This is a genomic window from Alcaligenes ammonioxydans, assembly GCF_019343455.1.
Classification (GTDB): Bacteria; Pseudomonadota; Gammaproteobacteria; order Burkholderiales; family Burkholderiaceae_B; genus Alcaligenes; species Alcaligenes ammonioxydans.
Genome location: NZ_CP049362.1, coordinates 1,607,476 through 2,530,221 on the forward strand (window position 1 = coordinate 1,607,476; position 922,746 = coordinate 2,530,221).

Consider the following 922,746-nt stretch of genomic DNA (forward strand, 5'->3'; position numbering starts at 1 on the left):
GTATGGATCAGGATGGGAACGTGGCGGGCGAGGTTTTTCGCTGCATGGAGGCCTTCCTCTGCGGATGGCACGGGCAAATGCGTCTTTGCGAACTTTATCGACCTGATGTCCCGGCGTTCCCGCAGGCTGACTAGTCGGCGATTTCCACGAGCAAGCGACTTAGCAAATCGGGATGGGTGATAGCCGCACTATGCCCGGTTTCCAACTCCCTAAATTCCCAGTCCTTTTGCTGGCGGGCCCACTCGCGCGAGGTGTCTACTGCTCGAAACACCGGCTGCGTGCAGGAAATATAAGTGCAGGGGCGGGAGTTACCGATGACCGGGTTTTGCAATACTAAAGCTGATCTGTAAACGCTCAGGGGTTGTGGAGTCAGGCGATTGCCGACAAAGCGCAGATCCTCTGTGGCATGCAGTCCCAATGCATGCAGGGGAGGAGGGGGGACAGCGGGAATCGTGCTTTGGCCGGCCGAGGCGATCATGCTCTCCACCATTTTTTCAGGCAGGGTATCAAACGTGCTGGTGCCGCTAGGCAGAATAAAGGCATCCAGATAAATCAGATGACGTATGCAACGTGGCATGACGTCGGCCACGCCGCTGATCACCAGGCCTGCAAAGCTGTGGCCAACCAGCACGACATTGGACAGATCTTCCCAGCGTATCAAATTGGCGACATCATCCACAAAGGTATTCAGGGTGATGTCCGGACCCAGTAAATGACTGCGCTCGCCCAGGCCCGTCAAGGTGGGGGTGTAGACTTTGTGTCCTTTGGCCTGGAGCCGCTCAGCCAGCCGGGACCAGCACCAGCCACCGTGCCAGGCGCCGTGAACCAGTACAAATGTCAGGCTGCCCGATACCTCGTCGGTATCTTGCTGGCATTCGTAGGCAAAGCCACGCGAACGTTCGTCAGCAGCACCAGAGGCGGGAATATAGCTGCCCCCGCTTTGCTGTGGACCGGCCTGTGCAGGTCGGGATTCATGGTGTTCATTGAGCTCGTTTGAATGAGGGGTACGACTCGAAGACATGCTGAAACTCCCAAAATGGCTGCATGTACTGTAGCTGCCTTGCCGCATGAATGCCAGTGATGCAGGACAATTTCGGCCTGGAGTATTTCTACGGCTCCCTAAGCGGCGCTACACAGCGTAAAATAGACCCTTTACCGCTTTATTATTGGCTCGATACTTTCATGCACCAGCGAATTCTGATTCTTGATTACGGCTCCCAGGTCACCCAACTTATTGCGCGCCGCGTGCGCGAAGCTGGTGCTTACTGTGAAATTCATCCCGGTGATGTCAGCGATGAATTTATCCGCTCCCAAGAAGGCCTGAAAGGGATTATTTTGTCGGGCAGCCATGCGTCAGTCTACGCCGACGACGCTTTACAAGTTCCCGCTGCGGTTTTTGAAGCAGGCGTTCCCGTTCTGGGCATTTGCTACGGCATGCAAGCCATGGCCCGCCAATTGGGCGGCGTTACCGAAGGCTCCGACAAGCGCGAATTTGGCTATGCTGAAGTGCGCGCCCACGGCCACACCAAGTTGCTCGATGGTATCCAGGACTTCGCTACGGCAGAAGGCCACGGCATGCTCAAAGTCTGGATGAGCCACGGCGATAAAGTCACCGCCTTGCCTCCCGGCTTCAAGCTGATGGCTTCCACGCCTACCTGCCCCATCGCCGGTATGGCTGATGAAGATCGTGGCTTCTATGCGGTTCAGTTCCACCCTGAGGTTACCCATACTGTGCAAGGCGCTGCCTTGTTCCAACGTTTTGTGCGCGATATCTGTGGCTGCGTGGGCGACTGGAACATGCCGGACTACGTGGAAGAGGCCATTGCCAATATTCGCGAACAAGTCGGCGACGAGGAAGTGATTCTGGCCCTGTCCGGCGGGGTGGACTCCTCGGTTGCTGCCGCTTTGATCCACCAGGCGATTGGCGACAAGCTGACCTGCGTATTCGTGGACCACGGCCTGCTGCGTCTGAACGAAGCCGAGCAAGTCATGCGCACCTTCGCCGACAATATGGGTTTGAAAATCATCCATATCGACGCGTCCGATCGCTTCCTGGGCAAACTGGCCGGTGTTACTGATCCAGAAGCCAAGCGCAAGATCATTGGCCGCGAATTCGTAGAGATCTTCCAGGAAGAAGCTGCCAAGCTCAGCAATGCTCGCTGGCTGGCACAGGGTACGATTTACCCAGACGTTATCGAATCGGCTGCGGCCAAGTCGGGCAAGGCTACGGGCATCAAGTCTCACCATAACGTAGGTGGCCTGCCAGAAACGCTGAACCTGAAGCTGCTGGAGCCTTTGCGCGAACTGTTCAAAGACGAAGTGCGCAAACTGGGCGTGGCCTTGGGCCTGCCACCTGCCATGGTCTATCGTCACCCCTTCCCAGGCCCAGGCTTGGGTGTGCGCATCCTGGGTGAAATCAAGCGTGAATACGCAGACCTGCTGCGCCAAGCTGATGCAATCTTCATCGAAGAACTGCGTAATACGGTTGACGAAGAAACTGGCAAAAATTGGTATGACCTGACTTCTCAGGCATTTACCGTCTTTCTGCCCGTAAAGAGCGTCGGCGTGATGGGCGATGCACGCACTTACGAGTACGTGGTTGCCATGCGCGCTGTACAGACGACCGACTTCATGACGGCGGACTGGGCTGAACTGCCTTACTCGCTGCTCAAGCGTACTTCGGGTCGCATCATCAACGAAGTGCGCGGCATTAACCGTGTGACGTATGACGTCAGCAGCAAGCCGCCAGCGACGATTGAGTGGGAATGATCCCGCGTCTGGCAGTACCGTGCTCCTGATGGCATAAAACCTGATAAGCCCGCATTACTGCGGGCTTATTTACATTCATCCGCTTTTGCAAATGGAACCCGACTCTTTCCGTTGCATATTAAGCCTATGTACGTTGATGGCTCTCGCCGACGAGTTCAGGCTTGCCACCACGTCCTTGTTAGTGATGTAGTTGTTTTCCGGCCTTGCTTGGGCCAATCCCGGCGCGCATCGTCGGTGTCCCACGGTGGGGCAGCCTCAGTAGGCATGGCCTGTGGATTGGGCGCAAAGGGTGCAGAGAAACGCGCTTGATGGCATTTTCAGTCTATGGGGCGCGATGGTATACGCGTATCTTCCTTACTTCGTCAGCATCATGGCTTCATGATTCAGACAAGGGGATATTAAAGCGTCTGTAAGTGGCGCTTTACTTCTTGTTCTGCTCTTGTCCTCCGGGCCCAAACCCCCGCGCCAGCTCCATAAAGGCCTGCAGGTAGTCAATTACGGCCTCCGTCTCCCGCATCCCCAGGTAAATTTGTTTGGCGATGCCTTGTTTGCCCAACCTGACCGGTACCACGTCCAGCTTTTCGGCATACTCCTCCACCAGCCATCGCGGTAGCGCCGCCACTCCACGGCCGCTGGCTACCATCTGCATCATGATGTCGGTTGTTTCAATCGTTTTGTGCCGTCTGGGGGCGATGCCGGCGGGCAGCAGAAACTGGTTGTAGATGTCCAGCCGGTCTATGTCCACCGGGTAGGAAATCAGCACTTCCCGGTCTATGTCCTGAGGTTTGGCATAGTCTGCGGTAGCCAGGCGATGTTCGGTATTAACCACCAGCACCTGCTCGTAATCGAACACGGGCTCGAACTTCAAACCTGGCTTGTAGAGCGGGTCCGGTGTGACCAACAGATCAATCTCATAGCCAAACAAGGCACCGATTCCGCCGAACTGGAATTTCTGCTTCACATCGACGTCCACGTCTGGCCAGGCGTTCAGATAGGGGGAGACGATCTTCAGCAGCCACTGATAGCAGGGGTGGCATTCCATACCGATACGTAGCGATCCGCGCTCTCCCTGAGCAAACTGACCCAGGCGTTCTTCGGCCAGGTCCAACTGAGGCAGCACGCGATTGGCAACCGCCAGCAGGTACTGGCCTGCCTGCGTCAACTGCAGGCTGCGGCCCTCGCGGCGCCAGATTTCAGTGCCTAATTGTTGTTCCAGTTTTCTCATGGTGTGGCTGAGGGCCGACTGGGTGACGTGCAGCACATTGGCAGCGGCGGTCAGGGAGCCTTGCTTGTCGACTTGCTGTACGACGGACAGGTGGATGCGCTCTAACATGTTACGTGAAGGATTTTCATGGATTGGTGAGATAAGACCATTTTACTTCATTGAACCGGCTTCCTACAATGCAAGTCATTCTTTGTTCCATCCGTCCTTTGAGAGCAGCACATGACGACGATTCATAATCTTGGCTTTCCGCGCATTGGCGCCAAACGTGAACTGAAGTTCGCTTTGGAATCCTATTGGAAGGGTGAGTCTTCGCGTGAGGATCTTCAGGCCCTGGGCGCGCAGTTGCGTCAGCGTCACTGGGAGAATCAGGCGGGGCTGGATCTGGTGCCTGTAGGGGATTTTTCTTTTTACGATCAGGTGCTCGATACCAGCTTTCTGCTGGGCAATCTGCCCGAACGTGTGCAAGGTTTTCAGGGTGATGAGCTGGATAATTATTTTCGTGTCGCGCGAGGCCGGTCCGCTCAAGGGGCGGAGGAGCATAGCGCCTGCTGCGGCGGAGTGGCAGCTGGTGAGATGACCAAGTGGTTTGATACGAACTACCACTACATCGTTCCCGAATTCAAGGCCGACACCCAATTTACGCTGCACGCTTCGCGTTTACTGGAGCAGTTGGCACAAGCCCAGGAGCAGGGCGTTCACGCCAAGCCGGTGATTATTGGGCCCCTTACTTATTTAGCATTGGGTAAAGCCAAGGATGAGTCCAACAAGCTGGCATTACTGGATCGGCTCTTGCCGGTGTATGTGCAGTTGTTGGAAGCCCTGGCTGAGGCGGGTGCGGACTGGGTTCAGATTGACGAGCCTATTCTGGTCACCGAGCTGGATGACGAGTGGCAGCAAGCCTTCAAAAAGGCGTATGAGCAATTCAAACCTGTTGGCGTCAAGCTGCTGGTCGCAACGTATTTTGGACAACTGCTGGAAAACACTGCCTTGGCAGCCGGTCTGCCGGTGGCGGGTTTGCATGTGGATGCGATCAACGATCGGGATGGTGTGGATGCGTTGCTCACACTCCTTGCTAAGGACAAGGTACTGTCTTTGGGCGTGATCAATGGCCGCAATATCTGGAAAACGGATTTGACGGCCACGCTGGACTGGGTGGAGCCTATCGCACGCCAACGAGGAGATCGTGTGTGGTTGGCCCCTTCCTGCTCATTGCTGCATGTGCCAGTGGATCTGGAAAGCGAGCAGAACCTGGATGCGGATGTGAAATCCTGGTTGGCCTTCGCTCTGCAAAAGTTGGACGAGTTGCGCATTCTGGGCCAAGCCCTGGCTCATGGGCGTGAGGCTGTCAAGGCAGAGTTGGCCGAGAATCTGGCGGCTCTGACAGCGCGTCGTCAGTCTCCCCGTGTCCATAATCCAGCGGTGAAGGCGGCTGTTGCTGGGCTTAGCGCCGAGCAGGGCAAGCGCAAGAGCGAGTATGCGCAACGGGCCGTCAAACAGGCGCAGTTTCTGAATCTGCCGGCGTTTCCCACGACGACGATCGGCTCCTTCCCCCAAACGACAGACATTCGCCGTGCCCGTAGTGAGTTCAAAACCGGCCGTCTGGATGAAAACAGCTATCAGGCCGCCATGCGTGCCGAGATTGAGCGCAGCGTGCGTGAGCAGGAGAAGCTGGGTCTGGACGTTTTGGTGCATGGCGAGGCCGAGCGCAACGACATGGTTGAGTATTTTGGGGAACAGTTGGAGGGCTACGCATTCAGCCAGTTCGGCTGGGTGCAGTCCTACGGGTCGCGCTGCGTGAAGCCTCCCATCTTGTTTGGGGATATCAGCCGTCCCCATGCCATGACGGTGGAGTGGATTACGTACGCTCAGTCGCTCACTCAAAAGCCGATGAAGGGCATGTTGACAGGGCCGGTGACGATTTTGAACTGGTCTTTTGTGCGGGACGATCAGCCCCGTGCGGAGTCTTGCCGGCAGTTGGCGTTGGCCATACGCGAAGAAGTGCTGGACCTGGAGAAGGCCGGCGTGCGTGTAATCCAGATTGATGAGGCTGCCTTGCGTGAGGGTTTGCCCTTGCGTCAATCGCAATGGCAGCGCTATCTGGACTGGGCCGTCGAGTGCTTCCGTATCGCTGCCAATGGGGTGAGTGATGCGACGCAGATCCACACTCACATGTGTTATTCCGAGTTCAACGACATTATTTCCTCGATCGCGCACATGGATGCCGACGTAATCACGATTGAAACCAGCCGCTCGGACATGGAATTGCTCGATGCCTTTGAGCACTTCCAGTACCCCAATCAGATCGGACCCGGTGTGTACGACATTCATTCGCCCAACATCCCCAGCGAGCAGCACATCGTGAATTTGATGAAGAAAGCCGCTGAGCGTGTGCCCGCAGACCGTCTGTGGGTGAACCCGGATTGTGGGCTTAAAACCCGTCAGTGGGCAGAGGTGATTCCGGCCTTGAGCAATATGGTGGCCGCCGCGAAAACCTTGCGGGCAAGTGTCTGATCGGTTCAAGGATCGAGTTTGGCAAACAGTCCCGGCCAGATGCTGGGACTTTCTATATAAGCCAGAGCGCAGACTACTTGCCTGGCAGCGACGCCAGGCAGAGAACTTCTCCCGGTTTGGCGCGCCAGGGCTTTGCGTTGAGCCTTTGCCTGTCAATCCGTGCAGCAACAAAATAAAAAGCCTGCTCTGCTCAATTCCATTTTGTTGGCAAGCAGATCAGCTTCCATATCAGAAATTAGGGTCCAAAAGAAAATGAACCAAGAATTTGCGTTTAGCATCCGTAGTATTCGTTTCGATGAAAACTATCGTCCGGCAGACAGCACACGTCTGACGACTAACTTTGCCAATTTGGCGCGAGGTGAGAGTCGCCAGCAGAATCTGCGCAATACGCTGGCCATGATTAACAATCGCTTCAATAATTTGGCTCATTGGGATAATCCGGCGGGCGATCGTTATGCTCTTGAGTTGGATATTGTCTCTGTAGATATTGATATTGAGGGAAATGGTTCCACCTTCCCAACAATTGAAATTCTGAAAACGACCATCGTTGACCATAAAGAGAACAAACGTATTGATGGTATCGTTGGCAATAATTTTTCCTCTTATGTGCGCGATTATGATTTCAGCGTGGTTCTGATGGAGCACAACAAGAACAAAAATGGCTTTAGTGCCCCGGAGGGGTTTGGGGATCTGCATGGCAAGTTGTTCCAGTCTTTTGTCAATTCAAGGCTGTACCAGGAAAACTTCAACAAATCGCCCGTGATTTGTTTGAGCGTGTCCAGCAGCAAGGTGTACCACCGCACCGGCAATCAGCATCCTGTATTGGGATTTGAGTATCAACAAAACGAGTTTTCGCCTACGGATGCGTATTTTGCAAAAATGGGTTTGAAGGTTCGTTACTTTATGCCTCCCAATAGCCTTGCTCCGTTTGCTTTTTATTTTCGGGGCGATTTGCTGAATGATTATACGAGTCTGGAATTGATCAGTACGATCAGCACGATGGAAACATTCCAGAAAATCTATCGCCCCGAGATTTATAATGCCAACTCGGCGGCGGGAATGCGTTACCAACCTAGTTTGAAAAATCCCGATCACTCGGTAACGCAAATTGTGTACGACCGCGAGGAGCGCAGCCGATTGGCGGTTGAGCAAGGCCGGTTTACAGAAGAGAGCTTTATCAAGCCCTATAAAGCCATTCTTGATCAATGGGCGGCGAATTACGCGCGTTGATTCATCAAAAACAACAAGGTTATTTATTTATGAAAAAGTTGCTACCCACCTCCACCGCAGGCAGTCTGCCTAAACCTTCCTGGCTGGCCGAGCCTGAAAAGCTGTGGTCGCCTTGGCGACTGGAGGGCGAGGATTTGATCGAAGGCAAGAAAGACGCCCTGCGATTGTCTTTGCAAGAGCAGTTGCACGCTGGCATTGATTTGATTAGCGATGGCGAGCAGACGCGACAGCATTTTGTGACCACGTTCATTGAGCACCTGGACGGGGTCGATTTTGAGAAACGCGAGACCGTGCGTATTCGCGACCGGTACGATGCCAGCGTTCCTACGGTGGTGGGGGCAGTGACCCGTCCCAAGTCCGTGTTTGTGGAGGATGCGAAATTCTTGCGTCAGCAAACCTCGCAGCCGATCAAATGGGCCCTGCCAGGTCCTATGACCATGATCGATACGTTATACGACAACCATTACAAAAGCCGTGAAAAGCTGGCCTGGGAATTTGCCAAAATCCTGAACCAGGAAGCCAAAGAGCTGGAAGCCGCAGGCGTGGATATCATCCAGTTTGACGAGCCCGCTTTCAACGTGTTCTTTGACGAAGTCAACGATTGGGGTATTGCTACTCTGGAACGTGCCATCGAAGGTCTGAAATGCGAAACCGCCGTGCATATTTGCTATGGCTATGGCATCAAGGCCAACACGGACTGGAAGAAAACCCTGGGCTCGGAATGGCGTCAGTACGAAGAGTCATTCCCAAAGCTGCAGCAATCCAAGATCGATATCATTTCCCTGGAATGCCAGAACTCCCGTGTGCCTATGGATTTGATTGAACTGATCCGTGGCAAGAAAGTGATGGTTGGCGCCATTGACGTGGCCACCAACGTGATTGAAACCGCTGACGAAGTGGCCAACACGCTGCGCAAAGCACTGAAGTTTGTGGACGCTGACAAGCTGTATCCCTCCACCAACTGCGGTATGGCACCTTTGCCACGCGCAGTGGCACGCGGCAAGCTGCACGCCCTGAGCGCCGGCGCTGAGATCGTTCGTAAGGAACTGTCGGCCTGATGGCTTTGATGCCTGAACGCTAGCCTGTTCAGGCTGCCCTCAGCAAACGATCAAGATGGTGTTGCCATCGCTGTTGCTGGGGGCATTTTTTTGTTTGGGTGTGCAGGAGTGCTGCAGATCTTTGCCGGGCGGAGCCTGGGCCTTGTTTCGTAAAAGCCCCAGGTTTTAAAGCCTGGGGGCATGAAAAAGGAGAGGTGTGGAAATGGGCTGAACCCTGAATAAGCTCAATCCCCAAACACCAAACACCAAACACCAAACACCAAACACCAAACACCAAACACCAAACACCAAACACCAAACACCAAACACCACGAGCCAAACGGCCCACCTGCGTCCACACTCATCCTCGAACTTCCATAGCGCAAGCCCCAAGAGTCAACTTCAAGACTTCGCTCTTGGGTCCCAGCTCCCCGATCTCAGGTTCCCCATCCCAGACCTCAAGTCATCAATGCGCCTACCTAGCCTATCATGCTTGTAGGCGAGTTTTTTGCGACCACTGGATAAAGAAATTCTTGTTCACCACAAAGAAATGAATTAGGATTCACTCATATTATGAATCAGGATTCACTTCTTTATGGCGTACCGACAAACTCCCGCTGTTCAAGCCCGCTTGCATGACAATCGGAGCCGTATCCTGGAAGCGGCCCGCAGTCTGGTCAGTGAGGGTGGCTGGCAGGAAGCCCAGGTGGCCAGTGTGGCGGCCGCGGCGGGCATGGCGACCGGGACGGTCTACCGTTACTTCCCCTCCAAGGCAGAGCTGTTTGCAGAGGTCCTGTCGCAGGTGTCCCAGCGTGAGGTGGACGTACTCACGGATATCGCCCAGGCGGACGGCTCTTGCATGCTGCGCCTGCAAGCCGCAGTCGCCACGTTTGTGAAACGTGCCATGCGCAATCCTCGCCTGGCCTATGCCTTGATTGCCGAGCCTTGCGACAAGGAAATTGACGCGGCTCGTCTGGTGTATCGCGCCGCAATCAGTCAGGTTGTTCACGCCCTGGTCTCCCAAGGTCAGGACGCGGGGGAAATGCGTCAGGATGTGCAGCCCGATATTGCGGCGACCGTCATTGTGGGCGGTTTCATGGAAGGTCTGATTGGCCCGCTTTCTCCCTTAAGCCGTCAACAGCACGATGGCACGGACAGTTACCAGCGCCAAGTGGCCGCGCTGGCTGACCAGATTGCCCAGATGGCGTGTGCCAGCGTGGCAGTCCTTTCTGCCACACCCTAGAAAAAACTCGGAGACAAACATGAATCAGCCGCTTTCCCCCAGTGTTTTGACTGCGTCCGAGGATCGTTACAGCACGCATCAGGTTTTGAATCAGGCTTTGCCTGCCAGCGGGTTCAATGCTTTTACGGGTGATCGGGTGCTGGTTGACGCCATCAGTCGTGAAGCTCCCTGGGCCGCGTCGCGTTGTCAGGCGTTGGGGGCGGTAGCTGGGGATGAAAATGTGCAGGAACTGGCTCACTTGGCGAACCGCCATATCCCCGAGCTTAAAACGCATGATCGATTTGGCAACCGGATTGATTGGCTGGAATTTCACCCCAGCTGGCATGAGTTGATGGGCCTGGCCTGGCAGCACGAGGTGCCCAATTTAAGCTGGCGTACCCAAGAGAAAAACGGCCATTTCGCCCGCGCTGTCTTGTCTTATTTGTGGAATCAGGTGGAGCACGGTACGGGCTGCCCGACCGGCATGGCTTATGCGGCTTATGCTGGTTTCGAGGCCGAGCCTGCCTTGGCGATCTGGGCGGATAAGCTCAAAGGGACGCGCTATGAATATAGTCGTCGCGAAGTGGGGGACAAGCCCTCGGTGGTGATTGGTTATGCGATGACGGAAAAGCAGGGCGGCTCGGACCTGCGTGAGACACAGACGACCGCGCGCTTTTCCCACAGTGCGGATTATCACGGTGCTACGGCGCAGTGGTATGAGCTGACAGGGCATAAATGGTTTTGTTCGGTGCCGCAGTCCGATGGCTTTTTTACGCTGGCTAAAGTCAATGGCGCTGTTACGTGCTTCTTCTTGCCCCGTACCTTGCCGGACGGCAGCTACAACCGCTTTTTTGTGCAGCGCTTGAAGGACAAGGCGGGGAATCGATCCAACGCGTCCAGTGAAGTGGAATACGCCGGCACGCTGGCGATTCGGGTGGGGGAGGAAGGGCGTGGTATTCGGGAAATCCTGTCGCACTCGCATCTGACGCGTCTGGACTTTGCGATTGGCTCGGCGGGTTTGATGCGGCAGGCGCTGACCTTGGCTCTGCGTCACACGACATCACGCAAGGCTTTTGGAACCTCTATTGCCGACCGCCCCATGATGCGCAATGTGCTGGCGGATATGGCGGTCGAGGTGGAAGCGGCAACTTTGATGGCTTTGCGAGTGGCCAAGGCGACGGATCTGATGCAAAGCAGCGAACATGAACGACTGCTGGCTCGGGTAGCGACTCCTGCGGCCAAATACTTTAATTGCTCACGCGCGCCCTCCATCGCGAATGAAGCCTTGCAGTGTCATGGTGGGAACGGGTTTATCGAAGAGAACCCCATGGCCCGCGTGTATCGAGAGGCACCCTTGAACAGCGTGTGGGAAGGCACGGCCAATATGATGTGTATGGATGTGCGGCGCGCCATGATCAGGGATCCGCGCACGGTGGAGGCGGTTTTTGATGAACTCAAACCCTTGGCCGGGCAAGACAAGCGCTTCGATGCGTTGGTGCAGCACACTGAGCGTCTGGTGAGAGCGGCGATCGAGGACGAGTTTCTGGCCCGCCCCATGACTGAAGCCGTCGCCCGCGTCTCGCAGGCAGCCGAGCTGCTGCGCTATAGCTCTCAAGAGGTGGCGGATGTGTTTTTAAGTACGCGCAGCGGCGGGGATGTGGGGTCTTGGGGAGCGCATTACGGCACCTTGGAAATGGCAACGTCCTCCTCAATCGCGCAGAAAATTGTGCGCAGGGCGATGGTCACAGATTGATCTTTGCTGTTTGCAAAGTCTGGAGTGAGCGGGGGCTATCTGGATCAAGTCTTGGATAGCCCTTGTTGCTTGAACCGGGTGGCTTTGCAGGCGAGGCGGCCACCTGACACCTGATTCCCGCTTCCCGTGACGTGGGGCTGGGAGAATCAGGTTGTCCGTTCTAGTCTTCCAGCCCTCCTTGCAAGAGGGTTTTTTCTTGGCTAAATATTGTTATGTTATAACATATCAAAATTTGCAAAATCCTGTGCAAGGAACCGCCCATTGATGCTCAAGGATGAAGAGAAATGACGATGAACCCCGATAACACGCCGGTCGATCCCGCGGCCCGCATTCCCGTAACGGTTTTGTCCGGCTTTCTGGGTGCGGGCAAGACGACTTTGCTGAACCACATCCTGAACAATCGTGAAGGCCGCCGCGTGGCCGTCATCGTGAACGATATGAGCGAGGTCAATATAGATGCGGCTCTGGTTCGTGACGGTGGTGCCGAGCTATCGCGCACGGATGAAAAGCTGGTGGAAATGAGCAATGGCTGTATTTGCTGCACCTTGCGCGAGGACTTGTTGCTGGAGGTTGATCGTTTGGCCAAGGAGGGGCGTTTTGATCAGTTGCTCATTGAATCCACTGGCATTTCAGAGCCGCTGCCCGTGGCTGAGACCTTCACCTTTGAAGGCGAGGATGGCCGTTGCCTGGGCGAAGTCGCTCGCCTCGATACCATGGTCACGGTGGTGGACGCCTTTAATTTCCTGCGCGATTACAGCTCGCAAGACAGCATTCAGTCCCGGGGTGAATCCCTGGGTGAAGAAGACGCGCGTACCGTTGTGGACCTGTTGATTGAGCAGATCGAATTCTGTGACGTGTTGGTTCTGAACAAGATTGACTTGATCAGCGAGCCAGAACGCGAGCGCCTGATGGCCATTCTGAGCAGCCTGAATCCTCGCGCACGTATTGAAATGGCCGAGTTCGGCAAGGTGCCCCTGGACCGCGTGCTCAACACCGGTCTGTTTGACTTTGAAGAAGCCTCCAGAGCCCCAGGCTGGCTGCAGGAATTGCGTGGCACTCACACTCCGGAGACACAGGAATACGGCATAGGCAGCTTTGTTTATCGCGCACGCCGTCCGTTCCATCCGCAGCGTTTTCTGGATCTGGTCGAAAGCGAATGGCCCGGCGTGGTGCGTTCCAAAGGCTTTTTCTGGTTGGCAAACTTCCCGACTTTGGCGGGTTCCTGGTCACAGGCGGGCGCGGTGGCTCGCTATCACGTGGCGGGTTACTGGTGGGCTGCCATGCCGCCCGAACGCTGGCCGCAAGACCCCGAAGCGGTAGCCCTGATCAAGGAAAAATGGGATGAGCGAGTCGGGGACGCGCGGCAGGAGCTGGTGCTGATTGGCATGGAGATGGACGAGGCTGCATTGCGCGCTCGTTTCGATGCCTGCCTGTTAAGCGATGAAGAAATGGCCAGCGGTCCCAGCACCTGGACAACATGGACAAATCCGTTTTCAGACTGGCCTTGATGGAATTGAGGTCTTGCCAAGTCTCTGTCGGCTTGGACAAGGCCTTTTGATTGGATGTTGAGTATGACTGTTGTACTTCCCGACCCGGCTCTGAACGATTCCAGCTATGGCCTGACTCCGCTGTCTTGGGTAGGTATGGAGGGAATCGATTTACCCATTACCGTGGTTGAACCGGGCTATGCGCGCCAACTTCATGCGCGTGTGGATGCCCAGGTTGATTTGCCGCTGACGCATGTGAAAGGGATACACATGTCCAGGCTGTATCGCTTGCTGAATGACCTGCCGCCCGAACAGGCCTTGTCGCCGTTGGAGCTGCGACGTCTTTTGCAAAGCATGGTGGATAGTCAGGAGGACTGCGGCACGCGCAGTGCGCGCTTGGGTTTCAGATTTGATTTGTTGGTTCGACGGCCTGCCTTGGTGACGCAGGATCTGGCAGGTTGGAAGTCCTATCCCGTCGTGCTGGAAGCCAGACTTTTGGACGGTATCTTTGTGTGCAAGGTGCAGGTTCAGATTGACTATTCGTCGACCTGTCCGTGTTCGGCGGCGCTGGCTCGGCAATTGATTGAACAGGGTTTTATGCAGGCCTTTGGAAAACAGCCTGTGCTAGGTGCGGTGGAGGTTGCTGCCTGGTTGCATGAGCACGCCAGTCTGGCCACTCCGCATAGCCAGCGCAGTCAGGCTCTGGTTCAGGTCCACGTATTGGAAAATAGGGAAGACTGCGGGTTTTTAGCGCTGATTGATCGTGTCGAAGAGGCGCTGGCAACACCCTTGCAAACCGCCGTCAAGCGGGCTGACGAGCAAGCTTTTACGGCCTTGAATGGCCAGAACCTGATGTTTGTGGAGGACGCAGCGCGTCGTATAGAAGCGGCCTTGGCGGGCTATCAGAACCCCGGTATTCGGGTCCGTCATTTAGAGAGTTTGCATCCCCATGATGCGGTGGCGTTCAAAGTTCCATTGTCGGAAGCAACGCCTTTTTCAGGACTGAACGGGGGCGTGGAGCCATGAGTGTTTTAGCCCTTGCTAATCCTTGTCAGACACTGCTGCAAGGTCAAATTTGCTTGCTGCTGGAGCAGGTCAGCAAGATCACGTTCAGTCTGACTGACCTGATGCTCCATTCCCGTCTTTCGGAGCGGCGATGAAAGCCTTTCTTGTCTCTGTCCTGGTCCTGCTGGTTCGGGGCTACCAACTTTTAATCAGCCCATTATTGGGGCCGCGCTGCCGTTTTTATCCGACTTGTTCGCAGTATGCGATTCAGGCTTTGCGCACGCATGGCCCCTTCAAAGGAACGTGGCTGGCCGCACAACGCCTTGTCCGTTGTCATCCCTGGCATCCGGGCGGGCACGACCCGGTTCCTGCTCGTGGCGATCAGGGCAGGCAAGCGTCCAGGCAGTCAGGAGAAGGCCGTGGATAAGGGGGGCGTACCTAAAGAGTCCATCGCTCAGACTCAGCAAGCCATTGTGGACAGTTTCCAGTGCCTGGGTAACTGGATGGCGCGCTACGAATATCTGATTGATCTGGGGCGCTCCTTGCCCGACTTCCCGGACAAATGGCGTACAGAAGCGAATCGTTTGCACGGCTGTCAGGCACAGGTCTGGATGGTCTCTGAATTGCATGATCACAGGTTGTTTTTTCAGGCTCGTAGTGATTCTGCCATCGTCACCGGCTTGTTGGCTTTATTGATGAAGGTGTATTCGGGGCGTCTGCCTGAAGAAATTCTGTCCCATCCCCCCGACTTTTTACGGGCAATTGAACTGGAGCAGCACTTGTCACCGAATCGCGCCAATGGCCTGTTTCACATGATGGAGCGGATTCGTTTGATGGCACAAGATGCTCTGGGTGCAGAAGCCGCAAAGGCAAAACCATGACGCCAGCAATCCTGAAGGCCCCTCTATCCCGGTCCACAGAAACGACCAAACAGCATGATCTGCGCCATGCCGATCTGCTGCTCTGTGGCGGTACGGTAATGACCCCTAACGGTGCCGAGCACATTGACATCGCCTGTGTGCAAGGCCGGATTATGGCTCTTGGCGATTTGCAGCCCAGCTGGAGCGCAGAGTGCCTGCTGGACTTGAGCGGCCTGCATGTATTGCCAGGGGTCATCGACAGCCAGGTGCATTTTCGAGAGCCGGGGCTGGAGCACAAGGAGAATCTGGAAGCGGGGACACGGGGTGCGGTCCTGGGCGGGGTGACTGCAATTTTCGAGATGCCCAACACCCACCCCTTGACGCTGGGAGCAGCCGATCTGCACGCCAAGCTAAATGCCGCTCAAGGTCGTAGCTGGTGCGATCACGCCTTTTACATCGGTGGCTCATCCTTGAATGCCGAATCTTTGCAGGAACTGGAGCAGCTTCCAGGCTGCGCGGGCATCAAGGTCTTTATGGGTAGCTCTTTTGGCGATCTCCTGGCGGATCAGGATGAAGTCCTGATCCGCATCTTGCGTCATGGCCGCAGACGGCTGGCGGTGCATGCGGAGGATGAGGCCAGACTGTGTGAACGTAAGCATATTGTGCTGGATAGTGGGGACGTGCGGCAACACCCGGTCTGGCGTGATGTCCCAAGTGCGTTGATGGCGACTCAACGCATCGTTCGCCTGGCGGCACAGGTGAATCGCCGCCTGCATGTGCTGCACGTGTCCAGCGCAGAGGAAATGCAGTTTCTGGCCGCCCACAAAGCTCGCGTGACGGTGGAAGTCACTCCTCATCACCTGAGTCTGCAGGCTCCCGACTGTTATGAGCGCTTGGGCACGTTGGCCCAAATGAATCCACCGGTGCGGGAGCAGCGTCATCAGGACGCGCTGTGGCAGGCGGTCCGAGCGGGTGTGGTAGATGTGATCGGCAGCGATCATGCGCCGCATACCTTGTCGGAGAAGTCTCAGGGCTACCCGGCCTCGCCCAGTGGCATGACAGGCGTGCAAACTCTCCTTCCCCTGATGTTGAACCATGTGCATGCGGGTCGTCTGAGCCTGCAGCGACTGGTGGATTTGACCAGTACCGGTCCTGCCCGGATTTTTGGTCTGGAAGGCAAAGGACGTATTGCCGTGGGCTTTGATGCTGACTTCAGCATTGTGGATCTGAAGGCGCGGCGTCGTATTCGCAACGACTGGATGGCCAGCGTCAGCGGCTGGTCTCCCTACGACGGCCTGCCGGTTGTGGGCTGGCCGATTCACACCATTGTGCGCGGCCATTGTGTGGTTCGTGATGAAGCCTTGGAAGGGCAAGCGCAAGGCAGGCCACTGCGTTTTCTGGATGTCCCCTAGCCGCCCATTCAGCAAGGAGTACGCCATGACGGATTCAAAAGAGCTTAAAGAGCGTGGCCTGAAGGTGACCGCAGCCCGTATCCAAATTCTTGAGATTTTCCAGACCCCCGGCATGGGTCATTTGACGGCGGACGATGTGTATCGTCAGTTGATCCGGCAAGGCAGTGAAATTGGCTTGGCCACTGTGTATCGCGTGCTGACGCAATTGCAGCAGGCAGGCCTGTTAAAGCAGGTTTATTTTGAGCCCGGCCGGGCTCTGTATGAGCGGGATGATGGCGAACACCATGATCACCTTATTTGCACGGACTGCGGTCGCGTGCAGGAGTTCCATGACGAGGTGATCGAACAGCGCCAACAAGCGATTGCTCAAGAGCGGGGCTTTCAAGTTCTGGCTCATAGCCACGTCTTGTATGGGCCTTGCCTGAATCCCGATTGCACGTATCGCCCCGGCTCCCCCGATGACAAGGAGAAAACGTGAAAACAGCAGGAAAAGAATGCGGACTGGACGACACCCCCATGGTGCAGATGCGCCCTCGAGTGTCAGTGGAACAGGTGGAAGAGGGCGAGGAGCTGGCGCCCAAATTTGACGAACAGGGCCTGATTGCCTGCATCACTACAGATGCGAAGAACGGGGAGGTCCTGATGTTGGGGTACATGAATCGGGAAGCCTTGGAAAAAACCATACAGACGGGCGAGGCCCATTACTGGAGCCGGTCGCGCCAGACGCTCTGGCATAAAGGGGCGAGTAGTGGTCTGGTGCAAACAGTAGAGGAGATGCGCATCGATGACGACCAGGACGCCGTACTGCTGCGCGTGCGGGTAGCCGGTTCAGGAGCCAGTTGCCACGTAGGCTACTACTCCTGTTTTTATCGGCAGGTACCGGTAGGAGCGGCGCACCGCAAGGGCCAGAAACTGGTGTTTATTGAGTCGACCAAGACCTTTGATCCGCAGGACGTGTATGGCGATGCGCCCAATCCTACCGTGCTTTAGCCTGCCGTTTGGGTGGACGGGGCCAGACAAGAGGCTGTCCGGTTTTCCTTGGGGAGCAGGCTAACAAAGCCGGGCGTGGTCGCCCCGCTTTGTGTTTGTCGCAGTTGCCTTGTGAACGGGCTTGGCTCCACTAGGATGCTTTGGCCAGACCCCCCCATTTTTTCTGACGGTTCGCGCGCCAGAACGAGTAACTCAGTCCCAGTATCAGCAAGATGCAGGCAATGATAAAGACCATGCTGATCGGGCGCTCCAGAAAGATCATGGGGTCGCCGCGGGACAGCAGCAGGGCCCGGCGGAAGTTCTCTTCTACCATCGGCCCCAAGACAAAGCCCAGCAGCAAGGGGGCAGCTTCAAAGCGCAGGCGCATGAAGCCGTACCCCAGAATGCCAAACAGCAGCACGATGTTGACATCGAACAGGTTGTTGTTGGTGCTATAGACGCCCACGCACACAAAGAACAGGGCAGCGGGGTACAGGTACTTGAAAGGTACAGACAGCAGACGCACCCACATCCCGATCAGGGGCAGGTTCAGGATCAGCAGCAGGATGTTGCCCACCCAGAAGCTGGCAATCAGGCCCCAGAACATATCGGCGTGTTCGACCACCATTTGTGGGCCGGGCTGGATGCCATGAATGATCAGTGCCCCCAGCATCAAGGCCATGACCGGATCGCCAGGAATGCCCAGGCTCAGGGTAGGAATGAAGCTGGTTTGGGTCGAGGCACTGGTGGCGGCTTCGGGCGACGCAATGCCTTCAATCGCACCCCGTCCAAAACGCTCAGGTTTCTTGGCGATTTTCTTTTCCGTGGCATAGGCAATAAAGGAGGCAATGGTCGGGCCTGTGCCGGGCAGGATTCCGAAGGCAGCGCCAATGGCCGTGCCGCGAACCAAAGCGCCCTTGGACTGCTTGATGTCGCCTTTTTCCGGGCGCAGGGAGCGGGTGGAGACTTTACCAATAGCCTTGGTATGGCCGCTATGGATCCGGTTGATGTTCTTGAGGAAGTCCGCAATACCGAACAGACCCATCGCCAGTGCGACAATCTGCAAGCCGTCCTGCAGCTCCGGAATATTGAGGTCAAAGCGCGACACACCGCTGTTTACGTCCGTCCCTACCACGCCAAAGATCAGCCCCATGACCACCATGGCCACGCCTTTGATGGCCGAGCCTTTCGCCAAGGTGGCCCCGGCCAGCAGTCCCAGCATCATCATGGAAAAATATTCGGCAGGGCCGAACTTGAAGGCCACATTGACCAGGGCTGGCGAGAACAGGATCATGGCCAAAATGCCGATCGTGGCTCCAAAAAAGGAGGACAACATCAACATGAACAGGGCTGAGCCGGCCTTGCCGTTGCGGGCCATGGGATTGCCATCCAAACAGGCCACCGCGTGTGAGGCGGTTCCGGGCAGGTTGAGCATGATGGAGGTGATGCCGCCGCCGTATTGGGAACCGTAGTAAATTCCGGCCAGCATAATCAGGGCAGCCGTGGGCGTCATGGCGTAGGTCAGGGGCAGCAGGATGGAGATGGCGGCCAGTACGCCCATGCCGGGCAAAACACCGATCAGGTTCCCCATGAACACGCCAAAGACGGCCCACATCAGGTTGTCCAGTTGAAAGGCAACGCCAAAGCCGTGCATCAGGTTAGAGAGAATGTCCATGCCTAGCCCCACGTGAACAGGGGAAATTGCAGCTCCAGCCCCCAGGAGAAAATAAGCACACCCAGCAGCGTTACAAACACGGACAGCAGCAAAGCGGTGAGCCAGGAGTGCTCTTTGTCGCCCATGGCCGAGATGAACACCAGGGCGAAGGTGGCGGGAACCAGTCCGCCGTAGCGGCCCAGGATAATGAAGGCGATGATGCCACCCACAATGGCCAGCCAGCCTCGCCATTGCGGTGGGCCGTAATCTTCTTCCTGCTCCTCGTCGTGCGAGGCGGTCTCGACAAACAGGTACAGCGCGCCCAGCGCGATCATCACGATACCCAGCAGAAACGGGAAGTATCCCGGCCCCATGCGGGCCAGGCTGCCCAGGGAGTATTTCTGTCCCATCAGAACCGTCAAGACGCCCACCCCCACCATCAGCCCGACTGAGTAATATTTTTGTCTGCTCATGACCCTCCCCATTTCCGTAAAGCACGCATGATTTTTATAACTCCTGAAAAAGAGCGTTTAAAAATGAGGCTAGCTTAGCGGAGCAGAAGTTTGCTTAGGGTGACAGTTTCATTACCTTTTGGTCATGTTGGCGGTTGTGCAAAAGAGGGGGCGGGAAGCGCAATGGTAACTTTCAGGCCGGATTCTCCTTTTGAGAAAATCAGTTCGCCGCGATGTAATTCAACGATGGCCGAAACACTGCTTAATCCCAATCCAAATCCTTCGCTGTCATGATGGTAGCGGTAGAAATATTTGCCCACGTTCTCGTATTCACTTTCGGGTAAACCGGGGCCATCATCTTCAACACTAATCACAACAAGATGGCCGATTTTTCTTTCGATGCCGACGTTAACGTTTTTTCTGGCATATTTAATTGCGTTGTCCACGAGATTGGCCAAGGCACTGGCTAAAAGATTGCTATCACCATTCAGGGTGACGGCATCGATTCTCTTTTGGTGCAGTCTGACCCCTTTTTCTTCCGCAATAAACTGGTACAGATCCAGAACGTCCTCCGCAATCTGCTCCAGGTTGCAGGCTTTAAAGCTTTGTCGGTGGACTCCGGCATTCAGTTCTGCAATCTGCAGCAGCTTGCCCAGCAGTACGCTCAGCTTCTCCACTTCTTCAATGGCTTCCTGTTGGGCCTGCTGGACGGGTGCCGGGACGCCGGGCAGGTTACGGGTCTCGCGCAGCTTGCCAACGATTCGGGTCAGTGGCGTGCGAATATTGTGGGCTACGGTATCGGAGATATGGCGGGCGCTTTGCATCAGGCTTTCAATCTTGTCCAGCATGCGGTTGATGTCGTGGTGGATCAGGCCAAAGATATCCTCGCTTTCGGAACTGATACGCTTGGAGATGTCGCCCGCACCTACTTGCTCCGTCAGCACACGGATGCGGCCGATGCGGTATTTCAGTTCGCTGCTAAAGACGTAGGCGCCCAGAATCACCAGCATCAAGGCGAGCATCATGGAGGTGAGGATGATGCGGCTCAGCATGGCACGCAGCTCGTTCAAGGTGCCCAGTTCGTGCCCAACTACCAGGGTTTCTCCGCCAGCCAATTTGGTGACGCGAACATTGCCTTCAGACAGGGCATCGATATGCTTGATCTGAACTTCCACCACCTGTTGCTCGGGCAGTTCGTTCAGGCCTGGAATCGCGTGGATATTGCCCACCAGTGTGTGCTTGTTCTCATCGAGCAGCAGGTAGATTTCCTGCCCCGAATCAATCCGGTCCGACAAGGTCAGTTCGATCATGCGCAAGACCTCTTCGCGTCCACCTACCTCATAGGCAATGCTCAGCCGCTGCACTGCAACGCTGATCTGGCGCAAGTGCTCGTCGCGCAAGGCACCAAAGACCTGAACGTAGAAAAAACCGATCAGAAACAAGGTGGTGAAGATGGCCAGTATGCTGTAGTTGAGCGTCAGCCGAAACGAGGTGGACTCCCAGAGCCGTTTCAGGAGCTCAATCATCGCTGCGTTTCAGCCTGATCCCGTCAACGCTAGCCTTGTCGCTGAGTACATAGCCGCGACCGCGTATCGTATGAATCAGAGGTGGAATGCCTTCCCTGTCCACTTTGCGCCGCAGGCGGCTGACCAGCACATCCACCACATTCGATTGCGGGTCGAAGTTGTAACCCCAGACCACTTCCAGCAGCATGGTGCGGGTCAGGATTTTGTGACTGTTCATCATCAGGTAGGACAGGAGTTTGATTTCGCGCGGTTGCAGCTCCAGCACGACCCCTGCGCGGGTGATTGTCTGTGTACGAATGTTCATCACCAGATCATCAATCTGCACACTTCTGATTTCTGCATTATCTGTGCTGCGGCGGATCAAGGCATGCAAGCGGGCAGCCAGCTCCTGAAAGGAAAAAGGCTTGATTAAATAATCATCCCCGCCCGCTTTTAAACCATCCACTTTGTCGTCCACTCCTGATAAAGCACTCAATACCAGAACGGGGACTTTTTTTCCTAATGATCGCAAGGTGAAAAGAATGGAAAGGCCATCTACATGATTGGGAAGCATGCGATCCAGAATAATGACGTCCCATATCTCTTTCATGGCATTTTCCAAACCGGATACGCCGTCGTGACTAGCGACAACCGAGTAGCCCAGTTCGGACAAACCATTTACCAAATAGCGGGCGTTGTCGCGGTCATCTTCGATCAATAAGCAATTCCACATATGACTTTCCATTTTTTAGAAACAGGCAATGACATCCATTTAAAAAAACGGATTGTTCGCAAGGCTTAAGGCGGATCATGAGTCAAACATGACAAAACGCTCATGTTTGGCGTCGGCGATGAAAAGAAAAAGGGATGGGCACCCGATCGCAAGCCATTCCGGATTATAGGAATAATTAGCCTGCGTATTAGAAGCGGGTAGACCGGTGCTGCAGAGGCTCAGTGTCGGTCAGGCAGTGCGGCAGGAGGCAGCCAGTGCCAATGCGCGGCGCGCGAGGCCACGTACATCAAGGCTGTGTGCCACCTCCAGCGCGTCCAGCTCGGCCTCGGTGAACCAGCGCGCGTCCAGTGCGTCATCGGCGGCTTGAGCGCTACCCGACTGCCACTGAAAGAGAACAGCGATAAGAATGAAATGTGGATAGCTTGGCGGGGTGGGGCTGGGTTCGCGGTCAAACACATCCAGGGCATCAAAGATGTGCAGGGCCTGACCCTGTACCCCAGTTTCTTCGCGCAGTTCGCGATGCGCGGCGGCATGGATGGTTTCACCGGGACGGATTTTGCCGCCCGGGAATGCCCAGCGTCCAGCATCGGGCCGGTTGGCGCGGCGTATCAGTAAAATTCGGTCTTGATGAACGACGGCGGCCAGGGTGGCGGGAACCGGTCCCGTGGCAGGGGAAGCGGGATCAGCGGACAAGATAGCAACTCCAGGTCAAGGATGGCCTTCCTTGATCAAGCGGCGAGCAGATAGCGATCCGTTCCTTTGCTGGCATGACCCGGATCAAGCTCAGCCGGTCACTCTGCTTAGCAAGAGGGACAGGCAGTTTTTCAGCCCGCTTCCCAGGGCCCCTCGATCATAAAGACGGTTTTTGACAATATGACCTGGGCGAGTATACCTGCCTTTGCGTGACCCTTGCCCCCTGTGCCCTGGCCCTGACCCGCATGCCCACGGCGGACTACGCATCGCTGGCAAGCTGGGCTTGAATGAGTAGATCAGCCAGTTGTTGGCGGGCGGACGTCCACCGTCCAAGCACGGTGTCCTCGCCCACGCTAGGATTCAGTACGTCCTGTATGGCCTGTAGCAGACAGGTGCTCGCCATGGGATCGAGCTCAGGCAGGACGGGTAGGGCCTTATGCAGCTTGCTGGTCCAGGGGGCCTGGGATTCTGCAAGGGGGCAGGTACGCAGCAACAAGGCATACAGATGGATGGCCAGGGCGTCACCACCTGTTTCCAACAGGCAAGCGGTGGTCTTGATGAGGTCGCGTTGATCGTCAGTCAGCATATGCAGGGGCAGGGGAGAGGGACGGGAAAGTCGGTGGTAGCCACGGAACGCATGGGGCGTTCGCTTGTTGAACCCTAAAAGGTGGCTGTGGTGCTCATTGCGTAGTGGGCATGACAAATTGCGCGCCTTTGGCGATGCGTTCCGGCCAGCGCTGCATGATGGATTTTTGCCGGGTGTAAAAGCGCACCCCTTCTTCTCCATACGCATGCATATCGCCATACAGGCTCTTTTTCCAGCCGCCAAAGCCGTGCCAGGCCATTGGCACAGGCAAAGGCACATTAATTCCCACCATGCCGACTTGAATGCGGCGCGCGAACTCGCGGGCTACATGACCGTCGCGCGTAAAGCAGGCTACGCCATTGCCGAACGCGTGGGCATTGACCCGTTCTATGGCTTGCTCAAGGTTCGCCACCCGCATGCAGCCCAGTACCGGCCCGAAGATTTCCTCTTGGTAAATACGCATCTGAGGAGTCAGACCGTCGAATAAGGTGCCGCCCATCCAGAAGCCGTCCTCGCAGCCTGGTCCCGCTTCACTGCCTTGAAAGTGGCGGCCGTCGACCAGCAGTCGGGCACCTTCCTGTACGCCCAGTGCGATGTAGTGGGCAATGCGTTCGTAAGCGGCACGGCTTATGAGGGGGCCCATTTCGGCGGCCGGGTTTTCGCCATTTAGCACCTTCAAGGCTTGCGTGCGCTCGACGAGTTTGGGGATGAGCCGGTCGGCCACATCCCCCACCAATATGGCTACGCTGATGGCCATGCAGCGCTCGCCCGCCGAACCGAAGCCGGCACCGATCAGTGCGTCCACCGCCTGATCGATATCGGCATCGGGCATCACCACCATATGGTTTTTGGCACCACCCAGCGCCTGCACTCGTTTGCCATGACGAGCGCCCGCTTCGTAAATGGCGTGGGCGATCGGCGTCGAGCCTACAAAGCTGATGGCCTGCACCAGCGGGAGTTCCAGCAGCGCGTCAACCGCTTCCTTGTCGCCTTGCACCACATTGAATACCCCATCGGGCAGACCCGCCTGTTTGAACAACTGGGCGATCAAGAGCGAGGGACTGGGGTCGATCGGACTGGGTTTGAGAACAAAGGTGTTTCCGGCGGCAATGGCCAGCGGAAACATCCACATGGGCACCATGACGGGAAAGTTGAACGGGGTCACACCCGCCACGACGCCCAGAGCTTGGCGTACCGTCCAGTTATCGATATGGCTTGATACCTGTTCGGTGTAATCGCCTTTCAGCAGTTGCGGGATGCCGCAGGCGAACTCCACGATTTCAATGCCGCGAGCCACTTTACCTTGGGCATCGCTGAAGACCTTGCCATGCTCGGCGGTAATCAGGTGGGCCAACTTGTCCTTATGCTCGTTCAGCAGTTGCAAAAACTTAAACAGGATTCGGGCGCGGCGGATAGGTGGGGTGTCCGCCCAGCCGGGGAAGGCGCTTGCAGCGGCCTGAACTGCCTTATCCACCTCGGCAGCGGTGGCCAAGACGACCTGAGCGCTAACGGCGCCGGTGGCGGGATTGCAGACGTCCAGATGACGGCCGGAGGTGCCCGGCACGCGCTGGCCGTTGATGTAGTGGTCAATAAGGGCGACAGGATGAGTCATGCAGTCAGTCTCTTGGAGGGGGCGTTGTAAAGCAGCATTAGCAACTCCTAAGATAGATGACTATAAGAATCATGTAAAATGATGAATAATGAATTTATAAATCATTAATAGTGAATAAAAAGCGCTACGTTCAACGCAGGCTTGCGATGAGCCGAGGCGTTACTCGTCAGGACCGTGGCTTATGCCAGTTAAACCTGGGCGATAGATGCGGTGACGCCTGACCCGTTGGCCGTCGCCTCATGACAGGGTATAAAGATTAAATAAATCATAAATAAAGATTGGTTCTATCAGGTTTTATCATTTTACTTGATGGTTGGTCGTGTCTATCTTAGCGGCGTGCGGACGGTGACCCGTTCCAGAGCAAGGGCCTTGGCGGGCCCGTCGCTCACTTCTTTGCAAGCCGCGCGGCATTGGCCAGCACTCACGCGTATCGCCCGGCTTACGGTGTGTGTGCTAGGACAGGAGAGGGTCTTCAGTGCTTTTTCAAGGAGGTCGTCATGCAGTTGCGCGACAACGGACTCAGGTTCTCGCCCATTACGATTGTGCTGCACTGGCTGGTCGCAGCCTTACTGCTGTCTATCCTGGGGTTGGAGGTGGCAATGGCCCGAACCGCGGCCCAGGCCTCGTCTGCCCGACTGGAGCCGATACAGAATCTGTTGGGGCTGATGCTCTTTCTGATCTCGGCTTATCGATTCTGGGCCAGGGTGAGCTCGCCTCATCCTTTACCCTTGGGCTCGCCCACGCCGGTACAAGTGATTGTGTCCCGCTCGGTGGCCACCGCCCTGGCATTGGCGATGGTGTTGCTGCCGCTAGCCGTCTGGCTATCCCGCGCAGCGGCCGGCGTGGGAATTGAGCTGCCCGGTGGCTTGATGCTCCCGGCTCCGATCGGCCCGAGCAAGCCGCTCAAGGCGGTGCTGGACGCTTTGTTCAACATTGGGGCGACGGCTTTTGTGGCCGGGCTTGCTCTACATCTGTTTGGCGCGTTCAGAAACCACCTTGTGCTGAAGAATCAGACCTTGCGCCGCATGTTGGGCAAACAGGTGGAGTTGTGAATCATGGGTGATACAAAACAGACTTTTGCAGGCAATGTCATCACAGACATGTGCGGGGTAGCGTATCCGATTGTTCTGGCGGGCATGGCCGCGATTTCGGGGCCTAAACTGGTGGCCGCGGTAGCAAATGCGGGCGGGGTGGGAGTGTTGGGAGGCTTGCGTCTGGCTCCCAAGGTGCTGCGCGAGTGGCTGCGGGAAACCAGAGGTCTGACCGACAGACCGTTTGGTGTCAATATCGTGCCCCAGTTTGGTGGACCGGCTGTGTTTGAGGCCCAGTTTCAGGTGATTCTTCAGGAGCGGCCCCGACTATTGTCCTTGTTTTATGCCGAGGATGCTGGTGCCGACCTGATTGCCCGCGCCAAAGATGCGGGCATGATCGTCATGGTGCAAACCGGCACGGTGGCTCTAGCCCGTCAAGCGATTGCACAGGGAGCCGATATTGTGGTTGCCCAGGGCAGTGAGAGTGGAGGGCATTTGAATCGTGGCACGGTGGGCTTGATGTCCTTGCTGCCTGCGATTATCGACGTTGCACACGGTTGTCCCGTTCTGGCGGCGGGCGGCATCACGACAAGTCAGGATGTGCGGGCTGCCATGAGCCTGGGCGCGTCGGGGGTGCTGGCAGGTACTGCTTTTTTGGCCAGCGAGGAATCCAATGCGCACCCACTCTACAAACACAGAATTCTGGAGGCAGGTACGGACGATACGGAGTATCGCACTGGTTACTCCTTTGGCTGGCCCTATGGGACGCCGCATCGGGTGATACCCAACCGGGACAGGTGGAATCTGTTGCGTCTGATCGGGGGCGGTGCCAGGGCGATTGATCAGGACAGCGTGGCCAGGAAACTGTCTTTGTATGCCGGTCAGGGGGTGGGCAAAATCCATCGTATTATGCCGGCTGCAGAGCGCGTGGCGGAACTGGCACGGGGCCTGTCCTGAGGCTTTACGGGCAGATGGTTGTGGGAAGGCTGCGCAAGCTCAGCCTTGGGACTGGTGGGGCTAATCGAGGCGTTCGGCCTGGTTTTGCATTGATTTGGGTAATTGGGCGAACTGTGTGTGCGCCAGGGCGAGAAAACTGCGTAGAGCCGAGCTGGGTAGGGTATCCGAACGACGGATGAACACGGTTTTCACCCGGGCTACCTGCGGCGGCAGCTCATGACATTGGATAGGCAGGTGCATGCTGCGGGTTTGGGCAATCGCCTTCGGTAGTAAGCTGATGCCCATGCCCGAGGCCACGCAGGACAGAATGCCGTCCAGGGTGCCCATTTCCATGATCTGATCGGGGACCAGGCCCGCTTGATGGAGCCAGTGTTCCAGCGTAGAGCGGTAAAAGCACCCGGTCCTAAAGACCAGCACGGTTTGCTGGGTGATCTGTTCGATGAGCTCAGAGAGGGAGGGGATGGCCTTGCTGCTGAGCAGAACCAGTTCCTCTTCAAAGACTTCTTCTTGTGACAAGGCAGGATTGTGATGGAGTCCGCCTACAAAGGCGCCGTCCAATTGGTGACTTTCAATCGCTTTGATGAGTTCGGCCGTGGTGCCGGTTTGCAAGGACAGTTGAACCTGGGGATAGTGTTCGCGGTACTGAATCAGTAATGGCGGCAAGCGTATGGCAGCTGTAGTTTCCATGGAGCCCAGGCGTAGCAGGCCGCGTGGCGTGCCCGTGTCCTGCAAGGCGGCGCGGCTTTCATTGGTCAGTTGCAAGATCCGCTGGGCGTACGTTAGAAAAGTACGCCCCGCCGCTGTCAGTACCACCCCGCTTTTCTGGCGTATGAACAGTTGCTGCCCCAGCTCGGCCTCCAGCTCCTTGACCCGCATGGTGACATTGGACTGCACAGTATGTACTTTCTGGGCGGCAGCGGTAAAGCTGCCCTGTTCGGCCACAGCACAAAAAATCTGTAACTGGCGCATTTCCATACCGACTTCTCCATCGTTAAAAATGATGCCTGGTTTTTTGTTTCATCACTTTATGGTATCCATGCGCGACCGTAAAGAGGTCCTTCAACGCGGATTGCGGTCAGGGAGAGACTTGATGGTACCAAGTACACAGCAATCAGGTACGCGATATTCTGCCCGATCATCCCAATAAGATACAGGTTGTGAGCCCCGCGAGCGTATGGCTGGCCAGACGGGGTCATACTGGGTCAGTTCCCTAGCTGTGATGAACAAGCTCAGTCTGCCCTAAGCGCTAGGGTGGCGGCCTTGGCCGCCCTCAAGATACTGGATTTGCTGGCGCGAAGGGCAGTGCGAGATTCTTGGCTATGTGCGTTTGTGCAGTCCCGCTGGAAATGGCACATGGGCGGAGCGCGGTTCAGTGCGTCTGCAGATTCAACGTGCCGTCCAGATTGATGCGTTCAAAGTCAGAGACCAATACCTGAATGCGAATATTCCAACTGGCCAGATGAGGCAGTTCAATCGGGTTGACCAGCCACTGGCCCTGCAAGGTAGGGGCAGCCGGAAAAGTAATGGAGGCGATACCGGCCTGCGGGTTGCTGAACGTCACCTCGACCTCTTGGGCTTGAAGGGGGATGAAACCGGGCTGGTGCAAGGTGATGGTCAGGGTGGGTCGGGAGGTAGCCGTGGCTGGGAGATACACCAGATCCGCCATGCCTGTTTCGGTTCGGATATGACTGGCAATGCCGGGCGCGACCCACTGTGCCAGGGACCGGGGAGGTGGGGTAAAACGCCACAAGGCGACGACGGCCAGGATCAGCACGGCCAGCGCGTATTCTAGACGGATCACTCTTTGCAGGGCGTAGCGCGCTCCTTCGCGCTTTTGCATCACGGCCGGGCTCAAGCGATAGCGGTTGTATGCACCCAGGGCCAGCAAAAACGCGACCAGAACCAGCTTGGCGATCAGGACCTGACCATATCGGCTTTCCCAGAGCGAGGCGAGCTGATCGAATTGCACGTAGATCAAGGCCACGCCGCTTAGGGTCAGCACCAGCAAGATGCGGGGAATCCAGTGCGAGAACCACCTTAACAGGTGGGGCGGCTTGTCGTGCCTGAGCGCACAGACCAGCGGCAGGAAGGAGCCCACCCACAGTGTCAGTGCCACTCCATGGAGCCAGACGCTGGGCCGCGAGAGCCAAGTGGGACTGGCTGTACTGGCATGGCCGCTGGAAGCCAGCGAGGCTCCCAATAGAACGAGGGCCGCGACGGCCAGCCATGGCTGGGCAGTGGTCCAGACTGCTTTCCAGGAAAGGGCCGCACCAATCAGAGCCATCCAGCCCAGCAGCACTGCCAGGCCCATGGAGCTGGATACACCGGCTGTCCAGGGCTGGGGCTGTAACAGTGCAGAGAGCGGCAAATCCAGGGCATCGATACCCACCAGGCCCAGAGTCAGCAACAAGGCAGTGGCGCCCACGGCGAACAGAACGGGAAGCCAGTGTCGATGACGGGCAAATGCCCCCTGGGGCGTCGGGCTCAGCGTTTGGTAGACCAGCCCTCCTATCCCTGTGAACAGACTCACATAAGCCACGAATCGGGCCAGCCAGATCAGACCATTTCGCAGGGGATGGCTGTGGGGTGTGGACGTCAGATTGGTGCCTGGTGTGCCAATGGAAAACGTCAGGATTCCGCCAACGGGGTGGCCGTCGGCGGAAATCACCCGCCAGCTCAGGCCGTAGTTGCCTTTGGCCGACAAGGTTGGCAAGGCCAGCTCCAGTCTCTGTTCGTGTGTGACGACGTTCGTGAGCGTCTCGACGGTGCCGTCAGGGCGAATTAATTTGAGCAGCAAGGGTGCCACGGGCTCATTGAAGCGCAAACTGGCGGTTTGCGGGGCCTGCATCAGAATCGTGCCGCTGGCGGGTTTGCTATCCACCAGGGCTGCATGAGCATGCAGTACGGGCGACCAGACCAACAGCAAGAGCAGCACCATCAGCCCTGAGACCAAGGCAAGCCCGCCTGCACGCCCTTGCTGAGTTTGCGTTTGCATAAAATTCTCCTTCAGGCGGATGCGCCCGATCCGTTCGCATCCGCTACCTGGGCTTACGGTTTGGGCAATAGCTGCAATGCCGGCGCGGGGGCGTCCGAATGATCTTTTGTCGGTCGTGAACCGGACTCAGTCTGATCGATCCAGCGCTCCAGTCCTTGCTCACATTCCTGAACGACCGGGAAATGGAGCGTGCTGTTGGGTTGGAGTTCGTCGCTCAAATAGCTGATGAAGACAAATTCGTCGTAATGATCGTCTGGCAATGGGCCACCAGCCCAAATCACTTCCTGGACCCCCGAGCTGACTTTGGCGCCCCAACGGGTGTAGCTTTGCGTGTAATCACCCTTCACGGTTTCCAGTGTCCAACCGGCCTTGGGCTGGGGTTTGACGCCCACTACACCGTCGGGAACACGGACACGGATTTTGGTGGTGGCAGAGCCTTTGCAGCCATGCGGAACCGTCAGAATGGCCTTATAGCTGCTGCCCACGGGGGCTTGCTCGGTGAGCAGTGAAATGTGGGCAACAGCGCCCGAAGCGAACAGCATCGCTGCCATGCCCGCAATGGCACGGGAAGACGTGGAAAAAATCGACATTAAAAACCTCGGCTGGATAGAAAAGTGCAAACCGTCACGGAACGGGGAAACCATCGGCGAGGCTAAAAGGGTGGGGCGCGTGAGCCTAACGGCGGGCCTTGTGCCAGTAACGGCGACCAGGCCCGATGCGTATCGTCCAGCAACACGACCCGATACCGCATCAGATTGTGTAGGGCCGGTGCATCCAGGGCAGGCAGTAAAGCGGCAGAAACCGCCATGCCAAAGGGGCAGTCCTGCTCAGGGTGAGGCGTGTCGGGGTCTGCCTGGCCCTCTTGGTCGGGCAGATCAATCCAGAGCGTAGGGGGGGAATGGCTTGCCGTACAAAAGGTAATGGCAAAGCCCTTGCTGTGGGACGGACTGGCAGGCATATAGCCGGCCGGGATAAAGGCGCGACCCACGCAAGCCAGCACAGCCAGGCAAAACAGAATTTGCCAGACTCCGAGCTTGCGACAAACGAGACGAGGACCCAGGGCGCGCATGGACAAAAGTATATTATAAAATGCGCAGCGGCCTGATGAGGCCTGTGTCAGCTATAAGGCACCAAATTTCAACGTGTCATCACGGGGCTGCTTGATGAGGGGCAGGGTTCGCTGCCAGGATGCCTGAGTCTGTAGAGCATCCTGGTGTGTGGACGAGGGGCCTGATACGGCATCGCGGTAGGAAATGTCCGCAACACGCACTCCCCGTCCCGCAGGGCGGGGAGGGGTTTACGCTTGAGAGGGCAGCAGCTCGTTACGGCGTTCGATAATGCGCGAGATCAGGCCATATTCAATGGCTTCCTCGGCACTCATCCATTTGTCGCGTTCGATATCGTCACGTACACGCTCGATAGGCTGGCCGGTTTCACGGGCAATCACTTGAGCGATACGTTCGCGCGCTTTCATGATTTCTTGCGCTTGAATGGCCATATCGCTGGCCTGACCGCCGGCGCCACCACTGGGCTGGTGAATCAGAAAACGGGTTTGGGGCAGGCAAACACGACGCTCGCGAGCCGCACCGAGGAACAGGTGGGTAGCGGCACTGCCGACCCAACCCGTCCCGACCATGGTGACAGGCGAGGAAATAAAACGCACTACATCATGGATGGCATCGCCCGATTCCAGATGGCCGCCGGGCGAGGACACGATCATGGTGATGGGGGCGGTGGACTCCGCATCCAGAGCCAGCAGCTTGCGCACGGTTTCCGAGGCGAGTTTGTCCGTGATGGTGCCAAAGACCAGCACTGTGCGGGCGCGGAAGGCTTTTTCTTCCAGGAAAGCGCTGTGTTGAGAGTTGCTGTCAGAGCTGGTTTCTTTTTCTTGGCCAAACATGGGAAAGACTCCAAGGGGTAAGTGGTCTGTCTGCTAAGGAAAATCGATTGCTCGACTATATCCCGGCTGATGGTCTGTGGGTTTTTTGCGCGGCGCTTTGTGTGGTTTTTGGTATCGGGCCACAGGGGACACCATTGCGCTTGGCATAAGCGCCCCGCAAGCAGCGCGGTGTGCCTTGCAAAGCAGTTCATGGTCGCATGCTTGTGGGCGTCTTGATCGCAAGAACAAGACCTGATTATTCTTCCTTTCCGATTCGCTTGACGGCTAAGACCGCTGGGCACGCCATGGCTTGGCGATGAGCCCTTGCATCAAATTGTGGAGGGGTGATGGCAAAGCCTTTCTGTTGCACGTGGGGCGAGGCTTGCCGTTCAAAAACGATATCGTTCCGCTCACTTCTCAGTGCTCACCGATATTGCTGTTGTTGAAGCTGTGCTTCACATACAGATTGGGCGTAATGCCTTGAAACGCAAAGCGTGGCATGCCCACATTTTGGCCATGGTCGAGCTGTGGCAGATTCTGCCGGAACAACAATGGCTGCACGAGCAATCGCGCTTGTATCTGGATGCCTTGCTGACCCCTGAGTTAAGTGAAACAGGGCGTTTTGTGGGGCATCGTTATAAAGTTGCGCCGGGGCAGTCGGAGTTAGTGGAGTCGGCTTGCGCCAGCTTCTTTTTACTGGAGGCTTTGCTGGCGCATTTGGCTTGATAGACGGATAGGTCGCTTGCTTGCCCCTTGCGTGATTGCGGGGGGCCGCGATATCGATGGTGTACGTTTCTTTGTGTAAGGCCGGTCCAGAAAACGAGGGTGCCACGTACGATTGCCCTACGTGATACCGATATCCTGTCTTCAAGAAAGAACAGGCCAAAACACAGAATGGGTTTTGGCCTGCGTTGCATTGGACGATGCGGTGGGTCAGGAAATCTGTAAAGACCCGGTCGCACCCATCAGCAGGTCGATCACATCCGGTGCGGTAATGATCTCAAAACGCGGGTCCATCTGCTCGGCGCTCAGGCCGTTATGCAGCATGCAGGACTTGCACACGGCCACGCGCCCACCTTGCTCCAGATACTTCTTTAATAGATCTGCGGCTGGTTCAAAGGGCGCGCCAATATGGATAGGTTCGGCGGCACCGGGTACTCCCAGGGCGACCCCTTCAGCCATCAGAATCAGGCAGGCGCTATATCCTTTCTGAACGGCATTGAGCGCCATGGTCAGAGCCACGGTCACTTTGTCGGGATTGCCCTGTGCATGAAATAGCGTCGATACGAAAGCAGCGGGTTTAGGCATTACCGTTCTCCTGGTTTATGGTTCAAGACTTGAATTCATTGAAAGCCGCCACCGCATTGGCGGCATACATGACAGAGGGGCCACCGCCCATGTAAATCGCTACCCCCAGTGCTTCATGGACTTCTTCCAGACTGGCATTCATCTGCGCCAGTGCCTTGCTATGAAAGCCTATGCATCCTTCGCAGCGGGTGGCCACACCAATAGCCAAGGCGATCAGTTCTTTGGTTTTGGCATCAACAACCCCGCCTGCCATGGCCGCCTTGCCCAGGTCTCCAAAGCCTTTCATGACCTCGGGCTGTGTCTGACGCAACTGGGCCAGATTGCCGGAAATGGTGTGGGTCAACTGCTTGTAGCTGGTTTCACTCATGGGTCACTCCTTTGGGATGGAAGAAAAGAAAAATGCCGTCCTTAATGACTTCTTTAATTGAGTATATGCTAAATTAAGTATTAACTAAATTAACAAGTCTGAAACCTTCGCAAAACCATGATCCAACGCAAATCCGACATTGAGCTTTTGCAAGAGAGCGCGCAACAAGCTGCTGCCTTGTTGCAGGCTGTTGGCAACCCTAAGCGCTTGGTCATCTTGTGTTTGTTAATTCAGCAAGGCGAGATGAGTGTGGGCGCCTTGAACGAGATGGTGGCACTTAGCCCATCGGCTTTGTCACAGCATCTTGCTCGGATGCGGCAGGAGGGCTTGGTCAGCTATAGACGACAGGCCCAGACGCTGTACTACCGAATTGAAGACCCGAATGTCGCCAGACTGATTGGCACCCTGAAAGATATTTTCTGTCCCTGAGCCTGTAGGCGGCAGAAAACAGGGCGGGTGACAATGCCCGTTACGCAGGTCATTGCCCGCCGCGTTTTTTCTTGTTTCTTGTGTTGAAAGGATGAGCCATGAAAAGCAATGTAGGTGGTTTGGATCGTATCGCTCGTATCGTTGTCGGGCTGGTGTTGATCGTCCTGGCGGTGACCAACGTGATTGGTTGGTGGGGCTGGCTGGGTCTGATTCCGCTCATTACGGGTCTGGTGGGGGTTTGCCCGCTGTACACCATGCTTGGCCTAAAGAGCTGCCCCTTGAAAAAACGCCTCTAAATCAAGTGCGGCGTGCGCTGAACGAAAGGTCGCTTCGCCGGCTTTTCTGAAGAGGGGCTGCTGCCTTCGGAAAGCCGGCCCGCCGCACTGAAACCGGGTTTATTGCTGCCGGGCAGGCTGCGCCGGGGGCGTCCGGCTGGCCTTTTCGCCAATCTATGATACAAATCTAATCAATGAGGACATTGTTTAGGTGTATTTATGTCTGGCAACATCGCTGAGACGGGCAAGAGCAAAAAGATTTTGATCATTGCTGGCCCGAACGGGGCAGGCAAGACGACGTTTGCGCGCTCTTTCCTTCCAGTTGAGGCGGAGGTGCCACGTTTTATCAATGCCGACCTGATCGCGGCCGGCTTATCGCCGTTTGCGCCAGAGAGTGCTGCCATCAAAGCTGGACGCCTGATGCTCGACGAGCTCAAAGAAGCGGTTCGTCTGGGCGAGAGTTTTGCGCTGGAGACAACCTTGTCCGGCCAGGCGTATGTCCGCCATATTCAACAGTGGCAGGCACTCGGTTATAGAGTCAGTCTGTATTTTTTAAGTCTGCCCGATGCGGAGATGGCGATCGCACGGGTGGCAGAACGGGTTCGGCAAGGTGGACATAATATTCCCGAAGCCGTCATTCGTCGCCGCTTTGCGGCTGGCATGAAGAACTTCCTGCATCATTATCGGGACACCGTGGATGACTGGGTTTTATACGATAACGCGGGCAGTGTGCCAGTCTTGCTGGAGTGGGGAGAGAAAGATGAATAAAGAAGATATTTCCAAAGCAAAAAATCCGGACTTGCGGGCTTCCTTGGCCGCCTTGGAACGCGCTGCACAGTCGGCCCGTTTTGTGGCCATACAAACCAATACCTCGGTGGTGCTGGTGGAGAACGGCAAAATGATCAAGCTGTCGGCAGAGCAACTGCGGCAGGAAGTCTGCAAGCGCTAAGGGGGCTAGCGCTTATCGCCGTTCTAGTGAGCTTGAGTCCGATTGTTTGACCCAGCGTGACCATCTTTTACATGTCGGCAACCAGGCTTTTGATCGCCTCGATATACCAGGCCTGATCATTTATCCTGTGCGTCAGAATAATCGGTGAGGTCGCCTGCGCTTCTTCGATCAAGCGATAGTGCAGATCGTTGCGCAGGCGTGCCGAAGTAGGAATCAGGCACAGTCCCGAATCGGCAGCCACCAGCCCCAAGGCGGCTTGAATTTCCCCCGCTTCATAGACTTCAGCCGGACGCACGCTGTGGTCGTGCAGCAGGTGCAGCACGTGATCGGCAAAGCTGGGCCTGGGCTCTTTGGGATAGACAATCAACTTTTGCCCTTGCACTTTTTTCAAGCTCACAGCCTTGTCCGAACTGGCCAGATCCGAGCTGGGGGAATGGCCAGGGCCAGTTGCTCTTCCCGCAACACCGTTCTTTGCACGGACGCATCATTGAGCCGTATTCGACCGAACCCCACATCAATCCGTCCTGACTTCAAGGCCTCCAGTTGCTGCATGGATGTCAGCTCCACGGTTTGCAAGTCGACTTCCGGGTACTGATGGCGCAGTTTGCGCATTAGCGCGGGCAGGCCGCCATACAGGGTGGAGGCGACAAAGCCAATCGACAGGGTTTGGCGCTGATTCAGCCCGATCTGCCGAGTGGTGTGTACGAGTTGGTCCACTCGGCTCAGAATCTGCAAGGACTGTTCATAAAACACCCGCCCCGCCTCCGTCAGCCGCAGAGGTCGGGAATTGCGCAGCAGCAAGGTCACACCCAGCTCTTCTTCCAACAGTTGGATCTGTCGGCTCAGCGGTGGCTGGGCCATGTGCAGGCGTTCGGACGCCCGGGTGAAGTTGCGGGTTTCGGCTACAGCGACAAAGTACTTGAGTTGGCGTAGATCCATAAGGGAAAACCATACCTGGGCTGGATTGATGAAGTTTAGATTCTTGATTTTTAATATTTATATCAGAAACTATACCTGTAAGGTATGGAACTAGACCTATTTAGTCTTGGAAAGAGCAGGGCTGATTCGTGTTCAATCAAGGCATGGAACACACGCAATCTTCTCAACTATTAGCAGCGCCGGCCCTGATCGAGCGGGTGGAGACTTTGCTGCTGGATCTGCCCACGATCCGACCTCATCAATTGGCGATGACGACCATGCAAGGCCAGACCTTGATGCTGGTGCGTTTGTATTGCTCGGACGGTTCGGTGGGGGTGGGCGAGGGTACGACCATCGGTGGTCTGGCCTATGGCGCGGAATCGCCCGAGGGTATGAAGCTGGCCATCGACACCTATTTCACCCCTTTGCTGCTGGGAGCCAATGCCAATGCGGTGCCGGCCATCATGGCTCGTCTGAACACGGCGATTCAGGACAACCGTTTTGCCAAGAGTGCGGTGGAAACGGCGCTGTTTGATGCCCTGGGCAAGCGTGCCGGTCTGCCGGTTTCGCACCTGCTGGGCGGCCGCATGCGCGACAGCCTGCCTGTTGCCTGGACACTGGCGTCGGGTGACACCGCCAAGGACATTGATGAGGCCGAGCGCATGTTGGCCCAGGCACGTCACCGTATTTTCAAACTCAAAATTGGTCGTCGTCCCGTCAAGGATGATGTGGCGCACGTGGCTGCCATCAAGAAGGCGTTGGGCGATCGCGCCGAAGTGCGTGTGGACGTGAACATGGCCTGGAGCCCCTTGCAGGCTCAGCATGGTTTGGCTGGTCTGGTGGATGCAGCTTGCTCCTTGGTGGAGCAGCCGGTACGACGCGCCGAGGCGATGGCTGAGCTGAAAGGCCGCTTTCCGATTGCTTTGATGGCCGATGAGTCCCTGACTGGCCCGGCCTCCGCCTTTGCGCTGGCACGCGACGGTGCAGCGGATGTGTTTGCAATCAAGATTGAACAGTCTGGCGGTTTGCGGGCTGCCCTGCAGGTTGCGGCCATTGCTGAAGCAGCGGGGATTGAGCTGTATGGCGGCACGATGCTGGAAGGGGCGATCGGCACGATTGCGGCGGCTCATGTGTTTGCCACCGTCAACCAGTTGCAGTGGGGCACGGAGTTGTTCGGGCCTTTGCTCTTGACCGAGGAAATTCTGGCAGAGCCACTCAAATACAGCAATTTTGAATTACAGATACCTCAAGGGCCGGGTTTGGGTATCGTACTGGACGAGGATCGTGTCCAGTATTTCCGTCGCGACAGGACACACGTCAGTGTTGGCTCGGCTGCCTAGGCGCATCGGCAAGCCAGTCGTAGCGGCGTTGCTGGGAACACTTTTTTCAGGATATTAGGAGACACAGAATGAGCGTTAAGATTTTCGATACCCCGATGTACAGGACTTCCTGCGTTTGGCCTCGGGCCTGGATCAGCCCGGTGGCAATCCACGCGTCAAGCAGATCATGCACCGCATCATCAGCGATCTGTTCAAGACCATTGAAGATCTGGAAATCACCAACGACGAATACTGGGCGGCGATCGCCTATCTAAACCGTCTGGGCACCGCCAGCGAAGCGGGCCTGTTGTCCCCCGGTCTGGGCTTTGACCGTTTCCTGGACATGCGCATGGACGCGCTGGACAAGGAGCTGGGTCTGGACAACGGGACCCCCCGTACCATTGAAGGCCCCTTGTACGTATCGGGCGCTCCGGTGGAGCACGGTTTTGCCCGTCTGGACGACGGTTCCGATACCGCGGGTGAAACCCTGATCATGCATGGTGTGGTCGCGGGTGCGGATGGCAAGCCAATTGCGGGTGCCCAGGTTGAAGTCTGGCACGCCAACACGAAGGGCTTTTACTCCCACTTTGACCCCACTGGCGAGCAACAAGCTTTTAATATGCGTCGCACCATCATTACCGATGAGAATGGTCGCTACAAATTCCAGAGCATTGTGCCCAAGGGTTACGGCTGTCCTCCCGATGGCCCAACCCAAGGCTTGCTCAACGAGCTGGGCCGTCACGGCAACCGTCCTGCGCATATTCACTTCTTTGTGACGGCTCCCGGCCACCGTAAACTGACCACGCAGATCAATATTGATGGCGATCCGCTGGTGTACGACGACTTTGCCTATGCCACCCGTGAAGGTCTGGTTCCGCCCCTGACCGAGCAGACGGACCCCGCCCGCATCGCGGCTGAAAACCTGGATGGTCCTTTTGCAGAGATCGTGTTTGATATTGCCTTGACCCCGCTGGTCGACGGCAAGGACAACCAGATTGTGAATCGCCCGCGTCTGGCCGCCTAAGTTCTGCATCAGTCCAGCGCCCGCGTTTACTTGTTAAACGGGGCGTTGGGCTGATTTGTTTTTGCTGTGCCTGACGTCAGGGCTGAGCCCATCCGTAGCGTCAGCGCTTTATACGGAGAACGGAGTGATCGATAAACAGGTAAGCAGTGTTGCACAGGCTTTGCATGATGTGCAGGACGGCGCCACGATTCTGGTCGGTGGTTTTGGAACGGCTGGCATACCCACGGAGCTGATCGACGGTTTGATCGAGCAAGGCGCTCGCGACCTGACCATCGTCAACAATAATGCAGGTAACGGCGATGTGGGGCTGGCGGCCTTACTCAAGACTGGCCGGGTCCGCAAGATTATCTGCAGCTTTCCCCGTCAGGCAGACTCCTGGGTATTTGATGATCTGTATCGCAGTGGCAAGATCGAGCTGGAGCTGGTGCCGCAGGGCAATCTGGCCGAACGGTTGCGCGCTGCTGGTGCAGGCATCGGCGGCTTTTTTTGCCCTACAGGCTATGGTACGGAATTGGCCAAGGACAAGGAAACACGTTTGATCAACGGACGCTGGCATGTCTATGAAGAGCCCATTCACGGCGATGTCGCCCTGATCAAGGCCGAACGGGGAGACCGTTGGGGGAATTTGACTTACCGCATGGCGGCGCGCAACTTCGGTCCGGTCATGGCGACGGCGGCGCGCACCACGATTGCCAGTGTGTTCGAGCTGGTTGAGCTGGGTCAGCTGGACCCTGAAACCATCGTGACGCCGGGCATTCATGTGCGTCGCGTCGTGGTGGTGCCACGCAGTCGCACAGAAGCAGGCGGGTTCAAGGCATGAATGGACAGAGCATGAAAGAGGACAGCATGACACTCAGTTATCAACGTCGCAGCAAAGACGAATTGGCGCAGCGCGTCGCCCGGGACATTCATGACGGTGCCTATGTGAATCTGGGTATTGGCATGCCGACGTTGGTCGCCAATCATTTGCCCGCAGGCGTGGAAGTCGTTTTGCACAGTGAGAACGGTATTTTGGGCATGGGCCCGGCACCGGCTGCCGGTCAGGAGGATTACGACCTGATCAATGCGGGCAAGCAGGCGGTGACTCTCCTGCCCGGGGGCGCATTTTTCCATCATGCCGACAGTTTCGGCATGATGCGGGGCGGTCACCTGGATATTTGTGTGCTGGGTGCTTTCCAGGTGTCGGCCACGGGTGATCTGGCCAATTGGAGTACCGGCGAACCGGGCGCGATCCCAGCGGTCGGCGGTGCCATGGACCTGGCGATTGGCGCCAAACAGACTTGGGTCATGATGGATGTGTTGACCAAGCAAGGTGCGAGCAAGCTGGTGGAGCATTGCACCTATCCCCTGACGGGGCTTGCCTGCGTCAAACGCGTTTACACCGATCTGGCTACCTTGGCCTGCACGCCGGACGGTTTGCAGTTGATCGATCTGGTGCCCGGTTTGACCCATGAAGCTCTGGAGGAAATGATTGGTTTGCCCGTCGCCCCAGCTGCGCGGGAAGAAGAGCAATGACAGGCAGCACTGGCATCTTGAATACCGCCCAGGGCAGGTTCCGCGTCAGCGTGCAGGGCGATCCGCTGGCTCCGGCCCTGATTCTGAGCAACTCCCTGGGTACCACACACGAGATGTGGGACCCACAGGTGGCAGGTTTCGCCCAGTCTTATCGCCTGATTCGTTATGACACTCGTGGTCATGGCGGCAGCCCGGTGACTCCTGGCCCATACCGTTTCAAGGATTTGGGGCGTGATGTGCTGGCGATTCTGGATGCGCTGGATATTGAACGCGCTGCGTTTTGCGGCCTGTCCATGGGGGGGCACACCGGTTTATGGATGGGGGTGAATGCGCCGGAGCGCTTGAATGCGTTGATCGTGTGCAACAGTGCGGCCAAGATTGGTACCGCCCAAGCCTGGCAGGAACGCGCCGAGGCGTTGCGTCAAGGCGGTGCCGCTCAGATGCGTACCTTGGCCGATTCGGCGCCGTCGCGCTGGTTCGGTGAGGCCTTCATCCAGCAATCGCCGCAGTTGGTCAAAGCCATGCAGGACGCACTGGCCAAGCTGGACCCCCTGGGTTATGCCGCTTGCTGTGATGCCTTGGCCGAGTCGGATCTGCGTGATCAGATCAGCCGTATTGCGGCACCGACGTTACTGGTCGCGGGCCAGTGGGACCCGGTTACAACGGTTGCCGATGCCCAGGCCATGCAAGCCCGTATTCCTGGTTCCACCGTGGCGGTCGTACCGGCCTCGCATCTGTCCAACCTGGAAGCGCCCGAAGCCTTCGAGCGTGCCGTACTGAATTTTTTAGCCCAGGCCTAAGTGCCCGAGCGCTTGTTTTTAGAAAGGAACACCATGCTTTATCTGGTACACATGATTGTTGATATCCCTGACTCCCTGCCGGCCGAAGAGGCTGCTCGCATCAAGGCCGAAGAAAAAGCCTACTCGCAGGATCTGCAACGTTCTGGCAAGTGGCCGCATATCTGGCGTGTGGTGGGTCAGTACGCCAACTACAGCGTGTTCGATGTAGAGAGCAATGAAGAGCTGCACAATCTGCTCAGTGCCTTGCCCTTGTTCCCCTATATGCAGATCAACGTGACACCCTTGGCCACCCACCCGTCGGCCATTTAAAACCTGACTGTCCTATACGGCTCAGAATATGGCTGCCTTGCGGACACCTTGCTGGTCCGGAGGCGGCCAGCGATAAGAAGCATGCCCGTGCCATACTTTTGCCCTGTGCCCTGCTGTGGGGGGTGACCACAAGAAGATCTTCCGCGTGGTGCTTTGGGCTTGCGGTCGCTTGGCAGGGCGTGTGTTCCTGGGGACGGGCCAATAATAAAAAAACCAGGCTGCGATCCCAGCACGGCCTAGGGCCGTGTCCGTTGACTATGCTGATAACCCGTCTGGGGAGACAAAACGATGGGATTGAAAACTGGTTCGGCATCCGTTTGGGTGGCGGGGTTTTTGTCGGTCTTGATTGCCTATGCCGGACCCTTGCTGATCTTTATCCAGGCCGCACAGGTCGGACGAATTGCCCAGGCAGAGCTGATTTCCTGGATTTGGGCCATTTCCATAGGTGCCGGCCTGAGCGGCTTGGTCCTGAGTGCGTGGTTAAAGCTGCCCATTATTACCGCCTGGTCTGCACCGGGCACGGCCTTGCTGTTGACCCTGTTTCCCGGCATCACCATGCCCGAAGTGGTGGGCGCGTATCTCAGCGCCGCCCTGATTATCGTCCTGATTGGTTTAAGCGGTGGCTTTGAGAAGATTCTCTCTTTTATTCCTAAAGGAATCGCCGCCGGCATGATGGCCGGTATTTTGTTGCAGTTCGGGCTGGCGACGTTCCAGGCCAGTGGCGAAATGCCCGCTATCGTGCTGGTGATGGTGGCGGTGTATGTGCTGGGCAAACGCCTCTTGCCGCGTTATGCGATTGTCCTGGTGGCCTTGTCGGGATTCGGGATGGCAATGCTCAGCGGGCAGGTGCAACTGGACGCTTTTGAGTTGGCGCTGGCCAGCCCGGTCTGGATCAGTCCCGCATTCAATATCGCGACCCTGCTCAGTCTGACCTTGCCCCTGGTGCTGGTCAGTTTGACAGGCCAGTACCTGCCTGGCATGGCGGTACTGCAATTGGCCGGCTATCCCACACCGTCACGCCCCATTCTTGTCGGCACGGGTTTGGCCTCGATAGGGATGGCCTGCTTTGGCGGCATCACCACCGTGTTGTCCTCGATTACTGCGGCCTTGTGTACTGGCAAGGACGCCCATCCCGATCCAGGCAGGCGTTATATGGCCGGTGTCGCCAATGGCGTGTTTTATCTTTTGGGCGGCACCTTTGCCGGCTCAATTGTGTATTTGTTTACTGCCTTACCCGCCTCGCTGATCGCGGCGCTGGCCGGTCTGGCACTGATTGGAGCCATTGTGGCCAATATGCGGGTAATGACCAGTGAGGATGCTTATATCGAGCCGTCTGTCATTACGTTTTTGACAAGCGCTTCGGGCATGAGTCTGTTTGGGCTGGGTGCCGCCTTTTGGGGCGTGGTCTTTGGCCTGCTGGCCTATTGGGTGCTGGGCTCTGGCAAAAATGAGAAAAGGAAGAGACTATGAATCAGTTGGCAGTATCCCTCGATCATGTCTGGGACGCCGTGTTGGCCGTGCTGCCGCAGCGCCGCTGGGACCTGGACCGTCTGCGCGTCCTCCTCCAAAAAGAGGTGCCGCCCACCGTGACCGTGGTCGGCAAATACAATCACGGCAAAAGCCGTTTGCTCAATGAGTTGATGGGCAGCGATATTTTCAATGTGGCCGACCGTCGCGAAACGATTGCGCTGGCCGAGCATGTGCATGAAGGTGTGCGCTGGTTGGACGCACCGGGTCTGTACGCAGACGTGGCCTTGCAAGATGATGCGCTGGCTCGCGAGGCGCTGGGTTTGCAGGCTGATATCCGCCTCTTTGTCCACGCAGCCAAAGAAGGTGAGCTGGACGCGTTGGAAAGCAGCTTGTTGCAGGAGCTGGCCGCAGATCACCAGCGTTCGCGGCGTCAGACTCTGTTGGTGATCAGCCAGATCGACCAATTGGCCGATGAGCAGCAGCAAGAGAAAGTGCTTGATTCGATTGCACAGCAATGCCCAGGCTGCTTGCTGCATCCCGTCTCCAGCACCCGTTATCGTCAGGGCCGCGACGGTGGCAAGCCGCGCATGCTGGAGAAAAGTGGCATTGCGGCTTTGCAGGCTTCTTTGGAAGCCGCCTTGAAGCGTGTGCCGCAAGCCCGCGAGTTCGAGCGTGACGCCTTGCTGACCGAGCTGACACAAGAATTGAGCGCCTTGCAGCAGATGCAAGAGCAAAGTCTGCACAGCCTGCAGCAGACGCAAAAGCAGCAGCATATTGATTTTGTTGAGGGTTTGCGCAAGGTTCTGGAAGGCATCGAGAAGGATCTGGAACCGCTGGTCAATGCCGCGGGGGTGGACCATTCGCTGGTGCCGGATACGGCCGAATTCGGCTTCAAGATGACAGCGGGCAAGCAAGAGCGTGCCCGGTTGCAGATCGCCTATTCGCGTGCGTGTATTGCGATCAATGGTCATCTGGTGGAATACGGTGCCGTGGGTTTACCTGCAGCGCAACAGACCTCGGTGCGCAGTATGGACACCGTCATGATTGCGGTGATGGGTGTGTCGGTGAAGTACCGTGCCGATCTGCGCCGCATCTTCTGCGAGCAGGCCGGGCGCGACAAACTGGTCCAGGATTTCACGCATTATTTTGAGATTTCGGAGGGCCGCAGGGCGTTGGAAGCACAGATCGAGACAAGCCAGAAACAGCTTCAGCAGACCCGCCAGGCTCTGGAGGAATTGGCGCTCTTGGAGGGTGTCTGATGTCAGCGGAAAGCATCCTTATCCGGGCAATCGCCGATCTGCAGCCTGCCTGCCAGGAAAGTCAGCCCGCTATTACCAGAATGGAACAGTGGTTGACGGAATTGGAGCAAGCCACCTTGACCCAGGTCTTGTCCGACACTGGATTGCATGAGCAGGGAACTTTGGCGCGCGCGGTCGGGCATTTGAACCAGCAGCTACAGGAACACCGGGCAGGCTGGGCGACCTCGTGGACTACGTTGATACCAGCGCAAGAGCTGGCTGAGCGTTTCCGCGACCGTATCATGCTGCTGGTATTCGGCTCCTTTAATGCCGGGAAGAGTTCCTTGTGCAACTTCCTTGCCGAGCGGTTTCGCCGTCATGGACAGCGTGTGGATTTTTTTCGTTTGGAAAAGGGGCAGTTGCAGACCATGTCCGAGGGTTTTCAGGAAGGCGCTACAGAAACCACCGTGGCCTTGCAAGGCGTTTGTCTAGGCGACAAGCTGGTCTTGCTCGATACCCCCGGCCTGCATTCGGTCAATGCCCATAACGCGGCGTTGACACAGCAGTTTCTGGAAAGCACGGATGCGCTTTTGTGGCTGAGCAGTTCCAGTGCGCCGGGGCAAGTTCATGAGCTGGAGGATCTGCGGGTGGAATTGCGCCGCAACAAGCCTTTGCTGCCTGTAATTACCCGCAGTGATCGCATTGAGGAAGATGAGATCGACGACGAGATCGTCAAAGTGCTTTGCAACAAGACAGCTGATAATCGTCAACTGCAAGAAGAGGACGTCATGACGCGGGCAGCGCAGGCCCTGAGCCATTGGGGGCTGGACAGGGATGTGCTCAAACCGGCTGTGTCCCTGTCTGTTCACATGGCGCGCAGCCAACAGGATGAAGAGCAGGGGTTGGAGCAGGCGGGGTTTACACGTTTATACGTGGCACTGCAAAACATGCTGGAGCCCGCTTTGGCCTACAAGCGACGCAAACCTGCTGAACTGCAATTACATCATCTAGAAGAGGCTATTCTGGAGCCCTTGACGGTGGGGATGGAACAGGCCGCTGCCCGACTGCATCAACGTATCCAAGAGCAAAGGCTTGTTTTGCAGGATGCCGTACACCTATTGGCCGAAGGTAGCTGGCGGCGGGTGGTGCCCCAATTGCCTGCAGTGCTTGAACAACATGCGGCCCAGCAAGATGTGGCCGCCGTGCGTAACGATCTCGCCCAGAATCTGGGCAAGGAATTTGCCGAGTTAAGCCGGACTGCCCTGGCGAACTTTCAGCTGTCGCAGCCAGACTTGCCGACGCTGAATCTGCCTGCTCATATAGGCTATGACGTTTTCCAGGAGCCGGGGGAGGGCAGGCGCCACTGATCGACTACAACCGCCTGTACATCAGCTTGAGTGAGGCGGTGATGAATAGCGCCCAAGAGAGGGCGGTACAGGTGGTGGAGCAGGCTGAACAACGCCTGGAGCAGCTCACGCAGGAGCTGATTCAATTGGAAAACGCCGTGGCTGAGCGGGTCCAGGCCTTGGAGGCGATCAAACAGGATGTGCAAACTGCGTGAGGCAGCATTAATTCGGTTTAGCATCGCACTGTAAAGTACAAAAAGCAGGCTGGATTGCCATCCAGCCCCACGCTGATCGCATAGATTGTGGTTTATTTGTTGAAATGCTAATGAGAATTGTTATCGTTTCTATTTTTGTGTTTTAAATCGCAGATGAAGTCGCTATGATGGTTGATACGGCATCCATGCCTTTGCAGGAGCGGTTTTGCAGCTCTTTGCGTCTGTCATAGGCATACCTGGATGGCGTCATTTTCTGGGGGTGCATGGCGATGAAACTGAAATCAAGTCTCTATTTTTCGCCCAATAAGGGAATATCGCCGAACTGGCGCCAACACTTGCGCCTGTGGGTTGGACTCATCATTTCCATGGGGGGCGTCTGGGCGATCTGTCATCAGTTCTGGTTGTACGCGCAAGATCACCCGGTGGTTTTACAGGCCCTGGTAGGAGGCTCCATCGCGGCACTGGCTACGGCGCTAGGCACCATACCCGTCATGTTTTCTCAAACCATGTCGCAGCGCACGCAAGATACGCTGTATGGTTTTGGGGCGGGGGTGATGTTGGCTGCCTGTGCCTTTTCGCTGGTTTTGCCGGGGCTGGAAGCGGCAAAGCAACAGCAGGTGTTTGGCCCTGGCGCCTGGGGGGCGGGTTTGGCTGTCGGCTTGTCAATCCTGCTGGGCGCTGCTGCTTTAATGCTGCTGGATCGTATCCTGCCTCATGAGCATTTCATCAAGGGGCGTGAAGGTTCGAGCCGCTCCTCCTCGGCTACCATGCGTCGAGCTTGGCTGTTTGTCATCGCCATTACCTTGCACAACTTCCCGGAAGGCTTGGCGATTGGGGTGGGATATGTAGGTAATGAAGGCGTACGTGCCAATGCCTTGGCCACAGGGATTGCCATTCAGGACGTGCCTGAAGGGCTGGTGGTAGCGCTGGCTTTGCTGGCGGCGGGATACAGCCGTACGTTTGCGGTGGTTCTAGGCATGGCCAGCGGTCTGGTTGAGCCCTTAGGGGCGGTGCTCGGTGCCGTTGCTGTCAGCAGTTCGCTGATGCTGCTGCCTTTTGGTTTAGGCTTTGCCGCTGGTGCCATGCTGTTTGTCATCAGTCATGAAATTATTCCGGAATCACACCGACAAGGGCATGAAAGCTTTGCAACCGGCGGTCTGATGATAGGTTTTGTCTTGATGATGTTGCTGGATACTGCATTGGCTTAGGTGTGGCCATGCGGGAAAAAATAGCCTGAACAAGCCGGCCTTGATTCAGGCTATTTTCTGGCTTTGGCTACAGAGCTGAGCATGGCGGTCCGCCCCGCTTTTGTTCGACACGGCCCTTGCCCCATAGCCGGTGACTCCCGCATGACCAAGGCACGGCAGGCAGTCCAAACAGCCGCCCATAAAGCCCTATACTAAAGCCCCTGTTCGGGGTAGTGCCCGACTTGTTTTTCATCCCGCCCCGTCAGCGCATCTTGTAACTGTCCGGGCGCTTCTTTGGCAGTGATTTCCAGCATGCTACGCATAGACAATCTCAGTAAAAACTATGGTGACTATCCCGTTTTCAAGGGACTGACTCATACATTTCAGCCAGGCTGCGTGGCGCTCTGTGAAGAAGACAGTACCGGCAAGTCCACCTTGCTGAACATCATCGCTGGCTTGCTCGAACCAGATACGGGGGAAGTGTGGGTAGATGGGCATTCGCTAATGAAAGCCCCCCGACGAGCACGCGCCCGCATGGCGTATGTGCCCGACAACTGCATGTTGTTTCCGTCTCACACTGGCCGAGCGCTGCTGGAGCAAATCGCCACAGAAAAGCAGACCCACGTGGATGACACTGTACTGGATCTGGCCTGTCGCTTGGGCTTGGAACCGCACCTGGACAAGCGCTTTGAGCAGATGTCGACCGGAACGCGGCGCAAGGTGTTTCTGACGGCGGCCGCCTTAGGTGACCCGGCTGTAATCATTGCTGATGGCCCGAGCAATGGCCTGGATATGCAGGCTCGTGCTGCCTTGGCTGAACAGTTTCAGATCTGGTCACACGATCGTGTTGTGCTGTTCGCCAGCTACGATGCCGAGTTGGTTGAGGCATGCAGCGCAAGAATAATCAATGTTGCAGAGCTGGTTTAAGCCTTGGCCATTGCGCGTCGTCTATACATACATCAGCTCAACGAGAGAGGCAGAAATCACCCACGGCAAACGAGTGTCCTCTGCCTTTTTTGCCGTGAGGGCTGTCTGATCAGTTTATAAATTCGGCAATCCTACGGATTCGTTCTGTTGTCTAAATCCCTACTATGGTTGTGCCACACAAACCAAAATAAAGGAGACGACATGGCAACAGGATACATCTGGAATACGCTTTACGGCTGGGTGGATACTGGTACGGGCAGTCTTGCATCGGCCAATCTGGGAGCTCGTTTACAGCCGATCAGCCACCACCTGGCTCATCCTGATACGAAGCGCCGCTTTCACGAACTGGTTTGCGCCTCCGGTCAAATTGATCATCTGACCAGCATCCAGGCCAAGCCGGCACGCGACAAGGATATTTTGCGTGTTCATACGGCCGAGCATCTGGAAAACATGAAACGCGTCAGCGCCTTGCCCACCGGGGGCGACACGGGGGACGGTATTACCACCATGGGCAATGGCGGGCTGGAAATTGCCATGCTGTCTGCGGGTGGCGCCATTGAGCTGGTCAAGAAAGTGGTCAGCCGTGAAGTCAGCAACGGCTATGCGCTGGTCAATCCTCCCGGCCACCATGCACCCCGTGCCGGGGCAATGGGTTTTTGCATTTTCAATAATACCTCGGTAGCGGCGGCCTATGCCCGCGAGGAGCTGGGTCTGGATCGTGTCGCGATTCTGGATTGGGACGTGCACCACGGGAATGGTACGCAGGATATCTGGTGGAATGATCCTTCTGTTCTGACCATTTCCCTGCACCAGCATCTGTGCTTCCCGGCCAATAGCGGCTTCACGACTGAGCGCGGTGAGGGTGAAGGCCTGGGCTACAACTTGAACATCCCCCTGCCTCCTGGCGGCGGGAATGCCGCTTACCTTTATGCTATGGAGAAAGTGGTGCTGCCTGCGCTGCGGAGCTACAAGCCGCAGCTGATTATCGTGGGCTCGGGTTTTGATGCCAGCATGATGGACCCCTTGGCGCGCATGATGGTGACAGCGTCCGGTTTCCGCCAGATGGCGCGTCAAATCATTGACTGTGCCGAAGAGGTTTGTGAAGGCCGTATCGCTTTTGTGCAGGAAGGGGGTTACAGCCCACATTACTTGCCATTTTGCGGCCAGGCCGTGATTGAAGAACTGACCGGGGTACGCACGCTGGCTGATCCTTACGCGGAGTTCCTGGGAGGGATGGGCGGCGACACGCTCTTGGATGCGGAGCGCGCTAGCGTGGATGAAGCCGCAACCTTGTTGAGTGGACTGCGTTAATTCCTGAAGTGCCTGGCTGGACCGGCATCCCGGACTGCTTCTTTAGTGGCACAGTCCGGGCACCGCCGCCAGGATCGCACCCTGTGCATCCGGCACATACCAGTGATTCAGAGCCGCTTTAACAGCGGCTTCGGTGCGTCTGGTAATGCCCAGCTTGCGCAGCAAGGACGTAACATGCGAATGGACGGTGCGCTCACTCAGAAACAGCTTGGCGGCGATTTCCCGATCGGTGTGGCCCGTAAGCAGCCAGCTCAGTACCTGCATTTCCTTTGCGCTCAGACCACCAGGCAAATCAGCGGGCACCAGTCGCAGCAGCACATCTCCTTTCGGAAAGCGCTGTGCCTGTAAACGGTAGCTTTGTCTGCCTTCCAGCCAGAAAGCCTGCAGCGTGGAGGTTTGCCGATCCATGAATGACAGGGCTTTGAACAGCGTACCGCTGATTGCGTTCGCCTGTGCTTGCATATCCTCGCGCACGACCAGCCCGCCGGCCTGGGGTACCAGATGCAAAATGGTGCCTTGGTGCCAGGCCATATTCTGCATGGCCTCCTCCAGCAAGACCTTGGCGCCCAGGGCCAGTGTGCGAACGTGGCGATTGAAGCTTCCTGCTTGTTGAGAGGAGAAGTGAATCATCCCCAAATAGGAATCTCCACGCTGCAACTCGACCGTCATCCCATCCTGAAACCCGCCACGCAGCAAGGCATCGGTATAGATGGCGGTGCTGCGAAAAGGAGGATTCATGGCGTCCGAGCATTCTGAAATGGAGGGTGGTAGCAAATCGTGGGGAGAGGCTTGGGCTGTGAAGCCTGGTGCATAGATCTGCGGAAAACCCGTCCCCAAGGCAGAGGCACAGTTCAGGTTATAGCCTTCGCAATGCAATTCCAGATGCGTACGGCTTTGCGGCGCGCACCCCAGAAGTTGCACCGCATCGAAGTGAAACAGAGAACGCAGGGATTGAATACGATCGCAGAGACTCAACATGTGGGGGCCTGAGGACGGGTGTGATAAGGGTGCTGATAATTAACATAGCGTTTGATGATGGTGAGCGCAATCGGGCCAAACCCAGACTCGACGTCAGCCTTGTGTAGGGCTGGGTTCACAACGCAAAAACCCTCCAAAGGCGGAGGGTTGCGTGCAACAGGAGACACGCCAAAGCGCTTGGTGCCAGCTATCGTTGAATAGGAAGATAGGGGGATGAGGGGCTGGAAAATGACAAACAGTAAACCCGTTTTATGTAAGGGCTTCCAAATATCTTCTTAGCACTTCGGGCCAATTGATCACTTGAAAGAAAGCCGCAATGTATTCGGGCCGTCGATTTTGATACTTCAGATAGTAGGCGTGTTCCCACACGTCCAGACCCAGAATGGGCGTGTTGCCGTGCATCAGCGGGCTGTCCTGATTGCCGGTGCTCTCCACCACCAGTTTCTTTTCGGGTGTCACACTCAGCCAGGCCCAGCCACTGCCAAAACGTGAAATCGCCGCTTTGGTAAAGGCATCCTTGAAGTGCGCGAAGCTACCCAGATCCCGGTCTATCGCATGCGCCAGAACCTTGGGAAGGGTGGTGTCGGCATCGGGTGTCATGACGGTCCAGAACAGGCTGTGATTGGCGTGACCGCCTCCATTGTTGCGCACGATATTGCGCAGGGGTTCAGGCACGGTATCCAGGCCGGCTATCAGTTGATCAACAGGCGGGTAGGGCAGCTTGGCCGCCTCCAGTGCCGCATTCAGATTATTGATATAGGTCTGATGATGTTTGCTGTAGTGAATCTCCATGGTCCGGGTGTCGATATGCGGCTCCAAAGCATGGTAGGGATAAGGCAGGGCAGGTAAGGTGTAAGGCAAAACGCACTCCTCGATAAACCCCAGGTCGGTCGCATGTGGGGGACACCATGAAACTTAATGAGAAAAAGAGCGCTCCTGCGGGCTGACCGCCCCCAAGAACAGGGCAGAGCAGGTCGCGACATGGTGAGGATAGCGACGTGCATAGCGCGCCAGCTCGGCATACGTGCGTCGGCTATGTTGCCAGGCAGCCATGCGCCAGTCATCAGCCAGGTGGGTGTTGGCTGCGGCGCAGCACAAGGTTTCATGCGCGGTGCACAGGTGCAGACCCTGCTCGTCGCTTTGACCCAGCTGTTCGCAGGCATCGGCCAGATTCAAATGGGCAATGACCCAGGCGGCAATGGTGGCGTCAGCTCCATCCGAAGCATTAAACAGCAGGGGCCGGACAGACGCGCGAGCTTGTTGATAGTGCGCCAGGGCGTTGGTGTAATTTCGAGACTGGAAGGCCAGGTTTCCCTGTGCAATCCAATGGCGCCAGCAGGCCAGTTCGTCGCGCTGGCTCAGGGCGTGGTGGGGCGGTTGAACGGGTGTCTGCATGCGGGGCTCCTGCTAAAAGGGCGGTGCATCAATAATGAAATTAATGATAATGATTTGCATTTATAATTACAAGAAAAACAGTGAGCAAATCGTAAGCAGACTAAACGGGAAAAACCGGTACGCGAGAGGAGGAAAGCGCGGGTTGAGAGGATAACGGTAAATAGCAGGCCCTGTAGCGATGGGGCAAGTTCGGGGCATTTCAGGTAGGCGCTCCTGAGCAGGCCCAGGCCGTTATCCATATAAAAAAGGCTGAAAGTCCGGAAACTTTCAGCCTTGATGCTAGCGTGTCAGTCCGCTCTTAAAGACGTTGCACTGACAGCTCATACTCCATGTCTTGCTCATAGCTGCCCAAGGACATGGCTTTCACTTCGTATTCGCCCACTTCCAGTTGTACCTCCAGACGAGCGTTCATATCGCCACCGCTATCGTCATCTTCGGCTACGGTTTGGCCGTCTTTGCGCAGCACCAGGTAGGTATCAAAGATTGGTGAGGTCATGTCGATTACGTAGCGGCCAGCCTGACGCACATTCAACTGGTAGCTGTCGCTGGTAATGCCCTGCAGCATGAGGGCCTGACGAGGCTCACCCACGAGCAAAACGCCACCACCCGCATTGGCAGGAACCTCATCGGCCGTGGCCGACAAGGTAAACAGCCCAGCCTGGGAGGAGCCCGAAATCTTGACCTGATGCTCGCCTGCGGCCAGTACCCCACGCACCCGTTGCTGACCGGCTTCATCGCCGTACTGGCTGGCGGTGCTGGAGTCTACTTCTAACGAAGCCTGGAAGCCTTGGGCATCCATTTGCACTGTAACCAGCTTGGGTTCGGACAGGGTGAAGCTGTAGGTCTGAGTCTCACCGGTAAACAGACCCGTTTTGCCTTCACCGTCCAGGCTCAGGCTATCGCCGTTTTTCAGCTCAATCTCGCCCGTCATCTCTTCTGGTTTGATTTCCAGCGAGAAGCCGCCCTGGAAGTTCTGCGAGCCCATGGCCGAGCTGGCCTGAACAATGTAGTCGCCCGCTTTCAGGTACATCTGCAAACGTGCATCGGTACCACCAGCGCTGTCATCGTCCGACGCCAGCTCCATGCCGCGGCGATCCATCAGCTTCAGATAGGCATCCAGGCTGCTTTGCTCGGCTTTCATGGCCAGGCTGTACAAACCATCCTTGTCGATAGTCAAACGGTAACGCTTCTGACCGCCCAGAGCCCAATCGTGAATGGTCTGGTCGGCGCTCAGTGGCTCGCCGGTATAGGCTTTCAAGGTGTTTACCGTAACCTGGAAGGGACCATACGAGCTGGTATTGAAACCGCTCACAACGACTTGGTAGGTGTCGTTGAAGTCTGCCTTGAAGCCCAGCGTGGTGGTTTGGCCCTTGGTTTCGCTGTCGGGGCAGTCTTCACAACGCTGGCTGCGAGTCACCAGCTCGCCATTGCGCAGGACGCTGATCTGTGGACGCAGAGGGCCGCTGACGCTGATCTTGATAATCTGGCCGGCTTCGGCCTTTACATCAAACAGGCTGCTCCGTACGCCATCGCTCAGATTCAAGAAGCTCTTGCTGGTCAGTTCGCCTGAGACGGATTGGCCCAGGGTCAAGGCTTGGGCAGCTAGCGTCGTGCTGGCAGAGCTGACTGGTTTGTCGGTGGCGGGGGACGATACGTTTTTGGCGTAATAAATGGCGCCACCTGCGCCCACGAGTACACCCAGCAGGGCAGCAAATAAGGTAGTTGGCTTCATGATCTCTGAAGAGTAGCTAAAGAAAGGGGCGCCGGTACGCCGGCACGCGTTAGCGGGCGATTGTACTGGAGCTGAACGAGCAGGCGCATGCCATTGCAACAAAGTGCTACTGCAACGCGTAAAAGTTCGCCTGCCTGCTCGAGCTGCGGATCAGTCACGGGGTTCGCTCGCTGGTTCAGCGGCTTGCCCAAGCTTGCCATAGCATATCCGTATTTTGTTACGTTTTAAGGGCGCTACGGGCACTTACGGTTGCACGTAGGCTTGGGTAATGAAGGCCGGGGCCTCGCTAAAGGATTGTCCACCCGCGGGAGGAGGCGCTTGAGTCAAGGCCACCTGCACCCATTTGCCCGCACGTCGTTCCAGCAGACGGTAGCGTTGTTGGGGGCCAGGGGGGCGGTCGGCCAGATAAAGCGTACGCCCCAGTCGGTAAAGCACCGGCTGGGAGGCCGAGTGTTTGTCTACTTCCACCACCTGTCCTTCATCGAGCAAGACAATTGCGCCACCGGGCTGTTGCTGGAGGGCGACCACGACCTGTTCTTGCTCGCCCAGACTCAGCGCGGGACGACCCACATAGGTCAAACCCAGATTTTCAGGCTTGCCCCAGTTGTGCTCGCCCGCCGACTGGACCAGGCGCTGCAAACGCTGGCTTTGCCGATCGCGCAGGTACAGCTCAATTTTGCCTTGCGCATTCACAATCGTTGCCAGGCCTCCGCTGACCGGCGCCACTGGAATGGCCTGCCAGGCGTGCCATTGGGTGTCGTTGCGCTGAACGATCTGAAAAAGTTGGCCCTGCTGGTTGCTGGCAAATACATGTGCCCGTCCCTGAGAGTCCACGCTCAGGGCGGCAGGATAGGTGGCCTGGTCCAGAGGTGGAAGCGCTTTCCAACTGCCCCAGGCATGATCGGTTGGACGAACCGTGCTCCAGTAAAAGCGTCCGTCGGTAGCCATGGCCAAGGCCTGGCCTCCTTGTGGACTGACGATAGGGGTGTGCAAGACCCGAGGGCCAGGGAGTTTTTGCCAGGCCAGCCAATCATCGTCATCTTCAGATCGGCTCACCCATACCTGGCCTGTTGCGTCACGGGCTAACAGCCCGGCGCTGCCGTCTGCATAATGAAAGACACTCAAGGCGTCGGCGGTGCGCCCACCCAAGGTGAACCAGCGCTGTTGCTGGACATCCCACTGGTTGATGGCGTCGTTTTGTTCACCGGAGACGAAAAAATGCAGGCCTCCGGAGCGGTCAGCCAGGAGACTGGCAGGGTAGTCCGCCCGGCTGGTGTAGTAACTGCGTTGCACCCAGGCAGCCGCCGGCCCAGCCGGTTCCTGACATACGGCCGGGCCTTTGCAGGCATGTCGGTCATGCCAGGCATAGCGCCTGAAAATCTCGGTTTTGCTACGGATTTCGTTCAAGGTCAGGTTGGCGGCCTGCTCCTGAATGGGGTAATCCACATAACCAATTTGCGCGTAATTACCCGGCGCCGCCAGCATGGCTTCGCGAACCAGACGGGCGCTGGCAATATGGTCTGGGTGGCCATGGCCGGTACAACGCCAGCAAAGTTGGGTGTAAGGAACCGGATTGGTGTCATCCAGATAGCGGATGCTGGTGGGTTGATAAAGTCGTATCAGGGCAGCCAGCGTTTGAACCAATTGTTCGCGATTGAACGTTTGTTGGGGGCTGTCCAAGGTCTGGACGGTTTGTCCGGGTTCGGATTCTGCCCGGCTCAAGGGGGTCAGGCTTCCCCATCCCGGTCCTAACCAGGGGTCTTGCAGTCGTAAATGACTGAGCTGAATGCCGGGGCGGGACCGCAAAGTAAATTGCGCAATCGAGGCACTGCCGACCATCAGGCGGGTTTGCTGCCACTCATTGACTGCACCAGCCATATAGGCATAGGCCGCGCGTACCCCCTGTTCGCGGCTGTACATGTATTCCAGCCCGCCTTTGCGTTCGCTGGCGGTCAGGTATAGAACCTGCATACAGGCACCGGCCTGGATATTGCTGGACAGGTCCGGATTCATGAATAGCAGATCGTCGTCCATATGGCCGACCACCACCAGATCCCGGCTGCCGTGACAGGCATCGGCGGCCAGGACGGAAAGCGGCAGAACGAAGGCACACAGCCCGGCAAACAGGGAGCGTATCAATACAGAGCAGGCCAGACTGGCAAGAGACATAGGTGGTGGGAGCGCGGAGTAAACAAGGATCAGCATGATCCGTCCCGCGTTGTTGGCAGAGTGCGCGAACAACGTGCCTGCTTAGTATAAGCAGGCACGGTCAGACAGAAAATAAAGATACATAGCCCCAGGAGCTTGGGGCGGTAAAGTGTGGCGCTGGCGCTGCGATCAGTTCAGTCTGGGGCGAATCAGCATTGGGGCAAATTGATGCAGGTAGTTCAACATGGCCAGAATCCAGCACAGGCCGGCAAGGTGCAGCAAGGGCAGGCTCCAGCTACTGGGAATCAAGGCCAGCAGGCGCAACACGCAGGCGGCGATCAGGAAAGCATAGCTCAGTACAACTTTGGGCGTGGCGCGCAGGGGGCGGCCCAGATGGCCTAGGGCGGTGCGGGTCAGCATGCCGATGATCATGACGCTAAACCCTGCCAGGCCCACAATATGCACAGGCCAGGCGGCGCGTGCAATCCAGCCTGCCTCATAGGCGGCAGCACTGAGCAGGCCGAGCGCCAAGCCTGCATAGCCCAGATACAGAATCCAAAGCAGGGGGGTATGACGGCTGGCCCAAGGCTGCCAACGTATCCACTGGTAGCAGGCGATCAGCCCCAAGGCCGCCAGTGTCAGGGCCAGCGGCAGGCGCCATGGGGTCAGCGACAGGCCGATGGCAAGGGCGCTCAGCCCCATTTGCCAGTGTCCGCTGCGAGTTTGAGCCGGCAGGCTCAGACCCGGTAAAGCGCGCATGGCAAAAAAGGGAATGATGCGGCGGGCGATCAGCAGGGTAATCAGCCCCATGGTCCAGAATCCACTGTAGAAGTAGGGCATGGGGTCATGCCCTTGCATCAGGCTGTACATGAACAGGCTATGGCTCAGGCCCAAAGCCAGCATGGCCACGGGAATACCGTAATTACGCTTGTTGCGCGCGATCAGGATCACACGGGCCAGCTCGGCAGCGGCAATGGCGAAAAATAGGGCGTCGAGTAGCAGGGCTGCCAGCAGGCCATTGGGAAGCAACAGGCTGAAGCGGGCCAGAATCCAGATCAAACACAAGGCGCCCAGGGAGGGGCCCCGCAGGGTAGCCTGTCCTGTCCAGGTGGCACTGGCCGTTAGCAGAAAGCCGACGGCGATGGTGCCGATAAAGGCCCAGAGCATTTCGTGGGCATGCCAGTACAAGGAAGGAATGGCGGTGTTGGATAGCCAGGCGGGTGTGTAGAGCCAGAGCGCAATGCTGGCAGCACCCCATAAGGTGGCTAAAAGGTAAAGGGGGCGAAATCCCAATTCCAGAAAAGCGCGCCATTGCGGACGGGTAGAGGCGGGGGAGGCAGTCAGAGGTATCATGGCAGATCAGTTGAAAGATGTATTTTAAATATATCTTAAAGGCCGAATAAAACCTAGTCTCTTGACGATAGGCGGCCTTATTCTTTGTCGCTCATATCAAGCGTGCTGTCTATCATTTTTCGCAGCAAATAGACGATCGCCACGCGTTCGGCGGGGTTCAGATTGCCCATGGTCAGTTCGCTAATCGTGTGGGCTCGTGGAATAACGCGATCGAGCAGTGCCAGGCCATCCTGGGTCAGTTCCACAATCACTTTGCGTCGATCATCTTTATCGGGTGCCAGTTCAATCAGGCCCCGCGATTTCAATCGCTGAATAATGCCTCGTATGGTCGCCTGGTCTACCGCAGTGGCCTCGACCAGTTCGGTTTGCGAGCTCGGCCCGTGGTCGCGCAGGGCGCACAAGGTCACGAACTGAATGGCCGTCAACTGACTGTCACCGACGTAATGTTGAAAGATGGCCGTGTGCCGTTGACCTGCCTTGCGCAGCAGGTGGCCGATCTGTTCAGTGACATCGTAGGACAAGGTTTGGGGCTCGGAGGCCGGGGAGCTAGGCTGCATAGTCTTTCTGTCTTTTTGTGGAGTGGGCAGGCCGGGGTATGACAACGGGGCCAGTATACCTGTCCCGAGATGGAGCAAGGCCTGATCCAGATCAGTTCTTTTGAGCTTGAAGCATACGTCTTTCTAGGGTGTGCATGGCAATAAATAAGTCTACACACTGTTAAATTCAAAAATTTCATAAACTGTAGACTTAAGTTTTTGAGACGGTGCTTGTGGTTAATTTTTATTTATAAGTTCTTGATTTTTTATTGTTAAATGGTTTTTTTCTCCCATATTTCGCGCGGCTGTTTTTGCATGAAAGTAGGTATAAACCCTAGCAGCTTCCTATGTTTTCATGCTTAAACTTAGTGTGTACACTACGAAAAACATGTAGTGAGCACTTTTTGTGAGTGCCGTGATTTGGAGCTAACGATGGAAAAGACAGTCAAGATTGCGATTGTAGGGGCCGGTCTTGGCGGAGCCGCTGCGGCGACTCTGTTGCAGCAGGCCGGCTTTGAGGTGGAAGTATTTGAACAGGCGCCGGAATTCTCGCGTTTGGGTGCCGGTATTCACGTGGGTCCCAACGTGATGAAGATTTTCCGTCGCATGGGTCTGGAAAAGGCGCTCGATGAGATGGGCTCGCACCCTGATTTCTGGTTCAGCCGAGATGGTGAGACAGGCGATTATCTGTCGCGTATCCCTTTGGGCGACTTTGCGCGGAAAGAATACGGGGCTTCCTACATCACCGTGCACCGCGGCGATATGCACGCCTTGCAGATCGACAGCATCAAACCGGGCACCGTTCATTTTGGCAAGCGCTTGCAAAATCTGGTGGACCGCGGCGATGACGTGTTGCTGGAGTTTGCCGATGGCACCAGCGTGACGGCCGACATTGTGATTGGTGCCGATGGCATTCACTCCAAGATTCGCGAAACCTTGCTGGGGGTGGAAGATCCGATTTACAGCGGCTGGGTGGCACACCGTGCCCTGATCCGTGGCGAGAATCTGGCCCGCTTTGCCGATGAGTTCGAGGACTGTGTGAAGTGGTGGACAGAGGATCGTCACATGATGGTGTACTACACCACCGGCAAGCGTGATGAATACTATTTTGTGACGGGCGTGCCACATCCTGCCTGGGATTTTCAGGGCGCGTACGTAGACAGCTCGCAAGAAGAGATGCTGGCCGCATTTGAGGGCTATCATTCCACGGTTCAGAATTTGATCAAATCAACCGAGAGCATTACCAAGTGGCCCTTGCGCAACCGCAATCCCTTGCCGTTGTGGAGCCGTGGCCGTCTGGTAATGCTGGGCGATGCCTGCCACCCCATGAAGCCGCATATGGCGCAAGGCGCGTGCATGGCGATTGAAGATGCCGCCATGTTGACCCGCTGCCTGCAAGAGACCGGTTTGTCGGACTTTCGTACGGCCTTCGAGTTGTATGAGCTCAACCGCAAAGAGCGTGCCACTCGCGTTCAGTCGGTCTCCAATGCCAATACGTTCCTGCGTACCCAGGAAGACCCGGCCTGGGTGTATGGCTACGACTTGTACGGTCAGGACCTCAAATCCAGCTAAACGGCATGCTGCGCCAAATACGGGAGCGATCCGGATTTGGCGCAGCCTGATCGGATCGGGTCCCGCTGTTGTAAACCCGCTGCTCTCGCCCAAGCGAGTCAGAGGCCATGACAAGCGGGAATCACGGTTGATCCTTCATTCTTTATCTGTAAACAGTCTGCAGCCCAATGGGGGGAATGCGGACGTGTTCAGGGCCCTGCTGTGTTCTGTCAGGCGCTGTTCTTAGGCAGTTTTCTGGTTCACCAGGCATACCAATAATTATCTGGAGATATACAAGGTGCATTCATCCATCCCAAGTCCTACGGCGGTGCCTGCCGGCCGGGACGGTAACGAAGATCTCTACAAGAAGATCGTCTGGCGTCTGATCCCCTTTCTGTGTTTTTGTTATTTGGCGGCGTATCTGGACCGGATCAACGTCGGTTTTGCCAAGCTGCAGATGCTCGATCATCTGCAGTGGAGTGAAACTGCGTACGGCCTGGGAGCGGGCCTGTTTTTCCTGGGCTACATTCTGTTTGAGGTGCCCAGCAACCTCATTCTGGAGCGGGTGGGTGCCAAGTTGTGGATTGCCCGCATCATGATCACCTGGGGCATCTTGTCGGGCCTGACCATGTTTGTCACCACGCCTACGCAGTTCTATATTCTGCGCTTTGTGCTGGGGGCGGCGGAGGCCGGTTTCCTGCCAGGTGTACTGTACTACCTGACCTTGTGGTTTCCCACCTATCGGCGGGGCAAGATCATTGCCTTGTTCATGATCGGTTTGCCCTTGTCCAGTGTGATTGGCGGTCCTTTGTCCGGTTGGATCATTGGTCATTTTGATCACATGAACGGCTGGCGCGGCTGGCAGTGGCTGTTTTTGCTGGAAGCCATTCCCAGTGTGCTGCTTGGCATTCTGACGTTCTGGGCCTTGCCTAACAATTATCAGTCCGCCCAGTGGCTCAATAACGAAGAGAAATCCCGCCTCGCTGCGGACCTGGCGGCCGATGACGCAGAGGGCAAAGGCGTCAAGCACAGCTTCAAGGACGGCTTTTTCAACCTGAAAGTGTGGATGCTGGGTGGAATCGATTTTTCCATTTTGTTGGGGACGTACTCCATCAGTTTCTGGATGCCGTCTTTTATTCGTGCTGCCGGTGTGCAGGACCCCTTCCAGATTGGCCTGATGACTGCGATTCCGTCTTTGGCCGGCGTGGTCGGCATGCTGATGATCGGTGCCAGCTCAGACCGTCGCCGTGAACGTCGTTGGCACTTGATTGTGCCGCTGACCATTGGCGCGATAGCGCTGGTTGTCAGTACCTTTGTTGCGCATCACGCCTGGTTGACCGTATTGGCCTTTACGGTTGCTTCGGCGGTGATTATGGGTGCGGTCCCTGTGTTCTTCAGCCTGCCGGCTACCTTTCTGAAAGGCACGGCCGCTGCAACGGGTTTTGCCTTGGCCTGTTCTCTGGCCAATATTGCGGGTCTGGTCAGTAATTCCCTGATTGGCTGGGTGACGGATCTGACCGGTTCCGGTAGCGCCGCCTTGTGGCTGTTTGCCGGCAGCTTGATGGTAAGTTGTTTGCTGGCCTTTGCCTTGCCGGCCAAACAGGTGAATCGTTAAGTCTTAGTTGGGACTGATAGTCTGAAACACAAGAAACATACCCGGCTGCTGGCCGGGTATGTTTTTTTTTGAGGCAGCGGGTAAGCGCCACAGGGTTGCACACGTGTGATGGGCTTGTGGCCCGGCCACGGGCTGGGTTCAGGCGGTCACCTTGCTGCCTTGTTGCAGCCAGGCCTGCAGATCGACCGTTTCGTACAGTACCTGCGCGCTCAGGACACGCAGACCGTGCGGGCCGCTATCGAGGATGCGATGTTCGCCTTTGGCTTGTTGCAACTCCAGCTCGGTGTCTGGCAGCGTCATCAAGTGTCGGGCTACGGCCAACAGTTGTTCGGGAGGGCAGCAGGGGCTGGATTCAAAGTGACCGATTTCCCTGCCGTTTTGACGAATGATCAGGCGTAGTGGGTTCATGATGTTGTTGCCGTATCAGAGACGGGCCAGTAAAAGTTATTGGGCGTGGCGCGTGCGCCAAAAATAGCTTGTCCGACGCGCACAATGGTTGAGCCTTCGGAGATGGCAACTTCGTAGTCGCCTGACATGCCCATGGAGAGCTCGTGCATGTTTTCGGCATGCGGGATGTCGTTGCGTAACTGATCGCGCAAGTTGCGCAGCAGCGCAAAGCAGGGGCGCACCCGTTCAGGATCGGCGTCCATCAGGGCCAGGGTCATCAGACCTTTGACCTTTAGGGCAGAAAACTGTGGTAATTCGCGCACAAATGCGTGAACGTCTTGCGGCGGCAAACCGAATTTGCTGTCCTCGTTGGAGGTGTTCACCTGTACAAAGACATCCAGACTGCGGCCTTCGATTTGCAGGCGACGATCCAGCGCCTCGGCGGTCTTGAGCTTGTCCAGTGCGTGAAATTCGCGCGCAAAGCGTGCAACCGACTTGGCTTTATTGCTTTGCAGGTGTCCAATAACAGCCCATTCCAGATCCGGCAGTTCCTCGCGCAGGGCCTCGTACTTGCCTTCGGCCTCTTGCACCTTGTTCTCGCCCAGCAGGCGGCAGCCGGCTTGATACGCCAGACGAATGCGGTCAATCCCGAAGGTTTTGCTGACAGTGAGCAAGCGGACATCGCCGGGAGCACGTCCGTACCGCACGCAGGCGGCATCAATTCGTTGTTGTACCAGGGCAATGCGTTCCCGAAATGCCTCTACACTGGTGGAGGTGGGATAATGCTCGGTGTGAAGTAGATCAGGGGCGGATTCGGACATGGCGCACCAGTAAGGAAGAAAAAAAAGATAAACTCGACCCTGCGGGTCGCGCATAAACTATTATGTCATAGGTCAAAATGAATATCCAGGGAAGCAATGCGAAGGAACTTTTCGATGATATCCGTCAGCAGGTGGCGCTGGGGCGGATAGCGCCGGGTCAGATCCTGCCGCCGGTGCGCGAGTTGGCTCAGACACTGGGACTGAACCGGAACACGGTTGCCCTGGCCTACAAGCGCCTGGTGTCTGCGGGCGTGGCCGATGCGCAAGGTCGTCGTGGTACGCGCATTCGCGAGGCGATCCGGGAGCTGGCGCGGGAAGGGCACGGAGCCAGTTCTGCCTTGCAGGATCTGGCCAGCGGAAACCCGGCGCTGGAATACCTACCGGCTCCGACTCAGTTGGTGGCCGGGGTGCGAGGTCAGACTCAGGCCCTGTATGGCGCCGATCCCCTGGTGCCGGAGCTGCGCGCAGTGTGTCAGCAGGTATTTCATAAAGATACGCCCCCGGAAACCGACTACCACGTCAGCTACGGCGCGGTGGATGCCATAGAGCGTTTGCTACAGGCTTTCCTGCTGGCGGGCGACAAGGTTGGCATTGAGGACCCAGGCTATTTGAACAGCATCAATTCCGTTCATACGCTCGGCTACAAACCAGTCGGTATTGAGGTCGACAGTGAGGGCATGGTGCCAGCCTCACTGGAGGCAGCATTGGCCGACGGCCTGCGTGCCTTGATCTTGACGCCGCGGGCTCACAATCCCACTGGGTGTTCGCTTAGTCGTACCCGGGCCAAGCAGATTGAGCAGATCCTGAAGCAGTATCCTGAGCTGTTGCTGATGATTGATGACCATTTCTGGATGCTGGCCAGCAGTCCTTACCGGAATGTGATTCCCGCCGAGCACTTGCGTTGGGCCTTGATCCGTTCTGTCTCCAAGGGACTGGGGCCTGATTTGCGGGTGGCCCTGGTGGCGTCTGACCTGCAAACCAGCGAACGCTTGTCACAACGCCTGGCGTCGGGGGCGCAATGGGTGAGTCACCTCTTGCAGCAAATGGTGGTACACGGCTTGACGGACGCCCAGATCAAGGCTCAGACCCGCGCCGCCCAGGCTGCCTACGTACAGGCCCGGGCCGACCTGATGCAGGCCTTGAAAAAGCAGGGCATTCCGTTCTGGGATAGCGAAGAAGGGTTCAACCTATGGATACCCCTGGACCGGGAAGCCGAGCCTGTGCTGGCCGGGCTGGCCGCGCGTGGCTGGTTGGTTCGCTCGGGCCAGGTTTTCGGGGTGAGCCATCCAGCCCAAGGCTTGCGCGTCAGCTTTGCGAGTTTGAATGCGAAAGATGCGCAACGTTTTGCCGCTGATCTGGCACAGGTTCTGAAAGAGCGGTACTAGTCACTATCTTGCCGCTTCCGGCGAAGTGGCAAGATGGTGAACTCGTTGCAGTGCGCCCATGGCTGGTTTTACTAAGGGGCGCTTTTTTTACGTCCCTCAGAGCGTGGGGCAGGCGGACGATTGCTGATCCATTGGACCGCCAGCACGCTGCCCATCACCAACACCATGCCCAGCAGGCTGGTGCCAGTCATGGCCTGACCCAGAATCAGCCACCCCAGTATCACGGCGGTCAAGGGGCTGAGCAGCCCCAGGGACGACACCGCCACCGATGGCAGGACTGCAATCCCTCGGAACCACAAGGTGTAGGCCAGTAGCGCGCCGACCAGACACAGGTAGAGATAGCCGCTGATCTGCATCATGCTCAGGGAACCATCCAAAGGTGGGTCCAGCCATAAGGCCAGGGGAGCGAGCATCAATCCGCCCAACATCAGTTGCCAGGCCGTGAACGCCAATATTGGCATGCTGCTTCGCCAGCGATGCGACAGATAGGTGCCCAGTGCCATACACAAAGCCCCGACAATCGCCGCAAGCATGCCCCACGCGTCCCACTGACTGTGCGGCGAGAGCAGCAAAATACCCATGCCCACGATGCCAAGCACACAAGCGACTAAAGCCAGGCTGATCGGACGCTTGCCTTCCAGCGCCCAGGCTAGCGCAATGACCACCAAGGGTTGAGCGGCGCCCACAACGGCAGCCAGCCCGCCCGGCAGGCGATAGGCAGCCACAAACAAAAGCGCCTGAAAAGCGCCGATATTCAAGGCGGCCAAAATCAGGGTCCGCCCCCATTCCCCTTGGGCGGGCATGCGCCGACTCCATAACAGCAGGATCACACCGGCTGGAAAACAGCGTAGGAATGCGGCGATAAAAGGGCGATCCGCCGGCAGGATTTCGGTAGTCACAATATAGGTGGAGCCCCAAATGGCCGGGCCCAGTGCGGTCAGTGCCGTCACCAGCCAGAGAGAAAGTCGGGTCATGGTTAATTGTCTTGATGTCGAGATAAATGCCAGTGTAGGGACGTTTTATCTTAATATCAAGATAAATGTTTTTACCGAGAAATCATGAGCACTAGCGAAGAACAGGATGCCGTCGACCTGATTGTCAAGCAATGGCGTGAGCAACGGCCCGACCTGCAGAATCTGGATGCAATGGCTCTGCTTGGACGCATGACCCGCTGCTTTCAACTGGTTCAAAAGCAAATGGGCGAAAACTTTCGTCGTCATGGTTTGCAACTGGGTGAGTTTGACGTGCTGGCCAGTTTGCGCCGTTCCGGCCCGCCCTACACCTTGGCGCCCACGGCTTTGTTTTCCTCACTGATGGTCAGCTCGGGCACGATGACACACCGTTTGCACGGTCTGGAAAAGCAGGGCCTGATCGAGCGTATCGCCGACCCTGAGGATGCCCGTCGCAGCCTGGTACGGTTGAGTCCGGCTGGGCTGGCCTGTGTGGACGCGGTGGTAGTGGACCATCTGGCCAACGAGGAAAATCTGCTGCAAGGTCTGGATGCGACGCAGCGACAACGCCTGGACGGTTTGCTGCGTGACTGGATGCGTTTGTTGGAGTCGCGCCCGGTGTAAAGGAATGCTAAAGTAGCTGGATATATACACAGCCTGCTTATGATTTCGCCCGAGCTTCCTCCGTTTTATTACCTGCATAATTTCCACCAGGTATTGCAGTGGGTCCAGCAGGTCAGTGCCGACTTGCTGGAGCCCGAACATGTCCAGTGCGACCATGCTTTTGCGCAGGCGTCTCAGTCTGCGCAAGCACTGTTGGTGCGATTGTTGATGCGCAAAGGCCCGGTGTTTCGTATCGACAAGCTTCGTTATGCCGAAATCGAAGATCTGGAGGCCGCTGTGCAGGAACTGGCCGCCTGCAAACTCATAGAAATCGATCCTGCGCTGGATCTGGATACCCTGTTTGCCGTGCATACCATGCCTGAATTGCGTCGTATGTTTCATGATCTGCCCGCCGCCGGCCGCAAGTCGGATTATCAGCAATGGATAGCTCGGGCCCAGGGTGAGCAGGAGCGGCCTTTTTTGCAGTGGTGCGCGCGGCCAGAACTGCAGGCTCCCTTGCTGCGTTTGTCAGCGGCCGTGGTGCATTGGGCGCAGCGGCTGCAGCTGTTGTTCTTTGGCAATCATTACCAGGATTGGTCCGAGTTCGTATTAAGTGATCTGGGCCTGTATCGTTACGAGGCTGTGGCGCTGGATCAAGGCAGTCGAGCGTTCCGGCACCAGGAGGACGTGCGTTTGTATGAAACCCTGTCTGAACTGCGTGACGCACCGGACGAGGCCGATCTTGAGCACTGGACAGAGCGCTTTGCCGCGGTGCAAAGGATTCAGACGGACAGTGACTGGTTGCGGCGACGCAAGGCGAAAACCGTGTTTCAGCTGGGCCAGCAAGCCGAGCGACAACACTGGTGGTCACTGGCCGAGCAGGCCTACGCGCAGACCCGCTGGCCGGGCGCGCGTTATCGTCAATTACGGGTGTTGGAGCGGCAGGAAAAGCAAGAGGATGCCTGGCCCTTGTTTTGCCAGGCCTGGGAGCAACCCGAAAGTGAGGGCGAGGCACAGAAATTACGACGTATGCTGCCGCGCCTGCGTCGTAAGCTGGCGCTAGAGGCACCTCCCACTGCCCCATCCGGCAAACCGGCGAGCCGTACACAACGCAGCGACCTGGTGCTGCCTGATGATGGCAGTCGGGTCGAAGTGCAGGTTCTGTCCCATTGGAACAGCCCTCTGGCACCGGTCTTTTATGTAGAAAACACTTTGTTTCCCGCCTTACTGGGTTTGCTCGGCTGGGATGCCATTTACGCCCCTTTGCCTGGGGCTTTCTTTCATCCCTATCAGGCCTGTCCGGCCGACTGGGGGAGCCCGGATTTCGTGTCCCGCAGGCAGAACTTGTTTGATCAGTCTTTAAGCGTGCTGAACGGTACAGACTATAAAACCGTGATCTGGCAACGCTGGCAGGAAAAGCGCGGCATACAGTGTCCCTTGCTGATTTGGCCCGCCTTGGATGAATCCTTGATCGAGCAGGCTTTGCACTGCATTCCCGCCCAGCATTTGCAGCTCGTGTTCACGCGTATCTTGCAGGATTGGCGGGATAACCGTGCCGGCCTGCCGGATTTGGTGCGTTTCATGCCCGCCCAGCAAAGCTACGAGCTGATAGAAGTAAAAGGGCCCGGAGATCGTTTGCAAGATAACCAACGGCGCTGGTTAAGCTATTTCGAGCAGCACGCCATCCCCGCGCGTGTCTGCTATGTGACCCGGCCTGAGGCGTCATGAAAGCCTGGACGGTAGGCGTGCGAGCCTTATGCGAATTTACCGCCCGCAGCGGGGATCTGGACTTGCGCTTTACGCCTGCGGCGACGGCACAGGAAGGCATTCTAGGCCATCAGCAGTTAACGCTGCGTCGCCCCGAGCACTATGAAGCCGAAGTACCGCTGTCATATGAGATGGAAGGGCTCTTGGTGCGTGGCCGAGCCGATGGATTTGATCCCGTCAGCAATTGCCTGGAAGAGCTGAAAACCTATCGTGGTGCTTTTGATGCCATCCCCGGGCACCATAGACGCCTGCATCAGGCGCAAGCCAAGGTCTATGCTGCCATGTTGTGCCAGGAACGCGATTTGCCGGGGATGACAGTCAGCGTGGTGTATTACCACGTAGACAAGCACAAAGAGACCAGCATTTCCGAGTATCTGGAGCGCGCGGACCTGTGGGCCTTTTTTGAGCAGCAATGTCACGCATATGTAGCGTGGGGGCAGCAGGAGCAAAAACACAGGCTGGCGCGCGATCAAGCTTGTACTGCTCTGCAATTTCCCTTTGAACAGTTTCGTGCGGGTCAGCGGCAACTGGCTGTAGCTGCGTTCCGGGCGCAGCGCGATGCACAGTGCCTGTTAGCGCAAGCCCCCACGGGTATTGGCAAAACCTTGGCAGTCCTATTCCCGGGCCTGAAAGCCATGCCCGAGGCTGGTCTGGACAAGCTGTTTTATCTGACGGCTAAAAACTCGGGCCGGCAAATGGCGCTGGACGCCTTGCAGCGCTTAAGCCCGGATGGTGGGGGCGCGTGGCGGGTGCTGGAAATGGTGGCCCGCGACAAGCAGTGTCCCCATCCGGATAAAGCCTGCCATGGCCAATCCTGTCCCTTGGCCGAAGGCTTTTACGACCGGCTTCCCGCGGCCCGTCAGCAAGCTCTGGAGCAGCCCATGCTAACTAGCCAGCGCCTGCAGCAAGTGGCTAGCGAACACCAGGTCTGCCCCTATTACTTGAGCCAGGAAATGCTGCGTTGGGCGGACGCCATTGTGGGCGACTACAACTATTTTTTCGACTCACATGCGGTGCTCTATAGCCAGACCCTGGCCCAGCAATGGCGCAGCGCGATCTTGGTGGACGAGGCGCACAATCTGGTAGAACGTGCTCGTTCCATGTATTCCGCGTCCTTCTCGCAAGTGCAGTTGCGCATGGCACGTAAAGCCGCGCCTTCGGCCTTGAAGCGTCATTTCGCTCCATTGACTCGCTTGATGGAGGACCTGATACCCGAGGAAGGCGGTGACCAATGGGGGCTGGAAAAAATCCCGGAGGACTTGCTGGAGCAGTGCGAGTATCTGGCTGCCCGTTTAGGGGCCTATGTAGCGGAGAATCCCCTGCCGCAAGACAGCCCCTTGCTGCTGTTTTATTTCGAGCTACTGTATTTTGTGGACCTGGCCGGGCAGTTCGGCTCGCATTCCTTGTTTGATATTTTGGCGCAGCGCGATGGTGTACTTCTGAACCTGCGCAATATCGTGCCTGCTCCCTTTCTGGCCGAACGCTACGGCGATGCGCACGGCGTGGTGCTGTTCTCCGGCACGTTGAATCCTTCGCAGTTTTATCGTGATGTCTTGGGGCTGCCGCCCAGTACGGCAGAGTTGAACGTAGCATCTCCTTATCGAGCCGAGCAGTTGCGGGTACGTCAATATGCCGGTTTGTCCACGCGTTATGCCGACCGGGCGCAAAGCCTGAGCGGGGTGTGCGATATTGTCGGGCAGGCCTATCAGGAGCAGCCGGGCAACTATCTCTTGTTTTTGAGCAGCTTTGATTATCTGGAGCAGGTCAGCCAGGCCTTGCAGGAGCGCTGGCCGGATATGCCGCTTTGGCATCAGCAACCGGGTATGAGCGATCAGCAAAGAACGCAGTTTCTGGACCGCTTTACGCTGGACGGCAAGGGAGTGGGTTTGGCAGTGCTGGGGGGGGCGTTTTCAGAAGGGGTAGATTTACCCGGTAAACGCTTGATCGGTGCTTTTATTGCCACTTTGGGTTTGCCGCAATTCAACCCGGCCAATGAGTCGGTGCGGCAAGTCATGGCCCGGCTCTTTGGGGAGCGGCGGGCCTATGACTATACCTATCTGTATCCGGGACTACGCAAGATTACACAGGCCGCGGGTCGTGTGATTCGCGATGAACAGGATCAAGGCTTTGTGTATCTGCTGGACGAACGTTATGGGCAGCGGCGGGTGCAGCAGTTGTTGCCGGACTGGTGGCAAATTGAGCAGGTGCGGACTGACGCTCGTTCTGGGCAATCACCTCGGTGATGATCTGCGCAGTGGCGGCGGACAGGGTCCAGCCCAGGTGACCGTGGCCGGTGTTGTAGTACACGCCAGGACGGCTGCCCGCTTTTACGCGCGGCATCATGTCCGGCATCATGGGGCGCAAACCTGCCCACGGTACGACACGGTCGGTAGCCGCGTCGTGGAAGTTGCGACGTGTCCAGTTGGTCAGCGGGGCGATGCGATCGGCGCGTATGTCTTTGTTGGACCCGTTGTATTCCGCGGTGCCGGCCACACGCAGGCGGTCTTTGCCCAGGCGGCTGGTCACAATCTTGGCCTCTTCGTCCAGCAAACTGACCCAGGGGGCTGCATGTTGGGCTTCGGGCGTATCCAGGTACACCGAGATGGAGTAGCCCTTGACGGGATAAATATTGATGTAGTCGCCCAGCATACGGGCCAGGTGGCGGCTGCCTACGCCAGCGCACACGACCAGGGAGTCCACGGACAGCGTATGGGTGTGGGCATCTGCACCTTCGCCGGTACGGAGCTGGATACGGTGCGGTGGGCCGCAATCAATACCCAGGACTTCGGTATCCTGCAGAAACTTCACGCCGCGCTTGGCGCACGCATCGGCCAAGCCGCGGGTGTATTTGTGAATATCGCCGGTGGCGTCCGAGGGCGTGAAGAAACCGCCGTAATAGGTGCCTTGCAGAGCAGGTTCGATCTGATGGATTTCTTCGTTGGTAACGGTACGGCGTTCCAGACCGCCTTTTTGCAGTAGCTGGCTGACTTTTTTGCCAGACTCAAAGCCGCCGGGCGTGTGGTAAATATGCAAAATGCCGCGCTGCTCCAGGTCGAAATCAATATTTTCGTCCTTGGCCCACTGATACAAGTTTTCGCGAGCGGCAATGGCCAGCTTGACGGTCTCGATCGTGTTGCGCTCGTAACCGGAAATTGCCCCCACAAATTGGCCCATCCAGCTGTATTTGTGCCAGCTTGGCTTGGGGTTGAAGAGCAGTGGAGCGTCCTTGCGCATCATCCATTTCAAGCCTTTGAAAATGGTGCTGCGGCTGTTCCAGACCTCGGCATTGCAGGCGGAAAGCTGCCCGCCATTGGCAAAAGAAGTTTCCATCGCGGGGTAGCGAAGGCGGTCAATAACGGTGACTTGATAGCCCTTCAGACTAAGGGCGTAGGCGGTGGTGATTCCGGAAATACCGGCACCAATGACGGCAATATGCGACATAACAGGCTCCTGACAGGTGAATTACCACCGAGTAGTGGCAATACCCCATCTGTCCTGTGACCTGAGAGTTTATCCAACCTGTGCATCTGGCTGGGCTCCTTCGGTGGGCGTCAAACGCCGCTCTCCAGAGTGTCGGGCTGGTACGATCCTTTTGCCTGAGAGATTCCGGGGTGGTTGCTCCGTCGGCGCCTGACTGAACAGGTCTCTTTCATACCGCCTGTAGTGACGCGACTACATTAGCCGCGCTTACAAAAGTTTGCAATCAGGGTAAACCGGGAGCTGTGGGGGGCGGCTCCCGGTTTGGAGCGATGGATCAGGAGGGGTAAATCCACAGTTTGGAGGGCGGCAATTGCAGATGATGCACGCCACTGGGCAGTGGTTCAGGTCCGAAAGCTCGCAGTGTGCCGGCAGTCGGGTCGGCCATGCGGAAAACGTGCTCCCACTTGTCGCCCAGATACATGCTGGTGGATAGCTGCAGTGGCAGCGTATCGGGGCCGGGCTGCGCATTCAGTTGCACTTGTTCGACGCGAATCACGGCGGTGGCGTGCTGGCCGGCGCTCAGAGGAGCGGCGGCATGGCCCCATAACTCCCAACCAGGGCCGCTAAGCCGAGTTTGTTGATCGCGTTGCTCGGTAACCTTGCCTTGCAGATGATTGTTCGAGCCCATGAACTCGGCGGTGTACAGGGTCTTGGGATTGCTGTAGACCTCTTGCGGGGTACCTTGTTGCTCGATTTCGCCACCATTCAGCAACAGGATCCGGTCCGAAATCGCCATGGCCTCCGCCTGGTCATGGGTTACCATCAAAGCGGACAGGCCCATTTTCACAATCAGTTCGCGCAGGAACACGCGGGCCTCTTCACGCAGCTTGGCATCCAGGTTGGACAGTGGCTCATCCAGCAAGATGACCGGGGGGTTGTAAATCAGCGCACGGGCAATGGCCACACGCTGCTGTTGCCCTCCAGACAGTTGGCTGGGGTAGCGCTCGCCCAGGCCTTTCAACCCCAATTGATCCAAAATGGCGTCCACCCTTTGGCGGCTTTGCGCCTTGGAGGTTTTGCGCAGCGTGAGCGGATAAGCCACATTGTCCTGCACGGTCATGTGTGGCCACAAGGCATAGGACTGGAAAACCAGGCCCAGATTGCGCGCCTCGGCGGGCAGGTCGATACGGTTTTGCGAGTCGTACAGCACGTTCTCATTGATGGCGATACGCCCTTGGGAGGGCTGTTCGAGCCCGGCAACCGCACGCAGCAAGGTGGTTTTGCCACTACCCGAGGCCCCCAGCAGGGAAACCACCTCACCTTTGTTCAGGCTCATGGACACGCCTTTCAGGACCGGGTTGCGGTCGTAGGCCAGATGAATGTTGTCTACAGTCAGCTCGGTCATCGTAGTTTTACTCCGAAGCGCAATGCGATGGTCAGGCCAATGACCACCAGAACGATATTGATAAAAGACAGGGCAGCTACAATGTCGATGGCGCCGGTCGCCCATAGTGAAACCAGCATGGAGCCAATGGTTTCCGTGCCCGGTGTGAGCAGGTACACGCCGGTAGAGTATTCCCGCTCAAAAATCAGGAACATCAATAACCAGGACCCGATCAGGCCGAACTTTGCCAGTGGTAAGGTGATTTGACGTGTTACCTGACCGGGACGCGCTCCCGTGCTGCGGGCGGCTTCTTCCAGCTCCGGACCCACTTGTAAAAGGGTGGAGGAGATCAGACGCAAGCCGTAAGCCATCCAGACCACGCTGTAGGCCAGCCAGACGCTGAAGATGGTGCTGCGCAGGGCGCGCAGCGGACTGACGAGCGTGCCTTGCAACCATTCCGCCATGGGCAGGACCGACAAGTAGCCGTTTTCCAGGGACTGATCCAGCCACATGGGCACGAACAGGAACATCCACAAAAAGGCCAGACCCGCCAGTAGACCGGGGACGGCACGGGGTACCAGAACGCTGTAGTCCAGAAAGCGGGTGATGCCGTCTGGCTTGCGGTGCATGGCCAGGCCAATGAAGGTGTAGCAGATGACGGCCAAGGCGCCGCCAAATACACCAATCGCCACTGAGTTCAGAATGGCGCGCAGCAGATTGGCTTGCCCAAACACTTGCCGGAAGGCATCCAGGGAGAGCACGTCCATCAGCGAGACGCCAATCCCCCAGTTGGACACAAAGGCGCGTAAGACTACGCCCACCACCGGGGCAATGACGGTGAAGAACAACCACAGACCGACCAGTGTTGCAGCTGCCCAGCGCCAGCGGCCCAGCGGCAAGGCACGTGCCTGGGAGGCTTTGCCCTTGACGGTTACGAAGCGGTTGGCGGTGCGCATCAGACGGCGTTGCAGCATCACGAGCGGGATAGTCATGGCAATCAGGACGACTGCCACAGCCGCCATCAGGTGGTAGGACGGAATGCCGAGCTTGTTGGTGAGCTTGTATAGATAGGTGGCCAGTACCAGGTGGCCTTCAGGGTCGCCGAGCACCAGCACCAGACCAAATACTTCCAGCCCCAGAAAAAAGAGCAGAACGCAGGCGTACAGGATGGCGGGACGCACCATGGGCAGGCTGACCGAGCGCATGACCTGCCAGGGGCTGGCACCGGCGCTGCGGGCGGCTTCTTCCACATCCGAGCCCATGCTGCGCAAGGCCGAGGAAATGTACAGATAGGCGTGGGGAACGTGCGTCAGACCGGCAATGATGACAATGCTGGTGAAGGAGTAAATGCTCCAGGGGACAAAGCCGATCAGCTCCAGCGTCCAGGTGGAGAAGAAACCGACGGGTCCGGCGGCAACAATATAGCCAAAGCCCAGCACCATGGGCGAGACGAAAATCGGGACCAGAATGAGCGGTTCAATCCAGGTACGGCCGGGTAAATCGGTACGTACCATCAGGAAGGCCAGGATGCCGCCCAAAGGAATCGAAATACCGGCCAGGCCAAAGGCCATGATGAAACCGCTCCCCAGTGCTTTGTAAAAGTCCGGGTCGTCGAAGATGAAACGGAAAGCATCCAGCCCCAGAGACTTGTCAGTCGCAAAAAAGGGGGCCGATAGCAGGCTTTGGATGATGATCAGGCTAAGCGGCACATAAATGGCCAATGCCGTGATCAGAACAACGACATGGCGTGGCCAGGCCTGCCACCGAAGGCGTAAGGCTTGCATGATAAGGATTCCAGGCGGTAAAAGGCCGGGTGACGGCCGAGGCCGTCACCCGGTTCACAGACGAGGTGTCTTATTTATTGGCCGCAGCGCGCCATTGCTTGATGAAGTCCAGGCGTTCCTTTTGCTTCAGGAAGTCCAGCAGCGACGAATCCACCGGGATGGGGGTCAGTTCTACCCCTGCCAATTTCTTGGTCAGGCCATCCACATCGTTGTCGCCTTCCACGTCAGAGCGGATCGAGGCCAGCTCGGATTGGTTCGCCAGAACATCCTGTCCGTCCTTGGATAACATGTAGTCCAGAAAGACACGGGCGGCATGGGGGTGCTGGGCCTTGTTGCTGATGAACGCCACGCGTGACAGGACCAGGGTGTAGTCCGAGGGGTACACAATCCCGATGGCTTTATCCTTGGCGGCGCGGGTCTCCGCATATGAACCCAGCAGGTTGTAGCCAATCAGGTTTTCACCCGAGCTGACGCGCTCCATCATGGTGCCCGTCGAGGACTGCAGTACCAGATTGGCTGAACCTACGCCTTTGATGAAATCCCAGTAGCTCTGGCCTTTCTTGCTGTCTTGAGCGGCCAGCATATAGCCTACTGCAGATTTTTCAATGTCGTAGGTAGTGACCTTGTTGCGAAAGCGGTCCTTGTCGCTTTCCACCAGCCTGGCCAGTTCTGCATGCGTCTTGGGTGCTTCTTCAGGCTTGATAAGACGGTTGTTGTAGATGAATACCGTCGGCTCGTAAGTGGTGCCAAACGCCTTGTTTTCCCATACGGCCCAACTGGGCAGGGCAGGGATTTCAGGGGAGTCGTAGCGGGCTGCGTAGTCGGTGGCCAGGCGCATAGCCGAGTCCATGGAGGAGCTCCACACAAGGTCGCCACTGTGGCTGCCCGAAGCCTGTTCGCTGATGTAGCGGTTGTACAGCTCGGTGCTGTTCATGTCGTGGTATTCGACTTTGATCTTGGGGTGGGCGGCCTCAAACGCGGCAATGAGCGGTGCGGCGGCTTTGGTGTCCGTGGTCGAGTAGACAATAACCTTGCCTTCTTTGTCCGCTGCTTGAGTCTGGTCGTCCTGAGCCCAGGCCGCTTGTCCGGCCAGCAGGCTGGCACTGAGTGACAGGGCGAGCAGGCTCAGGCGCTTAGGGGGGGTAAATGCTGACATTCGGGTCTCCTTGTTGTCAGAGTCCCGTCCTGTTGCGGGACTTCTTGGGTGATCGGTGTCATTGCATTGTCTGGACTCTAGCTGTCAGCATCCTGTCATTGGGGATGGGAAGGGGCTAGGGTCTTGCCGGCGTGTCGGTGACCAGACGTCGCCAGTTCTGCAGAAAACGGTGGCGGCGGGTGGGGTCCAGGCCCACTAACAAAGAGGGATTGAGAATAAGCGGTTGAATAATTCCAATTGATTGATTTTCAATGGTTTTTGTGAACCAGCTGCCCGTTTCCACGGCGTTGAGCGAGCCTAATCCGGCTGGGCCGGCGAGGGTTTGTTGGCCTTGGGGAGAGAGCAGGTAATCAATGAAAGCAGCGGCTAGATCGGGGCGGCGAGCTTGTTTATGAATCAGGGCGCTGCGGGTAAACACTGACACATAATCGCTGGGTACGATGATGGCAATGTCCGAGCCTGCTTTTTGCCGAGCCAGGGCATACGAGCCTAGTACGTTGTAGGCGACATCCAGGGTGCCATTGTCCAGATCATCCAAAATGGCACCGGTATTGGCATACAGACGGGTGCCGACACGGCCCAGGGCATTGGCCAAGCCCCAGAACGTGGAAGAGGTGCGTTCGTCGTACAGTGCAAACAGGTAGCCCACGCCACTGATCTGAATGTCATAGGTGCCCACCCGGCCCCTCAGACTGCCCTGGTTACGCTCCAGCAGCTTAAGCAGCGCTTCGCGAGAGGCCGGCAGCTCGTACGGTAAACGAGCCGGTGCGTAGGCGATGACGGCCGGCTCCAGCGTGAAGCCAAACACCTCATTGCGCCAACGTGCCCAGCCGGGCATGGTCTGGGTCAGACTGGATGTGTGCGCACGAGCATAGCCGTCGTTCGCCAGTTTGACCTGCATGTCCGCGGCCGAGCTGATCAGCAGATCCGTTTCAGGCAGGCTGCCTTGAGTGGTGTGCCGATACAGCGCGGTGGAATCCATCTCGTGATAAAGAATGCGTACGTGAGGCTGGATACGCTGAAAGTCCTGTACGAGCACTTCAAACAGTTCGGTGTCGGTAGGGCCAGCAATCACCAGCAAGGCCTGATCTTCCGGTCCAGGTGGACGGGGGGAGCGAGCCGGGTAGTCGTGACTGCGAATGCCCATATCGGGTTCCGCGGCGCTGGCGAGGGCGAAGGCTGGCTGGGGCTGGGCCAACATGCCCGTCATGATCAACGCTGCGATGAGCAGGGTCAGGGGGGGCGAGGGTCGGGGACTCTGGTAAAGGGTGGGGATTTCGATGCGGACTGTCAGACCCTGCGGGGTATGGTCACGCAAGAGCAACGTGCCTTGATGCGCTTGTACCACGGTGCGCACGATAGACAGCCCCAGGCCCGAACCGGGCCGCCCCTGGCTGCTGGGACCACGCTGAAAACGCTCCAGCAAACGGGTTTTGTCATCGTCACTGATGCCTGGGCCCAGGTCGGACACATCAAACACCACCCAACCGTTCGGGCGGGTGTAGATTCGCACGGAAACAGGCTCGTCGCTGTAGAGCATGGCGTTGTCGATCACATTGCGCAGCATCTCCCGCAAGGACACATGGTCGCCCAGGATTTGTGCTCGTCGAGCCGAGGGCGTGAGGTGAATGTACAGCCGGTGGGCCCGGTCGGGATCGACCCGGCCCTGGATTTCCTGAATCAACGGGGCCACATCTAAAGGCCGCATGGTGCTGCGGTCCAGGCGGTGGCTGACGGTGGCGTCCATCAGTAACTGGTTCAACAGATGGGTGGCATGCGTAGTGTTGTTCAGAATCCGTCGCAGGCGTGGCCTTAGGGTGTCAGAGCCGGGCTCATCCATCGCGAGCTGGGTTTGCAGATGGACTGCCGCCAAGGGAGTGCGAATCTGATGGGCCGCATCGGCCACCAGATTGTTCAGAGTACCAACCGCTGTTTGCAGGCGCTGCATGAAGGCATTGAGGGTATCGACCAGACGGCGAATCTCTTTGGGTACCGGCGTGTCGATGGGCTGCAAATTGTCGTGGGAGCGTTCTCGCAGTGCTGTTTCCAATTCGGCCAAGGGGGCGAACGCACGCCGAATCCCCAGGCTGGTAATCATCAGGGCCAGCAACATCAGACCGGTCAGGGACAGGGTGCTGCGACCCAGCAACTCATCGGCCAGCGCTTGTCGGGTGCCCAGGGTTTCAGCAACGCGGATGGTGATCCAGCCACGGCCCAGTGAATGCTGGCCTGTCAGCAAGCGTCCGATCGTGGCGACACGCACGGCAGTGCCGTGATAGGAAATGGTGTCGTAGCGCGGTTCGGAACTGGTGGCCGGCGGCAGGGTGTCTCCCAAGTCTGGATAGCCGGAAATCAGGCTATTGGCCGAGCGTACGCTGTAAAAAATATGTTCCTGTTCGGACAGCATGGCCATCGCCGAATAGGGCAGCTCCAGGGAAAGTTCACCCTCGTCAATTTGAATGGCATTGGCAATAGTCAGGGCGGCGGCGTTCAGGAGCCTGTCATAGGCGGAGTCGGCGGCACGCTGGGCATATTGTCGCGATGCCAGACCCAATGCCAGTAAGGCAGCGGCCAGCAAGCATACGGCCAGCGCCAGTACACGCTGCTGGATAGACAGGGTGCGGCGCATCAGCGGGCATCACCCAAGCTTGCCATATAACCGGTGCCCCGCACCGTGTCGATGCGAATGGCACTATCGCTAAGCTTGCGCCGCAGACGAGAGACATGCAGCTCCACGGCATTGGGGCTGGAGTCTTCATCGAAGTTGAACAGCTGCATCATCAACCGTTCCTTGGTGACCACTTGTCCGGCACGACTCAGGAGCAACTCCAGCAAGCAGAATTCGCGCTGGCCAAATTCCACGGTCTGATCCCGGCTATTGATGCGTCGGGCGGCGATGTCAATGCTGACGTGTCCCAACTGCCAGATTTCCGCTTGGGTGGTGGCGGGCCGCCGCATCAGGGCACGCAGCCGTGCTTCCAGCTCGCGCAGATCGAAAGGTTTGACCAGATAATCGTCTGCTCCCAGGTCCAGCATGGACACACGATCTTCGATTTCTGAACGAGCCGTCATGACCAGCACGGGCAGGCTGGGTGTTTGCTGGCGCAGATGCCGCAAAATGCTGAAACCGTCCTGATCGGGCAGCATGATGTCCAAAAGCAGGACGTCCCAGTTATCCATTTCCAGATAGCGTAGGGCCAGCTCGCCAGTGTTGACCCACTCCACGCTATGACCGCCCGCGCTGAGCCGGCTGGCGATGGCTTCTCCCAAATCCTCATTGTCTTCGACCATGAGTAATCGCATATTGCCTCCATCCAATGGGCTCCTGTTCGTCGAGAAGCCTCTTTATTTATTTTTTTATTCTATCTCATGGAACTAAGGCTTCTAGTCCAGCCGAAAATGCGCGCCCAGACTGTGAGGGCGGGCCAGAGCCGCGTGGGCCAGCAACCAGGCGGTGTCCAGGTGCAGACTGCCAATGCGATGATCGACCGTGTCGGGCAGGCGGCGACTTTGCTCTCGCCAGTCGCTCAGGGTGTGGATGGCGTGCGCCAGACCAGCTCTATTGCGAAGCAGACCGACATGCTCTTGCATCAGGTTTTGCAAGGCAGGCAGGGTGGGGAACGGGGGTGTGGGTGGGCGATGCAGTGTTCCCTTGTCTTTGCAGGTAATGTTGTTGTTGTTGTTGTTGTTGTTGTCGCGTGCGGGCGCAGGGGTGTGCGGTGATCCTGCGAAGGTCGGTGCCGTTTTTGATCTTTCGTCCTCGGGAGTCAGGGCGGAACAATGAGCGGCCCGGCTCCCTTCGATGGCCTGCGCTGCTGCCCGCCCCATGACCACGCACTCCAGCAGCGAGTTGCTGGCCAAGCGGTTCGCCCCGTGCAAACCGGTGCAGGCCACTTCCCCTATCGCATACAGACCCGGAACGCTCGTGCGACCGAACAGGTCGGTTTGAATCCCTCCACAGCTGTAATGCGCTGCCGGCGCGACAGGTATCCAGTCCTGGCGTAAATCCAGGCCGCGGCGTAAACCTTCTTCCAAGGCCCGTGGGAAATGCCGCTGCAACGTATCGGCACCCAGATGGCGCACATCCAGCCAGACGTGTGCACGGTCCTCTTGTTTCATTTGTGCTGCAATGGCTCGCGACACAATATCGCGGGGGGCCAGTTCGGCGCGGGAATCATAGTCCGGCATGAAGCGACGACCATGTGCATCCAGTAAATGGCCACCTTCACCCCGCAAGGCTTCGGTAAGCAGAAACGTCGGCCCTTGTGTGTACAGGCAGGTGGGATGGAACTGCACGAACTCCAGATCGCGGATTGCTGCGCCTATGCGCCAGGCCAAAGCCACGCCTTCACCTTTGGCGGTGTCGGGATTGGTGCTGTGGGCATACAGACTGCCGAGCCCGCCCGTGGCCAGCACCACATGGTCCGCTAGAATCGTTTCATGACGATGGGTTTGTTTGTCGTAAATATCAACCCCCGCTACACGACCGTGTTCATTCCGGCGCAAGGCCAATGCCAGGCAGTTTGTGCGTTGGAGCAGTTGTGTGGCTTGTTGTAGCTGGGGGTACAAGGCCTGCATGATGGCGTACCCACTGGCATCCGCCGCGTGCACGATACGTCGCTGGCTGTGCCCCCCTTCGCGGGTCAGGTGCAGTTGCCCGTCTGGTGTTCTGTCCAAAGGCACCTGGCGCTCCAGCAGCCACTGCACCGCTTGTGGCGCGGCTTGTAAGATGTTGCGCACAGCATCCGCATCGGAATGGTGGGCACCTGCCTGCAGGGTGTCCTCGATATGCAGCTCCACACTGTCCTGGGCGCTGAGTACGGCAGCCAGCCCCCCCAGCGCCATCGTGCTTGCGCTACACGGAGCCGCGCCACTGCTCAGCAACGTTGCCTTCATGGAGGCAGGCAGAGACAGAGCCAGACTGGCGCCAGCCAGGCCCGCCCCAATAATCAATACATCCGTCTTTGTGCTAAGGCGCGGCATCAGGCGGCCCCTACGTGCAGAAACTGCTGGCTGTGTTGGGCGAGATCAGCTCCTACACGCAGTGTTCTCTGATGAGCAGCTGCAAAGTCCATCATCCTTTGCAGGGAGCGTCGTGCGCCTTGCTGTAATGCGGGCTCGATTTGTATACCCGGGCCCGGCTCGCTCAAGCGTTGTTGCAGCGCTTGCAAACTGTTCAGCGCCATCCAGGGGCAATAGGCGCAGCTTTTGCAGGTGGCGCTTTCGCCTGCTGTAGGGGCGGCCAAAAAGGTTTTGCCTGGGGCCTGTTGACGCATGGCATGCAAAATGCCCTGATCGGTCGCCACGATAAAGGTGTCGGCAGGGTGGTTGACAGCGGCGCGCAGCAGTTGTGTGGTGGAACCAACCACATCGGCCAAGGCCACCACCGCAGCTGGCGATTCTGGATGGACCAGTACCTGAGCATGCGGATGCTCATTCATCAACGCTTTTAAGCCGTCGGCCTTGAACTCGTCGTGAACCAGACAGGAGCCTTGCCAGAGCAGCATGTCCGCTCCGGTCTGCTTCTGGATGTACGCACCTAAATGACGATCGGGCGCCCACACTATTTTTTTCCCTTGCGCATGCAGATGGCGCACGATGTCCAGTGCGATCGAGGACGTGACCACCCAGTCTGCCTGAGCTTTCACCGCCGCGCTGGTATTGGCATAGACAACCACCTCCCGGTCCGGGTGAGCGGCGCAAAACTGTTTGAAGTCTTGCGGGGCGCAGCCCAGATCCAGTGAGCAGGTGGCTTGATCGTGGACGGCCAGGACCCGTTTTTCCGGACTCAGGATTTTGGCGGACTCTGCCATGAAACCCACACCGGCTACCAGGACCGTGCTGGCTTTGTGCTCTTGTCCAAAGCGAGCCATTTCCAAGGAGTCGCCCACGCAGCCCCCGGTCTCCAGCGCCAGATCCTGAATATCGGGATCGGTGTAGTAATGGGCCACCAGCACCGCATCCTGGGCCTTCAGCTCCGTGGCCAAGACTTGTTTCAAAGCCGCTTTATCGTTTTGTGACTTGATCGGGGATGGGACTTCATGCCAGCCAATCTGACGGTTTAAGGCATCCTGTGAATCGGGCTGACAGACATCAATAGGGAAACGCTGAGTCATGAGTGTCCTTGATGCTCAAATTGAGCATAAATGATTTAAAAAAATGGCCGCGGTGAAACATCGAGCGAAAAGGAAAATTGTTTTTTTTGTTATGCTTTTTTTGAGCATAATTAAAAAATCAATGCTTCGCAAGCACAAGGACAGATTCAGTCAGAAAAAGGAGACCCCGCGTCATGACATTGAAGCGGGGCCAAGTCCCTTACGGCGCCGGATTGGGCGTGTGGTGATGAATGGCGTTGATTTTGCTGATCAGTTCATCATTGAGCTGAACATCCACGCTGGCAATGTTTTCGCGCAATTGCTCCAGGGTGGTTGCACCAATCAAGTTGCTACTGGTAAAGGCTTGCTGGTTTACCCATGCCAAAGCCAGCTGAGTCGGTGTCAGACCATATTCACGGGCTAGTTCGTTGTAGGCCAACGCGGCCTCACGAGCCCGCGGCGCGTCATAACGCGTGAATCGGTTGTACCGTGTCAAGCGACCCTTCTCGGGGCGTGCGCCGTGATCATATTTGCCGGTTAGCACACCCATCGCCAAAGGCGAATAGGCCAGAAGCCCAAGTCCTTCATAGCGACAAAATTCGGACAGGCCCTCTTCAAACACCCGGTTCAGCAGGTTGTAGGGATTCTGGATGGTGGCAATCAGAGGCAGGGACTGGGTGCGCGCCAATTCCAGAAAGCGGGAAACCCCCCAGGGCGTTTCATTGGAAACACCGATATGCCGCACCTTGCCTTGACGTACAAAGTCGTCCAGTACCGCCAGAGTTTCTTCAATAGGGACGGTGTCTTCCTCTTTCCAGGGGTAACTGCGCTGCCCAAACGTAACCGTGCTACGGTCTGGCCAGTGCAACTGGTACAGATCCAGGTAGTCGGTTTGCAGTCTGCGCAGACTGTCATGCAGGGCTTGTTCCAGATTTTTGCGATCCAGGCTTGTGCTGCCATTACGGATGTGTCCGGGACGCTTGGGGTCGCGCTGCGGACCGGCAATTTTGCTGGCCAACACAATATCCTTGCGACGGCCCGTTTTCGCCAGCCAGGTACCAATATATTGCTCGGTCAAACCCTGTGTGGCTGCCATAGGAGGGACAGGGTACATTTCGGCGGTATCCACCAGATTTACCCCCAGCTCCAAGGCAAGGTCCAGTTGAGCGTGCGCCTCGGCCTCGCTGTTTTGTTCCCCGTACGTCATGGTGCCCAAACCAATCAGGCTGACGTCCAGATCTGTATTGCCCAGCTTGCGGTATTCCATCTACTTCGACTCCCGAAAACGCAGGGCCGGGCGGCCCTACAAATCGTGCATGGTAGCGTATTTACCAGACGCTATGCGGCTTCATCATGCTCGGGCAAGGCGGGCGGAGCGGGTAAGGGACGTTTGGGCAGCAGGGGCAAACCGTGCTTGGCCCGCAGACGTTGGCAGTCGACGTTGGGGCTGCCATCCAGTTCCCAGATCTGATAGTCGCGACAGGGGGTAGGGCGATCCGGGTAAATGGCGCAATGAATGCCTGGCTGACCCAAGGTGCCCCGCAAGGCAATGCAACGACCCTCACCTTGTTCTGTGCCTTTCATGCACGCGCGCAGCGGCCCGACCTGGGTGGTCAACTCGACCGGAACGGTCCCGCCCGTCTCGCCACTTAACTCGCCACTATAGAAGGAAACCCGAAAGTGTGAGCAGCACACCCCACAGCTCAAACAGGGGTTTTCGTCGAAAATCTCATCATTGGGGGGCGTATAAAGCACCGTTTCCAGCGTTGTTTCTTGAACGCCAGGCAAGTCAAGCAAAGTAGTGGGGGTAGGCGGGAGAGAAGAGCAAGTCATGTGCGTGGATGTCCCGTAGTAGCCGCAAATTCGGTTCAGATCAGATCGCGTATCTGCAGGCGTAAAGCATTTATTTTATTTTTGCGCGAAGAACTTGAATAGAAAAATCGTGTATGCCCCCAGGGGCGTGATGCTGAGGCGAGACAGAATTGATGTATCCATATGTATCTTGTGATGAGTTGAGCAGAAAACACCCAAAATTTTTTGGAACGATAGGTTTTCGTTTTATTCTAAGTAAAACAATGGCTTGGAGCTTATTCTGGGGATTTTGATGCGTTCGAGCGGATAGGTGGAGAAAAAAATAAGGGATTTTTTATGGAAAAACGCAAAATAGTGTTGACAGCCTCATAGGGAAGATCTATTATTTCATTTCTTCACCGCAGGCGGTTAGCTCAGTTGGTTAGAGCGCTACGTTGACATCGTAGAGGTCGCTGGTTCGAATCCAGTACTGCCTACCAGAATATATGCACACAGCTCCAAGCTGTGCCAAGAAAAGCCCCAAAGATCAATACTTTGGGGCTTTTTTGTTGCCCAGCGTTCCAAGCTGCGCCAAGCCCCGCCAAGGTATTTTGGTGGCATGAATGGGGGCACGGACGGAACGAATGGGGGCATGGCTATTTTGGCGCTTTCTCCAACTGCGCGTCCAGGTAATCCGACCACCATTGCATCAGGTCATGGCGCTCGGCCATGTACTGAGCATGGTTGTAGGCACGGCGCACCTTGTTGCGATCACGGTGTGCCAGCTGACGCTCAATCACCTCTGAGCGAAAACCGCTTTGCTCGTTCATGATGGTGGAAGCCAAGCCACGAAAGCCATGGCCCGTCTGCAGGCCGCCAAATCCCATAATCTTTAAAGCCCGGTTCATCGTCTCGCTGCTGATAGGCGTAGAGCGAGGATTGTGCACACCCGGAAAGAGAAACGCATGCCGGCCGGATAGGCTGTACAGCGAATCAAGAATTTGTAGGCTTTGGCGGGACAGGGGCACCAGGTGATCCGCGGCGCTTTGTTTTTGAATCAGCCGGCCTTTCATGCGCTCGGCGGGGATGGTCCATAAGGCGTTGGCCATATCGAATTCTTCCCAGCGCGCCCATTGCCGCTCGCTCGTGGGTGGGGTGGGGCTGTAATTAAATGAGGGAGCAGCGGGTGGGCTTCGCAATATAGGCGCTGTTACGCTCAGCCACAGCCCGTGTGCGCATGGACTGTGCACTGCAAGCGCTGTCATGCATAACCCCGTGAGGTTTGCGCCGCGTCAGGCTCCATTGAAAGGCAAGAGGCTTAGCCTGTGCCTGTCGCTGCATCTACGCGTAGGCCGTGACCGCCATGTCCGGGGATCTAATCCTATCGTTCGCGGTACTCTCGTTGCTCATGACAAGGCAGTTTTGATATTGAAATGCTTGAGGGAGTGGGAAGGCGGTGGCTGCAGAGCCAAGATTGAACGCGGTTTGGCTATTTAGTTTGTAACAGCGCTATCTATATCTCTGAATAAGGTCCATAGTGTGTTCAGGGAGATTTTTCCCTTGAACAATTAGGACATACATTGAAAACAGAAATTGGTATCGTGAAGTGGTTCAACAACGAAAAAGGCTTCGGCTTCATCGCACCGGAAAGTGGCGGTAAAGACCTCTTCGCACACCACAGTGAAATTCAGGGTACTGGGTTTAAATCTCTCGAAGAGAATCAGCGAGTTTCTTTCGTTGCAGGCGCTGGCCAAAAAGGCCCTTGCGCTACCCAGATCCAAATCGTTTGATCCCCTGCTTGCCTTCTTAGGCAAGTGTTGAGTTGATCGGTTAAGGCCGGACCCTTTGAAACATTGGGTTCGGCCTTTTCGTATGCAAGTGCCCCTTGCCCTCATCCAGGCATGGTCCGCGACGATGCATCGGCGTCCCTGACCCTCTGTCAATGAGGGTGTTTCTGGCAGAGACGACGCTGTGAGCATGATAGGGAAGGGCATGACAAGCTGGTTCTCAACCTCCATCCATACACGCCTCTTGTTGAAATAGACGCGCTGTTGGTAGCTTCAACGCCTAGCGTTGAGAATAAGGTAACGGCGCAGTGGTTGGTGATAGAATCGCGCATTTAATAATGTCAAATAGTCAAATAATGAGAAAATAAATGCACTAACACTAGGTGCCATCGCTTGTAGCATGTTGATCGGTAGCGCCCACGCTCAGACGAGGGTGTCCTGTGAGCAGGAAGTGAGAGAGGTCAACCAGTTTCTCTCAGAGCAAGGGATGCCGGTCATCAATGACGTGAAGGCGCTTGTCCATGTGCTTCGCCAAATAAAGCAGTACGAAAGGCTTCCTCCTCAGTACCTGACAAGTAACGAAGCAAGGAGACTGGGGTGGTCTGGGAAGGCTTCAGACAGTCTGTGGGGGCTTAGGGCAACCAATCAGAAATTGATAGGAGGGGACGCTTTCAGAGGCCCAGGCTTGCCCGCTAATGTGCAGTGGCTCAGTGCTGACCTGGATGTGTCGCGAGGCTATCGCGGTAATAAGCGCTTGATTTACAGTCCCGAAAGCCCGATAAGCTTTATCAGCGTTGATAACTATCGGAATTTTGTTGAGTTATCTCCCTGTCATTAAAGCGATTGTGTTTGTCAGGTTGCTATGAGGGGCCTTGTAGGACAAGCGTGGCGCTGATCATTATCAGCGTCGAAGCAGAGCTACCCATGGGGAGCCGCTTGGGTAGGCCAGCGCTTCGTACAAGCGCCTGATCATCAGGGAGTGGTTGGCTGGAGTTGGCTTTACATCACCACGTATTGGGATATGGCCAGGAAATGTGCTGCACTGCCCGCCAGTACAAATAAATGCCAAATGCCGTGCCAATGTCGGAAGCGCTCGTCAAACACGAAAAAAACAATGCCGGCAGTATAAATTGCCCCTCCTGCCGCCAACCAGGAAAAGCCCTGTGAGCCCAGACTGGATGCCAGGGGCTCCAGCGCCAGCAAGACAATCCAGCCCATAAGAGCATAAATGACCAGCGACAAGACGCGTGCTGGCGAACGTGGACGGATATCCTGAAGGATACCGATGAGAGCCAGACCCCAGACCACGCCGAACAGACTCCATCCCCAAGGTCCTCGCAGCGTTACCAGGCAAAAGGGGGTATAACTTCCCGCAATCAGCAAATAGATGGAAAAGTGGTCCATCTTGCGAAATACGCGTTTGGCTCGTCCCTGGAAGCAGTGGTACAGCGTGGAGATCAGGTAAAGCAGGACAAGCGTAGTGCCATAGATGGCTGTGCTGGTAATGCGCCAAGGGTCGCCCGTAAAGCTTGCCATGACCAGCAGCCAGGAGACACCGCCGATGGCCAGAACCGCGCCGATCAAATGTGACCAGGCATTGAATCGTTCACCGTAATACATGATTCCCTCTTCTCTCCGAACACAGGGCAGGCACAATGGAAGACTGTTGCCGAAAGGGAAAAGCTTAGTGCATCGCTTCGAAGCCCGTATTGGTGTTGATCAAGTCCGCGCAATACCTGGGGCATGAACCGCCGTGTTTTTTAATTTCTTGCCGTACGGCGCCGTTTTTGGCGATCGTGCTGTTTTTGTGTTGGCTCCAAGCTTATTCCCTTACGGAAATGGGGCTCGTGCGGTGTCCGCATACTCCGTCAGGTTCAAAGTGGACGCCGTGTCTCCTAGCCTAGCGCTGTGGCCTGTTTGGCTAACCCGACAAGGCGATGCTGTCAGGTAAACCCCAATGTCTGCTGAACCTGTCTGGCCCTAGGATAGCAGCAGCGCAATGTGCGTTTTTACTCTGGGAGGGTCATCATGAAATTTGTGCTTTACAAGGACAAAGGGGGTGAATGGCGCTGGCGGTTCAAGGCGGCAAACGGCAATATTATTTGCGTCAGCTCGGAAGGCTATACCAGTAAGCAGAGTGCTCAAAACAGTATTGAGTCGGTCAAGAAAGGAATACCGGATGCGCCAGTTGTGGAGGAATAGATAGGGGCCCTTGTTGCCCCTTCTTCGTTCAGTCGGGAACGTGGACGAGAGCTCAGCCCGCCTGTCCGTGTGTCTTTTTATCTTGGGCCTTGCCATTACGCCGTCGCCTGGCGGAGGCTTCCTGCAACGGCGGTGCAGACAGGTACGGTGTGTGAACAGAGTCGTCGCCGCCTGCCATTGGGCAGGCTCAGGGCTTGGACGAGAGAAACAGGACGGCGCGGTCAACACGCCGTTCTGTCATTCGTGCTCCATTTTTTGTTCTTGGGCGTTATCTTGGCTGCGTACGATGCCGCAGCGCTTGTGGGCCTGCATGACCACAGCCACGTTGCTGTTGAGCACGCCTTCTATTTCCCCCAGCCGACGCGTCACTACATCCCAAAGCTGGAGGCTGTCGCGGCACAGCACGTGCCAGAAAAGTTGGGAAGGGCCACTGGTGCCAAAGAGACAACGGGTATTGGGGTCCTGGGCCAGGTGTGCTGCCAGCGTATTGACCGCCTGAGGGCGCACTTGTATCGAAACCACAGCTTCAACCGGAAAGCCTACCAAAGCGGGCTCCACTTCGACCCGGAAAGATAGCGCTTTACGCTCTACCAGATGCTGTAAAAGCCGTTGCGCGGTCGGTTCGCTTACGCCAGCCTGCTCGGCCAAATCGGCCAGGCTGGCCCGACCATCCCTTTTTAACCCATTCGCGATTCGGTGTTCGGCTTCGGTCAGTGCCAGGGGAGCGTGCGTGGAGTGGCTGTCGGTCGTGTCCGCTGGCTTGGCCTGTATGCGCCACTGACCTGCCCGTCGAAACGAGCGTAGTACCAGGCGTGCATCGACATGCTCGACGCCGGGCATGCAGGGAAGGCTGCGGGTCACCAGTTCGGGCATGTCTGCCTCATCGGCAAGTGTCAGTTCGGCCATCAAGTCTGCGGAGCCTGCCAAGGTGACCACCAATTGGCAGTTTTCCATTTGGGCCAGTTTTTCGGCCACGAAAGGAACTTGTCCGGCATGACAGCGCATCCAGGCATGCAAGACCACCCCCTTGCCAGTGGTCAACGGGTCGGTTTCGGCAATGACGCGCAGGGCGCCTGTTTCCAAAAGGCGCTTGATCCGTCTTCCCACTGTACGTTCGGCGATGCCGGCGGCCGCGCCGAGCTCTCGCCAGGAGGCGCGTGGCTCTGCCTGCAAGGCAATCAGGCAGGCCAGATCGGTGTCATCGAGAGTGGGTAGCAAGGGTTTACCCTTGCTTGACGTGACCATATTCATCTAATTAACCTTCTTAAATTGCTAAAAAATAAACTTTTTAAACCTGTTTTGACCAAAAATAAACAAATTGAGGAATTCATGAGCACTCCCTCTCTACGTCCGAGCGCCCCGACAGGAGTGGACCCCGTTCCGGTTTCGCGCGTTCGCACCATTGTGGCAGGTAGTGTAGGCAACGCGGTTGAATGGTTCGATTGGACCATTTACGCCTCCTTCGCTATCTTTTTTTCCAGTCAGTTCTTTCCTGAAGGAAATGAAACCACGGCACTGCTGGCCAGCTTTGGTATTTTTGCAGTGGGTTTTTTCATGCGTCCCATCGGCGGCTGGCTGCTTGGTATCTTCTCCGACCGTTACGGACGCAAAGCCGCTTTAGGACTGACTATCCTGATGATGGCCGGAGGGTCGCTTATTATCGCAGTAACCCCGACCTATGCGGCAATCGGTTTGGCGGCTCCTCTTTTATTGACCCTTGCCCGTCTGTTGCAAGGTCTGTCTTTGGGAGGAGAGTATGCCTCGGCAACAACTTTTCTGACCGAGATGGCGCCGCCCCATCGCCGCGGTTTTTACTCCAGCTTTGTTTTCTTCAGTGCGGCGGTCGGTATCCTGGCGGCTTCGGCCGTAGGGTGGGTGCTGACGACCTGGTTGACGCGTGCGGAAATGGCCGCCTGGGGTTGGCGTATTCCGTTTCTGCTGGGGGCATTGGGCGGGGTAGTGGGTCTGTGGATTCGACGCTCGATTCCCGAGACCGAGGCTTTTTCCGAAAGCAAGAAAGCAGGGGTTGAAAAGCAGCCTTTGCGCACGTTGCTGCGTGATTACCCCAGAGAAGTGCTGCGCATTATCGGTTTTTCCGTGCTGACAACCTTTGCGTTCTATATTTTTGTCGCCTATGTGCCGACCTATGCCATCCGCCATGTGCAGGCCGATCCCAAGGTTGCATTTGCCGCCAATACTGTGGCCTTGATTGTGTTCATGATGGTCCAGCCCTTGTTCGGTGCCTTGTCCGATCGGATCGGACGCAAACCACAATTGATCGTTTTTGCGGCCGGGTACCTGTTCTTCTTTTATCCGCTGATGAGCACGTTGGGCCCGTCTTTCGGTTCTATTTTGTTGGTGGAGCTGTTTGGTCTGGTCCTGTACGCCATGTATACCTCGATCGGCCCAGCGATTATGTCTGAGCAGTTCCCGACCAGCGTCCGGGCGGTTGGCATCGGTGCCCCCTATAACCTGATGGTGGCTTTGTTGGGAGGCACGACGCCTTATCTGTTGACCTGGTTGCAAAGCAATGGCCTGGAACGATGGTTCTTTTACTATGTGTTGGCTGGCGCGGTAATTACCTTGGTCACCTTTATACGTATGCCCGAGACAGTCGGACAAAAATTGCGCTGATCGCGCCTGTTTAGCCCGGTGTCTGGCCGGGTAGTAGACACAGCCCGCGATGCGGGCTGTGTGATTTTCAGGAAACCCCATGTTGAAACAAGATGTCGCCCTTCATTTTCGAGATGCTCTGGAGATTGGGCAGGAGATTCGGCAGGGCCGCTTAAGCGCCCGCCAGGTTGCCACGTATTTTCTGGATCGTATCGAGCGTGCAGCCGAGCTCAATGCCTTTAGTGTCATCACGGCCGAACGCGCCCTGGCCCAGGCGGACGCGGCCGATCGTTTGCTGGCGGCGGGCATTGTGCTGGGACCCTTCCATGGTGTGCCCGTGGCCGTCAAGGACAGTGTGCAATGGGAGGGTACCGAGGCGACTCTCGGTTCGCAAAGCCGGGGCGGCAAGCTTAGTACCGAGACGGCAGCTGTCCTGCGCTCCTTGATGGCGCACGGTTTGGTGGTGCTGGGCAAAACCCGGATGACCGAGTTCGCCTTTGGCTTATCCGGGCAGAATCCTAGCCAGGGCACGGCGCGCAATCCCTGGGATGCGGTCGTCGCGCGTGCTCCGGGGGGCTCCTCCAGTGGCAGTGGGGTGGCGGTAGCGGCTGGTCTGGTGCCGATGGCCATGGGAGGCGATACGGGCGGCTCAGTACGTGCTCCTGCCACACTTAATGGCCTTGTCGGTTACAAGCCTTCGACCGGCGTGATCAGTTGTGCAGGCAGCTTGCCTTTGTCTGCGACCCTGGATGTTCTGGGACCCATCGCGCGCAGCGTGGCCGATGCCCGTCAAGTGACGGCGCTGTTGGCAGGCCCGGACATTGCCGATCCTTCGACGCTGGCGTTGCCTGCCGGGTGTGTGGCGGCCTTGCGCGCACCTGTTGCACCGATACAGGGTTCGATTGCCGTGCTGGACGAGACGGACTGGCCCACTATGTTGGACCATGACACACAAACGAGCTGGCATTCCACGCTGGAGCGCTTGCAGGAGGCAGGCGTATCACTGCAGACCTGGGCACCGCCGCCGGATTGTTCTTTTGCCCGACTGGCTGAAGATAATTCGATTGTGCTCGCTTACGAGGCCTATCAATATTACGGTGAGCTCGCTGCCGATCCTCGACACGACCTGTGGTCAGTGGTGCGGGAACGCATCCTGGCGGGGGGGCGGATTGATAGAGCGGCTTATGAAGCGGCTTTGCAACGACGCACAGCCGATATGCAGGCGTTTGCGCAGGCGATGCATGGCTTTGCAGCGTTACTGATGCCCGCCTGCGATCAGGTGGCTCAGCCGCTCGATCCTGAAGATGTACGGCATGCTGGTTTGGGCCGCTTGCTGCGCCCCGGCAATTTTTTGGGAGCAGCCGCTATTTCTCTGCCCACCGGGCTGGATGGGCACGGTTTACCTACGGGCATTCAATTAATGACTCCGCGGGGAGGTGATGCGGGTTTGCTCGATTGTGCGCACGGGGTTGAACACGCGCTTGGCCGACTTTCCCGCCATCCGGATTTGACGGCGTGGGGGCTGTAAAAAAACTGCTTGAGCCCGCCTGCAGCTCTTTGGGTGCTCCCCGTTCCCCACTCAGGGCGCAGGCTCTGTTTTCAGTAGTGCCCTTAGCAAGGTGAGCCCACACACAGGCTCTGGAGACAGAGAGCAAAAAAAAGACCTCGGTTCGATACCAGGTCTTTTTTTGCGCTCAGCATTTAAAAATGCATAGTGCGCGCGATCAGTCCAGCATGGCCTCTGCTTCAATCTCAATCAGCCATTCGCGTCGGGCCAGGCCGTTGATCAGAATCCAGGAGGAAGGGGGGGGATTGACCGGAAAGCGTTTCAATAATGCGGCGGCAATCTCATCCTGCTCTTGGGGTGAACTGGCATCTTCCCGAATAAAAATTCGCAGCATGATTACCTGATCGATCCGGCCGCCCGCTTCGGCCAGAACCAGTTCTATATTGTCCAGAGCGGCTTCTGTCTGTTCACGCATACCACCGCTGACGGTTTGTTCCTGGGCGTTGACGCCCACTTGCCCGGACAACATGACACGGCGTTGGCCGGTGACAACCAAGCCTTGGCTGAAACCGTATTGCAGAGAATTGAATACGGTGGAGGGGTTAATAGCGCTTTTAGTCATCTTCATCAATACATAAAAGGTCAGTTGAGGCGGTGTGTTCACACGCCATCCTCCTACCTTGGGGCTGTCTGGTAGAAGACAAGGGCTGTGTGGAAAATAGATACCGGCCCGGGCAGGGATTCACCAAGAGGGCTCACAAGACTGGAGGCGTAGTGCGGAGACACCTTACATCGAGTTTCCCTTGTTCGACCGCGCAGCCGCTAGAATGAGTTCACGTCCTAGCCACGGAGGCGTTTATGACGAGTGATCAAACCCGGATTCAGGGCACGTGTTTGTGTGCTGCGGTGTCAATCAGTATTGCGCAGCCCAGCCCGACAATCAGTGCTTGCCATTGCAGTATCTGTCGAAACTGGACGGGAGGCCCGTTCTTTTCATTGGAGACGCATGAGAGCCCTGTCATTGAGGGCAAAGAGCATGTCAGGTCTTATGCTTCCTCGGAATGGGCGCGGCGTAGTTTTTGCGCTGTCTGCGGCACGCATTTATTCTATGAGCTCAAGGCAGGTGGCTTTCATGCTATTTCGGCCGGCCTGTTCAAAGAGAGCGGGCAATGGCCGTTTGAACTGCAGGTTTTTATCGATGAGAAACCAGATAATTATCAGTTTGCCAATTCAACACGGCAGATGACCGGCGAGGAGGTGGTGAAGCTGTTTTCCTGATTGTTTGCGCTGTCCTGGCAGTCGGGTCTGGAAGCCGGCTGCTCGCCCTGCCCGGGCAGCGCTGTGAAAATCGTAAGAGAAGGTCGGCGGAAATAGTCTTTGATTCGTGTTCAAGGGGAGTTCTGATGAAAAAAATTATGGTGCTATCACTATCTGTCACCTTAGCGGCCTGCGCCACCTCGCAGGCGGACCTGGCGACACAAAAAGACGTGGACTTGAACCAGTACATGGGTACCTGGTATGAGCAGGCACGGTTGCCCAACAGTTTTCAGCGTGAGTGTGTCGGGGACGTGCAGGCCAATTATGTGATGGCGGCAGACAAAACCATCACGGTCACCAATCGCTGTCAGGGTAGCGATGGTCAGGTCAAAGAAGCGGTGGGGCAGGGCAGGCTGGCCAGTAGCGTTAATCCAGCTGATCCGGCGGTGCTGGAGGTGCGCTTTGCTCCGAAATGGTTGTCCTGGCTCCCGATGGTCTGGGGAGATTATTGGATCATGAAGCTGGAAGGAGACTATCAGTATTCTCTGGTTGGAACTCCAGACCGGAAATATCTGTGGGTCTTGTCCCGAGACAAGCAGGCTGATCCCAAGACGGTGAGCCAGTTGCTGGACTATGCGGCATCACAGGGTTTTGCCGTGCAAAAGGTGATTCCGACGAATCAATAGTCGCCTTTTAAGGGGCGGGGTCGCCGCAGCAGCACAGTTTTGCCTCTCTCCTTACATGTTTTGGTTATAAGCATGGGGAGATTTGATCGTTTTGAAAGGCTGACGGCTGTGGTCGAATGGCACGACGGTATGTATCGGACGTGCCATTTTTTTTACGGAATGTTTTTATTATGAAGTCGTTTTTAAGCATTGCCGCAACCCTTACCCTGGCGTTGGTGGCTGGAGTGGCCCAGGCTGACCGTCTGGATGACATCAAGAAAACGGGTGTCTTGAAAGTCGCGTCTTTCGACAGCAATCCACCGTTTGGTTTTGTGGATCAGAAGTCCCGTCAGATCACGGGTCTGGATGTGGATTTTGCTCAGGCTCTGGCGGACAAGCTGGGCGTGAAGCTGGAAGTTTTGCCGACCAACCCAGCCAATCGTGTGCCGCTGCTGACGTCCAATAAAGTGGATCTGGTTCTGGCCAACTTTACGATTACCGAAGAGCGCGCCAAACAGGTTGATTTCAGCATTCCGTACTTTGCATCGGGTCAGCAGTTCTTGGCCAAGAAAGGCGTCTTGTCCTCGCCCGAGCAATTGAACTCGCTGCGTATTGGTGTCGACAAAGGCACAGTCAATGAGATCGTCCTGCGTGAAAAATACCCCCAGGCCAAGCTGGTTGCCTATGACGATACGCCTTTCGCCTTTACCGCCTTGCGTAACGGCAATGTGCAGGCTATCACACAGGATGGCCCCAAGCTGATCGGCCTGTTGGCCAATGTGCCGGACAAGGAAAACTATGAAATCCCGGCCTTTAGCATTTCCGAGGACTTGATCGGTATTGGTATCCCCAAAGGCGAGACAGCACTGAAGTCCTTTGTGGATGAAACCTTGCTGGAGCTGGAAGCCCAGGGCAAGGCACAAGCCATTTATGACGTTTGGTTTGGTCCTCAATCCAAAACACCGCTGGAGCGTTTGTACCGCATCGGTCAGCAACAGTAAGTCGCCACGTGCTTGCAGGCCAGCCTTGCATGTTCAGGCTGGCCTTTTCCTGTTTGTGTTTTTAACAGCGGGATCGGTTGATCCTGCTTTTTGGTGTTTGCTATGCCGTCTTCTGATTTCTGGCTGGCACCCCACTATGTGGGCTGGTTGCTGCAAGGGTTCTGGGTCACGATTCAGCTCTCTTTAATCGTTTCCTTCGCTGCAACTGTTTTGGGTTTTTTGGTGTGTATTGCCAGGCTCTCGTCATTTGCCTGGCTGGCCTGGCCGGTGCGTGCCTACCTTAGCTTGTTCCGTAATACGCCCTTGTTGGTGCAACTGTTCTTCTGGTATTTCGGTGCCTCCGCGCTGATGCCCCCGGAGCTGGTTCAATGGCTGAACACCCAGCATGTCTTGCAACTGGTTTTGTTCGATGTGCAGTGGCCCAGTTTTGAGATGTTGGCCGCCTTTGTGGGGCTGACGCTCTACACCACATCGTTTGTTGCGGAAGAGTTTCGCTCCGGCGTGCGCGCGGTGCGCAAGGGGCAATGGGCCGCTGCGGCCTCCCTGGGCATGTCATCCATGCAGGTCTGGCGCTATGTGGTGATGCCGCAAGCCTTGCGCAATACCTTTCCTTCGCTGATCGGGCAGTACATGAATGTCATCAAGAACACCTCGCTGACCATGGCCATTGGTTTGGCAGAGCTGTCTTATGCCTCCCGTCAGGTGGAAACCGAAACCTTCAAGACCTTCCAGTCCTTTGGGATTGCCACGCTGTTGTATGTCTTGCTGGTCATGCTGGTTGAGGTGGGTGGGCAATGGTTGCAACGCCATCGTCTGCAAGTGCGAGGTGGGCTGTAATGAACTTCGATGTAATCCATGAGAACCTCCTGTACTTCCTGGTGGGGGCGTATCCGCACGGCCCTTTAGGAGGGGCAGCCCTGACGCTCTTGTTAAGCGTGCTCTCGGCAAGCCTGTCTGCCATTTTGGGTTTGGTGTTCGGAGTGGCGTTGGTGTTGACGCGTGGTGTGGCGCATACCGCTTTGCTGCTGTTTCTGGGCTTTTTTCGCGCCGTGCCCGTGATCATGCTGATTTTCTGGGTGTATTTTTTGCTGCCCATTCTGTTCAAGGTGGATGTGCCGGGTTTGTTTACCGTGGTCTGCGCCTTGTCCTTGATTGGCGGTGCGTATCTGGCGCACTCGGTGTATGCGGGCATCAGCAGCTTGCCGGCGGGGCAATGGCAAGCGGGCAAGGCCCTGGGGCTGAAAACTGCCCAAATCATGACGTCCATCATCCTGCCGCAAGCTTTGCCGGTAATGCTGCCTTCTTTTATTAATCAGTGGGTTGCCTTGATCAAGGACACGTCGCTGGCCTATGTCATTGGCGTAGCGGAATTGTCTTTCGTGGCCACTCAGGTCAGTAACCGGGTCATGGTGCACCCCACTGAAATCTTCTTGTTTGTCGGGTTGATGTACTACGTGATTTGCGCAACGCTGGAGTTGATCGCGAACCGGGTGGCCCGACGTTATGACAAACATCTGCGACTGGATGGCAAATGATCCGTATCGATAGTGTTTCCAAGTGGTATGGCACATTTCAGGTGCTCAAGGACTGTACGGCCAAGGTGGACCGGCAGGAAGTCGTGGTGGTGTGCGGGCCTTCGGGCTCTGGCAAGTCCACCTTGTTGAAAACCGTCAATGGTCTGGAACCGTTTCAGCAGGGCGCGATTGTTGTGGATGGGATTTCCGTCGGTGACCCGGCAACGAATCTGCCAGACTTGCGCAGCCGGGTCGGGATGGTGTTTCAGAACTTTGAGCTTTTTCCGCATTTGAGTGTCATGGCCAATCTGACCTTGGCGCAGCGTAAAGTGCTGGGCAGGGATCGTGATGAAGCGAACGAGCGGGCCTTGCTGTATCTGGATCGGGTGGGCCTGAAAGCGCTGGCCGATCGTTATCCGGCCAGTTTGTCGGGCGGGCAGCAACAGCGTGTCGCGATTGCGCGGGCGCTGTGCATGGACCCGGTCTGCATGCTTTTTGACGAGCCCACCTCCGCATTGGACCCGGAGATGGTCAATGAGGTGCTGGACGTGATGGTCAGCTTGGCGCAGGAGGGCATGACCATGATGTGCGTCACCCATGAGATGGGCTTTGCCCGCAAGGTAGCCGATCGGATGGTTTTCATGGATCAGGGCCAGATTCTGGAGGACGTGCCCACGGATGTGTTCTTTGGTGATTTGGCAGGTCGGCCACAGCGAGTGCAAACCTTTTTGTCCAAGGAACTGCGCTTGTAGCTGGTTGTGGTGCACGGCAGCCAGTTGCTTGATTGCCGAGCCGTGCCGAGCCCAGAGTCCGTCACCAAAAAAAGCCCGCCTGTGGAAAAATGGGCGGGCTTTTTTACGGGCGAACAAACCAGGCTTGGTGAAACAGGGCGAATGACATGCGTGCCCGGCCTAGAGTGGATCGCGATGTACTCAGAACTACTGAGCGGCGGTGTCAAACGATTGCAGTAGGGATTCTGAGGCCAGTACGGCGCGGCGTGCCTGTTCATGCTGATCATGCAGGGCCAGATAACGTGCTTCGGCTTCGTCGCCTCGCGCTACATCCCCTTTGTAGGAATGCTCTACGTAGTTTGCGTACCAGATGGACTCGGCTACGGTCATACCGACAAACACTTCATTGTTGTCCTGATCGTTCGTCAGGGCTCGGATACCCGATAAATACGCCCGTTCACGGGGCTGAAATTCCAACATAAGACTCCTTAGATAAGCCTCCATTGTAGTAGGTAGAGGAAATCAGGCTAGATCTCGTGCAATCCGCTCGACCAAAGCAAGGAATGAGGCCCTTTGTTGAGGAAACGAGCATTGGCGATTTGTTATGACGGAGCAACGATAGACTCTTTGTTTTGTTGCCCCGCAGCCTGCCTTATAGTGACCGCTTCCTGGCCACGAACTCAGCGTTAACTTATATGGATAGACAGAAACTCGAATCACGCTTGGCTTTTCTCGAAGAGGCGGAACGGCTCAAGAGTGTATTGCGTAGTGGACATACGTCGACCGGGCGCCCTGAGAGCACGGCGGAGCACTCCTGGCGCTTGTGCTTGATGGCCATGCTGTTTCAGGATGAGCTCGGTGATCTGGATATGCTTAAAGTCTTGAAAATCTGTCTGGTCCACGATTTGGGCGAGGCCTTGCACGGCGATATTTCCGCCATTGAAAAAGATCAGCATCCTGATAAGAGCGAGCAGGAGCGTGCGGATATGGCTTATCTGACCTGCCACCTGGATGCGACGGCCCAGGCCGGCATTCTGGGCTTGTGGGAAGAGTACGAAAATGCCAGTTCAGCCGAAGCACGTATGGTGAAGGCACTGGACAAGCTGGAAACGATTTTGCAACACACACAGGGGCGCAATCCGCAGGACTTTGATTACGGCTTCAACCTGACTTACGGTGAGAAATACACGGCTATAAGGCCGTTTCTGGCCCGCTTACGCCAGATTCTTGACGAGAAAACCCGTGCTCGCATGGATGAGCGGGCAGGGGATGCGGACAAGGCTGGTGCATAAACGTCAATGAGCGCTCACACAGGGCCCGAGTCTTGTAAAAAGGCACTGGACTCGTCAAGCGGGCATCGTCACTTTTTTCAAGCGATAGGCCAATGCAGGCCGGGTCAATCCCAGTCTGCGGGCAGCTTCCGATATATTTCCGTTTGTCCTTTTCAGGGTCAGTTGAATGATCTGTTCCTCCAGCTCGTCCAGATTGAAGGGCGTTTCCAGCAAACTCTCCAGATACTGCGTCTGATTCGCGCTCAGACAGGATTCCTTGGCCATAAAGCCTTGCGTATTCAAACTGCTCAGATACTGCAAGGCACTTTTTTGCTGGGGGAACAGGTGGTGGGTTTCGATTTCGTGGTTGTGCTCGGTCAGGATGACACCACGCTCGATCATGTTTTCGAATTCGCGGATATTGCCCGGCCAGTCGTACTGCATCAGCAGTTCCCGGCTGCGGTCGCTCACTCCCAGCACGTGCTTTTTGTACATGCTGGAGTATTTGTTCAGGAAATATTCGGTCAGCAGCGGGATGTCTTCTTTGCGCTCACGCAGCGGCGGAATGTGGATGGGAAAGACATTCAGGCGGTAGTACAAGTCGGCGCGAAAACTGCCTTTTTGAACCGCCTCGGCCAAATCCTCGTTGGTTGCTGCCACTACACGCACGTCGATGTGACGGGTATTTTCATCCCCGACGCGCTCTAGCTCCTGTTCCTGCAGGACCCGGAGCAGGGCAGCTTGAGACCTTGGTGACAGTTCCACAATCTCGTCCAGAAACAGGGTGCCGCCTTGAGCGCGTTCGAAGCGGCCTGGGCGGGACTTGTGGGCGCCCGTGTAGGCCCCTTTTTCCACACCAAACAGCTCTGACTCAATCAGTTCTGGCGGGATGGAGGCACAGTTCACGGCGATGAAGGGCTGATCAGCCCGGTCGCTGGCCGCGTGTAGGCCGCGTGCGAAGGCTTCTTTCCCCACGCCGGTTTCTCCCAGCAGCAGCACGGAGACTTTGCTTTGCGCCGCTTTCTCCAGCAAATGGCAGGCGGCCTGGTAAGCCGCCGACTGGCCGATGGAGTTGGGCAAGGTGAAGTGGGCACTGGAGCGTTTGAACTCCTGCTCACGTAACTTCACCAGCTCGCATCGCAAGGCAAACAATTCGTCCTGAACCGGGTCGGGCAGCATGAAGCGGTCAATTTCGGGGTCGTCATGCTCCCATTCTTCGGCGGGTTTGCCTACGATTTTGCAGTGACTGTGGCCCATGGCCGCGCATTGGGTTTCTTTGTAGATGATGCTCTTGCCCATATAAAAGCTGGTGTAGCCGCTCGCATAGCCGAGCAGGCTCCAACAGACGGGCTCGCTGGACTGGCCGTGCTCTTTCTGGTGATTGCTGACTTCATAGGAGTCAAACCAGTCAAATTCGCCGTAATACTGGCCAGCATCGCGGTCAAAGGTCAGGGCGGTAGGTACCACTTTGACCATGCCGCGAATGGTGTGCATTTGCGGCCCCGCCAGAAAGGTCTCTTTCAGCGACAGGTCCGGGCGCACTTTCTGGGACACCTCAGCATCTTTCATGCCCGCGTGGTAGCCAAAGCGCATCAGAAAGTATTTGGCGCGCTCGCTGCCTAAAGAGGCAATCAGCTCTTTGCGCAACTGACCAAAACCGCTGGCGTGCAGCAAGAGCATGCGTTGCTCGCTAAACCAGATTTTTCCCTCACGAGCGTCAAAGCGAATGGCGTCGATCAGGTCCTGACTTAATGGCAGGGTGAGTTCAGTAGCCCCCATGGCAGTCTCCATCTTGTGTTTTTTTATTGTGTTTTTGGGTTTTCTAAAACCAGTATGCCGCCTGTCTTTCTAGTGACTCAAGGAAAACCGAATAGTGTCCAGAGTACGGATAAAACCGTTTTTTCTAAGGTTTTACCCTAACTCAGCATTTGGTGAAAACGGCGCTAAGCACTTGATCAAATGATCAATTTTCCTGCTGCGGACCCGTCTCAGGCCGCATTCCTTCTCGGCTGGTTTTCCTCTATCTCTTTAATCCTAAAGGGTTAAATCCTTCAAATTTGAAGTTGGCACGGCGTTTGCTATGAACAGGCTGTGGACACTCATGCAACCGTTTGATCAGGAGGAGAACCGATGGCAGACACGAGCTTGCCCACCTTGACGAAGTATGTACGCGTACGCAGTCCCGCCAATGCCCGTTTTGTGGAGTTTGATTTTGCGATTGGCCAGCCGGACCTGTTTGTGGAGCTGGTCATGCCCCCGGCGGCATTTGAGCAGTTTTGCCTGCAAAACAATGTCCAGCCCATGAGCGATGAGCAAATGCGGGTCAATGACGAGAACGAGGAAAAATGGCGTTTTGGTTATGACACTTTGGTCGGTAACAGTCGTCAGGCTGAAGCCCAGTAGGTTTTATTCAGGAGAACAAGAGGATGACATTAGAAATTAAAACGGCCAGTTTGCAGCCGGTGCGGCAAACCTTCGCCAACGTGGCCCGCCGCTTTGGCGAAAAACCGGCCACGCGCTACCAGGAAGCCACCTACGACGCCCAGGCGACGGCCAACTTCCATTACCGGCCTCTGTGGATGCCGGACAAGACCCTGAACGACCCTACACACACCGCCATTCAAATGAAAGACTGGTATGTGTTCCGTGACCCGCGTCAGTTCTATTACGGGGCGTATGTTCAGAACCGTGCCCGCATGCAGGAGTCGGCGGAAACCAATTACGGTTTTTTTGAAAAGCGCGAGCTGGCTCAGTATCTGAGCGAGGACGTCAAAGCCAAGGTCACCCGCTTGCTGCTGCCTGTGCGTCACATTGAGCAAACTGCCAACCTGAACTTCATGTCGGGCTCGGCCTACGGGTATGGCACCACCATTACCCAAGCCTGTCTCTATGCCGGGATGGATTCGCTGGGTATGGCGCAATACGTCTCCCGTATGGGGCTGCTGATCGATGGCAATAGTGCCGATTCCCTGAGCCAAGCCAAAGAGGCCTGGATGCAGGATGCGGCCTGGCAAGGTCTGCGCGCCTTATGCGAGAAAACGTTGGTCCAGAAAGACTGGTTTGAACTGCTGCTGGTGCAGTCCCTGCTGGTCAATAGCGTGGTGCATCAGGGGGTGTATCAAGCTCTGGTGGCGGATCTGGCCAAGGAAGGCGGCCGCGATCTGGATATGCTGCTGGAGTTCATGTTGGAGTGCCATAAAGACCTGTCCAATTGGAGCGATAGCGTCTTCAAGATTGCCGTTGCCGAAGGCGAGGAAAACAAGCAGCAACTGCAAACCTGGCTCAATCAGTGGCTGCCTCAAGTACACGCCGCCTTCATGCCATACCTTAAGGCGGCCTTTGCCGAGCAGGCTGATCAGGTCTGGGAACAGGCGCAGGAAACCATTGCCAAACGCGTCACGAAAGCAGGCCTGAGCCTGGGTGGAGAAGCCTGATGACATCCAAGGTTTATATCGGCCTGCAAGACAACGACATGTCGCGCTACATCGTCGAGGCCATCGAGGAAGACAACCCGGACGCGACGGTGATTTATCAGCCAGCCATGATCCGTATTGAGTGTGTGGGTCAGTTGACCGTCAAGCGCGAGACCGTGGAAGAAAAGTATGGGCAGCAATGGGACATGCAGGAGCTGCATCTGAATCTGATCACCTTGGGTGGCAACGTGGATGAAGATGAAGACCGCTTGTTTTTGCACTGGAACAGCTAAATCGGAAAAGGGGGCAATATGGCCACGAAAAAACTAAATATCAAAGACAAATATCGCTATTTGACTCGTGATCTGGACTGGGAATTCAGCTACCAGGATCGCAAGGACGCCTTCCCCTATGAGGAGTTCGAAGGTATCAAGATTACGGATTGGTCCAAATGGGAAGATCCGTTCCGTCTGACCATGGACGCGTATTGGAAGTACCAGGCCGAAAAAGAAAAGAAGCTGTATGCCATTTTTGATGCTTTTGCGCAGAACAATGGCCAGATGAATATTTCCGATCCGCGTTACCTGAACGCGATCAAGGTGTTTCTGACGGCAGTGACCCCGCTGGAATACCAGGCTTACCAGGGCTATTCCCATGTGGGCCGTCAGTTCAGCGGCATCGGCGCCCGTATTGCGTGCCAGATGCAGTCGATTGATGAACTGCGTCACGTCCAGACGCAGGTCCACGCCATGAGCCATTACAACAAGTTTTTCAATGGCTTTCAGGACTGGAGCCATATGCATGACCGGGTCTGGTACCTGTCCGTGCCCAAGTCCTTTTTTGAAGATGCCCGCTCGGCCGGACCCTTTGAGTTTCTGCTGGCGATCAGCTTCTCCTTTGAGTACGTGCTGACCAACCTGCTGTTTGTGCCTTTTATGTCGGGCGCAGCCTATAACGGCGATATGGCGACGGTGACCTTCGGTTTCAGCTCGCAGTCTGACGAAGCTCGACACATGACGCTGGGGCTGGAAGTGATCAAGTTCTTGCTGGAACAGCACGAGGACAACGTGCCTATCGTTCAGCAGTGGATTGATAAATGGTTCTGGCGTGGCACCCGCCTGCTCTCCGTGGTGGCCATGATGATGGACTACATGTTGCCCAACAAGGTCATGTCCTGGAAAGAAGCGTGGGAAGTGTATTTTGAACAGGCCGGCGGTGCTCTGTTCAAGGACCTGGCCCGTTACGGCATTCGCATGCCCAAGTACAGCGACGTGATCGAGAAAGAAAAAGAGCACATCTCGCATCAGGCCTGGTGGATTTTTTACAACTTCGGTCACGCGGCCGGTTTTCACACCTGGATTCCCAGCGACGAGGAGCTGGATTGGTTAAGTGCCAAGTATCCCGACACCTTCGACAAGTATTACCGCCCGCGTTGGGAGATGGCCAAGAAGATGGAAGCGGAAGGCAAGCGTTTTTACTCCAGCGGTCTGCCACAGCTGTGCCAGGTGTGTCAGGTGCCCATGACCTTTACCGACATGGAAAAACCGGACGAGATTACCTATCGACAAAGCCTTTATCAGGGTGAGCGTTACCACACCTGCTCGGACGGTTGCCGCGATATTTTCGAGCACGAGCCTGAAAAGTACATCCAGGCCTGGCTGCCGGTGAACCAGATCCTGCAAGGCGGCTGCGGTGGCCCCGAGCTCGAGAAGATCCTGAGCGATTACTACCGGCTGAACGTGGGTGTCGACAATATGGACTTCAAGGGCTCGGTGGATGAAACGCGCTGGAATGAATGGAAAGGAGTGACGGCCTAGTCACGCGAGAAAAAAGGCAGCGCTCCCGGTGGGTGCTGCCACTACCTATAAAAATTGGAGATCAATATGGCAGTTACTGCGATTACCCCGGATTATCAAGGCTACGCGCGCGACCAGCGCTCCCACTATGGCGACAGCATGTTGCTGTACATCGGCTGGGATGAGCATCTGTTGTTCTGCTCGGCCAAGGCCTTTCTGGTTCAAGCTGACATGACCGTGTCGCAACTGATCCAGCAACTGATGCCCGCTGGCTTTGCCCAGCACCCTGACTTCGAGCAGATCGAATGGAGCAAGGTGCAATGGAATCTGAATGGTCAGGCGGTGGACCTCAAGCCTGATGGCACTCTGGGTGAACAAGGCTTCGATCACAAATCCTTGTTGCGTTTCAAAACCCCGGGCCTGAATGGCTACAAGGGCACGGGCGTATAAGAGGCGGAGGCAGCAATGACGTATCAGGTAACCGTAGAACCCACAGGTGATGTGGTCGAGGTGGAAGACGGACAAACCTTGTTGGACGCTGCGTTGCGACAAGGGGTTTGGTTGCCTTTTGCCTGTGGACATGGCACATGTGGCACCTGCAAGGTGCAGGTTCTGGAAGGCTATGCGGACGCAGGGGATGCGTCCAGTTTTGCCCTGATGGATTCGGAGCGCGATGAAGGCAAGTTGCTGGCCTGTTGCTGTCTGCCCGAATCCGATATGGTCATCGAGGCCGATATTGATGTAGACCCGGATTTTCAGGGGCTGCCCGTGGAGGACTATCAGGGCAAGGTCGTCCTGATTGAAGACTTGTCGCCCACCATCAAGCATATCCGTCTGGAATTGGATCGCCCGATGGCGTTCCAGGCCGGGCAGTACATCAACCTGCATGTGCCGTCCATCGACAGCACCCGTGCTTTCTCGATTGCGAATCCGCCGTCCATGAGCGGCATCGTTGATTTGCATGTGCGCAAGGTGGAAGGGGGAGCCGGCACCACCTGGCTGCACGAGGAGCTGCAAGTGGGACAGAGCCTGGATGTGTCTGGCCCCTACGGGCAGTTCTTTGTGCGCAAGTCCGATCCGCAAGGCGCGATCTTCATTGCCGGAGGCTCGGGGCTGTCCAGTCCCGAGTCCATGATTATGGACTTGCTGGAGCAGGGCGATACCCGCCCGATTTACCTGTTCCAGGGAGCGCGCAATAAAGCCGAGCTGTATCACGCCGATTACTTCTATCAGCTAGCTGAAAAGCATGACAATTTTCACTACATTCCGGCCTTGAATGCCCCCTTGCCGGAAGATGCCTGGGAAGGGTTTGTAGGCTTTGTACACGAGGCAGTGGGGCAGTTCTTTGAGCAACGCTGTTCAGGCAACAAAGCCTATTTGTGTGGCCCGCCACCCATGATCGAAGCGGCGATCTCCACCTTGATGCAAAGCCGCCTTTTTGAGCGTGACATTCACATGGAGCAGTTTCTGACAGCGGCAGATGGGGCGAGCGGCAAGGTGCGCTCGGCCTTGTTCAAGCGTATTTAAGGGCGGGGGATTTCCATCAGTCGGGCCCTTTGGCAATGAAAGGACCCGACTGGTGCGCCATGATCGCATTTTCAATAGTTTGTTGAAATATGGCGAGCAGCCCCTCTTCGAGCTCTAGTGTGTGCATGGGATTGCCTCCCTGTACCCAACCCCGCTGCAGGCCTTCCACGCCTTCGGCTCTGGCGAAATCCTCGCCATCGAATACGACATCACTCGTATAACTGAAGCGTTTTTCCAATGCCTTGATACCTGCTTCTCCATGAAATTGGGTTGGTCGATACAGCATTTCATGTGTCCAGATTGTTCGATTCGGTGCCTCAGGACAGAACAGATTAATGGCCACGTAATCTGGGCGCATAATAAAAAAGCGTGCGAGAAAAGAGAGTAGTAAAGCGATGCAAAATCCAGAATACGTCGCTGGTCCGCCTGCACAGGCACTGTTTTCTGAAAGTTGCTTCGCGCCGTATTATCTGTCCCTTTATACCGGGCTATCGCTGTTCGCCGAGTCCTAGTATGAAGCCAAGCTTTTTGGGGGAGTCAGTTCAAGGGGTTTAAGTGGCCGGAACCACGGTTCCCTGTGCCAGCGCGCATAGTTTTTGGGACTCGCCATCAATGGCGTAAACCTCGCATTGGCAAACGGCCAAGCGCTTTCCTGTGCTACGTGCTTGCGCCTGGGCGACCAAACGAGTGCCAATCGCTGGCCGGATGTAATTGATTTTAAATTCTACGGTTAACGCGTTTCCGCCCAGTGCAAGCCCCCCAGCAAAAGTGATGGCATTGTCCGCCAGGTAACTGATCGCGCCACCATGAACAAATCCATGTTGCTGTTTGTGATGATCCTGAACAGCGAGTGCCAGTTCGGCGCTGTCGTGAGAGCATGTCACCAGCTCCGCGCCGATGAATTGGCTAAAGGGTTGTGATTGAAATATTTTTAACGCAAATGCTTTTATATCGTCCATTGATAAGCACCTTTGCCGAAAACACGGCGTTAGGTTTTTCGCAGTTTTTTTGAGAGAAGTTTTTATTTATTATGTTAGCAAGATGATAAACCGGGATATTCAGTCGAAAACCGTAATTTTTTTTCTTGAAACTGTATTACGGTTTTATGCCAATTTTTCAAAATTCATTTATCTTTCATTTTGAACGACGCCCTATATTATTTAAACTAAATAATATAGGGCGATAATATGGCATCTATTGGAAATCGTCGCGCTATTCAGGCAGGACCGTTGCTTAAAGCACTGTGCCCTGGAATGAGCCAGGGCGGTTTTTCTGCATACATCTCTTCGATAAACGCATGCATCTGGGCTATATACCAGGAGTTGTCGTTTTTTCTGTGGCTGAAAATAATGGGCGAGGTCACTTTCTCGTCGTCAATCAGCCGGTAAACCAGATCGCTGCGTATCTGAGCGGCCGAGGGAATCAGACACAAACCCACGCCCCCGGCAACCAGTCCCATTGCGGTTTGCAGCTCCTTCACCTCATGTACTTCAGTGGGGAAAATAGCATTGTCATGCAGGATATTGAGCACATGATCGGCAAAGCTGGGGCGCGGAGATTTGGGATAAACGATGAAGGCGTGATCGGCAATGACCTGTAAAGACACGGGGCCCCGATCCCTGGCCAGTTCAATGGTGGGCGGGATGGCCAGAACCAGACGTTCTTCACGCAAAACGGTACGACATACGGCGCTGTCGTGAATGCGCACGCGGCCAAAAGCCACATCAATGCGCCCGGCACGCAAGGCGGCTATCTGCTGGCTGGAGGTGAGCTCCAGAAAGTGAAAACGAATGTCGGGGTAGGCGTGACGGAACTTCTGGATCAGGATAGGCAAGCCGCCGTACAAGGTGGAGGCCACAAAGCCAATCGACAGTTGCGGGCGTTGGTTCAGCCCGACTTCGGTGGTTGCGGTCTTCATGGCTTCCACCCGATTGAGCAGTTGGAGCGACTGCTCGTAGAAGATTCGGCCGGCCTCGGTCAGTTGTAAGGGTCGGCTTTCTCGTGAGAGCAGCAGGACATTAAGCTCCTGTTCCAGTAACTGGATCTGCCGGCTCAGTGCGGGCTGAGCGATGTGCAGTTGTTCGGCAGCGCGTGTGAAATTGCGTGCTTTGGCGACCGCAACAAAGTAGCGGATTTGTTTCAAGTCCATATGCTTTGCCTGTGGCCCAGATCCAAAAAACCCGATTCAATATATCACCTATCTCGACCATCCAAGCTTCAAGCTTATGCTCCTATACGTCTAGGGTTAACGATAGGTTTTGGTGTTGGTGATATATAGGCTATTGATTTTAATAATAAAAAACAAACTATCGAATTTTGATATAGAGCGGAAACGATATGGTATTGGAAGCCTGAGTCCACCCGGACTGTAATGAAAGTCATGCAGAACAGCCCTTGGTGTCAATTTAGCGGGCTGAGCGTCAGCCGCCCGACAGCGTTCCAGTCGGGTGTGAAACAGGCTCGGTGCAGACTCACTTGCACGCTGTCATGAGCCTGCCGGATTTCGATCCGGCGCGATTTCTCTTTTTATCACGCGTGCTTGCTATGTCTCTCGGGGCATGGGCAGGGACGGCTGCAACTCTCATAAAGGCCACATCATGTCAGTCCTTATGGATAAAACCAAAGATATCAGACACTTGCTGGATACTGCCCTGGAAGAAAACAAAGAATCCGGCGTGTACCGCTGTCGTCGTGACATCTTCACGAACCCTGATTTGTTCGAGCTGGAGATGAAACATATTTTTGAAGGTAATTGGGTCTATCTGGCCCATGAAAGTCAGCTGCCCGAGGTCAATGACTACTTCACGACTTATATCGGACGCCAACCTGTGTTTCTGACACGCGGCAAAGATGGCGGACTGAATGCGTTCATCAATGCCTGCGCGCATCGTGGGGCCATGCTGTGCCGTCGCAAGCACGGCAACAAGGGCAGTTTTACCTGTCCTTTTCATGGCTGGACTTTCAATAACAGCGGCAAGCTGCTCAAGGTGAAAGATGAGAAAAGCACCCAGTATCCCGAGCAGTTCAATAGCAATGGCTCCCATGACCTGACGCGGGTGGCGCGTTTTGAGAACTATCGCGGTTTTCTGTTCGGCAGCCTGAATCCGGATGTGGTGTCCCTGGATGACTATCTGGGTGAAACCAAAGTCATTATTGACCAGATCGTGGACCAAGCCCCGGAGGGGCTGGAAGTGCTGCGCGGCAACTCTTCCTACATGTACGACGGCAACTGGAAGCTGCAGATGGAAAACGGCGCTGACGGCTATCACGTGAGCAGCGTGCACTGGAACTACGCAGCCACGATGGGTCGTCGCAAAGAGGGTGGGACGCAAGCGGTGGATGCGAATGGCTGGAGCAAAAGCCTGGGCGGTGTGTATGGCTTTGATTACGGCCATATTCTGCTGTGGACCAAGACCATGAATCCAACCGTGCGTCCGGTCTATGAGCATCGCGAGGAACTGAAACAGCGTTTGGGCGAGAAACGAGCCGAACTCATCGTCAACCAGACACGTAATCTGTGTTTATACCCGAACGTATACCTGATGGACCAGTTCTCCACTCAGATTCGGGTAACGCGCCCGATCAGCGTGGACAAGACAGAGGTCACGATCTATTGCTTTGCTCCCAAAGGCGAGAGTGCCGAGCAGCGTGCGATCCGTATCCGTCAATACGAGGACTTTTTTAACGTGTCGGGCATGGGAACGGCGGACGATCTGGAAGAGTTCCGCGCCTGTCAGGAGGGCTATGCCGGTTTGGCAGCCCCCTGGAATGATTTGAGCCGAGGCGCTCCCTTGTGGGTGGAAGGGCCGGATGATAATGCCACCGCCATGGGCATGAAGCCCTTGATCAGCGGCGGGCGTAGTGAGGATGAAGGCTTATTTGTCTGCCAGCACGAGTACTGGGCCAAGACCATGAGCCAGGCGTTGCAAGCAGAAAACGGGGAGGTCTAAGCCATGAACGCAAGCTATCACTCTATTTGCACTTTCCTGTATCGCGAAGCCCGCTTGCTGGATGATCGCCAGTGGGATGAATGGCTGGAATGCTATAGCCCCAACGCCCAGTACTGGATGCCTTGCTGGGATGATGATGATCAATTGACCGAAGACCCGCATAGCGAGATTTCCTTGATCTTTTATCCCAACCGCAACGGTCTGGAAGATCGGGTGTTCCGCATCAAGACCGAGCGTTCTGGCGCCTCCACGCCCGAGCCACGTACTGCTCACATGCTGAGCAATATTGAGATTCTGGCCGAGCGCGACGGGCAGGTGGACGTTCGCTATAACTTTTTAACGCTGAACCATCGCTATCGCGTGACAGATCAGTTCTTTGGCACGATTTACCTGACCTTGTCGCCTCAGGAGCAGGGCTGGGTGATCGAGCAAAAGAAGGTAGTGCTCAAGAATGACTACATCCGTCAAGTGATTGATGTGTATCACATTTAAAGCGGGGAACGTCGTGAATAGCTATCGTATTGCGCTGAATTTTGAGGACGGCGTCACCCGTTTTGTGGACTGTGGTGAACACGAAAAAGTACTGGATGCCGCGTATCGCCATCAGATCAATCTGCCTATGGATTGTTCGGACGGAGTATGTGGCACTTGTAAATGTCAGGCCGAAAGTGGTCAGTATGATCAGGGCGACGACTATATCGAAGATGCCCTGACGCAGGAAGAAGCGGACAAAGGTTTGGTGCTGACTTGCCAGATGATTCCCAAATCAGACTGCGTGATTACCGTGCCGATTTCATCGGGTGTGTGCAAGACCGCCGTGGCCAAGTGGCAGGGGCAGGTATCGGAATGCCGTCAGTATGAGGACGCGGCTTACGAGCTGAAGATTGATGCGGCCGACAAAGCCTTGCCGTTTCTGCCGGGGCAGTACGTGAATATCACGGTGCCCGGCGGGCAGGCGCATCGCTCCTATTCCTTCAGCTCTGCGCCGGGCGAGTCGCGTTTGAGCTTCTTGATCAAGCAGGTTCCGGGTGGCCTGATGAGTTCCTGGCTGGCTGCACAGCCGCTAGGACAGCAGGTAGAAATGACTGGTCCTTTAGGCAGTTTTTATCTGCGGCAGGTAACTCGTCCCTTGCTGTTTCTGGCCGGCGGAACGGGCCTGGCGCCGTTTTTATCCATGCTTGAAGCATTGGTCCGGCAAGGCTGTACGCAGCCTGTGCATCTGGTCTATGGCGTCACCCGTGATCAGGATCTGGTGATGCTGGCAGAGCTGGAGTCCTATACCCAGCGATTGCCGGGATTCAGTTACACCACCTGCGTGGTGGACCCGAAATCCCGCCACGAGCGCAAAGGCTACGTTACCCAGCATTTGGATTTGGCGCATTGGCATGAGGGGCAGGTGGATGTTTACCTGTGCGGGCCGCCGCCCATGGTGGACGCAGTCAGCCAGTTCATTGATGCGCAAGCCCATGCTCCCGCGAATTTTTACTACGAAAAATTCATTACCAGCCAAGCAATGTAGGCAGGCAGCGCCTCCTTTGCGGGGCGTCCTGTGCTGCTTGACCCTTACAAGGAAAAATCATGACTGCGCCTGCGCGTTTTTATCAAAAAGTGGCCATTGTGACGGGTGCGGCCCAAGGTATTGGCCGTCGCGTTGCCGAGCGCCTGCAGGCCGAAGGGGCCTGGGTGCTGGCAGTCGATCGTTCGGAGCTGGTGCGGGAACTGGCCTGCGAGTCGGTCTTGACGCTGGAAGCGGATCTGGAAAGCGTTGAAGGTGCTCAGGCCGCGGCCCGGGCGGCGCTGGATAAGTGGGGGCGTATTGATATTTTGATCAATAACGTCGGAGGAACGATCTGGACGCGTCCTTATGAGTATTACACACCCGGGCAGATTGAAGCCGAGATCCGTCGCTCCCTGTTTCCAACGCTGTGGTCCTGTCATGCCGTTTTACCCAGCATGCAAGCGCAGGGTAGCGGGGCCATTGTGAATGTGTCCTCGATTGCCACCCGCAGCATCAACCGCGTGCCTTATGCCGCAGCCAAAGGCGGGGTCAATGCCTTGACCGCCTCATTGGCTTTTGAGAATGCCCAGCGCGGCATTCGGGTCAATGCCGTCTCGCCCGGTGGGACCGAGGCACCGCCACGGCGCATTCCCCGCAATACCCAGAATCACGAAGATCCTCAAGAAGCGATCTGGTATCAGCAGATTGTGGATCAGACCGTAGCGAGCAGTTTGATGAAGCGTTACGGCAGCCTGGATGAGCAGGCTGCCAGCATTTTGTTTTTGGCCTCGGACGAGGCTTCGTACATTACCGGCACTGTCTTGCCAGTAGGAGGTGGCGACCAGGGCTGATCAAGCGATGCGTGCGGCTTGTAGAGCGAATGGCATCAAGACAGAAACTCCATATTGGGGGAGACAAATCATGAAAATAATAGAAGTGAATGAAGTCATTGAGCAGGCTCGTTTTGGATCTTATCACTGGCTGGTGATGAGCCTGTGTGCGTTGCTGCTGGTGTTTGATGGCTATGACCTGTTCATTTATGGCGTGGTCTTGCCGGTGCTGATGGACGAGTGGAATCTGACTCCGGTACAGGCTGGTGCCTTGGGCAGCTACGCCTTGTTTGGCATGATGTTCGGCGCGTTTGTGTTCGGGCCCCTGGCTGATCGGATTGGCCGCAAAAAGGGGGTCACCCTTTGCTTTACCTTGTTCAGTCTGGCCACATTTTTCAATGGTTTTGCATCCTCACCGACCGAGTTTGGTGTGTATCGCTTTCTGGCTGGCTTGGGCTGCGGGGGCTTGATGCCCAATGCCGTGGCCTTGATGAATGAGTATTCGCCCAAGCGGTCGCGCAGCACCTTGGTGGCGATCATGTTCAGTGGCTATTCATTGGGTGGCCTTTTGTCGGCGGCGATCGGCATCTATATGCTGCCGCGCTTTGGCTGGCAGTCCATGTTTTTCTGTGCGGCCATACCGTTGTTGCTGCTGCCTTTGATTGTCTGGAAACTGCCCGAGTCGCTGGCGTTTCTGATGCGCCAGGGGCAAGAAGACAAGGCACGGGCGATTGTGCAGAAACTGGCGCCGGAAATGGAGGTGTCAAAGCAGACAGTGTTGACCTTGAATGAGCCGAAAAAAGCGGGCGTGCCCATGCTGGATCTGCTCAAAGATGGGCGTTTGCTGGGCACCTTGATGATCTGGCTAGCGTTTTTCTGCTGTTTGCTGATGGTTTATGCACTGGGTTCCTGGTTGCCTAAACTGATGGCCAATGCCGGTTACAGCCTGGGCTCCAGCCTGTCTTTCTTGGTGGCGCTGAATCTGGGGGGGATGTTCGGTGCCATTTTGGGTGGCTGGCTGGGAGATCGGTTCAGCTTGCCCAAGGTGGTGGCATGGTTCTTTCTGGTGTCAGCGGTCTCTATTACGCTGCTGGGTTTCAAAAGCCCGACTTTGCTCCTGTATTTGCTGATCGTGATCGCCGGGGCGACGACGATAGGCACGCAAATTCTGCTGTATGCGAATGCGGCGCAATTCTACCCGCTGTCCATGCGTTCCACGGGTCTGGGCTGGGCGTCGGGAGTGGGGCGTCTGGGTGCGATTGCAGGACCTTTTCTGGGGGGGACTCTGATGGCAGCCAACTTGCCCTTGCAAATGAATTTTATGGCTTTTGCGGTACCGGGCGTTCTTGCCATGCTGGCCTTTCTCGTGTTTTTGGCCTCGTTGCGCAGTAGTTCGCGGCTAGCCATGAATGCCGTAGCAGGTTAGTTCTGAGGGTTTGCCAGGCCGTTCCTAAAACGGCCTTCCTGGTCGCTATCGGCTGGCAGCCTGTTGGATTGGGGGAGCTTCGTTATACTTACTTGTGCTAACAGGTCCTCTTTCAAGGGGGCGCCGGTATCAGGTTTGAACCCGTCTTTGTCAGTCCACCAATGCCAGCACTTCCGAATGAAGTGCTGGCATTGTCTATGGAGTCCGTACCATCATGAATGCCAGTAGTGTCTTGCTGTTTCTGCCCGCCTGCTTTGCCTTGAACATGGCTTTTGGGCCCAATAATCTCTTGTCCATGACCGTGGGCGCCAAGCAGGGGGTGTCTACGGCCTTGGTCGCGGCTATGGGACGCCTGCTTGCTTTCGCGATCATGATTGTGGTGGCAGCGCTGGGGATGGGAAGCTTGCTGATGGTCTCTGAAACGGCGTTTACCGTCGTCAAGTTTGCCGGCGCGGCCTACCTCATCTGGCTGGGCATCAAGATTTTGCGTGCCAATGGCAGGGCATCCACAGAGCAGCTAGAGCTGGGCAAAACGGATATCCGGGGGCTGGCACGTCAGGAGTTTTTGGTGGCGATTGGCAACCCTAAGGCAATCCTGATCTTTACGGCCTTTTTTCCACAGTTTGTGGACATGAATAATTACTGGACCAGTTTTATGATTCAGGGCGTGATTTTCTTGTTGCTGGAGGTGATTGCGATCGCCGCCTACGCGTATGTGGGTACGCGGCTGTCCGGGGTGCTGCAGCATGCGCAGGGGCTGCGTTGGGTGAATCGTATCAGTGGCAGCATGATGATTGGCTTTGGTTTGATCCTTGCCATGGCCAGACGTTCATAACATCTGCATTGAGCTTGGCCAAGAAAGCGCTCGCACGAGCGCTTTTTTTTCCTTTTTACATCCTTATCCCTACGCTCCTGTTTTTTTGACTGTTTTTGGTTTGCAGAGAAAATATGCAAACAAACAAACAGACTGACAGGGCAACGCGCGGCCCCTGTTTTTTCCTGGATGTGCATTGATGCAGGGAAAACACTAGGTAGTATGAAAGACGCTTGCGATTTGGTTTCTTTTTGATAGGATGAAAACTCGTTCTACGCTTTCACTATTAACCAAGCAGCAGGAGGTGACGATGAACGATATACCGATGAACTGGCCCGGTGATTTTCCAAATAAACACGATTCACTATAAACACTCATTAAAAACGGAGTCTTTTGCCCGCCAGGCCGCCTTTGGGCGGCTTTTTTTATGCATGCTGTTATTTTGCATAAAAATCACTTTATCTGCTGTGGCTATTTTCGAGTTGCTTTCTGGGCTTCTATGGATCGCGCTTTAATGCGTTTTATTTCAAGCAATGGTTGGGTCTCTGTATTTATCAGTAATCACCGTTGCAGTGTCTGAGTGGAAACAGCGGCCTCAGCTCATCCCCTCGGTCATCGACGAACCGGTGCCTGTCACCTTGGCCCGTAGCAAAGGGATTAAACAGCTCAGGCATCTCTGTGCGGCCATTAACTTGTAAGATAGCGCCTGAGGGAATGGACCAAGGCGTTTGGCCCTGGTTTGTTAAGCGTGGATGTGGGCAAAGGGTGTAATGAATAATTCAAATCGGGCCTATATGAGCGATCTGCTTAGTGTCGCTTCCTGGATGACCGGCCTGGGAGCGGCTTTTGTGGGGTTTGTTTACTTGCTGTCCTTTCCCTGGGATTGGGTCGTACCGGCCGCGATTGGTCTGGAAGTGGTCTTGTTGGTCATCGCCATAAGAATGGAGTTTTCAGCCAGACAAGTGAGTGGAGCCGCGGGCTGGGCAACGTTTGGATTCGTGTTCGGACACATCTGGATATTTGCGGCGGCACTGGTTCTGCGAGGCATCGTGTTGCTGGGGCAATGGGCGTTGGCTTAAGTCAGGCCGTCCCAGCCTTGGGTTGCTCGCCCGCATGTTCCCACAAGGCAGTCATCAATTCAGCCTGGCGGTCAGGTCGGCGAGGAAGGCAAACATCGGCCCCGGTCTAGCCTACGTTCGCGATGGGCGCGTTGGTAAACCAGCGCCCAAGGCAGGCTGCCAATACCCGTTGCGGTTTCCCTGATATCTGTCATCAGACTCGTGGTGACAAAAACTTTTTTACCGGGATTGAAGTGGGGCTAGAACGGGCCTACGATCAGCGTACCCCCATGTCGCTGATGCCCTGCATCAAGATGTCCGGCAGAACAGCGGCCAATACGATCGGCACACTGGCGGTCATCTCGCAGTCCTCCACCGTCGCGAGTAACAGGCCTTAATCCACAATGTAGAGTTTGGCGCCTGTCTGGGTGGAGGAACGATGTGGCTCGGCATTATCAGCCACATGGTAGGACTGCCCCGCCCTTAACGTGAAGCGGCGCCCGTCTTGCAGCTCGGTGTCCAATTCGCCCTCCAGACACAGCAGCATATGGCCTTTGACACACCAGTGATCGGCCAGGTAACCGGGGCTGTATTCCACCATGCGTACACGAATGGGGCCAAACTGCTGGGTACGCCACAGGGCCATGCCGGTTTCGCCTTTGTGCTCTGTAGGGTTAATGTCGGACCAGTTGACGGTGCAAAAAGGTAAGTTCTGAATATCCATGTGTGGCTCCTTAAAGAGGAATGAGGTTCATGCTAGGCCTGTTCGAAAGATTTGATTTGCTGCCTTACGAATTTTGCCTGATACGGACGATTTCAATTTAGAAATTTGCTGATGTCACAAGTGCAGGGAGGCGAGGAATACTCGCGCTTAACAAGGGCACGACACGCTTTTGACGATTTTCAGCAGCCTGGGGCAGAAAAACTATCAGCTGGCGGGTAAAGCAGGCGAGCGTTGCGTCTTGGTTTATACCAATCGCAGCGCCACGCCTTATGAAATCATCACCAGGGTAGATGGTCTGGATGTTTTGTCGGGCAAGCCGGGCAGCCGCAGCTCTAAGGCTGATCTCTAGCAGGCTGGGACTGTCTTGCGGATCGAGCGCCTTCCGTCCCTTCGTCAACAGAGCCGTCAGTGTTCGATGAGGGGACGCAGGACAATCGCGTAAATGTCAGAGCTCATAGCGGGAAAGTACGCGCTTGGAGCCCCGAAACGACTCTGTTAATGTGGGCCAGGATTTGTCACTTTGCAAGGACAAGCCATGCCGCCAGAGTTGATCCACCCCGAGCATTTTGTTCACGTTCGCATCATTATCGGTATGGTGCTGGGGATCAGCATTTCCCGTCTGATTGTGGGCGTCTCCGAGTTCATTCAGCATCCCAAAGCCAAACGCATCTACCCCATTCATATGGGGTGGGTGCTGTACCTGTTTCTGACGATTATCCATTTTTGGTGGTATGAGTTCAGCCTGGTCAAAGTGCAAGTCTGGTCCTTTCCGCTGTATTTTTTCCTGATTCTGTATACCTGCGTGTTTGCCATCATGGCCTCCTTGCTCTTTCCTTCCAGCCTGCAGGAGTATCGGGGCTTTGAGGATTACTTCCAGACTCGGCGGCGTTCGTTCTACGGTATTTTTGTACTCATCCAGATCATGGATTTGATCGACACCGCCATCAAGGGAGAAGCCTATTTTCTCAGTCTGGGACTGGAGTATCCCTTGCAGCAAACGGTATTTATTGTCATGGGGTTGATCGCGATGGTCGTGCCCAGCCAACGTTACCAGGCCGCTTTAGTTGTGTGGACGCTGCTTTATAAAGGGCTGTGGATTTTCCGCTTGTACGACATTTTGAATTAATGCCGCTCAGTGGCGTCCACCTGTTTTACGCGTGCTGGCCTGTTTGTCGGGTTTGATAACGTGGCTGGATGCTGTCAACGGAAAGGGCCGCGCAATGACGTTCTTTCGCTGAGCTGTCATTGAGGCTGGGCTAGAATTGCTTTTTCAGCTTTGTTCTTGGAGAGGGTGACGACATGAGTGGCTCCTTTACCTTTGTAGTGATGTTGGCGTTTTTGGCGGTGGTCGTGGTGATGGCCGGAGTCAAAGTAGTGCCTCAGGGGCAGCAATGGACGGTGGAACGCTTTGGTCGCTATACCCGTACGCTGACGCCGGGCCTGTCTTTATTGGTTCCGTTTATGGACCGTGTCGGCAGAAAACTCAAAATGATGGAATCCGTGCTGGATGTGCCGTCGCAAAACGTGATTTCTCGCGATAACGTGGCCGTTACCGCCGATGGTGTGGTGTTTTATCGCATCGACAATGCGGCTCAGGCAGCCTATGAAATTGATCACCTGGAAATGGCGATTGTGAATCTGACCACCACCAACCTGCGTTCGGTTCTGGGTTCGATGGAACTGGATCACATGCTGTCCAATCGCGAAGTGATCAACGATCGCCTGCTGGCAGCGGTGGATGCAGCGACGACACCTTGGGGCGTGAAAGTGACGCGTGTTGAGATCCGTGACTTGAACATGGCGCCGGAATTGCAGGAAGCCATGAATTTGCAAATGACGGCGGAACGTCATCGCCGCGCGGTAGTGACCAAGGCCAGCGGGCAGAAAGAAGCCGAGGTCCTGCAGGCTGAAGGGGAAAAGCAGGCTGCTGTGCTGCGTGCCGAGGGTGAAAAGCAGTCGGCAATTCTACGGGCCGAGGCGCGTGAGCGTGAGGCCGAGGCGGAAGCGCGTGCCACCCGCGAGGTATCGGAGGCAATCAAAAGTGGGGACGTACAGGCTTTGCAGTACTTTGTGGGCCTGAAGTATGTGGAAGCGTTGCGGGACGTAGGCAATGGCCCCAATAGCAAGCTGGTATTGATGCCGTTGGAGGCCAGCGGCATCACCGGTGCCGTCGCCGGCGTCGCAGAGCTGTTAAAGTCCACCGCTGGTCACTCGGGCCAGGGTTAAGCGCAGGGCGGAAGGAGGTGATCGTGGCGTTTATTTTCGATTCCTTTTGGATATGGTTGTTATCAGGCCTTGTCCTGATTGCCGCCGAGGTTGTCATCTCCGGCGTCTATCTGCTTTGGCTGGGGTTGGGGGCTCTGACCGTGGGCTTGTTTTCAGCCGCCTGGCCCCATGCTCCCGTGTGGTTGCAATGGGTGATTTTGGCGCTTGCGATGATTGGCTGGGTGGTCGTGGGCGTACGGTGGCAACGGCGCAGCCGGGCGAATCAACCCGACATGCTCAACACTGGCTTGAGTGCCTATGTCGGGGCGCGTGCGCAGGTGAGCGAAGGTTTTGTGAATGGCCGAGGTCGTATTCGGCTTAACGATAGTTATTACAGTGCTACCGCGAGCCAGAGTCTGGAGCAGGGCGCTGTCGTAGTGGTCTTGGCGGTGGAAGGCGCTGAAATGCGTGTTCAGGCTGTTGAGCAGCATAAATAGGTACATGTAGAACCATGATGAATAATCGCTATGGAAAGTTGGCTTCCTTGGTGTATCACCTGGACAAGCCGGTAGGACGTTCTTTTGGAGATGTTGAGTATTATCTGGAGCGCTTGCGCGGTGTAAGCGGACCTGTTCTGGAGCCGGCAGTCGGTACGGGGCGCATGCTCATCCCCTTGTTACAGGCCGGGCTCGATGTCAGTGGCTTTGATATCTCTCAGGAAATGCTGGATTACTGCCAGCGAGAGCTGGAGCTTCGCTCCTTGACGGCGCGACTGGAGTTGGCGGGGTTTACGGATTACCGCGTCGATCGTCCTGTGGAGGCGATTGTGGTGCCGGCCGGCTCTTTTCAACTGCTGGACTCCTTTGAGCAGGGTTTGCTGGCCTTGCGCCGTTTTCATGCCAGTTTGAAGGTGGGTGGACGTTTATTGCTGGATCTGGACCCGGTGGCTGCTATTGTCAATGTGCAGCCCGGTTTGCGGACTTGGTCGGCCCCGCCACACGGCTTGATTACCCTCAATGCGACCCCCTTGGAAAAAGATTATTGCGCGCAGCTTACGCGGGAAATGCATCGCTATGAGCTCTGGGAACATGGTGTTTTGCTGGAAACCCAGCTGGAGCAGTTTTCGCTGCGCTGGTGGGGGGTACAGGAGATGCGGATGGCGCTGGAGCAGGTCGGCTTTACCGAGATAAGCGTATCAGGTGGCTACCAGTATGGAAAAACGCCGCAGGACACCGACGGAATCATCTCGTTTGAAGCATACAAGCGCCAGGACTGAAATGCCGCTGTGCATGGCGGGGGCGATTTGTACTATCGTCCGTCGCGTGCAGGCAGGCCTGCGGGCAGAAGGGCTATTCTGGATTCAAGCCTTGTTTCTGCTTTTGATCTTCACGTTTGGTACGTCTGCATACAGTCAGCGCCTGATTCAAGATGAGCACGGCTGGGTTTATGTGAATCATCGCGGTGAAGCGCTGTTGCGACCCTTTATTTACGATAATGGCCCGGATTATTTTGAAGAAAGTTTGGCGCGTTTTGTGCATGACGGGAAGATGGGCTTTCACGACGAGGCCCTAAGGATCTGGGTCCCCGCCCGCTATGATTTTGCCTTTCCTTTTGTGAATGGCAAGGCTCAGGTTGGTATGGATTGTCACCGGGTGTCTGACGGAGAGCATCGTTCGGTGTACTGCCAGCATTGGGACAGCATTGTCCACCCCGTGTCAGGTTCAACCTTTGCGCCCGACCATTAGACGTTGCGCAGTACACTGCACGGCAGAACTTATCCGGAGAACATGATGAAAAAATGGGGAATCCTGGGACTTGTCAGCGTCTTGTCCGCCTGTGCAAATCAGCCAGCCAACCCGCCTGCCCTCAGTATGGCCAATCCCGCTTCGGCCTATTGTGTGGAAAAAGGAGGGCGCCTCGATATAGTGCAGACGGCGGCAGGGCAAGTGGGTATGTGTACCTTGCCAGATGGCAGCGTGATTGAAGAATGGGAATTGATGCGCCGTGACCATCCATCGCCGCAATCGTAATGTTTGACATTAAAAAGCCAGCAAATTGCTGGCTTTTATGTTTTTGATATCAAATGTGTGGCCTGACTTGGGGGCAAGCCTGTTTGTAGTGATGCGCCGCGTTCCAGCGGTGCTTTATCGCTTGAATTGCCCGGGTGTCGTAAATGGACGTGGATCAGCGCTCAATACGAACTTCAAAATACGCTTCTGATTCACCCAAATCACGAAAACCATCGCTCATGGCGCGCGTGGCGGCAGCGATCCATTTCTTGGCCAAGGCAATATCTTCTCCAGACAATTCGGTCTCTGCGGTTTCTTCCGCCAGTTGCCAGGCACGGTAGGCCTGGACCACGGCCTCTGGGCCTTGCATGACTTTTTCTAAGCTGCGGCGAAATCGCTCCTCAGCCTCGCGGCGGCCGCGTTCAGTGATATCGGAAGGAGCGTCGTGCAAAGTGATGGTATAGGACATGATGCTTCTTTTTTGCTGTATGGATGAACAGTAATTTAGCACGACTTTTTATCTTGGGCTAGATTTTTATGCGTCAGTCTACGCCATGAAAGCAAGCTGGTTTTATGGCTCTGGGCATGGCCGGTTGGGGTGGCGCCAGCAGCGGACTGAAAGCGCAGATCTGATTTTCTATCCTGGACCAAGAGAGGCCGCGGCTGGGTATACTGCTCCAGGCAGATTGGCGCTTTCTTATTCATGGCCGAGGTATACGGTGCAGCTTGTAGCAATTGGCAGTATTACCCTTGATATTGTGGTTTCAGGTATGCCGGCCGAGCTGGCGCGTGGTGACAAGCAGGAGGTGGGATCAATTGATCTGTATCCTGGCGGAGGCGCACTCAATGCGACAGCGAGTTTTATGGGCCAAGGCGAGACGGTCAGACTCGTGGGAGCGTTGGGCCGGGACGGCCTGGGTGCTCGTTTGCATGAGCATCTTGAACAATTAGGGGTGGCAGTCGGCAGTATCCAGTTCTGTCCCGATCAGCCAACCGGTAAAGCGATCGTTCTGGTCGAGCCGTCTGGTAGTGCGTCAGTATTGGCCCGTCGTGGGGCGAATGCCTGTTTGCGTGTGCAGGCGCAAGATCTGCTGGCCGATCTGGTTTATGTAGCCCCCTTGGCGCTGCAACCGATGGAAAGCCTGGCACAGGCTTTGTCTGGAAAAAGTGCCAATTCAAGTTGTTTGGTAGTCAACCCCAGTGTGGCCTGCTTACAGCATCAGGGTCAGGGGTTCAGGCAGGTTTATGCGCAGGCCGATGTGTTGGGCCTGAATGCCGTGGAGGCTCAAATGCTGGCCGGTGTTCAAGGCGCCGATATTCAACTGGACCTGTCGGTTCAGCACGCCTGTGCGCTGGCCAGCCGCCTGCAACATCATGCGCAACAAGCCTTGTTGATTACCTTGGGGGCACAGGGAGCTGTCTTGCTGTTCCAGGGGCAGCATTACGTACAGCCTGCTTGCAAGGTGACAGTGTGTTCTACCGTCGGAGCGGGCGATGCGTTTCTGTCCAGCTTTGCCTTGGCATGGAAACGTGGCGTAGGGCCGACTCGCGCCCTGACAGTGGCCAGTCAGGCCGCGGCAATGCGCTTGGAACAATGGGCCGCCAATGCGTTTCCTCCTCTGCTGGGAGAGGATGACAATGAAAGTCCTGTGCCCTAAATGGGATAACAGTTCATTTGATCGCGGGGAGGGGATATGGCAGCCATCGTCATTATTGTTAGCCTGTATCTGCTGGTAACGCTATTGTTGGGTGTGACACTGCGTTATACCCGCCCGAACAGCTGGAAGCGGGATACGGGTTTGTTGATGGTCACGCCTTTGGCGGTGCCGCTAGCCTATGCTGTCTACTCTCTGCTGACTGGATGGGGGCCCTGATATCCCTCTGGTTTGAAAGCCTGTTGGCGTCCTTTAAGCAGGTATACGCCGTTTATGCCGCAGAAGTAAATTGATGTTGCTTAATACAAGTCGTTGTGTCGTTCCTGTGCTGGAACTTGACAATCGTTGACTTCATGTTCGGAGCCTGGCCCGCTACCATAGTCCTAAGCTTGTTGTAAGTTGGACTTTGGGATGTACGCCATGATTAATGCCTCGAATCTGATCGATTATGTACCTATGGTATTAATGCTGGCCGGCTGCGGTATTTTAGGTTTCATTCTCCTGTCTTTCTGGCTGCATCGTTCGTAAGCCAGGCCTGACGCTGTTGCGTCTTGTCATAACCTGTCTCTTTTCAGGCATGATTTCAGCGCCTTTTTTGACTGAAGGTGTTGCTTTTGCTGCACGCTTGGCTGTGCCCGCTTTTCGTGCTGGACAAGTGTAGTAAGCTATTTCCACGATCTGTTTCGCGACTGGCGCACTCCGATTTTCGATCCTGCGCGTCGTAGCGATTGCCTGGACAGTCCCCATCTCGGAGGACATCTCAGACATCGGCAACCTTCAGATCAAGGAGAAGGAAATCATGTTTTTCCGCTTAGTTTCTGCCTGTGCAGGGTCTTTGATGCTGTCGGCATGTGCCAACTCTCCCCAAACCGTGGCCAAGCCTGTTGCCCAGACGAATCTGGCATCCTCTTTTTGTCAGCGCATGGGTGGGCAAACCATTGTTCATGAAAGCGAGAGTGGCGCTTATGGAACCTGTTTGATGAAAGATGGGTCGGAGTCGGAGGAGTGGGCGTTTTACCGTAGCTGGTATCCCCGTATGGATTGAATTCTTTTTCGAATGTGGTTTTTGTAGCGATACCGCATCGCGACGGCGGGGAAGGTGATAAACTTATCCAATCAAATGTGTTATTTGGGAAGCAGAATCTTATGAACTCAACGCGAACTACCCGTCGGCAAGTCTAGCCGTGGCCGCGTAGCGTTTCGTTTGCTTTTCAAGAACGTTCAATTCAAAAGCGCGGCTTTTTCAAGGCCGCGTTTTTTATTTCAGGAAGTGTTATGGTCCGAATCACACTGCCCGATGGCTCCCAGCGAGAGTTTGAGGGCCCGGTTTCCGTCAGCGAAGTGGCGAACTCGATTGGTACTGGCCTGGGCCGCGCGGCCCTGGCGGGTCGTGTCAGCACGCCAGGCACCGAGTCGCGGCTGGTGGATACCTCGTATGTGATTGACCAGGACAGCAATCTGGCCATCATTACCGCCAAGGACGCAGACGGCCTGGAGGTGATTCGTCACTCCACCGCTCACTTGTTGGCTTACGCGGTCAAGAGCTTGTTTCCAGACGCGCAGGTCACCATTGGCCCGGTGATCGACAATGGCTTTTACTACGACTTTTCCTACAAGCGTGCTTTCACGCCCGAGGACCTGGAAGCCATTGAAAAGAAAATGGCTGAACTGGCCAAGAAGGACGAAGTGGTCACCCGTGAGGAGTGGCTGCGTGACGATGCGGTCGAGTTCTTCAAAAGCATTGGTGAGGACTACAAGGCAGAAATCATTGCCTCCATCCCGTCCAACGAGCCCATCAGTCTGTATCGCGAGGGCGAGTTCATCGACTTGTGCCGTGGGCCGCACGTCCCATCGACGGGCAAGCTGAAAGTCTTCAAGCTGATGAAAGTCGCAGGGGCTTACTGGCGCGGTGACAGCAACAATGAAATGCTGCAGCGCATTTACGGTACGGCCTGGGCGAGCAAGGAAGACCAGCAAGCCTATCTGACCATGCTGGAGGAGGCCGAGCGCCGCGACCACCGCAAACTGGGGCGCGAACTGGACCTGTTCCACTTCCAGGAAGAAGCCCCCGGTCTGATTTTCTGGCACCCCAAAGGCTGGGTCATCTGGCAACAGGTCGAGCAATACATTCGTCGCGTGTATCAGGACAATGGTTATCAGGAAGTGAAAGCGCCGCAGATTCTGGATCTGTCGCTGTGGAAGAAAACAGGTCACTGGGATAACTATGCTGAAAATATGTTCACGACCGAGTCGGAGAATCGCGTTTATGGCCTAAAGCCCATGAACTGCCCCGGCCACGTGCAGATTTTCAATTCAGGTCTGCATTCCTACCGTGAGCTGCCTATTCGTTATGGCGAGTTCGGTCAGTGCCACCGTAATGAACCGTCGGGCGCCTTGCACGGCATGATGCGGGTGCGCGGATTTACACAAGACGACGGCCACATTTTCTGTACGGAAGACCAGTTGCAGGACGAATGCGCGGCGTTTACAGCCCAGTTGCAAGCGGTGTATGCGGACTTTGGCTTTACCGAGATTTTGTACAAGGTCGCTACTCGCCCTGAAAAGCGCATTGGTGATGATGCCGTCTGGGACAAGGCTGAGCAAGCCCTGATCGAGAGCTTGCGTCGTACCGGTTGCGAGTTCGAGATTTCGGAAGGCGAGGGGGCGTTTTACGGTCCGAAGATCGAGTACACCCTGAAAGACGCGATTGGCCGTCACTGGCAGTGCGGTACCATTCAGGTGGACTTCTCCATGCCGGCCCGTCTCGGGGCCGAGTATGTGGATGCTCAGGACCAGCGACGCGTGCCTGTTATGTTGCACCGTGCTATTTTGGGGTCGTTTGAGCGCTTTATTGGCATGTTGATTGAAAACCATGCCGGCGCCTTGCCTGCCTGGCTGGCGCCAGAGCACGTGGTGGTATGCTGCATTTCAGAAAGCTCGGCTGATTATGCCCAGTCCGTCGCCCAAAATCTGAAGAAAATGGGATTTCGTGCCTCCTCTGATTTGCGCGGTGAAAAAATCACTCGTAAAATCCGTGAGCACAGTATGCAAAAAGTGCCCTATATTCTGGTCGTGGGTGAAAAAGAGCGTGAGAACGGTGCCGTTGCCGTACGTGCACGCGGTGGCGTGGACTTGGGCGTCATGCCGGTAGCCGATTTTTCAGCACGATTGAAACAAGAGATCGATAGCCGTCAATAAAACAGGAACGCTATCGTTTTTATCGACATTTTTAGGAGTTTTCGACATCGCAACCGAGAAAAAACATCGCATCAATGGTGAAATTCGTATTCCAGAGGTGCGACTCATTGGAGTCGAGGGTGAGCAGCTAGGTATCGTCAAGGTACCTGACGCCTTGGCTATGGCAGAACAGCACGATGTGGATCTGGTGGAAATCGCCCCTGCGGCTGTGCCACCGGTGTGCCGCTTGATGGATTACGGCAAGTTCCGCTATCAGGAGCAAAAACGCCAACAGGAAGCCAAGGCCAAGCAAAAAATCATTCAGATCAAGGAAGTCAAATTCCGTCCCGGAACGGATGAAGGCGACTACCAGGTCAAGCTGCGCAACGTGAAACGTTTTATTGACGATGGCGACAAGGTTAAGGTGACTTTGCGTTTCCGTGGTCGTGAGATGGCTCACCAGGAATTGGGGATGCGCGTGCTGGAGCGGATTCGCGACGAAGTTAGCGAAATCTGTCAGGTTGAAGCGATGCCCAAGCTGGAAGGCCGTCAAATGGTCATGGTTCTCGCGCCTCGCAAGAAAGCGTCCTGATCGTTTTGCGCGATACTGCCTGGGCCTGCCCAGGAGCATTATGCGTTGCCCGATTCGCTCCCAAGTAGCGAGTCGGGCACAATCGCCTTTGCAGCTGGTTTGCAAAGGCGTTTTTCTCTAGGTGTGACATGCACGTTCTATTCATCATTGATCCCTTGCCCAGCCTGTCGGCTTACAAGGATTCCTCCGTTGCCATGATGCGTGCATTCCTGGCGCGTGGTCATCGCGTCAGCGTGACCTTGCAGTCTGATCTGTATATCGCCCAAAGCCGGGTTCGTACGCGCAGCCAGGCTGTCAGCATTGCTGCGGATGCCGATTTGCGTGCACCTGCGTGGTGGAGTCATCCCGAACAGGCCATCGAGCAGGAGCTCAATGCCTTTGACGCAGTGATCATGCGCAAGGACCCGCCTTTCGATATGGAGTACGCCTATTCCACGCACCTGCTCAGTTTTGCGCAGGAGCAAGGGGCCAAGGTCTTCAATTCAGGGGCAGCCATTCGCAATCACCCTGAAAAACTCGCCATTACCGAATTTCCACAGTTCACACCGCCTACCCTGGTCACCCGTGATATGGGTCGCTTGCGCGCCTTTCACCAAGAGCATCAAGATGTGATCGTCAAACCGCTGGACGGTATGGGCGGCATGGGTATTTTCCGTTTGCAGGATCCCGAACCCAATCTGGGTGCCATCCTGGAGACGCTGACTGCCAATGGTACGCAAACCATTATGGCGCAGCGCTACATTCCGGAGATCGTCAAGGGGGATAAGCGCATCCTCATTATTGACGGCGAGCCTGTGCCTTACGCCCTGGCCCGTATCCCTCTGGCTGGCGAAACGCGTGGCAATCTGGCGGCCGGTGGTCGCGGGGTTGCTCAGCCCTTGTCCGAGCATGACTGGCATATTGCCCGCACCTTGGGACCGGTGCTGGCGGCCCGTGGTTTGCTGCTGATCGGCCTGGATGTGATTGGTGACTACGTCACGGAAATCAATGTGACCAGCCCAACCTGTTTTGTCGAAATTACCGAGCAGACAGGCTTTGATGTGGCACAGCGCTTTGTCCAGGCTGTCGAGAAAGCGACGGGACGCGCGTGATCCGCCTAGCCTTGATTATGCATGAGCCCCTGGCCAGTGCGTTTGCCAGTTGCGCCGAGCACGTTCTGGGCGAGAAGCCCGATCTGTTTGTCTTTGATATTCAGGCGGACGAATGCACGGACACGGCGGTAGAGCGCTTGCTGGGGCAATTACACACGCAGGCGCCAGATGCCGTGGCGACCTTGATTCTGTGTGATCTGTATGGCGCCACTCCGTTTAATGTGGCGCGCCGGGTCCAGCAGGCTTTACAGGATCAGGGACAGGGCGCCTATTTATTGACCGGCACCAATATGTGCATGGTATTGAAAGCTTTGACCGAGCGACGCGACAATCCGGAGCAATTCGCTCAGGATGTCATGGCAGGCGCATTGCGTGGCATTGTTCACGCCGACTGCCATTGCTGATTTTGAATTTTCACTTTCATTTTTCCAGTTGCCTCTATGCCCAGCGTATCCATCACGATCAGTAATAAATTAGGTCTTCATGCACGGGCAGCGGCCAAGCTTACGCAATTGGCCGGCCGTTACAGCAGTGAGATTTTTATCGCACGTGGCTCTCAGCGTGTGAATGCAAAAAGTATTATGGGTGTCATGATGCTGGCCGCCGGAATGGGCGTCACGGTGGTGGTTGATGCCCAGGGCGATGACGCCGATCAGGCCCTGAATGATATCCAGGCGTTGTTTGACGCCAAGTTTGGTGAAAACGAATAAGGAACCACACCGGTCATGAATAGTGCTGCTGCTCGAACCCCCGCGTCTGATTTGTCCGCGATGTTTACCGCTCAAGGTCAAGCAGTCGGCAAGGGGTACGCCATTGCCAAGGCGGTGGTGATGAGCGCAGCTGCCTTGGAAGTTCCTCATTACCGGATTGCCGCCGAGGACGTGGATTCCGAATGTCAGCGTTTGCTGAGCGCCATGGCCGGTACGCGTGATGAACTGCGCACCATGGTGGACCAGTTGCCGGTGGATGCGCCGCGTGAGCTGGCGCCTATTTTGACGGTGCACAGCCTCTTGCTGGACGACCCCATGTTGACGCAGCAAACCTGTGCCATCATTGCCGAGCGTCACTACAACGCCGAATGGGCCTTGACCTCGCAGGGCCAGATGCTGGTCGAACAGTTTTCGCAGATGGAAGATGAATATCTGCGTGAGCGTGGTGCCGATGTGCGTCAGGTGATTGAACGGGTGCTGCGTGTCCTGGCTGGCAAACCCGCCATGCTGCCCGGCTTTGCCGCCGCTCACGAAGAGCCGCTGATTGTCGTGGCGCGTGATATTTCGCCTGCGGATATGTTGCGTTTGCGGGGAGGCCATTTTGCCGCCTTCCTGACTGATCTTGGCGGGCCGACCTCTCACACAGCCATTGTGGCTCGTAGTCTGGGCGTTCCGGCCGTTGTGGGTCTGGGCAGTTTTCGTAGTTTGATCCGCGATGGGGACTATCTGATTGTGGACGGCTTTTCAGGCGCCGTCATAGTGAATCCCTCCGAGCAGGTTCTGAGCGAATACCGGGAGCGGCAGGAAGCCTATCTCCGTGAACGTGCCGAGCTCCAGGCGCTGCTAGACGCCCCTGCGATGACTCTGGATGGTATTAATGTACGGCTCGAAGCCAATATCGAACTTCCCGAGGAGGCCGAGCTTGCCTTGAAAGCGGGCGCCGATGGCATTGGTTTGTTCCGTAGTGAGTTTTTGTTCATGGGGCGCACGGATTTGCCTTCTGAGCAGGAGCAGTATGAGGCGTATTCCCGCGTGGTCAACGCCATGCAGGGCAAAGTTGTCACGATCCGCACACTGGATATTGGTGCCGACAAGACCTTGGATGGGGACGCGACGGTGGCGACCAATCCTGCCTTGGGCTTGCGCGCCATTCGCTACTGCCTGGATCGACCAGAAATGTTTGCCACGCAGTTGCGGGCCTTGTTACGTGCCAGCCAGCATGGGCAGATTCGTATCCTGATTCCCATGATCTCGTCCATGAACGAGGTGTACGCCAGCCGGCAGGCCATTGAAGCGGCTGCCCGCGAACTGGAGAAATCCGGCACGCCGTTTGCACGTAATTATTTGCTGGGGGCCATGGTCGAAGTGCCCGCCATTGCCATTGCCATCGAACCTTTCGTGCAGGAGCTCGATTTCCTGTCGATCGGTACCAACGACCTGATTCAGTATGTGTTGGCCGTCGATCGGGGCGATGCTGAAGTGGCCAATTTGTACGACCCCATGCACCCCGCTGTTTTGCGTTTGATTGCGCATACGATCAACGCCGCTGACCGCGCCGGCAAGCCAGTGGCTATCTGCGGCGAGATGGCCGGCGATGCTTCCGTGACCCGGATGCTGCTCGGGCTGGGTCTGAAAGAATTCTCCATGCATCCGCAGCAATTGCTGGATGTCAAAAAGGAAGTGCGTCTATCGCATTCCAACGCATTGCGTGTGAAAGTTGCCAGTGCCTTGAACCGCGCCGAGCGCATCGATTTGGCCACCTTAGCTGCCTAAGTAGTTGAAAATAGGTCTATTTAATTTGGTAAATATGTAACAAACCCCGGCTGTGATCCTATGAGGGATTCTATTTGTAACAGCGCATCAAAACCGAGCTAGTCGCTAGGTGCTTGTTGTTAAAGGGTTTGTCATCCCGCTTGCGCGATATCGTCAGATTCATTGAAATCAGGATTTACACTAATGGATTGGTCTGTGTGCCCAGCACCGATAGAATGGCTCTTAGGGGAGTTGTAACAGACCCAAGGCCGAGCTGGCAGTCGCAACAGATCTCGGCCCATTCTATCTAGCGACCTTGGAATAGTAGGAAGGAAATCTTATGAAACTGACTCGTGCTCATTTTGCTGTCATGGCCGCTGCTGCTTCGATGACTCTGCTGGCTGCGTGTTCCAAAGAGGACGATAAAGCCGCTACGAGTGCACCACCTGCTCCTGTTGCTGCTCCACAATCGACAGCGCCTGCCACCACTCCACCTGCACCAGAGGCTGACAAGACCTTGGAGCAGAGAACGGAAGAGCTGAAGAAGGATGCGGATAAAGTTGCTGAAGACGTCAAAAAAGACGCAGAGAAGCAGGAAGAAAACGCCAAGGAAAATCTCCATAACCTGAAGGAAGACGCCAAGGCAGCGGGTGATGCAGTTGCTGAGAAAGCCGTTGAGGCTAAAGATGCCATGGCCGACGCTGCCAGCCGTACAGGCGATGCCATTAAAGAAGGTGCTGCCAAAGCGGACAGCGCTATTCAGAGCAAGCTGGGCAATGGCGTAGATTCCTCGCCTTCTACTGTGCCTTCTGAACAGTCCAAGCCTTAAGGTTTGAATTAATCGGTCGCTTTTGCGGCCAGATGCAAAAAGCGGGTGCCTTCGGTACCCGCTTTTTCTATACTGCTGTTAGTGTCACTAATTTCAGGAGAGGACCATGATTAATCGTAGCGAGTGGCTGGAAGATCTGCAAAAAAATGTCTCGGAGCTGATCGCCAAAAGCCCGGCTGCCGATATTGAGCGCAATGTTAAAGCCTTTATGGGACAGGCTTTCAATCGCATGGACCTGGTGACTCGTGAAGAGTTCGATACCTACAAGTTGATGCTCGAACGCGCTCTGGCTCGTGTGGCCGCTTTGGAAACCCGCTTGCAAGCCCTTGAAGGACGTCAGGCACCGGTAGTTCAGGACAAGGGCGAGGTCCCTGAGCAAGCGGACAGCCAAGGCTGATTACGGCATTTGAATCCTACCGTCAGGCCTGGGGGCACACCATTGGCCAGCCCCTTTTTTACTGCTGTTTTTCTGGTCGTGACCGGGGTGTGCGCCGCATTGCATGTGTGGAAGGTACCCCCGGCTTTGCCTTTTATGCAGCGGGAATTGGGGATGGACTTGGTGCAGTCCGGCTTCTTGCTGGCCAGTGTGCAAATGGCCGGCATGTTGCTCGGGCTGTGCATTGGTCTGATTTCCGAGAAGATTGGTCTGCGCCGCTGCATTGTGACGGGGCTGGGTATTTTGTCTCTGGCTTCGCTGCTGGGCTCTCTGTCCGACCATAGCACGCCGGTATTGCTCGGTCGCATGATCGAAGGCTGTGGCTTTCTGATGGTGGTGTTGCCCATCCCGGCCCTGATTAAACGTATTACGGTTGCGGCACGCTTGAGCCGAGTCATGGGTTGGTGGGGGTGTTATATGCCTGCCGGCGCGGTCTTGATGCTGTGGGCGGGCGCTGCCTGGCTGGCAGTGGGCTCCTGGCGCACCTTGTGGGTGGTTCTAGGCATACTGACAGCCATCTTTATGGTTTTGACCTTTCTTCTTGTGCCCCCCGATTCTCAGACTCAAGCCAAGCGTGCAGTGCAGCACACCGTGGCGCTTCGCTGGTCCAGTCTGTTGCGCACGACCTTAAGCTCGGGCCAGGTTTGGTTGCTGGCTTTGGCCTTTGGGGTGTACGCGGCGCAATGGGCGGCAGTCGTGGGTTTTATGCCCACTATTTATAACCAGGCAGAGATAGCAGTCGGTACCGCCGGTTTGCTGACGGCCTCGATTGCTGCGGGGAATGTTATCGGCAATCTGGGGGCAGGGCGCTGTTTGCATGCGGGTATCCCGCCTCATAGATTGCTGCAAGCAGGCTACCTGGGCATGATTGCGTGTGCGGTCCTTGCGTTTGGACTGACACAAAATTTGGTGGTTCAGTTTGTCGCCATCCTGGTGTTCTCGATTGTGGGCGGCTTGATTCCCGCGACTTTGTTTTTTCTGGCCGTCACGGCCGCGCCTTCCCCGGAGACGACGTCCACGTCGGTGGGCTGGGTGCAGCAATGCTCTTCACTGGGTCAATTTGTAGGGCCGCCTGTCGTGGCTTCAGTCGTGCATATGTTGGGCGGGTGGCAGTGGGCGTGGGTCGCGACAGTCAGCTTTGCAATTTTGGGTTTGATCATTGCCTGGCGTCTGTCCCGATTGGGTTTGCCTGGCAGCCGTTAAGTTTTGCTCTGATCAAGGTCAGATTGCATGATGCAGATAGTCAAGGGGCCCGTGCCGTCAGGCGGGCTCTGTTTTTTTTTGAGGGGAAGGCAGCATGCTCGTCAGTAACGTCCAGATCACAAGAGATGAGTTGGCCGATCTGGTGGCCGGCGCCCATGCGTCTTTGAGTTTTGAGAACTGTATTTTTGATGATGAGGACCTGTCGGGGCTGGAGCTGGAAGGTTTGCTGTTTTCGGGTTGCAGTTTTTTGAGAACCTGCTTTACACGAGCCCATTTGCAAGACACGGTCTGGCAGCGTTGCAAGCTGAGTCAGTCAGATTTCAGCTTGGCGGACCTTAGTTCGGCCCGTTTTAGGGCTTGTGATCTGCACGTGAGCAAGTGGCTAGGCACTCGGATTGCCTCCTTGCAAATCGAGGACTCCAAGTTGAGCGCTGCGGTTTTCAACGAAACCCGTGGTTTGGACCTGAGGCTGCGTGAGTGCAAGCTAGTGGGTGCTACGTTGCGCGCGATTAGTTTCCGCAAGCAAAATCTGGTGCAACTGGATTTCTCCGATGCGGACCTCGGTGGCTGCGATTTCCAGGATGCCGTCTTTGAGGGCGGCAGTTTGCGCGGGGCCAGCCTGCGTGGGACCTGCTTTAAGGGGGCAGATTTGCGCAGTGTGGAGTTGGGCAGTATTAGCTTTTATGACTTGAACCACTCTTTTCAAGGTGCGTGTCTGTCGGTGGAACAGGCGGTCGGGCTAGTCAGTTCCATGGGGGTGCGGGTGCAGTAGGGGCAGCGTTGCGTACAAGTACGCAGTGATCAAGTCAGAGCCGCCATCTGGCACTTTCTTCCTTGGCTGGGCAAGCTATCTGTTTGCCTCAGGATAGGGGAAAGGTCTATGTCCTTGGCCGTGTTGAACAGTTGTGCCTTGTCGGGCCTGGATGTAATCGATGTGCGGGTTGAGGCGCATGTCGCTCCGGGCTTGCCCGCTTTTCATATTGTTGGTTTGCCGGATGCTGGTATCCGGGAAAGTCGGGAGCGAATACGTGCCGCTTTGCAAGCCAGCGGTTTTGATTTTCCCGCTGCCCGACTGACAATCAATCTGGCTCCGGCCGATCTGCCCAAAGATTCGGGGCGCTTTGATCTACCGGTGGCGTTGGCAATTTTGCTGGCCAGCGGCCAGCTTAGCCGCTGTGATGATGGGCAGCGTGAGCAGGCGATTACGGGTTTGGAGCGCTATGTCATGGCCGGTGAGCTGTCCTTGACGGGCGCAGTGGTTCCCGTTCAAGGCGCGCTGACGATTGCGTTGGGAATGGCGCGGCGGCATCCAGCGCCTTGTTTGCTTTTGCCAAGACACAGCGCGGAGGTGGCGGCCCATGTGCCGGAACTGCAGGTTCGAGGTGTGGCGAGCCTGGCCGAGGCAGCCGCTTATCTGCGGGGTGATAAAGAGCTTGAGCCAGCTTTGGCTCAGCCCTGGCCAGAGGAGCACACTTACGATCCGTCGCTTTGCCTGTCTGATGTACGTGGACAGCCTTTGGCCTGTCGTGCTTTGGAAGTAGCAGCGGCGGGTGGTCACAGCCTTTTGTTGAACGGCTCGCCGGGTGTAGGAAAAACCATGTTGGCTCAACGTCTGCCCGGCCTGTTGCCCGATCTGGATCGCTATGCCCAACTCGAAGTGGCGGCCTTGTACTCTTTTGTTCAGGAGCGGGATTTTTACAGCCTACGCCCTCCGTTTCGTGCCCCGCATCACAGTGTGTCTACGCCAGCTCTGATTGGCGGGGGCAGCCGCCCCCGGCCGGGGGAGGTTTCTCTGGCGCACCAGGGCGTGCTGTTTCTAGATGAGCTGCCCGAGTTCAGCCGACGTTCACTGGAGGCGCTGCGCGAGCCCCTGGAACAAGGCTGCGTACATATTTCCCGTGCACAGAAGCAGGCGGTCTTTCCGGCCCAATTTCAATTAGTGGCCGCGATGAACCCTTGTCCATGTGGCTGGGCGGCCAGTCGGCATCGGGCATGCCGTTGCTCGCCCGCTCAACGAGAACAATATCGGCAACGTTTGTCCGGCCCCATGTTGGACAGGATTGATCTCTTGGTCACCTTGAGCGAGTCCGGGGCGCAGAGCGATCATGAAGCGACGCCATCCGCTCAGGTCAGGTTACGCGTGCAGGAGGCGATCGAAAGGCAAGTGAGGCGTCAGGCGGTGCGCAATGCCCGCTTGCCGGTGTCGGGCTTGAAAGCGCATGTCGGCCTGTCTGCAGATGCCATGGCTTTGCTGAGCAGCGCGCGCAAGCGCTGGCATTGGTCGGAAAGAGTGCAGGGCAGGGTGCTGCGAGTGGCGCGTACGATTGCGGATCTGGCGGGCGTGGACCAGCTGACCCGCTCTCATATTGCGGAGGCGCTACAGTTCCGCCCGGATTTACCTTAAGCCTGCTGGGCTACAAGAAGACCGTGATGGCGGTTGAACATGGACGGGTGCCGCCCGCTTCAAGGACGATGTGGAAAATTCCCGAAGGGGGCGGTTCGCTGACGTTCGCACTGGGCGGATAGGGGGAGAACGAATAACCCTGTTTGTTTACAGGCCAGCTCTACAGACACATGAGCACCGTGTCGGGCCGTGATACGGTGTTGCTGGGTAGACAGTGGGTGTGGCAGGGACTGGTTTTATTGAGGGCCTGTCAGCAACGACCTGGCTATAAAAAACCGGGGTCTGTCTGGACAATTTTCCAGGAATCATCCTATAATCAAGAGCTTTTCCCCTGTTTGGATTTGTTCTTGCAGCGGGCAAAGAAAAAAATAAGTGCCTGTTTTGGGTCATACAAGTGCGTGCCAGTTTCTTTGGCGGCCACCCGCAGACACAAATTAGTCGAGTAATTTCATGCCTAAAATGAAAACCAAAAAAAGCGCTTCCAAGCGCTTTGTGGTTCGTGGTAGCGGTTCCATCAAGCGGGGCCAAGCGTTCAAGCGTCACATTCTGACCAAGAAGACGACCAAGAACAAACGTCAGTTGCGCGGTGCCGTCGAGGTTCATAAAGCCGACGTCGCTTCCGTAAAAGCAATGATGCCTTTCGCTTGATTAGGGAGAATCGAACATGTCACGAGTAAAACGCGGTGTTAACGCACGCGCACGCCACAAGAAAGTCATTGCCCAGGCCAAAGGTTTTCGCGGTCGTCGCGGTAATGTATTCCGTATAGCCAAACAGGCTGTCATGAAGGCAGGTCAGTATGCCTACCGTGACCGCCGTAACAAGAAACGTGTATTCCGCTCGCTGTGGATTACCCGTATCAACGCAGCTTGCCGCGAACTGGACATGAGCTACAGCCAGTTTATCGCCGGCCTGAACAAAGCCTCCATCGCTTTGGACCGTAAGGTTCTGGCTGACTTGGCTGTTAAAGACAAGGCAGGTTTTGCTGCTATTGTTGCACAGGCTAAGAACGCTCTGGCTGCTTAAGCGGTATCTGACTGTATAGTTCACAAACGGGGCCTTTGGGGCTCCGTTTGTTTTTGGAAAGTAACACGCCATGACTTCCTCCCACGACGATCTGATCGCCCAGGCTCGGGCCTTGTTTGAGCAGTCTCAGGACGCCGCCTCGCTGGAAAACGCCAAAGCCCGCTTTTTGGGCAAACAAGGTGCCATCACCGCCTTGATGAAAGGCCTTGCCCAGATGGAGCCGGAGCAGAAAAAAGCAGCAGGCGCCAGCATTAATGTGCTCAAGCGCGAAATTGAGGATTTGCTCAATGATCGTCGTGCTGCCTTGGCGGCAGAACAATTGAACCAACGTCTGGCTCAAGAACAGATTGATGTGACTCTGCCTGGCCGTGGACGGGGCACCGGCGGCATTCATCCGGTCATCCAGACCTGGCAGCGAGTCGAGGCCATTTTCCGCTCTATCGGTTTTGATGTGGCGGACGGCCCTGAAATCGAAAATGACTGGACCAATTTTACCGCTCTGAACAATCCAGAGAATCACCCGGCCCGCTCAATGCAGGATACGTTCTATATCGATATGAACGACGAGCAGGGTCTGCCTTATTTGCTGCGCACACACACCAGCCCCATGCAGGTGCGATACGCGCGCATGAACCAGGCCCCGATCAAGGTTATTGCCCCTGGGCGCACTTATCGCGTTGACAGTGATGCCACTCACTCGCCCATGTTCCATCAGGTCGAAGGCTTGTGGATTGCCGAGGATATTTCCTTTGCGGATCTGAAAGGCGTCTACACGAATTTTCTGCGCGCTTTTTTTGAAAGCGACGATCTGGTCGTGCGTTTTCGACCTTCTTTTTTCCCCTTTACCGAGCCATCCGCCGAGATTGACATGATGTTCTCCTCCGGTCCCAATAAGGGCCGTTGGCTGGAAATCTCGGGCTCCGGGCAGGTTCACCCGCAAGTGGTGCGCAATTTCGGTTTGGACCCCGAGCGTTACATTGGTTTCGCTTTTGGTTCCGGGCTGGAGCGCCTGACTATGTTGCGCTATGGTGTTAACGATTTACGCCAGTTCTTTGAAGGCGATCTGCGCTTTCTGAAGCAATTCAATCGTTGATTCCTGTTTCGCGCCGCTGGGCCTGACAGGCCCGGTCGGTTCCGGTATACACCGTTTTACGTCTCCATCTTTGCATCATGTTATTTTCCGAATCGTGGCTGCGCCGCTTTGTGAATCCCAAACTGGGAACTGAAGAACTGGGTCATCAACTGACGATGGCTGGCCTGGAGGTTGAAGAAATTCAAGCCGCCGCGCCAGCGTTCGAGAATGTTGTCGTTGGCTTTATTGCCGAGATTGCCCCTCATCCCGACGCTGACCGCCTGCGCGTGTGCCAGGTCGATGACGGCTCGGGCAAGCTGCTGCAGATTGTGTGCGGTGCCCCCAATGCGGCTCAAGGCATCAAGATCCCGGTCGCTCGTGTTGGCGCAACGCTGCCTGGTGGCATGAAAATTGGCCCGGTCAAAATGCGTGGTGTGGAATCCGCCGGCATGTTGTGCTCGGGTCGCGAGCTGGGTCTGTCGCAAGATCACGATGGTTTGCTGGTACTGGATACGGACGCACCCGTGGGGCAAAGCCTGCGTGAGCTGCTGGATCTGGACGACCAGATTATCGAATTGAAATTGACGCCTAACCGTGCGGACTGCCTGTCCGTGCTGGGCGTGGCGCGTGAAGTGGCCGCTCTGACGGGCGAACCATTGACACTGCCCGACTTCACTCCTGTTCCTGTCACGATTGAAGATCGCGTTTCCGTTACCGTGAAAGACGCTGATCTGTGTGGCCGTTTTGCCGGTCGTGTGATTCGTGGCGTCAATGCGCGTGCGAAAACCCCGGACTGGATGAAAACCCGTCTGGAGCGTAGTGGCCAGCGTTCGATCTCTGCTTTGGTGGACATCTCCAATTACGTCATGCTGGAGCTGGGCCGTCCTACGCACGTGTTCGATTTGCAGCACGTACAGTCTGGCCTGGAAGTGCGTTGGGCACGTAAAGGCGAACAACTGGAGCTGCTGAGCGGTTTGAACGTCGAGCTGGATACCGATGTTGGCGTGATCGCGGTTAACGATGTAGTGCAAAGCATGGCCGGTATCATGGGCGGCGAACAAAGTGCCGTCACGCTGGACACGACAGATGTGTATCTGGAAGGGGCTTTCTGGTGGCCGGAAGCCATCATGGGCCGTGCCCGTCGCTATAAATTTTCATCGGACGCCAGCCATCGTTTTGAGCGGGGCGTGGACTTTGATTCCATTACCCAGCATCTGGAGCGCACCACCGCCTTGATACTGGAAATTTGTGGTGGTCAGGCTGGCCCCCTGGATGACCAGATTGTGGCCCTGCCGGAGCGCAAGCCTGTCGCCATGCGTCTGGAGCGCTGTCGTCGTGTGCTGGGCATCGCTTTGGAGCAGGATCAGGTCGAGAGCATCTTTACCCGCCTGGGCCTGAGCTTTTCGGTCGCCGACGGTGTGTTTACCGTCACGCCGCCCAGCTACCGTTTTGACTTGACGATCGAAGAGGATCTGATCGAGGAAGTCGCTCGTATTTATGGCTTTGAAAATATCCCTGATCTTCCTCCAGTCGCCGCAGCCCACATGCGCGTTCCTGAGGAAGCCCTGCGCGGTCCGCATGCCTTGCGTGCTGTCATGGCGGGGCAGGACTACCAGGAAGTCATCAATTTTTCCTTTGTGCAAGAGTCCTGGGAAAAAGGGATCAACGGGCAGGCTGACCCGATTCGCTTGCTCAATCCGATTGCCAGTCAGTTGGCTGTCATGCGCACCAGTTTGATCCCTGGTTTGTTGGCCAATATCGAACACAATGCCAACCGCCGGCAGTCTCGTGTGCGGGTTTTTGAATTTGGCCGTGTTTTCCTGCGGGATGCTTCGCAAGAAAATGGCGCATTGACAGTGGCCGGCATCCATCAGCCGAATCGCATTGCGGCGGCGGCCTGGGGTTCTGTCGTGAGTGAGCAATGGGGCCAAGCCGACCGCCCTGTGGATTTCTTTGATGTCAAACGGGACCTGGAGACCTTGCTGGGTCAACGGGCTGCTCACGTACGGTTTGAACCTGAAGTTCATCCGGCCTTGCATCCTGGTCGTAGCGCCAGTGTGAAGCTGGAGGGTAAAACCATAGGCTGGATTGGTGAAGTCCATCCCCAGTGGTTGGGTGAGTTTGGTCTGAACCAGGCCCCGGTGGTTTTTGAGGTGGATGTCGAGGCGATTTCGCGTGACGACGTGGTGCATGCCCAGGAGATCTCCAAGCAGCCCGTGGTGCAGCGTGATCTGGCAGTTTGGGTCAATAAAGACGTATCCTATCAAGCGGTGCTGGATACGCTCAATCAAGTGCGCCGCAGCGTAGCATCCGCGGCAATTGTCAAAGACATTCAGTTGTTTGACGTCTGGCGTGACAAGAACGATGCGTCGGAAAAGAGTCTGGCCATTCGTTTCTGGCTGCAGGACAGCGCAAGCACGCTGGATGATGAGCGTGTCGAGCAATGCCTGGAAGCATTGCTGGCGGCACTGGTATCCGCGCATGGTGCACGGGCACGGGCATAAGGAGACACAATGAACGTAGAGCGTACTTTGACCAAAGCGGACCTGGCAGAACTCTTGTTTGAACGTGTTGGTTTGAATAAGCGGGAAGCCAAAGATATCGTGGATACCTTCTTTGCTGAGATCCGCGATTCCCTGGCCGACGGTGTAGAGGTCAAGTTGTCCGGTTTCGGTAATTTTCAGGTGCGGGATAAACCCCCGCGTCCTGGTCGCAACCCCAAGACGGGTGAGGTCATTCCTATTTCGGCGCGCCGGGTGGTGACTTTTCATGCCAGTCAAAAGCTCAAGAGTGTCGTTGAAGGCGCACCGGTGGCGCCCGAGGATGACCGGGACTAAATCCTGGTACGTTTGCGTACAGTTTTGCCTGACTGAACGTGTAAAATCATTCCTATTGTCGATGAGCATCAGTGGCCATGAGCACAAACGAAAAAACGGCGACCTTGCCTCCTATCCCTGCCAAGCGTTATTTCACCATCGGTGAAGTCAGCGAGCTTTGTCTGGTCAAGCCCCATGTCTTGCGTTACTGGGAGCAGGAATTTACACAGCTAAAGCCTGTCAAGCGACGTGGTAACCGACGTTATTACCAGCACCATGAAGTGCTGTTGATTCGCCGGATTCGCGGCTTGCTGTACGACGAGGGCTTTACCATCAGCGGCGCACGCAATCGTCTGGGCGATGGTCCGGATATGCCGTTTGACCAGGAAGCGGCGGTACGTCTGACCGGTCAGGAGATGCAAGCCCTGCGCACCAATCTGGGACAGATCCAGGCGATGCTGGATCAGGCCCTGGCCATGACAGACCCGGGCTCTGCCCAGTAATTCCGGATTGTCGGTGGGAAGGAAGGTCGGCCTGGGTGCCGGCCTTTTTTCATGGAAGGATGAACAGTGAATCTACGTCGTCGAGCTCTACAAGCCCTGGTGGTGCAAGAACCGGCTGCCAAGCTGGCTGCCGTTCGAGCCATTCCCCCTGGTTTGCCTGTTGGGGCGCATGAGCATCTGGATGAGCCACCTGGTGTGCCCGGAAGGCCGCCCGGCTTACGTTTTGTCAGTCCTCAACAGGTGCCCAGGCGCTCAGTACACACCCTTCAGGGGCGTGCGGCCTTATTGCACTCCCTGGCGCATATTGAATTCAATGCCATTAACCTGGCTTTGGACGTGTTATGGCGTTACCCGGGCTTGCCAGATTCGTTTTACGCGGGCTGGTTGCAAGTTGCGGTGGAAGAGGCTTTGCACTTTGAGTTGTTAAACGATCATTTGCAAACCTTGGGGGTCCGCTACGGCGATTTGCCTGTCCATGATGGCCTGTGGGAGATGGCAGAGCGAACCCGCTTCGATTTGCTGGCACGGCTGGCCTTGGTGCCTCGAACTCTGGAGGCGCGCGGTCTGGACGCGTGTCCGGTGGTCCACAGCAAGCTGCTGGAGGCCGGCGACCAGAAGGCCGCGTCCATTATTGCCATCATCTTGCGTGATGAGGTGGGGCATGTGGCCTTGGGGAACTACTGGTATCGCAAAGTCTGCCAGGAGCAGGGTTTATCCGATTTCGATACCTATGGTGAACTGGCGCAGCATTACCGCGCCCCTCGCCTGCGGGGGCCGTTCAATCGTAAAGCCCGCCTGGAGGCAGGCTTTACGGCAGCGGAGATTGATGAGCTGGAACGTCTGGATACGGCGTTCAGGAGCGCGTTGCCGACGAGCTAGCCTCCTTGTTGCTGATAGGCAGATTGTCCAATTGTCCAAAACTGACAATGCGGCCTATATAAAGGACGGGGCCTTCCGGTGCGCCACTATTGGAGCCTCCCTCGGCTTCCAGCGTCATTTCAAAAATCTGTTCGTCTTCGACCGTGCCGATCAAGGCAGCGGGGACGGTGATGGGACGATTGGGGTCGATCAAACCCAGGGAGCGGATTTGTGTCCCACGGGGCGTGTGAGTCCATAACTGCACGGATTGGGTGGCTTTAACTTCGGTATTGACCTTGGGCACCAGCAGGACATTTCCTTGCGGGTCCACCGTCGCAATCCAGGCAGGCGTCGAGGATTGGCCGGGAGCTTGCAGGATCGCTGCCTGACGTGGCTTCATTTCAATGACATTGACCGGTGGTTCCGAATTCATGTTCATGAACAGGGCAATGGCCAAACCTAGTATTACGACAACGGCCAAACCACCGAGCAGCAGGGGCAAGGGCATTGCAAAGCCACGCGCTTTTTTTCCTTCCTCTGCGGCCTCGGGTGCCGGTTTTTTCTCGCTGGTCAGGCTGGGGGGCACTTCGCTGTTGGCAGGTTTTTTCTTGTTCCCTTTTCTGGGCGGCGCGACAGGGGGCAAGTCGGGCGTGGGAATCATCGATTTGGCTGCAGGGTCAGCGTCGGCGCGCAACAAAGTGGGAAAGGGCGGAGCATGCTCCTCGGCCTTGTCAGTGGCGCTTGTGCTGTCTGCGGACCAGCGTGGTTCATTACGAATGGCTGGCTTGGCTGTGCCGTCAATCGCATTGCTGGTCTTGATGCTGGGTTCCTGACGTTCTGTTTTAGCTGCTGTGCTGTTCGCTGCCGCGATCGCCCCTGCGCCGCCACCTGGCGACGCAGGAACTTCCTTCTCGGGGCTAATCGGGCTGCCTGCCTGACGGCGTGCGGCAGGCGGCGGCAACCCTAAGGTATGGTGGATGTGCGCCAGACTGGTGGGGGCTGGGACGGTAGGGGTCAGACAATCCACCAGCTCCAGCCAGGCCTGCTCCCAGGCCAATGCCAGACGAGCGGCCTGATCATTTTGCTGCATCAGCGTGTGCGCCTGCGCCAATTCATGCTGACTAAGCAAGCCCAATGTGTATTCGCCAATCATGACGGCATGGCGCGGGTCGTTGGCATTGCCTTCATTGATTAAAGGGGTGAGCTGTTGCAGACCATGCTGAACCACGGCGCGCAACTGAGCGGGGGATCGATTCAGTTGAGGGCCTAATTGCTCATAGCTGTTGCCATGCAAATAGGCATGAATCATGGCGCGTTGACTGGTACCGTCCAGTTTCCCCAGGGCGGGAATGAATCGTTGTCCTGACTGAGGCTTAATGGCGGGCAAAGCGTAACTGCTATCCCCACTTTGCGTACGCTGGCGTAAACGGGCCAGCAATCTGAAACGCAGAATGCTATAAATCCAGGCACGGCCCTCACCCAGATCGGGGTCGTAGCCTGCGGCATTTTTCCACAACAGGACAAAGCTGTCGCGCAGAACCTCTTCAGCATCAATGCGGCGACCCAAAACGGCCTGGCCCAAAGCCAGCATCAAGGGTGCTTCCCGGTCGTACAGCACATCCAGCGCCTGGCTGTCCTGTGCGGCTAACTGATCCAGGGAAGAAGAATACGAGAAAGAAGAAGACGGCATGGATGACTTTTGCACGGTAAAGGAATTTATAAGCCAGTTGCCCGTGTCTCAGGCGCCATTCTGATCGGATGGGTACCCGTTTCGGACAAGCAGGTATTGTATGCCTTTCGCAGAAGGCCGGAAGGTAACAAAGTGCTGGATTGCCAGCATTTTCATTGCAATGGCAGAGATGTCGGGAATGGGGAGCCAATCCTGTGCATTCGTTCCACCGGGCTGCTGGATGCACAGCACTTTTTGGAGCAATGTGGCTTGAAACAAGCACGCCGGCGTTAGGGTCTTGGTGTAGGAGTCAGGTGCCCGGAGCTATACTTGATGATTGCCTGACGCCTGCTCATCTGGCAGGAAAAGTAGGCGGCTAATCGTTTTGTTGTATTCGTATCAAGGACAGCTCAGGAGTCTGGCTGTGTGTGGACTGGGCATGCTGCCAGTTTGACCTTGATTTCAGCTTTGTGCTGCAACCTCTTTTGAACCTGTCCGCTGTTCTTTGGCCTTTTGCTATTGAACGCGACTCTATTGCGTGTGCCTCCTCGTCCTGAAGTGCTTGATGGTGTCTCCGGTGGTTTGAGCACCCTGAAATCTCTATTTCCTTACGTTTGGCGTTTCAAAACCCGCGTGGTTGTGGCCTTGGCCTGCCTGATTCTGGCGAAAGTGGCCACCGTCCTGATGCCCATCTACTTAAAGCAGGTCATCGATGCTTTGAGTCTGCCGGCTACGGCGCTGATGCTGCCTGTGGCGGCGCTGCTCGGATATGGGGCGGTGCGGCTGGCCTCCAGTGCCTTGGGGGAAATCCGCGATGCCCTGTTTGCACGGGTAACGCAAGGCGCAGTTCGCCTGATTGCCAATAATGTCTTTCGGCATCTGCTGGATCTGTCACTGCGTTTTCATACCGAGCGCCAGACGGGTGGGTTAAGCCGGGATATTGAGCGGGGCACCAAGGGCGTCAGCTTTTTGCTCAATTTTCTGGTTTTCAATATTTTGCCCACCCTGCTGGAAATCGCCCTGGTGTGCGGCATTTTGCTCTGGCGCTATGACTGGACCTTTGCGGCCGTCACCTTGGGAACCATTGCGACTTATATTGTCTTTACCCTGCTGGTCACGGAGCGGCGCATGCGTTATCGGCGCACCATGAATGATCTGGACAGCCGTGCCAACTCCCGTGCCATTGATGCTTTGCTCAACTATGAAACCGTGAAGTATTTTGGCAACGAGGAGTATGAAATCAATCGTTATGACCAGAATATGGGTCAGTGGGTGCAGGCTGCCGTCCGTAATCAGGTATCGCTGAACCTGCTCAATATCGGGCAAGCCTCTATCATCAGTATTGGCGTTACCGCTTTGTTGTTCATGTCTGCGCAAGGGGTGTTGGCCGGATCCATGACGGTAGGGGATGTGGTGTTGGTCTCGGCCTTTCTGACTCAGCTGTACGCACCGCTGAATTTTCTGGGATTTGTATATCGCGAGATCAAGAACTCCCTGGCGGACATGGAGCGTTTGTTCTCCCTGCTGCGCCGCAAGCAGGAGGTGACGGACGCACCCAATGCCCAAGAGTTGTCCTGTACACAGGCCAGTGTGCGTTTTGAGAACGTCAGTTTTGCCTACGATAAGCGTCGCACGGTTATCCAGAACCTGAGTTTCGAGATTCCGGCAGGCAAGACGGTGGCCGTGGTGGGGGCTTCAGGGGCGGGCAAGTCCACCTTGTCGCGTCTGTTGTTTCGTTTTTACGATGTGACCGCCGGGCGGATTCTGTTTAATGACCGTGCGCTAAACGAGTGGACACAAGAGAGTCTGCGTCGCCATATTGGTATCGTTCCGCAAGACACGGTGCTGTTTAACGATACGATTTTGCACAATATTGCGTATGGTCGTCCCGATGCCAGCAAGGAGCAGATTGTTGCCGCTGCCCGTGCTGCCAGTATTCATGACTTTATTCAAAGCCTGCCGGATGGCTACGAGACCGTGGTGGGCGAGCGTGGACTGAAGTTGTCCGGGGGTGAGAAACAGCGCGTGGCGATTGCTCGTACCTTGCTGAAAAACCCGCCGGTGCTGATCCTGGATGAAGCGACCAGTGCGCTGGATACGCGTACGGAGCGGGCCATTCAGGCCGAACTCAATGAGATCGCCCGTGACCGTACCACCTTGATCATTGCCCACCGCCTGTCCACGATTACGGACGCAGATCTGATCCTGGTTCTGGAGCGTGGCCAGATAGTGGAGCAGGGCACGCACAACGAACTTTTAGCCCTGGATGGCGCCTATGCCCGTATGTGGAATATCCAGCAAAGTCTGCAGGGATAATTTGACCATATAGTACCAAAGCAGTACTATATAGTTCTACGACCTGTTCAGAGAGAAGGAATGCTGCGAATCAGTAAAATCATTGATTACGGCACTTTGGTGCTGACACACATGGCTGGCGATCCAGACCGTGTGTTCAGTGCGTCTGACTTGGCCGCCATCCTGGGTTTGGGCCAACCAACTGTCAGCAAGGTGCTTAAACTGCTGGGCCAGCATGAACTGGTAATCAGTAGTCGAGGCGCACGCGGAGGGTATGTGTTGGGCCGCCCCGCCAAACAGATAAGTGTAGCGCAGATTATTGATGCACTGGAAGATCAGCCCTTTGGCTTGACCGAATGTGTTGCCACTCCTGGAGCCTGTTCCGTGGAGTCAGACTGCCACATACGCAGTAACTGGCAGCGTATCAACGATATTGTCCGGCGTACCTTGGAAGAGGTCAGTGTTGCAGACATGATACGCGTGCCCGTTAACGAGTTTCCCCTGACACACAAGCCGGGTCCCGAATTGAAAAACAGAAACAAGGCGAACACCTCCAACGTGGAGTTAACCGAATGAGTACCGTCAACGAACATCTGGACACCTTCCTCGATCGTGATTACGAGGCAGGCTTTGTCACCGACATCGAGTCTGAAACCATACCGAAAGGTTTGAACGAAGACGTCATCCGTTTCCTGTCCGCGAAAAAACGCGAACCGGAGTTCATGCTGGAATGGCGCCTGGCTGCTTACCGCCAGTGGCTGACCATGAAGTACCCCAAGTGGTCGATTGTGGAGTACCCGCCAATCGACTTTCAGGACATCAGTTACTACTCCGCGCCCAAAAGTAAGGCCGATGGTCCCAAGAGCCTGGATGAGGTCGATCCTGAACTGTTGCGCACCTATGAAAAACTGGGTGTGCCCCTGCACGAACGCGCACGTCTGGCCGGTGTGGCCGTTGACGCCGTGTTTGACTCGGTCTCGGTGGCCACCACCTTCCGCAAAGAACTGGAAGAAGTGGGCGTGATCTTCTGTTCCTTTTCCGAAGCGGTACGTGAATATCCGGAACTGGTCAAAAAGTACCTGGGCACGGTGGTCCCTCCCAGCGACAACTTCTATGCCGCACTGAACTCGGCTGTGTTCTCTGATGGTTCCTTTGTGTACATCCCCAAAGGGGTGCGCTGCCCCATGGAGCTGTCCACTTATTTCCGTATCAATGCCCGCGACACCGGCCAGTTCGAGCGCACCTTGATCATTGCGGAAGAGGGCGCGTCGGTCAGTTACCTGGAAGGCTGTACGGCGCCGATGCGCGATGAAAACCAATTGCACGCTGCGGTCGTGGAGCTGGTCGCGTTGGACGACGCCAAGATCAAGTACTCGACCGTGCAAAACTGGTACCCCGGTGACAAGGACGGCGTAGGCGGTATTTACAACTTCGTCACCAAGCGTGGCGAATGCCGTGGCGCACGTTCGCACATCTCCTGGACGCAGGTTGAAACCGGCTCGGCCATTACCTGGAAATACCCCAGCGTGGTGCTGCGTGGCGATGACTCCCAAGGGGAGTTCTACTCGGTCGCCCTGAGCAATCACCGTCAGCAAGCGGACACCGGCACCAAGATGATCCATATGGGGCGCAATACCCGCAGCACGATTATCTCCAAGGGGATTTCGGCCGGCCAGGGCATCAATACCTATCGTGGTTTGGTGCGGATTACTCCCAAGGCAGAGAACGCCCGCAATTACACTCAGTGTGATTCGCTGCTGATTGGCAAGCGCTGCGCTGCGCATACCTTCCCGACAATGGAAGTGCAGAATCCCAGTGCCAGTGTGGAACACGAGGCGACGGCTTCGCGTATTGGAGAGGATCAGCTCTTTTATGCCATGCAGCGCGGCCTGACAGCCGAAGACGCCGTCTCCATGATCGTGAACGGCTTTTGTAAAGAAGTGATTAAAGAATTGCCCATGGAGTTTGCGGTCGAAGCACAGAATTTGCTCGGCGTCAGCTTGGAAGGCAGTGTAGGTTAAGGAGAATAATGAAATGCTGACGATTAAAGATTTGCGCGCTTCGGTTGAAGATAAACCTATCCTTAAAGGCCTGAACCTGGAAATCAAACCCGGTGAAGTTCACGCCATCATGGGTCCGAACGGCTCGGGCAAGAGCACCTTGTCCCAGGTTCTGGCGGGTCGTGAAGACTACACCGTGGAAGGTGGTTCGGTTGATTGGCTGGGTCAAGACCTGCTGGAAATGAAGATTGAAGACCGCGCCCGTTCCGGTCTGTTCCTGGCATTCCAGTACCCCATCGAAATTCCCGGTGTGTCCAACGCCTATTTCCTGCGTGCTTCGGTGAACGCCGTGCGTCGTCATCAGGGTCTGCCTGAGCTGGACGCCATGGACTTCCTCAAGCGCGTGAAAGAGGAAATGAAGATTGTAGGTATGCGTGAAGAGTTTCTGTACCGCTCGGTGAACGAAGGCTTTTCCGGCGGCGAAAAGAAACGCAATGAAGTTCTGCAAATGAGTCTGCTGGAGCCCAAGCTGGCCATTCTGGACGAAACCGACTCCGGTCTGGATATTGACGCTTTGCGCGTGGTGGCTGACGGCGTGAACCGTCTGCGTTCCCCCGAGCGTTCCTTGCTGGTGATCACTCACTACCAACGTCTGCTGGATTACATCGTGCCTGACTTTGTGCACGTTTTGGCCGGTGGCAAGATCATTCGTTCCGGTGGCCGTGAGTTGGCCCTGGAACTGGAAGAGCGTGGCTACGGCTGGGTGCTGGAACAAGCAGAGGCCGAACAGAAAGCCAAGGGAGCTGCGGTATGAGTCTGCCGGATTGGGTCAACAGCTTTGCCGCTCAGGCTGCACAAGCATCTGGAGCCGGTCTGCCATGGCTAAGCGCTGTGCGTCAGCGTGCGCTGGAGCGTTTCGAACAAGAAGGCTGGCCAACCACACGCATTGAAGCCTGGCATCACACCTCCTTGGCTTTGCTGGAACAACAAAGCTTCGCGCCACGCAAATCAGCATCGGCAGCGGAGCTGGTGGCGTCGGTGCGCCAACAAGAGGACGGGTACTTCCTGGTCTTTGTGGATGGTCACTACGATGCGGCGCTGTCGCACCTGGACGAATTGCCCGCTGGTGTGCGTTTGGCTTCGCTCAGCGCCTGTCTGGAGCGCGATGCAGATTGGTTGCAGCAGGCTTACGGTGATGAGTCCCAGGGCGCTTCGACCGCAGCCTTGAACCTGGCCTTGGCTCAGGATGGTGCCGCCTTGCATATCGCCGCTGGCAAGCACCTGGAGCAACCGGTCCATTTGGTTTTTGTTCGCACCCAAGGGGGCAGCGCCAGCTTCACGCGTAACCTGATTTCTCTGGAGTCGGGTGCCAGTGCAACGGTGGTTGAGCACTATGTAGGTCAGGACGGCATGGATGCGTCCTTGAGCAGCGTCGTGACTCGTCTGAACGTGGCCCCAGATGCCAATCTGACGCACATGAAGTTGCAGCAGGAAGCGCTGCAAGACTTTCACCTGGCGGCCATCGATGTGCAGCAAGGTCGCGGCTCGGTATTCAATTCGCACTCGCTGTCCTTCGGTGCCCGTATTGCCCGTAACGATATTGCTACCGTTTTCAACGGCGAGCGTTGCGAAACCTTGTTTAACGGCTTGTACTTTGTGGATGGTCGTCGTCATGTCGACCACAACACACTGATTGACCATGCCCAGCCCAACTGCCAAAGTCGTGAGTTCTACCGCGGTATTCTGGCAGACACCGCCCGCGGTGTGTTCAGTGGTCGTGTGCTGGTGGGCAAGGGTGCCGATGGTACGGATTCGGTACAGCGTTCGGACAGCTTGCTCTTGTCCAAGATGGCGCGGGCAGATTCCCGCCCCGAGCTGGAAATCTACGCTGACGACGTCAAGTGTGCTCACGGGGCCACGGTGGGCCAACTGGATGCCGATAGCCTGTTCTATCTGCGCTCGCGAGGCATGAGCATGGAAGATGCCCGCAATATGCTGATTTATGCATTTGCCGCCCAGTCCTTGGAGCGCATTGCGTCTGAAAGCCTGCGTAGCCGTGCCACTGTCGGTATTAATGCGTTGTTGCCGGGCGGGCTCGCCCTTGGAGATCTTGCATGAATGCGCCCATGCCCGTAACTGCTGCTGGTTTGCTGAATCACCGCGAGGATTTTCCCATCCTAGCCCGCCCGATCCGGGGGCAACGCTTGTCCTATCTGGATAACGGTGCGACGACGCAAAAGCCGCGTTCGGTCATTGAGGCCGAGGCGCGATTCTATGAGCAGTCCAATGCGAATATCCATCGGGGTGTGCATTGGCTGTCTCAACATGCTACTGAGCTGTACGATCAGGCCAGAAGTACAGTGCGGGCATTTCTGAATGCCGCCCGTGATGAAGAGATTGTATTTACGCGTGGCACCACGGAATCCATTAATCTGGTCGCCTACAGCTGGGGCATGGATAACTTGAAGGCAGGCGACGAGATCTTGCTGACAGGTCTGGAGCATCACTCCAACATCGTGCCCTGGCAGCTGGTTGCCCAGCGTACCGGCGCCATCATCCGCGTGGTGCCCGTGCTGGACAACGGTGAATTGGATCAGGAAGCATTCCAGCAACTGCTCAATGAGAAAACCCGCCTGCTGGCCGTGGTCCATGTCTCCAATGCGCTGGGGACGATTAACCCCATTGCTGAAATGACGCGTCAGGCCCATGCGGTCGGCGCCAAGGTGCTGGTGGATGGTGCCCAGTCCGTCCCCCACGGTGTGGTGGACGTGCAAGCCCTGGATGCCGATTTTTATACATTTTCGGCTCACAAGCTTTACGGGCCAACCGGCATGGGCGCCTTGTATGTGCGCTACGACATTTTGGACAGCATGTCACCCTGGATGGGTGGCGGTGACATGATCACCACTGTCAGCTTTGAAAAAAGCAATTACGCGCCCGTGCCGCAGCGTTTTGAAGCGGGGACGCCCAATATCGCTGGTGCCATTACCATGGCTGCCGCCATCGATTATTTGATGCGTATTGGCATGCAGCGTATTGCCGACCACGAAGCACTGCTGCTGGATTACGCCACCGAAGCCTTGCTGGCCATGCCTGGCATTCGCATTATCGGGACGGCGGAACACAAGGCTGGGATTGTGTCTTTCCTGGTTGACGGTATTCATCCGCACGACCTGGGTACTATCCTGGATATGGATGGGGTAGCAGTGCGTGCCGGTCACCACTGTGCCATGCCTTTGATGACGCGGTTTGGCATCCCGGGTACGGCGCGTGCTTCTTTTGCCCTGTACAACGATTACGCTGATATTGATGCTTTGCTGGGCAGCCTGCGCAAAGCGCAAAAACTATTTGGAGTTGGCTAAATGAGCCAGGATTTCAACGGGCTGCGCGAGCTTTACCAAGAGGTCATTTTCGACCACAACCGTAGCCCGCGTAACTTTGAAGTAATAGAAAATGCCAGCCATTTCGCCAATGGCCACAACCCTTTGTGTGGGGATCAGCTGGCGGTGTATGCCGTTGTCGAAGACGGCATTGTGCAGAAAGTCAGCTTTGTGGGTCATGGCTGTGCCATTTCCAAGGCGTCGGCGTCCTTGATGACCGAAGCTGTTAAAGGTCTGACTCTGGCTGAGTTTGAGTCGCTCTTTCAAGATATGCATGCCATGCTGACAGAGGCTCATCCAGATCGGGACCTGGGCAAGCTGGAAGTGTTATCGGGTGTGCGTGAATTTCCTGCACGGGTTAAATGTGCCACGTTGGCCTGGCATACCCTGCACAACGCCATCAATCAGGCCAAAGAAACCGCGCAAACGGAATAAAGGCGCAAGCAAGCCATGAGTTACTTTGAACGACATGATGTGCTGGTCAGTCGGGACTGCCCGGCAGTGAGCATTCCTTACGGCGCTCCCGTCACCATCGAGGCGGGGTGTACGGCGACGATTACCCAGAAGCTGGGTGGTAGTTATACCGTCATGGTGGAAGGCAATCTTTACCGGATTGAGGGCGTCGATGCCGATGCCTTGGGTTTTGAGTCTCAGGACAAGCCTGAGGTCTTTGTCCCTGAACTGCCGCTGAGTGAAAAAACCATTGAAGATGCCGCCTGGATTGTACTGTCCAGTGTGTACGATCCCGAGATTCCGGTTGATATCGTCAATCTGGGACTGGTGTATGCCTGTCACGTGACTAAGACGGGGCCCGAAACCTTTTCCATTACGATGGAAATGACGTTGACAGCCCCCGGCTGCGGAATGGGGACCATGATTGCGGACGAGGCTCGCTACAAGCTGGAAACGATTCAGGGTGTCGAGAAAGCCGTGGTTGATCTTGTCTGGGACCCGCCGTGGAGTCGTGAGCGAATGAGCGAATCCGCCCGTTTGCAACTGGGTATGTTGTAATTTTGAAAAGCCTGCGATCAGCAGGCTTTTTCCATGTGGGAGCTGGGCATCCCGAGCCTGGCCCCTTTGGAAACCGCGCGATAGACAGCCTCGTTGCGATTATGTACGTTCATTCGTATATAAAGGGTTTCGGCATGCGCCTTGGCCGTGGCCGACGAAATATTCAACTGCCGGGCCACGCCCTTGATGGTCATGCCACGAGCCAATAGCACAAGCACCTCGTACTGGCGAGGCGTCAGACCCAGTAGCCGTGCTTCGTCAAGAGGGTCGATTTCTCGATTGACGGGTGGCCAGCGTTCAGGTTCGTAGGACGTAATCAGCCTGTCGGGCTCCGCTTTAGAAGGCAATGGGCTCGAAGGCTGGTTTGTAGGCGTGGCCATTGAGGTCGGTTGACGCTGGGGCGCAGGCGATGGAAAACAGGAACCGCCTGCCAATACCAGATTGATGGTAGCCGCCATCAATTCCGGCGTGGCGGTCTTGAGTAAATGCCCCATGACGCCGGCAGGCATGTCCTGAATTGCCGGTAAGGCGTAGTGGGATTCGGCCATCAAGAGTACGGCGCTAGGCTGCAGACTGCGGCGTACATCAGCTAGCAGCTTCATACAGGCCTCGGCGGAAGGTACCGACAATAGCAGCAACTCACAACGTCGTGTTTGCAGACCTGTCTCCATTGACTCGTAGTCCATGCTGAGCAGTTCCGCGCTGGGCAGAGTGTCTGCCAGCAGTCGTATGATACCTAACCTGAATAAGGTGTGTGGTTCCACGACGATAATTGTTGTCATTTTGTATCTCCCTCACTGCGTATATAGGCTCTATGTCATTGTGTTGAATAAGCCTTTTGTTGGGTTGCGTGTGTCATTTTCTTTGGTAGTTATGTGTGTTTTCGTTTCTCTATACCCGTTGTGCGGCCTAATTATCCGGCGGCGAGTCGCACTCAGGGCTGACGAATTATTTGAAATTGTTAAAAATGTTTTGTATTTGTCAAAATTTGATGTTTTAAATGTCAGTTTGTGCCGAAAAGCGCGGATTGGCTATTTGAATAGCCTTATAAATTCGGGTTACTCCTACGCTCCATAACCCTTAAATCCCTTACGTATCAATGATTTGAGGGTTGTCAGCGGCGCCTACTATATAACATATTGCCGCTGACAGGTGGCTTACATTAGCCGGTTAATGCTGGTTGACATACGCATTGTTGAAATTACCCGTCTGGGTGACGGTGCTGTTATGGTTTAGGCCGCTTTGCACCACTTGGGCGCGGTTGGCCCAACCGTTCTGCGTTACCGACGAATCCAGGTTGAAACCGACCTGGGTAACCACGGCCGTGTTGTAGCCGCCGCCCTGACTGATGTAGGAGTCGTTGCCGATACCCGCTTGGGAGTTGTAGGCGTCATTGCCCAGGCCACTTTGGATGATGTTGCTGTCGTTGCTGTAGCCGGTCTGTTCAGTAACAGCTTTGTTATGCGAGCCGCTCTGGATAATACTGGCATGCAGGCGATCCGAATTGCCCCTCCACGTCCCGGTTTGGCTGATGGTGGCATCATTCTTGTGGCCGCCACCCTGGACGATAGAGGCGTTCGAGTTGGAGACATTCCATTGATCGATCACGCCGTTGTCGTACTTGCCGCTATCGGTGATGCTGGCCGTCGAGCCCGTGCTTTTATATTGATTGATGTATGCATCCCCTTTGTATCCCGACTGGGTAATGAAGGCGTTGACATTGCTGCTGTTGTTTTGCTCGATGACCGAGTCGTTGCGCTCGCCGCTGTCGTTGATGACAGCCAGTGCGTCACGGGTTCGGTATTGATTGACATAGGCATCGCCCATTTGTCCCGTTTGGTTTACCCAGGCTTGGTCACCGGCGCTGCGGACTTGTTCCACAACCGCCTTATTGTCCGAGCGCAATTGCTTGATGCCGATTTGCGACCCATTGGCCTCCCATTGGCTGGCGAAAGCGTCGTTGCGATTGCGCGATTGAGTGATGGTGATCGTGGAGTTGCCGCCGCTGCGGCTTTGTTCCACCACGGCCTTGTTGTCGTTGCCGTTGATGACCTTCACGGTAGTGCGAACCGTACCGTTGTCCCACTGATTGATGTAGTCGTCGTTGCGGTCTCCCTTCACGTCGATGCTCGCGTTGGCGTTGGTGTTGTGGTTTTGAAGAACTACACCTTTATTAAAGCTGCCGGTCTGCGTCACGGTGGCGTTGTCAGCCAGCGCCAGTGTGGGCAGGGCCAGCGCGGTGCCCAGGGCAATAGCCAATGTGGACAGTTTGCCGTTCATATACTTCTCCTCAGTGCATGTCGAAGACCGTTGTCAGGAAAGAGAGCGGTGGCCGGTCTTCTCGGAACCACCGCGCTGTCTGCTCGTGTTCAACTGCCGGAGACGGGGGCGGTCTGCACCTCATCACTTGTGGCAGCATTGGCTTGCGCGGCTTGAGGATCGACCACAGCGGCCTGGGTGCGCAGGTTGCGGTAAGTTTCGTTTTGCTTCATGTAGTTCTGCACGATGGGGTTGTTACGGTCAGCCTCGTTTTGCAGGCGCCATTGACCTTCCCTCATGCCTTGCACGATCAGATGCACAACCGCCGATTCAATTGCCTCTTTGACCGATAGCTGGGCCGGTTCGTTGTTGGTCACCCCGGCCTCGATTTCCAGCAGGTCTTTGAAGTTCACGAACTTGTAGACGCTAGGGCGGATTTCGTAGGAAAAGATGGTCTTGGTGGTGGACACGCTTTGCAAAATGTTGCCGGTGCGTACATCAATGGCGCGTAGGTTGACTGTGACTTGGTCGACCCGATACTGGGTAGACAGGCCTACGCCTAGAAAGCGTGCGCCCGCGCCGCCGGTGCGCACATTGCTTTCATAGGAGATGATGCCTCCGTCCATCATGATTTCGGCCGGGGCCAGCGGGGGGATATTAATGGCGGTGCGTTGGCCGTTTTCTTGCGATCCGTCCAGGGCGCGCACGATGCGCCGCTCGGTCAGCAGTTCCTGTAAGCTTTCGCGCTCGACCGGAGTGAACCAACGCGAATCACGCAAGGCTTTGACCAGTAGGGCGGCGGCTCCCTGGGTGACTGAGGTGGAAAAGGAGCTGTCCGGATTGGGCTTGTATTGGCCAGTCTGGTCACGAAACCCATAGACGGCCACGGTCAGGCGCTGCGCGGGCGCTGGCAGCTCCAGCAGATCGTGCGTGGCTGGCGAGGCGGGCGTCAGGTAGGCGGAACTTTTGACGTCGGCGGGGGTGGAGGGCAGGGCACAGGCCGCCAGGGCCGAGGCCATGGCCAGCACGCCGAGCAGGCGCGCTGGGCGGGCGTTCAGGATGGTCAACGGGCTCATCATGGCTGCATCACCCGGAAAGTAGTGGAAGCGCCGGTGATCCGGTCCGTGGTGGTGATCGTCAGTGCTCCGCCGCCGACATCAACGACGCTGACCGTAAAGCTGCCGGTCTCGAAGGTGCCCGGTACAAATTTTCCATTGCTGTCCACAAACTGTGAGGATGCGGCCGAGGCCAGACGGCTGAGTACCGAGCGCTCCAACTGATCGTTGAAGTCCTGGAAGGGGGTGCGCTGCTCAAAGGTCGAACTCAGGTCTTCGGCTGCTGGGTCCGTGTGCTTGTTGGTGACCTGGGCCGAGTTCAGTAGCCACTGCCCATTGAGCGGGCTGCCGCCGAAATTCGGATTGACAGGGGTATAGATCAGTTCGGTCGCATGGACGGGGGCAAATAGCGAACCGGCCAGCAGAGCGGAGGCAAGGGGCAGGAAAGTCTTCACGTTATGTCTCTCTTATTAAAGTTCGTCCGGTGCAAGGTCCGGGTTGTTGGTCAGTACGCGTTCGATTTCGCTTTTATTGACGTTTTCCAGAACCAGATCTACGGCTCGCTCACTGGTCTTTTTTGTGCCGGAGCGCGCGGGTGCGAGAAAAGCGTGATACATGCGCTGGCGGCGGTATTCGACCCAGATTTCGCTACCCCAGCGGGCCGACGGTCGTTCCACCACCGTCAAGGTGAAAGGACTGGCACCGCTGAGCTCGCGCCAGCGATTGCTGAAGTAGCGGTAAAAGTCGTGCCCCTGCACCGTTACGGTGCGGTTGATGACGATGCCCGAGAGCGGATCGTCAAACAGGTTCTTGCGTACCACTTCAGCCTGCTGGATGGCTTCCATGAAGTTGGCCGGTTTGGGCTTGCCGGTGCCTTTGCCGGGTTGTGCTTCGCTGCTGCCCATAACACACAGCATTGCCAGCAGCACGGCCCCTTGTTGGTATGGTTTTGTCATTGCAGCACCTCTTGTTCCCTCGCCTTACGGCTTGATACATCGGCGTTACTGACTATGGTAGAGATGGTTACCTGCATTTACATGAGCCGCATTCCCTAGGCTGTTTACCCTTGCGCAGGGCTGTCTGGCATCGGTACTACTGATTCGGCGTAGGCTGTTTGGAGTAAGCGCGAGGATGAAAGATCAGCGGTGCCAGCGGTTTTTCGTCGCGGGTGCCGGTGGCCTGCTGCAGGGGCAGCGGATGGGCTGCCTCCACATGCTGTACCGCGCCGTCCTGGGCGTTGTAGAGGACGACGATGCGGCTGTGGCGCACGGTATCGATCTGCTCGGGGTCAAAGTGCGGCAAGGGAGGCTGCTTGGCGCGATGCGAGCGGCTGCGGTGACGGTACAGGGCCTGACGAAGGCGGCGCTGCTGGCGCTGATGCCGCCGCCAGCGTGACCAGGCCAGCAGCAGCAAACCGTTGGTCAGTAAAACCGCCCCGTAGAATAGAAAGGTGGCCAGGGTCGGGAAGATCGGGTCCAGCTGTTTGTAGCCGGTTTTGTCCATGGAGTGATTGATCAATAGGAGCAAGCCTTTGGCGATCAGGTAACTGAAGGCGAACCAGCCGGCGATGGTCAGCAGGCGGTCTATCCAGCGAGTGATGGGATGGCGTTGGGTCGTAATGATCATGACAGCTCCTTGATGCCCCGGTCAGGACTGCTCCAGCGGGCGCGTTTGCGACGCAGGCGTAGCATGACCATGGGAAAACTCCACAGTGTGGTTAAGAAATTGATCAGCCAGTACACAAATGGGTACCAGATGATCCAGAACATGGTCAGGGGCAGATCGGGCTCGTAACGGCGGTCGATCCAGATGCTGATGGCAAATTGCAGCAGGCACATGCCTGCCAGTACCATACCGGTGAACGAGGGCGGGAACAGACCGTCGATCTGGGTTGCAGCGGGCAAGGGGAGCATGAGTCCAAGCAACCAGACCAGCATCGCCACGCCCAGGGCGAAACTCCATAAAGTCGAGCACAGGTATTCCAGACTGAGCGGCCACATGCCGCGATTTTCCCAGCGCAGCACCTGCGGGGTGTATTTCAGGAAAGTTTCCGCACCGCCCTGAGCCCAGCGCAAACGTTGCTTGAACAGGCCCTTCAGTGTTTCGGGCATCAGTACCCAGCACAGTGCGCGTGGCTCATAGAACACCTGCCAGCCGGCCAACTGCAACTTCCAGGTCACATCGATGTCTTCGGTGATCATGTCCAGACTCCAGTAGTCCACTTCCTCCAGGGCCTGGCGACGAAAGCCTGCGATCACCCCAGAAATCGTGAAGATCTTTCCGTAGACGCGCTGCGTGCGTTTGATCAGCCCGATGATCGAGGAGAATTCGCCTACCTGGATGCGGCCAATCAGGGTAGAGCGCGTGCGGATGCGCGGATTGCCGGTAGTGGCACCGACCTGCGGGTGGCGCAGCATGGGGGCGACCAGGTAATTGACGCCTTCCGGGTCCAGGTAAGCATCCCCATCTATACATACGAAGTAATCGCCGCTGGCGCTCATGGCGCCCATGCGCAGGGCCAGGGCCTTGCCTTGGTTCTGGGCCAGGTGAACAACGCGTAGCTTGTCGTGCTCCTCGCTCAGTGCGTTGAGCACTTGGGCGGTCTGGTCGCTAGAGCCGTCGTTGATGGCGATGACTTCGATGTTGGGATAGACCTGGTTCAGCGCGGACAGAATGGTATGGCGGGCGTTGGCCTGTTCGTTAAAGCAGGGGATCAGGATGCTAACCAGCGGCATACCTTCCAGTGCGGGTGGGGCGTGTGGTTTATAGGTCCAGCGGCGTTCGTGCTGGAACCAGAAGATCAAGCCACCGCCTATCCATATGCCCGACATGAACAGCGGGTACATGAAGATGAAGTAGAGCAGCAGGTGGCTCGTCAGGGCGACGGTGATTCCCAGAGGGATACCGACGATCAGGCACAGGGCCAATAGGGCGATCAGTCGTTCAATCATTTTTTGTTGGATACCAGTCAATCGTGATTTCCGGACGAATCACGTTCATCTTGGGCTGATTGTTGACAAAGTCGTCTGGGTAATAGCCGACATGTCGCGCCCCTCTTGCTGTCAGTGCATTGAGCCAGCCGGCCACCAGGCGGGAGTCCAGAGGACGGGGTGGCTGATCTTGGCCGGGCCAATCTACGGATTGCACTTCAAACACGGTGCGGCGCAAGCCCTCTGGGTGGCTGGCTACCTGATCGACCAGCTCGTTTAGCCAGGACACGGCATGCTGATCGTGGATGCCTTCCATGCGGGGCATGGCCATCACGGCAGTCCAGTCGTAGGCTTGCAGAAAATCGTTCAGGTTCTGTGCGAACCACTCTTCGCTGTGAGGTTGCAGAACCGGCAGGGCGTACATATTGCGGGCCGTACTGATCTGTGGGCCGCGCTGTTTGCGCACCCGATCAGCCAGTTCCTGGGTCAGGTCGATCAGGGTTTGGGATTTAAAGCGCGTCCAGCGCTCAAACTGCTCGGGATTGGCGCGTATCACTCCTATGTCCCTGCCAAAACCAGCTTTTTCGTAGGCGTCCAGGGCGACGGGTGAGGCATCTTCAAAGTCGGTCAGTGTGGCATCGTCATGGAATACGACGCCAAAGAAGATAGCGCTGCGTCCCAGGTCTTCATACAGATCGCCCATGATCTGGTGAGTGCGCGGGTCAAAGGGGGACAGGCGGCGGTAGCCTTGTGCGGGCAGGGAAGGCGGGCTGCCGTCGGCACGCCATTGCAGTACGTGTTGCGCCGGCTCGGCCGTCTCGATGGCCAGCACGGGCATCCATGCAAAGACATTGACATGGGCGCGCGAACTTAATTGCCAGGCCGCACGGTTGAACAGGTCGGCGCGCATGGGCAGGTGGCGGTTGGGGAAGTAAACCGCGCGCACCAGGCCATCGCCTGTGGGGTCGGCGAAGGCTTGCAGATAGACACTGCGTGGTTTCAAGTCTGCTATACGTTGCACCAGGGCGCTCAAGTTGCGTTCCATCTGCGCCGGATCGGGGTCATACACATAATCCAGATCCACATGGACGACGCGTTCGGCCTGACGGTCTTCACGGGCAGTGATAGAGCCTGCAAAGGTGCTGATGTCCGGGTCGTTATCCACTAGATAGCGCGGCATATTCATCAGGTCGTGGACGTTGGCCACGCCGTCGGTCAGCGTCAGGGCCATCTGATAGCCTTCTTGCTCCAGAATTTGCAGGCCCAGACCACTAATCCGGCCGTAGGGCCAGACCCAGACGCGCGGCGTCTTGCCAGCGTGCTGTTTGACCCGGGCGTTGATAGCCCGCACGTCCTCGCGAAAGCGGGCGGTGTACTCGGCATCGGTCTCGTAGCGTTTCTGATCGGTCAGATAGCGATGCGCGGCAGCCACCGGCTGAACATTGCCTTGTGGGTTGGCGATGGCACCGTAATGCATGTTTTGGGTGTGCGCGCCGATTTCCACTAAACCGGAGTTGGCCATTTCGTTGACCTGCGCCCAGTGCAAAAAGCGCGAGCGTTCGGTGGAAAGTCCGCCGAAGTCCACTTTTTCGTTGTCGGGGGTGTCCAGCCATTTGCCGACCGGGGCCAGCAGCGCAGGCCAGTGATAGGCTTTGAGCAGCGGGAACACGCGGGTATAGAAGCTTTGGTAACCGTCGTCAAACGACAGCAGCACCGCCTTTTCAGGAAGAGGCTCCACACCGAGGCGAGCGCGCATAATTTGCTCCACGCTGACCGGCACATAGTCGTTCTCCTGTAACCAGGAGAACTGCTGTCGAAGGTGCTCGGTGCTCACGCTTAGATAAGCCTGATTGGGGTCGCGGTCTTCGACATCGTGATAAGCGATGATGAGCAGTTCATCGTTGCGCCAGGGCTGTTCCTGTTGTTCAAGGCGACGCTGCTCGGGCGGCACATACAGGGCAGGCGGGCTAGTGCTGCAGGCGGATAAAAGGGCGCTGAAGGCTACTATCAGAAGGGGCAGGATTCGTGTGCTCATTGTCGTGGCCGCTTAGAATTTGATCTTGAGTTCAACCATGCCGCTGTACTGCTGTTCCCGCTGGCCGTCATAGGGGCGGGACAGGGCCTGCAGGCGCAGGCCGACTTCCAGATCGCGGTCGTGCTGGTAGTTCAGTTCGTAGGCGACGGAACCTACGGCGCCACTGCCATAGCCGCTTTGGTGATGTAGGCCCACACCCAGTGTCAGGGCTTGGGTCAGGCGCTCGTCGTAGTGTTGGTAAATCAGGTGCTCCAGACGTAGGGCAGGCACAGCCATATATTCGCGCCGTGGGCTGTAGTAGGGTCTGTCTTCGTCTTTGTTGGCGGAAGCCCATAGTTCCAGCTGGGCGTCGGCCTTGAGGCGCGGGCGGGTGTAGATGCGTTGGTTACCGGTGATCTGCAGGCTCTGACGTACGTTGTCGTCAGAGAATTTAGTCCCGGTGTAGGCGGCTTGCACCCACTGTTCGGGGCCGTTTTGCCAGCGCAGCCGCACTTGTCCCTGGTTGGCCGTGATGCCTGCGTCCAGAGCGCGATTCGGAATATCCAGGGTACGGTAATCCAGGGTGCCGCCGATGCTCCAGTGATCATTCAGCTCGTGATCGACCTGCAGGCTGGCCCCCATTTTGTTGCCCTGGCCCGCGTTCTGGTTGTTGATCATTAACTGCGACTGCCAGTCGCGGCCGCGGTACTCCAGACCGGCTCCCTGCCAGAACACGTTGTGGCCAAGCTCGTCGTTGGTATCCAGATGCCCGGCCAGGGCGGTGACGCGCCAGTTGTAGTCGATGGGGGCGCTGTACCATTGCGCCTCAGTGCGTATGCCGTCATTGCCCGAGACATCGCCCCCGTTGCTCTTTTCAAAACCGCTGCGCAAAATCAGTTCGTTCTTGCGGTAGGTTTGCCAGTCTTTGTCCAGTTCGGTGACCCGCATATTGGTGGGGTAGTGCGCTTTTGCATACGCTAATAGTTCTTCGGCCTGGCGGTATTCGTGCAGGTCCATGGCGGTCTGGGCCTGGCTGATGATGACGTCTTCTTGACGCGGAGCGTAGGTTTCGGCGATCTTCAGATTGCGTTCCGCCGCCCTTGGCATGCTCGATATGCGCTGAACGTCGGCTAGCGGCACGCGCAGGTTGACGTTACTCGGTGCCTTCGCACTGGCCTGGGCCAGATTTTCGCGTGCGTCCTTGAGCAAACCCGTATAGGTATAGAGCGAGTTTTTTAAAATCAAGGTGTCGGTATAGCCCGGATTGGGCTGGGCGATGGGATTGCCGCGTAACCAGCGAGTGGCGGGCATGTCTTTCTCCATGCGCTCGGCCAGTGCCAGTGCCTGGTCTTCGCGGCCAGATTCCAGCAAGGAAAAGGCTAATCCGGTTTGATAGCGTGTGCGTGTTTTTTCGTCCAGCGAGGGTTCGGCCAACGCCCGCTCGTAGCTGGACACAGCTTGTTCGGGGTGGCGGGCGCGCAGTTGCAGTGCTCCTAGCGAGGCGTAAGCATAGCTCGGATATTGGGCCGCCCGTTCGGGGGCAATGTCCACTGTCGAGGGGGCGTCTTCGCGTGCGTCCACAGCAATCAGGCGGTCGCCACGAATGCGGCGTGCGAAAGCGGGATTGCCCAGAAAGCTGCCGCTGTCAGCCAGCCTGTCTTGCAACGCGATGGCTCGGTTGGCAATCACAAAGCGTTCGGTCAGTGTGCGTGTGGGCTGGGGCGATAGCCGGGTCAATTCAGCAGCATAGTCGGCCTGACGGTCAGCCATGTCTGCGTTCGAGAAGATGCCGGGATGCTGTGTTTGCCATTCCATCGCCTGACGATGCAGGCCGGCGGCATGCAGGGACTGGTCATAATCCCGGATGACATCGATTTTGTCGGGCTGGACAGCCAGGGCATCCTGGCTGACGCGCAGGGCGTCGTAGTTCTGGCCGGCAGCGCGGTAGATGTAGCTGCGGGTCAGCAGGTAATTGGTATTTTCACGTGTGGCCGGCCTCAGTTGCTGGGTGCAGCTCAAGGCCTGGGCAGTCAGGCCGGCATCGGCCAGGCTCATACACAGGCCCATGGTGAAGGCCGTTTGCTGTGGAAAGCGCCGCACTCCTTCCCGATACAGGGTTTGGGCGGGAGCCCATTGGCGCGTATCTTTGTGGGCGCGCGCGACCAACAGCAGGACATCGGCCGGCAAAAGCTGCTTGGTCGGCCAGTTTTCGTACAGACGGATGACCTCTTGCGGCTGACCTGCCCAGGCATGAATGCGCATCAGATCAAGCTGGGCACGCATCTCTTGCGGATGTTGTTGCTGGTACTGCTGCAAGCCGACGATGGCAGATTGATATTGGCCTTGGCGTGCCTGTTTGATCCAGTCCTCATAGGAGGCGGCATGCAGGCTATTGTTACACGCGGTCAGGACGAGCAGGGTTAAGGAATCCAGCCCACACCGGCGCAAAAACGAAGTTTTGGCTGGAAAGAGGCCGACGTTTTGCAGAGCACGTCTTTTTAGTGAACGCCTGGACACTTCTCTTCCCCTTGTTATTTGTATATACTTCGGCCCACTGTTCGTTATTGAGCGGTCAGAAGGGTCTTGAGGGGTATCCTAGGAGTCTGGGTCTCTGGCAGTAATTGGCCTTTTGATGTAAACCATCTGGTTTTTTGTAGTAAGCCACTCGGCCTAAGCAAAACCTTTTTCAAAAAAAGCTTGCACAACAGAAAAAACAGGGTTATAGTTTAATTCTTTCGGGGCGTAGCGCAGCCTGGTAGCGCACTTGCATGGGGTGCAAGGGGTCGAAGGTTCAAATCCTTCCGTTCCGACCATATTTATCAAGGGCTTACAGCATTATTGTTGTAAGCCCTTGTTCGTTATTGTGGGGATTTTGTGGGGATTCGTTTTTCACCCATTCCCCCGTCTGCGCAGTAGCGTGATTACCGGTGCTTCTTCGGCACTGTGGGCAAGTTTCTCAACTTCGGTCAGTAGCTTGGACAAATCAGCGGCTGAATAATGGGTGGTGATTGAACCATTCGTATGACCCAGCAGAACCTGCCTGTCTTCCAAATGTGTTCCCGCAGCACGCAACCGTCTGCCGAATGTGTGCTTCAGATCATGCACTCGTACAGTGCTGAAACCGACATTCGCAGGGCGTTTATATAAATCCTCCCATTTTTGAGCTGCACGCCGCCTGGCTGCGCGCCATCCCGAGGCGTTCATGCGAGCCATAGGACCTCCCTTGTACGGAAAAACCCATACGGGGTCTTGTCCACGCTGGCTCGAAATAATGGAACGGGCGACGCTATTCAAAACAACCAGCCTGTCCTCGCCGTTCTTGACGCCCGATGTTTCAAATCGACCACCAAAATCAGCCGGTATAAGGAATACGCTTATGCCAAGCTCCGGTACAGGTATTTCCCAGTCCCACTGCAGCTTGCAGACCTCTTGCTCCCGGCATCCGGTATTAACTTTGAAGAGCGCCATCGCTTTAAGATGTGGCGCCAGCTCCGAGAACAGCAGATCCTGCTCTTTCCAGTCGAGTGGGTAGGGCGTGCGCGCTGTTTTCTTCTCGTCCAGCATTTCAATTAGCGGTACGCTGTCCAGCCAAGGGCGGTTTTGTTCGTCTCGCCATTTTCTAGCGCATAGATTCAAGACACGGACAGCGCGCTGGAGAGCGATGTTGATCGTCCGGTTGCTGGCGGTTTCACGGCGGTCCTTAATGTATGCCTCAAAGCTTGAGTGCTTAATCTCATTGACGGGAATGTCACCAATGTACTTGTCGAGCTGCCCAAGGTAGGTGGCTGTGTGCCAGGCAGACGGCTGATCAGCGTACTCATTCAAGTATCGTGTGGCAGCCTGCCTAAAGGTGGGATAGCTCCGGGCCCCGTACACCACCTGCTTGCGAATTTCCTCAAGTTTATAGATTAGGAACGTCTGCGCTTCTGCGTGGTCGCCCGTGCCCGTGCTGCAGCGAAGGCGTCCAAATCCCGCGATCTGCTTGTCAACGTGCCATACGCCACCACGCTTGAAGAGCCCTGGGATACTTTTCTTTGCCATGTCTTTTGCGTTTCTTCCATTGGTTTTGTGCTGTTTTTGCCTTTGGATTGCTTGTATTGGTCTGCCCAACGATCAAGCTCAAGGCGGTCGAATGCTATACCACGAGCGCCGATAGGTATTTCAGTGATGAAAGGGCGCACGTCGCGGTCGAATACGGCCCGACACATGCCAAGATATGAGTGTGCCTTGCCAGCGCGCAGAAAACGGGCTGTCTGCATCTTTTAGCCTCCTTCGGATTGGGTGTTAAAAACCCGGCGCAAGGCCGGGTGGGTTCCATTCTTTAGCGGTCACGGCGATCATGGCCGTGATTGATTCAGCCACTGGTCTGGCTCCTTACGGGCTGCGTCGATGGCGGCTTCGTACTGTTTCCGGTCAATCGTGATGCGAGTGACAGGGATGCTGTTGGCGCTGCGGAACATGGCGTGAACCATTTCGGCCAGGGCTGCATCCACCTTGCTGGCGTCCTGCTTGGCCTGCTGCCAGACCAACCGCCCATAATCAATGACTGCGCGCAGTTCCTGTCCTCGGCACAGATTCAGGTGAAACGGTGCCATGCACTGATACAGCACCATATTCGGTGGGTTTTCGCCGCCATCCCAGCCGTATCCGTCCTGTTCGATTGCTGGCTCAATAAGCTCTTGATTTTTAACCAATACCGTTTCCCCGGTTTCGGCGTCCTGCTGGGCAGACTCAGGAATAATTTCTGGAATATTTTGTGGCCGGTTTTGTAGTGCGGTGATTGCCCATTCCAGGCGTTGGCCAAGCTCAGACTTGCCGCAATGATCGGCCCATTCGTTGGCCTCCAGCATCCGCACCATGTCCAGCACTTCGGCGTGCAAGGTGGCGTCCTGCTGTGTGAGGTCAGGCTGGGCGGCAACGGGGGCGGCGAGCACCGGCTTGGCGGCTATCTGTAGCAGGAATGCGCGTAGAGCCTTCCATTCGTGATTACGACATCCGCTATCAACGTAAACCCGGTACTGGTCACCTTTCTTGCTCACGAACTCCCGCGCTGCTTCCAGCGTCACATAAGTGGCGAAATGCTCCCATGTCTCTTCTATACCGGTGCGGGTGTAATTGTCCGGCACGTTTCCAGATTCTTGATATGCGGCTTCGAGCACCGCTGCATCCTCGTCATCAATCTGCTCGCCTTCGCAGAACCAGCCAATGTTGTCGGTGTAATCCAAGTCCAGGCCGGTAATCAGATTGCGTTTCTCAACGGTGAATATCGGATCTGATGTGCAGTGCTCGAAATCATCGGCGGCGATGCGCTGGGCCATGAGAAGAATTGCATCTGGCACGGCCACTGGCTCCGCGCTCACAGGTGCGTTGTTTTGTGTATCTGTGCTCATCGACGTTTCTCCATCAATTGCGGGTAATTAGGATTGGGGGCGGCTTTGGACGTAACAGGGATGAATGCGCGTGTTCCGTATACCTGTGCTGGTCGTTGCAGGTTGAACGCTTCTTGCGGGGTAGACCGCGCCTGGTTGTGTGGGTGGGCGTTCATTGGGTGGTGCTCCATTCTTTCAATCGGATGGCTGTTAGCTCTGCCTGCAGCTCTCGGAGCTGGCGGGCACGGTCGTCTGCGATACGTGCAATCCGCTGTCGCTCTGTATTGGCTTCGCGTATCCAGCGGTTCATTTGATCGGCATCGCCTACTCGGGATAGCAGCTTGATCAGCAGAAAGCGTTCGCGCTCCTCGTTGGCGTTTTGTCGCCAAGCGCTGAAGACCTCTTTCATGGCGTCATATCCCAGGGTTACGCCAGTTGCAGCGCCGCACCTGATCTTGATATGGCTGCGTTGGTTGACCCACAGCAAGCCCCAGCCTTCCGGTAAATCCTCAATATCGATTAGCCCCTCGGGGCACATGAAGTAGCGCCAGTGGCCCATTCCTCTTTCTTTCCGGTGGGGCTTTGCTTTGTCAGCAAGGAAGTCGGAGCGGCTTACTTTGCACTCGACCACCACGCTGCCAACGTTCGGGGTAGCAATGCGAAATCCGATGGCGTCTGGTATTTCTCCGCCCCAGCCACTGCGGGCCTCGCTTACGGCCACATTGCAGCCATGGCCATTTTGGGAGTGAGGGCGCTTGAGCCACTTCACGGCTAGGTCGCAGAGAGCATCATGTGTGAGTGTCAACTTTGGCCTCCCATCCGTTCTCACCCCAGACCACACAGCTGTAATCGAGCTCATGGCACAGGGATGCATATCCGTTATTGAAATGACCGTGATGCTTGGATTTGTGCAGCAGAATCCGAGGCGTGGGGTCATGGCGAAGGGTAAAAAACTGCCCCGGTTCGATGTGTCGAAGGCGGGGCAGGGGTTTGTTGCTGTAGGCGTTTTGTGTCATGCGACTTTCTCCCGAGGGGAGATCTGCTGATCGGAGTAGTTGGCCAGTACCAGCGCGTGGGCCAGCGGTAGGTAGTGCCATGACTTAGGCATGGCTGACTCCTATCTGCCCACTCTTGTGCTGTCCGACACCGATGTGGATGTTTTGTGACTGGCCTGCTCGATAGCCCGCAAAAGAGGCTGCTGCGTCACGCCTGGTCCCGCGCACTGCTCTTGATCGAGCTTCTGGAATATGGTCTGTCTGCTTGGCGGATTCAGTGAGCTCTTCATCAAGGCTTGCCTGTTCTTGTGCGGTCATGCTCTGAAATACTTCGGAGACTTTGCGACTGACGCCGATGGCGAAGTGATAGTAAAAATCTGCCTTTGCTTTGGCGGTTGGCCTTACGCCTTGGCGTCGCAAATCATTTAGGTGCCTCTTCCAACTGTTCTTTAAGGACCGGTGGACGATTTCGCAGATGTATAGGGCAATCTCGACGTTCGTTTTTTTCCCATAGAAGGTATATGTGAGTTTCTGATTGCGGTTGGTGTAGAACGCAGTTGCGCAACCAAATATGAAGCCCAGCACCCCAAAGAGCTTGTGTTTCCAAGCGGCGCGATCCTTGGTGTCCGTTTCAAAGTCTCCAGACCCATACTCGGCCTGGCCGAGCATGGCCTGAGAAACGGCGTATTTCTCCATCAGTACTTCGGCGCGATGTCTTGCGATTGCCGCTTCATGCTCGTTGGAGGAGCCAGAGAGCGCGAGTAGTTTTCTGATTCGTGCGATATGACGCTCTTTGTCTGCGTCGGATGGGTGCGGGTTCTCGGTCATGGGTTGATCCTAGAAAAGAAAAACCCCGGTTGAGTAAATCAAGCGGGGTTATGGGGTGTTGCTGTAGTCGAGATGCGTCATAGGGGCGGCATCCTATGCGTTAGCCGCGCTGGTTCGGCTATGCTTAGTGGCTTGAGTGGTGACGATGATTTCTTGGAGATGATCATGGGCGTAGAGAATCCGACTTTTATGAACGAGTATCGCGACTTTGAATTTGATGTGCACTGCTACCGCTTGAATGACAGAAACACTGCATGGGAAGTGGGGGTAGTTGTTCGTAAGGTAGGAGGGGATATTCTGCTACCCGAGAAGCGAGAGCATGATCGGTTTTACTCGTCTTACGAAGAGGCCAGAGAGGGCGGGATAAGCATCGCACATCAGCTGATAGATCAATTAGTCGCAAGCGGAGCGGGCTAGGATCGTTCGCCGCCCAGCACGCCGACCACATCGGCGATCAGGTTAGCGAGCTCGGCGGTCATCAGTGTCATGTCGGCGTCGAAGATCTCATCGTCATTGACGGCCATGACATCCTGCTTTTCGGTCAGGATGTCCAGGGGGCTGATGCGCTTGATGTCCAGGGCGTCGGTCAGCACAAAGCTGATGCGATCCGCCTAGATCTTGGCTGGTACCGGGCTGAAACTGGTGCTGTTAAGCAATTGGGAAAGCTGGGCAGCATCAAGCGCCTACACGGGATCTAAACGGTGGATCCGTGGGTTCTTAATTTGCATATTCAGGGGGAGAGTGTTGGTTAAGAAAAAGAAAGGATCAAAAGCACGAAGTTTGGACAAGGATAGTGCCTTGTACTTCAGAGATAAGCTTCGTGAAGCAAGGTATCTCGCATTAGCAGATTCAGAGGGTTTTCCCCAGATTTGCTATGCCATCGAGAGCCTGGGGAGGTATTTGACTGGTAAGGGGCATGGGCTAGGCGATTATTATTTAGCGCTGGAGACCATAGTTCATAACTCAGGCTATTCATCGGAAATAGTTAGCAAAAAAATTGGACTTTTCGCTGAATTTGGCGCTCTCTATGCCACATTAAAAGCTGCTCGGAATGACGTGATGCACTCCGGGGTTTATGCGAGGCATGCAACGGAAGCCGGTATTAACTTATGTTTGATGCTTGAGGAGGCGCTGTTTGTGAATATTAAGCGAAAGAACGTGAGCGATTTCATGATTAGAAATCCAGTGTTTGTTGAAAGTTGGCACCCTGTTGCTTTTGCTAGGCAACTAATGCTCACGCACTCCTTTAGCTTTTTACCTGTACAGATCGGCACGGAGTGGAAACTATTGTCTGAGCTTGAAATGGCGACTTACCTTTTTCCCCATGACGGCGCTACTAGGCTTGAGTATCTAAACAAAAGCATTGCTGATGCAATAAAAGATGATGAGGGAGAGTTTCGTTTAAAGCTAGAGAAGGCTGTTTCTTTCAGTTTAGATTGCGAGGTCTCTTCAGTTCTAGAAAATAGGAAGAGTTCGCACTCTTTGTGGCTAGTGCTTGACGGGGAGCGGTTGCTAGGGGTGCTTTCTCCCTTCGAGTTGATGTAGATTTCATGTCATTCTTAACGGAATTTCGTCATCCATATCAGCAGAATTATCGACAGGGGTTTGGTATGGGTTGGCGGCTGGTTGTTGTAGTTGCTGCTGTTGCGGTGCCCGTGGTGCGCTGTAGTCATTGCCGCCAAAGTCACCATCACCACCGTCACGACCAACCAGCATCTGCATTTGCTCGGCAATGATGTCAGTCGCGAAGCGCTCCTGACCATCCTGGCCTGTCCATTTACGGGTGCGCAGACGACCTTCTACGTAAACGGGGCGGCCTTTGCGGAGGTACTCACCGGCAATTTCAGCCAAACGGTTGTAGAACACCACACGGTGCCATTCCGTTTCCTCGCGCTTTTCGCCGGAGGTACGGTCTTTCCACTGCGAAGTCGTGGCAATGGAAATATTGCAGATGGCCGAGCCTTCTGCGCTGTAGCGTACTTCTGGGTCCCGGCCAAGATTGCCCACCAGAATGACTTTGTTGACTGAGGCCATTTACGCAGCCTCCAGCAGGGCGTCCCGCAGTTCATGCTGATACTTGGTGACAGTTCGCTCGAACTCCATCAGATCGGACTCAAGCGATTCAATCTGGTTGTCGTCTCGGTCGATGCGGATGATCTTCATGCGGCCCAGGTCGTGAACCCACAGCACCAGATCCACCCATTTACGTCCGAGCAACCACATTGCGCCATTGCACTGGTCTACATAGGCGGCAATATCGCCGTTCACAAAGGCGGTGAACAGCGTGTCGCTGCTGACCATCGTCTTGATTTCAATGATCCCGTCATCGCCCACCAGACCGTCCACGCTAACCCCAAACAGGCGGTCTGAGGTCGTGATGAAACCGGCCTCGTCAACGATGTGCCCCGTTTTGCGCTCATAAACGGCGCGGGCGTAGGGCTCTTGTTCGGTTCCCAGGCGCATGGCGCCGTTTACAAAGACCTGCATGGGTTCACCGCCTTCGCGCTCTCGGGCTACGTCCATAGCGTAGTCCAGACACTTCTTAGAAGGGGCTCCGCTTTTCAGACGGTCGCGGCAGTCTTTGAAACGGCTCCCGGTGATGACGCCTTTGCGGGCCTGGAGCCATTCCGGTGTACCTTGTTCTGCGGTGTGAATGATTAAGCCTTCCATTATTGAGCCTCCGTGAGCATCTTCTTCTTGTCCGATACAGCCTTTTTGAAGGCGTTGTAATCGGCAAGGTTGTTGGTTGCGTAAATGACGTTGCCGCCTTCCTGCCAGATGGTTTCCAACCGCTCCAGCGTTTCGGCTTTGGCCACTTCGCTGATCCACTCGTCGCGCAGGTCTGCGCTGATCTTCGAGTTCGCACTGCCTAGCCCGTCATCGTCGTCACCTTTTTCAGAAACGCCAGTAATGGCCTTGAGGGTGTGGCGCTGAAGGTAAGTGACGGTGGATGCGATGGCCTGAATGTTGTTCTTGCTCCCGCTTTGGTCCGCATTGGCCTCAAGGGACACAGAATCGGTATGACCCTGGCGGTGTTTGAGAATGCAGGTTACGCGGATCAGGTCTTTTTCCTGATGGGTTTTCCAGCTCCAGGCAAAGCCATGTTTTGAAAGGGCAGGGCCGACCGCTTCGACCACATCGGAGAGTTCTGCGTGCTTGTAGTGAGTGCGCCCGTTCTTCCCGGTGAAGTCGACAGTTTTGCGCTTGATGATTTCGACAGCCTCGGACTTGAAGGCGGCCAAGGCATCGTTGAACGCTTTCTCTGCCTCGCGTTCTTCCCAGCGTTGCTGCAGGTTCATCATCTGCTCCACTTGGTCGAGTGTGGCGCCTTGTTTCATGGCGGCCATCATCATTCCCATGGGGGAATTGGCAGGTACCTGGTCTGCCGGCGCGGCCAGTTCGCGCTGCGGCGCCTCAATGATTTCTGTGCTCATGGTGTCCTCAATCAATATTGGATTCGGATAGCCGGGATCAGCCCCTTGGCAATCAGAATGACGGCTTGCTTGGCGCACTCGTCGGGTAAACCGTTTTCGATGAATGCAGCCAGGGCGGCGTTGTTGATGCTGGCCTTGTGAGCGATATCGGCCTCGCGCCGGCGCTGGGCGGCTTCTTCTGCTGCCTTGGCGTCGGCCTGGCGCTTGATTTCTGCCTGGCGGGCTAATTCGGCGGCATCCTTGGCGCGTTGCTCGGCGGCTAGCTTCTCCGCTTCGGCACGGGCCTCGGCTTGTTTCTGACGCTCAATGGCTTGCTGACGATCCTGTTCTGCGCGTTCGGCTGCGGCTCTTGCATCCGCTTCACGCTTGGCGGCAGCATCGCGCTCGGCCTGGGCCTTGGTTTCCGCGTCGGCTCGGGCCTTTTCAGCGGCTTGGCGGGCAATCTCGGCCTCGCGGTCTTTCTGATCCTGTTCGGCCTGTTTGCGTCGTAGCTCGGCCAGTTCTGCCTGCTCGGCTTCGTACTTCTGGCGTTCAGCCAGGGCTGAGTTCAGAATTTCCAGCGCTTTGGCTTTGACCCGGTGAGCTTCTGCTTCAAACTCTTCCCAGGACTCGCCCATCACCGCAGATTCAACTATTGTGATGCGCTGGCGGAGGGTTTCAACATCAAGCCCACCCACTTCCCGAGCTTGCTCTGCCATGCCGTCCAGTGCGGCACGGTGGAGTGCTACGCGGCTGGCCTCTGCTTCTTCCCAGTCCGTGAGCGGCTTGCGGACTTCATCAGCCAGTGCGTCCAGTTCGTCACGCATGCGCTTGCGTTCAGCGTCGATCAGCTTGGGGATTTCCTTGAGCCTGTCCACCTGCTCTTTGCCTAAGCCATCCAGAGCGGCTTTGATCTTGCGCACCTTGAATGCGCGGCTGGCGATTTCCTTTCGGCCCTTGTCGGTCTTCAGGTTCGGCGCATGCCCGGTGACTTCTTGTCGGATGCGCTCGATATACGGGTCCAGACCGTTTGGTGTTTGGTAAATTTGCAGCGCCGTTTCTGCCGGCGGCAGTTCCGTCAGCTCTAAGACTTCGGTCATGTCATGCTCCAACTAAGTAAGTCAGCAGGGCAGGGCCGAATGCAAACAGGCCGCCTGCCGCGATGACTGCAGGAATTGCGATTGCGAAGGTAGGGAGCCAGCCCCAGGGCGGGGTGCTGCTATTTGGTGCGTAGCATCCCTGTCCATCGAAAGGGTTACGGCGGCGAGTGCGGGGAAAGCCGGGGTTTTGGTCTGTCACGGCTGCCCCCAGATGCTAAGAACGCCCTCAATCCCGAGTGCGATAAAGAAAGCGGCGCAGCAAAAGAACACCGCAAAGATGAAAAACTCGATCAGCACGGCAGTGCCTCCAGTTCTTGCTGGGTCATGCAGTTATGCGTGGTGTCTGCCCAGTCGCCGATGATTCGTTCGCGTTCGGTGCGCAGAGCAGGGCGCAGGCTTTCATCATCCAGCGCAGCAAGCAGTTTTGCGGAATAGTCGAAACCCGCCGAACTGGACGCCAGAAGCGCATTCTCCATTTCTTCAATCAGCCCTATGCGGCTTACCTTTTGAGGAATCGATTGCAGGGTCCAGGCGATGTTTACGTACAGTGTTTTGCCGTACAGGCAGTTGCGGATCTGCTCCGCGATATAGGCGCGGCGGCGCTCCGCCAGCTCGTAAGCGCGTACCTCGCGCTCTGCGATAGCGTTCATGTTTAGCTCCGGGGATTGCGCCGAGACTGGCGCCATTGAAAGGGGAGAGGGTTAGCCTGCGTCTGCCGCCGTCACTGCATCTGCGCAAATGCAGGTGTTGGCGGGTTTCGGGGTTCTATGCCCTCTAGTCGCAGCACTCCCGCCGCCCATGGCGTGGGCGGGTTTGATATCGAATTGGTTAAGGGAGTGGGAATGCTGCGGCTGGAGGGTGCCCGCTTTGGGGCTTGTGTTCTATTCGCTGGGCTTGGGAGCCTTAATAATCAAGTGCTGTTATGATCGCCTCGCTCGAATTGTTTTTTTATCAGGGTGCTGTTGAATGTTTACTAGAATCTTTGGATCAGTACGACGTGAGTATTTGCTTAGGGCTTACGTCATAGGCTTAGCTTTTTTTGCCCTTTTCGTCTTCATGGATTACCAGGCAGGCTGGCCTGATGGTTTTTTTTGGAAACGAACATTCCCAGGCTTAATTTGCTTGGCACTGTTCCCATTCTCGAAGCTTGTTTATGACGAGTTAAAGCGTTTTGTGCTCGGCGACAACGTTTTTATTCTGAACGCCATAGTGATGCTCATAGCTAAGTTAATCATTAATTTCGCCTTGTTTCTGTGTGCTTGGTTTGTTGCACCTCTGGGCATTGCTTACTTGTGGTACGTGTCTAGATCGCGTGCATAGTTTCCTGATCATCAAGGCGGGCAGGGCGCTACTCCTGCTGTGTCGGCTTCGGAGACTCTTAGCTATGCCACCCGGGAATGGTCGCAATCTTCCGTCCGACTTCATATGCGACAGTTTTGCGTGTCTGCTTTCCACGCCGCCGCCATGATGATGCCCCTGTCCTGGCGCAGGGGAGGCAGATCACTATCTGCTGCCAGTACGGCTACCCAGGTCGGCCCGCCGCGAGCCCGAGGAGATCCGGCTATGCCGGCCCGCCTGGGCGGGTGATGATTCAGTAGGGCAGCCATGCCATGAGCGGCTTGCCTGTACGCTTATTGATGGAGCCGTCGGGTTTCGGTCCGCGAAACATCACGCGCAGACCGTTGGCTTTGACTGTCTTGTGCGCCAAGTCGATCCAGTCCTGGCAGAACTGCGGTGCGTCAAACTCAGGCGACACTTGTCGGGGCTTGCTCGATTTGAGAATTGTTGCCGCCCGCTCCGCGTACCACTCGTTCAGCTCTTGGGCAGTCATCTTCTCCCGCACCTTCTTGGGGGGGGCTTTACGCGCTGCCAGCGTCTTGGCCAGCGGCTCGGTCATACCAAATACACAAAATGCTGACATCGCTTTCTCCCTTGGTTGCCATCCGGCGCGACTCTCAATGAAGCCCGCCTCGGATAATGCCGGTCTATTCCCGGCTGTCACCTTCCGTGCTAAGTTGGAAATTCCGATTACAACTAGACATGGAGGGAGAGCGTGATTCCTGTTCTATCCAGTGCTATTGCTGCGGTTGGGTACGACCCCAACACTAAAAGAATGCAGATACGGTTTACTAGCGGTGGCATTACATATACATACTGCGGAGTTCCGCAATCTGTATACGACGGCCTTATGTCTGCGCCATCCAAGGGCACTTACTTCGACAGGGTTATTCGTGATCGCTATCAGTGCTAGATAGCGCTTGAATAGCCTGGTCGATAAGGCCTATTTCTTTATTGAAGTCGATCGTCCAGGAGGTTCCTTCTGATCGCGGAAGATCTGGACGATCGGTTGTAAGCGTGTTGTTGGTCGCGCACATCGCTAGTCTTGCAGCCTTTAGGGCCTGATTGGCCCTATCAATAGCCCTTCGGCGGGCATCTTTTCTCTCAGTCATTAATCTTCTCGCTTCAGTAAGCACCACCATTGATGCTTACCAAAGCGGCCTGTTTCCAGGCCGTTGCCGGGATTCCAACCAGCGTGACCGTTTCCGTTTTTGGCCGTCTACGCCTCACCCTCTTTTTCCGTGAACCGCGCTTGGCGGACTGGAAACGGCAGGGATACCGCGCAGAGCCACAACCATGCTTGTGGGTGCTATTGAGCCGGACGAACACCCCGCATAGGTGAGGTGAGCAACATCGGCAGGTGTGTTTTTAAAGAGCCTCCGCCTTGGCGGGCGCAGCCTTTGCTGCTGGCGCTCTCTGTACCGTTACTTACCGTGGCTTTGCCTAAAGGTGTTCTGCGGTTTTGGTGAAGCGTTAGATAAAGTATAGATTTCTCTAAACATATAAGTCAAGAAAAATCTAAACACAACGGCTGTGCCGTGCGGAGGCGTTGCGTAATTGGGAAGTTAATCGCGAGCCGAGCTATCTGATGGGATCTGTAAGCGTCCTGGTTATGCGACGAACGAAAGATGTCATGAGGTGCGCTTCAGGCAGTGCGTCTGGTGTGACGTCAACCACACCTGGACGCAATGGAAGAGGGCGCTACCCGGCAAGCAGGCAAAGAAAAAGCCCCTCATGAACTGCACCCCAAAGGTCGGATTAATGTCCAACTTTTGGGGTGCAGTTCATGAGGGGCTTTGTCGTATGGGCTCGTTACGTGAGCTGACGTATCAGAACGGAAGGCCGGGGAACCGGTCTTTTAGCTGTCGGATAAGTTTTTGCCGGGTCGACACCACTTGCTTAGTATAGGTTTGATGGCTTTCGACTGTTCGGCGAGCGGGCTCGCGCAACGGAGAAGTGTGGAGTGGGCTGCGACTAGCCTGGTTAAGTTTTTCGTAGATAGTAATACCTTCTGTATGACTTCAAATTACCGCTGCAGCCTGGAAATGGAGGTGATCCAAGGCAATGGTTCAGCAGAGAACTTGAAGGATAGTGAGGTAGCGAGATTGCCACCTTTGAATGAGATCAGTCTCATTGTACCAGTATGGGCTTTTCGCCCCTTTAGGCATAGAAGTGCTTTGTAACGCTTCCTGGGGCATAGGGGCGTCAGGGCCTGTTCTGTATGCCCAACAAGAAAGCCCCGGGAGGGGCTTTCAATATTAGGTAGTCGCTAGATATTATGCGGCTTTACTAACTAGTACTGAGTTAGTGTCTTCTTTACCGCAAAATGCATATGCGATTTCTGTCGAAGTCATGCGACACAATGCCATTTCTGCTCCTTCTCGAATTGCTTGCGCGAATTCATTTCGGCAGCTTGAAAGGGCTGCAGCGAGAGAAACATACTTTACGTTTGACATGATAACTTCCTAAAGATAAAAAGCGTTAACTAATGCTGAGCTCTAGCCACCTATCCACCATCTTGGAATTTAACTTCCCATGTAGCGGATTATTAGGTTGCTTAATTGCATCGTTAAGGCTTCTATTAATGCTAATTAAAATATTTAGCAGATGGGCATTTCTACCATAGAACTTAAGCACACGAGAGGAGTTGTGACTGCTAAGTTCAATTGTGCCCGTAATTGCAGTGTGTAGTACGTCATGCAGGTCTCCAATAGTCGAGGAGTCACTTACATCCCAATATTTAGCGGACGTTACAAGCTTCAAAAGCTTAGTGACACGTCGTCCAGTAGGACTTTGAATGATCTCGATAAGGGCCTCAGCGCCTCGCGTCTGCTCACCCTCATCAACCTTAAAGATACCATAAGCAAACGACGATTTGCTACTGTTTGTGTAGTCAATGTGTTGCTTTGCCCACTCAAAATGGCTCTTTAACTCCAGAGCAAAGACATCTGGCTCTGTCAGTTTGGACCATGCTTCTTCAGTAAGGTTCAATGTTTCTTCAGAAAGCTCTTTCAGTTCGTATGACAACTGTTCCTCCTAAGGGTTGGGATATGCATATAGCAGGTGCGTAGGGGGCTCCTAGCGCACTAGCGGTGGTGTAGAGGTAGATTGTTCATTGTTTCCCTTTGTTGTTTTATGGATGAAAAATAAGGAGCCAAATGGCTCCTTGTCTCTTCCTGCTCAGTCCTTCTTACGTACAGCCTCCCTGGGCTGGGTCACGTTTCCAGTCATTCACTTGCTCCCATCTTTCTTCACGTCTAGGGCTTGCTCTGCTTTGGGTTGGTACGGTGGCAGGTCAGGCGCCCGGGTAGCGCACCCAGTCAGCATTACCAAAAAGAAGCTACTCAATAAAGCGAATCGCACGGCCTTTCCCCTCTAAGCTGCCCCAGCTAAAAAAACTAACACCAGTGTTCCCGTAAGTGACATGGATTACAGCATTGGCACCAAGTTTAGCGGCCTCTGCCTTTAGCTTGTCATTGACCATTTCTTTGGTGGGGTCTGCATGAAAAACGGTTGTCTTGTTAACTGTCACCGTTAAGTCGCCCAGCCGTTCATATTTTCGATTTTCGATATCAGACTCTGTGATTAAGATTTCGCTAGCATTTGTTTGAGGGACAACAGCCTGGTGGGGGTGTGTAGTTGCTCCGTCCACTGTGCTTGTGGACCATGTGGCGCATCCAGTCAAACTGATTAGCAAAGCAACAACCAGTGTCTTTTTCATCCTCTTGCCTCTTATATTTTCATGCATAACTAAACTCTAGTTACTTGATTGTTAAAAAATAAGGAGCCAAACGGCTCCTTTTCTCACGATCTTCTGTAGTACTTCCTATGCTCTACCATCGTTCCGATGATCTGGACGTGATGCTGATCGCTTCGCATTGATGGGTAGTCTTGGTTGAGCGGCACCAGTTCGAAAACCTCCTGGCCGTCCTCGCCAATGCGCAGTAGGCGATACTTTTTGAACGTGGCCTCCTCGTCGCTGTTCTTGGCTACCACAAAATCACCAGGCCGGGGGCTGACCTCACAATCAACAATGATACGGTCACCCTCCCTGAAGTCGGGCTGCATGGAGTCGCCTTTGATCTGGAGCGCAAAGGCGCGCTCAGACAGATCCAAGTCGGTCAGCAGGTACTCCATTCCCTCGAACGTGAAGTTCTGGCCTGGGTCGCAGAACACGCCGGCCTGGACGTAGTTCAGCAGAGGGATGCGGCGCTCGCCTACTGCGGCGGGGATGACGTTGGCGTCAAACCCCTCAGATTTTGGCCGCCCAAGCCCTTCAGGGCGGTCTAGACTTCCTGCCTCAAGCTCTGCTTCTTTCTCTATTGCTCTAGCCACGCGTTCGCCGATGCTTCGACCACTGTTGTAGGTCGGCGAAAGGTACTGAGCGATTTGCGCGCGTTCGCGCCCGACTGACCGTGCGAAATCGGCAGCATTGCCTTGCGCACGGTCGTCAATCAGCTGTTGCAGGTTCCTGCGGCGGGTGGCGTAGATGTCCATCACGTGATTAAAGCAAGAAAAAACTAAACATTGGTTTAGATGTTTCTTCTCTTTTTGTTTAGAATTATCTATACTTGATGCATGGACGCAAAAAACATCATCCAAGAAATGGGCGGTCGCCAAGCCGTTCTCCAGATTACGGGGTTAACCAAAGGTCGGATCTCTCAGTGGGAGAAGGCCGGCGAAATTCCAAGGGCTTGGCAACTGGTTTTCCACCACATGAATCCGGTGGTGCCTGCACCGGCGCCGAAGGAAAGGAACAGCCATGCCTGATCCCAAAGACCGCGAGCCCATCCCGATTGGGCCGACAGACGTCTAGTGCAGCGTCGCGGCCCCGGCCTCGCCCAAGCCGTGAAATTCATTCCATAGCAGTCGATCCAGCACGCCCTCTACATGGGCCTCTGTTGGGTATTCAAACATTTGCCTGGCCAGCTCTTCGGCACGGTCCAGCAGCTCCAGGCGCTCTAAGTCGATTTCTTCTTCCATGCCGGTAGTGTCCGGCCCATTCAGATTCTTATCCATACGTAGTTCCCGAGGATTGCAAAGGTCTCAGGGCTACTTTACGAAAGCAGGACGGATCAATCATGCGAAACGAGTCGCACAAATCCAAGCTGAAGGCCTTGCTGCACTACGTCGATCAATGGCGCGCACGCGTGGGGAGCCGGGAGGCGGTGGCCCTGGCCATTGTGGAAACCCATCAACGCCACGGACTGGAGTCCAGCAGCAAAATCCGTTTCGAGACAGCCGGTGACACATTCACGTTGGCCAAGAATGCAGCTGATCGGATCTTCCGCTGGCTCGACGATCAGACGAAAGACAACAACTACATGCCAGCCAACTTTGAGCAGTCCATTCTCCTGGCCATGCCAGAAGACCTGCGCTACGCCTATGTAAACGAAATGCTGCGTCCGCTGGGCTTCTCCGCGCGCAAGTTCATTTTCTGCTTCGGGCAAGAGTTCGATGTGGTGGACCGCGTGAAGGCGATCAACAAGGAAGGCTCGGAAGCCATGGCGGCGGTGCTGAATCTTTCCCAAGACAGCAGCCTGGATGCGATGGAAGCCGCGCACAAGGAGCTGTCAGAATCCATCGGTACCCAACGCGCAGCGCGCTCAGCACTGGAAGAACAGATCGCCCAGCGTAAGCATGTGGGGGCCTGATATGCGTTTGATTTATCGGGAGTTCACGCTTCGGGATGGATTGAGTTGGAACAATCTTGTGGCATTGGTGCGGGCGAATGCGCGTGCCGCGATCGACAACGATAAGCCGCTCAAGGTCATCGTGACTCAAGCAGAGGCAAAGCGTCGCAGCGTCCAGAATCGCTACTACTGGGTCGCGGTGATTACTCCGATCGCTGAGCAGGCCTGGGTAGGCGGGCACCAGTTCAGCAAAGAGTCCTGGCACGAACTGTATGGCAGGATGTTCGGAGTCTGCGAGGACATCACGTTGCCTGATGGCGAGGTAGTTACCCGCCGACTCTCCACTACCGATATGACAGTCTCGCAGTTTTCGGAGTATTGCGAGCGTGTTCAGGCTCATGCCGCCCAAGAGTATGGAGTGGAGTTCTCATGAGAGCCTGGAACAGTACCCTGCGTGCCAGCGGACCGCTGCGCACTTATAAGCCGATGAAAGCTACGGCCTGGAAGAAGCGGGCGCCTAAGACACGAGTCGGGCGGCACGACGCCAAGCTGCGTAATGCCGTGCGTGGTCACCCCTGTTATTTGCAGATTCCCGGACTGTGTCGCAGCTATCCCGATGACCCGACTGTGGTCCCGTGCCATCCCAACTGGCTGGAGTACGACAAGGCAGGCGGACTGAAAGCCCCTGATTTTTACACCGTCCCAGGCTGTTATGCCTGCCACGCAGAGCTGGACCAAGGACGACGGTTTACTCGCGATGAGAAGAAAGCGATCTGGGAGCGTGCATTCACTGCTTGGCGCCCAGTGCGGGATAAGGAGTTTGTATGAGCGTCAAGGTAATGACGGCCGTATTTGAACGGTACCCGGTCGGTGGCGGTGAGATGATTCTCGCCCTGGCGCTGGCCGATCACGCTGATGACGATGGGGCCAAGGTTTTCCCGTCCATTGAGCATCTGATGATAAAGACGCGGCAATCGCGCCGCACGGTCCAGTATCAACTGCGCAGGATGGAGGAGTCTGGCTGGCTGATTCTGGTCAATAGCGGTCATGGTGGACGTGGCCAGTCCCGCGAGTATCGAATCAACCTCGATTGGATTAAAGGTGGCGAAGTGCCGGGCCAAGAAAACGGTGCAGAAATTGCACCCATTTCTGATGGAAAAAACGGCGCAGATTTTGCGCCCATTAATTCACCTGAAAAGGGCGCAATTCACGACATAAAGGGCGCATCTGACGACACAAAGGGTGCAAACGACGACATGAAAGGGTGCAACGGGTTGCACCCGCATATAACCACCATAGAACCATCAAGTAACCGTCATAAACCATCAAAGGCTGACGCCTTGGTTTTGCCCGATTGGCTGGATTCTGATGCGTGGTCGATGTGGGATGAATTCCGAAAAGAAAAATCCGGTAAGGCTTGGACGGAGGCAGCCAAGCGGCTTTCCCTGCGAACACTTGGCAAGCTACATGCCGCTGGGCAGGACCCCATAGCCGCCATCGAGCAGAGCATTGAGCGTGGTTGGACTGGGCTTTTTGGCATCAAGGAAAGCAACGCCGGACAAGGGCTCTCAGCGCAGTCCGGAGCCTTGAATCGCCAGGAGGCCTTAGAAGCCCGAAACCGAGAAATTGCCCGTCTAGCCGCTTTGGAGTCCTGAGATGCACGACACTGAAAAACAGCAGTTCTTTGGCCTTATGGCCGACGTCTATGCCTTCTACCACAGGGACACATCGCGCTTTGCGTTGAACGTCTGGTGGGAGGCCATGAAACCCTTTGATTACCCAGCCGTGAACGAAGCCATAAACCGGCATTGCGTGAACCCGGACAACGGCCAGTATGTGCCGAAGCCTTCGGACATTGTGAAGCTGTTGCGTGGCTCGACTCAGGATAGCGCCTTGGTGGCCTGGGCAAAAGTGGATAAAGCCGTGCGTACCGTCGGCACATACCGCAGCGTGACATTTGACGACCCGATCATTCTGCTGGTTCTGCAGGATATGGGCGGCTGGATCGCCCTGGGGACGAAAAAAGAAGACGAGTGGCCGTTCGTGGCGCGTGAGTTCGAGAACCGCTACCGAGGCTATGCCACGCGCCCCAGCCTGGAATACCCCCGTTGGCTACCGGGTATTTCTGAAGCGCAGAACAGCCAGGCCGGCCAGCCGGTAGAGCCGCCGGTGCTGATCGGTGATGCTGTGCGCGCCAAGCTGGTGCTGCAGAACGGCTCCGAAACGCAACGCATCGGGTTCCAGCAGCTCAGCGACAGAGAAATGCAGGAGGCATTGGCTCCCAGCTCACCGCGGAGGCTGCAGGCATGAAGCGCAAGTACGGAAACCGCAAGGTCACGCTGGACGGCCACACCTTTGACTCGAAACGGGAGGCCTGCCGATATGGCGAGCTCAAATTTCTGGAGCGGGCAGGGCAGATAACCGACCTGGAGCTGCAGCCCCGTTTCGAGCTGATCCCCAAGCAGCGCCGCGACGACGGTAAGCCGGAGCGGGCCTGTGAATATGTGGCTGACTTCCGGTATACGGACGTCCGCACCGGTCAGCAGGTAATCGAGGACACCAAGGGCATGCGCACGCGGGACTACATCGTAAAGCGCAAGCTCATGCTCCAGGTCCACGGCATTTCGGTGCGGGAGGTCTGATATGTCATACCCAAGCTGGATGTACCAAGACCCATCGAAGCATGTTGATTTCGTGCGCCGGAAGCGGAAAGAGCACCAGGAGCGGCAGCCCGAGGCGAAAAGGGAGCGGGCGCGGGAAGGACTTAAAGCGTTATTCGGGGAGGGCAACCATGCAAAAACTGAGCGGCGATGATTTGCTTTGGAACTGGGCCCGCTGGTGCTGGTCCGGGGAAACGGTCGGGAACATGGAGCGGTATGTGCCCTGGGAGGACGATTACCGCCCGATCAACCAAGACCACGCCCAGGCTGTGGACGCTCTGTACCAGCGCCTGCCGCTTTATCAGGCCATGGTGGTGCAGGCTGAGTACACCCGCAAGAACTCGCACTTTGGCAATCTATCGGCATCTGAGCGCCTGGTGGTAGCTCGTCGGTGGATTCGCCAGATTACGGGAGCCATTTTGCGGGACGAGGATTACAAACGGCACCTGGAAGGATTCAGGGCTAAGGTAGAAAAGGAGATATTGCTTTGAAGTATGCGTCGGAGGTGATTGATCTGCTGGCGGCGTATCCGGGGCTAGGATTTAGGATGGCGCAAATCGTTCGACACGTCACTCAAGCGAAGAGCATCAGTGATTCACGCCGTGGAGCGGTTAGGGAAGGGGTACGACAAGTGTTGGTTGAGTTGAGCAAGTCAGGGCAGATCCGGGTTGAAAAATCAGGCGCAACTTCAGCCACTTATACTTGGCTGCCAAAACTGCAAGATTACCGGCTGGAAAACTGCAAGGGAAACTGCAAGAATACCAGTGAGCACAACTGTGCCTGTAGGTTTTGAATCAAGCCCGCCCATCGAAAGATCGGCGGGTTTTTCTAACAGCCTAAGAGATTATCGGTTCAATGGTCGTTTGAAATGAGCTGGGCTTTCATGATAGTTAGCTTCCTGCCAAGCTGCTCTTGTAGTAGTTCTGTATATAAAGGAGCGGGCCGACCCTCGGCCTGATCAGGAATTATTGGCGTGAACTTAATATGCTCCGCAATGATTTCTAGAATTGCTGGCTCGAATGCGTCTTCCGGCCTGCTGACATCCACATGCCGTTCCTGCCCCTCGTACACAAATGGAACTCTGTATTTCATACTTAATCCTTTTCGTCTGTTATTAGCCTTTCCCGCTCTTGTTCTTGGTGGGGTCTGCAAGGACGTACTTTTGCCCTGATTTTGGGGTGGGCGGTAATGGCTCCCCCTTGACGACAGTTCTTTCTTCTCCTGTCTTCCCGCCTCTTGGTCCGCGAATCTCGTATTGCCCAGACTTAGTGGCTATTTCTCCCGGCTTCTTCATGGAAGGATCTCCTTTGGTAATGGAAAGCCCAACTTATCACTACATTTTGTTTCTATCTAATTTGGTCGAATATATATGCCGCCTAACAAGATCTCTCTTTGATTTAATTGTGGGCTCAGTAGATAATTCTAATTTACAAGTTATACCGACAGAGGCCATTTATGAAGCAACGAAAGGCAGTTCAAATTTGCCCACACTCTGATGGGATTGCTGCATTGGCGGATGATGGGACCATATGGTGGTTAAACGGGAGTCAGGGTTGGGTTCAAATGCCAGCCTTGCCTGATATTGAGATTCCAGAAACCAATAGATTTAAACCAAGCCGTCCTCCTGGGATGGCAGTAACAGATTGACATTGACCGCCTCCGGGCGGTTTTTATATGGATGAAAGAAATGCCCCTGCCAGCGAGACCATGCCCGCCTGCTGAGTTGGTTGGTGAGGACGCACAGCTATTTCTTACGCTTCGTCCCGCGCCAGAGATCGGCGAATGGGTGCAGCGAAACATTCTGGCAGACGATGGCCCCATCCATAATCCCGACCACTTCCACCTAATTGACGCTGATCTGTGCTTTCTGTGGGCATCAACAGCTTTCACAAAGCAAGGCCGCTCGGTTCTGGGGCAGTGTGAGCAAGTGATGTTCCGCACAGGCGGGTGGCAGAAAGCCCGCCAAGAGCAACAGATGCGCGAATGGTTCGGCTACGTCCCGCAGTTCATCATCACCCTGGCAGCCGATTACTGCTCTCAGTGCAGCGACGTCGAGTTCTGCGCCCTGGTCGAGCATGAGTTGATGCACATTGGCCAGCAGATGGATGAGTTCGGCTCACCCAAGTTTGATAAAGAAGGATTCCCCAAGCTCCGCATGGTCGGTCACGACGTGGAAGAGTTCATTGGGGTCGTCCAGCGCTACGGCGCATCTCAAGATGTGCAGCGGCTGATTGATGTAGCCAAGGCAGGCCCATCGGTGGCAAGAGCCAATATCGCACACGCATGCGGTGCCTGTTTGAGGGTGGCTTGAATTTTCTCACTTTGGATAGAGAAGTTTGCTGACATCAAACACATAGGAGGCAAAAAAAGCGGAAAGGTAAATCGCACTCTCAGTTACGTCGTTCTGTTTTAACACGGTAGCGACAGCTACCGCGAGAGCCATTCCGGTGATTATTCTGTAACCCAAGTACAGGATCGACTGTAGAGTCAGTGGGGCAAGCGAGAGGCCTTTGATTTCGAGTTTTTGATGATCAAGAAGCAAGTTGATCATCCCCATCACGGTGCCTAATAGGGAGGCACAAATTACAAGAAGAAGGCTTATCCCAGTTGCATGCTCGCAAAAAATATAAATTGCACCCAAAAGTATAAGCGCTGCAAAAACGATGAAGAGAAATACAGATGGCCATATCTTCGGCTGGTTTTTAGGTTCATTGCACATGGTTTGGTTACCTTGAGTTTAACTGTCTGATTTTACTAAACAACCCTACTTGCACCATACGGATTCCACATTATGGCAAAGCTTAATGAGGCGGTGCAGCGCTTCATTGTGCAAGCGCTTGCTTGCTACGACACGCCCTCACAGGTGGCGGAAGCTGTCAAAGAAGAGTTTGGTATCGAAATAACGCGCCAACAGGCGGCCAGCTACGACCCGACGAAAACTATGGGAAAGACGCTGGCAAAGAAATGGCGGGACCTTTTCGATGAGACCCGCACTCGATTCCGACGGGAAGTGGCAGAGATCCCAATTGCTGACCAGGCCTTCCGCCTACGTCAGCTTCACCGTATGGCGAACGAGGCGATGCGCCGTAAGAATATTGTCCTGGCTGCTTCCTTGATGGAGCAGGCTGCCAAGGAGATGGGCGGCATGTTCACCAACAAGCGGGAGCTGAGCGGGCCAGGCGGAAAGCCCATGGAACATAGAACGGTGGTGGTCGATGAAAAATCAGTCGCTGCCGCCGTCTCAGCACTTGAAGATGAGTACTGATGTTGAGCCTGATGTTCTGCGCCAAGTAGCAAAGGTCCGTTGTCAGGACGAGGGACTTTTCTTTGCCCGGTACTTCTTCAAGCAGCGCACCGGTGGAAAGATGATCGTGGCCCCGCACCACAAGGTGATCCAGCAAACGCTAGATCGTGTGGTGTCTGGTGAGATTACCCGCTTGATCATTAATGTCCCACCTGGATATACAAAGACCGAGCTGGCGACGATTAACATGATCGGGCGCGGCCTGGCGCTGAATAATCGCGCCCGTTTCATGCACCTGTCTTACTCGCACAATCTGGCGCTACTGAACTCAAGTACAGCGCGGGGCATTGTTAAGTCGCAGGCTTATCAAGGCATGTGGCCCATGGTGCTGCGCGACGATGCCGACAGTAAGGCCATGTGGTGGACTGAGCATGGCGGTGGCGTATATGCGTCGTCTGCTGCCGGTCAGGTCACTGGCTTTCGGGCCGGGCATATGGAGCCAGGCTGGCAGGGAGCGTTGATCATTGACGATCCGGTCAAGCCTGATGATGCATACAGCGATACCGTGCGCGGCGGCATTAACGACCGATTCAACGAAACGATCAAATCCCGGCTGGCGATTGAAACCACGCCGATGATCGTGATCATGCAGCGGATTCACTACCAGGACCTGAGCGGCTATTTGCTGCGTGGCGGGTCTGGGGAGAAATGGCATCACCTGAATCTACCGGTGATCATTGACAACAGCCTACCGTACCCGGAAGAGAATACACACGGCATCCCGATTGACCACGGCCTGCCTGATGGCTGGCTCTGGCCTTTCAAGCACAACGAATCGCACCGGACCGCGCTGTTTTCTCACCGGCGAACCGCAGAGGCGCAGTACATGCAGCGTCCGCGCCGGTTTAACGCCGAGGGGGCGCTGTGGACTGAGGCCCTGATTGCAGCGGCCCACGCGCTACAGATTCGACATGAGCTGATACGCACCGTGGTGGCTGTTGACCCGGCCACGACTGCGAGCGACGAAAGCGACGAGACCGGCATTGTGGCGGCCAGCTCTTACGGATCGGGCGACAACCGCCAGTACTCGGTAGATGGCGACTACAGCGGCAAGTACAGCCCGAACGGCTGGGCGCAGAAGGCCATCGGTGCATACGAGCAGCACAATGCTGACGCCATTGTTATCGAGACAAACCAGGGCGGCGACATGGCAGAGTCCACGCTGAGGAATGCTGGGTTCAAGGGCCGCATCGTGCGAGTCCATGCCAGTAAAGGCAAGTTCGCCCGAGCTGAGCCTATCTCTGCACTCTACGAGCAGGGCCGGGTCGCACACAAAGGCGCTCTGTACCTGCTTGAAAACCAACTTATGGAATATGTGCCAGCAACGGCCAAGAAATCGCCCGACCGGCTTGACGCCATGGTCTGGGCGCTGACTGAGCTGGGCGGCACGCAGGCCATGGGTTTGATGATTCCAAAGCGCCTACTTCAAGGCAGATAAATGGCAATTTTCAATGTTTCAGCGCGAGACGGCAGCGTTTCGCTGGTTATCCGTGCGCGCTGCATGTCCTGTGCGCGGCAATTGGCGGCTGATCGGTCGCCTGTGCATGAAAAGAGGTTGTGGCGTGATCCTGATCTGTCCAGTGTTGATCTGGTCAGCCATCCGGAGCGCCTGGGCTATTTCAGCGAAGGCATGAACGGGATACTTAAGCGGATTACGACATGACGGCAAGCAATCTACAACTGGCGGTGAACCATGCCATGCATGTTGCCGCGTTGGCGCGTGCCCGCATGAATCTGCTCAATCCCTTGGATATGGGGCTGGATGATAAGCGGGCTGCAGCCTGGTGTGAGTACGGCTTTAAGCAAAACCTGGACTTTCACGACTTTTATAAGCTGTATCGCCGCAACGGGCTGGCCAGTGGTGCAGTAGAGAAGCTGTCCGGGACTTGTTGGAAAACGAACCCTTGGGTAATTGAGGGTGACGAAGAGGATGAGTCGCGCAAAGAGACGGACTGGGAAAAGAAAACAAAGCGAGTTCTGACGGCCCGGTTGTGGCGTCGGTTTCGTGAGGCTGATGCCCGGCGCTTGGTGGGCCGGTACTCGGGTCTTGTTTTGCGAGTCAAGGACAGCGGCAAATGGCATGAACCAGTCAAGGGCGGCTCCAAGGCCCTTGTCGATGTGGTGCCGGTGTGGGCCGCAACGCTACGAGTATCAGAGTGGGATACCGATCTGTCGTCAGAGGATTACGGCAAGCCCAAATTCTGGAGCTATGTAGAACAGAGCACAAACGGACAGCCTGGGCGGAACATCAAGATTCACCCTGACCGCGTGTTCATCTTGGGCGATTACGCAGGTGACGCCATCGGTTTTCTTGAGCCTGTCTATAACAACTTCGTTTCACTGGAAAAGGTGGAGGGCGGTTCGGGTGAGTCGTTCTTAAAGAATGCAGCCCGCCAGCTCAACGTCAATTTCGACAAAGAGATCGACTTTAATAATCTCGCCTCAATGTACGGCGTTTCGGTTAATGAGCTGCAGGAGCGATTCAATGAGGTCGCAAAAGAGGTGAACCGGGGCAACGATGTGCTGCTGCCGACGCAGGGAGCGACGGTAACCCCGTTGGTCTCAGCGGTCCCAGACCCAGGGCCAACCTACAACATCAACCTGCAGACCATTTCAGCCGGCCTGGATATTCCAAGCCGCGTACTGGTCGGCAATCAACAGGGCGAACGCGCCAGCACCGAAGACCTGAAGTTTTTCTATGCGCGCTGCCAGTCACGCCGCATGGATCTGTCTTTTGAGATCGAGGATCTGGTTGACCACTTGGTGCGCATTGGCGTGCTTGATGCCACGGGCGAAAAGACAGTGATGTGGGATGACCTCACAGAGCAGACCTTTGCCGAGCGGCTGGATAACGCCGCCAAAATGAGCACGATCAACCAGACCGCTTTGGCGACGGGCGAGGAAGTGTTCAGCAACGACGAGATACGGGTTGCTGGTGGCTTTGACCCTAAAGACAGCGAGCCGTTAGAGGAAGGCGACGATAAGGACGAGGATGGCGACGAAACCAAAACCCCCGATCCTACCCCGTGACCTGCGTGACCCTGCTGGCGTAGATGCGCTGGAGCGGCGTGCAATGCGCGACTTGAATGTGCGCATCAAGAAGGTAGCGAAGGCTTACTGTGCTGCGCTAGACGAGATACCAGTAGAGCCAGTGGTTAACCGGCGCTACCAGTTCCGACTCGACACGTATTTGCTGCGCACCTTGCTGGCCAGGCTGGATGCCATCGTTGCTGAGATCCTACTGGAAGGGGGCGATGAGAATATCTGGCTCTTTGACCGGTACGTGGAAGTAGCCGCTACACGTGGCACGGCCCAGGTGTTCGCCAACCTGTCTCAGCAGTCCGCAGCGTACAGGGGCGGGCGCATCTCATTGCAAGAGATTCTACGCAGTGAGCCGCATCGCCGCCGTATGGCATTGCTTAGTGCTCGGGTAGCCGAAGAAATGAAGGGCGTTGTCGGCGACGTGAAGTCAAACATGACTCGGGTGCTGACTGAGGGGATAGGGCGCGGCCTGAATCCCCGAGAGGTAGCGAAGAACCTGACCGCCCAGGCCGGTATCGAGACACGGCGGGCGCATCGGGTTGCACGCACTGAAATCACCACAGCGCTCAGGCGTGCCAAGTGGGACGAGGCCAGCGATGCCGAGCAGGACTACGGCCTGCAAACCAAAGAGCTCCACTTGTCAGCACTGAGCCCCACAACGCGGGCCACCCATGCGGCCCGGCACGGAAAGCTATTCACGCGGGACCAGGTGCAGGACTGGTGGAGTCAAGACGGAAACTCAGTCAACTGCAAGTGCACGACAGTGAGCGTGATGGTCGATGACGATGGGAAACCTGTTGTGCCTTCGATCATTCAACGTGCGCAACAAGCAAAAACCAATATGGAGAAACGAGGCTATGCCTGGTCAGACACAGAATAGCGGGCCGATGCAGGTCAATGTGACCACGCAGGTCAACAGCCGGCAGATTCGTAAGATCACTCACAACGGACGAGAGCATTGGGTTCTGCCCAGCTACACGCTGCCTGCCAACGTGGTCATGAACGGCGGCTTGTACCCGGCCAGCGAGATCGATGCCCACTATCAGGGGCTGGAAGGAACGCTAGCACCGCTGGGCCATCCGCAAGTGGATGGTCAGTTCGTGTCGGCATTCAGTCCCGAGGGCATCAATGTCGGCCATGTGGGCGCGTTCAACCGCAACGTAAAGAAATCCGGCAACCGCGTCTACCTTGAAAAGTGGGTGGATGTAGAGGTTGCACAGCGCACCGAGGAAGGCCGAGCCTTGCTTGAGCGCGTGGAAGCCCTTGAGCGTGGCGATGATGTGCCGCCGATCCACACCAGCGTGGCAGTGTTTCTGGATCGCCTGGAGGCGAACGAAGAACAGAAAGCGGCCGGCGCGGAGTGGGTTGCCAAGATCAAGAGCATGGACCATGACGCCATCTTGATGGATGAGGTGGGGGCGGCCACGCCGGAGCAGGGCGTTGGTCTCATGGTCAATGCGGATCAAGCCAAGCCCTTGCAGGCCAATTCTGGCGCGTTGGTGGGCGAATCCTTCCGGGAGCGCGAGCAACGCCTGGACCGAGCTGCCAAAGAGCGATTTGCTCAAGGCACTGACGAATATGCCTGGGTTGCCGACTTCACGGACAGCCAAGCCATCATCGTTCGCAATGGCGGCGCCGCTGAGGTTTACGGATACAAGACCGAGGCCGGGAAGATCGTCTTTGACGACACCGGCGCGGCTGTCGTGCGCCAAGAGTCTTGGGTGGCAGTAGTCGCCAATAGCATCAAGAAAGGCGCGCAGAAGATTTTTACCCCGCAGGCCCGGCCTGCAGTCAACAACAAGGAGGGCGAAATGCCTCTGACTCCCGAAGAAAAGGCCGAGCTGACCAGCGATATCAGTAAAGCCGTAACTGCCAATATTGGCCAAGCCGTGGCCGACGCCATCAAGCCGGTTTCCGATGCCGTGACGGCACTGCAGGCCAACCACAAGGAACTGGCCGATCAGCTGACCGCCAATGCCAAGGCCGAAGAAGCCGAGAAGCGCAAAGCCGTGGCGGCCGCGCATGGCGATATTGTCGCCAACGCCTTGTCGGGCGAAGCCCTGGACGCCATGCACAAGTCCCTGGGCACTGCTGCGCCGCTGGGCGCCGGCCACATCCAGGCCAATAGCAACGCGCTGACTGCTGATGTCACCGCACTGCCGCAGGAGTAAGCCATGAGCCGCTATCGCCGCATCAATATCGACGGCAAGTCCGTCACCGAAACCCGTGTGGCTGCCGCTGCGCTGCTGCCTGGCACGTTCGCTGTGATCGATGCCAATGACAAGTTTGCCCAGGCTGTCGCAGCCGTGGGTCGGGTCTACGTCATCAACAGCGCCTATCACCAAGGTCTGGGCATTCGTGACGTTGTGCCTGCAGGCGATTCTGCCGTGGGTGACTACGTTGAAGAAGGCCGCGAGCTGGCCGTGCTGTGTCCGGCTGGTACCTACAAGAAGGACTCGCCCATCAAGGTCGGCGCCAATGGTCAGGGTGCCATCGCCACCAGCGACACCGACACCGTGATCGGCTACAGCCAGGATGAAGCGGTGATCACCTCCGGCCAGACCGACTTTATCCGCGTACGCATGCGTGTGGGCACTGTGGCTGCGCCAGCACCCTAAACAGGAGAACAAGACATGTTTCTGACTCAAGCCGCGATTGCGGCCAATCCCCGGCTGCTGGGCCATTTCCAGGCACTGCAGGCCAACCGCAATATCTGGAACAACCAAGACGCTGCGCTGATCCAGGCCAACCGCGCCGTCATGACGCCTGAAATGCTGCAGGCCAACGCGCTGGCGGGCCTGGGCCGCGAATTTTGGCAGGAGGTGGACCGCCAGATCGTCACCTTCCGTGACCAAGAAACCGGCATGGAAATCGTCAATGACCTGCTGGCCGTGCAAACGGTGCTGGACATTGGCAAGACCGTGAAGTCGTACAACATCGCTGGCGATATCGCTGATGATGTGTCGATCAGCATCGACGGCCAGGCTCCGTACTCGTTTGATCACACCGAATACGATAACGACGGCGACCCGGTGCCAATCTTCACTGCGGGTTACGGGGTGAACTGGCGCCATGATGCTGGCCTGCGTACCGCTGGGATTGACCTGGTGCTGGACTCCCAGGCCGCTAAGTTACGCAAGTTCTATAAGAGTATCGTCAGCTATGTGCTGAGCGGCTCCGAGCGAATCCGCGTGGATGGCAAGCCCGGTCAGGGCCTGAAGAACCACCGCAACACGGTGAAGCTGAATCTGGGCAGCGGGGCGGGCGGCGCGAGCATTGATCTGAGCACAGCCACTCAGCAGCAGATCATAGACTTTTTCACCAAGGGGGCTTTTGGTCAGGCGGCCCGTGCCAACAAGGTTGATGTTTATGACGTGCTGTGGGTGTCGCCCGAGATTTGGGCGAATCTGTCGCAGCCGTACCTGATTCAACTTGGTACTGGTGGCGGCACCGTTGCTGGCTCCGTTCTGGATGCGGTCAAGAGCTTCATTCCTGCCCGCTCGATTCGCCAGACGTTTGCATTGTCCGGCAACGAGTTCATCGCCTACCAGCGCCGCCAAGACGTTGTTTCCCCTCTGGTCGGCATGGCCGTCGGCACCGTGCCGCTGTTGCGCCTGCGCCCGCAGGACAACCACAACTTCCAGATCATGTCGGCCATGGGCTTGCAGATCAAGCGCGACGGCGACGGTAAGTCCGGCGTGCTGTACGGCGCTGACCTGGACTAAGGAGATGGGGATGGCTAAATATCAAGTCGTTCGTGCTTGGCACGGGGTAATCGTTGGTCAGGTAGTAGAGATGGAGAAGGTACACCCATCTCTCAAGGCCAACGTCATCCCATTGACTCAAGTTGCGCCAGCCTCCGATGAGGCCGGCGATCTACTGAAGCAAGCCCAGGCGGAAATCGATGCGATGCGCGAACAAGCCCAAGCTGAGCTCGCGCAACGTGTCGCCGAAGCTCAGCAGGAGGCTCAGGCCGAGGCTGATCGCATCATCAGTGAAGCAACCGCCGAAGCTGAGCGCATCAAGCAAGAAGCACAGCAGAAGGCCGGGGAACTGACCCCAGCAACGCCAGATGCGGGCAGTAAGCAGACGAAAGCCAAGTAACCGCCATCTAGGCGGTTATTTTATGTCCGATCATTCGGGCAGACGCTTCCAAGCAACCTTAAATCGGTAGATGCCGAGCCCGAGAGGGTGGAAGAGCTTTGAAAAGTCCGGGGCTGCCTATTGCGGGCGGCCCTTTTCTTTTCTGGGATCTAAAAAATGAATCAATTTGAACCGCTTGTTTCTGTCGTCAGTGGTGAGCCGCTGGCATCCAGTCTAGTGATTGCTCAGGGTATGCGAGCCAAACACAAGAGCGTCATTCAGCTGGTGCGCCAGCATGCTACGACTTTGCAGGAGTTCGGGCCACTGGCATTTGAAATGCGTGTGGTAAAGCGTCCCCAGGGCGGAGGCTCGCCAACTGAATACGCAATGCTCAATGAGCAGCAAGCCGCATTACTGATCTCGCTCATGCGCAACAGCGACGACGTGGTTGCCTTCAAAGTGCGGTTGATTCGAGAGTTCTATCGCATGCGTGATGCACTGAATCAGCGAACGCAGAATCTCTATCAGCAGCTTCAGGCTTTGGTAGCCGAAGAAGTGGAAACTCAGGTGAAGGCATCCTTCGGCTCCCGCTTGATGCTGGAGCGAAAACGCGCCATCCCAGAGTTGCGAAAGCGGCGCGAACGGCTGGAGCATGAAATCCAGCCGTCCCTAACACTCAACTGACCCGGCCAAGCGCCGGGTTTTCTTTTTTTGGGGGGCTACATGATCACCGCAGAGCAAGCCCAGCAATATCTGGCCAGCCAAGGGATCAGCAAAGTCCCTGATTTCATCTTGGTCGCCTGGATTGAACTGGTAAACAGCATCCAAGGATGCCTGGAGGAGCATTACACGCCAGCGGTAGCGCTGCTGATTCAGTCCTATCTGTTGGCCCTCATGGCTTACGGGCAGGGTGATAAGTACATCAGCAGCCAAACTGCACCGAGCGGCGCGTCCCGCTCCTTCCGCTATCAAGGCTTTGCCGACCGGTGGCGCGGGATGCTTGGGCTGCTGCGTGGACTGGACAAACATGGCTGCACCAACGGACTGATTCCGCCTGATCCGACTGTTCAGGCCTATGGCGGTTTGTGGATTGCCAAGGGCGGCTGTCATTCTGGGGGGCGTTGATGAGCGAAACAGCTAACTGGAGCTATACCAACACTGCCACCGTGAAGCCCTACATCGGCACGGACGAGTGGGGCGGCAGCAAATACGGTGAGCCATACGAGATCGCCTGCACCTGGGCAGCCAAGTCAGAACAGATGCGGGATTCGCTGGGGGCGGAGTTCGTGACACGGAACCAAATCTACACCGAGGACCACCGACCGCGTTACTTGGATCTGATTCTGCTCAATGGCTCTACCGACTGGCAGGAGATCCGGGCCGTGACCGGCTGGGATATGTCCTTCTTCGACGAAGAGCCTGACTTTCTACTGGTGACGTGATGGCTGTCCGGGGAATCAAGCAGGTTAAGAACAACATGCGCAAGCTCCAGGCCGAGATCCAAGGGCGCCGGACAGAGGCGGCCGTATATGCGGTCTTGTCTCAAGGCGGCGCGGCTGCCGCCACAATGACGCCGGTGGATACCAGCACCTTGATCAACAGCCATTTCGTGGACATCAAAGCCGATGGCAACAAGGTGACAGGCCGAAACGGCTATAGCGCCGAGTATGCCGCCGCTGTCCATTCAGCGCCTGGCGTGCTCAAAGGCCAAGACCGGCCCGACCGAGAAGGGAAAAGCCAGGGCCAGTACTGGGACCCGAACGGCGAACCTCACTTCTTGACGGCAGGCTTCGACCAGATCGCCGCTGACGTGCCGCGCATTTTAAGGAACGCATACCGTGCTTTTGATCGACGTTCGTAACTGGGTAGTGGCGGCTCTGCCAGCAGATTACTTGGCAATGTTCTCATGGGTCGAATCATCCAGACCCGAGGATGCCGCCAGCCGCTACTGCATCGTCCAGCAAACAGGCGGAGCTGGACCCGTTGTTGAAACCCGCTATCCACGATTTCGCGTGGTGCTGCTGGGTAAGCGCAACGACCGCAGCGACGCGCAGAAGGTCATGACAGACACCGAGGTGCTGCTACAGGCCGCAATGGGCGATGCCGTGCCATGCGGTGCCGCCAGTATCCGAGCAATTACCGAGCCAGTCGGCCCGGGGTTCACCACAGAAAACCGGGCGTGGGCTCAGGTTGATTTTGAGATCATTATTTAGGAGGGCCTGATGGCTACCTGCAAGAATCAGAAATTTGTTGGCCGTGTGGCCATTTTGGAATATGCCATTGGTTGTGGCGATGTGATGCCCGCCGCGGCAGACTGGAAACGCTTGGGCGCCATGCGCGCCAAAGAGCTAACTATCGAATGGGAAACCACCGATGCGACGGCTGATGACTCCATTGGCGCATTGCGTGAGAACCTAGCCACGTTCCAGACCCTGAGCGTATCTGGCGATGGCGTGCTGAAAGTAGCCGGTACCGGTGCTGCTGCCTTGATCGCGCTGACCAAGCACGTCATTAAGCCAGAAGCAACGGGCGGTGAGCCAGTGGCCTGGATTCGTCTGACGTTCCCAGACCTGACGTTCACCTTCTTTGCCATCGTGACGAATATGTCGCGCTCTGCGCCTTATGACGATGTGGCTACCTATTCGTTTGAGGCCAGTGCAACGGCCAGTGACTTCGGCTTGATGGTGGAAGATACGCCAGATCCTGACGCTCCAGCCGTGGATACTGTGGTGGTTACCCCAGCCACTGCCAGCATTGCCGAAGGCGCAACCCGTCAACTGGCCGCTGCGATCACGCCCACCGGTGCGGCCCAAGGTGTTATTTGGTCGTCCTCGGATACCGACACAGCAACTGTCTCCCGGACCGGGATGGTCACCGCCGTAGCCGCCGGTACCGCAACGATCACAGCAACCAGCACGGCTGACTCCGCCAAGAAGGGAGAGTGCGCCGTTACGGTGACTGCATGATGATCCTTACGGATGTCGGTGAGGTCGGCGTCCACGTAGGCGAGCGGGTGCATCTCCTGCGCCCGTCGCTCTACGCGATGTCGCAACTCGGTGAGCCACGGGAGATTGTGGAGCTGTTCGCCGCAGTGATGGGTGAGGCCCCAAGTTTGGTGGATGCGCTGGCGGTTGTTTTGGCTTGCTCAGATGAGGATTTGTCTGACCTGTTTGGCTGTGTGTCGGCCGAGGGTGAAAAGCTTACCTACGAGCCAGGGCTGGTGGGGCCGGATGCCGTTGTGGTGCTGGCGCGCTGCCTGCTCAAGCACGGCGTTACTGGTTCGTTGCCAGAACTGCCCCGGCCAGCCGAGCAAGAGCCTGAGTACGTGCAGGAGTTCGACGCCCGTGCTCACGTTTCCATGGCAATGGCACATCTTGGGGTTTCTGAACGGGATGCCTGGCAGATGACCATGACCGGGTTAGTGGGGGCGCTGCGTGCGAAGTTCCCGCCGCAGGAAAGCGATGCGCCCGGCGCGCGCGCACCGAGCAAGGCAGAAATGGAAGAGGCGCTGGATTGGCATGACCGCGTGCTGGCGGCCCGGGGATAGCGAATGTCAGGCGTGAAGGGGTTCCACCGTAAGCTTGACCCCGGCAGCACGAGCTAGTTTCAGCACCGTGTCATATCGAGGCTTTGCACCAGGGGCGAGGGCTTTGTATAGGCTCTCCCGACCAACGCCGGCGTCTTTCGCCATCTTGGTCATGCCTCTGGCTTTGACTACATCGGCAAGTGCAGATAGGAAAAGGGCGGGATCGTCTTCTTCCAAAGCAGCGGATAGGTATTCGGCGATGGCTTCTTCGCTGTCAAGGTATTCGGCAGCGTCGAAGGGGGCTGTTTTGATGGTGGTCATGACTGATCCTCCTGGATTTGTTTCCACATAGCGATGGCGGTCTTAATGTCCTGCTTTTGGGTGGACTTGTCACCGCCGCTAAGTAGGAGATACACCACACGGCCTTCACGGGCATAGTAGAGGCGGTAGCCAGGGCCGAAGTGGATGCGCATTTCCCAGACGCCATCGCTAATCGGCTTCACGTCTCCGAAATTGCCTTGACCGGCTTGTTTGATGCGAACCACGATCTTCGCCCTGGCCTTGAGGTCTTTCAACCCTGTTAGCCAAGTGCTGAATGTTTCGGTGCGGTTGATCGTGTTCATGAGATGGATTGTATCCGAATGGATACTTATAATCAAGGGGTGCGCTAACTCTGCCTGGTATGGGCTTTCGGCGTTGGGTATTATCTCCTCATGCATATAGGGAGATAGGTGATGAGTAGATTGGTTTCCAGCTTAGGGCAATTGGTAGGTGCTTTGGTCGGGCTTGCTCTGATTGTGGTCGGGCTGGCGTCTATGGCCACGAATACAGGGCCTGGGGGCTTGATTACCTTGGTTTGTGGTGTACTTTTGCTGCCACGAATATTTCCAAAGTTCGCGTCAAAGTTTAAGCCACAGCATCAATTTCTAATTGGAATTGCACTGGTTGTTTTCTCTTTAGTCGCTGGCACTATTTGGATAGGTGATCCGCGCGAGAAAGAGACGGCAGCAGACCGATATGTGGCTGCTATTGATGAAAGGCGAGATCAAGAGAGGTCTAGGTGTAGTGACACGATAATGGCCTATGTTATGTCTCAGGATTTTGTGAAGACCAAGCTGGTTGCTCCAGCTACCGCGAAATTCCCGCCGTTCTCTGATGTCAAGGTAACTAAGTTAGGCGAGTGCAAGTTTACCGTGCTTGGGTATGTGGATTCGCAGAATTCATTCGGCGCGATGTTAAGGGCGACGTATTCGGCGAATGTCCGATACGATCGTCAGTCAGGAAAATGGGCGCTTGAGAGCCTAGCCATGTAGTTGCGTCAGTTAATTGGCACTAGCCACCTTCGGGTGGCTTTTTTTATGGAAGATCGAAATGTCCGAAAATGTCGGAGCTATTTATTACACAGTTGAGGCAGAAACCGCGAAGTTAATAGGTGAGCTCGGCTCCGTATTGAAAGGCCTCGATTCCCTAGGTGTAGGATTTAATAAAACAGATAAGTCAGCTCGTCAGACTGAAATGAGGCTGACTAAAGTGGCTGGTGCCGTGCAAGGTTTGGGCCGCTCGAGTTCAGCCGCTTCCCAGGCATTGAGAGGGCTTCTGCCGGTCTTGTCTGGGGCTGCGCTGGTGAAGCTGGCACAAGATATTATCGCCACTGCCGACGCGTGGACACAGCTTCAAAACCGTCTGCGTTTGGTGACTGACGGGACAAAAGAGCTTGCGCAGGCCACAGAGGCGGTTTTCAACATATCGCAGTCAACCAGCCAAGAGATTGATACTGTCGCTCAGGTTTATCAGCGATTCGCTCAGAACGCTAGCCGTTTAGGGCTGAGCCTAAATGACGTTGCAGAAGTGACGGATGTTGTGGCAAAAGCGGTGGCAATTTCTGGTGCCTCAGCAGAGGCGGCTAGTGCTGCCCTCACGCAGTTCGGTCAGGGTTTAGCTTCCGGCACATTGCGCGGCGAAGAATTGAACTCAGTAATGGAGCAGACGCCTGCATTGGCGCAGGCAATTGCAACTGGTCTAGGCGTTAGCATCGGTCAGCTTCGCCAGTTGGGGCAAGACGGGAAGATTACGGCAGGAGAGCTTATTAAGGCCCTGAAAGCCGCAGGCGATTCGGTAAACGAACAATTTGACACTCGCGTCAAAACCGCTGCGCAGGCCTGGACAGAGCTAAGAAACTCTGTAACCCGCTTTGTTGGTGAGCTAAGCGGTGCGACAAATATGTCGAATAGCTTGGCTGATAGCATTGAGCGAGTCTCAAAAGCCATCGATGAAGCCGACTTAGATTCTCTGGCTCAGGAAATTGAGGGCATAAAAGGCACAATTAGCCTTGTCGTGGACGGCGTTGAGGAGCTTTCTGCTGTTTTCAAGAGGCACTTCCCAGATATGGCTGGGACAGCAGAAAGATCGTTCACGCAGATGGCGCTAACCACCGCCAAAGAGGTGGATAGCATGGTGGCCGCATCAAGGGGTGCGGCTGGCGCAATCGGCTCACTCTGGGATGCATTGGCCCATAACATCCCCACGCTCTTTAAAAACGCTTGGAACATCGTAAAGAGAGATACGGCTGACACGGTTAACGCCTTGGCTGACATGCTGAACAAGCCTTTACAGGCTGTTGGGTTGGAGGGGTTCTCAAAAGTCACCTTCGGGGCGCAGGAGGTGGAAAGCCTCATAGATCTTACGGATGCACTTAAATCCGGCTGGGATAATGCCGCAATCGGGGCTGGCGCATACGAACGAACTCTGAAACGAGTGACTGACAACGCCATCGATTCGAGCATAAATGACTGGATGGAACAGTACAGTGAGTCAACTGAGAAGGCGGTTACGGCGACAACCAAGCTAGATGAATCCATCAAGAAAAAGAAAAAATCACTATCCGATGCCGAGAAAGCCGCCCAACAAAATAAGAAGGTGATCGACGATTTGGCGACGTCGTTGTATCTGGCTGGCTTAAAAGGCGAGGAGCTGGCAGCAGCCAAAGCGAAAATGGCGCTTAATCCCGCCGCCACAGAAGATGAAGTGTTGGCTGCTGAGGCCCTTGCTCGCGCCCTGTGGAGTGTGGAGGAAGCTGAGCGCCAACGAGGTAAGTTCGGCGAGAAGCCTAAGGATGCAGACCAGTACATCATGGGGGACACCTCACCGCTTTCGGGAGGTGCCTTTGATGATCAATATGCCCGGTATGAGGCCGAGGCTGAAGCCGAGCAGAAGCGGTATGACGATCAGTTGGAGCGTTTACGCCAAGCTCGTGAACTGCAGATCGAGACAAAGCGATCCTATGATGAGCTGGAGCAAGAGGCGGCTAAGCAGCATGCAGACCGAATGGCTCAGATTGAGCAGGCGAAAAATCATGTGATGTTGGCTTCGGCGAGCGATGCGTTTGGCGCTTTGGCTGGCGTGATGAAGCAGTCTCAAGGTGAGCAGTCAGGGATCTATAAAGCGATGTTTGCGGCTTCCAAGGCTTTTGCTATCGCAGATGCTACGGTCAATGCTTACAGCGCAATCTCGAAGGCATGGAACTCTGCTCCGTTTCCAGCAAACCTTGGGGCAGTTGCGGCAACGACGCCTCAAGTTATGTCGGTAGTGTCGGCAATCAGTGGCGCTAGCTATAGTGGCCGCCAATACGGCGGTCCCACACAGCCAGGCAAGATGTACCGCATCAACGAAAACGGGGCTCCTGAGGTGTTCAATGCGGCGAACGGTCAGCAGTTCATGTTGCCGAATACCCGTGGCCATGTCGTGAGCAACAAGGACACCACCACAAACGAAAGCAATGGCGTTTCAGTTGTCGTGAATGTTCATAATGCTCCGCCAGGAACGCAAGTGGAACAACAGCGATCTGATAAAGAGCTGATTATTGATGTGATGATTGAGGATGTCGCCACTGGCGGAAGGTTTACTGAGGCAGGATCATCTATGTTGGGCTGGCGGAGGCAGGGAAGGTGAGCAGTTGGGGTTTGGTTATTTTTCGCCTTGGTGTTTTTTGACAGAGGATGCTGTGGCGTCAAGCAGTGCAGAGATCCTTTCAAATGGTAGCCCGGTAGCTGTTCCCCCAAATCCGTATGTATCGGACATTGCTTCAGACATTTTTTTGAATGCTGACGCCACACCTTCGATGCTAATTCTGCCTTCGTCGCAAATGGCATTTACAAGCAAGTACGTTGCCATTTCGAGACCTTTCGATTGGTCTTCTAATTCTTTAATGCGTTCTTCCAATGATTTTTCAGACATGCGTATCTCCGTAATTAGAAAAGGCTCTGTTGATGTTATAGCAAAGGAACGTTAACCGGGATGATAGAAACCAACATTGACTTCCCTGCAGGTCTCCCGAATGGACTCCGGGCAGACCACCAAGCCAACCATGTTCAGCCGTTCCAGCGTACGACCATGGCTGATGGACGGGCACGACAGCGCCGTCGTTTTAGCTCCGTGCCCAGCATGCAGACCTTTACCTGGATCTTTAAGGCCAATGAAGCCGCGCTATTTGAGGCTTGGTTTCGGGACGCCATTAAAGACGGGGCAGAGTGGTTCAACATCAAGCGATTGACGCCACTGGGCATGTCTGTGCTGGTGTGCCGCTTTTCCAGCATGTACCGGGGGCCTGTACTGCTTGGCGTGGATCGCTGGCAGTTTTCTGCGGAGCTGGAGGTATGGGAGCGTCCTCTGATGCCGGTCGGTTGGGGCGAGTTCCCCGAGTTCGTGTTGGGGGCGAGCATCATCGATGTTGCACTTAATCGGGAGTGGCCAGAAGCATGAGTATTTTAGAAATTGTGTATGCCAGCGCTCCGATGGATGCGATGCTGCTTTATACGCTGGAAGTGTCCGCGCCCGGTGTCACCCCGGTGCGGATCGTTCAGGGGTATGAGGATCGGATGCTGGGGGTTGATGGCCAACTGGTGCTGTTTGAAGCGGCGGCCGTCGAGTTGTCGCTGCCGTCGCGTAACGCCTCTGGCCAGCAGACTTTGCGGTTTGCTATTGCCGGGGCCAATGACCGCATTCGGCCTATTGTCGATGCGATGCTTGAATCCGGACAGATGGTGACGCTGACAAGCCGGACGTACTTGGCCAGCGATATTACGGCGCCGGCCGAGCGGCCGTATGTCATGACTGTGCTGAGCGGGCAGTTTGAAAACGGCGCGTTTGTTGCTGAGGCCAGTTACTACGACCTGCTCAATACTGCCTGGCCGCGAGAGCGTTATACGGCAGAGACGGCACCGGGGATTCAATGGCTATGACGATTGATGACTTTCTGCGTACACGGTACAAGCCGTTTGGCCGTACCGTTCCGGAGCTGGACTGCTGGGGGTTGGTCAGGTTGGCCAGAGCTTCGCTGTTCGGCAGGCCCATGCTGCCCAGCTATTCGGAAACAGACCCGGACGATAAAGCGGGCCTGACCATGGCGGCCAGCGAAGTGCGGGAGCAGGGTGGGTTCAAGGAAGTGCAGCCCAAGCCTGGAGCCATCGCCACCGGCTGGCGCGCACGGCTCTGTGTCCATGTTGGGCTTGTCGTAGAAGCTGACGGCAGGCTTTGGGTGTTAGAGACGGACGTCGGTACCGGCCCTGTGCTTACCAAAATCAATGCTTTTGAGGCCCGCTATACGCGGGTTGTTTTTTATGACGATCAGAGTATTTCTTAGCGGGACGTGTGAGCAGCCCTGCGAGACGCACGAATGGACCGGCACTTTAGCCGGTTTTTTTGCGTCTAAAGGCTTGACGTATACGCTGGCCGAGTTGCCCAAGTCGCACGTTACGGTCAACGGACAGCCACTGCCGATGCTGGAATGGGCGGATCGTCAGCTGGCTCCTGATGATGACGTGGAAATGCGCCTGATTCAGTATGGCGGCGTGTTCTCGGGCTTGGGCAAGTTACTGGGCAGCATCTTCAACTTTGCCTTTGGATGGCTGATGCCAAAGAGCGGGAGCCAGAATTTCGGTTCCCCGGAGCAGGGTCAGCGTCTTGAGACGACTTCAGCCAAGGCCAACCAGGCAAAGCTGGGTGATGTCGTACCCGAGCTGGCCGGCCGGTTTCGTCGGTTCCCGGACTACCTGACCCCGCCGCGCCGTCGGTTCGTGAACTGGCGCGAGCAGTGGCTGGAGTTCCACGCCTGCATCGGCCCTGGCCAGTACCAAATCAATGATGCGGACGTGAAAGTAGGGGACACGCCGTTCTCTGCTCTGGGTGCTGACGGTTCATATGCCATCTACGGTCCAGGCGCTGATCTTTCGGGAACGTCCACGCACGAGCACTGGCACACTGTGGCAGCGGTGGGCGGCACCTCGTCGGGCACGGCAGGTCTGGAAATGTCTACCGAGCTGGCAAACCGGGAGAACACGCAGCCAGCAAGTTACTCGTTTGATGGGAACTATATCTGGCGCTCTTCGGAAAGCGAGTTTCCCTCTGGATGGGGGGCGGGCACGCTGGTTAGTATTTCACTGCTGTTAACTTACTCTGTGACGCGAGAGGGGACGGTTCTGAATATACGTAATCGCTTTTACGGGCAGTTCAAGCATGTGATGCCATTGTCGGGCGCGGAGGTCACAATGCGCGTCGGCAGTGGGCCTGCTATAGCGCTTGTGGTGGTTGCCAGTGGCCTGGATGCTCACGGTACAGGCTGGATTGAGTTGCGGTTGCAGCCCTCTGATACGGAGACCCCTGGGACGCTAGGGCCATGGTACAACGCGCTCGAGCCCGGTGAGTACGTCCTCACATTCACTTTGCATCCTTCCCGCCAGTGGTACGTTGAGCAATACTCGCCGCATCAAATAGTAGTGTGGCGATTATTGCCAAATGGGTTAAATGATCCGGCTTGGCTTGGTTTCCCCTCCCTGACGAGCAGTGGCGCGGTAGTGAGTTACGAGGGAGGCACCGTCTATGGCGAGTGGAGCAGCGAGTTTGTGGCTACGCCAGCCAAAGAGACAACGACAGCTCTTGAAATCGACTTCTTTTTTCCAAACGGCTTAGGGTACGTACGCGAGAACGGTGATGTTACGGAGCAGGGGGTGGGTATTGAAATACAGTACCGCAATGCAGATGGTGGACCGCGTGCGACGATCAGCAAGTGGTACGAAAACTGGACGCTGGATCAGATCGGTGTGACTGAGCACATCAGTGTTCCCCAGATGCGGCCGGCTGTACGGGTTCGCCGTGTAGGGGCGAGCGCCACGTCAACGCAGGTCAAAGACACCATCCAGTGGTATGGCCTAAAAAGCCGTCTGCGGACGCGAACAAGTTACCCGCGTTGGACCACGATGGCGGCCAAGCTGCGAGTCGGTGGGCGCCTGGGTGCGCAGTCGGAAAACCAGATTAATGTGGTGGCTACGCGGATGCTGCCAGTTCTGCAAAGCGACGGCACCTGGTCGGCACCGCAGCCAACGCGGGACATCTCTGCATTTGCTCGCTATATCACCAGCTCGATCGGGTACTCAGACTTGAATCTGGATGCCGACGAGCTGAGGCGCTTGGATGCAATTTGGAAGACTAGGGGCGAAACGCTCGACCATGTGTATGACCTAACAACGGCTCAAGATGCCCTGAAACTTGCTTTCCGGGCCGGGTTCTCTGATCTTACGGTGTCGCATGGCCTGATTCGTCCAGTCCGCGATGATGTGCGCACGCAGTTCGAGCAAAGCTACTCAACGCTGAACATGACCAAGCCATTGCGTGAAAGCGTGAGTCCTCGTAAGCCCATGGACCCGGACGGGGTGGAGGTCGAGTACATCGACGCGGAGACCTGGACGTCAATGACGGTGAAGTGCTTATTGCCAGGGGATCAGGGGTTCAAGCTGGAGAAATTGAAACTCGACGGCGTGACAGACCGGGTCCGGGCCTGGCGAATCGGTATGCGCCGACGCCGGGAGCAGGCCTATCGAAACCGTGAGTACAGCTTTGGCACAGAGATGGACGCATTTAATAGTGAGTACCTGTCTTATGTGCCGCTGTTTGATGATGAGCCTGGTAACGCGCAGATGGGCTTGCTGATCGATATCCGGCCCACCACTGGTGGCGCGTTGTTGCGCATCAGCGAGCCTTTGCGCTGGGTTGCCGGTGCGCCGCATTCTATGGGCCACAGGACCCCAGAAGGCAAGTTCATCGGTCCGTTCGTGGCGTCTCCAGGGCCTGATAATTACTCGATCATTGCCGATATTCCGCAGCCTTGGCCAGAGGTCAGCCTGAAACAGGAGCTGCCGCACATCTACTTTGGTCTGACGGCTGACTGGATAAAGCCAGCTCTGATTACGAACATCCAGGCCCGAGGCACAGACGCTACTGATGTGACTGCAGCAAATTACGACGTGCGTGTGTACGCCGATGACAACAACAATCCGCCGGATTAACACCGGCACCAGCATCAATCAACCCGCTTCGGCGGGTTTTTTATGGGCGTTTGATATGACGACATATAAAACCGGCAACCCGCTGGGCAGCCCTGCGCCCCAGGATCTGTTCGATAACTCGCAAAACCTTGATCATCGAGAAAACGACACCGAGAAAGAAATCTGGCCGGATCGCTTTGGCAGAGATCGGCTGACCTGGTACGGCATTGAGCGTAAAGCAGAGCGTCAACGTGATGTATTCGAGAGCAGATTTGACAACTTTCTGAGAAGTTCAGGTTATCAAGACGTTGGTGTGTACCGCCAGGGGCTGGAGATCACTGAGCGAAACCAGATTTTCTGGCGTGACGGGGAGTTGTATCGTGCCGGCGCATCGTTAACTCTGCCGTACACGACAACAGGCGAATGGGCGGTGGAGGGCGGCTATTTTGTTGCGGTGGGGGATGCAGCCCTACGGCAAAGCCTTGCAGATGCGGATGGGCTTGAAAACGGTGCGCAACTGGTTGGCTTTAGTGACGAGTTCAATCAAAAGTGGAAAGTCTCTGATCTGCTGAGACAATTTGGCCCAACCTATATTCAGTTTGGGGCGATTCGTCAGGCAGTACAAGGCGGTGGATGGCGCTTTATTAGCGACACAGATCACCGGCCCCGTGGTTTCTCTGGTCAGCCAGCCGTAGATAGCAATGGCGATATTATCGTTAATTTTGATCGGGGCTTTCCGAAAGTAGGTGGGCTGCTGGTCTGTCCCGACGAGACGCTCGCACTGTTTGGAATTACCGTTGGTGCCTCTGTGGGGCTAGACTTTGCCGCGATTTCGATGAGCAAGGACATGTCTTTGATCGTCAATCTGGGCGATAAGACGATCGACGCTGAGACCTATTTCAGGCCGAGGGTTTCGATGACGGAAAATAGCGATGGAACTTTCACAGTAACCCATCCACCTGTGCCCAGCGGCTTTGAAGCGCCAGTTATGAGTCCGAGTTTTGTCGGAAATGTCGATGCGCGAATTGTTGATTTCACATCGACAACAATCACCATTGCACCCACTGTTCCTCTGAATGGGAGTGTAGTGTTTGACGGCTCGAATTGGAATGTCGTCACAGCTGCAAAAGTGAAGCCGACACTGTCATTCAATGCAGGCGTACTGACAGTCGCTCACCAGCCTATTTCGGCTGCTCAAGAGAAGTTTGCGCTTATATCCCCAAGAAGAACCAATGTGCCAATCAGTATCTCAGCAGGCACACAGCAAGGGCTGAACAGCTTTTCGGTGGAGTTCCGCAACCCGACTACGGGGCAACTGCTCTCGGTTGTGCCGCCTGGCGCAGGTTTTTTCTATCAACGGGATGTGAGTGTGATAGCGGAACAAGGAAGCGGGACATTCTCGATTAAAAGAGGGTCGGTCAAACTCAACGCTGGAGATGTCTTTCTTGAGAACGCAAATTTGTGGATTCTGGGGATGCAGATAGTCGAACCTTAGCAGTAGTTTTTGTAAGCCGCCTAAGCGGTTTTTTTACGTCTGCTGCTTTTGCAGCGCATCACGGGAGACAGCCATGCCGACCGTATTACACAAGGGGAAGGACTTGGAACCGACAAGCACGGGAACATCGGCCGCTGGCTTGGCCGTTTGGAAGGCGATGGGAGGAATAGCAGGAATGGGGGCCATCGGGGCGGGCTTGGCCACGCTGGTGGTGATGTGTATTCTGCGGCCGCGCACGCAGTCCGAATGGATTGTGGGGGTGATCAGCACGGTGGTGGCCTCGATCTCAGGCGGTGCCGCGGTGATCCAGCACTACGAGCTGCACCACTGGGCGAACAACCCGGTGGGGCTGGTGGCCATGTTGGGGTTGGCGTTCGCTTGCGGGCTGCCCGGCTGGGCGGTGGTGCGCTGGGCGTTCAACTTTTTCGACAAGCGGCGCAAGGCCGATATCGCCGAGGTAGTTGGCGAAATTCAAAACCTGGCAAGGGGGAAGTAAGTGAACAAGTTGTTCGAAGTTATCACGGGCCTTCTGGCCCTTTTTTTTCGTCCACGAAAAGTGGAGTCCGCGCCGGCACCGGTCGAGTCGAAGCCTGCCGGCATGTCTGCCGACGGCCTGGCCATCCTGCGGTATTTCGAGAGCTGTGAGCTGGAAGCCTATTGGGATGCTGACGGCAAAGTGTGGACCATCGGCTGGGGCGATACCGGCCCCGACGTAGTGAAAGGCCTGCGCATCACCCTGGCCGAAGCCGACGAGCGGTTGCGGCGTCGGCTGGCGCGTGAGTTTGTGCCTGGCGTCCTCGCCGCGCTGACTCGTCCAGCAAATCAGGCGCAGCTCGATGCCATGGTGGACCTTGCATACAACATCGGCGTGGAAGCATTTCAAGGTTCCACGCTGGTCCGCTTGTTCAATGCCGGCGACCAGGCCGGTGCTGCTGAGCAATTCCCGCGCTGGAACAAGTCAGGTGGCAAAGTCCTGTTGGGCCTGCGCCGTCGACGTGCTGCTGATCGTGCTCGTTTCTTGGGCGCATCTGGGGCGGAGGCTATCAAGATAGGAGCGGCCATTGTTTAAGGCGTTATGGAACCGAGTCGCAGGCTGGCTGGGGCTGCTGAGCGGCCTGATCATTGCCGCCCTGGCGCTGCTGCAGGTCGGGCGGCGCCAGGGCAGGGCACAGGCAGAACAGAAACAATATGAGGCGGATCTCTCCGCTGGGGAGGTGGGACGTGATGCAGCTGAAACGATTGAGCGCCTGGGCGATGATGCTGTGCGTGATCGCGCTCGTAAGCGGATGCGGGACACTCGGGGGCGGTAGCTACTGCGCTGCCGCTCAGCGCCCGTTTCAATGGCGTTCAGACGCTGAGATAGATGCGACGCCAATCAGAGTGTTGCGTTACGTGGAAACGGAGGCTGAGACCTGGGGGCGATTGTGCCAGAAGTAGAGGCGTCATCCGGTATATATGCTTGGATCGCGGTTGCGTACTCCGTCACGGCCGGCTCTCTTTTGCGCATTGGATAGAGACTTTGAGCCACTTCAGTGCAGTGGCTCATCTTCTTTGGGCCCTTTAATGATTGCACCCCACATCCTAGGAGGTAGTTGGTTGTTATCGTGGGGCCGGTCGAAAATATAATCAGCCAAACTGCCTGGCCAAAGTTTGAAGCCTAGATGTGTTTGCCACTTGTCTTCTTGGTATAGCCAGAGCGTATCACATGCCTTGCATCGAAAAAGCATTTCATAGCCATGCCTGCCCACGTCGTCGAGTTGAGTAATGGGCTGCATAAGTTTGTGTGGTGCACAAGGCTGAAGAGAAATGATTAGGGTTTGACACTGGGCACAGAGAGTATCTTTATAGGGCGCTCCCATGGCTTTCTCCAATAAATGAATTTGGAACAGCACGCATGTAATTTTTAAAATATCAATGCTCGTGTTGGGTTGCCTCGTGCCTTAAATGACACTCCAAAAACGGTCCTCCCAAGCTGGGCTGATTGACGGTTAAAAGTGATGCTCTTTACTTTTTCGTAGGCTTATCCTTGGCAGGATGAGACGGTTTCGGATGGCACTCGCCTTTGCTGGTGCCTGTCTCAGATGTATCGTTCTGCGGCGATGTAGGGGATGGGGTTTGAGAGGGCTGACTGGGCTTGTTTGTCGATTGCTTTGCAGGGGTACTTCTCGGAATTCAGGAGGATGAGTGCGTTGAAGCCTCAGGTTACTGAAAGCCAGGCTTGTTAGAGGCAAACACTGAGTAAGTAAGCCCATCTATTCAGAGTGAGGCAGGTCACTTTTTTTCAATAGCCGTGGCTTGCCTGAGGAGGATGGGCGTTTAGGGCCTTCCTGTTGTTTATTTTCAAATGCCGTTGCTTCATCCTGGGTAATATCGCGAGGTTTTATTTCTGGCGTTTCCCCTGTTTTTTTTCTGGAAGCGAGCCTGAGTTTCGAGGGAAGTCGAAACCATTCTGCGAGCATTTCTAAAGATGAGAATTTATAGGGCATACGTCATTCCTTGCTTGACCGGCAGAGACGTTGCTCAGAGGGGCCGAGGCGCAATGCCAGTAGTCACTTAGGGGCAAACCGCGAAGGACTGTATTCATCCTAGTCCCGTTCAGTGGAAGACATGTAAAATCATTTGTAATTCATTGTATTTTAAGGGTATTTTCAGCTTGCACGCTCTTGTTTATTGCAGTGTGACAAGCGTTGTTGGACTAAAATCCAGTCAGTGTTGGCTTACCTTAATAGTTAAGCAGCGATTATTTATATTTTTGAAATAAATACACAGTCTTAGAGTGGATGAGCTCTCACAAGCCCCACAGCTCTATGCAAAAAAAAGCCCGATCGAAGGCATACCTAGTATTTTTTTGGGGGAAAGGTTCGTGGCTTTTGCGTGATACTGTCACACGCCATAAGCTAACGTAGAGCAGTGGTAGCAGTTGGGTCGAAGCTGGTTTTTGATTTGCGTATGGTTGACTGTATCCGTCTTGCAGGGGGGGCGAGGGTTCAAAAGCCCCAATCCTTTCGTTTCGGCCAAGTTGTCAAAGGCTTGCAGCTTTTTTCTTTAGGCCTTTTTTCATTCTTGAAGGGCTTTATTCCGGTTTTTTGGGTTTTTTTGTGTATTGGCTACCGGATGAAGATAAGCAAGCTATTTATCGGTTTATGGCCTATCCTGTACTTATGTCCCAACATTCGTTGGGGCTGCCATTGACCAATGGAGGTCGTAATGGACAAGAGAGGCAAACCGCCCAAGAAGCCAAGTACACGCAAGTCTGAGCTCACGCCGTTGCAAGAAGCTTGGCCAGCTCAGGCTCCTAATGTGGGGATCAAGCGCGCCAGTGCTGCTCATGACCACAAACCCTCAGGAAGAGGGGCTGTACGGGGCAGATAAACCTCGAGACTTGGATTCCCATCCTATCCAGCCATAGAAAGAGCCTGCAATCACACTATTGCAGGCTTTTTTTTGCGTAAGTTATTGTGCGCAGGACTATCGTTGAAAATCGTGCGACCTACCCGGCCATAGCTTGAAGCCTAGGCAAGCGCCCCAACGGTCACGCTCATGTAACCACAATGTTTTGCAGTTGGAGCATTGGTATAAAGTTTTTTTCGCTTCACCAGGGCCTTGCAAGCAAGGGCCAGCAACAGCCATAAATTCGTGTTTGATATTGAGCGACGAGGACAAGGGTAACAGCTGGCACAGAGTGCAGAGATTGTTTGAGCTTTGATAGTGCACTGTGTTCTCCTGAAGGGGGGGCTCCAGGCGTTAGCCAGAGTAGTGAGATGTTTTATTGTTGTTGGAGTCGTCAGGGGAAGATCTGTTGAGGTAAAAGGCCGGTCGCTTGAACACCGGGGGCTGCGTTACAGACTCGTTGGGGCGAGTCTGCAAGAGCTACTTATTTGCCTTTCGGCTGGTCCTGCGGTGACTTGTCATCTTTTTTGTCATCCTTCTTGTCGTCTGGATGCATGGCTGCTTTTCGATCAGGAGAAGGTGACGGTTTTTGGGCTGGGTTTTGGGGCTTGTTAGGTGAGCTTGGTGTTTGTGTCATGAGAGACTCCAATAGGTGAATCATCGCAGCAAACCAGGCGTGTTGAGTGCACTGCTTTGCGCTGTGATACACAGATAGTTAGTTAAAAATGGATTGATCGTTTTGCGCTGGAGGAGGGTGGCGAGGCTTTTCGTCGCCGATGGGCTCATCGTTTACAGGTAGCGTCTGATCGTCTTCGTGGATCCGTTCGATTTCAACGGGGCGTTTGTCGCGGGGGTCAGGGATAGTTGGTTCGGCGGGGTCGGTGGCCGAGAGAAGGGGGAAGCGAAGTAAGTTAACTTTTCTTCCAATGGACCCGAGATAATGTGTCATAGGCACTCCTGCCATGACTGGCGGGATATTTCTCAGAGGGTCTGAGCAACAGGGCCAGTAGCGCCTTCAAGGTGTCAGCGAGAAGGTCTAAGTTCATACTAGGCCGATCCTGGAAATACCCACCATGCTAATTTGTAATTCATTGTATTTTAAGGGGAATTGAGTCTGTACGCTTTGCTTTAAATCCACTTGAAAGGCTGGGGAGGGCTATACTGAACTCTCATTTAACTGTCGGTTAGAGAGGGCGTTATGAATACAGAGGTCTCATCAGTTGGTGGGCAATGGGATGATGATGGCGGATCTCAATTGAAAGCCCTGGCAGTGTCACGAGCCGTGGATCAGCTAGATGAGGATGATCAGTTGATACTTGGTTTTTTGGGGGCGTCGTTATTGAGCTTATGGGATGATTTACCTGCCAGCGAGCAACAGAGGCTGTTGAATAGCCAGGCTATCAAAAGTGCATTTGATAAAGCAGAAATCAAAACTCGAATTCAGCGGCTGGAAGAACATTTCAAGCGGTTAAAGTAGTCGTTCGCCTGCTTAGGGTCACTGTAATCTGCCTAGCCTTGCCTACTGCCATGTGTTGTCGAAAAAAAAGCCCGCTCTATGGCGGGCCTCCTTTTAGCTGTGGGAGTTTTGTGGGAAACGAACGGTAGTTAGTAGTCGCTTATGGGCACTTAACTTCATTTTTGCGTTCTTTGATCTGTTTAAAATCAATGGCTTAGGTTTTGTCTGCTTGCATGGGGTGCAAGGGGTCGAAGGTTCAAATCCTTCCGTTCCGACCAAATTTGAAAAGGCCTACAGCATTTTTGCTGTAGGTCTTTTTCTATTGCAGTAATCAGTTATATCCAGGGGGCTGCGTTTCTACAATGTTCTTTGCGCCCATATAAATGGGTTCGTTGGGATGCTCAGTGCAGTAGTTACGCATCCGTTGTGCAATCTGCGCTGGAGTCAGGCGGATTTGTCCGTTTTGCGGTCTGTGAAGATTGGTTGCGGATATAAAGCCTTGCACCCAGGACATATAAGCCAGACTCATCGTGGCAAAAAGCTCGCCATCCGAAGGATCTTTCCACATTGCGTCGTGTGCCCGCATGTCCAGCGCCTCGGCCATGCTCTTGCATGGGTGGTGGGCCCCCAAACCGTGTCCGATTCCCTGGGCGTTTGCGGTTGTCGTGCTTACTAACAGACAAGCAGCCCATACTATTTTTCTCATTGTGTCCTCTCCCGCGCAAAGCGCACTTGTATTGAATTTGAACGTCTTGGTTTCACGCTGCTGCCTTGTGTGCGTTGACAGTCTGGATGCCGGCATGTTTTAAGTTTGGCATGCTAGGGCGTTCAAGACTCCTGGTAGTGCTACGCCAGGGGCAGCACATTTTATTTGGCTTCGCCCGGGAATTGGGGTTTATCGGGGGGCGAAATCGATCGACGCCACCCATTCTCGCGAGCAGCGTCATGGCTCATGAGCGGGATGGCGCCCTTATTAACGTAAAGGGCGCTCATGCCTCAAGACAAGAAGCGTGGGGCCAACAAAAAATCCCGAATGCAGGCTTTTTGTTGGCTTGATTCCCACGATCCCGCTTTACCAACCCCAGCAAGTCCCCGATGCTGGCTTGCCGCAATGGCGGTAGTTCACCGCAAACCAGAGTTTGCCGGCGCCACGCGGGCTGCCGTCGGATTTGACGTCGTTGCGTGGCAGCTCTTCCAAGGTATCGCGAGCGGTCTTGGTGACCGATCCACTGGCCGCATCAGCTTCCAGGGTGATACGACCCAGAGCGGCAGCGTCACGATCTTCAAAGACCAGATCCGTATCTTGCAAGGCCGACATTTTCAGAGAGGCATCGCGCACAGCTGCCGCATAGCTCGTATCTGAGCCGCCGGTTTGCAGGGCCTTGTTCAGGGTGCTGGCTGCCAGAATCTGCTCTGGTGTAGCGGGCGGGGCCATCAGGTAGGCGTCCAGTCCGGGGAGTTGGCCTGCTGCTGCCTGACGGCGCAGCCAGTCGCCCCACAGAAACTCCGCGTACTCGGGCAAATTCCCGTTTTTGTAGGCAATATCGCGCGTGAAGTACACCAGAGAACGATAGCGGTCTTCTTGCATGCCTCCTGCCTCTTGGTCGTTGGCCAAACCAAGACGCGTAGGCAGTTGTTCCACGGTGATGGGCTGATTATGGCCATCTCGCAGCCAAACTTGTTTCTCCTCGCTCATGCGATCCCAGAAAGCAGGTGCATCATGCAAATCGCTGTAGTTGGCGCTGACTTTGACCCAGACGGGCAATTTCGGACCGCCATCAGGAATCTCACGCAGAGTGGAAAATGTGTGGTGACCATCGGTCAGGTAGAGATTGCCGTCCCAGCCGACCACCACAGTTTTAAGATTTTCGGTCTGCGAGCCCAACGGGTCTTTACAGAGATATGTCGTTGGTTGATCCAGACGCGCCGCTTGTACTTCGGCCAGGGACAGGAATTTCTGGGCACGTTCCGTGCCGCCCATGTCCTCGCAGTAGTCATCAAATTTCTTGCCGATGGTGCGATTCAGATAGTCCAGCTGTTGTTGGGGATCGTGTGCCCACGTGGGGCGATCCAGGTCGCCCTGCCAGCGTCCCAGCTTGTAATAAACCTGATCGTAGCCAATGGCGGCCTGAGTGGGATGCAGTTCTTCGATACGAACTTTGATCACATCACCTGCTTTGCGGTCTAGATAGGCAGTATTACGTGGTGGCGGCGCTGGCTCTTCGCTGGCAGGGGGAGTGACGACGGGAGGATCGACGAGGGCGTTGCCGCCGGTGCTCGATCCACTGTCGCAGGCTGCCAGAGCCAGAGGCAACAGGGCAATACCCAGAGTGCGCCATAAGGGGCGCCGCACGAGTTCGAGAGGGGGCAGGAAGGCAGGATTCATAGTCCATTAAGAAATGTTGTTGGAGGACCTTTCATCATGAGGGCTGGGTATTGCCGGAAGATTGCATTCAGAAACATTAATGAGCTGTCTTTCCGGTTGTTGGACTCATGGCTATAGGGTGGGGCGTGCTGTTGAGTTTGAGCCCACTTATTTCCTGCCTGCAGGAGGAATGCGGATCGCCTAAATGGGCCTGTATATAGCCTGGCCTGGGCTGTATCGAGTGTGGCATGACCATACGCAGACTAACTCATGATCTGGCCTTCTGGGTGGCCCGTATTTTTGGGACGTAGGTAGTGTTGTCTTTAGCTCTCTGGCGGGGTTGTCAGCGTAAGGTCAGCCCTTAAAGTGTCCGCCTAGTAAAAACCCTCTTGGCCGTTTTCCCAGGAAAGGCCTACTATTAGCCCTCGATTATCGGATATGAGAATTTTATGGTGTACGACTACCTGATCGTGGGCGCCGGCATGGCTGGCGTGTCTTTGGCTTACCGTTTGCCCCGTGATGCCCAAGTCCTGATTCTGGAAAGAGAGTCTCATGCCGCCTATCACTCCACCGGGCGTTCGGCTGCCATGTTTGTGGAAACCTACGGCACCGAGACGATTCGTGCCTTGACAGTGGCTGGCAATGACTTTTTCAGTCATCCCCCTGAGGGTTTTACGGATCAGCCCATCCTGTTGCCTCGAGGCGTGCTGTACGTGGGAACGGCCGAGCAGCAGGATTTGCTGGACAGCCAATATCAGGACTGGCTGGAGCAGGGCCTGGATGTCAGCCGCCTGAGTGCTGAGCAGGCTTTGGCCTTGGTGCCCTGTCTGGACCCGGACACGCTGGCCGGCGCCTTGTATGACGGACAGGGCCAGGACATGGACGTCCATGCCTTGCATCAAGGTTTTTTGAAGGGCGCACAGGCGAAAGGAGTGAGCTTGCGTCTGGATGCCGAGGTGGTATCGGCGCAGTGGGATGGCGAATGCTGGGACGTCCAGCTCGAGGGTGAAGCGACCCGCCTGCGCACCCGTGTGCTGGTTAACGCGGCAGGTGCCTGGGCGGATACGCTGGCCCAACGCTGTGGCGTGCAGGCATTGGGCATTCAGCCCAAGCGTCGCTCGGCTTTTTTGTTCTCCCCGCCAGAGGGGGTCGATCATCGCCAATGGCCAGCCGTGATTGATATCGGCGAAGAGTTCTATTTTAAACCGGACGCAGGCATGTTGCTCGGGTCGCCCGCCAATGCGGATGATGTGCAGGCGCATGATGTGGTGGCTGAAGAACTGGATGTGGCCACCGGAATTTATCGCATTGAAGAGCGCACCCGATTGCGTATCCGTCGCCCTAGCCATACCTGGGCTGGGCTGCGCAGTTTCGCCCCAGATGGAGAGTTGGTGATTGGTCAGGATGCGCAATGTCCTGGTTTTTTCTGGCTGGCGGGGCAAGGTGGCTATGGAATTCAAACGGCGGCAGGGGCGTCCTTGCTGGCAGCCAGCCTGTTGCAACAGCAGGAACTGCCTGAATCGTTGAAAGCCTTGAACATTGATCCGGCTGTGGTGTCACCGGCTCGTTTCCGAACCTAAAAAAACAAGCAGCACTTTGATCTCCCGGAGGGGAAGGCATGTCAAATATAAAAAATATCCTGGGCATTGCGATGGCCTTTGTTGGCGTGGTGGTGGGCGCAGGCTTTGCTTCAGGACAGGAAATATTGCAGTTTTTCAGCAGCTTTGGCTACTGGGGGCTGTTGGGAGGGGTGGTCAGTGGCTTGTGTTTCACGATATTGGGCATGGCGGTGGGGGAACTGAGCCAGGTCTCCGTCTCGCATTCGTTCAAGGAAGGCTTGTATCTGATTTGCGGGCCACGACTGGGGATGGTGGTCGATGTCATGATTACCTTCTTTATGTATGCCATCGCTGTGGTGATGTTTGCCGGTGGCGGTTCGCTGATGGAGCAGCAGTGGGGGGTTCCGGCAGAGTATGGCAGCGTGGCGGTCATGCTGATTACGGTGCTGATTGTGTTTTTGCGCGTGGACCGCGTGATGGCGTTTATCGGCAGCATCACGCCCGTTCTGGTGTTGATGGTGATTTTTTTGGCGGTGTATAGCTGGAATACCCGTGACCTCCCGCTGGATGAGCTCAATGTCATCGCCCATACCAAACCCCAGGGCGCGGGGCATTGGCTGGTCGCCGCCTTGCTGTACGTGTCCTACAACATGGTGGTGGGGGCACCTTTTCTGATGATTGCAGGCTCGCAAGCCACGTCGCGCCGCAATGCGTTGCTGGGAGGGCTGCTTGGGGGGCTGTTATTGGGTGTGCTCATTGTATTGATCAGTGCCGGTGTGTTCGGTCGCATCGACTCGATTGGCTCGGCCGCCTTACCGATGCTGATGCTGGCGACCGAGCAGTCCAAGTTCTTGGGGACGGTTATGTCTGTGGTGATTTTCGCCATGATTCTGACAACCTCCGTGGGAGTGCTCTACGCTTTTTCGGCTCGCATTCTGCCTCCCAATACGCGTAGATTCAATATAGGCACCGCGATTGCCGGCGTGCTGGGATTGGTGGGCGCCAAGGTTGGTTTTATTAATCTGGTGGGCACGGTTTATCCATTTTTCGGCTATCTGGGCTTTGTTTTGATGGCCTGGATTCTGATTGCCTGGTTCCGTTTGCGCCGCTTACAATCCAGGAATGCTACGTAATGAACTGCTCAGCAAGGAACAGGTAGGAGCTCGCCTGCGCCAGGCCCGACATAATCAAAAACAGACACTCAAGCAGTTGGCTGAAAAAACCGGCTTGGCGCTTTCCACCATTTCCAAAGCGGAATTGGGGCAAGTCACCTTAAGTTATGAAAAATTCGTGGTGTTGGCCCGTGCCCTGAATATCGAAGTCGGCTCTTTGTTTGCCGTGCCCGATCAGGAAAGCGCACAGGCTTTGCCGGTGAGCGCAGTGGGTATTTCCAGCCACAAATCCACTGCGACCCCCGGTTATGCGACCCGTAATTACGAATACGGTTTGTTGTTTGGGGAACTAAGCGGCAAGCACATGAACCCCATTTTGGCCGTGATCGATTCACGCGATGCCAGTGAGTTTGACGATTATATTCGTCATGCGGGGCAGGAGTTTGTGGTCGTGTTGTCTGGCTCTATTGCCATTCAATTTGAAACCGGTGAAACCTTGTTTCTGGATAAACACGAATCTGCATATTTTGACAGCGGTATTGGGCATATTTATTTATCGACCAGTCAGGAAGATGCCAAGGTGGTGGCGGTCTGTACCAGCGGTTTTCCGCCAGGGATGGCTTGAGGTTTCTGGCCGAGGGATAAGGGATTAAAGTTTTTCCGGCCCTTTTTTTACCGCCGATTTTCTTTTCTCGTTTGCTTTTGGCTGCTATTAAGATTTCGCGCATACGTACCTGAATATGATTATTCTGCTTATTTAATAATTGTTAGTTACAATGCCGTTTCTTATAGTAAAAAAAGTAAAGGGTTAAGAATGAGGAAGACTGTCTTTCTGGCTGCGTTCATGTTGACGGGTTGCGCCTCCATTACCTCCGAGTCCAATCAGTTGGTGCGTGTGGATGCGGTGGATGAGTCAGGAGAGAAGGTAGAAGCGGCGCGCTGCACTTTAACGAATGACAAAGGTGAGTTTGTATCAGAGGCTGGCAAGCATGCGAGAGTGAGCAAATCCAGCAAGAACCTGAGTGTGAGCTGTACGGCTGCTGACAGAACAGACGAAGCCACGGGCACCTTGATCTCACGAGCAGGCGCTGGCATGTTTGGCAATATTATTTTTGGTGGCGGGATTGGCGCCATCATCGATCATAATCGCGGCACCGCCTATAACTACCCCGATTGGGTGGAGTTGGTGTTTGGCAAAGTGCTGACATTTGATCGCACAAACAACAAGGAAGGTCGGCCCATGAAGGAAGCCGACCTGCTGGTTGATCCGACTCAGCCTGCTGAGGCGGTGGTCGCCGCCAATCCTTGATCAGCCCCTACGGGCTAAGTAGCCCCCAAGATGGGCTTGGTTTCACAAGCTTGGGGGGCAGGTACATGTCAGCGGGATGTGTGCGCATGAGCGTAAGCCCCTGCTGGCCGGTCTGCTTGCCAAGGGCTGTCAGACAGGGCTAGGGCTTGTCAGTTGCCTCATCAAACACAGCGGGGGCATCGCTGCTGGGAACGCGGGTGGGAGCAGGAGCTCCGTTGCTTTTCAAGGGGGCCACACAGCGAGCCGTAGCGTGTTGGAAGTAGGCGGTGCCGGCCGGGTAATGGCGTAAACGGGCCAGTTCCGGCTTGGCTTGGATGCTGCTTTCGGATAGGGGAAAGACGATGCCGCGTGTGGGGATGGTATTGCGTGATGTGCTGGCATCGTCGCCGCCGCCCTTGACGACCCTGACATGAGGCGGGTCGCGCGTGGGGTCTGAGATGACCCATTCATGCAGACCGTTCGCCATATCCTGGATACCGAGTGGGTTAGCCGGGAAAGAGCCAATATCGTAGTGCTGTGTTCGTTGCTCCTGATCGGGCAGGTTGCGCCCTTCTTGCCATTGGCCATTGTCGGTGGCCCAGGGAAAAGCCTGACCGCGGCTGCGGGCAGCATACTCCCATTCAGCCTCGGTAGGCAGGCGCATATCCAGACCACTGTTTTGACCTAACCAGGCACAAAATGCCTCCGCTTCGTCATAAGGCATATTGGCGGCTTGTTGTTCGTCGCCTTTGACCGCTTGCCAGCGGGCAGGGCGCTGGGTCTGTTTTAGAAAGCGGTCATACAGAGCGTTGCTGGCCTCTTTCTTCATGATGGAAAATGCATTGACTTCGACGGGGTAGGGCTCCAGGGCGCCTTGGTCAGGCTGGGCTACCCATTGCACGCTTTGTGCGCCGTCAGGGGTTCGCATGGGGACCTGAAAATTGCCGGCCATGAAGGAGCCGCCTTCTACTTGTATCAGTTCGGGACCGGGTTCGGGGCTGGAGGGCAGTGATCTCAACACCAGTAAGAGCAATACGCTGGCAACGATGAGAGTTGCACTGATCCGGACGGGGGTATGACGCAATCTGGGTTCCTTGTCGCTGGCTTTGGTATAAGTCAGCGTTTCATCGATTTGTGGGTTGTGCTTTTCAGGCCCCGTATTATTTCACGCTTGCTTCCGTGATGGGTTTGCCTGTGCGCAGAGTTTACTCATTTAAGTCAGACGACGGGGTCGACCAGGCACTTATTCGGCAGGAACCGCGGTTTTTTTGGGGATGACGCTCAGAGGAATACGAATCACCTGCCCTTCTTGAACCACAATGCTCCAGCGATCAGCTTGAAACAGCGCAGGGCTGACTTCAAATACCGCCACATCGGAAACGCTGACGCCAGGATTGATCTTGTCGGGCCCCACGGTGTCCAGATCATGCGCGTAACGGTAGTCCTGGCTTGCCCGTCGGTTCGGGGCGAACTTCTGACCGGCGGCATTCGCCAGGAAGAGGCGTGGCCGGTGTACCTGCGGGTTCAGAGGACGGCCTGAGGTGTTGGTGTAGCGGTAATGCAAAATGATAAATAGATTATTCTGGCGGGCGGGTGTGCCCATCTCGCCTTCATTCGGCTCATTTTGGGTGTTCCACCCGATCAGCTCGATATGCAGGCGCACTCCCCGATACTGAGGCGAGAGCAGGGTGGCTCCGTAGTTCAGCACGGAAGCCGCAGGTGGGATGGGCGCGATGGGAGGGGGCGCAGCAGGCTGCGTACGGGTGGATAGAATCCGGTCGTTTTGACTGTAAGCGACGGCAGACCACAGGGCCAAAGTGACACACAGCCAAAAACGGGAACGGGGAGCAATCATGGGGCGAGGCGAACAAGAGGCTTCATCGGTTACAGGGCCGGTCACGGTGACCCATATGGCAGGCCGGAAAAAAATAAACGGCTCATGGGCCGTTTTTCTTCACTACTTTTTTCAGATCATCCAGCTCTTTGCGCAGAGCGACGACTTCGTCACTGAGTAAACCAATGACGGCCATTTGACTTTGGTACATCTCTACCAAGGGGTGGTAACTGATACCACGACTGGTCAGTTCCCGACAAAGCGCGCTAAGACCGGTTCCAGCGCGCTTGGTTAAGGTTGCCATCTTCCTGTGATCCATAAGCCTGCGTCCTGATCCGTAGTTGTTCGATGTTTACATCCGTTAACCATACCAAAATTCGATGACAATAGTCATTTTTCTTAAAACTTCTTGTATATCGGTGGCTTGGCAATTGCCTTAGCCCACCTGAAAGTTTCCCTCCGGATAACGAACCCGGCTGCGTTTGCGGGTGGCCAGCGTGTACACCAGGGTCAGAGGCCCGAGTCGACCCGCAAACATCAGGATCATGATCAGGATCTGGCTGGGCAGGGATAGTTTGTGGGTGATGCCGTGGCTCATGCCGGTAGTGCTGAGCGCGGAGGCCGCTTCAAAGAGCAGGCTGGTAATGGGCATGTCTTCAAACAGCGTCAGCAGCAAAACACTGATGAAATACAGGGCGCCGGTGATCAGGAACAGGGCCAGGGCTTTCTGGACGGTCTCAGGCGGTACGCTGCGTTCCATCAGAACGACTTCTTCGCGTTGACGGATATAGGAGCGCACGGCTGCCAGCAGCACAATCAAGGTGCCGATCTTGATGCCACTGGCCGTACTGAGTGAGCCGCCACCAATCAGCATTAGCACAATCAAGGTTAACTGGGTGCTGTCGCGCAGATTGGCAATATCCATGGTGGTGAAGCCGGCAGTGCGGGTCGCGGCGTTCTGCATCCAGGCGGCCAGTGCCTGGTCGCCGGTGCCCAACATGCCCAGGGTGTGCGGGTTGTTGAATTCCAGTGCCCACAGGCTTAAAAAACCGATCAGATTCAGTACCAGCGTTCCGATCAGGATGAGCTTGGTGTAGGGCAGGAGGGTTTGCCAGCGTTTTTTCTGGCCGACATCGGCAAGGACTGTAAAACCGATTCCGCCCAGAATAATCAGACCGGACAGCGTCATGACTGAAATAATATCGCCGGAGATGGGGATCAGCGAGTCATGAAACAGTGAGAAGCCGGCGTTGTTAAAAGCCGTCACCGAGTGGAACAGGGCGCGATACAGGGCCGTTGTCCAGGGAAAATCGATGGACCAGCGCAAGAACAGGATGGCGGCTGCGATCAGTTCAATCAGGGCAGCAATCTTGAAAACCTGGAAGGCCGTGCTGCGGATACGGGACACGCTGGTCTGATTAAAGGCTTCCAAAGCCAGCGCTTGTTGGCTGACACTGATGCGCTTGTGCATGGTGATCGCCGCAATCACGGCGAAGGTCACAAATCCCATGCCACCAATCTGCACCAGCAGCGCCAGGACAATTTGTCCGAAGTGGGTTAGGTCCGTGGCCGGGTCAATGACCGCCAGCCCGGTGACGGTGACCGCCGAGGTGGCCATGAACAGGGCCTGGAAAACCCCCAGACGGTGTTCAGCGGCTTGTGGCAGGCTGAGCAAAAGGGTGCCCAGGATAATCAAGGCCATAAAGCCCAAGGCCAGCACCAGCGGCGGGCTGGCGCTCAAGGTGCGAGCATGAGGATGGACCTCAAGACGGCGGGTAAAGCTATTGGGCAGCCAGTTGCGCATACATCAGACCAGTTTGGGGGCGGCAGTACGAAGTGCTTGCAATTGCCCAAACAAAATGAGCAGATCCTTGGCATGCAGGGAGAAATCAGGGCCGGGCTGAATGGTGGTCTGGCCGCGGCGCTTGACCAGCAAGACTTGGACATCGGTCAATTGCTCGCGCAGTATATCCCGTATGGTCTGGCCATTCATATTGTCGCTGGCGGTCACCTCCACAATGTAATCCCCATTTCCCAGGGTGATGTAGTCGTTGACCATGGGGTAGCTCAACATTTGGGCAACGCGTATACCCATTTCTTCTTCGGGGTGGATAATCCGGTTGACCCCAATCTTGGCCAGAATCAGATGCTGGGTATGGGAAATGGCTTTGGCCCAGATGGTGGGGACGCCAAAACTTTTCAAATGCACCACGCACACCAGGCTTGATTCAATATCCGCCCCAATGGCAACCAGAACGACGTCATAATTGTCCAGCCCCAGCTCCTCCAGAGCCTGACGGTCAGTGACATCGGCGATGACGGCACGGTTTAATTGGTCGGCGTATTTGTTGACCAGTTTCGGATTGGTGTCCACTCCCAGCACGGAGTGTCCCATTTTCATGAGTTCCAGAGCGCAGGCTGATCCAAAGCGGCCTAGCCCTATGACGGCGAACTGTGCCATAGCTTATTTGTTCCGTTTGATGCTTGAAACAATTTCAAGCCAAATTAAGCGTTGATGGTATAAAGAGATATCTGGTAAAAACCCTTATCGGGTATTCCCTTGGGCGCGTGTCGTTCAAGCCCTGGCGGAAACATCAATAGTGGACAGTGTAAAACAATGGTTAGTTTGTTTGATCCAATCAAACTGGGTGATATTGAGCTCATGAACCGCATCATCATGGCGCCCATGACACGCGCGCGCGCCTCGGAGGGCCGTATGCCCAACGATTTGATGCGTATGTACTATTGTCAGCGGGCCAGTGCGGGGCTGATTGTAGCCGAAGCGACCTCGGTATCGCCGCAAGGCGTGGGCTATGCCCACACACCGGGCATCTGGAGCAGCGCGCAGGTAGACGCCTGGCGCACGATTACCGAAGCCGTGCATGCCAAGGGGGGGCGGATCGTTCTGCAATTGTGGCATGTGGGGCGGGTGTCTGACCCGGAGTTTCTCAATGGGCAGATGCCGGTAGCGCCTAGTGCAATTGCCTGTGACGGCATGGTCAGCCATTTAAGCCCCGAGCGTCCTTTCGTGGTGCCTCGCGCCTTGCGCATAGAAGAAATTGCCGACATCGTGGACGATTTTGCTGTAGCGGCCCAAAACGCACTCAGTGCGGGCTTTGATGGGGTAGAGATACACGGTGCCAATGGTTATCTGATTGACCAGTTCTTGCACGATGGGTCCAACACGCGTACCGATGCGTACGGCGGAACGATTGAAAATCGGGCGCGTTTCCTGTTGGAAATTGTGGATGCGTGTGTGGCCATTTGGGGTGCCGGCCGGGTGGGTGTGCATTTGTCTCCACGGGGTGGTTTGCATGGCATGAAGGATTCCGATCCGGCCCGCTTGTTCTCTTACGTGGCCTGTGAGCTGGATCGCCGCGATATTGCCTTTTTGTTCTTGCGCGAAAGTCCGGCCTCGGACAGCTTGTTGCCCATGATCAAATGTCAGTTTGGTGGCGCCATTATTGCCAATGAGCATTTTGATTTGCCCACCGCACAGACCACTTTATCCAAAGGCATGGCCGATGCCGTGTCGTTCGGTAAGGCTTTTTTATCCAATCCGGATTTGCCATTGCGTTTGCAGTTACGCGCTCCCCTCAATAGCTGGGACCGGGATTCGTTTTACACCCAGGGCCCCAAAGGCTATACGGATTATCCATTTTTGAAAACCCAGGCAGACTGTGAGCAGTCGGTGGGTGAGGATTTGCAGACGCATTAATTCGGCGCTCTGGTTAAGTCGCTTGAAAATAAAAAAGCCCGTTTGATGCGGGCTTTTTTAATGGAATTTGTGGTGATTCGGTAGTGGATTGAAACAAGGTGCCGTTTTTGAATGATTGTGTGCGGATGGCTGATTTACTGGTGTCAACGCTGGTTTGACGGTGCCCGTTTAGGCAATCCCTTGGCGCGTGGCGTTCAGCTACCGCGCACAACCCGAAAAGTGGCTGCCGCTTTAACCAGCAAGCGCTCCTTCTCGTCGTATCCGCCTCCTTCGCAATAGGCGGTGTCGCCTTCCAGATAGAGACACCGGGCTTTGAACCAGACATCGCCACGGGCTGGGAGCAGGAACTGGGTGTTCATGTCGATGGTGGCCATCCCTGAACCAGGGCGCTGGGCTCGCGCGGCAGCGCTGAGCGTGAAGTCCAGAATAGCCATCAAGGTGCCTCCATGTACATCCGCACGGGAGTTGGCATTCCAGGCTTGCCAGGGCAGAAAAGTGATCACTTCCTGCTCGGTGCTGCTGACGGTTTGCAGGCCCAGGTGCTGCATCAAAGGGATATGAGTGCCGAAGAAATCCTGTTTGGGCTGCGCCAGTTCGGCCTGCAAATGCTTCATGGATTCAGCTTCTGCTTCACTTGAGCGGAAACTTGAGACATATCGGCACGACCGGCCAGTTTGGCTTTAACCAAACCCATGACCTTGCCCATCAGTGCGGGACCTTGAGCGCCTTCCGATTGGGCTTGGGTAATTGCATCGGCAATTGCAGCATCAATTTCTGCCTTATCGGCCTGTTGGGGCAGATATTCTTGCAGAATCTGCAATTCTGCTGCTTCTTTCTCGGCGCTTTCAGTGCGACCGGCCGATTCAAAAGCCTGAATGGATTCGCGGCGCTGCTTGACCTGTTTTTCAATGATGCTTGTGACTTCGGCATCGCCCAGCTCCGTACGCTCATCCACTTCACGTTGTTTGATCGCGGCTTGCAAAAAGCGCAAGGTCTCCAGGCGCGCGCTATCGCGAGCGCGCATCGCCGTTTTGATATCGTCAGCTAAACGGATTTTGAGTGTTTGACTCATGGTGGTTCCTGATTGAACGGGCAAAGCCTTAGTTTAACGCAGGGTGGGATGGGGAAAAATCCGATTATTGAAAATCCCGACTGCGCGTCACCAGATCACCGATCAGGTGATTCAGGCAAACCAGGCGTCGGGCAATCAAATGGCAGACAGCACCGTCGCGCTGCCAGATGCCATAGACGCCAAGCAGACGTGACTGGAGCAGTGCCTGGGATTGCTCCTGAGCCAGCTCCTCGCGCACGATGACATTCACACTGCCTGTTTCGTCTTCCAGCGTCACAAAGACCGTGCCCTTGGCGGTGCCGGGACGTTGGCGGGTCGTGACCAGGCCACAGGCCCGTGCCAGCCGGCGGTCCGGGTAGTTCAGACTCAGTTGCGCTGCCGTTGAGAATCGCAAAGGAATTAACTGCTGTCGCAGCAAGGACAGGGGGTGACGGTGCAAACTTAATCCGACTGCCTGATAGTCGCTCAATACCTCTATCCCTACGCTGGTACGAGGTAGCTCTGGCGTCGTGTCCGGGTTTTCTGCATGGCTGAGCAAACCGGCCTGGCTGGGACGGCGAGCATCCCATACGCCATGTCGACGCTGGCTATAAGCGCTGCGCAAGGCATGGGCTTGCGCCAGGGCTTGTTGATCATGAGCGGACAGGGCCAGCTCCTGGCGCAAGCAGGCCAGGTTCAATGTCCGTTCGGGGTGGTTTTGCCGGTAGTGAACAATAGCGTGTGCGCCTTGCTCACTTAAACCTTTAACCATGTGCAGGCCCAGACGGACCTGGCGCGGGCTGCCCGGTGCTGAACATACATGGCTGTCAAACAGGCTGTATTGCACATCAACAGGCAGCACTTGTACGCCGTGGCGGCGTGCATCCTGGACCAATTGGCTGGGGCCATAAAAGCCCATGGGCTGAGAGTTCAGCAAAGCGGCCAGAAAATGATCGGGATAACGCGCTTTCAGATAGGCACTGAACCAGGCCAGTTTGGCGAAGCTGGCCGAATGGCTTTCGGGAAAACCGTATTCCCCAAAACCGCTGATCTGATCAAACAGGCGCTTGGCGAACTCAGGGGGATACTGTTTAGCGGCCATACCATCTAGCAACTCCTGTTCAAAAGGCCCCAAACCACCACGGCGACGCCAGGCAGCCATGGCTCGTCGCAGGGCATCTGCTTTGTCGGCCGAAAAACCTGCCGCCTCCATGGCCAGTTCCATCGCCTGCTCCTGAAAAATAGGCACGCCCAAGGTGCGTTCCAGCACAGGGCGGATTTCGGGAGCGGGGTAATCGACTTTGCTGGGGTCGCGACGGCGTTCCAGATACGGGTGCACCATGCCACCTTGAATGGGGCCGGGCCTCACGATCGCCACTTGCACCACCAGGTCATAAAAGCACTTGGGACGTAGCCGCGGCAACATGCTCATCTGGGCGCGGGATTCGATCTGGAATACGCCTATGGTGTCGGCGCGCCGGATCATGCGAAAGGTTTTGGCGCTGTGCAAAGGAATGTCTTGCAAGCGGAACGGCTTGCCTGTTTGCTGACTGATGCTGTCCAGGCATCGACGCAGGGCGCTCAACATGCCCAAAGCCAGGATGTCGACTTTCAGCAGTCCCAGCACATCCAGATCATCCTTGTCCCATTGCACGACGCTGCGTCCCGGCATGGCGGCGTTTTGAATCGGCACCAGCCTGTGCAAAGGCGTTTGTGAAATCACAAAACCACCGGGATGCTGAGACAGGTGACGCGGGAAACCCATGAGCTGACGGGTCAAAGACAGCCATTGATGGGCTTGTTCAGGCGGGCATTCGGGAAAGCGTGCCAGGACCTCATCCTGAATACGGGTATCTTTGAGCCAGGCGCGGTCACATTGGATCAAGGCCTCGATCAAGGCGTGAGGAATGCTAAGTGCCTTGCCGGTATCACGCAAGGCGCTGCGACGGCGGTAGCTCGTGATTACCGCCGTTAATGCAGCCCGTTCACGACCATATTTACGATAAATGTATTGAATGACTTCTTCGCGACGCTGGTGCTCGAAGTCCACATCGATATCGGGCGGTTCGGCCCGTGCCCGACTGATAAAGCGGGCAAACAGCGTATGAGTGCTGGCGGGGTCCACTTCCGTAATACCCAGGCAATAGCATACCGCTGAATTGGCGGCCGAGCCGCGTCCCTGGCACAGAATTCCCCGGCTGCGGGCGTAGCTGACGATGTCATACAAGGTCAGAAAGTAGGACTCGTAGCCCAGGTCTTCAATCAGGCTCAGCTCTTCGTCCAGGCGCGTGCGCAAACGGTCACTGATTCCTTTCGGATAGCGCCTGTGCGCGCCACGCTCGGTTTCCTGTCGCAGATACTCACTGCCACTGAGGCCGGGCGGAACAATCTCGACCGGGTACTCGTACTTGATTTCGCTTAAACAAAACTGGCACAGCTCTTGAATGTGATCGCTGGTCTTGCGCAAGTCGGCCGGGTAGAGGTTGGCCAGTTGGAAACGACTGCGCAAGTGGTGTTCCGCATTGCTGGCCAGAGACCAGCCACATTCCTGTATGGGTGTTTTCAGGCGTATGGCGGTCAAGGTGTCGTGCAAGGGCTGGCGAGAACGCACATGCATGTGGACGCCGCCCAAGGCGGCACAAGACAGGCCACACTGTTGGGCTGCCAGCCGAACCGTGCGTAAATGCTGCTGATCCTGATCCCGCCTATGTAAGCTGAGGCCTAAAAACAAACGGTCGGCAAACAGGCTTTTCAAGTCTTGCGCTTGCTGATAGATGTGTTCGCCAGACAGGCCATAAGCCGGTTTGTAAATGACCAGACAGTCGGCTAATACCGTGTGCTGCGCACCGTAGCGGGCTTGCTGCAAAAAGGACCAGTCAATGGGCGCCTCCTGCTTCAAGTCCAAAGACTGGTGCAGCTCAGAGATGAACTGACAAAGATTGCCATAGCCTTCTTTGTTGCGGGGCAGAATCAAGAGTTCGTGGGCCTGCGTGTCGTTGGGTGAAGCGGTCTCACAATGCGTGCCAGGGCAGGAGGAAGTGTCCCATTGGCCGCTAAAGCGGAATCGGCTGCCAACCAGCAAACGGATCTGTGGATGCAGTCGGGTCTGTGCGTAGGCGCGGACTACCCCGGCCATGGAGGCGTAGTCGCATAAGGCCAGTGCCTTGTAGCCCAGCTCGGCGGCTCGACTGATCAGCTCCTCGGGATGGGAGGCACCCGTCAAAAAACTGTAGTTGGACAGGCAGTCCAGTTCGGAGTAGAGCAGTTCTGAAGGGATACTCATCCAAAGACTCCGTGTAAATACCAAGCGTGTTCCTGGCTTAAATCCCGGTAAACCCAATACAAACGCCCTTGGGGGCACAAGGCTACAAAATAGTCGCGCTGCTGGTGGCCGCCACCGTTCCACCAGCCGGTTTGTATTCGCTCTGGGCCTTGAATCAGGCGCAAACGTTGATGGTCCAGGAGCGGGGATTGTTGGTCGTGTGGCAGGGGCCGGGCCGGCTCCAGCAGCCAGCATGGACGCTGCCGTACCGGGCCTGCGGCTGGGCGGGCGGCCACCGTTGATGCGGGCTGCCATTGATTGGCTTGCTCGGGCAAATGGCTGGCCTGGGGGGCGGGGGTGAGGATCTGCCCGGTCCCGAGTCTGGCCTGCAAGCGTTCCAGAAGTTGCTGGTCTTGTTCCTGCCAATGGTGTGCATCCGGAAACAGACTGCTGGCGTGGGTTTGGCGTGGATGAAGTTGGCGGGCCCGCAGCATCAGGCTTTGGACGGCGGCAGGTAATTGCAGGGGCTGGAACTGTTCTTGCCAGACAGGCAGAAAGTCCTGGCTGCGCCAGCTAGAGCGGGCCATGTGCAGTTCCAGATGAGTGCTGCGTGGGTAATCTTTATAGCGCTCCGTATGCAGGGTCAGCTCCAGGCCCGTACAAGCGAGTTGGTGCTGGTTCAGCCCGCCTTCCAGCTGGTTTAGCAGACGGGTCAAGGCCCGTAATACCAAGGCTTTGTTATTGGAAGGGGTGTCCAGCTCCAGTCGGTATATAAATTGTGGGGCAGACTGGACCCATTCCAGGGTCCAGCTCTGCAAGCCGTAGGCCTGATCCAGTTGCAGGAGCAGGGTACGCAGCCCGCGCTGGGCCAGACCGTCGCGTGGCAATTGACGCAACTGGCCCAAGGTATGACAGCCCAGGCTGTGCAACCAGTGCAACTGATCGGCAGGTGCGCCCAGCAACTGGATGGGAAGCGGGTTCAGACAAGCGTGCAGCCGCCGGATGCAACGACGTTGCTTGCGTGTGGACAGGGCCAGCAAACAGGCCGCCCGCGCGCTGGGAGCCAGGGCCAGACAGGGATCGGGAATCAGGGCTTGCAAGTCTGCCCGAACGTGTTGGTATAGACGACGCAGGCCACCAAACAGCCGTAGGCTGGCGCTGATATTCAGTACCCATAAATTCGCCTGAATGTGAGCCAGTTGCGGGCTGTAGTGTAGCAAGACCGCCTGCAGCCTGTCTTGCTGCTCTGAACCGGCCTCAGGCGTGAGCAGGCTCTGGGGCAGTCGCAGGCACAGGTACATGGTTTGGCAGGGCCGCTGGCGGCATCCCGGTTGGGTGAAGGGCTAAGGCAATGGCTTGCGAGCAGGGCGGACCGCGGCGCTTAAGAATCTGCACATCCAGCCAGGCCTGGCCTTGTTGATCTTGTCGGGGGTAAAGCGCCAGGCGCAACAGGGCCGGGCTATTGGCTTGGCTGTGCAGGGGACGTAAGCAAAAAAACAGGCTGTCGCTATGGCTGGCCAACAGTTGCAACTGGCGTAAGGCGGCTAAAGGGACATGGGCGGGCAACCAGCTCAGTACGGCGGCACAGTGGCCGTGCCGCAGGGCTTGGGCGCTGGCCCATAAGGTGTCGTTCAGGTGCTGGCTGCGTATCCAGAGCAGGCGGGCGGGTAGCGTGCGTGGCGCAGGGTGGGTTGGCCGGGACATTGCACAGGTGCCATGCCACGATTGCTGCATGGGCTGATAGGGAGGGGCGACCAGCACACGCAAGCGTTCTGCCGGCATGGCATTTAAGGCGGGCAATAGCAAGGACATGGCACTGCTGTCCGGGTGGGCCAGCAGCTCGATCAGGTTGCCCACTGGCCAGCCGCCTCCAGGCAGTTGGGCATTCAGGCTGTCAAAGCCACTGGACAGGCACGTGCCGGCGGCATGCGCATAATGCTTGCCCGTCCACAGGGAGGGGTGAATATCTAAAAGGGAACGAAGTGCGCTTGCCATAGAATGCTCCTGAATGCTGTATAAATATACAGTAAAAATGCAACTCGGCAAACCGGCCATCGGCTTCAAAGCAGAACTTTTATATACTGTGGCCTTCTGTTGGGTCCCCTTGCATGAACGCTTCCTCTTTCTCTCGTCCAGGCCGTTGCGCACGGTGTCAGCGGCCTGTGGCCCGATGCTTGTGTTCGCTGATTCCTTCTCTGCAAGCAACGTGCCCTCTTTTGATTCTGCAGCATCATTCCGAGGCGCGGCATGCGCTCAATACCGGGCGCCTGGCGTATTTGGGTGTGCAAGGGGCGCAGCTGTGGGTGGGGGAGCAGTTTGAAGATCTGGAGGCGCGTTTAGCGCAGGCCCAGCGTCCTGTACTGCTGTTTCCGGGACCTCAGGCCCAGGTGGCCCGGGCCTTGGCGCCCCAGCAAAGGCCTGATCTGATAGTGGTGCCCGATGGCACCTGGCGCAAGGCCCGTTTGATTTTGCATCGCAATCCGATCTTGCAGCGTTTGCCGCATTGGGTGCTGCCGCAAGGGGATGTGTCGCGCTACCGGTTGCGCAAAGCGCCAGATCCTCAGGCCGTTTCCACGTTGGAGGCGATTGTACGGTTGATGCAGCTTATGGAGCCGGAGCGCGATTTCAGCGCCTTGCTACGGCCATTTGAGCATTTGATCGAGGAGCAGATCCAGGCCATGGGCCTGGATACCTATGAGCGCAACTATCCTACTTCCAGATGAAGTTCAGTTCCTGCGGCTTACCCTCGACCAGTGTGGTCTGGCGCTCCTGGGTTTGGCCTTCGTACGTGGCAAACACTTTGTAGCTGCCCGGACCGAGGCGGATCAGGCAATAAGGGCCATCAATCAGGCTGTTGAGCACGGTCTGATCGGCGCTGTTACGGATCACCAGCTGAACATCAGAGATGTAGGCGATGCGCTCGCCCTGCTGGGCTGAAAAGTTGACGGACAAGGGAAAGGTGCTGCGCACCATGCGGAAAAGCTGGGCTTCATCACTGCCTATGCCGCCGCTGACGTATTCGGTGGAGCCGTAATACTGGCTGGGGGGCAGTTCCTGAGCGTGCGCAATCGGACTGCTCAACAAGGCCAGCGACATGGCAATGCCGATCAAAGAAAGACGAGGACTCATGAGATTTCCTTGCTTGAGGTGAGGTGGCTAAGCGGGCCATGCATGGCCCTGTTGCTGTTATGAGTGGAAGGGGGCAGGCCGTGCGGATGAAAGCTGGGCCATGACAAGGGCCAGTCATGTTGCCGCTCGGGCTGGGCCGCCGGGGTGAAGCTGCGTTCACGCAGCGTACCTTGCCCATGCTGATCCAGCGTAATGACGGTGGTGCAACGCGTGCCATAGTCGGGGCTGACAATAAACGGGCTGCTTAACAGGCGTTCGCGCTCCAGGCTCAAGCCGGTCTGAGGCAAGTCTGCATCGGCGGCCAGGTCCTGATTGCGCAAACCTTGAAACAAGCTCTCTACGGCCGGGGCCGAGCCGTCAAAATGTTGCGCTTGCAGGGTTTCCTTCAAGAACAGGCTTTTGGGCCACGGGGTGTTCAGCCAGGCATTGCTCAGAATATGGACGCCCGGATCGAGTCGTTGCGGCTGGCCGCTGGGGTGACGATTACTGTAATAAGCCAGTTGCAAGGCTTGCGTGTCGGTGGGCCATTGCAGCACAAAAAGATTAAAACCGGCGTACTCGGCCCCTTGACGGGCTAACTGGGCCAGATAATCCAGAGGGCTGCGCTCATCGCGCAGGAATTGGGGGATCAGTTCTCCCCGCGAACGTTGAGCGCCGCTTTTATTGCCGGGAATTTCGCGGTAGTTGGTAAGCAGGGCCAGTCGTCCCCGGCATTGTGTCAGGCCCAGCCACGTGCCTCCGGCCTGCAGGTCACGACCGGCAAGAATGTCGGGCTCGTCTTGCCAGGGCTGTGCCGGCTGGCTGGGACGAGCATGATATTCATCGCGATTGGCGGCAATAATCAGCGGCCAATCCGCATTGACTCCGATGGCGATATAAGCGATGCACATGTGCCGATTGTAGGATGGCTATGCAGGCTTTGGTAGCCGAAGAAGTGCCAAGTTCCGTATTTTTTCCCGGCATTGGAACGCAGGTGCGGGCCGTGTATTTGCCGCCGGGCCCTTAAGGCGCCATGTAGTCCCGGGCCAGGCGTACAACCGTGACGCCGGGACGCAGCTGACGTAAAGAAGGCATGATCAAGGTGCAGTGGTCGTAAGGCGTCAGCAAGGGCTGCCCATCGGCCTGGCCGATGCATGTGCCTGCCTGGCTCAGGGTTTCCAGGCCTTGCCAGGCCTGGCTGAAACTCACTTGCCGGGAGGGCGCCACCACCGCATGGGTGACCTGCACGATTCGTTGCTGTTTGGGAGAGGCCCGACGCCAGTCTGACGGGATGTCTTGGATGTCCACAATCTCGGAGGCGATGAGAAAGCGGGCAATCAGGTCCAGCGCCACAGCCGGTGTCTGCGGGTCTCCGTGAAAGCCGCATTCCAGCAACAGGGAGCGGGTTTCTTCAGCCTCGGGCTCAGAGAATCGGCCGTAATCGCGCATGCGTACGCCGTCCTGATGGCCGGAATCCACAATGACGTGTTCGGGGGCGCCCAGTGTCTTGGCCAGCTCGATGTTGCGCTCCAAGGTTCCGGTCAATAGCAAGGGCGCACAGGGCTCGTGCATGGAGTGCAGGTCCAGCAACCAGTCGGCCTGTTCCAGCCAGGGCAAGATGGCGCGTGCGCGACGTTGTTCCTGAGTCTGTGTTTGAGACAGTTTTTGCGCACTCCAGACCCGATTCATGTCTTCATCCACATAACGGCTGGCATCGTGATGCGCCGGGTCAAAGCGATCAAAAGCGTCCAGATTGCAAAAAGCCAGGATCAGCTTGCCGCGACGGGGTTGCACACCACGAGCGAGCAAGGCTTTCAAGGCCCAGGCTCCGCAAAGCTCATTACCGTGTATTAACGCGCTGATCATCACGGTTCGGCCCGCTTTACCGGAGTCCAGGCACCACAGGCCGAGAACACCGGTATTGCCCTGGCGCTCTGTTTGAATGTCGGGGTACGAAAGAGAAAAGGACATGCTAGGGGCTCCAGCACCCCGACCTGCGGCCGGGGGCCTGTTTTTTTATTCGGCTTGCAGTTTGGCCAGCTCAACCAGGCGGGCGTATTTATCGACTTCTCTGGCCTGAAATTCTGCTGCGTTCATGCCGGGGGCGTAAAGCGTAGCGCCATTCGACCGCATTTTCTCTTGCAGGCTGGACGATTCCAGGCTGTTATCCAAAGCCTGGCGTAAGGTCTGGGTGACGGATTCAGGCAAGTCCTTGGGGCCATACAAGCCGAACCAGACATTGATGTCGACTTTTTCAAAACCGGGCGTATCGGCCAGCGGCGGAATTTCCGGTGCAGCCGCAGACGCACGGGTTTCGGTAATGCCCAAGGGGACGATGGCACCTGCCCGTGCTTGTGACAGGCCCGAGGACAGGACCAGATAAGCGGTGTCCAATTGTCCACTCATCAGGTCCGAGACCAGAGGAGGCACGCCGCGATAGGGCACATGCATGGCAGTGGTGCCGGTGGAGGCATTGACCATTTCACCGGCCAGGTGCAGGGTGGTCCCCACGCCCGAGGAGCCAAAGCTGAAGGCTTCGGGTTGGGCAGCCCGCAGTTTTTGCGCATAGTCCGCCGCCGAGCGGATGCCCGATTTTTTGGAGGCGGCCAGCAGCAGGGGCTGAGAAGCAATCATGCCAATGGGCGTAAAGTCTTTCTGTCCGTCATAGCGCACGGCCTTGTTGATCATGCCTGCGATAATCATCTCGTTGGTGGAACCCAGCAGCAGGGTATAGCCGTCAGCAGCGGCACGCTGGACACGTTGAGCTCCAATCGTCCCGCCTGCGCCGCCCGCATTTTCGACCACCACCGTTTGGCCCAGACGGTTGCTGAGCTCTTCCGCCAGCAGGCGTGCAGTCAGGTCGACGCTGCCTCCGGCCGGATAGCCTACGACCAACGTCAGGCTGCGTGAGGGATAGGTGTCGGCATGGCTGATCGAAATGGGCAAGAGGCTACAGGCGCCTGCCAGGCTCAGTACCAGACTGCGTTTGGAGAAAGAAAAAGACATGATGTGCTCCCCGTTCGATGGATAGGGCTCCGGCCCGCAGCCCGGGTGGGTGCGTCGGGCGTGTTTATCCTTAGTTATGAAGGGGTATTGTGTCCGCTGCAGCTGATGCTGATGTGCTGTTACGGCACATAGCCGTGCTTTTTCAGCCGGCAGATCTGTTAACGAGCTTGCTGGGTAAAGGCCCAGACAGATTCGGCCAGATCCGAAAGGGGGGCGCGCGAGCGATACAGACGAACCTCAAAGGCAATCTCATCGCCCTTGCCGCCTAGCTGCACCAGCGTTCCGCGACGACATTCATTGGCAATCATGGACAAGGGCAGCCAGGCCACGCCCATGCCTTTTAATACTGAGCCCATGGCCGTGTCCAGCGAATCGCACCGTACCGTACTGACCAGAGGGTAGGGAAAGTGATGCAGCTTGTCGCCCAGAATCCGGGCCATGGCCAGACCGCCCGAATATGAAATCAAGGGTATGCTGCGCCCGCTATCGGCGTTGAGCTCATACAAAGGGTGGCCATTCTTGCGCCGTTGACAGGTCGGCACCAGTTTGTCGGTAGCGATGGTCATGTAGGTGACCTGTTCGGCCAGAAGCTCAATTGACAGGGCGGGGTGCTCATAGCAGCACAGAAAGTCTGTTTTGCCTTGGGCAAGCAGCTTGGCCATATCTGCCATCATGCCGGTGCTGATATCGATCGGTATGTGGGCGGACAAGGGGGCCTGGCTGCCTTTCTGAAGGCGGCTGACCCAATCGGTGACCAAGGTGCGCGCCAGACTGCGGCCAGTGGCGATGCGCAAATGACCTTGCCCTGTCTGCTCCGAGGCCTGCAATTGCCGACGTACCCGGTTGAGTTGCTCCAGTACTTGATGGGCGGTGTTGTAGAACACCTGTCCCTGGGCCGTGAGCGTGATGGGCAGGCTACCACGTTCCACCAGAGGGGTTCCGACCCAGGCCTCCAAGGCCCGGATACGGCGTCCAAATGCGGGGTGTGTGACGTGGCGTTGTTCTGCTGCCCGGACAAAGCTGCCTTCGCGTGCCAGGGTGAGGAAATCTTCAAGCAGTTTGAGCTGAGGCACGACAAGCACGCTCCTTAAAAGAATGCAGGCCTATTGATACCGGCTGCTGACCCATCGAAAGAGGTAGCCGAGCAGCAGGTCGTAAAAATGCCCCAAAATCGGCTCAAAGGCCATGATGTTGGGGCATCGGGCAGACCGTGTGTCTGTCACGGTTCAGACACGCAGGGAGATTAGAGCATGGCCAGACCGTTGGATTTTTCGACCAGATCACGGATGCGCACGGCATCACCGATACGAGAATAACGGCCTGAGGAATTCAGCAGCACAATAGCCACCTCCCGATCCTCGATTTTGGTCAACATTACCAGACATTCACCCGCTTCGTTGATGAAGCCGGTTTTGGAGACCTGGATATCCCAGTTGGCGTTTTTGACCAGACGATTGGTGTTATTAAAGACCAGTTGGCGGCCTCGCATGGGCTGGACGGAGTACTGGTCGTTGGTCGTGTATTGCTGAATGCGGGCATGCTGGCTGGTGGCGGTCAGCAGTTTGACCAGATCGCGCGGGCTGGCCACATTGTCGCTGGACAGGCCGGTGGGTTCGACAAAGCGCGTATTGCGCATGCCCAAGGCGCGCGCCTTGTCATTCATGGCGCGCACAAAGGCGGGCAGTCCGCCGGGATAATTACGGCCCAAGGCATGGGCGGCCCGGTTTTCTGACGACATCAGGGCCAGATGCATCATGTCGGCACGGCTCAAACGCGAGCCGACGCTCAGACGTGAGCTGGAATGTTTGACGCGATCCACGTCTTCGTCGATGATCTCCAGCATTTCATCCATAGGCAAGCCCGACTCGGCAACGACCAGAGCGGTCATCAGCTTGGAGATGGATGCAATGGGACGCACGGCGTCGCTGTTTTTCTGGTACAGCACCGTTGACGACTCCAGATCCTGCACAAATGCAATTTCCGAACGCAAGGCCGCATTCTGAATCAGGGCGTCATGTTTGAGGGCATTCAGGGCACGGCGACTATCGTTTTCGTTATAGCTGATAGGCTGCAGGTTTTTTTCGAAAACCAGGTGAGGCACGTTGTAGCTGATGGCGGCGGTGGCTTCCTCCTGGACGGAGGGCTCGGCCAGCGCCAAAGTCTGGGCCAGCGACGAAAGCGAAAAAGGCGCTAGAAATAAAACACATAGCGCACGGCGTATTAATTTATTTGTTCTGGTCTGAGGCATTTTTCAGTTCCCGGAGGGCGAGAAACAGAAGGGCGGAGAGAATTTATGCGCTTATGCTACCAGAAAAAATCCTCTTTATATTAGTATCTTACGGCTCAAAGTTAAAAAAAAATTAAGATGTCTTTGCGGTATCATTAAGAAACTTATTTTTATCTGTATAAAAACACAGTCTATGTCTTTGGTGAAATTTAAAAACAATAAAAAACCTGTTTTTATAAACAGTTTTTTAAATCGTTTGTGGACATCAATATCGCTGGCTTTGGTACTGCCGCTCGCACACGCCGCCTCATTAAGTTGGGATGGCGAGCAGCTCAGCAGTGCCATCACGCCCGCTTCGCCCAGCAGCCAGCAGTTCTTCATGCCAGCGCAAGCGGTACAGGCGCAGGCCTCATCGATTGGCAAGGTGGAGGTCAGCTACCACCATAATGGGCGCGCCATTTTGAAAAGCCGTTTGTGCCTGCAAGGAGGAAAGTGCGTGGATATGAACGGGTCGGTACTCAGCACCAGAGCCTTTGCGGGCCAGGATGCGCGTCTTGGTTTTGTGTTGATGCACGAGGTGTGGAGTTGGGCGGGTAGCACCGAACCGGTGCGCGTCCAGGCTTCGATCCGAGTCAATTACCAGCCTTAGTGTGACTGGCCGCGATGTGCATAATTGTTGTCTGTCTTTGATGCAACGCAAGGTCCAGGCCTAAAGAAACTCGTTCTGCTGCCGATATGTAGTCCTGATGCCCCTCGGGCCCATAACCAGGACTTGTGCATGAACCCCTCAACTTTGATCGGCATCGTGGCCAGCGTGCTGCTGTTTGCCGTGATCTTGTTTTTTACGGCAGAAAATCCCGCCTTGTTTGTGGATTTGCCCAGTCTGGCCGTGGTGCTGGTGGGCACCTTGGCAGCGACCTTTATCAGCTACCCGTTAAGTGAAGTGGTTCGCATCTTTGGACTGATTGGGACAGTGCTGCGTAACGAGCGGCTGTACACCCAGCAGGATATGGATGAGCTGATCAATATCTCCCGCCTGTGGATGATGGGAGATATCCGGGCCGTGGAAGAAGCGCTGGAAAAAGTCGCGAACCCGTTTTTGAAAACCGGCGTTCAGTTAGTGATTGATCGTGCCCCACAAGAAGACATTGAAGATCTTTTGCAATGGCGTATCAGCCGTCTGCGCGCTCGCGAACATGCCGAAGCGCAACTGTTTCGCCTGATGGCCAGCTTCGCGCCCGCTTTTGGTATGGTCGGCACGTTGATTGGTCTGGTCAATTTGATGTTTCTGCTCGGTGATGGCGATATCACCTCGATTGGTCAACAGATGGCGCTGGCCCTGATGACCACCTTTTATGGGGTGCTGCTTTCCAATCTGGTATTTAAGCCGGTGGCCGTCAAGCTGGAGCGTCGCACGGAACAGCGGGTGGTCTTGATGAACATGATCATGCAGGGCGTGTCCATGATGAGCCAGCGCCGTGGCCCCGCGCTGATGCGTGAGACGCTGAACTCGTTCATGGCGCAGTATCAGGACGAGATCAATGACCGGGGCGGCCGCGATGACGATGCCGACCCGGCTGCGCAGCGAGGTTGATCCCATGGGAAACATGGAGCAAGACCTGACGTTAGGTGAGTTGGCGGATCGCCAGAAAGCCTTGCAAAAGGAGTTGGAGCAGGCCCGGGGAGCCAAGATTGAGCAGCAGCTGGCGAGCAATCTGGGCAGTCGGCGTCGCAGTCGCCCCTGGAACGATCCCGGCCTGGCAGTCCCCGAGGAGGAAGAGGCGTGGCTGACCACTTACCTGGATATGATGACCTTGCTGCTGGTCTTGATGATCGTGATGCTTTCTTTTGCCGGCAAGCGGGCTCAGACTGCGGCTCAGGGGCAAGGGCAGGGGGCAGCAACAGTGATGGCCCAGGCAGGTAAAGAAGGGGCGGGGCTGTTGCCGGCTTCAGCAGGGCTGTTTCCTGAATCGGCGCTCGGTGCCGGACCGGACAAAAGCAATCATGGTTTGGACCTGGATGGTCTGGGAGATAACATTGATGTGGTCATGAATGATCAGTCGGTTAGTTTCCGTATCAACAGCGAAATTCTGTTCCACTCGGGTGGCGCTGATTTGGGGCTGGAAGGGTTGACCGTCCTGCGCCAACTGGCTACCGTCCTGCAAAAATCGGCGCATCCTATTGTGATCGAAGGGCATACCGACTCGGTGCCCATTCGCAGTTACCGCTACCCGTCCAATTGGGAGCTGTCCGGTGCGCGTGCCGGCAGTGTGGTGCGCTATATGGAGGCCAATGGCATAGGCAGTCAGCGTCTGAGTGCGGTCGGCTACGCGGATACGCGTCCCTTGGGTGACAATGCCACGCAGCAAGGGCGTGCAACGAATCGAAGGGTTGAAATCATTGTGCAGATCCCTCAAACACAGACTGAAAGCCCTGCCCAATAAATCGTTAAAACAAAACCCCGGTTTGCATGTCGCAAACCGGGGTTTTTTTATCCTGAGCCTTGGTCTCAGGGCGTTCGGATTTAGTCCAGTACGCGCGTGGAGGAAGCCAGGGAGCTGAGATCGAAATTGGGCAGATGACGGCGCAAGGGCATGATCAGGACGCTGATCACCACCGGCACAATCGCAGCCAGCAAGAAGGATTCCAGCAAGTAATCCATAGGGCCATTGGGACGTGGAAACACAGCCAGGCCGGCAACTAGACCGCCCAGGGTACTGACCGTGGCGGTAAAACCATCGTAGCGGCGGCTGTACAGTCCAAAGAACACGGGAAATGCTGCCGCCGAGCACAGCAAGTCTGCCAGCAGGAACAGGTACAGCACGCTGAAACCTTGCGAGGAAGCGTACAGCACAGGGATGGAGCACACCCAGATCAGGGAACGAGCCAGACTCATCATTTGAGCGGTATTGCGGTGAGGCATGATACGGCCCAGGTCCACCGCAATCAGGCTGGACACTGCGCTGATGGCCGTATCGGCGCTGCTCATCACCAGGGACAGCCCCAGGGGAATCAGCAGCACCAGAAACCAGACAGGAACATGCGGCAAAATCACATTGAACAGTGCCACGGAGCTGTCACCGTGTGAACCCAGGCCGACAAAGGCCAAGCCAAACAGACCCATCAGGAAGATGAAGGGGGCGACAAACAAGCCGCCCAGCAAAAAGCCACGCCGCATGGATTGCGTGTCTTTGGCAGCATAAATGCGCTGCCAGTTGCCCTGGTGAAACAGGCCGGTCAGCAAAATGGCGACAAAGAAGGTCAGGCCGGCCTTCATTCCCACGGGGTCGCTCAGTTCGATCAGACGCGGGGCTTGCAGCTTGACGCTGTCAAACAAATTCACCGGTCCTCCCACGGCTTGCCAGCCGAACATCACAATCAGAAATAGCATGGGCAGGATGACCAGCATCTGTACTTTGTCGGTAAAGATGGAGGCTCGCAGCCCGCCGTAAGAGGTGTAGATCAGGGTGGCCAGCAGCACAATACTGGCGGTAACCCACAAAGGAATGGGGGCAATCAAGGTAATCATCTTGGACATGGCGGTAATTTCGGCCGTCATGGAGATGAACATGTAAAACAGCATGATCAGCAGGGTCAGGGCATACATGGGACGGCCATAGCGGGCAATCACAAACTCGCTCAGGCTGTGACCGCGTGGCAGCAGTTCGCGCATGCGTTTGCCAAGCGGAATCATGGCCAGTCGTGGCGACATGGAGCCAATGGCATACCCGATCACGGCGCTCAAGCCTCCCCAACTGGCCGCCTGCGCCGGTGAGAATAGAATCCAGGCGCCCAGCGAAGAGGCTAATAATGTCAGAATTGTGGCCAGCGAGCTTTGACTGTTGCGCGCTACCACAAAGTCTTCCAAAGAGCTGTTGTAGTGGCGGGCATACAGCACCCCGGCCAAAGCAAAGGCGGCAGAAAAAACAATCAGCCACAAAAGGGTGGCGGTTTGGTCCAGCATGAGATCTCCCCAAAAACCCGTATGAACGGGCACAAACCGGCCCAGCCGGCACGATGCCGGGGACGGGGCGCAGAAAAATGGAGGGATTGAAATGGGGCGTGTGCGCTTGCCAATGCGCCGCACAGACAAGAGCGGGCAGGCTGCCAGGCCGCGTTTCCTTTCCCTTCGCCGGCATGATCCGGATCAGGTTCTAAGGGTTACCGCTGCAATGCGGAATCTCAGCCCGTCAAGGACTCCCCCAGGAACAGGCTCAAAGAGTAGGAGAGCTTCTTTCAATTGTCAATCATACGGTTGGCGGTGTTTTGTGCTATGGTCTGCCCTGCGGCACGGGGTGTCCTTCTTGAAAAGGGCTGAGATAAAACCCGTCGAACCTGATCCAGCTCATACTGGCGAAGGGATGTCCGAAGCTCTAGCCCTGCGTCCGAACCGGGCCGACATCCTCGCCGAATTTTTGCAAGGAATGTCATGTCTGTGGAACACGTCTCGGAACTCTCCCAACAACTGGTTCTGGTCACTGGCGGCGCACGCGGCCTGGGGGCTTGTCTGGTGCGTGCGTTTGCACGTCAGGGCGCCAAAGTTGTCATCAATTACCTGAAAAGTGCAGCCGCTGCCCAGGCGCTGGCGGACGAGTTTCCGCAGCACTGTCTGGCGGTGCAAGCGGATGTGAGGGATGCGACTGCTGTACAAGCCTTGTTTGCCCAGGCGCAGGCACACTTTGGTCAGCCCATCACCACCGTCGTCAATAACGCCTTGCCCGAGTTTTCCTTCAACGGCGATGCCCGCCCTCATGCGGATACCTTGACCTGGTTGCAATTGAACCAGCAACTGGAAGGGATTGTGGGTGGGGCCCTGAACACCACGCAGGCTGCCTTGCCCGGCATGAAGCAGGCCGGTTTTGGCCGCATTATCAATATCGGGACAAACCTGTTCCAGAATCCTGTGGTGCCTTACCACGACTACACAGCGGCCAAGGCCGCCTTGTTGTCCATGACGCGCACCTTGTCGCACGATCTGGGACCGGATCAGATTACCGTGAACATGATTTCCGGCGGTTTGTTGCGCACAACGGATGCGTCCGCGGCTACCCCCGAGGCGGTGTTTGATCTGATTGCGGCCAGTACACCGCTGCGTCGCGTGACCACGCCCGAAGAATTTGCCGATGCGGCCTTGTTCTTTGCCGGTCCGTGGGCTCGTGCCGTAACAGGACAAAATTTGGTGGTTGACGGCGGATTGGTGAAAAACGGATGAGACAACTGCATTTCAATTTGTTCATTATGGGCTGCGGACATCACAAGGCCGCCTGGCGCCATCCCGAATCTCAGGTTGAGCGCTTGGGCGATATCCGCTTTTATGAAGAGCTGGCGCAGATTGCCGAGCGCGGCAAACTGGATGCGATTTTCTTTGCCGATGGTCAGTCCAGCGATAATGTGGCAGATGGACCGCGCTGGTTTCTGGAGCCCTTGACCATGATGGCCGCGCTGGCGCGAGCCACTGAGCGTATTGGTCTGATCAGCACCGTCTCGAGCACCTTTTACACCCCCTTTGTAGCGGCGCGCATGTTGTGTTCCCTGGACCATCTGTCCCAAGGGCGGATGGGCTGGAACGTGGTGACCTCGATGTTTGATGCCGAAGCACGTAACCATGGCTATGAAGCCATGCCTGACCATGCCTGGCGCTACGCCCGAGCCGAAGAATTCGTAGATACCGCACTGAAGCTGTTCGACTCCTGGAGCGACAGTGCCTTGGTGATGGACAGGCAGGGTGATTACGCCAAGGTGGATCAGGTGCGTCAGATCCTGCATAAAGGCGATCATTTCCTGGTGGATGGCCCCCTGACCTTGCCGCGCTCGCCTCAAGGACAGCCGGTGCTGTTTCAGGCCGGTGCGTCTGAACAGGGACGGGATCTGGCAGCGCGCAAGGCCGAAGCCATTTACGCCGTGGCGTATGACTTGCCCTCGGCTCAAGCCTATTACCGTGACATCAAACGACGCGTGCGTGAAGCGGGTCGTGGTGTGGATGTGCCTGTCATGCCGGGGCTGGTGACCTATGTGGGCTCCACCATGCAAGAGGCGCGCCGCAAGCAAGAGGAGCTGGATGCATTGCTGCCTACCCAGACCTCCTTGCGGCAACTGGGCATGTTTGTCGGGCAGGACTGCATGAACTGGGAGCTTGATGCACCGGTTCCGCCATTGCCTGCGCTGGAAAGTTTCAAGGGCCCCAAGGGGCGTTATGCCACCATGCTGCGCATCATTGAAACGGAAAAACCGACAGTCCGGCAATTGTTGGGGCGGATTGCTGCCGGTGGTGGTCACTGCACCATGGTCGGTACGCCCGAGTCCATTGCCGATCAGATTGAACATTGGTGGCGTAATGAGGGCGCCGACGGCTTTAACTTGATGCCTCCGTCCTTGCCCAATGGCATTGGTGACTTTGTGGAGCAGGTCATCCCCGTTTTACAAAAGCGCGGTCTGTTCCGTCAGGAATACGAGCACACCAGCTTGCGGGGGCATCTGGGGCTGGAGCGTCCAGCGGCCTGATGCCCGGAGCAGAAAAAAGCGGGCATTGCCATGGACGAATTTGTCCGCTTTTTCCCTAGGGGGAAGGGGCTACGAAGTTCCTGAAGTTTGCTATCCTTAATGCTTTAATTGTCGCCTGCTTAACGAGCAGCGAGCTGTATAGGGATCGCACTATGAAAACCGCCGTTGTCACCGGGGCCTCCTCAGGGTTTGGGGCTGCTCTGGCCCGTAAACTGGTCGCTGAAGGGCATACCGTGCTGGGCCTGGCGCGTCGTCAGGACAAGCTGGACGCCCTTGCTGCCGAGCTGGGCGAGCGTTTTTTTCCGGTCAGCGTGGATCTGACGGATCGTGCGCGTGCAGATGCGGTGCTCGGCGACCTAATGGCCCGGTTCCCCAATATCGATGTGCTGATCAATAATGCGGGTCTGGCGCTGGGCGTGGACAAGGCTCAGGATGCCAAGCTGGAGCAATGGGACACCATGGTGGCCACCAATATCAGCGCGTTGCTGCACATTACGCACGCTTTGCTGCCAGGTATGGTCAAGCAGAACAAGGGCCACATCATCAATCTGGGCTCGACGGCGGGCGAATATGCCTACGCAGGTGGCAATGTGTACGGCGCCACCAAGGCTTTTGTGCATCAACTGGGCCTGAACCTGCGTGCCGACCTGTCGGGTACGGCAGTTCGTGTGTCTACCGTGGCTCCTGGCCTCTGTTCCGGTACGGATTTCTCTACCGTTCGTCTGGGCGATAAAGATAAAGCTGCTGCGCTGTACCAGAACGTGGATGCGCTGACGCCCGAGGACATCGCCAACACCATTGCCTGGATCATGAACGCGCCTGCCCATATGAATGTCAACTACATCGAGTTGATGCCGGTGGCGCAAAGCTTTGCAGGCTTGAGCGTGCATCGCAAGGCTTAAGCTTGGCGACCGGCCCTGGTCTGGCTTGATTAGACTTGGGCTCCGGTCTTACACTGCAAACGTCTTCAGGGCGGGGTGAAATTCCCCACCGGCGGTAAGGGAGCCATTCCCCAGCCCGCGAGCGCTTTCCGCCAGAGAAAGGTCAGCAGATCAGGTGAGAAACCTGGGCCGACGGTGAGAGTCCGGATGAAAGAAGATGAAGCATCGCTGCCTTGATCACAAGGCAGCGACGTGTTTTATTGTTGCCCGGAGGACGCATTGTTTAATCAAGGATGCGTTCAAATGAAAAATCTGAAAATCTCCCCTGCATTAGCCGTTGGTCTTTTGCATGAATTTTGCGAAGGAGCGTGCTGATGTATACCGGAATTGTTAAAGCGGTTCGTCCTCTTACCGCGGTCAAGGCCGAGCTGGGCCGTACCGAGTTTGAAATTGATTTCACCGACGAATTGCTGGTGGATCTGCAACTGGGCGCCAGTGTCAGCGTGGAAGGCACATGCCTGAGCGTGACCAGTATTTCTGGCCACAAAGTTACTTTTGATGCGATTCCCGTCACGCTGGAGCGGACGAACCTGGGCACGCTCAAGACAGGTGATCTGGTCAATATCGAACGATCGGCCAAGCTGAACGAGGAAATTGGTGGTCATGTGATGGCTGGCCATATCGCAACGACTGCTGAAGTGCTGGAACTGAGCATTACCGAGGCCGGCAACCGTCTGCGTTTTCAGATGCCGGAAGATTGGGCGAAATACGTGTTCCCGCGTGGTTTTCTGGGTGTTAATGGCTGCAGCCTGACCGTGGCGGACGTGGAGGATGGCGTTGTGACCATCAATCTGATTCCCGAAACATTGCGCCAGACAACATTTTCTCGTTACAAGGCAGGCGATAGACTCAATATCGAAGTGGATCAACAGACGGTTGTTCTGGTTGACGTGCTGGAGCGTACGGTGGCAGGCACGATGGCGCGCGTGATGCCTGGTTTTAAAGACTGAGTCACGCATGAGTTAAGTGCAAAGGGCCGCTAGTTCTAAAACTGGCGGCCCTTTTTGTGTGTCTGTGCTTTTTAAGCACTCACAAAGCTCGGAATGAAATGCAGTACAGGTGCTAGAGAACATAGCCACTCTAGTGACGATCAGCCATTTTCCAATGGCCTGATGCGCTGCGCACCAAAGCTTGCTCCGCTATTGATTCAGTGTTTCCAAGACAAAATCAGCGCGGTTTTCTACGCTTGTTTTGGGCAGCAGGCGCACTTGGTATCCCAGCAGGGGATAGACACGCTCCAGACGTTCATACTCATGCAAAGCCGCGTTCATGTCGTGACGGCGCTCTGGATCAACTTCGTATATTTCAGGCCAGGGGGGCGTAAAGAACACCTGTGAATGATAAGGGTGAGTCTTGTTGAGTTCGTCCAGCAGTGGAGTACCTGTTAACTCTTCTAAAGCAGCTGCGGCGTCAATCAATCCTCGATCAAAAAATACCCAAGGGCCATCTTTGGGCGCGGTTGAGTAGTCAGTCTGCGCGACCTGTATCGCTTCTTTCAGGAAGGCCTCCATATCCTGCCAGGGGAGGGCAGAGCCACCATTGCCCCACTGCTCCTGCACGATACGCCGTCCAGGCTCCTGTATAACCGTATAGCCACGATTTTGTAGCTCGGATAACAGAGTGGATTTACCGCCGCCGGAGCAGCCGGAAATGAGGACAAATGTAGACATAAAGAAATCCAGATCAACAAAGGATAAAGGCTTGGCGACGATGCGCCGCGCCCCGAAACTAAGACCGGAGGGAAGGAGGGAAGGAGGGAAGGAGGGAAGGAGGGAAGTGGCCTTATTTTAAGGCTGGGACGGGAAATGGTGAAATGCCTGGCCTTGAGTACATAACTTCCTAAAACGCTGGTAAGTAGGCATCTTTCATAAATAATAAAATGCAATTAACGGAAAAGAAATATAAGCATTGAAAAAGAATGTCTACAGCAAAAAGAGGGCGGTTTTGGTGAAGAAGCGGCAGAGTGACACGGCTGGCTACCGATCAACGCATGGGCACACGTGTATGGTCAGATGCATTCTGTTCGGATTTCCGTCTTTTTAGAGTTTGTTCTGTTCGGAAATCCGAACGGAAAGGGGCGTATTGTTGGTGCTAATACAATCAGCACACAAAAAATGACTTGTTTTTCAATAGACTAATGTCAGCAAAGAGTCTTGGCACAGTTGTTGCTTTTAGCTCCGTACAAGAACCCCAGTATTGGGGGCCCTTAAAAAAAACGGAGAGATGACATGACTGATTGCGCCGCAACGGCTAACACTCGTCTGGAGAAAGACCTGCTGGGTACGCGCCCCGTACCTGACTTGGTGTATTTTGGCGTACACACCTTGCGAGCCGTCGAAAACTTCAGGATTACGGCGACAACTATCGCCAACTACCCCGATTTGATCCGAGCCCTGGCACAGATTAAAGCGTCCGCCGCACAGGCCAACCATGCACTGGGGGCATTGGATGCCGCCAAGAAAGAAGCGATTGTGCAGGCGTGCCGGGAAATTGAGGCTGGCCAGCATCACGACCATTTTGTGGTGGATGTGATTCAGGGGGGGGCAGGAACTTCTACCAATATGAATGCGAATGAAGTGATCGCTAACCGTGCTCTGGAAATTCTGGGTCACCAACGCGGGCAGTACGGGTTCCTTCACCCTAATGAGGATGTAAACCTGGGGCAATCTACCAATGATGTGTACCCCACCGCCTTGAAACTGGCTGCCTATCAGGGTGCGACCCGTTTACTGACTGCCTTGGAGTATTTGCAGCAAGCCTTTGATCGCAAAGCTCACGCTTTCAAAGATCTGTTGAAAATGGGGCGCACGCAGTTGCAGGAAGCAGTCCCCATGACACTCGGGCAAGAATTTGCGGTTTACGCCGGCATGATTGCCAAAGATCGCCTGTGCCTGACCGAGGCCATGCAAGAGCTGTGTGAAATCAATCTAGGCGCGACGGCGATCGGGACGGGGATCAATACGGAGCCACGCTATGCCGAACTGGTTACGCGCCTGCTGTCCTCGAACACGGGTATCAGTCTGCGTAGCGCATCGGATCTGATTCTGGCCACGCAGGACTGCAGCGCGTTCGTACAGCTGTCCGGTGCCTTAAAACGCATTGCCGTCACCTTGTCCAAGACTTGCAACGACTTGCGTTTGCTCTCAAGTGGTCCACGTGCAGGCATTGGTGAGATCAATTTGCCTCCTCGCCAGGCGGGCTCTTCCATCATGCCCGGCAAAGTCAATCCCGTTATCCCAGAAGCCGTCAGTCAGATTGCCTTTGAAGTCTTTGGTAATGATGTGACCGTCTCCTTTGCAGCCGAAGCCGGTCAGCTTCAACTTAACGCGTTTGAGCCCATTATCGCCCACAGTCTTTACAAGAGCCTGCGTCATCTGCAGCGTGGATGCATGATTTTGGCCGACTACTGCGTGGACGCGATTACCGCCAATCCCCAGCGTCTGGCAGACAGCGTCAGCAACTCCATCGGCTTGGTCACGGCGCTTAATCCGTTGATCGGCTATACCGCGGCCACCGCTATTGCCAAGCAGGCGCATGAAACCGGTAAAGGGGTGGCTGAGCTGATTCTGGAGCAAGGTTTGTTAAGCGCGGACGAACTGGCTCAGGCCTTACAGCCTGAGCAACTGATCGCGCCGCGCGCCTCCAAAACCACGGAACAAACTCTTTAATTAAAAATCGACAGGCCCGCGCACGGGCCGATACGGGAGATGAACGCATGAAGCTGAATAAGCAAACCACATGGATTCTGATTGCCATGGTACTGGGCGTGGTAGTGGGTTATATCTGCCACAAGATGGCCGACACCCCTGAACAGGCGCATGCCATTGCCAGCTACTTTGGCATGGTGACGGATATGTTCCTGCGCTTGATCAAGATGATCATTGCTCCGTTGATTTTCGCCACGCTGGTTGCCGGTATGGCCAGCATGGATGATGCGGCAACTGTTGGTCGTATCGGGGGCCGTGCTGTGGGCTGGTTTTTGCTGGCCTCGCTGGTATCGCTGACGGTAGGGTTGATTTTTGCCAATATCTTCCAGCCTGGTGCGAATGTTGGCATTCCCTTGCCGGCCGAATCGGCTCATTTGGGGGTGGATACCTCGGCGCTGAATCTGAAAACGTTTCTGACGCATGTTGTGCCACGTAACTTTTTTGAATCCATGTCCAAGAACGAGATTTTGCAGATCCTGGTGTTCTCGGTATTTTTTGGACTGGCCTTGGGCAAAGTGCGTGGTAACCCTCAGGCCAACATCCTGGCGCAAACGATTGAGGGCGCAGTGCCAGTGATGCTGACCGTCACCAACTACGTCATGTACTTTGCACCACTGGGCGTGTTTGCCGCTGTTGCCAATATCATCACGACCGAAGGGCTGGGTATTTTGGCCGTCTATGGCAAGTTTCTGGGCAGCTTTTATGCCACCTTGGTGGTGCTGTGGGCGATTTTGCTTGCCGCGGGATTTCTGGTGCTCAAGGGCCGGGTATTCACCCTGTTCAAAGAAATCCGTCAACCGATGTTACTGGGCTTTTCGACGGCCTCCAGCGAAGCCGCCTATCCTCGTTTGATGGAAAAGCTGGAAGTGTTCGGTGTACGCAAGCGTGTTATCGGTTTTGTCCTCCCGCTGGGTTATTCCTTCAACCTGGACGGCTCCATGATCTATACCGCTTTTGCGGCGCTGTTCATCTCTCAGGCATATGACGTGCCGCTCACCATGCAACAGCAAATTATCATGCTGTTGGTGTTGATGATTTCCAGTAAAGGTATTGCCGGCGTACCACGCTCTGCGCTGGTCGTCGTGGCAGCAGTTTTGCCTATGTTTGGGCTGCCTGAGGCTGGTGTATTATTGATCATGGGTATTGATCACTTTCTGGACATGGGCCGCACTGCGACAAATGTATTGGGTAACGGCATTGCCACAGCCGTTGTCGCCAAATGGGAAGGTGCCATCGATGCGCCTGACCAGGCGGACAGCAAGGCGACAGGCTCACCACAGCTCCAGCCCGGGCAGGCAGGCCCGGACTCAGCACCCGCTGTCGCCTGACATCTTCCGTGTCGATATAGCGGCTGTTTACTAAATATTCTACGTAAGTGGCCGCTACGTTTTATGCATTTGCCCCGATTTATTCGTCTTCATAAAGTCCTGTTGTTGCTGATATTGATTGCGTCACTGTCAGCCTTGGCGGGCGTGATGGCTTACCGAGCTGGTGAATCATTCGGACTGTCCAGCTTGCAGGAGTCGGGGCGGCAGCGTCTGGATTTGTATGCGCTGACACTACGCCACGAAGTCGAGAAGTATGAGTATCTGCCCAAGATGCTGGAGCTGGATCAAGAAGTGGTGGGGCTGTTGGAGCGGGGCACCCGGTCCTCGCGCGAGGTCAGCCGTCATCTGGAGCGCTTGAACGAGCGCGCCCAGACCCGCGTGATTTATATCCTCGGCCGTCAGGGTCAGGTTCTGGCGACCAGCAACTGGCAAGAGGCCGATAGTTATCTGGGGGAAGATCTTTCCTACCGCCATTATTTCACCGAAGCGCGTGAAGGACGGCCCGGATTCTTTTTTGGAGTTGGAACCACACGGGGTGAGGCCGGCTATTACATTTCCTCCCCCATCACCCAGGCAGGGCAGGTGATCGGCGTGGCCGTCATCAAGGTGGATCTGGATCGCCTGCAGGATTCCTGGACCCACGCTCAAGCGCCGGTGATAGTGTCCGATCACTATGGTGTGGCGATTCTGTCTTCGGTGCCCGCCTGGAAATTTACTGCCAGTCAGCCCCTGAGCGAAGATGTGCAGCTGCATCTGCGCCAGACCCGCCAGTACAACGGTTTGCCCATTGTTCCCCTGAATTTACTGACCCAGAGCGTGTTGAGCCAGGATGCGCAGCTGGTGTCCTTGCCTTCTGATGGCAGGGCGTCGGGAGCCGAGGATGACACCCGCGGACTCCTGCTGGCCCAGACAATTCCGTTTGGTGCGAACGGCTGGACCTTGACCCTGTTTTTACCCACCGATCTGGTCTATTCCATGGCACGTCTGTACGCCGTGTTGGCCGCTTTGGGGCTTGTATGCCTGTTTGTGATGCTGGTCAGCTGGTATTTGCGCCGGCAGCAACAGCGTGACCGTGCCTTGGCTCGCGTTCAGCTGGAGCGCGCACATGCTCAGCTTGAACGCAAAGTAGAAGAACGCACGCGTTCGCTGGAAGAAACCCAGGCGGGCCTGATTCACGCTGGCAAACTGGCGGTCATCGGGCAATTGTCTACTGGCCTGGCCCACGAACTGAACCAGCCCCTGACTGCCTTGCGTACCTTGTCAGGAAATACCATCCGCTTCATGGAGCGCGGTGATCTGGATACCGTGCGTGCCAACTTGAAGCGCATCAATGATCTGGTCGACAGCATGGGCGCGCTGACCTCTCAGCTCAAGCAATTTGCCCGCAAGTCGCCAGGCCATTCAGAACTGACAGATTTGAGCGCGATTATCGATCAGACGCTGTTGATTCTCGAACCCGCGATTCGCCAGCATCGTGCAACAATCCAGGTTCAATTGGCAGACGATGCAGGGGTAGTGCAGTGCAATCCCAACCGTCTTGAACAGGTCATCGTTAATTTACTGAGTAATGCGATTGATGCCGGCGCCTCACGAAACACGCACCCTGTTGTTCAGCTCAGCAGCCAGCGGCAAGGTCAGCAGGTGGCGATACGGATTCAGGACAATGGCCCAGGATTAAGCGAGGATGCTCGGCTGCATCTATTCGAGCCATTTTTCACCACTAAAGAAAGTGGTACAGGGCTGGGGCTGGGTTTGGCTATTTCGATGAGTATTATTCAACATTGCGACGGCAGTCTGACAGCCGATAACTTGCCAGGTGGTGGCGCCGTGTTCACCATTGTGCTTCCCTTTCCTGGAGCAGAAAAATGTACGAAGGGCTAACCGTTCTCATCGTTGAAGACGATGTCAATGTGCGTCTGGGTTGTAGCCAAACCTTGCAGCTTGAAGGCATTCGGGTGGAGGAGGCCGAGAGCGCAGAACAGGCCTTGCGCCTCCTGCACAATGGCTGGCCAGGCATTGTCGTGTCCGATGTACGTTTGCCGGGTGCCGATGGCATGAGCTTGCTGCAGCAACTGCAACAGCTGGACAGCGACTTGCCTGTGGTGCTGATTACTGGTCATGGCGATGTGTCGATGGCTGTTCAGGCGATGAAAATGGGGGCTTACGATTTCATTGAGAAGCCGTTTTCGCCCGAACATTTTGTGCAGGTGGTATCGCGCGCCTTGGACAGACGTCAAATGTGCTTTGAGATCAAAGCACTGCAGGGTCGATTACAAGACAAGCAGTCCATTGAGGCTCGCGTGTTGGGCAACTCCTGTCCCATGTCCAAGGTGCGCGAACTGATCTGCAATCTGGGCAATAGTGCCGCCGATGTACTCATTTTTGGCGAAACCGGCACCGGCAAAGAGCTGGTGGCGCGCTGCCTGCACGATCTAGGGCCCAACAGGGACGGTAATTTTGTGGCAGTCAATTGCGGCGCCCTGTCCGACAGTCTGTTCGACAGTCAGATGTTTGGTCATGAGGCAGGGGCCTTTACGGGTGCAGGCAAGCGGGTGATCGGCAAAATCGAACATGCGCACCAGGGCACCTTGTTTCTGGACGAAATAGAAAGCATGCCGATGGCCATGCAGGTCAAGCTATTGCGCGTTTTACAGGAGCGCACGCTGGAGCGTCTGGGCTCTAATCAATCCATCGCCATCAATTGCCGCGTCATTGCGGCGACGAAAGTTGATTTACTGGCCCTGGCCGATCAAGGCTTGTTTCGTCACGACTTGTATTACCGCTTGAATATGGCGACCTTGCCCTTGCCGCCCTTACGCGAACGCCGTGAGGATATTGGCCTGTTGTTTGAGCATTTTGCCTTGTTGGCGGCGGCTCGGCATGACCGTCCGGCGCTGGAGCCAAACTCCGAGCGCTTGCAGGCTATGCTGGGCTGGCATTGGCCGGGCAATGTGCGCGAGCTACGCAATTTCGCCGATCGCTGCGTGCTGGGGGTCAACAGCGCCTTGCCCGGTCAGCAAGCCGCTCCAGGAACCGTGCCGACCTCATTGGTCCACACCGTTGAAGCGGTCGAGCGCGCCTTGATCGCTGAAGCCTTGAAACGACATCACCATAACTTGACTCGCGCCGGGCAGGAATTGGGCATAGCCAAAAGTACGCTGCACGACAAGATCCGCAAGTACGGCCTGTTGGCGTCCTAGAACTGGTCTGTCTGGGCATGGGCGGCCGACCCTGTCTGTTACGTCGCCTGAACAGGCCCGCACTACGCAATCGCTACTCGCTGGGGCGGGCAAGCGCCAGATCGTGCCGGTTTGACGAGGCAAAAAAGAACGCCAGACTCTTCAACGTAGAGTCGGCGTTCTTTGTCTTTCACGGCCTTAGGAGACCCGGGTCGTCTTTTCTAAGCCGACAACTTCTCCACGCGGGCTGGCAAACCTTGACGCACGGCAGCTCCTGAAACCCAATCAATCCACACGTTGTCCTGACCGTCGCCACGGGTTGGGTCCGCAAAACCCAGCTCGTTCAGGTTCACGCCAGCCGCAAGATCCGCCAGATGGGGGGTGGCCTCACCGTCGATGTGATGAGAGCGGGCGCCCAGCTCGGTATGACCAAACCCATGTTCGATCGCGATGGCCCCGCGCATGATACCGCCGCGTACCAACGCCACGCCTTCGACGGCTCCGCCTGGCGTACTGACCCGGATACGATCTCCGTTACGGATACCCATATTCTTCGCATCCTCCAGGTTCAATGAGATCGGGTTATGCGGATGCACCTGGCGCAAACGGGACATGCCAATCGACATGGAGCTCATCAAGTTGGATTTGTAGGAGCTCATCAGCAGCGGCCACTCCTGTTCAGAGAAATGTTCGCGCATCGGGCTGCCATCGGCCAGACGGGTAGGGTACCAGGTGGGGCACCCACTGAGTCGTTCGCCCGTCATGGTGTGACGCATCTTGGCCAGATCTTCGTTCCAGATCTGTAAAGCGTTGTCGTAGCGATTTTTCAGCTGATTGCCTTTCCAGGCGTTTTCAATTCGATCGAAGCGTCCACCGCGGGTCAGCAACATGGCCACTTTACGCTGCTCTTCGGGATGCAAGCGCGATTGCAGCTCTGGAAAGAGGCGGTCGACACCCGTGATGCGCATATCGTCATCGGAGGCATCGCCCACCGGACGACCTGCACCAAACGCGATGTTGGCCATGCCCCGCAGGTAGAAATCCTCGGCGCACAACAAATCATGGGTATTGCCCGCCTTGTCTTTCAGGACACCCTTGCCAAAACCGGGCAGTTCCAGACGTAGCGCGACCGCAAACAGGAAACTTTCCAAGTTGATCGGCTGACCATCCGCCGTGCGCTCCACGCGGGGCTGAACAACCGGCCAGCGCAAGGTCGAGGACTTGGCGATTACGTCGGCCCAAGGCGCAGACACCCCCCAGCTTTCATAGGTGACCGAGTCCGGCACGATGTAGTCTGCATAAGCATTGGTCTCGTTGATGAATGGATTGACCGAAATCGACAGCGGGAGGGCGGCCGGATCTTTCAACTTGTGCAGCAGCGCATTTTTAAAGCCCGCGATCGCGTAGACCGGATTACTCATGTGATTGATCCAGACCTTGGCCGAGTAGGGATAGCCATTCAGCCCGGAGGCAATCATTTCGCTGCTCAAGGCGCCCACCGCGGGGTACCAGGGAGCAGGAGCCGGGTATAAGGCTTCACCTTTTGCCAAGCGGCGTTTGTACTCGCTGGATTTCTCATAGGCGAAACGATGGCGCGACAAGGACACGCCTTTGGCCATCACTTTTCCAGGAAACTGTGCAAAGTTGTAGCGTGGTCCCGGTCCAAAAGGCCCGAATGGGCCCGCATCCAGCACCAGGCCCCCTTTCAGGTTCAGGTTGCCCACCAGGGTATTCAACATGGCAATGGCATAAGCCGTGTAGAAACCCGACCCGTTCATGGTGCCACCATGCGCATCGGCCACTGCCTGCCGGCCATAGCTGGTGAACTCTCGCGCCAGCTCGATCAGGGCTTCTTCTTCCATGCCACAGCCTTGGGCGTACTGGGCAATGGTTTTCTCCTGACTGCGCTCGCGCAGCATATGCAAGGCGGTACAGACGCGTACATCCTTGCCGTCCAGCTCAACAAGACGGTCGACAAACAGCGTCGCGCGATCCAGATCGGTATGGGCGCGCAGCTCACCTTGTTCGTCCTGAACGATAAAGGGTGATTCCGCTCCTTCGGTCACTTCCCAACCCAGGTCGGTACCGCGCAAGTAGCGGCCAAAACCAGGGTGCTCAGGATCAGCAATCAGTAAATGGCTGGCGTTAGTCCAGGAAGCCGTGTTTTCGTCCTGTTCGGCCGGGGCGTGGGGCAGGGACAAATGCTCCACATCAAAGCGCTCTTGTTCCAGAATCCAGCGCAACATGCCCATGACCAACGACAAGTCGGTGCCGGGCAGGACAGGCTGCCAGCGGTTGCCGCTGCCCGAGGCGAGGCTGGACGAGGTTGGCAGGATCGGGGAAACAACCACGTATTTAAAGGTGTTTTCAGGGCGCGAACGGGCTTCCGCCAGCTCGCGACCTTGGCGCTGGAAGGGGTTGCCGGATTGAGCGGGTGCCGCGCCAATAAACAGTCCAAAACGGGCGTTTTTCCAATCTGGCTTGCCATGCGGCATGCCTTTGATATCGCCCATGGCAGCGCCAGTGCCTACGCGGAAGCTCTGACCGCAATAAGAGCCGTGGTTGCTGACGTTGATCGTGCCAAACGCTTGTTCGGCAAAGCGTTTGACCAGCGGCGTACGACCTTCGTTGGCCGCATCGGTGAACAACAATTGATTGGCAAGTGGGCCAAACTCGGGGTTTTGCGGATCTATCAGGGTTTCATGGTCCCAAATGGCCCGCAATCCGTCGACGTGGCCTTCGTTAAACAAGTTGCCGCCTTCGCAAACCTCTTCGATCAGTTGCTCAAAGCTGATGCGTTGCCATTGCCCTGAGCCGCGCGGGCCAACACGCTTAAGGGGGGAGAGAACACGATAAGGACTGCTGTGCTGCTCTAGCATGGATGCACCACGCGCGCAGGCGCTGGCACGGCCTTCCAGTCCATTTTCACCACCGAGCATGGCGTAAACCTCGCGTACCGGCTGCTCCATGGGGGCAGACTGGGTGGTGGCCAAGGGATGGTAGGGGTTGCCGGCAATACGCAGAATCTTATTGTTCTCCGTATCAATGCGCACACGCACCCCACATTGGGTCCAGCAGCCCAGGCAACTGGAAGGGCTAACAATCTGGCCAGGCTGCGTGTCGAGCAAGCCGGTAACCGGATCGATCCGGAATTCAGCTTGCAGAGAGTTGCCGCGGGTAGCATGGGCGGTTGGCGCTCCGGCTGTGCCTTGACCCAGACCTTGTACCGCCTTGACCACGGTGTCGCTGTAACCGGCCGCAAAAGCAGCCAGACCACCCACAGCAACGCCGCCGCGGGTCAGGACCTGTCGACGCGACAGATCGGGGGTTTCGTTTTTCTTGCTCATGACGATAAGTACCTGAAATCTAGTGGGTCTGTGCGGCCTGGGCCGTCAACGGCGCATGCCGGGCCGGGAACAGAGAGAGCAGGGTGGTGCTGGCGGCAATCAAGGCAATGCACAGGCCGAGCACACCCAGCATGCCCAGCAGTCCATCACTGCCCAAAGGCATGGTGTAGAGGTACAAACCAGCACCATATTTCGGTACACCCTGCACCGCCATGAAAATAATCCAGCGAAACACCCAGGCAGAGCCAAGCATGAAGGCGGCACACAGCAAGCTATACCACGTGCCTTGCAACGTCTCGGCCGGGCGGCTGAGCATATAAAGCAGCAGCAGACCCAAAGCGCAAGAGCCCAGAAAGCCCAAACGCCATACCGGGTAGGTCTGGAACAGCTCCTGAGCGGCAGCAAAAGAGCGACTCTCACCCATCAAACCGGAGCCAAGCCACAGCAGGGCCACCAGGATCAGGGACAGCACCACACCCAACGACCAGCGGCGTATATAGTTCATCGGCAGACCGGCCACGCCACCGGGCAGAAAGCGGGCAACCAGTAACAGTGCGCCCAAACTGGCCAGGGCTGCTGTCAACGCAAAATTTACCGGCAAAAACGCGGTGTTCCACAAAGGACGTGAACGCAGCACCATCACTTCAAAGCCGCTGTAAACCAGAATCGACACGGCCGAGACCAGCAGGGCCAGGCTCAGGCCGCGCCACAAAGCGCGTTTGTCCAGCCACCAAGCCAGTACGTTCGCCACCGACAATCCGACGAACACAGGCAACAGAATGGCGCCCAATGACATCCAGGACCAAGGTGTGAAGTGGGCATAGAAATGCCAGAAACGGCCAGGTTGGTGCAAGTCGGCCAGCAAGGACACGGGCGCGGCGATGCTGCTGCACAGCAGCACAATCATCAGCGCGGGTTCCAAACGACGCAAAGCGGGATCGCGAGACCAGGCGCAACGCCATACCCAGACCGTGCTGGTGGCGGCCATGCCTACCAGAAAAAAGTATTGGACCGCCCAAGGTAGCCAGGCGACTTCATAGGCGGGGGTCAGAATTTCAATAATAGACATATCGGCCCTTTAGAACTGATTGGTCAGACGCACGCTGGCCTGACCATCCACACCATCGACAAACTCGTCTGGCAAGCCGATGTAAAACACATGGGGGCTGGTATTCATGCCGGGTTTGAGAACGCGGATTTCCTCTTTGTGCTCGTTGAGCAGTTGGGAAATCGTGCTGTTTTCATCGTTCATGTCACCAATGACACGCGCTCCACCCACACAGCTTTCTACACAGGCCGGCAGCAACCCCACTTCCAGGCGATGTTCACAGAACGTGCATTTGTCGGCAGTTTGGGTTTCATGGTTAATGAAGCGGGCGTCGTAAGGACAGGCCTGAACACAATATGCGCAGCCGACACAGCGCTCGTTATCCACCAACACCACCCCGTCTTCACGCTGAAATGTCGCCTGTACCGGACAGACAGGTACACAGGGTGGGTTATCGCAGTGATTGCAAAGGCGCGGCAGGCTCAGCATGGCCGCCTGCTGCTGGTCGTCGAGCACCTCGTATTGCAGAACCGTGGTTCGGAACTGCCCGATAGGCGGGGCGTTTTCGATCGAGCAACTGACCGTACAGGCCTGACAACCAATACACTTTCGTAGATCCACCACCATGCCGTAGCGGGCCCCCTCTTTCCCACCGCTGCGGCGGGGAGGCTGACTGTTCATGGCCGCTTGGACAGGCTGGATAGGAATAATGGTGGCACCGGCGCTCAGGCCCAGTAATTCCTTAAGAAAACGTCGCTTGCCCGGTTTGGGCTCGGCGGTTGGAATCATGTGTTTTCCTTTTTTTGCCTGGGTTTAACCCATTTAAATTATTTACAGTTATAAGCATATTAAGAATACGAAGTTACAGTCTTGATGAAAGTCAAAAAGAACATTTAAAGGTTGAAATGTTGATATGCAGTGATAATGGGCAAAAAAAAAGCCCCTTCGTTCAGAAGGGGCTGTATAAGACTGATTTAAAAAGAAAAATACTTAAAAAGTCCCGCCCAGACTCAGGAAGAAAGTACGGCCAGGCTGGTTGAACGTATGAGCGCCAGCGCCATAGATGTAGTTGGGCGTCCCCAGGTTCACGCCGATTGCATTTCCGCGCCGGAACAGGCGTTTGTCAAACAGATTGTCGACACCCGCGGTGATATGCATCCGCTTGTTGATTTTGTACTGGGTGCTCAGACCAAATAAGGCGTACGGGGAGACCTTGTCGGTTGCAGAGCCTGTCAGAGTCTGCCCGTAGTAGTCGTATTTGGGTGGCTTTTGTTCGCCGTAGAACGTCGCTTTGGCCCGCAAGGACCAGTCGGCGTTTACCGTCCAGTCCAAGGTAGTGTTGATGGTGTATTTGGGAATCGTGGACAGCGCTTCGCCAGTGGTCTTGTTTTTGGACTCAATCATGTAGGTGAAGTTGGTTGACCATAGCCAGTTCGGGGCAACCGGCCAGGTCAGGTTGCCTTCCAGGCCTGAAACCACGGCTTTGGGAATGTTTTCCCACTGCAGAATCAATTGCTGCTTGTTCAGGGCGGTAAAGCTATCTACTGCAAAACGTCCTGCTTCCACTTTATTGCGGTAGTCGTTATGAAAGTAGGTCAGGCTTGCACCCAGGCCGCCGTCACCGACATACTCAATTCCCAGCTCCTTGTTGATGCTGGTTTCTGCCTTCAGGTCCGAGTTACCCTGCAGGAAGCAACCTGTCGTGCTCGATGACGTATTACCCCAGCAACCGTTACCGAGACTGTACAAGGTGTAGCCATCATTGCTTTGATACAGGTTGGGAGCCTTGTAGGCGCGGGCGATACCGGCTTTGAACAACCAGTTGTCAGTTACCGCATGCGTGAGATTGAGTGACGGGCTCCAGTTGCTGCCATGCTTGTCGTGGTAGTCAAAGCGCAGCCCGGGTGTAACGGTCGTCTGGTCGGTAGCGTAAATATTGTTTTCAGCAAACACCGAATAAATATTGGCTCGCGATTTGGGCTTGTAGGCCGTCGGTACGCCAGGGATGCGGGTAGGGTTGCGTTGCGCCAAGTCCGAGGACGTGTCGTTGAGTTCCTGACCAACCCATTCCATACCGACCGTTGCGTATTGCTCAATACTGCCGGCCTTGAATTGATGACTGGCCTCGGCATGGGCGGTCAGGGTGCTCAGGTCAGCCGTACCAAATCCCCCATCGTTCACACGGGACGGGTCATTAAATGCCCCCTCGGTCCCGCCCGCCAGGCCCTCCAGCAGACGGTAGTTGCGTGTTTTCTCGTACTGCACATACGCCAGCGAGTTGGTTTTGTCATTCCAATCGCCCCGATGGGTCAGAGAATAGCTTTGGCGATATATTTTGTTCGTCTCGTCGCCCAACTGGCGTTTGACCTCATCATTGGTATTGGTGTTTTGGGTATCGCCGGTGTAAATATTGCCCTGGCGGCCGTAGAAAACCTCCAGGTCCACCGTGTGGCGGCTGTCGGGACGCCAGGACAGCAGACCATTGATGTCCTTGTTGCGCACCCCCTCACGCCCGGCAGGCAGACTGTTGGCGTTGGCCCCCCGCGTTCGGTCTGGTGGCCTTTATTGATCTCCGGGTCGTCCGCATCGGTCTTGTTCAGGTTTCCGTATAGGCGAAAGGACAGGGATTCGCTGATGGGGCCGCTCAGGCCAAAATTCATGCGGCGTGTCGCCCCTTCATCGCTGTGTTCGGGCACATTCCCATAAAAAGAATAGGAGCCCTGGAACGTGTCGGTGGTGGGCTTGGTGATGATATTGACCACTCCTCCGGCTGCTCCGTTACCGTAACGAGCTGCGGCTGGGCCGCGCAGCACTTCTACTCGTTCGATCTGCTCGGCAGGAACCCAGTTGGTATCGCCGCGGGAATCGCGTTCGCCCCGCCAACCAAATCGCACGGCAGAGCGTGAACTGACCGGTTTGCCATCAATCAGAATCAGCGTGTTTTCCGGGCCCATGCCGCGGATATCAATTTGCCGATTATTGCCACGCTGCCCGCTGGCTGAATTACCCGTCAGGTTGACCCCCGGCATGGTGCGCAGCACTTCGGAGATGTCGTTGGCGGGTGGGGATTTCTGGATGTCGTCGGCGGTGATGACAGACGACCCCAAGGTTTGCTTGAGCTCTTGTTCGGCCTTGACCACGATGCGCTCCAGTTCCTCGACCTCTTGCGCTCGCGTCTGAACAGGGAAGGCCAAGCTCATCGCTACAGCCAGACTGCTTAGGGACATAAAGGGGACACCGCCAGGCCTACGGCGCGTAGCGGCGAAAGAGGAGGACACCGACATGATTAACACCTAGTAATAATGAGATTGATTCGTGATTATAAACAAGGTGAGCGGTGTTACAAAGTGATAATTTCGTATGGCCGATACAAAGGGATCGGCGCATTCAGCCCGACACCCAGCCGCTGCCGGTCAAGACAAAGCCCTTGTCAAGATGGGCAGCGTGCGTGGTAGACAGGGTGAATGCGCTCAAGCGCAGACACTGCAGCCAGGGCCCATGCAAGTATGGATAACCGAGTTGCGCGTACTGGAGCGCGTGCCGGGGCCAGTCACATTATTGCCGGCCAGGGCTTGTTGAGGGGTCAGGCCCCGCGCGGGGCTGGATTTGCTGAACAGACGCCGAGGAGCACTCAGCTGCAGCAAAAGACTGCCTTTTTCACAAGCAGGGCAAACTTGAGGGTCGTTGCGGGCAGCCATGCTGCGCAAATGGCTGCTGCGTTGCAAGCAATGATTGCAAAGATAGTCGTACAAAGGCATGGCAAATCCAAGTGAAACGGGCCCTGGTCTCAATGAAAGACCAGGGCCATAGACCGATTAGCTCAGCTTACAGCGTGTGCCTGGACGGCCAAAACGAGCGGCATCATTCAAGGCACCCTTAGGCAGAATATCGGTATCAAAAATACCGGTAGGCAAGGCCAGAGAGGCGGAGCTGTTGGGCAGGTCCACCACGCCACCGTAACGACCCTCAACGGGAGCGGCCGTCAGGAGCATGTACGCTTGCGCGCGCGACAAGTCCGTGGTGCGGCTGATGTAATCAATCGCCGCCAGGCAAGCCTGACGGTACGCGACCGTGGAGTCCAGATAGTAGTTCACGCCTTCTTCCACACTGATCCCGGTAAAGTGCATCCACTGATCGTACTTGGGATCGTGGCGGCCCGGCACGTAGATAGGCGCGGTCAGATTATATTTGGCCATGCCCCCTTTGATCAGGTCAAAGCCAAGGTGGGCAGCGCCGTCCATCTCAATGGCGCCACAAAAGGAGATTTCGCCATCGCCCTGGGAGAAGTGCAAGTCACCCATGGACAGGCCAGCCCCTTTGACGTACACGGGGAAGTAAATCCGCGAACCGATGGTCAGATTCTTGATGTCCAGGTTGCCGCCATGCTCACGCGGGGGCACGGTACGGGCGGCTTCGGCAGCCATACGGTCAAATTCCGCGCCCTTGACACCGCGCAGCACCGCTGTCTTGGAGTCGGGTGGATTGGCGTGGCCCTTGGGTACGAGCAAGGCTTCCCGACGATTCCACTCACGCAGCAACTCATGCGAGGGCAGGGTGCCGATCAGGCCGGGATGCATCATGGCGGCGATGCGTACACCAGGGATATGCCGCGAGGTGGCATACACACCATGCAGGTCCCAGATGGCCTTGTCGGCTTCGGGGAAATGCTCGGCCAAAAAACCACCGCCGTTCTCTTTGGCAAAAATGCCCGAGAAACCCACCGGGGTAATACAGCGAATATCCAGCAGGTCCACCACCAGAATGTCGCCGGGCTCGGCGCCTTCCACGTGGATCGGGCCGGTCAGGGGGTGAGCGCGGGTCAGGTCAACGTCGCGCACGTCGTTGGCGCTATCGGTATTTTTAATCTGGGCATCCAGAAAATCCAGGCATTCCAGAATCATTTCTTCACCCGGCTTGACGCTGGTCAGATCGGGAATATCAGGATGCCATCGGTTGTGCCCTATTTCAGCTTGTTCGGCCAGGGGTGCGCCGGGTTTGATTTTTATATGCTGCATGTGTTCTCCGAAGTATGTGTGCGAGGTTCGCACCAAGGCGCTTTTTCAGGCGCTTGACCACACCATTAACACGACTGGACAAGCATGGTCAAAATCAGCCAAGCAACGGTTTTATATGCATTTTTTTGCCAGTAAATAAATTCTTAAGTGAGTCAATGATTTAGACATTAAGCGATTAAAAAACAATAAACCGCGCTTTTTGTCTAGAGGATAAATCCTGATCTGGCGCAGGTTTTTTATGTCGGCGCGTACCGTTAATAAAAAGGGGTATGGACATACGCTAATTCGTATAGAAGACATACGAGTTTCTTAATGGCCCAAGCAGATTCAAGGCCAGACACGGAAAAGGGGGCTTGGTTCGTAAGGCTCCGAATAACCCTTATAACCAACGCGCAATAAGACAGCAAGTTGAACTGACAACAATAAAAGCAAATAAAACGCAGGAGACACCCTTGTGACTAGCTGTTCCCCCATCCTGTGGATTCGACATCCACTGGCTTGTTCTGACGCGGATGCCGCCGGTGGCGTGCTGATTCAAGACAGCCGCATTATCGAAAAAGTAGCGTCTGGTCAGCAACCGCGACAGGCCTATGACCAAACCTGGGACGCCTCACGTCATGTATTGCTGCCCGGTCTGGTCAATACTCATCATCATTTTTATCAGACCTTGACCCGGGCCTATACCCCCGCCTTGAACAAACCGTTGTTTCCCTGGCTGACCACCCTGTATGACGTATGGGCAGGCTTGGATGATGAGCAGATGCAGGTGGCCAGTGAGCTGGCGATGGTGGAGCTGCTGCAATCGGGCTGCACTACGGTGGCTGACCACCATTATGTGTTTTCGGGCGCCTTGCAGCATGCAATTGACTGTCAGGCTGAAACGGCCCAGCGTCTGGGCGTTCGTGCGGCATTGACGCGAGGCTCCATGAGTGTGGGCCGCGAGCAGGGCGGCTTACCGCCGCAAATCGTAGTGCAGGACGAGCAAACCATTCTGGATGACAGTCTGCGCCTGATTCGCCAGTATCACCAGCGCGAGGACGGCGCCATGATTACCCTGGCGCTGGCTCCCTGTTCGCCTTTTTCTGTCAGCCGTGAGCTCATGCGTGAAAGTGCCCAGCTGGCCGAGCGCGAAGACGTGCGTTTGCATACCCATCTGGCCGAAACCGACGATGAAACCGCCTACTGTGAACGCCTCTTTGGCATGCGTCCACTTGATTACCTGGATCAGCAGGGATGGTTGAGCAATCGTACCTGGCTGGCGCATGGCATTCATTTCAATGACGAAGAAATTCAACGCCTGGGTCGGGCAGGGACCGGCATCGCCCATTGCCCCTCCTCCAATATGGTGTTGGGAAGTGGCCTGTGCCGCACCATTGAGCTGGAAACGGCAGGCGCACCGGTTGGTCTGGCGGTTGATGGTTCGGCTTCCAACGATCACTCCAATCTGGCGCAGGAAATGCGGCAGGCCCTGTTGTTAGGCCGGCTGCGTTACCAGCCAGGGCAGGTCACCCATCAAGCCGTCATTCGTTGGGCCACCCAGGGTTCGGCCCGTTGTTTGGGCCGGGACGATATTGGCGGTCTGAACGTTGGACAGCAAGCAGATCTGGCCCTGTTCACTCTTGATGAATTGCGTTTTTCGGGTGCGGAAAACCCCCTGGCTGCCTTATTGCTGTGCGGTGCGGACTGCGCTGACCGCGTGATGGTCGCAGGTCAGTGGCGTGTCATTGACGGCCAGGTCTGCGGGATTGATCAACACGATTTGATGCAGCGTCATCAAGGCGCCGCACGTCGTTTGTGTGACAAGGCACTGTCCGGCGCAGTGACGGCTTAAGTTCAGTAGCGACAGGGCCGACAGAGCCCTGCCTCATTATTCCTCGGAGACAGTTATGACAAGACCTGCACAGGCAAGGGCTGCGGCAACGGCGCCGCGTCCTGAAGACGAGAATCTGGGCCTGGGGGCCAATCTGGCCTATGGCTTTCAGCACGTATTAACCATGTATGGCGGCATTATTGCCGTCCCGCTGATTATTGGTGAGGCTGCGGGCCTGCCTGCCAACGAAACAGGGCTGTTGATTACCGCCTGCCTGTTCATGGGCGGGCTGGCCACCTTGCTGCAGACCCTGGGCGTTCCTTTCTTCGGCTGCCGGCTGCCCCTGGTACAAGGGGTGTCCTTTTCGGGCGTTGCCACCATGATCGCCATTTTGGGCACGGGCGGCGGCTTGCCCGCGGTGTTTGGCGCAGTGATTGCGGCCTCCTTCATAGGGTTGCTGATTACCCCCATCTTTTCTCGAGTCATCCGTTTTTTTCCGCCTCTGGTCACCGGTTGTGTAATCACCACGATTGGGCTGACCCTGATGCCGGTGGCGGCCTTCTGGGCGATGGGCGGCAATCCACAGGCGCCTGACTTTGGCAGTGTCGGCAATATTTCCCTGGCTGCCCTGACCTTGCTGATCGTGCTGCTGCTCAGCAAGCTGGGAAGTGCCACTATTTCTCGCCTGTCCATCTTGCTGGCTATTATTATTGGCACTGTCATTGCTGTTGCCATGGGACATGCGGATTTCTCAGCGGTCAGCGAAGGGGAGGTATTTGCCTTGCCCAGCCTGTTCCATTTCGGCATGCCCACCTTTCAGACGGCCGCGATCATCTCCATGTTCATTGTGATCATCGTGACCTTGGTCGAGACCTCAGCGGATATTCTGGCAGTGGGCGATATCATCGAGACCAAAGTGGACGCCCGCCGTCTCGGTGATGGTTTGCGTGCCGATATGCTCTCCAGCCTGCTTGCTCCCGTTTTTGGTTCCTTCACGCAAAGCGCCTTTGCCCAGAATGTAGGCCTGGTAGCGGTAACCGGCGTGAAAAGTCGCTATGTTGTCGCCTTTGGCGGCCTGATCCTGATTGCTCTGGGCTTGTTGCCGATAATGGGACGCCTGGTCGCTGCTGTGCCGCCGGCCGTTCTGGGCGGTGCGGGCATGGTGCTGTTTGGCACGGTCGCAGCCAGCGGCATCCGTACCTTGGCCAAAGTGAACTATGACAACAATATGAACCTGATTATTGTGGCCACCTCAATTGGCGCAGGCATGATTCCCATTGTGGCACCCAAGTTCTACGAGCACTTCCCGGTCTGGTTTGCAACGATTTTCCATTCCGGCATCAGCTCGGCCGCTCTGGTCGCCATCGTACTGAATCTGCTGTTCAACCACTTCACCCTGGGCAATTCCGAGCATCCTTCCGTATTTGCAGCTGGGGGAGGCCGCTATCTGCGTGTCTCGGATCTGGCCAAATTGAATGAAGGTGATCACGTGATTAATGGCAAGGTGATGGACAAAGACGGCAAGGAGATTCCGGTCATTGATGACGATCATCCACTGGCCCATGAGCCCGTCCTGCCACACGCCAAGCCAAGCCTGAGCAGTACGTAAGGCTGGGCAGTCCCTCTTGGCAATATTTGCTCAACGTCTACACGGTCGTACCTTTGGCCGCCTTGTCTCTCTAACGAGCAGGGCGGTTTTTTTACGCAGATACTTGAAAAAGTGAACAAGCCCCCCATTTCTGTTGATGTAGGCGCCCGAGCCCACGCCTTCCCTTGCACAGGGCTCAGCAAAGGAAAAATGGAGGTCAAGCATGGCAAGCAATTTGACACGTTTTAATCCGTTTGGGGATCTGGCTGGTCTGGATTCGTGGCGGGATATCGAAGATATGTTCCGGCGCGTCCCCGTCGTTGGTTCCCTGGCCGGGAATACGCCACCCGCCATCCGTCTGGATGTCAGTGAGAACGAGGAAGCCTATCAGGTTAGCGCTGAAGTGCCTGGCATCAATAAAGAAGATGTGCATGTCAGCGTTGATGGCAATATTGTCTCTATCAAGGTAGAGAGCCGGCGCACCCATGAAGAGAAAGAGGGTGATACGGTGTTGCGCAGTGAGCGTTACTATGGGGTGCAGACCCGTCGCTTCAGTCTGGCGCAGGATATTGACGAGGCGCGAGCCAGCGCTAAATGCGAAAACGGAGTATTGGAACTGGTTCTGCCCAAGAAAAAGAGCGGGACCGGGGCCAAAAAGCTGGAAGTTCGCTAAGCCTGTGCTGTCAACAAAAAACCGCGCCGTTCTGGCGCGGTTTTTTGTTTTATGCGCGGCATGCAGGGCGACTGCAGGCGTTCGTTATCACCTGTCCACGCCCCGGCCCAGACATCCCAGTATCAAGGAGTGTGGTTGTCGAGCATATAAGTCAATGAACTGGCCAGCAAAGCACGTGTTCCGATGCGCAGGGCCTTTTCATCAATCATGAACTCCGGTGAATGATTGGGCGCACCCATTTTATCCGGATAGGGTGAGGCATTAAGCCGCCAGAAAACCACGGGTACGTTCTTGCCAAACGCGCCAAAATCCTCCGAACCCATACCTGGCGGCACCTCTTTGGCCCCGATACGGTCGCTGGCCAGTTCCAGAGCAGGGATGATGGTTTGAGTCACGTTGGGATCGCTGACCAGGACCTCATAGCCCGTGTCGATGCGAACGGTCGCTTTCACATCATGGTTGGCTGCAATATTTTGGGCGTATCGCTCAATCAACTCGTGAGCCCTTGTCTGATTTTGTTTGGACAGTGAGCGCACCGTGCCGCTGATATCCGCAGTTTCAGGCAGCACATTTGGACGGTTACCACTTTGCAACAAGCCTACCGTCACCACTGTTGTGCCATCCTGTGGGTTCGTTCGCTGGGCGATGATGCTATTTAGCGCCACCACCGTCTCGGCAGCGGCAACAAGCGGGGAGGCGGCCGTCCAGGGCGAGGAACCATGGCCGCCTTTACCCGCCAAAGAAATGGAAAACACATCACCACTGGCCATCAGGCTGCCTTTTCGGTAGCCAATGCTCCCTGCGGGGTAGGAAGGTCCGATGTGCTGGCCCATGACCACATCCACTTTAGGCTTGTCCAGTACGCCTTCGGCCATCATGGCATTGGCGCCGCTCAAGGGCTTACCAGGACCTTGCTCTTCGGCGGGCTGAAACAAGAGCACAATCGTACCCGGCAGTTCCTCACGCATGTCGGAAAAAACTTGGGCAGCACCCAACAGCATGGCAACGTGCGTATCGTGGCCGCACGCGTGCGATACCGACACTTCCTTGCCTTGCCAGGTGCCTTGGGCAACGGACTTGAAGGGCAGGTCATTGCGTTCCTGTACAGGCAGGGCGTCCATATCGGCACGCAAGGCTACGACAGGGCCAGGCTTTCCGCCTTTCAAGACGGCCTTGATCCCGGTCTGTGCAATCCCGCTTTGAATCTGATAGCCGGGCATGCTCTCCAGTGCCGCTTTAATATAAGCCGCCGTATTATGCTCTTGATAAGAAAGCTCAGGATTCTGATGCAGGTGGCGTCGCCACTCGATCACCTTTTCCTCCAGGGCATCGGCCTTGCCCATCGCGGTTTCCACCATCGGATGGCTGGTTTGTGCCAACGCCGTCCCGGCCAGCAGGCAACTCGTCACCAATAGGCTCAGGCGAAATGCGTGTCTCATACTGTCTCCTCGCTTTTTTAGTGTCATAGCGATTGATCATAGCACCGGCCCAGCCTGTCACCGGCGCAGTTAATTGACACCTATACCACTGTGAATGCCCGAATGCCCTCGGGCCAGTCCCGTGTGTTCTTTGAAGAAAGCGATAAAAGCACTGTCACTGGCAAAACCCAGGTTCGAGGCCAGCCACGTCACGCGCTGCTCGCTCGCAAGCTGTTCGATCGCCTTGAATACACGCCATTGCTGTCGCCACTGCTGATAATTCAGGCCTGTGTCCCGTTTAAACAGACGACTGATTATTTTTTCGCTAAGGCCCAGCTCCACCGACAGGTCTTTCAGGGCCGGTGGCAGCTTGGCCCCAGCCAGCGGCCGCAAACGACTATCACGAGGCAAGGGCAGAAAAAGAGCCCGCTCGTGCGCGGCTTGCAGCTCATTGAGCAACAGCAATATCAGATGCTGTCGTGGCGGCTGCTCTCAATCCGCGGCCAGATAAACCGAGCGGTACTTGACCTGTTCGCTCAGTTGTACCTGAGGGGCAAGCAGAGCCGGAATCCAGATCAAGCAGCTTGGCGGCAACAAACACAGGTGTTGATCCAGAGTCACGGTCATGCAGCCGCTGTGAGTGTACAGAATCTGCCCTCAGGGGTAGCTGATGCATACCGGAATCATGCTGCGCCAGGCGCGCCGCGATGCCCAGCACATGACGTCCTGTCAGTTCGGGGAAAGGGTCATTGGCGTCCAACTGGGGCATTGTCTTGTTGATGGCTTGCGCCCTCGTTCCTACACATGGCCGGGCTAGTATACTGACGGCTCTGCTTTCCTGAGGCGGTACCCGCAGGACAGACTTCACCAAGGCATTATGAGCAAATCCCCCGTTTCCATCCTGGACAGCAATGTAGAGACCAATATGGCTTTTCAAATGGCCACCATTATCTACAAGCTGGACCAGACCCTTAGATCCACCACCCTGCGTGAACACAATATGACCTACGTGCATTTCAGGGTGCTGCAATACCTGTGGGATAAGGATGGGTGCAGCATAGGAGAAATTGCCAAGGCTATTGTGGTCCATCAGCCAGTCCTCAGTCGGGTGCTTGACCAAATGCAGGATCGTGGGCTGGTGCAGCGTCGCACGGATGAGACGGACAGTCGCTACATGCGCGTCTTTCTGAGCGACACAGGTCGCGAGCGCTACGCGCAGGTCTGGCCGCCTGCCAAGGCAATGATTGACAACGCCCTGTCTGTTCTGACCGTGGACGAGCGCCAGGATTTGGGCCGTATGTTGCGCTCAATGGCTACGCATCTGGCAAATTGACTGGACGCCTGCAAGCAGCCTGACCCGGTAGATTGGCCCGAATCAAACGACCTGCAATGGAGTCCGTATGGGGCAGGTCGGGCAAGGCGTCCTCTGGCCCGAACCAGCGCGCATCATTGATTTCGTCTGCCTGGATACACAATTCCCCGCCCGCATACTCGGCGGTATAAGCCACCATCAACGAATGCGGGAACGGCCAGGACTGGCTGCCGAAATACTGGATATTGTCCACGCGCAGCCCCACTTCTTCCATGACCTCGCGGTGAATGGCTTCTTCCAGGTTTTCTCCCGCCTCCACAAAACCAGCCAGGGCGGTGTAGCGCGCCGTTGCATAGGTGGAGTGGCTGGCCAGCAAGATACGGTTCTTGTCGCGGATCAGCACCATCATGGCCGGGGAGATTCGGGGATAAGCCGAGAAGCCACAAGAAGTACAACGAAAGCACAATTCATGCTTTACACGCTCCATGGCCGAACCACACACACCACAGTATCGATGGCTTCGAGCCCACTCGGATACCTGGAACGCCCGGTTGGCGATGCTGGCCAGTTCGTCCAGTTGCGACAGAACGCCACGCAGGGGACGAAAGGCAAAGCCATCGGGAGCAGGAGTCTGTGCAGCTACATGGCAGGCAAAATCCTGGCAATCCTCTCCCGAAAAAAGCGCATGCCATTGTGCCGGTGGGATATCCAGCGCGGGTTTGGCGGGAATCAAGGCCTGTCCGCCTTGACTGCTGACCAATATTTCATTTCCACGAAAAATGAAATTCATGTGTTTCCTGTCCTTTAATACGCCGCCTAAGCGAAGCACCGAGCCCGCTATTGTACGGGAAGGTACGGGACGCAAAACAGCGAAGAAAATCACCGCTGAAAAAGTGGAGAGGCGGGGTAGGGCGTAGCAAAAACCTGCGGTCCTAAAACGGGCAGCAACAGGAAAAAAGCTTGCGTTGGTGTTCAAGCTCTCAAGAAAATAAGCGGGGAAAAGTTGAAAAATACTAGTTAGTGGGCATATGGTTAACTGAAAATCAATTAAAAAAAGAAAATTAATTTTCAATCCCAAATATTTTTTTATTATTGAAAAAACCATGGTCGATTTTTGTTTTAATTTTTTATTTTTAAAAATCCTATTTTATTTTTATACATTAAGGCGGCTGATAAAGTGTTTATGTTGTTTCGTCAATTTATCAGGCCACTTTAAAAAAACGAGACTATCTTATTGGGATAGGCTGCAAAAAGACTCAAAAAAAAACCGTCTGCTTTGAGCAAGACGGCTTTTTGGAGAAAAAATGGCCTACCAGGAGACGGGGCGGTGCTGCGTGGCTGAAAAAAGCAAACCCCTCAGCAGCTAAAGGCAGCAGGCCCCTTGCTACTCAATATTCTGAGTCTGCTCTCGCAACTGCTCAATGCACAGCTTCAGATCAATCGAGGCCCGTGTCATGTCCATGCTACCGGCCTTGGAGCCCAAGGTATTGGCCTCTCGGTTCATCTCCTGAAACAGAAAGTCCAAGCGTTTGCCGGTACTGCCTTGCCGGGCGCTTTTCTTGCCGGGAGCGGCAAGCACGTCTCCGTTCAGGATCAATTCCAGTTCACTCAAGTGGGAACGCAAACGAGCCAGTTCCTCCGCCACATCAATACGCAGGGAAAAAACAGCCGCCTCTTGCGCCACCCGTGCTGACAACTCTTCCCCCGATATCAGGGCAAAACCGTCGGGGCTGGCTTGCAGCAAGGCATCGTGTAAACGACTGGCGATCTTGTTCTTTTGCTCGGTCAAAATGGACGGCAAGTGCTGTTCAACTTCGTCGACAATCGCACTCATATCCTCACGGATTTCCAGCATGGCCTGAGCCAGACGTTGGCCTTCTCGCTCTCTTGTGGCCTGAAAATCCTGCAAAGCAGCCTGAAAAGCCTCACTGATCATCGGCAACCATAACTCCGGGTCCATGCCCGAATTATTACCACTCTGATTGCTCAACAAGGTTTGCAGCTCCGGTGCCGGCAGATCGGGAATGCTGACGCGGGCAATCTGCAGCATCTGTGCCGTGCGCTCGACCGCTTCCAGATCCAGGGTGCGTTGCTGATCGCTTCCGCTGCGGGCGAAGTTGACCCGAAGCTCCAGCTTGCCGCGTTGTACGCCTTGTGCGGCCAGCTCACGCAGCAGATTCTCCGCAAAACGCAGCTCCTCGGGCAAACGCAGATTCAGGTCCAGAAAGCGATTGTTGACGCTACGCATCTCGATAGTGATGGTGCCTGCTTCGGACTCGGCCTTGGCACTGCCAAACGCGGTCATGCTACGGATCATGGGGGTCACTTTAAGAATGGAATAAAGCCACCGATTGTACTCTTACGCCCCGGCTTTGGCGGCTCCCCAAGCGTCTGCAAAGCTCTATACTTTAGGCTTTTGGCCGATGGCGGCCAATTTTGTCCTTACACTCCCATCCGTACCGCAAAGGCAGGGCAGGGAAGCAGGGTGGTGACCGTTTTTTACCGCCTGTCTGCCCCACGGAGCCTTCCCTCCCTGAGGTGTGGCCGTCCCAGATAGGGGCCTGGGTTTTGGGCGTAACCGCCGAATTGCTCCTGCATGACTAGCGCTCCTACCAAGAGGGCGGCAGTTCACCGGTGCAACACGGAGGCTCTTTTTTAAGGCAAGCTGTCATGCTACGAATCTTGCATACCGCCGATTGGCAAATCGGGCGCCAATACGCGCGCTTTGAGCTGGAGGACGCGGCTGCCCTGGCTGAGGCGCGTTTCAAGGCTATCGAGAAGCTGGCCGCGCTGGCCACCGAGCATCGCGTGAACCTGCTGATGGTGGCGGGTGATGTGTTCGACTCCCAGACCTTGAGCGATCGCAATCTGCGCCGCAGCTTCAATGCCATGGCCGGATTCAAAGGGCCGTGGCTTTTGCTGCCTGGTAATCATGATGCGGCTCTGAGCGAAAGTGTCTGGACACGGGCCCGGCGCCTGAACTGCATTCCCGATCATGTGCATGTGCTCGATGCGCCCGAGCTGTTTCTGTTGGACTCCCTCAAGGTCGCCGTCCTGCCGGCCCCCCTGACTCAGCGCCAGACCTACCAGGATTTGAGCGACTGGTTCGATCAGGCGGAAAGCCCGGCCGGTTACTGGCGCCTGGGTCTGGCGCACGGCAGTGTCAGCGGCGTGTTGGAACATCTGGACAGCCATAACCTGATTGACCAAAACCGCGTGCAACGCGCCAAGCTGGATTATCTGGCACTGGGCGACTGGCACGGCACGGTCAAAGTCAACGAGCGCTGTTACTACAGCGGTACGCCCGAGCCGGATCGCTTTCGGGATAATGACTCAGGCCAGGCCTTGCTGGTGGACATCAGCGAACCGGGCGCCACGCCCGTCGTTCAAGCCTTGCCGGTTGCGCAGCACCTGTGGCGCAGCATTCAATACCATCTGAATGACGACACGGATCTGGACCTGCTGGAGCGGGAGCTCAATGCGTTGGCCGATCAAAGCGTGGTGGAGCTGGAACTATCGGGCCAGTTGAGCCTGAGTGGTTTTGAGCGGCTGGAGAGTCTTCTGGGACAGTCCCAGGCCCGGTGCCGCGCCTGGGACTGCCAGCGCGAGGCCTTGCGGCTGGCGCCTTCCGAAGAAGACCTGGATGCCTTGCAAGCGGATGGCTATCTGCAGGCCGCATTGAACCAATTGCAGGCGCTGCGTCACGGCAGCCAGCAGCAGGCTGCCGAGGATGCCTTGCTGATTCTGGCCAGTCTGCTGCGCGACAAGGAAGGTGGTCATGCACATTAAGTCTTTACGTGTTGAACAATTCAAACGTTTTCGCCAGCCTGTATCACTGGACAAGCTGGAACCGGGCCTGAATATCATCAGCGCGCCGAACGAAGCGGGTAAAAGCACCTTGGCCGAAGCCCTGCGTACGGTGTTTTTCGAGCGTTATGGCACCGGTAGCCTGACAAAAATCCTGCCCTGGGGCGATTCATCGGCCGCGCCAGAAATCGAATTGGATTTCAGTCTGAACGGCCAGGAGATGCGCCTGAGCAAGCGTTTCCTGAAGCGCAAACGCTGCGATTTATACATAGGCAATCACCATCTGGATAATGATGAGGCCGAGCAGTACTTGGCCCAGCAAATGGGGTTTGAGTATGCCGCCAAAGGCAGTAGTCAGCCCCGTAACTGGGGTGTGCCGGGCCTTTTGTGGATTGAGCAAGGGCAAGGCCAGGACCTGCGTAGCTCGGTCGAGCACGCCAGCGGCACCCTGCAGCAGGCGTTGGGTAGCGAAATTGCCGATCTGACTAGTGCAGACGGGGATTATCTGATCGAACAGGCCCAGCAACAGCTGGACCAATATGTGACCCAGGCTCAAGGACAGCCTCGTGGCGTCTGGTTGGCAGCGCAGAAGGAAGCCAAGGAGCTGGAAGACCAGTTGCAGAGCCAGCAATCCGCCTTGCAGCAATATCAGCAATGGGTGGACGAACTGGCGCAGGCCCGCAAGCACATTGCCCACGCCGAAGCGAAGCGCCCTTGGGAACAACTGCGTGAGCAGGCCAAACAGGTACAGGTTCAGTTGCTTCAAGCCCGCCAATTGCAGGAGCGAGCCAAAGAGTTGCAACAAACCCTGACCATGCTGGCGGAGCGTGAAAAGCTCTATCAACAAGCCGGGGAACGCGACCAGGAGTGGGCCAGCCAACGTAGTCAGCGTGCTGAGCAGGTGAAATCCCTGCGTGCCAAGCTGGAGCTGGAACAGAGCCTGCTCAGCAGCCTGAGCCAGCGCCTGCAGCAGGCGCGCAGCCATAAAGACGCCAGTCTGCAGGAGCAGGAACGCGCCCGTACCTGGCAACAATGGTTTCAAGATCAAGCCAGCTTTGACAGCACACAGCAGCAGCTGCAGCAGATGCAAGGGCAGCTGGAGGAACTGGGTAAGCTGGAAGCCCAACTGGCGCAATGCGGTGCCGCCTTGGTGCAGCTGAAAATCGCCGACGAGGCCCTGGAGCAATTGCGTCAGCAGCACCAGCTCATTCAACGCTTGCAACACCAGCTGGAGACGATTTCCACCGAAGTGCAGATCGAACTGCAAGACGGAGCCAGTCTGGTGCTGGATGGCGAATCCATTCAAGGCCGACACCGCGCTCACCTGAGCGTCAGCACCCTGATTGAACTGCCCGGAATGGGCCAGCTACGCATCATTCCCGGTGGTCGAGACCTGGGTAAAGTGCAACAGCAGTTGGCGAAAACTCAGCAAGAATACGCACAGGCACTTGGACAGTTGGGCGGAAGAAGCCTGGAAGAACTGGAACGCCGCCGCGAGCAATATCGGGAACAAGAACAACAGGACCGACTGTTACGCAGTTCCATGAAAGCGCTGGCTCCGCAAGGAAAAGCACATTTGCAAGGTCTGGTTCAGGCAGCCCAACAGCGCCTCGCACCGCTGCGTCCACAAGGCGAAGCGATTGAGGCGTCGGAATTGAGCCGTATCGTCCAAGCTGCCACTTTGGCTGAGCAGCAGTACCGGGCGCTCGAAAGTGAGTGGCATGATGCCCGCGAGGCCGTTGCCCGCACTCAGGCCCGTCTGGAACAGGCCCAGGCCGAAGCCAATAGTCTGGAACAGCAATGGGCGGACCCGCAACGCCAGCGGGCGCAGCAGGAGCGCGAACAGCAGTGGGGACAGTTGCGCCTGCAACGCGATCAACTGCTGGCCGATCAGAAAGCCTTGGACGCTGAACTTGCCTCCCTGCCGTTGGCCGTGTTGGAACAAGACTTGCAGCGGCTGGAGCGCAGCGCCCAGCAGCAGGAGCAGAGCTACAACGAGGCCTGCCTGGCTGCCCAGCTTGTGCAAACCAAGCTGGAAACGCACGGCGCCCAAGGTCTGGAAGAACAAATCGATCAGACCGTGCTGCGACTGAACGACTGTCGGCGCCGCTGCACAGCGTACGAACGCCGCGTGCAAGCGCTACGGCTGTTGCTATCTGTACTGCGTGAACAGCGCAGCGCCTTGACCCAGCAACTGCACGAACCCTTGCAAAAGCACATCAACCACTATCTACGCCTGCTGCTGGGCAAAGCACGCGTCGAGCTGGACGAGCACCTGGCTCCACGCTGGCTGCAGCGCGACAGTGGGCAAGGCCTGGCCGACGATATTGATGGCCTGAGCTTTGGCGCACGCGAGCAAATCGGCCTGATTGCCCGTCTGGCCTATGCGGATTTGCTGCAACAGGCAGGCCGTCCTACCTTGCTGATTCTGGATGACGTGCTGGTCCACAGTGACAACGATCGCCTGGGAGCCATGAAGCGCATTATTCACGACGCTGCCCAGCGCCATCAGATCCTGCTTTTCACCTGCCAGGCCGACAAGTGGATGGACATGGGAGTGGCGCTACGGCCCGTGCCGCAAGGCGTACAATAGATGTTTTCAATTTTGTACGGAGCCTAGCCTTGTCTGAAAACGCTACGATTGCACGCCCCTCGGGTCGATCTGCCACACAATGCCGTCCTGTCGAACTGGTGACTGGTTTCACTCGTCACGCCGAAGGTTCGGTGCTGATCCGCTTGGGCGAGACCCATGTTCTGTGCAATGCCAGCGTGCTCGACAAAGTGCCTCCCTTTCTGAAAGGCAAGGAGCAGGGCTGGGTAACCGCGGAATACGGCATGCTGCCACGCTCCACCCACACCCGTTCCGACCGGGAGGCGGCCCGTGGCAAGCAAAATGGCCGCACCCAGGAAATTCAGCGCCTGATTGGCCGCAGCCTGCGCGCCGTTTTTGATCTGAAGGCCTTGGGCGAGCGCACCATCCATATTGACTGCGACGTGCTGCAAGCCGACGGCGGAACCCGCTGCGCGAGCATCACCGGTGCCTGGGTTGCCGCCAGTCTGGCGGTACGCAACCTGCAAGAGCAGGGCAAACTGCAAGCCTCGCCCATTCTGGATCAATTGGCGGCCGTTTCGGTCGGTGTATTCGAATCCCACCCCGTGCTGGATCTGGACTATCTGGAAGACTCCGCCTGCGGCGTGGATATGAATATCGTCATGACAGGCAGCGGCAATCTGGTGGAAGTGCAGGGCACCGCTGAAGGCCAAACTTTTGCGCGCCCCACCTTGAACCGCTTGCTGGATCTGGCCGAGCAGGGCATTGCCGAGCTGATGCAAGCCCAGAAACAGGCCTTGCAGGGCTGATCACGATGAAACGGGTCTGTCCTGCTCCCTGCGCGACACCGCCAGGCAGCGGGGCAAGCTCCTATTGGAACGCCGTGCCAGGCAGTGTGTGCCGCGTGGCACGGCGCTTTGTCCTTTTTACTGAACAGGGCGCTTTGCCGCCTGTTGCCACTTATGAACACTACATCCAAGCGTGTTGTCCTGGCCTCCAACAATGCCGGCAAGCTCAAGGAGTTTTCCGCCATCCTGGCCCAGGCCGGTATCAGCATGATTCCGCAAGGCCAATTGAACATTCCCGAGGCCGAGGAGCCCTTTGCCACTTTTATCGAGAATGCGCTGGCCAAGGCCCGTCATGCCAGCCAGTTAAGCGGTTTGCCCGCCTTGGCCGACGACTCCGGCCTGTGCGTGCGCGCCTTGGACGAAGCCCCCGGCGTGTACTCCGCCCGATTTGCCGCTCGCGAGCTGGGTGGTGAGAAGTCCGACTCTGCCAATAACGCCTTGCTGGTCCAGCGTCTGCAAGGACAAAGCGACCGCCGCGCCTGTTATGTGGCCGTTCTGGTGTATGTGCGCCATGCTCAGGACCCACGGCCCATCGTGATTGAAGGGGTCTGGGAAGGAGAGATTCAGGATCAGCCCGCCGGCGAGCACGGCTTTGGCTATGACCCGCACTTTTATCTTCCCGAACTTGGGCAAACCGCTGCACAGCTCGCGCCCGAGGTGAAAAACCAATATAGCCATCGGGCGCAGGCCATGCGAGCGTTGCTGCATCGTCTGGCGGCCGAGTAAAGACATGAGCGTTTTTTCTCCCGAAGTACGAATCCGGCCCGGCTCGGGGCCGGCGACTCTCTTGCCCAGCCTGCCTCCCTTATCGGTCTATGTGCATGTGCCCTGGTGTGTCCGCAAGTGCCCGTACTGTGACTTCAACTCACACGAAGCACCGGCGCAGTTGCCCGAAAACGAGTACCTGGACGCCTTGCAAGCCGACCTGGAGCAAACCTTGCCCCTGGTCTGGGGCCGACAGGTCATTTCCGTCTTTATCGGCGGCGGCACACCCAGTCTTTTATCGGCCCAGGCGCTGGACCGCATGTTGGCCATGCTGCGCGCTCATCTGAACCTGCTGCCCGATGCTGAAATTACGCTGGAAGCCAATCCCGGCGCTTCGGAAGCCTCGCGTTTCATGGACTATGCGCACAGTGGCGTAAACCGTATCTCTCTGGGCATCCAAAGCTTTAACGATCAGGCCCTGAAAGCGCTCGGACGCATTCACGATAGTCAGCAAGCACGCCAGGCCATCGAGGCCGCCCTGAAAGCGGTAGACCGCGTGAACCTGGACGTGATGTACGCCTTGCCTGGGCAAACACCCGCCCAGTCCGAACACGACATCTTGCAAGCCATGTCTTACGAAACGGAGCATTTGTCGCTGTATCACTTGACGCTGGAACCCAATACCGTCTTTGCCAAATATCCGCCTGCCTTGCCTGATGACGATGACAGCGCGGCCATGCAGGACAGGCTGATCGAGTTGACGGCCAGTCGCGGCTGGGAGCAGTATGAAATATCCGCCTACAGCAAGCGGGGTGGTCACAGCCGCCATAATCTGAATTACTGGGAGTTTGGCGACTACATCGGTATCGGTCCCGGTGCGCATGGCAAATTGTCCTTTCACGATCGTATTATTCGTACCGCCACGACCCGCAGCCCAGCCCAGTGGATGCAGACCGCCGTCAAACGGGATGGCAGCCACTATGCGCACAATGCGCGTGTGTCCCCTCAGGACCTGCCCTTTGAGTTCATGCTGAACGCGTTGCGTCTGAAAGCCGGGGTGCCGTCCCAATACTTTCAGGAGCGCACGGGCGTGCCACTGGCACAGATCCTGCCCACCATCAGGCGCAATATTGAAAAAGGTTTGCTGGCTGCCGATCCGCTGCGTATTCGAACTACGGATTTAGGCTGGCGCTTTCTAAATGACTTACAGGAAGCATTCCTTCCTGATGCAGGTTCCTGACATTTAATTGTTTATTTAAGACATTTTTTATTGTGCATCTGCACAATTGCTCTACAATTAATTTCTGGTAAGTCCTATGCCATAACTACTTTATCGAAATCGGCCTGTTTGGATCAATTCAGATCTGATCCCGGTAAACGTAATTAAGACCTGCCGTAGTGGGTTACACAATGATCCGCGCCACTCCTCCTCACTTTTTGTTAACGTCATTGACGCTGGAGTAACCATGTCCACCCCCGAAGATGTTCTGAAGATCATCGCCGAACGCGAAATCACGTTTGTCGATTTCCGCTTTACCGATACCCTGGGCCGTGAGCACCACTTGACCACCCCCGCACACGCGGTGGACGAGGATCGCTTTGAGTCCGGCGTCGCGTTTGACGGCTCTTCCTTGCCTGGTTGGAAAGGAATTGAAGCCTCGGACATGTTGCTCATCCCGGACGCCAAAACCGCGCGTATGGACCCGTTCCGTGAAGAGCCCACCCTGATTCTGACCTGCGATGTGGTCGAACCGTCCGACCTGAAAGGGTATGACCGCGATCCCCGTTCGCTGGCCAAGCGTGCCGAAGCCTACCTGCGCTCCAGCGGCCTGGGCGATACCGCGTACTTTGGTCCCGAGCCAGAATTCTTCGTGTTCGATGGGATTACCTGGAACGACGACATGTCGGGCAGCTTCGTGAAGATTCGCTCCGAAGAAGCCCCTTGGTCGCGCGGCCTGGAACTCAATGGCAACAACCTGGGTCACCGCCCAGGGGTCAAAGGCGGTTACGTTCCTGTGTCACCCACAGACTCTTTTGCCGATCTGCGCGCAGAAATGTGTCTGTTGATGGAGCAGCAGGGCGTTCCTGTTGAAATCCATCACCACGAAGTGGCGGCTCCCGGTCAGCTGGAAATCGGCACGCGTTTCTCGACCCTGGTCGAGCGCGCAGACTGGAATCAGATCATGAAGTACACCATCCATAACGTGGCTCACGTATATGGAAAAACGGCAACCTTCATGCCCAAGCCTGTCGTGGGCGACAACGGTTCGGGCATGCACGTTCACCAGTCCATCTGGAAAGATGGCCAGAACTTGTTTGCAGGTAATGAATACGCCGGGCTGTCCGAGTTTGCCTTGTTCTACATTGGCGGCATCATCAAGCACGCTCGCGCTCTGAACGCCATCACCAACCCCACGACCAACTCCTACAAGCGTCTGGTTCCGCACTTTGAAGCACCGGTCAAACTGGCGTACTCCGCCCGTAACCGTTCGGCCTCGATCCGCATTCCTTACGTCAGCAACCCCAAGGCTCGTCGTGTGGAAGCACGTTTCCCCGACCCAATGGCCAACCCTTATCTGGCTTTCTCGGCCTTGATGATGGCCGGTCTGGACGGTGTGCAAAACAAGATCCATCCTGGCGATCCTGCCGACAAGAACTTGTACGATCTGCCTCCTGAAGAAGATGCAAAGATCCCAACCGTGTGCGCTTCTCTGGAACAGGCCATCGAGTCTCTGGACAAGGATCGCGAGTTCCTGACCCGGGGCGGTGTGTTCAGCAACGAAATGCTGGATGCCTTCATCGAGCTGAAACAAGCCGAAATCACCCGTTTGCGCATGGTGCCGCATCCGGTCGAATTCGACATGTACTACAGCCTGTAAGATCGCGGGCGCTGGCTTGTGCCAGTGCGGTCAAAAAGAGCGGCCTTCAGGCCGCTCTTTTTATGGACACGGCAAACACAGAAACGGTGACACTGAACAATCCACAGCCTCAGTAGCCGCGCTGTTCAAGCCGCCCGGAGCCTCTGGGCTCTGGCAGTTTATGCTTGCGACTCGTGCTCAGACCTTTACCCTACGCAGTCACGCAAACCCTATTGATATGGAAGTAAAGATGGCTCTGGATTTTCAATGGAAACGACTGGATGATCTCTCCTCTCGGGAGATGTACGCCCTCATCCAGGTTCGCGAAGCCGTGTTTGTGGTGGAGCAGCAGTGCGCCTATCAGGAAGCAGACGGTCTGGATCTGACTGCCTGGCACTTGTCGGTGTTCAAGGATGGAGAGCTGGCGGCCTATGCCCGCGTTGTCGAGCCGGGACTGAAGTATGCCGAACCGTCCATTGGCCGCGTCCTGACTGTGGCCAAGTTTCGCAGTTTGAAGATCGGTTATGCCCTAGTGGCTGAGGCTATACGATTTACGCATGCTCAGTATCCTGGCGAGGATATTCGCATTGGCGCACAGGCTCATTTGCAGAAGTTCTACGGGTCTTTAGGGTTTGAACCCGTCGGTGAAATCTACGACGAAGATGGCATTGCTCATATTGACATGGTCAAGCCAGCGACTCCCGCCGATGGCAGTATGGATGCTCATCAAGACCACCCGGCTAGGCGTTTAGGTTTGTAGCAATCCAGCGTGCAACGCCCACAGACAAAAAAGGGCACCCTGTGCGGTCAGGGCCGCGGCGCGGGAGAACGCGACCCCAGTCACAGCTCCACGGGCTCCCCACGTAAAAAGGCCTGGGCACGCTGCGCCATAATGGCCTCCCGCCGGATGAAGTCCGCGACAAAGTCATTCACGGGATGATGATGCAGGCTGTAGGGCGTATCCCATTGGATAATCTTGCCCGCCTGCATCACGCCGATGCGGTCAGCAATCGCGAAGGCCTCTGCCTGATTATGCGTCACCAATATTGCCGTGATGCCGGCCTTTTTTAAAATCTCGCGCACCTCAAAGGCCAGCCGCTCACGGGTATCCACATCCAGATTGGAAAACGGCTCGTCAAGCAATAATAAGGACGGCTTGGGAGCCAGCGCTCGCGCCAGAGCAACACGCTGTTGCTGACCACCGGACAATTCATGCGGATAGCGCTGTGCCAAGCGGGACAGATCCACCAACTCTAACATGTCGTGTACCCGCTCTTGTCGTTCGTTCCGGCCCCATTTGCGCAGGCCAAACGCCACATTCTTCTCTACGGTCAGATGAGGGAAAAGCGCGTAATCCTGAAACATCATGCCGACATGCCGGTCTTCCGGTGGAACCTGTTGAGAAACAGCGGATAGCACACGGCCATTGAGCAAAATATGCCCGGCGCGCAAAGGCTCAAAGCCGGCGATCGCACGCAGAACCGTGGTCTTGCCACAGCCGGACGCGCCAAGCAAACAGCCAATTTCCCCTTGTGGCAGGTGCAAACTGAGTTGGTCGACGACCGGCCGAAATCCCTCGGACGTATCGTAGGACAGGGTAATAGCCTGTAAATCCAGAAAATCATTCATGATGCGCGTGGGCCAGAGGCCATCAATTGAGTACGAGCCAATAAAATAACGGGGATCAAACCGGCCAGCACAATGGCCAGAGCCGCCACCGCGCCTTCCTCATAGGTTCCCCGCGCCGCTTCCGCATACAACCAGGTTGCCAGGGTCTCGAAATTCATCGGACGCAGCAGCAAGGTAGCCGGAAGCTCCTTCATGGCATCCACAAAAATCAGCAGGGCAGCAGCACCCATGGCCGGGCGCAGCAAAGGCAAATGCACGCGCTTGAGCGTGCCGGCCGGCGTTTCACCCAATAGGCGGGAGGCCTGCTCCAAGGAAGCGGGAATACGAGCCAGGCCAGCCTCGATGCCGCCAATCGAGATCGCCAGAAAGCGCAAGGTATACGCGAGCACCAAGGCCAGAGTAGAGCCCATCAAGAGCAGTCCGCTTGACGAAATGCCCAACCAGGACAGGAGCTGGTTGTAAAAAGAATCGAACATCACCAGGGGAGTCAACAGACCAATCGCCAACACCGTCCCGGGAATGGCGTAGCCCAGACTGCTGACACCGGCCAGAAAACGGGCTAGACGAGGCTTGCGTCCCGAACTGACGGCGCGGGCAGCCCAGGCAACCACCAGACCACAGAACAGAGTCGCAAGCGTAGCCAGGGCAGCGATATACAGGGTGTTCCAGGCACTGTTGAGCAGTTGCGCCGAGATGCCGCCGGTTTGCGTCACATGTTTGATTGTCTCGTTAAGCAGATACAGGGAAGGAGCCACAAACCCTACCAGCACGGGGGCCGCACCCAAGGCAATCGCGATGCAGGCCGCCGAGCCTTTCAACCGAGTGGGTCGGATAGGCTCGGAGCGTTGATTACTGGAATACGCCTGGCGACGACGGCCATAACGCTCAATGCTGATCAAGGCCGCCACCAGACAGAGCATGGAAACAGCGATTTGAGCGGCACCTGCCAGATCAGAACGGGTCACCCAGGTGGTGTAGATCGATACCGTCAAGGTCTGCACACCCAGAAACTCGGAAGCGCCGATATCATTCAAGGTTTCCAGCAAGGCCAGACTGACGCCCACAGCAATCGCGGGGCGGGCCATCGGCAGCACAACCCGGAAAAAGACACTGCGTCCGGACTCCCCCATAATGCGTGCCGCTTCGAGCAGACTGGCCGACTGAGTGGCAAACATGGCTCGTGTACTCAGGTAAACATAAGGATAGAGCACCGAGCCCAGCAGAAAAATAGCCCCGCCCAGGGAGCGCAGGTCCGGCAGACGAAATTCACGCGGGCTGCTGTAACCCAGCACATAGCGTATGGCTGATTGAATCGGCCCGATCGGATGCAGCAAGTCCAGATAAGCAAAGGCCACGATATAGGTCGGGACCGCCAAAGGCAGCAGCAACGCCCATTGCAGAACCCGCCTACCTGGAAACTCGTAGGCGGTAATCAGCCAGGCAGCGCCCACCCCTAAACAGCTGACCACCACTCCCACCCCCAGGAGCAGCAATAAGGTATTGCTCATGGCGTGGGGCAACACGAACTGGAACAGGTGCGACCAGTGCTCGGTCGAGCCGCCTAAGGCGTGGGTCAGCAGGGTAATCACAGGCGCAGCCACAATCAGGGCAATCACAGCAGCGGCCAGGGACCAAAGGGGCAGACGACGAAAAAAGGGCATTATGAAAGGCTAGGTGTTACAGGCGCTTCAATGCGCGACGACCGCCGCTCTGATTTCTCAAAGCTGGCGGTCGTAGAAAAAGAGTAGGGCGATTTTAGTTGTCGAAGCCAACTTTATCCACCAACTCGCTGGCTTGCTTGCGATGCTTGGCGATTTCAGTCAGCGGCAAGGGATCGACCTTCAAGGGCCCAAAGCTGGCCACGACCGGGTCCAGTTCAACACCGGCGCGCACGGGGTATTCGTAATTGGCCTTGGCATACAGGCTCTGCGCTTTCTCGGAAACCAGGTATTCCAGCAATTTGACGGCATTGTCCTTGTTGGGAGCATGCTTAGCCACCGCCGCACCGGAAATGTTCACGTGCGTGCCGCCACTTTTGGTATCCGCGAAGGTGGGACGCACCACATTAATGGCTTCCCCCCATTTGTAGGCGTCGCTACCTGGCTCGGCATTTTTCATGCGGCCCACGTAGTAGGCATTGGCGATACCGATATCACAAATCCCGCCCAGAATGTCGCGGGCAACGTCACGGTCCCCTCCGGCGGCTTTGCGACCCAGATTGTCCTTGACGCCACGCAACCATTTTTCCGTTGCTTCGGCCCCATCATGAGCAATCATGGCGGCGACCAAGGCCGTGTTGTAAGGGTGTTGGCCCGAACGGATGCACACTTTGCCTTTCCACTTGGGGTCGGCGAAATCTTCGTAGTGAATGCTTTTCACATCCACGTCCTTGGCAACATAAGCGACGCGATCACGCAAGGACAGGGAATACCATTGTTTGTCCGCGCCGCGCAGATTGGCGGGAATGGCACTGTCCAGGGCTGCGGATTCCACCGGCTGGGTAATACCCGCTTCGACCAGATCCAGCAGATTGCCAATGTCTACCGTCATCAGAATGTCGGCAGGGGATTTGTCACCTTCTGTCTTGACACGCTCGATCAGGCCATCTTTCACAAACACGGTATTGACCTTCACACCCGTGTCTTTGCTAAAGGTTTCCAACAGAGGAGTAATCAGTCCGGGTTCGCGGGTGGTGTAGAGATTGACTTCGCCAGAAGCAAAAGCCGCCATCGACACAGTACCCATCGCGGACAGAAGCAGGGCTTGGGTCAGGGCACGACTACGAAGAGTAAAGCGCATCATCAACACTCCAGAAACAGGCGCAGTTAGCTTAAAGCCGGAAAATGTGAATGATTATCAAACGTATGCAGGAAGTAGGCAAGAATTATTTGGGCAGTCAGTACGCAAAACAGTCAAATCTGCGGTTCAGCAGCCCGCCCGGAGAGCGACAATTCCTCGTCTGAAAACTTAATGGTTTGTCCTGATTGCGATCAAATCGCATTGATGTTCGAGCATGGATTTACCTGCTGAACTCGGTACAATGGGCAGATATTTGCTTACTGATCCGGGCTTTGTGGCCCCTTTACACGATAACTACCATGGCAGCTTTCAATACCGAACAAGTGCTTAGCGTCCACCACTGGAACGACACCTTGTTCTCCTTTACCACTACCCGCGACGCCGCCCTGCGATTTCATAACGGGCACTTTGTCATGATCGGTCTGGAAGTCGATGGCAAGCCGCTGATGCGTGCTTACAGTATCGCCAGCGCCAATTACGAAGAGAACCTGGAGTTTCTCAGTATCAAGGTGCCGGACGGCCCATTAACCTCGCGCCTGCAGCACCTGAAAGAAGGCGACACCATTTTGGTCAGCCGCAAGCCTGTGGGCACGCTGGTCATCGACGACCTGCGGGCCGGGCGCAATCTGTTCCTGTTTGGCACGGGCACCGGTCTGGCTCCTTTCATGAGCATCATTAAAGATCCGGACACGTATGAGCGCTTTGAGAAAGTGATCCTGGTACACGGTGTTCGCTATGTGAGCGAATTGGCCTACTCGGATTTCATCCAGCACGAGCTGCCCCAAAACGAGTACTTTGGCGAGATGGTGCGTGAAAAGCTGCTGTATTACCCCACGGTTACGCGCGAGGCGTTCCGCAATACGGGCCGCATCACGGAACTGATCGAAACCGGCAAGCTGTGCCAGGATTTGGGCATTGCCCCGTTGGACCCTGCTCAGGATCGCGCCATGCTGTGCGGCAGCCCCGCCATGTTGGCCGACATCAGCGCCATGCTCGATGAGCGCGGCTTTGAAGTATCGCCTGGTGTTGGACAGCCCGGCGACTACGTGATTGAACGCGCCTTCGTGGAAAAATAATCACGCCAAGATCTGTTAATTTTAGCTATAGGCGCTTAAACTCTGATAGTACAACACTCATCAGAGGTTTCTTATGACTAAGCAAGTTGTCTTCACCGACGCCGCTCCGGCTGCCGTAGGCCCTTATTCTCAGGCCATCATTGCATCGGGCGGCAAGACCGTGTTTCTGTCTGGCCAAATCGGTTTGGAGCCGGCCACCGGCGAACTGGTATCTGAAAATTTTGAAGGTCAGGTACGTCAGGCATTCGCCAATCTGGAAGCCGTGGTCAAAGAAGCTGGCGCCAGCCTGACCGACATCGTCAAACTGACGCTGTTTCTGACAGACCTGTCCCGCTTTGCCAGCGCCAATGCCATCATGGCCGAACTGATTCCGCAGCCTTTCCCCGCACGCTCGACCATCGGTGTGGCCAGCCTGCCCAAAGGCGCTCAGTTCGAGGTCGAGGCAATCCTCAATTTCTAAAGACGTATTGCCATGACCGCAGGTCGGCCTGCGCCTCAGGCCAAACGGACTGCGCCCCGTAAAGCGCTCAGTCTGGACCAGAAATTTGAAAAGCTCGGTCTGCGAGAGCCTGCCGACTTCGTGGTCCATCTGCCTTTGCGCTACGAGGACGAAACCCAGGTCGAGCCTATTGCCCATCTTTACCCCGGCAAGATGGCGCAGATCGAAGGACGTATTCTCAGCACAGATGTCCAGGCTCGGCCTCGGGCGCAACTGCATGCCCGTATTGCCGATGAAAGTGGCGAGCTGGCCTTGCGCTGGCTGCATTTCTATCCCAGCCAGCTCAAACAACTGCAAAGCGATTTGCCCTTGCGGGTGCGTGGCGAGGTGCGCCAGGGCTTTCATGGCCTGGAAATGGTGCATCCCAAAGTCACCAAAGCCGGCCAACCCCTGGCGCGCGCACTAACGCCTGTTTATCCCACCACGGACGGCTTGAGTCAGACCCAACTGCGCAAAGCCATTGCCGATGCGCTCAATACCGCGGACCTGCGCGACACGCTTCCCGAGCAAGTCCGTGCCGAATATGGCCTGATGCCGTTTAACGAGGCCATCCGGCTCTTGCATTACCCGCCGCCAGAGCTCAGCTACGACGAATTGTTCGAGCAGGGCCATCCCGCCTGGAGCCGCATCAAGTTTGATGAGCTGTTGGCTCAGCAGCTCTCCTTGGCGCAAGCTCGCGCGGCCCGTCAGGCTCAACGCGCCAGGCCGATGCGTGAAGCCAAGAGCGATTTGCTCCAATCCTTGCTGGCCTCCTTGCCGTTTAGCCTGACGGCAGCTCAGCAGCGCTGCGTTAAAGAGATCAGTGCGGACCTGAAGCGCTCCTATCCCATGCACCGGCTTTTGCAAGGCGACGTGGGTAGCGGAAAAACCATTGTCTCGGCTATTGCTGCGGTGCAGGCCATTGCCAGCGGTTTCCAGGTAGCCCTGATGGCACCCACAGAGATCCTGGCCGAGCAGCACTATCTGAAAATGCGTACGTGGCTGGAACCGCTGGGCGTGGAACTAGCCTGGTTAAGCGGCAGTTTGGGCGTGAAGGCCAAACGCCTTGCGTATGATGCCATTCGTTCTGGGCAAGCCCGTCTGGCGATCGGCACTCAGGCCCTGATTCAGGACAATGTTCAGTTTCATAAGCTGGGGCTGGTGATCCTGGACGAGCAGCACCGCTTTGGAGTGGGCCAGCGTCTGGAGCTGAACCGCAAGGGCGATGCACAGGACAACAAAGGCCAAGCCTATTTGCCCCACCAACTCAATATGAGTGCGACCCCTATCCCGCGCACGCTGGCCATGGCGTTTTTTGCGGATCTGGATGTGTCCGCGATTGACGAGTTGCCGCCCGGGCGCAGTCCCATCATCACAAAACTGGCGGCGGACAATCGTCGTGATGAGATCATGGCCCGCGTGCGAGCCGAAGTTGCTCAGGGACGACAAGCTTATTGGGTTTGTCCCCTGGTCGAGGAAAGCGAGGCCCTGCAGTTACAAACCGCTGTCGACACCCATGCGGCGCTGGAACAAGCACTGGCTCCTTTGCGGATCGGCCTGATTCATGGCCGTTTGTCCTCGGCAGAAAAAGCGGAGGTCATGGAAGCCTTTCGCAGCGGAAATCTGGACGTGCTGGTCGCCACGACCGTCATCGAAGTGGGGGTGGATGTCCCTAACGCTTCTTTGATGATTATTGAGCATGCCGAGCGTTTCGGTCTGGCTCAACTGCACCAGCTGCGCGGTCGGGTAGGGCGCGGGCAGATCCAGTCCGTTTGTGTGCTGCTGTACCAGGCACCGCTCTCGGCAGTGGCCCGCTTGCGCTTGCGGGCCATGTATGAAACCACGGATGGCTTTGAGATCGCCCGCCGCGACCTGGAACAACGCGGCCCTGGCGAGTTTATGGGCATGCGCCAGTCCGGACAGGCCGGCCTGCGTTTTGCCAGTTTGCAGTCTGATGAGGACCTGATCGAACAGGCCCAACACTTGGCCAGCTCCTTTCGACGTGATTATCCAGACCACGCTCACCAGCATTTGCAGCGCTGGATGAAGGGACGGGAAGAGTTACTGCGTAGTTGACCATGAGCCTGCCTACAAGCTTCACCGTTTACGGCGTGCTAAGCCAGGCAGGATGGATATGGCGCCATAGGCGCCCCTGTATTGTGGTGAAGATGCTCAGCCTGTCCGGCCAGCGCTCTTTACCCAAGGTCTTAATGCTGTTTTGCACAAGGAATTGTCATGACATTGACCGAGCTGAAGTACATCGTTGCCGTGGCACGCGAACGCCATTTTGGGCGTGCCGCCGAAGCCTGCTTTGTGAGCCAGCCCACCTTATCGGTGGCCATCAAGAAGCTGGAAGACGAATTAGGCGTGGTCATCTTCGAGCGTGGCGGGCCCGAAGTGGCGATTACCCCGATCGGGCTGCGTATTGTTACCCAGGCACAGAAGGTGCTGGAAGAGGGGGCCAATTTGCGCGAAATTGCCCGACAGGGCCATGATCCCCTGGCCGGTCCATTGCGCGTGGGCATTATCTACACCGTAGCGCCGTATCTGCTGCCAAAGCTGGTTCCCAAGCAGATCGAACTGACTCCGCAAATGCCGCTGTTATTGCAGGAAAATTTTACGGTGCGCCTGCTGGAGCTGCTGCGTCAAGGTGAGATTGATTGTGCAATTGTGGCCCTGCCTTTGCCCGAGACAGGTCTGGTCATCCGCGAGCTGTATGACGAACCCTTTGTGGTGGCTATGCCGCATGATCATGCTTGGGCCAAGCGTAAGGAAATCGACCCCGAGCAACTGAAAGACCAAACCATGTTGCTGCTGGGCGCCGGCCACTGCTTTCGCGACCAGGTGCTGGATGTCTGCCCCGAGCTATCCCGTTTTTCGGCCTCCAGTGAAGGGATACAGCGCACCTTTGAAGGATCGTCGCTGGAAACCATCCGACATATGGTCGCCACCGGGATCGGTTTGACGGTCCTGCCTGCCAGTTCACTGACGGCCCCCGGACAGGCTAACGAACTGCTGGCCTACGTTCCCTTCAAAAAACCCATTCCAGATCGGCGCATTGCCTTGGTCTGGCGCAAAAGTTTTCCACGTCTCTCGGCCATTGATGCGCTGACCCGTGGGATCATGGAAAGCGGGTTAGCTGGTGTGAACTACTTAAAAGTCGAATACAACAGCAATTTCCCGTATCCTGAACTAGCGTAAGCCGCGCAGCCACTGCGTGTTATTCTGCTTCAGTATTTATTTAGCCCTCTGTTTAACAGGAGTCCACTATGGCAAAAGCCGTGAAAGCAGTGAGTAAAACCGCCAAGGTCAACAAGGCCGAAGAAGCCCCGAACACTGATACCAAGGTCGCAGTTGCAGCCGATGCAAAGGCTGAAGCAAAACCGGCCCCCGCCAAGAAAGTGACTGCTAAAAAGGCCGTCGCCAAAAAGCCTGCTACAGCGGCGGCCAAACCCGCCGCCGCCCGTAAACCGGCGGCTGCAAAACCGGCCGCCACCAAACCTGCTGCCCCCGCGACGTCCACCAGCAGCGCGCTGAAGATTGATATCGGCATTTCCACGGCAGATCGTGCTGCGGTGGTCAATGAGCTGTCCAAGGTGCTGGCCGACTCTTATACCGTCTACCTGATGACACACAACTTCCACTGGAACGTCACTGGCCCCATGTTCAAGACTCTGCACGAGCTGTTCATGACCCAGTACACGGAACTGTGGCAGGCTCTGGACGACATCGCTGAGCGTATCCGCGCGTTGGGTCATTACGCGCCAGGCACCTACGCCGAATTCCAGAAGCTCTCCTCGATTACGCAGCCCACTTCCGTGCCGGATGCCACCACCATGATCGAATTGCTGGTCAAGGGTAACGAAGCGCTGGCTCGTACCGCCCGTACGGCTTTTGATCGCGCCGACTCTGCCGACGACCAGCCCACGGCTGATTTGTTGACCCAGCGTCTGGACGTGCACGAGAAAAACGCCTGGATGCTGCGCAGTTTGCTGCAGTAATTCGTTCGTTGTCGCTGTCCAAGCGCAAGAAAAAGGGCCGCCGCAAGGTGGCCCTTCTTTTTTCCACTATAGAAAACCCTGAATTGGGTCGCAAGGCAGGCATAAAGCCTCGTTATCGGTGTATGCTTTCCTGCATATTCACGGAGGTGTTTTCTATGAAAATTCGTTTCACTCCTGTTGCAGCGGCCATGAGCCTGGCAACGGGTCTGCTCTTGTCCGGTGCTGCTCACGCTGACAATATCCGTATCGCGCTGGCGGGCCCTTTTACAGGCTCGGTCACCCAATACGGCGATATGGTCAAACAAGGTGTCGACACAGCCATCGAACAGATCAATGCCAGCGGTGGCGTTCTGGGCAAACAGCTCGAACTGGTCACTGTTGACGACGCCTGCGAACCCAAGCAAGGGCCTGTCGCCGCTAACCGTATCGTGAATGACAAGATCCATTATGTTGTCGGCCACGTGTGTTCGGGTGCGACCATCGCGGCCACGGACATTTACAACAACGAAGGCGTATTGATGGTCACCCCATCGGCTACGGCTCCTGCGGTCACCGATGGCAAAGGCTATGAAATGATCCTGCGCACCATCGGTCGCGATGATCAGCAAGGTCCGGCTGCTGCCAAGTTCATTCTGGAACAGATCAAACCCACCAAAGTAGCGGTGCTGCACGACAAGCAGTCCTACGGTCAGGGTATTGCCGCCTCGGTCCGCTCTGAACTGCAAAAAGCCGGTACGGACGTGGTCCTGTTCGAAGGGATCAATGCGGGCGACAGTGATTACTCGGCTGTAATCACCAAACTGAAATCCACGGGTGTGGACTTCGTGTACTTTGGCGGCTATCACCCCGAAATGGGGCTGTTGCTGCGTCAGGCAGCTGAGCAAGGCGTGAAAGTTCATTTCATGGGCCCAGAAGGGGTAGGCAACCCCGATATCAACGCCATTGCCGGCAAGGCCGTGGAAGGTATGCTGCTGACCTTGCCTGCGGACTTCTCGCAAGATCCCGACAACCAGGCCATCGTACAAGCCTTCAAGGACAAGAAGCGCGATCCTAGCGGTGCGTTCCAGTTGTCCGCCTATGCTGCCACCTTGGCTATTGCCGAAGGCATCAAGGGCGCTGGCGCTGACGACCCCGTCAAGGTGGCAGAGTACCTGCATGCCAACAGTGTGAAAACACCTATCGGTCTTATCAGCTGGAACAAGCAGGGCGACCTGAACGACTTCAAATTTGATGTGTTCAGCTGGCACGCAGACGGTAGCAAATCGGTCTACGGCAAGTAATCTCTGATACTTGTGTGCAAAAAAAACCGACCTTCGGGTCGGTTTTTTTTATTAGGGTTTTGCGCTCAAGCCCATTCAGGCATCAATACGCAACCCCGTCTCGCGATCGAACCAGTGCAAAGGGTGGGGGGGCATGTGACCAATCTGGATGGCCTCCCCAATTTGAATCGGATACTCGCGCGTTTGTTCAATCGGACAGCGCACAATAATGCGGTAGTCGCCACAACCCAGATGCAAGAGCTGCTCGGAGCCCAGAACTTCGACCATTTCAACTTGCGTCGTCACACCCGGCACATGCAGCCTGATGTGTTCAGGGCGAATGCCCAAAAACACCTTGCGGCCTCGGACGGAGGCAGGCACCATCTCAGGGCCAAACTGCACAGACTGGCCATTGTCCTGCAGAATCTGACCTTGCTCGCTCACTTGCACCGGTAACAGGTTCATGGGCGGCGAGCCAATAAACGTGGCCACAAACACCGAGGCCGGTTTTTCAAACACCTCGACCGGAGTGCCGATCTGCTCGGGCATGCCCTGGTTCATCACAATCATGCGCTCAGCCAAGGTCATGGCCTCAATCTGATCGTGCGTCACATACAGACTGGTGGTTTTCAGGCGACGATGCAGTTTCTGAATTTCCAGGCGCATCTGGACTCGCAGCTTGGCATCCAGGTTTGACAACGGCTCATCAAACAGAAACACCTTGGGCTCACGCACAATCGCACGACCCATCGCCACCCGTTGGCGCTGACCACCGGATAGCTGGCCGGGACGCCGCTCAAGCAGCGCACCCAACTCCAGAATGGCCGCCGCCGCATTGACCCGTTGCTTGATCTCGTCCTTGGAGAATTTCCGGATCTTCAGACCATAGGCCATATTGTCAAAGACCGACATATGAGGGTAGAGGGCGTAGTTCTGAAACACCATGGCGATGTCGCGTTCAGCCGGTTCCAGATCATTGACTACTTTACCGTCAATCAGAACCTGGCCCGCCGTAACGGATTCCAGGCCTGCCACCATACGCATCAAGGTCGATTTCCCGCAGCCGGAAGGGCCCACAATGACCACGAACTCGCCATCGTTCACGTCCACATCAATGCCGTGAATAACGACCGTCCCGTTCGGGTAGGTTTTCTTGACGCCTTCAAATCGTAAGCTAGCCATTCAATAGAGCCTGTAGAGAATTACTTTTCAGAGTCGATAAGACCTTTGACGAACCATTTTTGCATCAGCATCACCACCAGTGCGGGCGGGATCATCGCCAAAAGGGCCGTTGCCATCACCACATTCCATTCAGTCACGCTGTCACCACCGGAAATCATGCGCCGGATACCGACCACAATCGGGTACATATCCTCTTTGGTGGTGATAATCAACGGCCACAGATACTGGTTCCAGCCGTAAATGAACTGAATCACAAACAAAGCGGCAATGCTGGTTTTGGATAGAGGCAGCAACACATCCTTGAAAAACCGCATCGGGCCAGCCCCATCAATACGCGCTGCCTCGATCAACTCATCCGGCACGGTCAGAAAGAACTGGCGAAACAGGAAGGTGGCCGTTGCCGAGGCGATCAGAGGCAAAATAAGGCCTCCGTAGCTATCGAGCAATTGCAAATCGGCCACCACCTTGTAAGTGGGCATGATTCGCACTTCCACAGGCAGCATCAGGGTGATGAAAATCATCCAGAAAAACAGCATGCGAAAGGGGAAGCGGAAGTACACCACGGCAAATGCCGAGAGCATGGAAATAATGATCTTGCCAACCGCAATGCCCAGCGCCATCACCATGCTGACCAGCAGCATGCGGCCCACGGGCGGAGAGTTGGTCGCCGTGCCTTGCAAGGCGGTCAGGTAGTTCTCCACCATGTGCGAGCCCGGCCAGAGCGACATGGGCGCACGGGCCACTTCGGCACTGGTCTGGGTCGAGGCCACAAAGGTGATGTACAGGGGCAGGGCGATCACGATCACCCCCAGGATCAGGATAAGATGCGTGAAAAAATCGAGAAGAGGGCGTCGTTCAACCATGACTATGTTCCTTGCTGCGCATTAGCTGTACGTCACTTTGCGATCGATGTAGCGGAACTGAATCACGGTCAGTGCCACCACAATCGCCATCAGCACCACGGACTGAGCCGCCGAGGAGCCAATATCCAGGCCTCGAAAGCCGGTGTTATAGACTCGGTAGACCAGGATCGACGTTGCTTCACCTGGGCCGCCTTGGCTGACGACATCAATGATGGCGAACGTATCAAAGAAGGCATAAATAATATTGACGACCAACAGGAAAAAGGTCGTGGGCGCCAGCAGGGGAAACACAATGCCCCAAAAACGGCGCATTGGCCCGGCACCGTCCATGGCGGCTGCTTCAATCAGAGAGCGAGGGATTGCTTGCAGACCCGCCAGAAAGAACAAAAAATTGTAAGAGATCTGTTTCCACACCGAGGCAATCACCACCAGCAACATGGCATCGTTACCATTCAAACGCGGGTTCCACTCAAAGCCCTGCTCCAGCAGAAAAACCGCCACAATCCCCACGGACGGCGAAAACAGAAATAGCCATAACACACCGGCCACGGCGGTTGCCACGGCATAAGGCCAGATCAGCAGGCTGCGATACAGCAGGGCGCCACGCACCACACGATTTGCCATTACCGCCAACAGCAACGCCACCACCAGGCCCAGAACGGACACGGCAAGGGAAAACACGGCGGTCGTCTTGAACGAGGCCCTGTATTCCGTACTGCTGAACAGCTCGGTAAAGTTGGCCAGGCCGACAAACTGCGAGGACAGACCAAACGGATCTTCCAAATGAAAAGCCTGCCACAGCGCTTGCCCGGCAGGCAGGAAAAAAAGATCACAGTAATGGCCAGCTGCGGAGCAAGTAGCAGGTAGGGAAGTGTCTTATGACGAAAGACGACACGTTTTTCCATAGGTTCGCGCGCAAGGGGAAAGGAGCGCCACCATCAGGGTGGACAGATTTCAGGTGAAACGAAAAGCGTATGAGCAGCCAGGACGGCCTGCTGACGGTTTAGTAGGGCCAGGGGCCGGAAGGAACGTCGTCAGGCGCTGCGCTCATACGCTCGATTGTAAACCACCCGCACAAGGCGGGCCCGGCTTACTTCACGCTCTTTTCAAAGCGCTCCAGCAGTTCATTGCCACGGTTTTGCATGGCTTTCAAACCTTCTTCAGGCGTGACTTTACCTGCAAAAATCTGTTCCATCACACCGTCCTCGATATCGCGAATCTGGGGCAAATAACCCAGTCGGATACCGCGGGAGTTATCGGTCGTGCTGGCATCGAGCTGTTTGACCGCCACATCCGCACCTACGTTTTTAGCGTAGAAATCGGACTCCTTGGTCTTTTCAAAGCCGGCCTTGGTCACAGGGACATAACCGGTGTTCTGGTGCCAGGCAGCAGCCTGCTCAGGGCTGGAGATGAACTGGAAGAATTCGGTAACGCCTTTGTAGACATCATCCGACTTTTTGGCAAATACCCAGAGGGAGGCGCCACCAATAATGGAGTTCTGAGGGGCGCCTTGCACATCGCTGTAATAGGGCAGGCTGCTGGTGCCAAACTCAAACTCGCCGGTTTTGATGATGTTGGCGCGGTTGCCGCTGGAGCCGGTAAACATGCCGCACTTGCCGCTGGTAAACAGGGCGTTGGCCGTATCACCCCGACCGCCGTACGAGAAGGAGCCGTCCTTGGACATATCCGCCAGGAAGGTCATGTGCTTGAGAAACAGCGGATTGTCCAGCTGCAGGCGGGCACCGGGGCCACCAAAGCCGTTGTTTTCACTGGCATACGGAATGTTGTGCCAGGCCGCAAAGTTTTCCAGCAAAATCCACGATGGCCAGGACGAGGTATAGCCACACTCCTGACCGGACTCACGCAGTTTTTTGGCGGTGGCATGCAGTTCCTGCCAGGTCTTGGGTGGGTTTTCGGGGTCCAGGCCAGCCTTTTTGAACGCATCCTTGTTGTAGTAGAGCACGGGAGTGGAGCTGTTGAACGGCATGGAGATCAGCTTGCCCTCGTTCGAGGAGTAGTAGCCGGCCACAGCGCCCAGAAAATCAGCGGGGTTGATCGGTTTGCCCACTTTTTCGGACATCTCCTGAACGGGCTGAATAGCGCCTTTGGCTGCCATCATGGTGGCTGTGCCCACTTCAAAGACTTGCAGGATATCGGGTGCATTTCCCGCCCGGAAAGCGGCCACGCCAGCATTCATGGACTCGCCATAATTGCCTTTATACGAAGCCTTAACCTGGTAGTCCGACTGAGATGCGTTAAAGTCTTTGACTAATGCATTAACCCGTTCGCCCAAGGCTCCTTCCATTGAGTGCCAGAACTGAATTTCCGTGGCCGCTTGCGCAGTGCCAATCGAAGCAATCAGACCGGCCAGAGACAGAGCAAATAGTTTTGTTCGCATCAGGTTTTCTCCTGTATAAAAGGTGCCGCTAAGGTGTAGCAGGTTTTAAAACTCAAGCTTATGACTTGTTTATGACGCTCTCGTGAATGTATCCATGGGTTCGTCATATAAGCAATGACTAATTACCCTCAAACGCTAAGAAAACGTGTCAGAGGACAGATTTTAAATGGGAGCGATGATGAATCCACACGATACCTCTTTTAAGCTGGCGTTTATCGGCGCAGGCAATATGGCTAGCGCGCTGGCCGCTGGTTTGATCGGGAAACGCTGCGGCGGCTCGGACGTTTTGGCAATCGATATCTACCCGCCCGCCCTGGAGTCCTGGGCCCAGCAAGGCGTACACATCGCCCATGAGCCCGGTCCGGCCCTGTCCAGGCAACGTATCTGGGTTTTCGCCGTCAAGCCCCAGGTCATGAAAGAGACCGTGCTGGCCTGCAAACCCTATCTGCAGGACGATACCTTGGTGATCAGTGTCGCTGCCGGTATCCCCGCCACCGCGCTGGCCCAGTGGCTGGGTGAGCCTGGCAAGCCGTACCAGCGTGTTATCCGCTGCATGCCCAATACGCCGGCCTTTATTGGCTGTGGCATTACCGGTCTGATGGCTCTGGAACAGGTGGATGACAGCGACAAATCCATTGCTCAGCAATTGTTGAAGTCCGTTGGCGAGGTGGTTTGGGTTGAGGACGATGCAGCCATTGATGCCGTCACCGCCGTTTCGGGCAGTGGCCCAGCTTACGTCTTTTTGTTCATCGAAGCCTTGATCAAAGCCGGAATTGAGCAGGGCTTGTCGCCCGAACAGGCCCGCCAGCTCTCACTGGCGACCTTGCATGGAGCCACCCAGCTGGCAACCCTGTCTCCCGAAGCGCCCTCCGTCTTGCGCGAGCGGGTCACCTCCAAGGGCGGTACCACGGCTGCAGCTTTGGCTGTTTTTAACGAAGGGGGTTTTACGCCACTGGTACAACAAGCAGTCAAGGCTGCCAAACTGCGGGCCGGTGAACTGGCTAAAGAGTTTTCCTGATACCTGCTTGATTTTCTTTACCCCAAGCGGAATTAATCGGGCGCCCTGAACAGGCAAAACAAAAAGCATCCTCCGGGATGCTTTTTGTCTTTTAGCCATAAGGCCTTGAACAGGCGAGGTATTTTCAGGAAACAGGTTTTTAACAAAGCAGGCTTATTCGGAAAACACCGTTGCGCGGCGCTAGGGCTTATACGAAGTGACAACGTTTAGGCGGCTACCCCAAAATGGGTTCCCTTGGTGCAGAACAACGATTATCCAGGCACCAGAAAAAGCACTTTCTAAAAAGCAATGCCGGTAGACCCCGGCCTCGGGAGACAGCTGCTATGACCTTTACTCGACGCTTTACCCCCGCTCTGACCGCCCTGGCCACGGTAATGGCCATGGGTACCGCCTACGCGGCGGACACCATCAAAATCGGTATTCCTCAACCCATGACCGGCCCATCGACTCAATACGGGGACCAGATCCAGGCCGGTGCCTTGACCGCGATTGACGCGATCAATGCAGCAGGGGGGGTCAAGGGCAAAAAGCTGGAGGCCGTTCTGATTGACGATGCCTGTGAACCCAAGCAGGCCGTACCGGCTGCCAACCGCGTGGTCAACTCCGGCGCCAAGTTCGCCGTCGCCCATGCGTGCTCGGGCACGACCGTACCAGCTGTCAACATCTACGAACAGGAAGGGATTGTGGCGATTACTCCCGGCGCCACCTCGCCGCTGGTGACCGACACCATCAAACCTCATTACTTTTTCCGCACCATCGGGCGCGATGACCAGCAAGGCCCTTTTGCGGCCGACTACATTGCTGATGTGCTCAAGCCCAAGAGCATCGCCGTGCTGCATGACAAGCAAACCTACGGCTCGGGCGTGGCCACGCAAGTGCGTGACGCACTCAAGAAAAAGAACATGAACATCGTCATGTACGAAGGCATCAACGTCGGTGACAGCGATTATTCAGCCGTGATCACCAAGCTCAAGGGCGTCAATCCAGACCTGATTTATTTTGGCGGCTATCACGCCGAACTGGGTCTGTTACTGCGTCAGGCTCGTGAGCAGGGCATGACAAACACCTTCATGGGACCGGAAGGCGTTGCCAACCGTGACCTGGTCGCCATTGCCGGCCCGGCAGTGGAAGGATTGCTGGTGACCTTGCCCACTGACTTCACCAAGATGCCGGCCAACAAAGAGGTGATGGAGAACTTCAGCAAATACAAGCGCAACCCTAACGGGGCCTTCACGTTCCCGGCCTATGCGGCCGTACAAATTATTGCCGATACGATCAACGCCGTCGGCGAGGATTCGGCCAAGGGCGCGGACTACATGCACGCAAATGCGTTCAATACCGCCATTGGCGAGGTAGAATACGACGCCAAGGGTGATTTGAAGCACTTCGAATTTGCCGTTTTCAAGTGGGATAAAGATGGCAACTTTGATCTAGTTGAGAAATAAGACTGGATGATGTGCCCCCGCTCTTTATGAAGAACGGGGGCATTGCTTTTGGATGCCCACAAAGCCTCAGAACAAAACGACGGACTCAACGGAAAAAAACAAGCATGTCTGATTTACTCCCTCAGATCGTGCAACAGCTGTTCAATGGATTATCCTTGGGCGCTATTTATGCACTGATCGCCATCGGCTACACAATGGTCTATGGCATTATCGGAATGATTAACTTTGCCCACGGCGAGATCTATATGATCGGCGCCTATGTCGGGCTGGTGACCCTGACTGCGATTGGCGTAGGCTCGGGTTTGCCCATCTGGCTGATCATTCTTATCATGTTGCTGGTTGCCATCCTGGTAACCGCCGTTTACGGCTATGCGATTGAAAAAGTCGCCTATGCGCCGTTGCGTGGCAGCCCCCGGCTGGTTCCGCTGATCTCGGCCATTGGTATGTCCATTTTTCTGCAGAACTGGGTGGCCCTGGGTCAGGGCGCGCGCGACATGGCCGTACCAACGCTGCTGTCGGGTTCCTTCCAGTTCAGCCTGGGCTCGGACGGCTTTACCGTTACAGCGCCATACTCGCGTGTCATGATTATCGTCGTGACCGTGGTGCTGATGATCATGCTCAGCCTCTACATCAAGTATTCGCGACTGGGGAGGGCTTCGCGCGCGTGTTCCCAAGACTTGCGCATGGCCAATCTGCTTGGTATTGATACCAACAAGATCATTTCCTTTACCTTCATCATCGGTGCCATGCTGGCCGCCGTGGGCGGCGTGCTGATTGCCACCGCGATTGGCAAACTGAACCCCTTTATTGGCTTTATCGCCGGCATCAAAGCCTTTACCGCCGCCGTGCTGGGCGGGATTGGCAGCATCCCTGGCGCCATGCTGGGTGGTGTCTTGCTGGGTTTGGCAGAAACCTTTGCGGCTGCCTTTATTTCGTCGCAGTACAAGGACATCGTGGCCTTTTTGCTGTTGGTCTTTATCCTGCTGTTCCGCCCCACGGGCCTGCTGGGTAAACCCGAGGTGGAGAAAGTCTGATGATGAACCGCTTTAGCAATGCATTTATCGCCGCTGTTCTGGCAGGCATCATTGTGGCTCCCGTCTTTGGGCTGCAAATTGTGCGCTCCGGAATGACTACCCATCTGGAGAGCGATTGGCAGATCGTCCTGATTGGCATGGCCCTGGTATTTGTGGTTCAGCTGATCCGGCCCAACGTCAATCGCACCAAAGTGCGAGAAAGCCGTTGGACACTGCCGACGCTAAGCATGCAGCACAAAAAGATTCTGCTGTATATCGTGATTGCCTGCGCCGTGGTCTGGCCCTTTTTTGGCGGTCGAGCCCAGGTGGACATTGCCACCCTGGTGCTGATCTACATCATGCTCGGTCTGGGCTTGAACATTGTGGTGGGCTTTGCCGGCCTGCTGGACCTGGGTTTTGTGGGTTTCTACGCGGTGGGTGCCTACACCTACGCCTTGCTCTATCACTACGCAGGCTGGGGCTTCTGGGAAGCACTGCCGCTGGCTGGTGGCATGGCGGCCCTGTTTGGCTTTCTGCTGGGTTTCCCCGTGCTGCGCTTGCGTGGCGACTATCTGGCCATCGTCACTCTGGGTTTTGGCGAAATCATCCGCCTCTTGCTCATCAATATGTATGACCTGACCGGCGGCCCTGACGGTATTTCCGGCATACCCAAGCCAACCGTATTCGGTTTCCCCATGGCGCGTCGTGCGCCAGAAGGGCAGACCACGTTCCACGACTTGATGGGCTGGACCTTCAGCAACCAGGACGTGGTGGTGTATCTGTACTTGATGGCCCTGGCTTTGGCCCTGATTACCTTGCTGGTCTCCAGCCGCGTGGTGCGTATGCCCATTGGCCGTGCCTGGGAAGCCTTGCGCGAGGACGAGATTGCCTGCCGTTCGCTGGGGCTGAACCCGACCACCATCAAGCTGTCTGCCTTTACCATGGGCGCCATGTTTGCCGGCTTTGGCGGGGCATTCTTCGCTGCCCGTCAGGGTCTGGTCAATCCAGAGTCTTTCACCTTTATTGAATCCGCCCTGATCCTGGCCATTGTGGTGCTGGGTGGCATGGGTTCACAAATCGGCGTCATCCTGGCGGCCATTGTGCTGACCGTGGTCCCTGAGCTGGCCCGAGAGTTTGCGGAGTATCGGATGTTGATTTTTGGTCTGGTCATGGTGGCCATGATGGTATGGCGTCCGCAGGGCTTGTTGCCTGTGCAGCGTCCTCATGTGGAGTTGCGCACATGAGTCCATTACTGCAAGTATCAGACCTGTCCATGCGTTTTGGCGGCTTGCTGGCGGTGGATTCCGTCAGCTTTGATGTGGCCAAAGACGAGGTATTTGCCATCATCGGGCCCAACGGGGCAGGCAAGACTACGGTGTTTAACTGCGTAGGCGGTTTTTACAATCCCACCTCCGGCTCGGTCACTCTGGAAGGTCAGCCCATTCACGGCCTGCCCAGCCACAAAGTGGCTCAGAAAGGGCTGGTGCGCACTTTCCAGAACGTGCGTCTGTTCAAGAAGCTGACCGTGCTGGAGAACCTACTCGTTGCCCAGCACAGCCAGCTCAAGGCCGGGTTCCTGTCGGGGCTGCTGAATCTGTCACGATACAAACAGTCCGAGAAGCAGGCCAAAGAACGTGCCGTGCAATGGCTGGATTTCATGGGGCTGACTGACCTGGCCAATCGCGAGGCCGGCAACCTGGCCTACGGTCACCAGCGCCGCCTGGAAATCGCGCGTTGCATGATTACCCAGCCGCGCCTGTTGATGCTGGACGAACCGGCTGCCGGCCTGAACCCCCAGGAAAAACGTGACCTGCAGGCTCTGATCGACCAATTGCGTCGCGAATTTGGCGTGGCCGTCTTGCTGATCGAGCACGATATGAGCCTGGTTATGGGCGTATCGGACCGGATTCTGGTGATGGAGTATGGCAAACCCATTGCCACCGGCCTACCTGAAGAAGTGCGCAATGATCCGCGCGTCATCAAAGCCTATCTGGGGGAAGAATAAGTGCTCAAGCTGGACTCCGTATCTACCCATTACGGCGCGATTCAGGCGCTGGACCAAGTCAGCGTGGACGTCAATCAGGGCGAGATCGTCACCCTGATTGGCGCGAACGGCGCAGGCAAAACCACCTTGCTCATGACGGTATGCGGTTCGCCCCGAGCCAGCTCGGGCAGCATCAGCTTCATGGGCGAGGACATCACGCACGCTGATACGCACCGCATCATGCGCAAAGGCATCGCCATTTCCCCGGAAGGCCGCCGCGTCTTTCCGGACCTGACCGTGTCGGAAAACCTGAAGATGGGCGGTTTCTTTCTGAACCGCAGCGAGATCGAAGAAGGGGAAGAGCATGTCTACAAACTGTTTCCCCGTCTGAAAGAGCGCGCCTCCCAGCGTGCCGGGACCATGTCCGGTGGTGAACAGCAAATGCTGGCTATTGGTCGTGCCCTGATGAGCAAACCCTCTTTGCTCTTGCTGGATGAACCGACGCTGGGGCTGGCTCCGCTGATCATCGCGCAGATCTTTGACATCATCCGCACCATTCGTGATGAAGGCGTGACGGTGTTCCTGGTCGAGCAGAACGCCAACAAGGCCCTGCAAGTCGCAGACCGTGGCTATGTGCTGGAAACCGGGAAGGTGGTGATGCAGGATACCGGGGCCAATCTGTTGGCCAATCCGGATATTCGCAAGGCGTACTTGGGCGCGTAAACAGCCAGCCCTCATAGCCTCAGCGCCGTACCGCACCGCGCATTTGAAGTATCGCTTTAATTGACGGGCTGTAAAAAAAACCTGAATCTCAGCTTGAGCTGGATTCAGGTTTTTTATTCGGAGAGTCAGCAGGGACAAGGATGGCGGCACCAACGCTAAAAGCCGTCGACATTCCTGCCCACAGTGTCAGGGGAGTAAAGCACGGCCGTATCCCCTGAACGCCTGAATCGCTAGCTGCTATACAACTTAATCCTTCAACAAGCCTTCACCACGCAGCGCCGCCTTCACACCTTCGTTCTGCTCCATGCGAGCAAAGAAAGCGTTCAGGTTCTTCATGCCTGACAGGTCCAGCTTCATCAGACCCGCCCAGCGCAGCACCACGTACAAATAAGCATCAGCCACAGACAAGGAACCCGACAGGGTTTCTTTGCCTTCCAGGTGCTTGTCGATCACACCAAGCTGCTTGGTCAGCAGGACAGCCGTCTTGGCTTTGATTTCGGCCTGTGTCGATTCCTGATCTGCATAGCGATGCGTACCAAACATGACACCTACGTTGCGGTGGATTTCGGCATTCAGGAACGCCAACCAGCGGCGGGCCTCAAAGCGTTGTTCGATGGTGTTGCCCAGCAGATTGGCCTGAGGAAATTTTTCGTTCAGGTACTCCAGAATAGCGATGCTTTGCGTCAGGACCAAATCACCATCGACCAGAACCGGCACGGCCCCGTTAGGGTTCAGCTTCAAGAATGCCTCTTGCTGCAGCTCGTCGCGGCTGACGCGCTGAGCTTCAAACGGTGTGCCGATCCACTCCAGTGCGATGCGGGTCACCAAAGGACAAGCGCCTGTCATGTAATACAGTTTCATACGTTCTCTTTCCAAAAGTGCGGTAAACAAATGGCGCGAGCTCATCGCGCCACTCCAAAACTATCGAGCTTGAAGGTGGCGGGCCAGGAAGCGCTCCATGCGTTCGTAAAACTCGAACTTGTTCTCGTCATTGTGAAAGCCGTGGCCTTCGTTGTCCTTGACCATATACTCCACGTCCACGCCGCGAGCCTTCAAGGCCTCTACCATTTGATCACTTTCTGCCTTGTTCACCCGTGGGTCGTGGGCGCCCTGGGCAATAAATAACGGGGTGCGGATCCTGTCGGCATGCAAAACAGGCGAATTGGCTTCCAGCAGCTCCTTGTCTTTGACGGGATCACCCACCATCGCATGCATCTTCACCAGCATCGGTTTCCAGTAGGGCGGAATGGTGTTCATGAAGGTCAGAAGATTGGACACGCCTACATAGTCCACTGCCGCTGCGTACAAGTCAGGGGTTTTGACAATACCGGCCAAGGTCGCGTAACCACCGTAGCTGGCACCGTAAATAGCAATGCGTTTGGGGTCAGCAATCTTTTGATCGATCAGCCACTGAACGCCATCGCTAATGTCGTCCTGCATGCTCAACCCCCATTGTTTGAAGCCCGCTTCCCAGAACTTGCGACCATAACCGGTCGAACTACGGAAGTTGATCTGCAAAACAGCGTAGCCACGGTTGGCCAGGAACTGGACTTCGGGGTTAAAGCCCCAATAGTCCCGCGTCCAAGGCCCCCCGTGCGGATTGATGACCACCGGCAGGTCGCGGCTGGGCACACCCAAAGGCAGGCTCAAGTAGCCATGAATCTTCATGCCATCGCGGGCCGTAAATTCGATGGGCCGCATCACCGCCATATCACTTTCCGGCAAAGCACTATTGATGACGGCCAGCTTGTGCAGGCTGTTGCTGTCCACATCGTACAAATAGCGCGAGCCAGGGTTGCGGTCGCTGTAGCTGGCCACAATCATTTTCTTCTCGTCGCGTGTCATGGACTGCACGCTGATTTCATAGCCCGGCAATTGACGGGCGATCGCGGCGTGAATTTTCTCGCTTTGCTCATCAAAGAAATGCTGACCGGGCTTGTCGGTATAGTAATCCACCGACGTCAGCACCTGACGCAGGCGTGAATACCCGGCCCCCATCAGGTCGTAATCGGGCAGCTCATAAACATTCTCTTCCACGTCGGGTCTGGCAGGGTCAATCAAGACCAATGCCAAGGTGTCACGCCCACGATTGCTCAGGGCATAAAAGCGCTGGTTATCGGCGTGAAAAAAGAGGGGGCTGACTTCGGTGCGGAAATCTGTTTGCAAAATGCTGCGGAAAGGCTCGGATTCGCTGTCACGATAACGCAGTTCGGAATCCACACCGGAAATGGCCATGGCCAGGCGTACGCGGCCCTGATGGTCCGTGCTCCAGCCCAGCACATCTCCCGGATTCTCGGCCGCCAGCGTGCTTTCACCGGTCAGCACGTTGACCTTGTAGACATCAAAGACTTCCGGGTTGCGACCATTGTGCGAGACCAGAATATGGTCCGGATCATCGGGCAAATCATCTTGCACGCCCGCTCGCACCCCTTTCAAAGGCGTCAAGTCCGTGATCTTGCCCGTATTCACATTGACGGCCAGAACGTGATAGTTCTCGTCGCCATTGACATCCTTGGCGTAAATTACGGTCTCGTCGCCTTTCCAGAAGTACTCGGCAATATCGCGTTGATGCTCGGCGGTCACGCGACGAGGCTCGCCGACCGGTTCACTGCCTTCCAGCTCTTGCACAAAAATATTCTGACGAGCGGGATGTCCGTCGATCTTGACCGGCTCCATAAAGCCGATCATGCGCCCTTGATCAGAAATCCGGAAACCGCTGCGTTTGGGGTTCTGAAAAAAATCCCGAATGTCGTACAGGGGAGGAGTGACGCTGGCGACGTTCTCCGGTACCAGGGCATGCGCGCCCAAAGAAAGCAAGAGGGACAAGAGCATAAGCACGAACCTATAAAACAGGGTTATGGAAGGAGACCAGGGACAAGCCTGCATCAATCCCATTACTATATCGGATGATGATCCCAAGCAAAGGCAAGAACCCGCTGATAATAGGGCCGCAACGTACCGCTACCGCTCAGGACAAGGACAGGCATGACTTCTTTGACTCGTATCGTTTTTCTGGATAGGGAAACACTGTCTGACAGCGTCAAGCTGCCGCAGGTTCCCTTTAAGCATGAACTGCAAGTGTACGGACGTACGGCTCCCGATCAAGTGGCCGAACGTATTGCTGATGCCGACATTGTCATCAGCAATAAAGTGGCGCTGCGACGCGAGCATATGCAGGCCGCGCCCCACTTGAAAATGATCGCACTGGCCGCCACGGGTAGCGACAACATTGACCTTGATGCCGCCCACGAACGTCAGATTGTGGTCAGCAATATCCGCGACTATGCCGTACGCAGTGTCCCAGAACACGTTTTTGCACTGATCTTTGCCTTGCGTCGTAATATCTGCGCCTACCGCCAGTCCGTCAAGGAAGGACGCTGGCAAGAAGCCCAGCAGTTTTGTTATTTCGACTATCCCATCCGCGATCTGGCCGGCTCCACCCTGGGTGTGATTGGCTCAGGCTCTCTGGGTCAGGCCGTCGCCACCATGGGCCGAGCATTGGGGATGAAAGTCATCTTTGCGCAGCGCCGTGGTCAGACCATCGTCAGCAATGCCGATGACCGCTTGCCCTTTGAGCAAGTGCTAGAACAAGCCGACATTCTCTCGTTGCATTGCCCCTTGACCGCTGACACGCAGAACATGCTGGGTATGGCCGAATTCGAACGCATGGCCCCCCGCCGTCCCTTACTGATCAATACTGCCCGTGGCGGGCTGATTGACAATCAGGCGCTGGAACACGCCTTGCGACAAGGCTGGCTGGGAGGCGCAGGGATTGATGTTTGCACGCCCGAGCCGCCACCCGCTGACCATACCCTGATGCGCTTGTTAGACTTACCCAATTACATTTTGACCCCGCACATAGGCTGGGCCAGTCAGGAAGCCATGCAGGCTTTGGCAAACCAGCTGATCGACAACATTGCGGCTTTCCATCGTGGCCAAGCACGCCATACGCTGTAAATAATGATTGATTTACGCTCCTATCAAGCCAATTTTTCCCTAGCCGGTCGCTGCGCTCTGGTTACCGGCTCGTCCGCCGGCCTGGGCCTGGACATCGCCCGTGCCTACGCCGCTCACGGCGCCCATGTGATTCTGCATGGCCGTCACGCCAGCAAGCTCCTGCCGATTGCCGAGGAATTGAAAACCGCCGGTGCCCAGGTCGATACCTGGGAACAGGATCTGGCCGATCTGGACGCCTTGCCTGACTCTTACCAGGCCCTATGTCAGCGCGTCGGCACGCCCGATATTCTGGTGAACAATGTCGGCGTGCGATTGCGCAGCAGCTTGCAGGAGGCGGCCTGGGACGATATTGAGCATTTGCTGCAGGTAGACCTGCTGGCGACGCTGAAACTATCAAAGTACGCCGCCCAGGCCATGCTGCAAGCCCAAGCCCGACAAGGTCGTATTGTTACCTTGACCTCCATCGCTGGCCCCCTGGCTCGACCAGGCGACGCCATTTACCCCGTTGCCAAGCAGGGACTGGCAGGGATGGTGCGAGCGCTGGCGGTAGAATTTGGCGGGCAGGGCATTACCAGCAACGGCATCGCCCCCGGCACCTTTGCCACCGAGAGCAATGCGGCTCTGGCCCAGGACCCGGTCAAAGGCCCGCTGGTAGTTGGCCGCAACCCCCTGGGGCGGTGGGCCAGGCCGGATGAAATCCGCGCTGCCGCTGTGTTTCTGGCCTCACCGGCTGCCTCCTATGTCAATGGCCATATTGTGGTTGTAGACGGCGGATTTTCCATTACTTTCTGAGTTTCTCCGATCATGCCGCTACCTCGTCCCATCCGCATCGCGATCAATGGCTATGGCCGCATCGGCCGTTGCCTGCTGCGTGCCATTTACGAATCTCCACGACGCCAGGAATTTGAAGTCGTCGTCATCAACGAGCCAGCTACGATTGCCACCATGGCCTACCTGACCCGTTTTGACTCGACCCACGGCGTCTTTCCGGCGCCGGTAGAGCACAATGAGCACGAGCTGATTGTGGCCGGCACCGCCATACGAGTGCAGCACGAAACCGACCCCAAAGCGATTGATTGGGCCGCCCTGGAGCTGGATATGCTGATCGAATGCAGTGGCGCTTTTGGCAGCCGTGCGGGGCTGCAGCAGTTTCTGGATGCTGGATGCCCGCGTGTGCTGCTCTCCAATCCGGGCAACAGCGCTCATGACGTCGATTTCACCGCTGTGCTGGGCATTAACCATGAGCAGTTGCAGGGCGATGAGCGTATTGTCTCCAACGCTTCATGCACCACCAATGCCATCATTCCGGTCTTGGCCGAGCTGGATAAAACGTTCGGCATTCGTCACGCTTTTTTAAGTACGCTGCATTCGGTGATGAACGATCAGCCCATGATTGATGGCTACCACAGCAGCGATCTGGCCCGTACCCGCTCGGCTCTGCAGTCCATGATTCCGGTCTCTACGGGCCTGGCAACTGGGGTGGAGCGTCTCTTGCCACAGCTCAAGGGCAAGGTACAGGCCAAGTCCATTCGCGTGCCAATTCTGAACGTGTCTGCGATTGATCTGATGGTCAACCTGGAGCGCGACACCAGTCGGGACGAAATCAACTGCCTGTTTCAGCAGGCGGCGCAACGCTTACCGGGTATTTTGGACTACTCCGATCAGGCCCATGCTTCGATCGACTTCAATCACAACCCGCACTCTGGTGTGGTGGACGGCTCGCAAACCCGAACCAATGGGGACGGGCTGGTCAATATGCTGGTCTGGTTTGACAACGAATGGGGATTCTCCAACCGCATGGTCGATATTGCCTGTGTGTGGGCTGCGCGCTTTTTGCGCCAGCCGTGAACACCCCTTTTTCACACTAAGCTGTCATCCTAATTTTTTCAGGAGCCATGATGAGTACGACACGTATTGAACAGGATTCCATGGGGACCATTGAGGTTCCGGCCGAACACTATTGGGGCGCGCAGACACAGCGCTCCATCCAGAACTTTCCGATTGGCCGTGACCGCTTCCAGTGGGGTCGCAGCATGATCGAGTCGCTGGGCATCCTGAAGAAATCGACAGCGCTGGCCAATCAGGAGCTGGGCGAGCTTCCCGAGGATCTGGCCCGCCTGATCGTGCAGGCGGCCGATGAAGTCATCGCAGGCAAATGGGACTCTGAGTTCCCGCTGGTGGTGTTCCAGACCGGCTCGGGCACCCAAAGCAATATGAACGTCAACGAGGTCATCTCCAACCGCGCCATTGAGCTGGCCGGTGGCCAGAAGGGCAGCAAAAAACCCGTCCACCCCAATGACCACGTGAACCGCGGCCAATCCTCCAACGATACCTTCCCCACGGCCATGTACATCGCCGTGGGTCTGGAATGTCAGCGCCGTTTGCGCAAAGACGTGGGCCAGTTGCGCGACACGCTGGCGGCCAAGGCCAGGCAGTTCAATACTATTGTAAAAACCGGTCGCACCCACTTGCAGGATGCCACACCCATTACGCTCGGCCAGGAAATTGGGGCATGGGTTGCGCAGATCGATTTTGGCCTGCAAACGGTGGATAAGGCCCTGGACGGTATTTACCAGCTGGCTATTGGTGGCACCGCCGTGGGAACTGGCCTGAACGCTCATCCTCAGTTTGGCGAACGCACCGCAGCCCATATTGCCAGAATCACCGGTCTGCCATTCCAGGCTGCCGAAAACAAGTTTTTTGCTCTGTCGGCCCACGACGCGCTGGTGAACCTGTCGGCGTCCCTGCGCACCCTGGCCGGCGCCTTGATGAAAATGGCCAATGACGTGCGCTGGCTGGCCAGTGGCCCTCGTTGCGGAATTGGCGAGCTGCAAATCCCCGAGAACGAGCCCGGCTCCTCCATCATGCCCGGCAAGGTCAACCCCACTCAGTGCGAAGCACTGACCATGGTGGCCGTTCAGGTCTACGGTAACGACGCGGCTGTGGGTTTTGCGGGCAGTCAGGGCAACTTCCAATTGAACGTCTACAAGCCGGTGATGGTTCACAATGTGCTGGAAAGCATTGCTCTGATCAGCGATGCATGCCTGGCCTTTGACGAGCATTGCGCTCAGGGTCTGGAGCCGGTCATGGAGAAAATCCAGCACAATCTGGATCAGAATCTGATGCTCGTGACGGCCTTGAACCGCCATATCGGCTACGACAAAGCCGCTGCGATTGCAAAAACGGCCCACAAAGAAGGGCTGACACTGCGCGAATCCGCCCTGAAATCGGGCTACCTGACCCAGGAGCAGTACGACCAGTGGATTGTGCCGCTGGACATGACCCACCCAGGCTAAGCACCTGCCTGGCTTGGGCTTGAGCATATTCGTCCCCGTCAGGGGACGAATATGTAACAAAGCGGTTTTTGTCCCTATGAAAGACTAGGGGAGTGTTGATCCCACCTGTCTGCCTTTCACTGCCTTATGCGTATAACGAAGAATTTCAGCTTGTCTTTGGCAATAGTCGCCACCACACTGGGACTGCTAGCAGCCCTGGCCCCCCTAGCGGGCCGCGCACAATCTGACCCCGTTCCGGCAATCGAAGGGCCAGCGGTCTCGGTAGAGACAGTGGTCAGCGGACTGGAACACCCCTGGGGCATGGCTTTTTTGCCAAATGACGCAGGCATTCTGATTACGGAGCGTCCCGGTACACTGCGCGTCTGGACCAAGGAGAACGGCCTGTCCGCCCCTATCAGCGGCGTGCCTAAAGTCCACGCCCAAGGGCAGGGGGGGCTGCTGGATGTCGCCCTGGCACCAGATTTTTTTCGTAGCCGTCGTGTTTATCTGGCGTACGCCGAGCGTCGCGACAAACAGCACTCAGCCACCACCGTGGGTTTTGGGGTCCTGTCTTCCGACCTGACACGGCTGGACGCCTTTCGTCCCATATTCCGTCAAGAGCCCGCCCTGTCGACCGGGCAACACTACGGTGTGCGCATGGCTTTCGATCCGGGTGGTCGGGACTTGTATATCGCTTTGGGTGAGAACAATCAGCCTCCCACCGCCCAGCAACTGGATCATTTGCAGGGCAAGGTTGTTCGCATCCGCCCTGATGGCATGGTGCCAAGGGACAATCCTTTTCGTAGTCAGCGCGGCGCCAGAGGGGAAATCTGGAGTTATGGACACCGCAACCCCCAAGGCCTGGCCTGGAACCCCTGGACGAATGAATTGTGGGTGGCCGAACATGGTCCGCAAGGCGGGGATGAACTAAACGTCATTCAGGCCGGGGCAAATTATGGCTGGCCCTTGCGTACCGAAGGCCTGGGCTACGACGGAAAGCCTGTTCCAGGCGCCAGCGCGACCCCACTTGAAGGCTTTACCGAACCGTTGCACTATTGGTCTGTTTCACCGGCCATCAGCGTCATTGCTTTTTATGACAGGCAAGAGGTCCCGGGCTGGCAATACAGCCTGTTTGTGGGGGCCCTGAAAGAGCAGGCGCTGATTCGCCTGCAGTTTGACGAGGAAGACGGCAACCTTGTCGGTGAAGAACGACTGCTTGAAGATCTGCAGCAGCGCATCCGGGATGTTCGGATCGGACCAGACGGTGCAGTCTACGTGCTGACCGATGACCAGAACGGCCAGCTCCTGCGGATTCAAGCCAAGCCGTGAACCAGGCACGACACGGTTCCGCTGATCCGTGCCCGGAGCTCAGTAAAGGGGCCGCCCTGTTGGCGACAGAGGCACGCCGCATATTGTCGATGGCCTACATCCGTTCAAAAAACGCCAGCCCAGGCGGCGCCCAATAGAAAGGCCGTCTCAAGGACGGCCTTCACAAAGCAAACGCTCAGTTCAACTTATTTGATCAAGGTCACCGGCACTTTCACCAGGCTCAACACCTTGGTCGTGACCGAACCCAATACCAGGCCGGGCAGGGCGCTCAAGCCACGGGTACCCATGACGATATGGTCAATATTGTTATTGTCCACATACTCTTTGATGGTCTGGGCGGCGTTGCCGGCAATAATACTTTCCTTAACATTCAAGGGCGAATTGGCGAGCACGGCACGAGCGGGCAGCAAGGCATTGCTTCCTTCATCCTGGTAGTAGGCTTGCAACACGTCTTCCGAAAAAAATCGTTTGACGTTGCCAGAAACGATAGGGGTAGGAACGGCCAGCACGTGCAAAGTGGCTTCCGGCTTGCCCGTTAGTATGTCAACCGCTGTTTTCAGAGCGCGCGTGGAAGCATCAGATCCATCGACAGGAACGAGAACATTAAGCATGAAGACCTCTTGTGGTGTGTGAACTGTTTAAATATGAAGCAATAACTTCTACTAGGACATTACAGAATAAGCGGACTGGCTCGCTTGATTCGCATCAAGCGCAACCGCTATTTGTAAAAGACGGTTCTATCATAACCGTATGATCACCCTATGAATGCCACCCTGTGCGTCTTATACACGGAAAAAAGCGTAGAGGCATCATGCCCCCTTCCTTTCCAACTTCGTTTTACTCAGGAGAACCTCTTATGTCCTTCAAGCAGTGGCTGGTCTGTACGGCTTTACTAAGTACCGCGTTCAACGCCTCGGCGGCTGATGCTGGTTTGGAGGCAGTCAAAGACATACTGACAAGAAACGCCTGTCTGTCCTGTCATACCGTCGAGCGAAAGGTGGTGGGACCGGCCTACCGGGATATTGCAGCCAAGCGTAAAGACGATCCGGCCAACGCTGAAATACTTGTCCAACATATACGGCAAGGCAGCAAAGGGGTGTACGGCCCCTTGCCCATGCCGGCCAACCCGGTCATCTCGGATAAGGACATCCAAACCGTTGTCGACTGGATCATGGCGGGTGCCCCCCAATAGCAGGAATCAAGGCCACTGCGCCCAGATACGGCCGTCTGTGAAGGGCCGTATGTTTTAGGCTGCGTGGCCCGGCTGATCGCTATGTCAGAGTCAGGACTGATGCCCCTGTTGCTTCATCTTCTCGGCATAGTGAGCCGGCTGAAAACGCCAGGCCATTACCGCCACCAACAAAGCCATGGCGGCATGCAGTATCCAACCGGTCTGAAAGCCATTGCTCAACTCGCGCAGCTGCACGCTGATCATAGGAAACAGAGCGGCGATCGGGAAACCCCCACCTTGCATTAACGCGCTTAAGGTACCGGCACGGGCAGCGTCGGGAAAATGATCCAGAGCCACCAGCAGCAGCAGGGAAAAGCAGCCCCCTAAACCAATACCGATCACAATCGCCCAGGTATACGGTGCCAGATCAGGAACAAAGGCAAAAGCCAGAAAGCCGGCCACCTGGCAAGCCAGCGCCAGCCATACCCACCGGCGCCGATCCTTGTTCCTGGCGGCCAGCGTAGGCAGGCCAAAGGCGGCAAAGGCCTGTGCAACCGAGAGCACCGCCACCAAGCTACCGCTGCTCTCTGCCGTCCAGCCCCGATCTTGATAAAAGGTGGCCAGCCAGGTCACCAAGGAGGCATAGCCGCCATTAATCAGACCAAAGCACACGATCAGCGTCCAGGTGCGGGGTCGGGCCAGCAAGGACAAGGAGGGGGGAGACAGCTGCGCGCCAGGAGCCTGCCGGGGCACGACTTTCCAGGCAATCCACAAAGCGACACTGATGGGCAGGGCCCAAAAGGCCAGGGCAATACGCCAGCTATCGGTCAGGGAACTTACCCAAGGGGTAATCTGCGCGCCCAGCGCACCGCCACCCATCAGGGTCGCTGAATACACCCCCGTTACCTGCGCAATATGACGCGGGAACTGCTCCTTGATCAGACCGGGCATCCCCGCCTGCAGCAAAGACACACCCAAACCACAAAGCAGTGCCGTTGCGATCAGGCTGGCACCATTGGGCACAAACCAGCGCAACGCGCAGCCCAGGCACAGCAACCACAAAGAGGTGATCAGGACATGGCGCAGGGCCAGAACCCGCCGCAGCGAGGGCATGCAAAACGCGCCCAGGCCCATCACCATCATAGGCAATAAGGTCAGCCATGCCAGACTGCTCAAGGGCATGTCCAATCCTTGGGCTACCTGACGGGCCAGGGTGCCACTGGAAGTAAAAAACGGGCGCAGGTTCAGGCCCACCAAAATGACGAAAGCCAGCCACAAACCGGGGCTGGCCTGTGCGCCCGTCGACGTGGCGGACGGGGCGGTCTGAAAAGAAGACATAAAATGCGTGTTGTGATTGGAAGAAAAATAAGCGGCAACTATGCCGAACTTAGGGTCTGGCGCCGGCCTGCTCCAAGATTTCGGCCATTTCGGTCTGGCTGCGCTGACGCGCCAGACTCAGGGGACGCACGCCCTGACGATCGGGCAGATTCACATCGGCCCCGGCCTGGATCAACAGTCGCAATACCTCTTGATGCGCCGGCCCTCCGTCAGAGAGCACAATGGCTTCATGCAAAGCTGTCCAGCCCAAATAATTGACATGATTCGGGTCCACACCAGCCTTGAGCAAAAGACGAACGACCTCTACATACCCATGCTCAGCCGCCGGAATCAGCGCCGTCCCCCCATAACGATTCACACTGCGCAAATCCGCCCCGTTTTCCAGGGTCATACGCAAAATCTCCAGCCGGCCTTGTGCACCAGCAAGCAGATAGGGGCTGTCATGGATAGCGTCGGCCTGATTCACATCGGCCCCCGCACGAATCAGTTGTCGGGCAATATCGATATGGTTTAACCATGTAGCGCGCAGCAAAGGGCTCTGCCCCTGATCGTCGGCAATGTTCACCGTCGTCCGCGCCCGCTTGTCCGATAGAATTTCGCGCACTTTGGCGCTGTCACCTTGCTCTACGGCTTCCAGCAAAACGGTTTGTGCCCCGACACTGCCACTGCCCAAGATCAGGCTCATCGCCAGCCCGGTCAGCAAGCTTTGCAATGTTCCTCTCATGCGTCCCCCTGTCATCACCGCAGTCCTCATGGACCAGAGGCCTATAAATAGCATAGTTAGACCATGGCCAACACCGATTCCAGGCTATAGCCCTTATTTTTTATGGATACGCCTGCCCGGCGGCCGCCACATCCAGCTCCGCGTGAGACATCAATCTGTCCAGCTCACTGCGCAAATAATTCAGAAACACCCGGGTTTTCTGAGGCATCAGACGCGACGGCAACAGGGCCAGAACAGGGAAGGGGGCAAACTCCCAATCGGGCAAGACACGCTCGAGCTGGGCACAATCGGGGTCAAGACGGCGCTCCAGCAAAGAAGAGGCGGTAATTCCCAAATCATGCACCGCCAGCTTGCGCATCATGATCGCGTTATTGACGGTAATCGAGCCGTCCACGATGGCGTCGTACCGTTCCTGATTGGGACCTCGCAAGGACCAGAGCCGATCTGGACCGGAAGGACGCGCACAGATGCAGGTGTGCCCTGTCAATTCCGAGGGATGCTTGGGGCGACCCTTGCGGTCCAGATAGTTGCGGGTGGCGTACAGACCCAGACGAATTTGCCCGAGCAATGTGGCCACGGCACTGGAGTCGGGCTGGGCACCCACCCGAATGACGCAATCGTAATTATCCGATTGCAAGTCAATGGGCCGGATGGTCAGATCAAACTCCAGTTCGATATCAGGATACTGCTGATTAAAGCCACGAATAATGGCCGGCATCAGCACAATGCTGAAACTGGCCGGCATGGAAACTCGCAAGCGTCCTTTAGGTGTTTGCGACACGTCCAGCAATTGCTCATGAGCCAGACGGGCTTGCTCGACGATCGCCAGACAACGCTCGAAATACACTTGCCCAGCCTCGGTGACATCTACATTGCGGGTGCTGCGTTTGAGCAAGGCCACACCCACTTCTTTTTCCAATTCACGAATACGACGTGACACGGTGGAGACAGGCATGCCCAGGGCCAGGGCAGCGCGGCTAAAGTGGCGGGCACGGGCCACTTCCACGAAAATCGCGATGTCGTTTAATAAGGGACCAGCGATAATGGTACTCATTTGAATTGTTCCATGAATGGAAATACGTTTGCAATATTAAGGGTTTTTACTAGGTTTAGAAAGGCTCATACTCCATCTAACGACTCGCATTGAAGACAAGGCGAACGACCGAAAAACACACCATAGACTTGGAGTAAATAATGAAAAACATCACACGTGCCACCGTTGCCAGCCTGATTCTGGGCGCCACTGCATTGAGCAGCACCGCCATGGCAGCCATCAATAACGACGCCACCGGCGAGAACCTGAATTACCCCACGATTCAGTCGAACGATGCCCCATTGAGCCGACAGCAAGTCGTGCAGGAATTGGCAGCAGCCCAGGAACAAGGCTTTATCAGCACAGGTTCCATGGTCGACTATCCCCGTATTGACACCCGCTCGCAGCTGAGCCGTGATCAGGTTAGCGCCGAAGCAAAAGACTGGAACAACAATAACGGCAGCTTCGTCGCTTATTGAGTGTGCTCAGCACTGAGCAGTCCTGACTTCCCCCTTAAAACGCCTCCACGGAGGCGTTTTTTTCGTAACGAGTTGACCTTACCATCGGGTCAAGCCCTAAAGTGACTTCATTCATGATTCATTGAAGGGTGATTTCGATGACAACAAGCGCTTCAAATAAGGACTCGCATCTGACATTGGATGTTGAAGGCATGACTTGCGCTTCCTGCGTGAGCCGAGTGGAAAAAATAATTGGCAAGGTCCCTGGCGTGCAGTCGGTTCAAGTGAACCTGGCCACCAACAAAGCCACCATCCAGTTTCAGGGCTCTGCCCCCACCGACGCTATTATGCAGGCAGTGGAAAAGGGTGGCTATCAAGTGACTCTCCAGGAGATGGTTCTGGACGTCCAGGACATGAGCTGCGCCTCCTGCGTAGGCCGGGTGGAAAAAGCTCTGTTGAAAGTGCCTGGCGTTCACAAAGCCTCGGTCAATCTGGCCACGGGCAAAGCCCATGTGCAGCTCGTCCAGGGCGTCAAGCCTGCCGAGCTGATTCAGGCGCTGGGCAAAGCCGGCTATCCCGCTCGTCTGGCTCAGGCTGCTGCCAGCAACGATCAGTTTGAGCGTGCCGAGCAAAGCTACGAGACCTTGCGCAAGCGCTTCTGGCTGGCCACGGTGCTGGCCTTGCCGGTCTTTATTTTAGAGATGGGCGGACATATGGTGCCCGCCTTTCATCATTGGGTTGCAGGCACGATCGGAACACAAAACAGCTGGCTGATCCAGTTTGTCCTCACCACGCTGGTTTTACTGTTTCCCGGTCGTGAGTTTTATACCAAAGGCATTCCTGTTTTGCTGCGAGGCAGCCCGGATATGAATTCGCTGGTGGCGGTTGGTACCTTGGCCGCGTACACATTCTCGCTGGTGGCCACCTTCGCACCACACTGGCTGCCTGCCGAATCAGTCTATGTGTACTTTGAAGCTGCCGCCGTCATTGTGGCCTTGATCCTGTTAGGCCGCATGATGGAAGCGCGCGCCAAGGGTCGCACTTCCGAAGCCATTCAACGCTTGTTAAGCCTGCAGCCGCCAACAGCCCGAGTCCGTCGCCAGGGCCAAGAACTGGAGTTGCCGCTGGCCGATCTGCTCACAGGCGATATTGTGCTGGTCAGACCCGGCGAGCGCATTCCCGTCGATGGTGACGTAGTCACTGGCCAAAGCTATGTGGATGAATCCATGGTGACAGGAGAGCCCATAGCCGTATCCAAGTCTCAAGGCGACGCGCTCATCGGGGGAACCGTCAACCAAAAGGGCTCGCTGGAATTTAAGGCGACCGCCGTAGGCCAGGACACGGTACTCGCTAATATTGTGTCCATGGTTGAACAGGCTCAAGGCGCCAAACTGCCTATTCAAGCAGTGGTCGATAAAATTACCCTGTGGTTTGTCCCTGCTGTCATGGCGCTGGCAGTCTTGACGGCGATTGTCTGGCTGATTATTGGTCCGTCGCCGGCCCTAAGCTTTGCGCTGGTCAACGCGGTTGCTGTGTTGATTATCGCGTGTCCTTGCGCGATGGGCCTGGCAACGCCCACCTCAATCATGGTGGGAACAGGACGTGCTGCGCAAGCCGGCGTGCTCTTTCGTAAAGGGGACTCGCTGCAAGCCTTGCGTGATGTGAAAGTGGTCGCCGTAGATAAAACCGGCACGCTGACCAAAGGCGCGCCTGAGCTGAGCAATTTTATTTGCGTCTCTGGAGAGGATGAGGCTCAGGCTCTGGCAGCCATTGCGGCCCTTGAGAATTACTCTGAACACCCAATTGCCCAGGCTATTGTCAGCGCCGCCCGAAGCAGACAACTGAGCCTTCCTGCAGCCGAACAATTTGAATCCCTGACCGGTCTAGGGGTGAGAGCTCAGATTGGTACTGATCAATGGCACGTCGGCGCCGACCGCTTGATGACGCAGCTGGGTGCTGACGTGTCCGACTTCAGCGAACAGGCTCAGATCCTGGCCCAAGAAGGTAAGACACCCATGTACGCGGCCCGCAACAAGCAGGTGATCGCGTTACTGGCTGTGGCAGATCCGATCAAGGAGACCACACCACGCGCGATTGAACAGTTACATGCCCGCGGCATCAAGGTGGTCATGATTACCGGCGACAACCGCCACACGGCCCATGCGATCGCCCGTCGTCTGAACATTGACGAGGTGGTCGCCGAAGTGATGCCAGACGGTAAAGTGCAGGCGGTTCAGACCTTGCGTCAAGCTCATCAGCACCTGGCCTATGTGGGCGATGGCATTAACGATGCTCCTGCCTTGGCCGCAGCCGACGTGGGAATTGCCATTGGCACCGGCACCGATATCGCCATTGAAGCGGCGGATGTGGTCTTGATGTCGGGCGATATGCAGGGCGTGGTCACCGCCATCTCCCTGTCTCACGCCACCATGCGTAATATTCGTCAGAACCTGTTCTGGGCATTTGCCTACAATGTCGCCCTGATTCCAGTCGCCGCCGGCGTTCTGTACCCCGTAAATGGCACCTTGCTCTCACCGATGTTCGCTGCGGGGGCCATGGCCCTGTCCAGTGTTTTTGTGATCAGCAATGCCCTGCGTTTACGCCGGGTGAAGCTGCAGGAATAACCGTTCAGGCCTCAGCGCCCCTGAGGCTCATGAACCCGTTGTCAGTAGAGCAGCGGGTTTTACTGCCTGCAAACCCGAAAAAATGCCGCCCGAGATGGGCGGCAGGACGATGACTCAGTGGTGCTGTCGATGACACACAATGAGCGGACCGAGCATCAGGCCTTCAGCGTGTAGCGCAAAATTTCGACCACTTGCTCAGGAGTACTTGCCCAGGCTTGTGCACTGGCATCCACCTCTTTCAAGGGGTGAATGATATCTTCGGCATGCAAGGTGACATAGGGCTTGCCCAAGGCGGCACAGAATCCAGCATCAAAAGCGGCATTCCACTGTTTGTATTTATCCCCAAAGCGCACCACCACCAAATCCGCCTGTTCAATCAAGGCTCGGGTACGGATGGCATTAATCTTGGAGGATTTGTGGTCACGCCAGAACCCTTCGCTGGCAGGGCCCAAGTGATCGCCCGCCGCATCGCTGGCATCGTGGTCCGTGACAGGGCTGGTAAAGAGGATATCCAGTCCAGCGGCGTTGGCTCCTTGAGCAATCTGCTCGCGCCAGTCGGTGTGAATTTCGCCGGACAGATACACGGTGTAAGTCATTACGCACTCCATAAAGAAAAGCCGGACGCCTTTTGTTCAGGCGCCCGGCGCATTCAAACCCGCTTAACAGTAGCACATTGAACGCCGCCCGGCAGCAGGCAAACACGATAGTGCTTATCCAGCATCGACACAGAAGCAAGCGCAAGGACCGACATAAGCGCAGCCATCGCTCCCGCTCTGGGCCAAGCCTTCAGTCCCAGCCCAGACGATGTGATTGCTCTAGCGCGCGGTGGCGTTGATCGTCATCCGCATGTAGATAGATATTGGTGGTGGCGATGGATTCGTGGCCCAGGGTGTCACGGATGATCCGTAAATCCACCCCCTGATCCGCCAAATGAGAGCCCGCCGAGTGGCGCAACCAGTGTGCCGAAGCCTGCTCAAGCACACGGGCCTGGGACTCCTGATCGGGGTACAAACTCCGTAAACGATCGGCACTGCCTTGAAAAACCTGTTTGACCAACACATGCGCCATCGCACGGCTCAAGTGTTTATCACTCGCCCCCGATGACATCAGCAAAGGATATGGCTCCAAGGCCTGGGGAGGCCCCTGCAAATCATGCGCTTGTCGATAACGCATCAACTCTTCATACAGCTCTTGCGTCAAGGGCACGCGCCGCCACTTGTCTCCCTTGCCATGAATCTGCAGCCACCACTGCGCGGATGACGGGGCATCTGGCCGCTGTTGAACATCAGCCATACGGGCCTGGATCAATTCAGAAATACGCAAGGCGCCGCCATACAAAATGGAAAAAAGCCAGCGCACGCGGGCTTTATGGCGATGTTCGCTGGGGGTGTCCTCGGGCAAGGATTGAATATAGTCCTGTACCCAACGCCACTGCTGCCGACTCAAATAGCGTTGCTGTGGCGCAGACGCTTTCTTCTGACGTCGGCCTTGATGAGACAGAGCCAGGGGATTTCCCGCCAGATAACCAGCCTGGACCAGCCAACTGAACAAGGAGTTCAGAATCAACAAAGCCTGATTGCGACTGCTTTCAGACAAGGGGCCTGCGAAGGGGCGCCAGGCTGCATGATGACGGGCAGGGCGCGCGCGACCTTGCGCCACCCAGCGATGAGCGGGCTGCGGATCTGCCAGAAACAGGCGATAGGCCAGAATGTCTTCCAGACTCAGAGAGGACAAATCCTTGCGACGCTCAAGTACCGCCCATAACAAAAGACGTTCGGCCTCTTTACGGTAGTTCGCGTAGGTGTGTGGGCTATCGATATAGCGCGCCAGCCAGGCTCGTAGCGCTTCGATATCGGTTTGAGCTTCAATCTGGGCCCGTCCACTCGTAGAGCGGTTAACACCTTGCCGCCCGTCAAACCGAGCCAGTAGTTGCGCAATATCGTCCGAACCCAATTCGGTGGACGACGAGGAGGGGATTATTTCCATGCAAACAGGGAAAGAAGGAGAAAAAAGGGAGGTGGAAACGGCCCAAGGCCGTATCGCAGCCGTCAAGGGCCTAAGACACTTAATAATTTGACATTATAGAGATAATGTCAAATTTATAAATCAATTTACTTGATAATTTTATATATTACGTTGTATTATTAACCAAATAATTGATGAGAGTATGAAAATGGAGCCTAAGCAGCCTAATGAGTCGCAAATTCTGGCTGACGTCGCTGAATTACGGGATCGCTTCAGCCATACGCAGACCTTGTACAAAGAAGTGGCGGCATTGCTTTTTTTTCGCTATGGCGTCACACCCACCGCCAACAAGCTGTATCAGCTGGTCCGCAAGGGCAGCATGAGCGCACCCGCTCAGGCGCTACAGACGTTCTGGGAGGAGTTGCGCGACAAAAGCCGGGTTCGCCTGGACGTGGCCGATATGCCGGAAGAGTTGCAAGCGCTGACGGGGGAGCTGTTGGCTCGTATCTGGCAAGAGGCCTTGAGCCACTCAAAACAGCAGATGGAGCATTATCAAATCCAGGCTGACGAGCGGGTTGCCCAGGCCCAGGCACAGACTCGGCAAGCGCAAAGCGAACTGGAGGCAGGGCAGGGCGATCTGAAACGCGCCCAGGCACAGATAGCGCAGTATCACGACAATTTGCAAAGAGCAGGGCAGGAACAGGCGGCTTTGAAACAAGACTTGCTGCATGCAAACCAGCGTCAAAATGAGCTGGAAATCGAGAAACAAGGCCTGCAGCAAGAGCTTCGTCGTCAAAGCGAACAGTTCACCCTGGACCTGGAACGACTGCAAAAAGCCATTGAATTGACCGAGGAGCGGGCCCAGGCTAACGAACGCCGAGCCTTGTTGGAGATCGACAAGGAACGCTCGATTCAGACACGATTGCGTCAGCACATCGAAGAGGCCGAGCAAACGAATAAAGCCTTGCGTCAGGCTCACGAGCAAGAACTGAACCAGCAACAAGACCTCCTGCAAAAGCTGCGTCAGGAATTGGGACAGGAGCAGGGCGAACGCCGTGCCCTGCAAGCTGCTCTGGATATCAGCCATAGTCTGGCCAAAGAAATACAAGGACAGGTGCAGATACTGCGCACTCGTACCGCCTTGCTAGAGCGCGAAAATGACGAGTTACGCAAGAAAGCCCAGTTGCTCAGCCAGGAACTGAAACAGGCACAGTCACAACCCGTCAGATCGCTGCGCTTGAAGCGGCGCCTGATCAAGAGTGATTCTGAAAAATAAATAGTCCTGGCTCCTTACGCAATGAACGCTAGAAAACAGATCGGATGGCGCTGTAACACCTGAGCAAGCCGAGGCAGGGCCTTGCCATCATGGCAGTCCCTTGAACGCTGTAGAATCTGGATCAATCCGCCGGGCGACCAGTCTTCGATCGCAGCAGCACGCGGTGTAACGGACTGTTTTAAGAGCAACGAGAGCCGCAAGGCCCATGCTAAGCTTTATCGCATGTTGCACACGCCCATTTCTCCTCGCAAAACCGTCGGCTGGCTCTTATTGACCGGCCTGCTGGTGCTGCTGTTGGGTAGGGGTTTGAGTATTGGCCGAGACGCACAGGCAGCAAGGATTCACGATGCAGGGCATCCTGTTGCTCACGCGCAATCCTCCGTTTTGGGCCAATCACCTCATCGTGCCCCCCATCATTGCAACACCCCACTCAAAATAAGCTGCTGTGCCTGTCTGGCTAGTCAGGTGAGCTTGCCGGCCGCGACTGTAGCACAGGCAGCTTTTCCGCCAGCACCTTTGCATCAACACTATCTCTCGCGGCTGTTTGGCCCCGCACAACCGCCTCCACGCGCGTCCTGATCTCCTCCATTCCATTGCCGATCCGCACCTCCATGCTCTTTGCTAGGGAAAGGCGGACGGCCCATGAACAGTGATGATCTACTGGGGCAAACCCATGAAAAGACGCGATTTTTTTAAACTGAGCGTGACCGCAAGCCTGTTGGGCAGCTTGCCGTTACGGAGCTGGGCACAAAGCAGGATGGGGCATCACAACCCCATGTCACACGGGATGGCCGAACAGGGCGTGACCACCCGTACGGGCTTGATGCCTGTAGAGAAAATGCCAGCCGGCCAGGCCCTGCAGGCCTTGCCTGTGCTTCAAAACCGCAGCGATAAACCTGGTCTGTTTCAGGCCAACATTACCGCCGCCGCTCATCGACGAGTATTGGCGGATGGCCAAAACACAGAACTTTGGCTGTATAACGGGCAAATGCCAGGGCCCTTGATTGAACTGTATGAGGGCGATCAAGTAGAAATTGAATTTGAAAACCGTTTGGATCAGGCAACCACCCTGCATTGGCATGGCTTGCCAGTTCCCTCTGATCAGGACGGCAATCCTCAAGACACCGTTTTACCCGGACAACGGCGTCACTACCGTTTTACCTTGCCAGAGGGAAGTGCCGGAACCTATTGGTACCACCCACACCCACATGGCAAAAGCGGAGAGCAGGTCGCACACGGACTGGGCGGAACCATTATCGTACGCTCACACGCTGACCCACTCAGAGATTTCGCGGAGCAACATTGGGCTATCAGCGACATACGACTGGACAACACGGGCCATATTCCGCCCAATACGGGCCTGGACTGGATGAACGGTAGGGAGGGGCAGTTTGTCTTACTGAATGGCCAGCGCCAGCCAGTGATACAAACCCGCTCCCGAGAGCGCATCCGCGTATGGAATACCTGCTCAGCCCGTTATTTGAACTTGCATATTCCCGGCGCTCGCCTGATTCAGGTGGGCACGGACGGCGGCCTGCTGGAGCAGCCCTTGGAGGCGGTCGACTCCATTCTCCTGGCACCAGCCGAACGGGTCGAGTTTTTCATTCAGACTGATCGAAATCTGGAGAGCACCCTGCAAGCCCTGTACTACGACAGACAAAAAATGATGGTCCAGGAGCAGCCCACAACATTGACCCTCGCACACCTGACAATACGCCAGGAGGAACTCGTCCTTCCACAGCAGTTACGGGCCATTCCCCTTGTGCCCGGTGCCTCCAACACCACGAAAGTGGTCTTTAGCGAATTGATGCCCATGGATCATGACATGCCCATGTCGTCAGAACACGGCTCAGGGGCGACATCGAACCAGCACCATCAGAACATGGGCGCAATGAATATCGCCAGCACCATGGACGGCAATGCCATGATGCCTGAAATGGCAGCTTTGCGTTCCATGTTCCGCATTAACGATCAGGTTTATGACATGAACCGCATAGACCTGCGCTGTCCGACCGGGCAATGGCAATACTGGGACGTGATCAACGACTCACACATGGACCATCCCTTCCATCTGCATGGGACCCAGTTTCAGGTCCTCGCCCGACAAACCGGGATGCAGTCGGTTCCAGAGGCGTTCCGCGCCTGGAAAGATACTGTCAATCTGCGTCCCAGAGAAACCGTGCGTCTGGCATTCCGACAGGAACTACCGGGCCTGCGAATGTTCCACTGCCACATCCTGGAGCATGAGGACCTGGGCATGATGGCTCAGTTAATGGTGGAATAGAGGCCGCGCATCCTGCGGTCTCGGTCAACAAAGTCCGCCTTGCCGGTGTGTGTGCCGGCAGGGCGGACAAAGCCGTCCCCCCTTTTAAAAAGCAGGCACGGCCTGCATTACAATAGCGCTTTTGACTTTCTCATTTTCTGCGGAGCATGCACCATGAGCCTGTTGGGCACCCCCTTATCGTCATCGTCGGACAAAATCATGCTCCTGGGCTCGGGAGAGCTGGGCAAAGAGGTGCTGATTGCGCTGCAACGTCTTGGGGTGGAAACCATCGCTGTCGACCGCTACGAGAATGCGCCGGGGCAACAGGTCGCCCATCACGCGCGCACGATCACCATGAGTGACCCCGACCAACTGCGCGCCCTGATCGAAAAAGAAAAGCCCACCTTAGTGGTACCGGAAATCGAGGCAATTGCCACGGGCGTGCTGGAAGAATTGGAAGCGCAAGGTCTGGTCCGTGTAATCCCTACCGCTCGTGCCGCCAGACTCACCATGGATCGCGAAGGTATTCGTCGTCTTGCCGCGGAAACTCTGGGTGTGCCCACCAGCCCCTATCAGTTCTGTGAATCACTGCAAGAACTCCAAGCGGCCATTGACAGCAAAATCGGCTACCCCTGCGTAGTCAAACCGTTGATGAGTAGTTCAGGCAAAGGCCAAAGCAAAATCAGCGGCCCGAGGACGTTGCCCAAGCCTGGGACTACGCGATGGCTGGTGGCCGCGTCAGCCAGTGCCGCGTCATCGTGGAGGGCTTCATCGATTTTGATTACGAAATTACCTTGCTGACCGTGCGCGCTGTCGGCGCCGATGGTCAGATTGAAACCCAGTTCTGCGATCCCATCGGTCACCAACAAGTGGATGGCGATTACGTGGAAAGCTGGCAGCCGCAGCCCATGAGTCCCCAAGCGTTGCAAAACGCGCGCGAGATTGCCCAGGCGGTCACTCAGAACCTGGGCGGTCAAGGTCTGTTTGGTGTCGAGCTTTTCGTCAAAGGCGATCAGGTCTGGTTCAGCGAAGTCAGCCCGCGTCCTCACGACACCGGCATGGTGACCATGGCAACTCAATGGCAGTCGGAGTTTGAGCTGCACGCACGTGCCATTCTGGGCCTGCCTGTCAACACCGCCTTGCGTATGCCCGGTGCCAGCGCAGTGATTTACGGAGGGGTAGACGCCAAAGAGGTCGATTTCCTGAACGTAGCTCAGGCGTTGCGCATTCCGCAAACCGATATCCGCTTGTTCGGCAAACCCGAAAGCTTCGAGAAACGACGCATGGGTGTCGCTCTGGCGGCACATGACGACCTGGAAACTGCTCGTGAAAATGCGCGTCAGGCGGCGGCCACGGTGACCGTTCAAGCCCGCTAAGTCCAAAGACCGGTCGTCGCCATGCCCATTATCGTCGTCCTGCTGCTAATCGGCATTCTTGCGGGGCTGATGCAGGGCGGCGTGCAGCTTTTCAATCGGGTGAACGCCAGCGCGGGTGTAATGGCCGCTATCCTCAGTCTACTGGTGGCAGTGGCCATACTGCTGACACCATTCATCCTCTGGCGTCGTCATCACCTGGCTATTCACGGAAAAAAACAGCATGGCCAACGCATTGTGGAGCTGGCATTCGCTGATGGTTCCTTACGACTGGATGCCCTGCAAAAGCGGGGCCATATTCAGACCGGGCAGGGGAGCCGCGCCTTTATTTTTGCGGATATTGACACCATTGAAGTGCAGGGCAGGGGCTTGACGCTGCTACTGCGCAACCCCGTACAGCCTTGGCATATCCGTCCCACCAATGCCGCCGATCTCCGACGTTGGCACAAAATACTTCGTCTTGCCGCCAGCCAGGATCTCTAAGCGGCGTCCGCACTGCGGGACCAGGCCAAACAGCGCTAAATGAACGCGGTGCTGACGAGCCTGTGAGCGTAGCGTCAAGACACATCATCACGATCCGGTGTGCGTGTTCCCAGGGCCGCCCACCATTCCCACACAAATCCGCCCCAAATGCAGGATGACTGCATTTGGGGCGGATCATTAGCAGCCCGCTGTTTTATACCTGCTCACTGACCTGATCGGCCAAAGCCGGCTCATTCAGGCTGATCATATGTTCGTCCAAAGATTCCAGAGTCTCGACCACGGTGCGCAATACCTGGATGCGAGCGGCTTTTTTATCTTTACTGGGCACAATATGCCAAGGCGCCATATGAGTGTCAGTCTGAGCAAACATATCTTCAGCCGCCCGTTGATAAGCCGCCCAGTTTTCCCGATTGCGCCAATCTTCTGGCGTGATCTTGTAATTCTTGAAGGGCGTTTGCTCACGGGCCTTGAAGCGCTTGAGTTGCTCATCTTTATCAATATCCAACCAAAACTTGATCACGGCCGTGCCATTGGCAAGCAATTGCGCCTCAAATTCGTTGATTTCTTCATATGAGCGTTGCCAGGCGGCCCGGGAAATCAGCTTTTCCACCCGTTCCACCAGAACTCGGCCATACCAAGAGCGATCAAAAATCGCGACCTCGCCCAGCCGCGGCAACTTACGCCAGAAGCGCCATAAATATGGCCGTGCCCGTTCCACCGCATTGGGAGCGGAAATAGGATGAATATCGTAAATGCGAACATCCAGCGCTTCGGTCAGACGACGAATCGTGCCGCCTTTGCCAGCGGCATCGCGCCCTTCAAACACCAGTACCAGAGAATGATTACGAAACGCCTTGCTGCGTACCGCGGTCGACAGACGCCCCTGCCAATGCAGGAGTTCCGTGTCGTAATCGAGCACAGGCTCTACAGGGGGAGGGGACAGCAAGGAAGCGGCCGGAACATTCAAGCGAAACGGGAAGGCATGCGGCTCTCTGACCTGACGCGGGACAATAGGCTTGTCCATCGCTTGCAATACCACTTTTGCCAAGGACACATCACGCAGATTCTTGTCCGCACTGGGGATGACCACCCAAGGCGCATAGTTACGATGAGTCAGATTGATGGTCTGCGTGGCGGCGTTACGCAAGGTCTTGAAGTGTTTGTGAACTTTCAGGTCAGCCTTGCTAACGCGCCATGCCGTATTGGGGTCAGCCATCAGCATGGCACAACGATCCAGCTGCGCCTGGGCAGACAGGTGGAACCACAACTTGAGCACCTGCACACCCTGATAGGCCAATTGCGCCTCAAACCGGTTAATCAAGTGGGTATATAACGCAATCCTGGCCGGATCGGGCGTTTTACGCGCCAGCTCTTTCATCAGGGGTGCATACCAGGAGCCAAACACCAGTCCGGTCTGACCCCGTGCCGGCAAGCGATTCCAATAACGCCACATAAGGGGACGCATGGCTTCTTCTTCACTGAGTTTGCCGAACGCCAAGGTATGCACATGACGCGGGTCCAACCAGGTGTTCAGGGTGTTGATGGCAGATCCTTTCCCCACACCGTCCATGCCGGCCACCACAATCAGCAAGGTTTGATCGGCTTTTTCCAGCCGTTCGTACTGTTTGAGCAACAAGGCTTCGCGCAGTGTTTCGATCTGCGCCTTGGCCAACTCATCACTTAAGCTGGGGTCGCGTTCAGCAAACTGTAGTACATGGCCCATCGTGTTTTTGCTCCGTTTTACTTAGCAATCCACTATAACCACGCCAGGGAAAACTTAACTACCTTGGGCGTAAAAATAATCGGCGAAAGATAAACGGAGGGGAGACCGAAACGGAACTGCGCCTCAACCAGAAACATTGATCGATTCGCGACTTTACATAATATACATTATGCGATGTTTCCCCGCCGTCCTCGAGGGAGGAAAACGAGCCTGTTCAGCAGTTTTTTGCATTATGTGAAGTTAGGCACCTCACAGTAATCTAAACCGAAACCCCGTCGAAACGTTGAATTGCACGACTGATCGGACGGTAGCACAGCACTTTATCCTGTGTCAAACATCCCCTTCATTCAACGATCCAACTTTAATACTGGATTGACGGGCGGCACGGGTAAAACAAACCGGTCCGGGTCCATCAACACCACCGCCGCCAGCGAGGCGATCGGCACATTTCCTTTGCCAATGATCTGGTAGCGCAAGATGTTGACCTTGCCACCACCTTCTACTTGCCGCATCCGATGCCACCCAGCTTTGATAACCTCTCGCTGAATCTGCATCCCCATGGCGTCGGCCTGTTCTTCAGGCCCTGTTTGAGCCGCGTAGAGCTTGAAAATCTTGGGTGAAATCAGTGCCATGCCTTCCTCTACGAAATGCACGGGTGCCCCGGATTCGTTGTACTTAATCTCACGGCTGGCCAAGCCTTGCTGCAGCCACTGTATAAACGCCGTCGCGGCTTCACTGGGTTCCTTCACAGGAGCTTCGTGCGGTAGTTCAGGCAGGCTCGGGGTCAACACGACAGGCGTGGTGTTGGCCTGGCTGAACATGCGTTGCGATTTTGCCTGTGTCTTTGGAGCAGGCTCAGGCTCAAGAACCGGCGCTTTAGGCGTCGGTAAGGCTGGTAATGCTCCAGGTGTGTGCTCAACAGAGGCTGGCTCAACACTTTTAGCCTGTGCTGCAGCTAGGGCTGTTGCTTCATGTTTATGTAATTTTTTGCCTGGCACAGGCGTGGGTTTATGCGACGCTTGCGGTGGGCTGCGATGAATAATGTTGGATGCTGTATCAGCTTCATCCAGAAAGTCATCGTCAACATCAAAGCCATCTACGGCGAGTTCGGCTGGCAAAATCACCGTCTCGTCGTCGTATGCCTGAATCGAAGCAGTTTGGTGAGTATTGCTTGAGGTTGGCACAGGTTTGGGCTGGTTGCCGCTTTGCGTTGCGCCATTTTTCGGTGTTTGACGCTTGGCTGCGCCAGTTGACGCATTTTTGGGCTTTCTAAACTCCATTGCTGGTACGAGATTACGCTTGGGTGCTGCATTTTGGGAACGAGCTGAAGCAGTTTTGGCCGTTGTGGCCACCTTTTGCGGCAATATTCCTTCATCAATGTGTTCTGGAGCAGCTTTGGCTTGAATGACTGTTGTGTCAGCGCTGTTCTCACAATCAACCGCAGCTGGATCAGCAGCTGTTTCAAACTCATCATCGCCACGCTTGGCCCGGACATGGATCTCTCCGGACATCGCCGGTGGGTATAAGTTTGGATCATCATAGAGCTTTGACAGTGGAAAGCGCAGCACACTTAGTCTGTGTCGATATTGATGGGCTTCTGCGCCCTCTTCTGTTGCCGGCGTTTGCCCGTTGATTTCAACGTGCCAAATAGCTTGGCCAGAATGAGGACTGACTTGCAAGATTCCATATTCCTGCCATGTGTCAAACAGCCTATCGTTCTTGGCCTCTCCAGGTACAGACTCGTCAGGCTCATGCTTTTTAATCCAGGCCCGCGTGGCATCGGCCAAACGCTTAGCCACAAACCACACAGAGCCGTCATACACCCATCCGGCAGCTCCAGTACGATTGAGCGGCAATTCCGTTCCAGACTGCAACATGCTTTTGAGCGCTTGCATGAGTAAATCCACCAGCGGTACTGCATTGGCTGTCGCAAAACGAGCCTTACTGCCCTTCATCAATGCGTTGCTGGTGGAGGCCTGGTCAGCGCGTTTGATAATGTCAGCCAATAATCCATCCTTGTGGCCAGACAAATAATAAGTCAGCGCATCAAAGGCGTGAGGCGTTTGGGACAAAAAAGTTAAGGCAGATTTTGGGGCAATCTGATGAAGCAAGGTCAGTGCCAGGCGATTATGGGCCTGGTAGTCCCGGCTGGCTTTTGGCTCAAACTCGACTCGATACTCCAGATCCAGACGCCCCTGCCCCACTTCGAACAAGGAGCCCGCCAGCGGTTTCCATCGCAACGGTTCATCCATCGCCCCGCCTCGCCATAAGATCCGTAGGTCCGTCATCGGTTTGGCAATGTCATGAAGCAGTGCCGCGTAGAAGACCACATAGGTCCACTGATCGCGCTCGGCGTCAATCTGCTCAACGGGAGCATTCGTCGGTAAAAAATGCGCGTTTCGCCAGGTCATGGCTGCCAATACCATCTCCAGCGTATGGGCCAACAAACCACCAGCGTGGGCGTGATGGTGTGCTTCTGAGGCAGGCATAAGCTGGACGTATTCTGCATATCGTCGGATAGCTGGGATGAAATCTCGTCGAAAAACAGGATCTGCTACGCGAGACTGCAGGAACATTTGATGAACCGCTTTTTGAGCTTTCAGCAGACGGATCAAGTCATCAGACTCAAGAACACGCAACCACCCTTCCTCCCGCCCTGCTACACGTTGGGCAACTGGAACTGGTGGGGGGCTTGGAGGTGGCGGAACCGGTGCGGGCTTAGTCGTACTGGAGGCGCGTCGCGGAATAAAAGTGGAGAACTTCGAGATCCAAGGCGGGGTTCGGCGGTGAGTCATGCTCTAACGTTCAAGCAAATGGGCTCGCAACGTCTCCAGAGTCGGACGAGGATGTCGCAATGTGAGCAAAATATGCAGTGACTCAGTGGGATGTTGCGGATCGCCCAGCTGCAGGAAATGGAACCAGCTCATCTGCAGTGGATTCCATTGAATTGAATCAGGATCAGGCAGCATATTTTTGCCCCAGTGGGCCCGATAATGGACAAATGGCTGCTGCAAAATATCTTCAACAATGCTCTCTTTGCGCCCTGCGAGATCTACGGCCTGGCTGCTTTCTTGCGCCAGGTTCTGACAATGATTCTTCAAAATCTCTCTCACACACAGATGAGGATCATCTTCATCCTCGGCATAAATTTCTAATCCGTCATAACGCGATAGCCAGGCTGAAAAATGGGGGACCCATTCAGCCAATCCGAGCTCAGTCAGGAGCTCGACAATGCGGTAAATCGCATGAGCACGGTCGTGCGCATCACGCCCAAAATGGGGGAACCCAGGATCGGGGTATGGATGCTCGTTTTCAGCGAGGTGGGCGAGGATAGTCATAGCGGCCACTCTACAAAGCGGTTTGCTATCACTCAACGCGATACCGGGTGCGACGTAACCTAGGGTTCTCGCTTGCGCGCAACGTTAAGTTCTGATAAGTCACAGCCCGCTACGCTGGCCGAGGCCATTTGCAGCGCTTCACCCAGCCCCTGGGTGAAGCGCTGCATAACCCGTAAGCCCCTTTTCCCCTACCTGTAAAGCCTTTCCCGACGGCCACCGGATTTTTAGGTGGACGGCGGCCCTTTGGATAAGGCCCTTGACCCGTAGCAACCTTTTCTCAGTAGCGGATTGACGCCCCGGCAGTCCGTCAACACATTCTTGTTCTAGTTGTATTGTGCAATGCAAAACATTTTAACTTGAATACCCTTTCTTCACTTACTCAAAAACGCATATAGCAGGCCGCGCGGATAACGCACATAACAGTTTTCGTCAAGCTGAAACCCCGTGTTACGTGACCTTGGGTTAACGAGCGACACCTTGGGGTGCCTTTGTAACACTGAACGCCATTCTCAATCGGATGGAGTACTTCATGAGCTGGACGGCTAGACTCGCTGTTGCCGCGCCACTGGCTGTTTTGGCGTTGCAGGCCCAAGCCCAGGTCGGGGATACCTACGACAACGGCACACAGGTGCGAATTGGACAATACAGCACACAAGCCAGCACACCAGGGCATAGCGTTTCTGATCCCCTGTCTGTGTTTGTGGCACTGACTTACCCACGTCAAGACGTAGCCACCATTGATGGTGCGATTGAGTACACCCTCAAACGGACTGGCTGGCAGCTTGATCGCTCCAAGCTGTCGCTAGAAGCCGCGCAGTTTCTTCGCTTACCTCTTCCAGAGTCCCAGCGGTCGCTGGGCACGTATCGTGTACGTGATGTCTTAAATGCACTCGTAGGTGAGACCTGGCGCTGGGACGAGGACCCCATCCGTCGCAGACTGTGGATCAGTCTAGCGGCACAGCCGACTTTGTCAGGCGTCGAACTGACACAGAATTGGCTCCAGGCCCAAACCTACCCCGTCACAGTTGACCCTAAAAAGCCGTGGTTGCCCTTGACCGAGCGCATCAGCGGGGTGCAACCATGAACCAACAAGATCAACAATGGCAACAACAGCAAGACGATCTTCGCCGCCGGGAACAAGCCGAGCAGCTAGAGCGTGAACGGCTAGAGCGCTTGGAACATGAACGACTGGAGCAAGACCAGCAGCTTGAGCGTGAACGCCAAGAAAAGCTGGATCAGCACGACTATGACTCCCGTCGTGAGTTGGAGGACGCTACCCCAAACAAGCCTGGTGTCTTGCGAACACTCATGCAAATTTTGTTCTCTCGCAAAGAACCAACGGCAAGCGTTGAAAAACAGAACGTGGAGCCCGTGTTTTCGTCCGTAGTGGAACCCGCCACCGAGGCGCAAAGCAATGAAGCCGTCACCGATTTCTTTCCTGAACCAGACAATCAACCGCAACCTGCCCGCGTTTCACCATCCCCATTGGCATCCGCTGCGCATGCCGATACTTCAACGTCCAAGAAAAAGACAAGCTATCCGTGGAAGCTAATCCTGGCGTTGGTGCTTTTTGCTGTCCTTTTCTTGAGCTGGAAATACCTGTTTAACCAACCTGTGGTTGAGCAAACAGCCGCCTTGTCGGCAGCCGAACCTTCACTGGCTGAAATCGAAGACCAGGTCGCCCCTGTTGAGGATGAGGAAAAGGGTTCTGAGCCCTCCCCTGCTCCCACCACCAGTGAACTAGGCAATGTAGAGAAAGCTTCTGACATGCCCATGGGAACAGATCCGATAGACACGGCAGAGTCAACGGAATTCCAAGAACTTTCCATTGATCTCGGAGAGTCGTTCCCATCGAACCTTGAAACATCGCAAGCCTCGTACGCCGTTCAAGAAACACCAACATTTGAGGTGCAAATCTCGTCCCTGCAACGTGATGTCAACGAAATCAGGCAGCTACTCAATGAGCTCTTGCATCAGAACGAGCAGTTGATAGCTCTGAACACACCTGCGCCTGAACCAGAACCAGAGGTGGTGCCAGTTGTTGAACCTGCCCCCGTTAAAAAGCCGGTCGCACGTCGTGCTAAGGCCGCTCCAAAGCCAAGCGTTCGTCTGGTCTCAGTCGATATGTGGGATGGGAAACCCTCTGTTGTCGTCGCCAGTACACACGCAGGCGACAACCAAAGCTTAGTGATGCGCCCAGGCGATACCGTCAACGGCGTCACGCTGCAAAGCGCAAGCGCATCCGAGCGCAGCGCCTCTTTTCTCGTAAACGGAAAAACCACCAAATTAACTGTGGAGGGCCAGTGATGTCGCGCCTTATGAAAATCAAAGCAGCAGCCATCAGCCTGCCCCTGTTTTTCCCTGCAATGGCGCATTCGCAAACCCAGACCACAGCTCAGCAGCGTACCGAAGAAGTCGCCAATGCTACGCAGTCACAAGGGCGTAATCCGATTGCGCTGGATGCCGTAGATCGCCTGCGCGCCAATATTTGGGGCTTAACCGACGAAGAAATGTTGCGCGCCAAAACCCTGCTGGAAGGCCCTCGCAAAGCATTCTCGGTGGAAAACCTCTCACCTATTGAAGCGCTGGGTATTCACGCGACCTCGGAAGCAGAGCGGCGTAAATATGCCGAAATGTTCGCACGCGCCTTTCATGCTGACGTGGAGCGCTCATTGGCATGGAATCGTGCTTTCACTGAAGCGATGGCACGCCTTTACCCAAATGAACCAGTTGTCAACTTCAGTCAGATCCCACCCGTTCCCGCTACGGTAGGCGCAGCTGATACTTTGAACGTGCCGCGCACGGCCATTATCGAGACCCCCGCTCCGGGCTACACACCTCTGACTCAAAGTGGGCCAGCACAGGGCTCTGCAAAGTGATGGGTACCCCCATGCAACGCCGACAGTTTCTTGGCGCCCTCACGGCACTGACGGCCAGTGGCGTCATGACGCGCTCGTGGGCACTGGCTGCGCCTGCGCAATCGGAGCTGCCGCAGCCCGAAGGCCTGGACCCGCAGTGGTGGCCATATTGGTCAGATACGGCTGTGCGCATTGAACCCAAGATCACACCCCAAGGACAGACGGCAATCCCCCACGGGTATGTTCGTCAGATGCCTCGCACGCGCACCCGTCCTGGTGCGCCGACCGTGACGGCGTCCTTGTTGCCTCCCCGCGCATATGACTGGGCGGGACAGCGCTGGAACATTGATCCGTGGCTACTTTACGGCGTGGCGCTGCAAGAGTCGCAAATGAAATTTGGCCAGCAGACACTGCCCTATCCATGGACACTTTGCGTCAGAGGTGTAGGCAAGCGATATGGATCCTATGAGGCCACCCTGCAAGCGCTACGCAAGTATGTGGATGTCAAAGGCATCCGCAATGTGGATTGTGGTGCGATGCAAGTGAACTGGGGTTACCACAATGACAAGCTCCAAAGCCTAGAGCGTGCTCTGGACCCCTATCCCAACCTTGACGTAGGCGCACAAATCTTGCGCCATCACTTCGACCGCAACGCTTCCTGGCGTCTGGCTGTGGCGCTCTACCACACGGGCTCACGAAACACTCAAGAACGGATCAGCCGCGGTAATCGCTATAGCCGTGGCGTATTCAACAAATTGGCGAACCTGGGCTTAGACGAGTCTGAGCTGGCCACATCAACAGGGTGGAGACGATATGCACCGTAATCTCACCCTCGTCTTCTTTGCAGCGACCACACTGATCTCCAGCTCGGTCAACGCTCAGACTGCACCGGTCGTCCTGGACGATTCGGTTCCGGCTGTTTCCTATTATTCGGCCTTGATTTCAGGTGCAGACCAACCTGGTGTTGGTGCCGGTATCCAGTTTCCGCTGACGTCGAACTTGCTACAACCTGGCGTGCTCAAACCATCGGCTGTTCCAGTATTCAACCCAAAATGGATGACCCAAACATTAGCCATTGTGGGTGACGACAAAGGCTCAGAAGAATGGCTCAAGCTCCATCAGGCTCGCCTGCTTTCTTTGCAGGCCACCGTCATTGTGGTATCCGCAGCCAGTGAAAAACGCTTTAAAGACATCCAGCGGCAAGCCAACGCATTACCAATCGTCCCTGATTCCGGCCACTGGTTACAGAACCGTCTTGCCGCTGCTCGAGTGACGGTCTATCCCGTGCTGATTGGCCTGGACGGTCAAGCGCGCCAAATCATCTTCTCAGAAGGTTTTGAACGAGGTGAAGCGCATGAAAAATAACGCCGTCTTGGAAGCGCTACTGCGTCCGCCTGTCGAGATCTGGAGTGCGGCAACGGCCTGGTCCGTCACGGCCACGGCTGCCCTGGCGCCTTGGGCACTGATGATGCCCCCTTCTTTGGGCTACGTTGCCGCCGCAGGGTCGGGGTACTTCGGCGGGGTCCGCTTTAAGCAAGCGATGCGGATCAAGCGTTATCACCATCACCTGAAATACTACAAAGTCACGAAAATTGCTCCCGCCAAAATTCCCGTGGCACCGGGCGAGTTTTACCTGGGCGAAGGGTTTGAGTGGTCGCAAGCGCACACACAACGTAAACGTGAAGCCTTGCAACCGCAGGCCAAGCGTTTTGTACGTCCATCGGGCAAAGAGCTGGCTCTACGCAGCCTGGGTTCAAAAGCCATCGAGCAAGCGCAAGACAAAGGCCCGGTTAAACCCATTGTGCGAGCCATTGCAGGAATTGCGGGCATTGATCATTGGCTCAACCCACTGCAACCTCACCCAGACTTAGGTGGCTCACCCATCGTGCATGGCGTGGGCAGCATGGACGAAGCCCCCGTCAAGATTCGCCAGTCCTCTCGCAATGGACACATGTTGGTCATGGGCACCACGCGCGTGGGCAAGACCAGGCTGCTGGAGTTGTTTGCTACCCAAGACATCCACGCCGGACACGTCACCATCGTGATCGATCCCAAGGGGGATGCCGATCTGATGCTGCGTATGTATGCAGAATGCGCACGCGCAGGCCGCCTGGACCAGTTCTACATGTTCCATCTTGGCTATCCCGAGATCTCGGCCAGGTACAACGGCATTGGCAACTTCTCGCGCATCACTGAGGTAGCCACCCGTGCCACCAACGCCTTGCCCAGCAGCGGAAACTCCGCCGCTTTTAAAGAGTTCTCCTGGCGTTTTACCAATATTGTGGCTCAAGCCCAGGTTGCGCTGGGTCGTGTCCCGACCTATGAAGCTTTGCTCAAAGATGTGACCGGCATTGATGGTCTGTTCATGGACTATGCCCGCATGGTGTTTGCCCAACAAGCCCGCCAAGGCCGTCTGATCGACTGGGAAGTAAGGTTGGCCAACCTTGAGCTCTCGCTGCAGGACCGCAAAACCGCCCCGCCGGTGCCAAGAGCCTTGGCCGATCGACAGCCCGAGTTTGTGGCGATGTTCTTGCTCATTAAAGAAGCCAAGATCAACGATACGGTCCTCGCAGGCCTGGCAGCCGCCTTTAGTTATGAACGCAGCTTCTACGAAAAGATCATCGCGTCCTTGGGGCCATTCCTGGAGAAGTTGACCACCGGCGCAGTAGGCAAACTGATCTCACCTGACTATTACGACCAAACCGATAAGCGTCCCATCTTCGACTGGATGAGCGTCATCCGGCAGGGAGGCGTGGTCTACGTAGGCTTAGATGCCCTCTCTGATTCCGTGGTCAGCTCTGCGGTCGGTAATTCCATGCTGGCCGACTTGGTCAGCGTGGGCGGCAAACTCTACAAGACCGGACTGGACCCTCATGCCCCAGACGGAAAAATCGTGTTGCCGACCATTTGTGCGCACTTTGACGAGGTCAATGAGATTGCAGGCCCTGAATTTGTGCCCATGGTGAACAAGCTGGGGGGCTCGGGCTTTCGGATCACCGCGTACACACAGTCAGCATTTGATATTGAGGCAAAAGTCGGAGATAAGGCCAAAGCGGGCCAGATCCTGGACAACTTTAACCACCTGGTCATGCTGCGCGTCCGTAGTGTCACTACGGCCAAGCTGCTGACGGACCAGGTTCCCGAAGTCGAGGTGGTCCATCTCACGCCAATGTCAGGCGTCACAGACACCGCCGCCCAAGGCACCGGCGTCGATTTCATCAGTCGCAACGATGATATCTGGACCAAAACCAAGGTCCCTATGATTGAACCAGCCGATGTGCTGGAACTACCGCAAGGCCAAGCCTTTGCGCTACTTGAAGGCAATCGACGCTTCAAGATCCGAATCCCGTTGGCTGATGCAAGAAACGACGAATTTGTACCGCAGTCTTTGCAAAACGTCGCCGCGCAAATGAAGGCCCGCTACCGGACTTCCGAGCAATGGGCCAGTGAAACCGACTGGTTCACTGAAAACTGGCTCAATAGCCAGCCAATCGCCGATGGCACGGGCATGATCGCCACTGATCTGGCGGTGCAGGATCCTGACCCCGATGACGACACTCAAAGCAACAGCGCGATAAACACTGACACGATGGGCCTGATCACAAGGGGGCACGGATGAGTACCAACTCGACCAGCCGCCCTGTTAAACCCACCACTCGCGGCCCCATTTTGATGACATTTGAGATGGTCATGGGTTTGCTTATGGTCTCTGTCTCAGCGTGTGTGCTGGGATTGTTCATAGAACTGGCCGGCATTCATACGATTTGGAAGGACCAAGGCACGGGCCATGCTCGCTCTATCGTGGAGCAGGACCTGAGCTATATCGAGGCTGCCCCGAAGAGCCTGATTATTCCCAATACAGTGGCCTTCTCAAACAAGATGCTCGGCTACATCTCATGGCCTTACGAGAAGTTCGGAATCTTGCAGTGGTATGCCAATAGCCATGACCCCGCCATGCAGCGTCAACAGGCCCTTCGTCGTGCACAAGAAATAAAGGCAAACGGCAACAGCCTCTCCTCCAGGCTGAAAACGATTGGCGCTGATGCCAGCCAATTTATCAGCACGGTACTCGTGCTTTCCATGTATGTCGCCATGGATGTAGCGCTTCGACTTTCGATTGCCCTTTATGCGCTGCCAGCCTTCGTTCTTGCGTGCCTAGTGGGTGCGGTCGATGGCCTGGTACGGCGTGACTTGCGCCGGTGGAGCGGCGGCCGTGAGTCCTCCTTTGTATATCACCACGCTAAGCGATACACCGCCTGGGCACTGACTGGAGGTTTCGGTCTGTATTTGACCTGGCCTTTCGGCGGCTTCAACCCCGCTTACATGGTTCTGATTTTCACCGCGTTGGTCGCTGCAACGCTCAGCACCACAGTGGCTTCCCTCAAAAAGTATATGTAGCGCCTCTCGCTCACATCACGACATTGGAGAAACGACAGAAATGAAACCACAGCAATCTGGCCCCTCAGAACGTAAGACTCATCGCGCCTGGGTAGCCGCGCTCATGCTCGTCGCGTGCGCCACCGTTCAGGCTGGGGATGCCGATAGTGAGCGCGAAAGTCTGGCACGGATTGAAAACGAGCTGGCCGTCGTGCAGCAGATGGTGGCCGCGGCCTCTCGTGATGCCCCTCCATCTCAACGGGTCAATTTTCGATATGAGTGGTTAATCAATGACCTGGACGTGATGCGTCGGGGAATTCAACAACACCTTAATGCCCCTATGCAGCCGCGTCCGGTCGAGCCACTGCGAGGCGACTACCGCCAATGACGCAGCATCAGGAGATCTCCTTATGGGCATGAACAATGCGCAGATGGGTTCGAGCATGAGAGAGGCGTTTGCAGCGGGCTCGGGTGTTGACCCAAACGCCATGAAGATCGTGCTGACGGTCATAACGGTAGCAGCTGTGGCTCTGTTCTTTGCGTGGTTGGTAATGGCCGCTCTAGAGAACTACCGGGAGAACCAACTCAAGCAAGAAGAGGTGGTCTGGGCCTGCGTCAAATTAGTTGTGCTGTTGTCCTTAATCCTGTGGGTGTTGGTTTGACGCTCACAGGACTTCTTAACACATCAAACCATACGGAGTTTAGCTATGACCACACTGAACGCTCTGTTGGCGGCACCCCGAGCGGGGTGGCAAAAAGCCAAGCGTCACTTCGCGCAAGCCGCTTTGATCCCTGCTGTAGCGTTACTTTCGTCACCTGCCAGGGCGGCTTTGCCCACAATGCCCACACCGGGTTCTGGCATTGACGGGGCTCAAGTTGCCGATGGCGATTGGCTTGGAGCGATGGGCGCTTACTGGAAACAGGGCATCACTATTCTGGCCATGATCTTTGTCGGCTACTTTTTCCTGAAAGTCGTCATGGGTGCGATCACGAAGTGGAACCAATACACCCGCGGTCAAGCTGATATCAGTGACCTGAAAGAGTACGTGATTACTGGTGGCGTGTTGGCCATTGCACTCGTTGCCATGGCAACGTATGCCATCGCCACGCTCGGGTAAAGGGGAAAAGTCGATATGGCTCGCAAGCCCTCTGCCCCACACCTTGAACAGCTAGATGAGCAAGTTACCCAGGGCATCGCTACGCCGATAACCGATCGCGTGAATGTTCAACCAGCCATTCTGAACGGTATGACGGTCGATGAAGCACAAATCATCGGTCTGATCTCCGTCGTGGTGTGTCTGCTGCTGGGCTTGGTACTGCTGGCCATAACCGGCTTCTGGCAAACACTTTTGGCCATCATGCTATTTGGACCATTAGTCATTTTGTGGTTTGCCTCTAAATACCTGGCGGGACTTAAGCGCAACCGTCCTGACGGCTATTACAACCAGGCTATGCACCACTGGATGGCCTCTCGTGGGTGGGTGAAAGCCAAATTCATCCGCCACAACGGTTATTGGAGCTTGGGCCGGACCTTGCCCTTTAGCCTGTCCACTTCATTCAACCCTAAACCGTCCCGTCAGAACGTTGTTTCTACGAGCGAAACGGCCATCCCCTCTTCTTGCGCTGCTCAAGGTGTGACACCGATAGCGGATAAAGCGAGCAACAACGTATGAGTTCAAAATATTTAAACGCCCTGGCCACTGTTCAGGCGACAAATAAAAGACTGGGCGCACTTGTTTTAGTTGTCGCCGCTCTTGGGGCTGTGGGTATGTACTTTGCTGCCCGCACACCGCATCGAATCGACGTCAATTTGCACCCCAACATTCAAGGCGGGGATGTCGTCACCGTGACCGACGGCCAGTCGCCGGTCCCTGACGTCAATGTGTATGGCTTTGCCTACTACATCTGGCAGCAGGTCAACCGCTGGCAAGCCGACGGGTACAAGGACTACGGCAAGCAAATCTACTACTACCAGGCCTACATCACCCCGTCTTGTCGCGCTCAGCTAGAGAACGACATGAACACACGGGATAGAGCCGGTGAGTTGCGCTCACGCACACGCATCATGACCGAGATTCCAGGGTTTGGGTTTTCACCCAGACGAGTCATTTCGCAAGGCACCAACACCTGGACAGTACTGCTCGACATGCAATTGCAAGAGACATTTCGTGGTCAACAAATCAAAGACATCTACATCCGGTATCCGATGCGTGTCGTGCGATATGACGTTGACCCCGAGAAAAACCCCTGGAAGCTGGCCATTGACTGCTATGGCAACAACCGCCCTGCCCGCCTGAATCCTGACGAAGTCGCCGCAGTCCAGAAGAACAACCAAAGTCCCGAGCTGCCAACTGAGTCAGAAATCGTGCCCGCCACATTGCCCGGCACGATCACCGACCCGGCAACCAACGTGACCGACCCCGCTCCGACACCTATCCAGGTGCGACCCGTCCAACCTCAAAGCGAGTGAGATTGTCATCCATGAAAGCCATTCTTAGCATTCGCAAAACAGCTCTGGCCTGCGCCCTTTTGGGGCTGGCCCAGTACGCACAGGCACAAGTGCGAGACTTGGGGCCAAACTTGGAGAGCGTACCAGCAGATCTTATTGCTCCAGCCCCTGACAGCGTCAACTCAAGTGTCAATGTGGGTTCTGCAACAAACGCAGCAGTGAATAACGCGCCCGATCTGGGAGAGATTCCCAATCTTGGCTCCTCACCCTCTAACGCTGAGTATCAAAACCCTAGCGTCAATGTAATGGGTGACCAAGCTATGGTGGTGAGCACTGTGGATGCGGCCATTCAACAGGCCAAGGATAATCAGGACGAAAGCGGCACGACCATCCGCAAACCGCCACAAAACAAACCGCATGGCGTCGAGCGAGCCGTGTTTAATCGAGCTCCAGTACGTGCGCCACTGCCTGTGGGCATCGAACGCATGATTACTTTGCCTGCGCCTGCCGCCCTGCATGTGCCATCGGATATGTCCAAGATTGCCCGAATCGAAGTCATTGATCGCACGATGTACATCACGGCCCTCCAGCAGTTCACACCCGTGCGAATCATTGCAGAGCTCATTGATTCTGGGCAGCAAATTCCCTTCGATCTGGTTGCCGACAGCACAACAGCCAGTGCCCGTAGCGAACTTCAGGTTTTTGTCGTTGCTTCATCATCGCCTGGTACAGAGGGGATCGGAGGTGATGGTCCCGCCTCCCAAGCGGCAGCGCAAGCGACCAGCATGGCCAATGCACACACATTGAGCCAGCAAATGGCGGAATCGGCACCGACAGATATGGTCCAGCTCACCCGCTACGCCGCACGCCAGCTTTATGCCCCAAAGCGGCTTGCCACGCCATTCTCTGGTGTGCAGCAGGTCGAAGTCACTGCTGAGCCAATTGCCAACCTAATACGCGGCGTCAATGTTGTATCCACCCCCGTCGGTCAATGGCGTTCTGGCCAGCTCTATGTGACAGCCGTTCTCATCAAGAACCGGTCACATAACCCCTTGGAGATTCCACTTGAGCAAGTGCGCGGCCAATGGATTGCAGCCACCGCGCAGCACGGTCGAATTGGCCCAGCCGGTTCCGAGACGGACACCACCGCCATTTATCTGGTGTGCCAGCGCCGATTTGAAGCCTGCCGGTAATAAAGGAACAACAGCATGAGCAGCACGTCCAGCAACAAACTGATCCCCATCCTCGGTGGTGTCGCCGTCTTAATAGTCAGCGTGGTGATATACAGGCAATTTACGGGTTCAGGAGAATCTACCAACTCGGTATTGACCTCCATTCCTACACCTGAAAGTGCCACACTGCCTACCGCGCAAGGAGCGGACAACGACAACGCCGCCGAAACCCTACGCACCGTCACCGCCAGCAATGAACAGTTGCGGCGTGATGTGGCACGCGTGATCGAGATGAACAATCAACTCATCGCTGAGAATAAGCGCATGGGAGGCGCTAATGCGACGGTCTCGCGTCGAATCGAACAAGAACAGCGCGACACACTCAACCTTGACGGACCTCGGACGGACTCGATCGATCCAACTGGCGATGAGACAAGCGCCAAAAGCGCTGTCAACCTAACGTTGCAGCGTGGCTCCGAAGCAGTCGATACGTTTTCACGCGCCTTTCAAATGTCACCGGCCCGCTCTGAGACCGAAGCAGCCAATCGAGCTGCTCAGGCGCGAACAACTCCCCTGCTCCCACAGCAATCATTTTCCCTAGGAACAGAATCGCCCACTCCGACTGTTACCTCATCAGGCCCATACCGTGTTTTACCTCCCATGGGGTATAGCGCGGTAACGCAGTCCGAGCAGGGCCGCAATGGCAATGATGGCCCAGCCATTACGCGCTATGTCCGCACCAGTGGTAATCAGGCATATGCCAATAGCTCCATGGGCCCTGTGTCCAGGCCCACCGCCACACAAACACGGTCAGCACCACAAGCCGCCAAGCCTGAACCGATTCCGTACTTTACTGTTCCCGAGAACTCGACACTGGTCGGCGCAGTGTCGATGACCAGTCTCATCGGACGTGTGCCCATTGATGGCCGTGTCACTGACCCGATGCAGTTTAAAGCGATTGTCGGCCGCGACAACCTGGCAGCCAATGGCTTTGAATTACCAGCAGACATTGAAGGGATGATCGTCACTGGCGTCGCGATCGGCGATATGGCGCTGTCGTGCTCAGAAGGAAAAGTGCGCTCGATCACCTTTGTCTTTAATGATGGCACAGTTCGCACCATCTCTGAGCGCTCCAAAGGCGGGGGTAATACCAACGTCAATGGTAGCGGCACTACCCAGGATCTGGGCTACATCTCAGACGTACATGGGAACCCCTGCATTCCTGGCAAATTCGTCACCAATGCACCGGCCTATCTGGCCGATCTGGCTGCGCTCAAGGGCTTGGATGTTGCTGCGCAAGCGTTCTCCGATGCCCAGCGCACCGTCTCGAACAACCTGGGAACAGGAAATACCACCTCTCAAATCACCGGCTCGCGTAGCAGCTACGCCATGGGACAAGCCGCCTCTGGCGCAACCAATGAAGTCGTCGCCTGGATGACCTCCCGCCTCAAGAATAGTTTTGACGCCGTTGTAACCCCGGCTGGCAAGCAGATGGTCATTCACCTGGATAAAGAACTGCAAATTGACAAGATGCCAAACGCCCGCAAGCTGGTCTACCGCCAGCAAGGGACGCAGCAGATTTCTCGTGGAGCACATTATGGTCTGGAATAAAACTGCCCAACGCCTGGCGCTGGTCCTGTTCACCACTTCGATGGCAAGCGGTTGTACCGTCATGATGGATCGCGAATCCCCTCTGAATGAGGTCACTAAAGACTCGCCAACCGTACTGGACGTCTACCGAGGTACTGACTATCGAAACGAAGCGACCCGTCAGTCACGCATCACCCCCCATGAACGGATGCGTGAGCGCACTCAAGCCAGACCGATTAATCCAGGTGATGAGTTAACCCAGCGATATTGGTCAGCTGTTGATTCCATGAACCAGCGATTTGCTCGGCTGCCAAATCCTGACCTGGTAATGGTGGTGTTTCCGCATCTGGCCAAGGGCCAGTATCCGGTTCCAGGCTACGTGACCGTCTTCCCGATGTACGACCAGACACAGTATGCGCTACCTGGTGAGGTCACCCAAGATTTACTGCAGTGGCGAGGTGACTACTTTGAGGCTAAATCCAGCGCCAAGAAAAAGGGAGGCGCAGATGATCGCTAATGTGGCCAGCTTGCTCGGATTCACGCGTCAACGTGCAGCGCAACCAGGCAGTAAGCGCGCTCCTCAAGTCACCGCAAAGGCATCGCCTCCTGGCCAGACCGTTGCAGATCGTCGACGCATGGCCCTGCGGCCACCGTCGTTTACCGACATGCTGCCCTATATCAGTTATGCCCCCGATGAGCGCATTTTTGTGTTGCGTGATGGCAATACCCTCGGGGCAATGTTTGAGCTCTCGCCCATTGCGACCGAGGCCATGCCTATCGAAATCCTGAATGAACACGCCCAGAAGATTCAGGAGGCCTTGCAAGCCATGCCATCGGTCAACGGCGCACCGTGGATTGCTCAGTTTTTTGTCAATGATGACCGTAACCTGGATCATCTTAATGACACTTTTACCGACTATATCCTGGAGCAACACAAGGACGATGGCCTGGGCCAGGAGATCCTTAACTCGCCTTTTACCCAGGCGGTATTGGACGAAGTGCGCTCGCACCTGTCGAATGTCTCGCAACCCAATGGCCTGTTCACCGATACGCTTGTCACCGGTCAAGTCTGGCGCGGGCAAATCCGCCGTGTTCGTTGTTGCCTGTATCGTCGATTTGGCGGTGCAGCCGATGATCCACAAACGCCGGTGCAGCAAATCGAGTCGGTGGCCAACACCATCATGGCCACGTTTTCCGAAGCCGGTGTAGCCGTTCGCCGCTGCACCGGCAAAGACCTCTATGAGTGGCTACTGCCGTTTTTTAACCGCGATCTACCCTGGGCGCCTGGCACGCAAATGATGCGTGAATTACCCTATCCCGGCGACACCCCGTTAACCGATGACGAGGACACGCCCATTTTTGGATGGGACTTGTCTGAGCTGTTGAGTATCAATGAGCCCCGTTCGGACCTGGAGCAAGGGTTATTTGAGTTTGATGGCGTACCGGTCAAAGCGCTGACTTTGCAAAATATGCGCAAGCAGCCAGAAATCGGACACTTCACGGCCGAGTTGGCCAATGGCAAGGAACGATTTGCACGTTTTGATCGGCTACCTCCCGGTTCGATGCTCTCAGTGTCCATTACCATCGCGCCGCAACACGTCGTAGAGTCACAAATTGAGCGGATCCGGGATGCCTCACGCGCTAAGACGGCGCAGGCCATCGAAACCTACCGGGAATGCACCAACGTTTTGAATGAAATAGTTCGGGGCAACCACCTGTTTCCAATGATGGTGACCCTGTACGCGACTGCCACCAGCACAGATGAACTCGATAGCAACATCAACACGATTAATGCGCTGTTGATCCCATCAGGCCTGAAGTTCATCAGCAATCAGCATGACCTGGTCCCGCTGGACACATTCATGCGTGCTCTGCCGTTTAACTATGACCCCGCCTTCGATAACCAGGTACTTCGTCGATCCCGTCTGACCTTCGCCTCCCATATTGCGCGTCTCTTACCGCTGTATGGCCGTGCCCGTGGCACACCCCACCCTGGCATGTGGTTCTGGAATCGCGGCGGGGAACCCTTGTTTGTGGATCCGCTCAACAAACGCGATCGTAAAAAGAACGCGCATATGCTGGTGCTGGGACCGACCGGAGCCGGTAAATCGGCCACCTTGAACTACATCGCCATGATGACGATGGCCATTCATCGGCCACGGCTGGTGATTGTCGATGCCGGGAACTCCTTCGGTCTTTTGGTGGATTTTTTTAAAGACCGAGGGCTATCGACCTACAAAGTTGAACTGAACAGTAGTGCAAAAGTGTCCTTGCCACCGTTCGTTCATGCGTACCAACTACTAGATGATAGTGAAGTGATGGAGAGTTTTGTGGCGGCCGAGCAGCAGGCACGAAGCAACGCAGGTCTGCCCGATGACGAACTGCTCAATGCCCTGCTTGGCCAAGATGATGAGCCGTCGACTGCCGACGTGTCTTTTCATGAAACGTTCCAGGCCAGGGAAGAGGACGAAGAGCAGGACGACGAGCTGGATAAAAGAGACTTGCTGGGCGAGATGCTGATTGCCGCGATCCTGATGATCACAGGCGGTGAAGCGGACGAAGTCGCACAGATGAGTCGAGCCGACCGGTACTTGGTATCACGTGCCATCATCATGGCCGCGATCAGTTGCAAAGAACGGGGAGCCAAGCACCCGTTGACACAAGATGTGGCCCTGCAGCTGATGCACATGAATAAGGACCAGACCATGTCACCGGCTCGGCGGGCCCGCGCCGAAGAAATGGGTCAGTCCATGATGACCTTCACCCAGGCGCTGCGAGGCAAATTATTCAATCGTGAGGGACAGGACTGGCCAGATGCAGACGTCACTCTGGTCGAGATGGGTACGCTCACTCAAGACGGCTATGAAGATGCCTTGGCAGTTGCGTACACAAGCCTCATCGACTCAGTACAGTCCCGTGCCGAGCTGAACCAACACTCTGGTCGCCCGATGGTGTTCCTTACGGACGAGGGCCACTTGATCACAACCAATGAGCTGCTTGGCCCCAAGATAGCCAAGGGCACCAAAATGTGGCGCAAATTCAATACCTGGTTCTGGCTTGCCACACAAAACCTGAAAGACTTCCCCGACTCCATGGAGCGCGTGCTCTCGATGTGTGAGTACTGGATGCTACTGACCATGGACAAAGCAGAGATTGAAGAAGTGGTGCGATTTCGGTCGCTCACCAACGAGCAGCGAGCCATGATGGAATCCTCCCAAAAAGAGCCGCCGAAATACACGGAAGGGGTTCTGATTTCCGCGACCGGCCAGATGCTCTTTCGCAACGTCCCTCCAGCTCTCCCGATTGCATTGGCCATGACTGAGGGCCATGAGAAAGCACACCGACGTCGCCTGATGGAAAAGCATGGAATCAACGAAATGGGGGCTGCTCAAATGGTGGCACAAGAGCTTGCGCGGAGTCGCGCATGATCAAGATACGCTCACTTAGCAAAGGAGTTTCTCGTCTCACGGCTTGCATCGCGGTTCCGACGGCACTGCTTGCCGTCGTCACACCAGCGACTGCGCAACAGCCTAACCAAGATCTGTACGCAGGCGTCATGACCGTAGAGGTGTTTGCCAACACTGCCATGCCGGTAACACCAAGCACTTCACCACACTATGCCTTGTCCATCTACCGCTTGGATGCAATGAATAATCTCGAAGCTCAGATGAATGAAGGTATGCCACAAGACGAAGCAGAAGCACGTCTATGGGTTGCCAACAATAAAGCCCGCTTACGACAAATGATCCAACCCATGGTCGCGAGTGCCGTTAACGGCCTGGCACGCGCGCAGCGTTATCAGATTGACCGATTACCAGCGGTGGTCATCAACCAACGCTATGTAGTCTTTGGCTATATCGACGTTGACCAGGCGCTTATGGCCTGGCGTGACAGCCAAAATTAAGGGGCACTCATGTCAATCACCACTTTGCGCTTTCGGCACATGCTTGCGATTAGTTTGCTGGTGCTGGCAACCGCGCTGCGGCCTGTTCCAGCAACAGCTGCCACAACCACGGCGGGCGTCGTCACCAATACGGTTGCAGCACTCCCCAGTTGCACGTCCTATCAGGTCAAAGGCATTTGCGTCTGGCTGGTTTGCATCCCGCTCATTGGCTGCTTCATCCGGACGTCGGTTCGGGTTGCACATTACGTGCCCGATGTCGTGATCAGCACCTACAACGATCCTCTGGCTCACCCTTGGGCTGAGGTGGGTAAGCCATTGGCGACAGCTATATCCTCAGTGGGATCAGCCGTAGTCGGCGCCCCGATCGACGCATCAGCAGGAACACAGCGCGAGGGCACAGAGGTGACTACCTATAAAAGTGCGGACGCCATTGGTAACCCCGCAGGCTTGATTGCCAGCATCGCCAGCGGCTACATCCCCAGCTTTGGCAGTTCATTCCAGTTTCCGGGCTATAGCGAATTGTTGGCTTTCACTCGCACAGAACTGCCTCGTATCGCGCAGTCTTGGCGGCAAGTCCCCCAACAGCTGGGCAACGAATTCATCGAAGCAGCCCGTGCCATGGCCAATGCACCAGCAGACATCATTTCCTCCGTCTCTGCATTTCCGGCAAAACTTGGCGAGCTGAGCTCATCAATTGGAAATTTGGGCAATGTCTTTGGTGGAAGCGTTAGCACCCAAGCCATTGGCTTGTCCGGCGTCGATATGGTGGGTGCAGATCTTGGGCCAATCAGAGACATGGTGCAGATCGCTCAGCGCCTGGGTGCCTCCGGTGGGCTATCTGAGATGTTCTGCCCCGGCTCAGCGTCGGTGTTCAATCTGCATTTTCAGTCAGACATGGACGCGATGAGCTGGCGAGGCTTTTGGCCGCTAGAGATGCTCTACCCCCAATCATGGGTGCCTGGTACAGGGGAAGTAAGCACCTCGCCCCTTTCCACTACCTGGGGGCCTATATACCCACGTAACGGCGAGCTTGTGCAGTCACACCCAGTAAAGGCCTCCGCCGTGCTGGCCACGCGTGTCGGAAGCATCATCTCGCAATCGGCACAGCCCCACATTTACAAGCGTCTGCAACCCGGTAGTGGCTACAAGTACTTCCCCACCTCCAAGCCCACTACCTGGCAGATGATCTATCCGAGCGCTCAGCGGTCCTGCATGACCTTTGGTGCAGATGACTCAATGAGCCTGGCCAGCTTTGGCGATTACAAAACCGATGGTGCCGATGGCTATATGTGGAATATGTGGAACCACTATGACTGCTGCCGCATCCGTGGTGAGTTTTTATACAGCATCCCTTAAGCGAAGGACGAGAATATCTATGCAACAACCACAACGCCCGTTCACACCGCGCTTGAAACCAGCCGCCATGATGCTGGCTCTTGCGTTGACCTCCATGTGCGTGATGCCCGACGCCTACGCGCAACCCGTACGCGGCTCTTCGCTGTATTACCGAATGGGAGGCGGCTCGCCCGGCGGCTCTGCAAATTATCGCGGCCAGGTCGCTCACAACTTAGGCTTTGGAGGAAATGCTCGACTGAACTATTCATGTGGCAAGTTTGATATAGGCCTATCTTGGGCCAACATCATGAACAACCTCAACAATCTGGGCCAGACGGTGACTGGGGCGATTCAATCTGGTATCGCTGCCCTCCCCTTGTACGTCTTGCAACGGGCACAGCCAGGCCTGTATCAGATTTTCCAAAACTATTCGCAAAAAGTGGATCTCCTGCTTGGGGCCAGCCTTAAATCCTGCGAAGAGATGGAGGCCATGGTCAAAGCGGGCCAGAACCCCTATGAAGATTGGATCAAGATGGCCAAAGGCGAAGGCTGGAAGATCAAGGCCTCTGCGCAAGGCGATATTTACCAGGCGAAAATCGACATTGAGAAAAATGAAGAGGCGAACAAAGCTGGAGTGCCATGGGTCTTTGGCCAAAATGCCGGGGGTGTAGGAGGCCGACCTATTGAGCCGGTGCGAGATCTCTCTGTGGCAGGCTATAACGCTACCCTCAACAAACCAATCACAGCATCAGAGACCACGGACTACAGTAACTCACCTGCCGAGAAAAACTCTCGCCTGGTTCGTGCGTTTAAATCACCGGCAGAACTTGCCCAATGGACTACCGAAGTCCTTGGGGATCAGAAGGTTTATACCTGCGGGCAACATCACTGCCCCGCCCCAACCACGGTCGTGACCTCCAGCGGCCTGGGGCCCAAATATGAAGCCGAAGTCGATTTCGTCCAGCCTAAGCTTGAGGCAATGGCCAACCCATCGAACTCGGCCACTTATGCCGATCTCGCAGAAATCTCAGCTCCTGGCTTTGCCGTATCTCCCCAGTTGCTTGACTCATTACGGGCGATGCCGCCTGACACCCGCAGCATCGCTGTGAACCGCATTGCTCAGGAAATGGCGATGCACCGGGTGATCAATAAAGCGTTGGTGGCGCGTAGCGTGTTGATGACAGGTCTGACCTTACCGGAGGTTACGGCCGCAGGAGATGCTATCCAAAACACCAAGGCTTCGGTCGATCGCTTAAGTGGCTACATTGACGACTTGATGTATGAGGCTCGGATCCGCAAGGATCTGACGTCCCAGACGGCATTGTCGATCATCAACACCCAGTCCGCCATTGATACACAATCACTGAACGTACCGGGTGGCAACCCTGTTGATCCTGCCCCAGCAGTGGGTGGACGGGTGCCTGGACTATGACACAAGTCTCTCTCACCAAAAAACGCAGCTGGCTGTGGCGAGCACTGATATGGCTCGCCATCGGTTTGGCCGGATTTCTCCTGCTCATTGGGCTGCTCGGCGCACTAGCGCAGTCGTTTATCGGACAGGAACATAAACTTCTGAGCCTTCTTGAGGGGACATCGTCAGTACGAGATATTGGAGCAATCGCGCAATGTCTGGCAGCACTACTCATTATTTGGCGCTGGCCAGCCGTCGTGCGCTGGCTTCAAGCCAGGCATATTGTTCAAAGATTCGAATATGAGGCCGTGCTGGCCAGCCGCCGCAAGGTGGCGGCATTTGCCACACTGTACTTAGTTTTGATTCCGATTGGCCTTGACCGCATATGGCGCTGGGTGACAGCGCTCATTGCGGCTTAGCTGGGGAATACGCCATGCAACTAGACAGTTATCTTGAGCTCTTCACCACTTTCTACGGATGGGCGTTTGCCAATATTTTTGGCGAGATCGTGACCGGCACCGGCTTGGTCGTCATCCCCTTTCTTGTGGTAATCCTCAATGCCTGGCGCGAAGCTGGCCAGCGGGGAATGCAAGACATCGGCGTTATGGGTGTCATCAAAAGCGTACAAACGCAGCTCATCGTCATGTTGTTTGTAATGTCGGTCTGCTTTTTCACATCCCCCATCACAAGCCTAACGTATGCGCGCTTGTCGTACGTGCCTCCTCCTTCGATTGATAACCCTAACCCTGTAGAGGCCACACCTGGAGCCAGCGGTAGCACCTACGACACAGCATTACGCGACGCTATTGATGGAAGTATGAGCCAGGCCAGCGGACTGAGTAACGTGCCCCTATGGTGGTATTCCATCATGTCCATCAGCTCTGGGATCAACAATGCCTTTCGCAATGGCATGAATAATTCCGGATCTGATATGCGGGTTCTGGAGGATATGGCCAAGAATGCCACAATCGAAGACCCCGCCTTGCTCGGTGATGTGCAACGCTTCTATAGCGAATGCTTTATCCCGGCACGCAGTCAGTATTTGCGCAGCGATCGCAGCAGAATCAGTGCATCAGGTGCCTCGATCTTGGCAGAATCCAATACCGACTATGGGCCTACCGATGTGGATTGGATGGGCAGCCAGTTTTTCAGAACTGAGCCTGGGTATTACGCCTCCATGCGCAGCCGTGCTCCGGTCACCGGTTTTGCGATCGATTACTCCCGCGATACTGAGTACTACGACCCATCGAGCGACGTGGACCCACAAGTTACCGGTGCCGTAAACCCAGAGTTTGGACGCCCAACCTGCAAGCAATGGTGGGAGGATCAGCTACGAGAAAAGCTGATCGATGGCAGCCCAGGTGTTCGAGCGTTCGCATCCAGAGCGGCGAACGTCCTCACATTTACGTCGTTCGATAAGCAAAAGGATGAAGTGGCTCGGCTAGCATCAACCGCAGCCAATCCCGTCTTTGTTGATTTTGACCAAATGATGGGGAACCCTTATGACGCTGCTACAGTCGCAGGTCGAACCATAACAGGCGCCGGGAGCACGCTCGGTGTAGGAGGCGCAGCTTTCATGGCCAGCATGGCATGGATGCCATTAGTGACTTCGTTACCTATGATTCAAGCATTGGTCCTCATGGGCATCTACGCTTTTCTTCCCTTGGCCACCTTGGTCAGCGGCTTCAGTCTTCGGGTGTTGTTCCTAGGAGCCATGGCCATTCTTACAATCAAAATGTGGGCATCGATGTGGTACATCGCCACCTGGATCGATGGTCATCTAATCAATGCGATGTATCCTGGCGCGCTAGGCAATATTTTTGTTCAAGAAGCCATGATGATCGGCAAAGGAGCGATTCCAGCAGGCTACAAACGAATGGTGCTGAACACGATATTATTGTCGTTGTATGTCGGGCTACCGGTTATTTGGTCTTCGATGATGGCGTGGGCTGGATTTAGAGTAGCAGGCGGTATAGACGAGCTAATGACCAGGAACGGGAACTCTGCTGCAGGGTCGGGCAAGCCCCCGTTGTTGGGTAGGTTATTTGGAGGTAAGAAATAAAGTCTTATCTGCCTAAATAAGACTTGATTCCAACGGCACTGGTAAATCAAGACTGGGTCTATGCTTGCTAAGTTCAAGCCAGCATAGATCACTTTAGGCTGTAGATGGATTGCTTCCGGTACCTATCATTAATCTAGGTCACTTTTTTGCTGATCCCAGTAATACCGCCAATTAGGATGCATCCTATCAAACGGGTCGGGGATCTCTGCCCCTGAAGTATGATCTTCCTTCCTACTACTTGCATTTATTAACATAAGAAGAAACTCAACGGCGAGCACCACCCCTATCCATGCCACTCGTGCAAGAAAAATACTTCCATGTCGTGCTAGTTTCAGGGCATATTTCATATGCTCTAATTCTCCTCACACCCAGTATTATTTAACGAGATCACGAAAACAGTTGGGGACACTTCAATTTCTATAGTGTATCAGCACCTTTTTTAAAGGTCTCACCTACCCTGTCAGTTTTAACGTACAACGCCTTACAAAAACAATTTCTGCCTATTTGCTCAAAACCCTACGGCATCCGCTGTGCTACGTGCTTCAGACGTAGAATTTCTACAGTCGCCTCCGACTCTCGCACTCGATAGAACACAATATAGTTTCGATGGATAACCAGCTCCCGCACATATGCAGGAAGGCCTGGTCGTCCTACCCTGCCCATCTCTGGATGCTTAGACAAAGGGTGGATTTTGTCTCGCAGCTCATGACCAAAGGTATCCGCACGTACTGGGCTATCCAAAGCGATGTAGTCAATGATCTTAACCAGATCTTCCTCAGCCTTTGGCCGCCAAACTATTTGGTAGAAACGCGCAGCTTGAATCATTTATTACGCACTGCTGCTGTTTTAATCTGTTGAATGCGGGATCCCATCCTGGCCATTACATCCTCATGTGGCACGCTTGGTCGCTCATCTTCCAAAGAGTCGGCAATTTCAGCAGCAAGCCAACCGTTATAAGCGGCCGCTTCGTGCGCATCACGTAAGGCCTCCGCCCGACTTTGTCGGCTACGTGTCATATCCTTTTGCGTAGGGTCCCAGTTCGTCACGTCTAGCTTTGCTATGGCGAGCCCTAAGTCACGCAACATCACCAAAGCAGATGTCGGATTGCCAAAACGGCGTGGCTCCTTACTTCTTGCCTTGGTCAAGACAGCGTCCTGGCCACTTCGAGTGGCAATCTCAACGAAGAAACCACCGCCTTGGCCTTTGAGTGTTACGCCAGTCACGCCTCCCGCATCTGCGGTGGCTCGTAGCTGTTCAAGTGTGATAAAACGCATAGTATGCCCTCCTATCAAGCAGGAACCATTTTACACTAATCCTGCGCACATTTGATAGAAATCATGCGCAACTCTCTTCACATCCACAAAGGAACTTAAGGAATCGGTGTATGAGTCGAACTTTTTCCCTGGAAGATTTCATCCCTTCGCCTCCTCCTCCCCGTCGCGAATACGAAAGCTATCATCCCATCCCGGAACATGAATCGTTCCTGGCACTCACCATCGACATGAGTCTTCTCGCTAATGCACTGACTGGAGACAGGAGCTGGTGCACAAATCGGGTAGACCGACGGCCAGGTGAATCCTATAAGCCTTTCAAGTACGAACAGGCTGTCGCCTCCATCTCAAATAAAGAAACAATCTATATGCCTTGGTTGTATTTCGATGAAGGCCGTACAAGAATCATGGATGGTCGCCATCGACTTTACGCCCTGCTAGATGCTGGCTACACCCATGTGACTGTCCAGATAAGGCCTGCGTGTGTCCCCATGGTCTCCACTCTCGTAGAGAAAAAAAGCCTTTATTCAAATTGATGAATTTATCCCAGACCTCCACAGTGCAGCTGTAGATTCAGAGTATCTAAGACTCGTTAATCACGAAATAAATGGAGTTGATCAGGTTATGCCTGCATACGTGCATATAAATCTTCGAGTGATAGACCCTTCTAAGCAGGCCGCGCTTGCGCCCCGCTTCCAGCTAGCTCTCCAAGAGGCGGGCGGGCGAATTCTGCACTTTGGACCCGTTGCGCAAGTTTTAGAAGGCGAAGCCCCCCAATACCCATTAGCAGGCGTATTTGAGTTTCCAACCTTGGCCCAGGCATTGGAGTTTTACAACTCGGATAAATATGCACCGATTAAAGCTGAACGAAGAGAGGCTCAACAAGCCCAAATGTTCATTGTGGAAACTGCATAAATCCAACTGCTTGCTCCCAACAAAATACTCCGCCTCTCACTGACTTCGTTGTGAAGCTCTAGCGACACAACGAAGTCACAGCCAAGCCAAGTAAAATTAGTGTATTGTGCAATACAAACCCTTCTTTTAAAGCTGCTATGAGCATCAGAAAAGTACCGACTCATCAAACTTATGCCGAGCTGCAACAGGCTTACGATCACTTCAATAATGCCCTGTTCGACGGAGGGTTGCCCAACTGTCTGATCACCTTACAACGCGAGAAACGCTCAATGGGCTATTTCTCAAGCCAGCGATTTGTAGATGCTCAAGGCACCTATACAGACGAAATAGCGATGAACCCGGCCTACTTTGCCGTCGTGCCCTTGATCGAAACTATGCAGACTTTGGTACATGAAATGTGCCATCTCTGGCAATTCCATTTCGGCAAGCCTGGGCGTGGCAGGTATCACAATGAAGAGTGGGCCTCGAAGATGGAAGCGATTGGACTGATGCCCTCTTCGACTGGCCAACCTGGTGGCGCTCGCACTGGCCAACTCATGGCTGATTATGCGATTGAGGATGGCAAATTTGTGAAAGCGTGCGCCGATCTGCTCACCCAGTCATTCTGTCTGACCTGGTACGATCGCTTCTCACATGCCGACGCACCTCGTAGTGCCGCTGAGCGCTTGGACATCTCAGTAGGAGGTGGAGCTCCTCCATACATCGCACTTCCAGCACTCACTCAAGCTTTGGCATCCAGTGCCACCTCCACGAGCAACGGCGCCCAGGGCGACGAGAGCCTGCCGGTAAAACCCACCGGCAATTCAAACCGATGGAAGTACGTCTGCCCATGCGGCACAAGCGTCTGGGGTAAACCAAAGTTGAAGATTATCTGCGGATCCTGTGAAAGCCCTTTCACATCGCCGGACGCAGCTCGACTAAGCACCAACAGCGAATCGGCCTAGAATTGATTTAAAGGCTTGTCAAGTCGAAACCCTTGGTTATGTGCCCAAGGGTTTGAACAGACACACACTTCATGCGGCCCTACAGTGGCCACATGGACCCATTCGACACTCCTACTCCACTATCACAGGCAGCTGCCAGCCACATTGCGCCTCCTGCATCCACGCGAGAGACAGAACTTATTTGGGTAGGCACAGAAGGCCAGCTCATCAATGCGGGCTGGTTCATTGTCGCTATCCTGTTCTGCTGGACAGTCATTCCTGTCCTTTGGGCGATCTACCGATACCTTAAGGTTGCCAATCATCGCTATGAACTGACGAACCAACGCCTACTGGAGTACAGCGGGATCCTCGTTAAACGTGTCGAAACCCTGGAGTTATACCGGGTAAAAGACATCGCCGTTTCCGGCACCCTCTTTCAAGCCCTGTTCGGCCGTGGCCGTGTCGTTTTGCAAACCACTGACGCCTCGACGCCGACCGTGCACATCAGCGCGATCGCTAGCCCTCAGCACGTCTCCCAACTTATTCGTGACGCGGTCGAACAATGCCGTGTCGCCCGAGGCGTTCGCGCCTTTGATTACTGACAACCAGGATTCTTCCGAACAATGCTTACCTCAACCTATTCCCCTTCTTCTTTGCTGATTCGCCTGGCAGCCAGTGCAAGCCTTAGCCTGGGACTGGCCACAGCGTCCTGGGCTCAAAGCGTACCGTCTGACGTGCAAGCAGCTATTGAGGAACACACTCAAGGTTCTGTCCCCATCGATAGCATCTCAACCACGCCTATTGCCGGCATCTACCAGGTCACTAGTGGCAACGAGATTTTCTACAGCGACTCGACCGGGCGGTACGCATTTGTCGGCGGCGCCCTCATGGACATGAAAGACCGCCGTGATGTGACCGCACCAGCCCTTGAGAAGCTCAACACGATCCCATGGGAATCACTACCGCTGAGTCAAGCCATTGTGCAGGTCCATGGCAACGGACAACGCAAGATGGCCGTCTTTGAGGATCCGCTCTGCCCCATCTGCCGCGTGTTCACAAAATTCGTCGATCAGCTTGAAAACGTAACGGTCTATCGATTTGTCTTTCCCGTTATTGACCCGCAATCAGCCCCCATTGCCCGTAAAGCTTGGTGTTCAACAGACCGAAACACCGCTTGGAACATGGTCATGAATGGTCGAAATATTGATGGCCGTGAGGACTGCGACATTTCTGGTTTGGTGGAGATTTTAAAGTTTGGAGAAGCAAACAATATCGCTAACACACCTACAGTTATATTGGGCAACGGAAAGCGGTTAGTTGGCGCAACACCTCCAGAGCAATTTATTGCAGAATTAGATGCTTCAGAGTTATCAAAAAACTAAGGGAAGATAAAGATGAAGTTTAATAAATTAGCCAGCATCGCATTTACGTTCTCGCTAGTAATCTCTAACCTAGCACAGGCACAAGGCACTAACAGCCAAAGCAATCTACCGCCTGGGCTTAAGTGGGAGCCGATGACGGTGGTCGGTTTTAATACAGGATCTATGGAGCTTCCTCACGCTTCTCGTGCGGAAATGAGTCTTGCTAGAAATATTTGGGAAAAGGAAATTGAATCAACTGGATCTGGCTTAACGCCCGGATCGAAAATGGCGTCTTTCATCTTAATAAAACCGTATTCAGTAAACGGCAGCCAATTCGTTTTTTCAATCTTTAGCTCCGGTTTTTCTAATGGCTGCATTCCTCCCGCCAACGGTCGTGGAATTGAAGATATGTATTCCGTCTGCCCGATGCGCGTGACTCAAATGAATAGCAGCAAGTCCGTATCGAAGGATTTTCCTGAATACTGCCATCTCTATCCTGAGCCAGCTGATAAACCGGGAGAAATCAATCAATCTCAAATTGCTTTCGACCGAAACACGATGACTGCTTATTTTCGCATTATCCAACATGGCAAGCACGTGAAATCGTGCGATAGAACCCTACGAATCCAATAAAAGGCAAAACAGTGATACGCAAGCGATCGATCTCAGGGTGGCTTTTATATACAGCCTCAGCGGTAGCATTCGCAGCAGCACTTGTTACGGCAGCACAAGTGGCGGATGCTGTCCGCAACTCACCCAACGCCAGCCCATGGCTCAAGGCAAATGCGGATGCCGTAGGCCGGTTGGCCATGTTTGAATCGAGTGGGCAGCTTGACATCTATAACGGGTCTTGTTGTACAGGCATCCTGCAGATGAACAAAACCAATATCCGTGAATATGCAAAAACAACCCCTGATGATTTTGCAACTTGGGACTTGCAACGCCAAGTCGATGCTTGGACAAAACTGACCACTGATGCCATGCAAGCACGGGCTCCCAAGACTCTTGCGGGACTGGGAACGTTCGATGGCCGAGAAGTCGATGGTGATATGGTACTGGCATGCGTCCAGCTCGGAATCGGGAATTGCCAGAAAATGATCAACTCAGGCAGTTGTAACGGCTTTGCGGATATCAATGGGACGACCATCTGCAAAATGGCTGACCGAATACGAAATGGCCCGCCTACGGGTAATAACGGCGATCCAGTAGACGACATCATTCGACCAAACCCTGATCAAGGTGGCACCTACCGACCACCCATCGATCCGTGTATCCGTGAAGGTGAAGCCTGCCTGCCTTTAACCGAAAGCCTGGAGCAAGGATTTGCATCTGGATCTGGCGTCAGCATGGGCAATTTAAGAGCGATCATTTTTGCGATATCAACTGCTTTTGTTACCCTTATCTTGATGTCGTTTATTACGGCGCTTTTTCGAAACTACTCAACTGGTTCAATCGAAAAGGTTGAGCTTGTAAGTGGCGTACAGAAAACCATCATGATCGGAATGTCATTCATTGTTGTGATGTCGTTGTTCTAACTCAAGAAAAAAAGTTAGCCAGGCCGCTGGTGCCTGGCCAACATCCACGTTAGAAAGGCCACCTCTCAGTTTCGCCGGTTGAGAGATAATAAAGAGGAACGCATGAGAAAAGAATTTAATTCCATCACCGAAATAAAAAATGAAATTGCTCGACTGCAACGTGATGCCGATAAATTGAAACAGAAAACAAGATCTAAAGTAATCAGCGATATTCTTCGCTCGATGAAGGAGCACGACCTAACACCTGAAGATATTGCCCAGGCGTTTCACAAAAACCCGTTAAAGACGAAAGCAGTATCGAAAATCAGGTATCAGCACCCAGATGGTCATACGTGGACTGGTAGAGGACGCACGCCGACATGGATCAAGCAAATTGAATCGGAAGGCCGTTCCCGTGAAGACTTTGCTGTTAGCAGTAATTGAACTCAAACTATGGAGGCTGGCAACATGCTCAACTCAAACCCACAAATAGCAGAAATCCAAGCCCTGGATGGACGCGTCGCTTCAACGCTGTCCCCTATGGAAACGGCTGTTCTGAACCTCTACCATGCCCGAGGCCGAAAGTACGGTATATCCGTGACCGTCACTAATCGAGCCGACCCAATAAAGGTGGCTAAGGATAATTTGGAAATAGGCTGACTAGAAATCCCACGGGGTCATTACTTGCTAAATACACAAACCTGCGAAGGAGCCAACTAAAATGGGTACATCCACAGTAATTCTTTTATTTCGTTTCTACGGCTTAACATTTGTGGGAGGCTTAGCCTCGTTAATTCTTGGATTAATCGCCATCTATGAGTGGAAACCAGATCCACCTGACTCAGCTTTTGTGACCATTGGAGGAGCGCTAGGCCCCTACCCATACTATATTTTTGTGTTAATCGGTGCTTTGATGACTCTCTATGCTGTGACTAGCGCGATATCAATGAAAAGGAGGCTAAGTGGATACCGTTGAGGAAATAACGCTGATACAGATTAATCATTGACCAAAAAGCGATTTCTGTTTTTCAAAATCAATGATCACTTTCATTACAGACGTCAGACCTGGTGAGACCAATATCCTGACTTCTATCCGTTATTCTCGTTTACTCGTGACTTCTCTCGAAGGCGAGGTCTTGGGCAGCCTCTCTGCTCCCCAACAAGGCTGGACTACAGAAACATTGAACGCAGAGGCAGAGCGCCTCATCCCTCTAACCAGATGGGGAGCAGATGCTTACCTCGGGCACCACTGGGTAGGAAGCACAGAAGTTTAAATTTCGGGAATATGTTCGATTATCCGTTGAGCCTCTATTGCCCCCCATTGACCACTCTTTTACTCACGGCATCAACCATGAAAAATAATGTGGCGCAGCCATTGAACTACTCTGCACACGCCATCGAAGACTTGCGTGATCTTGAATTCTCTTTGCGAAGCGCGGCCCCGCAATCAGCCAGAGTTTATCGACGCTTGATAGAGATGTTGCAACACAGCGTTAAATTTATCTTGCCGAACTGTTGTGATCTCATTGCCCCGGAAGACCTTCGACAAGCCCACCTAGACCTTACTCGCCTCCCCTTCCCATGCGTGACCTTTGAAGCGCCATGGGAGAAAGATGGGGAGGTTGAGCAATTAGGCGACTTTCAATTTTCACGATCGACTAAACGTATTGCTCTTTGTTGGGAGGCCAGTCCAGAGTATGAATTATTGCCTGGGCTAAACAATATTCTTAAAGCCTTTCCTGAAGGAGGCGTTTTCGTTCTCCCTATCTATTGGGGACCTGAGCATCGACAATGGACAGTTGCTCTCGGTGGTTCGTTCCTTCCCTACGAAAACACCCTCCAAGAGGTGGATCTAGAGCAGACCTTACCAGCAAGCCGCATCGCCCACAAAGCCACCATCGAGGCAGGTCTATCCAACTCTAAAGCCAAGCATTTCAGAGCTGAGCCTTTCTATCTGTTTCCCGAGTTTTATGAGCAAGCCTTGTCCAACTATGGTGGTGACATTGAGAAGGTATATGCACAAATCATCCTTGACTCAAGGGACGAAGTGCAGGCGGTTGTGCAGGCCTGCAGCGTCATCAACTGCTCCAATGTAACAACGGAAGAAATCAGTGCACCGGCCGCATTGAACAAGAAACGCATGAAGAAAGGCCAGCAACCGTTTTTCACTTACAAAATCTTGCAGCTAACTGATGAGCAACACGAAACTCACAAGCGTGGAGCTTGTCATTTTCAGAAGACGACTGCACCAGTTGATTGGGCGTAATGGCTGTTGTGCAGCCAGCTCCTGACAGTTCAATATCAGAAGTGATCTGCACCAATCTCGACTATGCTCAATACTCGTGTGCACCAAAGCGAGGTGAGCATGGCGACGGAGGCTCTGTTGCAAAGATTGGCGGCAGTCAGAGGTAGGCTGTCGCTCTGCGCCGATCAGGCGGCTGCTGCGAAATGGTGGTTGAGCATGCCCATGGCCTCCGTCAGCGCCGAGGGCCCAATGCCAAAAGCTCTCTCCACAAGGCGCACCTCGCCCCTGATGCCGGGCTGCAGGCACCAGGGGCGAGCCTGTCCTTTGCGCAGGGCTCGCATGACTTCGAATCCCTTGATCGTGGCATAGGCCGTGGGGATCGATTTGAAACCGCGCACCGGCTTGATCAGTATCTTGAGCTTTCCGTGATCGGCCTCGATCACGTTATTGAGATACTTCACCTGCCGGTGGGCCGTCTCCCGGTCCAGCTTTCCTTCGCGCTTCAATTCGGTGATCGCTGCACCATAGCTCGGCGCTTTGTCGGTATTGGGGGAACCGCAGAATTCGGAAAAAATCGTACGCTAAGCTAACGGTGTTCTCGTGACAGCTCTTTGACTAGGCTTTCTAAGGCCATTCTGATAGCCCTGACTTCCTGAAAAGCCATGGCTAAAATTTGTGCGGCTAAAAGGGATAACCGATGGTAAAGTAAGTTATCCCTGTCGAGATACTGAAAAGCGTTATCCTCGTTTTTCCCAAAACTGTTTTGCCAGTTCGCTCAGAGCGCTAGTTAACTGAGCGACAGATTTCGCACTTTGCAAATTATTCTGCCCGGTCTGTACATTGGTATCAGCAGCATCGCGTATATTGATAATACTGCGGTTTATGTCTTCACTTACTGCTCCCTGCTGCTCGACCGCAGTCGCTATTTGCGCGTTCATGTCGGTAATTTCGTTAACGCGTTGGCCAATTCCATCAAGAGCTGTAGCTGCTTCCTCTGCGTGAGCTACACTCGTGTGCGCTTGCCGACTACTTTGCTCCATGACTGTAACAGCGGATTGCGCTCGCTCTTGTAGAGCGCTGATCATGCTTTGAATATCCGTTGTCGATTGCTGTGTGCGAGCAGCAAGACTGCGAACCTCATCGGCGACAACAGCAAAACCACGCCCCTGCTCACCAGCACGCGCGGCCTCAATTGCTGCGTTGAGTGCCAACAAATTCGTTTGCTCGGCGATCCCTCGTATAACGTCAAGAACTTTTGATATCTCGTTACTTTGACCTTCAAGCTCATGAATAACCTGAGTGGCTTGCCTAATTTCACCTTCAAGGGCAGTGATTGACTGGCTTGTGTGGGCTACCAGACGCTGGCCAGATGCCGTCTCAGTGTCTGCTCTTCCGGCCGCATCTGCAGCATGCTGTGCATTGCTCGCAACCTCTTGAATGCTTGCCACCATTTGGTTTACTGCCGTTGCTATTTGATCTGTCTCTGCCTGCTGCTCAACTGTAAGTACATTGCTTGACTCAATATCCTTTAGTAGGCCTCGGGTGTGTTCGCTAAGCCGATTTGATGCATCACCTATGCGACCTACTATGGCGCCTGTTTCAGCTTGCATCATTCGTAAAGCAAACTCTATTTGGCCAAACTCATCGGTGCGCCCAGTGTAGAGGGATTGACTTAATGGGTTATTGGAAATATTCCTGGCTCTTTCAACCAGTCTTCCAAGAGGAGAGAGAATAGCCAAAACACTAACAGAGCTTAAGCTTCCTGACATTAAAGTGGCTAACAATAAGCTGCTTATTGATGTATCAGTAAGCATGCCGGCAGCCATTGCGCTTGATATAATACTACCCCATATGAGCAAGAGTATTTTCACGGAAAAGCTAGCAGCCAATTTCGGCCTCGCGGCCTTCCCGCTTCTCAATTGAGCATATAATTTTTCCGCAGCCAAAACCTGCTCAGGTTCAGGCTTGGTCCTTACAGACTGGTATTCAACAATCGAACCATTCTTAGCTATTGGCGTTACATAAGCACTTACCCAATAGTGGTCGCCATTTTTACAGCGATTTTTTACTAGCCCCATCCATGAGCGGCCAGATTTTAATGTACTCCACATATGCTCAAATGCAGCAGGCGGCATATCTGGGTGTCTTACGATGTTGTGAGGCTGGCCTAATAGTTCTTCCTCAGTGAAACCACTGATTTTAATGAAGTCAGGATTAACGTACGTGATATGGCTTTGAGGGGAGGTAGTCGAAAGAATATTGGCATCTTTTGGGAGTTCTAAGTTTCGACCCGTCACTGGTAAATTCTGGCGCATAAGAACCTCAAGGGTTGGCTGTTTTATTTTATTGTTTTCGGCATTAAGCCCAATTTCTTGAGCGTTACGATAAAGCTAGCATGGAAACGATAGGTGCAAGCAAGTTAAGGGTTGCATCGCGCATGTCAATCTAGGCTATACCCTAACTTGATGTCAGGCAGGGCCGCGCCGCTTCGTCAGAATAGAGTCTGCTTTCCCATTTTTTGACACATGCCCGCGAAGGTTATAGATTTCAGCCTGACAGAAATGGGCTTTGAGGCACAACGGAACAGAAAGTGCACTTAAGCCGCCTTCAACCAAGGAGACATCGTGCAGGGGCACCGCATCGGCTACGTCCGGGTCAGCAGCTTTGACCAGAACCCGGAACGCCAGCTGGAACAAACCCAGGTGAGCAAGGTGTTCACCGACAAGGCATCGGGCAAGGACACCCAGCGCCCCCAGCTCGAAGCGCTGCTGAGCTTCGTCCGCGAAGGCGATACAGTGGTGGTGCACAGCATGGATCGGCTGGCCCGCAACCTCGATGACCTGCGTCGCTTGGTACAGAAGCTGACTCAGCGCGGCGTGCGCATCGAGTTCCTGAAGGAGGGCCTGGTGTTCACTGGCGAGGACTCGCCGATGGCCAACCTGATGCTGTCGGTGATGGGGGCCTTCGCTGAGTTCGAGCGCGCCCTGATCCGCGAGCGGCAGCGTGAGGGCATCGCCTTGGCCAAGCAGCGTGGCGCGTACCGGGGCCGCAAGAAAGCCCTGTCCGATGAGCAGGCTGCTACCCTGCGGCAGCGAGCGACGGCCGGCGAGCCCAAGGCGCAGCTTGCCCGCGAGTTCAACATCAGCCGGGAAACCCTCTACCAGTACCTCCGCACGGACGACTGACACATGCCGCGTCGCTTGATCCTCTCGGCCACGGAGCGGGACACCCTGCTTGCGCTGCCGGAAAGCCAGGATGACCTGATCCGCTACTACACCTTCAACGACTCCGACCTGTCGCTGATCCGCCAGCGACGCGGCGACGCCAACCGCCTCGGCTTCGCCGTGCAGCTCTGCCTGCTGCGCTACCCCGGTTACGCGCTGGGAACCGACAGCGAGCTGCCCGAGCCGGTCATCCTGTGGGTGGCGAAGCAAGTCCAGGCCGAGCCGGCGAGCTGGGCAAAGTACGGCGAGCGCGACGTGACCCGTCGCGAGCATGCCCAGGAACTGCGCACCTACCTGCAACTGGCCCCGTTCGGCCTGTCCGACTTCCGCGCCCTGGTGCGCGAGCTAACCGAGCTGGCCCAGCAGACCGACAAAGGCTTGCTGCTGGCCGGTCAGGCCCTGGAGAGCCTACGGCAGAAACGACGCATCCTGCCGGCGCTGAGCGTGATTGACCGGGCCTGCTCGGAAGCCATTGCGCGAGCCAATCGGCGGGTCTACCGCGCCCTGGTCGAACCACTCACGGACTCGCATCGGGCCAAGCTGGACGAGCTGTTGAAGCTCAAGGCCGGCAGCAGCATCACCTGGTTGACCTGGCTGCGCCAGGCACCGCTGAAACCCAACTCTCGGCACATGCTGGAACACATCGAGCGGCTGAAGACATTTCAGTTGGTGGACTTGCCCGAAGGCCTGGGCCGGCACATCCACCAGAACCGCCTGCTCAAGCTGGCCCGCGAGGGTGGGCAGATGACGCCCAAAGACCTCGGTAAGTTCGAGCCGCAGCGCCGCTACGCGACCCTGGCCGCCGTGGTGCTGGAGAGCACCGCGACCGTGATCGATGAGCTGGTCGATCTGCATGACCGCATCCTGGTCAAGCTGTTCAGCGGCGCGAAGCACAAGCATCAGCAGCAGTTCCAGAAGCAGGGCAAGGCGATCAACGACAAGGTGCGCCTGTACTCCAGGATCGGCCAGGCGCTGCTGGAAGCGAAGGAAAGCGGCAGCGACCCCTATGCCGCCATCGAGGCGGTGATTCCCTGGGACGAGTTCACCGAGAGCGTCAGCGAGGCCGAGCTGCTGGCCCGGCCGGAAGGCTTCGACCACCTGCACCTGGTCGGCGAGAACTTCGCCACCCTGCGCCGTTACACGCCGGCCTTGCTGGAGGTGCTGGAACTGCGCGCCGCGCCGGCCGCGCAAGGCGTGCTGGCAGCCGTGCAGACCCTGCGTGAGATGAACGCCGACAACCTGCGCAAGGTGCCGGCCGATGCACCCACGGCCTTCATCAAGCCGCGCTGGAAGCCGCTGGTGATCACCCCGGAAGGCCTCGACCGGAAATTCTACGAAATCTGCGCCCTGTCCGAGCTGAAGAACGCCCTGCGCTCCGGCGACATCTGGGTCAAGGGCTCGCGGCAGTTCCGCGACTTCGACGACTACCTGCTGCCGGCCGAGAAGTTCGCCGCACTCAAGCGCGAGCAGGCCCTGCCCCTGGCGATCAACCCGAACAGCGACCAGTACCTGGAAGAGCGTTTGCAGCTGCTGGACGAGCAGTTGGCCACCGTCACCCGCCTGGCCAAGGACAACGAGCTGCCCGATGCCATCCTCACCGAGTCAGGGCTGAAAATCACCCCGCTGGATGCGGCGGTGCCGGATCGGGCGCAGGCGCTGATCGACCAAACCAGCCAGTTACTGCCGCGCATCAAGATCACCGAACTGCTGATGGACGTGGACGACTGGACGGGCTTCAGCCGCCACTTCACCCACTTGAAGGACGGGGCCGAGGCCAAAGACAGGACGTTGCTGCTGTCCGCAATCCTCGGTGATGCGATCAACCTCGGGCTGACCAAGATGGCCGAGTCGAGCCCCGGCCTGACCTACGCCAAGCTGTCCTGGCTGCAAGCCTGGCACATCCGCGACGAAACCTATTCGGCGGCCTTGGCCGAGCTGGTCAACCACCAGTATCGCCACGCCTTTGCCGCCCACTGGGGCGACGGCACGACCTCATCCTCCGATGGCCAGCGCTTCCGCGCGGGTGGCCGGGGCGAGAGCACCGGGCACGTCAACCCGAAGTACGGTAGCGAGCCGGGACGGCTGTTCTATACCCATATCTCCGACCAGTACGCGCCGTTCAGCACCCGCGTGGTGAATGTCGGCGTCCGCGATTCCACCTATGTGCTCGACGGCCTGCTGTACCACGAGTCCGACCTGCGGATCGAGGAGCACTACACCGACACGGCCGGCTTCACCGATCACGTCTTTGCCCTGATGCACCTGCTAGGCTTCCGCTTCGCGCCGCGCATCCGCGACCTCGGCGAAACCAAGCTGTACGTGCCGCAGGGCGTGCAAGCCTACCCGACGTTGCGCCCGCTGATCGGCGGCACCCTGAACATCAAGCACGTGCGTGCCCACTGGGACGACATCCTGCGCCTGGCCAGCTCGATCAAGCAGGGCACCGTCACCGCCTCGCTGATGCTGCGCAAGCTCGGCAGCTACCCGCGCCAGAACGGACTGGCCGTGGCCCTGCGCGAGCTGGGCCGGATCGAGCGCACGCTGTTCATCCTGGACTGGCTGCAAAGTGTTGAACTGCGCCGCCGCGTGCATGCCGGCCTGAACAAAGGTGAGGCGCGCAACTCGCTGGCCAGGGCGGTGTTCTTCAACCGCCTTGGGGAAATCAGGGATCGGAGCTTCGAGCAGCAGCGCTACCGGGCCAGCGGCCTCAACCTGGTGACGGCGGCTATCGTGCTGTGGAACACGGTGTACCTGGAACGCGCCACCCAGGGGTTGGTCGAGGCCGGCAAGCCGGTGGACGGCGAGCTGCTGCAATTCCTGTCGCCGCTGGGCTGGGAGCACATCAACCTAACCGGCGATTACGTCTGGCGGCAGAGCCGCAGACTGGAAGACGGGAAGTTTCGGCCCTTACGGATGCCCGGAAAACCTTAGCGTACGATTTTTTCCGAATTCTGCGGGCTCCCCTATCTCATCTGCGCAAGGCAGAACGTGAAGACGGCCGCCCTGGACCTCGCCCGCGAGCGCCAGGCGCACGAGGCCGGCGCGCGGACCCGCGCCACGGCCCACGAGCGGACGCCGCAGCAGGAGCGCCAGAAGGCCGCCAGAGAGGCCGAGCGCGGCCGTGAGGCTTGGACGCTAGGGCAGGGCATGAAAAAGCCCGTAGCGGGCTGCTACGGGCGTCTGACGCGGTGGAAAGGGGGAGGGGATGTTGTCTACATGGCTCTGCTGTAGTGAGTGGGTTGCGCTCCGGCAGCGGTCCTGATCAATCGTCACCCTTTCTCGGTCCTTCAACGTTCCTGACAACGAGCCTCCTTTTCGCCAATCCATCGACAATCACCGCGAGTCCCTGCTCGAACGCTGCGTCCGGACCGGCTTCGTCGAAGGCGTCTATCGCGGCCCGCAACAGCGGCGAGAGCGGAGCCTGTTCAACGGTGCCGCCGCGCTCGCCGGCATCGCTGTCGCCGGCCTGCTCCTCAAGCACGGCCCCAACAGTGAAGTAGCTGATTGTCATCAGCGCATTGACGGCGTCCCCGGCCGAAAAACCCGCCTCGCAGAGGAAGCGAAGCTGCGCGTCGGCCGTTTCCATCTGCGGTGCGCCCGGTCGCGTGCCGGCATGGATGCGCGCGCCATCGCGGTAGGCGAGCAGCGCCTGCCTGAAGCTGCGGGCATTCCCGATCAGAAATGAGCGCCAGTCGTCGTCGGCTCTCGGCACCGAATGCGTATGATTCTCCGCCAGCATGGCTTCGGCCAGTGCGTCGAGCAGCGCCCGCTTGTTCCTGAAGTGCCAGTAAAGCGCCGGCTGCTGAACCCCCAACCGTTCCGCCAGTTTGCGTGTCGTCAGACCGTCTACGCCGACCTCGTTCAACAGGTCCAGGGCGGCACGGATCACTGTATTCGGCTGCAACTTTGTCATGCTTGACACTTTATCACTGATAAACATAATATGTCCACCAACTTATCAGTGATAAAGAATCCGCGCGTTCAATCGGACCAGCGGAGGCTGGTCCGGAGGCCAGACGTGAAACCCAACAGACCCCTGATCGTAATTCTGAGCACTGTCGCGCTCGACGCTGTCGGCATCGGCCTGATTATGCCGGTGCTGCCGGGCCTCCTGCGCGATCTGGTTCACTCGAACGACGTCACCGCCCACTATGGCATTCTGCTGGCGCTGTATGCGTTGATGCAATTTGCCTGCGCACCTGTGCTGGGCGCGCTGTCGGATCGTTTCGGGCGGCGGCCGGTCTTGCTCGTCTCGCTGGCCGGCGCTGCTGTCGACTACGCCATCATGGCGACGGCGCCTTTCCTTTGGGTTCTCTATATCGGGCGGATCGTGGCCGGCATCACCGGGGCGACTGGGGCGGTAGCCGGCGCTTATATTGCCGATATCACTGATGGCGATGAGCGCGCGCGGCACTTCGGCTTCATGAGCGCCTGTTTCGGGTTCGGGATGGTCGCGGGACCTGTGCTCGGTGGGCTGATGGGCGGTTTCTCCCCCCACGCTCCGTTCTTCGCCGCGGCAGCCTTGAACGGCCTCAATTTCCTGACGGGCTGTTTCCTTTTGCCGGAGTCGCACAAAGGCGAACGCCGGCCGTTACGCCGGGAGGCTCTCAACCCGCTCGCTTCGTTCCGGTGGGCCCGGGGCATGACCGTCGTCGCCGCCCTGATGGCGGTCTTCTTCATCATGCAACTTGTCGGACAGGTGCCGGCCGCGCTTTGGGTCATTTTCGGCGAGGATCGCTTTCACTGGGACGCGACCACGATCGGCATTTCGCTTGCCGCATTTGGCATTCTGCATTCACTCGCCCAGGCAATGATCACCGGCCCTGTAGCCGCCCGGCTCGGCGAAAGGCGGGCACTCATGCTCGGAATGATTGCCGACGGCACAGGCTACATCCTGCTTGCCTTCGCGACACGGGGATGGATGGCGTTCCCGATCATGGTCCTGCTTGCTTCGGGTGGCATCGGAATGCCGGCGCTGCAAGCAATGTTGTCCAGGCAGGTGGATGAGGAACGTCAGGGGCAGCTGCAAGGCTCACTGGCGGCGCTCACCAGCCTGACCTCGATCGTCGGACCCCTCCTCTTCACGGCGATCTATGCGGCTTCTATAACAACGTGGAACGGGTGGGCATGGATTGCAGGCGCTGCCCTCTACTTGCTCTGCCTGCCGGCGCTGCGTCGCGGGCTTTGGAGCGGCGCAGGGCAACGAGCCGATCGCTGATCGTGGAAACGATAGGCCTATGCCATGCGGGTCAAGGCGACTTCCGGCAAGCTATACGCGCCCTAGGAGTGCGGTTGGAACGTTGGCCCAGCCAGATACTCCCGATCACGAGCAGGACGCCGATGATTTGAAGCGCACTCAGCGTCTGATCCAAGAACAACCATCCTAGCAACACGGCGGTCCCCGGGCTGAGAAAGCCCAGTAAGGAAACAACTGTAGGTTCGAGTCGCGAGATCCCCCGGAACCAAAGGAAGTAGGTTAAACCCGCTCCGATCAGGCCGAGCCACGCCAGGCCGAGAACATTGGTTCCTGTAGGCATCGGGATTGGCGGATCAAACACTAAAGCTACTGGAACGAGCAGAAGTCCTCCGGCCGCCAGTTGCCAGGCGGTAAAGGTGAGCAGAGGCACGGGAGGTTGCCACTTGCGGGTCAGCACGGTTCCGAACGCCATGGAAACCGCCCCCGCCAGGCCCGCTGCGACGCCGACAGGATCTAGCGCTGCGTTTGGTGTCAACACCAACAGCGCCACGCCCGCAGTTCCGCAAATAGCCCCCAGGACCGCCATCAATCGTATCGGGCTACCTAGCAGAGCGGCAGAGATGAACACGACCATCAGCGGCTGCACAGCGCCTACCGTCGCCGCGACCCCGCCCGGCAGGCGGTAGACCGAAATAAACAACAAGCTCCAGAATAGCGAAATATTAAGTGCGCCGAGGATGAAGATGCGCATCCACCAGATTCCCGTTGGAATCTGTCGGACGATCATCACGAGCAATAAGGGGTCGTTTGCGGGAGGGGGCGGAATCCTACGCTAAGGCTTTGGCCAGCGATATTCTCCGGTGAGATTGATGTGTTCCCATCCGAGCGGCGAAACATGGGCCAAGAGATCGGGCGATAGCAGCTTTCCATCGCGTTTCTGGTTTGCAACGACCTCGCCGAGCTTCATGGTGTTCCAGAAGATGATGATGGCGGCGAGCAGATTCATGCCGGCGATGCGGTAATGCTGGCCTTCGGCGGAACGGTCGCGGATTTCACCGCGGCGGTGGAAGCTGATTGCCCGCTTCAGCGCATGATGAGCTTCGCCTTTGTTGAGCCCGATCTGGGCACGCCGTTGGAGTTCGGCATCCAGAATCCAGTCGATCATGAACAGGGTGCGCTCGACGCGACCGACTTCCCGCAGGGCTGTCGCGAGCTCGTTCTGCCGCGGATAGGAGGCGAGTTTCCGCAGAATCTGGCTTGGCGCGACGGTCCCGGCAGCAATGGTGGCGGCGATGCGCAGGATGTCGGGCCAATTGCGCTCGATCATGGCTTGGTTGACCTTTCCGCCGATCAACGCTCGCAGGTGCGCCGGGGCGGCCGACGGATTGAACGCGTAGAGCCGTTTGGATGGCAGGTCGCGGATGCGCGGAGCGAACCGGTAGCCGAGAATGGCACATGCGGCAAAGACGTGATCGGTGAAGCCGCCCGTGTCGGTGAACTGCTCGCGGATATGGCGTCCAGCATCGTTCATCAGCAGGCCATCGAGGATGTAAGGCGCTTCGCTTGCCGTTGCAGGAATCACCTGGGTTGCGAACGGCGCATATTGGTCGGAGACGTGGCTATAGGCTTTCAGGCCCGGGGTATTGCCATATTTCGCGTTGACCAGGTTCATGGCCTCACCTTGCTCTGTAGCGACGAAGAACTGTCCGTCGCTCGAAGCCGACGTGCCCATGCCCCAGAACCGGGCCATGGGTAACGCTGCCTGTGCCTCGACCACCATGGCCAGCGCCCGGTCATAGGCTTCGCCCTCGACATGCCACCGTCCAATGCGGATCAATTCCCAGAAGGTGTGGGTGTTTGTCGCATCCGCCATTTTGCGCAAGCCGAGGTTGATCCCTTCCGCCAAGATAACGTTCATTAGCCCGATCCGGTCAGCGCAGGGTGCTCCTGTGCGCAGATGGGTGAACGCTTCGGTGAAGCCGGTCGCCGCATCCACCTCCAGCAGGAGATCGGTGATGCGCGTGGGCGGGATCTGCTTGTAGAGATCGAGCACCAGATCTTCGGCGCCTGTCGGCGCGGCGGCTTCGAGTTTCTCGATATGCAGAACGCCGTTTTCAATCGACCCGCCCGGGATCGTGCCTGCGCGAGCGGCACGGCCAAGCTCGCGCAACCGCATGTCGAGGCGAGCTTGCCGGTCTGCCAGCCATTCCTCCGGCCGCAATGGCACAGCGAGACGACCGCCTTCCGCGATGGATTGTGCCGGAACGAGTGCGTGTTTCAGATCGCCATAGCGCCGGGACCTAGTAAGCCAGACATCTCCGGAGCGGAACGCATCGCGCAGATGGAACAGCACCGCGATCTCCCATAGGCGAGCGTCGCCAGCCCTCTGGGCCCGAAGGTGGCGATGCCATTTCGAGCTGGGCCGCAAGAAGCTGGTCATCGCGGCATCGTTCAAACCGGTACGAAGGGCCGTCACCGCTTCCAGAAGCGGCAGTGCAACGGGCGCAGCTCGCAGATCGAGCAGGCGCAACATGCGTGGAGCGTATCGGCGGAAGCGGTGATAACCGTCGAGCACATGATTGAGCGGATCGTCGGCCATGGTGGCGGTCAGCCTGGTTGCCATTGCAACAAGGGTTTTTAAGCCGTCCCACCCTGACCCACTCGCGATGACATCGCCCAGCGGCTGGCCATCATCCTGTGCATCGACCAGGGCGCCCCCGATCTCGGCGAAGGATTTCAGGGTGTCACGCACCACCCCCGCTTCGTCTGCGACCTTTGCATGGCAAATACGCTCCGAAGCACGGTAGAGACGGCCGACGATCCGGTCGTGGGTTTCGACCACTGCGTCGGCCAACATCGCCTGCCATTCCGAGACGCAAACAGCCAAGATCGCAAGCCGCCTGTCCTCCGGGAGATCGCGCATGCCGTCGGCATAATACCGTTCACCCTGCCTGCGCAGACGAGTCACCCGATGGGCAGGAACGCCGGCAAGCAGATCCTCGGGGAGATCGATGCGTTGCAGATATTCGAGCCGGTCGAGCAGCCGGTTGGCCGACGAAGAGTTCGAGCCAGGCTCGAACTGGCGCAGCCACACAAAACGGGTCACCCGATCATCAGCCGTCTCCTCGAGCAATGCCAGCAACTGTTCTCGGATCGACATAGGCAGCCGACTGGCGATCCTCGTCTCGATGCGTCGCTCGGCATCGACGAGAGCCGCGGCACAAAGCCGCTCGATCGTGGATGTCGCGGGAAGGACAGTGCGGGTGCGTCGGCACTCGGCTACGAAGCGACGGGCGATATCCTCGTTCGACACCGCCATCTCGGCTTCTCGGAACAACCATTCCTTCAGCTCGCTCGCACCACGTCCGGAGAAGGTGCGGAAGCCGTAGAGCCCCCGTAACTCGGCAAGATGCTCGTGCCGTGTTTCCTCGCGGGCAGCATAGTCTACGAGATCGTCGGCACCCAGGCCAAGCTGCGCTCCGATAAATTCGATGACCTCTGCAGGGATCAGTTCGCCTGGAGCCAGCACCCGGCCGGGATAGCGCAGGACACACAATTGCAGGGCGAAGCCGAACCTGTTGTGAGCGCGCCGACGCAGCCTGATATGCCCAAGGTCTTCATCACTCAGCGTATAGTGCTTGAGCAAATCCGTCTGTGAAGTCGGCAAGCGCAACAGCGCGTCTTTCTGCCGATCGGTTAGAGTGACGCGACGCGGCATACATGTTCCTTTTTCAAAATCTGATAGCGTTCAAGACGCTTTGTTTATGAAGCTGGTTGAGATACATTTCCAGAGGTCAATGCAATCGTGGCCGAAGCGCCGCCTCAAACCAACGTTTGTGATACATGCTGATCGGATATGCCCGCGTCTCCAAAGCCGATGGCTCGCAGTCTCTCGACCTGCAGCACGACGCCTTGCGCGCCGCAGGTGTCGAACGGGACAATATCTATGATGATCTTGCTTCCGGCGGTCGTGATGATCGCCCTGGCTTGACTGCCTGCCTCAAGTCATTGCGTGACGGCGATGTGCTGGTGGTCTGGAAGCTCGATCGCCTCGGACGATCGCTTGCCCATCTGGTCAACACGGTGAAGGAGCTGTCAGACCGCAAGATCGGCCTGCGGGTTCTGACTGGAAAGGGCGCTCAGATCGACACCACGACTGCGTCCGGTCGCATGGTGTTCGGAATCTTCGCCACCTTGGCCGAGTTCGAGCGGGATCTGATCCGAGAGCGCACCATGGCGGGTCTCGCCTCCGCGAGAGCGCGCGGTCGCAAGGGCGGACGAAAATTCGCGCTCACCAAAGCTCAGGTGCGTCTCGCGCAAGCCGCCATGGCCCAGCGCGATACTTCAGTTTCCGATCTCTGCAAGGAACTCGGCATCGAGCGCGTCACTCTCTACCGATATGTCGGTCCCAAAGGCGAGCTCAGAGACCATGGAAAGCATGTTCTCGGACTTACGTAGCAACTCGTTTCTTTTCGCAGGTTGAGCCACCTCCGCGCTTCATCAGAAAACTGATGGTCTTGCCTCGGTTTCGTTCCGGTCTTTTTGAGAGCATTATTTGTTATCAAGGAGACCATATATGTCATTAAAGCATAGTGATGAATTTAAGCGTGATGCAGTTCGCATAGCACTCACTAGTGGCTTAACACGCCGTCAAGTTGCGTCAGATTTAAGTATTGGGCTTTCCACGCTTGGGAAATGGATCGCATCAATTTCCGATGAAACTAAAATTCCTACCCAAGACACTGATCTTCTGCGTGAGAATGAACGTTTACGCAAAGAGAACCGTATCCTTCGGGAGGAGAGGGAGATATTAAAAAAGGCAGCAATATTTTTCGCAGTACAAAAGCTGTGAGATTTCAGTTTATTACGGATTACCGTGGCTCTCTCTCACAATCACGCATATGTCGTTTGATGGGCGTAACAGATCGTGGTTTACGCGCATGGAAACGCCGTCCTCCATCACTGCGCCAGCGTCGTGATCTTATACTTCTAGCGCATATACGTGAGCAGCATCGGTTGTGTTTGGGGAGCTATGGTAGGCCGCGTATGACAGAAGAGTTGAAAGCGCTGGGCCTGCAGGTTGGGCAGCGTCGGGTTGGACGTTTGATGCGCCAGAATAACATTACAGTTGTTCGAACGCGTAAATTCAAACGGACAACGGATAGTCATCATACCTTCAACATTGCACCGAACCTATTAAAACAAGACTTTAGCGCAAGCGCACCCAACCAGAAATGGGCAGGCGATATCACTTATGTTTGGACCAGAGAAGGATGGGTCTATCTTGCTGTTATCCTTGACCTGTATTCCCGTCGCGTGATTGGCTGGGCAACAGGTGATCGATTAAAGCAGGATCTTGCATTAAGGGCACTGAATATGGCGTTGGCTTTACGCAAACCACCACCGGGTTGTATTCAACACACAGACCGTGGGAGCCAATATTGCGCTCATGAATATCAAAAGCTACTGCTCAAACATCAATTGCTGCCGTCCATGAGCGGGAAAGGCAATTGTTTTGATAACTCCGCAGTAGAAAGCTTCTTTAAATCATTAAAGGCTGAGTTGATTTGGCGCAGACACTGGCAAACAAGGCGAGATATTGAGATTGCAATCTTCGAATATATAAATGGCTTTTATAATCCACGCCGAAGACATTCAACACTCGGCTGGAAATCGCCGGTGGCATTTGAGAAAAAAGCCGCTTAAAATGAGAGATAGACCGGAACACAACCGGTGCAAGACCATGAAGGAACCTCCATTGAATCGAACTAATATTTTTTTTGGTGAATCGCATTCTGACTGGTTGCCTGTCAGAGGCGGAGAATCTGGTGATTTTGTTTTTCGACGTGGTGACGGGCATGCCTTCGCGAAAATCGCACCTGCTTCCCGCCGCGGTGAGCTCGCTGGAGAGCGTGACCGCCTCATTTGGCTCAAAGGTCGAGGTGTGGCTTGCCCCGAGGTGATCAACTGGCAGGAGGAACAGGAGGGTGCATGCTTGGTGATAACGGCAATTCCGGGAGTACCGGCGGCTGATCTGTCTGGAGCGGATTTGCTCAAAGCGTGGCCGTCAATGGGGCAGCAACTTGGCGCTGTTCACAGCCTATCGGTTGATCAATGTCCGTTTGAGCGCAGGCTGTCGCGAATGTTCGGACGCGCCGTTGATGTGGTGTCCCGCAATGCCGTCAATCCCGACTTCTTACCGGACGAGGACAAGAGTACGCCGCAGCTCGATCTTTTGGCTCGTGTCGAACGAGAGCTACCGGTGCGGCTCGACCAAGAGCGCACCGATATGGTTGTTTGCCATGGTGATCCCTGCATGCCGAACTTCATGGTGGACCCTAAAACTCTTCAATGCACGGGTCTGATCGACCTTGGGCGGCTCGGAACAGCAGATCGCTATGCCGATTTGGCACTCATGATTGCTAACGCCGAAGAGAACTGGGCAGCGCCAGATGAAGCAGAGCGCGCCTTCGCTGTCCTATTCAATGTATTGGGGATCGAAGCCCCCGACCGCGAACGCCTTGCCTTCTATCTGCGATTGGACCCTCTGACTTGGGGTTGATGTTCATGCCGCCTGTTTTTCCTGCTCATTGGCACGTTTCGCAACCTGTTCTCATTGCGGACACCTTTTCCAGCCTCGTTTGGAAAGTTTCATTGCCAGACGGGACTCCTGCAATCGTCAAGGGATTGAAACCTATAGAAGACATTGCTGATGAACTGCGCGGGGCCGACTATCTGGTATGGCGCAATGGGAGGGGAGCAGTCCGGTTGCTCGGTCGTGAGAACAATCTGATGTTGCTCGAATATGCCGGGGAGCGAATGCTCTCTCACATCGTTGCCGAGCACGGCGACTACCAGGCGACCGAAATTGCAGCGGAACTAATGGCGAAGCTGTATGCCGCATCTGAGGAACCCCTGCCTTCTGCCCTTCTCCCGATCCGGGATCGCTTTGCAGCTTTGTTTCAGCGGGCGCGCGATGATCAAAACGCAGGTTGTCAAACTGACTACGTCCACGCGGCGATTATAGCCGATCAAATGATGAGCAATGCCTCGGAACTGCGTGGGCTACATGGCGATCTGCATCATGAAAACATCATGTTCTCCAGTCGCGGCTGGCTGGTGATAGATCCCGTCGGTCTGGTCGGTGAAGTGGGCTTTGGCGCCGCCAATATGTTCTACGATCCGGCTGACAGAGACGACCTTTGTCTCGATCCTAGACGCATTGCGCAGATGGCGGACGCATTCTCTCGTGCGCTGGACGTCGATCCGCGTCGCCTGCTCGACCAGGCGTACGCTTATGGGTGCCTTTCCGCAGCTTGGAACGCGGATGGAGAAGAGGAGCAACGCGATCTAGCTATCGCGGCCGCGATCAAGCAGGTGCGACAGACGTCATACTAGATATCAAGCGACTTGGCTCTGTTGCAAAGATTGGCGGCAGTCAGAGGTAGGCTGTCGCTCTGCGCCGATCAGGCGGCTGCTGCGAAATGGTGGTTGAGCATGCCCATGGCCTCCGTCAGCGCCGAGGGCCCAATGCCAAAAGCTCTCTCCACAAGGCGCACCTCGCCCCTGATGCCGGGCTGCAGGCACCAGGGGCGAGCCTGTCCTTTGCGCAGGGCTCGCATGACTTCGAATCCCTTGATCGTGGCATAGGCCGTGGGGATCGATTTGAAACCGCGCACCGGCTTGATCAGTATCTTGAGCTTTCCGTGATCGGCCTCGATCACGTTATTGAGATACTTCACCTGCCGGTGGGCCGTCTCCCGGTCCAGCTTTCCTTCGCGCTTCAATTCGGTGATCGCTGCACCATAGCTCGGCGCTTTGTCGGTATTGAGCGTGGCAGGCTTTTCCCAGTGCTTCAGGCCTCGCAGGGCCTTGCCCAGGAACCGCTTCGCTGCCTTGGCGCTGCGGGTCGGCGACAGGTAGAAATCGATCGTGTCGCCCCGCTTGTCGACTGCCCGGTACAGGTAGGTCCACTTGCCCCGCACCTTGACGTAGGTTTCATCCAGGCGCCAGCTCGGATCAAAGCCACGCCGCCAGAACCAGCGCAGCCGCTTCTCCATCTCCGGGGCGTAGCACTGGACCCAGCGATAGATCGTCGTATGGTCGACCGAAATGCCGCGTTCCGCCAGCATTTCCTCAAGGTCGCGATAGCTGATCGGATAGCGACAATACCAGCGCACCGCCCACAGGATCACATCACCCTGGAAATGGCGCCACTTGAAATCCGTCATCGTTCCGTCCGTCCAATCTCCGCCAAGCATGCTCAAGCTTCACGATTTTTGCAACAGAGCCCACACGAGTATTGAGCATAGTCGAGATTGGTGCAGATCACTTCTGATATTGAACTGTCAGGAGCTGGCTGCACAACAGCCATTACGCCCAATCAACTGGTGCAGTCGTCTTCTGAAAATGACATTTGGTATCTCTCATAAACGGATGTTTTTGAGAGAACTATCTTCGGCCTTCACACGCACGAAAGGCGGCGAAGCTCCGCCGTTAATCCGTCCGCCGGAGATCTCGCCCAGGCAGGCTGAAGGCCGAGCAAGCCTGACAGGCCCGAAAAGCCCGGCACGGGCGTCGGCGGCGATGACGGCGGCGGCATTATCCAGGGTTGATGATGGAAGTGGAGGATATCGACAACCTCTCGCGCAACCAAGACATCGCGGTCGGACTGCAAGTGATCTTAAAGCCACGGGCCCGTCCCACCCCGACATGGACCTCGATGCCCGAACGGACGTTAGATTTCGAGTTCTAGGCGTTCTGCGATGAAGGTTGGATCCCAGCCGGGATTGAAAGTGTCGACGTGGGTGAATCCGAGCCGCTCGTATAGGCCACGCAGGTTCGGGTGGCAGTCGAGCCGCAGCTTGGCGCACCCCTGCGTTCGCGCGGCATGGCGGCAAGCCTCGATCAGCGCGGAGCTGACACCCCGGCCCGCATGTGTCCGTCGCACCGCGAGCTTGTGCAGATATGCGGCCTCCCCCTTGAGGGCGTCGGGCCAGAACTCGGGATCCTCGGCCGACAAGGTGCAACAGCCGACGATGCCGTCGCTGCAACTCGCGACTAGGAGCTCGGATCTCAGGACGAAGGTCTCCGCGAATGTCCGGTCGATCCGCGCGACGTCCCAGGCGGGCGTTCCCTTGGCGGACATCCACGCCGCAGCGTCGTGCATCAGCCGCACAACCTCGTCGATATCACCCGAGCAGGCGACCCGAACGTTCGGAGGCTCCTCGCTGTCCATTCGCTCCCCTGGCGCGGTATGAACCGCCGCCTCATAGTGCAGTTTGATCCTGACGAGCCCAGCATGTCTGCGCCCACCTTCGCGGAACCTGACCAGGGTCCGCTAGCGGGCGGCCGGAAGGTGAATGCTAGGCATGATCTAACCCTCGGTCTCTGGCGTCGCGACTGCGAAATTTCGCGAGGGTTTCCGAGAAGGTGATTGCGCTTCGCAGATCTCCAGGCGCGTGGGTGCGGACGTAGTCAGCGCCATTGCCGATCGCGTGAAGTTCCGCCGCAAGGCTCGCTGGACCCAGATCCTTTACAGGAAGGCCAACGGTGGCGCCCAAGAAGGATTTCCGCGACACCGAGACCAATAGCGGAAGCCCCAACGCCGACTTCAGCTTTTGAAGGTTCGACAGCACGTGCAGCGATGTTTCCGGTGCGGGGCTCAAGAAAAATCCCATCCCCGGATCGAGGATGAGCCGGTCGGCAGCGACCCCGCTCCGTCGCAAGGCGGAAACCCGCGCCTCGAAGAACCGCACAATCTCGTCGAGCGCGTCTTCGGGTCGAAGGTGACCGGTGCGGGTGGCGATGCCATCCCGCTGCGCTGAGTGCATAACCACCAGCCTGCAGTCCGCCTCAGCAATATCGGGATAGAGCGCAGGGTCAGGAAATCCTTGGATATCGTTCAGGTAGCCCACGCCGCGCTTGAGCGCATAGCGCTGGGTTTCCGGTTGGAAGCTGTCGATTGAAACACGGTGCATCTGATCGGACAGGGCGTCTAAGAGCGGCGCAATACGTCTGATCTCATCGGCCGGCGATACAGGCCTCGCGTCCGGATGGCTGGCGGCCGGTCCGACATCCACGACGTCTGATCCGACTCGCAGCATTTCGATCGCCGCGGTGACAGCGCCGGCGGGGTCTAGCCGCCGGCTCTCATCGAAGAAGGAGTCCTCGGTGAGATTCAGAATGCCGAACACCGTCACCATGGCGTCGGCCTCCGCAGCGACTTCCACGATGGGGATCGGGCGAGCAAAAAGGCAGCAATTATGAGCCCCATACCTACAAAGCCCCACGCATCAAGCTTTTGCCCATGAAGCAACCAGGCAATGGCTGTAATTATGACGACGCCGAGTCCCGACCAGACTGCATAAGCAACACCGACAGGGATGGATTTCAGAACCAGAGAAAGAAAATAAAATGCGATGCCATAACCGATTATGACAACGGCGGAAGGGGCAAGCTTAGTAAAGCCCTCGCTAGATTTTAATGCGGATGTTGCGATTACTTCGCCAACTATTGCGATAACAAGAAAAAGCCAGCCTTTCATGATATATCTCCCAATTTGTGTAGGGCTTATTATGCACGCTTAAAAATAATAAAAGCAGACTTGACCTGATAGTTTGGCTGTGAGCAATTATGTGCTTAGTGCATCTAACGCCTGGCACAGCGGATCGCAAACCTGGCGCGGCTTTTGGTACAAAAGGCGTGACAGGTTTGCGAATCCGTTGCTGCCACTTGTTAACCCTTTTGCCAGATTTGGTAACTATAATTTATGTTAGAGGCGAAGTCTTGGGTAAAAACTGGCCTAAAATTGCTGGGGATTTCAGGAAAGTAAACATCACCTTCCGGCTCGATGTCTATTGTAGATATATGTAGTGTATCTACTTGATCGATCAGGCTTTTGTATATCTCCCCACCACCTGAAACAATGACATGATCCGTTATTTTCTTTAGGTTGGTTAAAGCATCTTTAATTGATGGAAAGATCACTACGTTCTCATTGTCAGATGTAAAACTTGAACGTGTTACGACCGCATACTTTCGGTTGGGTAATGCTCCCATTGATTCAAAAGTCTTGCGTCCAACCAACAGCCATTGGTTATAGGTAATAGCTTTAAACAGGAGCTGTTCACCTTTGGCACTCCATGGAATATCAGGGCCATTCCCGATAACTCCATTCTTCGATATAGCTACCATTAGTGATAGTTTCACAATTCTTCCTCAGAGGTTAACGCCTGAAATAAGCCGTGCCGCGAAGCGGCATCGGCTTGATTGAATTGTTAGACGGCAAACTCGAGCCAATACTTGTGCAGGCCAACAATATTAGACGAGCACAGCATGGGCATTGCCGCTTTGATCTTCTCCAGTGACCAATTCCACCACTCCATCTCCAGAAGCAATGAAATTTCCTCATCGGTGAAGCGTTTCTTAATCTTCTTAGCGGGATTGCCGCCAACGATAGCGTAAGGCTCCACATCTTTTGTCACCAACGAGCGGCTGCCTATCACCGCACCGTGCCCGATCTTGATTCCGGGCATGACCATTGCCTCAGAGCCGATCCAAACGTCATTGCCAATGACAGTATTACCTGCTTTTTGGAAGGCATCGAGTGCGCTTGAGAATGCAGGTTCTTCCTGCATATAAAAGAACGGGAAAGATGATGCCCAGTCGTACCGATGCCCCTGATTGCCAGCCATGATAAAGGAAGCCCCACTCCCGATAGAGCAGAAACTACCGATGATCAACTTATCAACGTCATCACGGTCCGGAAACAGATACCGTGCGCAGTCATCGAATGAGTGCCCATGATAGTAGCCAGAGTAATAGCTGTACCGCCCAACTTTGATATTGGGGTTCTTCACTTGCTCAGAAAGCAGCTTGCCTTTGAAGGGGCTATCAAAGTAGTTGGTCATAAGAGATCCCGCGGTCTGTGACTTTGCCGTCTAACGTAGAAGTAACCGGCGCTGCGCGGCTTTATCGCGCTGCGTCCGAGTTGACTGCCGGGTTGGGCGGCAACGCTTCGATAGAGCGAAGGATTGCCCGCACTATTGCCTCCCTTTTGAAAAGGTCATCCATCCTGTTTGGCGTATCAATATTCAGTGCGAAGAATACGGGGCCAGTCGGCCACTCAACCCATCCTACCCACCAACCCATGCGGCCTTCCCAGCCCGTCTTTGCGCGCAGTATCCAGTTGCGACCGGCTTCCACAATCATGAGGTCCTTGACCAAGCGCTGATGTTCTACCCGAAAGGGCAACTCGTTATGATAGAGCTTCCTGAGAAATGCAATCTGTTCTTGTGCCGCGATAGCAAGATTGCCATCTATCCAGTAATCGCCATTACTTGTCGAAGGATCGGCGTTGCCATAGTCGATTTGCTTCAAATAGCGTCGAGCCTTGTCTTCACCGATCTCTTTTGCAAATAGCTCATAAATCCAGACAGTAGAATTCCGCATTGCTGATCGCAAGTCTTGGTCTTGGTTGTGAGCTGCAAAGCTTCTTTTGATGCCGTCCCATCGGAAAACTTGAAACTCATCACGTGCAGCGCCTGCGTCAAGTGCAAAAAGTGTATGTGGAATCTTGAATGTCGAGGCCGGCGAGTAGCGTTTCTCTGACCGCACCTGATCAAAAACCAATATGACACGATCTGTTTGGCGTTCGTCTGCCACAACTATCGTGCCTTTGGCTTGAAATTCGCTGAAAAACTTCCGCCAGTCAGAACGTTCGCGCATGCCTTCTTGTGCATGCGCGAACGTGCCAAAAACAAAAGTGGAGAAAAGTATTGCGAAGATTCGGATTGCCATTAAGTTTTCCTTGACGCCCAACACCTGAATTAAGCCGCGCCGCGAAGCGGCGTCGGCTTGAATGAGTTGTTAGGCAACACCGCGCTTTCTCTCGAAGGCTTGTCGTGTTTGAACCATGTAAACCGCCGGCCCGTCAGGCGTGGTGATGATCTTCTCCCGCACGAATCCTGCCTTCTCATAGCAGCGTATGGCTCGATGGTTGTTCGGAGTCGGGTCGGTCTGAATCTTCGTCACGGTGGGGTCCGAGAACAGTAGTTCAACGAGAGCGCGGACAAGCCTTGTTCCTAGGCCTTTGTTCAACTGTGTCGGGTCAGCCAGAGACTGGTCTATTCCTCGCACTCCTGGATCAGTTTCATCTTCCCACCAGCCATCACCGCTTCCGAGCGCGACGTACGACTGAGCATAGCCGATCGGTTCCTCGCCCAGCATTGCGATGTACGGTGTTACGGACTCTTCCGCCATCGCTCTGGGCAGGTAGTGTTCCAGCACTTCATCAAGAGTCGGTCGCTCTTCGTCACCACCCCACCACTCAACGATGTGCGGCCGGTTGAGCCAATCATGGAGCATCGGCAGGTCGCGCTCGGTCATGAGGCGAAGAGTTATGGGGGGGGTGCTCGCGGACATGAAATGGTCGCTCTGTGCTGCCTAACTTTGTTTTAGGGCGACTGCCCTGCTGCGTAACATCGTTGCTGCTCCATAACATCAAACATCGACCCACGGCGTAACGCGCTTGCTGCTTGGATGCCCGAGGCATAGACTGTACAAAAAAACAGTCATAACAAGCCATGAAAACCGCCACTGCGCCGTTACCACCGCTGCGTTCGGTCAAGGTTCTGGACCAGTTGCGTGAGCGCATACGCTACTTGCATTACAGTTTACGAACCGAACAGGCTTATGTCAACTGGGTTCGTGCCTTCATCCGTTTCCACGGTGTGCGTCACCCGGCAACCTTGGGCAGCAGCGAAGTCGAGGCATTTCTGTCCTGGCTGGCGAACGAGCGCAAGGTTTCGGTCTCCACGCATCGTCAGGCATTGGCGGCCTTGCTGTTCTTCTACGGCAAGGTGCTGTGCACGGATCTGCCCTGGCTTCAGGAGATCGGAAGACCTCGGCCGTCGCGGCGCTTGCCGGTGGTGCTGACCCCGGATGAAGTGGTTCGCATCCTCGGTTTTCTGGAAGGCGAGCATCGTTTGTTCGCCCAGCTTCTGTATGGAACGGGCATGCGGATCAGTGAGGGTTTGCAACTGCGGGTCAAGGATCTGGATTTCGATCACGGCACGATCATCGTGCGGGAGGGCAAGGGCTCCAAGGATCGGGCCTTGATGTTACCCGAGAGCTTGGCACCCAGCCTGCGCGAGCAGCTGTCGCGTGCACGGGCATGGTGGCTGAAGGACCAGGCCGAGGGCCGCAGCGGCGTTGCGCTTCCCGACGCCCTTGAGCGGAAGTATCCGCGCGCCGGGCATTCCTGGCCGTGGTTCTGGGTTTTTGCGCAGCACACGCATTCGACCGATCCACGGAGCGGTGTCGTGCGTCGCCATCACATGTATGACCAGACCTTTCAGCGCGCCTTCAAACGTGCCGTAGAACAAGCAGGCATCACGAAGCCCGCCACACCGCACACCCTCCGCCACTCGTTCGCGACGGCCTTGCTCCGCAGCGGTTACGACATTCGAACCGTGCAGGATCTGCTCGGCCATTCCGACGTCTCTACGACGATGATTTACACGCATGTGCTGAAAGTTGGCGGTGCCGGAGTGCGCTCACCGCTTGATGCGCTGCCGCCCCTCACTAGTGAGAGGTAGGGCAGCGCAAGTCAATCCTGGCGGATTCACTACCCCTGCGCGAAGGCCATCGGTGCCGCATCGAACGGCCGGTTGCGGAAAGTCCTCCCTGCGTCCGCTGATGGCCGGCAGCAGCCCGTCGTTGCCTGATGGATCCAACCCCTCCGCTGCTATAGTGCAGTCGGCTTCTGACGTTCAGTGCAGCCGTCTTCTGAAAACGACAGAGCTGGTGGAACGCATGCAAGCCCCCGCATGCATCTGCGACGCGGTCATTTACGACGCCTGAAAAGCAAAGTAGTTTGGGTACGACCTGTAATGGTCAATACAGGTTCGAACAATGGCGTAGTGCAGAAAGACTACGCGGTACAAGCGAAGGGTTGAGAAGTCAGTTTTTTGGCTCTAAAGGGAGTTAGCCATAAAAATGGTTCATTTAAGTAGCCAAGAACCGCCTGGCTCAATAGGATCGGGAAGCAGTATTTTTGGCTACCCTTCCCAAGGGTGGACAAGATGGGTATACCCAAAATGACCAGTCAAAAAGGTGACGGCGTGAATAGGCAGAGAAGTATTACGGTGTTTATGGCATTGCTCTGTTTTAGCGGTGGCGTTGCCAACGCAGTATCGGCCATCCATCTTTTTATGGCTCGCACGGACTTCCAACAATTTCTATGGCATGCAGCAACCGCAGTGCTAGCTTTTGGCTTTGCGATTGTTGCTCTGCTTACTAGGCGAAATATAAATAATGAGTCCAAGTGAACACCACCAGGCACCGGGCGCTGCCCTCAAGGTGGCACGCATCTACATGCGCGTGAGCACGGAGGACCAAGACCTAAACCGGCAGGATGCCATCGTAGAGAGCACGAAAGCAGCCGGCTTTTACATCGCCGGCATTTACCGCGAGAAAGCCAGCGGCGCACGGGCCGATCGCGCCGAGCTACTGCGCCTGATTGCCGACCTGCAACCAGGTGAAGTCGTGGTTGCGGAAAAGATCGACCGAATCAGCCGCTTGCCGCTAGTAGAGGCCGAACGCCTGGTAGCCTCGATCAGGGCCAAAGGCGCCAGGCTGGCAGTGCCTGGTGTTGTGGATTTGACGGAGCTGGCCGCCGAGGCGAAAGGCGTGGCCAAGGTTGTTTTGGAATCCGTCCAGGACATGCTTTTGAAGCTGGCGTTGCAGATTGCTCGCGACGACTATGAAGATCGGCGCGAGCGGCAGCGACAAGGCGTGGCGCTGGCCAAGGATGCTGGGCGCTATGCTGGCCGCAAAGCTGACACCCAAATGCACGATCGGATTATTGCGCTGCGGTCTGCAGGCCACAGTATTGCTGCTACGGCAAGATTGGCCGGATGCAGCGCAAGTCAGGTCAAGAGAGTTTGGGCGCTTCATCAACCATTGGCGCGGTCGGCCGGGTCGTAGTGTCCCATGCTCTAAAAACTTACTGAGATACAAGCAGAAATGACTTTTCAGTTTTATTCTGTAAAATCACTGTTTATTTATCCAGTAAGAATTATGAATACTCCACTTCCTGTGACGCAGCTTCCAGTTCAGGTCTGGGCAATTTCTGCGACTGTACAGTGTGGATTCCCAAGCCCTGCGGAAGACCATACCCAAAAACGGCTCGACCTCAATGAGTTGCTGATTCATCAGCCTGACGCGACATTTTTCATGCGCGTGCGTGGCCCATCCATGCGTGACGCCGGGATAGACGACGGGGACTACGTGGTAATCGATAGATCTCTGGAGGCAAAGCACGGCAATGTCGTCTTAGCCGTTATCGATGGTGAGTTCACGATCAAACGCTTGTTTCGTCGGGCTGGTCGGGTGAAGCTACAGGCAGCGAACCCGACATTTACCGATATCGAGTTCCGTGATGGGCAAGAGTTGATCGTTTGGGGGGTAGTGACATGGACGCTCAAAGGCCTGTTACCCGCATAGCACTCATCGATGGGAATTCGTTTTATTGCTCCTGCGAACGTGCGATGCGCCCAGCATATGAAGGGCGGCCGTTGGTTGTGCTTTCCAACAACGATGGCTGTGCTATCGCCAGGACGCAAGAGGCCAAAGACTTGGGTATCAAAATGGGTGCCCCTTGGTTCCAGATCAAGCACTTGGCCGATACTCATGGCCTGATCGCACTATCTGCGAATTTCAGCCTTTACGGCGACCTGAGTAGCAGGATGATGAATGTGATTGGCCAATTCTCACCACTCCAAGAAATTTACTCGATCGATGAGTCATTTCTTGATTTGACCGGGGTGCCCGGCACGGGGCGAGAGATTGGAAGCGAGATCCGCCAGCGCGTAAGGCAGTGGGTTGGGATTCCAACATGCGTGGGCATCGGGCCGACAAAGACGTTGGCCAAGCTGGCAAACCACTTGGCTAAAAAGATGCCGCGCTTACAGGGTGTGTGCGATTTGTCAGGGCTGGCCACGGCGGACTTGATGCGTGCAATCCGCCATGTGCCAATTGACGAGGTCTGGGGTGTGGGCAGGAAGCTGGCGCCCAAGCTGCAGGCTTTAAACATCAATACCGCTGCTGACCTGGCCCAAGCCGACTGGCGTGTAATGCGGGACCGATTCTCAATTGTTGTGGCCAAGACCGCCAGGGAGCTATTCGGAGAAAGCTGCCTCGAATGGGAAGAAGTGCCAGCAGACAAGCAGCAAATCATGTGTTCACGCTCGTTCGGCAAGCCTGTTCTTGATCTGCAGGATCTTGAACAGGCCATCAGCACGTTCACGAGTCGCGCCGCTGAGAAGCTGCGTGCCCAGGAGGGCGTGACAGCGTCAATTCTCGTGTTCATTCGCACTAGCTATTTTCGCAACGATCCCCAGTACTCCGGCGGCACAGTGGCACGCCTGTTGACGCCGACGGACAGCACGGCCAGCTTGGTACAAGCTGCGCTGCAGGGCCTGCATCAAATCTATCGTGAAGGTTTCAAATACGCAAAAGCGGGGGTTTGCCTGTTGGATCTCGCTACGCAGCAGCAAGCGGATGCGCAGCGCACCTTATTCTCTTCCGGTGCAGTGGTCGATACCTCCGACCGATCTGCGCTGATGGCTGTGCTGGATGGCATCAATCAACGGTACGGTCGCAGCACGATTTCAGCGGCTAGTTCGTTCGCACCAGTTGATGCTGTGTGGAAGATGAAGCAAGAACGCATGACACCGGCGTACACGACAGATTGGGGTCAGATAATTGACGTCTGGAAATAGCTGACAGGCTGGTGTTTGCGCTTCGATCACCACCTGCATTCTCCGGAGATTTATATCATCCGTCGCCAAAAAAAAAGCCCCTCATATTGAGGGGCAAAGTGAAAAGGAAAAGTATGCTATGCGTTGGCCAACAACTGCTTGGCCAACTGGACCTCAATGCTGTCACCGGCATCATTCAGAACATCCAAGCCACAATCAGGCATATCCCCTGACGTTGACTGCGTAACAGCGATCTTCTTGGCCATCAGCCTTAAACACTCCACCTGGCTGGAACCTGAGTAGCCCAAGAACACGACCTTGACTGGATGCTTCTGGCCAATCCGCCATGACCGTCTGGCCGCCTGCATTAACGTGTAGACGTTAAAGCCAGACTGCATGAACACAATCGTAGGAAACTCCAGCAGATCCAGGCCAGTCTTGACCAGCTCTGGATTGGTGACAAGGACGTCAATACCCCGCTCCACCTGGTCAGCAACCCAGTCTTCGCGTCGAGCTGCGTCAACAGAAGCACGCAACACAGCAACTTTGAAGCCGTTCATCTCAAGGTGGCTTTTGAGCCGAGCGGTGGTGTCACGTGTACCCGAGTAAATCGAGTACACCAGCACCTTTCTTCCTTTGGCCTTCTCCTGTTTGCACAGATCTAAGAGCTGTTGCTCTTTGGGGGTAAGCTCTGACTCCTGAAAAACAGGCCCTTGAGAAAACAAGACTGCCTTACTTCGAGGGTGCCGGACGGTTTCTGGGCGAAAGCAGCACTCTGGCCAAGCCAGTAGCGTATTCATCACAACCCCAAGCAAGCTATTGTCCTTTTGGGCCAACGCCTTCTTGAGCTCGTACACCAGGTGCTTTGCCATGCGCTGATAGGCCTCATCCTGCGCCTGGCTCATTGGTACGTTAATGAAGTGCTCGTCATAGTCAGGCAAGACGTTCTGGCCAATGTCGCGCAACTTCAGGAAAACAGTGATCGGCACTACATACCGCATAATGCCAACCGGACCAAAGCCAGGAGCTTTACTGGTCCGTACCGTCATCTGCTTACCTTTAGCGGTGCGATGCGATGGGCCAGTGCTTTCCTTGTACACGTCTTTGAGCACGCCATGCTCACGCATGAACGCCATAGCTGCGCTTCCCATTGACCCATTACGAGCAGGTTTGAAGCCATCTTGAATCATCTGTGTCGGATTTATTCTCCACAAAAGATGAAACAAGTCATCGGCATAGCCCCCCATCAGTGTCCCAGTGAGCAGCAGTGTTTTTTGGCATTGGCTGGCCAGCACGCCCATGGCCTGGCCCTGGGCTGAGCCCTCATTTTTGTATTCATGGCCTTCATCTACAACCAAAAGACCGAAATACCCACGAGGCAAGTAGCGTTTGATGAACTCAGTGGCTTGATAGCCCCCCTCCCCTATACTGAACTCAAAGGACGCGAAGGATCGCTCCATACGCATGGCCTGCCGATCGGAGAAAACAAGCTCGCCAGACTCATCCATGAGGTTGAGAAACTCATAGACGTTATCGTCGAGCATTCCCCCAAGCAGATCCTCTCCAAAAATCGAGAGCAATTTGCGAGCGGTTTTATCTCCGATCGTCGGCATTTGCTTCAAAGCACCCAACACCAGATCGTGCATGGAGTCGATACGCTTACCTGCACGAATCAACGTCCAAAGCGTGCTATCGCAGTGGCTGCATTTGCAGCGTCTATCAGCAAGCATGAGTGCGGCCGCCTCAACGGAGAGCGGCATCATTTCACCATCCGCATTCTCACGTTCGATGGGTTCCATGCAATCAGGGCAGCAAGCAAACCTAAACCGTTGACCATCTTGCAATACCTGGCGAGTCAAAAATGCCGGTTTCCAGTGAAACCCCATGCGCATACGCACACGCCCAAGCACAAAGAACTCTGGCTTACTGGTTTTCAAACCCAGGGCATTTCGTAGCGCCAACAGTTTGCGTAGCGTATCTGGCCCATTCAGAATCCAAACCTTAGCACCAGGGACGGTGGCCAGGATCTCACGTCGCCACTTATAGACCAGGTGAGGCGGCGAAACGATCAGGGTACGTGGATGCGTACTCTGCATTAAAGCCGCAACACAAATGGCCATCATGGTTTTGCCCGTGCCCATATCCGCATTGAGTACCGCTGCCGGTTCATTGTGATCCAACAACAGCTTCACAACGGCGTGTACAGCATGGGCCTGGGCCTCAAATGGCTGACGGGTCAGATTGTCCAGAACGTGTTGCCGCGCACGCCAAACGCGAGTTTGAGTGTCCAGGTCCGGATCGTAAATAGGCGGGTTCTGGCGACGGACTTGCTCCAACAAGCCCTCACCAAACTGATCAATAAAAATGGCCAGAGGCATATGCAGCTCATCGGCATTTTGCTCTGGGGTATCTAGCTGGGGATGTATAGCGCCCATATTGGCTCTCCACAAAAGGAATACGGGGAGCCAGCGGGGCTGCTCCCCGCATGGGTTAGAAAAAAATGTAGAAAAGGCTGGATCCGGAAATCAGCCAATCAGCTTAGAAAAACTACAACTGCAAACGTAGGCGCCCTACCCTGACCCCATCAGAGATGAAATCAAGAAAATGCTCACTTAGACTCACCCGAACTGCCTTGACAGGGCCAAGCGTGGGATACAGATCGCTGCCCATTATCTGCACAGCTTGCTTATCACGGCACCACGCCAAAACCTCTGCACGCCAATGGTCCAGAAGGGCCACCGGCGACAAGCTTTTAATCAGTTGCCAGGCACGATCATCGAGATCATTCTCCTGAGCCTCGTTAAGGCTGACCAAGTCGCTCACTGCTGAATAGTGAAGAACCCAACCGATTCGATTGGCACGGTCTGGCTCCTGTAGATTCTTGTCAAATACCCACAGTTGCCCCAAAGGACCAAACAGGTTTTGCTTAGGCAACCTGCCGGTGTGTTTGCCTAAGCGATCCACACCGCCAACCTCCACTAAGTGGCGTTGGCCATCATCGCCGCGCAAGTGAAAGCGTTGTATACCGCCTTCCTTATTGCCCAACTGCATCGCAGCCATGAATTGCATCAGCGATCCATCGCGTCCATACAGCGAAACGAACAAAAAGCGACCGTCCGACTCTCGGATGCAGGCATCTGCCCAGACCTCAGGAAACTCCTCTACTTGGTACATCACCGAGCTCCATAGTTATGCGACTGGCCCCTTCCTCGCACAAAGGAGGAAGGGGCCAGGCCGCGCCGTTTAGAGAGATGGTCAAGCCGAGCGCACGGCAAATGAGCCGTCAGCTTGATAGGTGATGTCTCGATTCCCCACGTTGTTCCAGGAGTCGCGTTGGACCTCAGTGAACATATTTGCTGGCACAGTGATTTTGAGCCGGTGCAACACCGCTTTAAAATGCTCCAGGCTCAAACCAAATGGGTTGGACTCATAAAGATTGCTATACAGATACTGATCATCGAACCCGGTCACATCCGGATCCACAAAATCCACCTGCTTTTCGATGACCAAAAAATAATGCCCCAAAGCCCTATCCCAACCTAACAGCACGGTAACGGGATGATCTTTATAGGTGGTTTCAAAGTAATGACGACTCATGACAAACTCCAGAAAATGAGTCGCAACGCCCCATAAGGGCCGCAGCGACCCCATGGGTACAGGTTAAAAACGCCCAAATGCGGGCTAAACAAACAAGAAATGACTCAAGTTACAGGTCGCCGTGCTCAGCGAACGAATAGCTAGTGGTATCGGCTGAAGGCCCGACGATCAAATGGTCCAGAACCCTTACATCGATCAGCTCCAATGCTTTTTTCAGCCGCTCAGTGACTTGGCGGTCTACCTGGCTAGGCTCTAACTTTCCGCTTGGATGGTTGTGAGCCAAAATGACCGCGCCAGCATTGCTCCTGAGCACCTCTTTAACGACCTCACGAGGATAGACAGCCGTTTGATTCAGGGTGCCTTGGAACAATTCCCGATACTGGATCAGGCGAAGCTGGTTGTCTAAAAAGAAGACAGCGAAAACCTCGTGTTCTAGGCCAGCCAAACGAGCAACGGCATAGCGTTCCGCAATGCTCGGCGTTGACATGGGAGTTCCCGAAGGCACTAAAGACACAATCGCCTCACGTGCGGCCTCCAATATCTGCTCTGGAGTCGCCAACACGTAGTGCCCATGCGCATCAGCAACATGCAGTTGCGCGGGTTCAGGCGCTGCCTGAGCGTATACAGGCGGCGCAATGGGTAAAATCGACGTATCAAAAGAAGACATGGGTATCTCCAAAAAGTGGAGACAGCCGGCCCCTTGAGGACGGATGTCCCCAAGGGATAAGACGGGCTGCTGACATGCCATGCATGACTGCAGCAGATAAGAAAAACTACCCAGGCAGTAAAAGACCACCTTGATGCGTTTACAGGGTTGAACGCATCTATAGAAACCCCTTTAGGTTTGATGAGAAGGTTTCCCCAAATGGTCTGGACCAGGCCCCTTGAGGAACCCTTCTAATGAAGGGTGAATAGCGCCACCTATTGGCACCGAGGGATAAAGCATCAGCTGATCTTTACTATCTGACCAAGCCGATGATCGGCAGTAAATTCAATGGCATTGATCGTAGGTACAAACTTATCCAGCATCGTGATGGTCTCTGAAACATTCCCCTTCTCATCCACCTCCAGGTTCTGGATGCGTTCTTTCTTCTTAAAGGTATCCCCCTTAATCAGAAAAACTCGCCCGTCTTTGGATTCAATGCAGCCAGTCACCTGTCCGGCTGCCAGCGCAAGCGCCAGGTGCCATTGAGTCATCGTACGAAGCGGCCTTCTGTGACTGGTCCGCACCTGAGAGAAATGAACATCAAAGCCTTGCCACAACAGACTCGCCTTCCATGTATTGAGCTCGTCTTTTAATTGAGCAGAATCGATTCGCACCGCATGAAAGTCAAGCTCCGCATCAGCTGCTGGCACCTGGTAGGGCTCATCATCCCAGACCTCTGGCAATACTTGATCTACGAACTCTCCGGCCTGAGCCTGCGCAAGCCAATCAAGAACGCTTTTACGTGGATGTGTGCTTCGGATTTTGGTCCCGAAGATCACACATTGTTTGAATTGCTGCTCGGGGGCCATAAAGAACCGTAAATTGTCGAAATTACGGGCCAAAAATGTCCGAATCTCAGCATCTAAGGCGTAATACGGAATGATGTAGATAAGCACCCCGCCCTCAACCAGGAATGATGCCGTTTTCTTTAAGAACGTGCGCTCCAGACGCTCGGCTTTGTCAGAATCAGCGTTGGCCAGGTTCGCCGCATCACTGATCCCAAACCCGTAAGGAGGATTCAGAAACAGTAGGCCAATACTGCGAGCCTTAACCACGACGTCATGAAGGTCCGCGTGAATAACCCGATCCAAGAGGGTTTTCGCGTGCCAGGCGCGTTCTTTATCAAACTCAACCCCCAGAGCTTCAATGCTTACTGAAGCGTCACCAGCGCGCTCCTGTAGGCCAAGACGGATGTCAGCCAGCGCCGCACCTTCCCCGCAACATGGATCAAGCAATCGCATGGGTCTTGATGCTGGCATGAGGAAGTGTTGAATCCGCTGCAAAGTCTCATCATCGGTCGGGTAGTATCCGGCTTTGACGAAGTTACGTGCCAAGCGAGTGAACAAAAGAGCCATGTCACGCCTCCTGAGCATCAATGAGCGAGATCTCACGGCCAAACACCAGGCCTGCTGTTTCAGGTGAAGGCTCGCCATTCTGAGAAACCCACCAACTGGGTGGTTGAAGGGGGTAAACAAGCAGCCCAAGGTACGGACCTTGTGAGGCAAAGCAAACGATTCTGCATTTACCAATATTGTTGAGCCTGACCATCACAGTTTCGCCAATGGCTGGAACAGGCTCTGGCCCGGTCCAGATCAGTCGATCATCGGTACGGTTTCTGTCAGTGGTGTAAAGCGGTAAGGTGAAATAGCGGACAACGATCATGTGGGCCTCCGAAAAATAAACGACGAGAGACCCAGACGGATCATCCCGCCGGGAAAGTGATAGAGATAATGCAAACCCATTCTGATGGGTTTGCATGGGTTAGAGGATCAGTACTCCGATGGCAATGTCAGCGTGGTGCAGGATCGATCCGATTCTGTAACGATCCAGATTTTGAGTTGGTCATTGACGCGATACGACGACATCAGTCGCCCTCCACACGCTAGGGACCGCTGGTTAAATCGCCAATCTTCGTGGCACAGATCCCCCCAATCACCAACAGCGTGACGAGCCAGGTACTCACAAGCGTTGATCGTGCCTTCTTGATCCAGCTTGGTAACACCTGGCGTAGCCACAACCACACCGAGTTCAAAGCGCGGCAGCACATTGGCAAGAGGCGAGAGATCGAAGGAATCTCTGCACACAGGTTGAGTCTGTTCAGTCATAGTCGGCCTCACTAAAAATGCGCAGGCCATACCCATGCGGGTCTGTGCCCGCAGGGGTGAAAATGGAAAGACAAAAGAAAAGCGAATGTCACCAGACCGATGAAAGACCTGGCATACATTCGCTAGTTAGGAGGAGCGCACTCCTCATCAAGGCACACCGAGGTGTGCGGAAACAATCGCGTGCTAAACGCTAGAGCATGAACATTTTCATGCCGCTTAGGATCAGACCGGCAAAACCAGCCAGCATCAAGCCAAGACGGATGGTCATATCCCGCTTGGTCACCTCAATGTCTTTTCTGGTCACTTCAATATCGTGCTTCAGTTCAGTGCGAAGCGCGGCAATGTCGTGTTCAACCTTGGCTGACCACTTCTCCAGCACTTGATCAAGTGTGAGTGCCATAGCACCCTCCATTGCGATGGCCACCTTTTCGGCAACCTCTTGCTTCATACCGGCATCGACCAGACCTTGCCGTAGCAGGAACAAGTCAGATGGACTCATTGGCATATAGTACCTCTTAAAAAATAAAGAGGGCTATTACCCTTGAGGGGCAAAGCCCTCAAGGGTGGATTAAATATTAAGCGGCTAACCGCAGTAGCACTTGCCATAGCGGCGCACCGAAATGCGCCTTTATGACGATGCCAATCAGGCTGGCACAAGCAACAAGTAGCAAGATAAAACAGACGAGGGTGATCATCTCCCGCCTTCTCACCTCAATGTCATGCGTCAACTTAATGCGAAACATAGCAATGTCGTGCTGCAGCTCAGTGCGAAGCATGGCAATGTCGTGTTTAACACTGTTTTCGGCAACCTCTTGCTTCATACCGGCATCGACCAGACCTTGCCGTAGCAGGAACAAGTCAGATGGCTGTAGTGACATACCGTACCTCTTTAAAAATAAAGAGGGCTATTACCCTTGAGGGTCAAAGCCCTCAAGGGTGGGTTAATACGTTAAGCGGCTACGACTGTAGCCCCGAATCGCAGCCAACGATGAGCTTGCAGACGTTGTTTGAGATCGCCAGGTAGACGTTGAGCCAGATCCTGCCGAACGGAGCAACCTTGAACGAGGCGTACGAAGGAGCACACCTGTGCAGGTGCAAGCTCATGTCGAACCGCCAGGAACTGTTCAAAACCTTCATCACTCGCCTGAGAGAGCCAGTCATTGAAGATCGAGTGCAGATTCTTACGCTGAGCCACGGTGATAGGAAAAAAATGCAGTTGAGCCATGATCGTCCTCTAAGAAAAGGGGACGACCAAGCCCCCAGGGACACGGTGTCCCCATGGGGTGAATAAGAAGCGCAGGAGAACCCCGCGTGCATCGGTTAAAAGCAAATACCCAGGTAGCCAAAGCCACCTTGGTGCGTTTCCAGGGTTGAACGCACCTGTTTGAAACCATCGTTGGTTTGCTTAGATGATTTCCCTTGAAGGCCGGGCATGATTAACCTGGCTCGCAAGGGAACCCATCTAGGTTCCGGGCTTAAATAACAAATTAAAATTCATACCCCCTCACTCCCCTTGGCGAATCCAAGGTGTGCGTCACCGAAATGGAGGTCCTGGTGACAAAAGAAACGGCGCGCAAGGTACGTGGCTGGTTTTGCTATCACCAGCTCCGGCTTAGCGCAAAAGCTGCGGACGCATAAGGACGCCGCCTCCCAGATTCAACGATGCACCAATGCACTGTGCGGTCTGGCTCATGGTCTCGATAGCATCAAGAACATAAGTCAAACCGCCACCTTTGGGCGGTTTAGAAATGAGGGTTTACTGGGCAAACCAGATTTGTTGTTTCGCATCGAAACGGTAGCCATGACGTTGGCCAAGTTCAGCTGCTTGCCGTCGTAGCAGCGCACGTTCTACAGTCGCATCAAGTTTGATGGGATCTCGGTTGACAATGGCTCGGAGCATCTCCGCGTCAAGCAACCCATCGTGCCCTCCCTGCGTTGACTCTTGTGGTCCAGAACCCGAAGACCCTGACTGGGGCTTCCCACCCTTGTTAAAGTGGCTAAAGTCTTTTGCGGTAGATGGAGGGGGAACTGGCTTTTTAGGTGGTGCAACCCGTACAGGTCTTTGCTCGTCAATGGGGTCAGGCTCAGCTTGCTCATGAGCAGTCGATAATTCGGCCTGGCTCTCAACTTGTAAATCGTGCAAACGAGCACGAATTTCTGTCACACCTTTGCCAAACGCGATGTATTGCGACAGATAGATTTCACTAATCCACACAGTTGCCTGGTACTCACCTTCCTCAAACTGATCCAGGAGGGGGTCTTTGACCTTGAACTCACCATAAGCAGTTGAGAGGTCTGCAACGCAGAACGCACCATTTCGACTTTGTCGAATCCGTTTTACGCGCAGCTGCGCTCCATCTATACGGATCATCGTGATCTCCTTCATAAAGACAGGGAGACCAAATCCAGCCGGAAGAGATCTCCCGGTGGGGTGTGAAATGAAAGTACCCGTGCAGCATACGCCGGACGGGTACAGGGGGGCTTAAATGGTGGCTATCCAACTTGCGATCGGATAGTAATTTAGAGCACGTGAGGTTCCTGTTTGAACGTGCAATTCAACGGACGTACTCGTGTGATATGTACCCCAACTCTATACAGAGCGTTCACGTTTCAGGGGTTGACGTGTCGTGCCCGAAGGCGACCAGGTTATTCAAGTGACACCTGAAAACACTCGCAAAACCGAAGAAGTTTAGTCGCTAATCATCACGACTTCAAGAAAAAAGCCAACTGAAATTAGTTGTCTGTTTTTACCATAGGCTCACTTAAACAATCCAGGATATGTAAACACTCAGCAACACTACATGTTTCCAGATCCAGACGGATAATCCCAGCTCGTTGCCCTGCCTTTACGATTGCTCTCATCAGGTTCTCGCGATCAAAGCAAGCAGACTGAGAGAACTGTCGATTATTTTGTGTCATAGCAGCTCCGAAGAAAAAACCCTCGCACCGTCCAAATGGGAACAGTGACGAGGGTTTTGATGAGGCGTAGGTTAAGCAACGCTCTGATAAGCATAGTTTGCAGCGTATTGAAGCGCACTACTTGCTCCATATCCTGCTTGATATGCCGCAGCGCCTTGGTTCACCGGCACCGGAGTGCTGTTGCTGTTGAACTTTGGCGTTGCTGGACCTTGAGCGTTTTCCTGTGGTGCTTTATTTTCAGACTGCACTTGCTCAGGCACATCCTGAGAAGATTCATCATCGGTCGAGGGGTTCTGCAGAGGAGCCTCCTCTTGAAAAGGAGTGTCATCCACGCTGGACTCTTCTTGCGATTCACGTCGGAAAATATTAACGCCATCAACAGTGACACTGTTGATCAACAACAGACGTCCCTTGATCAGTGCGGCAGGCTCTTGCTCGCCAGTAGTGCGCCCATTCTCATCTCGAAGGTTGCGCATGTAGGAATGGGCGTAAATATCACCCACACGGAACGAGACGAAAACCTTGCGTTTAGCCTCGACATCACCCTTGAGTTTTTCCACCATTTCGATGGCTTCACTCCCCGAGACCCGGAGGTCAAAGTAGGTGTAGTCAGGTTCGTCCGTCTTTCCACGCATGGCAGAAATCGAGCAAGAAAGAAAAGGCTTTGCTTTGCGGCCAGAACCCTTGGTTTCAACCCAGCGAATACGGTTCAGATAACCGACACCGTTAACGTGAAGATTGAAGTGGTTAGAAGTTTGAGTGGAAGCGTTAGTCATAATAGTGAACTCCAGAAAAATGGACTGGAGGAACACGCACCCACCCAAGAGCCGAATGGCCTGGACAGGGAAAGCGGGTTCCCTGTCCGGGTAGCAAAGAAGAAGATGTACTCTGGTACTGTCTTAGAGGATCAGTACGTGCGTCTTTCAAGAGTTGAGACGCCGCTGTGGGGTGCCTTATGGCGATTCACGACAGTAAATTATCAGCGATTAATGTCGAAGTCAATTCTACGTTTCAACCATTTAATGACCGGAATAATAAAAATGGCCCACCCCACGGAAAGGGTGAGCCAAAAAACAAAGGATGCCTCAGAACTGCTTAGGCAGCCCTGCCTGTTTCAGCACACCATTGGCAGTGTGTCGAGACAATATCTTAGAGTCCACTGGAAAGTGGGTTTCAGTAAGAGGCGAATACCAGATAACATGGTCGCCCTTCCCTTTGCGTACTTCGACGCAGCCTGCTTGTATGAGAATTTTTATCAGCTGCGGCGTATAGCTCGCACCCATCTCAAGCTTGGCTACGTTGGAGGGGTGCAACACGCCTAGCAATGAGTTCAAAACTCTCACCAGTGGCATCCTTATGAACACCATTGGCGTCCAAAAGCTCCGGCACCATTACGTCCAACTTTTGTGTCAGTTGTTCCATCGTAGGTGCCTCGGTGATTAAGCCAGGTACGTCCTGAGACGTTGCGACCCAAACACCAGCCTCGGCATCCCAGTCCGCATAAACCAGGTGAAGTTTGGCCATCAGAATGTCCCCTGGAGAGGATGTAATTAAAAGCATATTCGCTCCTAAAAAAAAAGGAGCAGCAGCCCTTGCGGGTTGCTGCCCGCAAGGGTGTAAAAAGCCCAGGCAATGCCTCGATGCACTTTCAGGGTTGAGCACATCTGAACCGCTTTCAATCGGTAAACGGTACAGAATCAACCTACTCGATTTAATCGCAGCAGTCAAACTGGCTTTAACCAGATTTCAAGCGTGAGCAAGCGCGGCGGACTCCCCTTGCATCCATCGTTGCAATGCTGCATTCGTGATCGCAGCGGCTTCATTTGCTTGTGTCATTGTCACAGCCTCTACGACATCAATTTCTGTCTCACGCTTGCCCTCCAGGATCTTCCACACAGCCTCATCGATCGTGTCGGGTATGAGCGGCACGATAACCATCACATCGCGCTGCTGGCCCAGCCGGTACGCCCTATCCTCGGCTTGGCGCATGAGCGCGGGGGTCCAGGGCATCGATGCAAAGGCCACGTAGTTAGCAGCGGTTAGAGTAATACCGACACCAGCTGCCATCGTAGTGCCGATAAACACCCGGACCTCGGGGTCATCCTGGAATGTGTCGATGGCCTTTTGCCGCTTGATAGCAGAGTCAGCTCCGACCAGACGCACAGCCTTAATACCAGCGGCCGTAAAGGCATCATGCATGGCATTGACCGTGCTCATGTACTCGCAAAAGATGATGATCTTGTCTTCGGCCTGTAGGCTCTCAACCGTTTCTATCAGGAACGGTGTTTTAAGCGTTTCAAGACACTGGCGCAGCTTAGTGATCTTAGGCATGGCCATAAGGCTCATGTCATCGTAAATCTCTTTGTAGGCAGCCAAGCCTTCGCTAGGTGAGATATAGCGCACCGAGTGCGTTTTGGCGCCAAGGTCGAGCACGTCCTTTCGCCTGCGCAGCATCCAACCGCCCAAGGCACGGGCTAATGCAGCTCGACGATCACGGGATCCAGTGAATTCTTTGCGGAACTCCTTCAGCTCCATATGGCCAAGTGAGTGGCCCGTCAAACGCAAAAGCGTGTGCAACTCAATTTCACGATTCAGAAGCGGTGTACCGGTCACCACATAGCGCTTCGGAATACGCGTGGCCATCACAAAGGCATTGCGTGTACGCCCAGATTTATGCTCCTTCAGGTAATGCGCTTCATCAATAGCCATGGCCCCGAACGCCAACCCGACTTCTCGTACCAGGCCACCCAATCGTTCGTAGTTCGCAATGACCCACTGACAGCCGTATAACGTCGAGATTCGATCATCCCCTGCAAAGCCGACAATAGCATCGGGGTACACGGCATGGATCTCACGCTCCCAGTTGATACGCAGAGAGGCGGGACAGACAATAAGCACTCTTCCCTGCCCTGCTGCCAGGCGAGCACCCACAACTGTCTGGCGTGTCTTGCCCAGACCCATATCGTCGCCTAAGCATGCTCCTGTCTGCCCAGCAAGGTGACGTACCCCTTCGATCTGATAGTCTCGTAAGCCCGCGCCCACAGCAGCAGCGGCCAGCACAGCCTCATCGATGTCAACTGAACTACTTTGTTCCAGGTCAGCAGACAAAAAACCCGCGCCGTCTACATCTTGACCAGGACTGCCATCTCCTCGCTCAGGTGTTGCAGCAGGAACCTGAATGGGAGATTCGTCAGCATTCGGTGATACCAGCTCTTCGAGTACGACGGGCTGCTCATGCACGAACGAAAATTCAGGGGCCACGCCTGCCAGGTCACGGAGCATCTTCTGGATGTGAGCTACGTCACCACGTACTTGCCACGCTGCAGCGGGTTTATGAAATCTCCCCTGTAGCGCACGCATGGCACGCACGCACAGCCCATCGTACGAAAAGCTGACGGCATGTTGGCCATGGTTGAGGTCGCCTCTGGCCAGCTCAAAAATTTGGACGTCGAGCAGTTGGGTAAAGTAATCAGGCTCGGGTGCCCTTATAGCTGCTTTTAATAGCGCAGCAACCCCGTCAAACTCAACATGCTCACGCAGATAGAGCGCTTCTAACCAAGCCAGGGCATGGTCCGCGTTAGCCTGCTCCAATACCCACATTCGCCGTCCTGGACACCACCATGCTCCAGCTTTGGACAACCGGGCAGCCATTCCTGAAATATTGAACAGCTGTAGCCCAAGCCTACGACCGTCAAAAACGGCTTGAATCAGTAACTCAGGGGCCTTGAGGGAGATTGGCGCAATACTCAATGGCAGCACCTAAAACGCCGAAAACGAAGCAACAGCCATAGCAATCAAACCGAGGGCTGAAGTAACACCACCAATACTGAAAGAGAAGAGCCCTAAATCACTGCCATGCATGCTTAGCCCATAGATTAGGGCAAGAGCACCTATTGAAAAAACAATCGCAGATATCCCAAAAATTAACATTTTTAAGGCTCCAGGCACCAATTAAGAAGAGACTTCGCCAACATCTTGGCGCTGTCTTTCAATATTTGTTTTTTTCCAGCAATTTAAGCTAACTTCTTCAACAATCTTGTCTAAATCAAAATTCGTCACCACCTCGCCGCTATCAAGTCTTTTCCGAACTAAGACTTCAACTTGTGGATGGATACGTATTGCTTTCCTTATCCTTCTTTTCTCTGCCGGTTGATTAGGGTCTGGAACCCAAAAAATATATACGAGACTTGCAATTAAAGCGATTACAGCTAAAAAAACAACTATCCAAAATAATGCGTCCTGCATAGCTGCATAATTCATATTGAACCCTTTAGAGCACTATCAGGTTGGAGAACGATTCTTGTGCTTGTGTTATCAAGTACGGTATCCAGCATCTCGGGTGAGATCGCTTGTGTGGCACAATTTGTTTTATGAAGCTGCTTGGCAAGCGCAATGCCTCGATGATCTCTTACAGCTCCCTCCCTTTCCCGCTCAGATTTATAGACTAAATTTAATTCGAAAACCTCTCCGTCCAATTGAATGCCACGCGTCCTCAATTCAGAAATATTCTGCTCCGCAATCCAGAGAGCAACGCCCTTCCACTTACACCAACCGATAACCTCATTCAATATTTCCTTATCGAGATGGAGGGCATGATCAATAACAATCGTTTTGGTTTTTTTTGGATCTGGCCACAGCCAGTTTTCAATGGGGTTCACCAAGGGATCGAGTAGCAAGATGCCCTCCCCGGTAAATACAGAAGCAATCAATTTAGATTTACCCACACCTGTTTTGCCCGTAATGAGAATTACGTCATATTTAGGCTTCATCACCTCTTCCTCTTTTTAGTGAATCGGGACCATTCCCGCGCAAGCACCCTGCTGGTACCAGGGCGCCTGCCTCCCACTCAAACACTCGATTCTCTTTCCCTTTCAAGCAGATACAGAAAACGCACAATCGGAACCACAACCGCTAAGATTAACGAACACAAGGCCAAGAAAAGAAAGCCGCCATTGATTTCAATCTCAAGAACACTATTGAATACGTAACAAATCACAACTACTGTCATTGTTAACACTGACACCTGCGTAACAAGCCACGCCAACTTTACTTGCATATTTCCTCCGTTTCTGTAGACCAGGCCACTGTTTTACTGATCAAGCGGGCACATCCTCATCCAACGATGCCTCCTGATCACGGGCTGACGAAGGTCGGTTTGCTTGTTTGTAGGTGATCGACTCAATACGAGTGAGCTGCAGGGCTACATCCTCAGCAACGATCTTGATGACTTGTACCTCGGCATTCGTGGTCTCATCTTTGGCAAAGAAATCCCGCTCCTCTCCAATTACCAGTACGCGAGCTCCCTTGCGCAAGAACTGTGCACACGCCTCGGCCTTGCTGCCGTAGATCTCGACCTCGCGCCAGAAGCCCCCAATCTGCCCAACTTCGCCGGTGGCCTGGTCCACCCCATAACGCCCAAAATACACACGCATACTGCACACACTAAACTCTTCCCCCGAATTGTTCTTACGAGGAATACGTTTCAAGGTGGGTGAGTCGCCCAGGTTGCCCTTACCAATAAACAAGTTCTGCATATCAACTCCTTTCGGTGAAAAACAAACGACTTGACCATATGGTCGGATTGCCCTGCGTTAACTGGATCACGCCCTACTTCGACTCGGAATTGGCCTAGCAAAAGTGGGCACTTTGCGTTGCTGGCTCAATAACTTCAGTTCACGTACGAGCCCGCGCAATTTGAGGTGTTGCGAATTGAATTCTTGTGCCTGGGCATTGGCGTGCTCGTACCACTGCCGCAGCACGGTCGGTAAGACTGAATATCTTGCATGCGCCTCTTCCCATGACAGATGCTTTCTTGTGCCAATCTCTCGCCAACGCAGAGCCATATAGCCATCCGCTTTACGACGGTGCTCGGCCAGATACATGGAATAGCCAGCCACTTTCTTTGTGGCAGCACAGAGAGCGACCATGTCTGCCTCAACCTGGTCAACTTGCGTAAGATGGTGGCGCAGCGTCTGGGCGGTGCCCCTACCCGTAAAGGGCTTTGTGTCAATCACGCTCTGACACGTTTCGTTCTCCAAGGTCCCCCTTGCCCACTCAACTACATTGACACGTTGACTTCGAGTCTGCTTTGCCATTCATTTACCCTTTCTTCACAAAACCCTTTCTTCACACCAAATCAGAATCGGCATCCTGATACTCATCGGCTGCGCGCTTTGCTTCAGCTTCAGCCAGTTGCACACCAACTGACTGCAACAGGTTCCTTTCCTTCTCAGTCAATGTGTACCGGCGTCGAGAGTGCCGTGGTTGCAGCTTGGCGGTGAACACATCGGCAGGCACCATGCCGAATACTTCGCGCACGAACTCTACCCGCTGCTTGCCTTCTTCTGAAGCATGTTCCGTAATGAAGTCCAGTCGGGACAGCGCATTAATATCTGGCTGCATGAGCCAACGTGAAAACCTGGCGACTTCATTGAATACGCGACGGATAAAGCGAGTCATTTCCGTGATTGAGCGGCGCATCTGCTGATCGCTTAAGAGCGTCTTGCGGCCCAGGGTCTTTTGCAAACGGATGAAGTAGTCGTAATCAACAATCAAGCGGCTGATGCTGTATCCGTAGGGAGATCGGAACCCCAGCTGCAAAGACTGCGGTTGTGCAGACTTCAGGACGGAATAACTCAACCCTCGTTGCTGCTGACTAGACAGCAAAGTCTCGGCAGCCTTGATCTCCTCTTGCAGCCGCTCATTCACTTCTTCCATGGATTGCTCATGACGCAGCAAAGACCAATCGGCATAGGGATTGTCATTGCCCGTTAGCAGCCATAAGCTGCGCAACGAACTGGCGACACGGCGACCACCCACAATAGGTGCCACATCCGAGCCAGGCTCACGAACTCGCCCCATAAACAACCTGAACGCTTCTTTGGTATGCAAGGTCATCAGATCGTCTTCTGAATCAACCAGTGAGCCCAGGTCATCCATAGCGAAGAACTCAGCAGGCTTAACGTCGGGATCAGACCCCTTGCGTGTGTGGAACTTGGCCTGCATACGAGCCAATTGATCTTTGCGATCTTCCAGTTCGATATACCGTTCATAAAGAGGATCATCCTCATGCATCGGACCTGCCATATACGCAGCCAGCAAAGCTTCTTCGCCGGTAATCGAATACCCATCGGTGAATGGGGAGTTCTCCTCCGTAGAGAACCCAATAAGAGACTTGGGTGCGGGAATGGCAGCGGGCTTGTCGCCGGACTTGAGTCGTGGCTGCTTATCAGTCGAAGTAGGCATAGGTAGTCACTGAGAAGAGAAAAATGAATGGGTGGTGATGGACATCATCAGATCGTCGAACCCTTGAAATCTGCCAGCGGTGTTGCGTTGACAGCATCCAGAAACGGGAACGTATTGGCACGAAATCCAGGTAACATGCCGCTCAAAGGGTCTTGATTGAGGAACTCCAACAAGGCGTCACTGTTGACTGTGACCAAGGTGCGGTAATTGGGCTGAGGCATGACATTAATAAGTCCCATCGTCTCCAATCGCTCTAAGGCGCGTTGAACTTGACGACGGTTGATTTGACCTAACAATGAGTCCAAAGCCATCTTGGTAGCGGACGTCCGAACTCGGCGCTCATCTCCGTGGTCTTGTAGCAGTACATGAAGAACCAGGGCATCGCTGTATTTCTGTAGTCTATGCAGAAGATGGATAAACAATTGTTCGTTGGTCATTAATACGATCTCCTGAATGTGTTCTGTTAAGTGGCCCAAAACGGGCCACCTCCCACACTGTGTGCGGTGGCCCAAAATGGGCTACCTCCCAACTGTTGGGGATTAGGACAAAATGTCCTACTGAATGAAGTTCTGGTCAGCCAGGTCCTCATGACTGCTTCCTCATGGCTTGCACTTGCTGGCGCAACTGGGCAAAAGCCTCCTCTTTTGTCATTGGAGGCAGAGAAGTCGTTAGGTTTGTATTGAGCGCCTTGATGTGCTCTTGGACGGCGTCCTGCGCATGTCGATTTTGTTCACGCTGGCTCGCGATGCTTTGTGCATACGCCAGATGCACACGCCCCGATTCCAAGCCAACACGCAGCGAATGCAAGTAACCAGGAGGATTTGCGATTTGCTTACCTGGATTGCGCAACTGGCCTTCCAGTTCATCCAGTAAACACTGACGATGTTCGGGTTTAGCTGTGGCCAGCACTTTCCGTACAGCCTCATGCCATTGCTTGCCAAGCACACTGGGTAGGCTGATATCAACCTCGTCGTTTTGAAAATTCAAATCATCACGACGACAACCCGCTATCTCGGCCAGTGCCTTGGACTTATCCCCTGCAGACGCCGTGGTGATGGCGGGTCTTGTAGTTGTTTGAAGAGATATTGTTGTATTGTTGTTTCGCGGTTTGGGCAGCTTAGTTTCGCGTTTTGGGCAAGTTAGTTTTGCGGTTTGGGCATCAAGTTTCGCGGTTTGGGCAACTGGGCGAGTTGTGAGGTCGCTTGCTTTTGTGAGTTGTCCACAAGCTGCACCAGGACTGACTGAGGCCTGAGCAAAGAGACGTCCAGGATTCATACTGGCAGGGTCACGCAGCGCGTGCTGGAGGGTATCGTTTGCCCGTGCTGCGCCAGCACTATCCAAATCAAACAGCGGCCTTTGTGACTGTGTGCCAGCTCCAAATAATTTGCTTGATCGTGATGGCGCAGGCTTCTGCCCATTCACAGGGTCAGGTTTGGATGCCGATGTCAGTTTCGGTGTAGCAGCAATGGGTGGCTGATCAGTAGACTCAGACTTGAGGGGGTACTGCTCCTGACCGTGCAATAAAGGGCATAAGGCCAACAAGTTAATGCGTATGCGATTACCTGCCTCCTGGAGTAAACCCATTTGTTTCAGGCGATCACGGGCATTGCGTTGTGTTTTACTGGTCAAGCATAGAGCGTTACGAATCGCCTGTTGAGACAGCGTAAATTCACCTTCGATGCTTCGGCTGTAAGTAAGAACATGCCGTTGCTGAATCAGCAGATACGATAGGTACAAGCCAGAGGCCACATTGCCCGCAATATCCGCCAATGGCCGATAGAAGCTCACGTAGCGTTTCAGCAATGGTGCGAGTTGCGCCCAGTTTGCTTTCTGATCAACAACTGAGATCCCCAGGCAAGAAGCGAGACGATCAAGGTTGATACGATAGTGGAGCTTGGCCGGTCTACCAGCCAACTTTTCCTGGATCAGCGAATGTTGAACGAGCAAGAGACGAGCGCTCTCCTGCTCTCGGGTGGTCAATCCCGTTGCTTGCGTACACTGTTTTGCCGTCAGAAAGAACCAGCCATCACGATTTTTATAGTGAACGGCAGTATGCCGAGCCCAATAGAGCGCATGCCCCAAAAACAAAGCAGCTTTGAAATTGCCCAGCGTTTCAGCCAGGTTTGGGTAGTACTGCACAAACCCTTGGCTGGTGAGCAACTGCATAGCCTCATCAATTAGAGACGCCGTTGTTGTATCGGTGTTTAATGCGGCACCCATAGCCATCTCATCCGTATCGCTTGGAAAGAACGGGTTGTGACGACGATGAGCCTTGTTGTTTATGAACCTCCTCGAGCGAGTTGGCCAAAGAAGCGGACGCTTGGAGAATGGCATCTGCGACAACATTCAGATGCAAGCGGTATTCCGGTACACGACCTGGTCCGGACTGTTCACTTAGCATGCCCAATGAGATCAAATCTCGTCGGCATGTCCGCTGCTGAGAGGCAGTAATCCCTGTGACCTGATGACACTGCGTCGCTGATAGTCGAAACACATAATCATCCTCCTGGAACTCCTCAGGCTTAGCTTGAGCAACCCGTTCCAACACAGACGAAAGCCATAAGCCCGTGATGACATTGCCCGTAATGTCGACATACAGACGATGAAAGCTGATTGGCGTTTGCCCCATCAAATTCAACAGCGCCGCCTGCGCTAGAAAGTCTTCCCTTGGCGCGTCTTTACTGTTCTGAGAGTCACCGACATGAGGAGACGGTAAGGCCCACTCGCCCTGAGCCTGACCGCAGTAATCACGCTCTGACGCAGGGACAGTCGCCGGATGTAACGCAGTTGTAGAAGTACTTGGCATAGTCATAATTTCGTCCATGTGGCTTTATCCTTGCAGCGGTGGCGTCGTCGGCTTTATTTCCAAACCAAGCTCATCATCTTCAGCAAACTCGACAATGGTTTGCTGGAGTACACTGATTCGCAGCTCAGGAAACTGTTGGTGTAAGGCGTAGATTCGGTCTCGGCAGGGTTTATCAGACATCGATTGCTGAATATCGAACCAGGCTCGATGGATGGCATCACGCACAGCGACTGGAGGTAGGGCTGTACGGCCACCGGGCTCCCCTCCCGGTCTGAGCTGTGCGCGCAAGTCCCGATACTCCTCGTGGGACAACTTGAAATACGCACACACCATCCGACGCGAAGCGCCATGAATCACGAAGTATTCGCGTAACTTGGCGTGTTCACGACGCATATCGAGCAGATGTAGCCCCTTGCTAATGACCTGCTCAGACAGTGAAAACCACATTTCCTGTGGTGAGTTGGCCAGATTCGTGATGTCCCGAGTAGTCCGGTAACGCAGATCATCAAGAAACTCGGGGGAGTAGCCTGCACGCAGCAGAGAGTCCATGTGCCCGCCATCGATTTGCTCAATAATGTGGGCTAGTAACATGCGCCGTAGAACAGGACATTGAATAGGAATCTTATTCATGAAATTTCCTCCGTCACATCCGGCATGAACAAGGGCATAAACCCGTCCAGTTGGCGCTCTGGGTAACGAGTACGAACCCGTTCCATTTCTGTGAGCAGACGAGTCACCAACGGCCCCAATTGCTCATGCCGCAATACCAGGCTCACGCTTTGGAGCGAGACATGGTCGAATGCCTCGCCCAGTAACTCCAGCGCTCCTTCCTGAAACTGCTCCTCGCCCTGCTCCCAAAGCTGTTTCCAAGCAATGGTGAAGCCATCGGCTTCGTGTGGAATGAGCTGCGTAAATCGACGATCAAGCTGACCGGTGAGACTGATCAGGATTTTCCAGAGGGCTCTGCGATAAATGACCAATTCTGGCTCCAGCTCAATCCCATCGACATATCCAATACCTTGGGCAGGGAAGTCCAGATAAAAGCCAAAGATGTGATGTGGCTGATCGCTTTTAAAAAGCACATCAGACATATCGATCAGACTTTGAAACTCTCCTAACACCGTAAATATCGGTTGTGGATCAAATCCTTCGCTCTCCCCGCTCATAATCACGCTCTGCGAAACCGATGGGGAGACTGGTAGGAAGGCACCGCCAGAACTGTCGGGCTTACTCATAGGAGCAGGCACACTGGCCAACATTCGACCTAGCGGAGGTTGCGTTGGAGTTTGCTTTATTGACGGTTCAGGAACAGCGGACGATTGGCCTACGGAGGTTGAAACTGTCGCCTCAATCAACGTAAGGGTTTCAACCGCCATACGTGGGTTAGCTTCCAAAGCCTGAGCCATGGCTAATAACTTATCGGGAATCACTTCCAAAGCCGCAGCAACCGCTATGGTGACCTCTTCGAGTAGTTGCTCCACTTGTAAAAGTGCAGGTACATCCCGATCGCTGACCTCTTCCGCACTAGTACGGTTACTCAATTGACGGGCAGCGGATTGCTGGCTAAGTAACGCGGCATACTTGTGCAGGATTGTTTGTAATGCTGTTTCAGCAATAGGCTGTTGGTTGAATTTGTCAGCTAGTTTTAAAAGCTGTGTTACACGAGGTTTAAGAACCAGATTAACGTCACTAATTTTGAGCCAAGGACCTATTGGAGCTAAATACTCCACAGCGAAAAGGAAGTTTTGCAGCATGCTCATGCCGAAATTCAGGCCACTGGCCTGGCGCAACTCTCGGTTCAATTCTGTAGTCGAAAGTGTTTTGCCCGATTCCTTCTCAAAATGCTCCTTAAACGACAGCACTCCCTGGGCTTTTTCCCAAAACGAAATGTCGCCACGCTGCTCGTTTTCAGCCAGGTGCGCCGCAATAGTCGGAGCATCCCCTTTCCAGACCTTGACGATAACCGTCAGGCGTGCGAAGCGTTGGTCACCCTCTTCGTAAAGCTCTTTCGCAATACGCAGCCGTGTATTTCCTCCACCGTAAACCATATAGCGCGGCTGACCAGGACGCCTAGTAACGCTGATATGGTTCAAGATGCCATTGGCCCGAATCGACGCCTTGATCTCGTCATAGAGTGGGTTAATTTCGGTACGCGGATCAAATTCGTACCGATCAATATCGGTAATCGCCAAATTTGAGATACTGCCATCGACCACATCCATGGGCGTCATAGCTCCCATGGCATTTAGTGGTGGAGGCGTACCCATCAGGGAGCGTTTTGCAATGTCTTGATAGTTCGATTTTTTTGAGGACACGGGACTGGTCTCTCTTGATGTTGAACCCAACTCAGCGTTCATGCGCAACTGCGCGGCACGCTGACTGGCGGTCAGCAATTCCGGAGTTTTAGACATGGCACGCTCTACGAGTTAGTCGTTAGCGGGCTGTCTGGCTCTTCAGACGTGGAGATAGGGACATGCAATGCCGCTAGCGCGGGAGCTAACTCATTGCGGTGATTGGGAGTGAATTTATTGCTCAGATTGGGGATCAATTCCCATAGCAAACTGTGCATGTGATCGCCTGCCCTGACCGGATCAATCCAGTGAGCCGGGACTTGAGCGGTAGCGGCTTTTTTGTACGCGACCGCTTGTGGAATCTGGGTGGCCAGCACGGTGACACGCCCGCTCATTTCAATGAACTGATTGCGGATTAGGCTGGACATGGTGCGGCTATCGACGGTATTTTCGGTGCGATTTATCACGCACTGAATGGCGGGCACCTTGTAGCCAAGATTGGAGGCAGATTCGTGACGAGCCACCAGTTTAATCGTGCCGTCAACAAACTCACGGGCCGACAGAACATCAGGGGCTACAGGAGCGAGAAGCACATCCGCCGCATTGACGGCGGCGTCTTGTAGGTGGCCCACTGCCCCTTGGGTATCGATGATGCAGACGTCGTACTGAGCACGAATATCCGGGTTACTTAGGGCCATCCGAATACGCACCAGGCGATCAAGCTGATTAGACAACCAGATTTGAAGGGGGCTGTCGTCACGCTGAGTGTCGGAGCACACAATATGCAAGAAACCGCCCTGCACATTCAAACTTGAACGATCACTCTCAAATTCAGCAGGTGGAAATTCGACGTGACTAATGCAGTCCGTGGTGAGTGCTCCCGACATCACCATTTGCGTTAAGCCATGAGGAGCTTGATGAGCCAGTTTGTAATAGCGTGTTAGAGATGGCTGAATATCCGCATCAATTAAAAGAACGCGATATCCGAAATCAGCAAGCAATCCGCCCAAATTGGCAGTTAATGTGGTTTTGCCAACGCCACCTTTAGTGGCAACAGTTGTGAATGTAAGCATTAAAAAACCTCGTTGAAAAACCAACGAAATCTCTGCTTAAATTACTGTATAAAAAACTCTAATTAACAGGCGACTTAACATAAAGCCACATTATGCGATAATTGCCAGCGAACTAAACAAGAGGTCTTTATTTGTCCCACACAGCAATCTCGCGGGACCTTCAAGCAACTGATTTTCAAGCAAAAAAGCATTCAATACAGTCAAAATCCGGCCGCCTGTCGTTGCTTCGGTGCACCGGCCACCTGCACCCATAAGGTCTACACCCAATCCTGGGCAATGCGCGCTTTCAGTTCCCTTATATCGGATTGATTGCCCCTAGGGCTGGGCTCGATGTGTTTTGTGGCATGAGTGTAGCCACCACAAGCACGCCAAGCACAGCCGCTCAAGATCAACCCGCCACAGATACAGAGCGGTGTAGGACGACGGAACGAACGCAAGCCCTATCCCTGATCGCCCGAGCCCGCAGCCAGCACACTGGTTCTGGTCATCTCGTTGCTTGCGCCTGAGATGGTGTTACTGCACTACCAACTCAACTCGTCTATTGCGCGCGCGCCCTTTTTCGTCTGCATTGCTTGCTACCGGAGAAAAAGATGCGACACCTTTAGCCAGCAAGTTTTCCGCCTTAACACCATATGAAGTATGTAAAGCCTGAACAACTGCCTGAGCTCTACTCTGCGACAAGGTCAGATTGGCATCAAGCGAACCTTGATTATCCGTATGGCCCACCACATATACTTTTAGGTCTTGATGGCTAGAGAGCAATTTAGCCATTTCTGATAAGGCCGTATCCGATTCTGGTTTTATCTCTGCTTTAGCGCTATCGAAGTAAATGCCTGGAACCGTGACATACCCTTGGCGTTCGAGTGATTGTTGCAACTCGTCCGCTTGTAGCACTTTAATTTGATCCAGTTCCAATTGGGCACCTTCTACGATTTCCTGATAGAGATAGGTCCTGTTATTGGACGCATCATCCACCACATGCAGAAAAACGTGGACCTCTCCTGCCTCATCACTACGACGGGTGAGCAAAACACGCTCACTTGAACTACCAAAGACCGCATCGCCAAATGCAGTAGGTCGAACGCGTCCCTCAAGGGAAATAAAGGGCATCATATCCGGACCACACGTCTCTGGGCCATGGCAGGCAAACAGCGTTTCAAACCCGCCTTGCTGCAGCGCTTTCTCGTAATTTCGCAGAACCTCCAATGCTGAATGCTCACCCGGAATCCGGTAAGCGATGCGAGTGACCTTGCCCTCCAATTCAAGCAATTGCCCCGGTGCTTTCTTGTCCTTAATGATTCCCGCAGGCAACACGGCGGCATCGTAGTTTTTTCTCAAATAGTTGCGAATCTCTGCCCCTGGGAATCGACTCAAAAGCTGATGATCGCTAGAACCTTTGACGTCAGCGGCAAAAACAGCTGGTGCATCCACTATCAGCAACACCAGAAAAACGAAAGATAAAATTGTCTTTAACATATATTTTAATTATAAAAATAAACCGCTATTTATTACTATTTACATTCTGATTTTTTGATTCTTGATTTCTATGATCATTAATATTTTTTGTTGTTATAGGTTCCGCAATGCACTACGGACTTCTCCACATTTTGCGGGATTGGTGAGTTCAAAATCCGTCACCAAACGCGTCTTTGGATCGTAGGACATCGTTAGCTGACAGGGACGGAGTATGTCTCTGTCCTCATAAATAATACCTGTCGTCATTCCTGGTCGATCCAAGTTATGGTATGCGTAAGTATCTGCCTCCACGGTGACTCGTTGGTAGTAGGAAAGATTCCACTTATAGGCAGGCTCTCCATTCAAAACGGTTTCAACTTCCCCGCTACGACCAAAAGCATCACGATATTTTTCTATGCTCTCCCCCCTTACCATCGGTTTTTCTATGAGCTGAATACCTAACGCGGAGCCTATTTCAGCAGCACAGCCACCAAGACTTATCAGGGTTAAAAACGAAATAATTAATTTTATGATGTGTGTCATTTTATATAAAAAGATACAAATTGTATTAAACGATCAGCTCGGAATAATTCCAAAAGCCACGCGTTTTTAACACACATTCTGCAAGCTCAGGCTTAAAATTTTTCTCTTTTCCAAAGCATGCTCGATAAAAACAATTCAAAGAGAATTTGCACTCTTTTTCACTCATAGCCATGTTGCAAGACTATGACGAAACGCCTGGCTAAGCACTCAACGACTCAGCCCATATCCATTAAGCCTCCACAATCGCCATAGTCGTTTTAATACGCAACTGTGTACGGCAAGCCCCTTCTTTTAAACGCAAGGTCAAAAGTATCTGGGTTGTTTGCCTTCTAGAGGGAAGCGGACACCCACTGCATACGGCGTGTAGTGATTTGCTCGTAACTAGCATTGAACAATCCCACATGGAGAGGAACGGTCTGCGCCCAGTACAGGGAGAAACAATGACTTCTGGTGCCCCAGCCGTTCTGAGTACACGTCAAATCCCGACAAGGAAAGCACCATAAGATTGGGGCGCAGACCCGAGCCGACAAGGGCAACCGCCCTGAGCCTTGCGTGCAAAGCGCAAGACCAGCCATGCGCGACATTTCTGGCGAATCTGAGCACGGCCGGAGCGACGCCATTCTATCGGGACCTGTACCCTGCTCCCGTCGATCCTGCTACGCAGACCGGCCCGCCAATAGTCGTTTTTTCAGCGCCATGTGATGTCGCGTTTGAGCCGCCGTAACCCTCACAAAGCCATTAACAGCCAATTATCGCCCCCCATGTGATCTGGGTTTTGCCACAGCCGCGTAATAAATCAGAGGCCTAATTAGTTTTGTTACAAGCCGACGCGGCCCGCTGCATGCCTTGTGTTCGCGCGGCCAAGCTTGATGGGTCCCTCATAGCGGTATTGGGGATCAGGTTTCCTTCCCGGTTAAACCAAAAATAAACGCCTGCAAACCAGAATGAAGCCTTTTGTTGCATCACTCTAACATTTACTAACGCAGGGTGCAGTCGGCAGGGATGGAAAACAAGATGGGAATGCAAACGGGGATCTCGAGACAGAGTCCCAACCGAATTGAACTCTATTGTTTGGGAACCTTTCGTTTATTGATCGACGGGCAGGACCGCAGTCACCTGCTAAGTTATGACAAGGTCAAGCTGCTGCTCGCTCTTTTGGTGCTGGCACAGGGCCAGGCAATAGCACGAGTCAAGCTGGCCGATATGCTCTGGCCCGAGAGCGACCCCGAGCAGGGGCGCGCTCGGGTGCGCCATGCCTTGTATGTGTTGCGTCAGGCATTGGCCCCCTGTCCAAGGTGCTGCTCAGCTCCACGGCAAGCCTGACACTGGAGTCCGATACCGTCTGGAGTGACGTTCTGTACATAGGCAGTTCCACGGCGACCGAGCTGGACGAAGCGCGCAACAAACTAAGCCTGTACCAAGGTCCATTTCTGGAGGGCCTTAAATTGCCCGGTAGTGACAGTTTGATGAGCTGGCACAACAACTGGAATGCACGCCTGGACATCGAGCTGGCGCAATGCCGACACCATCTGATCAAGGCATTGATGGCCAGCGAACAGCAGCAGGCAGCCCTGGCGTATGCCAAAACCTGGGTCAATCTGTGGCCTGAGGATGAATCCTGCCACCGCTTACTTATCCGACTTTTGGTGCAGGACAATGATCATGACGCGGCCATGCTGGCCTATCAGCAATGTTGCGATGTGCTCCAGCAGCGTCTGGGTGTACAACCTGACGCACAGACGCGCGCTTTGCTGGGCACCGGTGTTAACGCAGCGCCCGCCTTACATGGGCCGTCCGATCCCGAAGGCTACCACTTTCGGGCCATGGCTACGGTAGCCATTGCCATTGGCTGGCGCCCCAACCCTGACAGCGGCGACGATTCCATGGAGACGGATTACGAAACCAGAACCTTTCTCCTGCGCGAAACGCATGAGCGGGTGGTGCGCTGTGCTCGCGAACACGGGGCCTGGATAGAACAGGAACATAACGCCACCTTGCTGGCGCATTTCGGCTACCCCGCCATCAATGAGCGTCCCGTGGCCCCTGCCCTGACCCTGGCGCGCACGCTGGCCGGTCTCAGCCGGCCAGCCCAAGTCAGTCTTGGCCTGGCCGTTCATGCTGATGTACTGCCCATTGATCCGACCACGCCCATCAACGCACACCATTTGCTCTGCCAATCCGTCATTTCCCTGGCCTGGCAAGCAGACAATGGGGCGGTCTTGCTCAGCAGTCAGGCGGCTGCACGCCTGTCGTCCTGGTCTCTGGAGGCCTTGCCATCAGGCAAAGAACCATCCTCATACCAGTTACGCCTGAGCGAAACCGCCACCGATACCGGCCGCATTCACGGACGGCTGCGCGAGTTCGATATTCTGCTTCAATACTGGAGCGGTCGTCTTAGCGCGGCGCCACGCATGCTGTTGCTGCATGGTCATACCGGAATGGGCAAGACCAAGCTGCTGCGTTCGCTGCAGGACTATGTGCGCAATGTGGAAGGTGCCGTCGTGGCGCTGCAGACCCAGGAAAATGATGTACGCAGCCCTTACGCGCCGGTACTGCGCTGGCTGCAAAAAGAGCTGCGATATGTCACACCGAATACCGCCGACACCCGTAACGGCGAGCAGGACACGCAGCTACATCAACGATTGATGGCCCAGTACGACCTGAGCGTTGCGCAGGCCGATATTCTGCATCAGACCTTGATTGAACCGTCCACACTCGGCCAGAGCGTAGTGCGTGAACAAACGCAACACGTCTTGCTGGCCCTGTTGCACGCGCTTTGTCGGAACCAGACCTTGTTGCTGACCTGGGAGGACTTGCACTGGTGTGATGCCGCCAGCCTACAATTGTTGCAGCGTCTGCTGGCAGGCGAGGAGCGGCTGCGCATCGTGGCCACCTCTCGCCAGGCCTTGCCCGAGTCCTGGCCTGTCCTGCCCTTGCGGATTGGCGCACTCGCCCACCAGGACATGAATGAACTGATCAGTCAGCGCAGCCGCTCGATCAAGCTGCCTCGCGATATTCGCACGCACATCATCGAGCACAGTGAAGGCAGCCCCATGCTGGCACGCGAACTGCTGCACTTATATCAGCTCGGTCAGGACCTGACCCTGGTGCCGCGCTTGCTGGACCAGTGCGCCGCCCATTTGCGCCGCCTGACGCCGCTCCAACGCGAACTGGCCTACTTGGCAGCCCTGCTGCCCAATATTGACGAGCGCCTTGCCAGCCGTTTGCTGGAGCAACCCCAATCGACCATCCGTACCGCTTTGCAGATCCTGGAGCAGCATGAATGGTTGATGTCCACCGAGCAATCCCGCTGGCGCTGCCCCGATATACTGGGCAACTGTCTGCGCCAGCTCATTATCCGTCCCGAGCGTGAACGACTCGGACGACGGCTGGCCGAGCATATGGTCGAGCATAATCACGCGCCATCGGCTATTGCCACCCTACTGGGGCAAGTTCGCTACCAGGATACGGTCCAGTGGTGGCAACGCGCCATCGAGCACGCACTCGAACACGGCCAGTTACAGGAAGCCGAGCGCTACCTGTCACAGGCTTTACGCAGCCGGCGCTTCATCGCCGATCCCACCGTGCATTCACAAACCAGTTTTGCACTGCACCTGACTAAAGCCTCCTTAAGCACCGCGGCCACGGGCCCGGGCTCTCCCCGTTCGGTAGAAGCCTTCGAGCAGGTCAACGAGCTGAGGGACCCTGAAGAGCCCCTGACCTTGCTGGCCAGCCTGTGGGGCGAATGGTTGACCCGCCACAATCGCGGACAATTGGACGGCTCCTTGCCGATTGCCGAAAAAGTACTGCGCTTGTCTCAGGATCAACTCAACGAGGCTTGGCAAGGCTGGGCCTGGTACGCATTGGCCCAGCATCGCCTGTGGCGGGGCGATCCGGTACAGGCAGAAACGTTGCTGGTGCGGGCCCTGCCGTTGATCGGCATGTCGGCTGAACCCCAGGATGCCCAGGCCCTGCCATCCCAGAAGCCCTCGCAGGCGCTGGCCTATGCCTCGTTGGGATTGTGTCAGGCCTTACAAGGCCATTTTTCCACTGGTTTGCAAAATGCCCGCCACGCCATCACCCTGGCCAGCTACCACCATCATCCTTTGGCGGGCGCCATTGCCTCCCGGCTACATCTGATGCGTATTTACTACCTGGCCGGAAATCTGCAGGAAATGGCTCAGGAGAGTTTGACGTTGACTGGAACGCAGTCACCGGCCAAGTCCGATACGGTCTGGATTGCACTGGCGCAGATGCATCAATTACTACCCGCTGTGCTACAGACCCGCAACGCGGACCTGATTGAGCCCATGCAGGCCGCGATCGAACGTATACGCATGGATATGCCTGTTGCTGTGGAAGGACAACTGTGCATGCTGGCTCGCGCCCTGCTTAGCCTGGCGCGCGACGACGCCGCGTTTGCCGTATTGGCCGAAGCCGAACAGATCAGCGAACAACACGGTTCCGTGCTGATGATTCCAGAAATACAGTGTCTGCGCGGCGATATCTGGCTACAGCGCCAATGCCCGGACCTGGCCAGCCAACACTGGCAGCAGGCCCGGGAAAGCATGGACCAGCATGGGCTGCTGGCCTACCAGCACTGGCTTAACGATCGCCAGGCACTAATTCCGGGTTGACCCGCAAGGCCTGGGCAATCTGCCTGGCCACGATGCGGGCTTGTTCGCGGCTGTCATAAACCGGGCTTTGCACCCGGTACAGATCTTTGCGTCCCGGACGAGGCAAGGGAATCTGCACGGCGTCAATCCCCAGCGCATCCAATTGCTCAACGGCAGCGCGGGGATCGGCAAACACCCCCACCTGAACACGCCAGCCCTGCTGCGACCGCTCCTGAGCCGGCGTCGCTAATGAGGCCGCCACTTGCTCGGGCGCAGGTTTGGCGGCCCGTTTTGAAGCGGGCTGAACAGCCTGCTTTTGCGGTGCCGGTGCAGTCGGGGCCGAATCGGGCGGCAATGGTCCCTCCTCCTGAAACACCGTTACTGGCGAACGCCAGCACTGGGTCACAATGCGCTCGGGCACCAGATCCTGCGTCCAGCTCGGTTGCGCCATCGGACTGCTCACGCCGGACTGCGCCTCGCGCAGGGTCAGCAATTGCTCGTTGATCTGAGCCTGTCGGGCCTGAATGCGATGCAACTGGTTCACGTTATCCACCAGATTACGTTGCCCCTGCAAACGCCAGTTCAAGACCAGCCACTGTACGCCGGCATCGATCAGACGCTCTTCTTGCTGCGGGAAGTCGCTGGCCTGGAAACGGTGCTCACCACTGCTGAACTCGTGCAAAAAGTCGATAAAGCCTTCTGCGCCCGGATAGACCCGCTCCAGCACAAAGCCTGGAAACTGAATCTGCAGCACTGCATCACCACACTGCCCCTGTGCCCATGCAAAGGTAGCCCTGGAGGGGAAGTTGAAGTTATCCAGCCGCGTCACACCGCTGGCACATTGCAAACTCAGGCGGGTGCGTTGAGGCAATTGACGCGCCCCGGTGTTGAGCAGCGGCGGCTCGGCATCGATCACAACGGCAGCGGCCAAGGACTGAACCGCTTTGGCCTGTTTATCCAGCTCAGCCAGCTCCTGCTGCAAGGTTTCGATCTGGCTACCGCGCACACGCGCCGCCTGTTCATCGTGCAGGCGCGTTTCGGCATGCGCCACCTGCCGCGCCTGAACGGCGTTCGCGTAGGCATAGAACTGCCCACTAAGCGGCATGCTCTGCCCCAGCGCACTGCGCGGTCCGTAACTTTGCGCATCACGGCTCACAAAGTAGCGCAAATCACCCTGCAAGAACTGAGGCACGGTGCCACGATCACCGTACAACAGTTCATAGGCCAGGACGGGACTGCGCACACCCTGTACCACACTCAAGACCGAAGCGGCCCATTGATCCTGCAAACCGCAGGCGGTGCGCCGGGCGGTGTAATCCAGCACCAAGGCCAGCGGTCCACGCATCAGAGTCCACACGGCATCCTCACGGGCTGTATCGCGCTGCAACTGGGTGCGCAAGTCATCCAGACTGTGTTGGGCATCGTGCAGCAACGACTCTTGCACTTGCGGGTCCTGTCCAAACCCCCAGGTCTGGCGTGCCAGTTCCTGCGCGCTGCCCGGCCCCTGCAACAAGCGCTTGATCGCATCGGCAAGTTGAGTCTGATAGGCACGCAACGGCGCAATGCCCGCCAGACTGGCGCTGACGCCCTGCACGCTTTGTGTCAACGACTCCCCCTGCTGCACCGAGCGCAGCCCCACATGCCCCAGTGCATTGACGCGTTGAGCCTGATCCAGCCAGCCTGCCAGACCCTCCTGGGCGGGGGCCTGACGGGCGGCCAGACGCAGTTGCTGCAACGTCAGCATGCTAGCCACCCAAGCCGGGCGTTCTCCGGCAGGCACCTGCTGAAACAGCCCATCGACCGCTTCAAAAAGACGGGCATAGGGATCAGCCACTGAAAACAGACTGCTGATGGCGCCATCCCAATCCGATTCGGTCTGCAAATAAAAACGGGCATCGTTAAAGCGCACAATGAAGCGATACCAGGCGTCGTAGGACAGTTGCCGGAAACCCTGTTCCAGCACATCACTTTGCCCCATCCAGAAACTGCGCTCACCCGAGGCTTCGGCCAGCTCCTGGACAAAACCCGAGATCGCTGCCGTACCGGTCTGCGTCAAACCGGCAGCGATCACAGGCGCCCTAGCATCGGGCCGGACACTCCAGAAATCCGCCAGCGTAATCGGGCGGATGCTGTTTTGAAAATCCGCCCAGGCCAGCAACCAGGAGGGCGAGCGAGCACGCAAGCCCAACTGGCGCAGCGCAGCCTGCAACGCATCCAGCTCCCCTTGCAGTTGAACCCGCTCGGGGGACCAGCGCAGATAATCCACATATTGTTGACCAAGCAGCACACCCGTCTGCAGACCGACTTGCCGGGAGGCCGAGTCGCCATACAAGGTCGCCAGCTCCATGCCCGGCAAAGGCCGACCTTCAAGCGGGCTGCCGCGTAACTGGCCGGCCACCAGATTGATGCGACGCACCAAATACTGACTCCAGGCAGCCACTTCTGTCTCGCTGCCGCTACGACTGACGCGTGGCAGATCCTGCACAATCAATGGGTCCAGAAACGCCTGCAGGATTTCGCGCCGGAACGCATCCACAAAACGTTGCTGGTAAAACTGCTGTACCTGGCGCACATGGCCCTGAAACGGCAACCAGGCCTGGATGCCGTGATTGGCGCTGTCCAGCCTGCCAATGGCACTGCGCCAGATATTGAGCGACTGCACATCTTCGTCCAGCGCACCCTTTTGCATGCGTGTTTCGAGCTGCTGCAACGGTTGGGCCGCAAAGGCTTGCAAACTCGAGCGGGCACGTTCACTGGAGTAAAACAAGCCGCCTGCCAGCGCACCACACAAGAGCAGCCAGGCCAGAACCAGAGAATGACGCAACACACGGCGCCAGGGCGACCAGCGGTCGAAGACTTGCCAGCCATACCGGCAAGACGGCAGGATGCGATCGAGCACGTCGCGGGCAAAGGCAATGCCTTCACGAGTTTGATGCGGAGTGCGCACCTGCCAGTACAGGCCACGCAATAAAGGGGTGGCCGAATACGGCGTGGCCTCGAAAGCCGGGGCCAGCAAGTCTTGCAGGATGGCTTGTTGTGCCGCGATACGTTCGGGCAATTCAAACACCGGCGCAGGCTGCACTCCATGCTGACCGAGTACAATCCGCAATTGCGCCATTCGTCGCCCCACGGACTCGAACGCCTGCGCCAGAAACTGCAGCGAGCCCTGCTCGGCCCCTTGTCCGCCCACCATATAGCCCAGCGCCTGATCGTAGACCTCGGGCGGCAATTGCTGCAGCCAGGCAGACAGACCGGGAACCTTCTCGCCCCCTTGCAACATCAGCCAGACAGGAATGCGCGCCTGAAAAACACGCGCCAAGGCATCATGGCGAGCCCGCATCTGCTTGCCCGCCGCCTGCAACTGTTCCTGATTGGCCTGCAATAGCCAGGACAAGTCGATATTGAAAACCAAGCCGTTAAGCGGCTCGCGTCGGCGCGTGCGCATCAGTTGGTGCAACAGACGCGACCATGCCGCTTCTTGGGCCGTGTGCTCATCCGCGCCGAGCACCGGCCCAGCCCACACCATGACACTGGCTTTCATGAAAAACCAGCCCAAGCCCTGATCCAGGCCTGGCCCCGCTGCGGGCAGCGATTGCACCGCGAGCCGGGCATAATCGTCCTGAGTCTGGCAAGGTCCAACATCCAGGCTCAGCATCCAGGGCAAGGCATACAACGATGAACGCCGTCCCCCCAGTCGTGCCTGACGCAGCACCTGCAAGCCGGCTCCCCATTGGGCGTCAAACGCGGCATGCTGGCTGCCCGCCACACGCGGCATGTCCCGCGCCAGACGCCGGCGCAAACGCCACGCCAGCCAGCGCCGACGCAGCCCCGCAGCCAGCCAGATCAGCAACAGCGCGACCAGCACCAGCGTTGGCAAGGCCCACAGCGGCCAGCCCTTGTGCATCACATACAACCAGGCCAGCCCCGTCAGCACGAGCAGCAGCGCCAAGAAGCCCAGCACACGCAAACTTCGTTTCAACATATCAATGGTCCATCAACAAAGCGCTGGCCAGATTGGCCAGTGAGTGATCCAGATACAGATACAGCACCAGCACCAGCAGCAAGGGTGCCAGCAGCAGCGTCACCGTGTATCCACTGGGCCGCCCCGTCAATCGCCCGGCTGGCCGCGGGGGCGTGGCCTGTCCGGTACCCGACTGCGGAAACAGCGCCTGTCCCGCCGCAAAACCCGGCATGCCCTGCTCATGACGTATCTGCTCGAGCAACTGCACTCGCCAGGACTCAAACTCACCGGGCGCGCGCGCCGCATATTCACCCTGGAATCCGGCAACCAGCACCAGGCCGTACACCTCACGCACCTGCGTGGCATTCTCGGGCAGGGCCTGCAGCCGTTGATAAAACTCGCTGCCAGCGCGCGTGGTGGCAAAGTAATGACGCTGCAACGGCGTCAAACGCCAGTGTCCGGCTCCGGGCCAGGGACTGGTCATGGCCGCCTCGTCAATCCAGGCCACAATGGCAAACAGGGCGGCGCCGACCTCGGCCTGTTCATAGCCGCGCTCACGGGCGCGCGCGCAGGCCTGATCCAGCGCCTCGATCAACGCCGCACCGCTTTGGGCTGAATCGGCTTCCTGAGAAAAGTGAGTACGCGCCTGACGCATGACCGTCAAAAAGAAAGAAGCCAGGCTACTGTCCTGTATCACGGGCATCGCGCTCACCATTTGCTGACAATCAGTTCAATCTGCAGGTTCTCGGGCGCGCCCAGCGCAACCAAGGACACTGCGCGTGTCTGCTCCAGTGCCGCCCAGCCCGGCGACATGGGATCGATGTAGCAGTACAAGGCTCCCGGACGACGAGGAATGCCGCGTGGCGGTTCGGCCAGTTTGAGCAGCTCGACCCCTCCCAGCGAATGGGTCACCATCAATTCAACCTGATCGGGAGCACACAGCTTGAAGTCGCCCGCCAGCGATTGCAAACGCTCTTGCTGCTCGACTCCGGCATAGGCCACCAGGTGATAGCGTTGCCGAGCGGCAAAAAACGCGTCCGGCAGCTCAGCCTCGTACAAGCCTGCGCTGGCGCCAACAGGCTGCAAACGGATCAGCAATTCAGGAGCCGCAACAATTTCATTGAGCAAGGCGCTGATCAGGGTGCTCATGGCGTGAAACCCCGCTGCCAGATCTTCGTGCTGATACGGCGGGGCCAGCACCTTGCCGTCCCGGGTCTCGCCCATCATGTCGTAGCGTTCCGAGAACGTGGACAGCTCGCCGACCAACTGCCGCAACAAGCCGTAGACCTGCCAGGGATGCGTCTGCGGAGCCTCCAGCACATGATTGAGCATGGGGCCATAACGATTGAGCACCTGCAAAGCCACCAGCAAGCTCAGGTGGTTACCGTCCAGATCCTCCGTCCTGCCCAAGCCGCCAGGTTTAAAGACTTCCAGCTGCCGTGCGCGTCCGGTCAGCTCGTCGCGGATGCGTCGTATCGTCTCGATCAGCCAGGGACTGGCCGACAAATTCAGGCTGGGGGGATGTACTGGCGCTGCAAGCGCGCCTGATCCCCGTCCTGCTCCAGCCGCGCCACAGCCAGCAGTTCATAGTGACCCAGCTGAGGCAATTCCTCGTCCCAGAACACGCGCAAGACGTAATTCATCAAGTCCAGTTGCCCCTCAGGGCCCTGCGCGTAATCATCCGCCACCGTGACCGGATCGGCAGCCGCCACCATGCGCGTGCTCACCGTCTGAGCCTGGCCCGGATCGTCAACCACACTCACATTTGCCTGGCCAGGCATCATGCGCCGCAGTCCAAGGTACACCGTACGGCCAGTGGCCAGATCCGCCAGTTCAAAACCGCGCGACTCAATCACGGCATTGCCGGGATACTGAATGAAACTGCCGTCGCGCAGCCGCGCTGTTAAGGCCAGCACCCTGAAATCCAGCGTCTGCAATGCCGCCTCGTCCAACTCCAGTTGCAGCACACCCCATGGGTACGGCTGAGTCTGGGCCATGAATAAAGCCAGACGCTGGTAGAACAGATTGTCGTTATGCTGGAAATGCTGGGGCTGCAAAAACAGACCCTGGTGCCAGAAGATCGGTTGCAAAGGATGAACGCTCATGAAATCTCTATGGGTGTTGGTGACCGACGGGCCAGGGGCCCGCTGCCGGCAAGGTGGCCGGGGGCGGAATGACAGTATCAGTCTGACTCTCGATGATGGCTTGCGGGCCCAGCCGCAGACGAATGCGCAACGGCTCGGGCCGGGCCTCGTACTCACGGAACATCAGGCCATGGCTGTCAAGCTTGGCGCCAAACTGATAAAGACGGGTGCTGCGGGCGGGGTCCAGGTGCTGATAGCCCAGCGCGACGGCGACGTAACGGGCCTTGTCCATGCGTGCCAGCCGGATGCGCCGCTTGACGCCCGGCTCGATAAAAATACGATCCAGACTGAGCAAACCCGTCGGCGCGCTATCGGCCATCAACAGACTGGAGAGCTGATCGGGCCTGCTTGAATACGGCTCAAACACTGAGGGTTCGACCATCTGCGCCACCACCATCAGCACCGTATGCGCCTGCCCTCCCCAGGTGTTCAACTGTGGGTCGGCATTGACCTCCAGCACCAGCGCATCACGCTCGTACTCCCACTGCAGATCCTTCAAGGCCTCGTCCTTGGACTTGGTCTTGAACATGCCGCAGCCGGTCAACACCAGTGCGGCCAGCAAGACCAGCGCGGCGCGGCGACCCATACGAACACTATGACTGTGCCTCATCCTCAGCTCCCCACCATCACCGTACTTTGACTAGGGCTGATCACCGTCCCGACCGAATTGACCGGCATGCCGTTGTGGCCCGTCATGCAGCCCATCCGCACAGCCGGTTTGCCACCCACCATCACCGTCATGCTGCCGTTCATGAACTGCACTTCACCTTTGATTCGATTGCTGGCTACGCCGCCGACGGTGCCAACCTCATCACCGCTGCTCATCATGATTTTGCTGGCCTGATTCAAAGCCGGCATATTGACCACCAGCACATTGCGCACCAAGCCCGAGGGCTGGGCCATCTGCGTCGTCGCCAGATTGGGAAAAGGCGTAGGCACGGGACCGGCCGGAGTCGGCACCTTGCACACATCGGGAATTGCATTGGCCTGCGCCCCGCCATTGTTGAGCATGAACATAAATAAAAATCTCCTTGGCAATACCGGGCCTAGCCCAGATGCACCTGCTGGCCGTCCACGACCACACGTTGGGCGCCACGCAGCTCAGCGCTGCGGGCCCGCACACGCCAATCCCGCTCGATGACCAGCCGCTGAGAGGCAGCCGCATAGTCATCGTGTCCCGCCACACGCGTAACGCGCTGACCAGCATGTAGCTGGCTCTGGCCATCGACCTGCTGACGCTGGCCGCTATACTCCTGCCGCTGTGCAAAATAGCTGTGCAGGGACTGTCCGGCCAGATGCACGTTCCGGGCCTGTAACAGATACTGTTCCGCCTGTAGCGCCACATCCGCCCCTTGCAGCACTACGGCCTGCGCCGCTTGAAAATGCAAACCGCCGCCAGTCTGGACACGGACGCTGCCAGCACTGCGCACCACGGTATCAGCGGGCAGATGCAGCTGCGCCGTCTGACCGGTGCGCTCCAACACCGCCAGGATGTAGGCCTGCCGCCCATCGAACGTCAGCAAGACCAGATCGCCTACTTGTGGCTGCAACAGGCAGGAGGCTGCCAGCGGTGCAAAGCAACTGCCCATCGTGCCAAGCACGCCCCAGCGCTGGCCGGCCTGGACATAGACTTTGGCCGGCACGGTTTGCCACTGAGCGACCTGCGAGGGCTCCTGCGCGATGGACGGCTGCTCAGAACCTGAACTCAGACAAGACATCTGCATCTCCTTTTTATAGAGCCGACAAAGTCCAGCGCGCGTCGGCACGCCAGCGCTCGGCCTGCAGGCGTGGGATATCGTCACCCTGCAGATCTTGCTTGTCACAGCCATCCCAGCACACCTGATGCAGATCGGCTCCGTGTACGCGCATGCCTTTGGCCTGCGCGCTGCTCAGATCAGCCCCTTGCAAACGCGCATAGCTCACATCGGCATATTCCAGACAGGCGCCCGACAGGCAGAGCCCCTGCGCATGCGTATGCCCCAGTCTGGCCTGTGCCAGACGGGCTCCGCGCGCACTGGCCTGCGGCAAGCGTGCATAATTGAATATGGCCCCCTCCAGACGGGCCCCGTCCAGGCAGGCTCCATCCAGCGTGCTGTAAGCCAGCGACAGAAACGGAGCCACAATCTGCGACAGGTCGGCTCGCTCCAGATCACAATGCTCAAACGCACATTGTTCGAAACGGCCTTGTGCCAGATGCGCGTGCGCCAGACTGGTGCGACGCACCTGAACCTGAAACCACTGCGCGGCCACCGCCTGCAAGCCAGCCGCCTCACAATCCATCCATAAGGCCGGCCCGATTTGCTCGGGCAGGCGCAAGCCCCTCAGATCGCAGTGTTGCCAGGTCACGCCGTGCATGAGTGCCTGACTAGCCTGCACCTGGCTCAAATTGCACTGCAGCCACCAGCCATCGTCCAAAGAGGCCGCGCTCAAATCCGCGCCGCTGAAATCGCAGCGCTCAAAGTGCGCCCGGCTCAGTGCGGCCCCGCTCAAGCGCGCCCCCTGGAACTGGCAGTCGACCAGCACCGCATCCGATAAATCACAGGCGCTCAGATCGGCACCGCGCAGGTTCAATCCGTCCGCCCGCAAACCGTCGAATTTCAAACCACTATATTGACCGCCGGACAAATCCAGATCTCGAATTGGGCCCTGCTCGATCAGGGCCAGCAACTGCTCTGCACTCAAACTCATCGTGATTTACCTCCTTGTGTGTGTCGGGCCCAGTCAGGCAAATGGCCTAGCAGCGCCCCTTCCAAGTCCACGCTACGCACTGTGGCACTGCCCAGTTGCGCTCCATACAGATTGGCTCCACGCCAATCGGTTTGGTCAATCAAGGCGTAATCAAACGCCGCATCCAGAAAATTGGCGCCAGGCCAGCGCGCTCCTGTCCAATTCACTTCTTTGAAAATGCTTCGTGCAGCTTGCACCTGCCAGCCCGTCGCAGCGCGTAAATCGCAGATCTGTAAAAAAGCATCGCTCAGATCAGCCTGGTCGAAGCGGCTGCCGCCCAAGTCACTGTCCTGCATACTGGCCCCCCGCATATCGGCAGACCGCATATCGGCCTCACGCAAGATGCAGCCACTGTCCAAGCGCACATCGGCCATCTGCGCGCCCACCCAGTCCACAGCGTGGCCCTGCGCGCCGGAAAAAGTGGCGCCCCGTAATACCGCTTGCGAGAAACACGCCCGATCCAGCGTGCATTGCGACAGATCAGCGCCATCCAACTGTGCGGCATGCCAATTACTGCCTGCCAGACGGCAACTCGTCATTCCCAGGCGCTCGGCCTGTGCCTGGGCAAAGCCGCCACCTTCCAGCGAGCAGTTTTCCCATTGCCCAGCAGCCAGTCGGGCCGCGCTCAGAACAACGCCCTGCAAATCACAGTTCTGTAAACGAGCACCGGTCAGATTCAATGCATCGATCCTTTTGCCCGCCAGAATGCATGCTTCCAACACGGCGCCGCTCAGATCGGCCCCGTCGAGCTCCACACCCCGCAGATCCAGCCCCATCAGATGACACCCGCGCAGGCTATGGCCCGCCTGTCGGTGGGCATGAAATTGCTCCAGCGTGTCGATAAACTGCTGCGGTGCTCCTTGAGCAGCCAACCCAGCCTGCAACACGGCCAGCTCGGCAGCCAGACTGTCCAGACGCTGATCCATTTCGGCCAACTCAGCGTGCAGGCTAGTCCCTTGCTCCTCCAAGGCATCAAAGGCGGAAGGCGGCACATCGGCCCAACCGGCCTTGGCAGCCTGTATCTCGGCCAGCATGTCCACCGGTCCGGAGGTCGAGGGGGCGCGAGGTAATTGCGCCAGCGCCAGCAAGGACTTTTCATCCAGCTCCAGACGCGTGGCCACGTCCTTGACCTGCGCCAGCAACTGGTCCTGTCCCTGTTGCAAGGCATGTTCGATGCTTTGCAGCGGATCGCTATCCTCGGCCTTTTCGCTCAGAACCAGAGCGGCCAAAGGCGCAATGCGCGGCAAGGAAACCGGGCTATACGGAGCCAGACGTTCTTCCATATCCGCAATCCAGGCATTGCCCTGCGCTCGACCTTGCTCCAGGCTGTCCTGCAACTGGGCCAGGATCTGCGGGTCCGCCTGCGACGCGTCGGCCATCTGCGGCAGGTCGCTCAACGGCTCCATCTCTTTGTCCTGCGGTGTTTCGTGCGCCATACCCTGCGCACCAGCGGCTGCATGCAGCGCTGTCCAACGTGCCTGCAGATCAGGCAGGCTGCCAGCCGGCTCGTGCGCGTACTCGGTAAAGACTGCCGCAGCGGCAACATCGGCCGCATCGGCACGCTGGACCGGGATGCTGGCCCGATACAGCATCAGGACACGTTCATCTTGAGGAAACAGCCACACCGTATCCAGATCAAGGACCGCCTCCTCAATCCGTTCACTCCCTTTTCTGCGCAGCAGCAAACGGGGGCGCAGGCCTGGCAGGCGGCCCGACACTTCCGGTCGTTGCGGATGCATCCCCTGCACACGCCAGGACTCCGTGCCTTGCCAGTAACCATCCCGTACCTGATCCTGAGGAAAAGCATCGAACAATCGCGGATCAGTATCATCAGGCAGCCAGGGAAAGCGCTCTTTCTCCCAGCGTTCATCCACCGTCCCCACCCAACGCATGCGTGAGCCAGCGCCAGCGGGCAGACGCGTCAATATCGCCGGCCCCCATCGGTCAGCCGGCGAAAGCACCGGCGTATCCGGATGTTCGGTATGAGGCAGCAAGACACCCTGCGCCTGCTCCGGGTCTTTCAACCACCCGCAACCGTATGGGTTTTCGTTGTAGCCTGCGCCACCATACGCCTGGCGCAGGGTCAAGGGCAGCGACTGAAACGGCTCGGCAGCACTGGCACGCCAACCTGCCAGCGTGTGTTGCCAGCGACGCGTGCCATGCACATGGAGGGTTTTTTGCAAGTGGCCCAATTGGACCTGGACCGCCATGGCCGTCGTGTGCTGCCCAGGGGGCGCCCAGGCCTGTCCCGCTACGCCATAACTGCCCCGTGTCTTTTTCAAACCCGCATCAAAGGCCTCATCCGGAAAATGCGCCAGCAACCACGGCCAGGCCTGGGCTTCGGGCAGGCATCCGCCCGCTTGCCAGACATAGCCCAAGGTCACCACCCAGCGCGCTTGACCTGCCTGGGCATGGTAGGCCTGCATCAGCAGCACATCATCGGGTTTGTCGATATCCATAGGGGCAATGTTCCTAATTGAGCTTCACAATGCCGTTGGCCTTGATATTGACCGAGGCCGTGCCATTGATGCGTACGTTCTGGCCGGCCACATCAATCATGGGAGCCTTCATGTAAACCACCGTGTCTTTCACCTTGAGCTGCCCCGTCATGGACATGGATTCCAGAATCACACCGGCATTACCCGCTTTAATCACGACCTGAGCCTTGCTGATCTTGATCTTGGAGATCAGGACTTCCCAGGACAGCAAAGACGTGGGCGCTCCAGTTACGGTGGCATTGCCAGCGATCAGCGTATCGATTCCTCCGGTTCCCACGACATACTTGATTGTGCGGCTGGTCAGCGAGTAGGCATTGGCCACCGTAATGGACTGCTTGCCATAGGTGCCCTCCATATCCACCACCTTGGTGCTTTGACTGCGCACCACCCGTTTCTCGGCCCCAGGATGATCTTCTTCTCATCGCCTTTGGTAATACGGCTCTGATCGCTCAACTCGACTTTGGTGTAGTCGCGCAGATCCAGCTCCTTGGAGCCGCTATACTTGATCCCCACGCTATAGCCCACGGTAATGCTGCTTTTGAGCGAGGCTGAGGCACTGACTTCCGCGCCCAGCGACGTGGATATCTTGATGGGATTGACATTCAGCAGCGAAATATCCAGCACCTTTTCCGGTGCCTTGATGTAGGACACATCCACCCAGCCATCGGTCCCTTCCTTGACCTTCTTGGCCGATTGATTGATCTCATCCATCAGTTCTTTGAACTTTTCGCTGGACGTTTTTTCCTTCTTTGCCTCCGTCGTATCCTTCTTGTCTCCGGTATCCTCGCCCGCTGCCTCCCCTTCTTTTTTCGGTTCCTCAGATACGGACTTGCCTTGCTCGAGCCTGTCCAAAGCGCTATCTAGTTTGGCCAGTAGGGCTTGCAACTGCTTTAAGGCCCCATCCAGATCAGGCTGCCCGCCTGCCGTGGCCTGCGCATTCTTTTGCAGTTGGGCCAACATCTGCGCCAACAGCGCCCGTTTGGCCTCCAGGGCTTTCATCTGCACGGGCGCGGTGGCCGTCGGCAAGCTGGCCTCCTCTTCCAGAAAGTCGGCCATGGCCTGATTCTGTGCCTGCTTCAGGCGTTCGCGCGGTTCGGGATCGGTATCAACATTGCCCTTGTTGCCCACTTCCAGGTGGTAAACACCAGGCACTTGTTGAATGAACGAGCGTCCCAGCAGGCCCATATGCCCCTGTGTACTCAGACGCACGCCCGAGCGATGGGGGCTGGCCGGGTCCGCGCCCAGATGGAAAGTGCTCCCCAGCGTAGGCGAGGACAAACGCGTATGCTGGGCGCCCAGTCTGTCCTCGAACTCCAGAGCATTCTGACCGGCCGTGCGCAAGCCCGGCTGAGTCGCCGTATCCTGATTGCGAATGCTAGGATTTTCTTCGTTTGGAATGGCCGAAACAATCACCGGCCGGTCCGGGTCGCCGCCCAGAAACGACACCAGCACCTCCGTTCCCTTGAGCAAAGGAAAATTCATGCCATGCTGGCTGCCCGCATACGGCGTGGCCATGCGCACCCAGGCGGAGTTGCCACCATCGGGGCGATTCGCATCAACAGGGGCAAACAAAAAGCGTATGCGGTAACAACCGTGCTCGTTGATCTGGGCATATTCGCCCTGGCCTTCGGCCACGACGATCGCGCTCAAGAAGCCAACCACACGGGGCTTGGGAGTGACGCGCGCCGGGCGAAATTGACGCACCTCGGGCAGCACCGTCAAGGAAGCCTGATAAAAAACCTGCTCATGCCCCGCCGCACCACTTTGGCGCGGCAAGGGCTGGCGCCCCTCGTGGCGCAGCGCAATCACAAAGTAGCGCTGGTTGAAATCGTGGCGGAAATGCTCATGCAACTGCACGGGATAACCGGCCCGTACTCCCGGCGCCAAAGCCACACCCTGAAAACGACTACGCTGGCAGGCAATTTCTTCGGCACGCAAGCTCGCCATGCGCTCGCCATCGTCCTGCTTGCTGAAGTGGGCCCCATAGATCTCCACACTTCCCACGCCATCGAACCTGTCTTGTGGCGGCTGCCCCTGCGGGTCGATAGCCGCTTTCATGGTCAGATTCAATGAAGGCTGGCTAACCGAGAAATCCCGCAGCACCACCGAGCGCGGCGACACACTCAGCGCATGATCGAAACGCGAAACCCCAATCCGATTCTGTTCACCGCTCAAGGCACCGGCCGGTCGCCAATACAGGGGGACAGCCTGCCGAGGCTGGTCCGTGCGCTCATGACCAAACACCAGAATTTCATGGTCTGCGCCCTGTTCGAACCAGTAGTAGACGCCCTCGTGCTCCAGTCGCCGCGAGAGAAAGTCCAGGCTGCTCTCCTCGAACTGACAAATAAACGCAGTGCGCGTCGCCATCAACAGGTCGGAGGACAAACGCAGGCAATACTGCGCGCCGGCATCCTGGGCTGGCTCGCCTTGCCGGCTCAGGCCGCACTGCGCCAGTACCATGCGAATGATGGTGCCCAGATCAGGTTTACCGCCTGCCTGTGCATCGGCTTCCATATAGACTCGCGACAGGCGAAACATGCGCAGCAGCGCCATTTGCGGCTCAAGCACGGCTCGATAATGGGCAAAGCCATCATCACGATGCGTCTGCCGCAATTCGGTAATAATGCCGTGCCAGGGCAGCCAACGCTCCTGCGCATCAAGCACGCTCAAGGTAGCACGCGCTCCCAGCAGTTCTTCCAGATCGATATCGTCGCGTGCGGAGGCCAGCTCGATCTCGAAACGATAAGGCCGCGACACGGCCTCCTCGCCGGACCAGCGCGTCACCAGAAAAAGGTCAGGATCGGCCAGGCCACAACGGAAGCTGGCCAAGGCCTGTTCGGTATCGTAGTCATTGAGCATGCCTTAGCTCCCCATCCGTATCACCCAGGGCTGCGATGCCTGCGGGCCCACATCTACACTCAAGGCGGTCGAGCCATCACCGTCGGCCATCCAGGCCAACACCCGGTCAGACAGCGCCGGCAACAGGCTCTTGCGCAAAATAAAGTCGATATTGCGCGCGCCACTGTCTACCTCGGTACAACGCGCCGCAATGGCCTGAGCAACTGCGGGGGTAAATTCCAGACTCAACCCATTGCTAACTTGCAAGCGCTGCACGATGCGAGCCAGCTTTATCTGCACAATCTGCGCCAAAGCCTCATCCGACAGCGTGCCGTAGGGTACCACCGTCATGCGCGCCAGCAGAGCCGGCTTGAAATGCTGCGACAGTGTCGGGCGGATACGCTCGGCCAGTTCATCAGTCTGCGGCGGGGGGGACTCGGCCCGGGCGGCCGTCACGATGTCGGTGGCCAGATTGCTGGTCAGGAAAATGACCGTATTGGAAAAGTCGATCAGCCGACCTTCGCCATCGGCCAGCGAGCCTTTGTCAAACACCTGATAAAACAGATTGACCACATCCAGATGAGCCTTTTCCACCTCGTCCAGCAGCACCACACTGTAGGGCCGTTTTCTGACAGCTTCGGTCAGCACGCCGCCTTCGCCATAGCCCACGTAGCCGGGAGGTGAGCCGACCAGCCGGCTGACAGTGTGTTTTTCCTGAAATTCGCTCATATTGATGGTGGTCAGCGCCTGCTCACCGCCGAACATCTCATCGGCCACCGCCAACGCTGTTTCTGTCTTGCCCACCCCCGAAGGACCGACCAACAAAAACACGCCCAGCGGCTGGCGCGGATCGCGCAAGCCGGACTGCGCCGCCTTAAGCACCTGGGCTATCTGCGCGAGGGCCTCATCCTGACCCCGGATGCGCTGACACAACTGCCCCGCCAGTCCCAGCACGGCACTGGCCCCATCGCGCTGCATCTTGCCCAGTGGCACGCCGGTCCAGTCCGAGACCACCTGCGCGACCGTATCGGGCCCGACCTCCGTAAACAAGAGAGGGGCATCGCCCTGCAGGCGGCACAATTGCTCGCGTGCCTGGCTCAACGCCTGGGTCAAATCCTCGGGCGACAAGTCCGGCTCCACCGCCGCATCACCGTGTTCAGGTCCGGCCTTGTCGGGGTCTGCCTGCAAGCGGGCCAGACGCTGCCGCAAATCCAGGACCTGCTCGGCAGCTGCCCGTTCGGCCTGCCAGCGTTCGACCAGCGCATCCAGATCCTGTTGGTCCTGCTGCACGTGTGCATCGATCTGCTCAAGACGCGCCGCCTCGATACGATGACCGTGCGCCTGATCGCGTTCCAGGGCCTCACGCTCGCGGGCCAAACCCGCCAGACGACGTTCTATCCGCTCCACCCCGGCAGGCTTGACTCCTAGACTGATACGCACGCGGGCTGCTGCCGTATCCAATAAATCCACAGCCTTGTCCGGCAACTGTCGACCCGTGATGTAGCGCTCCGACAAGGTGGCTGCGGCCTGCAAGGCATCGTCGCGCACGCTCACACCATGCACCGCCTCGTAGCGGCTCTTGAGCCCACGCAGTATCTGCACCGCCGTGGCACTGTCAGGCTCGTCCAGTCGAATCAATTGAAACCGTCGCGTCAGGGCCGGATCGCGCTCGAAATACTTCTTGTACTCGGCCCAGGTGGTCGCGGCAATGGTGCGCAGCTCACCACGCGCCAAGGCCGGTTTGAGCAGATTGGCGGCATCGCTGCCACCGCTGGCGCCACCGGCGCCAATCAGCATATGCGCCTCGTCGACAAACAAGATAATGGGCTGCGGTGAGGCCTTGATGGCATCAATCACACCACGTAGCCGTTGCTCAAACTCCCCCTTGACGCTCGCCCCGGCCTCCAGCAGCCCCAGGTCCAGGCCCAGCAAGCGGGTACCGCGTAAAAACTCCGGCACATCGCCTTGCTCGATGCGCAAGGCCAGCCCCTCGACCACCGCTGTCTTGCCCACGCCGGGTTCACCCACGCAAATGGGGTTGTTCTTGCGACGACGCGCCAGAATGTCGATCATCTGGCGGATCTCATCGTCACGCCCGAATACCGGATCTATCTCACCGCGCGCCGCCTTGGCGGTGTAATCTTCGCAAAACCGCGCCAGTGCGCTATCAGCGGCCGAGGTCGCCGTGGGCGGTGCCCCCTTGGACGCGTCGAGCGGCTCGTAAGCCTGCTCAGCCGACGTCCCGGTCCAGGCGGCAAACTGCTTGTGCAATTGCTCACTGGAGAGGGCGCGCAAACTCTCGCCCCACGGTGTACCTGCGGCGTAATAACCCAGCCGCATCAACAAGGCCAGCAACACGGCACCACTACGCACATGGCGGGCCCCCAGATTGACCGAGGCGACCAGCCAGCTATCTTGCAAGCACTCCGTCAGCATGGGCGAGAACACCGGGCGACCCGGATTGCCGCTTTTGAAGCGTGCCAGTGCATCCTCCAATTGGGCGGCCAGTCGCAGGCTATCAATCTGGCTCTGGGCCAGAATGTGTGCCAGATCGCTGCCCGTCTCGCTCAGCAGGCGATGCAACAGGTGCTCAATGCTGATTTCATAATGCCCCCGTGCCAGGGTCAGGCCTGCGGCAGACTCCACGGCCGCTGTGCACAAGGGATTGAGCCTGGCAAACAAAGGCTTTAAGTCAACGAGCATCATGATCATCGTTCTCCGCAGTAAAAAGATTCAAGCCGAAACGCACCGGCCGCTCGGCCAGTACGCGGCTACGGCCTTGGCCCAGCCATGTATTGCATCCCAGCCGCTGCCAACCCCGGCCCAGACAGGCCCCCTGGCGCTGCTGCGGCTCCAGCCACAACTGCAGCTCACACTGCAGCGGAGCCTGTAAATACCAGGCCACGGTGCGGCTGACCCGATCAAACAAGGGCGCACCCGGCAATAAGTCGTGAAACAACTCGGCCTGCAAAGGGCCAATTTCGATATCGGCATTGCCGGCGCAATCGAGCACCTGTTCGCCCAGCACACTGTCCTCACCCAAACTACAGGCCTGTCCGCCCAAGCGGCTGCGATAGACCGGGGCAATGCGGACAAAGCGCGGTGCACAGGGGTGGACCCGCACCGGCAAGCCCCCCAACAAACCTGCCAACAGGCTTTGCAAACCCAAGGCGGAACGTGACTTCATGCCCAGATTGCCGGCAAAAGGCAGGAGCGCCTGCGCATCATCCTGGCGCTCAGGCGTCTCACGAAGCCCTACCAGGGCATATAGTTGGCGCAGGCGCTGGCCGTCACGACGCTCGTGCACAGCCAGCCAGATGCGATACTTTTCCCAAGCCTGATACAGCAGCGGATAAAGCGCCGCATGCACAATGTCGATAAAGTCGCGGCGGGCCGAATATCCCTGCATCGCCTCTTGAATCAGGTCCTCGGTATAAAACGTGGGCAGCGGCGAGGTCACCCCATACAAGCCAAAGAAATTGGCTTCAATATGAAAACGGCCATCGACACCGCGTTCGACCTTGGCCAGATCCGACTCGGGGAATGCCAATGTCAGTGCCGGCCGAATACGCACGCGCTCGCGCAAGGCCGCATCGTCGCCCAGATGCTGGCGCAGCAAACGCGCCGCCTGGAAAAAGCTGTATTGGGGGGCCTGGGTCTGCAAATCCTGCAGCAGCCCAGCCTCTACAACAGGCGTTGCTGACCGATTTGCGCTGGCCATTGCAGCGTCTCCCCATGGACCGTGTCATGCAGCGTCAAGGCGATGAAGGTATTCATCGTGGCGCAGCCGGACAAAAATTCGTTCAAGACAGAACCGAACAGATACAGGCTGCCGGGACCTGAGAAATGATCTCCTGCGCACTCGATGCGAACCGTACTGCCCTGCACAGGCATGCCGCGCACCATGCGCCGCTGGCTTTGCACCTGCACCTGCTGAATAGATTCGATCTGGCGCAATCCGGCGGCCCGCTGCCCGGACTCCCCGCGTTGCTCGGGCAGATACAGCAACAGCAATTTGCGCAGACTCTCGGCACTGGACAGCGCCATCTGATTGGCCTGCATGTGCGAGAGCACGCGCCAGAGCAAATCCTGCGCCAGATAGGGTTCGCGATAGGAGGTGACCCCGGTGATGTTGGAGAAGGTCACCCGCACCGGCGACCGGTCGGTCGCCTCGCAGATCTCGCCCAGGCGCAGATCATCCGGCCCATTGCCGTCTGTGCAGCTCAGGCGCAAGGACAGGACCTGCTCACCGTCTTGCGCCAGCCCAGCGCCTGGCAAGCTTAAATAATGCTCACAACCCGAGCCCAGTGCCGAGGCACGTACGCGAATGTGATAGGACTGGGCGCCCGGCACACAGTCGCTGGCCGGCTGATAGCCTTGTTCCAGCCCATCCGCACTGCGCAAGTCCACCCGGTCCACACTGTAAATCTGAGCACCCTGACGCCCCGTGACTGGCCGGATACGATATTCCGGCTGCCGGTGATCCACGTACAAGGGCTGGCCATCCAGGGGGTACAAGTTGACGGCCGGGCTCGCATGCAAGACAAAATTGTCCACGCTGACCTCAGGAGCCCAGTCGGGCAGACGGTCAAACTCAAAACGCAACACCAGCCGCGTCCCCTGACGGGCACGCCAGCGCTCCAGCCCCTTTAATTCCAGAAAACGCAGCTTTTCGGGCAGGGCAAAATATTCATGCAAAATGCGCCAGGCCGGATGCGCGCCTGCCGGCCAGGGTAATAAAGGATAGGCGGGGTCAAAGCCAAACGGACGCAGACACGCCGGCTCCAGCCGCACCATGCTGCCTTGGGGCGAGCCGACATAGATGGCGCGCGTGTCACGCATAAGAATTCGAAACAAGCCGCTGGCCACCGTCTCGCTGCCGCCCAGCCACAGCCGTAACGAGTCCCCTTCCCATTGAGCGGCATCCAAGCCTGTCAGAGCCAGTTCCAGCACCAGCGCCGGCACCTGACTGGCGCGCTGGCCTGCATCCCAATAGGCGTGTTCCAGACGCAAAGGCTCAACAGCGACCGGATAAATCGCATTGAATACCGCGCGTTCACCGCGCTCGCCGGAAGAGGAAAAAGTCGTACCGACCGGCACCTGCAAGGTTTCACCGGTCACGCTGCGCGGACTGTACTGCATGATGGTCATGCACGGCACCGGCCGCAGGAACTGCGGAAACATCAGTTGCGCCAGACTTTGCACAAACTCAGGAAAATCGTCGTCCAGACGCTGGCGCACAAGCCCCGTCATGAAGGCCACGCCTTCGAGCAGACGCTCTACATCCGCATCGACCGCGGCCGCACTGCCCAGCAAGGGGGCCAGAGCGGGATTGCGACGCCCAAACTCCGCGGCCAAGGAGCGCAGATTATGCAGTTCCTGTTCGTAGTATCGATTCAACATTCCCATTTCCCTGGAGCACACGCAATGGCCAACACGTTTGTCATTGCGCTTGCAACGACACCCGGCCAGACGAGGAGATTGACGTAGCCAGCCGTATTGGCAGCTCGTGGTCGTCTACCTGCACCAGACCTTCGAGCGAAAAGCTCAAGGACAGCACTTCACTGCCCTGCTCGCTGACCTGCACTTTGGGCGCTTTCAGGCGCGGCTCGTAGCGTTCGATCATGCGGGTGATACTGTCGATGATCTCGCGCGTGGACCCGCTGCTAAAGGAGCCGGCCAGATTGGTGAAATCCGGCACCCCGAACTCCGGGTCCAGTGGCACGCTGCCGCGCCGGGTATTGAGGATGCGCTGCAGATGCTCGCGTATCGAGACCACCAGCACCTGGGCACGCGTGGCCTGGGTCTGGATCTGTCCCGTCTCCAGCGCAGCAATGCGCTCCAGCAGACGCAACTCGCGCATCCCTTCTCCCTCTTACTTTGGTGTGAGCCAGGAGTCTTCGGCCTCGATGCCGTCCGGCTCCCAGGTCCAGACGATTTTTTCGTAGGTCAGGGCGATGTCTTCCATGTGGCCGAACTGGCGGTTCTCGGGAGCCAGGCAGTTAGGGACCCAGGTGCGCGAGCTGGTGACGACGGCCTTTTCCAGGCGAATCGTGTAGTACTTTTCTTCCGTGCCCTTGGGGCTAATGCGGTAAAACTCCAGCTCGACTTTGCTCAGTTGTTCGCCCGAGCACTGTGCCTGGAAGATCTTGGGCGAGGACTTGTCGATTTCCTTGGTCAAGGTAATACCCAGGTGCTGGCGCTTGCCCGAGGGCAGGCCCGTCTGGGGGCTCTTGGGCAGTTCAATACGATGATCGACGGCCTGGATCAGAATCTTGCCGCTGTGACCCTGAACTTCGCAGGACCCTTCGATCTTGCCCTGGGTTTCGCCTTCAAGCGTGAGATAGCATGGCATAGGCATGGTAAATTACTCCTGTTGTTAACTGACTGTGTGATGACTTAAGCAGTAGTTGCCAATACCGGGTACACCACGACGTCTGGCTGGCGTCGCGCCGGTGCCTCAAGGCGGCGATCCTGTGTCAGCAGGATCGCCCGCCCTCAAACTCAGTTTTTGTCCAGCTTGCCCACCAGCGACAAGGTGAACGATGCGCCCATGTACTTGAAGTGCGGACGCACTTTCAAGCCCACGCGGTACCAGCCTGGATCGCCTTCCACATCCGAAACGGTCACCTCGGCCTGTCGCAAAGGCCGACGGCTGCGTACACCCGCGCTCGGGTTATCCATATCGGCCACGTACTGACGAATCCACTCGTTCAGTTCGGCTTCCAGGTCATTGCGCTCTTTCCAGGTGCCGATGTTCTCGCGCTGGATCACCTTGATGTAGTGCGCCAGACGGCTCACCACATAGATGTAAGGCAGTTGCGTGCCCAGCTTGTAATTGGTCTCGGCCACCTTGCCTTCTTTGTTGTTGCCAAAGAACTTGGGCTTTTGCGAGGAATTGGCCGAAAAGAAGGCCGCATTGTCCGTGTTCTTGCGCATGGTCAGGGCGATAAAGCCTTGTTCGGCCAACTCGAATTCGCGTCGTTCGGAGATCAGCACTTCGGTCGGGATCTTGGTCTGGGTCTCGCCCATGGCCTCGTAGTTGTAAATAGGCAGATCCTCGACCGCCCCGCCGCCTTGCGGACCGATGATGTTGGCGCACCAGCGATAACGTGCAAAGCTGTCGGCCAGTCGGTCTGCAAACGCAAAGGCCGCATTGCCCCACAGAAAGTTCTGATTGCCGCCCGACACATCTTCGTTGTAATTGAAGGTCTTGGCCGGTACCGTGTCCTCGCCATAAGGCACGCGCAGCAGAAAATGCGGCAAGGTCAGGCCCACGAAGCGGGCGTCATCGGACTGGCGAAATGAATTCCACTTGGTAAATTGCGGGCCTTCAAAAACCGCACTCAGATCTTTCAGATTGGGCAGTGCCGAGTAATTGTCCACGCCAAAAAACTGCGGTCCGGCCGATGCAATGAAGGGCGCGTGCGCCATGGCCGACACGCTGGCCAAGGACTGCAGCAGCTTGATGTCCTGGGTGCCGGGACCAAATTCGTAATTGCCGATGATCGAACCAAACGGCTGACCACCGAACTGTCCGAATTCCGCCGTGTAGACAGCGGTATACAAACCCGAGCGGGTGATATCGGTGGCATCCTCAAAGTCTTCCAGCAGCGCCTGCTTGGACACATTCAGAATGGCCAGCTTGTTGTTCTCACGAAAATCCGTGCGATCGACCAGAAATTTCAGCCCTGTCCAGGCCGACTCCAGACGTTGGAAATCGGCATGGTGCAAAATCTGGTCCACCTGACGGCACAGTTTGCGATCCAGATTGGCGATCATTTCATCGATCAGGCCCTGGCTGATCTTCTCGCTTTGGCGACCTGGCTCAAGCAGCTCGGCCACAAAGGCTTCCAGCCCCTGGCGGGTAATGGCATAGGCCTCATCATCAGGACGCAGGCGAGTCGATTCAATCAGCTCATCGAGCAGCGAGCCGCCTTCCTGGGCGCCTTGCGCAGTCTGAGCCTGCTGTTCCGGTGTGTTTGCAGTCATCTTTATTCCCCTTGCTTGTCCTGTACGCCCAACTCAGCCAGCAGACGCTGACGCGTGCCTTCGTCCTGTACCAGTCCCTGCAGACGCTTGCGAAAATCAGGCAGATTGCCCAGTGGCCCTTTCAATGCCTTGAGTGCGTCGCGCAAGGCAATCAACTGGCGCAGTTCGGGCACCTGATCGACCAGCGCATCGGGCTGAAAGTCGCGCATGGACTCAAACCGCAGGTCCACAGTCAGTTGATCGTCCGGCCCGGCCTGCTCATTGAGCTTGTCCTGCACCAGCAAGGTCAGCGACAGATTCTGGGCCTTGAGCACGTCGTTGAACGTATCCTTGTCCACGCTGACCGGCGTACGCGCATCCAGGGGCGTACTGTCTTCGCGCAAGGTAAAGTCGCCCAGCACTAACTGGCGAAACGGCAGCTCCACCTGCTCCTGGGCATCACCCGTGGCGGGTTTGTACACAATATTGACGCGCTCTTTGGGGGCGACGGAACCATCAGCAGCCATGTCGGTTTCTCCTGTTTAGAAAATCGGGGTCTGTTCTTTCATCGGGCGCGCATCAGTTGCTCGCCACCCGTCTTTAACCGCGCCAACGCTCCATCCAGCAAGCGTCGCGCAGCTTCGGCCTCGGCTCCAGCCGCCATGACCAGAGAGGTCAGGCCAAACACATCCAATCCTTCACCGTCCCGCGCCGTCTCTGTAGGCGGTTCGGCATGGCCAGCGGCCGGTGCAGGCTCAGTCACCCGCGTCCCGGACGCGGTCAGCCACGCACGCGTCTGCTCATCGGCAAAGGGACGCCCATCGCTAAAAGCCAAGCGCTCCAGCCCCGGTAAACGCTGCAAGATCGCTTGCGTTTCGATCAGAATGGTTTGCGCACCGGGCTGTCCCTGAGGCAAAGCCTGCGCCGCCTGATAGGACAGGCGGTTCAAATCCAGCCAGAAACGCATGCGTCCCAGGCGCGACTCTGCAAAGCGCAATATCGCCGCCGGGTCCTGGGCTTCGCTCAGGCGCTCCAGCACTGCCAAGTCCGCGACAGGCGGCGGAGCAACACGCGTCACCCCTTCCTGGGCATGCGGCAAGGTATCCAGAAACAGCCAGGCGCTTTGCCGGTTCAACCGCAGCAGCCAGGCCGTAGCCAATAGTGCATCGTCCAGGGTCAGCAAAGACTCCTGGATCGTCGCGACACTTTGCTCTACATAGCGCTCGGCCGCGACCACGTCGCTTAGCGTTGCAGCAGCGATGGCAAGGGCCTTGTCGCTCACGGAATCAGGCGCCACCTCAGAGTGCACAGGCTGAGCGACTTCTTTGGCTACACGTACCGGGGCGGCCGTCTGGGTCGCTACCGCAGGCTCGTCCTGAGCCGGTTCAGAACGCGGGAAATCAGGAACAGGCGTTTCAGACGAAGTCTGTGCATCAGGGGCCTCGCTCTGGACGGTCGGCAACAACTCTCCCAGACGCTTGCCTAAACGCCACCACGCCGGCGGTTCATCGTCTTTAGCCTGCCAGAACGCATCCAGCTCATCACACAGGGCAAGAACCTCGTCGCGTTGCTGCGAATCCAATCCCTCTGTGTCCCAATCGGGCTCGGACAATACTGCGTCACATTCGTCCAGCAGCCATTGCACCTGATTGCGCCGGCCACGAATGCGTGCCGCAGGCGGACTCATGACGTCCCAGTACACCGTATGCAGATCGCGGATCACCTGCAGTCCAGCTGCCAGACCACGCGTACCGTACTCATGCAACCAGGCTGCGCACAACCACACCCCGGCACTCAAATCCTTGCCCTCTTTATCCAGTACCTGAGTTGCCAGAGAGGCGACCAGTGACCAGTCCACCGGCGTGGCGGCATGCATGTCCACACGCTTTCCGACTTCAGACTGAAGCGACGCAAATGTCTCACCGTCACGCGGCATGTGCCCATGAGTGAGTGTTTCATTGATGGCCCGTACGCCTAGCTGCTTGTCCAACATCTCTACGTGCTCCCTGAGTCGGATCACCGGAAAAACGGCGATCTGCTACTGATGAACCTAGTGTAGAAATGTCACGTTTAATGACCGTCCAAATCTTATTGTTGCTGTTTCACCGTTTGAGACGATTCAATAAACACTTGGTAAACGCTCAGCCGTTTACACCCGCAGCTTGGCTGCAGCTCCCGCAAAGCGGATGTGCTAGACAACAGTGCCACTTGACATCATCAAGGAGTCTGGGGGCGGGAAGGTTGGATAAGACGGGAACCGGTTATTTCTGGGACTGTTTTCTCAAGGCGCTAAGGGTAGAGCCGCATTGGATCGCATGGAGGCATCGGGGTTGCGAATGCCAAGTGCAGGGTTCAGTACCGGACTTCCTACCGGCATATGATCTCTGAATTTGAAAGTCTGAAAATTAGCCAATGAAATCGCCCGTATACCATTAATAAAATGGAAAGGGATGATAATTTCCTCTTCACTGGCGGTATGCGGCCCTCGATAGATGAAACCTTGCAGTCCCAGACTCTGAATCAGCGGTTTGTCATCTGGAATTTTTATACCAATTTCACTTAATGCTTCCCTGACCAATTTTGATTTTTCTGATTGCGGAATTTCAGGATCTGCGATTTCATTACCGGCAATATCAACAAAATGGGTTTTTTTCCCCTTACCTGCGAACTTGTTAACGGTTGAGGTCTCTATATAAATCAGATTGATATAGGCTTCGCCGGTACCATCCGGCGGTAAAGCGTCCGGTAAATACCCTTCTGCCGTGAGTCTATCCTCCGCCACATACAAACCCGACCAATCGTCTTTTTTGCCTTCCGGATAAGACTTGATCGTGCTGCGATAGCGCTTGTCATTGGCGCTGACACCAGCGGACTTGTAGCCCAGAAACACGCCGGTCGTGCCGGGCTCAATGGCGATCTCCCTTGTTTTCGCTTTGACACTCATCGGACTCTCTCCCTGTCTAAGACATGTACTGCAGCGTCAATCCATTCCGTCTTTGACTTTAGGGTGATTAAGAATAGAAAGCAGCAACAGGAAAGATAGATCGAGCAAGAGTCAAACGTCAATCAAACCAGAATACTCAGTTTCATTGATTCCTTATTATCAGGCCCTTTAGAAATAACGCCGGGTTCATCATCAGGCAGCGTCACGCCGGATTTTTTTGCGCACACACGAGAACATATTTTTTGAACGAAGAATAGATAAAATCCATATTCAATGAAATGGTTCAGAGTCAGAAAACCATAACACCTCGGCTGCGCCTTATTCTGCCTACAGACAGGCTCTAGCGCTTGTTCTTGAATTCGAAAAAACTCCTTGCTGTCTGAGCGGTCTTTATCGTTCTTGTTCGCACCGCGCTCCCTGGCAAACTGCCTCAACAAGACAGGTTTACAGAGTCAGCTTGAAACCCTTGTGGCTGGCCGTAAAGCCCAGCTGTTCATAAAACCGATGTGCATCCGTTCGGGCCATATCGGAAGTCAACTGCACAATACGACATTGGCGCTGACGGCACTGCTCGACGGCCCACTGGATCATCAAACGGCCCAGGCCGGAACCACGGGCCGAGCTGGCAATACGAACAGACTCGATCTCGCCCCGCCATGCGCCTTGGTGAGAGAGTCCCGGCATATAGCTGATCTGCAACGTACCCACCACACGACCATCCAGTTCCACCACGGCCAGATACTGATTGGGATCTGCCTCTATGGCGGCAAAGGCATCCAGGTAGGACCGGGCTAGGGGCAAGCGTGTATCTTCGCGTTTTTGGCCCAAAATGTCGTCGGCCAACATGGTGACGATCGCCTCAAGATCGGTTGCAAGCGCCCGACGAAAAACAGGTGTGGATGTCAATTCAAACTCCTTGGTCAAAAAACCGGCTTAATGGATTTGAAATTATGCCCCTTGGAAGCGAACAAACCATGACTAGCCCTTCAGTCTGATTGCGTACTGGGCCTCGTTAATGAGGTCGCCACCACTTTTTGCGCCTGCAACCAAGCCAGCCAGGCAGCCTGCAGACGCCAGGCGCTGGCCGCGCCCGGGGCGTAACCCATCACCTCTTCAATTTCTGGCAGAGAAAAGCCGCGTTCAATCAGGCCAGCACCAAAGGTGTTGCGCAAGCGTTGTGGCGTCATCAACAAATCCATCTGCTTGATGCCCCATTTACTGACGATACGCGCCAGGGTGGCCGGATTCATCTGCGCCTGGGGACGAGCCGCGCTGATCTGACGGCTGCCCGGAAAGACGCGACTCTCTTTCACCCAGGCTCCAGCGTCTTGAAGGCCACTGAAGATCAACCAGCTACGCAACATCTCATCACACCATACGGGCACCCTGACATCGCGCTTTGCCACGCCCGAGAGACTGATGAGCAGGGAGCCATCGCGCCAGAGGGCCATGCCCTCGTCCTCATCGGCCTGCCCGTCAGAAAGGGGTTCAACCCCCACTTGGGTGGCTCTGATGGCCGAGGGATGCAGGTGTTCCAACTCCACCGGACGCAGACCCGTCGCTAGCATCACCGCCACAATGGTCATGTCCCGATATTCGCGCCACCGGGTGGCGACCGTCATATCAGTGGCCAGCTCCAGAACGCGGCGCCGATGACACAATGACTTGATCGTCGCCCGACATTGTTCGACCGACAGAAATTGAGTGGCCTGATTGTCGGGCGCTTGCCGCCAGCTTTCCTTGAAGGGATCGTTGATGGCTGGCGCCAGAGCGGGGTTTTCGGAGCGACCATCCTGACGACACAGTTCCTCGTAGGCGCGGGCGATGACTTGTTGATAGCGTTCGCGCTGAGGTCGGCGCACATCGTCCAGATTGCTCAAAAAGTCACGAATATCCGTGGGCTGAATCTGCGTGTACTGTTTTTGATGCTCATGAAGGGCCTGCAAAAAGCGCCGCCATAAGGTTCGATACACTCGTTGCGTACTGGCTGCCATGGGGGGACGCTGATGCTGCAGCCAAGTATCAAACAAGGCTTCCGCCGAAATGTCGGCGGCTTTTACGCCCAATAGTGGCAGGTCAAACTGCCCTTCTTCGCGTGTAGACCTTTTTTTCATGGCGTGCCTGTTTTTTCCGTTAATTGCATTTTATGATAAGCCCCCAGGGAGCAGCGTGCAATATGGCCGGCTCAGGCCAGCGAATTTGCTTTCTTCCATTGGCGCAGCCGATTTCGCGCATTGGCATACGGCGAGGCCGTATTGAACTGAATCATGCGCCCCTGTGAGTAGGTCTTGTACCAAGGGGCACCGTACAAGGCCTGGTCGGTACAGTGTCCGACCAGCTCCACAATCCGGCCATAGACATCCTGGAGACGGGTAAGCAGTTCCGAATAAGAAAGATCGGCATAATCCGCGTAGAACTTCTGTGCCAAGGCCCCCAGCTCGTTCCATTTGAAACCACGTTCGGGAAAATCGACCGCTTCCCCCCGAACTTTGGCGTGACTCCACTTCAATACCAGTTCGTTCCAACCGATTAAATAAGCCACCAGATCCGACACGCTCATCTGTGTTCCTTTGACATGCCCTTGCAGGCTGCGCTCGCGGCATCGCTCCTCAGGAACCGTCAGCAACTCTGCCCTGAGTTGTTGATAGCTACTAGAGATAGCCTGCAGTAACTCCTGTTTGTTTTGCGGTACTGCCATCGGTGCCCTCCCCTGGTCTTGGTTGTTCAAGTCCGGCGCGCCGCCCCCCAAGCAAGACAGACGGCAGCCAGACCGCCTGACTTAACGAAAGAGATTTTGGTGTACCCAACCCTTATTGGTCAGAATCAACCGTGCCTGCCCTTGAACTTCTGGTGCTGTCAGTGCACGCAGGTCCTCGTAGGCATCCAGAACGGCTCCATCCGTAATCCACGGCGCGGCATCAGCCAGATGATAAACATAGTTAACTTGGCTGACGGTAAATCCGCCTGCACTGGCCGGCTCTGTGAAGTAGTTGATGCGTTTGAGAACCAGACGGCCCGTACAAAAGGCATCACGCTCGCCCTGGGACGGCTCGGAGCCTGCACGTCGCAAATAGGTATCGGCCTGAGGCGTCAATTCGTAGCGCGGTGCCTGCTCTGTCCCCACCTGACGCACGAGCCCCACCGAGGCCAAGGCCGCCAGACGAGCCCGATCCTCCACGATCAGGGGCGAGTCATGCTCAGCCTGGTAAGGATAACTTCGTCCCGGCACACCGACACATAAACCATCCCGGCTATCCAGATAAGACTGGATAGCTGTGCTGAAATTTTCCTCATTGGCCTGCCTGGAGTCCTGACACCCTGCCAACAAGGCGGCTGCCCCAACGACCAACGCTGTCTTCCACATAGATACTTCCTTGCTCGCGAGCTGAAAAATCGAGTGTATCCCGCGCTCGCACCACCCTAACAGCCTTGTCACACGCTGACAAGAAAAGACGCCGATAGCAAGGTCGCAGCGCGACTACCCTCAAATTTGCATTACTGCATTGCAAAATCTGGTCTTTTAGGAAGCTTACAAACAGGTTAAAGTTTCCAGGCTTCGTAAATGAAAGGCATTATCAATGAGCAACACTTCTGTCCCAGAGGATCAGCCCCGTTACACCCGCATCGCCCGCATCTTGCACTGGATCATGGCATTGGCGCTGACTGCCTTGGTCATCGTGGGCCACACCATGAAAACCTTGCCGCTGTCCCCCCTGAAACTGCAAGTCTATTCCTGGCACAAGTGGGCTGGCATCACCCTGCTGCTACTGCTGGTGCTGCGCCTGATCTGGCGTTTGTTGCACCGCCCCCCTGCCTTGCCCGCCAGCATGTCTTTCTGGAGCCGGGCGCTGGCGCATAGCGGCCATGCCCTCCTGTATCTGTTGATGCTGGCCATCCCTCTGACCGGCTGGCTGATGAGCTCGGCCAAAGGATTCCAGACGGTCTGGTTTGGCGTGATCCCCCTGCCCGATCTGGTCTCCAAAGACAAACCTTTGGGAGAGTTGCTGGTCCAAGTACACATCTTTTTGAATTACGCCCTGATTGCCATGGTCAGCCTGCACGTTCTGGCGGCCCTCAAGCATCAGTTCATTGACCGTGACGGCTTGCTCGGCCGCATCACCTTTACTTTAGGCAAAGCCAAATCATGAAAAAATCTGTCTTCGTGTCCCTTCTGGCCGGCTCCTTGGGTCTCAGTCTCAGTCTGGCGGCCAATGCCAAGAACTACCAGACGCTGGATGCCCAAAATAGCGAAATCGGCTTTCAGTATTCGCAAATGGGCGTGAAGCTGGATGGCCAATTTCGCAAGTTTGAAGGCGAGCTGAACTTCAACCCCGACGCCCTGGATCAGTCCAAGGTGGTGTTGAAAGTGGCACTGGATAGCGTGGATACCGGCTCGGAAGAAGCCGATGACGAATTGCAGGACGTACGCTGGTTCGACATTGACGCGCATCCCCAGGCCGTTTTCAGCTCCAAGCGTTTCCGTGCCGTCAGCGCCCAGCAATATGAAGTGCAAGGCACGCTGCAGATCAAAGGCCGTGAACAGCCCGTTACTGTCATGGCAACCATGGCACCCGAAGGCGATAAAGCTACGTTCAGCGGCGCTTTTGACATTAAGCGTGGCGACTTCTCGATCGGTGAAGGCTCCTGGTCCAGTTACGACATCGTGGCCAACGAGATCACCGTCAATTTCAAGATTGATGCCCGGTAAAACGACGCATCAGCCCTCATTCCTCTTTTCTACCCGCATCAGCAAGGATTACACCCTCATGATCAAACCAGTGATTGCTCTGTCCGCCAGCTTCCTCCTTGTCTTTGCCGCTCAAGCCGCGCCGGTGAGCTATCAGGTTGAGCCCAGCCACACCTTTGTACACTTCAGCTACAAGCACCTGGGCCTGAGCACTCAAAACCAGCGTTTCGACAAAGCACAAGGCACGGTTACCCTGGATCAGCAAGCCAAAACCGGCAGCATCGACATGAAAGTCGACACCCGTTCGGTCAGCACCGGCTTTCCCCTGTTCGATGAACACATTCAAGGCAAGGATTACTTTGATACGGCCCAGTTCCCTGAAGCCACGTTCGTATCCAAGGAAATTCAATTCGACGGCGACAAGCCTGTGTCCGCCAAAGGCGATCTGACCATCAAGGGCATTACCAAGCCCGTTACCATGAACATTGAGTCGTTCCTGACCATGTCCAAGCACCCGATGTTGAATAAACCCGCCCTGGGTGCGGATGGCAAGATCGAGATCAAGCGCAGCGACTTTGGCATGGCTGCCAATGTGCCCCATGTCGGTGATGAGGTCACCATCCGTATCGCCCTGGAGGCCATCGCGCCCTGATCCAGACCTGCCCGCCGTTGCAGGAAATCCAGTTACAGGATTTCCTGCACCACTTCCAGGGGACGCGCCAGACGCGTCCCTTTTTCCGTCACCACAATGGGACGATTCAGCAAAATGGGGTTGGCTTCCAGGGCAGCGAGCAACTCCTCGTCGCTTAAATCCGGATTGTCCAGATTCAACTCGCTGTAAATCGCTTCTTTGCTACGCATGGCCTCACGCACCGTCAGACCCGTGGCCGCAATCAGCGCTTTGAGTTCGCTGCGCGACAAGGGGGTTTTCAGGTATTCAATGATCTCGGGCTCCCGTCCTTTTTCTCGCATCAGGACCAGGGCATTGCGCGAAGTGCTGCAGCGCGGATTATGATAGATTTTGCTCATAACAGTCTTTGACTTCCTATAAACCGTATTCAGGCAAACAATAGTAGCCCAGCGCTGCCGGCCCCGTCATCCGGCCTGCTTGCGGCAAACAGGCCCGCATCTTCATTCAGCCAGGAGAACCCATGATCGACCTGTATTACTGGACCACTCCCAACGGACATAAAATCACGATGTTTCTGGAAGAGTCCGGTCTGCCTTACACCCTGTACCCCGTCAATATTGCTCAGGGCGACCAGTTCAAACCCGAGTTCCTGCGTATCGCCCCCAATAATCGCATTCCCGCCATTGTCGACCACGCTCCGCAAGACGGCGGCGCGCCCATCTCCTTGTTTGAGTCAGGCGCCATCTTGCAGTATCTGGCCGAAAAAACCGGACAATTCCTGTCCGCAGACTTGCGCATCCGCACCGAAACCTTGCAGTGGCTCTACTGGCAAATGGCAGGGCTGGGCCCCATGGCCGGTCAGAACCATCATTTCAATGTGTATGCCCCGGTAAAAATCGAGTATGCGATAGATCGTTATGTGCGTGAGACAGGTCGCCTCTATGGCGTGCTCAACAAGCATCTGGCGCAGCGCGACTTTATCGCCGGAGACTATTCCATTGCGGACATGGCCAGTTACCCCTGGATTGTCTCGCATGAGCGCCAAGGCCAGAACCTGGACGACTTTCCCCATTTGAAGCGTTGGTTCCAGCGTATTGCCGAACGACCAGCTACGGGTCGTGCCTACGCACTGGTCGAGACAATCAACCCAGGCTCTCCCGTCCATGATGAGAAAGCCCGTCAAATCCTTTTTGGCCAAGACTCCAAAACCATTCGATAGGACTACGACTCCATGACCTTACAGCGCCCTTATCAGCTGCTGCTTATTGGCCTGACAACCCTGGCTCTGTCGGCGTGCTCCAGCACGCCAAGCTCCAATATTTCCCTGATCCCCACGCAAACCCAGGATCAGACGGAAAAAGACGGTGTCTTTACCCAATCCCTGAACTACAAGCACATCAAGCCTGGCTGTACCGGCGAATGCCCGCGCCTGGAAGTCAAATCCCTGATTTTCCCCGGTAATCCTGAGCTAACCGGGCTGGTCGATGAAAGCCTGGCACACATGACCGTCATCACCGACCGCCATCCCGGTTATCGTGGTTTGAAAGAGTTCGAGAACTACTACTGGGCCACGGCCAATCATCGCGATGAAGTTCATCTGTCAGCCCGTACGCGCTACCGCAACCGCGATCTGACCGTTGTAGAGCTAAGTTCAGGCATTTACATGACCGGTGCCGCTCACGGTATTACGGCCACGCAGTTCATCAACTGGGACAATCGCCTGAAAATGGCCCTGCCCCTGGATCGTATTATCGCCCCAGGCAAGATCAAACCTTTCCAGGAACTGGTACGTCAAGCCCATCAGAACTGGCTCTCCGGCCTGAGCGAAGCGCGCGAGGATCGCGCCGGCTGGGACAGAATGTGGCCTTTCCAGCCCGCTCAGAATATTGCGCTGACGGACCAGGGGCTGTTGGTGAAGTACAACCCCTATGAGATCGCCCCCTATTCCTTCGGTCAGCCTGAGTTCTTGCTGCCTTACTCCCAATTGAAAGGCATATTGCGCCCCGACTATCTGCCCGCCAACTAGCCAAACCGCTTGACTGAGCAGACAGGCGGCCTTCCTCTGGCTGCCTGTCCTAGCCCACACGCTGTTGCACGCTACCCCAAGCCCGGCATCGCTGCCCTGCCGATCCGAAACCCAGCCTGCTGCCAGCGCCCTGTTCCCTCTTTACCTGGTCCCGCCATCATGTCTGATAATTTGTTCCGCTTTCACGACCTGTTTGCCCAATTGGGTTTGCCGAACTCACCTGAGGCGATTGCCCGCTTTCTGAACGAACACCGCCCCTTGCCCAACGACGTCCTGCTGGCGGATGCCCCTTTTTGGGATGCCTCCCAGGCGGATTTCATTCGGGAAAAACGCCTGCAGGATGCGCCCGAATGGATTCAGGTCATTGATCAACTCAGCGAAGCGCTGCGTGAGACCAGGGACGTCGTAAGTTCAGATAGGCCTTGTCGTGTGCTGGCCCTCTCTGGGAGCCTGCGCCAGGGCTCTTTCAATACCGCCTTGGCTCATGCAGCCCAAGCCCAGGCCCCTCAGGGCATGACGGTTGAAGTGGCAACCTTGCACGGCATCCCCCTGTATGACGGCGATCTCGAAAGCAGCAACGGCATTCCAGAGGCGGTACTGAGCTTGAAAGCAAAAATTCTGAATGCAGACGCGCTCCTTCTGGTCACCCCCGAATACAACAATGGCGTACCCGGCGTGTTCAAGAACGGCATTGACTGGCTATCACGCACTGATAGGAACGCCATTTTCTCAGGACGTTTAACGGGGTTGGTCGGTGCCTCCATGGGGGGATTTGGCACGATTTCATCCCAGGCGGCCTGGCTGCCCACACTGAAAATGTTGGGTGTGTCCCTCTACAGCGGGGGCTCTTTGATGGTGTCTCGCGCACAGAACTCCTTTGACGCAGCGGGCACGTTACACGATGAGCACACCCTGAACCTGCTGAGCACGTATCTGCAGGGTTTCCACCGTTTTGTCCAGGCCTCCCAGCCAAGCAGAGCACATCAAACAAGCGCGTAACCGACACGGCCAGAAGTGCCGGGTGGCCTGATCGCTTTTACAAAGCAAATCGACACGCACAGGTACAACAGAAAACGGTGGGACCAGCACCAGCAAGCCTTACAAGTTCGCCGTCTCAGCAAAAAGGAGCCTTGAAGGCTCCTTTTTTATTGCCCAAGGCTTAAGGCTGAACGGGCTTGTCGAAACGATCCAGATCAAAGTAACGACTGGTACCACTGGAAGCGGCGGGAGCAGAACTTGTACTGTCCGCCGCAGGCGAAGCGGCAGGCTCGACCGTGACAGTCTGGACCCGATTAAGATCGGGCTGCTCCACGCGTTCGGGCACACCATAGGTCTGTACACTCTCTCCCGAAGATGATCCTGCGGGAGGAGGAGTCGAGCCGGCCTTGCGGGCAAGCGTCTGTTCGAGATAGGCGGCCAATTGATCGTGGTTGGCTGAACGCGCCCAGTCTGCAGCGCTCAAACCCTGGGCATTTTGCATGCCTGGGTCTGCACCGGCCGCCAATAACAGATCCACCACCGCACGTTTGCCCGATAAGGCCGCCATCATCAAGGGACTGGTACCGTCGGGTGCGGGCGCATTCACAATCGCTTTTTGCGACAGCAGGTAGCGTACCGTGTCTTCATGACCTTTAGAGGCTGCGTAGTGCAAGGGCGACCAACCCACTCGGTTCACTTGCCCTCCTCGTGCCTGCAAATCACGTAAACGGTCGGTTTCCCCCATCAGGGCCAGATACATCATGGGGGTTTCACGGGCCTCGTTCTCGATGTTCACATTGGTTTGGCGATTGGCCAGCAAGGTATCCACCACTTTCCAGGACTTGTTGCGGATCGCCAGCATCAAAGAGGGATTGCCCTTGGAGTCCACCGCATTAGGGTTCGCCCCTTTGATGAATTCCTGCTCAATGATGTTGGGGCGATCATTTTCCAGCGCCAAATACCAGTTCCGGCTTTCCAACTCAGGCTCCTGCGCCTGCACAGAGGTGGACATCAGCAGGGCCAGAGGCAGCATCATGGAAAGAACAGGCTTTCTTATTACTTTTTTATTAAAAATCATTATCTTAAGTCCTTTTCTTAAGGTGCTTGATGAGGTATTGAAGCGGAAAAACAAGCTCTTTCGAATCTCAAGCCGTTCCCTCTTGGCAGTAGGTATTTTCTCAGAAAAAGGATCATATAAATCCGCTAAGAAATTGATAATAAACAGCAATATAGTCTTAAAAATCTGGAAATACCTCAGACACTAAGCGCCCGTCAAAGACGTGCGTGGCTAGCATGACCGCGCTGCCTTGTTTGTCAATATCGCCGCCTATGCCTCCGACCGGAGCGAGGGCTTATCCGCGTTCACCCCATCCTGAAAACACAGGCACTACTTATTTAAAATCAATCACTTAGCCTGACTATTTGACACATTACCTAAGAATCAAAAGGCATCCCACATTCTGCTAGCTATGCTCTACTCAATCCCGCAGAGTAGTAAACGAATTTCTAATTCAGATTAACTTAGAGCCGTACCTTATTGAATAATCTGAAAAAATTCTCTGTGCTGGCTTCTTCCACCTCCTTGACGGAAATACCCCGCAATTCTGCAATCTTCTCGGCCACATGAATGACCAGAGCAGGATTATTGGTTTTACCTCGATACGGAACTGGAGCCAGAAAGGGCGAATCGGTTTCAATCAGCAAGCGGTCCAGCGGCACCCGTTGCGCCACGTCTTGGAGCTGGGTGGCATTTTTGAAGGTGACGATGCCCGAGAAGGAAATGTAGAAATTCAGGTCCAGGGCCGCCTGCGCCACTTCCCAGGTTTCCGTAAAGCAATGCATGACGCCCCCCGCAAGCTGAGCCTGCTCCTGGCGCATGATCGCAATCGTGTCCTCACTGGCTGAACGCGTATGAATAATCAAGGGCAGGCCCGATTCACGGCTGGCCCGTATATGGGTACGGAAGCGCTCGCGCTGCCACTCCAACGGCTCTTGCAAACGGTAGTAATCCAGGCCCGTCTCTCCGATAGCCACGACTTTCGGGTCCTGAGCCAGCGTCACCAGCTCCTGCACGGTGGGCTCGGTCACCTTTTCGTAGTCCGGATGTACACCGACCGAGGCAAACAAATGGGTATGCGGACGGACCAACTCCATCAAACCGGGCCAGTCGTCCATATCGACGCTGACCACTAGCGCACAGCCCACCTGGTTCTGACGCATCTTATCCAGAATGGCGTCCAGATTTTCAGCAAGTTCGGGAAAGTTAAGATGGCAATGCGAATCAACAAACATGATGAGAGGTACTTTTCTTAAACACGACGACATGCCTGGTGCAAGCGGTCCAAGGCATGATGAACCAACAATTTAGCATTGAGCGGATGATTGCCCAGCGCCTTTTGCTGAGCCAGCCATTTGAGCGCTTCGGTAAGGGCCGCCGAATTGGCCTGAGCCGCCAGCGCATCAATCTGTTTTTGCAACGAGGGATAGTAACGCGCCGACTGGGCAAAACCACTTAACTGAATATCAACGAACAAACGTTGCCAATGATCGACCCATTCCTGAACCGGAAGTTTTTCCAGCGTATCGGCCAGCGACAAGTCCGCTTCACGGCCAGCTTTCAAGACACCCTCGATCCAGGCACTGAGCCAGTCCGGACACGGCGCCTGCATCGCCTCACTGGCGCTGAACGCCTTTAAAGGAGCCCCCCCCCAGGCTGCCAACCAATCAGATGCGTGCTCTAGCCCCTGCTGCTGCAGCCATTGCACCGATTGCTGAGCATCCGGTACCGGCAAAGGCAAGCGGCGACAGCGTGAGACAAGCGTTGGCAGCAGTCGATCGGGGGCATCGGCCACCAGCAAAAAAACAGTACGATCGGCCGGTTCCTCCAACACCTTCAGCAAGGCATTGGCAGACACCAGATTCAAGGCCTGAGCCGGATACACGACCGCGACGCGCCAGCCTCCCCGATGCGTGGCCGTATTGAACCAGTGCTGCAACTGTCGCAACTGCTCCACCCGGATTTCCCGAGACGGATTTTTACGGGCTGCCGCGTCCTTGGCCAGATCGCCCTCCTGCATGTCGGGTCCCTGCTCCTCCAAGGCAATCGCATCAGGACGCAACAGACGCAAATCCGGGTGATTGCCCCCACGCACCCACTGACAGGCCTGACAGTGGCCGCAAGCCAGTCCCTGAACAGGCTGCTCGCACAATAAACTGGCTCCAGCCGCCCGGGCGAACTGCGTCTTGCCGATACCGGGCAGACCATGGATCAGCCAGGCATGGGCAAAACGCTCTCGATTACCCAGCCAGGCCTGAGCCGTCTCGATTTGCCAGGGTAGAAAAGTCAAACTATCAGACACCGTATTGCCTCAAGGTTGCACATCAACAGGCCTGATTCACGCCAGAAAGACAAGATGGTCTCCCTTGCCTGAACGGCTCAGCGCACATTGTAATATGAACCGGTAAAATGCCTGCTCCACTACCAAGGATGATGAAGTGAGCTTATTGATCGGGCTGGCCGCCAAAGCGCGTTCAGGCAAAGATACCGTGGCCAATCTTTTGCTGGCCCACTCCCCTTTACTGGCTGCCTATGCCTTGGCCGACCCTGTCAAAATGGGCTGCGAGGTGCTGTTTGGCCTGAGTCCCGCCCAGGCCTGGACTGACGACAGCCTGAAAGAAGTCCCTATCGCGCTATGGCAGCGCTCCCCGCGGCAGTGCTTTCAGTTGCTGGGAACAGACTGGATGCGCGAACGCGATCCCGATCACTGGTTGCGCCGCGCCCAACATCTGCTGAAGTTCGGGCCAGGCGCCGCCCTGGTTCGCAAACCGCAGGACTATTCGGTCTGGGCCCTGGCTTTGCCCGCTCTTTACGGCTTGTCGGCCGAACAGTTGGACGGCGAGCAAGCCGACCGTGTGGACAGCTTTTGGGGACTCAGTCCACGTCAGGCCGTTGAACACCTGCGCAGCCGGGTCCTGTCGCAGTATCCCGACTTCGAGCAACGCCGTCAGGCCTTGCCCCTGCGTGCACCGAGCCACCAGCTACCGGATATGAGCCAGGCACGCTGCCTGCTGATTAAAGATATTCGCTACGAAAACGAAGCCGACTTCATCCGTCAAAATGGCGGGGAGATATGGCATATTGAACGCCCTGGCAACCCGGTCATCAGCCAGCACTCCTCGGAATGGGGGATCGCGCGTGCCCCGCAAGACTACCTGATCCGAAACGATGCCGGCTTGCCAGAGCTGGCAAACAAGGTCCATGACCTCTGGCGCGGATTTACCCAGCGCCACGGCTTGCTGGCGTAAGAGGCCGCCAGCTCGGCCCCGGTCGGACAGGATCTGCCATGGCCGGCCTTCCTTCATCGAGCGCCGGCCTGTCTTGCACTCTGGCGCTAACGCTTGAGAATGTACTTGGCCACGGCCCGGTTATGCGCCGCCAGATTGGCCGAGAACTCGCTGGTACCGTCACCCCGCGACACAAAATAGTAAAAATCGTGCTTTTCCGGATGCAAAGTCGCCAATAAGGAGGCCTTGCCCGGACTGGCGATCGGAGTGGGCGGCAGACCCGCACGAGTGTACGTGTTCCAGGGCGTATCGGTTGTCAAATCACGCTTGCGGATACGACCCTCATAGGCTGAACCCATTCCATAAATCACCGTCGGATCCGTCTGCAAAGGCATACCCACGCGCAAGCGGTTCATGAACACCCCCGCCACTCGCGCCCGATCCTGGCTGTGACCCGTCTCACGTTCCACAATGGAGGCCATGATCAGCGCCTCATAAGGCGTTTTCAACGGCAAATCAGGATCACGGTCGGCCCATAACTGCTCCAAGAGCTCCTGCTGGGCCAGAAAACCGCGTCGCAAGATATCCACGTCAGCCGTACCCGGAACAAAGACATAGGTATCGGGGTAAAACAAACCTTCGGGATGTCCGACTTCAACACCCAGGCGGCTTAACAAATCGGCATCGCTGACCTCGCCCAAGGTCTGTCGAACCTGCGGGTTGTTCGCCAGCGTGTCACGAATGCGCTGATAGGTCCACCCCTCCGGAATGGTCAGGCGGGTCTGCAGCATATTGCCGCTGGACATCCGCTCCATCACTGTCCAGGGGGTATCACCACGCACCGCCTCATAGGCGCCGGCCTGCAGCGAGGTATCCAGACCCGTCAGGCGCGCCATCCAGACGAAGGCGTCCTCCTGGATATCAATGCCAGCCTGCTGCATGCTGCGCGCAATCGCACGCGGCCCTGAACCGGCAGGGACCACATAATCAATGCGTTCAGCACTCATGTTCACGGGCAGCTTCTTGGCCCAATACCAGGCGCCACCCGCGAGAACACAGGCGGCAACCACCACAAGGCCCAACAGGGCAGAGAAGATTTTGACGTTTTTTTTCATGCGAGCGCTATTGTAAACAGAATGGGGCGGCCTGTTCTTGACGATGTGTCACAAGGCGGCATGGAAATGACGTGCGCCGATCGTCCCCTTAACACGCGAACACGCACATGCCCTGTTGTCAGCGGGGATATGAGTCTGGAACAGGCCCTACCCACGGTATGATTGATGTTTAAATTTATTCTTTCGCTCAGCCATGACCGGAATGTCTGCCCCTCTCTCGTTCACCTTGCCCGATTTGTGCGTCCTCCAGTTTCAGGGAGCGGATGCCGTCCCCTTTCTTCATGCCCAAGTCAGCAATGACCTGGAGCATCTGGCTGCCGATCGTGCCTGTCTGGCCGCCTACTGCACCGCCAAAGGGCGCAGCCTGGCGACCCTGGTGCTCTGGCGCGAAGCGACCGACACCGTATTTGCTCTGGTGCGTCGTGATCTCAGCGAAGCGCTGATCAAGCGCCTGCGCATGTTCGTGCTGCGCAGCAAGGTCACCATCAGCCTGGCCGAGTTGCAGGTTTATGGTGTGGCCGATCAATCTGCCGCCCAAGCCGTCTGGAATTTGCAGCGCGAGGGTGGCGACACCCTGATTCAAGCCCCCGGCACGCTGGAGGGCATGAATCGGCACTGGCGGATTTCTTCGCAGCAAGATGCGAACGCGCAGGCTTCTGAAGGCCTTTGGGAAACAGCAGATATTTTGGCGGGCTTGCCCTGGATCAGCGCCGCTACGCAGGACCTGTTCATTCCCCAGACCCTGAACCTGGACCTGATCGACGGGATCAACTTCAAAAAAGGCTGTTATCCCGGCCAGGAGGTCGTGGCGCGCAGCCACTATCGGGGCACCATCAAGCGTCGCATGATGGCCGCCCGCACGGACCGGCTGGATGCGCCCCCTGCGGGCCAGGAAGCAGCAGACGTATTCTTAGTCCCGTCCGAGGGAGGGGCCGAGCCGATCGTTGCCGCCCGTATCATTAATCGTGCCTGGCAGGCCCAGCAGCAGCGTCTGTACGTCTTGATGGAAGTGGTACTGGCGGACCTGGAGCAAGGCCAGTTTCAACTGGAGCAAGGACAGGCACTGGAATTGCAGCCCCTGCCCTACGCTCTCCCAGAACTTAGCGCCTCTGACGGTACAAATTAAGAATGCTGGAAAAATCCAGTCCGGCATTCTGACCCTGGGCCGCATGCAAGGCGAACAGGTTACGGGCCAGTTCGCCTAACGGCGTCGCGCTATTTTGGCTCACGGCGGCATCCGCAGCCAGACCCAGGTCCTTGAGCATCAGACCGGTGGCAAAGCCCCCCTGATAGTCACGCGAGGCCGGCACATCCGGCATGACACCGGGCCATGGGTTGTACAGTTCGGTGGCCCAGTTGCGCCCCGAGCTGCGCGCCATGATGGACGACAACACGGCAGGGTCCAGACCATGGGCAACGCCCAGCGCCAAGGCTTCAGCGGTACCCGCCATCAAAATTCCCAACAGCATATTGTTGCAAATCTTGGCAACCTGACCCGCACCGGCTTTACCGGCGTGGAAAATGTTCTTGCCCATCGCATCCAGATAAGGACGCGCCTTTTCCAGCGCCTGATCCTCACCCCCAACCATAAAGGTCAAGGTACCGGCAATTGCGCCACCCGTACCACCGGAGACAGGCGCATCCAGCATCAACAAGCCCAGCTTGGCTGCCTTGGTCGCCAGATCCTGGCTGGTTTGCGCATCAATCGTGCTGCAATCGACCAGCACCGTGCCCGGGGCCACCGCCTGCAGCAAGCCGTTCTCGCCCTCGTAAACCTGACGAACATGGCGACCAGCGGGCAGCATGGTAAAAACCATCTGTGCCTCTTTGGCGATTTGCGCGGCTGACTCGCCCACCTGCGCCCCCGCCGCCTGCAATTCCTTCATGGCTTCCGCATTCAGGTCAAAGACTTTCAAACGATGACCGGCTTTGAGCAGATTCAGCGCCATGGGTTTGCCCATATGGCCCAGCCCGATAAATGCAATCGTGTTACTCATTTTGTCTCCTCGTCATTATGAAAACGGCGCCGTCAGGCGCCGCAGCGGTCTGCCTGAATTACAGGTCAGCCAAGGGATGAGTCCTGTCTGCAGGCCACGCCGGAACAAAAAAGCGTTCCACCCAGCGGGCATCGGCCTGTTCCAGCGACGCCGGATTCCAGCGTGGCTGTTTGTCCTTGTCAATCAGCAGTGCGCGTATGCCTTCCTGGAAATCGCCTTGCACGCCACACTGGAGCGAGACGATGTATTCCAGACGGAAAACATCGGCCAAGGACAGGTGGTGCACGCGCTCCAGTAGCTCAAAGGACAAGCGAGCCGAACCAGGAGCCCCTTTGGCGAAGGTTTGTGCAGCACGCGACAGCCAGGGGTCGGCACTATCCTGCCACTGCTGCAGAGCCTGTGTCATGCGTTCAAATTCACGGCTGGCGCAGACATCACGCAGCATGGCGTAATTTTGCTCCAGTGGGCCGCTATCGGGGCGAGCGCCCTCTGCCAGAGTGCGCAGGACCTGATGCAGGCTGCTGTCACGAGCAGCGCGTTCATCAGACCAATCCGTGGCTTGCAGGGCCTTGAGCAAGGCGTCGAAATGCGCTCGTGGCAAGTACGCATCCGCCAAGCCCAGGAACAGGCAGTCCGAGGCGTTGATTTGCGCGCCGCTCAGGGCCAGGAAATGGCCGATCCCCGCAGGCAGATGCGACAGCATCCAGGTACCGCCCACATCCGGGAACAGACCAATGGAGATCTCGGGCATGGCAAAACGCGTGGTATCTGTCACCACACGATGGCTGGCGCCGTTGAACAGGCCCACGCCCCCACCCATCACGATACCGTCACCCCAGCACAAAATCGGCTTGGGGAAGGTATGGATCAGATAGTCCAGGCGGTACTCCACATCGAAAAATTCGCGGGCGTACTCATTATTCCAGGCCGAGCCCCCCTGGTTCTTTTGCATCGAGGCGTACAGCGAATGCAGATCGCCCCCTGCGCACAGCGCCTTTTCTCCGGCACCGCGCAAGACGATCATGGCAATACTGGCGTCCTGCGCCCATTCCTGAAACTGCTTGAACAGCAGCTGGCACATTTCCAGATTAAGTCCATTCAGGGCTTGCGGGCGGTTCAGCGTAGCAACACCGATCGCCTTCCCGTTCTGGCCGGGCAGCCGATCAAACAAAACAGAATCCGTCATCGAATATCAGCTCCAAGATCAATGATTTGTCGTGCAATGATGACACGCATGATCTCGTTGGTGCCTTCCAGTATCTGGTGCACCCGCGTATCGCGCACCAGACGCTCGACAGGATAATCCTTCAGGTAACCATAACCGCCAAACAGCTGTTGCGCATCCACGCAGGCCTGAAAACCCAGATCGGTGGCCATACGTTTGGCCATGGCGCAGTAGGTACTGGCCTGGCTGCTACCGGCGTCCAGATGAGAGGCCGCCAGCCGCACCATTTGGCGGGCAGCCACAACGCTGGTCAGGATATCGGACAATTTGAACTGCAGCGCCTGAAACTGATCCAGCGGCTTGCCGAACTGGCGGCGCTCCTGCATATACTGACGGGCCGCATCATAAGCGCCTTGGGCGGCGCCTACCGAGCAGCAGGCGATATTGATGCGCCCACCGTCCAGGCCCTTCATGGCCAGTTTGAAGCCCTCGCCTTCCTGGCCCAGCAGGGCCGAGGCAGGAACGCGCACGCGCTCAAAGGTAATGCCGCGCGTGGACTGACTGTTCCAGCCCATTTTCAGTTCTTTGCGACCATAGGTAATACCCGCCGCATCCGCAGGAACCACAAAAGCCGAAATGCCTTTGGGACCGTCGCCTCCGGTACGGGCCATCACCACCAGCACATCGGTATCGCCCGCTCCGGAAATAAAGGCCTTGCTGCCACTGATCAGATAGTCATTGCCGTCACGCTCGGCACGGGTACGCAGCGACGCCGCATCCGAACCCGAACCAGGCTCTGTCAAGCAATATGAGCCCAGTTTCTGTCCGCTGCTGAGCAGTTCGCCCCATTGGGACTTGACCTCATCCGTGCCCCAGGTGCCAACCATCCAGGTCACCATATTGTGGATCGTCAGAAATGCCGTGGTCGAGGGATCAACCGCCGCCATTTCCTCAAACACCAGGCTGGACTCCAGACGCCCCAGCCCCAGGCCGCCGATGGACTCCGGAGCATACAAGCCGCAAAAACCCAATTCACCCGCTTTACGGAAGGCCTCGATCGGGAAAATCTGTTCCTCGTCCCAATGCGCCGCATGGGGTGCCAGCTCACCTTGCGCAAACTCGCGAGCCGCTTGCGCAAACGCGTTCTGATCGTCTGTCAGTATCATGTCCGTCTCCTTATTTTTACCCACCATAATGCGAGCTGCCCCCTTTAGTTGTCGTGCTGATGACAATCAGCCGTTTCATAGGGGGCAGTGCAAGGCAGGAGGCGACAGTCTAGCCGAAAGTAGCGGCCTGACGCGCAGGCGCAGAAGAACTAGGCGCGGACGGGCTTGCGGCGGGGTCGGGCAGCAGCGCGAGCCGCCAGCTTGTGCGCATAGCGACGGCGGCGGGAGTCCATGGGGTCAAAGACCAGTTCACGGTAGATCTCAACGCGATCCTGATCACGCAACACCTGATCGAGCTGACAGCGCTGGCCATAGACGCCGACCTTCAAGCCCTCCAGGCCCGACGCCTCATCCAGGGGCGGCAAGCCACATTCACGCAATCCTTGCGCAATACCGGCCTGTAGCAAAGCGTCACGCACACAACTGCCAGCCGGCAGGCGCAAGGCGGCTTTCCAGACCTGGGCCTGGGTTGCCACCACAACGCTAACGGATAATTCAGTCACCGTACACCTCTTGTGCGCGACGGGTGAAGGAGTCGATGAAACTGTTGGCAACACGGTTGAAAATGGGACCGACCACCATCTCCAGGGCGCGACTTGAAAATTCGTACTCCATGGTGAACACGATCTTGCACCCGTCTTCCCCCAAGGGCGTAAACTGCCAGTCCCCCGTCAGGGCAGAAAACGGCCCTTTGACCAGGCGCAGCACAATGCGGTTAGGATAGTCGTGTTCGTTACGGGTGGTGAAGGTCTGGCGAATACCCGCGATGCTGATGGTGACTGAGGCTTCCATCCCCTTTTCGTCGCGCTGGCTGACACTGGCGCCACCACACCAAGGCATGAACTCAGGGTATTTTTCCACCTCTGCAACCAGGTCAAACATCTGTTCGCAGCTATAAGGAAGAAGGACGGAGCGTTTTACTGTATGCATCAGGTCTGGTTAATAGATAGAATGTTCTGATTTTACAATCTATGGTTGGCAATTAATTCATGAGTATTGTTGATAATCGCAAGGCTACCCACGAATACTTTATCGAAGAGCGCTTTGAGGCCGGTCTGGTCCTGGAAGGCTGGGAGGTCAAGGCGATCCGGGCTGGGCATGTCCAGCTCAAAGAAAGCTATGTCATCGTGCGCGAGGGCGAGTTGTTTATTTTGGGCATGCACGTCAGTGCCTTGCCCACCGCCTCAACCCATATCCGGCCCGACGCGACTCGTACCCGTAAACTGCTACTCAAAGCCGAGGAGATCAGTAAACTGATCGGCAAGGTTGAGCAGCGCGGTTACGCCCTGGTTCCCCTGAACCTCCACTACAAGAAAGGTCGTATCAAGCTGGACTTCGGTCTGGGGCGCGGTAAAAAACTGCACGATAAACGTGATGTCTCCCGCGACAAAGACTGGAAGCGCGAACAAGAACGCTTGATGAAACACGACACCCGCCGTAAGACAAATGAATAAAACGGGCTGAAAAGCCCGTTTTGTTCTAAATCTCAATGTAATTTAACACGAGGGGCGGCCCGTTTGCTGAGCAAGCGGCCCAAAGCCAGGGTTGCGGTACGTGCAAACCCCAAAATCGCCATGTAATGCATCAGGTGCAGGCTCATGTACATGATGCGCGCCAGCAGCCCTTCCACAAACCAGCTTTTGCCGGACAGCACCCCCATCAGGCTGCCGACACCGCGACTGTGGCCCACCGATACCAGCGAACCATAATCCTTGTAAACAAAGGGCGCTTCATCAACCGGCCTGCCCTGAATGCGTGCCGCCAGCCGTTTGCGCAAATAGCTGGCCTGCTGGTGAGCGACCTGGGCACGGGCAGGCAAAAACTGACCCTCTTTGTCCCATGGCACCTGTGCGCAGTCTCCCAAGGCCCAGATGTAAGGGTCCGGCGTGGCCAGGCAGGCATCGAGCACCAGTTGATTGATTCGGTTAACGGGCAGACCGAACTGCGCCAAAAAGGCGGGGGCTTCAATTCCAGCCGCCCAGACGCAGAGATCATTGGGATATTGCCCCCCTTGCGCGTCCTCAATGTAATCAGCGGCCACTCGGCTGACCCTGACCGAGGTACGCACGGCCACGCCACGCTGCGCCAGCAAACTTTGCGCGGTGGCAGACAGTTTGGGCGGCAAGGCTGAAAGAATACGATCGGCACCTTCCAACAGGGTAATGCACACCTCGCGGTCAGAACTGCTGCCTGGAATACTGTAAATACTCAAATCCGCACGAGCCTCGAGCAGCTCAGCGGCCAGTTCCACCCCGGTTGCCCCGCCCCCCACAATATTGATATAGAGTGGCGCCCCCGGTTCTCGCTGCGCGCGACGGGTCACACTGATCAGTTCATTGAGCAACTTCAAACGAAAACGCTCGGCCTGATGTGTCGAGTCCAGCGCCAGCGCATGCTCATGGGTGCCCGGCGTATTGAAAAAATTCGATTTGCTACCCACAGCCATCACCAAGGTGCCGTAGCTCAGCCTACGCTCGGGAAAGACCTCGTCATGATCGGGCCCCAGAACCGGGGCCAGCGTGATCGTGCGTCGGGCACGGTCTATGCCGGTCATCTCACCTTGAATAAAGGTAAAGCCACAATCGCGCGCCAGCATGAAATACGACAGGCCCTCGCGATGAATATCCAAGGTGCCCGCAGCAACCTCATGCAAGGACGGCTTCCAGATATGGTCGCTGTCTTTATCGACCAAAAAGATATGCTGGCGCCCGAACTGACGCCCCAGCTTGGCGGCCAGCTCCAGCCCACCTGCCCCACCCCCAACGATTACCACTTGATACGGCTGCGTAGTAGACATCCAAAACTCCTTGGGACTTACCTCAAGCAAAGAGAGTATCAGAACCGTCGCCTTATACTTTAAATCAAAACAGATAAGGACTATAGCGATACGCAAACACGATCTGGGTCACTCAGCCAGACGAGCTTGTGGACCGCCAAGGACCCGTGCTGTTTTTAGAGGCCTGAATGGGTAGCAGATCAAAGACTGACGCAAAGAAATACGTCTTTGCGTGGTGCATGGCGTAAAATCGGGACGTTAGTCTTGCCTTCCCTTAACGATCGAAATAGGGCAGCAGCACAACAGCCATTGATACGGTATGATGCTGACTTTGTCCTGTTCACTTCCTTTCTGCCTGCCACTATGCATGACGATGTTCCCCGAAAATCCCAACGTGCGACTCGAAAGGGGCGCGAACGCCGCGACAAAATCCTGGAAGTCGCTTCCGAGGTTTTTCGTGAGAATGGTTTTGAGGCTACGTCCATGTCCCAAATCGCCGCATTGGCAGGCGGTTCCAAGGGCACGCTCTACAATTACTTCCCCTCCAAAGAAGACCTCTTGCTGGCTGTCCTGCTGACGGGAGCCCAGAGATTTACCGAGCAGGTCCTGACCAAGCTGGACTATGAAGGTGATATTCGCGAGGAGTTGCGGCGTTTCCTGCTTCCCATGTTGAGCAACCTGTACTCGAAGCAAACGGCTCAACTGCTACGTATTGTGGTTTCGGTAGGTGGCCATAGCGATATTGGCAAGCGCTTCATGGACATGCTGGACGACCAGATCTGGGATGGTGTGAAGCGTTTTTTTGCCCGCCACATCGAGCGCGGCACCCTGCGCAAGCTGGACCCGACCTTAATGGTGGAACACTTTCGCTGCCTGAGTGAAAGCGAGATTGTGCTGCTGCTCATGGGAGCCATGGAGCCCTGGAGCGAAGAACGCATTCAAAACGAAACCGAACACATTCTGGATATGTTCCTACACGTTTATCAGCTTGACCCAGCCAGTTAAGACACTGGCTTCCTGGAAACCTACCCGACTACGCTGCGCCGCCCGCAGCGTCTTTGCGCCGCCAACCCGGCACACGCACCCCACACACCGAGCCCGCCCTCTGCGCGAAGGCAGCCTAGCAAAGGGGCTTACACCCCTCCTTCCCTCTACCCTGTCCGATCGATAAGGAACTGCCCCTCCTAGGCCTGACCGTGTCCGTGTTCGCGAACGGTGCGTTGAAAAACCGTAGCGGCCTACAGAGACGTTTCGCAATATCGAAGGAGCGGCTAAGGCAAAAGCAAAGTCACTCACAGGGATTGAACCGCCAGCAAGATAACCCTGCCCCCAGATGCAACAACACCCCGGCCTGCCTATTGCACACCGGGGTGTTGTTGTGGCGCTTAGTCACTGGCTTCCGCCAGCACCCTGCCAGGCAGACGCTGGCAGGAATCAGGACTTAAGCCTTGGCCAGACGCTGCCAGGTGTCCACAACCGTGTCAGGGTTCAGCGACAGCGAAATAATGCCCTCTTCGCTCAGCCACTTGGCCAGATCAGGATGGTCGCTGGGGCCTTGGCCGCAAATACCAACGTATTTGTTCTGGGCCAGACATGCCTTGATGGCACGGCTCAGCATGAACTTCACCGCCTCGTCGCGCTCGTCGAAGTCGGCAGCCAGCAGTTCCATACCGGAGTCGCGATCCAGACCCAAAGTCAACTGAGTCATATCGTTGGAACCGATGGAGAATCCGTCAAAGTATTGCAGGAACTTGTCGGCCAAAATGGCGTTGGAAGGTACTTCGCACATCATGATCAGGCGCAGGCCGTTTTCGCCACGAGCCAGACCGTGGGAAGCCAGCAGATCAACCACACGCTCTGCCTGACCCAGGGTACGCACAAATGGCACCATGATCTCGACGTTGGTCAGACCCATTTCGTCACGCACTTTCTTCAGGGCTTCGCATTCCATCTTGAAGCATTCTGCGAAGTCTTCGGACAGGTAGCGAGCCACACCGCGGAAGCCCAGCATGGGATTCTCTTCCTCGGGCTCGTAGCGCGAACCACCCACCAGCTTGCGGTATTCGTTGGACTTGAAGTCCGACAAACGCACAATGACGGGCTTGGGGTAGAAGGAAGCGGCCAGGGTCGCGATACCTTCAGCCAGTTTCTCCACGAAGAAAGCACGTGGGCTGGCGTAGCCACGAGCAGCCGATTCCACCGCCTTTTTCAGGTCGCTATCCACATTGGGATAGTCCAGAACCGCCTTGGGGTGAATGGCGATGTTGTTGTTGATGATGAATTCCAGACGAGCCAGACCCACACCATCGTTGGGGATTTGCGAGAAGTCGAAAGCCAGTTGTGGGTTACCCACGTTCATCATGATTTTCAGACCGATCTCGGGCATCTGGCCCCAGCTGACTTCTTCGATCTCGGTTTCCAGCAGACCGTCGTAAATACGGCCTTCGTCGCCTTCCGCACACGACACCGTCACTTCCTGACCTTCTTTCAGCACGTCGGTGGCGTTGTTGCAACCGACCACGGCGGGGATGCCCAGTTCGCGAGCAATAATCGCAGCGTGGCAGGTACGGCCGCCACGGTTGGTGACAATAGCCGACGCCAGCTTCATGATGGGTTCCCAGTTGGGGTCCGTCATGTCAGTCACCAGCACGTCGCCGGGTTTGACCAGATCCATCTCGGAGGCGTCAGCCACGATGCGGACTTTACCCGAGCCGATCTTCTGGCCAATGGCGCGGCCAGTGACCAGCACCTCGCCCGTGGCTTTCAGGCGGTAACGCTCTTGCACATCGTTGCTGCCTTGCTGGGACTTCACAGTCTCGGGACGGGCTTGCAGGATGTAGATCTTGCCATCGATGCCATCACGGCCCCACTCAATGTCCATAGGACGCTGGTAGTGTTTTTCAATGATGGTGGCGTAACGGGCCAGTTCGATCACTTCTTCGTCGCTCAGGGAGTAACGATTGCGCTCGGACACAGGTACGTCCACGGTACGCACAGCGTGATCGGTGGTACGACTTTCGTCAAATTCCATCTTGATCAGCTTGGAGCCGATACGGCGGCTGATGATGGGGTAGTGACCGGAAGCCAGGGTTGGCTTGTACACGTAGAACTCGTCCGGATTGACCGAACCTTGAACCACGGTTTCGCCCAGACCATAGGAGGAGGTCAGGAAAACGACGTCCTTGAAGCCCGATTCGGTGTCCAGGGTGAACATCACACCGGCGCTGCCCTTGTCCGAGCGCACCATACGCTGAATACCCGCGGACAGCGCTACTTCAGCGTGAGCGTAGCCCTTGTGGACACGGTAGGAAATAGCGCGGTCGTTGTACAGGGAAGCAAACACGTGATGAATCTTGCTCAACACCTCGTCGATGCCCACCACGTTCAGGTAGGTTTCCTGCTGACCGGCAAAGGAAGCATCAGGCAAGTCTTCGGCGGTGGCGGACGAACGCACGGCAAAGGAACCCTTGCCGTCAGCGTCCAGCTCGGCAAACGCCTCACGTACGGCTTTTTCAAACTCGGCCGGGAACGGCGTGTCGATGATCCACTGACGGATTTCGGCACCGGCCGCAGCCAGTTCACGAACGTCGTCGGCATCCAAAGCGTCCAGACGCTGCTGAATGCGCTTGTCCAGATCGTTGTTTTTCAGGAAAACGCGGAATGCTTCGGCTGTGGTGGCAAAACCACCTGGCACGCGCACACCGGCATCGGCCAGTTGGCTGATCATTTCACCCAGCGAGGCGTTTTTACCGCCTACTGTGTCGACGTCCGTCATGCGGAGCTTGTCGAAACCAATTACGTAAGACATAAGTCACCTTGAATAGAAAAAAAAGCGTGTTTGCTTAAGACAGGGACCGTCACAGCGGTGTCTGTGCAATCTGTCTTAAGCAAACCTGCCTTTCCATACCCCGATTCGACCGGTAAATGGTAATCTTGCAAATTGTACCGTTTCCCGAGCTTTGTGCACGACTTATTCCATGTCTTCTTCTCCTATTGAGCGTACCGTCTTTGTCGTTTCCGACAGCACGGGCATTACCGCCGAAACTTTCAGCAACTCCGTCCTGTCGCAATTCGCTCAATTCGAATTTCAGGCCGTCCGGATTCCCTTCATCGACACCATCGAGAAAGCCCAGTCTGTCGCAGACCGCATCAATCAGTGTGCCCAGGACCAGGGTCAGCAGCCCCTGGTGTTCAGCACCTTGGTCGACCCCAAGATGGCCCACATCATTGGCGCGGCCAACTGCACTTTCCTGGATTTGTTTGGTGCCTTTGTACGACACATTGAGCGTGCTCTGGGCGTGAAATCCAGCCGTTCCGTAGGCCGTTCGCACTCGGGCGGCATGTCCAAGCGCTATAACAGCCGCATTGAAGCCATCAACTTCAGCCTGGCCCACGACGATGGCCAGTATGTGAATGGCCTGGAACAAGCCGATGTGATTCTGGTGGGCGTGTCACGCTGCGGCAAAACCCCGACCAGCTTGTACTTGGCCATGCAGTACGCTGTCAAGGCCGCCAATTACCCGCTGATTCCGGAAGACTTTCAGCGCGGCACCCTGCCAGCCACCCTGGCCCCCTACCGAAAAAAGATCTTTGGTTTATCCATTCATCCGGACCGCCTGTCCGAAGTGCGCAATGAACGTCGTCCCGACAGCAAGTACGCCTCGATTGAGCAGTGCCGCATGGAAGTCGCCGAGGCAGAACGCCTGATGCGCATGGAAGGCATCCCCTGGTTGTCGACCACGACCAAATCGATTGAGGAAATCTCCACCAAGATTCTGGATGATGTCGGTTTGGACCGCCGTTCTTACTGAAGTCGACGCCAGCGTTTGCCCGCAGTGCAACAAAGCGGAGCGGCAATGAGCGTAAGGCCTGAGTCGGTGTTTCACCGAACTCGGGCTTTTTTTATTTAACCCTTCTCCGGCCCACGTATCCCGCAGCACCAGCCGTATGTACGGCAGAATGTACCTCCCTGATCTGCCTTCGCCCCGGCTCTCAGGCGCGAGCATGCCCATCACGCTGGACGGCAGAGTCATCACCGCTTGTTTAGCCCCTCAAGACACGCCGCACGCGACATCGTCAAGGTCGTGGAGAGGGGGATTGCAAGGCTGTCTGTCCGACCCGTGCCACGACAAATTCAGCCCACGTCTTGCCCAGGCCACGCAAGGAGCATGCCGCTGCCACCCACCCACAGCAGCGCTATTACTTTCTATGCTGGCGACGCTGTTCGTACAAACACAGCGCCGTGGCAATGGCCACATTCAGGGACTCCACCCCGGGCGCCTGGGGGATGAACAAACGCTGGCTGGCTTTAGCCAGCAAAGCAGGACTGACGCCCTGCCCCTCGTTGCCAAACACCCATATTGCGTGTGCAGGCAAGGCAGATTCATACAGGTCTTGAGTGTCAGGCCCCAGAGAGGTCACCAAAACCGGCAAGCCGGCTTTCTCAAGCAGTTCCAGGCCCTCGACCTGCTCATGAATCTGAATAGAAAAATGCGCGCCTTGTGCGCTACGCAGCACCTTCTGGGACCAGACACTGGCGCAGCCCGGCGTCAAGTAGACCGCCTCCATGCCCACCGCCACGGCGGTTCGCAGTACGGTGCCCACATTGCCGGGGTCCTGCACCTGATCGAGCAAGACTGCACTTCCAGCAGGCGCTGTCCACGCCTGCCCGCGCGGCACACGCACAATAAAGCCGACGCCTTGCCCCTGGCCTACCTGGGACACCGCATTCATCAGCGTGGCATTGAACGTCACACTGAGATGACCCGGTAAAAAACGAGCCAGTTCCAACAGCTCGTCCGAATGGCGATCCATTTCAAACACCGCCAGTTCCGGCAAGCCACGGCGCTCCAGCCACATCTGGCAGAGATGGATGCCTTCCAACCAAATCAGCTGATCGCCCCCATCCAGCTCGCGTTTGTCGTGAGCCAGGCGCTGCACTCGTTTGAAAAGCGCATTATCTTTGGATTCAATCAGCCTCATTTTCTTCAACTTACCTAACTAGAGATGCGCGTACCGGCGCGAAACTTCGACGATGCTCGGGACACGGCCCGTGCTGGGACAAACGTTGCAGATGAAAGGCCGTCCCATAGCCTTTGTGCTGGTCAAAACCGTATTCGGGATAGTCTCGGTGCAATTCCAGACAGACTGCATCCCGCGCTGTTTTCGCCAAAATTGATGCAGCCGCAATGGCAGCATGGCTGGCGTCACCTTTGATGATGGCTTCTGCCGGGCAACACAGGCCAGTGGGAATGCGATTGCCGTCCACCAAGGCCTGTTCGGGTTTGACACTCAGGCCATTGCAGGCTCGCTGCATCGCCAACATGGCCGCGTGCAAGATATTGATGTCGTCAATTTCCGCCACACTAGCGCTGGCAATTTCCCAGGCCAACGCCCTTTCCTTGATCAACACCGCCAAGGCTTCACGCCGTTTGGCGGTCAGCTTTTTGGAATCATTCAGGCCTTCAATGGGATTGCTCGGGTCCAGAATCACGGCAGCGGCAAAGACGGGACCTGCCAGAGGGCCACGCCCTGCCTCATCCAGCCCCGCCACCAAACCCGCCGAGGCATTACTGACTAATAAATCCAGCTGCTTCATGCACGCGCCATATTCACAATGACCTCGGCCGCCAACGCGGGCGTATCCCGACGCAAGGTCAAATGCATTTCGGTAAAGACTTGCTCGATATGTGCCACATAGCTCTGATCGCTCAAGGCTTTCCAGCACTCTTGCGCCAGCTTCCTGGGCTCGGCGTCTTCTTGCAGCAGTTCAGGTACGACAAAATCCCGAGCCAGCACATTAGGCAAACCCACCCAAGGCACATAAGGCCGGTCCTGACCAGACTTCCACCGTATGATGCGCTCCATCATGGGGCTGAGCACATATGAAATAACCATAGGCCGCTTGTACAAGGCGGTTTCCAGACTGGCAGTACCACTGGCCACCAGCACAGCGTCACTGGCTTCCATCACCGTCCAGGCGGGTGGACGAACCACGCCTTCCGAATCAGGCTGACGAATACCGGCTGTATTGGCATCAATAATGTGCAAGTTACGGACGGGGTGTTGGGCCAGTGCTTCCTCAAATTCCTGACGGCGCTTAGGATTGACCATGGGCACCAGAATCATCAAATCCGGCTCCTGGTCCTGCAAGATCTGCACCGCCTGCAAAAAACGGGGTGACAGCATCTTGACCTCGGAAGACCGGCTGCCAGGCAAGACGCCCAATATACGCCCTGTCTCGGGCAAGCCCAGCCGCCGACGCGCGTCGGCCTTGTCCGGCTGCAAGGGAATATTCGCCGCCAGGGGGTGACCCACATAGGTCACGGGAATGCCTTCCTTCTCGTAGATCTCGGTCTCGAAAGGAAACAGCACCAACATGTGAGACACGGCTTCGCGGATTTTATGGATGCGCTCATAGCGCCAGGCCCAGATGGAGGGCCCCACAAAATGCACCGTTGGAACCCCGGCCTGACGCAGACGATGTTCCAGACGCAAGTTGAAGTCGGGGGCATCGATGCCTACAAACACATCAGGGCGTTGCCGCAACCACTGATTGCGCATGCCCAGGTAGGTAGAAACCAGCCCGGGAATGCGTTTCAGCGCCTCGACATAACCGAATACCGTCAAGGCATCCATGGGATAAAACTGATGAAATTGCTGCGCCGCCATTTCGGGTCCGCCTATGCCCTCTACCCGCAAGTCGGGATGGCCTTGGCGCAAGCCTTGAATGATACGAGCCGCCAGCAAATCGCCAGAGGGCTCACCCGCCACCATCCCAATGCGCAAATCCTGCTTGACCCCTGTCTGCCCCGACCCGCCTGAACGTGCCGCTACTGGGCTGGAGGCGCTGCTCATGGTCGGCAAATACCCCGACTGGAATCGTTCAGAAAATCGATCATGACCTGAACCGCTGCCCGGCAGTCGGGCTGCGCCTGCTGCAAGGCCTGCATCTGCTCAACGGCCTGCTCGACGGTCAATTTACGACGGTACAGCAGCTTGTAGCTTTCCTTGACCGCCGAAATAGCGTCGGCAGAAAAGTGACGACGACCCAGGCCTTCGCTATTGACACCGACTGGACGGAATGGATCACCTGCACCGATCACGTAAGGAGGAATGTCCTGACGGACCGAGCTGGTGCCACCAATCATGCTGTGCGCACCGATGCGACCGAACTGATGCACGGCGGTCAAGCCGCCCAGAATGGCCCAGTCGCCAATATGCACATGGCCGCCCAACTGAACACTATTGGCAATAATCGTATGACTGCCGATCTGGCAATCGTGCGCAATATGGGTGTAGGCCATGATCCAGTTGTCGTTGCCAACACGGGTCACTCCCACATCCTGCACCGTGCCGGTGTTAATGGTGACGTATTCACGAACCATATTGCCATCGCCGATTTCCAGACGAGTGGGTTCCCCGGCGTACTTCTTGTCCTGCGGCATGCCCCCGATGGAGCAGAAACGGTAGAAATGGTTGTTGCGACCGATCGTGGTCACGCCATCTATCACGCAGTGCGGGCCTACTTTGGTGCCCGCCCCTATCGTGACATTGGGCCCAATGATGCTGTAGGGCCCGACCTCGACATCATCGGCAAGCTGAGCGCCCGCTTCGATAATGGCCGTTTCATGAATACGCATAAACTATTCTTCCAATTGTCGGATAGCACACATGATTTTGGCTTCGGCGACCACTTGGCCGTCCACCAATGCGCGACCCGTGTACTTGCACAACGCGCGGCTGATGCGGTCAGCCGTCACTTCCAGGCGCAGTTGATCGCCCGGCATCACGGGTTTGCGAAAACGCGCACCATCCACGCCGACCAGATAGTAAGCCAGCTTGTTGTCCACTTTCGCGTACGGATCTTCAGGATCAGTAAACGAGAACAAGGCGGCGGCCTGGGCCATGGCTTCAATGATCAAGACCCCAGGCATAACCGGCATGTGCGGAAAGTGGCCAGTAAAAAAGGGTTCATTCATCGACACGTTCTTGATGGCGACGATGCTCTTGCCAGGCACCAGTTCCAAAACGCGATCCACCAGCAACATCGGGTAACGATGAGGAAGGCGATCCATAATTTGTCGAATGTCGAGTTCCATGTCCTGTCCTGCTTAATTTTTATTGATATGTTCAGATGATTCATTTGCTCCATCCGCCTGCTGCCGTTCCAAGGAACGCAGGCGACGGCGCAAACCGCTCAATTGCCCCAGCACGGCAGCATTTTTCTGCCAGTCCTGATGCCCCGCAAAGGGATAAACTCCGGTGTAACGTCCGGGCTGGCTGATGCTGGAAGTAACGGCGGTACCGCCCGAGATGTGCACATCATCACCCAAGACCAGATGCCCGGACAGCATGGCCGCCCCGGCAATCGTGCACCGCGCCCCGATCCGGGTTGAGCCGGCCACCCCCACACAGGCCGCCATGGCCGTATGTTCACCGACCTGCACGTTGTGCCCGATCATGATCTGATTGTCCAGCTTGACCCCATTGGCCAGCACCGTATCGTCCAACGCTCCTCGGTCCACCGTGGTGTTGGCTCCGATTTCAACATCGTCACCAATCCGCACGTGACCGATCTGCGCAATCTTGGCCCAGGCGCCCTGACCCTTGACGGGGTCCGGAGCAAAACCAAAGCCGTCTGCACCAAGCACCACACCCGAATGCAAAATGGCGCGATCACCAATATGCACCTCGTGATACAGGGTCACGCGCGCATGCAGCAAACAGTCCTGCCCCAAGGTAGAGCCTGCGCCGATCACGCAATGCGCACCCAAGCGGGTGCCCCGTCCGATCTTGACGCCTGCCTCCACCACACAAAATGGACCGATCGACACACCATCGCCCAATGCAGCACTGGGATCAATCACAGCGCTGGGGTGAATACCCGTGGGCAACTGAGCCATCCGCACTTGATCAAAACGCTGTGCGAGCAGCGCATACATCAAATACGGCTGAGAGCACAGAACCGGGATAAAGGAGGGCTCAACGTCCAGACCTTCGTAGACTTGCGGCGTCAAAATCACCACCGCGGCGGCAGTCTGCTGCAGCAGATCCTGCATCTTGGGATTGGATAGAAAGCTGATTTCTTCCGGGCCCGCAGAAAGCAAAGAGCCTAGGCCCCGAATCCGGGGCATAGGCTCTTTCACGCCTTCTGGCAGCTTGCAATCCAGTCCGGTCTTGTTGATGGCGTCTATAAGTTCAGACAGCTGTACAGCCTGATCAACGTTCAGCAATACCGGCATAGTGCATCAACCGCCCAATGCTTTCAGAACTTCCTCGGTGATGTCCACACGTGGGCTAACCGTTACGGCGTCCTGAATGATCAGGTCGTAGCCCTGGGAGTCAGCAATACGTTTGATGGCGGCATCAGCCTGCTCAACAATGGCCGAGAATTCTTCGTTGCGGCGACGATTGAAGTCTTCCTGGAACTCGCGGCGTTTGCGCTGCAGGTCGGAATCCAGATCAGCCAGCTGGCGCTGACGCTTGACGCGATCAGACTCGGACAGCACAGGAGCGTCCTTGTCGAATTTCTGAGCTTGCGAACGCAGGTTGTTGGCCATGCGCTCCAGCTCTTCGTCACGGCGCTTGAATTCTGCCTCGATCTTGGTCTGGGCCGCTTTGGCTGGCTTGGAGTCGCGCAAAATGCGCTCTGTGCTGACAAAACCGATTTTTGTCTGTGCCTGAACAACAGGTGCAGCGGTCATGGCGCCAACACCCAGCGCGGCAGCCAGAACGAGCGCTTTATTGCCACGCGACAAGCTGCGGGCGATGTTTGTAAGTTTTAATGCGATGTTTGACTTCATGAAAAATCTACCTTGCAAATTAGGCTGCAGAATAGTGCAATTGTGCCACTAAACACGAACATCAGAAAGCGGTACCAATCTGGAACTGGAAGGCTTGTTTATCGTCGCCTTCCTTGGCGCGCAAGGCGCGACCGTAGGACAGTTGCAAAGGACCCAGCGGGGATTCCCACGACAAGCCCAGACCGGCGGCGTACTTCCAGCCGCAGGGATCTTCAGATCGACGATCAGGGCGACCCATTGCACAACCACCGCTCGTGTTGTCGACCTTGCCAGCATCGGCAAAAACGAACCAACGCAAGGTGCGGTCACGTGATGCGCCTGGGAACGGCAGGTACAGCTGGGCATTGGCCACCATACGGCGCGAACCACCCAGATAGTCACCGGTCAGGGTGTCTCGTGGGCCCAGGGAAGCACCCTCGTAACCACGTACCGAACCGATACCACCGGCGTAAACGTTCTTGATAACCGGGAAAGTCTTGCTGCCAATGCTGCGACCATAGTCAATCGCTCCATTCAAGGCCAGCGTGTATGCGCGACCCAATGGAATGTAGTGCTGATGGCTGGCGCGCAGCATGTAGTAGCGCAAATCCAGCGTACCCATATCGGCCGACAAGCTGGTCAGGCTTCCCTTCTTGGGAGCAATCGCGCTGTCACGGGTATCTTTGGACCAACCCAGATTGAAAATGAAGGTGTTGGTACGCTCACCATACTCCTGCACATAATCCTGGTAGGCAAGCGGAGTGTACTGAGGGCTCAGACGCGATAGTTTGTTCTGCTCGAAATTGACGCCCATGAAAATACGGTCGTATTCCGAGATGGGCACACCAAAGTTCAAACCGGCACCGATGGCGGTGTTCTGGTAGTCGCCCCAGCCGTCATTGGACTGGTAGGGCGTGGTACGACGATAGTAAATCGAGGTCGTTTTACTGATGCCGTCTGTTGTCCAATACGGATTGGTATGGCTGATTACCGCTGTGCGGTTCACCTTGCTGGTATTGACCTGCAAGGACAAGCTATTGCCACTACCGAAAATATTGTCCTGGCTGATCCCGGCCGAGAGCATCAGCTTATCGGTGGAGCCATACCCGACACCCAGGTTGACCAGACCCGTGGGTTTTTCCTTGACGTCCACCTGGACGTCCACCTGATCCGGCGAGCCGGGCACAGGCTTGGTATTGACATCCACTTCATTGAAGTAGCCCAGACGATCCACGCGATCACGGGAGAACTTGATGGCGTCCGAATCGTACCAGGCAGCCTCCTGCTGACGCATCTCTCGGCGCACGACCTCGTCACGCGTGCGGACGTTGCCGCCCACCTCGATACGGCGCACATACACGCGACGGCCCGGATCAACATAGAAGGTCAGGTCAGCCGTATGATTTTCGCGATCCAGGACCGGATTGGGGTTGGCGTTGGCGAACGCATAGCCCAGGCCACCCAGGTATTCGGTAATGGCTTTCACCGTACCGCTGGTTTTCTCCGAGGAGAACACCTCCCCCTCTTTTTGCTGAACCAGTGGTTGAATCTGATCATCCAGACCCAGCAAGTCACCGGCCAGCTTCACGCTGCTCAGCGTGTACGGCTTGCCTTCATGAATCGTCAGGGTGATGTAAATGTCTTTGCGATCGGGCGAAATCGACACCTGAGGCGGCTCGGCGGAATACTCCAGAAAGCCTCGATTCAGGTAGTAGGAACGGATGCGTTCCATGTCACCTTCCAGCTTCTCGCGGGAATACTTGTCGGTGCCCGTGTACCAGGTCATCATGCCCGAGGTGGTCAGCTCCATCTGGTCGAGCAAATCGCTTTGCGAGAACGCCTCGGTACCGACAATGCGAATTTCCTTGATCTTGGCCAGACCGCCTTCAAAGATGTCAAAGCTGACGCCGACACGGTTACGCGGCAACGGCGTGATGATAGGGGTAATTTCCACCCCGTACTTGCCCTTGGACAAGTACTGCTGTTTCAGCTCAAACTCGGCCCGTTCCAGCATGGAACGGTCAAAAACCCGCCCTTCTCCAAAGCCTACCTGAGCCAGGGAGTTGGTAATATTCTTGGCATCGAACTCGCGCATGCCGTTAAAAGATATGGAGGCGATGGTTGGGCGCTCTTTGACATTGACGATCAGCACATTGGTGCCCGTGTCAATTTGCACATCACTAAAAAAGCCTGTGGCGTACAGACGCTGAATGGCATCTGCGGCCTGCTCTTCCGAGAAGGACTCACCAACCTTGACAGGCAAAGACGCGAACACGGCGCCGGGATCGACCCGCTGGATACCGTTGACTTGAATATCGCGCACGACAAACGGTGCAAATGCATTCGCCAAGGCGGGAGCAAGCAAACTTGCCACCAATACGGGCAGAACACGCAACGCAAAAGTAGGTTTCCGGCTAAACGACATCCTGGACAATCCTTGGTCGGTCAAATGGTTGGAAATTGTATGCCACCCGCTCTCAACTGAAAAGGCGGGTGATGTCATTAAAAAAAGCAATACTCATCAGTACGGCCAACAAGGCCAAACCCAGGCGCTGACCCAGCAGCATCATGCGCTCCGAAGCGGGCTTGCCGCGTACGGCTTCGATGGCATAGTACAGTAGATGCCCACCATCCAGCATAGGTACGGGCAATAAATTCAGTAAACCAATGCTAATACTGATCAGCGCCAGGAAATTCAGGTAGGCGATCAAGCCTATTCTGGCGGTCTGACCCGCATAATCGGCAATAGTAACCGGCCCGCTGACATTCCGTACAGAGACTTCCCCGGTAATCATGCGCCCAATCATCTTCAAAGAGAACCAGAATGTCTGAGCCGTACGGGTAAATCCGCGCTCCACGCTCTCGATAGGGCCATAACGTACCAGTGTCATGGGCATGTCTGCCGCCACCTGCGCACCAATGCGTCCCAGCCCTTGCGAATCGCTCGCGGGCGTGACCAGCAAACGCTCAAGCTCACCCGCACGCAGTACATCCAGCTCCAGGGTCTGGCCGGCCGATTGTTGCACTTTTTGGACAAACGGGGTGATGCCGGGCTCGGCCAGATCACCCAGGCGGACGATGACATCCCCTTCTTTCAGCCCGCCCTGCTCGGCCGCACTTTCCTTGAACACTTCCTGCACAATCGAACGAGCCGGACGCAGAACCAGGCCTGCCTGGGCCATCAGGTCCTGTCCATCCGGCAAAATCTCGCCGGCCGGCAAAGTCAGGTAACGATTTTGTTCCCGCCCCAGTTGGTCTTTCACCCCCACTTCCAGCTCGCCGCCGGAAGACAAGGCATCCATGAATGCCCAACGCGCCTGCAACCAGGAATCAACAGGCTTGCCATCGACCGACACCAAACGGTCTCCCGCCTGAAAGCCGGCCTGTGCAGCAGGCGTCCCTGCAGGCACGGGGCCGATTTGCGCAATGGGCTCTTGCGTGCCCAACAAACCGACCACGGCGTAGATCACCACGGCCAGGATCAGGTTCGCCAGGGGACCGGCCAGCACAATGGCGGCCCGCTGACGCAAGGGTTTGTGATTGAAGGATTCGTTGATCTGCGCCTGCGTCGCGTGAGCAGGTGGATCGTTCTGCATGGCCACATAGCCACCTAAGGGCAGCGCCGATACGGCCCATTCAGTGCCGTTCCTGTCGAAACGACGGTACAACACCTTGCCAAAACCAATAGAAAAGCGCTCGACACGGACTCCACAACGACGAGCCACCCAGTAATGACCCAGCTCGTGAAAGGTCACCAGCACGCCCAGGGCCACCAGGAAAGCCAGAACGGTGAAGAGCATGTTAATTCCTGTTAAATACGCGCTGAAAATCGACAATAGTCCAGCGCCAGTGACCGTGTCTCGCTATCCAGTGCCAGAACCCCATCCAGGGCATCCAAAGCCTGACTGGCCCGGCCATTGAGCTTGTCCAGACAGTGCTCGATCACTGCCGGAATTTGAGTATAGCCAATCTGTCTTTCCAGGAAACGGTCCACGGCAATTTCATTGGCCGCATTCAGGGTCACACAGGCGGCTTGACTGTCGCGCAAGGCCTCATACGCCAGCTTCAAGCAGGGAAAACGTTGAAAATCGGGCTGTTCAAAGTCCAGGCGTCCCATCGTGGCCAGATCGAGCAGACCCACGCCACTGTACAAGCGCTCCGGAAAGCCCAGACCATAGGCAATCGCCGTACGCATATCAGGCTGCCCCAACTGCGCCATGACGGAACCGTCTATATACTCGACCATGGAGTGAATCACGCTTTGCGGATGCACCACCACATCAATCTGGTCAACGGGCACAGAAAACAGCCAATGCGCCTCGATGACCTCCAGACCCTTGTTGAGCATGGTGGCCGAATCCACCGAAATCTTGCGACCCATGCTCCAGTTGGGATGAGCACATGCCTGCTCCGGTGTAACCGTCTCCAGCTCAGAGAGTGCGCGCGAGCGAAAGGGCCCACCCGAAGCCGTCACCAACAAACGACGCAAGCCGGCAACCGGCTGGCCAGGCTCGGCAGGCAGTTCGCCCGCCAGACATTGGTAAATGGCACTGTGCTCGGAGTCGATGGGCATCAACTGTGCCCCGCCCTCTTGCACAGCTTGCATGAAAATACGTCCCGCGGCGACCAAGGCCTCTTTATTAGCCAGCAATACCCGCTTACCGGCACGCGCGGCGGCCAAGGCCGAAGGCAAACCAGCCGCGCCAATAATGGCCGCCATGACGGTAGTTACCTGGGGGTCGGCAGCCGTGTCGGCCAGCGCCTGTGCGCCTACCCGGATTTCCGGCAAAGCACCACCCTGCCATGCATCCAGAAAACGGCTGCGAGCCGCCTCGTCCGGCACCAGAACAACGCGAGCCGCACTGTCCTGAGCCTGTTGGGCGAGCAGCTCCATGCGACTATGGCCACTCAAGGCATATACCGCCATCCGATCAGGATGACGAGCAATCACATCAAGTGTGCTGACACCAATAGAGCCAGTGGCCCCTAACACACATACTTGCTGGAAACTCATGAGTTCTTCCTTGACGCATACTCGTCCAAGTCACACCGGACTAAAAGAGCCACGCCCCACTTAACAACAAGGCCACAGGAGCAACCGGCAACAAGGCATCGATACGATCGTATACGCCACCATGGCCAGGCAACAATTGGCTGGAATCCTTGACTGCAGCACGGCGCTTGAGCAAAGACTCGAACAAGTCACCCACGATGGAAAGGGCGGCCAGGGCAACACCCAATACCGCCGTGGCCACCCAGCCCCAGCGCTGCATCACATCAGCACCAAAACTCCCGGGCCAATTGGCGCTGATCAGCATCCAGGCGGAAGCGGCAACCATACCACCCACTGCCCCGGCCCAGGTCTTGCCGGGACTGACACGCGGAGCCAGCTTGGCTTTGCCAAAGGCACGGCCCGCAAAGTAAGCGGCGATGTCCGCCACCCAGATCAGGACCAATAGGGAGAGCACATAGACCATGCCCTGCGTATGCAGAAACAAATACAGACTGGCCCAGGCGACCAGGGGCGCCAGTACGCCCATCACACTGAGCAAAACACCTTGAGCACGTTGTGTGGCCTGACCTTGCAGCACCAGCCCAGTGGCACCCACCACCCACAAGGCCGCCATTATTGGTACAAGCCCCCGGTACACCAGGTCAGCAGCCTGCCCCTGCGGACCGGTTTCATACCAGTACACACTGAGCCACAGCATCAGGGCACCATTGAGCAAGGCCAGCGGCCAGGCCCAGCGCTGCTGCGCCTGAGACAGGCTCAAACGCTCCCACTCCCAGCAGGCCAAGGTGCTCATCAGCACAAAAATCGCCAGCAAAGGCCAGCGTAAGGGAGCGAGCATGGCCGCGCCCAGAATGACCAGCAGGGCCAGGGCGGTAATGACTCGTTGTTTCAACATAGACTAGGCTCCGTCAAGGCGCGAGGGTACCCTGCACCTGGGCACTGGTGCGCCCAAAGCGCCGCTCGCGCCCACGATACCACTCAAAGGCCTGTTCAAGCTGCGCCCGGTCAAAATCCGGCCAGTACACGTCTGTGAAATACAGCTCGGTATAGGCCATCTGCCAGATCAGAAAATTCGAAATACGGCGCTCGCCCCCCGTGCGGATAAACAGATCCGGCTCAGGAGCGTAGGACATCGCCAGGTAGGGACTGAACAGGGCCTCATCCAGTTGTTCGGGATGATCGACCAGCTGGGGATTGGCAGCCAATGCTTTTTGCGTCGCCTGCAAAATATCCCAACGACCGCCGTAGTTGGCGGCAATCGTCAAATGTAAGGTGTCGTTATCGCGAGTCTGCTCTTGAGCGTCGGCAATCAGGCCGCGCAACTCTTCACTAAACGCAGACAATTCGCCAATAACATGAAGTCGGACGCCGTTTTTTTTCAGTGTTGCCACTTCTTTTTGCAGCATCTTGACAAACAGGCCCATCAACAGGGACACCTCTTCCGCAGGGCGTCGCCAGTTTTCGGAACTGAACGCAAACAGGGTCAGATAGCGCACGCCAAGCTCGCCACAGGCTTCAACAACACGCCGGACAGTTTGCACACCCCGCAAGTGCCCTGCCGTGCGAGGCAACAGACGACGGGTCGCCCATCGTCCATTGCCGTCCATGACAATCGCCAGGTGGCCAGGAACCTGACCGTGTTCCGGAATCGTTTGGGTAGAACTGAATGAAATCACCTAGCCACCTGTGCAAAAGCCGTTAGACCGTCATGATCTCGGCTTCTTTCTGGGCGATCAACTTGTCGACCTCGGCAACATACTTGTCGGTCAGCTTCTGGACCTCGTCCTGGGCACGACGTTCCTCGTCCTCGGAGATTTCCTTGTCCTTGACTTGCTTTTTGAGCGTGTCATTGGCATCACGGCGCAGATTACGGATGGCGACCTTGGCATCTTCACCTTCGCTACGCACCACTTTGGCCAGATCGCGACGACGCTCTTCGGTCAAGGCAGGCATGGGAACACGAATGCTCTCGCCCATGGAAATCGGGTTCAATCCCAGGTCGCTGTCGCGAATGGCTTTTTCAATCGGGCCGGCCATATGCTTTTCCCACACTTGCACATTCAGCGTGCGGGCATCCACCACCGTGATATTGCCCACCTGGCTGACGGGAACCATAGAGCCGTAGTACTCCACTTGCACGTGATCCAGCAAGCCCGCAGTGGCGCGGCCTGTGCGGATCTTGGCCAGGCCCGTCTTGAGAGACTCGATGGACTTGCCCATACGATTGTCGGTCGATGCTTTGATCTCGGAAAGACTCATGGACTAAATTCCTATAACTTTAAACGTGAACCAGGGTGCCCTCGTCCTCGCCAGAGACCGCGCGAGTCAACGCACCGGGCTTGTTGATCGAAAACACTTTAATGGGCAGTTTTTGGTCGCGACACAGCGCAAAGGCCGTGGCGTCCATCACTTCCAGACGACGCACGATCGCTTCGTCAAAGCTGATACGCGAATAACGAGTCGCGCCTGGATCTTTATTGGGATCGGCACTGTAGATGCCATCGACTTTGGTGGCTTTCAGTACGATTTCCGCTCCCACTTCGGCGCCGCGCAGAGCCGCTGCCGTGTCCGTGGTGAAGAACGGGTTGCCCGTACCAGCCGCAAAAATAACAACTTTGTTTTCTTCCAGATAACGCAGCGCCTTGGGACGAATGTAAGGCTCTACGACCTGTTCAATATTCAGGGCGGATTGCACCCGGGCATCCAGGCCACGGTGCTTTAAGGCATCCTGCAAGGCCAGGGCATTCATGACGGTGGCCATCATGCCCATGTAATCGGCTGTCGCACGATCCATGCCCTGGGCACCCGGAGCGATGCCGCGAAAGATATTGCCCCCGCCAATCACGATAGCCAGTTGTACCCCCAACTGGGCAACCTGGGCGATCTCCTCCGTCATACGAATGATTGTGCTGCGATTAATACCGAACGAGTCCTCGCCCATCAGCGCTTCGCCGGAGAGCTTCAACAGAACACGTTTGTAATGAGGGGTAGTCATGGGTGGGATTCCAAGTGACGAAGACAGAAGAGAGTGTAAAGCAGCAGGGCAGGCACCGCCACTACGGTGCCTGCCCTGAAAAAACAAGCTGGATTAGGCTTGGCCGGCAGCGGCTGCTACCTCAGCGGCAAAATCCTCAACACGCTTCTCAATGCCTTCACCCACTACGTACAGGGTAAAGCCAGCGATCGATGCTTTTTTCTCGTCCAGCATTTGCTGCACGCTTTGCTTGTCGTTCTTGACGAAAGGCTGGCTCAGCAGCGTCACTTCCTTCAGGAACTTGGCTACAGCGCCATCGACCATCTTGGTAACGATATCGGCAGGCTTGCCGGATTCAGCTGCTTTCTGAGCTGCCACAGAGCGCTCAGCTTCGATTTCGGCAGCGTCAACACCCGACGCGTCCATGGCTTTGGGGCGAGTTGCCGCGATGTGCATGGCCAGATCCTTGCCCACTTCTTCGTCGCCACCGGCGAAATCCACCAGCACGCCGATCTTGCCACCGTGAACGTAGCTGGCCAGCTGACCAGCTGTTTCGTAGCGTTGGAAGCGACGGATCGAGATGTTCTCACCGATTTTGCCCACCAGAGCGGCGCGCACGGTTTCAACGTTGCTGTCAGCCAGTGGCAATTCAGCCAGAGCGGCCAGATCAGCAGGATTATTCTTGGCAACCAACTGAGCGATATCGTTGATAAAGCCGATGAAATCATCGTTCTTGGCGACAAAGTCCGTTTCGCAGTTCACTTCAACCACGGAACCGGTCTTGCCATCTTCAGCGATGTAGACCGACACCAGGCCTTCAGCGGTAACGCGGGTAGCTGCCTTGCTTGCCTTGCTGCCCAGCTTCACGCGCAGGATTTCTTCAGCACGAGCCATATCGCCGTCGGCTTCAGTCAGTGCTTTTTTGCATTCCATCATGGGCGCGTCGGTTTTCTCGCGCAATTCTTTAACCATCGATGCGGTGATTTGAGCCACGGTTTTCTCCAATTCTGTAGAACGTGCCCCGGCCAAGCCGGGGCGATACGAAAGGTCACTGTAACTGCCTGCCATGACAACTTATGGCGTCTGACAGGCAGCCGTGAGCCTGTTACTCCTGAGAGTCAGCCTGAACTTCAACGAACTCTTCGTCAGCGGCAATTTCTTCAACCAGACCGTTCAGGTTCTGCTCGCGGCCAGCCAGCACGGCGTCAGCCATGCCACGGGCGTACAGAGCGATTGCCTTGGCCGAGTCATCGTTACCAGGAATCACGTAATCCAGACCTTCTGGGGAGTGGTTGGTATCAACCACGGCCACAACGGGGATACCCAGCGTGCGGGCTTCAGCCACGGCAATCTTGTGGTAGCCGACGTCGATCACGAACAGGGCGTCAGGCAGGTTGTTCATGTCCTTGATACCGCCGATGGCCTTGTTCAGCTTTTCCAGTTCGCGTTCGAACATCAAGGCTTCTTTCTTGCTCATGGTTTCCAGACGGCCTTCAGCCATCTGACCTTCCATTTCTTTCAGACGCTTGATGGAAGTCTTGACCGTTTTGAAGTTGGTCATCATGCCACCCAACCAGCGGCTGTCAACGTAAGGCATACCGCAACGCTCGGCCTCAGCAGCCACCAGTTCGCGAGCAGCACGCTTGGTGCCTACGAACAGCACGTTGCCGCCACGAGCGGCCAGTTGACGCAAGAATTTGGTTGCTTCTTCGTACTGAACAACCGTTTTTTCCAGGTTGATGATGTGGATGTTGTTACGCTGACCGAAGATGAACGGAGCCATCTTGGGATTCCAGTAACGAGTTTGGTGGCCAAAGTGCACACCGGCTTCCAGCATTTCACGCATCAAAGACATAAAGTTCTCCAAGGGTTTGGTCTTGTAACTGCCCGGTATCCGGTAAGGGCCGCAGCCTAGGCTGCATTCCAGACACCCCGAGACGGGCAATCACGCGATTTACAACTTAAAACATAAAAACGCAGCCCAACATGGGCATACGCCTGCACTACAACGGATTTGCACCTTGTAACGGACCACACGTCCGCCACCCAGACCCAAATCTGTAACTTTTCTGGCCACCGCCTGCATACAGCACCGGGTTTGCAGGTGTATCCTAGAGGATTGCCTAGCCAGCACCGCCCGAACAAGAACCGGGCGTTGCCCAAGTTGCTCTTGCAAGGCCTGGCAACGCTGGCTGACCATATATTCGTTGTGAATCATGCCTGTGCTACACAACACGCTTCTTTTTAAAACAGCAGCACGTTTATCTCAGTTCCGGCTAGTCCGGGCAGACTGGATAAAGCCTGAGTTTGATCCAAGCACTTGTCCGGCCGTATTTTCCTGGTCCTGCCAGCGTCTACAAGCCAGCAAGCCTGAAGGATCAACCTGTGGCCCGCTTTGCCTGGCGGCTGTTGCTTGGCACCCGTTGCCGGGTAAGCTGTTGTTTGCAAGCCCTGTTGTTGCACGCCGTTGTTTGAAACCCGTTGTTCGGGCTCCCTTCCGGCTCTTCTTTAAGCCACTTATTCGGATTAACCAAACCGTCCGAATGAGCCAAAGCGGGGCTAAACCGACCCAGCGCACAACTGCAAAATTCACAAAAGCCTATAATTCTACTATTTTTCAATAGACCTGTTCAAGTTGCTATGAGTATTCTCGTCACAGACCCCACTGATCTCGAAAAAATGCGCGCCGCTTGCCAGACGGCGGCATCCATCCTTGACTACCTGACCCCCTTTGTCAAAGCAGGTGTCACCACGGGCGAACTGGACCGTCTGTGCATGGAGCGGATCAATGAGCTGGGAGTCAAATCCGCCACAGTTGGCTACGCGCCTCCCGGTTACCCGCCTTTTCCCGGTTCTATCTGCACCTCCGTCAACCACGTGATCTGCCACGGCATTCCTGGCGATAAAGTGTTGAAAAATGGCGACATTCTCAATATGGACGTCACCATCATCCAGGACGGCTGGTTTGGCGATACCAGCCGCATGTACTACGTGGGCGAACCCAGCATCCTGGCCCGCCGCCTGACCGAGACCACCTACGAATGCATGTGGCTGGGCATTGACCAGGTCAAGCCGGGCGCCACGCTGGGCGATATTGGTCACGCCATTCAACAGCACGCCGAAAAGCAGGGCTTTTCCGTCGTACGCGAATACTGCGGACACGGCGTGGGCCAGAAATTCCACCAGGACCCGCAAGTGCTGCATTACGGCAAGCCCGGCACCGGTGTAAAACTGGAACCGGGCATGATTTTCACCATTGAGCCCATGATCAACGCCGGTCGTCGTGAACTGCGCACCCTGGCCGACCAATGGACGGTGGTGACCCGCGACCACAGCCTGTCAGCCCAATGGGAGCACGCAGTCCTGGTGACCGACACCGGTTACGAAGTGCTGACAGTCTCGCCCGGCATGCCGGCCCCTCCAGCCATCATCAACAAGGCCTGAACCATGTCTTTCCTGGCCCAGCTTCGCGACAGAATTGCTGGCCGCCGGGCTCGGGCCTACGAGCGCTTCAGACAGGATCTGCATTGCGACCGCTTGCTCAAGAGCCTGTGCAGGATTTGCGATCAGGGCCTGCGTGAGTTGCTGGAGCATTATCCCCTGCCCCGCCAGGCCAGCCTCGCGGCTCTGGGCGGGTATGGGCGCGGCGAACTGTACCCGCATTCGGACGTAGACCTGCTGATCCTCCTGCAGCGCGAACCTAATGCGCAGGATATTGATCGCATTCAGGCTCTGGTTGCCGCTCTGTGGGACATCGGGCTGGCACCCAGCCACAATGTGGCCACGCCCGCCCAATGTCTGGAACAGGCCAGCCAGGACATCACAACGGAAACCGCCTTGCTGGAGAGTCGCTGGCTGGCGGGTTCATCACTCCTGCTGCGCCACGCCCAACGGCAGCTACAAAGCCAGATGGACCCGCAGGCCTTCTTCTTGGCCAAGCAGGCCGAGCAGCAGCAACGTCATGCCCATCTGCAGGACACCCCCTATTCGCTGGAGCCCAATTGCAAAGAGTCTCCAGGTGCCCTGCGCGATTTGCAGGTACTGCTGTGGATGGCCCGGGCCGCCGGCTTGGGACGCACTTGGGCGGCTGTGGCCCAGTCAGAATTACTGACCGAATCCGAACTGAACGCCCTGCAACGCGTCGAGCAAGCCTTCAAGCGCCTGCGCATTGAGCTTCATCTGTTAACGGGCCGCGCCGAAGACAGGCTGCTGTTTGATCTTCAGCCGCGTCTGGCAGAAATCTACGGTTTCCAGCCCACCGCCACCCGCCGCGCCAGTGAATTGCTGATGCAGCGCTACTACTGGGCCGCCAAAATTGTCAGCCAGCTCAATCTGATCCTGATGCGCAGCATTGAGGAACATTTATTTCCGCAAACCGATCAGGACCCGATCATTCTGGACAGCCAGTTCCAGATTCATCACGGCCAGCTTGAGCTGCGCCAGCCCGACGGCTTCGAGCAGGACCCGTCGCTGATCTTTGTGGCCATGCTGCATTTGCAGCAGCAGCCCAATCTGCGCGGCCTGAAGGCCGACACCTTGCGGGCCCTGTGGCATGCACGGCGGCTGATCGACGCCAAGTTTCGGGCCGAGCCCAAAAATCGACGCCTGTTTCTGGAGATCCTGCAACAGAACAAGGGGATTGTGCATACCCTGCGGCTGATGAATCTACTGAATCTGCTTCCCCGCTACCTGCCGGTTTTCCGGCGCGTGGTCGGACAAATGCAGCATGACCTCTTTCACGCCTACACCGTGGACGAGCACACGCTGAAGGTCATACGCAATCTGCGCCGCTTCACCATGGCCGAGCACAGCGAAGAGTTGTCCATGGCCAATCAGTTGATGAGCGGCTTTGACCGTCATTGGCTGCTCTACATTGCCGCCCTGTTCCATGACATCGCCAAAGGCCGTGGTGGCAATCACTCCGAACTGGGCGCACAGGACGCACTGGCGTTTTGCCTGGATCACAATCTGATACCCATGGACGCGGAACTGGTGGTGTTTCTGGTGCGGGAACATCTGACCATGTCTCAGGTCGCCCAGAAACGCGATCTGAGCGACCCGAATGTCATCTTCCAGTTCCTGCAGACCGTGGGAACGGAACGACGCCTGACCGCGCTGTACCTGCTGACCGTCGCCGACATCCGCGCCACCAGTCCGACCGTCTGGAACTCCTGGAAAGGCAAACTGCTGGAGGACCTGTACAACCTGACGCTGGCAGCGCTGGGGAGACAGGCTAAGGACGGGGTTTCCGTCCTGGATCAGCGCAAGCGCGATGCCGCAGGGGAAATCCGTCTGGCGGGCTTGCTGGACGAGGCTCGCGAGGAATTCTGGCAGTGGCTGGACAAACCCTATTTCCTGCGCCACGACGCCAGCGAAATCGCCTGGCATACCATTCAGCTCTACCACCAGTCGCACAGCCAGACGCCCATTGTGCGCATACGGCCGGCCGGACAAACCGACGCCCTGCAAGTGCTGGTCTATACCAAGGATGCCAGCCGCCTGTTTCTGCGCATCTGTCGCTACTTTGACAGCCAGTCCGTCAGCATCCAGGATGCCCGTATCTACACCACCCGGCATGGGTGGGCGCTGGACAGCTTTGTTGTCATGCTGCCCGCCTACGACCATGCGCTGCGACGCGACCCGTTGCTGATCGAAACCGAGCTCTGTCAGGCACTGGAGCAGGAAGTGCCGCCCTCAGAGCCAGCTCATGACCCCTACCGCGACATTCGTTCTCGCCGGGCCCGTGTGTTTCCTATCCAGCCTACCGTGGACCTGCGTCAGGACGAGCAGGGACAAGACTGGATTTTGACGCTTAGCGCCACGGACCGGCGCGGTTTGTTGTACAGTCTCGCCCAGGTATTCGAGCGCCACGACGTACGTCTGCGCTCGGCCAAGGTCATGACCTTGGGTGATCGCGTCGAAGACGTCTTTATCCTCAGTGGCGCCGCCCTCGAACACAACCGTCATCAATTGCGCCTGGAGCGCGATGTCCGTTTAGCCCTTTCTCAATAAGCCCGCCCCCTTTAATGGAACTCTCCTCCGTATTCGCCGATGTCAGCCGCAGCTTCCTGTTTGCATTGGCCACGCTCTTGCCCATGCTCAACCCGCCTGCGGCCGCTCCTATTTTTCTGACGCTGACCGAAGGCGCCAGCGTGCCCGATCGTGCCCGCCTGGCCAAAAAAGTGGCCGTCAACATCTTCATCATGCTGGCCATTGCAATGGTCGCTGGCAATATCGTGCTGAACTTTTTTGGCATTTCCCTGCCTATCATTCGCATTGGCGGGGGCCTGCTGGTGATCGGCACCGCCTGGCGCCTGATCAATGCCTCGGACTTTGACGCGGCCCATGCCCAGAACATGGCCGAGTCCTATTCCTGGGAGCAGATTCGCTCCAAAGCCTTCTATCCACTGACTTTTCCCATGCTGTGCGGCCCTGGCTCGCTATCGGCGGCGCTCACGGTCGGCGCGACCTTGCACGACAACTCGGTCACCGGCACCATGAGCAAGCTCGCGGGGGCCTTACCGGCGATTGCCGCAGCCAGCGTCATCGTGTTTCTGGCCCTGCGCTTTGCCTCCCAGTTTTTATACAAACTGGGTAAAAATGGCACGGCTGTCGTGATGCGTCTATCCGCCTTCATCCTGTTGTGCCTGGGCGTGCAGATTACCTGGGCCGGTTTCCATGAACTTTTCCTGGGTTTGCTGCACGAAGCATCTACCTTCCATTCTTTAAATGCATCTTGATACCATGGCCGCCTCTTTCCGCCAGTCCGCTGCACCCTTTTATCTGATTGCCCTGCTCGCCTTCGCAGGTGTGGGTATCGCCCTGCTATCGCAGCACGTCTTTAGCATCCCGCCTTGCGCATGGTGCGTACTGCAACGTCTGATTTTCATTGTGCTGGGTCTATGTAGCCTGGTGGCCGGCGTCCTGCGTCAGCTCGGCCATTCGGGCAGCTCCACCTTGTTCAGCCTGCTAGGGTTGGCGACGAGCGTGGGCGGTATGCTGGCGGCCTGGTATCAGGCTTCGGTCGCACAGCATTTATTCAGCTGCGACCAGACCTTTGCGGACCGCTTCATCACCCAGTCCGGCCTGGAAAGCAGCCTGCCCTGGCTGTTTGGCATTTACGCCTCCTGCATGGATGCCCGTCAAGACCTGCTGGGCATTGAATATGCCTACTGGAGCCTGGGACTGTTTGTGCTATTGGGGCTGGGCTTGCTGCTGACCCTGCTCACGCGACGCCGTGCTTGATACAGCCAGCCCTCCTGAAAAGCCCTGCAGTCTTGCAGGGCTTTTTTTCAAAGCGCATTGCCCTTGACACAAGCACAGCAAAGCACAGCCCAGTTCAGCTCTACGCACCACGGCTACGGTGTCAATCGGCACATCGGGTGGATAACCGTAGCACTCCTATGAACGCGCAAAGTGCTGCGCTCGATTCCATACCCCTGTCAGAGCCTAGCAATCCCCAAAAGCGAAAACAGGCCTATTAGGGGCCCGTGACGCCAAGCACATGACACCAAGCCAAAGAAGCAGGCGCACTACTGGCGAACAAGAAAAATTTACATCACCCTACACGCAAGGCATCCGGAACAGGGAATAGAAAAAGCCCGCTTTAGAGCGGGCTTTTCTCCAACGAGCGGGCATCCGCTTAATCGGTCACATCCGGAACATCACGGCCACTTTTACGACCTTCCGCCAACAGATTCAAATATGCCTCATCCACATCGCCAGTTACGTAGTCGCCACTAAAGCAGGAAGACTCAAATCCAGCAAAGCGGGGATTCAGATCACGCAGTGATTGCTCCAGGTCGTGCAGGTCCTGATAGACCAGTCCGTCCACCCCAATTTCCTTGGCAACCTGGTCCACATCGCGACCAGTGGCGATCAGCTCAGAAACCGTAGGCATATCAATGCCGTAAACGTTCGGGAAGCGAACCGGTGGCGCGGCCGACGCAAAAAACACCTTGTTTGCACCCGCGGCACGGGCCATATCCACGATCTGACGGCTGGTTGTGCCACGCACGATGGAGTCATCCACCAACAGCACATTCTTGCCACGGAACTCCATGGGAATGGCGCTCAGTTTCTGACGCACCGACTTCTTGCGCACTTCCTGACCGGGCATGATGAAGGTACGGCCCACGTAACGGTTTTTGATAAACCCTTCGCGGTAGTTCAGGTTCAAGTGAGCCGCCAACTGCATGGCCGATGGACGGGCCGAGTCAGGGATAGGCATGACGACATCAATATCGGCCAGACGCAGGTTCTTGGCGACATTCTCGGCCAGGTACTCACCCATTAACAAGCGGGCGTCATAAACCGATACGCCGTCGACCGTGGAGTCAGGACGAGCAAAATACACGTATTCAAAGACACAGGGATTCAGGCGTGGGTTCTCGGCGCACTGACGGCTGCTGAGATTACCGTCCAGATCCACGATGATGGCCTCGCCGGGCTCCACATCACGGACGAGCTCGAAACCGCAACCCGTCAGGGCTACGGACTCGGAGGCGATCATCCATTCTTCACCCTTCGGGGTCACGTTGCGACCCAGGCACAAGGGACGAATCCCGTTCGGGTCACGAAAGGCAACCAGACCGAAGTTCGCGATTTGCGACACCACCGCATAGGCGCCCCGGGCACGACGATGCACGGCAGCCACGGCCTCAAACACTTCGTCCTGAGAGAGTTCAGGGCCGGTAGCGGCACGCTGCAACTCGTGCGCATACACATTCAGCAGAACCTCGGAGTCCGAGTTGGTGTTGATGTGGCGACGATCAATGGTGAACAGTTCTTCACGCAGCTCACGCCAATTGGTCAGATTGCCGTTATGCACAAAGCTCAGACCAAAGGGGGCGTTCACGTAAAAAGGTTGCGCCTCCTCCACGCTCTGGCTGGAGCCGGCCGTGGGGTAGCGCACATGGCCAATACCACTATTGCCGGGCAAGGAGCGCATGTTGCGAGTACGGAATACGTCCCGCACCAGGCCAAATGCCTTGTGCATGCTGAAGAACTGGTCGTGCCAGGTCGCCAGCCCCGCGGCATCCTGCCCACGGTGCTGCAGCAAGAGCAAACTGTCATAGATCAACTGATTTACAGGGCTGCGCGCAACAACCCCTACAACTCCACACATGATTGGTTCCCGTTAGTGTGTTCTCAATAAGGTAGCCATTCTGCCAAAGACGGCGGCAGCATGGCCTTAATCGACTGCACCGCGCGGATTGCAGGTTCAGCCAGCTTGGCCTGCTCCCACCACGGCTCTTTAGGTAAATCGGTATGCCCGGCCAGGATGACCAATATCAGCACCAGCAGCACGCCACGGGCCACGCCAAACAGGCCGCCCAAACCATGGTCGGCAGGCGTCAGCCCCGTTTGCTCGATCAAGCTGGCCAGCAGCATGTTCAACAGCCCCACCAGCAGCAAGACCATAAAAAAAACGGCTCCGTAAGCCAAAGCCGTACGTAATAAGCCGTTTTCTACCCAGACTTGTATCCAGCCTGATGTGCGTGGCCCCCACCAGATTGCGGCCATGAAAGCCAGCAAATAGGCGCTGAGCGAAAGCACTTCCTTGATCAATCCGCGTATCAGGCCCAGCAGGCCTGACACACCCACAATCCCAAGGACGATATAGTCGAAGCTGCTCACTTAGCCGAGATAAAACTGTTCTCGTAACCGAGCGAACGCAAGCGCGCCTGGGCCGCCTGAGCCGCTTCGCGCGTAGGGAATGGCCCCACGCGCAAACGATAGGTTGGTTTGCCACCGCTTTGCGCTGTCTCCACATAGGCATTGGTCACACCGGCCGATACCAGTTGATCACGGCGCGACTGGGCATCGTTCTGATTGGAGTAGGCGACAATCTGCAAAATGAAGTTGCCTTGTTGCGCGGCCGGTTTAGCGGCAGGCGCAGGCTTGTTGGGTACACGCCCCTCCAGCAGAGCCAAGGCATACGAACCATCATCCGTACGACCGTTTTGAGCCGGGGCGGGAGCTGGCTTGGGTTTTTCAACAGGCTTGGGTTTTTCCACGGGCTTGACGGGCTCTGGAGGGCTAGTCTCAGGCGCTGGTACAGCAGGCGTGCCAGTCTGGGCCGGATCGGTTTGCAAGCCGGGATCGACCACGGCCAGTCCACCATCGCTACTGGTAGCAGGGTCGGCGACCAAGGGTTCGTCGGGCTGCTCAATCACCGGGGTGGGCGTGTTTTCCTGCACCACCAGCTCGCCAGGGCGAGTCTGCGTCGTACCCTGCCCTGCGGGCTGAGTAATCGGGCCCAGCGCCAGCGACTGTTCCGGCTCGGGCGGAGTTTTGTCAGCAGTCAGCATGGGCACCAGCACCACCACGGCCAGCACCAGCGCCAGCGCACCGATCAGACGGCGACGAGCCCGTCCACGCAGTTCCGATAATTGTGAATCGCTGGAAGCACTGGAGCGGCGACCCGACGATGAGGAAGTATCGTTACGTGAAAATAAACCCATGAGCCCTAGACCTATGAAATAAGCAGTCTTGCCGATAATCAGGAAGATGTGCGCTCGTTTGCGGCTTCAAGAATCGGCCCTACTGTCGCAAACGAGCCAAACACGACAATTCTATCATTGTCACCGGCCTCTTTTAATGCCGCCTCGTAAGCGAGCCGGGGACTGTTGTAACTGGATACGACCGCTGACGCTTTACTGACCGAAGCACGCGCAACAGGGCGCACACCGGGTCGATGCCCGCTGCTTTCCGCTTCAGGTGCCAACACATCAGCAGGCATCTGATCGCTGGCCAGAACGGTACGCACATGCTCCGCCAACTCGTGACCCGACAGGCTGCGCGGCCCTTCCAGGCTGGCGCACATCCAGTGGTCAATACGGCTTGCCAGACGTGCGATGACGCCATCCACATCCTTGTCCTTGTACATACCCACAACGGCAATTGTCTTGGGGTAAGGAGGCATATTGTCCAGGTTCTGCGCCAGAGCGGCAGCAGCATGCGGATTATGCGCCACATCGAAAATGACACAAGGCTGACCTGGCTGAATCTGGAAACGTCCCGGCATATGCGCACGCAGCAAGCCCGCACGCACCGCCTGGGCAGGGACGGCCAAACGAGGATGCAAGGACTCCAGCGCCGCCAGGGCGGCAGATGCATTGAGCAGCTGATTGGCGCCACGCAGGGCCGGATAGGCCAAGGCAGCCCGTCGTTGACTACGCCCGCCATACGCCCATTGCTGGCGGTCGCCGGAGTAGTTGAAATCCTTGCCAAACAACCAGAGTTCGGCGCCAATCTCCTGGGCGTAATCCAGCATGGTCTGTGGTGGCAGTGGATCGGCGCAAATGGCGGGACGACCGGGACGGAAAATATGGGCTTTTTCCCAAGCCACCTGCTCGCGGGTATTGCCCAGGTATTCTGCGTGATCAATATCAATGCTGGTAATGATCGAACAGTCGGCATCCACGATATTGACGGCGTCCAAACGCCCGCCCAGACCGACTTCCAGCACCGCCACGTCCACACGCTGCTCCTGGAACAGCATCAAGGCAGCCAGCGTGGAAAACTCAAAATAGGTGAGCGTCAGATCACCACGGGCTTCGTTGATACGAGCGAACTGCGCCGTGATCTGCGCGTCCTCCGCCATCTCGCCATTTAAGCGGATGCGCTCGTTATAACGCACCAGATGCGGGGAGGCGTACACCCCTACTTTGTAGGCCGCGGCCAGCAGAATCGCTTCCAGCATGGCACAGGTCGACCCTTTACCATTGGTACCACCCACGGTGATGACCACACCATCCAATTTGATGTTCAGACGTTGGGCAACCTCGCGAATCCGGCCCAGACCCAGGTCGATGGTCGACGGATGCAAGGTTTCCAAATAGGACAGCCAATCGCTTAGCGAAGAGTCGGCTTTCAGAACAGGATGAGTCATGGACAACACCAATTACAAAATAAAAACGGCAGGCGCTGATGATAGCACCTGCCGTGAGCCAATACGCCTTAACTATCAGGCGAATACTGGTATTACTTGCGACGTGTTGGCGGCAAGTCCGTGCACGTCCCTTCAGCGACGGCCGCAGCCTTGCTGACCGACTCGCACAAGGTGGGGTGCGGGTGAATGGATTTGGCCAGATCGACCGGGTCCACCCCCATTTCGATGGCCAGCACCAGCTCACCGATCAGCTCGCCTGCATTGGTACCGACAATGCCGCCACCCACGATACGGTGGGTTTCCGCATCGAACAGAACCTTGGTAAAGCCTTCATCGCGGTTGTTGGCAATGGCACGACCAGACGCAGCCCAGGGGAACACGCCCTTCTCGACCTTGATACCGTCTTTTTTCGCCTGATCTTCGGTCAGACCCACCCAGGCGATTTCCGGATCGGTGTAGGCCACCGAAGGAATCACACGAGCATCAAAGAAGGATTTCTCGCCGGCGATGACTTCAGCGGCCACGTGCGCTTCGTGCTCGGCCTTGTGTGCCAGCATGGGCTGCCCCACGATATCGCCAATGGCGTAGATATGTGGCACGTTGGTACGCTGTTGCTTGTCAACCGGAATGAAGCCACGGTCGGTGACGTGTACGCCCGCTTTCTCAGCACCAATTTTCTTGCCATTGGGCGAGCGGCCCACGGCTTGCAGAACCAGATCGTAACGCTGCGGCTCGGCTGGCGCATTCTTGCCTTCAAATGTCACCCAGATGCCATCATCACGAGCTTCGGCAGCCACCGTGCTGGTTTCCAGCATCATGTGGTCGAAGCGGTGCTTGTTCATCTTCTCCCACACCTTGACCACGTCGCGGTCTGCGCCCGGCATCAGGCCAGTCTGCATTTCCACCACGTCCAGGCGTGCGCCCAGCGCCGAGTACACCGTACCCATTTCCAGACCGATGATGCCACCACCCACGATCAGCATGCGCTTGGGCACAGACTTCAGTTCCAGCGCGCCGGTGGAGTCCACTACGCGTGGATCGTCGGGCAGGAACGGCAGTTTTACCGACTGGCTACCGGCCGCAATAATGGCCGAAGCGAACTTGATCACTTTCTTGGTGCCGTCGTTGGCGGTCACTTCGATGTGATTGGGGTCCAGGAACTGGCCGTTACCGACCACAACCTGCACCTTGCGGCCCTTGGCCATACCGGCCAGACCACCGGTCAGCTTGCCGATCACCTTGTTCTTGTAGTCGCGCAGCGCGTCGATGTCGATTTGCGCTTCACCGAACTTGATGCCGTGTGTTGCCAGGGACTTGGCTTCCTCGTAGACCGCTACGGTATGCAGCAAGGCCTTGGAAGGAATACAACCCACGTTCAGACACACACCACCCAGGGTGCTGTAGCGTTCGACCAGAGCCACTTTCAGGCCCAGGTCAGCGGCACGGAAAGCCGCGTTGTAACCGCCCGGGCCCGCGCCCAGAACGACCACATCCACGGAATCATCCGCAGCACCCTGATGGCTGGCAGCCTGCGGAGCAGGTGCCGCGGCCGGAGCGGCAGCGGCAGGAGCCGCTGCTTTAGGTGTTTCCTGTTTGGCGGGTGCTGCAGCGGGGGCCGCCTGGCCCTCCGCTACTTCGATCTTGGCAATGGCCGACCCCTGGGAGACCTTGTCACCCACTTTGACCAGCAATTCCTTGATCACCCCTGCCTGAGCGGCAGGAATTTCCATGGAGGCCTTGTCGGACTCCACGGTGATCAGGCTTTGCTCGACTTCGACCGTATCACCGACCTGCACCAGCACTTCGATAACATCCACCTCGCCGGAGTCACCGATATCCGGGACCGTCAGATCAATCAGACTCATGACAACTCCTTACAATGCGATGCGACGGAAGTCAGCCAGCATCGTTGCCAGGAAGGCATTGAAACGGGCGGCAGAGGCACCATCAATAACACGGTGGTCGTAGGACAGGGACAGCGGCAACATCAAGCGTGGCTCGAACTCCTTGCCATTCCAGACTGGCTGTATGGAGGAGCGCGACAGACCCAGAATGGCCACTTCTGGCGCATTGATGATGGGTGTGAAGTCCGTGCCGCCAATACCGCCCAGCGAAGAAATGGTGAAGCAACCGCCCTGCATCTGAGCTGCGCTCAACTTGCCGTCACGGGCCGCGGCGGCCAGTTCGCCTGTTTCACGCGCGATATCCAGAATGCCTTTCTTGTCGGCATCACGGATGACAGGCACAACCAGACCGTTAGGCGTATCAGCGGCAAAGCCGATGTGGTAGTACTGCTTGAGCACCAGATTGTCGCCGTCCAGCGACGCATTGAACTCGGGGAATTTCTTCAGGGCAGCCACGGCAGCCTTGATGACGAAAGCCAGCATGGTGACGCGAGCGCCGGACTTCTTGTATTCCTCGTTCAGCTCTTTGCGCAACGCTTCCAGCGACGTGATGTCAGCCAGATCGTTATTGGTGACATGCGGAATCATGACCCAGTTGCGATGCAGGTTGGCACCCGAGATTTTCTTGATGCGCGACAGGGCTTGGGTTTCGACAGGACCAAATTTGGCAAAGTCCACCTTGGGCCAGGCCAACACGTCCAGACCACCGACCTGGGCAGCAGTACCGGCAGCGGTAACCGGAGCGGCACCGCCCGCCATGACCTGCTTGACAAAGCCGCGCACGTCGTCCGCCGTAATCCGGCCTTTGTCGCCGGAGCCATGGACCTTGGCCAGATCCACGCCCAGTTCGCGAGCGAACTTGCGAACGCTGGGCGACGCATGGGGAAGATTGCGCAAGGAAACTTCGGCATCCGCAAACGCTGCAGTAGGCGAAACACGCTCTGGGGCGGGAGCACCCGCACCCACCACCACCGAAGAGCTGGCAGCAGAAGCTGCTGCAGCGGGTGCCGCTTCGGCCTTGGGAGCGGGGGCGGCCTCGGCTTTGGCTGGCGCAGGCGCTGCGGCGTTACCTTGCACCGTCAACTCCAGGATGTCGCTGCCCTGGCTGACCTTGTCACCCAGCTTGACCTTGATGGCGGTCACCACGCCAGCGTGGGAAGACGGCACTTCCATGGAGGCCTTGTCCGACTCCACGGTAATCAGGCTTTGATCCACCTCAACGGTGTCACCCACCTGCACCATGATTTCAATGACGTCCACATCGCGAGCGTCGCCGATATCAGGAACCTGCACGGTCACTTGCTGCTCGTCACCGGCGGGAGCTGCCGCGGCAGCGGCAGGCGCCGCTTCAGCTTGAGCAGCAGGAACAGCGTCGGCCTTGGCAGGCTCAGCGGCAGGCGCGGCCTGCGCGCCTTCGGCGGCTTCCAGTTCCAGAACCAGACTGCCTTCCTTAACCTTGTCGCCCAGCTTGACCTTGATCGACTTGACCACGCCCGCGTCGGACGAGGGAATCTCCATGGAAGCCTTGTCGGACTCCACGGTAATCAGGCTTTGCTCGACCTCGATGGTCTCGCCTTCCTTGACCAGGATTTCGATCACTTCGACTGCGTCGTCAGCACCGATATCCGGGATTTTGACTTGAATGATATTGCTCATGGTTCAGTCCCTTATGCGTGCTGCGGGTTGGCCTTGGAAGGATTGATGCCGTACTTGGCAATGGCCTCGGACGCTTTGCTGAACGGAACCTTGCCCTCTTCAGCCAGTGCGCGCAACGCGGCCAACACCACAAAGTGACGGTCAACCTCAAAGTGCTCACGCAGCTTGAAGCGGTAGTCGGAACGACCGAAACCATCGGTACCCAGCACCTTGAAGGTACGATCTTTGGGCACGAAAGGACGAATCTGGTCGCCAAAAGCCTTGACGTAGTCGGTCGAGACCACGATAGGGCCATCGGTTTTGGCCAGTTGGGCCGTCACGTACGGTACGGGCAGGTCCTTGCCTTCAGGGTTGAGCAAAGCTTCACGCTCGCAGTCCAGACCATTGCGGCGCAATTCGGTAAAGCTGGTCACGCTCCACACATCAGAGCCAATGCCCCAGTCTTTTTCCAGCAGCTCTTGTGCTGCAATCACTTCACGCAAAATCGTGCCCGAACCCATCAGCTGAACGCGCAGCTTGGCGTCCTCAGCGACCGATTTGAATTTGTACATGCCACGCAGGATGCCTTCTTCGTCACCCTCGACCAGACCGGGCTGGGCGTAGTTCTCGTTCATCAAGGTGACGTAGTAGTACACGTCTTCCTGATCCTGAACCATGCGCTTCAGACCGTGCTGCATGATCACCGCCACTTCGTGCGCGAAGGTCGGGTCGTAAGACACGCAGTTGGGAATCAGCGAGGACTGAATATGGCTGTGGCCATCTTCGTGCTGCAGACCTTCGCCATTCAACGTGGTGCGACCGGCGGTACCGCCCAGCACGAAACCACGGGCTTTCATATCACCCGCTGCCCAGGCCAGATCGCCAAAGCGCTGGAAGCCGAACATCGAGTAGTAGATGAAGAACGGGATCATGATGCGGTTGTTGTTGGAGTACGACGTGGCAGCCGCAATCCAGGAGCTGAATGCACCCTGCTCGTTAATCCCTTCCTGCAACAACTGACCATTGGCCGTTTCGCGGTAGTACATGACCTGATCTTTATCGACCGGGGTGTACTTCTGGCCTTCCGGCGCATAAATGCCGATTTGACGGAACAGACCTTCCATACCAAAGGTACGCGATTCGTCAGCCAGGATGGGCACCGCACGCGGACCGACCTGCTTGTCGCGCAGCAAGGTATTCAGGAAACGGACAAATGCTTGCGTCGTGGAGATCTCACGGCCTTCGGCGGTGGGCTCCAGCATAGGTTTGAACGCCTCCAGGGTCGGCACGGTCAACTGTTCATCAGCCTTGGTGCGACGCTTGGGCAGGTAGCCGCCCAATGCCTTGCGACGAGCGTGCAAATACTGCATTTCAGGCGAGTCGTCAGCAGGCTTGAAGTACGGCAGTTCTTCGAGCTTGTCATCGGGTACCGGAATATTGAAACGGTCGCGGAACTCGCGCACAGCGTCCAGATCCAGGCTCTTTTGCTGGTGCGAAGGGTTCTTGGCCTGGCCAACGTGGCCCATGCCATAGCCCTTGATCGTCTTGGCCAGAATAACGGTAGGCTGACCTTCGTGCTTGGTGGCAGCGTCAAACGCCGCATACACCTTGTGAGGATCATGACCGCCGCGGTTCAGACGCCAGATGTCCTCATCGCTCATGCGGCTGACCATCTCCAGCAGCTTAGGATGCTTGCCAAAGAAGTGCTCACGAACATAGGCACCGTCGTTGGCTTTGTACGCCTGGTACTCGCCGTCCACGGTTTCTTCCATGACCTTGCGCAAGATGCCTTCCTTGTCGCGCGCCAGCAATGGATCCCAGTAACCGCCCCAGATCAGCTTGAGCACGTTCCAGCCAGCGCCCCGGAAGGTCCCTTCCAGTTCCTGGATGATCTTGCCGTTGCCACGCACAGGGCCGTCCAGTCGCTGCAGGTTGCAGTTCACGATGAAAATCAGGTTGTCCAGCTTTTCACGGGCAGCCAGACCAATCGCACCCAGGGATTCAGGTTCGTCCATCTCGCCGTCGCCCAGGAACACCCAGACTTTACGGCCACTGGTATCGGCAATGCCGCGGGCATGCAGATACTTCAGGAAACGGGCCTGGTAAATGGCCATCAATGGGCCCAGACCCATGGATACCGTGGGGAACTGCCAGAATTCGGGCATCAACTTGGGATGCGGGTAAGACGGCAAGCCTTTGCCGTCCACTTCCTGACGGAAGTTGTTCAACTGATCTTCGCTAATCCGGCCTTCCATGAAAGCGCGGGCGTAGATACCGGGCGAGGAATGGCCCTGGAAAAACACCATGTCGCCGCCGTGATCTTCGGTCTCGGCGTGCCAGAAATGGTTCTGACCGCAACCAATCATGGTCGCCAAGGAGGCAAAGGACGCAATGTGACCGCCCAGACCACCCCCATCAGGAGGGGTTTCGCGGTTGGCACGCACCACCATGGCCATGGCGTTCCAGCGAATGTAGGAACGAATGCGCTCTTCCAGAGCGAGGTTGCCAGGGTGCGCAGGTTCCAGACCGGGAGGAATCGTGTTCACATACGCCGTGTTGGGCGAGAACGGAATATGGGCGCCAGAACGACGGGCCAGATCAATCAGCTTTTCAATAAGCTCGTGAGCGCGGGCCGGGCCTTCACGGTCCACCACCGCTTCCAGGGCGTCAAGCCACTCTTTTGTTTCTAGGGCCTGGTCTTGACTGACCTGAGCCGAACTATTGTCTTGGGTTGAGGACATATAGTGTCTCCATATATGTGGTAGTAGTCCGGTCTTGCTCGACGCTGAGCCGCCCATCTCCTGAGAAGTAAAGCGATCCTGACCGAAGCGGGTATTGCGGACTGTGAGCGTTCAAGGCGGGGTACGCCTGCACCAACCCATTCTAGGAAAGAACCTAGAAACGCTCAAGCAAAATTTCATTTTATGGTATGTGTTTTCATAATACGAAATATCACTAAAAAAAATAGCCCTACATTACAATTCAGCCATACTTCTTTTCGTGCAGTTATGGCCACTCATCCTAAAAAGTCTCTGATCCCTTCAACCTTCTACGATCAGGCCAAGCAGAACCGGCGTGGATTCTATTGGCTGACGCCGGTTGTCGTGCTGTTTCTTTACCTCTGTGTCATGGGGGTATTTCTCTGGCTGCAACGTCTGCAAAACGACAGCGTCATGTTTGTGACCATCGATCAGGAAACGCGCCAGCAGCGTTTGATGATGGTGATTCTGGCCCTGTCATTGGTCATTGTGGTCAGCCTGCTGGCCTTGTGGCGCTATACCCGCTTTCGAACCCACGCCGAGGCCGCCCAGACAGCCGAGACCGGGTTTCGACGCGCCATGGAAAATTCCATGTCCACGGGGATGCGCGTCTTTGACATGCAAGGCCGCATTGCCTATGTCAACCCTGCGTTTTGCAGAATGATTGGCTGGAACGAGGCCGATCTGGTCGGTCGCACCGCCCCTTTCCCCTACTGGTTGCCCGGTCGTCATCAGCAGCACCAGGAAACGCTGGATTTGCTCTTGTCCGGACGAACCCCCAGCAGCGGACTGGAAGTGGAAGCCCAGCGACGGGACGGATCGCGTTTTACCGCCCGCATGTACGTCTCGCCTTTGCGCGCCCCCAACGGAGAGCAGATCGGCTGGATGACTTCCATGACCGACATTACCGAACCCAAACGTATCCGTGAAGCCCTGACCGCCGCTCACGAACGCTTCATGACCGTACTGGAGGGTCTGGATGATGCCATTTCCGTGGTCGCCGATACCTCCGAGGGCCTGGAGCTGCTGTTTGCCAATCGCACTTATCGACGCTTCTTTGGCGCCCAGTCCAACGGCCATGCCGAACTGCTGGGAGGGCGTCTCGGTCGCTTCACGGACGAGACCGTGGAAATTTATTCTGAATCAGCGGCCCGCTGGTTCGAGGTCCACCATCGTATGCTGGCCTGGACCGATGGCCGCCGTGTGCGTTTGCAAGTGGCACGCGATATTACCGACCGACGCAAACACGAAGAGGCTTCGCGCATTCAACAGGAAAAAGTTCAGCTGACCAGCCGTCTGACCACGATGGGCGAGATGGCCTCCTCGCTGGCCCACGAATTGAATCAGCCGCTGACAGCCATCAACAACTACAGCATGGGCGCGGTTGCCATGCTCAAGTCAGGCCGCTACCAGCCCGAGACCTTGCTGGCTGCCTTGGAAAAAGCGGCCCAGCAGGCCGAACGGGCCGGCAAGATCATCAGCCGCATCCGCGAGTTCGTCAAACGCAGTGAGCCGCGTCGCACGCGCGTCAAAGTCATGCGCATTGTGGAAAATGCCGTGGGCTTTGCAGAAATTGACGCCCGCAAACGCCAGATCGAAATCGAACTGAGCATCCCCGATCCCGTTCCAGACGTCATTGCCGACCCCATTCTCATAGAACAGGTATTATTGAACCTGCTCAAAAATGGGATCGAAGCCATGGAACACAGCGAGCATCATGTGCTTCAATTGGTGATTACCCAACAAGAATCGCTTTTGGAGATGGCCGTCATCGACCGTGGTCATGGCCTGAAAGATCCCGAGCGCCTCTTTGAACCGTTTTACAGTACCAAGTCCGAAGGCCTTGGGATGGGCCTGAACATCTGCCGCACAATTATTGAATCGCATCACGGCCGCCTGTGGGCAGTCGGCAATCCCGAGGGTGGAACGATCTTTCGTTTCAGTCTACCTTGTGCAGCGCCCGATGTAGCGGACACCCTTGATAACAAACTGGAGATACCCGAATGACCAGCCCGCAAATGCCATGCACCATCTACGTAGTCGATGACGACGAAGCCGTACGGGACTCCTTGCGCTGGCTACTGGAAGCCAACGGCTACCGGGTCCGCTGCTTTGCATCGGGCGAAGAGTTTCTGGGTGCGTACGACCCGGCCCAGGTGGCCGTGCTGATCGTGGACGTGCGCATGCCCGGCATGAGCGGCCTGGAGCTCCAGGAAGCGCTGATTGCCCGCAAATCCACTATCCCGATCGTGTTCATTACCGGTCACGGTGATGTCCCCATGGCCGTGAGCACCATGAAGAAAGGCGCGGTCGACTTTCTGGAAAAACCCTTTAACGAAGCCGATCTGCGCACCATCGTAAGCCGCATGATTGAACAGGCTACCGCTCGCGCCTCTCAGGCGCAGGCGCAAAAAGATCAACAAGAAGTCCTGGGCCGCCTGACAGCGCGCGAGCAACAAGTGCTGGAGCGCATTGTTGCCGGTCGCCTGAACAAGCAAATTGCCGGGGACTTGAACATCAGCATTAAAACTGTCGAAGCGCATCGCGCCAATATCATGGAAAAACTGGAAGTCACTACGGTTGCCGACCTCATGAAAATCGCCCTCACCAAGTCCGAGGACGTGTAAATGAGTGCTCGTATTATTGATGGAAAAAAGCTGTCCACCGCCATCAAGGCGGACGTTGCAGAACGTGTTGCCAAACTCAAGCAGACTCACGGCATCCAGGCAGGCCTGACCGTGGTGCTGGTCGGGGAAGATCCCGCCTCGCAAGTCTATGTGCGCAACAAGGGCCTGGCATGTGAAGCCGCCGGCCTGAAGTCCGACATCATCCGCCTGCCTGCAGATACCAGCGAAACGGAACTGCTCGCACTGATTAAGCGCCTGAATCAGGACAGCTCGGTACACGGCATTTTGGTCCAGTTGCCCCTGCCCGCCCATCTGGACGAGCATAAAGTGATCGAAACCATTGCTCCCCACAAGGACGTGGACGGCTTTCACGTCAGCAACGCGGGCATGCTCATGACCGGCAAACCTCTGTTTGCTCCCTGCACGCCCTATGGCGTGATGAAAATGCTGGAGTCGGAACACGTGGCCTTGCGCGGTGCGGAAGCCGTCGTTGTTGGCGCCAGCAATATCGTGGGCAAACCCATGGCCATGCTCTTGCTGGCGGCGGGCGCTACGGTCACCCTGTGCAACTCCAAGACACGTGATCTGGCCGCTCAGACCCGCCGCGCCGATGTGCTGGTCGCGGCTGTAGGCCGCCCCGGCATCATTACCGGTGATATGGTCAAGCCCGGTGCCGTGGTGATCGACGTGGGCATCAACCGCGGTCCCGACGGCAAGCTGTGCGGTGACGTGGACTTTGCCAGTGCCAGCGAAGTGGCCTCGGCCATTACGCCCGTGCCCGGTGGCGTCGGCCCCATGACCATTGCCATGCTGCTGGTCAACACCTTGGAAGCGGCCGAACGCTCGGCCACCATCAGTCTTTAATTTATTCAACGGTTTATGACGACAAATCCCTTACTGGTTCCTATCGACAGCCTTATTGACTATCCCGCCATCCAGCCCGAACACATCGAGCAGGCGGTGGACCAACTTCTGGCCCTGGCCCGCCAAGCCGTAGAGACAGTCTCCAACGACGATAGCGAACCCAGCTGGGACAACATCGTCGAGCCCATCACGGATGCCACCGAGACCTTGTATCGCGCCTGGTCGGTAGCCGGTCACCTGAATTCGGTTATCAACACGCCTGAACTGCGGGCCGTCTACAACCAGTGCCTGCCGCGCATGAGCGAGTTCTCGACCTGGGTGGGCTTGAACCGACCTTTATTTCTACGCTATCAGGCCCTGGCAGACAGCCCGGCCTTTGCGGCCCTGACACCTCAGCGCCAACGCATCATTACCCTGGCCCTGCGCGATTTCCGCCTGAGCGGCGTACAACTGGAAGGTCAGGCTCGTGAGGACTACGCCCGCATTTCCGAGGAACTGGCGCAAACCTCGCAGCAGTTCTCCGAGCACGTACTGGATGCCATTGATCAGTGGCATTACCTGGTCACCGATCAGGCTGAGCTGGACGGCATCCCGGACGATGTGCTGGCCGCAGCCCAACGCGCCGCTCAAGAGAACGATCAGCAAGGCTGGCGTCTGACACTGAAAATGCCGTGTTACCTGCCCGTCATGCAGTACGCCCGCAATCAGGCCTTGCGCGAGCGGATGTACCGGGCCTACACCACCATTGCCTCCGATCAGGGGGATGCGCAATTCGATAACTCCCAGGCCATCGAAACCCTGCTGAGGCTGCGTGCTCAGGAAGCCAGCCTGCTCGGTTTTGCCAGCTACGCCCATATGCGTCTGGAAACCCGCATGGCCGACACTCCCGAACAGGTGATGGGCTTTTTGCGCGACCTGGCGGCCAAAGCACGCCCCTACGCGCGTCAAGATCTGGACGAGTTGCAGGCCTTTGCCCAGAAAGAGCTGGGTCTGGACAATCTGCAAGCCTGGGATGTCCCCTTTTGCTCTGAGCGCCTGCGTGAACAGCGCTACGCCTACTCGGAAGATGAGGTCAAACAGTACTTTACCGAGCCTGCTGTTCTCAACGGCCTGTTCAAGGTCATTCAGCGCCTGTTTGATGTGACCTTGCGCGCCAGCGACGTCCCCGTATGGCATCCTGCCGTGCGTCCATTTGAAGTTCTTGCCTCGGATGGCAAAACCTTGGGCTACCTGTATATGGACCTGCACGCCCGTCAAGGCAAACAAGGGGGGGCCTGGGTCGATAGCGAACGCAGTCGCCGCCGCCTGGGTGAGCAACTGTGTCTGCCGATCGCCTATCTGGTGTGCAATTTTGCCGAACCCCAGGCAGGTCGCCCGGCCCTGCTGACGCATGATGATGTAATCACCCTGTTTCACGAGTCGGGCCACGCCTTGCATGCCTTGCTCTCACGCGTGGACGATCCAGCAGCGTCGGCCTTCTCCACCGTGGAATGGGACGCCATCGAACTGCCTTCGCAGTTTATGGAAAACTTTTGTTGGGAGTGGCCTGTCGTCCAGATGCTGACCGCCCACGTGGAAACGGGCGAGCATCTGCCGCGCGCGCTCTACAACAAGCTCAATCAAGCCCGCAACTTCCAAAGCGGCATGCAAATGGTGCGTCAGCTCGAGTTTTCCCTGTTCGACATGTTGATCCATTCGCGCGACAGCGGTCTGGACATCGATGCCGTCATGGAGATTCTGGATCAGGTACGTCAGGAAGTGGCCGTGCTGTTTCCGCCAGAGTGGCACCGCTTCCCGCATCAGTTCTCGCACTTGTTTGCGGGTGGCTATGGCGCGGGTTACTACAGTTACAAATGGGCCGAAGTCCTGTCTGCCGATGCCTACTCGGCCTTTGAGGAAAAAGCCTATACCCATTCGGATGGGGCGCGTGATACCCTCGATAGCAATACCGGCCATCGCTTCTGGCGCGAGATTTTGTCCGTGGGGGGCGAGCGTCCCGCTGCCGACTCCTTCCGTGCTTTCCGAGGTCGAGACCCTTCCATCACCGCCCTGCTCCGTCACAGCGGGCTCACACCCGAGCCCGCCTAAACCCAGAGGACGCTCATGACAGCCAGCCGGATGCGGCCCAGCCCAGTAAACCCCATTCTTGTCTTGTTTAAGCAATATGGTCTGACACTAGCGCTGAGCTTGCTCCTGCTTGGCAGCGCGACTGCTGCCAATCTGCATCCCGTACGGGGCTTCCTGCCCGATCTGCGCTTTTCCCTACAAGCCGCTGGTCCCAAAACACTCACTCAGGATGACTTCAAAGATAAAGTCGTCATGATGTTTTTTGGTTATGCCAGTTGCCCCGATGTCTGTCCCACTACCCTGGCCCAGTTAGGTGCCGTCATGGACGCTCTGGGAGACAAGGCTGAGCAGGTGCGCATCCTATTTGTCAGCGTGGACCCGCACCGCGACACCCCGGATGCACTGGCCCGCTACGTGGCCGCCTTTGATGGCAAGCACACGACGGGACTGACCGGTTCAGAAAAGCAGATTGCAGACCTCGCCCGGCGTTATCGGGTGGCATACCAGATCGAAAAACCAGACCCCAAGGCGCCGGAGAACTACGAAGTCTCGCACAGCCGTGGCGTATATATCTTCGATCAGCAAGGCAGGGCGCGCTATCTGGCACCGGATACGGAGTCGGTACAGGTTCTGGCAGAGGGTGTGCGAAGTCTGCTACCTTGAAAAAGCCCCCTTCAAGAGGGGGCTTCGTCTTTCTGGCGATTCCACTACGGGCACGACCTGGTGAACAAACGCAGACATGCCCACGCTCTCTGCCTGACAGGCCGGCAAACCACTGCTGGCCGACCCGCCAACCCCTGAGTTATTGGCCTCGCAACGCAGACTGTGCCTGGCGCAAGGCTGTACGCAAGCCCTCTTCCAGTACGGGATGATAGAAAGGCATGGCCAGCATCTGGTCCAGCGTCAGCCCCATCTGCAATGACCAGGCTAATAAATGGGCAATATGCTCTGCTTGAGGCCCCACCATCTCAGCCCCAAGAAATGCCCCGTCCTGGTCTGCATACACATGCAGCAAGCCACGGTTGACCAGCATGACCCGCGCCCGTCCCTGATTACCAAAGTTCACACTACCGGTCACGGCCCCTTGCGGAAGTGATTTAAAGGGAGTCCCCACCACGGCCACCTGCGGATCGCTGAATACGACCGCCATACGGGCCCGGCGAGCCATCGGCTCGTCCTGCCCCTCGCTCAGGGCCTGCAAAGCCGCCAGGCGACCATCGTCAGCCGCTTCATGCAGGATAGGTGCACGCTGGTTGACATCACCCGCAAGGTAAATAGAGGTTCCTTTGATCTGCAGGCTGGTCATGTCATAGACCACCCGGCCTTTGTCGTCCCATTGCGCAGGCGTATTTTCCAGGCCCAGATCATCCAGTTGAGGACGGCGGCCGGCCGCTCCCAATACATAATCATAATCTTCGACACGTTCCTGACCGTCCACCTTCAGATGCACCCGTGCCTTGCCATTGACCACTTCGCTACCCAGCACGGTCACGTCCGCGCGGATATCGAGCTCCTGACTGAAAATAGCCCGCCCAGCCTCGCGCACTGTCGGATCGGACAGTCCCGCCAGACTCTGACTGCGGTTGATGATCGATACATTAACGCCCAGCCGAGCCAGAGCCTGCCCCAGCTCCAATCCGATCACGCCCGTCCCTACTACCAGCACACTGCGCGGCAAATCAGTCCAATCAAAAACGTCCTCGTTACTGATCAGCAAGGCGCCCAAAGGCTCCAGCTCTTTCGGGCGCACTGGCGTGGAACCCGTAGCGACAATCACACTCCCTGCCGTGATGCGGGTGTGCTCATCCACCTGCAGCACGTGCTCCGACAAGAAACGGGCGTGGCCGCGTATCTTGTCCTTCTCATCAAAGCCGTTCACATCCTCCACTACAAAACCCACAAAACGGTCACGCTCGCGACGCACGCGATCCATTACCTCTTTTCCATCGATACGGATTGCGCCATCCACATGAACCCCAAAAGGCGCGGTGTGACGAGCATGATGGGCGGCATCCGCAGCCGCAATCAGCAGTTTGGAGGGCATGCAGCCAACCCGGGCACACATCGTGCCATACGGGCCAGACTCGATCATCAGCACTCGTTTACCAGATCGTTTAGCCGTACGATACGCTGTCATGCCCGCTGTTCCCGCTCCGATCACGGCAACATCACACTGAATTTCCTTCATAAACCGCTCCTTGAGTGTGTAACAAGGCTATCAGGGGCCAGATGACCGGTCTGACAGCCCGTTCTACAATGTGCAGAATTGAACCGTTTAATCATAACGCAGTCCTTTTGCACTGCCAGAGGAAAGCCCATGCTGATTAGTGAAGCGGCCCGCGTCACCGGCCTGACACCCAAGATGATCCGGCACTATGAGGATCTGGGCCTGGTAAATAGTGTCCGTGCTCCGAACGGCTATCGTATCTATCAGGCTCAGGACCTGGACACCTTGCACTTTATCGTCCGCGCCAAAGAACTGGGTTTTAATCTGGCCGATATTCAACAACTGACCAGTCTATGGCGCAATCAGCAGCGCCCCAGCTCTGAGGTCAAGCAGTTGGCTCAAGCCCATATTCAGGACCTGGAAAGCCGGGCGGCCTTGCTGCTGGATATGGCTGCCAAACTGCGTGTCCTGGCCGAGCAATGTCAGGGCGACCAGCATCCCGACTGTCCGATCCTGGATGGGCTGGAGGGCGGCTGTTGTCACCCGAGTACGCCAGATAAGACTGCCGTGCCGCCCCGAAGTAATCGTGCATCCGCTGCAGGCCCGCTTTGAGACATCGGCCCCGGCGGGTGGTAAGCGGCTTCCCCCAAGCCGATCTACGCCGCTGAAAAAGCGCGGACTCTGACCGCTTGTGCCGACTTGCCACCTTCACCCGCACAAACACAAAAAAGCCTGAGCTCAAGGAGAGCTCAGGCTTTTTGCTTCTTGTGTCTTGGATGGGCTGCTCAGCCGCACCGACTTCAGGCTCAGGCCGCGCGCCACTCCGTCACAAACTGCTGCGGCTCGGGACGTTGCGCAGGACCTAGCGTGTGAATGGGCGTACCCACCGACACAAAGCCCAGGAACTGATAATCCAGGGAGTCAAAGCCCAAGGCTTCAGGAACTTCCTCACCGTAGGTCCCCAGGCCCGTGCTCCAGAACGCTCCAAAACCCAGTTGGTGAGCCGCATGCAGCATATTGCTAACCGCAGCACCCGTTGCCAGAACACGCTCCAGCTCAGGAATTTTTTCCTCGCCATGATCGATGTGGCTAGCCACGGCAATCAGCAAAGGGACTTTTGCCAACCAGGCACGTACGCTGGCCGCCTTCTGCTCGGTCAAGGGTGTGCCCGCGCGTTCGTTAGCCGCAATCGCCAACTCGCCCAAAGCCTGTACATTTTCACCACGAATCAGGCAAAAGCGCCAGGGCTGCAAACGGCCATGATCGGGAGCGCAAACGGCAGCGCGCAAAATCAGGTCTAACTCCTGTTCGCTCGGGCCGGGGCCTTGCACCAGCTTGATGGAACGTCGGGACAACAAGGAATCAATGGTACTCATAGTGCTTCCAGAATCAGTAAAGAATGCCCTGCCCGGCTGGCAGGGCTCGGTCAGGCGTGAGCAGGAGCGCCCGCTTGTACCAGCAAGGCTTTCATGTCGCGCACGGCTTTTTCCCAACCATCAAAGACAGCCTGCGCAACAATGGCGTGACCAATATTGAGCTCAGCCAGACCTGGTAACGCCGCGATGGCCTGGACATTGCCGTAATGCAGGCCATGACCCGCATTCACACGCAAACCTTGCGAGACGCCTTGCGCGATACCCGCACGAATGCGTTCCAGCTCGCTGGCAGCCTGCTCGGGCGTTTGAGCATCCGCATAGGCGCCGGTATGCAGCTCGATCACCGTGGCGCCCACTTGACTGGCAGCACGAATTTGCGCGGGATCAGCGTCAATGAAAAGCGAAACACGGATGCCCGCAGCCTGCAACTGCTCAACCGCTGCCCTGACCTGATCCAGATGCCCCAGTACATCCAGCCCCCCTTCGGTGGTCAGTTCGGCTCGGTGCTCGGGAACCAGGCAGACATCATCCGGCTTGATACGGCAAGCGATGTCCAGCATTTCGGTAGTGATGGCGCACTCCAGATTCATCCGGGTGCGCAACACAGGGCGCAGGGCCTCGACATCGGCATCCTGAATATGACGCCGATCTTCACGCAGGTGTAAGGTAATCAGGTCCGCTCCGGCTTCTTCTGCTCGCAAAGCGGCCTGAATAGGATCAGGGTAGGTGGTCAGACGCTGCTGGCGCAGCGTTGCCACATGATCGATATTGACGCCCAGTTCTAACATTCCCCAAGGACCTCCGTAGTTTCAGGGATGAATGACCAGACACATTATCGCCTGTTTACTCCGGTGCTGTCCCGGCTGCCTGGATCTTTGTGTCAGGCTGGACGGTTTCGGCAGACCATCCACCGCCCAAGGCCTTATACAACTCCACCCGGTTCATCAGCGAGGCCAGACCCGTCTGGATATAAGCCTGACGGGTTCCATACAGGCTGACTTCGGCCGTTTGCACCTGCAAAAAGCTGTCTATCCCCACCTCGTAGCGCAATTTGGCCAGACGCAAGGTCTCGCTGGCAGCCTGATCGACTTCCTGCAAGGCATCAATCTGCTGCCCATAGGTCGCCTCGCCCGCCAGTGCATCGGCCACCTCACGGAACGCATCCTGAATGGTTTTCTCGTACTGGCTGATCGCAATATCACGACGCGCCTGGGCCAGATCCAGATTGGCCCAGGTGCTGCCCGAGAGCAAGGGCATGGTAATTTGCGGCTGGAACTGCCAGTACCGGTTGTCTGAGCTGAACAAACCACCCAGCTCCGGGCTCATGAAGCCTAACAAACCGGTCAGACTCAAACGCGGGAAAAAAGCCGCGCGCGCCGCACCAATGCTGTAGTTCGAACCGCGCAGCACGTGCTCGGCGGCCAGAATGTCAGGACGACGCTCCAGCAACTGCGCCGGCAAGCCCACCGGCAAACGGGGCATCAACTGCGCACGGGTGAAGGGCAAGCCAGCGGGCAGATCATCCGGGATCTCACCACCCAGCAGGACTTGCAAGGCATTCAAAGCACGTTGACGATCGCGTTCGACCGCCTGCATATCGGACCGCACAGTGTTGTATTGCACCTTGGCCTGATTCAGGTCCAAAGCAGACACCGTGCCGGCATCGTAGGAGGACTGCACCAAACGCAAAGTCTCTTGACGACTGCGCAAGGTGTTGCTCATCAAGGCATGCAGCTCTTCAGCCGTGCGTACCTTGAAGTAGGCCTCCGCCGTTCCCGCCACCAGCGCGATATGGGCCGTGCGTTGGGCCTGCTCAGTCGCAAAATACTGTTCGCGAGCGGCACGGGCCAGATCACGCACACGACCGAAAAAGTCCAGCTCAAACGCAGTGATGCCCACTCCAGCCTGGAACGTGCGGGTCACCGGAGCCGAGGTCGGGCCAGCAGGACGCAGCTCTGCGGGCGTGTGAGTGGCCTGCTGAGCTGCCTGAACGCCAATGCTGGGCAGTTGATCGCTGCGCGCCACGCCATATTGGGCGCGCGCCTCTTCGATACGTTGAGTCGCAATGCGCAAGTCGCGGTTGTTCTCCAGAGCGCGCTCAATCAGGACATGCAAGCGTGGATCGGTGAAGAACTCACGCCAGCCCAGATCGGCGGCCTGCACCGCCTCCGTCTGGCCCTGCTGGGCCAGGGGAAACTGAGCGGGCACCGGCGCCGCCGGACGCTCATACTTTGGCGCCAAGGAGCATGCCGACAAGGCAAAGGCTACAGCCAGCACCAGGGGACTACGTAAAAACATGCTAGACATCAGTGCTGTCCTCCTTGCGAACCGGGCTGCTGCGCAGCTTGCTTGGCCAGTTCTTCCTCGTGCAGTTTGGCGGCTTCGCCAAACAAGCGAGGCTTGGTTTTAAAGAGCTTGAGGATAACGACGAAGAAGGTCGGCACCATCAAGACAGCCAAAGGCGTGGCGGCCAACATGCCACCGAGCACACCCAGACCCACGGCGTTCTGGCTAGCTGCGCCCGCACCGCTGGAAGTCGCCAGTGGCACCACCCCCAGCACAAAGGCAAAGGAGGTCATCAAAATAGGACGAAAACGCAGACGGGCTGCTTCCAGGGTGGCGTCGATCAGTGTCGCGCCCCGGGCATACGCATCCTTGGCAAACTCCACAATCAGAATCGCGTTCTTGGCTGATAGCCCGATCACCGTCACGATACCTACCTGGAAGTACACATCATTCGGCATGCCCAGACCAGAGACCAGCAACACCGACCCCAGCATGCCCAACGGCACCGCCAGCATCACCGACAGTGGAATGGCCCAGCTTTCATACAAGGCCGCCAGCAGCATGAACACCACCAACACAGCCAGCCCCATCAAAATTGTCGACTGACCCGCTGCCTGACGCTCCTGGTATGACAGACCGGTCCAGTCCACCCCAAAGCCGCTAGGCAGCTGCTTCATCAGGTTTTCCATCTCGATCATGGCTTCGCCGGAGGTGTAGCCGGGTGCAGGACCGCCACCAATACGCACCGACTCGTAACTGTTGTAGCGTACGATCTGCACAGGACCCTGCTCAGTTGTCTGGCTGACAAAAGCGGACAGCGGAACCATCTTGCCTTCGCTATTGCGCGCGTTGAGTTTGAGCACATCATCGATGGTCATGCGGTAGGGAGCATCAGCCTGCAGCCAGACGTTTTGCACCCGACCCTGGTTCGTGAATTTACCCACAAAGGACGAACCCAGCGCACCGCTGATCAGGGACGAGACTTCGCTAAAGTTCACCCCCAAGGCCGCGGCCTTGTCCCGGTCAATCTCCAGACGAATTTGCTTGCCCGGACTCAGGCCGGTGATACGCACACTTTGTGGATCAAAAACAGGGCTTTGCTTGGCCAGGCTTAACAACTGATCGGCTGCCGCCATCAGTGCGTCGTGGCCCATGCCTGCCCGATCTTCCAGCCGCATATCGATACCCGAGGAATTACCCAGGGCAGAAATGGCCGGCGGCACAATGGCGATCACCATGGAGTCAGGCAAACCGAACAGCAGTTGACCCATGGCCCGGCCGGAAATGGCCTGTGCCGAGTTTTCCTCTCCCTTGCGCTCGTTAAAGTCCTTCAAGGGCACAAAGGCAATGGCCGAGTTCAAGCCGCTACCGTTAAAACTGAAACCCTGCACGGCAATGATGTTCTCGACCTGAGGCTGCTCTTTGAAGTAGTCCTCGACCTTGGCGATGGTTTCAATGGTGCGGTTGGCGGTCGAGCCGGCGGGCAGCTCAATATTGGCAATCACGTAGCCCTGGTCTTCTTCGGGCAGGAATGCAGTGGGCATGCGCACATACAGGAAGCCGAGCACCAACACCATAAGCAGATAGATAAACATCATCCGGCCGCCACGGCGCAAGGTCTTGCCTACAAAGCTTTCATAGCCGTTGGTCGTACGCATGAAGACACGGTTGAACCAGCCAAAAAAGCCACGCTTGGTTTCGTGATGACCTTTCGGAATCGGTTTCAGCAAGGTCGCGCACAGCGCAGGCGTGAAGGTCAAGGCCAGGAAACCGGAAAACGCGATGGACACGGCCATGGCTACCGAGAACTGACGGTAAATGACGCCGACCGAACCGGCCATGAAAGCCAGGGGCAGGAACACCGCCGACAAGACCAGCGTAATACCTACAATGGCGCCACTGATTTGCGGCATGGCTTTCTTGGTCGCTTCTTTAGGCGAGAGCCCGTCCTCGACCATGATACGTTCGACGTTCTCCACCACCACGATGGCGTCGTCGACCAAAATACCAATGGCCAGCACCATCGCGAACATGGTCAGCACGTTTACCGACATGCCCAGCACCTGCATCACCGCAAAGGCACCCAGAATGGCCACGGGCACCACCAAGGCCGGGATGACGGTGTAACGTACGTTCTGCAAAAACACGTACATCACGATAAACACCAGCACCATGGCTTCCAGCAGGGTGTAGACCACTTGCGTGATGGACTTGTCCACGTAAGGCGAGGTGTCGTAAGGAATATCGTAGCGAATATTATCCGGGAAAAACTCGGAAAGCTTTTCCATCTCGGCCTTGATGGCCGCCGCGGTATCCAGGGCGTTGGCCTCGGGCAGCAGGGAAATCGCAAAGGCCGCTGTAGGTTTGCTGTTCAGGCGCGCCCCAAACTGGTAGTTGTCCGCCCCCACTTCGACCCGCGCCACATCTTTGATACGCACCGTCGAACCATCCGGCTGGGAGCGCAAGATGATGTTCTCAAACTCTTCCACGGTCTGGAGCTGGCCATTGACCGTGATGGGCGCTGCCACACGCTGACTTTCCAGATTAGGAGGCCCGCCCAAGATACCGGCAGACACCAGCATATTCTGCTGGCGGATGGCCGTGGTGACGTCCGAAGGGGTCATCTGATAGCCGACCAGCTTGGCCGGATCAAGCCAGACCCGCATGGCTCGACCAGAGGCAAACAACTGGAATCGGGCCACACCAGGCACACGGGAAATCGTGTTTTTGATGTTGCGCTCGATGTAGTCGGCCAGCGCGGTCTGATCCAGGCTGCCGTCTGTCGAGGACAAGGTGGCCACCAGCAAAAAGCCGGTACTGGACTGCTCGACGTGCAGGCCCTGCTCCATCACTGCCGTCGGCAAGGACGCGGTAATGTTGCTGACCCGGTTCTGCACGTCCACCTGCGCCAGATCAGGATTGGTGCCGGGACGGAAGGTGGCGGTAATCTCAGTGGAGCCATAGGAGTCACTGACAGACTCGTAGTACAGCAGCCCCTTGGCGCCGTTCAACTGGTCTTCAATCACACTGGCTACTGTGCTGGCCACATCCTCGGCAGTCGCCCCCGGGTAGGTCGCCCGGATCGTGACCGAAGGCGGTGCCACATCGGGATACTGCGCCACGGGCATATTGGGCAATGCCAATAAGCCAAATAGCGTGATCGCCAAGGCAACGACCCATGCAAAAATGGGCCTTTCAATAAAAAACTGAGGCATGTCGCTTACTCGCTAGACTTGGCTTCGTTTGGCTCAGCCGCTGCGGCCGGCTGCTGTGCGGGAGTCGCATCAGAGGCTGGCGCCGCGGCGGGCTTATCCCCCTTCCAGGGAATGGTCTGGACCGGGGCACCGGGGCGAATCTTCTGGAAACCCTCAACAATGATCTGGTCACCGGCCTGCAGGCCTTTGTTCACGACATACTGGCCATCGTGCTCAGGTCCGAGCACCACGGGTACGGACTGAGCTTTTCCGTCACGAACCACGTAAAGATTGGATGAGCCATCCGAGGTGTACTGCACTGCCTGGGCAGGCACCAGCAAGGCATCGGGAATAACCCCTTGCTCCAGACGCAGGCGAACATACATACCTGGCAGGAGAATTTCATCGGGGTTGGGGAACACGGCCCGCAGCGTAACCTGGGAGGTGGACGGGTCCACACTGACACCACTAAACAGCAGCACGCCGTCCTGGTCGTACAGCGAGCCATCTTCCAGCACCGCCTTGGCTTTGGCCTGGCCCTCGCCGGCCGACTTCAGGCTCCCATCGGCCATGGCACGACGCAGCTGGCTAAGTTCGGCGGTCGAACGGGTCACGTCTATATACACACGATCCAGTTGCTGTACCGTTGCCATGTGCGTGGCATTGGTCGCTGACACCAAAGCGCCTTCGGTAATCAGCGCTCTGCCAATGCGTCCGGCAACAGGAGAGACAACCTTGGTATATCCCAAATCGATAGTGGCGCTTTCCAGGGCCGCCTGGGCGGCGGCAATGGAGGCCTCAGCCTGCATGGCCCGTGCCTTGGCGTTATCGTAATCCTGACGCGAAACCGCGTTTTCCTTGATCAGGCGCTCATACCGCTGTGCCAGTTGACGGGCGCTTTGCGCATCAGCCTGAGCATTTTTCAACTGGGCCGCCGCCTGATTGCGCACCGCACGGTAAGGGGCGGGATCAATGGTAAACAAAAGCTGGTCCTGCTTGACCTCAGCGCCTTGCTCAAAGTTGATCTCTTCAACAATGCCGGACACACGGGCACGGATTTGTGCATCTTTGATCGCTTCGACTCGTCCAGGCAGCTCGGAGAACAACTCGGTAGAGGTCGGTTGGACGGTAATCACGCTGACCGGGACCTTCATCCCGCCGGCCGGAGCTTGAGGCTCTTTGTTGCCGCAGGCGGCCAGAAGAACCAGGGAAGAGAAGACAGCAATGCGAAATGGCTGTCGACCCAGCAAGCTTTTAAATGACATGAAGAACTCCTGAGCTAAGCGTTGCATGGGAGTTTAACGCTTAAACTGACTGGATTGTATGGTTTGGACAAGCAGCAAGTATATGTCGAAAAAGCCTAAATCAAACAGCAAAATTTGCGATGAGACTCATTCCGATCATGCAATCATTTGGCGCCTACGAGTAGCCCGCTCCCACCTGATCCCCGTCCCGTCGTCGGCCCACCTCAAAAGAACACGTATTATCATATACCTAGGGTTTGATGAATATAAAAAAACCGCGTTTAACCCCCTAGAGTTGACGCGGTTTTCCAGATCCGGGATAGTGCTTTCTAACCGAGCAACAAACTATCGTCGGCCAGAGTTTCACCCCGCACCTTCTCGAACATCTCCAGCAAATCACGCACATCCAGACCCTTGCGCTGTTCACCGCTGACATCCAGCACCACCTTGCCCTGATGCAGCATTACCGTCCGATCGCCGACATCCAGCGCCTGACGCATACTGTGCGTGACCATCATGGTGGTCAGCCCGCCCTCACGCACAATGCGGTTGGTCAGCTGCAAAACAAAGTCGGCTGTACGCGGGTCCAGAGCGGCGGTATGTTCATCGAGCAGCAAAATTTTGGAGGGGCGCAAGGCGGCCATCAGCAAGCTGACCGCCTGGCGCTGACCGCCCGACAACAGACCGATACGATCCGTCAGACGGTTTTCCAACCCCAGGCCCAAGGTTTCCAGACGCGCTGCAAACTCGGCGCGCATGGAGTGCCGCACTGCACGGCTTAAACCGCGACGACTGCCCCGACAGGTGGCCAGCGCCATATTCTCTTCGATCGTCAAGTCTTCACAGGTGCCCGCCATGGGGTCCTGAAACACCCGGGCCACCCAGTTGGCGCGCTCCCAGACGGGACGGCGTGTGACATCCACATTATCGATCAGGATGTGGCCTTCATCCACGGACTGATCGCCCGATATGGCATTCAAGAAGGTGGACTTGCCCGCGCCGTTGGAACCGATCACGGTTACAAACTGGCCTTCAGGAATCGTCAGAGACAGGCCGCGCAAGGCACGGGTTTCAATAGGCGTGCCTGGATTAAAGGTCAGGCACAGGTTTTTTGCTTCCAACATTACTGGGCCCCCTTCTGTTTACGAGCACGCTTTTTCTTGAGCAACGGAATCACCAGCGCCACCGTCACCAACAAGGCAGTCACCAGGTTCAGATCCTGCGCTTTCAGACCGATCACATCCGCGTTCAGCGCCAAGGCAATGAAGAAGCGGTACAGAATCGCACCGAGCACCACGGCCAGCGTCGCATAAAACAGCTTGCGGGCAGGCAGGATGCTTTCGCCCACAATCACGGCAGCCAAACCAATGACGATGGTCCCGATCCCCATGGAAATATCGGCCCCGCCCTGCGACTGAGCAAACAGGGCTCCCGCCAAGGCCACCAGAGCGTTGGAGATGGCCATGCCCAGCAAAAGCATATTGCCGGTTGCCACACCCTGCGCACGCGCCATGCGGGCGTTGGCTCCGGTAGCACGCATCGCCAGACCCGTTTGCGTACCGAAAAACCAGTCCAGTGCCAGCTTGGCCACCAGAACCAGGCCAATCAACAACAACGGACGCGCAATATAGTCGGCGATGGCGTCGGGCTGCAGGATCGTAAAGACCGTTGGCTCCATGATCAAGGGCACATTGGGGCGTCCCATGATACGCAGATTGATGGAGTACAAGGCAATCATCATCAGGATACTGGCCAGCAGATCCATGATTTTCAGACGCACGTTCAACCAGCCAGTGATGGTGCCCGCAATGGCACCGGCAAAGGTCGCGACCACGGTGGCTAGAAACGGGTCATTGCCTTGGCTGATAAGGATGGCGGCTACTGCCCCACCCAAAGGAAAACTGCCATCGACCGTCAGGTCAGGAAATCGCAGGATGCGAAAAGAGATCAGAACCCCCAGAGCAACCAGTCCGAAAATCAGACCAATCTCCAGGGCCCCCCACATTGAATAGATAGACATATTGTTGGACGTCTAGGATACAAAAGAAACAGGCGGGCAGCTTGTGGCAACCCACCTGCAAGAAGCAATCAGCTCAGGCTTATTCGACGATTTTTGTGGCGGACTTCACGAAGTCCTCGTTGAGCGAAACACCTTGACGCTTGGCCGCGCCCGGATTGACGTAGAGCTCCAGTTTGGTGCTGGTCTCGGAAGCCATGTCGCCCGGTTTTTCGCCTTTAAGAATACGAATGACCTGCTGACCGGTTTGCAGACCCAGATCGTAATAATTCACACCCAGGGCCGCAATGGCACCGCGGGCCACGCTGTCGGTGTCCGATGCAATCAGAGGCACCTTGGCATCAACGCCCACTTTGACCAAGGACTCGTAAGCCGACACGACGTTATTGTCAGTATTGGTGTAGATCACATCGACCTTGCCCACCAGACTGCGCGCCGCTGCACCCACGTCCACGGTACGAGGAGCAGTGGCTTCAACCAGCGTCATGCCGTGTTTGGGCAACAGCTCTTTCATTTCTTTAACAACCACGGCGGAGTTGGCTTCGCCAGGGTTGTAGACCATGCCCACGCGCTTGGCATCGGGCACGACTTTCTTGATCAGATCAACCTGGGCTTCCAGGGCCAGGGCATCGGACACACCTGTCACGTTGGTGCCCGAGGGCGCCATGCTGGGCACCAGATGCGCGACCACGGGATCGGTCACCGCGGAATACACCACAGGAATGGTTTTGGTTGCCGACACCACCGCCTGTGCGGACGGCGTCGAAATGGCCACGATCACGTCTGCCTTGTCGCCGACAAACTTGCGGGCGATCTGGGCGGCAATCGCAGGGTTGCCCTGCGCGGTCTGAAACTGCCATTTGAAGCCGGAGGCTTCGGTGTACCCGGCATCGGTCAGCGCTTTGTGTACCCCATCCTTAATGGCGTCCAAGGCCGGATGTTCCACAATTGACGACACCGATACAGATTGCGCTTGAACGGCAGCGCCCGACATCAATCCAACACAAGCCAAAGCGGCCGCCACCTGATGCACCGATCTGATCAGTTTCATCCAATACTCCTTAGATGCAAAAAAACGAAAATTTTAGGTTTTAAGTCTAACGCGAACAGCCGGAATTTTCCCCCTGAGGTAATCCCTGCCCCAAGGCCTTATTGGCCCTGCATCTGGCGTCGAAACGAGAGCAGCTCGCGCGCCCAGCGCGTAGCCGGCAAACCATAATCAGCCTGCACCTGCTCGGCACGACTGAGCAGTTCGCCCGCGGTCATCTCCAGGGTGCTGCCTTTAAAGGCCAGAACGACCTGATTGCCCTCATCCATTTCGGGCAAGAGCAGTACTTTGCCATTAAAAGCGGCGCGAATGTTGTCAATATTATGTTTGAAGCTGGGATGCGCGCCAAAAAGATTGACGGTCATGATGCCCTCGTCTTCCAGAACGGCACGGCAGTCCTGATAAAACTCCAGACTGTCTCGCACAGGACCTTGCGCATCGGCATCATACAAATCCACCATCAAGGCCCGATATTGACCATGTTGCCCGCTGTCTTGTACCCATACGCCGGCATCGGCCTGATCGATCAGCGAGCGCGCGCTGCGAGGCAAGCGAAAGAAAGCATGACACATGCCAATGACTGAGGGATTCCACTCGACGGTCTGAACCTGGCACGCCGTCTGCTTCAAACAGAAACGCAGCAAGGACCCGGCTCCCAGACCCAGAATGGCCAGCTTGTGCTCAGGTTTGGGGTCTTCCATGAACAGCAACCAGGCCATCATTTGCTGCGTATAAGCCAAGACCAGCTCGGCGGGCTTGCGAATGCGCATCGCGCCTTGAATCCACTCCGTGCCAAAGTGCAGATAACGAATCCCTTCGCTTTCCGACAATGTGGGGCTGTCATCCCCCTGCTCACCTGCCATGAAACTCTTCCTTGCAAATCAGTCAGGCCCGCCCGCTCAGACCGAGTGCTCAGCGCGGGGCCACGCCCTGGTCCGAACCTGCAGACACAGAAAACATCGCCGGAAGGCGGCATTGCGCCACTTCCGGCGTTTTTTAGCAAGGCGCCATCATAACAGCGATCACCGCAGAGCAAAGAGCAGATTCAGACGCGCCCCACCATGACGACCGTATCCTGACTGCCATTCCAGACCCAGGGTGGTCAAGGCGTAGCGGGCTCGACCGCCTTGAATGCGAATCTGCCATTATCCCGATCAGAAGCCGCAAAGACTCGCTGCTCGACCAGCCAGTCCTAGACGTGGTTTCAACACAATTCCGTGTTATTGACTGGATGCTTAGGGGCCCACAAGAGGGGACGTGGCTAGACCGGTTTTGTCAGGATATATACGCCTGAACCAAAAAAAAACCGGAGAGCGGTTTGATCCGCTCCCCGGGTTTTCCATCCTCTCATCAAGGCCGGGACAACCGACCTGCGCAAGCTCAGGGACGCTCAAAAATAGCGGCAATCCCCTGCCCGCCCCCAATGCACATGGTGACCAGGGCATAGCGGCCCTGCACACGCTGCAGCTCATGCAAGGCCTTGACCGTAATGGCGGCACCTGTCGCCCCAATCGGGTGACCCAGGCTGATACCACTGCCGTTGGGATTGACTCGCGCCGGGTCCAGCCCCAACTCGCGCAATACCGCGCATGCCTGGGCGGCAAAGGCTTCATTGGACTCAACCACATCCAGATCAGACACGCTCAAGCCCGCACGTTCCAGCGCCAAACGGCTGGCTGGCACAGGTCCAATGCCCATAATGCTCGGGTCCACACCGGCGTGTCCCCATGACACCAGCCGGGCCAAGGGTTTGAGGCCGCGTTGGCGAGCTTCATCGGCGCACATCAGCAAAACGGCGGCCGCTCCGTCATTCAGGCCCGAAGCGTTGCCGGTCGTCACACTGCCTCCCTCGGGCAGGAACACTGGCTTCAAACCCGTGAAATTGTCCATGGTGGCATCCAGACGCACGTGCTCATCCTGATCAAACACAATCTCGCCTTTGCGACTTTTCTGGATGATCGGCACGATCTGCTCTTTGAAGTAGCCCTGTTCAATCGCCCGCTGCGCACGCTGGTGCGACTCCAGGGCGAGCTCATCCTGCTCGGCACGGGTGACGCCATATTGACGGGCGACGTTCTCGGCCGTGATCCCCATGTGAACGCGATCAAAAGGATCGGTTAACGCCCCCGTCATCATGTCCATCATGACCGAATCACCCATGCGCGCGCCCCAGCGATGAGCGCTGGCCATGTACGGGGCTCGGCTCATACTTTCTGCTCCGCCTGCCAAAGCAACCTTGGCATCACCCACCAGAATGCCTTGTGCGGCCGAGACAATCGCCTGCAGACCGGAGCCACACAGCCGATTTACATTCATGGCCGGCGTTCCATGTCCCACGCCGGCTTGCACGGAGGCCACACGCGACAAATACATGTCACGCGGCTCGGTCTGAATGACTTGCCCCATCACCACATGCTGAACGTCTGCCGCTGATACACCGCTTCTGTCCAGCACCGCCCGCAATACGGTGGCCCCCATTTCAATGGGGGACACATTTTTCAAGCCCCCCCCAAAATCCCCAATCGCAGTACGACATGCCTGGACCACCACCACTTCTTTCATATGAATCTCCCTCCATCCCATTGGGATAAGATGACCTGCATAAAAAAAGCCAAGCTGACAAAAACGTTCACTCGAATATACACGGCTGCCATGGAAAACTATAAAGCAGACACAAAGACCTTAATTCGCAGTATGGTTTTATACCTTACCCACAAGACACGTTCTTGATAACTCTTTTTAAAGGATTGCCCCTCATGTACGAGCGTATCCTGGTCTGCACCGACGGCTCAGAACTGTCCGCCCATGCTGTCACCCATGCATTGAATCTGGCTAAAGCCACCGGCGCCAAACTGCTGGCTTTGCGCGTCATTCCCCGGTACCGCCAAAGTTACCTGGAAGGAGGCCCGATTCTGGATCAAAAACTCGATAGCCGCATCGAAGCATCCTGGGTGGAACACGCACAATCCGAACTGGCCGCAGTCAAGCAGGCCGGTAAAGATATTGGCGTGTCTGTCAAAGGCCTGGTGGTGAAATCAGAACTGGTAGCCGATGCAATCATCGCCACTGCCGAAAAACAAAAGGCCGACTTGATCGTCATGTCCTCGCACGGACGCAAAGGCTATAAACGTCTGTTGCTGGGCAGCGAAACCCAGCACGTATTGACGTATTCGGAAATTCCCGTGTTGGTCATCCGCAAAAAAGCCAAGAAAAAATAACACGCGACCAAGCATCTAAACGCAAACTCCGGTTTGCGTTTTTGATTCTCAGGAGGCTTGCATGAGCGTCAGCACACGGGAAAAACGTCGCCGTTTTCGGGCCTTGCATGAAAATGGCCTACTGATTCTGCCCAATCCCTGGGACATAGGCAGTGCCCGCCGGCTCGAGCGCATGGGCGCTCAAGCCCTTGCAAGCAGCAGCGCCGCGTTTGCCTGGTCCAGAGGATTGGAAGACTTTGAAGTGGGGCGCGACGCCCTGCTCGGCCACTTGCGCGAGCTGAGCGCCTGTACCAGCCTGCCCATCAACGCCGACTTTGAAAATGGCTTTGCCGATGAGCCCGAACACGTGGCCACTAACGTCAGTCTGGCCATTGAAACCGGCATCGCCGGTTTGTCCATTGAAGATCGGCAGACGCAGGGCCTGTATGACCTGGATCTGGCCGTTGCCCGGATGCGAGCCGCCAAACAAGCGATTCGCGAGAGTGGTGAGGATGTCATGCTGGTGGGCCGCTGTGAAGGCCTATTGATCGGTGCGCTCAGCCTGGAGGAGACCATAGCAAGACTACAGGCCTTTGCGGCGGCCGGGGCTGACGTGGTTTACGCCCCCGGTTTGCGAGTGCTGGACGACATCGCCCGTCTTGTTCGGGCACTGGCCCCTACCCCGGTCAATGTTCTGCTGATCCACCCCGGCCTGACCGTGCCCGATCTGGCCGCCATAGGTGTGCGACGAGTCAGCACCGGTTCCCAACTGGCCTTGGCAAGTTGGAATCATTTCGAACAAGTGAGCCTGCAACTGCTGGAGCAAGGCCACCTGCCCCCCACTGCAGCGCATCGCCCTTGGCCTTAGCGTGCCGTGACAGACCGGGCAGGCATAAAAAAGCGCAAGCAACCGGGCTTGCGCTTTTTAAGCTCTCAGTCAGAACTCAACTGTCCTGATTCTGCTCACTGGAAGTGTCCGCCTTGGACTTCTGATCGGCTTCCACGACAGCTTTCTTGGGAGCCACCCAATTCAAGGGCTCGACCTCAAAGGCTTGCTTACGACGTACTGGTTTCGATTTGCTCACGAATAACTCCTGCTCAATATCGACAGGGGGCGCTGCCCTTAGCACCCCGATTTCTTTATTATATCAATGATTAGACCGCAAATCAATTCCACACGCGTTATAAACGCATTATCAGATCAAATTAGACGACGTTGAGCAAAAATAAAAGAAATTAAAACCGAGCTTTTCATAGACAAAAAGGACATCGACTTCTTCGCCCTGCCTTGCTGGCAGGAACCGAACAAGGCCCGGCCCTCCCCTCTCGCTTCACAAGTTGGATTACAACAATAAAGAGACCACGACATGCGCGATTCACACCCCACCGACCACCTGGATCGATCCTTGCGCAGTTTTCTGCGTATTGCACAATTAGGCTCCGTCAGCAAAGCGGCTGAAGATTTAGGACTGAGCCAATCGAGTCTGAGCAAACAACTGAGCGCACTGGAGCAAAGCCTGGGCCAGACGCTATTTATCCGCACCGGACGCGGCGTCAGCCTGAACGATGCCGGCGAGCTACTGCGCCAGGCAATTGAACCGGCATACAGCCGCATTGACAGCGCTATCCACGCCGTGCGCCAGGAACATGGCATCCATTCGGGCACGGTACGGCTGGCGACGGTGCATACCCTAAGCTACTACTTCATGTCGGATGTTGCAGCCGCTTTCATGAGCACCCACCCTGGCGTGAACTTGTCTCTGTTGGGGCGCAGCTCACCAGAAGTGGTGGCCTTGGTCGAAAGCGGCAAAGCCGACGTAGGATTTGTCTACGATTCGGCCGTAGACTGCGGAGGGCTGATTTCCCATTCTTTGTTTGACGATCATATGTGCCGCATCTCTGCCAGACACGAGGCCGTGCCCAGCACGGACCTCCGTCATCAGGACTTGCGCCTGATTGGTTTTCCGCCCCACTATGCCCTGCGCCGCATGATTCACAGCAGCGGGCTGCATCCCGAGTTTGTGGCTGAGGTCGAGACTATAGACGCCATGTTGCGACTGGTGGCGTCCGGACTGGGCGACTGTATTTTGCCCAGCCGTATTCCCGACACCTTGCTGCACGAGCATCAACTGCATAAATACCCCATCGAGCTCCCCAGCCTACAACGTCGGGTGGTGGCGATCTTGCGGGCAGACCGTGACCCACAAGCCCTGACCTCACGGCTGCTCGAATGTGCTTTACGAATAGCTCAAAGCGTGTGACAAGACACTGCAACAAGAGCGTGTCACAAGGGCTCACAGATAGCCAAGCCGTAAAAAAACGGGCCTGACGACCGACATTTCAAGTCTGGAAATTGCCCAGAATCTTGAAGGCCCATCACCTGGCCCGCTCACTTAACGGCTCTAGCCCAAGGCCGGGTTCCCTCTGCGGCCTTGGATTGCACACTGCTTTATTTACTGTGCCACGCAGTCCACGTAGTAGCGTTTCTGACCAGTGGCATCCACCTCTTCCACGAAACCGTGAATATCAGTCCCAAAACCCGGGCACTGACGATGCAGTTCACGCGAGAACTTCAGGAAGTCCACAATCGTTTTGTTGAACGCTTCACCGGGGATCAGCAATGGAATACCCGGTGGGTACGGTGTAATCAGGTTCGTGGTGACACGACCTTCCAATTGATCGATCTCCACGCGCTCTGTGCGGCGCTGCGCAATGCAGGCAAAGGCATCCGCCGGACGCATGACCGGCACCACATCGGACAGGTACATATCGGTCATCAGGCGGGCAATGTCGTGCTTGGCGTAAAGCTGATGCACATGCTGACACAAGTCGCGCAAGCCCATTTCCTCGTAGCACGGGTACTGGCGCGCAAACTGCGGCAGGACACGCCAGACTGGCAAGTTGCGGTCATAGTCATCCTTGAATTGCTGCAGGGCAGTCACCAGGGAATTCCAGCGGCCTTTGGTAATGCCAATCGTGAACATGATGAAAAAGCTGTAGAGCCCAATCTTCTCCACGATCACGCCGCGCTGCGCCAGGAACTTGGTCACGATGGAGGCGGGAATGCCGGTTTCCCCGAATGCCCCCTTCAGATCCAGGCCGGGTGTGACAATCGTTGCCTTGATCGGGTCCAGCATATTGAAGCCGTCTGCCAGGGGACCAAAACCGTGCCATTCGCTATGCTCGGGATCGTCCGTGATGATCCAGTCCTCGGGCTGGCCCACCCCATCTTCGGCCAAAGTCGGCGGGCCCCAGACTTTGAACCACCAATCGTCCTCATCGAACTGGGATTCCACCTTGCGCATGGCGCGGCGAAAATCCAGTGCCTCGATAATGCTCTCCTCGACCAGCACGCGACCGCCGGGCGGCTCCATCATGGCGGCCGCCACATCGCAAGAGGCGATGATCGCGTACTGCGGGCTGGTGCTGGTATGCATCAGATAGGCTTCATTGAACAAGTGGCGGTCCAGGCTACGGGTAACCGAATCCTGAGCCAGCACATGGCTGGCCTGACTCAGACCAGCCAGTAATTTGTGCGTGGACTGGGTGGAGAACACCATCGTCTCTTGAGGACGCGGGCGGTTCTTGCCCATGGCATGAAACTGACCATAGAAAGGATGAAACGCCGCGTGCGGAATCCAGGCTTCGTCAAAGTGCAGCACTTCCACATAACCATCCACCGCATTTTTGATGACCTGAGTGTCATAGATGATGCCGTCGTAGGTGGACTGAGTCAGCGTCAGCACACGCGGTTTCACCGTATCGGCATCCAGATGAGACAGCAACGGATGGTTGCGGATCTTCTCGCGAATGGTTTCGATATCAAATTCGCTACGCGCAATGGGGCCGATAATCCCGAAGTGATTACGAGTCGGACGCAAAAACACCGGAATGGCACCGGTCATCACAATGCTGTGCAGGATGGACTTGTGGCAGTTGCGGTCGACGACCACCACATCACCCGGTGCCACAGCATGGTGCCAGACAATCTTGTTGCTGGTGCTCGTGCCGTTGGTCACGAAAAAGCAATGGTCAGCATTGAAGATACGCGCCGCATTGCGTTCGCTGGCACCAATGGCACCGTTGTGATCGAGCAATTGGCCCAGTTCCTCGACGGCATTGCAGACGTCGGCCCGCAGCATGTTTTCACCAAAGAACTGGTGAAAAATCTGCCCCACCGGGCTTTTCAGAAAGGCCACGCCACCGGAGTGACCGGGGCAGTGCCAGGAATAGGAGCCGTCCTCGGCGTAATCGAGCAAGGCTTTCAAAAAGGGGGGTTTGACCCCTTCCACGTAACTGCGCGCCTCCCGCACGATGTGACGCGCCACGAACTCGGGCGTGTCCTCAAACATGTGAATGACGCCTTGCAGCTCGCGCAAAATATCGTTTGGCATATGACGAGCGGTTTTGGTCTCGCCATAGACATAAATGGGCACATCGGTATTGCGTCGGCGAACAGCCCGGATAAAGGCCCGCAGATTGACCAGCGCAGGTGCACTGTCTCCATCTTGCGTGAACTCCTCATCATCGATGGACAAAATAAACGCACTGGCACGACTTTGCTGCTGGGCAAACTGACTCAGATCGCCATAACTGGTGGTTCCCAACACCTCGAAGCCCTCGGCCTCGATCGCATCTGCTAATACACGAATGCTCAGACCAGACGCATTTTCAGAACGAAAATCCTCATCGATGATCACAATGGGGAATTGATATTGCATGCCATGTCCTTAATACAAGGGAGTGCCGCAGGGGGCGGCAAAAAAAGGGAGGGACGCCAGTCGCTTTTGTGCTGCAGATCGTACCGATTTTCACGTCCCGTCATTTGACACTTGCTTTTCCCTACGTCCTTGGGCATAATTTTACATGTCCCAGGACAAAACAAAAGGCGTGGTGACAGATTGGCTATGTGACGGACTGCAAATCCGTTCAGGTTGGTTCGATTCCAGCACACGCCTCCATCTTGCTTGCATTCAAGACCGACAAAACTGGCTTAAGTTCCGGTTTGATGCACACAGAAAAAGTCGCCTTTAGGGCGATTTTTTTATTCACTTTTCCTGGGCTGCAAATCGGCACCCTCTGCGCTGCGGCCAAGCATTTTCATCCCACTTGGCCCACCAATCCAACTTGGCCTGCAATTTAACACAAGCACGCGCGTGATCTGCGCAAAAAGCCCGCTTTTTCGTGCCCTAAAAACATCACTGTGCATGCAAGACCCGCGAGGTCTTGAACCCTGTCTTTGTAGCTGTTACATGCAAATAATGAACAGTGAAACTCCTGGCCTCACGTGTCTGCTTTTTACTACGACCTAGTACAAACATCCGCCATCCGTATTTGATTCACCCCCGCAAGCCTGCTGGCTTTAAAACCAGCCTTTGGCCTGCGCTGATATGATGGCGGCATTCGCGCATGCTCCAGGTCATCGAGCGGCTTTGTCCGCCTTGCTGGCCGCCTCTGCCTCACCCATAACCATAAGACCGTCTGCAAACGGTTTTCACCGATTCAAGTCGATTGTCGAACACCATGAAATTAACCACCTGGAACGTCAATTCTCTGAACGTTCGTCTTCCCCAAGTGCTGGACTGGCTGGCAGCCAACCCCGTTGATGTACTTTGTCTTCAGGAATTGAAACTGCCGGACGAACGTTTTCCTTTGGAGGCCTTTCAGGAAATGGGCTATCACGCGCATTGGGCTGGTCAGAAGACGTATAACGGCGTGGCCTTGATTTCCCGCGAGCCAGGCACGGACGTACAACGCAATCTGCCCAATTACGAGGACCCCCAGCAACGGCTGCTGGCTGCCACCTACCCCTCGCCGGATGGCCCGGTCCGTGTCGTCAGCGCCTATTGCCCGAACGGGCAATCGCTGGACAGCGACAAATACAGCTACAAGCTGGAATGGTTCGCCGCCTTGCACGACTGGCTGGAAAAAGAATTGCAGCAGTACCCCCGACTGGCTATTTTGGGCGACTATAATATTGCCCCGGCCGACCAGGATGTCTACGATCCCGTGAAATGGGGGGTGGATGTGCTGGTCTCCCCGCCCGAGCGCGCGGCGTTCGAGCGCTTGCTGGCCCTGGGACTACATGATGCCTACCGTCTGTTTGAGCAAGAGGGTAGCCCGTTCACCTGGTGGGACTATCGCCGTTTTGCGTTTCGCCGTGATGCCGGGCTGCGTATTGACCATGCCCTGCTGTCTGATGAACTGAAGGCGCGCTGTCTGGCCTGCGAAATTGACCGTGAGCCACGCGCCAATGAGCAACCTTCGGATCACGCCCCCGTTACCGCCATCCTGTCTTTTAGCTGACACACTCACTTCATTATGCAAATTCAAAGCCAAATCATCGAGCAGACCGACTCGGCCTATGTGCTTGAGATCACCTTGGAAGAGGAACACAAGGTCTGGGCCTATCTGGCCGTCAGCGAACCTGATCTGGATGCGGTTGCCACCATTGTGCCTCCCGAACAATTCGAGGCCGGAGGCGATGTGCATGTCATGGCCATTGCTCAGGCAACGGACGCCCCGCAGGAAGTGGAAGCCGTGCTGTTTTCCATGAACCCCAACGATACGGTCGTCTTTCTGTGCGCCGACACGGCCAGTGTGCAGGCTGTCCTGAATGAGTTTGGGCAGACCGACCCAGACAGCCATTAATTTTTTTATAAAAACACCACTATTTGAGTCCGCTCTCCATGTCCACGAGCTATCCTGGCACCGTTTTTATGGTTGTCGCCCCTAGCGGGGCCGGCAAATCCAGTCTGGTCAACGCCCTATTGACCAACGATTCCAACATCATGCTGTCCATCTCGGCCACCACGCGCGCGCCGCGTCCCGGAGAGAGTCACGGCGAGCACTATTTCTTCGTGGATAAACCACGTTTTGAGCAGATGTGTGCTGACAACGCCATGCTGGAATGGGCTAAAGTCCATGACAACTACTATGGCACCCCGCGCGAACCCATTCAGAAAGCCTTGCAAGAAGGCCGTGATGTGTTGCTGGAAATCGATTGGCAAGGCGCTCGTCTGGCCCGAGCCCATTTTCCTGAGGCCGTAGGCATTTTCATCCTGCCGCCCTCCTTACCCACCTTGCAGGCGCGTTTACGCAAACGCGGCCAGGACAGCGAAGAGACGATCGCCCGTCGCCTGGAGGCGGCCGAGCACGAAATCGCCCATGTTCACGACTGTCAATATGCTATTATCAATGAGGATTTTGATACGGCATTACAGCAGCTATTGAGTATTGTGCAGGCCAGTCGTTTGCGCACTGCCACTCAGTCAGTACGGCATCGCCAACTCTTTCAACAATTAGGCGCAAATGCCCTGCTGAACCAGGGCTGATCTCCTTCTTATTTCTTTTTGATAACAGGTCTACTATGGCTCGCATCACTATCGAGGACTGCCTGGAGCAGGTCCCTAATCGTTTCAAGCTCACTTTGGCCGCAGCTTACCGTGCGCGTGAACTGGCCCAAGGCCACGAACCACGCCTGGAGAGCAAGAACAAGCCTACGGTTACCGCCTTGCGAGAAATTGCCTCGGGCGCGACCGGTCTGGAAATGCTGCGTAAAGTTCCTACCTGATCGACACGGGCGGAGCACAGTATGGCATTTTCTGGTTTACGGGGCGCATCGTCTGGGCTGTTGGCCGTCCTTAAAAAAGGTTCACGGCTAGGGCGGCGCAAGCCTAAAGAGAAGACGCCCGCGGCCCAGGCATCGGCCGTGCCAGACAGCGCCAACCCGCCGATTGCCTCGCTGGCTCCCCTTACCAAGATCATCTCGCAGTACCTGGACCCCAAAGATGTGGAACGGGTACGCGAAGCCTACCGCTTCTCCGACCAGGCGCATCTGGGGCAGTTTCGCGCCAGTGGTGAACCCTATATCTCGCACCCGATTGCGGTTACGGAAATCTGTGCCGGCTGGAAGCTGGATACCGATGCCCTGATGTCAGCCCTGCTGCACGACGTGATCGAAGATCAGGATGTCACCAAGCAGGAACTGGCCGAGAAGTTTGGTACAGATGTAGCCGAGATCGTGGATGGCCTGTCCAAACTGGAACGGCTGGAGTTTGCCACCAAAACGCAACAGCAAGCTGACAGCTTTCGCAAGATGCTGCTGGCCATGTCGCGCGATGTACGCGTCATCCTGATCAAGCTGGCTGACCGCTTGCACAATATGCGTACGCTGGACGCGGTCAAGCCCGAAAAGCGCCGCCGTGTGGCCCAGGAAACCCTGGACATTTATGCTCCGATTGCACATCGTCTGGGCTTGAATGCCCTGTTTCGCGAGCTGCAAGACCGCTGCTTCAAGGCCATCTATCCCAACCGTTATAAAGTGCTGCACAAGGCCTTGCTGGCTGCGCGTGGCAACCGCCGAGAAGTCTTGAGCAAGATCACCGAAGCCGTCAAGATTGCCTTGCCGGCTGCCGGGATTGATGCCGAAATTTCCGGCCGCGAAAAGTCGCTCTACAGCATTTTCTGCAAGATGGTCGAGCAGAAGAAATCCTTTTCGGATGTGCTGGACATTTACGGCTTTCGCGTCATTGTGCATACCTTGCCCGAGTGCTACCTGTCTTTGGGCACCCTGCACCAGCTCTATCGCCCCGTGCCAGGGAAATTCAAGGACTACATTGCCATCCCTAAAGTAAATGGCTATCAGTCCCTGCACACAACCTTGATTGGCCCCTACGGCACCCCCGTCGAGTTCCAGTTCCGCACGCGTGAAATGGACCATGTGGCCGAGGAAGGTGTCGCCTCTCACTGGCTGTACAAAGAAGATGACGTCACCCTGAACGATCTGCAAAAGCGCACACACCGCTGGCTGCAGTCCTTGCTGGATATTCAAAGCCAGACGGGTGACTCCACGGAGTTTCTGGAACACGTCAAGGTTGACCTGTTTCCCGATGCCGTTTACGTTCACACGCCTAAAGGCAAGATTATTTCTCTGCCACGCGGCGCGACGCCAGTCGACTTTGCCTACAGCATCCATACGGATATTGGCAATCACGCCGTGGCGTGCAAGATCAATGGCGAGTTCGCCCCCTTGCGCACTGAGCTGAAAAGCGGTGACTCGGTGGAGATCATTACCTCCCCGGCTGCCCGACCCAGTGCCCAATGGTTGAACTACGTCCGTTCGGGCCGCGCCCGTTCGGAGATTCGCCACTACCTGCGCACCGTCAAATACGAGGAATCCGTCGCCTTTGGCCGTCGCCTGCTCGATCAGGCCTTCGACCAGCTAGGTTTGCCTCACGCCACAGACGACGATCCCAACTGGGACAAACTGGCCAAGGGATCGGGCGCCGCATCCCGTGAAGAAATTCTGGCCGATATCGGTTTGGGCAAACGTCTGGCCGCCGTGGTAGCCCGGCGCTTTGCCCCGGAAAACCCTTTGCTGGAAACAACAGCTGCTGAATTTGACGAAATCAGCGCCAACACCTCGGCCCCTATTCTGATTCATGGCAACGAAGGTCAAGCCGTGCAACTGGCCCCCTGCTGTGGGCCTTTGCCTGGTGACGCCATTATTGGGGGGATTCGCCTGGGCCATGGCCTGGTAGTGCACATGGCGGAATGCGCGGTGGCACAGCGCGCCCAGGCCAAGGAGCCGGAGCGTTGGGTGCCGGTGATGTGGGACAGTAATACCGCCCGCCATCTGTCCACCCGACTGGATGTCACCACCATTAATGAACGGGGCGTTCTGGGGCGTCTGGCGGCTGAAATTACCGATGCCGACTCCAACATCTTGCACATCTCCATGCCCGACGAGTCGGCAGCCACTTCCGTACTGCATCTGACCGTTCAGGTGGACAGTCGTACTCATCTGGCCCGCGTTATCCGGGCGATTCGACACGTTCCTCAGGTTCAAAAGATTGTGCGTGTCAAAGGCTAAGCCCATCCGCCCAAGCAAGGTCTGCCCTTAAAACAAAAAAGCCTACTGACAACAGTAGGCTTTTTGTTGGCTTGCCGCCTCAGTCAGCGCGTAGATATCGGCCTATCGTGAAAAAGACAAGCACGGGCCACAGCATTCAGACCCCGACATAGGCCGTACACAAGCCATAGGCCACCACGCCCAGCAATGTTGATCCCGCAATCCCCCCTGGCCAGCGACGGCCCAGCAGGACGCCGGCCAGGCCGGCCAGCAAAGGCGGCAAATCCAGGGCCAACTGATCGGGACGCAGCAAGGATATCAAGGACACGACCAATAAGGACACCACGCCCGCAGGACCAATCGCACCGAACAAACGGGGCCAGATCGAAATACGACTGGGATCAGCTTTGTGCTGACGTCCTCCAAGGCGCAAAGGTAGATAGCGAATCAAAAATGTGCCCAGTCCAGCCAGCACAACCATGAGCAGGAAACTCCAGTCCATCTCCACCCCCTACGCGCGGCGCAAAGCCATCAAACCCCCGGCCAGCATGCCCACAATAATGGCCAAGTACGAGGGCAGCAAAGTCATGGCAAGCAAGGCTCCCAACGCCGCAGCCAGCAGCACGGCCATGGGTGCCGAGCGGCGGATTTCCAGCAGCAAGGCAAAAAACAGCGCTGGCAGAACAAAGCCCAAGGTTTTTTCCAAAACCGGTGACTGCCCCAACAAGTCGCTGGCAAAATACGCGCCTACCGCCGTACCCAGCACCCAGGACAGATACGATCCCAGTTGCAAACCGCAATACCAGGACTCCTGTTCCAGGGGTGGTTGACGCGCTATGCCGGCCGCAGAGGCCGCAAACACCTCATCGGTCAGGCCAGGAGCCAAAAACAGGCTGGAGACCGTCCTGGGACCGGTAAAAAAACCCATCAGGCTGGGGCCATAAAACACATGACGCAGGTTCATTACCAGCACAATCCCCAAAATACTGGGATAGGCGGCACCAGCAAGCAGCAGGCTGATCAATATAAACTGGCTGGCGCCGGCGTACACGACCAGAGACACCAACACCGCCAACCACGGCGACAGACCCGCATGCACGGCAGCCAAACCAAACGAAATGGCGACGGGCACATAGCCCAGAGCAATGGAGGCGCTGTCGCGCAAACCACGTCGATACGCCGAACCGATCATCATGAAAAACCTTGTTGCGCCTGTCTAGGCCTGAAAAGCACCAATAAAGATCGCTGGATCTACCCGAGCATTGTTCAGACTGACATTCCAGTGCAAGTGAGGGCCCGTTGCACGGCCCGTCGCACCCGAACGTGCCACCACATCACCCCTGCTGACGCGGTCGCCCACTCGTACATCAAAGGTCGACAAGTGGCAGAACATGGTGATCAGGCCCTGACCATGATCCACAAATACAGTTTTGCCGTTGAAGAAGTAATCCGCCACGATGGTCACGATTCCGTCTGCCGGCACCTTGACCGCCGTGCCGGTCGGCGCTGCGAAGTCCAGGCCGGAATGGGGGTTGCGCTCTTCACCGTTGAAGAAACGGCGTAGACCGAAAGGACTGGTCAGACGCCCCGGCACTGGTTTTTCAAAAACCACATTGCTGGGTCCCTCTTCGCGGAAACTGGCATAAGCCTGCATCTGCTCTTCGTACTCACGCTCGAAACGGGCCTGCTGTTGCGGGTCCGGATTCACATGGGACTTGTTCTTAAGGGTGATACGCTGCTCACGATACCGTTTGCTGCCCACCCGGAACCCCACCGCAGGCTGGCCTTGCACCACGAGGCTGTGTTGACCAGGCCGTGTTTTCAGGTCCAGGCCCACAATGGCTTTCCAATGCCGGTCAGCATCCTGAATCACCAGGACACGCTGGCCGTTAAAGTTCGCTACCGGCATCGTGGCGGCCGTTCCCAAGTCCAGCACGGCCACTCCGCCCGGCACTGGGTGGTGCAGCGTACGTTCGATGAATGTGCCCGCAGGCGGCGCCGCGTGGGCCCACCACGGAGCGGTCAAGCCCCAAACAGTTGCGGCGCCTATAAGGCGCCGCCGTACCATCGAAATATCCGTGTGAGTCATGCTCATACTCTTTGAAAATGCCCCTGGAGCCCACGGGCTCCAGGGTTTGTCGTGTGATGCGCGTCGCCTTATTCGTTATCGCCGCTAGCGCTCAACTCTTTTTCCGCCTCGGGCAGAAGCTGAACCTTTTCCTCAACACGCATGGCCTGCAACACAGCCTGCGTCTCGGTACGAGCCATGGCTTGTGTCAGTTGTGCAGTCAGCATGTCCAGGCCAGGATTGCCCGCCTTGCCTGGCTGATGGCTCAAAATCTGCACCACCGTGTAGCCCTGGGGCTGACGATCACCCACATAGGCGGGCAGCTTGTCCACCGGATTGGCCAGCACCTTGTTCAACAAGGCCTCATCCATCTCCGGGAACTCGGCACGGCTCACGGCAAACTGGGCCGAGAAGTTCTCAGGCTCTGCCCCCGCCTGCAGCTCTTTCAAGTAGTCCTCACCGGCCTGAACGGCCAATGCAGCAGCTTTTTCACGACGCAGGTTTTCTTCGGCAATACCGCGCACCTTATCCAGTGCCGGCACATGCGCTTGCTTCACATCCACAACGCGCAGCGCGATCAACGTGTCTGGCGAGACTTCCACGACACCCGCATTCTTGCGCGAGGCCATGGCTTCAGCGTTGAACAAGGCCTGCCGCACGCGACTGTCATCGAGCACGGCCGCATCGGGACTGTCGGCCGCAGCCAATTCACCGTCAACCTGGGAAGCCGGAATCAAACCCTGACGGCTGACGCCTTGGGCCTGTTTCAGGGTCAGCCCCAGTGCATTGGCGGCCGCTTCCAGATTGTCTTCATTTTCGTATACCAGATTGGTCAGCTTGCTGGCCATATCGGCAAAGCGCTCCGAGGCCAGCTGTTTGCGCACTTCATCCTGCACCTTGCTACGGGCTTGCTCAAAGGACTCACCTTGTTCTGGCTGAACCTCATTGCTCTTGAAGATATGAAAACCATTAGGCCCTTCGATCACGCCCGACACATCGCCTTTTTTCAAGGCGAACACGGCGTTCTCCAGCACGCTGGGCCAGGAACCTTTGCTGATCCACCCCAGTTCCCCGCCTTCACGGGCGCTACCCTCGTCCTGGGAATGGGCGCGGGCCAAATCGGCAAAACTCTCTTTATCGGCCTGTGCCTTTTCAGCCAGCTCGCGCGCCTTGGTCTGGGCCGCTTCGCGTTCGCTGTCAGAGGCGCCAGCCGGCAAGGTCACCAGAATATGACTGATATTGACCCGACCGGCCTGCACATAACGCGCCTTGTTTTGCTCGTAGTATTGCTTGAGCTGCTCATCGGTCGGGGTGGGCAAATCCTTGGAGGCCGCCGCTTCATTGAGCAGCAGATATTCCACCTTGACTTGCTCGGGCAGTTCCAACGATTGCTTGTTCGCGTCATACCAGGCTTGCAAGTCGGCATCACTGATCTGCACCTTGGATTCAAAGTCACGAGTCAGGAAGCTGCGAACACGCACGCCACGCTCTTCCGTCAGCGCGATCTCCAGCTTGTTCATCACGCTGGGCAGCATGGAGGCGCTGGCTGCCACTGGGCCGAGAACACGTTGCAGGGCCAACTGGCCACGCTGGCTTTGTTCGAAATCGCGGGTATTGATACCGGCCGAGGCCAATACCTGGCTATACAGAGCCGGCGAAAAGACGCCATTTTCCTGAAACTCCGGCATGGAGGCAATGTAATCGCGCAGCGCAATGTCAGACACGTTGAAGCGGTCAGCAGTAGCCACTTCAATTTGTACTCGCTGATCGATCAAAGACTCCAGCAAAGCACGACGGCTCTCTATGCTGTCGGCCTGGGCCAGATCAAAACCGGAAGGATTGTTGCGCTGCATATCATCGAGCTGCATGCGGCGCGCACGATCAAATTCCTGGCTGGTAATAGCGCTATCGCCAACTTTGACAATATCGCTATCGCCAGAAACATAGCTGGAGTAGCCGCTGACGCCAATCAGTACAAAAGACGGCAGAATCAGCACTAACAACACCAGCTGCATGACGCGTTGGTTCTTACGGATAATCTCGAACATTAATCATCACCTACTTTCGCTTGCAGCAAGGTGCTGCGGGCGGCGCATCAGACCGGAGAGAGAGCCCGGCTCGGCCTGAAAATATACCGTGTTTGAATCAAGTGTGTTTGGCTTAAACTGTGGCTTCACGAAGTGCCCAACAGCGCTCAAAATAGGGCGTTATGAGTACTTGATGTGGCCTAGGATCGGATTGTAAATCCAAAACCTTAACCGTACAGTGTACAGCCCCGGTTAAAATAGTACATTGGCTTTTTATCACGCCGCTTGCGAGTCCGCCATGCCTTCAATGAATCATCACTGGCCCTACCCCGCTTTGATCGCCCACCGTGGTGCAGGCAAGATTGCGCCGGAAAATACCCTGGCCGCCATTCGGGTCGGTACACAGAACGGTTTTCGCATGATGGAGTACGACGTCAAACTGAGCCGTGATGGGGTTCCCGTGCTGCTGCACGACGACACGCTGGAGCGCACGTCCAATGGACAAGGCTTGGCCTCCCGACTGACACTGGCCGAACTGTCCGCCCTGGACTTTGGCGCCTGGCATTCCTCGGCCTATGCTGGAGAGCCCATACCCACTCTAGGTTCGATTGCCGCCTTTACCCTGGCCAATCAGGTTCACAGCAATATCGAAATCAAGCCCACCACGGGACACGAGGCGGAAACCGGACGTCAGGTCGCCCTGGCTGCCCTGGCTTTATGGGCTCAGGCCAGCCTGCCTCCGCTGCTGTCCTCTTTTTCCGAAGTCGCTCTGGAGGCGGCGCAGCAAGCCGCACCTACCTTGCCCCGAGCCCTACTGATTGAAGAGGAAGCTCCTGTTGATTGGCCGGAGCGTCTGGAGCGTCTGGGCTGTATGGGGCTGAATCTGAACGACCGCTTTGTCAGCCAGGCCCTGGTGCAGGCGGTCCGTAGCAAAGGCTATACCGTCGCCGTCTGGACCGTGAACGACGCCGAGCGAGTGCGCGAACTGCTGGACTGGGGATGCAATGCCATCTTCACCGATAAGGTCACCACGATCCGCCCCGACACGCTTTAACTCAACCGCAACACCAGGATTTCTTTTGTTCAGCTATCGTCACGCTTTTCACGCCGGCAACCACGCGGATGTACTCAAACACGCCACCTTGCTGCATATTTTCAATTATTACGCTCACAAAAACAGCGCGTTCAGCATCATCGACACCCATTGCGGTGCTGGTATCTATGATCTGGAACACGACTGGGCGCAAACCAAAGGCGAGTTCTACGACGGCCTGGACCGCGTCTTGCAGCAAGATGAGTACCCGGAGCTGGTGGAGCACTATATTGACGCCATTGCCGACCTGAATCCGGACGGAACCGCCCGCTATTATCCCGGTTCTCCCTGGCTGGCCCTGATGCATCTGCGTGCGCAAGACAGCTTTCATGGCTTCGAGTTGCACCCGACTGAATTTGACGTTTTGAGCACGAACGTGGCGCGACTGTTTCCTCAAGGAAACCGCCGGGTGCGCCTCTATCAGGAAAATGGCTTTGAACAGCTGGGACGGCTACTGCCGCCGCCATCACGACGCGCCATCGTGGTAATGGACCCTTCGTACGAGGCCAAGTCCGACTATCAGCAAGTCTTGAACAGCGTCAGAAACGCCCTCAAGCGTTTTGCCCAGGCCTGCATGGTCGTGTGGTATCCGATTGTGCAACGCCCCGAAGTACAGGCCTTGCAACGCAAGCTGGAGCAACTGGAGACACCTTGGCTGCATGTGAGCCTGACGGTTCGTACTCCGGCCAAAAATGGTTTGGGTTTGCATGGCAGTGGCCTGTTCATCAGCAATCCTCCCTGGACGCTGCTCAACGCTCTGGAACAAAGCATGCCTTGGTTAATAAAAACGCTGGCCCAGGATGACAAGGCCAGCTTTCAACTTCGTCATTCGGGGCTGTAAACCGCCCCGTTTGCCTTTAGGCCAGACGCTCGGACTCTTTCATGTAGCGCCACTGGCCCATAGGCAAATCACCCAGCACCAGTTCGCCAATACGCACGCGCTTCAGGCCCACCACTTTCAGGCCAACCAGTTCACACATGCGGCGAATCTGGCGTTTCTTGCCTTCGCGCAAGATGAAACGCAGCTGATCATCGTTTTGCCAGGACACTTGGGCGGGCAGCAAAGGCTTGCCATCCAGGCTCAAACCAAAGTTCAGCAGCTCCAGCCCCCGTTCGCTGAGCTTGCCGGTCACTCGCACCAGATATTCCTTGTCGATGACCGAGTCTTCGCCAATAATCTGGCGCGCAATACGACCGTCCTGTGTCAGGATCAGCAAACCGGTGGAGTCAATGTCCAGACGGCCTGCAGGCGCCAGACCGCGCAAATGCGCCGGGTCAAAGCGTTGACTGCCACGACCGCCCTTGTATTGGTTGGCGGCACTGATCAGCGACACCGCATTGCGGTAACCGGCCTCGGCCTGTCCCGACACATAACCCACGGGCTTGTGCAGCAAGATGGTGGCACGTTGGGTCTGACGCTGACGCGCCTGCTTTTCCAGTGTGATTTTCTGATTGGGGTAGGCTTTGCTCCCCAATTCAGAGACGATTTGACCGTCCACACGGACCCAGCCGCGCTCGATAAAAGCGTCCGCCTCACGGCGTGAACACATGCCGCGCTGGGCCATCAATTTTGAGATACGTTCTTTTTCCATGAGCGCTATTTTATGGCTTTGGCGATAATACAGGACATGAAATTTCCCTCCAGCATAAAAAAACCTTGGCATGCGCAGGTCCATCCCAGCGCAAGCCCTGCTCAAAAGTACTGGCTTCATCGTCCGGGCGCCCTGACCGCGGGCCTGCGTCGGCTGGGCCTGGTCCATCTGGACGTCGTGCGCGAATACGCCTGCCGCCTGAACCCGCAAGAGGCCGCTTTGATCCGAAAGCCGCCGGGCACGCTGGCCTGGGTACGGGAAGTGTCCATGAGCGTGGACGGAATCCGCTGCGTGGTCGCCCGCAGTTTCACGCCCTTGGCTGCCTCCCACAGTGTCTGGCAAGGCATACGACGGCTGCGCAGCCGCCCGCTGGCCGACATGCTTTATAACGATGCCCAGATACAACGCTCGGCCTTTCTCAGTTGCCGTTTACATCGCGGCATGAGCTTTTTCCGCAGTGTTGAGCGTGCCTGCAAACAGGATAAGGAGCCGGTACCCCACGCGCCGCTGATTCTGTCACGCTGCTCGGTTTTCTGGCGCCACGGTCAGCCCCTTTTGGTGGCCGAGTCCTTCATGCCCGCCTTCTGGGATCACGGTGCTACACTGACTTAGTCATATTTCGACATTAGTTAATAATACTGAGTTATATAACGAGCCTAACCATGTCCACGCAAGTCGATCAAAGCCGCCGCAACGCCTTTATTCTGTCTGGAATGCAAGCGCTGGGGGGAGCAAATCCGGCATTGGTGGTGGCCTTGAGCAGTCTGGTCGGCCAGAAAATGGCCAGCAGCCCCGATCTGGCAACCTTGCCGGTGGGTATTTTCAATCTGGGCTTGGCAGTCGGTATTTTGCCGGCCGCCTATCTGATGCGCCGCCTGGGACGCCAGGGCGGCTACCTGATTGGCGCCTTGCTGGGTGTCGCAGCGGGTCTGCTGGCCGCTGCAGGAATCTATGGCCTGTCCTTTGCCATGTTCTGCATGGGCACACTGCTGGCCGGATTCTATGCCTCCTACGTGCAAAGTTATCGTTTCGCCGCCGCCGACGAGGCCAGCGAGACCTTCCGACCCAAAGCAATCTCCTGGGTGATGGCCGGTGGGCTGCTCGGCGCCATTATCGCCACCCAGACCATTATCCATACGCAAGACATCTGGCCTGACCATCCTTTTGCCGCTGCCTTCCTGGCACAAGCCGCCTTGGCAGCTCTGGTGTTGCCTTTCGCCTTCAGCTTGCGTCTGGCACCCGGTACACGCCACCAGCGGCAGAAAGTGCCCTATACCGGCCGCCCCTTGCGCGAGATTGCCTCCAATAGCTACTTCATCATTGCCCTGATCGCCGGGGTCGCCTCTTATGTGCTAATGAACTTTCTGATGACGGCCTCGCCCTTGGCTATGGTCATGCATGGCCACAGCCTTAAAGAATCCACGCTGGGCATTCAATGGCATATTCTGGCCATGTTCGGCCCCAGTTTTTTCACCGGCCATCTGATCAAGCGCTTTGGCAAGATCCCGGTCACCTTTGTGGGTGTGCTTTTGCTGGGTCTGGCCAGCATGGTGGCTTTACTGGGCATGACCGTACCGCACTTTTGGGTCAGTTTGATTTTGCTGGGGCTGGGCTGGAACTTCGGCTTTATTGGCGCTACCAATATGGTGGTGGATTGCTACCGCCCTGAAGAGCGTAGCCGGGTGCAGGCCCTGAATGATTTCATCATCTTTACCTGTGTGGCCTTGTCCTCCTTCACCTCGGGCCGTGTGCTGGCCGTGTATGGCTGGTATGGCGTCAACACCTGGACTTTACCGATTTCCGCCGTGGTGATGCTGGCTCTGGCCTGGTTGTACTTCAAGAACAAGCGTCAGCCCTACTTCGCCAGTTAAGCAAAGCGACAACCGCAAAGCGACGACTCATGGAAAACGGCCCCAAAGCACTGGATGGAACCCTGGCTTTGGGGCCGTTCTTCTTGCGTTCAAATCATCGGCAAATAAGGCGGCTTAGGCCCGCGTGGAAACTGGGCATCCAGTGCCTGAATATGCTCGGGCTGCAATATCAGATCCCCAGCAGCCGCATTTTGCTGGGCATGAGCCGCACGTGATGCCTTGGGAATCACAAACACATGGGGGTCACGCAGCGAAAAGGCCAAAGCTACTTGTCGCGCGGTGGCCTGATATTGGGTGGCAATCTCGGCCAACAAGGCCCCGCCTTCAGAATCCGGCTCCGGAAAATCATCATGACCGAAGGGACTGTACGCCACCACGCTAACTTGATGCTCCTGACACCAGGGCATGACCGCGTGTTCAATCGCACGCTCGTTCAGGTGATACAAAACCTGATTGCAGGCGATCTCGCCCGGGCCCACGATGTCGTACAGCGCTTCCAGATCCGGCACGTCAAAATTGCTGACGCCCCATTGCTTGATCTTGCCTTGCTGCACCAGCTTGTCAAAGGCTGCGCAGGTTTCTTCCAAAGGAATCTGGCCCGGCCAATGCAATAAGTACAGATCCAGATAATCGGTGCCCAGACGCTTCAGGCTGGCCTCGCAAGCGCGGATCACGCCCTGCCTACTGGCATTGAAGGGCAAGACCTTAGACACCAGAAACGCCTCATGGCGACGACCTTGCAAGGCCTGCCCGATCAGGCTTTCTGCCTGACCATCCCCATACATTTCTGCCGTGTCGATATGGTTCATTCCTGCATCCAGGCCCGCCCGAAAGGCCGCAATACTTTGCGCCCGATCCGACTGCTCGACATACCAGCTGCCTTGTCCCACGCGCGAGACGCGCGAAGCGGAACCCAAGGGTGCGTATCGCATCAGTCCGTCCTTATCGTGCTGCGCTCAGAGCCCGAGATACCGGGACACGGGTGCCTGTTAGAGCGCATCGCGGCCGCTTTCCGAGGTACGAATACGGATAGCCTGTTCGACCGGCGTCACAAAAATTTTGCCATCGCCAATCTTGCCGGTATGAGCCGCTTTGATAATGGCTTCGATGATGGCATCACAGCGATCTGCCGCCACCACAATATCCACACGAATCTTAGGCAGAAAGTCCACCACGTATTCAGCCCCGCGATACAGCTCGGTGTGGCCTTTCTGACGGCCAAAGCCCTTGACCTCGGTCACGGTCAAGCCGTTCACATCCAGCTCTGCCAGAGCCTCACGCACTTCATCCAGCTTGAAAGGTTTGATAATGGCCGTAATTTGTTTCATGGTTACTCACACGTCAAATTGAAAGAGATTCTTTGCCACTGTCCCGCAAGGAGCGGTGACTTTCTGCTGCCAGGCTCAGGCCCAGACTCAGATCCCGGCCAGTAGGCGACTGGAACAGACGCAAACCGATTTCAGGCAGCACCGCCAGAAAGTGATCAAAAATATCGCCCTGGATACGCTCATGGTCCACCCAGGCCGTTTTATTGGTAAAGCAATACACCTCGACAGGAATACCCTCGGCAGTCGGCTCCATCATGCGCACCATCTGAATCATGTCCTGATGGATTTCAGCATGGCGCTTGATATAGGCCATGCAGTAGGCGCGAAACGTACCCAGATTGGTCAAGCGGCGATAGTTGACCGCATCCATGCCCGCACGGCTGAGCTCCTGGTTGGAGCGCTCCAGATCTTCTTTTTTCTCGTTCAGATAATCGCGCAGCAAGGCAAAACGCGACAGGCTGTCCACTTCGGAAGGGGTCAAGAACCGCACGCTGGACGCATCAATACTCAAGGTGCGCTTGATCCGTCGCCCACCAGACTCGAACATCTGGCGCCAGTTGCGATAACTTTCGGAAAACAGCTTGTAGGTCGGAATGGTAGTGACCGTCTTGTCCCAGTTCTGCACCTTGACGGTATGCAAAGCGATATCAATCACAAAGCCATCCGCACCGGCCTGTTTCATCTCGATCCAGTCACCAATGCGCAGCATGTCATTGGTGCTCATTTGCGTACTGGCCACCAGCGACAGCAAAGTGTCTTTGAAAACCAGCAGCAATACCGCCGACAGCGCGCCCAGACCGGAGAGCAGCAGCACAGGGGATTGGTCCAGAATAATGGAGATCATGACGATGATGCCCACCGCCCAGACCGCGATCTTGGCAACCTCCACGTATCCCTTGATGGATTTGGTGCGCCCTTTGCTGGAGTTGGCATAGACCTCTTGCCAGGCCCCCAGCAAACTGACAATTGCCATGATGAAAAAGACCAGAAAGCCCAGCAGGGCCACGCGCTCGACCACCTCCAGCAAGGTCTTGGTCAATGGCAGCAACGTCAGGTTGGAGCTGACCACCAACAAGGGCACGGCATACCCCACATTGCGCACGAAGCGCTTTTTAACCAAAGCCCGCGCCCAATCATCCTTGCCTGCCACTTTCAACAAACGCCGTACCAGACGGGAAAGCACCGACGTGGTCAACCAGCTGACAATCCAGACCAGCACGGTCAGCATGGCCAGGCCGGCCAGGATCTGTACCCAGCGATCCTGCGGTAAATACGCCTCGATCCATTGCCAGCCCAACAAATCAGCAAAGGTGCGTTCTTGCTCCATGTCGTGTTCCTTATCCAGCCAGCCCCAAAAAGGTCTGCCTAGTTTCCTAGAGTCTGAAAACTCTCTAATATACTGCACAGCGTCTGTTTCCTGCGGGACTGGATGACCTGCGTTCGTCCGTCCGATCCACTATAATTGCCCTCTATGTCAACACACACCCCCCCCTCTTCCCAAGACCAGTTTGCCAATAAAGCCATGGCCTGGTCGGCTCGTTTTTCCGAGCCCGTCTCTGATCTTGTCAAACGCTACACAGCGTCGGTGGACTTTGACAAGCGCATGGCCCGCTTTGATATTCAGGGTTCCCTGGCCCACGCCAGCATGCTGGCTGCTGTCGGTGTGATCACCGAGCAGGACAAAGCCGACATTGAGCGCGGCATGAGCCAGATTCTGGACGAAATCGCCCAAGGCCAGTTCCAGTGGTTGCTGGATCTGGAAGACGTGCACCTGAACATTGAAAAGCGCCTGGTCGAGCTGATTGGCGATGCCGGCAAACGCCTGCACACGGGCCGTTCGCGCAATGACCAGGTGGCAACCGACATTCGCCTGTGGCTGCGCAATGAAATCGACATTGCCCTGGACCTGCTGGCCCAGATGCAGCGCAAGCTGGCCGAGCTGGCCCTGGCCCAGGCAGATACAATTTTGCCCGGCTTTACCCACCTGCAAGTGGCCCAGCCCGTCACATTTGGCCACCATTTGCTGGCTTACGCCGAAATGTTCCAGCGCGATGCCGAGCGTCTGCAAGACTGCCGCAAACGCGTGAACCGCCTGCCTTTGGGCGCTGCCGCCCTGGCCGGTACCAGCTACCCCATCGACCGCGAAATGGTTGCCAAGCTGCTGAACTTTGACGATGTGTGCCGCAACTCGCTGGATGCTGTGTCGGACCGCGACTTCGCCATCGAATTCTGCGCCGCTGCTGCCCTGATCATGACGCACATCTCCCGCTTCTCCGAGGAGCTGGTGCTGTGGATGAGCCCACGCGTGGGATTTATCGATCTGGCCGACCGCTTTTGCACCGGCAGCTCCATCATGCCGCAAAAGAAAAACCCCGACGTTCCCGAGCTGGCCCGTGGCAAGACGGGTCGCGTCAATGGTCACCTGATCGCCTTGCTGACCTTGATGAAAGGCCAACCGCTGGCCTACAACAAGGACAACCAGGAAGACAAGGAAGGTCTGTTCGATTCGGCTGATACCATTCGCGACACCCTGACCATTTTTGTCGACCTGATCTCCGGCATCAAGGTCAAGCCAGAAGCGATGCGCGCCGCCGCCCTGCAAGGCTTTGCCACCGCTACCGATCTGGCCGACTACCTGGTCAAGAAAGGCCTGCCTTTCCGTGATGCCCACGAAACCGTGGCCCTGGCCGTACGCGAGTGCGAACAACTGGGCTGCGATCTGGCTGATCTGAACCTGGAACAGCTGCAGAAATTCGACAGCCGTATCGAGTCGGACATTTTTGGCGTGCTAACACTGGAAGGCTCGGTCGCTTCGCGCAAACACATTGGCGGCACCGCCCCCGAGCGTGTTCGTATCGAAGCACAACGCATTCTGGATCGTATTCCAGGCTGATAAACGCTCCGCCTGAAAACAGAAAAAGCCGCCCCTGTTCCAGGAGCGGCTTTTTTTATACATATTGGCTCGAACTTGATCTGACGTTTACTGTCAGTTGAGTTAGGGTTGGACACGGAGCTGCTGCTCTCAGCCAAAAGCGGACACAACTCTACTGAGGTAAAACATGATGAATCAGGTCTTCCAGTCCGCTGTAGGAGTTGATCTTGGTGGGACAAAGCTACTACTGAGGTATCGGGATCACGTCCTGCGGTTCGAAACCGGACCCGATTTCGGTGCTGCTGATCTAAGGAATATCTTAAAGGATTTTATTGGGCAATACGTCGAACCAGGCGTTGTGATTTGCATCGCTGTACCTGGCGTCGTCGAAAACGATACTGTGGTTGCCTGTGATGTCTTGCCGAAACTTGCTGGGTGGAGAGCAAATACTCTGCTTTGCCAAAAAGTCGACCAGGTTTCCTTGGTAAACGATGCGAATGCAGCACTACACGCTACTGTAATTGACTTGGCTAGTGACAAGACAGCCGTCACCGTTATCGTGGGTACTGCCATTGGTTGTGGTCTTATGCTCAACGGCAAAGTATTCCGCGGTGCAAGGGGGTGGGCTGGCGAACTTGGATATTGGCCAGTGCAGGCATCTGGCTCACAGTGGGAAAGACTCGACGACATCGCTGGTGGACGCTACATGGCCAATAGACTTAACGTTGACGCAAACCAGTTAGCACTGTTAAGCCAACAAGGTCATCTGGCGGCATTAGAAGTGATTGCGGAAGGAGGACGCGCTCTTGGGCGTGCACTTGGGGGAATCATCAATCTATTGAACCCACATCGTCTTTCAGTCGGCGGGGGCACCCTCAAACTTGTTGGGTATTGGGCAGAGGCGCAAACCCAAATCGAAGCCTCGGCGATCCCAAGCATGCTAAAAAAGTGCGAGATACGGACAGTTCACGAATTGGAGGATCTTGTCGCGATGGGCGCCGCTCAAATTGCGCTGACAGCTCCTCGCTGAGTTCGGGGCTCACCACCTATTTCCGCTCCGGGTCGTTTTCTGCCCAATAGACCTGCCAGAGTCTGTCAGATCAACCTGAGTCAATACATTTATATCGCTTCAACCCACTTCCGATCCTGCCCGGATTTGCAGCTTGGACTTCATACTCAGCTTCGCTCCTGATACTGACAGGCTATTTTTACTAATTTACAACTTCGGGCTACATCTCCTGGCCAGCTAAGCCCTCCAGCAACGATCAAAAAAAGCGGCACCGCCTCAAAGCGCAGGTGCCGCACTCAACGTTAAGGCTGAGGCTGAATCAACAGCATCGTGCTGCTTTGCGCATTACGACGAATGTCCGCATGCGTCACATCCATCGTCTTGCACTCGAAGTTCTCGTACAACTTCAGCTGATCCTCATAATGCGGGCTGCGCACTCCATTGCGGTCGGTGAAACCGCTTTGGCCGGGCGGCATGGCGTCGCAGAACTCCACGCCCTTGGCATCAAACACCACGCGGTTATTTTCCGTGCCTCGATTCTGATAGCCGGTAAAGGCAAAGGTATTGCCAGGCATCGTCTGCGGGGTTCCCGTGAAGTTCTTGTCGCTGAAACGATGCACGGAGGTCGGCATGGTCCAGCGCGCCATCTGAGCGCCCTGCTCCTGGCTCAAGCGAGCCTGCGCATGTCGCAAAGCCTCCAGCATGATTTCTTCAGAAGAGCGCTCACCAAAGACATTCACACGCTTGGGATCGGGATGGGCTTCCAGCGCCAAGGCACGCAACAAGACCTTGGTGCCCATGCTCAAGTTGATGGAACCGGGGTTGGGACCTTGCTGCGTGGCAAAACCAGTCTGGCTATACATGGCGCGATGCGATTCAGGCACCACCGGCATCAAGACCTGCTTGTACATTTCTTCCAGCCAGGTCTTGAAGAGCACCCGCGCCGGTCCGGCATTTTGCCCTCCCTGATCCTGTTCCATTCCATCCCAAGCGAGCAACATCGTCAGCGCCGCCTTGCTGCTATCGTCGGCCGGCAGCTGTTGCGCCAGCTTTTCCAGATGTGGGCGGAAGTAGCGCCAGTTCACATCGCTATAGGAGGCTTTTTGATTGAACTCCCAGATCTCCTGCACACTGAAGAGGTCTTTCTGCTGGTACTGACTGACCAGTTCATTCATGCGGTCGCCATAGGTCCAATAGTAAGTATCCGTATTGGTTTTGTCCGGCGCAGGCTTGTTGTTCCAGTTGACCAGATAGCCCTGGGGTGGATTGTAGGCTTTGGGAATCGCGTCGAAACTCTTGATGCCCAGCCACTCCATGCTGCCATCCCCCTTGGCAGGGACACGGATGTCCTGATCGGCAGGACGCTGGGGCAGGAAGGCCGGCGAGACATAACCAATATTGCCGTGCTTGTCGGCGTAGTACCAGTTGATCGAAATCGCCATCTTGCTGGCTTGATCCAGAAACTCCGTCCAGTTGCGGGCCTTGGCCACGTTCAACCAGGCTAGCAAGGACTGCACCTCATAGCCATCCCAGCTGCGTTTCTTGCTGTACGCCGCGCCCTAATCGTAATCAAACTGCATCACAGGGCCGTGCACGGTGCGCCAGATCGTCATTTCCCGATCAGCCTGACCGCGTACCTGGATACGTTCCTTGCGCTGCTCCATCGTGCGCCAGGCATTGTTGAACCAGTACTGATCGGCACGCGAGGGGTTCAATTTTTCCTGATATATGTCCACCACATCTTGCGGGCCAGCAGTCGCCCCCCAGGCAATCTCGCTATTGGTGCCAAACAGTACGATCGGATAGGCAAAAGGCGTATTACCCACCACATCGAAGCCGGCGCCATGCAAGCCAATGCCATAGGTGTAGGCCGGGTTGTACCAGCCAAACTGTGGGCCGTTGATCAGTACGGTCGAGCCCTCCTGCACTCGCTCGGGGCGAGTGCTCCACAGGTTGCTAGCCTTGGGCGCGAAGTCCGGGCCACGGCCGCCCCAGTGCTTGTCCTGGCGCTCTAGCTCGGTAGCCAGTACTGGCGAGGAAACATGAGCCAGATCCTGCGTCCCTGCTTGTGCCTGCGGCTTGTGCTCGGCAGCGGGGGCCGGAACCGTAGTGGGAGCTGTTGTGTCATTGATCCACAGCAGCTCATCAAACAAGGCACGGCCTCGTTCCGGGCCATGCTGTTTCTCCAGAGACTGACGCATGGCCAGTGCCGTCACTTCCAGATTCGTGTCGGAGAAGCGATTGGCCATGGAGCCCACCCAGATCATGACCACATCAAAGTCGGTCAGCGGCTCGGGCTGGAAATCAAAATCCACATATTCTTTGGGCAGCAACTCAGGGCGACGCCGCACCTGCTCCAGATAGGCGTTATAGCCATCGGCATAGCCACGAAAAATATCGCGCTCATCCTTGGACAAGGCCGCGATCTGCCGCTGTATGGAAGCCGGGGTGAAGTTCTGCCGCACCTGCATGTCGTACTTGACGTAGGCATCTTGCTCACCAGGGCCTAAGACGGCGGCGGTTGTGCCGACAAAGGAGCGACGCGCCATGTCCATCTGGAACAGACGGTCTTGGGCGACCGCATAACCATAGCCGTAATACAAGCCATAGTGGCTGTCGGCAAAGACGTGCGGCACGCCATAACTGTCCCGCATCACCTCTACCGACTGCACTTGCGCGTGGGTCGGTGCCCCCGCCCAACCCAAGATCAAACCAGCGGCCACAAGCCCGGTACGAACAAGCCCTTTCTGCATATCTGTCCCTTGTTTTTATGATACTGAAAATTATTATGAACCTAAAATATTGAAGCCAATACAAATAGGAAATCACAATGTAAAGCAATCAGGATCGAAAACAAGTAAGGGCTTGCCCTAGTCAACGCCGCTGAGCAGGGACTTGAAAGCGTACTTAGAAAGACACCAGGCGACCGGGATTAACCGCGCTCATCATGCCTATCGCGGCCTTGACCACGGGGATGGCCAGACCCGATAAGTGATGGCCCAAAGGGATGCTGCGGTGGGTAATATCCGTCAGCATGGCAAAGTCCTCGTTGCGACCCATGACGTCGTCACTAATGGCTTTACCAATACGCACGGTTTGCGCCACGCCGTGACCACTCCAGCCATGCACCATGTACACGGGAACCGCATCCTCGGTCTTGCGCGAGTCCGTGGCACCGTTCAGAGTAAAGTCACTGATCCCGCTCCAGGAAAAGTCCAACTGCACCTGCTCCAGCTGCGGGAAAACCGTCTGGATACGATCCAGCAAGTAGTCATTGATACGGTCAGGAGACCAACTGGTACCGGTGCCCTGCCCGCCAAACAGCAAACGGTTTTGACGCACGGCTCGGTAGTAGTCGATCTGGAATTGTGTGTCATACACCGCACGGTCGGTTGGCAGCAGCTCGCTGACTGGACACTCCAGGGGTTCAGTCACACCTACATAGGTATAGAACGGAACAGTGGTATTGGACTGCGTGGGCAAGAACTGCGAAGTCGTGTCATGCACGGCCAGCACCAAGGCCTGACGCGCCAGAATCGTGCCACCGGGGGTGATGGCCAAGGCGCCCTTTTCCGTCTGCTCGATCTCCTGGACCGGGCTGCCTTCGTAAACTCGGCCGCCATGCTGAACCAGGCCATACACCAGTCCGCGCAGCAGCGCCAAGGGGTGCAGTTGACCACCCAAGGTATCCACCACGGCACCGTGATACAGCGGCGAGCGGATTTCCTGCTCCAGCTCGTAACTACCCACAATTTCCACACTGGTATCACCCAGATAGCGGCGGGCATCCGCCCCCTTTACCAGAGCACCCATATGGCCGGCATGAACGGCAGCCGTCAAATGGCCGCGGCGACGATCAAAATCCAGTTCGTAATCCTGAGCGATCTGATCCAGTAGATCCATGGCTTCGTGCGAGGCAAAGCGCCACAAGCGACGAGCTTCATCCAAGGGCAGATGCGCGATCATGTCCGCCGCTTCCCATCGAGCCAGACCCGGTGTCAGTTGCCCGCCGTTGCGGCCTGAGGCCGCCGAGCCAATACTGTCTTTTTCCACCAGCACCACATCCAGACCGGAGCGGGCCAGGTGCAAGGCGGTCGAGGCCCCCAGCAGGCCGCCACCGACCACCAGCACATCGCAGTGCGTGTCAGCTTGCAGAGGTTCAAAGCGGGTCCAGGGTGCAAGAGACGCCTCGTAGTAGGTAGCAGGCGCGACCGCGTCGTTCAGATGGCCTTGCCGCCAGTTCCACAATCGAGGATTACTGGTCAACAAGCTCTGTGCATGAGAAACATCGTTTAAAAGCGTGGGTTTGGAAATAAGCATAAATGTCCTGTGTCTGTTACGGCCCTTTGGCCGCCTGGATCACAGAGCGGAATGCTCCGGTGACGCCCCGTCAACGCGGCGTTCCGTTCTGTCTCGTTATCAACATCCCGTTGCAAAAACGGAATGGAACGATCTTCTTCTACGCTGTAGAATTGAATTTATTCTACTCTGTAGAGTTAAACTTGGCAAATTGACCCGTTACTCTTTTCTCGCACTAAAGGAACACTATTGGCGCACGCATCCCCTCTCACCGCGACCCGAACACGCAAACTCAATAAGAACGAGCTGGTGCTGGCGGCCGTCAACTTGATCGAAGAAGCTGGGGATCATGGCTTTTCACTGCGGAAATTGGGGGAACGGGTAGGCTGCGACCCCATGGCCGTGCTCTATCACTTCAAGTCCAAAGAAGGGCTGCTGCGTGCAATGGCGGATTACTTAAGTGGTCGCATTCAACCCGTAGACCGTCACCTGCCCTGGGACGAACGACTCTATGATCTGGCCCGACAATATCGGACTCTGGCGTTGAATTATCCGCAGACTTTTCAACAAATGCAGCGTTTTCTGAATACCGGCAGTGCCGACTACCTGGTCCTTGAGCAGGTGTATGGCGCTTTGCGCGATGCAGGGTTGAGTGATGCCGAGATCCCCGCCGCCTGTGTAGGCTGGTATGCCGCCCTTTACGGCTTGATTCAAGGTGAGCTAAGTGGTTTGATCCGTCCCGTGACAAGCCAAGAACTGGACGAACTTCAACAGTGGCCTGCTGAAGACATCCCCATGCTGCGCCGGGTTCTGCCGCGCTTTGTGCATTTGCACTCCGAGCAGGTATTCAAAATGATGATGGAACTGATACACGATGGCTTGGCTGCCCACGCCAGCAAAGCGGCCACGCCTTCCCCAGACCTGTAACAGCAGAAACGGGCTCACTCCGGATCACAGCACGGATCAAGCTGCGTGGCCCCTACGCGCCCGAATGCAGAACAGCGTGCTACCCGCTGGCATGGCAAAAACAGGAAGTCCACTCCGAGCGCCCGACCAAACAGTGCATACGGCCTTGAGTCAACCTTCGATCCGCCTTTAAACGCCGTTCAGCCCACGTTTTTGGGCTTGAAAGCAGCAGCGTAGGCGATTGAGTGGACAGGGCTGGCGTGAGGAAAAAAAACGCCCCGCAAACTGGAACTCTGTCCACTTTGCGAGGCGCTCTATAACAAGTCTGTCCAGGGCGTGTTAACGCGTAAAAACAGCAATCGACTCAACGTGCGCCGTATGCGGGAACATATTCACCACGCCCGCCGATTCCAATGTGTAGCCACCTTGATGAACCAGCACACCAGCGTCACGGGCCAAGGTACCAGGGCTACAGGACACATAAACCAGACGCTCGGGACGTTCGTGCTTTTCCAGTTGCGCCAAAGCGGTGGCCACCGCGAAGGCACCGTCACGCGGCGGGTCAATCAACATACGATCAAAATGGCCCAGATCACGTAGCCATTGCACATCCACTTCAAACAGGTTCAGCGTTGTGAATGTAGCCTTGTCCTGCAAGCCGTGAGCCAAGGCCGCTTCACCAGCACGTTCGGTCAAGGTGCTGCTGCCCTCAATGCCGACCACTTCGGCAGCACGACGTGCCAGGGGCAGGCTGAAGTTACCCAGACCACAGAACAAGTCGGCTACACGGTGCTCGGGCTTGACGTCCAGCAGGGTCAAGGCACGCGAGATCAGGCTACGGTTAATGTCGTGGTTCACCTGCGTAAAGTCCGTAGGACGATACGGCATGCGCAAATCAAACTCGGGTAAGGCATAGGCCAGCTTGTCCGCATCTTCGCGCAACAAGGGGTGCGCCGTTTCCGGGCCCTTGGGCTGCAACCACCAGCTAATGTCGTGCTCTTGCCCGAAATCCTGCAAACGCTGGATATCCTCGCTGGTCAGCGGCTCCATATGACGCAGGGTCAGGGTAATGACCCGGTCGCCCATGGCCAGCTCAATCTGTGGCAATCGGTCCGGGCGCGACAGGCCTGCCAGGCAAGTGCGCAAGGGCTCGAGCAGAGCCGATACCTTGGGAGGCAACACGCGGCATTCAGTCATGTCCACAACATAACGGCCATTCTTCTCACGAAAGCCTACCAGCACTCCTCCCTTTTTGGGCACATAACGCATGGAGAAGCGCGCACGGTAACGGTAGCCCCAGTAGGGGCCATGCAAGGGCGCCAGCACCCGGCCCGGCTTGACCTTGCCGATGTGCGCCAATGAATCCTCCAGCACACGTTGCTTAACCGCCACCTGGGCCGAGGGCTCCAGATGTTGCATGGCGCAACCGCCACAAACCCCGAAATTGGGACAGGGAGGCTCGGCACGCTGGGACGAAGCCTGCAGCAAAGCGGTCATGCGGGCCTTGTCATACGAGTCTTTGGAGCGCACCGTCTCGGCCAACACTTTCTCGCCTGGCAGCGCGCCTTCCACAAACACCACTTTGCCCTCTTTGTGGGCGACGCCGCGGCCTTCCAGATCCAGCGACTCAATTAACAATACGTCAGACATTCGATAAAAACCCAAATAAGCGTCCTGCCAGGCAGATAGGCGCAGTTGCACCGCCGCTAGCGATGGCGAATCGATGATTTTACAATGAGCATCCGGCTCAACGGGTAAAAACAAGCACAATCCGACCATGGCGGTTCCGCAAGGTCACTACCTATGCGGCACATAGATACCAAAGAAGGCTGTTGGCTTCCCCCTCAAGATCCGTCTTGGGATCATTCAGGCCCGGCGCTCCACTCCAAACACGTCAGACAAAAAAAAGCGGCCAGAAGCCGCTTTTTTCAGACACACTACCGAGTTTATCGCGCAGGCAGATAAGACATCGGGTTAACCGGCGTACCGGAGCGTCGAATCTCAAAGTGCAGACGAGGCGAGGTCGTGTCCGACTGGCCCAGATCGGCAATACGCTGCCCCTTCTTCACTTGCTGACCTGTTTTTACATGCAGGACGCTGTTATGCGCGTAGGCGGTAATAAAGCCATTGCTGTGGCCGACCAGGACCATGGAACCCAGGCCACGCACGCCGTTACCGGCATACATGATCTTGCCATCGGCCGCCGCTACAACCGGGTCCCCCACCTTGCCTTCAATATCAATCCCTTTGGTAGAGGCATTGAAACCCTGGATAATCTTGCCACTGGCTGGCCAGCCCCAGGCAATGAGCGCCGCATCACTGGCGCGAGGGGCCGACACCGGCGTTTCCGTCTTGACAGGGGTGGCAGGACTGACCGGCGAGGTCTGGGTGCTGCCGCTGCTGGCAGGACGTGTAGTGGTCGCCGCCATCGACGTACTTCCATCCAGACGCAGGGTTTGGCCCACACGCAGCATGGATGGATCGGTAATCTGGTTCAACTGTATCAGCGAGTTCACGTCCATGCCGTGCGCTTGTGCAATCTTGTAGAGCGTATCGCCGGGGCGTACGACGTACGTACCCGAAGCCGTGCTGACACTGCCCGCTGCTGAAGAAGAACTCAGGTCAGTGACTGGGGCGCGCTCGGTACGGCTTGCACAACCAGCCAGCAGGGTACTGGTGACCACAGCCGCCACCAGGCACTGACGGGGCGTCAAGAACCACTGTGTACCGGTGGAAGCAGCGGTTAACGGTAACCTGACTGCATGCTGCATATAAATCTCCTGAGAATATCTGACTAAATCTGGGTTCCGGCTCGCATCGGCACGAAGCGAACCGCATCAAGTTCTTCACGACGCCAAGCAGCCTGTCCGGTGCGTTCCACCAAAACCAGGCGCTGTTGTGTCGTACCTTCGGGAGCGATCAGTCGCCCCCCCACTGTTAATTGTTCCAGCAGGCTTCTCGGAATGACCGGGCCGGCTGCCGCCACAACAATAGCATCATATGGCGCCGCCGCCGGGTAACCTTGCATTCCGTCACCAAACATTATGCGTGCCCGTTGCGACAGGCCCAATTGGCGCATGTGGTCACGCGCCAGATCGCACAGGCCTTTGATGCGTTCCACGGCATACACTTCTTTTACTAATTGTGCCAAAACAGCGGCCTGATAACCACACCCGGCCCCCACTTCCAGCACTTTACTCGGTATTTTATGGTCGCATACCAGGCTGATCATATGGGCCACGACCCACGGCTGAGAGATGGTCTGCGCAAAGCCGATAGGCAGGGCGTCATCTTCGTAGGCCCGACTGGCCAGACCCTGATCGACAAACTGATGGCGCGGCACCGCCTGCATGGCGGCCAGCACCCGTTCATCAGTGATACCCTGTCGGCGCAAGCGCTCGATCATCATGCCACGCGAGCGTTCCGAGTTCAAACCCAGATTGACACTTGTTGACACTTGTGCAGACAACACCACCGTCGGTGCGGGTTGTAACTGACCGCGCTGCACAATACGGGTATTGCTGTTGGTGGCCGACAGACCACTGCCCAGGCTGGATTTTCCAAACCGGTTGCGTGTTCCGTCCGCAAAAGGATAGCGCTTGCCTGGCTTACTTGTCATTGCACCCAGTCCCGCAAACCCGCCAGCTGCTCGTGATGAGTCAAGTCGGCACGCAAGGGAGTAATAGAAACGGCCCCTTGCTCGACAGCACCAAAATCTGTTCCCTGCTCACTATCGGATACCCCGCCAACGCGACCAATCCAATAGACCGGCTCTCCATAGGGCGTCTGACTCTTGACTACCGGCTCCGAGGGATGCCGCTTGCCAAGACGGGTCACCTGCATGCCCTTGAGCGCCTCATAAGGCAGACACGGAATATTCACGTTCAGCAAGGTATTGGCCGCCAAAGGACGCTGCTGGCAGCGCTCGACCAAATCGCGCGCCACGCGGGCAGCACTGTCCAGATTCTTCCAGCCGCGCTCGATCAGGGAAAAAGCGATGGCGGGAATACCGAACAGATGGCCTTCCATCGCTGCGGCAACCGTACCCGAATACAAGGTGTCATCACCCATATTGGCGCCATTATTGATGCCGGACACAATCAGATCAGGACGAAAATCCAGCAAGCCGGTCAGGGCCACGTGGACACAATCGGACGGTGTACCATTGACAAAATAAAAACCATTGTTGGCCTGGCGCAGCGACAAGGGACGATTCAACGTCAGGGAATTGCTGGCACCGCTGCAATTGGTCTCGGGTGCAATGACAGTGAGCTCGCCCAGTCCTTGCAAAGCTTCATACAAAGCCTCGATACCGGCTGCCGTGTAGCCATCATCATTGGAGACCAGAATACGCATGCTTTACTTTTCCGTTAAAAATCTAACAGGGGCAACAAATTGTACCCGCTGCCTTTGGTATTTTGCTGCAAGGCCGGTAGAATCCGCGCAACAATAATTGTGGAGCTCGATCCTCATGAACGCCGTTTCTTTTGCCGTGGCCGCCCCGCTGGTCGCTCTCTTGTCCTATTTGCTCGGCTCCTTGCCGTTTGCCGTCATCGTGAGCAAGATCATGGGCTTGCAGGACCCGCGCACCTTTGGTTCGAAAAATCCGGGAGCCACTAATGTACTACGTAGCGGCAATAAAAAAGCAGCCATTCTGACCTTGCTGGGCGACGCGTTCAAGGGCTGGCTGGCTGTCTTTCTGACCCAACAAGCCATCAGCAATTGGGGCTGGGCGCCTGCCTTGCTGGGAATCAGTGCCTTTTGTGCCTTTCTAGGTCACCTGTACCCGGTCTTTCTGGGATTCAAAGGCGGCAAAGGTGTGGCCACCGCACTGGGGGTCATTTTAGCGCTGCTGCCCTGGCTGGCGCTGGCCACCGCCCTCACCTGGCTGATCATCGCCTATGTCAGCCGCTACTCTTCGCTGGCCGCCCTGGTCAGCGCGATCTTCGCCCCTTTGTATTACCTGCTCGGCGCCAAGGTCGTCTGGCCCATGAATACTTCCATTGCCACCGCTCTGGTCCTGATCAGTGCCTTTTTACTGTGGCGTCACCAGGAAAACATCCGTCGCCTGATGACCGGCAAAGAAAGCAAGATCGGCGCCAAAAAGAAGTAATCTTCAGGGCTTCAGCTGGGACACGGACTGATTGACGCAGGCCAGATCCCAGCGAGGTCGGATGGCAAAGCCATGCTGACTATCGTCCAGGCGGGCCAGGCCATGCTTGACCCGCATCGCCGCCGCAAAAGCAATCATGGCCCCGTTATCGGTACAAAACTCCAAGGGCGGAAAAAATACCTCGCCCTTCAGACGCGCCACGGCCTTTTGCAAATAGCCGCGCAAATGACGGTTGGCGCCCACCCCTCCGGCCACCACCAAGCGCTTCAGACCAGTTTGCTTCAAGGCCTTGATCGCCTTGGCCGCCAATACATCCACGATGGCCGCTTCGGTGCCGGCAGCCAGATCTGCACGTTGCTGTTGCGTTACCCCTCCCTCCTGCGCCTCCAGCTTGCGCAAACGAGTCAGCACGGCAGTTTTCAGGCCACTAAAGCTGAAATCCAGATCTTTGCTGTGCAACATGGGCCGCGGCAGCTCGTACACCGTGGCATCGCCTTGCTCGGCCAGGCGCGACAAGGCTGGCCCACCGGGATAGCCCAAACCCATCAGCTTGGCGCTTTTATCAAAGGCTTCACCAGCCGCGTCGTCCAGCGTTTCGCCCAGCAGCTCATACTGCCCCACCCCGTCGACGCGCATCAGTTGCGTATGCCCGCCCGACACCAGCAAGGCCACGAACGGAAATTCCGGTCGCGGTTCTGCCAGAAGCGGCGAGAGCAAATGGCCTTCCAGGTGATGGATGGCAATGGTGGGTTTTTTCAGTGACCAGGCAATCGACTGCGCCACGCTGGCCCCGACCAACAAGGCGCCCGCCAGCCCGGGACCGGCGGTGTAGGCAATGGCATCGACCTGATCGAGTTGCATCTGACAGGAGGCCAGGACCTGACGAGTCAAGGGCAGGACGCGGCGGATATGATCGCGAGAGGCCAGCTCAGGCACCACACCACCGTATTCACGATGCATGGCAATCTGGCTGTGCAAGGCATGGGCCAACAGGCCCTGTTCCGTACTGACCAGCGCCACGCCGGTTTCATCGCAGGAACTTTCAAATCCAAGAATATTCATGGCACTTATTTTAGCCTGCTGTATTGGGGAAAACAGGAATTTATCCCTTCATTGAAACCAGCCGATAGTATCGGGGTTGTGCCGATACATCGCATAAAAGGGGGGGACGCAGTGGCACACTCGTGGTTAAAATCCCGCATCGATACACTCACGCTCCGATCGCCTAATAATCACAAGGAGGCTGCCCATGTTTGAACGTCTCTTCAAACTCGCTGAGCACGGCACCAACGTTCGCACCGAGGTCCTGGCAGGTATTACTACCTTCCTGACCATGTCCTACATCATTTTTGTGAACCCAGACATCCTGTCGTCCACCGGGATGGATCGCAATGCCATCTTTGTAGCGACCTGCCTGGCCGCCGCTCTGGGCACCTTCATTATGGCCTTTGTCGCGAACTGGCCCATCGGCATGGCACCGGGCATGGGCCTGAACGCCTTTTTTGCGTTCACTGTGGTCGCAACCCTGGGCTATAGCTGGCAACAGGCACTGGGCGCCGTGTTTATCTCGGGTGTCATCTTCCTGATCCTGACGGTGACTGGCATCCGGTCATGGCTGATCCGGGGCATCCCGAAATCCCTGCAAAGCGCGATTGCCGCCGGTATCGGCATGTTCCTGGGCCTGATCGCCCTGATGAACTCGGGCATCGTCGTCGCCCACCCCGCGACCAAGATTGGTCTGGGTGATCTGACCCAGCCCGCGGCCCTGTACGCGATTCTGGGCTTCTTTATCATTGCTGCCCTGGATGCACTGAAGGTACGCGGTGCGATCCTGATCGGTATTCTAGCTGTGACCATTCTGTCCATGCTGACTGGTCATAGCGAGTTTGGCGGCGTGGTCTCCGCGCCTCCGTCGCTCATGCCCACCTTCATGCAGCTGGACATCATGGGCGCCCTGCACACGGGTTTTGTTCACGTGATTCTGGTGCTGGTTCTGGTTGAGGTATTTGACGCTACCGGCACCATGATCGGGGTTGCCAAACGTGCCCGTCTGATCGAAGAAGGCAAACCCAACCGTCTGGGCCGCGCCCTGCTCGCTGACAGTACCGCCATTGTGGCCGGCTCCATGCTCGGCACCAGCAGCACCACCGCGTATGTCGAGAGCGCCTCAGGCGTGCAGGCCGGCGGCCGCACGGGCCTGACGGCCTTGACCATTGGCGTACTGTTCCTGCTGGCGCTGTTCTTCTCGCCGCTGGCCGCGACCGTTCCCGGTTACGCCACCGCCCCCGCCTTGCTGTACGTAGCGTGCTTGATGATGCGCGAAATTACCGAAGTGAAATGGGATGACATGACCGAGGCTGTGCCTGCTGCGCTGGCCGCCTTGACCATGCCGTTCACCTACTCCATTGCCAATGGTCTGGCCTTTGGCTTTATCAGCTATGTGATCCTGAAGCTGAGCACGGGCCGGTGGCGCAGTATTCACCTGGCCACGCTGATTGTTGCCATCTTGTTTGTGATCAAGTACGCAATCGCTACGGAATGAAAAACCTTACAGCAAATTCGTCTGGCGCTTTAGGGCTGTCTGGAAAACGAGTACACTGATCGCATGTTTAACGAAGCGGCTGAACACCATCAGCCGCTTTTTTATTGCGGAGGCTCCCCCATGAGCATCGTCGAACTGAACGAAGAAACATTCCAGGCCGCCGTGGAAGACGGCAAGCCACTGATTATCGACTTCTGGGCGCCCTGGTGCGGTCCATGCCGCCAATTTGCCCCCGTCTTTGACGCGGCAGCGGCCAAGCACCCGGATGTCACGTTTGCCAAGGTCAACACCGAGGAAGAGCAGGAGCTGGCCGCGGGCCTGCGTATCCGCTCCATTCCCACCTTGATGGTGTTTCGCGAGCGCGTTCTGCTGTTCTCGCAGGCCGGCGCCCTATCGGCGGCCCAGCTGGACGACCTGGTCGAACAAGTCAAGGCGGTGGACATGGAAAAGGTCCACGCTGAAATTGCCGCCCAGCAAAACCAGGAGCCTGATCAAGCCTGATCGGCTTCCCAACAAGAAAAACGCCAGACATGCAGTCTGGCGTTTTTTTGTCTGCAGCAAGCCTACTCGCAGTTCTCCAGCTCAATGATGGCAAAGCCCCGCCGTTTGATTTCGTTCTCTACCGGCGCCGAAGCGATTTCCGTATGGCAAAAACGGCATTCACGCGAGGTGAAAGTCTCCACATTCACCCCTTTGGCCGCCAGATAACGCTGGCCATAACTTAACACCTTGTCCATATCCTTGGCGTCGTCACTGACCAAAATATCAAAGTGCATGCGACGCCCATCAGGGCGCACCACATAGGTATCAAACACCGCAATCTTCATGACAAACCCTTTTCAGCAAAAAACTCAGTAGGTACACGTCGGCCCGCAAGATGCAGAACCATTCTTGTCCGCGACCGCTTGTGCCTCCTCCCCTTTCTTATCCTGTACAGGAGTATTTCGGGCAATCAGCTGACCGACAAAGGCCCCCAGACGTAAATCATCCAGATGCCCCAGCTCTTTCAACGCCAGCTTGCCGTCTCGATCAAAGATGATCGTTGAGGGCGTCCCCCCCAAACCCCATGCCTTCATGGTACGCGGCAAGGGGCCGGTGTCTGAGGGCTGGTCAATGGCGATGGGAAAATTCAAACGGTACTCGTGAACAAAAGCCTGCAAAGCGGCAGGCCCCATCACATCGTGGTGCTCGAACACGCTATGCAAACCGATGACGCGCAGATCATCACGCGAAAACAGAGTATCGAGTTTTCTGGCTTGTGGCAGGCTGTTGATGACGCAACCAGGGCAAAGCATCTGAAAGGCGGTGACGACCACTACCCGGTCCCGCAAGGACGCCAGGCTTAAAGGTGCCGAGGTGTTAAGCCACTGGCTGGCATGGATTTCATAAGTCATGACGTACCCCAATGCAGACTGGACCCAATCGAACCCACTGGCCGGATAAGGACGTAAAAGGAATCACAGAGAGGTAGTATGGCCACAGACTGGACGGCACAGAGAGACAATCGTCTGGAAAAGATACCTTTTCGTCCAGAAAACCGCAGCAGACGCTCTAGCGACAACAGACCAGAGCCAGTCTGCCGTAAAGCGATCATTTATGCCTGTTCGACAGGCTCGCATTCACCTTGGCCGCGCGTCATATTGATAAAGGCTTGCTGAAAGTCTGCTTGATGCCCGAGCGGCAGATTCAATAGCCAGCGCACGCCTTCTGCATCGAACTGCTCGTCCTGAACCTGAACGCCAAAACTGTCGAAACGGGATTGCACCAGGGCCAGATCGGCAAATGAACAGCGGCAGCGCAAGGCGGCCATGGGAATCAGTTCCTGCTTGTCAGCAAGACGCAAACATTGAGCGGCGACGCCGCCATAGGCACGCACCAGGCCACCCGTGCCCAGCTTGACGCCCCCAAACCAGCGAATGACCAGCACCGCGACGCGGTCGCAATCCTGGCCTTCTATCGCTTGCAAAATGGGACGCCCGGCTGTGCCGCCGGGTTCGCCATCATCGTTAAAGCGGTATTCAGACCCGATCTTGTAGGCCCAGCAATTATGCGTGGCATCGGGCACACCCCTGGCCTGAAAGAAGGCCAAGGCCTGGCTGGCACTGTCGACAGGCGCAGCCAAAGCCAGAAAACGGCTTTTTTTGATGTCCTGTTCGAAGCTGGTGGGCTCACGCAGGGTAAAGACAGCCACCCCTACCCTCAGTCCTGTTCGCGACTGGCCAGGTAGTCTTCATAGCCGCCGCGGTAATCCACCAGACGGCCTTCGGGCATCACTTCGATAATGCGGGTTGCCACACCGGAGACGAACTCACGGTCATGGGACACGAAAATCAGGGTGCCTTCAAACTTTTCCAGGGCCATCTGCAAGGATTCGATCGATTCCATGTCCAGGTGGTTAGTCGGTTCGTCCAGCAACATGACATTGTGACGGCCCAACATCAGGCGGGAGAAGGTCATGCGGTTTTTCTCGCCACCGGACAGTACTTTCACAGGCTTGATGATGTCGTCGGCTGAAAATAGCATGCGGCCCAGTACGGAGCGCAAAGACTGATCATCGTCGCCGGCCTGACGGAACTGACTGATCCAGTCAAATACATTGTCGTCCGTATCGAACTCATCCGAGACGTCCTGCGCCATATAACCGATATCGGCATTTTCGGACCAGACCACCGAACCACTGTCGGGGGCCAGATCGCCGGCCAACAAGCGCAACAGGGTCGTCTTACCCACGCCGTTCGCACCCACAATCGCGATTTTCTCGCCCGCTTCAATCATGGCAGAAAAATTCTTGATGACGGGATGGTCATAGGATTTGCTCAAACCCTCGACCGTCACCGCCAGGCGGTGCAAGACTTTTTTCTGCTCAAAACGAATAAACGGGTTTTGGCGCGATGAGGGCTTGACCTCGATCGTGTCCGCCTTGAGACGACCAATCTGCTTCAGACGCGAGGTAGCCTGGCGGGATTTGGACTTGTTGGCCGCAAAACGACGCACAAAGTCCTGCAGTTCCCCTATGCGTTCCTTGGCCTTGGAATTGGCTGCCAGCACACGCTCGCGCGACTGCACCGAAGCCAGCATGTAATCGTCGTAGTTGCCGGGATAGACACGCAGCTCGCCGTAGTCCAGGTCGGCCATGTGGGTGCAGACCTGGTTCAGGAAGTGACGATCGTGGCTAATGATAATCATGGTGCTCTGATAGCCGTTGAGCACATCTTCCAGCCAGCGGATGGTGTTGATATCCAGGTTGTTGGTCGGTTCGTCCAGCAGCAGGATATCGGGATTGGAGAACAGGGCCTGAGCCAGCAGCACGCGCAGTTTCCAGCCCGGCGCAATTTCGCTCATGGGCAGTTGATGCTGTTCGACCGGAATTTCCAGGCCCATCAGCAATTCACCGGCCCGGCTCTCGGCGGTATAGCCGTCGTACTCGGCAAAACGGGCCTCCAGCTCGGCGGCCTTCATATAGTCTTCTTCAGTGGCTTCCGGATTGTCGTAGATGGCATCACGCTCTTGCATGGTGTTCCACATTTCGGTGTGGCCCATCATGACGACATCCAGCACCCGCTGGTCTTCGTAGGCAAACTGGTCCTGACGCAACTTACCCAGACGCACGCCGGGGTCCAGCGATACATTACCCCCACTTGGCTCCAGGTCGCCGCCAATGATTTTCATGAAGGTAGACTTGCCCGATCCATTGGCACCAATCAGGCCGTAGCGGTTGCCTCCGCCCAGTTTGACACTGACGTTTTCAAATAAAGGCTTGGCACCAAACTGGATCGTTAAATTAGCGGTGGAGATCACGTAAACGTACTTTGAAAAAGGTTGAGTTCAACCCACTAGTGTATCAAGCAGGCGCGAAATCCGTTAGTGCTCGTGCTCATCCAGGACCAGATAAGCCATGCCATCCTCGGTGGCCAGACCCACTTCCTGCCCAATAGGCAGACTAACCTTGACCTCCACATGGCCATAAGGTAGCCCCGTTACGACCGGAACCTTGACGGTTTCACGCAACCAGCGCACCACCGACTCCATCTCGAAGCCGTTATCCGAAGCTCCTGTCTTGTAGGCAGTGAAACGACCCAACACCACCGCCATTTGACGGTTCAGCACGCCGGCATGCCAAAGCTGTGTCAACATGCGCTCGACCCGGTACGGAGCTTCGCCCACATCTTCGAGAAACAGGATTCCGCCATCCACCTGCGGGAAATACGGGGTGCCCAGCAAGGAGCAAACCAGGGCCAGATTGCCGCCCCACAGCACACCGTGACCGTCGACCGCATCCGAATCCTCGGACTCAAAACTGAACAACTCCAACTCGCCACGCATCAACTCACCAAAGAGCTCGGTGGTCAGTTCATCCGTTTCCTCTCCGCCAAAATCCGCAATCGCAGTAGGCCCGGTGTAGCTGATGGCGCCGGTCTGGGCAAGCAGCGCTAAATTGAAGGCCGTGAAATCCGACATGCCCACAAAACGCTTGCCACTATCGGCCACCGCACGCCAATCGATCTGACCCAATATGCGGCTCAGGCCGTAGCCACCTCGCGTGGCCATCACAATGGGCTGAGGCTGCTGCAAGGAGCGCTGCACGGCGGCCAGACGCTGAGCGTCCGTGCCGGCAAAGCGTTCGTGGACGGCCAGGGCATCGGGGTCGATATCCACGGCAAAACCCTGTTGCTTCAGTCGTTGACTGGCCAGCTCCAGCCGTTGGGGTTCCATGAGGTGCCCAGAGGGCGAAAACAGGTAGATGCCCGAGCTGTCCGGCTGCCCACACTGGCATTGGCCATGCTCGTGGTGATGATGGTGAGGGTCGTGCTCGGGGCTGCTCATGATTAACCTTGATAATAAAGTGTTTGTTATTTTAGCCAGACTACGGTGCGCCATCCACCAAGGATTGGCCTTGCTGACCCTGCTTTTGCAACTTCTTTAGCTCGCGCCGTTGGCGAAAGAAGTCGCGCAAAGCCTGAGCGGCCTCGTCGGCCATCAGCCCACCTGTCACCCGGGTGTGATGATTAAGCGTGGGATGCAAATGCAAGGACTCCACGCTGCCGCACACCCCGGTCTTGGGATCAGCCGCCGCCCACACCACCCGTGACAGGCGCGCATGCATCAAAGCGCCCAGGCACATCATGCAAGGTTCCAGGGTCACGAACAAGCTCGCTCCGGGCAGGCGGTAATTACCCACTTTACGCGTTGCCGCCCGCAGAGCCACGATCTCGGCATGCTGGGTGGGATCATGATCGCAGACAGTGCGATTGGCACCCACGGACAAAAGTCTGCCGTCTGCATCCAGCAAGACTGCACCGACCGGCACCTCTCCCAGGCTCGCTGCCTGCCGCGCCTGCTCCAGGGCCAAAGCCATGGCCTGGGCATCACTCAAAACCTCACTCTGCGTTTGCGGTGGTAAGCTAGTTGGCATCGTCATATCCATTGCGTTATTCAAACCCTCTCAGCCCAGCAAAAGGGGCATTTTACTGTCTATGCGCAACACTCCCGATTCTCACGCTATTTTGCGTGTCCGAGGCCTGAGCAAACAATACGCGAACGGGCATCAAGCCCTGCACTCATTGGATCTGGATATCTGGCGAGGTGAGATTTTTGCCTTGCTCGGCGCCAACGGTGCGGGCAAAACCACCCTCATCAGCATTATCTGCGGATTGGTCAATCGCAGCAGCGGCACCGTGCAGGTCGATGGCGCCGACAATGTGAGCGACTACAAACGCGCCCGCCAGAAAATTGGCCTGGTGCCACAAGAGCTTAGCGCGGACTCGTTCGAGACGGTCTGGAATACGGTCAACTTTAGCCGAGGCCTGTTTGGCAAAGCGCCCGATCCGGCTCTGATTGAGCAGATTCTGAAAGACTTGTCCTTGTGGGACAAAAAAGACAGTCCCCTGATTACCTTGTCGGGCGGCATGAAACGGCGCGTCCTGATCGCCAAGGCGCTCTCGCACGAACCTGAAATCCTCTTTCTGGATGAACCCACCGCTGGCGTGGATGTGGCTTTGCGCCAAGGCATGTGGGCCCTGGTCAAACGACTGCGCAGCCAGGGCGTCACCATTATTTTGACTACGCATTACATTGAAGAAGCACAGGAGATGGCCGACCGTATCGGTTTTATCAATAAAGGCTCGCTGCAATTGGTGGAAACCAAAGACAAGTTGATGCGTCGCCTGGGCGGCAAAACACTGCTCCTGAATCTGGCTGAGCAGTTGGTCGCCCTGCCCGCCTCCTTGGCCGGCCTGGGTCTGCAAGCGGCCGCTGATGGCATGAGTTTGTTATACCCCTTGGCCAATCGCGAGCAGGACCATGATTTGAGCGCCCTGTTGGCGGCAGTGGGACAGGCCGGCTTGCGAATTACCGACATCCACACCCGGGAGCGCAGTCTGGAAGATATTTACGTTGAGTTTGTAGGGGCACAGTCATGAACTGGTACGCCATCCTGGCCATTTATCGCTACGAAATGTCACGCACCCGTCGCACCCTGCTGCAAAGCATTGTGGCACCCGTGATCTCGACTGCCTTGTATTTTGTGGTGTTTGGTGCGGCCATTGGCCATCGCATCAATGAGATTGGCGGCATCTCTTATGGCGCATTTATCGTGCCCGGGCTCACCATGCTGTCCGTGCTGACCCACAGCGTCTCGAACGCAGCCTTCGGCATTTACTTTCCGCGCTTTACCCGCAATATTTACGAGATCCTGTCGGCCCCCATCTCCCATTTTGAGATTACCCTGGCCTTTGTCGGCGCTGCGGCCACCAAATCGCTGTTTCTGGCCGCCATCATCCTGATCACCGCGCGGCTCTTCGTCCCTTATGAGATTGCCCATCCGGTCTGGATGCTGGCCTTTCTGGTGCTCACCGCCCTGACCTTCAGCCTGCTGGGCTTTATTATCGGCATATGGGCCGACAACTTTGAAAAGCTGCAATTTGTGCCCATGCTGATCCTGACTCCCCTTACCTTTTTGGGCGGCACCTTCTACGCCATCGACATGCTGCCCCCGTTTTGGCAAAAGCTGACCTTGCTCAACCCGGTCCTGTACCTGATCAGCGGTTTTCGCTGGAGTTTTTTTGGTCTGGCCGACGTCAATGTCTGGCTCAGCCTGGGCATGACACTGCTGTTTTTAAGCCTTTTTCTAGGCGTAGCGGCCTGGATATTCAAGACCGGCTACCGACTCCGCCCCTGACAGACCGGCCTTAACGCTACTAGGGGAAAAATCCGGTGCCTGCCTGTCCTGGCAGGCCCGATAAAACCCACTTTTCGGGCGCTGGCAATACAAAAAAAATATATAGAAACTCAAAAATCGGCTAAGCAAGTATTAAGAAAGTCGAATCCTTAGAAAATACCGTAAATTATTAGCCCATTAACAATAATTAACGCACTTGATAACGCTAAAATTTTTTCCATCAGTCTAGAAAAATCAAGTGTTTATATGGCCTGTTTTTTTGACACAGGACAATATTGACAGTAATAACAAGCCTAAATACTATCGAAAAGTCATTTCAACGATTTTTCGGAATAGATCCTCATGGATATCAGCTTGTTATGCTCGCAAGGCCGTGTTGCGGACCGCACTGACAATACCTTGGCAGGCTCCCGCTATACAGCACAGCATCTTGCGGCCTTACTGGGCAAAAAAGAAATTACAGTCGGTCAGCTCAGCCCGGCTGAAAAAGACAAATGGCCCGAAAGTCTGGATAAAGCCCGTCCACACTTGGAAAAAATGGCCGCTGCCCTCAGCCAGGAGCTCAGCAAGAACAAGCGGGTCATCCTGACCACCAGCACCTGTCCCACCAGCCTGGCCACCATTCCTGAAGTCGTAAAAAAATATCCTGATATCAAGCTGCTTTGGTTTGATGGCCACGGCGACTTCAACACCCCTACCAGCAGCGATTCGGGATATCTGGGTGGCATGGTGGTCAGCGCCGTCTGTGGAGTCTGGGACGCCGAGCTGGATGCCACCATCCCTCCCGAGAACGTGATTATCGTCGGCGCCCATGATATCGACGCTGCCGAGCAGATCCTGCTGGAGCAGCACCGCGTTCGCGTCATCCCACCCGCCCACGTAAAGCCCGAGACGATTCTTCCGCTGATTGGGGACTCGCCAATCTGGATTCACGTGGATTGGGATGTGCTGGAACCCGGCAACGTGCCCGCCGAATACAAAGTCAAGGGTGGAATCACCCTGGAGCAATTGCGCGCCATTTTCCGTGCCCTGCCGATTGATCAGGTCAAAGGTCTGGAGCTGGCCGAGTTCAGCGCGCAGGACGACGACAACCAGCCGTGGCTAAACAATATTGAAACCCTCGTCACTGACTTACTGAACTAGTCTTGCTGTCACACCGCCCCGGGAGGAGAGAATGTTGATTTCACAGCAGGATCTGCACGAGAAGCTGCCGTCAATGCAGGCGTGGGAAAACACAGCATGGAATGAAATCGAGCAAAAAATACAAAATCCCGATTTCCCCTGCATCTTCAGTCTGAAAGCATGGAAAATCCAGTCCCTCTATCTGGTGTTCTGTCATAAAGGATCACCCGGCAACGAGTATGAGGATTTTATTCAGGGCCTGAAGTCGTATTCCGAGTTCATCATCACCACCCCTGAAAGCGAGCGGCTGTTCAATCCCTTGCTCGTGGTTTTCTCGCCGGATTTTCACGATGGCCACAGCCTGCTGGCCCATGGTTGGGAAGCACTCAATCACGCGCATCGCCATGATCCCTCCCCTTGGCCGGACAGCGTCTCTCGCAACCCCGATGACGCCAGCTGGAGCTTTTGTTTCTGCGGGATTGAATACTTTATCAATATGAGCTCTCCGGAGCACATTCAACTGCAAAACCGAAACCTGGGCTCTCATCTTGTATTCGTGATCAATGCACGCCGAAACTTTGATCTGGTTGCCAATGGGCAAACACCCGATGGCCAAGCCACCCGTACACGGATCAGGGACCGGGTCGCCGACTACAACCAGGGTTTCAGACCGGTGGAACTCGGTTCCTACGGCACCGTCGAGAATCTGGAGTGGAAACAATACCAACTTTCAGAACCGCAGGTACCGCGTCCGGCCATCTGCCCTTTCACACAGAAAAAAACGGGAGAAAATTTTGCCTAACAATGACAAAAACAAAGGCCTGATAGAGCTCTTGCTCGCCATGATCATGATGGGCACAGTGGGCCTGTTCGTTATCGAATCGGGTCAAAATGCCTACAACGTCGTCTTTTATCGATGCCTGCTGGGCTCGGTTTTTCTGCTGATCTACTGCCTGGCGAGCAAGAAATTCAGCGATAGCCAGCTTACGGCCCGAAACCTGATGCTCATTATTGCCAGCGGCATATTCCTGGTCTTTAACTGGGCTTTGCTGTTCGAGTCCTTCAAGGTCGCCTCCATTTCGACCTCCACCACGATCTACCACACCCAGCCCTTTTTCTTTTTGATCATCTGGTCGGTCATCTTCAAGGAAAAGACCGAAAAATCCAAACTGTTCTGGATGCTTATTGCGTTTGTAGGGGTAGCGCTGGTCGCCGATCTTGCCCAGACCTACGACTCGCTGTCCTTCGCCCAACTATGGGGAACACTGCTGGCTCTTTCCGCTGCCGTGTTATGGGCCTTGTCCGCCGTCCTCGTCAAGTTCCTGTCTCAGATTTCGCCGTTTATCGTCACCCTGATACAGCTGGTGGTAGGAATTTTCGTGCTTTTCCCCTTTGCCGAACTACAGACTGTGGGAACGATCACCCCGACTCAATGGGCCTGTCTGGTCACGCTCGGCCTGGTGCACACCTGCTTGACCTATGTCTTGATGTACTCGTCCTATAAAAAACTGCCGGCCAGCACCATTGCCATCATGACGTTCATCTACCCGGCCGTCGCCATCTTCATTGACTATCAGTTCTACGATCAAAGCCTGAACGGTTTCCAAATTGCCGGGATTTTCATGATTTTCCTGAGCAGCTATGCCTCCACGCAGAATTTGAAGTTCCCCTTCAAATTATTCAGCCGTCAAGAAACACAATAAACCCTCTCATCCCTATGACAATCCATCATTCCATTCTGGACACGATCGGCAACACGCCCATCGTCAAACTCAACAACACCGCCCCCGAAGGGGTTGAGCTTTTCGTCAAACTCGAATCGTTCAACCCGGGTGGGTCGGTGAAGGACCGGCTGGCCCTGTCGGTCATCCTGGACGCGGAGGCCAAGGGTGAGCTCAAGCCCGGAGACACCATCATCGAATGCACCTCGGGCAATGTCGGGATCGCGCTTGCCATGGTGGCCGCCGCACGCTGCTACAAGTTCATCGCCGTCATGGGGGATAACTATTCAATGGAACGCCGCAAACTGATTCGGGCGCTGGGCGGCGAGGTCATTCTGATTCCGGGGCATCTGGGCAGCAGCGGCGGCAATAAAATCGCGGATGAGCTGGCCCGAGAAAATGGCTGGTTCCGGCCCCGGCAATTTGAAAACCCAGCCAATCCCAGTTATCACCGCATGACGACCGCCTCCGAGATTCTCAGTAACTTCGCCGGCAAACGACTGGACTATCTGGTGACGGGTTTTGGAACCAGCGGAACGCTGACCGGCGTGGGGCAAATGCTGAAGCTGGCTCGACCAGACATCAACATTGTCGTGGCCGAGCCCGAGAACGCCCAGATCCTGGCTAAAGGTCACTGGGAAGTCCATCAGATCCAGGGCTGGACGCCGGATTTTGTCCCCAGCTTGCTCGATCGCGATGTCATCGATTCGCTGGTAACGATCACTGGGCAACAAGCTCTGGAAACCGCCCGGCTCATGGCCGCCAAGGAAGGAATTCTGGTGGGCATTTCGGCGGGCGCCACCATTGCGACAGCAATGCGACTGGCTCAATCTGCGGCACCTGGCAGTGTCATCCTGGCTATGGCTCCCGATACCGGCGAGCGCTATCTCAGCACCGAACTGTTCAATGAGCTGGGTCAGCTGGAAACCGACCCTGGCATCCGATACTGGGAATCGGCCCTGCAAACCCTTGAAAACAGCGAGGCCTGATCATGAGCACCGCCTTGAGCGCCAACACTGAAACAGTCCGCATCAATATTGACAGACTGTGGGACTCACTGGAAAAAATGGCCGAAACCGGCCCAGGCATTGCTGGAGGCTGCAATCGACAAGCCCTGACCGACGAAGACGATAAAGGACGCAAGCTGTTCGTAGAGTGGTGTCAACAGGCCGGTCTGTCCGTTACGGTCGATCAAATGGGTACCCTCTTTGCGAGTCGGCCCGGCAGCGACCCGCAGGCAGCTGGCATCTATATTGGTTCTCATCTGGATACCCAACCGACGGGCGGGAAATACGATGGCGTCCTGGGCGTATTAAGCGGTCTGGAAGTAGTACGCACCCTTAATGATCATGGCATCCGTACTCAACGCCCGATCGTCATCAGCAACTGGACCAACGAGGAAGGCTCCCGCTTCGCCCCCTCCATGCTCGCCTCAGCCGTCTTTGCAGGGGTCTATTCCTTGGAGTATGCACATGGCCTGAAAGACCAGGCGGGCATCACGCTTGGCCAGGAACTGACGCGTCTGGGCTGGCTAGGGTCAGAACCTGTGGGCAAACGCACGATGCACGCCTATCTGGAATACCACATCGAGCAGGGCCCCATTCTGGAGGCTCAGCACAAAACGGTGGGGGTGGTCACGCACTGTCAGGGCCAATCCTGGCTGGAGGTGACCTTGACGGGACGTTCAGCTCACACCGGCTCCACTCCCATGACCATGCGCGCTAACGCCGGTTTGGCGATGGCACGCATTATCGATGCGGTCGACCACATTGCCATGGCCCATCAGCCCAATGCAGCCGGCTCCGTGGGGCAGATCAAGGTCTATCCCAACTCCCGCAACGTTCTGCCCGCCAAAGTCATCTTCACCATCGATATACGGGCGGCAGACAAACATAAATTCGACCGGATCTGCACTTTGGTCAGGGACAAAATCCGCGAGATCAGTCATGCCCATGGCGTGGCCTTCTCCATTGAAAAAATAGGCCACTACGATCCTGTCGAATTTGATGCTGACATGACGGGAATCATTCGCCAGGCTGCTGAGGACATGAACTATCCACACATGGATATCACGTCGGGCGCCGGACACGACGCCACCTGGATTGCCCGTGTGGCGCCCACCGCCATGATCTTTTGTCCTTGTGTCGGCGGCGTCTCCCATAACGAATCGGAAGCGATTTCCCCGGAATGGGCGCAGGCGGGAGCCAATGTCTTGCTGCAAACCGCCCTGCAACTGGCCAATACCTAAGGTGCCCCCACGGGCTTCACCGCCCGACCGGCTCCTCCAGGCCGCTCAGTCCAAAGGCAGCAAGCAATGCATAAAGCGTGCTTGCTGCCCATATTGCCGCAGCTTGTTTTCCAGGACCGCGGGCTCCATGCCCTGTACAGGCTGATACCCCCGTTTGAGCCAATAGTCGACCGACGGCCCCAACGACACCAAACTACCCCGACGCAACCCCCGTTGCCGCGCATACTGCCGGCCGGTACGCAGCAGCGCCCCTGCAATGCCACGGCCCTGTCCATGGCGTCGCACGGCACAATCGTGAATGAACCATTGATCGGCCAGCGAAGGCAACTCTTCAAGCGTGTCTCCCAGCGAGGGAGGTAACAGCCCTGCCCAGGGATAAGACACCAGATACCCCTGCAATTGACCGTCCCGGTCACGTGCTACCCAACAGCTCTCGGGGGACAGATCCAGACGGTTCTGATAAAAGTGGCGGTCTTCCAGAATATCTGTGTCATACACATCGGCCTGAACGTCCAGCACCTGGTCCAGGTCGTGCAAACGCATTAACTCAATCTGTAAGGTCATAACAGCTACACGGCGGCCCAACATCACCACCGTGCCATTTCACTCGGTTTAATCGCGGAAGTTATCGTACTGCAAGGGCAGTTCCACATCGGTCTGCTTCAACAAAGCGATGGCCGCCTGCAAATCATCACGCTTTTTGCCGGTAACGCGCAGCTTCTCGCCTTGAATCTGGGTCTCCACCTTAAGTTTGGCATTCTTGATGGCGGCAATCAGCTTCTTGGACGTAGGCTGATCCAACCCCTGACGCACCTTCACTTTCTGACGCGCACCTGCCACATTCTCCAGCACCTTCTCGGTTTCCAGACAGCGCACATCAATGCCACGGGCGGCAATACGGCCACGCAGAATCTGCATCATCTGCTCGAGCTGAAAAACGCTGGGAGCCGACTGCAAAATCGTGGTTTCATCCTCAAGTTCAAATTTGGCATCCGTACCTTTGAAGTCAAAACGGGTGGCCAGCTCGCGGCTGGCCTGTTCGACTGCGTTACGCAGCTCGTGCGTGTTGACCTCGGATACAACGTCAAAAGATGGCATTCCTAACCGTCCTGTTCCATAAGTGCCTACAGGCCGCCCGAAGCGACCTGTGTGCTTTTTAAATAACGCCGGCCTCAGTCCGAAGCGACTTGCTTGGCCTGCTGACGCAGCGCGAATTTCTGTATTTTACCGGTTGCCGTTTTGGGCAATTCCATAAAACTGAAATATCGCGGTATTTTAAAGCCAGCCAGGTGTTGCCGGCAATGCGCGCGCAACTCCTCGACCGTGACCTGGGCGCCAGGGCGCAGTTCGACATAGACATGCGGCGCTTCGCCCCAGCGCTCGTCGGGCTGGGCAACGACGGCCGCCGCCTGCACCGCCGGATGCCGGTACATGACATCCTCAATTTCAATAGAGGAAATATTCTCGCCCCCGGAAATGATGATGTCCTTGCTACGATCCTTGATGCGCACATAGCCATCGGGTTCACACACCGCCAGATCGCCGGTATGAAACCACCCCGCTCCCAGGGATTCCTGGGTAGCCTCGGGGTTTTTCAGATACCCCTTCATGGTGATATTGCCGCGGAACATGATCTCACCCATGGTCTGACCGTCTGCCGGAACCGGCTGCATGGTTTGCGGGTCCAGAACCTTGACCGCCCCTTGCAGGTGATAACGCACCCCCTGTCGGGCGTTGCGCTGCGCGCGCTCCTGGATGCCCAGCTCATTCCAGGGAGCGTGCTGCGCACAGACGGACGCCGGACCGTAGGTTTCGGTCAGCCCATACACATGGGTCAGCGCAAAACCCATGCGCTCCATGCCCTCGATCATGGTGGCCGGTGGAGCCGCACCCGCCACCATGGCGGACACGCCTTTGGGCAAACGAGACTTCAGGGTTTCATCGGCATTGACCAGCAAGGAGTGCACGATGGGCGCGCCACAGTAATGGGTAACACCGTAATCGACCATATTGTCGACCATGGCCTGCGCTTCCACTTTACGCAAACAGACATTCACACCGGCACGAGCCGCGATCACCCAAGGGAAAGTCCAGCCATTGCAATGGAACATGGGCAAGGTCCACAAGTAAACGGCATGCTTGGGCATGTCCCACTCCAGCACGTTGGACAGCGCCCCCAGATACGCCCCCCGATGATGATAGACCACGCCTTTTGGCTTGCCCGTTGTGCCACTGGTGTAATTCAGGGCAATCGCGTCCCACTCGTTGGCCGGCAGTTGCCAATCGTAATCTGGATCTCCACCATCCACAAACGCTTCATAAGTTTGCGAACCGATCCCTTCGGCCCCTTGGTCGAAATAGGGGTCCACCACATCAATGACCAGGATGGGCGCTTTGCTCTCACGCAGGCTCAAGGCTTCCTTCATGACGGCGGCAAACTCGCTGTCGACCAGCACGGCCCGTGCTTCACCATGATCGAGCATATAGGCGATGGTACTGGCATCCAGACGGGTATTGAGCGTATTCAAAACGGCACCACACATGGGTACGCCGAAATGTGCCTGCACCATGGGAGGCGTGTTGGGAAGCATCACGGCCACGGTATCGCCCTTGCCGATGCCGGCCTTGGACAACGCGCTGCCCAACTGACGGGTGCGGGCATACAGTTGCGACCAGCTCATCTTGATACCGTCTTGGGCGGGCCCGTAAACCAGAGCCGGGTAGTCAGGGTAGACAAAAGCACTGCGCTCGATGAAATCCAGCGGCGACAAAACACGATAGTTGGCGTCTGTCTGGGGCAAATCCTGATCGTAAATACTCACCACAAAGTCTCCAAAAAAGGGCGGTCTAACCGAAATTCACGGTGGTCCGTCTGATAATTGCGCTCTTACATTAGCTGGACACAGCGCTTTGGGCAAGGTCGCCTTTTCAGCTGTACAAGAGCATAATGACACGCTATCTAAGGTATATATCGCGATCGGCTGACTGCTCGCTGACAGTTTGCCCCCCCTACCCGAAGGCCTTTCATGCCCGTAGCCATGCTTTATATTGCCGCCGGCGGCGCCCTGGGCGCGCTGGCACGCTGGTTCCTCAGTCAGGCACTCAACACCCTGTTCCCCACCTTGCCACCAGGCACCTTGCTGGCCAACTTGATCGGCGGCTATTTGATGGGCATCGCCATGGCCTGTTTCAACCAGTGGGGACTGGGTCACGAAGGCTGGCGCATGTTTGTCATGACCGGCTTTCTGGGTGGCCTGACTACCTTTTCCACCTTCTCTGCCGAGATCATGACCTTAATGATGCAGCAGCGCTATCTGTGGGCACTGGGCGGCATTGCCGTGCATGTCATCGGTTCTTTACTGATGCTGGGCTTGGGCATGGTCACGTGGAGCCTGTTTCGAGGGCAAGCATGATGGACGTCCATTTTCTTCAGGCCGGTTCACCTCCGCCGGATGTTGAGCAGCGCTTTGGCAATCAGAACGCCTGGTTCAAACGTGCACTGCAAACACTGCCGGTCAACATCCGTACCTGGCGTGTGCATCAGGATAAAGCCTTGCCCGCTGCAGACTGCCCGGACCCTGTGGTGATCAGCGGTTCCTGGAACATGGTCACTGATCGTCTTGACTGGAGCGAGAACCTGGCCGCCTGGATTCGTGAGCGTTATCAGACTCAAATGCCTCTGCTGGGCATTTGTTACGGTCATCAACTGATGGCTCATGCCTTGGGTGGACGCGTCGATTACGCTCCAAAAGGCGCTGAGGTGGGCTATTTACCTGTCCAGCTCTCAGAGCAGGCGCAACACCATGAACTGCTGGCAGACCTGCCCATGCAATTTCCTGCCTTGCTCACCCATCAACAAAGTGTGCTGAGCCTGCCCGATCACGTAGAAGTGCTGGGTCGTTCCGCGCAGGACCCTCATCAAATCCTGCGTTATGGCCCATCGCAATGGTCGGTCCAGTTTCACCCCGAATTTTTCGCCGGCTTGCTGCGCTACTGTGTCTTGCGCAAGGCCGACTTCTGGAGAGCACAAGGCATCGACCCACAGGCACTGGCCGACCCGATCCAGGACACGCCCGACGCCCACCGCCTGCTCTGTCATTTTGTGCGGACTTACTCATCCAGCGGGCCCAAGGGGCGACGGAAAAACTCGCCTGGCGTTTGACCCATCAAGTCTCTAAATGCCGCCACAAAAGCCGACATGCTTTCGTAGCCACAGGCCAAGGCTACATCAGTCACGCGCTCGTGGCGCTCTAACAAGGGCAAGGCGCTCATGACGCGCAGGCGCTGGCGCCACACCCGAAAAGTCAAACCAGTTTGTTGCCGGAATAGACGGCTTAGCGTTTTTTCTGACAAACCTTGCTGCTCAGCCAGCTCGTGCAAACTCCAATCGACCGCTGGCTGAGCCTGAAGCTGCTCACAGACCTGCAACAAGCGTGAGTCCGATGGCCAGGGCAGAATCAGACCGCTTTCAGGGGCGGCCAACAGGCGATCGAGCAGGACCTGTACCAAACGCCCTTGCGCCCCCTCTCGCTCATACAGGACCGGCAATAAACTAAACTCGCGAATCAATTCCCGCAATAAGCGGTCCACCGCCACCACCCGACACGCAAGGGGTGCCTGCGGCAAGGCGCTGACATCAATATAAAGACTGCGAATCTGGGCATCGGGTGAACTGCGTACCCCATGCTCGACGCCTGCTGGCACCCAGACCGCCTGCTGGGGCGGTGCCATGAAGCGCCCACTGGCCGTGCGCACCTCAATCACACCGGTCAGCGCATAAGAGAATTGCACCCAAGGATGACGATGCGGGCGCGCAATGGCCTGATTGGGCAAGGTACGTTCCTGACCATAGAGTGGTCTGGGCAGATACCGCAGCTGCTGCAAACTCTCTGGAATCCGCTCGGCGGGTTGCAGAATGTCCGTTTGTCGATAATCCATATCCGTTTAGCGATAAACACCCAAAAAAGTCTACGGTAAAGTGAGGCCTTTCATAACGCAAGCCTTTCAAGCCTCTCACAAACCCATGCTCTCTCAACTGCGACTGCTTTTTGACAACTTCACTCTGATCCTGATCGGCGTTGTGGCGCTGGCCAGCTTCTTTCCCGCCTATGGTCAGGGCGCCGTGATTTTTGATGTGATTACCGGTCTGGCCATTGCCCTGCTGTTTTTCATGCATGGCGCCAAGCTGTCTCGCGAGGCCATCATTGCCGGCGCAACCCACTGGCGTTTGCACCTGTTGGTCTTTGCCTGCACCTTTGTGATGTTCCCTCTTTTGGGCCTGATCTCCAAGCCCATTTTGTTGCCTTTGCTGGGCATGCCCTTATTTGTCGGCATTTTGTATATGTGCGCCTTGCCCGGCACCGTGCAATCGGCCATTGCCTTTACCTCGATTGCTCGCGGCAACGTACCAGCCGCCATTTGCAGTGCCTCGGCCTCCAGCCTGATCGGCATTGTGCTCACTCCCGTGCTGCTCAAGCTCTTGCTGGACGCGGACGGCGGCTCGGCCAGCTCGACGGTGGACGCCATCAAGAAGATCAGCCTGCAATTGTTGCTGCCTTTTGTTGTGGGCCATCTGATGCGCCCCCTGATTGGCAAGTGGATGGATCGCAACCGCAAATGGCTGCGCAGTGTGGATCAGTCTTCCATCCTGCTGGTGGTCTACACGGCTTTTAGCGCGTCGGTAATCGGCGGTCTGTGGCAAGCTGTTCCACCCAAGTCCCTGGCTATTCTGACCGTGGTCTGCGTGGTGTTACTGGCCATTATCTTGTTTCTGACGACCTGGATGGCCCGCAAGCTGGGCTTTAGCAAGGAAGACGAAATCACGATTGTGTTCGGCGGCTCCAAGAAAAGTCTGGCAACCGGTGTGCCCATGGCCCAAGTGCTGTTTACCGGCGCTGCGATTGGCCCCGCTCTGCTACCCATCATGATCTTTCATCAGATTCAATTGATGGCCTGCGCCTTCATTGCGAATCGATACGCACAGCGCCCAACAACACCAGAAGAAAAGATGTCTCTGCAAAAAGCCTGATACGTAAGCGATGATGGCCCAGTTTCAGGAACACTGGGCCATTGCGTGCCAGGGCACTGAAACGCAACAAGCCGCAGGTCTTCTCAGCCCAAAGCTGTTTGTCGCCGCCCTCACTTGCTCTCTAGCGCGCCGTAGCTCATTGAGAACGCCATGGACAATGCGCCCCCCGCTCACTGCAAGGTATTGATCTTGTCATTCAAGGTCGCTGCCGACAATTCTCCGGCCCGCACATCCACCAGACGACCCTGCTCATCCAGAAACAAGGTCGTTGGCAAACCCCGACTGCGCACGGCCTGCCCCAGCTGCATATGCGGATCGCGCCACATATTGCCCAATTCCAGGTTTTCCTCATTCAGATAGTGCTGGATCGCCGTCAGCTCCTCGCCCTGGTTGGCGAACACAATATTCACATCGCTTCGGCTGGCTTGCACTTGCTGGAATGCTGGCATCTCGCGGCGGCACGGCGGGCACCAGCTGGCCCAGAGATTCACGACGGTTACCTTCCCCTTGTACTGATCCAGATTGTCCGGCGTACTGAAGTCTGCCTGCAGGGGAATCAAGTCTATCTCGGGCAAGGGGATGGATGGTTCAAGGCCACCTCGGCCCGTTGCGACCATAATCAGCGAAAACGCAGCGACACCAATAGCAAGGCCACCGGCCACCGCTGGCAAGACCGCCTTGTCACGCAGCACACGCCACAGCACGTAGAACCAGCCCGCCGTCACTGCAGCCGGAATCATCAAACCGCCATCGCGCACATCCAGCCAGCTCAAGGGGTCATTGTGATAGAACTCCCATTGCTGAATGAGAAAGCCCAGGCGGCCGACCAAGACCCCCAGAAGAACGGCGCGCCATAAGACTGATTCCGCCCGGGTCTGTCGGCGTCTGTCCAGCCAGGCCGCCAGAAACAGCCCCAAGAAGGCCGCGACCAAGAACGCAAACAAGGACGTGGCAAAGGTAAAAGGACCGAGCTGTATGCTTTGCATAACCATAAATCCTGAGAAGACCAGATAAAAACAGACCCGCCTTAAGCGGGTCGGGCCAACAAGAACAGACAGCCATCGCGCGTAAAGATTCCCTAGTTCCGGGAAGCCTCGCTCAACATCTGCATGAATTGACCCATCTTGGCAGGGCATTTGACGCCGGGCTCCAGCTCAACACCGCTGCTCACATCAATCGCATAAGGTCGATGCAATGCGACTCGATCGGCCACATTATCGATACGCATGCCTCCAGCCAGAACCAGGGGCGGCAGGCCTTCCTGGGAGCGCAGACGCAGTTGCAGGCCCTGGATCAAGGCCGGATCGAAGGCCGTACCCGTGCCGCCATAAGCATCGTGATAGCCGTCCATCAACCAGGCTCGCGCATCGGGATACTTCATGCACTGCTCAAACAGGCTGTCTACCGTGTCCAGGCCGGGCGCCCCGACACGGAAAGCCTTGATATACGGATGAGCATAGCGCCGGCATTCTTGCGGACTTTCTTCCCCATGAAATTGCAGCAGGTCCGGTTGCACCTGCTCCAGAATCTCCCGCACAAAGCCTTCGGGGGCGTTCACAAACAGACTTACCGCCTGCACGAATGCCGGGACATGGGCGCGCAAGGCGACAGCCTGCTGGGTGCTGAGCATGCGGGCACTTTTCGGATAAAACACAAACCCCACCGCATCCGCGCCCAATTGGACGGCAGCATCAATATCCTGCGCTCGGGTAAAGCCACAAATCTTGACTCGGGTACGGCTGTACATCATTGATCCTCGAATAAAAAACGGGGGCCCGATGCCCCCGTTTGAAAGATGGAACGACTTTATTGGAAACTGCTGGCGGCGTCATCCATACCAAAGCCATAGCTATCAGAGCCGTAGGTCGACTCGGTACCAAACTGGATCTGCGAGTCCTCCAACAGAACTTCGCCGTCTTTGTAATGCGTGACCAGCCCGGGAAAGACCAGCACAGCGGCGACCATCAATAACTGGATGATAATAAAGGGCACCGATCCCCAGTAAATATCGGTCGTTGCCACTCGCTTGACCCGCTCGCCCGTTACCTTGTCGGTGTAATCCTCTTTCGGAGCGACCGAACGCAGGAAAAACAGCGCAAAGCCAAAAGGCGGGTGCATGAAGGAAGTCTGCATATTGACCGCCAGCAAGACACCGAACCAGATCAGGTCAATCCCCATCTTGTCGGCAATCGGCCCGAGCAACGGCACAATAATAAAGGCCAGCTCAAAAAAGTCCAGAAAGAAGGCCAGCAGAAAGGTCAGAATGCTGACAATGATCAGAAAGCCCCACTCTCCGCCAGGCATGTCGATCAGCAGGTGCTCCACCCACAAATCGCCATTGATGCCGCGAAAGCTCAGGCTGAACACCGTAGAGCCCACCAGAATAAAGACCACAAAGCAGGACAGACGGGTGGTGGACTCCATCGCCTGACGCAACAGCTTCCAAGACAAACGCCCACGCGATACGGCCATGATGATGGCCCCTACGGCCCCCATTGCCCCGCCCTCGGTCGGTGTCGCCACGCCAATAAAGATTGTGCCCAGCACCAGAAAGATCAGAAACAGGGGCGGCACCATCACGAAGACCACGCGCTCGGCGATCCTGGAGAGCATCTTGAGCTTGAGCAGCTTGTTGGCCAGCGCGATCAACCAGGCCGTCATGCCCCACAGCAACATCAGCACAACAATATGCTCGTCCATCGGAATATTGGGATGCGTGGCAAAGTAGTGCTGAGAACCAAAATAGGCCACAGCAGACGCCACGATCGTCAGGACTACCAGGGAAGTCAGGCCACGACTGCCATCAGGCTCCATGTACACACGGGCCTCGGGCGGCAGGGCTGGCGCCGACTTGGGCTTGATGTACGACATCACCACAATGTACAGAATATAAATCACCACCAGCAGCAAGCCGGGCAACATCGCACCGCGATACATGTCGCCTATGGATCGACCCAGCTGGTCAGCCAGAATAATCAACACAATTGAGGGAGGAATGATCTGCGACAGCGTGCCCGAAGCAGCGATCACGCCGGTAGCCAGTTTGCGGTCATAGCCATAGCGCAGCATGATGGGCAAGGAAATCAAGCCCATGGAAATCACCGAAGCCGACACCACGCCTGTGGTGGCGGCCAGCATGGCACCGACCAGTACCACCGCAATGGCCAGTCCGCCGCGCAAGGGGCCGAACAACTGCCCGATGGTATCAAGCAGATCTTCCGCCATTCCCGATCGTTCCAGTATCAGGCCCATCAAGGTAAAGAAGGGAACGGCCAACAAGGTGTCGTTCTCGACGATTCCAAATACCCGTTGCGGCAAGGCCTGGAACAAGGCCGGCTGCATCATGTCCAGCTCAATGGCGACCAGACCATACAACACCCCGATCGCCGACAAGGTAAACGTCACGGGGAAACCCAACAGCAAAAACACGATCAGGTTAAAAAACATGATCGGAGCCAGATTATCAACCAGAAATTCCATTGTTACTGGCCCTTAGAAACAGAAATCGTTGCGTCATTTGCCCGGGCTATCTCCAGGATCTCCTTGGCCAGCTCTTCCTCAGCACTTAACCCGCCGTTTTTAAGCAAGGGGTTGGGACAAGCACCCCGCAAAAAGCCGATGCATTTGATCAGATGCGAAATACCGGCCAGTGCCAGCAAGGCGAATCCGACCGGAATCAAGAGCTTGACCGGCCAACGCGCCAGCCCACCCGTATTGGAGGACTGCTCGTTCAACACATAAGACTGCTCAAAAAATGGAATGGAGAGCCAGAAAATCAACAGCGTGGCGGGCAAAAGAAAAAAGATGACGCCAAAAATGTCGATCCAGACTTGAACACGAGGTGGGAAGCGTTCTGCCACGGCATCCACCCGTACATGCTCATTGACAAAGAAGGTATAGCCCGCCGCCAGCAGGAAAATTGCACCGAACAAATACCATTGCAATTCCAGCCACTGGTTGGAGCTAATGCCGTAGACCTTGCGCACCACGGCATTGATCGCACTGACCAACACCACAATGAGGGTCAGCCAGGTTACGGATTTACCAACGACCGTGTTCAGTCGGTCGATCAAACTAGACAATCGTAAAAAGAATTTCATGGCCTTGCTCAGGATATGGTCGCCTTCAGGACTCGCTTGTGGCGGATGCCCGAAGGTGGTCGGCCTTATACAGATAAGAATGTAAGAAAGAAAATGGCTTCACATTTTATACGATTGAAACAGGTGAAGCCGATTCGGATACCGGGGATAAACCCTTTAGAAATGCGCTAGATCATCATTTATTTTCAGCTGCCTTGGCAAAACGCAGTCCGCTCAATTCATAGAGCAAGTCATCGGGGTCCGACGTGGGGAGATCAAAGTGAGCCGGATAATCCACCCCGGCCAGATACAGGCCACTGGCCTCAAAAGTCGGAGCCGACAAGCGGCGATCACGCTGGGCCAGGAGATGCAGCACCCAGGAGGGAGGCTGGCGGCCTTGTCCGATATAGACCAGCATGCCCATCAGATTACGGATCATGTGATGCAAAAACGCATTGGCGCTAAAGCGAAATAGAAAAAAATCACCCTGCTGCTGAATCTGAATCTGGGTCATGGTCCTTACGGGACTGGCAGCCTGGCACTGCGAGGAGCGAAACGCACTGAAGTCGTGCTCACCCACCAAGTGCTGGGCAGCTTGCTGCATCAGGGACAGCTCCAAAGGACGAAACACCCAGGCAACCCGCCCCTGCAACAAAGGGGAGCGTACCCGGTGTTGGCGCAGCAGGTAGATATAGTGACGTCCTTGCGCGGAAAAGCGCGCATGGAAGTCTTCCGGCACTTCGCGCGCCCATTGCACCGCTACCGAGTCCGGCAACAACGCGTTAAGCCCGCGCACCCAGGACTCCAGACTACGCTCGACTGTCGTGTCCAGATGAACCACTTGATTGAGCGCATGAACGCCCGTATCCGTGCGCCCGGCGCAGATCGTAGAAACGGGCTGGGCCGTAAAACGGCCCAGTGCCTGCTCCAGAACATCTTGAACGGTGTTGCCACCGGCCTGACTTTGCCAGCCTAGCCAGGGCGTCCCCTCATAGCAGACACCCAGTGCAATACGTTTCATGGTGGGTTTTTTGCCTTACTGACGTACAGGAGGCTCGTCCGAAGGCGGCTGATCCAGGTCCAGATTGATTTTTTCCAGCTTCTCCCGAACCATTGCCTCGCTGACAGGCGCAGGCGAATCATCACCATGACGATTTTCGGTATTGGCCCGGCGCAAGACCCAGGTCACCAGGACCACGATCAACGCCAGTACCACGGCCATGACGGCCAACATATGTTCTTGTATCCAGGACACGGTCTTTTTTGCCTTGTTAACTGCACCGGCCATCTTGCCCTGCTCGGGCTCGGGAGGCACGGAAATCGCTCCTGCCACCGCGGCAGAAGAAGCGGCGCCAGAAGCGCCAGATTGAGAAGATGGGTGGGTCGTCTCACTGCCGGACTGGCCCAGACCCAGCTCGTTAGCAGAGTCCAGAATCAAGTCTTTGGCCGCCTCGCCTTGGGACTGCAAGGCACGGCCCAGCGTCGAGACATTTTCTTCCAACTGCGAAACACGATCCCCGGTCTCACGTAATTCGTGCTGCAATTGCTGCTTGTCATCACGGGCTTGAGAACCGGCCGACAGAAGCAGACGATCCTGGCCTGCCCCATTTGCAGCGGATTCGCCACTCTCGGTCTGCATCCGACCTTGGGACGCATCGCCCTGATCGCCTCCAGCTTGCGCTGCCAAGCGCAACGCCTGGGCCTGATCCACGTAGAAACGGCGGGCCTGGGCATCGTTTATCGCCAACATGGCCGCCGCATCCGGAATCTGCAGAGTCTTGCCGGCCTTCAGACGATGCATGTTCTGATCGATGAAGGCATCGGGGTTGTGCTGCTGCACCGCCCGCATCCACTGGTAAGCGCTGACACCGGCCACGGCGTGGCGACGGGCCAAAGCATGCAAGGTATCGCCCGAGCGGACGCGCACCGCATTCGCGCCTTTCGTATCCGATGAGTTCGACGCAGCTGAAACCTGCACCGCCACAGGGGCCGGACGAGCCACCTGAGCCTGGGCCACCGGCCGGACAGTCAGTGGGGCGGGAGCCAGAACACTGACCTGATGCAAGAACTGCCCGCTGTCGCTTTGAATCTGCAACAGCACATCCGCAACAGAACCCGAGAACATCTGCTCGGAGGACAGCCGGATACGTCGCACCTGCCCCTGCTCGTCACGCTCGATGAATGCTCTGAGAGACTCCAGATCAACGGGCGGTGTCAAGCCAGCCTGTTGCCAGGCCGACAACGGTGCGGGCGCCACTTTCAATGACAGACTTTCTTCGGGACTGATCTGGCGAATACCCACATCCAACGTGAAAAGCTGATTGGGCGCGGACACCAGACGACTATGACCGAGCTCCAGCGCGCACACCGGCGCGGCCGCCAGCATCCCGGCCACAAGCAGGGCCGAACCCAGCGTACGTACAGGATGCAGACGGCCAGCCATGATCAGAGCTCGCCCAGGGCAATACGCAACATGCGGCGCAATGGCTCGGCAGCACCCCACAGCAACTGGTCGCCCACCGTGAAAGCGCTCAAGTACTCGGGGCCCATGTTCAGCTTGCGCAGACGACCTACTGGAATGTCCAGCGTGCCAGTCACGGCAACCGGCGTCAGCGCTTCTATCGTGGCCTGACGCTCGTTGGGCACGACCTTGGCCCACTTGGAGCCCTCCGCCAGGATGTCCGTGATCTCGTCCAGGGGCACATCACGGGTCAGTTTGATGGTCAGTGCCTGACTGTGACAGCGCATGGCACCAATACGTACACACAGGCCGTCGATAGGAATGTGCTTGTCCTGTGCACCGCGGCCCAGGATCTTGTTGGTTTCCACGCCGCCCTTCCACTCTTCGCGCGTCATGCCGTTGCCCAGGTCGGAGTCGATCCAGGGAATCAGGCTGCCGCCCAGTGGAACACCAAAGTTTTTCTGAGGCAGATTGGGATCGCGCTGAGTCTGCAAGACACCGCGATCAATATCCAGAATGGCCGAAGCAGGATCGTCCAGCAAGCTGGCAACGGACTGGTTGATCAGGCCAAACTGTGTCAGCAGCTCACGCATGTGCTGAGCGCCACCGCCCGAGGCAGCCTGGTAGGTCATGCTGGTCATCCACTCAACCAGATTCTGGTTGAACAGCCCCCCCAGGCCCATCAACATGCAGCTGACCGTACAGTTGCCGCCAATGAACTGCTTGCCACCTTTGGCCAGCGCCGCGTCAATAACAGGACGGTTGATGGGGTCCAGCACGATCACGGAGTTTTCATCCATGCGCAGCGTGCTGGCCGCGTCAATCCACAAACCGTTCCAGCCGGCGGCACGCAGCTTGGGGTAGATCTGGCTTGTGTAATCTCCACCTTGGGCGGTCACAATAATGGGCAGCTTTTTCAAAGCGTCAATATCGTGAGCATCCTGCAATGGGCCAGCGCCATCAGCCCACGAGGGAGCTGCGCCGCCAGCATTGCTAGTCGAGAAAAACACCGGCTGAAAAAGGGAAAAATCACCTTCGTCGCGCATGCGCTGCATGAGCACGGAGCCCACCATCCCACGCCAGCCGACCAAACCTACCGCTTGAGTCATGGTAATACCACCTGGATATATAAAAAAATAAAACGATAAAAGATACTATCGCAAAGCCTTGAGCACTGCATCCCCCATCGCGCTGGTGCTCAGCAATTGACAACCGTCTTCGTAGATGTCGCCGGTACGCAGGCCCTGCTCCAGCACGCTGGCAACCGCCGCCTCAATGCGTTTGGCCTGATCTTCTGCATTGAGCGAATAGCGCAGCAACATGGCGGCAGACAAAATGGTGGCCAGGGGATTGGCTTTGTTCTGGCCGGCAATATCGGGGGCCGAGCCATGGCTGGGTTCGTACAAGCCTTGCTGGGAGGCATTCAGAGAAGCCGAGGGCAACATACCGATCGAGCCCGTAAGCATGGCGGCTTCATCCGATAGGATATCGCCAAACAGGTTGCCTGTGACAATCACGTCGAATTCTTTTGGCGCACGCACCAATTGCATGGCAGCGTTGTCCACGTACATGTGGCTCAATTCGACGTCCGGATATTCACGGGCCACATCAATCATGATGTCGCGCCAGAACTGGGATGTTTCCAGCACATTGGACTTGTCCACGCTGCACAAACGTTTCTGCCGTTTTTGTGCGGCCTGGAAACCCACGTGGGCAATACGGCGCACTTCGCTTTCGGCGTAGTGCATGGTGTCGAAACCCTGACGCTCGCCTGCGAAGTTACCCTCTTCCACGGTACGCACGCCACGCGGCTGGCCGAAGTAGATATCGCCCGTCAGTTCACGCACGATCAGGATATCCAGACCCGACACGACTTCTGGTTTCAAGGTGGAAGCGTTGGCCAGTTGCGGGTACAGGATGGCGGGACGCAGATTGGCGAACAGGCCCATCGCACGACGCAGGCCCAAAATGGCCTGTTCGGGGCGTAGGTGGCGCTCCAGCGAGTCATATTTCCAGTCACCCACGGCACCGAACAGCACGGCGTCGGAGCGTTGAGCCAGGCTCAAGGTTTCGGGTGGCAAGGGGTGACCGTGCAAATCGTAAGCGGCGCCGCCCACCGGGGCCACGGTCATCTCCAGATCCAGGCCCAGAGCGCCCAGCACACGCTGAGCCTGTTCGGTAATCTCGGGACCGATGCCGTCACCGGGCAATACTGCAATTTTATGAGTCATGATCAATGGGACGTAAAAATGAGAGAGTGGGAGGGAAAGGTTCCGGCCTGATCGCCGGAACATCCCAACAAAATCCTAGCGGGACGATCTTGCGCCTGGCATCAGGCCCCTGGCTGCCCCACCAGCCAGGGATGACGGGCCAAACGCTCGGCCTCGTACTGACGGATCATGTCCGCCTTTTGCAAAGTCAGGCCGATTTCATCCAGTCCATTCAAGAGGCTGTGCTTGCGCGAAGCATCAATGGTGAACGGCAGCTCACGACCTTCGGGCGTAATGACGCGCTGTTCAGCCAGGTCAATACGCAATTTGTAGCCAGGAAAGGCTTTGACCTCATCGAACAGACGGGCCACATCCAGCTCGTTCAATACAATGGGCAACAGCCCATTCTTGAAGCTGTTGTTAAAGAAAATATCGGCAAAGGACGGCGCGATAATGGCGCGAAAGCCATATTGCATCAGGGCCCAGGGGGCATGTTCGCGACTGGAGCCACAACCGAAATTCTTGCGGGCCAGCAGCACGGAGGCGCCCTGGTAACGGTCCTGGTTCAACACAAAATCCGGGTTCAGCGGACGGCGGGAATTGTCCATGCCAGGCTCGCCGTGGTCCAGATAACGCAGCTCATCAAACAGATTGGGGCCAAAGCCGGTGCGCTTGATGGATTTGAGGAACTGCTTGGGGATGATCAGGTCCGTATCCACGTTTTCCCGATCCAAGGGAGCGACCAGACCTTCATGAGTAGTAAATGCTTGCATGGTGTGGATTTCCTCAGTTGAACGAACGCACGTCGACAAAATGGCCCGCAATGGCGGCCGCTGCGGCCATGGCCGGGCTGACCAGATGGGTTCGTCCACCCTGCCCCTGACGTCCTTCAAAGTTACGGTTGGAGGTTGAGGCACAGCGTTCGCCCGGCTCCAGGCGGTCGGCGTTCATGGCCAAACACATGGAGCAGCCTGGTTCGCGCCACTCAAAACCGGCATTCAGAAAAATCTTGTCCAGCCCTTCCTGTTCAGCCTGACGCTTGACCAGGCCAGAGCCGGGGACGATCATGGCCTGCTTCACATTGGAAGCCACTTTGCGCCCTTTGGCCACGGCGGCTGCGGCGCGCAAATCTTCAATGCGGGCGTTGGTACAGGAGCCGATAAACACGCGATCGATACGGATATCAGTCAGGGGCATATTAGGCGTCAGGCCCATGTACTCCAGGGCACGCTCCATACCATTACGGGTGACTTCATCTTTTTCTTTATCGGGGTCCGGCACCCGGCTGTCGATGGGCAGTACCATTTCAGGCGAGGTTCCCCAGGTCAGCTGAGGGGTAATCTGACTGGCATCAATCTGAACCACGCGATCAAACTGCGCCCCTTGGTCAGTATGCAAGGTTTTCCAGTACGCAACGGCCTGATCCCACAACGCGCCTTTGGGCGAATAAGGTCGACCACGCAGGTACTCAATGGTTTGCTCATCGACGGCAACCATCCCTGAACGAGCCCCGGCCTCAATCGCCATATTGCACACGGTCATGCGTCCTTCCATGGACAGGGCACGAATGGCCGAGCCACCGAACTCAATGGCGTAGCCCGTTCCCCCGGCAGTGCCGATCTGCCCAATGACATACAGGATCAGGTCTTTGGCCGTGCAGCCAAAGGGCAGCTTACCATCCACCTGAATCAGCATGCTTTTGCTTTTTTTCATCAACAAGGTCTGGGTGGCCAGCGTATGCTCAACTTCAGAGGTGCCAATACCGAAGGCCAGAGCGCCCACGGCACCGTGCGTACTGGTGTGAGAGTCGCCACACACCACCGTCATGCCGGGCAAGGTAGCCCCCTGCTCAGGACCGACAATATGCACAATGCCCTGACGCACATCATTCATGCGAAATTCGGTAATGCCAAACTCTTCGCAGTTGGCGTCCAGGGTATCGACCTGCAAACGCGAAATGGGATCTTCAATGCCATTCTGACGCGAGGTGGTGGGGACGTTATGATCTGCCACCGCCAGATTGGCACTGACGCGCCAAGGCTTGCGTCCGGCCAGAGTCAGACCCTCGAAGGCTTGCGGGCTGGTCACTTCATGCAGCAAGTGGCGATCAATGTAGATCAAACAGGTGCCATCCGTGTCCTGATGTACGACGTGTTCGTCGAACAACTTATCGTATAAGGTTTTTGCCATTGCACTCTCGCGATTCAGTTGTGATTGCGTCCCGCAGCACACGGGGCGCACTAAAATTTGCACTTATTATGACAGGCGCAGTAACTGGGACAAGACCAATCACCATCCTAGTATTGGAACTACCACGATAGGACGCTTTCCCCGAATCCAAGGCAGACACTCAAGCCATATTCTGCTTCGCGCAGTCAACTCCCGTGATTCACAGCCAGGGCTTGGCTAAAGAGTGATAAGCACCACTCGCCTCCCCGACTAAACGCTGTCACCCTAGGCCTCATTCAGACCAAACTGGCGCTGGACAAAAGCAGCCTGGGCAAAGTGTTGGTCGAGCGGGTGTATTGACACACTTCACCAATCAAGGACGGCTCTTTCTGTCTGGACATGCATGCCACCTCGCTGGGCAACCCGGGTGTGGCGAACGCCAAGCATGGGCAAGTAAACCGCGTTCCATAAAAAAACCCAAACCGGCACCGGTTTGGGTTGTGGTCCGAACGCGGTCACCCCGTCACGGCTTGGCCGCCTGCTGATACAAGGGCATGACCCGCTCCGAGATCGCCTGCAAATCTGCAATGCGAGTTGAGGACGCCGGGTGAGTCGACAAGAACTCGGGCTGGGCTCGGCTCTGCTCCAAAGACCCCATTTTCTGCCATAGCGTCACGGCAGCCCGTGGGTCATACCCTGCACGAGCTGCCAATTCAACACCGATCAAGTCTGCCTCGGATTCATGCGTGCGACTATTGGGCAATTCGAACATCACTTCACTCAGCGTGCCGCCCAGATCATTGACCGCTTGTACCCCTGTCAGGGCGGACAAGACTGTCAGCCCCAAGGAAGTCGCCATTTTCTGGGACACCTGCTCGCGTGAGTGCTCTCGCAAAGCGTGCGCGATTTCATGACCGATCACCGCTGCCAATTCAGCGTCGCTAGGGGCGATGCGCTTGAGCAAACCACTGTAGACCGCAATCTTGCCTCCGGGCATGCACCAGGCATTGACCTCGTCCGCATTGATGACATGCACCTCCCAGTTCCAGGCAGGAGCATCGGCACGGAACGCGCCAACCTGTCCAATCAAACGTTGAGCGATCGCTTTCACCCGCTGAGTCTGGGCAGCGTCCGTATCCAGCGCCTTTTGCTGGCGTGCTTGCGACAGGACCTGCGCATAGTTCTGGGCGGCAGCCTGATTCAGCTCGGCCTCAGAGACCAGATTGGAGATGAACTGTTTGCGTTCGACCCCCACTGCCCCGCTTTGCGTGGTCTGGACCGACGCACAACCCGCGCTAGCCAGTATCAAACCGACCGCCAAGACGCGTTTTCCGTTCACAATACCTTTCATGATCAGCTCCTGCAAACCAACCTGATTAGAAAATGACGTGCCGGCCTCCGGCGCAAACCCTTACATCAGACTCCACATTGCGAGCGGTGACGCAAGCAATGATCCATCAGCACAATGGCCAGCAAAGCCTCGGCAATCGGTGTGGCACGAATACCCACGCAGGGATCATGACGACCCAGGGTTTGAACCTCGACCGCTTCTCCGGCCCGATTAATGGAGGGGCGCAGGGTACGAATGCTGGCGGTCGGCTTGATCGCCAGCGAGACGGTAATGGCCTGCCCTGAAGAAATACCACCCAGCACGCCCCCGGCCTGATTTGTCTTGAATCCATCCGGGTACAGCGCATCACCATGCTCTGAACCTTTTTGGGTGATGCAATCAAATCCGGCCCCGATGGAGACACCTTTAACCGCATTCAAGCCCATCATGGCGTGAGCAATATCAGCGTCCAGACGGTCATAAATCGGCTCTCCCCAACCGGCAGGCACCCCTTCAGCCACCACTTCAATGCGGGCCCCAATGGACTCACCTTCTTTGCGCAGCTCGTCCATATAAGCTTCCAACTGCGGCACCACATCCAGATCGGGGGCATAGAAGGGATTTTGCTCGACCATGTCCCAGCTTTTGAACGGAATGGCGATGGGACCCAGTTGGCTCATATAGCCGCGAATCTTGACGCCGACGTGTTCGGCCAGCCATTTCTTGGCAATCGCCCCCGCAGCCACAGTAGGCGCGGTCAAGCGAGCCGAAGAACGCCCCCCTCCACGCGGGTCACGGTTGTCGAACTTTTTCCAGTAGGTGTAATCGGCATGGCCGGGACGGAAAGTATCGAGCAGATTGCCGTAATCTTTGCTGCGCGCATCGGAATTGCGAATCAGCAGACTAATGGGCGTGCCGGTTGTGCGGCCTTCGTAAATGCCGGACAGAATTTCCACCTGATCAGGTTCGCGGCGTTGGGTTACATGGCGCGATGTGCCTGGACGACGGCGATCCAGCTCAAACTGAATGTCCTGTTCAGACAGCTCCAGACCCGGAGGGCAGCCATCGATCACTGCGCCAATCGCTGGACCATGGGATTCGCCGTAATTCGTGACGCGGAAGCTTTTACCTAGAGTATTGCCGGACATAAAGAAAGTGAACGCAAAGAAATGGAAAATTAAAAGTCAGGCACGATTATGGCATTGTTCCCGAATCCGGACATGCCCTGGACCGCGCCCGGTCTTTTAGGAAGAACAACTGACGGCCAGTTCCGCACTGCCTTCAGGCGGCGGCATGGCATAGGCCTCAAAACCGGCCCGCTCGGTGTAAGGATCTCGCAGCAACATCAGCAAGGCGTCAATTTCGCTGGCATCGTCCTTGGCAGCCGCCTGAATGGCCTGCTCGGCCAAGTGGTTACGCAAGACATACAAGGGATTGACGCGATTCATGGCCTCACGCTGCTCAGGCGTGTCGGAGCCGTCCAGAGTCAGACGTTGGCTATAGGCGTGCCACCAGGCCCGAGCCTGATCTTCGGAGCCATCAAACAGGCTCAGAAACGCCTCAGGGGCCTTGCTGGCTTGTGCCAGAGCACGGAAGGACAAGGTGAAATCCGCCCCGCTGTTATGCAGCAAACGCCACCAGTCATCGACCAGTTGGGCATCGTCCGCCTGCCAGGTACGCAGGCCGAACTTGGCCTGCAAGTTGGCGTGATAGCGATTCAGGAAACTGGCTTCGAACGTCTGTAAACGCTCTTTCACCACTTCCACATCCAGGCCCAGCACCATCAAGGCACTGGCCAGGCGATACAAGTTCCAATGCACAATCGCAGGCTGCGCATTCCAGGCATAACGGCCTTGATTGTCGCTGTGATTGCAGACGTGATTCACACGAAATCGGTCCATGAAGCCGTACGGGCCGTAATCAATGGTCAGGCCCAGGATGGACATATTGTCGGTATTCATGACACCGTGGCAAAAGCCGACGGTTTGCCAGTCCGCCACCATCTCGGCACTGCGGCGCGTGACCTCCTGCAAGAAGCGGCAGACGCGCTCCTGCTCCGAATCGCCGTCCTGGCGCAGTTCGGGATAGAAATCGCGCAGCACATAGTCCAGCAGCTCACGCAAGCGCTCGGCGTCGTTCGCCCAATGCTCAAATGAGCCAAACCGCACAAAACTCGGGGCGACGCGGGTGACAATCGCGCCCGTTTCCACGCTTTCACGATAGACAGGCGTATCGGAAGTGACCAGCGCCAACGCGCGACTGGTGGCAATGCCCAGACCCGCCATCGCCTCACTGGCCAGATACTCACGCACACTGGAGCGCAGCACGGCACGACCGTCACCCATACGGGAATATGGCGTTTTGCCCGCGCCTTTCAATTGCAGCTCCTGAGGGCCTTCGGGCGTATCAATCTGTCCCAGCAGATGCGCCCGGCCATCACCAAGCTGCCCTGCCCACACACCGAACTGGTGCCCGCTATAGACGGCCGATACGGTCAGCCCCCCGGGCAAGGGAGACTGGCCACTGACGACATCGAGAAACTCTGGCTCGCCCAGGCGTGACACATCCAGACCCAGTTGCGCCGCCAGCGCCTGATTGACATGGAGCAAACGGGCATTTGCCAAAGGTTGCGGCGGCACTGCCGTATGGAAAGCCGACGGCAGATCGGCAAAATGATGACTGATGGTCAGACCATCGAACGCACTGGACATACGCCCCCCTCAGGCTGATTTGGCGGCTTTGGCAGCCTCGGCTTTTTCGGCTTTGCTGCGCTGCTTGGCCGCTTTTTTGGCAGGCCAGAGATAAAAAATGGCGCAGAAATAATAGATCAGGGACAAGACAATTTCTGCCACCGCCCAGGGTAAAACTTCTGCGACCGGATCGGACCAGGCACGCATGACCCCTTCTGCGAAATACAGAAGAATCATCATGGACGTCCATTGCAGCGTATATAAATTGCCCTTGAGCACGCTGCGCAACGGCAACACCAGAGGGATGACTTTCAGCGCCAGCCAGGAGCCGCCCGGTTTCAGGGGCGCAAAATGCAGCTCCCAAGCCAGACACAAAACAATCAAGGCGACCAAGGCCAGGGCCGCCACTCGATGAAGTATGGGGTTTAAAGGTTCATGCATGCTGTTATTATCACCTGAACCCTGTCGAAAAGCAGCGTCCGCCGCATCAAACCGCTATGAAAAACGACGAGAATCCTCCTATGCCCTCTGAGCAAGCTGAACCCACAGACTTGAACCCAGACACAACAGACCCTGCTGTCGGGCAGAAGCCCCCGCCACCCACTGCCAGACACCACTTTTTGAATGTGCTGCGCTTTGCGATCAAGCGGGTGGCAGAAAAAGATCTGATGAAGGTGGCCTCCAGCCTCACCTACACCACGATTTTGGCTATTGTGCCTTTATTGACCGTGGTGCTGGCCCTGTTCACGGCGTTCCCCCTGTTTCAGGAATTTGAACATGCCCTCGAAGGGTTTCTGACGCGCAATCTGATGCCCGAGGTGGTTTCAGAGAACGTCATGCTGTATCTGAACCAGTTCGCCGCCAAGGCCTCGGGTCTGACGGCAGTAGGCAGCTTGTTTTTGATCGTCACCTCCATCATGCTCATCATGACCATTGATGAGACGTTCAACAATATTTTTCAGGTCCATGTTCAACGTCCGCTGGGCCAGCGCCTGTTGGTGTACTGGGCCATTATTTCCCTAGGCCCGATTCTGACCGGTGCCAGCTTGTGGGCAACCACCATTCTGGCGCGCGAGTCCATGGGGTATATCGGGGACTTGTCCGGTATTGTGTCTTTCGCCCTGGCCTACGTGCCCTTTTTGTTCACGGCGCTGGGGCTGACTGCACTGTTCATGTACGTACCCAACCGGCGCGTATGGTGGCGCGATGCGCTGATCGGCGGGGTCGTGACAGCGGCCCTGCTGGAGCTGATGAAAGCCGGCTTCGCCTTTTATCTGACCCGCTTTCCCACCTATACGATTATTTACGGCGCCTTTGCGATCTTGCCGATCTTCTTGCTGTGGATCTATATCTCCTGGCTGATCGTCCTGCTCGGAGCTTCCATGGTCGCCATCTTGCCCGACTGGCGAGGCCGCAACTGGGTCAAAACAAATGTGCCCGGCATCGCCTTTACCGACGCCGTCAATCTGCTCCATCAACTCTGGCTGAACCGCCAGAACCCGGAAGGCCTAAGCGTCAGAGAGCTCAGCCACACACTGGAACGAGACCCCGACGAGCTCTACAACGTTTTATGCCAGCTCAAGTCCATGGGCCTGATTGCCGATACCCAACTGAACAATGACGAGCAATGGGTATTGAGCTGCGATCTGCGGCTGGTCAGTCTGAATCAACTTATCACCGCATTTTTGCTGGACCGCGCCCATACGCACGAGGGTCCGCTAGAATATGTATTCAACTACCTTTCTCAGTTTTTCGATCAGCGACTCTCTAATCTGGAAGCACTGTTCGAGTCGCCGCAAGGCATTCTGACAGAGCAACCAGCCATACCAAACGCCGATCCCGGTCAGGAGACCCAGTATGCTAAAAGTCAGTGAAATCCTGCGTGTCAAGGGAGACACGCTTTATACAGGCACCCCCGAAATGACCGTCGAAAAAGCGGTGCAGAGCATGAGCGAGCTCGATATTGGTTCGCTGGTGATCATGGAGCACGGTCAGTTGGTGGGTATGTTGACCTTTCGCGAGATCATTCGCCACTGGCACGCCCATGGCAATAAGGCCCCAGGCTTTACCGTACGCAGCATCATGGATGACGCCCCCGTCAGCGTGACCCCCAATACCAGTGCCGACGAAGTCCAACGCCTGATGCTGAACAACCACGCACGCTACATGCCCGTCATGGATGGCCCGGTGCTGATGGGTGTGATTTCCTTCTTTGACATGGCGCGCGCCATTGTTCACGCTCAGCAGTTCGAGAACAATATGCTCAAGGCGTATATCCGCGACTGGCCGACCGATTCCGAGGCTGCCAGCGCATCCTGATCCATCCGATCCGGGCCCGTTTTACTGGCGACTCTGCAATTGCTCCCAGGCCTGCGCAAGCAGGCCTGGATCGTTTTTGGCCAGCCACGTGTGGTCCGACAAGGTACGGCGCCACTGACGTGCGCCTTTTTTGCCATGCGGCCAGCCGAGCATGCTTTTGATCACGATACGCAAGGGCACACCGACTTGAACATGATGCCGGGCGTAATCAATCATGCGCTCGACCACGGTGTTTTCGTCCATCAGGGGATGTTCGGGCCACAAACGACGATGTATCTCGCTTAACACGGCGGGCGTATGCCAGGCCGCCCGCCCCAGCATCACCCCATCGAACTGCTCTTGCAAGGCCACCGCCTGATCAGGCTCCTGGATGCCTCCGTTCAAGATAAACAAGGCCTGGGGAAAGTCTTTTTTCAATTGCAGCGCCATGTCATAGCGCAACGGTGGAATTTCCCGATTATCTTTGGGCGACAGGCCTTTCAATACCGCATTGCGGGCATGCACGGTAAAGACACGGCAGCCGGCTTCAAACAAAATCCCGACAAAGTCGCGTACAAAATCGTAGGACTCGTTGTAATCCAGACCCAGCCGGTGCTTAACGGTAACAGGCACCGATACCGCATCTTGCATCGCTTTGACGCAATCGGCCACCAGGCGCGGCTCGCTCATCAAACAGGCACCAAAAGCCCCTTTCTGGACTCGCTCCGACGGACAGCCACAATTCAGATTGATTTCGTCGTAACCCCACTTCTCACCGGCCAGGGCGCTGGTGACCAGGGCGTCCCGGTCACTGCCACCCAATTGCAGGGCAACTGGATGCTCCGCCTGATCAAAGTCCAGATGGCGCACCTGATCGCCATGAGTCAAGGCGCCGGTCGTGATCATCTCCGTAAACAGCAAAGCGCGTGGCGCTAACAGACGATGAAAAAAGCGGCTGTGGCGATCGGTCACGTCAATCATGGGCGCCACACTCAAACGCCACATCTGGCTGTCCGGCATCACAAAATTAGTCATAAGCAAGGGAACAGATGGCCTGACTTCAGGCCTGATACGAAGAAGAAACGTTCATTTTAATGGTTTCAGACCCGCACAGGATGAAGATAAAGCGCCGTAAATTGTCGCAAGACTCCAAAAAGGCGGCGCACTGGTCTAAAATCGGCCGTTTGACATACTTGCGCGCCCGATAGTGCGCCAACAACCGGACCCTCACTGAAAGCATGGCTGTTTTTACTTCTGTCAGCGAACTTGACGCCCGCGAACTGCTGGAACACTACACAATTGGCGAGTTTGTTTCCTTACGCGGCATTACCGCCGGCATTGAAAACACCAATTACTTTCTGAGCACCACCCAGGGTGAGTATGTTCTGACCTTGTTTGAAGTTCTGACCCAGGAACAACTGCCTTTTTACATCGAACTCATGCACCACCTGGCCGCCAAAGGTGTGCCGGTGCCCCAGCCCATGACCCGCCGCGACGGCAAACGCATTTGCGTCATGCACGGCAAGCCCTGTTCGATCGTCACGCGCCTGCGGGGAGGCTACGAGCCCGAGCCCACCGTTGAGCACTGTCGCCAGATCGCCCGCACCCAGGCCCAGGCCCACCTGGCGGCTCAGGATTTCCCGCTGGAGCAACCCAATCTGCGGGGGCTGAGCTGGTGGAAAACCACCGTGCCGCAGGTGCTGCCTTTTCTGGACGACAGCCAGGCTGAGCTGATCCTGGCCGTCCTGCAGGAGCAGGCTGAATTTGCCGACAGCGACACCTACCGCTCCTTGCCCAAGGGGCCGGCCCACTGCGATCTGTTTCGCGACAATGTATTGTTTGCGGGTACATCGGACGCTCCACAAATGGGTGGCATCATCGACTTTTACTTTGCCGGCTGCGATACCTGGTTGTTTGATGTGGCCGTCGCTGTCAATGACTGGTGTATCGATCGGCTCAGCGGAGCCCTGAATCAGGAAAAGACCCAGGCCTGGCTGCAGGCCTACGCGCAGGTGCGTCCTTTTACCGAAGCTGAGCATGCCGCCTGGCCTATACTGATCCAGGCTGCCGCACTGCGCTTCTGGATCTCGCGCCTGTACGACTTTTATCTGCCCCGCCCCGCTCAAACCCTCAAGCCGCACGATCCACGGCACTTTGAGCGCGTACTGCGCCAGCGTCGCGAACAGGCTGTGCCGACGCTTCCTCGATAAACACGGATACTGATATGCAAGCTGCCAAACTTCCCTTTCTCTACGGGTGGTACTGGATTCAGGAAGGGTTGCGTTTGTTCAAGCTGCAACCGGCCGCCCTGTTTTTCTGGAGTTTGATTACTTCCATCCTGATCAACCTGAGCAATATCTTTCCCATCTTCGGGCAGATGGTGCTGATCGTGCTGGTCCCCACCATGACCTTCATTATCCAGAATGCCTGCCGCCGCATTGATGCCGGGGAAGTGATGCGTCTGGGCATGTGGACCGAACCCTTAAAGCCGGTGCCCGTGCGCAACCGACTCATCAAGCTGGGCTTTATTTACCTGTTGGCCTGTCTGGCCGTGGGTTTTATTGCGACCTTCCCCTTTGTCAGTGAATTGTCGCAGTTGATGGATAACCGCGAGGCCAGCCCTGAAGCCATCATGGCGGCGTTTCGTAAACCTATCTTCCTGTTCTTTATCCTGTACCTGGGTTTATCGGCCTTGTTCTGGCACGCTCCTGCCCTGGTAGGCTGGCACGCCATCCCGGTCAAACAAGCCCTGTTTTTTTCCATGGTAGCTTGCTGGCGTAACAAAGCCGCCTTTCTGCTCTACGGCCTGTGCTGGGCTGCCGCCTTCTTCACCATCCAGACACTGGGCGAGCTGCTGCTGGGTGCCGGTTTAAGCCCGGGCACAGCCACTTTGGTGCTGACACCTATCAATCTGGCAATGGCGGCTATCCTGTACGCCAGCTTCTACCCGGCTTACCGCAGCGTGTTTGGTGACTCAATCCGCGACCAACACCGCATCTAAGGTCGATTCATCCATACCCCGCCCCCTGACCGCCGCAGCTGTTGCATAGCAGCGGCCCAGGGGGCAAATTGTTCTGGCCTTGACAGTGAGCCGGCTGGAGCCTCCAACACCGATCTGGCCCGCATGAGCCAGCACACCCTCCCAGGCGATACCGAAGGACAGAATCTTAAGGGTTGATCGCGATCGTCCAGAAAGCAAATATCCAAGGGCTGGGTCATTCCCCACAGATGCACCGCAAAGCAGGGGCGCAGCCAGACCGCCGCCACACAGCCATTCGTCTGTGGTAGCGCTTTCAAACCTCGCCAACGCGTCCAAAAAGTGCGGGCTTCCAGCAAATAAATAGACTGCAGCATTGCGCCCGGAAGGCTCGTCATCCTGCCCCTCCTGCCAACCAGGGCCCGAGCAGACTCATGGCGATCACCAGAAATGTGCAGGGAAAAATGCACACCACTAAAGGGGCCAATAAGTACACCGGTAGCTTAAGCGCTCGTTGCTCGGCTTCAAGCTGCAGATGGGCGCGCAGCTTTTCCGCCTGCGATCGCAGCAACAAGGCCAGAGACAGGCCTGTGTCTTGCGCCAGTTCCAAAGACAAGGCCAATTCCTCCAGCTCCACCACTCTGAATGTCGAGGCAATCTTGCGCATGGCCTGGGGCAAACGTCTGCCTGCCCGAAGCTCTCCCTGCACCTTGTGCAAACTGATCGACAAACTGCCCTGCGGGGTGGCCTCCAAGGCACGTGCCCAGGCTTGTTGCAAGCCCAGACCCGACTCTACCGCCAGCACCAACAAATCCAGGAAAAACGGCAGATCCCGTCGGCAGCGATTATGATGTCGGCGCTGAAGCGCTCTACCTCGTGAGGCTGCCTGCAGCACACTCAGCAGCAAACCGGCCGCAGCCATTCCCAGAATATCCATCAGGGCGCCACCCCAACTCAAGTACCAGGCCCCTATCACGGTCACCAGCAAAATGAGTATGGCCACTCGCTGACCCAGGTAAGCTTGCATCTGACGGGTATAGGCTCCCCAGGATCGCTCCGACCACTCATGTACAAAGGGCAGGGACAAACACAGGCTCACCCCCTGGGCAAACGGGGCTTGCCAGGCCTGCCATGCAGCCTGCCCCAAACTGCTTCCCCCTTGCAGAAAAAACAGGTAGCGCTTGCGCCAGGCCCATAAACAACCCATTACCAACAGGACCGCACTTGCAGCAGACAACAGCCAGATCAGGGAAAGTGTCATTCCCCGTCTCCTTGCAAGATCCTATGCATCCACCAAAGCCCAACAAGCAACATGGCGCCGATGATGGCACTTACCCAAAGACCGATGATATTGAACCAGGCTTGCCTGAATGCATGGGAATCCAACATTTACAAGGCACCAGCCACAAAAGCTGGCAGACAAAACATGATTCGCGCTTGCAAGCGCGCCTGGGCAGTCAGCGCAAGGATTTTGTCCTCGATGTTCACGCGTGCCCGAATCGTCTGGGCCAGTATCTTCATACGCTCGCCCAAACCTGCGCCCGTGCTTTGCCCCATTTGCAGTGCGCTGGTCACCATCGCGAGCTCGGACACCGGGACGCGCAGCAAGAGATTTCCATAGGACTCCCGAGGACTTAAACCTACCCGCTGCTGGCGCAAGAGCAAGCGTAGCTCTGGCCCCAACGGGGCCGGCAAAGACTGCGACAGTTGCTGCATGGCAGCTTGCAAGGCCAGTCCTGCCTGCAAGCTCAAGGCCAATGACAAGACAAAATCCGGCAACTGCCGTCGAAGCAGCTCCAGCCGTCTTCGTTCCATCCAACGCAACACCACCAATGGTGTCGCCGCAACAAACACTGTTACAGCGACTGCCAGCCAGAACGACTGAATCAGCCACCACGCCAGCAATAAGCTCACGGGCAAGAGTCCCCAGGCCAGGCCCCCAAGATAGTGACTGCGCACAAAAACAAAATGTGACTGCAAACTACGTTCAGACTGTCCGAGCAACTGCTGTCTGTAATGCATGAGCAGCCGGTGCCCCAAACGCAAGCACACATAGGCCAGCAAGCCAGCGCCACAAACTGCCAGCAAGATACTCAAAAGCCTCATGCTTGCTCCCCTGACTGAAAGAGATGTTCGGACCTGAGGCCACTGGCTGCAAAGCCCAGTTCAGGGCGATAGCAGTACAAGGTCTGTAACTGGATACGCTGCGCCTCGATGCCGGTAAGCTCCACAATTTCATGAACCAGGCGCCTGCCATCGGGCAAGCGGCTCAGTTGCACGATAATATGCAAGGCCCGGGCGATATGTTCACGCACCACCTGCAAGGGCAAGTCCAGACCAGCCATCAACACCATGCCTTCCAGACGCGACAAGGCATCCCGAGGCGTGTTCGCGTGCAAGGTTCCCATTGAGCCTTCATGCCCGGTATTCATGGCTGACAACATGTCGAAGGCCTCCGCTCCACGGCACTCCCCCACCACGATCCGGTCAGGCCTCATCCGCAAGGCCTGGCGCAGCAAACTTCGTATATCTACCTGTCCCTGACCCTCTGCATTGGCGGGGCGGGCTTCCAGCGCAACCCAATTGCTATGCTGCAGCTGCAGCTCGGCCGCATCCTCCAGCGTCACCAGGCGCTCACCCTCATCAATACAGGTACTGAGAACATTGAGCAGTGTGGTCTTACCGGTCCCTGTTCCACCGGACACCAGAATATTGCAACGCCGTTGCACTGCCTGCCGCAGAAATGCGCCCATCTCTGAAGACAGACTACCCATCTGCAACAAATCCTCCAGACCGAGGCGGCGCTTGGGAAATTTGCGTATGGTCACGCAGGTTCCCTTGACGGCGATGGGCGACAGGACCGCATGGAAACGGGACCCATCTGCCAGTCGCCCATCCACGGCCGGAGAACTGATATCCAGGCGTCGTCCCAGCGGCGCCAGAATTCGGTCGATGACGGCGCGCAAGGCTGCATCGCTACTGAACACCATGGGATGAGCCTGCAGCCGTCCGGCCTTTTCCACAAACACCCGGTCATAACGATTGACCATAATCTCCGAAACAGCCGGGTCAGCCAGCAAAGGCTCCAAGGGCCCCAGACCCACCGCCTCCGCGCATACACTGGCCTGCAATCGGGCCTGCTCAGGGGGCGGTAGCGCACATTGCGTCTGAATCAGACGGCCCAGACAATCAAACGCCTCCTGTTCAAGCTGCTTGTCCGTTACGCGAGACAGATCGCGACGCTCCAGGTCCAAGGCCGATAACAAAGCCTGGTGCAAGCGCTGCTGCTCTTGCCTGAACAGCTCGCTGTTTGATAAAAGTGGCGCCCCCTGCCCCTGCACATGTTCAATCTGCTCCTTACCGGATGTCTGATCCGCTTTGGACGGAGCAGACACTGATACAGGTATGGAAGCAGCAGTTGCTACGGCCATCGCCGACACCCGCGTTTCTGGCTCAGTCATGGGGGGCGCAGAGCCAGGTCGTGGTGGCGACCCCAAGCCAGCAATGCGCAGTTTGAACCCCCCGGCAGTGAGCACGTCACCGACACGCAACGGCCCATCGTCGTACACCCTTTTGCCGTTGAGCTGCACCCCTGTCAAGGAGCCATGATCCTGGATATACACCGCTCCCGCCCGATTCAGCAGGCTGGCATGCTGACGCGCGATACGCCAGGAGGGCAGGACTACGTCACAGGCCGGGTCGCGGCCTATGAGCGCTGGCAAACGAAGGGTGCAGGAACGAGTTGTCCCCAACTCCGACTCAAGTTCAAGGTTCAACACGAAACACCTCGCTCTGTGGCTCTACCCATTGCGACCATCGACCTTGGCGGCTACCCTCGGACAGGGCACGAACAGGCGTATTCAACCGCGGTGCATCAGGGAAGCCCTGCTCCAGCCACTGAGCGGCATTCGCCTGCCGGGCCAGCAAATCAGGATGTTCGGCCGCCACCAAAGTGGGGGTCACAAATACCGCCAGCTCTGTTTCCTGCCGGGCAAACCGTTCAGAACGAAACAGGGCTCCCAATACCGGCAGACTAGCCAGTCCCGGCAAGCGATCCATATGCATGGACTCTTCCCGCGATATGAACCCGGCCAAGACCAGTGTTTGACCCGAACGTACGTTGAACTCGGTCGACGCCCGCCGGGTTTTCAAGGATGGCCCGGCAGGCTGGGACAGACTGGCATCCACGGAACTGACTTCCACCTCGATCTGTGATCGGACCAGCCCCCCTCGCTCGACGCGCGGAACGATGCGCAGCGATACACCGTAGGGCTTGAAGCTGGTCCTGCTGTTTCCTTTGTCGTCGGTGGTGGTATAAGGCAGCTCGCCCCCTGCCAGAAATTCGGCCTGTGAACCGCTGCGCGCCAAAAGCTGCGGTTGGGCCAGCACCAACGCGTGGCCCTCCTGCGCCATGGCCTGGACGCGTGCGGACATCAAGGCCCCGACGCCAAAAAAGGCGGCCCCCTGACTGGCAGGAAAAGCCAAGGGCAGCACCGCTTCGCCAGGACGATCCAAAAACTGATGCGTCGCTGCGTCCCAGGCACCGCCCATGCTCAAGCCACCTTGGGACTGCCCCTGCCAGCGTACACCCAATTCGCGCAAACTGTTGCGCGGCACCTCGACCACCTGCACATCAAGCAAAACCATGGGCTCCCAACCATCTTGCTGCGTGAAATCCAATAATTGGGGATGCTCCTGGCTCAAGGCCTGAATACGCTGCTTGTCCTGATCACTCAGTCCCTCTCCTTCCAGCACCAGCTTGCCGCCTAGTTCACTGATGCGAAGCTCTGGAATACGCTCCAACAAACTTCGTAACTCCGCCAAAGTCTGCCTGTGATTTTCGGGTAGCACCTCAATCTGATAAGACTGGCTTTTTCCTGCCAGAGACCAGACCTGCACTACCGTGCTGCCCGTCTTGCGTGCGAACAGAATCAGCTCACCGGACTCGGTCGTGACCGCATGGACAATATCGCCATCTCCTACCGCCACCCGCTCAACCTGCGTATCAGGCAGCACCATCAGCTCACCGACTTGCAGCCCCAGATCCCGAGCTGCACTTTGCACGCTGACGAGCAGCAAGGCGGCAACAAGCATTCCCAACACCAAGCGCCTAGACCCCGATCGATTCATGCTCATGGCTGCGGTCCCAATGAAAAGCTGTCAGGCATATCAAGCCAGCCCAGACGCTCTGCTTCTGCCTGAACCTGCTGCCCTCCCGGCCTGTTGCCATACAGCACCTGCACGGGCGGCCTGGCCACCACACTCTGTCCCAGCCCCAAAATATCAGCCAGCTCTCCCCGGACTGCCGCCTGATGGGGAGTGTGGTCCTCGGGGTTACGCAACAAAGCACTGATACGCCCATGCTGCCTGGCCGCCAGCAACTTCAAGGCATCGTCGGGGCCAACATCCAGCGTCAAGGTGTTGAAGACATCCTTATCCGTGCGCATCGTTGCAGAAGCCTCACCCGACTTTTGCCCAGTCGCCAGAACCAGTACCGACTGCAGCAAAGGAGCCGTCACCCGCCTTTGTCTGTCCTCGAAACTGACATAGATATCAATCAAGTCTCCTGGCCGGATCAGGCCCGACACCGAGCTGATCGCATCGACCGGCACCGTCAAGGCACGCCTGCCGGATAAGAGCTGCTGAGAGAAAGGGCCGCTGGCCTCCTGCACATGCGCATTGCTAATCAGATCACCTGCCCGTAATGGCTGGCTGAGTACCCGTCCCAACAAGTTCTCAAACTGTGCTGCGTCCCAGCTATCGCTGGGCACCAAGTCGGCAGGAAAGGCTCGCGCCGCCAGATGCTCCGCTTGCAGCACCGTTCCCGCAGGCAGGCTGGAGGCCGCTACCACCCTGTCCAGATGGGCACGCTGCGCAGCCTGTCGCAAAGCCTGCTCCTGCCGCTCCAGGTAACGGCTGCTGGCCCCCGCCGCCATCAGGCCAGCCAATAAAGCCAGGAGGCCAAAGCCGACGCTGGGATGACGGCATAGCCAAAGAAATTTTGCCCGAATCATGACGCCTCCTTCTCACAGGCACGGCAGATCACGAGCAAATAGGCTTGCTGCTCGTGTTCCAGTTCCATTACATCTAGTTCGGCGGGACCTCTTCGCCAGTAACGTCCATCCGTTTCCGCACCCCACTTGTTGCGGCGCAACTCCGCTTGCCAGCCTGGCTCAGCCAGCAGCAGCCAGCTTTGCGCCTCTCCCGGTTGTTCGTGTTGCCACAAAACGGTGCCAGCTACGGGTGCTACTGCCTGAATATATGAGGGAACAACCGTCTGAGCCGGCTCGGAAACACTTAACAAGCCTGACAGAGTGGGTGCCGCTATATCGTCCACCCACAGCACACAGTTTCTGCCATCACGAGCGCGCAGAATGACCCACTGCGCTTGCAGGCGGATTGCGCCATAGTGGCTACCGCAGAACGGCTCAAGACTGTCTGACAAGACGTGTGCCTCCAGATCGGCTGTCAGTCCCCAGCTCTGTATGGGCCCAAGTGCGGTCTGCGTGATCTGCCCTTGATCCCAATGAATCCTTGCATCCGGAACAGGGCCAGACACGGTCTGTGTTTTGACAGGCAGGGGGCTCAGCGTCCACAAAAGTAATAAAAACAAGGCATATACCCGTCTCATGCTCACTCCCTGCCTCGGTGATCGGGTGAAAAATCCTGCCAGGGTCCCAACCAGTCCAGGTCAACGTCTGCCCGCCCCCACGCGGCATCCAAGGGACCCGCAACCCGTATTGTGTCCTGCGCCGCTCGCCTGCTAGATTCCATCGCCTGTGCCCAGGCCGTTCTGCTGCTTTCAAGCCGCCGTCGCGCTTCTTGTGTGGAGGCCGCCTGCCCCGCAGCAGCCCACAAGTGAGACTGCCGTTGGAGTTGTGTTAGGCGGGTCAAGGAACGCAGCCACTGTGGCCACGGAAGGGAAAATCGTGACTCCACCGCCCAGAAACCATCTGACAGGCTCAAAAGCTCCTGCTGCAAAGACGGCGCGGGCGATGTAGGGAGCTCCAGAAAACCGGCAGTCACCGTGCTGGGACTCGGAGAAGAGCTCAGAGAAACCGGCGCTCCTTGGGCGTCATGCAGGAACAGGCTCAGATGCGTGGCTTGCTGCATCTGCTGCAAGCGGTACTGTTGCTGCATCAGCCAACGCCCTGCCATCACCATCAGGGCCAGCACCATGCCCAGCAAGCAGGCCTCCAGTAACGCCATCCCTTGTTGCCGCTCGCTCATGATCGCCGCCTCCCTGCGTCCTTTAGTCGCGCCTGCCAGAAAGGCATAAACAGGCTGGGCTTTGGGCCTGCCCCAGCATCTGTGCTACCCGGAGGCAAAGAGAAAAAAGACTGGGCGGCTGCCCGGGTATAAATGGTCTGCCCCAGATGACCACGAGCCTGCAAGGTCAATACCAGATCTGGCCCCTCATTCCGTCTGGAATCAGCCAGCGCATACCCCTTTACCCACGGACGTTGACTCCAGGGGCGGGCATCGCGCCGCGCCCAGGACTGCGTCACGGTATTGCTCTTAGCCGACAACAAGGAACTGTTACCCTGCTCCAGCGCCCACTTCCAAAAACTTTGTCCTGAAAAGTCCTGCGGCGCATCAATCCCGGACGCACCCGCTGGCGTCTGTAAGGCCCATGCCATGGCATATTCGCGAAAGTAACAGCCTATCCAACGATTGGAGCGCACCATATGCATGGACTGCGTATCGTTGGAATGCCAACGGCCCAGATGATCAAGCGCGGTGCGGCCAGCGCGACGCAATCGATGCTGCCACAAAGGACAACGCCGATCGACGCCAGGGTAGGAGCGGGCCTCGTAATCACGCGGAGCCAGAAAGCCGTACAAGGAGATCAGATGCCTCAGACCGCTATCCCATTGTCCTTGCCCTGACTGCAGCAGGAGGAACTGAGGCCAATCGTCCTGTTCGGTGTGCCAACGAATCACCTGCTCCGGCCAATCTGGCAGGCTGCCGTCCAGAGTGGCTTGAATAATGGCTTGTCGTCGTTGTGGCAAGCCCTGCACCAACTGTTCCTGAGCTTGCGCCAACACCTCATAAATCACATGTTGATGTGCTTGAAAAGCCTGCTGCAAAGCGTCCTGATTATCTCCGGCCGAACGTGCCCGGGTGTACGCCAGGCCATGCGCAGAACCAAACATCATCGCGACCAAGTGTGCAGGCGGATTGGCCCGACGCACCTGTCCGGACTGTGTTTGTGCTGCCCTGTCCCAGGTTGCCAGCGTCAGCAGGTGCCCGAGGGCAAGCTGATGTCCCAACTGCGCCCGATTGATATAGGCCAGTAGATTCAAGGTGCGCGCCTGTTCGGTTGCCGCCCCATAGGCCGCCGCGTCCAGCACCAGGGACAAGCGTCCTTGTTGCTCCGCGATCTGGTTAACATGAAAGTAGCCGCCCCATGCAACAGAAAGGAGCGCCAGCGCGATCAGGCCCCAGGCCAGTGCCGCACCTTGTTGCGGATGGATGGAGCGTCTCATTGCGCGTTGCCTGTAAAGGATTTCAGGCTCTTGGCAGCGCCTTGAGCGGCCGCCGCTGATGCAGCAGATTGCGCTTGTTGAGTCTGCTCGGAGCCGTCCTCGCCGGCCAGCTCCTTGGCCATGGCTGCGGTCTGGTTGCGAATGACCTGACCAAATGACTGATAAACGGCGATGGCTGCCACGGCAACCAAAGCCACAATAATCAGGTACTCGACCATGCCCTGCCCGCGCTGTCGTCTGGTGAACTGTCTCATTGGAATCTCCCAAAAGTCAGTTCACAGTCTGCCTGCCGTCAGGGGGCCGTACTATTCGGAAAAGCCGAGCGGGACGGCTTTGTCTCGCCAGCCTCTATACGCCAGCAGCCCGCAAGACCTCGTTATTCGTGTCAGCATCCGATCACTCAGCACGTTTCCTTTGCTCCTGCTCGTCTGCTGCTTCTTCGTCAGACGGGAAAGACAAGGGGCCCCAGGGCTGACAGTCATAAAAAAACCCGCCTGATGGCGGGTTTTTCTTCAAACTCATATAGATCAGACCAGACGAACGTCTATGCTGCCCAGACCCTCGATCACCCCGTGCATCACATCACCACGTTCCACCGAGCCGACACCGGCCGGGGTTCCCGTGAAAATGATATCACCCGGGAACAGCTCGAACAGACCTGACAGATAAGCGATGGACTCAGCGACACTCCAGATCAGCTGATTCAAATCGCCAGTCTGGCGTCGCTCACCGTTGACGTCCAAGGTAATGGCCCCTTGGGATAGATCGCCAATACGGCTACGAGGCACCAGCGGGCCCGTCGGTGCGGAGTGGTCAAAGGCTTTGCCCACTTCCCAGGGACGACCGGCTTTTTTGGCTTGCGTCTGCAAATCCCGACGGGTCATGTCCAGACCCACCGCGTATCCCCACACACATTCAGCAGCCTGCTCCACCGTCAGATCACGCCCGCCCTTGGACAAAGCCACGACGAGCTCGATCTCGTGATGCAGATCCTGGGTGCGGGAAGGATAAGGCATGTCGCAGACTTGGCCGGGCAGCACATTCAAGATGGAGTCGGCCGGTTTGCAGAAGAAGAAAGGATCTTCGCGCCCGGTAAAACCCATTTCCTGTGCATGCTCGACATAATTGCGGCCGACGCAATAAATGCGGCGTACAGGAAAAACCTGCTCACTGTCCTGTACGTTCAGCGCCGCAACCGCTGGCGTGGGGATGACGGTACTCATTTTGCCTGGCCGTCAGCAAAACGCTTGGCGCCGTCTACCAGTTCTTTCTTGGCAGCTTCGATGCCGTCCCAGCCCTTGACCTTGACCCATTTGCCTTTTTCGATGTCTTTGTAGTGCTCGAAAAAGTGCTTGATGCGCTCCAGCTCCTCAGGCTGCAGATCTTCAGGCGACTTCACGTTGCGGTACAGGGGGTACAGCTTGTCGGTTGGCACAGCCAGTAGTTTGGCATCACCACCGCCTTCATCATCCATGTGCAGCACGCCGATAGGGCGGCATGGAATAACCGCACCGATCTGGATGGGGAAAGGAGCAATCACCAGCACGTCAACCGGGTCGCCATCATCCGAAATGGTCTGCGGAACGTAACCATAATTGCAGGGGTAGTGCATGGCGGTCAGCATGAAGCGATCCACAAACACCACGCCGTTTTCGTCAACTTCGTATTTGACGGGGTCCGAGTTCATGGGAATTTCGATGACTACGTTGATCTCGTCGGGCAGTTTTTTGCCAGCTGGTACGTGGGCGAGGCTCATTCGTGCAAACCTTTAAAAATAAAAGAAATTAATCATTGGATCGTCGAGGACGATCCGAAGTTTGAGAGAGATCGACCCCGGGAATGGGAGCCGTATCAAAGTAATCATCCAAATCAGCGGAAGAGCTCAGGCTGTCTTGTTCCGGTTTTGCAGCAGGCGCAACAGGCTCTGCAACCACCGGCAAAGGCCGACCCTGATCGGGTAAATCCTCGGCCACGACGCTGGCTGCGTAGGTGTAATGCGGCAGGCCCTCGTCCTGCGAGGGCAGGCTGTCAGCATCGGTATGGCTGGGGTCATGACGGGTATCGGCCGCGGGCAAGGCGGTGCTGACGGCTAGAACCGGTAGGGTCCCCGCCATGGACGCGGCCTTGCGCCAGTACGAAACAGCCTCGTCGTGACGCCCCAGGCTATCGTAAAGATTACCCAACAAGGCATGATTGCGCAGATCGCCCTGAATTTTCAGACTGCGCAACAAGTAATGCTCCCCCTGCCCCCACAGCTGGCTGGTCAGGCACAAATGACCCAGCGTGGACAACAGAACCGGATTATTGGGCTGGCTACGCAGCCATTCCTCGGCCTTGGCCAAGCGACGCCCCACAAACTCCGGCGGACATTGGGCATAGGCTTCGAGCAGACGACTGTCAAAGCTAGCTGCGATTGCTGGCTCCAGGATACGACCGGCTTCTTCGTAATTACCGTCGCGCTCCTGAATCAAGGCAGCCTCCAGGGCCACACCCGGCAAGGTTTTCTCTTCAGACTTCAGATCGGACCACAAGGCCTTGAACTGCTCTGCCCCGCCGGCGCGCAATCGAGCGGCAGCCGCAAATTCAATGTGACCTAGCGCCTCTTGGCGTTCAATGCCACTGCGGCGCATCAGCAAGCGAGTCAACTCATACACACGTTCGGCATTGCCTTCTTGCCGATAAGCACGCAACAACAAACGAGTGGCATGCAAATGGCGGGAGCTGGCATCCTGCAAATCCTGAAGCAGCTCGATCGCTTCTTGCGTGCGGTGCTGATCCAGATACAGTTCAGCCGAGGCTACGGCACTGGCTTCTTTCAAACGCACATCATTGCCAGCGGCAGCACGGGCGGCGGCCAGCGCCTGATCACGCTGAGCAATTTGCCCCTGATAATGTGCGGCACGCGCCGCTGCCAAACCGGCCACGACTTTGCTTGACTGCGAGCGGGTCTTGCTCATCAGCTTCATCAGGTCTTTTTCAGCTTGCTCGTAACGACCTTCCAAAATACTGATCCAGCCTGTTTCCAGCAAGGTCTGGTCACGTCGCTGTGCACGGCGTCCCCGCCACAAGCGAAAACGCTCCGGGCCATCACCAAACCAGGCCAGCAAACGCAACAGTACATACAGCACAATGAACAAGCCCAGTATGCACAGAACCACGTAGGTCAATGAAGCACGGGCCAGATAATGCGGAGTCACCAGATAGACATTACCGGCATGCTCGCGCAAGACCAGCGCCAGGGCAACCGCGGCGATAAATAGGATAAGTGTCCAAAACCAGGTACGCATAGTTTACCCCTGCGCCTGAACGGGCGGTTCCGTCTGGGATGAAGCCGCAGAGCCAGACTCAACCGGCTCAGCGACAGGGTCAGTGGGCTCCTTGCTGTCGGGCTGCGCGGATTGAGAGGGGTCAGGCAGAGCGGAATCTGCATCGTTCTGTTCAGTGGCCGAGTCGGGCACACTGTCCTGAAGGCGACCCGCCTGGGCCTGACGCAGGCTTTCAATCGCCGCCAGCGTATTATTGACCGTCGGCAAGCGCGCCCCAATGCGGGTGTCTTGCAACTGCCGTGTCAGGCGCAAGGCTTGCTGAACCTGAACAGACTGCGTGTCAAAGCGCTTTTCCAACGCGGTAGCCACAGCATTGAGCTCTGTTTGCCATACAGCAGACTGATTCATCATCATGGCCAGTTGAGCCGCCATGACACGTAGACGCAAGTTCTCACGCAAGCGGGCAGCCTGATCGGGTGACATCAACAAAGCGGCAGCATCGTCCACGCGTCGGATGGAGACAAATTGTCCCAGATCATGGCTGAGCGATCGCCACGCACTGCTGCCCCACTGTTCAACCGTGTTCCAGCCGCGCTCCCACCAGGGGGCGTCTGCGGGCAACTCGGGCGCCGGAGCAACGGCATCAGAGGACAAGTCCAGCGCTTGCGTATGAGCTCCCCCCGCCACATCATCCGGTACCAGCAAGGGAGCTTCCGACACGTAGCGCGAGAGAGTATCGAGTTGACGCGACAGCGAGGCCACATCGACAGTCGCTGCCGCACGCAGACGCTCCAGATCACCATTCAGGGTTTGCTGCAAAGAAGCCAGACCCACCCGATTGGCACGCGCCAACTGGGCCTGGGCGGCTTCCAGAGAAACGATGGCATTGGCCACATTGCCACCGAGCATCAGTTGCTGCTGGGCAATAGTGGCCAGATGATCGATGTCGTTAAGCAGAACCAGCTCAGAGCCGCTATCGGTCATGGTCTGGAAAGCCTGGCTCAGATCATGAAACTGTTCGGTGGAATCCTTGAAGGATTTTTCCAGCTGCTCAAGCTTGTCAGCCTGCCGCTGTGCCAATGCCAGAGCCTGCTGGGCCGTCTGACGCGCTTGTTCCGTGGAATTGATATTGGTCGCCAGTTGAGCCTGCAGCTCAGCCTTGTGCTTGTCCAGCAATGAATTCTGGTACCAAAGACCGGCAGCGGCCAGCACCACAACAACAGCTGTCAAGGCATAGGCCGGACCCGCCGCGCTTTTACGCTTGTCAGGTGCCCTCGTGCTGTCTTGAGGTTCAGAATACGGACGAGGCGCCGCTGTACTGGCTGGGCTGGAAATGGGAGTCCCCGGTTCGCTTGCGGATGCGTTCTCTGTTTTATCGTTCATGGCAAGATTGTAATCCGTGTGAGGCTAATCGCGCGAGAGCACCGCCATCATGGCAGCGACAATGTCATCATCGTCTGGCGTACACCTTTTTACCATTGGTGGCGCTGTGATTCCAGCCTGCAGCAATAAGGACTGTAAATGTTCTTCAATACGCGGATGAATGACCACGTAAGCACACTGCGACCACACATCCGTCAAGCCCAGGCTTTGCACGTTGGCAAATACGGCGTCGGCACTTTGGGAGCTGCTGAGCAAAACAGCCAGGCGGCCTGCCTGCAAGCTGTCACGAATTTGACGGCCCTGCTGCATGCTCCACTTGGCAGGGCTACGCTGGTAAATGGCCAGACGCTGAACCTGAATACCGTGGTTCTCCAACTGCTGCCCCAACCATTCACGACCGCTATGGCCACGCACAATCAGAACCCGCTCGAGTTGTGCGAGTCGGGGCTCCAGAACCGCCCACAAGGCCTCTGAATCCTGCAAGGAATCAACGCCTGCAGGGTGAAGCACGGCTTCCGGGGACACGCCGGGCTGGGCACGCAGACAGGCAGCAGTAGCAAAACCAACGGCAGCCAGCAAGACCTTGTCAGGCCAGTTTTGACCGCGCGCCTGCAAGGCGGCAAAGTAGAACTTGACCGCACTGCTGCTTACAAAAAGCACCAGGTCAAAATCCTTGGGGTCTTGCCATTGCGTTTCGGAGAGGTTTTGCGGCTCCAGGCTCAAGGCGGGCAAAACCAAAGAAGAAAAACCCTGCGCGGCCAGGGCGGCCGACAGGGTTTCGTTCCGTCCCGCGGGTCGGGTCAATAATGCGCAGGGCAGGTTCATGCCGCTTTACTCGCCCTCTGCAGGCTGCTCCGTCAGCAAGCGATCCAGAATGGCTTGAGCACCTTGTCGTTTCAGATCCTCAGCCAGCGACAGTCCCAGTTCTTCCGCATTGTTAGCTGGACCATGAATCTGCGCGCGGTAAACCGTGGAACCATCCGGCTCGGCCACCAGGCCACTCAGAGTCAGTTCGTCGCCATCCAGCGTGGCATACGCAGCCAAAGGAACCTGACAGGAACCACCCAAAGCGCGGGATACAGCACGTTCAGCCAGCGCGCACACATGGCTGGTGGAATGCGCCAAGGGCGCCAGCCATTGGGCCACATCGCTGCGAGTTTTCAGAATCTCGATACCCAGGGCGCCCTGCCCAGCGGCCGGCAGGCTGTCTTCAATGGAGATGTAATCGCGGATACGCTCGGCCAGTTCCAGACGGCGCAAACCGGCCGACGCCAGAATGATGGCGTCGTAATCGCCCCGATCCAGCTTGGACAAACGTGTCTGAACATTGCCACGCAAGGGGCGAATGTCCAGATGTGGATAACGCTCACGAATCTGGGACTCGCGGCGCAAGCTGGAGGTGCCTACGATGGCACCAGCAGGTAAAGCCGCAAGATTGGGATACGTATTGGAAACAAAAGCATCGCGTGGATCGTCCCGTTCCATGATGATGGGCAGATCAAAGGACTCGGGCAATACCACCGGCACATCCTTCAGGGAGTGCACGGCCAGGTGAGCACGGCCATCAAGCAAGGCCGTTTCCAGTTCTTTGACAAACAAGCCCTTGCCGCCCACTTTGGACAAGGTGCGATCCAGGATCTGATCACCACGTGTTGTCATTTCCAACAAGGACACCTTGCACTGCGGATACAGCGTTTGCAAACGGTCGCGCACATGCATGGCTTGCCACAAGGCCAGTTGACTGGCACGCGTGGCAATGACCAATTCTTCTGGAGTAGAAACCACAGCGGTCATGCAGCAAAGTAGCGCACGATGGCGGCTGCAACAATACCGATAATGGCCAGGATTCCTAAGCCCTGTAGCAGGGACAGGCCGCTTTCCTGACCTTTGGCGTCAGAGGATTTAAAAATTGCCATAGAACTATGTTTCCTTGGTAGAACCTTTACGGCGCGCCAGCCATTTGCCCAGCGCCACCACTAATAAGGCACAAACAATCTCGACCCCGAGTTTAACAGGCTGTGGCTGGAGGCCAAATTGATTTTCCACAATCTTGTCCGTGACCAGCATGCCACCGGCAATCCAGCCCAACAAGGCGCCGCCCAGGGTCACCACGACAGGAAAGCGGTCGATCAGCTTGAGCACCAGGGTACTGCCCCAGACAATAATGGGAACGCTGAGCAGCAAGCCAAAAATCACATAGCCCAACTGGTGGTCCAAATGCGCATTCTGCGCCGCCCCGGCAATGGCAATCACATTGTCCAGACTCATCACGAAGTCCGCGATGATGATGGTTTTGACGGCAGCCCAAACAGTGCCACCGCCTTGAATATTGCCATGCTCGTCATCATCGGGCAGCAAGAGCTTGATACCGATCCACAAGAGCAACACGCCGCCCACCAACTTCAGGAAAGGCAGATCCAGCAGGGTCAACGCAAAAAAGATCAGGACGACGCGCAATATAATCGCCCCTACCGTCCCCCACAAGATTCCCTGCATGCGCTGCTGCTTGGGCAGGTTACGACAGGCCAGCGCGATCACGACGGCATTATCACCGCCCAGCAAAATATCAATCAGTACAATCTGAAACAATGAACCCCAATGCAGGGTCTGGAGAAATTCGATCATGGTGTTCCCGTGTCGCTAAAGATGAACTCTCTTTCCAGCCGCTGGACACTTCTTCTTTTTCTGTCGCCGGGCTGTCCCAAGACAACAATGCCCCATCACGCACAAGGCTGAGCGCCAGTGTCGCAGGGGGCTTCTTTTTACGTCATTCAATTCAGCATGAACAGGCTGGCCAGATTCGGGAAGGAATGCGCCGGGTTGTGGTGTTTTTCTTGACGAAACCGGCTGGCCAATCGTGTCGGACTGCCAGGTAGCCGGACAAGGAGCCCGCCTTGGCGGGCCCCCGTACTACTTGTTTACAGCACCGATTTGAGCAACTTGCCCATTTCGGATGGGTTGCGTGTGGTACGAATACCGCAAGCTTCCATCACTTCCAGCTTGGCGTCGGCCGTGTCGGCACCACCGGAGATCAGGGCACCCGCGTGACCCATGCGTTTTCCGGGAGGCGCTGTCACACCAGCGATAAAGCCAACCACAGGCTTGGTCATGTTGTCTTTGGCCCACAAAGCCGCGTTGACTTCGTCTGGACCGCCGATCTCGCCAATCATGATAACGGCATCGGTATCAGGATCGTCGTTGAACATCTTGAGCACATCGATGTGCTTCAGGCCGTTGATTGGATCGCCACCGATACCCACAGCCGAGGATTGACCCAGGCCCAGTTCAGTGACTTGAGCAACAGCTTCGTAGGTCAGCGTGCCGGAGCGGCTAACCACACCGATGCGGCCCTTGCGGTGAATGTGGCCGGGCATGATACCGATCTTGATCTCATCAGGAGTGATCAGACCGGGGCAGTTCGGGCCCAACAGCAAGGTTTTGCGGTTTTCAGCGCGCATGCGGTTGCGAACTTCCAGCATGTCGCGAACAGGGATGCCTTCGGTAATGCAGATAACCAGATCCAGGTCAGCTTCAACCGCTTCCCAGATAGCTGCTGCAGCGCCTGCAGGTGGAACGTAAATAACCGACACAGTCGCGCCAGTTTCAGCCTTGGCGTCGGACACGGAGGCGTAGATAGGTACGCCTTCGAAATCCTCGCCAGCACGCTTGGGGTTCACGCCAGCCACAAAGGCTTCCATGCCGTTACCGTATTCACGGCACATGCGGGTGTGGAACTGGCCGGTCTTGCCGGTGATCCCTTGCGTGATGACTTTGGTGTCTTTATTGATCAGAATCGACATTTGCTAATCCTCAACCTTTTCTTACTTGGCGGCAGCGACAACAGCAGTCGCCGCTTCGGCCATGGTGTCAGCACTGATGATGGGCAGACCGGAATCGGCCAGCATCTTCTTGCCCAGCTCTTCGTTGGTACCCTTCATGCGTACCACCAGAGGCACGTTCAGGTTGACGGCCTTGCACGCAGCGATCACGCCTTCAGCGATCACGTCGCAGCGCATGATGCCGCCGAAGATGTTAACCAGAATGGCTTTGACGCCCTTGTTGGCCAACATGATCTTGAAGGCTTCAGTAACTTTTTCGGCCGTAGCGCCACCGCCCACGTCCAGGAAGTTGGCAGGCTCGCCGCCAAACAGCTTGATGGTGTCCATGGTCGCCATGGCCAGACCGGCGCCGTTGACCAGGCAGCCGATATTGCCGTCCAGCTGGATGTAGGCCAGATCGTATTTGCTGGCTTCAACCTCAGCAGGATCTTCTTCAGCCAGATCACGGAACGCCACGATATCGGGGTGACGGAACAAAGCGTTGCTATCGAAGTTGAACTTGGCGTCCAACGCAATGATGTCGCCCGAGCCGGTCAGGATCAGAGGGTTGATCTCAGCCAGTTCCGCGTCCGTTTCGGTGTAGCACTTGTACAGCTTCTGGAATTCGGCAACCGCCTTGTCGATCGAAGCGTCAGGCACGCCAATACCGCGGGCCAGCTTGGTAGCCTGCTCATTGGTCAAACCGACAGCAGGGTCCACGAACTCTTTCAGAATGGCGTCGGGGTTGCGCTCGGCCACTTCTTCAATTTCCATGCCGCCTTCGCTGGATGCCATCACGGCTACACGCTGGGTAGCACGGTCGGTCACGATACCGACGTAGTACTCTTTCTTGATGTCCGCGCCTTCCTCGATCAGCAGGCGACCCACCTTCTGGCCTTCAGGACCGGTCTGGTGAGTGATCAGCTGCATGCCCAGGATTTCCGAGGCCAGTTGACGCACTTCGTCAATCGAACGAGCCAGTTTGACGCCACCGCCCTTGCCACGGCCACCGGCGTGAATCTGGGCTTTGACAACCCACACAGAGCCACCCAGCTCCTGCGCAGCTGCAACCGCTTCATCGACGGAGAAGGCAGGAATTCCGCGTGGCACGGCAACGCCAAACTGCTTAAGCAGTGCTTTGCCCTGATATTCGTGAATTTTCATGTGATACCTGTCAGTCTAAAAACACAATAAAAAAAGAAGGCAGGAACTCCAGGCCTGAGCCTGAAACCTGACTAAAACAAAAAACTACTCCACCCCATCCGTCACTTTGGGTCGATACCAGACGGGGTAAAACTCCTCAACCACGGGACCGCTCAAGCGCAAGGCATGGCAGCCATCCAGATGGAAAGGCTGCTTGTCGGTACGATAAATTTCTGATTCCCCGCTACTGCGACGCCGACCGGCCATGGTCTGCACGGCTGCGGTGGGCAGGACCAGCGCCAACTCGCTCATGTGCGTACAGCCTGCCGAGCGTCCGAAACGCTCTTTGACACCCTGACGAAATTGCTTGAGCAAATTCAGACCGACCAATTTGCGATAGGCATCTGAAATGGACGAACAGTTGTCCTGGTAGGGAGCTGCGTCATAGACCGCCACGGCATCCACAATGGCAAAGCTGCTGTCGATGGTGACACGCAGATGCATCAGGTGAACAGGATCGCCCGCCTTGTGGGTCTGACCGTTACGGATGGGAAAGTCATAGGACTTGATATCCAGCAACGACGCCTCCAGATCCCAAAGGCCATCTTCCCGTGCGAACGACTGTACCGTGATGGTACGCGTATGCAATGGTTCACGGGCAACGGACGGCGGAGGCAAAGGCATTGATATGAACGAGGCGGCAAGATTGAAACTGATCAAGTATAACGCACCTCGTATGTTCCGTATCAGCCACTTACATAATCTGTAAGCGCATTCCAGGCGGGCCAAACGCAGGTTTCATGCGCGGTGCATCCTACGGTATACCAAATTCGCATGAAAAAAACGACCCTTTGCCGGACAAGCCCATCCACCCTGCCTCACCGTTCCTGTGAACTTGGTCAGGTGTGCCGTTTTACCCCCCCTGTCCAGTGCAACCAGGCATTTCCGTTTCCCCGCTGGGGAGCGCGGAACCTGAACGCTTCCGCTCGGCTTGGCCGACTAAAGTGGTCCCCAAGCCTGCCCTAGCCCGATGCTGGGGCACCCACACCCAGATCATGAACAACTGTCATCATCAACACGCTGTGCATCAATAGAGATGCCCTTATCAAGCAGGAGCGAATCATTGCCTCTGTATAATTAGTAAGAAAATCAGATACGCTGTGTGGAATATGAGTTTTTCTCAACATGCTTGAAATCCGTCACCTGGAAACCCTAAGCGCCATCCGTGACAGCGGAAGCTTGCAAGAGGCCGCCGAGCGCCTGAATGTCACCCAGTCTGCTCTCTCGCACCAGTTACGCGATCTGGAGTCCCGACTGCACGTGCCACTGCTGAACCGTCGCACCCGCCCCGCCCGTCTGACCACGGCCGCCTTGCGTATCCTGATGTTGGCTGATGACATCTTGCCGCGTGTACGCGCTACCGAGCGTGACCTGCAGCGTCTTGCCGCCGGGCAAACGGGGCGCCTGCATGTCGCCATCGACTGCCACTCCTGCTTTCAATGGTTGATGCCGGCATTGGATGCCTTCAGACAAGAGTGGCCCGATGTCACACTGGATTTGAGCGCAGCTTTTTCTTTTGCCCCCTTGCCCGCCTTGATGCGCGGGGACCTGGACGTGGTGATTACATCAGATCCTCAGGCCGATCCGGCTGTGCATTACGAGCCTCTTTTCCGCTACGAGCTGGTTCTAGCGGTTTCCAGACAGCACCCCTTGTCGCAATATCGCTATATAGAACCGTCTCAACTGGCAGATCAAGTTCTGATTACCTATCCGGTAGAGCGCCACCGTCTCGATATTTTTACGCAATTTCTGACACCAGCCGATGTAGAGCCTGCTGCGCTTCGGCAAGCCGAACTAACCCCTATGATCGTGCAATTGGTGGCCAGTCAGCGCGGAGTGGCGGCTCTGCCCAATTGGGCCTTGACGGAGTTCTTGAACCCGGCCTCAATTCGCACCTGTCGCCTGGGGGAGCATGGTGTGTGGCGAACGCTTTACGCAAGCGTCAGAAGTGAAGATGTGCAAGCGAACTATGTGCAAGCCTTCCTGGCACAGGCACGCGCGACCTGCTTTAAAAGCCTGCAAGGGATTGTGGCTGCTCAAGCGTGACTCATTGACTCCTTGCGGCAAAAGGATAAACCCCGCGGGTCAGATTGAAAATTCAGGCAAGGGGCGGCAGTCAGACATGCCCCAAGCCGAGAGGGTTCAACGTAGGCAAATGGATCGGATTACCGGCAACTGCGCCCCGCAATCACCAAGTGCGCGAGCAACGCAAAAGAGTCAGCTTGCTCAGGCTAGATCGTCTTCCCAGTCGCCCAGGATCTGCTGCAAGATACGACCCGAAAAGCCACGGCTGGCCATGAAACGATACTGCTTTGCGTAACTGCGAGGGTCATCCGGGGGGGCGCTGAACTTCTTGCTCCACACCTGTTTGGCACGCTCCAGCTCAGTTGCCATCAATTCTTCTTTAATAATTTCAGTCTGATGCACATCGACGCCATGCTGGCGAAGCTCTTGCAAAATGACCCGGGTGCCCACCCGCGAGGCGCGACGATTGACGACGCTGTGCGCAAAACGTTCGTCAGACAGCCACTTTTGCTCGACCAGTGCGTCAAGCAGGGCTTCCACTTCTTCTGCACTATCAGCATGGGGCGCCAAGCGCCGGCCCAACTCCAAACGTGAATACTCACGTCTGGACAGAAAATTCAAGGCTCTGGCCTTAAGCGAAAGCCCCGCCCGTTTGGAGGTCGCTTTCTTTTCTACAGCCGAAGCATCATCGCCAACACTGGCAGGCTCGCCATTTCTGCCCGAGTTTGTAGATCGGGCAGAAAGCGCAGCGATACGCTCCCTTTGAGCCTGCTTCCGTTCCCGGATTTCTTCCGGATCGGTCTCAAAGGGTTCCTCATCGAACTCAGGAGGAGAGATCAACGATCACCCTCGGGCGCGTCAACAACAGGCGCAGCTTCGGCACGGCTGACCGTGGTGCTCATCAAGGCTACGCCCAGTTTCTCGCGAACCTTGTTTTCGATTTCACGCGCCAGCTCCGGACGCTCTTTCAGGAATTCCCGCACATTGTCCTTGCCCTGGCCAATCCGGTTGCCGTCGTAGCTGTACCAGGCGCCCGCCTTGTCGACCACGCCGGTTTGTACGCCCAGATCGATAATCTCGCCTTCACGCGAAATACCGCTGCCGTACATGATGTCGAACTCGGTCTGTTTGAACGGAGGCGCGACCTTGTTCTTGACCACTTTAACGCGGGTTTCGTTACCCACCATTTCGTCACCGCGCTTGATCGAGCCGATGCGACGAATATCCAGACGCACGGACGAGTAAAACTTCAATGCGTTACCGCCCGTGGTGGTTTCGGGGTTGCCGAACATGACACCGATCTTCATGCGGATCTGATTAATGAAGATAACCGTACAATTGGCACGCTTGATGGTGGCGGTCAACTTGCGCAGGGCCTGACTCATCAGGCGGGCTTGCAGACCAGGGAGGGAATCGCCCATATCGCCTTCGATTTCAGCCTTGGGGGTCAGCGCCGCGACCGAGTCTATGACAATCAGGTCCACCGAGCCCGAACGTACCAGGGCTTCGGTAATTTCCAGGGCCTGCTCACCCGTGTCGGGCTGAGAGATCAGCAGATCAGCCAGATTAACGCCCAGCTTTTGAGCATACTGCACATCCAGCGCGTGCTCAGCGTCAATAAACGCGCACGTTCCCTTGAGCTTTTGCATTTCGGCAATCACTTGCAAGGTCAAGGTGGTCTTACCCGAGGACTCCGGCCCATAAATCTCGATAACGCGACCACGAGGCAGACCACCAACGCCCAAAGCAATGTCCAAACCCAGCGAGCCCGTGGAAACCACCTGGATGTCGTGCTCGACGGTGTCGTCGCCATAGCGCATGATCGAACCCTTGCCGAACTGCTTTTCGATTTGCGACAGAGCGGCGGCCAACGCCTTGGAACGTTCCGAGGCCACTGCTTTGCTGTTTTTATCGTCCATGAAAAATCCTTGACTGTGGAATGGCGCCCCAACGGACGGGCACGACAATTAAAATTCAAACCTCATTATTGCATCAAATTATACTGTATATATACACAGATATTCAAATAAATTAGGCCTGCAGCCTCGTTATCCCCTACTGACCGGCCTGACAGCCTTGTGCCACAATGCCAGCCAGCCATTCAATCATTTGTTTGTGTAGGGTCATGCGCATACTCATAGCTGAAGACGACAGTATTCTCGCGGATGGACTTTCTCGCTCCTTACGCTACGAAGGCTATGCGGTCGATGTCGTGCACGATGGCGATAGCGCCGACTCGGCCTTGCAGCTTCAAAGTTTTGACCTGTTGATTCTGGACCTGGACTTGCCCAAAAAGCCTGGCCTGTCCGTATTGCAGTCCATCCGCCAGCGGCAGGACACGCTTCCCGTGCTGATACTGACTGCCAGCGACACGGTGGAGCAGCGCGTGCGCGGCCTGGACCTGGGCGCAGACGACTATATGTCCAAGCCCTTTGCCCTGACGGAGCTGGAAGCGCGGGTACGCGCCCTGACGCGGCGCAGTACCGGCACCAGCAGCGCCTTGCTGCATCACAAACGGCTGAGCTTCGACCTGAAGGGCCGTATGGCGTATATCGACAATCAACCCCTGGAGCTGTCAGCCCGCGAAACCAGTTTGCTGGAGATTTTCCTGTCGCGCAGCGGGCGCATGATCAGCAAGAACCAGTTCGTGGATCTGCTCTGTGAGTGGGGGGAGGAAGTCACCCCTAATGCCATTGAGGTCTACATTCACCGCCTGCGCAAAAAGCTGGAGCCCAGCGGCGTGCGCATCTTGACTGTGCGGGGCCTGGGATACTGTCTGGAACCGGAAAAACTGCGAGAAGACGCTCCAGCCTAAGCGAAGGGATCGTCCATGCAGCCCGCGTCGCCCCCATCACGTGCCACTGTCGCGCCCGCCCGAAAAAGGCGCGGGGCGCCACGTCCGCTCATCCACAAGATCATGATCTGGATTTTCGGGCCCTTGTTTCTGCTGTGGACCGTGGGCATTGTCATTACCTATTTCATCGCCCAGCATATTGCCAACTCGCCCTATGACCGCACCTTGCGCGATCATCTGGACCTGCTGCGGGTGGAAATCAGCCGCCAGGACCTGAACCAGCCTATTGAGCTGTCGCACGGCGCGCAAACCATTTTGCGGCAGGAAAGTCCCACGCCCACCCTCTGGCAAATCCGCGATGCCAATGGAGCCCCGTTGGCCGGCAATGCCCATTTGCCAGTTCCCGACAGCTGGAGCTATGACACCGACCTGCTGCGTTACCGGGATGTGGTTCTGGACGATCAGAGTCTGCGTCTGGCCTATGTCTGGGGGGGCAAGGACAAAAACAACACGCCTTTTCTGGCGGTTGCCGCTGAAACGAATGAACATAGAGCGGTGCTACACCGGGAAATTCTGATCGGAATGCTGACTCCGCAATTCATTCTTGTGCCGCTGGCAGCCATGCTGGCTGGACTGGGGCTGACGCACGGGCTGGAGCCCCTGAACCTGCTGCAGGCGCGCCTGCGAGCCCGGGCGCCGGGCGACCTGTCGCCTGTGGACCAGGAACAGGCTCCGGCCGAAATTGTGCCGCTGATCGATGCCATGAACGGTCTTTTGGCTCAGCAGGCCCAGTTCTCCGCCACTCAAAGACAGTTTGTTGCCAACGCAGCCCATCAGTTGAAAACTCCTCTGGCGGGCATACGCACACAAGCCGAACTGGCCCTGCGAGAGCGTGACCCCCAACAAACGGAAGCCAGCCTGCAACAGCTGGTCCGCGGCACAGAGCGCGCCACGCGGCTGGTCACGCAAATGCTGGCGCTGGCGCGCGCCGAAAGCAGCGATGCCCTCTATGCCCCCACCAAGCAGAGCCTGGACCTGAACACCTTGACTGAACTGCATGTAGGCCAACGGGTGCCGGACGCCCTGAGTCTAGGGCTGGACCTCGGCTTGGAAAACCACCCCAAGGCCATCCTTTTGCAGGCCGATCCGGTGTTACTTGACGAACTGATCAACAATCTGCTGGACAACGCCCTGATCTACACACCGGCCGGTGGCTGGATCACCCTGCGTACGGGTCAGGCAGCCGGCAAAGGCTGGCTGGAGATTGAAGACAATGGGCCCGGTATTCCCGCGGAGCATCAGTCACGAATCTTTGACCGGTTTTATCGCATCATGGGCAACCAGGCCGACGGCAGTGGTCTGGGCTTGGCCATCGTGCGGGAGATTGCTGACATTCATGGCGCCTCCATCGACTTCATGCCACTGACGGGAGGCCAACCCAGTGGCCTGCGCTTGCGTGTCAGTTTCCCACTGTCTTTGCCTTGGAGAGCCTGAACGCATGCCCCAGACAATCACCAGTGTTGCCTCCCACAAAACCAAGAACAAACTCGACACCCAGGGACGCAAGGTTATTTTTGCCTCGGCCCTGGGGACCATGTTCGAGTGGTATGACTTCTATCTGTATGGCTCCATGGCGGCCATTTTGGCCCAGCACTTTTTTTCTGCCGTCAACCCGACGGCCGGCTTTATCTTTGCCTTGCTGGCTTTTGCGGCGGGCTTTGCAGTGCGCCCCTTTGGCGCCCTGATCTTTGGCCGCATCGGCGATCGTGTTGGACGAAAGTACACTTTTCTGATCACCATTTTACTGATGGGCCTGTCCACTTTTTTGGTGGGCGTCCTACCCAGCTATGAGGCTATCGGGATCGCCGCCCCCATCATGCTGATCGTCCTGCGTCTACTGCAGGGTCTGGCCATGGGAGGTGAGTACGGCGGCGCTGCAACCTATGTGGCCGAGTACGCTCCCCAGCACCGGCGCGGCTTTTATACCAGCTGGATTCAGACCACGGCATCAGTCGGTTTATTGCTGTCGCTGCTGGTCATCATGGGCATACGCAGTCTGGTCGGCGAAGAAGCTTTTGTCGTCTGGGGCTGGCGTATTCCATTTTTGATTTCCGTGCTGCTGCTGGCCATTTCCGTGTGGATACGGATGAACCTGAAAGAGTCGCCCGCCTTTCAGCACATCAAGGAAGAAGGCACGTTGTCGACCTCGCCCATTACCGAGTCCTTTGGCCGCTGGGCCAATCTGCGCATCGCTCTGCTGGCCTTGTTCGGGCTGACGGCAGGCCAGGGCGTGGTCTGGTATACGGGGCAGTTCTACGCTTTGTTCTTCATTACGCAAATGCTGGGACTGCAGGCCACGCTGGCACAAACCCTGATGGTCATCTCCCTCTTGCTGGCCACTCCCCTGTTCATCTTTTTTGGCTGGCTATCCGATCAGGTCGGACGCAAACCCATTATTCTGACGGGCTGTCTGCTGGCTGCACTCACCTACTACCCCGTGTTTCAAGGGCTGGCTTATTTTGCCAACCCTGCTCTGGTGCAGGCCCAACGCAACGCCCCGGTTACGGTCATCACCGATCCGACCCGTTGCTCCTTCCAGTTCAATCCAGTGGGCAGCCATACCTTCACCAGTTCTTGCGACATTGTGAAGTCGTATATGGCCAGCCATGCGGTCAGCTACAACAACGTCAAGGGCGCCCCCGGCCAGGTCGCCCAGGTCCGAATTGGCGATCATGTGATTGATGGCTTTGAGGGTGGGCACCTGAGCCGGGCCGATTTTGCCCGGCACTCGCAGGAACTGAAAAACGAACTGACCGACACCATGCGTCAGTACGGATACCCGGACAGGGCCGATCCCGAACAGGTTAACAAGCTCATGCTGGTGGTCTTGCTGACTTATCTGGTAGCGCTGGTCACGGCAGTCTACGGCCCTATCGCCGCCATGCTGGTGGAGATGTTCCCGATTCGTATCCGCTACACCTCCATGAGTCTGCCCTATCACATCGGCAACGGCTGGTTCGGCGGCTTCTTACCGACCCTGTCTTTTGCCCTGATTGCGCTTACCGGCAATATTTATGACGGCCTGTGGTACCCGATTCTGGTGTGCCTGCTCACCGTCGCCATTGGTGCGCCTTTTGTGCGAGAGACGCGCCATAACGATATCAATCGTTAGCCCTGTCTGCAGGCGGATAGCCTGGCGTGTCGCAAAAAGGCCAGATGGACTGGCAAATGCAAGGGTGCGTAAATGGCCGGGCGGCACAAGAACATCTGCGCGTACAATCGAACATTGCCTCGGGCTGTATGCCCGCTCCTTTTCTACGTTTATTTATCTTCGTCTCCATGTGGTTTAAGAATCTACGCATCTATCGCCTCTCCCCCGACTGGACATGTTCCGCCGCAGAGCTGGAAGAAGCTCTGGCCAAACACAGCTTTACGCCAGGCTCCAGCCAGGAACCCTTGAGCCTGGGCTGGGTTAGTCCCCGTGAAAACAATGCCCTGGTGCATGAGGTCAACGGTCAGTATCTGATCGCCCTGCGCGCCGAAAAGAAACTGCTGCCCACCACAGTCATCAATCAGGTCGCGCGCGAGAAGGCGCGTGATATTGAGGAGCAGCAAGGCTACAAGCCCGGCCGCAAGCAGATGAAGGAAATCAAGGAACAGGTCATCGTAGATCTGATGCCGCGTGCTTTTGCGGTCTCGCGCGACACCCGGGTCTGGCTGGACACCCGCAACCACTGGCTGGCCATTGATGCGGCGGCTACGGCTAAAAGTGATGAAGTGCTGGGGCTGCTGGCCAAAAGCGTGGAACCGTTCCCTGTGCAGCCGCTTTACACCGAACAATCCCCCGGCGCCGCCATGACCTCCTGGCTGGTGGAAGAAGAACAGCTGGCCAATTTCACCATTGACCAGGACACCGAGCTACGTTCGACGGGCGATAGCGGTGCGGCCGTGCGCTACGTCAAGCAAAGTGCCGATATCGACGAAGTGCGCAAGCACGTCGAAGCGGGCAAGCAATGCACCCGACTGGCCATGACCTGGGCGGATCGCATCAGCTTTGTACTGACCGACGCGCTGGACATCAAACGTGTCGCACCGCTCGATATCCTGACGGAAAAGCAGGATGTGACTGCCGTCAACGACGAAGAAATCTTCGATGCGGACATGACGCTGATGACGTCCGAACTGGCTAAAATGATCAGCGACCTGGTCGAGGTGCTGGGCGGTGAACGCAAGTAAGCCCACGTCCTTCCTGGACTGCTGGCTCCCACTTCAGCTTAGCTCCTGCTGAGCGGCACGATACACACCGGGCGTCATCCCCGTCCAATGACGGAAAGCCCGGTGAAAGGTCGCTGGCGAACTGAACTTCAATGCATACGCAATTTCAGCCAGCGACATATCTTTGCGCAGCAATTTGAAAATCGCCAGATCCCGGCGCAATTCATCCTTAATCCCTTGAAAGGACAGACCTTCTTCCTGAAGTCTGCGGATCAGGGTACGCGCCGAAATATGCAGTTTCCCCGACACGTCCTGCAGGGTCAAACCCAGATCGGTGTGCAAAATCTCCCGTACTTTCAATCGCAGGGCATGCTCATGATACGAGGTGAAAATCCAGTCGCGCGGGGCCCGCTCCAGAAAGGCCCTGGCCTCCACCTGAGTGCGCTGCGGACGCACCTGACCGAGTTCCGCGCCAAACACAATGTGTGAGCACGGCACATCAAAACTCACTGAAGCAGGAAACAAGACGGAGTAATCCGCCGCGAACGCTGGCCGCGCAAACGCAAAAGCCACTTGTTGCACGGGCACCTCACGCCCCATCAGCCAGGACACGATGCCGTGCGTGAGCTTGAGCATCAGGGCATGTCCGAAACGATGCACACAGGCATCCCCATAGCGGGGCACCAGCTCAATACCCAGGTCTGTATCGGTGCGGATCAGATTCAGGCTGAAATCGTCCAGCAACAGATTCCAGAACTGGGTAAAGCGGTACAAAGCCACATTGATGGACGGCGCATCCCGCACCGTGCGCACGATGTATTTCAAGGCTCCCGCCCGTATAGGCCGGGTCCAGAACCCCATCATCTCATCGCCTGTTTTACGGGCGCTGACCTGATACAAGCGCACCAGTTGATCCCGCGTCAGACGAGCGCCAGGGCGATCAATAAAATCCTTCACGATGCCTGACTGCTTCAGGCAATGATCCAGCACCTGTTCCGAATAGCTGGTGCGCAAACTGTGAAACCAGTCCTGCACCAGATCCAGCGCCACCGTGGCAGTGTGCGCAGCATCGACAGGAACCGGTAGCGTGCCGGGCAAAGCATTCATCTTTCCATGACCCTTCAAAGATTGTCACTTTTTGCATATTCAACGACAGTATTCGCTATTGGGCAAGGGGCGAAACCATCCTATGCTGATAGTCATAATACAAGGAGACATCACCATGTTAGGCACTGGAAATATGATGCACATGCCCTTGCTCATCAGTTCAATTCTCACCCATGCCGTAGAGAATAACCCGGAGCAAGAAATCGTCACCGCCCTGGACAATGGCGAGCTGCATCGCTACCGCTATCTTGACTTTGCCCAGCGGGTTCAGGATTTGGCCCAGGGACTGCGACAGCATGGGGTGCAAGCGGGCGAGCGCGTGGCGACATTAGCATGGAACACCTATCGTCACCTGGAAATTTACTATGCCACCTCGGGTATCGGTCTGGTCTGCCATACCGTCAACCCCCGCCTGACGCGCGAGCAAATTGCCTTCATCATCAATGATGCCCAAGACGCGGTGATGTTTTATGACGAACATTTTGAGGACCTGGTCAGCGATCTGCGCAGCCAGTGTCCCAGCGTCCGACACTGGGTACGCATGGGTAGCAAGGCACAAGGTGACCTGGCCGACCAGTATGAAGATTGGCTGGGCAACGATACGACGGGCTTTGAATGGCCGGTCTTTGACGAGCACACCGCCAGCGGCCTGTGCTACACCTCCGGCACCACCGGCGACCCCAAGGGCGCGCTCTATTCCCATCGTTCCACCCTTTTGCATGCCTATGCCTCAGCGCACCCCAATGCGCTGTGCATTGCCAGCGCCGACGCTGTCATGCCGCTGGTGCCCATGTTTCACGTCAATGCCTGGGGCCTGCCCTACTCTGCGCTGATGTCCGGCGCCAAACTGGTACTGCCTGGCGCCAATCTGCAAGGTGAGCGCATTTATTCCCTGTGTGAGCGCGCCGGCGTGACGCTGTCCGCTGGTGTACCCACCATCTGGAAAACCGTGCTGGATTACGCCAACGCTCAAGGCAAGACATTTAGCACCTTGAGTCGCATTTTGATTGGCGGTTCGGCCTGCCCGCCCAATATGATTGCCAGCTGGGCTCAATACGGCATTACGGTACGCCATGCCTGGGGCATGACTGAGACCTCGCCGCTGGGCACCGTCTGCCAACTACTGCCCAAGCACCGCACCTTGCCCGAGGCGCAGAAACAGCACGTTCTAGCCTCTCAAGGCCGTGCCCTGTTCGGTGCACGCCTGAAGACCGTTGACGACCAAGGCAATACCTTGCCACGCGACGGCAAGAGCAGCGGCCACCTGCTGATCCAGGGCAACTGGATCATGGACCGCTATTACGGCAAGCCCGATCTGGCCAGCGAAAACGGCTGGTTCCGCACTGGCGACGTAGGCTCCATCGACGCCGACGGCTATGTCTACATTACCGACCGTAGCAAGGATGTGATCAAGTCCGGTGGCGAATGGATCTCTTCGATCGAGATCGAAAACATCGCCATGGAAGAACCCTTGGTTGAGCTGGCTGCCTGTATCGCCCAGGCCGACGACAAATGGGGCGAACGACCAGTCCTGTTCGTGGTGCCCCGCGAAGGCGCTGAGCTGGACGAGATCCACCTGCTCAAGCGCTACCAGGATCGCGTCACCCGCTGGTCCGTACCCGACAAAGTCATTTTCATCGACCAGATGCCCATGACAGCAACTGGAAAAATTCAAAAAATGGCGCTGCGCAAGATGCTGACCGATCAAACCGATCCCCGCTGACTTGCACCACTGCCCTCGCATTTACGTAACACAAGGAGTTTTTTATGGCCGCCCCTTTCCTGCTCACCACCGAGTTGGACAACATCGGAATTGTCACGCTGAACAAGGCGCACAAGCGCAATGCCCTGGATGAAGAGGCCATCGCTGAAATTGACGCCTACTTTTCCAATATTCCCGAGCATATCCGGGTAATTCTGATGAAGGCCGAAGGCGATCACTTTTGCGCAGGCCTGGACCTGAAAGAGCACCACGATAAAGAACGGAGCGCGGTGGACTTTCTGCGTGTCTGCCAAAGCTGGCACCGGGCCTTTGACAAGATTGAGCACGGCGGCATTCCCGTCATTGCCTGCCTGCAAGGCGCAGTGGTCGGAGGTGGGCTGGAACTGGCCAGTGCCGCGCACATCCGCGTTGCCGACAGCAGTACCTTTTTTGCCCTGCCCGAGGGTACACGCGGCATCTTTACTGGCGGCGGTGCCACCGTGCGAACGGCAAAAATCATCTCTCCGAACCGCATGATCGAACTGATGCTGACAGGTCGTGTGCTCGATGCCGTGGAAGGAGAGCGTCTGGGGCTGGCGCATTACGTGTGCAACAACGAAGCCAATCCCAAAACAGCCTATGAGCTGAGCCTGGAACTGGCCCAGCGCATTGCGGGCAATGCCCTCTTATCGAACTACGCCATCGTCAGTTCGATCAGCCGCATTGCCGATATGTCTGCCACCGATGGTCTCTTTGCCGAGGGCTTGATGGCAGCGGTCGTACAGACCGGGCGGGACGTACAAGAGCGCCTGGGCGAGTTCGTTAACAAGAAAGCTCATAAAGTGAAGCCGAGCAAATAACATCGGCCAGGCGGACATGGGCAGTAATCACAACAATACGGAGACAAAACCATGCTGTCGCATCAAGAGTTAAGCCGGGCACTGTCCGGACTACAGGAATATGAACAACTCAAGTCGCAGCGTCGGCGTCTGGCATTTGCCTGCGCCGGCATCTGCCTGGGACTGACGGGCCTGTTTATTGTAATGGCCATTTTCTGGCCGACTGTGTTGACCCATGACCTGGGCGGTGGAGGAGCCGTCAACGCAGGCATGGTGTACGGAATAGGACTGATTTTTGTGTCCTGGTTATTGACTGGCGTGTATATCCACATCGCCAACACCCGCTTTGACCCCTTGTGCGAGCGCGTACTGGCCAAGGTGAACCCATGAATACTCAAGCCATTTTGATCTTTGGGGCCTTTGTCGTGGTGACCTTGGGCATCACGTACTGGGCATCGTCGCGCACGCGCTCCAGCTCGGACTTTTACACGGCGGGCGGAGGCATTACCGGCACACAAAACGGTCTGGCCATTGTGGGTGACTATATGTCCGCAGCGACCCTGCTGGGCATTTCGTCCCTGGCGTTTACCAACGGCTTTGACTCCTTGCTGTACGCCGTCTGCGCCTTTATGGGCTGGCCGATCATCATGTTTTTGATTGCCGAGCGTTTGCGCAACCTGGGCCGCTACACCCTGAGCGATATTGTCTCGTACCGTCTGGATGAACGCAGCACCCGCATCTTTACCGCCATCAGCTCGCTGACCGTCGTGCTGTTTTACCTGATCGTCCAAATGGTCGGTGCCGGGCAACTGGTACAACTGCTTTTTGGTATTGATTACACCTATGCCGTGGTAGCGGTGGGTCTGCTGATGATGGTATATGTGGTCGTTGGCGGCATGGTGGCTACCACCTGGGTACAAATCATCAAGGCCGTCCTGATGATGGGTAATGGCTTTCTGATGGCGGCCCTGGCCCTGTATTACTTCAACTTCGACTTTTCCGCTCTGGTCAGCGCTGCGGCCGACCATCACCAGGCTGGTACTGCCATGAAAGGCCCCTGGAAACTCATGGCCGATCCCTTCTCCGGCCTGTCACTGGCCGTCTCGCTGGTGTTTGGCATTGCCGGTCTGCCGCACATCATGATGCGCTTTTTCACCGTGCCCGATGCGCGAGCCGCTCGCAAATCCGTCTTTGTGGCGACTGGCCTGATGGGTGTGTTCTTTGTGGTGATCTGTTTTCTGGGCCTGGCTGCCATGGCCATCCTGCCGAATCACCCCGAATTCTACGTGGACGGCAAGGTGGGCGGCATGGTGCTGGGCGGCTCGAACATGCCTATCATGCATCTGGCTACGGCCCTGGGCGGCAACCTCCTGTTCGGTTTGCTGGCCGCGGTCTCCTTTGCCACGATTCTGGCCGTGGTCAGTGGCTTGACCCTGGCCGGTGCCTCGGCCATTGCGCATGACTTGTACGCCAAGGTGATCCGTCGTGACGAGGTCACCCCCTCCCAGGCCATGCGCGTCAATCGTCTGGCTTCCATTGGCATTGGCCTTGTCGCCATTTTCCTGGGGCTGTTGTTCCGCGATCAGAATGTCGCCTTCCTGGTTGCCCTGGCTTTCAGTATCGCGGCCTCGGCCAATTTCCCGGTCTTGCTGATGTCCATGTACTGGCGCGGGGTGACGACTCGCGGCGTCATTTATGGCGGTTTAAGCGGCCTGCTTGTGGCCCTGGGGCTGGTGATTCTCTCGCCCGCCGTCTGGGTGCGCATTCTAGGCTTTTCCGAAGCCGTATTTCCTTACGACTTCCCCACCCTGATTTCCATGCCTTTGGCATTTTTCATGATCTACCTGGTATCGAAGCTGGACAGCAGCCGCCGCGCCAGCCAGGACCGCGCCGGGTTTGACGCCCAGCAGGTCCGGGCTGAAACCGCCGTCGGCATTGCCGCCGTGTCTCACTAGATAACTGGTACTCTGGCGGCAAGTCACCTGACGAACTTGCCGCCCCTTGTTTCCATTCATCCCAGCAGGAGCATCACCATGACAGAGTTAAACACCCCCGAAATTGCTCACTACATCGGAGGTGGCCAGCACGCTGGCGCCGGCACACGCACTCAAGCGGTATACAACCCGGCTACCGGCCAGGTCAGCGCCAAGGTCAAACTGGGTAACCAGCAGGATATCGACAACGCCGTGGCCAGTGCCCAGGCCGCTTTCCCAGCCTGGGCCGACACGCCGCCCCTGCGCCGCGCCCGTGTGCTGTTCAATTTTTTGGCCTTGCTCAATGAGAACAAGGAAAAACTGGCTGCCATGATCACTGCTGAGCACGGCAAGGTCTTATCCGATGCTATGGGCGAGGTCACCCGAGGCATTGAGATTGTGGAATTTGCTTGCGGTATCCCCCAACTGCTCAAAGGTGATTTCACCGAACAGGTCAGCACCAATATCGATAACTGGACCCTGCGCCAGCCTCTGGGAGTCGTGGCGGGCATCACTCCCTTCAACTTTCCCGTCATGGTTCCCATGTGGATGTTTCCTGTCGCTATCGCGGCCGGTAACACGTTCGTACTCAAACCCAGTCCCATTGACCCCAGCCCCAGCCTGTTCATCGCCGAGCTGCTCAAGCAAGCCGGCCTGCCAGACGGCGTATTCAACGTGGTGCAGGGTGATAAAGACGCGGTTGAGGCCCTGGTCAATCACCCGGATGTTCAGGCGGTATCCTTTGTAGGTTCCACCCCGATTGCCAATCGCATTTATGAAATGGGCGCAACGGGCGGAAAACGTGTTCAGGCGCTGGGCGGCGCCAAGAACCACCTGGTCGTCATGCCTGACGCCGATATCGACCTGACCGTGGACGCCCTGATCGGCGCCGCCTACGGCTCGGCTGGCGAGCGTTGCATGGCCATCTCGGTGGCCGTACTGGTGGGTGACTCTGCCGAACGCATCCTGCCCAAGCTGGAAGAACGTACTCGCAGTCTGAAGATTCTGAACGGCACCAATGCTGCCGCCGAAATGGGCCCCATCGTGACCCCTCAAGCGCGCGAACGCATCCGTGGCTGCATCGACAAAGGGGTACAAGAAGGCGCCAAGCTGCTGGTGGATGGCCGTAACTTTGACGGCGCCAAAGCCGGTGAAGGATGCGAGGACGGTTTCTGGATGGGCGGCACCCTGTTCGATCACGTCACCCCCGACATGAGCGTGTATCAGGACGAGATCTTTGGCCCTGTTCTGTGCTGCGTACGCGTACCGGATCTGGCCAGCGCCATTGAGCTGATCAACAAGCACCAGTTCGGCAACGGTGTGGCTTGCTTTACCAGCGACGGTAACGTGGCCCGTGAATTTGGCCGCCGCATCCATGTGGGCATGGTTGGTATCAACGTCCCTATTCCTGTCCCTATGGCCTGGCACGGCTTTGGTGGCTGGAAGAAGAGCCTGTTTGGCGATATGCACGCCTACGGTGAAGAAGGCGTGCGCTTTTACACCCGCCAGAAATCCATCATGCAGCGCTGGCCAGAAAGCATCTCCAAGGGAGCGGAATTTGCCATGCCTACGTCCAAGTAAAGGTGGATTTGCCGGGCTGACTCTTCGCCTCCTGGCGGCGATTCGGCCTGGCATATCGCTCTAAGCCTGCTCACCCAGCAGACTTAAAAAGCACTTTTATCAAAGAGAAAAAAACCGGGGCTCTGATTCAGAGCCCCGGTTTTTCTATTCATGTGTATTTAGCGCTGACGCCTGCTCCACTTAGTACATACCGTGGAAAACCGCATCATCAGGACCGACGTGGGAGGGAGGATTCCAGGTCACATCCCGCATCGAGTGCTGCACCAACGTTTCCACACCCAACAAAACGGCAAAGATAGCCATGCGGACAGGAATCCCATTGTCAGCCTGGCGGAAAATAGCCAGACGAGGGTCGTGGTTCAGATCCACGCTCAAATCATGGGCCCCTTCGCGGCTATCGCGTGGCAGCGGGTGCATCACAATCACATCCGGGCCGCAGCAGCGATCAATAATCGCCTTGTTAACTTGAAAGTCGGCCGTAAAGCTGCCGTCCTGCCCTTCCTCAAACCGCTCTTTTTGTACACGCGTGGCGTAAATCACGTCCACACCGGGCAAGCCTTTTTCCAAGGAACTGGTCTGCTCGATCACATGCTTACCTTGCTTGGCCACCTGCTCGACAATATGTTCGGGCATCTCCAGGCCAGGAGGCGCAATCAATGTAAATTTCAGGCCGCGGTACATGCCCAGCAGCTTGATGAGCGAATGCACGGTACGGCCATATTTCAAGTCACCCACCAGGGCGATATGTGCGCCGTCCAACAATTTGCCCAGACGGGAGAACTCCGTGCTGATGGTATACAAATCCAGCAAGGCCTGGCTGGGGTGTTCACCCGCCCCGTCACCACCATTCACCACCGGGATGTTGGTGGCACGCGCAAATTCAGCAACCGAACCCTGTTCGGGATGACGAATCACCATGGCGTCCACGTAACCGCTCATGACGCGGCTGGTGTCGTAAATGGATTCGCCTTTGGCCATGGAGGAAAAGGTAAAGCCGGTCGTGTCACACACCGAACCACCGAGGCGGCAAAAGGCCGAGCCGAAGCTGACGCGGGTACGAGTCGAGGCTTCAAAAAACAGGTTACCCAGCACAGCGCCTTCCAGCACGCGCGATACTTTCTGACGGCGGGCGATAGGCTGCATGATGTCGGCCAGACTGCACAGCTCTTCCACGGTTTCACGGGTGAACTGGTCAACTGACAAGAGCTGATGTTTGCCACCGGTGGCAATGCGATCACGCAAGGGGCCCGACTGTGCGCTTTGCGCATACTTGCTCAGCAACGCTTCATTTTCCACGATTTCCGTGACAAAGCGCTGCACCACTTCGGGCATGGCCCGGGACTCCAAGGAGCCTTCCGGCAGCAGCCAGGTGTCAAGAGCACGACGCTTCACCCCAATACGTGCCGCAAAAACGTCACGAGTCAGGTTCAGGCGACGCATTGCATCACGCAAAAAAACTTGTTGGGAGACGGCCATATCAGCTCTCGCTTATGAAATATACGCAATGCGCATATTTTAAAACCGCAAAGCTGAAAAAAGCGAGGAGGAATTGGGGCTATTGCAGAAAATACAACGCCGATCTACGCAGCAGATGGCAGGACCCGACATGCGAAAGCCCAGCCTGCTGGCATGGCATCGTTCAAGGATGCTGCCGGATCACTATTGGGTACGCTAAAAACCGGTCCGCTTTACTGGCCTGTCAGCCATTCACTATGTTGATAGGCAAGGTCGGCCAAACCCAAGGTGCCCCAGACGCCAATCACAAACAGCGCCAAGCTCAGGGCCAGAAAGAAGGCAGAACAGAATCCGGGTATCCAGGCCCAACGGCGCCCTGTCCTGGAACTGTGCCAGACCAAGGTCCACTGGCTCCAACACAAGGCCAGAAAGGCTGACACCACCCCCATTAAAAAGACAAACAAGGGCAGGCGTAAGAAGGCGGGAACAAAAACTGATGAGATCGCCCCCGTGCCCATCAACATGATGAACACAAGCGCCGCCCCGTGCAGGGCGATCAGAACCCGGAAAGAAAGAATGTAGAAAGCAAGACTGCCTGGTGGGTTCACCATACCGACTTTCCTGTCAGGAACAAGAGCAGCGGGCTGGCGCCCACCGCGTTTTTCAAACAGCCGGACTTGGGTGAACCCAGGGCCAGAGCAGCATTCAAATCAAACAATCGCGCTTACTTCTTGCCGTTGTTTTGGGTCGCCTGCGGGCCGGCTATGGCGCGAGCCGCCGCCAGCGCATTGGCTTCCGTGCCTACCATGAAAATCAGGCGGCCGTCTTTAACGGGCGAACCATACGCAGGTGCCGCCAACATGGTGTCACCCACGACCAAAGCCAGACGCTTTTTGGGGAACTGGGTCGTCACTTGCAGCAAACGCTGAGCCGCTTCAGGCGTCAGATCCAGCGCCAGCAAACCCTCTTTGCTGTCGTTTGTGCCGGCCTGCACGCCCACCAAATCCTCACGCACCACAACGGCGCGTGGATTCACGAACAGCACACCATTGGGCTGCACATCGACGCGAGCCCAACCTGCTTGTTCCTGTGTATCAGCCAAAAAGATCTGCACAGGCGCTGCCTGTTGCTCGGCCCCGGCCTGAGCGGGTGCTTGTTGCGCTGACGTAGAGGGAGCCTGCGTTGCCGCGCTGGACGTACCGGCAGCGTCACTCGGCTTTTCTTGTACGGTTTGACAAGCAGCCAAGGCGAGCAGACCAACGGGCGCCAAAATTCGAGCCAGTGTGCGTAAAGTCATCATAGTGAAGTTCCCCCCTCTCTTTACGAAGTATCAATAAGGATAGCAGTGTATCAGTCATGCAAAAGAGCAAGCGGTTAATCTTTGTTAAAGCTTGTCATTTGTGCACCTCTAATTTGTACACTGACTTGGTCCATCAACCGACCTTGTTCGGTTTTCAGTTCAATGCGCAGCGTACCGGGTACCAGGGGAATACGCACTTGGGCCCCACCGCCCGCTTTCACGCCCTGGACCCACCATTCCAACGCTTCGTTGATTTGCCCCTGCGCCAGCAAGCGCAGTTGCTGGTTTTGCGGCGGAATATCCGGGTCCAAGGCCAAGATCGTACCGTCGACGGGCTCCTGGATACGGGCCGGACCGGCATAGGCCAGATTTGCATCGTTCAACTGAATACGATCGGTCTGCGTGCCCTCTACAAAAAACTCTTCACGACTGGGCTCCAAAGCCGGCACAAACACGATTTGTCGAAGCTGCACCTGCTCTGGCCGGACCGTTTGACGACCGGGTCTGTACTGGTTCAGGACAGAGATGACCTCGTGCCAGATCGGTGCGGCCCCACTGACGCCGGATACATCTTGCATACTTTGTCCTGCACTGTTGCCAACCCAGACGCCCACTGTGTAGTGCTCCGTCCAGCCCAGAGCCCAGTTATCACGCATATCTTTACTGGTTCCGGTCTTGACCGCGCTCCAGAACGGGGTACTCAAGGCACTGTCCAAGCCGAAGGTCAGCACACGGGCCTGACGGTCAGACAACATATCACCCACAATCCAACTGGCTCCAGGGTCCATGACGGGACGAAACGCTGCCATGGACTGATCCATACGCACGTTTACCGCCTGAGCCTGGCCCAGATTAGCCAGAGCACGGTACGCGTTGGTCAGCTCCAGCAAGGTGACATCAGCACTGCCCAAGGCCAGGCTGTAACCATAAAAATCACCGTCCTGCCGCAAATTAAGCCCCAGTTCGCGCAAACGCTCCACCAGACTGGCCGGCCCCAGCAAGGTCAGAACGCGTACGGCAGGGATATTCAGGGACGAAGCCAAAGCATTGCGCGCACTAACCCAGCCAATAAACTGCTTATCGTAGTTTTGTGGAATATACAGACCATTGCCGGTTGGCAGATTCAAGGGTGAGTCCTGCAGCAAGGAAGCGGCCGTCAGCAGACGCTTCTCGATGGCCAGCTCATATAGAAAAGGTTTGAGCGTGGAACCTGCCTGACGCAAAGACCGGGCATGATCGACCTGCGCGGCTTCGGACAGGTCGCCGCTGGAGCCCACATAGGCCAGCACCTGCCCCTGATGATTATCCAGCACCACTACGGCCGCATCCTGCACACGGGCGGTGCGCAGATCCAGCAGATGTCGTCGCACACTGGCTTGAACCTGCCGTTGAAGACGCGAATCCAGGGTAGTGTGCAAGCGATCCCCTGCTTCGGTCTGTGGACTTTGCTCCAGAACCCAGCGGGCGAAATGCGGCGCCAGTTGCGTCTGCCCCAGTGGTGCCTGCCCGGCTCGACGCAAGGCCACAGGCACCAGATGACTTAATGCTTGGCACTGCTGGGCGCGTCCCATTGCCTGCAAGGTCAAGCAGGCCCGACGCTCGACCGTCAAGGCCGAGGCATTGGGGCCTCGCAGCAAAACGGCAGCAATCGCTGACTCGCGTGCATCCAGCGCAGCGGCCTGCTTTTGAAACAGGGTGCGTGCCATCGCATCCACCCCGACAAGCTCGCCCCGAAAGGCTACCTGATTGAGGTAAGCCTCCAGAATTTGCGGTTTGGTCCAGGTATCTTCCAATGATTGAGCGGCAACTACCTGATCCAGTTTTTGCCACACCGAACGCCCGCCCCGTCCGCCAAGCAGCGTATGATCCAACAGCCCGGCCAACTGCATGGTAATGGTGGACGCGCCTCGGCTCCGTCCCGCAAACACACCGTCCCAGGCCGCAGAACCCACTGAAAGCCAGTCCACCCCGCCATGCGATTCAAAACGGCGATCTTCGGACATCAAGACCGCCAATTGCAAAGCCGGGGAAATCTGCTCCAGCGCCACCCAGTCGCCGCGCCGTTGATGAAAGTCCAGTCGCACCCGCTGGATGAGCTGGCCCTGGCGATCCAGGACCTGCACATCAGACGATCGGAAGGACTGACGAACGTCTTCATAGCTGGGTGTGGCCTGTCCGGAGCTGGCCCATAGGGCCAGTCCCGACAACAGCAACCCTGCTTTAATGGCTTGGCGCATCCACAACGTCCAAAACGTGCTCATTAGGCCAGAGAGCAAAAACATCGGGCTCGTACAAAGCCTCGGCCCGCGTGGCCGGCAATACAAACTGGCCCACCGTGTTCAGGCGCAGTGTGTAACTGACTTCCGTCGTGCCTTCCTCAAAACGCTCGTAATACGCCCGGTAACCATCGAAGCGGCGCTCGATAAAGCTGGGCCATTGACCGGACTGCGTCTGACCAGCCGTGGCCATGGCCGAATCCCGACCCAGTCCACTGCCCAGAATGGTCGCGCCGGCAGGAACCGGGTCAGACACGACCACCCAACTGGCCTGGCCTTGCGCCTTGACCTTGATCGTCACCCGCATGATGTCGCCACGGCTCCACACGCCTGGTTTGGCCTGCTCCACAGCCTGAACCTGACGCTCTATGCTCAAACCGGCCGCCACAGGCTTGGTCACCGGCACAGCGGCCAGAGAGCGAACGTCAATCCAGGCCTTGCCCTCACCTAGTTGCTCAACGCTCAAGTTGTCTGCCTGCTCGCCACGCCAAGGCACATCCATTTTGGTGGAGCGTACGCCCTGGCCGTCGGGTGTCAGCATATCCCAGTCCACCACCTGGGCCGTTTCGGAGCCCAGAATCACCATGGACTGTCCTGTCGGGGCCTGCTCGTGATGACGGCTGAATTGCTCGATGGCCAGGCTGCCCAAGAGGTTCTCCGTCGTCATGCGCCAGGCACCACGCTGTTGCTCGGCCAACAGACCTTGGGCCAGACGAGGCATGTCCTCAGTCCAGTCAGGCATCTCATTGACCAAGAGCATCAGGCGAGCCTGATTGGTCACCCGGCTGGTCATGGCCCAGGGACTGCCATTGAGTGCATCGTCGCCAAACACCAGACGGGTTCCGCGGCTGATCAGACGTGCCTGAATCAGCCCCAGTGCTTCTTTACGGCTTTGCGCAGCTTGCTTGATCCCGGGCAGGCGCTGGGTCAGATCCACCCATGCCAGCAGAATATCGGTCGGCCAGCTTTGCAAATTCAACTCGACCGAATCGAGCATTGTGACGCGCGCACGGCCGTACTTCGCCAATACGGCAACCGCACGAATGACTTCGATATCCCGCTCCTGGCGAGAAACGGTCTGCATGGACGGGATTCGGCCATTGACCACGTTATCCAGTCCTTGCAGCATCTCGTTGCGAAAGCCGTCAGGAATGGGATAGTTCAGCCCCATGGACTGAGCCATGTAACTGATATCCAGAATGTAGCTGGTCAGTACACGGCTACCCCAACCGTAATTGCTGGGGAAATAACGCAGCAAGCCATCCTGGTCTAGATAGGAAGGCAGACGCTGCATCAGACCAGCCCATGCGCCTTCAGCACGCAGGCCCATGAAGCGGGAGGCTTGCTGTTCAAAGCAGGTATAAGGATAGCGTTCAAACCAGGCCCGCACCCCTTCCATTCCGCCCCCCAAGGAGGAACGGAACAACATTTGCAGGCCGCCCTGCACCCCGCCCTGCTCATTTTTCAGGGCGCCGGCCGGCACTTGCACCGACATGTTCAATGGCTGCTCCATGGACACGGACACCAGCGTTCCTTGCTGAACCGTTACCGGCGTGGCCGTAAAGACTTCCTGCTTGATGGAGAGGCTGTCCTTGGCAGGTTTGCTCTTGCCCGCCGCCTGCAGCACTTCCTGCGCATCCAGTGTCCATTCCAACTGATGCGAATCAGCCGAGCCACTGGAGGCTGGGACCGTTATGGGCCAGGAGACCACTTTGGCCGAACCGGAAGCCAGTTCAACGGTTTGCTCAGGCAAGGCGGCTGATGGCAAGCCCTTGCCACGGTACTGTGCCTGCACGTTGACCGTCATGGCACGCGGGCTGCTGTTTCGCAGCGTAAGCTGAGCCTGGTACTGATCGCCTTCGCGAGCAATCGCGGGCAAACCAGGAATGATCTGCAGATCCTGCGTGGTGACGATCTGGGCGGAGCCACTGCCAAAACGCTCACCAGCCAAATCGGCAACGGCCACGATGCGGTACTGGGTCAAGGAGTCTTTGAGGGGGACCGTCACGGTCGCGCGTCCTTGAGCATCCAGCTCCACATTGCCCTTCCATAGCAACAAGGTGTCGAGCAACTCGCGGGTGGGGCTCTTGCCGCCGCCACCGCCTGCTGCCACCGCCTTGCGGCCATAATGTCGACGTCCCACAATCTCGGACTGTGCTGTAGCGGTCTGCACGTTGTAACCCCGCAAAGCACGCATGGCCGTGAGCAGGTCCCAACTCGTGTTAGGGCTCAGTTCCAGCAAGGCCTGATCCACGGCCGCCAGGGCCACGGAAGCACCGGCTGCGGGTGAACCATCCGGTTTGAGAACCTGAATATCCACCTGGGCCTGCTCACGGATGGCGTACTGATTGCGATCCGTGCTGACTTTCACATCCAGCGCATCTTGCTGGCTACTCACTTCGATACCGGCCAGACCAAAGCGATAGCTGGGCTTGGACAAATCTACCGTGGTAGTCGGGGCCACAAACTCGCCCCCCCCTTCCGAGTAGGCCTTGTACCAGGTCAGAGGCTGGCTCCAGCCCCAGCTGAAAAAGGAGTACCAGGGAACATCACGCAGACGCCCCCGCAGCACCAGCACGGAAACGTAGACATTCGGCCCCCATTCGGGTTTGATCTCCACGCTGACGGTCGGATTGTCGCCTTCGAGCTGGACAACCTGGGCCTGCAACACACCCTCGCGCTCCACCGACACCAGGGCGGTGGCCTCACGGAATGGCATTCGCACCTGGAACTGCGCCTTTTCGCCCGGCGCCCAGGTCTTTTTCGCAGGAATGACATCTATCCGGTCATCATTCTGACCACCAAACCACAACGAGCCCGAACCGCTGACCCAGACCGTGCTGGCGGCCACCGACTCACGGCCCTTGTCATCACGCGCAATGGCACGCAGCTCCACCTGGCCGCCTTTCTCCAGTTTTACATCGCACTGCACCAACCCCTGTTCGTCGCTGCGTCCCTCGCAGACCGTACCCAGGTCTTGGCGCTGCTCCTGGTTGTCGTAGCTGTAAAACCCGCCCACCATACGCTTACGAATCGAGAAGCGCTGCACATTGGCGGCCTCAATACGGACTGGTACATTCTTCAAGGGCTTGCCGTCAGGGCTTAAGGCAATAGCCGAGAGCTGGGTGGATGAACCCGCCGCCAACCAAGTGCCTGCACGCAAGCCCGCCACCACATCGGCAGGCCATACCGCAATCGTCTGGGTCAGGGTTTGAATCTCGCCATTGGGATCGGAAAACGTCGCCTCCACCAAAAACTCGGAAGGCTGATCCACTACAGGCAACTGATCCAGCTTGGCACGCAACCCGCCTTGGGCATCGAGCTGGAAGCGTTGTTTGTTCAAGAAAACGCGAGCCTCTGACATCGCCGACTGATCCGCTTTTTCAGGCGGCGCAAAGCTGTAGTCACTGTAAGTGCTGAACGCGGGCGACTGACTGCGCACCACCGCCGACAGTTGTACAGGCAGGAAATCCGCCGGGCCACCAGACAGATAACGCAGCTGCAGATCAGCCTGCATCTGCTCAGGACTGATCAGATAGGGACGATCCTGACCATCACTTAACTTGATACTACCGCCCAGCACAGGCAGCTTGAATTGCTCAACACGGAAATCGCCAAAATTGAAGTACTGGTTCTCGCCTTCGGTTCGCAGTCGGTAGACACCCAGCTCCGCATCCTTGGGGATCGTCCAGTCGGTCAATGCAAATACGCTACCGGCCGCCGTTTTTTGCCATTTCAGTGGCAACTCAATCCGTTTGCCGCTGCCTTCATGTTCGACGATCATCGTCTCGGGATAACGAACTGAAGCCTTGAAGCCATCGCGTACCCGCTCACGCAGGTAATGTTTCATGTGCGCGACTTCACCGGCACGAAACAGGCTGCGATCCATCACGCTATGCGCAACCGGCTCATCGCGACCGCCCCAGTTATAGGGCACATTAAAGCGCCATGGCTCGATACCGGCGTTCCATTCGCTCAGCGCGAAACTGAACTCGTCTTTGCCCCTGGCCATGGGGTTGTCTTTATCGATGCGGGCCGTCACAAACAGGCCGGACAGGCCAGTCTCATTGCAATAATCCGGGCTGGAGACAGGATGGGGGTGATGAAAAACCCCGTCCTGCCCTGTTTCGCCCTGCACCAGCTCTTCGCCGCGGCAATTCATGACACGGATTTTGGCGCCGGGCACGACTTTGGCATCATCCAGGGTAGTGACCCAAACCAGCAGGTCATCACCACCTTGCTTGATGTGTACCCCCAGATTGGTGACCAGCACCGAACTACGCACATACATGGTGCCCGCCGACTCCAGCAAGGAGGCGCCCAAGCGCGGCGAGGCCACTTCCAGAACGTGGAAACCGGGCTCTTTCAGCGGCACGCCAATCAGTTCAAAAGGACGCTCGTTTTTCTGGTCCATGCCGGGCAAATCAAGCTTTTTAAGATCCTTGCCCTGAAGCAGAGGCTGAGCGCGCAGATCCAGATAACCGTTTTGATCGATGGGAGCGGTTACGCGAAAATCGCTGCCCATCATGCTCTTCAGCGTGTCCGCTGCCACCGACCAGGAATAGTTAAGCTGCCGCAGCCGGGAATACCAGGCCAGGACCTCCTTATCGTCCTTGACCGCCATCGCCCCCACCTGCCCGGCCGACACCAGCATCTGCTGAGTGGTCAGATTCGCTTCCACATTACGCAAGTTCAAACCAATGGCGGGTGGGTCAGCGTCATCCGAGCCATCGCGATCAGCATGACCAAAGCGCTCGACAATCCCAAAAGGCTCCACCACAAACTTGACCAGCGGCGGATACGTCGTCGTCTTCATGCCGTTGCTCAAGACCTCGGGATTTTGCAAGGGCCGCCCGGCATCGTCCGTCAAGGAGTCTGGAACCTGGATGGTCAGCTGGGCATTTTCCGGAAAAGGCCCCTCAAATCGTACATTCTGGCCGGGACCACGGTCTTGCCAGGCCTCATCCCGGTCGGACACAGGCTCCCATACCTTGTCGCCGGCTTGTAGACGAATCTGCTGCAGGTGCTCATAGGCAACCGGTGCCGAGAACTGTACAGCCACACTGCCAACAGGCGTGCAGGGCACCTCAGCGCGTTCGCGCAGACAAGAAAGCGAAGCCGTGAAATGTGGCCGCACTGAAAAATCGAAGGTATAGCGGTCGGTATTAGGCACGCCCTTGCGATTGGCAATCGCTGTCGTGATGCCCGGCTCGAGCACAACCGACACGCTGGCATCGGCGGGCAAAGGACGCGCGCATTGCACGGCCTGATAACGCTCATCCACCTCATCCACATAGAAGGCAGAACGAGCCAGGGCATCACGCTGCGCACCTTCAATGGCCTTTAGGCCAATGCGCTCGCCAATGCCCTCAACCCGGCAATACCCGTGCTTGACTAAAGAAGCACTATTAACGGGCGCATTGAAATTAAATAAAAATACCTGGTCTTCATCAATAATGCTGTAATACGGGCGGCTGGATTCCAAAATGGCGCCACCGGAATTGAAACGATATTGAGCCGGTCCGCTAATCGCTTCATTATTAATGCTGCGAAAGCTCTTGGACACCACGGCGGTACAAGTCAAGCCAGGTCCTGGTCGCTCATCAAACTCATAAATCCAGCGACGGGAATCCAGCCAGCGGCCCTGCCCCGCAACGGAAGGATCATCACACTGGACCTGGACAGGTGCCGGCAGTTGTGAATCGCCAAAATGAACAGCGGGCTTGGCAAAGGTAACTTTGACATCCCGTAAATCGGACGTCGCCCCTTGGGGCGAAAAACTGCTAATCGTAATGGCTTGGGCGCTACTGACGCCCAGCAAGAACATCAAGCCCAGCAAAGACTGGCGATGCATCGTTCTTCCCCTATGGATATGCTATTTTCGGCGCCAGTTTAATGGAAATCCGCTACGCTGAGCGTGTATAAACTCTTACATGCATGCTTAAAGAATGCCACCAAGTGCAACAAAAAAAACGCCGGACTTTAAATCACGGCGCAATGGCTTTGAAGGGGCAAACATGGCATTTGAAAGTAAAAATTTCAAATGCGACCAAACACCCCCTTTTTTCCTCAAACTGGCGACATCAACTACGATAAATGCCATACGAACAGACAGCAGCACTGGAAAACCAGCCCACTAACCCCATATAGAGTGAGGCTTGTGAAGACCCAAGCGCTTCGATTTCAGGAAAGACACATGAGCACCATGACCCTGCAGGAACTGGATAAGACCCGAGAGGAATGTCGCAAACTGATCAGTCGACGCGCCCTGCTTTCAGCCGCCGCTGCCGTTGTCCCTGTTCCCGGCGTGGACGTAGGTACCGACGTGGCCATTTTAATGAAGGTCATCCCCATTATTAATGCCCGCTTTGGACTGACGGCCAGCGATGTGGACGCCCTGAGCCCCGAGCTGAAGAAGCTGGTGGTGGTCGGTGGAACAAGCATGGGCTTGGGCCTGGTGGGCCGCGTTCTGAGCACTGATCGCATCATCAATATTCTGGTGCGTCTGGGAGCAAAAAAGCTGGCCGGTAAATATGGTGCCAAATATGTCCCGCTGATAGGCAGTGCCATTTCTGCCTCTATCAGCTTTGTCGTACTGCGCAAGGTCGGCAACCAGCACATCGAGGAGTGCTATGAGATTGCCCGTCGTCTGGCATTGGAGACACAACGACGGGAAGCTGTCCATACCATCGATGCGGCTGAAGAAGGCCTGATACGCGAGCTCAAGGGCTAAGACACCGCTTGCGCGCCTTAGTCTGGAGAGCGTCCTGCTTCAGTTCGCACCCCAGACAGTTCGCCCAGCCCCGGTCCTTAGACTGCAGGGACCACACCCGGTGTTTTGCTGCGACCATTCAACATATAGTCCATCAGTTCGCGCACAGACTTCATGGCCTTGCCGAAAGGCAAGGCCTCTGAACTGCGAAAGAACAGACCCCGCTGTACATCGCCTTTCAAGGCATACGCCAATTGACGGTCAATGCAAAACTGTCCATGACGCTGCACACCGTCGCGCAAACCGCAATGAGCCAGGCAGTCAAAGCCTTCGGTGCACGGCCGTTCGCGAGCCACCGATTGCAGTTTTTTCTCTTTGTGCAAATAAGCGTCCAGCCACGGTGTACGCACGGCACGAGCCGGCAATCCGGCCACGCTCATGAAGGTCACGATGTCTTTGGCTTCCGCATCCAGCAAAACACGCTTGAAATTCTCGTGGGCATCGCCTTCCTCGGTCACCGCAAACGCCGTCCCCATTTGCACGCCATCCGCCCCCCAATCCATAAGCTGGCGCAACTGTTCAGGACGGTGAATCCCACCGGCAGCGATCAAAGGGATGCGCTCGGACTCCAGGCCCAACTCTCGGAATAAGGCACGACATCCCTCCAGCACGCGCTGAAACGCATATTCCGGTTTATTCAGAGACTGATCATCGGCTGCGCCCAGATGGCCAGCCGCATACCGGGGATTCTCCAGAACAACGGCATCGGGCAATCGCTTGCGACGCAGCCATTTCTTTACAAGCAAGGTGACGCCGCGCACGTCGGACAGAATGGGGATGAGCGCGACCTTGGGATGGTCCTGCACCAGTTCGGGCAAGTCCAGCGGCAGACCGGCACCCACTACCACGGCATCCGCACCGCTCTCGCACGACTGGCGCACATACTCGGGATACTGCGAAACCGCCTTCATGATGTTGACGGCGATGCCGCCATTGCCGCCCGAGCGCTCTCGGGCAAGATTGATTTCACGATCCAGCGCCTGCAAATTGGCCGCATCGACCACACCTTTTTCGACTTCACCCTGAGTGCTGTCCATCAGGTCTTCGTGATGACGCCGTAAATCCACGCTGGAGATGGTTCCCAGCCCGCCCAGTGCAGCCACAGTGCCGGCCAGTCGGGACGCCGATATACCGACTCCCATGCCGCCTTGGACAATAGGCAAAAGCAGTTTTCCCTTCAGGGACATGAGACGTAAATCCGTCTTTAGCACGATGTAAATACCTTAGGTTGATGCAAGAACCTGCCGGCCACGTCGGGACCAGAAACAGGGCAATAAAAAGGTGGCCGTCTTTGACAACGGCCACGGTGTTAAATCAGGCGGGAATAGCGTGCGCCGCTTTCCTGGCTCAAGTACTTGTCAAACACCATGCTGTAGGCGCGCACAAACAAACGGCCCTTGGGCAAGACCTGAATGGACTGAGAGTCGACGGTCAGCAAGCCCGCTTGCGCATAGCTGCTGAGCTCTTGCAGCTCAGCGGAAAAGTAACTGGCAAAATCGATGCCGTAACGCGCTTCCAGACGCGCAATCGGTACGGGCATGCTGCACATCAAGTGCATGATGACTTCGGCGCGCAGGCGATCGTCCTGCTGCATCACAATCCCACGCTCGATGGGCAAACGCCCCTGGTCAATTTCGGCGTAGTAATTGCGCAGACTGCGGGCATTTTGCACATGCATCGTCCCCACTTGCCCAATGGACGAAACGCCAAAGGACACCAAATCACAGGCTGACCGCGTGGTGTAACCCTGGAAATTGCGGTGCAAGCTGCCATCCAGGCGGGCCAGATTCAACTCGTCGTTGGGCAGTGCAAAATGATCCAGACCGATATAGACATAACCCGCATCCAGCAGGCGCTGCGAGGACATCAGGAACAGTTGTAGACGCTGGTCGGCATCGGGCAACTGTTCTTCGTTAATTAAACGCTGAGCCTTAAAGCGAGTGGGAAGATGCGCATAGTTGTACAAGGCAATCCGATCCGGCCTCAGCTGCACCAGTAAATCAATGGTGGATGCAAAGCTCTCCAGGGTCTGCAAGGGCAGACCGTAAATCAGATCCGTATTGATGGACTGGAAGCCAGCGGCCCGGCCTTGCTCGATGGCACGTTCGACCATCTCGAAAGGCTGGATACGGTTAATGGCTTTTTGCACATTGGGGTCAAAGTCCTGAACCCCAAAGCTGGTACGGTTAAAGCCCAGAGCCGCCAAGTTCTGGAGTGTGTCGTCGGACAGGGTGCGTGGATCGATCTCGATGCCCAGCTCAGCATCGGCCGTGAACATGAACTGCTCCTTGAGCTTGGTCATCAGCCGGATGAGTTGTTCATTGTCCAGGAAAGTGGGCGAGCCGCCGCCCAGGTGAAGTTGCTCGGTGCGTCTGTCCTCCCCCATATACTGGGTGACCATATCGATCTCGCGCAGCAGGTAATCCAGATACTGCTCGCTCTTGCTGCGATCTTGAGTGATGATCTTGTTGCAGGCACAGAAATAGCAGAGCGACTGGCAGAACGGGATATGCACGTAAACCGACAAGGGGGGATTGCTGCTGCTTAGGGCGCGCCGCGACAGCTCATGAATGTAGGGCTGTGCGGGGAAATCCTGAAAAAAACGGTCTGCGGTAGGGTAGGAGGTATAGCGCGGTCCGGAACGATCAAAGCGCCGAATCAAGGCTTCCGAGATCTCGATATCCTGTGTGGTCGGGGCGCTGGCGTCCGATGCTTCCAAGGTTTGCGGCATAGAGGGTCCTCCTGCAAAAGACCGATTTCTTCTAGTCAAGCATTCATTGTGAGAGAAAATCGCGGGTACACGCTTGACCTGCATCAAGGCCACAAGAACTAAAAAAACGCTTTTTTTATGACTGTTGGGCTGAAATTAGCTTCATATATCGTATTATTAAGCGCTAGCCGCCTAAATTACTGCCTGTTGGAGCCAGATGTATTTGCTCGTGATCCTAGCACTGCCGTTTATCGGCAGCTTGCTATCTTCCCTGATGCCCGCGAACTCTCGCAAACTCCAAGCATCTCTTGCCGGCGCTGTCGCCGTTACCTGCGCCCTACTGACCCTCTACGCCTATCCGGACATCGCTCGCGGAGAGGTGCTCGAGTCCTCCCGTTCCTGGATTCCAGCCCACGGCCTGACCTTCAAGTTGCGCATGGATGGTTATGCCTGGCTCTTTAGCATCATCATCACGGCCATGGGGGCGCTGATTGCCCTGTATGCGCACTATTACCTGTCTGCCCAGGACCCGGTACGACGCTTTTTTTCCTTTTTGCAGGCCTTCATGGGTTCCATGCTGGGGGTCGTGCTGTCGGGCAACCTTATCCAGATGGTCGTGTTCTGGGAGCTGACCAGCCTGTCCTCGTTCATGCTGATTGCCTATTGGTATCACCGCATGGACGCACGCCGGGGCGCCCGCATGTCGCTCATCATCACCGGCACCGGAGGCTTCTGTTTGCTGGCAGGCGTGCTCATGCTCGGCCAGGCCGCAGGCAGCTACGATCTGAGCGTGGTACTGGAGTCGGGCGAGCAGATTCGCAATCATCCCTGGTATACCGGGATGCTGATCCTGATTGCTCTGGGCGCCCTGAGCAAAAGCGCCCAGTTTCCCTTTCATATCTGGTTGCCTCACGCCATGGCAGCCCCCACTCCCGTCTCGGCGTATTTGCACTCGGCCACCATGGTCAAAGCCGGCGTATTCTTACTGGCCCGTCTGTGGCCGGTGCTGTCGGGCACCACGGAATGGGCAGTCATTATTGGCGGTGCCGGCTTGTGCTCCCTGACACTGGGAGCTTACGTGGCCATGTTCCAGCGTGACATGAAAGGGGTTCTGGCCTACTCCACCATCAGTCACCTGGGCCTGATTACCTTGCTGCTTGGCCTGAGCAGCCCCCTTGCCCTGGTTGCTGCGGTCTTTCACATGATGAACCATGCCACCTTCAAGGCCTCTTTGTTCATGGCGGCCGGCATTGTGGATCACGAAACTGGTACCCGAAACCTGAACCGCTTGTCCGGGCTGCGCCATGCCATGCCCCTGACAGCCACACTGGCAACCGTTGCAGCCGCTTCCATGGCCGGGGTCCCACTGCTGAACGGTTTCATTTCCAAAGAAATGTTCTTTGCCGAAACTGTTTTGGCCAGCAACGGCAATACCTGGGAATACGCTTTGCCGGTGGTAGCCGTCATTGCCGGCTCCTTTAGCGTGGCGTACTCCTTGCGCTTCATTGCACAGGTATTTTTTGGCCCCGTCGCCAAGGATCTGCCCCGCGAGCCCCATGAGCCACCCCGCCGGATGCTCATACCCAGCGCCATTCTGGTGCTGACCTGCCTTCTGGTGGGCATTATGCCAAGCCTGACCTTCGGGCCCTTCCTGCATACTGCTGCCAGCGCTATTTTGGGCAGTGAAATGCCTCAGTACGACCTGGCCCTGTGGCATGGGTTCAATCTGCCCTTGGTCATGAGTCTGGTGGCAACGGTCATGGGCGTGATTTTGGTCCTTATCATCAACCGCTTCTATAAGAACCGCCAAGGGCGCACCCCGCTGCTGACACGCGCCGATGGCCGCCGCTTTTTCGAGCTGGCCATGGAGTACCTGGAAGTGGCAGCCAACTGGGCGGTGGGCAAACTGTATTCGCCGCGTCTGCAGCGCCAGATCTTGTTGATTATCGTCGTGACGATCAGTGTGGCGGCCCTGCCGCTGGCTCGCGGCAACTGGTTCAAATCCACTATCTTCACCCCGATTGATCCGTTCTTCGCCCTGATGTGGGTGGTCGGCATCGCCTGCGCCATCGGCGCGGCGCGTCAGGCCAAATTCCATCGCCCGGCTTCCCTGCTCCTTTCAGGCGGCGCCGGTCTGGTGACCAGCCTGACCTTTGCCTGGCTCTCGGCGCCCGACCTGGCCTTGACGCAATTGGCCGTGGAAGTCGTCACTGTCGTGCTGATCCTGCTGGGCCTGCGCTGGCTGCCACAACGTGTCAGCGACATGCCGGGCGCTCAGGACAACAGTGGACGTGCCCTGTTGCGCCGCAGTCGCGACTTGATCATTGCCATTCTGGCCGGCGGCGGGATCGCCGCCCTGGCCTACGCCATGATGACCCGCCCCCACCCCAGCGGAATTTCGCCCTTCTTTATCGAGAAGGCCCTGCCCCTGGGCGGTGGCGCAAATGTGGTCAATGTGATTTTGGTTGATTTCCGAGGCTTTGATACCTTTGGCGAAATCGTCGTACTGGGTATTGTGGCGCTGACCGTCTTTGCGCTGCTGCGACGCTTCCGGCCCCCCATCGAGGCCATCGCTCAGCCGCTGGCCCGTCGTCAGAACGTCAAAGACAGCCGTGAAGCCGTTTTTGTTGAGCCCGACCCCAAAACACCTCTGCCCGAGGGCATCATGCAGATCCCAGCCGTGTTGCTGCGATTGCTGCTGCCCATCTCCACCCTGATTGCCCTGTATTTCCTGCTGCGGGGTCACAACCTGCCCGGCGGCGGCTTTGTGGGCGGCTTGATTATGGCTACTGGCATCATCTTGCAATACATGGTCAGTGGCGTGGTATGGATGGAATCGCGCCCCTTGATTCAGCCTCAAACCTGGATTGGTCTGGGTCTGCTGACTGCTGGCGTAGCCGCCATGCTGGTGTGGGTCTTTAACAAGCCCTTTTTGTCTGCCCAAAGCTGGGATCTGCACCTGCCCCTGATCGGCGAGGTACATACCTCCAGTGCGCTGATCTTCGATATTGGCGTATTCATGCTGGTGATTGGTTCAACCATCCTGATTCTGATCGCGCTGGCCCACCAGTCATTACGTTTTTATCGCAAACTGCCGTCGCTGCAATCCGCCTCGAACGCTGCATCCGGGATGGAGAATAAATAATGGAAATCGTGCTTTCAATTGCGATTGGTGCCCTGGCGGGCTCGGGCGTGTGGCTCTTGCTGCGCCCGCGTACCTTTCAGGTCATCATGGGACTGGCCCTGGTCTCTTACGCCGTCAACCTGTTCATTTTCAGCATGGGACGACTCACCATCAGTGCCGCGCCCGTTATTAACAGCAGTGAGCTGGGTGCCAGCTATGCCGATCCCTTGCCGCAAGCCCTGGTACTGACGGCTATTGTGATCGGCTTTGCCACCACGGCCTTGTTTCTGGTTGTTATTTTGGCCAACCGCGGCCTGAGCGGCACCGACCACGTTGATGGCCGCGAGGAAGACGACCTGTGAGTCTGCTCAATCAACACCTGCCCGTATTGCCCGTCGCCATTCCCATGATGGCCGCGGCCCTGATGGTGATGCTGCGCGACAAGCGCCGTCACTACAAACTGCTGATCGCCTTTGCCTCCTTGCTGGCCCAGTTGTTGTGTGCCGTCTATCTGCTCTTGCTGGCCGATGGGACGCTGGCACCCATTTGGCCGCAATCGGTCGGGGTGTACCTGCTCGGTGACTGGCCCGCCCCCTTCGGGATTGTGCTGGTCGTAGACCGGCTGGCAGCCTTTTTGCTGGTGCTCACCAATGTACTGGCGTTTTGCTGCTGGTTCTATTCGCTGGCACGTTGGGATCGCGTAGGGGTCCATTTCCATTCTTTGTTCCAGCTACTGCTGATGGGGCTGAACGGTGCCTTCCTGACGGGGGATCTGTTTAACCTGTTTGTGTTCTTCGAGGTGTTGCTGGCGGCATCGTATGGGCTGATGTTGCACGGATCAGGCGCGGCGCGTGTCAGTGCCGGCCTGCACTACATCGCCGTCAATCTGATTTCCTCGTTCCTGCTACTGATCGCCATTGCGCTGGTGTATGGCGTCACGGGCACCTTGAACATGGCAGACCTGGCCTTGCGCGCCGGCTCCATGCCGGATTCGGACCGCCTGGTATTTGAGGCAGCCCTGGCCATCCTGGGCATTGCCTTCCTGATCAAGGCGGCCGCCTGGCCTCTGAACCTGTGGTTACCCAACGCCTATGGCAATGCCTGCGCACCGGTCGCCGCCATGTTTGCCATCATGACCAAGGTAGGCATATACGCCTTGCTGCGTATCGGCTCCTTGCTCCTGCCCACGGGTGCTCCTGCGGCCTTCGGCGTAGCATGGATGTTCCCTGCCGGAATTGCCACCCTGGCGTTTGGGGCTATCGGTGTCATAGCGGCCCAACAACCCGAACGCCTGGCCAGCTATTGCATCATCGTGTCCTCGGGCACCTTGCTGGCGGCACTGGGCATGCCCGGCGTGATTCTGACAGGTCCCGCCCTGTACTACATGCTCAGCAGCGTGCTGGCGCTGGGCGCGTTTTTCCTGTTGCTGGAACTGGTCAGCCGCACCAAACCCTTTGGCGCCGATCTACTGGCTGTCAGCCAGGAAGTCTTTGATCTGGATGACCCTGAATCCGAAGACCATAGCGATGATGTGGTCGGCGTCGCCATCCCCGGCGTGATGGTTTTTCTAGGCATGTCCTTTATTGCCTGCGCCTTGCTGATTGTCGGCCTGCCTCCCCTGTCCGGTTTTGTGGCCAAGCTGTCCTTGCTGACGGCCGCACTCAAGGCTTCGGGCCAATCACCGGAACCCCTGAACGCCTGGATTCTGACCGCCGCGGTCCTGATTTCAGGAGTGGCCGGTTTGATCGCCATGGTGCGGGTGGGCATTCGTCTGTTCTGGAGCAATAGCTCACTGACCATCCCTCGTCTGAAATTGATCGAGGCAGCGCCAATTGCCAGCATTATTGTCGCCTGCGGGATTCTGAGCTGGTATGCCGGCCCCATCACCACGTACCTGGAACAGACTGCTCAGCAACTGGATGAACCACGTATTTATATTGGTTCAGTCCTGCGACAAAACCCTGTGCGCTCCGTTCAGGCGGAGGGACTGTGATGAGACGCTATACCAAACACCTGTTCCTGCCCTTGCTCTTGCTGGGCCTGTGGCTGCTGCTGAACGACTCGCTATCGCCAGGCTATCTGGTGCTGGGCCTGTTTCTGGCTACTGCCCTGAGTCTGGCAGCCATCCCGTTCCGGCCCGTCAAGGCCAGCATCCGTCACCCATTTCTGGCCTTAAAGCTGATTGGACAAGTTGCCTGGGACATCGTGCTGTCCAATATCGCCGTGGGCAAACTGGTCCTTAAAGGCAGCAAGGCGCCGCGTCCCGGTTTTCTGGCCATCCCCCTGCGATTGACCGATCCGCATGCTCTGGCTGCTCTGGCCTGCATCATTACCTACACGCCTGGCACGGTCTGGTCAGGGTTTGATGAGAAGACCCGCATCCTGACCTTGCACATTCTGGACCTTCAGGACGAGCAGGTATGGTTAGACACGATTCAGAAGCGCTATGAAACCCCGCTGCTGGAGATTTTCCAATGATCGATATTGTTTACTGGGCCTGTCAGTTTGCCCTGGGCTGCTTTGTTCTGGGCATGTGTTGTGCCGTCATCCGTCTGCTCAAAGGCCCATCCGCCGCTGACCGCGTACTGGCACTGGACACCATGTACATCAACGGCATGCTGGCCTTGCTGGCCCTGGGCATCCGCTTTGATTCAACCCTGTACTTTGACATTGCCTTGCTGATTGCCCTGTTTGGCTTTGTAGGCTCCGCCGCGATGGCGAAGTTTTTGCTGCGCGCCGAGGTCATCGAACCATGACAGACACATTGTTGCCCTGGTGGCTTGCCATTCCAGTCGCCCTCTTACTGGTGCTAAGCGGCATTGTGGCCTTGATCGGCTCGGCGGGCCTGCTGCGTTTCAAGCATGTGTACTCGCGTATTCACGCCCCAACAATGGGAAATACGCTAGGAACATTTTTCATGGTACTGGCTGTGGCGATCAGCGCGAGCCATTTGATGAGCCGTCCTATTTTGCATCCACTCATCATCAGCGTGCTCCTGATCATTACCTCCCCGGTCACCGCCATTTTTTTGATGCGTGCCGCCATCAAACGTGAATATCGTCAACGTCTGGCCGAATACGGGCCCGATGAGCCCGGCTATCTGGACATGCCGCACAAAGCCCCCCTGCCCGCAGACCTCCTTCCGCCACAACCTGAGCCCCAGGAGCAAACCCGCCAGTAAGGAGTTGGAAAAGTTTTATTACCCTCACTTGCAACTGCTCCACTTATACTGATAGGGGTTTACTGCGTGTCAGGGATTGCCTTATACGCAGCTGCTTTTGGGGCTTTGCGGCCTGCTCATACCTACTCGTGACAGCGCTCGCCAAGCCGGTGATTCCCTTAGCAAGTAAAGGAGTGAGATTGATGAGTCTACATACACGCCCATCCCGAATCCTGAGTGCAGGCTTGCTCAGTCTAGGTTTACTGTCCTCTGCTGCCTGGGCTCAAACCCCGACCAAAGACTATCGCCACGACATCCAGCGCTGCGAGCAATTTACCGGTGAGCAGCGGACCACCTGCCGTCGTGAGGCTGGTGCCGCCTTGCAGGCCGAGCGTCAGCATAAGCTGGACAAACAGGATCACAATCTGGAGGCCAATCGTCAGGCACGGTGCCATCGTCTGCCCGCTGATCGGCAGCAAGACTGCCTGAAAGCCATGCGCGGTCAGGACACCACTGTACGCGGCAGCGTGGAAGGTGGCGGTATCCTGCGCGAGACCACAACGGTGGTGCCCGCTCAATAAACCTTCGCGGACACACTTTTGCCTGCGCAGGCTGGCTGTTAAAAAGAATGGGCCTTACCAGGCCCATTCTTCGTTTTGAACGATACTCTCGGTTTACAACTCGACCTGCATGCCCATCTCCACCACTCGATTGGGTGGAATCTTGAAAAAGCGCGTGCTGCGGCTGGCATTGCGAGCCATGAACGCAAACAAGCGTCGACGCCATCCCAGATACCAAGGCTGTCGCGATTGGATCATCACGGTCTGACGGGACAAGAAGTAAGACGTTTGCATAGGCTCCAGATTGAGCTCTGGATGCTCCAGGGTAATCTGCTCGAGCAACTGAGGTACATTAGGCTCTTGCTTAAAGCCCCATGAGGCAACAGCCTGCCAGCTTCCCCGGGTCAGACGTTGCAGCGTATAGCGCTCACCAAAGGGCACATAGGGTACGCCCGCACTGCTCACCGTCAAAAACAGGACTTGCTCATGAAGCACTTTATTATGTTTCAGATTATGCAATAAGGCTGGGGGAACCGAATCTGGGATGGTGCTCATAAACACTGCTGTGCCCGGTACACGGGTTGGAGCATATTCCTCCAGGTTGAGCAAAAACTCCTTCAAAGGTTGTTTGTTTTCCAGCAAACGCTCGTGCAACGCAGCGCGCCCCTGCCTCCATGTCAACATCAAGCCAAGCAGAACCGCCCCCACCAGCAAGGGCAGCCACCCCCCTTCCAGCAATTTAAGCGCATTGGCCGAGAACAACAGCACGTCCAGTACCAGGAAAATACCCAAAAGCCCCAGCCAGGCCCAGCGCTTGAGTCCGTGGGCGCGACGCGGCAACAGCATCAAGGCCAGCAAACTGGTCATCAGCATGGTGCCCGTTACCGCAAAACCGTAAGCATGAGCCAGACGGTCCGAGGAACCAAAGCTCAGCACCAGCACCATCACCGCCACGCATAACAGCAAATTCACCCGAGGCAGGTAAATCTGTCCCTCTTCTTTGGCCGAAGTATGTTGAATGACCATACGAGGCCAGAAACCAAGCTGCACTGCCTGCCGGGTTACGGAAAACGCCCCCGAAATCACGGACTGAGAAGCGATCACGGTTGCGACCGTTGCCAGCATCACCATGGGTACCAGCGCCCAGTTCGGTGCCAGATAAAAGAAAGGATTACGAATCGCGGTCGGGTCGGATATCAGCAAGGCGCCCTGGCCGAAATAGCACAAAACCAGACAAGGCATCACCACCAGGAACCAGGCTTTACGAATCAAAGGACGACCAAAATGGCCCATGTCGGCATACAAGGCCTCCGCTCCGGTCAAAGCCAGAACCAAAGCGCCAAGCAGTAGAAACGTTTGCCAGGGCGCCTGGGCAATAAAAGCCACCGCCCAACGCGGGTCCAGGGCCATCAGCACTTGCGGATGTTCGATCACACGCCACAAGCCCAAGCCACCCAGAACCAGAAACCAGATCAGCATGATGGGGCCAAACAACTTGCCCATGGTTCCCGTTCCATGCGACTGGATCAGGAACAGTGCCAGCAAAACCCCCAGGGCCAGTGGCACCACCCAGGGGTCAAGCACATGCGAGACCATGCCAATGCCTTCCAATGCAGACATCACGGAAATGGCCGGCGTGATGATGCTGTCCCCATAGAACAAAGCGGCGCCAATCAGCCCCAAAACCACAATGAGCTGGCGCTTGGGCCCATGAATACCACGGGCAGCCAACTCCATCAAAGCCAGGGTGCCGCCTTCGCCTTTATTATCCAGTCGCAGCACCACCGTCACGTACTTGATGGAAACCACCACGGTCAGCAGCCAGAACAGCAAGGACAGCACGCCATACACCTGCTCGGCACCAGGCTGACTGTAGGCACTCAAGGCCACTTTCATGGTGTAGAGCGGGCTGGTCCCGATATCCCCATATACCACGCCTAACGCGCCCACTAACAAGGCCGCCCGAGCCGCTTTTCTGGGGTTTTCTGTTGCTGTGTTCAAGGCTTAATTTCCAATCAAAGTATCGTGCCGGGTCAGACGCGCACCAATACGCGGGCCAGGAAAAACAATGGTAATACGGGTACCGGGAAAATCAGGGCGGCTCATCAAACTCCACCAGGCCCCATGCGCACGGGCAATTTCCTGCACAATGGCCAAGCCCAGACCGGAGCCTCCGGCCTGCGTGCCGGGTGAACGGTAAAAGGCTTCAAAGACACGTTGTTGCTCGCTGGCCTCAATACCCGGACCATGGTCCTCGACGGACAAGGACGGCGGGTTGCTGGCCACGCGCAGAACAATGCGGTCCGTTCCTTGACCATAGCGCAACGCATTATCCATCAGGTTGGACAGCAGCTCGCGCAGCAGTACGGGAGCCGCGTCAATCCAAACCGGCTTTTCAGGCGCCAGCAAATGGATCTCTGCACCATGCTGACGGGCCTGCAAAAACCAGTCACCGCCCTCCTCACGCGTCCACTCACACAGATCCAGGCGCACAAAACTGTCTTTGATATTGGTATCGGCATCCGTGCGGGCCAGCACCAGCAACTGCTGACCGAGGCGAATCATACGATCCGACACACTTTTGATGCGCTCGGCGCGCTGGCGAATATCGTCCGGTAAGGGCTTGGCCAACATCAGCTCCGATTCCAGCTGCAAACCGGTCAGGGGAGTACGCAACTGATGCGCAGCATGACCAATAAAGCGCTTTTGCGCCTGCAGGGTATCACGCTGACGCTCCAGCAACTCGTTAAAGTGCTCCACCAAGGGCACGATTTCCGCCGGCAAGGCGCTCGCATCCAGGCGTTCAAAATCATCATCGGCCCGATTGCGTATTTGTTGTGACAAATCATCAATCGAGGCAAGCTGAGAGCGAATACCGGATAACAGCACCCAGGCGATCAAACTGACCAGCAAGACCTGGCTCAAGGCCATGGTCCAGAAAATATCGCGCAGCAGCCAATCCTCCAGGCTCATACGACGTGTCAGCACCCAGGTAACGCTCAGATCCAGTACAACAAGAATGGAAATCGGAGGAAAAAGCCGGCCCATCAATTTGCGGGCCAAAGAGCCGGGGGCAAGAAAGCGTTCCAGCCATGATCGCAACAAGGAGGTTTTTTCCGCTGAAGAAAGATGCTGATCGGGCATGGTTGACCTAAAGTGTCTGGCAGCGGGCACGGGCTGCCGTTATGCTCCGGCCACGCTCTCCACATCGAGCAGATAGCCAAAGCCGCGCACAGTCTGTATCACTGCCCCGGTGCCTTCCAGGCGTTTGCGCAGACGATACACATAAACTTCGACCGCATTGTCGCTGAAATCGGCATCCCAAGCAGACAAGGAATTAATAATCTGCTGCTTAGTGACCACACGACCGGCCCGCATCATCAGCATTTCCAGGACGGACAGCTCACGCACCGACAGGTTCACGCGTTGCCCCGCGCAGCGCAGCTCGCGGCCAATCGTATCAAAACTCAAGGGCCCGACATCAATAACAGGCTGCACCTGCCCGCTGCGGCGGCGGCCAAAGACACGTACCCGGGCAGCCAGCTCGGACAGATCAAAGGGCTTGATCAGGTAATCATCCGCACCGGCATCCAAACCGCCCACGCGATCATCCACGCCATCGCGCGCGGTCAGAATCAGAACGGGTATCGCATTGCCCTGCTGGCGCAACTGCCGCAATACCTCCAGGCCACTGATGCCTGGCAGGTTCAAGTCTAGGAGCAGCAAATCGTAGACTTGGGCGGACAGCTCCTTCAAGGCGCTTTCACCTTCCTGAAGCCAGTCAACCGCATAGCCCTGATCGCTGAGAAACTCCTGCAGTGCGGCGCCCAGTATGGCGTCGTCTTCAATAACTAGTACACGCATTGTGGGGATTTTATTACGAAACTGGCCCCTCGCGTCGCGGATGCAAAGCGAGGGGCCAGAAAAAACAACATGAGGGATTACGCGCAGCGTTACGGAGCCGGTGCCGGCTTGCCCGTGGTCTCGCCCGTTGATGGACCTTTCTGTGCGTCACCCTCTTGTACAGGAGCCTGGGTCGTTGGGCCTGGACGGGTGATGAATCCCAATCGGGTCAGGCCAGAAGCCTTGGAGCGGCTCATGACCTGGGCCAGTGTTTCATAGCGAGTATCGGTATCGGCACGGATACGCAGTTCCGGCTGCGGCTGCTCCTTGGAATAGGGAGCCAAAGTAGCCGCCAAATCTTCCAGGGCCACCAGTTGCTCATTGACAAAAATCTGCCCTGCCGCATCAATAGCCAGATCAATCGTCTTGGGATCTTGCTGAATCGGCTCGGAGCTTGCCTGGGGCAACTGTATCTTGATGGAGTGCGACAGCAAAGGAGCGGTGATCAGAAAGATCACCAGCAGCACCAGCATCACATCGATCAGCGGCACCATATTGATTTCAGACAACGCAGAGCCCGAATTACGATTATCAAAGCTGCCAAAGGCCATGATTAATGCTCCCGCTTGGCAGCGGCTGCCGAGCTCGATGCTGCACCGCCACCCGAACTGGGGACACGGCGCAGAACAGGTTGCGTATCCTGCACCGGCTGACCGGTCGTCAGGAAGGTAAACAGATCATGCGCAAAAGCGTCCAGCTGGGACAAGTAAACGCGGTTGGTGCGCACAAACGCGTTATAGGCCAGCACGGCAGGAATGGCTACGGCCAGACCCAGGCCAGTCATCACCAATGCCTCGCCCACAGGGCCAGCAATCTTGTTCAAGGTGACGCCATCGGACAGACCGATATTGATGAGCGCGTGGTACACCCCCCACACCGTGCCAAACAGGCCTACGAACGGAGCGGTGGAACCGACCGAAGCCAACAATGTCAGGCCGTTTTCGAGTTTGGCGGTTTCCTCGTCCATCACCTTGCGCATGATGCGCGACACAAACGCACCCGTTGAACCTTTCTCCTCCAGCCGCATCGCCCCGTACTTGACGTGATGCTTTTGAGCGTGAATGGCGTGACTGGCCAGATGGCTGAACGGATCACGTGCACCGTGGGTAGCGATCTCGTTTTCAACCTGCTCAAGCGAGCTGGCCGACCAGAACTCGCGCATGAAACTTTGCGAGCGGCGTTTCAGACGGAAAGACAAGATGCCCTTGACGATAATCAGATACCAGCTGGCAATCGACATCAAGGCCAGAATCACAAACAGGGTCTTGCCGACCACATCGCTTTGCTGGATAAAGTGCAGCACCCCGGTCGCTTCCTCAGCAGCAGCAACACTGGCGGCAGCCTGATCGGCAACAGGCCCTGCAACTTGTGCCAGGCTTACCCATACGCTTTGAAATAGTTCCTGCATCATTGATCTATCCTAGTAAACAAAGTCGAAAGGAATATCGGCCATGGCACGATAGGCCACACCATTTTCCGTATACGGTTTAAAACGCGCTGTGCGTACAGCCTTCAGTGCAGACTCATCCAGACGCTCATAGCCTGAGGAGCTTTGCACCTTGGCTTCCAGCACGGTTCCTTGGGTTGAAATCACGACACGCACCACTACGCGGCCCTGCTCGCGACGGCGTTCCGAAGCCCGCGGGTACACGGGCACGGGTCGACGACCCAAATAATCCACACGGCCAATCAGTTTGGGACGATCGCCCTGTGCAGAACGTGCCGCGGCTTGAGCCGCATTATCCGTGGCCGGTCCAGCCTGGGCAGCGGGTGCTGCCGGTTGGGCAGGCTGTGGCGTTTCTGCTGGCGGTACTTCCGGTTTGGGCTGCGGCTTGGGCTTGGGCTTTGGCTTGGGCTTTGGCTTGGGTTTCGGTTTAGGCTTGGGAGGCTCTGGCACCGGCGGTTTTTCCACAATCGGCTCTGGCTCAGGCTCCACGATCGGTTCAGGCTCAGGATCGGGCTCCACCTCAGGTTCTGGCTCTGGCTCTGGCTCAGGTTCGGCCACCACCTGTTCGGGCGGAGCACTGACCTGCTCTTGCTGGACCGGCGCTTCCGTTACCTCCAACAAGGTCACTCCCACCACATCAATCGGAGCAGGTTCACCCACCATCTTGGGACTTTCCGTCCACAAGATGGTAGCCAGAACCCCCACGTGCAATCCCAGTGCTAATGCCAGCCCGGTTGCCTTCAAGGCCAGCATCGAGCGATTATTCGTTTGAGAAGCAATTCCGGTCATAATCCGTTCTACACATTCTGCAACCCGCATGGACCATGAGGGGACCGGACAGGATGCCCAGTGAAGTATCGAATCTTAACAGAAACAGGAATGATTCTCAATACTGTAAAATAGAAAAATATCCTTTGTTCAGCCTGCTTTGCAAGAAATTTTCCTGATACTAACGCAAACAGGCCGACTTACGGTCAGCCTGTTACGCCTCGTTTGCGAAAGATTAAGACGGACGGACGTCGGACGGGGTTTCCAAAGGAAAAGCACTGAATTTGCGCGGCAAGGCCAAGGCGCGCTCGCCGGGTGACAAGTCCAGCTGAGACCAGCGCTGATGATCGAACTCCGCCTCCCAGGCCCGTTCTCCTTCGTTCAGAGCCAGCTCCACCCGCACCGTTGCCCCCAAGGGAATAATACGCTGCACCGCCACCACAATACCTTGGCCATCCAGTTTGCGCTGCAGGTCCAGATCATGCGGACGCACATAGCCCACCGCTTCGCCCTGCCCGGCGCCCTGCCCGTTCAAGGCCTGGCTGGACTCGAACTGACCCAGTTGAGGATCAGCTACAAACCGTCCCTGCCGGAACTGACCAGGCAGGCGATTTGCCGCCCCCAGAAACTCGTATACAAAGGGGCTGGCCGGATGGTTATACACCTCTTGCGGAGCGCCCTCTTGTTCGACCCGCCCTTTGTTCAGCACCACGATACGGTCAGCCACTTCGATGGCCTCCTCCTGGTCGTGAGTCACAAACAAGGTGCTGATATGCAAGTCATCATGCAAACGACGCAGCCAGGAACGTAACTCTTTACGCACCTTGGCATCCAGAGCGCCAAATGGCTCATCAAGCAACAGGACACCAGGCTCTACAGCCAAAGCGCGCGCCAAGGCGATACGCTGTCGCTGACCACCCGACAAAGCGGCAGGATAACGATCTGCCAGCCAGTCCAGCTGCACAAGCTCCAGTAGCTCGTGCACACGCTGACGAATCTGTGCTTCGGGCAGGCGCTGTTTGCGGGGTTTGATGCGCAAACCAAAGGCCACGTTCTCAAATACGGTCATGTGGCGGAACAAGGCGTAATGTTGAAACACAAAACCGACTTGACGATCGCGGGTGCCAACCGAAGCCACATCCTTGCCATTGATGAGCACCTGACCCGCATCCGCATGTTCCAGACCTGCCACAATCCGCAGCAACGTCGTCTTGCCGCAACCCGAAGGCCCCAGCAAAGCCACCAGCTCGCCCGCTGGAAAATCCAATGTCACATCACCCAGTGCCGTAAACGCACCAAACTGTTTAGATAGATGACGAACTTCGATACTCATAATGAACTCCGAATGCGGTCATCCACGATGACCGTCTTGAACCATTTTGCGCTCGGCCCACAATTTAAGCGCCAGCGTCAGCAAAGCCAAAACTGCCAGCACCGAAGCGGCGGCAAAAGCGCCCACGGTGTGATAGTCGTTGTACTCAATCTCTACATGCAAAGGCAGGGTATTGGTCTGGCCACGTATATGACCAGACAATACCGACACTGCCCCGAACTCGCCCATTGCACGGGCATTGCACAAAATCACCCCATACAGTAGACCCCATTTGATCTTGGGCAAGGTCACGCGCCAGAACATCTGTCGCCCGTTGGCTCCCAACACCCGCGCGGCCTGCTCTTCGTCGCTACCCTGCATTTGCATGAGCGGGATCAGCTCGCGCGCCACAAACGGGAAGGTAACAAACAGGGTTGCCAGAACCAGCCCCGGCAAGGCGAACACAATACGGATGTTATTGGCATCGAGCCAGTCCCAAAACGGGCCCTGACGACCAAAAATCAATAGGAACATCAAACCCGCGATCACTGGCGAGACCGAAAAGGGCAGGTCAATCAAGGTGGTCAACAGGCTTTTACCACGAAACTCAAAACGGGCAATAGCCCAGGAAGCCGCCAAACCAAACGCGATATTCAAGGGGACGGCAATAACAGCCACGAGCACGGTCAAACTGGCCGCATGCATGGTATCGCTCTGATTCAGTGCCGACAGATATGGCAAGACACCACGACTGAACGCTGTCATGAACACCAGGATTAAGGGCAGCAGCAAAAACAGAACAAAAAACAGCAAGGCAAGGCCAATCAGTACCGCCTTGACGACCGGCCCCTCATCCTGCGCTGCCCGCAGGCGTGCCCTTGGCACCGACACCACAGGTACAGCGGGTTCCATCGCCAGGCTGCTCATCGGGCGCCCTCCAAGGCAAAAGGCGCAGCCACCCTGGCCGCTTTGCTACGCGCCTGCCCAGAATGACGCGCTTGCAAATACCACTGCAAACGATTGATTGCCAGCAAGATAATGAATGACAAGACCATCATCAGAACCGCCAGCGCCGAGGCACCAGCGTAATCAAACTGTTCCAGCTTGATCACGATGAGTAAAGGCGTAATTTCAGAGACCATCGGCACATTCCCGGCTATGAAAATAACCGAGCCGTACTCCCCTACTGCGCGGGCAAACGCCAGGGCCACACCGGTCAGGCAGGCCGGCAAAATGGCGGGCAGAATCACTTTACTGACCGTCTGAAAGCGATCGGCTCCCAAACAGGCACTGACCTCCTCCTGCTCTTGCTCCAATTCCTCCAGAACTGGCTGAACGGTGCGCACTACAAACGGCAGGCCAATAAACACCAGGGCGATCAATACCCCCCAGGGAGTGAACGCAATTTGCCCGACATAGGGTTGCGCCCATGCCCCGATCCAGCCGGTAGGTGCGTAAATCGCTGCCAGAGAAATCCCAGCCACCGACGTCGGCAACGCAAAGGGCAAGTCAATCAAGGCATCCACAAGGCGGCGACCTGGGAAACGATATCGAACCAGCACCCAGGCCAGAATCAAACCAAATACGCCGTTGATCACAGCGGCCAAGGCCGCCATGCCAAAAGTCAACTTCAACGAGGCCAGGACACGCGCGGCGCTGATGGTCTCCCAAAAGGCTGACCAGCCCATAGAGGTGGTCTTGAGCAAAACAGCCGATAACGGTATGAGCACAATCAGGCTTAAATAGCTGATGGACAAACCCATGGTCAAGCCAAAGCCTGGCAAAGCCCGCTGCTTGCGGCCAGCGGGCAGAAATCCCCAAAGACGAGCCTGTGACATCGAACGGTCCTCAGTAAGAGTGGGGTTATTTGCTCAAATAGATGCTGTCGAACACACCACCGTCCGCAAAGTGTTTGGCCTGAACCTGAGTCCAGCCGCCCAGCTCATCATCGACCTTGTACAGCTTCAACGCTGGAAACTGATCGCGGTACTTGGCGGCCACCGACTCCAGTCGAGGACGGTAAAAATGACGTGCAGCGATTTCCTGACCTTCCGGGCTATACAAATACTCCAGATAGGCTTGGGCCACTTTTTCCGTACCATGCTTGGCGGCATTGGCATCGACCAGCGCCACAGGCGGCTCAGCCAGGATGCTGCTGGAGGGCACCACAATATCAAAACGATCGGGCCCCAGATCCTTGACGGACAACAGCGCCTCGTTCTCCCAGGCAATCAATACATCACCGATACCCCGCTCGACGAAGGTCGTGGTCGAGCCACGCGCGCCGGAGTCCAGCACGCTGACATTACGGTACAGCTTGGCCACAAAATCACGCGCCTGCTCTTCATCCCCATTGGCTTGCTTTAAGGCATACAGCCAGGCAGCCAGGTAATTCCAGCGCGCGCCCGCCGAGGTTTTAGGATTGGGCGTCACCACTTTGACGTCCGGGCGAATCAAGTCGTTCCAGTCGTGAATGCCTTTAGGATTGCCCTTGCGCACCAGCAAGACAATCGTAGAGGTATAAGGGGTGCTGTTGTCCGGCAAACGCGCCTGCCAGCCTTTGTCCAGCAAACCAGACTGCGCGATCTGATCGATATCGGAAGAGATCCCCAGTGTCACCACATCCGCAGGCACCCCGTCAATCACGGTACGCGCCTGCTTGCTGGAGCCGCCATGAGAGCTGCGTATGACCACCTGCTCACCCGTTTGTGACTTGTAGTGGGCCTGGAAGGCCTTGTTGAACTCAGCGTAGAGCTCACGTGTCGGGTCGTACGAGACATTCAGAATACTGACTTCGGCTGCCACCGCACTTGCCGCCGCCAGCACCAGTGCCAGCAAGGCTCCTGCCCGCATGCCTTTCCACTTCTGTTGAAACCGCTTCATTCCCCATCCCCCCTGAAACCATGTCCAAGCAATGAGAACGAGTCTAGCAAGGGTGTTTCACACCGCTAAATACCGATTCTTTGGTTAGATATAGCGGGCAGATAGAGGGGCCAAGAAGACTGCACTGACAAGGGAAAGAGCCGGCCGTAGTCAAGGCGGATGCGCAACTCTTTCTGTACTTCGAGCCACTGCTCATACCAGGTCTTCGCTTCGTTACGTTTTGAACCGTAAAGAAATGGTTGGCCCGCCGGACTATGAAAAAATCCAGACGTGGTGGCGTCCTACGTAGATTACACAAACGTCGCCCACAACATATCGAGCCCGTCTGTCTCGCCGGGCAGCCGAACCCAAATGGCCGCCCCGATCGTTGAGCACGATAGTTAGATACAAACGCCCTATCCCATCGCATCCAAGCAGGTCCCTCTGTTCTGACGTGCGCCCCCTGTTTAACGGTGCACTCTGAAAGCTAACCAGAAAAAAGGTGAAACAATGAACTCCAGAACTCTTTCTAACTTGCTACTTGCTTCTACGCTCAGCTTAGGATTTAGCACGGTCGTCATCGCGGACAGCAAACCCTCTCACCCGGATCTTTCCGCAACAACCGGGCATGCAAGCAAAGACCCCAAAACGCCAGGGGAAGCAAATGCCAAAGAGGTGAGCACCCACCGCGCTGGGGCGGGGGACAAACACGGTGACGCCGAAATCAGTCAAAAAATTAAAGCGGCACTCCATGCCGATCATGCACTCAAAGACAAAAACATTGCTGTTGAGATGAACGACGGAGTTGCAACACTAAGCGGAACTGTCTCCAACGACAGCGAGTACAAGAAAGCAGTTGCAGTGGCTGAAAAAACCGAAGGCGTAAAACAGGTGAAGGCCACCGGACTGAGCGTCAACAAATAAGAGAACCGCTCGACCCGTCCCAAAGAGCCAGTACCGAAGATCTGAGCTTCAAGCACCCAATAAAAAACCGGACCCCATGCTTCATGGGGTCCGGCCTTATCGATCAACGCTACACTAGCCTGACAAGGCTAGCAGGAGATCAGATGATTTGGATCTGGGTAGCGCAAGGGCCTTTTTGGCCTACGCCTGCAACGAAGGAAACGCGTTGGTTTTCTTCAAGAGATTTAAACCCAGAGCCCTGAATTTCACTGTGGTGTGCGAAGAGGTCTTTACCGCCACTCTCCGGCATGATGAAGCCGAAGCCTTTTTCGTTATTGAACCACTTCACGATACCAATTTCTGTTTTCAATGTATGTCCTAAATAATCAGGGTAAAAATGTCCCTGGACACACTATGGCCGAGATTCACCAATATAGATAGCACCGTTACAAAGTAAATAGCCAGACGGCCCGGACACTGATCGCAAATGCGCACGGATGACCGGAAGCGGACCGTAAAGCGCAACTCTGTGCTGGTTGCCACCACCCATGACCCCGTCTTACTGCCTGTTCTCTGTACCAAGCCGCTAAGGCTCGATCAAACCTGAAAGGCGAACCTAGGAGTACGTTTACGAACGCTTACAGCCACTTTACCGCCTGTTGGCAGCATCTGAAGGCCTTTTTCCCGGTCTGGTGTGCCTGTTCAATCAAGGGCGAACGCACGTATAAGGCCAATAAAACAGGCACAAAAAAAGCACTTAGTTTTACCTAAGTGCTTGATTCGACTAGCAAAAGAAATGGTGGGTGCTGAGGGGTTCGAACCCCCGACCTACGCCTTGTAAGGGCGCCGCTCTACCAGCTGAGCTAAGCACCCATTTCTGTGATGCCGTTCTTCTTGTGAAGAAAAAGAATTATAGGACCAAAGAATTTTTTTTGCAAGCCTTTTGCGCCAATTAATTTATAAATTAATTCACAGCGTCTTTCAGAGCCTTACCGGGACGGAACTTGGGCACGTTGGCGCCTTCGATCTCGATAGTTTCACCGGTACGTGGGTTACGACCCGAACGGGCAGCGCGTTCCGACACAGCAAAGGTGCCAAAACCAACCAGAGTAACCGTATCTTTTTCTTTCAGCGTGGTGGTCACGGCATCGATAAACGCATCCAGTGCACGACCAGCGTCAGCTTTGGACAGATCGGCTTTGGTGGAAATGAATTCGATAAGCTCGGTTTTATTCATTGAGAAAATACCCCTGAAAATTATTTTACGGGCCCCCAGCGGGAACCAGTTTGTGGCGGTCAGACTTAATAGTGACAAACGACCGGACATCCAAGCGCCCTGTCTGTCATGGCTACCGGGCGCACAAGTGCCCCGGTTGGCTACCGCGTATTAAGCCTTCGTTTAATACCCGTGTCAAGCAAAAAAACCTCTGTAACCCGCATCATTGCTCACTGTTGATACAAGTTGCAGGACTTTCCCTATTTTGCTGCGAGAAACTTAACAGCCTGCCGCAAATATGTTATTTGGGCATCGCCCGGCACAAAATTAGCGGGCTGATACTTGCGTTTTTGAATAATCTTTCAAGCACTTGCACGCCTATCTGCGTCCCCCTGCTCGGTGCGCATCGACCAAGCTCGCCTGACGGCATCGTCCTTGCTCATCAGCAGCATCGCAATGGTGGTCAGAAAGGTCACTTTCCGCACCCATTCCCTGAGCATGAACCATACCCATGCCAGGTCCTGCACGCCTCCTACAATTTTCTGCATTGTTCCCCTGTATTTCATATTTAGCGACAGCAAGGAGCGCAGCGATGCACGGCAAGGTTTATCTGGTTGGAGCGGGTCCGGGTGACCCTGAACTTCTCACAGTGCGGGCTTTATACCTGCTGCAACAGGCCGATGCCGTCGTCCACGACCGTCTGGTCAGCCGCGCAATCATGAGCTGCGTCAACCCGGAAGCCAGTTTGCACGATGTTGGAAAAGTGGCAGCCTGCAGAGCCGGTATGCAAGACGACATCAATGCCTTGCTTTTGTCGCTGAGCAAAACACACCAGCATGTCGTTCGCCTCAAAGGTGGCGATCCCTTCGTCTTTGGGCGAGGTGGCGAGGAGCAGCTTTATCTGCATCAGCATGGTGTTCAGGTAGAGGTTGTGCCGGGTATTACGGCTGCCATCGGCGCGGCTGCCTCCCTGGGTATTCCCCTGACCCATCGCGGTCTGGCCAGCAGCATGCGTGTGGTCACCGGTCACCTGCGTGATAACCGGGGTCTGGAACTGGACTGGGCGTCCTTGTCCGACCCCTCCTGTACGCTGGTGTTCTACATGGCCATGGCTAATTGCGGCCATATCGCCCAGGCCTTGATTCAGCATGGACGCGACGCGGACACTCCTATCGCCCTGGCTCAGGATGCCACGCTTAAAAATCAGCGCTGGGGTTTAGGCACATTGCAAACCTTGCCGCAACTGGCAGAGACATTCAGTCCACCTGCCCTGCTGATCATCGGAGACGTTGTGCGTTTGCATCCCGATTACCCCCGGCCCCGAGCACCCGCTCAGGACACAAGGCACGTTGAGCCATTCGGAGCATTGACGTGAGCGCCAGGCATTGCTGCCGGCGCCCTGATATCGCCCGCTTCCTGATAAAGCTATGGCCGGCTGCGTTGTTCGTATTTCTTTTGCCAAAGCAGCTCGCCGCCCATGAGCCGCCCCTCAGCCCGGAACGTCAAGCATCACTACGTAGCTTGCTGCATCAGGAATGTGGTTCGTGCCATGGTCTGAAGCTCAACGGCGGGCTGGGCCCAGCCTTGACGAGTGACGCCCTGCAAGGCCAAAGCGCGGCGCAGATCGCGCTGACGATCATCCACGGCCGTCCAGGGACGGCCATGCCCGGCTGGAATCGCTTTCTCCACCCCTCGGAAAGCCTGTGGCTGGCCGATTTTCTGCTTCGAACCCCGGACAAGAAACCATGAAAGCTTTGATAACGCTTGGCCTGCTGCTTGTGCTAAGCGGCTGCTCGACCCCACCACTACGAGGCACTCACGATCTGGGACTGGTTGTCGAGCGCGCCACTGGCAGCGTCGTCGTGATTGAAACCAGCCAGCAAAGCCGTCTGGCGCGCATCGAAGGTCTGGGCGATCTGTCCCATGCTCACATCACCTATTCCCGCGACGGGCGCTACGGCTATGTGTTTGGTCGTGATGGCGGCCTGAGCAAGGTTGATCTGCTTGGGCAAGTTCTGGTGCGACGCATCATTCAGTCTGGCAATGCCATCGGTGGCGCCATCTCGCAAGACGGCAGACTGATTGTGGTACAGAACTACGAGCCAGGCGGCATCCGGGTTTTCGATGCCGATACCCTCACTTTGCTCAGCGAGGTCCCCTCTACCTACGCCCCCGGCAAGCGCGCCAAAGTGGTGGGTCTGGCAGATTTGCCCAATCAGCAGTTCGTCTACTCTCTGTTCGAGGCAGGCGAGATCTGGTTGACCGACCTGTCCAATCCCCTCAGGCCTATCACCCGTCGCTTTCCGGCCGGCCGCCAGCCCTACGATGCCATGGTGACCCCAGACGGACGGTACTACATTGCCGGGCTGTTTGGCGAAGACGCCTTGGCGTTGCTGGACTTATGGAACCCTGAACAAGGTGTCCGAAAGATCCTGGCTGGCTATGGTCGGGGCGAATCGGCCTTGCCGGTGTACAAGATGCCGCATCTGCGTGGCTGGGCACTGGCAGGCCAGAATGTATTCCTGCCTGCCATAGGGCGCCACGAGGTGCTGGTTGCCAGTACCTTGGACTGGCAAGAAAAGGCCCGCATTCCGGTCCTGGGCCAGGCCGTATTTGTGATGGCCCAGCCTGATGGTCGCCAGGTTTGGGTGAACTTCGCCTTTCCAGACAACGACAAGGTGCAGGTCATTGACGTCGCGACATCCAGCGTGATCCGGACCCTGGAAGTGGGCAAGGCTGTGCTGCATATGGAGTTTACGCCTCGAGGCGAGGCGGTTTGGATCTCGGCACGCGATGACAACCGGGTCAACGTATACGACACCCGCTGTTTCAAACACCTGAGCAGCCTGAGTATTCATCAGCCCAGTGGCGTGTTTTTTACGCATCGGAGCAGTCGCATTGGTTTCTGAACTCTCCCCTTCCGCTTTCCAACTACTCAATGCCTGGCAACACGGTTTCCCCCTGGAGCCACGTCCTTTTCGCAAACTGGGACTGCTACTGGGCCTGAGCGAACCAGCAGTGATGGACTACCTCCGAGGCTGGCGCGACCAAGGCATCATCAGCCGCATTGGACCGGTTCTGAACCCCGCCTGCATAAGCAGCACGTTGGTCGGCATGCAAGTTCCAGACCGAGAGCTGGATGGCGTGGCAAACTGGATCAGCACGCTACCGGCCGTCAACCATAATTACGAACGGGAGCACGCCATCAATCTCTGGTTTGTGCTGACCTGTTCAGATGAAGCAGAACGGCGCGCAACGCTCGATCACATCGCGTGCCACACGGGCTTACGGCCCCTGTCTCTGCCCATGCTCAAGGCCTATCACATTGATCTGGGTTTCAGCCTGCTTCATCACACCAAAGTAAACAACCCTATAGCGCCCGGCAGCGGTCTGCCTGCCTTGGGCAGCGTTGAACGCAAGCTGCTTGAATGCGCATTACAAGGCGTGGAGATTCAGGCCGAACCGTTCAAACCCTGGGCTCAGTACGCGCAAATAAGCGAGGCGCAAGTACTGCTGCATCTACGCCACTTTCTGGCGCAAGGGATTTTCAGGCGGTTTGGTGTGGTTCTACACCATCGCAAGCTGGGCTATCAGGCCAATGCCATGTGCGTCTGGACAGTAGACACGCAGCATATCGACGCCGTGGGCGAAAAACTGGCCAAGCAAAGCGGCATCACGTTGTGCTATCGGCGCCAGCCCTTTCCACCCTATTGGAATCACAATCTGTTTTGCATGATTCACGGTAAAGAACGTGGGCAGGTGCTGAGCCAACATGCACAGTTGAACGACGATTTGGGCTTGAGCCTGTTGCCCCAGGAAGTTCTGTTCTCCAAACGTTGCTTCAAACAACGGGGCGCATTGCTTAACCAGCCTCATCATGACTAATACGAATCTCCCCTTACGCCACACACCGGTCGAATTGGACGCTGCCGATCGACCTATCCTGAATCGCTTGCAGGAGGGATTCCCCATCTGCTCCCGTCCTTTTGCGCAACTGGCTCCTGATTTTGGTTTGAAGGAGTCCGAACTAATCGCACGCGTGCAGCACTTACACCGATCCGGCGTCTTGACCCGCTTTGGCCCTCTCTTTCAGATCGAAGCCCTGGGAGGGGCTTATTGCCTGGCCGCAATGGCCGTGCCGGAAAAGCGCTGGGAAAGCACCGTCAAAGCGGTGAACCGCCACCCGGAGGTAGCGCATAACTACCGTCGCACTCACGCCTTGAATATGTGGTTCGTGCTTGCCGCCGCCAGCATGCTGGAGATCGAGTCCTGCCTGAGGATCATCGAGGTGGAAACAGGCTTGCCGGTTTTCGCATTCCCGAAAGAGCGGGAATACCTTCTTAGCCTGAAACTGGAGCTTTGACATGCGTCGCTTAACTCAGCCTTACATCGCTTTGATTCATGCGTCTGAACAAGGCTTGGCGATAGAACCCCAACCTTATCTAAAACTAGCCCAAGAGCTGCGGGTGTCCGAAACCTATGTCATGACACAGTTTCAAAACATGCTGGACCACGGCTTGATCCGGCGTATTGCAGCCGTCCCCAATCACTATGCCTTGGGCTATGTAGCCAATGGAATGTGCGTCTGGAACATTGCAGACGACAAACTGGACACGGTAGGCACATGGCTGGCTACACAAGCGGGCATCAGCCACTGCTACCGTCGACCCCGACGCCTACCCGAGTGGCCCTATAACCTGTTTGCCATGTTGCATGGCAAAGACCATGACACGGTGCGCGCCCAGGCACTACACATCAGTACACAAATCAGGCAGGACTTTCCGGGAATTTTGCACGATCACGATATTTTATTTTCCACGGCCATTCTTAAGAAAACTGGCTTGCGTCTGCGGAGGCCTTAAGCATGTTTCGCCTATCCCGTTTTGTTGCTGCGTTGCACTCCCCGGTTCCCCCTATGCGTAAAAGCAAGGCCCCGGTGGTCATCTGGAATCTGATCCGGCGTTGCAATCTACATTGCAGCCATTGTTACTCAGCCTCGACCAACAAACATTTTCCAGGGGAGTTGAGCCATGAACAGGCGTGCCGGGTCATGGATGATTTGCATCAGTTCGGCGTACGCGCATTAATTCTATCGGGTGGCGAACCCTTGCTACGACCCGATATTTATGACCTGGCCCAACGAGCAAAAGCCTTGGGTATGTACGTTGGACTGTCATCCAATGGCACGTTGATCACAGAGCAGACTATTGATCGGATAGCCGACTGCGGCTTTGACTATGTGGGTATCTCGCTGGATGGCTTGCAAGCCAGACATGACAACATTCGGGGCGAGAAAGGAGCCTACGCGGCATCGTTGCAAGGTTTGCGTCTATGTCGTGAAAAGCATCTGAAAGTCGGCCTGCGCTTTACATTAACCCAAGAAAACGCACTTGATTTGAATGGTCTGCTACAGGTGATGGAACAAGAGCAGATTGACCGTTTTTATCTCTCTCATTTGAACTACGCGGGCAGGGGTCTGGGCAACCGCTCCCTGGCCAGTCACCACGCGCTCACCCGATGGGCAATGGAACAACTGTTCACCACCTGCCTGACCTATCAGCAAGCTGGCACCCCCAAGGAATTTACCTCGGGCAATAACGATGCTGATGGTGTTTTCTTTTTACATTGGGTACGACGGCACTACCCCGAACATACGCAGAAAATTATCGACATGTTGCGGCAATGGGGAGGCAATTCCTCTGGCCAGGGCATCGCCAATATCGATAACCGCGGTAATGTGCATCCCGACACCATGTGGTGGCACTATAGTTTGGGCAATGTACTGCAACGCCCTTTCTCAGAGATTTGGTCAGACCAGCAGGAGCCCCTGCTAAGGGGACTACGCCAGAAGCCACGGCAGGTACAAGGGCGCTGCGCGAGCTGCGCGTATCTCGACATCTGTAATGGCAATACTCGCACCCGCGCAGAAAAGAGCACCGGCAATGTATGGGCTGAAGATCCGGGCTGCTATCTGAATGACCAGGAAATCACTCGCTAAGGTCGCCCCTCTTTATTGCGCAAGGTTGGGCACTGCCGACGAAGCAGCGCCCACCCACACCCACGCTCCCATTCACATTCAAATTCACACTCACAACAGATCCTGAGCAAGATTTATAAGGACATCCCCGCTAGATCTGCACGCCAACTTCTACAAAGACACAATGGCAACTGCTTGAATAAAACATCGACAAATGCTGCATCGGCCCCAGCAATCAATAATGCAGGTACCAGCCTGTGCGTTTTGTATGGTGAGCCATTACCAATGGCAGGTCAGTCAAAGCCCAGAACGCAGACACGAATAAACACACATCGTGCCTGAGTCAGGTAGCTGAACATAATGCAGCATCTGCCCCCAACCGCAGCCGTAATACGCAGATTGTTTAAGCCAGTTCGCCCTGCACGCCATGGTGACGCAACAGATCAAGCAAAGGCTGCACAGGCCACGATGCTTTCCAGGTGATCACAATACGCTCTCCGGGTGACCAGGAACGGCACAGCGGCGCCCAGAAATCCTGATTCAACAAGGTTTCCTGCAAAACCACGCCCCCCTGATCCAAAGGCATCAGGCGGGCGTCGCGACGGGCCTTTTCGAGAATTGCGGGCAAGATAAGCGGCAAATATAAAACCCAGTCCGCCTGGTTCAATTTGCGCAACGCACGAAGGGTTAACAAATCCACTGCGTCCAAATCTGCAATCGGCAGTATGGTGACCACAATAGTCTGAGGAGGCACCTCCTCCTTTAATGCCGTCTCAAAAGCCGTCCGTGCCTGCTCAGGCTTACCCTGGGCAAACAGATCGGGAATAGGACTATCCAGAACAGAATCAAAAAACTGACGGCGCGTATGGGGCTCGGGAAAAGCCTGTTTGATCTCTGCTCGACGGCGAGCCAGCAGCCCCGCCAGTTGCCCTAGCGATTCGGGAAGCTCGCTTTCTATCCATTCACGGACCCGTCGAGCCAGAACAGGAGCCGAGCCGGCAGACGAAATCGCAATCATCAAGGGCGAGCGGTCCACCATGGCCGGCACCTGCACAGTCGAAAGCTCACCGTCATCGACCACATTGCAGGGCAAATGCAAGGCTTCGGCTGCCTGCGCCACGCTACGGTTTATCTCGCGCCGACCGGTGGCTGCGATGACCAGCCAGGCATGACGAATATGATCCGCCACAAAAGAGCTGAACAGACTGGTCAAGGCACCAGCTTGGGCGCTGGCCCGTAACCATGGGGTTTGCTCGGGCGCTACAACGGTAACTCGTGCCCCAGCACGCAGCAAAAGACGAACCTTGCGCTCAGCGACCGTCCCCCCACCGACCACGACGACGACCTTGCCAGTCAGATTGAAGAACAAGGGAAACACATTCATGGCATCACATCCTTCAGGCGTCAGTGAACACTGACGCCCGGTTCATTGCTACTTCAGACTGGCAAAGTAAGCAGCCAGCTCATTGACCATTTCAGGGCTTAAGGGCTCAGCCATCGGACTCATGATAGGGTCATTGCGCTCTCGCGTTTTGAACTGCTGCAACTGTTTGACCAGATATTCCTCTTTTTGCCCAGCCAGGTTGGGATACAAGCCCACTGTACTGATTCCCTCTAGCCCATGACATGATGCACACAGGGGCAGCATGGCAGAGGCCTGAGCCGACAATTGTGACTGCCCATGTGAACCTTGCAATCCGGCCGGCTCGTCCGCCGCCCTGGCTGCATTGACTGCCATCAGTCCAGCCAGGGCCAGACCCATCAAAAGCTGTTTCATGATGTTCCTTTGCTTAGAATTTTTGGGTTTCAGGCTGCCCGATGGTGAGCCAACGGGTGCGGGCACGCGAGAACACACCGGAGGGGCTTTCCATCTTGTGCTCGGCCACCAGCTCCAGACTGCGGCTGTCATAGATCTTCAGACGATCACCCCAATAGCCAGAGCTGACGTACAGGTAATCACCCGTACGGTTGTAATTGGGAAAGAAGGCGTGACCGCCCACGTCCAGGGTTTTCACGACGGACAAGGTGTTTTTGTCGATCAGCTGAATCCAGGCGGCACGCTTGTCTTTGTCAATAATGTCGACCGCAACATACGGGGCATTGGGGTGAGCAGCCGGCGATTCGGTGGCGCCCGCCACCGGAATTTGTTTCACCACCGAAAAGTCTTTGGTATCCCAGACGGTGACCACAGAGCCCAGTTTGCAACTGCCCATATTGGTGCCGAAAGCCAGCATACGCCCATTGACTTCCGTTACCGCTCCCGAACCGGCATGAGGCTGGCAGCCAGCCGGAATATCGCGCACCACTTTGTCGTCTTTCAAGTCGATGGCCACATACTTGTTGTCATCGTAAGAGGCAACCATGGAATAGCGCCCATCCGGGGTGAGGAAAGTATCGTGCAACATGCGCCCCACCTTGGCCAGTTTGGTCACGGGCATGTCGGGCTTGTCCGGGTCGATGATCCAGATCTGTCCTGCTTGCCGCAGCGTCAGTGCAAATTTGTTATTGATGCGACTGCCGATGATCGGACCGCCAGCGGATTTAATGAAATTGCCATCGGGGTCCTCGCCTTCCAGCGCGAGATATTTCACGGGCTCCAGGGTGTCGGCTTTCAAGATAACCATGCTGTTGGGCACGAATGAGCTCAGCGCCAGCCACTTACCATCCTTGGACAGTGCTATCCCGGTGCCCGTCAGACCAATCTTGGCCTGTCGCACAATCTGCAAGGTGTACAGGTCGATTTTATAGACATGGCCATCATCACTTTTCAGATAGGCCCAGCGCTCATGACTGGGGCTGAACTCCATGATGTGGGGTGCTCCCACCGTCGCAATTTCGCCCACTTTCTGGTTGTTCTGGCCATTGATGAAAACCGCACGGGCCTGATTGGCGCCGTCACCCCGACCGTAGCGTCCACGAGCCATGATGACCATCAGATCGTAGACAGAGTCGATCTCGTAATTGGGCTTGTCGGGTAAGGTGGACTCATCGACCAACACCTTCACGCTGGCGCGGATCTGGTCCATCCCCCAGTGACGTTCCACCACAGGCTCATTTTTGATCAGCCTGGCCAGGGCACGGATATCCTCATCGGGCAAACGCCCCACGAAAGGCGGCATCAAGGTATCCGGGATTCCGGTCATGATGGTGCCGCGCAAGGCAATCTCACTTTGAACGAGACGATCCCTGTGCAGACCCGGCGCAATGTATCCACCCCGGTCGGCTGCGTGACAGACCGCACAGTTCTCCTGAAACAGCTTGTCCACCCGCACTTGCTCTTGCGTCGGTTCCGCCAGTGCCGTGCTGACGGTGGCAGACAGGAAGGCCAGGGTCATCATTTTTCTATACATTCCATTACCTCCAACATGTGACTTGCCAAGGGGCAAGGCCATTCAAACTATAACGATTGTTATTTTTTGATGAGAAGGTATGGATACGGACCAAAGAATGGTGACGGTTTTTTTATATCGCAATTACAGTAAATTAAATACTCTTACCGAGATAAAAAAATCGCTGACGATGGGTAAGGTGACAGATCAACAAAGCGGACAAATTTATCACGAACGAAACATCACATTGAGCCAACTCAAGTTAAAAGAGAGAGGGGTTACCTATAGTGGCTCAGCCTGGCTCGCTCTCGATGGTTTTGATTCCTTTCCAGTCCCACCATGTTTTCTTTACCGATTACGCTCTCCCATACTCATAGCCCGCCCTACAAACGACAAATTGCCCGTCAAATCGAAAGCCTGATTTGTTCAGGGCGCTTGCAAGAAGGTAGTCGCCTGCCTTCGATTCAGCGGATGGCGTCTTTGCTTCAAGTGTCCAAAAATACCGTGATGGGTGCCTATGACCTGCTGATTGATTCCAATCTGATTCATAGCGAACCTAGCCGGGGGTTTTTCGTGGCCACCCCTACCCGTCATGGACGCAGTCGTCTGGCACCGGATTTTGTGTTGCAAACGGCGCATTGCTCACGCAGTCTGCGCACCAGCACCGCCCAGGCCAGCGGGGTTCATGTGCCCGCCCCCAGTCTGCCAGTTCGCTTCGATTTCAAGGTCGGACGGCCTTCTGCCCATGCTTTTCCACTGCGTCAGTTTATTCATCTGTCCAATCAGTTGCTGCGCTACGCCGGCTCAGCCATGGCGGAGTACCCGCCACCGGAAGGGCTATGGGGTTTACGTCTGCAGATTGCGGATTATCTGGCGGCCAGCAAGGGAATACTGGCCGACCCGGAACACATCATCATCACCGCAGGAACTCAGGAGTCACTCAGCCTGATTACGGCGCATTTCCTGGATGAGCATAGTTGTGCGGTGCATGAATCCCCCGGCTATAACGGGTTCAGGCATCTGCTGGAACGGCATCGGGCACAAGGCATTCCAGTGCCGGTGGATGAGCAGGGTTTATGCACCGGCCACCTGCCCGACAGGCCCGTCCAACTGGCCTTTGTGACGCCATCGCACCAATACCCTTTGGGACATACATTGACGGTGCGGCGGCGTCAGGAACTGCTGGCCTGGGCCAGCACCAGTGGCGCATTGATCATCGAGGATGATTACGACGGAGACTTCTGTTACGGGCCGGCCTTGCCCGCAGCGCTCAAGGCCATGAGCCCGGGACAGGTCATTTACCTGGGCTCATTTTCCAAAACCCTGGGTCCCGGCTTGCGTTTGGCCTACATGGTCTGTCCGCCCCAGCTAAGCCAAGACTTTATCGCCCGCAAGGCGCTGCTCAACAACGGCTCCCCCTGGTTAACACAAGCTGTACTGGCACGCTTCTTTGATGAGTACGACTACCCACGTCACCTGCAGCACTTGCGCCGCCGCTATCTGGACCAGCGCAATATCCTGCTCCAGGGCCTGAAGCACATATGGGGAAATACAGGTGTGATCAGCGGGCAGAATGCCGGCATGCATCTGGCCTTTCGTTTGCCATCGCAAAGCCCGAACGCCGATCACCTGGCCTCGACCGCGCTTCACTATGGCATACGGCTTTACCCTCTGGCCCAGGCCGCCAGCCAGGAAGCAGACGGCACCAAACCGCGCCATCTGCTATTTGGCTATGCCAATCTGGAGCCGGGAGAGCTGCAACAGGCGATGCAGCATCTTGCCCTGATACAGCCTAGGCTGAACCAGGACTAGACAGAGCATGTATTCAGGACTGAGCCAACGCTTGATCAAAGTCCGTGGTCAGATCGACAATTTCCTCGATGCCAACGGAGATACGCAACTGGTTATCAGCAATGCCCATCAAGGCGCGCTGCTCGGCCCCCATTTCATAATAGATGGTGTGCGCAACCGGCAATACCAGACTGCGGTTATCGCCCAGATGGGTAGCCAGCACAAAAACCTTCAGACGATTCAGAAAATCGAAGATTTCGATTTTGTCTTCCAGCACCACGCTCATCAGGCCTCCAAAGCGATTGCCGAACAAGTGGGCGGTGCGCTCATGCTGAGGATGGTCTTCCAGGCCAGGATAACGCACGTGTTTTACCTTGGGGTGAGCCTTCAGATGACGCGCCAGCGCCAGGGCGTTAGCGCAAATGCGTTCCATGCGCAAAGGCAGTGTTTCCGAACCCACAGCCAGACGATGGGCCACGTCAGACGACAAGGTGCCACCCATATCACGCAATCCCTTCTTACGGATCTGCACCAGCCCCCAGTTCTGGGGATTGCCGTTGCGATAGACCTGGGCAATGTTGGGATAGGTGGTCCAGTCAAACAAGCCCGTGTCGGTCACCATGCCACCCAAGGCATTGCCATGACCGCCGATGTGCTTGGACAGGGAATTGATCACCAACGAGGCCTTGAACTCCCGACCCGGCAACAAATACGGCGAGGACAAAGTGGCATCCACCACGTACAAGAGGCCCTCGTCCTGGCACCATTGCCCCACCCCTTGCAGATCGGCCACCTGAGTGCCTGGGTTGGCAATCGTTTCCAAAAAAACCATACGGGTGTTGGGCTGTCGTGCTGCCTGAACTTGCGCCAGATCCGTCGCATCCACCAGCGTGGTCTGCACACCCAGATCCCGCAAGGTGCCCAACAGACTATTGGTATTGCCAAACAAATATTTGCTGGCAATCAGGTGATCGCCCTGACGCAACAAGGTAAACAGGGTCGCCGTCAGCGCTGCCATTCCAGTGGCGAAACTCACGCTGCCCACGCCTTTTTCCATGCGTGTAATCTTGGCTTCCAAGGCCGCCGTTGTGGGTGTGCCCTGACGAGAATAGGTGAAGCCCGATTTGCCTTGAAAGACCGCGGCCAACTCACGTGCATCCTGAAAGCCAAACTCGGTCGATGGGTGCAATGGCTGATGAATAGCGCCGTACTGCGTGCCCAAGCGACGGTCAGAATGCAGGGTGGAGGTAATAAAGCCGTTTTCGTCCATGATCGTTTCAAAGCCCAAAATGCAAGTACATCCCATCAACCTTGGTGGGCTTGCGCCCGGCTGATGGCCAATCACTTATTATCTGGTGAAGCAGCCGCTGAAAGCGGCTGTCTTTTATACAAATAAGTAATTAAGTAAGTAACAAGACTTAAAAGAAATTAAGCCTGGCTACGTTGGCGTAACGTCTCGTACAAGCAAACCGCGCTGGCAACACTGACGTTCAGGCTCTCCACAGCCCCCATCATGGGAATGGAGACCAGCTCATCGCAAGTCTCACGGGTCAGCCGACGCATACCCTCTCCCTCGGCCCCCATCACCCAGGCCATAGGCCGACGCGCATCTACTTGATGAAAGGTATGACTTGCCTGGTCGCTGGTCCCCACCAGCCAGACGTCACGCTCGCGCAGCATGCGCATGGTACGAGCAAGATTGGTCACGGTAATGTAGGGGGTGGACTCTGCCGCCCCACACGCGACACGCGACACGGTGGCATTCAGGCCCACGGCACGATCGCGAGGCGCAATCACGGCATGCGCACCCGCGGCATTGGCACTGCGCAGGCAGGCGCCCAGATTGTGAGGGTCAGTAACCCCATCCAAAATCAACAGGAACGGAACCTGGCCAGCCTCTTCAAGATCATCCAGCAATTCGTTGACATCAACCGCCAATTCCTGCTCGAGAGCCAAGGCCACCACACCTTGGTGGCGAGTGCCTTTGGCCAGACCATCAAGACGCTCGACGGGCACTGCCATGACTTTCAGGCCCGCCTGCTCAACCTGTTCGATAAAGGCCAACATCCGCTTGTCGCGCCGGGTCTGATCCACATACACCTCGCGCACCGTAGCGGCGCTATAACGAACCCGGGCAATAACGGCATGAAAACCGGCCAAAACCTGCTGAGCCATAACAATCCTTGGAGGAAATAAATCAAAGCAAATAAAGAAAGCCGGGCAAAAGCCCGGCTTGATATTGTACGCCTATCGGCGCCGGCCTCTTGGGCTACGCGTGGATTTGGCCGCTTTGGCCGTCTTTTCCGCGCTGCGCTTTTCATCCCGCTCGGCCTGCTTTTGGGAGGCACGCCGTTGGGACGCCGTAGTGCCCTTTAACGCCAAAGGCTTGGTCGGAGCAGCTTTCTTGATGGGACGCTCGGAAGGATCAGACGCTTCAGCCGCTGCCTTCACAGCCTTATACCCGACTCCCTTGACCAGACGAAACTCGATGCGACGCGCCTCCAGGTCAACGCGGGCTACCTGTACTTGCACGGCATCGGTCAGGCGATAACGCAAGCCCGTGCGCTCGCCACGCAGCTCATTCAAAGTTTCGTTGTACTGGAAATAATCCGCGCCCAGTTCAGAGACATGGACCAGACCCTCTACATACAGAGTATCCAGGGTGACGAAGAGGCCAAAACTGGTGACACCGCTGATCTTGCCGGAGTACTCCTCGCCCACATGCTCTTTTACAAACCAGCATTTGAGCCAGGCTTCCACATCTTTGGAAGCCTCGTCAGCGCGACGCTCGCGAGCCGACAACAACGCCCCCAGTTTTTCCCACCGCGCAAAATCCCGTTTACTGGCGGGCAGCGCCGCATCCCCCGGGTCCTCATCAATAGCCGGAACATAGCGCTCGCCCTTCAAAATACCCTTGATGACGCGATGCACCAGCAAATCGGGATAGCGACGAATCGGCGAGGTGAAGTGGGCATACTGCGAATAGGCAAGCCCAAAGTGTCCCGTTTTCTCCGGGCTGTAAATGGCCTGCTGCATCGAGCGCAAACACATGGTCTGAATGATGGCAAAGTCCGAGCGGCCACGCGCTGCCGCCACGACTTTGGCGTAATCGGCCGAGCTGGGTTCATCGCCCCCTTCCAGAGTCAAACCCAAACTGCGCAGATACTCGCGCAAGGCTTCCAGCTTGGGCGGCGTGGGGCCTTCGTGCACACGGTACAGACCGTTGCGACGGCTACGAGCAATGAAATCAGCTGCGCAGGTATTGGCTGCCAGCATGCATTCTTCAATCAGTTTGTGAGCATCGTTGCGAACCAGGGGCTCAATACGCTCGATACGGCCCAAAGGATTGCACACGATCTTGGTTTCGACAGTATCGAAATCAATCGCCCCCCGCGCAGCACGTTGCTCGGCCAGCACACGATACAGGGCATACAGATTCTGCACGGGCTCCAGCACATGCTGGATCTGATTGGCCGCCGGGCCTGTGGGCTGCTGCAGGGCGCTCCAGATATCAGAATAGGTGGTGCGCGCATGCGAGTGGATGACCGCTTCATAAAACTGATAGGCTGAAACGGTGCCGGACTTGGCGCCATCCGCCAACACGACCATATCGCAGACCATGACCAGACGGTCTACCGATGGATTAAGCGAACAGATTCCGTTGGACAGACTTTCGGGCAGCATAGGAATCACGCGGCGCGGAAAATACACACTGGTACCCCGCTCCAGCGCATCCTCATCCAGCGCGTCACCCGAACGCACATAATGGCTGACATCTGCAATTGCCACCAGCAAACGCCACGCCCAGCGGGGCCGTTTACCGGTTCCGATATCGACACGTTCGCAATACACCGCATCATCAAAGTCGCGGGCGTCTTCCCCATCAATCGTAATGAATGGCACATCGCGCAAGTCGACACGGCCTTTATATTCCGAAGGCTTGACCTTGGCAGGAATGCGGGCGGCTTGCTTGAGCGCCTTATCGGAAAAATCGACCGGCACCTCAAACTTGCGCACGGCAATCTCGATTTCCATGCCGGGATCGTCAATTTCCCCCAGCACCTCAATCACACGCCCCAAAGGCTGACGATGCCGCTCCGGCTGTTGGGTAATCGCTACGGTGACGACCTGACCGGGTTCGGCCTCGCCCTGCTCCCCGCTTGGAATCAGAATGTCATGCTTGATGCGCTGATCTTCGGGCACCACGATAAACGTGCCACGCTCGCGCAGGAAACGTCCCACCAGCTTGCTGGTGTGACGCGCCGTCACTTCTACGATCGAGGCGTCTGGCTTGCCGCGGTACTCTCCGACGATGCGCACCATAACGTGGTCGCCGTGCAACACCTTGGCCATTTCTCGTGGGGACAAGAACAGATCAGGCTGCCCGTCGTCACGCTGCAAGAAACCAAAGCCGTCGCGATGACCCAACACCTTGCCCGCGATAAAACCAGTCTGGCTGTTTTTGCGAATCTTGCCTTCGGGGGAGATCAGCAGTTGTCCATCGCGCTCCATTGCGCGCACACGCCGCTCAAAACCCACCGTAATCTCTTTGCCCAGGCCCAGCTTTTGTGCCAGAGCCTGCATGGTCAGGCCGTCTGCATCTTCGCGCAGCCCCGCCAGGATCGCTTCCCGCGTCGGGGTATCCGGGTCGAAGTCAGGCGGCAATTCATAACGGCCCGTTGTTTGAATACGGTCCTCAGTACTGTCTTGATGTTTTTTATTCAAAAGGACACTTCCATTATTAATAAAGTATGCCTATAATCCTTTTTCTTTGCTGCTTACGCAGCAAAAACGTTGAAGGCTTTTGGCACAGTCATAAGCATACAACGATATTGCCCAGGTGGCGGAATTGGTAGACGCGCATGGTTCAGGTCCATGTGCCTTCGGGTGTGGAGGTTCGAGTCCTCTTCTGGGCACCAAATTCCTCAAAAAGCCGATCATCTTTCGATGATCGGCTTTTTGTTTTGTGCGCCCATACAGCAAGGCGCTTGGGCACCGACGCAAGGCCCCATGAAAGGTTAGGCCCGCAGCCCCCACTCCACGTGTACGTCCCAAGCCACACCCTTTGCCGGGCTCTTGCGCGTTGACAAGCCATTCGCTGGGCGCCCAGCAAGCCTTCTTATTTTCTTGTCCCAGACTGGACTTGGGAAGGTACGCAGCGAGCAAGGCTTCTAGCCCAAGGACTGCCGTAACGGCAATACAAGCGCATGATTGATTAAGCACAGGCACTTCCGAATAAGAAATCAACACCGCATGATCGGTGGCTTTCTTTACAGGCCTATGAACACATCACCAATCCCATGCGGGAGAAACAAAGGGATCTTTTTCTGCCTGCCACGGCCCCTGCCTCAAAAACCCCGCCTGATTCTTTGGGACAAAAAAAACCGACTGCGTTTGAACAATCGGTTTTCCATTTCATAAAGTCGCCGCTATTAACCGCCGCAGCCGCCACAACATGCGCCATCCTCTCCATGCGCTGGCTTGGCAATCTGATAGCCCGCCTGTTCAACCGCGGCATGCAGATCTTCCAACGACACCTGGGTTTCATCAAAACGCACCGATGCCTTCGCATTCTCAAACGAAGCGTCTGCCGCTTGCACACCCTGGACCGCTGCCAAGGCATTCGCCACTTTGTCAGCACACTCAGGGTGTCGCAGACCCGCCAATTTCAACATTCCCACTTGCATTTTTCATCCCTTTAACATGAGGTGAGGCAGTTGATGAAATCGCCACCGCCCATAAAGATATATATTAAATACATCTTATAAATACGGCAAGTGACGATTAGCCATTCAGTACAGGGGGTGTACGCACTCCTCCTTCAAAGAACAAGACAAGGAACGAGGACGGCAAGCAGGCTAACTGACAGATCAAGCTACTACTACCACTCGACTGACTGAGTAACTGACCAAATTGCTAGCTAGGCAAATAGGCTTGTTTGCCCATCAGATCGATGGCTGGCTGACAGCACGTGGACGAAGCAAGATCGAATGGACAACGGCGATGGTTGAAAGAACTGGATTCAAACGCCAGCTCAACTGCACCTGAATAAGGCCAGGGAGAAGAGTGCACTAACCATCCTGCCTGGAGAATAAAAGCCATCAAACAGCGCGTCGACCTGAGCTGCCTAATACAAAGCACTCTTTGCAGGTAGAAGAACCAACCTTATAAATAAAGCATTATTTGCAGGCAGAAGAACCAGCCTTGTAAGCGCCGTTTACGCTTGAACGCGAACCCAACCGCACAGTCCCTTACCGGTCGGACAGGCTGGCTCCGTCGGGGGCATGAAAAGGACCAAATTGAACTGCGCCTGGATATCTATACGACCCCGATTTCCCAAACCACAATACAAAAAGCCGACCATCTTTCGACGATCGGCTTTTTGAGGAATTTTGGTGCCCAGGAGAGGACTCGAACCTCCACACCCGAAGGCACATGGACCTGAACCATGCGCGTCTACCAATTCCGCCACCTGGGCTCTGACTGCAACACTTGTTTTTAAACACGTCGTTGCAAGACAGAAAATAACTATAACACGATTTTCAATTCGCGCAAACTATTTCTGTTTTTTATGATGGACAGAAGTTTGTCGGCCTCTTGCGCTTCATGAAAATCGCTTTTATGCTTATTGCCATATCAAGAGTTGGGGTAACCCATGCCAACCTGTGTACCCGCACAAGGTGGATTCAAGATATGGCCATCTGGCAACCAAAGGGATCGTTATGACAACAACCCGCTGCCAGCGGGTTTTTTTATGCCTGACCTAGCAGGCGCTCAACGGGTCCTTTAATCCAACTTGCTCACCCGGAAGCCGCTTCCAAGAGCTAAACAGGAGAAACTATGTCTGCACCGTACTGCTATCACCTCACCCTAGAACAGCAAAGCTACCGCATTGTGCTTCGTCCTGGCTGTTCGCGGCTGGCCGTTGTCCGCGAACAGCATGCGGATACTGTCGGAGATTATGAGCCTCGCTGGCTGGGCTCCAGTTGTCGGGGCGGCTATTGGACCCGTTTTCAGCCTGATATCGACAGCACATTGCTGCTGAACATGGATGCGATCGCACGCCTGATTGACCAGCATCGCCTGGCGCATCCCGAGACAACGCTGGACACAGACCTGCAGCCAGTGCTGCACGTGGGTGGCCGCTTGCGCGCCCAACCCTACCCTCAGCAACAAGCCGCTTAATCCAGACGAGGGGCCTGATCGCCCTGATCGCCTTGGCGCCAGTAACTGCTGGCCCGAATCGCGTTCTTATCCAGGCCACGCTCCTGCACCCAGTATTCACGCAGCCCTTGGGCAACTGCGTATTCTGCCGCCACCCATACATAGCCGGTGCCGCTGGGCTGCGCCGCAGCCCGCAGCGCGTCCAGAATGCCCGGCAACCCGGCCAGTGATGGAATCCAGTTCACCGTAACGTGATCGGGCGCCGCTAGCGTCCCTACCGTCAATAAATTGCGCGCCAAGACATACACCTGCACGTTCACCGTGGCAGGCAGTTCATGGATGCGTCGTGCCATCGCAGGTATGGCAGTTTCGTCACCGATCAGGACTTGCCAATCCAGTTCCTTGCTGAGCAGAAAGGAGCCACGGGGTCCCGCGACCCCCAGCTTGTCACCTTCCTTGGCTTGCATGGCCCATCGGCACGCCGGGCCGTCACCGTGGAGCACAAAATCAATATCCATCTCCTGTTCCGCCGCGCGGTAGTCGCGCGGCGTGTAATCACGGATGGGAGGTTTTTCCTGCCCCGCCGCAAAGACCATACCGCGCTCACCCATTTGGGGCAGACGCAGGGAATGGGTGGCTGGATCCGGAAAAATCAGTTTGACGTGATCATCAAACCCCGGCGAGTAAAACCCCTCCAGGTCAGCACCCGTCAGGGTAATGCGCAGCATATGAGGTCCCAACTCACGGCGATGCTTGACGGTGAGCAATCGCAACTTCAGGGGATGGGCCACTTTTTGCGTTAATTGTTCGGACTGCATGCTTAAGACTCCTTGGGCAAATTGCGTATTTCGGCGATGGCTTTCTCCAGAATTGCCACCACGTCAGCCTGTCGTGCCAGACTGGCTGTCGATTGTTCAAACATGGCCTGTTTAAGACTATGGCGTACCTGGACAAATTCGGGCAGCCAACCCGTCTGTTCCTGCGCGGCCTTTAAATCCTCGTCACTACTCTGTTCAGCCAGCATCTGCCGTATCCATACCCGCTTGCGCCCGCGGTAGGTCAAGGACTGCAGTAGGTAGTCACACTTCTCTTTCTGCGCCTCAAGATACCCCAGCCCCTCCGGAGTCAGGCTGTACATCTTGCGGCGCCCTTGCTCCTCAATCAGAACCCAACCTTGAGTCGCACAAAAGGCCAAGGCCGGATACACCGCGCCGGCGCTGGGCACATAACTGTTCTGGCTGATCTGCGCAAAACGACGGATTAGTTGATACCCATGAGTGCTGCCTTCCTTGAGCAAGGCCATCAGCATAAGCTGCATAGCTCGGGCAGAGTACTTTCGACCCTGCCCCATATCCTGCAACATGCGCTCGACATCCATTGTGTTGAATTTCATAGTCACACTCTTATGCTATATCACTCGACACATATTAATGATAATGAGAATGACAATCAACCAAAAACCAAAATAAACCGTGCCCAATGAAAATGCTTGCATTTACCAAAAGATTCATCCTATAATTTAATGCTTGAGACGGGCAGCAGCCCTTATCAAAGCCCAGGTGGCGGAATTGGTAGACGCGCATGGTTCAGGTCCATGTGCCTTCGGGTGTGGAGGTTCGAGTCCTCTCCTGGGCACCACAAATTCCTCAAAAAGCCGATCATCAAAAGATGATCGGCTTTTTGCTGTGTCCGCACCCAAACGCTAAAATCTTCGAGCCCCTTACAGGAGCGCACGAGGCCCCCACCCCGACCTTCCCCCCCTGAAGTACAGCAGTCAAGCTGAACACCAAACGCAAGCACCGCGATCAGATAAGTACTAAAAATCGGGCAACTTACCTTGATATCTGGGCAGCGCTTCCCCAGGGGCGGACAAGCTTAGCGCCGGGCCCAAAGCGAGCAGCAGAAAAGCCACAAGAAAAATCAGGCCAAGAAGAAAAAAGTGTGGATCAACAGTCACTTACACTACCTGAAACCAGGAAAACCAGTTCGTGCGGCCCAAGCACATAACATGCCCATTACAAAATACGAATAGCGGCTATATGTTCATTCTTTTGAGTAAACGCGTACGCCGTCCTATCGAGCTACCACTCAGTCTGAGCTGAAACCGTGAAACCAGCAGCGTAAAAGACCAGTTTGAAAAGCCCCAGAAAGTTCATGGCCTCGCACGGAGGCGAACCTGCCCGGATCGACAGATCTGATGTATGCCCCCTTGCCAACGGGCACAACCGTCAGGGGGAGACACCGATCTCCTTGACCCCGAAGATCCAGCGACAAAAAAGCCGAAACAGATGCTTTATTCTGCTTCGGCTTTTTGACATGCACAGGCCCATCACCTTTTGCTCGGCTGGCCCACCCTTTTGCTGACTACTCCAAAGGGCGATGACGGCGTTGCCAGAATGGCTGCGCCGCATAACGCTGCTCCCTACCGTACAGGGCATGTTGAGCATTCAGGTGACGCACCAGACCCAGCAAATAGTCTTTTTCATACGATCGTGCCGGCTCAGGGTTTCCTTGCGTCAGGGCCAGAGCCGCCTGTGCCGATTGCGAGCCGCTCCACAGAGCCGTAGCCAGACCATTGGCCGCCAAGGGGTCCATGGCGGCGCCCGCATCGCCAGCGCGAAGGAGACGGCCTTCAACAAAGTGAGACACGGTGGCGCTGGCAGCTGCGCTGACGGTAGGAGCACAGTCGGCCATTTGATCGATCAAGCCCAGACTTTCCATACGCACGCGCGCTGCATCGGCGCAAGCCAGTAAACCGGCCCACGTCGACCCATCATGACTCAAAGCGTCAGGCAAGAGATCCGCATCCGAGAACAAGGCCACCGTCAAACGATGGCCGGGCATGGGAGACAAATACCACCATCCCAACTCCGCCGCTTCGACCAATGAAGCCGCCAGAGGCTCCGCTCCCTGCGGTAGATCAAAAACACGCCAGGCCGCGACCAGCCTGTCCAGTCGTTGACGCTCGGCAACCGACCCGCAAGATACTGCCGCGCGACCGCTGCAATCGATCAAGGCAGCGGCTTCAAGGCTCGTGCCATCCGCCAATCTGACAGTAAGCCCGTGAGGCTGATGTTCCAGGCTCAGAACTCGTGTGCGACGCAGGCTGAGTTTCTCTTCTTTCTGCAAGCGTTCAAGCAGCACCTGCTCCAGACGTGCCTTGTCCAGCAGGTACCCCTGACCATCCTCGTCCTGCACGGTGCGCAGCCCTTCATTTCCCCATACCGAAAAACGCCCCTGAGAACGCAGAGCCACCGTCTCATCCAGGCAGCTTTCCCATCCCAGACGGGTCAAGACCTGGGCACCGCGTTCAGACAAGGTTTCACCCCACGAAGGCTGCCGCTCTGGCGGAGCCACCAGCGTCACAGCCTGACCTTGCATACTCAGACGGCGCGCCGCTGCCAAACCCGCCACACCAGCACCAACAACAATAATCATCCCTTCATCCCCAGGTTCCCGTCCGCTTTATCAGCGGGATAATGTCCATAGAACCGCCTTGTGCGTCTGCTGACCGCTTGGGCACAATGGCTGCCAGCCCGACTGGCCCGGGACGTTTTACCACGACTGCCCTGCCAGCCCCAACTATCACCTATCGGCCGGGAGCGAGTACCCAGGATGCCAAGCGAGATGCGCCGCACTCACAAAAGGGTCAACAAGACCTGTCGGTGGACACTTCCGGCCCCTGCGGCGGGCATGGGCAAACCATCAAATCTTGTTTAGCTGAGCGAATGCCCCTGCTTCTTAAAAAAGGCGAGGCAGAGAAAACAGCATGATCCAGCCCCCCAGGACCAGATAAGGCCCAAAATGAATGGCCTGCCCTGCCGCCAGCCGACCACCCAAGCGCAAGATCAGCACGGCCAGCAAACCCAGGACAGAGGCAGACAAGAGAATGCCGGGCAGGGCACTTGCCCCCAGCCAGGCCCCTAGGGCCGCCAGCAGCTTGAAGTCGCCGTACCCCATGCCGGCACGTCCGGTCAGCAGCAGGAAACCATGATTCAAAAGCCACAGCAGACCATAACCCAGCGCTGCACCCAGCACCGCCAAGGGCAACGTGGTAAAGGTGTGATCCAGATTGACCAGCAGGCCCAGCCACAACAAGGGCAAGGTCAGGCGATCGGGCAGGTAGCCGGTTTCCGCATCAATCCAGGCCAGTAAAGCGGTAACGGCGATCCAGACACAGGCAGCCACTGCGGCCGGAGTCAGTTGCCAGCGCCACCCTGCCCAAAGCATCAGCCCCAAAGCCAGGGCCTGGCACACCCACCCCCATTGCCGGTGGAGTCGACGTGAGCGTGTACTCAAGCCGGACTCCAGTTCGATGGGCAGACTCCAGGACAGACGCCGGGCGGGCCAATAAAAACAGACGGCCAAAACCAGAGCAACTCCCATTCCCGCCCAGGCATTGCCCCACGACGTCCACATCATAATGATCCTTCACCCGATTAATGAAAAGTGCGTGTCCCACAGTCTCGCTGACCAAATCCTAGCAGAGGCGTGTGCGCTTTTGATGACGTAAGCATTTTTTGCTCCAGGCTGCGGGAAATCGGGGCATGGCATTTTTTGTTACCCGAATGACAGACAGAGCCCAGCAAGGCTAGGCATAATGCGCTTCAACCCTTTGTTTCGCTTATGGATGAATAAGGAAGCGCCATGAACCAATTTATGCCCCACGCGGCGCGTGCTCCCCGCCTGCGCTCGTTGACCGGTGCTTTGATGCTGGTCTGGATGGGCTCAACAGCCAGTGCAGCCTGGGCCCAGCAGATCGAAGCGATCACCTTATCCAGCGCCGGTATGGCCGAGATCGAACGACAGATCCCGATTACCGACACCGGAACCGCCCAACTGCGCGTGCCTCTGAACCAGGTCGATGATATTTTAAAAACCCTGATGGCCGTAGACGGCAAAAGCCGCATTGAATCGTTGACCCTGTCCGGTCTGGCCCCGTTGAAAGAGAGCTTTGACAGTTTGCCCTTCTCGGCCAAGGATCTGGGCTCGCCCGCCGCCTTGGCGCAGGCCCTGCGAGGGCAACAACTGAGCGCCAGCTCGCAAGGTCGCCAGGTGCGCGGTGCCGTTCTGGGTGTACAGACCATCGCGGCCACTAACGAGCGCTCCTCCCAGGCCATCCTGAGCGTGCTCACGGAGCAAGGCCAGATTCAGACATTGGAGCTGGGTCCCGACACCAGCCTGGAAGTGCTGGATAAAACCGTGCAGCAACAATTGCAGCAAGCCGCGCAGGTCTTGGCCGGACAAAACAATCAGCAATCGCGTGACATTCAATTGGTCCTGAACAAGACCGACACCAAGACCGCGCGTCTGTCCTATCTGATTCCTGCCCCAGTCTGGAAAAGCTCCTACCGACTGATGATGCAAGAGGGCAAAGCCCGACTGCAGGCCTGGGCCATTTTCGAAAACACCACTGGCGAGGACTGGAAAAACGTCAAGGTCACCTTAAGCTCGGGTTCGCCAGTAATGCTGCGTCAACGCCTGCTGGAGCGCTACTGGAACGAGCGCCCCGAACTGCCCGTTGCCGTGGGCAGCGCCATCGCCCCGAAAGCGGACACCCAAGCAAGCGTGCGCGCGAACCAAGCTCATCCGGCCATGGCTAATGCCATGCGTGCCCGCATGGCCCCCCTGCCCCTGCCCCCATCGCTGAAGCAGCTTACATGGCAGACAGCGCCCTTTCCAAACAATGGGCCGCGGGTGGTGCCAACAGCGACGCTCAAGCTCAGGAAGGTCAAACCCAGGTACGCTTTAGCTTGCCCGAGACAGTGAATGTTCCCACCGGCCAGACAGTCTCCGTCCCATTTATGGACACGTCCTTGCAGGCTGAGGCTCTGTCGGTATATCGCAGTGGTCAGGCGGGCGATCATCCCACGGCCGCCATTTGGGTCAACAATCAGCAGGCCAATAGCCTGCCACCGGGCATCATCACCGTCTTTGACCAGCAAGACGGTCATGTGGGGGATGCGGAGCTGGCCGGGCTGCCAACTGGAGAGCAACGCCTGATCTACTTTGCCCAGGACAGCAAAGTGCAGATCCGTGAAGAACAGACAGAGGAATATCGCCTGAGCAACACGCGCGTCAGCGATGGCGTGGCTCGATCGGAATGGACCCGCTTTCAAAACTTCCGTTTCGAGATCACGGGTCCCGCGAACGAAGATAGGACCGTCCTGATCCAGTTACCGCGTCAGGATGGCTGGTCCTTCAAATCCGATGCCCACGATAGCGACACAGCCCAGGAACACCGCCTGAAAGTGAAGGTACCCAAAGGTAAAACCATCACCGTCACGGCTCAGCTCAGCCTGCAGGACCAGACGGAACTGCGTCTGGAAGACATCGACGAAACCCTGCTGGCGCAATGGCGAGGCAACGGCCAGGACCAGGCCCTGCAGGCCAAGATGGACAAGCTGATTGAGTTGCGTCGGCAACTGAGCCAGGTCCAGCAGGCGCAGAACCTGGCGGTCGAGCGCCTGAATGAGACGATTGCAGAGCAGGAGCGCATCCGCGCCAATCTGGCCGCGGTCAGCGCGCAGAGCACCTTGGGCGAGCGCTTTAGCGCACAGCTGGCCCAGCAAGAGGACCAGATTGCCAGCCAGCGCCAGGCGGTTCAGGATCAGCGTGATGCCGTTCAAAAGGCCCGTCAGGCCTTCGAGAAAGGCTTGGCTGAACTGAACTGAACTTAGCCTCCCGGTGCGGGCAACTGGGCCTGCACCTGTTCCAGAAACGCGCGTATGGCATGACCCTGCGCGCGTTCTTTGAGGCAATACACAAACTCGCTCAAGTGCGCCGAGACATCGCTCAAGGGCAAGCTGATGATGTCCGGGTGCGCCGGCACTTCACGCAAAGGCAGCAAGCTGGCGCCCATGCCGCACACCACTCCCCACCCAATGGCCTCCCGGCTGCCTATTTCCAGAATGTGTGTGGGCTCCTGCCCCGCCTGTCCAAAGACCTGGTAGCAAAGCTCCCGGGTCATGGACCCAGACTCGCGCATCAACATAGGGTAGCGGCACAGATCCACAATCCGCAGGCGTTGGCGGCTTGCCAGCGGATGATCCTTGCGCAGCACGGCCACTAAAGGATCGGAGGCCAGCACCAGACGCACCAGACGTGAGTCATCCACTAGCGCCGACGAAGCGATCACATCCAGTTGGTAATCGTGCAAGGCACTCAGCACCCGATGAGAGTTGTCGATACTCAAACGCATTTTCACACCTGGGTAGGCCTGATGAAAATTCCGTAATACCGCCATGATGTAATACGGTCCGGTCGCCCCTACCCGCAATATGCCGCTTTTCAAATCACGCAAGTCTCGCAGACTGAAATCAATCTGCGCGGCCTGCTGCATTAGTTGCTCAACTTGCGGCAGCAGGCGTTCCCCTTGCTGGCTTAAATAGACTCCTTTGCCCTGCCGATAAAACAGCTCCACCCCGTAGCGGCTCTCCAGTTGCCGCAGATGCGAGGTGACCGTGGGCTGGCTGATACCCAGCAACTGGGCCGCCTTGGTAATCGAGCCACAATGGGCCGTCGCGTGAAAGGACTTTAGTTCCAGAGCCAGCATGCTGCCGCTCTCCTTGGGAAAACTCAAAACCCAAATTATCCGATTCTCGTATTACAGAAATTCGTTGTACTGTCATCGGGCCGCCATATAGGACTCCCATACTGACGTTCATGACATTCATGACAAGTCGGAACCTCGGGATGAGCGCCAAGCCTGCTTTTTTAACCATACAAGGACTGCACAAGCAGTTCGGCTCCTTTACTGCCCTGGACCAGGTCAGCCTGGATATCCAGGCCGGTGAACTGGTCTGTTTGCTGGGCCCCTCGGGCTGTGGCAAAACCACTTTGCTGCGATGCATTGCAGGCCTGCAACAGGCAGACCGGGGCAGCATCGTTATGGCTGGACGTGACATCACTGAACTGCCCCCCCAACAACGCGACTACGGCATCCTGTTTCAGTCCTACGCCCTGTTTCCCAACCTGACCGTGGCTCAAAACATTGCTTATGGGCTGTCGCCCCGCAAAAACCTGGCCACACAAGTGCGTCAGCGGGTCTCGGAAATGCTGGATCTGGTGGGTTTGTCCGGTTCGGAAAACAAATACCCGGCCCAATTGTCCGGCGGCCAGCAACAGCGCGTGGCCTTGGCCCGCGCCCTGGCTCCTTCACCCTCGCTGCTTTTGCTGGACGAGCCCATGTCCGCCCTGGATGCGCAGGTGCGCGAACGCCTGCGCAGCGAGCTGCGTGCGCTGCAAAAACAGCTGTCCATTACCACCTTGATGGTGACGCACGACCAGGAAGAGGCCATGGTCATGGCCGACCGCATTGCCGTGATGGATAAAGGCCGCCTGGTTCAATTTGATCGTCCCCAGGCTCTGTATCGCGCCCCGGCAGACCCATTTGTCGCCGGTTTCGTGGGCGAGGCCAACTGGCTGCCGTTCACGCCTTTGCATGATTGCTCGGTGCTGGTCGAGCGGGTTCGTCTGGACCTGAGCCAGGAGGCACCAACCAGTGCCGGACGACTGTTCATACGTCCCGAGAACATCCGCGTTCTGGACAACAACAGCCCCACTTCGGTCACCAATACGTTTCTGGCAGACATTGTGGATGGCATCTTCCTGGGTCGCCACTACAAACTGACGCTGCGTCCGGAGGGCATGGACGGCTTGACTGTGCAGGCCATCGTCAATCCGGAGCAGGGAGACCGCCTGCTTGACCCACTGGCTGCACGACGCTGTCGTATCCAGCTTCCCAGCGAGGCCTTGCATGCCCACCACTAATACTGCCGTGCCGCCAGCCGGCACGGCCGCCCTGCCCTCGACCAGCCTGTACGGGCTACCCCTTGCCGACACACGCGTGAAGAATCCCCCGCTGACTCGTCGCGTCTTGCCTGCCTGGATAGGCGCGGCAGCACGACGCGCCCTCTTGATTGCCCTGTTTGCCCTGCTGGTGCTGTTTTTGGCCCTGCCCATGCTGTTTATCCTGCTGCGAGCCGTTCAGGACAGCGAGGGTCAGTTGGTCGGGCTGGGCCAGTTCTGGTCCATCATCAGCGCCCCAGGCTTCATGCACATGGTGGGTCGCTCGATTCTGGTTGGCCTCACCACCCTGACCATTGTCATTCCCGCTGCCTACGCCTTTGCCTTTGCCCTGCAGCGCTGTTGCATCCGGGGTGCCGGTCTGTTCCGGGCTTTGGGACTGCTGCCCTTGCTGGCGCCCTCGCTGATGCCGGGCCTGTCCTTGATCTATTTGTTCGGCAATCAGGGACTGCTGCGTCACTGGATAGGCGGCGAGACGATCTACGGCTTCTGGGGCATTGTGCTGGGGGAGGCTTTTTATACCTTCCCCCATGCCTTGATGATTTTAAGTACCGGTCTGGCTCTGGCCGATGCCCGCCTGTATGACGCGGCGCGCGCCATGGGCGCCAACGCCTGGCGTCGCTTTATGACCGTGACGCTGCCTGCCAGCCGCTATGCCGTCTTCTCCGCCGCCTGCCTGGTCTTTACGTTGACGGTCACCGACTTTGGGGTACCTAAGGTCGTGGGGGGCTCCTACAACGTACTGGCTATGGAAGCCTATAAGGCCGTGGTCGGCCAATTACAGTTCTCCAAAGGCGCTGCCATTGGGGTGCTGCTGTTGATCCCGGCCGTCCTGACCTTCTTTCTGGACCGCCACCTGCGTACCCGTGCTCGCGGTCAGGCACAAGGGTCTTTAAGCGCCTATTCGCCCCAGCCACACCGCCGCCGTGACCGCTATTTCATGGGGGTCATGGTGCTGATTTCCCTGGCGATCCTGACCATTGTGGGCATGGCCGTCTGGGCCTCCCTGATCAAGTTCTGGCCTTACAACCTGAGCCTGTCCCTGAAGTCCTATGACTTCAACAATATGGATGGCGGCGGCTGGCTGGCCTGGCGCAACAGCCTGACCATGGCCTTGTTCACCGCCGTGATCGGCTCGGCCCTGATTTTCCTGGGTGCCTGGGTGCTGGAAAAACTCCCCGCCCGCGGCCGGACCGACAAAGGTCTGTACAGCCTGTTGCAGATGCTGGCGCTGGCCCCCATGGCCATTCCCGGACTGGTCCTGGGTTTGGGTTACATCTTCTTTTTCAACCATCCCAACAACCCCCTGGCCGGCTTGTATGGCTCCATGACCTTGTTGGTCCTGTGCAGCGTCATTCACCTGTACACCAGCGCCCACCTGAACTTCGTGACCGCCCTGAAGGCGATTCCCGCGGAGCTGGAGGCGGCCGCGGCCTCCTTGAAAGCGCCACGCCTGTCCACCTTGATGGGGGTGACCTTGCCCCTGTGTCTGCCTGCCTTGCTGTCCGTGGCGCGCTATTTGTTTGTCTCGGCCATGACCACCGTGTCTGCCGTCGTATTTCTTTACAGCCCGCAAACCGTGCTGGCCTCGGTCGCCGTCATGAATATGGATGACGCCGGCTTTATTGGCCCGGCAGCGGCCATGTGTACGGTCATCATGCTGAGCTCCGGTTTTGTCTGCCTGCTGGTTCATGTACTGAGCCGTGCCGCCTTGCGCCGCAGCCAGGCCTGGCGCTCTCCCTCTCTTTCTCCAACCCGATAGGACCGCAATGCCCTCCCCTACTTGCGCAAATACGCCACTTGATACATCCACCTCCCAGGCCATGCACCTTGAAGCCCTGATTTTCGACTGGGCCGGCACGCTGGTGGACTTTGGCTCCTTTGCTCCCACTCAAATTCTGGTTGAAGCCTTCAAATGCTTTGATCTGACCCTGAACCTGGACCAGGCTCGCAGCGCCATGGGCATTGGCAAATGGGACCACATCAAAGCCATGCTGGAACTGCCCGAAGTGCATGCCCAGTTCGTGGCCCTGCACGATCGCCAGCCTGATGATAACGATGTGGACCGCATCTACAACACGTTCCTGCCCATGCAAAACGAACGCGTGGGCGAGTTCTCCGCGGCCATCCCGGGTGCGCGTGAAACCTTGTCTTGGGCGCGTCGCCAAGGCCTGAAGATTGGCTCGTGCTCCGGCTACCCGCGTCTGGTTCTGGACAATCTGTTGCAACACGCCCATCGCCAGCAAGTGCTGGTGGACTACCACGTGGCCTTCGATGAAGTGCCACAGGCGCGCCCCTGGCCCGCCATGGCCTTGGAAAACGTCATCCGTCTGGAAATCCGCAATGTCAGCGCCTGCGTCAAGATTGACGACACGGCGGTCGGAATTGAGGAAGGCCGCAATGCCGGCATGTGGACGGTGGGTTTGCTGCTCTCGGGCAACGCCGCCGGTCTGACCGAGCTGGAATTTCTGGCCTTGGATGAAACGAGCCGCCAGACCCTGCGTGATCGCGCTGCTGCCACGTTTGCCCACGCCCAGCCTCATTATCTGATTGATACCGTTGCCCAACTGCCTGCCGTGATTGAACAGATCAATGAGCGCATGGCCCAGGGCGAACACCCCAGCGACTCTCTCTAACCCCTCCCCCTTTTGCTGTCACAAGGACATTCCTTCATGAAAACCATTGTTCTGAGCTCCTTGGCCGCCGCTTTGATGGGCACCGCCTCTTTGGCACACGCTGCCACCACCCTGACGGTGTATACCGCGCTGGAAGCCGATCAGCTCAAAGCCTACCAGGCCGCTTTTGAAAAAGAGAACCCCGATATCAAGATCCAGTGGGTCCGCGACTCCACCGGCATCATCACCGCCAAGTTGCTCGCTGAAAAGAACAACCCGAAAGCTGACGCGGTCTGGGGTCTGGCCGGGTCCTCCCTGGGCCTGATGGCCAGCCAGGACATGCTGCAGCCTTACGCCCCCAAGGGTCTGGAAAAAATTGACGCCAAAATGCGCGACCAGAACAATCCGCCCAGCTGGGTCGGCATGGACGGGTTTGCCGCTGCCTTGTGTGTGAACACCGTCGAGCTGGAAAAAAACAAGCTGCCCATGCCGACCTCCTGGGAAGATCTGACCAAGCCGGTCTATGCCGGCAAGATCGTGATGCCCAACCCCGCCTCCTCGGGCACCGGCTTCCTGGACGTCAGCGCCTGGTTGCAGCTGTTTGGTGAAGATAAAGGCTGGGCCTTCATGGACGGCCTGCACAAGAACATTGGCGCCTACACCCACTCGGGTTCCAAGCCCTGCAATATGGCTGCTTCCGGCGAGTATGCGATTGGCGTGTCCTTTGACTACCGCGGCGCCCGCCTGAAAGAAGAAGGCGCTCCCCTGGAGCTGGTGTTCCCCAAAGAAGGTCTGGGCTGGGAAATTGAGGCCGCGGCTATCATGAAAGGCACCAAGAACCTGGAAGCCGCGCAGAAACTGGCTGACTTTTCTGCCAGCGAAGCCGCCAACCATCTGTACAAGAGCAACTTCGCGGTTCTGGCCATTCCTTCCATCGCGACCGCCAACCCCTATCTGCCTGCAGACCTGAACCAGCGTCTGATCGACAACAACTTCGTATGGGCTGCTGAAAACCGCGAGCGCATCATCGACGAATGGACCAAGCGTTACGACGGTAAATCGGAAGCCAAGAAGTAATGAGCACACAACACTACGACGTGATCGTGGTGGGGGGCGGCATCCTGGGCATGGCACATGCCTGGGCGGCTGCCCGCCGCAAGCTACGGGTGGCTGTGCTTGAGCGCAGTCATCAGGCCCAAGGCGCCACCATACGTAATTTCGGTCAGGTCCTGGTCACCGGCCAGGCTCCGGGCATCATGATGGAACTGGCTCGCCAAAGCCGCGGACTGTGGCTGGAACTGGCCGCGCAAGCGGGCTTTCATGTGCGCAGCAATGGTTCGCTGGTACTGGCGCGCAATCATCTGGAACTGGAACTGCTGGAAGACTTCGCTCAAGGCCGTGCCAAGGATGAAGGTGTGGCATGCCAGATGTTGAGCGGCAAGGAACTGGCCGCCTTGTTTGAAGGCCGCTTGGGGCATCACCACGGTGCGCTGCAAGGTCTGGACGATTTGCAGATTTACTCGCGCGACGCCCTGCCCGCCATTACCAGCAGCCTGCAGGCCATGGGCGTCGATGTGTATACCCAAGCACATGTGCATTATGCCCAAGCGGGTCAGGTACACAGCAGCGTGGGCGACTTCACGGCCAACAGCATTTTTGTGTGCCCAGGCCATGACTACAGCAGCCTGCATCGCGAACTGCTGGAGACCGTCAAACCCTCGGTGACCCGTCTGCAAATGCTGAAAGTGCGTGCACAAGACGCGGGCTGGGCCTTGGACCGACCCTTGCTGACAGGTTTGTCCTGCCTGCACTATGGTGCCTTCAGCGACCTGCCTCTGGCAGCCACACTGCGCGAGCAGGTACAGCAACGCCACGGCGTGCTCTTGGAGCAAGGCATTCATTTGCTGATGAGCCCAACCCCTCAGGGCGACCTGATCATTGGGGATTCGCACGACTACGGCCAGCAAGCCAGTCCCTTCAACCAGGAAGAAACAGACCAGTACCTGCTGGCTCTGGCTGAAACGGTGCTGGGATGCCCGGTTCAGGTGCTTCAACGCTGGCAGGGGGTGTACGGTGCAAAAGGACCGGCTCCGTTTTCCGTCTTGCAGGCCGATGGCAGCACACTAGTGACGGTCATGCACACCGGCTTGGGCATGACCACAGGTCTGGCAATCGGCGAACGCAATATCGCCGCTCGCTACGATTGATGGCTGGGCGTGGAGGGTTCGACCAGCGGATCAGCCTTTACCCACGCCACAAGAGTGCCAAAACGCGCAGCCCACGCTGCGCGTTTTTCTTTTCTTCAGGCATGCCTCTGGAGATCAACATCAACGACCTCAAAATAAAGCAAACTGCGATACGTTCTTAGCAGGAATTTCCCACTGGCAACCCAACATAGTGGAATAAAATACGCCACACGATAGGCCAGAGCTACCGCTCATGAGCTTTAGCACTCCACACAGCCAGGCTGGCGCCCCACCCCCCGTCACCATCGGTGATGACGGCTTGGCTTGCTCAGGACAGGAAGAGATCCATGAAAGACAGTGACAGCGGGCTGCGTTTTATAGACTGCGATGAAGAGCAGCATGCAGCCGCTATTTTGGCGATCCTGAACGACGCTATCGTGAACTCCACCGCGCTTTACGACTATGTGCCGCGCCCACCCGACGCCATGGTGAGCTGGTTTGCCACCAAACGCGCCAACGGCTTTCCCGTGGTGGGCGTCATGGACGATGCGGGCACGCTGATGGGCTTTGCTACCTGGGGCAGCTTCCGCGCCTTTCCCGCCTACAAATACACCATGGAACACAGCGTGTATGTACACCCGGCGCATCGCGGCAAAGGCCTGGGCAAAATTCTGATGCAAGAGCTGATCCGCCGTGCCCGTCTGGCCAATGTGCATACGCTGGTGGGCTGTATTGATGCCAGCAATGCGGGCAGTATCCACCTGCATAAGCGTCTGGGCTTTACCCATTCGGGCACGTTCAAGGAAGTGGGCTTCAAATTTGGGCGCTGGCTCGATGCCGCCTTTTACCTGCTGACGCTGGATACGCCGACCGAGCCGGTGGATGGCTGACGCGCAAAAAAACCATCGCGGCCTACTGCCTGCGATGGTTTCTTTCAGGCCATTGCCCCGGACTCAGGCGCTGGCTTTCTGCTTTTCGTAACACACGGCAAAGGCAATCAAACCCAGCACAATACTGAAAATGCCAACGCCCACTGCCACGGCAGCCAGCAGCCCCAGGCCTACTGCCACAAACACGCCAGGAAAGGCGTAGCTTCGCAACCAGGAAGGTTGCTTGGGAACAAGAAACAGCCCTAGAAACAAGAACCAGGGCATCACAATCGTCCAGAACAGACTGTCCATTAGCACGTCACGCATCATTATTCCATTGAAGTAGAAGGGGCTTGGGCAAGTGGTCAAGCTACTCGCCATTCCGGGTGGATTGTAAACGTCCCTAGGCTGGCGTCCCAGCATGGGCGACTGTTATAAGAGAGAATTATTGTTTTATAGCTAAAGGACCCGCCATGAGCATGCTTAGCTTGACTAGCGCAGACCAGCACCGTTTCGAGGCCTATGCCGCCGGCGATGAACAGGCCGAACGCGGCTTGATCGTGCTGCAGGAGATTTTTGGTGTGAATCAACATATCCGTGACACCTGCGAGCGCTTTGCCGAGCAAGGCTACCGCGTACTGTCACCCGCCCTGTTCGACCGACAAGAGAAAAATGTACAACTGGGCTACACCGCCGAGGACGTGCAAGCGGGTCTGGCGCTGCGCAATCGCATTGCGCTCGACAAAACCCTGCTGGATATTCAGGCCTGCGTCGATGCCTTGGGCTCCCGCAAGGTGGGTATTGTGGGCTATTGCTGGGGAGGGTCCTTGAGCTGGCTGGCCGCCTGCCGCTTGCAGGGTCTGCAAGCCGCCAGTTGCTGGTATGGTTCACAGATTGCCCAGAACGCCCAGGAACAGCCCAAGATTCCGGTGCAAATGCACTTTGGCGCTCTGGATCATTCCATCCCTGCCAGCGCCATTCAGACCATTCAAGACGCGCAAAAGGACGTGGCCATTTACGTGTACGAGCCTGCCGGACATGGTTTTGGCTGCGATCATCGCCCCGATTTTCACCCAGCGTCCTACCAACTGGCTCAAGAGCGTACACTCGCTTTCTTTGCCGACCATCTCCGTTAAGCCCCCATGCTTGAATCCAGCGACGACCTGCTTGCTCTGTTGAACACCACCATGCCTTACGGGAAATACAAAGGTCGCTTGCTGGCCGACCTGCCGGGGCATTACCTGAACTGGTTTGCCCGGGAAGGCTTTCCTTCCGGGCGGCTGGGGCAGCTACTGGCCCTGATGCACGAGCTGGACCACAACGGCCTGAAATCCTTGCTGGACCCCTTGCGCCCGCGCAGCCGCTAAGCGGCACAAATCCCTTACTGGGTGGCGGGCTGCGACAGTATGTCGCCGTACCGCTTGCTACTATCAAGGCTTCCTCTACACCCCATTGTGAAGGACTTCATGACTATCGATCTCTCCGCCTTCCCCATCACCCGCAAATGGCCGGCACAGCACCCCGAGCGCCTGCAACTGTATTCCTTGCCCACCCCCAATGGCGTCAAGGTTTCCATCATGCTGGAAGAAATTGGCCTGCCTTACGAGCCACATCTGGTCAGCTTTGAGCGCAACGATCAGCTCAGCCCGGAATTCATTTCACTTAGCAGCAATAACAAGATTCCGGCGATTCTGGACCCCAATGGCCCTGGCAATAAACCGCTGGCCTTGTTCGAGTCCGGTGCCATCCTGATCTATCTGGCAGAAAAAACCGGCCAGTTGCTCTCTGCGGACCCGGCCCAACGCTATGAAACCCTGCAATGGTTGATGTTCCAGATGGGCGGCGTCGGCCCCATGTTTGGTCAGCTCGGCTTCTTTCACAAATTTGCCGGCAAGGACTATGAAGACAAGCGCCCCCGTGACCGCTATGTCAACGAGTCCAAGCGGCTGCTGGGCGTGATCGACACGCATCTGGACGGTAAGGACTGGATGGTGGGCAACCGCTACTCCATCGCCGATATTGCCCTGTTCCCCTGGATTGCCAACCTGATCGGTTTTTACGGCGCAGGCGAGTTGGTGGAGTACGAGCAATTCAAGAACGTGGCCCGTGTCCTGCAGCAATTCCAGGCCCGCCCGGCAGTGCAACGAGGCCTGAACATTCCTGCCCGTGATTGATGGATCAGCAGGCATGATCGCTGGCTATCAGTGGCACCGCACACCACCGTGCAATAGCCCTGCTATCGAACTGGTCTTTTTTGTTTCATTTATTGGCAATCCGTACAATTGCCTTCCTAAACATTCTGCGCAAGCGGTACTATTCCGTTTGCCAGGCTTGTTCGTCAATCAAAAAACCAGTCTGCTCATGGAGCAGATACAGGCAAATCCACCAGCCTGATGAGCAAGCCTTCAAAGCCCTGGATTCTTTCCAGGGCTTTTTTTTGTGTGTACGATTTGGCGCCCCCACAGCGACTGTTTTAGCTGCACGCCATTTTCCAGGTGCAAGGCCTGCACCGTCACAGTCAACCTGAGCCTACACCGCAGGCAAAGGGATGAACTGCTCATCGTCCAGTGGCGGCAGGCGGATGCGGCCATTGAGCCAGTCGTCCTTGGCCTGCTCGATGCGGTCTTTGCGCGAGGACACGAAGTTCCACCAGATATGGCGTGGTCCCAAAGGCTCGCCGCCCAGCAGCATCAAGTGGCTGCTCTGCTCGGCAAGGATACGGGGGCTGTCACCTTTGGCAAAGACCAGCATCTGGCCAGCTGGATAACGCTGACTACCTATTTCCAACCCACCCGCACAGATATAAATGGCGCGCTCGTCGTGGCCGGTTGGCAAAGGGACAGACTGGCCGGCCTGCACGCGCAACTCCATGTAGAACAAAGGCGAGGCCACACTGGCGGGACTACACAAACCCAACGCCGAGCCGGCAATCAGGCGACCTTCCAGGCCCGTATCCTTAATCAGAGGTAGCTGCTCGGCCTCATAATGCACAAAGTCCGGATTCTGTTCTTCCTTGTGTTCCGGCAAGGCCACCCAGACCTGGATACCATCCATGCGCCCCCCTTGCGCGCGCATGGGTTCAAAGCGCTCGGAATGGCTGATGCCTGAACCCGCGGTCATCCAATTGAGCGCACCCGGTGTAATGTCCTGCTCCACGCCCAGACTGTCGCGGTGCGTCATGGCCCCTTCAAACAAATAGGTCACGGTAGACAGGCCGATATGCGGGTGTGGGAGCACATCATTCTCCGTCCCTACCGGTGCCGTCAACGCCTGCGGCCCCATGCGATCAAAGAAGATAAAGGGCCCCACCATACGCCGTTGGCGAAAGGGCAAAACGCGCCCCACCTCAAATGCACCAATACTGTGCTGGCGTTGTGGAATCAGCAGCTCGACCATAGACACCTCTATTGGGAAGTCGCAAAAATGCAATCCCGATTACTATACTCTGGTCCCTGATTGGTTCGCTTACTCCCGCATGCCCACGCTCTCACTCTTTGATCCCGATCCCGGCAACGTCCTGACTCTGGATACCGGCCTGATCGCCCTGCCGGGCCTGGCCCTGCCCTATGCCGCCGCTTTGGCGCGGGCGGTTCAAGAACTGCTGCACAGTGCCCCCTGGCGACATATGCAGGTTCCATCAGGACATCGCATGTCAGCCGCACAAAGTAGCTGTGGAAACTTGGGATGGATATCGGACGAGCACGGCTATCGCTACAGTCCCACCGACCCGCAAAGCGGTTTGGGCTGGCCCGCCATGCCTCCGGTCTTCAAGGACTTGCTGACGCACATTGCCCAGGAGTCAGGCCAGGGCCCTTTGCAGCCAGATACCTGCCTGATCAACTACTACGACGAGCACGCGCATATGTCCTTGCATCAGGACAGAAACGAGCGCGACTTGCAGCACCCGATTGTCTCGGTGTCCTTGGGGCGTGAGGCCTTGTTCTTATGGGGTGGCGCAACACGCAGCGCCCCGGTGCGTACCCTGCGGCTGCGTGACGGTGATGTGCTGATCTGGTGGGGGCCTTCCAGATTGAATTTTCATGGCATACGCAGGCTGGAAGGCCCGGCCCATCCCCTGTGGGGCTCAGGCCGGGTCAATCTGACTTTTCGCAAGGCGGGCTAAGGCCCCGCTCGTCAAGCCAGTTCAGGCGGTGCAAAGCGACGGTTTTCCAGAACAGGCAAAATACGGCGGGCGTAAGCCAGACGCTCCCGATCAAGATCCACCAGCAACAAGGTTGGCGTCTCCGCCGCCTGCGCCACGATCACACCCAATGGGTCTACCACCAGACTTTGACCAATATTGCGTTCACCACATTCACCGACAGCCACCATATAGGCTGTATTTTCCAAAGCACGAGCTGTCGTCAGCACTCGCCAGTGATGCTCTTTCAAGGGCCCTTTGAGCCACGCCGAAGGTGCCAGCAACACCTGCGCCCCCTCGATGCACAAGCGTCGGGCCAGCTCGGCAAAGCGCAGATCATAACAAGTCATCAAACCCACCTTGAAACCGGCCACCTCGATCAAAGCGGGGATCTCGGTACCCGGCTGCACATAGCGCGACTCTTGCACCGAAAACGCATCATACAAATGCAGCTTGTTGTAATGCGCCACGACCAGGCCATCACGCAAGACCACCAGCGTATTCCAGACCTTGCCCTCACTGGCAGGGGTATGAATACAAAACACCACCGTAAGGTCAGTATCACGGGTCGCGGTCCGCAGTCGGCTGACAAACTCACCGTCCAGTGTTTGGGCCGATTTCAGCACCAGCTCCGGGTCGGCCACATTTCTCGCCAGAACCCCTTCCGGCAACACCAGCAACTGCGCCTCAGAGCGCAATGCCTGTTCGATCAGCCCCAGACAGGTATTCAGGTTCTCCTGGGAATCTTTGGATACGGCCATCTGGCCCAATGCAACTTTCATGATCACCTCCTTGGCTGTGCGGCCTGATCGATTCTAACGCAGCCGTCGCCTCTGAGCAGGCCGGACCGGGGCCCGAACGCCCCTCACCCTATCTGCTACCCCGCTCCAGCCGCGCTTTTTACCGATGGCTGGCCCCAGGTCCACAAGGAGTGCGCCATGCTGCGCGAACCTCCACAGCAGACAAGCCCCCCCATGAGCTCCTTGACGTGCTCATAGGCCTCCCAGCGCAGGGGGACCATGCCCACCTTTCAAACAGAAGCGAGCATGCGTGCCAGCGAATTAATTGCTCTCTCATGCAGCATGGTTAAAAAAACACATCTCAATGAGATATAAAATTTATTCATGCCTTAAATAAGATAAAAGAAATAACAAAGAAAAAATTTGACCTTATACCGAAAAACAGGCTGATCAGCTTAAACAGAGAATCAACTCAGCCAGCGACACGCTTTAATTCGTTAAATCCTTTACTCCTTTTACCAGCTTTTAATATGACCGGACATATTGTTTTTTATTTTCTACTGAGCAACATAAAAAGAACGAAAAAAAAAGAGTCTGGCGTAAGCATCCGCAGACTCTGTCATCCATACTGGGGCAGCGCCCCTTTCTAGGGCCAAAACGTGAGAACGCTGTTGCAGGCCGCTTTGCGCTTGAATAATCAATGAACTAATGATTGAAATTGAAAATAAATAGCATAAAAAAAACCCCCGATTTCTTGCAAAATCAGGGGAAAGCTACCACAGGAAAATGATTGGATACAAAAAACCCAATACCGTGATTCTATATAAAAAAAATAAAAAAATCAGCATACGTTGTTTAAGGCAGGCGCTATAGATCCTTAAATTAATTTGTGCTAGGACGTAGAGATAATTAAAAATTAGAAAAACGTATCTACTTCCGACCTTGGTAGACAGCTATTGAGCCGCGGAAAATCTTGAGTCCGCACCCGGGAGTACGCGACAATACCCGGTCAGGGACCTACCCTCCCTCCCTCTTGTTTTTCAGGCCTTATCTTGTCCTCCTCACATCCTTCCTTATCTGCACAACACGTTTTACGGGCCATCCTGGCTTTAGCCGTCGGTGGCTTTTCCATCGGGACTGGCGAATTCGTCATCATGGGGCTCTTGCCTGATGTGGCCCGGGATCTGGGCATCAACATCCCGACCGCCGGCCATTTAATCAGTGCTTATGCCCTGGGCGTGGTGATCGGCGCTCCGGTACTGGCCGTACTGGGCGCGCGCTGGCCTTGGCGCCGCCTGTTGATTGCCTTGATGGCCGCTTACGCAGTGGGCAACTTCCTGACGGCAATTGCCCCCTCTTATGGCACGGTATGGGTCACCCGCTTCCTGGCCGGCTTCCCCCATGGCACCTACTTTGGTGTCGCCGCCCTGGTCGCTGCCCGCCTGGTCGCCCCCCATCGCCGGGCCCAGGCTGTCGCCTACGTAATGTTGGGCCTGACGGTGGCCACCTTGCTGGGCGTACCCATCGCTACGGCGCTGGGTCAATGGCTGAGCTGGCAGGCAGCATTCATTTTCGTCAGCGTGATTGCCGTGCTGACCATGGCGCTGATCCTGCGTTTTGTCCCGTTTGTCCCTGCCAATACCCTGGCCAGTCCTTTACGGGAACTGGGTGCCTTAAAACGCAAGCAGGTCTGGTTGACACTGGGCATAGGGGCCGTTGGTTTTGGCGGTATGTTCTCGGTGTTCAGTTACGTCAAATCCACATTAATGGACTTGGCCGGCTTGTCTCTGAGTGCCATCCCCATGGTGCTGGCCCTGTTCGGTCTGGGCATGGTGCTGGGGAATCTGCTGGGTGCCCGCTATGCCGATCGCCATCTGGATCGTAGTATCCAACTGGTGTTGATCTGGGCCAGCGGCGTCCTGCTTTTATTTATGTTGACCGCCCATCACCCTGTTCTGGGCTCACTGAACATCCTGCTGATCGGCACGATGGTCGCCTTGGGGCCTGCCTTGCAAATTCGCCTGATGGATGTAGCCGGGGACGCCCAGACCTTGGCAGCGGCCCTGAACCACTCTGCTTTCAATCTCGCCAACGCACTGGGAGCCTGGTTGGGCGGTCTGACCATTGCAGCTGGCTGGGGCTGGACCTCCACCGCCTGGGTAGGCGCACTGCTGGCGCTAGGTGGTTTGGCCTTGCATACCCTTTCGCTGCGCATCAAGGACTGAGTAGATGGCCCCCTGGACCGCACGCATCTGCCAAGGGGCTGTTTTTTCATCTCTTCCTAACACTGAGCTGCGTGACGCCCCTGACAGCATCAGAACGTGCGGGGCACTGCTGGACGAGCAGCCAGCCAACCCGCATAGGCCATACCGAAGCTGACCAGAATGCACAAACCCAAAGCCCAACCCCAGCCGTTAAACATGTCATGCAAGCCCCCCATGGCAGGAGGTCCAAAGGCGGCCAGCAAATAGCCCATGCACTGCGCCATGCCCGACAAGGAGGCGGCCTGCGAGGTAGAGGTGGAACGCACCCCGATCAAGGACAAGGCAATCAAGAAGACACTACCGCTACCAAAGCCAAACAAGACTGCCCACAGCGATGACCAGGACGGCAGGACAAGAAATCCCACAAAGGTCAGCGTCTGAAGCACGGCCCCTGCCAAAGCCACCACACGTTGATCATGCAAACGACTGAGTAGCGGCATCAAGAGCAAAGCCGGCACGGCGGAGGCCAGTTGCATCAAACCATGGATCTGGCCGGCATGATCGGGTTCAAAACCATAACTCACCAACATCACGGGCAACCAGCTGGCCACCATGTAGTAGGCCAAGGAATTCAAGCCCATATACAGCGTGATATACCAGGCTAGCGGCAAGCGCCATACCGGAGCGCCGGACGCCGACAGCGCGGGGGCATCTTGTGCGGCACGTCGGTCTGCACCCAGTTGCGTTGCCCACACTGCCACGCTGGCCAAGGCCATGATTCCCACCACAATCAGGGACGACCAACGCCAGCTTTGGCCCGTCCACTCGGCCATGGGCACCGCCAGAGCGGAATTGAACGCCGCTACCAAGCCCATGAACAAGACATACAAAGACGTGACAAGGCTGATGCGCATGGGGAAATGGCGTTTGACCAGCGACGGCAACAGCACATTGCCCAACGCAATGCCGACCGCCAGCAGACCAATACCCGCAAACAGCTCGCCTACCCCACCCAGAATGCGCAACACCACACCGGCGGCGATCAGCACCGAAGCGATAAACAAAGAACGAGACAGGCCCACCACCCGAGCCATGCCCGCTGCCAGCAATGAAATCACGGCAAAGATGAACAAAGGCATGGCAGTGAGCAGGCCGGCCTGCGTGGACGACAAAGACAAATCTGTCTGAATCAGGTCCAGCAAGGGCGCTATACCCGTAATCGGAGCCCGCAGATTGCCCGCAATCAGCAACACCCCCACTAATACCAGCATGGGGTGGGCAAACCAGGAAAAGCGAGAATGGGACATGAAAAACGACCAGTAGGTAAAAACCCTAGTCTATCGTTTTACCGCTTCGACGCAAACAGGATATTATGACAATTTATACCTCTAAACAGACAAACCATGAGTTTTAGCGCTGACCCGCAGGGAGGGCCTGTTTTCAGCATCAAGATGGCGATGGGCAGCACGACCGAAAATCCCCTGCATACCCATCCAAATGGCCAACTGATCATGACGCAATATGGCTCGGTGACCCTGCAGACCGACCAGGGCTACTGGATGGTGCCGCCCCTGTGCGCGGTCTGGGTGCCAGTGGGCATCCGGCACCGCGCCCGTGTTGACGATCAGGCCCTGATCCATTTTCTGTATATTGAGCCCGGCCTGGATCAACTGCCCGGGCACTGCTGCACCCTGCAGTTAAGTCCCCTGGTGCGGGAACTGATTATTCACCTGAGCGAGCTCAAGGCTGACTACGAGCTGGGCAGCCAGACCCATAGACTGGCTCTGGTACTGCTGGAGACCTTGAACCAGATGCCCACCCGCCAGCTGCACGTTCCCGTGCCGGAAGACAGGGTGTTGCAAACAATTGCCCAGCACATGCTCAAGCAGCCTGATTCACGCCCCACCATGGCCGACTGGGCTCAAGAACTGGCTATGAGCGAGCGCACCCTGGCCCGACATATGCTAAAACACACAGGGATGAGCTTTGGGCGCTGGCGTCAACAATTCATGATCATGCTGGCCTTGCAAAAACTGGGTTCAGGCATGTCTGTCAAAAGCACTGCCAGGGAGTTGGGTTACACCTCGATCAGTGCCTTTATCAGTGTTTTCAAATCCATTGTGGGCGAGACCCCCAGCCGCTACGTAGGCCAGAGCCCATCCTCTTAAGCCCCCTTACCCTCAACACACATCCATGACCTCCACACCTCTGTCCCGCACCGGATATCTGCATCGCTTATTAAGTTGGTTTCAGATCTCTCACCTGTCGGCGGGACTGATCGCCGTGCTGGTGGGCTACACCAGTTCCGCGGCCATTGTTTTTCAGGCGGCACAGGCGGCCGGGGCCAGTACAGCCGAACTGGGCTCCTGGATGTGGTCCTTGGGTATTGGTTTGGGCCTGCTGTCGGCAGGCCTGTCTTTGCGCTACAAAATTCCCATTCTGACGGCCTGGTCCACGCCCGGCGCGGCCTTATTGGCCACCGGACTGGTGGGGCTGCCCATGTCCCAGGCCGTGGGAATTTTTCTGTTTTCCTCCTTGCTAACCGCCATTTGCGGCCTTAGCGGCAGCTTTCAAAAGCTGATGCACTACATGCCACGCAGCATTGCCGGCGCCATGCTGGGCGGAATCCTGCTGCGCTTTGGTCTGGATTTGTTTGGCGCCATGCAGACCCAATGGCTACTGTGTCTGGGCATGTTCATTGTGTTTTTGACGGTGCGCCAGTGGTCAGCCCGCTATGCGGTCCCTCTGGCCCTGGTGGCCGGTGTCACCATCGCCGCGCTGCAGGGCCTGTTGAAAATGGAGATTTTGAGCTGGACGCCCGCTACGCCCGTACTGGTCTGGCCGGAGTTTTCCTGGACGGCCCTGATCGGGGTGGGCATACCGTTTTTCATCGTGACCATGAGCTCGCAAAACATTCCGGGCGTGGCCGTCTTGAAGGCCCATAACTATGACGCCCCCAACTCTACCGTCATCAGCTGGACGGGGATTGTGGGGCTGATCTTCGGCCCCTTTGGCGGCTACGCCTACAATCTGGCCGCCATCAGTGCGGCCCTGTGCATGACGCCGGAAGTCGATGCCGACCCAGGCCAGCGCTACCGCGCCAGTGTCTGGGCCGGTATTTTTTATATTGCCGCCGGTATTTTCGGCGCCACCGTGGTCAGCCTGTTTGCCGCTTTCCCCACGGAACTGATCGCGGCCATTGCCGGGCTGGCTTTGCTGGGCACCATAGGCAATAGCATTCACATGGCGCTGGAAGCCCCGGATACCCGTGATGCGGCCCTGGTCACCTTTTTGACCACCGCCTCGGGCATGAGTCTGCTCAATATCGGCAGCGCCTTTTGGGGTCTGATTTTCGGCATGGCTATCTATCTGATTCAGAAACGAAAAGTGTCCTGAGCGGGCTTTTCCCTCAGCCTCTGTTCAAGACGGCAAACAAGCCTCACATTTGCTTGCCTTGCCGTCTTTGCCATTTGGCACACTACAGACGTGACTCTTTTTTATGGAGGTGCGTTATGCCTGCTTTATCTCAAGCTCAACAAAAAGCCGCTGGAGCAGCCTTGTCCGCTAAGCGCGGGGAGACGCCTGTGTCCAGCTTGAAAGGAGCGTCTTTGGAGATGTACAACACCATGAGCGAAAAAGAGCTGGAAGAGCTGGCCAGTACCGACACAGCTCGTCGCAACCTGCCCGAACACAAAGCGTAATCAGACTGCCTGTACGCGGATGCCGCTTTGCGCAAAGGCTTGATGCAAACGCTGCGCAAACTCGGCAGCTCCTGCCTGATCGCCATGCAAACACAAGGTATCCGCTGACAATGACACGGTCTTGCCGGACAGGCTGGTCACTGTCCCTTGCTCGATCATCTGCATCACTTGACGTACCGACTGCTCCGCATCGGTAATCATGGCGCCAGGCTGTTGCCGCGGAGTCAGGCTGCCATCATCCTGATAGCTGCGATCGGCGAACACTTCCTGTGCCACCTGCAGGCCGGCATCGCGCCCGGCCTGCACCTGGACACTGCCCGCCAGGGCGTACAGGATCAGGCTACGATCAATATCGGCCACCGCCTGAGCGATGGCGCGGGCCAGTTGAACGTCCTTGGCGGCCATATTGTAAAGCGCGCCATGCGCCTTGACATGATGTAAGTGGGCTCCCTGGGTGCGGGCCACCGCGGCCAGCGCTCCCACCTGCACCACGACCAGGTCATAGACCTGCTCAGCCGTCACTGCCATCACCCGGCGGCCAAAACCCGCCAGATCCGGCAAACCAGGATGGGCGCCCAGCTTGACACCGTGCTTCAGGGCCAGGGCGACCGTCTTGCGCATGGTGCCCGGGTCCCCAGCATGAAAGCCGCAGGCGATATTGATGGAACTGACCCAGGGAATGACCTGCTCATCCTGGCCCATGACCCACGCCCCAAAGCTCTCGCCCATGTCGCAATTCAAATCTATGTTCAAGCTCATGCTGTTCCCTCGGATAAGCCGTCCAGCCGACCGGCAGCCTGGGCAATGCAACGCCGAAACCACAGCAGCTCGGCCGCATTGTGGGTGCGCGGATGCCACAGCTGATAGAAACGCATCAGCGGAAAATGGATCGGACAGGGCAAGACCGTAATCGGCAAAATGCGAGCATAGTACTCGGCAAATTGACGATTGGTGGTAAACACCATATCGGTACGACTCAAAATACCGGGCACCAAGCCGAAATACGGTACCACCATCTGTACCTGCCGACTGATCCCCTGCTCGGCCAGACAGCCGTCAATAAAGCCACGCTTGTCCGTGACATGGGCCGAGGGAGCCAGGTGCGGCATTTCCAGATAATGCTGCAAGGAAAGGCCACGCTGGGCCAGTGGATGATGGCGGCCCAGCATGCAGACCACCTCATCATCAAACAGACGCGCCAGATGCAGCTTTTCCGGGGGCTCCAGCCAATTGCCGATCACCACATCCAGCTCGCCCTCCTCCAGGGCCTGCACGTAATCCAGATCCGGGTTGATGGTATGGACCACCAGACGGGCCTGCGGAGCCTGGCGACGTACCCGCTCCGCGATATCCGGGATAAAAGCCCCGTCCAGATAGTCTGGCGCCCCCAGATTGAAAACCCGGGTAGACTGGCTGGGATCCATAGGCTCTGCGGCGGCAGAAATTCGCTCGATTGCTTGGAGGGCTTCCGTGGCATGTGCCAGCAAAAAGGGGCCGCGCTCGGTAGGCACCATCCCCTTTTTACCGCGCAATAAAATCGGGTCGCCCGTGATTTCACGCAAGCGCCGCAAGGCATTGCTGACGGCCGGCTGGGACATGCCCAAGCGGATGGCCGTACGCGAGACGCTGTGCTCTTTGAGCAGCGACTGCAATACCCGCAGCAAATGCAGGTCTAGTTGTTCTCGTAATTTTGGCATGATCAAAATAATACAAGCGCTGGCCCGCGCCGTTGATCCGTATAGACACTCATACGCCTATATAGTGAACATCATTCCAGGCAAATGTTCGCGTCCTAAGCAAATGCTATCTTCGATCCGTAAAAAACCAGTCGAGTGAGATCATGGAGACAAGACCAATTCGTTTTATTTATCGCGGCCAGGTACAGGAAGTGGCTCACGCCCCCACCACGCGAACCGTTTTACAGTACATCCGTGAGGATCAGCACTGCACCGGCACCAAAGAAGGCTGTGCCGAGGGTGACTGCGGCGCTTGCACGGTCATGATTGGCGAACTGGACCAGAACAATCAATTGCAATTGCGTGCTGTCAACGCCTGTATCCAGTTGCTGCCGACCCTGGACGGCAAAGTACTCTATACCGTTGAGGATCTGCGCCAGCAAGACGGCACGCTGCACCCCGTGCAACAGGCCATGGTGGACTGGCATGGCGCCCAATGCGGCTTTTGCACGCCCGGTTTCATCATGTCGCTGTGGGGCCTGTACATGGGCCACTCGCCTGAGGATGGTCCCGTCTCCCGGGCGCAAATCGACGATGTGCTCTCGGGCAATCTGTGCCGCTGCACGGGCTACCGTCCCATTATTGATGCCGCCAAGGCCATGCACAGTTACCCCGCTGTCAGTCTGGACCGCGCAGCCCTTGAAGACACCCTGCGTACCATCCGCCACAAGGACATGCTGGCCTACGAGTACCAAGGCCAGACCTTCCACGCCCCCCGCACACTGGATCAACTGGCCCAGTTGCGCGAACAGTATCCTCACGCCCGTATTCTGGCCGGCAGTACTGATATTGGACTGTGGGTGACCAAGCAATTCCGCGACTTGCCACATCTGATCTACATCGGCCAGGTGGCCGAGCTGCGTGAACTGAAACCCATCGAGGACGATCTTTACATTGGTGCGGGCGTGCTGCTGAACGACGCGTTTGACGCCCTGATCGAGGACCACCCTGAGTTGACAGAGCTGCGCCAACGCTTTGCCTCCTTTCCGATTCGCAACGCCGGCACGCTGGGAGGCAATGTGGCCAACGGTTCGCCCATTGGCGACTCCATGCCAGCCTTGATTGCGCTGCGTGCTCGCGTCGTGCTGCGCAAAGGCGCCGTCGAACGCGTCATGCCTTTGGAGGACCTGTATCTGGCCTACCAGAAGACCGCCATGGAACCGGGCGAATTCGTGCAAGGCCTGCTGGTCCCCCGTCACAAGGCCCAGTGGCAATTTCGCACCTACAAGCTGTCCAAGCGTTTTGACCAGGACATTTCCGCTGTCTGCGCTGCCTTTGCGATAGAGCTGGACGGCAAGACCGTCAAACAGGCCCGTATTGCCTTTGGCGGCATGGCCGCGACACCCAAGCGGGCCAGTCAGGCCGAGCAAGTATTGCAAGGCCAGGCGTGGAGCGAGCAAAACGTACAAGCGGCCATGCAGGCGCTGCAACAAGACTATCAGGCCCTGAGCGACATGCGTGCCAGCAGCGAGTATCGCCAGCAGAGTGCCGCCAATTTGCTGTACCGCTTCTTTCTGGAAACCCACCCTGAACACGCTTTGAGTCCCGCCCAGCTAAACGTCTTTCACCGAGCTCAAGCCAGCCTGGAGACTTTGTGATGAAAATTGACTCTATCGACCACCTGAATACTGCAAGCGCCCAGCGGGTGGGCGTGTCCTTCCTGCACGAATCGGCCGAGCTGCATGTCAGCGGCACCGCGGACTACACGGACGATCTGCCCGAGCTGCAAGGTACCGCGCATATTGCTCTGGGGCTGTCCGAACGGGCCCATGCCCGTTTGCTGAGCGTGGACCTGGACGCCGTGCGCCGCGCGCCGGGAGTCATTGCGGTTCTGACGGTTGCCGACATCCCGGCCGCCAATAATTGTGGCCCGATTCTGCATGACGATCCCATTTTGGCTGATGGCGTGGTGCATTACTTCGGGCAGCCGGTTTTCGCCGTTATTGCCAAGTCTCATGATCAGGCACGTCGTGCAGCCCGTCTGGGCCAGATCACCTATGAGGATCTGCCAGCCATTCTGACACCTCAGGAAGCCAAAGCGGCTCAGGCCGGCGTGCTTCCCGTCATGAACCTGAAGCAAGGCGATGCCAAAAAGGCTCTGGAAGCTGCACCCCATCGCCTGCAGGGCAGCTTTCAATGCAATGGGCAGGAACAGTTTTATCTGGAAGGCCAGATTTCCTACGCCGTACCCAAGGAATACGGTGCCGTGCATATCTGGTGCTCCACCCAGCACCCATCGGAAATGCAGCAACTGGTTGCCCACTGTCTGGGTATTGGCGCTCACAAGGTCCATGTGGAGTGTCGACGCATGGGCGGCGGTTTCGGTGGCAAGGAGTCCCAGTCTGCGCTATACGCCTGCGTGGCCAGTGTGGCCGCCGTCAAACTGCAACGTCCCATCAAGCTGCGCCTGGACCGCGACGACGACTTCATGATTACCGGCAAGCGTCACGGATTCTATTACGAGTACGACATTGGTTACGATGAGGACGGTCGCCTGCTGGGTGCACGCCTGGACATGACCGCCAACTCAGGCTTTTCCGCCGACCTGTCCGGCCCGGTAGCCACCCGCGCAATTTGTCACTTTGACAACGCCTATTACTTGTCCGATGTCGAGATGAGCGCACTGTGCGGCCGCACCAATACGCAGTCAAATACCGCTTTTCGCGGTTTTGGCGGCCCGCAGGGTGCCTTGGTAATGGAAGTGGCGCTGGACGCGATCGCCCGCCGTCTGGGCAAAGATCCACTGGATGTGCGCCGCATTAACTTTTACGGCAAGAAAGAGCGCAATGTCACGCCCTACGATCAGACCGTGGTCGACAATGTGATTCACGAGCTGGTGGCCGAGCTGGAAGCAAGCAGTCAGTACCGTGAGCGTCGTGAACAAGTCCGTGCATTCAATGCCAGCAGCCCGATCCTGAAAAAGGGTCTGGCGTTGACGCCAGTGAAATTCGGCATTTCCTTTAACGTGCCTGCCTTTAACCAAGCGGGTGCGCTCGTTCACGTCTATCGCGACGGCACCGTACTGGTTAACCACGGTGGCACAGAAATGGGGCAGGGGCTAAACACCAAGGTGGCTCAGGTGGTCGCCCATGAGCTGGGCCTGAATCTGGAGCATATCCGCGTTACGGCAACCGATACGACCAAGGTGGCCAATACCTCGGCCACGGCCGCATCCACGGGTACAGACCTGAACGGTAAAGCCGCCCAAGATGCCGCCCATCAGATTCGCCAGCGTCTGACGACAGTGGCTGCCCAGTTGTTCTCGGTAGAAGAATCCAGCGTGAAGTTCGAGCGTGGTCAAGTCCAGATCGGTGAGCAGACCATGCCCTTCTTCCAACTGGTTGAGCACGCTTACCAAGCCCGTGTCCAGCTGTGGTCCGACGGCTTTTACGCCACCCCTGGCCTGCACTGGGACTCCAAGGTCATGAAGGGCAACCCCTTCTACTATTTCTCCTACGGAGCGGCGGTCGCGGAAGTGCTGATCGACACACTGACGGGGGAGTCTCGCCTTTTGCGGGCTGATGTTCTGCACGATGTGGGCCGATCCATCAACCCCGCCCTGGATATCGGGCAGGTTGAAGGTGCTTTTATCCAAGGCATGGGCTGGCTGACGACTGAAGAGCTGGTATGGAATGCCCAAGGCAAGCTCACCACGCATGCCCCGTCGACGTACAAAATCCCGGCCATCAGCGACTGTCCCACCGACTTTCGCGTCAAGCTGTTCGACGGTTGCAATGCCATGGACTCGATTCATCGCTCCAAAGCCGTGGGTGAACCGCCTTTGCTGCTGCCATTTTGTGTCTTCAATGCCATTCGCGACGCCGTGGCCAGCGTGGGCAATAACCAAATCGAACCTGAGCTGAACGCACCCGCAACGGCGGAAGCCGTGTTGCGGGCAGTTACGGCGATTCGCGCTGCGAAATGAGTAACTGGCCCTCTCTTGCCCTCGCCCGTCTAAAAGCGGGCGAGCGGCTGGTGCTGTGTTCGGTGGCGCTGGCCAAAGGCTCCACGCCGCGCACGACAGGGACCGTCATGCTGTTCAGCCAGACGGAACAATGGCTGACCATTGGTGGCGGGCATCTGGAATGGGTGGCCGCCGAGCAGGCTCGTGTCTTGCTCGGCCAGCCGGGCGGACCGACCTGGAGCATGAGTCGCCTGCCGCTGGGCCCCAGTCTGGGCCAATGCTGTGGCGGTGTCGTTACCTTGTTGTACGAAACCTTGGACACGGCAGATCTGGACTGGCTGGAGGCGCTGGACGGAACCCTACGCGCCGGGCAGGCCGTCAGTCGCCGCTCTCGGTTACGGCCAGATGGCAGCAAGCTGGTGGATATCCAGTGCCCGTCTCTCGTCGACGAGTCCCGACTGGATTACGACGGCTCCCAAGGCGTCTGGCTGGAAGACCTGCCCCCCGCTCCTCTGACCATTTTGCTGTTTGGAGCAGGACATGTTGGCGAGGCGCTGGTGCAGATCCTGGGCACCCTGCCCTGCCGGGTTCTGTGGATTGACGAACGCCCCGAACTCTTTCCCGCCCAGGTTCCCGACAACGTCAGCCTGGAAGTGACGGATATCCCCGATGCCCTGATCGAACAGGCTCCTGCCAATAGCTATTTTCTGGTGATGACGCATAATCACGGCCTGGATCTGGCGCTGTGCCAAAAGATCTTGCGCCGCCCCGATACCGCCTATGTGGGCTTGATCGGCTCCATGACCAAACGCCGTCAGTTCGAGCGCCGTCTGCAACAACGCGGCATGCCCGAATCCCGGATTCAGGACCTGGTCTGCCCCATCGGCATGCCCGGCATCAACGGCAAGGCCCCGTCGATTATTGCCGTGGCCGTCGCCGCGGAATTGCTGGCCCACGCCTACGCAATGGGCCGGCTCAGTCGCTGAGGCGACCCCGACTTCAAGGACACTATGACTACCTCTTTACACCCTGCCTGCGCCTACCGCGCCCAACTGCTGTACTTTGTAGCGGACCCCACCACGCTGGAAGACCCTGCCGAGGCAGTACGCTACCATAGCGACGGTCTGTTGCTGGTCAATGAACAAGGCCGGATTCAGGCCTGCGGCGACTGGTCCGAGCTGTCGGACACGTTGCCTGCCGGTACGCAAACGCTTGATCTGAGCGGGAAAATCATCATGCCGGGCATGATCGACACACACCTGCACTTTCCACAAACGGATATCATCGCCTCTCCGGCCAGCGGCCTGCTGCCCTGGCTGGAAACCTACACGTTTCCGACAGAAGGCCGTTTCGGTGACAGCGCACATGCTCGCGAAGTGGCCGGCGTTTTTCTGGATGAGCTGCTGCGCAATGGCACGACGACTGCCCTGGTCTACGGCAGTGTCCACCCCCAGTCGGTGGATGCATTTTTCGAGGAAAGCCACGAGCGCAATCTGCGCATGATTGCGGGCAAAGTGATGATGGACCGCAACTGCCCGGATTATTTGCAAGATACGGCCGAGTCCGGCGCGCGCGATTCGGAAGGCCTGATTCAACGCTGGCATGGCAAAGGCCGCCAGCTTTACGCCCTGACCCCCCGTTTTGCGCCCACCTCTAGCCCGGAACAATTAGCAGCCTGTGGCGAGCTGGCCCGTGCTTACCCTGACGTGTTTTTACAAACCCATGTGGCCGAAAATAAAGACGAGATCAAATGGGTGAGTGAGCTCTTTCCCACGAACCGCAGCTACCTGGATGTGTATGACAGCTTTGGCCTGCTACGCCCTCGCGCTATCTACGGTCACAGCATCTGGCTGGATGAACAGGATCGGGCACGCATGCATGATACTGGCAGTGTCGCGGCCCATTGCCCAACCTCGAACCTGTTTCTGGCCTCGGGCCTGTTCGACTTTCAATCCATCCGTCAAAGCAAGGTTCTGCACACGCTAGCCACCGATGTCGGCGGCGGCACCTCGTTCTCCATGCTGCGCACCATGAACGAGGCGCACAAAGTAGCGCGTCTGAACAACTACCACCTGACGGCGACGTCTATGTTTTACATGGCCACCGAAGGCGCCGCCCGCGCCCTGGACATGCAAGGGCAAATCGGGACGCTGGCACCCGGCGCCGAGGCCGACTTTATTGTCCTGGACCCCAAGGCCACCGCCTTGATGGCGCGCCGCAGCGCCTTGCTGAACTCGCTGGAAGAACAGCTATTCGTACTGGCCCTGCTGGGCGATGACCGCTGCATTCAAGCCAGCTACAGCGCCGGTCGCCGGGTACATGAGCGCGATCACTAACACAGACAGGCACGCATGCCCGGGTTCGGTCATCGACCGCTGACCGAACCCGGGAACGCTGCTTCGCTCTCATCAGCCCGCTGGGGCCTGGCGCAATTTCACGCGGATTTTACGCTGCCAACGATACATTGAGCCCGTCAGCAGAGAACCAGTTCCGGTTCCCTCTTATTCTTGGCGAGATTTCTTTATGTCCGGCACCTCTATCCAGGTACAGCGTAACGCTTTGTTTTACCTCTTAACCCAAGTTCTAGGAGTCACTTTCTTGTTTCTCTGGCTGGCCAGCCTGGCTCAGGACTGGTCACCACTCAACCCGTTACTGGCCGTCAGCCGTCAGCCTGGCCATATGGCCCATGAAATGAAAGAGGCGCAAGGCCTGTTGACCGGCTTGATTGCGGCTGCCGGTCTGTCATTTGCCGCCTGGAAACTGTTGCGTTTGCGTGGACAGGACGCCTTGCCGGGCAAGCGCATCATGCTGTTGGGCACCAGTCTGTTTCTGGCGGTTCCCTTGTTGATGCTACTGCTGCAGCGTACGGCTGATCCCTACGGGCTGCACACCATGTACTTGTGGGTGCCCGAGCTCAAACCCCTGCTGGGTGTGGGGGCGGTCGTTGCGGTGGGAGCCGGCCTGCTGCATTTGTACTTTGCAGGCTGGGCCTTGAACCAGTCCCGCCTACGCTGGGGCGGTCTGCTGGCGGGACTAGTGTGTGCATTTTTGCTGGGCCTGCTGGAAGCCGACCAGGAGCGTCTTGACCTACCACAGGTATTTGCCTCGCTGGCCATTGTCTGGTTGCTGGGCAGCCTGGCTTTCTATCCCCTGATTGTGAACCCCAAGCGCTGGTCCGCTTCACATAGCCAACGCGCCACCGTCGAACAGGCGTGGGAACACCTGGCCAGCGTTCAGGTGCAGCGCCGTCGCACCTTGGGGGTGTTTGGCGGTCTTATGGTCCTCATTTTGCCGTTCTTTGCGCCCACCTGGCAGGCCGACTCACTGGTGTTCCAGTTCACACGCATGAGCGGGCTGGGCCTGGTCCTGATTGCCGTACTGGGCCGTTGCTGGTGCATGCTGTATCTGGGCGGACACAAAGGTTCCAGCCTGATCAGCCAGGGCCCCTATTCCATCAGTCGCAACCCCTTATACCTGTTTTCACTATGCGCGGTCATGGGTATGGGTGCCCTGTCGGGCAGCCTGCTACTGGGCCCTGTACTGGCCCTGTTCGTCTACGCCGTATTCAATAATGTGATTGACGAAGAGCAGGTCCTGCTGCAAAAGGTGTTTGGTCAGGCCTATCTGGATTACTGTGAGCGCGTCCCTCGTCTGGCCCCACGCCTGAGTCTGTGGAACAGCCCTGCTGAACTGCAAGTCTCTTTAGGCGGCCTGGCACGAACATTGCGTGATGCGCTACCCTATTTCCTGATCTGGCCCGTTTTCGCGCTGGCCCAATGGCTGCAGATCAATGGCTGGGTACCTGTCTTGCTGCGTCTACCCTGAACAGCCTTAGGTGCAGTAAGCTCACCAAGAACCGGCCTTACTCTGTGGAACAAGCTGTCATGCGTGTCCTGATTGTTGAAAACGATACAACGATTGCCGAAAATCTCTATACCTACCTGGAGTTGAAAGGCTTTGTGGTGGATGCCGCCTACGATGGCAATGGCGCCCTGGCACTGCTGGAGGAACAGGATTTCGATGCCCTGGTGCTGGACCTGGGCTTGCCGGGCCTGGACGGTTTTGGGGTGCTTCAGGCCTTGCGCCAATCCCGGCATAGCCCCATCCCCACTCTGGTTCTGACCGCCCGCAGCCAGTTGGAGAGCAAGTTGACCGCCTTTGACCTGGGCGCAGACGATTACCTGATCAAACCCTTCGCGCTAGCCGAGGTCGAGGCACGCTTGCGGGCCTTGTTGCGACGGGGGCCGCCACAGGTCCAACATGGCTCCCTGCGTTGGGGGAGTCTGGAATACAACCTGGATTCCGCATTGGTCAGCGTGAACGGGCAAGAACTACACCTGAACTTCAAGGCCCGCCAGCTGCTGGAGGCCTTGTTGCGTGATCCGCAGGCCATTTTGACGCGTCGCGCACTGGAAAAAACACTCTGGCCACAGGGTGCCCCTTCGCCTGAAGCATTGCGCAGCCAAATCCATCTTCTGCGACGGGCCCTGTCGGAAGCCGGTGCAGGCACCATCGAAACCTTGCCGGGCATGGGCTGGCGTTTGCAACAGGAGAGTTAAACCATGGCCCAAGCACTGCGCCGTAGCCGCTTCATGAGCACCCTGACTCAGCGCGTATCGTGGGCCCTGACCCTGATTGCTGCTCTGCTCGTCGTCATTATGGGAGGCTTGGCTTATATCGCGTTTGCCCGCATGGAAGACGGGATGGTCAACGCCATGTTGGTCTCTTACGCGCGCAACCCCTCTTTGCTGCCCGACAGTGGCTATGGCCGCAGCGAGGCACTGGGAGCCGAACTGGATACCTACTGGTTTGTACCCGAGCAGCCCAAGGACAATCTGCCCCAGTTCGCTCGCGTGCCCGAACCGGGGCTCTACGAATTTCATATAGGCAGCGACACCTGGCACGTACTGCGGCAGGACAAGGAGCAAGGCCAGCTTTATCTGGTGTACCGGGCCACCCCGCACGAGGACCGGGTGCGGGAGTTCGGCCTGATTCTGTCCCTGATCGGCTCCGCCACGATCCTGTTGGTTTTCCTGCTTGGTCGCCGTGTTGCCCGCCATGCAGTCGCGCCCATGCTGACACTGTCCCGTCATCTGGAAAACTGGGCGCCGGGCCGCTCTGGCCTGCCAGAGCATCAGGATGACGAAGCGGGCCGCCTGATCCGGGCCTTTAACCGTATGCAGGAGCACGTTGAGGAACTGCTTAACCACGAACGAGAGTTTGCCGCCAATCTGGGCCATGAACTGCGGACCGGACTGACCGGCATACGCAGTGATTGCGAGCTCTTGCTGCTGCAACTGCCTGAGGGGCCATCACAGCAACGGTTGAAACGCATGATGGTTCAGGCCGATGCCATTAGCGCCAGTCTGGACGCGGCGGAAAGTCTGGCCTATACGGCCGAACGCCATGTACGCGAGGTCGATATCCGCGAGCTGGCCCAACAAACCTGGCAAGCCGTCGCCTTGCTGGATGCCAACAGCAGCAATGTGCGATGGAGCAACCAGTTGCCCGACACTCTGCTCTACACCCTGGACCCCTACGCCTTGTCCATGTTGTTGCGCATCCTGATGCGCAATGCCATCGATCACGCCGCGCCCTGCAAGCTGCAACTAAGCTGGATTTCGCCCAGCGTACTGGCCTTGCAGGATGACGGCCCCGGGATTGCCGAGCAAGATCGGATTCTTATTTTCGAGCGCCATTTCAGCCAAGGTAAACAGTTGCCGACAGGCACCCGAGAAGAAGGCCACCGAGGAATAGGCCTGGCCTTGGCCCGCCAACTGGCGCTGGCACAGGGCTGGAGCTTAAGCGTGCAAAGCGGACCTGATGGCAAAGGCTGTGTCTTCAAGCTGGACCTGGACCCGGCCTGATCTCCCGAAACAGCCAGACTCTCCCTGCTCTCTGTTGCCCCCATGGCAAGGAGCAATAAAACCATTTAGTCCGTCAAAAAAGAGGCCCTCCCCGCCCCGATCGAAGGCCGCGTCCAAGCCTTGAAAACGCACCTCGTCAGGCTGGGCGGAGCACTAGGAGCACTAGGAGCACTAGGAGCACTAGGAGCACTAGGAGCACTAGGAGCACTAGGAGCACTAGGAGCACTAGGAGCACTAGGAGCACTAGGAGCACTAGGAGCACTAGGAGCACTAGGAGCACAAAAAACCCGGTCTTCGCAGACCGGGTTTTTTTAAGCTCTATACAGACTTGCTCACAACTTACTGGCTTTCCAGGAAGCTCTTCAGTTTGTCTGCACGACTAGGATGACGCAGCTTGCGCAAGGCCTTGGCCTCTATTTGACGAATACGCTCGCGCGTAACGTCAAACTGCTTGCCCACCTCTTCCAGCGTCTGGTCGGTGCTCATCTCAATACCGAAACGCATGCGCAGCACCTTGGCTTCGCGGGGCGTCAAGGAATCCAGGACGTCTTTGACCACATCGCGCATCGAACCGTGCAAGGCGGAATCCGACGGCGAAACGGTGTTGTTGTCCTCAATGAAGTCGCCCAAATGAGAATCGTCGTCGTCACCGATCGGCGTTTCCATGGAGATAGGCTCTTTGGCGATCTTCAAAATCTTGCGAACCTTGTCTTCAGGCATGTCCATCTTCTGGGCCAAGGTTGCCGGATCAGGCTCAACGCCGGTTTCCTGCAGGATCTGACGATTGATACGGTTCATCTTGTTGATCGTCTCGATCATGTGAACCGGAATACGAATCGTACGGGCCTGGTCGGCAATCGAACGCGTAATGGCCTGACGAATCCACCACGTTGCATACGTGGAGAATTTGTAGCCACGACGGTACTCGAACTTGTCCACTGCCTTCATCAAACCGATATTGCCTTCCTGAATCAGATCCAGGAACTGCAGGCCACGGTTGGTGTACTTCTTGGCAATGGAGATCACCAGACGCAGGTTGGCCTCGGTCATTTCGCGCTTGGCTTTGCGTGCCTTGGCTTCGCCCGTGGTCATGCGCTTGTTGACCTCTTTCAGATCCTTCAGCGGCAACACAACACTGGTTTGCAGGTCGATCAGCTTTTGCTGGATTTCCTGAATCGCAGGGATGTGACGTTCCAGAATGGCGCTGTAGGGATGGCCGGCAGCCACTTCCTGCACCACCCAGTCCAGATTGGTTTCGTTGCCGGGGAACGCCTTGATGAAGTGGGCGCGTGGCATGTCCGCCCGATCCACACAGATGGTCAGGATTTCACGCTCATGCTGACGCACGATCGCAACCTGTTCACGCATGGTATCGGCCAGCTTCTCCACCATTTTGGCAGTAAAGCGAATGCCCATGAATTCGTTCAGAATGGTTTCCTGAGCCTGCACATAGCCCGGGCTCTTGTAGCCTTCGGTCTCAAAAGAGACGCGCATCTTGTCAAACCACTCGCCGATGATGTCGAACTTCTTGAGCGACTTGTTGCGCAGATATTCAATCTGCTTGCTGCTCATGCCGCCGGCTGGACCTTCGTCCTCGTCGTCGGCAGTGACACCGGAGCCGGCGTACTCTTCGCCATCATCATCCACCAGACCGTCAACCACTTCGTCGATCTGCATGACGCCTTCACGTACACGCTGAACGTAGGCCAGAATTTCGTTAACGGTGGTAGGACAAGCGGCAATAGCCATCACCATGTGCTTCAGGCCGTCTTCGATACGCTTGGCGATTTCAATCTCGCCCTCGCGCGTCAGCAGCTCCACCGACCCCATCTCGCGCATGTACATGCGCACCGGGTCTGTGGTGCGACCGAAGTCGGAATCCACAGTGGTCAGTGCAGCTTCGGCTTCGTCCTCGACATCATCGTCGCTGGATGCCATGGGCGCGTTATCGCTCATGAGCAAGGTATCCGCGTCGGGAGCCTGGTCGTAAACCGAAATACCCATGTCACTGAAGGTGCCGATAATGCCGTCAATGGCTTCGACATCCACCAGATCGTCGGGCAGGTGGTCATTGATCTCGCTGTAAGTCAGGTAACCCCGGTCCTTGCCCAGCTTGATCAGTGCCTTGAGGCGATTGCGACGCGCTTCCTGTTCTTCCGGGCTCAACTGGCCGCGCACACCGAACACGTCTTTTTCGGCCTTGGCGCGCTTGGCTCCACGCTTGGCAACCGGTTTGAGATCAGGAATGACCTCTTCTTCGCCCATTTCGTCGTCATCGACAAAATCGATGCCGTCGTTATTTGCGTTTTTTGCAGGACGTCCACGGCGACCGCCGGTAGCGGCCTTGACCGCTGTTTTCTTGGCAACCGCTTTTTTGGCTACCGTCTTTTTAGCAGCCGCCTTTTTAGCTGCCTTTTTGGCAGGCGCTGCGCCTGGCTCTCCACTTTCGTGAAGCTCATCGAGCTCTACCGAGCTTGATGCCCCTGATTTTGCTGTCGCGGCCAAGGTTTTCTTAGCAGACCGAGAGACCGTCGTCGAGGTTTTACCAGTCGTTTGAGTCATATTTTCTTCCATAGACGCCATTTACCCCTGTGGCACTAAATGTGTAGCCACCGAGTCGTACAGGCAAGAGCCTGATAATGAGCGTGTTCACAACCGGCTTGCTCCTGGACGTGCTGCGCTAGCGAACCCTAAATAAATGTAATCCCTGGCTCCGGGCTCAAGGCATAAGGTGGTTCACAATCCGCTACCCGCCACATTTGCTCGCGTACCAGTTTTAACCCCCTGGCCGGCCACAAACACAACACATAACCCAATATTTTACTTCACTTGCCGAGTATAAGCAGCATTCAACAAAGCAATACGGCGTGTCAATTCTTGATAACGCTGACGCTGTTCAGGCTCTTTCAGGCCTGTGGCCACCAAAGCCGATTGCTCTGCCTTGATCGCATCGAGTTCAATGCGATAGAGCGCATCACGCCATTCGCCTTGCGGGTCGGGCAATTCCTCTTCGCCCAACAGCTCGGTGGCCAGCGCTTCCAGCACGGGTGCCAGATCAGACTCGGGGTCCACCGCCTCCAGCAACGCACCTGCATGACGCGCCGAGCTGATATTGCTTAACGCAATCAACTCCTGCACAAGACGCAAATGGGGGCTTTGAGCCAAAATTTCAAGCTGTTGATCACCCAGTTCACCCACCAGAGTAGGATGTCCGATCAGCAAGCGCAGCAATCGCTTGGCCATCGGAGTCACCGCACGGCTACCGCCCAGCGGAGCGCGATCCGGGCGTGGGCGAGCATTTCTGTCCTTGCCTCGCGCTGGAGCAGGACGCTGCTGATAATCCGGCTGGGGTTGCCAGTCGGCATCATCGTGCCAGCCATCCATGGGCAGGCTGTCAGCAAACGAACCGTCAAAACCATCCTCAAACGGTTCCATCCCGTCCGGTGCGGACTGCGCAGGTACAGGCGGCCGGGCCACCAGACCGTCCTGGGCTGCCGGTGCATCAAGCGCCGGTCGGCGCACCGGCTCTACCGTACTGAGACGCTGCGCCAGCTCGTCCGGGGTCAGCATCACCATGCGGGCGAACTCATGCTGAATCTGCACCTTCAAGGTGCTGTCAGCCAGCTCCAGCAACAAAGGCAAGGCTTCGTGGACGCAAGCAGCGCGGCCTTCTGCCTCGTCCATGCGATGATGGGCCGCCAGCTCATCCAGGAAAAAGCGCGATAAAGCGGCGGCTTGCTGGGCTTGTTCGCGAAACGCCTCCGCGCCAAATTCACGAACAAAGGAATCGGGGTCGTGATTATCCGCCAGAAACATGAATCGGATCGAGACATCATCACGAACCAGAGGCAGACAGGTAGTTAAGGCACGCCAGGCGGCCTTGCGACCCGCACGGTCGCCGTCAAAGCAAAACACCAGTCTGTCACTGGCGCGCATCAGCTTGGTGATGTGATGTTCCGTGGTTGCCGTACCCAAGGTCGCGACGGCATTGTGCAGGCCGTGCTGCGACAAGGCAACCACGTCCATATACCCTTCCACAATCAGAACAAAGCCTTCTTTGCGTATGCCCTGGCGCCCTTCCCACAGGCCATACAGTTCGTGGCCTTTGGAGAACAGCGTGGTTTCCGGAGAATTAAGGTATTTAGGTTCGCCTTTTTCAATCAGACGGCCACCAAAGCCAATGATATGGCCCTTGGTGCTGCGAATCGGAAACATGATGCGCGAACGAAAGCGGTCATAGCGACGACCATCCTCGGACTCGATCACCATACCGGACTCAACCAGTTGCTTGTCTTCGTACTGTGGAAACACAGCCGACAGCCCACGTCGCTCGGTACCGGTCCAGCCCAGGCCGAAACGGGCAGCCGTCTCCCCATCCAGGCCACGACGCTTCAGATAATCGATGGCAATGGGTGACTGTTTCAGTTGACGGAGGTAATGCCCCTGTGCCGTTTCAAGAATATGATGCTGGCGCGATAGTTCGTCTTTTCGACGGGCATCGGCCGCTCGTTGGCGCGGGGTACGATCTGCTTCGGGCACGGTCATCCCGACGGAGGCAGCCAAACTGCGTACCGCTTCAGGGAATGAAGCCCCTGTGTGTTCCATCAGGAACGAGATTGCCGATCCGTGAGCGCCGCAACCAAAGCAATGATAAAACTGCTTGGTCGGACTGACTGTAAATGAAGGGGATTTTTCGTTGTGAAAAGGGCATAGGCCAAGCAAGTTGGCCCCGCCTTTACGCAACTGCACGTACCGCCCGACGACATCTACGACATCGACACGGGCGAGCAGTTCCTGAACAAAAGATTCAGGGATCAATACAAGCGTGGGGGCAGTTGCTGGCTGCGGATGCGTTTGTAATGACGCTTCACGGCGGCAGCGTGCTTGCGCTTGCGCTCGGCCGTTGGCTTTTCGTAGAATTCGCGCGAACGCAGTTCGGTCAACAGACCGGTTTTTTCAATAGTGCGTTTGAAGCGGCGCAGAGCAACTTCAAAGGGTTCGTTTTCTTTCAGGCGAACAATGGACATGTAATCCCTGACCTTTGTAAAAAGAGTTAGCGTAACAGATAGCCCATTATGGTAGCACGATTGCAGGCATACACCAAGCAAGGCGCAAATGGGCTATCCACCAAGTATCTGAATGCCAGCGATCAAGCCTGGCCAGTACCCTTGCGAATCCAAGCGTCCAGCTGATGAGGGCGAATGCTATCGTAGTCCTCAAAAGGCTGATGAATCCAGGGATTTGTGGGCAACTTGGACACGTAATAGTCCGGGTCGACCTGGGCGTGGCCTTTCCACCACAAAACGGCGGTTTTCAACTCGGTGATCGCCGGAAATTGTGCACGCAAGTGATCGCGCACACGCATAAAAGTCTTGCCTGTATCGACCATATCATCGACCAGCAGCACATTGCCATCCAAGGTGCCACGAGTAATGGTGATGTATTGCGCAATATCCAGTTCGCCCTGCTCAGTGCCCGCCGCTTCACGATAGCTGCTGGTTGCCAGGATACCCAAAGGTACATCATAGATACGCGAAATAACGTCCCCCACCCTCATACCACCGCGGGCCAGGCAGACAATTTTGTCGAATTTCCAACCTGATTCGTGAATGATCAGGGCCAATTGCTCAATCAGACGATTGTATTGTTCCCAGGAGACCCATTCATCAGTATCGCTATTTGGGGGCAGACTCATATGTATTCCAGATTAAATGCACTTACTGCGCGTTGATACCTGCAAAACAAGAGTCTGGTAGGCCGCGCAGCGTCCAGAACGACAAAGCGGCCTTTTAGGCCGCTTTGTACGCACCGTACAACGGTGCAAGGCATTATAACGCGATAAATTGCTTATTTGGTAAACGGATCGCGCAATACGATGGTTTCGTTGCGATCTGGCCCCGTGGAAACCATATCGATCGGCACATCACACAGCTCGGCAATGCGTTCCAGATAGCGACGTGCATTGATAGGCAGCTTGTCGTAATCGGTCACGCCTACGGTGGACTCGGTCCAGCCGGGCATTTCTTCCAGAACCGGCTCGGCTTCGGCCACTGCATGTGCGCCGTAGGGCAAGACGTCCAGGAACTCACCTTTGTAGCGGTAACCCACACCAATCTTGATCTGCTCCACGCCGTCCAGCACGTCCAGTTTGGTGATGCACAGACCGGAAATACCGTTGATCATTACCGAGCGTTTCATGGCGGCGGCATCAAACCAGCCGCAACGACGTGGACGACCGGTAACCGAACCAAACTCCTTGCCAACCGTTGCCAGACGCATGCCAGTGTCATCCAGCAATTCCGTCGGGAATGGGCCCGAACCCACGCGCGTGGTGTAGGACTTGGCAATACCCAGCACATAGCTCAGTTCCTGGGGGCCGACGCCCGAACCGGCAGAGGCCGCACCGGACAGGCAGTTGCTGCTGGTAACGAAGGGGTAAGTACCGTGGTCAATATCCAACAGTGCGCCTTGAGCGCCTTCAAACAACAGCTTCTGCCCGGCCTTCTTGGCCTGATACAGATTGTTGGAGACGTCCGCCACCATCGGAGCGAGCTGCTCGGCATGCTTCATGGCCTGATCACGCACCAGCTCAGCCGATACCGCTTCCGCGCCCAGATACTGAGTCAGCACAAAGTTGTGGTAATCCAGCGCTTCGGACAGTTTTTCGTCAAAAATCTCAGGATCATACAAATCCTGCACACGCAGAGCGCGACGGGCCACCTTGTCTTCATAGGCTGGGCCAATACCACGACCGGTTGTACCGATCTTGCCGTCACCCTTACGCTTTTCGCGCGCCTGATCCACAGCAATGTGATAGGGCAAAATCAGCGGGCAGGCAGGCGAGATCTGCAGGCGCGAACGCACATCCAGACCGGCTGCTTCCAGCTCGGCGATCTCGGTCAACAGGGCTTCGGGCGAGAGCACCACGCCATTGCCAATGTAGCAAGTGACGTGCCCGTGCATGATGCCCGAAGGAATCAAGCGCAAAATCGTCTTTTTGCCATTAATCCACAATGTATGGCCAGCGTTATGCCCACCCTGGAAACGAACCACGCCATGCGCGGACTCGGCCAGCCAGTCGACGATCTTGCCTTTGCCTTCGTCACCCCACTGGGTGCCAATCACCACAAGGTTTTTGCTCATGTCTAGTATCAGAATAAAGGAGGCCGGCACGGTGCCGGACCGATAACAATCACCAACGCCACAAGCCGTCTGGCTTACAGCGCCCTAACCTGCCACTGACCGTCCGACGAGAACAACTCGCGGTCGATCACGAATTCATCCAGACTCAGTTGCTGACCGGGCAGCATCTGAATCACAATTTCACCGCGTTGACGCAACTGCTTTACCGCCGCAATCAGGGCGGCATCGCTCCCCCAGGGAGCGCGTACGGCACGGGCCGCCTGGGCCGGCGCCAGCCCGGCCGAGAGTTTGCGTAAATCCAGGCTGAAGCCGGTTGCGGGACGGGCACGACCATACATGCGCCCAATACCGTCAAAGCGTCCGCCCTTAACCAAAGCGTCATGCCAACCTTCGGCATAGACCGAGAAAATCAAACCCGAATGGTAGGCATACCCACTGCCAATATCGGCCAGGTCCACCGTAATCTCGTGGTCGGGCAAAGCATCAATAAAGCTGCGCAGGCTGCCCAAGGCTTCCCGCACCTCGGGCTCATCGGGCAAGACACTGCGAGCGCGCTCCAGCACGGTGCCATCGCCATACAAGGAGGTCAAGGCCAGCAGATAGCGGGTCGTTTCAGGCAGACAGCCCGAATCCCGACCCAGGGCCCGCAAGCCAGAAACATCTTTGGCATTGAGCAGTTCACACACTTCCGCCACGCGGCTTTTCAAAATAGGATCGCGCTCGATCAGAAAGCGCCCCAGATCGGGGTAATTCAAGTCCAGGCGAGGATGATGAACCCCTGCCCGGCCCACACTTTCCAAGGCCAACTGCACCACTTCCAGGTCAGACTCAATACCGGCATGGCCAAAAATTTCCGCGCCAATCTGCAGCAACTCACGATCCGACAGCAAGCCCGCCGGACGCGCATGCAAGACCGAGCCGCAGTAGCAAAGCCGGGTCACGCCCTCGCGGTTGAGCAGGTGGGCATCGATGCGGGCCACCTGAGGCGTCATGTCGGCACGCACCCCCATGGTACGACCCGAGATTTGGTCGACGACTTTGCTGGTACGCAGATTCAGATCTGTGCCAGATACCGCTTGCAGGGATTCCAGATACTCCACCAAGGGCGGAGCGACCAGTTCGAACCCGTAAGTACGATACAAGTCTAGCAAATCGCGGCGCAGTTCCTCGATGCGACGCGCCTCTGCAGGCAAGATATCAGCCAGGCTCTCTGGCAACAACCAATTGGACATACTCGTGCCTCGGACTACTTATAAACGAAAGTTCCAGCCAAACAAAAAGCGACTTGGGGCCTGTAAGCCGCCTAAGTCGCATGCGAAGTGGTGTTAGTAACTTACACGCTAGTATAAACGATCAGGGCCGCGGGTGGAACACCCCGCGGCCCTGAGTTCTATAGCGCTGATCAGTTCGCAGGTGCTGCGGCTGACCCTTGCTTGCCCCAATACTTGAAGAAATCAGAATCGGGACTGATGACCAATGTATCGCTTTGCTGGCTGAAGGCACTGCGATAGGCTTCCAGACTGCGATAGAAGCGGTAGAACTCGGGGTTCTTGCCATACGTCTCGGAGTAAATGGCAGCTGCTTCACCATCACCTTGACCACGGACGGCCTGGGCCTTGGCGTAGGCATCGGCCAGCAGCTCTTCACGCTGACGGTCTGCCTCGGCACGAATACGCTCACCTTCCGCAGCACCGGTCGCACGCAGACGATTGGCTTCCTGGGTCCGTTCCGCTTCCATACGGCGGTACACAGATTCCGAAATCTCGGGAGCGAAATCAATACGACGCAAACGCACGTCCACCACTTCCACGCCCAAAGGACGTGCGCGGGCCTCAACAGACGTCAACACTTCGCGCATGATGGCATCACGCTCGGTGGAGACCACCTCTTTCACGGTACGCACGTTCACCGCAGCGTTCAGCGCATCACGAATCTGCGCCTGCAAGCGCTCGACCGCACCACGATCGGTTGCGCCAAAGGTCACGTAAAACAGACGCGGATCGGAAATACGCCATTTAACGTAAGAGTCGATCAGCAGGTTCTTCTTTTCAGAAGTCTGAATACGCTCGGGGTCCTTGGTTTCAATGGTCTGCAGACGCTTGTCCAGGAACACCACGTTTTCAAACGGCGGTGGCAACTTGAAATACAGGCCGGGGCTTGTAATGGTGGTGCGCACTTCACCCAAGGCAAAAACCAGGGCCGCATCGCGCTCACGCACGATAAAGACCGAAGACAGCAGCAGACCGACAATTACCGCCAAGGCCACCAGAGCAGGAAATAAACGTTGCATCAAGCTCTCCTAGCGTGCGTATGGGGAATAAGGACTGACCAAAGAGCCCAGCGAGGTATCCAGACTGGCTGGATTGGCGGGTGCTGGCGCCTTGGAAGCCGCGGCCGGGGCGGCCGGGCGGGAGGTCTGTCCTTGCGAAGCAGCCGACGCAACGGGAGCGGAAGGCTCCATATCAGTACGACTGCCCACCTGACGCACAATCTTGTCCAAAGGCAGATAGATCATGTTGTTATCGCTACGGGTATCAACCAATACCTTGCTGGTACGCTCCAGAATTTCCTGGATCGTGGACAGGTACAGACGATCGCGGGTCACACCCGGCGCCTTCACGTATTCAGCCTCAACACTGCCGAAACGAGCGGTATCACCCTTGGCATCGCCGATCACCCGAGCCTTGTAGCCCTCGGATTCCTGCATCATGCGTGCCACTTGACCAGCCGCTTCCGGCAGGACCTTGTTGGCATAAGCCTGACCTTCATTGATCTGACGCTCGCGGTCTTGACCAGCCTTGACGGCATCGTCAAAAGCGGCCTGAACCTGCTCGGGCGGCTGCACGTTCTGAATGGCAACCGTGCTGATCTGAATGCCGGTGCGGTAGCGATCCAGAATGGACTGGGCCAACTGCTGCACATCCGAGGCAATCTGGGTACGGCCGGAATACAGCACCGAGTCCATGGGCTGCTTGCCCACGACTTCACGCATGGCGGTTTCTGCCGCCTGACGCACCGACTCATCCGGGTTGTTGGTATTGAACAGATAATCGGGCGCGCCGTTGGGCAGCAGTCGATACTGAACCACGTACTGCATGTCGACGATGTTCTCGTCGGTCGTGAGCATCAGTGACTCAGGCAGGACTTTATTGCGGGAGCTGCCACGGTAGCCCACCTCAAAGGTGCGCAACTGGGAAATATTAACGATCTGGTAATCTTCGATCGGCGCGGGCCAGCGCCATTGCAAACCGGGATTCAAGGTTTTCGTATACGCGCCAAAACGCGTCACTACGGCCACCTGCCCTTCCTGCACGATGGTAAAGCCACTGGCCAACCACAGGCCAACTGCCACCACACCGCCGATGACGAACAGCTTGGGGGAGCCCTTGGGAAGGGACGGGCCAGTGCCACTACCGGGCGGCGTGCCGCCGGGAGGGGAGCGACGTCCCTTTTTGCCAAATAAAGATCCCAGGCGACTGTTGAAGTCACGCCACACCTCGTCGAGGTCAGGCGGGCCATCTTGTTTCTCGGGGCGGCGAGGTGGCTCGGAACCGTTTTTGCCACTGTCTCGTCCCCAACCGGGATCATTGAGATTGAATATTTTATTGTTCAGACGCATTGTTTTCCGCGAAATGACCTGATTCGACGATTGCCGTACGCAACCCATCCAATCCGATGCGCTCTAAAGCGCTAACAAAGACTCGGGCAATAGTACCATGTTCGTCCCGCTCTACCCGTGGCTCGTAGCCGGCCTGGTCAATTTTGTTGTAGACCAGAATGCGCGGTATTTCATGGGCCCCGATGTCTTCCAGAACCTTATGAACTTCAGCGATTTGTTCATCGCGTTGCGGGTTGGCCGCATCAACCACATGCAGCAGCAAATCCGCGTGGACAGTCTCTTCCAGCGTGGCCCGGAAGGCCGCAATCAAGGTCGGTGGCAGATCACGGATGAAACCTACCGTATCCGAAATCACAACCTGCCCGGCCCCTTCAATCCAGATACGACGTGTGGTGGTATCGAGCGTGGCAAACAATTGATCCGCCGCGTACGCATCCGCCCGGGTCAAGGCATTGAACAGTGTGGATTTGCCTGTATTGGTATAGCCCACCAGCGAAACTGACAAGGTGCCGCTACGGGTGCGGGCACGACGCTGCGTGCTGCGTTGACGCTGCACCTTGGCCAGACGCTCGCGCAAGGTACGAACCTTGTCGCCAATCATGCGACGGTCCATTTCCAGCTGCGATTCGCCCGGACCCCGCATCCCGATCCCGCCTTTCTGACGCTCCAGGTGAGTCCACATGCGCGTCAGCCGAGAAGTCAGATGCTGCAACTGGGCCAGCTCGACCTGCAATTTCCCTTCGTGACTTTGCGCCCGCAAGGCAAAAATATCCAGAATCAGGGCGACCCGGTCGACCACGCGCAACTCCAGCTTGCGCTCCAGGTTGCGCTGCTGGGCCGGACTGAGGGCATGATCGAACAAGACGACTTCGGCTCCCGTGGCCTTGGCCAGCGCGACGGCCTCTTCCAGCTTGCCGGTTCCGATGTAATAGGCCGGATCCGGACGGGAACGACGTACCACCAGCAGCTCGGCGATCTGGGCACCGGCACCTTCTGCCAACATCAAAAACTCTTCAGCATGGGCTTTGTAATCCAGCTCGCCCATGTCCACACTAATGACCAGTGCCTTCAACGCTTGCTCCAGAAACAAAGACCCGCCCGCGGGCTCCGCGAGACGGGTCTTTCAGAGTACAACGAACTGGGCGAGGACTTATTCAGCCTGCTCATCCGCAGCCAAAGTGACGGGGCGTGCAGGAACGACGGTAGAGATCGCGTGCTTATACACCATTTGAGTGACTGTATTGCGCAGCAGTACGACATACTGATCGAAGGACTCGATCTGACCTTGCAGCTTGATGCCGTTGACCAGGTAGATCGACACAGGGATATGCTCCTTGCGCAGCGCGTTCAAAAACGGGTCTTGTAGAATTTGCCCTTTATTGCTCATTGGTGAGGCTCCGGTTATGTTGTTTTTCCAGAAATGGAAGCGAATCCCACTACTTTACCGGGTTTTCCCTGAATCCGCACGTTCCAGACTGGAGTTTTTTATCTATAGGTGTATATCAGGCGCTCTGCCCGAGAATCTGCCGCAAACTGTTGCACAGTCGGGCACATTGTTCGGGCGATCCTACCGTAATACGTAAATACTGCTCAATGCGTGGCTGACGGAAATAGCGAACCAGAATTCCATGCTCACGCAAGGCCTGCTGAATACCAGCAGCTGAATGCTTAGGGTGCGTAGCCATCAAAAAGTTCGCTTTGGAGGGCAAAACCTCAAAACCGAGCTGCTGCAGGTCGGCGCGCAACTGTTCACGGGCATCAATGACTGCCTGACACTGGCGTTCAAAATACGCCGTATCCTTCAGGGAAGCCACGGCACCCACTTGAGCGATGGTGTCCATGGGGTAGGAGTTGAAACTGTCTTTCACACGCTCCAGGGCTTGAATGATGTCCGCGCTGGCCAAGGCGTAACCCACGCGCAGACCGGCCAGCGCCCGCGACTTGGACATGGTCTGGATGACCACCAGATTGTCGTATTTTTCCAGCAGACCAACCGAGGACGTACCGCCAAAGTCCACATAAGCCTCATCCACCACTACCGTCGTGTCAGGGTTAGCGGAAAGAATCGCTTCAATGTCTTCCAGCGACAAAGGAATCCCGGTCGGCGCATTCGGATTGGCAAAAATAATGCCGGCGGGCGGCAGGCTGCGCTTGCGCACATAATCCTGCACATTCAGCGTGAAATCCTCGCGCAGCGGCACGATGTCAGCCGGCACGCCAAAGTACGAACAATACGTGGTGTAAAAGCTGTAGGTGATGTCCGGCAACAGGACCGGACGCACGCCGCGCAGGAACAAGGCGCTGAACACATGGGCCAGCACTTCGTCCGAGCCGTTGCCCAGGAAAACGTTATTGGCGTTGACGCCGTGATTGTGAGCCACCGCGTCACGCAGCTCCTGGGCGCTGTAGGACGGGTAAAGACGCAAATTATCGGTCGCCGCCTGACGAATCGCTTCCAGCGCTTTGGGCGACGGACCGTAAGGATGCTCGTTTGTGTTCAGCTTCAAGAGGTTATCCAGCTTGACCTGCTCACCCGGAACATAGGGAGAAAGTCCAGCGACATGATCACTCCACAAACGGCTCATTACGCATCCTTCAAATAAGGGTTCTTAGATGATTTGAATTCGATTCGCAAAGGGGTGCCTTCCAGCTTGAAGGCCTCGCGAAAACGGCTTTCCAGATAGCGGCGATAACTGTCCGAAATTGCGTCCAGGGCGTTGCCGTGAATCACCACGATCGGAGGGTTCATGCCCCCTTGGTGAGCATACCGCAACTTGGGACGGAAAATGCCTTTACGCGGCGGCTGTTGCTGTTCCACCGCTTCTTGCATCACACGGGTGAGCTTGGGTGTAGACAATTTCGAGAAAGCGGCGGCATGGGCCTCATTAACCGATTTGAGCAAGGGATTGATGCCCTGCCCTTTCAACGCCGACAAGGTGTGCATCTTGGCAAAGTTCAAAAAGCGCAGCTTGCGATCGAACTCGCGCTTGATCCACTCGCGCTGATACTCGTCCAGCCCGTCCCACTTGTTGATGCCCACCACCAGCGCACGCCCGGTTTCCACAACGAAGCCGGCAATACTGGCGTCCTGGTCGGAAATTTCCGTATGTGCGTCAATCATCAGCAAGACTACGTTGCAGGCCTCAATTGCCTGCAAGGTCTTGATCACCGAAAACTTTTCCACCGCCTCGAACACCTTGCCGCGCTTGCGCAGTCCGGCCGTGTCGATCAGGGTGTACTCCACCCCGTTGCGTTCGAACTCGATTTCGATGGCATCGCGAGTCGTTCCGGGCTGGTCAAAGGCAATCACACGCTCTTCACCGACCAGGGTATTGATCAGGGTGGATTTGCCCACATTGGGTCGGCCCACAATCGCCAGTTTGATACGGTGCTGGAATTGCTCGTCGTCCTGCCCATCCTGATCAGGCTCAGGACTGGGTACCTGCTCCAGGGCCAGATTGATCAGCTCTTCCACCCCGTCGCCGTGAGAGGCCGAAATCAGGTAAGGCTGGCCCAGGCCCAGCTCGTGAAACTCGACACCGCCAGCCTCATAGCGCATGCCCTCGGCCTTATTGACAGCCAGCAGCACTTTCTGACCCAGCTTGCGCAGTAACTGCGCAATTTCCAGGTCCAGCGCATTGACGCCCTCGCGGGCATCGACCAGGAAGACAACGACGTCGGCTTCGGCAATGGCTTGCTGGGTCTGGCGAGCCATCTCCAGCAGCATGCCGGTTTTAGCCACCGGCTCGAAACCGCCCGTATCGACCACGATATAGGGACGGCTGCCAACCCGGCCTTCGCCGTAATGACGGTCGCGAGTCAGGCCAGGGAAGTTGGCCACCAGCGCCGCGCGCGAACGCGTCAGGCGATTGAACAAAGTGGACTTGCCAACGTTGGCTCGACCGACCAAAGCCACAACGGGCTTAAAAGAAACGCTTTTCAATTGATTCCAACCAAGACCAAATTACCATTGCCCGTCTGGACCAGAACCCCACGCGGGGTTCCGACCAAAGGCGACACAATGGCACCACCGCCGACACTGACCCGGCCCAGCAAGGTGCCGTCCAGTCGCGATAGAAAGTGAACATAGCCTTCCTTGTCACCGGCGGCAAGCGCCTGGGGCAAGACGGCCAAAGGAGCCAGACCACGGTTTCGCAATGCCTTTTGCGTCCAGATGGTTTGCCCGTCTGTCAGGGCAAACGCGTCAATCTGATCGCGGCTATTGGCGGCATACAACATCTGATTGTCCGCTGCGATACCGGTACCGGCCGAAAATTCCCTGTCCCACACCAGGCGACCGCCCTGGGACACGTCAAAGCACGCCACCCGACCCTGATAGGTTGCGCCACACAGCAAAGGATCGACCACTTGCGGAGCGCCCACAACGTCGTTAATGCGTTCCAGGTCGGTGGCGCCGCGGGACACGGAAATGCTGCCCTCCCAGACCAGACGACCTTGAGCCGCGTCAATCGCCATCAAGCGACCATTGGGCATGCCGGCCAACAACAGGCCATCAATAATGCGCATTTGCATGCTGGTCTTCAACGACAGTGCCGGCCCTGGACGCTGCAGACTCCAGCGCAGATCGCCTGTGCTGGCATCAAAGGCTTGCAAACGATAATCGCTGGTACGCACCACCACCACGCCGGCCCCGACGGCAGGCGGCACATTCACAGCACTGCTGCTACGGCTGCGCCACAATTCCTTGCCCGAGTCGTCAAATGCAATGACATTACCGTCTACCGAGGCAACTGCCGTCACCACTCCATCCGAGCCAGCACCGGCGGTCAACTTCTTGCCCGCATTGGCCGACCATTGCACACGCCCCGTGTCCAGATCCACTTTACTGACCTGACCGGAGACGGTCGCCGCGTAAACCGAGGAGCCGGCCACCTGTGGCGCAAAGCCCGAATCCGCACCGCTGCCAATCGAGGTGCTCCAGCTGATCTTGGCCGCCACACCCGGGGTGTACTCTGTCAGGGGAGCCGGCTCAAAGCGCGGGTCCTTGCTGGAGAACATGGAGCAGCCAGCCAATGCGGTCAGACTGAGTGCCAAGGCACTGAGACGCAAGGCACGCATGGCAGAAGACGAGGATTTACGAATAGTAGGAAGAGACATGAATTAAGCTCCTGCCAGGGCATCAAGTTTGATCTGTACCAACTGCGAAATGGGGTCTTGCTTGAGCAGCTCGACAGCCTGTTTCCAAGCCTCGCGTGCTGCTTCATTCTGTCCCTGAGCGGCCAAAATATCGCCTTTTCGATCCGCAAACAGACCGGCAAAGCTGACAGGAGGATTGTTCAGCTGAGCCAGGGCCTCGTCATACTCTTTCTGCTCCAGCAAGATACCGGCCAAACGCAGACGGGCCAAAGGCGTCAGAGCGGGGTCGTGGTTGGTCTTGACCATCCACTCCAGCTGCTCACGAGCTGGTGTCAGATTGCCTCGCTGCTGCAAAGCATGGGCAGCCAGCAACACACCTCGAGAGGTGTAGCCGGACTTGGGGAAATCGTTACGCAAGGTCGTGCTAGCGGCCAGAATGCGCGTCTCGGCCTCTTCACCGGTCTGGGTCGTGGCGCTTTCCAGGGCCTCGAAATAGCCCATGGCTTGCCCGGCCTGATGGCCTTGATACCACTGCCAGCCACGCCAGCCTGCTACGGCAGCCAACGCGGCAAACGCCAGCACAATGCACAAGGTGCCCCAGCGGTCCCACCATGCCCGCATGGCATCCAGTTTTTCCTGTTCTTCAAGATCGTAGGCCATGCTCAAATCCTTGCTGACAAAACACTGGCGAGTTCAGAGAAATCAACAGACTGTTGCTGCTGGGCGCCATCCGCAGCACGCAACCATTTCACACTGGCCTGTTCTTTTTGAAGTTCGTCCTCACCCAATATCACGGCGGCCTGTGCACCACTGGCATCGGCCCGCTTGAACTGGGACTTAAAGCCGCTGGAGCCGGCGTGAACAATCACCTGCAGGCCGGCATCACGCAGCTGCTCGGCCAAAAGCGAGGCCTTGCGCTGGGCAGCCTCACCTTGGTGAACCATGTAAACCTGGCACTCAGGGGCCTGCTCCTGCTCACCCTCTTGGGAGCACAAATCCAATAAACGCTCCATGCCAATCGCGAAACCGACGGCGGGCGCAGGCTTGCCGCCCATCAGCTCGATCAGACCGTCGTAGCGTCCCCCGCCGCACACCGTGCCTTGCGCACCCAAGCGATCGGTTACCCACTCGAACACCGTCAGATTGTAGTAATCCAGACCCCGCACCAGACGCGGGTTCAAGGTGTAGCCAATACCGGCATCATCCAGGCGGTCACACACACCCTTGAAGTGGGCGCGGGACTCCTCGCCCAGAAAGTCGAACAGACGCGGAGCCGCATTAGCCATATCCTGCATGGCCGGATTTTTGGTGTCCAAGACCCGCAAGGGATTGGTGTACATGCGCCGCTGGGCTTCCTCGTCCAGCACGTCCTTGTGAGCTTCCAGGTGTTCGATCAGGGCGGCGCGGTGAGCGGCACGCTCTTCAGCCTGCCCCAGGGAGTTGAGCTCCAGACGAATGTCGGTAAGCCCCAGCTTCTTCCACAAACGGGCCAGCATGACGATCAATTCGGCATCCACGTCTGGACCAGGCAAACCAAGCGCTTCCACGTCGATCTGGTGGAACTGACGATAGCGACCACGCTGCGGGCGCTCATGGCGAAACACGGGGCCCATGGCGTAAACGCGATGGGGCCGGTCATACAGAAGGTTGTGCTCAATCGAGGCACGCACCATGCCAGCCGTAAACTCAGGACGCATGGTGAGCTTGTCGCCATTGAGCGAGTCGGTAAAGGAATACATTTCCTTTTCGACAATATCGGTCACTTCGCCAATGCCACGGGCAAACAACTGGGTATGTTCCAGCACGGGAGTACGCATATTGCGATAGCCGTAACTGGCCAGCCATTCCCGCACCAGAGCCTCCAGGGCCTCCCACTGTGCGCTTTCACCCGGTAGGGTGTCTTTCATGCCCGTCAGGGCGCGGAGCTTTTGAAACTGCTGCGTCATAATTCTAATGGTTTGCTCGCCATAGACTGACAAGCGTGTTGATCAAACCGTTGGCGCCCTGCCGTAGCGTCGCTCAACGTAATTCTGGACAATGGTCTGAAATTCTTGAGCGATAGTATCACCCTTCAGGGTCACCACCCGCTCACCATCCACATAGACCGGCGCCGAGGGCACTTCCCCGGTTCCCGGCAAACTGATGCCTATGTCCGCGTGCCGGCTCTCGCCCGGACCATTGACCACACAGCCCATGACCGCGACGTTCATGGTTTCCACGCCGGGGTACTGATCCTTCCAGACAGGCATCTGGTCACGCAAATAACGTTGAATATCGTTGGCCAGTTCCTGGAACACCGTACTGCTGGTGCGACCACAACCCGGGCAGGCCACGACCATAGGCGTGAAGGCGCGCAAGCCCATGGTCTGCAGAATTTCCTGAGCCACCACCACCTCACGGGCACGATCACCGCCCGGCTCAGGCGTCAGGGAAATACGAATGGTGTCACCAATGCCTTGCTGCAACAGCACGGCCAGGGCCGCGGTCGAAGCCACAATTCCCTTGCTGCCCATCCCGGCTTCAGTCAAGCCCAAATGCAGCGCGTAATCGCAGCGTGCCGACAAATCCTGGTAGACCGTAATCAGGTCCTGTACATGGCTGACCTTGCAAGACAGTACGATCCGGTTACCCGACAAGCCCAGCTCCTCAGCACGCTGGGCGTTGCTGATGGCAGAGATGACCAGGGCATCACGCATGACCGCCTGGGCGGTCCAGGGCTGAGCGCGCTGATTGTTCTCATCCATCATGCGGGCCATCAGCTCATGATCCAGGCTGCCCCAGTTCACGCCAATGCGCACGGCCTTGTCATACCGGCAGGCAATATCAATCATCTTGGCGAAATTATCATCCCGGCGCTTGCCGCCGCCCATATTGCCCGGATTGATTCGGTACTTGGAAAGGGCCTGGGCACACTCGGGATAATCCGCCAGCAATTTGTGGCCGTTGTAGTGAAAGTCGCCGACCAGGGGACATTCACCCCCATGCGATCCAACTGTTCACGAATGGCGGGCACCTCACGGGCTGCCTCGGGGGTATTGACGGTGATACGCACCATCTCGGAGCCCGCTCGGGCCAACTCCTTCACCTGAATCGCCGTCGCAATCGCATCGACCGTATCGGTGTTGGTCATGGACTGGACCACAACCGGTGCCGAGCCCCCCAGTTTAACGACATGATTACCCCAGCGCACATCCACGGTACGCGTCACCCGTTTGGGCTGGGCGCCAACCGGCAGAGGCTGGCAAGCAGAGGAAGTTTCGGGACCCTGCGTCATTTCTTCAAGTCCTTGAGCCAATCAAATACCAGCCATTCCTGGGGAACCCAGCCCCGGTCAATGGCATAAAAGCCCGCTACCAACAACAACACAACAATAATCAGAATCCAGACCCAGCCAAAACCGCCGCGCGAATCGGCATACAGACTCAAGTCGGCTTTGCCCAGTCCTGAACCGGAGGGACTGCGCGGCACGGGCTTGGGTGCCGCCGTGTCACTGACCTGGGCTTCCAGCATGACCAACACCGCCGACACGTCAGCCTGCAGAAAACGCGCATAGTTGCGCACCATCCCCCGCAACGGCTGGCCACCGGGGAGCTGATCCCACTCCTGGGCCTCCAGAGCCTCAAGCTGACGCACGGAAAACTTCAAACGGGTGGAAGCTTCGTTAAGCGTACAGGATCGCGCCAGACGCAACTCCCGCAGTGTAGGGCCTACCCCTGAGCCCGCATCCGGAGCCGATTGATGGAAGGAGTCCAGAGTCTCGCTCATGCACGTTCCTGTTTGATTTGAATGACCGCCCGATCAGGCAATCGCTGTTCGATGCGGGTGCGATCTCGTATATCGCCCGCCAACTGCCCACACGCGGCGGCGATATCATCGCCGCGGGTCTTGCGCACAGTCGTTACCACCCCACCATCCATCAGCCTCTGGGCAAACTGCTTGACGCGCGCTGCCGAAGAACGTTTCAGACCGGACTGCGGAAAAGGGTTGAATGGGATCAAGTTAAATTTACAGCGCACAATACGCGCAATATCCAACAATTCCTGCGCATGCTGATCCGTATCATTGATACCGTCCAGCATGATGTATTCAAACGTGATGAAGTCACGCGGGGCATGCTCCAGATACCGGTTACAGGCATCGAGCAGCTCAGCCAGCGGATACTTCTTGTTCAACGGCACCAGCCGATCGCGCAGCGCGTCATTGGGCGCATGCAGGGACACCGCCAGGGCAACCGGGCAATCCTGAGCCAGACGGTCCATCATCGGCACTACGCCGGATGTGGAAACCGTGACGCGGCGGCGAGACAGACCGTAGGCGTTATCATCGAGCATCAGGCGCAAGGCACCAAGCACCTGATCGTAATTGAGCAAAGGCTCCCCCATGCCCATCATGACCACATTGCTGATCACCCGGGTACTGGTTTGCGCGGCATCGCCAATACGAGCGGTTTCCGGCGCACTGAGCAAAGCCCGACGGGCATACCACAGCTGACCAATGATCTCCGCAGTGGTCAGATTACGATTAAAGCCCTGATATCCGGTCGAACAGAACGGGCAGGCAACGGTACAACCTGCCTGACTGGAAATACAAAGCGTGCCCCGATCGTCCTCGGGAATGAAAACCGCCTCAACCGCGTTGTTGCTACCGACATCAAACAGCCACTTGCGGGTGCCGTCGGCAGAAATATGTTCGTGCGACATGCTGGGCGCGGTGACAAGGCAATGAGCCGTCAATTGCTCGCGGAACTCGCGCGCCAGGTCGGTCATCTGCCCAAAGTCGTCCTGTTGCCGCTGGTGTATCCAGCGCTGCAATTGGCGCGCTCGGAAAGGCTTGCCACCCCATTGGGCGACCAGTTCAACAAGTTGCTCCGGGCCCATGCCCAGAAGATTGATAGGTTCGAGCGATGACATAAAAAAATAATACCTTCACGCCGTCTGGCATTTATCTTGTTGCACAAGCGCAAACAAGTCTCTTTTCTGAGAGGTGCCCGGCGCACCACCGTTGCGGCGGGCCGGGCAATTCCTGATCAGAGTGCCGCCAGTACTGCGCGGTTCAGCCTATTAACGGCTGTAAACGTTGCACTCTGGGAAGAAGAAAGCGATTTCAACCGCAGCGGTTTCCGGCGCGTCGGAACCATGCACGGCATTGGCGTCAATGCTTTCAGCGAAATCAGCGCGGATGGTGCCGGGCTCAGCTTTCTTGGGGTCGGTGGCACCCATCAGCTCACGGTTCTTGGCAATGGCGCCTTCGCCTTCCAGAACCTGCACGAACACAGGACCGGAAACCATGAAGTCAACCAGATCCTTGAAGAAAGGACGCTCGGCGTGGACGCCGTAAAAACGCTCGGCTTCGCCACGGGACAAGTGAACCAGGCGACCAGCGATCACTTTCAGGCCAGCGCCTTCAAAGCGGGAAATAATCTGACCGATCACGTTTTTAGCAACAGCGTCGGGCTTGATAATGGACAGAGTGCGTTCAATAGCCATGTGAAAATCCAAATAAGAACAATATAGTGTAGTCTTTGCTGCGTAAAGCAAAATGCAGATCCGACGGTTCGCGCTAAATTTTTTAATGAAAACAAGCACTTTCATCAGATTTACGGCAACCCGGCATTTTACCACGCCAAAGACGCACGGCCACATCTTAAAATAGTGCATCTTACATTCGTTTTTTACCCAGGATTAGTTCCGCCTTCTGCGGCACCTACCGTGCCATACGAGGGGGACAGACCGCATCACCATGACCAACTCATCCGCAACGACCTCCGACGAGCAGCTATCCAAGAGCTTTGAACCCCAGGAAATCGAAACGCGCTGGTACGCGCGCTGGGAACAAGCCGACCTTTTCAAGGGTGGCCAACACGTCCAGCCCTTGGGCGATCATCAGTCAGAACCTTTTGTGATTCAGTCCCCGCCGCCGAACGTCACCGGGACGCTGCACATGGGTCACGCTTTTAACCAGACCATCATGGATGGCCTGACGCGCTACCACCGCATGAAAGGCGACGATACGGTCTACATTCCTGGTACCGATCACGCCGGGATTGCCACCCAGATCATTGTGGAGCGCCAGCTTGATGCCCAAAACATCAGCCGCCACGACCTGGGCCGCGAGAAATTCCTGGAAAAAGTCTGGGAATGGAAGGAAAAGTCCGGCAATACCATTACTGGCCAGTTTCGTCGCCTGGGTGCTTCCTGCGACTGGAGCCGCGAATACTTCACCATGGATGACAAACTGTCCCGTGGCGTGCTGGAGACCTTCGTGCGCTTGTACGAACAGGGGCTGATTTACCGGGGCAAGCGCCTGGTGAACTGGGACCCCGTGCTGGGTACCGCCGTATCCGACCTGGAAGTGGTGAGCGAGGAAGAGGACGGCCACCTGTGGGAAATCCGTTATCCGCTGACTACCCCCCAGGGGAATTGACCCATCTGACGGTGGCCACCACCCGCCCTGAAACGATGCTGGGCGACGTCGCCCTGATGGTCCACCCTGAGGACGAGCGCTATATCGGCCTGATCGGCCAAACCGTTACCCTGCCTCTGGTTGGCCGCTCCATCCCGATCATTGCGGACGACTACGTGGACCCAGCCTTTGGTACCGGCGTGGTGAAGGTAACTCCTGCCCACGACTTCAATGACTACGCCGTTGGCCAGCGCCACGGCCTGGAAATGATCAGCATCCTGACTCTGGATGCCCACATTGCGGATACTGCCCCCGAAGCCTATCAAGGCCTGGAGCGCTTTGCCGCGCGCAAGCAAATCGTGGCCGATCTGGAAGCCCAGGGACTGCTGCAGGCCGTCAAGCCTCACAAACTGATGGTGCCGCGGGGCGACCGCACCAATACGGTCATCGAACCCATGCTGACCGACCAGTGGTTTGTAGCCATGAGCAAGCCCGCTCCGGAAGACTCGCTGCACCCCGGCAAAAGCATCACCCAGGTTGCCCTGGACGTGGTGGCCGATGGCCGTGTGCGCTTCTACCCTGACAACTGGTCCAACACCTACAACCAGTGGCTGAACAATATTCAGGACTGGTGCATTTCCCGTCAGCTGTGGTGGGGTCACCAGATTCCCGCCTGGTACGCCGAAGACGGCAGCCTGTTTGTCGCCCGCTCCGAAGAGGACGCTCTGGAACAAGCCCGCGCCGCTGGCGTGACAGGCCCCTTGCGCCGCGACGAAGATGTACTGGACACCTGGTTCTCCTCCGCCCTGGTGCCCTTTACCGACCTGGGCTGGCCCGAAGAAACGCCTGACCTGGCGCGCTACCTACCCTCCAGCGTGCTGGTAACCGGTTTCGACATTATTTTCTTCTGGGTGGCCCGCATGGTCATGATGAGCATGCACCTGACCGGCCGCGTTCCTTTCAAGACCGTCTACGTGCATGGGCTGGTCTGCGACATGGAAGGCAAGAAAATGAGCAAATCCAAGGGCAATACCATTGACCCGGTGGATTTGATCGACGGCATAGATCTGGAAAGCCTCCTGCACAAGCGCACCTTTGGCCTGATGAACCCCAAGCAGGCGCAAAGCATTAGCAAGCGCACCAAGAAAGACTATCCCGATGGCATCCCCGCCTTCGGTACGGACGCGTTGCGCTTTACCATGGCCGCCTATGCCACGCTGGGCCGCAACATCAACTTCGACATGAAGCGCTGCGAAGGTTACCGCAACTTCTGCAACAAGCTGTGGAATGCCACCCGCTTTGTGCTGATGAACACCGAAGGCCATGAGCTCCACACGGATGCTCCAGCCGAATTGAGCTTTGCCGATCGCTGGATCATCAGCTTGCTGCAAGGCCTCGAGCAGGACGCCGAACGCGGATTTGCCGACTACCGTTTCGACAACATCGCCAACGCCATCTACCACTTTGTGTGGGACGAGTACTGTGACTGGTACCTGGAGCTGGCCAAGACTCAGATTCAAAATGGCACACCCGAACAGCAGTTGGGCACCCGTCGCACCCTGATCCGCGTGCTGGAAGTGGTGCTACGCGTTGCGCACCCCATCATCCCTTTCATCACGGAAGAGCTGTGGCAGAAAGTCTCGGTGGTGGCTGGCAAGCGCGCTGCCGATGAAACCACCAGCATTTCGGTTCAGCCTTACCCGATTGCCAACCCTGCCGCCATTGATGAACAGGCACAGGCACAGGTCGCAGAGCTGAAAGCCCAGGTCGACGCCATTCGGGCCCTGCGAGGCGAAATGAACATCTCGCCCGCCCAGCGTGTACCGCTGATTGCACAAGGTGACGCCGCCACCCTGAAAGCCAATAGCCCTTACCTGGCTGCCTTGGGCAAACTGGAAAGCGTGGAAATTGTGGACCAGTTGCCCACAGACGCAGGCGCACCCGTACAAGTGATTGGCACCACTCAGCTCATGCTGCATGTAGAGATCGACGTGGAAGCGGAGCGTATCCGTCTTTCCAAGGAAATCGAGCGCCTCCAAGGGGAGATCAACAAGGCCGAAGCCAAACTGGGCAACGCCAGCTTTGTGGAGCGCGCCCCTGCCGCTGTGGTCGAGCAGGAGCGCCAGCGCGTGGCTCAGTTCGGTGAAACGCTAGCCAAGGTGAAGCAGCAGTTTGATCGTCTGGGCTGATACCGCGACGTAAACCCAGGCAACAGGCAACGGCCCTGCACTCGTGCAGGGCCTTTTTATTGCCATCAAGGGCTTAGCCTACAGATCACTTACGAGGGCAGCGCGCCGATTCAGCACCACGAGCGGAGCGTTCTTGCCTCTTAAAAAGCCGGCAGCCTCTCTTGCCTGCGCTACACCGCCATCACAACACGTCCGTCACCGAGCATAGCGATCCACCCTGACACAAGGGGCCCAGCCCGTGGCAAGGAGCCGCTCTCGCAAATCACAGATGACACAAAGCCTGCTCCGAGGGGCAGAGCGTCAAAAAAGTCGTTGGGCATAGCGACGTGGGCGAGCCTGCCGGCAAGCCCAGCCCCGCTTGTTCGACCTGCTGATAGCTCAGCAAGCGCAAGCTGGTTCAATCAGGCTGTTGTGCCGCCAAAGAAGCCAAAAACCGTTCATCCGCCTTGCTAAGTTCGCCACGCTGGCGAGCCAGCTCAATCAGCTCAGGACGGCGCGTCACGGTCAAACGCAGGGATTGCTCTCGTCGCCAAGCCTGGATACGACCATGGTGACCAGACATCAACACCTCAGGCACCGCTTGGCCGCGGTAAACCTCGGGGCGTGTGTAATGTGGACTATCCAGCAAACCGCTGTTGCCCGCATGAAAGGAATCCTGGCGCGCCGAATCAGCGTCGTTCAGCACTCCCGGCAAGAGGCGGACCACGCTATCGATGATTGCCAGGGAAGCAATCTCGCCGCCTGACAACACAAAGTCCCCCAAAGACAGCTCCTGGGTAACCCGTGCATCAATAAAACGTTGATCGATACCCTCATAGCGACCACAAACCAGAACTGCGCCGGGACCTTGAGCCAGTTCCTGCGCCACAGCCTGATCAAAGCGTCGCCCTGTAGGACTCAGCAAGATAACTTCCGGACTATCGCCACGATCAGCCAAAGCCTGATCCAGCGCATCATTCAAGGGATCAGCCAGCATGACCATGCCCGGGCCGCCGCCATAAGGGCGATCGTCCACGGTACGATGCACGTCCGTGGTGTAGTCACGCGGATTCCAGGTCCGCATCTGCCAGATGCCCTGCTTGTGTGCGCGGCCGGTGACACCAGCCTCGCTGACCACATCAAACATGTCCGGGAACAGGGTCAGGGCATCAAATCGCATGAGGGCTCGGCAAGAGAAAAAGTGGCTGGAGCATGACGATACAGAGCCCAGCGGGCCTTAGTATCGCAATCGCTAGGCAGGGAAGGGTCAAATCGCCCAGTGACTATGCAGTTCGCGAGCAGGCAAATCGACCGTATGCACAATGGCTTGCACAAAGGGCACCAGCTCTTCCAGTGGTCGACCCTGCTCGTCTTTCTCAGGCGCAAAGACGCCGTTGGCGTCCCAGCAGCCCCGATGCACGACCAAAATCGAATGAGCGCCATTATCCAGCACTTCTGCCACCTGGCCCAGAAGGTGCGCCTGGCCCTCCTGCTCGCCAAAAAAGCGGCAGCCGATCAGATCAACCCAATAAAACTCATCGTCGTCCGCCGGGGGAAAAGCGGCACGGGATACCCAAACCGTATGCCCTTTAAGGGCTTGGGCCACCTCTCGATTATCCAGACCTTCAAACTGCGCCACGATGGTTGCCCCATGCTGCTTGGCTGTTTGGATCTGTCTTGGCGATGCAGACGCAAAAACGCCCGCCTGAGATCCAGGCCGGGGCGTTTTTAACCACCATGTTTTTGCATTTAGCAGTGCTTTGGTCTGCATGGAATGCGGCTGGATCTTAACCCAGCCACGCACGCCATAAGCGGAAACAATGCGTCCCAACTCAACAAGGTCAGCAGGAATCGCGTCTTGCTTCACACTAAACACTACCAAAAAACAGGTGAATCAACTTAGGCAGCCGAAGCAACCTTAGCCGAGTATTCTTTCAACAGGCGAGCCACAGCGGGCGAAACCTGTGCACCGTTGTCGGTGAAGTGCTTAACGCGGTCCATTTGCAGACGCAGGTTTTCCTGACCTTCGCCAGCAACGGGGTTGTAAAAACCCAGACGTTCGATGAAGCGACCATCACGGCGTTGGCTCGCCTCGGCGGCTACTACGTTGTAAAAAGGACGCTTTTTGGAGCCACCACGGGCCAAGCGAATTACCACCATTGATAATCCCTTTATTGTGTAAGGTAAACAAAAAATTCTAGCACTATTCTGGCAAGCATGCCAAAAGTAACACGCTAAGATAGCAGATTCAGTGCTAGATACGCAACAGACAAAACAGTATTCTACCGCCGTCAGCTTAACGACGGCGTAAAAAATGCAGAGTTTTTTCGGCTTGCTGGTCTTGAGCCAACAATTCGTTGCCAGTTTGGCGACAAAAAGCCTGAAAATCCTGAATGGCGTGCTGGTCGGTGGTGATAACTTGCAACACTTGCCCGGACTCCAGTTGCGCCAAAGCTTTCTTGGCACGCAGGATGGGCAAGGGGCATTTCAGCCCGCTTGCATCCACCTGCAGATCGCTGTTGGGCAAAGCGCCAGTCTCGGACATCGCCATCACGCACCCAACTTGCTTTGGACCCAGGCCTGCACCGAGGCATTGGCCTGTGGCAAGACGCTGGCATCGGTACCGCCGCCCATGGCCATATCAGGACGACCACCACCCTTCCCGCCCAACTGCGAGGCTACAAAGCCCACCAGGTCACCCGCCTTGACCTTGGAGGTCAGGTCAGGCGTTACGCCTGCCACCAGGCTGACCTTTCCGTCCGCCACGATAGACAGCAGGATCACGGCAGACTGCAGCTTGTTCTTCAACTGATCGGCCATTTCGCGCAAGGCTTTGGCTTCCACGCCTTGCAGCGTGGCCACCAGCAAGCGGCTGTTGTCATTCAAGGGTACGGCCTGAGCCAACAGATCCTGACCAGCCGAAGCCGCCAGCTTGGATTGCATTTGCTCGCGCTCGCGCTCCAAATCCTTGATCTGACCTTGCAAGGCGTTGATACGGGTAAGCAGACCTTCTGGCTGAGTACGCAGGCTGGCAGAAGCCTCGCTCAGCAAGCGCTCCCGCGCTTGCACCCAATGCAGGCTGTTGGTGCCGGTAATGGCCTCGACACGGCGCACGCCAGCGGCGACACCACCTTCCGAGACAATCTTGAACAAGCCGATGTCGCCCGTGCGTTGAACGTGAGTGCCACCGCACAGTTCACGCGAGAAACCGATATCCAGCACACGCACTTCGTCGCCGTACTTTTCACCAAACAAAGCCATGGCACCGCCACTGACGGCGTCGTCAAAGGACATCAGTTGGGCTTGCACGGCCTGGTTCGCCAGAACCTGCTCGTTCACAATCGCTTCGACTTGCGCGATTTGCTCGGCCGTCATGGCGGCATCGTGCGCAAAGTCAAAACGGGTTTTTTCAGCATCTACCAGGGAACCACGTTGCTGAACGTGACCGCCCAGCACCTGACGCAAAGCCTTGTGCATCAAATGCGTGGCCGAGTGGTTACGAATCACACGCTCGCGACGCTCGGTATCCACCTGGGCTTGAACGGTCTGGCCCACTGTCAGGGTGCCTGCGTTCAACACGCCTTGGTGCCCGAAAACCTGATTGGAAATCTTTTGGGTATCTTGCACCTCAAAGGACAAACCCGCGGCATCGCTCAGGATACCTGCGTCACCTACCTGACCACCGGACTCGGCGTAGAAAGGGGTGGCATCCAGAACCACTACCGCTTGCTGGCCCGGGGTCACGGACTGCACGGAGGTGCCATCCACATACAAGGCAGTGACCGTACCACTGCCTTCCAGGGTGGTGTAACCATCAAAACGAGTTTGCACCCCGGAGTAGCTCAAGCCTTCGGCTGTTTTGAACTTGCCCGAAGCGCGTGCCATCTGGCGTTGGTTTTCCATGGCGACTTCAAAACCGTCCAGATCGACCTCAATGCCACGCTCGCGGCAGATATCGGCGGTCAGGTCCACAGGGAAACCATAGGTGTCGTACAAGGTAAACAGCGTCTGACCGTCCAGCTTGGCATCCGCTGGCAGGTTGACCAAGGCACCTTCCAGAATGCGCATGCCATTTTCCAGCGTTTCGCTGAAACGCTCTTCCTCTTGGCGCAGCACCTGTTCGATACGCTCACGCTGGCTAATCAGCTCGGGATAGGCTTCGCCCATGACCAAGCCCAGGTCTTGCACCAGGCGATAGAAGAACAGGCCCTTCTGACCCAGCTTGTGACCGTGACGCAGAGCACGTCGAATAATACGGCGCAACACATAGCCGCGACCTTCATTGCTGGGAATGACCCCGTCAATACTCAGAAAGCTGCAGGCACGGATATGATCGGCAATCACCTTGAGCGAGTTGTTGCTCAGGTCACTGGTCTTGGTTTCGCGTGCGGCGGCCTGAATCAGGGATTGGAACAGGTCGATTTCGTAGTTGGAGTGCACATGCTGCAACACCGCCGAAATACGCTCCAGACCCATGCCCGTATCCACACAAGGCTTGGGCAGCGGCGTCATGGTGCCGTCAGCGGAACGTTCGAACTGCATGAACACCAGGTTCCACACCTCGATGTAGCGGTCGCCGTCTTCCTCGGGCGAACCGGGAGGGCCGCCCCAAACATCAGGACCGTGGTCGTAGAAGATTTCAGAGCACGGCCCACAGGGACCGGTATCGGCCATCTGCCAGAAGTTGTCCGAGTTGTAGCGCACGCCACCCTTGTCGCCAATGCGGATGATGCGCTCTTTGGGCACCCCAATTTCCGAGGCCCAGATATCGTAGGCCTCATCGTCTTCCTGATAGACGGTGACCCAGAGTTTTTCGGCAGGCAGTTTGTAAACCGTCGTCAGCAGTTCCCAGGCATAGCGAATGGCGTCTTGCTTGAAGTAGTCGCCAAAGCTGAAGTTGCCCAACATTTCAAAAAAGGTGTGGTGACGGGCGGTGTAGCCCACGTTTTCCAGGTCGTTGTGCTTGCCACCGGCACGAACACAACGCTGAGAGCTGGTAGCGCGGTTGTAGGGGCGGGTTTCCTTGCCCGTGAACACATCTTTGAACTGCACCATCCCTGCGTTTGTGAACAGCAAGGTAGGATCATTGCCTGGCACCAGCGAAGCCGAGGAAACGATGTGGTGTGCCTTGGATTCAAAAAAAGAAAGAAACTTCTGACGAATTTCTGAGGTTTTCATTACATGCAACGCGATGGAAAATTTAACTGCCTATTATAAGACGATCAGCCTTGCAGCCCATGCGCGCGCTGCGCTGGCACAACACCTGCCGCCCCGGCAAAGCAGTGAGAAGCCAGGACGCCACACTCCCTGTACGAGCGGCTGCGTAAGCGACAAATAGTACTGTTTTCAGCGGGTAGAAACAACAATTCCGACCCTTGCGAGTCAGAATGTCCATGCACCCTGCTCAAATTCAGGATGCCATCTTGATGGGCCAGGAGACACAAACCCTGGCCCTGCCCCGGTCAAGCCTTGGACGGATAGGGATGGTGCTCGGCCCAATGACGGGCAATATCCACACGGCGGCAAACCCAGACACGCTCGTGCGACTGCACATAATCCAGGAAGCGCTGCAAGGCACGAAAGCGCCCAGGGCGGCCGATCAGACGGCAATGCAAACCGATGGACAGCATCTTGGGAGCGTCTTCACCTTCTTCGTAGAGCACGTCAAATGCGTCTTTCAGGTAGGAGAAGAAATGGTCGCCCGTGTTGAACCCCTGAGGGGCAGCAAAACGCATGTCATTGCTGTCCAGCGTATAGGGCACAATCAACTGGGGCTTGACCGTATTGTCGCTGAGCTGAACTTCGGTCCAGAACGGCAGGTCATCACCGTAATAATCGGAGCTGTACAAGAACTGACCCTCTTCGGCCACCAGACGCAAGGTATTGGGGCTGTCCCGACCGGTATACCAGCCCTCGGGATGATGGCCCAGCAAGTCCGTCAGCACTTTTACGCACTGGCGCATATGCTCGCGTTCGACTTCTTCAGACACGTTCTGATAGTGAATCCAGCGGTAGCCATGACAAGCAATTTCATGTCCCAGGCGCACAAATTCCTGTGCCAGCTCGGGGTGACGCTCCAGCGCCATGCCCACACCAAAGATGGTCATGGGCAGGCCGCGCTTTTCAAACTCTTTCAGAATCCGCCAGACACCCGCCCGCGAGCCGTATTCATAAATGGATTCCATGGACAAGTGACGGTCCGGGTAGGCTGCTGCGCCGATGATCTCGGACAGAAACTGCTCAGAGCCCGGGTCACCGTGCAGGACGCAGTTCTCCCCCCCTTCTTCATAGTTCAAGACAAACTGCACCGCGATGCGCGCCCGATCAGGCCATTGTGCATGGGGCACGTTTTTGCCGTAACCGACCAGGTCACGAGGGTACTTACTCAAGGACATACCGTCTCCGTTTAGCGTTTTACGCTGAGGGCCAGCCAAGGATCGGCAACACTGCCATCACCCGCTTCGCTCATGCGATGTTCACAATCACTTAAGTGATGATGCATAGCCAGATGCGCGCCTTGGGCATCTCCCTGGCTAAGCTTGTCCAAAATCTCTTTATGCTCATGAAACGAGCAGGCCTGTTCGCCCGGCGTGTCGTAATAGGCGATGATGAGCGTGGTGCGCGCACACAAGGTGTGCATCAGCTCGGTCAGTTCATCGTTGCCGGCGCAGCGCGCCAGCATCACGTGAAAGGCATTGGACAGGCGCAACCAGCTGATGCGATCGCCGTGCTCAAACGCGTGCTGCTCTCGCTGGACCATGTCGTACAGACCGGCCAAACGCTCGGACACATCGGGATAAGCGAGCAGTTTTTTCAGGATCAGCGACTCCAGGTCGCGCCGCAGCTCGAAGACGTCGCGCGTTTGCTTGGCCGTGGGCTTCCAGACAAACGCACCGCGATTGGGCTCGATGACCACAATCTTGTCGTGCTCCAAGGCAGCCAGGGCGGCACGCACGGTCGCCCGCGAACACTCGAAGATCGTGCATAGCGTGGCTTCGGTCAGTTTGGTGCCAGGCAAAAGACGACGATCGACAACCGCATCGAAGATCTGGCTATATACACGCCCGACCTCGGTATCTGCCAGGCCACCCTCGAGCAGCGAGGAGGCGCTTGGCGCTTGGGATTCATTCGTCGTCCCCTCTTGCCGCCGTATCTGAAGCATAGAATTTCTCGTTATTGACTATTGACAATTATTCGGTACCCCGACAAAATCGTCAACATAAATTGTCGACAATCTGATTCCTCAAACAGAGCGACAGTTTCGGGGCCTCAACCCAGCGCACTGATCCTTGCACCGTTGGCCCCCGGCCGGTTCTCAAAACTGGGCTCGCTGGACCTTTTTTGATCACCATAAACCGGAGACATTTATGGGAAAGCTATCTACCCATGTCCTTGACACGACTCAAGGTCGCCCAGCCAGCGGCGTGCGCGTCGATCTGTATGCCATTGAAAACGATCAACGCACTCTGATCAAAACCACTCACACCAACAGCGACGGTCGCTGTGATGAGCCCTTGCTGCAAGGCCAGGCCATGCACACGGGCGTATTTGAACTGGTGTTTCATGCCGGTGACTACTTTGCCGCCAGTGGTGTGGCATTGCCTGAACCCCGCTTTGTGGATCAGGTCGGCATTCGGTTCGGTATCGCCGATGCCAACGCCAACTACCACGTTCCCCTGGTCGTGACCCCCTGGTCCTGGTCTACCTATCGCGGCAGCTGATCGCGTATCCAAGTCGACTTTTCGCTTCTATACGAAACCACTCTGATACGAGATCTTTATGTACGCTTACCTACTTGAGTACGGCAACCTGCTGCTGCGCTGGTTGCACGTGATTGCGGCTGTCGCCTGGATCGGCGAGTCCATCTACTTTGTGATGCTGGACAACGGCCTGAAACCGCCTAAAGGCGAAGAAAGCAAGAAACGCGGTGTGTTTGGCGAGATGTGGGCAGTCCACGGCGGCGGCTTCTATCACAACCAGAAATACCTGACCAACCCGGCCGAACTGCCCGATGACCTGCACTGGTCTTTCTGGAAGTCCTACACCACCTGGTTGTCCGGCTTCTTCCTGTTCGCCCTGCTTTACCTGACCAAACCCGAGTTCTATCTGGTCAACCCCAACAGTCCCTGGGAATGGGCGGCCCAAATGTCGGGCACGCAGGCTAATGTGATGGCCATTGCTTTCCTGGTGCTGGGCTGGGTGGTCTATAACGGTCTGTGCCGACTGATCAGTCCCAACATGAACCGCGACGGCCTGCTGAGCGTGGCTGTGGCCATCATGATGGTCGTGGTGGCTTACCTGAGCGCCCACATCTTCTCGGGTCGTGCTGCCTTCTTGCTGACTGGCGCCGTGATGGCCACCAGCATGTCAGCCAACGTGTTCTTCTGGATCATTCCCGGCCAGCGCCGCATGGTCAAGGCACTGAAAGCCGGTCAGGCGCCCAACCCTCTGGATGGCAAGCGCGGCAAACAGCGTTCGGTACACAATACCTACTTCACGCTGCCTGTCCTGTTGCTGATGCTGAGCAACCACTACTCGTTCACGTATAACAACCCCAATGCGTGGATCATCATGGTGCTGTTCATCTTTGCCGGCGCCCTGATCCGTCAGTACTTTGTGCTGATGCATGCCGGCATCAAAAAGCCAGCCTACCCGGCTGCCGGTGTGGTTCTCCTGCTGATCGTGGGCTACCTGGCTGCCCCTGCCAATCTCAGAGGTGAGGTTGCCAGCGCTCCAGCAGCCGGTGAGGCCGCCGAAACGATCACGGTCGCTCGCGTCCAGGAAATCATGGATGCCCGATGTGTACAGTGTCACGCGGTCAAGCCCAATGCAGACTTTGGCTTTACCGCCGCCCCTGCCGGCATGCTGCTCGATACCATCGACAACACCGTGCTGCACGCAGAACAGGTGAAAACCGTGGTGCACTCCAAGTACATGCCTTTGGGCAATATGACTCAAATGACTGACGAAGAGCGTGCCGCGATTGCCGCCTGGAGCGGTACACGCGACTAGGAGTGCCCCAGGCCACAAGCCCTGACAGGGCCATCAGCCCGCTCCCTCCAGCCCCGATGTGACACATGTCACGTCGGGGTTTTTTCTTATGGCGCCACGCACCTGGTAGCGAAGACTGCTGCGGGCTTTACCCACTCCCTGCCGCCAGACATAGCTTGCCAGATCGGAATGACTGCATCGCCTGCCGGGGCTGACTGTGTGTATTGGCTTGCGCATTGCGATAATTTCCAGCTTGATGCCGTAAGGGAGCGTGGCCTGCCCCCCGTGCCTGAGTTTGCTCCTGTGCTTGGGTTTGACCGTGCTCCCGAACCTGGGTTTGGCTCTGGTCTACCGCGTGTGGCTGGGTGTGAGCGTTTGATGGAGTCTGGCCTTGTACCCGGCTTTGGGCCTGTGCTGGAGGAGGGACAGGGGCTGGCGTTGAGGTTGGAGACAAACTCTGTCCTGCTTCAGGCTCGAATTCAAGCTCGATACAACGACTGTCCAGTGACAACAAGCGGATTTGCCGATCACGCTCTCGTCCCACGGGCCATACCTGCCCCTGCTGAAACAACAGCACACGCTGACCGATCTGCACCTCGGCCAGCAAGCGCGTATCGCGACCGTAGATCGCTTTCAAACTTGCCCAGGACTCAGGCCTGAATGATTGAGGCGCGCTTTCTGCGACCCTGGAAGGGCGAGCATGGCCCACTTTCTTTTCTGTTTCCTGTCGCAGACAGGCCCACACACTGTGACACTCCCAGGCATCGAACGACGCACGACGGTCTATGTGCCGCAATTGCCAGCCTCGCCCTTGGTGAGACGTGTCCCTTATCGACAAATTCGCTGCAGACCGCTCCTCGGGTTGGGCCGCCTGCTGAAGAAGGGCGAAGGCACGGCCCGCATCCTGCCCTGAAGTGAGTTCCAAACCTGCAGTCGCACTTTGCCGGGAGGGAGCCCGTAAGGCTGAAGTGGGAGCTGGCAAAGGAGCTGAAACCGTGAGCAAGCCAGGGGAGGTAACGGAAGCCAAGACCCCAGTCGAGGCAGCGGCCGGGTCCGGCTCCTGATCTGACTCTACACTGGAGCTTGAGTCTGAACCTGAGTTTAAATTTGGATTTGGATTTGGATCATCGTCTAAGTCTGGGCCAGAAGCGGACACCAGGCTCTTGGCTGGGTCAAGACGAGGGGTGAACTGAAGGTGGAGACTTGGCTCAATGCTTATCTCAAAACCCGGGCTGTCAGGGGACCCTCCTCTGCTGTTCTGGTCCCGTAAACCCACCGACAGCACGCTAGCCACTCCCATCATCAAGAACAGAGACAGCGTGAACAGGCGGATAAACGTTTTTTTTGTATCTCCGATCCTGGTGATAGATTGACGCAGAATGCGTGTATGGGTACGACTGCCCTGCTCCAGGCATATCCATACATCATCAGGTTGCCGCAATTCACGCAGCCTGGGATAACGTGTCCGCATCGCTTGCCGCAAGGCATGCACTTGCCCGAGCTGAGACAGCACGCAGTCACTGCCCTCCACCACCTTACCTTGTTCCAGCACCAGGAACCACAGCAGTCCAGGGGCTACGGCCCATAACAGGAGCACCGTTTCCTGAGGGTGATGAACCGCCAGGCAGGCGGCCGCAGAGTGGGCCTGGATGCCTCTCAATCCCGAGCGCGTCGGCCCCGTCCGCGCCAGGCGGAGTACCGAGCCACGACGCCGGTGACGCAGTTGTTTGCCCCACACCCAGCCCAGTGCGGGCCGTTCCGCTCCCATACGACATATCCATCGAGAGCGACCCGGCGGGCCACCAAACGGCCTCTGCTCAGTCTCAGTCCATTGCAAGCCAAACCAGTATTCGCGCGGCAAGGTGGCGGAGATCATCGCCCCCCCTTGAGCTGTGTTTTACCGGGCAACATTCCATACCGGTGCCATAACTCGGACTGTTGCTTCAGGGCCAAGCCCAAGGCACTCAGACGGGCCGGCGTGTCTGTCACCAGCAAGGCATGAGGAGGATGCCCCAGAACTCTGACCTTTCCGGCCCGGGACAAGAACATTTCCGTCATGTCCTGCAGATACGCGGCAGCCGAACGGCCTCTTCCCTCATCCTGACCTCGGTCAAGCACCGTATCACCCACGCCGCCCCTATCAGCGGCTTGAGCGGAACGGACATGCTGCTCTGTGGCAGCGACAGGCAGATCAAAATGACGGGTTTCTATACGATACAGTTCGATGCGACCGGCATGGAGCCGCCAGCTCAGACTGTAGACTGCGGCGATTTGATCCAGTAAATCAGACAAGCGCAATTGCTCAAAGACCAAACCCCCACGCGGCGCTGGCTCAAGAGCTTCCTCGTTCACGTTCAGGCGCGGTAAAAAGTGTGCCAGGGGCAAACGGGCTTCAGGACTGATCGTGACCGATAGATCAGACAGGGCTGAAAGGCGGCGGGCTAGCTCATCCAGGCTGGGTAAAGGTTCCTCCAAAGAAAAGCTGAAAGTCTGTCCGGGACGCAGGACAGCCGGCATAACAGGCTTTTTTCTCAAGGGAACTGCGTCTCCCAACAGCCAAGGTTTGCCGACAGACTGTGTGACACTTTCCGACCGTTGCTCTGCTGAATCCAGCACAAACGCCTCATCAAACCAGGCCTGCTCAGCCTGGCGTCCGCCTGTTTGCAAGACGCAGCCTGCCATGAGCAACACCAGTGGCAAAACGACGCACTTCATGATTGCCCCTCCCCCCGTCGCTGAGGTTTGCAGGTTTGGGGCCAGCTCAGCACCCGCAAGACCCGATTGGAGTAAAAGCAGGCCTGTAAAGGATGCGCATTCAGCTTAGCCGCATCCAGCAACTGGGCCACCGCCGTCTCAAAACCTCCTTCAAATCGGGCGGCCGTCTTGATAGGAAAATCCACCTCCAAGGCCCAATGCTCAGGCGTAAACACCCATTTGGCCTGCCTGGCCCAACGAATCAGCGCTTGTCGTAGCGTTTTATCTTTCAGGCGCAGCTCAAAAACAGACTGTGTTTTTTCCTCCCATGGCCCCTCCACAGCCTGCTGGTTCTGTCCTTTCACGCGAGGAGTCGCTGCCTGCCCCTCCCCCTCTATCCGCGCCCACTTTCCCCCATCAAGATCAGAGGGCGGGGTTGCCGGGGATGTTTTCCCCCCTGCAGCAGATGCTGCTACAAGACTGTCTGCCGGGCGCTCTGGCGGCATTGGGCGCTTCAGTGGAGCCTCTGGCAGCATCTCCAGGCGCGCAGATGACTCAGATCGCAAGGACGTCCCAGACCTGCTCTCGGACTGAGTACGTCCATCCGTGACGGAAGGAGCCGCTACTCCCAGAGACGTATCACCAGACAGGCCGGGCTTCCCCAGGGCAGCGTTCTGCCGTGACTGCCTGTCCGAAGGGGCCGGCGACGACAAAGCAGCAGCCCCATCATGCTGACGATGCGAGGCGTCGTCTGTTGTCTGCGACGGTCTCAGACTTGCCCTGGCTTGCGCCCGCCCAGCGCGAAACACCAGTTCCGTCCACAATGCATCAATGACGTGAAATTGACCGGACACGTTCAATGTCAGCAAAGTCTCCTGACCGTCATGCCATCCAAACACAGCAGGCAATCTCTGGCCCGGCGCAAAATGCAGCCAGATACGCGTGCCATTATCAAAAACCTGCATGGGGCCGGCTTGCGGGTCGCCTGACAAACGCCAGTCGAAATTGAACACATGCGTAGCCGGGTCGGCCAAGCGGCCATCGCTCCCCCGTCCAGTCTGACAGGCAGACATCCCAAGGCAACATAACAACAACACGATAAAACGGGCAAAGACGCGCATCACAGACATCCATAGAAAAAACCCCATGTCCCGTCAGGGGCATGGGGTTTATCTTCGGTGATGCTCGCTCAAGCCGCCAGATCGGCTTGTACGGACAGATAAATCAGCGTCCTTTCTGAGCCACCAGACGGTTGGCTTCGATAGCAGCCGTACGCAAGGCCGTCAAGGCCGGCTGATGACCATCCAGCGCGCTATCCAGACTTTGATTGAACACGGCGCGGATCTGGCGGTAATTACGGAAATTGCCTTTGGCCGTACCCGAGGTGCCGCTGCTGTACGCGCCAACCAGGTGCATCCAGTCGCCCTTGTCCTTGTAGTAGTCACTGCCCGTCGCGTTAAACGCTTCGCGGCTCACAGGCAGAAAGCCTGTGTTCTGATACCAGCGTGCCGCATTCTCGGGCTGAGCCAGCCAGTTGATGAAACGGGCCGAGGCCTGATTCTGTTCAGCATTATGACCTTTAACAGCCCACAAGGCCGAGCCCGTTACGAAGGGTTTACCGGGTGTTTGAGTCACTTCGGGGTAGTACGGCAAACCCGTCACGGCATATTTTAATCCGCGAATATTGCTGTATTCGCCAATATGACCAGAGTTGGACAGCATGACTGCACATTCGCCTTTTGCAAAACGCTGGGGCGACTCTGGCAGGGTGCCCGGCTTAACCAGCAATTCCGACTTGACCCAGCTGATCATCATGGACAGGTGACGGATATACATCAGATCAAAATCAAAGCCGACCTTGCCTTTGACTTTGGGGCCGGGAGCCAGACCGTAGATCTGATTGTTGACCGCAGCCAGATTCTCAAGATTGATAGACACCGACTGATCCGAGGTCAGCGGGCAACGGCGCGAACCATTATTGGCCAACTGCACCAACTGGCCTTGCAAGTCCAGCCAGACCCGGCTGGGAACCGCGGGCTCGACCTTGGCCTTATCAAAGGCATTGATGTTGTAGTACATGACGGGGATTTCGGCCATGTAAGGGAACCCCTGCAATTGACCACGGCCATTGCGCACAAATGAGTTCGAGGCCAGGAACCAGGACACGTTGTCCATCTTTTCCCGTGCCAGCAAGGTGTGCATGGGCAGGATGTAGGGGCGATCGGCCACCTCATCCAGACCGGACATCTCGCCAAGCTGCACCAGATTGGGCAGATCCTTGCCAGCGCTCATGAGCTGCTCGAGCGCCGCTTCGGTTTCATGCGCCTTGACCGTCACTTTGACGTCTTTCTGGCTGCGATTGAAATCCCGAACCAAACTTTCAAACTCGCCCTGATTGTGCGCGTTCAAAGCGGTCCAGACCTGAATGTCAACGGCTGCCAGGGCATTGGACCCAAACAGCAAAGCGGCTGAGCCACCCGCTGCCATCGCCAAAGCCATAACACCACGTTTCAACAGTAATCCGCGTAGATTTTTCATACATCCTTCATGATAAAAAAGGAAATTCAGGTTCGGGTTTGTGCCCCATGATAAGGTCAGCCAGGGCTCGACCAGAGCCTATGCCCATCGTCCATCCCAAGGTGCCATGCCCCGTATTCAGGTACAGGTTGGGGATGGAGGAGCGGCCTATCAGCGGAACATTTGAGGCTGTGGCAGGACGCAGTCCTGACCAGAAAGAAACATTATCAAAATCCAATGCACTTGGGAACAGATCAGCCACGTGCATTAACAAAGCCTGACAACGTGCCGGGTTCAAGCTGCGCGAATAGCCCGACAGCTCGGCGGTTCCGGCAACTCGCAGGCGGTCACCCAAACGGGAAAATACCAGCTTGTTGTCCTTATCGGTCAGGCTCACGGTGGGCGCTCCCTGCGGAACCAGCACCGGAAAGGTGGCCGAATAGCCTTTGGCCGGGTAGACGGGGCAGGCAATGCCCAAGGGCTGCAAGACCGATGGACTGAAACTGCCCATGGCCACCACAAAGGCATCGGCCTGGATAGACTCATAGCCGCCATCCGTCCCGATGACCTCCACCCCAAGCACTCGCCCTTTGGCGGTCAACAAACGGGTGATCTGGGTGGAAAAGCGAAATTCCACCCCGGCGCGCCCGGCCATGGCGGCCAAACCGCAGGCAAACTGGTTGGCATCGCCGGACTCATCGTCCTTGGTGTAGTCGCCCCCCACAATCTGACCACGGGCCGATGCCAGAGCGGGCTCAAGCTGCACCAGCTCGTCCACGCTCATGATACGGCGATCTACGCCCATATCGCGCATGACATCGGCCATTTGCTGGGAATCGTCCAGACTTTGGGCATCCCGGTAAAACGTGATGATGCCTTTTTCCTGATGGCGATAATCAAAATCCAGATCAGGGCGCAACTGCTTGAGCGTGCTGCGGCTATATTCTGCCATGGCCACCAAGGCGCGCACATTGGGCGCAACCCGTCCGGGCAAGCACTCGCGCAAGAAAGACAGGCACCAGCGCCATTGGCGCAGGTCCAAACGCGGACGGAATAGCAAAGGTGCGTCATCCTGCAGCAACCATTTCAGCAGTTTGAGCGGCATTTTCGGGTTGGCCCACGGCTCGGCGTACGAGACCGAGATCTGCCCGCCATTGGCTCGCGAGGTTTCCTGTGCCGGGCCCGTTCCCCGGTCCACAACCACCACCTCGCAACCGTGCTGGCTGAGCCACCAGGCAGTTGATACCCCAATAATGCCGCTGCCCAGAACTGCTACTTTCATGTGTACTGTCCGCTTGTTGAGCTAGTGTTCAAGACGCTTACTTGACGTCTGCCAAGGATGTAAAGGCATCTGCAAAATAATTATCCGGATTCAGGCGAGCCTGTTCCACGAAGTCCTTGCGGGCCGCTTCAACCATGCCCGGCGCGCCACAGGCGTACACCTGCCAGGCCGACAGATCCGGCAAATCAGCCAATACCGCCTGATGCACAAAGCCCGTGCGGCCTGTCCAGCCATCTTCTGGCTGGGCGTCGGAGATCACCGGAATGAAACGCAAATTGGGCAATTCGCTGGCCCATTTCTCGGCCAATTCGGACTGGTACAGATCCTTGGGCCGACGACCGCCCCAATACAGAGCCACCTCACGCTGGCTCCCGGTTTGAATCAGGCGTTCGATCAACGCCTTGATAGGAGCAAAACCCGTGCCGCTGGCCAGGAAAACCATCGGTGCTGCACTGTCTTCTCGTAGGAAGAAAGAACCCAAAGGTGCTTCCACACGCAGAATCTCGCGCTCTTTCATGGCGGTGGCGCCGGCACCAAAGACGTGATCGGTAAACACGCCACCGGGCATGTGACGGATATGCAGTTCGACCTGATTATCTTCCCGAGGCGGCGTCGCCATCGAGTAACTGCGACGGCTGCCGTCTTTCAGAATGAACTCCAGATACTGGCCCGGATAGTAGCGAAATGGTTCGGAGGACGGCATTTGCAGACGGACGATCATGACATCATCCCGCACTTTTTCCAGGCCCACTACGCGCGAGGGCATCTTCCGGATCTGAATATCGCTCGCCATGCGAATCTCATGAGACTCGATCAACAGGTCACTGCTGGGCTTGGCCTGACAAAACAGAGTATAGCCAGCAGCAAGATCCTCCTGGCTGAGCAATTGCTCGGGCGCCCGACCGGCATCGTACTGCCCGTCAATAACCTTGCCGCGGCAAGATGAACATGTGCCGTTGCGGCAGCTATAGGGCAGGACAATCCCTGCATTCAGCGCGCCATCCAGCACCGACTGGCCAGGCTGTACATCAAAACTGTGCCCGCTGGGCTGAACCGTGACTTTGAAACTCATATCCAACACTCTACAAAGAAATCCATCAGGCGGAGGACCAACCTCCGGCGGCAATATACACTCAGGCCAGGTCGGGCCGATGCAGCACGGGCTCGTTCAATTTGAGCGACAGGGTCTTGCCCTTGCCGGCGCGCTTGCCCAGATACATGGCCAGCATATCCAGGTCCATCACAATGGTGGACGCACGCTTGCGATGCACTCCACTGACCGCCAGACCGGTTTCCCCAAAGGCTACCCATTGACTCAGCGTGTCTCCCTCGTTCAGCTTGATCAGCACCGTGCCACGCCCCCCCTTGGACAGGACTTTCAGCTCCTTGATGTCCACGACCAGGAAACGTCCCTGTTCGCTAAGCAGCCCCACATAGAGATCGTCGGGGCGCAAGGCCAGGGGTTTGAGCAGTTTTTTACCCTCTTCAAGCGTAACAAACTGCTTGCCCGCCCGCTGTCGGGTGTTCATATCGCCCTGTGAGGCAACAAAGCCGTAGCCATCGCTGGCTGCCAGCACATAGTTCTGCTCCGGCGCGGCCCCCAAAATGTGCTCGATCGGCGCACTGGGGCTCACATCAATCATGGAGGTAATGGGCTGCCCATCGCCTCGAGCCGAAGGCAGGCTGGAAACGGGCACAGTATAGACCCGTCCATCCGTGCCGATGGCAACCAGATCCGTGGTGCTGCGGCATTCCAGTGCATCGCGCAAGCCATCGCCGGTCTTGAAACTGAACTGCGTGGCATCATGGCCGTGTCCCTGACGCGAACGCAACCACCCTTTGCGCGACACGATGACCGTCACCGGTTCATCAACCACTTTGGTCTCAAGCACGGCGCGCTCGGCCGCTTCAATCAAGGTACGACGATCATCGCCGTAGGTTTTGACGTCCGCCTCGATTTCACGAATCATCAAGCGCTTCAAGGCCTTGGGATCATCCAGAAGCTTTTGCAAGGACTGCTGTTCATCCAGACGCTCTTGCAACTCTTTTTCGATCTTGAAGCCTTCCAGACGCGCCAGCTGACGCAAGCGCATTTCCAGAATGTCGTCCGCCTGACGCTCGCTCAGATCAAAGCGCTCCATCAGCGCAACGCGTGGTTCATCAGACTCACGAATGGTTTGAATGACCTCATCGACATTCAGATAGACCACCATGCGCCCTTGCAGGACATGAATCCGGTCAGTGACTTTGTCCAGACGGTAGCGGGTACGACGCTCCATCGTATGACGACGAAACTCCAGCCAGTTAAGCAGGATCTGACGCAAAGAGCGCTGGCCGGGGCGGCCATCCGTATCAATGCAGACCAGATTGATGGAGACGTTGCGCTCCAGGCTGGTTTGCGCCAGCAAGGTGGTCACGAACTCGTCCCGGTCAATGGTGCGGGATTTGGGCTCGAACACAAGACGCACCGCCGCCTGCTTGCCCGACTCGTCGCGCACGGCATCGAGCATGTTCAGCATCAAGGCCTTGGTTTGCTGCTGCTCGGTGCTCAGCGATTTCTTGCCGGCCTTGACCTTGGGGTTGGTGCGCTCCTCAATCTCCTCGAGAATCTGCTGAGAAGAGCTGCCGGGTGGCAATTCCGTGACAACCAGCTGCCATTGCCCCCGAGCCAGTTCCTCAAACACCCAGCGGGCTCGGGCCTTGATCGAGCCACGACCTTGTGCATACACCGCGGCAATATCAGCAGCGGCAGAAATGATCTGACCACCACCGGCAAAGTCCGGGCCGGGGACGATCTCGTGGATTTCCTGATCGCTCAAATTCGGATTGCGCAACAGGCTGACGCAGGCTTGCGCAACTTCACGCAGATTGTGAGACGGAATCTCCGTAGCCATCCCCACGGCAATGCCCGATGCACCGTTAAGCAGCATGATGGGCAAGCGTGCCGGCAAGGTCACCGGCTCTTTCTGACTGCCGTCATAGTTGGGAATGAAGTCCACCGTCCCTTCGTCCAGCTCATCCAGCAGCAGACGGGAAAACGGGGTCAAGCGTGCTTCCGTATAACGCATGGCCGCAGCATTGTCACCGTCGCGCGAGCCAAAGTTGCCTTGCCCATCCACCAGGGGATAACGCAGCACAAAATCCTGCGCCATACGCACCATGGCGTCATAGGCGGCCTGGTCACCGTGCGGGTGATACTTACCCAGCACATCCCCCACCACACGGGCCGATTTCACGGGCTTGGCCGTTGGGCCCAGGCCCATGGCATCCATCGCGTACAGAATGCGGCGTTGTACCGGCTTCTGGCCATCGGTCAGGTCGGGCAACGCACGTCCGCGTACCACTGAAACGGCGTAATCCAGGTAAGCCTGTTCCGCGTAAGTTGCCAGCGTGATGCCATCGTCCGATCCCGCCGGTTCAAAATCCAATTGATTGCTGTCCATAAATAACTCTTAAGTCGGGCTCAGACGTCCAGATCGGCCAAATTGCCTTTTTCTTCCAACCATGCACGGCGGGCAGAGGCCTCGCCCTTGCCCATCAGCATGGTGAACATGGCTTGCGTGCCGCTCAAGCCGTCTTCTCCCCAATGCACGGGCAACAAACGACGGGTATCGGGATTCATGGTGGTATCCCACAATTGCTCCGCGCTCATTTCACCCAGCCCTTTAAAGCGGCTGATGCTCCAGGACTCGTTACGTATGCCCTCGTTACGCAGCTTTTCCAAAACCGCATCCAGCTCGCCCTGATCCAGACAGTAAATCTTGCGGGCCGCACGCTTGCCGGCGGCAGGCACGTCGACGCGAAACAGGGGCGGACGCGCCACATAAACGTGACCAGCCTCGATCAGCTTGGGGAAGTGGCGAAAGAACAAAGTCAGCAAGAGCACCTGAATGTGCGAGCCGTCCACGTCCGCATCAGACAGAATGCAGATGCGACCATAGCGCAAACCGGACAAATCCGGCTCGGACTGGGCATCGTGCGGGTCCACGCCGATGGCCACGGAAATATCGTGAATTTCCTGATTGGCAAACAGCCGGTCCCGGTCCACTTCCCAGGCATTGAGCACTTTGCCGCGCAGCGGCAAAATGGCTTGAAACTCCTTGTCGCGGCCCATTTTGGCGGAACCGCCGGCCGAATCACCCTCGACCAGAAACAGCTCCGAATTGTCCAGATCGTGGGACTCGCAATCCGTCAGCTTGCCCGGCAAGACCGCCACGCCCGAACTTTTGCGTTTTTCCACTTTCTGAGCCGAGCGGGTACGGGCCTGGGCCTGACGCACCGCCACTTCAGCCAATTTGCGACCCTGGTCCACATTCGCATGCAAATGCAGTTCCAGTGCGTTGCGCACATAACCACTGACCAGACGCACGGCGTCACGACTATTGAGCTTTTCCTTGATTTGCCCCTGAAATTGCGGGTCCAGCACCTTGGCCGAGAGCACAAAGCTGGCCCGGGCAAACACGTCCTCGGCCTGCAGCTTGACGCCCTTGGGAATCAGACTGTGCAGTTCGGCAAAACTACGCACCGCCTGGTAGAGGCCATCACGCAAGCCCGATTCGTGCGTGCCTCCCGCCGGGGTGGGGATCAGATTGACATAAGACTCACGCACAATCTGGGACTCCAGCGTCCAGGCCACCACCCAGTGGGCTCCTTCACCCGGGGAGAAATTATCGTCATCCTGCGGCGCATACTGGCGGCCCTCGAACAAGGGCACCAACAGCTCCACGCCCTGCATTTCTTCCTGAAGATAGCCGCGCAATCCGTCCTCATAGCGCCACTGCTGACGCTGGCCGGTCTTTTGCTGCACCAGCTCTACCGTCACCCCCTCCAGCAACACTGCTTTACTGTGCAGGATATGAGTCAGCTGGGCCAGGGGTATCTGAGCGGAGTCGAAGTATTTGGGATCGGGCCAGACGCGCACCCGGGTTCCGGTCTTGCGCTTGCCCACCGTCCCCGTCTGGGTCAGGGGCTGCTGCAACTCGCCATCGGCAAACACAATCTCATTGGCTTGACCATCCCGCCAGACGAGCACCTCCAGACGGCGCGACAAGGCGTTGGTCACCGATACGCCCACCCCATGCAACCCCCCGGAGAACGCGTAGGCGCCCCCGTTCAGCTTGTCGAACTTGCCCCCCGCATGCAGCCGGGTAAACACCAGCTCCACCACCGGCGCGTTCTCTTCAGGATGCAGACCAACGGGAATCCCCCGCCCGTCATCCTCGACCTGTATGCCGCCATCCTCCAGCAAGGTAACCGTCAAGGTGCGTGCAAAACCGGCCAGCGCTTCATCGGCCGCGTTATCGATGACCTCCTGCACAATGTGCAGGGGATTGTCCGTGCGGGTATACATGGCCGGGCGCTGGCGGACCGGTTCCAGCCCTTTGAGCACCCGTATAGAAGATTCGTCGTAACGTGTAGTAGACAACTTGATTCCCGGTAGATCGTACAGAAAAACGCTATTTTACGAGTGCTTAGGCGCCAATGGGCAAACGCTTTATTGACGCGCACTGCGCGGCGAATGCACATTATCAGGCAGACGCAGTGGTATCCTGTCAAAAATTGGCAACAAGACCGTGGCAAATGGCCGTAGAATACATTGTGCTCAGGTCACGCCACCCGTATAGTTTTTCGTTATCTCTCTTTTTTTGTATCTAGCCATGAGCGACTCCATCAAACATATTACGGACGCCTCTTTTGAGTCTGACGTCCTCAAAGCCGACCTTCCCGTTCTGGTCGATTACTGGGCTGCATGGTGCGGTCCTTGTAAAATGATTGCTCCTTTGCTCGATGAGGCGGCCGAACTGTACAAAGGTCGTGTTATCATCGCTAAGCTCAACGTCGATGAAAATCCCGACACCCCCGCTCAATACGGTGTTCGCGGTATTCCAACGCTCATGCTGTTTAAAGACGGCAAAGTGGCCGAGACAAAAGTCGGCGCACTTTCCAAGTCCCAACTTAGCGCGTTTCTCGACAGCTCCCTGTAATCTCTGATTAACCGCACGCAGGCCCTATGCTGGCCTGCGGTCTGCTGCTGAAAGCCCTTCCCCACACCCATGCACCTGAACGAATTAAAAGCTCTGCACGTCTCGCAGCTGCTAGAAATGGCTGCCACTCTGGAAATCGACAACGCGAACCGCTTGCGCAAGCAAGAGCTGATGTTTGCCATCATGAAAAAGCACGCCAAAAAAGGCGAGCAGATTTTCGGTGACGGGGTGCTTGAAGTCCTGCCTGATGGTTTCGGTTTCCTGCGTTCGCCCGAGACCTCTTATCTGGCCAGCACAGACGATATCTACATTTCTCCCTCGCAGATTCGCCGTTTCAATCTGCACACGGGTGACTCCATCGAAGGCGAAGTGCGTACCCCCAAAGATGGCGAGCGCTACTTTGCCCTGGTCAAGGTGGACAAAGTCAACGGCATGCAGCCCGAGGCCATCAAACACCGCATCATGTTTGAAAACCTGACGCCGCTGCATCCGGACCAGCCCATGCGGCTGGAGCGCGACATCAAAAGCGAGGAAAACATCACAGGTCGTATCCTGGATATCTTCTCGCCTATCGGCAAAGGCCAGCGCGCCCTGATCGTGGCCAGTCCCAAGTCGGGTAAAACCGTGATGATGCAGCACATCGCTCATGCCATCACCACCAATTACCCCGAGGCCACCATGATTGTCCTGCTGGTGGACGAGCGCCCGGAAGAAGTGACCGAAATGCAGCGCACCGTGCGCGGCGAAGTCGTGGCCTCGACCTTTGATGAGCCGGCCACGCGTCACGTGCAAGTGGCCGAGATGGTCATTGAAAAGGCCAAGCGCCTGGTTGAATTGAAAAAAGACGTGGTGATCCTGCTCGATTCCATTACCCGTCTGGCGCGCGCCTACAACACCGTGGTTCCTGCTTCCGGCAAGGTATTGACCGGTGGTGTGGACGCCAATGCCCTGCAGCGCCCCAAACGCTTTTTTGGCGCTGCCCGTAATCTGGAAGAAGGTGGCTCCCTGACCATTATCGGTACTGCCCTGATCGAGACCGGCAGCCGTATGGACGAAGTCATCTATGAAGAATTTAAAGGTACCGGCAACTCCGAAATCCATCTGGAGCGCCGTCTGGCCGAGAAACGCATTTACCCTGCCATCAACCTGAACAAATCAGGCACACGTCGTGAAGAATTGCTGATCAAGCCCGACCTTCTACAAAAGGTCTGGGTTCTGCGCAAATTCATCCATGGGATGGATGAAATTGAAGCCATGGAGTTTATCCTGGACAAAATCCGGGCTACCAAGACCAACTCCGAATTCTTCGACATGATGAAGAAGTAAATCGAACATCCTGCGCAAGCCTCTCTATACGAGAGGCTTGCTTGCGATGGGCGTATGATCGGGTGCATTCCCGTGCATCCATTCTTTCAATCTGCTGAGTTCCACTCGAAATCTCAGTATTGCAAACAGAGTTCGCTTGCAATGAAATCTATCTCTCTAGAACAGTTCCTAGCCAGAGTACAGTCCCGCGACCCTCATCAGCCTGAATTCATGCAGGCCGTACGGGAAGTGATGACCAGCTTGTGGCCCTTCATCGAGAAAAACCCCCAGTACGCCGATCATGGTCTGCTCGAGCGTCTGGTCGAACCCGAGCGCGCTATCCAGTTCCGTATTTCCTGGGTAGATGATCGTGGCCAGGTTCAGGTCAATCGCGGTTTCCGTATTCAGCACAACAATGCCATCGGTCCTTTCAAGGGCGGCATGCGCTTTCACCCTTCGGTGAACTTGTCCATTCTGAAGTTCCTGGCTTTTGAACAAACATTCAAAAACGCGTTGACCACCTTGCCCATGGGCGGCGGCAAAGGCGGCTCGGACTTCGACCCCAAGGGCAAATCAGACGGCGAAGTGATGCGCTTTTGCCAGGCCCTGATCGTTGAGTTGTACCGTCACCTGGGTCCGGACACCGACGTTCCAGCCGGTGATATCGGTGTAGGCGCGCGTGAAGTGGGTTTTATGGCCGGCATGATGAAAAAACTGTCCAACAGCGCGGCCAGTGTGTTCACCGGCAAGGATTTGTGCTTTGGCGGCAGCTTGATTCGTCCCGAAGCTACCGGTTATGGCACCGTCTACTTCGCACAGGAAATGTTGGCTCGCAAAGGCTTGTCCTTTGACGGCATGACCGTGTCAGTGTCCGGTTCGGGCAATGTGGCTCAGTACGCCATTGAAAAATGTCTGGATCTGGGCGCGAAAGTGGTTACCGTTTCCGACTCGCAAGGCTGCGTGGTGGACATGGACGGCTTTACCCGCGAAAAACTGGCTGCCCTGATGCACGTCAAGAACGTTCAGCGTGGTCGTCTGGTGGATTACGCCAAAGAACATGGCCTGCTTTTTGAAGAAGGCAAACGCCCCTGGCATGTGCCGGTCGACATCGCCCTGCCTTGCGCGACTCAAAACGAGCTCGACGGCAAAGATGCTGAAATCCTGATCAAAAATGGTGTGCGTTGCGTGGCAGAAGGTGCCAATATGCCCAGCACGCTGGATGCGGTCGATGCCTTTATTCACGCCAAGATTCTGTACGCTCCCGGCAAAGCCAGCAATGCCGGCGGGGTTGCCGTCTCTGGTCTGGAAATGAGTCAAAACGCCCAGCGCCTGAACTGGACACGTGAACAAGTTGACGCAAAGCTGCACTCCATCATGCGTGACATCCACGAAAATTGTGTGAACTATGGTCAAGAAAATGACTTCATCAACTACGTTAACGGCGCCAATATTGCCGGCTTTGTCAAAGTCGCCAGTGCCATGCGTCATCAAGGCGTTTATTAAGTTTTGCGCCTTGCTCAGTAGTCAAAAAAACCGCCCACAAGGCGGTTTTTTTTATGGCTATCCCAAAGGGGTAGGGTCCGTCGCACATTTGGTAAAGGCCTCAGCCCCGCAACGTACGCTGCTGTGGACCGGCTCTGGTTGTCCACCAAAAACGAACCGCAGAAGGCTCACAACGGCCCATCATTGAAGTCAAGGCTGAAAAATCCCTCCCCGCTCGCAATAATACGGCCCAGCCCACCGAGCCAAAGGCCGATACACCTCCAGATCCACTTTCCCCTTTTCGTCCATCAAGGATGAATCCACATGGAAAGCCAGCACTTCCAGAATATGCAGCTGGTTCACACCTCGCCCCAAATCCACCACCTGATCCAACTTGCACTCCATCTGCACGGCTGCCCCATCCAGACGGGGCACACACACATGCTGGCTGGGCACGAGATTCATGCCCAACTCCTTTACCTCGCTCTGACCGGGGGGCAAGGCTGCCGCACTGGCATGAACCGCAGCCAGATCGGACTGGCGGCATAACTGCACCACACATTCCTTATTCGCCTGCAAATTACGGGCCGTATCCTTCAGGCTGCCGTCCTCATTGCGGTTGATATTGATCGCCAGCATCGGCGGGCTGTGCGCCACGTAGTTAAAGGAGCTGAAGGGGGCCAGATTCACACTGCCCGACTCCTCCAAGCTACAAACCCAGGCAATCGGGCGCGGCACGATCAGGGACGTCAGCAGGCGGTAAGCCATGCTGTCGTCCATGTCCTCACAAGACAGGCTGCGATAGCGGGGTGTCGTGTCAGTCATGTGCATAGGCCGCCTAAATGAAGAGCTGAATGGTGGGCAAATAACCATCCACACTCAACAAGTCCACTCGCTTCTCCACGATCTCCCAGTCCTGATCGACGGCGCGCAAACGGTAGGAGGCAGTAGCCGGCAGAATCTCGGTTTTTTGCTTCTGATACTCCGAATAAATCAGATTGGTGCGCACGCAATAGCAGCCATCCTCGTCAGGATGTTCAGATTGAACACGCGGGTTTTGAATCACGCGCAGACCACGCACGCCGGGCTGCAAGGAAAAGGCACGATGATGCGACAGGCGGTCGATACGCAAGCGCATCAACATGCGGTTTTCCAAAGCAATGCACATGCGTCCGTCGGGGCTTTCCTGCCCGGATTCACCCGGAATCCAGTACAAGCCATCTTGCGCAAACAGCTCGTACCATTCATCAAAACGTCCTTCATCCAGCAAGGCGTTCTCTTGCCATACGAAGTTCTGCAGGCTTTGTTGCAGGTTCGTCGTTTGGTCCAGACGCCGACCTTGCTCCTGGCTTTGCTGCGGATGCACTTGTTGCTGTTGCTGACCTTGCTGGGCAGCCTGCACTTGGCCAATCCGTGGGCCCTGCTCATGCGCTATCCCCATCATTCCTGCTCCTGCTGCTTCATGCCTTGTTTCCAGGCACGGTATTGGTTACGTATGACCCATTCGTTATTGGCATCGTCGAAACTGCCCTTGTCCTGCTCGCGTTCCTGCGCATCGTATTGACGCAGCAGATTCACCCACGGATTGCCTTGGGCTTTCAGGCTGGCTTGCTGGCTCTCGAACAAATGCACATCATCGTGCGCCACCACACTCATGGGCGAATAGACCAGACGGCTATAGCTCAGACCACGATCCAGCATTTCACGCGGTGCCCCTTTGGGTTGAAACACCCACACTTCCAGCAAGGTCCGGTCCACTGCCAAAGGCCGCAGCACACGGATGATCTGCGGCGACCCCTTGGCCGCCATGCTGGGATAAAACACCACATTCTGCGGATTGAAGCCCAGCACCCGACCTGCTTTTTCCTCGCCCCAGGCCTTTTTCATCATGGCCTCATAGCCCGGAATGCCCGAGTAATCGGTATGAATGCTGAACTTGGTGCCCAGAATGCTGTGCCCATTCGGATACGTTTCCACACCCATACGGGAATAGAAGTCATAGCCCGAGCCAAAGGGCAGCAATTGCTCCAGCGCGGTAGGGTCTTCTTCCTTGAAGACTTCACCCACCTTGGCTGCCGAGCTGGAGGCGGACTCATGGGTAGAGATGGGATGCACCGTGTCGTTGATGTTCTCCATGTACATCTTCCAGTTGCAGTTGATGACGGTTCGAATCGAACCGCCCGCCACCTGCAACTCCCCTTCCGGAGAACGATCCGCCATATTGTCCAAGGCCTGCAGCACATCACCGAAATACTCTTGCAGGCTGAACCCTTCCTTGCTGAGACGGGCAAACACAAAGCCGCGATAGCTTTCCACCGCCCCCGGCGTGGACAGGCCGCCAGCGGCCGGACACTGTGAAAACTCCGTGTTTTCATAGGCATTTTTCAGCGGTACGGCCAGCAACGAGCCATCCAGCTTATAGGTCCAGGCGTGATAGGGACAACGCAGCATCTTGCCCACATTGCCGCTGGATTCACTGACCAGTCTGGCGCCTTTGTGGGCGCAACGATTCATCACCACCCGCACCGAGCCATCGCTATGACGCAGCATGATGACAGGGCTTTGCGCCAGGGTCACCGAAACATAGTCGCCCGTCTTGGGCACCTGACTTTCATGGCCCACATAGAGCCAGGCACGGCTGAACAGCCGTTCCATTTCAAGTTGAAAAACGTCCTCGTCCAGATAGGCATCCCGATGGACTTGATGATCCTGGGTCAGGCCCGACAAGGCGGCCTCGTTATTGGCATAACTCATAGTGCTTCCTGTAAATACGAGTAAAACGGGATTCAGACCGCCATGGCGGGTACGAGAGCGGGCGCGATCTCACCAGGCATCTGGCGCGGGCCGTCCAGGGGCGCGGGCCAGATCTGGCTGGAGTCGTCTGGCGGCACGCTGCCCAGTAAAACGCGGGTATAGGGGTGCTGCGGATCGGCAAATACCTCTGCGGTATTGCCCTGCTCCACCACTTCGCCGTTTTTCATTACCAGCACCCGTGTACACAGATAGCGAATCACGGACAGATCGTGAGAAATGAACACCACCGCCACGCCCAGTTCTTTATTCAGACGCAACAGAAGATTCAGAATCAAAGCCTGCACCGATACATCGAGTCCCGACACAATCTCATCGGCCACCAGCAAACGCGGCTGCACACACAAGGCGCGGGCGATGTTCACCCGTTGCTTTTGTCCGCCGGACAGCTCCGCGGGGAAACGCAGACCGGCATCCTGGGCAAGGCCGACCTGCTTCATCAACTCGTCCGCTTTCAGGCGGCGCTGCTCCGGTGTCATGCCCGGCTGCAACTCCAGAACCTGCGTAACCAGCTGCTGAACGCTGCGACGTGGATTGAGAGCCGAATCAGGGTCCTGAAACACCATCTGAATCGTCTGCGACAAGGACGCGCCCTGGCCTTTGGCAAACTGCTCCCGGGACTGGCCCTGCACCAGCACTTGCCCACCGCTGGGCTGCAGCAAACCCACCATCAAACGGGCGACGGTACTCTTGCCACTGCCACTTTCGCCCACCACACCGACCATCTCGCCGGGACGTACGCTCAAGGACAGGGGCCGCAAGGCATACATCAGGCTGCGGCGACCATTGCGCGTCACTCGGTAGCTGCGCTCCACATTCTGAAACTCCACCAATGGGGCCAACTCTTCAGACGGCGCTTGCGGCAAGACATGCAACTGGCCTTGCGCCGCCACATCACCCGTCATGCAGGGACCGGCACAACTTACCCAGTGGCCTGGCTTGACCGGTGCCAACGCGGGCGGACGTTGTTCACAGCTTGCATTTCGAGTAGGACAACGCCGCGCAAAACGACAGCCGGGCAAATCCCGCATGTCTTTCAAACCCGGCATGATGTCAGCCAAAGAAGGCAAGGCATACAAGGGGCCATTCAAGGCCGGCGTCGCATTTTTCAAGGCCCAGGAATACGGATGCAAGGGCATGTCCAGAACATCGGCGGCAGGACCTTGCTCAACCACATCTCCGGCGTACAACACGGCGACCTCGTCACAGACATGGGCGGCCATGCGCAAGTCATGCGTAATCAAAATTACGGCAGTTTGGTGACGCTGCTGAACCTCACGCAAAATCCGGATAATTTGCGCTTGGGTAATCACATCCAGGGCTGTAGTGGGTTCGTCGGCCACAATCAGTTCGGGGTCGCCGGAAAAGGCCATGGCAATCAAGATACGCTGACACTGCCCTCCAGAAAGCTCATGGGCATAGCGTCCCAGCATGGACGGCGGATCAGGCAGCCCCACTTCATGCAGACGCTCCAGGCAGTATTGTTCACGCGATGCACGAGGAATACCCAGTCGAGCCAGGTGCTCGAACATTTGCTGACGTATGGTCAGCACCGGATTTAACGAGGACAAGGGTTCCTGCGGGACAAAGGCCACTTTGCGACCCAGCAGGCGGCGCATTTGTGCGCCCGTCACCACCGAGCCCTGAAAACAGACCTGCCCCGAGGACAAACGCAGATTGCTGGGCAACATGCCCGAGATCACCCGCCCTATCATGCTCTTGCCTGCACCAGACTCTCCGACCAGCCCCAAGGTACGACCTGCCTGCACCGCAAACGACACCTTGCGCAACAGCTCTACCGACTGCCCCTGTACCGGCACCGAGACACTGACTTGCTTGAATTCAATCACCGGCACGCTCATCAGTGTGCTCCCCGTTGCTTGAGCCGAGGATCGAGCGTGGTACGCAAGCCATCACTCAGCAAATTAAAACCCAGCACTGCAAACACAATGCCGATCACAGGCGCCATCAGTCCCCAGCCCGCCTGATAAATCTGGTCACGGCCATCGGCCAGCATCACTCCCCAGGCCACCACATCCGAAGGAACAGAGAGCCCGACAAAGCTCAGAATAGCTTCGACCACAATGGCCACCCCCATCTGCAGACTGAACAGGGTCACGATCAAGGGCGCCACGCTGGGCAGCACTTCGCGCAGCATGATACGCAGGTGCGAAAAACCCAGCAGATGTGCCGCATACACATAGTCACGCTGGCGCACCACCAGAACCTCGGCCCGGACCACGCGATAAAAACGGGTCCAGTCCACCAGCACCACAGCCAGAATCACATTGAACAAACCGGTTCCCAGACCGACCATCAGCATCATGGAAAACACCACGGGCGGAAAAGCCATCCACAACACGACCAGGGAACTGACACCCCGATCGAACCAGCCGCCCAGGTAGCCGGCCAAGATCGCCAGCACCGTACCCAGAATCATCGTGCCCGCTGCTGCCGTCACGGCAACCTGAAAGGCCACGCGACTGCCATAAATCAGCCGGGACAAAATGCAACGCCCCAGGCCATCCGTGCCCAAGGGGTACTGAGCCAACCCGCCTTCCTGCCAGGCCGGGGGCAAGAGTGTGGCCAGCAGATCCTGGGCATTGGGATCATTAGGCGCCAACAGAGGGGCAAACAAGGCCACCAGCGAGAAGATCAGAACCAGGACGCCGCCAATCAGCACCTTGGGATGGGCCAGCACCGGCCGCAGCCGCGCCTGCCAGAAAGAAGGTGAATGCGTGCTCATGCAGACCTCAAACGTGGATTCATAACGCTGTACAAACCATCGACACAGAAGTTGACGACCAGCACCATCAGACAGAACACCAGGGCCACCCCCTGAATCAGGGGAAGGTCATGGTTCTTGATGGCTTGCACCATCAGATTGCCGATGCCGGGGAAAGAGAAAATGACTTCGATCAGCAAGGTGCCGCCAAACAGAAAACCAAACTGCACCCCAATCAAGGTCAAAGTGGGCAGCGCCGCATTCTTGAGCATATGCCCCAGCAACACCCGCCACTCCGGTACACCGCGCAAACGCGCAACGTTCACGTACTGGCTGGTAGCCGTCTCGATCAGGCTGGAGCGCAGCACGCGAATCACAATGGGGCTAAATGCCAGCGCCAACGCCAAGGCCGGCAAGAGCAGATGGGAAAAGGCATCCCACCAGGCTTGCCATTGCCCCCGCAACAGCAGATCAAGCAAAAGAAAACCCGTGCCGCCGTCCACCACGGGCGTGCCTTCCATGCGCCCCATAAAAGGCAGCACCGGAAACAGCACGCCAAACACCACGATCAAAATGATGCCCCACAGAAAAGAGGGGACGGACAAGAGCAAGACCAGCACAAAATCGGCCACGAACTCGATCTTCTTCTTATCCAGCAGATACAACACAATGCCGCCGGGAATCGAGATCAACAAGGCCATCAGCAAGCTGACACCGACCAGCTCCAAAGTGGGTGGCAAAGCCTGGGCCAGCAAGCCAGTCACCGGCTGATGAAAGAAGATGGAGTTACCCAGATTGCCGCGAAACACACCGCTCAACCAAACCTGGTACTGGTGCAAGGCCGAGCCATCCATGCCCAGCTCGACACGCAGCGCCTGCGCATCGGCCTCGGTCGCCGAAGGCGGCAGCATCATGCCCAGCGAATCTGCTGGAATGACGCGCAGCATGAAGAACACAATCATGGACAGCACAAACGCCGTCACCAGCACGAAGACGAGCTTGCGCGCCATCAGGAAGCAAACGTTTTTCATGAAAAGAACCGCAGGAGAAAATACGTCCGGGGGGAGCCCGGTAGGTCACCCCACCGCCTGAGGCTGCGGGGTGCATGAACGGTTTACTGCCAGGAATACTCTTGCGGCAGAATGTAGCCGGTCTGATAGGTATTGAGCTTCAGGCCCTTCTTGTAGGCAATGGTGGAAATGGACTGCAGGACCGGTAGGCTCCATGCTTGTTGGGCCGCTTCGCGGTTCAAGGCCTGATAGCCCGCTACGCGTTTTTCCTCGTCCATCTGGCGATTCAGCTCATCAAGCGTGCCTGCCAGACGCTCCTCCTTCCAGGTGGAAAACCGCAGACGCGGGTCCAGAATACGGCCGGTAAAAATTTCCGGATCACCGGTGGCATTGGCCCAGCTATAGAGCATCACCCCCGTCAATTTGGACGAATGGCTCAGCTCCAAATACTTGGCCACGGTAATTTCCTCCACGGTGGTCTGCACGCCAATCTGGCTCCACATCTGCGCCACCGCACGGGCAAGGTCATAATCCGAGGGGAAGGTGTTATTGGTGGAATACAAGGTAATGGTCAACGGGTTTTGCGTGCTGTAGCCCGCTTTGGCCAGTTCCTCAACCGCCGCTTTCTTGTCGAAAGGAATGTTCAGATCAGGTACATCTCCGGGCGAGCCCTTGGTGGCCAGAACCGACAAGGGCTGGGCGACATTTTTGTAGAAGGCACGGGACAGGCCGGCCTTGTCGATTGCCATGTTCATGGCACGACGCACATGCACATCCTTGAAGCTGTCTACATAGCTGGGCATTTGCAAAATGTAGATCTCGCTATAGGGGTAGACCTTGGCTTCCAGCTTGGGATTCTTTTCCAGACGGCTGATTTCGCGCACCGGAATCTGAACCGAGACATCTGCCCGACCCGACTCAACCGCTGCGACGCGCGCTGAAGAGTCCGGCACAATTTCAAACACGACCTGCTTCAAGTCGGGCGCGCCTTGCCAGTAGTCCTCAAAGGCTTCCAGCGTGATGCGGGAACCCCGCTGATAATCGCTCAGCTTGTACGGGCCTGCGCCAATCGGACGCTTCAGGAATTGCTCCTCCCCGACCTTTTCGAAATAGGCTTTGGGCAGGATATAGGCCGACAAAAAGGCCAAACCTTTGGGAGCCGTTGGGGTGGGCGAGCTGAAATGGATAATCGCTTCCAGCGGGCCGGTCACCTCCACCGACTTCAAGGTGGGCAGCATGCCATTCAGTGCCAGGGTTTTCTTGTTGATCGCACGATCAAAGGTGAACTTCAAATCTTCGGCCGTCATATCGCTGCCGTCGTGGAATTTCACCTTGTCGCGCAGCTTCACCTTCAAGGCCTTGCCTTGCTCATCCACCCATTCCCAGGACTCAATCAGGCGTGGTGCCACCTGCAAGTCGTCACCCACAAACAGGGGGGAGTCAAACACGGCCTTGTAAATCGACTGACCAGCAGGAAAAGTGACCGAAGTCGGATCCCAGGAGGGAATATCCACGGGGAACGCAATTTTCAACTCGCTTCCCGCTGCCTGGCTGGCCGCTCCCCACCCCATCATCAAGGCCGCTCCCAAGGCCAGGCCCATCACGCTTTTTCGCAACGCTTTCACCATTTGTCCCCTTTTGTTATGACTTCATTCCAGCGTCAATCCGCCTCGCAAAAAGTATATAGTTTATTCTTAAATTAAATGGATAATGGTTTTCCCTATAATTTATTTTCTTTAATATCAATCTATTATCAGAAAACAAAACAATATACTTTTTATGAAAAATGACTAAATTTAGAGACAGATTGAACTGGGATACGGCTCAGGGCCAGATTTTGGATGCCGATCGGCGCTACGTGATGCTGCGTGCCGACGTGTTGATGGGGCTGTTTCGCCGGCTGGATGAGCCCGCTCGCACACAGGCGCTGGACGCCTTGGGACAGGCTGTCAGGGAGCAAGGCGGTTTGTCCGCCAAGGCCTACTGGGAAGCTATCCATCACGACCCGCAGGCTTTGCTCAACAGCATTGCCCACATCTCGGCACAACTGGGCTGGGGAAACTGGGATATTCAAACGCAGCGCGCAGGCGGTTTACAGGTCCGCGTGACAAACAGCCCCTTTGCCAAAGGATTTGGCGCCCATGATCGGCCCCTGTGCCGGCCTATCGTTGGTATGCTTACAGCCGTCGGCCAACTGATTTACGATCAGCACGTCCAGGTGCAGGAGAAACACTGCTGTGCACAGGGACGGCACGTCGACTGCCTGTTCACCGTCTTGCCCAAATCCAATGAGTAAAAACCAGCCTGCCGCCCCCAAACTGAACATACGCCAGCAGGTCTACAAACACCTGCGCAGCCGCATGCGCAGTGGTGACATCCGCTATGACGATCGCCTGGTCGACCACGAAATTGCAGCTGAGCTGCAGGTCTCACGCATGCCTGTGCGCGAAGCCTTGCTGCAACTGACCAACGAAGGGCTGTTGGAAGGCACCTCGCGCGGCTTCATGCTGCGGCGCTTCACCCCGGCTGATATTGCGCAGATTTTTGAAATACGGATGTTGCTGGAGCCTGAAGCGGCTGCCGCCGCCTGCCTGCAAGCCAGTCTGGAAGGACTGGCCCTGATGAACAAGGCCGCCAATGCAGCCGAAAAAGCCCATGCCGCGGCAGACCCCATGCAATACATGATTGCCAACGATGCGTTTCGGGAAGGCTGGATCACCCTGTGCCCCAACCCGCACTTGAGCACCATGATTCTGCGTCTGAGCGATCACGTGGAAGCCGTGCGTCTGGCCACCTTGCGCGATACACGCTATCGGGAGCTATCCATGCAGGCAACCCGTGGCATCCTGCAATCCTTTCTGGACAAGAACCCGGAACAGGCGCGCGAGCATGTACGCACGAACCTGCGCCATGCGTCCATGAGCTATTACGCAACATTGGATGAAATGCTGGAGCGTCAGGCGGGTTAGGCATCCCGCCGCCGGTGCCTGCCCGGTGATCAGGGCTGCGCTTTCTGTTCCACCGCCGCTGCAATAGCCTTGCCAATCGTGGCGATGGCCGCGTTGCGCTCATCCATAGAAGCCTGGGTTTCCGTAATGTAGACGGCAGCCACCAGCGGCGCGCGTTCAGGGGGCCACATCACCGCCACGACACCGCGTGTGCCGTAAGCCGCTGCCCCGGTTCGGTCCGCCACCGCCCAGCGTTCAGGGACGCCAGCCCGCAACAAGGGTCCACCCACTTCGTTACGACGTAGCCAGCCAATCAGCTGATCGCGGTCCGCTGCTTTCAGTGCATCGCCCAGGGCCAGACGATGCAAGGTCTGCACCATGGCATAAGGGCTGGTCGTGTCACGCGGGTCGCCGGGCGCGGCTTCATTCAAGCTGGGCTCATTGCGATCCAGACGCGTCACCGTATCGCCCACGCTGCGCAGGAAAGAAGTGACGGCCGCGGGCCCGCCAAGAATCTCCAGGACCCCATTGGCAGCCGTGTTGTCGCTGTTGCGCATCGTGATCGCACATAATTGATCCGCCGATATCTGCTCACCCACCCGATCTTTGGTAGTGGGGGCATAAGACTGGACAGCCTCCTGCCTGACCCGCCAGGCCGCCTTCATGGCGCCTGGCCCTCGGGCCAGCAAAGCCGCACAGATCACCAGCTTGCTGATGCTGGCCATGGGAAATCGTTCATTGGCCCGGTACTGCCATACATGCCCGTCCGCCGTATCGAGCACCGCCAAACCGACACGAGCGCCTAAGGATTGTTCGAGCATTTGCGCAGTCTGCACGACAGATTGAGGACTGGCTGCCGCCCCCTTGAAAACCCATCCTGCCAAAAACAGCAAGGCTCCACATTGCTTCAGTCTTCTCACGCGCATCGGCCTACCCTACAAAAACCAGCTCACACGAGGGAAACGGCCCCCAAAAACCATCGCCAGGCTTACCGGGCATCATGCCAGGCGCCTGGAAAGCCGATCGTGGCGATCAAGGCTCAATCCGGGGCTGCTTGTCTTTTCCAGCCGTATTCACAGCCGGGGCGTCCAGCTCTTTGAGCTGGGGATCATCTACCTTGCCGCTCACTGCATAAGTGACGGACAAGTGACTGCTCATCGGCACCTGCATCAACCACTGGGTCAGCATGGCCCCTACCCCCACCATCGGATTGACAGCAAAGTACGCCGCAATTGCTGCCCCGCTCATGTCCAGATTCGGGCTGACCACCGCAATCAGATCCAGGGTTTCATCCTTGATGTCGATCCAGCCTTTCAGCTTGATCTCCCCGGCTGGCCCCTTAATCTGGTAATTGTCCAACTCCAGCTTGCCCTGAGACAGATTCATGCGTCCGGTGAGACTATCAAAAGCAAAACCGTCTTTCACCGCCCCGAACAAATCCAGGTCAAGCCGGCTCAGGCGCGAGATGGACTGCAAGCTGAGCAACTCCAACAGTTTTGCCGAGCGTGAGTTCAAACTGATAAAGCGCCCTTTTTTCAGGTCCACGTTAAACTGGCCGCTGATATTGCGCTTGTCGCGCGACCAGGGGAAATCGCTCCAGAACAAGGCGGCCTGTATGGTCCCGTCCCCATTCTTGATCGACTCGGTCAGCAAGCCACTCACATCCACAAACTCACCCAGATTAGCCACCTGACTATTGGCAATCAGCTCCAGACCGCGCTGGGGCCCGCGCAAGGCCAGGGAACCCGAGCCCTGCAAATGCATGCCCTGAGCGCTAAGCGAAAAATTCTCCAGCCGCCACGTGGCCCCGGCGCCCGCCGGCTTACCCATGGCTTGCAAGGTGCCAAACCGTATGCCCTGAATCTGCAGGTCATCCACCTTTAGCGAGATAGCCGGCAGGCTCAAATCATCTTCCGTCGGCACATCGGCATCGGGCCACGCCCAATCGGGCCGCTGACCATCAATATGCAAATGGGAAAAATGGGCGTTAAACAAACCGGCATAACGACCATCACGATGCTGCGCCTGAACCTGCCCCTGGGCCTGCCGGGCCTTCAAGCGCAGGGACACCCTGCCTGCAGCATCCTCGGTGCTTTCCAGCTCCAGCTGATCCAGCCTCTGTCCCCGTAACCATGCCTGGTCTGCATTCAGCTGCACCCGTTCCAGCAAGGGCAGCAAAGGACGAGCGGAAGGGGCCACGGGACTGCCATCCAGATTCTGGCCAAACTCCTGAACCACCTGTTCCCACGCATCCAGATCCATGCGATCGTAGCGACTACGCAGTTCCAGACCACGTCGAGGCCATGTCACCCATTCTGGCGTTCCCATGCTGCCACTGTGGAAGTAGCTGCCCTGGCGCGAGCCTTGAGCGTGGAGCAAATTGAGCAAAAAGGTCTGCCTGTCTCTCAGACTGATCTGCAAGCGATCCATTTTGGCGGCAGAATCACTGCTCCAGTCCGCTTTCAATTGGGCTGCCCGTTCAGCCGGCTTCTGAAAAGGTTCGGGCAAATTCAATGCCAGCCCCTTCAGGTCGGACTCTGCCCCCAAGGAAAACGCTCCCTTGGCATCCAGTTTCATCAGCACGCTATAGGCTGTCTGACCCTGCAGACGCTGCAAGCCTTTCAACCCCAGATACTGCTCCAGGCCTTGCGAGGTCAGGGTGCCGCTCAGGCGCAGGCCAGGCCTACCTGGCTCCAGTATTCCCTGGATCTGCGCATCTCCTCCCAGCAGCCTGCCCGTCAAGGTCTGGGCGCTGACCCCCTTCTCATTAAAGGCCAGCTCCCCTTTCAATGCCGTCAAAGGGGGAGCCTCGGGCATGAACTGAAACTTGCCATCCTTCATCTGGATCAGGCCCTGGACCTGCGCATCGTCGGCATTGTCCAAAGGAATCTGCAATGTGATGGGCACCGTCCAGTCTCCCATCACCCGGCTGTCAGCCAGCAACCCATCTAACAGATCATTCAAGGGAGACTGATGCACCAAGGCCAGATAACTGCCGGCCGGCGCCTGCGACACCCCTTCCAGGGTCAAGACACTGTCTTGCTCCAGGGAGCGAATGTGGGTCTGAATATCACGCATGACGATATCCTGCTGCTGGGCAATAGGCATGCGAGCCTGCTGCGCCAGAATATCCAGATTGTCGTTATGCATGCGAATGCTGCCCTGCACGCCTTCCAGCCGAGGCCAGGCCAGACGCTGGGGGCGGGCCGGCTGATAATCCACAATCCCCTTATCCAGCGCACCGGCCACTTCAAACTGACCATCCTCCGGATTCAGACCGTAGGGAAAGGTATCCAGCCCGCCCCGTAGCCGAATCGTGCCCTGGGTGACAGCGCCTTGCACCAGCCCCGCCTGCATCCATTCACGCGCCAGAGGATTCACCGTCAAGGGCAGATAGTTCACTAAAGCGGCCAGATTCAGGTACTGGAATTGCCCTGTCCAATCCGCCACACCGGCCTCAAACTGGCCGTCCTCACGCCAGTTGCCGGACAGTTGCGCATCCAGATCCGCATTGCGCACATTTACCATCATCGTATTCAGGCCCAGTCTGGCCAGCTCATCGCGATGTGCTGTGCCCTGCGCTTTTAGCTGATCCACACCCACATGCTGAGCAAACAGGTCTGGTATCCGCAAGCCCAAGCCATCCATCGTCACCGCCCACTGCACATCGTCACTGGCTTTGCCCTGGACCAAGGCCTGCATATCGCTCAGGCTGCCTTCCAGCTCCACAACGGCATGCTCCAGCTGGACCCGCTCCTCATGCTCGGTGCGCACGGCAAGATCACGCAGTTGAGCCAACAGTTGCATCTGAATGGACGGGGCCGCGTCGGCTTGGCTGGCTTGGGCATGCAGATCCACCCAAGCCCTGTCCAGAGCCGCAGGGATGTCCAACCAGGGACGCAAGGCCGGCGTATCCACTGCCTTGGCCTGCACCGTCATTTCCCAGGGCAAGCCCATCACGTCCACATGCTCGGGCAAACGACGCTGGCCTTGCACCCGCAAGGCCAGGGCGACGGACTCGCCCAGATTGGTCGGCAAGGCCGTGGCCAGACTGACCTCATGCCAGCCCTGGCGATAGCCGATCTGCAGTTCAATGGACGGCAGATTCAAGGCCGGTGCGCCCCGCAAATCATCCTGCCATTGCAAGGAAGTACCCTGGATACGAACGCCCCGCTGTTGCAGCAGCCAACGAACCGGACCTTGCCAGGCCTGGGGGCTGGTATCGACGCTATCGTCGTTCATATCCAGCCTTTGTCCCATCACCAGAATCTGGCCCTGGGAATCGCGCCGTATGGGTATGGTCAAACCCTGCACATCGAGCTGGCGCAGCTGCAGCGAGCCGCTAAAGAGCGATTTCCAGCTGATGACGGCCTGCAAGCTGGGCAACTGCAACATAGGCGCCTGGCCCGGTTCGGCCACGGACAGCTGGGTTATGGACAGATGCGGGTTCCAGCCCTGCCAGCTGCCTTTTAACTCTTGCATCTGGACGTGCAGGCCGGTTTGCTCGGTGATTTTCTGCTCCAGATACGGACGCAGATTATCCAGTTGGGGAACGAGCAGGTAGCGCACGCCAACCAGGCCCAGCATCAGCGCAAAATAGAGCAATAGCGCCAGTCGCACAAGCCCTCGAACTACCATGCATTCAATTCCCGAGTATAGTTAAATGCGGCCATTTCCGGCCCAGTCAGACAAGTGATCCCACTTGCCGTCTTCCCTTCTCCGAAAAACCTCTTATCGTATGAGCCAGTCCATTATATTGAAGCCCGTGATGCAATGGTCCGGCCCCTTGCGTCGAAAAGTAAACGCTCAGCCACAATTTGGCACCTGGCTGCAAGAGCAGGCCCAGCACCCTGTCACCCCCGCTCTCATTGCTCAATGGTATCGGACTTTACTGCCCGAGCCCGACAATGATCGCCTGGCACAAGTGCGCCAGGCCTTGCGTCAACTGCGGGAACGCGTCTTTCTGGTGCTGATGATCCGGGATATCAATGGCCTGGCTCCGCTTGAAGAAGTCATGCTGGCCATGAGCAGCCTGGCCGATCTGGCAGTGGCGCAGGCCTATGAAACCGTGGCAAGGCAACTGGCCGAGATGCACGGCACCCCAAAAAATCCGCACACTGGCCTGCCCCAGGAAATGATTATTCTGGGTATGGGCAAGCTGGGCGGGGGGGAATTAAACGTCTCCTCGGATATTGATCTGATCATGCTCTACGACGAAGACGGCGAAACCGAGGGTCGCCGCCCGCTGAGTCATCATGAGTTCTACGGCAAGGTCACCCAGCGCATGATGCCCGTGCTGTCCGATACCGATGCTTTTGGACAGGTGTTTCGCACCGACCTGCGTCTGCGACCGGATGGCGACTCCGGACCACTGGCCTGGAGTATGCAGGCGCTGGAGAATTATCTGGTCAACCAGGGACGGGAATGGGAACGCTACGCCTGGATCAAAGCACGGCCCATCAAGGCACAGGCGTTTGAAGGCAGCCGCTGTGCGGCCGATATCCATCACTTCGAGGCCTTGCGTACGCCCTTTGTTTACCGCAAGTACTTCGATTTTGATGCCTTGTCTGCCCTGCGCGGCTTGCGGGAACGAATTCGCCAGGACTGGACACGCCGGGCCCTGAATCGCAATGGCGTGGAAACCTGGCACAACATCAAGCTGGGCGATGGCGGTATTCGGGAGATCGAATTCGTGGTCCAGCTCAATCAGCTGATACGTGGTGGCCGACAGCCTTCCTTGCAAACACCCAGTCTGCACAAGGCCTTGGAAGGCCAATGCGCGGCTGGCCTGCTCGATCAGGAAGTCTGCGACCAACTGCTGGCGGCCTACACCTTCTTGCGACGGGTCGAACACCGCTTGCAGTATCGGGAGGACGAGCAGACTCATTTGCTGCCGCAGGACGATGCGTTGCGCAGCGAGCTGGCTGCCACGCTGGGGCTGAGCCTGGCCGAGTTTGATGCGCAGCTGGGCCAGCACAGAAAATTTGTCTCGCATACCTTCCGCAACGCTTTTCGCCTGGCAGGCATGGGCGAAGAAGCAAGCGCCGAGCCCGCTGCGGCCGCCCCCCCGGTCGCGGAAATCAGCGCCCAGCAAGATCAGGCCTTGCAGCAGCGCATTGAACAGTTGCGTCAGGCGCTGCTGAACAGCCACCGTCTGCGCAGCCTGCCCAATGCCAGCCTGGACCGCGTGCAGCGTCTGATTCCCTTGGCCGAGGACTACGCCTACCGCTCGGAACACCCGGAAGTGACCGCCACCCGGCTATTTAATCTCATCGAGCTGATTGCCCAGCGCAGTGCCTATCTGGCCCTGCTGGCCGAGTACCCCGACACCCTGGCCCGTGTCGCCCGGATCGTCTCTGCCAGTCCGTGGGCCGCCCAATATCTGGCGCAATACCCCCTGCTGCTCGATAGCCTGATCGAATGGCATTCACTGATGGAAATTCCCGACTTTCCCGCGCTGTCCGAGCAAATGCGTCGGGACCTGGACGCCTGCCGACTGCCCGACGGGCAGGCCGATGTGGAACAGCAAATGAACATGATGCGGGACTGGCAGCATCAGATCACCTTCCAGTTGCTGGCCCAGGATCTGGAGGGCGTGCTGACGGTTGAGGCGCTGGCTGACCAGCTCTCAGCCCTGGCCGATATGATGCTGGCGGAGACATTGGAACGCACCTGGCCCCTGACGCGCCCCCGCAGCCTGGGCCCTGAACACGACACCCCGCCACGTTTCGCGGTTATTGCCTATGGCAAGCTGGGCGGCAAGGAAATCGGCTACGCCTCGGACCTGGATCTGGTGTTTTTGTACGACGACCCCAGCCAGGACAATGTAGAGCGCTACATCAAGCTGGCGCGCCGCATGACCAGTTGGTTGTCAGCGATGACCTCCTCCGGTCGGCTCTATGATATTGACCTGCGATTGCGCCCGGATGGCGATGCTGGTTTGCTGGCCGTCAGCGTGGATGCCTTTGAACAATACCAAACCCGCAGCGCCTGGTCGTGGGAGCATCAAGCCATCACTCGCGCCCGCTTTGTCACGGGCGATACGCAGATCAAACAACGGTTTGACGAAATCCGCCGCTCCATCTTGCTGATGGAGCGCGACCGTCGTAAATTGCGCGCGGATATTCTGGATATGCGTGACAAGATCAGTGCCGGGCACCCTAATCGCAGCGAACTATTTGACCTCAAGCACGACCGTGGTGGCATGGTGGACGTGGAGTTCATCACCCAGTATCTGGTGCTGTGCTATAGCCGTGAACACCCCAGGCTGCTGGAAAATCTGGGCAATATCGCCTTGCTGGGCATAGCTGCGCAAGCTGGTCTGATTGCCGTGGACCACGCCCAGGACGTGGCCGATGCCTATCGCGCGTTGCGCCGCCGCCAGCACGCCCTGCGCCTGGAGGGAGCGGAAAAAGCGCGTGTCCCCCTCACCGAGCTGACTCGGGAGCGACAAGCGGTCACCCGACTCTGGGACGAAGTACTGGGGTACTAAGGCAACAGATTGATTTCACTAAATATTGCCAAGAATCTACAATAGGCACATCGATTTATTGTGCGGCCGACTCGGCACGCCGTTTTTCCCGGATTCAGATTCATGTCCACTCAGCTCAATCGCCCCGTTTTAACCCTGCCGGAAAAACGCGAGAAACTGCTGTTGCATTCTTGCTGTGCCCCCTGTTCAGGCGAGGTCATGGAGGCACTGCACGCCTCAGGGATCGAATACACCGTTTTCTTCTACAACCCCAATATTCACCCCGTGCGCGAGTACGAGTTGCGCAAACAGGAAAATATCCGCTTTGCCCAGCAGCACGGCATCGAGTTCATTGACGCCGACTACGACGTGGACAACTGGTTTGAACGCGTACGTGGCCTGGAACACGCGCCTGAGCGTGGCGAGCGCTGCACGGTCTGCTTTGACATGCGTTTTGAGCGCACGGCCCTGTACGCCCATGAGCATGGCTACGACGTTATTTCCAGCGTCTTGGGTATTTCGCGCTGGAAAGACATGAACCAGATCAACGATTGCGGCGAACGGGCCGCAGCCCGTTACCCGGAGATGAAGTACTGGACTTATAACTGGCGCAAAGGCGGCGGCTCGCAACGCATGCTGGAAATCAGCAAGCGCGAGAACTTCTATCAACAGGAATACTGCGGCTGTGTGTATTCGCTGCGGGACACCAACCGCCACCGTCGATCCCAGGGCCGCCCGCGCATCGAGATCGGCGTGAAGTTCTATGGCAAGGATGAACTGGACCTGACGCCTCCCCCGGCGGCTGCTCCAAAGTCCGCTTGATCGAACAAGTCCCTCCGGACACGCGCACAGTAAAGAAGTTGGCACCCAAACAGCTTCCCCGAGCTTGAACAGCGATTATGCAAGTGTCCGTTCGTCGGTTCGGCCCCCAGAGCCGATACGAGGATGGCGACCGACCCCCTCTTTCAGGGATCCGCTCAATCTGTTCTCACCAGTGTATCTGCGAACGGGGCACCCAAGGAAAAAGCGCCTTAGTTACCTAAGGCGCTTTTCTTTTGCACTCTGGCTGGCGGTGTTACAACCTGATTCCTACCAGCACAGCCACATGCTGCTTTACTGGATGCTGCGCGTAAATGTGAACTCGCCATCCTTCCAGTCCACAGGCACCACATCTTTAGGACCAAATCGGCCTTCCAGAATCAGGCGTGCCACCGGATTTTCAATGTGCTGTTGAATAGCACGCTTCAACGGACGTGCGCCAAACACGGGGTCAAATCCGGCCTTGGCCAATTGCGCCAAGGCAGCATCACTGACTTCCAGATGCATGTCACGCTGAGCCAAACGCTGATCCAAACGCTCGAGCTGGATGCGCGCAATAGACTCAATGTGCTCTGCCTCCAGACCGTGGAACACGACCACCTCGTCAATGCGGTTCAGGAATTCAGGACGGAAATGCTGTTTCACTTCCTCCCATACCACTTCCTTGATCACATCGTACGGCTCACCCGACAAACGCTGAATATGCTGCGAACCCAGGTTCGAAGTCATGATGATCACCGTGTTGCGGAAGTCCACCGTACGGCCCTGGCCATCGGTCAAACGACCATCGTCCAGCACCTGCAAGAGCACGTTAAAGACGTCGGGGTGTGCTTTCTCTACCTCGTCCAGCAAAATCACCGAATAAGGTTTGCGACGCACGGCCTCGGTCAGGTAACCCCCCTCCTCATAGCCCACGTAGCCAGGAGGCGCACCGATCAAGCGGGCCACCGAGTGTTTCTCCATGAATTCGCTCATATCGATACGAATCATGTGATCCTCGGAGTCAAAGAGGAAGTTGGCCAATGCCTTGGTCAACTCGGTCTTGCCCACACCAGTTGGCCCCAGGAACAGGAAGGAACCATATGGGCGGGACGGATCAGACAGACCCGCACGCGAGCGACGGATGGCATCCGACACCAACCGTACTGCTTCACCCTGACCGACCACACGCTTATGCAGGTAGTCTTCCATCTGCAAGAGCTTTTCACGCTCGCCCTGCATCATCTTGGACACAGGAATACCGGTTGCACGCGAAACCACTTCCGCGATTTCCTCGGCACCGACCTGCGTACGCAACAGGCGCGGCTTGTCCTGATCAGCCTTGTCCATATTGGCTTCGGCCGCTTTCAAGCGCTCTTCCAGCTCGGGCAGCTTGCCATATTGCAGCTCGGCCAATTTGTCGAACTGGCCCTTGCGTTGCAGCTCGGCCATTTCGGCACGCACCTTCTCGATTTCCTCTTTAACGACTTGCGAGCCCTGGACCGCTGCTTTCTCAGCTTTCCAGACCTCCTCGTAGTCGTTGTACTCGCGCTGCAGCTTTTCCATCTCATCGTTGATGGCCTGCAAGCGACGTTGAGACGCCTCGTCTGTATCCTTGATAACTGCTTCGCGTTCGATCTTCAACTGAATGATGCGGCGATCCAGCTTGTCCATGACCTCGGGTTTGGAGTCGATCTCCATACGAATGCGGGCTGCCGCCTCGTCAATCAGGTCGATAGCCTTATCGGGCAGGAAGCGATCCGTAATGTAACGCTGCGACAGCTCGGCCGCCGCCACAATGGCCGGGTCAGTAATCGCCACACCGTGGTGCAGTTCGTAGCGCTCCTGCAAACCGCGCAGGATCGCAATGGTGGACTCCATATCGGGTTCGTTGACCAGCACTTTCTGGAAGCGACGCTCCAGGGCGGCGTCTTTCTCGATGTACTGGCGGTACTCGTTCAAGGTCGTGGCGCCAATGCAATGCAGCTCGCCCCGTGACAGAGCAGGCTTGAGCATATTGCCCGCGTCCATGGCGCCTTCCGCCTTGCCCGCGCCCACCATGGTGTGCAGCTCGTCAATGAAGACAATGGTTTTGCCATCATCCTTGGACAGCTCTTTCAAGACCGCTTTCAGGCGTTCCTCAAACTCACCACGATATTTGGCACCAGCCAGCAAGGCAGCCAGGTCCAGCACCAGGACACGCTTGCCCTTCAGGGTCTCGGGCACTTCATTGTTCACGATACGCTGGGCCAGACCTTCCACAATCGCCGTCTTGCCCACCCCGGGCTCACCAATCAGTACCGGATTGTTCTTGGTACGACGCTGCAGAATCTGGATGGTGCGACGAATTTCGTCGTCACGACCAATCACCGGGTCCAGCTTGCCCAGGCGGGCCCGCTCGGTCAGGTCAGTCGTATACTTTTCCAGCGCTTCCCGGTTGCTGTCCCCTTCAGCGTCATTCACATTGCTGCCACCGCGCACGGCCTCGATGGCCGCTTCAAGCGCACGGCGCTGCAGACCGGCATCGCGCAGGGCGCGACCGGTCTCGCCTTTATCATCGGCCAGGGCCAACAAGAACAGCTCGCTGGCGATATAGGTATCGCCCCGCTGCGCGGCTTCCTTGTCGGTTTTGGCCAAGGCAGCCTGCAAGGCGGAACTGAGCTGCTGCTGCCCCTCCGCCCCTTGCACCTTGGGCAAGTTGGAAATCAGACGATTGAGTTCATTTTCCAGACGGGGAATGGCCACCCCCGCACGGGCCAGCAAGCTGCCCGTGCCCGAGTCCGCATCCGCCAACAAGGCAACCAGCACGTGAGCCGGTTCGAGGTAAGGGTTATCTTCGCGAACAGCCAGGCTCTGCGCATCGGCCAGAGCCTGTTGAAACTTCGTTGTCAATTTATCGATTCGCATAGAATTTTCACTTGAGAAAATATGCGATAAGCTAAAGCAAACAGTTACTCAATACTGTTTGCCCAGATCTCGCAACAAATAACAGGATGAATTGAAGATAAGGACAAAAACCAAGTATTCAAGTGTTTGGATCGCTTTTAAACAACAACCCGGCAAAGGCAGACTGAGTGCGCCATACACGGCGTCCCTAGCGGCTTACTGCGCACCGCGAGCCTTAAGAACTAAACATATTAAGGATTAGCGGGAATAACAACCAATAAAAAGCTACAATTACACTTGATTTGACTCAAAGATTTAGCGTTTCGCCATCTGACATTATTCCTTATGCAAAAACGTATCTCGGTTACTGCTGACTCCATACGCTGCTCCAGCTGTATGCTCAATGAGGTATGTCTACCTCTTGGGATGCCTAAGCACGAAATGGAGCGGCTGGACGAACTGGTCAAGGAGCGCATCCGCATCCCGAAAGGCGGCGTGCTGTTCCGGCTGGCCGACTCGGTCGAAGGAATCTATGGGTTGCGCTCTGGCTCAATCAAGATGCAATTGGAAGATTCCACCGGCCACATCCAGATTACGGGCTTTTTGTTACCAGGGGAAATCCTGGGCATGGACAGCCTGGTTGAAAATCGCCATGTGTCCCATGCCATCGCTTTGGAAGACAGCGAAGTCTGCGTCATTCGTCTGGATGATCTGGACCGCCTCTCTGCCCAGTTGCCCATCTTGCAGCAACAATTCCGTCGCCTGATGAGCAAGGAAATCAACCGCGCCCATCAGTTGATGTTGACGCTCGCCGGACTGCGTTCCGAGCAGCGTCTGGCTGCTTTCTTGCTGAACCTGTCCCAGCGCTTGTCGCTGCTTGGCTACTCCCCCTACGAATTCATTTTGCGCATGAGCCGCGAAGAAATTGGCAATTTCCTGGGCTTGACACTGGAAACGGTCAGCCGCCTGTTCTCACGCTTTGCGCGTGAAGGCCTGCTGAAAATTTCCCAACGTGAAGTTCACCTGCTCGATCTGGCTGCCCTGCGCACGCTGGCCGGCACCGAATGCGATTAAGCCGGACGGCTCCACTGCAAAGCAGGTAAGCCGCCCCTGACAGGCTTGCGCGACCTGCACGCGTTCCCAGACAACAAGCCCAAAAAAAAGCACATGCTGTTTAGCATGTGCTTTTTTTATGGCCAGACCAGAGCTTGGGTCAGTCCAGACTATCTGCCGGTTCAGCCAATGCCGCAGGCGAACCGGAGGACATGTACAAACTAAGCGCACAGGCCACTGCGGCAGCCAGCCAGAACAGGAAAAACGCCACCGTATAAAAGGCCAGTCGATCTACTTGCATATGTCCAAGCACAACGATGTCCAACGGGTCCACCAAAGCAAACACGATTGCACTGAGCACCCCGGCAACCAGGAATGAAGGCCACAGTATCCACATCAACGATCGGATGGTCATTCGTACCCCCTTCTTGAACGGAAACATACTTCTCTCAACCCTAGCGTAACGGTGAAACGACTACATTTAGTGCTGCTCGGGGGCAGACTCTACCTTGCTGACAACCAGACCCTGCTTGACCCCGCCATCGGTAATGCCTTGATTACTGAAATTCTGGAAGGCCAGCACAATCGTAATGACGCAGCCCACGATAGCCAGAGCCGGCCCCGCCATCAACAACCAGGGCCACGGCTCACGCCACCAGGGTCCACTGTCCTTTGATTCGTCCATGTTTTGCTCTTTATAAAATTACTGAGGAATGTAAAAACTACTGCGTTCGGTCACGTACGTCTTGCGGCCATCCTCGTGCTCGCCCACCGCCTGAATGGAAATATCATACAGGCCCGGCTTGGCACTACTAATTGGGACTTGCACCACGACAGGCAGCAGTCTATTGCCAGCAGGCGCCACCCGGATATGATCCTGGCCATTCTCGGTCAAGTGAATGCGCGCCCCTTCCAGCCCGGTAACGGATAACTGCAGCTCCATAGCCTCTTCCGAGGTATTGATCACCTGCAGACGGAACACGTTCTCAATCATGCCCCCCGGCACTTCACGGCCCAGGGCACCGCGATCACGAATGACGTCAACCCGCATCGGCGTGCGCGTGGCCAGGGTATAGACAAAGGCGCCACAGATTACGGCCAGAATCAGAATGTACGACACCACACGCGGGCGCAGCATCCGACGGCGTACCTGAGACTGGGTCATGCGCTCTTTGATGGCCCGCTCGGAGGTATAGCGGATCAGGCCCTTCTCGTACCCCATCTTGTCCATCACCTGATCACAGACGTCCACACAGGCACCACAGCCAATGCACATGTATTGCAGCCCGTCCCGGATATCAATGCCGGTCGGACAGACCTGGACACAAAGGCTGCAGTCCACACAGTCACCCATGCCGGCTTCTTTGTGGTCAATCTTGCGAGATCGTCCGCCGCGGGTTTCACCCCGCACGAAGTCGTAGGTCACCACAAAGGTATCGCTGTCCACCATGGCGCTTTGAAAGCGTGCATAGGGGCACATGTACTTGCAGACCGCCTCACGCATGAAACCCGCGTTACCCCAGGTGGCAAAGGCGTAGAACAACAGCCAGAACCACTGCCAGGGTCCCAGAGACAGATTGATCAGCTCGCCACCGAGCTCGCGGATAGGCGCAAAATAGCCGATGAAGGTAAAGCCGGTCCACAAAGCAATCACAATCCACAAAAAGTGCTTGGTTGCTTTGAGACGTAATTTTCTGGCATTCCAGGCTTGCTCATCCAAGCGGATACGTGCCAGGCGATCCCCTTCCACCTTGCGCTCGACCCACATGAAAATTTCAGTGTAGACCGTTTGCGGACAGGCGTAGCCACAGAACAGGCGGCCTGCCATGGCGGTGAAAAGAAACAGGGAAAAGGCCGATATCAGGAGCAGCACCGTCAGGTAGATCACGTCCTGAGGCCACAGAATCATGCCAAAAATGTAGAACTTGCGCTCCAACAGGTCAAACAGCACAGCCTGACGCCCATGCCATTCCAACCAGGGCAGACCATAGAAAATGATCTGCGTGAAATACACCATCCAGATCCGCCAGCGGGCGAAAACGCCCTTGACGGATCGTGGATAGATTTTACTGCGTACATCGACCAGCGCCTTCTCGACTTGCGGAGAGGTTCCACCCGCTCCCTTGGTGTTACGTGGAGGTTGCCACTTGGGCACATTTCCCTGCGCGTTATCAGCGCCGGGTTGGGAAGAATCGCTACTCATTGCAAGTCCTGAAGGCGTCAGATCAATTTAAAACACATTAGTTGGCCTGGGCAGGCTCGGCATTATTGGACAAACCCCAGACCCAACCGGCCAACAAACGAATCTGCTCGGGAGTCAGTGTGCCCTTTTGTGCCGGCATCTGGTTGGTGCGGCCCTGCAAGACTGTCTGCACAATCGTGGCTTCGGAACTGCCATACAGCCAGTAGTCATCAGTCAGGTCAGGGGCGCCCAACAAGGTGTTGCCCTTGCCATCAGCGCCGTGACAGGCAAAACATGCACTGTCATACACGCGTTTGCCAGCGACCAGCCGCAAAGGATCTGCTGCCAGGCCAGACAAGGAGCGCACGTACTGGGCCACATCCGAGGCTTCAGCAGGAGTGAACTGGGCTTGTGGCGGCATCATGCCGGTACGGCCTTCCGTAATGGTGTGCAGAATCTGCTCGGGTTCACCGCCCCACAACCAGGCTTTGTTGGCCAGGTTGGGAAAGCTGGGGGAACCTTGGGCATCCGATCCGTGGCATTGGGCGCAGTTGTTCAGAAACAGGCGCTGGCCGATTTCCCGGGCTTCCTGATCGCGAGCGATCTCTTCGATGGGCATGTCACGGTAACGGGCATAAACCGGCTCCAGGCGAGCATTGATCTCGGCCTGTTGCTGTTTGACCTGCTGGCCCGCGGTAAAGCCCAGCGTGCCCTTGAAACTGCCCAGGCCGGGATACAGCACCAGATAACCCAGAGCAAACACACACAGACCGATGTACATCACGGTCCACCAGCGAGGCACCGGTGTATTGAGCTCTGTCAGATCACCGTCCCAGACGTGACCGGTCTCTTCTACATCGACTGTTTTGCCCAGAAATGCACGCTGGGTAAACAGCAACCACAAACAAAATATGATGCCAAGCAAGGCAATGCCGGAAATCCAGAGGCTCCAGCCATTATTAAAAAAGTCACTCATTCGGAACCCCCAGGGTTTTTATCGTTGCTTCCCTCGTCGGGCAAGGCGAAAGGCAGAAGCGCGGCTTCTTCGTTGGCCTGGCGGCGTCCCCGAGAGAACGCCCACCAGCAAATTCCAAGGAAGGTCGCCATCGCCAAAACAGTCATGACACCGTTGATGATGGCTACCATTTAGAAGCTCCCCTGCTCCACAGCCTTGGCAGCTGCGTCGCGACTGGCCACGCCCAGGCCCTGCAGATAGGCGACAACCGCGTCTTCTTCGGTCTTGCCTACCAGCTGCTCGGGAGCGGCATCAATTTGTTCTTGCGTGTAGGGCACGCCCAAGGTGCGCAGCACCTTCATGCGGTCCTGGATATTTGCACCTTCCACCGAGTTTTTCTGCAGCCATGGGTAGGCAGGCATATTGGACTCTTTAACTACATTGCGTGGATTGCGCAGGTGGATGCGGTGCCACTCATCGCTGTAGCGCTGACCGACGCGAGCCAGATCAGGACCGGTACGTTTGGAACCCCACAGGAAGGGGTGGTCGTAGACGGACTCCCCTGCCAGCGAATAGGGGCCGTAACGCTGCACTTCGGATTGCAGCATGCGGATTTGCTGCGAGTGACAGCCCACACACCCTTCACGGATGTAGATGTCACGCCCCATCAGTCGCAAAGGCTCGTAGGGCTCAATCCCTTCAGTGGGCTGCGTCGTCGAGTGTTGAAAGAACAAAGGAACGATCTGCACCAGACCCGCGAAGGAAATCACCAAAATACTCAGGATGATCAGCAGCCCGGTATTTCTCTCGATCGTGGCGTGCGAAAAGCGCTTATTAGTGTCATTAGCCATGATTTACTCCTTAGGCCAGCAAGGTGGTTGGGCCCACCAGCGCTGGGTCACGGGCATCCGGATTTTTCAGAGGCACAACGGGATTGATATTTTTCTGACCTGCACGAACGGTCAGGAACACGTTCCAGGACATCAGCAAGATACCAGCCACAAAGAAGGCGCCGCCCAAGGCCCGGATCGCGTAGAAGGGGTAGGTTGCCTTCACCACTTCCACAAAGCTGTAGGTCAAGGTGCCGTCCACACCGGTTGCACGCCACATCAGGCCCTGCATCACGCCAGCAATCCACATGGCGGCGATATACAGCACCACGCCCAGAGTCGCCAGCCAGAAGTGCAGGTCGATCAAACGAGGACGAGCCATTTCAGTGCGACCGTACAGGCGCGGAATCAGGTAATACAGAGAGCCGAAGGTAATCATGGCAACCCAGCCCAGCGCGCCGGAGTGCACGTGGCCCACGGTCCAGTCGGTGTAATGCGACAGCGCGTTCACCGTACGGATTGCCATCATGGAACCTTCAAACGTGGACATGCCGTAGAAGGACAAAGCCACCACCATGAATTTCAGAATCGCGTCGGTACGCAGCTTGTGCCAGGCGCCCGACAAGGTCATGATGCCGTTGATCATGCCGCCCCAGGAGGGAGCCAGCAAAATCAGGGAAAACGCCATGCCCAGGGACTGTGTCCAATCTGGCAGGGAGGTATACAGCAGGTGGTGAGGACCGGCCCACATGTAGGTAAAGCCCAGCGCCCAGAAGTGAACGATGGACAGACGGTAAGAATAAATGGGACGGTTAGCCTGTTTGGGGATGAAGTAGTACATCATGCCCAGAAAGGACGTGGTCAGGAAAAAGCCCACGGCATTATGGCCGTACCACCACTGAACCATGGCATCCTGCACACCGGCGTAAGCCGAGTAGGACTTCATGAAGCTGACGGGCAACTCCAGGTTGTTGAAAATGTGCAGAACAGCGATCGTGACGATGTAAGAACCGAAAAACCAGTTGGCCACATAAATGTGACGCACCCGGCGCTTGACGATCGTGCCAAAGAACACAATGGCATACGCCACCCAGACCAGCGTGATCAGGATGTCGATGGGCCACTCCAGTTCGGCGTACTCTTTGGAGCTGGTGTACCCCATAGGCAGGGTGATGACCGCTGCCACCAGCACGGCTTGCCAACCCCAGAAGGTAAAGGCAGCCAGCTTGTCGCAAAACAAACGGGCCTGACAGGTACGCTGTACCACATAGTAGGAAGTGGCAAACAAGCCCGTCCCACCAAAGGCGAAAATCACAGCGTTCGTATGCAATGGGCGCAGACGCCCAAAACTAAGCCACGGTGTGTCGAAATTGAGTTCTGGCCAAATCAACTGCAAGGCAATAAAAAGACCTATTGCCATGCCGATGACGCCCCAAAATACGGTCATGATGGCGAATTGCCTGACAATCCCGTAATTGAAGACTTCGGCGTTATTTCCGACTGCATCGGAAGTGCCCATTTGCTTCCCCTAAACAAACATTGTTAATACAAGCGACAACAAGATACATGATCCAGCAAGTCGGTAATCCGCTACTTGATGCTTATCAAAAAACTTCGGAAAGCACGCACTCACACGTGTTTCCGCCCCGCAGACTGTGTGTCGCCGACCATTTGCAGGACTAAAACCGGGAGGTCAGGTATCTGGTGGGCGCTCTGTCCCTGCAGGACTCGCTGTGGAGTCATCATCGAGCAAGATGGAGTCCGCCGCATTGCCGGTATCCTCAAACTGACCGGCAAAAATAGCCCACCAGAATGAAATACCAATGACAACGACCAGAAAGATGGAGATGGGGATCAGGACCAGCAAAGAGCCAAACATATCAGCCCTGCCTTGCCGCCGGGCCTGTCCACTGGGCAGGCACCATGCGGGTGCGGCTGCGGTAGATACGCCAGGAGTTGGCCGCTACGGCCAACGACGATACCAGCATGCTGACAGCCGCCAGCCAGGGAGCCACAATGCCCATGGCAGCCAGCGGTGTCATCAGTAAATGCCAGGCAATGGAACCATAGAGATTTTGACGGGCGATGCGACCGGTTTGCTGGGTCAACTGCACAACTTCAAATTCATTCTGAGCGGGTCGGGCCAGCAAACTGGCATGTGCCGAGGCGACGGCCGACGGCACGGACATGGACATGGCACAGGGACAGCTCATGACCAACATGGCGACCACCACAGGCACAACGTGCGAGGGGTCTATCCAGTACCAGACCAGACCGAATGCAGCAGCCAACACCAGTTGAATACTGACAAACCAGAATGCCAAGGTATTCGCATGCCCTGTCACTGTCTGGCGAAAACGTTCTATCAGATCGTGGGACGCGGACTGGGTCACCGACTGGCGTGCGCAAAGCTCCAGATAGCGGGCCGTCAACAAAAAGGCCACGAACATCGTGACCGAGTCGTAATACACCTCGCCTTGCTGCATCCAGGTGTTGTACACACTGGGCAGGAACGCGCCCACAATCCCCAGCGCCACGGGTACATCCATACCGACGCGACCCTCAGACAGGCTTTTGAACGCGCCTTTTAGAATCGGCCAGGAACAGTACAGCACCACCGGCATGGTCAGACACAGCCCGGCCCAGTTCATGAGCACAATGACCTGCGACAGGGATTCAATATCCTCAGCTCGGGTGCTGAAGGAACGCATGTAGCCTGGAAACGCAAACATCATCACCTGCATGGCTGCCAGCCACGACAGGCCTAGACGGGCCAATGTATGACGCCGATGTGATCGCTGCTCGTCAGTGAGCGGCTTGGGGAGAGAAAAAATCGAATATGCGCGCATGGATGGACTATAAGCCACTGATATTTCTTCATTCTTGATTTAAATCAATACGACTTTGCTTCGATCCTTTATCGTTGTCCCTATGCATCTTGTTCAGGCCGTTACCCCCCCAACGCGGCGCTAACTGTTCAATGCTTTCAAGGCTGCTCATTGGCAGCCTTTTTTTTATGCGCGCCTGGACGCAAAGCTCACTTTTCAGGTCCCTTCATAAATCGCTTGCGCGGCCAAAGTCTACCATGTCTTGCACTAGGAAAACGCCTTGATTATCAAGACTTTCATGACAAAAGTAGCGTACCTTGAGAATACCAATCAATTCACTGACTATTGAGTCCTCAATCTTAAACGGGCAATCGCTCGGCAAGCCTTTTCAGACCGGCTTCCCCGCACAGTCTCTGACAGACAATGAGTCATCCAATCCCCCACTTTCTTAAGCGCACCGCCCACAAACTTTATATTTGAAATATGTAGCTTTTAAGCAAAATGACATGGGCAAAAAAAAGCAGCCCACCGACTGGAGCGTGCGGTGGGCTGCCTGCTATCGGAAAAGGGGCTATCTACCCTTTCCCGTCCTGCTTATGCCTCGGAAGCGGCAAACTGTTCGGCTTCGGTAGAGCCGGCCAGAGCCGTAGTCGAGGACTTACCGGCTTCCACTGTCTGAGTGACAGCATCAAAGTAACCCGTCCCCACTTCACGCTGGTGCTTCACAGCGGTAAAGCCCAATGGTGCAGCCGCGAACTCTTTTTCCTGCAGTTGAACGAAAGCGCTCATCTGGTTGCGGGCGTAGCCGTGGGCCAGTTCGAACATGCCGTAGTTCAGTGCGTGGAAACCAGCCAGCGTGATGAACTGGAACTTGTAACCCATGGCACCCAGCTCGCGCTGGAATTTGGCGATCGTGGCATCGTCCAGGTTCTTTTTCCAGTTGAACGATGGCGAGCAGTTGTAGGACAGCAGCTTGCCAGGGAACTGACGGTGGATAGCTTCCGCAAAGCGACGAGCGTATTCCAGATCCGGCGTAGAAGTTTCGCACCAGACCAGGTCTGCGTAAGGAGCGTAAGCCAGACCACGGGCAATAGCTTGATCCAGACCGGCACGAGTACGGTAGAAGCCTTCCACTGTGCGTTCTTCCAGAATGAAGGGGCGATCGTATTCATCCACATCGCTGGTGATCAGGTCTGCTGCGTCCGCATCGGTACGAGCAACCAGAATGGTGGGAACGTCCAGGACGTCTGCCGCCAGACGGGCCGCGACCAGCTTGGACACCGCTTCACGCGTAGGCACCAATACCTTGCCACCCAAGTGGCCGCATTTCTTGGCTGATGCCAGTTGATCCTCAAAGTGAACACCTGCCGCACCCGCCACAATCATGGCCTTCATCAGCTCAAAGGCATTGAGCACGCCGCCAAAACCCGCTTCAGCGTCGGCCACAATAGGAGCGAAGTAATCGATGTAACCCTCATCGCCCGGGTTCACACCCTCCATCCACTGAATCTGATCGCAACGGGCCAGAGAGTTATTGATGCGACGCACCACCGAGGGCACCGAATTCACGGGGTACAGCGATTGGTCGGGGTACATTTCACCAGCGCTGTTGGCGTCGCCCGCCACCTGCCAGCCCGACAAGTAAATCGCTTTCAAGCCGGCCTTGACCTGTTGCATGGCCTGGTTACCCGTCAGTGCACCCAATGCGTTCACAAAGGGTTCCTGATTAATGGACTGCCACAGACGCTCTGCGCCACGCCGTGCCAAAGTGTGCTCCTCAACCAGAGAGCCACGCAAACGAATCACTTCCTCAGCGGTGTAACCACGCTTGATACCTTGCCAGCGCGGGTCTTCAGCCCAGCGTTTTTGCAAATTACGGATCTCAGTTTCTCGTGCATTCATGGTGAACTCCTAAGATGGATTTAACAGTGAACTAGATTGAACAGGATGACTACAGTCTACCCAAATGTTGCACCGCAACCATGTTTTCTATCTTATATAAGAGTAATTATTTTTTTGTTTTAAATCATATACATAAATAATTAATTTCGAGATATGAAATGCATTATCTGCTTATGAAATAAAAAACTGTGCACCGCGACAGTCGTTTTTTGCATACTGAGACAAGGATTTCACAATGTGGGATAATCGCCTGTATGCCTTCCGGTGAATGCGTGTTCGCTGCACCGGTTTCCTGTTTTATTTCTGCAGCACCTGCCCATGAGCAACACCTCCCCACTTAAAGATTCGCCGCTCGGACACGATGTGGTTTATCCCACACGTTACGATCCCAACGTCCTGTTTGGTATCGAGCGCTCGCTTAATCGTCAGGCCCTTGAGCTACCTGAACAATGGTATGGCGCTGATATCTGGAACGGTTACGAGGTCTCCTGGCTCAACCCCAAGGGCAAACCCGTGGTCGCCCTGGCCCGCTTTGTCATCCCCTGGAACAGCCCGCGCATTATCGAGTCCAAATCCTTCAAGCTCTATCTGAACTCATTTAATGATGAAGTCGTGCAGGACAGCGACAGTCTCGCTGGACGCATGGAGCAGGATCTGAGCGCCATAGCCGGCGCCCCTGTCCAGGTGACACTATGGCCCTTGAGCGCTCTGAGCGGTCAGACCATCGCCCAACTGGAAGGTCGGAGCATTGATGAGCTCGATATCAGCATCCAGGACTACACACCACAAAGCGGTTTATTGGCCTGCTTGCCTGACGCCCCGCTCGTGACCGAGTCGCTGGTTTCGGATTTACTCAAATCCAACTGTCCCGTTACGGGCCAGCCGGACTGGGGCAGCGTCCAAGTGCGTTATACGGGCCCTCAAATCGACCCCGCCTCTCTTTTACGCTATATCGTTTCGCTACGCCGCCACACGGAATTTCATGAGCATTGTGTGGAGCGTCTTTACAGCGATATCTGGCAAAGCTGCCAACCCGAACGTTTGCTGGTGTATGCCCGTTACACGCGGCGTGGGGGGCTCGACATCAATCCCTGGCGCAGCAGCCATGCAGATAGCGTGCAAGAGCCACGGCTGGCACGTCAGTAAGGTTGCAACTGGCAGGCGCACCTCCCGCTGACCTGTGCACCTTCCAGGGGGCGCCCCCTGCTTTCTGACAAAAAAGAAACCCCAAAATGCGATACGCTTTTGGGGTTTGTTATCAAGCGGTCTCGAGCCAAGCGGCAAAGGATACCGTCAGGCTTTCGCTTTAGTCGATCGGGTGACGGTGGACGCCACATAGACGGCCAGGCCCGCCGCAGTCCAGTATCCGATGGCCGCCCCATACCAAGGGGCCTGCGTCAGACCCACATCCAGCATCAATCCAAAACCCACCGGCGCCAAGGACGAGCCCACGTCCATGCCCGAATACACCAGGCCGTATACAGCCCCGGTCGCCCCCTTGGGCGTAACACGCCGTATCAGCATATCGCGCGAAGGCGAAGCAATACCCGAGCAAAACCCGGCTGCCCCCACAAAAAACAGAGCCATCGATGGCATCACCCAGCCTGCGCCCAGCACCAAAAGCAGCCCACCCGACACGCACAGGGACACAAATACAATCAGCTCAGAGCGTGGCGTGGTAGAAGCAATAAAACCGCCCACAAACATGCCTGCGGCAGACGCCAGCATAAAACCGGACAAGGCCGTACCCGCCACGACCTTATCGATACCGTAGGTGGTGTGCAGCATGGGGATGGTGTAATTCTGCACGACTGCCATGGCCGCCGTGGCAAAGGCAAAGAACAGGAACGCACCCCATAAAGAGGAACGGGACAACAACGTAGACAGCGTGGTCCAGACCGACTCCTTGCTTGGTGGACGCGCCGGCATCGACCCGGAGGCGGTGCGTCCAGCCAGTGCATCCCGGTTTACCAGAACAAGCACCAAAACAGCCGCAATCAGAGCGGCCGCCGACAGCACGGCAACACGCCAGTTGAAGTAAATGGTCAGCGTGGTGATAAAGACCGGCGTCAAGGCCCAGCCCAGGTTACCTGTCAAACCGTGAGCACTGAAGGCATGGCCCAAACGCGCCGGGCTGACACGGTGATTGAGAATGGAGTAATCCACCGGGTGAAAAACCGCATTGCCCACCCCGCCAATCAGGGCAGCCGCCAACAGCATGCCATAGCCATTGGCCGTTCCGATCAACAAGGCGGCCGCTACAAAGCAGGACAGGCCTACTTTCAGCACCGGCAAGGCCCCGATCCGGTCAACCAGAAAACCCGAAGAGGCCTGCCCAAAGCAGGACACCAGATAAAAAGCGGTGACCAAACCTCCCAACTTCAGAAAGTCATAACCGAACTCTTGCCCCAGGGAAATGTACAGCGTGGGCAAGATAAGTTGAAAAAAGTGCGAACTGGCGTGCGCGATACCGATCACGCCAATGACCTGCCAGTCCTGCGACCCGTCCGGTCCCGCCCCGGCCAGCGTCCTTGTCGATGAGTTAGTCATTTGTCTCACAGCTGCTTTTTCTTGATCTCAGGCCAGGCTTTTTGCAGGTAGTAGCACATGGACCAGACCGTCAGGACCGCTGCAACGATAATAAGAGCTTGCCCGATGATCCGTGTAGGCAGCCCCATGACAGGCGACCAGTACAACAGGCAGGGAATGGCAACCATTTGCGCGGCGGTTTTGAATTTACCCAAGCGATGAACCGCTACACTGCCGCTGGCGCCAATCTTGGCCATCCACTCCCGCAAGGCAGAAATGGTAATTTCACGACCGATAATAATCAGCGCGATAAAGGCGTCCACTCGCCCCAGATCCAGTAACACCAGCAAGGCGGCGCTGACCATCAGTTTGTCGGCAACCGGGTCCAGAAAGGCGCCAAACGAGGACGTCTGGTTCCAGCGTCGCGCCAGCCAGCCGTCGAACCAGTCGGTCGCAGCGGCAACGACAAAGACAGCCGCTGCCCACAGATCGCGCGTTTCGATGCTCAGCCAGTGTTCCGGCAAATAAAACAGGGCAACGATCAGGGGAATCAGGACGATACGAAGCCACGTCAGGGCAATGGGCAGATTTAAAGGCATAGCTTGGGTACCAACCTAATTTAAAACAACAAAGGCTCTCGCCTATCGTAAAGCATGATAAATACGTTCGGCCAGCTCCGTGGATATTCCATCAACCGCACTAAGCTCATCGATACTGGCATCGGCAACGCCACTAAAGCCCCCAAAGCGAGCCAGCAGACGCTGGCGACGCTTGGCGCCAATCCCATCAATATCCTCCAGACGCGACACGTTGCGCGTTTTGGCACGCTGAGCGCGCATGCCCGTAATCGCAAAGCGGTGGGCCTCGTCACGCACCTGGGCAACCAGCATCAAGGCAGCTGACTCCACGCCCAGGGCCACAGGCGGTCGATCATCGGCAAACACCAGGGTCTCCAGACCTACTTTACGCTTTTCTCCCTTGGCCACACCAACCAGAACATGAATGTCCAGGCCCAATTCGACAAAGACCTGCCGGGCGATCTCTACCTGCCCTTTGCCACCGTCGATCAGGACAATGTCGGGCAAAGGCGCCAGACCTTCGGCAACCCGCGAGAACCGTCGGTTCAGTACCTGGCGCATGGCTGCGTAATCATCACCGGGGGTGATGCCGGCAATGTTGTAGCGACGATAAAGGGAGTTCTGCATTTCGTGGTGCTTATAAACCACACACGAGGCCTGCGTGGCCTCCCCAGCCGTATGGCTGATGTCAAAGCATTCGATGTGCAACGCATCGAGCTGGGCCTCATCCAGGTCCAGTTGCAATACTTCGGCCAGAGCCCGGGTACGATCCGCACGGGCCGTCGATTCGCTCAAGACCCGGGCAAGCGCCAGGCCGGCATTCTTCGTTGCCTGTTCCAGCCAGATCTTGCGCACGCCTTGAGGGCGCACCACAATGCGCGCCTTCACACCGGTTTGCTCCGCCAGCAAAGGCATCAGATCAGGATCAGGCAGGGCGTGCGAGCAAACCAGCACGGGTGGCATGCGACGTTCCAGGTAGTGCTGGGCGATAAAGGCCGCAAGCACCTCGCTTGGGGTGTCATCGTTGATCTGGGTAGGGAAAAAGGCACGATCTCCCAGATGACGGCCCCCGCGCACCATGGCCAGGTTCACACAGAACTTGCCCCCGGCATTGAGGACCACAATAACGTCGACATCTTCCTTGCCCACCTGCTCCATGCTTTGCTGCTGCAACACGGCTGACAAGGCTTTCATCTGGTCGCGCAAAATCGCGGCCTGCTCAAAATCCAGCGAGTCCGAGGCCTGCATCATGCGCTCTTGCAACTCACTCAGGATTTGCGTGGTGTGACCATCCAGAAAGCTGATGGCGCGCTGCACATCCCGCTGATACTGCTCAGGCGAGATCAGATTGACGCACGGCGCCGAACAGCGCCCGATCTGATGCAGCAGACAGGGGCGACTGCGATTGGCGTAGACGCTGTCCTCACAGGTGCGCAACCGAAACACCTTTTGCAGGATCTGAATGGTTTCACGCACCGCCCAGGAGTTGGGATAAGGGCCAAAGAAATGGCCCTTCCCGCTGGTACTGCCCCGGTAATAGGCAATACGAGGCGCCTGGTGCGCGCTGATCATCAGGTAGGGGTAGGACTTGTCATCCCGGAAAAGAATGTTGTAGCGTGGCCGCAGACGCTTGATGAGGTTGTTTTCCAGCAGCAAGGCCTCGGCCTCGCTGCGGGTAACAGTCACCTCGATGCGCGCGACACGCGCCACCATATGGGCAATGCGGGGACTGCTCAGCGTTTTTTGAAAGTACGAGCTGACACGACGCTTGAGATCCCGCGCCTTGCCCACATACAGTACCTCGCCCTGTTCATCGAGATGCCGGTATACGCCCGGCAAATTCGGTAAATCAGACAGATAGGATTTTAGATTGAAGTCCGCGGGCATATTGATAGTGTTCATCCGCTTGCAAGGCGTCCCAATCCAAAGCGGGCGTGCTAGGCATGAGACGACGAATGCGGTTTTGCGATTCCTCGGAAATCGTGAAATCCAGGCGCGAGAGCAAGTCGTCGGCCAGATCAGGACGATTGCAGACCAGCACCATGTCGCAGCCCGCCCCCAAGGCCGCTTGAGCGCGTGCCAGGATGTCGCCCACAACGGTGGCGCCTTCCATGGTCAGGTCGTCGGAAAAAATGACGCCGTCATAGGCCAGGGCCTTGCGCAGCACACGCTGAATCCAGTATGGCGAGAAGCCGGCTGGCAGCGGGTCTACTTTGGAATAGATCACGTGTGCAGGCATTACGGAGGGCAACTGCAAGGTGCCAAGCCAACCGTAAGGGGCAGCATCCTCGTCCAGAATCTCTTCCAGTATACGGTCGTCCACGGGAATCTCGTGGTGCGAATCCGCCTCTACGCCGCCATGACCGGGAAAGTGCTTGCCGCAGGCAGCCATACCGGCCTTGTTCAAACCACGGATCAAGCCAGCGGCCAACATGGACACTGCCCGCGGATTGCGATGGAAAGACCGATCGCCAATAACCTTGCTGACTCCCCAGTCCAGATCCAGCACCGGCGTAAAGCTCATATCCACACCACAGGCGCGCAGCTCGGCAGCCAGCACATAGCCCGTATCGGCAGCAACAGCCGCCGCCTTGACGGCATCACGCGTCCAGAGCTGGCCCAACTGGCTCATGGCGGGCAGCGTGGTAAAGCCATCCTCGCGGAAACGCTGCACCCGCCCCCCCTCGTGATCCACCGCAATCAGCAAGGGCTCGTTACGCGCCTCGTGAATCGACTGGCACAGGGCGGTCAGTTGCGCACGGTTTTCAAAGTTGCGGCTAAACAGAATCACGCCACCGACCAGCGGATGGCGCAGGCGCTCGCGCTCGTGGTCCGTCAGAACCGTGCCCTGCACATCGACCATGACCGGGCCCGGTGGCAGTACTGCTTGTGGGGAAGAACTCATTTAGTATCAGACTCAGCTAAGAATAAGGAAGAAATGGCCGGCGCTTTGACTTCCAGCACCACAAAGGCCATGGCCATATCGGATTCATCAGTCAGGGAAATATGAACCGCCCCGAAACGGGCGTCAAACCAGCTTTGCAGGTCCGCAGACAAGCGCACCATCGGACGTCCACCGGGCGCATTCAGGGTTTGCATGCGCGACCACGCCATGGGCATGCGCATGCCCAACCCGACCGCTTTGGAAAAAGCTTCTTTAGCCGCAAAGCGGGTTGCCAGATAGCGCAGTCCCCTTACCGGGTCGCGCGCCTGACGGCGGGCATAGACCTGCTGCTCCTGCTCGCCCAGGATGCGTTTTACAAAACGATCGCCGTGACGAGCCAGGGCGCGCTCGATCCGTTCCACACGAATCAGGTCGGTGCCAATGCCGGCAATCAAACCTGGCTGTATTGGGGGCATGATGTGATCAGAAAAAAATACGAAAACGGCGTGAGCCGCCTACTAGCTTGCAATGATACCGTGAGAGCGCCGAATACAAAAACGGCCCTGCCAGAGCAGAGCCGTTGTGGAGTCCGGACGCAATCGTGCCTAAAACGCGCGCTTGTCGATCACGCGCTTGGCTTTACCCGTTACCGTACGCTCGACCATACCCGAGGACTGCACGCGAATACGTGCACTCACACCAATAAAGGTCTTGATGGAGTGGCTCAGGCGGCGGGCCATTTGCTCACGCTCGGCATCATTTAAGTGATTGAACTCCGGGCGAACCTCCACCATAATTTCCAGCTCGTCCATATTGCCATTACGACTCAAGACCAGTTGGTACTGGGCAGCCAGCTCGGGCATCTTCAGAACCAGCTCCTCGACCTGCGTCGGGAACAGGTTCACACCACGCACAATCACCATATCGTCGCTGCGGCCCGTGATCTTGCCGATCCGGCGCATGCTGCGCGAGGTAGGTGGCAGCAACTGGGTCAGGTCACGAGTACGGTAGCGAATGACCGGCATGGCTTCCTTGCTCAGCGAGGTAAAGACCAGTTCTCCGCTCTCACCCTCGGCCACGGGCTCGCCGGTTTCAGGGTTGATGATTTCCGGGTAGAAGTGGTCTTCCCAGACCACTGGGCCGTCCTTGCTTTCCACACATTCCATGGCCACGCCAGGCCCCATTACCTCGGACAGACCATAAATATCCACAGCATCGATACCGGCACGCTGCTCAATATCCAGACGCATCTGCCCTGTCCAGGGTTCAGCGCCAAAAATACCGATGCGCAAGGAAGTATCGCGTGGGTCCATGCCCTGACGCTCGATCTCTTCCACGATATTGCAGAAGTAGGAAGGCGTGACCAGAATCACGTCGGGACGGAAGTCCTGAATCAGTTGAACCTGCTTTTCAGTCTGACCACCGGACATGGGAACCACCGTGCATCCCAGACGCTCAGCACCGTAGTGGGCACCCAGGCCGCCTGTGAACAGACCATAGCCGTAGGCCACATGGGCAATGTCGCCAGGACGGGCGCCAGCTGCCCACATGGAACGGGCAAACAGGTCTGCCCAGGTGGAGATGTCCTTGGCCGTGTAGCCAACCACGGTGGGCTTGCCCGTTGTGCCACTGGACGCGTGCACGCGTGCTACCTGTTCGCGAGGAACCGCAAACATTTTGAAGGGGTAGTTGTCACGCAGATCCTGCTTGGTCGTGAAGGGAAACTTGGAAATATCCGACAACTGCTTCAAATCGTCGGGGTGCACGCCCGCTTCATCAAATTTCTGCCGATAGTGCGGCACATTCTCGTAAGCATGCCGCAACGTCCACTTCAGACGTTCCAGCTGCAAGTTGCGGATCTCGTCAACACTTGCATGCTCGATGGCATCGCGGCCAACCTGTTCTTTAATTGCTGTCATGGTGTACTCCTGCCCTGCCGCTGGTGTGGTACTTCCGACCCCCCCGGGTCCACAGGGTATGTATCGTCAAAGATTATTTTTTTTCAATTCCGCCCAATACCGTGCCATTGAGCCGGTACGAGCGTCCACGGAACAAGGCAATGCGCTTGTTGTTCTGGTTGACCACCTCGATGTCATACACACCGGTGCGGCCTGCCAGGGAAGCCTCAACCGCACGAGCAGTCAGGACATCCCCTTCAAAGGCAGGCGCCAGGTAATCGATGGTGCAACCCGACGCAACGGTCGGTGCATTGCGGGAATTGCAGGCAAACGCAAAGGTGCTGTCGGCCAACGCAAAAATGAAACCACCGTGACAGGTCTTGTGGCCGTTGAGCATGTCGGCACGTACCGTCATGCTCATGTCCGCCCTGCCCGGTGCGACGCTATCCAGGCTCAGGCCCAAAGCCTGAGATGCCTGGTCATTGCCAAACATATGGTCACTGACCTGCTGAGCCAGTGCCTGGGGGTCTTCAACAGCCATTGCGTTGCTTTGCATTACTTTCCTTTAAATTGGGGGGCACGTTTGCCCAGGAATGCATTAACACCCTCACGATAATCTTCGGAGGCACCCAGTTCACGCATCAAGTCGCGTTCCAGATCCAACTGTTGATCAAGCGAATGGGCATCACTGGCATAAATCGCTTTCTTGGCGTAAGCCAGACCTTTGGTCGGCGCCTGGGCAAAATGAGCGGCCAGCTCGTTCAGACGAGCCTGGAAAGCCTCATCGTCCACGCATTCCCAGATCAGCCCCCACTGCGCAGCCTGTTCGGCCGAGAGCTTGTCGCCCAGCAAAGACAGACCCATGGCGCGGGCGGTGCCCACCAGACGCGGCAAGAAGAATGTACCGCCGGTGTCCGGCAACAAGCCAAGACGGCAAAAAGGCTGGATGAAGCTGGCCGAACGGGCGGCAATCACAATATCGCCCGCCAGAGCCAGGTTCGCTCCAGCACCCGCAGCCACGCCGTTGACCCCCACTACCACCGGCGCAGCCAATGCGCGCAGACGACGCACCAGCGGTGCGTAGAATTTCTCAATGGTTGCACCCAGATCGACGGGGGCATCGCCAGCACTCATCTGACGCTCGGACAGGTCCTGGCCGGCGCAAAAGCCGCGTCCATTACCGGTCAGAATCAGCACACGCAAATCGGCGCACTGTTCCACCTTGTCCAGAGCCTGAGCCAGCTCACCGTGCATGTCGGCCGTGAAGCTGTTGAGCTTGTCGGGACGATTCAAGGTAATGCGTGCTACGCCGTTTTCCAGTTGAAATTGAATACTTTGGTCAGTCACCTGGCCATCCTCCTTTAGAAATGCCAGCGGGTCTGAACGACACGGAAACGGTTAGCCACATAGGCCGAGTCCGACAGAGAGGCGTTGGCAGCCGGGTTGGCGCCCGTACCATGGAAGTCGCTGTAGGCTGCGGTCTGATTAATGAACACGGCGCCGGTCAGGTTCAGGGACAGGGACACACCGGAACGCTCGGCCATGCGCTGGATCTGGGCAGTCACGGCATCATCGGTGCTGTACGCCGACAAGGTCAGTGCGCCGTGCTCGATCACGTTGCGTCCTGCCACTTCAATGCTTTGCTCGGTCGAATCGGTTTGCACCACAAATACGATGGGGCCAAACCATTCTTGCTGAATCTCGGGCTGGTCCACACGGGCCTGCAAGACCAGAGGTGTGCGTACGCGGGCACCGGGAAATGCAGGGTGCTCCAGTGTCTGGCTGTCAGCCAGGATAGGCATGCCCAGCTGGCGCGCCTGATCGATACGCTGTGCGCAGGCTTCGTTTTGCACAGCACCGGTAATTTCAACGGCGCGGGCCGGATCGGACACCAGTTTTTGTACGGCCTGGGCCAGACCTTGAGCCACTTCGTCAAAACTCATCACACCATCAGCCGTGCGGATACCGTCACGAGGCACGTAGATGTTTTGAGGAGCAGTACACATCTGGCCGGAATACAGGGCAAAGGAGAAAGCCAGATTGCGGGCAACCGCCTTGAAATCGTCAACCGAATTAATAATGACCTGGTTCACACCGGCTTTTTCGGTGTAGACCAACGCGTGGCGCGCATTTGCTTCCAGCCAGTTGCCGTTTTGGCTACTGCCGGTAAAGTCGATCAGCTTGACGGCCTTGTTCATGGCCAATTGCTGTGCCGTATCTTCCGAAGGCTCGTGAGCCGCCAGCAAGACCACGTTGGGATTGAAACCGGCCTCGGCCAGCACTTCGCGCGCGACAGCCACGGTAATGGCCAGAGGCAGGATCGCGCCAGGATGCGGCTTCACAATCACGGTGTTGCCGGTGGCCAAGGAAGCAAACAGGCCAGGGTAACCATTCCAGGTCGGGAAGGTGGAGCAACCAATGACCAGACCAATGCCACGGGGCACAACTTTGAACTGTTTCTTCATCTGGATGGGATCATGCTTGCCCTGGGGCTTGATCCAGTCAACCAGACCGGGGATGCGGGACATTTCCTGCCAGGCGTAGGCCACGGCTTCCAGCGCACGTTCCTGAGCGTGAGGGCCACCGGCCTGGAAGGCCATCATGAAACCCTGGCCCGTTGTGTGCTGCACGGCATGAGCAATCTCGAAGCTGCGCTGGTTCAAGCGATGCAGAATTTCCAGACAAATGCCCACCCAGGCCTGCGGGCCCGCATCGCGCCAGCTGTCCAGCGCCAGTTGCGACTGGGCCACCAACTGATCCACGGGGACTTTGGGGTAACGGATGCCCAGATCAAAACCAAAAGGCGAGCGCTCATTACCCACTTCTCCTTGGGCGCCTTCCAGCGTCAAGGGAAAGGCTTTGTCGCGGTAGGCTTCAAATGCAGCCTGACCTTCCTGAGCCGCGGTTTCACCGTAAGCGCGCGGGCTGGGATTTTCAGGATAAGCGCTCCAGAAATTGCGCGCTAGGATGCTGCTCAAAGCCTGATCCAGCGTCGCCTGATGCGTTTTGAAAAAATCTGCTGCCATACAATGTGCTCCTGAAACTAGTAGGACGCCAAGCTGGGAAGCTGGCGTCCAGATTCTTGGAAAACCGCTATTTTTGGCGGTCTTAGGTTTCCTGATCGAAGTCAATCACTACCCGGTCGGTTACCGGAAAGCTTTGGCAACTGAGCACGAAACCGCGGGCTACTTCGTAATCTTCCAGCGCAAAGTTGGCGTCCATGTCCACTTCGCCCTCTACCACTTTGCAACGGCAGGTGGAGCAAACACCACCTTTACAGGAATACGGCAATTCCAGACCTTGCTCGAGCGCTGCATCCAAAATGCTGCTGTTGCTCTTGCTGATGGTCAGGTTGCGTGTGATGCCATCCTGAATCACGGTCAGCTCGCACTCTTCCTTGCCCGGTGCCTTGCGCGACTCTTCACCCGTACGCAGCGCACGTGGCCCTTTGGGAGCGCCAAACAGCTCGAACTTGATCTGGGATTTTTGCAGACCGTTTTCCTGCAAGGCGGCCACCACCTGCTCGCTCATGTCCTGGGGACCGCACACAAAGGCCACATCCACACTGGCCGGATCGAACCATTGCTGCATCAGCTGGCGGACTTTCTCACCGTCCAGGCGACCGTTGAACAGATCAATATCCTGCGTTTCCCGGCTCATGATATACACGATGGAGAAACGTTCCATATAGGTGTTTTTCAGGTCCTCGATCTCTTCGCGAAACATGATGGCCGAAGAGGCGCGGTTACCGAAAAACAGCGTGAAGGTGGAATTGGGCTCGGTATCCAACGCGGTCTTGACCAGCGACAGAATGGGGGTGATACCGCTCCCCACCGCAAAGGCAACATAACGGTGCGCGTTGCTGGGGTCAAAATCTACGGTGAAGTTGCCATCAGGAGGCATGACCTCCAGCGAAGCACCTGCCTGCAGATGGCTGTTGGCCCAGGTAGAGAAAGCACCATCATTGACGCGCTTGATCGCCACCCGCAGCAAGCGGTCGTGCGGAGCGGCACAGATCGAGTAGGAGCGGCGCAGTTCCTGGCCGTCCAGATGGGTGCGCAGGGTCAGATACTGACCGGGGCGAAACTGAAACACATCCTGCAAATTGTCGGGCACATCAAAAGCTACCACCACAGCATCGCGGGTGCTGCGCGAGACCGATGCCACAGGAAGAGAATAAAACTGACTCATAGGACTAATGCGCCTTAAAGTAATCGAATGGTTCGCCACAGCTGATGCAGCGGTACAGCGCCTTGCACGGCGTCGAGCCAAACTGGCTGATGACCCGTGTATGCGTGGAGCCACACTGAGGACAGGCCACCACGGGCGCCTCGGGCTGGCGCAGCAAACCAGAAATATCAACTGCACTTTGGGCCGGGGGAGCGATACCGTAATCACGCAGGGCCAGCTTGCCTTGCTCACTCATCCAATCGGTCGTCCAGGCCGGCGACAACTTCGTATCGACTCGAACCTGCTCGATGCCGGCCTGCTGCAAGGCTTGCTCAATCGAGTGGCTCATCTCGTACATCGCCGGACAACCAGAGTACGTCGGTGTGATGGTGACCACGCACACGCCTTCCTCCCAGTTCACGTCACGCACAATGCCCAGGTCCAGCAAGGAGATCACGGGGATCTCCGGATCTGGAACCGTGGCCAGTATCTGCATGACTTGCTCGGTGCTCCAGGTCTGTGTCATGACGATCACCAGGTGGCGTCGGGGTACATACGTGGCAGATGCTGCATTTCCGCCAGCAGATACCCTAATGCTTCCGTATGACGGCCTTGCGGACCGCCACGGTATGCCTTGTGCTGGGCATCCTGTTCGGCTGGACAACGCAAGGTAGCGCGCTCCAGGGCGGTCCGGATGTACTCCAGGCAGGGCTGCCACAGGCTGGCCATCAAGGGCACGGCCTGACGCTGAGCCAGCTCCTGGGTGACCTCATCATCCAGGAACAGTTCACCCAGATAGAACCAGGCATCGTCTATCGCTTTTTGCATGCGCTTGTGGCTCTCGGCAGTACCATCACCCAGACGCACGATCAGATCGGTCGAGCGGCGCAAGTGGTACAGCACTTCCTTGTGCGCTTTCTGGGCGATGGCCCGAATCTGCTCATCGGTGGATTGCAGCAACTGCTCCAGCAAGAAACAGTGCCAGGCATCAAAGAGAAACTGACGCGCCAAGGTATCGCCATAGTGACCGTTCTCACGTTCGACCAACAGATAGTTGGTGTACTCGTGAGCGTCACGATGATAGGCCAGACGATCTTCGTCGCGGCCTTGGCCTTCGGTCTCGCCGGCCAGCGTCAGCCACATGCGGGCCTGACCCAACAGGTCCAGGGCGGTATTGGCACAGGCCAGCTCTTCTTCCAGAGCCGGGCCATGTCCAGTCCATTCACCCAGACGCTGAGCCAGCACCAGGGTGGAATCGCCCATGCGCAGGGCGTAGGAAAACAGGGCTTTGTCCATACCGATTCCTACATATTGATGCCGTCAGGCATGGGGAAAAAGGTAGGGTGACGGTAGACCTTGGTGTTGGAGGGCTCAAACAGCGGCCCTTTGTCACCCGGACTGGAAGCCGCGATATCGGCAGCACGCACCACCCAGATGCTCACGCCTTCATTACGGCGGGTATAGACATCACGCGCATTGTTAATGGCCATTTCGGCATCCGGCGCGTGCAGGCTGCCTACATGCTTGTGAGCCAAACCATGCTGGCTGCGAATGAAAACTTCCCACAGGGGCCAATCGTTCTTGCTCATAACTGAAAATTCCTTGCTGTGCAGTCGCGCTCTTACTGCGCGGACTGCGAATCGGATCGGATCAGAAACCGTCACGGTTTCCTGGCCTTAGGGATCAGGCCACCTTGCGGATGGCTTCCTGCTTCTGGGCATGGGCATCCAGTGCCTCACGGAACCACGCGCCGTTTTCGTGGGCGTCCACCCGGGCCTGGAGTCGTTCACGATTACAGGGGCCATTGCCCTTGATCACCGCCCAGAACTCATCCCAGTCAATCTCGCCAAAGTCGTAGTGGCCGCGCTCTTCGTTCCAGCGCAGATCAGGATCAGGAATGGTCAGGCCCAGATACTCGGCCTGCGGCACGGTCTGATCCACCATTTTCTGGCGCAACTCATCATTCGAGAACAGCTTGATCTTCCACTGCATGGACTGGGCGCTGTTGGTGGAGTCTGCATCGGAGGGGCCGAACATCATTAGCGCGGGCCACCACCAACGGTTGATGGAGTCCTGCGCCATGGCCTTCTGTTCCGGGGTGCCATGCAGGCACATCTGGATCAAAAGATCGTAACCCTGGCGCTGGTGGAAAGACTCTTCCTTGCATACCCGCACCATGGCACGGGCGTAAGGACCGTAAGAGCAGCGGCACAAGGGAATCTGGTTAATGATGGCCGAGCCGTCAACCAGCCAGCCGATCATGCCGATGTCGGCCCAATTCAGGGTGGGGTAATTAAAAATGCTGGAGTACTTGGCTTTGCCCGACAACAGATCATCGACCAGTTTGTCACGGCTGACACCCAGTGTTTCGGCAGCGCTATACAGATACAGACCGTGACCGGCCTCGTCCTGCACCTTGGCCATCAAGATCGCTTTACGCTTGAGCGAAGGAGCGCGGGTAATCCAGTTGCCTTCGGGCAGCATCCCGACAACCTCGGAGTGCGCGTGCTGAGAAATCTGGCGCACCAGGGTTTTGCGATAGGCTTCGGGCATCCAGTCCCTAGCTTCGATGCGGACACCCTCATCGATGCGCTCTTGAAACCGACGCTCTTCGTCGGACATCTGCTCGATATCCCGGACCTGCTTGACGCCTGTCTCTACAAGTTGTGCATACATGACCATCCCCGGTAAGAGTACTGAAAGCGTTCAACAAAATTTTGTTTTGACGCAAACCATATACACTTCATTATTTAATACGAAAAATGTGATGTCAATCGCAAAACCGTATCATATGACCCGGAAACGGATACTTTAAGGGTAAATACTTAGACGTAAAAAAACCGAGGTGCGATAAATCGCTGCCCTCGGTTTTGGTCCCGCCCGCATGCCCTTGCCTGCCCTGGCAGACGCGCTTAACGCGCTTGCGCCTTGACCGGCGCGCTGTGTTTACAGGCGGATGAAATGCTCGCGGTAGTGTTTAAGTTCGTCGATGGACTCGTAAATGTCGGCCAAGGCTTCGTGGCGGCTTTGCTTGACGAAACTTTTAACGACATCGGGTTTCCAACGCAGAGCCAGCTCTTTCAAGGTGCTGACATCCAGATTGCGATAATGGAAGAAGGCCTCCAGGCGGGGCATGTAGCGGTACATGAAACGACGGTCCTGGCTGATGGTGTTGCCACACAGGGGCGACTTGCCCGCTGGTACATGCTCTTTCAGAAACTCCAGCAACTGATCCTCGGCCTGCGCTTCAGTCAGGGTCGACGCTTTGACCTTGTCGATCAGGCCACTGCGGCCATGTGTCCCCTTGTTCCAGGCGTCCATGCCATCGAGCAATGTGTTGCTTTGATGAACCACCAGAACCGGGCCTTCGGCTACCAGGGTCAAGTCTGCTTCTGTTACCACGACCGCAACTTCGATGATGCGCTCTTTGTCCGGGTCCAGTCCTGTCATCTCCATATCGAGCCAGACCAGACGCTGTGTGTGAACCGCCATATAATCATTCCTCAAAACGCCCATTTTACATATAGCCGCCTCCATGCTGACTTTGTTGTTCATTATCTTTCTGCTGGCAGACGTTTTGCTGCGCTTTTATCTCGGTCTGCGGCAGATCCGGCACGTTTATCGACATCAGAACCAGGTGCCTGCCGAGTTTTCCGAACGCATCGGCCTGCATAGTCATCAGCGCGCGGCGCGTTACACCATTGCACGCACACGGCTGGGCTTGAGCGAACGCCTGGTGGAAGCCCTGGTGTTGCTGGGCTTTACCTTGCTGGGTGGCTTGCAATGGCTGGATATCACCCTGGGCCACTGGATCAGCCACGAACTGCTGCGGCAGCTTGCCCTGATTGGCGCCGTGCTGGCGATTATGGGTCTGGTCGGCCTGCCCTTTGCCTGGTATCGCAAGTTCGTACTGGAGGCGCGCTTTGGCTTTAACCGCATGACACCTGCCTTGTTTTTTGCGGATACCGCCAAAACACTGCTCATCATCTTGGTGCTGGGCACACCCCTGTGCGCCGCCCTGCTCAGCCTGATGGATTGGGCCGGACCCTCCTGGCCGTGGTATGGCTGGGGCTTGTGGCTGGCCTTCAATCTACTGGTGCTATGGTTGTACCCGCGTGTTATCGCCCCGCTCTTCAACACGTTTAAACCACTGGAAGATGCCGGCCTGCGGGATCGCATCAACGCTTTGGCGCAACGTTGTGGCTTCCAGACCAGTGGGTTGTACGTAATGGATGGCTCGCGCCGCTCCGCCCACGGCAATGCGTACTTCACCGGGCTAGGGCGCCAAAAACGTATCGTGTTTTTTGACACCTTGCTCAACAAACTCCAGCCCGAAGAAGTCGAGGCCGTGCTGGCGCATGAACTGGGCCACTTCAAGCATCGGCATATACAACGCCGCCTCTTGATCAGTGTGCTGACATCGCTGGTCTTTTTCCTGCTGGCAGGCTGGGCCTGGGGCAAAGTGGGCTTTTACACCGGCCTGGGTGTCATCCCTCAACTAGGCCGCCCCAATGATGCGCTGGCTCTGATCCTGTTCTTTATGGTGGTGCCCACCTTTACCTTCTGGATGGGTCCTTTGAGCGCCCTGCTCTCACGCCGTGACGAATATCAGGCCGACCATTTTGCGGCCCAGCACAGTGGTGCCCAGGACTTGATCAGCGCCTTGCTCAAGCTCTATAACGACAATGCTGCAACGCTGACACCTGATCCGCTACACTCTGCCTTCTACGACAGCCACCCCAACGCGATTGATCGCATTCGACACCTGAAAAGCCTGGCATGACATCTACAACCATTAGCGGTCTGGTGACCGCCGCCCACGGTCGCCACTACTTTGTCGAGCTGCCCGATGGCCAAACCATCAAATGTTTCCCGCGTGGAAAAAAAGCGGGGATTGCGGTGGGCGACCAGGTCGATGTCATGATGCAGGCCAAAGGCGAAGGCTCCATTGAGCAGGTACAGGAGCGGCGCAATTTGCTGTATCGCTCTGACGACTTCCGTACCAAGCAATTTGCCGCCAATATCGATCAGCTCCTGATCGTGGTGGCGCCCGAACCCGCCTATTCCGAAGACCTGCTGGGGCGAGCGCTGGTTGCCGCCTGGAGCGTGGATATTGATCCGGTCATTATCTTGAACAAGGCGGACCTGGGCACGCATCTGGAGCGCGCCCGACGCAAACTGGCTCCGATTGCCGCGCTGGGGGTGCCTATTTTAGAAATGGTGGCCTTGGAACCCGAACAGACCCGGGAAGCACTGGCTCCCTGGCTGGCGAACAAACGCACGCTACTGCTCGGTCAGAGTGGCATGGGCAAATCCACATTGCTCAATGCCCTGGTTCCGGATGCAGGCGCACTGACCCAGGAATACTCGCAAGCCTTGGGGGCAGGTCGGCACACGACCACCAGCACCCGTCTCTATCACCTGCCCAATAGCGGCGACCTGATCGACAGCCCCGGCTTCCAGGCCTTTGGACTGTCGCATATGACGCAAGAAGATATTGCTCACGGCTTCCCCGACTTTCGCAAAGCTGTGGAATCCTGCCGCTTTTATAACTGCACCCACAGGCATGAGCCAGGCTGTGGCGTGCTGGCGGCCATCGAGGCGGGCAGCATTCACCCTGAGCGTCACGCGCTGTACCAGCGCTTGCTGGCCGAACACGAGAACAAACCCCGCTACTAAGAGAACAAGGGGAGAGGCAAAACGCGCTGTTTTGTGAAAGCGGGATTCGGCGTCGGAGCGACCGACCGTCCAGCCTGACTACAGACCTGTGTCGCGCGTATCCCCGCCGGCAGACAATTGCACCCAGGCGGCGGACAGATGGTGGTAGAGATTGCGAATCAAGACCGCGGTGGCGCCCCAAATAAAATAAGGCCCCCACGGAATCGAAAAGTAATAGCGACCCGCCCCGTCGGGCAAATCCGCATGATGCAATTGATGACGCTGCGGGTCCAGCAGGACTGACAGGGGCACCTCAAAGACTTCGGCGACCTCGGAACTGTCAGGCAGCACCTGAAAGCCCTCTTGCAGCTCACCAATAACAGGACGCATCGCAAACTGGGTGCTGGTGACAAAAATGGGATGCTGGCCTAGATAACGCACAAAGCGCGGCTCAATACCGATCTCTTCCTGGGTTTCACGCAAGGCGGCTTCCACCGGCCCCAGGTCCGAGGCCTCAATACGCCCCCCAGGAAAACTGATCTGCCCGGCATGGTTGTGCAGGTGCATGGCCCGGCGCGTAAAAATGACGGTAGGCCCCTCGGGTCGCTGCATCACGCCAATACAGACGGCGGAGCGCACATTCATGGAACCGGGCAAAAACTCGGGATAAAACGAACTGCGAAATAAAGGCTCGACCTGCCACTGTATGGGCTGGGAAAAAGCGCTACGCAGAAAATCCAATTGCTGGGCTTGCGCAGGCAAATCAGGCAAAGGGTCTAATGCAACCAGGGGTTGGCTGCGAGGGTCGAATCCAGGAACGATAACGGGCCTGATACGAGGCTTATCCATAAGAACTGGTATGTGATCCCACATAAAAACAAAGGCACCCGCCTGGGTGCCTTTGCATCGCTGTTCGCTGGGAAATTAATTGCCCGAACGACGAACGAGTTTTTCTTTGATGCGAGCGGCTTTACCCGAGCGATCGCGCAGATAGTACAGTTTAGCACGACGAACAGCGCCACGACGCTTGACTTCGATGCTGGCGATCTGAGGGGAATACAGCTGGAATGTACGCTCAACGGCTTCGCCAGAAGAAATCTTGCGAACGATGAAGGAAGAATTCAGACCACGGTTGCGACGGCCAATAACCACGCCTTCGTAAGCCTGGACACGCTTGCGCGTACCTTCAACCACGTTTACGTTCACCACAACGGTGTCACCAGGACCGAACTCGGGAGGCAGTTTGCCACCGGTCAGGCGCTGGATTTCTTCTTGCTCAAGAATAGCGATCAAATCCACGATTGACTCCAAAACCATCGTATCAGCCGCACACATTATAAGAATCGCGCTGACAGAGGATGAAAAATGATTAGCCCACGATTCTACCAGTAAATATTGTGAATGACCAAATTTTTTGACAGCGTGCCCATGCGTCCCTGCGCGTTTAACTACGCTAAAATACGACACTTTGGGCATCCTGCCCCTGTATTAAACGCAGCACGAGCGATTGCTTACTCGCTTAGCCCTCCCTTTTGCCCAAAAGGGTCCGCGCCTATCAAAGGACACACCGTCTATGCATGCTGAATACAAAGTTCCTGGCGGCAAGCTGGTCGTGGTCGATCTGGATGTCAAAGACAATATGATCGAACAAGCACGACTGAGCGGCGACTTTTTTCTGGAACCCCCCGAAGCATTGGGTCTGATCAATCAGGCCTTGCAAGGCCTGTCCGTCAACAGCAGTGCCGAAGAAATTGCCGCTTACGTCAGCCGCGCTCTGCCTGCCGAGGTTGAAATGTTCGGTCTGGACCCACAGGCTATTGGCGTAGTCGTGCGGAGGGCCCTGGCATGACAGGTTGGAACGAATTGCCCTGGGAACTGATCCATATGGAGCCGCAGCCTGCTGCTCTGCACATGGCATTGGATGAAATCATTACCCAGGAAGTCAGCGAGGGCACCCGCGCCCCTACCCTGCGCATCTGGGAGTGGCAAGAAGCTGCGGTTGTCATCGGACGATTCCAGTCCCTGCGCAATGAAATTGAGGCTGAGGCTGCAACCCGTCATGGCATTCGAGTCGTACGGCGTATCAGCGGAGGGGGCGCCATGTTCATCGAACCGGGCAACACCATTACCTACTCCTTAAGCGTGCCCAAGCAGTTTGTTGCCGGCATGACGTTTCAAGAATCCTACGAGTTTCTGGATTCCTGGGTGATTGAGGCCCTGCGCGACATTGGCATTGATGCCTGGTACCAGCCCCTAAACGATATCACCAGCGCAGGCGGAAAAATCGGTGGCGCAGCCCAGGCACGCCGTGGCAATGCGGTTTTGCACCATGTGACCATGGCCTACGACATTGATGCCGACAAAATGCTGGAAGTCCTGCGCATCGGCAAGGAAAAACTGTCTGACAAAGGCACCACCAGTGCCAAAAAACGGGTGGACCCTATCCGCAGTCAAACGGGCATGAGCCGTGAAGCGGTGATTAAGGCCATGCTGGATGCTTTTCGTAAAAAAACGGCCCTCAAAACCAGCACACTGGATACATCGACACTGGAACAGGCCGAAAAACTGGCCCGCGACCGCTTCCTGTCAAACGACTGGACACAGCTGGTGCCCTGATCGCCCCTTGGAGCAGCACACGGGCGTGGCCTTAAAACCCACCCATGCTGCCCAACCACAGCAAGCCGGGAATACTGGCACCCCACACGGCAACCAAACACACATCCATCACCTTGGCCTTGAACGACAAAGGCTGGGTGAACGGGCTGGACGAAGCCGCGGAGCGTACTGGGCCCCGGAAACGAGGAGTGGCTTGAGGACGGTAATGACGGCTTGGACGGGACATGGCTAACTCCGTTTACTGTTTTCTTATACAGCACTGTACTTAAAACCAGCCTTTAGTGCAATCAGCGCTTGCAGTGATGTTGCGCCTGCCCCACTGAGCAGCTGAAACCTGGTCCTGGCGCCAGTCACAGCCCATTCACTACCAATCCTGCCATACCTCTCCCACGAGTTTTCGGGGCTCGCAAGCCACGCTAACCCAGCACTTTACACAGTCGTTCTGTGCGGCAACTCTTCCTGCAAGACCCACAAAAAAGCCCTCGTGCCGCAATGGCACGAGGGCTTTTTGTCGGAACCTAAGCGCAATATTTACTTGTTGGGCTGAGGCGTCACACGCAGGTAAGGACGGATCTCGGTGTAGCCCTTAGGGAACTTCTGCTTTAACACTTCGGGGTCTTTCAGGCTTGGAACGATAATCACGTCGTCGCCATCTTCCCAGTTAACCGGAGTGGCCACGCTGTGGCTGTCAGTCAATTGCAGAGAGTCAATTACGCGCAGGATTTCGTTGAAGTTACGGCCCGTGCTGGCAGGGTAAGTAATGATCAGACGGACTTTCTTGGCCGGGTCAATGATGAACACCGAACGAACCGTCACCGTGGTGCTGGCATTGGGGTGAATCATGTCGTACAGATCCGATACCTTACGGTCAGCATCGGCCAGGATGGGGAAGTTCACCGTGGTGTGTTGAGTTTCGTTGATGTCGTCAATCCACTTGCCGTGGGAATCCACATCATCCACGGAGACAGCAATCACCTTCACGTTGCGCTTGGCAAATTCGTCGGCCAGCTTGGCGGTGTAGCCCAATTCGGTCGTGCAAACAGGCGTGAAGTCAGCTGGGTGGGAGAACAAGACGCCCCAGCTATCACCCAGGAACTCGTGAAACTTGATGGTGCCAACGGAGGATTTTTGTTCAAAATCAGGGGCCAGGTCGCCCAGACGAAGTGTAGCCATTATGTTCCTCTTTCTAAATGCAGTGGCGATCAAGGGATCACCGACTTGAATAATCAGGACTAGTCAGATGATTTTGTCAGTATAAAGACAGCGCTTCAAATAATTAAAAGTCATATCAATATACCTAAAAAGGCCCGATAGCCAAAGCGACTAAACGGGCCTTGCACTGCACGCCTTGAGAGCTTACAGCAGCTCGGGCGACAGGTAGGGGGTCAACTGCGCCCCATCCGCCACGGAATGCGCCAGAGCCGTCGCGCGCGGCAGCAAGTGGCTGGCAAAAAACACGCTGGTAGACAGCTTGCGGCGCAGGAATGGGTCCTGATTGCCCTCACTCAATGCCTTCTCGGCCGCTAACGCGGCACGGGCCATCTGCCAGCCAGTCAACACATAACCGGACAGCATCAGGAAGGGCACACTGCCCAGGAAAACGGCAGCCAGATCTTTTTGCGCATTCATCAAGGTAAAGGTGGCAGCCTGCTCCACACTTTTCACCCCGGCTTCCAGCCGATCTGCGATCAGTGTCAACGCCGCTTTGTGTTCGCCATCCTGGGCGGCGCGCTCACGCAGCTTGGCCACGGTGGCACCCAGTTCAGGGGCCAGGCCCTGAATAACCGCACCCGCATCACGCAACACCTTGCGACCGATAAAGTCGTTGGCCTGAATGGCGGTCGTCCCCTCGTAGATGGGCAAAATGCGGGAGTCACGGTAATGCTGAGCTGCGCCGGTTTCCTCGATGAAGCCCATACCACCATGCACCTGTACTCCCAGGGAGGTCACCTCAAGAGACATCTCGGTGCTAAACCCCTTGACCACGGGTACCAGGAACTCATAGAGGGCCTGATACCGCTTGCGAGCGTTTTCGTCCGCGCTATGGCGCGCCTTGTCATTGACGCCAGCGGCAAAATAAGCCAACGCGCGCGATCCCTCGGTCAGCGCACGCATTTGCATCAACATGCGCTGGACATCCGGGTGATGGGCAATTGAAACCGCCTTGCCACCGCTCAAGGGGGCACCCTGGACACGATCATTGGCATACCCGATAGCCTGCTGCAGGGCGCGCTCGGCCACGGCAATACCCTGCACACCTACCGCATAACGGGCGGCATTCATCATGATGAACATGTACTTCAGGCCTTCGTTTTCCTTGCCCACCAGGTAGCCGACCGCGCCCTCGCCCACCTCGCCTTTACCGGACCCATACAGCAGCACGGCAGTCGGACTGCCATGGATACCCAGCTTGTGCTCCAGCGAGGCACACCAGACGTCGTTGCGGGCACCCAAAGACCCATCTTCGTTCACCAGGAACTTGGGCACGATAAATAGCGAAATCCCCTTCACACCGGCCGGTGCATCCGGGGTACGAGCCAACACCAGATGAATGATGTTTTCGGCCATATCATGTTCACCGTAGGTGATGAAAATCTTTTGGCCGCTGATGCGGTAGCTACCATCATCCTGAGGAACCGCACGGCTGGCCACCTGGGCCAGATCGGAACCGGCCTGGGGCTCAGTCAAGTTCATGGTCCCGGTCCAGCGGCCTTCAAGCAAGGCGGGCAGGAAGCGGGTTTTTTGCTCGTCCGAGCCCACCATGGACACGGCCTCAATCACCCCATCGGTCAGCAAAGGGCACAAAGAAAAGGCCAGGTTGGCAGCGTTGATATTTTCACACGCCACAGCACCGATCAGCTTGGGCAGACCTTGCCCGCCCAGCTCGGCTTCGTGCTGCAGTCCTTGCCAACCGGCTTTTGCAAATTCCTCAAAGGCTTTCTTAAACCCGGGTGTCGTCGTGACCACACCGTCATTCCACTTGGCGCCATTCTGATCTCCGGCGCGGTTCAACGGCGCTACTTCCTGCTCAACGAAACGGGCGTTCTCATCAATAATGGCATCGATCAACTCGGCCGAGAAATCCTCAAAGCCAGGCAATTCCAGCACACCAGGCAGATCAGCCAGCTCTGTCAGAGCAAAGCGGATGTCTTGGGTGGGTACACGATACGTCATGAACACTCCTACACAGAAACGAAAAGGACCGACACGGCAAGCAGTCCCCTGGGAATATACGCACTGAAAAAAGCCTGCTGGAAAAAAATCCAGCAGGCCGATAGGCGCTTAGAGCGCTTTTTCCAACTCAGGCACCGCTTCGAACAGGTCTGCAACCAGACCGTAGTCGGCCACACCGAAAATCGGCGCCTCAGGGTCTTTATTGATCGCCACAATGACCTTGGAGTCCTTCATGCCAGCCAGGTGCTGGATGGCGCCCGAAATACCGACTGCCACATAAAGCTGAGGGGCGACGATCTTGCCCGTCTGTCCCACTTGCCAGTCATTAGGGGCATAGCCGGCGTCGACGGCGGCACGAGATGCCCCCAATGCCGCACCCAGCTTGTCTGCAAGACCGTCCAGCAATTTGAAGTTCTCGGCACTACCCAAACCGCGGCCACCCGACACCACCACACCGGCACCGGCCAGTTCAGGGCGATCGCTCTTGGCAACTTCACGGCTGACAAATGCAGAACGTCCCGAGTCAGCCACCGCCGTCAATTCCTCGACAGCAGCACTGCCACCTTCAGCGGCCACTGCATCAAAGGCCGTGGTACGCACCGTAATGACTTTGACAGCGTCGCCGGACTGAACGGTTGCTACCGCATTGCCTGCATAAATGGGGCGGGTGAAGGTATCAGCGGATTCAACGGACAAAATATCCGACAGTTGGCCCACATCCAGCTTGGCCGCCACACGAGGGGCGATATTCTTGCCCGAGGCCGTTGCCGGGAACAGAATATGGCTGTAGTTGGAGGCGATGCCCAACACCTGGGCAGCCACGTTTTCTGCCAGGCCTTCAGCCAGCGCTGGGCCATCGGCCAACAGCACTTTGCTGACCCCCTGGGCTTGGGCAGCCGCCTGAGCAACACCGGCGGCCTGATGACCGGCAACCAGAACATGAATATCGCCACCGATCTTCTGAGCGGCAGCCAGGGCATTGAGTGTTGCAGCCTTGAGCTGCTGATTGTCGTGCTCGGCAATAACAAGGATAGCCATTTAAATCACCTTCGCTTCGTTCTTCAGTTTCTCGACCAGCGTAGCCACATCGGGCACCATGATGCCAGCGGCCCGCGCTGGGGGCTCGGTCACTTTCAGAGTCTTGATCCGGGGCGTCACATCAATACCCAGCTCTTCGGGTGTCAGGGTCTCCAAAGGCTTTTTCTTGGCCTTCATGATGTTGGGAAGTGTCACGTAACGAGGCTCGTTCAAGCGCAGGTCCGTCGTGATCACGGCAGGCAGACTGAGCTTTAGCGTTTCCAGACCACCGTCCACTTCACGCGTGACCAAAACGCTATCGCCCGCCACCTCCACTTTGCTGGCAAAGGTGGCTTGAGGCCAGTCCAGCAAGGCGGCCAGCATCTGGCCGGTCTGGTTGGCATCGTCGTCAATGGCCTGTTTACCCAGGATCACAAGCTGAGGCTGCTCCTTGTCCACGACGGCTTTGATCAACTTGGCCACAGCCAGGGGCTGCAGTTCTGCATCGGTTTGCACCAGAGTGGCCCGATCAGCACCGATAGCCAGGGCCGTACGCAAGGTTTCCTGGCTTTGCGCCACACCGCAAGAGACGGCGATAACCTCAGTGGCAGCACCGCTTTCTTTGAGGCGGGTGGCCTCTTCGACGGCGATTTCATCAAAAGGGTTCATGGACATTTTCACATTGGCAATGTCCACCCCGGTTTGGTCGGATTTCACGCGCACCTTGACGTTATAGTCAACTACGCGTTTCACGGGTACTAACACCTTCATGTAATGTTCTCCAGTGCAGTCTTAATTAAAAAATTGTTCTGTTGAAATAGGGCTCGGGAAGAATTCCAAAGCCCGAGGCCGCTCGCCTAAAGCCCGGCGAGTGCCTTGATATGAGCCACCACGCTGCGTCCCAGGGACGAGGGATCGTACCCCCCTTCCAGCATGCTGACCAGACGATGGCCGGCACTAGGCGCACAAGCCCGGACAACCATCGCGGTCAATTCCGCATAATCGGCCTCAACCAAACTGAGCTGCCCCATCTCATCTTCACGGTGAGCGTCAAAGCCTGCCGAAAAAAAGACGATCTCTGGGGCAAATGCCTCGATGCGGGGCAAGCAAACTTGTTTGAACAGATCGATAATCTGAGCAGACTTGGTGTAGGCCTCAACCGGTATATTTACCATGTTTTGCGCTGCCGGGTCCTGAAAGGAATCAGGAAAAAATGGCGACTGAAAGAAACTGCACATCAGAACGCGCTCATCACCGGCAAAAATCTGCTCGGTGCCATTGCCGTGGTGTACGTCGAAATCCACAATCAACACACGCTTGAGATCATACTTCTCCATCGCATACGCCGCGGCAACAGCGATATTGTTGAAAAAGCAAAACCCCATGGCCCGCGCCCGCTCGGCATGGTGCCCGGGAGGGCGAACGGCACAAAATGCCCCAATCGCGTCCTCGGTCATGACCCCGTCGACGGCGTCCAGGCCCGCACCAGCGGCTGCATAGGCCGCTTCCAGGGTATGAGGATTCATCAAGGTATCGGGGTCTATATTGAAATAGCCCTGACGCGGCACCTGTTCTTTGAGTTTTTGCAAATAGGCGCGGTCATGGACTCGCAAGATATCCTCATCCGTCGCCAGCCGGGCTTGTCGCTGGGCCAGATAGGATGCCAGACCGCTCGAGAGCAGTTGATCGTTTATGGCATCGAGTCGCTGCGGACTTTCCGGATGCCATCTCCCCATCTCATGCAAATGGCATGATGGATGGATAAAATATAGTGTCTCCATGAGGATGGATTATGTTCAGACCCACTCGAATTTTGCAAGCAGTACTGATCGCGCTGAGCACTGCCGGCTGCGCCACCCCCACTTCCCAGCCCCCGTCTTCGGACACCAAACCCAGCAACAACGCGACCTTTCAAGCCCCATCCCCAGCAACAGCTGCCATCACCATCAAGGCTCTGCCCGAACCGAGGTCAATTCAGGCCGGCCAGTCCCGTTCCGGGCGGACGCAGTTTTTTCAATTAAACGGTCAATTAAACGAGGATATCGCCGCCTATGCGCAAGAGGTAGCATTCGCACGCAACATCCCCCAGGATTTGGTTATCGATCTGCTGCAGCAGGCTCAATATAACGAAACCGCGGCTAAATTAATGCGCCCCACCAAAGGGCGCATCAAGCGCAGCTGGGTCACCTACCGGCAGCGCAATGTCGATCCGGCACGCATTCAAGGGGGGGTTCAGTTCTGGCAGAAGCATCGTCTGACACTGGACAGAATCGCCCAGGACTACGGTGTACCGCCTTCCATTATTGTCGCTATTTTGGGCGTGGAAACCGTCTACGGAAAAATCATGGGGGACTTCAAGGTACTGGACGCCCTGTTTACACTAGGCTTCGCTTATCCGGACAACAGTCGGCCCGAGCGCGGCCAACTGTTTCGGGATCAACTGGCGGATCTGATCGAACTGCATCATCAAGGTGAACTGGATGCACGGATTGCCCAGGGCTCGTTTGCCGGCGCGATGGGAATGTCCCAATTCATGCCTGGCAGCCTGATACGTTACGCCGTGGACGGAGACGGCGATGGCCGTATAGATTTGCGCAACAATCCGGCCGACGCCATGGCCTCGATCGCCAATTTCCTGCGTGCCCATGGCTGGGAGCCTGGACTGCCAGTTTTTGCCCCGGTGGCGCTGAGCACGGCCAATAAAGAGATGGTCGATGGCGGCATTTACCCCAAGCTGAACTGGGCGCAACTGCACCATGCCGGGGCCAGTGTCAAAGGCCAAGCCCAGAACACGGGCCTGTGGCAGCAGGCCAAACTAGGGGTAGTCAACCTGGTGGACGAGCCCCGCAATACCACTGAATACCGTCTGGGCACGCCCAACTTCTTTGCCATTACCCATTACAACCGCAGCTATTTTTATGCCAGCTCGGTTGCCGACCTGGCGTCCGAACTGGCCTGGCAGATGGGTTACGGCAACCCTAATTAATTGAAGATACCAGTGGACAAATAGCGGTCGCCACGATCGCACACTATAAAAACGATGGTGGCGTTTTGCACGCGCTGGGCCACGCGCATGGCCGCCACCAGCGCGCCGCCAGACGAAATACCGGCACAGATCCCCTCTTCGGCCGCCATACGGCGTGTCATGACTTCGGCCTCCTGCTGGCCGATTTCCTCGAACATATCCACCTTGGAGGGGTCGTAGATCTTGGGCAGATAATGCTCCGGCCACTTACGAATGCCCGCAATTTGCGCTCCCGGCGCAGGCTGCGCCCCCACCACGACAATGCCGCTATTTTGGCTGCGCAAATAATTGCCGACTCCCATGATGGTGCCTGTGGTCCCCATGGCACTGACAAAGTGCGTAACCTGGCCATCTGTCTGCTGCCAGATCTCCGGGCCAGTACTGTGTATGTGCGCGTCCGGATTATCCTTATTGGCAAACTGATCCAGCACCTTGCCCTGCCCCTGGGCCTGCATCTTCAAAGCCAGATCACGAGCGTATTCCATACCGCCTTGATCGGCGGGTGTCAGAATCAGCTGGGCCCCGTAAGCCGTCATGGAGGCACGACGCTCCAGCGACAGATTATCGGGCATGATCAAAATCATCTTGTAGCCACGAACGGCCGCAATCATGGCAAGGGCAATCCCGGTGTTGCCGCTGGTGGCCTCGATCAAGGTGTCCCCCGGCTTGATATCACCGCGGCGCTCGGCCTGCTGAATCATGGAGCGGGCAGCGCGATCTTTCACCGAACCTGCCGGGTTATTGCCCTCCAGCTTGGCCAACAAGACGTTACCGCGCGCCTGTCCGAACTCACCTGGTATGCGTTGCAACCGTACCAGAGGGGTCTGACCGACGGTATCTTCAATGGTGGGATAGTTTTTCATCAATAAATCTCTTACCTTGCGCAAAACAGCAGCCAGCTCACACTGGCTGCCCCTGCAGACTAAACAAACTACTAGCTTAAAACGAGTCTACGCCCAGAGCTACGGCTTTCTTCGTATATCCGCATCGGTCTTATTGGCAAGCGCCTTGCCCGCGGCTTTGCCGGTCTCCACTTTCAGACCTGACTGCTCCATCGTGATAATTTTTTTTGCGCCTATTCCCTTGACCCGATCGGCCAAGTCCTGCAAGGAGTCAAAAGGCCCACCGCGCTGGCGCTCCTCCAGGATCAGTTCAGCCGTGCGGGGACCTATGCCTTTGATTTGTTGCAGCTCCTGGGCATTGGCCGTATTGAGATCCAGCGCGACCGCCAGGCCCCAGGGACCCAACATCCACAGCGCAACTAACACACGCAGCACGCTACTGCGCCAACTGGGCTGCTGGCGCGTACGACCATGGAACACGGGAAATACATTGAGCGGAATACACATAATAAAGGCTCCTTGGAAAGAAGCCTTTATGGTGCTGCCAATGGAAAGGAAAAATCGGCCCGCAAACCGCTTTTAGCCATGCGTGGCAGTCCGCATGGACACCGTCATCCTGGCCTGCTTAGCGCAGCGCACCCGATTGCAATAAACGACGCACGTATTCGGCCACGCCAGTCTGCACATCATGGAAAGGTTTGTCATAGCCAGCCGCGCGCAACTGGGTCAAGTCTGCCTGAGTATGGCTTTGATAGCGCCCCTTCAAATCATCCGGGAAGGGTATGTACTGCAGAAACTGCTGCGATACCAGATCCTCCAGCTCAAGCGCTGGCAAGCCGTCGTGCTCGCGCAAGGTGTTGACGACCGTTTGTGCCACATCATTGAAAGGTTGGGCGCGACCCGAACCACAATTGAAGACACCCGACTGCTTGTCCTGCCCGAGAAAATGCAGATTCACCGACACGACATCGTCAATAAAAACGAAGTCGCGCTGCTGGCCGCCATTCACATACCCGTCCCAGCCGCCAAACAAGAGGACATGACCGTCGCGGCGGTACTGAAGCATATTATGGTAGGCCACCGAGGCCATCCGGCCTTTATGCTGCTCTTGCGGACCATAGACATTAAAGTAACGCAATCCCACCACAGGTGCGCGCAGGCTGTCCAGATGGCGGCGCAACACCTGGTCGAACAGGAACTTGGAGTATCCGTAGACATTCAACGGCGCTTCGTTGCTCAGGTCTTCGGCATACAGCGGACCGGCACCATAAACCGCCGCTGAGGAGGCATATAACAACGGGATGCGCTTGGCCTGACAGTATTCAAAGATCTCCAGGGTTACCCGGTAGTTATTGTCCATCATGAACTGGCCATTGCGCTCGGTAGTGTCCGAGCAGGCTCCCTGATGCAGCACGGCTTCGATATTGGAGAACTCGTCACGCGCCAAGCGGGCACGAAAATCATCCTTATCCATGTAGTCGGCAATCTGACCCTGAACCAGATTGACGAACTTGTCGCCATCGCTCAGGTCATCCACGACCAGAATGTCGCTTATCCCCTGCTGGTTAAGGCCTTTCACCAAATTGCTGCCAATAAAACCAGCGCCACCGGTCACTACAATCATGCCAATTCCTTTGCCGTCACAATCGACGTACCCAATTTTCCGACCACGATACCTCCCGCGCGATTCGCCCAACGCATGGCTTGCAACCAGTCCAGGCCAGCGGCACGCATCACTGCCAAGGTTGCCAATACCGTGTCCCCAGCACCCGAGACATCAAACACCTCTTGGGCCTGTGCCTCTACGTGCTCACGTCCTTGTTCGGTGAACAAGGTCATGCCTTGTTCGGAGCGCGTAATCAGCAAACACTCCAGATTCAGTTTGCGACGCAGGTCCTGAGCGCGTCGCATCAAATCATCCTCATCTTTCCAGGCACCTACCGCTTCTTGCATTTCCGAACGGTTTGGCGTCAGGATTGTGGCCCCTTGATAGCGTTCGTACGTTTTGCCCTTGGGATCAACCAGAACGGGGATATTCTTCGATCGCGCCAGGGCGATCAAGCTTTCCACCTGCGCCAACGCGCCTTTTGCGTAGTCCGACAAGACCAACACCTGATGCTGGTCCAGCAAATCACTCATGGTTTGCTGCAACTGATCCAGCGCAGAGAGGGCGGGACTTTCTTCAAAATCCACCCGCAGCAATTGCTGCTGCCGACCCAGAACGCGTAACTTCAAGGAAGTGGGCATGACCGGGTCCTGCACCCAATGAGCCTGCACGTGGTCCGCTTTGGCCAGTTCCTGCACCGTCCTGCCAGCCTCGTCCTGTCCGATTACACCCAGCAAGCTGGCCTGTGCCCCCAAAGCCGCAATATTGCGGGCAACGTTGGCCGCGCCGCCAAGGCGATCCTCGACCCGTCCCATCTTGACCACAGGAACTGGCGCTTCGGGAGAAATACGGTCCACGTCACCAAACCAATAGCGGTCCAGCATGACATCCCCCACCACCAGCACACGGCTGGCGGCAACAGCTTGCGCTGGGAAGCTCATCATTTCAGCTCCTCAAGACGTCGAGGAGCATAGGTCTCCCAGGAATTACAACCGGGACATTGCCAGTAGAAATGGCGCGCCTCAAAGCCGCAAGAACTGCATGAATAACGGTCCAGGCGCTGAGTATGCCGATGGATCAAAGAGCGCAACAGGCTTAAATCGGCCCCCGCAATGATCTGGTCCACACCAACTGCTTGCCCCCCGTCGCCTCCTTCTTTGTCCTGACCTTGATCCTGAAGCTCGACTTCCAGCATCTTGTCCAGTCCCAGCAAGGATGGATGGGCTCGCAGCGCATCCCGGGCAAAGGCCCATGCCTGCAAGTGGCCTTCCTGCTCACGCAAAACACGGAACAACACATTGAAAATATCCAGGCTGGGATGCTGCTGATAGTGGCTGCGCAGCATGGCAACCCCCTCTTCGGCCCGTCCCAGTTTACGGTAACTGTCCAGTAACTCGGTCGCATACAAGCCCACATACTCCGGGGCGCTGCTCAAAATGGACACCAGATAAGCCCGCTCCTGCTCGTTTTGCCCTTGCATGCGAGCCAGACGCGCACGCAAACCCGCAACCCGCGCCTGGGAAGCATACATGCCTTGCCCCGTTCCCAATTTTCGGATGGCGTTTTCCGCCTCATCCAAGGCTTTTGCAGCCCGGTCAAAGTCCGGCTGCTTGCCCTGCAAAGCGCCTTCAGCCTGCTCACACTGGTAATGCACCAGTTGGGGGACCGGCTCGTCGACCAGCGCCCGCAAACGACGCACGGCCTCAATCGCCCGCGGCCAATCGTGCTCGGACTCGTAAATGCGAATCAGGGCGCGCATGGCAGGAATAGCAAAGCGCGTCTCACGTACTGCCTCAAACGCCGCTTCGGCCCGATCCAGCATACCGGCCTTCAAGAAATCCTGGGCGATCTGAAATTGTGCGTTTTCACGATCGGCCACCGGCAAGTCAGCGCGCGACAGCAGACTTTGATGCACACGGATGGCGCGCTCCATCTCGCCGCGGCGACGAAACAGACTGCCCAACGCAAAGTGAAGTTCGGTGGTTTCAGGGTCCAGCTTGGCCACTTCCACAAACGCATCAATGGCACGATCCGGCTCTTCATTGAGCAGAAAGTTCAAGCCCTTGAAGTACGAGTCGGGCAAGCTGCGGGTTTCGGACATCATTTGCCGAAAATCCACCCGCGCCGCGACCCAGCCCAAGCCAAAAAGAAGGGGTACAAAAACCAACCACCAGGTTTCAAAATCCACTGTTTACTCCAAGGGCTTACAAAGGCGCCAGAGGGGCGACGGTCTCAGGCGCAACAGCGGCCGCCGTGTTCCCAGGCGAAGGCTGTGCCTGTTCCAGCCTGTCTTGCAGACGATCCATTTCGCGTCGCAGGCGGTTGACCTCGCGACGGCGACGCATCACGGCACCGACCATCAGCAGCAGCCCCAACACCAAGCCTAAAATAAACGCGGCCAGCATCACGACGATCAAGGGAACGTCTTGAATAATATGCTCGGCAAAAAAGCTGACTTGCACCGGTTCGGTGTTTTTTAGTGCGAACAGCAGCACGATCACAAAAACGAGCAGACGCAATACCCAGACTAGATAGCGCATTTTTAGGGCTCCAACAGTGTTTTTATAATGTCTGATTGTACGTGCAAGCGGAATTTAGCGCACACGCAAAACAGGCCCTGTAAAGGGCCTGTGTCATCAGTGTGCAAGTAGGTCTTAACCGTGACGGACTCTCGCATTGAGCTGCTCGAAGGCAGAGGACTGGTCATCTGCCTCGATGTGCTCTTGCTCAAGAAAGACAGAATCGACTCGCTCACGCAATTCCTTGCCGGCCTTAAAGTGTGGCACCTGTTTACCAGGCACCATCACTTTTTCACCGGATTTGGGATTGCGCCCTACCCGCGGCGAGCGGGTAGAAAGCGAAAAGCTGCCAAACCCTCGGATTTCGATCCGCTGACCACTGGCCAGAGCCTGGGTCATCGAATCCAAAACCGTTTTCACGGCGAAATCCATATCGCGCAGAGCCAGCTGCGGATAGCGGCTGGCCAACAACGCGATCAGCTCAGACTTTGTCACGCTGATTAACCGTCGTCACGTTGCTGCTGGTCCAGCTTGGCACGCAGCAGAGCACCCAGGTTGGTCGTACCGGACGAAGCGCTGGCTTCGGTCAGACGGGCCATGGATTGAGCGGTTTCGGCGGTATCACGTGCCTTGATGGACAACTGAATCGAACGGGTCTTGCGATCCACGCTCAAGATCATGGTTTCGATTTCCTGACCTTCTTTCAGTGCGGTGGTGGCATCTTCCACACGGCCCGAGGAGATCTCGGAGGCACGCAGGTAGCCCTCAACGTCCAGCGACAGCGTTACAACAGCACCCTTAGGCTCGACCGATTTGACAACACCGCTCACCACGGCGCCCTTGTCGTAGGTAGCCACGAAGTTGTTGAACGGATCGCCTTCCAGCTGTTTGATACCCAGGGAGATGCGCTCTTTGTCGGTGTCGATGCCCAGAACCACGGCGTCAACTTCGTCACCCTTCTTGAAGTTGCGAACGGCTTCTTCGCCCGTCTCGGACCAGGACAGGTCGGACAGGTGAACCAGACCATCGATGCCGCCTGGCAGACCAACAAACACGCCGAAGTCGGTGATGGACTTGATGCCACCGCGAACCTTGTCGCCGCGCTTGAAGTTGATGGCGAAATCTTCCCATGGGTTGGCACGGCACTGCTTCATGCCCAAGGAGATGCGACGACGATCTTCGTCGATTTCCAGAACCATGACTTCGACTTCTTCACCCAAGGTCACAACCTTGCGTGGGTCAACGTTCTTGTTGGTCCAATCCATTTCGGATACGTGAACCAGACCTTCGATACCGTCTTCCACTTCAACAAATGCACCGTAATCGGTCAGGTTGGTCACCTTGCCGAACAGACGGGTGTTTTGTGGGTAGCGACGTGCCAGACCGATCCAGGGATCTTCGCCCAGTTGCTTGACGCCCAGGGAGACGCGGCTCTTTTCCTGATCGAACTTGAGAACCTTGGCTTCGATTTCCTGACCCACCTGCAGAACTTCGGATGGGTGACGGACACGGCGCCAGGCCATGTCGGTGATGTGCAGCAGACCGTCGATGCCGCCCAGATCAACGAACGCACCGTAATCGGTGATGTTCTTGACGATACCTTTGACGATAGCGCCTTCGGACAGAGTTTCCAGCAGTTTCTGACGCTCTTCGCCCATGGAGGCTTCCAGCACGGCGCGACGCGACAACACAACGTTGTTACGCTTGCGATCGAGCTTGATGACCTTGAATTCCAGGGTCTTGCCTTCGTATGGCGTGGTGTCTTTGACAGGGCGCAGATCAACCAGCGAACCGGGCAAGAATGCACGGATGCCGTTGGTCATGACCGTCAGGCCACCCTTGACCTTACCGGTGATGGTACCGTTGACCAGTTCGCCGGACTCAAGCGCTTGCTCGAGGGACAACCAGGCCGACAGACGCTTGGCGCGGTCGCGGGACAGAATGGTGTCGCCGTAGCCGTTTTCAAAGGCATCGATAGCCACGGAAACGAAGTCACCTGCCTGAACTTCCAGTTCGCCCTGATCGTTCAGGAACTCTTCCAGAGGAATCAGTGCCTCGGACTTCAGGCCAGCATTGACCAGCACGTAGTTGTGGTCAATACGCAGAACCTCGGCGGAGATAACTTCGCCGCTTTTGAGGTCTTGGTTTTTAATGCTTTCTGCAAACAAATCGGCAAAGCTTTCGCCGCCCGTTGCGTCTGTGTGAAGGTTAGTGGACATTAAATCAATCCGTCAGCCAAAATGGCCGTTAAAAAAAACACACCAGGCAGAACCCGGTGGAGTGAACAAAGCCCGATCAGCACGGGATTAGGCTGTCGGGACCGCGATGCCCGACCAGAGGTCGAGCACTTTATCTACAACTTCCTGAATGCTGAGCTGGGAAGAATCCACGATGTGGGCACCCGGCGCAGGCACAAGCGGCGCATGAGTTCGGGAACGATCTCGCTCGTCGCGCTCACGCAAGTCCGCCAAAAGACTCGTAAGATTAGCAGAAATACCCTTTTCGCTCAACTGTTTACAGCGTCTTTGGGCACGCACCTGCGCGTCTGCCAGCAAAAATATCTTTAAGGGTGCGTCCGGAAACACCACGGTGCCCATATCGCGTCCATCGCCCACCAGTCCAGGAGCGACGCGAAAATCCCGCTGACGTTGCAAAAGCGCCTCACGCACCAGCGGCAGGGCCGCCACCCGGGAAGCCAGATTACCCACCTCTTCCTGGCGAATGGCGTCCGTGACATCCTCACCGTCCATGTAAATCTGGGGGTAGTCAAAACGGACATTCAGATTCTGGGCGGCCTGCTGGACCTGCGCCTGATCCTGCACATCTACGCCGCGACGCAGGCAAGACAGCGCTGTCAAGCGATACAAGGCACCACTGTCAAGCGTGTGCCAGCCCAAGCGCTGCGCGACCAGGGAAGCAATCGTCCCCTTCCCTGAGGCGGTCGGGCCATCAATGGTAATGACGGGAATGCTCTGCGCTGTCATGCCTGCACCAAGTGTTCAAAAACAGAAAAATAATCGGGAAATGTCTTGCTGACGCAGGCGGGGTCCAGAATGGTGACCGCCACCGGGCCGAAGCTGGCCAGTGAAAAACACATGGCAATGCGGTGATCATCATACGTCGCGATGCGGGCCGAACGCCATTGATCTGCCGCAATGGGATGCACGGTCAACCAGTCTGGGCCTGACTCTACTCGGGCACCGAGCTTGCGCAGCTCGGCCTGCATCGCGTCAATACGGTCCGTTTCCTTCACGCGCCAGCTGGCAATATTGCGCAAGGTACAAGGACCATCCGCAAACATGGCCATGGCCGCGGCCGTCATGGCCGCGTCCGGTATGTGATTGAAATCCAGATCGAACGCCTTGAGCTTGTCGCCGCGCGCCACACACAGACCGGAGACAATCAACTCATTGGCATGACGCTCAATACGGGCGCCCATCGCCTCTGCCACATCGGCAAACTGAATATCGCCTTGAAGACTGTCGCTGCCCGCCCCCTGAATACGTAGCGGGCCACCGCCGATTGTCCCCAGCGCGATGAAGTACGACGCAGATGACGCGTCTCCTTCCACCGAGTACGTGCCGGGGCTGAGATAGGCAGCATCGGCTGGCACAGTAAAGCTGCTCCAGCCCTCCCGCTCGACCTGCACACCAAAACGCGCCATCATGGCCAGCGTTATGTGGATATAAGGCTGGGATATCAGCTCCCCTTCGACCTCGATGCGCAAGGGCTGAGCAGTACGAGCCGTCAACAAAGGCGCAGCCATCAGCAGTGCGGTCAGGAACTGACTGGACACCGAGCCTTTCACCGACACGCGCTGTTGATCCACCTGGGCCAATTCCCCGATTGCCAGGGGTGGATAACCCTCCGCTCCCAGATACTGCACATCTGCACCCAGACTGCGCAGCGCATCGACCAGATCCCCGATAGGACGCTCATGCATACGGGCAATGCCGCTCAGATTGAAGCGCCCTCCCATCAGGCCCAAGGCCGCGGTCAAGGAGCGGAACGCCGTACCGGCATTACCCAAAAACAGATCGGCGTCGCGATGCGCAAACGGCGCTCCGCCGTCGATCACCACCACGCCCTGACCCAGGTCCTGTACGGTCACGCCCATTTGCTGCAACGCGGCCATCATGACGCGGGTGTCGTCCGAATGCAGCAAGCCTTCCAGTCGCGTTTGCCCCTGAGCCAACGCGGCCAACAACAGGGCCCGATTGGAAATGCTCTTGGACCCCGGCAATTGCAGCTCGCCACACGCACGGCTGACGGGATTCAAAACAAGACTGTCGCTCTGGCTCATTGCAAACCACTCCTACTTGCCCAAAAACGGCGCGCCAAGGCAGCACGCTCTAAAAATTCGTATAAAGCCTGGCCGTCCTGATCCTGCAAAGCCTGTTCAGCCTGATCCAGGGCCTGACGTACTTCTTGCAGTTGGCCCAGAACGGCCTGGCGATTGCTCAGAAAAATATCGCGCCACACTTCGGCCGAGCCCGCAGCGATACGGGTGAAGTCGCGAAAACCCGTCCCGGCCAAGGCAAAGCGTTGGTCCGAGTTGGCGCTGGAGGCAACCTGCCACATAAAAACCGAGGACAGAAAGTGCGGCACATGGCTGACCGAGGCCAGCACCTCATCATGCGTAGCCGGGTCCATCAGCATGACCCGCGCTCCGCAGGCTTCCCAGACAGCGATCAAACGCTCGCGCGCACTGGCTGGGTTCTCTTCCAGAGGTGTCAGAATAACGTTGCGACCATCGTACAGATCGGCACGGGCTGCCTCGGGGCCTACCGTTTCCGCACCGGCAATCGGATGACCAGGAACAAATTGTCCAATACGATCGCCCAGCGCGTCACGCGCCACGCGAACCACATCCGCTTTGGTGCTGCCCGCATCGCTAATCAAGGTGCTGTCACGCAAATGGGGGCGCAGCGTTTTCAACACCGAAGCCATTGCACCGATAGGCGTGGCCAACATGATCAAATCCGCTTGTTGAGCGGCCTGCTCCAGCGTGGCGACCTCATCGATCAAGCCCAGTTCCTGGGCTCGCCGCAGGCTTTTGAGCTGTCGACCGACGCCCAGCACTTTGCCTACCGCTCCGTAGCGTTTGAGTGCCAATGCCAGGGAGCCGCCGATCAAACCGACCCCAACAACTGCCAGCACCGGAACCAAAGGCGCAGACGCCATAGTTTCTGATGACGCTATCATGATTAATTACGTTCCCTCCCAGACCGTCCATGCTTGGCGTATTACGTGCAATGCCGCTGGAAAACCGGGTGTCAATGCAGATACTGCCAGACTATTGCGCGACCATCGACGAAAGAGCGAGGCGACCTGCAAGCTCGGTATTTTGTATCGTTATGCCCTAATGACACAGCCGGTCCCATGCCTTGTTAAAACAAGCCGCCCCCCCTATCAGGGCAAGCTGACCGTGGGCGGGAACGCTTCCCCGCCCAGACCCGTCGTGTCTTGGATGCTTAAAAGTCGTTTACAGGGTATGAGCCCAGAATTTTGAAAAAAGCGACTTGTTTCTTCAGCTCTGCCAGCGCAGCAGCCATGGCAGGCTCGTCGCGATGACCAATGAGATCTACGTAAAAATAATATTCCCACTGGCCTGTCCGGGCAGGACGCGACTCCAGGCGGGTCATGGACACCCCATGCACGGCCAGGGGAGAGAGCATGTCGTAAACGGCGCCTGCACGGTTGGGTACGGCCAGAATGATACTGGTCTTGTCATTGCCGCTGGGCAAGGACTCGATGTTGCCAATTGCCAGGAAACGCGTGCGGTTATGCGGATCGTCCTGAATGCCCGCCTCCACGACACCCAGATTCCAGGCAGTGACGGCGGTATTACCGGCAATCGCGGCCACGGTAGGATCGCTGGACGCAATGCGGGCGGCCTCGGCATTGCTGGAGGCTGCCTCGCGCAAAAGCTGCGGATAGTGCTTTTGCAGCCAGTTCTGACACTGGGCCAAAGCCTGGGGGTGCGCCATGACGCGCGTCACACCTTCCATCGTGCCGCTTTTGGTCAGCAAATTGTGGTGGACGCGAATCGAGCGCTCACCCAAAACACGCAGGGGCGAGTTCAGCAACAGATCCAGCGTGCGATTCACGGCGCCTTCGGTGGAGTTCTCAACCGGCACCATGCCTACCTCCGCCTGACCGACCTCCACACTGCGAAACACCTCATCAAAGGAGTCGCATTGCAGGCCGTCCAGAGCATGACCGAAATGCTCATAGGCAGCCTGTTCCGAAAAAGAGCCTTGGGGCCCCAGATAGGCCACGCGCAATACGCTTTCCAGGCCCCGGCAGGCAGAGATGATCTGTCCCCATACGGCCTCGACCGCAGCGGACGTAAAAGGCCCACCGTTTTCAGACTGCAGACGACGCACAATACGGGCTTCGCGCTCGGGCTTGAGGATGACTTCCTCGGTATTGAAGTCCTGCTTGATCTTGCCCACTTCCAAAGCCGCACGAGCACGCTCGTTAAGCAACTCCAGGATCTGGCGATCCAGCTCATCAATACGATTGCGCCAAGGGAGCAGGCGCTCAGTTAAGGTATTAGCCATTCCGTCGTTCAAAATCAGTCATGAATTCGATAAGTGCCAGCACGCCCTCCAGCGGCATGGCGTTATAGATCGAGGCACGCATGCCGCCCACGCTCTTGTGTCCTTTCAGGGACGTCAAACCCGCGGCCGTGGCCTGTTCCAGAAACAGGGAATCCAAAGACTGATCACGCAACAGGAACGGAACATTCATGCGTGAGCGGTACGCAGGATGCACGGTGTTGGTGTAGAACTCGGAGGCATCCAGAAAACCGTACAGGGCTTGAGCCTTGGCTGCATTACGCGCCTGCATGGCAGCTACGCCGCCCTGGCGCTCCAGCCACTTGAACATCAGGCCCGCCATATAGATCGAGTAGGTGGGCGGCGTGTTGAACATGGACTGCTGCTTTTCAATATTGGCGTAGTTGAACGCCGACGGGCACAGATCCATGGCGTGCCCCAGCAAGTCCTTGCGTATCATCATCAGGGCGATGCCCGACATGCCTGCATTTTTTTGCGCGCCGGCATAGGCGACGGACACACGCGAGAAATCAATCGGGCAGGACAAGATATTGGAGGACACGTCAGCAACAACGGGCACATCCAGCTTGGGAATATCGTTGAACTCCACGCCACCAATGGTTTCATTGGTACAGACGTGCAAGTAAGCGGCATCGGGGCGCACATCCCATTGAGAGGGCTCAGGGAACCAGGTCCAGGGAGCCCACTCTTTGCCTTGATCCTGCCAGGCCTGCCCACTGGTGCCGGCAACATGAATGTCGCCATAGCGCTGGGCCTCCTCGCAGGACTTGACTGACCAGCTGCCCGACAGCACGTAGTCAGCCTTGCCACTGCCATTGCGCTGGATCAGGTTCAAGGGCAGAAGGCCATTCTGGCCCTGCGCCCCGCCCTGAACAAACAGCACCGCAAAGTCATCCGGCACGGACAACAGGGCACGCAAATCGGCTTCCGCCTCGTCGCGCACGCCCATATAGTCCTTGCTGCGGTGACTCATCTCCATGATGGACATGCCCGTGCCATGCCAGTCCGTCATTTCAGCGGCGGCTTGCTCCAGCACTTCCAACGGCAGCATCGAGGGGCCCGCCGAAAAATTCCATACACGCATTACTCGTTTTCCTCGCCGGAAGAGTCCGCCTGGTCTTGGGCGGCATCAGATTGATTATCCTGCTCAAGACTGTCTGGAGCCTGCGCCTGCTCAGCCTGATCGGCCAGTTCGGCGTCCACCTCGTCATCGGTCTCCACCACGCGATACACACCAGAGAGTTCGCTGTCGTCATCCACGCTGATCAAGGTGACACCCTGAGTGGCTCGACCCATCTCGCGAATTTCCGCCACACGAGTACGGACCAGCACACCCGCATTGGTAATCAGCATGATTTCGTCGGTTTCACGGACCAGCACGGCACCCACAACCTTGCCGTTACGAGCCGAGGTCTGGATGGCAATCATGCCCTTGGTGCCACGGCCGTGACGGGTGTATTCGCCAATCGGGGTGCGCTTGCCGAAACCGTTCTGGGTGGCAGTCAGCACGGATTGGGTTTCGTCTTCGGCCACCAGCAAGGCGATCACAGACTGGCCCTCTTCCAGCGTCATGCCGCGCACACCGCGAGCCGCACGGCCCATTGGGCGCACATCGCCTTCATCAAAGCGGACCGCCTTGCCTGCATCGGAGAACAACATGACGTCATGAACACCGTCGGTCAGTTGAGCACCGATCAGGTAGTCGCCCTCGTCTAGGCCCACAGCAATGATGCCGGCCTTGCGAGGGTTGGAGAAGTCGGACAGCGGGGTCTTCTTGACCGTGCCGCGCGAGGTCGCCATGAACACGAACTGATCTTCGCTGAATTCCTTGACGGACAGCACCACGTTGATCTTCTCGCCCTCTTCCAGAGGGAACATATTGACGATGGGACGGCCACGCGAGTTGCGCGAACCTTGAGGCACTTCCCAGACCTTGAGCCAGTACACACGGCCCCGATTGGAAAAGCACAGCAGGTAATCGTGCGTGTTGGCGATGAACAGCTTGTCGATCCAGTCGTCCTCTTTCATGGCGGTAGCTTGCTTGCCACGGCCACCACGACGCTGTGCCCGGTATTCGGACAGCGGCTGGCTCTTGATATAGCCGGTATGCGAGAGCGTAACCACCATATCCATAGGGGTAATCAAGTCTTCGGTATCCAGCTCGGTGGCGTTGTGTTCGATTTGCGAACGACGAACGTCCTTGCCGGTGGCCGAGAACTCGTCACGCACCGCGATCAGCTCGTCGCCAATGATGGCGGACACACGGGTGGGGTTGGACAAAATGTCCAGCAGATCAGAAATCTTGTCCATGACCTCACGGTATTCCTGAACAATCTTGTCCTGCTCCAGGCCCGTCAAGCGCTGCAAGCGCATGTTCAGGATTTCCTGAGCTTGCACGTCACTCAGACGATACAGGCCGTCCGAGCTCATGCCGAACTCGTCGCCCAGATCATCAGGACGATAAGCCTGCCGGCCACCCACAATGGCGCTGGTGTCGGCTCGCGCCAGCATCTCGCGCACCAGACCGGAATCCCAGGAGCGAGCCATCAGTTCGACGCGCGCGACCGGAGGAGTCGGGGCGGCCTTGATGATTGCAATGAACTCATCAATATTGGCCAGGGCCACAGCCAGGCCTTCCAGCACATGGCCGCGCTCGCGTGCCTTACGCAACTGAAATACGGTACGACGTGTGACCACCTCACGGCGGTGGCTCAGGAAGTAATCCACCAACTGCTTCAGGTTGAGCAAACGGGGCTGGCCATCGACCAGGGCCACCATGTTCATCCCGAAGGTTTCTTGCAGCTGCGTATTCTTGTAGAGATTGTTCAGCACCACTTCCGGCACTTCGCCACGCTTGAGCTCGATCACCAGGCGCATCCCGTCCTTGTCAGACTCGTCGCGAATATCGGAGATACCCTCGATGCGCTTTTCATTGACCAGTTCGGCAATGCGTTCCTGCAGCGACTTCTTGTTGACCTGATAAGGAATGGCGTCGACCACGATGGCCTGACGGTTGCCCTTTTCCATGTCTTCAAAGTGCGTGCTGGCGCGCATGATGACGCGGCCACGGCCCGTACGGTAGCCTTCGCGCACGCCGGACATGCCGTAGATGATGGCGCCGGTCGGAAAGTCAGGAGCCGGTATGTATTCAATCAGTTCATCTACTGTGCACTCGGGATGACTCAGGCAGTACAGACAGCCGTTGACCACTTCGGCCAGGTTATGCGGCGGAATATTGGTCGCCATGCCCACGGCAATGCCGGAGCTGCCGTTAACCAGCAGATTGGGCAGGCGGGAAGGCAACAGGGCCGGCTCTTTTTCGCTGCCATCGTAGTTGGGCACGAAATCCACGGTTTCCTGGTCAATATCAGCCAGCAACTCGTGAGCAATCTTGGCCAGGCGGATTTCGGTGTAACGCATGGCCGCGGCGTTATCGCCGTCGATGGAACCGAAGTTGCCCTGCCCATCGACCAGGGTGTAGCGCATGGAAAAGTCCTGCGCCAGACGCACGATAGTGGCATAGACGGCAAAGTCACCATGCGGGTGGTACTTACCGATCACGTCACCGACGATACGAGCCGACTTCTTATAGGCACGATTCCAGTCGTTATTGAGTTCATGCATGGCGAACAGAACACGTCGATGCACGGGCTTCAAACCATCTCGCACGTCGGGAAGAGCACGGCCCACAATCACGCTCATGGCGTAATCGAGGTAGCTGCGGCGCATCTCCTCTTCAAGCGAAACGGGAAGCGTCTCCTTGGCAAAGGAATCCATAGGTCAATTCTTTATAGATATGGGTTAAGCAGTAAGCCAGCCGTAAACGGACAAGAGGAAATTCTAGCACTTTCACATAGGGGGACGCAGCGTGGCGCGGCGACAGGCCCGGCGATCAGCGATTGAAAGCGGTGAATCATCAAAAAACCGTCATTCATGAATCGTATCGGCCACCGATCCGCTCATCCGGCCAGCCCTTATCCTGTTGCCTAAAACCAACAATAACAGGAAAGAACAAGCCTAATTCCACGCAAGTTCGCGAATCGTTCCCCGTCCCCCTCACGCATGTGGCCGAAATGTCTTAAGATTCGACCTAACACGCATGAAACCCAGCGCAAGCAAGTCTTTGTTCCGTGCAAAGGATTGCTATACTGGTTCCGTTAATCAGCGGCAGGGGTTCGCTGCGGTCACTTAACAGCATCAGCTCAACGAGGAGAAATATGAACAAACCCTCCAAAATCGCACTTGTACTCGCCATTGCCGCCGCATCGGCTACCGGTGCAGTTTCCGCACAAGAGTCCGGCGAAGTTAACAACTGGCGCAACCCGTTTGGCGACGTTTGGAAAAACGGCACCAACGAACTGTGCTGGCGCAACAACTTCTGGACCCCTGCTACGGGTATTCCAGGTTGTGACGGTGTGCCCGTTGCCCAAGCCCCCGAAGCTCCTGTCGTCGCTCCTACCGTCACTAAAGTGACTCTGAACGCTGACACTTTCTTCGACTTTGATAAATCCACCATCAAGCCAGAAGGTCGCCAGGTTCTGGATCAAGTGGCTGACACTGTTCAGTCCATCGATCTGGAAACCCTGATTGCTACCGGTTACACTGACTCGATCGGCACCGAAGCTTACAACCTGAAGTTGTCCGAGCGTCGTGCCAATGCTGTTAAAGCATACCTGGTCAACAAGGGCGTTCCTGCTGACCGTATCTACACCGAAGGCAAGGGCGAAGCTAACCCCGTGGCGTCCAACAAGACCCGCGAAGGCCGCGCTCAAAACCGTCGCGTAGAAATCGAAATCGTGGGCAACCGCAAGTAATTCTTGCTGCACCACGTATTTCTGTAGCTAAGGCTACAATTAAGGCTCCGCTTTTGCGGGGCCTTAATTTTTTTGGATGAGCCATGACCGCTTCCACCGTCACTAACGTCAATGTCGATCCGGCAGAGATCGATAAATTCAGTGCACTGGCATCTCGCTGGTGGGACCCTGACAGCGAATTCAAACCGCTGCACGCCATCAACCCTTTGCGTCTGGACTGGATTCTGTCCTACACCGGCTCCCTGGCTGGCAAACAGGTATTGGATGTCGGTTGTGGAGGCGGGATTCTGTCCGAAAGCCTGGCCCAGTCGGGCGCCGAAGTCACCGGCATTGATCTGGCTGAGCGTTCCTTGAAAATTGCCCGTCTGCACAGCCTGGAGTCGGGTGTGCCGGTCAAGTACGAGATGATCAGCGCTGAAGACATGGCCGATCAGCATCCTGGCCGCTTTGACGTTGTCACCTGCATGGAAATGCTGGAACATGTCCCAGACCCCGGCTCCATCATTGCGGCCTGCGCCAAGCTGGTCAAACCCGGTGGCTGGGTGTTTTTCTCGACCCTTAACCGCAATCCCAAATCTTTTCTGTTTGCCATCGTGGGGGCCGAATACCTGCTGCGCCTGATCCCCAAAGGCACGCACAGCTACGAAGGTTTCATCAAGCCCAGCGAACTGATTTCCTCGGCCCGTCGCAGCGGCCTGGACGCACTGGCCCTGAAAGGCCTGGAATACAACCCGATTACCGAGCACTATCGTCTGTCGGACGACACCTCCGTCAATTACCTGCTGGCCAGCCGCCGCCAACGCTAAGCCCTTATGAATAAACTGGTTCTATTCGATTTTGACGGCACCCTGGCCGACTCTGCTCCCGATCTGGCGGCTACCGCCAATCGCATGCGCAAGGAACGAGGCCTGCCTGAACTGCCGTACGATGCCCTGCGACCCTACGCCTCGCACGGCGCCCGTGGTCTGCTCAAGGTAGCACTGGATATCAACACCGATCATCCGGACTATGCGCAACTGAGGGCACAGTTTTTGCAGGATTACCACGATCACATGACGGAGCTGACCTATTTGTTCGACGGTGTGGCTCCCATGCTCAGCCAGCTAGAACAAGCTGGCTATACCTGGGGTATTGTCACCAACAAGCTCGAATACCTGGCTCTGCCCCTGATTCGTCATCTGGGCTTGGAAGAGACTTGCGCAGTCACAGTAGGTGGCGACACCACGCAACACACCAAGCCGCACCCGGAGCCCTTGCTGCATGCCGCCAGCAAGGCCGGCTTCGCACCTGCAGACTGTCTGTATGTAGGCGATGATCTACGTGACATTCAGGCAGGCCGGGCTGCCGGCATGGCAACCATGATTGCTGCCTACGGCTATTGCGCAGGTGACGACAGCATCGGTACCTGGCAGGCGGATCTGACCGTTCATCATGCCAACGATATCTGGGACGGCGTACAACGCTGGGCCACGGGTCAACTTTCCCACCCCAGCCACTCGGCCACCTGCTAGGCAAAACTACGGCAGCAGCTCCGACAGGCGCTGCTGCATCCACAGGGCCGCAGGCGGCAAAGATTGCCCTTGCCGCCACAACATTCGCACTGGCAAGGGGGGCAGCATCATCTCCTGGCAATGCAATTGCGCCAGTTTGTTGCGCAGGTTTTCATACTCGGCAATATTAAGCGGCAATATCGCCCAGCCCAGACCATCCGCCACCATATCGGCAATCACGTAAAAGCTGTCTGAACGCCAGACGCTGGGACTGACGACCGTCTGCTCCATGCCTTCAATGTGAATCAGCAACTGTCTGTGCGCAGTCAGCTCTTTGCGGCTGACCTGGTCCTGACCCGCCAAGAGATGAGTTCGCGACACGCAGATTGCCTGAGGGACAGCCCCAATATACCGTTGCGCAAAGGATGTCACGTCAGCGCCGCGATCAAATTGAAGCGCTACATCCGAGCGCCCCTCATTCATGTAGTCGATCACTTCAGAGGCGGTGCCATTCCAGATCGTCAACTCCAAGCCCGGCCAACGTTCTGCCAGCTCCTTGAGCAATAGGCGCAGGGGCTCCTGGGGCAAGGCCTCATCCAGGCTGATCTCCAGCCGGGCAGATTGCCCCTGCGACAAATCCAGCGCACGCCGGTTCAGCACGTCGGCCTGACGCAGCAGCGCTTTGGCCTCCAACAGCATGATTTCACCCGGAACGGTCAGGCTCAAGGTTCTGCGCGAACGGTCAAACAGGGCCAGATTCAGGTCTGCCTCCAGTAAGGCGATAGAGGTGCTGACCGCTGATTGCACCTTGCCCAGGTCTTTGGCCGCCTGCGTCATGGAGCCCGTCTCTGCTACGGCCACAAAGTGTCGAATACGTTCCAGTGTCCAGTCCATGTATCTATTCCATCGATGCTAATCAACTTTGTCGGTTGATAATATTGATGGATCATACGGGTTTTGCCACTCCTTTGCGTTGTTATGCTGCACAGTCCGACTCACCGTCACCTCTCACCCGTTCCCTTGTCCCCCGGCCGTCGCTGGCTGATTCTGGCCATTGTATCGGCGGCACTCTTGTTGATTGTGGTGGACATGACGGTGCTCTACACCGCCCTTCCCCGGCTGACCCATGACCTGCAGGCGTCGGCCTCCGACAAGCTCTGGATCATTAACAGTTACGCGCTGGTCGTCTCTGGCCTGCTGCTTGGCATGGGCACGCTGGGAGATCGTCTCGGCCATAAGCGCCTGTTTCTGTCTGGTCTGGCCATGTTTGGAGTGGCCTCGGTAGCAGCGGCCTATTCCCCCAACCCGGCCTTTCTGATCGCGGCACGGGCATTTCTGGGCGTGGCTGCCGCCATGATGATGCCCGCCACGTTGTCATTGATTCGCATCACTTTTCACGATGAGCGTGAACGCGCAGTGGCCTTTGGTGTGTGGTCCTCCATCGCCTCGGGCGGCGCGGCCTTTGGACCGGTCCTGGGGGGCTTTCTGCTGGAGCACTTCTGGTGGGGCTCGGTCTTTCTGATCAACGTCCCTATCGTACTGATCGCCCTGCCCATGGGCTGGCTGCTGGTGCCGCGTTCCACGCCGGACAGTTCCCGACCCTGGGATATCAAAGGTTCCGTGCTGATTATGGTGGGGCTGGTTGCCAGTACCTTGGCGATCAAGGAAATGGGCAAGCTCTATACCGATTGGGGACTGACAGCGGGAGCCCTGGTGGTCGGCGTCCTCTTTCTGGGCTGGTTTGTCCGGCAGCAAAATCGCAGTCCCTTTCCTTTGCTGGATTTTGCCCTGTTCAAAAATGCCACGCTCAGTACGGCTGTTCTGTCCGCCCTGAGCGCTTCGGCCGCCCTGATTGGCATGGAGCTCGTTTTTAGCCAACGCCTCCAACTGGTACTGGGCTTCTCGCCGCTGCAGGCGGGTCTGGCCATTATTCCCTTGCCATTGGCCGCCTTCCTGGCCGGTCCCCTGGCAGGTCGTTTGCTGATGGTTATTGGCAGCAAGCGTCTGCTGATCGGCTCCCTAAGCCTGGCAGCGGCAGGCATGGCGGCTTACCTGCTCTGGCACAACAGTGCCCAGTTTTTGCAGGTAATCAGCCTGGTCATGCTGGGTCTGGGTATAGGCGCGGCCATGACTGCCGCCTCCAGCACCATCATGCAAAGTGTGCCCCCCTCACGTGCCGGGATGGTGGCCTCTGTCGAAGAAATGTCGTATGAACTGGGCGGCGCCTTGGGCGTGACCCTCATGGGCAGCCTGCTGTCGTTCGTTTATAGCGCCAGCCTGATCTTGCCCGAGACATTGAGCGCTCATCCCCTGGCCTACGACAGCCTGGATCAGGCCCTGTTGATAACGGAGAACCTGCCACAAGAGCAGGCCTTCGGATTGGCGGAGTTGGCTCGCGATGCCTTCGACCGAGGCTATGTCGCCGTGCTGGCCAGTTGTACTGTGCTACTGGCAATGGCTGCGCTGGCGGTCTGGTACTTTCAGCGCTCCCCCGGGCGTTCGCACGCCGATTAGTCTTTTTTCAATAGCGCCAACTTGTCGGGCTGGCTTGCCCAATACTCATGGTCTGGCAACGGCGCTTTTTGTTCAGTGATGCGCCTCCAGGCTGGATGTGCGCTCAAGCTGCGGTTCAGTTCCACATACACCTGCTGCTCGGGCGTGACATCCTGATCACTGACAATCGCCCCCACTGGGCACTCTGCCACACAGATGGAGCAATCAATGCACTCATCAGGGTGAATAACAAGAAAATTGGGGCCTTCAAAAAAACAGTCCATGGGGCACACCGTCACACAATCGGTGTACTTGCACTGAATACAGGCTTGCGTTACTACGTAGGTCATTCAACAACAGCTTTAACAAATCAAGACGGGGCATAGCATAACAGCTGAACATGACTCGTTTTCATGTCCTACATGCCCTACCCCTTTTTTCTAGTGCCGCCTACTCAGCTGGACACAGAAGTCTGTGTCCAACCGTCTTAAATAGCAGGTGCTTTCACGGACAGAAAACGGAAAGGCTGGGAAGGCTTGAAATGCTCCAGCACTTCACCCATGTAAACCGTGCTTTGCTCAGGCCCCAGATCCAGCTTCATCACCTTGCCAGTTTCGGCGGAGAAATCCACCTTCTTCATATCCAGCCAGAAAGCGCCAGGCGACAGAACCGAGTCAAAATAATACAAGCTGCGTTGGTGGTCGAACACCGTGCGCCAGCGGGTCGATGAGTTATTCGGCTGATCGGGAACCGTCATACCGTAAGGCGTCGAGGCATTGCGAATCACGCTCAAGACACTGGCAACCGCTTTGTCATCGCTCAGATTGCGCGGCACTGCATTGATGTAAAACGACGCGCGTGCAAAGCGATCGGCCGCCCGACTCGTTCCGGGCAACAAATTAAGCCCTCCCACGTCCTGCCAGTAATCCCGGATCGCCAATTGCTTGTCAAAGGTGGGCGAGTTGGTCATGACCTGATATTGGCGACTGTGATGAATGCGCTGCTTGCCATCGATATATTCGATAATTGCGCTGTCACCAGAGGCATCCGACATCGACAGATGCAAGGTCGCCAGACGATCCTCGTCGGGCAGGGAGTCGGTCAGCACAACAAAGGGGGTTTTCTCCAGCGCAGCGACTGCCTCTGCCACCGTTGCGAAATTATCCAGCACATACTGCCCCCACAAAGACAAGCTCAAGGTCTTGTCGCCCTTTGCCGGGGTGGGAAACTGCGACTCCGGCAACCACAAGAGATTGACGTTCAGGCCCTTTTCATTGGCGCCGTCGGTCGATGCAATATCGTAGCCAGAGGCAATCACACTGCCATACTTTGATGTCCATTCAATGGAAGCCGGCCCAGCCTCTCCAGTACGCTTGGCACCACGCGGAAAGATCCAGAGGTTGGTCCCGACGTCCCTTTTCCAGTCCATGGAACGGCCCGTAATCACCTGCCCGTTGTCACCCAGAAAAACAGCGCGAGTACAGGCCTGGGAAACTGCCGGCGCCAAAGCCAGACCAAGCGCACACGCCACCAAGGTACGACGACATTTGTTTAACAACATCTTTTTCTCCAGAGACGGCGAGCCGCCCAATCAATGAAACAAAGAACCGACTGCTTCCACAGTCGACACATTGGACATGGACGTAACAAAAACAGGATTAAGGCGCCACGTCAAGCAACATGGGTGCTTGTGGTACGGGTCCGACAAAAACAGGGCCGCAAACGGAGCCACGCAGGCTGACAGCGTCAACACGGTCATAAAGAGCCCCCCCAAAAAAATGGCCCTTCAAAGGGCCATTTTTGCGCATCGGACTAAAACTCCAGACAGTTAAAAAAACCAGGCAAGCGTGCATAGTTATCCATTAACTGAGCCAGGACATAGGTGCTGTCAAACGTCTCCAAGGCCAGCAGATTTTCCCGATAATCCTCATCAGCCAGGCCAACTGCACTGCGGCCTGGGTCCACCAACGCGCCGGCCAAGAGTTCGGACAATTTGGGGTCAGGCAGCTTTTCCAGCGCTGAACGCAAGGCCAACTCCTCATTCGTGAAGCCGACTTGTCCACCACGATCAGCTTGTAACGCCGCTTGCACCAAGGGCAACAACTTATCAATATCTTGCTTGCTAAGGTAAAACACATGCATCACACGCTCTCCACAAATTGGTGATCGACTTGTCCAGCATACCGAAAGAAACACGGCAGGCGCCAGTGCGCCGTCACTGCTTACCGCTAAAAAGGGCCTCAGAACAATGACATGGACACCCACTCATTTGCGCTATGAACACTTGGCTGCCTTGCTCCTGGCCGCCCTGCTTCATACCCAGGTGAACGCCCAGCAACCAGAACCCCTGCACGATAGCCCCCCCTCATCCCGCTACGCCGTGCAGATCACCCCTTACGCCTGGATCACCGGCCTGTCTGGAGAGAGCTCTCCCTTCAAACGCGCCCCTTCACTGGATATTGAAAAGTCGTTCTCGGATGTATGGCACAGTCTGCGCGCAGCTGCTTTTCTCAATACCTGGTTGCGTCGCGACCGCTATGTGCTCAACAGCGACCTGCTTTATGTGAACACCCGTGAAAGTGAAGTGGTGGGCGGGCTGCCCTTGGTGAGTGCGGCAGAAGGAACGATGGACACGCGTCTCTTTATGGGAACCCTGCAAGGCGGCTATCGCTTCTATGATTCCGAGCAAGCCAGCCTGGACGCACTGGCCGGCTTTTCCTTCTGGGACATCCGCAGCCGTGCCCACCTGCGCATCGCGGGCCGAAGCCGTCACCATCAGGAAAGCTTCAACTGGGTAGACCCCATGGTGGGACTGCGCGCGTTTTATCGTTTCAACCCGGAGCTCTCCACGCAGGCGCAAATTCACGTGGGCGGATTTAACGTGGGCTCACGTCTGAGCTATCAGGCCACCCTGACCCTGAACTACGATCTGTCAGAGAACTTTTCATTGACGGCCGGATACAAGATGCTGGATGTGAACTACCGCCGATCCGGCCAAGTCTTTGATGCACACCTGTCCGGTCCGGTGCTGGGTCTGAGCTGGCGTTACTAGGAAAATAGGAAAAGGGGCGCTCGAAAGCGCCCCTTTTCCCCGCTATCAGGCCATTCCATCGACCTGATGACGGCGCTCCCAGAAACGCGTGGCTACCTTGCCAAGCAGGTCTTCTCCCGTCTTGATCACGAATACCCCCTTGTCTGCCGACACGCCTGCCCGATCCAGCAAAGGCTGCGCCCCCCCATCGTGACCGATGGCTTTGAGGTGACCATAAGCATCGGCCACGAAATCAACCGCCGCCTTGTTGGTACACAGTTTCAAGGCCTGTCCCTGTCCCAGCAACAAGGCCACCGCATCAAACAGGACCGACGGTGCCCCAGCAATCTTCTCATCGGCAGCCAGCGCCGTCCCGTCTGACAGCGTCACGCCTCCTACCTGAGGCGCAATCAGCTTGACCGCCACTCCCGCCTCCTGCGCACCGGTCAGCAGCATCTGCAGCAATTCCTTGTCAGCTCCATCCGTCAGCAAAATGCCCAGCATCCGGCCTGCGACGGGTGGCTTTTGAGCCAGTATCGACAAAGCCTTGGACGGTGGCATGTCTACTGGCGGGCGGGCTGGTTTGGCCGCTGCCGGCAGCGTCAGGCCCAAGCCCTGGGCAGCCCGCTTGGCCAGATCCTCATCAATGATCCGCATATGCGAGAGCACGCGCAGGCGAACATGATTGAGCTGGACCTTGGACAGCTCAAAGACCAGGCCCGCAATCAGATGCTCCTGCTCCACCTCCGTCTGGGAACGGTAAAACAGGCGTGCCTGGCTGTAATGATCAGCGAACGACTCTGCCCGGACACGCAGTTTCGCCCCGTCCTCCACGGTACTGGGAAAGCTGCGAAACCCCTGAGCCTGGGCACGAGGTCCACCCGGCTCACCGACCTCATCCAGACTGTTGGGCTCATAGGTCGCACGGCCTTTGGGAACCTGCATTTGCATCATGCCGTCGCGCTGCATATTGCTAAAGGGGCAACGTGGCGCATTAATCGGGATCTGATGGAAGTTGACTGTTCCCAGTCGAGATTTCTGGGTATCCAGGTAAGAAAACAGTCGGCCCTGCAACAAAGGATCGTCGGTAAAGTCGATGCCGGGAATCACGTTGGAAGGCAGGAAAGCAACCTGTTCGGTTTCTGCAAAGAAATTGTCGGGGTAGCGATCGAGCACCATACGGCCCACAATCTTGACGGGTACACTCTCCTCGGGGATCAGCTTGGTGGCGTCCAGCACATCGTAATCCTGCCGGTCCGCCCACTCTTGATCAAACACCTGCACGCCCAGCTCCCACTCCGGAAAAGCGCCGCTTTGAATGGCTTCGTATAAATCACGTCGCAGGTAGTCCGAATCCGCACCTGAAATCTTGACGGCCTCATCCCACAAGGTCGACTGCAATCCCTGCTTGGGTTTCCAGTGAAACTTCACAAAATGCGACTTGCCCTGCGCATTCACGAAACGGAAGGTGTGTACGCCAAAACCCTGCATCATGCGAAAGGAACGAGGCAAGGCGCGATCCGACATCAGCCACATCACCGTATGTAACGATTCGGGCATCAGCGAGACAAAGTCCCAGAACGTGTCATGGGCAGAGGCCGCCTGGGGAAAACCGCGGTCAGCCTCGGGCTTGACGGCATGAATCAGGTCCGGAAACTTGATGGCATCCTGAATAAAGAACACGGGCATATTGTTGCCGACCAGATCCCAGTTGCCCTGTTCGGTATAGAACTTGACCGCAAAACCACGCACGTCACGCGGCGTGTCCTTGGATCCCTTGGAACCCGCTACGGTTGAAAAGCGGCAAAACACCGGCACCCGATGCCCTTCCTTTTGAAACACACAGGCCTGGGTCAGCTCCGGAATCGCCTGTGTACACTCAAAATAGCCATGCGCCCCCGTGCCACGAGCATGCACGATGCGCTCTGGAATGCGTTCGTGATCGAAATGAAATATTTTCTCTCGCAGGACAAAATCTTCCAGCAAAGTAGGACCGCGAGCCCCCAGGCGCAGGGAGTTCTGATTATCCGTAATCGGCATGCCATGATTGCTGGTCAAGGCGGTATGGCCCGCCTGATGCAACTCCCCTCCCTGACCCAGGGAGTCCTGATTGTTCGTCGCCGCTGATTTTTTCGTCACCATATGTCCTCCAATCGAATCACACAACAAACCTCTTCCTTCAGAAGCGGCCTTAGCCGGTCTGCATGGCATGACCATTGCTACGCCCACGCGTTCGCATAACTGGCCAGAGGCTGGCAAACGATCTTTGCTCCTGACGGAACAAGGCACTTGTCACTCGGGACCGCTACCCTGACCAAGCGGGCAGTCTTAAAAGAGCCTAGAGGCTTTGCACAAGGCATGTGCGAATCGATTTCTCGAAACGTAATCAAGCATGTCCACATTTTTTTATGCGAGCATTCGGCCCGGAAAGGCTGAGCTCTGGCATCATGCACGTGCTGTCGCTCTGTACGGCCCCTCATTACAGCCGCGCGGTCTGCGCGGCCTCGGTTTCTTTTTGGAATAACCTTGTGTTTCAAGTCGCTGCTCTCTGTTTTGCCCTGTACGTCGCCTGGCGATTGATCAAACCTCTGAAACTTCGGCCCTGGATCAAATATCTGCTCAGCGCGTTGGCGCTGGCCGCCACCCTGCATCACTATACGGTTGCTCTGTTCTGGGGCACGCGCGCCTCGCCGGAGATCCCTGCCGCCCTTATCATGGTCCTGGGCTGGGCATTTGGCAGTGTCCTGCTGGCCGCCAGCCTGACCCTGTTCACGGATCTGACCGGCCTGCTGATGCGTGTTCTTTACAAGCCACTTGGCCTGGTAATGCTGCGCTCGCCAACACTGCGCGCCGCTCTGGGTATCACGGCGCTGAGTTTGTCCGCACTAGCAGTGTGGCAAGCCGTGCAAGTACCCGAGGTGAAAACGGTCGAGGTGACCATTAAGGACTTGCCACCCGATCTGGATGGTTTCCGGATCGTTCAACTAACGGATCTGCACGCCAGCCGCCTGCTGCAAGGTCCTTGGATTGAGGCGATCGTGGAAAAGACACAGGCCTTGAATCCAGATCTGATTGCCATTACCGGGGATCTGGTCGATGGCACTGTCGATGCACGTCGGGACGATGTGGCTCCCTTGCACGCTTTGTCAGCCCCTCAGGGAGTCTGGGTCATTGCCGGTAACCACGAGTACTACACTCAGTACCAGCCCTGGATAGCGCATTTCAAGAGTCTGGGGCTACGTTTGCTGTTGAACGAGCACAGCATTATTCAGCGAAATGGCGCAGCCTTTGCCTTGGCGGGGATTACCGACAAGTCGGCTGCGGTGCACGGGCAGCCCATGCCGGATGTCGGTGCTGCCGTGGCCGGTATTCCGGCTGGCATGCCCATCATTATGCTGGGCCATCGACCAGACACCGCCAAAACAAGTGCTGCGGCAGGCGTGGCCTTGCAACTGTCCGGCCATACGCACGGCGGTCATATTCTGGGCATGCACAAGATCGTGCAGATGGCCAATGACGGCTATGTAGGTGGACTGTATCAAGTCGGCAACATGCAACTGTATGTCAGTTACGGAGCGGGACTATGGGCCGGCTTTCCGCTACGCCTGGGACGCGCATCAGAAATCACCTTGATTACCCTGCGCGCCCCTTAAGACCGACCGCAACCCTTTCCCTTTTCAGGACACGCTGCGCAGCGCCCGTTTGCACACGCGCTGCACAGCCTTATCCTGCGGCGACTGCGTCTGCCATTGAACGCATAACGACCTTACCCACTGCGGCTGGTCCTTGGCCGCATCGTTCAGGTAGTTGGCGACCGAGTCTTGCACATAGACGCTATCATCCCGGTGCAACACCTGCAGGATGGGCAACATACGCTCTGGCTCCTTTTTCAGAACGGCGATATGTGCGCACCACACCCCTCGGGGGCGCAGGGCTTCACAGGCAAAACGGCGTAAATACGCTGAGTCCTCGTGCGCCCACCGTTGCAAGGTTTGGATCGATAGGTCCAGCTCGGCTACCAAGTGGGGACGCACCGCCATCCAGGCCCATTCGCGTACTCCAAAGTGTGGATCGTCCGCCAAGGGACGCAACGCCTCCAGACGTTCCGGCACGCTTAGCGATTCACGCGCGCCCACCATAAAACAGGCCCAACCTCGCACCACATCGGCGCGATGACCCAGGCAGCGCTTCCAGGCCCATTCGCCGTAGCGTTGCCACAGATACTCGCCCAGGCCTTTCATGCGTTTGAGTATGCCCAGCTGGGCCAGCGACTGAATATGCCGGACCGCGTGCTCATCGAGTTCAGGAAATACCACGGCCGCCAACACCCGCTGATCAATAGCCAAGGACTCGGTGAGGGTAGCGGCCGGCATTTCTCCTGTTGATAAAGCCTGGAGAACCTCAGCCGGTATATCCGCCACTTTGGCATAGCCAATGCGATTTTCTGTGTTCATGATGACTGCTCTCCACCCGCTGCCTTGCTCAACAGGGCCCCAAGCTGGACGCACTCCGCCGCCGACAAATGGCTGAACAATTGACCAATCCAGCGGGCGTGGGTTGCCACCAGCTGTTTCGCCAGCTCAGCACCTTGGGGACTGAGTTTCACCATGACAGAACGTCGATCCGCTTGGGCTGCAAAACGCTGCACCAAACCCGCTTTCAGCAAGCCATCCACCAGGGTTGTCACCGTTGCCCGCGTAATTCCGGCCCGCTCGGCCAATCGGTGGGAGGCCATGCCCTCGGGGGCGTTTTCCAATAAAAACAGCAGCACGAAACGCGCTTCGCTCAAACCGTGAGGGGCCAGCAAGGCCGCACAATCCCGATCAATCCGGGCCGATAAAGACAAGAGCTGAAAACAGAGCTCCATACCCTGAATGTTGATGCCCTTTTGCTGCCGGGCATGAGAGAGCAGAGCTTGGTATTTGGCGTCCAGTTTCATAATTCGATATCAAATAGTTTGATATCGAATCTTAATGTTTGACTCCATCAAAAACAAGCCCAATAACAAAGACGATTCCACGGTGCCAGCGTCAGGCCCCCTCTTTTTCCTTGGCACGGCCGCCCCGGCTCGCCAAGCTCGGCATTGCCCCCCCCAACAGGAAACTTTTTGCCTCCAGAGTGTCGCCAAAACTCGACAATGCCAAATTTTAAGGATGATGCGCACAAGACAGGCCCACGCATGCGGTAAGGTATAAGGCTGGCCGGACTATGACACGCCATCTTGCAGACATAGCCCCGCACCCGCCCCACCGCCCCCGGCGGAACAGGCAAGGCATTGAACCGGCATCGGGATAAGGATCTGCTCCGGGCAGCCACCGATCATCAGCAGCACACATGGAATCCGTTTACTAGCATCATGAACAGCATCAAGAAATCGAGCAAATTGGCGAATGTTTTGTACGATATTCGCGGCCCCATCATGGACCGGGCCAAGCAAATGGAAGACGAGGGCCAGCAACTGATCAAACTGAATATCGGCAATCTGGCGGTGTTCGGTTTTGATGCCCCGGAAGAGATCCAGCTCGATATGATTCGTAACCTGCCCAACTCGGCGGGTTACTCGGACAGCAAAGGTATTTTTGCCGCGCGCAAAGCCGTCATGCACTACACCCAGCAACAGGGCATCAAGGGCGTGACGCTGGAAGATATTTACCTGGGCAATGGCGCTTCGGAGTTGATCGCCATGGCGACCAACGCGCTGCTGGACGATGGGGACGAGCTGCTTCTGCCCATGCCCGACTATCCCTTATGGACGGCTGTCACCAGCCTGTCAGGCGGCACACCCGTTCATTATCTGTGCGACGAATCCAATGGCTGGATTCCGGACCTGAACGACATCCGCGCCAAAATCACGCCGCGGACCAAAGGCCTGGTGGTCATCAACCCCAACAACCCCACTGGCGTGCTCTACCCTGATTCGGTCTTGCAAGCCCTGGTGGACATTGCACGCGAGTTCAATCTGGTGCTGCTGGCGGACGAAGTCTACGACAAGGTCCTGTTCGACGACATGAAGCACACCGCCATGGCCAGCCTGTCCTCCGACGTACTGACACTGACCTTCAACTCCCTGTCCAAGAGTTACCGCGCCTGTGGTTACCGCGCCGGCTGGCTGGTGATCTCCGGGGACAAGAAAGCCGGTGCCGACTACATCGAAGGCCTGAGCATGCTGGCCAATATGAAGCTGTGTGCCAACGTTCCCGGCCAATGGGCTATCCAGACTGCGCTGGGCGGCTACCAGAGCATTAATGACCTGGTTTGCGAAGGCGGCCGTCTGCGTCGTCAGCGCGATCTGGCCTATGAGCTGATTACGGCCATTCCGGGAGTCAGCTGCGTCATGCCTCACGCTGCCTTGTATATGTTCCCCCGTCTGGACCCCGAAATTTATCCCATCAAGGATGATCGTCAATTTTTCCTGCAACTGCTCGAAGCCACTCGCGTCATGCTGGTTCAGGGTACCGGCTTTAACTGGCCCCACCCCGACCACTTTCGCATGGTCTTTTTGCCGCACGAGCCCGACTTGCGCGAGGCAATCAACCGCATCGCCAAGTTCCTGAAAGAGTATCGGATAAAGCACGGCACGGAACGCCCCGAGTTTTCTCAAACCCCGCTGGCCGCTGTAGACAGTACCGACGCCTCCTAAGCGAGAACTCGCCCAAAAACCAAGGATGACCCATCCTTGGTTTTTTTATAAGCCACTTCAATTCAGGAAAAACGCATCAGCAACCGCACTCGATTCGGGCGCAACCCCAGGAGCGACAGCGCCCCTGCCTGGATATGCGCCGCTGCGGCTTTCAAGAGAGCGGCGCGAGCAGTTCCCCAACCCACTCAATAAACGCCCGCAAGCGCACATTCGTATGCTTGTTACGGTGAAACGCCACATGCAAAGGCATGGGGTCCATGCTCCAGTCAGCAAACAAGGCTACCAAGCGGTTTTCCTGCACAGCTGCATTAGCCAGATAGTCGGGCAGACAAACCAGTCCCAGACCAGCCTCACCCGCTGCCAGATAGGCATTGCCATCGTTGACAGCCAACCCGCTACATCCCCGCACAACTACGCTTTCCTTGTGACGACGCAAGGCATACGGAAACGGTTTGTTCTGATGCTCCCAAAGATAGCCCACCACCGAATGCTGCGAGCTATCCAGTTCGGTAGGATGGACTGGCGTCCCACACCGCTTCAGGTACGCCGGGGCGGCATATATCGCCAGACGCAAGCTCCCCACTCGCCTGGCTACTAAAGCCTGATCCTGAATCGGGCCACCTCGAACCACGCAATCCACACTCTCATCGAGTAGATCCACAGCTTTATCACCCACCCCCATATCCAGTTGAATATCAGGGTAACGCTGATAAAAAGACGGTAAGGCAGGCACCAGCACGCGACTGGCCAACGAGCTGGGCACATCGACTCGCAAACGCCCGGCAGGCAAGGCCAAGACGTGCGCCAGATCCCGTTCTGTATTGTCCAGGTCAGTCAGCAGTTGCTGCACGCGCTCCACGTACAAGGCGCCTGCGCTGGTCAGACTGACCTTGCGCGTCGTGCGATTGAGCAGACTCACCCGCAAGTGGGCCTCCAGTTGCTGCACCAGATGCGTGGCCCGTGTCCGGCTGATATGCAAGGCCTGAGCCGCTTTGGTAAAGCTGCCGGTTTCCACCACCTTGGCGAAGGTGCGCATCGCTTCAAAACGGTCCACGCATTATCTCCAAAGCGTAGTGGTCATTGTTTTGATTATAGAAACAGTGTGGTTCGTCATCCAGGGTTTATCCGCCCACGCCCAACGCCTACAGTAAATGACTTGATCAACTTCAGCCACTCAAGCCGGTAGAGGAACCCCGAATGACTCCCTTACGCCAAGCCGTATTTCCTTCTGAGCGCCACGCCTTGTATGAACGTGCTCATTATTCGCCTGCGGTGCGCTGCAATGGCTTTTTGTTTGTATCAGGGCAGGTGGGCAGCCATCCAGATGGCACGCCCGAACCCGATCTGGAACAACAGATGCGTCTGGCCTTCGAGAACCTGCGTGCCGTATTGGCGGCCGCTGGCTGCACCTTCGCGCATGTGCTGGACGTGACCCTCTTTCTGGTCGACCCCGAGAAGAATCTGGACACCTTGTGGAAAGTCTTGCCAGATTACTGGGGTGATGCGCCCTACCCGGCCCTGACCGGCCTCGGCGTGCCCTGGCTATCGGGTTTTCAGTTCGAGATCAAGGTGGTAGCCCAGCTTCCCCAGGGTGAATAGAGGCCGGGCAATGCAGGGCAGCAAACCCCATCCCGACCTCTCGGCGCGAACGGTAGACACCTCGGCCATCTCCCCCCTCTCGACCATCTCAGGGTGGGAGGCAAGGTGTCTGCATCAGGACTCGTCCGCACGTCTGTTTGACGGAGGACACCATTTGCCAGGGCCGATCGAATCTCAGAAAGCTGTCCCACGATGCAGCCCCACTCTTGGATTCCACAAAAAGATCGGGCCTGGGCAGAACCTGGCTCACTCTCACAACGGCCGCAACAGCAATAAAGCGCACAAGGCCCACATAAAAAACGCAATACAGGCGTCCAGTACTCGCCAAGCAAAGGACTGACGAAAAACCGGCTGCAGCAAACGTGCCCCATAGCCCAGGGCCAGGAACCAGCACAGGCTGGCGGCACAGGCGCCCAAGGCAAACGCCCATTGCAAATGACCCGGATAGGGCATGGACAAGCTACCCAACAGCACCATCGTATCCAGATAAACGTGGGGATTCAAAAAAGTAAACGCCAGACACATTAGCACTATACGGCGGCGATTGCGCTCGCTTCCCTGACCGGCTAGCAAACTGCCCGTGCCCGCCCAGGCCCGCTGGACGGCCCTCCATCCATACCAGGCCAGAAAGACTGCGGCCCCCCAACGCAGAACTTGCAACAGACCTGGCCACTCATGCACCAAGGTACCAATACCAGCAACGCCTCCCAGAATCAGGACAATATCAGCCAGCGCACAAATACCGACCACCAGCCCCACATGGCGACGCTCCAGACCTTGCCGCAACACGAAGGCATTTTGAGAGCCAATAGCGATAATCAGGCCAGCTCCGCTCAAAAAACCCGTCGCTGCAACAGAGAAAAACATACCGCTCCCCTCTCGGAACTTGAAAACCGCCTTATAGTGCTATCCTTTAGCTATTAAGAAAAGCTAATTACTCTTTACATAGTTAAGCAAAACTAATCACTCCGGACTTGTCATGGATTTACTGCACCCACAGCTAAGAGCCTTTACAGCAGTCCTGGAGGAAGGCAGTTTCGAGGCAGCTGGACGTAGGCTACACATCACGAGCTCTGCCGTCTCACAACGGATCAAGGCACTGGAAGACAGGCTGGGGCAGGTTCTGGTCCTGCGCCAACCGCCTTGTCGCCCCACACCGGCAGGCGAACTGCTGCTGCGTCGTGTCCGTCCCATGCAGGCTCTGGAAGCAGAGGCCCTCGCCGATTTCCTGCCCGAGAAAAATGGAACGAACCGCCCCATCGCTATTGCGGTCAACAGCGATTCACTGGACACCTGGTTCCTTCAAGCTCTGGCCCAGCTCAGTCAGGCACACGGCTACTTGTTTGATGTACGGGTTGATGACCAGGACCATACGCTGGAGCTGATACGAAATGGCTCTGTGCTGGCCGCGGTCACTGCCGAGCCCACACCCTTGCAAGGCTGTGAGGTTCAGGCTTTGGGCATCATGCGTTATCAGGCCATTGCCTCGACGGCCTTTGTCAGCCGACACTTTAGTCAAGGAGCACAGGCAGACTCACTGGCTCAAGCCCCCATGATTGTCTTTAATCGCAAAGACGAGTTGCAATGGCGTTTTATACGTCAGATCACCGATGTGACGCTTGCCCCCCCCCATCCACTATCTGCCCACCTCGACCGGCTTTGTGAAGGCAGCAGCCTTGGGGCTGGGCTGGTGCCTGGCCCCGGACTCCATGGTTTGCGACGCTCTGGCAGCCCGGGAACTGGCCTTGGTCGCCCCGGGCCTTTGGCTGGATGTCCCCCTGTACTGGCAGCATGCCGCGATCCGGTCTGACACCTTGCGTAATATAGGTGCCGCGCTGCAAAACGCCGCCAGCAGCTCTTTAGGCCCTGTACAGGACTGATCAAGGACGGATCGGATCCATCCCGATCTGATCTGATCGGCCCCAGTCTGGTCGTGCGCGGCACGCTCGATCCAGCACGACGCCTTCAGGCCGCCGCCTCGGCCACGGCTCTGCGCACCGCCTCACGCTCGCCAACCCGCTGAAGATAGGCTACCAGCCTGGGGAATCTGCTCATCTCCACCTCATCGCCTTCAAGCCAGCTCCCCACGGTGTAAAGATAGCCATCGGAAACGGTAAATTGCTCGCCCATCACCCAAGGTCCAACAATAAGGGACTCCAGAAAGGCAGCACACGCCGTCATATTTTGTGGAACCTTAAGGCGCATGGCCTCGTGGGCCGCGGGATCATCGGCCCAGCGGGCACCCCGGCGCTTGTGTGCATGGGCGACATGCACCGTCGATGCCAGATAACTGTTGAGCTCCTGCAAACGAGCAAAAGCAAAAGGGTCGTCCAGAGGCGCCAACTGTGCCTGCGGAAAGCGTTGTGCCACAAAGGCCAGCAAAGCCGGAGTTTCAGTCAATGTCCCCTGTTCAGTCACCAGCGCCGGGACACGCCCCTTGGGGTTGATACGCAAAAACTCCGGGCTTTGCTGCTGATTAGCCGCGAAATCCAGCTTGACCACCTCGACATCCGCACCTGCCTCATACAAGGCAATGTGTGTTGCCAGCGCACAGGTACCTGTTGCGGAATAAAACACCCAACGTGCCATCTTGTGCTCCTCTTTTATTGTCGTTAAAGAGGCCATTATGACGCTGTGAATCCCGGGTTCGGGAAAAATGATGCGAGGCTTGGACCACGGAGCATCACAAACAGGCTCTCATTCGCCCTGTTGAATCGCCCCAGGTTTTAAGGAGGCTCCAAGCTTCGAGGGAATGAGGCACGAACAAGCTACCCCTGAAGTCCGTGAGCGTGTCGTGCGCTTGGTACAGGAGCACACCGTGGTGAGTACCCGTCGCTGTGGGCGGGTGTTGAGTCTATTGCGCCGAAAATCGGTTGCGTACCGGCCGCTTTGCTCGATTAGGTCAAGCGCAGCGAGATCGACAGCGGCAGGCGTGATGGCATGACCAGCAGCGAACGCGAACGCATGAAGGCATGGAGCGCGAAAACAGGGAGCTACGCCGGACCAACAAGTTATTGGAGTCGGCCAGCGCTTTTATTGACCAGGCGGCACTCGACCGCGAGCTCAAGAAGTAAATGCCTATATAGACCGACACCGGGGCGTCTACGGGGTCGAGCGGAGCCATCGTCAAGCGCGCTGAAGAAACTCTATCACCGTACCCACTCTAGCGCGCTGTGCCGGTGAAGGCCGTATTTTAACCAAACAGCTCCTCGACTCCTGGAGTGATTCATATGAAACCAGAGAAGAAAACTCATTTAAGAAGATTGGCTTATAGGCTCTAAAATCAATCTTTCTTTACCTTTACCAATGTTCTTCCTCTGCACTTTCAGCAGAGGCAGCTCGTTAGTATTTTTTACATGCGTCCCGCCACACGGTATTACATATCCATTACATTCCCAATAACGGGCATCCGGACAGTCCTCTCGTGAACTCATCGTTATCGAACACCCCCCTCTGATTAATTCATTAGCAAGCTCTTCAATCTTATTTATTTCCTCTTGATTGAAACGGTCTTCAACCAAAAAATCTAATCTGGCACCATCAGTTTTAATGTGGCAACCAATCGTATTTCCAACTACCCCAGGACGACATAGATCAATAGCCCAGTACAAAATATGCGCTGCGCTATGGTTTAAAGACATTTTTCTTCTACGATCACGATCAATTCTCAACAAAACCTCATCACCAACGTTAAAATTAATTAACCCACCCCTATTTTCAACTTTATGCAATATTATTCCACCAGTTTTAATACCTGAAAACCCATCAATAAAAATAGGTATAGCATCACAAATTTGAGCATCATTAAATTCGATAGCTATATTAGGGTTCTCAATCAATCGAATCTTGCCATGATCACCTTCTTGCCCCCCACCCTCCGGGTACGCTATAGTTTGATCAAGCTCAATTGCTAAATCATAGATACCCACTATTCTAGCCTTACATTCTAATTCTTCTGGCTTTTCATAATAACGCTTGATTGTTGTACGCATTATTTACCTTTCAATATCTTTTAACCTTCTTTTTTTACTAAAAAAATACCTGTCAATACAATAAAAATTCCAAACATTTCTTGTGCAGTTAATGTTTCATAAAAAATAAAATAAGATAAAATCGCTGAAATTACAGGCTGCATCAGAACGAGAACAGCAGCTAAGTTGACAGATATACCACCTAAAACATAGCTAAGACCGCCTTGCCCTAATATCTGAGAAAATATGGCCAAACCCAACAATGGCCACAAAGCTTCAAAATCATTAGGATAGGAAACTCCTTCCATGAGAAGGCTACTTATAAGAAGTACCACTATAGATCCGTATGCACTGTAATACATTACCTGAATAGCACTTGCCTTTTCTCTGACCTTATAAACAATAAGCAAAAAAATAGCATAGAAAATAGATGTAGCGAACGCTAACATATCACCATATAAGCTACCGTTCGATAAATCCCCCTTCCCTTCTATCAAAACCACTAACCCAATTAATGTAACCAGCAAACTAATTAAAAAATTACGAGAAATTTTTTCTTTATAAATAAAATAAGCAGCCGGAACAATAGTAAATGGAACTAAGTTAGCCAATAAGTTTGCGTTAGCTACCGTTGTATAATGAAAAGAAATATTCCATAAAATTAAATCTCCTGCCAGGAACATACCAGCAACAAATACCAACGACTTATCTCTTATAGATAAATGATTTCCTTTTTCAAACTTAAGTAATGGATACAATATTGGAATGCTAAATAGAACCCTATAAAACCCAGTTGCAACAGGCCCCAAATCACTTAATTTTACAAATATCCCTCCGGTCGCCAGACATGAAACAAAAAAAATAGTTAAAAAAAACGAACGACTTTTCATTAATTTCTCAAAATTATTTTCTGCTCATTACTTTCCATTACTACTGAACAGTTATCAGGAATATCAGCTCTAATTATAGAGTGAGGTGAAATTTTAACATTATTGCCAATACGGACCTTACCAAAAATTCAAGCAAACCCTCCAATTTCAACATTATTCCCAACAATAGGGTGGCGGCTTTTTTTTTCGTTAAATGCAATATGAGAAGAGCCTAAAATAACTTGCTGTAAAAAATAACAATTATCTCCAATAACGCAAGTTTCTCCAATTACCGTACCAACCCCGTGATCAATCACGAAACTATGACCTATACTGGCTGCGGGATGTATCTCAACCCCTGTTCTAACCTTAAAATATTCCGATATTTTTTTTGCTTCGATAACCTTTCCGTAATTAAATAAAATATAATTTGATATCCGGTATCCAATCACCGCATCAAATGACGAATAAGACAGCAAAAGAAATCTATAATCATTATTTGCAGATGGATCTTTCTCAAGAAACGCGTTCATATCCATAATTAACATTGAACATAAACCAAGAATTTCACTCCTTTTCAAATAATAAATACTATATCTACTTAACACCCCAACCACTTTTGAAAGAATTATCCCCTCATCTGAAATAGCAAGCATAGGCATATTTTTACATTTACTCATAGCCTATATAGCTCCTACCACTATCAGGGGCAACAGTAACAATAATCTTTCCTTTTTTATACTTTTTGGCCTCTTTAAGAGAAGCAAGAATATTTGCTCCTGATGACACACCTACAAAAATACCTTTATTTTTACTTAACCAACTCCTCAATTCCATTACCTCATTGAAATCAACATTTATCATATGATCAATAAGACTAAAATTTACTATTGGAGGAATAAAACCCACCGCTATAGCTTCAATCTTATATGGAATAAAAATATTATTTTTAAAATCACATCCACTGGGTTGAACACCTATTACCTTTGTGTCCGAACTAATCCCTTTTAAATACCTACCCACTCCCATTAAAGTTCCGCCAGTTCCAATTCCAGCGACAAAAGCATCCACTTTACGCACTTTCAATTGATTTATAATTTCTGGCCCGGTAGTCAAATAATGCGACAAAGGATTAGCTGGATTAGAGAACTGATCTAGAGAAATATAATTATTATCAGAATTCAATATTTCTCTCGCCAGCCTAACATGCGACCCTGGCCCAGTATTGTGGTCAGACAATATAATTTTGGCCCCATAACTTTCTAAATTTTTTATTTTCTCTTTACTGAAGTTATCAGGAATTACTAAATTAACTTTATACCCCAAAGCTATAGCGGCAATAGTAATTCCCAAACCAGTATTACCGCCTCTCGGCTCCAGAATTATTTTGTCTTTCGTTAATAATTTTTTTTCTTGTGCATCTAATACCATATGCACTCCAGGTCTAGATTTAATACTCCCACCAGGATTGAACTCTTCTAACTTTACATAAACACCAGATCTATCTGGATTAAATATATTTTCTATTTTTATAATTGGAGTATTTCCCACATAGTTTAGCAACTCAGTCATAGCCAGCCCTTAATACTTTTCTGCCCAATCATTATTTAGATAAACATAATAAAAATGAATTTTTCCTAAGCAGTTTTGTTTATATCCATCCACCTAAGATTAATCTAAATTTTTTAGTTGATATAGCAGCAGTGCTAGGCTATTGTTATGGTTACAGTTGACTATAGATAGACCGGAAGTCAAAAAAATGGCCGAGCGTGCCTATACAACCCTATATTTACAGGAAGTATTCTATGGATGAATCACTGTATTTGACTTTGAGTAATAAGCTAAACCAGGCGATTAGCTCAGGAACTTTTAAAGCCGGCTCAAGACTTCCGTCGGTAAGGCAAACCGCAAAAACTTACTCAGTTAGTGCCAACACTGTTGTTGCCGCATACCGCCATTTAGAAGACCAAGGACTGATACAGGCACGGCCACAATCAGGTTTTTATGTACGTGAACAAGTCCCTCGCCTTAAACAAACGTTTCCTATAGAAAGTGCCAGCGCACCTCCTACTCAAGGCGTATTGCAGCTAATTGAAACGACTTTTGCCACTCAACAAAATCCAGCTTTCACAAATATTTCTCTAGCCTGCCCAAAGCATGACTCTGAGTTTTATCCAAGTGAAAAGCTGAGTAGAATCATGAGTCAGATCGTCCGGCGCCAACACAATATGATTTGTGAGTACGCATTGCCACCTGGTAGCTTAAATTTACGACACCAGATAGCCAGGCGGATGCTCGATGTTGGTGCTATTACTGATATCACCGAAATCACTATTACACACGGTTGTATAGATGCATTGCATTTGGCGCTCTTGGCAACCACCAAATCTGGTGATTGCGTTGCCCTAGAGTCCCCTACTTATTTTTATTTAATACCTTTATTAGCCACATTAGGATTGAATGTAATTGAAGTTCCCACGGATGCTGAGACCGGCTTAGACCTTACAGCTTTAGAGTTATTAATGAAGGACCATAAAATTCAGGCCATTGTCTGCATGCCTAATTTGCACAATCCTCTTGGTTGCAGCATGCCTCTCAAATCCAAGCAACAGTTGGCCAAATTAGTGAACAAATATCAGGTTCCACTTATTGAAGATGGGCTGTATTGTGAACTTCATTTTGATCAGACCTTACCAGCGGTTAAGGCATTTGATTCCGATGGCTGGATTATTTTTTGCTCAAGTTTCACTAAAACCCTAGCCCCAGACTTCCGAATTGGTTGGATCTGCGCTGGACGCTTCAATCAAGAAGTACAGCGTCTTAAAAACCAGCTTTCAATGACCGAGTCTAGGTTACTGTGCGAGACCATCGCCTTATTTTTAGAATCTGGTGGCTACGATCATCATTTGCGAAAACTACGTAAACGCTACCAACAAAATATGGCTCAAGCACAATCGCTAATAGCGAACTATTTCCCTGCAGGAACCCGCACCACAAAACCACAAGGTGGATTTGTTTTCTGGGTAGAAATACCTGGAAATATAGATACCGTTGAGCTACATATCGAGATGCTTAAAGAAAATATTTGCCTTACTCCAGGCGCATTATATTCACCTAACTCTCGATATAACAACGCATTACGAATATCATGCTGCTATCCGTTTAATGAAAAATATCGTTTTGCTATTGAACGTGTCGGCGCTAAGGCATGTGCACTGACTGGCATATCTTCAAATCGAAATCATGAATCCATTCAACATAAGCCGTAGAAAGAGTTTTTATTCAAAACGTTATTCTTTGAATTTTAGCCACCTCTGGGCCGCTTCGTCTGAACAATAACTTTCTATCCGCAATTTTTTTCCTCGTCCACCTACTTAATGTCCGTTTATATCCCTGTGAGAACATAACTTCGCGCCATAATTGCTACGTTATAACATAATTTTTATATAATGATGTGTACTTGGGATGCAACCTACCATCAATCAGCAACGAGTCGTTATGGCATTGGAGCAGTCAGACGCACTCTTAATCGCTGATGCCCTCCTAGACAAACTGCGGGAACATGTCCAAACGGCCCCAACGCAGGTTTATCGAGCGCTTAAGCCTTTGGAAACTTACGGGCTTTTCCATCGCATGAAATGAATCGCCCCAGGTTTAGAGTAGGCTCCAAGCGTCGAGGGAATGGGGCACGAACAAGCTCCCCCTGAAGTCCGTGAGCGTGTCGTGCGCTTGGTACAGGAGCACACCGTGGTGAGTACCCGTCGCTGTGGGCGGGTGTTGAGTCTATTGCGCCGAAAATCGGTTGCGTACCGTCCGCTTTGCTCGATTAGGTCAAGCGCAGCGAGATCGACAGCGGCAGGCGTGATGGCATGACCAGCAGCGAACGCGAACGCAGGAAGGCATGGAGCGCGAAAACAGGGCGCTACGCCGGACCAACAAGTTATTGGAGTCGGCCAGCGCTTTTATTGACCAGGCGGCACTCGACCGCGAGCTCAAGAAGTAAATGCCTATATAGACCGACACCGGGGCGTCTACGGGGTCGAGCGCACTGAAAAACCAGGGCTGCCGTAGAATTGGCCACGCTGGACTGGCGACCAGCAGTTTCGGAAAGTGTGGGTATCAATTCTGAAAAAAGCAGATGGGCGTTACAGGTGCCCTTACCAAACCCGCCACACCTATGCTTCCATGATGCTGTCGGCGGGTGAGCACCCGTTGTGGGTGCTCAGTCAGATGGGCAGCAGTGACTGAACAATGATCGCCAGAATTTATGGAAGATGGATGCCGGACGCGGACATTGGGACAGAGTCCAGGGCCGAACAAGCATTCAGTCCCGCCATTGCTGGATCTGCTATTAAAAAGGTCATCTGATGATCGTGCCCAGCCCATGCTAAAACAGCCCCAAAAAGAAAAAACCAATGACCGCTAAGTCATTGGTTTTTCAGGATTTCTTGGTGGAGTCGGGGGGAATTGAACCCCCGTCCGCAAGCCGTCCACAGACAGTTCTACATGTGTAGTCAATTAACTTTAAGTTTTAACCTTGGATTATGCCAATTGACAGGCCTTTCCTTGGCGATCCACTAAGTTTTAGAACCGGACTTCGTGGCGCAGCCCGATTCGATTCTTTGTAAATAACACTGCTGTAGGTTGCCCTACCTAACCCAAAGACAAATTAGTGCAGTGGCCCAGCCTTAAGCGGCTAGAGCGAAACGCTCGTCGTTGGCGTTTGTAGTTTTCCAGTGGATTTACGAGCGTACTGGTGCTCGACACGCCCTGATCTGCTTCTTGACCCACGTCGAAGCCATGTCGACCCCATGTGGATTAGTAACCATACCACATTGGCTACAAATTGCATAGCCCAAAGTGCTAGAATAAACCTCTTTCGCGCTCTGGCTGAGTCCTCGCCAGGGCGTTTTTCACGTACCTCACCCCGCCCCTTTTGTCTGGAGTCGCTTTTCATGGCCCACCCCGCCCATCAAGCCAGAGGCCTACTAGGCTTTATCCTGCATGGCAGTCTTGTAACGCAAATCGTGATCGGTTTGATCGCCGGCATTTTGCTGGGGCGCTTTGCGCCGGACGCTGCGCACTCCATCGCCCTGCTCGGTCAGTTGTTTGTCTCTGCCTTGAAGTCGGTCGCGCCCATTTTGGTGTTCGTGCTGGTGATGTCCTCCATCGCCAATCAAAAGGTCCAGTCCTCTACCCGCATGGGTCCTATCCTGGTGCTGTATGTGTTGGGAACTTTTCTGGCCGCTCTGGTGGCCGTCATCGCCAGCTTCGCGTTTCCCGTCACGCTGAAACTGGATCTGGCCAACTCTACCTTGAACCCGCCCGGCAATATTGTTGAAGTCTTGCTCGACCTGCTGACCAGCATTGTCGTGAACCCGGTCGATGCCCTGCTCAACGCCAACTACATGGGTATCCTGGCCTGGGCCATTGCGCTGGGCCTGGCCTTGAAGCACGGCTCCCAAGGCTCACGTGATTTGCTCACTGATATGGCCAATGCCGTCTCCTCCTTGGTGCGTCTGGTCATCCGCTTTGCGCCTTTGGGGATTTTTGGGCTGGTGGCGGTCACCATTGCAGAGTCCGGTTTTGAGGCGCTGCGCCAGTACGGCCTGCTGCTGATCGTGCTGGTGGGTTGCATGCTGGTTGTTGCCCTGATTATCAATCCCATCATCGTGTTTGCCAAACTGCGTCGCAACCCCTATCCACTGGTCTTTACCTGCCTGCGTGAAAGCGGGATCACCGCTTTTTTCACCCGCAGCTCCGCCGCCAATATTCCGGTGAACATGGCATTGTGCGAGCGCTTGGGCTTGCACAAGGACACGTACTCGGTCTCTATTCCGCTTGGTGCCACCATCAATATGGCCGGCGCAGCCGTCACCATTACCGTTCTGACCCTGGCTGCGGTACATACGCTGGAAATCCCCGCCGACCTGCCTACCGCGCTGTTGTTGAGCCTGGTGGCCACCATTGCCGCTTGCGGCGCCTCCGGTGTGGCTGGTGGCTCTTTGCTGCTGATTCCTCTGGCATGTAATATGTTCGGAATTTCCAATGATGTCGCCATGCAAGTGGTCGGAGTCGGGTTTGTGATTGGGGTGGTGCAGGACTCCGTAGAGACTGCCTTGAACTCATCTACCGACGTGCTGTTCACGGCTGCGGCAACGCTCGAACCAGGCCAGGCCTGATTGAATGAGGGCCTAATGCAACGGGGGCCAGCCATTCAGGCTGGCCTTTTTTATGCTTAACTCCTGCTGAACGACTGCATCCATTCAAAACCCGGCCCTGCTCCCGCGTGGCCCCTCTTACCGCCCACTTTTGTCGCCCGGTTCTTTTCAAGGAGTCTTTGTGGATTTAACCAGTCTGTCTCTGTATGTCGTTGCCGTGGCCGCTGTCACCGTCATGCCTGGGCCGACCATGCTGCTCGCCCTGAATAATGGCGCCCACGGCGGCAAACGCATTGCCGCCTGCGGAATTGCGGGTGCCGCGCTCTCGGATCTGATTCTGATCGCCGCGGTAGGCGGGGGGCTGGGCGCCCTGCTGCTGGCTTCCGAGCAGCTTTTCACGCTGGTGAAATGGATTGGCGCGGGCTATCTGCTTTATCTGGCCTATGGTCTTTGGCATGCCCCTGTGAGCGCCGTCCCGTCGCAACCCTCCACAGAGAAAGTCCGTACGGGTCGGGCCGCCTTCCTGCGTTCTTTACTGGTGGCTCTGTCCAACCCCAAAGCCTTGCTGTTTTTTTCGGCCTTTTTACCCCAGTTCATCCGGCCTGAAAGCCCGATCGCCATTCAATACATTACGCTGGCATTGGTCACCGCCCTGATTGATATTGCCTTAATGAGTGTCTACGCCCTGGGAGGACATCACGCCATGCGCCTGCTCTCGGGCCAGGCCATGCGCTGGCTGAACCGAGGCTGTGCAGGCATGCTGGCCGGGCTGGGGCTTGCCCTTAGCGTGTACCGCCGCAGCGAATCCGATTGAGTCCTGGTGGCCGGAAAACCTCTCGCCGATGTTCTGCTCCCACGGTTTGAATCGTATATCATCACGTAGATCATGACCGACACTACAGGGCCTCGTTGTGCCTCCGCTGCAGATCAGCGTCCGGGGCCACGCGGCCCCTGGTTGCCTGCCTTCCCAAAACCGACAAGGAGCCACGATGAAGCGTATCTATTTAGCGGGTCCTGATGTGTTTTTCAGCGACGCTGTCGAGCGTGCCAAACTGCACAAGCAACTGGTGCGAGACTTTGGTTTTCAGCCTCTGCACCCCGTTGATCAGGAAGAGATTGAGGCCTCTGCCATCTATCACCACAATATCCGCCTACTGGATCAGGCCGATGCAGTCGTGGCCAATATCACGGCGTTCAGGGGCGCGGAGATCGACACGGGCACGGCTTTTGAAATCGGCTACGCGGTAGCTCAGGGCCTGCCGGTATTCACATACCGCTCCACAGCCGATACGGTACTGGATCTGGTGCGCGAGCACTACAGCCCAGTCGTTCTGGACCCTGCCAGCCAGACCTGGCGCGACCGCAACGGCGCCCTGATCGAGGACTTCGGTCTGCCTGCGAACCTGATGGTCGCGATCAGCACGGAATTTGTGCATGGCTCCTTGAGCGATGCCTTGCTTGCCGCACAGGATTACTTCAAAGCCATCAGCTGACTTTCTATAGAACAAACTACCGGTTTACCTTGTGAATCAATCACGCGCCGTCAAACAAGACGAACCCAACCCGCGGTTCCCTGCAGGCTCGTTTTTCGCAACTCCAAAACAGGGCCTCGCCCCACACCATGCCCGACAAGCGCCCACTCTCTTTTCTTGACCGCGTCCGCGCCATCCTTACTGATCTACCCGCCTCCGAGCGCCGTCTGGCCCAGTTCGCGCTGGATTTCCCCGGTGATCTGTCCAGTTATAACGCCTCGGAACTGGCCAGCCTGGCGCAAGTCTCCAACGCAACCGTCACGCGCCTCATTCGTCGCCTGGACTACGCCAACTACGAGGCGGCACGCAGGCAGATTCGCACGGAAAAAGCCGATGACACTCTTCTCTCGCCGAGCCCCCAACTGTCTGTGGGTGAGGCAAGCCTGCAATCCCATTTGCAAGATGGCTACAACAAGCTGAGCAACACGTATCGTCATCTGTCCCATTCCGTCCTGCAAGAGGCCAGCCAGGCCATCCGTGGCGCACGACAAATCTGGGTACTGGGCTTGCAGGCAAACTACTTTCTGGCAGGGCATTTCTACTGGCATCTGTCCAAGCTCATGCCCGGGGTGCGGCTGATCCCGGGCGCCGGTCAGACGGTCTGCGAATACCTGGCGGACATTCAGCACCAGGATGTCGTGATAATTTTCAACCTGCATCCCCGAGCTGAGGGCATGCCAGCGCTCATGCTTCGCCTGGAAACACGCTGCGCAAACATCGTGCTGATCACCGACCAGGACTACAAGGAACGCCCCAAAAGCCGCTGGCCCCTGCCCTGTCAGCCCGGTTCTGAACAGACGCCTGACAATGCGCTGGCGGCGGCAAGCCTATCTCATCTGCTGTTGTCCGAGATCGCGAACGTATGCAACGCCCTTGATCGGGATGAGTCGAAACAAGCACCATCACCGGCCGAGACAGTATTTGAATGACACGGGCAGGGGCACCCAAGAAGTCGCCCAACGCGCCGCCCTGCCCCCCCTCCTCTACGACCAAAGTCGCCTGTCGGGAAAAGCTGATTCGTTTTATACATGCTGTACACAGAGCGCCCTCAAGCGCCCACTCTCTGTACGTCCTGTAGGTAGAGAGCCTCGATGCCAAGAATCATCAAACCCCATAAGGAGACACCAACCATGAATTCAGCCCATCCTGCCGTCACGGCAGTGACCCAACACCCGGCCTATCAAGAGCTGCTTCGAAAACGCAACCGCATGAGCCTGATCTTCTTTGGTCTGACCGTGATTGTGTACGCCGGCTTTATTCTGACACTGGCTTTTGACCCCGAGCTTTTCAGCCGTCCCGTCGGCTCCATGACAATGACGATTGGCGTGCTGAGCGCCGCCATTGTGCTGCTCAGCGCGGTTGTTCTGGTGGCCCTGTTCGTCTACATCTCCAACAAGGTCTATGACCCCTTGCTGGCGCAAATCATGAGGGACGTGACATGAAAACATTACTCATGAGCTTGGGCCTGTTCAGCTTGGCCAGCAGCCATGCAATGGCTGCCTCGCCCGGTCAGGCCAATACCTCTGCCATTGTCATGTTCCTGATCTTCATTGCCGGGACCATGGCCATTACCTGGTGGGCCGCACGACGCACCCGCACCACATCGGACTTTTATACCGCGGGCGGTGGCCTGACCGGCTTTCAGAACGGACTGGCGATTGCCGGGGATTATCTGTCCGCCGCCTCTTTTCTGGGGATTGCGGGCATGGTGTACGTCAGCGGCTTTGACGGCATGATCTATGCCATCGGCTTTATGTTTGGCTGGCCGGTCGTCATGTTTCTGATTGCCGAGCGACTGCGCAATCTGGGCCGCTACAACTTTGCCGACGTGACCTCGTTTCGTCTGTCCCAAAATCCCATGCGCATTCTGGCGGCCAGCGCATCCTTGCTGATTATTGCCCTGTACCTGATCGCACAAATGGTGGGGGCTGGCAAACTGATCGTGCTGCTGTTCGGGCTGGACTACAACGTGGCGGTGGTCATTGTCGGTTCGCTGATGATGATTTACGTGACCTTTGGCGGCATGACCGCCACGACCTGGGTACAGATCATCAAGGCCGTACTGATGCTGGTTGGCGCCACTTTGATGACGGTTCTGGTGCTGGCTGCTTTCCATTGGGACGTGGATACCATGCTGGCGAAGGCCGTTGCCACTCACCCGACCGGCCATGCCATTCTGGAGCCGGGCGCGGCGGTCAGTCGCAACCCACTTAACGTGCTGTCCCTGGGCATTGCCTTGGCCTTTGGTACAGCCGGCCTGCCGCATATCCTGATGCGCTTTTTCACCGTGGCCGACGCCAAGGAAGCCCGTAAATCGGTGATTTATGCCAGCAGCTTCATTGGCTACTTCTACCTGCTGACCTTCATCATCGGCTTTGGCGCCATTGCCTTGCTGGTCAGACACCCCGAGTACTTCCATACCGGCCCTGACGGTTCCTTCAATATGTTGACCGACCTGATTGGCGGCACCAATATGGTCGCGGTCCACCTGGCCAATGCTGTCGGTGGCAACCTGCTGCTGGGCTTTCTGGCCGCCGTCACTTTCGCCACCATTGTCGCCGTGGTGGCCGGCCTGGCGCTGGCGGGCGCTGCCGCGATTTCGCATGACTTGTACGCCAACGTCATTGCCAAGGGACGAGCCACCGAGAAAGACCAGATGCGCATTTCGCGCATCTCCACCGTGGTCTTGGGCGTACTGGCCATTTTGCTGGGCATCATTTTTGAAAACCAGAACGTGGCCTTTATGGTGGGGTTGGCCTTTGCGATTGCGGCCAGCGCCAACTTCCCGGTTCTGGTGTTGTCGATCGCCTGGCGTGGCTGCACCACCCGTGGCGCCACCATTGGCGGCTTTCTGGGGCTGGTCACCGCCACCGCATGGGTCGTTTTGAGCAGCACCGTCTGGGTAGATGTCTTCGGATTTGCCGAGCCTATCACCCCTTTCCCCAACCCAGGCATTTTGTCCATCCCGCTGGCCTTCTTCTCGATCTGGCTGTTCTCAACACTGGATAACAGCGCACGCGCAGTCAAAGAGCGCGCCGCGTTCGAGGCCCTGACCGTACGCAGTCAAACCGGTATTGGGGCTGCCAGCGCCAGCGCTCACTAAGGCTTTGACGCTGATTCAGTCAGCATGCAAGAAAAAACAGGGCATTTCGGTGCCCTGTTTTTACGGATACACAGCTCATCCGGGCGGGCATCCTTGCAGATACTTGAACATGGCATAATCCCCACATGAATGAACTGCTCATTGCGGACGATCACCCGCTATTTCGGGAAGCGTTACGAGGTGTCGTAGCCAGTCTGTTTCCCGGCACGGCCATCTACGAAGCGGATCGCATCTCTAATCTATATCCGCTGGTCGACGACCATCCTGACGCCGATTTGCTCTTGCTGGACCTGGATATACCTGGGGCAATCGGCTTCAGTGCACTGGTCCATTTGCGTGCGACCTACCCCTGCCTGCCCATCATTCTGGTCACGGCCCATGAAGAGGCCCGCTTCATGCGCCGCGCCATGGATCACGGCGCCATGGGCTTCATTCCCAAATCCATTGATGCGCAAACGCTGGGTATCGCCCTGCAAGTCGTTCTGGATGGCGGCACCTGGCTGCCGGAAATCGGTTCTTCCGCCCCCGGCATCAGCCTGGACGAGCGTGAAGTCGCCGCGAAGTTGCGCGAGCTGACCCCTCAGCAATTTCGCGTACTGCAAATGCTCAGCACCGGGCAACTGAACAAACAGATCGCCTACGAGCTCAATGTCTCGGAGGCCACCATCAAAGCACACATGACGGCCATTTTGCGCAAGCTGGGTGCTTCCAATCGCACCCAGGCCGTCTTGATGGCCAGCCATCTTGGCCTGAACCAGGACGAATCCCAGGACGCTAATACGTTTTAATTTGCGCGGTCAAAAAAGCTCGCAGCGAAGCGGGCTTTACCGGCTTGGTCAACACCAGATAGCCATATTGTCGAGCTGCTGCTTTCAGTTCATCACTCCCATCCGCCGTCAACAACGCGCCTTGCGCATGAGGCAAATGCAGGCGCAACAATTGCAGTGCCTGCAAACCGTCCAGCCGATCATGCAAGTGATAATCCACCAGCAAGACATCGGGGTTCAAGGAGATGGTCTCCAAAGCACGATCTACCGTATTGGCGGTAATGATTTGCGCTCCCCAGCGGCCCAGCAGCACTTCCATGCCCGCGATAATATCCAGATCATTGTCCAGACACAGCACTCGCAAGCCCTTTAACGGCAAGCCATCGGCAGGCTTGCTGGAATCGTTACTTGGGTGACTGCTGGCTTGCGTCGCGTGGCTCAAGGGAACGCGAATGGAGAACATGCTGCCGCGCCCCACCTCGGATCGCACATCCAGCGTGTGCCCCAGCAAGACCGCAATACGCTGGCAAATGGACAGGCCCAATCCCAGGCCCCGGCCATCCCAGTCGAAGGCTTGCTCGTAACGATGGAACTCCGCATAAATCTGCTGAATATGATGCGGCGGAATGCCCTGGCCTGAATCCCAGACCTGGAACTCCAGCTCTTCGCCCCGAACCCGCACGCCAAACACCACCCGGCCTTCCTGTGTGTAGCGCAAGGCATTGGCCAGAAAATTCTGCAGCACCCGCCGCAGCAGGCGATGATCGCTATACACCGACAAAGGACGGGCGTGAATCCGCAATTGAATGCCGCGCCGAGCCGCCATGGGCGCATATTGATCCGCCAGATGCTGCAACAAGTGCTGAACATTGATCACCCCCAGATCGGGCTTCAAGGCTCCGGCATCCAGACGGGAAATATCCAGCAGACCCTCCAGCAATTCCTCCGCGGTACGCAAAGATGTATCGACGCGCTCGGCCAGATTGGGCATTTCGGCAAGATCGTGTGTATCGCGCAAGGCCGAAGCAAACAGACGTGCGGCGTTAATCGGTTGCAGGACATCGTGGCTGACAGCCGTCAAGAAACGGGTTCGGGACTCCTGAGCTTTTTCCGCCTCTTGCGTACGCACGGCGACGCGCTGCTCCAGACTGTCATTCATCTCCCGCAACTCACGCTCGACCCGCTTGTAATGGGTGATGTCGCTATAGCTGGTGACATAGCCGCCGCCGGGCAGGGGCCGGCCTCGCAGTTCGATCACTTGCCGGTCATTGAGCATGCGTTGGGTCACATAAGAGGAACCCTCGCGCATAAACTGAATCCGGCGAGCAATGGCCTGTTCCACCCCGATGCTCTCTACGCCATCGACCTTGCCCCGTTCGGCATTAAAGCGAATCAGGTCGGCCACGGACCGTCCCACATACAACATACTGGGCGGGTAATCGAATAACTGCTGGTAGCGCTGGTTCCAGGCGACCAGACGCATATCTGCATCGACCACACTGACGCCCTGATCAATATTTTCCAGCGTCGCCAACAAGATATCCCGATTAAAACGCAACTCCTGACCGGCCTCATCCAGCACGGCCATGATAGCGGCCACCTCCATGCCTGAACCGCGCAAGGCACTGGTCAAAACCAGACGCGCCGAGGCCGCCCCCACCGCTGCCGCCAACAACAGTTCCGTGAAATGCACCCAGGCGCTATCTGCCCGCAGTCCCGGCTCCAGCGGCTGTTTCATTTGCCGTGCCTGGGTCTCAAACGCCCGCCTTGCCATTTTTTTACCAACAATCCGTTCAGCCAACACCTGCAGATCCTGCACCGACAAATCCCCATAAGCATGACGAGCTGCCAGGGTTTGCCGCTCCGCATAGGGATTCAGGAAAGGCTCGGCGCGCAGGCGCTCGCCCAGGCCCGGCCGCCGGCGCCAGGACACCCACAAGAATGCGCTGATATTGCATAGCAGGGACCAGAAAGTGCCGTGGGTTAAGGGGTCCCACCCTTCAACGCCAAACAGATGATAAGGTCGTAGCCAGGCCAATCCCCAGGGCCCTTGGTGCAGCCAGTCAGCCGCCAACCATCCCACCTCGGCCAAGGTAGGCAACAGCAAGGTATAGACCCAGATGGCAAAGCCCAGCAAAAGCCCCGCCTCCACGCCCTGTCGGCTGGCTCCTCGCCAATACAGCCCTCCTATCAGGCCAGGCCCGAACTGGGCGACCGCCACAAACGCCATCAAGCCATAGGCCGCCAAGGTCGTATCGCTGCCGCTAAGCATGTAATAGCCGTAAGCCACGCCGGCCAGCACCATAATGGCGACACGCCGAATCCAAAGAACCGTAGAAGCCACTGTGCTTTGCTGATACTGCGCCCAGCCACGACGCAGCAGCAAGGGCATCACCAGATCATTGCTCACCATGGTCGAGAGCGCCACACTGGTCACGATGACCATGCCTGTCGCCGCCGAGAAACCACCGATATACACCATCAGGGCCAGTCCCACCTGGTTTTGCGACAAGGGCAAGGCGAGCACAAAACTATCCGGCGCCACCCCCTGGGCTCCAGTACCAAACAAGCTGACCCCGGCCGCGGCAATCGGCAAGACCATAAGACTGACCACGATCAGGTAGGCTCCAAACAGCCAGCGTGCGCGCCGTATGTCCACCACGTCTCCACACTCCACAATAGCCACATGGAACTGCCGGGGCAGGCAAATGATCGCCGCAAATGCCAACAGGGTTTGACCGACGAATCCCACCGGTGGACTGTTTTCGAACAAGGTGCTGACCGCCCCCACCATATCGAGCTCCGTGTGGGCAAACCAGCGCACCGCAAACAGGCCTACCGCGAGCAAAGCCACCAGTTTGACCACCGACTCAAACGCCACGGCCAGCATCAGACCCGGTCTGTGCTCGGTGGCATCGACTTGCCGCGTTCCGAACAAAATGGAAAACAGGGCCATCAGGATCGCCACGTACAGGGCCGGGTCGCCCAACAGGCCTGCATGAAACTCGGTCCCGGCCAGCACGCTCAGACTTAGGGCCACCGCCTTGTACTGCAGGGCCAAGTACGGCACGGCCGCCACCACGGCAATACCTGCCACCATCGCCGCCAGACGTTGAGAGCGTCCGTAACGACTGGCCATAAAGTCCGCAATGGACACGGTATTTTGGGATTGGGCGACCAGCGCCAGACGTTCGATGATTCGCCAGCCAAACAGCAGCATCAATATCGGGCCCAGATAAATAGGCAGAAAACCGATGCCGTACCGGACCGCCGACCCTACCGCGCCGTAAAACGTCCACGAGGAACAGTACACCGCCAAAGCCAGGCTATAGACCATGGGCCGCAGCCAGGGGCGCTGGGTATACAAGGGGTTTCTATCCCCGAACCAGGCAATCGCAAACAAAATCGCAGCGTAAATCAAGGAAGCCAACACCACCCAAGCCGGCGTCATCTGCACTGTCTCCTACTTTGGTATAACGCGATGATTTTTCTCGCGATTGTGAGTAATACTAAGGCAGTTCCGGCGGGATCTGCTCATGGAAAGCTAGGGCTTATCACCTATACCCAATTTGATTTTCAAGGCGGTTTTCCTGGGGCAAGCAGCAGCATCATGAGCCATGGGTAACGATCACCCCACCGGCCAAGCAGCCCGGCACGATGCCTGTTTCCTTGTCGTCATGCCGTATCAAACGACCGCAACACAACGATGCGCATACGGCATGCAAACCAGTGCGGCATCACCTGTTCGGACGAGGATTTTTCGTTCGACATCCCAAGAAGAAATAGAGCATTTGCAATCCAGGGGCCTGTCCCGCGGCCTGCAACTCATCTATCACTGGCAAACGAAAACGCCCCGACAAAAAAACTATCTCTCATCGTCACCGCGGGGCACCTTAAAGGAGGCAATATGAACCATTCCACATTGAATTTTGATCGCTACCCACAGCAACCGCACGGTGGAACGCTGGTCAACCAGGTCGTCCCGCAAGATCGCGTCAAGAACGAGATTGAACGTGCGCGCTCCCTGCCCAGCATCCGCGTGGATCTGGAGGCGGTGATCACCATAGAGATGATCGCCACGGGTGTGCTGTCCCCCAACAAAGGCTTCATGAACGAGGCCGACTACAACTCCGTGCTCAAAGAGGGTCGTTTGAGTAATGGTGTGGTGTGGCCTGTGCCGCTGAGCTTCGCCCCGATTGGCGATCGCAACCGCGACATTATTAAAAGACTTTCGGTCGGCTCTGAAGTGGCGCTGACCAATAGCGACAACGAGCCGGTAGCCATCCTGAGCGTCGAGGACATCTTCTCCTACGACAAAGAGCAACGCGCCCAGCAACTGTTTGGCACCACGGACAGAAACCATCCCGGCGTGGACTCCATTTACCGGCGCATGGGCGACGTGTCCCTGGGTGGCACCTTGCACCTGCTGCAGCGTGTGGACTGGGGCCCGTTCGAGAAGCTGCGGCGCGAACCCAAAGACACCTGGCGCCTGTTCTACGAAGACAAGAAATTCAATTCCGTGGCCGGCTTTATCACCGGCGCGAACCCGCTGCACCGGGGCCATGAATACATACACCGCAATGCGCTGGAAGGGATTGATGGCCTGTTCCTGCAGCCATTGGTGGAAATGGCCAAGCGTGAGTACGTGCGCCATGAGTTCCGCATGATGGCCTACCGGAATGTGCTGGATACCTACTATCCCAAAGACCGCGCCATCCTCTCGCCGCTGCGCGTCACCTATATTTTTGCCGGTCCGCGCGAAACCATTTTGCATGCCCTGATCATGAAGAACTATGGGTGTACGCATGCGCTGATTGGCCGCGATCACGCCGGCATTGGCAGCTACTACGACAAGTACGCCAGCCACAGCATTTTTGACCAGTTCAGTCCGCAGGAAATGGGCATTGATGTGCGTCTGTTTCACGAGGTGTTCTATTGCACGCGCTGCGCCTGCCACGCCACTTCCGAAACCTGTCCACATGACGAGCGCTTCAGACTGACCATCTCCGGCACCGGCATTCGCGAGATGCTGCGTCACGGCATCATGCCGCCCAAAGAGATCTGCCGCCCCGAATCCATCTTGCCCGCCATGCAGGGTGTTCAACCCAAAGGGCTATGCGAACAAGGGGAAGCCATCCAGCCCGTGGGCAAGCTGATCCAGAGCATGTTTCCCTACTACACGCACTATACGCGTCTGGGCGGGGCCAAGCGCAGCGAACCCCTGGACCCGACCCAACTGACGGTGCGCGATCTGGAAATAGCCAACCACGATGTGCGGCATCACGCTGCCGATATCTACAACGGGGTGTACACCGAATACAGTGCCGTCATGGATCACAACCGCAGCATGCAGGCCGCCTGGATTGAGGACGCACGCGCTGCCCTGCGCCTGCAACAGGAACGTCTGATCGGCGACCTGGAAGAAAAACAGCAGCAGGCGCCGGAGGAAGCCTCGGACGAATTCATGTACCAGGATAAACACGAAGTCGTGCGGGAGCTGCATTCCGCCCGCAGCCTGCTCGATGATATTCCGGCGGTGATCTCTGCCAAGCAGCTCAGCATACGTACCTGGAACGTACTGCCCTATCAGCGCTATCGTGGCGCCGATAAAGAATAGGACAGTCTGCGTCCCATACACGGCTTTGCACGGATGCCAGCCCGGCCAAACACCCCAGAAAAACCCGGGCACAGCCTGCCCGGTCAGGGGGTGCCCATCCCGTGACGAAGCGTTCAAGGACTTGGGTCGGTTCAACGCAGGTGTATTGCCGGCACAAAAAAAATCCCCTGATCGACACACGATCAGGGGTTTTTTCCATTGCAGAGTTTGCCCGTCGTCAGACCCTAACGGTACAGAACCGTCTTAGCAGACCTCTTCCAGCTTGACTTCATTGACCGGCACCAGACGGCGGTAGAACGTTGGCAGTGCAAACAAGGCGCCATGCACATCGGCATTGTAAAACTGCAGCGAATCCTGATTATCGCGGCTCATGCGCTGCTGTAGACGATCCTGGATCTGCTCGGCAGAGAAAGCACGAGGGTTCAGTTCGTCAGATGCAATCGCCAGCCCCCAGTACGAGCCGTAAAGCGGAATATGCAGACCATAAGCATGAACCTGAGCAAATACGCTGGCGAGCGAGTGGCTCAGGTCTTGGACCTGCTGGCTTTCATGGAACGGCGATCCCAGATGCAGTACCAAGGCTCCACCACTGGCCAACGCACCTTTGCAGGACTCAAAGAATGCTGTTGTGTACAAGGGGCCTGCCGGTGTTTCCGGATCGGTCAGATCCAGATAGATCAGATCAAACCGGTCCTGGGTATTAGCCAAGAACTGAGCGCCGTCTTCAATCTGAATCCGTACCCGCGGGTTGTCAAACGCCCCCTTGTGAATGGACTGCAGGTGCTCACGAGCCACCTCGATTACCTCGCCATCCAGCTCCACCAAAGAGACATGCTCCAGGCTGGGGTATTTCAGCAGCTCTTCCAATGCGCCGCCATCACCGCCACCCACGATCAGGGCGCGACGGGGTTCAGGGTGTGCCATGGCGGCCGGGTGGATCAGGCCCTCATGGTAGAAAAATTCCTCGGCCTCGGACGTCATCATGCAGCCATCCAGACGCAAGGTGGTACCCAGGGTTTCGGAACGCAGCAGCTCCAGGCGCTGAAAGGCGGTCTGGCGCTCGAGCAGGCGCTCGGTAAAGCGAAAGCCATACAGGGCGTCTTTGTTCAGGTTTTCAGTCAGCAGCTCGCCCGCATGAGCCGGGCCATCCGCTTCACCACGCCACAAACGGTTGCGCTGGGCTTGGCCTGGCTTGAAAGCCTGTTCAATCCCGTTAATTAGACGGGTCGCCTTGCCGGAGTTGTCCTGCATGAAGTTGCAGACATAAACGTCCAGCGTCACGCCACCCCGCTCGGGCCAGGTATGAATGGCCAAATGAGACTCGGCCAGCAACAGGACGCCGGTTACTCCGCCGGGCTGCCCCTCGAACTCGGGAAATGCCTGCCACTCCTCACCCACGATCGTCAGCCCAGCATCAACAGTTTGCTGGCGGCAAAAATCAGCCAGTTTCTGGGCATCGATCAGCAGCTCGGGGCTGCATGCACATTGGTAAAGGTCTGCGGTCAAGTGCAAGCCTTGCATAATCGTGTGCTCCTTTAACGGATTTTGCGCTCCCTACCAACGAGATGACCGCAACGTAAAAACTGTAAAGCGAGGTGCACCTGGAATGGCGATCACCTCGCTTCATCGAAAAGAGCGCAAATTGTACCTTATATCAAACTTAAATATATGAAAATAACCCTATTTTAGAGAAGATTAAGGTATATACGCTGCGGAAGGCAGCAGAACCAACTCCATGACCAAATGAGCCCCGGGACCGGGGCGCTCCTTGAAATAGACTCGGCCACCATGATGCCGCAGCACTGATCGCAAGATAGACAGGCCGAGCCCACTGCCTTGCACCTGCTGACCGGGTAGACGAAAGAACTTGTCAAAGACCTTCTCTTTATAAAGTGGGTCAATGCCCGGCCCCTGGTCCAGCACTTCAATACAGGCCCATCCGGGTTCTCCAACTTGCAAACGCACGGTCACCATCGTATCGGGGGCGGAATACTTAAGCGCGTTCTCCAGGGCATTGCGCAAACCCACCTGCAAAGGAACCATATCCACACGAGCCCATAAGCCATGCGAAGGCAGCTCCAGACGCAGGCGGTGGCGCTGATCGTGAAAAGCACGCAGACTCAAACGCAACACGGCCCGTAAATCTGCTTCGCGCCACTCTTTGCCGTCGCCTGCCTCATACTCCAGACGGTTCAGGCGCGCCAGATCATTAAGCAGCACATCCACACCGCGAACTTTTTCATGTAATTGTGTGTAAATTTTGTTGGTTCGCGCCGTGGGCGGAGTTTCCAGCTGCAGCAACTGGATATAGCCGCTAATGGCGGCCAAGGGAGAGCGTATTTCATGGGCTGCCACCGCAAAACAGTCCGCACGCTCCCGCTCCTGCTGCACTTTGGCACTGACATCGCGAATCATCAGCAAGGTAGCCTTATCCGGCGCAGGCGCGGCGTAAGCATGAAACTCCAAGGCCCGTACCTGCTCCCCTTCCCCGTCTTGATGAAGATAAAAAAAAGGATTCTGAATCCGTTGAATTACCCGGCTAATGCCGGGCAACAGATAGGTCAAGTCCACCCGCAAACTTTTTTCCAGTCCCTGAAAAAAATCGAACAAGTCAGAGACCCCCTTTTTGATATCCGCCTGATCGAGCAAATCGCGCATGGCCCGATTGCTACCTTCTATATGTCCACAGGAGTCAAACATAATGACCGCGTCGGGCAAGGCATCGAGCATCTGTTCAGAGCGGCGTACTCTTGTATAAGCAAGCCGGGGCCGTACGGGTACCGCCGTTTTGCTAAACGAGCGTTGCCCGATCAAAAAACTCGCAAATAGTGTGAGCAACAATCCAATCCCCTATTTCCGTCCCAAAACAAGCACTGCGCCTGCCTCAGTGCATTTGTCATCACCATGCAGCAAAAAAGCAGGTCCAAGCCAGGAGCCAGACATTTTTTCGATGGGATGAGTGACATGCCGATGCTTTCGTGTCGGCTAAGGTGAAATTAACGATTAAGCGCCTAATAACTTTAATTTATGACAATTAAGCGCGACGATGGGAAAGGTATCTGTATTTTTAAAAAGATCGGCACCAGACGAACCCGTCCTACTGCTCAGAAACGTAAACAGCCGTACCATAAGGCGCATAAAATTTCTTTGAGAAAAACAGCAGTCTTGGACAAAATATCGCCCTATTTATTTCATAAACACTGATTAGAATCAAGGTTAGCATCCAAAATAAATGCTAGGGTGCTAACACCCTTTCGGGCTGCTCTCCTGCGGCCAGCTACGCGCTGGAACCCAAGCACGACGTCACACTCCAAGTGTGTTCAGCGGCCCACACTGGGTTCGTCCGGTAACACGACAGCGCAAGGGTTACGCGTAAAATCAGCAAGGCGAGTCCAGGTTCACAGACCCGCCAGATTGAAGTGGCTCCCTGAAGAAGCATGAACATCTGAAAAACGGAGATATTAGAAGCGTGTGTGTCGAATACTCTGCCTATCACTTGGCATGAACAGGCCCCTTACCATTGCCATTATTAGTATTTTTCTACTTACTAATATCGTCTCTACACTCTGCACTGCTACATCGGGGCGCATTGACTGGACTGCCCCGGTCTGGCCTGCTTTCAATTATTTGACTCAATGAACGACGCCGTTTACTCCACTCGGCAGGCTGCTGATTTACTGGGTGTGTCTGTACGCACCGTACAACTTTGGGTAGAAGCCGGGACCCTGAAGGCCTGGAAAACCCAAGGCGGGCACCGACGCATTGACCGTGCGTCCGTACAAGCCGTCTTGCAAGAGCGACAGGGGCACACCGGGGTGCAAGCCGCCGAACCCCCACCCCCCCCCGATGCACCCGCTTGCAGCGGTGAGCCGTGCTTGCGTGTGCTGGTCGTTGAAGACGACCCGGATTTGCTGGCGATTTACCGTATGGCTATGGAGCATCTGCCCTTTCCGATCGAACTACGTTGTGAGCAAGACGGACTAAAGGGTCTGATCGCCGCCGGCAACTTTCATCCCGATGTTCTGATTGTGGATTTGAATCTGCCCAAGCTCGATGGGTTTGCCATGCTCAAAGCCCTGGCAGACGCTCGTGAAACCGAACACACCCAGATCTATGTCATTTCCGCTTTGAGTGCGGCTGACATCCATGCCCGCGGGGGTCTGCCCAGCAACGCGACCGCTTTGTCCAAGCCCATCCCTATTGCCTTGCTGCTGCAGCTGCTCAGCGAAGCCTTCCACGCCCAGTATCTGCCATCCTGACCGCACCCCCTTCCCGGCACCCACACGGATCAATTATTTCAATTTATATCGTTTTATGGTGAAAAACCTCATTTAATTATCATTTTTTTATTTTTTGACATAGAAAATGATTCAAATGATACTATTCACGAAAAAACGCAACAAGAAATTGATCAGTTCCATCTGGAGTCTGTTTCTGATCCAAAAGTGCAAGGGGGAAGGCCATGCGCAAGAATCTGCCCGTTACCGGCATCGAGACCGAGTTGCTGGACGAACAATACCTGATTTCCAAGACCGATCTGGCGGGACGCATTGTTTATGCAAACCCGGCATTTGTGGAAGTCAGCGGTTTCAGTCGGCAAGAACTCATCGGTGCTCCGCACAACATCGTGCGCCATCCTGACATGCCTGCCGAAGTCTTTGCCGACTTATGGCATACGCTCAAGCAACGGCGCTCGTGGGTGGGGATCGTCAAGAATCGCCGTAAAGATGGTGGTTTTTACTGGGTCATGGCCCATGCCAGTCCGATTATTGAACAAGGTGAATTGACCGGCTTTGCTTCAGTGCGCGTGCGAGCCAAATCTCAGGATATTCAAACGGCTGAGCAGTTTTACCAGGAGTTGCGTCAAGGTCGCCTCGGTTCGCGAGCCTTGCGTGCTGGCCAGATCGTCGCCCGCAGTTGGCGGCGCCCTTTTGCCGCCCTTCGTTTCCTGGGTGGCCCCAGTCTGCTGGCAGCGTTCTTACGTAAAGGCCTGTTGAATCTGGGCATTACCGGCACCATCATCGCCATGATCCTGAATACGGAGATGCCTGAGCGCAGCATGTTTCTGTTGGCCGGTGCACTAGGTGCAGGAACCTTGGTGATCCTGGGCTACCAGGCGCTTTTGATGCGGCGCGTTCTGGGCTCATTCAGAACCGCCACCCACATTGCCCAACAGATTGCCGCAGGCAACCTGACCGTCAATACGCGTGGGCCCGAGGTCAGCAAGCTCGAAACACTGGGGCAAAACCTGGATTTGATGCGCAAAAGCCTGATGAGCATCAGCACGGATGTCGACAACAGTTGTGCAAACAATCAACAAGTGGCCCGGCAACTGTCCGACAACAGCACCTTGCTGGAGGCCCGCACGCACGAGCAGGCCGCGTCCATACAAGAGACCACGGCCAGCATGAGCTCCTTTGGTCAAACTGTTTTGCAGACAGCGGAAAACGCTAAAGCCAGCCATGAGCTGGCCAGCCGCAGCGCTGATATTGCCAGTCGCGGCAACGAGGCGGTACAGAAGGTGACCGTGTCCATGCAGCAGATCCTGGAGAGCTCGCAACATATTGGCACGATCGTGGCGATGATCAACAACATCGCCTTTCAAACCAACATCCTGTCGATCAATGCCTCTATTGAATCGGCCCGAGCTGGCGAGGCCGGCAAAGGCTTTGCGGTGGTTGCCTCAGCAGTGCGCTCGCTGGCCCAGCAAGCGGCACAAGCGGCTGATGAGATCAAGCAACTGGTGACGCAAACCCAGGCTTTGAGTGCTGAAGGTGCAGACCATGCCGCCCATGCGGGCCAGACCATGCAGGAAATTCTGACCTCTGTGTCCGAGGTCGCACATTTAATGGGCGAGATTTCAGCCGCCACCGGCGAGCAAAGTATCGGTCTGGGCCAACTGACTCAGGCCTTGCGGCAGGTGGACCAAATTACCAGCGATAATGCCGTGCTGGTCCAGGATCTGAGTGAAACCGCCCGGGAATTAAACCTGAACGGCGCCGAGCTGCAGGAAGCCATCAGCGTTCTGAATCATGGTGACAAGGAAAAGGCTCACCATGCCCCTGTTCCCGCCCATTCCCGTGCTCTGGCACCCGTTGTCACCTTGGAAAGCGCTCGTCGCCAGCCCGTTCCCCCAGGCCGGCCACGACAGCGGGCATCAGGGACCTAGCTGGCCTGGAAACCCAGGCTTTCTACTCCGCCCAGCAAGGCTACCAGGCCCAACACAGCAAAGATACAGGCGGCAATCCGGTGCACCAGTTGGGTGGGCAAACGGCGGGCGATGCGCTCGCCAAACAGAACAGCAGGCGCATTGGCCAGCATCATGCCCAAGGTCGTCCCGAGCACAACCCACCAGAACTGCTGATATTGAGCCGCCAAGGCAACCGTAGCGATCTGGGTTTTATCGCCCATCTCGGCCAGAAAAAAAGTAATCAAGGTCGTTCCAAACACGCCAAACCGTGTCCGTGTCGCTTCAGCGTCATCGATCTTGTCGGGAATCAGAATCCAGATGGCCATGGCAAGAAAGGAAATGCCCAGCACCCAGCGCAATACGTTCGGGTCCAACAGCGCAGGAACCCAGGTTCCAATGGCACCTGCCAAACCGTGATTGACAAGGGTTGCGATGAAAATGGCGAGAATGATGGGCCAAGGGCGTTTGTAGCGGGCCGCAAGAATAAAGGCAAGTAACTGGGTTTTGTCCCCAATTTCTGCCAAGGCAACCACACCCGTGGAGATAAACAACGCTTCCATAACAACTCCTGGCCGGATAAGAGACAGATGACCACAAACCCCCCCGGCCAAACGCGAAGGTCTATGGTCAAAAGTCTTGCCAGGCTAAGTTGCTACCAGCGCCATGACCTTGTGTAGGTCAAGTATGTTGACGCTGATCTTCGATAAGTCGAAGCGGCTACTCCCTAATGACGAAGCGCATCGTAGCCCAGATTATCGTCCCTGTCCAATTGAAGCGTTTCAACGTAGACACAGTACACTTGTTGATTTACACCTACGCACTCCAAGCATGACTGTCCAAACCCCAGCATCTGCCCGATCCGACGCCTATCAGCGCTCCGTATTGCTGTATTTGTTGTTTATGGTGTTGCTGTGGACCATTTTGATGGCCATCAGCCACAAAGCACCAGACCTGGACGGCATGGAAGAGCTGGTCTGGTCGGCCAGCTTCGAGCTGGGCTACCTGAAACACCCCCCCTTACCCTCCTGGGTGATGGCAGCCTTGACCAGTGTGGTCGGGCGCCCTGCCTGGCTGAGCTTCGCCGCCGGCATGAGCGCTTCTGTTCTGGGTCTGTGGTTCATCTGGAAACTGGCCTGCGAGTTTCTGAACCCCGAGCGCGCTTTTATGGTGCTGCTCATCAGCTCGGTCAGCATCTACTTTTCTTTGCGCGGAACCATTTTCAATCACAACACCGCTCAACTATGGTCCGTCACCGCAGCCACCTGGTTTTTCTATCGGGCGGGGCGAGACCAGAGACCGGCTGACTGGTTATGGCTAGGTGCCGTCGCGGCCCTGTCTACGGTCACCAAGTACAGTGCCGTTATTTTGTTCACGGCATTTTTCCTGTATTTTTTGCGCAGCGGTATGTGGCGACAGCGGCAGACCTGGGCAGGACTGGGTCTGGCTCTGCTCGCCTATGTGGTGGTGCTCTCCCCCCATTTGTACTGGTTATTCAAGAATGACTTCGCGCCGTTTCGCTATATGGACGGCTCCTTGGAGACCCACACCCGCTGGGAAGCCTACAAGGAATTACTCTCCTTCTGCCTGGATCAGCTCGGTCGGCTCAGCCCCATGCTGGTCGCCATGATTGCCCTGGGCATCTGGAATCGCCGTGATCAAAAACAGCGGAGCTCGTCTGATCCTGGCCTGCCAGGCACGCCGTCTTACGCTGTCGATATTTCCCAGCGCGACAAACAGTTTTTGCTGTGGGTAGGTCTGACACCGTTTGTCAGCACGGTTCTGGTTTCGGCCGTCCTGGGGACACGTCTGGTCGCCTCCTGGGCCACGACCTTTTTTGTCTTGTACGGTTTTTTCGCCTTGTGGTTCATGCGCGGCAAGGACAAGGTCCAATTGCGGCGGGTCGCCATTATTGTGATCGTGCTGCAGATTTTGCTGGCATCCGGCTACGCGCTGGCCCGAGGCCCGCTGGCCTGGTACAAAGGCCGGGATTCACGCTCTACCTTTCCGGGTCCTGAAATATCTGCCCAAATGCAGGCCATCTGGAACGAACATATGCCCGGCATCCCTCTGAAAGTCGTGGTTGCCGACACGTGGCTGGGCGGAAATATTGCGGTCCATGCCGGACAGGACGTGATGGTCTTCATTGATGCCGATCCCGCCGCCTCGCCCTGGCTGACCCTGCCTCGGGACATGGCGTGTGGGGCCCTCGTCGTGTACAGCCTGCAAACCCGCGGACAGCCACCGGCAGCCTTGCTCAAGCTATACGAGCAGGCCCCCATCAAAGGGCTGGCGCAACAGCGTTGGTCGTCCGAGCGCAGTCCCATGATCGACCTGAACTGGGCCATTGTGCCTGCCCAACCCAGCTGCCACTTGAGCACCCCCAAGCGGTAAGTCTGTCAAATCTGGGGATGATGCACCGGCAGTTGCTCACCCAGGTAATCCAGGAAATGCCGTACCGCCGGGGCCATGCCCCGGCGGGAGGCAAATACGGCATGAATAATGCCCGGCAATGGCGCCCACTGGGGCAGAACCTGCACCAAACGCCCGGCCTGCAAGGCCTCGCAACACATATAGTCGGGCAAAATGCCCACGCCTATTCCCTGCTCCACCCCCTCGCGCAAGGTGAGCAAATCGGAAGCCATGTAACGGGGCCGATGCGTTATCGTCAGACTGGCGCCATCAGGACCATACAGCTCCCATTCATTCTGACCTTGCCGGGCCGACATCGCGACTGTGGGCAACTTGAGTAGATCTGTCGGCCCACGCACCGGCTCAAAAAGCGCCAGCAACGCAGGCTGAGCAACCAGAATGGAGCCGGTCTCCCCCAGACGTTTGACGATATAGCTGGCGCTGTCGCTCAAGGTGCTGCGCACCCGCAAAGCCACATCGATACCATCGGCTACCGGGTCCACCACGCGATTGCTGACCTCCACCTCCAGCTCGACCTGGGGGTAGCGAACCAGAAACTGCGCAAACACCGTCGACAGCACCGTATGTGCCAGGGTAACCGGGCAACTGATCCGCAAGAGCCCGCGTGGCTCCTGCTGCACCTGCGCGACGGCCGCATAGGCGGCTTCGGCCTCATCTCGCATGGCCTGACAATGGCGCAAGAACACCTCGCCGGCCGGGGTCAGCGACAGGCTACGAGTCGTGCGTTGCAACAAGCGCACGCCCACCTCGGCCTCCAGACGGCTCAGGCGCCGCGATACACGCGACGGGGGCATGCCCAGGTGCCGGGCAGCCGCGCTAAAGCCGCCCCGTTGCACCACTTCGGTGAACAGCACCATGTCATTTAAGTCATACATACAGGATAGTTTTCCAGGATTACAGACAAAAGTAGAATAATCTTTCTCAGAAAAGCCGGCTTATCAAAGGCAGGGTCATCCAACATAATGACAAGCATTCCTTCATCGCTTTGGATTCCAACATTATGAAACTGCTACACGTAGACTCCAGCATCACCGGCGCCCACTCCGTTTCCCGCGAACTTTCCCAATTTGTGGTGGATCAGTTGCGCCAGCAAAATGAGCAGGTAGAAGTGGAGCATGTGGATCTGGCCCTGAACCCTCCTCCTCACTTCTCGGCTGATTCACTGGGAATGCGCCTGGGCCTGGACCCTGCCACCCTGACCGAACGTCAGCGCGCCGAGAACGCGATCACCGAACAATACCTGAGCCAGTTCCTGGCCTCGGATGTGGTTGTGATTGGCGCCCCCTTCTACAACTTCACCATTCCCAGCCAGCTTAAAGCCTGGATGGATCGCCTGGCCCAGGCAGGTCTCACCTTCCGCTACACCAGCAATGGCCCAGAAGGTCTGGCGGGTAACAAAACGGTTTATCTGGTCTTGAGCCGTGGCGGCATCTACTCCGAGTCGGAGCAGGGCCAGGCCATGGAACACCAGGAAAGCTACCTGCGTGTGATGTTTGGCTTCATGGGTGTGACAGATCTGCGCATCGTGTACGCAGAAGGTCTGGGCAAGGCTCCGGAGCTGCGAGAGCAGATTATAGAAAACGCCAAAGCCAGTGTCAGCGCCTTGCTGGAAAAGAGTACGGCTTAAAAACAAACGCGGTCCAAGCCAATAGGACCGCCACAGGGCATCGCCCGGAAACGGGGGCTTGTTTCACCCCCCAAAGTTCAGGCTAACCCGACCCATTGCCAGACGGCGACCCCAGTCCCGTCTGGCTTTGTTTTTATAGCGTCTGGCCTTTTGTCACAGTCCTGCTTTGTGTCTCTAGCGTCCAGCCTATTGATCCGTCTCCGGCGCACCACCCAGGTCATCGTAGGCTGGCGCCCACAAAAAAAGGGCCTGTGAAGGGCCCTTTTTCCAAGCGAGAACGTCCAGGCTGAAGCCAAAGCGCCAGCGCCCAGACTGGCACTGCGCTACTCGTCCGTTTCCAGCCAGTGGCCCAGGCGCAAGCGCTTGGTGTTCAGATAACTGGCATTAAAAGGATTGCCTTCAATTTGATGTGGCACACGCTCGACCACATCAATCCCGATTTCCTGCAGGGTTTTCACCTTGCGGGGATTATTGGTCATCAAACGTAGTTTCTGGATGCCCACATGGGACAGCATATCCTTGCAAATATCGTAGCGACGCATATCGGCCGGAAAGCCCAGTTTTTCATTGGCCTCGACCGTATCCGCCCCCTGATCCTGCAGGTTATAGGCGCGAATCTTGTTAACCAGTCCAATACCGCGCCCTTCCTGGCGCAGATACATCAAGGCGCCACGGCCTGCAGTGGCAATCCGTTCCAAAGCCAACTGCAACTGCGGCCCGCAATCACAGCGCAAGCTGAACAAGGCATCGCCCGTCAGGCATTCGGAGTGGACACGGGCCAGGACGGGTTCGCCATCGGCTACATCGCCCAGGGTTAACAAGACATGTTCTTTTTGGTTACTACGCTCAACAAACACATGAATCTGAAAAACAGCCCAAGGTGTTGGCAAACGGCTGGAACTGACATAGTCCAATAAATCGCCGGGTTTGGCCTGCGGGGCGGCAAGCGTGGAGCCCGATTCTGATACCAGTGCGGCATCCGGGATGGATTGCATAATAAGTCTCTGCTGCAACGAAGAAATGCGGCTGAACCCCATACAGGGCAACTTATCAATCATAGCCCAATTCAGCCTGTTTCTTTATGTCTTTGACTCGATGCTTTTCAGGACTAATCGAGCCTGTTTACCCAGGAGATCACAAAGCAAGACTGACCTTATGTGCCTATCCTTATAGCGAAAAGTTCTGCGATCCGGTATTCTACGCAGCATGTAAATACATAAAATGTTATGAAACTTACAAATACAGATGATCTATGGCGCTTTGTGTTGCTCGCCTAGCCCGGATCATCCTCAACCGTGATCGATCATGCCCGCCTCTACGGTCTTTATTCGCCATGTTGTGATTGGGCTGACCTTAGCCCTGCAACCGTTTGTCGCCCATAGCGCGGCAAGCCAGACCTGGCCGCAACCGCCTTCGCAATTGAGCCTGGACAGCCCCTACGGAACATTGCATGTCAGTCAAAGCGACTATATTTATGAGGCCCAGTTGCAACTGGACGCTCAGATCATCGCCCCTGAACTCAAAGGCCTGATCAATATCCCCTACGCGTTCCGACAGCCAAACGAGCAAACCGCGCTGATCTCAGTCGACAAGGGCCTGGGGGGCTGCTCCATCAACTACCACTGGGTGACCGTCTCACCCAAGGGCTACAACGTCTCGCCTGCCTTTGGTTCCTGCAGTGCGCAAATACGGGTTCGCAATCATGGTCGCACCTTGATCATGGAAACCCCCAATCAAGATACTCCCGGCGTCATCGACGAGTATCGCTACGACGGTCGCAAAATCAGCTTGCGCAAACGTCGTCAGCCCAAACCCTAAAGCAGGCGGCGGGGTCACGCAGATTTCAGAGCAACACTGACTATAATCAGGTGTCTCTGTCTCTGCGGATTTTCCCTATGCACGCTTCCTCGACTCGCCCTTTACTTATCTGGGACTTACCCACCCGTCTGTTCCACTGGCTGTTGGTAATCAGCATTGTGGGCTGCTTTGTGACCATCAAGGCTGGCGGTCTGTGGATGGACTGGCATGTACGCTTTGGTCTGCTGGCGCTGGGGCTGTTGGCCTTTCGCCTGATCTGGGGCCTGGTCGGCGGTTACTACTCCCGCTTCAGCCACTTCCTGCCCAATCCGTCCCGCAGCCTGCGCTACCTGCGTGACAAACCAAACCTCTATCCGGGCCACAATCCTGTCGGCGCCTGGTCTGTCTGGATCATGCTGATCGTCTTTGGTTTCCAGGCGGTTTCTGGATTGTTTGCCAATGACGACATCTTCACCGCCGGCCCGCTGGCTTATCTGAGCAGCGACTGGTCCAAGACACTGACAGGCCTGCACAAAGCTAACGAAGGCATCATGCTCGCCATCATTGGCTTGCATGTCCTGGCCATTTTCCTGTATCGCGTGCTGCGTGGTCAGAAATTAACCAGTGTCATGGTCAAAGGCACTATGCCTGTTCCGGCTCAAGCCCCACTGCCTGCCAGTACCGACACCTGGAAAACCCGTTTGCTCGCTCTGATCATCGCCGCACTGATCGCCGCGGGTGTGTATTGGCTGACTGGTCTGGCCCCCACAGGGGGTGGCATGGATGACTTTATGTAAGCTCGACTTATCCCCAGAAACTGTGAATAAACCTGGGGATAATGCGGGGACTGTTTGGGCTGAGCCGCATTTTTACTGGCCGTCTTTTAAACTGGGCGGTGACTAGCCGCTTGAGCACTCTATGCACAAAAGACCTGAAATCGGCGTCGGTGTTGTTTAACGCCGCCGCCAAAACCCCCATAAAACCAGAACCAGACCCAGCAAGGCGGCCAGCAGGCCTGCCCAACTGAAAATCGTCAGCCCCAGCCAGGCGGGGCCGCGCGTCACCAGCACCGGCCCCAAAATCAAGACAAAAGCAGCCGTTACTATGGCGATTGCCAAACGCGTTGCCGCCTTTTCCAGTGAAGCAGCCAGACGGGGCATCCCCTCAACTTGAATGCGCGCTGAAATCTTTCCTTGCCGAACCCGATGCATCAGCAGGCGCAGCAACTGGGGGGCGTCCATAGCCAATTGACGAGACTCCAGCAGGCTGCGTTGCAAGTCCGCATACACCCGGCCAGGCGAGTACTGTTTGCGCATCAAGGCCGAGATGACCGGTTGCGCGACTTCGACCACATCAAATTGAGGGTCCAGGCGTTTCAGTACGCCATCGGCGGTAATAAAAGCCTTGAACAGCAAGGCCAGGTCAGGCGGCAAAATCAAATGGTTTTCACGCGCCAGAGCCATGAAATCCAGCAAAGCAACCGAGATGGACAGAAGCCCTTTACTTTGTCGGGCTACATAACGCTGAGCACTCTCTTCCAGCCGACTCCAATCAAAATCTTCTGCTCCCGACCAATCCAGCAAGGTGGTGGCCACTCCCTCTGCCTGCCCATCCACAATGGCACGCAGCAAGATCAGCAGTTGTTGACGACGACGCTCTGTTAAATGACCCACCAGGCCAAAGTCAATAAAGGCGACCTTATTGCCCGGCAAAGCCATCATATTGCCGGGGTGTGGGTCGGCATGAAACAGCCCATCCTCCAGGACCATATGCAGAAAAGCCAGTGCACCACGGCGGGCCAACAAAGGACGATCCGCCTCAATGGCCTGCAACTGTGCCTCTTGAATAGGCGAGACCCCTGGCACAAACTCCTGCACCATGACGGTCGCGCTGGTCCACTCCATATAGACACGCGGAACCACAATGTCTTGGAAGGGCTGCATGTTCTCGCGCACCGCCACGGTATTGGCAGCTTCGCGCGTAAAGTCCAGTTCATCGGCAATCGCCTCCGCCAAGGCTCGCACAATATCGTAAGGACGATACTCGGGCAGCAAGCCCTGCTGCTGGACCAGGCGGGCAATCTGTTTCAACAAACGCAGGTCGGCTTGGATCAAGGGCTCCAGACCGGGGCGCTGTACCTTCACCACGACCTGTGCACCATCACGCAGGCAGGCGCGATACACCTGCGCCATGGACGCCGAAGCCAGCACCTGCCTGTCAAAACTCGCAAAGGCCTGCTCCACGGTTTGCCCCAAGGCCCGTTCCAGCTCGGGTTTCATGGTTTCCCAAGGCACGGGCGCGGCATGACCTTGTAGCTTTTCCAGCTCCTGGGTCCATTCCAGCGGCAACAAATCATTGCGCGTGGCCAATATCTGACCGAGCTTGATAAAGGTAGGCCCCAGTTCCTCCAACGCACGTCGCAGGCGCTCCGGTGCCGAACGTTCAGGCATCTCCGTCGCCATCGGGGTTTTGCTGCCGGGCAACAGCTCCGATAAGCCCAGCCGATGCATCACATCGCCAATCCCATATCGAGCAATGACTGCTCCAATGGCACGGACTCGTGCATGGTCGCGCAAGGCCAATAAGGTTCCTCCCAACATACTGCGTCTCCCGTAGGCTACGGCCTGAAGAAACTAGCATACCCCAGTGTCTGCCTGAACCACTTGTCCACTTATCCACATTTTCAGTGGGCAAGCACGGGGATAGCCTTTGGACAAGTCCCATTAATCTCGGTAATTCAATAACTTGTCATCAGGGGGTAAGGAACGCCCCGCTGCTCGGAACCGATGACAAGAATCGAAAACGAGTCGGCCACAGCCTCGAAATCAGAGTACATTGACGTTTTCAAATTCAAGGAGAGCGTGATGCGTCTGGATAAGTCTCGCTCCAGCCGTAATGTCGAGGACCGCCGTGCCAATGGGCCACGCCTGAGCGGCGGCAAGATCGGCCTGGGGACCATTGTTCTGGCCCTGGTGGCCATGTACTTCGGGGTCGACCCCAGCGTGGTGCTGAACCTGGCCGAGGGCCCGACTCCCGCCCCACAATCTCAACCGGTTCCCGCCTCGGATGCGCAGGGACAGACTATTGCCAAAATCCTGGGTGAAACCGAGGATGTATGGCGCGATATTTTTGCCAAGCAGACCAATGGCAGCTACCGCGATCCTGTGCTGGTTCTGTATCGTGGATCGACTCCCACGGCTTGTGGTGCAGGCCAATCGGCAATGGGACCGTTTTACTGTCCTGCCGATCAAAAGCTTTATATTGACCTGGGCTTTTTTACCGAGATGGAACACGCGATGGGGGTCAAAGGCAACTTTGCGCCCGCTTACGTTATTGCGCACGAGGTTGGTCACCACGTTCAGAATCAACTGGGCATGATGCGTCGCGTAGATGAAGCCCGTCGCAGCGGCTCGGCCTCACAGGCTCGTCAGGCTTCCGTGCGCCTGGAACTGCAGGCCGACTGCTATGCGGGCATATGGGCCAATCACGCCGATGCCCAACGCCAGATTCTGGAGCCGGGGGACATTCGCTCCGCACTGGATGCTGCTCAAGCAGTAGGCGATGATACGCTGCAGAAGCAATCTCAAGGCTATGTGGTGCCCGATTCCTTTACCCATGGCAGTTCGCAACAGCGCATGGCCTGGTTCATGGAAGGGTATAAAACCGGTCAGTTAAAAATGTGTGACACGTTCAGTCGGCCCGATCCGAAGCTTGGATAAACGTAAAATTATGTAACTATGTCTTGTGGTGAATAATTTCCGTTCTATAATCTTTTTCTTCGCAGGAAACGGGGGTCGTTAGCTCAGTTGGTAGAGCACTGGACTCTTAATCCATTGGTCGACAGTTCGAGTCTGTCACGACCCACCAAGTATCTTGCGACTTACAGAAGATTTCTCTGTAAACGTTTGCTCCGCAAATCACACATTGCTCCGCAAACTCGTAAATTAGCCCGCCATAGAGCGGGCTTTTTTGCGTCCTCACCCTCAAAGGCCAACTTAGACCATCCAGTGTCGAGCTGCTCCAAGGTGCCCCCCCCAATCAGCCAACTCACACGCCATGTGTCAACGCTACACAGCCGGGTTATCGGGACGGAAGCCTGATCGTCTTTCTCGACACGCAGACTTGCCGTGACTTGCAACCGAAAAAAACGGGCAAGACCTTCCAGGTCGTCATAGTTGTTTACGATGTCTGCGCCAGAAATCCGATACGCTGGAAGATCACTTTAGCCAGGAGATGTTCATGCTAAATGCGATTGATCCCACCAAAGCTCCCGACACCACGCCTCCAGGCAAGACGCCCAACCCCGAACCTGATCCCAAAAAGATCCCGGGCAATGAGCCTCCGGCCCGGAAAAAACCGTAAACCTTTGCTCGAGGCGGGCTGCTTCGCCTGCGTTCGAGCCCTGCGCTCATATCCTCAACGGGTCGCATGTCATTACATTGAGATGCGGCCTGAAATGGTTGCTACATTTTCTGCAGTACAGTGAATCGTGGTGACATTTATTACAAGCCATCACTCCACGATGATTGGCCTGCCAAATTGCAAACGCTATTACATCAACCGCAAAATTATTTGAGGAGCATTGTATGGCCCAGCTAGATCGCGGCACCATGTGCATCATGTGCCAAACCCTTCCACTCTCGCAACCTAACGCCCAACGACATCCCTACCTCAAACCCATCCGACGAGTCGACGACGCCGACGAACAAAGCACGGAAAGTCTTTACCACTGCACCGTTTGCCAGACCCACTGGCTCTATCAACGTGACAAATGGGACGCCTGCCTGGGATTCAAATTATGGCAAGGAGGCCTGCAGGCATTTAACCGACGGCATGTACCACTTACCTTCCCCTCAAAGAGCACATCGGGCGCAAACAGCCCCTTGCACCCCGGCCCCGGCCTGCTTTCCTGATTCTTGCGAGTTGTAGAACTGGCCACATCCGTACCCGGGCAGCGCTTAGACGCTGGCTGCCCTGTCAACCGCCCTCTCCTGAGTCCTTGTTGCAGGCTGACCCTGCTCGCCGCGTTCACCAAGATCGTGACGCCGCGAGGCTCTCCCCCCTACAGACCAGACACTTTCGCGATACAAACAGGCTTACCGTGCCTGTTCGCGGGCGGGGCATTTTTTCAAACCGAATGTTGCAAAGTTAAGACTATTCAAAAAAAAAATCGGTACACAATGCGCACTTGTTGCGCCGCAACATATATTATTTTTCCATAGTCGTTGTTCCTGCGGTGGTGAGATGAGCGGAGACAGGCGTCACAGAGCGCTGCTGTTATCTCGCTGCCCACCGACTAGGCAAGACCGGGGTCACGTGCCTAGCTAGCTTACTCGCCTTGCCGGAATTGTGTTGCTCTTCAACCTACAACACAGGTCCGCTTGCCTACCACTTGCGTTCGCGCTGTCACACACCTTGCTGACAGCCGGAGAGTCGCTCAAACCGGCCATGCCCGGTTGCACTCAAGCCATCCATCAGGATTACCCATCCTGGTCGGCCCCCTCTCAACCGTCTCCTACCCCCCTTCGGTGTTCCTTTGCATTCGTCTGGCTGGCTTGCCTGTGCTTACTTCAGGAACACCTATGAAACTGATTACCGCCATCGTCAAACCCTTCAAGGTTGACGAGATACGCGAGGCCCTTTCCGATCTGGGCATACAGGGGATGACGCTGACCGAGGTTAAAGGGTTCGGTCGCCAGAAAGGCCACACCGAGCTCTACCGCGGTGCGGAATACGCGGTCGACTTTCTGCCCAAGATACGCATTGAGCTGGCCATTCCCGACGAGCAGTTACCCAGCGTGCTGGAAGCCATCCAAAGTAGTGCCCGCACCGGTCGCATCGGTGACGGCAAGATCTTTGTCCAGCCGCTGGACCATGTCATCCGCATCCGCACCGGCGAATGCGATGAGCAAGCCCTGTAACCGGAGAACCCCTCATGAACAACGCTGATCTATCGTGGATGCTGGTCTCCACGCTACTGGTACTGATGATGGCCGCGCCGGGCCTGGCCCTGTTTTACTCAGGCATGGTGCGTCAAAAAAATGCCTTGTCCATGTTGTCCCAGACCTTGCTGGTATTCAGTCTGGGCGTGGTGCTTTGGTTTATCTATGGCTATTCGCTGGCGTTTACGGCAGGCAATCCGTTTATCGGCAGTCTGGACAAGGTCTTTTTCAATGGCCTATTCAATGCCGCTGACCAACAGTTCTCCATGTCGGGTTCTTTGCCTGAGCTGCTGTTTGCGTCCTTTCAAGCCACCTTTGCCGGTTTGACTTGCGCACTGGTCGTAGGCAGTCTGGCCGAACGAGCCCGCTTGTCGGCTATTTTGGTCTTTACCGTGATCTGGTTCACACTGGCCTATCTGCCCATCTGCCATATGGTCTGGTTTGCCGACCCCCAGCACGGCGGCTTGCTCAACTCCCGTGGTGCGCTGGACTTTGCCGGCGGTACGGTCGTGCATATTAATGCCGGGATTGCGGGACTGGTGGGTGCCTGGCTGATTGGTCCGCGCCTGAATTATCGTCGTGAAGCCATGCCGCCTCACAACCTGCCACTGACCTTTATCGGCGCAGCCTTGCTGTGGGTGGGCTGGTTCGGCTTTAACGCAGGCTCGGCACTGGCGGCCAATGAAAACGCTACCCTGGCCTTCTCTAACACCATGTTGGCTGCCGCTATTGGCGTCATCGCCTGGGTACTGGGCGAATGGATCAGCAAAGGCCATCCCTCCTTGCTCGGTGCGTGTTCAGGGGCAATTGCCGGTTTGGTGGGCATTACCCCGGCTGCCGGTTTTGTCGCACCTCTTGGCGCACTGGCCATTGGATTGATGACGTCCCTGGCTTGCCTGTGGGGCGTGAACGGCCTGAAACGCTGGCTGCGAGCCGACGATACGCTGGATGTCTTTGGCATTCACGGCTTGGGAGGGATTGTGGGCGCTCTGCTCACCGGCTTGTTCAACGCTCCCGTTCTGGGGGGGCCAGGTACCGCCGCCGGTAACAGTATCTGGATGCAGTTGTGGATTCAGCTCGAAGGCGTACTGCTCACTCTGGTCTGGTCGGGCCTGGCTGCCTGGATTGCCTTTAGCATTGCCAAAGCCGTTTGCGGTGGCCTGCGTGTCGACGCCGACCATGAGCGTGAAGGTCTGGATATCCGTACCCACGGCGAAACAGCTTACTAACACTGAGTACCGATCATGATTTGTGTTTATCTTGCCAGCAGGCAAACTGCCCCCTTCAAACACAGGCACAGGCCTAAAAGAAAAAGCCCTCTTTCGAGGGCTTTTTTACACGCAAACCAGCCGCTTATTTTTCTTTGCGGTAGGCATCATGGCATGTCTTACAGGACTTGCCCACATTGCCGAATGCCACACGGAAGGCATCGAAGTCACCCGAATCGGAGGCCACTTTCAACTTATCGATCGCAGTAGTGAACTCGTCGGTTGCTTGCTTGAAACCTTTAGCATCGCTCCAGGCCTCGGCTTTGGTCTCGCCGCCTTCCGTACCCGGTCCAAAAGCACTCCAAGGCAAAGCAGCCAAAACCGTCAATACTTCCACGTTCTTTGCGATCGCAGCCGCATCATACGGTGCTTCTTTTTTGGCTACAGGAGCCATGCGACCAAAGTGCGAGCCGATCAGGGCCATGCTGGCCTGACGGTAATCAATGGCTTGTTCTGGCTTGGCAAACTGGGCCGTAGCAGGCGCGACAAACGCCGCGCACATGGCGGCAGCGGCGGTCAGAAACGCAAATTTCTTCATGTGAACTCCTGTGTGATGAAACATAAAACACTTCATAAAGCACTAGCTCAAGAAAGCCGAAGGCAGCTGCCCCCCTATTTTTCAGGTACAGCCGCCTGGATTCAGATAGCCTTGGCCAACTGTACCGCCACGCCCAGATAGCTGCGTGGAGTCAGCTCAAGCAAATAGTTCTTGGCATCGGCGGGCAGCTCCAGACCACCAATAAACTCGCGCAATGCTTCCTCAGTAATACCACGGCCACGTGTCAGCGCTTTGAGCTGCTCGTAAGGCTGGGGCAGACCATAGCGGCGCATCACGGTTTGAACTGGTTCGGCCAGGATTTCCCAGCAGGCATCAATATCTGCATCCACTGCAGCGGCATTCAACTCCAGTTTGCCCAGACCACGCAGGCAGGCATCGTAGGCGACCACGCTATACCCCAGGGCCACGCCCAGGTTGCGCAGCACGGTGGAGTCGGTCAGGTCGCGCTGCCAGCGGGAGATGGGCAGTTTTTCGGACAGGTGACGCAACATGGCATTGGCCAGACCCAGATTGCCTTCCGAGTTCTCAAAATCAATCGGGTTGACCTTGTGCGGCATGGTGGACGAACCAATCTCGCCCTCTTTCAAACGCTGCTTGAAGTAGCCCAGGGAAATGTAGCCCCAGACGTCACGGTTGAAGTCCAGCAAAATGGTGTTGGCACGGGCAATGGCATCAAACAGGGCAGCCATCCAATCGTGCGGCTCAATCTGAATGGTGTAGACGTTTTGCGTCAAGCCAAGCCCACCCAGCACGCTCTTGCTAAAGGCAGGCCAGTCAATGTCGGGGTAAGCCGAGAAGTGCGCATTGTAATTGCCCGTCGCACCGTTCAATTTGGCCAGAGGCTCAACGGCGGCAATCGCCGCAATCGCGTTCTGCAAACGGGCAGCCACGTTGGCGAACTCTTTGCCCATGGTGCTGGGGCTGGCAGGCTGGCCATGCGTGCGCGAGAGCAACGGCTGTTCCGCATGCAGACGGGCCTGCGCCTTGATGGCATCGCACACTTCTTGCAACTGAGGCAGGATCACCTGCTCACGGGCACGCGTCAGCATCAAGGCATGCGACGTGTTGTTGATGTCTTCAGAGGTGCAGGAAAAGTGAATGAACTCGGCCGCCGCGGACAATTCGGCGTGATCGGCCACTTTTTCTTTAAGCCAGTATTCCACGGCTTTCACATCGTGGTTGGTAGTGCGCTCGATCGCCTTGATGCGAGCGGCATCCTCTTCCGAGAAGTTCTGCACCAGCGTCTTGAGTACCTCGCGGGCCTGGGCAGAGAAAGGCGGCAATTCGGGCAAACCTGCATCGGACAGGCCGATCAGCCAGGCCACTTCGACCTCCACGCGATGCCACATAAATGCGGCTTCGGACAACAGGCCACGCAAGGGGGCGGTACGGCTGCCATAACGCCCGTCTAATGGCGACAAGGCATTCAGAGTGCTCAGGGTATCGGCTATGTGCATCGTTCTACAGAAAAGAAGGGGGAATAAAGTCAGCCCGCATTCTAACATTGCGCACTGGCAGCCGGATGCCACGTGTTCGGCATAGGGACAGAATCCACCAGCCACCAGGCTATTTGACGAATAAACCACAGTTTTAAGACATTGTTCCACGCTATGGGGTCATGCCTTCTTAGCGAGGCGTTCGCCCGGAGGTTCCTGCTATACTTTTTGAGCCTGCAACTTTTGATAGCTTTTTATGAAACTTCTAGCTTCCCTCACAAGTCCATACGCGCGCAAAGTGCGTGTTGTCATGGCGGAAAAAAAGCTCGATTACGAGCTGATTCTGGAGGATGTGTGGGCCGATGACAGCGATATTCTGAAACACAATCCCCTGGGCAAAATCCCCTGTCTGATCATGGACGATCAGGCTAATTTGTTTGACTCCCGCGTGATCGTCGAGTATCTGGATACCCTCTCGCCCGTCGGCCGCCTGATTCCTCAAGCCGGACGTGATCGCGCTGCAGTCAAATGCTGGGAAGCCATTGCCGATGGCTTGCTGGATGCCGCCGTCGCCATCGTGGTGGAAAACCGCCGCCCCGAAGCACTGCGTCTGCCCTCGTGGATTGATCGTCAGAACAGCAAGATCACCGCCGCTCTGCAATCCATGAACAACACCCTTGGTGACCAGTCCTTTTGCATGGGAACCAGCTTTAGCCTGGCCGATATTGCCGTGGGCTGCGCACTGGGTTATCTGGACCTGCGCTTTCCGGAGCTGGACTGGCGCTCGCAGTATGGCAATTTGCAACGCCTGGATGAGAAACTCCAGACGCGCCCCTCGTTTGCCAGCACCTTGCCGCCTACGCAGTGAGCGTTGCGACAGCAAACCAGGGCCCATTCTTCTGAATGGGTTTTTTTATGTCTGCCGACTTAGCACTCGCCCAGTAAACGGTACATCCAGAAGGCCTCGTCAGTCTGTAGACGCTGGGCAAAACGGGCTGGCGAATAACCCGTAATCCGTTTGACCTCCCTACCAAAATGAGACTGGTCACTGTAGCCGGCTTGGAGCGCAAGCGCTGACCAGTCCGTCTTTTCCTGCTGCTGCAGCAAGTCAAAGGCACGCTCTACGCGCACATACAGTTGCAGTTCACGCTGACTTTGCCCAGCCCACCGCTTGATCTGTCTTTGCAATTGGCGCAAACCCGTTCCGGGGCGCGTCATTGCCGCCCTCATCGCCAAGGTTCGTAACCAATCATGTAAGTTGGCAGACCCCGCTTTGCTGCCCAGGCGCTCAGTAGGCGTGCAGCGATAAATGGCTGCTTCCAGTTGCTCGAACAGCCTTCCCTGCCCAGGCTGCACCTGCTCCAGAATCCGACAGGCCGCAGCCGGCAAGACCTGATCCATGGGCAAGACCTGATCCATCAAGGCATGGGGCTCAATACCAAACATCTGTCTTACGGCATCGGGGTAAAGCCCAATCGAAATGGCATGCACGGGGCCCGGAGACCAACTCATGGACGGGGTACGCGAGGGCCCAGCCAGCACCATACTGGACAAAGCCTCTGACAGAACCACCGGACCGCCCTCAGCCAGCATCCGAACCCTATGCAGCTGGCCATGAAAAATCCACGACAACACCACCAGCGGCGAGGCCGGATAACAATTCAAACGCTGCTCAGGCAGCAAATCCAGCCCGCGGGTGTCCCGCTCTACCCCCAGATGGATGCTGGCCGCGGTATGGCGGCGAGGACGATGCAGGCAGGCACGAGACAAAGTGGTCATGAGACGTCGCTTCCGTTCTATCCGGCCCGAGCAAGGCCGGCCACACTGACTGCTCTTCTTGTATCCTACTTCAGCTTCCTCTCCATGCCCAAAATCATTCTGCAAGGTTCCTGGTCCCACCGTTGCCGCAGCGTCCTTACGTTGTGGGCCACCACGGTGGATGTTCTGGCCCGACGGGCCATAGGCAGGCCACAAGTCCACGGCTGGACCATCTCCTTTGAGATCGCCACCCTGTTCTATCGAAAGCAGTTCAATCACGCCTTTCGTCTGGACAACATCGCTCAAAGCCGGGCTTACTTCGACAGTCTGTACACAATTGCAGAACCGGACCTGCCGGTACGGGTACAGGCCAGCACCGCTCAAGAGCCAAGGGGACACTGGTTTATTCCCGAGCATGCTGACAAGACCCACACTCTTTTGTACTTCCATGGCGGCGGCTATGCTTTTTATCCCGCGGTGTCACAGCACTTTATTCGTCTGCTCGCTCATCGCCTGCAAACCACGATTTTTGCCCTGGACTATCGCCTGACCCCGGAGCATCCGCATCCGGCCCAACAGGACGATGCGGTGCAAGCCTACCGTTATTTGCTCGCCCAAGGCTTGCGCCCCCAAGACATAGTCCTGGGTGGCGACTCAGCGGGCGGCCATCTGGCACTGATGACCTTGGTGAGAGTGCGACAGGCGGGCTTGCCCCAGCCTGCGCTGGCCCTGGCCCTAAGCCCCTGGACTGATACCGGACGACGAGGGGCCAGTCAGTTTGGCCATGATCGCTACGATATGGTGCAGGGCTACCAGACACTGCGGTATGGGCAGTGGCTGAAAGGAGAGGGGCCCTGGAGCGATGCACAGCTCTCTCCCATAGCCCAGGATCTGCGTCATCTGGCCCCTCTCTATATCCAAGCAGGCGGCAAAGAAATCCTGGTCGATATGATCCGCGATTTTGCCCGTGAGGCACACCGGCAGGGAGCCCAGGTACGCCTGGATGTGTGGCCGGACATGACGCACGAGTTTCATGCGTACGGCCGTACTTTGCCCCAAAGCGAGCAGGCACTTACCGCCCTACGGTCGGCGATGCGATGGACACAAGGGGAAAGTTTTGAGCCGCTAGAGGAAACCGAGCGGGATGCACTGGACTTTAGCGATGGCAAAGTCCAGTCTGAGCGCCTCATCAAGCCTGTGTAATGGCCTGCGCAATCATGTAGAGCGCCAGCACCGTCAGCATGCCGGCAAAAATGCGCTTGAGCGTCATCTGGTCAATCTTGTGGGCCAGACTGGCACCCAAGGGGGCGGTACAGATGCTGGTGGCCGAGACAATCAGCAAGGCAGGCCAGTAGATAAAACCAATCATGCCTGGATGACTGCCAAAGCTCACCTGACCGGACCAGATATAGCCCACGCTATTGGCAAGGGCGATAAAAAAGCCCAGCGCGGCGGAGGTCGCAACCGCCTGCCGAACCGGCACATTGCCGCGTAGCATAAAAGGAACGGACAGAAATGCCCCGCCAGCACCCAGCAGACCGGACACAAAACCGATCAGCGCCCCCATGGCGGCAATCCAGAAAGGAGCCGGCAAGGATCGGCCTTGCACCGGGGCCGATTTACGGGCCATTTTGGAGGCCGAATACAAGACAAACGCCGCAAACACAATAGCCAGCGCCGTGCTGTCTATCATGGCGAACACCGCACCGCCCGACAGCAGCCCTCCCACTATCAGGCCGGGCACCATCACCTTGACCACATCCCAACGGATGGCGCCGTGCTTATGGTGAGCCCGCACGCTGGACAAGGAAGTAAACAAGATGGTGGCCATCGCCGTGGCGATCGAGGCATGAACGGCCAACTCCTGCGGCACACCAAACAGGGGCAGCAGAAAGGTCAGGAATGGCACCAGAATCATGCCCCCGCCAATCCCCAGCAGACCGGCGGCCAAGCCAATACCGGCACCCAGCACCAGCAAACTGATGACTAAAATGGGTTCCATGCCCGCCTCTTACTGAATAATGCCGCCGCCCAGGCAGCGCTCACCGTCATACAAGACCACGGACTGGCCTGGAGTGACGGCCCATTGAGGCTCGTCAAAATGTAAAGACAAGCTATCACCGTCGGCAGCCAGAATCGTGCAGGCCGCATCGGCCTGACGATAGCGTGTTTTGGCGTGAATCGGGCCCAACGCGGGTGGGTGACCGGCAACCCAGCTGGTCTGCTCGGCTTTCAATTCGGACTGTAACAACCAGGGATGATCATGACCCTGCACGACATACAGCGTATTCGTGGCCAGGTCCTTGCGGGCGGCATACCAGGCGTCGGCAGTCCCATCTTCGCGCTGCTTGCCCTTGACGCCACCAATGCCCAAACCCTTGCGTTGACCATAGGTGTGGAAAGCCAGGCCCACGTGCTGGCCCAGCACCTGCCCTTCCGGTGTCTTGATCGGACCGGGCTGAGTGGGCAAGTAACGATTCAGGAACTCGCGAAAAGGACGCTCGCCGATAAAGCAAATGCCGGTTGAGTCTTTTTTAGCCGCATTGGGCAGCTTCAATTCCTCAGCAATACGGCGCACTTCCTGCTTGTTGATCTCACCCAACGGGAACAGAGTGCGCGACAGTTGCGCCTGGTTCAGGCGGTGCAGAAAATAGCTTTGATCCTTGGAGGCATCCAGACCTTTGAGCAATTGATAGTCTGTGCCGCCCCCAGCCATGGGCACGCCACGCACACGGGCGTAATGGCCGGTGGCAATCCAGTCGGCGCCCAAGGTCATGGCGTGGTCCAGAAAAGCCTTGAATTTGATTTCGGCATTGCACAGCACATCGGGATTCGGGGTACGACCTGCCGAATACTCTCGCAAGAACTCCGCAAACACGCGATCTTTATATTCCGCAGCAAAGTTGACTGCCTCGATTTCGACACCGACCAGATCAGCCACACTGGCCGCGTCCAGCCAGTCCTGGCGCGAGGAGCAAAATTCGGAGTCATCGTCGTCTTCCCAGTTCTTCATGAACAGGCCGACGACCTCATAGCCCTGCTCTTTAAGCAACCAGGCCGAAACGGAGGAGTCCACGCCGCCGGACATTCCGATAACGACGCGACCTTTTTTGGTGGAAATAGTCATTGCAGTGATGATGAGCGGGGCCACAGCCCGCAAACCCACGGACCGGCGCGCACCCGACTAACTAAAAAAAGCATTGTACGCCTGCCCTGACGCAAGTACAGGGACAGGCCGCCCCCGCACGGGGTTTCTGACAAGCTGTGCCGCCCCGGTCACAAAAGCCCAGGCTGGACAGACTGGGCTTGGTCAGGGGCAATCGCGCGCTCAGGCCTGAGCGCGCGCGGGTAACATCTTCCCGGGATTCATGATGTTATGCGGGTCAAGCGCCCGCTTGATGCTGCCCATCACGTCGAGCGCATCTTGACCGTGTTCGGCCAGCATGAACTCCATCTTGTGCAAACCTACGCCGTGCTCGCCGGTACAGGTACCTTGCATGGCAATCGCCCGTTCCACCAGCCGGCGGTTCAGGCGCTCGGACTCGTCCCATTCCTCCTGACTATCGGCATCGAGCAACATCAGCACGTGAAAGTTGCCATCGCCCACGTGGCCCACGATGGTGTACGGAAACGGAGCCTGATCCATGTCGGCCGCGGTCTGGGCCACGCACTCTGCCAACGCAGAGATAGGGACGCACACGTCCGTGGTGCTGGAGCGGCACCCAGGGCGCAGTTGCAAGCCGGCAAAGTAGGCATTGTGTCGAGCCGTCCACAAACGGGAACGGTCCTCGGCCTTGTCGGCCCACTCAAAATCCATGCCACCATTTTCACGGGTGATTTCCTGAACTACCTGGGCCTGCTCCTGAACCCCGCTGGGGCTGCCATGGAATTCAAAAAGCAACAGGGGCGATTCTTTCAGTGTCAGCTTGCTGTAGGCATTGGTGGCACGTACGGCTGCGGTATCCATGAATTCGACACGCGCAATCGGAATACCCATTTGAATGACCTCGATCACGCTCTGCACGGCAGAGCGCAGATCGGGGAAATTACAGATGGCGGCAGAAATAGCTTCGGGCTGAGGGTACAGACGGACAGTCACTTCGGTGATGATGCCCAGCGTGCCTTCGCTACCGATGAATAGACGGGTCAGGTCGTAACCGGCCGAGGATTTCTTGGCGCGGTTAGCGGTATCGATAATGCGGCCGTCTGCCGTCACGACCTTCAGGGTCAGGACGTTTTCACGCATCGTCCCGTAGCGCACGGCATTGGTACCCGACGCACGGGTTGCCGCCATCCCGCCCAAGCTGGCATCCGCACCGGGATCGATGGGAAAAAACAAGCCCGTATCACGGATATGCTCGTTCAAGGCCATGCGCGTCACGCCAGCTTGCACCGTAGCGGTGAAGTCTTCGGCGTTGATTGCCACGATCTCGTCCATGCCGGACAAATCCAGGCTGACGCCACCTTGAATTGCCAGGAAATGTCCTTCCAGCGAGGAGCCAGCCCCGTAAGGGATCAGCGGCACATGATGCTCGTGACAATGACGGGCCACCCAGGCCACTTCTTCAGTGCTGCGGGCAAACACAACCACATCGGGCAGCATGGGTGGATAAGGCGATTCATCCCGACCATGGTGCTCACGCACGGCGTGAGACAGCGAGCAACGCTCTTGAAACTGAGCCTGCAAGGCTTCTACAAAACCTTCAGGTAAAGGGCGCCGCACGATTTCGGCATGAGCGGGAGCATTCATGAACATTCCAAAAAGGCAAAACCTTATTATGAGTGGCTAAGTGCCCCTTCTTCAAGTGCGACCCGGGCCTGACGGCGCTGACGCACGGCTTGGGCCAGGTTCTCCAGCACCGCCACCGTGTCATCCCAATCAATGCAACCGTCCGTAATGCTTTGCCCGTACGTCAGCGGCTTGCCTTCGACGACGTCCTGACGGCCGCCGACCAGATGACTTTCGATCATCACGCCACAAATGCGCATATCGCCACCCGCAATCTGACCGGCCACATCGGCCAGCACGTCAGGCTGACGACGGTAATCCTTGTTGCTATTGGCATGGCTGGCATCGATCATCACACGCGGCACCATGCCGGCCTTGATCATGGCCTGGCTGGTGGCTTCGACATGCTCAGCGTCATAGTTTGGCGCCTTGCCGCCGCGCAGAATCACATGGCAATCATTATTGCCCACGGTGGACACAATGGCGGAGTGACCACCCTTGGTGACCGACAGGAAATGGTGAGGTTGGGAGGCCGCCTTGATGGCATCCAGCGCAATGCGGATATTGCCATCCGTGCCGTTCTTGAAACCGACTGGGCAAGACAATCCCGAGGACAGTTCTCGGTGAACCTGACTTTCTGTCGTGCGCGCTCCAATCGCGCCCCACGACACCAGATCAGCAATGTACTGGGGTGTAATCATGTCCAGAAACTCGCAGCCCGCTGGCAAATCCAGCTGGTTCACAGCCAGCAGCAATTCACGAGCAGTGCGCAAACCCTGATTGATATTGAAGCTGCCATCCATGTTTGGATCGTTAATCAGGCCCTTCCAGCCCACGGTGGTACGAGGCTTTTCAAAGTACACGCGCATGACAATTTCCAGCTCGGGCGCAAAACGCTTGCGCTGTTCTGTCAGGCGGCGGGCGTAGTCCATGGCCGCTTCGGTATCGTGAATGGAACACGGGCCCACCACGACCACCAGACGATCGTCCTGTTCGTGAAGAATCTTGTGGATGCTGCGGCGCGCCTTGTGAACCGTCGTCGATACAGCAGAGGTACACGGAAACTCGCGCATCACGTGCGATGGGGGAGAGAGCTCCTTAATTTCACGAATCCGTAAATCATCAGTATTGTGCGACACGATTTAACTCCAGTTGGTTTGCCAGGTCCGGGGGCAAACGAAAAAAAAGCCGCCCGGTCTATGCTGGCGGCTTATTTCAGGATTTAGGTCTTACTTCTGTTTGGTGCAACCCGTCCTTTCCTCCACCAGCGGCATCGGAAAAGCATAAAAATAAAAGAAGAAAACGGGGTTTGCGAAAGTCATGGGAAAAATCCTAACACAGTTCCTGAGGCGCCGCCAAACAAAACCAGCAAGATTCATCCAAAAAACCGCATAACAACAAAATATTTATACCAAAAACCCATGAAAAAAACCCATAAAACGAAACATATATTTCGTTTAGTGAATTTTATTGGCCCATTTGTTTCGTGCTGACGCAAAAAAACACGATAAATCGTTTAGAACCTTGGTTTGTCTTATTTTTACATCTAAACACAATTAGGCTTATTGTCATCGGACTGTCATGCAGAAAGGGCCAGAACCCTGGCTCTGACCCTTAGCCGACTCACTTAGCAGCACGCGATACGTCCTTTACCCCCATACCGCGCCTGCTGTCGTTCGCGGAAGAACTCGGCGTATGCCATCGGCTGTTGGTCCGGATGATTTACCCGCATGTGCGTCAGATAGGTCTCGTAATCCGGTACACCGACCATCAGACGCAAGGTGGTGGCCAGGTAGCGTCCCGTCCCCCGCCCTGCCTGGGCTCCGCGCGCTATCGCTCCAGTCAATAATCCTTTCATATCACGCTCCTGCTGTTGCCTGAGCCGGCAAAGGCTCATACAGCGTCTCGGCTGAATGTGGCACGGCACTGCGGCGCGCGTTCAACACGCAACGTATGCCAAAGAACACCATGCTCACAACCACAAAAATGAACAAGCCGCATAAGGTCGAGTTCACATAATCGTTGAAAATAACCTGCTGCATCTGCTCCAGCGATTTGGCAGGAGCCATGACCGTTTGTTCGGCCAGACCTTGTTGATACACCTTGGCATGCGCCAGAAAGCCGATCTTGGGATCAGGGTGAAACATCTTCTGAAAGCCGGCAAACAGCGTGCAGATCAACAGCCAGATAGTAGGAACCACGGTCACCCAGGCGTAGCGATCTTTCTTCATCTTAAAGAGCACCACCGTCCCCAGCACCAATGCCACTGCCGCCAGCATCTGGTTGGCAATACCGAACAAAGGCCACAACGTATTGATGCCACCCAACGGATCAACCACCCCCTGATACAGGAAATAGCCCCACGCCGCCACGCACAAGGACGTGGCAATCAGGTTAGCGACCAAGGACTCGGTACGGCGCAAGCCCGGTACGAAGGTGCCCATCAGATCCTGCAGCATGAAGCGGCCGGCACGGGTGCCGGCATCCACGGCAGTCAGGATGAACAGGGCCTCGAACAGAATCGCAAAGTGATACCAGAAACTCATCATCGCCGGCCCGCCGATGACATTATGCAAGATGAAGGCCATGCCTACCGCCAGGGTAGGAGCACCACCCGCACGCGAAATAATGCTGTTTTCACCCACGTCGCTGGCCATCTGGGTCAGATCGGCCGGCGTAATCAGAAAGCCCCAGCTGGACACCACTTGCGCGGCCTGTTCAGGAGTCGTGCCAATCAGGGCAGCCGGGCTGTTCATGGCGTAGTAAATGCCGGGTTCGATCACGCAAGCAGCGACCAAAGCCATGATGGCCACAAAGGATTCCATCAGCATGCCGCCGTAACCGATATAGCGCGCCTGGGTTTCGTTTTCGATCATCTTGGGTGTGGTGCCCGAGGAAATCAAGGCGTGGAAACCGGACACGGCACCGCAAGCAATGGTGATGAACAGGAAGGGGAACAAGCTGCCGGACCAGACCGGTCCTGTGCCATCAATAAATTTGGTGGTCGCTGGCATTTTCAGATCGGGCGCCACAATTACAATACCGATGGCCAGCCCCACAATCGTGCCGATTTTCAGGAAGGTGGACAGATAGTCACGCGGAGCCAGCAGCAGCCAAACGGGCAGCACAGCGGCAATAAAGCCATAAATAATCAGTGCCCAGGTCAGCTCTTCGCCATTCAACGTGAAGAACGGCCCCCAGGTGGGGTGCGCGGCCACGTCCTGGCCGTACACAATCGCGGCCAGCAGAAAGATCAGCCCGATCACCGAGACCTCGCCAATACGGCCCGGCCGCAGGAAGCGCAGATAAATCCCCATGAAAATGGCTAGCGGAATCGTCGCTGCCACCGTAAAGGTGCCCCACGGTGAGTTGATCAGGGCCTTGACCACAATCAGCGCCAGCACGGCCAGGATGATAACCATGATCATGAAGGCGCCAAACAGCGCAATGACGCCAGGCACCGTGCCCAGTTCGGACTTGATCAGATCCCCCAGCGAGCGCCCGTCGCGGCGCATGGAGATGAACAGAACGGTAAAGTCCTGCACGGCCCCCGCAAATACCACGCCGGCCAGAATCCAGAGCATACCGGGCAGATAACCCATTTGCGCAGCCAACACCGGCCCGACCAAGGGGCCCGCGCCAGCAATCGCCGCGAAGTGGTGACCAAAGAGCACATGCTTATTGGTCGGTACATAGTCCAGACCATCGTTATGACGCCAGGCAGGCGTCATGCGGGTGGCGTCCAGCTCAAAGACCTTACGAGCAATGAAACGGCTGTAGTAACGATAGGCAATCAAATAGACGCAGACTGCGGCGACTACGATCCATAGAGCATTGATGCTCTCCCCCCGGCTTAGCGCCACCGTTCCCAGGGCAAAGGCCCCCAGCACCGCAACCAGCACCCAAATCAGATGCTGTTTTATAAAACCGCCCTCTTCTCTGCTCATAGAGCCTCCACGATTTTGCATTAAGTAAGTCTGTCACCAACTTTTTTCCGGCTGTACTTCTGATCTGAAGAAGTCGCCAGCTGCCGGTACAAGAGGCGCAGCACCGCGTAGGATGAGCACTCTTGCTGGGACCGCACAGTGTTCTTGATACCGTGCATTTCCCGCACCAGCAGGGTTTGAAAGCGCCGTAAAGCGCACTTTCCAAAAAGGTGTCGGCGCGCCCGAAGGCGCGCCGAACTCATTCATGAATCAATCTGGGGTAGGCACAAGCCAGGCGCTTTTGAGAGGACAAGCGCTCTTTAATCCTTGGGAGCATAGTAAAAACACGTACTCAAGACACCACGCATTTTCCCTAAGACCAAACTCTTTACTTATATATAAATTCTAATCAGTTCTTTTGGTCGATAGTTTCTATCCATTTAATTTGAGTACGAATGATTTTATGCGCTATGATTTCCCTGCAAATCTTTCGTAAAACAAATCATTCATAACGAAATGGTAAAGGCGAGAAAAGGACTCATGATGAAACTACACTCCAAGCCCCTCTGCGCGCTGGCCTTGGCCCTGCTGGGCACCGTCGCTGCCGCCTCCAGCGCCCACGCGGTCACGCTGGAACAAGTCAAAGAGCGCGGCGTGATTCGCGTCGCCGTTGCAAATGAAATTCCTTACGGTTACATGGACATGTCCGGCAAGGCTCAGGGCGCAGGCCCTGAAGTGGCGCAAGCCATCCTGGAGCGTCTGGGCATCAAGGAAATCAAATGGGAAACCGCCAACTTCGGCTCCCTGATTCCCGGCCTGCAAGCCAAGCGCTTTGATATGGTGGCCGCTGAAATGGCCATCCTGCCGCAACGCTGCAATACCGTGCTGTTCTCCGAGCCCAACAGCTCGTATGGTGAAGGCCTGCTCGTGGCCAAGGGCAATCCCAAAAACATTCACGCCTACGAGGACTTTGCCAAGACCGATCACAAGATCGCCATCATGGCCGGTGCCGATCAATTGGAAATGATGCAGGCCCTGGGCGTACCCGATGATCGCATGATCACGATTTCCAACAACGCGGATGCCATCTCTACCGTCGCCACGGGTCGTGCCGACGCCTATGCTGCCACCGGCCAGACCGTCAGTGACCTGGCATCCAAAGGGAGCGGCAAGGTGGAACTGGCCGCCGAATTCAAGGACCCCGTCATCAACGGCATTCCGGTTCGCAGCTGGGGCGGTTTTGCTTTTGCCAAGGAATCCGAAGATCTGCGCGACGCAGTGAACAAGGAGCTGGCCGAATTCAAGAAAACCGAGGAATGGAAAGCGATCCTCGACAAGCACGGCTTTACCGAGGAAGACGCCAAGCACTCGTTTGAAAAATCCTCGGAACAGCTGTGTAAAGCCTGATCCTTCACCTGCGGGTAAGGCGGCCGCACGAACCTGCGTAGCCCCTCGCAAGGGCCCATTTCGCACCGGGAGTGCCCCGCCTGCCCTTGTCCGGAATCTGATATGGATTGGTTAAGTTACAGCTCGGCCCTGATGGAAGGGGCCTGGGTCACCATACAGCTCACCCTGTACTCAACGGTCGTGGGGGCCATCGCCGCCTTCGCGCTGGGTATAGGCAGGCTATCGCGATCTGTGGTCCTGCGCTCCTTGTCCATCACCGTTATCGAGGTGTTTCGCGGCACCTCTTTGTTGGTACAGCTATTCTGGCTGTACTTTGCCTTGCCGATTCTGGGCGAGTCGCTCGGTCTGGACTGGCGGCTGGACCCGGTCGTGGCTGGAACCCTGGCATTGGGCCTGAACATTGGCGCTTATGGGGCCGAAGTGGTGCGCGGCGCTATCCAGGCCGTACCGCATTCTCAACTGGAAGCCGCCAAGGCCCTGGACTTTACAGAACGCCAAACCCTGTGGCGCATCAGCCTGCCCCAGGCCATTCCAGAGATGATGCCCAGTTTCGGAAATCTGGCCGTGCAGAACCTGAAGGATACAGCCCTGGTCTCCCTGATCAGCTTGGGGGACTTGAGCTTTAGAGCTGAACAAATACGCAACTTCACCCAAGACAGCACCACCATCTACACCCTGCTTTTGCTGATGTACTTTGGCATGGCATTGGTACTGACCGTCCTGATGAAATTGCTGGAGCGCGCAACCGGCCGCTGGCGCGCGCAAAGGAGCTGAACATGCTGTTTGGTATTGAATGGGACACCAGCAGCAATGGAGCATTTGCGCTGTCTATCCTGCCTATCCTGCTCAAAGGTTTATGGGTGACCATCCAGGCCGCCGTGCTGGGTTTTGGTGTTGCCGCCGTGTTAGGACTGATTCTGGCAGGCCTGAAAAGCGTGCGTCTGCGCCTGATCTCCTGGCCCGCCTATGTGTTGACCGAGTTCCTGCGCGACACGCCATTGCTGGTGCAATTGTTTTTCCTGTACTACGTACTGCCGGACTACGGCATCGTGCTGCCCGCCTTCCTGACCGGCGCGCTGGCACTGGGTGTGCAGTACAGCGCATATCTGTCGGAAGTTTATCGGGCCGGTCTGGAATCCGTCACCCACGGGCAGACTGAAGCTGCCCGTGCGCTGGATATTTCCCCATTGCGCACCTTTATGGTCATCACCCTGCCCCAGGCCATCCCCCGCATCATTCCAGCCATGGGCAACTACTTGGTATCCATCATGAAAGACGTGCCCGTGCTTTCTGTTGTATCGGTGCTGGAAGTGCTGAATGTGGCCAAGATTATTGGTGACCGTACCTTTAACTACATCATTCCCCTGTCCATGGTGGGCGGCCTGTACCTGCTGCTGACCCTGCTGGCTTCAGCGGGGATACGAGCACTGGACCAACGTTTGCCCAAGCAAGGAATCCCTCTGCGATGATCGACACACTCTCCAAGCCCATCATTGAATTTGAGCATGTCACCAAAAAATTCGGTGACGTCACCGTACTGGATGCATTGAACTTTCAAGTCAGGCGGGGTGAAAAAGTCACTATTATCGGCCCCTCAGGATCGGGCAAATCAACGGTGCTACGTATCCTGATGACGCTGGAAACCATAGACGACGGCGTCATTACAGTCGCGGGCAAACCCCTGTGGCATGAACGTGTCAACGACCAGTTGGTCCCCGCCAGCCAAAAGCATTTGCGCGAAATGCGCAAGGAAATGGGAATGGTATTTCAGCAGTTCAATCTGTTCCCTCACATGACCGTAATGCGCAACGTGACCGAAGCCCCCATGCATGTACTGGGCCTGTCCAAAGAGCAAGCGCGCGAACGAGCCACCAAATACCTGGATCTGGTGGGTCTGATCGACCATGCGGACAAATTCCCCAGTCAGCTCTCGGGCGGTCAGCAACAACGTGTGGGCATTGCCCGCGCTCTGGCCATGGAGCCGAACATTTTGCTGTTCGATGAGCCCACCTCGGCACTGGACCCGGAACTGGTCGGCGAAGTGCTGGGCGTGATTCAGAAGCTGAGCCAGGAACAGGATCTGACCATCTTGCTGGTGACCCACGAAATGCAATTTGCCAAGGAGGTGTCAGACCGCGTCTGTTTCTTTGACAAAGGCGTGATCGTGGAATCCGGTCCGCCAGAGCAAGTGTTCTGTCACCCGCAGGAAGCACGGACCCAGGCCTTTTTGAGCAATTTCATTCAAGCGGCGTAGTCAATCCCCAGTGGTGGGCCACTTCTGCCACTGAGATGCTCCTCTTTAGCGACGCTGGCGGCAAGGTGAGGCTTCAAGCCGTTTACACCATGCACCCGCTGGCACTCAAGGCTGAGGCACTCGTCCATCCCAATGCCGTGGTAACCAAGGGCCTGGCGGCCCCGCACCCGTCAGGCCTGCCTGCCGTATCGTGGCGCCCTCTCGAGTGTCTGACCTGCGCTTTTCTGAGCGTCAGAACCTGAGTCTGCCACTGAAAACCTGCCCATACAAAAAAACGCCCCCCGGAAATAAATCCAGGGAGCGTTTTATCGAGCCAAGGTCTCAAAAACTACAGACCCTCCGCTTGTTCAAGACTCCAACAGCGGCCCATCCAATGGCTTAAGGACGGGGAAATGTCCACGTGTGGCTACATGTGCAGGCCGAGGGGTCAGACCCTGCTTGGGCTCACCCACACAATTTTCCACGCTATTGTAGACCGTGAACACATTGGCTCGTGGCCAAGGCGAAATATTGCTGGCTGAACCATGCAAGGTATTGCAGTCAAAAAAGATCACGGAACCGGCTTTGGCCGTAATGGCTTCGATTCCGCCCTGATCGACCAGCAAACGCAAGCTGATCGGGTCAGGCACGCCATACTCCTGCTTGCGCAAGGACTCCTTGTAGTGATTGTCCGGCGTCTGCCCAGTGCAGGAAATGAACTGACGGTGTGAACCCGGCACCAGCATCAGTGGCCCATTGCACACATTATTGTCCGTAAGCAGCACCGAACAACTCAAGGCGCGCATTTGGGGCATCCCGTCTTCAATATGCCAGGTCTCGAAGTCCGAATGCCAATAGAACTCCTTGCCGGTAAAGCCCGGCTTCAGGTTGGCACGGGACTGATGCACATAGACTTCCGAGCCCAGAATCTGGCGGGCCACATCCAGCACCCGCGGGTCCCGCACCAGGCGGGCAATCAGGTCGCTCAGCTCATGCACCCGAAAGATCGAACGCACCGCCTGGCTGCCCTTTTCAACCACGGCTTCTTCACGCGACAAAATGGCGGGGTCTGCACTCATGGCCTGGACATTACTCAGCAGCGCCTGCACTTCCTGCGCATTGAACAAGTCAGGCAACAGCAAAAAGCCATTGTCCTCATATTCGCGCAGTTGGGCCCGATTCAAGGGCTGGCTACCTACCGGGTCCGGATACACCACCGGCTCCTGACGGCTGACGATGGCCGCCGTTCGTTCTGTACGGGATGTGTACAGATCGCTCATGGTCACTGTCATCATGCTCTCCTTAAGATGTCAGTCTTCCACAATAGCGGGATAGACCCCTTTCTCATCGTGAACTTCCTGACCGGTCAAGGGCGGATTGAACACGCATATCACCCGCAATGGCTCCTTGCCACCGCGCAGATAGTGCTCATCGTGCTGATCCAGGGCGTAGACCACGCCTGGCCCCAACTCGTACTTCTTGCCGTCGGCTACCGTTTCAATTTCACCGTCGCCTTCAATGCACCACACCGCCTCCAAATGATTCTGGTAGTGGATGTGCGTCTCAGTGCCCGGAAAAATAACGGTTTCGTGAAAAGAAAAGCCCATGCCGTCTTTCTTGAGCAAGACACGGCGACTGACCCAGGTGTCCGTGCGCACCTCGTCACGGGTTCCAATCACATCTTTGACGTTTTTGACCAGCATCAGCGTGCTCCTCCAATCTTCAGAATCTTGGCCTGACTGCCGCGTTTGGACAGGCACTGGGCGACACTGCGCTCAATGATGTCCAGACCTTGGCTGAGCTCCTCGTTGCTGATCGTGAGCGCCGGCAGCAGCTTCAACACCTCGTCGTGGGCCCCCGAGGTCTCAATGACCAAACCCTGCTTGAAGGCCTGGGCCGCAATTTCATTAGCCAGACCCGCACCGGGCGGCGTGACCAGACCTTGAATCAGTCCGCGTCCCCGCACACTCAAGCCCCGATCCGGGTAGCTGTGCACCAGATTTTCCAGCCAGTCGCGCACCTGTCGCTCCTTGGCCTGGATTTCCGTCTCGAAGTCCTCATTGGCCCAGTAACTTTCCAGAGCCTGGGCGGCCGTCACAAATGCCAGGTTATTGCCACGGAAGGTGCCGTTATGGGCGCTGGGCTTCCACACATCCAGCTCAGGGCGCAACAGGACCAAGGACATGGGCAAGCCAAAACCGGACAACGATTTGGACAGTGTAATGATGTCAGGACTGATGCCGGCCTGTTCAAAGCTGAAGAAACGACCAGTACGACCACAACCGACCTGAATGTCATCGACAATCAGCAACATGTCATGTTCGCGGCACAGGCGTTGCAACTCGCGCAACCAGCGCTGTGTGGCCACGTTCACGCCTCCTTCACCTTGCACGGTTTCCACGATGACCGCGGCAGGATGGTCCAGGCCGCTGCTGGGGTCTTCCAGCAAGCGCTCCAGATAGGCCATCGTATTGACGTCCGGCCCCAGGTAACCGTCATACGGCATAAACGAGGTATTGCCCAGGGCCACACCTGCCGCACTGCGGAACTTGGAATTTGCCGTCACTGCCAGGGAACCCGTGCTGACGCCGTGGAAACCGTGCGTAAAGGAAATCACATTCTGGCGCCCCTTGACCTGTCGCGCCAGTTTTAACGCCGCCTCCACGGCATTGGTGCCCGTCGGGCCCGTAAACTGCAGGCGATAATTCCACCCGCGCGGTTTGAGCAGTATCTTGTCCACCGCTTCCAGAAAATACTTCTTGGCGCTGGTGGCCATATCCAAACCATGTACCAAGCCGTCGGTGTTCAGGTACTCAATCAGCTTTTCTTTCAAGTGGGGATTGTTATGCCCGTAATTGAGCGTACCGGCTCCACTGAAAAAATCGATGTATTGCCTGCCTGACTCGTCCTCCAAAACCGAGCCTCGGGCTTTGTTGAAAATGACCGGAAAGGACCGGACGTAGCCCCTTACTTCAGACTCCATCCGGTCGAATATTTTTAAGTCAGTCATATTTCCTCTCCTGGTTATAGAACGGCGTGTCTTGAGCCGACAAACAATAATCAGCGAACCAGACCGGCTCTACCGTTCTTTTGCGTAAAGTCCCCTTATCCTGAGTCCAAGGGGCCGATTCGTAATAGAGGTTCTGCCTCGTGTGCCTGCGCGGCAAACAAAGCAGTATCAAAAAATGCGTGTTCCTGCAGGGGTGCTCCCCAACGGCGCGCCATCGCTGCAAACAAGCCACGCGAGGCCAGGTTGCCGGGGCTGACTGTCGTTTCCAGAAAGCGCCAGTCACGGTCACTCAGACCTTGTCTTAAGTGTTCCAGCATGGCCTGTCCCAGACGCTGCCCACGGGCGCGCTCATGCACCGCCACTTGCCAGACAAAGAGCACATCGGGACGGTCGGGGAGAAAGTAGGCAGAGATGAAACCGTCTATTTGTTCCCCCCGCTGCGCAACAACGCAGGTCCGGGAAAAATGCTCGCTGAGCAGCAAATAGAGATATTCAGAATTCAGATCCAACGGTGGGCAGGCGGCAATCAGCTGATGGATGGCCGCCGCGTCACGCAGCACGGGCGCACGCAATACCAGCGCCGGAACAGCGGGGGCAGGCCCGGCAGCACCCACGCTGCCTGTCGCGCTGCCCGTATCCGGTCGGGCCGTCACACCACCAACCCGGATTCGGGGGGCACATCCCCTTCCGGGACCTCTAGAATAGGGGAAGCCGTCTCATCGGCCTCCAGCACGACATCCGGATCCGCATCAAGCAGGCGAACAATGCGCTCCAAGGACAGCGTCATGGTGGCTTGCTCCAGCTCAGGCAGCTCTTTGAGGGCGTCCGACAACTTCTTTTGCAACGGGGATGGTGTATCACGGGCCAAGGTCTTGCCTTCCGGTGTGGCACTGACAAATACAATGCGGCGGTCTTCCCGACCACGCTCACGCAACACCAGCTTCTTGTCTTCCAGACGATCCAGAATCCCCACTACGGTGCTGGGGCTGACGTGCATTTCGCGACTGATGGCCGTCGCCGTCAAGGGCCCCTTCTCAATAATGGTGCGCAGGCAGATCAACTGGGGCGCGGTGATATTGCTGTACGCCGACAGCTGCCGGGAATGCAGGGCAATCGAGCGCGTGATCTGGCGCAAAGCCCGCAAAATTCGTAAATCGTAATGTTGATCCGTAGTCATTTAATTAGCCAAACAAAATAATTCAGCACTATTAATTCGTGTTGAAATGATATGCGCAGAAAAGATTCAAGTCAAACCGATTTACACTCAAAATCATACGGAGCGTAAACAGAAGGTTCGACTCAAAACTCAAGAAAATGTAAGTATTCCAACTTGTCGCCCTCTCCAGGGGGGCAGACAAAATGGCCTGTTATCCTTGTCCTCCCGTCCTCACAAGGGGTACGAGCGCGCACCGCGCCTGCAGTACACTGCTACAAACGGTCCGCCCACACGGCCTGGATCGCTGTCAGCACCCATCCCTGGCGCTCAAGCTCTGCTTACAGACAGCCAGATCCGGATACAAAGCCGGCCCATTAACCCATAAGTGTCCCCAGCAAGTAAAGCCGCCTGCCGCCCAGGGCACGCTCGGCAGACATTGAAACCCGCATGAAACAATCTGATAAAGCCACCCTGATCGGGCTGATGGCCATCATCTTATGGAGCACGATTGTCGGCCTGATCCGCAGCGTCAGCGACTATCTGGGCCCTACCGGCGGCGCGGCCCTGATTTATACCTTGGCCTCCGTCTTTTTGCTTTTATCAGCTGGATGGGTGAGGCTGCGCGAATTTCCGCGCCTTTATCTGTTCTGGGGCAGCATCCTCTTTGTCTGCTATGAGCTCTGCCTGGCCCTATCGATTGCTTATGCGCATAACAGCCGGCAAGCCATTGAGGTGGGCATGGTCAATTATCTCTGGCCGACCTTCACCATCGTGGCGGCCATTTTATTCAAGCAACAGAAAGCCAATTGGCTGATCGTCCCGGGCCTGTTTTTGTCCATGTTGGGCATCAGCTGGATTCTCGGTGGTGAGCAAGGCTTGAATCCGAACAGCGTCTGGCTCAACGTGCAGGACAACCCCTTGAGCTATGGCCTGGCACTGAGCGGGGCCCTGATCTGGGCTGGCTACAGCACCATGACCGCACGCATCGCGCAGGGTAAAAATGGCATCACCTTATTTTTCATGCTGACCGCGGCCACCTTGTGGATGAACCATCTGTTTCAGGGAGCTCCTAGCCTGACAGTGTCGACACCGGCTCTGGTGTATTTGCTGTTGGCTGCCAGCGCGATGGGTTTTGGCTATGCAGCCTGGAATGTCGGCATTTTGCACGGCAATATCACCCTGCTCGCCGGTGCCTCCTACTTTATCCCGGTATTTTCGGCAGCCTTGTCCAGCCTGCTACTGCGCACGCCATTGGCGACAAGCTTCTGGCAAGGCTCAGCCATGGTGTGCTCGGGCGCCTTGCTATGCTGGCTGGCCATCCGGGTTCGCCAGCCCAAAGTGCTCAAGAACGCGCAGCCTGCTGAAAAGTCGCGACGCATCTCCGCCGACGCAGCGGGGCCCCCGGGGCAACAATAACAAAGTAAAAGCGATTTGCTGCGGCGCAATATAAAAACAAAAAAACCGCTCCTGCTTAATTCAAGCAGGAGCGGTGCGAATAACCATTTAATTAGCTGGCAAATTAAATCAGGCCGTACCACCCACGGTCAGATTTTCCATTCGCACGGTAGGAATCCCTACCCCAACAGGGACACTTTGACCTTCTTTACCGCAGGTCCCTACCCCAGGATCGAGCTGCATATCATTGCCGATCATGCTGATTTGATTCATGGCATCCGGGCCACTGCCGATCAAGGTGGCGCCTTTGACGGGATACATCAATTTGCCGTTTTCAATGACCCAGGCCTCCGAAGCGGAAAAAACAAACTTACCGCTCGTAATATCAACCTGCCCACCACCAAAGTCAACAGCATATAAGCCTTTCTTGACCGAAGCGATGATCTCCTGAGGATCTTTATCGCCACCCAACATAAACGTGTTGGTCATGCGCGGCAAAGGCAAGCTGGCATAGGATTCACGGCGGCCATTGCCGGTAATGGCCGCACCCATCAAGCGCGCATTATGGGTATCTTGCAAATACCCTTTCAAAATACCGTCCTCGATCAGAACCGTACGTTGCGTGGGATTGCCTTCATCATCCATATTCAAGGAGCCACGACGGTTTTCCAGGGTGCCGTCGTCAATGACGGTTACCCCTTTGGACGCCACACGCTGGCCAATACGGCCCGAGAACAGGCTGCTGCCGCGACGGTTGAAGTCGCCTTCCAGACCGTGGCCCACGGCTTCGTGCAGCATGACACCAGGCCAGCCTGGGCCTAGAACCACCGTCATCTGACCGGCAGGCGCAGGCTTGGCCTCCAGATTGGTCATGGCCGAGCGCACGGCCTTGTCCACATAGGCACGCAGCATGTCGTCGGAAAAGTACGACAGATCCACCCGGCCGCCACCCGCTGCCGAACCACGCTCACGACGGCCATTTTGTTCGACAATCACCGACAGGGACAAATGCACCAGGGGACGGACATCGGCGGCCAGACGACCATCGCTGCCCGCAACCAGCACCACATCATATTCCGCCCCCAGGCTGGCCATAACTTGCACCACACGCGAATCGGCTGCCCGAGCCAAGGCGTCCAGACGCCCCAACAAAGCCACTTTTTCTGGCGCAGGCAAGCTGGCAATGGGGTCCGTTCCGGTATAAAGCGTCGCACGCTGCGAATCGGCCGGCACCAAAATCCCGCTTTTTCCCGAGCCCCCCTGACGGGCAATGGAACGCACCACGCGCGCCGAAGACAGCAAGGCCTCAGGACTTAAGGAGTCCGAATAGGCAAACGCGGTTTTCTCGCCGCTCAGCGCGCGCACACCCACGCCCTGCTCAATCGAGAAACTGCCGCTTTTCACAATGCCCTCGTCCAGGCTCCAGCCCTCGCTGCGGGTGTACTGAAAATATAAATCGGCATAGTCAGCCTGATGGGTGAAGATTTCACCCAGCGCACCGGACAGGTGGCTTTCATGCAAGCCCCAAGGCTCGAGCAACAGACCACGGGCGCATTCCAGGGCATTGATTGCCGGATCAACTAGCTTCATCGTTTATTCCTACTGACAGATCCCTGGCAAGCCCACGGCTGCAAGGGACGAAAATGGGTACCGACAGACGCACTGACATCCATTCGGTTTCCGTCCATCTGAGCATTAAAACAGAATGTGCCACCGTATGCGATGCCCACGTACTGAACCGGCTATTTTCGGGCTTTCCGACGCTGAATCAGGCAGCTCCCCTAATCGCGACAAAAAACTCCAATTACGACATTTTCTGATACCTAATTAAAATTATTTTATATTTTTCTTAATTAAAAATTCAGCTATATGGTTTTTGTATAAACCCATTCAAAATCATGATAACCCCTGATTAGTTTAAATAATCACGCCCCATAGAATTGACTAATGACTATAAACAATTACAGAGACTAAACAGTTTTTTTGAATTAACGTTTATTTTTTTCAAACCACTTATATTTTCAAGGAAATCAAAGTACACTGTTTTCGCATGATAAACATGAGCTCGTGCAGGCAGGGTTTATCAGATAACTACAAACATGAAACAGGAATCCTATATGTCAGTCGAAACTTACAGCTCCGCAAAGCAGAAGATAGAAAAAGAGATTCTGCGTCTTCAAAAGCAGATGAAATCCCTTCGAGTCAAACAGCGTCGTCCTGTCATCGCATCCATCGTCAAATCCATGCAAGATAACGAGATCACGATTGAGGAAGTCGCTGAAGCTCTGGAAAACTCTGCTCGTCGTGGTGCTGGTGCGTCCACCGGCCCCAAAACCAGCCTGCCTCCCAAATACCGTCACCCCGGCACCCAGGACACCTGGACGGGCCGTGGTCGCCCCCCACGCTGGATCATTGACGCAGAAGCCAATGGCCGCAGCCGTGAAGAGTTCCTTATCAAATAAGCTCTGGAACCAAACAAAAAAAAGGGACCGTTTTCCAAACGGTCCCTTTTTTATTGTTATAAATTTTTGACTTAATCCCAGACTGCTGACGACTCAATCCCGAGGCAGTGGATAGCGGATATCAATCACCTGTCCATTATTACCAGGGAAGCGATCAAATATGGCCTGGGACAAAAATGGCATCTGCTGGGCCAGGTTGTCGGAATGGCTATAAGACACGGCCGTAGCACGATACACTTCTGTGCCCGAGTTTCGATTATCTGTAATAATTACATTTAGATAATTCTTATACACGGTAACCGGAACGTTCACGACATTCGGCGAATAAAAGAACCCGCCTGCCCAACCATCATTTGGCGCATAATAGCCACGTCCCATTCCCCACCCGGTCGGGCCATAAAAACTATCGGCAAATTGCGGCACCCAGCTTTGTTCCTGAGGATTGCCATAATCCATTTTCACCACAAAGCGCGCTGACTTCAGGTTCGGGGCCTCCACCAGCCCGGTCACGCCAATCGAGGCGCGTACCGAATCGGCAAAAGACTGGTACTCCAGATTATTGCTATCGCCTGGTATAGGCTGAATGTAATAGGTCTCTCCACTGGCGTTCGCGGGCCACTGTTGATAGCGTGTCAATTTGGCAGACCAACTAGGCGCAGCGCACGCCGTGGTCAAGGCGGCAAACGCCAGACTCAGCAGACGCAGGGCGCGCCAGGAAAATACTTCAGGAAGTAAGCTCATCATTTCACCCCTGCTTGTTTTCACTTACACGTTCAAGCCATTTGAGCACAGCGCCAGGGCGCCGACGAGCATTTAGTTTACTGCCTGTTTCCCCCCTCCAGTGTGGGCGTTCAAACAACATTACAATAGACCATCTTTTTCGATTGTCGGACCAGGATTACATGCGCACAGACACCTTACCCACGATCTCCCGCCACGATTACCAGCCCTACCCCTATCAGATAGATCAGGTTCGGCTGGAGTTTGACTTGGCGGCCGAGCAAACCCTGGTTCGGCTGGCTTTTCGAGCCCGCAGCCGGGACGGCCAGATTCAACCTCTGGTACTGGATGGCGAGGACATTGAACTGCTGGAAGTCAGTCTTGACGGCAACTTGGTGTCCCCTCAGGATTACCTGCTCAATGATCAGGGCCTGACCCTGTCGCCCCCAGCAGCAGAGTTTGATCTGGTCCTGGTCAGCCGTTGTCGCCCGCAAGAAAACACCATGCTGATGGGCCTGTATGTATCGGGCAACAGCCTGTTTACCCAATGTGAAGCCCAGGGCTTTCGACGCATCACCTTCTTTCCCGATCGCCCTGATGTGATGTCCCGTTATGAAGTGGTACTGCGCGGCGATGCCACGCTCTACCCCTATTTGCTCTCCAATGGCAATTTGCTTGAAAGCACCACCTTGGACGATGGCCGTAAGCAGGCAGTATGGGAAGACCCCTTTCCCAAGCCCTCTTATTTATTTGCCCTGGTCGCCGGCGACTTTGATGTACGCGAGCGCGAAATCAAAAAAGCCAATGGCCAGCCTGCCCTGTTGCAGGTTTATTGCGATCGTGGAGACGGCGATAAAACAGAGTGGGCCATGCAATGCCTGGAGCACTCAGTACGATGGGATGAGCAACGCTTTGGCCTGGCGCTGGATCTGGACCGTTTCATGATCGTGGCCGCCCGCGACTTCAATATGGGCGCCATGGAAAACAAAGGCCTGAACATCTTTAATTCCGCCTATGTGCTGGCCGATGCCGAAAGTACAACTGATGCATCCTTCCACGCCGTGGAGGCCGTCATTGGTCACGAGTATTTTCACAACTGGACCGGCAACCGCGTTACCTGCCGCGACTGGTTCCAGCTCTCCTTGAAAGAAGGCCTGACGGTTTTCCGTGACCAGGAATTTTCCGCCGACATGCTGGCTCAAGGCCTGGACGGCGCCCAAGCGGCCAGCGCCCGCGCTGTCAAACGGATTGATGATGTCAGTGTGCTGCGTGCTGCTCAGTTCCCCGAGGATGCCGGCCCGATGGCCCACCCCATCCGACCCGAGAGCTATCAGGAAATCAGCAACTTCTACACGGCCACGATTTACGAGAAAGGCGCTGAAGTCATTCGTATGCAGCACACGCTGCTGGGCGAGGACAATTTCCAGGCGGGCATTCGGGAGTACTTCAAACGCCATGATGGGCAGGCCGTCACCTGCGATGAGTTCGTGGACTGCATGGACAGCGTCTATCGTCAGGTCAAGCCAGGCCAAAGCCTGGATCAGTTCCGCCGCTGGTATCAGCAGGCAGGCACACCCCGCGTGCAGGTCAGCCTGACTCATGACGCAGCCAAACAGACTGCCACCCTGACTCTGCGCCAAAGCAATGCCCCCGCCGGGATCGAGGACAAGGCCGCGGTCAAACCGCCCTTGCACATCCCTTTTGCCCTGGGAATGCTCGATCAGCACGGCCAGCCGCTCAGCCTGCACCTGGATGGGCAAAAGGGCGAAACGCTGGTCCTGGACTTTACCGAGGCCGAGCAAAGCTGGACCTTTACGCACATCCCTGAAGCACCGGTCCTGTCCTTGCTGCGCAACTTCTCGGCTCCAGTCAAGGTGGACTATTACCGTCCGGACGCCGAACTGGCCTTGCTGGCCCGTCACGACACCGACCCCTTTGCCCGCTGGGAAGCAGCTCAGTTGCTGGCAACCCGCCTGATTCTGTCCTCAGCATCCGGACGCACTCCTTCGGCGGCACAACAGGCCACCGTGGTGCAGACCTGGCACGCTCTGGTGCAAGATCCTGCGCTGAGCCCGGCCTACAAGGCCCGCATTCTGTCCCTGCCCAGCGAGCGCGAACTGCTGGAACAGACCCAGCCCATGACCCCGCGCGCAATCGTTCAGGCCCGCCGTCAACTACAACGCGAACTGGGACTGGCCCTGACGCCCTACTGGCAAGAGCTCTATCAGTTCCTGAGCCTGGAGCAAGCTCCCTACAGCCCCGACGCGCTGCAAGCCGGTCAGCGCTCCTTGCGCAATCTTGCCTTGAATTATTTACTGGTCGCGGGAGTGAGCACTGGCCCGCAACTGGCGCGCAACCAGTACGATCAGGCGACCAACATGACTGATCGTCTGGGCGCGCTCAGCGCCCTGGTGAACTATGGCGACCCAGAAGATCGCCAGGACGGCCTGGACGACTTTTTCCAGCGCTGGCAGGACAATCCTCTGGTGTTGGATCGCTGGTTCAGCCTGCAAGCTACCGCCCCAAGCACTCAGGTCGCCCAGGTACGGGCTCTGATGTTGCATCCAGCTTTCTCGATGCGCAATCCCAACCGCGCACGCTCGCTGATTTTTCAGTTCTGCATGAATAATATGCAGGCCATACATACCCCGGAAGGCTATGCCTTCTGGGCTGAACAAGTGATTGCTCTGGATAAGCTCAACCCGGAAATCTCTGCCCGTCTGGCTCGGGTCTTTGATAACTGGGCCCGCTTTGAACCCCAAGCCCGCGACCCGCTCAAAGCAGCGCTGGAGCGCATTCAGGCTGAGCCCGGCCTGTCGGGCAATGTGGCTGAAATCGTAAATAAAGCATTAACTCTTTGACCTCGGAGTCTGTCTTGAAGAAAAACCTTACTCAGTATCTGGTAGAGCAACAACGCCAGAAAAAAACGGTCACCGCCGATGTGCGCCTGCTGCTCGAGACCGTCGCTCGCGCCTGCAAGGCCATCGGTCATGCCGTCAGCAAAGGAGCGCTGGGCGGCGTTCTGGGCTCTCTGGACTCCGAGAACGTCCAGGGCGAAGTGCAGAAGAAACTGGATGTACTGTCCAATGAAATCCTGCTGGAAGCCAATGAATGGGGCGGCAACCTGGCGGCCATGGCCTCCGAGGAAATGGACACCCTGCACCGCATTCCCGACTACTACCCCAAGGGCGAAAACCTGCTCTTGTTCGATCCGCTGGATGGCTCGTCCAACATCGACGTGAACGTCTCCATTGGCACCATTTTCTCGGTGCTGAGCGTACCGCCCGAAGCACGTGACCGCGTGATCGAAGAGCAGGACTTCCTGCAACCCGGCGTGCGTCAGGTGGCCGCCGGTTATGCTATTTACGGCCCACAAACCATGCTGGTGCTGACGGTAGGTGATGGCGTGGCCGCCTTCACGCTGGACAAGGAAATGGGCTCCTGGGTGCTGACCACCGAGCGCATCACCATCCCTGAGGACACCTCGGAATTTGCCATCAACATGTCCAATATGCGTCACTGGGAAGCCCCGGTAAAACGCTATATCGACGACTGCCTGGCGGGTCCCGAAGGCCCGCTGGGCAAGAACTACAATATGCGCTGGATTGCCTCCATGGTGGCAGACGTCCATCGTATCCTGACCCGCGGTGGCATCTTCATGTACCCACGCGATGCGCGCGCCTCCGGTCGCAAAGGCAAGCTGCGTTTGATGTACGAAGCCAATCCCATGAGCTTCCTGGTCGAGCAGGCCGGTGGCATGTCGATTGACGGCACCCAGCGCATTCTGGACGTACAGCCTACCGAACTGCACCAGCGTATTGGTGTGATTCTGGGTTCACGCAACGAAGTCGAGCGCGTGCGTCAGTATCACGAGCAAGGCTGATTCCAGACCGATGAGTATCGGCAGCCACCTCGCTGCCAGATGACAATGGCCTCCTTAGCGGAGGCCATTTTTTTTTAGCGCTTCTTATACGACAAGGCTGTCGGGTTTACAGCAAGACAGGGCGGTCAAGCTGCCTTGTGCCCTCGCGGCAAGCAGAATAAAGCCGATACAAAACGAGGCTGTGCACCTGAAAACCCGGACGGCTTGTCTTAACGCGACCACGCATTACAATCCTGGCCCGCGTCAATCCAGGGTCAAGACCGTGGAACCGGTCGTGCGGCGTCCCGCCAGGGCTTCATGAGCCTGAGCCACCTGATCCAGCGGGAAGCGCTGACCAATCAATGGCTTGATCTTGCCTTGCAGTACCAGCTCGAACATCTCATCGGCAGCAGCCTGCATGGTTTCCTGTGTCGGCACATAAGCACCCAGCACAGGGCGAGTCACATACAGGGAGCCCTTGGATGCCAGCGTCGCCAGATTCACGCCTGTCACCGGGCCGGAGGCATTGCCAAAACTGACCATCAAGCCGCGTGGCTGCAAGCAGTCCAGCGAGCGCTCCCAGGTATCCTTGCCCACGCCGTCATACACAACAGGTACTTTCTGGCCATTGGTCAATTCCAGCACGCGCTGCACCACGTCTTCGTGGGAATAATCAATCACTTCCCAAGCGCCATTTTCTTTCGCCAAAGCGGCTTTCTCGGGACTGGAAACCGTACCAATCAACTTCACGCCCAAGGCACGCGCCCACTGGCAGGCGTACAAACCGACGCCACCGGCCGCCGCATGAAACAGAATCGTCTGGCCTTCGTGCACGCGATAGGTCTGGCGCAGCAAATACCAGCAGGTCAGACCTTTCAGCATCATGGCTGCAGCCTGCTCAAACGTGATTCCATCAGGAATACGCACGACTCGATCGGCAGGCACGTTACGTGCCTCGGCATACGCTCCCAAGGGGCTTTGACCGTAAGCAACACGATCGCCCACTTTCAGGTGCCTCACCCCCTCCCCGACCGCCTCAACAATGCCGGAGGCCTCAAAACCCAAGCCATGTGGCAACGGGCTGCTATAGAGACCATTACGGAAATAAATATCGATAAAGTTCAAACCCACCGCCTTTTGGCGTATGGTGACTTCCTTTTCCTGCGGGGCAGGCAAGGCTACCGAAGCCCACTGCAATACTTCAGGGCCGCCATTACGTTCAATCCGTATCGCCTTGACCATCTGGGTCATTGTTTTACTCCTTTGATGAGGGGCCCTTGGCAATGTCTTAGAATAATGCCTTGCACCGATTGCCTGCCCCGCTCGCCCTATCACTGGCTGACATAAAACACCAGAATAGCCTAAATTGACTTCTTTTTTTCTGGGATCGCTATCCATGACGCATGGACGTGCCCTGGCTGCCATACATGTGGCGGCCGTTCTGTTCGGACTGACCGGTATTTTTGGTGAACTGATCCAGGTCGGCGCCATGCTGATTACCGCAGGCCGAGCCAGCTTTGCGGTTCTGGCCTTGTTTATCAGCATCCGCTCGCAAGGGCGCGGTTTGGGTCAGGGCATGAAAGCAGCGGACTTTCGTACCTTGCTCCTGGCCTCCATCATGCTGGCCATTCACTGGGCCACTTTTTTTGTGGCCGTCAAAGTGGGCGGTGTGGCCATTGCCACCCTGGGCTTTGCCAGCTTCCCGGCCTTCATTACCTTGTGTGAATGGGCCGTGCTGCGCGAGCGCGTTACCGTATCGGAATGGGTCATTCTGGCCCTAGTCACCTTGGGCTTGTTATTGGTTACCCCATCTTTCGACTTCCAGGACCAATCCACTATTGGCCTGGCCTGGGCGGTTGCCTCGGGCTTTACCTTTGCCATGTTCACCTTGATTAACCGCCGTGCGGCCAAGCACCTGTCGGCACAACAAGTGGCCTGGTGGGAAAACCTGTTTGTCGCCCTGATGTGCTGGCCCTTCGCCCTGCCACTGCTGGGCGACAGTACTTGGATGGACTGGGTATGGATTGCGCTGCTGGGGGTGTTTTGTACGGCTTTGTCGCACTACCTGCTGGTCTCTGCGCTCACCGTGCTGAATGCCCGCAGCGCCGGGATTGTGATCGCCCTGGAGCCTGTCTATGCCATCGCCTTTGCGGCACTGCTTTTTGCTCAATACCCCAGCAGCCGTGCGCTGCTGGGCGGTGCCATCATGATTGGCGCCATCACTTGGGCAGGCTTGCGCCCACCCAAGTCCCGCTAATAGTCTAGGCCATCGCCTCCAGAACCTGGGCAATGGCGGCACCGACTTCTGCGGTGCTGGCCTGCCCACCCAGATCCGGCGTACGTGGGCCATTGGCCAGAACCTGCTCGATGGCTTGCACCACTTCGGCGGCTGCCTGGGGGTAGCCCAGGAAATCCAGCATCAAGGCACCACTCCAGATCTGACCGACCGGGTTGGCAATGCCTTTGCCGTAGATATCCGGTGCCGAGCCGTGTACGGGCTCAAACAAGGATGGGAACACGCGCTCGGGATTCAGGTTGGCCGACGGCGCAATGCCAATGGTGCCGGTACATGCCGGGCCCAGATCGGACAAGATGTCGCCAAACAGGTTGGAAGCCACCACCACATCAAACCAGTCCGGGTGCTGCACAAAGTGCGCACACAGAATATCGATGTGATACTTGTCCCACTTCACGTCAGGGTAGTGCTCGCCCATGGCGGCCACGCGCGAATCCCACCACGGCATGGAGATCGAAATACCGTTGGATTTGGTCGCCGCAGTAACGTGTTTACCGCGTTTTTTTGCCAGTTCAAAAGCGAACTTCAAGACACGGTCTGTACCGGTACGGGTAAACACACTTTCCTGAATCACCACCTCGCGCTGCGTGCCTTCAAACATGATGCCGCCGCTATTGGAGTACTCGCCTTCGGTATTCTCGCGCACGATAAAGAAATCAATATCGCCAGGCTCACGACCTGCCAGCGGCGAACGCACGCCGGGCATCAAGCGCACCGGGCGCAAGTTGATGTACTGGTCAAATTCACGACGGAACTTGAACAGGGACTCCCACAGGGAAACATGATCCGGCACCAGATCGGGCCACCCCATTGCGCCAAAGAAAATGGCCTCGGTATCCATTAGTTGGGCTTTCCAGTCCGAGGGCATCATGACACCATGCTTCTGGTAATAGTCCGAGCTCCAGTCCAGCACCTTCCAATCAAAA

856 protein-coding genes, 8 tRNA genes, 1 other RNA gene, 16 pseudogenes, 7 riboswitches and 2 other annotated features (1 of these 890 only partly in view) are annotated in these 922,746 nt (G+C 56.5%); of the genes and pseudogenes, 400 read left to right on the forward strand and 481 right to left on the reverse strand.

The annotated features are described in order from the left end of the window. Window positions 1-130: 130 nt before the first annotated feature. Complete coding sequence (locus FE795_RS07260; protein WP_003801336.1) at window positions 131-1,021, reverse strand: alpha/beta fold hydrolase; 891 nt, start codon at window positions 1,019-1,021, stop codon at window positions 131-133. A 161-nt stretch (window positions 1,022-1,182) separates the two neighbouring features. Here FE795_RS07260 and guaA point away from each other — a divergent pair, with 161 nt between their 5' ends. Then, window positions 1,183-2,769, forward strand: a complete 1,587-nt coding sequence (gene guaA / locus FE795_RS07265) for a glutamine-hydrolyzing GMP synthase (RefSeq protein ID WP_003801334.1) — start codon at window positions 1,183-1,185, stop codon at window positions 2,767-2,769. A gap of 421 nt (window positions 2,770-3,190) precedes the next feature. On the opposite strand, the gene FE795_RS07270 is transcribed toward guaA, so the two are convergent. Next, complete coding sequence (locus FE795_RS07270; protein WP_003801333.1) at window positions 3,191-4,102, reverse strand: LysR family transcriptional regulator; 912 nt, start codon at window positions 4,100-4,102, stop codon at window positions 3,191-3,193. 111 nt (window positions 4,103-4,213) lie between these two features. Here FE795_RS07270 and metE point away from each other — a divergent pair, with 111 nt between their 5' ends. The 12 genes from metE to hisI all read left to right on the forward strand — a co-directional run bounded on the left by metE (window position 4,214) and on the right by hisI (window position 17,501). Next, on the forward strand, window positions 4,214-6,505 hold the full coding sequence (gene metE / locus FE795_RS07275; protein ID WP_131071633.1) for a 5-methyltetrahydropteroyltriglutamate--homocysteine S-methyltransferase: 2,292 nt from the start codon (window positions 4,214-4,216) through the stop codon (window positions 6,503-6,505). 252 nt (window positions 6,506-6,757) lie between these two features. Further along, entirely contained in the window at window positions 6,758-7,735 is a 978-nt protein-coding gene (locus FE795_RS07280; protein ID WP_131071634.1) for a DUF1852 domain-containing protein, read from the forward strand. A gap of 29 nt (window positions 7,736-7,764) precedes the next feature. After that, window positions 7,765-8,793: a methionine synthase gene (locus FE795_RS07285; RefSeq protein WP_003801327.1), complete on the forward strand. Its 1,029-nt coding sequence runs from the start codon at window positions 7,765-7,767 to the stop codon at window positions 8,791-8,793. Between the two features lie 574 nt (window positions 8,794-9,367). Next, on the forward strand, window positions 9,368-10,015 hold the full coding sequence (locus tag FE795_RS07290; RefSeq protein ID WP_059317735.1) for a TetR/AcrR family transcriptional regulator: 648 nt from the start codon (window positions 9,368-9,370) through the stop codon (window positions 10,013-10,015). 19 nt (window positions 10,016-10,034) lie between these two features. Continuing rightward, entirely contained in the window at window positions 10,035-11,747 is a 1,713-nt protein-coding gene (locus tag FE795_RS07295; RefSeq protein WP_131071635.1) for an acyl-CoA dehydrogenase family protein, read from the forward strand. Between the two features lie 284 nt (window positions 11,748-12,031). Beyond that, window positions 12,032-13,255, forward strand: a complete 1,224-nt coding sequence (zigA, locus tag FE795_RS07300; RefSeq protein WP_100214821.1) for a zinc metallochaperone GTPase ZigA — start codon at window positions 12,032-12,034, stop codon at window positions 13,253-13,255. Between the two features lie 63 nt (window positions 13,256-13,318). Next, window positions 13,319-14,260, forward strand: a complete 942-nt coding sequence (folE2, locus tag FE795_RS07305; RefSeq protein ID WP_131071636.1) for a GTP cyclohydrolase FolE2 — start codon at window positions 13,319-13,321, stop codon at window positions 14,258-14,260. Between the two features lie 130 nt (window positions 14,261-14,390). Next, window positions 14,391-14,666 (forward strand): membrane protein insertion efficiency factor YidD, encoded by a 276-nt coding sequence (gene yidD / locus FE795_RS07310; RefSeq protein WP_003801316.1) that lies wholly within the window; start codon window positions 14,391-14,393, stop codon window positions 14,664-14,666. Beyond that, window positions 14,563-15,120, forward strand: a complete 558-nt coding sequence (locus FE795_RS07315) for a SufE family protein (RefSeq protein WP_230406288.1) — start codon at window positions 14,563-14,565, stop codon at window positions 15,118-15,120. The genes yidD and FE795_RS07315 overlap by 104 nt, the downstream gene beginning before the upstream one ends. Then, window positions 15,117-16,511: a dihydroorotase gene (locus FE795_RS07320; RefSeq protein ID WP_131071637.1), complete on the forward strand. Its 1,395-nt coding sequence runs from the start codon at window positions 15,117-15,119 to the stop codon at window positions 16,509-16,511. Before FE795_RS07315 ends, FE795_RS07320 begins: the two co-directional genes overlap by 4 nt. A gap of 25 nt (window positions 16,512-16,536) precedes the next feature. After that, the gene (gene fur, locus FE795_RS07325; protein WP_131071638.1) at window positions 16,537-16,989 is read left to right on the forward strand and encodes a ferric iron uptake transcriptional regulator; all 453 of its coding nucleotides are present in this window, start codon (window positions 16,537-16,539) and stop codon (window positions 16,987-16,989) included. After that, window positions 16,986-17,501, forward strand: a complete 516-nt coding sequence (gene hisI, locus FE795_RS07330; RefSeq protein WP_230406289.1) for a phosphoribosyl-AMP cyclohydrolase — start codon at window positions 16,986-16,988, stop codon at window positions 17,499-17,501. Before fur ends, hisI begins: the two co-directional genes overlap by 4 nt. A 130-nt stretch (window positions 17,502-17,631) precedes the next feature. Here the strand turns inward: hisI and FE795_RS07335 are convergent, their stop codons facing one another. The 7 genes from FE795_RS07335 to FE795_RS07365 form a co-directional block, all read right to left on the reverse strand. Next, window positions 17,632-19,155 carry a tripartite tricarboxylate transporter permease gene (locus FE795_RS07335; RefSeq protein ID WP_003801306.1) on the reverse strand — a complete coding sequence of 508 codons (1,524 nt, stop codon included), beginning with the start codon at window positions 19,153-19,155 and terminating at the stop codon, window positions 17,632-17,634. 2 nt (window positions 19,156-19,157) lie between these two features. Continuing rightward, on the reverse strand, window positions 19,158-19,607 hold the full coding sequence (locus FE795_RS07340; protein WP_081050018.1) for a tripartite tricarboxylate transporter TctB family protein: 450 nt from the start codon (window positions 19,605-19,607) through the stop codon (window positions 19,158-19,160). Window positions 19,608-19,729: 122 nt separating this feature from the next. Beyond that, window positions 19,730-21,112 carry a sensor histidine kinase gene (locus FE795_RS07345; protein WP_003801302.1) on the reverse strand — a complete coding sequence of 461 codons (1,383 nt, stop codon included), beginning with the start codon at window positions 21,110-21,112 and terminating at the stop codon, window positions 19,730-19,732. Next, window positions 21,105-21,824: a response regulator transcription factor gene (locus FE795_RS07350; protein WP_003801300.1), complete on the reverse strand. Its 720-nt coding sequence runs from the start codon at window positions 21,822-21,824 to the stop codon at window positions 21,105-21,107. Before FE795_RS07350 ends, FE795_RS07345 begins: the two co-directional genes overlap by 8 nt. A 228-nt stretch (window positions 21,825-22,052) precedes the next feature. Next, window positions 22,053-22,517 (reverse strand): NUDIX hydrolase, encoded by a 465-nt coding sequence (locus FE795_RS07355; RefSeq protein WP_003801299.1) that lies wholly within the window; start codon window positions 22,515-22,517, stop codon window positions 22,053-22,055. 259 nt (window positions 22,518-22,776) lie between these two features. Next, window positions 22,777-23,220 carry a globin family protein gene (locus FE795_RS07360; protein ID WP_131071639.1) on the reverse strand — a complete coding sequence of 148 codons (444 nt, stop codon included), beginning with the start codon at window positions 23,218-23,220 and terminating at the stop codon, window positions 22,777-22,779. Beyond that, window positions 23,198-24,715, reverse strand: a complete 1,518-nt coding sequence (locus tag FE795_RS07365) for a CoA-acylating methylmalonate-semialdehyde dehydrogenase (protein WP_131071640.1) — start codon at window positions 24,713-24,715, stop codon at window positions 23,198-23,200. Before FE795_RS07365 ends, FE795_RS07360 begins: the two co-directional genes overlap by 23 nt. A gap of 497 nt (window positions 24,716-25,212) precedes the next feature. Between FE795_RS07365 and FE795_RS07370 the strand changes: the two genes are divergently transcribed. Together FE795_RS07370 and FE795_RS07375 are read left to right on the forward strand one after the other, a co-directional pair. Further along, complete coding sequence (locus FE795_RS07370; RefSeq protein WP_003801291.1) at window positions 25,213-25,767, forward strand: cytochrome b; 555 nt, start codon at window positions 25,213-25,215, stop codon at window positions 25,765-25,767. A gap of 3 nt (window positions 25,768-25,770) precedes the next feature. Then, window positions 25,771-26,703 (forward strand): NAD(P)H-dependent flavin oxidoreductase, encoded by a 933-nt coding sequence (locus tag FE795_RS07375; RefSeq protein ID WP_003801290.1) that lies wholly within the window; start codon window positions 25,771-25,773, stop codon window positions 26,701-26,703. 60 nt (window positions 26,704-26,763) lie between these two features. Here FE795_RS07375 and FE795_RS07380 read toward each other — a convergent pair whose 3' ends face one another. The 5 genes from FE795_RS07380 to FE795_RS07400 form a co-directional block, all read right to left on the reverse strand. Continuing rightward, window positions 26,764-27,678, reverse strand: a complete 915-nt coding sequence (locus tag FE795_RS07380) for a LysR family transcriptional regulator (RefSeq protein WP_131071641.1) — start codon at window positions 27,676-27,678, stop codon at window positions 26,764-26,766. A gap of 394 nt (window positions 27,679-28,072) precedes the next feature. Continuing rightward, the gene (locus FE795_RS07385; protein ID WP_131071642.1) at window positions 28,073-29,698 is read right to left on the reverse strand and encodes a copper resistance CopC/CopD family protein; all 1,626 of its coding nucleotides are present in this window, start codon (window positions 29,696-29,698) and stop codon (window positions 28,073-28,075) included. A gap of 53 nt (window positions 29,699-29,751) precedes the next feature. After that, window positions 29,752-30,288, reverse strand: coding sequence for a YcnI family copper-binding membrane protein (locus tag FE795_RS07390; protein ID WP_003801280.1), 537 nt, complete (start codon window positions 30,286-30,288; stop codon window positions 29,752-29,754). Window positions 30,289-30,350: 62 nt separating this feature from the next. Next, window positions 30,351-30,773, reverse strand: coding sequence for a hypothetical protein (locus FE795_RS07395; protein ID WP_131071643.1), 423 nt, complete (start codon window positions 30,771-30,773; stop codon window positions 30,351-30,353). A gap of 222 nt (window positions 30,774-30,995) precedes the next feature. Further along, on the reverse strand, window positions 30,996-31,598 hold the full coding sequence (locus tag FE795_RS07400; protein WP_131071644.1) for an ATP-dependent Clp protease proteolytic subunit: 603 nt from the start codon (window positions 31,596-31,598) through the stop codon (window positions 30,996-30,998). A gap of 459 nt (window positions 31,599-32,057) precedes the next feature. On the opposite strand from FE795_RS07400, the gene FE795_RS07405 reads away from it, so the two are divergent. Beyond that, complete coding sequence (locus FE795_RS07405) at window positions 32,058-32,303, forward strand: hypothetical protein (RefSeq protein WP_219235951.1); 246 nt, start codon at window positions 32,058-32,060, stop codon at window positions 32,301-32,303. A 207-nt stretch (window positions 32,304-32,510) separates the two neighbouring features. On the opposite strand, the gene FE795_RS07410 is transcribed toward FE795_RS07405, so the two are convergent. Together FE795_RS07410 and FE795_RS07415 are read right to left on the reverse strand one after the other, a co-directional pair. Beyond that, window positions 32,511-32,885 carry a DsrE family protein gene (locus tag FE795_RS07410; RefSeq protein ID WP_219235953.1) on the reverse strand — a complete coding sequence of 125 codons (375 nt, stop codon included), beginning with the start codon at window positions 32,883-32,885 and terminating at the stop codon, window positions 32,511-32,513. A 22-nt stretch (window positions 32,886-32,907) separates the two neighbouring features. Continuing rightward, window positions 32,908-33,252: a carboxymuconolactone decarboxylase family protein gene (locus tag FE795_RS07415; protein WP_131071645.1), complete on the reverse strand. Its 345-nt coding sequence runs from the start codon at window positions 33,250-33,252 to the stop codon at window positions 32,908-32,910. 117 nt (window positions 33,253-33,369) lie between these two features. On the opposite strand from FE795_RS07415, the gene FE795_RS07420 reads away from it, so the two are divergent. The 4 genes from FE795_RS07420 (at window position 33,370) to FE795_RS07435 (ending at window position 34,905) form a co-directional block, all read left to right on the forward strand. After that, the gene (locus tag FE795_RS07420; protein WP_003801242.1) at window positions 33,370-33,681 is read left to right on the forward strand and encodes an ArsR/SmtB family transcription factor; all 312 of its coding nucleotides are present in this window, start codon (window positions 33,370-33,372) and stop codon (window positions 33,679-33,681) included. 98 nt (window positions 33,682-33,779) lie between these two features. Then, window positions 33,780-33,977 carry a YgaP family membrane protein gene (locus FE795_RS07425; protein ID WP_219235955.1) on the forward strand — a complete coding sequence of 66 codons (198 nt, stop codon included), beginning with the start codon at window positions 33,780-33,782 and terminating at the stop codon, window positions 33,975-33,977. A 198-nt stretch (window positions 33,978-34,175) separates the two neighbouring features. Beyond that, window positions 34,176-34,724, forward strand: coding sequence for a zeta toxin family protein (locus tag FE795_RS07430; RefSeq protein ID WP_003801238.1), 549 nt, complete (start codon window positions 34,176-34,178; stop codon window positions 34,722-34,724). Beyond that, on the forward strand, window positions 34,717-34,905 hold the full coding sequence (locus tag FE795_RS07435) for a hypothetical protein (RefSeq protein ID WP_003801236.1): 189 nt from the start codon (window positions 34,717-34,719) through the stop codon (window positions 34,903-34,905). The genes FE795_RS07430 and FE795_RS07435 overlap by 8 nt, the downstream gene beginning before the upstream one ends. A gap of 67 nt (window positions 34,906-34,972) precedes the next feature. On the opposite strand, the pseudogene FE795_RS07440 reads toward FE795_RS07435, so the two are convergent. Continuing rightward, a pseudogene (locus FE795_RS07440) lies at window positions 34,973-35,844 on the reverse strand (LysR family transcriptional regulator). A gap of 143 nt (window positions 35,845-35,987) precedes the next feature. Here FE795_RS07440 and FE795_RS07445 point away from each other — a divergent pair. The 13 genes and pseudogenes from FE795_RS07445 (at window position 35,988) to FE795_RS07500 (ending at window position 48,484) form a co-directional block, all read left to right on the forward strand. Continuing rightward, a complete protein-coding gene (locus FE795_RS07445) occupies window positions 35,988-37,163 on the forward strand; it encodes a muconate/chloromuconate family cycloisomerase (RefSeq protein WP_193353489.1) in 1,176 nt (391 codons plus the stop codon). A gap of 68 nt (window positions 37,164-37,231) precedes the next feature. After that, window positions 37,232-38,166, forward strand: a pseudogene (gene catA, locus FE795_RS07450) (catechol 1,2-dioxygenase). A gap of 124 nt (window positions 38,167-38,290) precedes the next feature. Further along, the gene (locus FE795_RS07455) at window positions 38,291-38,986 is read left to right on the forward strand and encodes a 3-oxoacid CoA-transferase subunit A (protein WP_219235957.1); all 696 of its coding nucleotides are present in this window, start codon (window positions 38,291-38,293) and stop codon (window positions 38,984-38,986) included. Next, window positions 38,983-39,681 carry a 3-oxoacid CoA-transferase subunit B gene (locus FE795_RS07460; protein ID WP_329956485.1) on the forward strand — a complete coding sequence of 233 codons (699 nt, stop codon included), beginning with the start codon at window positions 38,983-38,985 and terminating at the stop codon, window positions 39,679-39,681. The genes FE795_RS07455 and FE795_RS07460 overlap by 4 nt, the downstream gene beginning before the upstream one ends. After that, on the forward strand, window positions 39,678-40,481 hold the full coding sequence (pcaD, locus tag FE795_RS07465) for a 3-oxoadipate enol-lactonase (RefSeq protein WP_219235958.1): 804 nt from the start codon (window positions 39,678-39,680) through the stop codon (window positions 40,479-40,481). The genes FE795_RS07460 and pcaD overlap by 4 nt, the downstream gene beginning before the upstream one ends. Window positions 40,482-40,514: 33 nt before the next feature. Beyond that, entirely contained in the window at window positions 40,515-40,790 is a 276-nt protein-coding gene (catC, locus tag FE795_RS07470; protein ID WP_003801221.1) for a muconolactone Delta-isomerase, read from the forward strand. A 288-nt stretch (window positions 40,791-41,078) separates the two neighbouring features. Then, window positions 41,079-42,260 carry a benzoate/H(+) symporter BenE family transporter gene (locus FE795_RS07475; protein ID WP_131071651.1) on the forward strand — a complete coding sequence of 394 codons (1,182 nt, stop codon included), beginning with the start codon at window positions 41,079-41,081 and terminating at the stop codon, window positions 42,258-42,260. Then, window positions 42,257-43,519, forward strand: a complete 1,263-nt coding sequence (locus FE795_RS07480) for a GTPase (protein ID WP_131071652.1) — start codon at window positions 42,257-42,259, stop codon at window positions 43,517-43,519. The genes FE795_RS07475 and FE795_RS07480 overlap by 4 nt, the downstream gene beginning before the upstream one ends. Further along, window positions 43,519-44,865: a dynamin family protein gene (locus tag FE795_RS07485; RefSeq protein WP_230406291.1), complete on the forward strand. Its 1,347-nt coding sequence runs from the start codon at window positions 43,519-43,521 to the stop codon at window positions 44,863-44,865. Before FE795_RS07480 ends, FE795_RS07485 begins: the two co-directional genes overlap by 1 nt. Before the next feature lie 41 nt (window positions 44,866-44,906). Continuing rightward, window positions 44,907-45,059 carry a hypothetical protein gene (locus tag FE795_RS17250; RefSeq protein ID WP_230406292.1) on the forward strand — a complete coding sequence of 51 codons (153 nt, stop codon included), beginning with the start codon at window positions 44,907-44,909 and terminating at the stop codon, window positions 45,057-45,059. Window positions 45,060-45,328: 269 nt separating this feature from the next. After that, complete coding sequence (locus FE795_RS07490; RefSeq protein WP_165477557.1) at window positions 45,329-46,267, forward strand: ZIP family metal transporter; 939 nt, start codon at window positions 45,329-45,331, stop codon at window positions 46,265-46,267. A 291-nt stretch (window positions 46,268-46,558) separates the two neighbouring features. Continuing rightward, window positions 46,559-47,173, forward strand: a complete 615-nt coding sequence (locus FE795_RS07495; protein WP_131071655.1) for an ABC transporter ATP-binding protein — start codon at window positions 46,559-46,561, stop codon at window positions 47,171-47,173. Window positions 47,174-47,374: 201 nt separating this feature from the next. Beyond that, entirely contained in the window at window positions 47,375-48,484 is a 1,110-nt protein-coding gene (locus FE795_RS07500) for a class II histone deacetylase (RefSeq protein ID WP_131071656.1), read from the forward strand. A 42-nt stretch (window positions 48,485-48,526) separates the two neighbouring features. Here FE795_RS07500 and FE795_RS07505 read toward each other — a convergent pair whose 3' ends face one another. The 7 genes from FE795_RS07505 to FE795_RS07535 all read right to left on the reverse strand — a co-directional run bounded on the left by FE795_RS07505 (window position 48,527) and on the right by FE795_RS07535 (window position 56,647). Further along, window positions 48,527-49,462: a helix-turn-helix transcriptional regulator gene (locus FE795_RS07505; protein WP_131071657.1), complete on the reverse strand. Its 936-nt coding sequence runs from the start codon at window positions 49,460-49,462 to the stop codon at window positions 48,527-48,529. 249 nt (window positions 49,463-49,711) lie between these two features. Continuing rightward, window positions 49,712-50,323: a superoxide dismutase gene (locus FE795_RS07510; RefSeq protein WP_131071658.1), complete on the reverse strand. Its 612-nt coding sequence runs from the start codon at window positions 50,321-50,323 to the stop codon at window positions 49,712-49,714. Between the two features lie 54 nt (window positions 50,324-50,377). Further along, window positions 50,378-50,857, reverse strand: coding sequence for a hypothetical protein (locus FE795_RS07515; RefSeq protein WP_003801203.1), 480 nt, complete (start codon window positions 50,855-50,857; stop codon window positions 50,378-50,380). 298 nt (window positions 50,858-51,155) lie between these two features. Further along, the gene (locus FE795_RS07520) at window positions 51,156-52,589 is read right to left on the reverse strand and encodes a hypothetical protein (protein WP_131071659.1); all 1,434 of its coding nucleotides are present in this window, start codon (window positions 52,587-52,589) and stop codon (window positions 51,156-51,158) included. 243 nt (window positions 52,590-52,832) lie between these two features. Further along, window positions 52,833-54,794, reverse strand: a complete 1,962-nt coding sequence (locus FE795_RS07525) for a PIG-L family deacetylase (protein ID WP_131071660.1) — start codon at window positions 54,792-54,794, stop codon at window positions 52,833-52,835. A gap of 132 nt (window positions 54,795-54,926) precedes the next feature. Further along, window positions 54,927-56,090 carry an NnrS family protein gene (locus FE795_RS07530; protein ID WP_003801197.1) on the reverse strand — a complete coding sequence of 388 codons (1,164 nt, stop codon included), beginning with the start codon at window positions 56,088-56,090 and terminating at the stop codon, window positions 54,927-54,929. Window positions 56,091-56,167: 77 nt separating this feature from the next. Beyond that, on the reverse strand, window positions 56,168-56,647 hold the full coding sequence (locus FE795_RS07535; RefSeq protein ID WP_003801195.1) for a MarR family winged helix-turn-helix transcriptional regulator: 480 nt from the start codon (window positions 56,645-56,647) through the stop codon (window positions 56,168-56,170). Window positions 56,648-57,058: 411 nt separating this feature from the next. On the opposite strand from FE795_RS07535, the gene FE795_RS07540 reads away from it, so the two are divergent. Both FE795_RS07540 and FE795_RS07545 read left to right on the forward strand, forming a co-directional pair. Beyond that, complete coding sequence (locus tag FE795_RS07540) at window positions 57,059-58,198, forward strand: FAD-dependent monooxygenase (protein WP_003801194.1); 1,140 nt, start codon at window positions 57,059-57,061, stop codon at window positions 58,196-58,198. A 277-nt stretch (window positions 58,199-58,475) separates the two neighbouring features. After that, window positions 58,476-59,792, forward strand: a complete 1,317-nt coding sequence (locus FE795_RS07545) for an MFS transporter (protein ID WP_003801191.1) — start codon at window positions 58,476-58,478, stop codon at window positions 59,790-59,792. 138 nt (window positions 59,793-59,930) lie between these two features. Here the strand turns inward: FE795_RS07545 and FE795_RS07550 are convergent, their stop codons facing one another. After that, complete coding sequence (locus tag FE795_RS07550) at window positions 59,931-60,200, reverse strand: hypothetical protein (RefSeq protein WP_003801188.1); 270 nt, start codon at window positions 60,198-60,200, stop codon at window positions 59,931-59,933. Beyond that, the gene (locus tag FE795_RS07555) at window positions 60,197-61,000 is read right to left on the reverse strand and encodes a YggS family pyridoxal phosphate-dependent enzyme (protein ID WP_003801186.1); all 804 of its coding nucleotides are present in this window, start codon (window positions 60,998-61,000) and stop codon (window positions 60,197-60,199) included. Before FE795_RS07555 ends, FE795_RS07550 begins: the two co-directional genes overlap by 4 nt. A gap of 77 nt (window positions 61,001-61,077) precedes the next feature. Between FE795_RS07555 and FE795_RS07560 the strand changes: the two genes are divergently transcribed. Further along, complete coding sequence (locus FE795_RS07560) at window positions 61,078-62,385, forward strand: aminotransferase class I/II-fold pyridoxal phosphate-dependent enzyme (RefSeq protein ID WP_003801184.1); 1,308 nt, start codon at window positions 61,078-61,080, stop codon at window positions 62,383-62,385. 71 nt (window positions 62,386-62,456) lie between these two features. Here the strand turns inward: FE795_RS07560 and FE795_RS07565 are convergent, their stop codons facing one another. After that, window positions 62,457-63,359 (reverse strand): DMT family transporter, encoded by a 903-nt coding sequence (locus tag FE795_RS07565; RefSeq protein ID WP_003801182.1) that lies wholly within the window; start codon window positions 63,357-63,359, stop codon window positions 62,457-62,459. Between the two features lie 84 nt (window positions 63,360-63,443). Between FE795_RS07565 and FE795_RS07570 the strand changes: the two genes are divergently transcribed. The 3 genes and pseudogenes from FE795_RS07570 to FE795_RS17255 form a co-directional block, all read left to right on the forward strand. Further along, entirely contained in the window at window positions 63,444-63,959 is a 516-nt protein-coding gene (locus FE795_RS07570) for a MarR family winged helix-turn-helix transcriptional regulator (protein ID WP_219235959.1), read from the forward strand. A gap of 39 nt (window positions 63,960-63,998) precedes the next feature. Next, on the forward strand, window positions 63,999-65,666 hold the full coding sequence (locus FE795_RS07575) for a VRR-NUC domain-containing protein (protein WP_219235960.1): 1,668 nt from the start codon (window positions 63,999-64,001) through the stop codon (window positions 65,664-65,666). Window positions 65,667-66,463: 797 nt separating this feature from the next. After that, window positions 66,464-67,840: pseudogene (locus FE795_RS17255) on the forward strand (ATP-dependent DNA helicase); the annotation flags it as partial. Here the strand turns inward: FE795_RS17255 and FE795_RS17260 are convergent. The 10 genes from FE795_RS17260 to FE795_RS07625 form a co-directional block, all read right to left on the reverse strand. Beyond that, complete coding sequence (locus tag FE795_RS17260; RefSeq protein ID WP_081050014.1) at window positions 67,785-69,146, reverse strand: D-amino acid dehydrogenase; 1,362 nt, start codon at window positions 69,144-69,146, stop codon at window positions 67,785-67,787. The pseudogene FE795_RS17255 and the gene FE795_RS17260 sit on opposite strands and share 56 nt — an antisense overlap. A 48-nt stretch (window positions 69,147-69,194) precedes the next feature. Continuing rightward, a riboswitch (glycine riboswitch) is annotated at window positions 69,195-69,275 on the reverse strand. Window positions 69,276-69,279: 4 nt separating this feature from the next. Then, window positions 69,280-69,367: riboswitch (glycine riboswitch) on the reverse strand. Between the two features lie 92 nt (window positions 69,368-69,459). Beyond that, complete coding sequence (locus FE795_RS07585; protein ID WP_219235962.1) at window positions 69,460-70,530, reverse strand: ABC transporter ATP-binding protein; 1,071 nt, start codon at window positions 70,528-70,530, stop codon at window positions 69,460-69,462. After that, window positions 70,527-72,293: an ABC transporter permease gene (locus tag FE795_RS07590; protein ID WP_219235963.1), complete on the reverse strand. Its 1,767-nt coding sequence runs from the start codon at window positions 72,291-72,293 to the stop codon at window positions 70,527-70,529. The genes FE795_RS07585 and FE795_RS07590 overlap by 4 nt, the downstream gene beginning before the upstream one ends. Window positions 72,294-72,363: 70 nt before the next feature. Then, window positions 72,364-73,449: an ABC transporter substrate-binding protein gene (locus FE795_RS07595; RefSeq protein WP_219235964.1), complete on the reverse strand. Its 1,086-nt coding sequence runs from the start codon at window positions 73,447-73,449 to the stop codon at window positions 72,364-72,366. A gap of 115 nt (window positions 73,450-73,564) precedes the next feature. Next, complete coding sequence (locus FE795_RS07600) at window positions 73,565-76,078, reverse strand: sensor histidine kinase (RefSeq protein WP_219235965.1); 2,514 nt, start codon at window positions 76,076-76,078, stop codon at window positions 73,565-73,567. Continuing rightward, window positions 76,078-76,752, reverse strand: coding sequence for a response regulator transcription factor (locus FE795_RS07605; RefSeq protein WP_059317704.1), 675 nt, complete (start codon window positions 76,750-76,752; stop codon window positions 76,078-76,080). Before FE795_RS07605 ends, FE795_RS07600 begins: the two co-directional genes overlap by 1 nt. Before the next feature lie 81 nt (window positions 76,753-76,833). Further along, entirely contained in the window at window positions 76,834-78,432 is a 1,599-nt protein-coding gene (gene nadB, locus FE795_RS07610; protein ID WP_219235966.1) for an L-aspartate oxidase, read from the reverse strand. Then, a complete protein-coding gene (gene nadA, locus FE795_RS07615; RefSeq protein WP_131071666.1) occupies window positions 78,432-79,565 on the reverse strand; it encodes a quinolinate synthase NadA in 1,134 nt (377 codons plus the stop codon). The genes nadB and nadA overlap by 1 nt, the downstream gene beginning before the upstream one ends. A gap of 199 nt (window positions 79,566-79,764) precedes the next feature. Next, a complete protein-coding gene (locus FE795_RS07620; protein WP_059317702.1) occupies window positions 79,765-80,811 on the reverse strand; it encodes an NADP(H)-dependent aldo-keto reductase in 1,047 nt (348 codons plus the stop codon). 71 nt (window positions 80,812-80,882) lie between these two features. After that, window positions 80,883-81,377 (reverse strand): YkgJ family cysteine cluster protein, encoded by a 495-nt coding sequence (locus FE795_RS07625; RefSeq protein WP_275694034.1) that lies wholly within the window; start codon window positions 81,375-81,377, stop codon window positions 80,883-80,885. 381 nt (window positions 81,378-81,758) lie between these two features. Between FE795_RS07625 and FE795_RS07630 the strand changes: the two genes are divergently transcribed. After that, window positions 81,759-81,835, forward strand: a tRNA-Val gene (locus FE795_RS07630). A gap of 156 nt (window positions 81,836-81,991) precedes the next feature. Here FE795_RS07630 and FE795_RS07635 read toward each other — a convergent pair. After that, entirely contained in the window at window positions 81,992-82,600 is a 609-nt protein-coding gene (locus FE795_RS07635) for a tyrosine-type recombinase/integrase (protein WP_131071667.1), read from the reverse strand. 315 nt (window positions 82,601-82,915) lie between these two features. On the opposite strand from FE795_RS07635, the gene FE795_RS07640 reads away from it, so the two are divergent. Continuing rightward, window positions 82,916-83,125, forward strand: coding sequence for a cold-shock protein (locus tag FE795_RS07640; RefSeq protein WP_003800472.1), 210 nt, complete (start codon window positions 82,916-82,918; stop codon window positions 83,123-83,125). 996 nt (window positions 83,126-84,121) lie between these two features. Here the strand turns inward: FE795_RS07640 and trhA are convergent. Further along, window positions 84,122-84,742 carry a PAQR family membrane homeostasis protein TrhA gene (gene trhA, locus FE795_RS07650; RefSeq protein WP_003800468.1) on the reverse strand — a complete coding sequence of 207 codons (621 nt, stop codon included), beginning with the start codon at window positions 84,740-84,742 and terminating at the stop codon, window positions 84,122-84,124. A 408-nt stretch (window positions 84,743-85,150) separates the two neighbouring features. Between trhA and FE795_RS07655 the strand changes: the two genes are divergently transcribed. Further along, complete coding sequence (locus FE795_RS07655) at window positions 85,151-85,324, forward strand: YegP family protein (protein WP_003800466.1); 174 nt, start codon at window positions 85,151-85,153, stop codon at window positions 85,322-85,324. Window positions 85,325-85,561: 237 nt separating this feature from the next. Here the strand turns inward: FE795_RS07655 and FE795_RS07660 are convergent, their stop codons facing one another. Next, window positions 85,562-86,575 (reverse strand): Lrp/AsnC family transcriptional regulator, encoded by a 1,014-nt coding sequence (locus tag FE795_RS07660; protein ID WP_131071669.1) that lies wholly within the window; start codon window positions 86,573-86,575, stop codon window positions 85,562-85,564. A 78-nt stretch (window positions 86,576-86,653) separates the two neighbouring features. Here FE795_RS07660 and FE795_RS07665 point away from each other — a divergent pair, with 78 nt between their 5' ends. After that, window positions 86,654-87,958 carry an MFS transporter gene (locus tag FE795_RS07665; RefSeq protein WP_219235968.1) on the forward strand — a complete coding sequence of 435 codons (1,305 nt, stop codon included), beginning with the start codon at window positions 86,654-86,656 and terminating at the stop codon, window positions 87,956-87,958. 79 nt (window positions 87,959-88,037) lie between these two features. Beyond that, window positions 88,038-89,465 (forward strand): amidase, encoded by a 1,428-nt coding sequence (locus FE795_RS07670; protein WP_219235969.1) that lies wholly within the window; start codon window positions 88,038-88,040, stop codon window positions 89,463-89,465. Window positions 89,466-89,661: 196 nt separating this feature from the next. On the opposite strand, the gene FE795_RS07675 is transcribed toward FE795_RS07670, so the two are convergent. Continuing rightward, window positions 89,662-90,066 (reverse strand): RidA family protein, encoded by a 405-nt coding sequence (locus tag FE795_RS07675; protein ID WP_039943113.1) that lies wholly within the window; start codon window positions 90,064-90,066, stop codon window positions 89,662-89,664. Between the two features lie 236 nt (window positions 90,067-90,302). Between FE795_RS07675 and FE795_RS07680 the strand changes: the two genes are divergently transcribed. The 6 genes from FE795_RS07680 to FE795_RS07705 all read left to right on the forward strand — a co-directional run bounded on the left by FE795_RS07680 (window position 90,303) and on the right by FE795_RS07705 (window position 94,633). Continuing rightward, window positions 90,303-90,722, forward strand: a complete 420-nt coding sequence (locus tag FE795_RS07680) for a GFA family protein (RefSeq protein WP_003800456.1) — start codon at window positions 90,303-90,305, stop codon at window positions 90,720-90,722. Window positions 90,723-90,847: 125 nt separating this feature from the next. Further along, window positions 90,848-91,387 carry a lipocalin family protein gene (locus FE795_RS07685; RefSeq protein WP_003800454.1) on the forward strand — a complete coding sequence of 180 codons (540 nt, stop codon included), beginning with the start codon at window positions 90,848-90,850 and terminating at the stop codon, window positions 91,385-91,387. A gap of 170 nt (window positions 91,388-91,557) precedes the next feature. Further along, complete coding sequence (locus tag FE795_RS07690; protein WP_003800452.1) at window positions 91,558-92,367, forward strand: ABC transporter substrate-binding protein; 810 nt, start codon at window positions 91,558-91,560, stop codon at window positions 92,365-92,367. 102 nt (window positions 92,368-92,469) lie between these two features. Then, window positions 92,470-93,204, forward strand: coding sequence for an amino acid ABC transporter permease (locus tag FE795_RS07695; protein WP_219235971.1), 735 nt, complete (start codon window positions 92,470-92,472; stop codon window positions 93,202-93,204). Further along, a complete protein-coding gene (locus FE795_RS07700; RefSeq protein WP_003800448.1) occupies window positions 93,204-93,902 on the forward strand; it encodes an amino acid ABC transporter permease in 699 nt (232 codons plus the stop codon). The genes FE795_RS07695 and FE795_RS07700 overlap by 1 nt, the downstream gene beginning before the upstream one ends. Beyond that, the gene (locus FE795_RS07705; RefSeq protein ID WP_219235973.1) at window positions 93,899-94,633 is read left to right on the forward strand and encodes an amino acid ABC transporter ATP-binding protein; all 735 of its coding nucleotides are present in this window, start codon (window positions 93,899-93,901) and stop codon (window positions 94,631-94,633) included. Before FE795_RS07700 ends, FE795_RS07705 begins: the two co-directional genes overlap by 4 nt. Window positions 94,634-94,819: 186 nt before the next feature. Here FE795_RS07705 and FE795_RS07710 read toward each other — a convergent pair whose 3' ends face one another. Beyond that, window positions 94,820-95,092 (reverse strand): hypothetical protein, encoded by a 273-nt coding sequence (locus FE795_RS07710; RefSeq protein WP_003800445.1) that lies wholly within the window; start codon window positions 95,090-95,092, stop codon window positions 94,820-94,822. Between the two features lie 215 nt (window positions 95,093-95,307). On the opposite strand from FE795_RS07710, the gene FE795_RS07715 reads away from it, so the two are divergent. Then, entirely contained in the window at window positions 95,308-95,904 is a 597-nt protein-coding gene (locus FE795_RS07715; RefSeq protein WP_059317693.1) for an HD domain-containing protein, read from the forward strand. 54 nt (window positions 95,905-95,958) lie between these two features. On the opposite strand, the gene FE795_RS07720 is transcribed toward FE795_RS07715, so the two are convergent. Next, on the reverse strand, window positions 95,959-97,662 hold the full coding sequence (locus FE795_RS07720) for a sigma-54-dependent Fis family transcriptional regulator (RefSeq protein ID WP_131071673.1): 1,704 nt from the start codon (window positions 97,660-97,662) through the stop codon (window positions 95,959-95,961). Between the two features lie 351 nt (window positions 97,663-98,013). Here FE795_RS07720 and FE795_RS07725 point away from each other — a divergent pair, with 351 nt between their 5' ends. The 6 genes from FE795_RS07725 (at window position 98,014) to FE795_RS07750 (ending at window position 102,619) form a co-directional block, all read left to right on the forward strand. Beyond that, the gene (locus FE795_RS07725; RefSeq protein WP_131071674.1) at window positions 98,014-98,286 is read left to right on the forward strand and encodes a phenol hydroxylase subunit; all 273 of its coding nucleotides are present in this window, start codon (window positions 98,014-98,016) and stop codon (window positions 98,284-98,286) included. A gap of 23 nt (window positions 98,287-98,309) precedes the next feature. Then, the gene (locus FE795_RS07730; protein WP_003800439.1) at window positions 98,310-99,317 is read left to right on the forward strand and encodes an aromatic/alkene monooxygenase hydroxylase subunit beta; all 1,008 of its coding nucleotides are present in this window, start codon (window positions 98,310-98,312) and stop codon (window positions 99,315-99,317) included. Further along, on the forward strand, window positions 99,317-99,589 hold the full coding sequence (locus tag FE795_RS07735) for an MmoB/DmpM family protein (RefSeq protein ID WP_003800437.1): 273 nt from the start codon (window positions 99,317-99,319) through the stop codon (window positions 99,587-99,589). The genes FE795_RS07730 and FE795_RS07735 overlap by 1 nt, the downstream gene beginning before the upstream one ends. A gap of 18 nt (window positions 99,590-99,607) precedes the next feature. Further along, window positions 99,608-101,113, forward strand: coding sequence for an aromatic/alkene/methane monooxygenase hydroxylase/oxygenase subunit alpha (locus FE795_RS07740; protein WP_003800435.1), 1,506 nt, complete (start codon window positions 99,608-99,610; stop codon window positions 101,111-101,113). Window positions 101,114-101,179: 66 nt separating this feature from the next. Continuing rightward, on the forward strand, window positions 101,180-101,542 hold the full coding sequence (locus tag FE795_RS07745) for a phenol hydroxylase subunit P4 (protein WP_003800433.1): 363 nt from the start codon (window positions 101,180-101,182) through the stop codon (window positions 101,540-101,542). Between the two features lie 15 nt (window positions 101,543-101,557). Then, window positions 101,558-102,619 (forward strand): NADH:ubiquinone reductase (Na(+)-transporting) subunit F, encoded by a 1,062-nt coding sequence (locus FE795_RS07750; protein ID WP_003800431.1) that lies wholly within the window; start codon window positions 101,558-101,560, stop codon window positions 102,617-102,619. Between the two features lie 16 nt (window positions 102,620-102,635). Here the strand turns inward: FE795_RS07750 and FE795_RS07755 are convergent, their stop codons facing one another. The 3 genes from FE795_RS07755 to FE795_RS07765 form a co-directional block, all read right to left on the reverse strand. Beyond that, window positions 102,636-102,977, reverse strand: coding sequence for an SRPBCC family protein (locus FE795_RS07755; RefSeq protein WP_219235975.1), 342 nt, complete (start codon window positions 102,975-102,977; stop codon window positions 102,636-102,638). A 193-nt stretch (window positions 102,978-103,170) separates the two neighbouring features. Further along, the gene (locus FE795_RS07760; RefSeq protein WP_003800427.1) at window positions 103,171-103,578 is read right to left on the reverse strand and encodes a PaaI family thioesterase; all 408 of its coding nucleotides are present in this window, start codon (window positions 103,576-103,578) and stop codon (window positions 103,171-103,173) included. A gap of 257 nt (window positions 103,579-103,835) precedes the next feature. After that, window positions 103,836-104,768: a LysR family transcriptional regulator gene (locus tag FE795_RS07765; protein ID WP_003800426.1), complete on the reverse strand. Its 933-nt coding sequence runs from the start codon at window positions 104,766-104,768 to the stop codon at window positions 103,836-103,838. A gap of 448 nt (window positions 104,769-105,216) precedes the next feature. Between FE795_RS07765 and FE795_RS07770 the strand changes: the two genes are divergently transcribed. The 8 genes from FE795_RS07770 to FE795_RS07805 all read left to right on the forward strand — a co-directional run bounded on the left by FE795_RS07770 (window position 105,217) and on the right by FE795_RS07805 (window position 112,593). Further along, on the forward strand, window positions 105,217-106,569 hold the full coding sequence (locus FE795_RS07770) for a Rieske 2Fe-2S domain-containing protein (RefSeq protein ID WP_003800424.1): 1,353 nt from the start codon (window positions 105,217-105,219) through the stop codon (window positions 106,567-106,569). Window positions 106,570-106,572: 3 nt separating this feature from the next. After that, window positions 106,573-107,061: a benzoate 1,2-dioxygenase small subunit gene (benB, locus tag FE795_RS07775; RefSeq protein ID WP_059317689.1), complete on the forward strand. Its 489-nt coding sequence runs from the start codon at window positions 106,573-106,575 to the stop codon at window positions 107,059-107,061. A 13-nt stretch (window positions 107,062-107,074) separates the two neighbouring features. Further along, entirely contained in the window at window positions 107,075-108,088 is a 1,014-nt protein-coding gene (gene benC / locus FE795_RS07780) for a benzoate 1,2-dioxygenase electron transfer component BenC (protein WP_059317688.1), read from the forward strand. Window positions 108,089-108,147: 59 nt separating this feature from the next. After that, window positions 108,148-108,918 (forward strand): 1,6-dihydroxycyclohexa-2,4-diene-1-carboxylate dehydrogenase, encoded by a 771-nt coding sequence (locus FE795_RS07785; RefSeq protein ID WP_219235977.1) that lies wholly within the window; start codon window positions 108,148-108,150, stop codon window positions 108,916-108,918. Between the two features lie 70 nt (window positions 108,919-108,988). After that, the gene (locus FE795_RS07790; RefSeq protein ID WP_131071679.1) at window positions 108,989-110,323 is read left to right on the forward strand and encodes an MFS transporter; all 1,335 of its coding nucleotides are present in this window, start codon (window positions 108,989-108,991) and stop codon (window positions 110,321-110,323) included. Between the two features lie 214 nt (window positions 110,324-110,537). Then, complete coding sequence (locus tag FE795_RS07795; protein ID WP_059317687.1) at window positions 110,538-111,158, forward strand: LysE family translocator; 621 nt, start codon at window positions 110,538-110,540, stop codon at window positions 111,156-111,158. A 749-nt stretch (window positions 111,159-111,907) separates the two neighbouring features. Then, complete coding sequence (locus tag FE795_RS07800; protein ID WP_131071681.1) at window positions 111,908-112,216, forward strand: hypothetical protein; 309 nt, start codon at window positions 111,908-111,910, stop codon at window positions 112,214-112,216. Window positions 112,217-112,338: 122 nt separating this feature from the next. Then, a complete protein-coding gene (locus FE795_RS07805) occupies window positions 112,339-112,593 on the forward strand; it encodes a hypothetical protein (RefSeq protein ID WP_219235979.1) in 255 nt (84 codons plus the stop codon). Here the strand turns inward: FE795_RS07805 and FE795_RS07810 are convergent. Continuing rightward, window positions 112,590-112,919 (reverse strand): DHCW motif cupin fold protein, encoded by a 330-nt coding sequence (locus FE795_RS07810; protein WP_003800408.1) that lies wholly within the window; start codon window positions 112,917-112,919, stop codon window positions 112,590-112,592. The two genes, FE795_RS07805 and FE795_RS07810, sit on opposite strands and share 4 nt — an antisense overlap. 169 nt (window positions 112,920-113,088) lie before the next feature. On the opposite strand from FE795_RS07810, the gene FE795_RS07815 reads away from it, so the two are divergent. The 7 genes from FE795_RS07815 to FE795_RS07845 all read left to right on the forward strand — a co-directional run bounded on the left by FE795_RS07815 (window position 113,089) and on the right by FE795_RS07845 (window position 117,154). Continuing rightward, a complete protein-coding gene (locus tag FE795_RS07815; protein WP_219235981.1) occupies window positions 113,089-113,268 on the forward strand; it encodes a hypothetical protein in 180 nt (59 codons plus the stop codon). Between the two features lie 186 nt (window positions 113,269-113,454). Continuing rightward, a complete protein-coding gene (locus FE795_RS07820; RefSeq protein WP_230406293.1) occupies window positions 113,455-114,045 on the forward strand; it encodes a hypothetical protein in 591 nt (196 codons plus the stop codon). Window positions 114,046-114,218: 173 nt separating this feature from the next. Beyond that, the gene (locus FE795_RS07825) at window positions 114,219-115,145 is read left to right on the forward strand and encodes an SPFH domain-containing protein (RefSeq protein WP_003800403.1); all 927 of its coding nucleotides are present in this window, start codon (window positions 114,219-114,221) and stop codon (window positions 115,143-115,145) included. 56 nt (window positions 115,146-115,201) lie between these two features. Beyond that, complete coding sequence (locus tag FE795_RS07830; protein WP_230406294.1) at window positions 115,202-115,621, forward strand: NfeD family protein; 420 nt, start codon at window positions 115,202-115,204, stop codon at window positions 115,619-115,621. Between the two features lie 14 nt (window positions 115,622-115,635). Beyond that, window positions 115,636-116,400, forward strand: a complete 765-nt coding sequence (locus FE795_RS07835) for a class I SAM-dependent methyltransferase (protein ID WP_100214776.1) — start codon at window positions 115,636-115,638, stop codon at window positions 116,398-116,400. Beyond that, a complete protein-coding gene (locus FE795_RS07840; RefSeq protein WP_230406295.1) occupies window positions 116,336-116,869 on the forward strand; it encodes a WG repeat-containing protein in 534 nt (177 codons plus the stop codon). The genes FE795_RS07835 and FE795_RS07840 overlap by 65 nt, the downstream gene beginning before the upstream one ends. Before the next feature lie 42 nt (window positions 116,870-116,911). Beyond that, window positions 116,912-117,154 carry a putative hemolysin gene (locus FE795_RS07845; RefSeq protein WP_329956486.1) on the forward strand — a complete coding sequence of 81 codons (243 nt, stop codon included), beginning with the start codon at window positions 116,912-116,914 and terminating at the stop codon, window positions 117,152-117,154. A gap of 154 nt (window positions 117,155-117,308) precedes the next feature. Here the strand turns inward: FE795_RS07845 and FE795_RS07850 are convergent, their stop codons facing one another. After that, window positions 117,309-117,602 carry a hypothetical protein gene (locus FE795_RS07850; protein WP_003800394.1) on the reverse strand — a complete coding sequence of 98 codons (294 nt, stop codon included), beginning with the start codon at window positions 117,600-117,602 and terminating at the stop codon, window positions 117,309-117,311. A 250-nt stretch (window positions 117,603-117,852) separates the two neighbouring features. On the opposite strand from FE795_RS07850, the gene FE795_RS07855 reads away from it, so the two are divergent. From FE795_RS07855 to FE795_RS07955, 21 genes are all read left to right on the forward strand, one after another. Next, window positions 117,853-118,791: a carbohydrate kinase family protein gene (locus FE795_RS07855; RefSeq protein WP_157784334.1), complete on the forward strand. Its 939-nt coding sequence runs from the start codon at window positions 117,853-117,855 to the stop codon at window positions 118,789-118,791. Window positions 118,792-118,827: 36 nt separating this feature from the next. Then, a complete protein-coding gene (locus tag FE795_RS07860; RefSeq protein WP_039943019.1) occupies window positions 118,828-119,007 on the forward strand; it encodes a hypothetical protein in 180 nt (59 codons plus the stop codon). Window positions 119,008-119,587: 580 nt separating this feature from the next. Continuing rightward, a complete protein-coding gene (locus FE795_RS07865; protein ID WP_003800390.1) occupies window positions 119,588-119,833 on the forward strand; it encodes a putative hemolysin in 246 nt (81 codons plus the stop codon). A 230-nt stretch (window positions 119,834-120,063) separates the two neighbouring features. Further along, entirely contained in the window at window positions 120,064-121,986 is a 1,923-nt protein-coding gene (gene thrS / locus FE795_RS07870; RefSeq protein ID WP_059317680.1) for a threonine--tRNA ligase, read from the forward strand. A 46-nt stretch (window positions 121,987-122,032) separates the two neighbouring features. Next, the gene (gene infC, locus FE795_RS07875; RefSeq protein ID WP_080584954.1) at window positions 122,033-122,557 is read left to right on the forward strand and encodes a translation initiation factor IF-3; all 525 of its coding nucleotides are present in this window, start codon (window positions 122,033-122,035) and stop codon (window positions 122,555-122,557) included. 128 nt (window positions 122,558-122,685) lie between these two features. After that, window positions 122,686-123,648 (forward strand): glutathione synthase, encoded by a 963-nt coding sequence (gshB, locus tag FE795_RS07880; RefSeq protein WP_059317679.1) that lies wholly within the window; start codon window positions 122,686-122,688, stop codon window positions 123,646-123,648. Then, entirely contained in the window at window positions 123,645-124,052 is a 408-nt protein-coding gene (locus tag FE795_RS07885; protein ID WP_003800383.1) for a PTS sugar transporter subunit IIA, read from the forward strand. The genes gshB and FE795_RS07885 overlap by 4 nt, the downstream gene beginning before the upstream one ends. A gap of 36 nt (window positions 124,053-124,088) precedes the next feature. Next, entirely contained in the window at window positions 124,089-124,358 is a 270-nt protein-coding gene (locus FE795_RS07890) for an HPr family phosphocarrier protein (protein WP_003800381.1), read from the forward strand. A gap of 60 nt (window positions 124,359-124,418) precedes the next feature. Beyond that, window positions 124,419-126,131: a phosphoenolpyruvate--protein phosphotransferase gene (gene ptsP / locus FE795_RS07895; RefSeq protein ID WP_207307445.1), complete on the forward strand. Its 1,713-nt coding sequence runs from the start codon at window positions 124,419-124,421 to the stop codon at window positions 126,129-126,131. Window positions 126,132-126,450: 319 nt separating this feature from the next. Continuing rightward, window positions 126,451-126,939 carry a hypothetical protein gene (locus FE795_RS07900; protein ID WP_003800375.1) on the forward strand — a complete coding sequence of 163 codons (489 nt, stop codon included), beginning with the start codon at window positions 126,451-126,453 and terminating at the stop codon, window positions 126,937-126,939. A gap of 106 nt (window positions 126,940-127,045) precedes the next feature. Continuing rightward, window positions 127,046-127,336 carry an accessory factor UbiK family protein gene (locus FE795_RS07905; RefSeq protein ID WP_003800374.1) on the forward strand — a complete coding sequence of 97 codons (291 nt, stop codon included), beginning with the start codon at window positions 127,046-127,048 and terminating at the stop codon, window positions 127,334-127,336. Between the two features lie 42 nt (window positions 127,337-127,378). Continuing rightward, window positions 127,379-128,578: an MFS transporter gene (locus tag FE795_RS07910; RefSeq protein ID WP_059317678.1), complete on the forward strand. Its 1,200-nt coding sequence runs from the start codon at window positions 127,379-127,381 to the stop codon at window positions 128,576-128,578. A gap of 94 nt (window positions 128,579-128,672) precedes the next feature. Then, the gene (locus tag FE795_RS07915; protein WP_003800370.1) at window positions 128,673-129,350 is read left to right on the forward strand and encodes a pentapeptide repeat-containing protein; all 678 of its coding nucleotides are present in this window, start codon (window positions 128,673-128,675) and stop codon (window positions 129,348-129,350) included. A gap of 108 nt (window positions 129,351-129,458) precedes the next feature. Next, window positions 129,459-130,982, forward strand: coding sequence for a YifB family Mg chelatase-like AAA ATPase (locus FE795_RS07920; protein WP_059317677.1), 1,524 nt, complete (start codon window positions 129,459-129,461; stop codon window positions 130,980-130,982). A 450-nt stretch (window positions 130,983-131,432) separates the two neighbouring features. Further along, complete coding sequence (gene rpmI / locus FE795_RS07925; protein ID WP_003800367.1) at window positions 131,433-131,630, forward strand: 50S ribosomal protein L35; 198 nt, start codon at window positions 131,433-131,435, stop codon at window positions 131,628-131,630. Between the two features lie 16 nt (window positions 131,631-131,646). After that, window positions 131,647-132,006 carry a 50S ribosomal protein L20 gene (gene rplT, locus FE795_RS07930; protein ID WP_003800365.1) on the forward strand — a complete coding sequence of 120 codons (360 nt, stop codon included), beginning with the start codon at window positions 131,647-131,649 and terminating at the stop codon, window positions 132,004-132,006. A 70-nt stretch (window positions 132,007-132,076) separates the two neighbouring features. After that, window positions 132,077-133,099: a phenylalanine--tRNA ligase subunit alpha gene (gene pheS / locus FE795_RS07935; RefSeq protein ID WP_003800363.1), complete on the forward strand. Its 1,023-nt coding sequence runs from the start codon at window positions 132,077-132,079 to the stop codon at window positions 133,097-133,099. 77 nt (window positions 133,100-133,176) lie between these two features. After that, the gene (gene pheT / locus FE795_RS07940; RefSeq protein ID WP_219235987.1) at window positions 133,177-135,582 is read left to right on the forward strand and encodes a phenylalanine--tRNA ligase subunit beta; all 2,406 of its coding nucleotides are present in this window, start codon (window positions 133,177-133,179) and stop codon (window positions 135,580-135,582) included. A gap of 9 nt (window positions 135,583-135,591) precedes the next feature. Next, window positions 135,592-135,915 (forward strand): integration host factor subunit alpha, encoded by a 324-nt coding sequence (locus tag FE795_RS07945; RefSeq protein ID WP_059317675.1) that lies wholly within the window; start codon window positions 135,592-135,594, stop codon window positions 135,913-135,915. Between the two features lie 77 nt (window positions 135,916-135,992). After that, a complete protein-coding gene (locus FE795_RS07950) occupies window positions 135,993-136,397 on the forward strand; it encodes a MerR family transcriptional regulator (protein ID WP_003800357.1) in 405 nt (134 codons plus the stop codon). 66 nt (window positions 136,398-136,463) lie between these two features. Continuing rightward, window positions 136,464-137,276 (forward strand): ferritin-like domain-containing protein, encoded by an 813-nt coding sequence (locus FE795_RS07955; RefSeq protein WP_059317674.1) that lies wholly within the window; start codon window positions 136,464-136,466, stop codon window positions 137,274-137,276. Here FE795_RS07955 and FE795_RS07960 read toward each other — a convergent pair. Next, complete coding sequence (locus FE795_RS07960; protein WP_131071687.1) at window positions 137,251-138,945, reverse strand: anti-sigma factor domain-containing protein; 1,695 nt, start codon at window positions 138,943-138,945, stop codon at window positions 137,251-137,253. The genes FE795_RS07955 and FE795_RS07960 overlap by 26 nt on opposite strands. A gap of 513 nt (window positions 138,946-139,458) precedes the next feature. On the opposite strand from FE795_RS07960, the gene FE795_RS07965 reads away from it, so the two are divergent. The 8 genes from FE795_RS07965 to sufT are packed head-to-tail and all read left to right on the forward strand — an operon-like array spanning window position 139,459 to window position 147,610. Further along, window positions 139,459-141,240: an ABCB family ABC transporter ATP-binding protein/permease gene (locus tag FE795_RS07965; RefSeq protein WP_059317672.1), complete on the forward strand. Its 1,782-nt coding sequence runs from the start codon at window positions 139,459-139,461 to the stop codon at window positions 141,238-141,240. 60 nt (window positions 141,241-141,300) lie between these two features. Further along, window positions 141,301-141,795, forward strand: coding sequence for an SUF system Fe-S cluster assembly regulator (locus tag FE795_RS07970; protein WP_003800349.1), 495 nt, complete (start codon window positions 141,301-141,303; stop codon window positions 141,793-141,795). Beyond that, window positions 141,792-143,240 carry a Fe-S cluster assembly protein SufB gene (gene sufB / locus FE795_RS07975; RefSeq protein WP_003800345.1) on the forward strand — a complete coding sequence of 483 codons (1,449 nt, stop codon included), beginning with the start codon at window positions 141,792-141,794 and terminating at the stop codon, window positions 143,238-143,240. Before FE795_RS07970 ends, sufB begins: the two co-directional genes overlap by 4 nt. 13 nt (window positions 143,241-143,253) lie before the next feature. Beyond that, on the forward strand, window positions 143,254-144,033 hold the full coding sequence (gene sufC, locus FE795_RS07980; RefSeq protein ID WP_003800343.1) for a Fe-S cluster assembly ATPase SufC: 780 nt from the start codon (window positions 143,254-143,256) through the stop codon (window positions 144,031-144,033). Then, window positions 144,030-145,337, forward strand: coding sequence for a Fe-S cluster assembly protein SufD (sufD, locus tag FE795_RS07985; RefSeq protein ID WP_003800341.1), 1,308 nt, complete (start codon window positions 144,030-144,032; stop codon window positions 145,335-145,337). The genes sufC and sufD overlap by 4 nt, the downstream gene beginning before the upstream one ends. Further along, window positions 145,334-146,581, forward strand: coding sequence for a cysteine desulfurase (locus tag FE795_RS07990; RefSeq protein WP_003800337.1), 1,248 nt, complete (start codon window positions 145,334-145,336; stop codon window positions 146,579-146,581). Before sufD ends, FE795_RS07990 begins: the two co-directional genes overlap by 4 nt. Next, window positions 146,582-147,034, forward strand: a complete 453-nt coding sequence (sufU, locus tag FE795_RS07995; RefSeq protein ID WP_003800334.1) for a Fe-S cluster assembly sulfur transfer protein SufU — start codon at window positions 146,582-146,584, stop codon at window positions 147,032-147,034. A 15-nt stretch (window positions 147,035-147,049) separates the two neighbouring features. Then, window positions 147,050-147,610 (forward strand): putative Fe-S cluster assembly protein SufT, encoded by a 561-nt coding sequence (sufT, locus tag FE795_RS08000; RefSeq protein WP_059317670.1) that lies wholly within the window; start codon window positions 147,050-147,052, stop codon window positions 147,608-147,610. Between the two features lie 17 nt (window positions 147,611-147,627). Here sufT and FE795_RS08005 read toward each other — a convergent pair whose 3' ends face one another. The 9 genes from FE795_RS08005 to pgaA all read right to left on the reverse strand — a co-directional run bounded on the left by FE795_RS08005 (window position 147,628) and on the right by pgaA (window position 158,385). Then, window positions 147,628-148,392, reverse strand: coding sequence for a response regulator transcription factor (locus tag FE795_RS08005; RefSeq protein ID WP_059317669.1), 765 nt, complete (start codon window positions 148,390-148,392; stop codon window positions 147,628-147,630). 388 nt (window positions 148,393-148,780) lie between these two features. Further along, window positions 148,781-149,890 carry a curlin-associated protein gene (locus tag FE795_RS08010; protein ID WP_131071688.1) on the reverse strand — a complete coding sequence of 370 codons (1,110 nt, stop codon included), beginning with the start codon at window positions 149,888-149,890 and terminating at the stop codon, window positions 148,781-148,783. A gap of 89 nt (window positions 149,891-149,979) precedes the next feature. Further along, window positions 149,980-150,948 (reverse strand): CsgG/HfaB family protein, encoded by a 969-nt coding sequence (locus FE795_RS08015; protein ID WP_059317667.1) that lies wholly within the window; start codon window positions 150,946-150,948, stop codon window positions 149,980-149,982. Then, window positions 150,945-151,379: a curli assembly protein CsgF gene (locus FE795_RS08020; protein WP_003800325.1), complete on the reverse strand. Its 435-nt coding sequence runs from the start codon at window positions 151,377-151,379 to the stop codon at window positions 150,945-150,947. Before FE795_RS08020 ends, FE795_RS08015 begins: the two co-directional genes overlap by 4 nt. 15 nt (window positions 151,380-151,394) lie before the next feature. Then, window positions 151,395-151,880, reverse strand: coding sequence for a curli production assembly/transport protein CsgE (locus FE795_RS08025; protein WP_059317666.1), 486 nt, complete (start codon window positions 151,878-151,880; stop codon window positions 151,395-151,397). Window positions 151,881-152,016: 136 nt separating this feature from the next. Beyond that, on the reverse strand, window positions 152,017-152,550 hold the full coding sequence (pgaD, locus tag FE795_RS08030) for a poly-beta-1,6-N-acetyl-D-glucosamine biosynthesis protein PgaD (protein ID WP_131071690.1): 534 nt from the start codon (window positions 152,548-152,550) through the stop codon (window positions 152,017-152,019). Beyond that, the gene (gene pgaC, locus FE795_RS08035) at window positions 152,547-153,875 is read right to left on the reverse strand and encodes a poly-beta-1,6-N-acetyl-D-glucosamine synthase (protein WP_003800319.1); all 1,329 of its coding nucleotides are present in this window, start codon (window positions 153,873-153,875) and stop codon (window positions 152,547-152,549) included. Before pgaC ends, pgaD begins: the two co-directional genes overlap by 4 nt. Further along, on the reverse strand, window positions 153,868-155,889 hold the full coding sequence (pgaB, locus tag FE795_RS08040) for a poly-beta-1,6-N-acetyl-D-glucosamine N-deacetylase PgaB (protein ID WP_219235989.1): 2,022 nt from the start codon (window positions 155,887-155,889) through the stop codon (window positions 153,868-153,870). The genes pgaC and pgaB overlap by 8 nt, the downstream gene beginning before the upstream one ends. 12 nt (window positions 155,890-155,901) lie before the next feature. Further along, window positions 155,902-158,385, reverse strand: coding sequence for a poly-beta-1,6 N-acetyl-D-glucosamine export porin PgaA (gene pgaA / locus FE795_RS08045; protein WP_219235992.1), 2,484 nt, complete (start codon window positions 158,383-158,385; stop codon window positions 155,902-155,904). 219 nt (window positions 158,386-158,604) lie between these two features. On the opposite strand from pgaA, the gene FE795_RS08050 reads away from it, so the two are divergent. Then, window positions 158,605-158,681 (forward strand) — tRNA-Pro (locus FE795_RS08050). A gap of 76 nt (window positions 158,682-158,757) precedes the next feature. Here the strand turns inward: FE795_RS08050 and FE795_RS08055 are convergent. The 6 genes and pseudogenes from FE795_RS08055 to rdgC form a co-directional block, all read right to left on the reverse strand. After that, window positions 158,758-159,909: a tyrosine-type recombinase/integrase gene (locus tag FE795_RS08055; RefSeq protein ID WP_219235994.1), complete on the reverse strand. Its 1,152-nt coding sequence runs from the start codon at window positions 159,907-159,909 to the stop codon at window positions 158,758-158,760. A 296-nt stretch (window positions 159,910-160,205) separates the two neighbouring features. Then, window positions 160,206-161,258 (reverse strand): hypothetical protein, encoded by a 1,053-nt coding sequence (locus tag FE795_RS08060; protein ID WP_219235996.1) that lies wholly within the window; start codon window positions 161,256-161,258, stop codon window positions 160,206-160,208. 151 nt (window positions 161,259-161,409) lie between these two features. Next, on the reverse strand, window positions 161,410-161,796 hold the full coding sequence (locus FE795_RS17265) for a hypothetical protein (RefSeq protein WP_230406296.1): 387 nt from the start codon (window positions 161,794-161,796) through the stop codon (window positions 161,410-161,412). A gap of 229 nt (window positions 161,797-162,025) precedes the next feature. Beyond that, complete coding sequence (locus tag FE795_RS08070; RefSeq protein ID WP_219236000.1) at window positions 162,026-162,253, reverse strand: hypothetical protein; 228 nt, start codon at window positions 162,251-162,253, stop codon at window positions 162,026-162,028. Between the two features lie 84 nt (window positions 162,254-162,337). Continuing rightward, entirely contained in the window at window positions 162,338-163,060 is a 723-nt protein-coding gene (locus tag FE795_RS08075; RefSeq protein ID WP_219236003.1) for a DUF2786 domain-containing protein, read from the reverse strand. 413 nt (window positions 163,061-163,473) lie between these two features. After that, window positions 163,474-163,671: pseudogene (rdgC, locus tag FE795_RS08080) on the reverse strand (recombination-associated protein RdgC); the annotation flags it as partial. A 133-nt stretch (window positions 163,672-163,804) separates the two neighbouring features. On the opposite strand from rdgC, the gene FE795_RS08085 reads away from it, so the two are divergent. Beyond that, window positions 163,805-164,605 carry a CBS domain-containing protein gene (locus tag FE795_RS08085; RefSeq protein WP_219236005.1) on the forward strand — a complete coding sequence of 267 codons (801 nt, stop codon included), beginning with the start codon at window positions 163,805-163,807 and terminating at the stop codon, window positions 164,603-164,605. A gap of 3 nt (window positions 164,606-164,608) precedes the next feature. Here the strand turns inward: FE795_RS08085 and ssb are convergent, their stop codons facing one another. The 6 genes from ssb to FE795_RS08115 form a co-directional block, all read right to left on the reverse strand. Beyond that, on the reverse strand, window positions 164,609-165,094 hold the full coding sequence (ssb, locus tag FE795_RS08090; protein WP_219236007.1) for a single-stranded DNA-binding protein: 486 nt from the start codon (window positions 165,092-165,094) through the stop codon (window positions 164,609-164,611). Beyond that, on the reverse strand, window positions 165,095-165,730 hold the full coding sequence (locus tag FE795_RS08095; protein WP_219236009.1) for a lambda exonuclease family protein: 636 nt from the start codon (window positions 165,728-165,730) through the stop codon (window positions 165,095-165,097). After that, window positions 165,730-166,494 carry an ERF family protein gene (locus tag FE795_RS08100; protein WP_219236011.1) on the reverse strand — a complete coding sequence of 255 codons (765 nt, stop codon included), beginning with the start codon at window positions 166,492-166,494 and terminating at the stop codon, window positions 165,730-165,732. The genes FE795_RS08095 and FE795_RS08100 overlap by 1 nt, the downstream gene beginning before the upstream one ends. A gap of 11 nt (window positions 166,495-166,505) precedes the next feature. Beyond that, window positions 166,506-167,573 carry a coiled-coil domain-containing protein gene (locus tag FE795_RS08105; protein WP_219236012.1) on the reverse strand — a complete coding sequence of 356 codons (1,068 nt, stop codon included), beginning with the start codon at window positions 167,571-167,573 and terminating at the stop codon, window positions 166,506-166,508. A gap of 290 nt (window positions 167,574-167,863) precedes the next feature. Next, window positions 167,864-168,223: a hypothetical protein gene (locus FE795_RS08110; RefSeq protein ID WP_003800287.1), complete on the reverse strand. Its 360-nt coding sequence runs from the start codon at window positions 168,221-168,223 to the stop codon at window positions 167,864-167,866. 941 nt (window positions 168,224-169,164) lie between these two features. Beyond that, on the reverse strand, window positions 169,165-169,494 hold the full coding sequence (locus FE795_RS08115; protein ID WP_219236014.1) for a hypothetical protein: 330 nt from the start codon (window positions 169,492-169,494) through the stop codon (window positions 169,165-169,167). A 132-nt stretch (window positions 169,495-169,626) separates the two neighbouring features. Here FE795_RS08115 and FE795_RS08120 point away from each other — a divergent pair, with 132 nt between their 5' ends. Further along, entirely contained in the window at window positions 169,627-169,824 is a 198-nt protein-coding gene (locus FE795_RS08120) for a KTSC domain-containing protein (protein ID WP_268885618.1), read from the forward strand. A 1,568-nt stretch (window positions 169,825-171,392) separates the two neighbouring features. Here FE795_RS08120 and FE795_RS08125 read toward each other — a convergent pair. The 4 genes from FE795_RS08125 to FE795_RS08140 all read right to left on the reverse strand — a co-directional run bounded on the left by FE795_RS08125 (window position 171,393) and on the right by FE795_RS08140 (window position 173,930). Next, entirely contained in the window at window positions 171,393-171,938 is a 546-nt protein-coding gene (locus tag FE795_RS08125) for a hypothetical protein (RefSeq protein WP_219236015.1), read from the reverse strand. Between the two features lie 313 nt (window positions 171,939-172,251). After that, window positions 172,252-172,632 (reverse strand): hypothetical protein, encoded by a 381-nt coding sequence (locus FE795_RS08130; protein WP_219236017.1) that lies wholly within the window; start codon window positions 172,630-172,632, stop codon window positions 172,252-172,254. Between the two features lie 83 nt (window positions 172,633-172,715). Beyond that, on the reverse strand, window positions 172,716-173,531 hold the full coding sequence (locus FE795_RS08135) for a LexA family protein (protein ID WP_230406297.1): 816 nt from the start codon (window positions 173,529-173,531) through the stop codon (window positions 172,716-172,718). Between the two features lie 192 nt (window positions 173,532-173,723). After that, window positions 173,724-173,930 carry a hypothetical protein gene (locus FE795_RS08140; protein WP_219236019.1) on the reverse strand — a complete coding sequence of 69 codons (207 nt, stop codon included), beginning with the start codon at window positions 173,928-173,930 and terminating at the stop codon, window positions 173,724-173,726. 62 nt (window positions 173,931-173,992) lie between these two features. On the opposite strand from FE795_RS08140, the gene FE795_RS08145 reads away from it, so the two are divergent. From FE795_RS08145 to FE795_RS08175, 7 genes are all read left to right on the forward strand, one after another. Continuing rightward, on the forward strand, window positions 173,993-174,565 hold the full coding sequence (locus FE795_RS08145; protein WP_219236021.1) for a hypothetical protein: 573 nt from the start codon (window positions 173,993-173,995) through the stop codon (window positions 174,563-174,565). Window positions 174,566-174,605: 40 nt separating this feature from the next. Continuing rightward, a complete protein-coding gene (locus FE795_RS08150; protein WP_230406298.1) occupies window positions 174,606-174,977 on the forward strand; it encodes a recombination protein NinB in 372 nt (123 codons plus the stop codon). Continuing rightward, entirely contained in the window at window positions 174,974-175,372 is a 399-nt protein-coding gene (locus FE795_RS08155; protein WP_219236026.1) for a nuclease domain-containing protein, read from the forward strand. The genes FE795_RS08150 and FE795_RS08155 overlap by 4 nt, the downstream gene beginning before the upstream one ends. Beyond that, window positions 175,369-176,199 carry a helix-turn-helix domain-containing protein gene (locus FE795_RS08160; RefSeq protein ID WP_219236028.1) on the forward strand — a complete coding sequence of 277 codons (831 nt, stop codon included), beginning with the start codon at window positions 175,369-175,371 and terminating at the stop codon, window positions 176,197-176,199. The genes FE795_RS08155 and FE795_RS08160 overlap by 4 nt, the downstream gene beginning before the upstream one ends. A gap of 1 nt (window position 176,200) precedes the next feature. Continuing rightward, entirely contained in the window at window positions 176,201-176,854 is a 654-nt protein-coding gene (locus FE795_RS08165; protein WP_219236029.1) for a DUF6475 domain-containing protein, read from the forward strand. Further along, window positions 176,851-177,186 (forward strand): DUF1064 domain-containing protein, encoded by a 336-nt coding sequence (locus FE795_RS08170; RefSeq protein WP_219236030.1) that lies wholly within the window; start codon window positions 176,851-176,853, stop codon window positions 177,184-177,186. The genes FE795_RS08165 and FE795_RS08170 overlap by 4 nt, the downstream gene beginning before the upstream one ends. 149 nt (window positions 177,187-177,335) lie before the next feature. Then, window positions 177,336-177,695 (forward strand): hypothetical protein, encoded by a 360-nt coding sequence (locus FE795_RS08175; RefSeq protein ID WP_219236031.1) that lies wholly within the window; start codon window positions 177,336-177,338, stop codon window positions 177,693-177,695. Between the two features lie 361 nt (window positions 177,696-178,056). Here FE795_RS08175 and FE795_RS08180 read toward each other — a convergent pair whose 3' ends face one another. Continuing rightward, window positions 178,057-178,296 carry a hypothetical protein gene (locus FE795_RS08180; RefSeq protein WP_219236032.1) on the reverse strand — a complete coding sequence of 80 codons (240 nt, stop codon included), beginning with the start codon at window positions 178,294-178,296 and terminating at the stop codon, window positions 178,057-178,059. 586 nt (window positions 178,297-178,882) lie between these two features. Between FE795_RS08180 and FE795_RS08185 the strand changes: the two genes are divergently transcribed. Then, window positions 178,883-179,515: a putative metallopeptidase gene (locus tag FE795_RS08185; protein WP_219236033.1), complete on the forward strand. Its 633-nt coding sequence runs from the start codon at window positions 178,883-178,885 to the stop codon at window positions 179,513-179,515. Between the two features lie 6 nt (window positions 179,516-179,521). On the opposite strand, the gene FE795_RS08190 is transcribed toward FE795_RS08185, so the two are convergent. Next, complete coding sequence (locus FE795_RS08190; protein ID WP_219236034.1) at window positions 179,522-179,923, reverse strand: hypothetical protein; 402 nt, start codon at window positions 179,921-179,923, stop codon at window positions 179,522-179,524. Window positions 179,924-179,995: 72 nt separating this feature from the next. Between FE795_RS08190 and FE795_RS08195 the strand changes: the two genes are divergently transcribed. The 16 genes from FE795_RS08195 (at window position 179,996) to FE795_RS08270 (ending at window position 191,180) form a co-directional block, all read left to right on the forward strand. After that, a complete protein-coding gene (locus tag FE795_RS08195) occupies window positions 179,996-180,469 on the forward strand; it encodes a DUF2280 domain-containing protein (protein WP_219236035.1) in 474 nt (157 codons plus the stop codon). Next, a complete protein-coding gene (locus FE795_RS08200) occupies window positions 180,459-181,946 on the forward strand; it encodes a phage terminase large subunit family protein (RefSeq protein WP_219236037.1) in 1,488 nt (495 codons plus the stop codon). Before FE795_RS08195 ends, FE795_RS08200 begins: the two co-directional genes overlap by 11 nt. Further along, window positions 181,947-182,171, forward strand: coding sequence for a hypothetical protein (locus FE795_RS08205; protein WP_219236038.1), 225 nt, complete (start codon window positions 181,947-181,949; stop codon window positions 182,169-182,171). Further along, complete coding sequence (locus tag FE795_RS08210; protein WP_219236039.1) at window positions 182,168-183,538, forward strand: anti-CBASS protein Acb1 family protein; 1,371 nt, start codon at window positions 182,168-182,170, stop codon at window positions 183,536-183,538. The genes FE795_RS08205 and FE795_RS08210 overlap by 4 nt, the downstream gene beginning before the upstream one ends. Continuing rightward, on the forward strand, window positions 183,501-184,430 hold the full coding sequence (locus FE795_RS08215; protein WP_219236040.1) for a phage minor head protein: 930 nt from the start codon (window positions 183,501-183,503) through the stop codon (window positions 184,428-184,430). The genes FE795_RS08210 and FE795_RS08215 overlap by 38 nt, the downstream gene beginning before the upstream one ends. Beyond that, complete coding sequence (locus FE795_RS08220) at window positions 184,408-185,721, forward strand: hypothetical protein (protein WP_219236041.1); 1,314 nt, start codon at window positions 184,408-184,410, stop codon at window positions 185,719-185,721. Before FE795_RS08215 ends, FE795_RS08220 begins: the two co-directional genes overlap by 23 nt. Window positions 185,722-185,724: 3 nt before the next feature. After that, the gene (locus FE795_RS08225) at window positions 185,725-186,168 is read left to right on the forward strand and encodes a gp53 minor capsid family protein (protein WP_219236042.1); all 444 of its coding nucleotides are present in this window, start codon (window positions 185,725-185,727) and stop codon (window positions 186,166-186,168) included. A gap of 15 nt (window positions 186,169-186,183) precedes the next feature. Continuing rightward, on the forward strand, window positions 186,184-187,275 hold the full coding sequence (locus FE795_RS08230) for a major capsid protein (protein WP_219236043.1): 1,092 nt from the start codon (window positions 186,184-186,186) through the stop codon (window positions 187,273-187,275). Window positions 187,276-187,285: 10 nt separating this feature from the next. Continuing rightward, window positions 187,286-187,654 (forward strand): hypothetical protein, encoded by a 369-nt coding sequence (locus tag FE795_RS08235; RefSeq protein WP_219236044.1) that lies wholly within the window; start codon window positions 187,286-187,288, stop codon window positions 187,652-187,654. Window positions 187,655-187,810: 156 nt separating this feature from the next. Beyond that, window positions 187,811-188,317, forward strand: coding sequence for a Rha family transcriptional regulator (locus FE795_RS08240; RefSeq protein WP_219236046.1), 507 nt, complete (start codon window positions 187,811-187,813; stop codon window positions 188,315-188,317). Window positions 188,318-188,356: 39 nt separating this feature from the next. Then, a complete protein-coding gene (locus tag FE795_RS08245) occupies window positions 188,357-188,758 on the forward strand; it encodes a DUF7370 family protein (protein ID WP_219236048.1) in 402 nt (133 codons plus the stop codon). Continuing rightward, on the forward strand, window positions 188,758-189,075 hold the full coding sequence (locus tag FE795_RS08250; protein ID WP_219236050.1) for a hypothetical protein: 318 nt from the start codon (window positions 188,758-188,760) through the stop codon (window positions 189,073-189,075). The genes FE795_RS08245 and FE795_RS08250 overlap by 1 nt, the downstream gene beginning before the upstream one ends. Window positions 189,076-189,110: 35 nt before the next feature. Then, window positions 189,111-189,494 (forward strand): hypothetical protein, encoded by a 384-nt coding sequence (locus FE795_RS08255; RefSeq protein ID WP_219236052.1) that lies wholly within the window; start codon window positions 189,111-189,113, stop codon window positions 189,492-189,494. Further along, window positions 189,472-189,846, forward strand: a complete 375-nt coding sequence (locus FE795_RS08260) for a phage tail termination protein (protein WP_219236053.1) — start codon at window positions 189,472-189,474, stop codon at window positions 189,844-189,846. Before FE795_RS08255 ends, FE795_RS08260 begins: the two co-directional genes overlap by 23 nt. A gap of 9 nt (window positions 189,847-189,855) precedes the next feature. Further along, window positions 189,856-190,599 (forward strand): Ig-like domain-containing protein, encoded by a 744-nt coding sequence (locus FE795_RS08265; RefSeq protein ID WP_219236055.1) that lies wholly within the window; start codon window positions 189,856-189,858, stop codon window positions 190,597-190,599. Further along, window positions 190,596-191,180, forward strand: coding sequence for a DUF6246 family protein (locus FE795_RS08270; RefSeq protein ID WP_219236058.1), 585 nt, complete (start codon window positions 190,596-190,598; stop codon window positions 191,178-191,180). The genes FE795_RS08265 and FE795_RS08270 overlap by 4 nt, the downstream gene beginning before the upstream one ends. Before the next feature lie 6 nt (window positions 191,181-191,186). Here FE795_RS08270 and FE795_RS08275 read toward each other — a convergent pair whose 3' ends face one another. Together FE795_RS08275 and FE795_RS08280 are read right to left on the reverse strand one after the other, a co-directional pair. Beyond that, window positions 191,187-191,480: an addiction module antidote protein gene (locus FE795_RS08275; protein WP_003800207.1), complete on the reverse strand. Its 294-nt coding sequence runs from the start codon at window positions 191,478-191,480 to the stop codon at window positions 191,187-191,189. Continuing rightward, on the reverse strand, window positions 191,477-191,782 hold the full coding sequence (locus FE795_RS08280; protein ID WP_003800206.1) for a type II toxin-antitoxin system RelE/ParE family toxin: 306 nt from the start codon (window positions 191,780-191,782) through the stop codon (window positions 191,477-191,479). The genes FE795_RS08275 and FE795_RS08280 overlap by 4 nt, the downstream gene beginning before the upstream one ends. 111 nt (window positions 191,783-191,893) lie before the next feature. On the opposite strand from FE795_RS08280, the gene FE795_RS08285 reads away from it, so the two are divergent. Together FE795_RS08285 and FE795_RS08290 are read left to right on the forward strand one after the other, a co-directional pair. Then, entirely contained in the window at window positions 191,894-192,472 is a 579-nt protein-coding gene (locus tag FE795_RS08285) for a hypothetical protein (RefSeq protein WP_131071735.1), read from the forward strand. A gap of 58 nt (window positions 192,473-192,530) precedes the next feature. Further along, window positions 192,531-195,107, forward strand: a complete 2,577-nt coding sequence (locus tag FE795_RS08290; protein WP_219236060.1) for a tape measure protein — start codon at window positions 192,531-192,533, stop codon at window positions 195,105-195,107. A 15-nt stretch (window positions 195,108-195,122) separates the two neighbouring features. Here FE795_RS08290 and FE795_RS08295 read toward each other — a convergent pair whose 3' ends face one another. After that, on the reverse strand, window positions 195,123-195,392 hold the full coding sequence (locus tag FE795_RS08295) for a hypothetical protein (RefSeq protein WP_125277533.1): 270 nt from the start codon (window positions 195,390-195,392) through the stop codon (window positions 195,123-195,125). A 60-nt stretch (window positions 195,393-195,452) separates the two neighbouring features. On the opposite strand from FE795_RS08295, the gene FE795_RS08300 reads away from it, so the two are divergent. From FE795_RS08300 to FE795_RS08320, 5 genes are all read left to right on the forward strand, one after another. Next, on the forward strand, window positions 195,453-195,917 hold the full coding sequence (locus tag FE795_RS08300) for a hypothetical protein (RefSeq protein ID WP_219236061.1): 465 nt from the start codon (window positions 195,453-195,455) through the stop codon (window positions 195,915-195,917). Further along, the gene (locus tag FE795_RS08305; protein WP_219236063.1) at window positions 195,914-196,396 is read left to right on the forward strand and encodes a DUF1833 family protein; all 483 of its coding nucleotides are present in this window, start codon (window positions 195,914-195,916) and stop codon (window positions 196,394-196,396) included. The genes FE795_RS08300 and FE795_RS08305 overlap by 4 nt, the downstream gene beginning before the upstream one ends. After that, the gene (locus tag FE795_RS08310) at window positions 196,387-196,797 is read left to right on the forward strand and encodes a hypothetical protein (RefSeq protein WP_219236064.1); all 411 of its coding nucleotides are present in this window, start codon (window positions 196,387-196,389) and stop codon (window positions 196,795-196,797) included. Before FE795_RS08305 ends, FE795_RS08310 begins: the two co-directional genes overlap by 10 nt. A 73-nt stretch (window positions 196,798-196,870) precedes the next feature. Beyond that, window positions 196,871-199,495 (forward strand): host specificity factor TipJ family phage tail protein, encoded by a 2,625-nt coding sequence (locus tag FE795_RS08315; protein WP_219236066.1) that lies wholly within the window; start codon window positions 196,871-196,873, stop codon window positions 199,493-199,495. Next, the gene (locus FE795_RS08320) at window positions 199,470-200,969 is read left to right on the forward strand and encodes a hypothetical protein (protein WP_219236067.1); all 1,500 of its coding nucleotides are present in this window, start codon (window positions 199,470-199,472) and stop codon (window positions 200,967-200,969) included. The genes FE795_RS08315 and FE795_RS08320 overlap by 26 nt, the downstream gene beginning before the upstream one ends. A gap of 33 nt (window positions 200,970-201,002) precedes the next feature. On the opposite strand, the gene FE795_RS17270 is transcribed toward FE795_RS08320, so the two are convergent. Further along, a complete protein-coding gene (locus tag FE795_RS17270; RefSeq protein WP_230406299.1) occupies window positions 201,003-201,155 on the reverse strand; it encodes a hypothetical protein in 153 nt (50 codons plus the stop codon). Here FE795_RS17270 and FE795_RS08325 point away from each other — a divergent pair. The 3 genes from FE795_RS08325 (at window position 201,145) to FE795_RS08335 (ending at window position 202,279) form a co-directional block, all read left to right on the forward strand. Beyond that, a complete protein-coding gene (locus tag FE795_RS08325) occupies window positions 201,145-201,465 on the forward strand; it encodes a hypothetical protein (protein WP_230406300.1) in 321 nt (106 codons plus the stop codon). The two genes, FE795_RS17270 and FE795_RS08325, sit on opposite strands and share 11 nt — an antisense overlap. A gap of 102 nt (window positions 201,466-201,567) precedes the next feature. Further along, window positions 201,568-202,038 (forward strand): lysozyme, encoded by a 471-nt coding sequence (locus tag FE795_RS08330; protein WP_230406301.1) that lies wholly within the window; start codon window positions 201,568-201,570, stop codon window positions 202,036-202,038. Next, window positions 202,031-202,279, forward strand: a complete 249-nt coding sequence (locus FE795_RS08335) for a hypothetical protein (RefSeq protein ID WP_219236070.1) — start codon at window positions 202,031-202,033, stop codon at window positions 202,277-202,279. The genes FE795_RS08330 and FE795_RS08335 overlap by 8 nt, the downstream gene beginning before the upstream one ends. A 942-nt stretch (window positions 202,280-203,221) precedes the next feature. Here the strand turns inward: FE795_RS08335 and FE795_RS08340 are convergent. The 3 genes from FE795_RS08340 to FE795_RS08350 form a co-directional block, all read right to left on the reverse strand. Then, window positions 203,222-203,455 carry a hypothetical protein gene (locus tag FE795_RS08340; RefSeq protein WP_131071747.1) on the reverse strand — a complete coding sequence of 78 codons (234 nt, stop codon included), beginning with the start codon at window positions 203,453-203,455 and terminating at the stop codon, window positions 203,222-203,224. A 1,388-nt stretch (window positions 203,456-204,843) separates the two neighbouring features. Then, entirely contained in the window at window positions 204,844-204,996 is a 153-nt protein-coding gene (locus FE795_RS08345) for a hypothetical protein (protein WP_165477564.1), read from the reverse strand. Window positions 204,997-205,074: 78 nt separating this feature from the next. Next, window positions 205,075-205,308 carry a hypothetical protein gene (locus FE795_RS08350; protein WP_131071749.1) on the reverse strand — a complete coding sequence of 78 codons (234 nt, stop codon included), beginning with the start codon at window positions 205,306-205,308 and terminating at the stop codon, window positions 205,075-205,077. Window positions 205,309-205,557: 249 nt separating this feature from the next. Here FE795_RS08350 and FE795_RS08355 point away from each other — a divergent pair, with 249 nt between their 5' ends. Beyond that, window positions 205,558-205,836, forward strand: a complete 279-nt coding sequence (locus tag FE795_RS08355) for a hypothetical protein (RefSeq protein ID WP_131071750.1) — start codon at window positions 205,558-205,560, stop codon at window positions 205,834-205,836. Window positions 205,837-206,146: 310 nt separating this feature from the next. Here FE795_RS08355 and FE795_RS08360 read toward each other — a convergent pair whose 3' ends face one another. Continuing rightward, entirely contained in the window at window positions 206,147-206,521 is a 375-nt protein-coding gene (locus FE795_RS08360) for a hypothetical protein (RefSeq protein ID WP_131071751.1), read from the reverse strand. A gap of 366 nt (window positions 206,522-206,887) precedes the next feature. Then, window positions 206,888-208,201, reverse strand: coding sequence for a ParB/Srx family N-terminal domain-containing protein (locus tag FE795_RS08365; RefSeq protein ID WP_219236071.1), 1,314 nt, complete (start codon window positions 208,199-208,201; stop codon window positions 206,888-206,890). Between the two features lie 428 nt (window positions 208,202-208,629). Here FE795_RS08365 and FE795_RS08370 point away from each other — a divergent pair, with 428 nt between their 5' ends. The 4 genes from FE795_RS08370 to FE795_RS08385 all read left to right on the forward strand — a co-directional run bounded on the left by FE795_RS08370 (window position 208,630) and on the right by FE795_RS08385 (window position 212,160). Continuing rightward, entirely contained in the window at window positions 208,630-209,760 is a 1,131-nt protein-coding gene (locus FE795_RS08370; RefSeq protein WP_003800161.1) for an NAD(P)/FAD-dependent oxidoreductase, read from the forward strand. 38 nt (window positions 209,761-209,798) lie between these two features. Further along, window positions 209,799-210,872, forward strand: coding sequence for a YkvI family membrane protein (locus FE795_RS08375; RefSeq protein ID WP_003800160.1), 1,074 nt, complete (start codon window positions 209,799-209,801; stop codon window positions 210,870-210,872). Next, window positions 210,862-211,476: a helix-turn-helix domain-containing protein gene (locus tag FE795_RS08380; RefSeq protein ID WP_219236072.1), complete on the forward strand. Its 615-nt coding sequence runs from the start codon at window positions 210,862-210,864 to the stop codon at window positions 211,474-211,476. Before FE795_RS08375 ends, FE795_RS08380 begins: the two co-directional genes overlap by 11 nt. A 189-nt stretch (window positions 211,477-211,665) precedes the next feature. After that, entirely contained in the window at window positions 211,666-212,160 is a 495-nt protein-coding gene (locus tag FE795_RS08385; RefSeq protein WP_230406302.1) for a hypothetical protein, read from the forward strand. 139 nt (window positions 212,161-212,299) lie between these two features. Here FE795_RS08385 and FE795_RS08390 read toward each other — a convergent pair whose 3' ends face one another. From FE795_RS08390 to FE795_RS08410, 5 genes are all read right to left on the reverse strand, one after another. Then, window positions 212,300-213,223 carry a formylglycine-generating enzyme family protein gene (locus FE795_RS08390; protein WP_219236073.1) on the reverse strand — a complete coding sequence of 308 codons (924 nt, stop codon included), beginning with the start codon at window positions 213,221-213,223 and terminating at the stop codon, window positions 212,300-212,302. A gap of 159 nt (window positions 213,224-213,382) precedes the next feature. After that, window positions 213,383-213,994 carry a hypothetical protein gene (locus tag FE795_RS08395; protein WP_219236074.1) on the reverse strand — a complete coding sequence of 204 codons (612 nt, stop codon included), beginning with the start codon at window positions 213,992-213,994 and terminating at the stop codon, window positions 213,383-213,385. Window positions 213,995-214,076: 82 nt separating this feature from the next. Beyond that, the gene (locus tag FE795_RS08400) at window positions 214,077-214,277 is read right to left on the reverse strand and encodes a hypothetical protein (protein WP_230406303.1); all 201 of its coding nucleotides are present in this window, start codon (window positions 214,275-214,277) and stop codon (window positions 214,077-214,079) included. Between the two features lie 132 nt (window positions 214,278-214,409). Next, on the reverse strand, window positions 214,410-215,777 hold the full coding sequence (locus FE795_RS08405) for a TrkH family potassium uptake protein (RefSeq protein ID WP_219236075.1): 1,368 nt from the start codon (window positions 215,775-215,777) through the stop codon (window positions 214,410-214,412). A 3-nt stretch (window positions 215,778-215,780) separates the two neighbouring features. Beyond that, entirely contained in the window at window positions 215,781-216,368 is a 588-nt protein-coding gene (locus FE795_RS08410) for a potassium channel family protein (RefSeq protein ID WP_230406304.1), read from the reverse strand. 222 nt (window positions 216,369-216,590) lie between these two features. On the opposite strand from FE795_RS08410, the gene FE795_RS08415 reads away from it, so the two are divergent. After that, window positions 216,591-217,691, forward strand: coding sequence for an alkene reductase (locus FE795_RS08415; protein WP_003800143.1), 1,101 nt, complete (start codon window positions 216,591-216,593; stop codon window positions 217,689-217,691). Between the two features lie 194 nt (window positions 217,692-217,885). On the opposite strand, the gene FE795_RS08420 is transcribed toward FE795_RS08415, so the two are convergent. The 5 genes from FE795_RS08420 to FE795_RS08440 all read right to left on the reverse strand — a co-directional run bounded on the left by FE795_RS08420 (window position 217,886) and on the right by FE795_RS08440 (window position 223,999). Next, window positions 217,886-218,305 carry a PaaI family thioesterase gene (locus FE795_RS08420; protein WP_003800142.1) on the reverse strand — a complete coding sequence of 140 codons (420 nt, stop codon included), beginning with the start codon at window positions 218,303-218,305 and terminating at the stop codon, window positions 217,886-217,888. Beyond that, a complete protein-coding gene (locus FE795_RS08425) occupies window positions 218,302-218,763 on the reverse strand; it encodes a GatB/YqeY domain-containing protein (protein WP_059317657.1) in 462 nt (153 codons plus the stop codon). The genes FE795_RS08420 and FE795_RS08425 overlap by 4 nt, the downstream gene beginning before the upstream one ends. Window positions 218,764-218,827: 64 nt before the next feature. Next, window positions 218,828-222,025 carry an error-prone DNA polymerase gene (locus tag FE795_RS08430; protein WP_219236076.1) on the reverse strand — a complete coding sequence of 1,066 codons (3,198 nt, stop codon included), beginning with the start codon at window positions 222,023-222,025 and terminating at the stop codon, window positions 218,828-218,830. Further along, window positions 222,022-223,305 carry a Y-family DNA polymerase gene (locus FE795_RS08435; protein WP_003800138.1) on the reverse strand — a complete coding sequence of 428 codons (1,284 nt, stop codon included), beginning with the start codon at window positions 223,303-223,305 and terminating at the stop codon, window positions 222,022-222,024. Before FE795_RS08435 ends, FE795_RS08430 begins: the two co-directional genes overlap by 4 nt. Next, window positions 223,262-223,999, reverse strand: coding sequence for a hypothetical protein (locus FE795_RS08440; protein WP_059317654.1), 738 nt, complete (start codon window positions 223,997-223,999; stop codon window positions 223,262-223,264). The genes FE795_RS08435 and FE795_RS08440 overlap by 44 nt, the downstream gene beginning before the upstream one ends. A 113-nt stretch (window positions 224,000-224,112) precedes the next feature. Here FE795_RS08440 and FE795_RS08445 point away from each other — a divergent pair, with 113 nt between their 5' ends. Further along, window positions 224,113-224,727 carry a tRNA-uridine aminocarboxypropyltransferase gene (locus FE795_RS08445; RefSeq protein ID WP_039943006.1) on the forward strand — a complete coding sequence of 205 codons (615 nt, stop codon included), beginning with the start codon at window positions 224,113-224,115 and terminating at the stop codon, window positions 224,725-224,727. Here the strand turns inward: FE795_RS08445 and FE795_RS08450 are convergent. From FE795_RS08450 to pbpG, 6 genes are all read right to left on the reverse strand, one after another. Beyond that, complete coding sequence (locus tag FE795_RS08450) at window positions 224,714-225,133, reverse strand: carboxypeptidase-like regulatory domain-containing protein (RefSeq protein ID WP_219236077.1); 420 nt, start codon at window positions 225,131-225,133, stop codon at window positions 224,714-224,716. The genes FE795_RS08445 and FE795_RS08450 overlap by 14 nt on opposite strands. Next, window positions 225,130-226,023, reverse strand: a complete 894-nt coding sequence (locus FE795_RS08455; RefSeq protein ID WP_003800133.1) for an NRDE family protein — start codon at window positions 226,021-226,023, stop codon at window positions 225,130-225,132. Before FE795_RS08455 ends, FE795_RS08450 begins: the two co-directional genes overlap by 4 nt. 112 nt (window positions 226,024-226,135) lie before the next feature. Then, window positions 226,136-227,083 carry a M14 family metallopeptidase gene (locus tag FE795_RS08460; RefSeq protein WP_219236078.1) on the reverse strand — a complete coding sequence of 316 codons (948 nt, stop codon included), beginning with the start codon at window positions 227,081-227,083 and terminating at the stop codon, window positions 226,136-226,138. Window positions 227,084-227,128: 45 nt separating this feature from the next. Further along, window positions 227,129-228,118: a Bug family tripartite tricarboxylate transporter substrate binding protein gene (locus FE795_RS08465; RefSeq protein ID WP_131071762.1), complete on the reverse strand. Its 990-nt coding sequence runs from the start codon at window positions 228,116-228,118 to the stop codon at window positions 227,129-227,131. A gap of 158 nt (window positions 228,119-228,276) precedes the next feature. Beyond that, a complete protein-coding gene (locus tag FE795_RS08470; RefSeq protein ID WP_003800130.1) occupies window positions 228,277-229,191 on the reverse strand; it encodes a LysR family transcriptional regulator in 915 nt (304 codons plus the stop codon). A 170-nt stretch (window positions 229,192-229,361) separates the two neighbouring features. Then, window positions 229,362-230,276 (reverse strand): D-alanyl-D-alanine endopeptidase, encoded by a 915-nt coding sequence (pbpG, locus tag FE795_RS08475; RefSeq protein WP_003800129.1) that lies wholly within the window; start codon window positions 230,274-230,276, stop codon window positions 229,362-229,364. A gap of 325 nt (window positions 230,277-230,601) precedes the next feature. Here pbpG and FE795_RS08480 point away from each other — a divergent pair, with 325 nt between their 5' ends. The 3 genes from FE795_RS08480 (at window position 230,602) to FE795_RS08490 (ending at window position 232,789) form a co-directional block, all read left to right on the forward strand. Beyond that, window positions 230,602-230,994, forward strand: a complete 393-nt coding sequence (locus FE795_RS08480; protein WP_230406305.1) for a flagellar protein FlhE — start codon at window positions 230,602-230,604, stop codon at window positions 230,992-230,994. A gap of 129 nt (window positions 230,995-231,123) precedes the next feature. Then, complete coding sequence (locus tag FE795_RS08485) at window positions 231,124-231,939, forward strand: motility protein A (protein ID WP_003800126.1); 816 nt, start codon at window positions 231,124-231,126, stop codon at window positions 231,937-231,939. Beyond that, on the forward strand, window positions 231,905-232,789 hold the full coding sequence (locus FE795_RS08490; RefSeq protein ID WP_003800125.1) for an OmpA/MotB family protein: 885 nt from the start codon (window positions 231,905-231,907) through the stop codon (window positions 232,787-232,789). Before FE795_RS08485 ends, FE795_RS08490 begins: the two co-directional genes overlap by 35 nt. A gap of 80 nt (window positions 232,790-232,869) precedes the next feature. Here the strand turns inward: FE795_RS08490 and FE795_RS08495 are convergent, their stop codons facing one another. Beyond that, a complete protein-coding gene (locus FE795_RS08495) occupies window positions 232,870-234,309 on the reverse strand; it encodes a sodium:solute symporter family protein (protein ID WP_219236079.1) in 1,440 nt (479 codons plus the stop codon). A gap of 142 nt (window positions 234,310-234,451) precedes the next feature. Continuing rightward, window positions 234,452-234,559: riboswitch (TPP riboswitch) on the reverse strand. A 67-nt stretch (window positions 234,560-234,626) separates the two neighbouring features. Further along, window positions 234,627-234,724, forward strand: a riboswitch (TPP riboswitch). Between the two features lie 50 nt (window positions 234,725-234,774). Here FE795_RS08495 and FE795_RS08500 point away from each other — a divergent pair. The 4 genes from FE795_RS08500 to FE795_RS08515 all read left to right on the forward strand — a co-directional run bounded on the left by FE795_RS08500 (window position 234,775) and on the right by FE795_RS08515 (window position 238,737). Then, window positions 234,775-235,557 carry a 3-oxoacyl-ACP reductase gene (locus tag FE795_RS08500; protein WP_219236080.1) on the forward strand — a complete coding sequence of 261 codons (783 nt, stop codon included), beginning with the start codon at window positions 234,775-234,777 and terminating at the stop codon, window positions 235,555-235,557. After that, window positions 235,554-236,846: an LLM class flavin-dependent oxidoreductase gene (locus tag FE795_RS08505; protein ID WP_003800121.1), complete on the forward strand. Its 1,293-nt coding sequence runs from the start codon at window positions 235,554-235,556 to the stop codon at window positions 236,844-236,846. Before FE795_RS08500 ends, FE795_RS08505 begins: the two co-directional genes overlap by 4 nt. Before the next feature lie 152 nt (window positions 236,847-236,998). Continuing rightward, on the forward strand, window positions 236,999-237,748 hold the full coding sequence (locus FE795_RS08510; RefSeq protein ID WP_131071765.1) for an SDR family NAD(P)-dependent oxidoreductase: 750 nt from the start codon (window positions 236,999-237,001) through the stop codon (window positions 237,746-237,748). Between the two features lie 57 nt (window positions 237,749-237,805). Beyond that, a riboswitch (FMN riboswitch) is annotated at window positions 237,806-237,950 on the forward strand. A 151-nt stretch (window positions 237,951-238,101) separates the two neighbouring features. Further along, window positions 238,102-238,737, forward strand: coding sequence for a riboflavin synthase (locus FE795_RS08515; protein WP_003800116.1), 636 nt, complete (start codon window positions 238,102-238,104; stop codon window positions 238,735-238,737). Between the two features lie 189 nt (window positions 238,738-238,926). On the opposite strand, the gene FE795_RS08520 is transcribed toward FE795_RS08515, so the two are convergent. After that, window positions 238,927-239,457, reverse strand: coding sequence for an AAA family ATPase (locus FE795_RS08520; protein WP_059317648.1), 531 nt, complete (start codon window positions 239,455-239,457; stop codon window positions 238,927-238,929). Between the two features lie 558 nt (window positions 239,458-240,015). Between FE795_RS08520 and FE795_RS08525 the strand changes: the two genes are divergently transcribed. The 4 genes from FE795_RS08525 (at window position 240,016) to FE795_RS08540 (ending at window position 246,022) form a co-directional block, all read left to right on the forward strand. Then, on the forward strand, window positions 240,016-241,455 hold the full coding sequence (locus FE795_RS08525; RefSeq protein WP_131071767.1) for an aspartate ammonia-lyase: 1,440 nt from the start codon (window positions 240,016-240,018) through the stop codon (window positions 241,453-241,455). Window positions 241,456-241,502: 47 nt separating this feature from the next. After that, a complete protein-coding gene (locus tag FE795_RS08530; protein ID WP_131071768.1) occupies window positions 241,503-242,822 on the forward strand; it encodes a dicarboxylate/amino acid:cation symporter in 1,320 nt (439 codons plus the stop codon). Between the two features lie 147 nt (window positions 242,823-242,969). Next, window positions 242,970-244,703 (forward strand): ATP-binding protein, encoded by a 1,734-nt coding sequence (locus FE795_RS08535; RefSeq protein WP_165477565.1) that lies wholly within the window; start codon window positions 242,970-242,972, stop codon window positions 244,701-244,703. Further along, complete coding sequence (locus tag FE795_RS08540; RefSeq protein WP_219236081.1) at window positions 244,688-246,022, forward strand: sigma-54-dependent transcriptional regulator; 1,335 nt, start codon at window positions 244,688-244,690, stop codon at window positions 246,020-246,022. Before FE795_RS08535 ends, FE795_RS08540 begins: the two co-directional genes overlap by 16 nt. A gap of 200 nt (window positions 246,023-246,222) precedes the next feature. Here the strand turns inward: FE795_RS08540 and FE795_RS08545 are convergent, their stop codons facing one another. The 7 genes and pseudogenes from FE795_RS08545 to fmdA form a co-directional block, all read right to left on the reverse strand. Beyond that, the gene (locus tag FE795_RS08545) at window positions 246,223-249,348 is read right to left on the reverse strand and encodes a tetrathionate reductase subunit A (RefSeq protein WP_131071770.1); all 3,126 of its coding nucleotides are present in this window, start codon (window positions 249,346-249,348) and stop codon (window positions 246,223-246,225) included. A gap of 19 nt (window positions 249,349-249,367) precedes the next feature. Then, on the reverse strand, window positions 249,368-250,417 hold the full coding sequence (nrfD, locus tag FE795_RS08550; protein WP_131071771.1) for an NrfD/PsrC family molybdoenzyme membrane anchor subunit: 1,050 nt from the start codon (window positions 250,415-250,417) through the stop codon (window positions 249,368-249,370). Between the two features lie 9 nt (window positions 250,418-250,426). Then, window positions 250,427-251,185, reverse strand: a complete 759-nt coding sequence (gene dsrO, locus FE795_RS08555; protein ID WP_131071772.1) for a sulfate reduction electron transfer complex DsrMKJOP subunit DsrO — start codon at window positions 251,183-251,185, stop codon at window positions 250,427-250,429. A gap of 201 nt (window positions 251,186-251,386) precedes the next feature. After that, window positions 251,387-252,898: a FepA family TonB-dependent siderophore receptor gene (locus FE795_RS08560; protein WP_329956487.1), complete on the reverse strand. Its 1,512-nt coding sequence runs from the start codon at window positions 252,896-252,898 to the stop codon at window positions 251,387-251,389. Window positions 252,899-253,215: 317 nt separating this feature from the next. Then, window positions 253,216-253,680, reverse strand: a pseudogene (locus FE795_RS17405) (TonB-dependent receptor plug domain-containing protein); the annotation flags it as partial. Between the two features lie 186 nt (window positions 253,681-253,866). Then, entirely contained in the window at window positions 253,867-254,154 is a 288-nt protein-coding gene (locus tag FE795_RS08565; RefSeq protein WP_131071774.1) for an FmdB family zinc ribbon protein, read from the reverse strand. Between the two features lie 57 nt (window positions 254,155-254,211). Further along, the gene (gene fmdA, locus FE795_RS08570; protein WP_131071775.1) at window positions 254,212-255,411 is read right to left on the reverse strand and encodes a formamidase; all 1,200 of its coding nucleotides are present in this window, start codon (window positions 255,409-255,411) and stop codon (window positions 254,212-254,214) included. 454 nt (window positions 255,412-255,865) lie between these two features. Here fmdA and FE795_RS08575 point away from each other — a divergent pair, with 454 nt between their 5' ends. From FE795_RS08575 to FE795_RS08585, 3 genes are all read left to right on the forward strand, one after another. After that, a complete protein-coding gene (locus FE795_RS08575) occupies window positions 255,866-257,242 on the forward strand; it encodes an 8-oxoguanine deaminase (RefSeq protein ID WP_219236082.1) in 1,377 nt (458 codons plus the stop codon). Between the two features lie 55 nt (window positions 257,243-257,297). Next, window positions 257,298-258,830 (forward strand): nucleobase:cation symporter-2 family protein, encoded by a 1,533-nt coding sequence (locus FE795_RS08580; RefSeq protein WP_131071777.1) that lies wholly within the window; start codon window positions 257,298-257,300, stop codon window positions 258,828-258,830. 202 nt (window positions 258,831-259,032) lie between these two features. Further along, window positions 259,033-259,482: an Hsp20/alpha crystallin family protein gene (locus tag FE795_RS08585; protein ID WP_003800089.1), complete on the forward strand. Its 450-nt coding sequence runs from the start codon at window positions 259,033-259,035 to the stop codon at window positions 259,480-259,482. 122 nt (window positions 259,483-259,604) lie between these two features. Here the strand turns inward: FE795_RS08585 and FE795_RS08590 are convergent, their stop codons facing one another. From FE795_RS08590 to FE795_RS17360, 3 genes are all read right to left on the reverse strand, one after another. Beyond that, entirely contained in the window at window positions 259,605-260,921 is a 1,317-nt protein-coding gene (locus tag FE795_RS08590; RefSeq protein WP_219236083.1) for a M20 metallopeptidase family protein, read from the reverse strand. A gap of 69 nt (window positions 260,922-260,990) precedes the next feature. Continuing rightward, complete coding sequence (locus FE795_RS08595) at window positions 260,991-261,365, reverse strand: helix-turn-helix domain-containing protein (protein ID WP_207307418.1); 375 nt, start codon at window positions 261,363-261,365, stop codon at window positions 260,991-260,993. Between the two features lie 27 nt (window positions 261,366-261,392). Further along, on the reverse strand, window positions 261,393-261,527 hold the full coding sequence (locus FE795_RS17360; protein ID WP_268885619.1) for a cupin domain-containing protein: 135 nt from the start codon (window positions 261,525-261,527) through the stop codon (window positions 261,393-261,395). Between the two features lie 250 nt (window positions 261,528-261,777). Between FE795_RS17360 and FE795_RS08600 the strand changes: the two genes are divergently transcribed. Next, window positions 261,778-262,233: a MarR family winged helix-turn-helix transcriptional regulator gene (locus tag FE795_RS08600; RefSeq protein ID WP_003800086.1), complete on the forward strand. Its 456-nt coding sequence runs from the start codon at window positions 261,778-261,780 to the stop codon at window positions 262,231-262,233. Here the strand turns inward: FE795_RS08600 and nudC are convergent. Together nudC and FE795_RS08610 are read right to left on the reverse strand one after the other, a co-directional pair. Continuing rightward, entirely contained in the window at window positions 262,214-263,002 is a 789-nt protein-coding gene (nudC, locus tag FE795_RS08605) for an NAD(+) diphosphatase (protein WP_131071779.1), read from the reverse strand. The two genes, FE795_RS08600 and nudC, sit on opposite strands and share 20 nt — an antisense overlap. A gap of 594 nt (window positions 263,003-263,596) precedes the next feature. Continuing rightward, window positions 263,597-264,529: a YicC/YloC family endoribonuclease gene (locus FE795_RS08610; RefSeq protein WP_003800084.1), complete on the reverse strand. Its 933-nt coding sequence runs from the start codon at window positions 264,527-264,529 to the stop codon at window positions 263,597-263,599. 353 nt (window positions 264,530-264,882) lie between these two features. Here FE795_RS08610 and FE795_RS08615 point away from each other — a divergent pair, with 353 nt between their 5' ends. The 7 genes from FE795_RS08615 to FE795_RS08645 all read left to right on the forward strand — a co-directional run bounded on the left by FE795_RS08615 (window position 264,883) and on the right by FE795_RS08645 (window position 273,741). Next, complete coding sequence (locus FE795_RS08615; RefSeq protein WP_131071781.1) at window positions 264,883-266,001, forward strand: metallophosphoesterase family protein; 1,119 nt, start codon at window positions 264,883-264,885, stop codon at window positions 265,999-266,001. Continuing rightward, the gene (locus FE795_RS08620; RefSeq protein ID WP_131071782.1) at window positions 265,991-268,612 is read left to right on the forward strand and encodes an AAA family ATPase; all 2,622 of its coding nucleotides are present in this window, start codon (window positions 265,991-265,993) and stop codon (window positions 268,610-268,612) included. Before FE795_RS08615 ends, FE795_RS08620 begins: the two co-directional genes overlap by 11 nt. Before the next feature lie 29 nt (window positions 268,613-268,641). Then, window positions 268,642-269,379: a ribonuclease PH gene (gene rph / locus FE795_RS08625; protein ID WP_059317637.1), complete on the forward strand. Its 738-nt coding sequence runs from the start codon at window positions 268,642-268,644 to the stop codon at window positions 269,377-269,379. 153 nt (window positions 269,380-269,532) lie between these two features. Beyond that, a complete protein-coding gene (gene rdgB / locus FE795_RS08630) occupies window positions 269,533-270,144 on the forward strand; it encodes an RdgB/HAM1 family non-canonical purine NTP pyrophosphatase (RefSeq protein ID WP_131071783.1) in 612 nt (203 codons plus the stop codon). 4 nt (window positions 270,145-270,148) lie between these two features. Then, window positions 270,149-271,363: a radical SAM family heme chaperone HemW gene (gene hemW, locus FE795_RS08635; protein WP_165477567.1), complete on the forward strand. Its 1,215-nt coding sequence runs from the start codon at window positions 270,149-270,151 to the stop codon at window positions 271,361-271,363. 226 nt (window positions 271,364-271,589) lie between these two features. Continuing rightward, complete coding sequence (gene glnA, locus FE795_RS08640) at window positions 271,590-273,002, forward strand: type I glutamate--ammonia ligase (RefSeq protein WP_059317635.1); 1,413 nt, start codon at window positions 271,590-271,592, stop codon at window positions 273,000-273,002. A 229-nt stretch (window positions 273,003-273,231) separates the two neighbouring features. Next, a complete protein-coding gene (locus FE795_RS08645; protein ID WP_219236084.1) occupies window positions 273,232-273,741 on the forward strand; it encodes a GNAT family N-acetyltransferase in 510 nt (169 codons plus the stop codon). 80 nt (window positions 273,742-273,821) lie between these two features. Here FE795_RS08645 and FE795_RS08650 read toward each other — a convergent pair whose 3' ends face one another. The 3 genes from FE795_RS08650 to FE795_RS08660 all read right to left on the reverse strand — a co-directional run bounded on the left by FE795_RS08650 (window position 273,822) and on the right by FE795_RS08660 (window position 277,409). Beyond that, a complete protein-coding gene (locus FE795_RS08650) occupies window positions 273,822-274,610 on the reverse strand; it encodes an ABC transporter ATP-binding protein (RefSeq protein WP_131071785.1) in 789 nt (262 codons plus the stop codon). After that, complete coding sequence (locus FE795_RS08655) at window positions 274,607-276,271, reverse strand: ABC transporter permease (protein ID WP_131071786.1); 1,665 nt, start codon at window positions 276,269-276,271, stop codon at window positions 274,607-274,609. Before FE795_RS08655 ends, FE795_RS08650 begins: the two co-directional genes overlap by 4 nt. A 94-nt stretch (window positions 276,272-276,365) precedes the next feature. After that, the gene (locus FE795_RS08660; protein ID WP_003800067.1) at window positions 276,366-277,409 is read right to left on the reverse strand and encodes a Fe(3+) ABC transporter substrate-binding protein; all 1,044 of its coding nucleotides are present in this window, start codon (window positions 277,407-277,409) and stop codon (window positions 276,366-276,368) included. Window positions 277,410-277,708: 299 nt separating this feature from the next. On the opposite strand from FE795_RS08660, the gene FE795_RS08665 reads away from it, so the two are divergent. The 6 genes from FE795_RS08665 to FE795_RS08690 all read left to right on the forward strand — a co-directional run bounded on the left by FE795_RS08665 (window position 277,709) and on the right by FE795_RS08690 (window position 284,244). Continuing rightward, complete coding sequence (locus FE795_RS08665; RefSeq protein WP_131071787.1) at window positions 277,709-278,485, forward strand: ferredoxin--NADP reductase; 777 nt, start codon at window positions 277,709-277,711, stop codon at window positions 278,483-278,485. A 73-nt stretch (window positions 278,486-278,558) separates the two neighbouring features. Beyond that, window positions 278,559-278,945 carry a Rid family detoxifying hydrolase gene (locus tag FE795_RS08670; RefSeq protein WP_003800063.1) on the forward strand — a complete coding sequence of 129 codons (387 nt, stop codon included), beginning with the start codon at window positions 278,559-278,561 and terminating at the stop codon, window positions 278,943-278,945. Window positions 278,946-278,957: 12 nt separating this feature from the next. Continuing rightward, window positions 278,958-281,039, forward strand: a complete 2,082-nt coding sequence (gene recG / locus FE795_RS08675) for an ATP-dependent DNA helicase RecG (RefSeq protein ID WP_219236085.1) — start codon at window positions 278,958-278,960, stop codon at window positions 281,037-281,039. A gap of 159 nt (window positions 281,040-281,198) precedes the next feature. Beyond that, window positions 281,199-282,164 (forward strand): LysR substrate-binding domain-containing protein, encoded by a 966-nt coding sequence (locus FE795_RS08680; protein WP_003800059.1) that lies wholly within the window; start codon window positions 281,199-281,201, stop codon window positions 282,162-282,164. Window positions 282,165-282,496: 332 nt separating this feature from the next. Next, entirely contained in the window at window positions 282,497-282,964 is a 468-nt protein-coding gene (locus tag FE795_RS08685; RefSeq protein WP_039943084.1) for a Dps family protein, read from the forward strand. 155 nt (window positions 282,965-283,119) lie between these two features. After that, window positions 283,120-284,244, forward strand: coding sequence for a branched-chain amino acid ABC transporter substrate-binding protein (locus FE795_RS08690; RefSeq protein WP_003800055.1), 1,125 nt, complete (start codon window positions 283,120-283,122; stop codon window positions 284,242-284,244). Between the two features lie 75 nt (window positions 284,245-284,319). On the opposite strand, the gene FE795_RS08695 is transcribed toward FE795_RS08690, so the two are convergent. From FE795_RS08695 to ugpB, 4 genes and pseudogenes are all read right to left on the reverse strand, one after another. Beyond that, the gene (locus tag FE795_RS08695; RefSeq protein ID WP_003800053.1) at window positions 284,320-285,405 is read right to left on the reverse strand and encodes a sn-glycerol-3-phosphate import ATP-binding protein UgpC; all 1,086 of its coding nucleotides are present in this window, start codon (window positions 285,403-285,405) and stop codon (window positions 284,320-284,322) included. 20 nt (window positions 285,406-285,425) lie between these two features. Further along, window positions 285,426-286,268: a sn-glycerol-3-phosphate ABC transporter permease UgpE gene (ugpE, locus tag FE795_RS08700; protein WP_003800051.1), complete on the reverse strand. Its 843-nt coding sequence runs from the start codon at window positions 286,266-286,268 to the stop codon at window positions 285,426-285,428. 21 nt (window positions 286,269-286,289) lie between these two features. Continuing rightward, window positions 286,290-287,173, reverse strand: a pseudogene (gene ugpA, locus FE795_RS08705) (sn-glycerol-3-phosphate ABC transporter permease UgpA). A 185-nt stretch (window positions 287,174-287,358) separates the two neighbouring features. After that, a complete protein-coding gene (gene ugpB, locus FE795_RS08710) occupies window positions 287,359-288,666 on the reverse strand; it encodes a sn-glycerol-3-phosphate ABC transporter substrate-binding protein UgpB (protein WP_059317629.1) in 1,308 nt (435 codons plus the stop codon). A 166-nt stretch (window positions 288,667-288,832) separates the two neighbouring features. Between ugpB and proC the strand changes: the two genes are divergently transcribed. The 6 genes from proC to FE795_RS08740 all read left to right on the forward strand — a co-directional run bounded on the left by proC (window position 288,833) and on the right by FE795_RS08740 (window position 294,849). Further along, complete coding sequence (gene proC, locus FE795_RS08715; RefSeq protein ID WP_131071790.1) at window positions 288,833-289,684, forward strand: pyrroline-5-carboxylate reductase; 852 nt, start codon at window positions 288,833-288,835, stop codon at window positions 289,682-289,684. A gap of 323 nt (window positions 289,685-290,007) precedes the next feature. Continuing rightward, the gene (locus tag FE795_RS08720) at window positions 290,008-291,129 is read left to right on the forward strand and encodes a high-affinity branched-chain amino acid ABC transporter substrate-binding protein (RefSeq protein ID WP_003800044.1); all 1,122 of its coding nucleotides are present in this window, start codon (window positions 290,008-290,010) and stop codon (window positions 291,127-291,129) included. A gap of 104 nt (window positions 291,130-291,233) precedes the next feature. Further along, on the forward strand, window positions 291,234-292,163 hold the full coding sequence (gene livH / locus FE795_RS08725; protein WP_003800042.1) for a high-affinity branched-chain amino acid ABC transporter permease LivH: 930 nt from the start codon (window positions 291,234-291,236) through the stop codon (window positions 292,161-292,163). Then, a complete protein-coding gene (gene livM / locus FE795_RS08730) occupies window positions 292,163-293,386 on the forward strand; it encodes a high-affinity branched-chain amino acid ABC transporter permease LivM (RefSeq protein ID WP_039942987.1) in 1,224 nt (407 codons plus the stop codon). The genes livH and livM overlap by 1 nt, the downstream gene beginning before the upstream one ends. Next, a complete protein-coding gene (gene livG / locus FE795_RS08735) occupies window positions 293,383-294,147 on the forward strand; it encodes a high-affinity branched-chain amino acid ABC transporter ATP-binding protein LivG (protein ID WP_003800036.1) in 765 nt (254 codons plus the stop codon). The genes livM and livG overlap by 4 nt, the downstream gene beginning before the upstream one ends. Beyond that, entirely contained in the window at window positions 294,148-294,849 is a 702-nt protein-coding gene (locus FE795_RS08740; protein ID WP_003800034.1) for an ABC transporter ATP-binding protein, read from the forward strand. It abuts the gene before it with no gap. A gap of 246 nt (window positions 294,850-295,095) precedes the next feature. Here the strand turns inward: FE795_RS08740 and FE795_RS08745 are convergent, their stop codons facing one another. Both FE795_RS08745 and FE795_RS08750 read right to left on the reverse strand, forming a co-directional pair. Further along, window positions 295,096-295,710, reverse strand: a complete 615-nt coding sequence (locus FE795_RS08745) for a glutathione S-transferase family protein (protein WP_039942985.1) — start codon at window positions 295,708-295,710, stop codon at window positions 295,096-295,098. A 60-nt stretch (window positions 295,711-295,770) separates the two neighbouring features. Then, window positions 295,771-297,681, reverse strand: coding sequence for an alpha/beta hydrolase family protein (locus FE795_RS08750; protein WP_131071791.1), 1,911 nt, complete (start codon window positions 297,679-297,681; stop codon window positions 295,771-295,773). A gap of 153 nt (window positions 297,682-297,834) precedes the next feature. On the opposite strand from FE795_RS08750, the gene FE795_RS08755 reads away from it, so the two are divergent. The 5 genes from FE795_RS08755 (at window position 297,835) to FE795_RS08775 (ending at window position 303,410) form a co-directional block, all read left to right on the forward strand. Beyond that, window positions 297,835-298,806, forward strand: a complete 972-nt coding sequence (locus FE795_RS08755) for a D-2-hydroxyacid dehydrogenase (protein ID WP_003800028.1) — start codon at window positions 297,835-297,837, stop codon at window positions 298,804-298,806. A 3-nt stretch (window positions 298,807-298,809) separates the two neighbouring features. Then, window positions 298,810-299,598, forward strand: coding sequence for an SDR family oxidoreductase (locus tag FE795_RS08760; protein ID WP_131071792.1), 789 nt, complete (start codon window positions 298,810-298,812; stop codon window positions 299,596-299,598). Window positions 299,599-299,610: 12 nt separating this feature from the next. Continuing rightward, window positions 299,611-300,654 carry a type I glyceraldehyde-3-phosphate dehydrogenase gene (locus FE795_RS08765; protein WP_131071793.1) on the forward strand — a complete coding sequence of 348 codons (1,044 nt, stop codon included), beginning with the start codon at window positions 299,611-299,613 and terminating at the stop codon, window positions 300,652-300,654. A gap of 50 nt (window positions 300,655-300,704) precedes the next feature. Beyond that, window positions 300,705-302,102 carry a class II fumarate hydratase gene (gene fumC, locus FE795_RS08770; RefSeq protein WP_219236108.1) on the forward strand — a complete coding sequence of 466 codons (1,398 nt, stop codon included), beginning with the start codon at window positions 300,705-300,707 and terminating at the stop codon, window positions 302,100-302,102. 126 nt (window positions 302,103-302,228) lie between these two features. Further along, on the forward strand, window positions 302,229-303,410 hold the full coding sequence (locus FE795_RS08775; RefSeq protein ID WP_219234804.1) for a PQQ-dependent sugar dehydrogenase: 1,182 nt from the start codon (window positions 302,229-302,231) through the stop codon (window positions 303,408-303,410). Between the two features lie 185 nt (window positions 303,411-303,595). Here the strand turns inward: FE795_RS08775 and FE795_RS08780 are convergent, their stop codons facing one another. Further along, the gene (locus FE795_RS08780) at window positions 303,596-304,021 is read right to left on the reverse strand and encodes a universal stress protein (protein ID WP_003800016.1); all 426 of its coding nucleotides are present in this window, start codon (window positions 304,019-304,021) and stop codon (window positions 303,596-303,598) included. A gap of 245 nt (window positions 304,022-304,266) precedes the next feature. On the opposite strand from FE795_RS08780, the gene FE795_RS08785 reads away from it, so the two are divergent. Beyond that, a complete protein-coding gene (locus FE795_RS08785; RefSeq protein WP_131071796.1) occupies window positions 304,267-304,602 on the forward strand; it encodes a c-type cytochrome in 336 nt (111 codons plus the stop codon). A 90-nt stretch (window positions 304,603-304,692) separates the two neighbouring features. Here the strand turns inward: FE795_RS08785 and FE795_RS08790 are convergent, their stop codons facing one another. The 3 genes from FE795_RS08790 to FE795_RS08800 form a co-directional block, all read right to left on the reverse strand. Beyond that, window positions 304,693-305,919, reverse strand: coding sequence for a cyanate transporter (locus tag FE795_RS08790; RefSeq protein ID WP_003800012.1), 1,227 nt, complete (start codon window positions 305,917-305,919; stop codon window positions 304,693-304,695). A gap of 49 nt (window positions 305,920-305,968) precedes the next feature. Beyond that, complete coding sequence (locus FE795_RS08795; protein ID WP_051010394.1) at window positions 305,969-306,643, reverse strand: ankyrin repeat domain-containing protein; 675 nt, start codon at window positions 306,641-306,643, stop codon at window positions 305,969-305,971. Window positions 306,644-306,743: 100 nt separating this feature from the next. Then, on the reverse strand, window positions 306,744-307,697 hold the full coding sequence (locus FE795_RS08800) for a LysR family transcriptional regulator (protein WP_003800007.1): 954 nt from the start codon (window positions 307,695-307,697) through the stop codon (window positions 306,744-306,746). 140 nt (window positions 307,698-307,837) lie between these two features. Between FE795_RS08800 and FE795_RS08805 the strand changes: the two genes are divergently transcribed. Together FE795_RS08805 and FE795_RS08810 are read left to right on the forward strand one after the other, a co-directional pair. Beyond that, window positions 307,838-308,155, forward strand: a complete 318-nt coding sequence (locus tag FE795_RS08805) for a DUF4148 domain-containing protein (protein WP_003800006.1) — start codon at window positions 307,838-307,840, stop codon at window positions 308,153-308,155. Between the two features lie 137 nt (window positions 308,156-308,292). Then, window positions 308,293-310,758 (forward strand): heavy metal translocating P-type ATPase, encoded by a 2,466-nt coding sequence (locus FE795_RS08810; protein WP_131071797.1) that lies wholly within the window; start codon window positions 308,293-308,295, stop codon window positions 310,756-310,758. A gap of 155 nt (window positions 310,759-310,913) precedes the next feature. On the opposite strand, the gene FE795_RS08815 is transcribed toward FE795_RS08810, so the two are convergent. Next, window positions 310,914-311,354, reverse strand: coding sequence for a YtoQ family protein (locus FE795_RS08815; RefSeq protein WP_003800002.1), 441 nt, complete (start codon window positions 311,352-311,354; stop codon window positions 310,914-310,916). A gap of 190 nt (window positions 311,355-311,544) precedes the next feature. Further along, window positions 311,545-312,744: a tyrosine-type recombinase/integrase gene (locus FE795_RS08820; protein WP_131071798.1), complete on the reverse strand. Its 1,200-nt coding sequence runs from the start codon at window positions 312,742-312,744 to the stop codon at window positions 311,545-311,547. A 187-nt stretch (window positions 312,745-312,931) separates the two neighbouring features. Between FE795_RS08820 and FE795_RS08825 the strand changes: the two genes are divergently transcribed. The 4 genes and pseudogenes from FE795_RS08825 to FE795_RS08840 all read left to right on the forward strand — a co-directional run bounded on the left by FE795_RS08825 (window position 312,932) and on the right by FE795_RS08840 (window position 318,118). Then, entirely contained in the window at window positions 312,932-313,999 is a 1,068-nt protein-coding gene (locus FE795_RS08825; protein WP_219234805.1) for a DNA-binding protein, read from the forward strand. A gap of 673 nt (window positions 314,000-314,672) precedes the next feature. Then, a complete protein-coding gene (locus FE795_RS08830) occupies window positions 314,673-316,283 on the forward strand; it encodes a multicopper oxidase family protein (RefSeq protein ID WP_219234806.1) in 1,611 nt (536 codons plus the stop codon). A 153-nt stretch (window positions 316,284-316,436) separates the two neighbouring features. Then, a pseudogene (purT, locus tag FE795_RS08835) lies at window positions 316,437-317,638 on the forward strand (formate-dependent phosphoribosylglycinamide formyltransferase). Window positions 317,639-317,659: 21 nt separating this feature from the next. Then, on the forward strand, window positions 317,660-318,118 hold the full coding sequence (locus FE795_RS08840) for a hypothetical protein (RefSeq protein WP_219234808.1): 459 nt from the start codon (window positions 317,660-317,662) through the stop codon (window positions 318,116-318,118). 193 nt (window positions 318,119-318,311) lie between these two features. Here FE795_RS08840 and pap read toward each other — a convergent pair whose 3' ends face one another. The 3 genes from pap to FE795_RS08855 all read right to left on the reverse strand — a co-directional run bounded on the left by pap (window position 318,312) and on the right by FE795_RS08855 (window position 323,179). After that, window positions 318,312-319,841 carry a polyphosphate:AMP phosphotransferase gene (gene pap, locus FE795_RS08845; RefSeq protein WP_059317621.1) on the reverse strand — a complete coding sequence of 510 codons (1,530 nt, stop codon included), beginning with the start codon at window positions 319,839-319,841 and terminating at the stop codon, window positions 318,312-318,314. A gap of 347 nt (window positions 319,842-320,188) precedes the next feature. Beyond that, complete coding sequence (gene mobH, locus FE795_RS08850; protein WP_219234810.1) at window positions 320,189-322,480, reverse strand: MobH family relaxase; 2,292 nt, start codon at window positions 322,478-322,480, stop codon at window positions 320,189-320,191. Window positions 322,481-322,639: 159 nt separating this feature from the next. Continuing rightward, a complete protein-coding gene (locus FE795_RS08855) occupies window positions 322,640-323,179 on the reverse strand; it encodes a hypothetical protein (RefSeq protein ID WP_131071802.1) in 540 nt (179 codons plus the stop codon). 529 nt (window positions 323,180-323,708) lie between these two features. Between FE795_RS08855 and pilL2 the strand changes: the two genes are divergently transcribed. The 21 genes from pilL2 to FE795_RS08960 all read left to right on the forward strand — a co-directional run bounded on the left by pilL2 (window position 323,709) and on the right by FE795_RS08960 (window position 344,337). After that, on the forward strand, window positions 323,709-324,263 hold the full coding sequence (gene pilL2, locus FE795_RS08860) for a PFGI-1 class ICE element type IV pilus protein PilL2 (protein WP_086060454.1): 555 nt from the start codon (window positions 323,709-323,711) through the stop codon (window positions 324,261-324,263). Then, window positions 324,260-325,486, forward strand: coding sequence for a hypothetical protein (locus tag FE795_RS08865; protein ID WP_219234811.1), 1,227 nt, complete (start codon window positions 324,260-324,262; stop codon window positions 325,484-325,486). Before pilL2 ends, FE795_RS08865 begins: the two co-directional genes overlap by 4 nt. Then, window positions 325,486-326,058 carry a hypothetical protein gene (locus FE795_RS08870; RefSeq protein ID WP_219234813.1) on the forward strand — a complete coding sequence of 191 codons (573 nt, stop codon included), beginning with the start codon at window positions 325,486-325,488 and terminating at the stop codon, window positions 326,056-326,058. The genes FE795_RS08865 and FE795_RS08870 overlap by 1 nt, the downstream gene beginning before the upstream one ends. Window positions 326,059-326,069: 11 nt before the next feature. Beyond that, entirely contained in the window at window positions 326,070-326,861 is a 792-nt protein-coding gene (locus FE795_RS08875) for a transglycosylase SLT domain-containing protein (protein WP_230406154.1), read from the forward strand. Then, on the forward strand, window positions 326,851-327,402 hold the full coding sequence (locus FE795_RS08880; protein WP_219234815.1) for a PFL_4695 family integrating conjugative element protein: 552 nt from the start codon (window positions 326,851-326,853) through the stop codon (window positions 327,400-327,402). Before FE795_RS08875 ends, FE795_RS08880 begins: the two co-directional genes overlap by 11 nt. Beyond that, entirely contained in the window at window positions 327,392-329,656 is a 2,265-nt protein-coding gene (gene traD, locus FE795_RS08885) for a type IV conjugative transfer system coupling protein TraD (RefSeq protein WP_219234817.1), read from the forward strand. The genes FE795_RS08880 and traD overlap by 11 nt, the downstream gene beginning before the upstream one ends. Beyond that, window positions 329,653-330,435 carry a TIGR03747 family integrating conjugative element membrane protein gene (locus FE795_RS08890; protein ID WP_003799956.1) on the forward strand — a complete coding sequence of 261 codons (783 nt, stop codon included), beginning with the start codon at window positions 329,653-329,655 and terminating at the stop codon, window positions 330,433-330,435. The genes traD and FE795_RS08890 overlap by 4 nt, the downstream gene beginning before the upstream one ends. A gap of 40 nt (window positions 330,436-330,475) precedes the next feature. Beyond that, the gene (locus tag FE795_RS08895) at window positions 330,476-330,802 is read left to right on the forward strand and encodes an integrative conjugative element protein, RAQPRD family (RefSeq protein WP_094196721.1); all 327 of its coding nucleotides are present in this window, start codon (window positions 330,476-330,478) and stop codon (window positions 330,800-330,802) included. A gap of 22 nt (window positions 330,803-330,824) precedes the next feature. After that, window positions 330,825-331,076 carry a DUF3262 family protein gene (locus FE795_RS08900; protein ID WP_021446579.1) on the forward strand — a complete coding sequence of 84 codons (252 nt, stop codon included), beginning with the start codon at window positions 330,825-330,827 and terminating at the stop codon, window positions 331,074-331,076. 45 nt (window positions 331,077-331,121) lie between these two features. Continuing rightward, window positions 331,122-331,532 (forward strand): DUF2976 domain-containing protein, encoded by a 411-nt coding sequence (locus FE795_RS08905; protein WP_081045521.1) that lies wholly within the window; start codon window positions 331,122-331,124, stop codon window positions 331,530-331,532. A gap of 15 nt (window positions 331,533-331,547) precedes the next feature. Then, complete coding sequence (locus FE795_RS08910) at window positions 331,548-332,087, forward strand: TIGR03750 family conjugal transfer protein (RefSeq protein WP_086060447.1); 540 nt, start codon at window positions 331,548-331,550, stop codon at window positions 332,085-332,087. Continuing rightward, complete coding sequence (locus tag FE795_RS08915; protein WP_080584946.1) at window positions 332,084-332,884, forward strand: PFL_4703 family integrating conjugative element protein; 801 nt, start codon at window positions 332,084-332,086, stop codon at window positions 332,882-332,884. The genes FE795_RS08910 and FE795_RS08915 overlap by 4 nt, the downstream gene beginning before the upstream one ends. A 299-nt stretch (window positions 332,885-333,183) precedes the next feature. Then, on the forward strand, window positions 333,184-334,056 hold the full coding sequence (locus tag FE795_RS08920; protein WP_230406155.1) for a TIGR03749 family integrating conjugative element protein: 873 nt from the start codon (window positions 333,184-333,186) through the stop codon (window positions 334,054-334,056). 15 nt (window positions 334,057-334,071) lie between these two features. Continuing rightward, complete coding sequence (locus FE795_RS08925; RefSeq protein ID WP_219234820.1) at window positions 334,072-335,646, forward strand: TIGR03752 family integrating conjugative element protein; 1,575 nt, start codon at window positions 334,072-334,074, stop codon at window positions 335,644-335,646. Next, the gene (locus tag FE795_RS08930) at window positions 335,633-336,142 is read left to right on the forward strand and encodes a TIGR03751 family conjugal transfer lipoprotein (RefSeq protein WP_219234822.1); all 510 of its coding nucleotides are present in this window, start codon (window positions 335,633-335,635) and stop codon (window positions 336,140-336,142) included. Before FE795_RS08925 ends, FE795_RS08930 begins: the two co-directional genes overlap by 14 nt. Then, window positions 336,132-339,053 (forward strand): conjugative transfer ATPase, encoded by a 2,922-nt coding sequence (locus tag FE795_RS08935; RefSeq protein WP_219234825.1) that lies wholly within the window; start codon window positions 336,132-336,134, stop codon window positions 339,051-339,053. Before FE795_RS08930 ends, FE795_RS08935 begins: the two co-directional genes overlap by 11 nt. Beyond that, window positions 339,050-339,529 carry a TIGR03757 family integrating conjugative element protein gene (locus FE795_RS08940; protein ID WP_219234826.1) on the forward strand — a complete coding sequence of 160 codons (480 nt, stop codon included), beginning with the start codon at window positions 339,050-339,052 and terminating at the stop codon, window positions 339,527-339,529. Before FE795_RS08935 ends, FE795_RS08940 begins: the two co-directional genes overlap by 4 nt. 9 nt (window positions 339,530-339,538) lie before the next feature. Further along, entirely contained in the window at window positions 339,539-340,885 is a 1,347-nt protein-coding gene (locus tag FE795_RS08945) for a TraU family protein (protein ID WP_026482545.1), read from the forward strand. A 19-nt stretch (window positions 340,886-340,904) separates the two neighbouring features. Further along, complete coding sequence (locus FE795_RS08950) at window positions 340,905-342,296, forward strand: integrating conjugative element protein (RefSeq protein ID WP_219234828.1); 1,392 nt, start codon at window positions 340,905-340,907, stop codon at window positions 342,294-342,296. Continuing rightward, window positions 342,293-342,694: a hypothetical protein gene (locus tag FE795_RS08955; RefSeq protein WP_219234830.1), complete on the forward strand. Its 402-nt coding sequence runs from the start codon at window positions 342,293-342,295 to the stop codon at window positions 342,692-342,694. Before FE795_RS08950 ends, FE795_RS08955 begins: the two co-directional genes overlap by 4 nt. 14 nt (window positions 342,695-342,708) lie before the next feature. Continuing rightward, entirely contained in the window at window positions 342,709-344,337 is a 1,629-nt protein-coding gene (locus FE795_RS08960) for a conjugal transfer protein TraG N-terminal domain-containing protein (protein ID WP_219234832.1), read from the forward strand. A 516-nt stretch (window positions 344,338-344,853) separates the two neighbouring features. On the opposite strand, the gene FE795_RS08965 is transcribed toward FE795_RS08960, so the two are convergent. Both FE795_RS08965 and FE795_RS08970 read right to left on the reverse strand, forming a co-directional pair. Next, window positions 344,854-345,162, reverse strand: coding sequence for a type II toxin-antitoxin system RelE/ParE family toxin (locus tag FE795_RS08965; protein ID WP_045931310.1), 309 nt, complete (start codon window positions 345,160-345,162; stop codon window positions 344,854-344,856). Beyond that, entirely contained in the window at window positions 345,159-345,611 is a 453-nt protein-coding gene (locus FE795_RS08970; RefSeq protein WP_045931309.1) for an antitoxin PaaA2 family protein, read from the reverse strand. Before FE795_RS08970 ends, FE795_RS08965 begins: the two co-directional genes overlap by 4 nt. A gap of 110 nt (window positions 345,612-345,721) precedes the next feature. Between FE795_RS08970 and FE795_RS08975 the strand changes: the two genes are divergently transcribed. The 9 genes from FE795_RS08975 to FE795_RS17440 all read left to right on the forward strand — a co-directional run bounded on the left by FE795_RS08975 (window position 345,722) and on the right by FE795_RS17440 (window position 352,587). Then, entirely contained in the window at window positions 345,722-346,144 is a 423-nt protein-coding gene (locus FE795_RS08975; RefSeq protein ID WP_131071808.1) for a ParB N-terminal domain-containing protein, read from the forward strand. An 88-nt stretch (window positions 346,145-346,232) separates the two neighbouring features. Next, the gene (locus FE795_RS08980; protein WP_045931307.1) at window positions 346,233-346,523 is read left to right on the forward strand and encodes a DUF1330 domain-containing protein; all 291 of its coding nucleotides are present in this window, start codon (window positions 346,233-346,235) and stop codon (window positions 346,521-346,523) included. 137 nt (window positions 346,524-346,660) lie between these two features. Next, window positions 346,661-347,467, forward strand: a complete 807-nt coding sequence (locus FE795_RS08985) for a SprT-like domain-containing protein (RefSeq protein WP_045931306.1) — start codon at window positions 346,661-346,663, stop codon at window positions 347,465-347,467. Window positions 347,468-347,559: 92 nt separating this feature from the next. Further along, window positions 347,560-348,048 carry a PH domain-containing protein gene (locus FE795_RS08990; RefSeq protein WP_222668007.1) on the forward strand — a complete coding sequence of 163 codons (489 nt, stop codon included), beginning with the start codon at window positions 347,560-347,562 and terminating at the stop codon, window positions 348,046-348,048. Window positions 348,049-348,069: 21 nt separating this feature from the next. Further along, window positions 348,070-348,828, forward strand: a complete 759-nt coding sequence (locus tag FE795_RS08995) for a DsbC family protein (protein ID WP_131071809.1) — start codon at window positions 348,070-348,072, stop codon at window positions 348,826-348,828. Between the two features lie 12 nt (window positions 348,829-348,840). Further along, window positions 348,841-349,440, forward strand: coding sequence for a hypothetical protein (locus FE795_RS09000; protein WP_131071810.1), 600 nt, complete (start codon window positions 348,841-348,843; stop codon window positions 349,438-349,440). 11 nt (window positions 349,441-349,451) lie between these two features. Beyond that, a complete protein-coding gene (locus tag FE795_RS09005; protein WP_052695811.1) occupies window positions 349,452-350,342 on the forward strand; it encodes a hypothetical protein in 891 nt (296 codons plus the stop codon). Between the two features lie 102 nt (window positions 350,343-350,444). Continuing rightward, window positions 350,445-350,765 (forward strand): H-NS histone family protein, encoded by a 321-nt coding sequence (locus FE795_RS09010; RefSeq protein ID WP_045931302.1) that lies wholly within the window; start codon window positions 350,445-350,447, stop codon window positions 350,763-350,765. Window positions 350,766-351,672: 907 nt separating this feature from the next. Continuing rightward, a complete protein-coding gene (locus FE795_RS17440; protein WP_207307419.1) occupies window positions 351,673-352,587 on the forward strand; it encodes a hypothetical protein in 915 nt (304 codons plus the stop codon). Between the two features lie 164 nt (window positions 352,588-352,751). Here the strand turns inward: FE795_RS17440 and FE795_RS09020 are convergent. Beyond that, window positions 352,752-353,114, reverse strand: a pseudogene (locus tag FE795_RS09020) (IS6-like element IS6100 family transposase); the annotation flags it as partial. A gap of 189 nt (window positions 353,115-353,303) precedes the next feature. Then, window positions 353,304-354,881, reverse strand: a complete 1,578-nt coding sequence (locus FE795_RS09025; RefSeq protein ID WP_001323889.1) for a methyl-accepting chemotaxis protein — start codon at window positions 354,879-354,881, stop codon at window positions 353,304-353,306. 309 nt (window positions 354,882-355,190) lie between these two features. Here FE795_RS09025 and FE795_RS09030 point away from each other — a divergent pair, with 309 nt between their 5' ends. Next, entirely contained in the window at window positions 355,191-355,751 is a 561-nt protein-coding gene (locus FE795_RS09030) for a recombinase family protein (protein ID WP_001161490.1), read from the forward strand. Between the two features lie 3 nt (window positions 355,752-355,754). Beyond that, window positions 355,755-358,721, forward strand: a complete 2,967-nt coding sequence (locus FE795_RS09035; protein ID WP_001138014.1) for a Tn3-like element TnAs1 family transposase — start codon at window positions 355,755-355,757, stop codon at window positions 358,719-358,721. A gap of 331 nt (window positions 358,722-359,052) precedes the next feature. Here FE795_RS09035 and tetR(A) read toward each other — a convergent pair whose 3' ends face one another. Further along, window positions 359,053-359,703 carry a tetracycline resistance transcriptional repressor TetR(A) gene (gene tetR(A), locus FE795_RS09045; RefSeq protein ID WP_000164043.1) on the reverse strand — a complete coding sequence of 217 codons (651 nt, stop codon included), beginning with the start codon at window positions 359,701-359,703 and terminating at the stop codon, window positions 359,053-359,055. Between the two features lie 105 nt (window positions 359,704-359,808). Between tetR(A) and tet(A) the strand changes: the two genes are divergently transcribed. Continuing rightward, window positions 359,809-361,008, forward strand: coding sequence for a tetracycline efflux MFS transporter Tet(A) (gene tet(A) / locus FE795_RS09050; RefSeq protein WP_000804064.1), 1,200 nt, complete (start codon window positions 359,809-359,811; stop codon window positions 361,006-361,008). 31 nt (window positions 361,009-361,039) lie between these two features. Here tet(A) and FE795_RS09055 read toward each other — a convergent pair. Further along, a pseudogene (locus FE795_RS09055) lies at window positions 361,040-361,786 on the reverse strand (EamA family transporter); the annotation flags it as partial. A 33-nt stretch (window positions 361,787-361,819) separates the two neighbouring features. Next, a complete protein-coding gene (locus FE795_RS09060) occupies window positions 361,820-364,705 on the reverse strand; it encodes a Tn3 family transposase (protein ID WP_001138082.1) in 2,886 nt (961 codons plus the stop codon). Between the two features lie 125 nt (window positions 364,706-364,830). Here FE795_RS09060 and FE795_RS09065 point away from each other — a divergent pair, with 125 nt between their 5' ends. From FE795_RS09065 to FE795_RS09080, 4 genes are all read left to right on the forward strand, one after another. Beyond that, entirely contained in the window at window positions 364,831-365,445 is a 615-nt protein-coding gene (locus tag FE795_RS09065; RefSeq protein WP_000904906.1) for a recombinase family protein, read from the forward strand. 118 nt (window positions 365,446-365,563) lie between these two features. Then, window positions 365,564-366,693 (forward strand): IS3-like element IS1133 family transposase gene (locus FE795_RS09070; protein ID WP_131071812.1). Its coding sequence is split into 2 segments (ribosomal slippage): window positions 365,564-365,810 and window positions 365,810-366,693, totalling 1,131 coding nucleotides; the frame shifts between segments, so codons are not numbered across the junction. A gap of 52 nt (window positions 366,694-366,745) precedes the next feature. After that, entirely contained in the window at window positions 366,746-367,549 is an 804-nt protein-coding gene (aph(3'')-Ib, locus tag FE795_RS09075; RefSeq protein WP_001082319.1) for an aminoglycoside O-phosphotransferase APH(3'')-Ib, read from the forward strand. Further along, a complete protein-coding gene (locus FE795_RS09080; RefSeq protein ID WP_000480968.1) occupies window positions 367,549-368,385 on the forward strand; it encodes an aminoglycoside O-phosphotransferase APH(6)-Id in 837 nt (278 codons plus the stop codon). Before aph(3'')-Ib ends, FE795_RS09080 begins: the two co-directional genes overlap by 1 nt. Window positions 368,386-368,453: 68 nt before the next feature. Here FE795_RS09080 and FE795_RS09085 read toward each other — a convergent pair whose 3' ends face one another. The 8 genes from FE795_RS09085 to FE795_RS09120 all read right to left on the reverse strand — a co-directional run bounded on the left by FE795_RS09085 (window position 368,454) and on the right by FE795_RS09120 (window position 374,412). Beyond that, window positions 368,454-369,218 carry an IS6-like element IS6100 family transposase gene (locus FE795_RS09085; RefSeq protein ID WP_001389365.1) on the reverse strand — a complete coding sequence of 255 codons (765 nt, stop codon included), beginning with the start codon at window positions 369,216-369,218 and terminating at the stop codon, window positions 368,454-368,456. A 506-nt stretch (window positions 369,219-369,724) separates the two neighbouring features. Then, on the reverse strand, window positions 369,725-370,225 hold the full coding sequence (locus FE795_RS09090; RefSeq protein ID WP_000376623.1) for a GNAT family N-acetyltransferase: 501 nt from the start codon (window positions 370,223-370,225) through the stop codon (window positions 369,725-369,727). 127 nt (window positions 370,226-370,352) lie between these two features. Next, window positions 370,353-371,192: a sulfonamide-resistant dihydropteroate synthase Sul1 gene (sul1, locus tag FE795_RS09095; protein WP_000259031.1), complete on the reverse strand. Its 840-nt coding sequence runs from the start codon at window positions 371,190-371,192 to the stop codon at window positions 370,353-370,355. Further along, on the reverse strand, window positions 371,186-371,533 hold the full coding sequence (locus FE795_RS09100; RefSeq protein ID WP_000679427.1) for a quaternary ammonium compound efflux SMR transporter QacE delta 1: 348 nt from the start codon (window positions 371,531-371,533) through the stop codon (window positions 371,186-371,188). The genes sul1 and FE795_RS09100 overlap by 7 nt, the downstream gene beginning before the upstream one ends. A gap of 191 nt (window positions 371,534-371,724) precedes the next feature. Then, complete coding sequence (dfrA1, locus tag FE795_RS09105; RefSeq protein WP_000777555.1) at window positions 371,725-372,198, reverse strand: trimethoprim-resistant dihydrofolate reductase DfrA1; 474 nt, start codon at window positions 372,196-372,198, stop codon at window positions 371,725-371,727. A gap of 68 nt (window positions 372,199-372,266) precedes the next feature. Continuing rightward, window positions 372,267-372,899, reverse strand: coding sequence for a type B-3 chloramphenicol O-acetyltransferase CatB3 (locus FE795_RS09110; protein ID WP_000186237.1), 633 nt, complete (start codon window positions 372,897-372,899; stop codon window positions 372,267-372,269). A gap of 61 nt (window positions 372,900-372,960) precedes the next feature. Continuing rightward, on the reverse strand, window positions 372,961-373,788 hold the full coding sequence (locus FE795_RS09115; protein WP_014386432.1) for an OXA-2 family oxacillin-hydrolyzing class D beta-lactamase OXA-21: 828 nt from the start codon (window positions 373,786-373,788) through the stop codon (window positions 372,961-372,963). Window positions 373,789-373,857: 69 nt separating this feature from the next. After that, on the reverse strand, window positions 373,858-374,412 hold the full coding sequence (locus FE795_RS09120; RefSeq protein ID WP_023622803.1) for an aminoglycoside N-acetyltransferase AAC(6')-IIa: 555 nt from the start codon (window positions 374,410-374,412) through the stop codon (window positions 373,858-373,860). Between the two features lie 161 nt (window positions 374,413-374,573). Here FE795_RS09120 and intI1 point away from each other — a divergent pair, with 161 nt between their 5' ends. The 4 genes from intI1 to FE795_RS09140 all read left to right on the forward strand — a co-directional run bounded on the left by intI1 (window position 374,574) and on the right by FE795_RS09140 (window position 378,773). Continuing rightward, on the forward strand, window positions 374,574-375,587 hold the full coding sequence (gene intI1 / locus FE795_RS09125; protein ID WP_000845054.1) for a class 1 integron integrase IntI1: 1,014 nt from the start codon (window positions 374,574-374,576) through the stop codon (window positions 375,585-375,587). 718 nt (window positions 375,588-376,305) lie between these two features. Continuing rightward, window positions 376,306-376,977 (forward strand): recombinase family protein, encoded by a 672-nt coding sequence (locus tag FE795_RS09130; protein ID WP_207307420.1) that lies wholly within the window; start codon window positions 376,306-376,308, stop codon window positions 376,975-376,977. A 39-nt stretch (window positions 376,978-377,016) separates the two neighbouring features. Then, window positions 377,017-377,496 carry a LexA family protein gene (locus tag FE795_RS09135; protein ID WP_329956466.1) on the forward strand — a complete coding sequence of 160 codons (480 nt, stop codon included), beginning with the start codon at window positions 377,017-377,019 and terminating at the stop codon, window positions 377,494-377,496. Next, window positions 377,466-378,773, forward strand: a complete 1,308-nt coding sequence (locus tag FE795_RS09140; protein WP_131071814.1) for a Y-family DNA polymerase — start codon at window positions 377,466-377,468, stop codon at window positions 378,771-378,773. Before FE795_RS09135 ends, FE795_RS09140 begins: the two co-directional genes overlap by 31 nt. Before the next feature lie 116 nt (window positions 378,774-378,889). On the opposite strand, the gene FE795_RS09145 is transcribed toward FE795_RS09140, so the two are convergent. The 26 genes from FE795_RS09145 to FE795_RS09270 form a co-directional block, all read right to left on the reverse strand. Continuing rightward, window positions 378,890-381,187: a DEAD/DEAH box helicase gene (locus tag FE795_RS09145; protein WP_131071815.1), complete on the reverse strand. Its 2,298-nt coding sequence runs from the start codon at window positions 381,185-381,187 to the stop codon at window positions 378,890-378,892. Between the two features lie 112 nt (window positions 381,188-381,299). Next, entirely contained in the window at window positions 381,300-381,926 is a 627-nt protein-coding gene (locus FE795_RS09150; protein WP_131070567.1) for a hypothetical protein, read from the reverse strand. Window positions 381,927-382,007: 81 nt separating this feature from the next. Continuing rightward, the gene (locus FE795_RS09155; protein WP_131070568.1) at window positions 382,008-382,349 is read right to left on the reverse strand and encodes a hypothetical protein; all 342 of its coding nucleotides are present in this window, start codon (window positions 382,347-382,349) and stop codon (window positions 382,008-382,010) included. Between the two features lie 109 nt (window positions 382,350-382,458). Then, the gene (gene radC / locus FE795_RS09160) at window positions 382,459-383,016 is read right to left on the reverse strand and encodes a RadC family protein (RefSeq protein ID WP_131070569.1); all 558 of its coding nucleotides are present in this window, start codon (window positions 383,014-383,016) and stop codon (window positions 382,459-382,461) included. 278 nt (window positions 383,017-383,294) lie between these two features. Beyond that, on the reverse strand, window positions 383,295-384,410 hold the full coding sequence (locus FE795_RS09165; protein ID WP_230406156.1) for a DUF6094 domain-containing protein: 1,116 nt from the start codon (window positions 384,408-384,410) through the stop codon (window positions 383,295-383,297). A 1-nt stretch (window position 384,411) separates the two neighbouring features. Continuing rightward, the gene (locus FE795_RS09170) at window positions 384,412-384,717 is read right to left on the reverse strand and encodes a hypothetical protein (RefSeq protein WP_131071817.1); all 306 of its coding nucleotides are present in this window, start codon (window positions 384,715-384,717) and stop codon (window positions 384,412-384,414) included. A gap of 633 nt (window positions 384,718-385,350) precedes the next feature. After that, window positions 385,351-385,659, reverse strand: a complete 309-nt coding sequence (locus FE795_RS09175; RefSeq protein WP_021446568.1) for a hypothetical protein — start codon at window positions 385,657-385,659, stop codon at window positions 385,351-385,353. A gap of 76 nt (window positions 385,660-385,735) precedes the next feature. Further along, window positions 385,736-386,038 carry a hypothetical protein gene (locus FE795_RS09180; protein ID WP_131070571.1) on the reverse strand — a complete coding sequence of 101 codons (303 nt, stop codon included), beginning with the start codon at window positions 386,036-386,038 and terminating at the stop codon, window positions 385,736-385,738. Window positions 386,039-386,109: 71 nt separating this feature from the next. Continuing rightward, window positions 386,110-386,385 carry a hypothetical protein gene (locus tag FE795_RS09185; protein ID WP_086060033.1) on the reverse strand — a complete coding sequence of 92 codons (276 nt, stop codon included), beginning with the start codon at window positions 386,383-386,385 and terminating at the stop codon, window positions 386,110-386,112. A gap of 531 nt (window positions 386,386-386,916) precedes the next feature. Next, window positions 386,917-387,531, reverse strand: coding sequence for a DUF3275 family protein (locus FE795_RS09190; RefSeq protein WP_026484859.1), 615 nt, complete (start codon window positions 387,529-387,531; stop codon window positions 386,917-386,919). 619 nt (window positions 387,532-388,150) lie between these two features. Further along, a complete protein-coding gene (locus tag FE795_RS09195; RefSeq protein WP_131071818.1) occupies window positions 388,151-388,855 on the reverse strand; it encodes a DUF3577 domain-containing protein in 705 nt (234 codons plus the stop codon). A 309-nt stretch (window positions 388,856-389,164) separates the two neighbouring features. Then, complete coding sequence (locus FE795_RS17445; protein ID WP_407927688.1) at window positions 389,165-389,446, reverse strand: type II toxin-antitoxin system HicA family toxin; 282 nt, start codon at window positions 389,444-389,446, stop codon at window positions 389,165-389,167. Continuing rightward, window positions 389,364-389,807, reverse strand: a complete 444-nt coding sequence (locus FE795_RS09205) for a DUF1902 domain-containing protein (RefSeq protein WP_219234834.1) — start codon at window positions 389,805-389,807, stop codon at window positions 389,364-389,366. Before FE795_RS09205 ends, FE795_RS17445 begins: the two co-directional genes overlap by 83 nt. 18 nt (window positions 389,808-389,825) lie before the next feature. Further along, complete coding sequence (locus FE795_RS09210; RefSeq protein WP_230406157.1) at window positions 389,826-391,679, reverse strand: DEAD/DEAH box helicase; 1,854 nt, start codon at window positions 391,677-391,679, stop codon at window positions 389,826-389,828. Window positions 391,680-392,030: 351 nt separating this feature from the next. Continuing rightward, on the reverse strand, window positions 392,031-392,339 hold the full coding sequence (locus FE795_RS09215; protein ID WP_131070573.1) for a hypothetical protein: 309 nt from the start codon (window positions 392,337-392,339) through the stop codon (window positions 392,031-392,033). Beyond that, window positions 392,336-392,848, reverse strand: coding sequence for a hypothetical protein (locus tag FE795_RS09220; RefSeq protein WP_131070574.1), 513 nt, complete (start codon window positions 392,846-392,848; stop codon window positions 392,336-392,338). Before FE795_RS09220 ends, FE795_RS09215 begins: the two co-directional genes overlap by 4 nt. Before the next feature lie 327 nt (window positions 392,849-393,175). After that, a complete protein-coding gene (locus FE795_RS09225; protein WP_026484866.1) occupies window positions 393,176-393,613 on the reverse strand; it encodes a single-stranded DNA-binding protein in 438 nt (145 codons plus the stop codon). Between the two features lie 592 nt (window positions 393,614-394,205). Next, on the reverse strand, window positions 394,206-395,324 hold the full coding sequence (locus FE795_RS09230; RefSeq protein WP_131070576.1) for a PFL_4669 family integrating conjugative element protein: 1,119 nt from the start codon (window positions 395,322-395,324) through the stop codon (window positions 394,206-394,208). A 47-nt stretch (window positions 395,325-395,371) separates the two neighbouring features. Next, the gene (locus FE795_RS09235; RefSeq protein ID WP_051316415.1) at window positions 395,372-395,761 is read right to left on the reverse strand and encodes a hypothetical protein; all 390 of its coding nucleotides are present in this window, start codon (window positions 395,759-395,761) and stop codon (window positions 395,372-395,374) included. 148 nt (window positions 395,762-395,909) lie between these two features. Next, window positions 395,910-397,544 carry a hypothetical protein gene (locus FE795_RS17285; RefSeq protein ID WP_230406158.1) on the reverse strand — a complete coding sequence of 545 codons (1,635 nt, stop codon included), beginning with the start codon at window positions 397,542-397,544 and terminating at the stop codon, window positions 395,910-395,912. Between the two features lie 7 nt (window positions 397,545-397,551). After that, window positions 397,552-398,148 (reverse strand): hypothetical protein, encoded by a 597-nt coding sequence (locus FE795_RS09245; protein ID WP_131070577.1) that lies wholly within the window; start codon window positions 398,146-398,148, stop codon window positions 397,552-397,554. A gap of 6 nt (window positions 398,149-398,154) precedes the next feature. Beyond that, window positions 398,155-398,760, reverse strand: a complete 606-nt coding sequence (locus FE795_RS09250) for an STY4526/YPO1902 family pathogenicity island replication protein (protein WP_026484871.1) — start codon at window positions 398,758-398,760, stop codon at window positions 398,155-398,157. Further along, complete coding sequence (locus FE795_RS09255) at window positions 398,757-400,541, reverse strand: ParB family protein (protein ID WP_131070578.1); 1,785 nt, start codon at window positions 400,539-400,541, stop codon at window positions 398,757-398,759. The genes FE795_RS09250 and FE795_RS09255 overlap by 4 nt, the downstream gene beginning before the upstream one ends. Window positions 400,542-400,549: 8 nt before the next feature. Beyond that, on the reverse strand, window positions 400,550-401,494 hold the full coding sequence (locus tag FE795_RS09260; RefSeq protein ID WP_131070579.1) for a ParA family protein: 945 nt from the start codon (window positions 401,492-401,494) through the stop codon (window positions 400,550-400,552). 513 nt (window positions 401,495-402,007) lie between these two features. Then, window positions 402,008-402,970 (reverse strand): OmpA family protein, encoded by a 963-nt coding sequence (locus FE795_RS09265; RefSeq protein ID WP_131070580.1) that lies wholly within the window; start codon window positions 402,968-402,970, stop codon window positions 402,008-402,010. A gap of 93 nt (window positions 402,971-403,063) precedes the next feature. Continuing rightward, window positions 403,064-403,492 (reverse strand): hypothetical protein, encoded by a 429-nt coding sequence (locus FE795_RS09270; RefSeq protein ID WP_131070581.1) that lies wholly within the window; start codon window positions 403,490-403,492, stop codon window positions 403,064-403,066. Between the two features lie 1,071 nt (window positions 403,493-404,563). Here FE795_RS09270 and FE795_RS09275 point away from each other — a divergent pair. Both FE795_RS09275 and FE795_RS09280 read left to right on the forward strand, forming a co-directional pair. Continuing rightward, window positions 404,564-404,815, forward strand: a complete 252-nt coding sequence (locus FE795_RS09275) for a hypothetical protein (protein WP_219234836.1) — start codon at window positions 404,564-404,566, stop codon at window positions 404,813-404,815. Then, window positions 404,788-408,129 (forward strand): AAA family ATPase, encoded by a 3,342-nt coding sequence (locus tag FE795_RS09280; protein ID WP_219234837.1) that lies wholly within the window; start codon window positions 404,788-404,790, stop codon window positions 408,127-408,129. Before FE795_RS09275 ends, FE795_RS09280 begins: the two co-directional genes overlap by 28 nt. Here the strand turns inward: FE795_RS09280 and FE795_RS09285 are convergent. From FE795_RS09285 to FE795_RS09400, 23 genes and pseudogenes are all read right to left on the reverse strand, one after another. After that, the gene (locus FE795_RS09285) at window positions 408,098-412,090 is read right to left on the reverse strand and encodes a type VI secretion protein IcmF/TssM N-terminal domain-containing protein (protein WP_219234839.1); all 3,993 of its coding nucleotides are present in this window, start codon (window positions 412,088-412,090) and stop codon (window positions 408,098-408,100) included. The two genes, FE795_RS09280 and FE795_RS09285, sit on opposite strands and share 32 nt — an antisense overlap. A 1-nt stretch (window position 412,091) precedes the next feature. Beyond that, a complete protein-coding gene (locus FE795_RS09290) occupies window positions 412,092-412,772 on the reverse strand; it encodes a DotU family type IV/VI secretion system protein (RefSeq protein ID WP_081050039.1) in 681 nt (226 codons plus the stop codon). Between the two features lie 5 nt (window positions 412,773-412,777). Further along, window positions 412,778-414,174, reverse strand: a pseudogene (gene tssK / locus FE795_RS17450) (type VI secretion system baseplate subunit TssK). A gap of 7 nt (window positions 414,175-414,181) precedes the next feature. Beyond that, window positions 414,182-414,823 carry a type VI secretion system lipoprotein TssJ gene (gene tssJ, locus FE795_RS09305; RefSeq protein ID WP_094196773.1) on the reverse strand — a complete coding sequence of 214 codons (642 nt, stop codon included), beginning with the start codon at window positions 414,821-414,823 and terminating at the stop codon, window positions 414,182-414,184. 2 nt (window positions 414,824-414,825) lie between these two features. Further along, entirely contained in the window at window positions 414,826-415,230 is a 405-nt protein-coding gene (locus FE795_RS09310; protein WP_094196774.1) for a DUF4150 domain-containing protein, read from the reverse strand. Between the two features lie 29 nt (window positions 415,231-415,259). Further along, complete coding sequence (locus FE795_RS09315) at window positions 415,260-415,931, reverse strand: DUF3540 domain-containing protein (protein ID WP_165477511.1); 672 nt, start codon at window positions 415,929-415,931, stop codon at window positions 415,260-415,262. 13 nt (window positions 415,932-415,944) lie between these two features. After that, window positions 415,945-416,901: a pentapeptide repeat-containing protein gene (locus FE795_RS09320; protein WP_131070585.1), complete on the reverse strand. Its 957-nt coding sequence runs from the start codon at window positions 416,899-416,901 to the stop codon at window positions 415,945-415,947. Then, window positions 416,898-419,399, reverse strand: coding sequence for a DUF2169 family type VI secretion system accessory protein (locus FE795_RS09325; protein WP_131070586.1), 2,502 nt, complete (start codon window positions 419,397-419,399; stop codon window positions 416,898-416,900). The genes FE795_RS09320 and FE795_RS09325 overlap by 4 nt, the downstream gene beginning before the upstream one ends. Window positions 419,400-419,412: 13 nt before the next feature. After that, window positions 419,413-419,793 carry a hypothetical protein gene (locus tag FE795_RS09330; protein ID WP_219234845.1) on the reverse strand — a complete coding sequence of 127 codons (381 nt, stop codon included), beginning with the start codon at window positions 419,791-419,793 and terminating at the stop codon, window positions 419,413-419,415. Continuing rightward, entirely contained in the window at window positions 419,739-422,297 is a 2,559-nt protein-coding gene (gene tssI, locus FE795_RS09335) for a type VI secretion system tip protein TssI/VgrG (protein WP_219234847.1), read from the reverse strand. Before tssI ends, FE795_RS09330 begins: the two co-directional genes overlap by 55 nt. A 3-nt stretch (window positions 422,298-422,300) precedes the next feature. Then, on the reverse strand, window positions 422,301-424,982 hold the full coding sequence (gene tssH / locus FE795_RS09340) for a type VI secretion system ATPase TssH (RefSeq protein ID WP_131070588.1): 2,682 nt from the start codon (window positions 424,980-424,982) through the stop codon (window positions 422,301-422,303). Next, window positions 424,969-425,997, reverse strand: coding sequence for a type VI secretion system baseplate subunit TssG (tssG, locus tag FE795_RS09345; protein ID WP_131070589.1), 1,029 nt, complete (start codon window positions 425,995-425,997; stop codon window positions 424,969-424,971). The genes tssH and tssG overlap by 14 nt, the downstream gene beginning before the upstream one ends. Continuing rightward, entirely contained in the window at window positions 425,961-427,679 is a 1,719-nt protein-coding gene (gene tssF, locus FE795_RS09350) for a type VI secretion system baseplate subunit TssF (RefSeq protein WP_003799824.1), read from the reverse strand. Before tssF ends, tssG begins: the two co-directional genes overlap by 37 nt. A 40-nt stretch (window positions 427,680-427,719) precedes the next feature. Continuing rightward, a complete protein-coding gene (gene tssE / locus FE795_RS09355) occupies window positions 427,720-428,139 on the reverse strand; it encodes a type VI secretion system baseplate subunit TssE (RefSeq protein ID WP_003799822.1) in 420 nt (139 codons plus the stop codon). A gap of 12 nt (window positions 428,140-428,151) precedes the next feature. Then, a complete protein-coding gene (locus FE795_RS09360; protein WP_003799821.1) occupies window positions 428,152-428,637 on the reverse strand; it encodes an Hcp family type VI secretion system effector in 486 nt (161 codons plus the stop codon). A 143-nt stretch (window positions 428,638-428,780) separates the two neighbouring features. Next, on the reverse strand, window positions 428,781-430,268 hold the full coding sequence (tssC, locus tag FE795_RS09365) for a type VI secretion system contractile sheath large subunit (protein WP_003799819.1): 1,488 nt from the start codon (window positions 430,266-430,268) through the stop codon (window positions 428,781-428,783). Between the two features lie 2 nt (window positions 430,269-430,270). Next, window positions 430,271-430,774, reverse strand: coding sequence for a type VI secretion system contractile sheath small subunit (tssB, locus tag FE795_RS09370; protein WP_003799817.1), 504 nt, complete (start codon window positions 430,772-430,774; stop codon window positions 430,271-430,273). 38 nt (window positions 430,775-430,812) lie between these two features. Continuing rightward, entirely contained in the window at window positions 430,813-432,240 is a 1,428-nt protein-coding gene (locus FE795_RS09375) for a TssA family type VI secretion system protein (RefSeq protein ID WP_219234849.1), read from the reverse strand. Window positions 432,241-432,528: 288 nt separating this feature from the next. Then, entirely contained in the window at window positions 432,529-433,191 is a 663-nt protein-coding gene (locus FE795_RS09380; protein ID WP_131070591.1) for a hypothetical protein, read from the reverse strand. A gap of 444 nt (window positions 433,192-433,635) precedes the next feature. Beyond that, window positions 433,636-434,097: a GNAT family N-acetyltransferase gene (locus tag FE795_RS09385; RefSeq protein ID WP_039942953.1), complete on the reverse strand. Its 462-nt coding sequence runs from the start codon at window positions 434,095-434,097 to the stop codon at window positions 433,636-433,638. Between the two features lie 80 nt (window positions 434,098-434,177). Beyond that, window positions 434,178-435,305, reverse strand: a complete 1,128-nt coding sequence (locus FE795_RS09390; RefSeq protein WP_131070592.1) for a site-specific integrase — start codon at window positions 435,303-435,305, stop codon at window positions 434,178-434,180. Window positions 435,306-435,376: 71 nt separating this feature from the next. Then, the gene (locus FE795_RS09395; protein ID WP_131070593.1) at window positions 435,377-435,889 is read right to left on the reverse strand and encodes a ClbS/DfsB family four-helix bundle protein; all 513 of its coding nucleotides are present in this window, start codon (window positions 435,887-435,889) and stop codon (window positions 435,377-435,379) included. Window positions 435,890-435,970: 81 nt separating this feature from the next. Next, window positions 435,971-436,555 (reverse strand): hypothetical protein, encoded by a 585-nt coding sequence (locus FE795_RS09400; protein ID WP_003799807.1) that lies wholly within the window; start codon window positions 436,553-436,555, stop codon window positions 435,971-435,973. Between the two features lie 214 nt (window positions 436,556-436,769). Here FE795_RS09400 and FE795_RS09405 point away from each other — a divergent pair, with 214 nt between their 5' ends. The 3 genes from FE795_RS09405 to FE795_RS09415 are packed head-to-tail and all read left to right on the forward strand — an operon-like array spanning window position 436,770 to window position 438,530. Next, a complete protein-coding gene (locus FE795_RS09405) occupies window positions 436,770-437,339 on the forward strand; it encodes a cytochrome b (protein ID WP_003799806.1) in 570 nt (189 codons plus the stop codon). Next, the gene (locus FE795_RS09410) at window positions 437,336-437,899 is read left to right on the forward strand and encodes a YceI family protein (RefSeq protein ID WP_003799805.1); all 564 of its coding nucleotides are present in this window, start codon (window positions 437,336-437,338) and stop codon (window positions 437,897-437,899) included. The genes FE795_RS09405 and FE795_RS09410 overlap by 4 nt, the downstream gene beginning before the upstream one ends. A gap of 58 nt (window positions 437,900-437,957) precedes the next feature. Further along, window positions 437,958-438,530 (forward strand): YceI family protein, encoded by a 573-nt coding sequence (locus FE795_RS09415; protein ID WP_039942951.1) that lies wholly within the window; start codon window positions 437,958-437,960, stop codon window positions 438,528-438,530. Between the two features lie 32 nt (window positions 438,531-438,562). On the opposite strand, the gene arsC is transcribed toward FE795_RS09415, so the two are convergent. Then, window positions 438,563-438,907 carry an arsenate reductase (glutaredoxin) gene (arsC, locus tag FE795_RS09420; RefSeq protein ID WP_003799803.1) on the reverse strand — a complete coding sequence of 115 codons (345 nt, stop codon included), beginning with the start codon at window positions 438,905-438,907 and terminating at the stop codon, window positions 438,563-438,565. 122 nt (window positions 438,908-439,029) lie between these two features. On the opposite strand from arsC, the gene FE795_RS09425 reads away from it, so the two are divergent. From FE795_RS09425 to FE795_RS09435, 3 genes are all read left to right on the forward strand, one after another. Further along, window positions 439,030-439,728, forward strand: coding sequence for a glutathione binding-like protein (locus tag FE795_RS09425; RefSeq protein ID WP_003799802.1), 699 nt, complete (start codon window positions 439,030-439,032; stop codon window positions 439,726-439,728). A 12-nt stretch (window positions 439,729-439,740) separates the two neighbouring features. Continuing rightward, the gene (locus FE795_RS09430; protein WP_131070594.1) at window positions 439,741-440,535 is read left to right on the forward strand and encodes an RsiV family protein; all 795 of its coding nucleotides are present in this window, start codon (window positions 439,741-439,743) and stop codon (window positions 440,533-440,535) included. Between the two features lie 159 nt (window positions 440,536-440,694). Then, the gene (locus tag FE795_RS09435) at window positions 440,695-441,534 is read left to right on the forward strand and encodes a DUF2789 family protein (RefSeq protein WP_131070595.1); all 840 of its coding nucleotides are present in this window, start codon (window positions 440,695-440,697) and stop codon (window positions 441,532-441,534) included. 160 nt (window positions 441,535-441,694) lie between these two features. On the opposite strand, the gene FE795_RS09440 is transcribed toward FE795_RS09435, so the two are convergent. The 3 genes from FE795_RS09440 to holB form a co-directional block, all read right to left on the reverse strand. After that, the gene (locus FE795_RS09440; protein ID WP_003799799.1) at window positions 441,695-442,549 is read right to left on the reverse strand and encodes an ankyrin repeat domain-containing protein; all 855 of its coding nucleotides are present in this window, start codon (window positions 442,547-442,549) and stop codon (window positions 441,695-441,697) included. Window positions 442,550-443,034: 485 nt separating this feature from the next. After that, entirely contained in the window at window positions 443,035-443,805 is a 771-nt protein-coding gene (locus FE795_RS09445; protein ID WP_059317606.1) for a TatD family hydrolase, read from the reverse strand. Window positions 443,806-443,822: 17 nt separating this feature from the next. Beyond that, window positions 443,823-444,872 carry a DNA polymerase III subunit delta' gene (gene holB / locus FE795_RS09450; protein WP_003799797.1) on the reverse strand — a complete coding sequence of 350 codons (1,050 nt, stop codon included), beginning with the start codon at window positions 444,870-444,872 and terminating at the stop codon, window positions 443,823-443,825. Window positions 444,873-445,008: 136 nt separating this feature from the next. Between holB and FE795_RS09455 the strand changes: the two genes are divergently transcribed. Further along, window positions 445,009-445,818 (forward strand): deoxynucleotide monophosphate kinase family protein, encoded by an 810-nt coding sequence (locus FE795_RS09455; RefSeq protein ID WP_131070597.1) that lies wholly within the window; start codon window positions 445,009-445,011, stop codon window positions 445,816-445,818. Between the two features lie 86 nt (window positions 445,819-445,904). Here FE795_RS09455 and mltG read toward each other — a convergent pair whose 3' ends face one another. After that, window positions 445,905-446,912, reverse strand: a complete 1,008-nt coding sequence (mltG, locus tag FE795_RS09460; RefSeq protein ID WP_003799795.1) for an endolytic transglycosylase MltG — start codon at window positions 446,910-446,912, stop codon at window positions 445,905-445,907. A gap of 202 nt (window positions 446,913-447,114) precedes the next feature. Here mltG and ygfZ point away from each other — a divergent pair, with 202 nt between their 5' ends. Next, the gene (gene ygfZ / locus FE795_RS09465; RefSeq protein ID WP_230406159.1) at window positions 447,115-448,038 is read left to right on the forward strand and encodes a CAF17-like 4Fe-4S cluster assembly/insertion protein YgfZ; all 924 of its coding nucleotides are present in this window, start codon (window positions 447,115-447,117) and stop codon (window positions 448,036-448,038) included. Here ygfZ and mmsB read toward each other — a convergent pair. The 5 genes from mmsB to FE795_RS09490 all read right to left on the reverse strand — a co-directional run bounded on the left by mmsB (window position 448,013) and on the right by FE795_RS09490 (window position 452,170). Next, window positions 448,013-448,909 (reverse strand): 3-hydroxyisobutyrate dehydrogenase, encoded by an 897-nt coding sequence (gene mmsB, locus FE795_RS09470; RefSeq protein ID WP_131070599.1) that lies wholly within the window; start codon window positions 448,907-448,909, stop codon window positions 448,013-448,015. The genes ygfZ and mmsB overlap by 26 nt on opposite strands. A 58-nt stretch (window positions 448,910-448,967) precedes the next feature. Next, window positions 448,968-450,095, reverse strand: coding sequence for an enoyl-CoA hydratase/isomerase family protein (locus FE795_RS09475; RefSeq protein ID WP_059317603.1), 1,128 nt, complete (start codon window positions 450,093-450,095; stop codon window positions 448,968-448,970). Continuing rightward, the gene (locus FE795_RS09480) at window positions 450,092-451,240 is read right to left on the reverse strand and encodes an acyl-CoA dehydrogenase family protein (RefSeq protein WP_003799787.1); all 1,149 of its coding nucleotides are present in this window, start codon (window positions 451,238-451,240) and stop codon (window positions 450,092-450,094) included. The genes FE795_RS09475 and FE795_RS09480 overlap by 4 nt, the downstream gene beginning before the upstream one ends. Window positions 451,241-451,389: 149 nt before the next feature. Then, the gene (locus FE795_RS09485; protein WP_059317601.1) at window positions 451,390-451,743 is read right to left on the reverse strand and encodes an RnfH family protein; all 354 of its coding nucleotides are present in this window, start codon (window positions 451,741-451,743) and stop codon (window positions 451,390-451,392) included. Beyond that, window positions 451,736-452,170 (reverse strand): type II toxin-antitoxin system RatA family toxin, encoded by a 435-nt coding sequence (locus FE795_RS09490; RefSeq protein ID WP_003799783.1) that lies wholly within the window; start codon window positions 452,168-452,170, stop codon window positions 451,736-451,738. Before FE795_RS09490 ends, FE795_RS09485 begins: the two co-directional genes overlap by 8 nt. Window positions 452,171-452,229: 59 nt before the next feature. Between FE795_RS09490 and smpB the strand changes: the two genes are divergently transcribed. Next, window positions 452,230-452,694, forward strand: coding sequence for an SsrA-binding protein SmpB (gene smpB / locus FE795_RS09495; RefSeq protein WP_003799781.1), 465 nt, complete (start codon window positions 452,230-452,232; stop codon window positions 452,692-452,694). A 32-nt stretch (window positions 452,695-452,726) separates the two neighbouring features. On the opposite strand, the gene FE795_RS09500 is transcribed toward smpB, so the two are convergent. Beyond that, entirely contained in the window at window positions 452,727-454,037 is a 1,311-nt protein-coding gene (locus FE795_RS09500) for an NAD(P)/FAD-dependent oxidoreductase (protein WP_219234851.1), read from the reverse strand. Between the two features lie 342 nt (window positions 454,038-454,379). Between FE795_RS09500 and FE795_RS09505 the strand changes: the two genes are divergently transcribed. Next, entirely contained in the window at window positions 454,380-455,021 is a 642-nt protein-coding gene (locus FE795_RS09505; RefSeq protein WP_237714392.1) for a TetR/AcrR family transcriptional regulator, read from the forward strand. A gap of 436 nt (window positions 455,022-455,457) precedes the next feature. Here the strand turns inward: FE795_RS09505 and ppsA are convergent, their stop codons facing one another. Further along, window positions 455,458-457,824 (reverse strand): phosphoenolpyruvate synthase, encoded by a 2,367-nt coding sequence (gene ppsA, locus FE795_RS09510; RefSeq protein WP_003799770.1) that lies wholly within the window; start codon window positions 457,822-457,824, stop codon window positions 455,458-455,460. A 169-nt stretch (window positions 457,825-457,993) separates the two neighbouring features. Here ppsA and ppsR point away from each other — a divergent pair, with 169 nt between their 5' ends. Continuing rightward, window positions 457,994-458,827, forward strand: coding sequence for a posphoenolpyruvate synthetase regulatory kinase/phosphorylase PpsR (gene ppsR, locus FE795_RS09515; protein ID WP_003799769.1), 834 nt, complete (start codon window positions 457,994-457,996; stop codon window positions 458,825-458,827). A 388-nt stretch (window positions 458,828-459,215) separates the two neighbouring features. On the opposite strand, the gene FE795_RS09520 is transcribed toward ppsR, so the two are convergent. The 16 genes from FE795_RS09520 to rpsB form a co-directional block, all read right to left on the reverse strand. Continuing rightward, window positions 459,216-459,998 carry a TrmH family RNA methyltransferase gene (locus FE795_RS09520; RefSeq protein ID WP_131070601.1) on the reverse strand — a complete coding sequence of 261 codons (783 nt, stop codon included), beginning with the start codon at window positions 459,996-459,998 and terminating at the stop codon, window positions 459,216-459,218. A 10-nt stretch (window positions 459,999-460,008) separates the two neighbouring features. After that, the gene (rnhB, locus tag FE795_RS09525; protein WP_131070602.1) at window positions 460,009-460,614 is read right to left on the reverse strand and encodes a ribonuclease HII; all 606 of its coding nucleotides are present in this window, start codon (window positions 460,612-460,614) and stop codon (window positions 460,009-460,011) included. Next, window positions 460,611-461,792 (reverse strand): lipid-A-disaccharide synthase, encoded by a 1,182-nt coding sequence (gene lpxB, locus FE795_RS09530; protein ID WP_219236110.1) that lies wholly within the window; start codon window positions 461,790-461,792, stop codon window positions 460,611-460,613. Before lpxB ends, rnhB begins: the two co-directional genes overlap by 4 nt. A 77-nt stretch (window positions 461,793-461,869) precedes the next feature. Continuing rightward, window positions 461,870-462,658: an acyl-ACP--UDP-N-acetylglucosamine O-acyltransferase gene (gene lpxA / locus FE795_RS09535; RefSeq protein WP_003799760.1), complete on the reverse strand. Its 789-nt coding sequence runs from the start codon at window positions 462,656-462,658 to the stop codon at window positions 461,870-461,872. Between the two features lie 3 nt (window positions 462,659-462,661). Beyond that, window positions 462,662-463,117: a 3-hydroxyacyl-ACP dehydratase FabZ gene (gene fabZ / locus FE795_RS09540; RefSeq protein WP_003799758.1), complete on the reverse strand. Its 456-nt coding sequence runs from the start codon at window positions 463,115-463,117 to the stop codon at window positions 462,662-462,664. Window positions 463,118-463,129: 12 nt separating this feature from the next. After that, the gene (lpxD, locus tag FE795_RS09545) at window positions 463,130-464,260 is read right to left on the reverse strand and encodes a UDP-3-O-(3-hydroxymyristoyl)glucosamine N-acyltransferase (RefSeq protein ID WP_003799756.1); all 1,131 of its coding nucleotides are present in this window, start codon (window positions 464,258-464,260) and stop codon (window positions 463,130-463,132) included. A gap of 6 nt (window positions 464,261-464,266) precedes the next feature. Further along, the gene (locus FE795_RS09550) at window positions 464,267-464,821 is read right to left on the reverse strand and encodes an OmpH family outer membrane protein (RefSeq protein WP_003799754.1); all 555 of its coding nucleotides are present in this window, start codon (window positions 464,819-464,821) and stop codon (window positions 464,267-464,269) included. A gap of 61 nt (window positions 464,822-464,882) precedes the next feature. Then, window positions 464,883-467,225: an outer membrane protein assembly factor BamA gene (gene bamA, locus FE795_RS09555; protein ID WP_003799752.1), complete on the reverse strand. Its 2,343-nt coding sequence runs from the start codon at window positions 467,223-467,225 to the stop codon at window positions 464,883-464,885. Window positions 467,226-467,277: 52 nt separating this feature from the next. Next, window positions 467,278-468,600 (reverse strand): RIP metalloprotease RseP, encoded by a 1,323-nt coding sequence (gene rseP, locus FE795_RS09560; protein WP_003799750.1) that lies wholly within the window; start codon window positions 468,598-468,600, stop codon window positions 467,278-467,280. Window positions 468,601-468,611: 11 nt separating this feature from the next. Then, window positions 468,612-469,814, reverse strand: coding sequence for a 1-deoxy-D-xylulose-5-phosphate reductoisomerase (locus FE795_RS09565; RefSeq protein ID WP_003799748.1), 1,203 nt, complete (start codon window positions 469,812-469,814; stop codon window positions 468,612-468,614). Between the two features lie 40 nt (window positions 469,815-469,854). Then, on the reverse strand, window positions 469,855-470,709 hold the full coding sequence (locus tag FE795_RS09570; protein WP_131070605.1) for a phosphatidate cytidylyltransferase: 855 nt from the start codon (window positions 470,707-470,709) through the stop codon (window positions 469,855-469,857). A gap of 13 nt (window positions 470,710-470,722) precedes the next feature. Beyond that, on the reverse strand, window positions 470,723-471,487 hold the full coding sequence (gene uppS, locus FE795_RS09575) for a polyprenyl diphosphate synthase (protein WP_039943063.1): 765 nt from the start codon (window positions 471,485-471,487) through the stop codon (window positions 470,723-470,725). A 25-nt stretch (window positions 471,488-471,512) separates the two neighbouring features. Beyond that, the gene (gene frr, locus FE795_RS09580) at window positions 471,513-472,073 is read right to left on the reverse strand and encodes a ribosome recycling factor (RefSeq protein WP_003799742.1); all 561 of its coding nucleotides are present in this window, start codon (window positions 472,071-472,073) and stop codon (window positions 471,513-471,515) included. A 19-nt stretch (window positions 472,074-472,092) separates the two neighbouring features. After that, complete coding sequence (pyrH, locus tag FE795_RS09585; protein WP_003799741.1) at window positions 472,093-472,809, reverse strand: UMP kinase; 717 nt, start codon at window positions 472,807-472,809, stop codon at window positions 472,093-472,095. A gap of 93 nt (window positions 472,810-472,902) precedes the next feature. Continuing rightward, window positions 472,903-473,781 (reverse strand): translation elongation factor Ts, encoded by an 879-nt coding sequence (tsf, locus tag FE795_RS09590; protein ID WP_039943062.1) that lies wholly within the window; start codon window positions 473,779-473,781, stop codon window positions 472,903-472,905. A 112-nt stretch (window positions 473,782-473,893) separates the two neighbouring features. Further along, entirely contained in the window at window positions 473,894-474,643 is a 750-nt protein-coding gene (gene rpsB / locus FE795_RS09595) for a 30S ribosomal protein S2 (RefSeq protein ID WP_003799736.1), read from the reverse strand. 785 nt (window positions 474,644-475,428) lie between these two features. Between rpsB and map the strand changes: the two genes are divergently transcribed. From map to FE795_RS09615, 4 genes are read left to right on the forward strand one after another with little or no spacing between them, the layout of a single operon-like run. Next, on the forward strand, window positions 475,429-476,232 hold the full coding sequence (map, locus tag FE795_RS09600) for a type I methionyl aminopeptidase (protein ID WP_059317597.1): 804 nt from the start codon (window positions 475,429-475,431) through the stop codon (window positions 476,230-476,232). Window positions 476,233-476,235: 3 nt separating this feature from the next. Beyond that, on the forward strand, window positions 476,236-478,800 hold the full coding sequence (locus tag FE795_RS09605) for a [protein-PII] uridylyltransferase (protein ID WP_219234853.1): 2,565 nt from the start codon (window positions 476,236-476,238) through the stop codon (window positions 478,798-478,800). Window positions 478,801-478,814: 14 nt separating this feature from the next. Next, window positions 478,815-479,528, forward strand: coding sequence for a MarC family protein (locus FE795_RS09610; protein WP_003799729.1), 714 nt, complete (start codon window positions 478,815-478,817; stop codon window positions 479,526-479,528). 4 nt (window positions 479,529-479,532) lie between these two features. Next, complete coding sequence (locus FE795_RS09615; RefSeq protein WP_230406161.1) at window positions 479,533-480,033, forward strand: disulfide bond formation protein B; 501 nt, start codon at window positions 479,533-479,535, stop codon at window positions 480,031-480,033. A 397-nt stretch (window positions 480,034-480,430) separates the two neighbouring features. On the opposite strand, the gene purF is transcribed toward FE795_RS09615, so the two are convergent. The 7 genes from purF to aceE form a co-directional block, all read right to left on the reverse strand. Further along, on the reverse strand, window positions 480,431-481,915 hold the full coding sequence (gene purF / locus FE795_RS09620; protein ID WP_059317595.1) for an amidophosphoribosyltransferase: 1,485 nt from the start codon (window positions 481,913-481,915) through the stop codon (window positions 480,431-480,433). 23 nt (window positions 481,916-481,938) lie between these two features. After that, window positions 481,939-482,427, reverse strand: coding sequence for a CvpA family protein (locus tag FE795_RS09625; protein ID WP_003799724.1), 489 nt, complete (start codon window positions 482,425-482,427; stop codon window positions 481,939-481,941). Further along, complete coding sequence (locus FE795_RS09630) at window positions 482,424-483,254, reverse strand: SPOR domain-containing protein (RefSeq protein ID WP_003799722.1); 831 nt, start codon at window positions 483,252-483,254, stop codon at window positions 482,424-482,426. The genes FE795_RS09625 and FE795_RS09630 overlap by 4 nt, the downstream gene beginning before the upstream one ends. Window positions 483,255-483,292: 38 nt before the next feature. Continuing rightward, window positions 483,293-484,690: a bifunctional tetrahydrofolate synthase/dihydrofolate synthase gene (gene folC, locus FE795_RS09635; RefSeq protein ID WP_407927689.1), complete on the reverse strand. Its 1,398-nt coding sequence runs from the start codon at window positions 484,688-484,690 to the stop codon at window positions 483,293-483,295. 86 nt (window positions 484,691-484,776) lie between these two features. After that, window positions 484,777-486,549 carry a dihydrolipoyl dehydrogenase gene (gene lpdA / locus FE795_RS09640; RefSeq protein ID WP_003799719.1) on the reverse strand — a complete coding sequence of 591 codons (1,773 nt, stop codon included), beginning with the start codon at window positions 486,547-486,549 and terminating at the stop codon, window positions 484,777-484,779. A gap of 9 nt (window positions 486,550-486,558) precedes the next feature. After that, complete coding sequence (gene aceF / locus FE795_RS09645; protein ID WP_131070609.1) at window positions 486,559-488,244, reverse strand: dihydrolipoyllysine-residue acetyltransferase; 1,686 nt, start codon at window positions 488,242-488,244, stop codon at window positions 486,559-486,561. An 11-nt stretch (window positions 488,245-488,255) separates the two neighbouring features. Further along, on the reverse strand, window positions 488,256-490,964 hold the full coding sequence (aceE, locus tag FE795_RS09650; protein ID WP_003799716.1) for a pyruvate dehydrogenase (acetyl-transferring), homodimeric type: 2,709 nt from the start codon (window positions 490,962-490,964) through the stop codon (window positions 488,256-488,258). Window positions 490,965-491,231: 267 nt separating this feature from the next. On the opposite strand from aceE, the gene FE795_RS09655 reads away from it, so the two are divergent. From FE795_RS09655 to FE795_RS09675, 5 genes are read left to right on the forward strand one after another with little or no spacing between them, the layout of a single operon-like run. Continuing rightward, window positions 491,232-492,989, forward strand: coding sequence for a PAS domain-containing sensor histidine kinase (locus tag FE795_RS09655; protein WP_003799713.1), 1,758 nt, complete (start codon window positions 491,232-491,234; stop codon window positions 492,987-492,989). Next, complete coding sequence (locus FE795_RS09660; protein ID WP_003799711.1) at window positions 492,986-493,609, forward strand: response regulator transcription factor; 624 nt, start codon at window positions 492,986-492,988, stop codon at window positions 493,607-493,609. Before FE795_RS09655 ends, FE795_RS09660 begins: the two co-directional genes overlap by 4 nt. Next, a complete protein-coding gene (gene folD / locus FE795_RS09665) occupies window positions 493,610-494,473 on the forward strand; it encodes a bifunctional methylenetetrahydrofolate dehydrogenase/methenyltetrahydrofolate cyclohydrolase FolD (protein WP_059317592.1) in 864 nt (287 codons plus the stop codon). 15 nt (window positions 494,474-494,488) lie between these two features. Beyond that, the gene (locus tag FE795_RS09670) at window positions 494,489-496,561 is read left to right on the forward strand and encodes a M3 family metallopeptidase (protein ID WP_219234859.1); all 2,073 of its coding nucleotides are present in this window, start codon (window positions 494,489-494,491) and stop codon (window positions 496,559-496,561) included. A gap of 30 nt (window positions 496,562-496,591) precedes the next feature. Next, window positions 496,592-497,203: an SCO family protein gene (locus FE795_RS09675; RefSeq protein ID WP_161937125.1), complete on the forward strand. Its 612-nt coding sequence runs from the start codon at window positions 496,592-496,594 to the stop codon at window positions 497,201-497,203. A gap of 139 nt (window positions 497,204-497,342) precedes the next feature. Here FE795_RS09675 and FE795_RS09680 read toward each other — a convergent pair whose 3' ends face one another. Then, window positions 497,343-498,728 (reverse strand): dihydrolipoyl dehydrogenase, encoded by a 1,386-nt coding sequence (locus tag FE795_RS09680; protein WP_131070610.1) that lies wholly within the window; start codon window positions 498,726-498,728, stop codon window positions 497,343-497,345. Window positions 498,729-498,857: 129 nt separating this feature from the next. Between FE795_RS09680 and FE795_RS09685 the strand changes: the two genes are divergently transcribed. After that, the gene (locus tag FE795_RS09685) at window positions 498,858-499,319 is read left to right on the forward strand and encodes a MerR family DNA-binding protein (RefSeq protein ID WP_059317588.1); all 462 of its coding nucleotides are present in this window, start codon (window positions 498,858-498,860) and stop codon (window positions 499,317-499,319) included. A 194-nt stretch (window positions 499,320-499,513) separates the two neighbouring features. On the opposite strand, the gene FE795_RS09690 is transcribed toward FE795_RS09685, so the two are convergent. From FE795_RS09690 to FE795_RS09735, 10 genes are all read right to left on the reverse strand, one after another. Then, window positions 499,514-500,083, reverse strand: a complete 570-nt coding sequence (locus FE795_RS09690; RefSeq protein ID WP_059317587.1) for a nitroreductase family protein — start codon at window positions 500,081-500,083, stop codon at window positions 499,514-499,516. Window positions 500,084-500,133: 50 nt separating this feature from the next. Further along, a complete protein-coding gene (gene pdxJ / locus FE795_RS09695) occupies window positions 500,134-500,871 on the reverse strand; it encodes a pyridoxine 5'-phosphate synthase (protein WP_003799697.1) in 738 nt (245 codons plus the stop codon). Between the two features lie 55 nt (window positions 500,872-500,926). Continuing rightward, a complete protein-coding gene (locus FE795_RS09700) occupies window positions 500,927-502,390 on the reverse strand; it encodes an efflux transporter outer membrane subunit (RefSeq protein ID WP_003799695.1) in 1,464 nt (487 codons plus the stop codon). Continuing rightward, a complete protein-coding gene (locus FE795_RS09705; RefSeq protein WP_059317584.1) occupies window positions 502,390-505,584 on the reverse strand; it encodes an efflux RND transporter permease subunit in 3,195 nt (1,064 codons plus the stop codon). The genes FE795_RS09700 and FE795_RS09705 overlap by 1 nt, the downstream gene beginning before the upstream one ends. 5 nt (window positions 505,585-505,589) lie before the next feature. Beyond that, window positions 505,590-506,828, reverse strand: coding sequence for an efflux RND transporter periplasmic adaptor subunit (locus tag FE795_RS09710; protein ID WP_003799691.1), 1,239 nt, complete (start codon window positions 506,826-506,828; stop codon window positions 505,590-505,592). Between the two features lie 308 nt (window positions 506,829-507,136). Further along, window positions 507,137-507,931, reverse strand: coding sequence for an ABC transporter ATP-binding protein (locus FE795_RS09715; RefSeq protein WP_003799689.1), 795 nt, complete (start codon window positions 507,929-507,931; stop codon window positions 507,137-507,139). After that, the gene (locus FE795_RS09720; protein WP_003799687.1) at window positions 507,931-508,827 is read right to left on the reverse strand and encodes an ABC transporter permease; all 897 of its coding nucleotides are present in this window, start codon (window positions 508,825-508,827) and stop codon (window positions 507,931-507,933) included. The genes FE795_RS09715 and FE795_RS09720 overlap by 1 nt, the downstream gene beginning before the upstream one ends. A 79-nt stretch (window positions 508,828-508,906) precedes the next feature. After that, window positions 508,907-509,875 carry an ABC transporter substrate-binding protein gene (locus FE795_RS09725; protein ID WP_003799686.1) on the reverse strand — a complete coding sequence of 323 codons (969 nt, stop codon included), beginning with the start codon at window positions 509,873-509,875 and terminating at the stop codon, window positions 508,907-508,909. A 98-nt stretch (window positions 509,876-509,973) separates the two neighbouring features. Then, window positions 509,974-510,735 carry a class I SAM-dependent methyltransferase gene (locus tag FE795_RS09730; protein ID WP_003799684.1) on the reverse strand — a complete coding sequence of 254 codons (762 nt, stop codon included), beginning with the start codon at window positions 510,733-510,735 and terminating at the stop codon, window positions 509,974-509,976. Between the two features lie 517 nt (window positions 510,736-511,252). Next, the gene (locus FE795_RS09735) at window positions 511,253-512,434 is read right to left on the reverse strand and encodes an acetyl-CoA C-acyltransferase family protein (RefSeq protein WP_219234861.1); all 1,182 of its coding nucleotides are present in this window, start codon (window positions 512,432-512,434) and stop codon (window positions 511,253-511,255) included. A 194-nt stretch (window positions 512,435-512,628) separates the two neighbouring features. Between FE795_RS09735 and FE795_RS09740 the strand changes: the two genes are divergently transcribed. Further along, the gene (locus FE795_RS09740) at window positions 512,629-513,090 is read left to right on the forward strand and encodes a universal stress protein (protein ID WP_003799679.1); all 462 of its coding nucleotides are present in this window, start codon (window positions 512,629-512,631) and stop codon (window positions 513,088-513,090) included. 61 nt (window positions 513,091-513,151) lie between these two features. Further along, window positions 513,152-513,937: an isocitrate lyase/PEP mutase family protein gene (locus FE795_RS09745; RefSeq protein WP_219234863.1), complete on the forward strand. Its 786-nt coding sequence runs from the start codon at window positions 513,152-513,154 to the stop codon at window positions 513,935-513,937. 76 nt (window positions 513,938-514,013) lie between these two features. Here FE795_RS09745 and FE795_RS09750 read toward each other — a convergent pair whose 3' ends face one another. Next, the gene (locus FE795_RS09750; RefSeq protein ID WP_157784319.1) at window positions 514,014-514,154 is read right to left on the reverse strand and encodes a hypothetical protein; all 141 of its coding nucleotides are present in this window, start codon (window positions 514,152-514,154) and stop codon (window positions 514,014-514,016) included. A gap of 282 nt (window positions 514,155-514,436) precedes the next feature. On the opposite strand from FE795_RS09750, the gene FE795_RS09755 reads away from it, so the two are divergent. Continuing rightward, window positions 514,437-515,330, forward strand: coding sequence for a LysR family transcriptional regulator (locus tag FE795_RS09755; RefSeq protein ID WP_003799675.1), 894 nt, complete (start codon window positions 514,437-514,439; stop codon window positions 515,328-515,330). A gap of 192 nt (window positions 515,331-515,522) precedes the next feature. Here the strand turns inward: FE795_RS09755 and FE795_RS09760 are convergent, their stop codons facing one another. Then, entirely contained in the window at window positions 515,523-517,790 is a 2,268-nt protein-coding gene (locus tag FE795_RS09760) for an arginine/lysine/ornithine decarboxylase (RefSeq protein ID WP_219234865.1), read from the reverse strand. Between the two features lie 166 nt (window positions 517,791-517,956). Between FE795_RS09760 and FE795_RS09765 the strand changes: the two genes are divergently transcribed. The 6 genes from FE795_RS09765 to FE795_RS09790 all read left to right on the forward strand — a co-directional run bounded on the left by FE795_RS09765 (window position 517,957) and on the right by FE795_RS09790 (window position 522,943). Then, window positions 517,957-518,030 (forward strand) — tRNA-Cys (locus tag FE795_RS09765). 562 nt (window positions 518,031-518,592) lie between these two features. After that, window positions 518,593-519,375, forward strand: a complete 783-nt coding sequence (xth, locus tag FE795_RS09770) for an exodeoxyribonuclease III (protein WP_003799672.1) — start codon at window positions 518,593-518,595, stop codon at window positions 519,373-519,375. 15 nt (window positions 519,376-519,390) lie between these two features. Then, window positions 519,391-519,720, forward strand: coding sequence for a hypothetical protein (locus tag FE795_RS09775; RefSeq protein WP_003799670.1), 330 nt, complete (start codon window positions 519,391-519,393; stop codon window positions 519,718-519,720). A gap of 38 nt (window positions 519,721-519,758) precedes the next feature. After that, window positions 519,759-520,403 carry a guanylate kinase gene (gene gmk, locus FE795_RS09780; protein WP_003799667.1) on the forward strand — a complete coding sequence of 215 codons (645 nt, stop codon included), beginning with the start codon at window positions 519,759-519,761 and terminating at the stop codon, window positions 520,401-520,403. 35 nt (window positions 520,404-520,438) lie between these two features. Continuing rightward, entirely contained in the window at window positions 520,439-520,642 is a 204-nt protein-coding gene (rpoZ, locus tag FE795_RS09785) for a DNA-directed RNA polymerase subunit omega (RefSeq protein ID WP_003799665.1), read from the forward strand. Window positions 520,643-520,663: 21 nt separating this feature from the next. Further along, a complete protein-coding gene (locus FE795_RS09790; protein WP_219234867.1) occupies window positions 520,664-522,943 on the forward strand; it encodes a RelA/SpoT family protein in 2,280 nt (759 codons plus the stop codon). Window positions 522,944-523,079: 136 nt separating this feature from the next. Here the strand turns inward: FE795_RS09790 and FE795_RS09795 are convergent, their stop codons facing one another. From FE795_RS09795 to FE795_RS09810, 4 genes are all read right to left on the reverse strand, one after another. Next, entirely contained in the window at window positions 523,080-523,424 is a 345-nt protein-coding gene (locus tag FE795_RS09795; RefSeq protein WP_100214767.1) for an AzlD domain-containing protein, read from the reverse strand. Between the two features lie 9 nt (window positions 523,425-523,433). Continuing rightward, the gene (locus FE795_RS09800) at window positions 523,434-524,117 is read right to left on the reverse strand and encodes an AzlC family ABC transporter permease (RefSeq protein ID WP_165477512.1); all 684 of its coding nucleotides are present in this window, start codon (window positions 524,115-524,117) and stop codon (window positions 523,434-523,436) included. Between the two features lie 21 nt (window positions 524,118-524,138). After that, the gene (locus FE795_RS09805; RefSeq protein ID WP_131070616.1) at window positions 524,139-525,011 is read right to left on the reverse strand and encodes a peptidoglycan DD-metalloendopeptidase family protein; all 873 of its coding nucleotides are present in this window, start codon (window positions 525,009-525,011) and stop codon (window positions 524,139-524,141) included. Between the two features lie 68 nt (window positions 525,012-525,079). After that, a complete protein-coding gene (locus FE795_RS09810; RefSeq protein ID WP_131070617.1) occupies window positions 525,080-527,038 on the reverse strand; it encodes a SurA N-terminal domain-containing protein in 1,959 nt (652 codons plus the stop codon). Between the two features lie 286 nt (window positions 527,039-527,324). Here FE795_RS09810 and ugpQ point away from each other — a divergent pair, with 286 nt between their 5' ends. Both ugpQ and FE795_RS09820 read left to right on the forward strand, forming a co-directional pair. Next, a complete protein-coding gene (gene ugpQ, locus FE795_RS09815; RefSeq protein WP_131071825.1) occupies window positions 527,325-528,071 on the forward strand; it encodes a glycerophosphodiester phosphodiesterase in 747 nt (248 codons plus the stop codon). Window positions 528,072-528,096: 25 nt separating this feature from the next. Continuing rightward, the gene (locus tag FE795_RS09820; protein ID WP_131070618.1) at window positions 528,097-528,951 is read left to right on the forward strand and encodes a 23S rRNA (adenine(2030)-N(6))-methyltransferase RlmJ; all 855 of its coding nucleotides are present in this window, start codon (window positions 528,097-528,099) and stop codon (window positions 528,949-528,951) included. Window positions 528,952-528,967: 16 nt separating this feature from the next. On the opposite strand, the gene FE795_RS09825 is transcribed toward FE795_RS09820, so the two are convergent. After that, the gene (locus tag FE795_RS09825) at window positions 528,968-529,702 is read right to left on the reverse strand and encodes a pseudouridine synthase (protein ID WP_003799654.1); all 735 of its coding nucleotides are present in this window, start codon (window positions 529,700-529,702) and stop codon (window positions 528,968-528,970) included. 36 nt (window positions 529,703-529,738) lie between these two features. On the opposite strand from FE795_RS09825, the gene FE795_RS09830 reads away from it, so the two are divergent. Together FE795_RS09830 and FE795_RS09835 are read left to right on the forward strand one after the other, a co-directional pair. After that, complete coding sequence (locus tag FE795_RS09830; protein WP_131070619.1) at window positions 529,739-530,314, forward strand: chorismate--pyruvate lyase family protein; 576 nt, start codon at window positions 529,739-529,741, stop codon at window positions 530,312-530,314. A gap of 50 nt (window positions 530,315-530,364) precedes the next feature. Continuing rightward, on the forward strand, window positions 530,365-531,573 hold the full coding sequence (locus FE795_RS09835; RefSeq protein WP_003799652.1) for an MFS transporter: 1,209 nt from the start codon (window positions 530,365-530,367) through the stop codon (window positions 531,571-531,573). 89 nt (window positions 531,574-531,662) lie between these two features. Here FE795_RS09835 and FE795_RS09840 read toward each other — a convergent pair whose 3' ends face one another. The 3 genes from FE795_RS09840 to FE795_RS09850 are packed head-to-tail and all read right to left on the reverse strand — an operon-like array spanning window position 531,663 to window position 534,228. Further along, window positions 531,663-532,505 (reverse strand): aldo/keto reductase, encoded by an 843-nt coding sequence (locus tag FE795_RS09840; protein ID WP_131070620.1) that lies wholly within the window; start codon window positions 532,503-532,505, stop codon window positions 531,663-531,665. A 57-nt stretch (window positions 532,506-532,562) separates the two neighbouring features. Beyond that, entirely contained in the window at window positions 532,563-532,901 is a 339-nt protein-coding gene (locus tag FE795_RS09845) for a P-II family nitrogen regulator (RefSeq protein WP_003799650.1), read from the reverse strand. A 13-nt stretch (window positions 532,902-532,914) separates the two neighbouring features. Then, window positions 532,915-534,228: a mechanosensitive ion channel family protein gene (locus tag FE795_RS09850; protein WP_003799649.1), complete on the reverse strand. Its 1,314-nt coding sequence runs from the start codon at window positions 534,226-534,228 to the stop codon at window positions 532,915-532,917. Window positions 534,229-534,372: 144 nt separating this feature from the next. Between FE795_RS09850 and argH the strand changes: the two genes are divergently transcribed. After that, window positions 534,373-535,794, forward strand: a complete 1,422-nt coding sequence (gene argH / locus FE795_RS09855; protein ID WP_131070621.1) for an argininosuccinate lyase — start codon at window positions 534,373-534,375, stop codon at window positions 535,792-535,794. Window positions 535,795-535,960: 166 nt separating this feature from the next. Beyond that, on the forward strand, window positions 535,961-536,803 hold the full coding sequence (locus FE795_RS09860; RefSeq protein ID WP_131070622.1) for an ROK family protein: 843 nt from the start codon (window positions 535,961-535,963) through the stop codon (window positions 536,801-536,803). 281 nt (window positions 536,804-537,084) lie between these two features. Here the strand turns inward: FE795_RS09860 and FE795_RS09865 are convergent. After that, window positions 537,085-539,535 (reverse strand): annotated as a pseudogene (locus tag FE795_RS09865) (penicillin G acylase). Between the two features lie 154 nt (window positions 539,536-539,689). Then, window positions 539,690-541,102: an NAD(P)/FAD-dependent oxidoreductase gene (locus FE795_RS09870; protein ID WP_219234869.1), complete on the reverse strand. Its 1,413-nt coding sequence runs from the start codon at window positions 541,100-541,102 to the stop codon at window positions 539,690-539,692. A 228-nt stretch (window positions 541,103-541,330) separates the two neighbouring features. Between FE795_RS09870 and FE795_RS09875 the strand changes: the two genes are divergently transcribed. Then, window positions 541,331-542,008: a TetR/AcrR family transcriptional regulator gene (locus tag FE795_RS09875; protein ID WP_059317573.1), complete on the forward strand. Its 678-nt coding sequence runs from the start codon at window positions 541,331-541,333 to the stop codon at window positions 542,006-542,008. A gap of 318 nt (window positions 542,009-542,326) precedes the next feature. Here FE795_RS09875 and rlmD read toward each other — a convergent pair whose 3' ends face one another. From rlmD to surE, 4 genes are all read right to left on the reverse strand, one after another. Then, window positions 542,327-543,637, reverse strand: coding sequence for a 23S rRNA (uracil(1939)-C(5))-methyltransferase RlmD (gene rlmD / locus FE795_RS09880; RefSeq protein WP_230406162.1), 1,311 nt, complete (start codon window positions 543,635-543,637; stop codon window positions 542,327-542,329). 296 nt (window positions 543,638-543,933) lie between these two features. Then, window positions 543,934-544,758, reverse strand: a complete 825-nt coding sequence (locus FE795_RS09885) for a peptidoglycan DD-metalloendopeptidase family protein (RefSeq protein WP_003799634.1) — start codon at window positions 544,756-544,758, stop codon at window positions 543,934-543,936. 23 nt (window positions 544,759-544,781) lie between these two features. Then, window positions 544,782-545,606, reverse strand: a complete 825-nt coding sequence (locus FE795_RS09890) for a protein-L-isoaspartate(D-aspartate) O-methyltransferase (RefSeq protein WP_003799633.1) — start codon at window positions 545,604-545,606, stop codon at window positions 544,782-544,784. Then, entirely contained in the window at window positions 545,603-546,343 is a 741-nt protein-coding gene (gene surE, locus FE795_RS09895) for a 5'/3'-nucleotidase SurE (RefSeq protein ID WP_003799631.1), read from the reverse strand. The genes FE795_RS09890 and surE overlap by 4 nt, the downstream gene beginning before the upstream one ends. A 115-nt stretch (window positions 546,344-546,458) precedes the next feature. On the opposite strand from surE, the gene plsY reads away from it, so the two are divergent. Beyond that, entirely contained in the window at window positions 546,459-547,100 is a 642-nt protein-coding gene (plsY, locus tag FE795_RS09900; protein ID WP_003799629.1) for a glycerol-3-phosphate 1-O-acyltransferase PlsY, read from the forward strand. 3 nt (window positions 547,101-547,103) lie between these two features. Here the strand turns inward: plsY and tsaD are convergent, their stop codons facing one another. Then, window positions 547,104-548,162 carry a tRNA (adenosine(37)-N6)-threonylcarbamoyltransferase complex transferase subunit TsaD gene (tsaD, locus tag FE795_RS09905; protein ID WP_039943057.1) on the reverse strand — a complete coding sequence of 353 codons (1,059 nt, stop codon included), beginning with the start codon at window positions 548,160-548,162 and terminating at the stop codon, window positions 547,104-547,106. 187 nt (window positions 548,163-548,349) lie between these two features. On the opposite strand from tsaD, the gene FE795_RS09910 reads away from it, so the two are divergent. Both FE795_RS09910 and trxA (FE795_RS09915) read left to right on the forward strand, forming a co-directional pair. After that, entirely contained in the window at window positions 548,350-549,642 is a 1,293-nt protein-coding gene (locus tag FE795_RS09910) for an NCS2 family permease (RefSeq protein ID WP_131070625.1), read from the forward strand. A 120-nt stretch (window positions 549,643-549,762) separates the two neighbouring features. Then, window positions 549,763-550,143 carry a thioredoxin gene (gene trxA / locus FE795_RS09915; protein ID WP_039943056.1) on the forward strand — a complete coding sequence of 127 codons (381 nt, stop codon included), beginning with the start codon at window positions 549,763-549,765 and terminating at the stop codon, window positions 550,141-550,143. Window positions 550,144-550,205: 62 nt separating this feature from the next. Here the strand turns inward: trxA (FE795_RS09915) and FE795_RS09920 are convergent, their stop codons facing one another. From FE795_RS09920 to tadA, 6 genes are all read right to left on the reverse strand, one after another. Further along, window positions 550,206-550,469 carry a DUF2024 family protein gene (locus FE795_RS09920; protein WP_003799622.1) on the reverse strand — a complete coding sequence of 88 codons (264 nt, stop codon included), beginning with the start codon at window positions 550,467-550,469 and terminating at the stop codon, window positions 550,206-550,208. Window positions 550,470-550,493: 24 nt separating this feature from the next. Continuing rightward, on the reverse strand, window positions 550,494-551,036 hold the full coding sequence (locus FE795_RS09925; RefSeq protein WP_219234873.1) for a peroxiredoxin family protein: 543 nt from the start codon (window positions 551,034-551,036) through the stop codon (window positions 550,494-550,496). 200 nt (window positions 551,037-551,236) lie between these two features. Further along, entirely contained in the window at window positions 551,237-551,833 is a 597-nt protein-coding gene (locus FE795_RS09930) for an IMPACT family protein (RefSeq protein ID WP_003799618.1), read from the reverse strand. Between the two features lie 8 nt (window positions 551,834-551,841). Continuing rightward, complete coding sequence (locus FE795_RS09935; RefSeq protein WP_003799616.1) at window positions 551,842-553,440, reverse strand: ABC-F family ATPase; 1,599 nt, start codon at window positions 553,438-553,440, stop codon at window positions 551,842-551,844. 63 nt (window positions 553,441-553,503) lie between these two features. Beyond that, the gene (locus tag FE795_RS09940; protein ID WP_059317570.1) at window positions 553,504-554,466 is read right to left on the reverse strand and encodes an LD-carboxypeptidase; all 963 of its coding nucleotides are present in this window, start codon (window positions 554,464-554,466) and stop codon (window positions 553,504-553,506) included. A gap of 40 nt (window positions 554,467-554,506) precedes the next feature. Beyond that, window positions 554,507-555,055: a tRNA adenosine(34) deaminase TadA gene (tadA, locus tag FE795_RS09945; protein WP_051010390.1), complete on the reverse strand. Its 549-nt coding sequence runs from the start codon at window positions 555,053-555,055 to the stop codon at window positions 554,507-554,509. Window positions 555,056-555,116: 61 nt separating this feature from the next. On the opposite strand from tadA, the gene FE795_RS09950 reads away from it, so the two are divergent. From FE795_RS09950 to FE795_RS09980, 7 genes are all read left to right on the forward strand, one after another. Beyond that, on the forward strand, window positions 555,117-556,061 hold the full coding sequence (locus tag FE795_RS09950; RefSeq protein ID WP_003799613.1) for an ABC transporter ATP-binding protein: 945 nt from the start codon (window positions 555,117-555,119) through the stop codon (window positions 556,059-556,061). After that, window positions 556,058-556,819: an ABC transporter permease gene (locus tag FE795_RS09955; RefSeq protein WP_219234875.1), complete on the forward strand. Its 762-nt coding sequence runs from the start codon at window positions 556,058-556,060 to the stop codon at window positions 556,817-556,819. The genes FE795_RS09950 and FE795_RS09955 overlap by 4 nt, the downstream gene beginning before the upstream one ends. A 342-nt stretch (window positions 556,820-557,161) precedes the next feature. Then, window positions 557,162-557,962, forward strand: a complete 801-nt coding sequence (locus tag FE795_RS09960; protein WP_003799611.1) for an arginase family protein — start codon at window positions 557,162-557,164, stop codon at window positions 557,960-557,962. 31 nt (window positions 557,963-557,993) lie between these two features. Next, window positions 557,994-558,743, forward strand: a complete 750-nt coding sequence (locus FE795_RS09965) for a YqcI/YcgG family protein (RefSeq protein ID WP_003799610.1) — start codon at window positions 557,994-557,996, stop codon at window positions 558,741-558,743. After that, the gene (locus tag FE795_RS09970; protein WP_003799609.1) at window positions 558,736-559,644 is read left to right on the forward strand and encodes a DMT family transporter; all 909 of its coding nucleotides are present in this window, start codon (window positions 558,736-558,738) and stop codon (window positions 559,642-559,644) included. Before FE795_RS09965 ends, FE795_RS09970 begins: the two co-directional genes overlap by 8 nt. A gap of 14 nt (window positions 559,645-559,658) precedes the next feature. After that, window positions 559,659-560,651: a cysteine synthase A gene (cysK, locus tag FE795_RS09975; RefSeq protein WP_059317569.1), complete on the forward strand. Its 993-nt coding sequence runs from the start codon at window positions 559,659-559,661 to the stop codon at window positions 560,649-560,651. Window positions 560,652-560,653: 2 nt separating this feature from the next. Further along, on the forward strand, window positions 560,654-561,910 hold the full coding sequence (locus FE795_RS09980; protein WP_165477514.1) for a Zn-dependent hydrolase: 1,257 nt from the start codon (window positions 560,654-560,656) through the stop codon (window positions 561,908-561,910). A 45-nt stretch (window positions 561,911-561,955) separates the two neighbouring features. Here FE795_RS09980 and FE795_RS09985 read toward each other — a convergent pair whose 3' ends face one another. From FE795_RS09985 to FE795_RS09995, 3 genes are all read right to left on the reverse strand, one after another. Beyond that, a complete protein-coding gene (locus tag FE795_RS09985) occupies window positions 561,956-562,474 on the reverse strand; it encodes a GNAT family N-acetyltransferase (RefSeq protein ID WP_230406163.1) in 519 nt (172 codons plus the stop codon). Window positions 562,475-562,522: 48 nt separating this feature from the next. Continuing rightward, window positions 562,523-563,008 (reverse strand): YajQ family cyclic di-GMP-binding protein, encoded by a 486-nt coding sequence (locus FE795_RS09990; protein ID WP_003799603.1) that lies wholly within the window; start codon window positions 563,006-563,008, stop codon window positions 562,523-562,525. Between the two features lie 74 nt (window positions 563,009-563,082). Next, entirely contained in the window at window positions 563,083-564,735 is a 1,653-nt protein-coding gene (locus FE795_RS09995; protein WP_003799601.1) for an acyl-CoA synthetase, read from the reverse strand. A gap of 201 nt (window positions 564,736-564,936) precedes the next feature. On the opposite strand from FE795_RS09995, the gene crcB reads away from it, so the two are divergent. Beyond that, window positions 564,937-565,323, forward strand: coding sequence for a fluoride efflux transporter CrcB (gene crcB, locus FE795_RS10000; RefSeq protein WP_003799599.1), 387 nt, complete (start codon window positions 564,937-564,939; stop codon window positions 565,321-565,323). Further along, on the forward strand, window positions 565,320-566,072 hold the full coding sequence (locus FE795_RS10005; RefSeq protein ID WP_003799596.1) for a glutamine amidotransferase: 753 nt from the start codon (window positions 565,320-565,322) through the stop codon (window positions 566,070-566,072). Before crcB ends, FE795_RS10005 begins: the two co-directional genes overlap by 4 nt. On the opposite strand, the gene FE795_RS10010 is transcribed toward FE795_RS10005, so the two are convergent. Then, entirely contained in the window at window positions 566,021-566,848 is an 828-nt protein-coding gene (locus FE795_RS10010) for an AraC family transcriptional regulator (RefSeq protein ID WP_003799594.1), read from the reverse strand. The genes FE795_RS10005 and FE795_RS10010 overlap by 52 nt on opposite strands. A gap of 85 nt (window positions 566,849-566,933) precedes the next feature. Between FE795_RS10010 and FE795_RS10015 the strand changes: the two genes are divergently transcribed. After that, window positions 566,934-567,938: a bile acid:sodium symporter family protein gene (locus FE795_RS10015; protein ID WP_003799592.1), complete on the forward strand. Its 1,005-nt coding sequence runs from the start codon at window positions 566,934-566,936 to the stop codon at window positions 567,936-567,938. Between the two features lie 170 nt (window positions 567,939-568,108). Here FE795_RS10015 and FE795_RS10020 read toward each other — a convergent pair whose 3' ends face one another. From FE795_RS10020 to FE795_RS10085, 14 genes are all read right to left on the reverse strand, one after another. Then, window positions 568,109-568,924 carry a TlpA disulfide reductase family protein gene (locus FE795_RS10020; protein ID WP_131070629.1) on the reverse strand — a complete coding sequence of 272 codons (816 nt, stop codon included), beginning with the start codon at window positions 568,922-568,924 and terminating at the stop codon, window positions 568,109-568,111. Between the two features lie 92 nt (window positions 568,925-569,016). Beyond that, the gene (locus FE795_RS10025; RefSeq protein WP_131071827.1) at window positions 569,017-569,685 is read right to left on the reverse strand and encodes a phosphoribosylanthranilate isomerase; all 669 of its coding nucleotides are present in this window, start codon (window positions 569,683-569,685) and stop codon (window positions 569,017-569,019) included. Between the two features lie 59 nt (window positions 569,686-569,744). Continuing rightward, the gene (locus tag FE795_RS10030) at window positions 569,745-571,418 is read right to left on the reverse strand and encodes a TRAP transporter large permease (protein WP_003799586.1); all 1,674 of its coding nucleotides are present in this window, start codon (window positions 571,416-571,418) and stop codon (window positions 569,745-569,747) included. Window positions 571,419-571,420: 2 nt separating this feature from the next. Next, complete coding sequence (locus FE795_RS10035) at window positions 571,421-572,038, reverse strand: TRAP transporter small permease subunit (RefSeq protein ID WP_003799584.1); 618 nt, start codon at window positions 572,036-572,038, stop codon at window positions 571,421-571,423. A 175-nt stretch (window positions 572,039-572,213) separates the two neighbouring features. Next, entirely contained in the window at window positions 572,214-573,038 is an 825-nt protein-coding gene (truA, locus tag FE795_RS10040; RefSeq protein ID WP_003799582.1) for a tRNA pseudouridine(38-40) synthase TruA, read from the reverse strand. A gap of 15 nt (window positions 573,039-573,053) precedes the next feature. Next, on the reverse strand, window positions 573,054-574,460 hold the full coding sequence (locus FE795_RS10045; RefSeq protein ID WP_131070630.1) for a type IV pilus assembly protein FimV: 1,407 nt from the start codon (window positions 574,458-574,460) through the stop codon (window positions 573,054-573,056). A gap of 2 nt (window positions 574,461-574,462) precedes the next feature. Continuing rightward, the gene (gene asd / locus FE795_RS10050; RefSeq protein ID WP_003799579.1) at window positions 574,463-575,587 is read right to left on the reverse strand and encodes an aspartate-semialdehyde dehydrogenase; all 1,125 of its coding nucleotides are present in this window, start codon (window positions 575,585-575,587) and stop codon (window positions 574,463-574,465) included. Between the two features lie 45 nt (window positions 575,588-575,632). Continuing rightward, window positions 575,633-576,709 carry a 3-isopropylmalate dehydrogenase gene (leuB, locus tag FE795_RS10055; protein ID WP_003799578.1) on the reverse strand — a complete coding sequence of 359 codons (1,077 nt, stop codon included), beginning with the start codon at window positions 576,707-576,709 and terminating at the stop codon, window positions 575,633-575,635. Window positions 576,710-576,810: 101 nt separating this feature from the next. Continuing rightward, window positions 576,811-577,461, reverse strand: a complete 651-nt coding sequence (gene leuD / locus FE795_RS10060) for a 3-isopropylmalate dehydratase small subunit (RefSeq protein WP_003799577.1) — start codon at window positions 577,459-577,461, stop codon at window positions 576,811-576,813. 13 nt (window positions 577,462-577,474) lie between these two features. After that, window positions 577,475-578,878: a 3-isopropylmalate dehydratase large subunit gene (gene leuC, locus FE795_RS10065; RefSeq protein ID WP_003799576.1), complete on the reverse strand. Its 1,404-nt coding sequence runs from the start codon at window positions 578,876-578,878 to the stop codon at window positions 577,475-577,477. Between the two features lie 502 nt (window positions 578,879-579,380). Further along, entirely contained in the window at window positions 579,381-580,208 is an 828-nt protein-coding gene (locus FE795_RS10070; protein WP_003799575.1) for a M48 family metallopeptidase, read from the reverse strand. Between the two features lie 65 nt (window positions 580,209-580,273). Beyond that, complete coding sequence (aroC, locus tag FE795_RS10075) at window positions 580,274-581,335, reverse strand: chorismate synthase (protein WP_003799574.1); 1,062 nt, start codon at window positions 581,333-581,335, stop codon at window positions 580,274-580,276. A gap of 96 nt (window positions 581,336-581,431) precedes the next feature. Next, window positions 581,432-582,898, reverse strand: coding sequence for a protein adenylyltransferase SelO (locus tag FE795_RS10080; protein WP_219234877.1), 1,467 nt, complete (start codon window positions 582,896-582,898; stop codon window positions 581,432-581,434). Between the two features lie 9 nt (window positions 582,899-582,907). Further along, window positions 582,908-583,318, reverse strand: coding sequence for a DUF2069 domain-containing protein (locus FE795_RS10085; RefSeq protein ID WP_003799572.1), 411 nt, complete (start codon window positions 583,316-583,318; stop codon window positions 582,908-582,910). 80 nt (window positions 583,319-583,398) lie between these two features. On the opposite strand from FE795_RS10085, the gene FE795_RS10090 reads away from it, so the two are divergent. Both FE795_RS10090 and FE795_RS10095 read left to right on the forward strand, forming a co-directional pair. Further along, complete coding sequence (locus FE795_RS10090; RefSeq protein WP_003799569.1) at window positions 583,399-584,751, forward strand: YihY family inner membrane protein; 1,353 nt, start codon at window positions 583,399-583,401, stop codon at window positions 584,749-584,751. After that, window positions 584,735-585,196 (forward strand): CBS domain-containing protein, encoded by a 462-nt coding sequence (locus FE795_RS10095; protein ID WP_003799568.1) that lies wholly within the window; start codon window positions 584,735-584,737, stop codon window positions 585,194-585,196. Before FE795_RS10090 ends, FE795_RS10095 begins: the two co-directional genes overlap by 17 nt. A gap of 21 nt (window positions 585,197-585,217) precedes the next feature. Here the strand turns inward: FE795_RS10095 and dusA are convergent, their stop codons facing one another. Continuing rightward, window positions 585,218-586,210, reverse strand: a complete 993-nt coding sequence (gene dusA / locus FE795_RS10100) for a tRNA dihydrouridine(20/20a) synthase DusA (RefSeq protein ID WP_268885611.1) — start codon at window positions 586,208-586,210, stop codon at window positions 585,218-585,220. 203 nt (window positions 586,211-586,413) lie between these two features. On the opposite strand from dusA, the gene FE795_RS10105 reads away from it, so the two are divergent. Continuing rightward, window positions 586,414-587,385, forward strand: coding sequence for a homoserine kinase (locus FE795_RS10105; RefSeq protein WP_003799565.1), 972 nt, complete (start codon window positions 586,414-586,416; stop codon window positions 587,383-587,385). 14 nt (window positions 587,386-587,399) lie between these two features. Then, complete coding sequence (locus tag FE795_RS10110) at window positions 587,400-588,176, forward strand: BPSS1780 family membrane protein (protein ID WP_003799563.1); 777 nt, start codon at window positions 587,400-587,402, stop codon at window positions 588,174-588,176. 370 nt (window positions 588,177-588,546) lie between these two features. On the opposite strand, the gene FE795_RS10115 is transcribed toward FE795_RS10110, so the two are convergent. The 20 genes from FE795_RS10115 to FE795_RS10205 form a co-directional block, all read right to left on the reverse strand. After that, window positions 588,547-589,413 (reverse strand): type II secretion system F family protein, encoded by an 867-nt coding sequence (locus tag FE795_RS10115; RefSeq protein ID WP_219234878.1) that lies wholly within the window; start codon window positions 589,411-589,413, stop codon window positions 588,547-588,549. A gap of 128 nt (window positions 589,414-589,541) precedes the next feature. Continuing rightward, entirely contained in the window at window positions 589,542-590,258 is a 717-nt protein-coding gene (locus FE795_RS10120; protein ID WP_230406164.1) for a type II secretion system F family protein, read from the reverse strand. Further along, window positions 590,255-591,928, reverse strand: coding sequence for an ATPase, T2SS/T4P/T4SS family (locus FE795_RS10125; protein ID WP_407927693.1), 1,674 nt, complete (start codon window positions 591,926-591,928; stop codon window positions 590,255-590,257). The genes FE795_RS10120 and FE795_RS10125 overlap by 4 nt, the downstream gene beginning before the upstream one ends. Beyond that, window positions 591,918-593,246 (reverse strand): type II and III secretion system protein family protein, encoded by a 1,329-nt coding sequence (locus tag FE795_RS10130; protein ID WP_003799555.1) that lies wholly within the window; start codon window positions 593,244-593,246, stop codon window positions 591,918-591,920. Before FE795_RS10130 ends, FE795_RS10125 begins: the two co-directional genes overlap by 11 nt. A gap of 38 nt (window positions 593,247-593,284) precedes the next feature. Further along, a complete protein-coding gene (gene cpaB / locus FE795_RS10135; protein WP_131070635.1) occupies window positions 593,285-594,166 on the reverse strand; it encodes a Flp pilus assembly protein CpaB in 882 nt (293 codons plus the stop codon). Continuing rightward, window positions 594,163-594,783: a hypothetical protein gene (locus FE795_RS10140; protein ID WP_219234880.1), complete on the reverse strand. Its 621-nt coding sequence runs from the start codon at window positions 594,781-594,783 to the stop codon at window positions 594,163-594,165. Before FE795_RS10140 ends, cpaB begins: the two co-directional genes overlap by 4 nt. A 2-nt stretch (window positions 594,784-594,785) precedes the next feature. After that, a complete protein-coding gene (locus FE795_RS10145; protein WP_003799551.1) occupies window positions 594,786-595,382 on the reverse strand; it encodes a hypothetical protein in 597 nt (198 codons plus the stop codon). Beyond that, entirely contained in the window at window positions 595,379-596,641 is a 1,263-nt protein-coding gene (locus FE795_RS10150; protein WP_219234883.1) for a hypothetical protein, read from the reverse strand. The genes FE795_RS10145 and FE795_RS10150 overlap by 4 nt, the downstream gene beginning before the upstream one ends. Next, window positions 596,638-596,895, reverse strand: coding sequence for a hypothetical protein (locus FE795_RS10155; protein WP_003799547.1), 258 nt, complete (start codon window positions 596,893-596,895; stop codon window positions 596,638-596,640). The genes FE795_RS10150 and FE795_RS10155 overlap by 4 nt, the downstream gene beginning before the upstream one ends. A gap of 273 nt (window positions 596,896-597,168) precedes the next feature. Then, the gene (locus tag FE795_RS10160) at window positions 597,169-597,864 is read right to left on the reverse strand and encodes a fumarylacetoacetate hydrolase family protein (RefSeq protein WP_131070636.1); all 696 of its coding nucleotides are present in this window, start codon (window positions 597,862-597,864) and stop codon (window positions 597,169-597,171) included. After that, window positions 597,861-598,397, reverse strand: coding sequence for an inorganic diphosphatase (gene ppa / locus FE795_RS10165; protein ID WP_003799543.1), 537 nt, complete (start codon window positions 598,395-598,397; stop codon window positions 597,861-597,863). Before ppa ends, FE795_RS10160 begins: the two co-directional genes overlap by 4 nt. 28 nt (window positions 598,398-598,425) lie before the next feature. Next, on the reverse strand, window positions 598,426-599,928 hold the full coding sequence (locus tag FE795_RS10170; protein ID WP_003799541.1) for a heme biosynthesis HemY N-terminal domain-containing protein: 1,503 nt from the start codon (window positions 599,926-599,928) through the stop codon (window positions 598,426-598,428). 3 nt (window positions 599,929-599,931) lie between these two features. After that, the gene (locus tag FE795_RS10175; protein WP_230406166.1) at window positions 599,932-601,137 is read right to left on the reverse strand and encodes a uroporphyrinogen-III C-methyltransferase; all 1,206 of its coding nucleotides are present in this window, start codon (window positions 601,135-601,137) and stop codon (window positions 599,932-599,934) included. Between the two features lie 177 nt (window positions 601,138-601,314). Then, the gene (locus FE795_RS10180; RefSeq protein WP_003799537.1) at window positions 601,315-602,115 is read right to left on the reverse strand and encodes a uroporphyrinogen-III synthase; all 801 of its coding nucleotides are present in this window, start codon (window positions 602,113-602,115) and stop codon (window positions 601,315-601,317) included. A gap of 6 nt (window positions 602,116-602,121) precedes the next feature. Then, a complete protein-coding gene (hemC, locus tag FE795_RS10185) occupies window positions 602,122-603,084 on the reverse strand; it encodes a hydroxymethylbilane synthase (protein ID WP_003799535.1) in 963 nt (320 codons plus the stop codon). Next, the gene (locus FE795_RS17365; protein WP_003799533.1) at window positions 603,081-603,206 is read right to left on the reverse strand and encodes a hypothetical protein; all 126 of its coding nucleotides are present in this window, start codon (window positions 603,204-603,206) and stop codon (window positions 603,081-603,083) included. Before FE795_RS17365 ends, hemC begins: the two co-directional genes overlap by 4 nt. Before the next feature lie 4 nt (window positions 603,207-603,210). After that, window positions 603,211-603,915, reverse strand: a complete 705-nt coding sequence (locus FE795_RS10190; RefSeq protein WP_003799530.1) for a TerC family protein — start codon at window positions 603,913-603,915, stop codon at window positions 603,211-603,213. Between the two features lie 293 nt (window positions 603,916-604,208). Beyond that, window positions 604,209-605,090, reverse strand: coding sequence for a succinate--CoA ligase subunit alpha (gene sucD, locus FE795_RS10195; protein ID WP_003799528.1), 882 nt, complete (start codon window positions 605,088-605,090; stop codon window positions 604,209-604,211). 21 nt (window positions 605,091-605,111) lie between these two features. After that, window positions 605,112-606,272, reverse strand: coding sequence for an ADP-forming succinate--CoA ligase subunit beta (gene sucC, locus FE795_RS10200; protein ID WP_003799526.1), 1,161 nt, complete (start codon window positions 606,270-606,272; stop codon window positions 605,112-605,114). Window positions 606,273-606,356: 84 nt separating this feature from the next. Continuing rightward, on the reverse strand, window positions 606,357-606,935 hold the full coding sequence (locus FE795_RS10205) for a DUF2889 domain-containing protein (protein WP_039942913.1): 579 nt from the start codon (window positions 606,933-606,935) through the stop codon (window positions 606,357-606,359). Between the two features lie 501 nt (window positions 606,936-607,436). On the opposite strand from FE795_RS10205, the gene FE795_RS10210 reads away from it, so the two are divergent. Then, complete coding sequence (locus tag FE795_RS10210) at window positions 607,437-608,357, forward strand: LysR family transcriptional regulator (RefSeq protein WP_003799522.1); 921 nt, start codon at window positions 607,437-607,439, stop codon at window positions 608,355-608,357. A 180-nt stretch (window positions 608,358-608,537) separates the two neighbouring features. Here the strand turns inward: FE795_RS10210 and recX are convergent, their stop codons facing one another. After that, entirely contained in the window at window positions 608,538-609,176 is a 639-nt protein-coding gene (gene recX, locus FE795_RS10215; RefSeq protein ID WP_039942911.1) for a recombination regulator RecX, read from the reverse strand. Further along, complete coding sequence (gene recA / locus FE795_RS10220; RefSeq protein WP_059317550.1) at window positions 609,173-610,255, reverse strand: recombinase RecA; 1,083 nt, start codon at window positions 610,253-610,255, stop codon at window positions 609,173-609,175. Before recA ends, recX begins: the two co-directional genes overlap by 4 nt. Before the next feature lie 206 nt (window positions 610,256-610,461). Between recA and FE795_RS10225 the strand changes: the two genes are divergently transcribed. The 4 genes from FE795_RS10225 to FE795_RS10240 all read left to right on the forward strand — a co-directional run bounded on the left by FE795_RS10225 (window position 610,462) and on the right by FE795_RS10240 (window position 615,366). After that, a complete protein-coding gene (locus FE795_RS10225; RefSeq protein ID WP_003799515.1) occupies window positions 610,462-611,151 on the forward strand; it encodes a response regulator transcription factor in 690 nt (229 codons plus the stop codon). Window positions 611,152-611,253: 102 nt separating this feature from the next. After that, window positions 611,254-612,624, forward strand: coding sequence for a sensor histidine kinase (locus tag FE795_RS10230; RefSeq protein WP_003799514.1), 1,371 nt, complete (start codon window positions 611,254-611,256; stop codon window positions 612,622-612,624). Between the two features lie 4 nt (window positions 612,625-612,628). Then, window positions 612,629-614,302, forward strand: coding sequence for an MFS transporter (locus FE795_RS10235; RefSeq protein WP_131070637.1), 1,674 nt, complete (start codon window positions 612,629-612,631; stop codon window positions 614,300-614,302). Between the two features lie 167 nt (window positions 614,303-614,469). Continuing rightward, entirely contained in the window at window positions 614,470-615,366 is an 897-nt protein-coding gene (locus FE795_RS10240; RefSeq protein ID WP_003799509.1) for a recombination-associated protein RdgC, read from the forward strand. 33 nt (window positions 615,367-615,399) lie between these two features. On the opposite strand, the gene FE795_RS10245 is transcribed toward FE795_RS10240, so the two are convergent. Further along, a complete protein-coding gene (locus FE795_RS10245; protein WP_003799507.1) occupies window positions 615,400-616,452 on the reverse strand; it encodes a helix-turn-helix domain-containing protein in 1,053 nt (350 codons plus the stop codon). Window positions 616,453-616,567: 115 nt separating this feature from the next. Here FE795_RS10245 and FE795_RS10250 point away from each other — a divergent pair, with 115 nt between their 5' ends. The 5 genes from FE795_RS10250 (at window position 616,568) to FE795_RS10270 (ending at window position 622,547) form a co-directional block, all read left to right on the forward strand. Continuing rightward, the gene (locus FE795_RS10250; RefSeq protein WP_131070638.1) at window positions 616,568-618,175 is read left to right on the forward strand and encodes a long-chain-fatty-acid--CoA ligase; all 1,608 of its coding nucleotides are present in this window, start codon (window positions 616,568-616,570) and stop codon (window positions 618,173-618,175) included. A 44-nt stretch (window positions 618,176-618,219) separates the two neighbouring features. Next, complete coding sequence (locus tag FE795_RS10255; RefSeq protein ID WP_003799503.1) at window positions 618,220-619,014, forward strand: crotonase/enoyl-CoA hydratase family protein; 795 nt, start codon at window positions 618,220-618,222, stop codon at window positions 619,012-619,014. 51 nt (window positions 619,015-619,065) lie between these two features. Beyond that, a complete protein-coding gene (locus FE795_RS10260; RefSeq protein ID WP_131070639.1) occupies window positions 619,066-619,383 on the forward strand; it encodes a DUF485 domain-containing protein in 318 nt (105 codons plus the stop codon). Continuing rightward, the gene (actP, locus tag FE795_RS10265) at window positions 619,380-620,948 is read left to right on the forward strand and encodes a cation/acetate symporter ActP (RefSeq protein ID WP_003799500.1); all 1,569 of its coding nucleotides are present in this window, start codon (window positions 619,380-619,382) and stop codon (window positions 620,946-620,948) included. The genes FE795_RS10260 and actP overlap by 4 nt, the downstream gene beginning before the upstream one ends. A gap of 78 nt (window positions 620,949-621,026) precedes the next feature. Then, window positions 621,027-622,547 (forward strand): CoA-acylating methylmalonate-semialdehyde dehydrogenase, encoded by a 1,521-nt coding sequence (locus tag FE795_RS10270; protein WP_131070640.1) that lies wholly within the window; start codon window positions 621,027-621,029, stop codon window positions 622,545-622,547. 180 nt (window positions 622,548-622,727) lie between these two features. On the opposite strand, the gene FE795_RS10275 is transcribed toward FE795_RS10270, so the two are convergent. From FE795_RS10275 to FE795_RS10300, 6 genes are all read right to left on the reverse strand, one after another. After that, window positions 622,728-624,023: an aspartate carbamoyltransferase gene (locus FE795_RS10275; protein WP_003799495.1), complete on the reverse strand. Its 1,296-nt coding sequence runs from the start codon at window positions 624,021-624,023 to the stop codon at window positions 622,728-622,730. 212 nt (window positions 624,024-624,235) lie between these two features. Continuing rightward, window positions 624,236-624,613: a hypothetical protein gene (locus FE795_RS10280; RefSeq protein ID WP_219234885.1), complete on the reverse strand. Its 378-nt coding sequence runs from the start codon at window positions 624,611-624,613 to the stop codon at window positions 624,236-624,238. Window positions 624,614-624,726: 113 nt separating this feature from the next. Further along, the gene (locus FE795_RS10285) at window positions 624,727-625,302 is read right to left on the reverse strand and encodes a hypothetical protein (RefSeq protein WP_059317545.1); all 576 of its coding nucleotides are present in this window, start codon (window positions 625,300-625,302) and stop codon (window positions 624,727-624,729) included. A gap of 74 nt (window positions 625,303-625,376) precedes the next feature. After that, on the reverse strand, window positions 625,377-627,539 hold the full coding sequence (gene pbpC / locus FE795_RS10290; RefSeq protein ID WP_219234886.1) for a penicillin-binding protein 1C: 2,163 nt from the start codon (window positions 627,537-627,539) through the stop codon (window positions 625,377-625,379). After that, on the reverse strand, window positions 627,523-633,432 hold the full coding sequence (locus tag FE795_RS10295; protein WP_219234888.1) for an alpha-2-macroglobulin family protein: 5,910 nt from the start codon (window positions 633,430-633,432) through the stop codon (window positions 627,523-627,525). The genes pbpC and FE795_RS10295 overlap by 17 nt, the downstream gene beginning before the upstream one ends. 87 nt (window positions 633,433-633,519) lie before the next feature. Continuing rightward, window positions 633,520-633,681 (reverse strand): hypothetical protein, encoded by a 162-nt coding sequence (locus FE795_RS10300; RefSeq protein WP_219234891.1) that lies wholly within the window; start codon window positions 633,679-633,681, stop codon window positions 633,520-633,522. 93 nt (window positions 633,682-633,774) lie between these two features. On the opposite strand from FE795_RS10300, the gene FE795_RS10305 reads away from it, so the two are divergent. After that, window positions 633,775-634,311 (forward strand): hypothetical protein, encoded by a 537-nt coding sequence (locus FE795_RS10305; protein WP_003799485.1) that lies wholly within the window; start codon window positions 633,775-633,777, stop codon window positions 634,309-634,311. A 77-nt stretch (window positions 634,312-634,388) separates the two neighbouring features. Here the strand turns inward: FE795_RS10305 and FE795_RS10310 are convergent, their stop codons facing one another. After that, a complete protein-coding gene (locus FE795_RS10310; RefSeq protein WP_059317543.1) occupies window positions 634,389-635,537 on the reverse strand; it encodes an NAD(P)H-dependent flavin oxidoreductase in 1,149 nt (382 codons plus the stop codon). A 122-nt stretch (window positions 635,538-635,659) separates the two neighbouring features. After that, entirely contained in the window at window positions 635,660-637,081 is a 1,422-nt protein-coding gene (hemN, locus tag FE795_RS10315) for an oxygen-independent coproporphyrinogen III oxidase (RefSeq protein WP_059317542.1), read from the reverse strand. A gap of 196 nt (window positions 637,082-637,277) precedes the next feature. Here hemN and FE795_RS10320 point away from each other — a divergent pair, with 196 nt between their 5' ends. The 7 genes from FE795_RS10320 (at window position 637,278) to FE795_RS10350 (ending at window position 643,925) form a co-directional block, all read left to right on the forward strand. After that, window positions 637,278-640,205: a monovalent cation/H+ antiporter subunit A gene (locus FE795_RS10320; RefSeq protein ID WP_003799479.1), complete on the forward strand. Its 2,928-nt coding sequence runs from the start codon at window positions 637,278-637,280 to the stop codon at window positions 640,203-640,205. Beyond that, entirely contained in the window at window positions 640,205-640,546 is a 342-nt protein-coding gene (locus FE795_RS10325) for a Na+/H+ antiporter subunit C (RefSeq protein WP_219234893.1), read from the forward strand. The genes FE795_RS10320 and FE795_RS10325 overlap by 1 nt, the downstream gene beginning before the upstream one ends. A gap of 44 nt (window positions 640,547-640,590) precedes the next feature. Continuing rightward, a complete protein-coding gene (locus FE795_RS10330) occupies window positions 640,591-642,177 on the forward strand; it encodes a monovalent cation/H+ antiporter subunit D (RefSeq protein ID WP_407927747.1) in 1,587 nt (528 codons plus the stop codon). Continuing rightward, a complete protein-coding gene (locus FE795_RS10335) occupies window positions 642,177-642,662 on the forward strand; it encodes a Na+/H+ antiporter subunit E (protein WP_003799469.1) in 486 nt (161 codons plus the stop codon). Before FE795_RS10330 ends, FE795_RS10335 begins: the two co-directional genes overlap by 1 nt. Next, on the forward strand, window positions 642,659-642,940 hold the full coding sequence (locus FE795_RS10340) for a K+/H+ antiporter subunit F (RefSeq protein ID WP_003799468.1): 282 nt from the start codon (window positions 642,659-642,661) through the stop codon (window positions 642,938-642,940). The genes FE795_RS10335 and FE795_RS10340 overlap by 4 nt, the downstream gene beginning before the upstream one ends. Further along, window positions 642,937-643,365, forward strand: coding sequence for a monovalent cation/H(+) antiporter subunit G (mnhG, locus tag FE795_RS10345; protein WP_003799467.1), 429 nt, complete (start codon window positions 642,937-642,939; stop codon window positions 643,363-643,365). The genes FE795_RS10340 and mnhG overlap by 4 nt, the downstream gene beginning before the upstream one ends. A gap of 182 nt (window positions 643,366-643,547) precedes the next feature. Next, on the forward strand, window positions 643,548-643,925 hold the full coding sequence (locus FE795_RS10350; RefSeq protein ID WP_219234895.1) for a hypothetical protein: 378 nt from the start codon (window positions 643,548-643,550) through the stop codon (window positions 643,923-643,925). 93 nt (window positions 643,926-644,018) lie between these two features. Here the strand turns inward: FE795_RS10350 and FE795_RS10355 are convergent, their stop codons facing one another. From FE795_RS10355 to FE795_RS10400, 10 genes are all read right to left on the reverse strand, one after another. Then, complete coding sequence (locus tag FE795_RS10355) at window positions 644,019-645,905, reverse strand: potassium transporter Kup (RefSeq protein WP_219234897.1); 1,887 nt, start codon at window positions 645,903-645,905, stop codon at window positions 644,019-644,021. 3 nt (window positions 645,906-645,908) lie between these two features. Beyond that, complete coding sequence (locus tag FE795_RS10360; RefSeq protein ID WP_003799464.1) at window positions 645,909-647,048, reverse strand: sensor histidine kinase; 1,140 nt, start codon at window positions 647,046-647,048, stop codon at window positions 645,909-645,911. A 39-nt stretch (window positions 647,049-647,087) separates the two neighbouring features. Beyond that, on the reverse strand, window positions 647,088-647,768 hold the full coding sequence (locus FE795_RS10365; protein ID WP_003799463.1) for a response regulator: 681 nt from the start codon (window positions 647,766-647,768) through the stop codon (window positions 647,088-647,090). An 89-nt stretch (window positions 647,769-647,857) separates the two neighbouring features. After that, the gene (locus FE795_RS10370) at window positions 647,858-648,358 is read right to left on the reverse strand and encodes an ExbD/TolR family protein (protein ID WP_003799462.1); all 501 of its coding nucleotides are present in this window, start codon (window positions 648,356-648,358) and stop codon (window positions 647,858-647,860) included. A gap of 2 nt (window positions 648,359-648,360) precedes the next feature. Further along, window positions 648,361-649,218: a MotA/TolQ/ExbB proton channel family protein gene (locus tag FE795_RS10375; protein ID WP_059317537.1), complete on the reverse strand. Its 858-nt coding sequence runs from the start codon at window positions 649,216-649,218 to the stop codon at window positions 648,361-648,363. Window positions 649,219-649,227: 9 nt separating this feature from the next. Continuing rightward, on the reverse strand, window positions 649,228-650,007 hold the full coding sequence (locus tag FE795_RS10380; RefSeq protein WP_219236112.1) for an energy transducer TonB: 780 nt from the start codon (window positions 650,005-650,007) through the stop codon (window positions 649,228-649,230). Window positions 650,008-650,257: 250 nt separating this feature from the next. Then, the gene (locus FE795_RS10385) at window positions 650,258-651,355 is read right to left on the reverse strand and encodes a sulfate/molybdate ABC transporter ATP-binding protein (RefSeq protein WP_003799459.1); all 1,098 of its coding nucleotides are present in this window, start codon (window positions 651,353-651,355) and stop codon (window positions 650,258-650,260) included. A gap of 18 nt (window positions 651,356-651,373) precedes the next feature. Continuing rightward, window positions 651,374-652,261 carry a sulfate ABC transporter permease subunit CysW gene (cysW, locus tag FE795_RS10390; RefSeq protein ID WP_219234898.1) on the reverse strand — a complete coding sequence of 296 codons (888 nt, stop codon included), beginning with the start codon at window positions 652,259-652,261 and terminating at the stop codon, window positions 651,374-651,376. Next, a complete protein-coding gene (gene cysT, locus FE795_RS10395) occupies window positions 652,258-653,172 on the reverse strand; it encodes a sulfate ABC transporter permease subunit CysT (protein WP_219234900.1) in 915 nt (304 codons plus the stop codon). Before cysT ends, cysW begins: the two co-directional genes overlap by 4 nt. Window positions 653,173-653,197: 25 nt before the next feature. Continuing rightward, window positions 653,198-654,217, reverse strand: coding sequence for a sulfate ABC transporter substrate-binding protein (locus FE795_RS10400; RefSeq protein WP_407927694.1), 1,020 nt, complete (start codon window positions 654,215-654,217; stop codon window positions 653,198-653,200). A 489-nt stretch (window positions 654,218-654,706) separates the two neighbouring features. On the opposite strand from FE795_RS10400, the gene FE795_RS10405 reads away from it, so the two are divergent. Beyond that, window positions 654,707-655,120 carry a BON domain-containing protein gene (locus FE795_RS10405; RefSeq protein ID WP_003799454.1) on the forward strand — a complete coding sequence of 138 codons (414 nt, stop codon included), beginning with the start codon at window positions 654,707-654,709 and terminating at the stop codon, window positions 655,118-655,120. A 139-nt stretch (window positions 655,121-655,259) separates the two neighbouring features. Here the strand turns inward: FE795_RS10405 and FE795_RS10410 are convergent, their stop codons facing one another. From FE795_RS10410 to FE795_RS10425, 4 genes are all read right to left on the reverse strand, one after another. Next, on the reverse strand, window positions 655,260-655,469 hold the full coding sequence (locus tag FE795_RS10410; protein WP_003799452.1) for a cold-shock protein: 210 nt from the start codon (window positions 655,467-655,469) through the stop codon (window positions 655,260-655,262). Window positions 655,470-655,896: 427 nt separating this feature from the next. Beyond that, window positions 655,897-655,972, reverse strand: a tRNA-Val gene (locus FE795_RS10415). Between the two features lie 91 nt (window positions 655,973-656,063). Beyond that, window positions 656,064-656,336, reverse strand: coding sequence for an HU family DNA-binding protein (locus FE795_RS10420; protein WP_003799450.1), 273 nt, complete (start codon window positions 656,334-656,336; stop codon window positions 656,064-656,066). Window positions 656,337-656,677: 341 nt separating this feature from the next. Further along, entirely contained in the window at window positions 656,678-656,863 is a 186-nt protein-coding gene (locus FE795_RS10425) for a hypothetical protein (RefSeq protein ID WP_219234902.1), read from the reverse strand. A gap of 44 nt (window positions 656,864-656,907) precedes the next feature. On the opposite strand from FE795_RS10425, the gene cobA reads away from it, so the two are divergent. From cobA to nirJ, 7 genes are read left to right on the forward strand one after another with little or no spacing between them, the layout of a single operon-like run. Further along, entirely contained in the window at window positions 656,908-657,690 is a 783-nt protein-coding gene (gene cobA, locus FE795_RS10430) for a uroporphyrinogen-III C-methyltransferase (RefSeq protein WP_003799445.1), read from the forward strand. After that, window positions 657,687-658,064: a c-type cytochrome gene (locus tag FE795_RS10435; RefSeq protein ID WP_329956470.1), complete on the forward strand. Its 378-nt coding sequence runs from the start codon at window positions 657,687-657,689 to the stop codon at window positions 658,062-658,064. The genes cobA and FE795_RS10435 overlap by 4 nt, the downstream gene beginning before the upstream one ends. Then, entirely contained in the window at window positions 658,061-659,224 is a 1,164-nt protein-coding gene (locus tag FE795_RS10440; protein ID WP_219234904.1) for a cytochrome D1 domain-containing protein, read from the forward strand. The genes FE795_RS10435 and FE795_RS10440 overlap by 4 nt, the downstream gene beginning before the upstream one ends. Beyond that, window positions 659,214-660,200: a siroheme decarboxylase subunit beta gene (gene ahbB, locus FE795_RS10445; RefSeq protein ID WP_219234908.1), complete on the forward strand. Its 987-nt coding sequence runs from the start codon at window positions 659,214-659,216 to the stop codon at window positions 660,198-660,200. Before FE795_RS10440 ends, ahbB (FE795_RS10445) begins: the two co-directional genes overlap by 11 nt. Continuing rightward, window positions 660,193-660,678 (forward strand): Lrp/AsnC family transcriptional regulator, encoded by a 486-nt coding sequence (locus FE795_RS10450; protein WP_003799440.1) that lies wholly within the window; start codon window positions 660,193-660,195, stop codon window positions 660,676-660,678. Before ahbB (FE795_RS10445) ends, FE795_RS10450 begins: the two co-directional genes overlap by 8 nt. A 1-nt stretch (window position 660,679) precedes the next feature. Then, entirely contained in the window at window positions 660,680-661,177 is a 498-nt protein-coding gene (ahbB, locus tag FE795_RS10455) for a siroheme decarboxylase subunit beta (RefSeq protein ID WP_219234910.1), read from the forward strand. Window positions 661,178-661,179: 2 nt separating this feature from the next. Further along, on the forward strand, window positions 661,180-662,313 hold the full coding sequence (nirJ, locus tag FE795_RS10460; RefSeq protein ID WP_039942901.1) for a heme d1 biosynthesis radical SAM protein NirJ: 1,134 nt from the start codon (window positions 661,180-661,182) through the stop codon (window positions 662,311-662,313). Window positions 662,314-662,695: 382 nt separating this feature from the next. Here nirJ and FE795_RS10465 read toward each other — a convergent pair whose 3' ends face one another. Genes FE795_RS10465 through FE795_RS10475 form a run of 3 tightly spaced genes read right to left on the reverse strand, consistent with a single transcriptional unit; the run spans window position 662,696 to window position 665,642 of the window. Next, on the reverse strand, window positions 662,696-663,676 hold the full coding sequence (locus FE795_RS10465; RefSeq protein ID WP_059317531.1) for a precorrin-2 dehydrogenase/sirohydrochlorin ferrochelatase family protein: 981 nt from the start codon (window positions 663,674-663,676) through the stop codon (window positions 662,696-662,698). Between the two features lie 48 nt (window positions 663,677-663,724). Beyond that, entirely contained in the window at window positions 663,725-664,069 is a 345-nt protein-coding gene (locus FE795_RS10470; RefSeq protein WP_003799432.1) for a c-type cytochrome, read from the reverse strand. 13 nt (window positions 664,070-664,082) lie between these two features. Continuing rightward, on the reverse strand, window positions 664,083-665,642 hold the full coding sequence (locus tag FE795_RS10475; protein WP_230406167.1) for a nitrite reductase: 1,560 nt from the start codon (window positions 665,640-665,642) through the stop codon (window positions 664,083-664,085). Between the two features lie 318 nt (window positions 665,643-665,960). Here FE795_RS10475 and pdxR point away from each other — a divergent pair, with 318 nt between their 5' ends. Next, complete coding sequence (pdxR, locus tag FE795_RS10480) at window positions 665,961-667,433, forward strand: MocR-like pyridoxine biosynthesis transcription factor PdxR (RefSeq protein ID WP_003799428.1); 1,473 nt, start codon at window positions 665,961-665,963, stop codon at window positions 667,431-667,433. 13 nt (window positions 667,434-667,446) lie between these two features. Here the strand turns inward: pdxR and FE795_RS10485 are convergent, their stop codons facing one another. The 3 genes from FE795_RS10485 to rnr all read right to left on the reverse strand — a co-directional run bounded on the left by FE795_RS10485 (window position 667,447) and on the right by rnr (window position 672,137). Further along, a complete protein-coding gene (locus FE795_RS10485) occupies window positions 667,447-668,682 on the reverse strand; it encodes a cystathionine gamma-synthase family protein (RefSeq protein WP_039942898.1) in 1,236 nt (411 codons plus the stop codon). 158 nt (window positions 668,683-668,840) lie between these two features. After that, window positions 668,841-669,587, reverse strand: coding sequence for a 23S rRNA (guanosine(2251)-2'-O)-methyltransferase RlmB (gene rlmB, locus FE795_RS10490; RefSeq protein WP_003799424.1), 747 nt, complete (start codon window positions 669,585-669,587; stop codon window positions 668,841-668,843). 72 nt (window positions 669,588-669,659) lie between these two features. Then, window positions 669,660-672,137: a ribonuclease R gene (rnr, locus tag FE795_RS10495; protein WP_003799422.1), complete on the reverse strand. Its 2,478-nt coding sequence runs from the start codon at window positions 672,135-672,137 to the stop codon at window positions 669,660-669,662. Between the two features lie 109 nt (window positions 672,138-672,246). Here rnr and FE795_RS10500 point away from each other — a divergent pair. Next, window positions 672,247-672,331, forward strand: a tRNA-Leu gene (locus FE795_RS10500). A gap of 513 nt (window positions 672,332-672,844) precedes the next feature. On the opposite strand, the gene FE795_RS10505 is transcribed toward FE795_RS10500, so the two are convergent. Then, on the reverse strand, window positions 672,845-673,087 hold the full coding sequence (locus FE795_RS10505; RefSeq protein ID WP_100214765.1) for a heavy-metal-associated domain-containing protein: 243 nt from the start codon (window positions 673,085-673,087) through the stop codon (window positions 672,845-672,847). Between the two features lie 718 nt (window positions 673,088-673,805). Beyond that, window positions 673,806-673,890 (reverse strand) — tRNA-Leu (locus FE795_RS10510). Between the two features lie 150 nt (window positions 673,891-674,040). Further along, window positions 674,041-674,134: riboswitch (SAM-I-IV-variant riboswitch) on the forward strand. A gap of 118 nt (window positions 674,135-674,252) precedes the next feature. Here FE795_RS10510 and FE795_RS10515 point away from each other — a divergent pair. Beyond that, window positions 674,253-674,597: a hypothetical protein gene (locus FE795_RS10515; protein ID WP_003799419.1), complete on the forward strand. Its 345-nt coding sequence runs from the start codon at window positions 674,253-674,255 to the stop codon at window positions 674,595-674,597. On the opposite strand, the gene FE795_RS10520 is transcribed toward FE795_RS10515, so the two are convergent. Both FE795_RS10520 and FE795_RS10525 read right to left on the reverse strand, forming a co-directional pair. Beyond that, a complete protein-coding gene (locus FE795_RS10520) occupies window positions 674,594-675,394 on the reverse strand; it encodes a siderophore-interacting protein (RefSeq protein ID WP_059317529.1) in 801 nt (266 codons plus the stop codon). The genes FE795_RS10515 and FE795_RS10520 overlap by 4 nt on opposite strands. A gap of 2 nt (window positions 675,395-675,396) precedes the next feature. Further along, window positions 675,397-675,969 (reverse strand): PadR family transcriptional regulator, encoded by a 573-nt coding sequence (locus tag FE795_RS10525; protein WP_131070647.1) that lies wholly within the window; start codon window positions 675,967-675,969, stop codon window positions 675,397-675,399. Between the two features lie 160 nt (window positions 675,970-676,129). Between FE795_RS10525 and FE795_RS10530 the strand changes: the two genes are divergently transcribed. Then, window positions 676,130-676,214: transfer RNA gene (locus FE795_RS10530), tRNA-Leu, on the forward strand. A 726-nt stretch (window positions 676,215-676,940) separates the two neighbouring features. Here the strand turns inward: FE795_RS10530 and FE795_RS10535 are convergent. Beyond that, a complete protein-coding gene (locus FE795_RS10535; RefSeq protein WP_131070648.1) occupies window positions 676,941-678,014 on the reverse strand; it encodes an NAD(P)/FAD-dependent oxidoreductase in 1,074 nt (357 codons plus the stop codon). 303 nt (window positions 678,015-678,317) lie between these two features. Then, window positions 678,318-678,998: a prepilin peptidase gene (locus FE795_RS10540; RefSeq protein WP_407927695.1), complete on the reverse strand. Its 681-nt coding sequence runs from the start codon at window positions 678,996-678,998 to the stop codon at window positions 678,318-678,320. Between the two features lie 225 nt (window positions 678,999-679,223). Here FE795_RS10540 and FE795_RS17290 point away from each other — a divergent pair, with 225 nt between their 5' ends. Further along, the gene (locus FE795_RS17290; RefSeq protein ID WP_230406168.1) at window positions 679,224-680,345 is read left to right on the forward strand and encodes a DUF4139 domain-containing protein; all 1,122 of its coding nucleotides are present in this window, start codon (window positions 679,224-679,226) and stop codon (window positions 680,343-680,345) included. Continuing rightward, window positions 680,330-681,250, forward strand: a complete 921-nt coding sequence (locus FE795_RS17295; RefSeq protein ID WP_230406169.1) for a hypothetical protein — start codon at window positions 680,330-680,332, stop codon at window positions 681,248-681,250. Before FE795_RS17290 ends, FE795_RS17295 begins: the two co-directional genes overlap by 16 nt. A gap of 2 nt (window positions 681,251-681,252) precedes the next feature. On the opposite strand, the gene FE795_RS10550 is transcribed toward FE795_RS17295, so the two are convergent. After that, window positions 681,253-682,131 (reverse strand): LysR substrate-binding domain-containing protein, encoded by an 879-nt coding sequence (locus FE795_RS10550; protein ID WP_003799407.1) that lies wholly within the window; start codon window positions 682,129-682,131, stop codon window positions 681,253-681,255. A gap of 140 nt (window positions 682,132-682,271) precedes the next feature. On the opposite strand from FE795_RS10550, the gene FE795_RS10555 reads away from it, so the two are divergent. The 6 genes from FE795_RS10555 to FE795_RS10580 all read left to right on the forward strand — a co-directional run bounded on the left by FE795_RS10555 (window position 682,272) and on the right by FE795_RS10580 (window position 689,075). Next, entirely contained in the window at window positions 682,272-683,348 is a 1,077-nt protein-coding gene (locus tag FE795_RS10555) for a putative 2-aminoethylphosphonate ABC transporter ATP-binding protein (RefSeq protein WP_131070650.1), read from the forward strand. Next, entirely contained in the window at window positions 683,335-685,146 is a 1,812-nt protein-coding gene (locus FE795_RS10560; RefSeq protein WP_131070651.1) for a putative 2-aminoethylphosphonate ABC transporter permease subunit, read from the forward strand. Before FE795_RS10555 ends, FE795_RS10560 begins: the two co-directional genes overlap by 14 nt. A 7-nt stretch (window positions 685,147-685,153) precedes the next feature. Beyond that, window positions 685,154-686,020 (forward strand): phosphonoacetaldehyde hydrolase, encoded by an 867-nt coding sequence (gene phnX, locus FE795_RS10565; protein ID WP_230406170.1) that lies wholly within the window; start codon window positions 685,154-685,156, stop codon window positions 686,018-686,020. Window positions 686,021-686,056: 36 nt separating this feature from the next. Continuing rightward, entirely contained in the window at window positions 686,057-687,076 is a 1,020-nt protein-coding gene (locus FE795_RS10570) for a putative 2-aminoethylphosphonate ABC transporter substrate-binding protein (protein WP_131070652.1), read from the forward strand. After that, on the forward strand, window positions 687,076-688,206 hold the full coding sequence (locus FE795_RS10575) for a TIGR03364 family FAD-dependent oxidoreductase (protein WP_003799398.1): 1,131 nt from the start codon (window positions 687,076-687,078) through the stop codon (window positions 688,204-688,206). The genes FE795_RS10570 and FE795_RS10575 overlap by 1 nt, the downstream gene beginning before the upstream one ends. A 326-nt stretch (window positions 688,207-688,532) precedes the next feature. Beyond that, the gene (locus tag FE795_RS10580) at window positions 688,533-689,075 is read left to right on the forward strand and encodes a GNAT family N-acetyltransferase (RefSeq protein WP_003799396.1); all 543 of its coding nucleotides are present in this window, start codon (window positions 688,533-688,535) and stop codon (window positions 689,073-689,075) included. A 63-nt stretch (window positions 689,076-689,138) separates the two neighbouring features. Here the strand turns inward: FE795_RS10580 and FE795_RS10585 are convergent, their stop codons facing one another. After that, a complete protein-coding gene (locus FE795_RS10585; RefSeq protein ID WP_230406171.1) occupies window positions 689,139-689,423 on the reverse strand; it encodes a hypothetical protein in 285 nt (94 codons plus the stop codon). A 104-nt stretch (window positions 689,424-689,527) separates the two neighbouring features. On the opposite strand from FE795_RS10585, the gene FE795_RS10590 reads away from it, so the two are divergent. The 3 genes from FE795_RS10590 to FE795_RS10600 all read left to right on the forward strand — a co-directional run bounded on the left by FE795_RS10590 (window position 689,528) and on the right by FE795_RS10600 (window position 691,228). Beyond that, complete coding sequence (locus tag FE795_RS10590) at window positions 689,528-690,190, forward strand: dienelactone hydrolase family protein (RefSeq protein ID WP_131070653.1); 663 nt, start codon at window positions 689,528-689,530, stop codon at window positions 690,188-690,190. 6 nt (window positions 690,191-690,196) lie between these two features. Next, a complete protein-coding gene (locus FE795_RS10595; protein WP_003799391.1) occupies window positions 690,197-690,421 on the forward strand; it encodes a DUF3820 family protein in 225 nt (74 codons plus the stop codon). A 99-nt stretch (window positions 690,422-690,520) separates the two neighbouring features. After that, a complete protein-coding gene (locus FE795_RS10600; protein ID WP_003799385.1) occupies window positions 690,521-691,228 on the forward strand; it encodes a glutathione binding-like protein in 708 nt (235 codons plus the stop codon). Between the two features lie 355 nt (window positions 691,229-691,583). Here the strand turns inward: FE795_RS10600 and FE795_RS10605 are convergent, their stop codons facing one another. Further along, entirely contained in the window at window positions 691,584-692,450 is an 867-nt protein-coding gene (locus FE795_RS10605; protein WP_131070654.1) for a pirin family protein, read from the reverse strand. Window positions 692,451-692,529: 79 nt separating this feature from the next. On the opposite strand from FE795_RS10605, the gene FE795_RS10610 reads away from it, so the two are divergent. Then, the gene (locus FE795_RS10610; RefSeq protein ID WP_003799381.1) at window positions 692,530-693,177 is read left to right on the forward strand and encodes an alpha-ketoglutarate-dependent dioxygenase AlkB; all 648 of its coding nucleotides are present in this window, start codon (window positions 692,530-692,532) and stop codon (window positions 693,175-693,177) included. Window positions 693,178-693,188: 11 nt separating this feature from the next. Here the strand turns inward: FE795_RS10610 and FE795_RS10615 are convergent, their stop codons facing one another. After that, the gene (locus tag FE795_RS10615; protein ID WP_131070655.1) at window positions 693,189-693,977 is read right to left on the reverse strand and encodes a deaminated glutathione amidase; all 789 of its coding nucleotides are present in this window, start codon (window positions 693,975-693,977) and stop codon (window positions 693,189-693,191) included. Between the two features lie 1,010 nt (window positions 693,978-694,987). Between FE795_RS10615 and FE795_RS10620 the strand changes: the two genes are divergently transcribed. Continuing rightward, the gene (locus tag FE795_RS10620; protein WP_051010388.1) at window positions 694,988-696,160 is read left to right on the forward strand and encodes an MFS transporter; all 1,173 of its coding nucleotides are present in this window, start codon (window positions 694,988-694,990) and stop codon (window positions 696,158-696,160) included. Window positions 696,161-696,249: 89 nt separating this feature from the next. Here FE795_RS10620 and FE795_RS10625 read toward each other — a convergent pair whose 3' ends face one another. After that, the gene (locus tag FE795_RS10625) at window positions 696,250-697,446 is read right to left on the reverse strand and encodes an MFS transporter (protein ID WP_003799374.1); all 1,197 of its coding nucleotides are present in this window, start codon (window positions 697,444-697,446) and stop codon (window positions 696,250-696,252) included. Between the two features lie 96 nt (window positions 697,447-697,542). Here FE795_RS10625 and FE795_RS10630 point away from each other — a divergent pair, with 96 nt between their 5' ends. The 3 genes from FE795_RS10630 to FE795_RS10640 all read left to right on the forward strand — a co-directional run bounded on the left by FE795_RS10630 (window position 697,543) and on the right by FE795_RS10640 (window position 699,840). Further along, window positions 697,543-698,307 carry an AraC family transcriptional regulator gene (locus FE795_RS10630; protein ID WP_131070656.1) on the forward strand — a complete coding sequence of 255 codons (765 nt, stop codon included), beginning with the start codon at window positions 697,543-697,545 and terminating at the stop codon, window positions 698,305-698,307. 25 nt (window positions 698,308-698,332) lie between these two features. Beyond that, window positions 698,333-699,535, forward strand: coding sequence for a benzoate/H(+) symporter BenE family transporter (locus FE795_RS10635; protein WP_131070657.1), 1,203 nt, complete (start codon window positions 698,333-698,335; stop codon window positions 699,533-699,535). Between the two features lie 116 nt (window positions 699,536-699,651). Further along, entirely contained in the window at window positions 699,652-699,840 is a 189-nt protein-coding gene (locus FE795_RS10640) for a DUF3008 family protein (protein WP_003799369.1), read from the forward strand. On the opposite strand, the gene FE795_RS10645 is transcribed toward FE795_RS10640, so the two are convergent. Both FE795_RS10645 and FE795_RS10650 read right to left on the reverse strand, forming a co-directional pair. Next, complete coding sequence (locus FE795_RS10645; protein WP_003799367.1) at window positions 699,841-700,599, reverse strand: LamB/YcsF family protein; 759 nt, start codon at window positions 700,597-700,599, stop codon at window positions 699,841-699,843. Next, the gene (locus FE795_RS10650) at window positions 700,596-701,537 is read right to left on the reverse strand and encodes a LysR family transcriptional regulator (protein ID WP_039942897.1); all 942 of its coding nucleotides are present in this window, start codon (window positions 701,535-701,537) and stop codon (window positions 700,596-700,598) included. Before FE795_RS10650 ends, FE795_RS10645 begins: the two co-directional genes overlap by 4 nt. A gap of 143 nt (window positions 701,538-701,680) precedes the next feature. Between FE795_RS10650 and xdhA the strand changes: the two genes are divergently transcribed. The 7 genes from xdhA (at window position 701,681) to FE795_RS10685 (ending at window position 711,347) form a co-directional block, all read left to right on the forward strand. Beyond that, window positions 701,681-703,174: a xanthine dehydrogenase small subunit gene (gene xdhA / locus FE795_RS10655; RefSeq protein ID WP_219234912.1), complete on the forward strand. Its 1,494-nt coding sequence runs from the start codon at window positions 701,681-701,683 to the stop codon at window positions 703,172-703,174. Beyond that, window positions 703,174-705,501: a xanthine dehydrogenase molybdopterin binding subunit gene (gene xdhB / locus FE795_RS10660; RefSeq protein ID WP_219234914.1), complete on the forward strand. Its 2,328-nt coding sequence runs from the start codon at window positions 703,174-703,176 to the stop codon at window positions 705,499-705,501. Before xdhA ends, xdhB begins: the two co-directional genes overlap by 1 nt. Beyond that, window positions 705,498-706,466 carry a xanthine dehydrogenase accessory protein XdhC gene (xdhC, locus tag FE795_RS10665; RefSeq protein WP_059318853.1) on the forward strand — a complete coding sequence of 323 codons (969 nt, stop codon included), beginning with the start codon at window positions 705,498-705,500 and terminating at the stop codon, window positions 706,464-706,466. The genes xdhB and xdhC overlap by 4 nt, the downstream gene beginning before the upstream one ends. Before the next feature lie 24 nt (window positions 706,467-706,490). Continuing rightward, window positions 706,491-707,816 (forward strand): guanine deaminase, encoded by a 1,326-nt coding sequence (gene guaD, locus FE795_RS10670; protein ID WP_219234916.1) that lies wholly within the window; start codon window positions 706,491-706,493, stop codon window positions 707,814-707,816. 262 nt (window positions 707,817-708,078) lie between these two features. Then, entirely contained in the window at window positions 708,079-709,305 is a 1,227-nt protein-coding gene (locus FE795_RS10675; RefSeq protein ID WP_003799353.1) for a methyltransferase family protein, read from the forward strand. Window positions 709,306-709,364: 59 nt separating this feature from the next. After that, complete coding sequence (locus FE795_RS10680) at window positions 709,365-710,039, forward strand: response regulator transcription factor (protein ID WP_003799351.1); 675 nt, start codon at window positions 709,365-709,367, stop codon at window positions 710,037-710,039. 3 nt (window positions 710,040-710,042) lie between these two features. Then, complete coding sequence (locus tag FE795_RS10685; protein WP_219234918.1) at window positions 710,043-711,347, forward strand: sensor histidine kinase; 1,305 nt, start codon at window positions 710,043-710,045, stop codon at window positions 711,345-711,347. Between the two features lie 339 nt (window positions 711,348-711,686). On the opposite strand, the gene rpoD is transcribed toward FE795_RS10685, so the two are convergent. The 19 genes and pseudogenes from rpoD to ndk all read right to left on the reverse strand — a co-directional run bounded on the left by rpoD (window position 711,687) and on the right by ndk (window position 732,692). Further along, a complete protein-coding gene (gene rpoD / locus FE795_RS10690) occupies window positions 711,687-713,909 on the reverse strand; it encodes an RNA polymerase sigma factor RpoD (RefSeq protein WP_039942896.1) in 2,223 nt (740 codons plus the stop codon). A gap of 258 nt (window positions 713,910-714,167) precedes the next feature. After that, window positions 714,168-716,165: a DNA primase gene (dnaG, locus tag FE795_RS10695; protein ID WP_219234920.1), complete on the reverse strand. Its 1,998-nt coding sequence runs from the start codon at window positions 716,163-716,165 to the stop codon at window positions 714,168-714,170. Further along, complete coding sequence (rpsU, locus tag FE795_RS10700; protein WP_003799344.1) at window positions 716,162-716,374, reverse strand: 30S ribosomal protein S21; 213 nt, start codon at window positions 716,372-716,374, stop codon at window positions 716,162-716,164. The genes dnaG and rpsU overlap by 4 nt, the downstream gene beginning before the upstream one ends. Window positions 716,375-716,496: 122 nt before the next feature. Further along, complete coding sequence (locus FE795_RS10705; RefSeq protein ID WP_003799341.1) at window positions 716,497-717,042, reverse strand: phosphoribosyltransferase; 546 nt, start codon at window positions 717,040-717,042, stop codon at window positions 716,497-716,499. Between the two features lie 152 nt (window positions 717,043-717,194). Then, entirely contained in the window at window positions 717,195-718,490 is a 1,296-nt protein-coding gene (locus FE795_RS10710) for an adenylosuccinate synthase (protein ID WP_003799340.1), read from the reverse strand. A 74-nt stretch (window positions 718,491-718,564) separates the two neighbouring features. Beyond that, window positions 718,565-719,722 carry an ATP phosphoribosyltransferase regulatory subunit gene (locus FE795_RS10715; protein WP_059318850.1) on the reverse strand — a complete coding sequence of 386 codons (1,158 nt, stop codon included), beginning with the start codon at window positions 719,720-719,722 and terminating at the stop codon, window positions 718,565-718,567. Between the two features lie 170 nt (window positions 719,723-719,892). After that, on the reverse strand, window positions 719,893-720,780 hold the full coding sequence (gene hflC, locus FE795_RS10720) for a protease modulator HflC (RefSeq protein WP_003799336.1): 888 nt from the start codon (window positions 720,778-720,780) through the stop codon (window positions 719,893-719,895). Between the two features lie 9 nt (window positions 720,781-720,789). After that, window positions 720,790-722,109: an FtsH protease activity modulator HflK gene (hflK, locus tag FE795_RS10725; protein ID WP_003799334.1), complete on the reverse strand. Its 1,320-nt coding sequence runs from the start codon at window positions 722,107-722,109 to the stop codon at window positions 720,790-720,792. Further along, window positions 722,093-723,181: a GTPase HflX gene (gene hflX, locus FE795_RS10730; protein ID WP_039942895.1), complete on the reverse strand. Its 1,089-nt coding sequence runs from the start codon at window positions 723,179-723,181 to the stop codon at window positions 722,093-722,095. Before hflX ends, hflK begins: the two co-directional genes overlap by 17 nt. A 78-nt stretch (window positions 723,182-723,259) precedes the next feature. Further along, window positions 723,260-723,496, reverse strand: a complete 237-nt coding sequence (gene hfq / locus FE795_RS10735) for an RNA chaperone Hfq (RefSeq protein WP_003799329.1) — start codon at window positions 723,494-723,496, stop codon at window positions 723,260-723,262. 115 nt (window positions 723,497-723,611) lie between these two features. Continuing rightward, window positions 723,612-724,694, reverse strand: coding sequence for a histidinol-phosphate transaminase (hisC, locus tag FE795_RS10740; protein WP_131070664.1), 1,083 nt, complete (start codon window positions 724,692-724,694; stop codon window positions 723,612-723,614). Further along, window positions 724,694-726,052, reverse strand: coding sequence for a ribosome biogenesis GTPase Der (der, locus tag FE795_RS10745; RefSeq protein WP_003799325.1), 1,359 nt, complete (start codon window positions 726,050-726,052; stop codon window positions 724,694-724,696). The genes hisC and der overlap by 1 nt, the downstream gene beginning before the upstream one ends. After that, the gene (bamB, locus tag FE795_RS10750; protein ID WP_003799320.1) at window positions 726,049-727,227 is read right to left on the reverse strand and encodes an outer membrane protein assembly factor BamB; all 1,179 of its coding nucleotides are present in this window, start codon (window positions 727,225-727,227) and stop codon (window positions 726,049-726,051) included. Before bamB ends, der begins: the two co-directional genes overlap by 4 nt. Before the next feature lie 3 nt (window positions 727,228-727,230). After that, on the reverse strand, window positions 727,231-727,866 hold the full coding sequence (locus tag FE795_RS10755) for a YfgM family protein (protein WP_059318848.1): 636 nt from the start codon (window positions 727,864-727,866) through the stop codon (window positions 727,231-727,233). Between the two features lie 2 nt (window positions 727,867-727,868). Next, window positions 727,869-729,152: a histidine--tRNA ligase gene (hisS, locus tag FE795_RS10760; RefSeq protein ID WP_003799315.1), complete on the reverse strand. Its 1,284-nt coding sequence runs from the start codon at window positions 729,150-729,152 to the stop codon at window positions 727,869-727,871. A 42-nt stretch (window positions 729,153-729,194) separates the two neighbouring features. Continuing rightward, window positions 729,195-730,480 (reverse strand): annotated as a pseudogene (gene ispG / locus FE795_RS10765) (flavodoxin-dependent (E)-4-hydroxy-3-methylbut-2-enyl-diphosphate synthase). Then, window positions 730,477-730,971: a helix-turn-helix domain-containing protein gene (locus FE795_RS10770; RefSeq protein WP_003799311.1), complete on the reverse strand. Its 495-nt coding sequence runs from the start codon at window positions 730,969-730,971 to the stop codon at window positions 730,477-730,479. Before FE795_RS10770 ends, ispG begins: the two are co-directional and overlap by 4 nt. Next, window positions 730,968-732,116: a 23S rRNA (adenine(2503)-C(2))-methyltransferase RlmN gene (gene rlmN, locus FE795_RS10775; protein WP_131070665.1), complete on the reverse strand. Its 1,149-nt coding sequence runs from the start codon at window positions 732,114-732,116 to the stop codon at window positions 730,968-730,970. The genes FE795_RS10770 and rlmN overlap by 4 nt, the downstream gene beginning before the upstream one ends. Window positions 732,117-732,266: 150 nt before the next feature. Beyond that, window positions 732,267-732,692: a nucleoside-diphosphate kinase gene (gene ndk, locus FE795_RS10780; RefSeq protein WP_003799306.1), complete on the reverse strand. Its 426-nt coding sequence runs from the start codon at window positions 732,690-732,692 to the stop codon at window positions 732,267-732,269. Between the two features lie 253 nt (window positions 732,693-732,945). Between ndk and FE795_RS10785 the strand changes: the two are divergent. Beyond that, window positions 732,946-735,797, forward strand: a pseudogene (locus FE795_RS10785) (valine--tRNA ligase). Window positions 735,798-736,194: 397 nt separating this feature from the next. Here the strand turns inward: FE795_RS10785 and trmD are convergent. The 7 genes from trmD to FE795_RS10820 form a co-directional block, all read right to left on the reverse strand. Continuing rightward, window positions 736,195-736,956 (reverse strand): tRNA (guanosine(37)-N1)-methyltransferase TrmD, encoded by a 762-nt coding sequence (trmD, locus tag FE795_RS10790; RefSeq protein WP_003799302.1) that lies wholly within the window; start codon window positions 736,954-736,956, stop codon window positions 736,195-736,197. 87 nt (window positions 736,957-737,043) lie between these two features. Continuing rightward, on the reverse strand, window positions 737,044-737,643 hold the full coding sequence (gene rimM, locus FE795_RS10795; protein WP_131070666.1) for a ribosome maturation factor RimM: 600 nt from the start codon (window positions 737,641-737,643) through the stop codon (window positions 737,044-737,046). Between the two features lie 32 nt (window positions 737,644-737,675). Further along, window positions 737,676-737,936, reverse strand: a complete 261-nt coding sequence (gene rpsP, locus FE795_RS10800; RefSeq protein WP_003799298.1) for a 30S ribosomal protein S16 — start codon at window positions 737,934-737,936, stop codon at window positions 737,676-737,678. A gap of 136 nt (window positions 737,937-738,072) precedes the next feature. Further along, a complete protein-coding gene (locus FE795_RS10805; protein ID WP_003799297.1) occupies window positions 738,073-738,327 on the reverse strand; it encodes a sulfurtransferase TusA family protein in 255 nt (84 codons plus the stop codon). Continuing rightward, window positions 738,327-740,954, reverse strand: coding sequence for an alanine--tRNA ligase (alaS, locus tag FE795_RS10810; protein WP_219234922.1), 2,628 nt, complete (start codon window positions 740,952-740,954; stop codon window positions 738,327-738,329). Before alaS ends, FE795_RS10805 begins: the two co-directional genes overlap by 1 nt. Before the next feature lie 284 nt (window positions 740,955-741,238). Continuing rightward, window positions 741,239-742,171 (reverse strand): allantoinase PuuE, encoded by a 933-nt coding sequence (puuE, locus tag FE795_RS10815; RefSeq protein WP_003799295.1) that lies wholly within the window; start codon window positions 742,169-742,171, stop codon window positions 741,239-741,241. Window positions 742,172-742,182: 11 nt separating this feature from the next. Continuing rightward, window positions 742,183-742,938: a GntR family transcriptional regulator gene (locus tag FE795_RS10820; protein WP_131070668.1), complete on the reverse strand. Its 756-nt coding sequence runs from the start codon at window positions 742,936-742,938 to the stop codon at window positions 742,183-742,185. Window positions 742,939-743,143: 205 nt separating this feature from the next. On the opposite strand from FE795_RS10820, the gene uraH reads away from it, so the two are divergent. Both uraH and FE795_RS10830 read left to right on the forward strand, forming a co-directional pair. Continuing rightward, window positions 743,144-743,497 carry a hydroxyisourate hydrolase gene (gene uraH / locus FE795_RS10825; protein ID WP_003799293.1) on the forward strand — a complete coding sequence of 118 codons (354 nt, stop codon included), beginning with the start codon at window positions 743,144-743,146 and terminating at the stop codon, window positions 743,495-743,497. A 58-nt stretch (window positions 743,498-743,555) separates the two neighbouring features. Continuing rightward, window positions 743,556-744,788, forward strand: a complete 1,233-nt coding sequence (locus FE795_RS10830) for a urate hydroxylase PuuD (protein ID WP_131070669.1) — start codon at window positions 743,556-743,558, stop codon at window positions 744,786-744,788. A gap of 127 nt (window positions 744,789-744,915) precedes the next feature. On the opposite strand, the gene FE795_RS10835 is transcribed toward FE795_RS10830, so the two are convergent. The 9 genes and pseudogenes from FE795_RS10835 to FE795_RS10870 all read right to left on the reverse strand — a co-directional run bounded on the left by FE795_RS10835 (window position 744,916) and on the right by FE795_RS10870 (window position 756,685). Further along, window positions 744,916-745,404, reverse strand: coding sequence for a hypothetical protein (locus FE795_RS10835; RefSeq protein ID WP_131070670.1), 489 nt, complete (start codon window positions 745,402-745,404; stop codon window positions 744,916-744,918). Window positions 745,405-746,639: 1,235 nt separating this feature from the next. Further along, complete coding sequence (locus tag FE795_RS10840; protein ID WP_131070671.1) at window positions 746,640-747,482, reverse strand: hypothetical protein; 843 nt, start codon at window positions 747,480-747,482, stop codon at window positions 746,640-746,642. Beyond that, complete coding sequence (locus FE795_RS17300; RefSeq protein WP_051010387.1) at window positions 747,479-747,826, reverse strand: toxin co-regulated pilus biosynthesis Q family protein; 348 nt, start codon at window positions 747,824-747,826, stop codon at window positions 747,479-747,481. Before FE795_RS17300 ends, FE795_RS10840 begins: the two co-directional genes overlap by 4 nt. A 432-nt stretch (window positions 747,827-748,258) precedes the next feature. Beyond that, window positions 748,259-748,609, reverse strand: a pseudogene (locus FE795_RS17370) (TrbG/VirB9 family P-type conjugative transfer protein); the annotation flags it as partial. Window positions 748,610-748,685: 76 nt separating this feature from the next. Beyond that, window positions 748,686-749,999, reverse strand: coding sequence for an extracellular solute-binding protein (locus FE795_RS10850; RefSeq protein WP_131070673.1), 1,314 nt, complete (start codon window positions 749,997-749,999; stop codon window positions 748,686-748,688). 7 nt (window positions 750,000-750,006) lie between these two features. After that, the gene (locus FE795_RS10855; RefSeq protein ID WP_003799284.1) at window positions 750,007-751,260 is read right to left on the reverse strand and encodes a D-amino acid dehydrogenase; all 1,254 of its coding nucleotides are present in this window, start codon (window positions 751,258-751,260) and stop codon (window positions 750,007-750,009) included. Between the two features lie 37 nt (window positions 751,261-751,297). After that, window positions 751,298-752,332, reverse strand: coding sequence for a CDP-6-deoxy-delta-3,4-glucoseen reductase (locus FE795_RS10860; protein WP_131070674.1), 1,035 nt, complete (start codon window positions 752,330-752,332; stop codon window positions 751,298-751,300). Window positions 752,333-752,393: 61 nt separating this feature from the next. Continuing rightward, the gene (gene parC / locus FE795_RS10865; RefSeq protein ID WP_131070675.1) at window positions 752,394-754,703 is read right to left on the reverse strand and encodes a DNA topoisomerase IV subunit A; all 2,310 of its coding nucleotides are present in this window, start codon (window positions 754,701-754,703) and stop codon (window positions 752,394-752,396) included. A 20-nt stretch (window positions 754,704-754,723) separates the two neighbouring features. Then, window positions 754,724-756,685 (reverse strand): DNA topoisomerase IV subunit B, encoded by a 1,962-nt coding sequence (locus FE795_RS10870; RefSeq protein ID WP_039942892.1) that lies wholly within the window; start codon window positions 756,683-756,685, stop codon window positions 754,724-754,726. 232 nt (window positions 756,686-756,917) lie between these two features. On the opposite strand from FE795_RS10870, the gene trxA (FE795_RS10875) reads away from it, so the two are divergent. The 3 genes from trxA (FE795_RS10875) (at window position 756,918) to gdhA (ending at window position 760,052) form a co-directional block, all read left to right on the forward strand. After that, a complete protein-coding gene (trxA, locus tag FE795_RS10875) occupies window positions 756,918-757,244 on the forward strand; it encodes a thioredoxin TrxA (protein WP_003799275.1) in 327 nt (108 codons plus the stop codon). Between the two features lie 69 nt (window positions 757,245-757,313). Then, complete coding sequence (gene rho / locus FE795_RS10880; protein WP_003799272.1) at window positions 757,314-758,570, forward strand: transcription termination factor Rho; 1,257 nt, start codon at window positions 757,314-757,316, stop codon at window positions 758,568-758,570. Between the two features lie 141 nt (window positions 758,571-758,711). Then, the gene (gene gdhA / locus FE795_RS10885; RefSeq protein WP_003799268.1) at window positions 758,712-760,052 is read left to right on the forward strand and encodes an NADP-specific glutamate dehydrogenase; all 1,341 of its coding nucleotides are present in this window, start codon (window positions 758,712-758,714) and stop codon (window positions 760,050-760,052) included. Between the two features lie 189 nt (window positions 760,053-760,241). On the opposite strand, the gene FE795_RS10890 is transcribed toward gdhA, so the two are convergent. The 7 genes from FE795_RS10890 to FE795_RS10920 form a co-directional block, all read right to left on the reverse strand. Continuing rightward, complete coding sequence (locus FE795_RS10890; RefSeq protein ID WP_165477515.1) at window positions 760,242-760,856, reverse strand: flavin reductase family protein; 615 nt, start codon at window positions 760,854-760,856, stop codon at window positions 760,242-760,244. 13 nt (window positions 760,857-760,869) lie between these two features. Next, window positions 760,870-761,475 (reverse strand): aromatic-ring-hydroxylating dioxygenase subunit beta, encoded by a 606-nt coding sequence (locus FE795_RS10895; RefSeq protein WP_131070677.1) that lies wholly within the window; start codon window positions 761,473-761,475, stop codon window positions 760,870-760,872. Continuing rightward, window positions 761,472-762,785: an aromatic ring-hydroxylating dioxygenase subunit alpha gene (locus FE795_RS10900; RefSeq protein ID WP_003799263.1), complete on the reverse strand. Its 1,314-nt coding sequence runs from the start codon at window positions 762,783-762,785 to the stop codon at window positions 761,472-761,474. The genes FE795_RS10895 and FE795_RS10900 overlap by 4 nt, the downstream gene beginning before the upstream one ends. 32 nt (window positions 762,786-762,817) lie before the next feature. Continuing rightward, the gene (locus FE795_RS10905; RefSeq protein WP_131070678.1) at window positions 762,818-764,704 is read right to left on the reverse strand and encodes an ABC transporter ATP-binding protein; all 1,887 of its coding nucleotides are present in this window, start codon (window positions 764,702-764,704) and stop codon (window positions 762,818-762,820) included. Beyond that, window positions 764,704-765,588: an ABC transporter permease gene (locus FE795_RS10910; protein WP_003799258.1), complete on the reverse strand. Its 885-nt coding sequence runs from the start codon at window positions 765,586-765,588 to the stop codon at window positions 764,704-764,706. Before FE795_RS10910 ends, FE795_RS10905 begins: the two co-directional genes overlap by 1 nt. Beyond that, window positions 765,585-766,598 (reverse strand): ABC transporter permease, encoded by a 1,014-nt coding sequence (locus tag FE795_RS10915; protein WP_059318839.1) that lies wholly within the window; start codon window positions 766,596-766,598, stop codon window positions 765,585-765,587. Before FE795_RS10915 ends, FE795_RS10910 begins: the two co-directional genes overlap by 4 nt. Window positions 766,599-766,681: 83 nt before the next feature. Beyond that, window positions 766,682-768,205 carry an ABC transporter substrate-binding protein gene (locus FE795_RS10920; protein ID WP_003799254.1) on the reverse strand — a complete coding sequence of 508 codons (1,524 nt, stop codon included), beginning with the start codon at window positions 768,203-768,205 and terminating at the stop codon, window positions 766,682-766,684. Between the two features lie 158 nt (window positions 768,206-768,363). Here FE795_RS10920 and FE795_RS10925 point away from each other — a divergent pair, with 158 nt between their 5' ends. Both FE795_RS10925 and FE795_RS10930 read left to right on the forward strand, forming a co-directional pair. Beyond that, complete coding sequence (locus tag FE795_RS10925) at window positions 768,364-768,873, forward strand: 4-vinyl reductase (RefSeq protein WP_230406172.1); 510 nt, start codon at window positions 768,364-768,366, stop codon at window positions 768,871-768,873. Continuing rightward, the gene (locus FE795_RS10930) at window positions 768,866-769,546 is read left to right on the forward strand and encodes a GntR family transcriptional regulator (protein WP_003799251.1); all 681 of its coding nucleotides are present in this window, start codon (window positions 768,866-768,868) and stop codon (window positions 769,544-769,546) included. The genes FE795_RS10925 and FE795_RS10930 overlap by 8 nt, the downstream gene beginning before the upstream one ends. Window positions 769,547-769,575: 29 nt before the next feature. On the opposite strand, the gene bla is transcribed toward FE795_RS10930, so the two are convergent. After that, entirely contained in the window at window positions 769,576-770,346 is a 771-nt protein-coding gene (gene bla / locus FE795_RS10935; protein ID WP_230406173.1) for a class A beta-lactamase, read from the reverse strand. A 211-nt stretch (window positions 770,347-770,557) separates the two neighbouring features. After that, on the reverse strand, window positions 770,558-774,163 hold the full coding sequence (locus FE795_RS10940) for a YhdP family protein (protein WP_131070679.1): 3,606 nt from the start codon (window positions 774,161-774,163) through the stop codon (window positions 770,558-770,560). A gap of 100 nt (window positions 774,164-774,263) precedes the next feature. Here FE795_RS10940 and glnE point away from each other — a divergent pair, with 100 nt between their 5' ends. Both glnE and FE795_RS10950 read left to right on the forward strand, forming a co-directional pair. Then, entirely contained in the window at window positions 774,264-777,017 is a 2,754-nt protein-coding gene (gene glnE, locus FE795_RS10945) for a bifunctional [glutamate--ammonia ligase]-adenylyl-L-tyrosine phosphorylase/[glutamate--ammonia-ligase] adenylyltransferase (protein WP_003799245.1), read from the forward strand. Window positions 777,018-777,119: 102 nt separating this feature from the next. Further along, complete coding sequence (locus FE795_RS10950) at window positions 777,120-777,818, forward strand: epoxyqueuosine reductase QueH (protein ID WP_003799242.1); 699 nt, start codon at window positions 777,120-777,122, stop codon at window positions 777,816-777,818. Window positions 777,819-778,109: 291 nt separating this feature from the next. On the opposite strand, the gene clpB is transcribed toward FE795_RS10950, so the two are convergent. After that, the gene (gene clpB / locus FE795_RS10955) at window positions 778,110-780,701 is read right to left on the reverse strand and encodes an ATP-dependent chaperone ClpB (RefSeq protein ID WP_003799240.1); all 2,592 of its coding nucleotides are present in this window, start codon (window positions 780,699-780,701) and stop codon (window positions 778,110-778,112) included. Between the two features lie 324 nt (window positions 780,702-781,025). Between clpB and FE795_RS10960 the strand changes: the two genes are divergently transcribed. Further along, window positions 781,026-781,754: a helix-turn-helix domain-containing protein gene (locus tag FE795_RS10960; protein ID WP_003799238.1), complete on the forward strand. Its 729-nt coding sequence runs from the start codon at window positions 781,026-781,028 to the stop codon at window positions 781,752-781,754. Between the two features lie 139 nt (window positions 781,755-781,893). Here the strand turns inward: FE795_RS10960 and FE795_RS10965 are convergent, their stop codons facing one another. The 10 genes from FE795_RS10965 to aceA all read right to left on the reverse strand — a co-directional run bounded on the left by FE795_RS10965 (window position 781,894) and on the right by aceA (window position 790,430). Continuing rightward, a complete protein-coding gene (locus tag FE795_RS10965; RefSeq protein ID WP_003799236.1) occupies window positions 781,894-782,148 on the reverse strand; it encodes a hypothetical protein in 255 nt (84 codons plus the stop codon). Window positions 782,149-782,214: 66 nt separating this feature from the next. After that, complete coding sequence (locus tag FE795_RS10970) at window positions 782,215-782,418, reverse strand: FixH family protein (protein ID WP_003799234.1); 204 nt, start codon at window positions 782,416-782,418, stop codon at window positions 782,215-782,217. Window positions 782,419-782,436: 18 nt separating this feature from the next. Next, a complete protein-coding gene (gene ccoG, locus FE795_RS10975; RefSeq protein WP_003799232.1) occupies window positions 782,437-783,936 on the reverse strand; it encodes a cytochrome c oxidase accessory protein CcoG in 1,500 nt (499 codons plus the stop codon). Between the two features lie 37 nt (window positions 783,937-783,973). After that, the gene (gene ccoP, locus FE795_RS10980) at window positions 783,974-784,891 is read right to left on the reverse strand and encodes a cytochrome-c oxidase, cbb3-type subunit III (RefSeq protein WP_059318834.1); all 918 of its coding nucleotides are present in this window, start codon (window positions 784,889-784,891) and stop codon (window positions 783,974-783,976) included. After that, entirely contained in the window at window positions 784,888-785,061 is a 174-nt protein-coding gene (locus tag FE795_RS10985; protein ID WP_003799228.1) for a CcoQ/FixQ family Cbb3-type cytochrome c oxidase assembly chaperone, read from the reverse strand. Before FE795_RS10985 ends, ccoP begins: the two co-directional genes overlap by 4 nt. Further along, on the reverse strand, window positions 785,062-785,721 hold the full coding sequence (gene ccoO / locus FE795_RS10990) for a cytochrome-c oxidase, cbb3-type subunit II (RefSeq protein WP_003799225.1): 660 nt from the start codon (window positions 785,719-785,721) through the stop codon (window positions 785,062-785,064). 10 nt (window positions 785,722-785,731) lie between these two features. After that, complete coding sequence (gene ccoN / locus FE795_RS10995; RefSeq protein ID WP_003799224.1) at window positions 785,732-787,219, reverse strand: cytochrome-c oxidase, cbb3-type subunit I; 1,488 nt, start codon at window positions 787,217-787,219, stop codon at window positions 785,732-785,734. A gap of 174 nt (window positions 787,220-787,393) precedes the next feature. After that, on the reverse strand, window positions 787,394-787,579 hold the full coding sequence (gene ccoS, locus FE795_RS11000) for a cbb3-type cytochrome oxidase assembly protein CcoS (protein ID WP_003799221.1): 186 nt from the start codon (window positions 787,577-787,579) through the stop codon (window positions 787,394-787,396). Between the two features lies 1 nt (window position 787,580). Beyond that, a complete protein-coding gene (locus tag FE795_RS11005) occupies window positions 787,581-788,549 on the reverse strand; it encodes a hypothetical protein (RefSeq protein ID WP_051010383.1) in 969 nt (322 codons plus the stop codon). A gap of 573 nt (window positions 788,550-789,122) precedes the next feature. Then, the gene (aceA, locus tag FE795_RS11010) at window positions 789,123-790,430 is read right to left on the reverse strand and encodes an isocitrate lyase (protein WP_003799217.1); all 1,308 of its coding nucleotides are present in this window, start codon (window positions 790,428-790,430) and stop codon (window positions 789,123-789,125) included. 318 nt (window positions 790,431-790,748) lie between these two features. On the opposite strand from aceA, the gene queF reads away from it, so the two are divergent. Continuing rightward, window positions 790,749-791,576 (forward strand): NADPH-dependent 7-cyano-7-deazaguanine reductase QueF, encoded by an 828-nt coding sequence (gene queF, locus FE795_RS11015; protein ID WP_003799215.1) that lies wholly within the window; start codon window positions 790,749-790,751, stop codon window positions 791,574-791,576. Window positions 791,577-791,723: 147 nt separating this feature from the next. Here queF and FE795_RS11020 read toward each other — a convergent pair whose 3' ends face one another. The 15 genes from FE795_RS11020 to orn all read right to left on the reverse strand — a co-directional run bounded on the left by FE795_RS11020 (window position 791,724) and on the right by orn (window position 805,981). Then, entirely contained in the window at window positions 791,724-792,980 is a 1,257-nt protein-coding gene (locus FE795_RS11020; RefSeq protein WP_131070680.1) for an MFS transporter, read from the reverse strand. Window positions 792,981-792,985: 5 nt separating this feature from the next. After that, window positions 792,986-793,558: a CDP-diacylglycerol--glycerol-3-phosphate 3-phosphatidyltransferase gene (pgsA, locus tag FE795_RS11025; protein ID WP_003799212.1), complete on the reverse strand. Its 573-nt coding sequence runs from the start codon at window positions 793,556-793,558 to the stop codon at window positions 792,986-792,988. 42 nt (window positions 793,559-793,600) lie between these two features. Next, window positions 793,601-795,424 (reverse strand): excinuclease ABC subunit UvrC, encoded by a 1,824-nt coding sequence (gene uvrC / locus FE795_RS11030; RefSeq protein ID WP_003799209.1) that lies wholly within the window; start codon window positions 795,422-795,424, stop codon window positions 793,601-793,603. Further along, window positions 795,387-796,442 carry a beta-N-acetylhexosaminidase gene (gene nagZ, locus FE795_RS11035; RefSeq protein WP_039942890.1) on the reverse strand — a complete coding sequence of 352 codons (1,056 nt, stop codon included), beginning with the start codon at window positions 796,440-796,442 and terminating at the stop codon, window positions 795,387-795,389. Before nagZ ends, uvrC begins: the two co-directional genes overlap by 38 nt. After that, window positions 796,439-796,897, reverse strand: a complete 459-nt coding sequence (gene acpS / locus FE795_RS11040; RefSeq protein WP_003799205.1) for a holo-ACP synthase — start codon at window positions 796,895-796,897, stop codon at window positions 796,439-796,441. The genes nagZ and acpS overlap by 4 nt, the downstream gene beginning before the upstream one ends. Window positions 796,898-797,026: 129 nt before the next feature. Then, the gene (paaK, locus tag FE795_RS11045; RefSeq protein WP_131070681.1) at window positions 797,027-798,340 is read right to left on the reverse strand and encodes a phenylacetate--CoA ligase PaaK; all 1,314 of its coding nucleotides are present in this window, start codon (window positions 798,338-798,340) and stop codon (window positions 797,027-797,029) included. 73 nt (window positions 798,341-798,413) lie between these two features. Continuing rightward, window positions 798,414-798,875, reverse strand: coding sequence for a hydroxyphenylacetyl-CoA thioesterase PaaI (paaI, locus tag FE795_RS11050; protein ID WP_003799201.1), 462 nt, complete (start codon window positions 798,873-798,875; stop codon window positions 798,414-798,416). Beyond that, window positions 798,875-799,666, reverse strand: coding sequence for a 2-(1,2-epoxy-1,2-dihydrophenyl)acetyl-CoA isomerase PaaG (gene paaG / locus FE795_RS11055; RefSeq protein WP_003799200.1), 792 nt, complete (start codon window positions 799,664-799,666; stop codon window positions 798,875-798,877). Before paaG ends, paaI begins: the two co-directional genes overlap by 1 nt. A 14-nt stretch (window positions 799,667-799,680) precedes the next feature. Continuing rightward, window positions 799,681-801,345: a phenylacetic acid degradation protein PaaN gene (gene paaN / locus FE795_RS11060; RefSeq protein WP_131070682.1), complete on the reverse strand. Its 1,665-nt coding sequence runs from the start codon at window positions 801,343-801,345 to the stop codon at window positions 799,681-799,683. Between the two features lie 82 nt (window positions 801,346-801,427). Beyond that, the gene (gene paaE, locus FE795_RS11065) at window positions 801,428-802,510 is read right to left on the reverse strand and encodes a 1,2-phenylacetyl-CoA epoxidase subunit PaaE (protein WP_131070683.1); all 1,083 of its coding nucleotides are present in this window, start codon (window positions 802,508-802,510) and stop codon (window positions 801,428-801,430) included. Window positions 802,511-802,514: 4 nt separating this feature from the next. After that, a complete protein-coding gene (gene paaD / locus FE795_RS11070; RefSeq protein WP_003799195.1) occupies window positions 802,515-803,015 on the reverse strand; it encodes a 1,2-phenylacetyl-CoA epoxidase subunit PaaD in 501 nt (166 codons plus the stop codon). Window positions 803,016-803,020: 5 nt separating this feature from the next. Continuing rightward, window positions 803,021-803,785, reverse strand: coding sequence for a 1,2-phenylacetyl-CoA epoxidase subunit PaaC (paaC, locus tag FE795_RS11075; protein ID WP_003799193.1), 765 nt, complete (start codon window positions 803,783-803,785; stop codon window positions 803,021-803,023). A gap of 8 nt (window positions 803,786-803,793) precedes the next feature. After that, on the reverse strand, window positions 803,794-804,078 hold the full coding sequence (gene paaB, locus FE795_RS11080) for a 1,2-phenylacetyl-CoA epoxidase subunit PaaB (RefSeq protein WP_003799192.1): 285 nt from the start codon (window positions 804,076-804,078) through the stop codon (window positions 803,794-803,796). A 94-nt stretch (window positions 804,079-804,172) separates the two neighbouring features. After that, window positions 804,173-805,165, reverse strand: a complete 993-nt coding sequence (paaA, locus tag FE795_RS11085; RefSeq protein ID WP_003799190.1) for a 1,2-phenylacetyl-CoA epoxidase subunit PaaA — start codon at window positions 805,163-805,165, stop codon at window positions 804,173-804,175. A gap of 270 nt (window positions 805,166-805,435) precedes the next feature. Beyond that, window positions 805,436-805,981 carry an oligoribonuclease gene (gene orn / locus FE795_RS11090; RefSeq protein ID WP_003799188.1) on the reverse strand — a complete coding sequence of 182 codons (546 nt, stop codon included), beginning with the start codon at window positions 805,979-805,981 and terminating at the stop codon, window positions 805,436-805,438. Between the two features lie 43 nt (window positions 805,982-806,024). Here orn and FE795_RS11095 point away from each other — a divergent pair, with 43 nt between their 5' ends. Together FE795_RS11095 and rsgA are read left to right on the forward strand one after the other, a co-directional pair. Beyond that, window positions 806,025-807,272: a M48 family metallopeptidase gene (locus FE795_RS11095; protein ID WP_003799186.1), complete on the forward strand. Its 1,248-nt coding sequence runs from the start codon at window positions 806,025-806,027 to the stop codon at window positions 807,270-807,272. Further along, window positions 807,269-808,168 carry a ribosome small subunit-dependent GTPase A gene (gene rsgA, locus FE795_RS11100; RefSeq protein WP_003799185.1) on the forward strand — a complete coding sequence of 300 codons (900 nt, stop codon included), beginning with the start codon at window positions 807,269-807,271 and terminating at the stop codon, window positions 808,166-808,168. The genes FE795_RS11095 and rsgA overlap by 4 nt, the downstream gene beginning before the upstream one ends. Window positions 808,169-808,246: 78 nt before the next feature. On the opposite strand, the gene FE795_RS11105 is transcribed toward rsgA, so the two are convergent. Together FE795_RS11105 and rplS are read right to left on the reverse strand one after the other, a co-directional pair. After that, on the reverse strand, window positions 808,247-808,918 hold the full coding sequence (locus FE795_RS11105) for an NUDIX hydrolase (protein WP_131071833.1): 672 nt from the start codon (window positions 808,916-808,918) through the stop codon (window positions 808,247-808,249). A 153-nt stretch (window positions 808,919-809,071) separates the two neighbouring features. Continuing rightward, window positions 809,072-809,446: a 50S ribosomal protein L19 gene (gene rplS, locus FE795_RS11110; RefSeq protein ID WP_003799181.1), complete on the reverse strand. Its 375-nt coding sequence runs from the start codon at window positions 809,444-809,446 to the stop codon at window positions 809,072-809,074. Between the two features lie 274 nt (window positions 809,447-809,720). Between rplS and FE795_RS11115 the strand changes: the two genes are divergently transcribed. Then, window positions 809,721-809,996: a lipoate protein ligase C-terminal domain-containing protein gene (locus FE795_RS11115; protein WP_003799175.1), complete on the forward strand. Its 276-nt coding sequence runs from the start codon at window positions 809,721-809,723 to the stop codon at window positions 809,994-809,996. Continuing rightward, window positions 809,993-810,763, forward strand: coding sequence for a lipoate--protein ligase family protein (locus tag FE795_RS11120; RefSeq protein WP_003799173.1), 771 nt, complete (start codon window positions 809,993-809,995; stop codon window positions 810,761-810,763). Before FE795_RS11115 ends, FE795_RS11120 begins: the two co-directional genes overlap by 4 nt. A 31-nt stretch (window positions 810,764-810,794) precedes the next feature. On the opposite strand, the gene FE795_RS11125 is transcribed toward FE795_RS11120, so the two are convergent. From FE795_RS11125 to FE795_RS11150, 6 genes are all read right to left on the reverse strand, one after another. Then, window positions 810,795-810,989, reverse strand: coding sequence for a hypothetical protein (locus FE795_RS11125; protein ID WP_003799172.1), 195 nt, complete (start codon window positions 810,987-810,989; stop codon window positions 810,795-810,797). A 305-nt stretch (window positions 810,990-811,294) separates the two neighbouring features. Next, window positions 811,295-811,936 (reverse strand): peroxiredoxin, encoded by a 642-nt coding sequence (locus FE795_RS11130; RefSeq protein WP_003799170.1) that lies wholly within the window; start codon window positions 811,934-811,936, stop codon window positions 811,295-811,297. Window positions 811,937-812,119: 183 nt separating this feature from the next. After that, the gene (locus tag FE795_RS11135; protein ID WP_131070685.1) at window positions 812,120-813,937 is read right to left on the reverse strand and encodes an acyl-CoA dehydrogenase; all 1,818 of its coding nucleotides are present in this window, start codon (window positions 813,935-813,937) and stop codon (window positions 812,120-812,122) included. 108 nt (window positions 813,938-814,045) lie between these two features. Further along, entirely contained in the window at window positions 814,046-814,975 is a 930-nt protein-coding gene (locus FE795_RS11140; RefSeq protein WP_131070686.1) for an electron transfer flavoprotein subunit alpha/FixB family protein, read from the reverse strand. Continuing rightward, window positions 814,976-815,725 (reverse strand): electron transfer flavoprotein subunit beta/FixA family protein, encoded by a 750-nt coding sequence (locus FE795_RS11145; RefSeq protein ID WP_003799165.1) that lies wholly within the window; start codon window positions 815,723-815,725, stop codon window positions 814,976-814,978. It abuts the gene before it with no gap. Between the two features lie 86 nt (window positions 815,726-815,811). Then, entirely contained in the window at window positions 815,812-816,735 is a 924-nt protein-coding gene (locus FE795_RS11150) for a histone deacetylase family protein (RefSeq protein ID WP_165477517.1), read from the reverse strand. An 11-nt stretch (window positions 816,736-816,746) separates the two neighbouring features. On the opposite strand from FE795_RS11150, the gene mltB reads away from it, so the two are divergent. Further along, the gene (gene mltB / locus FE795_RS11155; RefSeq protein ID WP_131070688.1) at window positions 816,747-817,940 is read left to right on the forward strand and encodes a lytic murein transglycosylase B; all 1,194 of its coding nucleotides are present in this window, start codon (window positions 816,747-816,749) and stop codon (window positions 817,938-817,940) included. On the opposite strand, the gene cysM is transcribed toward mltB, so the two are convergent. The 14 genes from cysM to gyrA form a co-directional block, all read right to left on the reverse strand. Next, window positions 817,937-818,842 carry a cysteine synthase CysM gene (gene cysM, locus FE795_RS11160; protein ID WP_059318826.1) on the reverse strand — a complete coding sequence of 302 codons (906 nt, stop codon included), beginning with the start codon at window positions 818,840-818,842 and terminating at the stop codon, window positions 817,937-817,939. The genes mltB and cysM overlap by 4 nt on opposite strands. 99 nt (window positions 818,843-818,941) lie before the next feature. Further along, the gene (locus FE795_RS11165) at window positions 818,942-819,328 is read right to left on the reverse strand and encodes a ComEA family DNA-binding protein (RefSeq protein ID WP_003799156.1); all 387 of its coding nucleotides are present in this window, start codon (window positions 819,326-819,328) and stop codon (window positions 818,942-818,944) included. 118 nt (window positions 819,329-819,446) lie between these two features. Beyond that, on the reverse strand, window positions 819,447-820,445 hold the full coding sequence (gene rfaD / locus FE795_RS11170) for an ADP-glyceromanno-heptose 6-epimerase (protein ID WP_003799154.1): 999 nt from the start codon (window positions 820,443-820,445) through the stop codon (window positions 819,447-819,449). Further along, entirely contained in the window at window positions 820,442-821,371 is a 930-nt protein-coding gene (gene rfaE1, locus FE795_RS11175; RefSeq protein ID WP_100214761.1) for a D-glycero-beta-D-manno-heptose-7-phosphate kinase, read from the reverse strand. Before rfaE1 ends, rfaD begins: the two co-directional genes overlap by 4 nt. Further along, complete coding sequence (gene lapB / locus FE795_RS11180; RefSeq protein ID WP_003799150.1) at window positions 821,368-822,615, reverse strand: lipopolysaccharide assembly protein LapB; 1,248 nt, start codon at window positions 822,613-822,615, stop codon at window positions 821,368-821,370. Before lapB ends, rfaE1 begins: the two co-directional genes overlap by 4 nt. 16 nt (window positions 822,616-822,631) lie before the next feature. Further along, on the reverse strand, window positions 822,632-822,967 hold the full coding sequence (locus FE795_RS11185) for a LapA family protein (RefSeq protein ID WP_003799149.1): 336 nt from the start codon (window positions 822,965-822,967) through the stop codon (window positions 822,632-822,634). 114 nt (window positions 822,968-823,081) lie between these two features. Then, window positions 823,082-823,441, reverse strand: coding sequence for an integration host factor subunit beta (locus tag FE795_RS11190; protein ID WP_003799146.1), 360 nt, complete (start codon window positions 823,439-823,441; stop codon window positions 823,082-823,084). A 5-nt stretch (window positions 823,442-823,446) separates the two neighbouring features. After that, window positions 823,447-825,165 carry a 30S ribosomal protein S1 gene (rpsA, locus tag FE795_RS11195; RefSeq protein ID WP_003799144.1) on the reverse strand — a complete coding sequence of 573 codons (1,719 nt, stop codon included), beginning with the start codon at window positions 825,163-825,165 and terminating at the stop codon, window positions 823,447-823,449. 87 nt (window positions 825,166-825,252) lie between these two features. After that, on the reverse strand, window positions 825,253-825,930 hold the full coding sequence (gene cmk / locus FE795_RS11200; protein ID WP_003799142.1) for a (d)CMP kinase: 678 nt from the start codon (window positions 825,928-825,930) through the stop codon (window positions 825,253-825,255). Next, window positions 825,927-827,249, reverse strand: a complete 1,323-nt coding sequence (aroA, locus tag FE795_RS11205; RefSeq protein WP_131070689.1) for a 3-phosphoshikimate 1-carboxyvinyltransferase — start codon at window positions 827,247-827,249, stop codon at window positions 825,927-825,929. The genes cmk and aroA overlap by 4 nt, the downstream gene beginning before the upstream one ends. Then, window positions 827,246-828,130 (reverse strand): prephenate dehydrogenase, encoded by an 885-nt coding sequence (locus FE795_RS11210; protein ID WP_003799138.1) that lies wholly within the window; start codon window positions 828,128-828,130, stop codon window positions 827,246-827,248. The genes aroA and FE795_RS11210 overlap by 4 nt, the downstream gene beginning before the upstream one ends. Window positions 828,131-828,420: 290 nt before the next feature. Continuing rightward, window positions 828,421-829,512 carry a prephenate dehydratase gene (gene pheA, locus FE795_RS11215; protein WP_003799136.1) on the reverse strand — a complete coding sequence of 364 codons (1,092 nt, stop codon included), beginning with the start codon at window positions 829,510-829,512 and terminating at the stop codon, window positions 828,421-828,423. Continuing rightward, complete coding sequence (gene serC, locus FE795_RS11220) at window positions 829,505-830,614, reverse strand: 3-phosphoserine/phosphohydroxythreonine transaminase (RefSeq protein ID WP_003799135.1); 1,110 nt, start codon at window positions 830,612-830,614, stop codon at window positions 829,505-829,507. Before serC ends, pheA begins: the two co-directional genes overlap by 8 nt. After that, the gene (gyrA, locus tag FE795_RS11225; protein WP_131070691.1) at window positions 830,614-833,307 is read right to left on the reverse strand and encodes a DNA gyrase subunit A; all 2,694 of its coding nucleotides are present in this window, start codon (window positions 833,305-833,307) and stop codon (window positions 830,614-830,616) included. Before gyrA ends, serC begins: the two co-directional genes overlap by 1 nt. 440 nt (window positions 833,308-833,747) lie before the next feature. On the opposite strand from gyrA, the gene ompA reads away from it, so the two are divergent. From ompA to gph, 3 genes are all read left to right on the forward strand, one after another. Continuing rightward, window positions 833,748-834,344 (forward strand): outer membrane protein OmpA, encoded by a 597-nt coding sequence (gene ompA, locus FE795_RS11230; protein WP_003799131.1) that lies wholly within the window; start codon window positions 833,748-833,750, stop codon window positions 834,342-834,344. An 83-nt stretch (window positions 834,345-834,427) separates the two neighbouring features. Next, window positions 834,428-835,150, forward strand: a complete 723-nt coding sequence (ubiG, locus tag FE795_RS11235) for a bifunctional 2-polyprenyl-6-hydroxyphenol methylase/3-demethylubiquinol 3-O-methyltransferase UbiG (protein WP_003799127.1) — start codon at window positions 834,428-834,430, stop codon at window positions 835,148-835,150. Window positions 835,151-835,156: 6 nt separating this feature from the next. After that, on the forward strand, window positions 835,157-835,855 hold the full coding sequence (gph, locus tag FE795_RS11240; RefSeq protein WP_219234927.1) for a phosphoglycolate phosphatase: 699 nt from the start codon (window positions 835,157-835,159) through the stop codon (window positions 835,853-835,855). 6 nt (window positions 835,856-835,861) lie between these two features. On the opposite strand, the gene FE795_RS11245 is transcribed toward gph, so the two are convergent. Continuing rightward, on the reverse strand, window positions 835,862-836,728 hold the full coding sequence (locus tag FE795_RS11245) for a LysR family transcriptional regulator (protein ID WP_131070693.1): 867 nt from the start codon (window positions 836,726-836,728) through the stop codon (window positions 835,862-835,864). Between the two features lie 84 nt (window positions 836,729-836,812). On the opposite strand from FE795_RS11245, the gene FE795_RS11250 reads away from it, so the two are divergent. Then, window positions 836,813-838,348: an MFS transporter gene (locus FE795_RS11250; RefSeq protein WP_131070694.1), complete on the forward strand. Its 1,536-nt coding sequence runs from the start codon at window positions 836,813-836,815 to the stop codon at window positions 838,346-838,348. On the opposite strand, the gene fdxA is transcribed toward FE795_RS11250, so the two are convergent. The 3 genes from fdxA to FE795_RS11265 form a co-directional block, all read right to left on the reverse strand. Beyond that, complete coding sequence (gene fdxA / locus FE795_RS11255; RefSeq protein ID WP_219234928.1) at window positions 838,345-838,677, reverse strand: ferredoxin FdxA; 333 nt, start codon at window positions 838,675-838,677, stop codon at window positions 838,345-838,347. The genes FE795_RS11250 and fdxA overlap by 4 nt on opposite strands. Window positions 838,678-838,814: 137 nt before the next feature. Continuing rightward, window positions 838,815-839,888, reverse strand: a complete 1,074-nt coding sequence (locus FE795_RS11260) for a linear amide C-N hydrolase (protein WP_003799119.1) — start codon at window positions 839,886-839,888, stop codon at window positions 838,815-838,817. Window positions 839,889-840,139: 251 nt separating this feature from the next. Then, complete coding sequence (locus FE795_RS11265; RefSeq protein ID WP_003799117.1) at window positions 840,140-840,469, reverse strand: hypothetical protein; 330 nt, start codon at window positions 840,467-840,469, stop codon at window positions 840,140-840,142. A 106-nt stretch (window positions 840,470-840,575) separates the two neighbouring features. On the opposite strand from FE795_RS11265, the gene FE795_RS11270 reads away from it, so the two are divergent. Next, window positions 840,576-841,379 (forward strand): hypothetical protein, encoded by an 804-nt coding sequence (locus FE795_RS11270; protein WP_230406174.1) that lies wholly within the window; start codon window positions 840,576-840,578, stop codon window positions 841,377-841,379. Window positions 841,380-841,424: 45 nt separating this feature from the next. Here FE795_RS11270 and FE795_RS11275 read toward each other — a convergent pair whose 3' ends face one another. Continuing rightward, the gene (locus tag FE795_RS11275) at window positions 841,425-843,500 is read right to left on the reverse strand and encodes a catalase (protein WP_131070695.1); all 2,076 of its coding nucleotides are present in this window, start codon (window positions 843,498-843,500) and stop codon (window positions 841,425-841,427) included. Window positions 843,501-843,886: 386 nt separating this feature from the next. On the opposite strand from FE795_RS11275, the gene FE795_RS11280 reads away from it, so the two are divergent. Further along, on the forward strand, window positions 843,887-845,011 hold the full coding sequence (locus FE795_RS11280; protein WP_131070696.1) for a metallophosphoesterase: 1,125 nt from the start codon (window positions 843,887-843,889) through the stop codon (window positions 845,009-845,011). 24 nt (window positions 845,012-845,035) lie between these two features. Here the strand turns inward: FE795_RS11280 and FE795_RS11285 are convergent, their stop codons facing one another. Both FE795_RS11285 and FE795_RS11290 read right to left on the reverse strand, forming a co-directional pair. Further along, complete coding sequence (locus FE795_RS11285) at window positions 845,036-845,812, reverse strand: DNA alkylation repair protein (protein ID WP_131070697.1); 777 nt, start codon at window positions 845,810-845,812, stop codon at window positions 845,036-845,038. Then, window positions 845,809-846,297, reverse strand: coding sequence for a MarR family winged helix-turn-helix transcriptional regulator (locus tag FE795_RS11290; RefSeq protein ID WP_059318818.1), 489 nt, complete (start codon window positions 846,295-846,297; stop codon window positions 845,809-845,811). The genes FE795_RS11285 and FE795_RS11290 overlap by 4 nt, the downstream gene beginning before the upstream one ends. A gap of 417 nt (window positions 846,298-846,714) precedes the next feature. Between FE795_RS11290 and FE795_RS11295 the strand changes: the two genes are divergently transcribed. Then, complete coding sequence (locus tag FE795_RS11295; protein WP_003799106.1) at window positions 846,715-847,998, forward strand: pyridoxal phosphate-dependent aminotransferase; 1,284 nt, start codon at window positions 846,715-846,717, stop codon at window positions 847,996-847,998. Window positions 847,999-848,149: 151 nt separating this feature from the next. Here the strand turns inward: FE795_RS11295 and FE795_RS11300 are convergent, their stop codons facing one another. After that, entirely contained in the window at window positions 848,150-849,052 is a 903-nt protein-coding gene (locus FE795_RS11300; protein ID WP_131070698.1) for a LysR family transcriptional regulator, read from the reverse strand. 143 nt (window positions 849,053-849,195) lie between these two features. Between FE795_RS11300 and FE795_RS11305 the strand changes: the two genes are divergently transcribed. Beyond that, entirely contained in the window at window positions 849,196-849,597 is a 402-nt protein-coding gene (locus FE795_RS11305) for a RidA family protein (protein ID WP_003799101.1), read from the forward strand. A 252-nt stretch (window positions 849,598-849,849) separates the two neighbouring features. Here the strand turns inward: FE795_RS11305 and FE795_RS11310 are convergent, their stop codons facing one another. Then, on the reverse strand, window positions 849,850-850,464 hold the full coding sequence (locus tag FE795_RS11310) for a LysE/ArgO family amino acid transporter (protein ID WP_131070699.1): 615 nt from the start codon (window positions 850,462-850,464) through the stop codon (window positions 849,850-849,852). Window positions 850,465-850,576: 112 nt separating this feature from the next. Here FE795_RS11310 and FE795_RS11315 point away from each other — a divergent pair, with 112 nt between their 5' ends. Next, window positions 850,577-851,407, forward strand: a complete 831-nt coding sequence (locus tag FE795_RS11315; RefSeq protein WP_230406175.1) for an ArgP/LysG family DNA-binding transcriptional regulator — start codon at window positions 850,577-850,579, stop codon at window positions 851,405-851,407. Window positions 851,408-851,562: 155 nt separating this feature from the next. Here the strand turns inward: FE795_RS11315 and FE795_RS11320 are convergent, their stop codons facing one another. After that, entirely contained in the window at window positions 851,563-852,186 is a 624-nt protein-coding gene (locus tag FE795_RS11320; protein ID WP_059318817.1) for a glutathione S-transferase family protein, read from the reverse strand. A gap of 163 nt (window positions 852,187-852,349) precedes the next feature. Here FE795_RS11320 and FE795_RS11325 point away from each other — a divergent pair. Further along, window positions 852,350-852,712 (forward strand): annotated as a pseudogene (locus FE795_RS11325) (IS3 family transposase); the annotation flags it as partial. Beyond that, window positions 852,626-852,752, forward strand: a sequence feature (AL1L pseudoknot). (Overlaps the previous pseudogene by 87 nt.) A 99-nt stretch (window positions 852,753-852,851) precedes the next feature. Here the strand turns inward: FE795_RS11325 and FE795_RS11330 are convergent. The 4 genes from FE795_RS11330 to FE795_RS11345 form a co-directional block, all read right to left on the reverse strand. Next, window positions 852,852-853,589 (reverse strand): alanyl-tRNA editing protein, encoded by a 738-nt coding sequence (locus FE795_RS11330; RefSeq protein WP_131070700.1) that lies wholly within the window; start codon window positions 853,587-853,589, stop codon window positions 852,852-852,854. A 20-nt stretch (window positions 853,590-853,609) separates the two neighbouring features. Beyond that, window positions 853,610-854,458, reverse strand: a complete 849-nt coding sequence (locus FE795_RS11335) for a DMT family transporter (RefSeq protein ID WP_059318907.1) — start codon at window positions 854,456-854,458, stop codon at window positions 853,610-853,612. 128 nt (window positions 854,459-854,586) lie between these two features. After that, complete coding sequence (locus FE795_RS11340) at window positions 854,587-855,117, reverse strand: serine O-acetyltransferase (RefSeq protein ID WP_207307424.1); 531 nt, start codon at window positions 855,115-855,117, stop codon at window positions 854,587-854,589. After that, window positions 855,110-856,009, reverse strand: coding sequence for a PLP-dependent cysteine synthase family protein (locus tag FE795_RS11345; protein ID WP_219234931.1), 900 nt, complete (start codon window positions 856,007-856,009; stop codon window positions 855,110-855,112). The genes FE795_RS11340 and FE795_RS11345 overlap by 8 nt, the downstream gene beginning before the upstream one ends. 233 nt (window positions 856,010-856,242) lie before the next feature. On the opposite strand from FE795_RS11345, the gene FE795_RS11350 reads away from it, so the two are divergent. Further along, window positions 856,243-857,706: an aminotransferase-like domain-containing protein gene (locus FE795_RS11350; RefSeq protein WP_081050120.1), complete on the forward strand. Its 1,464-nt coding sequence runs from the start codon at window positions 856,243-856,245 to the stop codon at window positions 857,704-857,706. A 412-nt stretch (window positions 857,707-858,118) separates the two neighbouring features. After that, window positions 858,119-858,481: pseudogene (locus FE795_RS11355) on the forward strand (IS3 family transposase); the annotation flags it as partial. Further along, window positions 858,395-858,505, forward strand: a sequence feature (AL1L pseudoknot). It overlaps the preceding pseudogene by 87 nt. A 381-nt stretch (window positions 858,506-858,886) precedes the next feature. Here the strand turns inward: FE795_RS11355 and ssrA are convergent. Next, window positions 858,887-859,248: a transfer-messenger RNA gene (gene ssrA, locus FE795_RS11360) on the reverse strand. 144 nt (window positions 859,249-859,392) lie between these two features. On the opposite strand from ssrA, the gene sstT reads away from it, so the two are divergent. The 7 genes from sstT to FE795_RS11395 all read left to right on the forward strand — a co-directional run bounded on the left by sstT (window position 859,393) and on the right by FE795_RS11395 (window position 866,021). Continuing rightward, window positions 859,393-860,619, forward strand: coding sequence for a serine/threonine transporter SstT (gene sstT / locus FE795_RS11365; RefSeq protein ID WP_003802950.1), 1,227 nt, complete (start codon window positions 859,393-859,395; stop codon window positions 860,617-860,619). 160 nt (window positions 860,620-860,779) lie between these two features. Further along, a complete protein-coding gene (locus FE795_RS11370; protein WP_003802949.1) occupies window positions 860,780-861,412 on the forward strand; it encodes a LysE family translocator in 633 nt (210 codons plus the stop codon). 175 nt (window positions 861,413-861,587) lie between these two features. Beyond that, window positions 861,588-862,091: a nucleoside 2-deoxyribosyltransferase gene (locus FE795_RS11375; protein WP_003802946.1), complete on the forward strand. Its 504-nt coding sequence runs from the start codon at window positions 861,588-861,590 to the stop codon at window positions 862,089-862,091. Between the two features lie 128 nt (window positions 862,092-862,219). Further along, window positions 862,220-863,059 carry a MurR/RpiR family transcriptional regulator gene (locus FE795_RS11380; protein WP_131070703.1) on the forward strand — a complete coding sequence of 280 codons (840 nt, stop codon included), beginning with the start codon at window positions 862,220-862,222 and terminating at the stop codon, window positions 863,057-863,059. A gap of 201 nt (window positions 863,060-863,260) precedes the next feature. Then, the gene (locus FE795_RS11385; protein ID WP_131070704.1) at window positions 863,261-863,572 is read left to right on the forward strand and encodes a DUF485 domain-containing protein; all 312 of its coding nucleotides are present in this window, start codon (window positions 863,261-863,263) and stop codon (window positions 863,570-863,572) included. Further along, window positions 863,569-865,233: a cation acetate symporter gene (locus FE795_RS11390; RefSeq protein WP_003802942.1), complete on the forward strand. Its 1,665-nt coding sequence runs from the start codon at window positions 863,569-863,571 to the stop codon at window positions 865,231-865,233. Before FE795_RS11385 ends, FE795_RS11390 begins: the two co-directional genes overlap by 4 nt. Window positions 865,234-865,358: 125 nt before the next feature. After that, window positions 865,359-866,021 carry a response regulator transcription factor gene (locus FE795_RS11395; RefSeq protein WP_003802940.1) on the forward strand — a complete coding sequence of 221 codons (663 nt, stop codon included), beginning with the start codon at window positions 865,359-865,361 and terminating at the stop codon, window positions 866,019-866,021. On the opposite strand, the gene FE795_RS11400 is transcribed toward FE795_RS11395, so the two are convergent. Next, window positions 866,008-869,451: a hybrid sensor histidine kinase/response regulator gene (locus FE795_RS11400; protein WP_003802938.1), complete on the reverse strand. Its 3,444-nt coding sequence runs from the start codon at window positions 869,449-869,451 to the stop codon at window positions 866,008-866,010. The genes FE795_RS11395 and FE795_RS11400 overlap by 14 nt on opposite strands. A gap of 456 nt (window positions 869,452-869,907) precedes the next feature. On the opposite strand from FE795_RS11400, the gene FE795_RS11405 reads away from it, so the two are divergent. Next, entirely contained in the window at window positions 869,908-871,617 is a 1,710-nt protein-coding gene (locus FE795_RS11405; protein ID WP_131070706.1) for a sulfate adenylyltransferase, read from the forward strand. A gap of 243 nt (window positions 871,618-871,860) precedes the next feature. Here the strand turns inward: FE795_RS11405 and speE are convergent, their stop codons facing one another. Further along, window positions 871,861-873,138: a polyamine aminopropyltransferase gene (speE, locus tag FE795_RS11410; protein WP_003802934.1), complete on the reverse strand. Its 1,278-nt coding sequence runs from the start codon at window positions 873,136-873,138 to the stop codon at window positions 871,861-871,863. Between the two features lie 174 nt (window positions 873,139-873,312). Further along, a complete protein-coding gene (locus tag FE795_RS11415; RefSeq protein WP_230406176.1) occupies window positions 873,313-874,317 on the reverse strand; it encodes a sensor histidine kinase in 1,005 nt (334 codons plus the stop codon). A 935-nt stretch (window positions 874,318-875,252) separates the two neighbouring features. On the opposite strand from FE795_RS11415, the gene FE795_RS11420 reads away from it, so the two are divergent. Both FE795_RS11420 and FE795_RS11425 read left to right on the forward strand, forming a co-directional pair. After that, window positions 875,253-875,876, forward strand: a complete 624-nt coding sequence (locus FE795_RS11420) for a helix-turn-helix domain-containing protein (protein ID WP_131070707.1) — start codon at window positions 875,253-875,255, stop codon at window positions 875,874-875,876. A 203-nt stretch (window positions 875,877-876,079) separates the two neighbouring features. Then, on the forward strand, window positions 876,080-877,786 hold the full coding sequence (locus FE795_RS11425; protein WP_131070708.1) for a methyl-accepting chemotaxis protein: 1,707 nt from the start codon (window positions 876,080-876,082) through the stop codon (window positions 877,784-877,786). Here FE795_RS11425 and FE795_RS11430 read toward each other — a convergent pair. Continuing rightward, complete coding sequence (locus FE795_RS11430; RefSeq protein WP_003802927.1) at window positions 877,783-878,367, reverse strand: TMEM165/GDT1 family protein; 585 nt, start codon at window positions 878,365-878,367, stop codon at window positions 877,783-877,785. The two genes, FE795_RS11425 and FE795_RS11430, sit on opposite strands and share 4 nt — an antisense overlap. Further along, window positions 878,368-878,545, reverse strand: a riboswitch (yybP-ykoY riboswitch). A 90-nt stretch (window positions 878,546-878,635) separates the two neighbouring features. Between FE795_RS11430 and FE795_RS11435 the strand changes: the two genes are divergently transcribed. Continuing rightward, on the forward strand, window positions 878,636-880,198 hold the full coding sequence (locus FE795_RS11435) for a glycosyltransferase family 39 protein (protein ID WP_003802925.1): 1,563 nt from the start codon (window positions 878,636-878,638) through the stop codon (window positions 880,196-880,198). 5 nt (window positions 880,199-880,203) lie between these two features. Here FE795_RS11435 and FE795_RS11440 read toward each other — a convergent pair whose 3' ends face one another. Next, window positions 880,204-881,112 (reverse strand): LysR family transcriptional regulator, encoded by a 909-nt coding sequence (locus FE795_RS11440; protein WP_003802924.1) that lies wholly within the window; start codon window positions 881,110-881,112, stop codon window positions 880,204-880,206. A 125-nt stretch (window positions 881,113-881,237) separates the two neighbouring features. Here FE795_RS11440 and FE795_RS11445 point away from each other — a divergent pair, with 125 nt between their 5' ends. After that, on the forward strand, window positions 881,238-881,864 hold the full coding sequence (locus FE795_RS11445; RefSeq protein ID WP_219234933.1) for an FMN-dependent NADH-azoreductase: 627 nt from the start codon (window positions 881,238-881,240) through the stop codon (window positions 881,862-881,864). A 323-nt stretch (window positions 881,865-882,187) separates the two neighbouring features. Here FE795_RS11445 and ribA read toward each other — a convergent pair whose 3' ends face one another. Then, on the reverse strand, window positions 882,188-882,859 hold the full coding sequence (gene ribA / locus FE795_RS11450) for a GTP cyclohydrolase II (RefSeq protein WP_003802920.1): 672 nt from the start codon (window positions 882,857-882,859) through the stop codon (window positions 882,188-882,190). Between the two features lie 310 nt (window positions 882,860-883,169). On the opposite strand from ribA, the gene FE795_RS11455 reads away from it, so the two are divergent. After that, entirely contained in the window at window positions 883,170-883,682 is a 513-nt protein-coding gene (locus FE795_RS11455) for a hypothetical protein (RefSeq protein WP_003802918.1), read from the forward strand. A 77-nt stretch (window positions 883,683-883,759) separates the two neighbouring features. Then, the gene (locus tag FE795_RS11460; protein WP_131070709.1) at window positions 883,760-884,458 is read left to right on the forward strand and encodes a cytochrome b/b6 domain-containing protein; all 699 of its coding nucleotides are present in this window, start codon (window positions 883,760-883,762) and stop codon (window positions 884,456-884,458) included. A 156-nt stretch (window positions 884,459-884,614) separates the two neighbouring features. Here the strand turns inward: FE795_RS11460 and FE795_RS11465 are convergent, their stop codons facing one another. Continuing rightward, a complete protein-coding gene (locus FE795_RS11465) occupies window positions 884,615-886,261 on the reverse strand; it encodes an ABC1 kinase family protein (protein ID WP_131070710.1) in 1,647 nt (548 codons plus the stop codon). A gap of 264 nt (window positions 886,262-886,525) precedes the next feature. On the opposite strand from FE795_RS11465, the gene ypfJ reads away from it, so the two are divergent. The 5 genes from ypfJ (at window position 886,526) to FE795_RS11485 (ending at window position 890,832) form a co-directional block, all read left to right on the forward strand. Continuing rightward, entirely contained in the window at window positions 886,526-887,380 is an 855-nt protein-coding gene (gene ypfJ, locus FE795_RS11470) for a KPN_02809 family neutral zinc metallopeptidase (RefSeq protein WP_003802913.1), read from the forward strand. Between the two features lie 72 nt (window positions 887,381-887,452). Continuing rightward, window positions 887,453-887,528 (forward strand) — tRNA-Lys (locus tag FE795_RS11475). Window positions 887,529-887,900: 372 nt separating this feature from the next. Next, on the forward strand, window positions 887,901-888,023 hold the full coding sequence (locus FE795_RS17375; protein WP_003802911.1) for a hypothetical protein: 123 nt from the start codon (window positions 887,901-887,903) through the stop codon (window positions 888,021-888,023). Window positions 888,024-889,243: 1,220 nt separating this feature from the next. Beyond that, complete coding sequence (locus FE795_RS11480) at window positions 889,244-889,582, forward strand: P-II family nitrogen regulator (RefSeq protein WP_003802910.1); 339 nt, start codon at window positions 889,244-889,246, stop codon at window positions 889,580-889,582. A 14-nt stretch (window positions 889,583-889,596) separates the two neighbouring features. After that, a complete protein-coding gene (locus FE795_RS11485) occupies window positions 889,597-890,832 on the forward strand; it encodes an ammonium transporter (RefSeq protein WP_131070711.1) in 1,236 nt (411 codons plus the stop codon). Window positions 890,833-890,956: 124 nt separating this feature from the next. Here FE795_RS11485 and FE795_RS11490 read toward each other — a convergent pair whose 3' ends face one another. Then, window positions 890,957-891,409: a c-type cytochrome gene (locus tag FE795_RS11490; protein ID WP_003802907.1), complete on the reverse strand. Its 453-nt coding sequence runs from the start codon at window positions 891,407-891,409 to the stop codon at window positions 890,957-890,959. A 101-nt stretch (window positions 891,410-891,510) separates the two neighbouring features. Further along, window positions 891,511-892,887: an adenylosuccinate lyase gene (gene purB, locus FE795_RS11495; protein WP_059317963.1), complete on the reverse strand. Its 1,377-nt coding sequence runs from the start codon at window positions 892,885-892,887 to the stop codon at window positions 891,511-891,513. A 235-nt stretch (window positions 892,888-893,122) separates the two neighbouring features. On the opposite strand from purB, the gene FE795_RS11500 reads away from it, so the two are divergent. After that, window positions 893,123-893,734 (forward strand): glutathione S-transferase family protein, encoded by a 612-nt coding sequence (locus tag FE795_RS11500; RefSeq protein ID WP_003802903.1) that lies wholly within the window; start codon window positions 893,123-893,125, stop codon window positions 893,732-893,734. 59 nt (window positions 893,735-893,793) lie between these two features. Here the strand turns inward: FE795_RS11500 and FE795_RS11505 are convergent, their stop codons facing one another. Further along, on the reverse strand, window positions 893,794-894,645 hold the full coding sequence (locus FE795_RS11505) for a helix-turn-helix domain-containing protein (protein WP_003802901.1): 852 nt from the start codon (window positions 894,643-894,645) through the stop codon (window positions 893,794-893,796). An 84-nt stretch (window positions 894,646-894,729) separates the two neighbouring features. On the opposite strand from FE795_RS11505, the gene FE795_RS11510 reads away from it, so the two are divergent. Next, entirely contained in the window at window positions 894,730-895,827 is a 1,098-nt protein-coding gene (locus FE795_RS11510; RefSeq protein ID WP_003802900.1) for an alpha/beta hydrolase, read from the forward strand. Here the strand turns inward: FE795_RS11510 and FE795_RS11515 are convergent. From FE795_RS11515 to FE795_RS11540, 6 genes are all read right to left on the reverse strand, one after another. Beyond that, window positions 895,814-896,626: a sulfite exporter TauE/SafE family protein gene (locus tag FE795_RS11515; protein WP_003802898.1), complete on the reverse strand. Its 813-nt coding sequence runs from the start codon at window positions 896,624-896,626 to the stop codon at window positions 895,814-895,816. The two genes, FE795_RS11510 and FE795_RS11515, sit on opposite strands and share 14 nt — an antisense overlap. A 9-nt stretch (window positions 896,627-896,635) precedes the next feature. Further along, window positions 896,636-897,751: a tRNA 2-thiouridine(34) synthase MnmA gene (gene mnmA / locus FE795_RS11520; RefSeq protein WP_039943632.1), complete on the reverse strand. Its 1,116-nt coding sequence runs from the start codon at window positions 897,749-897,751 to the stop codon at window positions 896,636-896,638. Between the two features lie 201 nt (window positions 897,752-897,952). After that, window positions 897,953-899,374, reverse strand: a complete 1,422-nt coding sequence (locus tag FE795_RS11525; RefSeq protein ID WP_003802895.1) for an FAD-binding oxidoreductase — start codon at window positions 899,372-899,374, stop codon at window positions 897,953-897,955. 26 nt (window positions 899,375-899,400) lie between these two features. Continuing rightward, the gene (aroG, locus tag FE795_RS11530) at window positions 899,401-900,495 is read right to left on the reverse strand and encodes a 3-deoxy-7-phosphoheptulonate synthase AroG (protein ID WP_329956489.1); all 1,095 of its coding nucleotides are present in this window, start codon (window positions 900,493-900,495) and stop codon (window positions 899,401-899,403) included. Between the two features lie 485 nt (window positions 900,496-900,980). Beyond that, on the reverse strand, window positions 900,981-901,211 hold the full coding sequence (locus FE795_RS11535) for a YbdD/YjiX family protein (protein ID WP_059317966.1): 231 nt from the start codon (window positions 901,209-901,211) through the stop codon (window positions 900,981-900,983). A 1-nt stretch (window position 901,212) separates the two neighbouring features. After that, window positions 901,213-903,300, reverse strand: coding sequence for a carbon starvation CstA family protein (locus FE795_RS11540; protein ID WP_003802889.1), 2,088 nt, complete (start codon window positions 903,298-903,300; stop codon window positions 901,213-901,215). Between the two features lie 519 nt (window positions 903,301-903,819). Here FE795_RS11540 and ehuB point away from each other — a divergent pair. The 4 genes from ehuB (at window position 903,820) to ehuA (ending at window position 906,940) form a co-directional block, all read left to right on the forward strand. Then, window positions 903,820-904,686, forward strand: a complete 867-nt coding sequence (gene ehuB, locus FE795_RS11545) for an ectoine/hydroxyectoine ABC transporter substrate-binding protein EhuB (protein ID WP_219234937.1) — start codon at window positions 903,820-903,822, stop codon at window positions 904,684-904,686. A 102-nt stretch (window positions 904,687-904,788) separates the two neighbouring features. After that, window positions 904,789-905,460, forward strand: coding sequence for an ectoine/hydroxyectoine ABC transporter permease subunit EhuC (gene ehuC / locus FE795_RS11550; protein WP_003802885.1), 672 nt, complete (start codon window positions 904,789-904,791; stop codon window positions 905,458-905,460). Window positions 905,461-905,462: 2 nt separating this feature from the next. Further along, a complete protein-coding gene (ehuD, locus tag FE795_RS11555; protein ID WP_003802883.1) occupies window positions 905,463-906,155 on the forward strand; it encodes an ectoine/hydroxyectoine ABC transporter permease subunit EhuD in 693 nt (230 codons plus the stop codon). After that, window positions 906,152-906,940 (forward strand): ectoine/hydroxyectoine ABC transporter ATP-binding protein EhuA, encoded by a 789-nt coding sequence (gene ehuA / locus FE795_RS11560; protein WP_003802881.1) that lies wholly within the window; start codon window positions 906,152-906,154, stop codon window positions 906,938-906,940. Before ehuD ends, ehuA begins: the two co-directional genes overlap by 4 nt. A 347-nt stretch (window positions 906,941-907,287) precedes the next feature. On the opposite strand, the gene thpD is transcribed toward ehuA, so the two are convergent. From thpD to FE795_RS11585, 5 genes are all read right to left on the reverse strand, one after another. Next, the gene (gene thpD, locus FE795_RS11565; RefSeq protein ID WP_003802877.1) at window positions 907,288-908,211 is read right to left on the reverse strand and encodes an ectoine hydroxylase; all 924 of its coding nucleotides are present in this window, start codon (window positions 908,209-908,211) and stop codon (window positions 907,288-907,290) included. Between the two features lie 18 nt (window positions 908,212-908,229). Next, window positions 908,230-908,622, reverse strand: coding sequence for an ectoine synthase (locus FE795_RS11570; protein WP_059317968.1), 393 nt, complete (start codon window positions 908,620-908,622; stop codon window positions 908,230-908,232). Continuing rightward, window positions 908,622-909,929, reverse strand: a complete 1,308-nt coding sequence (gene ectB, locus FE795_RS11575) for a diaminobutyrate--2-oxoglutarate transaminase (RefSeq protein ID WP_003802871.1) — start codon at window positions 909,927-909,929, stop codon at window positions 908,622-908,624. Before ectB ends, FE795_RS11570 begins: the two co-directional genes overlap by 1 nt. 95 nt (window positions 909,930-910,024) lie before the next feature. After that, the gene (gene ectA / locus FE795_RS11580) at window positions 910,025-910,582 is read right to left on the reverse strand and encodes a diaminobutyrate acetyltransferase (RefSeq protein WP_003802869.1); all 558 of its coding nucleotides are present in this window, start codon (window positions 910,580-910,582) and stop codon (window positions 910,025-910,027) included. Next, window positions 910,579-911,106, reverse strand: coding sequence for a MarR family winged helix-turn-helix transcriptional regulator (locus FE795_RS11585; RefSeq protein WP_003802867.1), 528 nt, complete (start codon window positions 911,104-911,106; stop codon window positions 910,579-910,581). The genes ectA and FE795_RS11585 overlap by 4 nt, the downstream gene beginning before the upstream one ends. A 426-nt stretch (window positions 911,107-911,532) precedes the next feature. On the opposite strand from FE795_RS11585, the gene yddG reads away from it, so the two are divergent. Then, complete coding sequence (gene yddG / locus FE795_RS11590; protein WP_003802865.1) at window positions 911,533-912,501, forward strand: aromatic amino acid DMT transporter YddG; 969 nt, start codon at window positions 911,533-911,535, stop codon at window positions 912,499-912,501. A 108-nt stretch (window positions 912,502-912,609) separates the two neighbouring features. Here the strand turns inward: yddG and tldD are convergent, their stop codons facing one another. Continuing rightward, window positions 912,610-914,070 carry a metalloprotease TldD gene (tldD, locus tag FE795_RS11595; protein ID WP_131070713.1) on the reverse strand — a complete coding sequence of 487 codons (1,461 nt, stop codon included), beginning with the start codon at window positions 914,068-914,070 and terminating at the stop codon, window positions 912,610-912,612. Window positions 914,071-914,597: 527 nt separating this feature from the next. Between tldD and FE795_RS11600 the strand changes: the two genes are divergently transcribed. Continuing rightward, window positions 914,598-914,942: an H-NS histone family protein gene (locus tag FE795_RS11600; protein ID WP_003802861.1), complete on the forward strand. Its 345-nt coding sequence runs from the start codon at window positions 914,598-914,600 to the stop codon at window positions 914,940-914,942. 93 nt (window positions 914,943-915,035) lie between these two features. On the opposite strand, the gene FE795_RS11605 is transcribed toward FE795_RS11600, so the two are convergent. After that, window positions 915,036-915,686: a DUF4136 domain-containing protein gene (locus FE795_RS11605; protein WP_219234939.1), complete on the reverse strand. Its 651-nt coding sequence runs from the start codon at window positions 915,684-915,686 to the stop codon at window positions 915,036-915,038. A 158-nt stretch (window positions 915,687-915,844) separates the two neighbouring features. Here FE795_RS11605 and pepN point away from each other — a divergent pair, with 158 nt between their 5' ends. Further along, window positions 915,845-918,523, forward strand: coding sequence for an aminopeptidase N (pepN, locus tag FE795_RS11610; protein WP_003802858.1), 2,679 nt, complete (start codon window positions 915,845-915,847; stop codon window positions 918,521-918,523). After that, window positions 918,520-919,545, forward strand: coding sequence for a class 1 fructose-bisphosphatase (locus tag FE795_RS11615; RefSeq protein ID WP_003802856.1), 1,026 nt, complete (start codon window positions 918,520-918,522; stop codon window positions 919,543-919,545). Before pepN ends, FE795_RS11615 begins: the two co-directional genes overlap by 4 nt. A gap of 243 nt (window positions 919,546-919,788) precedes the next feature. Here FE795_RS11615 and FE795_RS11620 read toward each other — a convergent pair whose 3' ends face one another. Beyond that, window positions 919,789-920,775: a quinone oxidoreductase family protein gene (locus tag FE795_RS11620; RefSeq protein WP_165477518.1), complete on the reverse strand. Its 987-nt coding sequence runs from the start codon at window positions 920,773-920,775 to the stop codon at window positions 919,789-919,791. 145 nt (window positions 920,776-920,920) lie between these two features. On the opposite strand from FE795_RS11620, the gene FE795_RS11625 reads away from it, so the two are divergent. Continuing rightward, a complete protein-coding gene (locus tag FE795_RS11625; RefSeq protein ID WP_131070714.1) occupies window positions 920,921-921,781 on the forward strand; it encodes a DMT family transporter in 861 nt (286 codons plus the stop codon). Window positions 921,782-921,785: 4 nt separating this feature from the next. Here the strand turns inward: FE795_RS11625 and FE795_RS11630 are convergent, their stop codons facing one another. Next, window positions 921,786-922,746 carry the 3' portion of a tartrate dehydrogenase gene (locus FE795_RS11630; protein ID WP_059317973.1) on the reverse strand. It continues 110 nt past the right edge of the window, so only the last 961 of its 1,071 coding nucleotides appear in the window; its start codon lies beyond the right edge, outside the window — the gene reads right to left on this strand; the stop codon is at window positions 921,786-921,788.

Coding starts and splice junctions, on each gene's coding strand:
- FE795_RS10320 (WP_003799479.1), top strand. CDS start 637,278: ATGTATTTGCTCGTGATCCTAGCACTGCCGTTTATCGGCAGCTTGCTA.
- mltG (WP_003799795.1), bottom strand. CDS start 446,912: ATGAAAAAAAACGTCAAAATCTTCTCTGCCCTGTTGGGCCTTGTGGTG.
- FE795_RS07555 (WP_003801186.1), bottom strand. CDS start 61,000: ATGTCCGAATCCGCCCCTGATCTACTTCACACCGAGCATTATCCCACC.
- FE795_RS07850 (WP_003800394.1), bottom strand. CDS start 117,602: ATGTCCTATACCATCACTTTGCACGACGCTCCTTCCGATATCACTGAA.
- FE795_RS17440 (WP_207307419.1), top strand. CDS start 351,673: ATGAAAAATAATGTGGCGCAGCCATTGAACTACTCTGCACACGCCATC.
- FE795_RS09505 (WP_237714392.1), top strand. CDS start 454,380: ATGCATGACGATGTTCCCCGAAAATCCCAACGTGCGACTCGAAAGGGG.
- bla (WP_230406173.1), bottom strand. CDS start 770,346: ATGCTCGAACAATCCTTAGGCGCTCGTGTCGGTTTGGCGGTGCTCGAT.
- FE795_RS09210 (WP_230406157.1), bottom strand. CDS start 391,679: ATGTGGGTATTGGAGCAGGCTAACGCGGACCATGCCCTGGCTTGGTTA.
- FE795_RS08370 (WP_003800161.1), top strand. CDS start 208,630: ATGGTGTACGACTACCTGATCGTGGGCGCCGGCATGGCTGGCGTGTCT.
- FE795_RS09920 (WP_003799622.1), bottom strand. CDS start 550,469: ATGAAGATTGCGGTGTTTGATACCTATGTGGTGCGCCCTGATGGGCGT.
- FE795_RS11400 (WP_003802938.1), bottom strand. CDS start 869,451: ATGACGCCGGCTTGGGTGGTGTTGGCTTCCTTGATTTACGCTGCGATT.
- leuB (WP_003799578.1), bottom strand. CDS start 576,709: ATGACTCATAAAATTGCAGTATTGCCCGGTGACGGCATCGGTCCCGAG.
- FE795_RS08995 (WP_131071809.1), top strand. CDS start 348,070: ATGCTTACCTCAACCTATTCCCCTTCTTCTTTGCTGATTCGCCTGGCA.
- frr (WP_003799742.1), bottom strand. CDS start 472,073: ATGAGTCTTTCCGAGATCAAAGCATCGACCGACAATCGTATGGGCAAG.
- FE795_RS08775 (WP_219234804.1), top strand. CDS start 302,229: ATGCGTATAACGAAGAATTTCAGCTTGTCTTTGGCAATAGTCGCCACC.
- FE795_RS09415 (WP_039942951.1), top strand. CDS start 437,958: ATGATCAAACCAGTGATTGCTCTGTCCGCCAGCTTCCTCCTTGTCTTT.
- FE795_RS07280 (WP_131071634.1), top strand. CDS start 6,758: ATGAACCAAGAATTTGCGTTTAGCATCCGTAGTATTCGTTTCGATGAA.
- FE795_RS11445 (WP_219234933.1), top strand. CDS start 881,238: ATGAAACTGCTACACGTAGACTCCAGCATCACCGGCGCCCACTCCGTT.
- leuC (WP_003799576.1), bottom strand. CDS start 578,878: ATGGCAAAAACCTTATACGATAAGTTGTTCGACGAACACGTCGTACAT.
- FE795_RS08450 (WP_219236077.1), bottom strand. CDS start 225,133: ATGAGTCCTCGTCTTTCTTTGATCGGCATTGCCATGTCGCTGGCCTTG.
- FE795_RS08295 (WP_125277533.1), bottom strand. CDS start 195,392: ATGTCTGAAAAATCATTGGAAGAACGCATTAAAGAATTAGAAGACCAA.
- FE795_RS07475 (WP_131071651.1), top strand. CDS start 41,079: ATGGGATTGAAAACTGGTTCGGCATCCGTTTGGGTGGCGGGGTTTTTG.
- FE795_RS09550 (WP_003799754.1), bottom strand. CDS start 464,821: ATGAAGTCAAACATCGCATTAAAACTTACAAACATCGCCCGCAGCTTG.
- FE795_RS10920 (WP_003799254.1), bottom strand. CDS start 768,205: ATGGTGAAAGCGTTGCGAAAAAGCGTGATGGGCCTGGCCTTGGGAGCG.
- FE795_RS10915 (WP_059318839.1), bottom strand. CDS start 766,598: ATGAAAAACGTTTGCTTCCTGATGGCGCGCAAGCTCGTCTTCGTGCTG.
- tssJ (WP_094196773.1), bottom strand. CDS start 414,823: ATGAGGCACAGTCATAGTGTTCGTATGGGTCGCCGCGCCGCGCTGGTC.
- FE795_RS08290 (WP_219236060.1), top strand. CDS start 192,531: ATGTCCGAAAATGTCGGAGCTATTTATTACACAGTTGAGGCAGAAACC.
- FE795_RS10115 (WP_219234878.1), bottom strand. CDS start 589,413: ATGACACTTTCCCTGATCTGGCTGTTGTCTGCTGCAAGTGCGGTCCTG.
- FE795_RS08235 (WP_219236044.1), top strand. CDS start 187,286: ATGGCTAAATATCAAGTCGTTCGTGCTTGGCACGGGGTAATCGTTGGT.
- FE795_RS07765 (WP_003800426.1), bottom strand. CDS start 104,768: ATGGACTTGAAACAAATCCGCTACTTTGTTGCGGTCGCCAAAGCACGC.
- rpoD (WP_039942896.1), bottom strand. CDS start 713,909: ATGACTCAAACGACTGGTAAAACCTCGACGACGGTCTCTCGGTCTGCT.
- FE795_RS09150 (WP_131070567.1), bottom strand. CDS start 381,926: ATGTACCAAGTAGAGGAGTTTCCTGAGGTCTGGGCAGATGCCTGCATC.
- FE795_RS09250 (WP_026484871.1), bottom strand. CDS start 398,760: ATGAATAAGATTCCTATTCAATGTCCTGTTCTACGGCGCATGTTACTA.
- pap (WP_059317621.1), bottom strand. CDS start 319,841: ATGGGCCATGTACTACAGTTTGCTGAACGCGACCCCAGCTTAAGTGAT.
- ribA (WP_003802920.1), bottom strand. CDS start 882,859: ATGCAATCCATCCCGGATGCCGCACTGGTATCAGAATCGGGCTCCACG.
- FE795_RS11605 (WP_219234939.1), bottom strand. CDS start 915,686: ATGATGAGCTTACTTCCTGAAGTATTTTCCTGGCGCGCCCTGCGTCTG.
- FE795_RS07920 (WP_059317677.1), top strand. CDS start 129,459: ATGTCCTTGGCCGTGTTGAACAGTTGTGCCTTGTCGGGCCTGGATGTA.
- FE795_RS08910 (WP_086060447.1), top strand. CDS start 331,548: ATGGCTCGCAAGCCCTCTGCCCCACACCTTGAACAGCTAGATGAGCAA.
- FE795_RS10625 (WP_003799374.1), bottom strand. CDS start 697,446: ATGTCCCATTCTCGCTTTTCCTGGTTTGCCCACCCCATGCTGGTATTA.
- FE795_RS11405 (WP_131070706.1), top strand. CDS start 869,908: ATGAACCATTCCACATTGAATTTTGATCGCTACCCACAGCAACCGCAC.
- FE795_RS11305 (WP_003799101.1), top strand. CDS start 849,196: ATGACTCCCTTACGCCAAGCCGTATTTCCTTCTGAGCGCCACGCCTTG.
- gmk (WP_003799667.1), top strand. CDS start 519,759: ATGTCCACGAGCTATCCTGGCACCGTTTTTATGGTTGTCGCCCCTAGC.
- FE795_RS10015 (WP_003799592.1), top strand. CDS start 566,934: ATGCTCTCTCAACTGCGACTGCTTTTTGACAACTTCACTCTGATCCTG.
- FE795_RS11460 (WP_131070709.1), top strand. CDS start 883,760: ATGCACGCTTCCTCGACTCGCCCTTTACTTATCTGGGACTTACCCACC.
- tssE (WP_003799822.1), bottom strand. CDS start 428,139: ATGCGCGAGTTGCGTCTGCTGGAGCGCATTGCTGCGCTGGAGACGGGA.
- FE795_RS10260 (WP_131070639.1), top strand. CDS start 619,066: ATGCTGTCGCATCAAGAGTTAAGCCGGGCACTGTCCGGACTACAGGAA.
- FE795_RS08975 (WP_131071808.1), top strand. CDS start 345,722: ATGAGTCGAACTTTTTCCCTGGAAGATTTCATCCCTTCGCCTCCTCCT.
- queF (WP_003799215.1), top strand. CDS start 790,749: ATGAGCAACACCTCCCCACTTAAAGATTCGCCGCTCGGACACGATGTG.
- FE795_RS10855 (WP_003799284.1), bottom strand. CDS start 751,260: ATGAAAGTAGCAGTTCTGGGCAGCGGCATTATTGGGGTATCAACTGCC.
- FE795_RS08105 (WP_219236012.1), bottom strand. CDS start 167,573: ATGACCGAAGTCTTAGAGCTGACGGAACTGCCGCCGGCAGAAACGGCG.
- FE795_RS10270 (WP_131070640.1), top strand. CDS start 621,027: ATGACAGAGTTAAACACCCCCGAAATTGCTCACTACATCGGAGGTGGC.
- FE795_RS10685 (WP_219234918.1), top strand. CDS start 710,043: ATGGCCCAAGCACTGCGCCGTAGCCGCTTCATGAGCACCCTGACTCAG.
- FE795_RS08425 (WP_059317657.1), bottom strand. CDS start 218,763: ATGAGTCAAACACTCAAAATCCGTTTAGCTGACGATATCAAAACGGCG.
- FE795_RS10150 (WP_219234883.1), bottom strand. CDS start 596,641: ATGAGACGCTCCATCCATCCGCAACAAGGTGCGGCACTGGCCTGGGGC.
- hemC (WP_003799535.1), bottom strand. CDS start 603,084: ATGACCGCTGTGGTTTCTACTCCAGAAGAATTGGTCATTGCCACGCGT.
- pyrH (WP_003799741.1), bottom strand. CDS start 472,809: ATGACTACCCCTCATTACAAACGTGTTCTGTTGAAGCTCTCCGGCGAA.
- FE795_RS08055 (WP_219235994.1), bottom strand. CDS start 159,909: ATGGCAAAGAAAAGTATCCCAGGGCTCTTCAAGCGTGGTGGCGTATGG.
- FE795_RS10470 (WP_003799432.1), bottom strand. CDS start 664,069: ATGAAACAGCTTTTGATGGGTCTGGCCCTGGCTGGACTGATGGCAGTC.
- FE795_RS10170 (WP_003799541.1), bottom strand. CDS start 599,928: ATGCGTACCTGGTTTTGGACACTTATCCTATTTATCGCCGCGGTTGCC.
- rpsB (WP_003799736.1), bottom strand. CDS start 474,643: ATGTCTTTGATGCGTGAAATGCTGGAAGCCGGTGTGCACTTTGGCCAC.
- FE795_RS08525 (WP_131071767.1), top strand. CDS start 240,016: ATGACTGATTGCGCCGCAACGGCTAACACTCGTCTGGAGAAAGACCTG.
- fur (WP_131071638.1), top strand. CDS start 16,537: ATGACGGATTCAAAAGAGCTTAAAGAGCGTGGCCTGAAGGTGACCGCA.
- FE795_RS09655 (WP_003799713.1), top strand. CDS start 491,232: ATGGCCACTCATCCTAAAAAGTCTCTGATCCCTTCAACCTTCTACGAT.
- FE795_RS08745 (WP_039942985.1), bottom strand. CDS start 295,710: ATGAAACTGTATTACATGACAGGCGCTTGTCCTTTGGTGACCCGCATC.
- FE795_RS11435 (WP_003802925.1), top strand. CDS start 878,636: ATGACTGTCCAAACCCCAGCATCTGCCCGATCCGACGCCTATCAGCGC.
- FE795_RS09840 (WP_131070620.1), bottom strand. CDS start 532,505: ATGCGATACGCACCCTTGGGTTCCGCTTCGCGCGTCTCGCGCGTGGGA.
- FE795_RS10600 (WP_003799385.1), top strand. CDS start 690,521: ATGACTATCGATCTCTCCGCCTTCCCCATCACCCGCAAATGGCCGGCA.
- FE795_RS10190 (WP_003799530.1), bottom strand. CDS start 603,915: ATGATCGAATTTCTCCAGACCCTGCATTGGGGTTCATTGTTTCAGATT.
- ypfJ (WP_003802913.1), top strand. CDS start 886,526: ATGCGTCTGGATAAGTCTCGCTCCAGCCGTAATGTCGAGGACCGCCGT.
- FE795_RS10450 (WP_003799440.1), top strand. CDS start 660,193: ATGACTAATACGAATCTCCCCTTACGCCACACACCGGTCGAATTGGAC.
- FE795_RS10610 (WP_003799381.1), top strand. CDS start 692,530: ATGCCCACGCTCTCACTCTTTGATCCCGATCCCGGCAACGTCCTGACT.
- ehuD (WP_003802883.1), top strand. CDS start 905,463: ATGCTGTTTGGTATTGAATGGGACACCAGCAGCAATGGAGCATTTGCG.
- FE795_RS08880 (WP_219234815.1), top strand. CDS start 326,851: ATGCACCGTAATCTCACCCTCGTCTTCTTTGCAGCGACCACACTGATC.
- livH (WP_003800042.1), top strand. CDS start 291,234: ATGTCTGATTTACTCCCTCAGATCGTGCAACAGCTGTTCAATGGATTA.
- FE795_RS07290 (WP_059317735.1), top strand. CDS start 9,368: ATGGCGTACCGACAAACTCCCGCTGTTCAAGCCCGCTTGCATGACAAT.
- FE795_RS11295 (WP_003799106.1), top strand. CDS start 846,715: ATGAACAGCATCAAGAAATCGAGCAAATTGGCGAATGTTTTGTACGAT.
- ygfZ (WP_230406159.1), top strand. CDS start 447,115: ATGTCTGCCCCTCTCTCGTTCACCTTGCCCGATTTGTGCGTCCTCCAG.
- FE795_RS08655 (WP_131071786.1), bottom strand. CDS start 276,271: ATGCCCTTTTTTCGTCGTCTGCCCCTTTGGTCCCTGGCCGCTGCTGTG.
- FE795_RS08950 (WP_219234828.1), top strand. CDS start 340,905: ATGCAACAACCACAACGCCCGTTCACACCGCGCTTGAAACCAGCCGCC.
- livG (WP_003800036.1), top strand. CDS start 293,383: ATGAGTCCATTACTGCAAGTATCAGACCTGTCCATGCGTTTTGGCGGC.
- FE795_RS09520 (WP_131070601.1), bottom strand. CDS start 459,998: ATGAGGCTGATTGAATCCAAAGATAATGCGCTTTTCAAACGAGTGCAG.
- FE795_RS07595 (WP_219235964.1), bottom strand. CDS start 73,449: ATGTCAGCATTTACCCCCCCTAAGCGCCTGAGCCTGCTCGCCCTGTCA.
- fmdA (WP_131071775.1), bottom strand. CDS start 255,411: ATGCAGCATATAAAAATCAAACCCGGCGCACCCCTGGCCGAACAAGCT.
- radC (WP_131070569.1), bottom strand. CDS start 383,016: ATGTCTTCTTTTGATACGTCGATTTTACCCATTGCGCCGCCTGTATAC.
- FE795_RS09480 (WP_003799787.1), bottom strand. CDS start 451,240: ATGATACTGACAGACGATCAGAACGCGTTTGCGCAAGCGGCTCGCGAG.
- FE795_RS09890 (WP_003799633.1), bottom strand. CDS start 545,606: ATGACAAGTAAGCCAGGCAAGCGCTATCCTTTTGCGGACGGAACACGC.
- cysT (WP_219234900.1), bottom strand. CDS start 653,172: ATGTCACAGGCTCGTCTTTGGGGATTTCTGCCCGCTGGCCGCAAGCAG.
- FE795_RS08900 (WP_021446579.1), top strand. CDS start 330,825: ATGGGCATGAACAATGCGCAGATGGGTTCGAGCATGAGAGAGGCGTTT.
- FE795_RS08195 (WP_219236035.1), top strand. CDS start 179,996: ATGGCAAAGCTTAATGAGGCGGTGCAGCGCTTCATTGTGCAAGCGCTT.
- FE795_RS10010 (WP_003799594.1), bottom strand. CDS start 566,848: ATGGATTATCGACAAACGGACATTCTGCAACCCGCCGAGCGGATTCCA.
- FE795_RS10440 (WP_219234904.1), top strand. CDS start 658,061: ATGAAAGCTTTGATAACGCTTGGCCTGCTGCTTGTGCTAAGCGGCTGC.
- FE795_RS11245 (WP_131070693.1), bottom strand. CDS start 836,728: ATGGACTGGACACTGGAACGTATTCGACACTTTGTGGCCGTAGCAGAG.
- FE795_RS09265 (WP_131070580.1), bottom strand. CDS start 402,970: ATGTTAAAGACAATTTTATCTTTCGTTTTTCTGGTGTTGCTGATAGTG.
- FE795_RS10045 (WP_131070630.1), bottom strand. CDS start 574,460: ATGGCTGGCCGTCTGCATCCTGTACGTACGCTGGGTTCGGCCCTGCTT.
- FE795_RS08660 (WP_003800067.1), bottom strand. CDS start 277,409: ATGCGCTTTACTCTTCGTAGTCGTGCCCTGACCCAAGCCCTGCTTCTG.
- FE795_RS08540 (WP_219236081.1), top strand. CDS start 244,688: ATGTACGAAGGGCTAACCGTTCTCATCGTTGAAGACGATGTCAATGTG.
- FE795_RS07270 (WP_003801333.1), bottom strand. CDS start 4,102: ATGTTAGAGCGCATCCACCTGTCCGTCGTACAGCAAGTCGACAAGCAA.
- FE795_RS07320 (WP_131071637.1), top strand. CDS start 15,117: ATGACGCCAGCAATCCTGAAGGCCCCTCTATCCCGGTCCACAGAAACG.
- rpsA (WP_003799144.1), bottom strand. CDS start 825,165: ATGTCCACTAACCTTCACACAGACGCAACGGGCGGCGAAAGCTTTGCC.
- ahbB (WP_219234910.1), top strand. CDS start 660,680: ATGCGTCGCTTAACTCAGCCTTACATCGCTTTGATTCATGCGTCTGAA.
- FE795_RS07750 (WP_003800431.1), top strand. CDS start 101,558: ATGACGTATCAGGTAACCGTAGAACCCACAGGTGATGTGGTCGAGGTG.
- FE795_RS10905 (WP_131070678.1), bottom strand. CDS start 764,704: ATGAGCGTGCCGGTGATTGAATTCAAGCAAGTCAGTGTCTCGGTGCCG.
- FE795_RS08455 (WP_003800133.1), bottom strand. CDS start 226,023: ATGTGCATCGCTTATATCGCCATCGGAGTCAATGCGGATTGGCCGCTG.
- argH (WP_131070621.1), top strand. CDS start 534,373: ATGTCAACACACACCCCCCCCTCTTCCCAAGACCAGTTTGCCAATAAA.
- FE795_RS09925 (WP_219234873.1), bottom strand. CDS start 551,036: ATGACTTATGAAATCCATGCCAGCCAGTGGCTTAACACCTCGGCACCT.
- ppa (WP_003799543.1), bottom strand. CDS start 598,397: ATGAGCCTCGCCCACGTACCAGCTGGCAAAAAACTGCCCGACGAGATC.
- zigA (WP_100214821.1), top strand. CDS start 12,032: ATGACGATGAACCCCGATAACACGCCGGTCGATCCCGCGGCCCGCATT.
- FE795_RS07670 (WP_219235969.1), top strand. CDS start 88,038: ATGTTGAAACAAGATGTCGCCCTTCATTTTCGAGATGCTCTGGAGATT.
- cysW (WP_219234898.1), bottom strand. CDS start 652,261: ATGAGCAGCCTGGCGATGGAACCCGCTGTACCTGTGGTGTCGGTGCCA.
- FE795_RS09445 (WP_059317606.1), bottom strand. CDS start 443,805: ATGTTTGTTGATTCGCATTGCCATCTTAACTTTCCCGAACTTGCTGAA.
- FE795_RS11490 (WP_003802907.1), bottom strand. CDS start 891,409: ATGAAGAAATTTGCGTTTCTGACCGCCGCTGCCGCCATGTGCGCGGCG.
- FE795_RS09745 (WP_219234863.1), top strand. CDS start 513,152: ATGAGCGTCAGCACACGGGAAAAACGTCGCCGTTTTCGGGCCTTGCAT.
- FE795_RS11455 (WP_003802918.1), top strand. CDS start 883,170: ATGCCCGCCTCTACGGTCTTTATTCGCCATGTTGTGATTGGGCTGACC.
- FE795_RS08400 (WP_230406303.1), bottom strand. CDS start 214,277: ATGGCAACCTTAACCAAGCGCGCTGGAACCGGTCTTAGCGCGCTTTGT.
- FE795_RS11165 (WP_003799156.1), bottom strand. CDS start 819,328: ATGTGTATTCCGCTCAATGTATTTCCCGTGTTCCATGGTCGTACGCGC.
- ehuA (WP_003802881.1), top strand. CDS start 906,152: ATGATCGACACACTCTCCAAGCCCATCATTGAATTTGAGCATGTCACC.
- FE795_RS11290 (WP_059318818.1), bottom strand. CDS start 846,297: ATGAAACTGGACGCCAAATACCAAGCTCTGCTCTCTCATGCCCGGCAG.
- FE795_RS10310 (WP_059317543.1), bottom strand. CDS start 635,537: ATGTCCCTGAAGGGAAAACTGCTTTTGCCTATTGTCCAAGGCGGCATG.
- rpsP (WP_003799298.1), bottom strand. CDS start 737,936: ATGGTGGTAATTCGCTTGGCCCGTGGTGGCTCCAAAAAGCGTCCTTTT.
- FE795_RS10090 (WP_003799569.1), top strand. CDS start 583,399: ATGCCCTCTGAGCAAGCTGAACCCACAGACTTGAACCCAGACACAACA.
- FE795_RS11375 (WP_003802946.1), top strand. CDS start 861,588: ATGAAGCGTATCTATTTAGCGGGTCCTGATGTGTTTTTCAGCGACGCT.
- FE795_RS09230 (WP_131070576.1), bottom strand. CDS start 395,324: ATGCCTACTTCGACTGATAAGCAGCCACGACTCAAGTCCGGCGACAAG.
- FE795_RS10570 (WP_131070652.1), top strand. CDS start 686,057: ATGAAAACCATTGTTCTGAGCTCCTTGGCCGCCGCTTTGATGGGCACC.
- FE795_RS10420 (WP_003799450.1), bottom strand. CDS start 656,336: ATGAATAAAACCGAGCTTATCGAATTCATTTCCACCAAAGCCGATCTG.
- alaS (WP_219234922.1), bottom strand. CDS start 740,954: ATGAAAACCTCAGAAATTCGTCAGAAGTTTCTTTCTTTTTTTGAATCC.
- FE795_RS08965 (WP_045931310.1), bottom strand. CDS start 345,162: ATGATTCAAGCTGCGCGTTTCTACCAAATAGTTTGGCGGCCAAAGGCT.
- FE795_RS10160 (WP_131070636.1), bottom strand. CDS start 597,864: ATGAGTACCGTCATCCCCACGCCAGCGGTTGCGGCGCTGAACGTACAG.
- asd (WP_003799579.1), bottom strand. CDS start 575,587: ATGACTCAAGCGGTAGGTTTGGTCGGCTGGCGTGGGATGGTGGGCTCC.
- FE795_RS10595 (WP_003799391.1), top strand. CDS start 690,197: ATGCTTGAATCCAGCGACGACCTGCTTGCTCTGTTGAACACCACCATG.
- FE795_RS09270 (WP_131070581.1), bottom strand. CDS start 403,492: ATGACACACATCATAAAATTAATTATTTCGTTTTTAACCCTGATAAGT.
- FE795_RS11140 (WP_131070686.1), bottom strand. CDS start 814,975: ATGGCTATCCTTGTTATTGCCGAGCACGACAATCAGCAGCTCAAGGCT.
- trxA (WP_039943056.1), top strand. CDS start 549,763: ATGAGCATCGTCGAACTGAACGAAGAAACATTCCAGGCCGCCGTGGAA.
- FE795_RS07375 (WP_003801290.1), top strand. CDS start 25,771: ATGGGTGATACAAAACAGACTTTTGCAGGCAATGTCATCACAGACATG.
- FE795_RS11380 (WP_131070703.1), top strand. CDS start 862,220: ATGCCCGACAAGCGCCCACTCTCTTTTCTTGACCGCGTCCGCGCCATC.
- rlmD (WP_230406162.1), bottom strand. CDS start 543,637: ATGTCTGACGTATTGTTAATTGAGTCGCTGGATCTGGAAGGCCGCGGC.
- FE795_RS08115 (WP_219236014.1), bottom strand. CDS start 169,494: ATGTCAGCATTTTGTGTATTTGGTATGACCGAGCCGCTGGCCAAGACG.
- FE795_RS07525 (WP_131071660.1), bottom strand. CDS start 54,794: ATGCTGATCCTTGTTTACTCCGCGCTCCCACCACCTATGTCTCTTGCC.
- FE795_RS09740 (WP_003799679.1), top strand. CDS start 512,629: ATGTACGAGCGTATCCTGGTCTGCACCGACGGCTCAGAACTGTCCGCC.
- FE795_RS10140 (WP_219234880.1), bottom strand. CDS start 594,783: ATGAGACGGGTATATGCCTTGTTTTTATTACTTTTGTGGACGCTGAGC.
- sufU (WP_003800334.1), top strand. CDS start 146,582: ATGAGCCAGGATTTCAACGGGCTGCGCGAGCTTTACCAAGAGGTCATT.
- FE795_RS07620 (WP_059317702.1), bottom strand. CDS start 80,811: ATGGAATACCGCAAGCTGGGCAATACAGATCTGGACGTCAGCCTGATT.
- FE795_RS09320 (WP_131070585.1), bottom strand. CDS start 416,901: ATGAGTTTGAGTGCAGAGCAGTTGCTGGCCCTGATCGAGCAGGGCCCA.
- FE795_RS08925 (WP_219234820.1), top strand. CDS start 334,072: ATGAGCAGCACGTCCAGCAACAAACTGATCCCCATCCTCGGTGGTGTC.
- FE795_RS10950 (WP_003799242.1), top strand. CDS start 777,120: ATGTCCACTCAGCTCAATCGCCCCGTTTTAACCCTGCCGGAAAAACGC.
- FE795_RS09795 (WP_100214767.1), bottom strand. CDS start 523,424: ATGGACTGGAGTTTCCTGCTCATGGTTGTGCTGGCTGGACTGGGCACA.
- FE795_RS08500 (WP_219236080.1), top strand. CDS start 234,775: ATGTCTGTGGAACACGTCTCGGAACTCTCCCAACAACTGGTTCTGGTC.
- paaA (WP_003799190.1), bottom strand. CDS start 805,165: ATGTATGCACAACTTGTAGAGACAGGCGTCAAGCAGGTCCGGGATATC.
- rsgA (WP_003799185.1), top strand. CDS start 807,269: ATGACATCTACAACCATTAGCGGTCTGGTGACCGCCGCCCACGGTCGC.
- ehuB (WP_219234937.1), top strand. CDS start 903,820: ATGATGAAACTACACTCCAAGCCCCTCTGCGCGCTGGCCTTGGCCCTG.
- FE795_RS07725 (WP_131071674.1), top strand. CDS start 98,014: ATGGCAGACACGAGCTTGCCCACCTTGACGAAGTATGTACGCGTACGC.
- FE795_RS07790 (WP_131071679.1), top strand. CDS start 108,989: ATGAAAATAATAGAAGTGAATGAAGTCATTGAGCAGGCTCGTTTTGGA.
- hisC (WP_131070664.1), bottom strand. CDS start 724,694: ATGAGCCGTTTGTGGAGTGATCATGTCGCTGGACTTTCTCCCTATGTT.
- FE795_RS10525 (WP_131070647.1), bottom strand. CDS start 675,969: ATGAAATTCAACACAATGGATGTCGAGCGCATGTTGCAGGATATGGGG.
- FE795_RS09000 (WP_131071810.1), top strand. CDS start 348,841: ATGAAGTTTAATAAATTAGCCAGCATCGCATTTACGTTCTCGCTAGTA.
- lpxB (WP_219236110.1), bottom strand. CDS start 461,792: ATGGTGGCGGGTGAGCCCTCTGGCGATTTGCTGGCGGCTCGTATCATT.
- tssG (WP_131070589.1), bottom strand. CDS start 425,997: ATGGCCAGCGCAAATCGGTCAGCAACGCCTGTTGTAGAGGCTGGGCTG.
- folD (WP_059317592.1), top strand. CDS start 493,610: ATGAGTGCTCGTATTATTGATGGAAAAAAGCTGTCCACCGCCATCAAG.
- nadA (WP_131071666.1), bottom strand. CDS start 79,565: ATGACTCAGCGTTTCCCTATTGATGTCTGTCAGCCCGATTCACAGGAT.
- FE795_RS09615 (WP_230406161.1), top strand. CDS start 479,533: ATGGCCGCCTCTTTCCGCCAGTCCGCTGCACCCTTTTATCTGATTGCC.
- FE795_RS10940 (WP_131070679.1), bottom strand. CDS start 774,163: ATGGTAGTTCGAGGGCTTGTGCGACTGGCGCTATTGCTCTATTTTGCG.
- FE795_RS08170 (WP_219236030.1), top strand. CDS start 176,851: ATGAAGCGCAAGTACGGAAACCGCAAGGTCACGCTGGACGGCCACACC.
- ppsR (WP_003799769.1), top strand. CDS start 457,994: ATGTCTTCTTCTCCTATTGAGCGTACCGTCTTTGTCGTTTCCGACAGC.
- FE795_RS07425 (WP_219235955.1), top strand. CDS start 33,780: ATGAAAAGCAATGTAGGTGGTTTGGATCGTATCGCTCGTATCGTTGTC.
- FE795_RS07400 (WP_131071644.1), bottom strand. CDS start 31,598: ATGTTTGGCCAAGAAAAAGAAACCAGCTCTGACAGCAACTCTCAACAC.
- FE795_RS10235 (WP_131070637.1), top strand. CDS start 612,629: ATGCCCCAGACAATCACCAGTGTTGCCTCCCACAAAACCAAGAACAAA.
- FE795_RS07585 (WP_219235962.1), bottom strand. CDS start 70,530: ATGACCGAGCTGACTGTAGACAACATTCATCTGGCCTACGACCGCAAC.
- FE795_RS09735 (WP_219234861.1), bottom strand. CDS start 512,434: ATGAAAGAAGTGGTGGTGGTCCAGGCATGTCGTACTGCGATTGGGGAT.
- uraH (WP_003799293.1), top strand. CDS start 743,144: ATGGGAAAGCTATCTACCCATGTCCTTGACACGACTCAAGGTCGCCCA.
- nirJ (WP_039942901.1), top strand. CDS start 661,180: ATGTTTCGCCTATCCCGTTTTGTTGCTGCGTTGCACTCCCCGGTTCCC.
- FE795_RS07480 (WP_131071652.1), top strand. CDS start 42,257: ATGAATCAGTTGGCAGTATCCCTCGATCATGTCTGGGACGCCGTGTTG.
- ubiG (WP_003799127.1), top strand. CDS start 834,428: ATGACCGCTTCCACCGTCACTAACGTCAATGTCGATCCGGCAGAGATC.
- FE795_RS10070 (WP_003799575.1), bottom strand. CDS start 580,208: ATGAAAGGTATTGTGAACGGAAAACGCGTCTTGGCGGTCGGTTTGATA.
- FE795_RS09195 (WP_131071818.1), bottom strand. CDS start 388,855: ATGACTAACGCTTCCACTCAAACTTCTAACCACTTCAATCTTCACGTT.
- FE795_RS09330 (WP_219234845.1), bottom strand. CDS start 419,793: ATGGAGGGCACCTATGGCAAGCAGTCCATTACGGTGGCCAATGCCTAC.
- FE795_RS08515 (WP_003800116.1), top strand. CDS start 238,102: ATGTATACCGGAATTGTTAAAGCGGTTCGTCCTCTTACCGCGGTCAAG.
- pgaC (WP_003800319.1), bottom strand. CDS start 153,875: ATGATTGAACGACTGATCGCCCTATTGGCCCTGTGCCTGATCGTCGGT.
- FE795_RS07570 (WP_219235959.1), top strand. CDS start 63,444: ATGAGCACTAGCGAAGAACAGGATGCCGTCGACCTGATTGTCAAGCAA.
- FE795_RS10365 (WP_003799463.1), bottom strand. CDS start 647,768: ATGCGTGTACTAGTTATTGAAGACGACGCCATACTGGGCGCCGCACTG.
- mmsB (WP_131070599.1), bottom strand. CDS start 448,909: ATGAGTAACACGATTGCATTTATCGGGCTGGGCCATATGGGCAAACCC.
- FE795_RS10535 (WP_131070648.1), bottom strand. CDS start 678,014: ATGATTATTGTTGTTGGTGCTGGTGTGGCGGGTTTGGCAGCGGCGCGC.
- ugpE (WP_003800051.1), bottom strand. CDS start 286,268: ATGGTTGAACGACGCCCTCTTCTCGATTTTTTCACGCATCTTATCCTG.
- FE795_RS07295 (WP_131071635.1), top strand. CDS start 10,035: ATGAATCAGCCGCTTTCCCCCAGTGTTTTGACTGCGTCCGAGGATCGT.
- FE795_RS08010 (WP_131071688.1), bottom strand. CDS start 149,890: ATGAACGGCAAACTGTCCACATTGGCTATTGCCCTGGGCACCGCGCTG.
- FE795_RS10275 (WP_003799495.1), bottom strand. CDS start 624,023: ATGGCCGTCTCCCAACAAGTTTTTTTGCGTGATGCAATGCGTCGCCTG.
- FE795_RS08760 (WP_131071792.1), top strand. CDS start 298,810: ATGATTGATTTACGCTCCTATCAAGCCAATTTTTCCCTAGCCGGTCGC.
- orn (WP_003799188.1), bottom strand. CDS start 805,981: ATGGCGGTTCACACACAGCGTCTGGTCTGGCTCGATATGGAGATGACA.
- sstT (WP_003802950.1), top strand. CDS start 859,393: ATGGCCCACCCCGCCCATCAAGCCAGAGGCCTACTAGGCTTTATCCTG.
- FE795_RS08180 (WP_219236032.1), bottom strand. CDS start 178,296: ATGAAATACAGAGTTCCATTTGTGTACGAGGGGCAGGAACGGCATGTG.
- FE795_RS08870 (WP_219234813.1), top strand. CDS start 325,486: ATGTCGCGCCTTATGAAAATCAAAGCAGCAGCCATCAGCCTGCCCCTG.
- FE795_RS07695 (WP_219235971.1), top strand. CDS start 92,470: ATGCCGTCTTCTGATTTCTGGCTGGCACCCCACTATGTGGGCTGGTTG.
- FE795_RS07905 (WP_003800374.1), top strand. CDS start 127,046: ATGATTAATCGTAGCGAGTGGCTGGAAGATCTGCAAAAAAATGTCTCG.
- FE795_RS08075 (WP_219236003.1), bottom strand. CDS start 163,060: ATGACCGAGAACCCGCACCCATCCGACGCAGACAAAGAGCGTCATATC.
- purB (WP_059317963.1), bottom strand. CDS start 892,887: ATGCACATAGCCGATACCCTGAGCACTCTGAATGCCTTGTCGCCATTA.
- FE795_RS10295 (WP_219234888.1), bottom strand. CDS start 633,432: ATGCATCGCCAGTCTTTGCTGGGCTTGATGTTCTTGCTGGGCGTCAGT.
- FE795_RS10635 (WP_131070657.1), top strand. CDS start 698,333: ATGACCTCCACACCTCTGTCCCGCACCGGATATCTGCATCGCTTATTA.
- pcaD (WP_219235958.1), top strand. CDS start 39,678: ATGACAGGCAGCACTGGCATCTTGAATACCGCCCAGGGCAGGTTCCGC.
- mnmA (WP_039943632.1), bottom strand. CDS start 897,751: ATGACTATTTCCACCAAAAAAGGTCGCGTCGTTATCGGAATGTCCGGC.
- FE795_RS11440 (WP_003802924.1), bottom strand. CDS start 881,112: ATGTATGACTTAAATGACATGGTGCTGTTCACCGAAGTGGTGCAACGG.
- FE795_RS09950 (WP_003799613.1), top strand. CDS start 555,117: ATGCGCAACACTCCCGATTCTCACGCTATTTTGCGTGTCCGAGGCCTG.
- FE795_RS10560 (WP_131070651.1), top strand. CDS start 683,335: ATGCCCACCACTAATACTGCCGTGCCGCCAGCCGGCACGGCCGCCCTG.
- FE795_RS08005 (WP_059317669.1), bottom strand. CDS start 148,392: ATGACAACAATTATCGTCGTGGAACCACACACCTTATTCAGGTTAGGT.
- FE795_RS10485 (WP_039942898.1), bottom strand. CDS start 668,682: ATGGACGAAAACGGCTTTATTACCTCCACCCTGCATTCTGACCGTCGC.
- FE795_RS08285 (WP_131071735.1), top strand. CDS start 191,894: ATGAGTAGATTGGTTTCCAGCTTAGGGCAATTGGTAGGTGCTTTGGTC.
- FE795_RS10970 (WP_003799234.1), bottom strand. CDS start 782,418: ATGGACGAATCAAAGGACAGTGGACCCTGGTGGCGTGAGCCGTGGCCC.
- FE795_RS09035 (WP_001138014.1), top strand. CDS start 355,755: ATGCCGCGTCGCTTGATCCTCTCGGCCACGGAGCGGGACACCCTGCTT.
- FE795_RS09120 (WP_023622803.1), bottom strand. CDS start 374,412: ATGTCCGCGAGCACCCCCCCCATAACTCTTCGCCTCATGACCGAGCGC.
- aroA (WP_131070689.1), bottom strand. CDS start 827,249: ATGAGCCAGAGCGACAGTCTTGTTTTGAATCCCGTCAGCCGTGCGTGT.
- FE795_RS09010 (WP_045931302.1), top strand. CDS start 350,445: ATGAGAAAAGAATTTAATTCCATCACCGAAATAAAAAATGAAATTGCT.
- FE795_RS09830 (WP_131070619.1), top strand. CDS start 529,739: ATGAAATTTCCCTCCAGCATAAAAAAACCTTGGCATGCGCAGGTCCAT.
- FE795_RS10705 (WP_003799341.1), bottom strand. CDS start 717,042: ATGAGTCTGCCCCCAAATAGCGATACTGATGAATGGGTCTCCTGGGAA.
- FE795_RS09670 (WP_219234859.1), top strand. CDS start 494,489: ATGACGACAAATCCCTTACTGGTTCCTATCGACAGCCTTATTGACTAT.
- tssC (WP_003799819.1), bottom strand. CDS start 430,268: ATGACTGCAAACACACCGGAACAGCAGGCTCAGACTGCGCAAGGCGCC.
- FE795_RS09610 (WP_003799729.1), top strand. CDS start 478,815: ATGGAACTCTCCTCCGTATTCGCCGATGTCAGCCGCAGCTTCCTGTTT.
- FE795_RS07285 (WP_003801327.1), top strand. CDS start 7,765: ATGAAAAAGTTGCTACCCACCTCCACCGCAGGCAGTCTGCCTAAACCT.
- xdhC (WP_059318853.1), top strand. CDS start 705,498: ATGAGTAACTGGCCCTCTCTTGCCCTCGCCCGTCTAAAAGCGGGCGAG.
- ugpQ (WP_131071825.1), top strand. CDS start 527,325: ATGAATCATCACTGGCCCTACCCCGCTTTGATCGCCCACCGTGGTGCA.
- FE795_RS11265 (WP_003799117.1), bottom strand. CDS start 840,469: ATGCATGTGTTTTACCTTAGCAAGCAAGATATTGATAAGTTGTTGCCC.
- FE795_RS11185 (WP_003799149.1), bottom strand. CDS start 822,967: ATGCGCTATCTAGTCTGGGTATTGCGTCTGCTCGTTTTTGTGATCGTG.
- FE795_RS11480 (WP_003802910.1), top strand. CDS start 889,244: ATGAAACTGATTACCGCCATCGTCAAACCCTTCAAGGTTGACGAGATA.
- FE795_RS09405 (WP_003799806.1), top strand. CDS start 436,770: ATGAGCAACACTTCTGTCCCAGAGGATCAGCCCCGTTACACCCGCATC.
- paaN (WP_131070682.1), bottom strand. CDS start 801,345: ATGGCAGCAGATTTTTTCAAAACGCATCAGGCGACGCTGGATCAGGCT.
- dusA (WP_268885611.1), bottom strand. CDS start 586,210: ATGACTAATTTTGTGATGCCGGACAGCCAGATGTGGCGTTTGAGTGTG.
- xdhA (WP_219234912.1), top strand. CDS start 701,681: ATGGAGACAAGACCAATTCGTTTTATTTATCGCGGCCAGGTACAGGAA.
- FE795_RS09910 (WP_131070625.1), top strand. CDS start 548,350: ATGTTTGAACGTCTCTTCAAACTCGCTGAGCACGGCACCAACGTTCGC.
- FE795_RS08200 (WP_219236037.1), top strand. CDS start 180,459: ATGAGTACTGATGTTGAGCCTGATGTTCTGCGCCAAGTAGCAAAGGTC.
- FE795_RS08340 (WP_131071747.1), bottom strand. CDS start 203,455: ATGCCCTATAAATTCTCATCTTTAGAAATGCTCGCAGAATGGTTTCGA.
- FE795_RS09215 (WP_131070573.1), bottom strand. CDS start 392,339: ATGAATTATGCAGCTATGCAGGACGCATTATTTTGGATAGTTGTTTTT.
- ompA (WP_003799131.1), top strand. CDS start 833,748: ATGAACAAACCCTCCAAAATCGCACTTGTACTCGCCATTGCCGCCGCA.
- FE795_RS08935 (WP_219234825.1), top strand. CDS start 336,132: ATGATCGCTAATGTGGCCAGCTTGCTCGGATTCACGCGTCAACGTGCA.
- FE795_RS07810 (WP_003800408.1), bottom strand. CDS start 112,919: ATGGATATTCAGAACTTACCTTTTTGCACCGTCAACTGGTCCGACATT.
- FE795_RS10300 (WP_219234891.1), bottom strand. CDS start 633,681: ATGGCATTTATCGTAGTTGATGTCGCCAGTTTGAGGAAAAAAGGGGGT.
- FE795_RS08300 (WP_219236061.1), top strand. CDS start 195,453: ATGATAGAAACCAACATTGACTTCCCTGCAGGTCTCCCGAATGGACTC.
- FE795_RS08410 (WP_230406304.1), bottom strand. CDS start 216,368: ATGGGACACTCCGTGCTGGGAGTGGACACCAATCCGAAACTGGTCAAC.
- lpdA (WP_003799719.1), bottom strand. CDS start 486,549: ATGAGTCTGATTGATCTGACGGTCCCGGATATCGGTGACTCCGGCGAG.
- bamB (WP_003799320.1), bottom strand. CDS start 727,227: ATGTCTCTTCCTACTATTCGTAAATCCTCGTCTTCTGCCATGCGTGCC.
- FE795_RS08680 (WP_003800059.1), top strand. CDS start 281,199: ATGACATTGACCGAGCTGAAGTACATCGTTGCCGTGGCACGCGAACGC.
- FE795_RS10895 (WP_131070677.1), bottom strand. CDS start 761,475: ATGATGGGGATAGCGCATGAGCAGGGCCCACGGATTGGCCAAGTGCAG.
- FE795_RS09400 (WP_003799807.1), bottom strand. CDS start 436,555: ATGTGGAAGACAGCGTTGGTCGTTGGGGCAGCCGCCTTGTTGGCAGGG.
- tssB (WP_003799817.1), bottom strand. CDS start 430,774: ATGGCTGCTGATGGTTCCGTCGCCCCCAAAGAGCGCGTCAATATTGTG.
- FE795_RS10035 (WP_003799584.1), bottom strand. CDS start 572,038: ATGAAATTCTTTTTACGATTGTCTAGTTTGATCGACCGACTGAACACG.
- gdhA (WP_003799268.1), top strand. CDS start 758,712: ATGAAATCTATCTCTCTAGAACAGTTCCTAGCCAGAGTACAGTCCCGC.
- FE795_RS10380 (WP_219236112.1), bottom strand. CDS start 650,007: ATGCTGGCCTTGAAGGCAACCGGGCTGGCATTAGCACTGGGATTGCAC.
- gshB (WP_059317679.1), top strand. CDS start 122,686: ATGCACGTTCTATTCATCATTGATCCCTTGCCCAGCCTGTCGGCTTAC.
- FE795_RS11420 (WP_131070707.1), top strand. CDS start 875,253: ATGAACGACGCCGTTTACTCCACTCGGCAGGCTGCTGATTTACTGGGT.
- FE795_RS09100 (WP_000679427.1), bottom strand. CDS start 371,533: ATGAAAGGCTGGCTTTTTCTTGTTATCGCAATAGTTGGCGAAGTAATC.
- FE795_RS11310 (WP_131070699.1), bottom strand. CDS start 850,464: ATGTTTTTCTCTGTTGCAGCGACGGGTTTTTTGAGCGGAGCTGGCCTG.
- FE795_RS11540 (WP_003802889.1), bottom strand. CDS start 903,300: ATGAGCAGAGAAGAGGGCGGTTTTATAAAACAGCATCTGATTTGGGTG.
- FE795_RS07800 (WP_131071681.1), top strand. CDS start 111,908: ATGAATAATTCAAATCGGGCCTATATGAGCGATCTGCTTAGTGTCGCT.
- FE795_RS10550 (WP_003799407.1), bottom strand. CDS start 682,131: ATGCTGGCTCTGGAACTAAAGTCCTTTCACGCGACGGCCCATTGTGGC.
- FE795_RS09985 (WP_230406163.1), bottom strand. CDS start 562,474: ATGACCTTACAGATTGAGTTAATGCGTTTGCACGACCTGGACCAGGTG.
- FE795_RS08665 (WP_131071787.1), top strand. CDS start 277,709: ATGGCAGCTTTCAATACCGAACAAGTGCTTAGCGTCCACCACTGGAAC.
- FE795_RS11005 (WP_051010383.1), bottom strand. CDS start 788,549: ATGCGCGCATATTCGATTTTTTCTCTCCCCAAGCCGCTCACTGACGAG.
- FE795_RS07495 (WP_131071655.1), top strand. CDS start 46,559: ATGCTACGCATAGACAATCTCAGTAAAAACTATGGTGACTATCCCGTT.
- FE795_RS11115 (WP_003799175.1), top strand. CDS start 809,721: ATGCATGCTGAATACAAAGTTCCTGGCGGCAAGCTGGTCGTGGTCGAT.
- FE795_RS09685 (WP_059317588.1), top strand. CDS start 498,858: ATGCTGATTAGTGAAGCGGCCCGCGTCACCGGCCTGACACCCAAGATG.
- FE795_RS11120 (WP_003799173.1), top strand. CDS start 809,993: ATGACAGGTTGGAACGAATTGCCCTGGGAACTGATCCATATGGAGCCG.
- gyrA (WP_131070691.1), bottom strand. CDS start 833,307: ATGGATTCCTTTGCCAAGGAGACGCTTCCCGTTTCGCTTGAAGAGGAG.
- FE795_RS08190 (WP_219236034.1), bottom strand. CDS start 179,923: ATGTGCAATGAACCTAAAAACCAGCCGAAGATATGGCCATCTGTATTT.
- FE795_RS11525 (WP_003802895.1), bottom strand. CDS start 899,374: ATGAATGCTCCCGCTCATGCCGAAATCGTGCGGCGCCCTTTACCTGAA.
- FE795_RS09690 (WP_059317587.1), bottom strand. CDS start 500,083: ATGAGTACCATTGATTCCTTGTTGTCCCGACGTTCCATCAAGCTGGTG.
- map (WP_059317597.1), top strand. CDS start 475,429: ATGAGTATTCTCGTCACAGACCCCACTGATCTCGAAAAAATGCGCGCC.
- FE795_RS09490 (WP_003799783.1), bottom strand. CDS start 452,170: ATGCATACAGTAAAACGCTCCGTCCTTCTTCCTTATAGCTGCGAACAG.
- FE795_RS08350 (WP_131071749.1), bottom strand. CDS start 205,308: ATGACACATTATCTCGGGTCCATTGGAAGAAAAGTTAACTTACTTCGC.
- FE795_RS10085 (WP_003799572.1), bottom strand. CDS start 583,318: ATGCATGAACCTTTAAACCCCATACTTCATCGAGTGGCGGCCCTGGCC.
- FE795_RS07420 (WP_003801242.1), top strand. CDS start 33,370: ATGATCCAACGCAAATCCGACATTGAGCTTTTGCAAGAGAGCGCGCAA.
- pdxR (WP_003799428.1), top strand. CDS start 665,961: ATGTTTTCTTTACCGATTACGCTCTCCCATACTCATAGCCCGCCCTAC.
- FE795_RS08365 (WP_219236071.1), bottom strand. CDS start 208,201: ATGAATCCTGCCTTCCTGCCCCCTCTCGAACTCGTGCGGCGCCCCTTA.
- FE795_RS11515 (WP_003802898.1), bottom strand. CDS start 896,626: ATGGAACCCATTTTAGTCATCAGTTTGCTGGTGCTGGGTGCCGGTATT.
- FE795_RS09065 (WP_000904906.1), top strand. CDS start 364,831: ATGCTGATCGGATATGCCCGCGTCTCCAAAGCCGATGGCTCGCAGTCT.
- rpsU (WP_003799344.1), bottom strand. CDS start 716,374: ATGTCCATTGTTCGCCTGAAAGAAAACGAACCCTTTGAAGTTGCTCTG.
- FE795_RS17260 (WP_081050014.1), bottom strand. CDS start 69,146: ATGTCGCATATTGCCGTCATTGGTGCCGGTATTTCCGGAATCACCACC.
- FE795_RS09885 (WP_003799634.1), bottom strand. CDS start 544,758: ATGCAGCATGCAGTCAGGTTACCGTTAACCGCTGCTTCCACCGGTACA.
- FE795_RS09115 (WP_014386432.1), bottom strand. CDS start 373,788: ATGGCAATCCGAATCTTCGCAATACTTTTCTCCACTTTTGTTTTTGGC.
- FE795_RS08890 (WP_003799956.1), top strand. CDS start 329,653: ATGAGTACCAACTCGACCAGCCGCCCTGTTAAACCCACCACTCGCGGC.
- FE795_RS10930 (WP_003799251.1), top strand. CDS start 768,866: ATGAGTAAAAACCAGCCTGCCGCCCCCAAACTGAACATACGCCAGCAG.
- FE795_RS11600 (WP_003802861.1), top strand. CDS start 914,598: ATGTCAGTCGAAACTTACAGCTCCGCAAAGCAGAAGATAGAAAAAGAG.
- FE795_RS10210 (WP_003799522.1), top strand. CDS start 607,437: ATGCTTGAAATCCGTCACCTGGAAACCCTAAGCGCCATCCGTGACAGC.
- FE795_RS17290 (WP_230406168.1), top strand. CDS start 679,224: ATGAACCAATTTATGCCCCACGCGGCGCGTGCTCCCCGCCTGCGCTCG.
- FE795_RS11570 (WP_059317968.1), bottom strand. CDS start 908,622: ATGCTGGTCAAAAACGTCAAAGATGTGATTGGAACCCGTGACGAGGTG.
- FE795_RS09955 (WP_219234875.1), top strand. CDS start 556,058: ATGAACTGGTACGCCATCCTGGCCATTTATCGCTACGAAATGTCACGC.
- FE795_RS07705 (WP_219235973.1), top strand. CDS start 93,899: ATGATCCGTATCGATAGTGTTTCCAAGTGGTATGGCACATTTCAGGTG.
- FE795_RS11335 (WP_059318907.1), bottom strand. CDS start 854,458: ATGAAAAGTCGTTCGTTTTTTTTAACTATTTTTTTTGTTTCATGTCTG.
- FE795_RS08265 (WP_219236055.1), top strand. CDS start 189,856: ATGGCTACCTGCAAGAATCAGAAATTTGTTGGCCGTGTGGCCATTTTG.
- FE795_RS09715 (WP_003799689.1), bottom strand. CDS start 507,931: ATGTTGGAAGCAAAAAACCTGTGCCTGACCTTTAATCCAGGCACGCCT.
- fumC (WP_219236108.1), top strand. CDS start 300,705: ATGAGTACGACACGTATTGAACAGGATTCCATGGGGACCATTGAGGTT.
- FE795_RS08990 (WP_222668007.1), top strand. CDS start 347,560: ATGGACCCATTCGACACTCCTACTCCACTATCACAGGCAGCTGCCAGC.
- FE795_RS08650 (WP_131071785.1), bottom strand. CDS start 274,610: ATGAATGATTTTCTGGATTTACAGGCTATTACCCTGTCCTACGATACG.
- rho (WP_003799272.1), top strand. CDS start 757,314: ATGCACCTGAACGAATTAAAAGCTCTGCACGTCTCGCAGCTGCTAGAA.
- FE795_RS07565 (WP_003801182.1), bottom strand. CDS start 63,359: ATGACCCGACTTTCTCTCTGGCTGGTGACGGCACTGACCGCACTGGGC.
- FE795_RS10505 (WP_100214765.1), bottom strand. CDS start 673,087: ATGTTGAAATTGGCGGGTCTGCGACACCCTGAGTGTGCTGACAAAGTG.
- FE795_RS08175 (WP_219236031.1), top strand. CDS start 177,336: ATGCAAAAACTGAGCGGCGATGATTTGCTTTGGAACTGGGCCCGCTGG.
- FE795_RS08580 (WP_131071777.1), top strand. CDS start 257,298: ATGACAAGACCTGCACAGGCAAGGGCTGCGGCAACGGCGCCGCGTCCT.
- FE795_RS09255 (WP_131070578.1), bottom strand. CDS start 400,541: ATGTCTAAAACTCCGGAATTGCTGACCGCCAGTCAGCGTGCCGCGCAG.
- cmk (WP_003799142.1), bottom strand. CDS start 825,930: ATGACAGCGCAGAGCATTCCCGTCATTACCATTGATGGCCCGACCGCC.
- FE795_RS10095 (WP_003799568.1), top strand. CDS start 584,735: ATGCTAAAAGTCAGTGAAATCCTGCGTGTCAAGGGAGACACGCTTTAT.
- FE795_RS07530 (WP_003801197.1), bottom strand. CDS start 56,090: ATGATACCTCTGACTGCCTCCCCCGCCTCTACCCGTCCGCAATGGCGC.
- FE795_RS17285 (WP_230406158.1), bottom strand. CDS start 397,544: ATGGGTGCCGCATTAAACACCGATACAACAACGGCGTCTCTAATTGAT.
- FE795_RS09155 (WP_131070568.1), bottom strand. CDS start 382,349: ATGAGTCGTCATTACTTTGAAACCACCTATAAAGATCATCCCGTTACC.
- FE795_RS08100 (WP_219236011.1), bottom strand. CDS start 166,494: ATGAGCACAGAAATCATTGAGGCGCCGCAGCGCGAACTGGCCGCGCCG.
- FE795_RS09845 (WP_003799650.1), bottom strand. CDS start 532,901: ATGAAACAAATTACGGCCATTATCAAACCTTTCAAGCTGGATGAAGTG.
- lpxA (WP_003799760.1), bottom strand. CDS start 462,658: ATGCGTATTCATGAAACGGCCATTATCGAAGCGGGCGCTCAGCTTGCC.
- FE795_RS10325 (WP_219234893.1), top strand. CDS start 640,205: ATGGAAATCGTGCTTTCAATTGCGATTGGTGCCCTGGCGGGCTCGGGC.
- FE795_RS17250 (WP_230406292.1), top strand. CDS start 44,907: ATGAATAGCGCCCAAGAGAGGGCGGTACAGGTGGTGGAGCAGGCTGAA.
- FE795_RS09675 (WP_161937125.1), top strand. CDS start 496,592: ATGCGGCCCAGCCCAGTAAACCCCATTCTTGTCTTGTTTAAGCAATAT.
- FE795_RS11425 (WP_131070708.1), top strand. CDS start 876,080: ATGCGCAAGAATCTGCCCGTTACCGGCATCGAGACCGAGTTGCTGGAC.
- FE795_RS08445 (WP_039943006.1), top strand. CDS start 224,113: ATGAACGCTTCCTCTTTCTCTCGTCCAGGCCGTTGCGCACGGTGTCAG.
- FE795_RS11390 (WP_003802942.1), top strand. CDS start 863,569: ATGAAAACATTACTCATGAGCTTGGGCCTGTTCAGCTTGGCCAGCAGC.
- FE795_RS08345 (WP_165477564.1), bottom strand. CDS start 204,996: ATGACACAAACACCAAGCTCACCTAACAAGCCCCAAAACCCAGCCCAA.
- FE795_RS09810 (WP_131070617.1), bottom strand. CDS start 527,038: ATGTTCGAGATTATCCGTAAGAACCAACGCGTCATGCAGCTGGTGTTG.
- surE (WP_003799631.1), bottom strand. CDS start 546,343: ATGCGTATTCTGGTCTCCAATGATGATGGCTACACGGCAGCCGGTATC.
- catC (WP_003801221.1), top strand. CDS start 40,515: ATGCTTTATCTGGTACACATGATTGTTGATATCCCTGACTCCCTGCCG.
- FE795_RS08960 (WP_219234832.1), top strand. CDS start 342,709: ATGCAACTAGACAGTTATCTTGAGCTCTTCACCACTTTCTACGGATGG.
- FE795_RS17265 (WP_230406296.1), bottom strand. CDS start 161,796: ATGGGCCACTGGCGCTACTTCATGTGCCCCGAGGGGCTAATCGATATT.
- FE795_RS10960 (WP_003799238.1), top strand. CDS start 781,026: ATGCAAAAACGTATCTCGGTTACTGCTGACTCCATACGCTGCTCCAGC.
- FE795_RS11150 (WP_165477517.1), bottom strand. CDS start 816,735: ATGGAGACACTATATTTTATCCATCCATCATGCCATTTGCATGAGATG.
- FE795_RS07415 (WP_131071645.1), bottom strand. CDS start 33,252: ATGAGTGAAACCAGCTACAAGCAGTTGACCCACACCATTTCCGGCAAT.
- FE795_RS08140 (WP_219236019.1), bottom strand. CDS start 173,930: ATGGATAAGAATCTGAATGGGCCGGACACTACCGGCATGGAAGAAGAA.
- FE795_RS09870 (WP_219234869.1), bottom strand. CDS start 541,102: ATGCTTATTTCCAAACCCACGCTTTTAAACGATGTTTCTCATGCACAG.
- FE795_RS09835 (WP_003799652.1), top strand. CDS start 530,365: ATGTCCACGCAAGTCGATCAAAGCCGCCGCAACGCCTTTATTCTGTCT.
- FE795_RS10475 (WP_230406167.1), bottom strand. CDS start 665,642: ATGTATAGAAAAATGATGACCCTGGCCTTCCTGTCTGCCACCGTCAGC.
- FE795_RS09725 (WP_003799686.1), bottom strand. CDS start 509,875: ATGAAACTGATCAGATCGGTGCATCAGGTGGCGGCCGCTTTGGCTTGT.
- FE795_RS10105 (WP_003799565.1), top strand. CDS start 586,414: ATGGCTGTTTTTACTTCTGTCAGCGAACTTGACGCCCGCGAACTGCTG.
- FE795_RS11510 (WP_003802900.1), top strand. CDS start 894,730: ATGCCCAAAATCATTCTGCAAGGTTCCTGGTCCCACCGTTGCCGCAGC.
- FE795_RS10590 (WP_131070653.1), top strand. CDS start 689,528: ATGAGCATGCTTAGCTTGACTAGCGCAGACCAGCACCGTTTCGAGGCC.
- FE795_RS10030 (WP_003799586.1), bottom strand. CDS start 571,418: ATGGAATTTCTGGTTGATAATCTGGCTCCGATCATGTTTTTTAACCTG.
- FE795_RS08585 (WP_003800089.1), top strand. CDS start 259,033: ATGGCAAGCAATTTGACACGTTTTAATCCGTTTGGGGATCTGGCTGGT.
- trmD (WP_003799302.1), bottom strand. CDS start 736,956: ATGCGATTTGATGCCCTGACCCTGTTCCCGGACATGTTTGATGTGGTC.
- rnhB (WP_131070602.1), bottom strand. CDS start 460,614: ATGAAGCAGCTGGATTTATTAGTCAGTAATGCCTCGGCGGGTTTGGTG.
- aroC (WP_003799574.1), bottom strand. CDS start 581,335: ATGTCCGGCAATACTCTAGGTAAAAGCTTCCGCGTCACGAATTACGGC.
- FE795_RS11465 (WP_131070710.1), bottom strand. CDS start 886,261: ATGTTGGGAGGAACCTTATTGGCCTTGCGCGACCATGCACGAGTCCGT.
- paaE (WP_131070683.1), bottom strand. CDS start 802,510: ATGAGTCAGTTTTATTCTCTTCCTGTGGCATCGGTCTCGCGCAGCACC.
- livM (WP_039942987.1), top strand. CDS start 292,163: ATGATGAACCGCTTTAGCAATGCATTTATCGCCGCTGTTCTGGCAGGC.
- FE795_RS08505 (WP_003800121.1), top strand. CDS start 235,554: ATGAGACAACTGCATTTCAATTTGTTCATTATGGGCTGCGGACATCAC.
- FE795_RS10605 (WP_131070654.1), bottom strand. CDS start 692,450: ATGGTCGAGCTGCTGATTCCACAACGCCAGCACAGTATTGGTGCATTT.
- FE795_RS09235 (WP_051316415.1), bottom strand. CDS start 395,761: ATGACCAACGAACAATTGTTTATCCATCTTCTGCATAGACTACAGAAA.
- FE795_RS10630 (WP_131070656.1), top strand. CDS start 697,543: ATGAGTTTTAGCGCTGACCCGCAGGGAGGGCCTGTTTTCAGCATCAAG.
- FE795_RS11340 (WP_207307424.1), bottom strand. CDS start 855,117: ATGAGTAAATGTAAAAATATGCCTATGCTTGCTATTTCAGATGAGGGG.
- FE795_RS09310 (WP_094196774.1), bottom strand. CDS start 415,230: ATGTTCATGCTCAACAATGGCGGGGCGCAGGCCAATGCAATTCCCGAT.
- FE795_RS17360 (WP_268885619.1), bottom strand. CDS start 261,527: ATGACCGTGACTCTGGATCAACACCTGTGTTTGTTGCCGCCAAGCTGC.
- metE (WP_131071633.1), top strand. CDS start 4,214: ATGACGACGATTCATAATCTTGGCTTTCCGCGCATTGGCGCCAAACGT.
- sufB (WP_003800345.1), top strand. CDS start 141,792: ATGAGTACCGTCAACGAACATCTGGACACCTTCCTCGATCGTGATTAC.
- FE795_RS07430 (WP_003801238.1), top strand. CDS start 34,176: ATGTCTGGCAACATCGCTGAGACGGGCAAGAGCAAAAAGATTTTGATC.
- FE795_RS07575 (WP_219235960.1), top strand. CDS start 63,999: ATGATTTCGCCCGAGCTTCCTCCGTTTTATTACCTGCATAATTTCCAC.
- FE795_RS08250 (WP_219236050.1), top strand. CDS start 188,758: ATGAGCGAAACAGCTAACTGGAGCTATACCAACACTGCCACCGTGAAG.
- cobA (WP_003799445.1), top strand. CDS start 656,908: ATGCACGGCAAGGTTTATCTGGTTGGAGCGGGTCCGGGTGACCCTGAA.
- FE795_RS07345 (WP_003801302.1), bottom strand. CDS start 21,112: ATGATTGAGCTCCTGAAACGGCTCTGGGAGTCCACCTCGTTTCGGCTG.
- FE795_RS10615 (WP_131070655.1), bottom strand. CDS start 693,977: ATGAAAGTTGCATTGGGCCAGATGGCCGTATCCAAAGATTCCCAGGAG.
- crcB (WP_003799599.1), top strand. CDS start 564,937: ATGCCCGTAGCCATGCTTTATATTGCCGCCGGCGGCGCCCTGGGCGCG.
- FE795_RS07520 (WP_131071659.1), bottom strand. CDS start 52,589: ATGAAGCCAACTACCTTATTTGCTGCCCTGCTGGGTGTACTCGTGGGC.
- FE795_RS09720 (WP_003799687.1), bottom strand. CDS start 508,827: ATGTCTATCTATTCAATGTGGGGGGCCCTGGAGATTGGTCTGATTTTC.
- FE795_RS09085 (WP_001389365.1), bottom strand. CDS start 369,218: ATGACGGATTTCAAGTGGCGCCATTTCCAGGGTGATGTGATCCTGTGG.
- FE795_RS11125 (WP_003799172.1), bottom strand. CDS start 810,989: ATGTCCCGTCCAAGCCGTCATTACCGTCCTCAAGCCACTCCTCGTTTC.
- FE795_RS08095 (WP_219236009.1), bottom strand. CDS start 165,730: ATGGAAGGCTTAATCATTCACACCGCAGAACAAGGTACACCGGAATGG.
- FE795_RS11130 (WP_003799170.1), bottom strand. CDS start 811,936: ATGGCTACACTTCGTCTGGGCGACCTGGCCCCTGATTTTGAACAAAAA.
- FE795_RS08645 (WP_219236084.1), top strand. CDS start 273,232: ATGGCTCTGGATTTTCAATGGAAACGACTGGATGATCTCTCCTCTCGG.
- pgsA (WP_003799212.1), bottom strand. CDS start 793,558: ATGCCTTTAAATCTGCCCATTGCCCTGACGTGGCTTCGTATCGTCCTG.
- FE795_RS08490 (WP_003800125.1), top strand. CDS start 231,905: ATGACGATGCCGACCCGGCTGCGCAGCGAGGTTGATCCCATGGGAAAC.
- FE795_RS07745 (WP_003800433.1), top strand. CDS start 101,180: ATGGCAGTTACTGCGATTACCCCGGATTATCAAGGCTACGCGCGCGAC.
- FE795_RS09475 (WP_059317603.1), bottom strand. CDS start 450,095: ATGACGGATTCTGTTTTGTTTGATCGGCTGCCCGGCCAGAACGGGAAG.
- FE795_RS10350 (WP_219234895.1), top strand. CDS start 643,548: ATGAGTCTACATACACGCCCATCCCGAATCCTGAGTGCAGGCTTGCTC.
- FE795_RS08545 (WP_131071770.1), bottom strand. CDS start 249,348: ATGAGCAAGAAAAACGAAACCCCCGATCTGTCGCGTCGACAGGTCCTG.
- nudC (WP_131071779.1), bottom strand. CDS start 263,002: ATGAATTTCATTTTTCGTGGAAATGAAATATTGGTCAGCAGTCAAGGC.
- FE795_RS07665 (WP_219235968.1), top strand. CDS start 86,654: ATGAGCACTCCCTCTCTACGTCCGAGCGCCCCGACAGGAGTGGACCCC.
- FE795_RS10285 (WP_059317545.1), bottom strand. CDS start 625,302: ATGATGACTTTACGCACACTGGCTCGAATTTTGGCGCCCGTTGGTCTG.
- FE795_RS10025 (WP_131071827.1), bottom strand. CDS start 569,685: ATGTACAGCCGTACCCGAGTCAAGATTTGTGGCTTTACCCGAGCGCAG.
- FE795_RS10120 (WP_230406164.1), bottom strand. CDS start 590,258: ATGAGGCTTTTGAGTATCTTGCTGGCAGTTTGTGGCGCTGGCTTGCTG.
- FE795_RS11385 (WP_131070704.1), top strand. CDS start 863,261: ATGAATTCAGCCCATCCTGCCGTCACGGCAGTGACCCAACACCCGGCC.
- FE795_RS08435 (WP_003800138.1), bottom strand. CDS start 223,305: ATGTACCTGTGCCTGCGACTGCCCCAGAGCCTGCTCACGCCTGAGGCC.
- intI1 (WP_000845054.1), top strand. CDS start 374,574: ATGAAAACCGCCACTGCGCCGTTACCACCGCTGCGTTCGGTCAAGGTT.
- nrfD (WP_131071771.1), bottom strand. CDS start 250,417: ATGTCTATTATTGAAATTCTGACCCCCGCCTATGAAGTCGCCTGGCTA.
- ccoS (WP_003799221.1), bottom strand. CDS start 787,579: ATGTTTGGCTCTTTGCTGGTCCTGATCCCCATCTCCATCTTTCTGGTC.
- FE795_RS10805 (WP_003799297.1), bottom strand. CDS start 738,327: ATGGCGATGTCCGAGACTGGCGCTTTGCCCAACAGCGATCTGCAGGTG.
- FE795_RS08230 (WP_219236043.1), top strand. CDS start 186,184: ATGTTTCTGACTCAAGCCGCGATTGCGGCCAATCCCCGGCTGCTGGGC.
- phnX (WP_230406170.1), top strand. CDS start 685,154: ATGCCCTCCCCTACTTGCGCAAATACGCCACTTGATACATCCACCTCC.
- FE795_RS08210 (WP_219236039.1), top strand. CDS start 182,168: ATGACGGCAAGCAATCTACAACTGGCGGTGAACCATGCCATGCATGTT.
- ssb (WP_219236007.1), bottom strand. CDS start 165,094: ATGGCCTCAGTCAACAAAGTCATTCTGGTGGGCAATCTTGGCCGGGAC.
- FE795_RS08520 (WP_059317648.1), bottom strand. CDS start 239,457: ATGTCTACATTTGTCCTCATTTCCGGCTGCTCCGGCGGCGGTAAATCC.
- FE795_RS07385 (WP_131071642.1), bottom strand. CDS start 29,698: ATGCAAACGCAAACTCAGCAAGGGCGTGCAGGCGGGCTTGCCTTGGTC.
- FE795_RS08215 (WP_219236040.1), top strand. CDS start 183,501: ATGGCGACGAAACCAAAACCCCCGATCCTACCCCGTGACCTGCGTGAC.
- FE795_RS10860 (WP_131070674.1), bottom strand. CDS start 752,332: ATGAGTTTCAAAGTCACGGTTCAGCCCAGCGGGCACAGTTTTGATGTA.
- FE795_RS08465 (WP_131071762.1), bottom strand. CDS start 228,118: ATGTCTTTTTCTTTCTCCAAACGCAGTCTGGTACTGAGCCTGGCAGGC.
- FE795_RS10130 (WP_003799555.1), bottom strand. CDS start 593,246: ATGCTTGTTGCCGCCTTGCTGCTCGTCAGCGTGCAAAGTGCAGCTCGG.
- FE795_RS09135 (WP_329956466.1), top strand. CDS start 377,017: ATGACTTTTCAGTTTTATTCTGTAAAATCACTGTTTATTTATCCAGTA.
- FE795_RS11260 (WP_003799119.1), bottom strand. CDS start 839,888: ATGTTGTTAAACAAATGTCGTCGTACCTTGGTGGCGTGTGCGCTTGGT.
- FE795_RS09805 (WP_131070616.1), bottom strand. CDS start 525,011: ATGACTCACACGGATATTTCGATGGTACGGCGGCGCCTTATAGGCGCC.
- FE795_RS08320 (WP_219236067.1), top strand. CDS start 199,470: ATGACAACAACAATCCGCCGGATTAACACCGGCACCAGCATCAATCAA.
- truA (WP_003799582.1), bottom strand. CDS start 573,038: ATGAAACGTATTGCACTGGGTGTCTGCTATGAGGGGACGCCCTGGCTA.
- FE795_RS11625 (WP_131070714.1), top strand. CDS start 920,921: ATGACGCATGGACGTGCCCTGGCTGCCATACATGTGGCGGCCGTTCTG.
- FE795_RS09090 (WP_000376623.1), bottom strand. CDS start 370,225: ATGGACAGCGAGGAGCCTCCGAACGTTCGGGTCGCCTGCTCGGGTGAT.
- rpoZ (WP_003799665.1), top strand. CDS start 520,439: ATGGCTCGCATCACTATCGAGGACTGCCTGGAGCAGGTCCCTAATCGT.
- FE795_RS07760 (WP_003800427.1), bottom strand. CDS start 103,578: ATGGACGATATAAAAGCATTTGCGTTAAAAATATTTCAATCACAACCC.
- FE795_RS11585 (WP_003802867.1), bottom strand. CDS start 911,106: ATGACTACGGATCAACATTACGATTTACGAATTTTGCGGGCTTTGCGC.
- FE795_RS07535 (WP_003801195.1), bottom strand. CDS start 56,647: ATGCAGCCTAGCTCCCCGGCCTCCGAGCCCCAAACCTTGTCCTACGAT.
- FE795_RS07485 (WP_230406291.1), top strand. CDS start 43,519: ATGTCAGCGGAAAGCATCCTTATCCGGGCAATCGCCGATCTGCAGCCT.
- arsC (WP_003799803.1), bottom strand. CDS start 438,907: ATGAGCAAAATCTATCATAATCCGCGCTGCAGCACTTCGCGCAATGCC.
- nadB (WP_219235966.1), bottom strand. CDS start 78,432: ATGCCGCGCCTTAGCACAAAGACGGATGTATTGATTATTGGGGCGGGC.
- FE795_RS07755 (WP_219235975.1), bottom strand. CDS start 102,977: ATGCGCCCAGATTACGTGGCCATTAATCTGTTCTGTCCTGAGGCACCG.
- ppsA (WP_003799770.1), bottom strand. CDS start 457,824: ATGTCTTACGTAATTGGTTTCGACAAGCTCCGCATGACGGACGTCGAC.
- FE795_RS08415 (WP_003800143.1), top strand. CDS start 216,591: ATGGTTAGTTTGTTTGATCCAATCAAACTGGGTGATATTGAGCTCATG.
- leuD (WP_003799577.1), bottom strand. CDS start 577,461: ATGCAAGCATTTACTACTCATGAAGGTCTGGTCGCTCCCTTGGATCGG.
- FE795_RS08765 (WP_131071793.1), top strand. CDS start 299,611: ATGCCGCTACCTCGTCCCATCCGCATCGCGATCAATGGCTATGGCCGC.
- FE795_RS07680 (WP_003800456.1), top strand. CDS start 90,303: ATGACGAGTGATCAAACCCGGATTCAGGGCACGTGTTTGTGTGCTGCG.
- FE795_RS07560 (WP_003801184.1), top strand. CDS start 61,078: ATGAATATCCAGGGAAGCAATGCGAAGGAACTTTTCGATGATATCCGT.
- FE795_RS08460 (WP_219236078.1), bottom strand. CDS start 227,083: ATGTCCTTTTCTCTTTCGTACCCCGACATTCAAACAGAGCGCCAGGGC.
- FE795_RS08185 (WP_219236033.1), top strand. CDS start 178,883: ATGAAAGAAATGCCCCTGCCAGCGAGACCATGCCCGCCTGCTGAGTTG.
- FE795_RS08785 (WP_131071796.1), top strand. CDS start 304,267: ATGTCCTTCAAGCAGTGGCTGGTCTGTACGGCTTTACTAAGTACCGCG.
- FE795_RS09380 (WP_131070591.1), bottom strand. CDS start 433,191: ATGAGTGTCAAAGCGAAAACAAGGGAGATCGCCATTGAGCCCGGCACG.
- FE795_RS10900 (WP_003799263.1), bottom strand. CDS start 762,785: ATGAGTTATGCCAATAACGAGGCCGCCTTGTCGGGCCTGACCCAGGAT.
- FE795_RS08750 (WP_131071791.1), bottom strand. CDS start 297,681: ATGCTCTTGTCCCTCTTGCTTTCTTTGGGCGCGCATGCCCTGGTACCG.
- FE795_RS09435 (WP_131070595.1), top strand. CDS start 440,695: ATGTCTGATAATTTGTTCCGCTTTCACGACCTGTTTGCCCAATTGGGT.
- FE795_RS09080 (WP_000480968.1), top strand. CDS start 367,549: ATGTTCATGCCGCCTGTTTTTCCTGCTCATTGGCACGTTTCGCAACCT.
- tssH (WP_131070588.1), bottom strand. CDS start 424,982: ATGATGCTCGTTGACTTAAAGCCTTTGTTTGCCAGGCTCAATCCCTTG.
- ccoP (WP_059318834.1), bottom strand. CDS start 784,891: ATGAGTGACTTTTTTAATAATGGCTGGAGCCTCTGGATTTCCGGCATT.
- FE795_RS11250 (WP_131070694.1), top strand. CDS start 836,813: ATGCTGCACAGTCCGACTCACCGTCACCTCTCACCCGTTCCCTTGTCC.
- FE795_RS10020 (WP_131070629.1), bottom strand. CDS start 568,924: ATGCAAAGCATACAGCTCGGTCCTTTTACCTTTGCCACGTCCTTGTTT.
- uvrC (WP_003799209.1), bottom strand. CDS start 795,424: ATGCCCGCGGACTTCAATCTAAAATCCTATCTGTCTGATTTACCGAAT.
- FE795_RS08360 (WP_131071751.1), bottom strand. CDS start 206,521: ATGAGAAAAATAGTATGGGCTGCTTGTCTGTTAGTAAGCACGACAACC.
- FE795_RS10385 (WP_003799459.1), bottom strand. CDS start 651,355: ATGAGTATCGAAGTTCGTCATCTATCTAAACAGTTTGGTGCGTTTACG.
- FE795_RS08205 (WP_219236038.1), top strand. CDS start 181,947: ATGGCAATTTTCAATGTTTCAGCGCGAGACGGCAGCGTTTCGCTGGTT.
- FE795_RS08855 (WP_131071802.1), bottom strand. CDS start 323,179: ATGACTATCCTCGCCCACCTCGCTGAAAACGAGCATCCATACCCCGAT.
- FE795_RS08310 (WP_219236064.1), top strand. CDS start 196,387: ATGGCTATGACGATTGATGACTTTCTGCGTACACGGTACAAGCCGTTT.
- FE795_RS09140 (WP_131071814.1), top strand. CDS start 377,466: ATGGACGCTCAAAGGCCTGTTACCCGCATAGCACTCATCGATGGGAAT.
- FE795_RS10425 (WP_219234902.1), bottom strand. CDS start 656,863: ATGCAGAAAATTGTAGGAGGCGTGCAGGACCTGGCATGGGTATGGTTC.
- FE795_RS08430 (WP_219236076.1), bottom strand. CDS start 222,025: ATGAGTATCCCTTCAGAACTGCTCTACTCCGAACTGGACTGCCTGTCC.
- FE795_RS07550 (WP_003801188.1), bottom strand. CDS start 60,200: ATGAACCCACTACGCCTGATCATTCGTCAAAACGGCAGGGAAATCGGT.
- FE795_RS07820 (WP_230406293.1), top strand. CDS start 113,455: ATGCCGCCAGAGTTGATCCACCCCGAGCATTTTGTTCACGTTCGCATC.
- FE795_RS08815 (WP_003800002.1), bottom strand. CDS start 311,354: ATGACTTACACCGTGTATCTGTCCGGCGAAATTCACACCGACTGGCGC.
- pepN (WP_003802858.1), top strand. CDS start 915,845: ATGCGCACAGACACCTTACCCACGATCTCCCGCCACGATTACCAGCCC.
- hflK (WP_003799334.1), bottom strand. CDS start 722,109: ATGCGTCTGAACAATAAAATATTCAATCTCAATGATCCCGGTTGGGGA.
- FE795_RS08255 (WP_219236052.1), top strand. CDS start 189,111: ATGCGCAAGCTCCAGGCCGAGATCCAAGGGCGCCGGACAGAGGCGGCC.
- trhA (WP_003800468.1), bottom strand. CDS start 84,742: ATGTATTACGGTGAACGATTCAATGCCTGGTCACATTTGATCGGCGCG.
- smpB (WP_003799781.1), top strand. CDS start 452,230: ATGAGTATTGTTGATAATCGCAAGGCTACCCACGAATACTTTATCGAA.
- FE795_RS07505 (WP_131071657.1), bottom strand. CDS start 49,462: ATGTTGAGTCTCTGCGATCGTATTCAATCCCTGCGTTCTCTGTTTCAC.
- FE795_RS11350 (WP_081050120.1), top strand. CDS start 856,243: ATGGATGAATCACTGTATTTGACTTTGAGTAATAAGCTAAACCAGGCG.
- mltB (WP_131070688.1), top strand. CDS start 816,747: ATGTTCAGACCCACTCGAATTTTGCAAGCAGTACTGATCGCGCTGAGC.
- FE795_RS09315 (WP_165477511.1), bottom strand. CDS start 415,931: ATGTCTTGTCTGAGTTCAGGTTCTGAGCAGCCGTCCATCGCGCAGGAG.
- FE795_RS11330 (WP_131070700.1), bottom strand. CDS start 853,589: ATGCGTACAACAATCAAGCGTTATTATGAAAAGCCAGAAGAATTAGAA.
- FE795_RS08795 (WP_051010394.1), bottom strand. CDS start 306,643: ATGAGAGGAACATTGCAAAGCTTGCTGACCGGGCTGGCGATGAGCCTG.
- FE795_RS08405 (WP_219236075.1), bottom strand. CDS start 215,777: ATGCGCAACTGGCTGCCCAATAGCTTTACCCGCCGTCTTGAGGTCCAT.
- FE795_RS08485 (WP_003800126.1), top strand. CDS start 231,124: ATGAACCCCTCAACTTTGATCGGCATCGTGGCCAGCGTGCTGCTGTTT.
- sufT (WP_059317670.1), top strand. CDS start 147,050: ATGAGTTACTTTGAACGACATGATGTGCTGGTCAGTCGGGACTGCCCG.
- FE795_RS09710 (WP_003799691.1), bottom strand. CDS start 506,828: ATGTCATTTAAAAGCTTGCTGGGTCGACAGCCATTTCGCATTGCTGTC.
- FE795_RS08790 (WP_003800012.1), bottom strand. CDS start 305,919: ATGTCTTCTTTTCAGACCGCCCCGTCCGCCACGTCGACGGGCGCACAG.
- FE795_RS09565 (WP_003799748.1), bottom strand. CDS start 469,814: ATGAGTTTCCAGCAAGTATGTGTGTTAGGGGCCACTGGCTCTATTGGT.
- pdxJ (WP_003799697.1), bottom strand. CDS start 500,871: ATGTTAGAACTGGGCGTCAATATCGATCATGTGGCAACGCTGCGCCAG.
- FE795_RS07410 (WP_219235953.1), bottom strand. CDS start 32,885: ATGCCTAAACCCGCTGCTTTCGTATCGACGCTATTTCATGCACAGGGC.
- FE795_RS07350 (WP_003801300.1), bottom strand. CDS start 21,824: ATGTGGAATTGCTTATTGATCGAAGATGACCGCGACAACGCCCGCTAT.
- FE795_RS07960 (WP_131071687.1), bottom strand. CDS start 138,945: ATGCCGTCTTCTTCTTTCTCGTATTCTTCTTCCCTGGATCAGTTAGCC.
- FE795_RS11145 (WP_003799165.1), bottom strand. CDS start 815,725: ATGAAGGTGTTAGTACCCGTGAAACGCGTAGTTGACTATAACGTCAAG.
- FE795_RS09145 (WP_131071815.1), bottom strand. CDS start 381,187: ATGGGCGCTATACATCCCCAGCTAGATACCCCAGAGCAAAATGCCGAT.
- FE795_RS09700 (WP_003799695.1), bottom strand. CDS start 502,390: ATGTCTAGCATGTTTTTACGTAGTCCCCTGGTGCTGGCTGTAGCCTTT.
- FE795_RS17270 (WP_230406299.1), bottom strand. CDS start 201,155: ATGGCCCCCATTCCTGCTATTCCTCCCATCGCCTTCCAAACGGCCAAG.
- fabZ (WP_003799758.1), bottom strand. CDS start 463,117: ATGGAACTCGACATTCGACAAATTATGGATCGCCTTCCTCATCGTTAC.
- FE795_RS09285 (WP_219234839.1), bottom strand. CDS start 412,090: ATGTTGAAACGAAGTTTGCGTGTGCTGGGCTTCTTGGCGCTGCTGCTC.
- FE795_RS07915 (WP_003800370.1), top strand. CDS start 128,673: ATGCTCGTCAGTAACGTCCAGATCACAAGAGATGAGTTGGCCGATCTG.
- FE795_RS10910 (WP_003799258.1), bottom strand. CDS start 765,588: ATGAGCACGCATTCACCTTCTTTCTGGCAGGCGCGGCTGCGGCCGGTG.
- thrS (WP_059317680.1), top strand. CDS start 120,064: ATGGTCCGAATCACACTGCCCGATGGCTCCCAGCGAGAGTTTGAGGGC.
- FE795_RS08695 (WP_003800053.1), bottom strand. CDS start 285,405: ATGGCTAGCTTACGATTTGAAGGCGTCAAGAAAACCTACCCGAACGGG.
- FE795_RS09060 (WP_001138082.1), bottom strand. CDS start 364,705: ATGCCGCGTCGCGTCACTCTAACCGATCGGCAGAAAGACGCGCTGTTG.
- FE795_RS08060 (WP_219235996.1), bottom strand. CDS start 161,258: ATGAGCACAGATACACAAAACAACGCACCTGTGAGCGCGGAGCCAGTG.
- pilL2 (WP_086060454.1), top strand. CDS start 323,709: ATGAGCTGGACGGCTAGACTCGCTGTTGCCGCGCCACTGGCTGTTTTG.
- FE795_RS10110 (WP_003799563.1), top strand. CDS start 587,400: ATGCAAGCTGCCAAACTTCCCTTTCTCTACGGGTGGTACTGGATTCAG.
- FE795_RS08720 (WP_003800044.1), top strand. CDS start 290,008: ATGACCTTTACTCGACGCTTTACCCCCGCTCTGACCGCCCTGGCCACG.
- plsY (WP_003799629.1), top strand. CDS start 546,459: ATGAACGCCGTTTCTTTTGCCGTGGCCGCCCCGCTGGTCGCTCTCTTG.
- FE795_RS07950 (WP_003800357.1), top strand. CDS start 135,993: ATGAGCACAAACGAAAAAACGGCGACCTTGCCTCCTATCCCTGCCAAG.
- FE795_RS10240 (WP_003799509.1), top strand. CDS start 614,470: ATGTGGTTTAAGAATCTACGCATCTATCGCCTCTCCCCCGACTGGACA.
- FE795_RS09170 (WP_131071817.1), bottom strand. CDS start 384,717: ATGATCGTTGTCCGCTATTTCACCTTACCGCTTTACACCACTGACAGA.
- FE795_RS08690 (WP_003800055.1), top strand. CDS start 283,120: ATGAAAATTCGTTTCACTCCTGTTGCAGCGGCCATGAGCCTGGCAACG.
- FE795_RS10335 (WP_003799469.1), top strand. CDS start 642,177: ATGAGACGCTATACCAAACACCTGTTCCTGCCCTTGCTCTTGCTGGGC.
- FE795_RS10400 (WP_407927694.1), bottom strand. CDS start 654,217: ATGAAGCGGTTTCAACAGAAGTGGAAAGGCATGCGGGCAGGAGCCTTG.
- FE795_RS08905 (WP_081045521.1), top strand. CDS start 331,122: ATGACCACACTGAACGCTCTGTTGGCGGCACCCCGAGCGGGGTGGCAA.
- ccoO (WP_003799225.1), bottom strand. CDS start 785,721: ATGGCTAATGACACTAATAAGCGCTTTTCGCACGCCACGATCGAGAGA.
- FE795_RS09425 (WP_003799802.1), top strand. CDS start 439,030: ATGATCGACCTGTATTACTGGACCACTCCCAACGGACATAAAATCACG.
- puuE (WP_003799295.1), bottom strand. CDS start 742,171: ATGTCCTTGAGTAAGTACCCTCGTGACCTGGTCGGTTACGGCAAAAAC.
- FE795_RS09630 (WP_003799722.1), bottom strand. CDS start 483,254: ATGGGTTTATTTTCACGTAACGATACTTCCTCATCGTCGGGTCGCCGC.
- FE795_RS07260 (WP_003801336.1), bottom strand. CDS start 1,021: ATGTCTTCGAGTCGTACCCCTCATTCAAACGAGCTCAATGAACACCAT.
- FE795_RS11275 (WP_131070695.1), bottom strand. CDS start 843,500: ATGGTGACGAAAAAATCAGCGGCGACGAACAATCAGGACTCCCTGGGT.
- FE795_RS10465 (WP_059317531.1), bottom strand. CDS start 663,676: ATGAATGTGTTTCCCTTGTTCTTCAATCTGACTGGCAAGGTCGTCGTC.
- lpxD (WP_003799756.1), bottom strand. CDS start 464,260: ATGCCGGTATTGCTGAACGTTGATCAGGCTGTACAGCTGTCTGAACTT.
- FE795_RS07845 (WP_329956486.1), top strand. CDS start 116,912: ATGATGAAAAAATGGGGAATCCTGGGACTTGTCAGCGTCTTGTCCGCC.
- pgaD (WP_131071690.1), bottom strand. CDS start 152,550: ATGATCATTACGACCCAACGCCATCCCATCACTCGCTGGATAGACCGC.
- FE795_RS09790 (WP_219234867.1), top strand. CDS start 520,664: ATGGCATTTTCTGGTTTACGGGGCGCATCGTCTGGGCTGTTGGCCGTC.
- tsaD (WP_039943057.1), bottom strand. CDS start 548,162: ATGAATATTCTTGGATTTGAAAGTTCCTGCGATGAAACCGGCGTGGCG.
- yddG (WP_003802865.1), top strand. CDS start 911,533: ATGAAACAATCTGATAAAGCCACCCTGATCGGGCTGATGGCCATCATC.
- FE795_RS08825 (WP_219234805.1), top strand. CDS start 312,932: ATGGAGCCTAAGCAGCCTAATGAGTCGCAAATTCTGGCTGACGTCGCT.
- FE795_RS08670 (WP_003800063.1), top strand. CDS start 278,559: ATGACTAAGCAAGTTGTCTTCACCGACGCCGCTCCGGCTGCCGTAGGC.
- FE795_RS10985 (WP_003799228.1), bottom strand. CDS start 785,061: ATGGTAGCCATCATCAACGGTGTCATGACTGTTTTGGCGATGGCGACC.
- yidD (WP_003801316.1), top strand. CDS start 14,391: ATGAAAGCCTTTCTTGTCTCTGTCCTGGTCCTGCTGGTTCGGGGCTAC.
- hfq (WP_003799329.1), bottom strand. CDS start 723,496: ATGAGCAATAAAGGGCAAATTCTACAAGACCCGTTTTTGAACGCGCTG.
- FE795_RS10145 (WP_003799551.1), bottom strand. CDS start 595,382: ATGAGCGAGCGGCAACAAGGGATGGCGTTACTGGAGGCCTGCTTGCTG.
- FE795_RS08015 (WP_059317667.1), bottom strand. CDS start 150,948: ATGATGAGCCCGTTGACCATCCTGAACGCCCGCCCAGCGCGCCTGCTC.
- sul1 (WP_000259031.1), bottom strand. CDS start 371,192: ATGGTGACGGTGTTCGGCATTCTGAATCTCACCGAGGACTCCTTCTTC.
- hflC (WP_003799336.1), bottom strand. CDS start 720,780: ATGCAACGTTTATTTCCTGCTCTGGTGGCCTTGGCGGTAATTGTCGGT.
- FE795_RS08245 (WP_219236048.1), top strand. CDS start 188,357: ATGATCACCGCAGAGCAAGCCCAGCAATATCTGGCCAGCCAAGGGATC.
- paaB (WP_003799192.1), bottom strand. CDS start 804,078: ATGAGCAAGAACGATTGGCCCCTGTGGGAAGTTTTCATTCGCAGCCAG.
- trxA (WP_003799275.1), top strand. CDS start 756,918: ATGAGCGACTCCATCAAACATATTACGGACGCCTCTTTTGAGTCTGAC.
- FE795_RS09500 (WP_219234851.1), bottom strand. CDS start 454,037: ATGTCTACTACGCAGCCGTATCAAGTGGTAATCGTTGGGGGTGGGGCA.
- ugpB (WP_059317629.1), bottom strand. CDS start 288,666: ATGCGAACAAAACTATTTGCTCTGTCTCTGGCCGGTCTGATTGCTTCG.
- FE795_RS10330 (WP_407927747.1), top strand. CDS start 640,591: ATGATGGCCGCGGCCCTGATGGTGATGCTGCGCGACAAGCGCCGTCAC.
- FE795_RS17365 (WP_003799533.1), bottom strand. CDS start 603,206: ATGGCAATTTTTAAATCCTCTGACGCCAAAGGTCAGGAAAGCGGCCTG.
- FE795_RS10375 (WP_059317537.1), bottom strand. CDS start 649,218: ATGATGCAGGAACTATTTCAAAGCGTATGGGTAAGCCTGGCACAAGTT.
- FE795_RS07515 (WP_003801203.1), bottom strand. CDS start 50,857: ATGCAGACACCCGTTCAACCGCCCCACCACGCCCTGAGCCAGCGCGAC.
- FE795_RS07770 (WP_003800424.1), top strand. CDS start 105,217: ATGTCAGTCCTTATGGATAAAACCAAAGATATCAGACACTTGCTGGAT.
- FE795_RS07675 (WP_039943113.1), bottom strand. CDS start 90,066: ATGACTAAAAGCGCTATTAACCCCTCCACCGTATTCAATTCTCTGCAA.
- FE795_RS08220 (WP_219236041.1), top strand. CDS start 184,408: ATGCCTGGTCAGACACAGAATAGCGGGCCGATGCAGGTCAATGTGACC.
- aceF (WP_131070609.1), bottom strand. CDS start 488,244: ATGAGCAATATCATTCAAGTCAAAATCCCGGATATCGGTGCTGACGAC.
- rfaD (WP_003799154.1), bottom strand. CDS start 820,445: ATGATTGTAGTGACCGGTGGCGCTGGTTTTATTGGCAGCAATTTGGTG.
- FE795_RS08270 (WP_219236058.1), top strand. CDS start 190,596: ATGATGATCCTTACGGATGTCGGTGAGGTCGGCGTCCACGTAGGCGAG.
- FE795_RS09130 (WP_207307420.1), top strand. CDS start 376,306: ATGAGTCCAAGTGAACACCACCAGGCACCGGGCGCTGCCCTCAAGGTG.
- FE795_RS10830 (WP_131070669.1), top strand. CDS start 743,556: ATGTACGCTTACCTACTTGAGTACGGCAACCTGCTGCTGCGCTGGTTG.
- FE795_RS10965 (WP_003799236.1), bottom strand. CDS start 782,148: ATGACCATCCGATCGTTGATGTGGATACTGTGGCCTTCATTCCTGGTT.
- FE795_RS08420 (WP_003800142.1), bottom strand. CDS start 218,305: ATGAAGCATTTGCAGGCCGAACTGGCGCAGCCCAAACAGGATTTCTTC.
- FE795_RS10640 (WP_003799369.1), top strand. CDS start 699,652: ATGCCTGCTTTATCTCAAGCTCAACAAAAAGCCGCTGGAGCAGCCTTG.
- FE795_RS08805 (WP_003800006.1), top strand. CDS start 307,838: ATGAAAAACATCACACGTGCCACCGTTGCCAGCCTGATTCTGGGCGCC.
- FE795_RS17445 (WP_407927688.1), bottom strand. CDS start 389,446: ATGGTGTTCATAAGGATGCCACTGGTGAGAGTTTTGAACTCATTGCTA.
- FE795_RS09730 (WP_003799684.1), bottom strand. CDS start 510,735: ATGGCAGGTGAGCAGGGGGATGACAGCCCCACATTGTCGGAAAGCGAA.
- FE795_RS07380 (WP_131071641.1), bottom strand. CDS start 27,678: ATGGAAATGCGCCAGTTACAGATTTTTTGTGCTGTGGCCGAACAGGGC.
- FE795_RS07590 (WP_219235963.1), bottom strand. CDS start 72,293: ATGCAAGCCTTACGCCTTCGGTGGCAGGCCTGGCCACGCCATGTCGTT.
- pgaB (WP_219235989.1), bottom strand. CDS start 155,889: ATGAGCACACGAATCCTGCCCCTTCTGATAGTAGCCTTCAGCGCCCTT.
- FE795_RS11535 (WP_059317966.1), bottom strand. CDS start 901,211: ATGAAAGGATTATTGACTGGAGCGATAGCGCGCGGAGCCCAGGCAGGG.
- FE795_RS10840 (WP_131070671.1), bottom strand. CDS start 747,482: ATGAAGTGCGTCGTTTTGCCACTGGTGTTGCTCATGGCAGGCTGCGTC.
- guaA (WP_003801334.1), top strand. CDS start 1,183: ATGCACCAGCGAATTCTGATTCTTGATTACGGCTCCCAGGTCACCCAA.
- FE795_RS08385 (WP_230406302.1), top strand. CDS start 211,666: ATGAGGAAGACTGTCTTTCTGGCTGCGTTCATGTTGACGGGTTGCGCC.
- FE795_RS11485 (WP_131070711.1), top strand. CDS start 889,597: ATGAACAACGCTGATCTATCGTGGATGCTGGTCTCCACGCTACTGGTA.
- FE795_RS10755 (WP_059318848.1), bottom strand. CDS start 727,866: ATGGCCTACGATCTTGAAGAACAGGAAAAACTGGATGCCATGCGGGCA.
- FE795_RS08820 (WP_131071798.1), bottom strand. CDS start 312,744: ATGGAAATAATCCCCTCCTCGTCGTCCACCGAATTGGGTTCGGACGAT.
- FE795_RS08875 (WP_230406154.1), top strand. CDS start 326,070: ATGCAACGCCGACAGTTTCTTGGCGCCCTCACGGCACTGACGGCCAGT.
- serC (WP_003799135.1), bottom strand. CDS start 830,614: ATGCGTGTATGGAATTTTTCGGCGGGCCCCTCGATGCTGCCGTTGGAA.
- FE795_RS09680 (WP_131070610.1), bottom strand. CDS start 498,728: ATGAAGGAAATTCAGTGTGATGTTGCCGTGATCGGAGCGGGAACAGCG.
- FE795_RS10280 (WP_219234885.1), bottom strand. CDS start 624,613: ATGGTGAACCCACCAGGCAGTCTTGCTTTCTACATTCTTTCTTTCCGG.
- FE795_RS10715 (WP_059318850.1), bottom strand. CDS start 719,722: ATGTCCAATTGGTTGTTGCCAGAGAGCCTGGCTGATATCTTGCCTGCA.
- FE795_RS09965 (WP_003799610.1), top strand. CDS start 557,994: ATGTTGATTTCACAGCAGGATCTGCACGAGAAGCTGCCGTCAATGCAG.
- FE795_RS07365 (WP_131071640.1), bottom strand. CDS start 24,715: ATGACTCATCCTGTCGCCCTTATTGACCACTACATCAACGGCCAGCGC.
- guaD (WP_219234916.1), top strand. CDS start 706,491: ATGACTACCTCTTTACACCCTGCCTGCGCCTACCGCGCCCAACTGCTG.
- FE795_RS07685 (WP_003800454.1), top strand. CDS start 90,848: ATGAAAAAAATTATGGTGCTATCACTATCTGTCACCTTAGCGGCCTGC.
- FE795_RS09395 (WP_131070593.1), bottom strand. CDS start 435,889: ATGGCAGTACCGCAAAACAAACAGGAGTTACTGCAGGCTATCTCTAGT.
- FE795_RS11395 (WP_003802940.1), top strand. CDS start 865,359: ATGAATGAACTGCTCATTGCGGACGATCACCCGCTATTTCGGGAAGCG.
- FE795_RS09220 (WP_131070574.1), bottom strand. CDS start 392,848: ATGAAGCCTAAATATGACGTAATTCTCATTACGGGCAAAACAGGTGTG.
- FE795_RS10850 (WP_131070673.1), bottom strand. CDS start 749,999: ATGAAAAATCTACGCGGATTACTGTTGAAACGTGGTGTTATGGCTTTG.
- FE795_RS08130 (WP_219236017.1), bottom strand. CDS start 172,632: ATGAAAAAGACACTGGTTGTTGCTTTGCTAATCAGTTTGACTGGATGC.
- FE795_RS07945 (WP_059317675.1), top strand. CDS start 135,592: ATGAACGTAGAGCGTACTTTGACCAAAGCGGACCTGGCAGAACTCTTG.
- FE795_RS09190 (WP_026484859.1), bottom strand. CDS start 387,531: ATGATCCGTATAGATGGAGCGCAGCTGCGCGTAAAACGGATTCGACAA.
- FE795_RS10575 (WP_003799398.1), top strand. CDS start 687,076: ATGAGCACACAACACTACGACGTGATCGTGGTGGGGGGCGGCATCCTG.
- FE795_RS07625 (WP_275694034.1), bottom strand. CDS start 81,377: ATGACTTGCTCTTCTCTCCCGCCTACCCCCACTACTTTGCTTGACTTG.
- paaI (WP_003799201.1), bottom strand. CDS start 798,875: ATGCAAAGCAACGCAATGGCTGTTGAAGACCCCCAGGCACTGGCTCAG.
- FE795_RS07635 (WP_131071667.1), bottom strand. CDS start 82,600: ATGACAGCGCTTGCAGTGCACAGTCCATGCGCACACGGGCTGTGGCTG.
- FE795_RS07795 (WP_059317687.1), top strand. CDS start 110,538: ATGAATGCCAGTAGTGTCTTGCTGTTTCTGCCCGCCTGCTTTGCCTTG.
- glnE (WP_003799245.1), top strand. CDS start 774,264: ATGAGCCAGTCCATTATATTGAAGCCCGTGATGCAATGGTCCGGCCCC.
- FE795_RS07805 (WP_219235979.1), top strand. CDS start 112,339: ATGGGCGCGTTGGTAAACCAGCGCCCAAGGCAGGCTGCCAATACCCGT.
- FE795_RS10540 (WP_407927695.1), bottom strand. CDS start 678,998: ATGATGTGGACGTCGTGGGGCAATGCCTGGGCGGGAATGGGAGTTGCT.
- FE795_RS09960 (WP_003799611.1), top strand. CDS start 557,162: ATGGATATCAGCTTGTTATGCTCGCAAGGCCGTGTTGCGGACCGCACT.
- acpS (WP_003799205.1), bottom strand. CDS start 796,897: ATGCCCCCAATACAGCCAGGTTTGATTGCCGGCATTGGCACCGACCTG.
- FE795_RS10890 (WP_165477515.1), bottom strand. CDS start 760,856: ATGACTGACACGACACCCCGCTATCGCAGCCTGTCTTGTGAGGACATG.
- FE795_RS08895 (WP_094196721.1), top strand. CDS start 330,476: ATGAAACCACAGCAATCTGGCCCCTCAGAACGTAAGACTCATCGCGCC.
- FE795_RS10180 (WP_003799537.1), bottom strand. CDS start 602,115: ATGAACCTGCCCTGCGCATTATTGACCCGACCCGCGGGACGGAACGAA.
- xdhB (WP_219234914.1), top strand. CDS start 703,174: ATGAAAATTGACTCTATCGACCACCTGAATACTGCAAGCGCCCAGCGG.
- paaC (WP_003799193.1), bottom strand. CDS start 803,785: ATGGACAAAGCCCTGTTTTCCTACGCCCTGCGCATGGGCGATTCCACC.
- FE795_RS08970 (WP_045931309.1), bottom strand. CDS start 345,611: ATGCGTTTTATCACACTTGAACAGCTACGAGCCACCGCAGATGCGGGA.
- rfaE1 (WP_100214761.1), bottom strand. CDS start 821,371: ATGATGAGCTTCCCAGCGCAAGCTGTTGCCGCCAGCCGTGTGCTGGTG.
- FE795_RS10925 (WP_230406172.1), top strand. CDS start 768,364: ATGACTAAATTTAGAGACAGATTGAACTGGGATACGGCTCAGGGCCAG.
- nagZ (WP_039942890.1), bottom strand. CDS start 796,442: ATGAGTTCTTCCCCACAAGCAGTACTGCCACCGGGCCCGGTCATGGTC.
- FE795_RS07735 (WP_003800437.1), top strand. CDS start 99,317: ATGACATCCAAGGTTTATATCGGCCTGCAAGACAACGACATGTCGCGC.
- FE795_RS08165 (WP_219236029.1), top strand. CDS start 176,201: ATGCACGACACTGAAAAACAGCAGTTCTTTGGCCTTATGGCCGACGTC.
- FE795_RS07600 (WP_219235965.1), bottom strand. CDS start 76,078: ATGCGCCGCACCCTGTCTATCCAGCAGCGTGTACTGGCGCTGGCCGTA.
- FE795_RS08830 (WP_219234806.1), top strand. CDS start 314,673: ATGAAAAGACGCGATTTTTTTAAACTGAGCGTGACCGCAAGCCTGTTG.
- FE795_RS09185 (WP_086060033.1), bottom strand. CDS start 386,385: ATGGCTCAACTGCATTTTTTTCCTATCACCGTGGCTCAGCGTAAGAAT.
- FE795_RS08780 (WP_003800016.1), bottom strand. CDS start 304,021: ATGCTTAATGTTCTCGTTCCTGTCGATGGATCTGATGCTTCCACGCGC.
- FE795_RS07500 (WP_131071656.1), top strand. CDS start 47,375: ATGGCAACAGGATACATCTGGAATACGCTTTACGGCTGGGTGGATACT.
- FE795_RS11500 (WP_003802903.1), top strand. CDS start 893,123: ATGAAACTTCTAGCTTCCCTCACAAGTCCATACGCGCGCAAAGTGCGT.
- FE795_RS11415 (WP_230406176.1), bottom strand. CDS start 874,317: ATGTTTGACTCCTGTGGACATATAGAAGGTAGCAATCGGGCCATGCGC.
- FE795_RS10305 (WP_003799485.1), top strand. CDS start 633,775: ATGAGCACCATGACCCTGCAGGAACTGGATAAGACCCGAGAGGAATGT.
- FE795_RS08915 (WP_080584946.1), top strand. CDS start 332,084: ATGAGTTCAAAATATTTAAACGCCCTGGCCACTGTTCAGGCGACAAAT.
- pheA (WP_003799136.1), bottom strand. CDS start 829,512: ATGGCTAATACCTTAACTGAGCGCCTGCTCCCTTGGCGCAATCGTATT.
- hemW (WP_165477567.1), top strand. CDS start 270,149: ATGAGCGTTTTTTCTCCCGAAGTACGAATCCGGCCCGGCTCGGGGCCG.
- FE795_RS08530 (WP_131071768.1), top strand. CDS start 241,503: ATGAAGCTGAATAAGCAAACCACATGGATTCTGATTGCCATGGTACTG.
- FE795_RS10680 (WP_003799351.1), top strand. CDS start 709,365: ATGCGTGTCCTGATTGTTGAAAACGATACAACGATTGCCGAAAATCTC.
- FE795_RS10205 (WP_039942913.1), bottom strand. CDS start 606,935: ATGCCTTTGCCTCCGCCGTCCGTTGCCCGTGAACCATTGCATACGCGT.
- benB (WP_059317689.1), top strand. CDS start 106,573: ATGAACGCAAGCTATCACTCTATTTGCACTTTCCTGTATCGCGAAGCC.
- FE795_RS08565 (WP_131071774.1), bottom strand. CDS start 254,154: ATGCCTTTGTACGACTATCTTTGCAATCATTGCTTGCAACGCAGCAGC.
- bamA (WP_003799752.1), bottom strand. CDS start 467,225: ATGTCGTTTAGCCGGAAACCTACTTTTGCGTTGCGTGTTCTGCCCGTA.
- FE795_RS08755 (WP_003800028.1), top strand. CDS start 297,835: ATGACTTCTTTGACTCGTATCGTTTTTCTGGATAGGGAAACACTGTCT.
- FE795_RS08380 (WP_219236072.1), top strand. CDS start 210,862: ATGCTACGTAATGAACTGCTCAGCAAGGAACAGGTAGGAGCTCGCCTG.
- FE795_RS09980 (WP_165477514.1), top strand. CDS start 560,654: ATGAGCACCGCCTTGAGCGCCAACACTGAAACAGTCCGCATCAATATT.
- FE795_RS08865 (WP_219234811.1), top strand. CDS start 324,260: ATGAACCAACAAGATCAACAATGGCAACAACAGCAAGACGATCTTCGC.
- FE795_RS07900 (WP_003800375.1), top strand. CDS start 126,451: ATGAAACTGACTCGTGCTCATTTTGCTGTCATGGCCGCTGCTGCTTCG.
- rseP (WP_003799750.1), bottom strand. CDS start 468,600: ATGCTCTTCACCGTTCTGGCTTTCCTGGTGGCCCTGGGCGTGCTGGTG.
- FE795_RS09180 (WP_131070571.1), bottom strand. CDS start 386,038: ATGTCACTACAGCCATCTGACTTGTTCCTGCTACGGCAAGGTCTGGTC.
- fdxA (WP_219234928.1), bottom strand. CDS start 838,677: ATGACCTACGTAGTAACGCAAGCCTGTATTCAGTGCAAGTACACCGAT.
- FE795_RS07825 (WP_003800403.1), top strand. CDS start 114,219: ATGAGTGGCTCCTTTACCTTTGTAGTGATGTTGGCGTTTTTGGCGGTG.
- FE795_RS08940 (WP_219234826.1), top strand. CDS start 339,050: ATGATCAAGATACGCTCACTTAGCAAAGGAGTTTCTCGTCTCACGGCT.
- FE795_RS11315 (WP_230406175.1), top strand. CDS start 850,577: ATGGATTTACTGCACCCACAGCTAAGAGCCTTTACAGCAGTCCTGGAG.
- FE795_RS09390 (WP_131070592.1), bottom strand. CDS start 435,305: ATGAAAAAAAGGTCTACACGCGAAGAAGGGCAGTTTGACCTGCCACTA.
- FE795_RS08240 (WP_219236046.1), top strand. CDS start 187,811: ATGAATCAATTTGAACCGCTTGTTTCTGTCGTCAGTGGTGAGCCGCTG.
- FE795_RS09245 (WP_131070577.1), bottom strand. CDS start 398,148: ATGGACGAAATTATGACTATGCCAAGTACTTCTACAACTGCGTTACAT.
- ehuC (WP_003802885.1), top strand. CDS start 904,789: ATGGATTGGTTAAGTTACAGCTCGGCCCTGATGGAAGGGGCCTGGGTC.
- FE795_RS09755 (WP_003799675.1), top strand. CDS start 514,437: ATGCGCGATTCACACCCCACCGACCACCTGGATCGATCCTTGCGCAGT.
- FE795_RS08955 (WP_219234830.1), top strand. CDS start 342,293: ATGACACAAGTCTCTCTCACCAAAAAACGCAGCTGGCTGTGGCGAGCA.
- FE795_RS10405 (WP_003799454.1), top strand. CDS start 654,707: ATGAACTCCAGAACTCTTTCTAACTTGCTACTTGCTTCTACGCTCAGC.
- tssF (WP_003799824.1), bottom strand. CDS start 427,679: ATGTTGAATCGATACTACGAACAGGAACTGCATAATCTGCGCTCCTTG.
- FE795_RS09775 (WP_003799670.1), top strand. CDS start 519,391: ATGCAAATTCAAAGCCAAATCATCGAGCAGACCGACTCGGCCTATGTG.
- FE795_RS08840 (WP_219234808.1), top strand. CDS start 317,660: ATGCCCATTATCGTCGTCCTGCTGCTAATCGGCATTCTTGCGGGGCTG.
- FE795_RS10710 (WP_003799340.1), bottom strand. CDS start 718,490: ATGAGCAAAAACCTTGTGGTGATTGGCACCCAGTGGGGTGACGAAGGC.
- FE795_RS08615 (WP_131071781.1), top strand. CDS start 264,883: ATGCTACGAATCTTGCATACCGCCGATTGGCAAATCGGGCGCCAATAC.
- FE795_RS11345 (WP_219234931.1), bottom strand. CDS start 856,009: ATGACTGAGTTGCTAAACTATGTGGGAAATACTCCAATTATAAAAATA.
- proC (WP_131071790.1), top strand. CDS start 288,833: ATGGGAGCGATGATGAATCCACACGATACCTCTTTTAAGCTGGCGTTT.
- FE795_RS09260 (WP_131070579.1), bottom strand. CDS start 401,494: ATGCTTACATTCACAACTGTTGCCACTAAAGGTGGCGTTGGCAAAACC.
- FE795_RS10520 (WP_059317529.1), bottom strand. CDS start 675,394: ATGCAGTCCGAACAATTAACGCAAAAAGTGGCCCATCCCCTGAAGTTG.
- recA (WP_059317550.1), bottom strand. CDS start 610,255: ATGGACGATAAAAACAGCAAAGCAGTGGCCTCGGAACGTTCCAAGGCG.
- pbpC (WP_219234886.1), bottom strand. CDS start 627,539: ATGCGCCAAGCCATTAAAGCAGGGTTGCTGTTGTCGGGACTGGCCCTA.
- FE795_RS08155 (WP_219236026.1), top strand. CDS start 174,974: ATGAGAGCCTGGAACAGTACCCTGCGTGCCAGCGGACCGCTGCGCACT.
- FE795_RS11285 (WP_131070697.1), bottom strand. CDS start 845,812: ATGAACACAGAAAATCGCATTGGCTATGCCAAAGTGGCGGATATACCG.
- FE795_RS08610 (WP_003800084.1), bottom strand. CDS start 264,529: ATGATCCGTAGCATGACCGCGTTTGGCAGTGCCAAGGCCGAGTCCGAA.
- FE795_RS09165 (WP_230406156.1), bottom strand. CDS start 384,410: ATGGCTCTTTTGTTCACTCGCTTGGCACGTAACTTCGTCAAAGCCGGA.
- cysM (WP_059318826.1), bottom strand. CDS start 818,842: ATGAAAAACTATCCCACCATTGAAGATACCGTCGGTCAGACCCCTCTG.
- FE795_RS10820 (WP_131070668.1), bottom strand. CDS start 742,938: ATGCTTCAGATACGGCGGCAAGAGGGGACGACGAATGAATCCCAAGCG.
- FE795_RS08945 (WP_026482545.1), top strand. CDS start 339,539: ATGTCAATCACCACTTTGCGCTTTCGGCACATGCTTGCGATTAGTTTG.
- sufC (WP_003800343.1), top strand. CDS start 143,254: ATGCTGACGATTAAAGATTTGCGCGCTTCGGTTGAAGATAAACCTATC.
- FE795_RS11430 (WP_003802927.1), bottom strand. CDS start 878,367: ATGGAAGCGTTGTTTATCTCCACGGGTGTGGTTGCCTTGGCAGAAATT.
- FE795_RS09990 (WP_003799603.1), bottom strand. CDS start 563,008: ATGCCATCTTTTGACGTTGTATCCGAGGTCAACACGCACGAGCTGCGT.
- FE795_RS07335 (WP_003801306.1), bottom strand. CDS start 19,155: ATGGACATTCTCTCTAACCTGATGCACGGCTTTGGCGTTGCCTTTCAA.
- FE795_RS10225 (WP_003799515.1), top strand. CDS start 610,462: ATGCGCATACTCATAGCTGAAGACGACAGTATTCTCGCGGATGGACTT.
- FE795_RS07690 (WP_003800452.1), top strand. CDS start 91,558: ATGAAGTCGTTTTTAAGCATTGCCGCAACCCTTACCCTGGCGTTGGTG.
- FE795_RS07460 (WP_329956485.1), top strand. CDS start 38,983: ATGAATGGACAGAGCATGAAAGAGGACAGCATGACACTCAGTTATCAA.
- aceA (WP_003799217.1), bottom strand. CDS start 790,430: ATGAATGCACGAGAAACTGAGATCCGTAATTTGCAAAAACGCTGGGCT.
- FE795_RS08330 (WP_230406301.1), top strand. CDS start 201,568: ATGTCTGCCGACGGCCTGGCCATCCTGCGGTATTTCGAGAGCTGTGAG.
- FE795_RS08355 (WP_131071750.1), top strand. CDS start 205,558: ATGAATACAGAGGTCTCATCAGTTGGTGGGCAATGGGATGATGATGGC.
- paaK (WP_131070681.1), bottom strand. CDS start 798,340: ATGACAGCAATTAAAGAACAGGTTGGCCGCGATGCCATCGAGCATGCA.
- ptsP (WP_207307445.1), top strand. CDS start 124,419: ATGTTTACCGCTCAAGGTCAAGCAGTCGGCAAGGGGTACGCCATTGCC.
- FE795_RS09760 (WP_219234865.1), bottom strand. CDS start 517,790: ATGCAATATCAATTCCCCATTGTGATCATCGATGAGGATTTTCGTTCT.
- FE795_RS08225 (WP_219236042.1), top strand. CDS start 185,725: ATGAGCCGCTATCGCCGCATCAATATCGACGGCAAGTCCGTCACCGAA.
- FE795_RS09440 (WP_003799799.1), bottom strand. CDS start 442,549: ATGATGCTGCCTCTGGCCCTGCTGATGTCCACCTCTGTGCAGGCGCAG.
- FE795_RS07605 (WP_059317704.1), bottom strand. CDS start 76,752: ATGCGATTACTCATGGTCGAAGACAATGAGGATTTGGGAGAAGCCATC.
- FE795_RS08070 (WP_219236000.1), bottom strand. CDS start 162,253: ATGACACAAAACGCCTACAGCAACAAACCCCTGCCCCGCCTTCGACAC.
- FE795_RS09225 (WP_026484866.1), bottom strand. CDS start 393,613: ATGCAGAACTTGTTTATTGGTAAGGGCAACCTGGGCGACTCACCCACC.
- FE795_RS09605 (WP_219234853.1), top strand. CDS start 476,236: ATGTCTTTCCTGGCCCAGCTTCGCGACAGAATTGCTGGCCGCCGGGCT.
- parC (WP_131070675.1), bottom strand. CDS start 754,703: ATGGACAGCAATCAATTGGATTTTGAACCGGCGGGATCGGACGATGGC.
- FE795_RS10370 (WP_003799462.1), bottom strand. CDS start 648,358: ATGGCCTTTGGCAGCTTTGATAATCGTAATTCGGGCTCTGCGTTGTCT.
- FE795_RS07890 (WP_003800381.1), top strand. CDS start 124,089: ATGCCCAGCGTATCCATCACGATCAGTAATAAATTAGGTCTTCATGCA.
- FE795_RS10515 (WP_003799419.1), top strand. CDS start 674,253: ATGTCTGCACCGTACTGCTATCACCTCACCCTAGAACAGCAAAGCTAC.
- sufD (WP_003800341.1), top strand. CDS start 144,030: ATGAGTCTGCCGGATTGGGTCAACAGCTTTGCCGCTCAGGCTGCACAA.
- FE795_RS07740 (WP_003800435.1), top strand. CDS start 99,608: ATGGCCACGAAAAAACTAAATATCAAAGACAAATATCGCTATTTGACT.
- FE795_RS09175 (WP_021446568.1), bottom strand. CDS start 385,659: ATGAGTCCATCTGACTTGTTCCTGCTACGGCAAGGTCTGGTCGATGCC.
- FE795_RS11320 (WP_059318817.1), bottom strand. CDS start 852,186: ATGGCACGTTGGGTGTTTTATTCCGCAACAGGTACCTGTGCGCTGGCA.
- FE795_RS08440 (WP_059317654.1), bottom strand. CDS start 223,999: ATGGCAAGCGCACTTCGTTCCCTTTTAGATATTCACCCCTCCCTGTGG.
- gph (WP_219234927.1), top strand. CDS start 835,157: ATGAATAAACTGGTTCTATTCGATTTTGACGGCACCCTGGCCGACTCT.
- speE (WP_003802934.1), bottom strand. CDS start 873,138: ATGCAAGGCTTGCACTTGACCGCAGACCTTTACCAATGTGCATGCAGC.
- FE795_RS07435 (WP_003801236.1), top strand. CDS start 34,717: ATGAATAAAGAAGATATTTCCAAAGCAAAAAATCCGGACTTGCGGGCT.
- FE795_RS08985 (WP_045931306.1), top strand. CDS start 346,661: ATGAGCATCAGAAAAGTACCGACTCATCAAACTTATGCCGAGCTGCAA.
- FE795_RS07540 (WP_003801194.1), top strand. CDS start 57,059: ATGGAAAAGACAGTCAAGATTGCGATTGTAGGGGCCGGTCTTGGCGGA.
- FE795_RS09570 (WP_131070605.1), bottom strand. CDS start 470,709: ATGTTGAAACAACGAGTCATTACCGCCCTGGCCCTGCTGGTCATTCTG.
- xth (WP_003799672.1), top strand. CDS start 518,593: ATGAAATTAACCACCTGGAACGTCAATTCTCTGAACGTTCGTCTTCCC.
- FE795_RS07835 (WP_100214776.1), top strand. CDS start 115,636: ATGATGAATAATCGCTATGGAAAGTTGGCTTCCTTGGTGTATCACCTG.
- pheS (WP_003800363.1), top strand. CDS start 132,077: ATGACTTCCTCCCACGACGATCTGATCGCCCAGGCTCGGGCCTTGTTT.
- FE795_RS08395 (WP_219236074.1), bottom strand. CDS start 213,994: ATGATTGCTCCCCGTTCCCGTTTTTGGCTGTGTGTCACTTTGGCCCTG.
- FE795_RS09360 (WP_003799821.1), bottom strand. CDS start 428,637: ATGCCTATGCCATGCTATCTCACGCTTGAAGGCGAAACCCAGGGCAAG.
- FE795_RS11620 (WP_165477518.1), bottom strand. CDS start 920,775: ATGACCCAGATGGTCAAGGCGATACGGATTGAACGTAATGGCGGCCCT.
- FE795_RS07840 (WP_230406295.1), top strand. CDS start 116,336: ATGGAAAAACGCCGCAGGACACCGACGGAATCATCTCGTTTGAAGCAT.
- thpD (WP_003802877.1), bottom strand. CDS start 908,211: ATGACAGTGACCATGAGCGATCTGTACACATCCCGTACAGAACGAACG.
- tldD (WP_131070713.1), bottom strand. CDS start 914,070: ATGAAGCTAGTTGATCCGGCAATCAATGCCCTGGAATGCGCCCGTGGT.
- FE795_RS08810 (WP_131071797.1), top strand. CDS start 308,293: ATGACAACAAGCGCTTCAAATAAGGACTCGCATCTGACATTGGATGTT.
- rlmB (WP_003799424.1), bottom strand. CDS start 669,587: ATGGCTCAGCAGGTTTTGGCCGGTTTTCATGCCGTTATTGCCCGGGTT.
- cysK (WP_059317569.1), top strand. CDS start 559,659: ATGACAATCCATCATTCCATTCTGGACACGATCGGCAACACGCCCATC.
- FE795_RS09940 (WP_059317570.1), bottom strand. CDS start 554,466: ATGAGCAGCCCCGAGCACGACCCTCACCATCATCACCACGAGCATGGC.
- FE795_RS07865 (WP_003800390.1), top strand. CDS start 119,588: ATGTTTTTCCGCTTAGTTTCTGCCTGTGCAGGGTCTTTGATGCTGTCG.
- rpmI (WP_003800367.1), top strand. CDS start 131,433: ATGCCTAAAATGAAAACCAAAAAAAGCGCTTCCAAGCGCTTTGTGGTT.
- FE795_RS07390 (WP_003801280.1), bottom strand. CDS start 30,288: ATGTCGATTTTTTCCACGTCTTCCCGTGCCATTGCGGGCATGGCAGCG.
- tadA (WP_051010390.1), bottom strand. CDS start 555,055: ATGCCAACTAGCTTACCACCGCAAACGCAGAGTGAGGTTTTGAGTGAT.
- FE795_RS07785 (WP_219235977.1), top strand. CDS start 108,148: ATGACTGCGCCTGCGCGTTTTTATCAAAAAGTGGCCATTGTGACGGGT.
- FE795_RS07715 (WP_059317693.1), top strand. CDS start 95,308: ATGGATAGACAGAAACTCGAATCACGCTTGGCTTTTCTCGAAGAGGCG.
- FE795_RS09430 (WP_131070594.1), top strand. CDS start 439,741: ATGACCTTACAGCGCCCTTATCAGCTGCTGCTTATTGGCCTGACAACC.
- FE795_RS09705 (WP_059317584.1), bottom strand. CDS start 505,584: ATGCCTCAGTTTTTTATTGAAAGGCCCATTTTTGCATGGGTCGTTGCC.
- FE795_RS07340 (WP_081050018.1), bottom strand. CDS start 19,607: ATGAGCAGACAAAAATATTACTCAGTCGGGCTGATGGTGGGGGTGGGC.
- FE795_RS10005 (WP_003799596.1), top strand. CDS start 565,320: ATGATGGACGTCCATTTTCTTCAGGCCGGTTCACCTCCGCCGGATGTT.
- glnA (WP_059317635.1), top strand. CDS start 271,590: ATGTCCACCCCCGAAGATGTTCTGAAGATCATCGCCGAACGCGAAATC.
- FE795_RS08800 (WP_003800007.1), bottom strand. CDS start 307,697: ATGAGTACCATTATCGCTGGTCCCTTATTAAACGACATCGCGATTTTC.
- FE795_RS11210 (WP_003799138.1), bottom strand. CDS start 828,130: ATGGCGTCTGCGCCTTTGGTTCCGGTGCTGGCAGTTGTTGGGGTCGGT.
- FE795_RS08110 (WP_003800287.1), bottom strand. CDS start 168,223: ATGAACGCTATCGCAGAGCGCGAGGTACGCGCTTACGAGCTGGCGGAG.
- purF (WP_059317595.1), bottom strand. CDS start 481,915: ATGTGTGGAGTTGTAGGGGTTGTTGCGCGCAGCCCTGTAAATCAGTTG.
- FE795_RS08325 (WP_230406300.1), top strand. CDS start 201,145: ATGGGGGCCATCGGGGCGGGCTTGGCCACGCTGGTGGTGATGTGTATT.
- FE795_RS09290 (WP_081050039.1), bottom strand. CDS start 412,772: ATGCCCGTGATACAGGACAGTAGCCTGGCTTCTTTCTTTTTGACGGTC.
- FE795_RS11505 (WP_003802901.1), bottom strand. CDS start 894,645: ATGACCACTTTGTCTCGTGCCTGCCTGCATCGTCCTCGCCGCCATACC.
- mnhG (WP_003799467.1), top strand. CDS start 642,937: ATGACAGACACATTGTTGCCCTGGTGGCTTGCCATTCCAGTCGCCCTC.
- tssI (WP_219234847.1), bottom strand. CDS start 422,297: ATGCTCAATGACTACGATACCGAACAGGCCTTGGCCAGCTTCCGTTGT.
- FE795_RS08280 (WP_003800206.1), bottom strand. CDS start 191,782: ATGAACACGATCAACCGCACCGAAACATTCAGCACTTGGCTAACAGGG.
- FE795_RS10770 (WP_003799311.1), bottom strand. CDS start 730,971: ATGAGCGAGACTCTGGACTCCTTCCATCAATCGGCTCCGGATGCGGGC.
- FE795_RS08920 (WP_230406155.1), top strand. CDS start 333,184: ATGGTGGTGAGCACTGTGGATGCGGCCATTCAACAGGCCAAGGATAAT.
- FE795_RS10340 (WP_003799468.1), top strand. CDS start 642,659: ATGATCGATATTGTTTACTGGGCCTGTCAGTTTGCCCTGGGCTGCTTT.
- FE795_RS11095 (WP_003799186.1), top strand. CDS start 806,025: ATGCTGACTTTGTTGTTCATTATCTTTCTGCTGGCAGACGTTTTGCTG.
- FE795_RS09800 (WP_165477512.1), bottom strand. CDS start 524,117: ATGATGATCGGTTCGGCGTATCGACGTGGTTTGCGCGACAGCGCCTCC.
- FE795_RS08305 (WP_219236063.1), top strand. CDS start 195,914: ATGAGTATTTTAGAAATTGTGTATGCCAGCGCTCCGATGGATGCGATG.
- FE795_RS07730 (WP_003800439.1), top strand. CDS start 98,310: ATGACATTAGAAATTAAAACGGCCAGTTTGCAGCCGGTGCGGCAAACC.
- FE795_RS09660 (WP_003799711.1), top strand. CDS start 492,986: ATGACCAGCCCGCAAATGCCATGCACCATCTACGTAGTCGATGACGAC.
- FE795_RS07720 (WP_131071673.1), bottom strand. CDS start 97,662: ATGGGGGCTACTGAACTCACCCTGCCATTAAGTCAGGACCTGATCGAC.
- FE795_RS10155 (WP_003799547.1), bottom strand. CDS start 596,895: ATGAGACAGTTCACCAGACGACAGCGCGGGCAGGGCATGGTCGAGTAC.
- FE795_RS08025 (WP_059317666.1), bottom strand. CDS start 151,880: ATGACAAAACCATACCAACAAGGGGCCGTGCTGCTGGCAATGCTGTGT.
- FE795_RS07655 (WP_003800466.1), top strand. CDS start 85,151: ATGAAATTTGTGCTTTACAAGGACAAAGGGGGTGAATGGCGCTGGCGG.
- ccoN (WP_003799224.1), bottom strand. CDS start 787,219: ATGGGCACTTCCGATGCAGTCGGAAATAACGCCGAAGTCTTCAATTAC.
- FE795_RS07710 (WP_003800445.1), bottom strand. CDS start 95,092: ATGTTGGAATTTCAGCCCCGTGAACGGGCGTATTTATCGGGTATCCGA.
- rdgB (WP_131071783.1), top strand. CDS start 269,533: ATGAACACTACATCCAAGCGTGTTGTCCTGGCCTCCAACAATGCCGGC.
- FE795_RS08535 (WP_165477565.1), top strand. CDS start 242,970: ATGGCTTACCGAGCTGGTGAATCATTCGGACTGTCCAGCTTGCAGGAG.
- FE795_RS08620 (WP_131071782.1), top strand. CDS start 265,991: ATGCACATTAAGTCTTTACGTGTTGAACAATTCAAACGTTTTCGCCAG.
- FE795_RS11270 (WP_230406174.1), top strand. CDS start 840,576: ATGACATGGACACCCACTCATTTGCGCTATGAACACTTGGCTGCCTTG.
- FE795_RS09825 (WP_003799654.1), bottom strand. CDS start 529,702: ATGGAAAAAGAACGTATCTCAAAATTGATGGCCCAGCGCGGCATGTGT.
- hisS (WP_003799315.1), bottom strand. CDS start 729,152: ATGACGCAGCAGTTTCAAAAGCTCCGCGCCCTGACGGGCATGAAAGAC.
- FE795_RS09025 (WP_001323889.1), bottom strand. CDS start 354,881: ATGCGCCAGAATTTACCAGTGACGGGTCGAAACTTAGAACTCCCAAAA.
- FE795_RS09850 (WP_003799649.1), bottom strand. CDS start 534,228: ATGGAGCAAGAACGCACCTTTGCTGATTTGTTGGGCTGGCAATGGATC.
- FE795_RS07370 (WP_003801291.1), top strand. CDS start 25,213: ATGCAGTTGCGCGACAACGGACTCAGGTTCTCGCCCATTACGATTGTG.
- paaD (WP_003799195.1), bottom strand. CDS start 803,015: ATGACACAGACCTGGAGCACCGAGCAAGTCATGCAGATACTGGCCACG.
- FE795_RS08510 (WP_131071765.1), top strand. CDS start 236,999: ATGAAAACCGCCGTTGTCACCGGGGCCTCCTCAGGGTTTGGGGCTGCT.
- cpaB (WP_131070635.1), bottom strand. CDS start 594,166: ATGATTCGGGCAAAATTTCTTTGGCTATGCCGTCATCCCAGCGTCGGC.
- recG (WP_219236085.1), top strand. CDS start 278,958: ATGACCGCAGGTCGGCCTGCGCCTCAGGCCAAACGGACTGCGCCCCGT.
- FE795_RS10230 (WP_003799514.1), top strand. CDS start 611,254: ATGATCTGGATTTTCGGGCCCTTGTTTCTGCTGTGGACCGTGGGCATT.
- FE795_RS10245 (WP_003799507.1), bottom strand. CDS start 616,452: ATGAATGCTTTGCCCGGCACGCTACCGGTTCCTGTCGATGCTGCGCAC.
- FE795_RS09325 (WP_131070586.1), bottom strand. CDS start 419,399: ATGGATATCGACAAACCCGATGATGTGCTGCTGATGCAGGCCTACCAT.
- rplT (WP_003800365.1), top strand. CDS start 131,647: ATGTCACGAGTAAAACGCGGTGTTAACGCACGCGCACGCCACAAGAAA.
- FE795_RS08600 (WP_003800086.1), top strand. CDS start 261,778: ATGAGCAAATCCCCCGTTTCCATCCTGGACAGCAATGTAGAGACCAAT.
- FE795_RS08145 (WP_219236021.1), top strand. CDS start 173,993: ATGCGAAACGAGTCGCACAAATCCAAGCTGAAGGCCTTGCTGCACTAC.
- FE795_RS07445 (WP_193353489.1), top strand. CDS start 35,988: ATGGAACACACGCAATCTTCTCAACTATTAGCAGCGCCGGCCCTGATC.
- FE795_RS08275 (WP_003800207.1), bottom strand. CDS start 191,480: ATGACCACCATCAAAACAGCCCCCTTCGACGCTGCCGAATACCTTGAC.
- FE795_RS07990 (WP_003800337.1), top strand. CDS start 145,334: ATGAATGCGCCCATGCCCGTAACTGCTGCTGGTTTGCTGAATCACCGC.
- sucC (WP_003799526.1), bottom strand. CDS start 606,272: ATGAAAATTCACGAATATCAGGGCAAAGCACTGCTTAAGCAGTTTGGC.
- actP (WP_003799500.1), top strand. CDS start 619,380: ATGAATACTCAAGCCATTTTGATCTTTGGGGCCTTTGTCGTGGTGACC.
- FE795_RS07660 (WP_131071669.1), bottom strand. CDS start 86,575: ATGAATATGGTCACGTCAAGCAAGGGTAAACCCTTGCTACCCACTCTC.
- FE795_RS10255 (WP_003799503.1), top strand. CDS start 618,220: ATGGCCGCCCCTTTCCTGCTCACCACCGAGTTGGACAACATCGGAATT.
- FE795_RS09860 (WP_131070622.1), top strand. CDS start 535,961: ATGATGAATCAGGTCTTCCAGTCCGCTGTAGGAGTTGATCTTGGTGGG.
- aceE (WP_003799716.1), bottom strand. CDS start 490,964: ATGTCCTCAACCCAAGACAATAGTTCGGCTCAGGTCAGTCAAGACCAG.
- FE795_RS08495 (WP_219236079.1), bottom strand. CDS start 234,309: ATGCTGGACCAAACCGCCACCCTTTTGTGGCTGATTGTTTTTTCTGCC.
- FE795_RS07970 (WP_003800349.1), top strand. CDS start 141,301: ATGCTGCGAATCAGTAAAATCATTGATTACGGCACTTTGGTGCTGACA.
- hemN (WP_059317542.1), bottom strand. CDS start 637,081: ATGCCGCAAACCTTGGAAGCATCGGACGCCAGCGCCCCGACCACACAG.
- FE795_RS17375 (WP_003802911.1), top strand. CDS start 887,901: ATGCTAAATGCGATTGATCCCACCAAAGCTCCCGACACCACGCCTCCA.
- FE795_RS09110 (WP_000186237.1), bottom strand. CDS start 372,899: ATGACCAACTACTTTGATAGCCCCTTCAAAGGCAAGCTGCTTTCTGAG.
- FE795_RS10650 (WP_039942897.1), bottom strand. CDS start 701,537: ATGCCAAAATTACGAGAACAACTAGACCTGCATTTGCTGCGGGTATTG.
- FE795_RS10645 (WP_003799367.1), bottom strand. CDS start 700,599: ATGAGCTTGAACATAGATTTGAATTGCGACATGGGCGAGAGCTTTGGG.
- FE795_RS10360 (WP_003799464.1), bottom strand. CDS start 647,048: ATGCCCGATCAGCATCTTTCTTCAGCGGAAAAAACCTCCTTGTTGCGA.
- traD (WP_219234817.1), top strand. CDS start 327,392: ATGAAAAATAACGCCGTCTTGGAAGCGCTACTGCGTCCGCCTGTCGAG.
- rlmN (WP_131070665.1), bottom strand. CDS start 732,116: ATGTCATCGCTCGAACCTATCAATCTTCTGGGCATGGGCCCGGAGCAA.
- FE795_RS11135 (WP_131070685.1), bottom strand. CDS start 813,937: ATGACGTATCGTGTACCCACCCAAGACATCCGCTTTGCTCTGACAGAG.
- FE795_RS08590 (WP_219236083.1), bottom strand. CDS start 260,921: ATGAGACACGCATTTCGCCTGAGCCTATTGGTGACGAGTTGCCTGCTG.
- clpB (WP_003799240.1), bottom strand. CDS start 780,701: ATGCGAATCGATAAATTGACAACGAAGTTTCAACAGGCTCTGGCCGAT.
- FE795_RS08930 (WP_219234822.1), top strand. CDS start 335,633: ATGGTCTGGAATAAAACTGCCCAACGCCTGGCGCTGGTCCTGTTCACC.
- FE795_RS09375 (WP_219234849.1), bottom strand. CDS start 432,240: ATGTTGGACAAGCAGCTAGGCGTACGGGCCATCAATGAAACACTCACT.
- FE795_RS08980 (WP_045931307.1), top strand. CDS start 346,233: ATGCCTGCATACGTGCATATAAATCTTCGAGTGATAGACCCTTCTAAG.
- dsrO (WP_131071772.1), bottom strand. CDS start 251,185: ATGATTCCAACCGCCGAGCCCAAACCGGGCAAGCGACGTTTTCTTAAG.
- FE795_RS08160 (WP_219236028.1), top strand. CDS start 175,369: ATGAGCGTCAAGGTAATGACGGCCGTATTTGAACGGTACCCGGTCGGT.
- FE795_RS11020 (WP_131070680.1), bottom strand. CDS start 792,980: ATGACTAACTCATCGACAAGGACGCTGGCCGGGGCGGGACCGGACGGG.
- ndk (WP_003799306.1), bottom strand. CDS start 732,692: ATGGCTATTGAACGCACTCTGTCCATTATCAAGCCCGACGCTGTTGCT.
- ectB (WP_003802871.1), bottom strand. CDS start 909,929: ATGACTGACTTAAAAATATTCGACCGGATGGAGTCTGAAGTAAGGGGC.
- FE795_RS10555 (WP_131070650.1), top strand. CDS start 682,272: ATGAGCGCCAAGCCTGCTTTTTTAACCATACAAGGACTGCACAAGCAG.
- FE795_RS07860 (WP_039943019.1), top strand. CDS start 118,828: ATGGCAGCCATCGTCATTATTGTTAGCCTGTATCTGCTGGTAACGCTA.
- FE795_RS07490 (WP_165477557.1), top strand. CDS start 45,329: ATGAAACTGAAATCAAGTCTCTATTTTTCGCCCAATAAGGGAATATCG.
- FE795_RS10580 (WP_003799396.1), top strand. CDS start 688,533: ATGAAAGACAGTGACAGCGGGCTGCGTTTTATAGACTGCGATGAAGAG.
- folE2 (WP_131071636.1), top strand. CDS start 13,319: ATGACTGTTGTACTTCCCGACCCGGCTCTGAACGATTCCAGCTATGGC.
- FE795_RS08375 (WP_003800160.1), top strand. CDS start 209,799: ATGTCAAATATAAAAAATATCCTGGGCATTGCGATGGCCTTTGTTGGC.
- pheT (WP_219235987.1), top strand. CDS start 133,177: ATGTTATTTTCCGAATCGTGGCTGCGCCGCTTTGTGAATCCCAAACTG.
- sucD (WP_003799528.1), bottom strand. CDS start 605,090: ATGTCGATTCTGATCAATAAAGACACCAAAGTCATCACGCAAGGGATC.
- FE795_RS10080 (WP_219234877.1), bottom strand. CDS start 582,898: ATGTCCAGTGCGTTCGATGGTCTGACCATCAGTCATCATTTTGCCGAT.
- FE795_RS07700 (WP_003800448.1), top strand. CDS start 93,204: ATGAACTTCGATGTAATCCATGAGAACCTCCTGTACTTCCTGGTGGGG.
- ccoG (WP_003799232.1), bottom strand. CDS start 783,936: ATGAGTAGCGATTCTTCCCAACCCGGCGCTGATAACGCGCAGGGAAAT.
- FE795_RS10250 (WP_131070638.1), top strand. CDS start 616,568: ATGTTAGGCACTGGAAATATGATGCACATGCCCTTGCTCATCAGTTCA.
- FE795_RS09410 (WP_003799805.1), top strand. CDS start 437,336: ATGAAAAAATCTGTCTTCGTGTCCCTTCTGGCCGGCTCCTTGGGTCTC.